The organism is Pseudomonas sp. ASL9 (assembly GCF_056680335.1).
Map to the genome: position 1 here is coordinate 2,850,001 of NZ_CM155277.1, position 912,001 is coordinate 3,762,001.

General features: G+C 57.3%; 838 protein-coding genes, 9 tRNA genes, 3 rRNA genes, 1 other RNA gene and 25 pseudogenes (2 of these 876 running past the window's edge). 464 read left to right on the forward strand and 412 right to left on the reverse strand.

Features of this window, described 5'->3' with window-relative positions; genetic code table 11:
• Together AC1ME2_RS13035 and AC1ME2_RS13040 are read right to left on the reverse strand one after the other, a co-directional pair.
• Positions 1–395, reverse strand: partial view of a CaiB/BaiF CoA transferase family protein gene (locus AC1ME2_RS13035; RefSeq protein WP_480441686.1) — the start only. Its footprint begins 826 nt before the window's first position; only the first 395 of its 1,221 coding nucleotides appear in the window; its start codon is at positions 393–395; its stop codon lies off the left edge, out of view.
• Between the two features lie 53 nt (positions 396–448).
• A complete protein-coding gene (locus AC1ME2_RS13040; RefSeq protein WP_480441687.1) occupies positions 449–1,630 on the reverse strand; it encodes an acyl-CoA dehydrogenase in 1,182 nt (393 codons plus the stop codon).
• Between the two features lie 158 nt (positions 1,631–1,788).
• Between AC1ME2_RS13040 and AC1ME2_RS13045 the strand changes: the two genes are divergently transcribed.
• From AC1ME2_RS13045 to AC1ME2_RS13135, 19 genes are all read left to right on the forward strand, one after another.
• A complete protein-coding gene (locus AC1ME2_RS13045; RefSeq protein WP_480441689.1) occupies positions 1,789–2,709 on the forward strand; it encodes a LysR family transcriptional regulator in 921 nt (306 codons plus the stop codon).
• 427 nt (positions 2,710–3,136) lie between these two features.
• Positions 3,137–4,258, forward strand: a complete 1,122-nt coding sequence (locus AC1ME2_RS13050) for a Re/Si-specific NAD(P)(+) transhydrogenase subunit alpha (protein WP_480441690.1) — start codon at positions 3,137–3,139, stop codon at positions 4,256–4,258.
• Positions 4,259–4,269: 11 nt separating this feature from the next.
• The gene (locus AC1ME2_RS13055; RefSeq protein WP_480441691.1) at positions 4,270–4,605 is read left to right on the forward strand and encodes an NAD(P) transhydrogenase subunit alpha part 2; all 336 of its coding nucleotides are present in this window, start codon (positions 4,270–4,272) and stop codon (positions 4,603–4,605) included.
• Positions 4,605–6,041, forward strand: coding sequence for an NAD(P)(+) transhydrogenase (Re/Si-specific) subunit beta (locus AC1ME2_RS13060; protein ID WP_480441693.1), 1,437 nt, complete (start codon positions 4,605–4,607; stop codon positions 6,039–6,041). The genes AC1ME2_RS13055 and AC1ME2_RS13060 overlap by 1 nt, the downstream gene beginning before the upstream one ends.
• A gap of 203 nt (positions 6,042–6,244) precedes the next feature.
• Positions 6,245–7,738 carry an acetyl-CoA hydrolase/transferase family protein gene (locus tag AC1ME2_RS13065; RefSeq protein ID WP_480441694.1) on the forward strand — a complete coding sequence of 498 codons (1,494 nt, stop codon included), beginning with the start codon at positions 6,245–6,247 and terminating at the stop codon, positions 7,736–7,738.
• A 318-nt stretch (positions 7,739–8,056) separates the two neighbouring features.
• Entirely contained in the window at positions 8,057–8,272 is a 216-nt protein-coding gene (locus AC1ME2_RS13070; protein WP_480441696.1) for a DUF1127 domain-containing protein, read from the forward strand.
• 337 nt (positions 8,273–8,609) lie between these two features.
• Positions 8,610–8,927, forward strand: coding sequence for a DUF2388 domain-containing protein (locus AC1ME2_RS13075; RefSeq protein ID WP_480441698.1), 318 nt, complete (start codon positions 8,610–8,612; stop codon positions 8,925–8,927).
• A 104-nt stretch (positions 8,928–9,031) separates the two neighbouring features.
• Entirely contained in the window at positions 9,032–9,337 is a 306-nt protein-coding gene (locus AC1ME2_RS13080; RefSeq protein ID WP_480441699.1) for a DUF2388 domain-containing protein, read from the forward strand.
• Between the two features lie 31 nt (positions 9,338–9,368).
• Entirely contained in the window at positions 9,369–9,689 is a 321-nt protein-coding gene (locus AC1ME2_RS13085) for a DUF2388 domain-containing protein (protein WP_480441700.1), read from the forward strand.
• Positions 9,686–11,647, forward strand: coding sequence for a DUF7844 domain-containing protein (locus AC1ME2_RS13090; RefSeq protein ID WP_480441701.1), 1,962 nt, complete (start codon positions 9,686–9,688; stop codon positions 11,645–11,647). Before AC1ME2_RS13085 ends, AC1ME2_RS13090 begins: the two co-directional genes overlap by 4 nt.
• A 324-nt stretch (positions 11,648–11,971) precedes the next feature.
• Positions 11,972–13,279 carry a CitMHS family transporter gene (locus AC1ME2_RS13095; RefSeq protein ID WP_480441702.1) on the forward strand — a complete coding sequence of 436 codons (1,308 nt, stop codon included), beginning with the start codon at positions 11,972–11,974 and terminating at the stop codon, positions 13,277–13,279.
• A gap of 91 nt (positions 13,280–13,370) precedes the next feature.
• Entirely contained in the window at positions 13,371–14,144 is a 774-nt protein-coding gene (locus tag AC1ME2_RS13100; RefSeq protein WP_480441704.1) for a TerC family protein, read from the forward strand.
• A 239-nt stretch (positions 14,145–14,383) separates the two neighbouring features.
• Entirely contained in the window at positions 14,384–16,036 is a 1,653-nt protein-coding gene (locus AC1ME2_RS13105; protein WP_480441705.1) for a Na/Pi cotransporter family protein, read from the forward strand.
• A gap of 56 nt (positions 16,037–16,092) precedes the next feature.
• On the forward strand, positions 16,093–17,472 hold the full coding sequence (locus AC1ME2_RS13110) for a M16 family metallopeptidase (RefSeq protein WP_480441706.1): 1,380 nt from the start codon (positions 16,093–16,095) through the stop codon (positions 17,470–17,472).
• A 176-nt stretch (positions 17,473–17,648) separates the two neighbouring features.
• Complete coding sequence (locus tag AC1ME2_RS13115) at positions 17,649–18,758, forward strand: DUF5924 family protein (protein WP_480441708.1); 1,110 nt, start codon at positions 17,649–17,651, stop codon at positions 18,756–18,758.
• An 11-nt stretch (positions 18,759–18,769) separates the two neighbouring features.
• Positions 18,770–19,936 carry an ABC transporter permease gene (locus tag AC1ME2_RS13120; protein ID WP_480441709.1) on the forward strand — a complete coding sequence of 389 codons (1,167 nt, stop codon included), beginning with the start codon at positions 18,770–18,772 and terminating at the stop codon, positions 19,934–19,936.
• Positions 19,937–19,941: 5 nt separating this feature from the next.
• Positions 19,942–20,760 carry an ABC transporter ATP-binding protein gene (locus AC1ME2_RS13125; RefSeq protein ID WP_480441711.1) on the forward strand — a complete coding sequence of 273 codons (819 nt, stop codon included), beginning with the start codon at positions 19,942–19,944 and terminating at the stop codon, positions 20,758–20,760.
• Positions 20,761–20,762: 2 nt separating this feature from the next.
• Positions 20,763–21,701, forward strand: coding sequence for an MlaD family protein (locus AC1ME2_RS13130; RefSeq protein ID WP_480441712.1), 939 nt, complete (start codon positions 20,763–20,765; stop codon positions 21,699–21,701).
• Positions 21,698–22,342: an ABC-type transport auxiliary lipoprotein family protein gene (locus AC1ME2_RS13135; protein WP_480441714.1), complete on the forward strand. Its 645-nt coding sequence runs from the start codon at positions 21,698–21,700 to the stop codon at positions 22,340–22,342. The genes AC1ME2_RS13130 and AC1ME2_RS13135 overlap by 4 nt, the downstream gene beginning before the upstream one ends.
• On the opposite strand, the gene AC1ME2_RS13140 is transcribed toward AC1ME2_RS13135, so the two are convergent.
• The 5 genes from AC1ME2_RS13140 to AC1ME2_RS13160 form a co-directional block, all read right to left on the reverse strand.
• The gene (locus AC1ME2_RS13140) at positions 22,315–23,553 is read right to left on the reverse strand and encodes a nucleoside recognition domain-containing protein (protein WP_480441715.1); all 1,239 of its coding nucleotides are present in this window, start codon (positions 23,551–23,553) and stop codon (positions 22,315–22,317) included. The two genes, AC1ME2_RS13135 and AC1ME2_RS13140, sit on opposite strands and share 28 nt — an antisense overlap.
• Before the next feature lie 644 nt (positions 23,554–24,197).
• A complete protein-coding gene (gene gltP / locus AC1ME2_RS13145) occupies positions 24,198–25,529 on the reverse strand; it encodes a glutamate/aspartate:proton symporter GltP (RefSeq protein WP_480441717.1) in 1,332 nt (443 codons plus the stop codon).
• Positions 25,530–26,316: 787 nt separating this feature from the next.
• On the reverse strand, positions 26,317–26,481 hold the full coding sequence (locus tag AC1ME2_RS13150; RefSeq protein ID WP_322177197.1) for a DUF1328 domain-containing protein: 165 nt from the start codon (positions 26,479–26,481) through the stop codon (positions 26,317–26,319).
• Between the two features lie 59 nt (positions 26,482–26,540).
• A complete protein-coding gene (locus AC1ME2_RS13155) occupies positions 26,541–26,825 on the reverse strand; it encodes a hypothetical protein (protein WP_480441719.1) in 285 nt (94 codons plus the stop codon).
• 209 nt (positions 26,826–27,034) lie between these two features.
• Positions 27,035–27,883 (reverse strand): BON domain-containing protein, encoded by an 849-nt coding sequence (locus AC1ME2_RS13160; RefSeq protein WP_480441721.1) that lies wholly within the window; start codon positions 27,881–27,883, stop codon positions 27,035–27,037.
• Positions 27,884–28,110: 227 nt separating this feature from the next.
• Here AC1ME2_RS13160 and algB point away from each other — a divergent pair, with 227 nt between their 5' ends.
• Both algB and AC1ME2_RS13170 read left to right on the forward strand, forming a co-directional pair.
• Positions 28,111–29,457, forward strand: a complete 1,347-nt coding sequence (gene algB / locus AC1ME2_RS13165; RefSeq protein WP_480441723.1) for a sigma-54-dependent response regulator transcription factor AlgB — start codon at positions 28,111–28,113, stop codon at positions 29,455–29,457.
• Between the two features lie 10 nt (positions 29,458–29,467).
• Complete coding sequence (locus tag AC1ME2_RS13170) at positions 29,468–31,255, forward strand: KinB sensor domain-containing domain (RefSeq protein ID WP_480441724.1); 1,788 nt, start codon at positions 29,468–29,470, stop codon at positions 31,253–31,255.
• Positions 31,256–31,266: 11 nt separating this feature from the next.
• Here the strand turns inward: AC1ME2_RS13170 and AC1ME2_RS13175 are convergent, their stop codons facing one another.
• The 7 genes from AC1ME2_RS13175 to AC1ME2_RS13205 form a co-directional block, all read right to left on the reverse strand.
• Entirely contained in the window at positions 31,267–32,874 is a 1,608-nt protein-coding gene (locus tag AC1ME2_RS13175) for an EAL domain-containing protein (protein ID WP_480442132.1), read from the reverse strand.
• 87 nt (positions 32,875–32,961) lie between these two features.
• Complete coding sequence (locus AC1ME2_RS13180) at positions 32,962–33,744, reverse strand: N-acetylmuramoyl-L-alanine amidase (protein WP_480441726.1); 783 nt, start codon at positions 33,742–33,744, stop codon at positions 32,962–32,964.
• Positions 33,745–33,856: 112 nt separating this feature from the next.
• Complete coding sequence (locus AC1ME2_RS13185) at positions 33,857–35,941, reverse strand: GGDEF domain-containing protein (RefSeq protein WP_480441727.1); 2,085 nt, start codon at positions 35,939–35,941, stop codon at positions 33,857–33,859.
• A complete protein-coding gene (locus AC1ME2_RS13190) occupies positions 35,938–36,816 on the reverse strand; it encodes an endonuclease/exonuclease/phosphatase family protein (RefSeq protein ID WP_480441729.1) in 879 nt (292 codons plus the stop codon). Before AC1ME2_RS13190 ends, AC1ME2_RS13185 begins: the two co-directional genes overlap by 4 nt.
• Before the next feature lie 11 nt (positions 36,817–36,827).
• A complete protein-coding gene (locus AC1ME2_RS13195; protein ID WP_480441730.1) occupies positions 36,828–37,469 on the reverse strand; it encodes a thiol:disulfide interchange protein DsbA/DsbL in 642 nt (213 codons plus the stop codon).
• A 198-nt stretch (positions 37,470–37,667) separates the two neighbouring features.
• On the reverse strand, positions 37,668–38,294 hold the full coding sequence (locus tag AC1ME2_RS13200) for a c-type cytochrome (protein ID WP_480441731.1): 627 nt from the start codon (positions 38,292–38,294) through the stop codon (positions 37,668–37,670).
• A 33-nt stretch (positions 38,295–38,327) separates the two neighbouring features.
• The gene (locus AC1ME2_RS13205) at positions 38,328–38,630 is read right to left on the reverse strand and encodes a c-type cytochrome (RefSeq protein ID WP_480441733.1); all 303 of its coding nucleotides are present in this window, start codon (positions 38,628–38,630) and stop codon (positions 38,328–38,330) included.
• Between the two features lie 190 nt (positions 38,631–38,820).
• Between AC1ME2_RS13205 and yihA the strand changes: the two genes are divergently transcribed.
• Complete coding sequence (gene yihA, locus AC1ME2_RS13210) at positions 38,821–39,465, forward strand: ribosome biogenesis GTP-binding protein YihA/YsxC (protein ID WP_322177186.1); 645 nt, start codon at positions 38,821–38,823, stop codon at positions 39,463–39,465.
• 307 nt (positions 39,466–39,772) lie between these two features.
• Here yihA and polA read toward each other — a convergent pair whose 3' ends face one another.
• Complete coding sequence (gene polA, locus AC1ME2_RS13215; protein WP_480441735.1) at positions 39,773–42,535, reverse strand: DNA polymerase I; 2,763 nt, start codon at positions 42,533–42,535, stop codon at positions 39,773–39,775.
• A gap of 74 nt (positions 42,536–42,609) precedes the next feature.
• Here polA and AC1ME2_RS13220 point away from each other — a divergent pair, with 74 nt between their 5' ends.
• Both AC1ME2_RS13220 and AC1ME2_RS13225 read left to right on the forward strand, forming a co-directional pair.
• A complete protein-coding gene (locus tag AC1ME2_RS13220) occupies positions 42,610–42,897 on the forward strand; it encodes a DUF2782 domain-containing protein (protein ID WP_480441736.1) in 288 nt (95 codons plus the stop codon).
• Between the two features lie 37 nt (positions 42,898–42,934).
• Positions 42,935–43,885 carry a homoserine kinase gene (locus AC1ME2_RS13225; RefSeq protein WP_480441738.1) on the forward strand — a complete coding sequence of 317 codons (951 nt, stop codon included), beginning with the start codon at positions 42,935–42,937 and terminating at the stop codon, positions 43,883–43,885.
• 122 nt (positions 43,886–44,007) lie between these two features.
• On the opposite strand, the gene AC1ME2_RS13230 is transcribed toward AC1ME2_RS13225, so the two are convergent.
• Positions 44,008–44,931 (reverse strand): zinc ABC transporter substrate-binding protein, encoded by a 924-nt coding sequence (locus tag AC1ME2_RS13230; RefSeq protein ID WP_480441740.1) that lies wholly within the window; start codon positions 44,929–44,931, stop codon positions 44,008–44,010.
• Positions 44,932–44,997: 66 nt separating this feature from the next.
• Here AC1ME2_RS13230 and AC1ME2_RS13235 point away from each other — a divergent pair, with 66 nt between their 5' ends.
• From AC1ME2_RS13235 to AC1ME2_RS13250, 4 genes are read left to right on the forward strand one after another with little or no spacing between them, the layout of a single operon-like run.
• Entirely contained in the window at positions 44,998–45,480 is a 483-nt protein-coding gene (locus tag AC1ME2_RS13235; protein WP_480441742.1) for a Fur family transcriptional regulator, read from the forward strand.
• Positions 45,480–46,277, forward strand: coding sequence for a zinc ABC transporter ATP-binding protein ZnuC (gene znuC / locus AC1ME2_RS13240; protein WP_480441744.1), 798 nt, complete (start codon positions 45,480–45,482; stop codon positions 46,275–46,277). The genes AC1ME2_RS13235 and znuC overlap by 1 nt, the downstream gene beginning before the upstream one ends.
• Entirely contained in the window at positions 46,270–47,058 is a 789-nt protein-coding gene (znuB, locus tag AC1ME2_RS13245; protein ID WP_480441746.1) for a zinc ABC transporter permease subunit ZnuB, read from the forward strand. Before znuC ends, znuB begins: the two co-directional genes overlap by 8 nt.
• A 37-nt stretch (positions 47,059–47,095) precedes the next feature.
• Positions 47,096–47,812 carry a PA5502 family lipoprotein gene (locus AC1ME2_RS13250; protein WP_480441747.1) on the forward strand — a complete coding sequence of 239 codons (717 nt, stop codon included), beginning with the start codon at positions 47,096–47,098 and terminating at the stop codon, positions 47,810–47,812.
• 35 nt (positions 47,813–47,847) lie between these two features.
• Here AC1ME2_RS13250 and katE read toward each other — a convergent pair whose 3' ends face one another.
• Positions 47,848–50,019 carry a catalase HPII gene (gene katE / locus AC1ME2_RS13255; protein WP_480441748.1) on the reverse strand — a complete coding sequence of 724 codons (2,172 nt, stop codon included), beginning with the start codon at positions 50,017–50,019 and terminating at the stop codon, positions 47,848–47,850.
• Between the two features lie 373 nt (positions 50,020–50,392).
• Between katE and AC1ME2_RS13260 the strand changes: the two genes are divergently transcribed.
• The 4 genes from AC1ME2_RS13260 to AC1ME2_RS13275 all read left to right on the forward strand — a co-directional run bounded on the left by AC1ME2_RS13260 (position 50,393) and on the right by AC1ME2_RS13275 (position 53,443).
• On the forward strand, positions 50,393–51,400 hold the full coding sequence (locus AC1ME2_RS13260) for a methionine ABC transporter ATP-binding protein (RefSeq protein ID WP_480441749.1): 1,008 nt from the start codon (positions 50,393–50,395) through the stop codon (positions 51,398–51,400).
• Positions 51,400–52,074: a methionine ABC transporter permease gene (locus tag AC1ME2_RS13265; RefSeq protein WP_480441751.1), complete on the forward strand. Its 675-nt coding sequence runs from the start codon at positions 51,400–51,402 to the stop codon at positions 52,072–52,074. The genes AC1ME2_RS13260 and AC1ME2_RS13265 overlap by 1 nt, the downstream gene beginning before the upstream one ends.
• Before the next feature lie 98 nt (positions 52,075–52,172).
• Positions 52,173–52,949 carry a MetQ/NlpA family ABC transporter substrate-binding protein gene (locus AC1ME2_RS13270; protein ID WP_480441753.1) on the forward strand — a complete coding sequence of 259 codons (777 nt, stop codon included), beginning with the start codon at positions 52,173–52,175 and terminating at the stop codon, positions 52,947–52,949.
• Between the two features lie 68 nt (positions 52,950–53,017).
• Positions 53,018–53,443 (forward strand): VOC family protein, encoded by a 426-nt coding sequence (locus tag AC1ME2_RS13275; protein WP_449634721.1) that lies wholly within the window; start codon positions 53,018–53,020, stop codon positions 53,441–53,443.
• A gap of 610 nt (positions 53,444–54,053) precedes the next feature.
• On the opposite strand, the gene AC1ME2_RS13280 is transcribed toward AC1ME2_RS13275, so the two are convergent.
• Genes AC1ME2_RS13280 through AC1ME2_RS13300 form a run of 5 tightly spaced genes read right to left on the reverse strand, consistent with a single transcriptional unit; the run spans position 54,054 to position 57,976 of the window.
• Positions 54,054–54,686 (reverse strand): SCO family protein, encoded by a 633-nt coding sequence (locus AC1ME2_RS13280; protein ID WP_480441755.1) that lies wholly within the window; start codon positions 54,684–54,686, stop codon positions 54,054–54,056.
• Positions 54,683–55,582 carry a heme o synthase gene (cyoE, locus tag AC1ME2_RS13285; RefSeq protein ID WP_480441756.1) on the reverse strand — a complete coding sequence of 300 codons (900 nt, stop codon included), beginning with the start codon at positions 55,580–55,582 and terminating at the stop codon, positions 54,683–54,685. Before cyoE ends, AC1ME2_RS13280 begins: the two co-directional genes overlap by 4 nt.
• A 23-nt stretch (positions 55,583–55,605) precedes the next feature.
• Positions 55,606–56,667: a COX15/CtaA family protein gene (locus tag AC1ME2_RS13290; protein WP_480441758.1), complete on the reverse strand. Its 1,062-nt coding sequence runs from the start codon at positions 56,665–56,667 to the stop codon at positions 55,606–55,608.
• A gap of 9 nt (positions 56,668–56,676) precedes the next feature.
• Positions 56,677–57,270 (reverse strand): hypothetical protein, encoded by a 594-nt coding sequence (locus AC1ME2_RS13295; protein WP_480441759.1) that lies wholly within the window; start codon positions 57,268–57,270, stop codon positions 56,677–56,679.
• The gene (locus AC1ME2_RS13300) at positions 57,236–57,976 is read right to left on the reverse strand and encodes an SURF1 family protein (protein WP_480441761.1); all 741 of its coding nucleotides are present in this window, start codon (positions 57,974–57,976) and stop codon (positions 57,236–57,238) included. Before AC1ME2_RS13300 ends, AC1ME2_RS13295 begins: the two co-directional genes overlap by 35 nt.
• A gap of 89 nt (positions 57,977–58,065) precedes the next feature.
• On the opposite strand from AC1ME2_RS13300, the gene AC1ME2_RS13305 reads away from it, so the two are divergent.
• Positions 58,066–58,269: a twin transmembrane helix small protein gene (locus AC1ME2_RS13305; protein ID WP_480441762.1), complete on the forward strand. Its 204-nt coding sequence runs from the start codon at positions 58,066–58,068 to the stop codon at positions 58,267–58,269.
• Positions 58,270–58,278: 9 nt separating this feature from the next.
• On the opposite strand, the gene AC1ME2_RS13310 is transcribed toward AC1ME2_RS13305, so the two are convergent.
• From AC1ME2_RS13310 to coxB, 4 genes are all read right to left on the reverse strand, one after another.
• The gene (locus AC1ME2_RS13310; RefSeq protein ID WP_480441764.1) at positions 58,279–59,166 is read right to left on the reverse strand and encodes a cytochrome c oxidase subunit 3; all 888 of its coding nucleotides are present in this window, start codon (positions 59,164–59,166) and stop codon (positions 58,279–58,281) included.
• Positions 59,167–59,218: 52 nt separating this feature from the next.
• Positions 59,219–59,776, reverse strand: a complete 558-nt coding sequence (locus AC1ME2_RS13315) for a cytochrome c oxidase assembly protein (protein WP_480441765.1) — start codon at positions 59,774–59,776, stop codon at positions 59,219–59,221.
• A gap of 1 nt (position 59,777) precedes the next feature.
• Positions 59,778–61,373, reverse strand: a complete 1,596-nt coding sequence (ctaD, locus tag AC1ME2_RS13320) for a cytochrome c oxidase subunit I (protein WP_480441766.1) — start codon at positions 61,371–61,373, stop codon at positions 59,778–59,780.
• Positions 61,374–61,443: 70 nt separating this feature from the next.
• A complete protein-coding gene (coxB, locus tag AC1ME2_RS13325) occupies positions 61,444–62,571 on the reverse strand; it encodes a cytochrome c oxidase subunit II (protein WP_480441768.1) in 1,128 nt (375 codons plus the stop codon).
• Between the two features lie 380 nt (positions 62,572–62,951).
• On the opposite strand from coxB, the gene AC1ME2_RS13330 reads away from it, so the two are divergent.
• Positions 62,952–63,605, forward strand: a complete 654-nt coding sequence (locus AC1ME2_RS13330) for a hypothetical protein (RefSeq protein WP_480441770.1) — start codon at positions 62,952–62,954, stop codon at positions 63,603–63,605.
• 38 nt (positions 63,606–63,643) lie between these two features.
• Here the strand turns inward: AC1ME2_RS13330 and AC1ME2_RS13335 are convergent, their stop codons facing one another.
• The 8 genes from AC1ME2_RS13335 to prlC form a co-directional block, all read right to left on the reverse strand.
• Entirely contained in the window at positions 63,644–65,170 is a 1,527-nt protein-coding gene (locus tag AC1ME2_RS13335; RefSeq protein WP_480441772.1) for a SulP family inorganic anion transporter, read from the reverse strand.
• Between the two features lie 115 nt (positions 65,171–65,285).
• Positions 65,286–66,017, reverse strand: coding sequence for a carbonic anhydrase (locus AC1ME2_RS13340; RefSeq protein ID WP_480441773.1), 732 nt, complete (start codon positions 66,015–66,017; stop codon positions 65,286–65,288).
• A gap of 156 nt (positions 66,018–66,173) precedes the next feature.
• Positions 66,174–67,232 (reverse strand): PA0069 family radical SAM protein, encoded by a 1,059-nt coding sequence (locus AC1ME2_RS13345; protein WP_480441775.1) that lies wholly within the window; start codon positions 67,230–67,232, stop codon positions 66,174–66,176.
• Between the two features lie 90 nt (positions 67,233–67,322).
• Positions 67,323–68,582: a c-type cytochrome gene (locus AC1ME2_RS13350; RefSeq protein ID WP_480441776.1), complete on the reverse strand. Its 1,260-nt coding sequence runs from the start codon at positions 68,580–68,582 to the stop codon at positions 67,323–67,325.
• 12 nt (positions 68,583–68,594) lie between these two features.
• The gene (locus AC1ME2_RS13355; protein WP_480441778.1) at positions 68,595–70,379 is read right to left on the reverse strand and encodes a GMC family oxidoreductase; all 1,785 of its coding nucleotides are present in this window, start codon (positions 70,377–70,379) and stop codon (positions 68,595–68,597) included.
• Between the two features lie 2 nt (positions 70,380–70,381).
• Positions 70,382–71,128 (reverse strand): gluconate 2-dehydrogenase subunit 3 family protein, encoded by a 747-nt coding sequence (locus tag AC1ME2_RS13360; protein ID WP_480441779.1) that lies wholly within the window; start codon positions 71,126–71,128, stop codon positions 70,382–70,384.
• Between the two features lie 394 nt (positions 71,129–71,522).
• Positions 71,523–71,810, reverse strand: a complete 288-nt coding sequence (locus AC1ME2_RS13365) for a YheV family putative zinc ribbon protein (RefSeq protein ID WP_480441781.1) — start codon at positions 71,808–71,810, stop codon at positions 71,523–71,525.
• Entirely contained in the window at positions 71,807–73,858 is a 2,052-nt protein-coding gene (prlC, locus tag AC1ME2_RS13370; RefSeq protein WP_480441782.1) for an oligopeptidase A, read from the reverse strand. The genes AC1ME2_RS13365 and prlC overlap by 4 nt, the downstream gene beginning before the upstream one ends.
• 103 nt (positions 73,859–73,961) lie before the next feature.
• Here prlC and AC1ME2_RS13375 point away from each other — a divergent pair, with 103 nt between their 5' ends.
• Both AC1ME2_RS13375 and AC1ME2_RS13380 read left to right on the forward strand, forming a co-directional pair.
• Positions 73,962–74,510: a gamma carbonic anhydrase family protein gene (locus AC1ME2_RS13375; RefSeq protein ID WP_480441784.1), complete on the forward strand. Its 549-nt coding sequence runs from the start codon at positions 73,962–73,964 to the stop codon at positions 74,508–74,510.
• A gap of 36 nt (positions 74,511–74,546) precedes the next feature.
• Positions 74,547–75,200 carry an HAD family hydrolase gene (locus AC1ME2_RS13380; RefSeq protein ID WP_480441786.1) on the forward strand — a complete coding sequence of 218 codons (654 nt, stop codon included), beginning with the start codon at positions 74,547–74,549 and terminating at the stop codon, positions 75,198–75,200.
• Positions 75,201–75,373: 173 nt separating this feature from the next.
• Here AC1ME2_RS13380 and AC1ME2_RS13385 read toward each other — a convergent pair whose 3' ends face one another.
• A complete protein-coding gene (locus AC1ME2_RS13385; protein WP_480441788.1) occupies positions 75,374–76,438 on the reverse strand; it encodes an aminopeptidase in 1,065 nt (354 codons plus the stop codon).
• Positions 76,439–76,534: 96 nt separating this feature from the next.
• Here AC1ME2_RS13385 and AC1ME2_RS13390 point away from each other — a divergent pair, with 96 nt between their 5' ends.
• Positions 76,535–76,945, forward strand: coding sequence for a PA0061/PA0062 family lipoprotein (locus AC1ME2_RS13390; RefSeq protein ID WP_480441790.1), 411 nt, complete (start codon positions 76,535–76,537; stop codon positions 76,943–76,945).
• Here the strand turns inward: AC1ME2_RS13390 and AC1ME2_RS13395 are convergent, their stop codons facing one another.
• Together AC1ME2_RS13395 and AC1ME2_RS13400 are read right to left on the reverse strand one after the other, a co-directional pair.
• Positions 76,946–77,179, reverse strand: a complete 234-nt coding sequence (locus tag AC1ME2_RS13395) for a DUF1161 domain-containing protein (protein WP_480441792.1) — start codon at positions 77,177–77,179, stop codon at positions 76,946–76,948.
• Between the two features lie 177 nt (positions 77,180–77,356).
• Positions 77,357–77,788, reverse strand: a complete 432-nt coding sequence (locus AC1ME2_RS13400; RefSeq protein WP_480441794.1) for an OsmC family protein — start codon at positions 77,786–77,788, stop codon at positions 77,357–77,359.
• Positions 77,789–78,025: 237 nt separating this feature from the next.
• Between AC1ME2_RS13400 and AC1ME2_RS13405 the strand changes: the two genes are divergently transcribed.
• On the forward strand, positions 78,026–79,027 hold the full coding sequence (locus AC1ME2_RS13405; RefSeq protein WP_480441795.1) for an LLM class flavin-dependent oxidoreductase: 1,002 nt from the start codon (positions 78,026–78,028) through the stop codon (positions 79,025–79,027).
• Between the two features lie 57 nt (positions 79,028–79,084).
• Here AC1ME2_RS13405 and AC1ME2_RS13410 read toward each other — a convergent pair whose 3' ends face one another.
• Both AC1ME2_RS13410 and AC1ME2_RS13415 read right to left on the reverse strand, forming a co-directional pair.
• Positions 79,085–79,309 carry a DUF1161 domain-containing protein gene (locus tag AC1ME2_RS13410; RefSeq protein WP_480441796.1) on the reverse strand — a complete coding sequence of 75 codons (225 nt, stop codon included), beginning with the start codon at positions 79,307–79,309 and terminating at the stop codon, positions 79,085–79,087.
• A gap of 134 nt (positions 79,310–79,443) precedes the next feature.
• The gene (locus tag AC1ME2_RS13415) at positions 79,444–79,659 is read right to left on the reverse strand and encodes a dodecin (protein WP_480441797.1); all 216 of its coding nucleotides are present in this window, start codon (positions 79,657–79,659) and stop codon (positions 79,444–79,446) included.
• A gap of 154 nt (positions 79,660–79,813) precedes the next feature.
• On the opposite strand from AC1ME2_RS13415, the gene AC1ME2_RS13420 reads away from it, so the two are divergent.
• Complete coding sequence (locus tag AC1ME2_RS13420; protein WP_480441799.1) at positions 79,814–80,140, forward strand: ElaB/YgaM/YqjD family protein; 327 nt, start codon at positions 79,814–79,816, stop codon at positions 80,138–80,140.
• Positions 80,141–80,142: 2 nt separating this feature from the next.
• Here AC1ME2_RS13420 and AC1ME2_RS13425 read toward each other — a convergent pair whose 3' ends face one another.
• Positions 80,143–81,042: a LysR family transcriptional regulator gene (locus AC1ME2_RS13425; RefSeq protein WP_480441801.1), complete on the reverse strand. Its 900-nt coding sequence runs from the start codon at positions 81,040–81,042 to the stop codon at positions 80,143–80,145.
• Positions 81,043–81,166: 124 nt separating this feature from the next.
• On the opposite strand from AC1ME2_RS13425, the gene trpB reads away from it, so the two are divergent.
• From trpB to AC1ME2_RS13440, 3 genes are all read left to right on the forward strand, one after another.
• A complete protein-coding gene (gene trpB, locus AC1ME2_RS13430) occupies positions 81,167–82,396 on the forward strand; it encodes a tryptophan synthase subunit beta (protein WP_480441803.1) in 1,230 nt (409 codons plus the stop codon).
• Positions 82,393–83,211 (forward strand): tryptophan synthase subunit alpha, encoded by an 819-nt coding sequence (trpA, locus tag AC1ME2_RS13435; protein ID WP_480441804.1) that lies wholly within the window; start codon positions 82,393–82,395, stop codon positions 83,209–83,211. Before trpB ends, trpA begins: the two co-directional genes overlap by 4 nt.
• A 115-nt stretch (positions 83,212–83,326) precedes the next feature.
• On the forward strand, positions 83,327–83,791 hold the full coding sequence (locus AC1ME2_RS13440) for an anti-virulence regulator CigR family protein (protein ID WP_480441805.1): 465 nt from the start codon (positions 83,327–83,329) through the stop codon (positions 83,789–83,791).
• Between the two features lie 61 nt (positions 83,792–83,852).
• Here AC1ME2_RS13440 and AC1ME2_RS13445 read toward each other — a convergent pair whose 3' ends face one another.
• Positions 83,853–84,185, reverse strand: a complete 333-nt coding sequence (locus tag AC1ME2_RS13445) for a DOPA 4,5-dioxygenase family protein (protein ID WP_480441806.1) — start codon at positions 84,183–84,185, stop codon at positions 83,853–83,855.
• 101 nt (positions 84,186–84,286) lie between these two features.
• Between AC1ME2_RS13445 and AC1ME2_RS13450 the strand changes: the two genes are divergently transcribed.
• A complete protein-coding gene (locus tag AC1ME2_RS13450; RefSeq protein ID WP_480441808.1) occupies positions 84,287–84,940 on the forward strand; it encodes an NAD(P)-dependent oxidoreductase in 654 nt (217 codons plus the stop codon).
• A gap of 114 nt (positions 84,941–85,054) precedes the next feature.
• Here AC1ME2_RS13450 and AC1ME2_RS13455 read toward each other — a convergent pair.
• The 4 genes and pseudogenes from AC1ME2_RS13455 to AC1ME2_RS13470 form a co-directional block, all read right to left on the reverse strand.
• Positions 85,055–85,153: pseudogene (locus tag AC1ME2_RS13455) on the reverse strand (choline sulfate utilization transcriptional regulator); the annotation flags it as partial.
• Positions 85,154–85,436: 283 nt separating this feature from the next.
• Positions 85,437–86,357, reverse strand: a complete 921-nt coding sequence (locus AC1ME2_RS13460; protein ID WP_480441809.1) for a hypothetical protein — start codon at positions 86,355–86,357, stop codon at positions 85,437–85,439.
• Positions 86,347–87,081: a hypothetical protein gene (locus AC1ME2_RS13465; protein ID WP_480441810.1), complete on the reverse strand. Its 735-nt coding sequence runs from the start codon at positions 87,079–87,081 to the stop codon at positions 86,347–86,349. The genes AC1ME2_RS13460 and AC1ME2_RS13465 overlap by 11 nt, the downstream gene beginning before the upstream one ends.
• 457 nt (positions 87,082–87,538) lie before the next feature.
• Positions 87,539–88,489: a choline sulfate utilization transcriptional regulator gene (locus tag AC1ME2_RS13470; protein ID WP_480441812.1), complete on the reverse strand. Its 951-nt coding sequence runs from the start codon at positions 88,487–88,489 to the stop codon at positions 87,539–87,541.
• A gap of 114 nt (positions 88,490–88,603) precedes the next feature.
• On the opposite strand from AC1ME2_RS13470, the gene betC reads away from it, so the two are divergent.
• From betC to AC1ME2_RS13485, 3 genes are all read left to right on the forward strand, one after another.
• Positions 88,604–90,109 (forward strand): choline-sulfatase, encoded by a 1,506-nt coding sequence (gene betC / locus AC1ME2_RS13475; protein WP_480441814.1) that lies wholly within the window; start codon positions 88,604–88,606, stop codon positions 90,107–90,109.
• A 36-nt stretch (positions 90,110–90,145) separates the two neighbouring features.
• Positions 90,146–91,066, forward strand: a complete 921-nt coding sequence (gene choX, locus AC1ME2_RS13480) for a choline ABC transporter substrate-binding protein (protein ID WP_480441816.1) — start codon at positions 90,146–90,148, stop codon at positions 91,064–91,066.
• 188 nt (positions 91,067–91,254) lie between these two features.
• Complete coding sequence (locus tag AC1ME2_RS13485) at positions 91,255–92,823, forward strand: SulP family inorganic anion transporter (RefSeq protein WP_480441817.1); 1,569 nt, start codon at positions 91,255–91,257, stop codon at positions 92,821–92,823.
• A 24-nt stretch (positions 92,824–92,847) separates the two neighbouring features.
• Here AC1ME2_RS13485 and aroE read toward each other — a convergent pair whose 3' ends face one another.
• Together aroE and hemF are read right to left on the reverse strand one after the other, a co-directional pair.
• On the reverse strand, positions 92,848–93,672 hold the full coding sequence (gene aroE / locus AC1ME2_RS13490) for a shikimate dehydrogenase (protein ID WP_480441819.1): 825 nt from the start codon (positions 93,670–93,672) through the stop codon (positions 92,848–92,850).
• 123 nt (positions 93,673–93,795) lie between these two features.
• Positions 93,796–94,710 carry an oxygen-dependent coproporphyrinogen oxidase gene (gene hemF, locus AC1ME2_RS13495; RefSeq protein ID WP_480441820.1) on the reverse strand — a complete coding sequence of 305 codons (915 nt, stop codon included), beginning with the start codon at positions 94,708–94,710 and terminating at the stop codon, positions 93,796–93,798.
• A gap of 182 nt (positions 94,711–94,892) precedes the next feature.
• On the opposite strand from hemF, the gene AC1ME2_RS13500 reads away from it, so the two are divergent.
• Positions 94,893–95,870, forward strand: coding sequence for an NADPH:quinone reductase (locus AC1ME2_RS13500; protein WP_480441821.1), 978 nt, complete (start codon positions 94,893–94,895; stop codon positions 95,868–95,870).
• Positions 95,871–95,880: 10 nt separating this feature from the next.
• On the opposite strand, the gene tsaC is transcribed toward AC1ME2_RS13500, so the two are convergent.
• From tsaC to AC1ME2_RS13515, 3 genes are all read right to left on the reverse strand, one after another.
• On the reverse strand, positions 95,881–96,438 hold the full coding sequence (gene tsaC, locus AC1ME2_RS13505; protein WP_480441822.1) for an L-threonylcarbamoyladenylate synthase type 1 TsaC: 558 nt from the start codon (positions 96,436–96,438) through the stop codon (positions 95,881–95,883).
• A 38-nt stretch (positions 96,439–96,476) separates the two neighbouring features.
• Positions 96,477–97,601, reverse strand: coding sequence for a DNA-processing protein DprA (dprA, locus tag AC1ME2_RS13510; RefSeq protein ID WP_480441824.1), 1,125 nt, complete (start codon positions 97,599–97,601; stop codon positions 96,477–96,479).
• Between the two features lie 123 nt (positions 97,602–97,724).
• Positions 97,725–98,750, reverse strand: coding sequence for a LysM peptidoglycan-binding domain-containing protein (locus AC1ME2_RS13515; protein WP_480441825.1), 1,026 nt, complete (start codon positions 98,748–98,750; stop codon positions 97,725–97,727).
• A 141-nt stretch (positions 98,751–98,891) separates the two neighbouring features.
• Between AC1ME2_RS13515 and def the strand changes: the two genes are divergently transcribed.
• The 5 genes from def (at position 98,892) to AC1ME2_RS13540 (ending at position 103,614) form a co-directional block, all read left to right on the forward strand.
• Entirely contained in the window at positions 98,892–99,398 is a 507-nt protein-coding gene (gene def / locus AC1ME2_RS13520; protein ID WP_480441826.1) for a peptide deformylase, read from the forward strand.
• Between the two features lie 161 nt (positions 99,399–99,559).
• Entirely contained in the window at positions 99,560–100,534 is a 975-nt protein-coding gene (gene fmt, locus AC1ME2_RS13525) for a methionyl-tRNA formyltransferase (RefSeq protein WP_480441828.1), read from the forward strand.
• On the forward strand, positions 100,531–101,850 hold the full coding sequence (gene rsmB / locus AC1ME2_RS13530) for a 16S rRNA (cytosine(967)-C(5))-methyltransferase RsmB (protein WP_480441830.1): 1,320 nt from the start codon (positions 100,531–100,533) through the stop codon (positions 101,848–101,850). The genes fmt and rsmB overlap by 4 nt, the downstream gene beginning before the upstream one ends.
• A gap of 23 nt (positions 101,851–101,873) precedes the next feature.
• Positions 101,874–103,247 carry a Trk system potassium transporter TrkA gene (trkA, locus tag AC1ME2_RS13535; protein ID WP_480441831.1) on the forward strand — a complete coding sequence of 458 codons (1,374 nt, stop codon included), beginning with the start codon at positions 101,874–101,876 and terminating at the stop codon, positions 103,245–103,247.
• A 46-nt stretch (positions 103,248–103,293) separates the two neighbouring features.
• On the forward strand, positions 103,294–103,614 hold the full coding sequence (locus AC1ME2_RS13540) for a tetratricopeptide repeat protein (protein WP_480441833.1): 321 nt from the start codon (positions 103,294–103,296) through the stop codon (positions 103,612–103,614).
• Between the two features lie 50 nt (positions 103,615–103,664).
• Here the strand turns inward: AC1ME2_RS13540 and AC1ME2_RS13545 are convergent, their stop codons facing one another.
• Together AC1ME2_RS13545 and AC1ME2_RS13550 are read right to left on the reverse strand one after the other, a co-directional pair.
• The gene (locus AC1ME2_RS13545) at positions 103,665–104,552 is read right to left on the reverse strand and encodes a lysophospholipid acyltransferase (protein WP_480441835.1); all 888 of its coding nucleotides are present in this window, start codon (positions 104,550–104,552) and stop codon (positions 103,665–103,667) included.
• A 38-nt stretch (positions 104,553–104,590) separates the two neighbouring features.
• The gene (locus AC1ME2_RS13550; RefSeq protein ID WP_480441836.1) at positions 104,591–105,142 is read right to left on the reverse strand and encodes a DNA-3-methyladenine glycosylase I; all 552 of its coding nucleotides are present in this window, start codon (positions 105,140–105,142) and stop codon (positions 104,591–104,593) included.
• A 79-nt stretch (positions 105,143–105,221) separates the two neighbouring features.
• On the opposite strand from AC1ME2_RS13550, the gene glyQ reads away from it, so the two are divergent.
• The 4 genes from glyQ to AC1ME2_RS13570 are packed head-to-tail and all read left to right on the forward strand — an operon-like array spanning position 105,222 to position 109,580.
• Entirely contained in the window at positions 105,222–106,169 is a 948-nt protein-coding gene (glyQ, locus tag AC1ME2_RS13555) for a glycine--tRNA ligase subunit alpha (protein WP_480441838.1), read from the forward strand.
• Positions 106,166–108,220 (forward strand): glycine--tRNA ligase subunit beta, encoded by a 2,055-nt coding sequence (glyS, locus tag AC1ME2_RS13560; RefSeq protein WP_480441839.1) that lies wholly within the window; start codon positions 106,166–106,168, stop codon positions 108,218–108,220. Before glyQ ends, glyS begins: the two co-directional genes overlap by 4 nt.
• A gap of 17 nt (positions 108,221–108,237) precedes the next feature.
• Entirely contained in the window at positions 108,238–108,777 is a 540-nt protein-coding gene (gene gmhB, locus AC1ME2_RS13565; protein ID WP_480441840.1) for a D-glycero-beta-D-manno-heptose 1,7-bisphosphate 7-phosphatase, read from the forward strand.
• Between the two features lie 32 nt (positions 108,778–108,809).
• Positions 108,810–109,580 (forward strand): lysophospholipid acyltransferase family protein, encoded by a 771-nt coding sequence (locus AC1ME2_RS13570; RefSeq protein ID WP_480441843.1) that lies wholly within the window; start codon positions 108,810–108,812, stop codon positions 109,578–109,580.
• A 164-nt stretch (positions 109,581–109,744) separates the two neighbouring features.
• On the opposite strand, the gene AC1ME2_RS13575 is transcribed toward AC1ME2_RS13570, so the two are convergent.
• Positions 109,745–112,378 carry an MGH1-like glycoside hydrolase domain-containing protein gene (locus tag AC1ME2_RS13575; RefSeq protein WP_480441844.1) on the reverse strand — a complete coding sequence of 878 codons (2,634 nt, stop codon included), beginning with the start codon at positions 112,376–112,378 and terminating at the stop codon, positions 109,745–109,747.
• Positions 112,379–112,645: 267 nt separating this feature from the next.
• Between AC1ME2_RS13575 and AC1ME2_RS13580 the strand changes: the two genes are divergently transcribed.
• Together AC1ME2_RS13580 and AC1ME2_RS13585 are read left to right on the forward strand one after the other, a co-directional pair.
• Positions 112,646–113,758 carry an acyltransferase family protein gene (locus AC1ME2_RS13580; RefSeq protein ID WP_480441846.1) on the forward strand — a complete coding sequence of 371 codons (1,113 nt, stop codon included), beginning with the start codon at positions 112,646–112,648 and terminating at the stop codon, positions 113,756–113,758.
• A gap of 13 nt (positions 113,759–113,771) precedes the next feature.
• Complete coding sequence (locus AC1ME2_RS13585) at positions 113,772–115,073, forward strand: NRAMP family divalent metal transporter (RefSeq protein ID WP_480441848.1); 1,302 nt, start codon at positions 113,772–113,774, stop codon at positions 115,071–115,073.
• A 190-nt stretch (positions 115,074–115,263) separates the two neighbouring features.
• Here the strand turns inward: AC1ME2_RS13585 and AC1ME2_RS13590 are convergent, their stop codons facing one another.
• Entirely contained in the window at positions 115,264–117,222 is a 1,959-nt protein-coding gene (locus AC1ME2_RS13590) for a methyl-accepting chemotaxis protein (RefSeq protein ID WP_480441849.1), read from the reverse strand.
• 523 nt (positions 117,223–117,745) lie between these two features.
• Between AC1ME2_RS13590 and gmd the strand changes: the two genes are divergently transcribed.
• Complete coding sequence (gene gmd / locus AC1ME2_RS13595) at positions 117,746–118,786, forward strand: GDP-mannose 4,6-dehydratase (RefSeq protein ID WP_480442133.1); 1,041 nt, start codon at positions 117,746–117,748, stop codon at positions 118,784–118,786.
• Between the two features lie 251 nt (positions 118,787–119,037).
• Here gmd and gyrB read toward each other — a convergent pair whose 3' ends face one another.
• The 4 genes from gyrB to dnaA are packed head-to-tail and all read right to left on the reverse strand — an operon-like array spanning position 119,038 to position 125,241.
• Complete coding sequence (gyrB, locus tag AC1ME2_RS13600; RefSeq protein ID WP_480441851.1) at positions 119,038–121,455, reverse strand: DNA topoisomerase (ATP-hydrolyzing) subunit B; 2,418 nt, start codon at positions 121,453–121,455, stop codon at positions 119,038–119,040.
• A 4-nt stretch (positions 121,456–121,459) separates the two neighbouring features.
• The gene (gene recF, locus AC1ME2_RS13605; protein ID WP_480441852.1) at positions 121,460–122,563 is read right to left on the reverse strand and encodes a DNA replication/repair protein RecF; all 1,104 of its coding nucleotides are present in this window, start codon (positions 122,561–122,563) and stop codon (positions 121,460–121,462) included.
• 24 nt (positions 122,564–122,587) lie between these two features.
• Positions 122,588–123,691 (reverse strand): DNA polymerase III subunit beta, encoded by a 1,104-nt coding sequence (dnaN, locus tag AC1ME2_RS13610; RefSeq protein ID WP_480441853.1) that lies wholly within the window; start codon positions 123,689–123,691, stop codon positions 122,588–122,590.
• Positions 123,692–123,729: 38 nt separating this feature from the next.
• Entirely contained in the window at positions 123,730–125,241 is a 1,512-nt protein-coding gene (dnaA, locus tag AC1ME2_RS13615) for a chromosomal replication initiator protein DnaA (protein ID WP_480441855.1), read from the reverse strand.
• Positions 125,242–125,846: 605 nt separating this feature from the next.
• Between dnaA and rpmH the strand changes: the two genes are divergently transcribed.
• The 21 genes from rpmH to glmS all read left to right on the forward strand — a co-directional run bounded on the left by rpmH (position 125,847) and on the right by glmS (position 146,169).
• Positions 125,847–125,981, forward strand: a complete 135-nt coding sequence (rpmH, locus tag AC1ME2_RS13620) for a 50S ribosomal protein L34 (RefSeq protein ID WP_002551315.1) — start codon at positions 125,847–125,849, stop codon at positions 125,979–125,981.
• Between the two features lie 16 nt (positions 125,982–125,997).
• Positions 125,998–126,399, forward strand: coding sequence for a ribonuclease P protein component (rnpA, locus tag AC1ME2_RS13625; RefSeq protein WP_480441856.1), 402 nt, complete (start codon positions 125,998–126,000; stop codon positions 126,397–126,399).
• Positions 126,392–126,637, forward strand: coding sequence for a membrane protein insertion efficiency factor YidD (gene yidD, locus AC1ME2_RS13630; protein WP_219063382.1), 246 nt, complete (start codon positions 126,392–126,394; stop codon positions 126,635–126,637). The genes rnpA and yidD overlap by 8 nt, the downstream gene beginning before the upstream one ends.
• A gap of 2 nt (positions 126,638–126,639) precedes the next feature.
• Positions 126,640–128,322 (forward strand): membrane protein insertase YidC, encoded by a 1,683-nt coding sequence (gene yidC, locus AC1ME2_RS13635; RefSeq protein WP_480441858.1) that lies wholly within the window; start codon positions 126,640–126,642, stop codon positions 128,320–128,322.
• Positions 128,323–128,401: 79 nt separating this feature from the next.
• Positions 128,402–129,772 (forward strand): tRNA uridine-5-carboxymethylaminomethyl(34) synthesis GTPase MnmE, encoded by a 1,371-nt coding sequence (gene mnmE, locus AC1ME2_RS13640; RefSeq protein WP_480441860.1) that lies wholly within the window; start codon positions 128,402–128,404, stop codon positions 129,770–129,772.
• Between the two features lie 570 nt (positions 129,773–130,342).
• Positions 130,343–132,235 (forward strand): tRNA uridine-5-carboxymethylaminomethyl(34) synthesis enzyme MnmG, encoded by a 1,893-nt coding sequence (gene mnmG, locus AC1ME2_RS13645; protein ID WP_480441862.1) that lies wholly within the window; start codon positions 130,343–130,345, stop codon positions 132,233–132,235.
• Positions 132,236–132,240: 5 nt separating this feature from the next.
• Complete coding sequence (rsmG, locus tag AC1ME2_RS13650) at positions 132,241–132,876, forward strand: 16S rRNA (guanine(527)-N(7))-methyltransferase RsmG (RefSeq protein ID WP_480442134.1); 636 nt, start codon at positions 132,241–132,243, stop codon at positions 132,874–132,876.
• 18 nt (positions 132,877–132,894) lie between these two features.
• A complete protein-coding gene (locus AC1ME2_RS13655; RefSeq protein WP_480441864.1) occupies positions 132,895–133,686 on the forward strand; it encodes a ParA family protein in 792 nt (263 codons plus the stop codon).
• Positions 133,687–133,695: 9 nt separating this feature from the next.
• Positions 133,696–134,577 carry a ParB/RepB/Spo0J family partition protein gene (locus AC1ME2_RS13660; RefSeq protein ID WP_480441865.1) on the forward strand — a complete coding sequence of 294 codons (882 nt, stop codon included), beginning with the start codon at positions 133,696–133,698 and terminating at the stop codon, positions 134,575–134,577.
• A 145-nt stretch (positions 134,578–134,722) separates the two neighbouring features.
• Entirely contained in the window at positions 134,723–135,130 is a 408-nt protein-coding gene (locus AC1ME2_RS13665; RefSeq protein ID WP_480441867.1) for a F0F1 ATP synthase subunit I, read from the forward strand.
• A 16-nt stretch (positions 135,131–135,146) separates the two neighbouring features.
• The gene (atpB, locus tag AC1ME2_RS13670) at positions 135,147–136,016 is read left to right on the forward strand and encodes a F0F1 ATP synthase subunit A (protein WP_480441869.1); all 870 of its coding nucleotides are present in this window, start codon (positions 135,147–135,149) and stop codon (positions 136,014–136,016) included.
• A 145-nt stretch (positions 136,017–136,161) separates the two neighbouring features.
• Entirely contained in the window at positions 136,162–136,419 is a 258-nt protein-coding gene (atpE, locus tag AC1ME2_RS13675) for a F0F1 ATP synthase subunit C (protein WP_002555987.1), read from the forward strand.
• A gap of 57 nt (positions 136,420–136,476) precedes the next feature.
• A complete protein-coding gene (locus tag AC1ME2_RS13680; protein ID WP_480441871.1) occupies positions 136,477–136,947 on the forward strand; it encodes a F0F1 ATP synthase subunit B in 471 nt (156 codons plus the stop codon).
• 12 nt (positions 136,948–136,959) lie between these two features.
• The gene (locus tag AC1ME2_RS13685; RefSeq protein ID WP_480441872.1) at positions 136,960–137,496 is read left to right on the forward strand and encodes a F0F1 ATP synthase subunit delta; all 537 of its coding nucleotides are present in this window, start codon (positions 136,960–136,962) and stop codon (positions 137,494–137,496) included.
• A gap of 21 nt (positions 137,497–137,517) precedes the next feature.
• Positions 137,518–139,062, forward strand: coding sequence for a F0F1 ATP synthase subunit alpha (atpA, locus tag AC1ME2_RS13690; protein ID WP_480441873.1), 1,545 nt, complete (start codon positions 137,518–137,520; stop codon positions 139,060–139,062).
• 50 nt (positions 139,063–139,112) lie between these two features.
• Positions 139,113–139,973: a F0F1 ATP synthase subunit gamma gene (gene atpG / locus AC1ME2_RS13695; protein ID WP_480441875.1), complete on the forward strand. Its 861-nt coding sequence runs from the start codon at positions 139,113–139,115 to the stop codon at positions 139,971–139,973.
• Between the two features lie 28 nt (positions 139,974–140,001).
• Positions 140,002–141,381 (forward strand): F0F1 ATP synthase subunit beta, encoded by a 1,380-nt coding sequence (gene atpD / locus AC1ME2_RS13700; protein ID WP_480441876.1) that lies wholly within the window; start codon positions 140,002–140,004, stop codon positions 141,379–141,381.
• Positions 141,382–141,425: 44 nt separating this feature from the next.
• Positions 141,426–141,851 carry a F0F1 ATP synthase subunit epsilon gene (locus AC1ME2_RS13705; RefSeq protein WP_480441877.1) on the forward strand — a complete coding sequence of 142 codons (426 nt, stop codon included), beginning with the start codon at positions 141,426–141,428 and terminating at the stop codon, positions 141,849–141,851.
• 114 nt (positions 141,852–141,965) lie between these two features.
• A complete protein-coding gene (gene glmU, locus AC1ME2_RS13710) occupies positions 141,966–143,333 on the forward strand; it encodes a bifunctional UDP-N-acetylglucosamine diphosphorylase/glucosamine-1-phosphate N-acetyltransferase GlmU (RefSeq protein WP_480441878.1) in 1,368 nt (455 codons plus the stop codon).
• 223 nt (positions 143,334–143,556) lie between these two features.
• Entirely contained in the window at positions 143,557–144,324 is a 768-nt protein-coding gene (locus AC1ME2_RS13715) for a DeoR/GlpR family DNA-binding transcription regulator (protein ID WP_480441880.1), read from the forward strand.
• 9 nt (positions 144,325–144,333) lie between these two features.
• The gene (gene glmS, locus AC1ME2_RS13720) at positions 144,334–146,169 is read left to right on the forward strand and encodes a glutamine--fructose-6-phosphate transaminase (isomerizing) (RefSeq protein WP_480441881.1); all 1,836 of its coding nucleotides are present in this window, start codon (positions 144,334–144,336) and stop codon (positions 146,167–146,169) included.
• Between the two features lie 332 nt (positions 146,170–146,501).
• Here the strand turns inward: glmS and AC1ME2_RS13725 are convergent, their stop codons facing one another.
• The gene (locus AC1ME2_RS13725; protein WP_480441882.1) at positions 146,502–147,245 is read right to left on the reverse strand and encodes a TetR/AcrR family transcriptional regulator; all 744 of its coding nucleotides are present in this window, start codon (positions 147,243–147,245) and stop codon (positions 146,502–146,504) included.
• 415 nt (positions 147,246–147,660) lie between these two features.
• Between AC1ME2_RS13725 and AC1ME2_RS13730 the strand changes: the two genes are divergently transcribed.
• From AC1ME2_RS13730 to AC1ME2_RS13765, 8 genes are all read left to right on the forward strand, one after another.
• Entirely contained in the window at positions 147,661–148,887 is a 1,227-nt protein-coding gene (locus AC1ME2_RS13730) for an acyl-CoA dehydrogenase family protein (protein ID WP_480441884.1), read from the forward strand.
• Positions 148,888–148,915: 28 nt separating this feature from the next.
• Positions 148,916–149,422 (forward strand): flavin reductase family protein, encoded by a 507-nt coding sequence (locus tag AC1ME2_RS13735; protein ID WP_480441885.1) that lies wholly within the window; start codon positions 148,916–148,918, stop codon positions 149,420–149,422.
• Between the two features lie 109 nt (positions 149,423–149,531).
• The gene (gene mdeB / locus AC1ME2_RS13740; RefSeq protein ID WP_480441887.1) at positions 149,532–152,195 is read left to right on the forward strand and encodes an alpha-ketoglutarate dehydrogenase; all 2,664 of its coding nucleotides are present in this window, start codon (positions 149,532–149,534) and stop codon (positions 152,193–152,195) included.
• A gap of 23 nt (positions 152,196–152,218) precedes the next feature.
• Entirely contained in the window at positions 152,219–153,478 is a 1,260-nt protein-coding gene (locus AC1ME2_RS13745) for a 2-oxo acid dehydrogenase subunit E2 (protein WP_480441888.1), read from the forward strand.
• A gap of 29 nt (positions 153,479–153,507) precedes the next feature.
• Complete coding sequence (locus tag AC1ME2_RS13750) at positions 153,508–154,104, forward strand: VOC family protein (RefSeq protein ID WP_480441889.1); 597 nt, start codon at positions 153,508–153,510, stop codon at positions 154,102–154,104.
• Positions 154,105–154,109: 5 nt separating this feature from the next.
• Positions 154,110–154,970 carry a fumarylacetoacetate hydrolase family protein gene (locus AC1ME2_RS13755; protein ID WP_480441890.1) on the forward strand — a complete coding sequence of 287 codons (861 nt, stop codon included), beginning with the start codon at positions 154,110–154,112 and terminating at the stop codon, positions 154,968–154,970.
• Positions 154,971–155,038: 68 nt separating this feature from the next.
• A complete protein-coding gene (locus AC1ME2_RS13760; RefSeq protein ID WP_480441891.1) occupies positions 155,039–155,416 on the forward strand; it encodes a nuclear transport factor 2 family protein in 378 nt (125 codons plus the stop codon).
• Between the two features lie 64 nt (positions 155,417–155,480).
• The gene (locus tag AC1ME2_RS13765; RefSeq protein ID WP_480441892.1) at positions 155,481–156,842 is read left to right on the forward strand and encodes an outer membrane beta-barrel protein; all 1,362 of its coding nucleotides are present in this window, start codon (positions 155,481–155,483) and stop codon (positions 156,840–156,842) included.
• Positions 156,843–157,222: 380 nt separating this feature from the next.
• Here the strand turns inward: AC1ME2_RS13765 and AC1ME2_RS13770 are convergent, their stop codons facing one another.
• Genes AC1ME2_RS13770 through AC1ME2_RS13780 form a run of 3 tightly spaced genes read right to left on the reverse strand, consistent with a single transcriptional unit; the run spans position 157,223 to position 159,382 of the window.
• Positions 157,223–158,167 (reverse strand): phosphatidate cytidylyltransferase, encoded by a 945-nt coding sequence (locus tag AC1ME2_RS13770; RefSeq protein ID WP_480441893.1) that lies wholly within the window; start codon positions 158,165–158,167, stop codon positions 157,223–157,225.
• On the reverse strand, positions 158,164–158,763 hold the full coding sequence (locus tag AC1ME2_RS13775) for a lysophospholipid acyltransferase family protein (protein ID WP_480441895.1): 600 nt from the start codon (positions 158,761–158,763) through the stop codon (positions 158,164–158,166). The genes AC1ME2_RS13770 and AC1ME2_RS13775 overlap by 4 nt, the downstream gene beginning before the upstream one ends.
• Positions 158,750–159,382, reverse strand: coding sequence for a CDP-alcohol phosphatidyltransferase family protein (locus tag AC1ME2_RS13780; protein ID WP_480441896.1), 633 nt, complete (start codon positions 159,380–159,382; stop codon positions 158,750–158,752). The genes AC1ME2_RS13775 and AC1ME2_RS13780 overlap by 14 nt, the downstream gene beginning before the upstream one ends.
• Before the next feature lie 779 nt (positions 159,383–160,161).
• Between AC1ME2_RS13780 and tssA the strand changes: the two genes are divergently transcribed.
• The 16 genes from tssA (at position 160,162) to AC1ME2_RS13860 (ending at position 180,445) form a co-directional block, all read left to right on the forward strand.
• Positions 160,162–161,718, forward strand: a complete 1,557-nt coding sequence (gene tssA, locus AC1ME2_RS13785; RefSeq protein WP_480441898.1) for a type VI secretion system protein TssA — start codon at positions 160,162–160,164, stop codon at positions 161,716–161,718.
• A 32-nt stretch (positions 161,719–161,750) separates the two neighbouring features.
• Positions 161,751–162,257, forward strand: coding sequence for a type VI secretion system contractile sheath small subunit (gene tssB / locus AC1ME2_RS13790; RefSeq protein WP_480441899.1), 507 nt, complete (start codon positions 161,751–161,753; stop codon positions 162,255–162,257).
• Between the two features lie 28 nt (positions 162,258–162,285).
• Complete coding sequence (gene tssC, locus AC1ME2_RS13795) at positions 162,286–163,761, forward strand: type VI secretion system contractile sheath large subunit (RefSeq protein WP_480441901.1); 1,476 nt, start codon at positions 162,286–162,288, stop codon at positions 163,759–163,761.
• A gap of 13 nt (positions 163,762–163,774) precedes the next feature.
• Entirely contained in the window at positions 163,775–164,182 is a 408-nt protein-coding gene (gene tssE / locus AC1ME2_RS13800; protein ID WP_480441902.1) for a type VI secretion system baseplate subunit TssE, read from the forward strand.
• A gap of 122 nt (positions 164,183–164,304) precedes the next feature.
• Positions 164,305–166,095, forward strand: coding sequence for a type VI secretion system baseplate subunit TssF (gene tssF / locus AC1ME2_RS13805; protein ID WP_480441904.1), 1,791 nt, complete (start codon positions 164,305–164,307; stop codon positions 166,093–166,095).
• Positions 166,059–167,066 (forward strand): type VI secretion system baseplate subunit TssG, encoded by a 1,008-nt coding sequence (gene tssG / locus AC1ME2_RS13810; RefSeq protein WP_480441906.1) that lies wholly within the window; start codon positions 166,059–166,061, stop codon positions 167,064–167,066. Before tssF ends, tssG begins: the two co-directional genes overlap by 37 nt.
• Positions 167,067–167,072: 6 nt before the next feature.
• Positions 167,073–169,691 (forward strand): type VI secretion system ATPase TssH, encoded by a 2,619-nt coding sequence (gene tssH / locus AC1ME2_RS13815; RefSeq protein WP_480442135.1) that lies wholly within the window; start codon positions 167,073–167,075, stop codon positions 169,689–169,691.
• Between the two features lie 10 nt (positions 169,692–169,701).
• A complete protein-coding gene (locus AC1ME2_RS13820) occupies positions 169,702–171,219 on the forward strand; it encodes a sigma-54 interaction domain-containing protein (protein ID WP_480441907.1) in 1,518 nt (505 codons plus the stop codon).
• A gap of 78 nt (positions 171,220–171,297) precedes the next feature.
• Positions 171,298–171,438 (forward strand): type VI secretion protein, encoded by a 141-nt coding sequence (locus tag AC1ME2_RS13825; protein ID WP_480441909.1) that lies wholly within the window; start codon positions 171,298–171,300, stop codon positions 171,436–171,438.
• A gap of 19 nt (positions 171,439–171,457) precedes the next feature.
• Complete coding sequence (tagH, locus tag AC1ME2_RS13830) at positions 171,458–172,633, forward strand: type VI secretion system-associated FHA domain protein TagH (RefSeq protein WP_480441910.1); 1,176 nt, start codon at positions 171,458–171,460, stop codon at positions 172,631–172,633.
• Between the two features lie 5 nt (positions 172,634–172,638).
• On the forward strand, positions 172,639–173,139 hold the full coding sequence (tssJ, locus tag AC1ME2_RS13835; RefSeq protein WP_480441912.1) for a type VI secretion system lipoprotein TssJ: 501 nt from the start codon (positions 172,639–172,641) through the stop codon (positions 173,137–173,139).
• A 2-nt stretch (positions 173,140–173,141) separates the two neighbouring features.
• Complete coding sequence (gene tssK, locus AC1ME2_RS13840; protein ID WP_480441913.1) at positions 173,142–174,473, forward strand: type VI secretion system baseplate subunit TssK; 1,332 nt, start codon at positions 173,142–173,144, stop codon at positions 174,471–174,473.
• A 5-nt stretch (positions 174,474–174,478) separates the two neighbouring features.
• On the forward strand, positions 174,479–175,357 hold the full coding sequence (gene icmH / locus AC1ME2_RS13845) for a type IVB secretion system protein IcmH/DotU (protein ID WP_480441914.1): 879 nt from the start codon (positions 174,479–174,481) through the stop codon (positions 175,355–175,357).
• A complete protein-coding gene (tssM, locus tag AC1ME2_RS13850; RefSeq protein ID WP_480441916.1) occupies positions 175,354–178,851 on the forward strand; it encodes a type VI secretion system membrane subunit TssM in 3,498 nt (1,165 codons plus the stop codon). The genes icmH and tssM overlap by 4 nt, the downstream gene beginning before the upstream one ends.
• Positions 178,851–179,567, forward strand: a complete 717-nt coding sequence (locus AC1ME2_RS13855; RefSeq protein ID WP_480441918.1) for a PP2C family protein-serine/threonine phosphatase — start codon at positions 178,851–178,853, stop codon at positions 179,565–179,567. Before tssM ends, AC1ME2_RS13855 begins: the two co-directional genes overlap by 1 nt.
• Positions 179,564–180,445, forward strand: a complete 882-nt coding sequence (locus AC1ME2_RS13860) for a serine/threonine-protein kinase (RefSeq protein ID WP_480441919.1) — start codon at positions 179,564–179,566, stop codon at positions 180,443–180,445. Before AC1ME2_RS13855 ends, AC1ME2_RS13860 begins: the two co-directional genes overlap by 4 nt.
• 82 nt (positions 180,446–180,527) lie before the next feature.
• On the opposite strand, the gene AC1ME2_RS13865 is transcribed toward AC1ME2_RS13860, so the two are convergent.
• The 11 genes from AC1ME2_RS13865 to AC1ME2_RS13915 form a co-directional block, all read right to left on the reverse strand.
• A complete protein-coding gene (locus AC1ME2_RS13865; protein WP_480441921.1) occupies positions 180,528–183,113 on the reverse strand; it encodes a T6SS phospholipase effector Tle1-like catalytic domain-containing protein in 2,586 nt (861 codons plus the stop codon).
• Positions 183,098–183,655: a Tli1a family immunity protein gene (gene tli1a, locus AC1ME2_RS13870; RefSeq protein WP_480441923.1), complete on the reverse strand. Its 558-nt coding sequence runs from the start codon at positions 183,653–183,655 to the stop codon at positions 183,098–183,100. Before tli1a (AC1ME2_RS13870) ends, AC1ME2_RS13865 begins: the two co-directional genes overlap by 16 nt.
• A complete protein-coding gene (tli1a, locus tag AC1ME2_RS13875; RefSeq protein ID WP_480441925.1) occupies positions 183,640–184,197 on the reverse strand; it encodes a Tli1a family immunity protein in 558 nt (185 codons plus the stop codon). The genes tli1a (AC1ME2_RS13870) and tli1a (AC1ME2_RS13875) overlap by 16 nt, the downstream gene beginning before the upstream one ends.
• Positions 184,182–184,739 carry a Tli1a family immunity protein gene (tli1a, locus tag AC1ME2_RS13880; RefSeq protein ID WP_480441926.1) on the reverse strand — a complete coding sequence of 186 codons (558 nt, stop codon included), beginning with the start codon at positions 184,737–184,739 and terminating at the stop codon, positions 184,182–184,184. The genes tli1a (AC1ME2_RS13875) and tli1a (AC1ME2_RS13880) overlap by 16 nt, the downstream gene beginning before the upstream one ends.
• The gene (tli1a, locus tag AC1ME2_RS13885) at positions 184,724–185,245 is read right to left on the reverse strand and encodes a Tli1a family immunity protein (protein ID WP_480441927.1); all 522 of its coding nucleotides are present in this window, start codon (positions 185,243–185,245) and stop codon (positions 184,724–184,726) included. The genes tli1a (AC1ME2_RS13880) and tli1a (AC1ME2_RS13885) overlap by 16 nt, the downstream gene beginning before the upstream one ends.
• The gene (tla1, locus tag AC1ME2_RS13890; RefSeq protein ID WP_480441929.1) at positions 185,242–186,051 is read right to left on the reverse strand and encodes a toxin Tle1 chaperone Tla1; all 810 of its coding nucleotides are present in this window, start codon (positions 186,049–186,051) and stop codon (positions 185,242–185,244) included. The genes tli1a (AC1ME2_RS13885) and tla1 overlap by 4 nt, the downstream gene beginning before the upstream one ends.
• Positions 186,052–186,090: 39 nt before the next feature.
• On the reverse strand, positions 186,091–188,202 hold the full coding sequence (gene tssI, locus AC1ME2_RS13895) for a type VI secretion system tip protein TssI/VgrG (protein WP_480441930.1): 2,112 nt from the start codon (positions 188,200–188,202) through the stop codon (positions 186,091–186,093).
• 260 nt (positions 188,203–188,462) lie between these two features.
• Positions 188,463–188,672 carry a DUF6124 family protein gene (locus AC1ME2_RS13900; RefSeq protein WP_480441932.1) on the reverse strand — a complete coding sequence of 70 codons (210 nt, stop codon included), beginning with the start codon at positions 188,670–188,672 and terminating at the stop codon, positions 188,463–188,465.
• A 101-nt stretch (positions 188,673–188,773) separates the two neighbouring features.
• Entirely contained in the window at positions 188,774–190,051 is a 1,278-nt protein-coding gene (locus tag AC1ME2_RS13905; protein ID WP_480441934.1) for a hypothetical protein, read from the reverse strand.
• 9 nt (positions 190,052–190,060) lie between these two features.
• Complete coding sequence (locus tag AC1ME2_RS13910) at positions 190,061–191,383, reverse strand: O-antigen ligase family protein (RefSeq protein WP_480434674.1); 1,323 nt, start codon at positions 191,381–191,383, stop codon at positions 190,061–190,063.
• A gap of 375 nt (positions 191,384–191,758) precedes the next feature.
• Complete coding sequence (locus tag AC1ME2_RS13915; protein ID WP_480434675.1) at positions 191,759–193,378, reverse strand: glucan biosynthesis protein D; 1,620 nt, start codon at positions 193,376–193,378, stop codon at positions 191,759–191,761.
• A gap of 53 nt (positions 193,379–193,431) precedes the next feature.
• On the opposite strand from AC1ME2_RS13915, the gene AC1ME2_RS13920 reads away from it, so the two are divergent.
• Positions 193,432–193,701, forward strand: a complete 270-nt coding sequence (locus AC1ME2_RS13920; RefSeq protein ID WP_480434677.1) for a hypothetical protein — start codon at positions 193,432–193,434, stop codon at positions 193,699–193,701.
• On the opposite strand, the pseudogene AC1ME2_RS13925 reads toward AC1ME2_RS13920, so the two are convergent.
• A pseudogene (locus tag AC1ME2_RS13925) lies at positions 193,659–193,745 on the reverse strand (hypothetical protein); the annotation flags it as partial. The gene AC1ME2_RS13920 and the pseudogene AC1ME2_RS13925 overlap by 43 nt on opposite strands.
• A gap of 161 nt (positions 193,746–193,906) precedes the next feature.
• On the opposite strand from AC1ME2_RS13925, the gene hflK (AC1ME2_RS13930) reads away from it, so the two are divergent.
• The 5 genes from hflK (AC1ME2_RS13930) (at position 193,907) to cfaB (ending at position 201,391) form a co-directional block, all read left to right on the forward strand.
• Entirely contained in the window at positions 193,907–195,901 is a 1,995-nt protein-coding gene (gene hflK, locus AC1ME2_RS13930; RefSeq protein WP_480434678.1) for a protease modulator HflK, read from the forward strand.
• Positions 195,902–195,912: 11 nt separating this feature from the next.
• A complete protein-coding gene (hflC, locus tag AC1ME2_RS13935; protein ID WP_480434679.1) occupies positions 195,913–196,935 on the forward strand; it encodes a protease modulator HflC in 1,023 nt (340 codons plus the stop codon).
• Positions 196,932–197,990, forward strand: coding sequence for a protease modulator HflK (gene hflK / locus AC1ME2_RS13940; protein WP_480434680.1), 1,059 nt, complete (start codon positions 196,932–196,934; stop codon positions 197,988–197,990). The genes hflC and hflK (AC1ME2_RS13940) overlap by 4 nt, the downstream gene beginning before the upstream one ends.
• Positions 197,987–199,927, forward strand: a complete 1,941-nt coding sequence (locus tag AC1ME2_RS13945) for a cation-translocating P-type ATPase (RefSeq protein ID WP_480434681.1) — start codon at positions 197,987–197,989, stop codon at positions 199,925–199,927. The genes hflK (AC1ME2_RS13940) and AC1ME2_RS13945 overlap by 4 nt, the downstream gene beginning before the upstream one ends.
• Before the next feature lie 279 nt (positions 199,928–200,206).
• Complete coding sequence (cfaB, locus tag AC1ME2_RS13950; RefSeq protein WP_480442136.1) at positions 200,207–201,391, forward strand: C17 cyclopropane fatty acid synthase CfaB; 1,185 nt, start codon at positions 200,207–200,209, stop codon at positions 201,389–201,391.
• A 74-nt stretch (positions 201,392–201,465) separates the two neighbouring features.
• Here cfaB and cls read toward each other — a convergent pair whose 3' ends face one another.
• A complete protein-coding gene (cls, locus tag AC1ME2_RS13955) occupies positions 201,466–202,905 on the reverse strand; it encodes a cardiolipin synthase (protein WP_480434682.1) in 1,440 nt (479 codons plus the stop codon).
• 160 nt (positions 202,906–203,065) lie between these two features.
• Between cls and AC1ME2_RS13960 the strand changes: the two genes are divergently transcribed.
• On the forward strand, positions 203,066–203,587 hold the full coding sequence (locus tag AC1ME2_RS13960) for a DUF3617 domain-containing protein (protein ID WP_480434683.1): 522 nt from the start codon (positions 203,066–203,068) through the stop codon (positions 203,585–203,587).
• 33 nt (positions 203,588–203,620) lie between these two features.
• On the opposite strand, the gene AC1ME2_RS13965 is transcribed toward AC1ME2_RS13960, so the two are convergent.
• Positions 203,621–203,968, reverse strand: coding sequence for a GTP cyclohydrolase, FolE2/MptA family (locus tag AC1ME2_RS13965; protein WP_480434685.1), 348 nt, complete (start codon positions 203,966–203,968; stop codon positions 203,621–203,623).
• A 71-nt stretch (positions 203,969–204,039) separates the two neighbouring features.
• Here AC1ME2_RS13965 and AC1ME2_RS13970 point away from each other — a divergent pair, with 71 nt between their 5' ends.
• Both AC1ME2_RS13970 and zigA read left to right on the forward strand, forming a co-directional pair.
• Complete coding sequence (locus tag AC1ME2_RS13970) at positions 204,040–205,266, forward strand: N-acetylmuramoyl-L-alanine amidase (protein ID WP_480434687.1); 1,227 nt, start codon at positions 204,040–204,042, stop codon at positions 205,264–205,266.
• Positions 205,267–205,346: 80 nt separating this feature from the next.
• Complete coding sequence (gene zigA, locus AC1ME2_RS13975; RefSeq protein WP_480434688.1) at positions 205,347–206,555, forward strand: zinc metallochaperone GTPase ZigA; 1,209 nt, start codon at positions 205,347–205,349, stop codon at positions 206,553–206,555.
• Here zigA and AC1ME2_RS13980 read toward each other — a convergent pair.
• On the reverse strand, positions 206,552–206,908 hold the full coding sequence (locus AC1ME2_RS13980) for an NADH:ubiquinone oxidoreductase (RefSeq protein WP_480434689.1): 357 nt from the start codon (positions 206,906–206,908) through the stop codon (positions 206,552–206,554). The genes zigA and AC1ME2_RS13980 overlap by 4 nt on opposite strands.
• A gap of 40 nt (positions 206,909–206,948) precedes the next feature.
• Between AC1ME2_RS13980 and AC1ME2_RS13985 the strand changes: the two genes are divergently transcribed.
• Positions 206,949–207,911, forward strand: coding sequence for a CobW family GTP-binding protein (locus AC1ME2_RS13985; protein WP_480434690.1), 963 nt, complete (start codon positions 206,949–206,951; stop codon positions 207,909–207,911).
• Between the two features lie 43 nt (positions 207,912–207,954).
• Here the strand turns inward: AC1ME2_RS13985 and AC1ME2_RS13990 are convergent, their stop codons facing one another.
• Both AC1ME2_RS13990 and AC1ME2_RS13995 read right to left on the reverse strand, forming a co-directional pair.
• Complete coding sequence (locus AC1ME2_RS13990; protein ID WP_480434691.1) at positions 207,955–208,347, reverse strand: DUF3301 domain-containing protein; 393 nt, start codon at positions 208,345–208,347, stop codon at positions 207,955–207,957.
• 142 nt (positions 208,348–208,489) lie between these two features.
• Entirely contained in the window at positions 208,490–208,975 is a 486-nt protein-coding gene (locus tag AC1ME2_RS13995) for an acyl-CoA thioesterase (RefSeq protein WP_480434693.1), read from the reverse strand.
• Positions 208,976–209,232: 257 nt separating this feature from the next.
• Between AC1ME2_RS13995 and AC1ME2_RS14000 the strand changes: the two genes are divergently transcribed.
• Complete coding sequence (locus AC1ME2_RS14000) at positions 209,233–209,361, forward strand: hypothetical protein (RefSeq protein WP_480434694.1); 129 nt, start codon at positions 209,233–209,235, stop codon at positions 209,359–209,361.
• A gap of 10 nt (positions 209,362–209,371) precedes the next feature.
• On the opposite strand, the gene AC1ME2_RS14005 is transcribed toward AC1ME2_RS14000, so the two are convergent.
• The 3 genes from AC1ME2_RS14005 to uvrD form a co-directional block, all read right to left on the reverse strand.
• On the reverse strand, positions 209,372–209,779 hold the full coding sequence (locus AC1ME2_RS14005; RefSeq protein WP_322218623.1) for an SMI1/KNR4 family protein: 408 nt from the start codon (positions 209,777–209,779) through the stop codon (positions 209,372–209,374).
• 144 nt (positions 209,780–209,923) lie between these two features.
• Positions 209,924–210,784 carry a Tim44 domain-containing protein gene (locus AC1ME2_RS14010; protein WP_480434695.1) on the reverse strand — a complete coding sequence of 287 codons (861 nt, stop codon included), beginning with the start codon at positions 210,782–210,784 and terminating at the stop codon, positions 209,924–209,926.
• Between the two features lie 148 nt (positions 210,785–210,932).
• A complete protein-coding gene (gene uvrD, locus AC1ME2_RS14015; protein ID WP_480434696.1) occupies positions 210,933–213,116 on the reverse strand; it encodes a DNA helicase II in 2,184 nt (727 codons plus the stop codon).
• A gap of 245 nt (positions 213,117–213,361) precedes the next feature.
• On the opposite strand from uvrD, the gene AC1ME2_RS14020 reads away from it, so the two are divergent.
• The 3 genes from AC1ME2_RS14020 to AC1ME2_RS14030 all read left to right on the forward strand — a co-directional run bounded on the left by AC1ME2_RS14020 (position 213,362) and on the right by AC1ME2_RS14030 (position 217,586).
• Positions 213,362–216,247 carry a putative bifunctional diguanylate cyclase/phosphodiesterase gene (locus tag AC1ME2_RS14020; protein WP_480434697.1) on the forward strand — a complete coding sequence of 962 codons (2,886 nt, stop codon included), beginning with the start codon at positions 213,362–213,364 and terminating at the stop codon, positions 216,245–216,247.
• Between the two features lie 124 nt (positions 216,248–216,371).
• Positions 216,372–217,238, forward strand: coding sequence for a transcriptional regulator HexR (gene hexR, locus AC1ME2_RS14025; protein ID WP_219064596.1), 867 nt, complete (start codon positions 216,372–216,374; stop codon positions 217,236–217,238).
• A 123-nt stretch (positions 217,239–217,361) separates the two neighbouring features.
• Positions 217,362–217,586 (forward strand): PA3496 family putative envelope integrity protein, encoded by a 225-nt coding sequence (locus tag AC1ME2_RS14030; protein WP_480434699.1) that lies wholly within the window; start codon positions 217,362–217,364, stop codon positions 217,584–217,586.
• On the opposite strand, the gene AC1ME2_RS14035 is transcribed toward AC1ME2_RS14030, so the two are convergent.
• Positions 217,564–218,526 carry a LysR family transcriptional regulator gene (locus AC1ME2_RS14035; RefSeq protein ID WP_480434700.1) on the reverse strand — a complete coding sequence of 321 codons (963 nt, stop codon included), beginning with the start codon at positions 218,524–218,526 and terminating at the stop codon, positions 217,564–217,566. The two genes, AC1ME2_RS14030 and AC1ME2_RS14035, sit on opposite strands and share 23 nt — an antisense overlap.
• Positions 218,527–218,717: 191 nt before the next feature.
• Here AC1ME2_RS14035 and AC1ME2_RS14040 point away from each other — a divergent pair, with 191 nt between their 5' ends.
• Together AC1ME2_RS14040 and oadA are read left to right on the forward strand one after the other, a co-directional pair.
• Positions 218,718–220,133: an acetyl-CoA carboxylase biotin carboxylase subunit gene (locus tag AC1ME2_RS14040; protein WP_480434701.1), complete on the forward strand. Its 1,416-nt coding sequence runs from the start codon at positions 218,718–218,720 to the stop codon at positions 220,131–220,133.
• Between the two features lie 11 nt (positions 220,134–220,144).
• Positions 220,145–221,953, forward strand: coding sequence for a sodium-extruding oxaloacetate decarboxylase subunit alpha (gene oadA, locus AC1ME2_RS14045; protein WP_480434702.1), 1,809 nt, complete (start codon positions 220,145–220,147; stop codon positions 221,951–221,953).
• A 200-nt stretch (positions 221,954–222,153) separates the two neighbouring features.
• On the opposite strand, the gene AC1ME2_RS14050 is transcribed toward oadA, so the two are convergent.
• From AC1ME2_RS14050 to AC1ME2_RS14060, 3 genes are read right to left on the reverse strand one after another with little or no spacing between them, the layout of a single operon-like run.
• The gene (locus AC1ME2_RS14050) at positions 222,154–222,828 is read right to left on the reverse strand and encodes a GNAT family N-acetyltransferase (RefSeq protein ID WP_480434704.1); all 675 of its coding nucleotides are present in this window, start codon (positions 222,826–222,828) and stop codon (positions 222,154–222,156) included.
• Between the two features lie 15 nt (positions 222,829–222,843).
• On the reverse strand, positions 222,844–223,290 hold the full coding sequence (locus AC1ME2_RS14055; RefSeq protein WP_480434706.1) for an N-acetyltransferase family protein: 447 nt from the start codon (positions 223,288–223,290) through the stop codon (positions 222,844–222,846).
• 10 nt (positions 223,291–223,300) lie between these two features.
• Entirely contained in the window at positions 223,301–223,924 is a 624-nt protein-coding gene (locus AC1ME2_RS14060; protein ID WP_480434708.1) for an FMN-binding negative transcriptional regulator, read from the reverse strand.
• A gap of 90 nt (positions 223,925–224,014) precedes the next feature.
• Here AC1ME2_RS14060 and pdxR point away from each other — a divergent pair, with 90 nt between their 5' ends.
• Positions 224,015–225,574, forward strand: coding sequence for a MocR-like pyridoxine biosynthesis transcription factor PdxR (gene pdxR, locus AC1ME2_RS14065; protein ID WP_480434710.1), 1,560 nt, complete (start codon positions 224,015–224,017; stop codon positions 225,572–225,574).
• Positions 225,575–225,632: 58 nt separating this feature from the next.
• Here pdxR and tkt read toward each other — a convergent pair whose 3' ends face one another.
• From tkt to AC1ME2_RS14090, 5 genes and pseudogenes are all read right to left on the reverse strand, one after another.
• Entirely contained in the window at positions 225,633–227,699 is a 2,067-nt protein-coding gene (gene tkt / locus AC1ME2_RS14070; RefSeq protein ID WP_480434711.1) for a transketolase, read from the reverse strand.
• A gap of 203 nt (positions 227,700–227,902) precedes the next feature.
• Positions 227,903–228,853 carry an IS110 family RNA-guided transposase gene (locus tag AC1ME2_RS14075; protein WP_480434712.1) on the reverse strand — a complete coding sequence of 317 codons (951 nt, stop codon included), beginning with the start codon at positions 228,851–228,853 and terminating at the stop codon, positions 227,903–227,905.
• A 392-nt stretch (positions 228,854–229,245) separates the two neighbouring features.
• The gene (locus AC1ME2_RS14080; protein ID WP_480434713.1) at positions 229,246–229,563 is read right to left on the reverse strand and encodes a hypothetical protein; all 318 of its coding nucleotides are present in this window, start codon (positions 229,561–229,563) and stop codon (positions 229,246–229,248) included.
• Positions 229,564–229,566: 3 nt separating this feature from the next.
• Positions 229,567–230,151 carry a hypothetical protein gene (locus AC1ME2_RS14085; protein WP_480434714.1) on the reverse strand — a complete coding sequence of 195 codons (585 nt, stop codon included), beginning with the start codon at positions 230,149–230,151 and terminating at the stop codon, positions 229,567–229,569.
• Between the two features lie 212 nt (positions 230,152–230,363).
• A pseudogene (locus tag AC1ME2_RS14090) lies at positions 230,364–230,783 on the reverse strand (L-asparaginase family protein); the annotation flags it as partial.
• Between the two features lie 98 nt (positions 230,784–230,881).
• Between AC1ME2_RS14090 and AC1ME2_RS14095 the strand changes: the two are divergent.
• Positions 230,882–231,007: pseudogene (locus AC1ME2_RS14095) on the forward strand (effector protein); the annotation flags it as partial.
• 58 nt (positions 231,008–231,065) lie between these two features.
• Here AC1ME2_RS14095 and AC1ME2_RS14100 read toward each other — a convergent pair.
• The 9 genes from AC1ME2_RS14100 to aspA form a co-directional block, all read right to left on the reverse strand.
• A complete protein-coding gene (locus AC1ME2_RS14100; RefSeq protein ID WP_480434715.1) occupies positions 231,066–231,974 on the reverse strand; it encodes an EamA family transporter in 909 nt (302 codons plus the stop codon).
• Positions 231,971–232,513, reverse strand: a complete 543-nt coding sequence (locus AC1ME2_RS14105; protein ID WP_480434716.1) for a YbaK/EbsC family protein — start codon at positions 232,511–232,513, stop codon at positions 231,971–231,973. Before AC1ME2_RS14105 ends, AC1ME2_RS14100 begins: the two co-directional genes overlap by 4 nt.
• 12 nt (positions 232,514–232,525) lie before the next feature.
• The gene (locus AC1ME2_RS14110) at positions 232,526–233,326 is read right to left on the reverse strand and encodes a 2OG-Fe(II)-dependent halogenase WelO5 family protein (protein WP_480434717.1); all 801 of its coding nucleotides are present in this window, start codon (positions 233,324–233,326) and stop codon (positions 232,526–232,528) included.
• Between the two features lie 10 nt (positions 233,327–233,336).
• On the reverse strand, positions 233,337–234,038 hold the full coding sequence (locus tag AC1ME2_RS14115) for a class II glutamine amidotransferase (RefSeq protein WP_480434718.1): 702 nt from the start codon (positions 234,036–234,038) through the stop codon (positions 233,337–233,339).
• Entirely contained in the window at positions 234,026–235,294 is a 1,269-nt protein-coding gene (locus tag AC1ME2_RS14120; RefSeq protein WP_480434720.1) for an ATP-grasp domain-containing protein, read from the reverse strand. Before AC1ME2_RS14120 ends, AC1ME2_RS14115 begins: the two co-directional genes overlap by 13 nt.
• Positions 235,295–235,307: 13 nt before the next feature.
• Positions 235,308–236,336, reverse strand: coding sequence for a hypothetical protein (locus tag AC1ME2_RS14125; RefSeq protein WP_480434722.1), 1,029 nt, complete (start codon positions 236,334–236,336; stop codon positions 235,308–235,310).
• 7 nt (positions 236,337–236,343) lie between these two features.
• Positions 236,344–236,661, reverse strand: coding sequence for a hypothetical protein (locus AC1ME2_RS14130; protein WP_480434723.1), 318 nt, complete (start codon positions 236,659–236,661; stop codon positions 236,344–236,346).
• A 574-nt stretch (positions 236,662–237,235) separates the two neighbouring features.
• On the reverse strand, positions 237,236–238,240 hold the full coding sequence (locus AC1ME2_RS14135; RefSeq protein ID WP_480434724.1) for an asparaginase: 1,005 nt from the start codon (positions 238,238–238,240) through the stop codon (positions 237,236–237,238).
• 175 nt (positions 238,241–238,415) lie between these two features.
• Positions 238,416–239,840: an aspartate ammonia-lyase gene (gene aspA, locus AC1ME2_RS14140; RefSeq protein ID WP_480434726.1), complete on the reverse strand. Its 1,425-nt coding sequence runs from the start codon at positions 239,838–239,840 to the stop codon at positions 238,416–238,418.
• Positions 239,841–240,044: 204 nt separating this feature from the next.
• Between aspA and AC1ME2_RS14145 the strand changes: the two genes are divergently transcribed.
• Positions 240,045–240,956: a LysR substrate-binding domain-containing protein gene (locus tag AC1ME2_RS14145; RefSeq protein ID WP_480442137.1), complete on the forward strand. Its 912-nt coding sequence runs from the start codon at positions 240,045–240,047 to the stop codon at positions 240,954–240,956.
• A gap of 4 nt (positions 240,957–240,960) precedes the next feature.
• On the opposite strand, the gene AC1ME2_RS14150 is transcribed toward AC1ME2_RS14145, so the two are convergent.
• Positions 240,961–241,602, reverse strand: a complete 642-nt coding sequence (locus AC1ME2_RS14150; RefSeq protein WP_480434727.1) for a hypothetical protein — start codon at positions 241,600–241,602, stop codon at positions 240,961–240,963.
• A gap of 400 nt (positions 241,603–242,002) precedes the next feature.
• Between AC1ME2_RS14150 and purE the strand changes: the two genes are divergently transcribed.
• The 4 genes from purE (at position 242,003) to AC1ME2_RS14170 (ending at position 244,630) form a co-directional block, all read left to right on the forward strand.
• Positions 242,003–242,494: a 5-(carboxyamino)imidazole ribonucleotide mutase gene (purE, locus tag AC1ME2_RS14155; RefSeq protein ID WP_480434729.1), complete on the forward strand. Its 492-nt coding sequence runs from the start codon at positions 242,003–242,005 to the stop codon at positions 242,492–242,494.
• Between the two features lie 9 nt (positions 242,495–242,503).
• Positions 242,504–243,586, forward strand: a complete 1,083-nt coding sequence (locus tag AC1ME2_RS14160) for a 5-(carboxyamino)imidazole ribonucleotide synthase (RefSeq protein WP_480434730.1) — start codon at positions 242,504–242,506, stop codon at positions 243,584–243,586.
• Between the two features lie 179 nt (positions 243,587–243,765).
• Positions 243,766–244,011 carry a GlsB/YeaQ/YmgE family stress response membrane protein gene (locus AC1ME2_RS14165; protein WP_480434731.1) on the forward strand — a complete coding sequence of 82 codons (246 nt, stop codon included), beginning with the start codon at positions 243,766–243,768 and terminating at the stop codon, positions 244,009–244,011.
• Positions 244,012–244,096: 85 nt separating this feature from the next.
• A complete protein-coding gene (locus AC1ME2_RS14170) occupies positions 244,097–244,630 on the forward strand; it encodes a DUF3299 domain-containing protein (RefSeq protein ID WP_480434732.1) in 534 nt (177 codons plus the stop codon).
• A 3-nt stretch (positions 244,631–244,633) separates the two neighbouring features.
• On the opposite strand, the gene AC1ME2_RS14175 is transcribed toward AC1ME2_RS14170, so the two are convergent.
• Together AC1ME2_RS14175 and AC1ME2_RS14180 are read right to left on the reverse strand one after the other, a co-directional pair.
• On the reverse strand, positions 244,634–245,554 hold the full coding sequence (locus AC1ME2_RS14175; RefSeq protein WP_480434733.1) for a D-hexose-6-phosphate mutarotase: 921 nt from the start codon (positions 245,552–245,554) through the stop codon (positions 244,634–244,636).
• Positions 245,555–245,638: 84 nt separating this feature from the next.
• Positions 245,639–246,040: an acyl-CoA thioesterase gene (locus AC1ME2_RS14180; protein WP_480434734.1), complete on the reverse strand. Its 402-nt coding sequence runs from the start codon at positions 246,038–246,040 to the stop codon at positions 245,639–245,641.
• A gap of 439 nt (positions 246,041–246,479) precedes the next feature.
• Here AC1ME2_RS14180 and AC1ME2_RS14185 point away from each other — a divergent pair, with 439 nt between their 5' ends.
• The 8 genes from AC1ME2_RS14185 to AC1ME2_RS14220 all read left to right on the forward strand — a co-directional run bounded on the left by AC1ME2_RS14185 (position 246,480) and on the right by AC1ME2_RS14220 (position 257,175).
• Complete coding sequence (locus AC1ME2_RS14185) at positions 246,480–247,769, forward strand: MFS transporter (protein WP_480434735.1); 1,290 nt, start codon at positions 246,480–246,482, stop codon at positions 247,767–247,769.
• Between the two features lie 183 nt (positions 247,770–247,952).
• Positions 247,953–248,942 carry a phosphate ABC transporter substrate-binding protein PstS family protein gene (locus AC1ME2_RS14190; RefSeq protein WP_480434736.1) on the forward strand — a complete coding sequence of 330 codons (990 nt, stop codon included), beginning with the start codon at positions 247,953–247,955 and terminating at the stop codon, positions 248,940–248,942.
• Positions 248,943–249,371: 429 nt separating this feature from the next.
• Positions 249,372–251,405 (forward strand): ABC transporter permease subunit, encoded by a 2,034-nt coding sequence (locus AC1ME2_RS14195; RefSeq protein ID WP_480442139.1) that lies wholly within the window; start codon positions 249,372–249,374, stop codon positions 251,403–251,405.
• Positions 251,406–251,474: 69 nt separating this feature from the next.
• Positions 251,475–253,091: a phosphate ABC transporter permease PstA gene (pstA, locus tag AC1ME2_RS14200; RefSeq protein ID WP_480442140.1), complete on the forward strand. Its 1,617-nt coding sequence runs from the start codon at positions 251,475–251,477 to the stop codon at positions 253,089–253,091.
• Positions 253,092–253,163: 72 nt separating this feature from the next.
• Positions 253,164–253,997, forward strand: coding sequence for a phosphate ABC transporter ATP-binding protein PstB (pstB, locus tag AC1ME2_RS14205; RefSeq protein WP_480434737.1), 834 nt, complete (start codon positions 253,164–253,166; stop codon positions 253,995–253,997).
• A gap of 70 nt (positions 253,998–254,067) precedes the next feature.
• Positions 254,068–254,829 carry a phosphate signaling complex protein PhoU gene (gene phoU, locus AC1ME2_RS14210; RefSeq protein WP_480434738.1) on the forward strand — a complete coding sequence of 254 codons (762 nt, stop codon included), beginning with the start codon at positions 254,068–254,070 and terminating at the stop codon, positions 254,827–254,829.
• Positions 254,830–254,988: 159 nt separating this feature from the next.
• On the forward strand, positions 254,989–255,888 hold the full coding sequence (locus AC1ME2_RS14215) for a response regulator (protein ID WP_480434739.1): 900 nt from the start codon (positions 254,989–254,991) through the stop codon (positions 255,886–255,888).
• A gap of 390 nt (positions 255,889–256,278) precedes the next feature.
• Positions 256,279–257,175 carry a peptidoglycan DD-metalloendopeptidase family protein gene (locus AC1ME2_RS14220; protein WP_480434740.1) on the forward strand — a complete coding sequence of 299 codons (897 nt, stop codon included), beginning with the start codon at positions 256,279–256,281 and terminating at the stop codon, positions 257,173–257,175.
• Positions 257,176–257,261: 86 nt separating this feature from the next.
• Here AC1ME2_RS14220 and AC1ME2_RS14225 read toward each other — a convergent pair.
• Positions 257,262–257,357 (reverse strand): annotated as a pseudogene (locus tag AC1ME2_RS14225) (hypothetical protein); the annotation flags it as partial.
• 123 nt (positions 257,358–257,480) lie between these two features.
• On the opposite strand from AC1ME2_RS14225, the pseudogene AC1ME2_RS14230 reads away from it, so the two are divergent.
• Positions 257,481–258,372, forward strand: a pseudogene (locus tag AC1ME2_RS14230) (IS5 family transposase); the annotation flags it as partial.
• 202 nt (positions 258,373–258,574) lie between these two features.
• Here the strand turns inward: AC1ME2_RS14230 and AC1ME2_RS14235 are convergent.
• On the reverse strand, positions 258,575–259,312 hold the full coding sequence (locus tag AC1ME2_RS14235) for a hypothetical protein (RefSeq protein ID WP_480434741.1): 738 nt from the start codon (positions 259,310–259,312) through the stop codon (positions 258,575–258,577).
• 596 nt (positions 259,313–259,908) lie between these two features.
• Here AC1ME2_RS14235 and AC1ME2_RS14240 point away from each other — a divergent pair.
• Together AC1ME2_RS14240 and AC1ME2_RS14245 are read left to right on the forward strand one after the other, a co-directional pair.
• Entirely contained in the window at positions 259,909–260,115 is a 207-nt protein-coding gene (locus AC1ME2_RS14240; protein WP_480442142.1) for a ubiquitin-like protein, read from the forward strand.
• A gap of 51 nt (positions 260,116–260,166) precedes the next feature.
• The gene (locus tag AC1ME2_RS14245) at positions 260,167–260,367 is read left to right on the forward strand and encodes a transposase (RefSeq protein ID WP_480434742.1); all 201 of its coding nucleotides are present in this window, start codon (positions 260,167–260,169) and stop codon (positions 260,365–260,367) included.
• A gap of 56 nt (positions 260,368–260,423) precedes the next feature.
• Here AC1ME2_RS14245 and AC1ME2_RS14250 read toward each other — a convergent pair whose 3' ends face one another.
• From AC1ME2_RS14250 to phoB, 3 genes are all read right to left on the reverse strand, one after another.
• Positions 260,424–261,764 (reverse strand): hemolysin family protein, encoded by a 1,341-nt coding sequence (locus tag AC1ME2_RS14250; RefSeq protein WP_480434743.1) that lies wholly within the window; start codon positions 261,762–261,764, stop codon positions 260,424–260,426.
• 108 nt (positions 261,765–261,872) lie between these two features.
• On the reverse strand, positions 261,873–263,138 hold the full coding sequence (gene phoR / locus AC1ME2_RS14255) for a phosphate regulon sensor histidine kinase PhoR (protein ID WP_480442143.1): 1,266 nt from the start codon (positions 263,136–263,138) through the stop codon (positions 261,873–261,875).
• A gap of 97 nt (positions 263,139–263,235) precedes the next feature.
• Positions 263,236–263,925: a phosphate regulon transcriptional regulator PhoB gene (gene phoB, locus AC1ME2_RS14260; protein ID WP_480434744.1), complete on the reverse strand. Its 690-nt coding sequence runs from the start codon at positions 263,923–263,925 to the stop codon at positions 263,236–263,238.
• 149 nt (positions 263,926–264,074) lie between these two features.
• On the opposite strand from phoB, the gene AC1ME2_RS14265 reads away from it, so the two are divergent.
• A complete protein-coding gene (locus AC1ME2_RS14265; RefSeq protein ID WP_480434745.1) occupies positions 264,075–264,449 on the forward strand; it encodes a COG4315 family predicted lipoprotein in 375 nt (124 codons plus the stop codon).
• 48 nt (positions 264,450–264,497) lie between these two features.
• Here AC1ME2_RS14265 and ubiA read toward each other — a convergent pair whose 3' ends face one another.
• The gene (ubiA, locus tag AC1ME2_RS14270) at positions 264,498–265,388 is read right to left on the reverse strand and encodes a 4-hydroxybenzoate octaprenyltransferase (protein WP_480434746.1); all 891 of its coding nucleotides are present in this window, start codon (positions 265,386–265,388) and stop codon (positions 264,498–264,500) included.
• Positions 265,388–265,906: a chorismate lyase gene (locus AC1ME2_RS14275; RefSeq protein ID WP_480442144.1), complete on the reverse strand. Its 519-nt coding sequence runs from the start codon at positions 265,904–265,906 to the stop codon at positions 265,388–265,390. The genes ubiA and AC1ME2_RS14275 overlap by 1 nt, the downstream gene beginning before the upstream one ends.
• 260 nt (positions 265,907–266,166) lie before the next feature.
• Here AC1ME2_RS14275 and AC1ME2_RS14280 point away from each other — a divergent pair, with 260 nt between their 5' ends.
• From AC1ME2_RS14280 to AC1ME2_RS14295, 4 genes are all read left to right on the forward strand, one after another.
• The gene (locus AC1ME2_RS14280; protein WP_480434747.1) at positions 266,167–266,334 is read left to right on the forward strand and encodes a rubredoxin; all 168 of its coding nucleotides are present in this window, start codon (positions 266,167–266,169) and stop codon (positions 266,332–266,334) included.
• 40 nt (positions 266,335–266,374) lie between these two features.
• Positions 266,375–267,523, forward strand: coding sequence for an NAD(P)/FAD-dependent oxidoreductase (locus AC1ME2_RS14285; RefSeq protein WP_480434748.1), 1,149 nt, complete (start codon positions 266,375–266,377; stop codon positions 267,521–267,523).
• A 189-nt stretch (positions 267,524–267,712) separates the two neighbouring features.
• Positions 267,713–267,988: an HU family DNA-binding protein gene (locus AC1ME2_RS14290; protein WP_219063073.1), complete on the forward strand. Its 276-nt coding sequence runs from the start codon at positions 267,713–267,715 to the stop codon at positions 267,986–267,988.
• A gap of 243 nt (positions 267,989–268,231) precedes the next feature.
• The gene (locus tag AC1ME2_RS14295; RefSeq protein ID WP_480434749.1) at positions 268,232–268,609 is read left to right on the forward strand and encodes a helicase; all 378 of its coding nucleotides are present in this window, start codon (positions 268,232–268,234) and stop codon (positions 268,607–268,609) included.
• A gap of 64 nt (positions 268,610–268,673) precedes the next feature.
• Here AC1ME2_RS14295 and AC1ME2_RS14300 read toward each other — a convergent pair whose 3' ends face one another.
• Entirely contained in the window at positions 268,674–269,561 is an 888-nt protein-coding gene (locus tag AC1ME2_RS14300) for a LysR family transcriptional regulator (protein ID WP_480434750.1), read from the reverse strand.
• Between the two features lie 94 nt (positions 269,562–269,655).
• On the opposite strand from AC1ME2_RS14300, the gene AC1ME2_RS14305 reads away from it, so the two are divergent.
• Positions 269,656–270,633 carry an SDR family oxidoreductase gene (locus AC1ME2_RS14305; RefSeq protein ID WP_480434751.1) on the forward strand — a complete coding sequence of 326 codons (978 nt, stop codon included), beginning with the start codon at positions 269,656–269,658 and terminating at the stop codon, positions 270,631–270,633.
• A gap of 555 nt (positions 270,634–271,188) precedes the next feature.
• Here the strand turns inward: AC1ME2_RS14305 and AC1ME2_RS14310 are convergent.
• From AC1ME2_RS14310 to exbB, 6 genes are all read right to left on the reverse strand, one after another.
• Positions 271,189–272,586: an aminoacyl-tRNA deacylase and HDOD domain-containing protein gene (locus AC1ME2_RS14310; protein WP_480434752.1), complete on the reverse strand. Its 1,398-nt coding sequence runs from the start codon at positions 272,584–272,586 to the stop codon at positions 271,189–271,191.
• 76 nt (positions 272,587–272,662) lie between these two features.
• On the reverse strand, positions 272,663–274,738 hold the full coding sequence (gene recG, locus AC1ME2_RS14315; RefSeq protein WP_480434753.1) for an ATP-dependent DNA helicase RecG: 2,076 nt from the start codon (positions 274,736–274,738) through the stop codon (positions 272,663–272,665).
• Positions 274,735–275,670 (reverse strand): hydrogen peroxide-inducible genes activator, encoded by a 936-nt coding sequence (locus tag AC1ME2_RS14320; RefSeq protein ID WP_480434754.1) that lies wholly within the window; start codon positions 275,668–275,670, stop codon positions 274,735–274,737. The genes recG and AC1ME2_RS14320 overlap by 4 nt, the downstream gene beginning before the upstream one ends.
• Before the next feature lie 93 nt (positions 275,671–275,763).
• The gene (locus AC1ME2_RS14325) at positions 275,764–276,510 is read right to left on the reverse strand and encodes a TonB family protein (protein WP_480434755.1); all 747 of its coding nucleotides are present in this window, start codon (positions 276,508–276,510) and stop codon (positions 275,764–275,766) included.
• Positions 276,507–276,935: a TonB system transport protein ExbD gene (gene exbD, locus AC1ME2_RS14330; protein WP_480434756.1), complete on the reverse strand. Its 429-nt coding sequence runs from the start codon at positions 276,933–276,935 to the stop codon at positions 276,507–276,509. The genes AC1ME2_RS14325 and exbD overlap by 4 nt, the downstream gene beginning before the upstream one ends.
• A 3-nt stretch (positions 276,936–276,938) precedes the next feature.
• Positions 276,939–277,904 (reverse strand): tonB-system energizer ExbB, encoded by a 966-nt coding sequence (exbB, locus tag AC1ME2_RS14335; RefSeq protein ID WP_480434757.1) that lies wholly within the window; start codon positions 277,902–277,904, stop codon positions 276,939–276,941.
• 223 nt (positions 277,905–278,127) lie between these two features.
• On the opposite strand from exbB, the gene AC1ME2_RS14340 reads away from it, so the two are divergent.
• Positions 278,128–278,985 (forward strand): SDR family oxidoreductase, encoded by an 858-nt coding sequence (locus tag AC1ME2_RS14340; RefSeq protein ID WP_480434758.1) that lies wholly within the window; start codon positions 278,128–278,130, stop codon positions 278,983–278,985.
• A gap of 87 nt (positions 278,986–279,072) precedes the next feature.
• On the opposite strand, the gene AC1ME2_RS14345 is transcribed toward AC1ME2_RS14340, so the two are convergent.
• The 6 genes from AC1ME2_RS14345 to AC1ME2_RS14370 form a co-directional block, all read right to left on the reverse strand.
• A complete protein-coding gene (locus AC1ME2_RS14345; protein ID WP_480434759.1) occupies positions 279,073–279,810 on the reverse strand; it encodes a hypothetical protein in 738 nt (245 codons plus the stop codon).
• 52 nt (positions 279,811–279,862) lie between these two features.
• The gene (locus tag AC1ME2_RS14350) at positions 279,863–280,243 is read right to left on the reverse strand and encodes a RidA family protein (protein WP_003229509.1); all 381 of its coding nucleotides are present in this window, start codon (positions 280,241–280,243) and stop codon (positions 279,863–279,865) included.
• Positions 280,244–280,268: 25 nt separating this feature from the next.
• Entirely contained in the window at positions 280,269–282,377 is a 2,109-nt protein-coding gene (gene spoT, locus AC1ME2_RS14355; protein ID WP_480434760.1) for a bifunctional GTP diphosphokinase/guanosine-3',5'-bis pyrophosphate 3'-pyrophosphohydrolase, read from the reverse strand.
• Positions 282,378–282,437: 60 nt separating this feature from the next.
• Positions 282,438–282,701, reverse strand: coding sequence for a DNA-directed RNA polymerase subunit omega (rpoZ, locus tag AC1ME2_RS14360; protein WP_480434761.1), 264 nt, complete (start codon positions 282,699–282,701; stop codon positions 282,438–282,440).
• 155 nt (positions 282,702–282,856) lie between these two features.
• Positions 282,857–283,477 carry a guanylate kinase gene (gene gmk / locus AC1ME2_RS14365; protein WP_480434762.1) on the reverse strand — a complete coding sequence of 207 codons (621 nt, stop codon included), beginning with the start codon at positions 283,475–283,477 and terminating at the stop codon, positions 282,857–282,859.
• A gap of 12 nt (positions 283,478–283,489) precedes the next feature.
• On the reverse strand, positions 283,490–284,353 hold the full coding sequence (locus tag AC1ME2_RS14370; protein ID WP_480434763.1) for a YicC/YloC family endoribonuclease: 864 nt from the start codon (positions 284,351–284,353) through the stop codon (positions 283,490–283,492).
• Positions 284,354–284,630: 277 nt separating this feature from the next.
• On the opposite strand from AC1ME2_RS14370, the gene rph reads away from it, so the two are divergent.
• A complete protein-coding gene (gene rph, locus AC1ME2_RS14375) occupies positions 284,631–285,353 on the forward strand; it encodes a ribonuclease PH (RefSeq protein ID WP_480434764.1) in 723 nt (240 codons plus the stop codon).
• Positions 285,354–285,487: 134 nt separating this feature from the next.
• On the opposite strand, the gene AC1ME2_RS14380 is transcribed toward rph, so the two are convergent.
• Complete coding sequence (locus tag AC1ME2_RS14380) at positions 285,488–286,267, reverse strand: exodeoxyribonuclease III (RefSeq protein WP_480434765.1); 780 nt, start codon at positions 286,265–286,267, stop codon at positions 285,488–285,490.
• Positions 286,268–286,349: 82 nt separating this feature from the next.
• On the opposite strand from AC1ME2_RS14380, the gene pyrE reads away from it, so the two are divergent.
• On the forward strand, positions 286,350–286,991 hold the full coding sequence (gene pyrE, locus AC1ME2_RS14385; protein WP_480434766.1) for an orotate phosphoribosyltransferase: 642 nt from the start codon (positions 286,350–286,352) through the stop codon (positions 286,989–286,991).
• A gap of 13 nt (positions 286,992–287,004) precedes the next feature.
• A complete protein-coding gene (locus tag AC1ME2_RS14390) occupies positions 287,005–287,595 on the forward strand; it encodes a DUF4124 domain-containing protein (protein WP_480434767.1) in 591 nt (196 codons plus the stop codon).
• 74 nt (positions 287,596–287,669) lie between these two features.
• On the opposite strand, the gene argB is transcribed toward AC1ME2_RS14390, so the two are convergent.
• The 4 genes from argB to coaBC form a co-directional block, all read right to left on the reverse strand.
• A complete protein-coding gene (gene argB, locus AC1ME2_RS14395; protein ID WP_480434768.1) occupies positions 287,670–288,575 on the reverse strand; it encodes an acetylglutamate kinase in 906 nt (301 codons plus the stop codon).
• A 29-nt stretch (positions 288,576–288,604) separates the two neighbouring features.
• On the reverse strand, positions 288,605–290,002 hold the full coding sequence (locus AC1ME2_RS14400; RefSeq protein WP_480442146.1) for a phosphomannomutase/phosphoglucomutase: 1,398 nt from the start codon (positions 290,000–290,002) through the stop codon (positions 288,605–288,607).
• A gap of 1,321 nt (positions 290,003–291,323) precedes the next feature.
• Entirely contained in the window at positions 291,324–291,779 is a 456-nt protein-coding gene (dut, locus tag AC1ME2_RS14405; RefSeq protein WP_480434769.1) for a dUTP diphosphatase, read from the reverse strand.
• Between the two features lie 6 nt (positions 291,780–291,785).
• Positions 291,786–292,994 (reverse strand): bifunctional phosphopantothenoylcysteine decarboxylase/phosphopantothenate--cysteine ligase CoaBC, encoded by a 1,209-nt coding sequence (gene coaBC, locus AC1ME2_RS14410; protein WP_480434770.1) that lies wholly within the window; start codon positions 292,992–292,994, stop codon positions 291,786–291,788.
• Positions 292,995–293,125: 131 nt separating this feature from the next.
• Between coaBC and radC the strand changes: the two genes are divergently transcribed.
• Positions 293,126–293,800, forward strand: coding sequence for a RadC family protein (gene radC, locus AC1ME2_RS14415; protein WP_480434771.1), 675 nt, complete (start codon positions 293,126–293,128; stop codon positions 293,798–293,800).
• A gap of 79 nt (positions 293,801–293,879) precedes the next feature.
• On the opposite strand, the gene AC1ME2_RS14420 is transcribed toward radC, so the two are convergent.
• Entirely contained in the window at positions 293,880–295,469 is a 1,590-nt protein-coding gene (locus tag AC1ME2_RS14420; protein ID WP_480442147.1) for an ABC transporter substrate-binding protein, read from the reverse strand.
• Positions 295,470–295,843: 374 nt separating this feature from the next.
• On the opposite strand from AC1ME2_RS14420, the gene rpmB reads away from it, so the two are divergent.
• Positions 295,844–296,080 (forward strand): 50S ribosomal protein L28, encoded by a 237-nt coding sequence (gene rpmB / locus AC1ME2_RS14425; protein WP_219063049.1) that lies wholly within the window; start codon positions 295,844–295,846, stop codon positions 296,078–296,080.
• 11 nt (positions 296,081–296,091) lie between these two features.
• Positions 296,092–296,247 (forward strand): 50S ribosomal protein L33, encoded by a 156-nt coding sequence (gene rpmG, locus AC1ME2_RS14430; RefSeq protein ID WP_219063048.1) that lies wholly within the window; start codon positions 296,092–296,094, stop codon positions 296,245–296,247.
• Between the two features lie 79 nt (positions 296,248–296,326).
• On the opposite strand, the gene AC1ME2_RS14435 is transcribed toward rpmG, so the two are convergent.
• On the reverse strand, positions 296,327–296,689 hold the full coding sequence (locus AC1ME2_RS14435; RefSeq protein WP_480434772.1) for a cupin domain-containing protein: 363 nt from the start codon (positions 296,687–296,689) through the stop codon (positions 296,327–296,329).
• Between the two features lie 168 nt (positions 296,690–296,857).
• Here AC1ME2_RS14435 and AC1ME2_RS14440 point away from each other — a divergent pair, with 168 nt between their 5' ends.
• Positions 296,858–298,351 carry an aldehyde dehydrogenase gene (locus AC1ME2_RS14440; protein WP_480434773.1) on the forward strand — a complete coding sequence of 498 codons (1,494 nt, stop codon included), beginning with the start codon at positions 296,858–296,860 and terminating at the stop codon, positions 298,349–298,351.
• A 170-nt stretch (positions 298,352–298,521) separates the two neighbouring features.
• Positions 298,522–299,667 carry an MFS transporter gene (locus AC1ME2_RS14445; RefSeq protein WP_480434774.1) on the forward strand — a complete coding sequence of 382 codons (1,146 nt, stop codon included), beginning with the start codon at positions 298,522–298,524 and terminating at the stop codon, positions 299,665–299,667.
• Positions 299,668–299,715: 48 nt separating this feature from the next.
• Here the strand turns inward: AC1ME2_RS14445 and AC1ME2_RS14450 are convergent, their stop codons facing one another.
• Positions 299,716–301,149 (reverse strand): aminotransferase-like domain-containing protein, encoded by a 1,434-nt coding sequence (locus AC1ME2_RS14450; RefSeq protein WP_480434775.1) that lies wholly within the window; start codon positions 301,147–301,149, stop codon positions 299,716–299,718.
• Positions 301,150–301,327: 178 nt separating this feature from the next.
• Here AC1ME2_RS14450 and AC1ME2_RS14455 point away from each other — a divergent pair, with 178 nt between their 5' ends.
• Positions 301,328–301,561 (forward strand): DUF1127 domain-containing protein, encoded by a 234-nt coding sequence (locus AC1ME2_RS14455; protein ID WP_480434776.1) that lies wholly within the window; start codon positions 301,328–301,330, stop codon positions 301,559–301,561.
• Between the two features lie 122 nt (positions 301,562–301,683).
• On the forward strand, positions 301,684–302,037 hold the full coding sequence (locus AC1ME2_RS14460; RefSeq protein ID WP_480434777.1) for a YkgJ family cysteine cluster protein: 354 nt from the start codon (positions 301,684–301,686) through the stop codon (positions 302,035–302,037).
• A 114-nt stretch (positions 302,038–302,151) separates the two neighbouring features.
• On the opposite strand, the gene dadR is transcribed toward AC1ME2_RS14460, so the two are convergent.
• Entirely contained in the window at positions 302,152–302,640 is a 489-nt protein-coding gene (dadR, locus tag AC1ME2_RS14465) for a transcriptional regulator DadR (RefSeq protein ID WP_322184564.1), read from the reverse strand.
• Positions 302,641–302,796: 156 nt separating this feature from the next.
• Between dadR and dadA the strand changes: the two genes are divergently transcribed.
• The 5 genes from dadA to AC1ME2_RS14490 all read left to right on the forward strand — a co-directional run bounded on the left by dadA (position 302,797) and on the right by AC1ME2_RS14490 (position 306,902).
• Entirely contained in the window at positions 302,797–304,098 is a 1,302-nt protein-coding gene (gene dadA, locus AC1ME2_RS14470) for a D-amino acid dehydrogenase (protein ID WP_480434778.1), read from the forward strand.
• On the forward strand, positions 304,070–304,423 hold the full coding sequence (locus tag AC1ME2_RS14475) for a RidA family protein (protein WP_219063038.1): 354 nt from the start codon (positions 304,070–304,072) through the stop codon (positions 304,421–304,423). Before dadA ends, AC1ME2_RS14475 begins: the two co-directional genes overlap by 29 nt.
• 78 nt (positions 304,424–304,501) lie before the next feature.
• Entirely contained in the window at positions 304,502–305,575 is a 1,074-nt protein-coding gene (alr, locus tag AC1ME2_RS14480) for an alanine racemase (protein WP_480434779.1), read from the forward strand.
• Between the two features lie 160 nt (positions 305,576–305,735).
• A complete protein-coding gene (locus AC1ME2_RS14485) occupies positions 305,736–306,284 on the forward strand; it encodes a cupin domain-containing protein (RefSeq protein WP_480434780.1) in 549 nt (182 codons plus the stop codon).
• Between the two features lie 189 nt (positions 306,285–306,473).
• Positions 306,474–306,902: a c-type cytochrome gene (locus tag AC1ME2_RS14490; protein ID WP_480434781.1), complete on the forward strand. Its 429-nt coding sequence runs from the start codon at positions 306,474–306,476 to the stop codon at positions 306,900–306,902.
• A gap of 442 nt (positions 306,903–307,344) precedes the next feature.
• Here the strand turns inward: AC1ME2_RS14490 and AC1ME2_RS14495 are convergent, their stop codons facing one another.
• The 4 genes from AC1ME2_RS14495 to lanM are packed head-to-tail and all read right to left on the reverse strand — an operon-like array spanning position 307,345 to position 312,590.
• Entirely contained in the window at positions 307,345–307,914 is a 570-nt protein-coding gene (locus AC1ME2_RS14495; RefSeq protein WP_480434782.1) for an AAA family ATPase, read from the reverse strand.
• A complete protein-coding gene (locus tag AC1ME2_RS14500) occupies positions 307,914–308,789 on the reverse strand; it encodes an ABC transporter ATP-binding protein (protein WP_480434783.1) in 876 nt (291 codons plus the stop codon). The genes AC1ME2_RS14495 and AC1ME2_RS14500 overlap by 1 nt, the downstream gene beginning before the upstream one ends.
• Positions 308,782–309,663 carry a 6TM ABC transporter family protein gene (locus AC1ME2_RS14505; protein WP_480434784.1) on the reverse strand — a complete coding sequence of 294 codons (882 nt, stop codon included), beginning with the start codon at positions 309,661–309,663 and terminating at the stop codon, positions 308,782–308,784. The genes AC1ME2_RS14500 and AC1ME2_RS14505 overlap by 8 nt, the downstream gene beginning before the upstream one ends.
• Positions 309,664–309,665: 2 nt before the next feature.
• On the reverse strand, positions 309,666–312,590 hold the full coding sequence (lanM, locus tag AC1ME2_RS14510; RefSeq protein WP_480434785.1) for a type 2 lanthipeptide synthetase LanM: 2,925 nt from the start codon (positions 312,588–312,590) through the stop codon (positions 309,666–309,668).
• Positions 312,591–313,456: 866 nt separating this feature from the next.
• Between lanM and AC1ME2_RS14515 the strand changes: the two genes are divergently transcribed.
• Together AC1ME2_RS14515 and AC1ME2_RS14520 are read left to right on the forward strand one after the other, a co-directional pair.
• Positions 313,457–313,690: a DUF2845 domain-containing protein gene (locus AC1ME2_RS14515; protein ID WP_480442148.1), complete on the forward strand. Its 234-nt coding sequence runs from the start codon at positions 313,457–313,459 to the stop codon at positions 313,688–313,690.
• 125 nt (positions 313,691–313,815) lie between these two features.
• The gene (locus AC1ME2_RS14520) at positions 313,816–315,750 is read left to right on the forward strand and encodes an acetyl-CoA hydrolase/transferase C-terminal domain-containing protein (protein WP_480434786.1); all 1,935 of its coding nucleotides are present in this window, start codon (positions 313,816–313,818) and stop codon (positions 315,748–315,750) included.
• Positions 315,751–315,804: 54 nt separating this feature from the next.
• On the opposite strand, the gene AC1ME2_RS14525 is transcribed toward AC1ME2_RS14520, so the two are convergent.
• Both AC1ME2_RS14525 and rep read right to left on the reverse strand, forming a co-directional pair.
• Positions 315,805–316,377 carry a xanthine phosphoribosyltransferase gene (locus tag AC1ME2_RS14525; RefSeq protein WP_480434787.1) on the reverse strand — a complete coding sequence of 191 codons (573 nt, stop codon included), beginning with the start codon at positions 316,375–316,377 and terminating at the stop codon, positions 315,805–315,807.
• A 44-nt stretch (positions 316,378–316,421) separates the two neighbouring features.
• Entirely contained in the window at positions 316,422–318,431 is a 2,010-nt protein-coding gene (gene rep, locus AC1ME2_RS14530) for a DNA helicase Rep (protein WP_480434788.1), read from the reverse strand.
• 201 nt (positions 318,432–318,632) lie between these two features.
• On the opposite strand from rep, the gene AC1ME2_RS14535 reads away from it, so the two are divergent.
• Entirely contained in the window at positions 318,633–320,306 is a 1,674-nt protein-coding gene (locus AC1ME2_RS14535) for a putative bifunctional diguanylate cyclase/phosphodiesterase (protein ID WP_480434789.1), read from the forward strand.
• A gap of 29 nt (positions 320,307–320,335) precedes the next feature.
• On the opposite strand, the gene AC1ME2_RS14540 is transcribed toward AC1ME2_RS14535, so the two are convergent.
• Positions 320,336–321,745: a NorM family multidrug efflux MATE transporter gene (locus AC1ME2_RS14540; protein WP_480442149.1), complete on the reverse strand. Its 1,410-nt coding sequence runs from the start codon at positions 321,743–321,745 to the stop codon at positions 320,336–320,338.
• A gap of 164 nt (positions 321,746–321,909) precedes the next feature.
• Here AC1ME2_RS14540 and AC1ME2_RS14545 point away from each other — a divergent pair, with 164 nt between their 5' ends.
• Positions 321,910–322,830 (forward strand): LysR substrate-binding domain-containing protein, encoded by a 921-nt coding sequence (locus tag AC1ME2_RS14545; protein WP_480434790.1) that lies wholly within the window; start codon positions 321,910–321,912, stop codon positions 322,828–322,830.
• Between the two features lie 404 nt (positions 322,831–323,234).
• Here AC1ME2_RS14545 and AC1ME2_RS14550 read toward each other — a convergent pair whose 3' ends face one another.
• The 3 genes and pseudogenes from AC1ME2_RS14550 to AC1ME2_RS14560 all read right to left on the reverse strand — a co-directional run.
• Entirely contained in the window at positions 323,235–323,594 is a 360-nt protein-coding gene (locus AC1ME2_RS14550; RefSeq protein ID WP_480434791.1) for a nuclear transport factor 2 family protein, read from the reverse strand.
• Complete coding sequence (gene relB / locus AC1ME2_RS14555) at positions 323,563–323,817, reverse strand: type II toxin-antitoxin system RelB family antitoxin (protein WP_480434792.1); 255 nt, start codon at positions 323,815–323,817, stop codon at positions 323,563–323,565. Before relB ends, AC1ME2_RS14550 begins: the two co-directional genes overlap by 32 nt.
• Positions 323,818–323,891: 74 nt before the next feature.
• Positions 323,892–324,437: pseudogene (locus AC1ME2_RS14560) on the reverse strand (ATP-binding protein); the annotation flags it as partial.
• Positions 324,438–324,478: 41 nt separating this feature from the next.
• Between AC1ME2_RS14560 and AC1ME2_RS14565 the strand changes: the two are divergent.
• From AC1ME2_RS14565 to AC1ME2_RS14575, 3 genes are all read left to right on the forward strand, one after another.
• Complete coding sequence (locus AC1ME2_RS14565) at positions 324,479–326,233, forward strand: recombinase family protein (RefSeq protein WP_480434793.1); 1,755 nt, start codon at positions 324,479–324,481, stop codon at positions 326,231–326,233.
• Between the two features lie 781 nt (positions 326,234–327,014).
• Positions 327,015–327,536 (forward strand): DarT ssDNA thymidine ADP-ribosyltransferase family protein, encoded by a 522-nt coding sequence (locus AC1ME2_RS14570; protein ID WP_480434794.1) that lies wholly within the window; start codon positions 327,015–327,017, stop codon positions 327,534–327,536.
• Complete coding sequence (locus tag AC1ME2_RS14575; RefSeq protein WP_480434795.1) at positions 327,529–328,221, forward strand: DarT1-associated NADAR antitoxin family protein; 693 nt, start codon at positions 327,529–327,531, stop codon at positions 328,219–328,221. The genes AC1ME2_RS14570 and AC1ME2_RS14575 overlap by 8 nt, the downstream gene beginning before the upstream one ends.
• Before the next feature lie 120 nt (positions 328,222–328,341).
• Here the strand turns inward: AC1ME2_RS14575 and AC1ME2_RS14580 are convergent, their stop codons facing one another.
• Complete coding sequence (locus tag AC1ME2_RS14580; protein ID WP_480434796.1) at positions 328,342–328,884, reverse strand: recombinase family protein; 543 nt, start codon at positions 328,882–328,884, stop codon at positions 328,342–328,344.
• Positions 328,885–329,217: 333 nt separating this feature from the next.
• On the opposite strand from AC1ME2_RS14580, the gene AC1ME2_RS14585 reads away from it, so the two are divergent.
• The gene (locus AC1ME2_RS14585) at positions 329,218–329,628 is read left to right on the forward strand and encodes a very short patch repair endonuclease (protein ID WP_480434797.1); all 411 of its coding nucleotides are present in this window, start codon (positions 329,218–329,220) and stop codon (positions 329,626–329,628) included.
• A gap of 12 nt (positions 329,629–329,640) precedes the next feature.
• On the opposite strand, the gene AC1ME2_RS14590 is transcribed toward AC1ME2_RS14585, so the two are convergent.
• The 3 genes from AC1ME2_RS14590 to AC1ME2_RS14600 all read right to left on the reverse strand — a co-directional run bounded on the left by AC1ME2_RS14590 (position 329,641) and on the right by AC1ME2_RS14600 (position 332,285).
• Positions 329,641–330,567 (reverse strand): HNH endonuclease, encoded by a 927-nt coding sequence (locus tag AC1ME2_RS14590; protein WP_480434798.1) that lies wholly within the window; start codon positions 330,565–330,567, stop codon positions 329,641–329,643.
• A gap of 77 nt (positions 330,568–330,644) precedes the next feature.
• Positions 330,645–331,742, reverse strand: a complete 1,098-nt coding sequence (locus tag AC1ME2_RS14595) for a DNA cytosine methyltransferase (protein ID WP_480434799.1) — start codon at positions 331,740–331,742, stop codon at positions 330,645–330,647.
• Positions 331,743–332,033: 291 nt separating this feature from the next.
• Positions 332,034–332,285 carry a helix-turn-helix domain-containing protein gene (locus tag AC1ME2_RS14600; RefSeq protein WP_480434800.1) on the reverse strand — a complete coding sequence of 84 codons (252 nt, stop codon included), beginning with the start codon at positions 332,283–332,285 and terminating at the stop codon, positions 332,034–332,036.
• Between the two features lie 149 nt (positions 332,286–332,434).
• On the opposite strand from AC1ME2_RS14600, the gene AC1ME2_RS14605 reads away from it, so the two are divergent.
• Positions 332,435–332,731 carry a hypothetical protein gene (locus AC1ME2_RS14605; RefSeq protein ID WP_480434801.1) on the forward strand — a complete coding sequence of 99 codons (297 nt, stop codon included), beginning with the start codon at positions 332,435–332,437 and terminating at the stop codon, positions 332,729–332,731.
• Here the strand turns inward: AC1ME2_RS14605 and AC1ME2_RS14610 are convergent.
• The 3 genes and pseudogenes from AC1ME2_RS14610 to AC1ME2_RS14620 form a co-directional block, all read right to left on the reverse strand.
• Positions 332,712–333,440 (reverse strand): YagK/YfjJ domain-containing protein, encoded by a 729-nt coding sequence (locus AC1ME2_RS14610; RefSeq protein ID WP_480434802.1) that lies wholly within the window; start codon positions 333,438–333,440, stop codon positions 332,712–332,714. The two genes, AC1ME2_RS14605 and AC1ME2_RS14610, sit on opposite strands and share 20 nt — an antisense overlap.
• Before the next feature lie 387 nt (positions 333,441–333,827).
• A pseudogene (locus AC1ME2_RS14615) lies at positions 333,828–334,802 on the reverse strand (YifB family Mg chelatase-like AAA ATPase); the annotation flags it as partial.
• Between the two features lie 231 nt (positions 334,803–335,033).
• Positions 335,034–335,294: an accessory factor UbiK family protein gene (locus AC1ME2_RS14620; RefSeq protein ID WP_480434803.1), complete on the reverse strand. Its 261-nt coding sequence runs from the start codon at positions 335,292–335,294 to the stop codon at positions 335,034–335,036.
• Positions 335,295–335,715: 421 nt separating this feature from the next.
• Here AC1ME2_RS14620 and glnK point away from each other — a divergent pair, with 421 nt between their 5' ends.
• From glnK to sutA, 4 genes are all read left to right on the forward strand, one after another.
• Positions 335,716–336,054, forward strand: a complete 339-nt coding sequence (glnK, locus tag AC1ME2_RS14625; RefSeq protein ID WP_002555808.1) for a P-II family nitrogen regulator — start codon at positions 335,716–335,718, stop codon at positions 336,052–336,054.
• A gap of 34 nt (positions 336,055–336,088) precedes the next feature.
• A complete protein-coding gene (locus AC1ME2_RS14630) occupies positions 336,089–337,429 on the forward strand; it encodes an ammonium transporter (protein WP_480434804.1) in 1,341 nt (446 codons plus the stop codon).
• A 178-nt stretch (positions 337,430–337,607) separates the two neighbouring features.
• Positions 337,608–338,033 carry a secondary thiamine-phosphate synthase enzyme YjbQ gene (locus AC1ME2_RS14635; RefSeq protein WP_480434805.1) on the forward strand — a complete coding sequence of 142 codons (426 nt, stop codon included), beginning with the start codon at positions 337,608–337,610 and terminating at the stop codon, positions 338,031–338,033.
• Positions 338,034–338,132: 99 nt separating this feature from the next.
• Positions 338,133–338,459, forward strand: coding sequence for a transcriptional regulator SutA (gene sutA, locus AC1ME2_RS14640; RefSeq protein ID WP_480434806.1), 327 nt, complete (start codon positions 338,133–338,135; stop codon positions 338,457–338,459).
• Between the two features lie 150 nt (positions 338,460–338,609).
• Here the strand turns inward: sutA and AC1ME2_RS14645 are convergent, their stop codons facing one another.
• The 6 genes from AC1ME2_RS14645 to lptM are packed head-to-tail and all read right to left on the reverse strand — an operon-like array spanning position 338,610 to position 343,210.
• Positions 338,610–339,302 carry an HAD family hydrolase gene (locus tag AC1ME2_RS14645; RefSeq protein ID WP_480434807.1) on the reverse strand — a complete coding sequence of 231 codons (693 nt, stop codon included), beginning with the start codon at positions 339,300–339,302 and terminating at the stop codon, positions 338,610–338,612.
• Positions 339,295–340,197 (reverse strand): tyrosine recombinase XerC, encoded by a 903-nt coding sequence (gene xerC / locus AC1ME2_RS14650; RefSeq protein WP_480434808.1) that lies wholly within the window; start codon positions 340,195–340,197, stop codon positions 339,295–339,297. The genes AC1ME2_RS14645 and xerC overlap by 8 nt, the downstream gene beginning before the upstream one ends.
• A 2-nt stretch (positions 340,198–340,199) precedes the next feature.
• Positions 340,200–340,937: a DUF484 family protein gene (locus AC1ME2_RS14655; RefSeq protein ID WP_480434809.1), complete on the reverse strand. Its 738-nt coding sequence runs from the start codon at positions 340,935–340,937 to the stop codon at positions 340,200–340,202.
• Between the two features lie 13 nt (positions 340,938–340,950).
• Complete coding sequence (gene dapF, locus AC1ME2_RS14660) at positions 340,951–341,781, reverse strand: diaminopimelate epimerase (protein WP_480434810.1); 831 nt, start codon at positions 341,779–341,781, stop codon at positions 340,951–340,953.
• 4 nt (positions 341,782–341,785) lie between these two features.
• Positions 341,786–343,033: a diaminopimelate decarboxylase gene (gene lysA, locus AC1ME2_RS14665; protein ID WP_480434811.1), complete on the reverse strand. Its 1,248-nt coding sequence runs from the start codon at positions 343,031–343,033 to the stop codon at positions 341,786–341,788.
• 9 nt (positions 343,034–343,042) lie between these two features.
• A complete protein-coding gene (gene lptM / locus AC1ME2_RS14670; RefSeq protein ID WP_480434812.1) occupies positions 343,043–343,210 on the reverse strand; it encodes an LPS translocon maturation chaperone LptM in 168 nt (55 codons plus the stop codon).
• Positions 343,211–343,452: 242 nt separating this feature from the next.
• Between lptM and cyaY the strand changes: the two genes are divergently transcribed.
• The 3 genes from cyaY (at position 343,453) to rnk (ending at position 344,585) form a co-directional block, all read left to right on the forward strand.
• A complete protein-coding gene (gene cyaY / locus AC1ME2_RS14675; RefSeq protein ID WP_480434813.1) occupies positions 343,453–343,785 on the forward strand; it encodes an iron donor protein CyaY in 333 nt (110 codons plus the stop codon).
• Between the two features lie 2 nt (positions 343,786–343,787).
• Positions 343,788–344,024 carry a DUF1289 domain-containing protein gene (locus AC1ME2_RS14680; RefSeq protein WP_480434814.1) on the forward strand — a complete coding sequence of 79 codons (237 nt, stop codon included), beginning with the start codon at positions 343,788–343,790 and terminating at the stop codon, positions 344,022–344,024.
• A gap of 150 nt (positions 344,025–344,174) precedes the next feature.
• Positions 344,175–344,585 carry a nucleoside diphosphate kinase regulator gene (rnk, locus tag AC1ME2_RS14685; RefSeq protein ID WP_480434815.1) on the forward strand — a complete coding sequence of 137 codons (411 nt, stop codon included), beginning with the start codon at positions 344,175–344,177 and terminating at the stop codon, positions 344,583–344,585.
• 27 nt (positions 344,586–344,612) lie between these two features.
• On the opposite strand, the gene AC1ME2_RS14690 is transcribed toward rnk, so the two are convergent.
• From AC1ME2_RS14690 to argH, 4 genes are all read right to left on the reverse strand, one after another.
• A complete protein-coding gene (locus tag AC1ME2_RS14690; protein ID WP_480434816.1) occupies positions 344,613–347,471 on the reverse strand; it encodes a class I adenylate cyclase in 2,859 nt (952 codons plus the stop codon).
• Between the two features lie 203 nt (positions 347,472–347,674).
• On the reverse strand, positions 347,675–347,920 hold the full coding sequence (locus tag AC1ME2_RS14695) for a TIGR02647 family protein (RefSeq protein ID WP_480434817.1): 246 nt from the start codon (positions 347,918–347,920) through the stop codon (positions 347,675–347,677).
• 210 nt (positions 347,921–348,130) lie between these two features.
• Complete coding sequence (locus tag AC1ME2_RS14700; protein WP_480434818.1) at positions 348,131–348,412, reverse strand: hypothetical protein; 282 nt, start codon at positions 348,410–348,412, stop codon at positions 348,131–348,133.
• A gap of 69 nt (positions 348,413–348,481) precedes the next feature.
• A complete protein-coding gene (argH, locus tag AC1ME2_RS14705) occupies positions 348,482–349,876 on the reverse strand; it encodes an argininosuccinate lyase (RefSeq protein ID WP_480434819.1) in 1,395 nt (464 codons plus the stop codon).
• Between the two features lie 203 nt (positions 349,877–350,079).
• On the opposite strand from argH, the pseudogene AC1ME2_RS14710 reads away from it, so the two are divergent.
• The 8 genes and pseudogenes from AC1ME2_RS14710 to rsd form a co-directional block, all read left to right on the forward strand.
• Positions 350,080–350,529 (forward strand): annotated as a pseudogene (locus AC1ME2_RS14710) (sensor histidine kinase); the annotation flags it as partial.
• Positions 350,526–351,272 carry a LytR/AlgR family response regulator transcription factor gene (locus AC1ME2_RS14715; protein ID WP_480434820.1) on the forward strand — a complete coding sequence of 249 codons (747 nt, stop codon included), beginning with the start codon at positions 350,526–350,528 and terminating at the stop codon, positions 351,270–351,272. The pseudogene AC1ME2_RS14710 and the gene AC1ME2_RS14715, both read left to right, overlap by 4 nt.
• Positions 351,273–352,129: 857 nt before the next feature.
• Complete coding sequence (gene hemC, locus AC1ME2_RS14720) at positions 352,130–353,071, forward strand: hydroxymethylbilane synthase (RefSeq protein WP_480434821.1); 942 nt, start codon at positions 352,130–352,132, stop codon at positions 353,069–353,071.
• Positions 353,068–353,835 carry a uroporphyrinogen-III synthase gene (locus AC1ME2_RS14725; protein WP_480434822.1) on the forward strand — a complete coding sequence of 256 codons (768 nt, stop codon included), beginning with the start codon at positions 353,068–353,070 and terminating at the stop codon, positions 353,833–353,835. The genes hemC and AC1ME2_RS14725 overlap by 4 nt, the downstream gene beginning before the upstream one ends.
• 74 nt (positions 353,836–353,909) lie before the next feature.
• Positions 353,910–355,028 carry a uroporphyrinogen-III C-methyltransferase gene (locus AC1ME2_RS14730; RefSeq protein ID WP_480434823.1) on the forward strand — a complete coding sequence of 373 codons (1,119 nt, stop codon included), beginning with the start codon at positions 353,910–353,912 and terminating at the stop codon, positions 355,026–355,028.
• Complete coding sequence (locus AC1ME2_RS14735; protein ID WP_480434824.1) at positions 355,025–356,263, forward strand: heme biosynthesis HemY N-terminal domain-containing protein; 1,239 nt, start codon at positions 355,025–355,027, stop codon at positions 356,261–356,263. The genes AC1ME2_RS14730 and AC1ME2_RS14735 overlap by 4 nt, the downstream gene beginning before the upstream one ends.
• A gap of 338 nt (positions 356,264–356,601) precedes the next feature.
• Positions 356,602–357,093, forward strand: coding sequence for a disulfide bond formation protein B (locus AC1ME2_RS14740; RefSeq protein ID WP_480434825.1), 492 nt, complete (start codon positions 356,602–356,604; stop codon positions 357,091–357,093).
• Between the two features lie 234 nt (positions 357,094–357,327).
• Positions 357,328–357,801 (forward strand): sigma D regulator, encoded by a 474-nt coding sequence (rsd, locus tag AC1ME2_RS14745; protein WP_480434826.1) that lies wholly within the window; start codon positions 357,328–357,330, stop codon positions 357,799–357,801.
• Positions 357,802–357,854: 53 nt separating this feature from the next.
• On the opposite strand, the gene AC1ME2_RS14750 is transcribed toward rsd, so the two are convergent.
• Positions 357,855–358,532, reverse strand: a complete 678-nt coding sequence (locus tag AC1ME2_RS14750; protein WP_480434827.1) for an FKBP-type peptidyl-prolyl cis-trans isomerase — start codon at positions 358,530–358,532, stop codon at positions 357,855–357,857.
• Positions 358,533–358,747: 215 nt separating this feature from the next.
• Here AC1ME2_RS14750 and AC1ME2_RS14755 point away from each other — a divergent pair, with 215 nt between their 5' ends.
• Positions 358,748–359,659 (forward strand): AlgP family protein, encoded by a 912-nt coding sequence (locus AC1ME2_RS14755; protein ID WP_480434828.1) that lies wholly within the window; start codon positions 358,748–358,750, stop codon positions 359,657–359,659.
• Here the strand turns inward: AC1ME2_RS14755 and AC1ME2_RS14760 are convergent.
• Positions 359,656–360,120, reverse strand: a complete 465-nt coding sequence (locus AC1ME2_RS14760; RefSeq protein ID WP_480434829.1) for a TIGR02444 family protein — start codon at positions 360,118–360,120, stop codon at positions 359,656–359,658. The genes AC1ME2_RS14755 and AC1ME2_RS14760 overlap by 4 nt on opposite strands.
• Before the next feature lie 46 nt (positions 360,121–360,166).
• On the opposite strand from AC1ME2_RS14760, the gene AC1ME2_RS14765 reads away from it, so the two are divergent.
• The 4 genes from AC1ME2_RS14765 (at position 360,167) to AC1ME2_RS14780 (ending at position 364,629) form a co-directional block, all read left to right on the forward strand.
• Positions 360,167–362,077, forward strand: a complete 1,911-nt coding sequence (locus AC1ME2_RS14765) for an ATP-binding cassette domain-containing protein (protein ID WP_480434830.1) — start codon at positions 360,167–360,169, stop codon at positions 362,075–362,077.
• 110 nt (positions 362,078–362,187) lie between these two features.
• Complete coding sequence (locus AC1ME2_RS14770; protein ID WP_480434831.1) at positions 362,188–362,820, forward strand: LysE family transporter; 633 nt, start codon at positions 362,188–362,190, stop codon at positions 362,818–362,820.
• A 120-nt stretch (positions 362,821–362,940) separates the two neighbouring features.
• Positions 362,941–363,675, forward strand: coding sequence for a cysteine hydrolase family protein (locus tag AC1ME2_RS14775; protein WP_480434832.1), 735 nt, complete (start codon positions 362,941–362,943; stop codon positions 363,673–363,675).
• Positions 363,676–363,720: 45 nt separating this feature from the next.
• Positions 363,721–364,629: a LysR family transcriptional regulator gene (locus tag AC1ME2_RS14780; protein WP_480434833.1), complete on the forward strand. Its 909-nt coding sequence runs from the start codon at positions 363,721–363,723 to the stop codon at positions 364,627–364,629.
• Here AC1ME2_RS14780 and AC1ME2_RS14785 read toward each other — a convergent pair.
• The 4 genes from AC1ME2_RS14785 to AC1ME2_RS14800 all read right to left on the reverse strand — a co-directional run bounded on the left by AC1ME2_RS14785 (position 364,626) and on the right by AC1ME2_RS14800 (position 367,837).
• Complete coding sequence (locus AC1ME2_RS14785) at positions 364,626–365,366, reverse strand: penicillin-binding protein activator LpoB (protein WP_480434834.1); 741 nt, start codon at positions 365,364–365,366, stop codon at positions 364,626–364,628. The two genes, AC1ME2_RS14780 and AC1ME2_RS14785, sit on opposite strands and share 4 nt — an antisense overlap.
• 3 nt (positions 365,367–365,369) lie before the next feature.
• Entirely contained in the window at positions 365,370–365,960 is a 591-nt protein-coding gene (gene lpoB / locus AC1ME2_RS14790; RefSeq protein ID WP_480434835.1) for a penicillin-binding protein activator LpoB, read from the reverse strand.
• A gap of 79 nt (positions 365,961–366,039) precedes the next feature.
• Positions 366,040–366,411, reverse strand: coding sequence for a YcfL family putative periplasmic lipoprotein (locus tag AC1ME2_RS14795; RefSeq protein WP_480434836.1), 372 nt, complete (start codon positions 366,409–366,411; stop codon positions 366,040–366,042).
• Positions 366,412–366,439: 28 nt separating this feature from the next.
• Positions 366,440–367,837, reverse strand: a complete 1,398-nt coding sequence (locus AC1ME2_RS14800) for a COG3014 family protein (protein WP_480434837.1) — start codon at positions 367,835–367,837, stop codon at positions 366,440–366,442.
• A gap of 281 nt (positions 367,838–368,118) precedes the next feature.
• Between AC1ME2_RS14800 and AC1ME2_RS14805 the strand changes: the two genes are divergently transcribed.
• Positions 368,119–368,577, forward strand: coding sequence for a YaiI/YqxD family protein (locus AC1ME2_RS14805; protein WP_480434838.1), 459 nt, complete (start codon positions 368,119–368,121; stop codon positions 368,575–368,577).
• Between the two features lie 161 nt (positions 368,578–368,738).
• Here AC1ME2_RS14805 and elbB read toward each other — a convergent pair whose 3' ends face one another.
• On the reverse strand, positions 368,739–369,407 hold the full coding sequence (gene elbB, locus AC1ME2_RS14810; RefSeq protein ID WP_480434839.1) for an isoprenoid biosynthesis glyoxalase ElbB: 669 nt from the start codon (positions 369,405–369,407) through the stop codon (positions 368,739–368,741).
• 171 nt (positions 369,408–369,578) lie between these two features.
• On the opposite strand from elbB, the gene AC1ME2_RS14815 reads away from it, so the two are divergent.
• On the forward strand, positions 369,579–370,817 hold the full coding sequence (locus AC1ME2_RS14815; protein ID WP_480434840.1) for a sterol desaturase family protein: 1,239 nt from the start codon (positions 369,579–369,581) through the stop codon (positions 370,815–370,817).
• Here AC1ME2_RS14815 and AC1ME2_RS14820 read toward each other — a convergent pair.
• Entirely contained in the window at positions 370,795–371,415 is a 621-nt protein-coding gene (locus AC1ME2_RS14820; RefSeq protein WP_480434841.1) for a DedA family protein, read from the reverse strand. The two genes, AC1ME2_RS14815 and AC1ME2_RS14820, sit on opposite strands and share 23 nt — an antisense overlap.
• 207 nt (positions 371,416–371,622) lie before the next feature.
• Here AC1ME2_RS14820 and hemB point away from each other — a divergent pair, with 207 nt between their 5' ends.
• Both hemB and ppk1 read left to right on the forward strand, forming a co-directional pair.
• Positions 371,623–372,633 carry a porphobilinogen synthase gene (hemB, locus tag AC1ME2_RS14825; protein WP_480434842.1) on the forward strand — a complete coding sequence of 337 codons (1,011 nt, stop codon included), beginning with the start codon at positions 371,623–371,625 and terminating at the stop codon, positions 372,631–372,633.
• 18 nt (positions 372,634–372,651) lie between these two features.
• Positions 372,652–374,865 (forward strand): polyphosphate kinase 1, encoded by a 2,214-nt coding sequence (ppk1, locus tag AC1ME2_RS14830; protein WP_480434843.1) that lies wholly within the window; start codon positions 372,652–372,654, stop codon positions 374,863–374,865.
• Here the strand turns inward: ppk1 and ppx are convergent.
• The 5 genes from ppx to AC1ME2_RS14855 all read right to left on the reverse strand — a co-directional run bounded on the left by ppx (position 374,852) and on the right by AC1ME2_RS14855 (position 379,395).
• On the reverse strand, positions 374,852–376,354 hold the full coding sequence (gene ppx / locus AC1ME2_RS14835; RefSeq protein ID WP_480434844.1) for an exopolyphosphatase: 1,503 nt from the start codon (positions 376,352–376,354) through the stop codon (positions 374,852–374,854). The genes ppk1 and ppx overlap by 14 nt on opposite strands.
• Positions 376,355–376,550: 196 nt before the next feature.
• Positions 376,551–377,288: an amino acid ABC transporter ATP-binding protein gene (locus AC1ME2_RS14840; protein WP_480434845.1), complete on the reverse strand. Its 738-nt coding sequence runs from the start codon at positions 377,286–377,288 to the stop codon at positions 376,551–376,553.
• Positions 377,275–377,925: an amino acid ABC transporter permease gene (locus tag AC1ME2_RS14845; RefSeq protein ID WP_480434846.1), complete on the reverse strand. Its 651-nt coding sequence runs from the start codon at positions 377,923–377,925 to the stop codon at positions 377,275–377,277. Before AC1ME2_RS14845 ends, AC1ME2_RS14840 begins: the two co-directional genes overlap by 14 nt.
• A complete protein-coding gene (locus tag AC1ME2_RS14850) occupies positions 377,922–378,587 on the reverse strand; it encodes an amino acid ABC transporter permease (protein ID WP_480434847.1) in 666 nt (221 codons plus the stop codon). The genes AC1ME2_RS14845 and AC1ME2_RS14850 overlap by 4 nt, the downstream gene beginning before the upstream one ends.
• 22 nt (positions 378,588–378,609) lie before the next feature.
• Complete coding sequence (locus AC1ME2_RS14855; protein WP_480434848.1) at positions 378,610–379,395, reverse strand: transporter substrate-binding domain-containing protein; 786 nt, start codon at positions 379,393–379,395, stop codon at positions 378,610–378,612.
• Positions 379,396–379,646: 251 nt separating this feature from the next.
• On the opposite strand from AC1ME2_RS14855, the gene AC1ME2_RS14860 reads away from it, so the two are divergent.
• The 5 genes from AC1ME2_RS14860 (at position 379,647) to AC1ME2_RS14880 (ending at position 384,883) form a co-directional block, all read left to right on the forward strand.
• Positions 379,647–380,351 (forward strand): FadR/GntR family transcriptional regulator, encoded by a 705-nt coding sequence (locus AC1ME2_RS14860; protein ID WP_480434849.1) that lies wholly within the window; start codon positions 379,647–379,649, stop codon positions 380,349–380,351.
• A 125-nt stretch (positions 380,352–380,476) separates the two neighbouring features.
• Complete coding sequence (trxA, locus tag AC1ME2_RS14865) at positions 380,477–380,806, forward strand: thioredoxin TrxA (protein ID WP_219062988.1); 330 nt, start codon at positions 380,477–380,479, stop codon at positions 380,804–380,806.
• A gap of 230 nt (positions 380,807–381,036) precedes the next feature.
• Complete coding sequence (gene rho, locus AC1ME2_RS14870; protein WP_449637361.1) at positions 381,037–382,296, forward strand: transcription termination factor Rho; 1,260 nt, start codon at positions 381,037–381,039, stop codon at positions 382,294–382,296.
• Positions 382,297–382,448: 152 nt separating this feature from the next.
• Positions 382,449–383,915, forward strand: coding sequence for a 4-hydroxy-3-polyprenylbenzoate decarboxylase (ubiD, locus tag AC1ME2_RS14875; protein WP_480434850.1), 1,467 nt, complete (start codon positions 382,449–382,451; stop codon positions 383,913–383,915).
• Entirely contained in the window at positions 383,915–384,883 is a 969-nt protein-coding gene (locus AC1ME2_RS14880) for a CDP-6-deoxy-delta-3,4-glucoseen reductase (protein WP_480434851.1), read from the forward strand. Before ubiD ends, AC1ME2_RS14880 begins: the two co-directional genes overlap by 1 nt.
• A gap of 19 nt (positions 384,884–384,902) precedes the next feature.
• Here AC1ME2_RS14880 and AC1ME2_RS14885 read toward each other — a convergent pair whose 3' ends face one another.
• Positions 384,903–385,391, reverse strand: a complete 489-nt coding sequence (locus AC1ME2_RS14885) for a sn-glycerol-3-phosphate transporter (protein WP_480434852.1) — start codon at positions 385,389–385,391, stop codon at positions 384,903–384,905.
• 375 nt (positions 385,392–385,766) lie between these two features.
• Here AC1ME2_RS14885 and AC1ME2_RS14890 point away from each other — a divergent pair, with 375 nt between their 5' ends.
• Complete coding sequence (locus AC1ME2_RS14890) at positions 385,767–386,492, forward strand: gamma-glutamylcyclotransferase (protein ID WP_480434853.1); 726 nt, start codon at positions 385,767–385,769, stop codon at positions 386,490–386,492.
• Here the strand turns inward: AC1ME2_RS14890 and AC1ME2_RS14895 are convergent.
• Both AC1ME2_RS14895 and AC1ME2_RS14900 read right to left on the reverse strand, forming a co-directional pair.
• A complete protein-coding gene (locus tag AC1ME2_RS14895; protein WP_480434854.1) occupies positions 386,482–386,793 on the reverse strand; it encodes a hypothetical protein in 312 nt (103 codons plus the stop codon). The two genes, AC1ME2_RS14890 and AC1ME2_RS14895, sit on opposite strands and share 11 nt — an antisense overlap.
• Before the next feature lie 260 nt (positions 386,794–387,053).
• Positions 387,054–388,031, reverse strand: a complete 978-nt coding sequence (locus AC1ME2_RS14900) for an NADPH:quinone oxidoreductase family protein (protein WP_480434855.1) — start codon at positions 388,029–388,031, stop codon at positions 387,054–387,056.
• Between the two features lie 142 nt (positions 388,032–388,173).
• On the opposite strand from AC1ME2_RS14900, the gene AC1ME2_RS14905 reads away from it, so the two are divergent.
• Positions 388,174–388,587: a flagellar basal body-associated protein FliL gene (locus AC1ME2_RS14905; RefSeq protein WP_480434856.1), complete on the forward strand. Its 414-nt coding sequence runs from the start codon at positions 388,174–388,176 to the stop codon at positions 388,585–388,587.
• A gap of 17 nt (positions 388,588–388,604) precedes the next feature.
• Here the strand turns inward: AC1ME2_RS14905 and AC1ME2_RS14910 are convergent, their stop codons facing one another.
• From AC1ME2_RS14910 to AC1ME2_RS14935, 6 genes and pseudogenes are all read right to left on the reverse strand, one after another.
• The gene (locus AC1ME2_RS14910; protein WP_480434857.1) at positions 388,605–389,723 is read right to left on the reverse strand and encodes an ABC transporter permease; all 1,119 of its coding nucleotides are present in this window, start codon (positions 389,721–389,723) and stop codon (positions 388,605–388,607) included.
• Positions 389,723–390,592, reverse strand: a pseudogene (locus AC1ME2_RS14915) (ABC transporter permease); the annotation flags it as partial. The gene AC1ME2_RS14910 and the pseudogene AC1ME2_RS14915, both read right to left, overlap by 1 nt.
• 37 nt (positions 390,593–390,629) lie before the next feature.
• Positions 390,630–392,182, reverse strand: a protein-coding gene (locus AC1ME2_RS14920; protein ID WP_480434858.1) for an IS3 family transposase whose coding sequence is annotated in 2 segments (ribosomal slippage) — positions 390,630–391,729 and positions 391,729–392,182 — 1,554 coding nt in all. Because the reading frame shifts where the segments join, the coding sequence is not laid out codon by codon here.
• Positions 392,183–392,258: 76 nt separating this feature from the next.
• Positions 392,259–394,118, reverse strand: a pseudogene (locus AC1ME2_RS14925) (ATP-binding cassette domain-containing protein); the annotation flags it as partial.
• The gene (locus AC1ME2_RS14930) at positions 394,115–395,080 is read right to left on the reverse strand and encodes an HlyD family secretion protein (RefSeq protein WP_480434859.1); all 966 of its coding nucleotides are present in this window, start codon (positions 395,078–395,080) and stop codon (positions 394,115–394,117) included. The gene AC1ME2_RS14930 and the pseudogene AC1ME2_RS14925, both read right to left, overlap by 4 nt.
• Before the next feature lie 141 nt (positions 395,081–395,221).
• Positions 395,222–395,671, reverse strand: a complete 450-nt coding sequence (locus tag AC1ME2_RS14935) for an EVE domain-containing protein (protein WP_480434860.1) — start codon at positions 395,669–395,671, stop codon at positions 395,222–395,224.
• Positions 395,672–395,864: 193 nt separating this feature from the next.
• On the opposite strand from AC1ME2_RS14935, the gene AC1ME2_RS14940 reads away from it, so the two are divergent.
• Entirely contained in the window at positions 395,865–396,017 is a 153-nt protein-coding gene (locus AC1ME2_RS14940) for a hypothetical protein (protein WP_480434861.1), read from the forward strand.
• Between the two features lie 27 nt (positions 396,018–396,044).
• Here the strand turns inward: AC1ME2_RS14940 and AC1ME2_RS14945 are convergent, their stop codons facing one another.
• From AC1ME2_RS14945 to AC1ME2_RS14960, 4 genes are all read right to left on the reverse strand, one after another.
• A complete protein-coding gene (locus AC1ME2_RS14945) occupies positions 396,045–396,650 on the reverse strand; it encodes a 5-formyltetrahydrofolate cyclo-ligase (protein WP_480434862.1) in 606 nt (201 codons plus the stop codon).
• Between the two features lie 88 nt (positions 396,651–396,738).
• Positions 396,739–396,917: non-coding RNA, 6S RNA (gene ssrS, locus AC1ME2_RS14950), on the reverse strand.
• Positions 396,918–396,949: 32 nt separating this feature from the next.
• Complete coding sequence (locus tag AC1ME2_RS14955) at positions 396,950–397,267, reverse strand: cell division protein ZapA (protein ID WP_480434863.1); 318 nt, start codon at positions 397,265–397,267, stop codon at positions 396,950–396,952.
• Positions 397,264–397,473, reverse strand: a complete 210-nt coding sequence (locus AC1ME2_RS14960; protein ID WP_480434864.1) for a TIGR02449 family protein — start codon at positions 397,471–397,473, stop codon at positions 397,264–397,266. The genes AC1ME2_RS14955 and AC1ME2_RS14960 overlap by 4 nt, the downstream gene beginning before the upstream one ends.
• A gap of 180 nt (positions 397,474–397,653) precedes the next feature.
• On the opposite strand from AC1ME2_RS14960, the gene AC1ME2_RS14965 reads away from it, so the two are divergent.
• The 9 genes from AC1ME2_RS14965 to gcvP all read left to right on the forward strand — a co-directional run bounded on the left by AC1ME2_RS14965 (position 397,654) and on the right by gcvP (position 409,996).
• The gene (locus tag AC1ME2_RS14965; RefSeq protein WP_480434865.1) at positions 397,654–398,208 is read left to right on the forward strand and encodes a YecA/YgfB family protein; all 555 of its coding nucleotides are present in this window, start codon (positions 397,654–397,656) and stop codon (positions 398,206–398,208) included.
• Between the two features lie 84 nt (positions 398,209–398,292).
• Positions 398,293–399,627, forward strand: coding sequence for a Xaa-Pro aminopeptidase (gene pepP, locus AC1ME2_RS14970; RefSeq protein ID WP_480434866.1), 1,335 nt, complete (start codon positions 398,293–398,295; stop codon positions 399,625–399,627).
• Entirely contained in the window at positions 399,624–400,811 is a 1,188-nt protein-coding gene (gene ubiH / locus AC1ME2_RS14975) for a 2-octaprenyl-6-methoxyphenyl hydroxylase (RefSeq protein WP_480434867.1), read from the forward strand. Before pepP ends, ubiH begins: the two co-directional genes overlap by 4 nt.
• Positions 400,812–400,863: 52 nt before the next feature.
• Positions 400,864–402,084, forward strand: a complete 1,221-nt coding sequence (locus tag AC1ME2_RS14980) for a 2-octaprenyl-3-methyl-6-methoxy-1,4-benzoquinol hydroxylase (RefSeq protein WP_480434868.1) — start codon at positions 400,864–400,866, stop codon at positions 402,082–402,084.
• 482 nt (positions 402,085–402,566) lie between these two features.
• The gene (locus tag AC1ME2_RS14985) at positions 402,567–403,568 is read left to right on the forward strand and encodes an extracellular solute-binding protein (RefSeq protein ID WP_480434869.1); all 1,002 of its coding nucleotides are present in this window, start codon (positions 402,567–402,569) and stop codon (positions 403,566–403,568) included.
• Positions 403,569–403,731: 163 nt separating this feature from the next.
• Positions 403,732–405,348 carry an ABC transporter permease gene (locus AC1ME2_RS14990; protein ID WP_480434870.1) on the forward strand — a complete coding sequence of 539 codons (1,617 nt, stop codon included), beginning with the start codon at positions 403,732–403,734 and terminating at the stop codon, positions 405,346–405,348.
• 155 nt (positions 405,349–405,503) lie between these two features.
• Positions 405,504–406,586: a glycine cleavage system aminomethyltransferase GcvT gene (gcvT, locus tag AC1ME2_RS14995; RefSeq protein WP_480434871.1), complete on the forward strand. Its 1,083-nt coding sequence runs from the start codon at positions 405,504–405,506 to the stop codon at positions 406,584–406,586.
• A 46-nt stretch (positions 406,587–406,632) separates the two neighbouring features.
• Positions 406,633–407,016, forward strand: coding sequence for a glycine cleavage system protein GcvH (gene gcvH / locus AC1ME2_RS15000; protein WP_480434872.1), 384 nt, complete (start codon positions 406,633–406,635; stop codon positions 407,014–407,016).
• A gap of 106 nt (positions 407,017–407,122) precedes the next feature.
• The gene (gene gcvP, locus AC1ME2_RS15005; protein WP_480434873.1) at positions 407,123–409,996 is read left to right on the forward strand and encodes an aminomethyl-transferring glycine dehydrogenase; all 2,874 of its coding nucleotides are present in this window, start codon (positions 407,123–407,125) and stop codon (positions 409,994–409,996) included.
• Between the two features lie 88 nt (positions 409,997–410,084).
• Here the strand turns inward: gcvP and AC1ME2_RS15010 are convergent, their stop codons facing one another.
• From AC1ME2_RS15010 to AC1ME2_RS15030, 5 genes are all read right to left on the reverse strand, one after another.
• The gene (locus AC1ME2_RS15010) at positions 410,085–410,405 is read right to left on the reverse strand and encodes a DUF2388 domain-containing protein (RefSeq protein ID WP_480434874.1); all 321 of its coding nucleotides are present in this window, start codon (positions 410,403–410,405) and stop codon (positions 410,085–410,087) included.
• Positions 410,406–410,477: 72 nt separating this feature from the next.
• Positions 410,478–410,927 carry an NfeD family protein gene (locus AC1ME2_RS15015; RefSeq protein WP_480442150.1) on the reverse strand — a complete coding sequence of 150 codons (450 nt, stop codon included), beginning with the start codon at positions 410,925–410,927 and terminating at the stop codon, positions 410,478–410,480.
• 13 nt (positions 410,928–410,940) lie between these two features.
• Positions 410,941–411,861 carry an SPFH domain-containing protein gene (locus tag AC1ME2_RS15020; protein ID WP_480434875.1) on the reverse strand — a complete coding sequence of 307 codons (921 nt, stop codon included), beginning with the start codon at positions 411,859–411,861 and terminating at the stop codon, positions 410,941–410,943.
• Between the two features lie 243 nt (positions 411,862–412,104).
• The gene (gene tfpB / locus AC1ME2_RS15025) at positions 412,105–413,889 is read right to left on the reverse strand and encodes a type IV pilus assembly ATPase TfpB (RefSeq protein ID WP_480434876.1); all 1,785 of its coding nucleotides are present in this window, start codon (positions 413,887–413,889) and stop codon (positions 412,105–412,107) included.
• 117 nt (positions 413,890–414,006) lie between these two features.
• Positions 414,007–414,354 carry a hypothetical protein gene (locus AC1ME2_RS15030; RefSeq protein ID WP_480434877.1) on the reverse strand — a complete coding sequence of 116 codons (348 nt, stop codon included), beginning with the start codon at positions 414,352–414,354 and terminating at the stop codon, positions 414,007–414,009.
• Between the two features lie 128 nt (positions 414,355–414,482).
• On the opposite strand from AC1ME2_RS15030, the gene AC1ME2_RS15035 reads away from it, so the two are divergent.
• Positions 414,483–414,953, forward strand: a complete 471-nt coding sequence (locus AC1ME2_RS15035) for an Lrp/AsnC family transcriptional regulator (RefSeq protein WP_480434878.1) — start codon at positions 414,483–414,485, stop codon at positions 414,951–414,953.
• Between the two features lie 99 nt (positions 414,954–415,052).
• Here AC1ME2_RS15035 and AC1ME2_RS15040 read toward each other — a convergent pair whose 3' ends face one another.
• On the reverse strand, positions 415,053–416,420 hold the full coding sequence (locus AC1ME2_RS15040) for a CYTH domain-containing protein (protein WP_480434880.1): 1,368 nt from the start codon (positions 416,418–416,420) through the stop codon (positions 415,053–415,055).
• A 142-nt stretch (positions 416,421–416,562) separates the two neighbouring features.
• On the opposite strand from AC1ME2_RS15040, the gene argE reads away from it, so the two are divergent.
• Positions 416,563–417,711, forward strand: a complete 1,149-nt coding sequence (gene argE / locus AC1ME2_RS15045; protein ID WP_480434881.1) for an acetylornithine deacetylase — start codon at positions 416,563–416,565, stop codon at positions 417,709–417,711.
• Between the two features lie 147 nt (positions 417,712–417,858).
• The gene (gene argA, locus AC1ME2_RS15050) at positions 417,859–419,157 is read left to right on the forward strand and encodes an amino-acid N-acetyltransferase (RefSeq protein ID WP_480434883.1); all 1,299 of its coding nucleotides are present in this window, start codon (positions 417,859–417,861) and stop codon (positions 419,155–419,157) included.
• Between the two features lie 49 nt (positions 419,158–419,206).
• Here argA and gshA read toward each other — a convergent pair whose 3' ends face one another.
• The 3 genes from gshA to AC1ME2_RS15065 all read right to left on the reverse strand — a co-directional run bounded on the left by gshA (position 419,207) and on the right by AC1ME2_RS15065 (position 423,703).
• A complete protein-coding gene (gene gshA, locus AC1ME2_RS15055) occupies positions 419,207–420,793 on the reverse strand; it encodes a glutamate--cysteine ligase (protein ID WP_480434885.1) in 1,587 nt (528 codons plus the stop codon).
• A 199-nt stretch (positions 420,794–420,992) separates the two neighbouring features.
• Positions 420,993–421,376: a PaaI family thioesterase gene (locus tag AC1ME2_RS15060; protein ID WP_480434886.1), complete on the reverse strand. Its 384-nt coding sequence runs from the start codon at positions 421,374–421,376 to the stop codon at positions 420,993–420,995.
• Positions 421,376–423,703, reverse strand: coding sequence for a Tex family protein (locus AC1ME2_RS15065; RefSeq protein WP_480434888.1), 2,328 nt, complete (start codon positions 423,701–423,703; stop codon positions 421,376–421,378). The genes AC1ME2_RS15060 and AC1ME2_RS15065 overlap by 1 nt, the downstream gene beginning before the upstream one ends.
• Before the next feature lie 232 nt (positions 423,704–423,935).
• Here AC1ME2_RS15065 and ompR point away from each other — a divergent pair, with 232 nt between their 5' ends.
• Positions 423,936–424,676 (forward strand): osmolarity response regulator transcription factor OmpR, encoded by a 741-nt coding sequence (gene ompR / locus AC1ME2_RS15070; RefSeq protein WP_480434889.1) that lies wholly within the window; start codon positions 423,936–423,938, stop codon positions 424,674–424,676.
• 170 nt (positions 424,677–424,846) lie between these two features.
• On the forward strand, positions 424,847–426,160 hold the full coding sequence (locus AC1ME2_RS15075; protein ID WP_480434891.1) for an ATP-binding protein: 1,314 nt from the start codon (positions 424,847–424,849) through the stop codon (positions 426,158–426,160).
• A 319-nt stretch (positions 426,161–426,479) separates the two neighbouring features.
• On the opposite strand, the gene rimK is transcribed toward AC1ME2_RS15075, so the two are convergent.
• The 3 genes from rimK to rimA are packed head-to-tail and all read right to left on the reverse strand — an operon-like array spanning position 426,480 to position 428,663.
• Positions 426,480–427,385, reverse strand: coding sequence for a 30S ribosomal protein S6--L-glutamate ligase (rimK, locus tag AC1ME2_RS15080; protein ID WP_480434893.1), 906 nt, complete (start codon positions 427,383–427,385; stop codon positions 426,480–426,482).
• Positions 427,382–427,864, reverse strand: coding sequence for a retropepsin-like aspartic endopeptidase RimB (rimB, locus tag AC1ME2_RS15085; protein ID WP_480434894.1), 483 nt, complete (start codon positions 427,862–427,864; stop codon positions 427,382–427,384). The genes rimK and rimB overlap by 4 nt, the downstream gene beginning before the upstream one ends.
• Positions 427,865–427,880: 16 nt before the next feature.
• The gene (rimA, locus tag AC1ME2_RS15090) at positions 427,881–428,663 is read right to left on the reverse strand and encodes a S6 modification regulatory phosphodiesterase RimA (RefSeq protein WP_480434896.1); all 783 of its coding nucleotides are present in this window, start codon (positions 428,661–428,663) and stop codon (positions 427,881–427,883) included.
• Positions 428,664–428,783: 120 nt separating this feature from the next.
• Here rimA and AC1ME2_RS15095 point away from each other — a divergent pair, with 120 nt between their 5' ends.
• The 3 genes from AC1ME2_RS15095 (at position 428,784) to AC1ME2_RS15105 (ending at position 431,999) form a co-directional block, all read left to right on the forward strand.
• Positions 428,784–429,191: an RNA-binding S4 domain-containing protein gene (locus AC1ME2_RS15095; protein WP_480434898.1), complete on the forward strand. Its 408-nt coding sequence runs from the start codon at positions 428,784–428,786 to the stop codon at positions 429,189–429,191.
• 180 nt (positions 429,192–429,371) lie between these two features.
• Complete coding sequence (hslO, locus tag AC1ME2_RS15100; RefSeq protein ID WP_480434899.1) at positions 429,372–430,274, forward strand: Hsp33 family molecular chaperone HslO; 903 nt, start codon at positions 429,372–429,374, stop codon at positions 430,272–430,274.
• A gap of 180 nt (positions 430,275–430,454) precedes the next feature.
• Complete coding sequence (locus tag AC1ME2_RS15105; protein WP_480434901.1) at positions 430,455–431,999, forward strand: phosphoenolpyruvate carboxykinase; 1,545 nt, start codon at positions 430,455–430,457, stop codon at positions 431,997–431,999.
• 183 nt (positions 432,000–432,182) lie between these two features.
• Here the strand turns inward: AC1ME2_RS15105 and AC1ME2_RS15110 are convergent, their stop codons facing one another.
• From AC1ME2_RS15110 to AC1ME2_RS15120, 3 genes are all read right to left on the reverse strand, one after another.
• Positions 432,183–433,214 carry a S8 family peptidase gene (locus tag AC1ME2_RS15110; protein ID WP_480442152.1) on the reverse strand — a complete coding sequence of 344 codons (1,032 nt, stop codon included), beginning with the start codon at positions 433,212–433,214 and terminating at the stop codon, positions 432,183–432,185.
• Positions 433,215–433,816: 602 nt separating this feature from the next.
• On the reverse strand, positions 433,817–434,596 hold the full coding sequence (locus AC1ME2_RS15115) for a hypothetical protein (protein WP_480434903.1): 780 nt from the start codon (positions 434,594–434,596) through the stop codon (positions 433,817–433,819).
• Positions 434,597–434,659: 63 nt separating this feature from the next.
• The gene (locus tag AC1ME2_RS15120) at positions 434,660–435,403 is read right to left on the reverse strand and encodes a hypothetical protein (protein ID WP_480434905.1); all 744 of its coding nucleotides are present in this window, start codon (positions 435,401–435,403) and stop codon (positions 434,660–434,662) included.
• Positions 435,404–435,638: 235 nt separating this feature from the next.
• Between AC1ME2_RS15120 and AC1ME2_RS15125 the strand changes: the two genes are divergently transcribed.
• Positions 435,639–437,573: a RecQ family ATP-dependent DNA helicase gene (locus AC1ME2_RS15125; protein WP_480434907.1), complete on the forward strand. Its 1,935-nt coding sequence runs from the start codon at positions 435,639–435,641 to the stop codon at positions 437,571–437,573.
• 43 nt (positions 437,574–437,616) lie between these two features.
• Positions 437,617–438,057 carry an acyl-CoA thioesterase gene (locus tag AC1ME2_RS15130; protein WP_480434908.1) on the forward strand — a complete coding sequence of 147 codons (441 nt, stop codon included), beginning with the start codon at positions 437,617–437,619 and terminating at the stop codon, positions 438,055–438,057.
• 60 nt (positions 438,058–438,117) lie between these two features.
• Here the strand turns inward: AC1ME2_RS15130 and AC1ME2_RS15135 are convergent, their stop codons facing one another.
• Positions 438,118–438,603, reverse strand: coding sequence for a glycine zipper domain-containing protein (locus AC1ME2_RS15135; protein WP_480434910.1), 486 nt, complete (start codon positions 438,601–438,603; stop codon positions 438,118–438,120).
• Between the two features lie 389 nt (positions 438,604–438,992).
• Between AC1ME2_RS15135 and AC1ME2_RS15140 the strand changes: the two genes are divergently transcribed.
• Complete coding sequence (locus AC1ME2_RS15140; RefSeq protein WP_480434912.1) at positions 438,993–439,262, forward strand: hypothetical protein; 270 nt, start codon at positions 438,993–438,995, stop codon at positions 439,260–439,262.
• A gap of 51 nt (positions 439,263–439,313) precedes the next feature.
• On the opposite strand, the gene AC1ME2_RS15145 is transcribed toward AC1ME2_RS15140, so the two are convergent.
• The 4 genes from AC1ME2_RS15145 to yrfG all read right to left on the reverse strand — a co-directional run bounded on the left by AC1ME2_RS15145 (position 439,314) and on the right by yrfG (position 444,266).
• Positions 439,314–441,650, reverse strand: coding sequence for an FdhF/YdeP family oxidoreductase (locus tag AC1ME2_RS15145; protein WP_480434914.1), 2,337 nt, complete (start codon positions 441,648–441,650; stop codon positions 439,314–439,316).
• On the reverse strand, positions 441,647–442,486 hold the full coding sequence (fdhD, locus tag AC1ME2_RS15150) for a formate dehydrogenase accessory sulfurtransferase FdhD (RefSeq protein WP_480434916.1): 840 nt from the start codon (positions 442,484–442,486) through the stop codon (positions 441,647–441,649). Before fdhD ends, AC1ME2_RS15145 begins: the two co-directional genes overlap by 4 nt.
• A gap of 93 nt (positions 442,487–442,579) precedes the next feature.
• On the reverse strand, positions 442,580–443,467 hold the full coding sequence (locus tag AC1ME2_RS15155; protein ID WP_480434918.1) for a LysR family transcriptional regulator: 888 nt from the start codon (positions 443,465–443,467) through the stop codon (positions 442,580–442,582).
• Between the two features lie 136 nt (positions 443,468–443,603).
• Positions 443,604–444,266: a GMP/IMP nucleotidase gene (gene yrfG, locus AC1ME2_RS15160; RefSeq protein ID WP_480434919.1), complete on the reverse strand. Its 663-nt coding sequence runs from the start codon at positions 444,264–444,266 to the stop codon at positions 443,604–443,606.
• A gap of 99 nt (positions 444,267–444,365) precedes the next feature.
• Between yrfG and nudE the strand changes: the two genes are divergently transcribed.
• Entirely contained in the window at positions 444,366–444,932 is a 567-nt protein-coding gene (gene nudE, locus AC1ME2_RS15165; protein WP_480434920.1) for an ADP compounds hydrolase NudE, read from the forward strand.
• Positions 444,929–445,777, forward strand: coding sequence for a 3'(2'),5'-bisphosphate nucleotidase CysQ (gene cysQ, locus AC1ME2_RS15170; RefSeq protein ID WP_480434921.1), 849 nt, complete (start codon positions 444,929–444,931; stop codon positions 445,775–445,777). Before nudE ends, cysQ begins: the two co-directional genes overlap by 4 nt.
• Positions 445,778–445,865: 88 nt before the next feature.
• On the opposite strand, the gene AC1ME2_RS15175 is transcribed toward cysQ, so the two are convergent.
• The 7 genes from AC1ME2_RS15175 to rfbB form a co-directional block, all read right to left on the reverse strand.
• Positions 445,866–446,321, reverse strand: a complete 456-nt coding sequence (locus AC1ME2_RS15175) for a thioesterase domain-containing protein (RefSeq protein WP_480434922.1) — start codon at positions 446,319–446,321, stop codon at positions 445,866–445,868.
• Positions 446,322–446,336: 15 nt separating this feature from the next.
• Complete coding sequence (locus AC1ME2_RS15180) at positions 446,337–447,725, reverse strand: sigma-54-dependent transcriptional regulator (RefSeq protein ID WP_480434923.1); 1,389 nt, start codon at positions 447,723–447,725, stop codon at positions 446,337–446,339.
• Complete coding sequence (locus tag AC1ME2_RS15185) at positions 447,722–449,536, reverse strand: sensor histidine kinase (RefSeq protein WP_480442154.1); 1,815 nt, start codon at positions 449,534–449,536, stop codon at positions 447,722–447,724. Before AC1ME2_RS15185 ends, AC1ME2_RS15180 begins: the two co-directional genes overlap by 4 nt.
• A gap of 178 nt (positions 449,537–449,714) precedes the next feature.
• Complete coding sequence (rfbD, locus tag AC1ME2_RS15190; RefSeq protein ID WP_480434925.1) at positions 449,715–450,608, reverse strand: dTDP-4-dehydrorhamnose reductase; 894 nt, start codon at positions 450,606–450,608, stop codon at positions 449,715–449,717.
• Positions 450,605–451,150, reverse strand: a complete 546-nt coding sequence (gene rfbC / locus AC1ME2_RS15195; RefSeq protein WP_480434927.1) for a dTDP-4-dehydrorhamnose 3,5-epimerase — start codon at positions 451,148–451,150, stop codon at positions 450,605–450,607. Before rfbC ends, rfbD begins: the two co-directional genes overlap by 4 nt.
• Positions 451,147–452,019 (reverse strand): glucose-1-phosphate thymidylyltransferase RfbA, encoded by an 873-nt coding sequence (rfbA, locus tag AC1ME2_RS15200; RefSeq protein ID WP_480442156.1) that lies wholly within the window; start codon positions 452,017–452,019, stop codon positions 451,147–451,149. Before rfbA ends, rfbC begins: the two co-directional genes overlap by 4 nt.
• Positions 452,019–453,101 (reverse strand): dTDP-glucose 4,6-dehydratase, encoded by a 1,083-nt coding sequence (gene rfbB, locus AC1ME2_RS15205; protein ID WP_480434929.1) that lies wholly within the window; start codon positions 453,099–453,101, stop codon positions 452,019–452,021. Before rfbB ends, rfbA begins: the two co-directional genes overlap by 1 nt.
• Positions 453,102–453,431: 330 nt before the next feature.
• Between rfbB and AC1ME2_RS15210 the strand changes: the two genes are divergently transcribed.
• The 10 genes from AC1ME2_RS15210 to AC1ME2_RS15255 all read left to right on the forward strand — a co-directional run bounded on the left by AC1ME2_RS15210 (position 453,432) and on the right by AC1ME2_RS15255 (position 466,161).
• Positions 453,432–456,344, forward strand: coding sequence for an aminotransferase (locus AC1ME2_RS15210; RefSeq protein WP_480434930.1), 2,913 nt, complete (start codon positions 453,432–453,434; stop codon positions 456,342–456,344).
• A gap of 276 nt (positions 456,345–456,620) precedes the next feature.
• Complete coding sequence (gene aguB / locus AC1ME2_RS15215) at positions 456,621–457,499, forward strand: N-carbamoylputrescine amidase (protein WP_480434932.1); 879 nt, start codon at positions 456,621–456,623, stop codon at positions 457,497–457,499.
• A gap of 5 nt (positions 457,500–457,504) precedes the next feature.
• On the forward strand, positions 457,505–458,611 hold the full coding sequence (gene aguA, locus AC1ME2_RS15220; RefSeq protein WP_480434934.1) for an agmatine deiminase: 1,107 nt from the start codon (positions 457,505–457,507) through the stop codon (positions 458,609–458,611).
• A 146-nt stretch (positions 458,612–458,757) separates the two neighbouring features.
• A complete protein-coding gene (locus AC1ME2_RS15225) occupies positions 458,758–458,955 on the forward strand; it encodes a hypothetical protein (protein WP_480434936.1) in 198 nt (65 codons plus the stop codon).
• 204 nt (positions 458,956–459,159) lie between these two features.
• Entirely contained in the window at positions 459,160–460,431 is a 1,272-nt protein-coding gene (locus AC1ME2_RS15230) for an OprD family porin (RefSeq protein ID WP_480434938.1), read from the forward strand.
• 183 nt (positions 460,432–460,614) lie between these two features.
• Positions 460,615–461,412, forward strand: a complete 798-nt coding sequence (locus AC1ME2_RS15235) for an AraC family transcriptional regulator (protein WP_480442157.1) — start codon at positions 460,615–460,617, stop codon at positions 461,410–461,412.
• Positions 461,413–461,563: 151 nt separating this feature from the next.
• Positions 461,564–462,523, forward strand: coding sequence for a quinone oxidoreductase family protein (locus tag AC1ME2_RS15240; RefSeq protein WP_480434940.1), 960 nt, complete (start codon positions 461,564–461,566; stop codon positions 462,521–462,523).
• Between the two features lie 259 nt (positions 462,524–462,782).
• Positions 462,783–463,037, forward strand: a complete 255-nt coding sequence (locus AC1ME2_RS15245; RefSeq protein WP_480434941.1) for a DUF2790 domain-containing protein — start codon at positions 462,783–462,785, stop codon at positions 463,035–463,037.
• 378 nt (positions 463,038–463,415) lie between these two features.
• On the forward strand, positions 463,416–463,649 hold the full coding sequence (locus AC1ME2_RS15250; RefSeq protein WP_480434942.1) for a DUF2790 domain-containing protein: 234 nt from the start codon (positions 463,416–463,418) through the stop codon (positions 463,647–463,649).
• A gap of 874 nt (positions 463,650–464,523) precedes the next feature.
• On the forward strand, positions 464,524–466,161 hold the full coding sequence (locus AC1ME2_RS15255) for an Nramp family divalent metal transporter (protein WP_480434944.1): 1,638 nt from the start codon (positions 464,524–464,526) through the stop codon (positions 466,159–466,161).
• 467 nt (positions 466,162–466,628) lie between these two features.
• Here AC1ME2_RS15255 and AC1ME2_RS15260 read toward each other — a convergent pair whose 3' ends face one another.
• The 9 genes from AC1ME2_RS15260 to AC1ME2_RS15300 all read right to left on the reverse strand — a co-directional run bounded on the left by AC1ME2_RS15260 (position 466,629) and on the right by AC1ME2_RS15300 (position 476,184).
• A complete protein-coding gene (locus AC1ME2_RS15260; protein ID WP_480434945.1) occupies positions 466,629–466,850 on the reverse strand; it encodes a formate dehydrogenase subunit delta in 222 nt (73 codons plus the stop codon).
• Positions 466,847–469,735 carry a formate dehydrogenase subunit alpha gene (fdhF, locus tag AC1ME2_RS15265; protein ID WP_480434946.1) on the reverse strand — a complete coding sequence of 963 codons (2,889 nt, stop codon included), beginning with the start codon at positions 469,733–469,735 and terminating at the stop codon, positions 466,847–466,849. The genes AC1ME2_RS15260 and fdhF overlap by 4 nt, the downstream gene beginning before the upstream one ends.
• Positions 469,732–471,291, reverse strand: coding sequence for a formate dehydrogenase beta subunit (locus AC1ME2_RS15270; RefSeq protein ID WP_480434948.1), 1,560 nt, complete (start codon positions 471,289–471,291; stop codon positions 469,732–469,734). The genes fdhF and AC1ME2_RS15270 overlap by 4 nt, the downstream gene beginning before the upstream one ends.
• A complete protein-coding gene (locus AC1ME2_RS15275) occupies positions 471,291–471,767 on the reverse strand; it encodes a formate dehydrogenase subunit gamma (protein WP_480434949.1) in 477 nt (158 codons plus the stop codon). The genes AC1ME2_RS15270 and AC1ME2_RS15275 overlap by 1 nt, the downstream gene beginning before the upstream one ends.
• A gap of 855 nt (positions 471,768–472,622) precedes the next feature.
• Positions 472,623–472,698, reverse strand: a tRNA-Thr gene (locus AC1ME2_RS15280).
• A gap of 479 nt (positions 472,699–473,177) precedes the next feature.
• On the reverse strand, positions 473,178–473,867 hold the full coding sequence (locus tag AC1ME2_RS15285) for an ABC transporter permease (RefSeq protein WP_480434951.1): 690 nt from the start codon (positions 473,865–473,867) through the stop codon (positions 473,178–473,180).
• A complete protein-coding gene (locus AC1ME2_RS15290; RefSeq protein ID WP_480434953.1) occupies positions 473,864–474,559 on the reverse strand; it encodes an ABC transporter permease in 696 nt (231 codons plus the stop codon). The genes AC1ME2_RS15285 and AC1ME2_RS15290 overlap by 4 nt, the downstream gene beginning before the upstream one ends.
• A 73-nt stretch (positions 474,560–474,632) precedes the next feature.
• The gene (locus AC1ME2_RS15295; protein WP_480434955.1) at positions 474,633–475,397 is read right to left on the reverse strand and encodes an ABC transporter substrate-binding protein; all 765 of its coding nucleotides are present in this window, start codon (positions 475,395–475,397) and stop codon (positions 474,633–474,635) included.
• A 13-nt stretch (positions 475,398–475,410) separates the two neighbouring features.
• Positions 475,411–476,184: an ABC transporter ATP-binding protein gene (locus tag AC1ME2_RS15300; protein ID WP_480434957.1), complete on the reverse strand. Its 774-nt coding sequence runs from the start codon at positions 476,182–476,184 to the stop codon at positions 475,411–475,413.
• Between the two features lie 554 nt (positions 476,185–476,738).
• Between AC1ME2_RS15300 and gabP the strand changes: the two genes are divergently transcribed.
• Complete coding sequence (gene gabP / locus AC1ME2_RS15305) at positions 476,739–478,133, forward strand: GABA permease (protein WP_480434959.1); 1,395 nt, start codon at positions 476,739–476,741, stop codon at positions 478,131–478,133.
• An 83-nt stretch (positions 478,134–478,216) separates the two neighbouring features.
• On the opposite strand, the gene AC1ME2_RS15310 is transcribed toward gabP, so the two are convergent.
• From AC1ME2_RS15310 to AC1ME2_RS15345, 8 genes are all read right to left on the reverse strand, one after another.
• Positions 478,217–478,738, reverse strand: a complete 522-nt coding sequence (locus tag AC1ME2_RS15310; RefSeq protein WP_480434961.1) for a hypothetical protein — start codon at positions 478,736–478,738, stop codon at positions 478,217–478,219.
• A gap of 65 nt (positions 478,739–478,803) precedes the next feature.
• Positions 478,804–479,205 carry a hypothetical protein gene (locus AC1ME2_RS15315; protein WP_480434963.1) on the reverse strand — a complete coding sequence of 134 codons (402 nt, stop codon included), beginning with the start codon at positions 479,203–479,205 and terminating at the stop codon, positions 478,804–478,806.
• Between the two features lie 77 nt (positions 479,206–479,282).
• Entirely contained in the window at positions 479,283–479,768 is a 486-nt protein-coding gene (locus tag AC1ME2_RS15320; RefSeq protein ID WP_480434964.1) for a hypothetical protein, read from the reverse strand.
• Positions 479,769–479,930: 162 nt separating this feature from the next.
• A tRNA-Phe gene (locus AC1ME2_RS15325) sits at positions 479,931–480,006 on the reverse strand.
• A 101-nt stretch (positions 480,007–480,107) separates the two neighbouring features.
• On the reverse strand, positions 480,108–480,380 hold the full coding sequence (locus AC1ME2_RS15330; protein WP_480434966.1) for an oxidative damage protection protein: 273 nt from the start codon (positions 480,378–480,380) through the stop codon (positions 480,108–480,110).
• A complete protein-coding gene (gene mutY / locus AC1ME2_RS15335; RefSeq protein WP_480434967.1) occupies positions 480,377–481,444 on the reverse strand; it encodes an A/G-specific adenine glycosylase in 1,068 nt (355 codons plus the stop codon). The genes AC1ME2_RS15330 and mutY overlap by 4 nt, the downstream gene beginning before the upstream one ends.
• Entirely contained in the window at positions 481,441–483,672 is a 2,232-nt protein-coding gene (locus AC1ME2_RS15340; protein WP_480434968.1) for an AsmA family protein, read from the reverse strand. Before AC1ME2_RS15340 ends, mutY begins: the two co-directional genes overlap by 4 nt.
• Before the next feature lie 93 nt (positions 483,673–483,765).
• Entirely contained in the window at positions 483,766–484,182 is a 417-nt protein-coding gene (locus AC1ME2_RS15345) for an acetyl-CoA sensor PanZ family protein (RefSeq protein WP_480434970.1), read from the reverse strand.
• Positions 484,183–484,427: 245 nt separating this feature from the next.
• Between AC1ME2_RS15345 and AC1ME2_RS15350 the strand changes: the two genes are divergently transcribed.
• From AC1ME2_RS15350 to AC1ME2_RS15380, 7 genes are all read left to right on the forward strand, one after another.
• Positions 484,428–486,089, forward strand: coding sequence for an OFA family MFS transporter (locus AC1ME2_RS15350; RefSeq protein ID WP_480434971.1), 1,662 nt, complete (start codon positions 484,428–484,430; stop codon positions 486,087–486,089).
• 178 nt (positions 486,090–486,267) lie between these two features.
• The gene (gene hisB, locus AC1ME2_RS15355; RefSeq protein ID WP_480434973.1) at positions 486,268–486,861 is read left to right on the forward strand and encodes an imidazoleglycerol-phosphate dehydratase HisB; all 594 of its coding nucleotides are present in this window, start codon (positions 486,268–486,270) and stop codon (positions 486,859–486,861) included.
• Positions 486,861–487,499, forward strand: a complete 639-nt coding sequence (gene hisH, locus AC1ME2_RS15360) for an imidazole glycerol phosphate synthase subunit HisH (protein WP_480434974.1) — start codon at positions 486,861–486,863, stop codon at positions 487,497–487,499. The genes hisB and hisH overlap by 1 nt, the downstream gene beginning before the upstream one ends.
• The gene (locus tag AC1ME2_RS15365; RefSeq protein ID WP_219063667.1) at positions 487,499–487,756 is read left to right on the forward strand and encodes a DUF2164 domain-containing protein; all 258 of its coding nucleotides are present in this window, start codon (positions 487,499–487,501) and stop codon (positions 487,754–487,756) included. The genes hisH and AC1ME2_RS15365 overlap by 1 nt, the downstream gene beginning before the upstream one ends.
• A 42-nt stretch (positions 487,757–487,798) precedes the next feature.
• Positions 487,799–488,536 carry a 1-(5-phosphoribosyl)-5-[(5-phosphoribosylamino)methylideneamino]imidazole-4-carboxamide isomerase gene (hisA, locus tag AC1ME2_RS15370; protein WP_480434976.1) on the forward strand — a complete coding sequence of 246 codons (738 nt, stop codon included), beginning with the start codon at positions 487,799–487,801 and terminating at the stop codon, positions 488,534–488,536.
• Positions 488,537–488,546: 10 nt separating this feature from the next.
• Positions 488,547–489,317, forward strand: a complete 771-nt coding sequence (hisF, locus tag AC1ME2_RS15375; protein WP_219063665.1) for an imidazole glycerol phosphate synthase subunit HisF — start codon at positions 488,547–488,549, stop codon at positions 489,315–489,317.
• Between the two features lie 81 nt (positions 489,318–489,398).
• Complete coding sequence (locus tag AC1ME2_RS15380; RefSeq protein WP_480434978.1) at positions 489,399–490,169, forward strand: substrate-binding periplasmic protein; 771 nt, start codon at positions 489,399–489,401, stop codon at positions 490,167–490,169.
• Positions 490,170–490,266: 97 nt separating this feature from the next.
• On the opposite strand, the gene AC1ME2_RS15385 is transcribed toward AC1ME2_RS15380, so the two are convergent.
• The 4 genes from AC1ME2_RS15385 to gpmI all read right to left on the reverse strand — a co-directional run bounded on the left by AC1ME2_RS15385 (position 490,267) and on the right by gpmI (position 495,464).
• Positions 490,267–491,067: a divergent polysaccharide deacetylase family protein gene (locus AC1ME2_RS15385; protein ID WP_480434980.1), complete on the reverse strand. Its 801-nt coding sequence runs from the start codon at positions 491,065–491,067 to the stop codon at positions 490,267–490,269.
• 4 nt (positions 491,068–491,071) lie between these two features.
• Positions 491,072–492,412 carry a S41 family peptidase gene (locus AC1ME2_RS15390; protein ID WP_480434982.1) on the reverse strand — a complete coding sequence of 447 codons (1,341 nt, stop codon included), beginning with the start codon at positions 492,410–492,412 and terminating at the stop codon, positions 491,072–491,074.
• A gap of 31 nt (positions 492,413–492,443) precedes the next feature.
• The gene (locus tag AC1ME2_RS15395) at positions 492,444–493,772 is read right to left on the reverse strand and encodes a murein hydrolase activator EnvC family protein (RefSeq protein ID WP_480434984.1); all 1,329 of its coding nucleotides are present in this window, start codon (positions 493,770–493,772) and stop codon (positions 492,444–492,446) included.
• 156 nt (positions 493,773–493,928) lie between these two features.
• On the reverse strand, positions 493,929–495,464 hold the full coding sequence (gene gpmI, locus AC1ME2_RS15400) for a 2,3-bisphosphoglycerate-independent phosphoglycerate mutase (protein WP_480434986.1): 1,536 nt from the start codon (positions 495,462–495,464) through the stop codon (positions 493,929–493,931).
• A 157-nt stretch (positions 495,465–495,621) separates the two neighbouring features.
• On the opposite strand from gpmI, the gene AC1ME2_RS15405 reads away from it, so the two are divergent.
• From AC1ME2_RS15405 to secB, 3 genes are read left to right on the forward strand one after another with little or no spacing between them, the layout of a single operon-like run.
• On the forward strand, positions 495,622–496,035 hold the full coding sequence (locus AC1ME2_RS15405; RefSeq protein WP_480434988.1) for a rhodanese-like domain-containing protein: 414 nt from the start codon (positions 495,622–495,624) through the stop codon (positions 496,033–496,035).
• Position 496,036: 1 nt separating this feature from the next.
• Positions 496,037–496,291 (forward strand): glutaredoxin 3, encoded by a 255-nt coding sequence (grxC, locus tag AC1ME2_RS15410; RefSeq protein ID WP_480434990.1) that lies wholly within the window; start codon positions 496,037–496,039, stop codon positions 496,289–496,291.
• Positions 496,292–496,333: 42 nt separating this feature from the next.
• On the forward strand, positions 496,334–496,825 hold the full coding sequence (gene secB / locus AC1ME2_RS15415) for a protein-export chaperone SecB (RefSeq protein WP_480434992.1): 492 nt from the start codon (positions 496,334–496,336) through the stop codon (positions 496,823–496,825).
• A gap of 56 nt (positions 496,826–496,881) precedes the next feature.
• On the opposite strand, the gene trmL is transcribed toward secB, so the two are convergent.
• On the reverse strand, positions 496,882–497,337 hold the full coding sequence (gene trmL, locus AC1ME2_RS15420; RefSeq protein WP_480434993.1) for a tRNA (uridine(34)/cytosine(34)/5-carboxymethylaminomethyluridine(34)-2'-O)-methyltransferase TrmL: 456 nt from the start codon (positions 497,335–497,337) through the stop codon (positions 496,882–496,884).
• On the opposite strand from trmL, the gene AC1ME2_RS15425 reads away from it, so the two are divergent.
• Positions 497,336–497,776 carry a hypothetical protein gene (locus tag AC1ME2_RS15425; RefSeq protein ID WP_480434995.1) on the forward strand — a complete coding sequence of 147 codons (441 nt, stop codon included), beginning with the start codon at positions 497,336–497,338 and terminating at the stop codon, positions 497,774–497,776. The genes trmL and AC1ME2_RS15425 overlap by 2 nt on opposite strands.
• Positions 497,777–498,042: 266 nt before the next feature.
• On the opposite strand, the gene tauC is transcribed toward AC1ME2_RS15425, so the two are convergent.
• The 3 genes from tauC to tauA are packed head-to-tail and all read right to left on the reverse strand — an operon-like array spanning position 498,043 to position 500,670.
• Positions 498,043–498,882, reverse strand: a complete 840-nt coding sequence (gene tauC / locus AC1ME2_RS15430) for a taurine ABC transporter permease TauC (RefSeq protein WP_480434997.1) — start codon at positions 498,880–498,882, stop codon at positions 498,043–498,045.
• On the reverse strand, positions 498,879–499,673 hold the full coding sequence (gene tauB / locus AC1ME2_RS15435; protein ID WP_480434998.1) for a taurine ABC transporter ATP-binding subunit: 795 nt from the start codon (positions 499,671–499,673) through the stop codon (positions 498,879–498,881). The genes tauC and tauB overlap by 4 nt, the downstream gene beginning before the upstream one ends.
• Positions 499,674–499,692: 19 nt before the next feature.
• On the reverse strand, positions 499,693–500,670 hold the full coding sequence (gene tauA, locus AC1ME2_RS15440; protein WP_480435000.1) for a taurine ABC transporter substrate-binding protein: 978 nt from the start codon (positions 500,668–500,670) through the stop codon (positions 499,693–499,695).
• Positions 500,671–501,270: 600 nt separating this feature from the next.
• Here tauA and AC1ME2_RS15445 point away from each other — a divergent pair.
• Positions 501,271–502,629: an OprD family outer membrane porin gene (locus AC1ME2_RS15445; protein ID WP_480435001.1), complete on the forward strand. Its 1,359-nt coding sequence runs from the start codon at positions 501,271–501,273 to the stop codon at positions 502,627–502,629.
• A 91-nt stretch (positions 502,630–502,720) separates the two neighbouring features.
• On the opposite strand, the gene pmrG is transcribed toward AC1ME2_RS15445, so the two are convergent.
• Complete coding sequence (gene pmrG / locus AC1ME2_RS15450; protein WP_480435003.1) at positions 502,721–503,380, reverse strand: lipopolysaccharide core heptose(II)-phosphate phosphatase PmrG; 660 nt, start codon at positions 503,378–503,380, stop codon at positions 502,721–502,723.
• A gap of 365 nt (positions 503,381–503,745) precedes the next feature.
• Between pmrG and AC1ME2_RS15455 the strand changes: the two genes are divergently transcribed.
• From AC1ME2_RS15455 to AC1ME2_RS15475, 5 genes are all read left to right on the forward strand, one after another.
• The gene (locus AC1ME2_RS15455) at positions 503,746–504,384 is read left to right on the forward strand and encodes a peroxiredoxin (RefSeq protein ID WP_480435004.1); all 639 of its coding nucleotides are present in this window, start codon (positions 503,746–503,748) and stop codon (positions 504,382–504,384) included.
• Between the two features lie 260 nt (positions 504,385–504,644).
• Entirely contained in the window at positions 504,645–505,610 is a 966-nt protein-coding gene (locus AC1ME2_RS15460) for a sulfonate ABC transporter substrate-binding protein (protein ID WP_480435006.1), read from the forward strand.
• A 28-nt stretch (positions 505,611–505,638) separates the two neighbouring features.
• Positions 505,639–506,436 (forward strand): aliphatic sulfonate ABC transporter permease SsuC, encoded by a 798-nt coding sequence (gene ssuC / locus AC1ME2_RS15465; RefSeq protein WP_480435008.1) that lies wholly within the window; start codon positions 505,639–505,641, stop codon positions 506,434–506,436.
• Complete coding sequence (ssuB, locus tag AC1ME2_RS15470) at positions 506,433–507,248, forward strand: aliphatic sulfonates ABC transporter ATP-binding protein (RefSeq protein WP_480435009.1); 816 nt, start codon at positions 506,433–506,435, stop codon at positions 507,246–507,248. The genes ssuC and ssuB overlap by 4 nt, the downstream gene beginning before the upstream one ends.
• 51 nt (positions 507,249–507,299) lie before the next feature.
• Positions 507,300–507,515, forward strand: coding sequence for a TOBE domain-containing protein (locus AC1ME2_RS15475; RefSeq protein ID WP_219063645.1), 216 nt, complete (start codon positions 507,300–507,302; stop codon positions 507,513–507,515).
• A gap of 100 nt (positions 507,516–507,615) precedes the next feature.
• On the opposite strand, the gene AC1ME2_RS15480 is transcribed toward AC1ME2_RS15475, so the two are convergent.
• Together AC1ME2_RS15480 and AC1ME2_RS15485 are read right to left on the reverse strand one after the other, a co-directional pair.
• Entirely contained in the window at positions 507,616–508,248 is a 633-nt protein-coding gene (locus AC1ME2_RS15480) for a TetR/AcrR family transcriptional regulator (protein WP_480435011.1), read from the reverse strand.
• 189 nt (positions 508,249–508,437) lie between these two features.
• Positions 508,438–509,814, reverse strand: coding sequence for a glutamine synthetase family protein (locus AC1ME2_RS15485; protein WP_480435012.1), 1,377 nt, complete (start codon positions 509,812–509,814; stop codon positions 508,438–508,440).
• Positions 509,815–510,092: 278 nt separating this feature from the next.
• Between AC1ME2_RS15485 and AC1ME2_RS15490 the strand changes: the two genes are divergently transcribed.
• From AC1ME2_RS15490 to AC1ME2_RS15520, 7 genes are all read left to right on the forward strand, one after another.
• On the forward strand, positions 510,093–510,869 hold the full coding sequence (locus AC1ME2_RS15490; protein ID WP_480435014.1) for a gamma-glutamyl-gamma-aminobutyrate hydrolase family protein: 777 nt from the start codon (positions 510,093–510,095) through the stop codon (positions 510,867–510,869).
• A 38-nt stretch (positions 510,870–510,907) separates the two neighbouring features.
• A complete protein-coding gene (locus AC1ME2_RS15495) occupies positions 510,908–512,266 on the forward strand; it encodes a glutamine synthetase family protein (protein ID WP_480435015.1) in 1,359 nt (452 codons plus the stop codon).
• Between the two features lie 55 nt (positions 512,267–512,321).
• The gene (locus AC1ME2_RS15500; protein WP_480435017.1) at positions 512,322–513,686 is read left to right on the forward strand and encodes an aspartate aminotransferase family protein; all 1,365 of its coding nucleotides are present in this window, start codon (positions 512,322–512,324) and stop codon (positions 513,684–513,686) included.
• A gap of 217 nt (positions 513,687–513,903) precedes the next feature.
• Entirely contained in the window at positions 513,904–515,004 is a 1,101-nt protein-coding gene (locus AC1ME2_RS15505; RefSeq protein ID WP_480435019.1) for a polyamine ABC transporter substrate-binding protein, read from the forward strand.
• A gap of 322 nt (positions 515,005–515,326) precedes the next feature.
• On the forward strand, positions 515,327–516,469 hold the full coding sequence (gene potA / locus AC1ME2_RS15510) for a polyamine ABC transporter ATP-binding protein (RefSeq protein WP_480435021.1): 1,143 nt from the start codon (positions 515,327–515,329) through the stop codon (positions 516,467–516,469).
• Complete coding sequence (locus AC1ME2_RS15515) at positions 516,466–517,386, forward strand: ABC transporter permease subunit (RefSeq protein ID WP_480435023.1); 921 nt, start codon at positions 516,466–516,468, stop codon at positions 517,384–517,386. The genes potA and AC1ME2_RS15515 overlap by 4 nt, the downstream gene beginning before the upstream one ends.
• The gene (locus AC1ME2_RS15520; RefSeq protein WP_480435024.1) at positions 517,383–518,279 is read left to right on the forward strand and encodes an ABC transporter permease subunit; all 897 of its coding nucleotides are present in this window, start codon (positions 517,383–517,385) and stop codon (positions 518,277–518,279) included. The genes AC1ME2_RS15515 and AC1ME2_RS15520 overlap by 4 nt, the downstream gene beginning before the upstream one ends.
• A 241-nt stretch (positions 518,280–518,520) precedes the next feature.
• Here AC1ME2_RS15520 and gbcA read toward each other — a convergent pair whose 3' ends face one another.
• The gene (gbcA, locus tag AC1ME2_RS15525) at positions 518,521–519,819 is read right to left on the reverse strand and encodes a glycine-betaine demethylase subunit GbcA (protein WP_480435026.1); all 1,299 of its coding nucleotides are present in this window, start codon (positions 519,817–519,819) and stop codon (positions 518,521–518,523) included.
• Between the two features lie 335 nt (positions 519,820–520,154).
• Here gbcA and gbcB point away from each other — a divergent pair, with 335 nt between their 5' ends.
• Positions 520,155–521,255 carry a glycine-betaine demethylase subunit GbcB gene (gbcB, locus tag AC1ME2_RS15530; protein WP_480435028.1) on the forward strand — a complete coding sequence of 367 codons (1,101 nt, stop codon included), beginning with the start codon at positions 520,155–520,157 and terminating at the stop codon, positions 521,253–521,255.
• Positions 521,256–521,362: 107 nt separating this feature from the next.
• On the opposite strand, the gene AC1ME2_RS15535 is transcribed toward gbcB, so the two are convergent.
• Complete coding sequence (locus tag AC1ME2_RS15535) at positions 521,363–522,988, reverse strand: methyl-accepting chemotaxis protein (RefSeq protein WP_480435030.1); 1,626 nt, start codon at positions 522,986–522,988, stop codon at positions 521,363–521,365.
• A 320-nt stretch (positions 522,989–523,308) separates the two neighbouring features.
• On the opposite strand from AC1ME2_RS15535, the gene AC1ME2_RS15540 reads away from it, so the two are divergent.
• A complete protein-coding gene (locus AC1ME2_RS15540) occupies positions 523,309–523,542 on the forward strand; it encodes a hypothetical protein (RefSeq protein WP_480435032.1) in 234 nt (77 codons plus the stop codon).
• The gene (locus AC1ME2_RS15545) at positions 523,539–523,841 is read left to right on the forward strand and encodes a cell division protein ZapA (RefSeq protein WP_480435034.1); all 303 of its coding nucleotides are present in this window, start codon (positions 523,539–523,541) and stop codon (positions 523,839–523,841) included. The genes AC1ME2_RS15540 and AC1ME2_RS15545 overlap by 4 nt, the downstream gene beginning before the upstream one ends.
• 103 nt (positions 523,842–523,944) lie before the next feature.
• On the opposite strand, the gene AC1ME2_RS15550 is transcribed toward AC1ME2_RS15545, so the two are convergent.
• Positions 523,945–524,988: a threonine aldolase family protein gene (locus tag AC1ME2_RS15550; RefSeq protein ID WP_480435036.1), complete on the reverse strand. Its 1,044-nt coding sequence runs from the start codon at positions 524,986–524,988 to the stop codon at positions 523,945–523,947.
• A 106-nt stretch (positions 524,989–525,094) separates the two neighbouring features.
• Here AC1ME2_RS15550 and AC1ME2_RS15555 point away from each other — a divergent pair, with 106 nt between their 5' ends.
• The 8 genes from AC1ME2_RS15555 (at position 525,095) to fdhA (ending at position 535,345) form a co-directional block, all read left to right on the forward strand.
• On the forward strand, positions 525,095–525,832 hold the full coding sequence (locus AC1ME2_RS15555; RefSeq protein ID WP_480435038.1) for a TraX family protein: 738 nt from the start codon (positions 525,095–525,097) through the stop codon (positions 525,830–525,832).
• 511 nt (positions 525,833–526,343) lie between these two features.
• Complete coding sequence (gene glyA, locus AC1ME2_RS15560; protein ID WP_480435040.1) at positions 526,344–527,597, forward strand: serine hydroxymethyltransferase; 1,254 nt, start codon at positions 526,344–526,346, stop codon at positions 527,595–527,597.
• A 15-nt stretch (positions 527,598–527,612) separates the two neighbouring features.
• On the forward strand, positions 527,613–528,863 hold the full coding sequence (locus tag AC1ME2_RS15565) for a sarcosine oxidase subunit beta family protein (RefSeq protein ID WP_480435041.1): 1,251 nt from the start codon (positions 527,613–527,615) through the stop codon (positions 528,861–528,863).
• 14 nt (positions 528,864–528,877) lie between these two features.
• Positions 528,878–529,207, forward strand: coding sequence for a sarcosine oxidase subunit delta (locus AC1ME2_RS15570; RefSeq protein WP_480435043.1), 330 nt, complete (start codon positions 528,878–528,880; stop codon positions 529,205–529,207).
• On the forward strand, positions 529,204–532,221 hold the full coding sequence (locus AC1ME2_RS15575; RefSeq protein WP_480435045.1) for a sarcosine oxidase subunit alpha: 3,018 nt from the start codon (positions 529,204–529,206) through the stop codon (positions 532,219–532,221). The genes AC1ME2_RS15570 and AC1ME2_RS15575 overlap by 4 nt, the downstream gene beginning before the upstream one ends.
• A 162-nt stretch (positions 532,222–532,383) precedes the next feature.
• The gene (locus AC1ME2_RS15580; RefSeq protein WP_480435047.1) at positions 532,384–533,016 is read left to right on the forward strand and encodes a sarcosine oxidase subunit gamma; all 633 of its coding nucleotides are present in this window, start codon (positions 532,384–532,386) and stop codon (positions 533,014–533,016) included.
• A 116-nt stretch (positions 533,017–533,132) separates the two neighbouring features.
• Positions 533,133–533,990 (forward strand): formyltetrahydrofolate deformylase, encoded by an 858-nt coding sequence (gene purU, locus AC1ME2_RS15585; RefSeq protein ID WP_480435048.1) that lies wholly within the window; start codon positions 533,133–533,135, stop codon positions 533,988–533,990.
• 155 nt (positions 533,991–534,145) lie between these two features.
• Positions 534,146–535,345 carry a formaldehyde dehydrogenase, glutathione-independent gene (gene fdhA / locus AC1ME2_RS15590; protein ID WP_480435050.1) on the forward strand — a complete coding sequence of 400 codons (1,200 nt, stop codon included), beginning with the start codon at positions 534,146–534,148 and terminating at the stop codon, positions 535,343–535,345.
• Positions 535,346–535,434: 89 nt separating this feature from the next.
• Here fdhA and AC1ME2_RS15595 read toward each other — a convergent pair whose 3' ends face one another.
• From AC1ME2_RS15595 to AC1ME2_RS15610, 4 genes are all read right to left on the reverse strand, one after another.
• Positions 535,435–536,334, reverse strand: a complete 900-nt coding sequence (locus AC1ME2_RS15595) for an RHS repeat-associated core domain-containing protein (protein ID WP_480435052.1) — start codon at positions 536,332–536,334, stop codon at positions 535,435–535,437.
• 94 nt (positions 536,335–536,428) lie between these two features.
• Positions 536,429–537,103 carry an anti-sigma factor gene (locus AC1ME2_RS15600; protein WP_480435054.1) on the reverse strand — a complete coding sequence of 225 codons (675 nt, stop codon included), beginning with the start codon at positions 537,101–537,103 and terminating at the stop codon, positions 536,429–536,431.
• Positions 537,100–537,720 carry a sigma-70 family RNA polymerase sigma factor gene (locus AC1ME2_RS15605; RefSeq protein WP_480442160.1) on the reverse strand — a complete coding sequence of 207 codons (621 nt, stop codon included), beginning with the start codon at positions 537,718–537,720 and terminating at the stop codon, positions 537,100–537,102. Before AC1ME2_RS15605 ends, AC1ME2_RS15600 begins: the two co-directional genes overlap by 4 nt.
• A 113-nt stretch (positions 537,721–537,833) precedes the next feature.
• Positions 537,834–538,043, reverse strand: a complete 210-nt coding sequence (locus AC1ME2_RS15610; RefSeq protein WP_480435056.1) for a fasciclin domain-containing protein — start codon at positions 538,041–538,043, stop codon at positions 537,834–537,836.
• Between AC1ME2_RS15610 and AC1ME2_RS15615 the strand changes: the two genes are divergently transcribed.
• Both AC1ME2_RS15615 and rloA2 read left to right on the forward strand, forming a co-directional pair.
• Positions 538,019–538,567, forward strand: a complete 549-nt coding sequence (locus AC1ME2_RS15615; protein WP_480435058.1) for a DUF2780 domain-containing protein — start codon at positions 538,019–538,021, stop codon at positions 538,565–538,567. The two genes, AC1ME2_RS15610 and AC1ME2_RS15615, sit on opposite strands and share 25 nt — an antisense overlap.
• Positions 538,568–538,755: 188 nt before the next feature.
• Positions 538,756–539,253, forward strand: coding sequence for a retropepsin-like aspartic peptidase RloA2 (gene rloA2 / locus AC1ME2_RS15620; RefSeq protein WP_480435060.1), 498 nt, complete (start codon positions 538,756–538,758; stop codon positions 539,251–539,253).
• 75 nt (positions 539,254–539,328) lie between these two features.
• On the opposite strand, the gene AC1ME2_RS15625 is transcribed toward rloA2, so the two are convergent.
• The 7 genes from AC1ME2_RS15625 to AC1ME2_RS15655 form a co-directional block, all read right to left on the reverse strand.
• A complete protein-coding gene (locus AC1ME2_RS15625; RefSeq protein ID WP_480435062.1) occupies positions 539,329–539,958 on the reverse strand; it encodes a glutathione S-transferase in 630 nt (209 codons plus the stop codon).
• Positions 539,959–540,197: 239 nt separating this feature from the next.
• Positions 540,198–541,331: a PepSY-associated TM helix domain-containing protein gene (locus AC1ME2_RS15630; RefSeq protein ID WP_480435063.1), complete on the reverse strand. Its 1,134-nt coding sequence runs from the start codon at positions 541,329–541,331 to the stop codon at positions 540,198–540,200.
• 74 nt (positions 541,332–541,405) lie between these two features.
• A complete protein-coding gene (locus AC1ME2_RS15635; RefSeq protein ID WP_480435064.1) occupies positions 541,406–543,814 on the reverse strand; it encodes a TonB-dependent siderophore receptor in 2,409 nt (802 codons plus the stop codon).
• A 111-nt stretch (positions 543,815–543,925) separates the two neighbouring features.
• Positions 543,926–544,918, reverse strand: a complete 993-nt coding sequence (locus AC1ME2_RS15640; protein WP_480435066.1) for a FecR domain-containing protein — start codon at positions 544,916–544,918, stop codon at positions 543,926–543,928.
• Positions 544,915–545,433 (reverse strand): RNA polymerase sigma factor, encoded by a 519-nt coding sequence (locus tag AC1ME2_RS15645; RefSeq protein ID WP_480435068.1) that lies wholly within the window; start codon positions 545,431–545,433, stop codon positions 544,915–544,917. Before AC1ME2_RS15645 ends, AC1ME2_RS15640 begins: the two co-directional genes overlap by 4 nt.
• Before the next feature lie 136 nt (positions 545,434–545,569).
• On the reverse strand, positions 545,570–546,277 hold the full coding sequence (locus AC1ME2_RS15650) for a 3'-5' exonuclease (protein ID WP_480435069.1): 708 nt from the start codon (positions 546,275–546,277) through the stop codon (positions 545,570–545,572).
• Positions 546,274–548,208: a putative nucleotidyltransferase substrate binding domain-containing protein gene (locus AC1ME2_RS15655; RefSeq protein ID WP_480435071.1), complete on the reverse strand. Its 1,935-nt coding sequence runs from the start codon at positions 548,206–548,208 to the stop codon at positions 546,274–546,276. The genes AC1ME2_RS15650 and AC1ME2_RS15655 overlap by 4 nt, the downstream gene beginning before the upstream one ends.
• 266 nt (positions 548,209–548,474) lie before the next feature.
• On the opposite strand from AC1ME2_RS15655, the gene AC1ME2_RS15660 reads away from it, so the two are divergent.
• Entirely contained in the window at positions 548,475–548,921 is a 447-nt protein-coding gene (locus AC1ME2_RS15660; protein WP_480435073.1) for a response regulator, read from the forward strand.
• Between the two features lie 120 nt (positions 548,922–549,041).
• On the opposite strand, the gene AC1ME2_RS15665 is transcribed toward AC1ME2_RS15660, so the two are convergent.
• Entirely contained in the window at positions 549,042–551,219 is a 2,178-nt protein-coding gene (locus AC1ME2_RS15665) for a malate synthase G (RefSeq protein ID WP_480435074.1), read from the reverse strand.
• 471 nt (positions 551,220–551,690) lie between these two features.
• Here AC1ME2_RS15665 and AC1ME2_RS15670 point away from each other — a divergent pair, with 471 nt between their 5' ends.
• Positions 551,691–552,209, forward strand: coding sequence for a glycine cleavage system transcriptional repressor (locus AC1ME2_RS15670; RefSeq protein WP_480435075.1), 519 nt, complete (start codon positions 551,691–551,693; stop codon positions 552,207–552,209).
• 231 nt (positions 552,210–552,440) lie between these two features.
• Here the strand turns inward: AC1ME2_RS15670 and rarD are convergent, their stop codons facing one another.
• From rarD to AC1ME2_RS15695, 5 genes are all read right to left on the reverse strand, one after another.
• Positions 552,441–553,328, reverse strand: a complete 888-nt coding sequence (gene rarD / locus AC1ME2_RS15675) for an EamA family transporter RarD (protein ID WP_480435076.1) — start codon at positions 553,326–553,328, stop codon at positions 552,441–552,443.
• A 100-nt stretch (positions 553,329–553,428) separates the two neighbouring features.
• Complete coding sequence (locus AC1ME2_RS15680) at positions 553,429–554,403, reverse strand: serine/threonine protein kinase (RefSeq protein ID WP_480435078.1); 975 nt, start codon at positions 554,401–554,403, stop codon at positions 553,429–553,431.
• Between the two features lie 105 nt (positions 554,404–554,508).
• A complete protein-coding gene (locus AC1ME2_RS15685; RefSeq protein WP_480435080.1) occupies positions 554,509–556,416 on the reverse strand; it encodes a PhoX family protein in 1,908 nt (635 codons plus the stop codon).
• A 92-nt stretch (positions 556,417–556,508) separates the two neighbouring features.
• Entirely contained in the window at positions 556,509–557,273 is a 765-nt protein-coding gene (locus AC1ME2_RS15690) for a TOBE domain-containing protein (protein ID WP_480435082.1), read from the reverse strand.
• A 295-nt stretch (positions 557,274–557,568) separates the two neighbouring features.
• Positions 557,569–558,303 carry a double zinc ribbon domain-containing protein gene (locus AC1ME2_RS15695; RefSeq protein ID WP_480435084.1) on the reverse strand — a complete coding sequence of 245 codons (735 nt, stop codon included), beginning with the start codon at positions 558,301–558,303 and terminating at the stop codon, positions 557,569–557,571.
• A gap of 103 nt (positions 558,304–558,406) precedes the next feature.
• Here AC1ME2_RS15695 and bioB point away from each other — a divergent pair, with 103 nt between their 5' ends.
• From bioB to AC1ME2_RS15740, 9 genes are all read left to right on the forward strand, one after another.
• The gene (bioB, locus tag AC1ME2_RS15700; RefSeq protein ID WP_480435086.1) at positions 558,407–559,465 is read left to right on the forward strand and encodes a biotin synthase BioB; all 1,059 of its coding nucleotides are present in this window, start codon (positions 558,407–558,409) and stop codon (positions 559,463–559,465) included.
• 64 nt (positions 559,466–559,529) lie between these two features.
• The gene (bioF, locus tag AC1ME2_RS15705; protein ID WP_480435088.1) at positions 559,530–560,720 is read left to right on the forward strand and encodes an 8-amino-7-oxononanoate synthase; all 1,191 of its coding nucleotides are present in this window, start codon (positions 559,530–559,532) and stop codon (positions 560,718–560,720) included.
• On the forward strand, positions 560,713–561,459 hold the full coding sequence (locus AC1ME2_RS15710; RefSeq protein WP_480435089.1) for an alpha/beta fold hydrolase: 747 nt from the start codon (positions 560,713–560,715) through the stop codon (positions 561,457–561,459). Before bioF ends, AC1ME2_RS15710 begins: the two co-directional genes overlap by 8 nt.
• Positions 561,452–562,291, forward strand: coding sequence for a malonyl-ACP O-methyltransferase BioC (gene bioC, locus AC1ME2_RS15715; RefSeq protein ID WP_480435091.1), 840 nt, complete (start codon positions 561,452–561,454; stop codon positions 562,289–562,291). The genes AC1ME2_RS15710 and bioC overlap by 8 nt, the downstream gene beginning before the upstream one ends.
• A 15-nt stretch (positions 562,292–562,306) precedes the next feature.
• Positions 562,307–562,987: a dethiobiotin synthase gene (bioD, locus tag AC1ME2_RS15720; RefSeq protein ID WP_480435093.1), complete on the forward strand. Its 681-nt coding sequence runs from the start codon at positions 562,307–562,309 to the stop codon at positions 562,985–562,987.
• Positions 562,988–563,217: 230 nt separating this feature from the next.
• The gene (locus tag AC1ME2_RS15725) at positions 563,218–563,514 is read left to right on the forward strand and encodes a pyrroloquinoline quinone biosynthesis protein PqqE (protein ID WP_480435095.1); all 297 of its coding nucleotides are present in this window, start codon (positions 563,218–563,220) and stop codon (positions 563,512–563,514) included.
• A gap of 323 nt (positions 563,515–563,837) precedes the next feature.
• Positions 563,838–565,643 carry a phenylacyl-CoA dehydrogenase gene (locus AC1ME2_RS15730; RefSeq protein WP_480435097.1) on the forward strand — a complete coding sequence of 602 codons (1,806 nt, stop codon included), beginning with the start codon at positions 563,838–563,840 and terminating at the stop codon, positions 565,641–565,643.
• Positions 565,644–565,978: 335 nt separating this feature from the next.
• The gene (locus AC1ME2_RS15735; RefSeq protein ID WP_480435099.1) at positions 565,979–567,268 is read left to right on the forward strand and encodes a GGDEF domain-containing protein; all 1,290 of its coding nucleotides are present in this window, start codon (positions 565,979–565,981) and stop codon (positions 567,266–567,268) included.
• Between the two features lie 129 nt (positions 567,269–567,397).
• Positions 567,398–569,176, forward strand: a complete 1,779-nt coding sequence (locus AC1ME2_RS15740; protein WP_480435100.1) for an acyl-CoA dehydrogenase C-terminal domain-containing protein — start codon at positions 567,398–567,400, stop codon at positions 569,174–569,176.
• A gap of 262 nt (positions 569,177–569,438) precedes the next feature.
• On the opposite strand, the gene AC1ME2_RS15745 is transcribed toward AC1ME2_RS15740, so the two are convergent.
• Complete coding sequence (locus tag AC1ME2_RS15745; protein ID WP_480435102.1) at positions 569,439–570,356, reverse strand: LysR family transcriptional regulator; 918 nt, start codon at positions 570,354–570,356, stop codon at positions 569,439–569,441.
• A 102-nt stretch (positions 570,357–570,458) separates the two neighbouring features.
• Between AC1ME2_RS15745 and AC1ME2_RS15750 the strand changes: the two genes are divergently transcribed.
• The gene (locus tag AC1ME2_RS15750; RefSeq protein ID WP_480435104.1) at positions 570,459–571,157 is read left to right on the forward strand and encodes an MOSC domain-containing protein; all 699 of its coding nucleotides are present in this window, start codon (positions 570,459–570,461) and stop codon (positions 571,155–571,157) included.
• The gene (locus AC1ME2_RS15755) at positions 571,154–571,762 is read left to right on the forward strand and encodes an aminotransferase class III-fold pyridoxal phosphate-dependent enzyme (RefSeq protein ID WP_480435106.1); all 609 of its coding nucleotides are present in this window, start codon (positions 571,154–571,156) and stop codon (positions 571,760–571,762) included. Before AC1ME2_RS15750 ends, AC1ME2_RS15755 begins: the two co-directional genes overlap by 4 nt.
• Positions 571,763–571,819: 57 nt before the next feature.
• Here AC1ME2_RS15755 and AC1ME2_RS15760 read toward each other — a convergent pair whose 3' ends face one another.
• The 10 genes from AC1ME2_RS15760 to AC1ME2_RS15805 form a co-directional block, all read right to left on the reverse strand.
• Complete coding sequence (locus tag AC1ME2_RS15760) at positions 571,820–573,646, reverse strand: S9 family peptidase (protein WP_480435108.1); 1,827 nt, start codon at positions 573,644–573,646, stop codon at positions 571,820–571,822.
• Positions 573,612–574,784, reverse strand: coding sequence for a pyrroloquinoline quinone biosynthesis protein PqqE (gene pqqE, locus AC1ME2_RS15765; protein WP_480435109.1), 1,173 nt, complete (start codon positions 574,782–574,784; stop codon positions 573,612–573,614). The genes AC1ME2_RS15760 and pqqE overlap by 35 nt, the downstream gene beginning before the upstream one ends.
• Positions 574,756–575,031 carry a pyrroloquinoline quinone biosynthesis peptide chaperone PqqD gene (gene pqqD, locus AC1ME2_RS15770; protein WP_480435111.1) on the reverse strand — a complete coding sequence of 92 codons (276 nt, stop codon included), beginning with the start codon at positions 575,029–575,031 and terminating at the stop codon, positions 574,756–574,758. The genes pqqE and pqqD overlap by 29 nt, the downstream gene beginning before the upstream one ends.
• Complete coding sequence (gene pqqC / locus AC1ME2_RS15775; RefSeq protein WP_480435112.1) at positions 575,028–575,783, reverse strand: pyrroloquinoline-quinone synthase PqqC; 756 nt, start codon at positions 575,781–575,783, stop codon at positions 575,028–575,030. Before pqqC ends, pqqD begins: the two co-directional genes overlap by 4 nt.
• A gap of 226 nt (positions 575,784–576,009) precedes the next feature.
• The gene (pqqB, locus tag AC1ME2_RS15780) at positions 576,010–576,921 is read right to left on the reverse strand and encodes a pyrroloquinoline quinone biosynthesis protein PqqB (RefSeq protein ID WP_480435114.1); all 912 of its coding nucleotides are present in this window, start codon (positions 576,919–576,921) and stop codon (positions 576,010–576,012) included.
• Positions 576,922–577,014: 93 nt separating this feature from the next.
• Positions 577,015–577,086, reverse strand: a complete 72-nt coding sequence (gene pqqA / locus AC1ME2_RS15785; RefSeq protein WP_008365141.1) for a pyrroloquinoline quinone precursor peptide PqqA — start codon at positions 577,084–577,086, stop codon at positions 577,015–577,017.
• Between the two features lie 156 nt (positions 577,087–577,242).
• Positions 577,243–579,648 carry a pyrroloquinoline quinone biosynthesis protein PqqF gene (pqqF, locus tag AC1ME2_RS15790; protein WP_480435116.1) on the reverse strand — a complete coding sequence of 802 codons (2,406 nt, stop codon included), beginning with the start codon at positions 579,646–579,648 and terminating at the stop codon, positions 577,243–577,245.
• A 162-nt stretch (positions 579,649–579,810) separates the two neighbouring features.
• Entirely contained in the window at positions 579,811–580,611 is an 801-nt protein-coding gene (locus AC1ME2_RS15795) for a carbon-nitrogen hydrolase family protein (protein ID WP_480435118.1), read from the reverse strand.
• Positions 580,612–580,624: 13 nt separating this feature from the next.
• The gene (locus AC1ME2_RS15800) at positions 580,625–582,304 is read right to left on the reverse strand and encodes a flavin monoamine oxidase family protein (protein ID WP_480435119.1); all 1,680 of its coding nucleotides are present in this window, start codon (positions 582,302–582,304) and stop codon (positions 580,625–580,627) included.
• Positions 582,305–582,549: 245 nt separating this feature from the next.
• On the reverse strand, positions 582,550–583,011 hold the full coding sequence (locus tag AC1ME2_RS15805; RefSeq protein WP_480435120.1) for an Lrp/AsnC family transcriptional regulator: 462 nt from the start codon (positions 583,009–583,011) through the stop codon (positions 582,550–582,552).
• A gap of 183 nt (positions 583,012–583,194) precedes the next feature.
• Between AC1ME2_RS15805 and AC1ME2_RS15810 the strand changes: the two genes are divergently transcribed.
• Complete coding sequence (locus AC1ME2_RS15810) at positions 583,195–584,544, forward strand: MFS transporter (RefSeq protein ID WP_480435122.1); 1,350 nt, start codon at positions 583,195–583,197, stop codon at positions 584,542–584,544.
• On the opposite strand, the gene AC1ME2_RS15815 is transcribed toward AC1ME2_RS15810, so the two are convergent.
• On the reverse strand, positions 584,531–585,535 hold the full coding sequence (locus AC1ME2_RS15815) for an AraC family transcriptional regulator (RefSeq protein WP_480435123.1): 1,005 nt from the start codon (positions 585,533–585,535) through the stop codon (positions 584,531–584,533). The two genes, AC1ME2_RS15810 and AC1ME2_RS15815, sit on opposite strands and share 14 nt — an antisense overlap.
• Before the next feature lie 522 nt (positions 585,536–586,057).
• On the opposite strand from AC1ME2_RS15815, the gene AC1ME2_RS15820 reads away from it, so the two are divergent.
• The 3 genes from AC1ME2_RS15820 (at position 586,058) to cysC (ending at position 590,548) form a co-directional block, all read left to right on the forward strand.
• Positions 586,058–588,727 carry an autotransporter family protein gene (locus AC1ME2_RS15820; RefSeq protein WP_480435125.1) on the forward strand — a complete coding sequence of 890 codons (2,670 nt, stop codon included), beginning with the start codon at positions 586,058–586,060 and terminating at the stop codon, positions 588,725–588,727.
• Positions 588,728–588,854: 127 nt separating this feature from the next.
• Positions 588,855–589,937 carry an alpha/beta hydrolase family protein gene (locus AC1ME2_RS15825; RefSeq protein ID WP_480435127.1) on the forward strand — a complete coding sequence of 361 codons (1,083 nt, stop codon included), beginning with the start codon at positions 588,855–588,857 and terminating at the stop codon, positions 589,935–589,937.
• Between the two features lie 2 nt (positions 589,938–589,939).
• Positions 589,940–590,548, forward strand: a complete 609-nt coding sequence (gene cysC, locus AC1ME2_RS15830; protein ID WP_480435129.1) for an adenylyl-sulfate kinase — start codon at positions 589,940–589,942, stop codon at positions 590,546–590,548.
• 16 nt (positions 590,549–590,564) lie between these two features.
• On the opposite strand, the gene AC1ME2_RS15835 is transcribed toward cysC, so the two are convergent.
• Together AC1ME2_RS15835 and AC1ME2_RS15840 are read right to left on the reverse strand one after the other, a co-directional pair.
• On the reverse strand, positions 590,565–591,332 hold the full coding sequence (locus tag AC1ME2_RS15835; RefSeq protein ID WP_480435131.1) for an anti-sigma factor family protein: 768 nt from the start codon (positions 591,330–591,332) through the stop codon (positions 590,565–590,567).
• Positions 591,325–591,837, reverse strand: coding sequence for a sigma-70 family RNA polymerase sigma factor (locus AC1ME2_RS15840; RefSeq protein WP_480435133.1), 513 nt, complete (start codon positions 591,835–591,837; stop codon positions 591,325–591,327). The genes AC1ME2_RS15835 and AC1ME2_RS15840 overlap by 8 nt, the downstream gene beginning before the upstream one ends.
• A gap of 159 nt (positions 591,838–591,996) precedes the next feature.
• Here AC1ME2_RS15840 and AC1ME2_RS15845 point away from each other — a divergent pair, with 159 nt between their 5' ends.
• From AC1ME2_RS15845 to AC1ME2_RS15900, 12 genes and pseudogenes are all read left to right on the forward strand, one after another.
• Complete coding sequence (locus AC1ME2_RS15845; RefSeq protein ID WP_480435135.1) at positions 591,997–592,968, forward strand: metallophosphoesterase family protein; 972 nt, start codon at positions 591,997–591,999, stop codon at positions 592,966–592,968.
• A gap of 13 nt (positions 592,969–592,981) precedes the next feature.
• Positions 592,982–593,296, forward strand: a complete 315-nt coding sequence (locus AC1ME2_RS15850) for a cupredoxin domain-containing protein (protein WP_480435137.1) — start codon at positions 592,982–592,984, stop codon at positions 593,294–593,296.
• Between the two features lie 413 nt (positions 593,297–593,709).
• Entirely contained in the window at positions 593,710–593,832 is a 123-nt protein-coding gene (locus AC1ME2_RS15855; RefSeq protein WP_480435139.1) for a hypothetical protein, read from the forward strand.
• Positions 593,826–594,155, forward strand: coding sequence for an AIR synthase-related protein (locus tag AC1ME2_RS15860; RefSeq protein ID WP_480435141.1), 330 nt, complete (start codon positions 593,826–593,828; stop codon positions 594,153–594,155). The genes AC1ME2_RS15855 and AC1ME2_RS15860 overlap by 7 nt, the downstream gene beginning before the upstream one ends.
• Positions 594,155–594,349, forward strand: a complete 195-nt coding sequence (locus tag AC1ME2_RS15865; RefSeq protein ID WP_480435143.1) for a hypothetical protein — start codon at positions 594,155–594,157, stop codon at positions 594,347–594,349. Before AC1ME2_RS15860 ends, AC1ME2_RS15865 begins: the two co-directional genes overlap by 1 nt.
• A gap of 65 nt (positions 594,350–594,414) precedes the next feature.
• Positions 594,415–594,918: pseudogene (hypB, locus tag AC1ME2_RS15870) on the forward strand (hydrogenase nickel incorporation protein HypB); the annotation flags it as partial.
• 76 nt (positions 594,919–594,994) lie between these two features.
• Complete coding sequence (locus AC1ME2_RS15875) at positions 594,995–595,171, forward strand: hypothetical protein (protein WP_480442406.1); 177 nt, start codon at positions 594,995–594,997, stop codon at positions 595,169–595,171.
• Between the two features lie 9 nt (positions 595,172–595,180).
• Positions 595,181–595,876, forward strand: coding sequence for a hypothetical protein (locus AC1ME2_RS15880; RefSeq protein WP_480442408.1), 696 nt, complete (start codon positions 595,181–595,183; stop codon positions 595,874–595,876).
• Between the two features lie 175 nt (positions 595,877–596,051).
• On the forward strand, positions 596,052–597,638 hold the full coding sequence (locus AC1ME2_RS15885) for a methyl-accepting chemotaxis protein (RefSeq protein ID WP_480435145.1): 1,587 nt from the start codon (positions 596,052–596,054) through the stop codon (positions 597,636–597,638).
• A gap of 13 nt (positions 597,639–597,651) precedes the next feature.
• A complete protein-coding gene (locus AC1ME2_RS15890; RefSeq protein WP_480435147.1) occupies positions 597,652–598,380 on the forward strand; it encodes a ShlB/FhaC/HecB family hemolysin secretion/activation protein in 729 nt (242 codons plus the stop codon).
• 779 nt (positions 598,381–599,159) lie between these two features.
• Positions 599,160–600,800, forward strand: a complete 1,641-nt coding sequence (locus tag AC1ME2_RS15895; protein WP_480435149.1) for a methyl-accepting chemotaxis protein — start codon at positions 599,160–599,162, stop codon at positions 600,798–600,800.
• Positions 600,801–601,463: 663 nt separating this feature from the next.
• A pseudogene (locus tag AC1ME2_RS15900) lies at positions 601,464–601,855 on the forward strand (type II toxin-antitoxin system HicB family antitoxin).
• Positions 601,856–602,670: 815 nt separating this feature from the next.
• Here AC1ME2_RS15900 and AC1ME2_RS15905 read toward each other — a convergent pair.
• The 4 genes from AC1ME2_RS15905 to AC1ME2_RS15920 form a co-directional block, all read right to left on the reverse strand.
• Entirely contained in the window at positions 602,671–603,342 is a 672-nt protein-coding gene (locus tag AC1ME2_RS15905) for an MAE_28990/MAE_18760 family HEPN-like nuclease (RefSeq protein ID WP_480435151.1), read from the reverse strand.
• Between the two features lie 2 nt (positions 603,343–603,344).
• The gene (locus tag AC1ME2_RS15910; protein ID WP_480435153.1) at positions 603,345–604,406 is read right to left on the reverse strand and encodes a DUF262 domain-containing protein; all 1,062 of its coding nucleotides are present in this window, start codon (positions 604,404–604,406) and stop codon (positions 603,345–603,347) included.
• Between the two features lie 289 nt (positions 604,407–604,695).
• A complete protein-coding gene (locus AC1ME2_RS15915; protein ID WP_480435155.1) occupies positions 604,696–605,904 on the reverse strand; it encodes a protein NO VEIN domain-containing protein in 1,209 nt (402 codons plus the stop codon).
• 11 nt (positions 605,905–605,915) lie between these two features.
• Entirely contained in the window at positions 605,916–606,266 is a 351-nt protein-coding gene (locus tag AC1ME2_RS15920; protein ID WP_480435157.1) for a nucleotide pyrophosphohydrolase, read from the reverse strand.
• Between the two features lie 227 nt (positions 606,267–606,493).
• Here AC1ME2_RS15920 and AC1ME2_RS15925 point away from each other — a divergent pair, with 227 nt between their 5' ends.
• From AC1ME2_RS15925 to AC1ME2_RS15935, 3 genes are all read left to right on the forward strand, one after another.
• Positions 606,494–607,486 (forward strand): hypothetical protein, encoded by a 993-nt coding sequence (locus AC1ME2_RS15925; RefSeq protein WP_480435159.1) that lies wholly within the window; start codon positions 606,494–606,496, stop codon positions 607,484–607,486.
• Between the two features lie 58 nt (positions 607,487–607,544).
• A complete protein-coding gene (locus AC1ME2_RS15930) occupies positions 607,545–608,354 on the forward strand; it encodes a hypothetical protein (protein WP_480435161.1) in 810 nt (269 codons plus the stop codon).
• Between the two features lie 355 nt (positions 608,355–608,709).
• On the forward strand, positions 608,710–610,140 hold the full coding sequence (locus AC1ME2_RS15935) for a hypothetical protein (protein ID WP_480435163.1): 1,431 nt from the start codon (positions 608,710–608,712) through the stop codon (positions 610,138–610,140).
• A gap of 436 nt (positions 610,141–610,576) precedes the next feature.
• On the opposite strand, the gene AC1ME2_RS15940 is transcribed toward AC1ME2_RS15935, so the two are convergent.
• From AC1ME2_RS15940 to rpsU, 13 genes are all read right to left on the reverse strand, one after another.
• Complete coding sequence (locus tag AC1ME2_RS15940) at positions 610,577–610,795, reverse strand: hypothetical protein (RefSeq protein WP_480435165.1); 219 nt, start codon at positions 610,793–610,795, stop codon at positions 610,577–610,579.
• Between the two features lie 802 nt (positions 610,796–611,597).
• The gene (gene trbL / locus AC1ME2_RS15945) at positions 611,598–613,022 is read right to left on the reverse strand and encodes a P-type conjugative transfer protein TrbL (protein WP_480435167.1); all 1,425 of its coding nucleotides are present in this window, start codon (positions 613,020–613,022) and stop codon (positions 611,598–611,600) included.
• Between the two features lie 206 nt (positions 613,023–613,228).
• Positions 613,229–613,987 (reverse strand): P-type conjugative transfer protein TrbJ, encoded by a 759-nt coding sequence (gene trbJ, locus AC1ME2_RS15950; RefSeq protein ID WP_480435169.1) that lies wholly within the window; start codon positions 613,985–613,987, stop codon positions 613,229–613,231.
• 48 nt (positions 613,988–614,035) lie between these two features.
• Entirely contained in the window at positions 614,036–614,410 is a 375-nt protein-coding gene (gene traJ, locus AC1ME2_RS15955) for a conjugal transfer transcriptional regulator TraJ (RefSeq protein WP_480435171.1), read from the reverse strand.
• A gap of 337 nt (positions 614,411–614,747) precedes the next feature.
• On the reverse strand, positions 614,748–614,981 hold the full coding sequence (locus tag AC1ME2_RS15960; RefSeq protein ID WP_480435173.1) for a TraK family protein: 234 nt from the start codon (positions 614,979–614,981) through the stop codon (positions 614,748–614,750).
• 53 nt (positions 614,982–615,034) lie between these two features.
• Positions 615,035–615,901, reverse strand: coding sequence for a helix-turn-helix domain-containing protein (locus AC1ME2_RS15965; RefSeq protein ID WP_480435175.1), 867 nt, complete (start codon positions 615,899–615,901; stop codon positions 615,035–615,037).
• 5 nt (positions 615,902–615,906) lie between these two features.
• Positions 615,907–616,125: a MerR family transcriptional regulator gene (locus AC1ME2_RS15970; protein WP_082363160.1), complete on the reverse strand. Its 219-nt coding sequence runs from the start codon at positions 616,123–616,125 to the stop codon at positions 615,907–615,909.
• A gap of 261 nt (positions 616,126–616,386) precedes the next feature.
• Positions 616,387–617,460 carry a site-specific integrase gene (locus AC1ME2_RS15975; RefSeq protein WP_480435178.1) on the reverse strand — a complete coding sequence of 358 codons (1,074 nt, stop codon included), beginning with the start codon at positions 617,458–617,460 and terminating at the stop codon, positions 616,387–616,389.
• 125 nt (positions 617,461–617,585) lie between these two features.
• Positions 617,586–617,662: transfer RNA gene (locus tag AC1ME2_RS15980), tRNA-Ile, on the reverse strand.
• A gap of 15 nt (positions 617,663–617,677) precedes the next feature.
• Complete coding sequence (locus tag AC1ME2_RS15985) at positions 617,678–621,421, reverse strand: bifunctional diguanylate cyclase/phosphodiesterase (protein WP_480435180.1); 3,744 nt, start codon at positions 621,419–621,421, stop codon at positions 617,678–617,680.
• 127 nt (positions 621,422–621,548) lie between these two features.
• On the reverse strand, positions 621,549–623,402 hold the full coding sequence (gene rpoD / locus AC1ME2_RS15990) for an RNA polymerase sigma factor RpoD (protein ID WP_480435182.1): 1,854 nt from the start codon (positions 623,400–623,402) through the stop codon (positions 621,549–621,551).
• Between the two features lie 67 nt (positions 623,403–623,469).
• Positions 623,470–625,419 (reverse strand): DNA primase, encoded by a 1,950-nt coding sequence (gene dnaG / locus AC1ME2_RS15995; protein WP_480435184.1) that lies wholly within the window; start codon positions 625,417–625,419, stop codon positions 623,470–623,472.
• Positions 625,420–625,804: 385 nt separating this feature from the next.
• A complete protein-coding gene (gene rpsU / locus AC1ME2_RS16000) occupies positions 625,805–626,020 on the reverse strand; it encodes a 30S ribosomal protein S21 (protein WP_002551877.1) in 216 nt (71 codons plus the stop codon).
• Positions 626,021–626,207: 187 nt separating this feature from the next.
• Between rpsU and tsaD the strand changes: the two genes are divergently transcribed.
• The gene (gene tsaD, locus AC1ME2_RS16005; RefSeq protein WP_480435186.1) at positions 626,208–627,233 is read left to right on the forward strand and encodes a tRNA (adenosine(37)-N6)-threonylcarbamoyltransferase complex transferase subunit TsaD; all 1,026 of its coding nucleotides are present in this window, start codon (positions 626,208–626,210) and stop codon (positions 627,231–627,233) included.
• A gap of 34 nt (positions 627,234–627,267) precedes the next feature.
• Here tsaD and plsY read toward each other — a convergent pair whose 3' ends face one another.
• Positions 627,268–627,837 carry a glycerol-3-phosphate 1-O-acyltransferase PlsY gene (plsY, locus tag AC1ME2_RS16010; protein ID WP_480435188.1) on the reverse strand — a complete coding sequence of 190 codons (570 nt, stop codon included), beginning with the start codon at positions 627,835–627,837 and terminating at the stop codon, positions 627,268–627,270.
• 74 nt (positions 627,838–627,911) lie between these two features.
• On the opposite strand from plsY, the gene folB reads away from it, so the two are divergent.
• On the forward strand, positions 627,912–628,265 hold the full coding sequence (folB, locus tag AC1ME2_RS16015) for a dihydroneopterin aldolase (RefSeq protein ID WP_480435190.1): 354 nt from the start codon (positions 627,912–627,914) through the stop codon (positions 628,263–628,265).
• Positions 628,256–628,792 carry a 2-amino-4-hydroxy-6-hydroxymethyldihydropteridine diphosphokinase gene (gene folK / locus AC1ME2_RS16020; RefSeq protein WP_480435192.1) on the forward strand — a complete coding sequence of 179 codons (537 nt, stop codon included), beginning with the start codon at positions 628,256–628,258 and terminating at the stop codon, positions 628,790–628,792. Before folB ends, folK begins: the two co-directional genes overlap by 10 nt.
• A 68-nt stretch (positions 628,793–628,860) precedes the next feature.
• On the opposite strand, the gene AC1ME2_RS16025 is transcribed toward folK, so the two are convergent.
• The 11 genes from AC1ME2_RS16025 to AC1ME2_RS16075 all read right to left on the reverse strand — a co-directional run bounded on the left by AC1ME2_RS16025 (position 628,861) and on the right by AC1ME2_RS16075 (position 643,066).
• Entirely contained in the window at positions 628,861–630,090 is a 1,230-nt protein-coding gene (locus tag AC1ME2_RS16025; RefSeq protein WP_480435194.1) for a multifunctional CCA addition/repair protein, read from the reverse strand.
• A 78-nt stretch (positions 630,091–630,168) separates the two neighbouring features.
• A complete protein-coding gene (locus AC1ME2_RS16030; protein WP_480435196.1) occupies positions 630,169–631,731 on the reverse strand; it encodes a SpoVR family protein in 1,563 nt (520 codons plus the stop codon).
• A complete protein-coding gene (locus AC1ME2_RS16035) occupies positions 631,728–632,999 on the reverse strand; it encodes a YeaH/YhbH family protein (protein WP_480435198.1) in 1,272 nt (423 codons plus the stop codon). Before AC1ME2_RS16035 ends, AC1ME2_RS16030 begins: the two co-directional genes overlap by 4 nt.
• A 191-nt stretch (positions 633,000–633,190) precedes the next feature.
• On the reverse strand, positions 633,191–635,113 hold the full coding sequence (locus AC1ME2_RS16040; RefSeq protein ID WP_480435200.1) for a PrkA family serine protein kinase: 1,923 nt from the start codon (positions 635,111–635,113) through the stop codon (positions 633,191–633,193).
• 279 nt (positions 635,114–635,392) lie between these two features.
• A complete protein-coding gene (gene glpE / locus AC1ME2_RS16045; protein WP_480435202.1) occupies positions 635,393–635,722 on the reverse strand; it encodes a thiosulfate sulfurtransferase GlpE in 330 nt (109 codons plus the stop codon).
• Between the two features lie 34 nt (positions 635,723–635,756).
• The gene (locus AC1ME2_RS16050; protein WP_480435204.1) at positions 635,757–636,638 is read right to left on the reverse strand and encodes a symmetrical bis(5'-nucleosyl)-tetraphosphatase; all 882 of its coding nucleotides are present in this window, start codon (positions 636,636–636,638) and stop codon (positions 635,757–635,759) included.
• Positions 636,638–637,018 carry a Co2+/Mg2+ efflux protein ApaG gene (gene apaG, locus AC1ME2_RS16055; protein WP_480435206.1) on the reverse strand — a complete coding sequence of 127 codons (381 nt, stop codon included), beginning with the start codon at positions 637,016–637,018 and terminating at the stop codon, positions 636,638–636,640. The genes AC1ME2_RS16050 and apaG overlap by 1 nt, the downstream gene beginning before the upstream one ends.
• A gap of 142 nt (positions 637,019–637,160) precedes the next feature.
• Complete coding sequence (rsmA, locus tag AC1ME2_RS16060; protein WP_480435208.1) at positions 637,161–637,967, reverse strand: 16S rRNA (adenine(1518)-N(6)/adenine(1519)-N(6))-dimethyltransferase RsmA; 807 nt, start codon at positions 637,965–637,967, stop codon at positions 637,161–637,163.
• Entirely contained in the window at positions 637,964–638,953 is a 990-nt protein-coding gene (gene pdxA, locus AC1ME2_RS16065) for a 4-hydroxythreonine-4-phosphate dehydrogenase PdxA (RefSeq protein WP_480435210.1), read from the reverse strand. The genes rsmA and pdxA overlap by 4 nt, the downstream gene beginning before the upstream one ends.
• On the reverse strand, positions 638,950–640,290 hold the full coding sequence (locus AC1ME2_RS16070; RefSeq protein ID WP_480435212.1) for a peptidylprolyl isomerase: 1,341 nt from the start codon (positions 640,288–640,290) through the stop codon (positions 638,950–638,952). Before AC1ME2_RS16070 ends, pdxA begins: the two co-directional genes overlap by 4 nt.
• Positions 640,271–643,066 (reverse strand): LPS-assembly protein LptD, encoded by a 2,796-nt coding sequence (locus tag AC1ME2_RS16075; RefSeq protein WP_480435214.1) that lies wholly within the window; start codon positions 643,064–643,066, stop codon positions 640,271–640,273. Before AC1ME2_RS16075 ends, AC1ME2_RS16070 begins: the two co-directional genes overlap by 20 nt.
• A 129-nt stretch (positions 643,067–643,195) precedes the next feature.
• On the opposite strand from AC1ME2_RS16075, the gene AC1ME2_RS16080 reads away from it, so the two are divergent.
• Genes AC1ME2_RS16080 through AC1ME2_RS16090 form a run of 3 tightly spaced genes read left to right on the forward strand, consistent with a single transcriptional unit; the run spans position 643,196 to position 645,692 of the window.
• Positions 643,196–644,221, forward strand: coding sequence for an aminoglycoside phosphotransferase family protein (locus tag AC1ME2_RS16080; RefSeq protein ID WP_480435216.1), 1,026 nt, complete (start codon positions 643,196–643,198; stop codon positions 644,219–644,221).
• Between the two features lie 19 nt (positions 644,222–644,240).
• Complete coding sequence (gene murU / locus AC1ME2_RS16085) at positions 644,241–644,924, forward strand: N-acetylmuramate alpha-1-phosphate uridylyltransferase MurU (protein ID WP_480442162.1); 684 nt, start codon at positions 644,241–644,243, stop codon at positions 644,922–644,924.
• Positions 644,925–645,692: a DnaJ domain-containing protein gene (locus AC1ME2_RS16090; RefSeq protein ID WP_480435218.1), complete on the forward strand. Its 768-nt coding sequence runs from the start codon at positions 644,925–644,927 to the stop codon at positions 645,690–645,692. It begins immediately after the preceding gene.
• A 144-nt stretch (positions 645,693–645,836) separates the two neighbouring features.
• On the opposite strand, the gene AC1ME2_RS16095 is transcribed toward AC1ME2_RS16090, so the two are convergent.
• Positions 645,837–646,808 carry an alpha/beta hydrolase family protein gene (locus AC1ME2_RS16095; protein WP_480435220.1) on the reverse strand — a complete coding sequence of 324 codons (972 nt, stop codon included), beginning with the start codon at positions 646,806–646,808 and terminating at the stop codon, positions 645,837–645,839.
• Positions 646,809–646,928: 120 nt separating this feature from the next.
• On the opposite strand from AC1ME2_RS16095, the gene AC1ME2_RS16100 reads away from it, so the two are divergent.
• The 9 genes from AC1ME2_RS16100 (at position 646,929) to trpE (ending at position 657,853) form a co-directional block, all read left to right on the forward strand.
• Positions 646,929–649,337 (forward strand): PAS domain-containing sensor histidine kinase, encoded by a 2,409-nt coding sequence (locus tag AC1ME2_RS16100; RefSeq protein WP_480435222.1) that lies wholly within the window; start codon positions 646,929–646,931, stop codon positions 649,335–649,337.
• A 32-nt stretch (positions 649,338–649,369) separates the two neighbouring features.
• Positions 649,370–649,999: a response regulator gene (locus AC1ME2_RS16105; RefSeq protein ID WP_480435224.1), complete on the forward strand. Its 630-nt coding sequence runs from the start codon at positions 649,370–649,372 to the stop codon at positions 649,997–649,999.
• A gap of 273 nt (positions 650,000–650,272) precedes the next feature.
• Complete coding sequence (locus AC1ME2_RS16110; protein WP_480435226.1) at positions 650,273–651,397, forward strand: ABC transporter ATP-binding protein; 1,125 nt, start codon at positions 650,273–650,275, stop codon at positions 651,395–651,397.
• Positions 651,398–651,463: 66 nt separating this feature from the next.
• Positions 651,464–652,498, forward strand: a complete 1,035-nt coding sequence (locus AC1ME2_RS16115) for an ABC transporter substrate-binding protein (protein ID WP_480435228.1) — start codon at positions 651,464–651,466, stop codon at positions 652,496–652,498.
• A gap of 96 nt (positions 652,499–652,594) precedes the next feature.
• Positions 652,595–653,842 (forward strand): ABC transporter permease, encoded by a 1,248-nt coding sequence (locus tag AC1ME2_RS16120; protein ID WP_480435230.1) that lies wholly within the window; start codon positions 652,595–652,597, stop codon positions 653,840–653,842.
• A gap of 11 nt (positions 653,843–653,853) precedes the next feature.
• Positions 653,854–654,678, forward strand: a complete 825-nt coding sequence (locus tag AC1ME2_RS16125; protein ID WP_480435232.1) for an ABC transporter permease — start codon at positions 653,854–653,856, stop codon at positions 654,676–654,678.
• 133 nt (positions 654,679–654,811) lie between these two features.
• Positions 654,812–655,486, forward strand: coding sequence for a ribulose-phosphate 3-epimerase (gene rpe / locus AC1ME2_RS16130; RefSeq protein WP_480435234.1), 675 nt, complete (start codon positions 654,812–654,814; stop codon positions 655,484–655,486).
• Entirely contained in the window at positions 655,483–656,301 is an 819-nt protein-coding gene (locus AC1ME2_RS16135; RefSeq protein ID WP_480435236.1) for a phosphoglycolate phosphatase, read from the forward strand. Before rpe ends, AC1ME2_RS16135 begins: the two co-directional genes overlap by 4 nt.
• Before the next feature lie 70 nt (positions 656,302–656,371).
• Positions 656,372–657,853 (forward strand): anthranilate synthase component I, encoded by a 1,482-nt coding sequence (trpE, locus tag AC1ME2_RS16140; RefSeq protein WP_480435238.1) that lies wholly within the window; start codon positions 656,372–656,374, stop codon positions 657,851–657,853.
• A gap of 99 nt (positions 657,854–657,952) precedes the next feature.
• Here trpE and estP read toward each other — a convergent pair whose 3' ends face one another.
• A complete protein-coding gene (gene estP, locus AC1ME2_RS16145) occupies positions 657,953–659,893 on the reverse strand; it encodes an esterase EstP (RefSeq protein WP_480435240.1) in 1,941 nt (646 codons plus the stop codon).
• 653 nt (positions 659,894–660,546) lie between these two features.
• Here estP and AC1ME2_RS16150 point away from each other — a divergent pair.
• The 6 genes from AC1ME2_RS16150 (at position 660,547) to AC1ME2_RS16175 (ending at position 667,308) form a co-directional block, all read left to right on the forward strand.
• Complete coding sequence (locus AC1ME2_RS16150; protein ID WP_480435242.1) at positions 660,547–662,289, forward strand: ABC transporter permease; 1,743 nt, start codon at positions 660,547–660,549, stop codon at positions 662,287–662,289.
• Between the two features lie 14 nt (positions 662,290–662,303).
• A complete protein-coding gene (locus tag AC1ME2_RS16155) occupies positions 662,304–663,626 on the forward strand; it encodes an ABC transporter ATP-binding protein (protein ID WP_480435244.1) in 1,323 nt (440 codons plus the stop codon).
• 331 nt (positions 663,627–663,957) lie between these two features.
• A complete protein-coding gene (locus AC1ME2_RS16160) occupies positions 663,958–664,557 on the forward strand; it encodes an aminodeoxychorismate/anthranilate synthase component II (protein ID WP_480435246.1) in 600 nt (199 codons plus the stop codon).
• Between the two features lie 33 nt (positions 664,558–664,590).
• The gene (gene trpD / locus AC1ME2_RS16165; RefSeq protein ID WP_480442164.1) at positions 664,591–665,640 is read left to right on the forward strand and encodes an anthranilate phosphoribosyltransferase; all 1,050 of its coding nucleotides are present in this window, start codon (positions 664,591–664,593) and stop codon (positions 665,638–665,640) included.
• Positions 665,637–666,461, forward strand: coding sequence for an indole-3-glycerol phosphate synthase TrpC (gene trpC, locus AC1ME2_RS16170; RefSeq protein ID WP_480435248.1), 825 nt, complete (start codon positions 665,637–665,639; stop codon positions 666,459–666,461). The genes trpD and trpC overlap by 4 nt, the downstream gene beginning before the upstream one ends.
• 151 nt (positions 666,462–666,612) lie before the next feature.
• Positions 666,613–667,308 (forward strand): lipoate--protein ligase family protein, encoded by a 696-nt coding sequence (locus tag AC1ME2_RS16175; RefSeq protein ID WP_480435250.1) that lies wholly within the window; start codon positions 666,613–666,615, stop codon positions 667,306–667,308.
• Between the two features lie 14 nt (positions 667,309–667,322).
• Here AC1ME2_RS16175 and crp read toward each other — a convergent pair whose 3' ends face one another.
• Entirely contained in the window at positions 667,323–667,967 is a 645-nt protein-coding gene (gene crp, locus AC1ME2_RS16180) for a cAMP-activated global transcriptional regulator CRP (RefSeq protein ID WP_480435252.1), read from the reverse strand.
• Positions 667,968–668,175: 208 nt separating this feature from the next.
• Here crp and AC1ME2_RS16185 point away from each other — a divergent pair, with 208 nt between their 5' ends.
• On the forward strand, positions 668,176–668,598 hold the full coding sequence (locus AC1ME2_RS16185; RefSeq protein WP_480435254.1) for an OsmC family protein: 423 nt from the start codon (positions 668,176–668,178) through the stop codon (positions 668,596–668,598).
• A gap of 252 nt (positions 668,599–668,850) precedes the next feature.
• Complete coding sequence (gene speD / locus AC1ME2_RS16190; RefSeq protein ID WP_480435256.1) at positions 668,851–669,645, forward strand: adenosylmethionine decarboxylase; 795 nt, start codon at positions 668,851–668,853, stop codon at positions 669,643–669,645.
• 82 nt (positions 669,646–669,727) lie between these two features.
• Here speD and coq7 read toward each other — a convergent pair whose 3' ends face one another.
• From coq7 to hemJ, 6 genes are all read right to left on the reverse strand, one after another.
• Positions 669,728–670,375, reverse strand: a complete 648-nt coding sequence (gene coq7 / locus AC1ME2_RS16195; RefSeq protein ID WP_480435258.1) for a 2-polyprenyl-3-methyl-6-methoxy-1,4-benzoquinone monooxygenase — start codon at positions 670,373–670,375, stop codon at positions 669,728–669,730.
• 124 nt (positions 670,376–670,499) lie between these two features.
• Positions 670,500–670,838 (reverse strand): histidine triad nucleotide-binding protein, encoded by a 339-nt coding sequence (locus AC1ME2_RS16200; RefSeq protein WP_480435260.1) that lies wholly within the window; start codon positions 670,836–670,838, stop codon positions 670,500–670,502.
• 63 nt (positions 670,839–670,901) lie between these two features.
• Positions 670,902–671,690: an SDR family NAD(P)-dependent oxidoreductase gene (locus AC1ME2_RS16205; protein WP_480435262.1), complete on the reverse strand. Its 789-nt coding sequence runs from the start codon at positions 671,688–671,690 to the stop codon at positions 670,902–670,904.
• A gap of 60 nt (positions 671,691–671,750) precedes the next feature.
• Entirely contained in the window at positions 671,751–672,668 is a 918-nt protein-coding gene (locus AC1ME2_RS16210; protein ID WP_480435264.1) for a DUF805 domain-containing protein, read from the reverse strand.
• Between the two features lie 88 nt (positions 672,669–672,756).
• A complete protein-coding gene (locus AC1ME2_RS16215) occupies positions 672,757–673,725 on the reverse strand; it encodes an NAD(P)H-dependent flavin oxidoreductase (RefSeq protein ID WP_480435266.1) in 969 nt (322 codons plus the stop codon).
• Positions 673,726–673,754: 29 nt separating this feature from the next.
• Positions 673,755–674,183: a protoporphyrinogen oxidase HemJ gene (gene hemJ / locus AC1ME2_RS16220; protein ID WP_480435268.1), complete on the reverse strand. Its 429-nt coding sequence runs from the start codon at positions 674,181–674,183 to the stop codon at positions 673,755–673,757.
• A 136-nt stretch (positions 674,184–674,319) separates the two neighbouring features.
• On the opposite strand from hemJ, the gene argC reads away from it, so the two are divergent.
• Both argC and erpA read left to right on the forward strand, forming a co-directional pair.
• The gene (argC, locus tag AC1ME2_RS16225; protein ID WP_480435270.1) at positions 674,320–675,354 is read left to right on the forward strand and encodes an N-acetyl-gamma-glutamyl-phosphate reductase; all 1,035 of its coding nucleotides are present in this window, start codon (positions 674,320–674,322) and stop codon (positions 675,352–675,354) included.
• A 163-nt stretch (positions 675,355–675,517) separates the two neighbouring features.
• Positions 675,518–675,868, forward strand: a complete 351-nt coding sequence (erpA, locus tag AC1ME2_RS16230; protein ID WP_480435272.1) for an iron-sulfur cluster insertion protein ErpA — start codon at positions 675,518–675,520, stop codon at positions 675,866–675,868.
• A 60-nt stretch (positions 675,869–675,928) separates the two neighbouring features.
• On the opposite strand, the gene AC1ME2_RS16235 is transcribed toward erpA, so the two are convergent.
• Both AC1ME2_RS16235 and AC1ME2_RS16240 read right to left on the reverse strand, forming a co-directional pair.
• On the reverse strand, positions 675,929–677,035 hold the full coding sequence (locus AC1ME2_RS16235) for an anhydro-N-acetylmuramic acid kinase (protein WP_480435274.1): 1,107 nt from the start codon (positions 677,033–677,035) through the stop codon (positions 675,929–675,931).
• 3 nt (positions 677,036–677,038) lie between these two features.
• On the reverse strand, positions 677,039–678,469 hold the full coding sequence (locus AC1ME2_RS16240; RefSeq protein WP_480435276.1) for an OapA family protein: 1,431 nt from the start codon (positions 678,467–678,469) through the stop codon (positions 677,039–677,041).
• 212 nt (positions 678,470–678,681) lie between these two features.
• Here AC1ME2_RS16240 and tyrS point away from each other — a divergent pair, with 212 nt between their 5' ends.
• The 56 genes from tyrS to bfr all read left to right on the forward strand — a co-directional run bounded on the left by tyrS (position 678,682) and on the right by bfr (position 722,205).
• The gene (tyrS, locus tag AC1ME2_RS16245) at positions 678,682–679,881 is read left to right on the forward strand and encodes a tyrosine--tRNA ligase (protein WP_480435278.1); all 1,200 of its coding nucleotides are present in this window, start codon (positions 678,682–678,684) and stop codon (positions 679,879–679,881) included.
• A gap of 501 nt (positions 679,882–680,382) precedes the next feature.
• Positions 680,383–681,921, forward strand: a 16S ribosomal RNA gene (locus tag AC1ME2_RS16250).
• Positions 681,922–682,004: 83 nt separating this feature from the next.
• Positions 682,005–682,081: transfer RNA gene (locus AC1ME2_RS16255), tRNA-Ile, on the forward strand.
• A gap of 30 nt (positions 682,082–682,111) precedes the next feature.
• A tRNA-Ala gene (locus tag AC1ME2_RS16260) sits at positions 682,112–682,187 on the forward strand.
• Between the two features lie 236 nt (positions 682,188–682,423).
• Positions 682,424–685,314 (forward strand): 23S ribosomal RNA (locus tag AC1ME2_RS16265).
• Between the two features lie 147 nt (positions 685,315–685,461).
• Positions 685,462–685,577: ribosomal RNA gene (gene rrf, locus AC1ME2_RS16270) — 5S ribosomal RNA — on the forward strand.
• Together the 16S, 23S and 5S rRNA genes with 2 tRNA genes alongside form the textbook arrangement of a ribosomal RNA operon.
• 132 nt (positions 685,578–685,709) lie before the next feature.
• Entirely contained in the window at positions 685,710–686,669 is a 960-nt protein-coding gene (birA, locus tag AC1ME2_RS16275) for a bifunctional biotin--[acetyl-CoA-carboxylase] ligase/biotin operon repressor BirA (RefSeq protein WP_480442167.1), read from the forward strand.
• Positions 686,659–687,408 (forward strand): pantothenate kinase, encoded by a 750-nt coding sequence (locus AC1ME2_RS16280; RefSeq protein ID WP_480435280.1) that lies wholly within the window; start codon positions 686,659–686,661, stop codon positions 687,406–687,408. Before birA ends, AC1ME2_RS16280 begins: the two co-directional genes overlap by 11 nt.
• Positions 687,409–687,415: 7 nt before the next feature.
• Positions 687,416–687,856, forward strand: a complete 441-nt coding sequence (locus tag AC1ME2_RS16285) for a hypothetical protein (protein ID WP_480435282.1) — start codon at positions 687,416–687,418, stop codon at positions 687,854–687,856.
• A 142-nt stretch (positions 687,857–687,998) separates the two neighbouring features.
• Positions 687,999–688,083: transfer RNA gene (locus AC1ME2_RS16290), tRNA-Tyr, on the forward strand.
• Between the two features lie 25 nt (positions 688,084–688,108).
• A tRNA-Gly gene (locus AC1ME2_RS16295) sits at positions 688,109–688,182 on the forward strand.
• Positions 688,183–688,208: 26 nt separating this feature from the next.
• A tRNA-Thr gene (locus AC1ME2_RS16300) sits at positions 688,209–688,284 on the forward strand.
• A gap of 76 nt (positions 688,285–688,360) precedes the next feature.
• The gene (gene tuf, locus AC1ME2_RS16305; RefSeq protein ID WP_480435284.1) at positions 688,361–689,554 is read left to right on the forward strand and encodes an elongation factor Tu; all 1,194 of its coding nucleotides are present in this window, start codon (positions 688,361–688,363) and stop codon (positions 689,552–689,554) included.
• A gap of 54 nt (positions 689,555–689,608) precedes the next feature.
• Positions 689,609–689,684, forward strand: a tRNA-Trp gene (locus AC1ME2_RS16310).
• 46 nt (positions 689,685–689,730) lie between these two features.
• Complete coding sequence (gene secE / locus AC1ME2_RS16315; RefSeq protein WP_480435287.1) at positions 689,731–690,099, forward strand: preprotein translocase subunit SecE; 369 nt, start codon at positions 689,731–689,733, stop codon at positions 690,097–690,099.
• Between the two features lie 9 nt (positions 690,100–690,108).
• A complete protein-coding gene (nusG, locus tag AC1ME2_RS16320) occupies positions 690,109–690,642 on the forward strand; it encodes a transcription termination/antitermination protein NusG (protein WP_219062798.1) in 534 nt (177 codons plus the stop codon).
• Positions 690,643–690,760: 118 nt separating this feature from the next.
• Positions 690,761–691,192, forward strand: a complete 432-nt coding sequence (gene rplK / locus AC1ME2_RS16325) for a 50S ribosomal protein L11 (protein WP_480435289.1) — start codon at positions 690,761–690,763, stop codon at positions 691,190–691,192.
• Complete coding sequence (gene rplA, locus AC1ME2_RS16330; RefSeq protein ID WP_480435291.1) at positions 691,192–691,887, forward strand: 50S ribosomal protein L1; 696 nt, start codon at positions 691,192–691,194, stop codon at positions 691,885–691,887. Before rplK ends, rplA begins: the two co-directional genes overlap by 1 nt.
• Before the next feature lie 194 nt (positions 691,888–692,081).
• Positions 692,082–692,582, forward strand: a complete 501-nt coding sequence (gene rplJ, locus AC1ME2_RS16335; RefSeq protein ID WP_219062794.1) for a 50S ribosomal protein L10 — start codon at positions 692,082–692,084, stop codon at positions 692,580–692,582.
• A 78-nt stretch (positions 692,583–692,660) separates the two neighbouring features.
• The gene (rplL, locus tag AC1ME2_RS16340; RefSeq protein WP_480435293.1) at positions 692,661–693,029 is read left to right on the forward strand and encodes a 50S ribosomal protein L7/L12; all 369 of its coding nucleotides are present in this window, start codon (positions 692,661–692,663) and stop codon (positions 693,027–693,029) included.
• A gap of 221 nt (positions 693,030–693,250) precedes the next feature.
• Positions 693,251–697,324, forward strand: a complete 4,074-nt coding sequence (rpoB, locus tag AC1ME2_RS16345) for a DNA-directed RNA polymerase subunit beta (protein ID WP_480435295.1) — start codon at positions 693,251–693,253, stop codon at positions 697,322–697,324.
• A 64-nt stretch (positions 697,325–697,388) separates the two neighbouring features.
• Positions 697,389–701,588, forward strand: coding sequence for a DNA-directed RNA polymerase subunit beta' (gene rpoC, locus AC1ME2_RS16350; RefSeq protein WP_480435297.1), 4,200 nt, complete (start codon positions 697,389–697,391; stop codon positions 701,586–701,588).
• Between the two features lie 200 nt (positions 701,589–701,788).
• Positions 701,789–702,160: a 30S ribosomal protein S12 gene (gene rpsL / locus AC1ME2_RS16355; RefSeq protein WP_002555494.1), complete on the forward strand. Its 372-nt coding sequence runs from the start codon at positions 701,789–701,791 to the stop codon at positions 702,158–702,160.
• A 122-nt stretch (positions 702,161–702,282) separates the two neighbouring features.
• Complete coding sequence (rpsG, locus tag AC1ME2_RS16360; RefSeq protein ID WP_003400433.1) at positions 702,283–702,753, forward strand: 30S ribosomal protein S7; 471 nt, start codon at positions 702,283–702,285, stop codon at positions 702,751–702,753.
• Positions 702,754–702,783: 30 nt separating this feature from the next.
• Complete coding sequence (gene fusA / locus AC1ME2_RS16365; RefSeq protein WP_480435299.1) at positions 702,784–704,886, forward strand: elongation factor G; 2,103 nt, start codon at positions 702,784–702,786, stop codon at positions 704,884–704,886.
• A 32-nt stretch (positions 704,887–704,918) separates the two neighbouring features.
• Positions 704,919–706,112 (forward strand): elongation factor Tu, encoded by a 1,194-nt coding sequence (gene tuf / locus AC1ME2_RS16370; RefSeq protein WP_480435301.1) that lies wholly within the window; start codon positions 704,919–704,921, stop codon positions 706,110–706,112.
• A gap of 139 nt (positions 706,113–706,251) precedes the next feature.
• Positions 706,252–706,563 carry a 30S ribosomal protein S10 gene (rpsJ, locus tag AC1ME2_RS16375; protein WP_003186070.1) on the forward strand — a complete coding sequence of 104 codons (312 nt, stop codon included), beginning with the start codon at positions 706,252–706,254 and terminating at the stop codon, positions 706,561–706,563.
• Positions 706,564–706,644: 81 nt separating this feature from the next.
• Positions 706,645–707,280: a 50S ribosomal protein L3 gene (gene rplC, locus AC1ME2_RS16380; RefSeq protein ID WP_480435303.1), complete on the forward strand. Its 636-nt coding sequence runs from the start codon at positions 706,645–706,647 to the stop codon at positions 707,278–707,280.
• 13 nt (positions 707,281–707,293) lie between these two features.
• Positions 707,294–707,896 carry a 50S ribosomal protein L4 gene (gene rplD, locus AC1ME2_RS16385; protein WP_480435305.1) on the forward strand — a complete coding sequence of 201 codons (603 nt, stop codon included), beginning with the start codon at positions 707,294–707,296 and terminating at the stop codon, positions 707,894–707,896.
• Positions 707,893–708,192 carry a 50S ribosomal protein L23 gene (gene rplW / locus AC1ME2_RS16390; RefSeq protein ID WP_002555488.1) on the forward strand — a complete coding sequence of 100 codons (300 nt, stop codon included), beginning with the start codon at positions 707,893–707,895 and terminating at the stop codon, positions 708,190–708,192. The genes rplD and rplW overlap by 4 nt, the downstream gene beginning before the upstream one ends.
• Before the next feature lie 14 nt (positions 708,193–708,206).
• Positions 708,207–709,031 (forward strand): 50S ribosomal protein L2, encoded by an 825-nt coding sequence (gene rplB, locus AC1ME2_RS16395; protein WP_480435307.1) that lies wholly within the window; start codon positions 708,207–708,209, stop codon positions 709,029–709,031.
• Between the two features lie 16 nt (positions 709,032–709,047).
• The gene (gene rpsS / locus AC1ME2_RS16400) at positions 709,048–709,323 is read left to right on the forward strand and encodes a 30S ribosomal protein S19 (RefSeq protein ID WP_002555486.1); all 276 of its coding nucleotides are present in this window, start codon (positions 709,048–709,050) and stop codon (positions 709,321–709,323) included.
• Positions 709,324–709,336: 13 nt separating this feature from the next.
• Complete coding sequence (gene rplV, locus AC1ME2_RS16405; RefSeq protein ID WP_002555485.1) at positions 709,337–709,669, forward strand: 50S ribosomal protein L22; 333 nt, start codon at positions 709,337–709,339, stop codon at positions 709,667–709,669.
• Between the two features lie 13 nt (positions 709,670–709,682).
• Positions 709,683–710,369, forward strand: coding sequence for a 30S ribosomal protein S3 (gene rpsC / locus AC1ME2_RS16410; RefSeq protein ID WP_003176422.1), 687 nt, complete (start codon positions 709,683–709,685; stop codon positions 710,367–710,369).
• Between the two features lie 12 nt (positions 710,370–710,381).
• Positions 710,382–710,795: a 50S ribosomal protein L16 gene (gene rplP, locus AC1ME2_RS16415; protein ID WP_095080428.1), complete on the forward strand. Its 414-nt coding sequence runs from the start codon at positions 710,382–710,384 to the stop codon at positions 710,793–710,795.
• Positions 710,795–710,986, forward strand: coding sequence for a 50S ribosomal protein L29 (rpmC, locus tag AC1ME2_RS16420; protein ID WP_002555481.1), 192 nt, complete (start codon positions 710,795–710,797; stop codon positions 710,984–710,986). The genes rplP and rpmC overlap by 1 nt, the downstream gene beginning before the upstream one ends.
• Positions 710,987–710,988: 2 nt before the next feature.
• A complete protein-coding gene (gene rpsQ / locus AC1ME2_RS16425; protein ID WP_003444370.1) occupies positions 710,989–711,255 on the forward strand; it encodes a 30S ribosomal protein S17 in 267 nt (88 codons plus the stop codon).
• A 23-nt stretch (positions 711,256–711,278) separates the two neighbouring features.
• A complete protein-coding gene (rplN, locus tag AC1ME2_RS16430) occupies positions 711,279–711,647 on the forward strand; it encodes a 50S ribosomal protein L14 (protein WP_002555479.1) in 369 nt (122 codons plus the stop codon).
• Positions 711,648–711,658: 11 nt separating this feature from the next.
• The gene (rplX, locus tag AC1ME2_RS16435; protein WP_219062783.1) at positions 711,659–711,973 is read left to right on the forward strand and encodes a 50S ribosomal protein L24; all 315 of its coding nucleotides are present in this window, start codon (positions 711,659–711,661) and stop codon (positions 711,971–711,973) included.
• Between the two features lie 20 nt (positions 711,974–711,993).
• Positions 711,994–712,533: a 50S ribosomal protein L5 gene (rplE, locus tag AC1ME2_RS16440; RefSeq protein ID WP_219062782.1), complete on the forward strand. Its 540-nt coding sequence runs from the start codon at positions 711,994–711,996 to the stop codon at positions 712,531–712,533.
• Positions 712,534–712,546: 13 nt separating this feature from the next.
• A complete protein-coding gene (gene rpsN / locus AC1ME2_RS16445) occupies positions 712,547–712,852 on the forward strand; it encodes a 30S ribosomal protein S14 (RefSeq protein WP_219062780.1) in 306 nt (101 codons plus the stop codon).
• A 214-nt stretch (positions 712,853–713,066) separates the two neighbouring features.
• Positions 713,067–713,459: a 30S ribosomal protein S8 gene (gene rpsH, locus AC1ME2_RS16450; RefSeq protein ID WP_065833640.1), complete on the forward strand. Its 393-nt coding sequence runs from the start codon at positions 713,067–713,069 to the stop codon at positions 713,457–713,459.
• 12 nt (positions 713,460–713,471) lie between these two features.
• Positions 713,472–714,005 (forward strand): 50S ribosomal protein L6, encoded by a 534-nt coding sequence (gene rplF, locus AC1ME2_RS16455; RefSeq protein WP_322166326.1) that lies wholly within the window; start codon positions 713,472–713,474, stop codon positions 714,003–714,005.
• 10 nt (positions 714,006–714,015) lie between these two features.
• Positions 714,016–714,366, forward strand: a complete 351-nt coding sequence (gene rplR, locus AC1ME2_RS16460) for a 50S ribosomal protein L18 (protein ID WP_480435311.1) — start codon at positions 714,016–714,018, stop codon at positions 714,364–714,366.
• Positions 714,367–714,369: 3 nt separating this feature from the next.
• Positions 714,370–714,870, forward strand: coding sequence for a 30S ribosomal protein S5 (rpsE, locus tag AC1ME2_RS16465; protein ID WP_003186035.1), 501 nt, complete (start codon positions 714,370–714,372; stop codon positions 714,868–714,870).
• Positions 714,871–714,872: 2 nt separating this feature from the next.
• A complete protein-coding gene (rpmD, locus tag AC1ME2_RS16470) occupies positions 714,873–715,049 on the forward strand; it encodes a 50S ribosomal protein L30 (RefSeq protein ID WP_010438202.1) in 177 nt (58 codons plus the stop codon).
• A 3-nt stretch (positions 715,050–715,052) separates the two neighbouring features.
• A complete protein-coding gene (rplO, locus tag AC1ME2_RS16475) occupies positions 715,053–715,487 on the forward strand; it encodes a 50S ribosomal protein L15 (RefSeq protein WP_480435313.1) in 435 nt (144 codons plus the stop codon).
• The gene (secY, locus tag AC1ME2_RS16480) at positions 715,488–716,816 is read left to right on the forward strand and encodes a preprotein translocase subunit SecY (protein WP_480435315.1); all 1,329 of its coding nucleotides are present in this window, start codon (positions 715,488–715,490) and stop codon (positions 716,814–716,816) included. It begins immediately after the preceding gene.
• Between the two features lie 27 nt (positions 716,817–716,843).
• The gene (rpmJ, locus tag AC1ME2_RS16485) at positions 716,844–716,960 is read left to right on the forward strand and encodes a 50S ribosomal protein L36 (protein WP_002555468.1); all 117 of its coding nucleotides are present in this window, start codon (positions 716,844–716,846) and stop codon (positions 716,958–716,960) included.
• A 131-nt stretch (positions 716,961–717,091) separates the two neighbouring features.
• Positions 717,092–717,448 carry a 30S ribosomal protein S13 gene (rpsM, locus tag AC1ME2_RS16490; RefSeq protein ID WP_002555467.1) on the forward strand — a complete coding sequence of 119 codons (357 nt, stop codon included), beginning with the start codon at positions 717,092–717,094 and terminating at the stop codon, positions 717,446–717,448.
• Between the two features lie 30 nt (positions 717,449–717,478).
• Complete coding sequence (gene rpsK / locus AC1ME2_RS16495; protein WP_002555466.1) at positions 717,479–717,868, forward strand: 30S ribosomal protein S11; 390 nt, start codon at positions 717,479–717,481, stop codon at positions 717,866–717,868.
• 18 nt (positions 717,869–717,886) lie between these two features.
• On the forward strand, positions 717,887–718,507 hold the full coding sequence (gene rpsD / locus AC1ME2_RS16500; protein WP_219062773.1) for a 30S ribosomal protein S4: 621 nt from the start codon (positions 717,887–717,889) through the stop codon (positions 718,505–718,507).
• A gap of 22 nt (positions 718,508–718,529) precedes the next feature.
• Positions 718,530–719,531 carry a DNA-directed RNA polymerase subunit alpha gene (locus AC1ME2_RS16505; RefSeq protein WP_003176403.1) on the forward strand — a complete coding sequence of 334 codons (1,002 nt, stop codon included), beginning with the start codon at positions 718,530–718,532 and terminating at the stop codon, positions 719,529–719,531.
• Between the two features lie 42 nt (positions 719,532–719,573).
• Complete coding sequence (rplQ, locus tag AC1ME2_RS16510) at positions 719,574–719,960, forward strand: 50S ribosomal protein L17 (protein WP_219062771.1); 387 nt, start codon at positions 719,574–719,576, stop codon at positions 719,958–719,960.
• A gap of 170 nt (positions 719,961–720,130) precedes the next feature.
• Positions 720,131–721,579 carry a catalase gene (locus tag AC1ME2_RS16515; RefSeq protein ID WP_480435318.1) on the forward strand — a complete coding sequence of 483 codons (1,449 nt, stop codon included), beginning with the start codon at positions 720,131–720,133 and terminating at the stop codon, positions 721,577–721,579.
• 161 nt (positions 721,580–721,740) lie between these two features.
• Entirely contained in the window at positions 721,741–722,205 is a 465-nt protein-coding gene (gene bfr / locus AC1ME2_RS16520; protein WP_480435320.1) for a bacterioferritin, read from the forward strand.
• 69 nt (positions 722,206–722,274) lie between these two features.
• Here the strand turns inward: bfr and uvrA are convergent, their stop codons facing one another.
• Positions 722,275–725,118, reverse strand: coding sequence for an excinuclease ABC subunit UvrA (gene uvrA, locus AC1ME2_RS16525; protein ID WP_480435322.1), 2,844 nt, complete (start codon positions 725,116–725,118; stop codon positions 722,275–722,277).
• Positions 725,119–725,247: 129 nt separating this feature from the next.
• Here uvrA and AC1ME2_RS16530 point away from each other — a divergent pair, with 129 nt between their 5' ends.
• The gene (locus AC1ME2_RS16530; RefSeq protein ID WP_480435324.1) at positions 725,248–726,645 is read left to right on the forward strand and encodes an MFS transporter; all 1,398 of its coding nucleotides are present in this window, start codon (positions 725,248–725,250) and stop codon (positions 726,643–726,645) included.
• A gap of 9 nt (positions 726,646–726,654) precedes the next feature.
• The gene (locus AC1ME2_RS16535; RefSeq protein WP_480435326.1) at positions 726,655–727,188 is read left to right on the forward strand and encodes a single-stranded DNA-binding protein; all 534 of its coding nucleotides are present in this window, start codon (positions 726,655–726,657) and stop codon (positions 727,186–727,188) included.
• Positions 727,189–727,584: 396 nt separating this feature from the next.
• Here the strand turns inward: AC1ME2_RS16535 and AC1ME2_RS16540 are convergent, their stop codons facing one another.
• The 5 genes from AC1ME2_RS16540 to AC1ME2_RS16560 form a co-directional block, all read right to left on the reverse strand.
• Entirely contained in the window at positions 727,585–728,253 is a 669-nt protein-coding gene (locus AC1ME2_RS16540; protein WP_480435328.1) for a hypothetical protein, read from the reverse strand.
• A 305-nt stretch (positions 728,254–728,558) separates the two neighbouring features.
• A complete protein-coding gene (locus AC1ME2_RS16545) occupies positions 728,559–729,416 on the reverse strand; it encodes an HNH endonuclease (RefSeq protein ID WP_480435330.1) in 858 nt (285 codons plus the stop codon).
• On the reverse strand, positions 729,409–730,497 hold the full coding sequence (locus AC1ME2_RS16550; RefSeq protein WP_480435332.1) for an AAA family ATPase: 1,089 nt from the start codon (positions 730,495–730,497) through the stop codon (positions 729,409–729,411). Before AC1ME2_RS16550 ends, AC1ME2_RS16545 begins: the two co-directional genes overlap by 8 nt.
• A 68-nt stretch (positions 730,498–730,565) precedes the next feature.
• Positions 730,566–732,281 carry an ATP-binding protein gene (locus AC1ME2_RS16555; protein ID WP_480435334.1) on the reverse strand — a complete coding sequence of 572 codons (1,716 nt, stop codon included), beginning with the start codon at positions 732,279–732,281 and terminating at the stop codon, positions 730,566–730,568.
• Positions 732,278–733,576, reverse strand: a complete 1,299-nt coding sequence (locus AC1ME2_RS16560; protein WP_480435336.1) for an SIR2 family protein — start codon at positions 733,574–733,576, stop codon at positions 732,278–732,280. The genes AC1ME2_RS16555 and AC1ME2_RS16560 overlap by 4 nt, the downstream gene beginning before the upstream one ends.
• Before the next feature lie 512 nt (positions 733,577–734,088).
• Here AC1ME2_RS16560 and AC1ME2_RS16565 point away from each other — a divergent pair.
• A pseudogene (locus AC1ME2_RS16565) lies at positions 734,089–734,747 on the forward strand (group II intron maturase-specific domain-containing protein); the annotation flags it as partial.
• A 110-nt stretch (positions 734,748–734,857) separates the two neighbouring features.
• Here AC1ME2_RS16565 and AC1ME2_RS16570 read toward each other — a convergent pair.
• The 7 genes from AC1ME2_RS16570 to AC1ME2_RS16600 are packed head-to-tail and all read right to left on the reverse strand — an operon-like array spanning position 734,858 to position 741,450.
• Complete coding sequence (locus AC1ME2_RS16570; protein ID WP_480435338.1) at positions 734,858–735,901, reverse strand: ABC transporter substrate-binding protein; 1,044 nt, start codon at positions 735,899–735,901, stop codon at positions 734,858–734,860.
• Positions 735,898–737,082 (reverse strand): NAD(P)/FAD-dependent oxidoreductase, encoded by a 1,185-nt coding sequence (locus AC1ME2_RS16575; RefSeq protein WP_480435340.1) that lies wholly within the window; start codon positions 737,080–737,082, stop codon positions 735,898–735,900. Before AC1ME2_RS16575 ends, AC1ME2_RS16570 begins: the two co-directional genes overlap by 4 nt.
• Positions 737,079–738,452, reverse strand: a complete 1,374-nt coding sequence (locus AC1ME2_RS16580) for an FAD/NAD(P)-dependent oxidoreductase (protein WP_480435342.1) — start codon at positions 738,450–738,452, stop codon at positions 737,079–737,081. The genes AC1ME2_RS16575 and AC1ME2_RS16580 overlap by 4 nt, the downstream gene beginning before the upstream one ends.
• Positions 738,449–738,739: a (2Fe-2S)-binding protein gene (locus tag AC1ME2_RS16585; RefSeq protein ID WP_480435344.1), complete on the reverse strand. Its 291-nt coding sequence runs from the start codon at positions 738,737–738,739 to the stop codon at positions 738,449–738,451. Before AC1ME2_RS16585 ends, AC1ME2_RS16580 begins: the two co-directional genes overlap by 4 nt.
• A gap of 15 nt (positions 738,740–738,754) precedes the next feature.
• A complete protein-coding gene (locus tag AC1ME2_RS16590; protein ID WP_480435346.1) occupies positions 738,755–739,549 on the reverse strand; it encodes an ABC transporter permease in 795 nt (264 codons plus the stop codon).
• 3 nt (positions 739,550–739,552) lie between these two features.
• Positions 739,553–740,425: an ABC transporter permease gene (locus AC1ME2_RS16595; protein ID WP_480435348.1), complete on the reverse strand. Its 873-nt coding sequence runs from the start codon at positions 740,423–740,425 to the stop codon at positions 739,553–739,555.
• The gene (locus AC1ME2_RS16600; protein WP_480435350.1) at positions 740,422–741,450 is read right to left on the reverse strand and encodes an ABC transporter ATP-binding protein; all 1,029 of its coding nucleotides are present in this window, start codon (positions 741,448–741,450) and stop codon (positions 740,422–740,424) included. The genes AC1ME2_RS16595 and AC1ME2_RS16600 overlap by 4 nt, the downstream gene beginning before the upstream one ends.
• Before the next feature lie 243 nt (positions 741,451–741,693).
• On the opposite strand from AC1ME2_RS16600, the gene AC1ME2_RS16605 reads away from it, so the two are divergent.
• Positions 741,694–742,524, forward strand: coding sequence for an IclR family transcriptional regulator (locus tag AC1ME2_RS16605; RefSeq protein WP_480435352.1), 831 nt, complete (start codon positions 741,694–741,696; stop codon positions 742,522–742,524).
• Between the two features lie 408 nt (positions 742,525–742,932).
• Here the strand turns inward: AC1ME2_RS16605 and AC1ME2_RS16610 are convergent, their stop codons facing one another.
• Positions 742,933–744,237 (reverse strand): IS4 family transposase, encoded by a 1,305-nt coding sequence (locus tag AC1ME2_RS16610; RefSeq protein ID WP_480442169.1) that lies wholly within the window; start codon positions 744,235–744,237, stop codon positions 742,933–742,935.
• A gap of 334 nt (positions 744,238–744,571) precedes the next feature.
• On the opposite strand from AC1ME2_RS16610, the gene AC1ME2_RS16615 reads away from it, so the two are divergent.
• Positions 744,572–745,822: a 2-aminoadipate transaminase gene (locus AC1ME2_RS16615; RefSeq protein WP_480435354.1), complete on the forward strand. Its 1,251-nt coding sequence runs from the start codon at positions 744,572–744,574 to the stop codon at positions 745,820–745,822.
• A gap of 20 nt (positions 745,823–745,842) precedes the next feature.
• Here the strand turns inward: AC1ME2_RS16615 and mobA are convergent, their stop codons facing one another.
• A complete protein-coding gene (gene mobA / locus AC1ME2_RS16620) occupies positions 745,843–746,430 on the reverse strand; it encodes a molybdenum cofactor guanylyltransferase MobA (protein ID WP_480435356.1) in 588 nt (195 codons plus the stop codon).
• Between the two features lie 57 nt (positions 746,431–746,487).
• On the reverse strand, positions 746,488–747,387 hold the full coding sequence (locus tag AC1ME2_RS16625; protein ID WP_480435358.1) for a bestrophin family protein: 900 nt from the start codon (positions 747,385–747,387) through the stop codon (positions 746,488–746,490).
• Positions 747,388–747,673: 286 nt separating this feature from the next.
• On the opposite strand from AC1ME2_RS16625, the gene AC1ME2_RS16630 reads away from it, so the two are divergent.
• The gene (locus AC1ME2_RS16630) at positions 747,674–749,863 is read left to right on the forward strand and encodes a mechanosensitive ion channel family protein (protein WP_480435360.1); all 2,190 of its coding nucleotides are present in this window, start codon (positions 747,674–747,676) and stop codon (positions 749,861–749,863) included.
• 60 nt (positions 749,864–749,923) lie between these two features.
• Here the strand turns inward: AC1ME2_RS16630 and AC1ME2_RS16635 are convergent, their stop codons facing one another.
• Positions 749,924–754,261: a DEAD/DEAH box helicase gene (locus AC1ME2_RS16635; protein WP_480435362.1), complete on the reverse strand. Its 4,338-nt coding sequence runs from the start codon at positions 754,259–754,261 to the stop codon at positions 749,924–749,926.
• A 448-nt stretch (positions 754,262–754,709) separates the two neighbouring features.
• Between AC1ME2_RS16635 and AC1ME2_RS16640 the strand changes: the two genes are divergently transcribed.
• Both AC1ME2_RS16640 and AC1ME2_RS16645 read left to right on the forward strand, forming a co-directional pair.
• Positions 754,710–755,594, forward strand: a complete 885-nt coding sequence (locus AC1ME2_RS16640; RefSeq protein WP_480435364.1) for a sugar nucleotide-binding protein — start codon at positions 754,710–754,712, stop codon at positions 755,592–755,594.
• Positions 755,587–756,516, forward strand: a complete 930-nt coding sequence (locus AC1ME2_RS16645) for an NAD-dependent epimerase/dehydratase family protein (RefSeq protein ID WP_480435366.1) — start codon at positions 755,587–755,589, stop codon at positions 756,514–756,516. The genes AC1ME2_RS16640 and AC1ME2_RS16645 overlap by 8 nt, the downstream gene beginning before the upstream one ends.
• A 62-nt stretch (positions 756,517–756,578) precedes the next feature.
• Here AC1ME2_RS16645 and AC1ME2_RS16650 read toward each other — a convergent pair whose 3' ends face one another.
• The 5 genes from AC1ME2_RS16650 to AC1ME2_RS16670 all read right to left on the reverse strand — a co-directional run bounded on the left by AC1ME2_RS16650 (position 756,579) and on the right by AC1ME2_RS16670 (position 760,523).
• On the reverse strand, positions 756,579–757,265 hold the full coding sequence (locus AC1ME2_RS16650; protein WP_480435368.1) for an OmpW/AlkL family protein: 687 nt from the start codon (positions 757,263–757,265) through the stop codon (positions 756,579–756,581).
• Between the two features lie 105 nt (positions 757,266–757,370).
• Positions 757,371–757,907, reverse strand: coding sequence for a DUF3299 domain-containing protein (locus AC1ME2_RS16655; RefSeq protein WP_480435370.1), 537 nt, complete (start codon positions 757,905–757,907; stop codon positions 757,371–757,373).
• Between the two features lie 11 nt (positions 757,908–757,918).
• Positions 757,919–759,184, reverse strand: coding sequence for an ABC transporter permease (locus tag AC1ME2_RS16660; RefSeq protein ID WP_480435372.1), 1,266 nt, complete (start codon positions 759,182–759,184; stop codon positions 757,919–757,921).
• 1 nt (position 759,185) lies between these two features.
• A complete protein-coding gene (locus tag AC1ME2_RS16665; RefSeq protein ID WP_480435374.1) occupies positions 759,186–759,896 on the reverse strand; it encodes an ABC transporter ATP-binding protein in 711 nt (236 codons plus the stop codon).
• A 24-nt stretch (positions 759,897–759,920) separates the two neighbouring features.
• Positions 759,921–760,523 carry a DUF2796 domain-containing protein gene (locus tag AC1ME2_RS16670; RefSeq protein ID WP_480435376.1) on the reverse strand — a complete coding sequence of 201 codons (603 nt, stop codon included), beginning with the start codon at positions 760,521–760,523 and terminating at the stop codon, positions 759,921–759,923.
• 238 nt (positions 760,524–760,761) lie between these two features.
• Between AC1ME2_RS16670 and AC1ME2_RS16675 the strand changes: the two genes are divergently transcribed.
• Entirely contained in the window at positions 760,762–761,103 is a 342-nt protein-coding gene (locus tag AC1ME2_RS16675) for a hypothetical protein (RefSeq protein ID WP_480435378.1), read from the forward strand.
• Here the strand turns inward: AC1ME2_RS16675 and trxA (AC1ME2_RS16680) are convergent.
• The 3 genes from trxA (AC1ME2_RS16680) to AC1ME2_RS16690 form a co-directional block, all read right to left on the reverse strand.
• Positions 761,100–761,972: a thioredoxin gene (gene trxA / locus AC1ME2_RS16680; protein WP_480435380.1), complete on the reverse strand. Its 873-nt coding sequence runs from the start codon at positions 761,970–761,972 to the stop codon at positions 761,100–761,102. The two genes, AC1ME2_RS16675 and trxA (AC1ME2_RS16680), sit on opposite strands and share 4 nt — an antisense overlap.
• A 70-nt stretch (positions 761,973–762,042) precedes the next feature.
• Positions 762,043–762,705 (reverse strand): class I SAM-dependent methyltransferase, encoded by a 663-nt coding sequence (locus AC1ME2_RS16685; protein ID WP_480435382.1) that lies wholly within the window; start codon positions 762,703–762,705, stop codon positions 762,043–762,045.
• Positions 762,702–763,151, reverse strand: a complete 450-nt coding sequence (locus tag AC1ME2_RS16690) for a hypothetical protein (RefSeq protein WP_480435384.1) — start codon at positions 763,149–763,151, stop codon at positions 762,702–762,704. The genes AC1ME2_RS16685 and AC1ME2_RS16690 overlap by 4 nt, the downstream gene beginning before the upstream one ends.
• Positions 763,152–763,379: 228 nt before the next feature.
• Here AC1ME2_RS16690 and nrdR point away from each other — a divergent pair, with 228 nt between their 5' ends.
• The 11 genes from nrdR (at position 763,380) to AC1ME2_RS16745 (ending at position 771,422) form a co-directional block, all read left to right on the forward strand.
• Positions 763,380–763,844 carry a transcriptional regulator NrdR gene (nrdR, locus tag AC1ME2_RS16695; RefSeq protein WP_480435386.1) on the forward strand — a complete coding sequence of 155 codons (465 nt, stop codon included), beginning with the start codon at positions 763,380–763,382 and terminating at the stop codon, positions 763,842–763,844.
• A 41-nt stretch (positions 763,845–763,885) separates the two neighbouring features.
• Entirely contained in the window at positions 763,886–764,986 is a 1,101-nt protein-coding gene (ribD, locus tag AC1ME2_RS16700; protein ID WP_480442171.1) for a bifunctional diaminohydroxyphosphoribosylaminopyrimidine deaminase/5-amino-6-(5-phosphoribosylamino)uracil reductase RibD, read from the forward strand.
• A gap of 46 nt (positions 764,987–765,032) precedes the next feature.
• Entirely contained in the window at positions 765,033–765,701 is a 669-nt protein-coding gene (locus tag AC1ME2_RS16705; protein ID WP_480435388.1) for a riboflavin synthase, read from the forward strand.
• Between the two features lie 18 nt (positions 765,702–765,719).
• Entirely contained in the window at positions 765,720–766,811 is a 1,092-nt protein-coding gene (ribBA, locus tag AC1ME2_RS16710) for a bifunctional 3,4-dihydroxy-2-butanone-4-phosphate synthase/GTP cyclohydrolase II (protein WP_480435390.1), read from the forward strand.
• 134 nt (positions 766,812–766,945) lie between these two features.
• Positions 766,946–767,422: a 6,7-dimethyl-8-ribityllumazine synthase gene (gene ribH / locus AC1ME2_RS16715; RefSeq protein WP_480435392.1), complete on the forward strand. Its 477-nt coding sequence runs from the start codon at positions 766,946–766,948 to the stop codon at positions 767,420–767,422.
• Positions 767,419–767,916 (forward strand): transcription antitermination factor NusB, encoded by a 498-nt coding sequence (nusB, locus tag AC1ME2_RS16720; protein ID WP_480435394.1) that lies wholly within the window; start codon positions 767,419–767,421, stop codon positions 767,914–767,916. The genes ribH and nusB overlap by 4 nt, the downstream gene beginning before the upstream one ends.
• 70 nt (positions 767,917–767,986) lie before the next feature.
• Complete coding sequence (gene thiL, locus AC1ME2_RS16725) at positions 767,987–768,952, forward strand: thiamine-phosphate kinase (protein WP_480435396.1); 966 nt, start codon at positions 767,987–767,989, stop codon at positions 768,950–768,952.
• Complete coding sequence (locus tag AC1ME2_RS16730) at positions 768,949–769,452, forward strand: phosphatidylglycerophosphatase A family protein (RefSeq protein ID WP_480435398.1); 504 nt, start codon at positions 768,949–768,951, stop codon at positions 769,450–769,452. The genes thiL and AC1ME2_RS16730 overlap by 4 nt, the downstream gene beginning before the upstream one ends.
• Before the next feature lie 139 nt (positions 769,453–769,591).
• Positions 769,592–770,209 carry a GTP cyclohydrolase II gene (gene ribA / locus AC1ME2_RS16735; RefSeq protein ID WP_480435400.1) on the forward strand — a complete coding sequence of 206 codons (618 nt, stop codon included), beginning with the start codon at positions 769,592–769,594 and terminating at the stop codon, positions 770,207–770,209.
• Positions 770,206–770,625: an MFS transporter gene (locus AC1ME2_RS16740; RefSeq protein ID WP_480435402.1), complete on the forward strand. Its 420-nt coding sequence runs from the start codon at positions 770,206–770,208 to the stop codon at positions 770,623–770,625. The genes ribA and AC1ME2_RS16740 overlap by 4 nt, the downstream gene beginning before the upstream one ends.
• Complete coding sequence (locus AC1ME2_RS16745) at positions 770,625–771,422, forward strand: cobalamin-binding protein (protein ID WP_480435404.1); 798 nt, start codon at positions 770,625–770,627, stop codon at positions 771,420–771,422. The genes AC1ME2_RS16740 and AC1ME2_RS16745 overlap by 1 nt, the downstream gene beginning before the upstream one ends.
• A gap of 233 nt (positions 771,423–771,655) precedes the next feature.
• On the opposite strand, the gene AC1ME2_RS16750 is transcribed toward AC1ME2_RS16745, so the two are convergent.
• The 14 genes from AC1ME2_RS16750 to AC1ME2_RS16815 form a co-directional block, all read right to left on the reverse strand.
• Complete coding sequence (locus tag AC1ME2_RS16750) at positions 771,656–773,539, reverse strand: TonB-dependent receptor domain-containing protein (RefSeq protein ID WP_480435406.1); 1,884 nt, start codon at positions 773,537–773,539, stop codon at positions 771,656–771,658.
• A 71-nt stretch (positions 773,540–773,610) separates the two neighbouring features.
• Positions 773,611–775,518 (reverse strand): 1-deoxy-D-xylulose-5-phosphate synthase, encoded by a 1,908-nt coding sequence (dxs, locus tag AC1ME2_RS16755; RefSeq protein WP_480435407.1) that lies wholly within the window; start codon positions 775,516–775,518, stop codon positions 773,611–773,613.
• A 152-nt stretch (positions 775,519–775,670) separates the two neighbouring features.
• Positions 775,671–776,558, reverse strand: a complete 888-nt coding sequence (locus AC1ME2_RS16760) for a polyprenyl synthetase family protein (protein WP_480435408.1) — start codon at positions 776,556–776,558, stop codon at positions 775,671–775,673.
• Positions 776,555–776,797, reverse strand: a complete 243-nt coding sequence (locus tag AC1ME2_RS16765) for an exodeoxyribonuclease VII small subunit (protein ID WP_297836734.1) — start codon at positions 776,795–776,797, stop codon at positions 776,555–776,557. Before AC1ME2_RS16765 ends, AC1ME2_RS16760 begins: the two co-directional genes overlap by 4 nt.
• A gap of 180 nt (positions 776,798–776,977) precedes the next feature.
• A complete protein-coding gene (locus AC1ME2_RS16770) occupies positions 776,978–778,225 on the reverse strand; it encodes an SfnB family sulfur acquisition oxidoreductase (RefSeq protein ID WP_480435409.1) in 1,248 nt (415 codons plus the stop codon).
• An 11-nt stretch (positions 778,226–778,236) separates the two neighbouring features.
• On the reverse strand, positions 778,237–778,839 hold the full coding sequence (locus AC1ME2_RS16775) for an OmpW/AlkL family protein (RefSeq protein ID WP_480435410.1): 603 nt from the start codon (positions 778,837–778,839) through the stop codon (positions 778,237–778,239).
• A 298-nt stretch (positions 778,840–779,137) separates the two neighbouring features.
• Positions 779,138–780,379 carry an acyl-CoA dehydrogenase family protein gene (locus tag AC1ME2_RS16780; protein ID WP_480435411.1) on the reverse strand — a complete coding sequence of 414 codons (1,242 nt, stop codon included), beginning with the start codon at positions 780,377–780,379 and terminating at the stop codon, positions 779,138–779,140.
• Between the two features lie 31 nt (positions 780,380–780,410).
• Entirely contained in the window at positions 780,411–781,838 is a 1,428-nt protein-coding gene (locus AC1ME2_RS16785; RefSeq protein WP_480435412.1) for an LLM class flavin-dependent oxidoreductase, read from the reverse strand.
• A 737-nt stretch (positions 781,839–782,575) separates the two neighbouring features.
• Complete coding sequence (locus AC1ME2_RS16790; protein ID WP_480435413.1) at positions 782,576–783,748, reverse strand: acyl-CoA dehydrogenase family protein; 1,173 nt, start codon at positions 783,746–783,748, stop codon at positions 782,576–782,578.
• A 103-nt stretch (positions 783,749–783,851) separates the two neighbouring features.
• Complete coding sequence (locus AC1ME2_RS16795) at positions 783,852–784,697, reverse strand: amidohydrolase family protein (protein ID WP_480435414.1); 846 nt, start codon at positions 784,695–784,697, stop codon at positions 783,852–783,854.
• The gene (gene ssuD, locus AC1ME2_RS16800; protein ID WP_480435415.1) at positions 784,694–785,842 is read right to left on the reverse strand and encodes an FMNH2-dependent alkanesulfonate monooxygenase; all 1,149 of its coding nucleotides are present in this window, start codon (positions 785,840–785,842) and stop codon (positions 784,694–784,696) included. Before ssuD ends, AC1ME2_RS16795 begins: the two co-directional genes overlap by 4 nt.
• 536 nt (positions 785,843–786,378) lie before the next feature.
• Complete coding sequence (locus AC1ME2_RS16805; RefSeq protein ID WP_480435416.1) at positions 786,379–788,526, reverse strand: putative bifunctional diguanylate cyclase/phosphodiesterase; 2,148 nt, start codon at positions 788,524–788,526, stop codon at positions 786,379–786,381.
• Positions 788,523–788,936, reverse strand: coding sequence for a response regulator (locus AC1ME2_RS16810; RefSeq protein ID WP_480435417.1), 414 nt, complete (start codon positions 788,934–788,936; stop codon positions 788,523–788,525). The genes AC1ME2_RS16805 and AC1ME2_RS16810 overlap by 4 nt, the downstream gene beginning before the upstream one ends.
• Entirely contained in the window at positions 788,921–790,669 is a 1,749-nt protein-coding gene (locus AC1ME2_RS16815) for a PAS domain-containing sensor histidine kinase (protein ID WP_480435418.1), read from the reverse strand. Before AC1ME2_RS16815 ends, AC1ME2_RS16810 begins: the two co-directional genes overlap by 16 nt.
• A 463-nt stretch (positions 790,670–791,132) precedes the next feature.
• Here AC1ME2_RS16815 and AC1ME2_RS16820 point away from each other — a divergent pair, with 463 nt between their 5' ends.
• On the forward strand, positions 791,133–791,693 hold the full coding sequence (locus tag AC1ME2_RS16820) for a nitroreductase family protein (RefSeq protein ID WP_480435419.1): 561 nt from the start codon (positions 791,133–791,135) through the stop codon (positions 791,691–791,693).
• 166 nt (positions 791,694–791,859) lie between these two features.
• Here the strand turns inward: AC1ME2_RS16820 and AC1ME2_RS16825 are convergent, their stop codons facing one another.
• Positions 791,860–792,681, reverse strand: a complete 822-nt coding sequence (locus tag AC1ME2_RS16825) for a class I SAM-dependent methyltransferase (protein WP_480435420.1) — start codon at positions 792,679–792,681, stop codon at positions 791,860–791,862.
• A gap of 267 nt (positions 792,682–792,948) precedes the next feature.
• Entirely contained in the window at positions 792,949–793,134 is a 186-nt protein-coding gene (locus AC1ME2_RS16830) for a hypothetical protein (RefSeq protein ID WP_480435421.1), read from the reverse strand.
• A 726-nt stretch (positions 793,135–793,860) separates the two neighbouring features.
• On the opposite strand from AC1ME2_RS16830, the gene AC1ME2_RS16835 reads away from it, so the two are divergent.
• Together AC1ME2_RS16835 and AC1ME2_RS16840 are read left to right on the forward strand one after the other, a co-directional pair.
• Positions 793,861–794,127, forward strand: a complete 267-nt coding sequence (locus AC1ME2_RS16835) for a helix-turn-helix transcriptional regulator (RefSeq protein WP_480435422.1) — start codon at positions 793,861–793,863, stop codon at positions 794,125–794,127.
• Positions 794,124–795,461 (forward strand): type II toxin-antitoxin system HipA family toxin, encoded by a 1,338-nt coding sequence (locus tag AC1ME2_RS16840; protein WP_480435423.1) that lies wholly within the window; start codon positions 794,124–794,126, stop codon positions 795,459–795,461. Before AC1ME2_RS16835 ends, AC1ME2_RS16840 begins: the two co-directional genes overlap by 4 nt.
• A 475-nt stretch (positions 795,462–795,936) precedes the next feature.
• Here AC1ME2_RS16840 and AC1ME2_RS16845 read toward each other — a convergent pair.
• A pseudogene (locus AC1ME2_RS16845) lies at positions 795,937–796,128 on the reverse strand (transposase domain-containing protein); the annotation flags it as partial.
• 179 nt (positions 796,129–796,307) lie between these two features.
• Here AC1ME2_RS16845 and AC1ME2_RS16850 point away from each other — a divergent pair.
• The 3 genes and pseudogenes from AC1ME2_RS16850 to AC1ME2_RS16860 all read left to right on the forward strand — a co-directional run bounded on the left by AC1ME2_RS16850 (position 796,308) and on the right by AC1ME2_RS16860 (position 799,222).
• Positions 796,308–797,550: pseudogene (locus AC1ME2_RS16850) on the forward strand (tyrosine-type recombinase/integrase).
• Positions 797,547–798,479, forward strand: a complete 933-nt coding sequence (locus tag AC1ME2_RS16855; protein WP_480435424.1) for a tyrosine-type recombinase/integrase — start codon at positions 797,547–797,549, stop codon at positions 798,477–798,479. The pseudogene AC1ME2_RS16850 and the gene AC1ME2_RS16855 overlap by 4 nt, the downstream one beginning before the upstream one ends.
• Positions 798,476–799,222 carry a tyrosine-type recombinase/integrase gene (locus AC1ME2_RS16860; protein ID WP_480435425.1) on the forward strand — a complete coding sequence of 249 codons (747 nt, stop codon included), beginning with the start codon at positions 798,476–798,478 and terminating at the stop codon, positions 799,220–799,222. Before AC1ME2_RS16855 ends, AC1ME2_RS16860 begins: the two co-directional genes overlap by 4 nt.
• Before the next feature lie 83 nt (positions 799,223–799,305).
• On the opposite strand, the pseudogene AC1ME2_RS16865 reads toward AC1ME2_RS16860, so the two are convergent.
• Both AC1ME2_RS16865 and istA read right to left on the reverse strand, forming a co-directional pair.
• Positions 799,306–799,665 (reverse strand): annotated as a pseudogene (locus AC1ME2_RS16865) (IS66 family transposase); the annotation flags it as partial.
• Between the two features lies 1 nt (position 799,666).
• Positions 799,667–800,260, reverse strand: a pseudogene (gene istA, locus AC1ME2_RS16870) (IS21 family transposase); the annotation flags it as partial.
• Positions 800,261–800,265: 5 nt separating this feature from the next.
• On the opposite strand from istA, the pseudogene AC1ME2_RS16875 reads away from it, so the two are divergent.
• Together AC1ME2_RS16875 and pvdP are read left to right on the forward strand one after the other, a co-directional pair.
• A pseudogene (locus AC1ME2_RS16875) lies at positions 800,266–800,448 on the forward strand (hypothetical protein); the annotation flags it as partial.
• Between the two features lie 100 nt (positions 800,449–800,548).
• Positions 800,549–802,195 (forward strand): pyoverdine maturation tyrosinase PvdP, encoded by a 1,647-nt coding sequence (gene pvdP, locus AC1ME2_RS16880; protein ID WP_480435426.1) that lies wholly within the window; start codon positions 800,549–800,551, stop codon positions 802,193–802,195.
• Positions 802,196–802,321: 126 nt separating this feature from the next.
• Here pvdP and AC1ME2_RS16885 read toward each other — a convergent pair whose 3' ends face one another.
• Complete coding sequence (locus AC1ME2_RS16885) at positions 802,322–802,462, reverse strand: hypothetical protein (protein ID WP_480435427.1); 141 nt, start codon at positions 802,460–802,462, stop codon at positions 802,322–802,324.
• 45 nt (positions 802,463–802,507) lie between these two features.
• Positions 802,508–802,867 carry a hypothetical protein gene (locus tag AC1ME2_RS16890; RefSeq protein ID WP_480435428.1) on the reverse strand — a complete coding sequence of 120 codons (360 nt, stop codon included), beginning with the start codon at positions 802,865–802,867 and terminating at the stop codon, positions 802,508–802,510.
• A 254-nt stretch (positions 802,868–803,121) separates the two neighbouring features.
• On the opposite strand from AC1ME2_RS16890, the gene AC1ME2_RS16895 reads away from it, so the two are divergent.
• Positions 803,122–805,092 carry an acyltransferase family protein gene (locus AC1ME2_RS16895; protein ID WP_480435429.1) on the forward strand — a complete coding sequence of 657 codons (1,971 nt, stop codon included), beginning with the start codon at positions 803,122–803,124 and terminating at the stop codon, positions 805,090–805,092.
• A 411-nt stretch (positions 805,093–805,503) separates the two neighbouring features.
• Here the strand turns inward: AC1ME2_RS16895 and AC1ME2_RS16900 are convergent.
• From AC1ME2_RS16900 to exaC, 10 genes and pseudogenes are all read right to left on the reverse strand, one after another.
• Positions 805,504–806,713: pseudogene (locus tag AC1ME2_RS16900) on the reverse strand (tyrosine-type recombinase/integrase).
• Between the two features lie 435 nt (positions 806,714–807,148).
• Entirely contained in the window at positions 807,149–807,874 is a 726-nt protein-coding gene (locus AC1ME2_RS16905; RefSeq protein ID WP_480435430.1) for a LexA family transcriptional regulator, read from the reverse strand.
• Positions 807,875–808,112: 238 nt separating this feature from the next.
• The gene (gene ppa, locus AC1ME2_RS16910; protein WP_480435431.1) at positions 808,113–808,640 is read right to left on the reverse strand and encodes an inorganic diphosphatase; all 528 of its coding nucleotides are present in this window, start codon (positions 808,638–808,640) and stop codon (positions 808,113–808,115) included.
• Between the two features lie 114 nt (positions 808,641–808,754).
• Positions 808,755–809,567: a M90 family metallopeptidase gene (locus AC1ME2_RS16915; RefSeq protein ID WP_480435432.1), complete on the reverse strand. Its 813-nt coding sequence runs from the start codon at positions 809,565–809,567 to the stop codon at positions 808,755–808,757.
• A 6-nt stretch (positions 809,568–809,573) separates the two neighbouring features.
• Positions 809,574–810,221: a DedA family protein gene (locus tag AC1ME2_RS16920; protein WP_480435433.1), complete on the reverse strand. Its 648-nt coding sequence runs from the start codon at positions 810,219–810,221 to the stop codon at positions 809,574–809,576.
• A 245-nt stretch (positions 810,222–810,466) separates the two neighbouring features.
• Positions 810,467–810,925 carry a GNAT family N-acetyltransferase gene (locus AC1ME2_RS16925; protein ID WP_480435434.1) on the reverse strand — a complete coding sequence of 153 codons (459 nt, stop codon included), beginning with the start codon at positions 810,923–810,925 and terminating at the stop codon, positions 810,467–810,469.
• A gap of 104 nt (positions 810,926–811,029) precedes the next feature.
• On the reverse strand, positions 811,030–811,863 hold the full coding sequence (gene eutC / locus AC1ME2_RS16930) for an ethanolamine ammonia-lyase subunit EutC (protein WP_480435435.1): 834 nt from the start codon (positions 811,861–811,863) through the stop codon (positions 811,030–811,032).
• Positions 811,864–811,874: 11 nt separating this feature from the next.
• A complete protein-coding gene (locus AC1ME2_RS16935) occupies positions 811,875–813,269 on the reverse strand; it encodes an ethanolamine ammonia-lyase subunit EutB (RefSeq protein ID WP_480435436.1) in 1,395 nt (464 codons plus the stop codon).
• A gap of 150 nt (positions 813,270–813,419) precedes the next feature.
• Entirely contained in the window at positions 813,420–814,790 is a 1,371-nt protein-coding gene (gene eat, locus AC1ME2_RS16940) for an ethanolamine permease (protein WP_480435437.1), read from the reverse strand.
• A gap of 133 nt (positions 814,791–814,923) precedes the next feature.
• Positions 814,924–816,444: an acetaldehyde dehydrogenase ExaC gene (exaC, locus tag AC1ME2_RS16945; RefSeq protein ID WP_480435438.1), complete on the reverse strand. Its 1,521-nt coding sequence runs from the start codon at positions 816,442–816,444 to the stop codon at positions 814,924–814,926.
• 298 nt (positions 816,445–816,742) lie between these two features.
• On the opposite strand from exaC, the gene AC1ME2_RS16950 reads away from it, so the two are divergent.
• The 4 genes from AC1ME2_RS16950 (at position 816,743) to AC1ME2_RS16965 (ending at position 821,435) form a co-directional block, all read left to right on the forward strand.
• Positions 816,743–818,647: a sigma-54-dependent Fis family transcriptional regulator gene (locus AC1ME2_RS16950; RefSeq protein ID WP_480435439.1), complete on the forward strand. Its 1,905-nt coding sequence runs from the start codon at positions 816,743–816,745 to the stop codon at positions 818,645–818,647.
• Positions 818,648–819,179: 532 nt separating this feature from the next.
• Positions 819,180–820,529 (forward strand): UDP-N-acetylmuramate:L-alanyl-gamma-D-glutamyl-meso-diaminopimelate ligase, encoded by a 1,350-nt coding sequence (mpl, locus tag AC1ME2_RS16955; RefSeq protein ID WP_480435440.1) that lies wholly within the window; start codon positions 819,180–819,182, stop codon positions 820,527–820,529.
• A complete protein-coding gene (gene ubiX, locus AC1ME2_RS16960) occupies positions 820,526–821,155 on the forward strand; it encodes a flavin prenyltransferase UbiX (RefSeq protein ID WP_480435441.1) in 630 nt (209 codons plus the stop codon). The genes mpl and ubiX overlap by 4 nt, the downstream gene beginning before the upstream one ends.
• Positions 821,148–821,435: a YceK/YidQ family lipoprotein gene (locus tag AC1ME2_RS16965; protein WP_480435442.1), complete on the forward strand. Its 288-nt coding sequence runs from the start codon at positions 821,148–821,150 to the stop codon at positions 821,433–821,435. Before ubiX ends, AC1ME2_RS16965 begins: the two co-directional genes overlap by 8 nt.
• Positions 821,436–821,466: 31 nt before the next feature.
• Here the strand turns inward: AC1ME2_RS16965 and AC1ME2_RS16970 are convergent, their stop codons facing one another.
• From AC1ME2_RS16970 to AC1ME2_RS16980, 3 genes are all read right to left on the reverse strand, one after another.
• Positions 821,467–822,108 carry a Rossmann-fold NAD(P)-binding domain-containing protein gene (locus tag AC1ME2_RS16970; RefSeq protein ID WP_480435443.1) on the reverse strand — a complete coding sequence of 214 codons (642 nt, stop codon included), beginning with the start codon at positions 822,106–822,108 and terminating at the stop codon, positions 821,467–821,469.
• A gap of 27 nt (positions 822,109–822,135) precedes the next feature.
• Positions 822,136–823,869, reverse strand: a complete 1,734-nt coding sequence (locus AC1ME2_RS16975) for a C13 family peptidase (protein WP_480435444.1) — start codon at positions 823,867–823,869, stop codon at positions 822,136–822,138.
• 149 nt (positions 823,870–824,018) lie between these two features.
• Positions 824,019–824,474, reverse strand: a complete 456-nt coding sequence (locus tag AC1ME2_RS16980; protein WP_480435445.1) for a MaoC family dehydratase — start codon at positions 824,472–824,474, stop codon at positions 824,019–824,021.
• Between the two features lie 207 nt (positions 824,475–824,681).
• Between AC1ME2_RS16980 and AC1ME2_RS16985 the strand changes: the two genes are divergently transcribed.
• Genes AC1ME2_RS16985 through AC1ME2_RS16995 form a run of 3 tightly spaced genes read left to right on the forward strand, consistent with a single transcriptional unit; the run spans position 824,682 to position 826,358 of the window.
• Positions 824,682–825,044 (forward strand): CidA/LrgA family protein, encoded by a 363-nt coding sequence (locus tag AC1ME2_RS16985; protein ID WP_480435446.1) that lies wholly within the window; start codon positions 824,682–824,684, stop codon positions 825,042–825,044.
• Positions 825,041–825,757, forward strand: coding sequence for an LrgB family protein (locus tag AC1ME2_RS16990; RefSeq protein ID WP_480435447.1), 717 nt, complete (start codon positions 825,041–825,043; stop codon positions 825,755–825,757). The genes AC1ME2_RS16985 and AC1ME2_RS16990 overlap by 4 nt, the downstream gene beginning before the upstream one ends.
• 10 nt (positions 825,758–825,767) lie before the next feature.
• Positions 825,768–826,358, forward strand: a complete 591-nt coding sequence (locus AC1ME2_RS16995) for an LON peptidase substrate-binding domain-containing protein (protein WP_480435448.1) — start codon at positions 825,768–825,770, stop codon at positions 826,356–826,358.
• Positions 826,359–826,536: 178 nt separating this feature from the next.
• Here AC1ME2_RS16995 and AC1ME2_RS17000 read toward each other — a convergent pair whose 3' ends face one another.
• Both AC1ME2_RS17000 and AC1ME2_RS17005 read right to left on the reverse strand, forming a co-directional pair.
• Positions 826,537–827,877 (reverse strand): bifunctional DedA family/phosphatase PAP2 family protein, encoded by a 1,341-nt coding sequence (locus tag AC1ME2_RS17000; RefSeq protein WP_480435449.1) that lies wholly within the window; start codon positions 827,875–827,877, stop codon positions 826,537–826,539.
• Positions 827,878–827,880: 3 nt separating this feature from the next.
• Positions 827,881–828,564 carry a DNA-3-methyladenine glycosylase gene (locus tag AC1ME2_RS17005; protein WP_480435450.1) on the reverse strand — a complete coding sequence of 228 codons (684 nt, stop codon included), beginning with the start codon at positions 828,562–828,564 and terminating at the stop codon, positions 827,881–827,883.
• Positions 828,565–828,794: 230 nt separating this feature from the next.
• Between AC1ME2_RS17005 and AC1ME2_RS17010 the strand changes: the two genes are divergently transcribed.
• The 12 genes from AC1ME2_RS17010 (at position 828,795) to lipA (ending at position 840,413) form a co-directional block, all read left to right on the forward strand.
• Complete coding sequence (locus AC1ME2_RS17010; protein WP_480435451.1) at positions 828,795–830,066, forward strand: glutamate-5-semialdehyde dehydrogenase; 1,272 nt, start codon at positions 828,795–828,797, stop codon at positions 830,064–830,066.
• A gap of 79 nt (positions 830,067–830,145) precedes the next feature.
• On the forward strand, positions 830,146–830,805 hold the full coding sequence (gene nadD, locus AC1ME2_RS17015; protein WP_480442172.1) for a nicotinate-nucleotide adenylyltransferase: 660 nt from the start codon (positions 830,146–830,148) through the stop codon (positions 830,803–830,805).
• Positions 830,806–831,001: 196 nt separating this feature from the next.
• Entirely contained in the window at positions 831,002–831,433 is a 432-nt protein-coding gene (rsfS, locus tag AC1ME2_RS17020; protein ID WP_480435452.1) for a ribosome silencing factor, read from the forward strand.
• Between the two features lie 9 nt (positions 831,434–831,442).
• A complete protein-coding gene (gene rlmH / locus AC1ME2_RS17025; protein WP_219062685.1) occupies positions 831,443–831,910 on the forward strand; it encodes a 23S rRNA (pseudouridine(1915)-N(3))-methyltransferase RlmH in 468 nt (155 codons plus the stop codon).
• A 20-nt stretch (positions 831,911–831,930) separates the two neighbouring features.
• A complete protein-coding gene (mrdA, locus tag AC1ME2_RS17030) occupies positions 831,931–833,826 on the forward strand; it encodes a penicillin-binding protein 2 (protein WP_480435453.1) in 1,896 nt (631 codons plus the stop codon).
• Positions 833,827–833,857: 31 nt separating this feature from the next.
• Positions 833,858–834,961, forward strand: coding sequence for a rod shape-determining protein RodA (gene rodA, locus AC1ME2_RS17035; RefSeq protein WP_480442173.1), 1,104 nt, complete (start codon positions 833,858–833,860; stop codon positions 834,959–834,961).
• 17 nt (positions 834,962–834,978) lie between these two features.
• Positions 834,979–835,989 carry a lytic murein transglycosylase B gene (gene mltB / locus AC1ME2_RS17040; RefSeq protein WP_480435454.1) on the forward strand — a complete coding sequence of 337 codons (1,011 nt, stop codon included), beginning with the start codon at positions 834,979–834,981 and terminating at the stop codon, positions 835,987–835,989.
• Positions 835,989–836,993, forward strand: coding sequence for a septal ring lytic transglycosylase RlpA family protein (locus tag AC1ME2_RS17045; protein ID WP_480435455.1), 1,005 nt, complete (start codon positions 835,989–835,991; stop codon positions 836,991–836,993). Before mltB ends, AC1ME2_RS17045 begins: the two co-directional genes overlap by 1 nt.
• A 234-nt stretch (positions 836,994–837,227) precedes the next feature.
• On the forward strand, positions 837,228–838,388 hold the full coding sequence (locus AC1ME2_RS17050; RefSeq protein ID WP_480435456.1) for a D-alanyl-D-alanine carboxypeptidase family protein: 1,161 nt from the start codon (positions 837,228–837,230) through the stop codon (positions 838,386–838,388).
• An 80-nt stretch (positions 838,389–838,468) separates the two neighbouring features.
• Positions 838,469–838,744 (forward strand): DUF493 domain-containing protein, encoded by a 276-nt coding sequence (locus AC1ME2_RS17055; RefSeq protein WP_480442175.1) that lies wholly within the window; start codon positions 838,469–838,471, stop codon positions 838,742–838,744.
• Positions 838,744–839,391: a lipoyl(octanoyl) transferase LipB gene (lipB, locus tag AC1ME2_RS17060; RefSeq protein ID WP_480435457.1), complete on the forward strand. Its 648-nt coding sequence runs from the start codon at positions 838,744–838,746 to the stop codon at positions 839,389–839,391. Before AC1ME2_RS17055 ends, lipB begins: the two co-directional genes overlap by 1 nt.
• Positions 839,392–839,393: 2 nt before the next feature.
• Positions 839,394–840,413 (forward strand): lipoyl synthase, encoded by a 1,020-nt coding sequence (gene lipA / locus AC1ME2_RS17065; protein WP_480435458.1) that lies wholly within the window; start codon positions 839,394–839,396, stop codon positions 840,411–840,413.
• 118 nt (positions 840,414–840,531) lie between these two features.
• Here lipA and AC1ME2_RS17070 read toward each other — a convergent pair whose 3' ends face one another.
• The 5 genes from AC1ME2_RS17070 to leuS all read right to left on the reverse strand — a co-directional run bounded on the left by AC1ME2_RS17070 (position 840,532) and on the right by leuS (position 846,653).
• On the reverse strand, positions 840,532–841,860 hold the full coding sequence (locus AC1ME2_RS17070) for a lytic murein transglycosylase (protein WP_480435459.1): 1,329 nt from the start codon (positions 841,858–841,860) through the stop codon (positions 840,532–840,534).
• 84 nt (positions 841,861–841,944) lie between these two features.
• Positions 841,945–842,100, reverse strand: coding sequence for an alternative ribosome rescue factor ArfA (gene arfA / locus AC1ME2_RS17075; RefSeq protein WP_480435460.1), 156 nt, complete (start codon positions 842,098–842,100; stop codon positions 841,945–841,947).
• A 170-nt stretch (positions 842,101–842,270) separates the two neighbouring features.
• A complete protein-coding gene (gene holA, locus AC1ME2_RS17080; RefSeq protein ID WP_480435461.1) occupies positions 842,271–843,308 on the reverse strand; it encodes a DNA polymerase III subunit delta in 1,038 nt (345 codons plus the stop codon).
• A 42-nt stretch (positions 843,309–843,350) separates the two neighbouring features.
• Positions 843,351–843,956 carry an LPS-assembly lipoprotein LptE gene (locus AC1ME2_RS17085; RefSeq protein WP_480435462.1) on the reverse strand — a complete coding sequence of 202 codons (606 nt, stop codon included), beginning with the start codon at positions 843,954–843,956 and terminating at the stop codon, positions 843,351–843,353.
• Between the two features lie 90 nt (positions 843,957–844,046).
• Entirely contained in the window at positions 844,047–846,653 is a 2,607-nt protein-coding gene (gene leuS, locus AC1ME2_RS17090; protein ID WP_480435463.1) for a leucine--tRNA ligase, read from the reverse strand.
• A 293-nt stretch (positions 846,654–846,946) separates the two neighbouring features.
• Here leuS and AC1ME2_RS17095 point away from each other — a divergent pair, with 293 nt between their 5' ends.
• On the forward strand, positions 846,947–847,294 hold the full coding sequence (locus AC1ME2_RS17095; RefSeq protein WP_480435464.1) for a hypothetical protein: 348 nt from the start codon (positions 846,947–846,949) through the stop codon (positions 847,292–847,294).
• 115 nt (positions 847,295–847,409) lie between these two features.
• Positions 847,410–848,171, forward strand: coding sequence for a YdcF family protein (locus AC1ME2_RS17100; protein ID WP_480435465.1), 762 nt, complete (start codon positions 847,410–847,412; stop codon positions 848,169–848,171).
• A gap of 107 nt (positions 848,172–848,278) precedes the next feature.
• Here AC1ME2_RS17100 and lnt read toward each other — a convergent pair whose 3' ends face one another.
• The 5 genes from lnt to miaB all read right to left on the reverse strand — a co-directional run bounded on the left by lnt (position 848,279) and on the right by miaB (position 853,711).
• A complete protein-coding gene (lnt, locus tag AC1ME2_RS17105) occupies positions 848,279–849,799 on the reverse strand; it encodes an apolipoprotein N-acyltransferase (RefSeq protein WP_480442177.1) in 1,521 nt (506 codons plus the stop codon).
• Between the two features lie 19 nt (positions 849,800–849,818).
• On the reverse strand, positions 849,819–850,658 hold the full coding sequence (locus tag AC1ME2_RS17110; protein ID WP_480435466.1) for an HlyC/CorC family transporter: 840 nt from the start codon (positions 850,656–850,658) through the stop codon (positions 849,819–849,821).
• Between the two features lie 5 nt (positions 850,659–850,663).
• The gene (ybeY, locus tag AC1ME2_RS17115) at positions 850,664–851,161 is read right to left on the reverse strand and encodes an rRNA maturation RNase YbeY (RefSeq protein WP_480435467.1); all 498 of its coding nucleotides are present in this window, start codon (positions 851,159–851,161) and stop codon (positions 850,664–850,666) included.
• The gene (locus AC1ME2_RS17120) at positions 851,154–852,176 is read right to left on the reverse strand and encodes a PhoH family protein (RefSeq protein ID WP_480435468.1); all 1,023 of its coding nucleotides are present in this window, start codon (positions 852,174–852,176) and stop codon (positions 851,154–851,156) included. The genes ybeY and AC1ME2_RS17120 overlap by 8 nt, the downstream gene beginning before the upstream one ends.
• A 206-nt stretch (positions 852,177–852,382) precedes the next feature.
• Complete coding sequence (gene miaB / locus AC1ME2_RS17125) at positions 852,383–853,711, reverse strand: tRNA (N6-isopentenyl adenosine(37)-C2)-methylthiotransferase MiaB (protein ID WP_480435469.1); 1,329 nt, start codon at positions 853,709–853,711, stop codon at positions 852,383–852,385.
• Between the two features lie 130 nt (positions 853,712–853,841).
• Between miaB and AC1ME2_RS17130 the strand changes: the two genes are divergently transcribed.
• Entirely contained in the window at positions 853,842–854,168 is a 327-nt protein-coding gene (locus AC1ME2_RS17130; protein WP_219062666.1) for a DUF1820 family protein, read from the forward strand.
• A 35-nt stretch (positions 854,169–854,203) separates the two neighbouring features.
• Here the strand turns inward: AC1ME2_RS17130 and AC1ME2_RS17135 are convergent, their stop codons facing one another.
• Together AC1ME2_RS17135 and hemL are read right to left on the reverse strand one after the other, a co-directional pair.
• Positions 854,204–854,752, reverse strand: coding sequence for a tetratricopeptide repeat protein (locus AC1ME2_RS17135; RefSeq protein WP_480435470.1), 549 nt, complete (start codon positions 854,750–854,752; stop codon positions 854,204–854,206).
• Positions 854,753–855,049: 297 nt separating this feature from the next.
• Positions 855,050–856,333, reverse strand: a complete 1,284-nt coding sequence (gene hemL, locus AC1ME2_RS17140) for a glutamate-1-semialdehyde 2,1-aminomutase (RefSeq protein WP_480435471.1) — start codon at positions 856,331–856,333, stop codon at positions 855,050–855,052.
• Positions 856,334–856,597: 264 nt separating this feature from the next.
• Between hemL and AC1ME2_RS17145 the strand changes: the two genes are divergently transcribed.
• Positions 856,598–857,128 carry a methylated-DNA--[protein]-cysteine S-methyltransferase gene (locus tag AC1ME2_RS17145; RefSeq protein ID WP_480435472.1) on the forward strand — a complete coding sequence of 177 codons (531 nt, stop codon included), beginning with the start codon at positions 856,598–856,600 and terminating at the stop codon, positions 857,126–857,128.
• 3 nt (positions 857,129–857,131) lie between these two features.
• On the opposite strand, the gene thiE is transcribed toward AC1ME2_RS17145, so the two are convergent.
• Positions 857,132–857,758 (reverse strand): thiamine phosphate synthase, encoded by a 627-nt coding sequence (gene thiE, locus AC1ME2_RS17150; RefSeq protein WP_480435473.1) that lies wholly within the window; start codon positions 857,756–857,758, stop codon positions 857,132–857,134.
• Positions 857,759–857,799: 41 nt separating this feature from the next.
• Positions 857,800–858,597, reverse strand: a complete 798-nt coding sequence (locus AC1ME2_RS17155) for a hydroxymethylpyrimidine/phosphomethylpyrimidine kinase (RefSeq protein WP_480435474.1) — start codon at positions 858,595–858,597, stop codon at positions 857,800–857,802.
• A gap of 410 nt (positions 858,598–859,007) precedes the next feature.
• Between AC1ME2_RS17155 and AC1ME2_RS17160 the strand changes: the two are divergent.
• The 4 genes and pseudogenes from AC1ME2_RS17160 to AC1ME2_RS17175 form a co-directional block, all read left to right on the forward strand.
• Positions 859,008–860,942, forward strand: a pseudogene (locus AC1ME2_RS17160) (sensor histidine kinase); the annotation flags it as partial.
• A 178-nt stretch (positions 860,943–861,120) separates the two neighbouring features.
• Entirely contained in the window at positions 861,121–862,770 is a 1,650-nt protein-coding gene (locus AC1ME2_RS17165) for an acyl-CoA dehydrogenase family protein (protein WP_480435475.1), read from the forward strand.
• A 102-nt stretch (positions 862,771–862,872) separates the two neighbouring features.
• The gene (gene amn / locus AC1ME2_RS17170; RefSeq protein ID WP_480435476.1) at positions 862,873–864,345 is read left to right on the forward strand and encodes an AMP nucleosidase; all 1,473 of its coding nucleotides are present in this window, start codon (positions 862,873–862,875) and stop codon (positions 864,343–864,345) included.
• A gap of 140 nt (positions 864,346–864,485) precedes the next feature.
• Positions 864,486–865,052 carry an rRNA large subunit pseudouridine synthase E gene (locus tag AC1ME2_RS17175; RefSeq protein ID WP_480442178.1) on the forward strand — a complete coding sequence of 189 codons (567 nt, stop codon included), beginning with the start codon at positions 864,486–864,488 and terminating at the stop codon, positions 865,050–865,052.
• Between the two features lie 105 nt (positions 865,053–865,157).
• On the opposite strand, the gene AC1ME2_RS17180 is transcribed toward AC1ME2_RS17175, so the two are convergent.
• From AC1ME2_RS17180 to AC1ME2_RS17190, 3 genes and pseudogenes are all read right to left on the reverse strand, one after another.
• Positions 865,158–865,358 carry a DUF2788 domain-containing protein gene (locus AC1ME2_RS17180; RefSeq protein ID WP_480442179.1) on the reverse strand — a complete coding sequence of 67 codons (201 nt, stop codon included), beginning with the start codon at positions 865,356–865,358 and terminating at the stop codon, positions 865,158–865,160.
• 74 nt (positions 865,359–865,432) lie between these two features.
• Positions 865,433–865,912 carry an Lrp/AsnC family transcriptional regulator gene (locus tag AC1ME2_RS17185; protein WP_480435477.1) on the reverse strand — a complete coding sequence of 160 codons (480 nt, stop codon included), beginning with the start codon at positions 865,910–865,912 and terminating at the stop codon, positions 865,433–865,435.
• Positions 865,913–866,305: 393 nt separating this feature from the next.
• Positions 866,306–866,821 (reverse strand): annotated as a pseudogene (locus AC1ME2_RS17190) (hypothetical protein); the annotation flags it as partial.
• Here AC1ME2_RS17190 and AC1ME2_RS17195 point away from each other — a divergent pair.
• Positions 866,726–867,637 carry a DUF6515 family protein gene (locus AC1ME2_RS17195; RefSeq protein WP_480435478.1) on the forward strand — a complete coding sequence of 304 codons (912 nt, stop codon included), beginning with the start codon at positions 866,726–866,728 and terminating at the stop codon, positions 867,635–867,637. The pseudogene AC1ME2_RS17190 and the gene AC1ME2_RS17195 overlap by 96 nt on opposite strands.
• Here AC1ME2_RS17195 and AC1ME2_RS17200 read toward each other — a convergent pair.
• The gene (locus AC1ME2_RS17200) at positions 867,630–868,523 is read right to left on the reverse strand and encodes a cation diffusion facilitator family transporter (protein ID WP_480435479.1); all 894 of its coding nucleotides are present in this window, start codon (positions 868,521–868,523) and stop codon (positions 867,630–867,632) included. The two genes, AC1ME2_RS17195 and AC1ME2_RS17200, sit on opposite strands and share 8 nt — an antisense overlap.
• 14 nt (positions 868,524–868,537) lie before the next feature.
• Positions 868,538–868,957: a polyribonucleotide nucleotidyltransferase gene (locus AC1ME2_RS17205; RefSeq protein ID WP_480435480.1), complete on the reverse strand. Its 420-nt coding sequence runs from the start codon at positions 868,955–868,957 to the stop codon at positions 868,538–868,540.
• Between the two features lie 122 nt (positions 868,958–869,079).
• Here AC1ME2_RS17205 and hrpB point away from each other — a divergent pair, with 122 nt between their 5' ends.
• On the forward strand, positions 869,080–871,623 hold the full coding sequence (hrpB, locus tag AC1ME2_RS17210; protein ID WP_480435481.1) for an ATP-dependent helicase HrpB: 2,544 nt from the start codon (positions 869,080–869,082) through the stop codon (positions 871,621–871,623).
• Between the two features lie 88 nt (positions 871,624–871,711).
• On the opposite strand, the gene AC1ME2_RS17215 is transcribed toward hrpB, so the two are convergent.
• Positions 871,712–872,794 (reverse strand): endonuclease/exonuclease/phosphatase family protein, encoded by a 1,083-nt coding sequence (locus AC1ME2_RS17215; RefSeq protein WP_480435482.1) that lies wholly within the window; start codon positions 872,792–872,794, stop codon positions 871,712–871,714.
• A gap of 111 nt (positions 872,795–872,905) precedes the next feature.
• Complete coding sequence (locus tag AC1ME2_RS17220) at positions 872,906–873,568, reverse strand: YciC family protein (RefSeq protein ID WP_480435484.1); 663 nt, start codon at positions 873,566–873,568, stop codon at positions 872,906–872,908.
• Between the two features lie 209 nt (positions 873,569–873,777).
• On the opposite strand from AC1ME2_RS17220, the gene AC1ME2_RS17225 reads away from it, so the two are divergent.
• The 3 genes from AC1ME2_RS17225 to AC1ME2_RS17235 all read left to right on the forward strand — a co-directional run bounded on the left by AC1ME2_RS17225 (position 873,778) and on the right by AC1ME2_RS17235 (position 876,011).
• Positions 873,778–874,620: a DUF2076 domain-containing protein gene (locus tag AC1ME2_RS17225; RefSeq protein ID WP_480435486.1), complete on the forward strand. Its 843-nt coding sequence runs from the start codon at positions 873,778–873,780 to the stop codon at positions 874,618–874,620.
• Positions 874,621–874,864: 244 nt separating this feature from the next.
• Positions 874,865–875,344 (forward strand): NYN domain-containing protein, encoded by a 480-nt coding sequence (locus AC1ME2_RS17230; RefSeq protein WP_480435488.1) that lies wholly within the window; start codon positions 874,865–874,867, stop codon positions 875,342–875,344.
• A gap of 55 nt (positions 875,345–875,399) precedes the next feature.
• The gene (locus tag AC1ME2_RS17235; RefSeq protein WP_480435489.1) at positions 875,400–876,011 is read left to right on the forward strand and encodes a 3'-5' exonuclease; all 612 of its coding nucleotides are present in this window, start codon (positions 875,400–875,402) and stop codon (positions 876,009–876,011) included.
• 10 nt (positions 876,012–876,021) lie between these two features.
• Here the strand turns inward: AC1ME2_RS17235 and AC1ME2_RS17240 are convergent, their stop codons facing one another.
• Positions 876,022–876,477 (reverse strand): Lrp/AsnC family transcriptional regulator, encoded by a 456-nt coding sequence (locus tag AC1ME2_RS17240; protein WP_480442181.1) that lies wholly within the window; start codon positions 876,475–876,477, stop codon positions 876,022–876,024.
• A 161-nt stretch (positions 876,478–876,638) separates the two neighbouring features.
• Here AC1ME2_RS17240 and yedA point away from each other — a divergent pair, with 161 nt between their 5' ends.
• Together yedA and rhlE1 are read left to right on the forward strand one after the other, a co-directional pair.
• Positions 876,639–877,568 carry a drug/metabolite exporter YedA gene (gene yedA / locus AC1ME2_RS17245; RefSeq protein ID WP_480435491.1) on the forward strand — a complete coding sequence of 310 codons (930 nt, stop codon included), beginning with the start codon at positions 876,639–876,641 and terminating at the stop codon, positions 877,566–877,568.
• 39 nt (positions 877,569–877,607) lie between these two features.
• The gene (gene rhlE1 / locus AC1ME2_RS17250) at positions 877,608–878,942 is read left to right on the forward strand and encodes an RNA helicase RhlE1 (protein WP_480435494.1); all 1,335 of its coding nucleotides are present in this window, start codon (positions 877,608–877,610) and stop codon (positions 878,940–878,942) included.
• A gap of 75 nt (positions 878,943–879,017) precedes the next feature.
• On the opposite strand, the gene AC1ME2_RS17255 is transcribed toward rhlE1, so the two are convergent.
• Together AC1ME2_RS17255 and AC1ME2_RS17260 are read right to left on the reverse strand one after the other, a co-directional pair.
• On the reverse strand, positions 879,018–880,286 hold the full coding sequence (locus AC1ME2_RS17255; RefSeq protein ID WP_480435496.1) for a TIGR03862 family flavoprotein: 1,269 nt from the start codon (positions 880,284–880,286) through the stop codon (positions 879,018–879,020).
• A gap of 193 nt (positions 880,287–880,479) precedes the next feature.
• Positions 880,480–881,400 carry a histone deacetylase family protein gene (locus AC1ME2_RS17260; protein ID WP_480435498.1) on the reverse strand — a complete coding sequence of 307 codons (921 nt, stop codon included), beginning with the start codon at positions 881,398–881,400 and terminating at the stop codon, positions 880,480–880,482.
• Between the two features lie 127 nt (positions 881,401–881,527).
• Between AC1ME2_RS17260 and AC1ME2_RS17265 the strand changes: the two genes are divergently transcribed.
• The 3 genes from AC1ME2_RS17265 to AC1ME2_RS17275 all read left to right on the forward strand — a co-directional run bounded on the left by AC1ME2_RS17265 (position 881,528) and on the right by AC1ME2_RS17275 (position 883,706).
• Positions 881,528–882,097, forward strand: a complete 570-nt coding sequence (locus tag AC1ME2_RS17265; RefSeq protein WP_480435500.1) for a GNAT family N-acetyltransferase — start codon at positions 881,528–881,530, stop codon at positions 882,095–882,097.
• A 149-nt stretch (positions 882,098–882,246) separates the two neighbouring features.
• The gene (gene tesB, locus AC1ME2_RS17270) at positions 882,247–883,116 is read left to right on the forward strand and encodes an acyl-CoA thioesterase II (RefSeq protein ID WP_480435501.1); all 870 of its coding nucleotides are present in this window, start codon (positions 882,247–882,249) and stop codon (positions 883,114–883,116) included.
• On the forward strand, positions 883,113–883,706 hold the full coding sequence (locus AC1ME2_RS17275; RefSeq protein ID WP_480435503.1) for an HAD family hydrolase: 594 nt from the start codon (positions 883,113–883,115) through the stop codon (positions 883,704–883,706). Before tesB ends, AC1ME2_RS17275 begins: the two co-directional genes overlap by 4 nt.
• 106 nt (positions 883,707–883,812) lie before the next feature.
• Here the strand turns inward: AC1ME2_RS17275 and AC1ME2_RS17280 are convergent, their stop codons facing one another.
• The 4 genes and pseudogenes from AC1ME2_RS17280 to AC1ME2_RS17295 form a co-directional block, all read right to left on the reverse strand.
• A complete protein-coding gene (locus tag AC1ME2_RS17280; RefSeq protein WP_480435505.1) occupies positions 883,813–884,796 on the reverse strand; it encodes an alpha/beta hydrolase in 984 nt (327 codons plus the stop codon).
• A 7-nt stretch (positions 884,797–884,803) separates the two neighbouring features.
• Positions 884,804–885,067, reverse strand: a pseudogene (locus AC1ME2_RS17285) (neutral zinc metallopeptidase); the annotation flags it as partial.
• Between the two features lie 137 nt (positions 885,068–885,204).
• Positions 885,205–886,290, reverse strand: a complete 1,086-nt coding sequence (trmA, locus tag AC1ME2_RS17290; protein WP_480435507.1) for a tRNA (uridine(54)-C5)-methyltransferase TrmA — start codon at positions 886,288–886,290, stop codon at positions 885,205–885,207.
• Positions 886,287–887,582: an NCS2 family permease gene (locus AC1ME2_RS17295; RefSeq protein ID WP_480435509.1), complete on the reverse strand. Its 1,296-nt coding sequence runs from the start codon at positions 887,580–887,582 to the stop codon at positions 886,287–886,289. The genes trmA and AC1ME2_RS17295 overlap by 4 nt, the downstream gene beginning before the upstream one ends.
• Positions 887,583–887,838: 256 nt before the next feature.
• Here AC1ME2_RS17295 and AC1ME2_RS17300 point away from each other — a divergent pair, with 256 nt between their 5' ends.
• The 3 genes from AC1ME2_RS17300 to AC1ME2_RS17310 all read left to right on the forward strand — a co-directional run bounded on the left by AC1ME2_RS17300 (position 887,839) and on the right by AC1ME2_RS17310 (position 890,518).
• Entirely contained in the window at positions 887,839–888,390 is a 552-nt protein-coding gene (locus AC1ME2_RS17300; RefSeq protein WP_480435511.1) for a DJ-1 family glyoxalase III, read from the forward strand.
• Between the two features lie 188 nt (positions 888,391–888,578).
• The gene (choX, locus tag AC1ME2_RS17305; protein WP_480435512.1) at positions 888,579–889,520 is read left to right on the forward strand and encodes a choline ABC transporter substrate-binding protein; all 942 of its coding nucleotides are present in this window, start codon (positions 888,579–888,581) and stop codon (positions 889,518–889,520) included.
• A gap of 68 nt (positions 889,521–889,588) precedes the next feature.
• A complete protein-coding gene (locus AC1ME2_RS17310; RefSeq protein WP_480442182.1) occupies positions 889,589–890,518 on the forward strand; it encodes an alpha/beta hydrolase in 930 nt (309 codons plus the stop codon).
• 253 nt (positions 890,519–890,771) lie between these two features.
• On the opposite strand, the gene AC1ME2_RS17315 is transcribed toward AC1ME2_RS17310, so the two are convergent.
• The gene (locus AC1ME2_RS17315; RefSeq protein ID WP_480435514.1) at positions 890,772–892,019 is read right to left on the reverse strand and encodes an MFS transporter; all 1,248 of its coding nucleotides are present in this window, start codon (positions 892,017–892,019) and stop codon (positions 890,772–890,774) included.
• A 336-nt stretch (positions 892,020–892,355) separates the two neighbouring features.
• Here AC1ME2_RS17315 and AC1ME2_RS17320 point away from each other — a divergent pair, with 336 nt between their 5' ends.
• The 3 genes from AC1ME2_RS17320 to AC1ME2_RS17330 are packed head-to-tail and all read left to right on the forward strand — an operon-like array spanning position 892,356 to position 894,993.
• Positions 892,356–893,798, forward strand: a complete 1,443-nt coding sequence (locus AC1ME2_RS17320; protein ID WP_480435516.1) for a cytochrome ubiquinol oxidase subunit I — start codon at positions 892,356–892,358, stop codon at positions 893,796–893,798.
• A 3-nt stretch (positions 893,799–893,801) separates the two neighbouring features.
• Positions 893,802–894,809 (forward strand): cytochrome d ubiquinol oxidase subunit II, encoded by a 1,008-nt coding sequence (cydB, locus tag AC1ME2_RS17325; RefSeq protein ID WP_480435517.1) that lies wholly within the window; start codon positions 893,802–893,804, stop codon positions 894,807–894,809.
• 16 nt (positions 894,810–894,825) lie between these two features.
• The gene (locus AC1ME2_RS17330; RefSeq protein ID WP_480435518.1) at positions 894,826–894,993 is read left to right on the forward strand and encodes a DUF2474 domain-containing protein; all 168 of its coding nucleotides are present in this window, start codon (positions 894,826–894,828) and stop codon (positions 894,991–894,993) included.
• 88 nt (positions 894,994–895,081) lie between these two features.
• Here AC1ME2_RS17330 and AC1ME2_RS17335 read toward each other — a convergent pair whose 3' ends face one another.
• Positions 895,082–896,206: a methyltransferase gene (locus AC1ME2_RS17335; protein ID WP_480435519.1), complete on the reverse strand. Its 1,125-nt coding sequence runs from the start codon at positions 896,204–896,206 to the stop codon at positions 895,082–895,084.
• 130 nt (positions 896,207–896,336) lie between these two features.
• Positions 896,337–896,804: a LuxR C-terminal-related transcriptional regulator gene (locus tag AC1ME2_RS17340; RefSeq protein WP_480435521.1), complete on the reverse strand. Its 468-nt coding sequence runs from the start codon at positions 896,802–896,804 to the stop codon at positions 896,337–896,339.
• Between the two features lie 388 nt (positions 896,805–897,192).
• On the opposite strand from AC1ME2_RS17340, the gene AC1ME2_RS17345 reads away from it, so the two are divergent.
• Positions 897,193–897,969, forward strand: coding sequence for a ferredoxin--NADP reductase (locus tag AC1ME2_RS17345; protein ID WP_480435522.1), 777 nt, complete (start codon positions 897,193–897,195; stop codon positions 897,967–897,969).
• A gap of 98 nt (positions 897,970–898,067) precedes the next feature.
• On the opposite strand, the gene mscL is transcribed toward AC1ME2_RS17345, so the two are convergent.
• Complete coding sequence (mscL, locus tag AC1ME2_RS17350) at positions 898,068–898,517, reverse strand: large-conductance mechanosensitive channel protein MscL (RefSeq protein WP_480435523.1); 450 nt, start codon at positions 898,515–898,517, stop codon at positions 898,068–898,070.
• Positions 898,518–898,713: 196 nt separating this feature from the next.
• Here mscL and radA point away from each other — a divergent pair, with 196 nt between their 5' ends.
• The gene (gene radA, locus AC1ME2_RS17355; RefSeq protein ID WP_480435524.1) at positions 898,714–900,081 is read left to right on the forward strand and encodes a DNA repair protein RadA; all 1,368 of its coding nucleotides are present in this window, start codon (positions 898,714–898,716) and stop codon (positions 900,079–900,081) included.
• 144 nt (positions 900,082–900,225) lie between these two features.
• On the opposite strand, the gene AC1ME2_RS17360 is transcribed toward radA, so the two are convergent.
• Positions 900,226–902,556, reverse strand: coding sequence for a TonB-dependent receptor (locus tag AC1ME2_RS17360; protein ID WP_480435525.1), 2,331 nt, complete (start codon positions 902,554–902,556; stop codon positions 900,226–900,228).
• A gap of 287 nt (positions 902,557–902,843) precedes the next feature.
• Between AC1ME2_RS17360 and AC1ME2_RS17365 the strand changes: the two are divergent.
• Positions 902,844–903,259 (forward strand): annotated as a pseudogene (locus AC1ME2_RS17365) (helix-turn-helix domain-containing protein); the annotation flags it as partial.
• 178 nt (positions 903,260–903,437) lie between these two features.
• On the opposite strand, the gene AC1ME2_RS17370 reads toward AC1ME2_RS17365, so the two are convergent.
• Entirely contained in the window at positions 903,438–903,761 is a 324-nt protein-coding gene (locus AC1ME2_RS17370) for a helix-turn-helix domain-containing protein (RefSeq protein WP_480435527.1), read from the reverse strand.
• A gap of 449 nt (positions 903,762–904,210) precedes the next feature.
• On the opposite strand from AC1ME2_RS17370, the pseudogene AC1ME2_RS17375 reads away from it, so the two are divergent.
• Positions 904,211–905,275, forward strand: a pseudogene (locus AC1ME2_RS17375) (methyl-accepting chemotaxis protein); the annotation flags it as partial.
• 141 nt (positions 905,276–905,416) lie between these two features.
• On the forward strand, positions 905,417–906,136 hold the full coding sequence (locus AC1ME2_RS17380) for a methyl-accepting chemotaxis protein (protein ID WP_480442184.1): 720 nt from the start codon (positions 905,417–905,419) through the stop codon (positions 906,134–906,136).
• Position 906,137: 1 nt separating this feature from the next.
• Here the strand turns inward: AC1ME2_RS17380 and AC1ME2_RS17385 are convergent, their stop codons facing one another.
• Positions 906,138–906,506 (reverse strand): PilZ domain-containing protein, encoded by a 369-nt coding sequence (locus AC1ME2_RS17385; protein WP_480435528.1) that lies wholly within the window; start codon positions 906,504–906,506, stop codon positions 906,138–906,140.
• 204 nt (positions 906,507–906,710) lie between these two features.
• Here AC1ME2_RS17385 and AC1ME2_RS17390 point away from each other — a divergent pair, with 204 nt between their 5' ends.
• The 3 genes from AC1ME2_RS17390 (at position 906,711) to yjiA (ending at position 910,096) form a co-directional block, all read left to right on the forward strand.
• Positions 906,711–908,780 (forward strand): carbon starvation CstA family protein, encoded by a 2,070-nt coding sequence (locus AC1ME2_RS17390; RefSeq protein WP_480435529.1) that lies wholly within the window; start codon positions 906,711–906,713, stop codon positions 908,778–908,780.
• Between the two features lie 27 nt (positions 908,781–908,807).
• Positions 908,808–909,005 carry a YbdD/YjiX family protein gene (locus AC1ME2_RS17395; protein WP_480435530.1) on the forward strand — a complete coding sequence of 66 codons (198 nt, stop codon included), beginning with the start codon at positions 908,808–908,810 and terminating at the stop codon, positions 909,003–909,005.
• Positions 909,006–909,109: 104 nt separating this feature from the next.
• Positions 909,110–910,096, forward strand: coding sequence for a GTPase (gene yjiA / locus AC1ME2_RS17400; RefSeq protein WP_480435531.1), 987 nt, complete (start codon positions 909,110–909,112; stop codon positions 910,094–910,096).
• Positions 910,097–910,278: 182 nt separating this feature from the next.
• On the opposite strand, the gene glyA (AC1ME2_RS17405) is transcribed toward yjiA, so the two are convergent.
• Both glyA (AC1ME2_RS17405) and AC1ME2_RS17410 read right to left on the reverse strand, forming a co-directional pair.
• On the reverse strand, positions 910,279–911,532 hold the full coding sequence (glyA, locus tag AC1ME2_RS17405; protein WP_480435532.1) for a serine hydroxymethyltransferase: 1,254 nt from the start codon (positions 911,530–911,532) through the stop codon (positions 910,279–910,281).
• Positions 911,533–911,656: 124 nt separating this feature from the next.
• A protein-coding gene (locus AC1ME2_RS17410) for a sensor domain-containing protein (RefSeq protein WP_480435533.1) crosses the window boundary here: on the reverse strand, positions 911,657–912,001 show its final stretch. The gene runs 3,531 nt beyond the window's last position; the window shows 345 of its 3,876 coding nt (coding positions 3,532–3,876); the start codon falls outside the window, past its right edge; its stop codon occupies positions 911,657–911,659.

The window sequence follows — 912,001 nt, forward strand, 5'->3', positions numbered from 1 at the left end:
CCGGTGATCGAGCAATAGATAAGCTTGGGATTGATGGCTTTTAGCGCCTCATAGTCCAAGCCATATGCCGCCAACCCGCCGACCTTGAAGTTCTCGATGACGATGTCGGACTTGGCAGCCAGTTCCCGCACCAACAGCTGACCCTCAGGTCGGGTGAAGTCGATGGTGACTGACTGCTTGTTCCTGTTGGCCGACAGGTAATACGCCGCCTCACTGGTGTTCTCGCCCTCGGCATCCTTAAGGAAGGGAGGGCCCCACGCGCGAGTGTCATCGCCATTACTCGGGCGCTCGACTTTGATCACCTCGGCACCGAGGTCAGCGAGAATCTGTCCGGCCCAAGGCCCGGCAAGAACCCGCGACAGGTCCAGGACCCGTAGATGTGAAAGCGCGCCCATCGGCTGACTCCTTTTCCTTATAGCCTTATAGATAGAAAGCTAGAAGGCGTTACTTAATAGAAGGCTTGGATGCCAGTCTGTGCACGACCCAGGATCAACGCATGGACGTCATGGGTACCTTCATAGGTATTCACGACTTCAAGGTTGACCAAATGCCTGGCGACACCGAACTCGTCGGAGATGCCATTACCGCCGAGCATGTCCCGCGCCATCCGTGCGATGTCCAGGGACTTGCCGCACGAGTTGCGCTTCATCATCGAGGTGATTTCGACCGCAGCGGTGCCTTCATCCTTCATCCGACCCAAGCGCAAGCATCCTTGCAGGGCCAATGTGATTTCAGTCTGCATATCAGCCAGCTTTTTCTGGATGAGCTGAGTCGCCGCCAACGGACGCCCGAACTGATGACGATCCAGGGTGTATTGACGTGCGGTGTGCCAGCAGAACTCGGCAGCTCCCAACGCGCCCCACGAAATCCCATAACGCGCCGAGTTAAGGCAAGTGAACGGGCCTTTCAACCCACGGACGTCCGGGAAGATGTTTTCTTCGGGCACGAACACGTTGTCCATCACGATTTCGCCAGTGATCGAGGCACGCAGACCCACCTTGCCGTGGATAGCTGGCGCAGTCAGACCCGCCCAGCCTTTCTCCAGAACGAAGCCGCGAATGTCGCCCGCATCGTCTTTTCCCCAGACCACGAATACATCCGCGATCGGGCTGTTGGTGATCCACATTTTGCTGCCTGACAGGCGATAGCCGCCTTCAACCTTCTTGGCACGCGTAATCATTGCGCCTGGATCGGAGCCGTGGTTGGGCTCGGTAAGACCGAAACAACCAATCCATTCGCCGGTGGCCAGCTTGGGCAGGTATTTCTGTTTCTGTGCTTCAGTACCGAATTCGTTAATCGGCACCATCACCAGAGAGGACTGAACACTCATCATGGAGCGATAGCCAGAGTCGACGCGCTCAACTTCGCGAGCGATCAGGCCGTAGCACACGTAATTCAGGCCGCTGCCACCGTATTGCTCGGGGATGGTTGCACCCAGCAAACCGATTTCACCCATTTCGCGAAAAATGGCAGGATCAGTGTGCTCATGGCGAAAGGCTTCAAGAACACGCGGGGCCAGCTTGTCACGGGCAAACTGCTCAGCGCTGTCACGCACCATGCGCTCTTCTTCAGTGAGTTGTTGATCCAGCAACAGCGGATCGATCCAGTTGAAGCTTGCTTTGCCGCCCATGAGCGAGTCCTCGTGAAGATGGGTCAAAAGTCGTGACCTGATCGTAGGCCCGCTTCAGGAATACGGCAAACGAGGATTTCGCATGCTGTTGTGCTAATTTCTCACTCTGTAATGATCAAAAAAGGCTTTTCCCGATCTGGCTAGTGAGGTAGAGGTACATGCGAAGAAAGATCCCCAGCACAACCGCACTTATCAGCTTCGAGGCGGCAGCTCGACATGAAAGCTTTACCAAGGCAGCGCAAGAGCTCTCCCTCACTCAAGGCGCTATTTGCCGACAGATCGCCGGCCTGGAGGAGTTCCTTAATGTCGAGCTGTTCCGACGCTCGCGTCGTGGGGTCAAACTCACCGAAGCCGGGCTTTCTTATAGTCGTCGCGTTGCAACCCAACTGGATGCGGTCGAACGTGACACGCTGTCGGTCATGGGCCAGCAGGGCGCTAACGTGATTGAACTGGCGGTTGTGCCGACCTTTGGCACTCAGTGGTTGCTGCCGCGACTCAAGGATTTCCAGCAATGCCACCCCGACGTAACGGTCAATCTCACCAACCGTACGCGGCCCTTTCTGTTCGCAGACACCGACTTCGATGCAGCAATCTATTTTGGTGACGCCGATTGGTCCGGTACCGAATCACATCGGCTGATGGGAGAAAACCCCATGCCGGTGTGCAGCCCAACCGTCCTGGGCAATGTCGACATGCTAAGTCCAGAGGCCATTGCCGAATTACCTCTGCTGCAACAAACCACACGCCCCTATGCCTGGCGCCAGTGGTTCGGCTCTCTGAACCTGAATATTCCCCGTGACATGACAGGACCGCGTTACGAGCTATTCTCCATGCTTGCCCAAGCCGCCATGCATGAGATGGGCATTGCCTTGATTCCACCCTTCCTGATCCAGCGCGAACTGGCCGAGAAACGCTTAGTGATAGCCAACCCCCACGCACTGTCGAGCATCAAGGCCTATTACTTGATGATTCCTGAGCGAAAGGTCGAATCAGCTTCTTTACGCGCATTTCGTGACTGGCTTGTGGGGCAGGCGCACAGCTACGCGCTAATCACCGAGCGGTCCACAGGCATTAGCTGATCGTGTAGTCGGTAACCTTCGATACCTATATATATACGAATATGTCGCTTTTATGTTAATTGTACTGATGTCGCAAAAAGGGAACCAAGCGGCCTGAAATTGAGGCATGTAGCCTGGGCTGGAACAACCTTAGGTTATTCACAAAACGAATCCTCAAATTTAGTCAATTTCATCAATCATCCTTATAGACCATGTAATCAGTACTTTTGACCCAATACTGCGACATTCGGTCACAGCGTGACTTGCAGTTAATATTCGGTCACAATTCAGAACTTGTTGAAGGGATGAAACTTCGCCTGCAGAATGCTTCGCCTCGCATTTTTTTGCGGTGGCCAATACTGATCGGACGCCCCAGCAGCACCATCCGTAGTGCACTGGCCTATTTAAAATAGATAACACTATAAGAATATTACGCAGGAGATATTACGTGCACATTGGTGTTCCTCTCGAAACCCACCAGGGTGAAACGCGGGTTGCCGCAACCCCGGAAACCATTAAGAAACTGATCGGCCAAGGCCATCGGGTCACTGTGCAAAGCGGCGCAGGCGTTACTGCCAGTGTTCCGGACAGTGCCTATGAAGTGGCGGGCGCCACTATTGGCAGCGCCACGGAGGCCTTCGGTACCGAGCTGATTCTCAAGGTTGTTGCGCCCAGCGACAGCGAGCTGACTCATATCAAGAGCGGCACGATCGTCGTTGGCATGCTCAATCCGTTCAACAACGAGACCATTGCCAAGATGGCCGAGTGCGGCATCACCGCCTTTGCCCTTGAAGCCGCGCCGCGCACCTCACGCGCGCAGAGCCTTGATGTGCTGTCCTCGCAAGCCAATATTGCCGGCTATAAAGCCGTGCTGATGGCCGCGCATCACTATCCGCGCTTCATGCCGATGCTGATGACCGCTGCGGGTACCGTGAAGGCAGCCCGCGTGCTGATCCTGGGGGCGGGCGTTGCCGGCTTGCAGGCGATTGCCACCGCCAAGCGTCTGGGCGCCGTGATCGAAGCGTCCGACGTGCGTCCTGCGGTGAAGGAACAAATCGAATCTCTCGGTGCCAAGTTCGTCGACGTCCCTTACGAGACGGATGAGGAGCGTGAATGCGCGGTCGGCGTCGGCGGTTACGCCCGTCCAATGCCTGCCAGTTGGATGCAGCGCCAGGCAATCGCGGTCCACGAGCGCGCCAAGCTGGCCGACATCGTGATCACCACCGCGTTGATTCCGGGTCGCAAGGCGCCGGTGTTGCTGAGCGCTGAAACCGTCGCGCAGATGAAACCAGGGTCGGTCGTCATCGATCTGGCAGCAGCTCAGGGCGGCAATTGCCCGCTGACCGTGGCCGATCAAGTGGTCAGCGTGCATGGTGTAACCATCATCGGTTATACCAACCTGCCTGCAATGGTCGCGGCCGATGCCTCTGCGCTGTATGCCCGCAACCTGCTGGACTTCATGAAGCTGCTATTTACCCCTGAAGGGCAGCTGCAGATCAATCTCGAAGACGACATCGTCGCCGCGTGCCTGATGTGCCGCGACGGCCAAGTCATCCGCAAGAACGGATAAGGATAAAAATAATGGAAGAGCTGATCTCCCCGGGTATCTACAACCTGATTATCTTCGTGCTGGCGATTTATGTCGGTTATCACGTGGTCTGGAACGTAACGCCTGCACTGCACACGCCGCTGATGGCGGTGACTAACGCCATCTCGGCCATTGTTATCGTCGGCGCCATGCTGGCCGCCGCGCTGACCGTAACGCCGCTGGGCAAGACCATGGGCACCCTGGCGGTAGCGCTGGCTGCCGTGAATGTGTTCGGTGGCTTCTTGGTCACTCGACGCATGCTGGAAATGTTCAAGAAAAAAGCCCCCAAAGCCAAGGCTCTGCCGGTACAAGAAGGGGCGCAGAAGTAATGAGCATGAATCTGGTCACCATGCTGTACCTGATCGCCTCGATCTGCTTCATTCAGGCGCTCAAGGGCCTGTCTCACCCCACCAGTTCGCGACGCGGCAACCTGTTCGGCATGCTCGGCATGGGCCTGGCGATCATTACCACCGTGGGCCTGGTCTATAAACTGGGTTCCGAGATTACCGCCCCCGGTATCGGCTACGTCATCTTTGGCTTGTTGGTGGGCGGCACCGCCGGCTCAATCATGGCCAAGCGCGTTGAAATGACCAAGATGCCGGAACTGGTTGCCTTCATGCACAGCATGATCGGTCTGGCCGCCGTGTTCATTGCCATCGCCGCAGTCGTCGAGCCGCAATCGCTGGGTATCGTCAAGCAACTGGGTGACGCTATCCCTGCGGGTAACCGTCTGGAGCTTTTCCTGGGGGCCGCCATCGGCGCCATCACCTTCTCGGGTTCGGTGATCGCTTTTGGCAAACTCTCTGGCAAGTACAAATTCCGCCTATTCCAAGGCGCACCCGTACAGTTTGCCGGTCAGCATAAATTGAATCTGGCCATTGGCCTGGCAACACTGGCGCTGGGCATCACCTTTATAGTGAGCGGTAATCTGAATGCCTTCGCCCTGATGCTCGCCTTGGCGTTCGTTCTCGGTGTGCTGCTGATCATCCCGATTGGCGGCGCAGACATGCCGGTCGTGGTGTCGATGCTTAATAGCTATTCAGGCTGGGCAGCTGCGGGGATCGGCTTTTCGCTGAACAACTCGATGCTGATCATTGCAGGCTCCCTGGTGGGTTCGTCCGGTGCCATCCTCTCGTACATCATGTGCAAGGCGATGAACCGTTCGTTCTTCAACGTGATCGGGGGCGGCTTCGGCGGTCACGCGGACGTTGCAGGCCCCGCGGGTGACAAAGAAGCGCGGCCAGTCAAATCCGGCTCGTCCGACGACGCCGCGTTCCTGCTGACCAACGCCGACACCGTGATCATCGTTCCAGGCTATGGCCTCGCGGTGGCTCGCGCCCAGCACTCACTGATGGAACTGGCGGAGAAGCTGACTCACCGGGGAGTCACGGTAAAATTTGCGATCCACCCGGTGGCGGGTCGGATGCCAGGGCATATGAACGTGCTGCTGGCCGAGGCCGAAGTGCCTTACGAGCAAGTGTTCGAGATGGAGGACATCAACTCCGAGTTCGGTCAGACCGACGTGGTGCTGGTGCTCGGCGCCAACGATGTGGTCAACCCGGCAGCGAAGAACGATCCTAAGTCGCCGATCGCTGGCATGCCCATTCTTGAGGCTTACAGAGCCAAAACCGTGATCGTCAACAAGCGCTCGATGGCCAGCGGCTATGCCGGTCTGGACAACGAACTGTTCTACCTGGACAAAACCATGATGGTGTTCGGCGACGCTAAGAAGGTCATCGAAGACATGGTTAAAGCCGTGGAGTAGCACGCTGGCGCAGACCCTTTACTGACACGGATCAAATCAATCCCTGGCACCTTCATCGGCCAGGGATTGTTACGTTTTATGCAACAGTGTTTTACATGAACGGGCATAATTAGCGCCCTTTCATGCGACCATGGTAGCGGGACGAAAAATGTTCAACTCTCTAGACTGAACGCTTTGCTTCCACCCGCCCGAGATAACTATCCATGTACCGTGATCGTATTCGCTTGCCTTCTCTGCTCAGTAAGGTGATGAGCGCTGCAGATGCCGCAGCCCTGATCCAAGACGGCATGACCGTCGGCATGAGCGGCTTTACCCGCGCAGGCGAAGCCAAGGCTGTGCCCAAGGCACTGGCCGAGCGCGCCAAAGTGTCGCCGCTGAAAATCAGCCTGATGACCGGCGCAAGCCTGGGCAATGACCTCGATAAACAATTGACCGAAGCAGGCGTGCTGTCCCGTCGTATGCCGTTTCAGGTCGACAGCACCCTGCGCAAAGCGATCAACGATGGCTCTGTGATGTTTATCGATCAGCATCTGTCCGACACCGTCGAGCAGTTGCGTAACCGCCAGATCAAGGCCGTTGACCTGGCTGTCATCGAGTGCGTGGCCATTACCGAAGAAGGGCATCTGATCCTGAGCACCTCGGTGGGCAACTCCGCCAGCTTCGCCATTCTGGCCAAGGAGGTAATCGTCGAGATCAACCTTGCTCAGCCACTGGAGCTGGAAGGCCTGCACGATATCTATATCCCTAGCTACCGTCCAACCCGCCTGCCGATCCCGGTACTGAAGTCTGACAGCCGCATCGGCAGCCATGCCGTGCAGATCGACCCAGCGAAGATCATCGGCATTGTCATCAGCAATCAGCCTGACTCGCATTCGACGATCCTGCCGCCAGACCCTGAAACCCAGGCCATCGCGAACCACCTGGTCGAGTTTTTCAAAAACGAAGTGCGCGAAGATCGGCTGACCAACAGCCTGATGCCACTTCAGGCGGGCATTGGCACTATCGCCAACGCAGTGATGCACGGTCTGCTGGACTCACCGTTCCATGACCTGACCATGTACTCCGAAGTGCTTCAGGATTCGACATTCGACTTGTTCGATTCCGGGAAGCTGGTCTTCGCCTCTGGCAGCTCCATCACCTTGTCTGCCGCCAAGCACGACGAAGTGTTCAACAAGCTGGAACACTACAAACCACAGCTGGTTCTGCGTCCACAAGAGATCTCCAACCATCCTGAGGTCATTCGCCGCCTGGGGATCATCGGCATCAACACCGCCCTGGAGTTCGATCTGTACGGCAACGTCAACTCCACTCACGTCTGCGGCACGCGGATGATGAATGGTATTGGCGGCTCGGGTGACTTCGCGCGTAACGCGCACCTGGCGATCTTTGTGACCAAGTCCATCGCCAAGGGCGGCGCTATCTCCAGCGTTGTACCAATGGTCAGCCATGTCGATCACACCGAACATGACGTGGACATCCTGGTGACCGAGGTAGGCCTGGCTGACTTGCGCGGCCTGGCACCGCGGGAGCGTGCACGCGTGGTTATCGACAACTGTGTGCACCCGGATTTCCGCGAAGCACTCAATGACTACTTCACCGCAGCCTGCAAAATAGGCGGCCACACCCCGCATGTATTGCGCGAAGCGCTCAGCTGGCACATCAATTTGGAAGAAACAGGGCGGATGCAACCACTCTGACCCCTGGAGCAGATAGCTGACAACTACTTTTCGTACTGTCAGCTACCTCACCAGAGCCTTTCATTGGGAAAACTGTACTGCTGTACTGGTCATTTACCCCCTTGGAAATCGGAAATACAGCCCGATCGACACGAAAATGCACCATTAAAGTGCCGACCAGTACAGTTGCCCCAAATAGGAACAAAACAGTCCCTATAAACAGTTAACTGAACCAGCACAATTGAAGTGAACTGTGTCTGGAGAGGCTAGCCAAGAGAGAGGAAGATTGGCACCAGTCAAGCCACTATCTAAACCCGCCACAAGCGGAAGGAAGTCATCATGGAACGTACACTCAGTTCCGACATGTTCTACGAAAACACCGCTTCATCCGAAAAAGCCGCATGGCCTCTTCGCGCTTTCGCCAACCTGATGCTCTGGCAGCGTCGCATCTCCAGCCGCCACCAATTGGCTCGTCTGGACGCACGTTTGCTGGCTGATGCCGGGATTAGCGAATCGCAACGTTACGAAGAGTTGAGCAAGCCGTTCTGGCGCTAATTTAGCGCTCGCTGGTCTCAGACCCCAGGTCTCCCTCCAGCACCCCGAATTGCTCCATACAAGACCCGTCGCAGGCAACTGCCGACGGGTTTTGTCATTTCAGAGAAACGCATTTGAACCGAAGAACCCAACAAAAACCGCCACACAAGTACAGTTTTAATAAATAAAGAATTTACCAATACAGTTGTTTTTTGCTTATTTCCTAATCAGATAGCGTCTGCACACCCACCTCTTGTCGCCAACTATGCGCTTGAGCTGACACAAGATGGTACGCACAGCGCCGCTGCGATAGGCTGGCGCATACTGAGTTCAGCTCTTTTAACCACTGGAGTTCACCATGTCCCGCCTATGCCTGCTTAGCGCTGTAGCCCTGCTGGCTGTTGCCACCGGCGCGAGTGCTTCGAGTTTTGTCGTCACCACCGATGCAGTGGTTCGTGCCGCCGATGCGTCCAGCAACGCGACGTCCAAAGTTTCTTCATCGCTCAAGGATGACAAAATCGTTCTCGCGGCGCGTGACGATGCGGCCAGTTTTGTCGCCAGCCAAGGCGAAATCCGTGGTGTGCAATTGGAGGGTGCCCTGCAACACATCCGCCAACAGGCTCCACAACTAAACGCCACCGACACACAGTTGGCTCAAGCGATTCTGGCGCTCTGACAACTGTCGTTACAGGCTCGTCAGCTAGCCCGCAACTGCCGGGCTAGCTCTGGTCCAGGCATTGCGATAGCCTTGACCGCTCGAATCATCGGTTATTCAGCCTCATGCGTTTTCTGTGTCGTCTCATTATTGCCTTGGTCTTGAGTGCTCAAGCGCAGGCGTTTGACCTGACCACGCAAAATCTGGTCGTCAGCGGATTTGTTACCAGCAAAGTGACCTCCGCCCCCTTCGACAATAAGCTAATACTTGCCGCCCAGGATGATGCCGCAGCGTTCATCGCCAGTAATGGCCAACTGCGAGGAGCACAGCTGGAGTCGGCGTTGGCTTTTTTACGTGAAGAGCTGGGTCAAACCCAGCCAAAACTTCGTGCCAATGATCTTGAACTGGCGCAGGCAATTCTCGTCCTATAACCATGTTGTATCTTCACTTTGGAGACGTTCCATGCGTACCCCGCTTTTTGCCGCCGCCCTTGGCCTGTTGTTACTGACGGGTGTGGCTCAGGCTCAAACCGTAAAAGCCACCAGCAACATTGTCGTCCGCGCCTTCGGCCGCAGTATTGATTTCACCTCCGACAGCACCACCTCGACACGCGATGCAAAAATCGTGATCCAAGCCAAGGATGACGCCGCCAGCTACGTTGCCAGCCAAGGGGATATTCGCGGGGTTCAGCTTGAAGCCGCCTTCGATACCTTGCGCACCCGCCTGCCCGAGGCACGAAACGCCAGTGACCAAACCCTCGCCGAAGCTATTCTTGCGCTGTGAGACACCTCACTGGCTGGTTACTGACGTCGATTCTGTTGCTGGCTGGCAACAGTGCCGTAGCCGGTTTAAGTCTGTCGCTTGACGCTGACAGCCTCACCCCAGAACAGCGACACGCCAGCCAGACACTGCTGAATGAGGCTATGCAGGCCTTACCGCCGCGCTTTATCGAGCAACTGGACCGCCGCATCGAAGTTCGCTGGTCCACAGACCTGCCCAACAACGCATACGGAGAGGCGTCCGGCCCAAATTGGCTCGCCTTGAACCGCAATCTGCTGGCGGGCCTGACCGATGGCTCAGCCGCCACCCAGAAAACCAATCGACCCCACGGTACCGTACGCCGGGAAATGCTCGCCACGGTGCTGCATGAACTCACCCACATTTATGATCGCGCCATGCGGTGGCCGGACGCCGAGCGCTCGCTGATACTCAGTTGTCAGCGTCAGGCCAACAGCATGGGCAAGATCGGTCTGCCAGACCGCTGCCGCGGCGAAATAGCCCGGCGCTTCACCCTCAGCGACGATCCCCGATTGCTCGACCTTGCCGGCTGGCAGCAATACGTCGGCCGCAGGGGCGAACGTGAAGAGCACAATCGCCAGATCGCCCGCAGCCCGGACATCTACGAAATCACCAACCCGCGTGAGTTCGTCGCGGTGAACATGGAGTATTTCCTGCTTGATCCGGACTACCCTTGCCGTCGTCCTGCGCTCTATGCGTACTACAAAGAACATTTCGGCTGGGCCCCCGCAGCCAAGAACGAGTGCCCGACATCCTTCCCGTTCCTTAACGCCGGCAGCGACTTCGGCCGTCAACCGTTGGGCAAAATCGACCCGGAGCGCGTGTACGCCGTCGATTATCTGTTGGCCGAAGCCAACCAGAACTGGGTCAGCCGCTGGGGCCACAGCATGTTGCGGCTGGTGATCTGCAAGCCAGGACGCCCCCGTGGCCCGGATTGCCGTTTGGACCTGGATCAACACCTGGTGCTGTCTTACCGCGCCTTCGTCGGCGACGTGCAGCTTTCCAGTTGGGATGGCCTGACCGGGGTGTACCCGTCACGGTTGTTCGTGCTGCCGCTGGCGCAGGTGATCGACGAATACACCAAGACTGAACTGCGCAGCCTGGCCTCGGTGCCGATGAATTTGTCTCGGCTACAAATCAACGACGTGGTAGAACACGCAGCCGAGATGCACTGGAGTTACGACGGTAACTACTACTTCATATCGAACAACTGCGCGGTGGAAACCCTGAAACTACTGCGCAGTGGCACCGATGATCCACGCCTCAAAGGCCTGGACAGCATCATTCCCAATGGTTTGCTGCAAGTACTCAACGCACGTGGCCTGGCCGATACCAGCGTGCTGAAAGACCCGCGTGAGGCGTTGCGCCTGGGTTACCGTTTCGATTCCTACCGCGACCGCTATCAGGCCATGTTCGAGGTGCTCAAGAAGCAGCTGCCGATCAAACAGACCACGGTCGAAGACTGGTTGGGGCTGCCCGCCAAGGAACGGCGCGAGTGGTTTGCCAACGCCAACTTGCGCACCAGCGCGGCCATGCTGTTGCTTGAGCAAGCCAGTTTACGTCGGGAGCTGTTGCTGGCCCAGGAGGAGGTCAAGCAGCGCTATCTCAGTGCCAAGGAGCAGCAGGACGGCAGCGTCTCCAAGGCGACCGGCACCTTACGGGAAATTCTCGCCAGCAGCGGCTTCCTCAGTCGCCCGGCAGAATTGCTCGGCAGCGGCGGCTACGGTTTACCTCAAGCCAGCGAATGGCAGCGCCTGGAGGATGAAAGCAGTCAGCGCCAGAAACAACTGCAGCGTTTGACTGGCGACCTGGACAAAGAAGTCCGCGCGCTGCTTGAACCCAGACGCGCCGCAGAAATCGCCGCCAACGAAGACAACCTCAAACAGATCGGCGAACACCTGCGCGCACTGCATAAGGCAGCGGGTGGGCTGGAGTTGCCTTAGGGCTTTCAGCCCAGGCTCTCGCGACAACCGACCGCGGCGTCTTTATTAATACAAAAAATGACCCGTCGTTTGTCCTGCGAAAGCTGGCTGAAAGCTTACCCCTTTAGGATCGCCCCACCACCGGCACCAGACCGGTCAGCCAAGGCGCGCGTTGTCAGCGTCGCCCGGCCCAGCAAACAACAAGAGTTAATGACCATGGTGATTCTGATGTCCGCTAGTGCCTGCTTTTCCGCTCAATTCCCGCCCGTACTCCACGCGCCGTCCGCCCAGCGCTGATCCGCTCGGTTCGCCTTCCTCACGTCGCGCTACACCTGGAGTATCTCTATGTTGACCTTCCTCGGCTTCGCCATGGTCGTCACGTTCATGTACCTGATCATGAGCAAACGTCTGTCAGCGCTGATTGCCCTGATTCTGGTACCGATCGCTTTTTCCCTGTTCGGCGGTTTCGCTGCCGGTATCGGCCCAATGATGCTCGAAGGCATCACCAAACTGGCGCCGACCGGCGTGATGCTGATGTTTGCCATCCTGTATTTCGCCCTGATGATCGACTCGGGCCTGTTCGACCCGGCGGTGCGCCTGATTCTCAAGCTGGTCAAGGGCGACCCGGTCAAAGTCTCGGTGGGCACCGCCGTACTGGCGCTGGTGGTTTCCCTTGATGGTGATGGGGCGACCACCTACATGATCTGCGTGGCCGCCATGCTGCCGTTATACAGCCGCGTCGGCATGAGCCCGCGCATCATGGCGGGCTTGATCATTCTGGCCGGGGGCGTGATGAACATGACCCCGTGGGGCGGTCCGACCGCGCGTGCCGCCAGTGCGCTGCATGTCGACCCTTCGGATATCTTCGTGCCGATGATCCCGGCCATGCTGGTGGGCGTCGTGGTAATTCTGCTGATTGCTTATGCTTACGGTAAACGCGAGCGCGCTCGCCTGGGTGAACTGCACCTGTCGGGCGATGATGTCGATCACAGCGAAATCAGCGTTTCGCAGTTCCCGGAAGCACGCAGGCCCAAGTTGATCTGGTTTAACGGCGCCCTGACCCTGACCCTGATGGCGGCCTTGATCGCTGGCCTGTTGCCGCTGCCAGTGCTGTTCATGATCGCGTTCAGTATTGCCATGATCGTCAATTACCCCTGCCTGCAAGCGCAGAAAGACCGCATCGCGGCACATGCCGGTAGCGTTCTGGCGGTGGTTGGGCTGATTTTTGCGGCGGGTATTTTTACCGGCATCCTGTCGGGCACCGGCATGGTCAACGCCATGTCCAAAAGCCTGCTGGCAGTGATCCCCGATGCGCTGGGCCCCTACCTGGCAGTCATCACTGCACTGGTCAGCATGCCGTTCACATTCTTCATGTCCAATGATGCTTTCTATTATGGCGTGTTACCGATTCTGGCCGAAGCGGCCAGCCATTACGGGATCAGCCCGGTGGAAATGGCGCGGGCGTCTATCGTTGGCCAGCCCGTGCATTTGCTCAGCCCCCTGGTGCCTTCGACCTACTTGTTGGTGGCGCTGGCCGGCATCGAATTCGGCGACCATCAGCGATTTACCCTGAAGTGGGCAGTGCTGGTCTGCCTATGCATCATGTTTGCCGCTTTACTGATGGGGATTTTCCCGTTTTTCAGCAGTCTATAACGCAGACGATTCATCCCAGTGTCATCCCTCTCATCGGGCGCGCCCCTTGAGAGGGATGACTCTGGGGTATTAACCGCTTAAAGGAATACCTATGGAATGGCTGACCAACCCGGAAATCTGGGTTGCCTTTTTCACACTGACGGCCCTGGAGATCGTCCTGGGCATCGACAACATCATCATGATCTCGATCCTGGTCAGCCGCATGCCCAAGGCCATGCAGCCGCGGACCCGGATTTTCGGCCTGGCGCTGGCCATGATCACGCGGATTCTGCTGTTGCTATCGATCACCTGGGTCATGCGCCTCACCGCAGACCTGTTCGAGGTCTTCGGCAAGGGTTTTTCTGGCCGTGACCTGATCCTGTTCTTTGGTGGTCTTTTCCTGCTGTGGAAAAGCTCCCAGGAGATCTACCACGGCCTGGAAGGTGAGGACGAGGTCGAGGTCGACGACGTGCCCAAAGGGAAGGGCGGCCAGTTCTTCTACACCATCATCCAGATCGCGATCATCGATATTGTTTTCTCGCTGGACTCCGTGATCACTGCGGTCGGCATGGTCGCTCACGTACCGGTCATGATTGCCGCCATCGTCGTCGCCGTGCTGGTGATGATGGCGTGCGCAGGCGCTATCAGTAATTTCATCGACAAGCATCCTTCACTGAAGATGCTGGCGCTGTCCTTCCTGATCGTGGTCGGTACCGTGCTGATCGCTGATTCGTTCGGTGTGCATGTGCCCAAAGGCTATGTATATTTCGCCATGGCGTTCTCGCTGGCGGTCGAAGCCATCAACATCAAGATGCGAACCGCAATGGCGAAAAAGAAGAAGCAAAGCGAACCGGTCAAACTGCGCAAGGATATCCCTGGCCAGTAACTGAACCGCTTGAAAGACAACGGGGCCATTGCCTGCCCCGTTTTTTGATGAATGTTCAATCTGCTGATTTATGACAGTTTTGTTTCAATGCCGCTATTGCCTATGCGATGCTGGCGCCAAGGCCAGAAGCCGACTAAAGCTTAGGTGAGCGCTAAAACTCTTCCGTTACATCGCTTCGCTCGCTGCATGCTGCACTTTTAATCCTCACCCGGTTTGGGTGACCTACAGGGGGCCTTTTTATGCTAACCCTGCTCGATTTGCTTTCTGCTGTTGCCTTGCTGATCTGGGGCACGCACATCGTTCGTACCGGCATCCTCCGCGTGTACGGCTCCCAGCTGCGCCACGTGCTCAGCCAAAATATGTCTAAACGCCCCTTGGCCTTCATCGCCGGGATTGTCGTCACCGCATTGGTGCAGAGCAGCAATGCCACGGCAATGCTGGTCACTTCATTCGTTGGCCAGAGACTGATGATGTTGACCCCCGCGTTGGCGATCATGCTTGGCGCGGATGTCGGCACAGCCCTGATGGCGCGGGTGCTGACGTTCGACCTGTCCTGGCTGTCGCCGCTGCTGATCTTCCTCGGGGTGATCTTCTTCCTGTCGCGCAAGCAAACGCCCGCCGGCCAGCTCGGACGGGTAGGGATCGGCCTGGGTTTGATCGTTCTGGCCCTGCAACTGATTGTCACGGCAGCGGCGCCCATCACTCATGCCGCGGGCGTTAAGGTGCTGTTTGCGTCGCTGACCGGCGACCTCATGCTCGACGCGTTGGTGGGCGCGATGTTCGCCCTGATTTCTTACTCCAGCCTTGCCGCAGTGCTGTTGACCGCGACCTTGGCGGGCTCGGAAATCATCAGTTTGCCGGTCGCCATCGGTTTGGTGATCGGGGCGAATATCGGCAGCGGCCTGCTGGCGTTTCTCAGCACCAACATGCAAAACGTCGCCGGGCGTCAGGTTGCGCTCGGCAGCTTGCTGTACAAGCTGATCGGTCTGCTGCTGATCATTCCCGTGCTGGACCCGCTGGTGAAGTGGATGGATACGCTGGACTTCAGCCCCCAAAGCCTGGTGATCAGCTTCCACCTGACCTACAACACCCTGCGCTGTCTGCTGATGCTACCCAGCGTCAGCCCCATGGCCCGTCTGTGTACGTGGCTGCTGCCTGAGCGCCCCGAAACCAACGGTGTCGCAAAACCCCGGCATCTGGACGCCACGGCACTGGCGACCCCAAGTCTGGCACTGGCCAATGCCGTGCGCGAGACCCTGCGTCTGGGCGATCTGATCGAAAGCATGCTCATGGTCATGCAAGAGGTGCTGAGCGGTACGCAAACGGCGGTTAACGTGGAAATGCGGCGTCTCAATGACGACGCCGAAGCGCTGTATAACGCGATCAAACTCTACCTGGCGCAAATGCCCCGGGAAGACCTCGGCGAGCAGGACAGCCGACGCTGGGCAGAGATTATCGAGCTGGCGATCAACCTCAAGCTGGCCAGCGATCTGATCGAACGTATGCTGCGCAAGGTCCAGCAACAGAAGACCGCGCAGCGTCGCTCGTTCTCCGACGTTGGCCTGGAGGAGCTGACCGGGCTGCACAGCCAATTGCTGTTGAATCTGCGTCTGGGCCTATCGGTATTCGTCAGCGCCGACCCTGAAAGCGCCCGCCAACTGCTGCGCGAAAAGCGTCGTTTCCGCGCTCAGGAACGGCGCCTGGCCCATGCGCACGTCAGTCGCTTGCAGCGCAAAGTGGTGCAAAGTCTCGAAACCAGTTCGCTGCATCTGGAACTCATCGCTGACATGAAACGGCTCAACTCGCTGTTCTGCATCAGCGCTTATGCCGTACTCGAAACCACGGAAACTGGAGGCCTGTCCAGCGAGACCTTGCCTGATCAACCGGTGTGAACGACCCAGACTCCTTGAAGTCTGTTAAACATACCGGCCCCAAAGAAGCTTGTTTTATGCGTTGTCTGCTGTTCATTTGTCTACTTCTGACTGCCAGCCAATCGATGGCCTTCGACCGTTATCAGGTCGAAGGCCATGACCTGCCCAATGGCCTGCAATTGCTGCTCAAACCCGGTACTGAAAAAGGCCATGTGGCCATTCGGTTGGTGGTCGGCATTGGTTTCGATGACTTCAATTGTGCCAACAAGGAATTGCCGCACCTGCTTGAGCATCTGTTGTTCAGCGGTATCGATGATCGCGGGGAAGGCGGGCTTGAGGAGCGCATGCAGGCCTTGGGCGGTGAATGGAATGCTTTCACCAGCAGCGCCGACACTACCTTCGTCATCGAAGCGCCCGCCAGAAACCAGCGCCAGGTGCTTGATCTGTTGTTGGCCGTGTTGACCCGCAGTCGCATTGATGAAAACGCCCTAAACACCGCAAAACGTATCGTCGAACGCGAAGATGGCGGTCACTATTCACACCTGCAACGCTGGCTCGATCATCAAGACCTCGGTCATACCGCCAGCAAACAACTGGCGGTCGAATTGGGCCTCAAGTGCGACGAACGACCCGACGTCGAGGCGCTGACCCTCCAGCAGATCGAAAAAGTGCGTAACAATTGGTACGCCGCGAACAACATGACGCTGATTGTCGTCGGCGATCTCGACCGGCTCTTGCCAGCGTATCTGGAACGTACTTACGGCCAACTCATCGCTGCCGAACCGATTGAACACCGCCCGCTCGCGCACATCAGCCACACAGCAGACACCGACCGCAGCCTGATCAAAGGCTGGGTAGGCGAGGGCGCGCGTCTGCACTGGTTTTTTCCCGAGCCGGAGCTGGAACAGCAGCACGATGAAACCTGGCAGTTGGTCAAAGACTATCTAGATTGGTCGTTTTACAGCGAATTGCGCCTGGAACACGGTCTGTCTTATGGACCCTGGAGCGAACGTGAGGTATTTGGCGACACCGGTTTTCTCAGCCTCAACGCGGACCTTGGCCGTGATGATATCGATCAGGCAGCACACGTGATGCGTGATCTGAGCCAACGCCTGCAAAAAGACGGGCTCGACCCAGCGACCTTCGCCCGCCTGCAACAAGCCGCCATCGACAAGCAGGCGTGGGCGGCCCAGGGTAATAGCGCCCTGGCCGATTACTATTGGGGAGCGTTGAGCGACTACGATGATGGGCACTTCACTGATCCCGCGCGGCAGATCAAAGCCGTCAGCCTCGACACCGCCAACCAGGCCATGCGTCAGCTACTCGCGCAATCGGGTTACCTGCGCGTCGAGAAACCGTTGCTCAGTTACGACGGCTTGTATGCGCTGGTTGCGGGGATCGTCGTGTTATTTGCTCTATTGTTATGGCTATATCAGGCGCGCCGCCTTCGCAAATGAATGGGCACACAGGGATTTGTGTGTGGCCTGGGAACCTGGAGTCTCCCTAAGACCGCACCTTTCTGTGGGCGCTAATTCATTCAAAAGCGGCCATTTGCCTTTATCGCCTGACCGCTAACCGAACAGCATTGGTATCCTGTCGAGGATTTTTCCTACAACCACAGTGAAATGCCGAAATGCCTGACTGGAATCGTTGCGTAACCCGCGTGCTGGATTTGATGAAGCGCTATCCGGGATTGATTGCGTTCTTCGGTTTCGCCTCGGGTATTGGCAGCTTCATTCTGGTGGATCGTCAAGAAGGCCTGGCCACCTGGATCGCGGTCATCATGCTGGTCAGCTGGCTGTGGCTGATGTTCGAGAACAGCGTGATGAGGCTCTTCACCAAAATATTCAAACGCGAATTTCCGCCACCGCTGCTGCGCTATGGCACGCAGATGATCCACCAGGAAAGTCTGTTTTTCGTACTGCCGTTCTTCTTTATCACCACCACCTGGAACAGCGGCCAACTGATTTTCACCAGCTTTCTGGGCGCGGCAGCACTGATTTCGATCATTGATCCGCTGTACTACAAGTGGCTGGCACCCAAGCGTTGGTTGTTTCTGGCACTGCACACGTTGACCTTGTTTGCAGCATTGCTGACAGCGCTGCCGATCATTTTGCACCTGACCACTGCCGAGAGTTACAAGCTGTCGCTGGGCATCTCCATGCTCTTGTCATTCCCCAGCCTGGCGTCGAGTTTTCCGATCAACCATTGGCGGCGCGGTGTATTGCTGCTGGTGGTGACATTGGCCATCGGCGGTGCAGGTTGGTTGTTGCGCTCATGGGTGCCACCGGCAACCTTGTGGCTGACCGACGTCGCGGTCAGCGCAAACTTTGACAACCAGAACCGTACCCCGGGCGAAAGTCTGATAGAAGTCAGCGCCAATCAGGTGCGCAATGGCGGCCTGTACGCCTACACCGCGATCAACGCACCGCGCGGGCTGGATGAGCGGATTTACCACGTCTGGCGACACAACGGCCAAGAGGTCGACCACATCGCTCTGGATATTCATGGCGGGCGCAAAGAAGGCTATCGCGCCTGGACCCACAAACAGAATTTCCCGGCCGACTCAGTGGGTCGCTGGGAGGTGAGGGTGCTGACCGAAGATGGTCAGATGATCGGCATACTGCGGTTTCTCGTCACCGCTACAGACCCGGCACCTGTCACCCATTCGGCTGGCGATCCCGTGGGTGTAAAACCGTCGGCCGATGATCCAGCACAATCCAATCCAGGGCCAACCTATTAAGCTCGGAGCCTATGACCACATCTTCTCTGGCTGACAACGCGCCGTCTCCGGCTGGCAGCGCCTTGGTGGACACCTCCACCAGCCCCGCTAGCCTGCGGGTCTCGGGTGACTGGACGCTTGCGCATTACCACGACCTCAGGCAGCAGACGAGTGCGCTGTTCGGGAAGTACGACGCCAGTACCCCCGTTGACCTGACATGCCTGCGCACGCTCGACACCGCAGGCGCTTCGCTGCTGGTAGAGCTGTTGGGCGCAGACCGACTGGGGCGACTGGCCGTGGGCGCGCCAGACCTGCCAACCGCCAGCCGCGCCTTGCTGCAAACCATTCAGTCGGCACTGCATGATTACTGCACGCCGATCAAAGACCCGGAAGAAACAGTTAGCGTCCAATTGCTCATGCGCATCGGCAGGGCGGTGGACACCATCTGGCAGGACACTCTGCAACTGCTGGGTTTTGTTGGCCTGATTCTGGAGACGCTGGCGCTCACCGTTTTGCGCCCCAGCCGCTGGCGAACGACCTCGGTGATCTCGCACATCGAACAGACCGGGCTCGATGCCGCCCCTATCGTGGCGCTACTCACCTTCCTGGTCGGCGCCGTTGTAGCGTTCCTCGGCGCGACGGTGCTGCAAAAGTTCGGCGCCAGCATCTATACGGTGGATCTAGTGGCGTTTTCGTTCCTGCGTGAGTTCGGCGTGTTGTTGACCGCTATCCTGATGGCCGGGCGCACGGCCAGTGCCTTCACCGCGCAAATCGGTTCGATGAAAGCCAATGAAGAAATCGACGCCATCCGCACTCTGGGCCTGAGCCCTATGGAATTATTGGTAGTGCCACGAGTATTGGCAGTGCTGATTTCACTGCCGATCCTGACCTTTGTCGCGATGCTCTCCGGAATCATCGGCGGCGGTGTGGTTTGCGCGTTGTCACTGGATATTTCACCGGCGATGTTTCTCTCGCTGCTGCAATCGGACATTGGCGCTCGGCACTTTCTGGTGGGCATGGTCAAGGCGCCGGCCTTCGCCTTCCTGATCGCATCCATTGGTTGCCTGGAAGGCTTCAAGGTCACTGGCAGTGCAGAATCAGTGGGCGCCCGCACCACGTCCAGCGTGGTGCAATCAATCTTTGTGGTCATCGTGGTAGATGCCGTGGCCGCCTTGTTCTTTATGGAGATGGGCTGGTGACCCCTATGACAAACCCTATTGCAAGCCCGATCCCGAAACCGCCGCGCGAAGCGGTGATTGAAGTGCGTGGCCTGTGCAACCGGTTCGGTAGCCAGACCGTGCATGAGCATCTCGATTTGGACCTGTACCGGGGCGAAATCCTGGCCGTGGTCGGCGGCTCTGGCAGCGGCAAGTCAGTATTACTGCGCAGCATCATTGGGCTACGTCGGCCGGACGAAGGCACGACCAGAGTATTTGGCCAAGACCTGCAACACCTGTCGGGCAAGGCTCGCTCCCTGGCCGAGCGACGTTTCGGCGTGCTGTTTCAGAGGGGCGCATTGTTCTCCTCGCTGACGGTGATCGAGAACGTCGCGCTGCCGTTGATCGAGCACGCTGGGCTGAGCCGCGATGAAGCGGAACACTTGGCGGGCGTAAAGCTCGCGCTGGCCGGGCTGCCATTGTCGGCGGCGTACAAATACCCGTCGGCACTGTCTGGCGGCATGATCAAACGCGCCGCACTGGCCAGGGCGCTGGCCTTGGACCCAGACATTCTGTTTCTCGATGAACCGACCGCGGGCCTCGATCCGATTGGCGCCGCTGCGTTCGATCAATTGATCCTGACCCTGCGCGCAGCCTTGGGCCTGAGCGTACTGCTGATCACACACGACCTGGACACGCTTTACACCATCACCGACAGGGTCGCGGTATTGGCACAAAAACGCATACTGGTGGCGGACCCCATCAAAAAAGTCGCTGCCACAAACGACGCCTGGATCCGTGAATATTTCCATGGCCCACGCGGCCGAGCGGCATGTTCTGCCGCCACACAGCAAAAAGAGGTCTGACGATGGAAACCCGTGCCCATCATGTACTGATCGGCTTATTTACCGTAATCGTCGTCGCTGCGGCGCTACTGTTCGGTTTGTGGCTGGCCAAATCCAATATTGACACTGCGTTCAAAGATTACGAGATCGTATTCAACGAAGCCGTGACGGGGCTATCGCGCGGCAGTGCCGTGCAGTACAGCGGGATCAAGGTCGGCGATGTGGTGCAATTGCGCCTTGACCCACGGGACCCGCGCCGGGTGCTGGCGCAAATCCGCATCGCTGGCGAGACACCGATCAAAGAGGACACTCAAGCCAAGCTGGCCCTGACCGGCATCACAGGTACCTCGATCATCCAGCTCAGTGGTGGCACGCCAGACAGCCCTGAGTTGAGGGGGCTGGAGGACAAGCTGCCGGTCATTATTGCCTCGCCGTCGCCTATCGCCCGGTTGCTCAACGACACAGGGGATCTGATGAGCGGCGTCAATCAGTTGCTGCACAACGCCAATCAGATGTTCTCCGCCGATAACGTACTGAGCCTGACCCGCATCCTCGACCATCTGGAACAAACCACCAGCGTCATCGCCGAGCAGCGCGACGATATTCGCCAGAGCCTCAAACAACTGGCGCTGGTGGGTAAACAGGCGAACGCGACGCTGGAGCAAACCACATTGTTGATGCGCAACGCTAACGGCCTGCTCAACAGTGACGGGAAACAGATGTTCAACAGCGCCGAACAGGCCATGAAATCCATCGAGCAAAGCAGCGAGACTATCAGCCGCCTGCTTACGGATAACCATGAGTCACTCAACGGCGGCATGCAAGGCCTCAGCGAGCTGGGCCCTGCCGTTCGTGAGTTGCGCGACACACTGACCTCCTTCCGGTCAATTTCCCGCCGTCTGGAAGCCAATCCCAGCGGCTACCTTCTGGGCCGCGACAAGAATAAGGAGTTCGAGCCATGAGGCTTGCCCATTACTCACTCAATCGATTCGCCGTTGTTGGAGCGCTGCTCCTGTCGAGCGCCTGCTCGATTCTGCCGCAAGCTGAACCGTCCGATGTGTTCCGGTTGACGACGGCGCAAACGGCAGCGCAAACGACGCATGAAACGCCGGTGGCCTGGTCGCTACGAGTTGCCCGACCCAAGGCCAGCGAGGCGCTGGACAGCCCGCGAATTGCCGTGGTGCCTCAGGGGGATCTGATCAGCAATTACAAAGGTGCGCGCTGGAGCGATCCTGCCCCCGTGGCGCTGCGCAACCGACTGCTCGACGCGTTCTATCGTGACGGCCGGGTGCAGTCGCTGAGCACCGATGACAGCAACCTGCAGGCTGATTTTGAGCTGGGCGGGGAGTTGCAGGCATTCCAGAGCGAATACCACGGCCAGGCCATCGAAGTGGTGGTCCGTCTGGATGCACGATTGGTCGGAGAGACCCAGCGCATCGTCGCCAGCCGCCGTTTCGAAGTGCACCAACCCGTCAGTGACAAACAGGTGACTTCGGTGGTGGCTGGTTTCAGTCAGGCCAGCGATACGCTAGCGGCGCAACTGGTGCAATGGACCCTCGAGCAGGGCCAAAAGCATTACGCCATGGCGCCGAAGAACCAGTAACAGACGAGGATGGCCGCAACGACACCGGCCAGTTCCGCCAGCAGTGCGCAACCCACCGCATGCCGCGCACGCTGGATGCCGACAGACCCGAAGTAGACCGCCAGCACGTAGAAGGTGGTTTCAGTGCTGCCCTGAATCGTCGCGGCCACCAGCGCCGGGAAGCTGTCGACGCCTTGGGTCTGCATGGTCTCGATCAGCATCGCCCGTGCGGCGCTGCCAGAAAACGGTTTGACCATTGCAGTGGGCAGGGCATCGACGAAGCGGGGGTCCACCCCCGCCCATTGCACCAGATGTCGAATGCCATCAAGGCCGAAATCCAGCGCACCCGAGGCACGCAATACGCCGACCGCGCAGAGCATCGCTACCAGATACGGCAGTAGGTTCTTGGCGACATCGAAGCCTTCTTTCGCGCCCTCGACAAAGGCCTCGTACACCTTCACTTTCTTGAACGCGGCAATGATCAGAAACACCATGATCAGGCCAAACAACGTCAAATTACCGAGGATCGACGACAGGCTTGCCAACGCGGTAGCCGATAGCCCGGCGAGCAGCGTCATGAAACCGCCCAGCAGCAGTGCACCGGGAATCAGATACGCCAGTACCACCGGGTCCCACAACCGCAAGCGTTGCATGAACGCTACCGACAGCAATCCGACCAGGCTGGAGGCGCTGGTCGCCAGCAAAATCGGCAGGAACACCAGCGTCGGGTCCACGGCACCTTGCTGAGCCCGGTACATAAAAATCGTCACGGGCATCAGGGTCAGGGACGAAGCATTGAGTACCAGAAACAGAATCTGCGCGTTACTGGCCGTGGTCTGGCTGGGGTTCAACTCTTGCAGCGCACGCATGGCCTTGAGGCCGATAGGTGTGGCCGCGTTGTCCAGGCCCAGAGCATTGGCAGCGAAGTTCAGGGTAATCAGCCCCAGCGCCGGATGACCGGGCGGGACGTCAGGCATCAGATGGCGGAACAAAGGCCCCAGGACTTTGGCCAGCCAATCGACGATCCCGGCCTTCTCGGCAATGCGCAGAAACCCTAGCCATAAGGTGAGGGTGCCGAACAGCAGAATCATCACATCAACCGACAACTTGGCCATGGCGAAGATGCTTTCCACCATCGCGGCAAAAATCCCGGCGTTCCCGCCGATCAGCCATTGCGCCAGCGCCGACACCGCCGCCACCACAAAAAAGCCAAGCCATAGGCCATTGAGCATCAGTAAGTCCCTCAGAAGATGCGGCGATGATAGCGGCGAAGGGGGGCAACAACAAATGGGGCTGGCCGCATAACGGTAGAAGGGGCCGCGCTGTCTCGCAGCAAACTGGATTGCGATTTGCGTGTCGTGATCGGTGGTGGTGTGTCAGATAAGACGCCTTCGCGAATAAATTCGCTCCCACCGGGGTCTTGATTTACCTTTTGTTTTTAAGTGAATTGACTCTCGAATTACGGCAAGGCCCCTTTTCCAGAAGGCCGAGCGCAGGCGTTGCGCAGGGGGTAACGAGGCAGGACGCCGAGTTAGCCGCACGGGGCCATGGATGGCCCCTTGCGGCGACCCCCGGAGCAACGCCGGAGCGAGGGAAGTCCGAGCCTAGGCGAGGATCCGTATGGAGGGGCAAGCGTTTTCGGGTACCTTTTTGTGGTCCGGCATTCCGGCGTTTGTAAAAGGTTCCTCGCTGTAAAAGCGAAACCATAAGCCCAGCAACCACACATGCCGGATATTCACACGAAGCCCAGCGCCAACATATTGTTTTTAACATCCGCTTGATAGAAAGAGCTGCCGAAGGCGGTGATCAGCCGGGGGATGCTCCAAAAAAACAAAACCCCGGAAATCCGGGGTTTGTCAGTACGGCGCGTCAGCGATCAGTCAATGACGGCTTCACCCGCTGGCAGCGGCTCTTTGCTGCGCCAGTGCGGAAGGGAATTCCAGTAGCGCTCGCCCTTCGCATCGTCGTACATGCCTTCCCAGCGCGAGATCACCAAGACTGCCAAGGCATTGCCAATCACGTTAAGCGCTGTCCGAGCCATGTCCATGATCCGGTCAACACCGGCGATGAAGGCCAGGCCTTCCAGCGGGATGCCGACGCTGCCCAGCGTTGCCAGCAACACCACGAAAGACACGCCCGGCACGCCCGCAATACCTTTGGACGTGACCATCAGGGTCAAGACCAGCATCAATTGCTGCCCGATCGACAGGTCGATGCCATAAAGCTGGGCAATGAAGAGCGCCGCAATGCTCTGATACAGGGTCGAGCCGTCAAGGTTGAACGAGTAACCGGTCGGCACCACGAAGCTGCAAATAGCCTTAGGTGCGCCGTAGGCTTCCATCTTCTCGATCACCCGCGGCAACACGGTCTCGGAGCTCGCGGTGGAATAGGCCAGCACCAGCTCATCCTTAAAGATGCGCATCAGCTTGATCACCGAGAAACCAAACAGGCGGGCAATCAGGCCCAGCACCACGAAGGCAAAAAAGGCGATGGCGAAGTAAACCAGGATCACCAGTTTGGCCAGTGGCAGCAGGGACGCGAAGCCGAAGTTGGCGACCGTCACCGCGATCAGCGCAAAGACACCAATCGGGGCATAGCCCATGATCATGTGGGTGACTTTGAACATGCTTTCCGAGACGCCCTGAAACATCTTCACCAGCGGCTCACGCAGGTCCGCTTGCAGACTGGACAGCCCGAGGCCGAACAGTACCGAGAAGAAGATGATCGGCAGCATGTCACCGCGCGCGATGGCGGCGAAGATGTTTGACGGGATCAGGTTAAGGATGGTCTCAATGAACGCATGCTCGTGCTGCACCTCGGAGGCCGTCTGCTGATACTTAGAGATATCAACGGTGCCCAGGGTACTCATGTCGATGCCCGTGCCCGGATGGAACACATTGGCCAACACCAGACCGACCAGAATGGCAATGGTGGTGACGACTTCGAAATAGAGGATGGTTTTGAGGCCGATGCGTCCCAGTTTTTTAGCATCGCCGACACCGGCGATACCGACAATCAGTGAAGACACCACAATCGGGATCACGATCATCTTGATCAGGCGGATAAAGATGTCGCCCGCCGGTTGTAGAACGTTGCTGATCCACCAGGCCTTTTCTGCGCTGAAATGGTTGAGCAGTGCTCCGATTGCAATCCCCAGAACCAAACCGATGAGGATCTGCCAGGCGAGGCTTAGTTTTGCCTTCTTCATATTGTTACCCTTATATCAAGTGGCCTGGTCATCCCCCATCAAGGCATTTGACTTGGCTTTTTTTGAAGGCCGCATCGAGGGCAAAGATGGCTTGAGGGCTGTCCAGTAGAAGGTTGCCGCAGTTGGGCGTCCCAGCTCTTCAGTAGGCGAAAAAGGGCGCAACTATTCCGCCGCGAAGACCAGACGTCTAATGCCGTAAACGCCTACCTCATGCCGAATCGGCATGATGGACATAAAATGAAACACAGGTTTCAGACCGACACGGGGCAATTATGCAGGAGGGGACAACACCGCTTTTCGGCGCGAGACTGGCTAAAACGCCGCCTGTAGCGAAAAGTGATTCAGGGATTTAAGCGGGGACGCGAACACATCAGAGGGCGTTTCATAATCGAAAGCGGGGGCATTCCTTGGTGGAAAATTCTAGATCGGTGGTCGAATAATTTAGCGCTTCGCAAGTCCGACGGTTGCATTTCCGAATAAAAAACACGGACTTGCGTTGCAGCTTCTTCCTGACCCGGCCCAGCTTAATGGGAATACTCACTGTATCCCTAGGTCGCTCCGATCCACCTACAATCAAAGCATCCCGACCCCTTGGTCATGCTCATGCGCTTGCCATCTTCGGGTAGCGCAATCATCCAGAGGCGGAGCTTCATCAGCTTCAGCCTCTAACCAGCACCGAGTGACTGACTCTCGATACTACGTTGGATCTGTTTTAACGTGCCCTTTCAAGCGCTGCCGCTTAACAACACGGCAGCTATAAAGATGTATAGCAGTGCGCGGAAAACTTTCAACCCCGACCACGACGGCCGAAGAAGAACGAGGCTACGAAAAGCACCAGGAATACGATGAAGAGAATCTTCGCGATGCCTGTGGCAGTGCCGGCGATACCACCGAAGCCCAATACGGCTGCGACAATGGCAATGATCAGGAATGTGATTGCCCAACTCAACATGATGATTCTCCTTACCTTCGATTTTCTTACGTTTTATTTAACATCCCAGAACAATCGTCCTAGAACACCCAACCTCGTGGATGACGTCGTTCACCTACAGGTGCCGTATCTTCAACCGGTCGCAAGCCCCGGGCGGCGTCTTTCGATACCGGTGCGCTCACAGTGGTGTAGGCGTTGCTGGCGATGAACTGCTGCGTGGTCTGAGAGTCGCCTTGGTGGCTACTGTCCCAGCGCCCAAATTGTTGCCCGACAATCAAGGTGACGAGCAGTACCAGGCTGGCAAACAAACCCTGCTGTATATGCAAAGGCGAAATACGCAATTGAGGGATACGCGGGCTGTTCATCCTGAAACTCCTCCACCTGGGTGGTTGCTCGGTCTTATTGGGCAAGCTCACTGCTGAGCCTTTGTTACTTAACCTATTGCAGCCTGCATGCCAGCTTCTTAACCTATAAAAATATTATTTAAATCAATGAGTTAATAAAAAATAGCACGCTTGGCTACGAGCATCCTGCACGACGAGCCTATTGGCATCGTGCGTTCTGCACGATGGGACTAACCCGCCGTGCGAGTGATGACTTTCAACGCATCCGCATCGACGCCGCGTACACCACGAATATTTCGCGCTATTTCAACCGCCAGTTGTTTTTCGGCGTAATTGGCGACGACACCGTTCAGGCTGACCATGCCGTCTTTGGTATCGACTTTGATGTTCAAGCCGTCGAGGTTGCGGCTATAGATCAAACTGGATTTGACCTTGCTGGTGATCCACAGATCGCTGATCACTTCGCCAGCGTTAGTGGCGCCGGGCTGAACCTTTGGCGCCGACGGATCACTGGCGCTCAGGCTGATCAGGTTATTAACCTCTGTCACGCCATCGGTATTACTCGCCAGGCTTCCTGCCAATTCCTTGGCCTGCGCGCTTTGCGCCTTGCCTTTAAGCGTGACGACCCCTGCTTTGCTATCCACCTGAATATCCAGCGCTTCGGTCACGCTGTTCCATAGCAGCTTGGATTTCACCGTCGCGGTGAGTGTTGCGTCTTCGAAACGCTGGGCGATCCTGGCTTTGGTCCCGGGTTCAGCGGCGACGTTCGGGTCCACCTCCAACTGGTTATCGACCTTGTCGATGCCGTTGGTGTCGAGCGCTATCTGCTCAGCCAACTCACGATCAACCTGATTTTCGACTTTACCCTTGAGCACAGCGGTGCCTTTCTGGACGTTAACGTCGATCTTGAACGGGCTCAAATGTCGGTTAAGCGCAAAAGCAGTCCAGATAGAACCTTCCTGCCGGGCTTGAGTCAGTTGACTGGCCAGATCTTCCTGGGCTGCTTGTGCCAGCAAGGGGCTCAAGCCCAGCACTGCCACGGTAGCGGTGGCCAGGGCCATTTTCTTCAGCGGGTGCATACGATTCTCCATCAATCCTGCGCAGGGGGTTTGTGACGACAATCGAAAGAATATCGCAAGCCCCGTGCCAGCCGATTTCAGAAGATAAAACACATATAAATCAGTTAGATAAGCACTTAATCAGTAGATAACTACCATGCAGAGCGCCGAATGAACCAGAATTGACCATGCAACTTGCCCGATTTTTCCGGGACTAACCAAGATAATTCAGAAAGGAGCGTAGGAAGATGGACATAGCCAGTGAGCATCAAGGCCGTATTCTCTTAGTGGATGACGAATCCGCGATCCTTCGCACCTTCCGTTATTGCCTGGAAGATGAGGGCTACACCGTCTCCACCGCCAACAGCGCAGCCCAGGCAGACGCGTTGCTGCAGCGCCAAGTGTTCGACCTGTGCTTTCTGGACCTGCGTCTGGGTGAAGACAATGGCTTGGAGGTACTCGCGCAAATGCGTATCCAGGCGCCATGGATGCGCGTGGTGATCGTCACGGCGCACTCAGCCATTGATACCGCCGTTGATGCGATTCAGGCTGGCGCTGCCGACTATCTGGTAAAACCTTGCAGCCCGGATCAATTGCGACTGGCGGCGGCCAAGCAGCTTGAAATCCGCCAGCTGTCCGCGCGGCTCGAAGTGCTGGAAGGCCAAGTGCGCAAGCGCAAGGAAGGCCTGGACTCTCACAGCCCGTCGATGATGGCGGTATTGGAGACTGCGCGTCAGGTCGCCAATACGGATGCGAACATCCTGATTCTCGGTGAGTCCGGCACCGGCAAGGGCGAACTGGCGCGTGCAATTCACGGCTGGAGCAAACGTGCGAGGAAATCCTGCGTCACCATCAACTGCCCCTCACTGACCGCTGAACTGATGGAAAGCGAGTTGTTCGGTCATAGCCGAGGCGCATTTACCGGGGCCAGCGAAAGCACGTTGGGCCGGGTCAATCAAGCCGATGGCGGCACCCTGTTCCTCGACGAGATCGGCGATTTCCCTCTCACGCTGCAACCTAAACTGCTGCGCTTCATCCAGGACAAGGAATACGAGCGCATCGGCGATCCCGTCACGCGTCGAGCCGATGTGCGAATTCTGGCGGCGACCAACCTCAACCTTGAAGACATGGTGCGCGAGGGCCGTTTTCGCGAGGACCTGCTGTATCGCTTGAACGTCATTACCCTGCATTTGCCGCCGCTGCGTGAGCGTAGCGAAGATATTCTCACCCTCGCGGACCAGTTTCTTGCGCGCTTCGTCAAGGAATATGCCCGCCCCGCACGCGGCTTCAGCGACGACGCGCGAGCGGCCCTGCTGAATTATCGTTGGCCGGGCAACATTCGGGAGCTGCGTAACGTGATCGAACGGGCCAGCATCATTTGCCCTCAGGACCGTGTAGAGATTAGTCATCTGGGGATGGCCGAACAGCAGACCAACAATGCGCCGCGTGTCGGTGCTGCGCTGAGTCTGGATGAGCTGGAGAAAGCGCACATCGGCGCCGTTCTGGCCACCAGCGACACGCTTGATCAGGCCGCTAAAACCTTGGGCATCGATGCCTCGACGCTGTACCGCAAACGCAAACAATACAATCTATGAATCTCAATTCATGAAGCTGACCATGAAGTTGCGTACCCGGTTGTTCCTGAGCATTTCGGCATTGATCACGGTCGCGCTGCTGGGGCTGCTACTCGGGCTCGTCAGTGTGGTGGAGTTGGCAAAAAATCAGGAGTCGCTGATCCAGCACAACTTCATCACCCTCGACCTGGACCTGAAGTTGCGTCAGAACCTTGGCGATCAACTGGCCATGCTGCTCAAAGGACAGCCCAACCAAGCCGACACCCGGCAAGCGCAGCAACAATTTCAAGATCTGTTGACCCAAGGTGTCGAAAACGATGCGCAAAACACGGGGCAAAACGGCTTTACCAAGGCGCGCATCGATTATCAGCGTTTTGTTCAGGTCGTCGAGCAATCACTCAGTCAGCCCATCGAGAAGCGAGACAATGTCGCGCTGACTGACAGTTTCAACGTCCTGCGCAACGGACTGATCGACGCCCACAAACAAGCGCTTGAAAACATCAATCAAACGCAGAACAAGGCCCGCGACAGAGCGCTTTGGGTCGCTGCTCTGCTGGGGTTAGTGGGGCTTGCCGTCCTGTGTATTGGTTTCATTACGGCACATGGCATCGCTCGGCGCTTCGGCGCACCCATCGAAGCGCTGGCCAAAGCCGCCGACAATATCGGCCAAGGCAATTTCGAGGTCACGCTGCCCATTTCTTCGGCGGCGGAAATGAATCTGCTGACTCGACGCTTCGGGATCATGGCCGAAGCCTTGCGTCAGCATCAGGCGACAAATGTTGATGAGCTGCTCGCTGGCCAACAACGCCTGCAAGCGGTGCTCGACAGCATCGATGACGGGTTGTTGATGATTGACCGGCAAGGGCGTCTGGAGCATCTCAATCCGGTGGCCCAGCGCCAGCTAGGCTGGGACGAGGATCGGCTTGGCCAAGGGCTGGGCGAGGCCTTGCAGCGCCCTGAGCTGGATGAACAGCTGTACCTGACGCTGCGCGGCGGCACCCTGGACCGAGCACCCGAAGACTTGGCTGTTGAGGTCGATGGCGAATCACGGCTGCTGACCTACAGCTTGACCCCCGTCAGCCACACCAAGGGCCATATCCTTGGCGCAGTGATGGTGTTGCACGACGTGACCGAACAACGCACGTTCGAGCGAGTACGTAGCGAGTTCGTGCTGCGTGCCTCGCACGAATTGCGGACCCCCGTGACCGGCATGCACATGGCGTTCGGCCTGCTTCAAGAACGCGTGCACTTTGCCGTGGATTCGCGTGAAGCCGACTTGCTCAATACCGTCAACGAAGAAATGCAGCGTTTGATGCAGCTGATCAACGACCTGCTGAACTTCTCGCGCTACCAAAATGGTCTGCAAAAACTCAGCCTCGCCCCCTGCGCCATTGAGGATCTACTCAAGCAAACGCGCCAGCGCTTCGTCGTAAAAGCCGATGAGCAGAACATTGTCTTGCTGGTAGAGATCCAGGAACTGCTGCCGCTCCTGCACGCCGACCATGCGCAGCTTGAGCGCGTGCTGGATAACCTATTGGATAACGCCCTGCGCCATACCCCGCAGAACGGGCTGATTCGCCTGGAGGCCCGGCGCCACGGTGAGCGTGTCATCGTCAGCGTCGAAGACAACGGTGAAGGCATCGCTTATGGGCAACAAGGGCGGATCTTCGAACCCTTCGTTCAGGTCGGGCGCAAGAAAGGCGGGGCGGGGCTGGGCCTCGCACTGTGCAAAGAAATCGTGCAATTGCACGGTGGCCGGATGGGCGTCTATTCGCGACCGGGGCAGGGCACCCAGTTCTACATGGCGTTACCAATCTAGAGGCTGGCGCTTCAGGCCTCATCATCGTTGCGGCGGGAGAGCATTCGCCGACCGCCAGTGACCAGTTCGGTAAGCTTGGCGGCGCTCAATGGCCGCGCAAACAGCCAACCCTGGCCATAGTTCACGCCTTCACTACTGAGCAGCAGTGCCTGCGCTTCAAGCTCGATCCCCTCGGCAATCACGCGTAACTGCAGAGCATGAGCCATACGGATAATGTGCGGCGCCACGCCGCTGCTTGCCGCATCGTGACCCAGCGCGTCGATGAACGCCTTGTCGATTTTCAGGCAATCCACAGGCAGTGTTTGCAGATACGCAAGGCTGCAATAACCGGTGCCAAAATCGTCGATCAATACCTGATGGCCGACATCGCGCAAGGCTTGCAGATGATTGCGCGCCACCACGACATCGATCAAGCCGCGCTCGGTCACCTCGAACGCAATCTGTCGCGCGGCCACCCGATGCAGAGCCAGCAATTTGGCGGTCACCCGGCCGATACGTGACTCCATGACATCACATGCAGCCAGGTTCACCGAAATATACAACTGCGGATTGGCCCGCAATAACTGGCCCAATTGCTCCAAAAGCCGCTGAAGGACGAAGTCGGTGATCTGCCGAATCTGTCCGGTGTTCTCCGCCAGCGGAATGAACAGATCAGGACTGGTCAAACTGCCGTCCGGCCGAAGCCAGCGCACCAAGGCTTCAGCACCGACACATCGGCGGCTGTTGAGGTCGAATATTGGCTGGTACAACACCTGCAACTCGCCCCGACGCAATGCGCCCTGAAGCTCTCCGCCCAACGACTGGCGCTGACGCACCAATTGCAATACCAGCCCACCGATGCATAACGCCACCAGAAAACTGGCCGGGATCAGCAACCACCAGGCACCATACATTTGCTGTTGTAAGCCTGCGCGCGGCGTAATAAGAACAAGCTGGTATTCGGGGCTCTGCGTGGGCATCCGGTAAATACGCTGAGTAGGGGTGGTGACCAGTGTCTGGACAGTCGCGGGAGACCAGTCAGGTGTCGGCGGCCATATCTGCGCAGGCCCCAACACCGGTACGGCCCTGGTGCCGTTATCCAATACCACCAGAAGACTGCCACCAGCGGGCAAATCAACCACATCGGTCAGATGTCCCCGCGAGGTCGACACCCGGAAATCGCCCCGCCCCAGCATCAGCGCAGCCAGGTTGTCATCTGGCTGGGCAGAGGTGTTGAGCCAATAGTCATAGGTCGGCCCACGAATATCCGGAGCGCGTGGGTGATCACCCAGGTTTTGCCGCGCCCAACTCGAACACGGCTGCGAGCCGCCGACAAAGGACGCCTCATAAATAAATCGGTAGCTTAGACTGACCTGCCGCAGCAGCGCCTCCATCTCCGGGCCACAGCTGCGTAACGGCTGGGCTTCCAGTTGATCGAGACCTTCGCGCAATTGGCCGAACAATTGCTCCAGTCGCGCCAGAAAACGCTCGCCCTGAGCATTCATTTGCTCACTTTCACCCTGCCTGGCTTGATGCATGGCCAAACCAAAGCTGCCACATAATAACAAGGCAGCACTGAGTAATGCCGCCAGTAACGCCAGCAGCCAGGGACGATAGAGCACATTGCGTGCAGCAGTCATGGACATCAATATCTATCCAAATGAATACCACTGAGGTATAGCAACAACTCAGAAAATCGCCTGCCTTATCAGACGAGGCGAACGTATTTAGTTTTGATGGTTGAGCACTTGCAGGATAGCTGCACTCTGTAGATCTGGCTGGCCGTCGAAACGCTCCGGTCGATAATGCATCTGGAATGCAGCCAACACATGGCGTGTGGCGACATCAAGTTCACCTGTCTGTGGTGTCCCGTAACCCAACTGAGTCAGCTGCTGCTGAAACCAGGTGACGCTCGGCAGATTATCCATCATCAGCGACTGGCGCTGAGCCACCGCTTGGGCATCTGGCCAGAGACCCAGCCCTTCGTCCGCCAGACGCTTCCATGGAAACAAGGGGCCCGGATCGAGCTTGCGCAGAGGCGCGATGTCGCTGTGACCAATGATGTGTCGAGGATCGATGTTATTGCGTTTGACGATGTCCTTGAGCAATACGATCAACGCCTGTACCTGGCCCTCGGTATAAGGGTACCAAAGCCTGCCAGTGGGCGTATCGCGAAAACCGGGGTTAACGATTTCGATTCCGATGGAGCTGGAGTTGAGCCAGGTTCGGCCCTGCCACTCGCTTTCACCGGCGTGCCAGGCGCGAAGATTTTCATCGACCAGTTTGTAGACCGTGGGGCGCTGCTGATCGCCGATCAGGTAATGACTGCTGACGTCGCCATGGGTCAAAAGCGCCAGAGAGCGCTCCAACGACGCATTGGTGTAGTGCACGATGACGAACTGGACCCGACTGTCATGGTTGGCTGAGGGGTGGCTGGTGTCGAGCTTTGGGATGCTGCTGCTGCAAGCAGTCAGGAGAGTCAGCAGTACCAGCGAGATGAGCAATTTCATGGAGGATCAGCGTACACATAGGCAAGTAATGCAATAGCATAACGTAATGCTGGAGAGGCGCTTCAGTAAAGCTGAGTTTTGCAACATCTACTCACCCATCAGCAGCAGTCTGTCAGCCTTGTTCTATACGGTTTCTGCCTTTGTCTTTGGCGCGGTACAGCGCCTGGTCCGCTCTTTCCAACACAAACTCGCTACGCTCACCCGGCCCAAAAGCAGCAATACCCATGGACACAGTGACGGTCACTGGCTCGCCTTTAAAGTGAAACGGACAGGCTTCGATGGCCCTGCGCAATCTTTCCATCAAGGCCAGACCTTCAGCCATGGAGGTGTGGGAGATCAACAGAACAAACTCTTCACCTCCAAAACGGGCAATAAAATCGCTCGGGCGCAGACGCTTGCGCAGTTGAGTGGCGATGATCTTCAGCACCTTGTCGCCCGCCAGGTGGCCGTAGTTGTCATTGATTCTTTTGAAGTAATCGAGATCAAGCATTCCCAGCAGCAGTTCATCCCCGTTCTTTTGCCAAAGGCCGACCTCCTGCTCCAGTCGTTCGCTCCAGGCCGCACGATTAGGCAGACCGGTAAGCGGATCGACCAAGGCCTTCTGTCGCTGCTCCTCGAGGTGCACGCGAAAGCCCTGGGCCTCTTGCTCCATGGTCGCGACCCGGTTTGCCAGGCCTTGCAGCCGCGCAGCCACTTCCTGCTCACGCTCGTCACGTTGCTGTTGATGGTGGTCCATAGTGCCCTGCAGGCCTTCCAGACGATTTTCCAGGACTTGCTTGAGGCTGCTCAGGTCGGCAGCGTCCTGCACGCTGCTTTGCAAGCCATCGACCTGTTCACGCAGCTCACTTTGCATATCGCGCGCAACAGAGCGGCTATCAGCCTGGCCTTCACTGGCGGCCTGCAGGCTGCTCTGAAATGACTCAAGTCGTTCATTGAGTTGCTTGAGGTACACCTCGAACTCATGCTGACCGCTGTCGGTGATCGCCAACATCAGCACGGCCAAGTCATCGAGAAGCGGCAGCAGCTCGTACCAGTTCAAGCCATTGGCCAAGCGCTCCCGCATCGACTGTGCTTGAGGCTGGTGACGCTCTGGCAAGGTCAGGTCGTCAAGCAGGCCCAGCAGCGTTTCTTCGATATGCGTCGCCACAGAGCTGTAGGTTGGCTCTGGAGTGGCGGGCAAGTCATAGGCAATGTCTTGCTCGACGCTCTCTTGATCAAGCTGCGCCGCCTCCTCAACCATCGGATCGACGACCAGTGCCTGGGTACCGATTGCCTCTGGCTGACCTACTGGCTGTTGTTCAATCAGCTCTGGTGTGGCCAGTGACGCTTCGATAACGGACGCAACCTCAACCTCTGCGACAACAGGCGCCTCAGCTGGCGTCAGGACCTCAAGGGCTGCGGAAGGCGCCACGAGCGGGATGTCGATTCCAGGCGCGGGCACCGGCCCATGCACCGCCGCAGGCGTATCTTCTGTCTGGGCCTCAACAGGCACAACAGGCACAACAGCTGCGGGCACCACGGACGCGGGAGAGGTAACCTGCGCCGCTGGGGGTTGCGCAGGGACCACTGCGCTTTCAGTGCGCGTTTCGACCGGCGACACCAACGCCTCGACGGGCGTCAATACCGCTTCAGCCGCTTCGAGCAGCGGTTCCGTTCCGATATTGGCAGCCTCACGACCACCAAACAGCCGCTGCAAGAGCCCTGGGCGAGAGATTGTTTCTTCAGAGTTTTCCAGAAGGGTCAGCGCTTTGCCCTGCAACCCGCTCAACTCGGCGAGCAAGAGTGGCAGCTCACGCGCCTGAGAAACGCGTGCGTCCAATTGCTTGGCAAAACGCTTGAGCGGACGGCTCACGTCTCGAGGCAAGGGCAGGCTCTGCAACTGGCTGACCAACGAGTTCAAGGCCGTACCCATCTGCCCCACACGGGTTTCATGGCGTTGCTCGGAATCGAGTACGGCTTTTTCCAGCCGGGGGAGAAGTGCCGCGAGGGCCACATCCATGTCATCACTACGGACGACTTCACGCATTTCTTTCATGCACTGATCGACGGCGCGATCACTGCCTTCCGCCGCCAGACTGCTACGTACCAAGCCACGACGCAGCAGGTCGAGTCGAGCGTCCCAGCGATGTTCAAGCTCTTCCTGTCGCTCGATACTTTTCAGGTACTTTTCTTTCCAGCGCTCTGCTTCTTCGCTCATGTAAGGTTACCGCAAGGACGCTGGCTGGGGACGGGCAGAGAATCCCCACATAACGAGGCAGGCAAGCGAATCTCCACGGCAACGGGCAGATGATCCGAAATAGGTTGGGCCAGGACCTCTACCCGCACCAACGTCAGACTGGGGCTGAGCAAAATATGATCAAGACAGCGCTGAGGGCGCCAACTGGGAAACGTCGCTTCGATCTGCGGCGCCAACAGGCCCAAATCGCGCAGCGGTGAGTTTTCCAGCAAGTCGACGGCATGGGTGTTCATGTCGCCCATCAACACCTGATGGCGATAATCACTGATCAGATCGCGAATGTAGGCCAACTGCCGGGTGCGTGCGCGTGCGCCCAATGCCAGGTGCATCATCACCACGACCAGCGCCTCGGGTCCTTCGCCAAAACGAACCAGAATGGCCCCGCGCCCGGCAGGACCGGGCAATGGGTGATCTTCTATCGCCCAAGGCCGCAAACGGCTGAGTACACCGTTGCTGTGCTGGCCAAAACGCCCGAGGTTACGATTGAGTTGCTGATACCAGTACGGGAAAGCCCCTAGCTGGGCAAGGTGTTCGACTTGATTGATATAGCCCGACCGCAGGCTGCCGCCATCGGCTTCCTGCAAGGCGACCAGATCAAAGTCACCCAGCAGATCGCCAATCTTCTGCAGATTGCCAGCTCGTCCGGTGTGCGGCAGCAAATGCTGCCAACCGCGCGTCAGGTAGTGCCGATAACGCTCGGTACTGATGCCGACCTGAATATTGAAGCTGAGCAAGCGCAGCCGGCCATCAACCGGCAAACCGCTTGCTTGCAGGTGGTCTTCGTTGACCTGCGCGTCAGGCCGGACAACGACGCGCTCTGTTCCCCAGCGTCGCATGGCGGGGCCGCTTACTTGGCAACGACAGAAGCGCGTTCTTTGGCAATCAACTGGTCAGCCACTTGCAACGTTTGCTCAGGACCGCCAGCAGAACCCAGGTCAAAGCGATATTTGCCATTGACGATCATGGTCGGAACGCCAGAAATCCCGTATTTCTTGGCCAGATCTTTGGCTGTAGCGATTTGGCCTTTGATCGCGAAGGAGTTAAACGTCGCCAGGAACTTGTCCTTGTCAACGCCTTGAGTCGCAACGAATTCAGCCATTTCTTCTGGGTCGGTCAGCTTTTTGTGTTCTTTCTGGATGGCATTGAACACGGCAGCGTGAACCTTGTTTTCAACACCCATGGCTTGCAGCGTCAAAAACAGTTGACCGTGAGCATCCCACGGGCCGCCAAACATGGCAGGAATGCGCACGAAATGCACATCGGCAGGCAGTTTTTCTACCCATGGGGTGAGGGTCGGTTCAAAGGCATAGCAGTGGGGGCAGCCGTACCAGAACATCTCAACTACTTCGATCTTGCCAGGTTCGGAAATAGGGACGGCGCTGCTCAGCTCGACATACTGTTTACCGGCTTCGATCGGCTCGGCAGCGTGGGCGGTCATCCCGAACAGGCTGGCGGTAACGAGAGCGGCGCTGAGAATCAGATTACGCATGCTTTACTCCTGGGCAAATAAAGTCGCCTTGGCGCGACCAGTGTTCGACCGGGCGGGCAGGCTTGAGTTTGCTAGTGTAACGCTGGCAGCCATTAAAAAGGGTGGCCTGAGCCACCCTTTTTAAGCCTGCATCCGTGCAGGGAAGCCCGAAAATCGTTGCGAAAGATGTAAGTCATTCGCTAAACGATCAGAGCACTATCAATGCAGACCTTGAATGTAGGACGACAGTGCCGCGATGTCCTTGTTGCTCAGCTTCGAAGCGATAGTACGCATCACCACGGTATCACCGTCGTTGGTGCGGTCACCTTCACGGAAAGCAGTCAGCTGTTTTGTCACATAAGTAGCGTTCTGGCCACCCAGGTGCGGGAAGCCGGCAGCCGGGTTACCTGCGCCATTGGGTGAATGGCAACCGGTGCAGGCAGGCATGCCCTGATCCAGTTTGCCGCCACGGAACAACGCTTCACCTGCCGCAACCAATTTAGGATCAGCAGCACCAACGCTGCCTTTCTGGCTGGAGAAGTAAGCGGCGATGTCCGCCAGGTCCTGATCTTGCAGGTTGGTCAGCAGACCGGTCATTTCCAGGACCGTGCGTCTACCATCCTTGATGTCATGCATTTGCTTGAGCAGATAGCGTTGCCCCTGACCCGCCAATTTCGGAAAGTTAGGTGCCATACTATTGCCGTCCGGGCCATGACAAGCGCCACACACAGCCGCTTTTGCCTGACCGGCAGCAGCGTCGCCAACAACACCGGTAACAGCACCGGCGGCCTGGGCCATACCAGATATGCCCAAGGTCAACAGCAGACTCACGAGTAATTTGTTCATCAGCTAATCCAACTACGGCTAAGGGTGAAAGAGTTATGTATCGGGGTTACTACTCATCCACTGGATGATTGAGCGGTAATCCTCGCTACTGCAGTCCATGCACAATCCACGCGGCGGCATTGCCTTGAAACCCTGGGTGACGTGTTGCACCAGCGTCTCCATACCTTGCGACAGTCTCGGCGCCCAAGCTGCCCGGTCGCCCAACTTCGGCGCCATTGGCAATTGACCGGCATGACAAGCCACACAAGCACGGTTGTACATAGCTTCCGGATCCTGTGTAGCCTGAGCGCTGAAAAACGGCATCAAGACACCGGCAGCTAGCAGCCATTTCTTCATAAAACGACCTTTTCAGGGTTGGGAACGTGCTGCGTTCTAGTGCGCAATTCAAACCACTCGTTCCCGTGAACTTCATCCTACGATGGGACAAAGCGCACACAAAATCTGCGGCATTATATACTGGCGCTACTGAAACGGAAACGACACTGCTTGCCGCGCTCCTGCCGGCACCGCCCTCATCGGAAATCCCATGCAACTCAAGAACCCCATCCTCGGCCTGTGCCAACAGGCAACTTTCATGCTCAGCGCAGCCAAAGTCGATCAATGTCCCGACGACGAAGGCTTTGAAGTCGCCTTCGCCGGGCGTTCCAATGCGGGTAAGTCGAGCGCGTTGAACACCCTTACTCACGCCAGCCTGGCGCGCACATCGAAGACACCTGGGCGTACCCAACTGCTGAACTTCTTTAGTCTCGATGATCATCGTCGCCTGGTGGACTTGCCCGGTTATGGCTACGCCAAGGTGCCAATCCCGCTTAAATTGCACTGGCAGCGTCACCTGGAAGCCTATTTGGGCAGCCGCGAAAGCCTGAAAGGCTTAATTTTGATGATGGATATCCGTCATCCAATGACAGATTTCGACCTGTTAATGCTCGATTGGTCCGTCGCCAGCCACATGCCCATGCATATCCTGCTGACCAAAGCCGACAAGCTGACCTATGGCGCAGCAAAAAACGCCCTGCTCAAAGTGCAGGCCGAGATTCATAAAGGTTGGGGCAATGCGGTGAGCATCCAGCTTTTTTCGGCCCCAAAACGCATGGGCCTGGAAGACGCCTACACTGTTTTGGCGGGCTGGATGGAGCTGGCAGACAAGGGTGCCGAGCCGTCTGCAACGTAAAATCACAGGCAAAAAAAACCCCGGACTTCGTATGGGGAGGGGAAGTTCGGGGTTCAAGTTCTAAACCACTAGGGCGGGGTTTAGATATCTGCCAACACTTAACACAACATTAGGAGCATCGAAGGGCTTCACACCCATTCCCAATCTCTGACTGGCAATTTACTGATTTAGTTCCGGGGCGTTTAAAGCTGTTTGCGATAAGGACGTCTCCGTCCGGGAATAAGTTAGGAAGCAGGAACGAAAATCGAAATCAACGCCCGCCTGACTGCGACCTTAAGTCGCAGCCTCGACCGGTGTTTTTAGCGAATTAGTGAGCCTCGTCCCAGTTATTGCCGGCCCCTACCTCGACAAGTAGCGGCACATCGAGCTCCGCGACCCCACTCATGTAGGGCCGAATCTCCTCACGCACCTGCTCGACCAGGTCCTCGCGCACTTCCAGCACCAATTCATCGTGTACCTGCAGAATGACCCGGGCATCAACGCCGGAGTCAGTCAGCCACCCGTCTACCGCCACCATGGCCTTCTTGATGATGTCGGCCGCAGAGCCCTGCATCGGCGCGTTGATCGCAGTACGTTCAGCGCCTTTACGCAGTGCCTGGTTCTTGGCGTTGATCTCCGGCAAATACAGTCGACGACCAAAGAGGGTTTCCACAAAGCCTTGTTCGGCCGCCTGCGCCCTCGTGCGCTCCATGTAATCGAGCACACCCGGGTAACGAGCAAAATAACGGTCGATATATGCCTGCGACTGTTTGCGGTCGACACCGATCTGTTTCGCCAGACCAAATGCGCTCATGCCGTAGATCAAACCGAAATTGATCGCCTTGGCCTTGCGGCGCATATCGGTGCTGACATCCTCAAGTTCGACGCCAAACACTTCGGCGGCCGTCGCACGGTGTACGTCCAGATCGTTGCGGAAGGCATGCAGCAAACCTTCGTCCTTGGCCAGATGCGCCATGATTCTCAGTTCTATCTGCGAATAGTCGGCTGCCAACAATTTGTAGCCCTTGGGCGCCACGAATGCTTGACGGATCCGACGCCCTTCGGCCGTGCGAATCGGGATGTTCTGCAGGTTGGGATCACTAGAGGACAAGCGCCCAGTGGCCGCGACCGCCTGATGATAGGACGTATGAATACGCCCTGTACGCGGGTTGATCTGCTCCGGCAAACGGTCGGTATAGGTGCTCTTCAGTTTGCTCATGGAGCGGTACTGCATCAGCACTTTGGGCAGCGGGTAATCCAACTCTGCCAGCTCGGCCAACACGGCTTCTGCGGTAGACGCCTGGCCCTTGGCGGTTTTATTGAGAATCGGCAGACCGAGCTTTTCGTACAAAATGACGCCGAGTTGCTTGGGTGAACCCAAGTTGAACTCTTCGCCGGCGATAGCAAACGCCTCTCGCTCCAGGGCGATCATCTTATCGCCCAGTTCGACGCTCTGAATGCCCAGCAGCTTGGCATCGACCAACGCACCCTGACGTTCGATTTGCGCCAACACCGGCACCAATGGCATTTCAATATCGCTGAGCACCGACACCAAACTTGGCGTAACGGCGAGCTTTTCCATCAAGGCTTCATGCAAGCGCAGGGTCACATCAGCTTCTTCAGCGGCGAAGGGCGCAGCCTGCTCCAACGCAATCTGGTCGAAGCTCAGTTGCTTCATGCCCTTGCCGGCGATGTCCTGCAAGCTGGTGGTCGTATGACCCAGGTATTTGAGGGCCAAGCTGCCCATATCGTGTCGGGTCGCCGTGGAATCGAGCACATAGGACTCAAGCATGGTGTCGAATGCCAGCCCCCGCACGGTAATACCTTGGCTTTGATCACCGCCAATGGCGCAATTAGCGAGGATGTTGATGTCGAACTTGGCGTGTTGTCCGACCTTGACCTTGTTAGGGTCTTCAAGCAGCGGCTGAAGCGCCCTAAGCACCGCGTCTCGATCCAGTTGTTGCGGCACGCCCATGTAAGAGTGAGTCAGCGGGATATACGCCGCTTCGTTGGTCTTGACCGAAAACGACATACCAACCAACTGGGCCCGTTGCGCGTCCGGGCCGTCTCTTTGGGTGACAAACGCAAACAGCTTGGCATCGCTCAATTTCTTCAGCCAGACCTCGAACTGCTTCTGCTCAAGAATAGTTTCGTAGCGCGTTTCCGTGACCACCGGTTCTTCAGCAACAACGATTTCCTCGCCGGCGCGCTTGGCGTCGCGCTGCAAATCCTCGATCCAGCTTTTGAATTCCAGTTCGGTGTACAACTCGACCAGCTTCTCGCGATCAGGCTCGCCGCAATGCAGAGCGTCCAGCTCGACGTCGAGTGGCACGTCGATCTTGATCGTCGCCAGCTCGTAGGAAAGAAACGCCATGTCCTTGTGTTCTTCGAGCTTGGCCGACAGGGTTTTAGCCCCGCGAATCGGCAGCGCCGCAACCTTGTCCAGGTTTGCGTACAGCTCGACAAGACCACCGCCGATGCCGACCAACAGGCCGACTGCGGTTTTTTCGCCCACACCGGGAACGCCCGGTATGTTGTCGACCTTGTCACCCATCAGCGCCAGATAATCGATGATGTGTTCAGGACCGACGCCAAACTTCTCTTTCACGCCAGGCACATCCAGCACACTACCGGTCATCGTATTGACCAAGGTAATGTGCCCATCGACCAGTTGTGCCATGTCCTTGTCGCCGGTGGAGATAATCACCGGGCGGTCGGCAGCCGCGCTGCTGCGGGCCAGCGTACCGATCACGTCATCGGCCTCGACGCCTTCGACGCAGAGCAACGGATAGCCAAGACCCTTGACGCAGGCGTGAAGCAAATCGACCTGCACCCGCAGATCGTCGGGCATGCTTGGACGATTGGCTTTGTATTCGGAAAACAATTCATCGCGGAACGTGCCGCCTTTGGCGTCGAAAACCACGGCAAACGGGCTTTCCGGGTATTGCCGACGCAGGCTTTTGAGCATGTTCAGCACGCCCTTTACGGCGCCCGTTGGCAATCCTTTGGAGGTAGCAAGTGGCGGTAGCGCGTGAAAGGCACGGTAAAGATAAGAAGAACCGTCCACCAGGACGAGGGGGGCTTGGCTCATGAGCAAGATCAACCTTTTCGACGGGGTCGGCGCTAGAATGCGAGGACCAATGACGACAAAGGGACAAGGTTATCATGCGCACAACAAATCGCCTGTTGCTGGCCAGCCTGTTGGCATTCTGCCCACTGGTCGCAGTCGCTGCCGAGAGCGCTCCTTCGGCGGATCCAGATGTCACCATCCGTACTGAAGGCGACAAAACCATTCAGGAATACCGCCAAAACGGGTTTCTTTATGCAATCAAGATCACACCAAAAGGCGGCGTACCCTATTTTCTGGTACGCGCCGATGGCACACAAGCCAACTTCATTCGCTCGGACCAACCGGACATGCTGATTCCTGAATGGAAAATCTTCGAGTGGTAGCGCCTAACATTCACCTTATTTGCTGGCAGTCTTAACCATGTCCGTGTTTACCCCCCTGGCTCGGCCCGAGCTGGAAACATTTCTCGCGCCTTATGGGCTTGGCCGTCTGCATGACTTTCAGGGGATTGCAGCCGGTAGCGAAAACAGCAATTTCTTCGTCAACCTGGAGCAAGGCGAGTTCGTCCTGACCCTGGTTGAACGCGGCCCGATTCAGGACTTGCCGTTTTTCATCGAGCTGCTCGATGTACTGCACGACGCCAATCTGCCGGTGCCTTACGCCTTGCGCACCACCGACGGCGATGCATTGCGAGAGCTGGCGGGCAAGCCGGCGCTCCTGCAACCGCGCCTCCCAGGCAAACACATCAGTGAACCTAATAATCAACACTGCGTGCAGATCGGCGAGCTGCTGGGGCATCTGCATCTGGCCACGCGCGAGCACGTATTAGAACGCAAGACTGATCGAGGGCTGGACTGGATGCTGACCGAAGGCGCGACGTTGATGTCGCACCTGGACGCGACGCAAAGCGCACTGTTGCAGGCGGCACTTGAGGAGATTGAACGGCTCAAGCCGAGAATCATGGCCTTGCCACGCGCCAACCTGCACGCAGACCTGTTTCGCGACAACGCCTTGTTCGAAGGCACGCACTTGACCGGGCTGATCGACTTCTACAACGCCTGCTCCGGGCCAATGCTCTACGACCTGGCCATTGCGCTCAATGACTGGTGTTCGCAGGAGGATGGCCAGATCGATGGGCCGCGCGCACGTGCCTTGCTCGGTGCCTACGCCCATTTGCGTCCGTTCACCGCCAGCGAAGCCGAGCTGTGGCCGACCCTGCTGCGCGTGGCCTGCGTACGGTTCTGGCTATCGCGCCTGATCGCGGCAGAATCCTTTGCTGGGCAGGACGTGCTGATCCATGACCCGATGGAGTTTCAGCAACGCTTGGCCCAGCGCCAACAGGTGCAGACGCCGCTACCGTTTGCGCTTTAGTCGAAATATCTGACGTACCGCGTTGCATTCTTGGCAGGCAAGCCTGCTCCCACAGGGTATGCGGTCATCTGTGGGAGCAGGCTTGCAACTACGCGTCCCGCTGCGAACAGTCGCACAGCCGTTCACAACGACTCCAGACACCCCGCCAAATCATTGCCCAGCTTCTCCATCATCTGCTCATACCCCTGAGCAGTGGCGGGGGTGTAGCCGCCCAATCCATCGAGTTCCGCCAGTTTGACCGGCAGCCCTGCTGTCAGGGTTTCGGCCAGGCGAGGGCGCATCGGCGGCTCGCTGAACACACAGGTCTTGCCGACTTCGACCAACCGCGCGCGCATCGCGGCAACGTGCTGCGCGCCGGGCTGCACTTCAGCCGCGACGCTGAACACGCCGGCATGCTTAAGACCGTAGGCATCCTCAAAATAATCGAATGCTTCATGGAAAACGAAGAACGGTTTGCCAACGACCCCCGCTACCCGTGCTTTCACCCGCACATCCATGACATCGAGGCGCTCGTCGAACACCGTCACATTGCGCTGATAATGCGCTGCGTTGGCGGGATCCGCCGCGCTCAAATCCGCGGCCATACGCGCCGCAATCACCCGCGCATTGACCGATGACAACCATAGATGAGCATCCAGACTGCCGGGGCTATGATCATGATCATGCTCGGCGGGATCAGCAGCCTCATGAGACTGGCTGTCCGCCTCGAAGTGACGCAGACGCAAGCCCGGCAACGACTGCACGCTCACAGTAGGCAGGGTACGGCCTTGCAACACACGCGGCAGGAAGCTCTCCATGTCCGGGCCGATCCAGTAGAGCAAGTCGACTTCACGCACCCGCCGCACGTCGGACGGGCGCAGGGCGTAGTTATGCGGCGACGCGCCCGGCGGCAACAGCACCTCAGGCGTGCCCATTCCGTCCTGCACGGCAGCGGCAATCAGCTGCAGCGGCTTAATGCTGGTCAGCACGCGAACCTCAGCATGAGCGGGAGTGATCACCAGAAAACTGGCACTTAACGCAACAAAGAAGGCAAAAAAACGGGACACGATGACCACTCAAGGAGGCAGGAACAGGTAACATAATAACGTCTCTCACAAAAACCGTCGCCGCTCATGCCTAAAACACCGCTGGCCAGTCGTCCCCATGATCATTCCCATTGCGTGCACACCGCACTCTCCGAGGCTGATGCGCTGTGCGCACGCCAAGGTCTGCGCCTGACCGCTCTGCGTCGTCGCGTGCTGGAACTGGTCTGGCAGAGTCATAAGCCGCTGGGCGCCTACGACATTCTCGCGGTTCTCAGTGAAGAGGACGGCCGTCGCGCCGCACCGCCCACCGTGTACCGCGCGCTGGATTTCCTTCTGGAAAATGGCCTCGTCCACCGCATTGCCTCGCTCAACGCCTTCACCGGCTGTAACCACCCGACGCACGCACATCAAGGTCAGTTCTTGATCTGCCGGGAGTGCCGTGCCGCCATCGAGTTGCAACACCCAGCCATCAGCCAGGCCATCATCAGCGCTGCGGCCGAGGTCGGGTTCACTGTAGAAGGGCAAACAGTCGAGATCCTTGGCCTGTGTTCGGGTTGCAAGGCCGCCTGATGAGCACTGCATTGATCCGTCTCGATCAGGTCAACGTGACATTTGCCGGGCAAAACGTGCTGCAAAACATTCAGCTCAGCGTCAAACCGGGCGAAATCGTGACCCTGATCGGCCCCAACGGCGCAGGCAAGACCACATTGGTGCGGGCTGTTCTGGGCCTGCTCAAGCCGAATTCAGGCAGCGTCTGGCGCAAGCCGAAATTGCGTGTGGGCTATATGCCCCAAAAGCTGCATGTCGACCCCACGTTACCGCTATCGGTACTGCGTTTTCTGCGACTGGTCCCTGGCGTTGACCGGCCACGAGCGCTGGCGGCGTTGAACGAAGTAGGCGCCGAGAGAGTCATCGACAGCCCGCTGCAAGGGATATCCGGGGGCGAGATGCAGCGCGTGCTGCTGGCCCGTGCGTTGCTGCGTGAACCTGAATTACTGGTCCTTGATGAGCCGGTGCAAGGCGTCGACGTGGCGGGGCAGGCCGAGCTGTATAGTTTGATCACCCGCCTGCGCGACCGCCATGGCTGCGGTGTGCTGATGGTGTCCCACGACCTGCATCTGGTGATGAGCACCACTGACCAGGTGGTTTGTCTGAATCGGCACGTGTGCTGCTCAGGCCACCCGGAGCAAGTCAGCAACGATCCGGCGTTTGTCGAGTTGTTCGGCAAGAACGCACAAAGCCTGGCGATTTATCACCACCACCATGATCACGCCCATGACTTGCACGGCGCCGTGGTCGAAGAGGCAGCGTCAGCGTCGGTCACGCCCCCCACCCATGTCCACGGAGACAACTGCAAGCATGGCTGATTTTCTACTGTATGCCTTGCTCGCGGGTCTGGCGCTGGCGGTGGTCGCAGGCCCGCTGGGCTCGTTCGTGGTCTGGCGGCGCATGGCTTATTTCGGCGACACCCTGTCCCACGCAGCATTGCTCGGCGTGGCGCTGGGCTTTGTGCTGGATATCAGCCCGGCACTGGCGGTCACCGTCGGCTGTCTGCTGCTGGCGATCACGCTGGTGACCCTGCAACAGCGACAACCACTGGCATCAGACACGTTGCTGGGGATTCTCGCGCCCAGTACGTTGTCCTTGGGGCTGGTAGTGCTCAGCTTCATGCACAACGTCCGTATCGACCTGATGGGTTATCTGTTCGGTGACCTGCTGGCGATCAGTCCTACCGATCTGGCCTGGATTCTGGGCGGCAGCGCGGCCGTACTGGTGCTGATCGTTGCCCTGTGGCGCCCATTGCTGGCCATCACCGTGCATGAAGAGCTGGCGACCGTCGAAGGCCTGCCCGTTGCGGCCTTGCGCATGACCTTGATGCTGCTGATCGCGATCGTGATTGCAGTGGCCATGAAAATCGTCGGCGTACTGTTGATCACCTCACTGCTGATCATCCCCGCCGCTGCTGCGCAACGCCATTCGCGTTCGCCAGAGCAAATGGCCTTGGGCGCAAGCCTGCTGGGCATAGTTGCGGTCTGTGGCGGACTGGCCTTATCGTGGTTCAAGGACACTCCGGCTGGACCGTCTATCGTGGTATGTGCAGCAATGTTGTTTTTGTTGAGTTTTGTCCTCCCCCGGCGAGCGGTGTAGACTTGCTCGTTTTTTGCGCAATTAGAGAATCGCAGGAATGAAGCTGCCCGCCTCCCGTTATCTGCTCCTTGCCGCATTTTCCATCCTGCTGGGTGCCTGTCAAAGTGCGCCGACAGTAGAGACGCCTGCACCTGCCGCCGAGCCCACGGGCTTTGAGCAGCTTGAGCAATCTATCGCCAGCAACGAACTGGCCACCGCCGAAGACCAACTGCTCGCCCTACAAACGCAGATGCCGGACGACCCGCGCATTGAGCAGCACCAACGGCAGTTGGCCGAGGCGTACTTGAAGCGCAGCCAGATCGTCCTGCAAAAAGGCGATGTGAATGCAGCCGCCACCGCGTTGAGCCGCGCCCGGGCGTTGATGCCCAAGGCCCCGGCGCTGACCAGCGGTGTTAACGGCGCAATTGCCCAGGCACGCAAAGCCGAGCTGGAAAAAGTCGAAGCCGAGCTGAAAGCCGCTGAAGCCAAGCGCATTGCGAAGGTCATTGATCCAACCGCCGAGAGCACGACCATCGCGCTGAAAATCGGCGATATGGTGCAGCTGCGTCGCCAATTTGACGCGATTGCCGCCGATGTGACGGCTTTCGATTGCCAAGTCACCCTGCAAGTGCCACGCACCGACGACTACCCGTGGCTGGCAACCCTGCTGACCAAACGCGTCATCAAAATCAATCCTGATTTTGAGTTGCAGCTGGAACGGCAGATCGATCGCAGCCAACCTGCACAGATCGTTCTCAAACCCGCGAAACTGTAACCGCCCATCGCACTCCAGGGAGCGCGATGGCGTCCTCACGCCGGAACAGCCTTGACCTTAGGCTCCCGCGCCCAGACCCGATGCTGGGCAATCGCGGCAAAAAACACCTTGAAGGCCTTGCTGTCGCTGCCACCGACAAACAAGCCTTCATCGGCCTGCAGATGCAGCACGTCCAGCAATTGCTTGGCTTCCCCGTTCAACGCAATAGCCTTGAGGTGCTTGTAGGCCTCAAGCACGAAGTGCAATGCCACGCCATTGGTACTCAGCGCTTTCACCGACTCGATCCCGCCCGCCACAAACACCGCGTCGAAAGCAACCGACGGCATACCCTCCATGGAGGCATCCACAGCGAGGCTCTTGCCCTCTGCGGTTGTGACTGGCGCCGATGTAGGGCCTAGCAGCTTGGCGTGCGCGCCTTCGGCTTCCAAGGCCTTCTTCAGCGCAGTGATGGCAGCACCATCGACGCCGTTGGCCGCAAGAATGGCTACTTTGCGCGAAACGATGTTGCCCGACAGCAGGTTCGCCTGGCTCAGCGCGGGTGACGAGGTGATGGCCGTCGCCTTTCCGGGCAGGGTCCCGGCAACAGGTGCAGGTAAACCAAGGTTTTTCGCCACACGCGCAGCCAGCTCCAGATCGATGTTGGCCAGAATCCCATTAACCTGACGTTCACGAATCCAGAGGCGCTCTACCTTGCCCAACTCAAAGCTGTAGGCCGCGATGATGTGCTCTTTCTCGTGGTGGCTCATGCTTTGGAAGAACAGGGTCGCTTGTGAAAAGTGATCGGAAAACGATTCACTGCGGCGACGAACCTTGTGCGCTTCGAGGCGCTCTGGATAGGTCTCGAAACCACCTTCCTTGGCCGCAGGCGGCGTCTCTTTAGGCCAGCCGCCATCGATGGAGTTAGGCTCATAAGAGGCGCGCCCCTTGTCGAGGGTGGTGCGATGTTGCGCGTCACGTTGCCCATTGTGATTGGGTGCAAGAGGGCGGTTGATCGGAATCTCGTGGAAGTTCGGTCCACCAAGACGGCTGATCTGAGTGTCGGTGTAGGAAAACAGTCGACCTTGCAGCAGCGGATCGTTGGAGAAATCGATGCCCGGCACAATGTGCCCAGGGCAGAACGCAACCTGCTCGGTCTCGGCGAAGAAATTGTCCGGGTTGCGGTTAAGCACCATTTTGCCCAACGGCGTCACCGGCACTAACTCCTCGGGGATGAGCTTGGTCGGGTCGAGCAGGTCGAAATCGAATGAATGTTCATCCTCTTCCGCAACAATCTGCACACCGAATTCCCATTCGGGGTAATCGCCGGTTTCAATAGACTCCCATAAATCTCGACGGTGGAAGTCCGTGTCCTTGCCAGCCAATTTCTGCGCCTCGTCCCAGAGCAGCGAGCACACGCCAAATTTGGGCTTCCAGTGGAATTTGACGAAGCTCGATTTACCTTCCGCGTTGATCAAACGAAAGGTGTGGATGCCGAAACCCTGCATGGTCCGCAGGCTTTTCGGGATGGCCCGGTCGGACATCGTCCACATCACCATGTGTGCCGACTCTGGCACCAGCGAAACGAAATCCCAGAACGTATCGTGAGCGGAGCCGCCCGTGGGCATTTCGTTATGCGGTTCGGGCTTTACTGCGTGAACGAAGTCCGGAAACTTGATGGCGTCCTGAATGAAGAACACCGGCATGTTGTTGCCGACCAGATCGAAGTTGCCTTCATCCGTGTAAAACTTCACCGCGAATCCACGCACGTCACGCACCGTATCACCCGAGCCGCGCGGCCCTTGGACGGTGGAAAAGCGCACGAACACCGGGGTCTTTTTCCCAGGGTCTTGCAGAAAGCCAGCCTTGGTCAGGGCGGCATGGTTTTCATAGGTCTGGAAGTAACCGTGTGCGGCCGTGCCCCGCGCATGAACGATGCGCTCAGGAATACGCTCATGGTCAAAGTGCGTAATTTTTTCACGCATGATGAAATCTTCAAGCAAAGACGGACCGCGATCACCGACCTTGAGCGTGTTCTGGTTATCAGCAATTTTTACGCCCTGATTGGTGCGCAGCGCCTGCTCGGTGGCGTCTGAACGGAACGGTTCCAGACTGTCCAGTTTGGCGTTGGTATTGCCACGGTCCAGGGTGTCAGTACCCGCCAGCTGGCTGTTGCTGGCTTTAGAACCGGTGCCGGTCGTGGTGTTGGTTATGGTTTTTTTGGTAGCCATCAGACTGAAACTCCTCGGTTGCGGGCAGCCCTGACGCCGGTTGAGTCGGCATGGGCATGATCGGCAAAAAACGCTCCTGTCACTGCATTCAGGAAATTCGAGACGCTTAATTACTGACTGAGGCTTAAAACAGCCGTTCCGTTTTTTTCATGACCTTTGGTCTACCCAACGAGCGAACACCGTGACTCGCCGCCATCAATCGCGTTATTGCCGTTTCATAGGTTCGTCATCAAATAAATGCTAAGAACCTCTAGCCAGACAGGCTAAAATGCGCGCCCGGCTTATCCAGCCGGTGTCCGCTGGTAGTAAGAACGCCTGAACATCCGGCCACTTCCACCACCCTTTCTTACCGCGCCCCCACAAGGTTCGCTACGTGATCGAGTTTCATAACGTCCATAAAACCTACCGGGTTGCAGACCGGGAAATTCCTGCCCTGCACCCCACTAGCCTGCGCGTTGAAGATGGCCAGGTATTCGGCCTGATTGGTCATTCCGGCGCAGGCAAAAGCACACTGCTGCGCCTGATCAATCGCCTGGAAACCCCAAGCGGCGGTCAGATCATCGTCGACGGCGAAGATGTCACCGCGTTCGACGCCAACGCTCTGCGGGGTTTTCGCCAACAGGTCGGGATGATCTTCCAGCACTTCAATCTGCTGTCCTCCAAGACCGTGGCCGATAACGTCGCCATGCCGTTGACCCTGGCCGGTGATATGTCACGCAGCCAGATCGATCGGCGCGTGGCCGAATTGCTGGAGCGCGTAGGCCTCTCCGACCAGGCGAAGAAGTACCCGACCCAATTGTCTGGCGGGCAAAAGCAGCGAGTGGGTATTGCCCGTGCGCTGGCGACCAAACCGAAAATTTTGCTGTGCGACGAAGCCACCAGCGCCCTTGACCCGCAAACCACGGCATCGGTCCTGCAATTGCTGGCCGAGATCAATCGCGAGCTTAATCTGACCATCGTCCTGATCACCCATGAGATGGACGTGATCCGCCGCGTCTGCGACCACGTTGCCGTCATGGATGCCGGCAGGATCGTCGAGCAGGGCTCCGTGACGGATGTGTTCCTGCACCCCAAGCACCCGACCACCAAGCGTTTCGTGCAGGAAGACGAGCAAATCGACGAAGGTGAACTGCGCGATGACTTCGCCCATGTGCAAGGCCGCATCGTGCGCCTGACGTTCCAGGGTGACGCCACCTACGCACCGCTACTGGGCACCGTCGCCCGGGAAACCGGGGTCGATTACAGCATCCTCGCCGGGCGCATCGACCGAATTAAAGACACACCCTATGGGCAGCTGACCCTGGCCATTACCGGTGGCGACATGGAAGCAGCCTTCGCCCGCTTCACCGCTGCAGATGTTCACATGGAGGTGCTGCGCTGATGGATGCCCTGACCCACCTGTTTTCCAACGTCGACTGGTACGAAATCTGGGTCGCCACCGGCGATACCCTAGTCATGCTCGGCGTTTCCCTGGCCTTTACTGTGCTCCTGGGGCTGCCGCTGGGCGTGCTGATGTTTCTGACCTCGCCACGTCAGTTACTGGAGAATGATCGCCTGTATTCCGGCGTAGCGTTGATCGTCAACCTGCTACGAGCGTTACCGTTCATCATCTTGCTGATCGTAATGATGCCGCTGACAGAAATCATCACCGGCACGTCGCTCGGCGTCCTCGGCACCTTGCCACCTTTGGTCGCGGGCGCCACGCCCTTCTTCGCCCGCCTGGTCGAGACGGCCCTGCGTGAAGTGGACCGCGGTATTATCGAAGCGACCCAGGCCATGGGCGCGACCACCCGGCAGATCATCATCAAGGCGCTGTTGCCCGAAGCGCGGCCCGGCATCCTGGCGGCCATCACCGTCACCGCCATCGCCCTGGTATCGTTTACCGCGATGGCCGGTGCAGTCGGTGCCGGCGGTCTGGGTGACCTGGCTATTCGCTATGGTTATCAGCGCTTCCAGAACGATGTGATGTTTGTCACGGTCGTATTGTTATTGGTGCTGGTACAGATCCTGCAAACCATTGGCGACAAGCTGGTGGCGCATTTCACCCACCGATAGAAACAATCGATAAACACAGTGGCGGGTCGCCGATCCGCCAAGGCCCGACCGGCCACGGCCACCTCGTCAGGAAGTGACCGCTTCAACGGAGTTGGTGCATGAAAAAGCTTCTTGCCGCATTGGCTGCAGTTGTTGCCTTGGGTGTGCACGCCGATGAAGTGTTGACCGTCGGTGCCTCAGCGGTGCCCCACGCGGAGATCCTTGAGTTCGTCAAACCCATGTTGGCCAAGGAAGGGGTCGATCTGCAAATCAAGGTATTCAGCGATTACATCCAGCCCAATGTGCAACTCGCGGATAAAACCCTCGACGCTAACTTCTTTCAGCATCAGCCAGCCCTGAATGAGTTCAACAAGAGCAACAGCACCGACCTGATTGCCGTGACCAAGGTTCATGTCGAACCCGTGGGCGCTTACTCGAACGGCATACTTAAAAATATCGACGACTTGCCCGAGGGCGCCAACGTTGCCTTGCCCAACGAGCCGGCCAACGAAGGTCGAGCCTTACTGCTACTGGCGAAAAACGGGCTGATCACGCTTAAAGATCCAAACAACATCTTGTCGAAGCCGCAAGATATCGTCGAGAACCCGAAAAATCTGAAATTCCGCGCGCTGGAAGCGGCCACACTGCCGCGCGTGGTGACTCAGGTGGACCTGACACTGCTCAACACCAACTACGCGATGAGCGTCAAACTGGACCCCACCAAAGACGCGCTGTTCATCGAAGGCAGCGATTCGCCTTACGTGAACATCCTGGTTGCACGCCAAGAGAACAGGGACTCGATTGCCATGCAAAAACTGGTCGTCGCCTTGCACAGCCCGGAACTGAAGCAATTCATTCTGGAGAAATACCAGGGCGCAATCGTTCCTGCGTTCTGATCAAACACTGCCACGCACCATTGGCCTAAACTCAGGACACTTTCACTCCCTGAACGAGGATGTTTGTCATGGCGCTGACCCCCTTCCACCTGGCGGTACCGGTCTATGATCTGGCGGCTGCCCGGCATTTCTACGGCGATGTATTCGGTTGCAGCGAAGGCCGCAGCAGCGAGCACTGGGTCGACTTCAATTTCTTCGGCCACCAGTTGGTGATTCACCACCAAGCCAAAAGCACGTCGCAGGAGCAAGCCCTGAGCAATCCGGTGGACGGCCATGATGTGCCCGTGCCGCATTTCGGCGTGGTGCTGGAATGGGATCAATGGGAAGCGCTGGCCGATCGACTGAAATCCAGGGAAACCGCGTTCGTCATCGAGCCATACATTCGCTTCAAGGGCCAGGTGGGCGAGCAGGCGACCATGTTCCTGCTCGATCCGTGTGGCAATGCGCTGGAGTTCAAAGCCTTCAAAGACATCGGGCAGTTGTTTGCCAAGTAATACCGCCTTCGCGAACAAGACTGCGCGTCCCGGTTGCTCCTTGAGGTTTTGATTTGCCTTTGGGATTTTGTGTGAATTGACTGTCGAATTACAGTAAGGCCCCGTTTCCAGAAGGCCGAGCGCAGGCCCCCGGAGCAACGCCGGAGCGAGGGAAATCCGAGCCTAGGCGAGGATCCGTATGGAGGGGCAAAGCGTTTTGGTTACTTTTTGATGGTCCGGCATTCCGGCGCTTGAAAAAGTGACACGCTGTGAGAGCGGAACCGTAATTTCAGCACACGCCAATGCCGGATATACACATCACAACAAATGCCAACACATTGTTTTTAAAGGATTAAAAATCAGTTTGATAGGAGTCCTCGCCCCGTCTTCGACGCCGCGCTGTCGCGCAGCAAACTGGGTCCTAATGTAGGAGCTGCCGAAGGCTGCGATAAGGTCGGCACGACCTTCAGCGGTATCAGGAAGGCGACCGGTTCCCGGTCGATCGCAGCCTTCGGCAGCGCCTACGAATCTGCGTTTTGCTGAAAATACAATGACATTTATACTTTATTTTTCAATCACTTATAGGTTTGATAGAAGCGAATTCATTCGCGAATAGGCCGCCAGCGCCGGGTTACTCCCGCACCAACAACCCTGGCAATTGCGCGAGCATTTTCTGATTATTCAATGGCGACCGGATAAACCCGCGCTGGGTGCCGTCCGGGCCTAGCAGGGCGAGGTTGCCGCTGTGATCGACGGTGTAGTTGGGCTTGCTGGTGTCGGCAGGAATGAACGGGATGCTCACGGCGTTGGCGAGTTTCTGGATGTCATCGACCGGCGCAGTCAGGCCTTGAAACTCAGGATCGAAGTAGCCCAGGTATTGTTTGAGCTGCTGCGGCGTATCGCGATTGGGGTCGACGCTGACCAATACGATTTGCAGCTTGCCCACGACGTCCTTGGGTAATTCGCTTTTGATCTGGCGCAGCTGGGCGAGGGTGGTTGGGCAAATGTCCGGGCAGAAGGTGTAGCCGAAAAACAGCATCGTCCATTTACCCTTCAACTCGTTTATCGCGACCGGCTTGCCGTCCTGATTGATCATCTTCACGTCGGGCAGGTTGCGGCTGATGGGCAGCAGGATGATGCCCGCATCAATCAGCGCAGTCGGATCGCCCTGTCCTCTGCCAGACAGCACCTTGTTGACGGTAAGGCCCAGGACCAACGCCACCAGGGCGACCAGAATAAAAACGGTTTTTTGAATTCGAGTCATAGATTCAACACTAAGTAGTGGTCGACAAGCAGCGCGATAAACAGCAGGAACAAGTAGTAGATAGAGTACTTGAAGGTGTTGATCGCCGCGTGCGGCTTGGTGCCACGGTACAGCACCCAGGCCCATTGCAGAAAGCGCGCGCCCAGCCCCAGGGCACACAGCAGGTACAGCATGCCGCTCATGTGAATCACATAGGGCATGAGACTGACCGCAAGCAGGACAAAGGTGTACAGCAGAATATGCACCTTGGTGTAATGCTCGCCGTGGGTGACGGGCAGCATAGGGATGTCAGCCTTGGCGTATTCCTCTTTACGATGGATCGCCAGCGCCCAAAAGTGCGGCGGGGTCCAGGCGAAGATGATCAGTACCAGCAGCAGCGGTTCGGCGCTGACATGCCCGGTGATGGCGACCCAACCCAGCAGCGGTGGCGCGGCCCCGGCCAAGCCACCGATCACAATATTCTGTGGCGTAGCGCGCTTCAAAAAACCGGTGTAAATCACTGCGTAGCCGAGCAACGAAGCGAGCGTCAGCCAGGCCGTGAGCGGGTTGGTGAACGCCAACAGCAAGGCCTGCCCCGTCACCGCCAGCAACAAGGCAAAGGTCATGGCCGACGCAGGTGACACGCGCCCCTCGGCAATCGGCCGCTTGTGGGTGCGCGCCATTAGTGCATCAATGCGTCGATCCACCACATGATTGACCACTGCCGCGCCGCCCGCGCAAAAGGCGATCCCCATGTTGCCAAACACCAGTATCGTCCACGGCACCCCCGCGCGCGTGGCCAGGAACATGCCGACCAGTGAGGTGATCAGCATCAGCACCAGCACTTTGGGTTTGGTCAGTTCGAGGTAGTCACGCCAAATAGCCTGGCTGTGTCGCTCGCTGATTAGAGTAGCCATGGCATCTCTCCTTCTCGTTATTGTTATTTGCCAGGTTGAAGCTGACCGTGAGCAGCACTCTGCCCGTTAATGCGGTGTCGGCTTTTCGCCTTGGGCGCCCAACCAAGGGCTGAGCGTGTGCGGTAATTCACCAGTGTCATGGTCAACATCAAGGCCGCACCACCGGCGTTATGGGCCACTGCAATCGGCAGCGGCAGATGAAAAATCACGTTGCTGATACCCAAGCCTACCTGAGCCGCCAACGCCAACAGCACCAGGGTGGTCATGCCTTTGAGGCCGACACGCTTGAGTTGCCAGGCCAACGCCAGCAATACCAAGGTCACCACAACCGCACCGACGCGATGCGTCATGTGGATCGCGGTGCGGGCATCGCTGTCCAGTTGCCCGCCCAGATAGTTCGGGCCGATGTGTTGTGTGAGGTGAAAACCATTAGCGAAATCTGCTTTGGGCCACCATTCGCCATGACAGGTCGGCAAATCGATACACGCCACTGCCGCATAGTTGGAACTGACCCAGCCACCCAGGGCGATTTGCGCAATCACCAGCACCAACCCCAGCGCCGCCAGACGGCGCAACCGTGAGGGTAACTGCGGCAAAGGTGCGAAGGCCCCGGACAAACGCAGCGTCAGCAAAAACAACAGGCTCAGGGTCGCGACGCCACCCAGTAAATGCGCTGTGACCACCTGCGGCCAAAGCTTGAGGGTCACCGTCCACATACCGAACGCGGCTTGGGCAATGACCACACAGAGCATCAGCAGCGGCAATTTCAACGGCTGACTGGCCAGATAGCGACGCTGCACGGCCTGTGCCGCCAGCAGCATGATCATCAGCGCCAGCGTGCCCGCAAAGTAACGGTGGACCATCTCATTCCAGCCCTTGTGGGCTTCGACGGGCGCCTCGGGAAAATGCAGTTCGGCGTGCGCCAGTTGCGCCTCGCTGTTGGGCACACTGATAAAGCCGTAACAGCCCGGCCAGTCAGGGCAACCGAGGCCCGCGTGGGTCAGGCGGGTATAGGCACCGAGTAACACCACGACCAGCGCAAGCAGCGTGGCAAGCAAAGCGAGGCGAAATCCAGGTCTGGCCATGACGATGCCCTATCCGATGTTCGACAGTTTCAACAGTTGGCGTAGATCGTTGAGCAGGTCCTTGCCGTCGACCTTGGCGTCGTAACGCAGCACCAGGTTGCCGTGGGGATCGACGATCCAGAGCTGTGGCGTTTCAATGCCGGGTGCGGCTTTGTTGTAGAGCGATAGATCCAGCGAGTAGCGCTGCAACTTCGGGTATTCACGCGTCAGCTTCGCCGCGTAATCGGCATTGAGCGGTTGTGCCACCGCCAGGGCGTGGGTGGCGCGAGACGAGTCCTGGCCCAGGCCGACCTGAATCTGCCTCGCCAGATAGACCAACCGCTGACACTCTGCCGCACAGTCCTGCGGCGCGCTGACCAAGAGTTGCCAGTGTGACTCGTCGGCCTGCACGCCAAGATCGGCGCGACTTTGACCATTACCAATCATCTCGCCGTGATAGTTGCGGCTGTCCGGCACCCAGAACTGCAATTTGTACATGCCGGTGGCGAGGATCATGGGGCCGATTGCCACCAGCAGCACAAGAATCAGCTGCAAGCGCCCCCTACGGCGCTGCTGCGGTGGGCGTGTTTCAGACATGCTGAGTGGATTCATGGCCGCTCCCATGTTCTTTCTCCTTGGCGTTGTGCAATCCGAGATACAGATAAAGGCCGAACAGCGCCGCCGCCATGGCGAACCACTGAACGGCATAACCGAGGTGTTTCTCCGGGCCCATCGCCACCACCGGCCAATCGAGCTGATAAGCCGCGACGCCAGGCTCAAGCCGCAATTCATCGGCAAACCCTTCGCGTCCCAGTTCGGTCCAGAGTTTTGTCGGGACCACGGCAGTGACCAGGCGCGGCCAGGCCGCGCCAGCAGGGTCAGGGCTCAATTGGAAGGTGGCGCCAGAAGGCACATACACCCAGGCATTGAGGTTCAGTACTTGATTGGGGGTGGTGAATACCGGCGGCGTGCGGCGATCCGGCCAGGGTAGCCAGCCACGATTGACCAGCAGCCACAACCCGCTGGCCTGATCGTGAAACGGTTGAATCAGCTCGACACCGCCTCTGCCACCACGGGTGCTGTTATCCAGGAGCAAGCTGTGTTCGGCATCGAACTGACCTCGCAACTGCACGCGGCGATAGGCGGGATCGGCGGTTTGTTCAAGATGGGAACTGACCATCGGCTCCGCCGCACGGTGATCGGCATAATTGGCCAGCAGCACGCGCTTTTCCTCGCCCCGATCAAGCTGCCAAAAGCCGAGAAAAATCAGCAGTGGCAGCAACAGGAACACCACCACCGTGGGTGCGAGGCCGGGTCGGAAGCGCTTCATGGCGCCCCCCAATTGCGGGTAGCTATACTGCAATACATCGCCTATACCTCTCCCGCCCATTCTTTAATCACGTGCCATGGAGTTTCATCATGCTCAAAGCGGCGATTGTTCTAATGCTCATTGCCACGATGATCAGCCTGTTCAGCGGCCTGTTCTTTCTGGTCAAAGACGACAGCAGCTCCACTCGAGTATTGAAGGCCCTAACCGTGCGCGTCAGCTTGGCCGCCATCACGGTCATCCTGATCGCGTGGGGCTTCTACAGCGGTCAGCTGGTTTCTCACGTCAACTGGTAAGCCTTGCCTCTAAAGCACATACACGAAGACAAACAGTCCGATCCACACCACGTCGACAAAGTGCCAATACCAACTGGCCGCCTCGAAACCGAATTGATGCTCGGCATCAAAATGCCCGCGCATCACCCGCATCAGCATCACAAACAGAATGATGGTGCCGATGGTGACGTGGGCCCCGTGAAACCCGGTAAGCATGAAAAAGGTCGCGCCATAGACACCTGAACCCAAGGTCAGGCCCAGCTCGTGGTAAGCCTCGATATATTCCGAAGCCTGCAACGTCAGAAAGCTCAACCCGAGCAAGACCGTCAGCGCCAGCCAGATTTTCAGGGCGCCGCGATGACCTTTTTTCAGCGCGTGGTGGGCAATGGTGACCGTGACACTGGAGCTGACCAACAAGATGGTATTGATCAGCGGCAGGTGCCACGGATTGATGATCTCCCTGGGGCCCGGGAAGAGTTTTGGGTCAGGGGTATTCAGCAGCGGCCAGGCGTACTGGAAATTAGGCCAGAGCATATGCGCGATCCCCTTGGAGCCTTCCCCTCCGAGCCATGGGGCGGACATGTTGCGCACGTAGAACAGGGCACCAAAGAAGGCGATAAAGAACATCACTTCGGAAAAGATGAACCAGGTCATGCCCCAGCGGAACGTGCGGTCCATCTGCGCACTGAACAAACCGGCGTGGCTTTCCTTGATCACGGTGCCGAACCAGCCGAACAGCATGTAGGCCAACAGCAGTCCGCCGACGAAAAAGATCAGCGGCCCGTGGGATTCGGGGTGGCCTGCCTTCATATCGTTGAACCAGGTGCCCAGGCCGAACATAGTAATAAACATGCCCACCGTGGCAATGATCGGCCATTTGCTTTGCGCGGGAACGTAGTAGTGCTCGTGAATTGCCATCTTATTGTTCTCCTTATCGGGCGCCCTGGATGACGACTGCTCGCCATTGAGCCTAACCACCGTTGCTTGCAACATGGGCAACCGGCGGCGAGCGAGCGGTGATATCGAAAAGCGTGTAAGCAAGCGTCAATTTTTTCACGTCCTGGGGCAGGTCGCGGTCGACGATGAAGCGCACTGGCATTTCAATTCGCTCCCCTGGCTGTAGCGTTTGCTGGGTGAAGCAAAAGCATTCGGTTTTGTGGAAGTACACCGCGACCTCGCCCGGTGAAATGCTCGGAATGGCCTGCGCTTTCATGACCTTATTGGTCGGGTTATGGGCCACGAACAGCATCTCGTTGACTGCACCGGGATGTATCACCAGCTCATCACCCTTGGGATAGAAGTCCCAGGACATGTCCGCGTTGTTGCTCGAGACAAACTGCACCTCCACCTGACGGCTCAAATCAACGACCTGCGACCCTTCATATTTGTCGCCCGTCTTGCCATTGATGCCGAGCGCTTTGCACATCACGTCATACATAGGCACCAAGGCAAAGCCGAACGCGAACATCACCGCCACCAACACCAGAAGGCGGATCACCAAGCGCTTGATCGAGCGCGCTTCGTTCATCTCATTTCACTTCTGGAGGGGTGGTGAAGGTGTGATACGGCGCCGGTGAAGGAATACTCCACTCCAGCCCATCCGCTCCCTCCCACGGCTTGGCCGGGGCAGGCGGCCCCCCACGAATGGTCTTGATCACGATGAACAGGAAGAAAATCTGCGTCGCGCCAAAGGTGAACGCACCGATGGACGACACCATGTTGAAGTTGGCGAACTGCAGGTTGTAATCCGGAATCCGGCGCGGCATACCGGCCAGCCCAAGGAAGTGCATCGGGAAGAAGGCCATGTTCATGCCCACGAATGACAGCCAGAAATGCAGCTTGCCAAGGGTCTCGTCGTACATGTGCCCGGTCCATTTCGGCAGCCAGTAGTAGGCTGACGCGAAGATCCCGAAGATCGCGCCCGGCACCAGTACATAGTGAAAATGCGCGACCACGAAGTAGGTGTCCTGATACTGGAAGTCTGCCGGGGCAATCGCCAGCATCAGCCCGGAGAAGCCACCAATCGTGAACAGGATCACGAACGCCACCGCAAACAGCATCGGGGTCTCGAAGGTCAGCGAGCCCTGCCACATGGTACTGACCCAGTTGAACACCTTGACCCCGGTGGGCACGGCGATCAGCAAGGTGGCGTACATGAAGAACAACTCGCCCACCAGCGGGATACCGACCACAAACATGTGGTGCGCCCAGACGATGAACGACAGAAAGGCGATGCTCGCCGTGGCGTAGACCATCGAGGTGTAGCCAAACAGTGGTTTGCGCGAAAAAGTCGGGATGATCGAACTGACCGCGCCGAATGCCGGCAGGATCATGATGTATACCTCAGGGTGCCCGAAGAACCAGAAAACATGCTGGAACAACACCGGATCACCACCACCCGCGGCACTGAAGAAGCTTGTGCCGAAGTGGATGTCCATCAACATCATGGTCACGCAACCCGCCAGCACCGGCATCACCGCGATCAGCAGGAAGGCCGTGATCAGCCAGGTCCAGACGAACAGCGGCATTTTCATCAAGGTCATGCCGGGCGCGCGCAGGTTGAGAATGGTCGCGATCACGTTGATGGCGCCCATGATCGAACTGATGCCCATCATGTGGATGGCGAAGATGAAAAATGTCACGCTCGGCGGCGCATAGGTCGTCGAGAGCGGTGCGTAGAAGGTCCAGCCGAAGTTCGGGCCGCCACCGGGCATGAACAGCGTCGACACCAGCAAGAGGAAAGCGGCCGGGAGCAACCAGAAGCTGAAGTTGTTCATCCTCGGCAAGGCCATGTCCGGCGCACCGATCATCAACGGGATCATCCAGTTGGCGAGACCAACGAACGCTGGCATCACGGCACCGAACACCATCACCAGCCCGTGCATGGTGGTCATCTGGTTGAAGAACGCCGGCTCGACGATTTGCAGGCCCGGCTGAAACAGCTCGGCGCGGATCACCATGGCGAAAGAGCCACCCAGCAAAAACATGCAGAAGCTGAACCACAGGTACAGCGTGCCAATGTCTTTGTGGTTGGTCGTCAGCACCCAACGCATCAGGCCTTTTGCGGGGCCGTGAGCGTGGTCGTCATGGCCGGCGTGGCCATGGTCATCGATCACTGCACTCATGTCCTGTCTCCTGCAAAACGGGGAGCCAAATGCACCAGGGCGAAACGTGAGGAATAGGCAATTGAAGGGGTCATTTGCTGTCCGCCTGTTTCAGAGCCAGCACGTCTTTCGGGGTGACCATGTCGCCTTTGTTGTTACCCCAAGCGTTACGCTCATAGGTAACCACCGCCGCAATGTCCACCTCGGAAAGCTGTTTGCCAAACGCTGCCATCGCAGTACCTGGGCGACCATGGAAGACCGTACTCAAGTGGCCTTCCTTGGGACCGGTGACTGTTTTCGAGCCTTTCAGCGCGGGGAACATCGGTGGTAAACCCTGACCTTCAGCCTGGTGACAGGCCACGCAGGTGGTGTGGTAAACCTTGTCGCCACGGGCAGCCAACTCGTCCAGGGTCCAGTCCTTGCTGGTCAGCTCTTTAAGTTTCAGGGTCTCTGCCTTGCGTCCGGCCAGCCAGGTGTCGAAATCGGCCTGGGATTTGGCCTCGACCACAATTGGCATAAAGCCGTGGTCCTTGCCGCACAGCTCAGAACATTGGCCGCGGTAGATGCCGGGCTTGTCGATACGGGTCCAGGCTTCGTTGATGAACCCCGGAATGGCGTCGCGTTTGACCGCAAAGGCCGGTACCCACCAGGAATGGATCACGTCGGCGGCGGTCACCAAAAAGCGTATCTTCACGCCCACTGGCAGCACCAATGGTTCGTCGACTTCCAGCAGGTAATTTTCGCCCTTGGCTTCTTTGTTATGAATCTGATCAGCCGGGGTCGCCAAGTTGCTGAAGAACTCAACATCCTGTCCCAGGTACTTGTAATGCCATTTCCACTGATAACCGGTGATCTGGATATCAAGCGCCGACTCACTGGTGTCGTACATCCTGATCATCGTCTTGGTTGCCGGAATAGCCATTACTATCAAGATGATAAGTGGCACAACCGTCCAGAGAATCTCGACTGTCGTACTCTCGTGGAACTTAGCCGCCACCTGACCGGTGGAGCGACGGTGAACAATCATCGACCAGAACATGGCGCCAAATACCACAACGCCAATAACTACACATATCCAGAAGATGGTCATGTGCAGGTCGAATACTTCGTGACTGACTTCAGTCGCTCCAGGCGCCATATTCGTGGTCCAGGCGGCTTGCGCCTGGTTGAATATCGACCACAACAGGAGGCCCATCCAGACATGTGGATGTCGCATCATTGCGGGTTCCCCTTATCGTTCTTATTATCCCGCCGGCTTTCACCTGCGGCCAAGGGAGCGGCTGTCAAGAATGGTCGCTTGACGGCCGGGGCCAGGGCTGCAAATGCAGTCGGGCGTCACCAGCTAAACTTCCTTCAGACCCGAGTATAGACAGCGACTCAAACCTCGCCATGCGATCAGGGAAAACTAGTTAGCTGGCTAAATTGTCAATTCGGGGCTATATCGGGCGCGATAAATGTAACGAAACTGGACGCTTTATATATCTGATTCACATAAATATGAATTTGTTATGACAAATGCGTCTTAACAAATTTTACAAGCAAGCTAACGTATGACTTCGTTTTCTTTTCAACCTTGTTTCACTGTCTTCAGGAGCCGTCATGAACACCGCCGCTTTGCGCGAGCAGATTCAACGTGCGCATCAACATGAGGCCAAAACCGGCCAATTGTCGCGCCAGCTGGAAACTCAATTGCCGCACCTTCACCCTGCCATTCACCTACCTGAATTGGACGCAAAGGGAGTTTTGACACGTTTTGTTGCCGCTTATATCGATCTGGTTCCGGACCTGCTTGACGCCGCCCATGAGGTTGCACTCGAGGCCGGTATCGAGGATCAAATCAAACCGGTATTGAAGATCGCCGAACATTTTTTCCTTAAGCCACCGGCGATCATGGAGGGCCATGCAGGTCTGGACAGTCTGTTGGACGAAGCCTATCTGGCGCATCGCCTGGTCGAAGAGGTGAATGACCTCTATATCAAGCATTTTGGCCAGCCGCTGATCCCCTCCAATACCACGGTGGCCAGCGTAATCGCCCATCGGTTGATCGGCGAAGATTTCGCCAACCAACTGGATGAGGCCGTCCATCTTGCCGTGGACGAAATGCTCAACGATGAAAGCTTTGCGCTCGAGTCCGTCGAAGCCTATCGCGAGCGCTTGAGCAGCCCGAACACCGAAGCTGCTTGGAAGCGTTGGCCGTGCCTGTCGCGCCAATTGGGCGTTGGGCTGGGTTTAGAGCAAAACCACACCCACTGACACCATTGCTTGCAGCGCACTGCCATACCGCGCACGACTCAGGCCGAACCGAGGCCCGCCGTCGTGCGCAATCGCCCTTCCAGTCGACGCTTAAGGCCATGAGGTTCGATGACCAAACGCGAGCCTGTGGCCGCATTGGCGCGCCCCCACTCTTCAAGCAGCTCAAGACACGAGTGATCGATATAACTCAGGTTACTGAGCGGTACATGCACGGTGCTGCCGTGCGGGATCGTCCCCAGAACCCGAGTCAGCATCGGAACTTTAAGGAAGGTCGCAGCCCCCATCAGACGCAGCTCCATCTGCCCCTCGGCATCAAGATCAATCAGGCTGACCTTCAAACGAGAGGCTTTCCAGGCCAGTTTGGCCAAGGTCAGACCGAAACCGATCAACACCCCGGTCAACAGATCCGTAAAGATGATCGCCACTGCGGTTGCCGCATAGGTAAACATCGGCATCCGCCCGTAGCGACCCAGCCCGCGAAAGGCCTTGAGGTCGACCAGTTTCAACCCGGTGTAAACCAGCACGCCCGCCAGGCTGGCGACCGGAATGCTTTGCAGCACGCTGGACAGCAGCAACACGAAGGCCAATAACCAGACACCGTGGAAAACCGCCGACAGCCGAGTGCGAGCGCCTGCCTGTACGTTGGCCGAGCTGCGCACAATCACCCCGGTCATCGGCAGTGCGCCGAGCAAACCGCAAAGCATGTTGCCAACCCCTTGGGCGGTCAGTTCCCGATCGAAATCCGAACGAGGACCGTTATGCATGCGATCAACCGCAGCGGCGGACAGCAACGTCTCGGCACTGGCGATAAAGGCCACTGCGAAGGCCGCGATCAGAATGCCCGGATCCGCCAGACTCAGCAGGTCGGCGGGGCGCAACCAGTCAATGGCTTCAGCGAGATTGGCGGGCACCTCGACGCGCTTGATCTGCAAGGCAAACACCAGACTGGTAACGGTGGCGAGACCGACACCCAGTAAAGCGCCGGGTACAAAGCGCAACGCCTTTGGTCGCCATTTGTCCCACAACCACATCACCACAATCGTACCCAACCCGAGCATCCCGGCCTGCAAGCCGGTGCCCGGCCCGATAGCCTGGGCCAGGGTCGCCGGGAACCCGATGAGGTTATCCAGCCCAGACGGTTTGGGTCCGCCGTCAAACATCACATGCACTTGCGACAGGACGATCAACACGCCAATCCCGGCGAGCATGCCGTAGACCACCGCAGGTGCTGTGACCCGAAACCAGCAGCCCAGCTTGAAGCGTCCCGCTAAAACTTGCAGTAGTCCCGCCAGAAGCAAGATGGGTCCCAACATCCCCATCCCGTGCTCGCGAACCACTTCGAATACCAGGACCGCCAAACCGGCTGCCGGACCGCTGACCTGCAACGGCGAGCCAGCCAGCCAACCCACCACCAGACCACCGATGATGCCGGTGATCAGCCCTTTGGAGGGCGGCATGCCCGAGGCAATGGCAATACCCATGCACAACGGCAGGGCGACCAGGAACACCACCACGGAAGCCAATAGCTCCCGAGGCAAAACGGATTTCAGTTCTGCAGTACCCATGACGACTCTCCGGGATTCTTCAGACGTGACTAGGCCCGCCAGCGCATAGGAAGCGCTGCCGCTAGAGGCCCAATCGGGGGGGGGTTAAAGTCAGCCGTTAATCAGATACGAGCGCCTAAAACCGTGCCCTGGGCGTCGCAACCGGTATCGGATGGGTGCCATCGAGCGGCAGGAATCGGTCTTGCGCGGCATCGTAAGCCAGGATTTCGCTGGTCTCGATGCTGTAAACCCAACCGTGGATGAACAAGTGACCGCTGGCCATCTTCGACGCCACCGAAGGGTGCGTGCGCAAATGCTGCAACTGGGCGATGACGTTTTCCTGGGTCAACACGTGCATGCTTTCCTGTTCGTCGGCGCAATGGCAGTTGTCTTCAACCACCGTCTTCGCGACTTCGGCGTGCCGCAGCCATGCCTTGACCGTAGGCATTTTTTCCAGGGTTTGAGGATTGAGGACAGCGCGCATGGCGCCGCAATCGGAATGCCCACAGATGATGATGTGCTGCACGCCCAAGGCAATGACTGCGTATTCAATGGCGGTGGAAACGCCGCCATTCATCTGGCCGTAAGGTGGCACGACATTCCCGACGTTGCGGGTAACGAACAAGTCGCCAGGGGCGCTTTGGGTGATCAGCTCAGGGACGATGCGTGAATCGGCGCAGGCGATGAACATGGCCCGAGGACGCTGGGCCGTGGCGAGTTTCTTGAAGAGCTCTTCCTGCTGCGGAAAAATCTCATGACGAAAATGCAAAAAGCCGTCAACGATATGCTGAAGCGCTGCCTCGGCACTTTCCGCCTCTGGCAAGGCACTGGCCGACGCAGCCGAAGGCTGTTTATCCATGTCACTCATGTCTGGTTCTCTCTGACGGATTGATGTGGATTTTCCTGCTGCTTCTGGAGCGCGACTGATCAGTCACTCCAGGGTCGACAGTAGCCGTCCAAGCTTAATTGAAACTTAATATAACGCTCTAGCCCGCGGTTCCCGAGATCAATGGAGAGCCCCACGCTACAACAACGACATCTGCCCTCCTGGTGGACAAAACGCCTCGCAATCCAGATCAAAGCCTTCGCGCCGGTTCAAGCCCAGCCGTTTAATCGCGACACTGTAGCGCTGGGCCAGCAAATCGGCGAACGGTCCTTCACCGCGCATCCGCACGCCAAAGCGGCTGTCATACACCTCGCCACCACGACTCTGCCGAATCAGGCTCATGACATGCGCCGCTCGCTGTGGATAGTGCGCCTGAAGCCACTCCTCGAACAACGGGGCGACCTCCAACGGCAAACGCAGCATTACGTAGCCTGCACTCAATGCGCCAGCCGCTTTAGCTTCGGTCAGCAAGCGTTCCAGCTCGCTGTCGTTGATCATCGGGATCATGGGCGCGCACAACACGCCAACGGGAATGCCTGCCTGGCGCATCACCCGAATCGCCCTCAAGCGCGCCTTGGGCGCAGCCGCACGAGGCTCAAGGATGCGTTTGAGTTCATCATCGAGCGTTGTCAGGCTGATAAACACCGACACCAGCCGCTGCTTCGCCAACTCGGCGAGTAAATCGAGGTCACGCAGAATAAGCGAACCCTTGGTGATGATCGTTACTGGATGACGATAGCGCAGCAACACTTCCAAGGTCGCGCGGGTGATTTTGTATTCACGCTCAATCGGCTGATAAGGATCGGTGTTGGACCCCAGCGTGATCGGCGCGCAGCGGTATCCCGGCTTGGACAACTGTTGCTCCAACACCGCAGCAGCGTTGGTCTTGGCGATCAATTTGGTTTCGAAATCCAGCCCAGGCGACAGGTCCCAATAAGCGTGGCTGGGCCGCGCATAGCAATAAATGCAACCGTGCTCACAGCCGCGATAAGGATTGATGGAGCGGTCGAAAGGAATGTCCGGCGAGGTGTTGCGCGTAATAATGGTTTTCGCCGTCTCGCTGCGCACCTCGGTGCCTTGGGTCAGGGGCACTTCCTGATACCAGCCATCATCCTCCGCGACCGAGCGGTTGGGCGCGAAACGATTGTGTGGATTGCTGGCGGTTCCGCGTCCGCGCGGGGGCAGAGCAGTGGACATGATGGCTCTCCGGATACTGTCTATGCGTACAGTATCCGCGATCAGCCCGTTTGCCTAGCACCGCCGGGCGAGCGGTCCCCCACACATTAATCAACCCGCCTTACGAATGCTTGCGACATCCCCCGCCGTCACCACGCCCGCCTGATTACCCCAACTGCTGCGGATGAAATTGACCACATCAGCCACCTGTTGATCCGACAAGCGCCAGGCGTAGGCGGGCATGGTAAAGGTCGAGGGCGCCGTATGGGTCGCCGCCAATGTGCCGCCTTTGAGGACGATGTGAATCAACGAGGTCGCGTCTTCGGACTGTAACACCGGGTTGCCTGCAAGCGCCGGGAACACACGGGCATAACCATGCCCGTCAGTGCGGTGACAGGCTGAGCAGTTGTCGATATACACCGCAGCGCCGGCTTTGCTGTCATCGCCTTTCCACAGCGCTTTTGCGACCTGCTCATTGTATTGATGAGGCTGATCGTTAGGGTCGTTGGCGGGCAGGGTCTTCAGGTAGCGGGCGATGGCGGTCAAATCTTCATCGCTCATGTATTGCATGCTGTGTACGACCACGTCAGTCATGCCACCGAACACTGCGCTGCGTTCACTGCGACCGGTTTTAAGGAACTGCACCAGTTGCGCCTCGGACCAACTGCCCAAGCCATCTTTATGATCGCCGCGCAGGTTTTTGGCGATCCAGCCCTCAAGCGGTGCGCTGCCGGACAGGAATTTATTGCCTTCATTCGCGCTGAGGGCTTTTTCCTGCATGGTGATGGCCCGTGGTGTATGGCACGCGCCACAGTGGCCAAGGCCTTCAACCAGGTACGCGCCGCGACTGACCACTGCATCCTGCGCGGCCGGCGCCTGGTAGGCCTCGACCTTCGGCGCGAATACCCAGCGCCAGCCTGCCAACGGCCAGCGCATGCTCAATGGCCAAGGGATGTCGACGTCCTTGTTGTCCTGCACGACAGGCGCAACGCCTTTCATGAAGTAGGCATACAACGCGTGCATGTCGGCTTCGGTCACACGCGCATACGACGGATACGGCATGGCGGGGTACAAGGTACTGCCACTTTTTGAGACCCCCTGACGCACAGCTTTGTCGAAGTCTTCGAAGCTATAGACGGCTATGCCGGTTTTATCCGGGGTAATGTTGGTCGAGTAAATCGTGCCAATCGGCGTGTCCATAGGCAGCCCACCGGCGAATGGCTTGCCATCCTTAGCGGTGTGGCACGCCACGCAGTCACCGGCACGCGCCAGGTATTCGCCCTGTTTGATCAACGCCGAATCCGGGTTATCAGCAGCGAGCGCAGGGACGCCAAAACACAGGGCCAGGGTCGCGATAAGCAGGTTTTTCATGATCATCGCTCCTTATGCCTGAACCAGCGGGCCTGGGTTTTTCAGGTACTGCTCGCGAATCGCCTTGGCCGACCAGTAGGTCAACGCAGCCACCAGACCTGTCGGGTTATAACCAAGGCCCTGTGGGAAAGCGGAAGCCCCTGGGACGAAAACGTTATGCACGTCCCAGCTTTGCAGGTAGCGATTGATCACACTGGTTTTCGGGTCGGTGCCCATGATCGCGCCACCGTTAAGGTGGGTGGTCTGGTAGGCGGCCGTGTTGAAGTGGTCGCCCACTTTTTTGCCCAGCAACGCGATGGCTTTGGGGTTCATGGCTTCGGCAATTTTGCTCAATTTCGAGACCATGAATTGGTTCATTTTGATGTCGTTTTCCTGCCAATCGAAGGTCATGCGCAACAAGGGCTGCCCGTAGACATCACGGTAGGTCGGGTCGAGATCCAGGTAGTTACCCCGGTAGGATTGATGCGCGCCGTGGGCGTCCATCGACACTTGGTGCGAATAAAAATCGGCGGTGGTGCGCTTCCAGGCGCTACCCCAGGCTGGCGTTCCCGGCGGGTTGGACGTACCGGCAATCGGTCGGCTACCGGCCTGATTGACCCACATCGGTGAGCCCCCCACAAAGCCGTGCGGCCCGTGGTCGAAGTTGTCCGCATTGAAGTCATCGATCGCAACACCCGCACCACCCGCGCCGATGAAGTTGTTGGTGTACACGTCTTTGTCGAAAAACGCCTTGATAGTGGCCATGTTCTGGTACGCAAAGTTTTTGCCGACCACACCTTCGCCAGTCTTGGGGTCGTACGGTTTGCCGATACCGGAAAGCAGCAGCATCCGCACGTTGTTGAACTGGAAAGAACCGAGGATCACCAGATCGGCCGGCTGCTCGATTTCGCGGCCCTGCGCATCGACGTAGGTCACACCCGTGGCCTTGGTTTTGCTGCTGTCGAGGTTGATCCGCAGCACATGGGAGTTGGGCCGTAGCTCGAACGTCGGGGTCTGTTTGAGCGCGGGCAGGATATTCACGTTGGGCGAGGCTTTGGAATACATGTAGCACACGTACCCGCTGCAAAATCCGCAGAAGTTGCACGGCCCCATCTGCGCGCCATAAGGGTTGGTGTAGGGCCCGGAGGTGTTGGCCGAGGGCAGGTCATACGGTTTGTAGCCCGCTACGCCTGCGGCTGTGTGAAACAGCTGCGCGGAGTAGGTTCTTTTCTGCGGCACCAGTGGGAAATGATCGGAGCGATCAGGCGCATATGGATTGCCACCTTTGCCCTGGCCGACATTTTCGCCCTTGACCGTCCACGCCTGACCGGAGGTGCCGAAAACTTTTTCGGCGAAGTCGAAGTGCGGCTCCAGCTCTTCGTAGCTGACGCCGAAATCCTGAATAGTCATGTCCTTGGGAATGAAGCTTTTGCCGTAACGTTCTTCGTAATGACTGCGCATGCGAAGCTCGATCGGGTCGACACGAAAGTGCACGCCAGACCAATGCAAACCAGCGCCGCCCACACCGTTGCCGGGCAAAAACGCACCGAGCTGGCGGTTGGGCAGGGCTACGTCATTGACGCTGTGCCGGATGGTCACGGTTTCCTTGGAGATGTCCTGAAACAGCTTTTTGCGCACGCTGTAGGTCAGTTCGTCGATCACCTGTGGGTAGTTGCCGTCCGGGTAGGTGTCTTGCATCGGCCCGCGTTCAAGGGCAAGCACATTGAGCCCGGCTTCGGTGAGCTCTTTGGCCATGATTGCGCCGGTCCAGCCAAAGCCGATGATCACTGCATCAACCTTCTTCATGACGGTTGCCATACTCAAGCCCTCTCGCCGCGAATGGACACTGCCGGGAATGGGTAGGGTTCGTTGCGTTCGACCCAATCCATGAAGTCGGCGCGAGCGCCTGGGAAACCGACCATAGTCCAGCCGACCAGGCCCTTATTGCCACCGTGGATCGGGTCGCAGAAAAACCCCTCCTTGGTGTTTTGCAGCAGCAGATTGAAAAACAGGCTCGGCGGCACGCTATCGAGCGTCGCCTCGTCAGCTTCCAGCTGCTTGAGTGCCTCGTCCTGCGCAGACGGGCTCAACTCGGCGAAGACTTTGCCGTGTTGCTGTTTGCACCAAACGTCGCAGGCGGCGATGCCCAGACGGTAGATTTCCTTGGGCACCAGCTTGCTCTGCCAGCCCATTTCCGGCGGGGCATCAGCCACGAAAGGCCCTTGCATGAACCACAGCGCACCGCTGGCATACGGCGTGTTCATCTGCCGATCAATATATTCCGGCGCGCCGGCTTCAAGGGCGCCAGGGCCTTGCTCGTCAGCCGGAATCAGGCGCGCGACCGCCGCCTTGATGAAGGCCCATTCTTGCGCCGTGAAGTAACTTGGCTCGTACACCGCGTTACGGGCCGGGGCTTCGGGTGGCGGCGTGGCGGTGGTCACAATCGATGGCTGGGCCAATACGACGCTACTGCCCAGACCGAAACCGGCACTGGCGACCGTCACCACGGGGATCAGCGTCAGGGTTTTGCGCAGAAACTCACGCCGCGGGTTGTCTTGCTCAGACATGGGAGACCTCATCTTGCGATCACGGTTAAGGAGCCGCTCTTGGGCGGCCAGTCTTTTCGGGGCTGTTGGGTCGCACAGACAAGGTGTCACGACTTGAATTACAGAACACGCCGGCAAACTTAAGTTACAAATGGTAGCAGGCTAACAATAAGAAAAATCGTTTCAGCGTCAAAAATCAGATTATTCCGACAAATGAAACCGGTATCAGCTTCAAAATAACCGTTCTTTTAGGCGAAAAAAGGCCATGACTGTCCCCCTGAGAGACTAGGTCATGTTTTGAGAAAGGATGTGTGGCAGAGAGGATTCGCAGCGGGACGCGTAGTCGCAAGCCTGCTCCCACACAGTCTGTTATTTTCTGTGGGAGCAGGCTTGCCTACGAATATCGTGGCGCGATCTAACTCGGATCGACCGGCTTTTTCAGCTTCGGATTAGGAAAAAACTGCACGCCCTGCACCTTTGGATCTGCCGGTTTCACTACGGGTTTGTTGACCCGCGTGCCGAGTTCTTTGGGCACGGACAGCCCCTGCTCGTTGAGGGTGTCGGAGTAACCGCAGCTCACGCATTCGCGGTGAGGGACGTCATTCTCGTTCCACATCATCAACTTGTCGGGCTCGCTGCACGCCGGGCAGACAGCCCCGGCGATAAAGCGTCTTTTAGTGATCGTTACCGATGCCTCGGTCATAGTGCCACGCCCTCGCTCAAGCCTGAATGGCGCAAGAGTGCGTCAATCGAGGGCTCACGTCCGCGAAAGTCGACGAACAGCACCATCGGCTCCTGAGAGCCACCACGCGCCAGAATCGCTTCGCGGAAGGCACGACCGGTGTCGGCGTTGAACACACCTTCTTCCTCGAACTTCGAGAAGGCATCGGCCGACAATACTTCAGCCCACTTGTAGCTGTAGTAACCCGCGGCATAACCGCCGGCAAAGATGTGCGCGAAGCTGTTGGGGAAGCGGTTATAGGCCGGCGGACGCATCACCGACACTTCATCGCGGATGCCCTCAAGCACTTGCAGCACACTGCGACCGTCGCCATGGGTGGCGTGCAGTTCGAAATCGAACAGCGAAAATTCCAATTGGCGAACCATCATCAGCCCGGACTGGAAGTTCTTTGCGGCCAGCATTTTTTCCAGCAAGTCTTGTGGCAGCGCATCGCCGGTTTCGTAATGAGCCGAAATTAGCGCCAGACCTTCAGGCTCCCAGCACCAGTTCTCCATGAACTGGCTTGGCAACTCGACCGCATCCCACGCCACGCCGTTGATCCCGGAAACGCCCGCGTGTTCAACGCGAGTCAGCAGGTGATGCAGGCCATGACCGAATTCGTGGAACAGGGTGGTGACTTCATCGTGGGTCAATAGCGCAGGCTTGCCGCTAACGGCCGGGGTGAAGTTGCACACCAGGTTCGCCACCGGGTTTTGCAGCTGACCTTTAGCGGTACGACGACGATCCCGCGCACCGTCCATCCAGGCGCCGCCACGTTTGTTGGCACGCGCATAGAGGTCGAAGAAGAAGCGCCCGATGTGCTGGCCGTTCTCTTTGATTTCGAACAGGCGAACATCCGGGTGCCAGGTGTCGAAGCCTGTTTGCTCGGCGATTTCGATGCCATACAGGCGCTGCACGATAGCGAACAGGCCGCTCAGCACTTTATCGATAGGGAAGTAGGCGCGCAGGGTTTCCTGGGAGACGCTGTAGCGTTGCTCGCGGAGTTTTTCTCCGTAGAAACCACTGTCCCAGCTTTGCAGATCGGCGCAACCCTGCTCGGCGGCATAAGCCTTGAGCTGTTGCAGGTCTTGAACGGCGAACGGCTTGCTGCGCTTGGCCAGATCGCGCAGGAAACTCAACACGTGATCGCTGGTCTCAGCCATCTTGGTCGCCAGGCTCAGCTCGGAGAAGCTGGCGAACCCGAGCAACTGGGCCAGTTCACGGCGCAGGTCGAGGATGTCTTCCATGACCGGACCGTTGTCATTCTGACCGGCATTCGGGCCTTGATCGGAAGCTCGGGTACAGTACGCCGCGTAAATTTCTTCACGCAGGGCACGGTCTTCGGCGTAAGTCATCACCGCGTAGTAGCTCGGGAATTCCAGGCTGATCAACCAACCCTCGAGATCCTTGGCCTTGGCGGCAGCGGCCATTTGCGCTTTGGCTGAGTCCGTCAGGCCGGCGAGGGCGGCTTCGTCGGTGACGAGCTTGGTCCACGCCTGTGTCGCGTCGAGCAGTTGGTTGGAGAAGCGGCTGCCCAGCTCAGACAATTTGCTCTGCACCTCGGCATAACGCTGTTGCTGTGCAGGCGGCAAATCGATACCCGACAGGCGGAAATCACGCAACGAGTGCTCGATAATGGTTTTTTGCGCCACATCGAAGCCTGCGGCTTCCGGGCTGTTGGCCAATGCCTCGAAGGCCTGGAACAGTTCGCGATTTTGGCCCATCTCGGTAGAGTAGGCGCTCAACGCTGGCAGGCAAGACTCATAGGCCTCACGCAATTCGGCGCTGTTGCACACGGCATTCAGATGACTGACCGGGCTCCAGGCAGCACCCAGGCGGTCATTGAGCTCGTCCATGGCCAGGATCAGCCCGGCCCAGGTCGGCTGTTTACCCTCGGTGATGAGGATCTCGGCAATCGCGCTGCGGTTGTCGGCAAGGATCTGTTCAATCGCCGGTTTGACGTGCTCGGCACGGATCGCCGAGAACGGTGGCAGGTCATACGGCTGCAAAAGAGGGTTGTTCGCGCTCACGGTTTGGCACCTTGGCTGGAAGAATCACTGGCACATCTTAATTACAATCGGCGCTGACCGCAGCACTTAGACCCATCTATAAGTCTTAGAGAAGTAACCTATCGTGACTATTCGCAAATACCAGAACCACATTCCAGTGCTCGCCGAGCGTGCGTTTATCGATCATTCGGCGGTGGTGATCGGCGATGTCGAGATCGGCGCTGACAGTTCGATCTGGCCGCTAACCGTAATTCGCGGCGACATGCACCACATCCGCATAGGCGCGCGCACCAGCATCCAGGACGGCTGCGTGCTGCACATTTCCCATGCGGGCCCGTTCAACCCGGACGGCTTCCCCCTGCTGATCGGCGATGAAGTGACCATAGCCCATAAAGTCATGCTGCATGGCTGCACGGTCGGTAATCGCATCTTGATCGGCATGGGCAGCATCGTTATGGACGGTGCGGTGGTCGAGGACGAGGTAATCATCGGTGCCGGGAGTCTGGTGCCACCGGGCAAGCGCTTGGAGAGCGGGTTCCTGTATGTCGGCAGCCCGGTGAAACAGGTGCGGGCGCTGACAGACAAAGAGCGGGCCTTCTTCAGTTACAGCGCCAGCAATTACGTGAAGCTCAAGGATCAGCACTTGGCCGAAGGTTATGATCAGCCGTTCTGACAGATACGTTATCCACAGGCCCTCTTTAGGATTCTCATGCATTACCAGAATATTCTGTTCGACCTCGATGGCACCCTGACCGACCCACGCCTGGGGATAACTCGCTCGATCCAGTTCGCGTTGAGCCGCCTGGGTATCGATGAGCCTGACCTGACCAGGCTCGAACACTTTATCGGTCCACCCTTGTTGCAGGCGTTCATGCAGTTCTACGACTTCGACGAAGCCAAAGCCTGGGAAGCGGTGGGGTTTTATCGCGAGCGCTTCAAGGTCACCGGGCTGTATGAGAACGAGGTATTCGACGGTGTATTCGGGCTATTGGAAACCCTCGCCAGCCAGGACCGTGCTCTGTATATCGCGACCTCCAAACCGTGGGTCTTCGCCCGTGAAATCGCCCGGCATTTCGACTTTGCCAAGCATTTCAAGGTGATCTACGGCAGCGAGCTGGACGGCGCCCGCACCGACAAAGTCGAGCTGATCCGCCATCTGCTGGCTGAAGAGGGTCTCGACCCGAAGCAGACGTTGATGATCGGTGATCGCAAACACGACTTGATCGGGGCCCAGCGTAATGGCCTCGACGTGGTGGCCGTGGGTTATGGGTTTGGCAGTCATGAAGAGTTGATGGCGGAGTCGCCGACCTACCACTTCGCGACGTTGGCCGAGTTGCATGCGGCGTTTTTGAAGATGGCGTAATTGCCGCAAAACCTGCGGTGACATGAATGAGTGCCGGGAAGTGTGTCGATCGCAAATGTAGGAGCTGCCGAAGGCTGCGATCGGTCGGGAACCGGCCGTTGTATTTGATCTTCTGAAGGCCGTTCCGGTCGCCCGCGACCCCGGCTTATCGCAGCCTTCGGCAGCTCCTACAGTCATGTGTCTGATCCTGCCAGCCTCCGCAGCGCCAGCTTGCGCTGTTGCACCGGCAGCCCGCCCAGCTTTTCCACTGCAGTGTAGAACGCGGGCCAGTCACCGTTGACCTGCTTGTACAGCGCGGCAAATGCCGGCAAAAATTGGTCATACAGCCCGAACGGCAGCAGCTTGGCGTTGTTCATGGGGGCATTGATCCAGGGATCGAAACGTCTATCGCCGCCCCACTGCGTATCGCGCATCTGACGATAAGCACTGCGCAGTTGCTCGAACTCGGCCGCTTTGCGCGCTCGCATGACGTCGGCCGAGAGTGGCTGAGCGTAGAGTTTTTTCAACCGTTCCCGCGTATCCAGCACCAGTTGAATAAATTGATCGTTTTGTTTCAACGCCGACAGGCTTTGCGGGGCTAACCCCCGCGCGACGCGCCATTGACGGCCGCCTTCCTGCTCGACGAAGTTGGCGTAGGATTCGTTGAACTCGGTGTCGTCCTTCACATAGAAGCGCTGATGCGCCAACTCATGGAAAATCAGCACCGCCATGCGCTCATCGCCACGACTCAGCATTGAGCTCAGGATTGGATCGTCAAACCAGCCCAAAGTGGAATAGGTTTCGACCCCGCTCAGGTAGACGTCCATGCCGGCCTGACGCTGCAACGCAGCCTCTCCTCTGGCCCCGCTTTGGCTGTAATAACCGCGATAGGCGATGCACCCCGCGATGGGAAAGCAATGGGTAACCGGGTCCAGCGAGAACTCTGCGGTAGAGAACACATTCCACACCACATAAGGCCGGCCGACATCGACATACAAGCGATAGCTCAGGTTATCCGGCAGGTGCAACTGGCGGCTGGCGAAAACCCGGGCCTGCTGCGACTTAACCAGATGCTCGCGTAACGTCGGGTCGCGGCTTGGGTCGGCGATGATCTCGGCCACCGGCTCGCGGGCGTGCAGCAAGCGCCATTGGCCGCTGGCCAATTGGCCGTAGTAATTGATGCTGGAGCAGCCGCCAAGCAGCAGCAACGTCAGCAGGGTAAAACCACGGCAGAAAAACAATGCGTCGCGTCGAATCATGCCCCACCCTTAATGTCTTATTCAGTATGCGTTTATGCCGGACAGCCCGGCCCTGACGCAACTATCACCGACACCTGTTCGATCGCGGAGCCTGTCATGCGTCAGCCACTGTTGATAACCGCCCTGATTGCCCTTGCCGGTTGCGCCAGCCCTTTGCCGCCGGTTGATCCACAGCAGGCATGGGTCGATATGTTCACCTACACCGGGGACCTGGTGATGGCCGACAAACTCGACGGCAAGCGCCTGGACGACGGGCGTTACTTTCAGGTGACACCCGGCAGCCACGAATTGCAGATGCGCTATGACTATGAGATCTACGGCGGTGGGTTTGGTGGGCTCATGGAAAGCACGTCGCGGACGTGCTACATCGTCCTGCGCTACGACCACTTCGCCCCAGGGCAACATTATCGTCTTGAAGGACGTTCGGCCGGCATCACCATCAGCGGCCGTCTGTATGACGCCCAGCGCCAGATCGTCGCCGAAGACCGCGAGGTCACCTGCCTGTGATCATTTGTCGTTCTTTTGGTAGATGATTTTTTTTGTACCGCCGTCGCAGGTGCCGACGACCATATTCTGGTCATGCACCTCGTCATTGCTGACGATTTCCAGGGTGTAGGAGTTTACTTTATTGGCCTGAACTCTAGCCTCTATCTCGGCCTTGAGTTCTTCGCAGGGTTTGACTGCCGCCAACGTGCTGGTAGCTGACAGGGTACAGATAACAGCTAAAACGAAACGTTTCATGCTCGACTCCTTCGATACAACGTACAGAGTACTGTGCTAAAGCTGCGACGATCCATTCGTCTTTCATCAGGTCGGCCACGTGCAACGCAAATAGATGTTCTGGAGACTGGAGTGGAGGGCGAGTGAACAGCCCGCACAGGCTGAGCTGTGCGAGCGTGGTCGTGGCAACGAGATCAATTAGCTGACCAACGTCGCATCCAGGGTGATTTTAGCCTTCAGCACTTTGGACACCGGGCAGCCTTCTTTGGCTTTCTTCGTCAGTTCGTCGAACTGCGCCTGCGTGGCGCCGGGAATTTTCGCTTTGAGAATCAAGTGCACGGCGGTGATATCAAAACCACCTGCCGATTGCTCCAGCGTCACAGCGGCTTCGGTGTCGATGCTGTCGGCTTTCAGATTGGCTTCGCCGAGAATCATCGACAACGCCATGGAGAAGCAGCCCGCGTGGGCCGCGCCGATCAGCTCTTCCGGGTTGGTGCCCTTGCCGCCTTCAAAGCGCGCCTTGAAGCCATAGGGGGCTTTATTAAGGACATTGGTTTCGGTAGAGAGGCTGCCAATACCGCTTTTCAGATCGCCTTCCCAATGTGCCGATGCTTTTTTGATGATGCTCATAGTATCTCCTCATGACAGTGTGCGAGGGGTTCGCACAGGGGATAAGGTTCTGAGGATCGTCGTCTCGATAAAGTTCAACTGTCGGAAAAACCTAGTATTTCAGTAGGTCTTTTCCGAGCCTGCCATTGAAACTCAGAGATCTGCCCACACTTTTTAGAGATCAGGGTGGGTTTTGGTCATCATCGGACGTCATGGACCAAGCCTGCACAAAATACTCCAGAGGCTATTTAGCGGCTTATGAAACGTTTAGCGGATATCAAAATCTCAACCCTCGATCTGGTGCCCGTGCGTCAGGATGCCGGCCCGGCGCAGTCTCTGCGTAATTCGCTGGATCTGGCACAGCATGTTGAAAAACTCGGTTACAACCGCTTCTGGGTCGCCGAGCACCACAACATGGACGGCATCGCCAGTTCGGCGACTGCGGTGTTGCTCGGCTACCTGGCCGGCGGCACCTCGACGATTCGCGTCGGGGCGGGCGGTGTCATGCTGCCTAACCATGCCCCCCTCATCATCGCAGAACAATTCGGCACCCTCGCCAGCCTGTACCCGAACCGGATCGATTTGGGCTTGGGCCGCGCACCAGGCTCCGATCAAATGACCGCTCGTGCCCTGCGTCGCGAGCGTTCCGGCAGTGCCGACGATTTCCCTGAAGACGTTACCGAACTGCTGCGTTATCTCGGCCCGCGCACACCTGATCAAAAAGTGATCGCCGTGCCCGGTTCGGGCACTAATGTCCCGGTCTGGTTGTTGGGTTCCAGCTTGTTCAGCGCGCAGCTAGCAGGGGAACGTGGCCTGCCCTACGCCTTCGCCTCACACTTCGCACCGGGTTATATGCACGAAGCCATCCGCGTCTACCGCAATCATTTCAAGCCTTCGGCCTTTTTGGAAAAGCCGTATGTCATGCTCGGCGTGCCATTGGTGGCTGCCGATACCGATGAACACGCGGATTACCTGGCGACGTCGGTCTATCAGCGGATTTTGGCATTGATGCGCGGCCAAAGCCTGATGCAACGCCCACCCGTCAAAACCATGGACGGCCTGTGGTTGCCCCATGAGCGCGAAGCGGTCGCGAGTTTCCTCGGCCTGGCGATGGTCGGTGGTCCACAGAAAATCCGCGCCAAACTGGACGTGCTGCTGGAGCAAACCCAAGCCGATGAATTGATCTTCACCTGCGACCTGTATGAGCACGCGGACCGGCTGCACTCGTATGAAGTTCTGGCGCAAACGGTGCAGGGCTAAATCCAGGCAAAAAAAACCGACGCCATGTGCGTCGGTTTTTTATGAGCCTGTAACCCATCAGCCGCGCTTGTACACGATTTTCTTGGCGCCGCCTTCACAGGTGCCGACGACTTTGCCGCCGGCCGCGCTGCCTTTGGCGACGACCTCCAATGTGTAGGACGATGCCCCTTTCGCCTTAATCTTTGCGTCGATTTCCGACTTCAAATCATCACAGGATTTGCCAGCAGCCATCGCCGTTCCAGCGATGCTCAACAAACCAACCGCCAATAGAAACATCTTCATTGGTCACACTCCCTCGTTAGGTTAACCAGGTTGAAAAACAACCCAAGTCCTTAGCCACGCCAACGGTTTCTCGACAGCGGGTTCTTTGCGTGCAGCAGAAATTATGGCAATCGGCCAGCGTAAAAGTTCAGCAATCAGCTATTCGCAATTCGGAAACCGACGTTCAACGTGACCTGATAGTGCGCAACTTTGCCATCTCTGATGTGACCACGGGTATCCAGCACCTCGAACCACTCCAAGAGCTTGATGCTTTTGGCGGCTTCAGTGATTGCGTTATTGATCGCGTCTTCGATGGAGGTGGACGACGAGCCGACCAGCTCGACTTTCTTGTACGTATGGTGATCAGTCATGGCAGTTCTCCTGAAGGTGTCGGTAAGAGCGTAGCAGTGAAATTGCTCACTGCTTTGTGGGCAAAATCTTTTGAAACGCTCATACGTACTGCACTTTCCTGCAACATTGCAGTCGGAAACAACACATGCCTCTCATCAATGCAGGAGATCCACCATGGCCAACACCTCCTTACGTAAAGCCTCGTTGCAAAGCATGGAAGCCGAAATTGAAAGTCTTCTCAAGTCCCTTGAGAGCCTTAAAGCCGACGCCTCGGAAGAGTCGCACAAAACCCTGAAAGCCCTGAAAGCCAACGCCGAAAGCGCACTGAGCCATTCACGCCACCTGCTCAGCGATGTGTACGAAGACGTCAAAGAAAAGACCCGCGAAACCAGTGTCGCTACCCGCGATTACGCCCAAGAACACCCCTGGACAACCGCCGGTGTTGCACTCGGCGCAGTCGGCCTGCTGGCCGCCTATCTGTTGTGCAAACGGGCTAACTGATCTCAGTCTCTGGCAGCACGCTTTAGCTCGGTCTTGAGCCACTGCGCCAACTGCTGGGCACGCCCGTCTGCGGCGCGCTTAGGCACCCACAGCGCTAGTTGCGCCGGGGTTTCACTGAAGCCCCATGGCGCAGCCAGGCGTCCGGCGCGCAGGTCATCGGCAACCAACGGTTCCGGGGCAATAGCGATGCCCAATCCGGCGACGGCAGCCTCCAGCAAATAATACAAATGCTCGAAACCCTGCCCGTAATGCAACGCATCAGGCTCGATGCCGTTTTGTTGCGCCCAACTAGGCCACGCTTGCGGTCGTGACGTCGTTTGCAGCAATGCTTCACCCAGCAGCGCCTGCGCCGGCGCCTGGCGCAGTTGCTCGAAACGCGCAAACCGTGGGCTGAGGACCGGACCGATACGTTCGCTGGCCAGTTCATAGACCTGCATGTCCCCAGGCCATGGCGGCTCGGCGAAGATCAGCAAGGCGTCCAGCCCCGGTCGGCGAGGGTCGAGATCGCCTTCGCCTGCCGATAAGTGCAGACGCAAATCCGGCAGCTCGGCATTCAGTCGCCCCAGACGTGGAATAAACCAGCGTGCCAGCAGGCTGCCCGAACACCCCAGAACGAAAGGGGCGTCGGCGCCGCTTTGGGTCAGCTCGGCGCAAACGTTACGCAAACGCTCGAACGCCTCGCCACTGGCGTCGCGTAAACGAATGCCGGCATCTGTGAGTTTAAGGCCGCGCCCGTCTTTGACAAACAAAGGCAAACCCAAGTGCTCTTCGAGCACTTTGAGCTGGCGGCTGACGGCACCATGGGTGACGTGCAGTTGCTCGGCAGCCTGACTGACACTGTTCAAGCGCGCCGCGGCTTCGAAGGCGCGCAGGGCGTTGAGGGGAGGGAGATCTCGGCGCATGGTATATGTGAGTTTTCCTGACAGGTTGCGCCGATCTTATCGGTTTTCAACAACGCTGGCGCTGGTTAAAGTGGACTCATTGCCTGACTGGCTAATCCTTTTCGTCAAACCACCTGGAGGTCCCATGACCCAGACTAACTTCAGCAGCGGCCCTGATGCCAACGGCCTGTTTGGCTCATTCGGTGGCCGCTACGTGGCTGAAACCCTGATGCCACTGGTACTCGACCTGAACCGCGAGTACGAAGCCGCCAAGATCGATCCCGAATTCATCGAGCAACTGGCCTATTTCCAACGTGACTACATCGGTCGTCCGAACCCGCTGTATTTCGCTGAACGCCTGACCGAGTATTGCGGCGGCGCGAAAATCTACTTCAAGCGCGAAGAGCTGAACCACACCGGCGCGCACAAGATCAACAACTGCATCGGCCAGGTGTTGCTGGCCAAGCGCATGGGCAAGAAGCGCCTGATCGCTGAAACTGGCGCGGGCATGCATGGCGTGGCCACCGCCACCGTCGCAGCCCGCTTCGGTCTGCCGTGCGTGATCTATATGGGCGCCACCGACATCGAGCGTCAACAGGCCAACGTGTTCCGCATGAGGCTGCTGGGCGCGGAAATCGTCCCGGTCACCTCCGGCACCGGCACCCTGAAAGACGCCATGAACGAAGCCCTTCGCGACTGGGTGACCAATGTCGACGATACCTTCTACATGATCGGTACCGTGGCTGGCCCACACCCATACCCGGCGATGGTCCGCGACTTTCAGTCGATCATCGGCAAAGAAACCAAAGTACAACTGCAGGAAAAAGAGGGCCGCCTGCCAGACAGCCTTATCGCCTGTGTGGGTGGCGGTTCCAACGCCATGGGCCTGTTCCACTCGTTCCTCAATGACGCCAGCGTCCAGCTCATCGGCGTCGAAGCCGGTGGTCACGGGATTCATACTGGCAAGCACGCCGCCAGCCTGAACGGCGGTGTTCCCGGCGTTTTGCACGGCAATCGCACCTATCTGCTGCAAGATGCCGACGGCCAGATCGCTGATGCGCACTCGATTTCAGCGGGTCTGGATTACCCTGGCATCGGCCCTGAGCATGCTTACCTGCACGAAGTGAAGCGCGTTGAATACGTCAGCATCACGGATGACGAAGCCCTCGAAGCCTTCCACCACTGCTGCCTCCTGGAAGGCATCATCCCCGCCTTGGAGACCGCCCACGCCCTGGCCGAAGCCATGAAACGTGCAAGCAACCTGCGCGATGACCACTTGATGGTGGTCTGCCTCTCGGGCCGTGGCGACAAAGACATGCAAACCGTGATGAGCCACATGGCCGCCGACGACAAAACTCAGGAGCAACTGGTATGAGCCGCCTGGAACAACGTTTTGCCGAGCTAAAAACCGAAGGCCGCGCAGCCTTAGTGACCTTCGTTACCGCCGGCGACCCTGGCTACGAGGCCTCGCTGGCGATCCTGAAAGGTTTGCCGGCCGCTGGCGCCGATGTGATCGAGCTGGGCATGCCCTTCACCGATCCAATGGCTGATGGCGTGGCGATCCAGTTGGCTACCCTGCGTGCGTTGGACGCCGGGCAGACGCTGGTGAAAACCCTGAAAATGGTTCGCGAATTCCGCGTCGATGACCAGACCACACCGATCGTGCTGATGGGTTACTACAACCCGATTCACCGCTTTGGCGTCGAAGCGTTCGTCGCTCAGGCTAAAGAAGTCGGCGTCGACGGTTTGATCATCGTCGACCTGCCGCCAGAACATGACACCGAACTGGCAACCCCGGCCCAGGCCGCGGGCATCGACTTCATTCGCCTGACCACACCGACCACCGATGACGTGCGCCTGCCACGCGTACTGGAACGCAGCTCCGGCTTCGTTTACTACGTGTCGGTCGCAGGTGTCACCGGTGCGGGCTCTGCCACCACCGAACAGGTCAAAGGTGCCATCGAGCGTTTGCGTCGCCATACCGATCTGCCGATCAGCGTCGGTTTCGGCATCCGGACCCCAGAGCAGGCGGCCGCGATTGCCAGGTTGGCTGACGGTGTTGTAGTGGGCTCGGCACTGGTGGACAAGATCGCCACTGCAGCGTCACCGGAGCAGGCAATAGACGGCGTTTTGAGCTTGTGTGCAGCGTTGGCCGAGGGCGTGCGCAAGGCCCGTGTCAATTTAGAGTAAAGATTTGGAGTGTGAGGAATTTAAATCTCGGCTGACACACTAAGTAACAAGCGAAAGGGGTTTAGAGCCATTGGCTTAAACCCCTTTTTGCTGACCGAATTTCGAGGAACGAGAAATGAAACTGCCAACCCGTTTGATTGCAGGCCTGGGCATCTTGATGATCAGTGCCAGCCCGTTGTTGCATGCCGATGAACGCGATCAGCGTGGCGGCCAGGATGGAGGCCGTCAGGGCGAAAATCACCAAGGTAATGGCAACCAGGATAATCGCGGCCACGATGAGCACAATGATCGTCGTGACGATCATGGCCCACGTCGCCCGCCAGAAAATTTTGACGAAGCGCGTCGGTCCTTCCATGACCACCGCGAATTCATCGGTCGTGGCCGACCTCTGCCACCGAACATCCATATCGAACGCGGCCGGCCACTGCCCTACGGCTACGGCGAACCCCTGGACCCGCGCGCGCTGGAACAACTGCCGCGCTACGACGGTTATGAATGGCGTCGGGTTGGCCCCGATGTGGTACTGATCGCGTTGACCACCGGGGTGATCTACACCATCCTCGACGGCGTGCTGAACTGATTGATTCTCTGTAGGAGCCAACTTGTTGGCTCCTACAGATTCGTCGTGCTAACTAACCTTCTCAACCCCTGAACATCGAAACGTCCAGATCCCGCACCGCCCCCATCCAGATTGCATGCTCCGTGTGGTCAGCCAGGTCATCGCCCGTCAGCGGGTGTAGCAACACCCCCAACCCCTTGCGATTAAGCGCCAACCACAGCACAACATCAGCCAACTGAGCGTGTTCAAACGCCAACTGGCAACTCCAGTCCGGGTGCGGGCCTACCGGCTTTTCATGCACCCGCCCCATCTTCAACCCAAAACGCTGCGTAGCCTCTTCGCACAACGCGCGGGCCTGATCGATGGTCTGTGCGTCGAAATACACGTGGGCGTGATAGCCCTCAACACCTTGCATTGCTCAATCTCCGGAAAACGCCTGCGCGGTCGCGAACCGCCGCTGGAAAAAACAGGACAGAACTGTAGAGTGAGGTTATCCACAGACAAGGATTATTTGCCATGAAGATTGCCGAAACTCCGGTTCTGAAGCTGGTTCTGTACGGCGCCATCAGCAGTTTGGGCAGCGCCTTGATGGCAGAACTCCTACGTCGTCAGCACGAGGTCATCGCCATTCTCGACGATCTTAACGCCTTGGCGTCGCGTCCTGGTCTGCGAACCAAAGTCGGCAACCTGTTCGACGCCGAGCGGGTCAGCCAAAGCGTGGCCGGTTGCTCGGCGGTGGCTTGCCTACTGAATGCCCGTGTATTGCCAGTCGGCAGTGACGCCTCGCGACCCGATGCCAGCCCGGCACCTGTCGATCAGGTCATGGCGACTCAAACCTTGATTGCCGGCATGCAGCGCATGGGCATCAAGCGGCTGGTGTTGGTCGGCGATTTTGCGGTGCTCGATGAGGCATCTGAAATGGACGTACAACAGCGAAGTGCAGCCGAGAAAATCGTCGAGTTATTGCACAGCAGCGAACTGGACTGGACCTTGGTCAACACACCACAAAGCGCGCTCGGACTGAGCATCGAGCACTTCAATCAGATCAGCGACACCCTGGAACCGGGTCTCGCCGAGCCGTTGCAGCGAATGGAGCGAGTAGCGGCGGGCATCGCCGATGAACTGCGCCTGAATCTGCATATTCGCGAGCATGTGAATTTTGTGTTCTGAATCAGTCACACTGTAGGAGCGAATTTATTCGCGAAGCGGTGTTTCAGGCACACCGCGTCTAACCCTTCGCCAACAAGACTGCGCGTCCCGGTTGCGCCCACAGGGGCTTTGCGATCACACCGCAATCGACGGCAATGGCCTGCCCGTCAGTAAATCCCCGCTCTGGGCCTGTTCGGTCGCCAACCAGTCGACGAACTGCTGCACCAGTTTCATATTGACGCTGATGTTCGCAAACCATTTATTCATTGTATCCTCTAGGCACAGTGTTTTTTAAATCAGTCGGCTGGAGGATTGTTTTTGTGGCACCAGCAAAATCTGTTCGCATAGCGCTATCGGCCGAGGTTTGGTTAGCTTAATCGCAGGCCGTCAAAAAAGCGGTCATTTGGATTATGAAGGCTCTCATCGGACGGTCGTCTGAGTGAGTGCTACGGTAAGATTTGTCAGCCGTATTACCCGATGTGCAGCGCAACCTGCGCGCCGCACATCAATTATCCGATTAGGGAAGAATTGTTAACCGGTGACCTCCACCAGAACCACTGCGGCCACCGCCATGATGCCCGCTATCGGGATGACCTAGCCGGGTAGTAGAGGATGGACGTCCTCGCCCTCCAGAACCACGGCGCCTATTGCTGACTGGGGGTGCTGGAATTGGCGGTGCAGGCGGAAGCGGCTGAGGCGGAGCAGGTGTCACTGCAATGGCGGGAGTTGGAGTGGGAGATGGAACCAATGCAGGTGCGGGCGCTTCTGCCCCAGACAACCTCAGAGACATTCCCTTGAACAACTCGTCCACACTGCTATTAATCATTTGGCTGCCGACTTGAACGACTTCCGTCGCAGTTTCGAGGCTCTCAATTCGATCGAGCCATCCTTTCGCATACATCTGTTGCTCTGCGCTCCCGGTGTAATAGGCTTTACGCATAATGGCATAAGTCCGAGCCGAAAGTGATAGTTCCGCCGATGTGTCGCCCGCTGCAGCCAGCGCTTGTTGCCAATAGGCTTCACGGTCTGCGGGATTTTCAATTACTTTAAATACCGAGTTTAAGGTCCAGGCGTCTTCACCAAGACCAGCTTGACGAAAAACACGGTTATGAAAACCCCAGGCTTCTTCGTGATTTACATCTCTGGTAATGTAATGACTAGTGCGACATTGACTTAGTAAAGCGGCAAGGTACTCACTACACATTTTATACAAAATATCGTCGACCTGAGCATCACTCAACGGTGTGCCCATTCTATTTGCGGTAGCCTGCATAAAACCCACCGCAGCGGCTCCCGCTAGAGAATTTTTATCCGCGACTCCGCCGGCAAGTTTTGCATAATTGTACCCACTACTTGTGAGAGACATATACGCTAGCCAAGGTCCCCCCTCTCTCAAAAGAATCTCGTTGGCACTCACGTTGCTCATTTTATTCGGCATACTTAACTTCCTTATTTTTAAAATGTGACACAATAAAATTATTTACATCTATTTGCATGGCTGCCCAGTGCGTCAAAAAATCTGTGGCATAAGACAGCCTAACTGATGCTTTGTATTGGGAGAGAAACCAAGTTTGCTCACATCCATATACGCCTACTGTATCGAATGTGGTGCATTCTATTATCGTAGAAATTTCTCCATCCTCTTTTGCCCAATATACATTCTTACTTTCAGAGGCTTCATGCAATCTCGTATTTAGTACATAGTGGAGATTCAAAACCTTATCAAATTCTTTCGCATTCCGAGAAAGTGATTTTTCACCTGAGAGCAAATGACTCAAGTACCATTTGAAATATATTCTATCGGCGCTCCCGAGATGAACGGTCACGTGCCCGTGAGTTCTATCTGGCCCATACTCTAGCTTGGGATAAGGTTTCATGGATGGCCAAAGCATATCTAAAGTAAGTGATACCAAATTCGCATCACATCCTTTTTTATTCTCCGTAAATCCAATTTCCCAAGAACTCTTCCCTTCGTACTCTGCCCAAAAAAATAAATACTGGCTGGGAACCTCAATTACGGCACCTGATAATCGACCGCACACTGGCGCCGGGTTAACCTTAGGAGTTAAGCTAAATTTATCGAGAAGTTCCAAAGTAGGAATTACAACATACCAAGCAAGCAACAGAGTACAGATAGTTACCATAACTGCAAAACCTTTCATTTTTACTTCCACTCGATTTTCTAAACTACGCCTATCGCCCCGCAGTAGTCGCAGTTATTTTAGTTCTATAAAACGTTAACTGTCACTTACCGATTTGCCACTTAGGTATACCACCCCTTACTTTTTTCAATTTAATAAACGTTCAATACTCTCTGTTCGCACAAGCTGCCCGTGCTGCTCAACATATGCTATCAGGTAAATATATTTATCATTCCAAAACAACCCCTACATCTTCTGACTTAGTTGTAGGATTTTTCGTTGCTCATCTACAGCTGGCCTAAATATCGGAAATGTAGGAGCGGACTTGCTCGCGATGGATCGCGATGCGGTCCTATATTGCAGCACTAAAGTCCAGCTGGAGGAGTAACGTTTGACGGTTTACGACTGCTTTGCAGTCGATCGCGAGCAAGTCCGCTCCTACAGTTGGATTGCGTGCTTTCTCGAAAGGAAGAGGTGTTTAAACCGCAATCGACGGCAGCGGCCTGCCTGCGAGTAAATCCCCGCTCTGCGCCTGTTCGGTCGCCAACCAGTCGACGAACTGCTGCACCAGTTGCACCCGCCGCTTGCGCTGCGGCAGGACGACGTAATAACCATAAGCCGAAATGGCAGTGGCGGCGATGGGGCGACACAGCAGCCCTTGGTCCAACAGCGCATCGACCAGATGCCGCCAACCGATGGCGACGCCTTGACCGGCAATGGCCGCCTGGATCAGCAGGGTGTAATTGTCGAAGCGCAACTGACCGGGCGCGGGTGCCTGGTGAATATTCAGCGCACGGAACACGCCGCTCCAGTTGAACCAGTTGCTGCTGCTTTCGCCGCGCAAATGCAGGAGCGGAAGCTCCAGCAGCGCTTCAACAGGCAAGGGCCGCGGGCGGCCGGCGAGCAATTGCGGGCTGCACACCGGAAACACTTCTTCGCTGAACAACCAACGGCTTTCACCCTGCTTGAAACGCCCGTCACCGAACAGCACTGCGACATCGACATCGGCGCGCAGCATGTTGTAACTGCGCTCACTGGTGACCAGGCTGACGTCCACATCCGGGTTGGCCTCGTGAAACCGATGCAGGCGAGGCATTAGCCAATAGGCAGCGAAGGCAAAATCGGTGGCGACCTGCAGTACCTCATGTTGGCGCTGGGCGGTGACGGCATTGAGTCCGCCCTCGATGGACTGCAACCCTGCTTGCACATAACCGAACAGCACCTCGCCCGCCTCGGTCAGCTCGATGCCCCGGTAGATCCGGTCGAACAACCGTGTAGCAAGCTGTTCTTCCAGACGTTTTATTTGCTGGCTGACCGCAGGCTGCGTGGTGCCCAACTCGACGGCTGCAGCCGTAAAGCTGTGCTGTCTCGCCGCAGACTCAAAAGTACGCAGCAAATCCAGTGAAAGATCACCAAGAGCGTCATACATAAGCTGGCCTTATCCTAGGTATTGTTTTGCATGGGCTTTACCACAGAACCTATGGGTCTCATCCTCAAGCGCAGCACTCTCGCATAAATATCCACTATGGAATGCCGCGAATACATGAAGCGCAAGAACATTCTTTTCATCATGGCCGATCAAATGGCCGCGCCGATGTTGCCGTTTTACGCTTCATCTCCTATCAAAATGCCCAATCTCAGCCGCCTCGCCGCCGAAGGCGTGGTGTTCGATGCCGCCTATTGCAACAGTCCGCTGTGCGCGCCATCGCGTTTCACCCTGGTCAGCGGCCAACTGCCGAGCAAGATCGGCGCCTACGACAATGCGGCCGATTTCCCTGCTGATGTACCGACGTATGCCCATTACCTGCGCCGTCTCGGCTACAAGACCGCCCTGTCCGGCAAGATGCACTTTTGCGGCCCGGACCAATTGCACGGCTACGAAGAACGCCTGACCAGTGACATTTACCCCGCCGATTACGGTTGGGCCGTGAATTGGGACGAGCCGGATGTGCGGCCCAGTTGGTATCACAACATGGCGTCGGTGTTGCAAGCCGGCCCTTGCGTGCGCACCAATCAGCTGGATTTCGACGAAGAGGTGGTGTTCAAGGCCCAGCAATACCTGTTCGATCACATCCGCGAAGAGGGTGATCAGCCATTCTGCCTGACCGTGTCCATGACTCACCCTCATGACCCGTACACCATCCCGAAACCCTTCTGGGACATGTACCGCGACGAAGATATTCCGCTGCCGCGTCCCCATGCCGATCAAGCCGGGCAAGACCCGCATTCGCAACGCCTGCTCAAGGTCTACGACCTGTGGGACAAACCGTTACCTGTGGATAAGATTCGCGATGCGCGCCGCGCCTATTTCGGGGCGTGCAGCTACATCGACAGCAACGTCGGCAAGTTGCTGCAAACCCTCGAAGACACCGGCCTGGCCGACGACACCATCATCGTGTTTTCGGGCGATCACGGCGACATGCTGGGCGAGCGCGGCCTCTGGTACAAAATGCACTGGTTCGAGATGTCGGCCCGTGTGCCGATGCTGGTCTACGCTCCGGGGCAGTTCAAGGCGGGGCGGGTCAGCGCTGCGGTGTCCACCGCCGATTTACTGCCGACCTTTGTTGCGCTGGCCGAGGGTGAGCTGGAAGCCGGCTTACCGTTAGACGGTCGTTCACTGCTACCGCATTTGCGGGGCGAACCTGGGCACGACGAAGTGTTTGGCGAGTATATGGCCGAAGGCACGACCAGCCCGTTGATGATGATTCGACGTGGCGCCTATAAATTCATCTATTCGGAGCAGGACCCGTGCCTGCTGTTCGATGTGAACAATGACCCGCAAGAACGCGAAGAATTGAGCCAGTCACCCGCTCATCAGCAACTGTTCACTGACTTTCTGGCCGAAGCACGGGCCAAGTGGGATATACCGGCGATACACCACCAGGTGCTCGCCAGCCAGCGTCGGCGGCGTTTTGTCGCGCAGTCGCTGGCCATCGGCAAGCTGAAGAGCTGGGATCACCAGCCGCTGGTAGACGCCAGTCAGCAATACATGCGCAACCACATCGACCTCGATGATCTGGAACGCAAAGCGCGTTATCCACAACCCTAACCCTGCCAAGACTAAAAAAACCAAAGGGGCACACTCATGATGAAGTTATCCACAACACTTGCGGTCGGTTTCATGGCACTTGGCAGCGTTTCCGCTTATGCCGAGCAGAGTTGCAGCACGGTGAAGATGGCTGATCCAGGCTGGAGCGATATCGCCGCGACCAATGCCATTACCGGTGTCTTGCTGGAAGGCATGGGCTACAAGCCCAAGGTCGACACGCTGGCGGTACCGATTGCATACGGTGGGCTCAAGGATGGCCAGGTGGATGTTTTCCTCGGCAACTGGATGCCCGCTCAGCAGGGCTTTTACGACAAGTTCATGGCCAATGGCGATGTCACCCAATTCGCCAAGAACCTGGACGGGACCGAGTTCACCCTCGCCGTGCCGGACTATGTCTGGGACGCGGGTGTGCATACCTTTGCCGACCTGAGCAAATTCGCCGACAAGTTCGGCAAGAAGATCTACGGCATCGGTTCTGGCGCACCAGCTAACCTGTCGCTGCAATCGATCATCAAAAAGAACGAGTTCGACCTGGGCCAGTGGAAACTGGTCGAGTCCAGCGAACAAGCGATGCTGGCTGAAGTCGGGCGCAACGTGAAGAAACAAAGCTTCGTGGTGTTCCTCGGCTGGACCCCGCACCCCATGAACGTGCAGTTGAAAATGCACTACCTCAAAGGTGGCGAGGCTTATTTCGGTGACACGGGCAGCGTTTATACCCTGACCCGCAAAGGCTACAGCCAGGCCTGCCCGAACGTTGGCAAGCTACTGACCAACCTGAGCTTCACGCAGGAAATGGAAAACAGCATCATGTCCGAGGTGGTGAACAAAAAAATTACCAACACCGAAGCGGCCAAGGCATGGATCAAGGCTAACCCGGCGGTGCTGGATAAATGGCTCGACGGGGTGAAAACCATCGACGAGAAAGCGGCTCTGCCGGCCGTAAAAGCCACGCTGTAAGGGTTGAGAAGCATCGCAGGCAAGCCTGCTCCCACAGGATTAGCGGTATGCACACATTCTGTGGGAGCAGGCTTGCAACTACGCGTCCCGCTGCGAAGAGGGCAGCCTGGTTAATCTAGAGCCATTGGCCTTGCACCAAAACCACTGAAACCTCACCCTTACCCCTCTACAAAACTACCGAGAGATTCATGGGTTGGCTCAATCGCCACAAATTCTTGCCGTTCCTCGAATGGCTCCCACGGCAGACCCGCGCCAGCGTCGGTCGTGATGCAATAGTTGGGCTGAGCGGGGCGATTCTGGCGCTGCCACAATCCATTGCTTACGCCCTGATCGCAGGGTTACCGCCTGAATACGGTCTGTACGCGGCCATCGTCCCGGTGCTGATCGCCTCTCTGTGGGGCTCATCGTGGCATTTGATCTGCGGGCCCACCGCGGCGATATCCATCGTGCTGTATGCCAGCATCAGCCCGATGGCCGTGCCGGCCAGTCAGGACTACATCACCCTGATTCTGCTGCTGACCTTTCTCGCCGGGATCTTTCAATGGCTGCTGGGGTTGGTGCGCTTCGGCGCGGTCGTGAACTTCGTTTCGCATTCAGTGGTGCTGGGCTTTACCTTGGGCGCCGCTGTGGTGATTGCGTTGGGGCAATTGCCGAATTTTCTCGGCCTCGATGTGGGCGGCCAGGCCACGGCGTTCAAGAGCCTGATGGCGCTGCTCGAACATCGAGGCGAAATCGATCCTGCATCGTTGATTCTAGGTGCCGTCACCCTTGCCCTGGGCGCAGCCCTGAAATACCTGGTGCCCCGTTTGCCGACGCTGTTGATCACCTTGGTGGCCGGGAGCTCGTTGGTCTGGCTATGGCCCTCGATGTTCGGCCACGTTAAATTGGTCAGCGCCTTCGTTGGGCATCTACCGCCGTTCAGTGCATTGCCGCTGGATCTGGAATTGGTGCTGAAACTCCTGCCCAGCGCGGTGGCGGTGGGCATGCTCGGGTTGGTCACCAGCTTGTCGATTGCCCGCTCGTTGTCCGCACGCTCGCAACAATTGCTCAACGCTAACCAGGAACTTCGCGCCCAAGGTCTCTCCAACATGATCGGCGCGTTGTTTTCGGGCTATTTGTCAGCCGGTTCGTTTACCCGTGCGGCGCTGAACTATGAAGCGGGCGCCCACTCGCCGCTGGCCGGGGTGTTTTCGGCGCTGTGGGTGGCGCTGTTCGCCATGATTGGGGCGTCGTTGATCGCCCATATCCCGATCCCGAGCATGGCCGCGTCGATCTTGCTGATCAGTTGGGGGTTGATTGACCGTCGCGGCATTCGCTCGTTGTTCCGCGTCAGCCATCCGGAGTTTCTGGTGATGGCGCTGACCTGCCTGGCAACGCTGTTGCTGGAGTTGCAAACAGCCATTTATGCGGGCGTGCTGGCGTCGCTGTTCTTCTACCTCAAACGCACCTCACAACCACGGGTTCAGCAGTGGCGCGATGGCGACGATGACATTCTGCGCGTCGGCGGCTCGATTTTCTTTGGCGCCAGTCATTACCTGCAAGTCATTCTGCAACGCAGCAAGGGACCGCGCGTAGTGATCGATGCACAACACATTAACTTCATCGACTATTCAGGCGTTGAAATGCTCCACCAGGAAGCCCGCCGCCTGCGCGCGCAAGGCCACAGCCTGACGCTCAGGCGCGCCCGGCCCCAAGTGGTCGAGGAGCTGCTTAAACTGGAAGGGCCAGAGAAATGCCCAATCCTGTTCGAGGATTAGGGGTGGGGGGCGAGCGCCCACACCTCAGGCGCTGGCCAGCTGCCGTCGTAACTCAGCCAACACGGGCGCCGTATCCGGGCGAACGCCGCGCCACAGATAGAACGCTTCAGCAGCCTGTTCGGCGAGCATACCCAGACCGTCCAGTACTTGGGCGGCGCCGTGCTCAGTGGCCCAACGGCAGAATGGCGTCGGCTCTTTGCCGTACATCATGTCGTAGCAAACGGTGTGGCCAGGCTGGATCAGGCTTGGCGAAATCGGCGGCAGTTCACCGGCAAGGCTGGCGGAAGTGGCATTGATGATCAGGTCTACCGGCTCTGCCAGCCAACTGAAGCCGGCGGCGGACACGGGGCCCAGGTCGGCGAATTGATGGGCCAGCAACTCGGCTTTTTCCACGGTGCGATTGGCGATCACCAGGGCGAGCGGTTTTTCAGCCAACAACGGTTCCAGTGCGCCACGCACTGCGCCACCTGCGCCGAGTAGCAGGATGCGCTTGCCCAGCAGGCTGAACCCGGCATTCACCGTCAGATCCCGCACCAGCCCGGCACCATCGGTGTTATCGCCCAACAGACGGCCATCGGTCCCCTTGCGCAACGTGTTCACGGCACCCGCACGTTGTGCGCGCTCGGTCAGGCTGTCGGCCAAACGAAAGGCCTGTTCCTTGAAGGGCACGGTGATGTTGGCACCCAGCCCTTGCTCAAAGAACGCCTGGGCGCAGCCGATGAAATCCTCCAGCGGCGCCAGCAGGGTGCTGTAATCGAGCTGCTGACCGGTCTGTTCGGCGAACAGGCGATGGATCAGCGGCGATTTGCTGTGGCCGATGGGGTTACCGAAAACGACGTAGTGGTCCATTGCGGGTTCCTGATTCTTTTTGTTGTGCCTTCGCAGCGGGACGCGTAGTTGCAAGCCTGCTCCCACAGGGGTATGCAGAACAACTGTGGGAGCAGGCTTGCCTGCGAAGCGTTTGACCCGGTATCAGGCCTGCGCCAACCAATCACGATCCTGCAAAAAATACTCGGTCAGACGGGCTTCTTCGGTGCCCGGTTCGGCTTTCCAGTCGTAACCCCAACGCACGTGCGGTGGCAGTGACATGAGGATCGATTCGGTACGCCCACCCGATTGCAGGCCGAACAGTGTGCCACGGTCATACACCAGATTGAACTCGACGTAGCGGCCGCGACGGAATTCCTGAAACTCGCGCTGTTGTGCCGTGTAAGCGGCAGCCTTGCGCCGCTGGATGATGGGCAGGTAAGCCTCGATGTATGCATCACCAATGGCGCGCACGAAGGCGAAGCTGGTGTCGAAGTCCCACTCGTTCAGGTCATCGAAAAACAAGCCGCCAATGCCGCGTGGCTCATTGCGATGCTTGATGTGGAAGTAGGTGTCGCACCAGGCCTTGTAGCGCGGATAAACATCGGCGCCAAACGGCGCACAGGCCTGCTCGGCAACACGGTGCCAATGCACGCAGTCTTCTTCTACACCGTAATAAGGCGTCAGGTCGAAACCGCCGCCGAACCACCAAACGGGCTCCTCGCCTTCTTTTTCGGCGATGAAAAACCGCACATTGGCGTGTGAAGTCGGTACATGCGGGTTGTGCGGATGAATCACCAACGACACACCCAGCGCCTCAAAACCACGCCCGGCAAGCTCAGGCCGATGGGCGCTGGCCGAAGGCGGCAGGCCGCTGCCGAACACATGGGAGAAGTTGACCCCACCTTTTTCGATCACGCCGCCATTCTCGATGACTCGGGTGCGTCCGCCACCGCCAGCCGGGCGACTCCAGGCGTCTTCGATGAAGCGAGCGCTGCCATCTTCGCCTTCCAGCGCGTTGCAAATCCGGTCTTGCAGGTCAAGCAGGTAGGCTTTAACGGCCTCGGTGCGGGTAGTCATCGGGTCACCTTGAAACATTACTGAGCCACTGGGGTTACGGGGGGTGGCAAATTGGCGCGTAGCATACCACCGGCGTTATGGCCGCCGCAGTTGACGAGGATCAAGGGAAAGAGCCCGATAGCTCTTTTCGTAGTAGTCTTTTTCCGTATTTTTTGTTTCCACTCATCATCGGAGATGAACAGATGGCAAAGCGTATCCAATTCAGCACCGTGGGCGGCCCCGAAGTCCTTGAGTATGTAGACTTCGAACCTGCCGAACCGGGCCCACAGCAGGTGCGTCTGCGCAACAAGGCGATTGGCCTCAATTTCATCGACACTTACTTCCGTAGCGGGCTGTACCCGGCGCCATCCATGCCGTCGGGCCTGGGCGCTGAGGGCGCGGGCGTGGTCGAAGCGGTCGGCAGCGAGGTCAGCCTGTTCAAGGTCGGTGATCGCGTGGCGTATGGCACCGGTCCGCTGGGCGCCTACAGTGACGTGCACGTGCTTCCTGCCGCCAACCTGGTGAAGTTGCCGGAATCGATCAGCTTCGAAGACGCTGCGGCCGTCATGCTCAAGGGCCTGACCGTGCAGTATCTGTTGCGTCAGACGTATGCGCTGAAGAGTGGTGAAACGGTGCTGTTCCATGCAGCCGCCGGCGGTGTGGGTTCGCTGGCCTGCCAATGGGCCAAGGCACTGGGTGCGAAGCTGATCGGTACCGTCAGTTCGCCGGAAAAAGCCGCTCATGCCAAGGCACTCGGTGCTTGGGAAACCATCGATTACAGCAAGGAAGACGTGGCCAAGCGGGTTCTTGCACTGACCGATGGCAAGAAATGCCCGGTGGTGTACGACGGCGTGGGGCAAGACACGTGGCTGACTTCACTCGATTGCGTAGCGCCACGCGGGTTGTTGGTCAGCTTTGGCAACGCGTCAGGGCCGGTGGCCGGGGTCAATCTGGGGATCCTCGCGCAGAAAGGCTCTTTGTACGTCACTCGCCCGACACTGGGTACTTACGCCAACACTGCCGAAAACCTGCAAACCATGGCCGACGAGTTGTTCGCGATGCTGACCAGCGGCAAGATCAAGGTGGGTGATGTCCAGCGCTACGCCCTGAAAGACGCAGCCAAGGCGCAAACCGAACTCAGCGCCCGGCGCACCACAGGCTCAACGATTCTGATCCCATAAGCCCAAAAACCTAGCCCGGGCGAACGATCTCGCCAGTTACCAAGTCACGGATCAGACTGGGGTGCTTGCGCCCGCCCAGCAGGCCGCCAAGCACCCAGTCGATTTCCCCACGAAAATATTGCTCAACCCGAATACGCGTCCGGGCAGCCGGACGCCCGAGCGGGTTGGCTGACGTCGAGATCAGCGGTCCGACCAACGAACATAACTCACGCACCTGCGGGTGATCGCTGACGCGCAGTGCCACGGTGTCGTGGATGCCGGTGATCCATTCGGGCAGCAGATTCTGATGCGGCACCAGCCAGGTATTGGGGCCGGGCCAGGTGCTGGCCATGCGATCGATCCAGATTTCGGGGAAGTCCTCAAGAAGAAAGTCGAACTGGCGAATGGTGTCGGCCACCAGAATCAGGCCTTTGTCCACAGGCCGGGATTTGATCGCCAACAACCGATACACCGCCTCTTCATTCCATGGATCGCAACCCAGCCCCCATACCGCCTCGGTTGGGTAGGCAATCACCGCACCGGCTCGAATCTCTCGTGCGGCTTGCTGCACACGCCAACTGTTGACCATCGTTCTCTCCCCGGGTAACCGCTGCGAGCAGTTTAACCTTAGCGAGCACGGCCAAACCACCGTCCTGCCTCACTGCTTATGCGCCCATCCAGCTCCAGCTCGGTCAGCGCCGCCAACACTTTGGGCAACGGCCAGCCGCTGGAGAGTGCCAACCCTTCGCTGGTGTGCGGCGCCGCATGCAGTAAATCCAGCAGGGGATGGCTGGCAGCAGGTGTTGCCGGTACCGGTGCCACAGAGGCCGTCGCAGGGCTGGCTACGTTCTGCCAACCGCGCAGGGCTTCAAGAATGTGTTCGATGGTTTCAACCAGCACCGCACCGTCGCGAATCAGTTGATGGCACCCGCGTGCGCCAGGGTGATGAATGGAGCCGGGAATCGCGTACACCTCACGGCCCTGTTCCGCTGCCAGGCGTGCTGTGATCAACGAACCGCTGGCAACGCTGGCCTCGACCACCAGCACACCCAGGGACAGGCCGCTGATGATTCGATTGCGTCTCGGGAAGTTGCTCGCCTGCGGCCCGGCGTCCAGGGGAAACTCGGAAACGACGGCGCTGCCCTGGGCACTCATGGTGGCCGCAAGCTGACGATGGCGCTGTGGATAAAAATTTTCGATGCCCGTGCCCAAGACGCCGATTGTCTGGCCGCCAACGTCCAAAGCACCTTGGTGCGCGGCACCATCAATGCCCAATGCGAGGCCGCTGGTGATAACAAAACCGGCGCTGGCCAAACTTCGGGCAAACGCTGTGGCGGTGTCCAATCCAGGCTTGGAAGCGCGTCGGCTGCCGACCATTCCTAACTGCGGACGCTCGAGAATGCTCGGGTCACCGGCCACAAACAGCAACGGCGGTGCATCGGCAATTTCAGCCAGCAGTGCAGGGTAGGTGGGATCATCCCACATCAGTAAATGCTGGCCGGGACGCTCCAGCCAGGCCAGCGCGGCACTGGCGCCATCGCGGACGTGTGGGCTGCGCCGGGCTTCGGCGCTGGCGCTTGGCAAGCCCAAAGCACGCCAGGCACTGGCCGGTGCGCTAAGCGCGGCCGACGCAGAACCAAAGGCATTGATCAGCTTATGAAAGCGTTTTGGCCCGACCTCGGGTAGACGATGCACGCGCAGGCGCGCTTCGAGTTCGGCAGGTGAGGAAACAGCAGTATCAAACAGCGGCATAGATCTTCCTTGATCTGTAGCGCCCGTCAGCGGCATGAACAACCTGTGGATAACTCTGTTAGTAACTATTTGGAACAGGTCATGTCCGGTGGACAAAACATGACCCTGTTCCGATACATAGCTCTACGGGTTTCGCACCTTGTCCATGACCGTCAAAGAACGCGAGGCATTGAGTACCAAACCATAGCTGAGCTTTTCATAAGTGCGAAAAATCATCAGCAACCCCGAGCGCTCATCCGGGATTTTTACGTTCTCACCCGTTACTTGGTCGCGGACTGTTTCGCCGGTCTTGTAAATAGCCAGCACGTTGCCCTCGGCCAGCCCATCACGTTTGCCTCGATCCAGCGTCACCACGTCCATCTCACCAATCTGGGTCACCCCTCGCGGCACATCAATGATCAGGCCTTCAATCTTGCTTTGAGGCGCGCTGGGAAAAAAGGTTGAGTTGATCGGCCGTTCTTCACTGATGAATAACCGGTCGCCCAGACGCACTTCCTGGGTCGAACGCTGCAGTGTCATGGTTCCTACATCACCTTCGTGAGCAACGATTTCACCGCCGCCAATGTCGTCAGCGTTAACCCCGAGAAACGTTCCCGTCACAGGGTCCGTGTAGGTTTTGCCCTGACGGAAGATGTTATAGGCCGTGTGCACAGGGTCGAATGTGCCTCGCGCATAAATCCGGTCACCCATGCCACTGAGCACGCGTTCAGCATTGCCTGCGACGATGTAGGGTGCGTTCTGAAAGTCGGCGGCGTCATCCATGATGCGGTTGTTGAGCAGAAAACTGTTGATCGCTCCCAGCGGAATACTGGGGATCGCATCGGCCATCGGCGTGGTGCGGACCCGGGGCGACAGCTTGATAGTGCCGCGTGATACGCCACGATTGAGCACCACCTGCGGCTGACCATCGACATACACCAGGGACAATGAGTCGCCTGGGTAGATCAGATCAGGGTTGGCAATTTGCGGATTAGCCTTCCAGATCTCCTTCCATTTCCATGGTTCACGTAGAAATTTGCCGGAAATCCCCCAAAGCGTGTCGCCTTGAACGACGGTGTAATTCTGTGGATGTCCTTCCCTGAGTTGCACTTGCGCCTGACAAAGGCCGGTAGAGGCCAACAGCAGCAGGGCGAGTAGTGATTTCCTCATGCGGTGAATCCCTTTATCATATGGCTTCGCGTGAAACACTAAGAGCCCACAAGGCTCAGGTTTTGCAAGGTTGCTAACTTTGACTGACGAAGCCTAGCAGCCGATTTTGGACTTTACCCTACAAGTGCAGCTCTAACGTATATGGCTATTTTAAACATCCTCGAATTTCCCGATTCGCGCCTGCGTACCATCGCCAAACCTGTGGCCGTGGTAGACGACGGTATTCGCCAGTTGGTCGACGACATGTTTGAAACCATGTACGAAGCGCCAGGCATTGGCTTGGCTGCCACCCAGGTCAACATACACAAGCGCGTCGTGGTCATGGACCTGAGCGAAGATCGCAGCGATCCACGGGTGCTCATCAACCCCACGCTCGAAATCCTGACCGATGAGGTGGACCAGTATCAAGAAGGCTGCCTCTCGGTGCCAGGCTTCTATGAGAACGTCGACCGTCCGCAAAAGATCAGGGTCAACGCCCTGGGCCGCGACGGTCAGCCGTACGAGCTGATCGCGGAGGGTTTGCTGGCGGTGTGTATCCAGCACGAGTGCGACCACCTGAACGGCAAATTGTTCGTCGATTACCTGTCCAGCCTCAAGCGCGACCGGATCAAGAAGAAGCTGGAAAAGCTGCATAAACAGAACGCTTGATCCGACTCAAACTGTAGGAGCTGCCGAAGGCTGCGATAAGGCCGGCACGGCCTTCAGCGATATCAGCCATTACGACCGCTTCGGTCGGACGCGACCCCGGGGCGATCGCAGCCTCCGGCAGTTCCTACAGGTACGCATTTCCCCCCTTTATCGAGAAGCCCATGACTGAGCCACTGCGCATCGTCTTCGCCGGCACCCCAGAGTTTGCCGCCGAACACCTCAAGGCTTTGCTCGCCAGCCCCTATCAAGTGATTGCGGTCTACACCCAGCCTGATCGCCCGGCTGGCCGTGGACAAAAGCTCATGCCTAGCCCGGTCAAACAGCTGGCTGAACAGCACGGTATTGCCGTATTGCAACCGCCAACCCTGCGTGATGCGGACGCTCAAGCTGAACTGGCCGCGCTCAAGCCCGACGTGCTGGTGGTGGTCGCCTACGGCCTGATCCTGCCGCAAGTGGTGCTCGACATCCCGCGCCTGGGCTGCATCAACAGCCACGCCTCGCTGCTGCCGCGCTGGCGCGGTGCCGCACCGATTCAGCGTGCGATAGAGGCCGGTGATGCCGAAAGTGGCGTGACCGTAATGCGTATGGAAGCAGGCCTGGACACCGGGCCAATGCTGCTCAAAGTCACGACCCCAATCACTGCCGCAGACACCGGTGGCAGCCTGCATGACCGGCTCGCCGAGCTGGGCCCGCCTGCGGTACTTCAAGCCATCGCCGGGCTGGTCAGCGGCACGTTGCAGGGTGAAGTCCAGGACGACACCCTGGCGACCTATGCCCATAAGCTGAACAAGGACGAGGCGCGCATCGACTGGAGTCGCCCGGCCATTGAGCTGGAGCGTCTGGTGCGTGCGTTCAATCCTTGGCCAATCTGCCACAGCACGCTCAATGGCGAAGCACTGAAAGTGCTGGCCGCCAGCCTCGATGAGGGGCAGGGCGCGCCGGGTGAAATTCTCAGCGCCAGCAAGGACGGCTTGATTGTCGCCTGTGGGCAACAGGCCTTGCGCCTGACCCGCCTGCAATTGCCAGGCGGCAAAGCACTGAACTTCGCTGACCTGTTCAACAGCCGTCGTGAGAAATTCGCTGTCGGTACGGTGCTGGGTGCTATTGCGCCCGACCAGACGGTGCACGGCCAATGAACCCGCGTCTAGCCGCCGCCAAGGCTTTGGCCGCCGTCCTCAATGGCAAAGCCTCGCTGAACAGTTCGCTGCCCACTCAGTTGGACAAAGTCGACGCCCGAGATCGTGGTTTGACTCAAGACCTGGCCTTTGGCACCGCCCGCTGGCAGCCACGGCTGTCCGCACTGGCGGCAAAGCTCCTGCAAAAGCCCTTCAAAAGCGTCGATGCCGATGTCGAGGCGTTGTTGTTGGTCGGCCTCTATCAGTTGCTCTACACCCGCATACCGGCCCACGCCGCCATCGGTGAAACCGTGGGTTGCGCCGATAAACTGAAAAAGCCGTGGGCCAAAGCGTTGCTCAATGCCGTACTGCGCAGCGCGCAACGGGACAGCGAAGCCTTGCTGGCCGAGCTGGAACACGACCCGGTGGTCCGTACTGCACACCCGCGCTGGCTGCAAAAAGCCTTGAAAGCTTATTGGCCAGCGCAGTGGGAAGCCATTTGCGCCGCCAACAATGCTCATCCGCCGATGATTTTACGGGTCAATCGCCGTCACCACGGCCGTGATACGTACCTGCAAATGCTGCAAAACATCGGGATCGAAGCCCGCCCCTGCGTCTTCAGCCAGGACGGTATTGTGCTGAACGAACCGTGCGATGTCCGCACCCTGCCCGGTTTCGCCGAAGGCTGGATCAGCGTGCAGGACGAAGCCGCGCAACTGGCTGCCGACCTGCTGGAATTGGTCCCCGGCCAACGCGTACTTGACGCGTGCTGCGCCCCCGGCGGCAAGACCTGCCATCTGCTGGAAGTACAACCGCTGCTGGCGGGCGTGGTCGCGGTGGATCTGGAGGCCAAACGTCTGGTCCGCGTGCGGGAAAACCTGGACCGCCTGGGCCTCAGCGCCGAGCTGATCGCTGCCGATGCCCGTGACACAGCTCAGTGGTGGGACGGCAAACCGTTCCAACGCATCCTGCTGGATGCCCCGTGTTCGGCCACGGGCGTGATCCGTCGTCACCCGGATATCAAGCTCACCCGTCAGGCTGACGATATTCCAGCGCTCGCCGCGCTCCAGGGTGAATTGCTCGATGCGCTATGGCCTACGCTGGAAGTCGGCGGCATCCTGCTGTACGCAACGTGCTCGACGCTGCCGATGGAAAACACCGACGTGATCGAGGCGTTCATGACTCGAACACCTGGCGCACGGGAACTGGACATCGCCGGTCAGCTCGGGCAACAACCGCCCGGCCTGAAACAACCGCACGGTCGCCAGCTGCTGGCCCAGGAAGGCGGTCACGATGGCTTCTACTATGCCAAGCTGATCAAGATCGCCGCTGTGTAACGCTAAACCCAAGGAGCAACCGGATGAAAATCATCATCCTCGGCGCAGGGCAGGTTGGCGGTACGCTGGCTGAACATTTGGCCGGGGAAGCCAATGACATCACCGTGGTCGACACCGATGCCGATCGCTTGCGCGGTCTGGGGGATCGCCTTGATATCCGCACCGTTCAAGGCCGCGGCTCGTTCCCCACAGTGTTGCGCCAGGCCGGCGCCGATGATGCTGACATGCTGGTGGCGGTGACCAACAGCGACGAGACCAACATGATCGCCTGTCAGGTCGCTTACACCCTGTTCAAGACCCCAACCAAAATCGCCCGCGTGCGCGAAGCCGCCTACCTGACCCGTGCCGGTCTGTTCAATAACGACGCGATCCCCGTGGACGTGCTGATCAGCCCGGAACAGGTGGTGACCAACTACATCAAGCGCCTGATCGAGTACCCCGGCGCGCTGCAAGTGATCGACTTTGCCAATGGCAAGGCTCAGTTGGTGGCGGTCAAGGCGTACTACGGTGGCCCGTTGGTCGGTCAGCAGCTGCGTCAGTTGCGCGAGCACATGCCCAATGTCGACACCCGGATTGCCGCGATTTTCCGGCGTGACCGGCCGATATCCCCCCAAGGCGATACCGTCATTGAAGTGGATGACGAGGTGTTCTTTATTGCGGCCAAAACGCACATCCGCGCCGTGATGAGCGAGATGCGCCGCCTGGATGAAAGTTACAAACGTATCGTCATCGCGGGCGGCGGGCATATTGGTGAGCGGCTGGCCGAAGCCATCGAAAGTCGCTATCAGGTCAAGATCATCGAGATGAACCCGGCGCGTTGTCGTTATCTCTCGGAAACCCTGAATAACACCGTGGTCCTGCTGGGCAGTGCGTCGGACCGGGATTTGCTGTTGGAAGAAAACATCGCCGATGTCGATCTGTTCCTGGCGCTGACCAACGATGACGAGGCTAATATTATGTCCTCGCTGCTGGCCAAACGTCTCGGCGCGCGCAAGGTGATGACCATCATCAACAACCCGGCGTATGTTGACCTGGTGCAGGGCGGCGAGATCGATATCGCGATCAGCCCGCAACTGGCAACCATCGGCACGTTGCTGACTCACGTGCGCCGTGGCGACATTGTCAGCGTGCATTCACTACGCCGTGGGGCAGCCGAAGCCATTGAGGCGGTCGCCCATGGTGATGCCAGGTCGAGCAAGGTCATCGGTCGCGCCATCCGCGACATCACGCTGCCGCCGGGCACCACCATCGGCGCAATCATTCGCGCGGAACACGTACTGATCGCTCATGACATCACGGTGATCGAATCTGGCGACCATGTGATTCTGTTCCTTGTGGATAAAAAATATATCCGTGACGTCGAGCGGTTGTTCCAGGTTGGCTTGAGCTTTTTCTGACAACCAGCTACTTATCCACAAGGCGCTCCCGGTACAGGAGAACACCATGATTGAATCGCTGGAAAAAATGCTCGCCAAGGGTGTGGATAACTCATTGCTGCGTTTCGGTCTGGGCAAGGGTTATCTGGACGCGGCGGATTACGCCAAGGCTGCCGAACATCTGCAATGCTGCGTTGCGTTCGACCCTAAGTATTCAGCGGCCTGGAAGCTGCTGGGCAAGGCACTTCTCGGGTCAGGTGACGTGGCGGCGGCAAAACTTGCCTGGGAGCAGGGCGTTCAGGCGGCGCAGGGGCATGGCGACAAACAGGCCGAAAAAGAAATGGTGGTGTTCCTGAAGAAGCTGGAACGTCAGGCTAACAAGTCGTAATGCAGCTGTGGATAACTTAACGCGCAGTAGTTATCCACAGCTGACAACCTTCAGTACCAGCGCGTTTCACCCTGTGGACGCTTTTTGAAACGCTTCATTGTCCACATGTATTGGCTGGGATAAGCCCGCACGTATTTCTCGACCACCTGACTCATGGCCGCCGCCGACGTTTGCGTATCGGTGCTGTACATGGCCTCGGGCGCAGCTTCAAGGATCACCTTGTAACCTGAACCATCGGCCAGGCGGATGGCATGCAGGAACACCCCCACCGCTTTGCCACCGGCCAACATGTTGGGCACGAATTTGCTGGTCAGCGCTTGTGTGGCGCAGAAGGGCACGAACACGCCTGCAGACTCAGCGGGCTCTGGATCGGCCGGAATACCCACCGAACCGCCTTTGCGCACTTCCTTGATAACGCTGAGGATGCCTTCTTTGGTGGAGGCCGCCACGCGATTGCCCAGTTGCACACGCTGTTTGCGCAGCAGATCGTCCACCGCCTTGAGTTTCGGCGGCCGATAAAAAATGATCGGTTTGCACTGGCTGCAATAGAAGTGGTTAAGCACTTCCCAGTTACCCAAGTGGCTGGTGATGCCGACTACGCCTTTACCCGAGGCCAGTGCGGCTTCCAGCACCTCAAGCCCTTCGACCTCACGCACCAGATCGATTGATTTCTGAGCAGGCCAGATCCAGGCGCAGGCGCTTTCGGTGAAGGTCTTGCCGATGTCCATGAGACTGCGGCCTACCAGGCGCTCACGTTCGGCAGCGTCCAGCTCGGGAAAACATTTGGCCAGGTTGATACGCGCTATTTCGCGCGAGCGATTGGGCAATTTCCACATCAGCCAGCCGATGGACGTACCGACCCACTGCACGACTCGCCATGGCAACAGGGCAAATAGCCGCAAAAGCCCGACTAAAAGGGCGCCTTTGAACTTATCCACAGATCACTCCTGAATTCGCAAGGCCGCCATTGTAACCATCAGCGGCTCAGGACGGCGTATCGATCACACTCGAGGGTGTGATCCATGACCATGCCTGCGGCCTGCATAAAGGCGTAGCAGATCGTCGGTCCGACGAACGTAAAACCTGCTTTTTTCAGGGCTTTGCTCATCGCTTCGGCTTCAGGGGTGACCGCCGGGACCTGGCTGCGATCCTTGAAGTGATTGATCAGCGGCTGCCCGTCGACAAAGGACCAGAGCCATTCCACCGGGTCTTCCAGGGCCTGCCAGGCCTGGGCATTGCGCCGTGCGGCATTGAGTTTGAGGCGGTTGCGAATGATGCCGGCGTCGAGCATCAACTCATCGATTTCAGCATCGCTCATTTGCGCCACACGCTGCACATCGAAGCCGAACAGCACTTCACGATAGCGCGCGCGTTTCTTTAAAATCGTGATCCAGGAAAGGCCGGCCTGGAACCCTTCGAGCAATAACAACTCGAAGAGCTTCTGCGCATCGCGCAACGGCACCCCCCACTCTTGATCGTGATAAGCGATGTACAGCGGATCTTCGTTGCACCAAAAGCAGCGTGGCATAAGGCTCCAAGGGTGGAGGTGCGGCCGAATCGGGTATACTCCTGCTCTTTAAATCGCATCCCCAGCACAGGTGAATTTCGTGAGCCAGCCTACGCCAGCCGTGCGTACCTTCCAAGACTTGATCCTCGCCCTTCAACAATATTGGGCCGAACAAGGTTGTGTGGTGCTTCAGCCCTACGATATGGAAGTCGGCGCCGGCACTTTCCACACCGCTACGTTTCTGCGCGCCATCGGCCCGGAAACCTGGAACGCCGCTTATGTGCAGCCCAGCCGACGCCCGACTGATGGCCGCTACGGCGAAAACCCAAACCGTTTGCAGCACTACTACCAATTCCAGGTGGTGTTGAAGCCGAACCCGGACAACTTCCAGGAGCTGTACCTCGGCTCCCTGAAGCACGTCGGCCTCGACCCGCTCGTGCATGACATTCGTTTCGTCGAAGACAACTGGGAATCGCCAACACTTGGCGCCTGGGGTCTGGGCTGGGAAGTCTGGCTCAACGGCATGGAAGTCACTCAGTTCACCTACTTCCAGCAAGCAGGCGGCATTGAGTGCTACCCGGTGACCGGTGAAATCACCTACGGCCTGGAACGCCTGGCCATGTACCTGCAAGGCGTGGATTCGGTGTACGACCTGGTCTGGACCGACGGCCCGTTCGGCAAAGTGACCTACGGCGACGTATTCCACCAGAACGAAGTCGAGCAATCGACGTACAACTTCGAACACGCCAACGTCGAAAAACTGTTTGAACTGTTTGATTTCTATGAAAGCGAAGCCAGTCGCCTGATCGAGCTCGAGCTGCCATTGCCGAGCTATGAAATGGTCCTCAAGGCCTCGCACACCTTCAACCTGCTGGATGCGCGTCGGGCGATCTCGGTCACCGCACGTCAGCAGTACATCCTGCGTGTACGAACGTTGGCCCGTTCGGTAGCGCAGAGCTATCTGCAAGCCCGAGCCAAGCTTGGCTTCCCGATGGCACCCCCCGATCTACGTGATGAAGTGTTGGCTAAGCTGGAGGCTGCACAATGAGTGCTCAAGATTTCCTGGTTGAATTGGGCACCGAAGAACTGCCACCCAAAGCCCTTGGCACCCTGGGTGACGCGTTCCTCGCGGGCATCGAAAAAGGCTTGCAAGCCGCCGGTCTCAGCTACAGCGCCAAGCAGGTCTATGCCGCGCCGCGCCGTCTGGCCGTACTGATCACGCAATTGGCGACGCAACAAGCGGATCGTAGCGTGAACCTCGACGGTCCGCCGCGTCAGGCCGCTTTCGATGCTGACGGCAATCCGACTCAAGCTGCGCTGGGTTTCGCCAAGAAGTGCGGCGTCGAGTTGAGCGAAATAGATCAGAGCGGACCAAAGTTGCGGTTCAGTCAGAACATCGTTGGCAAGCCGACGATGAGCCTGTTGCCGACCATCGTTGAGGACTCGTTGAACGACCTGCCGATCCCCAAGCGCATGCGCTGGGGTGCGCGCAAAGAAGAGTTCGTGCGTCCAACCCAATGGCTGGTGATGCTGTTCGGCGATCAAGTGGTCGACTGCACCATCCTCGCTCAGAGCGCAGGCCGTGATTCCCGTGGTCACCGCTTCCATCACCCGGAAAGCGTGCGCATCACCGCACCGGCCAACTACTTGCAAGACCTGCGCGACGCCCATGTATTGGCTGACTTCGCCGAGCGTCGTGAGCTGATCAGCAAACGTGTCGCCGAGTTGGCAACGTTGCACGAAGGCACTGCGATAGTGCCGCCGAGCCTACTCGACGAAGTGACCGCGCTGGTCGAATGGCCGGTACCGCTGGTGTGCTCGTTTGAAGAACGCTTCCTCGACGTGCCGCAAGAAGCACTGATCATCACCATGCAGGACAACCAGAAGTATTTCTGCCTGCTGGATGCCGACGGTAAGTTGCTGCCACGCTTCATTACTGTGGCCAACATCGAAAGCAAAGACCCGGCACAGATCGTTTCCGGCAACGAAAAAGTGGTTCGTCCACGGTTGACCGACGCCGAGTTCTTCTTCAAGCAGGACAAGAAGCAGAAGCTGGAAACCTTCAACCTGCGCCTGCAAAACGTAGTGTTCCAGGCCCAGTTGGGCAGTGTTTTCGATAAAGCCGAACGCGTATCGAAACTGGCGGCCTTCATCGCGCCACGCATCGGTGGTGACGCTCAGCGTGCAGCGCGTGCAGGGCTGCTGTCCAAATGCGACCTGGCGACCGAAATGGTCGGCGAATTCCCGGAAATGCAGGGTATTGCCGGTTATTACTACGCCGTGGCCGATGGCGAGCCTGAAGACGTCGCACGGGCACTGAACGAGCAATACATGCCACGTGGCGCTGGCGCCGAACTGCCAGGCACGCTGACCGGTGCTGCGGTAGCCATCGCCGACAAGCTTGATACGCTGGTCGGCATCTTCGGCATCGGTATGTTGCCCACCGGCAGTAAAGACCCGTATGCACTGCGTCGCGCTGCATTGGGCGTGCTGCGGATCCTGATCGACAAGAAGCTGGACCTCGATCTGGTGCAGACCGTGACCTTCGCTGTGACGCAATTCGGCGCGAAGATCAAACCTGCAGGCCTGGCCGAGCAAGTGCTGGAATTCATCTTCGACCGCCTGCGTGCGCGCTATGAAGACGAAGGTGTCGATGTCGCCACCTACCTGTCGGTACGGGCGCTGAAACCCGCTTCCGCGCTCGATTTCGATCAACGGGTTCAAGCAGTTCAGGCCTTCCGCAAGCTGCCGGAAGCATCGGCGCTGGCGGCAGTGAACAAGCGTGTATCGAACCTGTTGAGCAAAGCGCAGGGCGGGATCTCCGCCACTGTCGAACCCAAGTACTTCGACAACGCCAACGAGTTCTCGCTGTACTCGGCGATCCAGCAAGCGGATCAGGCGGTACAGCCAATGGCGGCAACGCGTCAGTACAATGAAGCACTGGCACGCTTGGCTGCATTGCGTGAGCCGGTCGATGCGTTCTTCGAAGCGGTGATGGTCAATGCTGAAGACGCCAGCGTGCGTGCCAACCGTTATGCACTGCTGGCTCGCTTGCGTGGCTTGTTCCTGGGCGTTGCCGACATTTCGCTGCTGGGATGATGTTGAAGGAGCGAGGCTTGAAGCTGCTGATTCTGGACCGGGACGGGGTGATCAATCATGACTCCGACGCTTACATCAAGTCGGTGGAGGAGTGGATTCCCATCCCGGGTTCGGTCGAGGCCATCGCGCGACTGAGCAAGGCTGGCTGGACGGTGGCCGTCGCCACCAACCAGTCCGGCATTGCCCGCGGGTTTTACGATGTTGCCACACTCGATGCCATGCATGCGCGCTTGCGCGCTCTGGTGGCAGAGCAGGGTGGTGAAGTAGGTCTGATTGTTTTTTGCCCACACGGCCCGGAGGAAGGCTGCGATTGCCGCAAGCCAAAACCGGGCATGCTCAAAACCATTGCCGATCATTACGCGGTAGATCTGGCGGGTATCTGGTTTGTTGGCGACAGTAAGGGTGACTTGGAGGCAGCACTGGCCGTCGACTCTCAGCCTGTGTTGGTAAAGACCGGCAAAGGTCTCAAAACGATGGGCAACCCTTTGCCTGCAGGCACTTTGATTTTTGACGATCTGGCGGCGGTTGCCACAGAACTTATCCACACTCGTAAATAGACGGGCAATGCCCGCAAACGGTAAAAGCAGCTATGTCGATCATGCAGGCAATCAGACTCTTCTCCTTTTACCTGCTGTTGGGCACCACTTCTCTTCTGTGGTGCACACTGAGTTTCTTTATCGCCCCCTTTTTGCCCTTCCGCGCCCGCTATCGTTTTATCAACGTTTACTGGTGCCGCTGTGCGTTGTGGCTGACGCGGGTGTTTCTGAATATTCATGTTGAGGTAAAGGGTCAAGAAAATGTCCCGCAACAGCCCTGTGTGATTCTGTCCAATCACCAGAGCACGTGGGAAACCTTCTTCCTCTCAGCGCACTTCGAACCTCTGAGCCAAGTGCTCAAGCGTGAACTGCTGTATGTCCCGTTTTTCGGTTGGGCCATGGCCATGCTGCGGCCGATTGCGATCAACCGTGACAACCCGAAAGCCGCACTCAAGCACGTCGCCAAACGGGGCAACGAGCTGCTCAAGGATGGCGTCTGGGTGTTGATCTTTCCGGAAGGCACTCGCGTTCCTTTTGGGCAGATCGGCAAGTTTTCCCGAGGCGGCACCGCGTTGGCCGTGAATGCGAACCTGCCGGTTCTGCCAATTGCGCATAACGCGGGCAAATACTGGCCAAAAGAAGGCTGGGCGAAAACACCGGGCACCATTGAGGTGGTCATTGGCGAACCGATGTATGCCGAGGGCACCGGCCCACGCGCCATTGCGGCGCTCAACGACCGCGTCGCGGCCTGGAATGAAGCAACGCAACGCACTATGGGTTCGATGGTTGCACCCGCATCGAGCGAAGAAAATGCGATTGTTTAGCATCTGTGGATAAGCTGTGTATCATTTTTGAAATTCAGCAAAAAAACAGCGCTAACCCATTAATTTATAGACTTATTTCTTAAGACGATTAATGAACCAAAAACGTGCATAAGTTTTTATCAGCAGCTAAAACCTACCGCTAATTGCGTGCCCAAGAACGGCCGTCACTTCTGCAATAACAACGCGACCAGCGCACTCCATCCAGTCTGATGGGATGCGCCCAATCCACGCCCGGTATCGCCATTGAAATACTCGTGGAACAGCACCAGGTCGCGACTGGCGGGATCAGCCTGCAACTGTGGGTAAGCCGCCATGCTGGGTCGGCAGCCGTTTTCGTCGAGTAAAAACAAGCGCGTCAGGCGCTGACTGAGCCCATCGGTGACTTCCTCCAGGGACGCCAGGAAACCAGAGCCTGTCGGGTATTCGACCAAAAAATTGTCATCGTAGTACCGATGAAACTCCCGCAGGGATTCGATCAGCATGTAGTTGACCGGCATCCACACCGGGCCGCGCCAGTTGGAGTTTCCGCCATACAGCCGCGAATTGGACTCTGCCGGCTGATAATCGGCGCACAGTGTATTGCCGTCTATTTGCATGCTGAATGGTTTCTGAGCATAGGCCTTGGACAAAGAACGAACGCCAAACGCAGACAAAAACTCGCTTTCGTCGAGCATGCGCGACAGCAGGTCTTTGGTCCGCTGACCACGCAGCAGAGCCAGCAACGCCCGGTTGCCCTTGCCGGGTTCGGTCCAACGCGAGACCAGTCGGGCGAGATCCGGGCGGTGCCGCAAAAAACCTAGCAGTCGCTCGCGTAACCCTGGCAAACCTTCATGCTCGTGCTGTTCCAGTACCTGCACGGCAAACAGCGGCATCAACCCCAAGATAGAGCGCAGTCGTACCGGCTCACGGCTACCATCGGGACGATGCAAAACATCATAAAAAAACGCGTCCTGGTTGTCCCAAAGACCTTCAGAACTGTCCTCGACGCAATTTATCGCTCCGGCGATATACAGAAAGTGCTCGAAGAATTTAACCGCAATATCGACGTACACTGAGTTGCGCTTGGCCAACTCCAAAGCGATGCGCATCAGATCCAGCGCATAAGCGGCTACCCACGCCGTACCATCGGCCTGATCCAGCTGATAACCCGGCTCCATCGCGGCAGATCGATCAAACAGCGCAATATTATCCAGCCCTAAAAATCCCCCCTGAAACACGTTGCGGCCTTCTGCATCCTTGCGATTGACCCACCAGGAAAAATTCAACAGCAGTTTGTGAAAGATTCGCTCGAGGAAATCGAGATCGCCTTTCCCGGTCAGCTCTTTTTCCCGCTGATAAACCCGCCACGAAGCCCAGGCATGCACAGGCGGGTTGGCGTCGTCGAAGCGCCACTCGTAGGCCGGCAGCTGCCCGTTGGGGTGCATGAAGCGATCCTTTACCAATAACAACAACTGCTGTTTAGCAAAGGCCGGGTCGATCAAGGCAAAAGCCACCGCCTGAAACGCCAGATCCCAAGAGGCGTACCACGGGTATTCCCATTTGTCCGGCATGGACACGATGTCGAAGTTGGAAAGATGTCGCCAATGGGCGTTACGAATCCGGACCCTCTCGGGCGACAGCGGCGCTTGCGTCAGGTCGCCGTCAAGCCAGCGATTGACGTCGAAATAGTAGAGCTGCTTGGACCACAACAGACTTGCCAAGGCCTGACGTTGCACATTGCACGCGTCGGCGTCTTCGAGGCCATGTTGCAGCGCCGCATAGTAGTCATCTGCTTGTGCGCGGCAGGTTGCAAACAGCGTTCTTGCATTCACCGTTTCAGCATCACGGGGAGCAAAGCGCAGGTAGACGATTTGGGTCTCTCGACCTTTCAGCTCCAGCGTGAAATGTGCTGCGGCGCGTGTCCCCGTGTCGCGGCGAATGGCATCAGCGTGTCCGTCTACCAGGTAGTCATTGATTCCATCCTTGAACGGACCATTCGCCTGCTGACCGTCGAGCTTTGGTGTGTTGGTCTCGTTATCGCAAAACAACCACTCACACGGTTGAGGCCCCCAGGCACTGGCCAGCCTGTCCGCGTGCTCGGGATGGTGTGCCAGCACCTGCTGCTCCTGTAACACGAGGGCAGGGCGTTCCGTCGTATCGCCCCAGCTCCACGTATTGCGCGCCCACAGGTGCGGCAGTACATGCAGGCGTGCAGCCTGATCTGAGCGGTTCTCCAGGGTGACTCGCATAAAGATGTCGTCAGGCGTGTGCTTGGCATATTCAATCGTGACGTCAAAATAGTTATTGTCATCGAACACGCCGGTGTCGAGGATTTCGTACTCCGCATCGTTCAGGCCCCGACGAGCATTTTCATCAACCAGATCGCTGTAGGGAAAAGCGGCGTGCGGGTACTTATAGAGCATGCGCATGTAGGCATGACTCGGAACCCCATCCACGTAGAAATACAGCTCTTTGACGTCCTCCCCGTGATTACCTTCAGCGTTGCTCAGACCAAACAAGCGCTCCTTGATAATCGGATCGCGTTCATTCCACAGCGCCAGGCCCAGACACCACCGCTGCGCTTTGTCAGAGAAGCCCGCCAGACCATCCTCACCCCAGCGATACGCACGGCTGCGAGCATGGTCATGTGGGAAATAGAGCCAGGCATCGCCATCAGCACTGTAATCCTCACGTACCGTCCCCCACTGACGGTCGCTGATGTACGGCCCCCACTCACGCCAATACTCGGCGTTATCACCCGACAAACGCTGTCCTTCGACTGTTTCAAGGAACGTGTTTGACTTAGGTTCAGGGGTCATCATTACCTCCAGGCCGATAATGGTTCTTCAAAAAAATATCGATTAACCGACACGACAAGCCAATTTATTGACATTTTTTATTTTAATTTTCGATCTTGCCGGTAATTTGACAAGCTCATGGCTTGGTGTATGGTTTCTTTGAGCGCTATAAATACTGTCAACAAAATCGCGATTTTGCAGCTGCTCATACCGGGTGCTGACTGAGGGGCCATCGCGGCCGCTGGAGCCCGATCGACATATTTCACCTTGGCTGCAGGGGGAGAAAATATGAGTACGTTAGGTGATCTGGCCTCCAGGCGAAATAATAATTTCAATCTTATACGCATGCTGGCCGCGACGGCGGTGTTGGTGTCTCACAGTTATCCACTGTCATTGGGTGAAACTGCAGTAGAACCTTTGAATAACGTGCTGGGCATTAGCCTGGGCGAATTGGCAGTGATTACATTTTTTTGCGTGTCCGGTTTCTTTATTTCGATGAGCCGTGAAAGGGCGCCCAGCAACATTGATTTTTTCTCGGCTCGCTTTCTGCGGATCTACCCTGGCCTTACCATGGCCTTGCTGCTCGCTGTCTTTGTTATCGGTACCCTTTTTACTACGCTGGGTACATCGGAGTACCTTAGCGACGGGAAAATCTATCGCTACATCGATAATAATCTCCTGCTGTTCAACATGAAATTCCAGCTACCTGGCCTGTTTCAAAACAACCCTTACCCCGGCATCAATGGCTCGTTATGGACATTGTTTTACGAGGTCATGCTGTATGTGTTGGTTGGGGCGCTGGGCGCCTTGTCTTTTTTTGGCGCGGGCAAGCGGTTCTTCTGGTTTCTGACGGTCTACATCGCGGTGTATCTAGGGTTCAAACTGCTGGGTATACACACCTCGCTGGTGACAGAGTTGCACAGGGCTCAGTTCTTTTTTAGCTGGAGTTTCCCTTTCGTCATAGGGATGGCCCTTTATCGTTACCGGCACAACATAAAACTCCGGCCTGTCTGGTTGGTGCCGTTGTTAGTACTGGCAGGGGGGACATTGCACACCGCGTATTTTTTTGAGTGTTTTGTTCTCGCCTGGACTTACCTGATTTTCTATCTCGGTTTTTCAACCCATTCATTTTTTGATCGCTATAACAAACTGGGTGACTATTCTTACGGCGTTTATATCTACGCATTCCCTGTGCAGGAAATTCTGGCTCATCAGTTCAAAGGGATAGACCCACTGGTCATGATCGCGTTAGCATTTCCAGTGGTGCTCATAGCGGCTGTCCTGTCGTGGCATCTGCTCGAAAAGCCGTGTATGTCGATGAGACACACGCTGGCAACACATATCAGTTCGTCACTGATGCTATTGAAAGCCTATTGCACTGGGCAGGCGTTTAGTAAGTAGGGGCAACTGCCTAATGGATGTGGATAGACCACTGCGGGCGAAGGCCCTTGGAGTGCTTTGGGAGCGGCTGAAGGAACACCCGCTGTCTCGAGTCGGCCCCGGACTCATTACCGGTGTGGCGGACGATGACCCTAGTGGTATCGCCACGTACTCCCAGGCAGGCGCGCAATTTGGCCTCGACATGTTATGGACGATGCCGCTGGCCTTTCCTTTGATGTCTGCCATTCAATCAATGTGCGCAAACATCGGCCGGGTCACCGGGAAAGGACTCGCCGCCAATATCAAGGATGCGTTTCCACCCATAGTACTTCCGTGCGTATTATTTCTTCTTCTCCTGGCCAATACCCTGAATATTGCTGCGGATGTCGCCGCGATGGGAGAAGTCGCAGAGCTTGTCTCTGGCGTTAATCGACATCTCATGACTGCGCTCTTTGTGTTCGGGACGATTCTGCTACAGGTGTTCATTCCTTATCATCGTTATGTGTTCATCCTGAAGTGGCTGACGGTCTCACTACTGGCCTATGCCGCCGTATTGTTTACGGTTCATGTTCCCTGGGGACAGGTCGTCTTGCATACTTTCTGGCCCAGTATCACGCTGGACTCCAGTACTGCCGCCGTGGTCGTCGGGGTTTTCGGCACGACTATCAGCCCCTACCTTTTTTTCTGGCAGGCCTCCGAAGAGGTAGAGGACATGGAGGCTAACTGGAACTGTAAACCACTCGTCCGCGATGTACATGCTGCTGGACCGGAGCTTCGACGCATTCGGTGGGATACCTGGAGCGGCATGCTCTACTCCAACATCACCGCTTACTTCATCATTCTTGCGACCGCCGTTACCCTCCATGTGGCTGACGTCACCGATATCAATACGGCGGCGCAGGCAGCCAGTGCTCTGCGGCCGCTCGCCGGTAACTTTGCGTACCTCCTCTTCGCGCTTGGCATTCTAGGTGTGGGCCTGATCGGCGTACCTGTGCTGGCGGGCTCTGGGGCCTATGCCTTTTCCGAGGCCATGGGTTGGAGGAAGGGTCTCGAACGAAAAGTGAATGATGCACGTGGGTTCTACACCATCATAACTGTCAGCGTACTTGCCGGACTTGGCATTCAGTATTCGCCAATCAGTCCGATGAAAGCTCTATTCTGGAGCGCAGTGATCAACGGACTGGTCGCCGTTCCCCTGATGGTTGTGATCATCATTCTGGTTTCGAAAAAGTCTGTAATGGGCGCTTTTACAGCAAGTCGACCGATGATCATCCTGGGCTGGATCGCGACGGCGGTGATGGGCGCGGCAGCCGTGGTGATGTTCATCCCTGCTTAAATTACTGCGCCTAGTCCTGAAATACGATTGCACCTGTTTCAGAACCAGACGCCCTCTGCGCAAGATACGATCAGCGAATGACTAGCCACCCTTTCCAGCGATTCTTGCTGCAGGTTGAGGCGTTCGCTGGCTTCCCCTGCGGCGCTTAGCATTTCGCTGCTGACATGGCTGGCGTCCTGGCAGGCCCGCATTACAGGCGGAAGCGCAGCACCAAGGCTTGCTGGTTGTTGGCCACTTGCTGCAGGTGCTCGCCGCTCCTGCGGGTATGCGCCGCAGTCTGCCGGTTGTCGCGGGTCATGTCGTGCAGGCGGTGCATGTGCTGATTTACTTCCTCCGTGGTTCCGGCCTGTTCGTCCGCGGCGACGGCGATCTGCATCGCGAGGGCGTGCACGCCTTGCAGGGAATTGTCCAACTGGCCGAGCGAGGTCAGCACCACCTGGGTTTCACGCTCCAGCGTATGTGCTTGTTCGGTTGAGGCCTGCATCGCCTGCAGGGCTTCGGTGGAGGAGCCTTGCAAGGTGTTGGTGATGGCGACGATCTCTTCGGTGGCACTGCTGGTGCGCTGAGCAAGGTTGCGCACCTCGTCGGCGACCACAGCAAAACCACGGCCTTGTTCGCCAGCGCGTGCGGCTTCGATCGCGGCGTTGAGTGCCAGTAGGTTGGTTTGTTCGGCAATGCCGCGGATCACCGCGAGCACGGTGCCGATTTGCAGAGCATCGTTGGCCAACGTGTCGACCACGCTGCCAGCACGACCGATATCATTCAGCAAGCGTCCCTGCTGGCCAATCATCTGTTGCAGGGTGTATTGCATCTCACCAAAGGCAACGCGTGCGGCGGTGCTGCTTTGCGCACTGTCGGCGGCGTTGCGGGCGATCTCTTGCACGGTGCTGGACATTTGTTCGACGGCGCTGACCACCATTTCCAGCGATTCTTGCTGCAGGTCGAGGCGTTCGCTGGTTTCCCCAGCAGCGCTTAGAATTTCGCTGCTGGCATGGCCGACGTCCTGGCTGGATTGGCGCAGACGCTCAATTACATCTCGCCAGGCCAAGGCCATTTCATGCAAGGCCAGCATCAAGCCAGCCTGTTGTCGTTGTTCTGTCGGCAGGTTCAACTCGCCTGCGGCCAGGCGACTGGCCAGTGCGGTCATGTTGCTCGGTTCGCCGCCCAGTGGGCGCATCACACTGCGGCTGACCAGCAATGTGGCGAGCGCCACGGCGGCGACGGTCAGCAGGCCGAGCAGCAAGACTTGCCACATCAGCTGATGCACCGGAGCAAATGCCTGGGCCTGATCCATTTCAGCAATCAGGGCCCAGTGGTTGTCATCGAAGGCGATGGGGACAAATACTTTCAGCGCGCTATTACCGTCCAGTCCCGGTTCTGCGATGCGCCCCTGTTGGCCCGCGAGGGCATTACTGACCGCGCGGCCAGTGAGGCCGCTTTGCGCATCGAGGCTACGATTGACCTGGCGTTCGGGGAAGCGGGCCGAGTCCGAGCGCAGGTTGCCATCGCTGCCGACCAGGTAAGTTTCGCCTTTTTCACCCATGCCCTGGCGGGTTTGCATCACGCTATTGAGTGGGGCGATGGGCAACTCCAGGACCAGGGTCATTTGCAGCGCGCCGTCCGACATGACCGGGGCGGCCAGATACTGGGTCGGCTCCTTGCTCTGTGGGTTGTATTGCTGGTCGCTGATCAACAGTTTGCCGCTCTCGCGGCTTTGCTTGACTAGACGCGCCAGCGGAGTGTCGCGCAGTCCCTCTTCACTGAGCGTGTGCTGGTCGTCACTGCCGCGCTGCAGACTGAGCATAATGGTGCCGTCGGGCATGATCAGTTTCAGTTCGCGGTAACCAAAGGTGCTGATGAAGTTTTGAAACACCGGGCGGTCGTAATGAGTGGTACTGATCAGCGCGGTGTCGTTCAGGCCCTGGTAGCTGTTGCTCAAGTTGCTGGCCAGGGTGCTTATCTGGTTACGCCGCTCCTGCCAGTTATCCAGCAATTGCTGCTGTTTGATATACGCAACAGCCTCGAGGCCATTCAGAGTCTGTTCGCGCAGGGCGGTACTGGCTTGTTGATAGACCGTAAAGGCCATGCCCAAAACCGGGATCAAGCCGATCATCAGGTAGCTTAGGGCCAACTTCAGGCGTAACGGCATGCTCAACGACTCCGTGGGTAGAAGGGTTACAGGCTGGGCTGTTTGTTAATTATTCTGCAAGAACTGTGCAAATTATCGAACACTGGCAGTGAGTTTGTAGCGCCGGGCAAAGGCATCTGGTTCGCCGTGCGAAGCCAAGACATGGTGCTCATCAACATGAACGGCACCCCAATGAACCAATAGCGTGAAAAAAAAGGCCAACGCGAGAGCGTTGGCCTTGAAAATCAGTAGGTCAGGGCGACCCGCTTGCAAGGGTGGCAAATGGGGTAGTGTGCTAACACTCAAAGCAATGAAGTCGACATTCATTCCGGCAGGACACAAGCACCGCCTCAAGAGCCGCCGGTGTTATTGACTTGGTCATTGAAGTGCAGTCCAGTGCTATGTGGGCGAAGGCGACATTACTCACTTCATCCATCAAGGTCGTGTCTGACGCTCAGGCGTCGTGGCGGTTTTCATGCGGATGGCAAAAAACGGCCTGCCGGGCAATCAATATAAAAGTATTCAAAGAGTGGATGGGCTAAACATGAACTCCCGATCAGCCATTATTACGGGTATCACCGGCCAAGATGGTGCTTACCTTGCCCAACTGCTTCTGGAAAAAGGCTATAGCGTTTATGGTGCTTTCCGTCGTACCAGTTCAGTCAACTTCTGGCGTATTGAAGAGCTCGGCATCAAGAACCATCCTAACCTTCACCTGGTCGAACATGACCTTACTGACTTGAGTGCCAGCATCCGTCTGATGGAAAAGGCTCAGCCGTCGGAGGTCTACAACCTCGCCGCGCAGAGTTTTGTAGGTGTGTCGTTCGATCAGCCAATTACTACTGCCAAGATCACTGGCCTTGGTGCAGTTAACCTGCTCGAGGCGATTCGCATCGTCAATCCGAAGATCCGCTACTACCAGGCGTCCACGTCGGAGATGTTTGGCAAGGCGCAGGCCGTTCCCCAGATCGAAAGCACGCCTTTCTATCCGCGTAGCCCCTACGGCGTGGCCAAGCTCTATGCACACTGGATGACCATCAACTACCGGGAGTCCTACGGCATCTTTGGCAGTAGCGGGATCCTTTTCAACCACGAGTCACCACTGCGCGGTAAAGAGTTCGTAACGCGCAAGATCACCGACGCGGTCGCCTGCATCACGCTGGGCAAGCAGGACAGATTGGAACTCGGCAACATGGACGCTAGGCGAGACTGGGGTTTTGCCAAGGAGTATGTGGAAGGCATGTGGCTGATGCTTCAGGCGGAGCGCCCAGATACCTACGTGCTGGCAACACACCGTACCGAGACGGTTCGAGACTTTGTCCGCATGGCGTTCAAGGCCGTTGGCACTGAGCTGGAGTGGCGCGGTGACGCAGAGAACGAGCAGGCGCTGGACGCTAGCAGTGGCCGCGTGTTGGTGGTGGTTAACCCCAGATTCTATCGTCCAACAGAAGTGAATCTTCTGATCGGTAACCCCGAAAAAGCCAGGCGTGAATTAGGCTGGGAGTCCAAAACCCGCTTGGAGGCGCTGTGCCAAATGATGGTCGAAGCTGATTTGCGTCGCAATCAAAGCGGGTTCTCTTTCTGATGAGCAACCTGCATTGATCTGCAGAGTTATCCAGACTTGGATTGCCCTCGCTCGACGAACAGGTATCCAGCGGCTTGGAGATTGGCCTTACGTATGGCAAAAGCCTACGCCGCCATCAGCGACGCACATAATTTAAAAAGTGGCCGACATTTTGCGTACAAAAAAAAAGGCCAACGCGAGAGCGCTGGCCTTGAAAATCAGCAGGTCAGAGCGACCCGCTTGATTCATCTATTCTGTGAACCGACAACCTCTTAGAAATCGAGGTTTGACACCGCCAAGGCATTTCTTTCGATGAAATCACGGCGAGGTTCTACCGCGTCACCCATCAAGGTGTTGAAGATCTGGTCAGCGCCAATAGCGTCTTCAATCGTGACCTTGAGCATCCGGCGCACGCTTGGGTCCATGGTGGTTTCCCACAGCTGATCCGGGTTCATTTCACCCAGACCTTTGTAGCGCTGGATGGTATGGCGCTTGGTGCTTTCCGCCATCAACCAGGCAAGGGCGTCCTTGAACTCGGTAACCGGCTTCTTGCGTTCGCCGCGTTGCACGTAAGCGCCTTCTTCGAGCAGGGTGCTTATTTGTTCGCCTAGGGCAGTCACGGTTTTGTAGTCGTTACTGCCGAAGAAGTCGCGGTTGAATGTCACGTAGTTGGACAAGCCGTGGGAGATCAACTCGACCTCTGGCAGCCAGACGTTACGTTCGCGATCTTCACGCAGGCTGGCTTTATAGACCAGGCCTGACTTCTCACCGACGCGCAAGCGCGCGTCAAACAGCGCCAACCACGCCTGCATGCCGGCATGGTCGGAAAGCTGCTCAAGCGAAATCGGTGGCAGGTAAACGAAATGCTCAGTCAGTTCCTGAGGATACAAACGCGACAAGCGCTTGAGGGTCTTCATGACCATGCGGAAATCGTTAACCAGACGCTCCAGCGCCTCACCCGAGATGCCCGGAGCCGATTCATTGAGGTGCAGACTGGCATCTTCCAGAGCCGACTGGGTCATGTACTCTTCCATGGCCTCGTCGTCTTTGATGTATTGCTCTTGCTTGCCTTTCTTCACTTTGTACAACGGCGGCTGAGCGATGTAGATATAGCCACGCTCGATCAGTTCAGGCAGTTGACGGAAGAAGAAGGTCAGCAGCAACGTACGGATATGCGAACCGTCGACGTCAGCATCGGTCATGATGATGATGTTGTGATAGCGCAGCTTGGCGATGTTGTACTCATCACGGCCAATACCGCAACCCAGTGCAGTGATCAAGGTGCCTACTTCTTGCGAAGAGATCATCTTGTCAAAACGCGCTTTCTCTACGTTCAGGATCTTGCCTTTAAGCGGCAGGATTGCCTGCGTCTTACGGTTGCGTCCCTGCTTGGCGGAGCCGCCAGCAGAGTCACCTTCCACAAGATACAGTTCGGAAAGGGCAGGGTCTTTCTCCTGACAGTCAGCGAGCTTGCCTGGCAGACCGGCGATATCCAACGCACCTTTACGGCGAGTCATCTCACGGGCTTTACGAGCCGCTTCACGGGCGCGCGCAGCATCAATCATTTTGCCGACTACTGCTCTCGCTTCGGCCGGGTTTTCCAACAGGAAGTCGGAAAAGTGTTTACCCATTTCCTGTTCGACCGCGGTTTTCACTTCGGACGAAACCAGCTTGTCTTTGGTTTGCGAACTGAACTTTGGATCTGGCACTTTGACCGAAATGATTGCGGTCAAACCTTCGCGCGCATCGTCACCCGTGGTGGCGACTTTATGCTTCTTGGCCAGACCTTCCTGTTCGATGTAGGTGTTCAGGTTCCGCGTCAGAGCCGAGCGGAAACCCACCAGGTGAGTACCGCCGTCACGCTGAGGAATGTTGTTGGTAAAGCACAACAGGTTCTCGTTGAAGCTGTCGTTCCACTGCAAAGCGATCTCGACAGCAATGCCATCGTCGCGCTGGATGTTGAAGTGGAAGACCTGGTTCACCGGTGTCTTGTTGGTGTTCAGGTATTCAACGAACGCGCGCAAACCGCCTTCGTATTTGAACAGCTCTTCCTTGCCGCTGCGCTCGTCTTTAAGGACGATACCCACACCGGAGTTGAGGAATGAGAGTTCGCGAATACGCTTGGCCAGGATGTCCCAGCTGAAGTGAATATTCTTGAAGGTCAGGTCGGACGGCTTGAAGTGAATCTCGGTACCCGTGGAATCACTTTCGCCAACGATACGCATGGATTCCTGTGGAACACCATGGATATAGGTCTGTTCCCAAACCTTGCCGCTACGACGCACGGTCAGCAGCAACAATTCGGAAAGGGCGTTAACCACTGAGACGCCTACACCGTGCAGCCCACCGGATACTTTGTAGGAGTTGTCATCGAACTTACCGCCAGCATGCAGCACGGTCATGATGACCTCAGCTGCCGAAATGCCTTCTTCTTTGTGCACGTCTACCGGAATACCGCGACCGTTGTCGCGGACGGTGATCGATTCATCGGGATGGATAACAATGCTGATTTCGTCGCAATGGCCGGCCAAAGCTTCGTCGATCGAGTTATCGACCACCTCGAACACCATGTGGTGTAGACCGCTGCCATCGTCGGTGTCACCGATATACATACCGGGACGCTTGCGTACGGCATCTAGCCCTTTCAGCACTTTAATGCTGGAGGAGTCGTACGTTTGATTTTCGCTCATGCCTTCACTCCCGGTGGTCGTGGGTCTGGGTGATACGGCCTTGTTCCACGTGGAACAAAGCAACTGGCGTTTCCGTCTGCCAGCCTTCCCTCAATAATTCATGGTCTACACAGGTGATAAACACTTGGCAGCGTAAGTCTTCTAACAAGCGGCAAAGCGCTCGACGGTGATGCTCGTCCAGTTCAGACGGCAAATCATCCACCAAATAAATACATTGGCCGCGTCGAGCCTGGCTGACCAAATGTCCTTGAGCAATGCGCAGAGCGCAGACCACTAACTTCTGCTGGCCACGAGATAAAATCTCTGCGGCATTATGAGCGCCTAATCTAAGGCGCAAATCAGCACGTTGTGGTCCAGCCTGCGTATGACCCATTTGCTGATCGCGGTGCAAGGAAGAAGCGAGTACTGCACTCAGCTCTTTATCCTTGTCCCAACCGCGGTAATAGCTCAGGGTCAAACCTTCAAGCGCAACCAACTCGCCTAAGGTCTGTTCAAAAACCGGTTTAAGAGCCTTGATGTAAGCTCGACGATATTCATCGATTTCAGCGCTGGCCAGGCATAACTCCCTGTCCCAAGCTGCTTGCGAAGCGACGTCAAGTGTACCATGCCGCAGCCATGAGTTCCGCTGCCGCAAGGCCTTCTGCAAGCGTTGCCACGTCGACATAAAGCGAGGTTCCACGTGGAACACTCCCCAATCGAGAAACTGACGGCGGATCTTGGGAGCGCCTTCAAGCAGGCGAAAGCTGTCGGGGTTAATCAGTTGCAAAGGCAAAGCTTCAGCCAACTGCGCTGCGCTTCGAGCATTTTGCCCGTCTATGCGGATCTGAAATTCCCCTTGGCGATCCCGTGATACGCCCAAACTGCTGTGCCCACCTCCGGCCAATTCAACCTGACCAAAAACTGTACACGCGGGTTGTTCATACTGAATGACAGGCAGCAACCGCACACTACGAAATGAGCGCGCAAGGCCAAGCAGATAAATGGCTTCCAGGACGCTGGTTTTGCCACTGCCATTCGCGCCGTGAAGAATATTTATGCGAGGGGAGGGAGACAGGGTCACCGGGTGCAAATTGCGCACCCCGGTAACAGAGACGCGGCTAAGGGACATCTAGGTTCTGCTGGACATTGACAGTTACAGGCGCATCGGCATAACGACGTAAGCGGAATCATCATTATCAGATTCCTGCACCAGCGCGCTGCTGTTGGAGTCCGACAGAATCAGGCGCACCTGCTCAGTGGTCATCACGCCCAACACGTCGAGCAGATAGCTCACGTTAAAGCCAATTTCCAGCGGACCGCCGTTGTAATCAACGCCGACTTCTTCTTCTGCCTCTTCCTGCTCAGGGTTGTTCGCCTGAATTTTCAATTGACCATTGGCCAACTGCAAACGGATACCGCGATATTTTTCGTTGGAAAGAATTGCTGTGCGACTGAAAGCTTCACGCAGTGCCTGACGATCACCCAATACCAACTTGTCACCGCCTTTGGGCAGAACACGTTCGTAATCAGGGAATTTGCCATCAACCAGCTTGGAGGTGAAGGTGAATTCGCCTGTGGTCGCACGGATGTGATGCTGCCCCAGCACGATACTCACAATGCCGTCTTGTTCAGTCAGCAGACGCGCCAGTTCAAGGATGCCCTTGCGCGGCACGATCACTTGATGACGATCGGCTTGCTCGATGTCGGCAGTCATGGAACACATTGCCAGACGGTGACCGTCGGTGGCGACAGCACGCAGCACCCCCGCATGCACTTCAAGCAGCATGCCGTTGAGGTAGTAACGAACGTCCTGCTGTGCCATGGCAAAGCTCGTGCGCTCAATCAAGCGGCGCAACTTGCTCTGCACCAGATCGAACGTCAGCGAGCCAGGGCCTTCTTCCACCGTAGGGAAATCATTGGCCGGCAACGTGGACAAGGTAAAACGGCTACGTCCCGCCTTTACCACCAGCTTCTGCTCATCAACCTTGATATCGATCAACGCGTCATTGGGCAGGCTTTTGCAGATATCCATCAGCTTGCGCGCAGGAACGGTAATTTCCCCCGGTTCAGCAGGCTCTTCCAACTGAACACGGCCGACCAGTTCGACTTCCAGGTCGGTACCCGTCAGCGATAGCTGTTGGCCTTCGACGACCAGGAGCACGTTGGATAGCACTGGCAAGGTCTGGCGGCGTTCAACGACGCCGGCGACCAGTTGCAGCGGTTTCAACAAAGCTTCGCGTTGAATGGTGAAATGCATGGTCTAGTCCCTTGCCTTAATAAGCTGCGCTGGTGTCATCAGGTCGTGAGTGTCCGCAGCAGGTTCTTATAGTCCTCGCGAATATCCGCGTCGGATTCCTTAAGCTCGTTGATTTTTCGGCACGCATGCAAAACGGTCGTATGGTCGCGCCCGCCAAACACATCGCCAATCTCAGGCAAGCTGTGGTTGGTCAGTTCTTTGGACAACGCCATCGCAACTTGTCGCGGACGTGCCACTGAACGTGAGCGGCGTTTGGACAACAGATCAGAAATCTTGATCTTGTAGTACTCAGCCACAGTGCGCTGAATGTTATCCACACTGACCAGCTTGTCCTGCAACGCCAACAAATCTTTCAGCGATTCACGAATCAATTCAATCGTGATATCACGCCCCATGAAGTGCGAGTGAGCAATCACTCGCTTCAGGGCGCCTTCGAGTTCACGTACGTTAGAGCGAATACGTTGCGCTATGAAGAAGGCTGCGTCATGAGGCAAATCAACTTTCGCCTGATCCGCCTTTTTCATCAAGATCGCCACCCGGGTTTCAAGCTCCGGCGGCTCAACGGCCACCGTTAATCCCCAGCCAAAACGGGATTTCAATCGCTCTTCCAAACCTTCAATTTCTTTCGGGTAACGGTCGCTGGTCAAGATGACCTGCTGACCACCTTCAAGCAGGGCGTTGAACGTGTGGAAGAACTCTTCCTGGGAACGCTCTTTGCGCGCGAAAAATTGAATGTCATCGATCAGCAAAGCATCAACTGACCTGTAGAAGCGTTTGAACTCGTTGATGGCATTGAGCTGCAACGCTTTGACCATGTCGGCCACGAAACGCTCCGAATGCAGGTACACGACCTTGGCATTCGGATTCTTCTTTAATAGATGGTTACCCACAGCGTGCATCAAGTGGGTTTTACCCAGACCAACCCCACCATAAAGAAACAGCGGGTTGTAACCGTGCTTAGGGTTATCAGCAACCTGCCAGGCCGCTGCGCGAGCCAGCTGGTTGGATTTACCCTCGACAAAATTCTCGAACGTAAACGTCCGGTTCAAATAACTGGTGTGCTTGAGTGCGCCTTCAACCTGAACAGTACGCTGCTCTGAACGCGCAGGCGCTTGCTGAGAGCTCGCACCCGCCATTGGATCAAAGCTGGCACGCGAAGGCTCATTACTGACCGCAATCGTTTGGCCAGAAGCGTGTGAAGACACCATTTGCTGAATAGGCAACGCAGCAACCTGATTGATAGTCACTGCGTGGGACGCAGCAGCAGCCAACGGTGCGTTCGGTGCCGCTCGCGGAGCGGAGCTACGTTTGCTGCCTATCAATAGGGAAAGCGCAGGCGCGAGCCCTTGCCCGTGCTCGCCTAGAAGCTCAAGTAAACGACCCAGGTATTTTTCATTGACCCAATCGAGAACAAAACGGTTCGGTGCGTAGACGCGCAACTCGTCGCCTTCGGCTTCGACCTGTAGCGGACGGATCCAAGTGTTGAATTGCTGGGCAGGCAGCTCATCGCGCAAAAGCTCCACGCACTGCTGCCAAAGTTCCACTGACACGGATATCCCCTAAGTTGAAAGCCGGTGAGGCAAAAACAGCAGCCATTGTAACGATCAGCGCCCGACTTATCCACATGTAGGTTGCTCTGGGATCACGAAGAATCAAGGCTTTATCCAGAAATTATGCGACCAATGGCATGTGGATAAGCTCTGTGGATAAGCGTCCTTCAGCCCATTGCATAAGTCGGGTCTGAACTCTGTGGATAACCGGCCTGTGGATAAGGTGCCATTCCATCCACAGCTTATCCGACAGCGCAGCACAGCTAGGCCACCGTTTCTTAACCAAGTTGTCATCCTCTGTACACGTTGACTTTAAAGGCCTCAAGTCACTTATCCACACAAAATGGCTCCCTTAGCTTTTATAAGCATTACAAAAGAGCTTTAAATACTTTCCTTCTTTAATTCTATATCTGATCACAGCGCTCACAGGGTTCCTTCCTGGTCAAAAAGGCTAGATTGGAAAAAGGACGTCCAAAAGGGAATTGATAAGTAAATGAAGGAAACGCTGGTTGGAAATTGACCTAGAGGCTTGCTTTCTCTAGAATCCCCGGTCTCTTAAAACGGGGGCCATTCCGGCCCGTTGTGGACGAACCAGGTAACACGCCATGAAACGTACTTTCCAACCCAGCACCATCAAGCGCGCCCGCACCCACGGTTTCCGTGCTCGCATGGCTACCAAAAACGGCCGTGCAGTCCTGTCGCGTCGTCGCGCCAAGGGCCGTAAGCGTTTGGCAGTTTGATAACTCGGCACAGGTGGTGAGTCGAGACTTCAGTCGGGAAAAGCGTCTGCTGACACCCCGACACTTCAAGGCAGTCTTTGACTCCCCTACCGGCAAGGTTCCGGGGAAAAATCTCTTGCTCCTTGCGCGTAACAACGACCTGGATCATCCCCGTTTGGGGTTAGTGATCGGTAAAAAGAGCGTCAAGCTCTCCGTTGAGCGCAATCGCTTGAAACGCCTAATGCGCGAATCATTTCGCCAGCACCAGGATGATTTGGTTGGCTGGGATATCGTAATTGTCGCGCGCAAAGGTTTGGGTGAGATAGAAAACCCCGAATTGATTCAGCATTTCGGCAAACTCTGGAAACGCTTGGCACGCAGCCGGCCGGTTCCAGACGTTAAAACCGAAACTGTAGGGGTAGACAGTACAGATGCGTAAGCTGGCGCTCGTTCCGATCCAGTTCTATCGCTATGCCATTAGCCCGCTGATGGCCAGTCACTGTCGTTTCTACCCCAGTTGCTCCTGCTACGCGTATGAAGCCATCGAAAATCATGGCCTTCTACGCGGTGGCTGGCTGGCCTTTCGTCGTTTAGGTCGCTGTCATCCGTGGAATGCCGGTGGTTTTGACCCGGTTCCACCTGTCCCTACCTCCCGTTCCTCTTCGATGGCCGAGTAATCATGGATATTAAACGCACGATCCTGATCGTCGCCCTGGCAATCGTGACTTATGTCGGGGTCCTGAAATGGAACCAGGACTATGGTCAGACTGCCCTGCCGACTCAGAATGTGGCTGCCAGCAACACCGCACCGGCTATACCGGATACGGCAACTGGTTCGAATACTTCTGCAAGTGCCGATGTTCCGAGCGCCAACGCAGTCACCACTGCTCCGACTGAAACACCGGTCGTCGTCAGCAAAGATCTCATCCAGGTAAAAACGGATGTGCTCAATCTGGAGATCGATCCTATTGGTGGTGATGTCGCGCAGCTGCGGTTGCCCCTTTATCCACGTCGTCAGGATCATCCAGAGATTCCGTTCCAGCTGTTTGATAACGGCGGCGAGCGCACTTATCTGGCCCAAAGTGGGCTGACAGGTGTCAATGGCCCGGATGCTCGTGCATCAGGTCGGCCTGTTTACACCAGTGCACAAAAGACTTATCAACTGGCTGATGGTCAGAATGAATTGGTCGTTGACCTGAAGTTCACTGACAGTGGCGTCAACTACATCAAGCGCTTTACCTTCAAGCGCGGTCTGTATGATCTGGGCGTTACTTACCTGATCGACAACCAGAGTGGTCAGCCATGGGCTGGTAATCTGTTCGCACAACTCAAACGTGATTCGAGTGGCGATCCGTCTTCGACCACTGCGACTGGCACGGCAACTTATTTGGGCGCGGCGCTGGGTACACCTGCCGAACCCTACAAAAAAGTGTCGATGAAAGACATCGACAAGGCTGCGCTTAAAGAAACCGTCCAAGGTGGCTGGGTCGCCTGGTTGCAGCACTACTTCGTGACGGCCTGGATTCCGAACAAGAACGACAACAACGTCGTGCAAACGCGGAAAGACAGCCAAGGCAACTACATCATCGGCTTCACTGGCCCGGTTTTGACTGTTGCGCCAGGCGCAACCGCGCAAACCAGCGCTACGTTGTACGCAGGTCCGAAAAGCCAAGCGGTGCTCAAAGAGTTATCCCCAGGTCTGGAACTGACTGTCGATTACGGCATTCTCTGGTTCATTGCCCAACCCATTTTCTGGCTGCTGCAACATATCCACAGCCTTATCGGGAACTGGGGCTTTTCAATTATCTTCCTGACCATGCTGATCAAAGGGATTTTCTTCCCTCTGTCGGCAGCCAGCTACAAATCCATGGCCCGCATGCGTGCCGTCGCACCGAAACTGGCTGCGTTGAAAGAACAGCATGGTGATGACCGGCAGAAAATGTCGCAGTCGATGATGGAGCTGTACAAGAAAGAGAAGATCAACCCGTTGGGTGGTTGCTTACCGATTCTTGTGCAAATGCCAGTCTTCCTGTCGCTGTACTGGGTTCTCCTGGAAAGCGTAGAGATGCGTCAGGCTCCATTTATCCTGTGGATCACTGACCTTTCTATCAAGGATCCGTTCTTCATCCTGCCGATCGTCATGGGCGCGACCATGTTTATCCAGCAGCGGTTGAACCCGACTCCGCCGGACCCGATGCAAGCGAAGGTCATGAAGTTGATGCCGATCATCTTCACCTTCTTCTTCCTCTGGTTCCCTGCTGGTCTGGTGCTGTACTGGGTGGTCAACAACTGCCTGTCCATCTCGCAGCAGTGGTACATCACTCGTAAAATCGAAGCGGCTACCAAGAGCGCAGCTGCTTGATCTAACCTGTGAGTAAGCAATGCAAAGCGCCCCCTCGTGGGGCGTTTTGCTATCCGCCATTTGTCTAGAGAGCCTGGTCATGAACGTCCCTCGTGAAACTATCGCCGCGATTGCAACCGCCCAAGGCCGAGGCGGTGTGGGCATCGTGCGCATATCCGGCCCGCTGGCCAGTAGCGCAGCGCAGGCAATCATCGGCCGCGAGCCGACACCGCGTTATGCACATTACGGCCCCTTCAGCGATGAGACGGGGCAGGTCATCGATGAAGGCATCGCGTTGTATTTCCCGGGACCGAACTCATTTACCGGTGAAGACGTGCTTGAACTTCAGGGGCACGGCGGCCCAATCGTGCTGGATATGTTGCTGCAGCGCTGTCTGCAATTGGGCAGCCGGCTGGCTCGACCCGGTGAATTCAGCGAGCGTGCGTTTCTCAATGACAAGCTCGACCTGGCGCAGGCTGAAGCGATCGCTGATTTGATTGAAGCCAGTTCCGCTCAAGCAGCACGCAATGCCCTGCGTTCTCTGCAAGGTGCTTTTTCCCTGCGTGTGGATAACTTGACGGAAAAGCTGATCAACCTGCGGATCTATGTGGAAGCCGCTATCGACTTCCCCGAAGAGGAAATCGACTTTCTTGCCGATGGCCATGTGTTAAACATGCTCGATGCGGTGCGCGAAGAGTTATCCACAGTCCTGCGCGAAGCAGGGCAAGGCGCGTTGCTGCGCGACGGCATGACTGTCGTCATTGCCGGCCGACCAAACGCGGGTAAATCGAGTTTGTTGAATGCCCTCGCTGGCAGGGAAGCAGCCATCGTTACCGAGATTGCGGGGACTACCCGGGATATCTTGCGGGAACATATCCACATCGACGGCATGCCGTTGCATGTGGTTGATACCGCCGGGCTGCGTGATACCGACGATAAGGTCGAGAAAATCGGTGTAGAACGTGCGCTCAAAGCGATTGGCGAGGCGGATAGAGTCTTGCTGGTGGTGGATGCAACGGCACCTGAAGCAAATGATCCATTTGCCTTGTGGCCTGAGTTTCTTGAACAACGGCCTGATCCGGCCAAGGTCACACTGATTCGTAACAAGGCTGATTTGAGTGGAGATCCCATCGCCCTGGAGCGCAGCGCCGATGGCCACGTGACGATCAGTCTGAGTGCAATGGCTGGGGGAGCAGGTCTGGAGCTGCTACGTGATCATTTGAAAGCGTGCATGGGTTATGAACAGACCTCTGAAAGCAGCTTCAGCGCTCGCAGGCGTCATCTGGAAGCATTGCGTCATGCCAGCACATCGCTTGAGCACGGTCGCGCTCAATTGACCCTTGCCGGTGCCGGTGAGCTCCTCGCAGAAGATTTGCGTCAGGCACAGCAATCTCTGGGCGAGATTACCGGCGTTTTCAGCTCAGATGACTTGCTGGGACGCATTTTTTCCAGCTTCTGTATAGGTAAATAGCACCCCCCTTCTCTGTAGAAGTGCGCTGTGTACTGACACAGCGCATCAAGCGGATCGCAGACAAGCCCGTTCCAACAACCCACCTCGCAGCGTATTCACCCAACCGAGCAGAATTATTCTGACCTTGGCTGCCCGCCTTTGCCTTTTTTCCACCGAGCGGCACACTTTTCTGTGGATTAAGCCCTGTGAGTAACTGCCCATCAGCTCGGTTGATAAGTGGGTCTTAAAACTGAGGATAAAGCACCCTGTGGACAAGTACCTGTTTAATCCACAGGCTTAAAGCACTTATCCAAGGGCCTCATTGGCACATGGCCACAGACTTTTGAATCGCTGTACATACCGTAGATAAGGGCCTGTAGCTCTTTATCCACAGAAAGGTGGTTCAGTAATAATAAACATAAAAACAAAGATTTATAAATTTCTCTCTTTTTAATTTCTATATCTGGCAGTCATCCACAGCTGGTTAAATTTTGTGCACAAAGGTTCCTTCAAGATGGGTAAGTCCCTATACTTGTCGACTGTCCTAATTTTCATTCCTATTTACCCCAAGAAGCAGGCACGAGGTGCGTGGTGGATTTCCCTTCCCGTTTTGAAGTGATCGTCATCGGCGGCGGTCATGCCGGTACCGAGGCAGCACTGGCGTCGGCACGCATGGGTGCAAAAACCCTGCTGCTGACGCATAACGTGGAAACCCTCGGGCAGATGAGCTGCAACCCTGCCATTGGTGGCATCGGCAAAAGCCATTTGGTCAAGGAAATCGACGCCCTTGGCGGTGCTATGGCAATAGCCACCGACAAAGGCGGCATCCAGTTCCGCGTGTTGAACAGCCGCAAAGGCCCAGCGGTGCGCGCTACTCGCGCTCAGGCTGACCGCGTGCTGTACAAAGCGGCTGTTCGCGAAATCATCGAGAACCAGCCCAACCTGTGGATATTTCAACAAGCCTGCGATGACCTGATCGTTGAACAAGACCAGGTCCGCGGCGTTGTTACACAGATGGGTCTGCGTTTCCTGGCTGATTCGGTGGTTTTAACCACCGGCACTTTCCTCGGTGGACTTATCCACATAGGCATGCAGAACTATTCCGGTGGACGTGCGGGCGATCCGCCGTCGATTGCTCTCGCTCAGCGACTACGTGAGTTACCGCTACGAGTGGGTCGCTTGAAAACCGGCACACCACCACGCATCGACGGCCGTTCAGTGGATTTCTCGGTGATGACCGAGCAACCGGGCGATACACCCATTCCCGTCATGTCGTTCATGGGCTCCAAAGAGCAACATCCTGCGCAAGTCAGCTGCTGGATTACCCATACCAACGCCAGAACTCACGAAATTATTGCGGCCAACCTTGATCGCTCACCCATGTATTCCGGGGTGATCGAAGGTATTGGTCCACGCTATTGCCCATCGATCGAAGACAAGATCCATCGCTTCGCAGACAAGGAAAGCCATCAGGTTTTCATCGAACCCGAAGGGCTGACGACCCACGAGCTCTACCCGAATGGCATCTCCACCTCACTGCCTTTCGATGTTCAGTTGCAGATCGTGCGGTCGATTCGCGGGATGGAAAACGCTCACATCATTCGTCCTGGCTATGCCATCGAGTACGATTATTTCGATCCTCGCGATTTGAAATACAGTCTGGAAACGAAAGTCATTGCCGGCCTGTTTTTCGCGGGGCAAATCAACGGTACAACCGGTTACGAAGAAGCCGCGGCCCAGGGTTTGCTCGCTGGGGCCAATGCGGCACTGCGCGCACAGGGCAGAGACAGCTGGTGTCCGCGTCGCGACGAGGCCTACATCGGGGTGTTGGTCGATGACCTGATTACCTTGGGGACGCAAGAGCCTTACCGGATGTTCACCTCACGGGCTGAATACCGGTTGATCCTGCGAGAGGACAATGCCGATTTGCGTCTGACCGAGAAAGGCCGCGAGCTAGGGCTGGTCGATGATGCGCGCTGGGCGGCTTTCTGCACCAAACGCGAAAGCATCGAACTCGAAGAGCAACGCCTGAAAAGCACCTGGGTGCGTCCCGGTACCGAGCAGGGTGATGCTATCTCCGCGCATTTCGGCACGCCGCTGACTCATGAATACAATTTGCTCAACCTGCTCACACGCCCGGAAATCGATTACGCCAGCCTGATAGCCATCACTGGCGAAGGCTGCAGCGATCCACAGGTCGCCGAGCAGGTCGAAATCAAGACCAAATACGCCGGTTACATTGACCGCCAGCAGGATGAAATCGCGCGGCTGCGCGCCAGCGAAGATATCAAATTGCCAGAAGACATCGATTACGTCGGTATCTCCGGCCTGTCGAAAGAAATCCAGAGCAAGCTGGGGATAACTCGTCCTGAAACACTCGGCCAGGCATCGCGGATTCCCGGTGTCACGCCTGCGGCGATTTCGCTGTTGATGATTCATTTGAAAAAACGCGGCGCGGGCCGTCAGTTGGAGCAAAGCGCTTGAGTTCTATGGTTACCCCGCAACATGCCCAAGAGTTATCCCGTGGCGCCCAGCAACTCGGCGTTGATTTGAGCGAAAGCCAACACAGCCAGTTGCTGGCTTACCTGGCCCTATTGATCAAGTGGAACAAGGCTTACAACCTCACGGCTGTGCGCGATCCGGATGAAATGGTTTCGCGGCATTTGCTCGATAGCCTGAGCGTCGTGCCCTTCATCGCCGGTGATCGCTGGATCGATGTCGGCAGTGGTGGCGGAATGCCCGGTATTCCATTGGCTATCCTGTTTCCTGAAATGAAAGTGACAGTGCTCGATAGCAACGGCAAGAAGACCCGTTTTCTGACTCAGGTAAAGCTCGAACTGAAACTGGATAACCTTGAAGTTATCCACAGCCGGGTTGAAGCGTTCAAACCTGAGCTACCCTTCACCGGAATTGTTTCCCGAGCGTTCAGCAGTCTGGAAGACTTTACGGAGTGGACCCGGCACCTGGGCGATACGGATACGCGATGGTTGGCGATGAAAGGGCTGCATCCCGCTGATGAGCTGGTAGCATTACCGACAGATTTTCACCTCGATAGCGCACAAGCCTTGACCGTTCCAGGTTGCCAAGGCCAACGCCATCTGCTGATATTGCGCCGCACGGCATGATTGGGAACACAAGCAAGAATGGCTAAGGTATTCGCGATAGCGAACCAAAAAGGTGGTGTGGGTAAAACCACCACCTGTATCAACCTCGCAGCGTCACTGGTCGCGACCAAACGCCGTGTGTTGTTGATCGATCTCGACCCGCAGGGCAACGCCACGATGGGCAGCGGTGTGGATAAGCACGCGCTGGAATATTCGGTTTATGACCTCCTGATCGGCGAATGCGATCTGGCCCAGGCCATGCAGTTCTCCGAACACGGCGGGTATCAGCTATTGCCAGCCAACCGCGACCTGACGGCAGCCGAAGTGGTCCTGTTGGACATGCAGCTGAAGGAAAGTCGGCTGCGCAACGCTCTGGCGCCGATTCGCGAGAATTACGATTACATCCTCATCGACTGCCCACCGTCGTTGTCGATGCTCACCTTGAACGCCTTGGTTGCCGCTGATGGGGTCATTATCCCCATGCAGTGTGAGTACTTTGCGCTCGAAGGGCTGAGCGACCTTGTGGATAACATCAAGCGCATCGCCGAGCTGCTCAACCCGCAGCTAAAAATCGAAGGCTTGCTGCGCACCATGTATGACCCGCGACTGAGCTTGATCAACGATGTTTCCGATCAGCTCAAAGAGCATTTCGGTGAACAGCTCTACGATACGGTCATCCCACGCAATATCCGTCTGGCTGAAGCACCGAGTTTCGGCATGCCGGCGCTGGCGTATGACAAAACATCGCGTGGCGCCTTGGCCTACCTTGCCTTGGCTGGCGAGATGGTTCGTCGTCAACGTCGCAACTCGCGCACCGCACAGGCAACTTAAGGAATCCGCATGGCCGTTAAGAAACGAGGTCTCGGACGTGGGCTGGATGCACTTCTGAGCAGTCCGACCGTCAGTGCGTTGGAAGAGCAGGCCGTTCAGGCCGATCAACGCGAACTGCAGCATTTGCCGCTGGACCTGATCCAGCGCGGCAAATACCAGCCACGGCGTGACATGGACCCCCAGGCACTCGAAGAGCTTGCTCTGTCGATCAAGGCCCAGGGTGTGATGCAGCCGATCGTGGTGCGCCCGGTCGCTGGCAAGCGCTTTGAAATCATCGCAGGTGAACGCCGCTGGCGTGCCGCCCAACAGGCAGGGCTGGAAACCATTCCGGCCATGGTTCGCGATGTGCCCGATGAAACCGCCATCGCCATGGCGCTGATCGAGAACATACAGCGCGAAGACCTTAATCCTGTTGAAGAGGCGGTCGCGTTACAGCGTCTCCAGCAGGAATTTCAATTAACTCAGCAGCAAGTCGCCGATGCGGTGGGCAAGTCGCGGGTTACTGTGGCCAACCTCCTGCGATTGATCGCGTTGCCTGAGGTCATCAAAACCATGCTGTCTCACGGCGATCTGGAAATGGGTCATGCACGTGCATTACTCGGTTTGCCCGAAGAACAGCAGGTTGAAGGGGCGCGACATGTTGTCGCACGCGGGCTGACTGTGCGCCAGACTGAAGCACTGGTTCGCCAGTGGTTGAGTGGCAAACCAACCGCTGCCGGATCCGCTGAACCTGCTAAATCCGACCCGGACATCAGTCGCCTGGAACAGCGCCTGGCCGAGCGCCTAGGCTCTGCGGTGCAGATTCGCCACGGTCAGAAAGGTAAGGGTCAGTTGGTCATCCGCTATAACTCGCTGGACGAGTTGCAGGGTGTCCTTGCTCACATTCGTTGAAACAATTGCTTTGTAGCGGGTAGTCAAATATCACTACCTAACAGTTGAATAGGGGCTAAACCGCCCCTATACTCTGCGCGCATTTTGTCGGCACAAATTATGCCAAGTTATTGATTTTGGCGGCCGATATTGGAGGGCAGTTGTGATGGAAAATCGCACGCAAAACCGCCTCCCGTTCCATCGTTTGGCGGTTTTTCCCGTACTGCTGGCTCAATGTGTAGTCCTGCTGTTGGCAGCTTTGGCGCTGTGGCAGTGGCACGGAGTCGTAGCTGGGTACTCAGGCCTTTGCGGAGGTTTGATAGCTTGGCTGCCCAATTTGTATTTTGCTCATAAGGCTTTCCGATTTTCCGGGGCCAGAGCAGCGCAAGCCATTATCCGGTCTTTTTATGCCGGTGAGGCTGGCAAACTGATTTTGACGGCAGCGTTTTTTACGCTGACCTTTGTAGGTGTGAAGCCACTGGCGCCGCTGGCTGTATTCGGCGTGTTCATGTTGACCCAGTTGGTCAGCTGGTTTGCTCCCCTGCTTATGAGAACAAGACTTTCGAGACCTTAGGGCGTTTGAGGCAACCATGGCAGCAGAATCCGCTTCGGGCTATATCCAACACCACTTGATGAACCTGACCTTTGGTCAATTGCCAACCGGCGGTTGGGGCTTTGCCCACACCGCAGCTCAAGCCAAGGAAATGGGCTTTTGGGCTTTCCACGTCGATACTCTCGGCTGGTCGGTAGCATTGGGTTTGATCTTCGTATTGATTTTCCGCATGGCGGCAAAAAAGGCGACCTCTGGTCAGCCGGGCGCCCTGCAGAACTTCGTCGAAGTCCTGGTGGAATTCGTCGATGGCAGCGTGAAAGACAGTTTCCACGGTCGTAGCCCTGTCATTGCGCCATTGGCACTGACCATTTTCGTTTGGGTGTTCATGATGAACGCCGTCGACCTTGTACCGGTCGACTGGATTCCGAAACTGGCCGTCCTGATTACCGGCGACTCGCACATTCCGTTCCGTGCGGTATCGACGACTGATCCTAACGCCACCCTGGGCATGGCCCTGTCGGTGTTTGCGCTGATCATTTTCTACAGCATCAAGATCAAGGGCATCGGCGGTTTCGTCGGCGAAATGACCCTGCACCCGTTTGGCAGCAAGAACATTCTGCTCCAGGCGCTGTTGATTCCGGTGAACTTCCTGCTTGAATTCGTGACGCTGATTGCCAAACCTATTTCGTTGGCACTGCGGCTGTTCGGCAACATGTACGCTGGCGAGCTGGTGTTCATCCTGATCGCGGTCATGTTCGGCAGTGGCCTGCTCTGGCTGAGTGGCCTTGGTGTTGTGCTGCAATGGGCGTGGGCTGTCTTCCACATCCTGATCATCACCCTGCAAGCGTTCATCTTCATGATGCTGACCATCGTTTACCTTTCGATGGCTCACGAAGAAAACCATTAAGACTCGCCTGGCGCGTCTGATGACCCTCTCGCTTCGGTGAGAGGGTGTCGCAAGCGAGAGCCCGCAAGGGTTGATGTAAAAACGGTTTTGCTTTACCGCTTTAATCTAAAAACCTAACCAATACGACGTAAAGTCGGGAGGAAAGATGGAAACTGTAGTTGGTCTAACTGCTATCGCTGTTGCACTGTTGATCGGCCTGGGCGCACTGGGTACCGCAATTGGTTTCGGCCTGTTGGGCGGTAAGTTCCTGGAAGGCGCAGCTCGCCAACCAGAGATGGTCCCAATGCTTCAAGTTAAAATGTTCATCGTCGCCGGTCTGCTCGACGCCGTGACCATGATTGGTGTTGGTATCGCTCTGTTCTTCACCTTTGCGAACCCCTTCGTTGGTCAACTCGCTGGCTAATCTCTCGAATTTTCGAGTGGATTGGTGTGATGGACAACGAACGAGCGAGGTGTTGGCGTGAACATTAATGCAACCCTGATTGGCCAATCCGTTGCGTTCTTCATTTTTGTAATGTTCTGCATGAAGTTCGTATGGCCTCCGGTCATCGCGGCTTTGCACGAACGTCAGAAGAAGATCGCTGATGGATTGGACGCTGCTAGCCGAGCAACTCGCGACCTGGAGTTGGCCCAAGATAAAGTGGGTCATCAACTGCGCGAAGCTAAAGCTCAGGCAGCTGAAATCATTGAGCAAGCCAAGAAACGCGGTACGCAGATTGTCGACGAGGCCCGTGAAACGGCTGTTGTCGAAGCTGACCGTGTGAAGGCTCAGGCTCGAACCGAGATTGAGCTGGAACTGAACGGCGTCAAAGACGCGCTGCGCACCCAATTGGGTCGCCTGGCAGTCAACGGTGCCGAGAAGATCCTGGGTGCCACAATCGATCAAAACGCGCACGCGGAGCTGGTTAATAAACTGGCTGCTGAAATTTAAGCGAGGGCGATCATGGCAGAACTGACCACGTTGGCCCGACCTTACGCTAAGGCAGCCTTTGAGCACGCCCAGGCCCACCAGCAACTGGCCAATTGGTCAGCCATGCTCGGCTTGGCTGCAGTTGTGTCGCAAGACGACACAATGCAGCGCGTACTCAAGGCCCCGCGACTGACGAGCGCAGAGAAGGCCACCACTTTTATTGAAGTGTGTGGCGATAAGTTTGATGTCAAGGCACAGAATTTCATCCACGTCGTTGCTGAAAACGACCGTCTCCCGCTATTGCCGGAGATCGCCGCACTGTTCGACCTGTACAAGGCTGAGCAGGAAAAATCGGTTGATGTGGACGTTACCAGTGCTTTTGCATTGAACGAAGAACAGCAAGACAAACTCGCCAAGGTTCTCAGTGCACGGCTCGGCCGGGAAGTGCGACTGCACGCTGCGGAGGATGCCACCCTCATAGGTGGTGTCATCATCCGCGCCGGCGACCTGGTTATCGATGGCTCAGTGCGTGGCAAACTCGCGCAACTGGCCGAAGCATTGAAATCTTGAGTTTGAAGGGGCAGCAGAGCAATGCAGCAACTCAATCCGTCCGAAATAAGTGAAATTATCAAGGGTCGCATCGACAAGCTCGATGTAACCTCCCAAGCCCGTAACGAAGGCACAGTCGTCAGCGTATCTGACGGCATCGTGCGGATTCACGGTCTGGCCGACGTAATGTACGGCGAGATGATCGAGTTTCCGGGCGGCGTCTTCGGTATGGCGCTTAACCTTGAGCAAGACTCTGTAGGCGCTGTGGTACTGGGCGCTTACACGATGCTGGCTGAAGGCATGAGCGCCAAGTGCACTGGCCGCATCCTCGAAGTTCCGGTTGGTCCGGAACTGCTGGGTCGCGTAGTCGACGCACTGGGTAACCCAGTTGACGGCAAAGGCCCTCTGAACAACGTCCTCACCGACGCTGTCGAGAAGGTTGCTCCGGGTGTGATCTGGCGTAAGTCGGTAGACCAGCCTGTACAGACTGGCTACAAGGCTGTAGATGCCATGATCCCTGTCGGCCGCGGCCAGCGTGAGCTGATCATCGGCGACCGTCAGATCGGTAAAACCGCTCTGGCTATCGATGCGATCATCAATCAGAAAAACAGCGGCATCTTCTGCGTCTACGTGGCAATCGGTCAGAAACAATCGACCATCGCCAACGTGGTTCGCAAACTTGAAGAAAACGGCGCGTTGGCTAACACCATCGTCGTTGCTGCCAGTGCTTCCGAATCTGCTGCGTTGCAGTTCCTTGCACCGTACTCCGGCTGCACCATGGGCGAATACTTCCGCGACCGCGGTGAAGACGCGCTGATCGTTTATGACGATCTGTCCAAGCAAGCAGTGGCTTACCGCCAGATTTCCCTGCTGCTGCGCCGTCCGCCAGGCCGTGAAGCTTACCCAGGCGACGTGTTCTATCTCCACTCCCGTCTATTGGAGCGCGCATCGCGTGTTTCCGTAGAGTACGTAGAGAAGTTCACTAACGGTGCAGTGACCGGCAAAACCGGTTCCCTGACCGCACTGCCGATCATCGAAACCCAGGCTGGCGACGTTTCCGCGTTCGTTCCGACCAACGTGATTTCGATCACCGACGGTCAGATCTTCCTGGAATCGGCCATGTTCAACTCCGGGATTCGTCCTGCAGTGAACGCCGGTGTTTCGGTATCCCGTGTGGGTGGTGCCGCTCAGACCAAGATCATCAAGAAGCTTTCCGGTGGTATCCGTACCGCTCTGGCTCAGTACCGTGAACTGGCGGCATTCGCCCAGTTCGCTTCTGACTTGGACGAAGCCACTCGCAAGCAGCTTGAGCATGGTCAGCGCGTTACCGAGCTGATGAAGCAGAAGCAATACGCGCCGATGTCTATCGCTGATATGTCGTTGTCCCTGTATGCCGCTGAACGTGGCTTCCTGGTGGACATCGAGATTCCAAAAATCGGCAGCTTCGAGCAGGCTCTGATTGCTTACTTCAACCGCGATCACGCCGATTTGATGGCGAAGATCAACGTGAAGGGTGACTTCAATGACGAAATCGACGCTGGCCTCAAAGCCGGTATCGAGAAGTTCAAGGCCACCCAAACCTGGTAAGCCGCAGCGGGGGCCGAGAGGCTCCCGCTTGCTAACCTGATAGGTGTTACATGGCAGGCGCAAAAGAGATTCGCAGTAAGATTGCGAGCATCAAAAGCACGCAAAAGATCACCAGCGCCATGGAAAAAGTGGCGGTCAGCAAAATGCGCAAGGCTCAAATGCGTATGGCCGCTAGCCGTCCTTACGCGGAGCGCATCCGCCAGGTAATCGGACATCTGGCCAACGCCAACCCGGAATACCGCCACCCGTTCATGATCGATCGCGAAATAAAGCGTATCGGTTATGTCGTCGTGAGCAGTGACCGTGGTCTGTGTGGTGGCTTGAATACCAACCTGTTCAAGGCTTTGGTCAAGGACATGGCGGTAAACCGTGAAAACGGTGCAGAGATCGATCTGTGCGTGGTCGGCAGCAAAGGTGCGGCATTTTTCCGCAACTTCGGCGGTAACGTCGTCGCTGCGATCAGCCACCTGGGCGAAGAGCCGTCGATCAATGACTTGATCGGCAGCGTCAAGGTGATGCTGGATGCCTATCTGGATGGCCGTATTGATCGCCTGTCCGTGGTATCCAACAAATTCATCAACACCATGACGCAACAGCCAACGGTGGAGCAGTTGATTCCGCTGGTGGCAACCCCGGATCAAGGACTCAAGCACCACTGGGACTATCTCTACGAACCCGACGCCAAAGAGCTGCTTGACGGCCTGATGGTGCGCTACGTGGAGTCGCAGGTGTACCAGGCGGTGGTCGAGAACAGTGCAGCTGAACAAGCCGCGCGGATGATCGCAATGAAGAACGCCACTGATAACGCCGGTGATTTGATCAGCGATTTGCAACTGGTCTACAACAAGGCGCGTCAGGCTGCGATCACCCAAGAGATCTCGGAAATCGTCGGCGGCGCTGCCGCGGTTTAACGGTTCAAATATTCAGAGGATCCAGCTAATGAGTAGCGGACGTATCGTTCAAATCATCGGCGCCGTGATCGACGTGGAATTCCCACGCGAAAACGTACCGAGCATCTACAACGCGCTGTTGGTACAAAGCGCTGCCGGGACCACCCTGGAAGTTCAGCAACAGCTGGGCGACGGCGTGGTCCGCACCATTGCGATGGGTTCCACCGAGGGCTTGAAGCGCGGTCTGGAAGTCAAAGACACTGGCGCAGCCATCTCCGTACCGGTCGGTAAAGCGACCCTGGGCCGGATCATGGACGTTCTGGGCAACCCGATCGACGAAGCTGGCCCGATCGAAACCGAAGAGCGCTGGGGCATTCACCGTCCTGCGCCAACCTTCGCGGAACAGGCAGGCGGCAACGACCTGCTGGAAACAGGCATCAAGGTTATCGACCTGATCTGCCCGTTCGCCAAAGGCGGTAAAGTCGGTTTGTTCGGTGGTGCCGGTGTAGGCAAAACCGTAAACATGATGGAACTGATCCGTAACATCGCCATGGAACACAGCGGTTATTCCGTGTTCGCTGGTGTGGGCGAGCGTACCCGTGAGGGTAACGACTTCTACCACGAGATGAAGGATTCGAGCGTTCTCGACAAAGTGGCGCTGGTTTACGGTCAGATGAACGAGCCGCCGGGTAACCGTCTGCGCGTAGCACTGACCGGCCTGACCATGGCCGAGAAGTTCCGTGACGAAGGTAACGACGTTCTGCTGTTCGTCGACAACATCTATCGTTACACCCTGGCCGGTACTGAAGTATCCGCACTGCTGGGCCGTATGCCTTCTGCAGTAGGTTACCAACCGACCCTGGCTGAAGAGATGGGCACGCTGCAAGAGCGCATCACTTCGACCAAAAACGGTTCGATCACATCGATCCAAGCGGTATACGTACCTGCGGATGACTTGACTGACCCGTCGCCTGCGACCACTTTCGCCCACTTGGACGCCACTGTCGTACTGTCCCGTGACATCGCCTCCCTGGGTATCTACCCAGCGGTCGATCCACTGGATTCGACTTCGCGCCAGCTGGACCCGAACGTAATCGGCCAGGATCACTACGACACCGCTCGCGGCGTTCAGTACGTGTTGCAGCGTTACAAAGAACTGAAGGACATCATTGCGATCCTCGGTATGGACGAGCTGTCGGAAGTCGACAAGCAGTTGGTAAACCGTGCTCGTAAGATCCAGCGCTTCTTGTCGCAGCCGTTCTTCGTGGCTGAAGTCTTCACCGGTGCCTCGGGTAAATACGTTTCCCTGAAAGACACCATTGCTGGCTTCAAAGGCATCCTCAACGGCGACTACGACCACCTGCCAGAACAAGCGTTCTACATGGTCGGCGGCATCGAAGAAGCGATCGAGAAAGCCAAAAAACTGTAATCCCGGCGCCCGGCAACGGGCGCTAATTAGGTTGAGGCAAGCGAATGGCTATGACAGTCCATTGCGATATCGTCAGCGCGGAAGGGGAAATATTCTCCGGTCTGGTCGAGATGGTGATTGCGCACGGCAACCTGGGTGATATTGGTATCGCTCCAGGCCACGCGCCGCTGATCACTGATCTGAAGCCGGGTCCGATCCGCCTGATCAAACAGGGCGGGGAAGCTGAGGTGTTTTACATCTCAGGCGGTTTCCTCGAGGTTCAGCCGAACATGGTCAAGGTACTTGCCGACACCGTGCAACGTGCTGCCGACCTGGACGAAGCCTCCGCTCAGTTAGCCGTTAAGGCTGCTGAGAAGGCGCTGAATGAAAGAGGCGCAGATTTCGATTATGGCGCTGCGGCTGCACGTCTGGCCGAGGCTGCAGCTCAGCTGCGCACCATTCGGCAGATTCGCAAAAAGTTTGGCGGCTAACCCCGTCAGCTCTCTGCACGATTGAGAAAAAGGGTAGCCTCGGCTACCCTTTTTCTTTTTTGAAAATTACCCCCCGGTCACAGCCGCTGACCTCCCCAGGATTGGTAGCCAGTCATGTCACTCGATATCGTTATTCTCGCCGCAGGTCAGGGCACCCGCATGCGTTCCGCTCTGCCCAAGGTTCTTCATCCCGTGGCCGGGGATTCCATGCTCGGCCATGTTATCCACAGTGCCCGCCAACTTAATCCACAGCGGATTCATGTGGTGATTGGTCACGGTGCCGATATCGTTCGTGAGCGTCTGGCTGCGGATGACCTGAATTTCGTTTTGCAGGACAAACAACTGGGCACCGGCCACGCTGTCGCGCAGGCGCTGCCTGAGTTGACCGCCGAGAACGTACTGATCCTGTATGGCGACGTGCCTTTAATCCAAGTTGAAACCCTGCAACGCCTGCTGAAAAAAGTCAGCGCCGAGCAATTGGGGCTGCTGACGGTCAATCTTGCCGACCCCACCGGTTATGGTCGCATCGTGCGCGATGAGCAAAATCGCGTCAGTGCAATCGTCGAGCATAAGGATGCGACCGAGGCGCAGAAAGCCATCACTGAGGGCAATACCGGTATTCTCGCCGTGCCTGGCAAGCGCCTGGCAGAGTGGCTGGGCCGTCTGTCGAACAACAACGTGCAGGGCGAGTATTACCTGACCGATGTGATTGCCATGGCGGTGAATGATGGTCTGGTGGTCGCCACTGAGCAGCCGCTTGATGCCATGGAAGTCCAGGGTGCCAATGATCGCAAGCAACTGGCCGAGCTGGAGCGTCATTACCAGCAACGTGAGGCCCGTCGCTTGATGGCACTGGGGGTCACGTTGCGTGATCCCGCGCGTTTCGACGTTCGAGGCGAGGTCAGCGTGGGTCACGACGTTCTGATTGATATCAACGTGATCCTTGAGGGCCGCGTGGTCATCGAAGACGATGTGGTCATTGGCCCGAACTGCGTGATCAAAAACAGCACCCTGCGCAAAGGCTCGGTGATCAAAGCCAATAGCCATATTGACGGGGCGATCTTGGGGGAGGGCAGCGATGTCGGCCCTTTTGCTCGTCTTCGCCCTGGCAGCGTGCTGGACGCGCGCGCGCATGTGGGTAACTTTGTCGAGCTGAAGAACGCGCATTTGGGTGAAGCCGCGAAGGTCGGACATTTGACCTACCTTGGCGACGCCGAAGTCGGGGCGCGAACCAATATCGGCGCCGGCACCATTACCTGTAACTACGACGGCGCGAACAAATTCAAGACCGTGCTGGGCGAAGACGTGTTCATCGGCTCCAATAACTCCCTTGTCGCGCCTGTGGATATCTCATCCGGCGCCACCACGGCCGCAGGCTCGACCATTACCCAAGACGTCGCTGCCGAGCAGTTGGCCATCGGCCGCGCGCGCCAGCGCAATATCGACGGCTGGAAACGGCCGGTAAAAACAAAAAAAGACTGAAGTTATCCACATGTGTTGGAGTACGCATATCGTTGTAGGAGCTGCCGAAGGCTGCGATAAGGTTGGAACAACCTTAAAAAATTAAACGCGACGTCCGGTTTCCGTGCGATCGCAGCCTTCGGCAGCTCCTGTAGAGTTATCCACAGTTTTTTTCAGCTTGACGGAAATACGCTAATAGGTTTTGATTGCTTTCGTTATCTTCCGAATCGAAACTTAAAGCGCCATGTCGAAACGTAATACACCACAACGTCGTCACAATATTCTGGCCTTGCTCAACGAGCAGGGCGAAGTCAGTGTCGACGAACTGGCGAAACGCTTCGAAACCTCGGAGGTGACGATTCGAAAGGATCTCGCCGCGCTTGAAAGCAATGGCTTGCTGTTGCGTCGTTACGGCGGTGCCGTCACTATGCCGCAGGAGTTGATTGGCGAGAGCAGCCAGCCTGTTTCCAAGTACAAGCAAGCCATCGCTCGCGCTGCGGCATCATGCATTCGCGAACATGCGCGCATCATCGTCGACAGTGGCAGTACTACCGCCGCGTTGATTCCTGAGTTGGGCCGACAACCCGGCCTGGTGGTGATGACCAACTCGCTGCACGTTGCGAGAGTCTTGAGCGAACTTGAACATGAACCGGTGCTGCTCATGACGGGTGGCACGTGGGATCCTCATTCCGAATCGTTCCAGGGACAGGTTGCTGAGCAGGTGTTGCGCTCATACGATTTTGATCAGCTATTTATTGGTGCCGATGGAATCGATTTGAGTCGTGGGACCACGACGTTCAACGAACTGTTGGGTTTGAGCCGAGTCATGGCCGACGTTGCACGCGAAGTCGTGGTGATGATCGAGGCCGATAAAGTAGGTCGCAAGATTCCTAACCTGGAGCTGCCCTGGAGCAGCATCCATACCCTTATTACCGATGATCGCTTGCCCATTGAGGCTCGCGAGCAGATTCAAGCCCGCGGCATAACCCTGATTTGCGCCGCTGTTTGCTAGGAGAAAACCATGTGTGGAATCGTCGGCGCCGTTGCTGAGCGCAATATCACTGCCATTTTGCTCGAAGGCCTGAAGCGCCTTGAATACCGTGGCTACGACAGTGCAGGCGTCGCTATTTTCAGTAACGCCGGCAAGCTGGAACGTTGCCGTCGTTCGGGCAAAGTCGTTGAGTTGGAGCAGGCCCTTGCCGGCGAGCCGCTGGTTGGCCGTCTGGGTATCGCTCATACCCGCTGGGCGACCCATGGCGCCCCGTGCGAGCGCAATGCCCACCCGCATTTCTCGGCTGATGAGTTGGCGGTTGTGCACAACGGCATCATCGAGAACCACGAAGAGCTGCGTGAGCGGTTGAAAGGGCTAGGTTACGTTTTCACATCGGACACCGACACCGAAGTCATCGTCCACCTGCTGCACCATAAGTTCAAAGACAGTGGCGACCTGGCCGTCGCACTGAAAGCCACCGTCAAGGAGTTGCACGGTGCTTACGGTTTGGCCGTGATCAGCGCCAAACAGCCAGATCGTTTGTTGGCCGCCCGCAGTGGCAGCCCGCTGGTGATCGGTCTGGGCCTGGGCGAGAATTTTCTGGCATCCGACCAGCTTGCTCTACGGCAGGTAACTGACCGCTTCATGTACCTGGAAGAAGGCGATATCGCCGAAATCCGTCGCGACAGCGTGCAGATCTGGACCCTGGATGGTCTGCCGGTCGAGCGTGAAGTCGTGCAATACCACGAAGGCGCGGAAGCCGCAGACAAGGGCAAATTTCGTCACTTCATGCTCAAGGAAATCCACGAACAACCTAAAGTCGTGCAGCGCACCCTGGAAGGCCGACTCGGCCAACAGCAAGTGTTGGTGCAAGCGTTTGGCCCGCAAGCGGCTGAGTTGTTCGCCAAAGTACGCAATGTGCAAATCGTCGCCTGTGGCACCAGCTACCACGCCGGTATGGTGGCGCGTTATTGGTTAGAAGGTTTGGCTGGCGTCCCGTGTCAGGTCGAAGTTGCCAGCGAGTTCCGCTACCGTAAAGTCGTCGTGCAACCGGACACGCTGTTCGTGTCGATCTCGCAGTCGGGCGAAACAGCGGACACCCTCGCAGCCTTGCGTAACGCCAAAGAACTGGGCTTCCTCGCCAGCCTTGCCATCTGCAACGTCAGCATCAGCTCGCTGGTGCGTGAGTCCGACCTGACCCTGCTGACCCAAGCCGGTCCGGAAATCGGTGTAGCTTCCACCAAAGCCTTCACCACGCAGCTGGTTGCCCTGCTGCTGCTGACCCTGGCGCTTGGACAAATCAAAGGCACCCTGGCAGACGGCGTGGAAGCTGAACTGGTTGAAGAACTGCGCCGCCTGCCGACCCGTCTGGGCGAAGCGCTGGCCATGGACAGCACCGTCGAAAAAGTCGCAGAGCTGTTCGCCGACAAGCACCACACTCTGTTCCTGGGTCGTGGCGCGCAATTCCCGGTGGCCATGGAAGGTGCGCTCAAGCTCAAAGAGATCTCTTACATCCACGCGGAAGCCTACCCGGCCGGCGAACTCAAACACGGCCCATTGGCACTGGTCGACAGCGACATGCCCGTCGTGACCGTTGCACCCAACAACGAGCTGCTGGAAAAACTCAAATCCAACCTGCAAGAAGTCCGCGCACGCGGCGGTGAATTGATCGTCTTCGCTGACGAGCACGCGGGTATGAGCAACGGCGTAGGCACCCACGTCATCGCCATGCCGCACATCATCGACACCCTGGCGCCGATTCTCTACACCATCCCGCTGCAACTGCTGTCTTACTACGTCGCCGTGCTCAAAGGCACAGACGTCGACCAACCGCGCAACCTCGCGAAGTCGGTAACAGTGGAATAAGTTATCCACAGGTGGATAACTTTTGGTGTTAAGGAATAAAGACTGTCGGGGATAGTAGATGAGCGCTGTCCCTGGCAGTCTTCACCCTTTGCCGCACCAAGGTATTTTGCAATCTGAATTGCCAACCGTCCAGAAGCGCCGGTTGCACCATTGATCAATACGTTCTCGCCGGGAAGAAATTTTGCCCGGTTCAAGAGGGCGGCCCATGACGACATGCCGGGGTTACCAATTGCCGCCGCTGTTACATCATCCACATCATTGGGGAGGCAGTTCCTAAAGCGGTGGGTGCAAGACGTTCGAGCGCACAGGCGCCGCTGAAGTCAAGCTGCGGTTTAACTTGGTGAGTAGGCGAGAAATAGCTGGACCGCTTCGGAATCCATATTGAGTGCCCATTCAGGCTTGGTGGCAGTCAACTCTCCGCTCACCCATGACTTCAAATATGATACGGAAAATGCCACGCCTGCTTCGCACAATTCAGTACTGCAACCCAGGCTTGCCAGGGTCAGGCGCACGCAGGAGTCCATGTAGTTATTGGGACGGTCCACGCCTTGTTGAATGGCCTGTATGCCATGCGCTGAAGCGCCCATGAGGAAGTCCGTCGCAGCGTCGATGCGGTCGAACGTAAAGTCACCTGAGGCCTTACCGTTCTCAAGGTCCTTGGCCATGTACTCCGCGACGAGCGTGTTGTGCTGCCACGCATCAACACGCGTAACAAAACCCGCCCATTTTGGATCGAGCAGGGCACGCAACAGGAAAAGCCTGGACGCAACGGCCGCGCGCTGCCAGGGCTCGGTCAGGATGTCATAGACCGGAAGGATATCGGTGGTCATCTGATTGTTAAGCTCTTGGCCGATAGCCACGAGCACCTGATCCAGCGAATCGAAATAGTTGTAGAACGTACCTCGCGATACATCCGCTTCACGGATCACATCATCAATGACGGGGGTCGACCCGCCCGTTGCTGCGAAAACACGCATCGCCGCATCAAGCAATTTACTGCGCATGACTTGACGCTTTTTCCTGGCGACTTTCGGACGGTGATCGGACACGGTTTTGGCTGTTTCTAGTGTTTGCACTGTATGGCCTCAAACAATGACATAGCGTCAGAGTGACAATTTATAACTTATTTTTCAGAATGACAAATATGTCTAAAAATACTTGCGTGGTGCAAAATCTTGCCCTACATTGAATACCATTGTCGTAATGACAATATCGTCATAAAAATAATAGGAGACGAAAATGTTCGACCCCTCACTTCCCGCCGCCCGACCTCATCCAACGTCCCCTGGTGCTCGTTCGAATTGGCACGTCACAGTTTTCAAAAGTCATCGAGGCACGGCCCTTCGCTAGCATCGATGTTTTGACCGTGTAACGAGACCCAAACCTGGTTGTGTGATCCGCTTTCGGCACTGTAGCTACTGCTCGCCGAGGGATTAGCTTACCCAGAATTTACAAATGACATTTTAGTTCATTATGACATTCGAGGTCGGTATGAGAACAGAAGTGATTTTCCAGGACGTCAGTACCCTCACTGCAATCGCGTCGGTACCAAGCCTGCCAGAGCTGATCAAACGTGCTGAAGCGCTGCAGCCGTTACTGCGCAAGAACACCGTTGAATCCGAAAAAAACCGCTGCACGTGTGACGAGAACATTGACGCCATTCGTGAAGCAGGGCTGTTCCGGTTGATGGTGCCCAAGCGTTATGGCGGCTACGAAGGCACGCTGCGTTCGCACCTCGAGGTGTCCGCGGCGCTGGGCGAAGCTTGTGGCGGTACCGCGTGGGTTGTTGCATTGACCAACGTGTGTGCGTGGTTCACCAGTTTGTTTTCAGAACAAGCGCAAAACGAAGTATTCGGCGCTAATCCGGACGCTCGGGTCGCCGGGGTATTTAACGCTTCGCCGACGACTCGGCGGGTAGACGGCGGACTGATCGTCTCTGGAAAGTGGTATTCGTCGTCGGGTAGCCTTCACTCCGATTGGGCCGCTGTCGGTGCCGAAGAGCGCGATAGCAACGGCGCTGTCGTCGCACAGTATCTCGCGCTGATGCCTAAATCGGACTACAGCATCGAAGACACTTGGTTCACCGCCGGCATGCGCGCGTCAGGCAGCAACTGCATTGTTGCCGATGAAATATTCGTGCCCGATCATCGTCTGCTGAACCTCGGCGATGCGATCGAGGGCAAATACGCCACCGAATTCAAAGACGAAGTGGCTTACCGCGCGTTGTTCGTCCCGTTTGCTTCGTTGATTCTCAACGGCCCGCAACTCGGCCTGGGTCGCGCGGCGTTGAAGTACGTGATCGACAATGCACCGCGCCGGGCCGTGGCTTACACCTCCTTTGAAAAGCAGACTGATTCGGTGGTGTTCCAGACTCAGATCGCAGAGGCAGCCCTGAAGATTGACACTGCTCACCTGCGTGCTTTCCGCTCCACCGATGAGATGGACGAAGCTTCACGCCAGGGCATCAAGCTGGATGCTTTGACGCGAGCGCGAATTCGCGCTGACGTTGGCCTGATCAACACCCTGATCACCGATGCAATCAACATTTTGTTGTCCGCACATGGCGCTGGCAGTTTTTCCGAAGCAAGTCCGATGCAACGCTGGTGGCGTGACTCCAACACGGCGGCTCGGCATGCCGTGGCGCTGCCCGCAGTCGGTAACGAGCTATATGGCAAGGCGCTACTCGGCGTGGAAAACACCGTCACGCCGTTGATCTAAGCGCCGCCACGAACCTGAGGATTCTTCTATGGACGCCAAACTTCTGCGCTCGGTAATGGGCCAGTTCGCCACCGGGGTGACCGTGGTGACCTTTGTCGCCGACGGCCAACCGGCCGGCATGACCGCCAATGCCTTCATGTCGGTCTCACTGGAACCCCCGCTAATCCTGATTTCAATCCGCAATGCCTCGAGCTTCAACCAGTTTGTTGGTGAGGGTGTGCGTTTTGGGGTCAATTTTCTTGCCGAAAGTCAGCGTTGGCTGAGCGGTCATTTCGGTGGGCGGCCGGAGGAGGGGGCTGTGCTGCCTTTCACCTACCACGAGGACACGCCATTGCTGGACGGCAGTCTCGTGCACCTCGTCGCACGTACGGTCGACGTACACCCGGCCGGGGACCATTTGCTCTACATCGGCGAGATCGAACATGTGCGCATCGGCGCACAACGCAAGCCGCTGCTTTTTTATAGTGGCCGCTACCACCAGATGCACGCCCGCGCGCCAAGCGCCGAGTGGAGCGGTTGCGTCGACGTCTGGTGACGTCCGTCCGTAGCAATAGATAGGCGCCTGAAACAGCCCAATGGGGTATTCCGCGAGGAGTGCCCAGGGGGCAGCTCATGCCGATTAAATGTAAACCGAGTGATTTGCCATGACCGCTAACATCCGAGAATTGCCTGTGCAAACAGACAACGACATCGATAAGCAGGAAACTCTTGAGTGGCTCGACGCGCTGGAAAGCATCGCCCTCAATGTAGGTTCCGAACGTGTGGATTTCCTTCTGCAACGTCTCGATGAACATGCCAGCCACTTGGGTGTGCGGCGCTCCGCTCACCCCTATTCGCAGTATCAAAACAGCATCTCTCTGGAAAAGCAGCCAGCCTATCCGGGCGATCTGGCGATGGAAGAACGCATCACCTCGATCATCCGCTGGAACGCTCTGGCCATGGTGGCTCGGGCCAACAAGGCTTATGGCGAGTTAGGCGGTCACATCGCCAGCTACGCATCGGCCGCGGAGATTTTCGAAGTCGGTTTCAACCATTTTTTTCGCGCCGACAATGCCGAATCAAAGGGAGACTTGGTCTACTTTCAGCCGCACTCGGCGCCTGGAGTTTATGCGCGCGCATTTCTCGAAGGGCACCTTGATGAGGCGCAACTGGCGCGATATCGCCAGGAAGTGGATGGAGGCGGTTTATGCTCTTACCCACATCCTTGGCTGATGCCGGACTTTTGGCAATTTCCGACCGGGTCAATGGGCATCGGCCCAATCAGCTCGATCTATCAGGCGCGCTTTCTGCGCTACCTGGAACATCGCGGTATCGCTGACACCTCGAAGCGTCATGTCTGGGGTGTATTCGGCGATGGTGAGATGGACGAGCCGGAATCCATTGCTGCGCTCTCCCTCGCGGCGCGAGAGAACCTCGACAACCTGACGTTTATCGTCAACTGCAACCTGCAACGTCTGGACGGGCCAGTGCGCGGCAACGGTCAGATTATCCAAGAGCTTGAGTCGCTGTTCAGTGGCGCCGGCTGGAACGTGATCAAGGTGGTCTGGGGCTCGGATTGGGATGCGTTGTTCGCGCGTGATCGCAACAACGTTTTGTTACGCCGCTTCGCCCACACCGTCGATGGCCAGTATCAAACTCTGGGTGCCAATGACGGCGCTTACAACCTGGAGCATTTCTTCGATCTCGATCCAGAGTTGCAGGCGTTGGTGTCGCACATGACGCCGCAAGAAATCGACGGACTGCGCCGTGGTGGTCACGATTTCCGCAAGCTTTACGCCGCGTTTGCGGCAGCCAAACAGCATAACGGTCAGCCCACGGTGATCCTCGCCAAGACGAAAAAAGGCTATGGCATGGGGCTGGCTGGCGAATCGCGTAACACTTCGCACATGCAGAAAAAGCTCGACGTCGAGGCGCTCAAGGCGTTCCGTGACCGCTTTGCGCTTCCGATGGACGACGAAGCGCTGGAGGAAATGCGCTTCTACAAACCCGCTGAAGACAGTGCGGAAATGCGCTACCTGCATGCCCGGCGCTCTGAGCTGGGTGGCTATATGCCGCGTCGCAAGACCCAGGCTGACGCTCTGTCGGTGCCGGCGCTGTCCAGTTATGCGCAGTTCGCGCTGACACCCGACGACCGCGAAACGTCGACGACGACAGCGGTCGTCCGGTTGTTCACCAACCTGCTCAAAGACAAGCAACTGGGCCCGCGCATCGTGCCCATCGTCGCTGATGAGGCTCGCACCTTTGGCATGGCGAACTTGTTTCGTCAGATTGGAATCTACTCGCCGGTTGGGCAGCTCTACGAACCGGAAGATGCCGGGGCGATGCTCTACTACAAAGAGTCCAAGGACGGTCAGCTGTTGGAAGAGGGCATTACCGAAGCCGGTGCTATCTCATCCTGGGTGGCGGCGGCCACGTCCTACAGCGTGAACGGCATCACCATGTTGCCGTTTTACATCTACTACTCGATGTTTGGCTTTCAGCGCATCGGCGACCTGATCTGGGCTGCCGCCGATCAGCGTGCCCGCGGTTTCCTGATCGGCGCTACGGCCGGCCGCACCACGTTGTCCGGTGAAGGATTGCAGCACCAAGACGGCACCAGCCAGCTGATTGCTTCCACTGTTCCGAACTGCCGCGCCTACGACCCGGCGTTCGCCAGTGAGGTCGCGGTCATCATCGATCACGGAAGCCGGCGCATGCTCGAAGAGCAGCATGACGAGTTCTACTACCTGACGGTAACCAACGAGAACTACGCCCAGGCGCCACTGACCGAAGTTGAGTACGACGCAGTGATCAAAGGCATGCGCCGTTTCGGTGGTCGGGGCGACGAGGGCGTTGCACCCGCAGTGCGACTGCTCGGCTCGGGTTCGATACTGCGCGAGGTGATCGCTGCTGCCGAGCTCCTCGCCGAGGATTGGGGTGTAACCAGCGAAATCTGGAGCGTGACCAGTTTCTCCGAGCTGGCGCGTGAAGCCCGTGAAGTAGAGCGCAGCGCGCTGTTTGGTGGCGAACTTCAGTCACAGAGCTATGTACAGCAATGCCTGTCCGGCGACATGCCGGTCGTGGCCGCCACCGATTATGTGCGCGGCTATGCGCAACTGATCGCCCCATACATCCATGCGCCCTACATCGTCCTGGGCACCGATGGCTTCGGCCGCAGTGACACCCGCCCTGCACTGCGCCGTTTCTTCGAGATGGATCGTCAGCACATCGCGGTCGCCGCATTAGCTGCCATTGATCCACAAAAAGCTGCGCAAGCCCGTGAGCGCTACGGCATTGACGTCGCCCTCGACGCCCCGTGGAACCGCTGAATCCGAGAACAAGGAGACTGATTATGCAACAACTCATGGTTCCCGATATTGGCGACTTTCAGGACCTGCCAGTGATCGAGGTGCTGATCAAGCCCGGCGACAAGATCTCGGTCGAGCAGGCGCTGATCACCCTTGAATCCGATAAAGCGGTGATGGATGTACCAAGCACGATTGATTGCACGATTCGTGAGGTGTTGATCAAACCCGGCGATATCGTTTCCAAGGGCAGTGTAATTGCTCATGTCGATTTCGCCGATACTGCTGCGGTCCAACCGGCCATAGCGGCAGTACCGGCGCTCGCACAGATGCCCGCTCCGGTGCCGACGCCAGCTACACCGACGGAAGAGGTCGTACCAAACACCGACAAGCCGCGCATTGTGTCGAAGGCCCTGGCTGGTCCTGCTGCGCGCAAGCTGGCCCGTGAACTGGGTGTTGATCTGGATGAAGTAAAGGCCAGCGATCCCAGCGGTCGAATTCAGCGTGACGACGTTAAGGCTTTCGTCAAAGCCCAGCGAGCCAATCCCACACCGATAGCTGGCACGGGCTCTGGCCTTAATGTGCTGCCGTGGCCGGATATCGACTTCGCGAAATTTGGTCCGATTGAGCGCCGTTCGGTGTCGCGTCTTAAACGCCTCTCGGCGGCCAACCTGCATCGCAATTGGGTGAGCATTCCGCACGTCACCAATCACAGTCAAACCGATATCAGTGATCTTGAAACGCTGCGCGTCCAGCTAAATCAGGAGGCGAAGGAAGGGCAGGCCAAGATCACCTTGCTGGCGTTTCTGATCAAGGCGTGTGTGGCGGCGTTGCAGCGGTTCCCGCAGTTCAACGTCAGCCTTGAAGGCGAGGAAGTCGTGCACAAGCAGTACTTCCACATTGGTTTCGCCGCTGACACGCCCAATGGCCTGGTAGTCCCGGTGATTCGCGATGCGGATCGCAAAGGTATCGCTGCGCTTGCCGTGGAAATGGCTGAACTGTCGCAATTGGCCCGAAATGGCAAACTTTCTGGAGAACAAATGCGCGGCGGTTGCTTCACGATTTCGTCATTGGGCGGCATTGGCGGTGGCCATTTCACCCCGATCATCAACGCACCCGAAGTAGCGATACTCGGCGTCGGCAAGGCTTTTATGCAGCCCTCGTGGGACGGTTCGGCGTTCCAGCCGCGGCTGCAATTGCCATTGTCACTGTCGTGGGATCACCGCGCGGTCGACGGCGCTGAAGCCGGACGTTTCTTAGCCTACCTGGCAACCCTGCTGGCGGACTTCCGCCGTGTCTCGATCTGACTCATAACAACAAAAAAAGGCGAACGAACATGACTGCTCTGCAATCAACAAGCCTCGATACCGGCACCCAACGCATCGCGCCCTTCAAGATGGCTCACCTGGTCTACCGCTGCGCCAATCGACAATCCATGGTCGATTGGTATCGCAAACTGTTCCAGGCCGACCTGGTGTTCGAGGACGACATGCTGACCTTTATCACCTACGACGATGAGCACCACCGCCTGGCCTTTTTCAACATGCCGGAGTTACCGGAAAAAACCGACAACATGGTCGGTGTTCACCATATCGCTTACAGCTATCGGACCATTGGGGAATTGCTCGGTACGTACGAGCGGCTCAAGGGCATAAATATGTTGCCGGTCTGGGCGATCAACCACGGACCGACCACTTCGCTTTATTACCGGGATCCTGAGGGCAACGACATCGAGTTGCAGGTCGACAATTTCGTCGATGCCGCTGATGCCGCCGCCTTCTTTCATTCCAAGACATTTGCCAACAACCCAATAGGCACCGAATTCAATGCTGATGAACTGGTCGCGATGTGGCGCGCAGGCGCTAGCGACGAACAGCTTTGCACATTAGGCGCCGCGGCTACAGGCGTAAACCTTGGTCCTCAATACAGGTAAACAGCATGAAACTTTGTACGTTCCAGATTCAGGATGGGGCCCCTGCTGTCGGGTTGGTTGTGGGTGAGAGGGTCATTCGCATCACTGACCATCTCAGTGCTGCACCGTGCAGCATGATTGACTTGATTACCGCGTGGGCCGATTGGCGCGAGCCCCTGCAACAACTGGCTGCAAGCGGCGCGACCGGCGTTGCGCTGGATCAGATCACCCTGCTGGCACCCGTGCCGCGACCGGGCAAGATCCTCGGTATAGGCCTCAACTACGCCGACCATGTCGAGGAGTCGGGCATGGACATGCCGGCTGACCAATTGTGGTTCGCCAAGATGACCACTGCGGCCAACGGTCCGTTCGCCCCTGTCGATTTGCCGAAAGTGTCCGAGACCCTCGATTACGAAGCCGAAATGGTCTTCATCGTCGGCAAGCGCTGTCGCCACCTGACACCGGAGACCGCGAAAGAGGCGATCTTCGGCTATTGCGTCGGTAATGACGTCAGCGTGCGGGATTGGCAGCTGCGTACATCGCAATTTACTTTGGGCAAGTCGTTCGATACTCACGCGCCATTCGGCCCGTGGATTGTCACCGCTGATGACGTCGACGATCCGCACCAGATAGATATTAAATGCTTCGTCAATGATGAGAAGCGGCAGGACTCGAACACCAATCAGCTGATTTTCGACTGCTTTCAGCAAATCGAGCACCTCTCCAAGGTCATGACCCTGGAGCCTGGCGACGTAATTTTCACCGGTACTCCAGGTGGCATCGGCGGTGGGTTTAAGCCTGCGCGCTGGCTTCGCAAGGGCGATCGGATCCGCGTCGAAATCGACGGGCTCGGCGCAATCGAAAACGTGGTGCGCGCTGAAGTCTGAGGTGTGCGGGGCATGGGCCGCGGGCATACGCCTGGCGGCCCTTCGATTTTCCAGCTAGGGAAACACGTATGAATGAGCAAGCGATCGTTAACACCATTAAGGAGTTGGAAAATTTGCGCTGCCGGGCGCTGGTGGAAGGCGAACTCGGCGCGTTGGGCGAGCTGGTCGATGACCAGTTGGTGCACATCCACGCCACCGGCCAGGTCGACGACAAGCACGGCTATCTGCGGATGGTCGAGACTGCCATCCGATTCCTACGTGTCGAACGGCAAGACCTTCAGGTGTGCGTTCACGCCGACGTGGCGGTCGCCACCGGGCGCCTGTTGCAGAGCATTGAATTTCGCGGCACTGGCGAGCTTCGCGAGATGGATGTGATCACCACTCAGATCTGGTTGCGTCGTGATAACACCTGGCGCCAGATCAGTTTCCAGGCCACCAACCTCTAACGCCAACGAAGCGCCAACCCACCTGCAGAGGTGGGTTTCTGAAAATAAAAACAAGAGACAGAAGATGAAGAACATCAAGGTGAAAACGCTTGGTGCGGTTTTGGCCGCCTTCGCAACACTCAACACACATGCCGCCGAACCCCCTGATACGGGTGAAGGCACGCTATTTCGTAGTTTGTTTGGATACACCCTGGAAAAGGATTACGGGATTCAGGTCTCTGGCCTTTTTGACGTCGCTTACTCTCGCAATAATCGCTCGACACACGATGAGCGCCAAGACGGCTTGAGCAATCTCCCAGTGGTTGGTTTTGCGGACGAGGGCCTGGAATGGGGTAGCTTGCATCTGTTCGTCGACAAGCCACTGAAGGGCACCATGGTGCCACGTATCACTCCGTTGCCAGGTCCTGCGCCGAGCGAAGCCTCCTTCGGCTTTACGTTTGAAATGCTCTACGGGCGCAACGCTCAATTCGGCCGCACTCAAGGATGGGACATGCACTGGGACGTCAATTCACCGGGGGATAACGACCTGGCCAAGGCCCAGCGCGACAAGCAGAAGTTCCTTGCCATCCCCAACATCGCCGCCACCGCCTACCTGCCTTACGGCCCCGGTATCACTGCCATGGCCGGGGTATTCGGCCCGGCCATGGGCTATGAGATACCGCCCAACATCCGTGCTGCGCGCAATCAATTTGCCAGCAAGACCTACGCCTTCGTTAGCGAGCCGGGCACCGTCAGCGGCGTGCTGCTGGGGACACGGTTGTACAACGGTGAATCGTCGATCCTTGGCGCCGAATTGGGCGTTGTCCAGGGTTGGAACAACCTGAGCGATAACAACCACCAGAAGTCGATGATGGGGGCCTTGCGTTGGCGTACTGCGGACATGCAGACCTGGGTGGACTATGAGTTCATCGTCGGCGATGAACAGAACGACAGCTTCAGCGATGTGCAGGCTCCAACGTCGCGCTTGGTGTCGCCAGATGGTCAGTTCAAGCAACAACACTCGCTCAACGGCTGGCATCGTTTCGACTCAAACTGGTCGATGGGCGCCGAGCTGGTTTATGGCCGTCAGGACGGTGACGGCAAGGCTACAACCGTCGACATCATCAACGGCCCTGGTTTCGATGGAGCCCATTGGTGGGGTGCCAATGCGGTGCTCACCTACCAGCAACGCCCGGACCTCTCCTACTCGGTGCGAGCCGAACATTTTGCCGATCCCGACGGATTCATCCTGCTGCCGGTATCTACCGCTCGCGGCAACTTCAACGCGGTTACCGCCGGCCTACGTTACGACCTGAACAAGTACATCTCGCTGCGCCCTGAAGTGCGTTACGACATGTTCGATGGCAATGCCGACGATCACCCGTTCGGTGCCGGTCGCGACCGCACGCAGCTGACCGGGCTGGTTGAAGCGCTGGTTTATTTCTAAACCCTTGGCGGCCGGGCGCTCGTACGGCCGCCGCCCTCTTACTCCATCCGAGTAACAACCATGAATAACAATAAACACGCACAAATACTGAAAAAGTAAACGCAATGTTCATTTTCCTGTTAAGGGGTTGATCCGAATTGCCGCATGGCAGCTGGACTTGAAGTTCAGAGGCCGTCAGCTCCTGGCCCAGAGTGTGTAAAAACGCGGGTATCGCTTTGAAGTCTGCGTTGCTACATAAAATCTGCCAGCGTTTGATTAATCAGAATCAAAAGCCCGCTAAATGCGGGCAAGCTATTCGCAGGCAAGCCTGCTCCCACGGTTAGATTGCATTTTTCCGACGGTTGCCAGGCACGCCCTGCCGATTTTTTATTGCGCCCGAATCAGGCGGAAAAGAAGAATCGCGTCAGGTGAAAGAAGATCGGCGCCGCGAAGCACACCGAGTCCATCCTATCGAGCATTCCGCCGTGACCTTTGATCATGGTTCCCCAGTCCTTGGCGCTCAAGCTGCGCTTGATGGCCGACATCACCAGACCGCCCAGAAAACCCATCACCACGATAACGAACGACATCAGCAGTGACTGCCAAAAGCTAAAGGGGGTCATCCAGAACATGCACCCGCCAATCAGCGTTGCAGCCAGCCCGCCACCCACCAGCCCCTCCACCGTTTTTGACGGACTCACCATCGGCGCTACCTTGTGCTTGCCGAAGATCTTCCCAAATACGTACTGCAATACATCACTCAACTGAACGACAAACATCAGGTAGAACAGCAGAAGCGCGTTTTGTCCCTTGAATCCTTCCAGATCCAGCAGCAAAAGCGCTGGCGCATGGCTGATGCAATAGATGCAAATCATCACGCCCCACTGGATCTTTGACGTTCTTTCCAGGAAGCCTTCAGTGTCCTGACTCAGCACTGCAATCGCCGGTAACAGTAGGAATGCATACACCGGAATCAGGAGGGTGAACATCGAATACCAGTGAGTTCCGATCAGAATATATTGCAGCGGGATCAGGATGAAAAACGCCACAAACAGTGCGTTATAGTCACCCCGCCTTGTAGGTGTCAGGGTAATGAACTCCCTAAGCGCGAACAGTGAAATAAAACTGAACAGAACGACTGTTGCGTTACCGCCAAGTTGGTAGGAAATGAAGAAGATGATAACCATCCCCCACCACGCATTAACTCTCTGATTCAGGTTTTCGATTGTCGAAACAGCAGCTTCTTTTTTGGCCAACTTAGCCAGTATTCGACCGGTGATTGAAGCCACTGCCAGCAAGCCTGCCAGTGCGCAAAAGAACCATAAAAACTTCGTTTCAACACTCATTTCGACAACCTCACTATTGCTTCACGCGTCCGCTCGAGAAACACCTGCTTTTCCTCGCCAACAATCCTTTCAAGTGGGTTGCCAATCCGGATCGTGCAGATAATTGGCAGGGGGACGTGTTTGCCTTTTGGCATAGAGCGATAAAGGTTTTCCAGGTAGATGGGCACCAGATCCACATCGGGGAAGGCTTCGCCCAGTCGGTACAGACCCGATTTGAATTCCCCAGGCAGTGCTTGGCATGATCGAGTGCCTTCCGGGAAGAAAATGATCGAATGGCCGGCCCGCACAACATCAAAGATGGGTTCCAGAACGTTTTTACCGGAAGCAGGCGTACGCTCAATAAGAACGGCATTGAGCCCTTTCTGAGAGATGTACGACAAAAATCTGTTCTTTCCCCAGTAATCAGCAGCGGCTACCGGCTTCACATTCACCCGTGCATCAGGCGGCAGGGCCGCAATAATGGCCAAGGTGTCCATATGACTGGTGTGATTGGCGAAATAGATTCGCTGGCGCGTGAGATCGGGTGGACTCTCCCACCTGGCGGTGACTCCAATAACGAGTCGCAGAACAGAAATCAGCGCACTACTGATCCACATGGATGGCATCCTTTAACTGCCTGGATATCGCCAGCGTCCGCGTGCCACACGTGGCGACTGATCCAATGGCAATGATAATTAGCGAAATCAACAGCACGTAGTGAGTGCCATAAGCGCTGGCCTCGATGGCATTCACCACAAGTCCTGCGGTCATTACTGCCATCCGATGCTGTTTGGCCATAGGGCCCATGAAGTGCTGCTTGAGGCCAATAGAACCGCCAAACACTCGGACATAAGCCGTAAGCGCAGCGGCCAAGGCAGCAAACCACCCAAGGTCCGAGTACCCGATGGCATACCCAAGCCCAATGATCAGCAGGCTGTCTGCAACCCGGTCAGGGAACTCGTTGTAGAGACTGCCGATGTCGGATTTCTTTCCGCCTTCTATAGCAACCATTCCATCGAAGAGATTGCACAGCAGGCGCAACTGAATGCCGACAGCACAGCAAATTGATCCAATGACACCGTTATCAATATTGAGCGCCACAGCGCCAGCAAGCGCAAAGGCTATGCTTGCGACGGATATCTGATTGGGGGAAATATCTCTTTTCACCAAGATTTCAGTGATGTGTTTCGCCCAGCCCGCAGAGCGCGTCTTGATGGGTCGTCTGTTGTCATCCATTAGCCAATATCCATTTAAATAATGAGTTGCTACCTGCATCCAAAGCACAGTCGTTGCATTGTGGCCTCAGGCCGTCATGTAAAAGTAGTGGGCCTTTTGCGCCGGACAATGGGTCTGCGGTTAGGTATCCAGTGTGCAGCAGCGCGCACAATAAAGCCCCTAGCGTTTTGAGGGTTACCACGAATTACCAACTGCCATAAGGGATGCCGAATTTTTCGACGTAAAGCTTCGAGTCTTTGGTTTTTCGGAAGTAATGCCCGTTTGATTTGCCGAGGTCTGATCCCAAGGATTGACGCAAAAAATGTTTACAACCGAATGATCTCGGCACAGCGCAAAGCATCAACCGAAAGTGCATCGTGATATTGATCAGTTTAATAGCGTCACTTTGTATCTGTGATAAAAGTCATGGCTGCGGTCAGAAAATACAGGGCCAGAACATACTGTTAAAGTCCATTTAGGCTATTTAATAATCTCTAGTTTCCTATTTGCATGAGGGACATTTCCTACAGACTTTTGCAAGCATAGATGTGTGAAGTTGGAGGTAAGAAGTTGGCCACGATCCTCTCAGACGTTTCCGTACTAACGCTGTGGCCTTTTCCTACATATTTAAAGACTGTCGCCAATTTAAAATCGCCCCCTTGTCCGAGGTAACTGATTATGGTGTGCGATAAAAGGAGTGTGCCTAGCACGCCTACAGGGAGTTGTTTTAGCGCATCTGCATTAGTAGGTATTCATGCACCGATGCGCGTTCCGTGTTGTGCAGACGAGGCGTACCTCGGATGACGTACTCACGCGAGTTGTCTGCTCGTTATCTCGATCTCGCGAAAGTGCCTGTCTCCAAGGAGCGGTTCGCGGGAGACGATATTCGCTTTTCCAATGAATACGAGGCGCTGGAAAGCGAGTTGGGCAAGGCCCACTCACTGCATGAGAACAGCCAGATCGACTGGCAAAAGGTCCTCGAGGACAGCGAGTTGATCTTGCGTGATCACTCCAAAGACCTGCGTGTAGCGGTTTGGCTGGCGTGGGCCCTGTACCAAAAAGATTCGTTTGCAGGCTTGTTGGCAGGGTTCGGTGTGCTTCATCACCTTTGCAAAGAGCACTGGGAGCTCCTGCACCCGCTCAAACCGCGTACTCGCGTAGCGGCCTTCAATTGGTTGCTGCCGCGCCTTGAGCAGGTATTGGCAGAGAGCGTGCCGATCAAAGAGCAGTTATCCCTGTTCAGGCGTCTGGTTGAACACCTTGAGGGCCTGGATGCGGTGCTGACGCTGCACTTGGGCGATGACGCCCCGTTGTTGTTGCCTATCCAACGACGGCTGGCAGCCATGGTGCAGCGCGCAGCGAACAACCAGCCTGAGCCAGGGGCGATGGGCGCGGTGCTCGCTCAGGTTAAGCAGGCGGCCGCTCAACTCTTCACCCCGGGTTCGCCCATCGACAATGAAAAAGACGCGCAAAAAGCCCTGCGCGTGCAGCAGGAAAATGCGCAGCCTTTGTGCTCCTGGTGGCTACGCCAGAAAGCCACCGACCTGCGTGCCTTGCGCCTTAATCGGACCCTGTTGTGGCTGACGATTGAGGCGCTCCCCGAGCGTAACGCCGAACACATCACCGTCTTGCGCGGGCTGCCGGCGGACAGGCTGAAAAACTATCAAGAGCGCCTGGATCAAGGGCAGTACGCCGATTTGCTGGTGGATCTGGAGGCCAGCCTTGCCGTTTCGCCGTTCTGGTTCGACGGTCAACGGATGGTGTGGGAGTGCCAGCAGCGGCTCAATGCCGAGTTGGCCATGCGTGAGGTTGAAGTGCAGCTCTCACTGCTGCTGCAGCGTCTGCCGGGAATAGTCGACCTGCGCTTTCACGACGGTGTGCCGTTTGCGGATGACGCTACGCGGAGCTGGATCAGCGCCCATGTGTTGGTGCATCTGCAAGCAGTCAATGCGCCCAGCACGGTGCAAAGCGATAGCGGTCAAGCCGTCTGGGAAGACGCATTGCAAGAGGTTTTGCCCGTTTTGCGCCGGGATGGCCTCAAGGCTGCTGTGCAGATTCTCAAGCAGGGCTTGCAGAGCGCCCAAGGTGGAAGGGTGCGGTTTTTCTGGCAATTGAGCCTCGCCCGGCTGTGTTACCAGGCCAAGAAGTACGAACTGGCTAAGACCCAGTTAGAGACCCTCGATCAGCAATTACGGGACGCAGGCCTTGATGCCTGGGAGCCCGACCTTGCGCTGCAAGTGCTGCACCTCCTGCACAGCTGCTGCGAACTGTTGCCGCAAAACCACGCGGTGCGTGAGCGCAAGGAAGATGTTTACCACCGGTTGTGCCACCTCGATCTTGAAGTAGTACTCCCCTAGGCCCTCGGGTCATAACCGCAAGGAGAAACGCCATGGCCAAAGAAGGCTCGGTAGCCCCTAAAGAACGCATCAACGTCACCTTCAAACCCGCGCTAGGCAATGCTCAGGAAGAAATCGAGCTGCCGCTGAAGCTGCTGGTATTGGGTGATTTCACCCAGCAAGCGGATGAACGCAACGTTGAGGATCGCAAGCCGATCAGCATAGACAAAGACAACTTTGACGATGTGCTGGCCAACCAAAAACTGCGCCTGACGCTGAGCGTACCCAATCGTCTTCAGGAGGAGGGCGGCCCCGATGAGCTGGCGATCAACCTCGAGGTCGACTCGATGAAAGATTTCGGCCCGGCCAACCTGATCGAGCAGATTCCAGAGTTGAAAAAGCTGATGGAGCTGCGGAATGCGCTTACGGCCCTCAAAGGTCCGCTGGGAAATGCGCCAGCTTTCCGAAAGGCTATCGAAGGTGTACTCGCCGACGATGAAGCGCGAGCCCGTGTTCTGGGTGAACTGAACATGAATGCCGCCGCATCGCCGGACGCTTGAGACCTCATCAGCAAAGGAAGCCACCTCTATGAGCACTAAAGCTGCACAGCAAAAAAGTACTGAAACACTCGAAGGCGGCATTCTCGACCGCATCATTGCCGAGACTCGACTCACCCCCACAGACGATGCCTACTTAATCGCCAAGCGCGGTGTATCGGCCTTCATCGAAGAGCTGCTCAAGCCGCAGAACAATGGCGAGCCTGTAAAGAAAGCCATGGTTGACCGCATGATCGCCGAGATCGATGCCAAGCTCAGCTGCCAGATGGACGAGATCCTGCACCACGCTGAATTCCAGGCGCTGGAAGCTTCATGGCGTGGTCTGCAGCTGTTGGTTGAACGCACCAACTTCCGTGAAAATATCAAGATCCAGGTGCTTAACGTTTCCAAGCAAGACCTGCTGGACGACTTTGAAGACTCGCCGGAAGTCATGCAGTCCGGTCTTTACAAGCATGTTTACACCGCTGAATACGGTCAGTTCGGTGGCGAGCCCGTTGGCGCAATCATCGCCAATTACTTCTTCTCGCCGAGTTCGCCCGACGTCAAAACCATGCAGTACGTTTCCAGCATTGCGTGCATGGCCCACGCGCCGTTTATTGCGGCGGCGGGTCCGAAGTTTTTCGGCCTGGAAAGTTTTACCGGCTTGCCTGACTTGAAAGACCTGAAAGATCACTTCGGCGGTCCGCAATTCGCCAAATGGCAAAGTTTCCGTCAACAGGAAGACGCGCGTTATGTCGGCCTGACGGTGCCGCGTTTCCTGCTGCGCAATCCGTACGACCCTGAAGAAAATCCGGTGAAGACCTTTGTCTACAAAGAAAATGTCGCCACCAGTCACGAGCATTACCTGTGGGGCAACACGGCCTACACGTTTGCGACCAAGTTGACTGACAGCTTCGCCAAGTTCCGCTGGTGCCCGAACATTATCGGCCCACAGAGCGGAGGGGCGGTTGAAGATTTGCCGCTGCATCACTTCCACAGCATGGGCGAGATCGAAACCAAGATTCCAACGGAAGTATTGGTCTCTGACCGTCGCGAATACGAGTTGGCGGAAGAGGGCTTTATTTCCCTGACCATGCGCAAGGGCAGCGACAACGCTGCGTTCTTCTCGGCCAGTTCGGTGCAGAAGCCAAAATTCTTCGGCAACAGCGAAGAAGACAAAACTGCTGAGCTGAATTACAAACTGGGCACCCAGCTGCCTTACATGTTCATCATCAATCGTCTGGCGCACTACCTCAAAGTGCTGCAACGCGAACAACTGGGCTCTTGGAAGGAACGTACCGACCTTGAGCAAGAGTTGAACAAATGGATTCGCCAGTACGTCGCTGACCAGGAAAACCCTAGCTCTGAAGTTCGTGGCCGCCGCCCGCTGCGTGCCGCAAAAATCGTCGTGAGCGACGTTGAAGGCGAGCCTGGCTGGTATCGCGTCAGCTTGAACGTGCGCCCGCACTTCAAATACATGGGGGCGGATTTCACCTTGTCGCTGGTTGGCAAGCTGGACAAAGAGTAAGCGGAGCGACGTCATGACGGTATACGGCAGCCTTTTCGAGCGCCTTGGCGGCAAAACCCTCGCGCGAGAAAAATTAAGTCGCGAAGACTGCGCCATGGACTCGGTGGCTGCCCATTTGGCAAAAATGCTCAGTACCCGTGCGGGCAGCGTGCAGACGCTGCCCGACTACGGGCTGCCGGACCTGAACAATATGAGCTTGAGCCTGCATGAATCCTTGACCCAGGCCGGCACGGCCATAGAGGACTTCGTGAACGCGTATGAGCCGCGCCTGGCCGATGTGAAAGTCCATTCTCTCCCGAACGAGAACGACCCCTTAAGACTGGCATTCACCATCGAGGGTTTACTTGAAGTGAATGGCATCAAGCGCCGGGTGAGTTTTTCAGCGCGCCTCAGCGGCAACGGACAGGTCACGGTCAAGTAGCAAATCTTCTCTTTCTTATCAGCGCAAGCGCGTGTTCCACGTGGAACATTTTTTATCTGAAGCGGCACTGTCGCACCCGCAAAACTCAACCACGCAGTGTGCGTGCAGGAAGGTTATCGCCCGTGTCGTTTAATCAGTACTACCAAAGCGAACTGAACGCACTGCGTCAATTGGGCGGTGCTTTCGCTGAGCGTAACCCTGCGTTGGCGCCCTTTCTTGGGCAGAGCGGACGTGATCCCGATGTGGAGCGTCTGCTTGAAGGGTTTGCGTTTCTCACCGGACGTCTACGACAGAAGCTCGATGATGAGCTGCCCGAGCTGACCCAATCGTTGATGTATCTGTTGTGGCCGAACTACATGCGGCCGTTGCCAGCGTTCAGCATTTTGCAGTTCGACCCGTTGAAGCAGCCCGGTCCGGCGCTGTTGGCTGAACGCAATATGCATGTTGAAAGCCAGCCGCTTGACGGCGTGGCGTGTGGTTTCAGCACCTGCTACGCCACCGAGGTAATGGCCCTGGAATTGGGGGCTTTGAACTATTCGGAAAATGGCGATGGCGCCCTGCTGACGCTGCGGCTGGACATGACCTGTGACGGGCATCTTGGCGAGCTTGAGCTAAGCCGTCTGCGTCTGCATTTTGCGGGCGACCGCTACATCAGCCAAACGCTTCATCTCAGCCTGCTGCGCCACCTCGACAGTATCGAAGTGATTCCGCTGGACGCTAAACATGAGCAAGTGGAAGGCGTGGATCAACCCAACACGTTTTCATTCCTATTGCCGAGCGAAAACGTCCAGTCCGTCGGGTTTGCCGAAGATGAGGCATTGATTCCTTACCCGCTGAACACCTTCCGTGGCTATCGCTATTTGCAGGAGTACTTCGCGTTCCAGGACAAGTTTCTATTCGTTGACCTGTCCGGGCTGGATGTTCTCGGAGGTTTGCCGGAAGCCACACTCAAGCAAGCGCGGAGTGTCTTGCTGCGTTTCACCATCAATAAAAACGGCATGCAGCGCCAGCGCCCGACGTTGAATAACGTGAAGCTGTATTGCACACCCATCGCTAACCTGTTCAAGCACCATGCGTCGCCGATCAGGCTTGATGGCAGGCAGGACGAGTACCTGTTGCTACCCGATGAAAAAAATCGGGGGAACCACGGTGTGTTTTCCGTCGATAGCGTGAGCGCCAGCCAAAAAGGCGAAGCTGCTGCGCAGGACTTCGTGCCCTTCGAATCCTTTGAACACGACCCCAGTTTCGACGTGCGACAGGCCCGTCCGCATTACAGCGTTCGGCAGCGTCAATCATTGCAGCACGAGGGATTGGACACGTTCCTGCGCTTTGGTCTTCACGACCCTGACGGTACTGACGCGGTGTCCATCGAGCTGACCTGCACCAATCAGAATTTGCCGCGTCGGCTTAAAGCCGGGGATATCTGCGTGGCGGCTCCTGGCGCGGGTGAGTCCCTGACTTTTCGCAATATTCTCAGCCCGACGTCGAGTTATGCACCGCCACTGGATAGCGACTTTTTGTGGAAGTTGATCAGCAACATGTCGCTGAACTACGTGTCCCTCGTCAACGTCAACGCGCTCAAGGTGATTCTCGAAACCTACGACCTGCCGCGCTATTACGACCAACAGGCTCGTAATGCCAGCAAAATCCGTCTTAACGCCCTGAAGTCCATCAGCCATCAAGCCGTTGACCGCCTACACCGCGGCTTGCCGCTGCGCGGTTTGCGCACGGAACTGATCATCGATCCTCAGGGCTACGTCGGCGAAGGCGATCTGTTTCTCTTCGCATCGGTGCTCAACGAGTTCTTCGCGCTCTACGCCAGCCTCAATTCGTATCACGAACTACACGTGAAAAGCACACAGGGGGAGGTGTACCAATGGACACCACGAATGGGCCTGCAGCCCCTGCTTTAAGCGGGTTGAGCAAGGCCATACGCGAGTATTCGATCTTCCAGGCGGTGCCGCAGATCATGGAGCGGCTGCGTCAATCCAACGCCCCGATGAATGACGAGCAGCTGTATGACCTGCTGGAATTTCAGGCCAGCCCAAGCTTCGGCTTTCCTGGCAGCGACATCGACCGCGTGCAGTTCTTCGAAGAGCACGGGGTGATGCGGGCGCGCCTGCGTCTTAACCTGGTTAGCCTGATGGGGTCGGGTTCGCCGCTGCCTGCCTTTTATGGCGAGCAGGCCTTGGGCGACAGCGAAGAGGGCAATTCAACTCGCGATTTCCTCGACCTTTTTCACCATCGCTTGCAACGTCTGCTGCTGCCGATCTGGCGCAAATATCGCTATTACGCGCGCTTCGAAAGCAAGGCGCAGGACCCGTTTTCGGCACAGCTGTTCGCCTTGATCGGGCTGGGTGGTGAGGCCATTCGCGAGGCCGAGGAGCTGAACTGGAATCGGTTATTGCCTTACTTGGGCCTGCTCAGCCTGCGTGCTCATTCGGCGGCGCTGATTGAGTCCGTGCTGCGTTACTACTTCAAGCACGCCGAACTGGTCATTGAACAGTGCGTCGAGCGCACCGTGCGGATTCGTGAAGAGCAACGCAATCGTCTTGGAACCGCCAATAACCGGCTGGGCGAGGACCTTGTGCTGGGCGAGCACGTGCGCGATTGCAGCGGCAAGTTTCGCGTTCACATCCGCGAACTCGACTGGCAGAGCTTTCACGATTTTCTCCCCATTGGCACCGGTTACCAGCCGTTATGCGCGCTGGTGCGGTTCACCCTGCGCGACCCGCTTGATTACGACATTCGACTGGTGCTGCGTCATGAAGAAATTCGTGAGCTGCGCCTCGACCCGCAGAACGACTGCCGTCTTGGCTGGACCAGTTGGCTAGGACGCGAACGCGCCGACGGCATCGTCACCCTCGGCAGCAAAATTCATTAAGGACGCCTGATTATGATCAACGTAGACCTGCAACAACTTATCCAGGCGCTGGACGCCGAAACCCGTCGTGACCTGGAAGGTTCTGCCGAGCGCTGTGTAGCCCGTGGCGGCAGCAAAATTCTGGTCGAAGACCTGCTGCTGGCGCTGCTTGAACGGCCGCAAGGGTTGTTGGCGCGGGCACTGTTGGATGCACAGGTCGATGCTGGTGAGCTGGCCGCTGCATTGCAACCGCGAGTCGAGCACAGCGCCTCGCGTAATCCGGTGTTTGCACCCGAGCTGGTCCAGTGGCTGCAGGACGCTTTACTGGTTGCCAATCTGGAACTGGGCCAGAGCCAGGTGGAACAGGCGGCGTTGATTCTGGCGCTGCTGCGCAACCCGATGCGTTATGCCGGCAGTCGTTATCAGGCACTGCTGGCTACGTTGGACAGTGATCGCCTGCGGGACTTTGCGTTGTCTGAAAAAGCCGAGCCGGACGCCGCCGGTAAACCCGCCGCAACAGGTGAGTCGATGCTCGCACGCTTCACTCACAACCTGACTCAACAAGCCCGCGACGGCAAGCTCGATCCGGTGTTGTGCCGCGATGGGGCTATCCGGCAGATGATCGACATCCTGGCCCGTCGGCGGAAAAACAATCCCATTGTGGTGGGTGAGGCGGGGGTCGGCAAAACCGCCATCGTTGAAGGGCTGGCCTTGCGCATTGCGCGGGGCGAAGTGCCGCAGGCGCTCAAGGGGGTTGAGTTGCTGTCGCTGGACATGGGCTTGCTGCAAGCCGGCGCCAGCGTCAAAGGTGAGTTCGAACGGCGCTTGAAAGGCGTGATCGACGAAGTCAAAGCATCGCCAAACCCCATCACCCTGTTTATCGATGAGGCCCACACCTTGATCGGCGCGGGAGGCCAGGCGGGAGGCTCGGACGCCGCCAACCTGCTCAAACCAGCGCTGGCTCGGGGTGAGTTACGCACCATTGCTGCGACCACCTGGGCCGAATACAAAAAGTATTTCGAAAAAGACCCGGCCTTGGCGCGGCGTTTTCAGCCGGTGCAATTGCATGAGCCGACGGTCAGTGAGGCGATCACCATTCTGCGTGGTCTGGCGCCGATTTATGAAAAGAGCCACGGCATTTACCTGCGTGACGATGCCGTCGTGGCGTCGGCCGAATTGTCGGCGCGGTATCTCTCTGGCCGACTGCTGCCGGACAAGGCCGTGGATGTGCTCGACACCGCGTGTGCCAGGGTGCGCATCAGTCTTGCTGCCGCGCCAGAATGTCTGGAGCGGGTGCGTAGCGAGTTGGCTGAAGGAGGGCGCCAACGTCTGGCGTTGCGTCGGGATGCCGAGGCTGGACTGCTGATCGATCAAGACGCACTGCGCGTGTTGGAAGAACGCCTTGAAGGGGCTGAGTGTGAACAACAAACACTGGAAAAAAGTTGGGGCGAACAACGACAGCTCGCTGAACGCCTGCTTGAACTGCGTCAGCAATTGGCCCAGGCGCGTTCCGTTGAAAGCGATGATGCTGGCGCAACCACTGAGGATGCAGCCTCCGGTCTGTTGGCCCTCGAAGCCGAGTTGCAGGCAACCCACCGCACGCTGATTGAGGCGCAAGCGGTGGCGCGTCTGGTGAGTTTTGAAGTGTGCCCGCGCCAGGTTGCCGAAGTGATCAGCGCCTGGACGGGCGTGCCTTTGGCGCAATTGGCGCGCGAGCACAATGCCAGGGTTGCCAGCTTTGCCACCGATTTGCGCGCGCGGATTCGGGGGCAGGAGCAGGCGGTGCATGCTCTGGATCGATCGATGCGCGCCACCGCTGCAGGGCTGAACAAACCGGACGCGCCGGTCGGGGTCTTTCTGCTGGTCGGCCCTAGTGGCGTGGGCAAAACCGAAACCGCGCTGGTGCTGGCGGACCTGCTGTACGGCGGCGAGCGTTTTCTCACTACCATCAACATGTCTGAGTTTCAGGAAAAGCACACCGTTTCCCGATTGATTGGTGCGCCGCCTGGGTATGTTGGTTATGGCGAAGGCGGCATGCTCACCGAGGCCGTTCGGCAGAAGCCTTACTCGGTGGTGCTGCTCGACGAGGTCGAAAAAGCCGATCCCGACGTGTTGAACCTGTTCTACCAAATCTTCGACAAAGGCATCGCCAATGACGGCGAAGGGCGTGAAATCGACTTCCGCAACACGCTGATCCTGATGACCTCGAACCTGGCCAGCGAGCGTATCAATGCGCTCTGCAGCAACGGCAATCGCCCCACTGCCGAAGCGCTGGAAGACGCCATCCGCCCGGTGCTCAGCCAGCACTTCAAACCGGCGCTGCTGGCGCGGATGCGCGTGGTGCCTTACTACCCGGTCAGTGGCCCGGTATTGCGCGAGCTGATCGAGATCAAGCTGCAACGTCTGGCCGAACGCCTGACGCGACGCCGACTGGAGTTCAGCCACTGCCAAGCGCTGGTCGATCACCTGGCAGAGCGCTGTACCCAGAGCGACAGTGGGGCGCGTCTGATCGATTACTTGCTCGATTCCCATGTGCTGCCATTGATTGCCGACCGGCTGCTCGACGCCATGGCCACAGGGGAAACACTCAAGCGGGTGCACGCTACCCTCGATGCTCACGGCGCTGTCGTGTGCGAGTTCGCGTGAGGTGGGCGTGATGTTCACACACGTGCCGCAACCCTTGCGTTTCGCTCAGGCGTTGTTGGCGCAGTTTGCCAGCCTGTCCCGAGCCGACGATGGGGCAACGTTGCTCGGCGATTTCGTGCAGGCGTCAGCCGAACTCAGCGCCTGTGAACTCAGCCAGTTGTACCTGCTGGATGCCACGCATACCCGTCTCATTTTGAATGCCGAGTATTGGCAGGGACTTTTACAGCCGAGAGCCGCCACAAGCCTGCCTGCCGATTACGATGGCGAGCAATTGCTGCAATACGCGTTGTGCCAAAACAAAGTGGTCAGCCTGTGCGAGTTGAATGCCGGCCTGCATGAAATCGGGTTTCTACCGCCAAACGCAAAGCCCTGGAAATCGCTGCTGTGCGTGCCATTGCTCGATCAACACAAGGCCGTCAGCGGCTTGCTGGTGTGTGCCAGCCGTGACCATCGTGAACTTGCGGGGTTCGCCGATTCGCTGGGGCAGTTGGGTTCGTTCGTCCTCGGGCAGATGCACCTGCTGCATCGCTTGCGCCGTTCACCAAGCGCGCCTCCTTCATCGGTCAACGTGGTGCCGGTCGCCAGTGGCTACGGACTCATCGGTAAAAGTCCGGCCATGCGCCAGACCTGCAAGCTGATCAGCAAGGTGCTGAACAACCCTTATACCGTGCTGCTCATGGGCGAAACCGGTACCGGAAAGGAAGTCGTGGCACGCGCCATTCATGACCACGGGTCGCGGAGTTCAAAAGCATTCATTGTGCAAAATTGTGCGGCGTTCCCTGAAAGCCTGCTGGAAAGCGAGCTGTTCGGTTACCGCAAAGGGGCCTTCACCGGTGCTGACCGCGACCGCGCGGGCCTGTTCGATGCCGCTGATGGCGGAACCCTGTTGCTCGACGAAATCGGCGACATGCCCCTGTCGCTGCAAGCCAAACTTTTGCGCGTGCTGCAAGAAGGCGAGATCCGCCCACTGGGCTCCAACGACACACACAAAATCGACGTGCGCATCATCGCCGCGACGCACCGCGACCTTATTGCGCTGGTGGCTGATGGTCGCTTTCGCGAAGACCTGTACTACCGCCTGGCGCAGTTCCCCATCGAGCTGCCGGCGCTTCGGGACCGTGGCGGAGACGCGTTGGACCTGGCGCGGCATTTTGCTAATCAGGCCTGCACCTTCCTTAAGCTTGATCCGGTGGCCTGGTCCAACGCCGCGTTTGACCATCTGTGTCGCTACGCCTTCCCCGGCAATGTCCGCGAGCTGAAAGGGCTTGTCGAACGCGCCATTTTGCTGTGTGAAGGCGACGAGTTACTGCCCGAACACTTTGCCCTGCGGCGCGCGTTAGAGCCCGCCGACAGCGAACTGAACCTGCGTGCGCGCCTGGATCAGATCGAACGCGGTCTGTTGCTCGATTGCCTGCGCAAGACCGGCGGCAATCAAACTGTCGCCGCCCGCCAACTGGGCCTGCCACGCCGCACCCTGCTGTACCGCATGGCGCGCCTGAATATCCACGCCTGCGATGTGCCGAGTTGAACCGCGTATGTCGATCCTGTTTTCACACCCATCCCATTCCTTGCAGCACTGCCTGCACTCATTCATGGAGACCCTCTGATGCTCGTTCGTCCCTGGCCCGCTGTCTTGCTGGCGCTGCTCGTTGCAAGCGCTCTTGGCGGCTGTAGCGGCAACTACAAATTCAACGACGACACCTATCGCCCCCTGGGTGACCCGCATGTGGTCAATCGCGGCAAGTGACCGCAAGGAGAGCAGCACGATGGAACTGGTTCTGGAAATACTGAACAGCGAACAGTCGGATCCTTCGCAGGTGAACCGCAAAGTGTTCACGTTGGCGGGCGGATCGATTGGCCGCAGAGGGAACGCCGACTGGCTGATTATCGACACCACTAGCCAAGTGTCTCGCCGACATGCGCTGGTCAGCTATTGCGGCAGCCATTTCTGCCTGACCGACCTCAGCACCAACGGCACCTGGGACAACACCCGTGGCGAGCGGATGACGCGCGGGGATGAGCTGCGCATCGTAGACGGTGGCGTGTATCAGATGGGCCGCTTTGAAGTCCGGGCGCAGGTGCTGCGCGATTCCGTCGAGCCTGCCGTCGAGGTCAGCCCTCGGACAACACCTTCGGGCAGCGGGATGACCATTCCCGAGGACGCCTATTTCGGGCCGCCGCCAATGGCCTCTGTGGATCAACCCTTTGCTTCGAGCATGCCTGCGCTAGAACCGCAGCAGTGCGCAGATTACGCGCCCATCGAGAGGGAGCACGTGCGGACTCCTACGTTGGTGGCGCAGGCCGCTGAGCCCATCCCTGAGCCGACACCGCCGCCGCCAGTGCATCAGGGTGAAGAGTTCTGGCAACGATTTGCCCAGGCGCTAGGCATCGACATCGATGATCTCGACCCGTCCAGCCGAGAAGCTCTCGCGGTCAATACTGCGCGACTGTTCAAGCAGTGTGTGGGCGGCTTGCAGCAGAGCTTACGCACCCGCAGCGAGTTGAAAAACGAACTGCGCCTGGCACTGACCACTGCGCAGTACACCTACAAAAACCCGCTCAAGCACGCCGCAAGTACCAGCGAAGCTGTGAACAGTTTGCTGCTCGCCAGCAAACCGCAGTTGAGCGCGGAACAGGCGATCACGCGGGCCTTTCATGACCTGCAAGCGCACCAGGTGGCCTTGCTCAGCGCCAGTCGCGCAGCGCTGCGCAGCACCCTTGAGCATTTCGCGCCGCAACACCTGACCCTGCGTTTCGAGCGTGATGGACACAAGCCGCTGTTTGCTACCGCCGGCAGTCAGTGGCGTGCGTTTGGCCGTTATCACCAGGCATTGAGTCAGGACGATGACTGGAGCGAACGCCTGCTGGCGCGCGACTTTGCCCAGGCCTACGAAGAACAGGTCCGGCTGGTCGACAGCCTTCACACCGATTACCCAGGATGATGCGTATGTCCGGCTTGAATATTTCTCGTTTCAAAACCTTGGCCGCCCTGGCAACCCTGTTGCTGCTGGCGGGGTGCTCGACGCTGTCGCCGTATTCCAGACTGACCAAGCTGGATTTGAAACTGACCGCCAGCGACCGACTCAACCCCGACCTCCACGGTCGACCCTCGCCGATTGTGCTGCGCTTGCTGGAGTTGAAGAACCCAGTGGCGTTCGAAAATGGCGATTTTTTCAGCTTGTATGAACGGCCCAAGGAATCGTTGGCGCCCGATTGGGTGGCCAGTGAAGAGCTGGAGTTACGGCCGGGCGAAAGCATCGACCTCAAGCTCAGCGTCGACAGTGGCAGCCGCTATGTCGGCGTGCTGGCGGCCTACCGTGACCTGCCGGAAACCAAGTGGCGCTATGTGATCCAGCTGACGCCGACCGAGCGGACCTACGCCGAGCTGCGCCTCGATCAGGCCGGTATTCACAACGCGCTTAACCCACTCGCCACGGCAGGAGACTGACCATGAACGCCCATAAAGTGATTTGGCGCGAAGGCATGCTTCTGCGCCCGCAACACTTCCAGCACAACGACCGTTATTACGACCACCAGATGAAAACCCGCACCCAGTTGCTGGGGCGTTACATGTGGGGGTTTCTTGAGCTGGAGATCGAGACGGAACCTTTAAAAATCGGCAAGGTGGTACTCAGTCGTGCGAGCGGCATTCTCCCCGACGGTAGCTTGTTTAACCTTGACGGCCGCATCAAGCCATTGATGGTCCAGGTACCGCCAAACATCGGTAAGACCTCGGTTTATCTGGCGTTGCCGCTGATAACCGGTAATTACATCGAAGCCAGAGAGGCCAAAGACGAGGACGTGCTGGCGCGCTACACCATCTATGACATGCCGATTGCCAATTCAAATGCCGGGGAGGGCATTGAAAGTCCGGTGTCGTGCGGTCTGCCGGATTTCCGCCTGCTGCTCGGCGAACAACAGAGTGATCAAGTGTTTGTAACGCTCAAGCTGGGCGAGATTTTAGATTGCACGGCGGATGGTGGGGTCACGATGAATGACAATTACTCGCCGACTGTCATTCATTCCAAGGCCTCGAAGTATTTGCTGAAGCGTTTGAACGAAGTGATCCGCTTGGTGGACACCCGTTGTGCGGCTTTGGCCGAGCGCCTGAGCTCCAACGGCAAGGCGGGCGGGTCTGAGGTGGGTGATTTTATGCTCATGCAGATGATGAATCGCACGCAGTTGATCCTGCTTCATTACAAAGACCTGCAACACGTTCACCCCGAGGAGTTGTACCGCACGCTACTGACGGTAGTGGGTGAGTTATCGACTTTCTCCAGCGCCAACAGGCGCGTACCCGTGACGCTCAACTATAGACACAGCGATCTGAGCCTGAGCTTTGAAGCGCTGTTGAATGTTTTCCGCCAGTTGATGGCGATGGTGCTGGAAGAACATGCGACGCCGCTGCCGATCAGCGCCCGCGATTACGGTGTCCAGGTCGCGATAGTCGCCGACCATCAACATTTCGACAGCTCGTCCTTTGTGCTGGTAGCCGGTGCCCATTGCACGGCTGAAGAACTGCGTAATCGCCTGCCTGCCCAGCTCAAGATCGGCACGGTTGAAACCATCCGCAATCTGGTCAATTTACACCTGCCGGGTTTCAAGCTCAGACCGCTGCCCGTCGCCCCCCGTGAACTCGCGTTTCACGCCGACAAGGCCTATTTCATTCTTGATCTGGACACCGAGGAATTGGCACAACTGAAGAAGTCCGGTGGTTTTGCGTTCCATGTGTCCAGCGAAATCGCCGCCCTTGAACTTGATTTTTGGGCGATCAAGAAATGAATGGCATGAATGAAAGGATCGACGAGGATAAAACCAAGTACTGGCCTGCTGACAGCCAGTCCATTGGGTCCAGTTCAATGACCGATGCTCCGGGCTCGGTCCAGACCCAGGATCTGGAAGCCAAAAAAAACCAATCCGCCCAAAGCCATTCGCTCGACACCTACAGCGCGAGTATTAACCCGCTGGTCGCCGCCGCCGCTCATGTGCTGTCGGCCGTTGCGGGGCTCAAAAACCTGGACAAGAAGGCCAACCTCGAAACCCTGCACAGCACGTTGTTGAAGGACCTAAAGGGGTATCAAGCACATGCTGCAAAGCTCGGCGCCGAGAGTCATTTACTGAATGACGCGTCCTATGTGCTCTGTACCTTTGTCGATGAGGCGGTGCTGCAAACCAAGGCAGGTGAGGGCAGTACATGGTCCAAGATGACCCTGTTGAACGAGCTTCACCAGAAAACCTCTGGGGGTGAAGCGTTCTTTGAAATCTTGACCCGTTACAGCGTGAATCCGGTCAAGCACCTGCACCTGCTTGAGCTGATGTACCTCTGCCTGGCGTTGGGGTTCAGGGGCAAGCACGGCGTCAAAGAGCAAGAAAAGGCCGAATTGGAGGACATCCGCGACGGCCTCTACCGAACCATTCGCCACCTGCGCGGCGACGTCCCGCGTGAGCTGTCACCCCATTGGCATGGCCTTCAGGACAAGCGCCGGAATCTGGTGCGCATCGTCCCGTGGTGGTTGGTCGTCCTGTTCACCCTGATGTGCCTGGCGGTTATGTATTCCGGGTTCGCCTGGGTATTGAGCGAACAACGCGAGACCGTTCTTGAACCTTACCGTCAGCTTGATGCGGCAATGACTCAAACGCCGTTGCAGGACAGGGATGCACGATGAAAATACTCTTTAAAAAACTGGCGACCTTCCTCGGAAAGACCTGGGTCTGGACGCTGCTGCTGGTGCTGTTGGGCGCGCTTGCGGTGTGGTTTTTGGGGCCGCTGCTGGCCGTTGACGATTACAAGTTCTGGGAAGACGCGAGCGCTCGTTTACTGAGCATCAGCGCGCTATTTTTGGCGTGGGGTTTGTTCGTCGTTTATGAAAGCTGGCGGAGCACGCAGCGTAAACAGGAAGCCGAAGGCAGCGAGAACGGCAAAGCCCGTCAGAAGCTTGAGCAGGAGATCGCGGATAAAAATAAGCGCCTGCGCAAATTGTTCAAAAAAGCGCTCCGCACCCTGAAAAGCGCCAGCCTGTATCGCGGCCGCAGCGAACGTTGGCGCAACGAGTTGCCGTGGTATTTGTTGATCGGCCCGGAGAAAAGCGGCAAGAGCAGCCTGCTAAAACACTCGGGTCTGGCATTTCCACTCAACGAAGTCGACACCAAGGCAGAGCCGAGCCCAACGTTCTACGAATGGTACTTCGGTGAACAGGGTGTGTTGATTGATACCGGTGGGTCCGTTCTGGATTCGAAAAACGATGCTGACCAACACACCTGGAAAACCTTCCTTAGCCTGTTGCGCACGCGTCGTCGAAACCGACCGCTCAATGGGGTCATCATTACGGTTCCAGCCGAGCTGTTGCGTAGCAAAAAAAGCGACGGGCCGGATGAACTAAAACTTTTATCAACGATATTGCGCAACCGCCTGAAGGATATTCGTCAGCAGTTACGCGTCGATCTGCCGGTGTACCTGGTACTGAGCAAAGCTGATGAGATTGCGGGCTTCGAAGTGTTTTTCGATCAGCTCACAAAACAGGAGAGCGATCAGGTATTGGGTGCAAGCTTTGCCAATGATCAGAACGGCAATGATCTCAGGGTATTGCGCCAGGAATTTGAAGTGCTGCTGCAACGCCTCAACAGCCAGGTGATCCCGCGCATGCATCAGGAGCGCATGCCGGAGAGAAGTGCCGTTATTCTCGATTTTCCGCATAAATTGGGCGCGATTGGCCCAGGCCTGTGCGAGTTCGTGAAGGATACATTGGGCGGCAATCGCTACCAAAGCGCCAGCCGACTTCGCGGCTTCTACCTGACCAGCGCCACTCAGTCAGGCGTCCCGCTCAAGGGCGCAGAAAAAAGCGAAGCAGCACTTCCGCTATTCACCGGCTCAGCCCGCTTCATCAATCACCTGCTAAGCCGCGTGATCTTCCCCGAAGCTGAACTTGCGGGCCTCAACAAACGCGAGCGCCGCCGCATTCACTGGGGGCAGCGTGCGTTGTACGTGACGGCATTTTCTGCGCTGGGAGCGTTCGGTCTGCTCTGGGCCCTTGGCTTTTCTGCCAACCACAGCCGTCTTGAACAACTGCGTGAGTTCGCGCAAAACCTGACCAAGCAGCACGCCGAGTTGGCGCCTCAAGATGACGCCATGGCGGCGCTTCAGCTGTTGGACACGGGCTACGCCGCAAGCCGCGTATTTCCTGCACTCAGCGACGTGCAGCTGCATGAACGCAGTGGGCTTTATCAAGGCGAGCCGAGTTACCCGGTGCTCGACGATGCCTATCAGCGTGAATTGAAAGAACAACTGTTGCCACGCGTCGCCCGCACCCTCGAAGCACACGTGCGCGCCAACATGAACGACCGCGAACGATTGCTCGGCAGCCTGCGCGCCTACCTGATGCTCAACCTCACCGAGCGCCGGGATTCGACCTGGCTCAAGGAGTGGGTCGCAGCCGATTGGTCGTTGCGCTACATCGGCAACACCCCGGTGCAGAACGGCTTGAACGAGCATTTCAGTCGTCTGCTCACACACGGATTTGTCTATCCACTTAACGATGGGTTGGTGGCCCAGGCACGTCAGGTCCTGCGGGCCGAATCGCAATCTGCCGTGGTGTATCGCGCCCTGCGTGAACAAGCCCGCAGCTTGCCGGAGTACCGCCTCAGCCAGCACCTCGGCCCACAAGGCGCGTTGTTCAGCGGCACTGATTACCTGATTCCTGGCTTCTATACCCAACGCGGTTACCAGCAATTTTTCACCACTCAGGGTGCAAGTCTGGTGAACGAAATCTTGCGTGATAACTGGGTGCTGGGTGAAAGCACCGGCATCAGCGGCATGGACTTGCGCCGCTTGATGGTCGAACTGGAGCAGTTGTATTTCCGCGACTACGCCAACCATTGGGGCGAAGCCATCGGCCAAATGCGCGTGCAGCCATTCAGCAGCGCGGGTGAGGGCGCGAGCCAGCTCGCCGGCCTGACCGCCGCCAATTCACCGTTGCTGCAACTGTTGGTCGAAGTGCGCGACAACACCCGTTTCCCAGATCTTACCGAAAGCGCCGAGCAGTTGGCCGATGCGGCCGGTGAGGCGGGCGGCAAGCTAGGGGCATTGGCTAAAGTCGCCGCTGCGGCAGCGGGTCAGGCGCAAGGCGCACTTGCCAAGAGCTTGCCGGACACCGCGAAAAAATCCATGCAGCGTCGTTTCGAACCCCTGCACCAGTTGCTGGACGCCAACAACGGCCCGGCGGCAGCGCTGATGCCTACCTTGCAAGCGCTCAACGATTTGCAATTGCAGATCGCGAGCCTGGCGCGCTCCAGTCAGCCGGAACAGGCGGCTTACGAAATGGCGAAGCTGCGCATGAACGGCCAGCGTGATGCGCTGAACAGCCTGCGCGGTACAACCAGCCGCTTGCCCCGTCCCATCAGTGGCTGGCTGGACGTGTTGGCCGAAGACACCTGGATGCTGGTGCTTAACGATGCCTATCAGTACCTGAATCAGCGTTATCAGAGTGAACTGCACGCGTTCTACAGCAAGGCGCTGCACCAGCGGTATCCGTTCAATGCCCATAGCAGCAGCGATGTCGCTATCAGCGATTTCCGCGAGTTCTTTAAGGCGCAGGGCGTGGCGGATCGTTTCTTCGACACCTACATGCGGCCCTTTGTCAGTGGCACTGCAGGCAACTACCGCTTGCGCAGCATCGACGGCCGCAGCTTGCCGATGTCGCGTCTGTACCTGACGCAAATGGGTCACGTGCAGGTCATCCGGCAAAGCTTCTTCGCGCAGAATTCGAACGAGCCGCAGGTGCAATTCAAGCTTGAGCCCTACACCCTGGACCCAACCGTGAGCCGTGCTGAATTCCGTTTCGGCAATCAGCAGATGGACTACCGCCACGGGCCTATCGTGCCGATGTCGTTTAGTTGGCCCACCGACGCCGAAGACGGCCGCACGAGTCTGGTGCTGGAAAAAATGGTCGGTCGTCCGGTGGGCATCGAGAAAAACACCGGCCCTTGGTCGTTGTTCCGCCTGTTCGACCTGATGCAGACCGAGTACCTGAAAGGTCGCGATGTGATGGTGCTCAAGGCCGACGTGGGTGGCCTGCGCGCCAACTACCTGTTGCTCGCCCAACGCTCGCCGAACCCGTTTGATGTGGACGCGTTGCGCAGCTTCCGTCTGCCGGCGCAGCTCTGATGGGGCCGGAAAACCCTTGGCGCAGTGTGGCGCGCACCGACACCGGCAAGGTGCGGGCGCGCAATGAGGACGCGTTTCTCGACTGTCCACAGCGCGGGCTGTGGGCGGTCGCCGATGGCATGGGCGGCTATCAGTGCGGCGATGTCGCCAGCCAGATGATTGTCACCCAGCTCGCCGAACTGCCCGAGGAGGGCAGTTTCGACGAGCGGGTGATTGCCATACGTCAGTGCCTGCACTGGCTCAATCGACGAATGAGCCAGGAGCTGACCATCACCCCGGATCGCCGTGACAGCATCATGGGCAGCACGGTGGTGGCACTGTTGATCGACGGCACACGTGGCGCGTGTGTCTGGGCAGGTGACAGTCGTTGCTACCTGTTGCGCGAAGGTCGTCTGCATCAATTAACCCGTGACCACTCGTTGCGGGAGCAACTGATCGATGAGCAAAACATGACGCCCGAACAAGCCAGTCAGTACCCCAACGCCCGCGCACTGACCCGCGCCATTGGCGCCACCGAGCAGCTGAAACTGGAAGTGCTGGAGTTGGAGGTGTGTCCGGGCGATGTGTTTTTGCTGTGCAGTGATGGGTTTTATCAGGGCCTCGACAACGAAATGTTACGCGAAGCCTTGAGTCTTGAATCGATGCACACGCTGTTCGACGAGGTACGGTGTGGCAGCGCTCGGGACAACCTGACCGCAGTGGTGATCAGCCAATGACCGAGCCCCTGCCACCGCTGCCCGACGTGCTGGCTGGCCGTTATCGCATCGAGCGTCTGCTGGGTGCCGGTGGCATGGGCACGGTGTACCGGGCGCGGGATTTATTGCATGAGCAGTTCGGTGAAACTGGCGCCGAGATAGCGGTGAAAATCCTCGGCGAAGCCTTCGAAGGTTCTCCCGATGCCAATGCGCTGCTGTACAGCGAGTTCGCCTTGACCCGACACCTGCGGCACCCCGGCGTGATGCAGATGTTTGATTTTGAAGTGGACTCGGCCTGTGGGCGCGCCTTTATCACCATGGAGCTGATGCAAGGTCTGCCGCTGGACCGCTTGCTGTGCGAACGGCCACTCGGCGTACCCTGGATCGAACTGCGCGATATCGCCATCGAATTGCTGGACGCCCTGGCGCATGCCCATGGCCGAGGCGTGCTGCACGGCGACCTTAAACCCAGCAACGTCATGCTCACCGAGCAGGGTGTACGCCTGTTCGACTTTGGCCTCGGGCAGGCAATGGACGGCGTCCTTCCAGGGCTGCCGACCCTGAGCCGAGAGCGCATCAAGGCCTGGACACCTAACTACGCGGCCCCCGAGTTACTCGAAGGCGGACCCTTGTCGATGAGCACCGATGTTTACGCTGTCGCTTGTGTGGTGTTCGAACTGGCGAGCGGTAAGCATCCTTTCCAGAGACTGACGGGCATCGAAGCCCGAGAGAAAAAACTGGACCGAAAACTGAAAAAGCCCAAACACCTGCCCAAAACCTGCTGGTCAGCCCTGCAAACCGCGCTGGCGCTGAACCCGAAAAAACGCACGATAGATGCCGCAGCATTATGCGATTCTTTCCGAGCCGCACCCCCCGCCAAATCCTGGCGCTGGTTCTAAACCCGATAAGCCTGCTCTACGGACCATTGCATTCCATTGTGGGAGCAGGCTTGCTACTACGCGTCCCGCTGCGAAGCGGTCATCAACTCACCCCGCTACCCAACGCCCCCTTCACCTGATCCAACAACCCCATCTTCGATTCGTCAGGCAACGTGTCGAGCAGGTCCTTAACCTTCGCCAACGCCTTCGCCGCTTCCGTGGCCTTGAGCAGTTTTTGCAGCTCGGGCGTGGTCGCAGTTTCCTCGCTGAGGGCTGGCGGTGTGGGCAAGGCTTTCGCCAGCTTCAGCACACTGCCGGTGTCTTTGGTAAACGCCCGAATGTTGTCGAGGTTGTCCAGCATGGGCAGGGCGATGCCGGTGGCAGGGTCGAAGGCGCGTATCTCCGGTGTGCCGAGCGGATTAAGCTTGCCGCGAAATGCCGGAATCCCCAGCGATGGAATGATCAGACCGATCAGATAACGCGGGTCATTGCGCTTGATGCTCAAGCCAACGCTGGCAACCGCGATAGCGACGCCAATCACTTGCCCGGTCCTTGCCACCAGCGACAGAGATTTGTTGGATTCGTTGTCGAAGAAAACGCAGCGATAGCGGAAGTAGTCGCTGAACATTTCGCGTTCGCCCAGGCTCGCGTTCATGAACCAGGCGCGGGAATCGTGGACCTGCTCGTCGAAGAAGTCGGTGATGGTTTGGGCGTTGTCGTTCAGTGGATTGAAGCTGACGTCGCCGTACAGCACGTCGAAGGCGTGATGGGCCGCTCTGCGTAGTTTGGCGTACTCCTCGGCTTCGTCCTGTTCGTTCATCAGGTAAATCAGACCGCCGAACAGCACGTTGACGATGGCGCTTGCCGAAACAATTTCATCAATATCGGACAAACCCCACTCGGCCAAATAATCACGGCGAAACTCACGCATGGCCTTTTCCAGTTGATGCTGGTCGAGCATCGGCTCAAAGGCTTTTTTGGTATTGAGGGCCATGGGGTGTGTAGCGCCGACGCGTTGTTCGTAGCCTTGCTTGATTGCCAGATGTTCCTCATGGGTTTCCAGCGCAGTGCCGGACAACTCGGGTAGCGGCTGGCCCGCATGGTTGGCTTTTTCCTCGGCCAGTTGCCGCTTGTGCAACGCGTTGAGAGCGTCCGACTCTTCCTCGGCCATGTCCTTGCCCACAACATGACCATAGGCCGACGTCTCTCTCAGGCGGAAAAACGCATAGCGATTGATCCGCCAGGCGGTAATCATTGCGGCCTGGTGTTCCATAGCGTCTTCCAGCGGGCCGGTTTTGTGGTGAGCGAGCCAGGTGTTGAAGCGGTGGGTGAGGGTTTCGGAGATGGCGAAGGCTTCAGCGGTTCCTCTGTCCATTTCCAGCCAAGGCCATTTCGCTTTTTGCTCGTCGCTGAGTGCAATCGATGGCGCCTGCAACGGAGCGCCGACTGCGTAGGCTTCAGCGTACATATGCTGCAATGGAATCTGCGACATCACGTCCTGAGGACCGCCCAGCGACTTGCCCTGATCGCCCGGCGGATACCCACCACCGACATCGGAGTGCATGCCGGGGTACAGGTATTCGACCGTATTGGCGCGGTAGGTCGAGGGGCAATTCGGGTCGTCGGGGTTGTTCTTGCGTCGAATCGAGTCCACCGGGAAACAGACCCGTTGCTCATGGGCCGCGACCAGATGCACGCAGCGCTCCAGAAACGTCTCCGACGCTGGCAGGCGCATGGTGTCATCGGCCCACCCCATATGGCCCTCGGCGAAGGGCATCGCGTAGGCCATGCCGGTGGAGGCCACGGTGTCGAAGAGGCCCAGGAAGGCAATGCAGATCGGCAGGCCGGCAAACAGATAACAGGTTTCACCCTCGACCTCGACCTGGGTCAAACTTTCCAGCCAGGTGGCAAAGGCCCGGGCTTCGGCAGCGCCCCGGGAAAAGCCGTACACGTACAGGCGCAGGCCGATGATCCGCGGTTGGGTCTTGCGCGCGTGCACGAAATCGACCTTCTTTTGCAGCGCCAGCAACGGCGCTTGCAAGGCCTCGCGCCGACGGCTGTCGCCACTCTTGAGCAGCGTCGCGCCGAGCATCTCTTCAGTGAACGAGGTGCCCATTTTTTGCACCAGTTCGTAGGCAGCATCCACGGTCAGCGGATCTTCGCCGCAAGCCCGGCCCACTGCATCCAGCAGACGGGTAATGCCCCAATTGATCCGCTTCTCGCCGCCGACTGCGCCGATCAACCCGGAATCCAGGGGTTCGAACTCGCCGATCTCCTTGAACTCGGTGCCGACCCCTTGCATGTAGTAGGCGTAAAACCCGTTTGTGTTCGCCCAGCTTTGCTCTGTGCCTGAGTCGGCACCGACGCTGGCGTGGTAAAGCCGCGCCACGTTGCTAGTGCTTGGGGGTTGACCGAGCTTGTCCGAGGGTTCGTGGTTGTTGGTGCCGTCGAAACACAGGGTGATGTTCAGCACATTGATGCACGGCGGGCCGGTATAGGTTTCACCCGCCGCCTTGGCGGCCCGTTGAGCGGCATAGCCGGCGAGCAGCTTGGGCCGAAACTGTGTGCGGTAGTTAAGCGCCACATCCTCGGACGTGCGCGGCAGCAGCCCTTCTTTTGGGAACGGCTGGATCGGCGTTAAAGGCGCCGGGGCAGGGCGTTGAGAACCTGAATTCAAGGTAATGGACATACGGCAGGGACTTCCATTTTCATAGGGTAGTTGTAGGGATGGTTGGGGCGCCCGTGGTAGCTAGGGCTGGCGGCGACCTTGACTTGATCGCAAGGCAGAAAGTGCACATTGACCAGGCCAAGTTGCTCATACGGCGCAACCTCCACGACGGCGCGATGGCGGGTGTTGTTGAGCTTCTCTTTCTTCATTCGGGCGTGCCATGCATCAGAAAACATGGGTTCAGGCCATTTGCCGTAGGCGTGCGGCGTCGGATCCTTCTCCCACTCCACCACCACGGTCAGGCCGGGATGCCACTTGCGCGGCATGCTCACGCAGCAGTTCTGCTTGCCGCCCCCGCCGTAAGGCCCGATGTTCGGACCGCCGTTGCCGTTGACCATGAAGTAGTTGATCGCCGCCGAGGTATGGCTGTACCCCTCGATAGGCGCGCCGAGTCGGTCGGGCAATGATTTGCTACAGGCTTGCAGCGCAAGGCAGGTCAGCGCAGCCGCCACCCAAAGCGCTGGCCTTCGGCGTGGGGCGCCAGGTTTTAGGGTGCGGGACATACGGCAGGCTCTTCCATTTTGGACGGGTAGTTGAAGGGATAACCGGCTTGGCCGGGAGTAACCGCGACAGCCGAAACGGCAACCTGGTTGCAGGGCAAGAAATGAACATCGATGACGCCGAGTTCTTCATACGGCGCCACCTCCACGACGGCGCGATGGCGGGTGTTGTTGAGCTTCTCTTTCTTCATTCGGGCGCGCCACGCATCAGTAAACGGGGGTTCAGGCCATTTGCCGTAGGCGTGCGGCGTCGGATCCTTCTCCCACTCCACCACCACGGTCAGGCCGGGATGCCACTGGCGCGGCATGCTCACGCAGCAGTTCTGACTGCCGCCCCCGCCGTAAGGCCCGATGTTCGGACCGCCGTTGCCGTTGACCATGAAGTAATTGATCGCCGCCGAGGTGTGGCTGTAGCCCTCAATGGGCGCGCCGAGTCGGTCGGGCAGAGATTTGCTGCAGGCTTGCAGCGCAAGGCAGGCGAGCGCAGCCGCCCCCCAAAGCGCTGGCCTTCGGCGTGGGGCGCCAGGTTTTAGGGTGCGGGACATACGGCAGGCTCTTCCATTTTCATAGGGTAGTTGTAGGGATGATTGGGGCGACCGTGGTAGCTAGGGCTGGCGGCAACCTTAACTTTGTCGCAAGGCAGAAAATGCACATTTACCAACCCGAGTTGCTCATACGGCGCCACCTTCACGACGGCGCGATGGCGGGTGTTTTTAGACTCGTGTTCCTGCATTCGCTTGTTCCAAGCATCGCTGAACGGGCGCTCAGGCCAATTGCCGTAATCGTGTGGTTTCGGATCCTTCTCCCACTCCACCACCACGGTCAGGCCGGGATGCCACTGGCGCGGCATGCTCACGCAGCAGTTCTGCTTGCCGCCCCCGCCGTAAGGCCCGATGTTCGGGCCGCCATTGCCGTTGACCATGAAGTAGTTGATCGCCGCCGAGGTATGGCTGTACCCCTCGATAGGCGCGCCGAGTCGGTCGGGCAGTGATTTGCTGCACGCTTGCAGCGCAAGGCAGGCGAGCGCAGCCACCGCCCAAAGCGCTGGCCTTCGGCGTGGGGCGCCAAGGTTTATGGTGCGGGACATACGGCAGGGACTTCCATTTTCATAGGGTAGTTGTAGGGATGATTGGGGCGCCCGTGGTAGCTAGGGCTGGCGGCGACCTTGACTTGATCGCAAGGCAGAAAGTGCACATTGACCAGGCCAAGTTGCTCATACGGCGCAACCTCCACGACGGCGCGATGGCGGGTATTTTTAGATTTCTGCTCTTTCATCCGTGCGCGCCATGCATCGGAATATCGCGGTTCGGACCATGTGGCGGAATCAAAGGGCGCAGGATCCTTCTCCCACTCCACCACCACGGTCAGGCCGGGATGCCACTGGCGCGGCATGCTCACGCAGCAGTTCTGCTTGCCGCCCCCGCCGTAAGGCCCGATGTTCGGGCCGCCGTTGCCGTTGACCATGAAGTAATTGATCGCCGCCGAGGTATGGCTGTACCCCTCAATGGGCGCGCCCAGTCGGTCGGGCAATGATTTGCTGCAGGCTTGCAGCGCAAGGCAGGTCAGCAGGCAAAGCGCGCGCGGGCGCCTCATGCCAAACCACCGTTCTGCGGCAGATTTTCGGGCAGGTATTGGGCCAGCCACTCGATCATAAATGTCCGGTGTTCCCCGCCCTCAAGGTGGCTGTCACTGGCGGCGAGGTGCCCCAAATAAAGCTGGGAGACCAGTTGTTCCTTGCCGACCCGGTAGTTTCGTTTGGACAGACCGTGGGTTTCTTCCCATTGCTCGGCAGCACTCCAGACGCACACGGACTCGACCTGAAACGCGTCCAGGATCAAGGGCGTGCTGGGGCGGGTAAATTCGTGGAGGGGGAGGTTGTAGCCGCCGATGATCTGGGCTTTGTGATCGCGATCGGTCCAGTGCCAACTGATGACGGGGGCATGGAAGTCGCGAGCAGCGTCTTCGATAAACACGCCACTGATGTGCTTGAACAACCGGTTGTCGTAGTAACGCAGGATGCCGCTCTTGGCGCCTTTGTCCCAATGCGCCTGGGTGTAATAACGCAGGTGCTCACTCAACGCGTCGAACGGCCAGGGGCTTAACAGCGACAGCACGCGGGACTCGCTATCGAACGCCCTGACAAACGCCCCCAGCCAGTTCACATGGGCAGCGTGTGCCCAGAACACGCGAACATGCACAGGGCCTTGTGCGGCCAGTGCGTGTTCAGGCGTGCCCTCAAGCAGCGGTGAGTGCAAGGGCGGCGGGTCGAGTTCGGCCAGCCGTTGCAGCAAGGGGTAATCCAGCAACGTGGCGTTGATGATCATGTCGAGGTAGTCGAGGCCTGCTGCGTCGGCGTGTTGTTTCAGGTCGCGCAGACAAGCGGGGATTTCAAAGTCCATGGTGGGGTCCCGAAGGTAGTAGGAAAAAGAACCTATGCATTAGCGGGTCGCAAATCCCTTGAGTTCGTTTTGAGCCGCCTGGAAACACGCTTCACACACCACGGGGTCCGGCAGCACTTCCACTAGCTGCGGTTCGTGCTCCCAGGAAAATTCCGGCAACGACGGCGACAGCGCCATCAATCGGCCGGCGGCTTCTTGTGCGCTTTCGCCGGGCAGTTGCGGCAGTTGAATCGCGGGTGGGGTGCCGGGGATGGGTGCGCCGCCGACGGTGATCAGGCTGCTGCTGAAAATCCCGGCCGGGGTGAACACCAGGTGCTGGCCTGCGCCCTTGAGCGTGAGAAAACCCTGGGCATCAATGGCCACGTTGATACCCGATTGCAGGTGCAGATCCTGCCCGGCGCGTATGACGGCGGCTTGCCCGACCTGGGTGTAGCTGCTGCCCGCGATGTTCAGCGAGTCGTCGCCGTTGAGCTGGGTTTTGCGCAGGCCATGGGTGGTGTGGTGTTCTTCGGCGTGGTATTCGCTGTAGGCGTTGGCTTTGATGGCGGTGCGCTGTTCGTTACCCACCTCAAGGGTGTGGTCATTGCGGGCGTGGGTCAGGAAGTCGCGTTGGGCATGCAGGTAGATGCGTTCCTGGCCCTTGCGATCCTCAATGTGAACTTCATTTGAGCCTCCCCCTCCGGGAGACGTTAATGATTTAAAAACGCTGCGCGTTTTATGTTCGGGCAGCGGGTAAGGCACGGTGTTGGCCTTGTTGAACAAGTAACCGGTGAGCATCGGCGAATCCGGATCGCCTTCGTCATAGCCGATCACTACTTCCATGCCGACCCGTGGGATGACGCTGCTGCCGTAACCGTCTCCCGCCCAGCCAGTGACCACACGCACCCAGCAGCTACTGAGTTCGTCGGCTGAGCCGGACCGGTCCCACCGGAAACGAACTTTGACCCGGCCGTACTCGTCGCAGTAAATCTCTTCACCCTTGGGGCCGCAGACCGTGGCGGTCTGGCTGACCAGTACCACGGGCTTGGGGTGATCCAGTGGCGGTCGATAAATGACGTGCTGAGGGGTAGCGGTGAAGGTGTTCTGATAGCCCTGGACAAAGCCGTCCTCCGCCTCGGGGGCCGTGCTGTTAAGGGCTTCCATCGCTTGCGGGGCTCGGCCACGGTGGGTGACGTGATTGAGCAGCCAGTGAGCGTTCCAGTCCTTGCGTGGATGGTCCTCAAGGGCAAACAGGTGGCCGCTGAGGAGCATCGGCTGGTCACTCGTCCCGCGCACCACGCACGCGTTCAATTGGAGTCTTTCCAGCGATTTACGCGCAACCTGCCGGCCGTGGTCTGCGGTTTTGAAGTACGCGGGGTAGGCGAAGTTTTCCAGCTCCTGAAAATGATCCCACGCCTCGCGATCATCGCCTCTGGAGGCTGATTCCAGAGGACGGCTCGAGGTTTCAAAATCGTAGTGATGGCGGGTGACCCGTGAGGTTCTGCCTTTGATCCCCACGCTGAACGACTTGACGGCCACGGTCTCGGCGTTCATGCCGTTGCCGGGTACATACACCGTGGACTCAGGCAGACGATTGAACCGGTCCTGGTGGTCAGCGAAGACCAGGGTGTGGCTATTTTGACTGTGTTCGAAGCGATAACTGAGGCCTTCTTCCTCGCACAAGCGTTGTACGAAATACAAGTCGCTCTCTTTGTACTGGGTGCAATAGTCCCGGGGCTCATAGTGTCGGGCATCCAGCTCGAAGCGATAGCGATCCGAGAGAATGCCGTGCTCTTCCAGCACCTGGGCGATGATTTGTTTCACCGTCTGTTTTTGAAAGATGCGCTGGTTGGTCCGGTGCTCAAGGTAGAGCAGCTGCGGCACCAGTTTCAGGTGGTAATGGGTGGCTTTCCAGTGGGTTTGCCCCTGAACAAACTCGTGGATCAGGCCATGAAAGCCATAGCCCTTTTTACTACCAAGGGAGAGAAACGCCGGCTTATGCAGATAGTCATGCAGGTCCAGCGCCGGGCGATCACCGACCAGTTCAATATCGAAACAAAATGGCTGGTTTAACCCTTCCTGCCCCGTGAATTGAAGAACCTGCAGGTTGTAATCCCGCTTTAGCCTGGCGATGGTCAGGCTAAAGTCTGGCTGATTAGCTAATGTCGGCATTCCGCTGTCCTGGATTTTGTAAGGAGGGTTTTCCAGGGCATGCTCGGCTAAAGGTTTTTTATCGTCTGTAGGCCAAATCCGTGCCGTGTTGCAGGAAAGGTCTGAAATGCGGACCCATAAAAAAACCGTCGTTCGTGAGAACGGCGGTTTGGGGGTGTTGGGGGGGATATTTGAATGGAATGGAAACAATAAAGTGGGCGCTGGCATTCGATAGCGATGCAGTGGAACCCGGCAGACACAACGCTCTAACTCGCCGCCCTTCAGCCCTTCCTGCCCGAAGCCGGTTGATTCCTGATCAGCGCTGACTCGACCAAAGCCTGTGCGGTTTCCAGCAAGTGCACGGCGGCCAGGGCCAGTTTGCGGCGTGGGCCATCAAGGCCTTCTGCGGATTCGTAGGCGGCGGCGCAGTCGAGGATTTCGCAGGCGGTGCTCAGGGCTTCTTCGGCGCTGACGCTTTGGCGAACGATCAATAATTTGTCTGGCAGGTTGCGGAGGGTGTTGCTGAAGGATGGCAGGGGAATATGAATCCACTCAAATCGAAATTCTAAAACTCAACGCTTTGTCCCCAGGCTCACCGCGACAAACTAATGATTTTCGGAAAGTCGCTCAGGGTCACTGACGCGCTGCACCCAGACTTATTGCACGCCCAAGGCACGCTGTTGTCATGCAGGCCTTTGCCGGGTTCGGCGGTGTCGATGAGTTGAACGTTGCCTTTGAGCAGGGCGCTGGCGAGCACGCTCTTCTCCCGTGATCGGCTGCCTGTCCAGGCGACGACGATGCGCTCGATGCCTTTGTGGAAGTAGAGCATGTAGACGTCATCGGCCTGGATGCTGGGGTCGGCGTCGTAGGTGTATTCGCGCAGTATCGGGCTGATGGACTTGAGGACGTTGTAGGCGGGCTTTGGCTGGAGGTTGGGTCTTAGCAGGCCGAAGTTATGTTCTTGTTCGCTTTTGTCCTCGCCGTCGTTGATCAGGTCATACCACCACATCCCTTTGATATTGGGGATGGTCCGCGCCAGGAAATAGCTGCGTGCGAGGTAGGCCGATTGTTTGGCTTCGCTAACCCCGCATTTGCCTTGGTGGCTGGGCCAGCTCATTTCGGTCAGGTAAATAGGGACCGCTTTTTTTGCACGGTCGCGCACCTGGGCTTCGTAGCCTCGTAACCAGTTGGCCCAGCTTTCGGGGGTGTTGCGTCCCATGCTCATGCAATGCACATAGGGGTGCAGGGATAGGCCGTCTACCTCGTTCAACGTCCCGGCATCGATCAGGCGGTCGACGAAGCCATTGAGCATGCCTAGGGAGGTGACGGCGCCAGCGAGTATTTTTGCTTGTGGATTGTTTTTGTGAACCCATGGGCCGACGCTTTTGGCCAGCGCGGCATAGTCGGCGCTCAGCGTGGGATCTTTCGGGCCTTCCATGTCCCACTCATTCCAGACCTCGTAAAAGTCGACCTTATTCCCAAACCTGCGACTCACGAAATCGACGTAGTTAAGGTAGGCAGTTTTGACGTTGGGCGTACGAGGCTTGGCACCGGCATAGGGAGTGGCACCGTAGCCAAGAATAATCAGGGTACTCAGCCGAAGGTTTTTGGCGCTGTCGAGGTAGGTTTCCCACGATGGAAGAATACGCAGCTGATTGCGAGCAGGTTCGGCGGTGGACCAGAAGGCGTCGTTGCGCACGGAGGTGATGCCCGCGTCTGCGGCTGATTGCAGGGCGCGTTTCTGTAGGGTTGAGGACTCCATCAAGTGGGTACCGACCCCCACGATGAACAGGTCTTCAGCGCGGGCCGTGCAGGAGAGCAGCAGGCCCATGAGTCCTACAAAAATGCTGGCGCGAATGCTTGCTTGCATTGGGGGGACTCAACGCTGATCGGGCAGGGCTGACACAGTGTCCAGAGGGGGTGTTAAAGCCAATGTGGGGCTGACGTTGTCCTGGGGGCTGAGTTTGCGGTTGAGCGTGTGGCCGATAGCCAATCCCAGAAACAGGTTGGAAACGGCGACCTCGAACATGTCCGTGGTCCAACTGATCAGGCAGATGCAAAAGGTGACGGCCAACAGGGCGCGGTCCATACGGGTTGTCGAGTGATCGCGCAGCAGGAAGAGCAGCGGCAGTTGCAACATGTACAGGAACACCCCCGCGATACCGAAAATGGCCCACAAGTAAACGACGGTGCTGTCTGCAGTGGTGAGCATGTCGCCATGGGGCACCGGGAACAGGGAAACAGAGCTGCCGAACATGCCGAAGCCCACCCCCAGCCAGTTCCAGCCCTGTTTGACGACCAACTCGACCAGATTTGGCCAGGTATTGATCAGGCGATCATAAAGCGAGGCCGTGCCTCCGTCACCGCTGGCTGCATTGGGATCAAAGCTATGTATCAGCCCTATGGCGGGCAACATCACCCCTATCGAGACGGCGATAACGAATATGCAGGCGCTGGTCCAGCGATAGCGAATGATGGCCAGCAGCACCAGAGTGAAAATAAACGCCACGGTCGGGGTTTTGCTGGTGGTCAGGATGATGCCTAAAAGCGCGACGACACACAGTGCGGCGAACAAGGTCCATGAGCGGATGAACATCAGCAGATACAGGCTGAAGATCGCAATCATGATCGACAACAAGTTGGACACTCGAGCGAACCCGGCGAGTCGATCGACGTCGTCCGCGCTCCAGGCTCGGTTGCCGCTCAGCTCAACTGCACCGAGCTGGTAGCTGTAGCCTTTCCAGGGCACCGAGGTGTATTTATCCAAAAGAACCCCCAGCACTGAGGCTATCAGGCAAATAGCGATCCACTTGCCTAACAGCTTTTTCTGGTGGATCAAGTGCTCGCTGCAGACCATCGCGAACAACAACGGGCTGATCCCAAACAGGCTGAAGCCCACATTGCTGGGGCTTGCGCCGTGGAGGATGGCCAGTTGGCTGGACAACAGCAGCAGCAACAACCCGACCCAGAATAGGCGCGAGGTCTTGAAGGTCAGTAGCTCTAGCGCGAAGAACACGACGCACGCCACTTTGGGCAGGTACAACAGCCCGGAAACGCCCCCTTTATCAAAGTAAAAGCGTAAGGCGCCGGAGAAGGTTTCGATCACGATCAGGCTGATGGCCACCCAGACGACCAACGTCGATTTGTTGAATGAAAGAATCGATGGGGTTTCAACTGGAGCGGAAGGGGAGGTCGACATCATGTTTTGCTGCCCTCTGACGCGTGTAGATAGAAGGGTGTGTTCGTGCTCGCGCACTGCAAAACTACTGCCCATGAACAGCCGTTGATGGGGTTCAATCGAGGACAGTTAGCGTGATGTAACGTGCAATTAGCGGTATATCAACGCCCCTTGTGAACGCTGTCAAATCAATTCGTCAATTTTTTAACAGTGGGTGTCAGGGTGTGGAGATTGGTTCTCACAAGTCCTTGAAATATATAGGTGATATAAAATTGACGTTGTTTTTTAGTGCAAAAATAAACGCTGAATGGACCGTCTCTATGGTTTAAAAATTTTAACGCATGTAAAAAAGCTGACGCTTTCGCAAGCGCCAGCCTTCAAGTCCCCCGCCCTTGCTACTTAGGTATAGCGGCGTTTGTCGGGTGCAGGCGGAAAATATTGATAAAGCCAGGTTTCACTCAACGTTCGGTCATGGGTACGAATGAACAGGCGCAGCTCGACCGGCGTGACCGAGTCGCTATTGGGGTACCAGTCGAACGTAACCCGGTAGCCTTTGATGTCCGGGATCACCAGGACGTTGAAGTCCTTCACCTCGCCACTCGATACCGTGACCACCGGCTCGATGGCCGTACCTTCGGGCAAACGATCCAGGCCGCCGCCGGTGAAGTCGACGGCAAAGCGTCGGGCCCAGACTTCCGGGTAATGCTCGCCGGGTGCCCAGCCTTCGATGAAGCCACCCATGCCAGAGCGGGTGGCGTGTACGTGGGCCAGAGGGGTGCCGACGGGCGGCAGGGCGCTCCAATAGAGTTTGTAGCCGAAGTTGAGCGAAGTCCCGGCGGTGACGGGGACTTTGGGGGTCCAGAAGGCCACGATGTTGTCCAGTGTTTCGCCCGTGGTGGGGATTTCCAGCAAATTGATGGAGCCCTCGCCCCAGGCCGTGGTCGGTTCGACCCACAGGCTTGGCCGGCGGCTGTACCAGTCGACGGTGTCTTGATACGTGGCGAAGTCGTGATCGGTCTGTACCAAACCGAACCCTTTTGGGTCTTTGTCGGCGAAGGCGTTGAATTGCAGGGAGACCGGGTTGTTCAGCGGGCGGCAGATCCACTCACCGTTGCCACGCCACATGGCCAGGCGGTCGGAGTCGTGAATTTCGGGATGGATGGTGTCGCACATCCGCCGCTCATCGGTGCCGCAAGTGAACATGCTGGTCATCGCCGCGATCCCCAGTTGCTCGATGGCTTGCCGCGCATTGATGTGCGCATCGATGGCCATGACCACTTGATTGGCCTGGCAATCGATGTCGAAGCGGTAGGCCCCTGTCGCGCTGGGGGAGTCCAGCTGGGCATAGACGACGAAGCGGGTGTTGTCCTTGGTCGGTGTTTCAAACCAAAACTTGGTGAAGTTGGGGAACTCTTCCTTGCGCTTGGCGTAGGTGTCGATGGCCAGGCCGCGTGCGGAGAGGCCGTACTGCCCAGAGCTGTCGACTGCGCGGAAGTAGCTGGCGCCGAGGAACGACAAGATGTCGTGAGTCGCGATTTCGGGGGCCTTGAATAACTTGAACCCGGCAAAGCCGAGGTCGCCCTTGAGCTGGGTTTTATCCACGCCGCTGCTTTCATAGTTGAACAGCGACGGCTGGAAGTGCACCTCGCGTGTTTCCTTGGTTTGAGGGTCGACGCTGTACATGCGCACGGGCTGTTTGAAGCCCATGCCGACATGGAAAAACTGCACGTCCAGCTGACCCTTGATGTCGTTCCACAGGGAGTGCGCGGGATCGTACTGGATGGCGTTGAACTGCTGCGGGGTCATCTTCGCCAGGGTCGGCGGCAATTGCTGGTTGGTATCGACGAAGGGGTTGCCGGCCAGTTGCTTGGCATGGGCTTGCAGGGCCTCGAAATCGAAATGCCCAATTTCGCCGTCGGCCGTGGCAGCCATGGCTCGGGCGGCAAACAGCCCGGCAGCGGGCAAGCCGGTGTAGGCGGCCAGGGCCAGCGATGCTTTCAGAAGATTCCTGCGATTCATAAAGGTGAAGCCTCTCAGGTGATGCTGTGCTGCCCTGCACAAACGCGTGTGAAATGCGCCCGATCAAGCCCTCGGCCGCATATAACTACCCAGCACTAGATAACAAAGTTGGCCGCTGGTTCGCAAAACTGGGTAAAAATATCGATATTGGCTTATGTGGGGAAGAACTAATGGATGGATATTTCCTGAGAGAGTCGCTGTCCAGGCGCCAAGGGCATAGCCACCGCCACTCAATCATTGCCCGATTGAGTGGCAGCGGCCTGATCGTAAACCCAAGGTTTCAGGCCTGCATTGCCCATCCGGCGACACTCATCGCAGCCTGACGCAGGGCTTCGGAGCGGGTCGGATGCGGATGGCAGGTCAGGGCCGTTACCCGCTGAGGCGCAATCGACTAAGCAAAAGTTTCGCGACCTCTGTTACCTTGTAACGCTCGTCGGGCTTTGCCCAGCGATCTGCGCCAGGGTTGATTCAAGAGGCGGTTTTTGATGGGTAGATTGTCTTCACAATTGAGCAAGGTCTGGGGTGTCGATGCGGGTTGATCTTGATGTTGAAAGTGCAGGCCTTGATGGCTTGCCGCGCTTTCAAAGAGCCGCGTTCCACGCCCGACGGTTGTTGCGGCTGGCTTATGGCCTGGCAGGCTTGGGGCTGTTGGCCTTTGTCCTGGCGTTGTTTGTCATGCTTTTTTCGTCCACTTCATTGTGGTCGGTTGTGCTGGTCAACAACGCCGCCGCGCTGTGGCTGGTGGTCGCCGGTTTGCAGTCGGCGTACTGGATTGCCCGTTGGCGTGCGCGCACCTTGAGTGCCACGCAGGTGGTGGCGGTGATCGAGCCGCCACCCGCAGAGGAGGAACCGGAGCCTGCACACGCGCCGGGCTGGTACGAGCGCTTGCTGGGTCGGATCAGCGGCAGTGGGTCGTCGCTGCTGACCCAGGTCGGTGTGCCTACGTTGTGGCTCGGCGGGTGGGCGTTGCTGGCGATGTTTGCCGTAAAGATGGTCTGGAACTTGAACCTTGTGGGTTCGAGCCTGGGACAGACGGGCAGTGTGGCGGGCGGGCTGACCTTGTTGCTGGCTTTCGGGCTGCTGGTGCTGGAGCGCCAGCTGACCCTTGAACTCAGTGCGGAGTGGCCTGAGGCCGAACAGTTGGCGCAACTGACGCGGGTGGCGATTGCGTGCCTGCTGCTCAGTGCGCTGTGTCTGTTCTTCTCGACACCCGATCGCATCTGGCCAGCGCGGCTTGCCGTGCTGATGGGGGTGTTGCCAGGCATGGTGGCGCTGGAGTTCCTGCTACGCGCCGTGTTGTCGTTGTTCAGCCCGCGCAGTGAGCGTATCGAGCCACGCCTGTTGGCTCACAGTTTTATGGCGGGCCTGTTGCGCTGGCCGCCGCAGCCGTTGCTGGCCATGCAGCATGAACTGCACAATCGATTCGGCATCGATCTGCGTCAAATATGGGCGTTTACCTATATGCGCCGGGCGTTTCTGCCGGTCATGGGGGTGGTGCTGGCGCTGGGTTGGCTGCTCACGGGGGTGCACGAAATCCCCATGCAGGAGCGCGGCATCTATGAGCGTTTTGGCAAGCCTGTGGAGGTGTTCGGCCCTGGATTGCACGCGGGGTTGCCATGGCCGTTCGGTCGGGTGCTGGCGGTGGAAAACGGTGTAGTGCATGAGCTGGCGACCAGCGTCTCTGACGACAATGTTATCGAGCAGGTCCGTGAGCCCGCCGAAGGCCCGGCACCGCTGAGCGCCAACCGTTTGTGGGACGCGAGCCATGTGAATGAAAAGTCTCAAGTGATCGCCAGCAGTGCGGGGGATAGACCCGGCACCCCATCTGCTGGTCAGAAGCAGAGCTTCCAGATCGTCAACATGGACGTGCGTTTCGTTTACCGCATTGGCCTGACCGATCAGGCGGCGATGGCCGCCACCTATAACAGCGCCGACGTGCCGACGCTGATTCGCAGCACGGCGAGCCGGGTGTTGGTGCATGATTTTGCCTCGCGAACCCTTGATGAGTTGCTCGGCGAGCAACGCGCTGCGCTGTCTGCCGATATCGGTAATGCAGTGCAAGCCGATCTGAAGGCGCTGGACAGCGGCGTGGAAATCCTCGCGACCGTGGTCGAGTCGATTCACCCGCCAGCAGGCGCCGCCAATGCCTACCATGCGGTACAAGCCGCGCAGATCAGCGCTCAGGCGTTGATCTCCCGAGAGCGCGGTGCTGCCAGCGAGCAATCCAACATGGCGGAGCTCAATGCCAGTGTGGCGCGGAATCAGGCCACCGCTGGTGCGCACGAGGTGTTGGCCACGGCGCAGGGTGCGGATTTGCGTTTCAGTGCTGAACGCCAGGCCTATGCTCATGCGGGTCAGGCATTTTTGCTGGAGCAATACCTGACCCATCTGAGCCAGGGCCTGTCCCAAGCCAAGTTGCTGGTAATCGATCATCGACTGGGCGGCGACACTGCGCCGACCATCGATTTACGCACGTTCACGCTACCGGCAGACCCAACGGCGCCGCGTAAAGCCGTTCATTAAGGAGTCATCCCTTGAGTCTGTTTCACTCCCACGATCACGCCGGTCACGACCATGGCCACGCCGGACATCACCACGGTCATCATCATGACGATACCTCGGCGGCTGCCGGGTTCCCGTGGCGTCGAACCGCACTGGCGGCGTTGCTTATAGCGTTTGCCGTGGCGGCAGCCAGCCTGGTGCAAGTGCGCTCGGGCGAGGCCACCGTCATCACCCGCTTCGGCAACCCCTCCCGCGTGTTGCTTGAGCCGGGCCTGAGCTGGCGCTGGCCGGCACCGTTCGAGGCGACCATTCCGGTGGACCTGCGTCTGCGCACCACGTCCAGTGGCTTGCAGGACGTCGGCACCCGCGATGGCCTGCGCATCATCGTCCAGGCCTATGTGGCCTGGCAGGTTCAGGGCGACCCCGATAACGTGCAGCGCTTCATGCGCGCCGTGCAGAACCAGCCGGACGAAGCCGCACGGCAGATCCGCACGTTTGTCGGCTCGGCACTGGAGACCACTGCCAGCAGCTTCGACCTGGCCAACCTGGTCAATACCGACGCCAGCCAGGTGCGGATCGCCGACTTTGAAAACCAGTTGCGCCAACAGATTGATCAGCAATTGCTCACCACTTACGGCGTTCGCGTGTTGCAGGTGGGTATCGAGCGTCTGACCTTGCCCTCCGTGACCTTGAACGCGACGGTGGATCGCATGCGCGCCGAACGTGAAACCATCGCCACCGAGCGTACGGCCGTGGGCAAGCGTGAGGCGGCGCAGATCCGTTCGGCAGCCGAACGTGATGCGCGCATCGTCGAAGCAGATGCGACGGTCAAGGCCGCCGATATCGAAGCGCAGTCGCGGGTCGAAGCGGCGCAAATCTATGGTCGGGCTTATGCGGGTTCGCCGCAGCTGTACAACCTGCTGCGTTCGCTGGACACCTTGGGCACGGTAGTGACGTCGGGCACCAAGCTGATCCTGCGCACCGACGCTGTGCCGTTCCGCGTGCTGGTCGATGGTCCGCCGACGCTGGATGGCAAAAGCGGATCGCAACCATGAGTGGAGTCACCCCTCAACGCCCCCCCGTCAACAGCTCCTGGTTGCAGGCGAGTCGTCTGGCGTTTCTCGGGTTGTATGCCGTCACTTTGCTGGCCGCGCTAGGCTGGGCGCTGTCCAATGTGCGCCAGATCGATCCGCAGAACCGCGCCGTGGTCTTGCGTTTCGGGGCGTTGGAACGCGTCCAGAACGCCGGGCTGCTCACGGCATGGCCACAACCTTTCGAGCGAGTCGTGCTGCTACCGTCGGCGGACCGGGTGATCGAGCGTCGGGTCGAAACGCTGCTGCGATCCAGGCTTGCCCTGAATGCCGAACGGGTCGCCAGTTTCGCCACACCGATGAGCGATGCGCTGGCCGGCTCGGGCTTTTTGTTGACCGGTGATGCTGGTGTCGTACAGCTTGACGTGACGGCGTACTACAAGGTGACCGACCCATATGCCTTTGTGTTGCAGGGTGAACATGTCTTGCCTGCGCTGGACCGTCTGGTTAACCGCAGTGCTGTGGCGCTGACGGCGGCACGGGACCTGGACACGATTCTGGTGGCGCGGCCAGAGATGGTCAGCCCCGACAGCAAGGCCGCTGAACGCCGTGAGCGCTTGCGAGGCGATCTGGTGCGTGGCATCAATCAACGCCTGGCTGATCTGGCGGCTACTGGCGTCGGGCTGGGTATCGAAGTCGCTCGGGTCGATGTGCAATCAAGTCTGCCCACGACTGCGGTCGCCGCCTTTAACGCGGTCCTGACAGCCAGTCAAAAAGCGGATCAGGCGGTGGCCAATGCACGCACCGACGCGGAAAAACTCACCCAAACCGCGACGCAGCAATCTGATCGCATCGTGCAAGTGGCCCATGCCCAAGCGTCCGAACGCTTGGCCAAAGCACAGACCGACACCGCGACGGTCACCCGCCTGACGCAGTCGATTCATGACAAAAGCGACCCGGGTTTGCTATTACGCATCTACCGCGAGCGTCTGCCAAAAATTCTCGGTCAGGCAGGCTCGGTGACCGCCGTCGATCCTCGTGACGATTCCCGCCTGATCATTCAGGGAGCAGAACAATGAGTGCCCACGCAACCCACACTGAGCCCGCGTCGACTGAGCCTGCGGTCAGCATGCTGACCGGTTCCGAGCAACGCAGCGCGGCCCGACAATTGAGCCTGGCGATGCTCGCCCTGGGCTTGCTGGGCCTGGGCCTGGTCTGGCGGTTTGTTGCGCCCGAACAGATCGGTGTCAGCCAGGTGTTGCTGGGCGTGGCATCGCTGTTGGTCGCGGTGCCGGTGGTCAGTGCCGGTTGGCACAGCTTGCGTTACCCGAGCCTGCACGGCATCACCGATCAGTTGATTGCGCTGGCGATGCTCGGTGCCTGGGCCACCGGCGATCTGATGACCGCCGCCTTGCTGCCGATCATCATGATCTTTGGCCATGTGCTGGAAGAGCGCAGCGTCATCGGTTCCCAGGAAGCGATTCAATCCTTGGGCCTGCTGACCCGCAGCCATGCGCGGCTGATCGAGGCCGGTGGTGCAGTTCGTGAAGTGGATAACTCGACCTTGGTTGCAGGCGATCTGGTTGAGGTGCGGGCCGGCGATCGAGTCCCGGCGGATGGCGTGGTGCGTTCCGGGCAGGCCAGCCTTGATACCGCGCCGATCACCGGCGAGTCGGTGCCGCTGGAGGCCAAGGTCGGCATGGACGTGTTCGGCGGAGCGATCAACCTCGATGGCCTGTTGCGGATCGAGGTCACACGTATTGGCAACGAATCGACGTTGGGCAAAGTGATCGCACTGATGCAAAGCGCCGAGCGCTCCAAGCCACCGATTACCCGCCTGTTGGAGCGCTATGCCGGCAGTTACATGGTGTTGGTATTGATGATCGCGGCCGTGACCTGGTTCATGACCAACGACGCGCAAGCGATGCTCGCGGTGCTGGTCGCCGCGTGCCCTTGCGCGTTGGTGTTGTCGGCCCCAGCGACGGCGATTGCCGGGATCGCGGTGGCCGCCCGGCACGGGATTTTGATTCGTAGCTCCGCCTTTCTCGAAGAGTTGGCGGACCTGACCTCACTGGTGGTGGATAAGACCGGCACGCTGACCTATGGCAGCTTGCGCTTGCAGTCGATTGAAGCGGTGTCGGCGCAGCAGAACAATGTGCTGGCATTGGCCGCCAGCCTTGGTTCGGCCAGCAGTCATCCGGTCAGCCGCGCGTTGGCCGGGTTGGTGGACAAGGATCAGTTGTTGTTGCTGACCGACATTCATGAACGTCAGGGCTTGGGCGTGGTGGCGCGAACCGAGCATGGCGAAGCCGCATTGGGCCGCCCTGAGTTGTTCGAGAAACTGGGTATAAGCACGTCGCCGGTACCGACGCATGACGGACCGATTGCCGGGCTGGCGGTCGATGGCGTGTTCCTCGCCTGGCTGTTGCTGGCCGACAGCCTCAAGCCAGAAGCCCGCCAAGCGCTCGCCGAGTTGCGTGAGTTGGGTCTGGGTCGACAACTGCTGTTGACCGGCGACCGTCAAAGCGTGGCCGACAGCCTGGCCCGCGAAGTCGGTATCAGTGATATCGAGGCCCAGGCGTTGCCCGAAGACAAACTCAATCGAGTCATGGGCGAAATCAGTAGCGGCTTTCGGCCCATGGTGGTGGGCGATGGCATCAATGATTCGCTGGCGCTCAAAGCCGGCGTAGTGGGCGTTGCGATGGGGGCGGGTGGCGCGGACATCGCGCTGGCTTCAGCCGATATCGTGTTGATCGGCAGTGACCTGCGCCGACTGGGCACCTGCGTGCGCTTGAGCCGCCAATGCCGGCAGACACTGCAGGTCAACGTCATCATCGGTCTGGGGTGGACGCTGGCCATCGTGGCCTTTGCCGCCTTCGGTTTGTTGGGCGCGGAAGGGGCGATGATTGCAGCCGTGTTGCATAACCTCAGCACGCTTTTAGTCCTGGGCAATGCAGGTCGTTTGCTGCGTTTTCAGGAGCCGCTGTTGAAACTTGAAATCAAGCCACAGGCCTGAAAATCCGCCCCTTTGGCCGAGAGTACCGGGCTAGACCTCTCGGTTAAGTATAAAAATCAGCTTGAGCCGCGAAGAACTCTGTTACAAATTAGTGGTCATCTTAAACGTGGGTGATCCATTGACGGCTGCAGTTTGGTTCGAAGTATCGGGTGAAAGGTGGTTAGCCCAACGCTTCATGGCGTAGTCAGAAGCCATAAAGCCAATAGCTGGACAGTTCCAACGCTGGGGCTGCTTATGGACTACCCTTTTCCTGAGCTTCTGGATAAGGGGGTTTACTACATGCTCGCGCAACTTCCATCAGTCTTGCAGAATTTGCACCTGCCACTACGGCTGAAACTGTGGGACGGCCATGAGCTGGATCTTGGCCCGACCCCTAGCGTCACCATCGTGGTGAATGACCCACAACTGGTATCGCACTTCACTCATCCCAGCCTGGACCTGCTCGGTAGCGCCTTTGTCGAGGGCCGACTGGAGCTGGTCGGTTCAATTCGAGAAGTTATCCGCGTCTGCGACGAGTTGAGCCAATTGCTGCTGGATGAGGCTGACGACGACCTGCCCGTGCGCTCAGAGCACGACAAGGCCACCGACGCGGCGTCGATTTCTTACCACTACGACCTGTCCAACGCGTTCTACCAGCTCTGGCTTGACCGCGAGATGGTCTATTCCTGCGCCTATTTCAAGACGGGCACAGAGACCCTCGAACAAGCGCAGCAGGACAAGTTTCATCACCTGTGCCGTAAGTTGCGTTTGCAGCCGGGTGAATACCTGCTGGATGTCGGGTGTGGCTGGGGCGGGTTGTCGCGGTTTGCCGCGCGCGAGTATGGCGTAAAAGTATTGGGTATCACCCTGAGTCGCGAGCAATTGGCCTTGGCCCGTGAGCGGGTCGACGCGGAAGGTTTACAGGATCAGGTGGAGTTGCAGTTGCTTGATTACCGCGATCTGCCTCAGGACGGACGCTTCGACAAAGTTGTCAGCGTGGGTATGTTCGAGCACGTAGGGCATGCGAATCTGGAGCTGTACGCCAAACGTCTGTTTGGCGCCGTCCGTGAAGGCGGCGTGGTCATGAACCACGGCATTACTGCCAAGCATACTGACGGTCGTCCGGTTGGGCGTGGCGCGGGTAGCTTTATCGAGCGCTATGTCTTTCCGAATGGCGAGCTGCCGCACCTGTCGATGATCAGCGCGTACCTCAGTGAAGCGGGTCTGGAAATCGTCGACGTCGAAAGCCTTCGCCTGCATTACGCACGGACCCTGGAACACTGGAGTGAGCGTCTGGAAGCCAAGCTGGATCAGGCCGCGACCATGGTGCCGGAGCAAACCTTGCGCATCTGGCGCTTGTACCTGGCCGGTTGTGCGTATGCGTTTTCCAAGGGTTGGATCAATCTGCATCAGATACTGGCCGTTAAGCCTTATGCCGACGGTAGTATTGGTTTGCCGATGACGCGGGCTGATATCTACAGCTGATCGAGCCAGTCGATAAGGGACAGTTTCAGGGATAATCGGTACGGGGTTTTCAGACCCCGTAGCGAAACCTGTACTCAAAGAATCGGTGAAATCAGGCGTGCGATGCGCATGCCGAGCTGCTGCAGGCGATGAGTTTGTTTTCTTTCCTCAAGGGCGATTTCATGGGCGAGGGCGAAATCGTCGGTCAGCATTTTTTCCACTTCGCTGGCGAAATCACAGTCGACTGTCAGCAGCATCAGCTCGAAATTCAAACGGAAGGAGCGGTTATCCAGATTGGCGCTGCCAATGGCGCTGATCTCGCTGTCTATCAACACCACCTTCTGATGCAAGAAGCCTGGCTCATAGCGGAAGATGCGCACCCCAGCGCGTATGGCGTCAAACGCGAACAGGCTGGAGGCGGCGTAGACCACGTAATGGTCTGGACGTGATGGCAACAAAATTCGCACATCGACACCGCGCATTACCGCCAGGCGCAACGCGGCAGACACGGCCTCATCGGGGATGAAGTAGGGGCTGGTGATCCACACCCTTTCCATCGCGGAATGAATCGCTTCGACGAAAAACAGCGAACAGGTTTCCTGGGCGTCCGCCGGGCCAGTGGCCAATAGTTGGCAGAGCACGCCATTTTCGGGGTAGGTGTCCGGCAGGATCAGGGGTGGCAACTGTCGAGTGGCCCAGAACCAGTCCTCGGCGAACGATTCCTGCAAGCAGGCAACCACCGGACCGACCACCTCGACATGGGTGTCGCGCCACGGGGCCAGCGGCGGTTGTTTGCCCAGGTATTCATCGCCCACGTTGTGCCCGCCAACAAAGCCCCGCAGGCCATCCACCACCACGATTTTGCGGTGGTTGCGGAAGTTCACCTGAAAGCGATTGAGCCAGCCGCTGCGGGTGGCGAAGGCTTTGATCTGTACACCACCGTTGCGCAGGATTGTGCTGTAGCTGTTGGGCAACGCGTGGCTACCGATCCCGTCGTACAGGACATGAACCGCCACACCTTCGGCGGCTTTTGCCAGCAGCAGCGCTTGCAGGCGCCGACCCAGATCGTCGTCGTGGATGATGAAAAACTGAATCAGAATCGCGCGTTTGGCATTGCGAATAGCGTCGAAAATTGCGGCGAAGGTGGCCTCACCATTGATCAGCAGCCTCACTTCGTTGTTTGCCAGACACGGCATGCGTCCCAGCTTGGGCATGGCTCGAAGCGAGGCATAAGCATCAGAGCGCCGGGCGGTGACGGCCTCTTCGATCCAAGGTCGCCAATTCAACTCGCCGATGGCCTTGCGCATTTCCTGGTTGGCCTGGCGACGGGCTTTGATGTAGGCGTCAAATGAGCTACGGCCGAAGACCAGATACGGAATCAGTGTCACATAGGGGATGAATACCAGCGACATGGCCCAGGCAATCGAGCCTTGGGCTGTGCGCACGGTGAGCAGTGCGTGGATGGCAGCGATGACCCCCAGCAGATGAGCGAACGCAATCAAGTAGCCAAAAAAATACGGGATGTGGAAATCCATGTGCAACCTTGCTTTAGTCTTTTTAGGTCTATAACAGACCACAGCATGTCAGGAATGTCGCTATTTTATTCTGCGTGCAACTGACAGACGCTTGCGTCGTCTAAGGCTCATCGTCAGGCTGGAGCCAATCCGGTCGTTTTCACACTCAGGAATTTTTCAGATGAACAAACGCGTTTTGGCTTTGCTGTTTTGTTTGGCCGCACCGATCGCCCAGGCACAGATGCTGCAGCCTGGTTTGTGGGAGCTCACGACGAGCAATATGCTGGTAGACGGTCAGCCGTTACCCGACATGCAAATGATGCTTGGCCAGTTGAACAACCTGGCGCCCGAGCAGCGAGCGATGATGGAGCAGATGATGCAGAAACAGGGCATGACGCTGGGCGGGAAGGGGGTGCGAGTCTGCCTGACTCAGGATCAGGTCAAGACGGACAATATCCCGCTAACGGACCCTAAGTCCGGCTGCAATCAACAGATCACGGATCGCAATGGTAAGACGTGGAAGTTCCGCTTTAGCTGTCCCAAAGCGCAAGGCACAGGGGTCGCCCAGTTTGCCAGTGATCGCGAGTTCAGCACTAAAGTCATCGGCACGTTCAACGCCACCGGTACGCAGCAAAATGGCAGCATGGACACACGCGCCGTCTGGCTGGGTCAGCAGTGCGGGGCGGTCAAACCGCGTACTTGAAGCGGTCCATGAACAGGGGGTTGATCTTACCCTCTAGAGGGTAAGTCGCCCTCGAAGTACATGCTGCTGGTGGCTCCCTTCAACTTCCTCGCTGCCAGCGGCTCTGGGCGACAGCATCGGCTTGGCCGAGCCATGCCAGCACATCGGTGTGGTCCAGGGTTTATTAGCGAAGTCCGTGATGAATTGCTCTTGAATCAATTGCCTGGCAAGGGCGGCAGAGCAAGGGCAAGTTGAGGAATAGCTGACGTCGAATGTTAGTTCCACGTGGAACACTCCACGCGCCAACCGAGCAAAAATCCCTACTGGATAAGACGTCCAACCTGCCAACGGACTGACCAATGCCGAGTCATTGGAGGTCCATCGTCGGGGCAAAAAAGGCATGTTATATTATAACCAATAGATCGATACTGCCTTTTTGAGCTCGGACGCTCCCTCATTCATTGGTACTTGTCATGCACAGACGTCAAATGCTGCTCAACCTGCTTCTGGCCAGCGCGGCTTTTGCTTTACCGTTGGGCGCATCCGCTACACAAATCCGCAATGCCCGCCTGTGGCGAACTGACGATAAGCTGCGCCTGGTGTTCGACCTCAGTGGGCCGGTGCAGTACAAGACCTTTACCTTGAGCGCCCCTGAGCGTTTGATCATCGACCTGAGCGGCGCTCAACTCACCGGCGACTTCAGTCAATTGGCGCTGGCAAACACGCCAATCCGATCGATTCGCTCCGGGCACTTCGGTCAAGGCGATACGCGCATCGTGCTGGACTTGAATGGCCCGGTGCAGCTCAGCAGTTTCCTTCTCGGTCCGGAAGGCGCGCAGGGTCATCGTCTGGTTCTGGACCTTGGGCATACCGTGCATGTGCCAGTGCAATTGGCGGCCTTGGGCGCCGCCGCCCCTAGCCAGCCCGCGCCGCTGCTGGACAAGGCCCACCCCAAGCGCGACATCATTGTGGTGGTGGACCCCGGTCATGGCGGTAAAGACCCGGGCGCCGTCAGCTCCAGGGGCGAGCGCGAAAAAGACGTGGTGCTGTCCATTGCCCAACTGTTGGCGAAACGCCTGAAGCGCGAAAAGGGCTTCGACGTACGCTTGGTGCGCAACGATGACTTCTTTGTACCGCTGCGCAAACGGGTCGAGATCGCCCACAAGTACAACGCGGATATGTTCATCTCTGTTCACGCCGATGCTGCACCCCGCCTGACAGCGTCGGGTGCCTCGGTTTACGCGCTGTCTGAGGGCGGTGCGACGTCCGCCACGGCGCGCTTCATGGCTCAGCGCGAAAACGGGACCGACCTGTTGGGTGCGACGAGTCTCCTCAATCTCAAGGACAAAGACCCGATGCTCGCCGGGGTGATCCTCGACATGTCGATGAACGCCACCATCGCCGCCAGCCTGCAATTGGGCAACACCGTGCTCGGCAGCCTGGCTGACATTACCTCGCTGCACCAGAAACGCGTCGAACAGGCGGGTTTCGCGGTACTCAAGTCACCGGATGTACCGTCAATCCTCGTTGAAACAGGGTTTATGTCCAACTTCCGCGACAGCCAACGGTTGGTCACTGCGCGTCATCAGCAGGCCGTGGCCGACGGTTTATTCGAAGGTTTGCAGCGCTATTTCCAGCGTAATCCGCCGACCAATTCCTACATGGCCTGGCAACAAGAGAAGAAGCAGGGGCAGGTGTGAGCTGACGGACTGGCTATTTTGCATTGTTATAATATAGCATCAAAGGTAATCGCCAGCCCGTACCCGAAAAGGAACCCCTGATGCCTGACCGTCTACCCGTTACTGTTTTGTCCGGATTTCTCGGGGCTGGCAAAAGCACGTTGCTCAATTATGTGCTGCGCAATCGCGAACATATGCGCGTGGCCGTGATCGTCAATGACATGAGCGAGATCAACATCGATGGCAGCGAGGTTCAGCGCGATGTCAGCCTGAACCGTGCCGAAGAAAAACTGATCGAGATGAGCAACGGCTGCATTTGCTGCACCTTGCGCGAGGACCTGCTCGAAGAAGTCAGCCGTCTGGCGCAGGACGGCCGCTTTGATTATTTATTGATCGAGTCCACCGGGATTTCCGAGCCGTTGCCCGTGGCTGAAACCTTCACCTTCCGTGATGAGCAGGGCAAAAGCCTGGCCGACATGGCACGTCTGGACACCATGGTCACGGTGGTCGACGGCATCAACTTTCTGATCGACTATCAGGCCGCCGAGAGTCTGGCGACCCGTGGCGAAACCCTGGGGGAGGATGACGAGCGTTCGATCACTGACTTGCTGATCGAGCAGGTCGAATTTGCCGATGTCATTTTGATCAGCAAAATCGACCTGATCAGCTCCAGTGAGCGTCTGGAGCTGGTCGCGATACTGGAGCGGCTCAATCCCCAGGCGGAAATCATCCCCATGGTGATGGGGCAAATTCCGTTGAAAAAAGTGCTGAACACCGGTCGTTTCGACTTTGAACGCGCCTCGCAGGCGCCGGGCTGGCTCAAGGAGTTGCGGGGCGAACATCCCCCGGAAACCGAAGAGTACGGCATCGCTTCGACGGCTTACCGTGCCCGCCGGCCCTTTCATCCGCAGCGCTTTTTCGACTTCATCAACCGCGAGTGGATCAATGGCAAATTGTTGCGCTCCAAAGGCTTTTTCTGGCTGGCGAGCAAGCACCAGGATGCGGGCAGTTGGTCGCAGGCGGGTGGCTTGATGCGTTACGGCTTTGCCGGTCGCTGGTGGCGCTTCGTGCCCAAACAAGAATGGCCGCAGGATCAGGACAGCACCGCAGCCATCATGGAGAACTGGACCGCTGAGACCGGTGATTGCCGCCAGGAACTGATATTCATCGGGCAGCACATCAAGTTCGCTCGGCTCACCGATGAGTTGGACAGCTGCCTGCTGACCGATATGGAAATGGCGGGTGGCGTTGAAAGCTGGCGCCTGCTGGCGGATCCGTTCGGGCCATGGCATGACGAGGCGGCAGCCTAAGGGGCGAGCCACTGACCCTGACTCTGACCTTCACAAAACGGCTTAAGGTAATGCGCATCGCTGGCGACGCCGTAATAGTGAATGTTCTGGTGATAGGGCATATTGGCGACTTGAGCGTTGCTGCACACGCCGAACGCGCCAGCGGGGCATTGATCGACGTACGTCACTTCGGTTTTCTGTCCGGCCAGTTGTGGTTGGCAAAACCCGTCGTGAAACAGCTTCGCTGGGATAGTTCGGTTTTCCTGGCAGACTTTGACGTCGAGCCGTTCGGCGTGACTGAGCACCACGCAGGCCTCGGCCCACGCCTCGCTCGATGTCATCAATAACAGTGTTGCCAGCCAGATCGCTCGCATTGATTGTCCCCGTAACCGTTACTCTCAAGAATTGGCCCCCATGCTGCAGAACATCCCCACCCATGTCATCGCCGGCCCTTTGGGCGCGGGCAAGACCAGCCTGATCAAGCAATTGTTGGCGCAAAAACCGGCCAACGAGCGTTGGGCGATCTTGATCAATGAGTTCGGGCAGATCGGTCTGGATGCTGCGCTGTTGACCACGGCTGACGATGGTATCGCACTTGGCGAAGTGGCCGGTGGCTGTCTGTGTTGCGTCAATGGTGCGCCGTTTCAAGTCGGCTTGGGGCGGCTGCTGCGCAAGGCGCAGCCGGACAGACTGTTGATTGAGCCCTCCGGGTTGGGTCACCCGGCGCAATTGATGGAACAGCTGCGTGAGCCGCCCTGGGAAGGGGTACTGGCCGTCCAGCCATGTGTGGTAGTGCTTGATGCGACTGCGATGGCGGCCGGTCAGCCTTTGCCTGACAGCCAGCAAGCAGCTTTGGGCGATGCGGGTTTATTGGTGATGAACAAGTCCGCGTTGCTCAACGTTGTGGCCCGCGACGCACTGACCCAGCGCTTACCGGACCGTCCGTTGTACTGGACCGAACAAGCGGCTTTACCGTTGGCTGAGTTACCGGGCATTGATGCGCAAGCCTCTGCGGCTGTGGATAAGTTCGCTGCCCCCAAGGGCTTGGCGCAATTGCCCGCGATCTGGACCGACCCACGCCAGCCGATTTGCTTGAGTCAGGGTCAACCCGAGGGCTGGAGCATTGGTTGGCGCTGGCATCCGAGCCAGCAATTGGAACTGATGCGTGTACAGCAGTGGCTTAATAGCCTTGGTTGGCGGCGGGCCAAGCTGGTTATCCACAGCAATGCGGGTTGGCTGTCTGGCAATGCGCTTGATGGGGCGGCCATTCATTGGCAAAACAGCGAATGGCGCCGCGATTCACGCCTGGAACTGATATTCACCGCGCCTCAGGACGAAGCCGCGCTGCAAGCGGGACTGGCTGCTTGCTTGCTCTAGGGGAGTTGTCCACCGCTCGGATCAGTTTATAAACAGGCTAGGCTCACTGCTTCGACTTGTTGTGTTCCTGACGCCATTGGCTCATCTCGATCACATTGGCGCTGGGTGGCGGGGTTTTGATTTCGAACGGGTAGGGTGCCAGCTCGATTTGGGCGGAATACGCGCCGAACATGGTGATGGTGCCGGGGTGGCGCTGCTCGCCGGTGACGGTGAACTCGAAGTTATACACTCGGGCCAGACGCTTTCTACCGTTGGCATCGCGGGTGAACGTGAGGCGGCGCAGGGCGACATTGCCGTCGAGCAGCTCGATGTCGAGTTTGGCGCAGTGTTGCTTGACGCGCTCCAGCGCTCGCTCACGCAACCCATGGGAATGCCACAGCCAGGCGCCGCCGGTGGCCAAGAGCATCAGTACAAAAAGGTTTCCCAGGGTCAGCATGAAAAGGTGCTCCAACGAAGAGCGTCCAGCTTAACTGGGTCTGACGATTTACGTCATACCGCACGACTTAAATTTTATCCCCGTTGTCTTTTTTTGCTTCAGAGCCGCTCAATGCATGTGCGTCGAGCGGCCCAGGTTGGCGTTAAGGCGCTTCGTCCTTGATGTTCTGATAGCGTTTTTCCAGCTCCTGACGAATCTGCCGCCGTTGCTTGGCCTGGAGGAAGCGCCGTTTGTCCTCACTGGTGGCCGGTTCCAGTGGAGGTACGACAGCGGGTTTGCGCTGATCGTCTATCGCCACCATGGTAAAAAAGCAGCTGTTGGTGTGGCGCACCGAGCGTTCGCGGATGTTCTCGGTGACGACTTTGATCCCCACTTCCATCGAGGTATTGCCGGTGTAGTTGACCGACGCAAGGAAGGTGACTAACTCGCCAACGTGGATCGGCTCACGAAAAATCACTTGGTCCACTGACAGGGTTACTACATAACGCCCGGCATAACGGCTGGCGCAGGCGTAGGCGACTTCATCAAGGTACTTGAGCAGAGTGCCCCCGTGCACGTTGCCAGAAAAGTTGGCCATGTCCGGGGTCATCAATACAGTCATCGATAGCTGAGTGTTTCCGGGTTCCATAGCGTACTCGCAGGGTGGGTGTGTCAGAAGTGCACCTATGGTGGTGCTCACGTTCTTGTGGATCAGTTATCCGGACGCTGGTTAGCCTGCGGTCGTCACGCCGAAGCGCCCATCTGTTTCCCTATATTGCACCGACTTTCTCTGTAGAGGTGCGGTGTCGATCTGCAAAAAGCGTCTGTCGTGGGGTATTTCCTACGTTGCTGTCGCTGTTGCTGTGGCTGATTTTTATGCAATGGTGTGCGTTATCGGCGAGGATCTTGCCAACTGACGCGTTATTGCGAGTGATTGCGGTGGCATTGGTGCATCCGCGTGAATACGCAGATGAGATAGCGTTGCTGGAACCTGTACAGCGCTTCAGCGCCGCTATGTGCGGCGCTGAAGAATAGGTTGCGTGTCTCAGCTTTCCAGCCAGACATCCCGGGCCCAGTGCCAGACTGACTCCCAGCTTTCTTCTGTCACCAGTTCTTCTTCTGCGGACCACAGCACGACAGTGCCGTCTTCTTCGACGCAGTAATAGTCATCGCCGTTTTGACAGATCGGGATCAACTCGCGAGGCACGCCCAGATCCCACGCCGTTGCGGCAACTTCGGGCAGGTAGGTATGGGACTGTGGGTCCATGACGGTCACAGGTTCCAGGCTGCCATACACCACGTCGCTGACAGTCAGCAGAAACTCTTTGAAGACGAAGGGTATGTTGATGAACAACTGTTCTTCGATCTCTACCAGATCATCGTCTTCAGGCAACTCAAGGGGTACCGGTACCCGTTCGTTCTTTTCACGCAGTTCTTCAATGACTTCTTCCACGGCCTGGATCCTCTAACTTGATGGCGCGGGTTATACAGTAGCGTAAGGTTTTCTCAAAACAACGTTGGCCCACAAAAAAACAAAACCCCGGGTTGTCCGGGGTTTTGTTTATCGGTGCACTACGGTTGTTTGTACTGCCGAGCGTCAGCCGTTCTGGCGGATACCGGCGACCAGCCAAGGCTGGTTGTCACCCTGCGGACGTTCCATGTTCCAGCTTTCGCTGAACACTTCACCTTGGTCGAAGCGCGAAGTCTTGGACACGCCGGAGAAGGTCAAGGTCGCCACGGTTTTATCCGAGCGATCATCCAGGCCATCGAGCTGCACGGTCAAGTTGTCGATATAGGTCGATTGGTAGCCGTCACCCAGGTCTGCACGTTCCTTCTTGAGGAACTGGAACATTTGTGGGGTAACGAACTCGGCAATCTTGTCCATTTCGTTGGCATCCCAGTGCTGTTGCAGCGACTGGAAGTGGCTGCGAGCGGCTTCGAGGAAGCGTTGTTCATTGAACCAGGCCGGTGCTTTGATCACCGGAGGTGCGACCGGTGCTGCGGACGAGCCGCCGAAAACCGATGGCTGAGCCGGTTGCTCGATGGTTTCGCGCTGGAATGGCGCATGCCCGACAGGGGACATGTGCTCTTGTTGCTTGCGGCGACGCGCGGCGATGAACCGGAAGATCACGAAGCCAATGACCAGCATGATCAGGATGTCGAAGAACTGCATGCCGTGGAAGCCGCCGCCCATGAACATCGAGGCGAGCAGGCCGCCCGCTGCGAGGCCAGCCAATGGGCCGAGCCAGCGAGAAGCACCGCCAGCCTTTGCGGCACCCGCAGCAGCCCCAGCGGCGTTAGGCGCAGCCGAAGGAGAAGGAGAAGACGGCGCAGCTTGACGCGTTTGATGGCTTGGCGCCGAACCGAAAGACTTGCCGCCACCGAAGCGCGCATTGGCGTCGAGGCTCATTGTGAGCCCGATGCACAGCACCAGAGCGATGCTTAGAAAACGTTGCATAAGGGAATTCTCAGTTGTGGATTGCACGCGCGCCATGTTGCACAGGAGATATGACTATGGCTAGCACCTAAATGTTTCTGGTTTTTGCAAACTTATAACAACCCTACAGAGATGGGGCTGTAGGGTCTATCGCCGCCTTCGGCAGCTCTCAGATCGCTTCCAGCTTGGCATAGCCCATCATCAACCATTTACTGCCTTCAGAGAAGTTCACTTGGACCCGTGCCTGAGCACCCGCACCTTCGAAGTTGAGGATGACCCCTTCGCCAAACACCGAATGCTGAACCCGCTGACCGAGACTGAACTCGGTTTCCGGGATGCCGACGCCGTTGAACAGGCTGCTTGTGCCCATGTTCTGCGTGCCGCCGAACGGACGGCTGACGCTGTTAGACAGGCGCACCTCTTGAATCAATAGGGGCGGAATCTCCCGGACGAAGCGCGAGACCTTATTGCGCGTCTCGCTGCCATATAAACGGCGGGTTTCAGCATACGTCATCACCAATTGTTGCATGGCACGGGTGATGCCGACGTAGGCCAGCCGGCGTTCCTCTTCCAGACGCCCAGGTTCTTCCAGGCTCATTTTGTGCGGGAACAGCCCCTCTTCCATGCCCACCAGGAACACATACGGGAACTCCAGGCCCTTGGCGCTGTGCAGCGTCATCAATTGCACGCTGTCTTCATGTTCATCGGCCTGAGTATCGCCCGATTCCAGTGACGCGTGGCCGAGAAACGCCGCCAATGGTGTCAGTTCGGCGTCTTCTTCGGCATTTTCGAAGTTGCGCGCGGCACTGACCAATTCCTCAAGGTTTTCTACCCGAGCCTGGCCTTTTTCGCCTTTTTCTTCCTTGTGGTAGTTGATCAGCCCGGACTGCTCGATCACGGTTTGGGTCATCAGATGCAGCGGCATCTCCATGACTTTTGCCGTCAGATTCTCGATCAGCTCGACAAACCCACCCAGCGCTCCGGCTGCGCGGCCGGTCAGGCCTTTATTGGCGATCAGTTGGCGCATGGCCTCCCACATGGACACGTCGGCATGACGGGCATGTTCGCGAATGGCTTCGACGGTTTTTTCGCCGATGCCGCGGGCCGGGACGTTGATCACCCGCTCCAGTGCGGAGTCGTTGCCGCGACCGTCGAGCAAGCGCAGGTAGGCCATGGCGTTCTTGATTTCGGCGCGCTCGAAGAAGCGCTGGCCGCCATAGATCCGGTAAGGAATCCGCTCACGCAATAACGCTTCTTCAAGTACCCGCGATTGGGCGTTGGAGCGGTAGAGGATCGCGATGTCGCTGCGCATCAGGCCGGTCTTTAACGCGCTTTCGATGGTTTGGACCACATAGCGCGCTTCGTCGTGTTCGTTGAACGCGGCGAACAGGTTGATCAGTTCGCCATCATCGCCATCGGTCCACAGCTCTTTACCCAGGCGCCCGCTGTTGTTGACGATTAGCGCGTTGGCGGCCTTGAGGATACTGGCGGTGGAGCGGTAGTTCTGCTCCAGACGGATAGTTTCAGCGTCGGGGAAGTCAGCCGAGTACTGATGAATGTTCTCGATCTTGGCGCCGCGCCAGCCGTAAATCGACTGATCGTCATCGCCGACCACCATCAAGCTGTCGCCGCCCTGGGCCAGCAACCGCAGCCAGGCGTACTGAACGGCGTTGGTGTCCTGGAACTCGTCGACCAGCACATGCCGGAAGCGGCGCTGGTAGTGCGCCAGCAGGCCGGGATTGTCGCGCCACAGGTCCAGGGCGCGCAGCAGCAACTCGGAGAAGTCGATGACCCCTGCGCGCTGGCAAGCGGCCTCGTAGGCTTCGTAGATCGATTTCATGGTGGCCAGGAACAGGTCGCCGCTGGCCTGAATATGTTTAGGACGCAGGCCTTCGTCTTTCTGCCCGTTGATGAACCACTGCGCCTGGCGTACCGGCCAGCGCTGTTCGTCCAGCCCCAGTTCACGGATCACTCGTTTGACCAAGCGTTGCTGGTCGTCACTGTCGAGGATCTGGAAACTCTGGTTCAGTCCGGCTTCCTGCCAATGCGCCCGCAGCAAGCGGTGCGCAAGGCCGTGGAAGGTACCGACCCACATGCCGGCCGGGTTGATGCCCATCAACTGCTCGATGCGGTGACGCATCTCGGCCGCAGCCTTGTTGGTGAAGGTCACCGACAGGATCGAGTGTGGCGAGGCTTGCTCGACCTGGATTAACCAGGCGATGCGATGCACCAGCACACGGGTTTTGCCGGAACCAGCGCCGGCGAGGACCAACTGACGACCCACGGAGGCAGCTACGGCCTGACGTTGGGCATCGTTGAGGGAATTCAGCAGAAGGGAGAGATCATCGCGCATCGGCGCATTCTAGGGTGCTGGACTAAACCGGGCAAACCCCGCTTTACTTAAGCCGATAAATACCCTGTTCAGGATGACTGGTAAGTCAGGGCTGCAAGCGTTGCCAGCCGTGCCCGGACGCATTGAAAGGGGGCCTGCGGGTAGACGCCTTTACGATTTTAATGATTCATGACAGTTTGGTCTGCCAGATGGCTTGTGTATGCTCCGCCGACGTTTAGGGCTCGACCATTATAAGAATATCGCCTATGACCTCTAGTCTCTCCTCCTCGGGTGCCTCAACCGCATCACGTCGAGTTATTCGCGAGCAATTTGCCACCCAGCTCGCGGTTGAACGCACACGTTTGCTTTACCAGGGCTCGCTGCTGCCAACCCTGTTCATGTTACTCAACGGTCTGGTCTGCGCCTGGTTGCTCTGGAGCCCGCAGCGGTATCTGTTGGTCGGCATTTGGCTGGGTTGGCTGACGACGCTGGTGGGTTTGCGCGTCGTCCAGGTTGCGGCGTTTAATGCCGCGCCATTGTTGCGCCAGGCGCAACCCATCTGGCGTCGCATGTTTCTGCTCGGCGCCTGTGTCAGCGGCCTGACCCTCGCCAGTGCGGCAATCGCCTTGGTCCCGGTAGAGAGCTTCCAGCAGCAAGCCTGGGTGTTTGGCCTGATTGGCGCCGCGACGCTGTCGGCCAGTATCGCTTACGCGGTGAGTATCTCGGCGTTTCTGACCTTTACCCTGTCGTGCCTGCTGCCCCCGATCACCTTTCTTTTTTTGCATGGCGATGAGCAGCAACATGGCTGGGGCTGGCTTGGCCTGATGTTGCTGGTGGCGCTGATTGTCGTGGCCCTGCAGGTTAATCGCTTGATCCGCCAGGGGTTGATTCAGCGTTTTCAGAATCAGGCGCTGATAGAGCATCTGCAGCAGGCGCAGGCCCACGATGAGCAGCTCAACCATGAGCTGGCGCGGGAAATCGAACAGCGACGCAAGGCTGAGCGGGAGTTGCGCGAAGCCCAGATCGGGCTCGAAGCCAGAGTCGTCCAGCGCAGTCTTGAGCTGGACGAGGCGAATCAAGCGCTGAGCAAGAGCGAGGCGCGCCTGGCATTGGCGCTTGAGGCCAGTGAGCTGGGTCTGTGGGACTGGAATTTGCAGACCGATGAAGTCCATCACACGCAGATCAAAGAGTTGTTCGGCCTGGAGCCCGAATACGTGACTGCCATGCTCAGCCACCTCAAACCGCGTATTCATCGCGAAGACTTGCTGTTGATGCAACGCGCAATGGTCGAGCACCTGAAGGGGCGTACGGATGACTATAAAGTTGCCTATCGCTTCCGTCATGGTTCCGGGCGCTGGGTCTGGATAGAGGACCGTGGCCGCGCCGTGGAGCGCAGCAGCGATGGCCGGGTGATCCGCATGCTGGGTACCCGCCGCGACATCAGCGCCAGTAAACAACTGGAAGAGCAGCGTCGCCTGGCCGCCACGGTCTTTGAAGCTGCGAGCGAAGGCATTGTCATTCTTGATCCGAAATACACCCTGCTGGCGGTCAATCGAGCGTTCAGCCGAGTGACCGGTTACCCGCAGGAAGACATAAAGGGCCGCAAGGTCGCTGACCTGGCGTGCAGTCGAGATGCCAAGCGCCACTTTCAGACTATCCATCGGTCGCTGGAGCAAACCGACAGCTGGCAGGGCGAGCTGGTTGAAACCCGGAAAAGTGGTGAGTTGTACCCGCAATGGCTCCAATTGAGCGTAGTGCGCGATGCGCGGGGAAATGTGAGCCATATTGTGGGCTTTTTCGCCGATCTGTCGGCGCGGCGCGAATCCGAAGAGCGTATGCGCTATTTGACTCACTACGATGACTTGACGGGCCTGGCCAACCGCTCGTTATTCAAGGAGCGGTTGCACGACGCCAGCCAGCGCGTGCGTCAGGGCAGCAGAAGTCTGGCATTGCTGCACATCAATCTGGATCGCTTCAAGCTGCTCAATGCCAGCTTGGGCCATGAAGTTGCCGATCAACTTCTGCGGCAAGTGGCGAGGCGCATGACCAGTGCGCTGCCAGAGGCCGACACCATCGCGCGACTGTCTGGCGACGAGTTTGCCGTGCTGTTTGATGCCTACGGTAACCTGTCCAGTCTGGCTCGGGTCACCAGCCGGCTGTTGGCCAAGTTGCGCCTGCCGCTGTCGGTCGCTGGGCAAGAATTGGTGATCAGTGCGTCGGTCGGGATCAGCCTGTTGCCTGACTCGGCCCGGGATATTTCGGCACTGGTCAGTCAGTCGACCATCGCCATGCAACATGCCAAGCATCTGGGCGGCAATAATTTTCAGTTCTACACCGAAAGCCTGCAAGCCAGCACGCTGGAGCGACTGCAGCTGGAAAATCAGCTGCGCAAGGCCATCGACGAGAAACAATTGCAAGTGTTCTACCAGCCCAAGCTGTGTCTGGCGACCGGCCGCCTGAACGCCGCCGAGGCGCTGGTGCGCTGGCGGCACCCGACGATGGGCATGGTGCCGCCGGGGGACTTTATCGGGCTGGCCGAAGAGACGGGGCTGATTGGGGCAATCGGTGAATTCGTGTTGCGTCAGGCGTGTTGGCAAGCGTGTGAATGGCAGCGTCAGGGGCTGGAGCCGATCAGGGTGTCGGTCAACCTTTCTGTCCATCAATTGCGCCATGGCAAATTGATCAGCCTGGTCCGCCAAGTGCTCGAAGAAACCGGGCTGGAACCGCACTGCCTGGAGCTGGAGTTGACGGAAAGCCAGTTGCTCGACAGCGTAGAACACATCATCGCGACCTTTCATCAACTGCATGATCTGGGCGTAAAGCTGGCCATTGACGACTTCGGCACTGGCTATTCATCGCTGAGTTATCTGAAACGCTTCCCGGTGGATTACGTGAAGATCGACCAGACGTTCATTCGCGGCCTGGGCGAAGGCACCGAAGACGCCGCCATTACCCGCGCAATCATTGCCATGGCCCACGGCCTGGAGCTGAAAGTTGTCGCTGAAGGTGTGGAAAACGAGGCGCAACTGGACTTCCTCAGAGCTCACGATTGCGACGAAGTGCAGGGCTACCTAATCAGCCGCCCACTGGAGGCCGAGGCTGTGACGCAGTTGTTGCGCGAGCATGGGCCGGACACGTGGTTACCCCTGTAGGAGGTCGGCGCAAAGCCTGTCGATAGCCAAACCCCGCTCGTTTAGCTGGGCGGGCCGCAGGGCATGTAGTATAACTACAAGGCAGCTACATCCCGTCCGAGTCTTCATAACTGAGTCCTGCCCTTTGAACCTGTTGCACCACATTGCCCAGTCACGCCATCTGTTGCGTAAGTCGGAACTCAAGGTTGCCGACCACGTGCTGCTTGACCCTGCGGCTGTGATGCACAGCTCCATGGCTGACCTGGCACATAACGTTGGTATCAGCGAGCCCACCATCGTGCGGTTTTGCCGCGCCATTGGCTGTACCGGCTTTCAGGATCTTAAGCTCAAGCTGGCACAAAGCCTGGCCGCTGGCGCCAGCTTCGGTCAGTTCGCGATCCACGAAGATGACTCGGTCGCTGACTACAGTCTTAAAATTTTCGACACCACGCTGCACACGTTGATGGAGGTTCGTGAACATCTCGATCCCCACGCGTTGCAGTTGGCGGTGACGGCGATGGCGTCGGCTCAGCGTGTGGAGTTTTATGGTTTTGGGGCTTCCGGCGCGGTGGCAGCGGATGCGCAGCACAAGTTCTTCCGCCTGCTGTTGACGGCCGCCGCGTACTCCGACCCGCACATGCAGGCCATGTCGGCGGTGACGCTCAAGCCCAGTGATGTCGCGATCTGCATCTCTCAATCAGGGCGCTCGAAAGACCTGTTGATCACCGCGAATCTGGTCCGTGAAAGCGGCGCCACGCTGGTGACCTTGTGTCCGAGCCAGACCCCATTGGCAGAATTGGCGACGATCAATCTGGCCATCGATGTTCACGAAGACACAGAGATCTATACGCCATTGACCTCGCGTATCGCCCACCTTGTGGTGATCGATGTGCTGGCGATGGGCGTTGCCATGGCGCGGGGGCCGAGCCTGGTCAACCACCTTAAAAGCGTAAAACGTAGCTTGCGCAGCCTTCGTCTGTCGCCCAAATCAGTCAAGGCGCTCGACGACTGATTTCTGGATACCCCGTCTTCGCAACGTCGCAAAGCTTTCATCGTCCTGTCATCTAATCGCCGCGCAACCGTCATTGCTGGCGATCATGCTTAAGCTCCCGCAAAACGCAATGGGAGACAGGATATGCCTCGGCACTACGATGACTCGCAGCAGCGCACCACCAGCGCTACCTCCGTTAATACGTCCAAGCACACCCGGCGACAGCAGGAAGATCAGCGGCGCATGGAATTCCGTCGCGCGATTGAAAGTTACTCTGAGCAGCGCCAACTGGCGAAGAAGCTTTCCGACTATTTTGAGTTGGGTGATGTTGGCGAGTTTGGCTCACTTAATGTGTGGCAGGCGGCCTAGGAAGGCTCCCGTCGAAACGCTCAGCAAGCCGGCTGATCTGCGCACGTTCGGTGCGGATGAACGCAAGAAAGGCATGCGCGACCGGCGACAACCGTTTGGCCTTGGCTTGCACCACGCACCAGCTGCGGTACAGCGGCAATTCGGCCACCGGAAGCTCGCGCAGCGTGCCGGTGGCCAGCTCCAGGTTCAGCGCATGGCGAGTCAACAGCGCCACGCCCAAACCCGCCACCACGCATTCGCGTTGGGCTTCCGCCGAGGAAACCTCAAGGGTTTGCGTGAAGTGCACACGCTTCTCCTTGAAATACTCCTCACAGGCTCTGCGCGTGCCTGAACCGGTTTCGCGGATCAACAGGGGGTAGGGCTCAAGGTCTTTCAGCGTCAACTGTTCTGCCTGACACAGCGGATGATCCGACGGCGCCACCGCGACGATAGGGTTATTGAGGAAGGGCATGAATTCCAGGCCCATGTCCTGCGGCACCATCGACATAATCGCCAGATCATCACGGTTGTCCGACAGGCGTTTGATCACCTGTGCACGATTGACCACGGTCAGGTTCAGCATCACTTCGGGGTGTTGGCGCTTGAACGCGGCAAACAGATGCGGCACAAAGTATTTAGCGCTGGATTCGATGGCCAGTTTGAGTTGCCCTTGCAGTGAGCCTTGCATGTCCGACAACTGCATATCCAGGCTTTCCAGGCGCCCGAAAATGTCGCGACTGGCGGCTTGTAACGCTTCGGCGGCCTCCGTCAGGTACAGCTTTTTGCTGACGTATTCGAACAGCGGCTGGCCAATCAGCTCTTCCAGTTGACGAATCTGTAGGCTAACAGCTGGTTGTGTGAGGGACATTTCATCGGCGGCGCGGCTGTAAGACCTTAGGTCACAGACCTCATTGAACGTCCGTAATTGACGCAATGTCATACGCATCAATGACTTACGCATAATAGACACCTCTGGAGATGGCTGAAAAAGCTAACTATAAGGTTTTACTTATGTATATCCCAACTTTTATTGATTTTTGTTAATCCCTCTGCAGGCATAGGGTGGCTATCGCAATGTAACCGTATGCAACACGCGGCTACACGCCGACCGGCCCAGCCGGTTCGTCTGTTCTAACGGTCGAGGAAACGCCAGTGATAACAAAAATCCTGATCGCCAACCGCGGTGAAATTGCTGTCCGGATCGTGCGCGCCTGCGCCGAGATGGGCATTCGCTCGGTTGCGGTCTATTCCGACGCCGACCGCCATGCGCTGCATGTCAAACGGGCCGACGAAGCCCACAGCATTGGTGCTGAACCGCTTGCGGGTTATCTGAACCCGCGCAAGCTGGTCAACCTGGCAGTGGAAACCGGTTGTGATGCCTTGCATCCCGGTTATGGTTTTCTCTCGGAAAACGCCGAACTGGCAGATATCTGCGTCGAGCGCGGAATCAAATTCATCGGTCCGTCGGCAGAAGTCATTCGCCGCATGGGCGACAAGACCGAAGCACGCCGCAGCATGATCAAGGCCGGCGTGCCGGTGACGCCCGGTACTGAAGGCAACGTTGCCGATATCGCTGAAGCGCTGGTCGAAGGCGAACGCCTGGGTTATCCGGTGATGCTCAAGGCGACGTCAGGTGGCGGCGGCCGGGGTATCCGGCGCTGTAACAGCCCTGAAGAGCTGGAGCAGGCGTTCCCTCGGGTGATCTCGGAAGCGACCAAAGCGTTTGGCTCGGCGGAAGTCTTCCTCGAAAAATGCATCGTCAACCCCAAGCACATCGAAGCGCAGATCCTCGGCGACAGCTTTGGCAATGTCGTGCACCTGTTCGAGCGCGATTGCTCGATCCAGCGTCGTAACCAGAAGCTGATCGAAATAGCCCCCAGCCCGCAACTGACCCCGGAACAGCGCGCTTATATCGGCGACCTGTCGGTGCGTGCGGCCAAGGCCGTGGGCTACGAGAACGCTGGCACTGTGGAGTTCCTGCTCGCCGAGGGCGAGGTGTATTTCATGGAGATGAACACTCGGGTGCAGGTGGAACACACCATCACCGAAGAAATCACCGGCATCGATATTGTCCGTGAGCAGATCCGCATCGCCTCTGGCCTGCCGCTCTCGGTCAAGCAGGAAGACATCATTCACCGTGGCTTCGCCCTGCAATTTCGGATCAACGCTGAAGACCCGAAAAACAACTTCCTGCCCAGCTTTGGCAAGATCACCCGTTACTACGCGCCCGGCGGCCCTGGTGTGCGTACCGACACGGCGATCTACACCGGCTACACGATTCCGCCGTACTACGACTCGATGTGCCTGAAGCTGATCGTTTGGGCGCTGACGTGGGAAGAGGCCATGGACCGTGGCTTGCGCGCCTTGGACGACATGCGTCTGCAGGGGGTCAAGACCACCGCCGCGTACTACCAGGAAATCCTGCGTAACCCGGAATTCCGTAGTGGTCAGTTCAATACCAGTTTCGTCGAAAGCCACCCCGAACTGACCAACTACTCGATCAAGCGCAAACCCGAAGAGCTGGCTTTGGCCATCGCCGCCGCCATTGCCGCCCACGCAGGCCTGTGAGGAATACACCCATGTCTAAAAAGATCCATGTAACTGACACTATCCTGCGTGACGCCCACCAGTCGCTGCTCGCCACCCGCATGCGCACCGAAGACATGCTGCCAATCTGCGACAAGCTTGACCAAGTCGGCTATTGGTCGCTGGAAGTCTGGGGCGGCGCCACGTTCGACGCCTGCGTACGCTTTTTGAAGGAAGACCCGTGGGAGCGTCTGCGCAAGCTTCGCGCGGCGTTGCCTAACACGCGTCTGCAAATGCTCCTGCGCGGGCAGAACCTGCTGGGCTACCGCCACTACAGCGACGACGTGGTCCGTGCATTTGTCGCCAAGGCGGCGGTCAATGGTATCGACGTGTTCCGCATTTTTGATGCGATGAACGACGTTCGTAACCTGCGTGTGTCCATCGAAGCGGTCAAGGCGGCCGGTAAGCACGCTCAGGGCACGATCGCTTACACCACCAGCCCAGTTCACACCATTGACGCTTTCGTGGCTCAGGCCAAGCAAATGGAAGCCATGGGCTGCGACTCGGTGGCCATCAAGGACATGGCCGGCTTGCTGACGCCGTTTGCCACGGGTGAGTTGGTCAAGGCGCTTAAAGCCGAGCAATCGCTGCCAGTGTTCATCCATTCCCACGACACGGCCGGCCTGGCCGCCATGTGTCAGCTCAAGGCCATTGAAAACGGCGCGGATCATATCGACACCGCGATCTCCAGCTTCGCGTGGGGCACCAGCCATCCTGGCACTGAGTCGATGGTCGCCGCGCTCAAGGGCAGCGAATTCGATACCGGTTTGAACCTGGAGTTGTTGCAGGAAATCGGCTTGTACTTCTATGCCGTACGTAAGAAGTATCACCAGTTCGAAAGTGAATTCACTGCGGTCGATACCCGCGTGCAGGTCAATCAGGTGCCGGGCGGGATGATCTCCAACCTCGCCAACCAGCTCAAAGAGCAGGGCGCGTTGAACCGTATGAGCGAAGTGCTCGCCGAGATCCCGCGAGTCCGCAAAGACCTTGGCTACCCGCCGCTGGTCACCCCGACGTCGCAGATCGTCGGCACCCAAGCGTTTTTCAACGTGCTGGCTGGCGAACGTTACAAAACCATCACCAACGAAGTGAAGCTCTACCTGCAAGGCGGCTACGGCAAGGCGCCAGGTTTGGTCGATGAAAAGCTGCGCCGTCAGGCCATTGGCAACGAAGAACTGATCGACGTGCGCCCAGCTGACTTGCTCAAGCCTGAGATGGTCAAGCTGCGCCTGGAGATCGGCGCGGTGGCCAAGTCCGAAGAAGATGTCCTGACTTACGCGATGTTCCCGGACATTGGGCGCAAGTTCCTCGAAGAACGCGAAGCCGGCACCTTAACCCCTGAAGTGCTGCTGCCAATTCCGGAAGCGGGCGGCATAAGCAAAGCAGGCGGCGAAGGTGTACCGACCGAATTCGTAATCGATGTGCACGGCGAAAGCTACCGCGTCGACATTACCGGCGTCGGCGTCAAGGCCGAGGGCAAGCGTCATTTCTACCTGACCATCGACGGCATGCCGGAAGAGGTGGTGTTCGAGCCCCTCAACGAGTTTGTCAGCGGCGGCGCCAGCAAGCGTGCTCAAGCAACCTTGCCGGGTCACATCAGCACCACCATGCCGGGCAATATCGTCGACGTACTGGTCAAGGTCGGGGACAGGGTCAAGGCCGGTCAGGCAGTGCTGATCAGCGAAGCGATGAAGATGGAGACCGAAGTGCAGGCCCCCATCGCCGGCAAGGTCACCGCGATTCACGTCGCCAAAGGTGATCGGGTCAATCCCGGTGAAATCCTCGTGGAAATCGAGGGCTAATTCGATACGCGTTTAACGGTTTACTCTGGGGGGAGCACATGTGGCTCCCCTTTTTTTTGTCTTTTTTTCAGGCACTGACTCGTCCTGAAAAAGGTTCAATTTTCAGCCAACGCTGAGCCCCTGTGGAGCTGACTTGTCTGCGAAGACCAGGCAACCTGATGGGTCAGGTACTCCACGCCGCATGGCCTTCGCAGGCAAGACTACGCGTCCCGGAAGCTCTCCAGCGCTCTCACTTGCTGCCCATCCCGGAAGTTATCCAGCGCCAGCCAGCCTTCAAACGCTGCCTGGAGTGCAGGCCATTCTTTATCGGTGATCGAGTACCACGTGGTGTCGCGGTTCCGGTCTTTGATGACCATGTGCTGACGGAACGTGCCTTCAAAAGTGAAGCCGAAGCGCTCGGCGGCGCGTTTGGAGCGCTGATTAGCGTCGTCACATTTCCACTCCAGACGCCGATTGCCCAAGGCAAACGCTGTCTTGGCCAGCAAGTAAATCGTCTCGGTGCCCTTGGGCGTGCGCTGCATGGCAGCGCCAAACATGACATGACCAATCTCTATCCGGCCATGGGCGGGGACGATGGACATCAGGCTCAGGTAGCCATCGACAACGTTTGTCTGCTGATCGACCACGCTGTAGAACCACGGATCAGTGTCGGCGGCGTGACGATTCAGCCACGCATCGAATTCACTTCGCTCGAAAAACGGCCCATAGGGCAAATAGTCCCACAGCACTGGGTCCGAGGCTGGGCCTTGAAGTGCTGTCCATAGATCGTCGCCGTGACGCACCGGGTCGAGTTTTTCCAGGCGGATGAAGCGACCTTCAAGCGTCCTGTTATCCGGCAGCGTCGCGGGTTGCCAGTGCAGTTCAGTGGTGGCCATGCGCAGGTCTCCGTCCTAGATTGCTTTACGAAATTGGATGAAGCCTGGGCGTTCGGCGATGCGTTCGTACAGCTGAATGGCCGTGGCGTTGGTTTCGTGGGTCAACCAATGCACTTTGTCGCAGCCGGCATCATGCGCCGTGGCGTAGACGAACTCGATCAACTGCCGCCCGACGCCGGTGCCGCGTTGCTCGGGCACCACAATCAGGTCTTGCAGGTAACACGCGTTCTTGATGCTCCAGTTGGAGCGGTGGTAGATGAAATGAACCATGCCAATGGCTTTGCCGTCTTCCCAGGCCAGCGCGGCGTTGGTCGGCTCGCTGGGGTCGAGAATGCGCTGCCAGGTGCTTTCAATGACGCTGTCTGCCAGTTCAGTGTTGTAGAACGTCAGGTACGACTTCCATAGCGGCAGCCATGCAGCGTGGTCTTCCTGGGTGACGGGGCGTATCTGGACATCGGTCATCGTGGGTTCCTTAGCGCATCAAGTTGGCGATTTCGTGATCATTGGGTTCAGTGCTGGCAGCCAATCCGTCACGCACGCCAGCAATATCTGCCGCGCTGCGGTTCTGGGTGAGTTTGCGTTTGCCTTCCAGTCGGCTGATAGGCACTGCAAAGCCGACGATGGCGCCGAGCATCTTGTCGATATAGTCGGCGGGCGCGTCCTCCAGTGTCCAGGGCTTGGCGCGACCCGTTTCATGCTTCTCAGTCAGCGCGCGGACCAGGTCGCGCAGGCGATGGGGGTCGTGGAACACCTCCGCCACGCCGTAGGCATGGACCGCGAGGTAGTTCCAGGTCGGGACCGCTTGGCCGTGTTCAGCCTTGCTCGGGTAAAACGACGGGCTGACGTAAGCGTCCGGCCCCGCAAAGATGAGCAAGGCCTCGGCGCCGGCCGCCAGTTCCTGCCATTGCGGATTGGCTTTGGCCAGGTGCCCATGCAGCGTTCCGTAAGGCCCTTGCTCAGGACTGAGCAGCAGGGGGATGTGATTGGCCAGGAGGCCTTGGGCGCCATGGGTCACAAGAATGCCCAAGCGCGTGCCTTCGATTTGCCGATGAAGGGTGGAAAGGTCGTCTTCGTTGAATGCGCGGGGTATGTACATAAAGCTTTTCCTTGGCTGATGGCTAAATCCTAGGCAGGCTATTGGTTGGTTGTAAGAGCCATTCCCAATCAATTTCATAGGGCCAATGTCATGTCCGCCAGTGCGCTGTCTTTTCCGTTCAATCTTGCGGGCATCGAACTTGATCGACGTCGTGGACTCAGCCGGCAGCTGTATCAACTCCTGCGCCAGCGCATCCTCGACGGTGGTTTGAGCAGCGGCACGCGCCTGCCGGCCACCCGTGATTTGGCGACGTCACTGTCCATTTCGCGCAACAGCGTGATGCGCGCCTACGACCAGCTCTATGCCGAGGGTTTCATCGAAGGCCGTATAGGGGATGGCACTTACGTTGCGCAGTTGCCGACAAAACCGAGCGCGACGAAGCGCTCCTCCAATTATTTATCCACCAAACTGTCCACAGGGTTATCAACAGGCTTACCCACAGGTTTATCCACAATTTTGCCCGAAATGGCTGACGTTTTATCCAGTAAAGTTATCCACAGTTCGGCGCTGAATCTCCTTGAACAACATCATTTACCCAAGCCCCGGGGCGATGCGCCACGGGCTTTTCGGGTGGGTGTGCCAGCGTTTGACCTGTTCCCTTTTAGTGTTTGGGGCAAGTTACAGGCGGCATTTTGGCGAAAACCGGACCTGGGGAAGTTGGGGTATGGAGAGCCCGCCGGGGATTGGCGCCTGCGTGAATTGATTTCAGCGTATTTGCGCAGCTCGCGGGGCCTTCATTGCAGCGCTGAGCAAATAGTGATCACCAGCGGGGCGCAGCAAGCAATTAGCCTTTGTGCACAGCTGTTGTTGGAGCCGGGTGATGCTGTCGCGGTGGAGAATCCCGGCTATCGCGCGGCCGGTCATGCGTTCGCCATCGCCGGTGCGCGCCTGCACGGTATCGCGGTGGATAACGAGGGGATGTGTTGCGCGCAACTGCTGCACAGCGATTGCACGCTGGCCTACGTCACGCCATCACACCAATACCCCACGGGCGTGACCATGAGCCTGGCACGGCGCCTGGAGTTGCTGGCCTGGGCCGAGCGCACCCAAGGCTGGATCGTCGAGGACGATTACGACGGCGAGTACCGCTACAGCGGCGCGCCTTTGGCTCCCTTGGCGGCACTGGATCGGCATGGGCGCGTGTTATATGTCGGCACCTTCGGCAAGATCGCCTTTCCAGCGTTGCGTCTGGGGTATCTGGTGCTGCCATTGGCGCTGGTGAGTGCGTTCGGTCAGCGGCGAGCGCTGGACATGCGGCACTCCGAAGTCAGCACTCAGGCGGTGATGGCTGAGTTCATTGCTGCCGGGCATTTCCAGCGACACATCCGCCGCATGCGCCGTGCGGCCTTGAGTCGTCGCGATGCGCTGTTGGCAGGCTGGCCTGAAGACGTGCCTGGTTGTGGCGCGATGCCCAAAGTAGTGGCGGGGCTGCACGTCGCCGTGACCGTGGACAGCCTGGCTCGCGAGCGCGAGCTGGTGGCCAAGGCCGAAAGCGTCGGCGTCGAGATCAACCCGCTGAGCAGCTATTGGCTGCCAGAGTCGAGTGAGCCCGAGGACAGCCGCGCAGGCCTGGTGCTGGGTTTTGCTGCCGTGCCGGAGCCTCGTATTGGTGAGGCGTTGGTCAAGCTGCACAGGGTCTGGAAAGAGTAAGGGCTTTATACGTGGCGCCGTCTACATGACCGGTGAGGATCATCGGCGCTCACGCACGTTACTTGGCCAATTGCTCCTTAGCCACCTTCACGATGTTATCCACCGTGAAACCAAACTTGGCTTGCAGCTTCTCAATCGGCGCCGAGGCCCCGAAGGAGTTCATGACCACCTTGGCGCCGGTGTTGCCAACGTACCGATCCCAGCCCACGGGGCCTGCCTGCTCGACCACCACTCGGGCACTGACGCTCGGCGGCAGTACGCTGTCGCGATAAGCCTGGTCCTGGTCTTCGAACAGCTCCCAACTGGGCATTGAAACCACCCGCACCGCCACGCCTTCGGACGTGAGTCTTTCGTACGCTTCCACGGTCATGCCCACTTCGCTACCGGTGGCGATCAGGATTATCGAAGGCCGCCCTTTGCCAGCATCACCCAGCACATAGGCGCCGCGCGCGGTGCCTTCAGCCGAGGCATAGCGCGTACGGTCCAGGGTCGGCAGCGGTTGGCGCGACAGCACAATGCACGAAGGCCGATGGGTTTGCGCCAGTGCCACTTTCCAGGCTTGGGTGGTTTCGTTGGCATCGCCGGGGCGCAGGGTCAGCAGGCCGGGTGTGGCCCGGAGCTGGGTCAGCTGTTCGATGGGCTGGTGAGTCGGGCCGTCTTCGCCCACACCAATGGAGTCGTGGGTAAAGACAAAAATCACCGGCAGCTCCATGATCGACGCCAGGCGAATCGGCGGTTTCATGTAGTCGCTGAACACCAGAAACGTTGAGGTGTAAGGGCGAATGTAAGACAGCGCCAGGCCATTGGCGATGGAGCCCATGGCGTGTTCGCGGATGCCGAAGTGCAGGTTGCGGCCGCCGTAGTTTTGCGCTGAATAGCTGCCAGCGCCGTCGAACGTGAGATTGGTTTTGGTCGATGGCGACAGGTCAGCCGAGCCGCCGATCAGCCACGGGATTTTCGCGGCGAAGGCATTGAGTACTTTGCCACCCGAGGCGCGGGAGGCGATCCCCTTGGCATCGGTCTCGAATTTTTCAAGTTCGTCCTGCCACTGATCAGGCATCTCACCGGCACGCATGCGCCGCAATTGATCGGCCAGTGCCGGGTCGTCACGGCCCAGGTCGGCGAGGGTCTTTTGCCACGCCTCGTAGTCAGGGGCGTTGCGCTCGATCAGCGAGTCGCGCAGATAATCGCGTGCGTCGTCCGGGACGAGGAAGCTAGCGTTCTCATCCCAGCCATAGAATTTTTTAGTCAGGCGAATCTCTTCGACACCCAAGGGTTCGCCGTGGGCGGCCGACGTGTTGTGCTTATGGGGAGAGCCATAGCCGATCACGCTGTCGACCACGATCAAGGTTGGGGCGTCTTGAGTTCTTTTGAATATCTCCAAGGCCTTGGCGAGCGCAACCGTGTCATTGGCGTCGGTGACATGCAGCGTGTTCCAGCCGTAGCCTTTGAAGCGAGTCTGAATGTCTTCGTCGAACGCCAGTTCGGTATGGCCTTCGATGGTGATGGTGTTGTTGTCGTAGATCCAACACAGGTTGGCGAGTTTGAGGTGTCCGGCAATCGAGGCCGCTTCCCCGGTCACGCCTTCCATCATGTCGCCATCGCCACACACGGCATAAACGCTGTAGTCGAACAGCGTCGAGTCGGGGCGATTGAAACGTGTCCCCAGCCATCGCTCGGCCATCGCCATGCCGACGCTATTGGCGCAGCCCTGGCCGAGTGGCCCGGTGGTGGTTTCGACACCCGTGGTCATGCGGTATTCCGGATGGCCGGGGGTCTTGGAGTCGAGTTGGCGAAACTGTTTGATGTCTTCCAGGCTGACCGCCGGTTTGCCTGACGGCTTGCCGTGTTCGTCGATCTCAATCACGCCTGCCAGGTGCAGCAGCGAATACAAAAGCATCGACGCGTGGCCGACGGAGAGCACGAAGCGGTCGCGATTAGGCCAGTCGGGGTGCTCAGGGTGATAGCGAAGAAATTGGTTCCAGACCGTGTAGCCCACCGGTGCCAGCGCCATGGGCGTACCGGGGTGGCCGGAATTGGCCTTCTGCACAGCGTCCATGGCAAGCGTGCGGATGGTGTTGATGCACAGTTGGTCGGTGGTGGAAGACGTTGAAGACGATCCCATTTGAATTAACCCTCGGTGACGTGCTGCCAGACATCCAGATAAATGGGAGCACGGGGAGGGTAGGTTTGTTCCTTGAAAATGCAGACAGCCTGGCAGGTCGTCTTCGCGAATGAATTCGCTCCCACTGTGAGGTTGTGTTTTCCACAAGACCTACGGTGAACATTAATCTTGTGCAGGCTGTGTGGGAGATTCTATGGTGGTGATCAAGCCATAATCGCGCTTTTGGTTTGATATGTGCTCTGGTTTTTCAACAGGGAGAACGCTACTCGTGCGAGTTTTCGGGCAAGCATAACCAGTACTTGGGTTGTCGCTTTGCCCCCACTCCGGTGTTCTTCGTAGAAACCTTTCCAGGCCGCAGATCGACTCGCCGACATGGCTGCGTTGTGCAGCAGTCGGCGAATTTCAGAGCATCCTCGTTTTGTCAGTCGTCGCCGACCATTCTTTTGTCCTGAGTCTGAGACCCTTAAATCTAATCCCAAAAAAGCGATGTAGCTGTCGGCACTGGAAAATTTGCCTCGGACAAATGCCATAACCAGCGCAGTAGCGGTTAGAAAACCAATGCCCTCTACGGCCTGACACCGAGTCACTTGCTCAAGCAAACCGGCCTCGCGCAAGACCTCCTTGAGCATTTTCTGCACAATCAGATCCAGGCGCTCCATCGACTTAGTGAATTCGGCAAACGCTGTTTTCAACAGGGCATCATTTGACCAGCTTTGCGTCAGACTCGTCTTGGCCTGAACCAACGCAGCTCGGCGCCGCAGAAGGCTTTGCAGCTTGCCATAGACCGCTGGTGGCGGTGTCCAGGGACGTAAATCCTTGCCTTCGTTGGTGAGGAAGCGGGCCAGCAAGCGAGCGTCGGAAGCATCGGTTTTGCTTCGGCCGCCCACGCCTTTTCGATAGTTACTGAGCTGGTAGCCGTCGACGATGTAGATATCAAAGCCCGCTTCATAAGCCAGCTCCACTACATCGTGGTGATAAATATTGGTCGCCTCAATCGCGATCGCGGTAGCGGCTGACAACGTTTTAAGCCAGCGCTTGATCGCAGGTCTTTGATTAACAATCGCCTCAAGCAAATCAAGGTCTGCTTGATAAGTGACGAGCTCTAATTTGGCAGTATCTATGCCCACGACAGACTTCACGACTGGGTTTGCCATGGACGGCGCTCCGCGATAAGGTTTCAGGACTTGTTGGGGTTTCACCAAGAGGCGCAGGCTTGTTTCTATCGTCGCTCTTACACGATGCATTCTTTATCGGCGCTTTGGTGGAAGGGGTGGGGCGAGGTCTCCCACGGTCTGTACTGTGTCAGCAGTCAGAAGCGAATTGTTCGTCCCACCACCCCTTCAAGTCCTACCATACAAGCGAATTTATTCGCGAAGGCGGCCCAGCGGTTACCGCAACTCCCCACACCTGAGGGAGCAGGCAGGCCTGCTTCCTCAGAGATATGCGATCCATTGTGGGAGGCTTGCCTGCGAAGGCCGCGCTGCGGTGTAACGGATGGACTGCGCCGTACGGCCTTCGCAGGCGAGTTAGCTTCTACAGATGGCGACTAAATGCCCAGTCCAGCCATTGCTATTCTGCTTTTGTAGTTCAACAAAACCCTAGTCCCGCACGCCTTGTAAATATGAGTATCATCCTTCAGCTGTTTCACGAACCGCTTTATTGCTGACTTCGCCAATTGCGTTAACGCACTTCCAAACGTTATAGGCTCAGGCACTAAAACCATGGCCGCAGTACAACTTCGCATCTCCCTCATCATTTCCATGACCAGATTCAGCAGCTCGTCGGTCATGTCCCAATTATTTGCTTGTAGGCCATACCAAGCCACTAGCACCTCTCGCAGCTCCTGCTTTTCACTTTCGTCCATTTTTTACAAATTCCTTTTCTTGATGCTTTGTAGAACGGTTAACGCTCTTTCTCTCGTTCCTTTCACGCTAATGAGGTGGGTCGAATTGTTTGAAAAATACAGCATTCGGTATTCGGCATCGGAACGGGAGGCGTCCTGAAATATGACGTCAACGCCTTTGCCCACGCTGTAAAGCGTCAATTGGGCATGACAGTCAAGGTTCAGGTCAGAGCGCATTCCTTTAATGAGTTTCTGATCGCTTGCGTTTAGATCGTCGAGGGTATCAACGCCGTATAAATATCGATCAAGTGCGGCGGTTGAAAGCTTGCGAGTGGTGAGCTGGGGCAGCATTTGAGCGACGCTTATATCCGAGACAAACTGGTAGCTGACATATTCTTTTTCCGGATAGACAGCCATCACGCCTTCAAACGCCAAAAGCGCAGTCGGTTTTTCAGGTAAATTAAATTGGTAGGGGCCCGTAATAACGGGCACGTCGTTACCCTGCTCATAGGACAGCGTTTTTGATTGCAAGGGTGGGAGTGAACAGCTGTCGGCCCAGGCAGGAGAGGTCAGGCATGAAACAGTTATAGCGACTAAAGATTTACGCATCGGAATTTAGCCTCTCACGGAAGTTGTGAGAATTTGGCTCTTAACTGCATCGCTGACTATCAGGAGCTTCTTTTAGATAGGTAGGAAATTTCCCGATATTTACTGGTCAGGTATTTTTTGCAGTGGATTTCATGATCTGTTCGCGGGCAAGCCTCCTCCTCCAGTTTTGTGCTGGATGGAAACCTGATTTTTCAAAGCGCGCGAAAAATAAATCAGTCCCCTAATTCCCCACACACATCCAGCTCAACCAGGCGTCGCACTTCGGCCTGCGCAAGCCCCGCGCCGAGCAGGGCGTGGAGTTTGCCAAACGCCGCTTCGCGGGTCATGCCGCCACCCGACAACACGCCGACGCCGCGCAGTCGGCTGCCGGCTTCGTAGATGTCCAGTTCGACGCCGCCTTCATGGCACTGGGTAATCGCGACCACGCAGATGCCGCGTTGCCGGGCGCGTTGCAGGCTGGCAAGGAATGCCGGGTTATCACTGGGGCCGGTGCCGCTGCCGTAGCATTCCAGAACCAGCGCCTGAATCCCGCTGTCGAGTAAAGCATCCAGGTGTTGCGCGCTGATGCCGGGAAACAAGGGCAGCACGGCGACGTTGGCGATGCTTTTCGGCTGACGATAATCCAGCGCTGACGATGGGCCGCCGAATCCTCTGAACAAAACTCATTCGAACCCTTGGGCGTGGTGCCCGTGTTGTCTTCGAATGAGGTAGTCACTTGCCGCGTGCAATCATCGAGAAGTACCGATTTTTAATCAAAACCCTGTCCTGTGTAGGTTGGTCGCTGGTCTGGCTCTTGGTTTGGAATGTCATTGTCACGATCGATTTTATGCTTTACCTGGAGCGTAAGATCTCGATGATCGATTCTCTTGGGCGCGAGCACTGCCCGCGCAGTGCGAAAGAATCGAGTTATCCATTTACTTGATACGTAAAGCGTTGAGTCGTTTGAAAGCATCCAGCCCGAAAACATTGACCATAAGCCCTGCCAACGTAATACTCCCGCCAACAATCTGCATGGCTGAAAGTTCTTCGTGCAAAATAATCGATGCGCTAATTAGCCCGATAATAGGTACAAGCAGCGCGAATGGCACAACGCGCCAGCTCTCATAGCGCGCCAGTAAATTACCCCAAATGGCATAACCAATAAGGGTCGCAAAAATAGCGAGATATAAAATCGCGAGCACAGTCCCCCACTGGATATAAACTAAGCTGTCCTCAATGATAGACCTGCCTTCAAACAACCAAGAGCATACAAAAAAAGGAATAATTGGAACCGAAGCGCCCCAAATGACTAATGACATAATCTTGACGCTAGGGTTTCTGCGCATAATAAATTTAGTGCTAATATTTCCGATGGCCCACGATAAGGCAGCCCCGACTGTCAACATAAAGCCGGTTACAGGTAAGCCAGTACCGCTGGACACGCCGCTGCGAAATAATACTCCCATGCCCGCGACAGCGATCAGAATGCCTGCTGTCTGCCTGGCTACCAGCTTTTCACGCAGAAATAGAACACTAAGCAAAACCGTAAAAAACACTTGGGATTGTATGACCAGTGATGCCGCGCCAGCAGGCATTCCTAAATTGATCGCGCAAAAAAGGAAGGCAAACTGTCCGAAACTCATCGTCATCCCGTACAGTACCATCCACGTCAGGGGAACTTTAGGAGGGGGAATAAAAAACACTGCTGGTATGGCGACTGCTGAAAATCTAAGAGTAGCCAATAGGAAGGGAGGCATACCGTCCAGTCCCAGTTTTATAATGACAAAGTTAATACCCCATATGAAGACAACGAGAAATGCTAATGCAACGTCTCTAATTATCACGTCGACACCCCAGTGATCTCTTGATCATCGCTGTAAGTAGGGAGTTTATGGGTAATGTCCAAGGTTGCAATTTTTCCAATGTAGACATCCCCTACGATGTGAAAATAATCCTCTACAGAAATTGAAAATGATTTGTCCAGCCTTCCAGCATTGAAGAAAAGTGTGCCAGCCGATTTTATTTTACTGTCGACTAATAAAGACAGGCGGGCATCGAACGATAGTGGGGGAATGGCTCCCATTTCACAACCAGTCAGTTCCCTCGCAGTGTCTGCCGTTGCAAGTCGCGCTTTCTTTGCATTGAATAATTTAGCGATGGCTTTAAAATCAACTTTGCTATCACCCGCAACGACCGCCAAGATGTATTGCGCGGGCGCAGAGATGGATACCACTTGCACCACCATAGCTTTAGCCGCTTGATCCAGTGCGTGCCCGCGGATCTTGCTAGCCAGATTTGTGCGGCCTTCAGGAGGGTGTTCAATTAAGCTGCACTGAATATCTAATGCCTTGAACATGTCTGCTAATTTTTCAAAAATCTTCATTGTGATTCCCTGTTAACTCCATGCGATTGCTTCACTGCGTGTATGTTTGAGGACGCCAAAAAAAAAGCCCATAGTAATTCTTTCATCACCTTCGACCCTGTCTATTTCATGATAAAATCCCGGATCGAAAATATAGATATCCCCATTTTGAGGTTTGAAGACGCAGGTTTGCGCTTGTGCAACAACAGTAGGCTGATAGCCCAGTGCCCCGGTGGTTTTAAATTGTTCGTCCTCGGAGCACCATTTTTTCTTATAAAGGCGTAACGCTCCACCACCAGTACACTCTTGTAAGCACACGACGCAACTCAACTGATGTTCAATTCCTTTAATGGTTAAAGTTATCGCATTGGCGTCACGTGCGATGTTGTCATTGTGCAACGGATTAGCGATACCGTCTGCATGGAAGCGTACGATCGAACCTGAATACTTACCATGTATAGTATCAATGGCAGTATCCAATCTATCGAGCTTCATGTGGGTTTTTATAAGATCGTAGACCTGTCGTCTTAATAGGGGGATTGAAATTGGCAAGCACCCATCAATTTCTCGGGTTAAAGAAAAATACTTCCTGGGTTGAAAAATATGCTTTGCAATATAGGGTCCTAGCGTAGTTAATGAGGCATTTACATAGCGCGTGGTCTGGTGATGGTCACGACAACCTATCAGGTCATTGACAGCTTCGGTTCTGACGGGCTCCTGAATAAAGCCCCGTAAAACGATAATGGGGATGATCGTTTTTGTTAATTTTTCTAGCAAATCAAAATCGGGTATATCCGTAGGTGTCAAGATTAGTATTTCGCTAAAGCTTTCCATTACGTCGACCTTATAGTTTAAATTTGATCAGCTCACCATTATTTAACTGTCGCCAGTTTGATTTCGTGGCTAGCGTCGAGATCATTTCGGACGCGACGTATGTGGCTTTTTTATACTCACAGACACTCATTGTAAAATATTTTGAAAAAGGCGAACATTCCGGATAGCGTTGATACGCATAGGCTGCGATTTTGTTTACAAAAAAAGCATTTGCGGCGGAACCTCCTGGTTCTAGACAGGCTATTTTCCTATTCAGCCATTCGCTTGACAGACAGGGTTGTGGGTTATCGCTAATTATATATTCTAGGTATTCTGCTGAGTCGAATGTAGATTGCTCCATACATAGATTTTTATGGACAGTTGGTAGAAACCCGTTGTGCATCATATACCAAGTCATTGCGTCAGTTGACTTCATCACTGGATGGGAAAACGTCTTCCCTTGGTTCGTCGCTAAGGTTGCATGACGAACATGAATTGCTAAAAATGAACTGTTAATATGATTTAAGTTTATACTGTGAGCTTCCTCAGCAAGCCATTCATCACTGTGCATCGTCCGAATTTCGCCGTCCTCAAACCATAAGCACCCCCACCCATCCGAATGTTGTTTTATAGGACATTCGTGCGTCGCTGTAACGCCGCGACTCATGGCTACCGCGGCTTCAAAAACGGCAGAAGTAGAAAAGTTACCTTGAGCCAGAATCATTCTGCACATGGGAGGTGTTCCTGAGGAGCGGGGACCGTACAATGGATGATCGAGGTGAATTGTTCGATTACCCGGTCATGGTGCTTTTCGTGCAGTTCGAGCGTGCCCAAGACTCCTGAATGACGTGATAAGTCCGCGAAAAGCAATGAAGAGTGATGAGCCGTTTCAGAAATCGGATCTGAATACTTGATAGTGCCGTTTTTATATCGTCGAATGAGATACTCAGCTGCCTTCAATTGATGAGGGTTGCGTATACGTAGCTGGCCCACAGCCCTATTACCAACATCGTATTTGAAACTCGAAAAATGTTTTCCTTCTTCAATCTGGAAGCTAATGTCGGCCCAGTTCATTCCTGAAACATTGTCGACTAGGGTACTTACTCCCATTCCCGACATACGGAACCCCATTTCGATAAAATAAGGTACGTCGTTGAAAACGATAAAATCAATGTGAAAGGCACCTTCTGCATAGCCAAAGCACTCACAGCAACAATCCATCAACTGTTTAAATGATTCGGGTACGCAATTGGAAGAAAATGCTACGTGGCCTGACTCGCGAAATCCTATGGGTTTCCCTTGTTTCACCTCGCGTTCGATTATTTTTCTGCAACAAGCTAAAGCATACGGTTTATTTTCACTGACTACTCCTTGCAATGAATACTCTTGACCGTCCAGGTATTGCTCAATTAAGAAACCTGAAAAATCCCTACCACCGTAGTTAGCGATTTTTTCAAACTCTTGGAGTGCGTTTTCCAATTCGTGATCCGAGGAAATTAACCAAACGCCGAGTCCTCCCCCGCTGTCTACGGGTTTAATAATGAAAGGGTAAAGCGCGGTGGGCATGGTTCTGGGGATGATGTCTAAAGACTTAAAGTAATTAAACCATGGCTGCGGATGTTTACTGCGGGAAAGTGCTAAGCGTTGGGCACGTTTATCCAATGGGAAAAATTTGGTGATCGGGTTTCCAGGTAATAAGTTGCGTAGCTGGTAAGCGCTTTTATTGTAAGCTTCGAATCCGGGGAGGACAATGGTCGGCATATTGGATAGGCCAATACACTGATAGGCATCTATTATTTCCTGCGGGTCGGCGGGATCGTTCACACGTAAAATGTAATTAAAGTTATATTCATTGAAAGCTGATTGATAATCTATGAATTCTGACGACTCAACAAGTACAGTGTAGTAATTTAATCTTTGGGCGACGTTTTCGTAAGGATTTAATCCGTCACGTGTAGCGCCAATTTGCAAAAATATTTTCTTCATCATTTTTATTCTACTATCAGCGTCCAGAAATGATTTCTTGCGATGTGCTATTTTTGACCTGGATTACGGCCTTATGCGGATCGTGACGCAATATAAGAGACATCGGGTCTTTGACGTCTTGGCTTTCAAGTAGGGACGGAACCAGATTGCTGCGGTAGCATTGACGAAGATGCTTTAGCGATAAACCAGATAGTCTTTCTAGCAGTAAGCCGGTTTCGTCGATCGAATCGTCGCTATTTATTAGTGTTAGATGGATGTTGCGCGATAGGCAATTTATTTGTTGTTGTTCAAGGTATATATTTAAATATTTCCCCCCTTGGGTGAATGGTGAATAGATCATGCATATCAGGTTGGTGGCATTTAGTTCAAACGCATCCAGTGCATATTTTTCAGCCAGTTCCCGTTGGTGGATTATTGCCGAAGTAGTGGCATAGCGGTCCGACATCATCTCTATAAGCCTAGGAGGAAACGCCTTCTTTTTCATCAGGCTGATCGCAAAATCTGAATATTGCCTTACGCCTTCTTCATAGTTTAGCCCCAGCAGCGACTCAGAACGCAAACCGCGAAGGTGCGCCATCAACGTAGGATTTCCACAATCGGATTCGGAGAAGCTGAACATTAATTCATCAAATCGGAAGCCTAAAAAATCCGTCAGTAGTTTCCAATGGTGACCTGACTGGTAAGAAGTATCTTGATAAATATTGAAAAATATCGGGTCGCGTGGGAGATCGTAAGTTATCCGGTGTTCCGGTAATATCCCATCCTCCCCATAAAGATTGCAGAAATAGCGTTCAGCAACACCGTCTAGCGTTTTTAAAAAGTTTCCAAACCCTTTGGCCTTATCAACTGTAGGTGCACCAAAAATGCGGGAAAGGTGCCTGGCCCAGGCGAAGTACGCCGTTTGCTCTTCAGTCGAATCCCCCGTAATGATGATGTCCACACCTGATTTATAATGGGCGGCAAGGCCGAATGAGTTCACCATACTTAGGTTGCAAGCATTGCAAAATGTAGAACGCGCGTCCGCGCGGAAGCGATGCCCGCTCATTAGAATATCAGTCCGATTTCGCTAGCGCTTGATAGACACGGTCAATATTTTCAATTACTGCGGTGTTCATACCCGCGTGGCGATTGGTACTAATACGTAATGAAAAAGTATCGCCGTACCTTTGCAATACCAGTCCTTGAATGTACCGAACGTAGGCGACCATATAGCTGCTGTCTTTGCCACCACCGTAGGCGAGGAAGATACAGTTATCGCTCAAACGTTTTTTTGTCGGCAAGCAATTGATAAGCCGCGCGGCACAACGTTCGGCGGACTGTATATCTTTTTCCGTAAAATACCTGCTCAAGGTTCTCGTTATATCTTGCATAGCGGGTGCCTTTTTTATCATGGATAAGCTATAAGTGTGTAAATAGCTGATTGGATATACATGGGCAAGGTGTTGTTTTGTCGCGGGCGAATCAACTGCTCTTTGATCGAGTTGTGGACAAGCTGCCGCAGTGTCAATACTCGGCGGAGAGTGTACTTGCGTCGTAGCGCTGCTGTTGCATATTAAGCTACTAGTCTTATAGCCTTTCCACAATCCCGACAACTGTAGGGGGTAGGTTTGGTTTGGGTGAGAATTTTTTCGTAGATAGAGGTAGGAGGGCGGCTGAAAAAAACTGAGTGCAACACATTACCTCCGGTAAGGTGCTGCCATGTCATATACAGAACCCAGCATTGAAGAACGCGCCACGATTCAGGGGGCGCGATATCAGGGCATGATCCAGCGAGCCGGGGAATTTGCCCTAACCCACCCGTCAAAGCTGTCCGGGGTCCATTTTCTTGAAACCAGACCCGCCGCCAGGTCGGTCGACTGACCAATATACAGGTGCTGGGTTAGGAGCGCTCCGAGCGTGTAGCGATACGCCTAAAAGATCGAAGTTCTCCGTAGATAGGCGCTGTTAGCTCAATTCACCACATAGATCTCGTTCTACCAGTCGTCGGACTTCGTCGAACGTAAGGCCCGCACCCAATAACGCATGCAGCTTGCCGAACGCGGCTTCGCGGGTCATGCCGCCTCCAGACAGGACACCGGCGCGACGTAGCTCGTTACCCGCTTCATATATGTCCAGCAAAATACCGCCTTCCTGACACTGGGTAATTGCGACAACCACGATATTTTGTTCGTAGGCCCGCTGTAGACCGTTGAGAAACTCAAGATCGTTGCTAGGACCTGTGCCGTTGCCAAAACACTCCAAAATTATGCCTTGGATGCCACTGTCGATGGCGGTAGTCAGCAACTGCACTGCAAATCCTGGCACTAACGGAAGCACTGCTACCTTGGCGAGTGATTTTGGTTGTGTATATTTCAAGTGGTCGGGCAGCTTGGCCAGCGGTAGTCCTCCTGCGTTACGCTGCAACGTCGCGAAGGGATGACGGCCGAAACTGCGGATTTTTGCGCAGCGGGTCGGTGCCAGCAACTCCCCATGGAAGTACAGCTGCACGCCGGATTTCAGGCCTTTACCGAGAGCGAGCAGGGCGCCGTTGAGGTTTTCCCAGGCATCGCTGTTCTCGACGCCAGCGGGCAGCATCGAACCGGTAAACAACACCGGTGCGCTCAGGCCGAGCAACTGAAAGCTCATCGCCGCCGCGCTGTAGGCCAGGGTGTCAGTGCCGTGCAGGATCAATACCGCGTCGCAGCCATCGACATCCACGGCCTCGATCACCGCTTCACGCAGGCGCTGCCAGTAGGCGGGGGTCATGTTGGCGCTGTCGATCAGCGGCAACAACTCGCGAAACCGCCAGTTCGGTACCTTCAACTCCGGGTGGGCAGCCAGTTGCTCGGCCATCCGCGCCTCGAATCCCGAAGCCGGCGCCAGGCCATTGGCGCTGGCTTGCATGCCGATGGTGCCGCCGGTGTACAGCACCATGACTTGCTGAGCGGGTGGCGGGGTTTCGCGATTCATGGCACTTCTCCTTTGATTGATCGAGCCAAGGCTATGGCGTGTCTGGTGAAAAGTAAAAACAAGCTGGCAAAAAAAAAGGGCCTGAAGAGTGATCTTCGGGCCCTCAAAAGGGAGAGGGGTGTCTAATCCCTCCGCCTGGTGAGCGTATTGCGGGTTGCGCCGTGGGCGCTGAAGGTCAGGCCTTCAACGGCACCAAGCGTGGAGCAATCATGTTTTCCGGGCGCAGGATGTCGGCGAGCATGGCATCGTCGAGCAAGCCTTCTTCACGCACCAGTTCCAGTACGCCTCGGCCGCTTTCCAGCGCGATGCGGGCGATACGGGTGGCGTTTTCATAGCCAATGTACGGGTTCAGGGCGGTGACCAGACCAATCGAGTGCTCGACCAGTTCGCGGCAGCGCGCTTCGTTGGCGGTGATGCCGACGATGCAATGCTCGCGCAGCATGTCCATGGCGCGTTGCAGCAGGCGGATCGAGTCGAAAATCTTGTAAGCGATCAGCGGCTCCATCACGTTCAGCTGCAATTGACCGCCTTCAGCGGCCATGGTCAGCGTCAGGTCGTTGCCGATGATTTCGAATGCCACCTGGTTGACCGCTTCCGGGATTACCGGGTTGACCTTGCCGGGCATGATCGAGCTGCCTGGCTGACGCGCTGGCAGGTTGATTTCGTTGATGCCGGTACGTGGGCCGCTGGACAGCAGGCGCAGGTCGTTGCAGATCTTCGACAGTTTGACTGCGGTGCGCTTGAGCATGCCCGAGAACAGGACGAAGGCGCCCATGTCGGACGTGGCTTCGATCAGGTCAGCGGCCGGCACCAGCGGTTGACCGCTGATGATTGCCAGACGCGATACGGCCAGATGCTGATAACGCGGGTCGGCGTTGATGCCGGTGCCGATGGCGGTGCCGCCCAGGTTCACTTCGGTCAGCAGTTCCGGAGCGAGGCTGCGCAGGCGGTTGAGGTCTTCATTCAGGGTGGTGGCGAAGGCGCGGAATTCCTGGCCGAGGGTCATCGGCACGGCGTCCTGCAATTGGGTACGGCCCATTTTCAGAACGTGGTTGAATTCCTGGCCCTTGGCGGCGAACGCCTGGATCAGGCTGTCGAGGCTGGCGAGCAAGGCGTCATGACCCAGCAGCAGGCCCAGACGGATCGCCGTCGGGTAAGCGTCGTTGGTCGATTGCGCCATGTTTACGTCATTGTTCGGGTGCAGGTACTGGTATTCGCCTTTGCTGTGGCCCATGGCCTCCAGCGCGATGTTGGCGATGACTTCGTTGGCATTCATGTTGGTTGAAGTGCCAGCGCCGCCTTGAATCATGTCCACCACGAACTGCTCGTGGAAATCGCCGCGAACCAAACGGGCACAGGCTTCGCTGATGGCGGCGTGCTTGGCTTCGCTGAGGTGGCCGAGCTCGCGGTTGGCGTCAGCGGCGGCTTGCTTGACCATGGCCAAGGCCACGACCAGCTTCGGGTAATGCGAAATCGGAACGCCGGAGAGACGGAAGTTGCTCACCGCCCTCAGGGTCTGGATGCCGTAGTACGCTTCAGCGGGTACTTCGAGGACGCCAAGCAGGTCTTTTTCGATGCGCAATGATGCAGCGGAGGACATGATAGAGATAGTCTCAAAAAAGGCACGGACAATGCCGGAACGCCTATGATGCTAGGCTTGTAGACAGTTTTGGGCTAATGCTGTTAAGCGCTGCCCTATGCACAAACGGCATAATGTCGATGTGACGTTACGATTGTGACGAGCGTATGAACACGGTGCGGATGCTTTTTTGCAGGCGCGGGCTTGCAGTGATCGGAGGACATGATGAACCTGGAAAGTAAATGGCTGGAAGACTTCAGTGCCTTGGCCGCCACCCGCAGTTTTTCCCAGGCGGCCGAGCGCCGTTTTGTGACGCAACCTGCTTTCAGCCGCCGGATCCGCAGTCTTGAATCGGCGCTGGGCCTGACGCTGGTCAATCGCTCGCGCACGCCCATCGAACTGACGGCTGCCGGGCAATTGTTTCTGGTGACCGCGCGTACGGTCGTCGAACAGCTGGGTGAGGTGCTGCGCCATCTGCATCACCTGGAAGGCGGGCAGGGCGAAGTCATGCAAGTCGCGGCGGCACACTCCTTGGCGTTGGGTTTTTTTCCACGTTGGATCGCCCAACTGCGCAACGAAGGACTGAACATTGCCACCCGGCTGGTGGCGACCAACGTTGGCGATGCGGTGCACGCCCTGCGTGAGGGTGGTTGCGATCTGATGCTGGCCTTCTACGACCCGGATGCGGCGCTGCAGATGGACGCTGAAATCTTCCCCTCGCTGCACCTTGGGCACACTGAGATGCTGCCCATCTGCGCGGCAGACGCCAACGGTCAGCCTTTATTCGACCTTGAAGGCGAGGCAAGCGTGCCGTTGCTGGCCTACAGCGCCGGAGCATTTCTGGGGCGTTCGGTGAACCTGCTGCTGCGTCAGCGCAGCCTGCGCTTCACCACGGTCTACGAGACAGCCATGGCTGACAGCCTGAAGAGCATGGCGCTCGAAGGCCTGGGCATCGCTTGGGTACCCCAGCTCAGCGTGCGTGCTGAACTGGCGCGGGGTGAGTTGGTGGTGTGTGGCGGCCCGCAATGGCATGTACCGCTGGAAATTCGTTTGTACCGCTGCGCCCTGGTGCGCAAGGCCAACGTGCGGTTGTTGTGGCGCAAGCTTGAAGGCGGTGCGGCACAGGGCGCGTCTTGAGTGCTTAAGGCGACTCGCTCAAATAGGCAACGATGGCCTCTTTGTTCTTGTCGCTGTAGTGGTAACAGTTAGCTCTTACATTGACGCGGGTTGGGAATATATTTGTTTCACACCACCAACCGTCTTTGTACAACACCTCTGAGTGGTCATGGGTGCCGCCGAGCATATGACCCAGTTCATGTGCGGCGGCAGGGTAACTACCCAGTGATGCAATGCCGGCATAATGCTTATGTCCGGCGAAACCCAACGTTTGGTCGTTTATTTTTTCGTTCGTTAACAGCAGGTATTTGGTTTTGCGGTTAATGGGTAGATTATTTTTGTCGGCGTAGCCCTTAACTTCGTCGCTCCAGCCGGCCAGTATGTTTGTCAGGTTTTCACCTTGATAGGGGTACTGGGTTATGGGCGCGACGTTTTGTACAAAGTTCACGTATACCCGGCGATTGGTGAAGCTTTCAAGGTCCTTTCGTAGCCAGGAGAAGTAGTCCCTGGAGATGTTTTCGCGTTCGGCCTGTGGAATATCATCGTGTAGGAATACGTAGAAATTTAGCGGCATCTTCGTGAATTTTTCATCAGCAGAAGCGGGCGAAATGATGATGAAGAGCAGGGTGCTTAGTGTGAAAGCGAGTGTTCTTAAGCGAACAAGCATGGGCGTCTCGATAAAAATAGGTTTCGTTGATTAAGGTCCGTGCTGAATGACGGGGTGTACACCCAGAAGTCTGTTTACGTCAGGCATAAAAATAGCTAAGCCGAAACCGTCATGGTTTGTTAGTTTCTGTTGGCGCCACATAAAGTAGTAAGTTGTGTACAGATGATGTAGGACGTTTTGCCATGAGGATTTCGGTCGTGGGTACCGTGCGCAGACCTCGCCAAGGCCCTGCTGACAGAAGGTCGTCGAAGGTGCTTCTCTTCATGCGCTTTAAGGTATACTGCGCGGCCTTTGGCCGGTTCGACCGGCCATAATTCATCCAGCAAGCCCCGCCGGTTCTCCCGCGTGGCTTGTTTGTTTTTTGACGCGCCTGCGGGCGCCCAATGGAAGAGGCACGACGATGAGCGCACTGGTTGGCGTGATCATGGGCTCCAAGTCCGATTGGTCCACCCTTAGCCACACCGCCGATATGCTGGACAAGCTAGGCATCCCTTATGAAGTCAAAGTGGTGTCAGCCCACCGGACGCCGGATTTGCTGTTCCAGTACGCCGAACAGGCCGAGGCCCGTGGCATTGAAGTAATCATTGCCGGTGCTGGCGGCGCTGCTCATTTGCCGGGCATGTGCGCCGCCAAGACGCATCTACCGGTGCTGGGCGTGCCCGTGCAGTCGTCGATGCTGTCGGGCGTGGATTCCCTGCTGTCGATCGTGCAGATGCCTGCCGGGATTCCTGTTGCTACCCTGGCCATCGGCAAAGCGGGCGCAATCAATGCCGCGTTGTTGTCGGCCAGCATCCTCGGCGGCAAGCACCCGCAATTCCATGCAGTGCTGAAAAAATTCCGCACTGAGCAGACAGACAGCGTCCTGGACAATCCAGACCCACGCGACGCCTGAGGTTTTTCCATGAAGATCGGTGTAATCGGTGGCGGCCAGTTGGGTCGCATGTTGGCTCTGGCAGGTACTCCGCTGGGCATGAACTTCGCTTTTCTCGACCCCGCGCCGGACGCTTGTGCTGCCGCGTTGGGCGAGCATCTGCGTGCTGATTACGGCGATCAGGATCACCTGCGCCAGTTGGCCGATGAAGTCGATCTGGTGACCTTCGAATTCGAAAGTGTTCCAGCAGAAACCGTGGCGTTCCTGTCGCAGTTCGTACCGGTGTACCCAAGCGCCGAAGCGCTGCGGATTGCCCGTGATCGCTGGTTCGAAAAGAGCATGTTCAAGGACCTTGAGATTCCAACGCCTGCGTTCGCCGACATCCACTCGCAAGCCGATCTTGAGGCTGCAGTGGCCAGCATTGGCCTGCCCGCTGTGCTGAAAACCCGCACCCTTGGCTATGACGGCAAGGGTCAGAAAGTGCTGCGTACCCCGGCAGACGTGGTCGGCACCTTCGCGGAGCTGGGCAGTGTTGCCTGCTTGCTGGAAGGTTTCGTACCGTTCACTGGCGAAGTGTCGCTGATCGCCGTGCGCGGCCGCGATGGCGAAACGCGCTTCTATCCGTTGGTGCACAACACTCACGACAACGGTATTTTGCGCCTGTCGATTGCCAGCACCGAGCATCCGCTGCAAACGCTGGCCGAGGATTACGCCGGCCGCGTACTCAAGCAGCTCGATTACGTCGGCGTGCTGGCGTTCGAGTTCTTCGAAGTCGACGGCGGTTTGAAGGCCAACGAGATTGCACCTCGTGTGCACAACTCGGGGCATTGGACCACCGAAGGCGCTGAGTGCAGCCAGTTCGAAAACCACCTGCGGGCGGTGGCTGGTTTGCCATTGGGCTCTACCGCCAAGATTGGCGAAAGCGCCATGCTCAACTTCATTGGCGAGGTGCCGGCTGTGGGTAAGGTCATCGCCATAGATGACTGCCATCTGCATCATTACGGCAAGGCGTTCAAGGTCGGGCGCAAAGTGGGTCATGCCACATTGCGCTGTGCGGATCGTGCGACGCTGGATCAGCAGATCCAAAAGGTTGAAGCGCTGATCAAGCTGTAAGCATTCCTGCGCCTGACACATCGCCTTCGCGACTGAATTCGCTCCACACAGGCTGCACAGGGTGTGTGATCAGGCTGCAGCTGACGTACGGGAACCAATCTTGCCTCTGCTCCTCTGATGGCAGGCATGCCAATACCATGACTAGGCTTGGCGTATTTAATTCATACAGAGGAAATGGCATGGGCATTATCGGAACCATCTTTATCGGCTTGATCGTTGGCTTGCTGGCGCGATTCATCAAGCCGGGCGATGACAGCATGGGATGGATCATGACCATCCTGCTGGGTATCGGCGGCTCGTTGGTTGCGACCTACGGCGGTCAGGCGCTGGGTATTTATCAGGCAGGCCAGGGTGCTGGTTTCCTCGGTGCGCTGGTGGGTGCGGTGGTGCTATTGGTGCTTTACAGCATGATCAAAAGAGACTGACAGTTGTTCATTGGCCCTCTGCGTTATTTTGCACAGAGGGCTAGAATGTCGGCACTTACTCCCTCTTCAAATTGCCGAGCTCCCCATGCGTCGTCTTCTCTTTATTGCGCTGCTGTTGACCTCCGGATTGGTTCGCGCCGAGTTGCCAGAAACCGATTGGCTCGAACTGATGCCCAAGTCGGATCAGAAAGCCCTCGAAGCCATGCCCGAAATCGATCACAACTCCCCGGAAGCGCAGGGGACGTTTGACGCCAAGGGCGGTTTGAAGCAGAGCAAAGGCTTGCCTGCCGTGATGTATTCGGCCAAGACCGTGCCCGCCATGAACGGCAAAAATATTCGTATCGGTGGTTATCCAGTGCCCCTGGAAACGGACGCCAAAGGCCGCAGTACCTTGTTCTTCCTCGTCCCTTATCCGGGCGCGTGCATCCATGTGCCGCCACCGCCACCCAATCAATTGGTGCTGGTGCGTTATCCCAAAGGGCTGAAACTGGACGATATCTATACGCCGCTGTGGGTGATGGGCACGCTGAAGGTAGAGACGGTCAGCAATGACAAGGCCGATGCGGCCTACGCGCTGGATGCTTCGAAGGTCCGCGCCGTGGTCGAAGCGGACCTGTAACGGTTACTCTTCCGGCAACGCCGCCAGTGGCTCGGCCCAGATGCTGACACTTAGCGTGTGCATGGCATCTGGCGCCAACGTGACGACATCCGACAGAACGTTAGCGGTTTCAACGCAGACCATGCCCTGCCAGCCGTCTTCTGCCATGTCGCTGAGGGTCTTGGTCTTGTCGATCCACGGATTCCACAGCACCGCCGACTTCGAGCCGCTGGTCATGATCTGAATCCGTCGCTGCCAACCCGGATCAACAATGCTCAAGTGGTGCGGCGTGTTCAGGTAAATGCGGTCCGTTTCGGCCGTGAAATGCAGGTCGCCTACCTGCTCATGTTCATCGTCCCAGCTTTGCAGCGTGTCTAGATAGCGCAAACCGTCGAGGCCTTCGACGTGTATCTGTCGCACATCGCTGACCGCGAAATAGCTGTGCAATGCCTGGCTGAAGGTGACGGCTTCGGTGCCCGCGTTGTAGCTGAGCAGGCTGACGTGCAACTGCTCGTCCAGGCGAATGCTCAACTTGAGGGCGACGTTATGTGGCCAGCCGGGCAAATGACCTTCGGCCTCTGGCAATACGAACTCGGCCAGTAACGCATCGCCATCATTGCCGATGCCCAGCAGTTGCCAGTCCAGCGCCCGGACTTCGCCATGGGCCTTGGCCGGCTCGCTGCTTTGGCGCATCGCCTGCACGCTGGCGGGGTTGCGTTGCAGATTACCGAACCAAGGCCAGCACACTGGCATCCCGGCACGAATCGGTTTGCCTTGCTTGAAGACGGCCTGTTCATTGAGCCAGATCAGTGGCTGCTCGCCGGCCACTTGATAGCTGAGAATGTGCGCGCCTTGTTGGGCGACGAGCAACTCGGCCTGACCGTGGCTGATGCGCCAGCAGTTGAGCTCATCGAGTTTGACGGATTCGACATGGGGCGTTGGCATTCGGGGGTTCTCACTCAAGGACAGTGATAAAAAGTAGACCGTGCGGCGGTCAACGAGTTTACCCCAATAGACCAGCGCCCTGATTTAACGCCGTGCCGGTACCGAGCGAGTACGGCCGCTGCCATCAATGGCGACGAACACAAATACTGCTTCGGTGACTTTGCGCCATTCGCTGGACAATGGGTCATCGCTCCACACTTCGACCATCATCTGGATCGAGCTGCGGCCGATGTCCAGGGCCTGAGTATAAAAGGACAACTGCGCACCGACCGCTACAGGCACCAGGAACGCCATGCGATCAATGGCCACGGTCGCGACGCGGCCGCCGGCAATTTTGCTGGCCATTGCCGTGCCTGCCAAGTCCATTTGCGAGACCAGCCAGCCGCCGAATATATCGCTGAAACCATTGGTTTCACGGGGCAGTGCGGTAATTTGCAACGCAAGGTCGCCCTGCGGAATCGGATCTTCTTGTTCGAGTTCAATCATGCCTAGGGTGCCTCGACCCATGACTCTTTAATGTTTTGATGCGGTTAACAGGCCTTAGTAAAAACGATGTCCATGAATACATGGCGTTCATGCGTTCTCAACTGGGCCTTAAGGGGAAACTCTGCGAAAGCGGCTGCATTGGGCTCAGCGGCGATTTCGCACAGCAACCCCGGCGTGCGTCTATTTGTCTCTCACGGTCTGCGAGTATATCGGGGGATGCGTCACACGACGACCATCGGGTTCTGATTTTGACCACGCGAAGCTTCTGGCTGGGTGCTTTTTAGAGAATTTGCTATCGTGCGTGGCCCGATTCGCTCTGTACTGCCGCCTATAGGGCCGTTTTGATGCCCATGTCAGAGCGTCGTTATTGATGGTGAGCAAGTCGTCAAGCTTCAGCCAGCGTTGCTGAGGCTCATTACTCCCAAGAGAAGCCCTTGCCATGTCTGGTGTGACCTCAAGTATTGCGCAGCCCTCGCGACCGTTGACCCGTAATGACTATAAAACCTTGTCGCTGTCTGCCTTGGGCGGCGCGCTGGAATTCTACGACTTCATCATTTTCGTGTTTTTCGCCACCGTGGTTGGCAAGCTGTTCTTCCCCGCCGATATGCCCGAGTGGCTGCGATTGATGCAGACGTTCGGCATCTTTGCTGCGGGTTACCTGGCTCGGCCGCTGGGCGGCATCGTTATGGCACACTTCGGCGACCTTTTGGGGCGCAAGAAAATGTTCACCCTGAGCATTTTCATGATGGCCGTACCGACCCTGATCATGGGCCTGTTGCCGACCTACGCGCAGATTGGTCTGTGGGCGCCGATCCTGTTGTTGGTGATGCGGGTGATTCAAGGGGCGGCGATTGGCGGTGAGGTGCCGGGCGCCTGGGTATTTGTGTCCGAACACGTCCCGCCGCGCAACATCGGCTACGCCTGCGGCACTCTGACCGCCGGCCTGACCGCGGGCATCCTTCTGGGCTCGCTGGTTGCCACCCTGATAAGCAGCCTTTATAGCGCCGAGGAAGTGCTTGATTACGCCTGGCGGATTCCGTTCCTGCTCGGGGGCGTATTTGGTCTGCTGTCTGTTTACCTGCGCCGCTGGCTGCATGAGACGCCGGTTTTCGCTGAACTGCAGTTGCGCAAGGCGCTGGCCGAAGAGGTGCCGCTCAAGGCCGTGTTGCGTGACCACCGTGGGGCAATCCTGTTGTCGATGCTGCTGACCTGGCTGCTATCGGCTGGCGTCATCGTCGTTATCCTGATGACCCCGACGGTGTTGCAGACGGTTTACGGCTTTTCTCCCGCGACGGCACTCAAGGCCAATAGTCTGGCCATTGTCTGCCTGAGTCTGGGCTGTGTCGGTGCGGGGTCTTTGGCGGATCGCTTTGGCGCGGGCTGGGTGTTCATCCTCGGTTGCCTGGCGTTGTTGATCAGTTCGTGGACGTTCTATCACAGCCTGTTGGCGCACCCGGATTGGCTTTTTCCGTTGTACGCCGTGACCGGGCTGTTTGTCGGCGTCATCGGTGCAGTGCCGTTTGTGATGGTCCAGGCATTCCCGGCGGTGGTGCGGTTCTCGGGGCTGTCGTTCTCGTACAACCTGGCGTACGCGATATTCGGCGGTCTGACGCCGATGGTGGTGACCCTCATGCTCAAGACCAGCCCTATGGGCCCGGCTTGGTATGTGGCGATTCTCTGCGTCATGGGTATGTTGATTGGTATCCACTTGTTACTGAAACAACGCTGAGTTTTAAACCGAACAGCTCGCAGAGCGAGCCCCGCTGCATTCCCCCTCCTTAATAGAAAGGCCATGGTTGAAAACCGATGATGGCCTTTCATCTAATTGTCACATTACTTTCATAGAGTGTTCATACGGCACTCAGATACTTGGCCCCGATCTGACACATACTCATTCTGCTAGGAGCAAGACATGACATTTAAGCGATTGATGGCGGCTCTGACGTTCGTCGCCGCAGGCGTTGCTACAGCCAATGCGGTTGCTGCTGTTGACCCTGCTATTGCGAGCTACACCAAAACCACGGGTGTCTCGGGTAACCTGTCTAGTGTTGGCTCCGACACCCTGGCTAACTTGATGACCTTGTGGGCTGAGGCTTACAAAAAAGAATACCCAAGCGTAAATATTCAGATTCAAGCAGCCGGCTCGGCTACCGCGCCACCTGCGCTGACTGAGGGCACCTCGAATCTGGGCCCGATGAGCCGTAAAATGAAAGACACCGAATTGGCGGCTTTCGAACAGAAGTATGGTTACAAGCCAACTGCAATCCCGGTCGCGGTCGATGCCTTGGCTATTTTCGTGCACAAAGACAACCCGATTCAGCACCTGACCATGGAACAAGTGGACGCGATTTTCTCCGCGACCCGCCTGTGTGGCGCCAAAGCCGAAGCCAAAACCTGGGGTGATGTCGGCGTGACTGGCGACCTGGCGGGCAAACCGATTCAACTGTTCGGTCGTAACTCGGTGTCCGGCACTTACGGTTACTTCAAAGAAGAAGCCCTGTGCAAAGGCGATTTCCGCGCTAACGTTAACGAACAGCCAGGTTCCGCTTCGGTTGTGAGTTCAATCAGCAGCTCGCTGAACGGCATTGGTTACTCGGGCATTGGCTACAAAACGTCAAGCGTGAAAACCGTTGCTCTGTCCAAGAAAGGCGGCACTGAATTCATCGAAGACAGCGAAGAAAACGCACTGAACGGCAAATACCCACTGTCGCGCTTCCTGTTCATCTACGTGAACAAAGCACCGAACAAGCCTCTGGCACCGCTGGAAGCCGAGTTCGTGAAAATGGTCCTGTCCAAACAGGGTCAGGAAGTCGTGATCAAAGATGGTTACATCCCGTTGCCAGCCAAGGTTGCTGCAAAAGCACTGGCTGACCTGGGCTTGCAAGAAGGCGCTGCCAAGTAAAGATTGACGTGGGGCAAGCGCTGGTTTGTTTGCCCCGCTCTCGATACCTCAGCAGGACCCGATTTAACGGGGTCCCGCTACTCATTTTGTAGTCCGCTGCCAGTCGTTTTGGGCGGCGGATTTTTTGTGTCTCTGCACTGTCATGTTTTTGTCATAAAGGACCGCTAGGGTGAGCGCATGAATGATCTGGCCGACTCCACCATGACTCAAAAATCCCCCCCCGAGCGGATTGACTTCAATACGCCCGCACTTAAGCGCAAGCGCCGTATACGCGCCCTGAAAGACCGTCTGACCCGGTGGTATGTGCTGGTCGGTGGTTTGGCGGTGCTGGCCGCCATTACGCTGATTTTTTTCTACCTCGCCTACGTGGTCGCGCCCTTGTTCCAGGGCGCCAAACTGACCACCGAGAAGGCGATCAATCCGGCCTGGATGCAGGATGCGGGCAAGCCGTTGATGATTGCCATCGAAGAGCAGAACCAGGTCGGGCTGCGGGTTTCCGACAAGGGCGAAGCGCTGTTCTTCCGCATTGAAGACGGTGCCGAGCTCAAGCGTGTCGCCCTGCCGATTCCGGCGGGTACGACGGTGACCTCCATCGGTAAGGATCAGCCGGGCAACCCATTGATGGTGCTGGGCCTGTCCAACGGCCAGGCGCTGGTGTTCAAGCACAACTACCTGATCACCTACCCGGACAACGTCAAGACCATCAGCCCGACCATCACGTACCCCTTCGGCGAAGCTGCGCTGAGTCTGGACGAGCAAGGTCAGCCGTTGGAGCATGTCAGCCTCAACGCCAGCGACAAAGCACTGGTGGTAGCAGGTTCCACCGGCGCGCAATTGCATGTGCTCTCCCTGTCCCAGGAAGAAAACATGATGACCGGGGAAACCACCAGCGAGCAGACCCGCATCGAACTGCCGCAGATGACCGAAGGGGTCAAAGCGATTTTTATCGATCCGCGCCAGCAGTGGCTGTACGTCATCAACGGTCGCGCACAAGCTGACGTGTTCAGCTTGCGTGATCGCAGCCTCAATGGCCGCTACAAGCTGCTCGAAGACGGTAACGCGGAAGTCACCGCCAGTACGCAATTGGTTGGTGGTGTCTCGCTGATTATCGGCAGTTCCAAGGGCGGTCTGGCCCAGTGGTTCATGGCCCGTGATACCGACGGCGAGCTGCGCCTGGAGCACATTCGCGATTTCCAGATGGGCACCACGCCGATTGTGCAGATCATCGGCGAAGAACGTCGTAAAGGCTTCGTCGCCCTGGACGCCTCCGGCAAGCTTGGGGTGTTCCACAGCACCGCGCATCGCACGCTGTTGGTCGATCAGGTAGCAGAGGGCCCAGGTATTCTCGCGTTGTCGCCGCGTGCCAACGAGGTCATCGTCGAAGAGGGCGGCAAGTTGCTGCCGATGACCCTGCGCAACCCGCACCCGGAAGTTTCGTGGAGTTCGCTGTGGGGCAAAGTCTGGTATGAAAACTACGACGAACCGAAATACGTTTGGCAGTCCACGGCATCAAGCAGTGACTTCGAACCCAAGCTGAGCCTTGCACCACTGACATACGGCACCTTGAAGGCGGCGTTCTACGCCATGCTGCTGGCGGCGCCATTGGCGATTGCCGCAGCGATCTACACCGCTTACTTCATGGCACCGGGCATGCGCCGCAAGGTCAAGCCGGTGATCGAACTGATGGAAGCGATGCCGACGGTGATTCTCGGCTTTTTCGCCGGTCTGTTTCTGGCGCCGTATCTGGAAGGACACTTGCCGGGGATTTTCAGCCTGTTGCTGCTGACGCCGCTCGGTATTCTGCTGGCGGGCTTTATCTGGAGCCGCTTGCCTGAGTCATTCCGCCTGCGGGTGCCTGATGGTTGGGAAGCCGCGATCCTGATACCGGTGGTGTTGCTGGTGGGCTGGTTGTCGCTGGGCATGAGTCCGTACATGGAAGCCTGGTTCTTCGGCGGCGACATGCGCATGTGGATCACCAATGACCTGGGCATCACCTACGATCAGCGCAACGCGCTGGTGGTCGGGTTGGCCATGGGCTTTGCGGTGATTCCGAACATCTACTCCATCGCCGAAGACGCCGTGTTCAGTGTGCCACGCGGTTTGACCCTGGGCTCGCTGGCCCTCGGTGCGACGCCGTGGCAGACCATGACGCGGGTGGTGATCCTGACCGCCAGCCCCGGCATCTTCTCGGCGTTGATGATTGGCATGGGCCGCGCGGTCGGCGAGACCATGATCGTGCTCATGGCCACCGGTAACACACCGATCATGGACATGAACCTGTTCGAAGGCATGCGCACCCTGGCGGCGAACGTTGCGGTAGAGATGCCGGAATCTGAAGTCGGCGGCAGTCATTACCGAGTGCTGTTCCTCGCAGCGTTGGTGCTGCTGATGTTCACCTTCGTGATGAACACGCTTGCGGAGCTGATTCGTCAGCGTTTGCGCAAGAAATATTCGTCTCTCTAAGGAAGGTAGAAGTCTGTGAAACAGAACTCCCTCAAGAGCTGGTTCAAAAGCGGCGCCCCCGGCGTCTGGATGAGCGCGGGCGCTGTCTCCATCGCGGTGATCATGACCTTGGGCTTGCTCACGGTGATCGCCGTCCGTGGTCTGGGCCACTTCTGGCCGGCTGACGTAGTGCGTGCGCAGTACAACGTGCCCGATCAGGCCAACCATGTATTGATCGGTGAAGTGGTGCAGGCCGAGGAAGTGCCTCGCGCTCGCCTCAAGGGCGCTGGCTTGCCGGTGCCCGATGTGGGCCCGGAGTTCATGACCCGCGAGCTGTTCAAGGTCGGTAACCGTGACACCAACCCGAGCGATTTCACCTGGGTTGTCGGCGAGTGGCTGACTGAGCAGAGCCGCCCTGCCGAGTTGATGACGCTGGAGCGTCGTGAGTGGGGCAACTTCTACGGCTACCTGATCAACGTTAAAGAAGACGGTAAGGTGATCGCTGAAGGTGAAGCGGCGTGGCCGATTCTTCAGGAGCGGATCAAGCGCGTTGAAAAACTGGCCGATGAACTGAGCGGGCTCGAGAAAAAAGACATTGGCGCCATCAACCACGGCATCGAGCGTCTGCGTCTGCACAAGCGCAAGCTGGAACTCGACGGCAAGCTCAATGCCGCCGCTCAAGCGGACATGGACAGTGAACGCGCTGAACTGGATGCGCGTTACCAGGCGATTGAAGGTCGACTGGATTCGCTGCACCAGGCGTTCAATCGCGACAGCCTGACGGCACGCGATGCCAACGGCAAAGAAGTCGTGATCAGCGTCGGCAAAGTGGTTCATGCCTACCAACCCAATGCCATGGGCACCTTCACCAAGCTCGGTTTCTACTTCAAGAAATTGTGGGAATTCCTCAGCGAAGACCCGCGTGAAGCCAACACCGAAGGCGGGATCTTCCCGGCGATTTTCGGCACCGTGATCATGACCCTGATCATGGCCGTCATCGTCACCCCGTTCGGCGTATTGGCGGCGGTGTATCTGCGTGAATATGCCCGACAAGGCCCGGTCACCCGATTGATCCGTATCGCGGTGAACAACCTCGCCGGGGTACCGGCGATTGTGTATGGGGTATTTGGCCTGGGCTTCTTTGTGTATGTGCTGGGTGGCTCTGTGGATCGGCTGTTCTTCCCCGAAGCCTTACCGGCGCCGACCTTTGGTACGCCGGGCTTGCTTTGGGCCTCGCTGACCCTCGCTTTGCTGGCCGTACCGGTGGTGATCGTTGCCACCGAGGAAGGTCTGGCGCGTATTCCGCGCACGGTTCGCGAAGGTTCGCTGGCACTCGGTGCAACCAAGGCTGAAACCTTATGGAAGATCGTGCTGCCCATGGCCAGCCCGGCCATGATGACCGGCATGATTCTGGCCGTCGCCCGTGCAGCCGGTGAAGTGGCGCCGCTGATGCTGGTCGGCGTGGTGAAACTGGCGCCGTCGCTGCCGGTGGACGGCAACTACCCGTACCTGCACCTTGACCAGAAAATCATGCACTTGGGCTTCCATATTTATGACGTCGGCTTCCAGAGCCCGAACGTCGAAGCTGCGCGGCCGCTGGTGTATGCCACGGCGCTGCTGCTGGTGCTGGTGATTGCCTTGCTCAACCTGTCTGCAGTGGCCATTCGTAACCACTTGCGCGAGAAGTACAAAGCGCTGGACAGCTGATTTGAAAAGCGCCGCCCACTCACGCGAGGAGGGCGGTTCGATGAAACGAATTGATAGCGTATGGAGTACCCCATGCAGCATGAAACCCATACCCACGGCATCAACATGTCGGCCCTGGGACGCGACAAGCAAGGCCTGAACCTGGCGAATGAAACCGTCGCCCTGGAAGTGCCCAGTCTGAGTCTGTTCTATAGTGGTAAGCAGGCGCTGTTCAACGTCAGCATGAACATCCCCAAGCAGCGCGTGACGGCCTTTATCGGCCCGTCTGGCTGTGGCAAGTCGACCCTGCTGCGCACCTTCAACCGTATGAACGATCTGGTCGACGGTTGCCGTGTGGAAGGCGCCATCAATCTGTACGGGCACGACATCTATAGCAAGGGTGAAGACGTCGCTGAGCTGCGTCGTCGTGTCGGCATGGTGTTCCAGAAGCCCAACCCGTTCCCGAAGACCATCTACGAAAACGTGGTGTACGGGCTGCGTATTCAGGGCATCAACAAAAAACGTGTGCTTGATGAAGCAGTCGAGTGGGCACTCAAGGGTGCGGCACTGTGGGACGAGGTCAAAGACCGCCTGCACGAGTCGGCACTGGGCTTGTCCGGTGGCCAGCAGCAACGTCTGGTGATCGCACGGACTATCGCCGTGGAGCCGGAAGTGCTGTTGCTCGACGAACCATGCTCGGCCCTCGATCCGATCTCGACGCTGAAAGTCGAAGAGCTGATCTACGAACTGAAAGCTAAATACACCATTGTCATCGTGACCCACAACATGCAACAGGCGGCGCGGGTCTCCGACTACACCGCCTTTATGTACATGGGCAAACTGGTCGAGTTTGGTGATACCGACACGCTGTTCACCAATCCGGCGAAAAAACAGACAGAAGACTACATCACCGGTCGTTACGGCTAGAACGGGGTTCGTTGGCCCTGAAGTACCACTGCGGTCTCGTAGTTAACCGGACGTTCGAAGGATAATGAGCATGATCAATAAAGACAGCCTTACTCATCACATCTCCCAGCAGTTCAACGCCGAACTCGAAGAAGTGCGCAGCCACCTCCTGGCGATGGGAGGCCTGGTCGAAAAACAGGTCAACGACGCGGTAACCGCGTTGATCGAAGCTGACTCGGGCCTGGCCCAGCAGGTTCGTGAGATGGACGACCAGATCAATCAGATGGAACGCAACATCGACGAAGAATGCCTGCGCATTCTTGCGCGTCGTCAGCCTGCGGCCTCCGACCTGCGCTTGATTATCAGTATTTCCAAGTCGGTGATCGACCTGGAGCGCATCGGTGATGAGTCCACCAAAATCGCCAAGCGTGCCATTCAGCTGTGCGAAGAAGGCGAATCGCCGCGTGGTTACGTCGAAGTGCGGCATATCGGCGATCAGGTGCGCAACATGGTCCGTGATGCACTCGATGCGTTCGCCCGCTTCGACGCTGATCTGGCGCTGTCCGTGGCCCAGTACGACAAGATCATCGACCGCGAGTACAAGACGGCGCTGCGCGAGCTCGTCACCTACATGATGGAAGACCCGCGCTCTATCTCAAGGGTTCTGAGCGTGATCTGGGTGCTGCGCTCGCTGGAGCGTATTGGCGACCATGCACGCAATATTTCGGAGCTGGTTATATATCTGGTGCGCGGTACTGATGTCCGTCATATCGGCCTCAAGCGCATGAAGGAAGAAGTGCAGGGCATTGGCAGCGATAACGCTAATGTTCTGGGTAAATCTGACGATAAATAAGATTGCCTGCAAAAAAACGCCCGGCACATTGCCGGGCGTTTTCGTTACGGGCTTTGAATTCAAGCCGCCCGCGAACGAAAAGTCCTGGCGTCGTTAATCAGCTTGGCAGTTGGCCATCAGTCAGCGCTATGCTTGTCGGGATTTTAAAGGGAAAGATCAATGACTAAAGTCAGTGTGCTGGTGGTGGATGACGCGCCGTTTATTCGCGATCTGGTAAAAAAGGGTTTGCGCAATTACTTCCCAGGCATCCACATCGAAGATGCGGTCAACGGTCGCAAGGCTCAGGTCTGGCTGGAGCGCGAGACGTTCGATCTGGTGTTGTGCGACTGGGAAATGCCAGAGATGTCCGGGCTGGAACTGCTGACCTGGTGTCGTGAACAGCCCAAGCTCAAGACCCTGCCGTTCATCATGGTCACCAGCCGTGGCGACAAGGAGAACGTGGTCCAGGCGATTCAGGCCGGCGTCACCGACTTTATCGGCAAGCCGTTTACCAATGAGCAGTTGCTGACCAAGGTCAAGAAAGCCTTGGCCAGAGTGGGCAAGCTCGACACCCTGTTGGCCAGCGCGCCAACCAAGATGAACTCGGCATTTGGCAACGATTCCCTCAGCGCCCTTACCGGCAGCAAGACGGAAGTGGTCAGACCGGCTGCTGCGCCAGCTACCGGGCCTAAAGCGGCACCTTTGATCAACCCGGCCGCCCATGCGCCTGCGTCAGCCCTTGGCAGTCGCGGTCAAGGTCAATTGCGGTTGCCCAGTGGCATCCAGCAGTGCGTGATCAAGGCGTTGAGCCTTAAAGAAGCCTCGCTGGTGGTGCGTCGCGGTGACGTCTTGCCCCAGGTACTCGACAGCGCCGTACTCGACCTTGAACAAGGCGAGAACGCCGAAGTCGCTCGTCTCAACGGCTACCTGCACGCCGTCGCTGCCTACGAACCAAAACCCGACAGCGACTGGCTGCAACTGACCTTCCGTTTCGTCGACCAGGACGCGCAGAAGCTCGACTACGTGTCCCGCCTGATCGCCCGTGGCACGGCGCAGAAGCACTTCTCACCGGGGGCTTGATCCAGAAGCTGTGTACCCGCTGCGCGGCTTTTGCAGCGGGACGCCTGCTCCCATCAAACAACCTGTAACTAATTGAAAAATAAATAAAATTTTAAGACAAGCGCGGATCCCTGTAGGAGCTGCCGAAGGCTGCGATCGCCCCGGGGTCGCGTCCGCCCGGGAGCCGGTCGCTTTCTTGAGACCGCTGACGGTCGTGCCGGTCGCCCGCGACCCCGGCCTATCGCAGCCTTCGGCAGCTCCTACATCTATGGGCGGTTTGCCTGCGACACAGGGGCTGACGCAGCCTGTCTGATTCCTTGCCGTCTTTGCTACTGATTGATGCCGCCACCCCCAAATGGCGGCAAATCGCTGCTACGCTTGCCCTGACTACTACCACCCAGATTAATCACGATGCTCGAGCGCTTGTTACTCCTGTGTGCTCTGTTGCTGACCGCGCAATCGTCGGCGGCGGTGACCATCTATAAATTTACCGATGCCAATGGCGTGGTCTCGTTTACCGACAGGCCAACGGCGGGTGCAACGGTAGTCGTACCTCGCGAGCGCATCGTCGAGCACCTTGAAAAACAGGTGCATCTGACGATCAAAAAGGACAAGGGCGTGCACAGCCTGTTTGTGCGCAACGACTCGTATGCGCCGGTCGAGGTGGAGCTGCAGGTCACGGCGCTGAAGAACGTGCTGGGCGTCACGGAGCAGCCGATCCACCGTGTCATTCCCGCCCGCAGCGCCTTGCGTCTGGCCGTGCTCAGCCCCAGGCAAGCGGGCAAAGCGCTTAGCTACACGCCCAAGTTGCGCTACTCGCTGGGCGATCCGCAGCGTCAGCCACAGGGTTACAGTTATCCGCTGCCTTGGCGAGGTGGGCCGTTTCGTCTGAGCCAGGGGCCGAATAGCACATTCAGCCACTTTGGTATCAAAAGCCGCTATGCAATGGACATCGCTATGCCCGAAGGCACGCAGATCATCGCTGCCCGGGCCGGTACAGTGATCAAGGTCGAAAATGGTCAATCGGGTCACGGCTCGGACCCTTCAGGCAACTTTGTTCGGGTGCTGCATGGCGATGGCACCATGGCTGTCTATTTGCACCTGATGCGTGGCTCAGTGGGCGTCAAGGAAGGTCAGCAGGTCGTTGTGGGCAGCGCGCTGGCGCTTTCCGGCAATACGGGCAACAGCACCGGGCCGCACCTGCATTTCGTGATACAGCGCAACAGCGGGCTGGGGCTGGAGTCGATTCCGTACCAGTTCTCGCAGCGCGTCGACAGCCTGCCTAATTTTGCGGTGGGCGGGAACTGAGGCGGTCTGAAAAGCCGTGTGCGCCTGACCTGCCGCTATTGCGAATGAATTCGCTCAGCAGATGGCGCTATCACGGCCTTTCCAGCTCAATCGAGCTTGAGCACCTTGGCCAGCACGATTTTCGGCCCTTTCATCTTCTTGATGATGATGCGCAGGCCTTCGACTTCCAGCACTTCCTCCTTTCGCCTTTTCTGGTACGCAGGAGCATGACAATGACCACGCCCAAATCCTGCGATATACGCTTAAGGAAACTCTGGAAAAGACTTCCAAATCTGGTGAAATACGCCTGTCCCACGAACTGAACGGTCGTGCCCTGGAGAGGCCTGATTGCGTTGATCGAGCCGCATTATCCGAAGGGCGAAGGCGGTCGTCCGGCGTATCCGTTGATGGCCATGCTGCGGGTTCATCTAATGCAAAACTGGTTCGGTTACAGCGACCCCGCGATGGAAGAGTCCCTCTACGAAACCACGATTCTGCGCCAGTTTGCCGGGCTGCATTTGGATCGAATTCCGGATGAAACGACAATCCTCAACTTCCGCCGGCTGCTAGAAAAACATGAGCTGGCCGGTGGCATTTTGCAGGTTATCAACGGCTATCTGGGCGACCGAGGTTTGCTGCTACGTCAGGGTACTGTGGTCGATGCGACGATCATTCATGCGCCCAGTTCGACCAAGAACAAAGACGGTAAACGTGACCCCGAAATGCACCAAACCAAGAAAGGAAATCAGTACTTTTTTTGGGATGAAATCGCACATCGGTGTCGATACTGAATCCGGTTTGGTGCATAGCGTAGTGGGTACGGCGGCGAATGTGGCGGACGTGACTCAGGTCGATCAGTTGCTGCATGGCGAGGAAACTTACGTCTCTGGCGATGCCGGTTACACAGGCGTGGACAAGCGTCCCGAGCACCAGGATCGCGAGATGATCTGGTCGATTGCCGCGCGCCCAAGCAGCTATAAGAAGCATACAAAAAAGAGCCTGATCGGTCGTATGCGCCGCAAAATCGAATACGCGAAAGCTCAAATCCGGGCCAAGGTTGAGCATCCATTTCGGATGATCAAGCGCCAGTTTGGTTATACGAAAGTCCGCTTCCGAGGTTTGGTTAAAAACACTGCGCAGCAGACCACACTGTTTGCCTTATCGAACCTGTGGATGACGCGAAAACGGCTGTTGGATGCAGGCGAGGTGCGCCTGTGAAGCGGACAATGAGCCTTGAAAAGGTGCTGTTCAGCAAAGAAACACTGAACTGAAAGGAGGAAAGGTCTGATTTTCGATTAAGTCGGTGTTTTTTGAACCTCAAACAGCCAGGCCGTTAAAAACTGCTGCTTATTTCAGACCTTCCCTAGCGGCGGGCGCCCGCGATGACACCGAGGCACTGGAACCCGGTATTGCAAAAAGGTCAGAACAGCTCAGCCAGTTGGATATTTACTTCATTTCCATAAGCGTAAAGATTAAAAACCTGACTGGTAGCCCCCACTACAACTTGAATTTTCTCACCCGCCTTGCGTGTACCAGAAACTTTAAAACTCCAATCAGCGTCATCGCCGCCATAGGTTTTGTACTTCCAAAGCCCACTGGAGCTTTTATAGCCAAAACGGGCGTACTGGGTGGTGAGTGCTCCGTCCATAAAATACGCCGACAAGGTACCCTCAATAACAAAACCGGTAGGGCCATCGGCTCTGGCTATACCATCGAAACGGACGTCATATGTCGTGTTATTATTACCGTCTATTGCGATATAAAACGGCTTAATGACCTGCGAAGGCCCACCGGCGGTAACGGTGATTTTGTCTCCATCCTTGAAACGGTCATCTCCTTGTTCGTTGACGCCTAGGCGAAAATCTACCGTTTCATTGGGAGCTCTTGTTCCTTTGCCCTCCACGCGAATCGTACTTTCTTTGCTGTCTTCTAGATCAAACTTCAAATACGTATAATCACCTGAAGTGCCGCCGTGTCCGAACCGCACGATATAAGGGGTATAAGCATTTAGCCTGCCTAACCTGCAACGAGCTTTGAGTGAACCGAAGAATGCGTAGCCTGAACTACCCGAGGGCTCTACCACGCCTTCGAAGGTGGCATCAGACCACTCCGATCTGAACAGTATTGTAATCGCTGGCATAATAATTTCCTTCTTCATTGGTTAACTGATTTTTGCACTAGCACCCTGGCTACGCATTAATACTGGGCGAGGTTGTGGAAGGGGCGTCTCTAAGCTGATCAACACACTGCTCAACTGACGAAGCAGTTGCGACCGAAAAACTGAACGCTGAATAAATTAAAGGCACCAGGCCGATACGAAACCGATTAACTTTCCCCATGTTTTTCCTCACTCTGCGATTATAAAACGCTGATTACAACCGTTCTTAGACCTGTCTTCATTTTTGAGTGGAGCCATAAACAATGATGGGCGCGACTGAAAAATTTACCACTAGCAGAAATGATAGGTATTGACCTGTTGCACTACCGCTTATCGGGTATGTATAAGGAGGGGGCGGCCCCAAGGACCCAGTACGCCACAAGGCATTTCAAGGGGTTTCGTACAGAGCCTAGGCATGGATCTCACCGCGCCGACGTTTACTCCACGATAAGTAATGCCCCCTGTTATTTGTGACAGTAGACAGGTGATTTATCTCCAGCCAAACTCATGTTCAGGAAGTTAGCGCCTAACGGTTCAAGCTTTAAACTTGCCAGGAAATTATTCGAACGAACGAGGGTGTCTCCGTGTAAATTACTATTAAAGGCTTAACGGGGTCCGTGCTTTTTATTGACGTGGAACCGAGCGACACGGTAGAGAATGTTAAATATAAAATACAGCTTCAGAACGGTATTTCGCCTGACAAACAACGACTGATTTTTGCGGGAAAAACACTCGAAGATGGGGCGACTTTGTCGGATTACAATATTCAGAAAGAGTCGACCTTGATATTGGTATTGGCTTAATTTCGCCGGGATTCTCGATAAGTGAAATATGCACTCATCGAGAAGTCAGCAATGACCAGGCAGCGCCGCACTTTTGACGACAGCTTCAAGTTGGACGTCGTGAAAATGATTAAGGACCAAGGCCTGGCCGTTTTTCAGGCTACCAAGGATTTTGGCAGCATAGATATCACCGACTACAGTGTCGGGCTCTACAGCCGCGAGCAGCTGTACTCGACGTTGGGATACATGCCGCCACCCACCGTGTGCGCCTGATCTACCGCGAATGAATTGGCTCCTACAGTAGATGGCACTATCACGGCCTTTCCAGGTCAATCGAGCTTGAGCACCTTGGCCAGGACGATTTTCGGCCCTTTCATCTTCTTGATGATGATGCGCAGGCCTTCGACTTCCAGCACTTCTTCCTCTCCGGGCACCCGCTTCAGGGTTTCGTAGATCAACCCGGCGAGTGTCTCTGCTTCGATGTGATCCAGATCGATACCAAGCAGGCGCTCGATCTTGAACAGCGGCGTATCGCCCCGCACCAGCAACTTGCCGGGTTGATAGGCGAGAATACCGCGCTCGGCCTTGCGGTGTTCGTCCTGGATATCACCGACCAGCACTTCCAGCACGTCTTCCATGGTCAGGTAACCGATGACTTTGCCATCGGCCTCCTCAACCAGAGCGAAGTGCGCGCCGCCCTGGCGGAATTGCTCCAGCAGGCGTGACAACGGCATGTGCTTGGAGACGCGCTCCAGCGGTCGAGTCAGTTCTGCAAGGTTGAATGACGCGGGGATATGGTCCAGCGCTGCCAGCTCCAGGAGCAAATCCTTGATGTGCAGCAGGCCGACGAATTCGCCGCGCTTGGCATCGTAGACCGGGTAGCGACTGAATTTATGGCGGCGAAACAGCGCCATGATTTCCTTGAGCGGTGCATTGCAGTCCAGGGTCACCAGGTCTTCGCGGGAGTTGGCCCAATCGACCACCTCCAGTTCGCCCATCTCGACGGCTGAGGCCAGCACGCGCATGCCCTGATCGCTGGGGTCCTGGCCCCGGCTCGAATGCAGGATCAACTTCAGTTCTTCACGGCTGTATTGATGCTCGTGATGTGGGCCGGGCTCGCCCTGGCCGGCAATGCGCAGGATGCCGTTGGCGCTGGCATTGAGCAGATAGATCGCCGGGTACATGGCCCAATAGAACATGTACAACGGTACCGCAGTCCATAGCGACAGCAGCTCGGGTTTGCGGATCGCCCAGGATTTGGGGGCCAGCTCGCCGATGACGATGTGCAGGTAAGAAATGATGAAAAACGCGCTGAAGAAGGAGATGCCCTTGATCAGTTCCGCCGACTCCACACCCACCGCGCCCAGCAGCGGTTGCAGCAGGTGGGCGAACGCCGGTTCACCGACCCAGCCGAGGCCCAGAGAGGCGAGGGTGATACCCAATTGGCAAGCTGACAGGTAGGCGTCTAGCTGGCTGTGGACGGTGCGCAGGATATGACCGCGCCAGCCGTTCTTCACGGCGATGGATTCGACCCGGGTCGAGCGTAGCTTGACCATGGCGAATTCGGCGGCAACAAAAAAGCCGTTGAGCATAACCAGGATCATTGCAAAAAGAATCATGCCGAAATCGGCGAAAAGTGAGGCGAGGGTATAACTAGGGGAAGGGTCCATGGTGGAGTTTTAAAGGTTCCGTATTATCTGGGGGTGTTGCCGCAGCCAAAGTGGCGGGCATAAGAGGGGCAATGTAGCGGCTACACGCCAGCTTGCCTAGAGGGTTGCTCAGGGCATGATCACTTGGGTGGGGGCAAAATGGCAGGTAAAACTGCTGCCTTTGCCCAGCACGCTGCTGATCTCCAGTGTACCGCGATGGCGTAATAACACATGTTTGACGATAGCCAGCCCAAGCCCGGTGCCGCCGGTATTGGAGGCCCGGCTGGAATCGACGCGGTAGAAGCGTTCGGTCAGACGCGGCAAATGCTTGGTCTCGATGCCGGGGCCTGAGTCCTGTACACGCAAGTGTGCGCCTTGCTCGTCGCTCCACCAGCGGAGGTGGATTGTGCCTTCGGCCGGGGTGTATTTCACTGCATTGAACACCAGGTTGGAAAACGCACTGCGCAACTCATGCTCGCTGCCCTTGAGCCGCGCTTCGCTGTCGATTTGCAGGGTGATGTGCTGGTTGCGTTGCCCGGACAAGGCTTGAGCGTCATTTTTGATGGTTTGCAGCAGCGTGGGCACGACCACCGGTTGGTTATCCGACGGATAGTCGGTGGCTTCGAGCTTGGCCAGCAGCAGCAAATCATTGAGCAGGGTTTGCATGCGTGCGCCCTGCTGACTCATCTGTTGCAAGGCACGAACCCAGCGCGGGTTCACGCCTTCCACGTTATCAAGCAAGGTTTCCAGATAGCCGCAAATCACCGTTAGCGGTGTGCGCAGTTCATGAGACACGTTGGCGACGAAGTCTTTGCGCATCTGTTCAAGCTGATGAATGCGGGTCACATCGCGGACCAGCATCAGGTGTTCGTTGTTGCCATAGCGGGTGATGAGCAGTTGCACGCGCACGCGATCATTGATCGGCGAGGGGATCTCCAGCGGCTCAAGGTAGTTGTCTTGCTCGAAGTATTCCTTGAAGCGCGGATGGCGCACCAAGTTGGTCACGGGCTGACCGCTGTCCTGTGGGGTTTTCAGGCCGAGCAGCGTTTCTGCCGCACGGTTCCACCACTCCAGGTTGCCGTCGCTGTCGAGCATGATCACCGCATCTTTGAGCGCGGCGGTGGACTCCTGAACACGGTCGATCACGGCTTGCAGCCGACCACGCACGCGCTGATCGCGGCGTTGCAGGTTGTAAATGCTGTCGAATACTTCGCCCCACAAGCCATAACCGTCAGGCGGTGGCTCATCGGATTTATGCAGGCGCAGCCACTCGTGCAGGCGCAGCAGCTGCTTGAGCGTCCAGGCCAGGTAAACCCCCAGCCCGGCCGCCAGGCTCCAGCCGTAGTAACCGCTGATCAAGCCGACCACCAGGCAGGCGGTAACCAATAGCAGCATGTGACGGATCAGGGTGCCATGCCAGTTTTGGTTCAATTCAAACGCATCCTTGTCGAGTAGATACTGCCAACAAAGCAAGTCAGCCGGTGCAGCGCAATCAGCTCTTGGTGGAAAAACGGTAGCCGGTGCCGCGTACGGTTTGCACCAGATTCTCATAAACATCGCCGAGGGCTTTGCGCAGGCGTCGGATATGCACGTCTACCGTACGCTCTTCAACGTACACATTGCCGCCCCAGACCTGATCGAGCAGTTGGCCGCGGGTGTAGGCGCGCTCTTGGTGCGTCATGAAAAATTGCAGCAGGCGGTATTCGGTCGGGCCCATTTCAGCTGGTTTTCCGTCAATGGTCACGCGATGGCTGATGGGGTCAAGCAACAGACCGCCCACCTCAATCGGCGCTTCGCCATCGCTCGGCCCGGCACGGCGTAACACAGCCTTGAGGCGTGCGACCAGTTCACGGGGGGAGAACGGTTTGGTGATGTAGTCGTCGGCGCCGACTTCCAGGCCCTGGATCTTGTTGTCCTCTTCACCCTTGGCTGTGAGCATGATGATAGGGATGTCGCCGGTCAACTCATCTCGCTTGAGGCGACGGGCCAATTCAATGCCCGAGGTGCCAGGAAGCATCCAGTCGAGCAGGATCAGGTCCGGCTTGCGGTCGACGATGATGGCGTGGGCTTGCTGGGAGTTTTCGGCTTCCATGCAATCGTAGCCAGCCATTTCCAACGCAACGGCGATCATTTCGCGAATAGGCGCTTCGTCGTCAACTATCAGAATGCTCCTGCCAGCCATGCTCGATCCTCTTGTCATTTAACTGTCTTGGAGCGCATTAGATAACGGAATTATTGCAGTCGTGTGACAGTCAGGGCACAGACAGTATGCCTGTGCATTCTGCGTCTACGCTTAGGGTTCCGACTGAAAACAAACAGAGGATCCATCCAATGACCAAAATCTCGACAACCTTGCTTGGCTTGCTCACTGCGGCTGCACTGGCTTCGTCCGGTATGGCGTCTGCTGACCCGGGCATGATGAAGGGCGGAATGATGGTTGATCAGAAGGGCATGACGCTTTACACCTTCGACAAGGACGCCGGCGGTAAATCAATGTGCAATGACAAGTGCGCTGAAAACTGGCACCCGTTGATGGCGACACCCAAAGACAAGGCCATGGGCCAGTGGACAATGATCAAGCGCGACGACGGCAAGATGCAATGGGCCTACGACGGCAAACCGCTTTACACCTTCAAAATGGACAAAAAAGCCGGAGACATGATGGGTGACGGCAAAATGGACATGTGGCACGCCTACAGGCATTAAGCGCCAGGCTGTAGCTGTAGCGTTAGCCGTCAGCTTCAGCCCTGACGGTTAGCGCAGTGCGTAATCGGCGACGATGCCGATAAAAATGGCCAGTCCGGCCCAATGATTGTGCAGAAAGGCCTTGAAACAGACCTGCGGCTCACGATTGCGCGTGTACCAAAATTCCCAGACAAAGCACCCGGCGGCCACCAGCAGGCCTATGTGGAAACAGGTGCCCAGCTCGAAGCGTGCCCCGGCCAGCAACAGACAGCCCAGCGCCAGGCCCTGCAAGCTCAGAATGATCACGCGGTCGGCGTCGCCGAACAGCACCGCCGTGGATTTGACCCCGATTTTCAGATCGTCTTCACGATCGGTCATCGCGTAATACGTGTCGTAGCCCACGGTCCACAGCAGATTGGCGATATACAGCAACCAGGCCGCAGCAGGCAGGTCGCCCGTCTCGGCGGTGAATGCCATCGGCATGCCCCACGAAAACGCCGCACCCAGCACCACTTGCGGGTAGTAGGTGTAGCGCTTCATGAAGGGGTAGCACGCTGCGAGGGCCAAGCCGCCGAACGACAGCCAGATGGTCAATGAGTTAGTGAGCAATACCAGCAGAAAACTCAAGCCGACCAGCACAGCGAACAACACCAATGCTTCACGCGAGCTGACCTTGCCGCTGATCAACGGGCGCTGCTCGGTGCGTTTGACGTGACCGTCGACTTTACGGTCGGCGAAGTCATTGATCACGCAACCGGCGGCACGCATCAGAAACACGCCGATCACGAAAATCAGCAGATTACTGAGCGACGGCATGCCCTTGGACGCAATCCATAGCGCCCACAGGGTCGGCCACAGCAGCAGGTAAATGCCGATGGGCTTGTCGATGCGTGTCAGTTGGATAAAGTCCCAGGCCCTTGGATTCAGGCGATTCAGCGATTTAAGCAAGCTCAGGTACATCAATGGCGCTCCGTAACGGCGGGCTCGGCGACTTCGATTGCGTGCCACAGATTCGGCAGAAAGACTTCAGCCACCAACAAGCTCAAGGCGCCACGGCTGAAGCGTGAGCGCCGGCCCCATAAGCCTTCGACAGCGTCATCGCGGGGCAGCCACGCGCCGGGGTAACGGCACACTTCGAGGGCGCCCCGCTCGAATGCCGCGTCGCAAAACAGCAACTCGCCCAGGGAGCGCGAGCCCAGCTCATCCATATTCAGCCCACCATCCTGCAGGGCGCTTTGTGCCGCGACGCTGCGGGCAAAGACCCACTTCTGGCCCTGGCCGCGTAAGTACACTTCGCGCACCCAGCCGCAGCTGTGATCGGGTAGATCCAGCGCGGCACATTCATCCATGCGCAGGGCTTGCCAGCCCTCGAACAGTGGCGTCACGCTGAAACCATTGGCAGACAGGCGTGTGAGGCGACGGGTCAGGGAGTCCTGATTGAATAGCCAATCGAGCGTTACAGGCTCGGGCAACGCCATCAGCTGATTTTGCTGGCGCCAGTCAGGGGTAATGGGAGTACGGCTTTGGTCGGGCACGGTGGGCAATTATTGGCAACATTTGAGGCGATGAGCTTAGCATGTTTAATTAGGGGGTCAGGCGCCTGAGCGCAAGCCTCTTGCGTCGATCATGCTTGCATCTGAACGCCCCGATCAGTACAAAACGCCCTGAGCCTGGCGGCAACCGCTCAATCCATCGACCGCCTGGGCCAAGACAGCCTGAGAACCGAGAGTATTTACCGATGAAGAAGTGGCAGTGCATTGTGTGTGGCTTGATCTATAACGAGGCTGACGGCTGGCCGGACGACGACATCGCACCGGGAACCCGTTGGGAAGATGTGCCAGCAGACTGGCTGTGCCCGGACTGCGGTGTGGGCAAAATGGATTTTGAAATGATCGAAATCGGCTGATCTGCCTTTCGACCTTTTACACCGTAATCAGGAGAATCGAATGAACGCACCTGTCGTAATCGTGGGCACCGGCCTGGCGGGCTACAACCTCGCCCGGGAATTTCGCAAGCTCGATGGCGAAACGCCGCTGCTGCTGATTACCGCAGATGACGGGCGCTCCTACTCCAAACCGATGCTCTCCACCGGCTTTGGCAAAAACAAGGAAGCCGATGGCCTGAGCATGGCCGAACCCGGCGCGATGGCTGTGCAATTGAAAGCCGAAGTGCGCACCCATACGCGTATCAGTGGCATCGATCCAGGGCATAAACGTCTGTGGATTGGCGAGGAGGCCGTGTACTACCGCGACCTGATCCTCGCCTGGGGTGCCGAAACCGTGCATGTCCCCGTAGAAGGCGATGCCAGCGACGCGATATTCCCGATCAACGATCTGGAAGATTACGCACGGTTTCGTGCGGCGGCCGCAGGCAAACATCGGGTGTTGCTGCTGGGCGCCGGTTTGATTGGTTGCGAGTTCGCCAACGACCTGATCCTCGGTGGCTATGAAGTGGACCTGGTCGCGCCGTGTGAGCAAGTCATGCCGACGTTACTTCACCCGGCAGCCGCTGCTGCGGTGCAAGCAGGCCTGGAAGGGCTGGGCGCGCGTTTCCACTTGGGGCCGGTGCTGACGCGTCTGCTACGCACCGAGCAGGGGCTTGAGGCTCATCTGTCCGATGGTGAAGTGCTGCCGTGTGACGTGGTGGTCTCGGCCGTTGGCTTACGTCCACGTGTCGATCTGGCCGCTGCAGCGGGCTTGCAGACCGGTCGCGGGATTGTGGTTGATCGTCATTTGAAGACATCCCACGCCAATATTTTTGCGTTGGGTGACTGTGCGGAAGTCGATGGCTTGAATTTGCTCTACGTCATGCCATTGATGAGCTGCGCCCGCGCGCTGGCGCAAACCCTTGCCGGCAACCCGACTGCAGTCAGTTACGGTCCTATGCCTGTCACCATAAAAACCCCCGTGTGTCCGGTGGTCGTTTCGCCGCTGCCACGAGGGATGAAAGGGGTGTGGACCGTCGAAGGGCAGGGCGCCGATATCAAAGCCCTGTGCCACGATGCCAACGGCAACCTGCTGGGGTACGCCTTGACCGGCACCGCCGTCATGGAAAAACTGGCCTTGAATAAAGGCCTCCCGCCCCTGTTGGCGTAAATACTGGTCGTTCTGTCGGATAAGCCACGTTTTTGTTTCTACAAACGTCGCGCACAGGCTGGCGCGGGCCCCGGCGGCATGCCATCCTCATTCTCGTCTGCCGCACTGTAGAGCTGTTGCGGCGCCTTGGTCGCTGTTCGGGAAGAACAGCACGGACATAACAACAAAAAACCGTAAAAGAGGCTTTATATGCGTAAACCAGAACTCGCAGCCGCCATTGCTGAAAAAGCAGATCTCACCAAAGAACAAGCCAACAAGGTACTCAACGCAGTGCTTGAAGAGATCACCGGCGCACTGCATCGCAAAGACAGCGTCACCCTGGTGGGATTCGGCACTTTCTTGCAGCGTCACCGTGGTGCCCGCACCGGCAAAAACCCGCAAACCGGTGAGCCAGTCAAAATCAAGGCAAGCAACACCGTGGCGTTCAAACCCGGGAAATTTTTGAAAGACAGCGTCAATCCTTAATCTGCTCGACGCCTCGGCGGGAGGCGAACAGCCGTAAAAATGGGCATGCCGACTGGGTTGGATGCCCTTTTTTTTGCATCGAAGAATGTACGGTCTGTGGGTTTAAAATTGTCGAACAATCGGCCTGATGCAGCGAACCTCGCCGATCAAGTAACATTTCGCTACTGTCGCTACGGCTACAAACCGCTACACTGCGCCGCCAGCCGCGTTGACCTGACCGGCTTTCCCGCTGAGGCTGTGTGCATGAAATTTCGTTTTCTTCTGTGGATGCTCGGCCTGCTGATGGCCAAAGCCAGCCGCAATAATCCCGCTTTCCAGAACCAATTGGCCGGTAAAGAGCTGAAGTTCCAGTTGCAGACCTTCGACGGCAAGGTGGCGCGCCATTTCATCGTCAGCGGCCAGCGCCTCACCAGCCATCCCGGCGTGATCGCCGAGCCCGCGTTCTCGATTTCCTTCAAGGATGCCGCGTTCGGTTTCGCCACGATGCAGGCCAAAAACAAGCAATTGGCGTTCATGCAAGGGATTCAGGACAAGGACATCCAGATCACCGGTAATCCGGGCCTGGTGATCTGGTTTCAGGGCTTGACCAGGTTTCTCAAACCGAAGAAGAAAGCGGCCTGATCAGAAACCCCCTGCAGGCAAGCGGCGGATCGTGCTGAAAGCCTGGCGCCGTATAAGGGTTTCCCTAGGACACGTGTTGCTGAAGCCCCTGCAGAAGCGCATCAAACGTAACCTTGCAGCGTGGGCTGTTGCGTAAGTCCTCGTGCATGGTCAGCCATGTTTCCAGCCTGACCCCAAACTGTTGCGCAAGCACGCGGACCAATGCCGGGTCGCGCTTGGCTAGCGCTACTTGGCACACACCAATACCCGCGCCCGCGCGGATCATCGCCAGTTGCGCGAGATCGCTATCGCTTCTCAGTGTGAAATTGTCTCGTTGCCATTCTGGTAGCGCTTGTCTAGCTGCGCGCAAAAACGGTGTTTCCTCGTCGAAACCGATCAGCGCGTGCCGCGAGAGGTCGACCAAGGTGCTGGGCGTGCCACGAGCTTGCAGATAGCGCTCATGTGCATGCAAACCGATCTCGATCTCTCCAACGCGTCGCGCAATGAGCGAGTCTTGCTTAGGCTGTGCCATACGAACTGCAATATCGGCCTCTCGATGAAGCAGGTCTTGCACCCGGTTGGTCAAAACGAGTTCGACTTTCAACGCTGGGTAATTGCTCTGCAGTCGCGCTATGACGGGTGGCAGGACTTCTGCACCGATGACTTCGCTCGCAGTGATGCGCACCGTTCCCTTGACACCGTCCCCAAGACTTTCAGCCGCTCGTTTCAAGGCGGTGGCATGTGTCCTCATCGAATCGGCATAGGGCTTCAGCGCTAACGCTGCTTCGGTAGGCAATAGGCCTCGTTGAGAGCGGGTGAAGAGGGTCACGCCGAGCTGCTTTTCGAGCGCCGCAATGTGCCGGCCTACCGTCGGTTGCGCCACACTCATTGCACGTGCCGCACCGGACAATGATCCTTCTTGCAGCACGCTCAAATAGGAGCGGTAAAGTTCCCAGCTAATGTCGTAGTCCATACATAAATGTATAGCAGCTGCCTCATCTTGAACAATTCTATTCGGGTGTAATCCGGCCCAGACTTTCTCCATTCCAACGCAGCGGAGATTTAACATGGCGGGCAACAACACGGTGCTGGTTCTCGGCGCCACCGGTGGCATTGGTGGCGAAATGGCGCGGCAGCTGTGCGATAGCGGGTGGGATGTGCGCGCACTCCAGCGAGGAGAGCAGCACGCCGCAGAGAAACGGGACGGCATTACCTGGATCGTCGGTGATGCGATGAATCGCAACGATGTCATGGCAGCAGCGCTCGGCTGCTCGGTGATTGTGCATGCAGTGAACCCGCCGGGATATCGCCGCTGGGCCGAGCTTGTGCTGCCTATGCTCGACAACACCCTTGCAGCGGCGAGCGCGCAAGGCGCCACTGTCGTACTGCCCGGCACCGTGTACAACTTTGGTCCGAGCGCCTTTCCAGTGCTCCATGAAGATTCACCGCAGCAACCGAAAACCCGCAAGGGTGCCATTCGTGTGGAGCTGGAGCGTCGCCTGGAGTCTGCAACGACTCAGGGATGCCGGGTGATTATCGTACGGGCTGGCGACTTCTTCGGGTCGAAGTCGGGCAGTAGTTGGTTTTCGCAAGGTTTGGTTAAGCCGGGCCAGCCGGTGGCGACCATAAATCTTCCCAACCTGGCCGGCGTGGGTCATCAATGGTCCTATATTCCCGATGCGGCACGCACGATGGTGCAATTGCTAGAGCGTCGCGACGCCTTGGCGCCGTTTGCGGTATTTCACATGGCTGGCCATTGGGACGCCAACGGAATGCAAATGGCTGAGGCGATCTGCCGCGTCGTAACAGGGCGTGGTGGTAGGCAGCCGAAGCTACGTGCTTTTCCTTGGTGGCTGGTTAAGCTGGCTTCACCTTTTGTGGCGACGTTTCGCGAACTACTTGAGATGCGATACCTGTGGTACACGCCGGTTCGGATGAGCAACGCGCACCTGCAAGCCACACTCGGCCAAGAACCGCACACTCCGCTGGACGAGGCGGTGGAGGCCACGCTGGAGGGCATGGGTTGTCTTCCCTCAATGACCTGAACACCGACCGGCATCACCAGTCTTCCGCCTGGCGGTGGTTGCCGCCGGGGGTTCCGATCAAACAGTTTTTAAATCATTGGTTTTAAATGATTATTTTCTGACGTAGTAGATCAACTGTGGGAGCAGGCTTGCAACTACGCATCCCGCTGCGAAGAGGGCTGTTGTGTAAAGAAAAACGTCATGACTTGCGGAATATTTTAACCTGATCCAACGCCTTCGCAGCGGGATGCGTAGTTGCAGGCTTGCTCCATCAAACAACCTGTAAGTTATTGAAAAATAGAATATAAATTGCAAGTGATTTTCAGCCAAACGCTGACCCTTTGTAGGAGCGCGCTTGCCCGCGATAAGCCGGGGTCGCGCTCGACCCGAAGGGCTTTCCTGCGACATCGGCGTCAACCCATTTGCGACTGCTTCGGTCGGACGCGACCCCGGGCCGATCGCGGGCAAGCGCGCTCCTGCGCCCTCCGGGCAGAATCGAGACCCCGTTTGCTGCGCGACAGCGCGGCGTCGGAGACGGGGCGGGGCCTCCGAGCGAAGATTGCAGCAGGCCCCTTACTACGTCGGGAACTGCGATGCCAGTTCTCGCAGGATCACTTCGGCCTCTAGCACTTTCTTCACGGCCTCTTCGGCTTTTTCGCGCGACAGACCCAGGCGTTCGAATAAGTCATCCGGGATATTCTCTTCCGGGCCTGAACCAATGCCGTTTTTACGCAGCAGGCGCACCGACAGGCAGACCAGGTTCGCGTACTCGCAATGAGCGCCCGCGTAGGACGGATCGTGCTGGAAGCGCAGCGCCGTGGATAGCTCCTCGGGCATATCCCAGTTGCGCATCAACCAGCCACCGATCTGTTCGCGGCTGATGCCCAGTAGATGTTGTTCGACATAGCTGTGGCACAGGTGCGGATTGACCTCCAGATGGCGGCAGATCAGCGAGAAGTGCGGTGGGAAGACGTGGGCCAGCAGCAGGTAACCGAAGTTATGCAGCAGACCGGAGAGGTACGTCAGGCCGGCTTCTGGGCGCTGTGCCCGAGGCATGGCGCGGGTCAGGCCTTCGATCACGGCGGCCGTGTAGATAGACTGCTGCCAGTAAGGTGTGGAGTGTTGCGGGCGATCCTTGGGCAAGCTCAGGGTTTTACCCAGTGCCAGGCCCAAGGCCAGATTGATCACCAGATCAAAGCCAAGCACGCGGACGATGGCGTCTTCCACCGAGCGGATTTTGCTGGGCGATGCGTAGTAGGGCGACGCGGCCCAGCTGACCACTTGTGCCGCCAACGCTGGGTCGGTTTCAACTACGCCGGTGATGTCATCGATGGTCGCGTTGGGGTCGACCCGCAGCTTGATGATTTTTTGCGCGGTCTCGGCCAGCGGTGGAATTTCCAGGGTCGCTTCCAGACGTTGCTGAATGCGACGGGCAGTGAAGGTCTGTATCGCCTGGATGATTTCCTCGCTGTCATCGTCCGGGCGGTCAAGGTTGGGTCGGATCGCATTCAGCGGCTCGCCGAAAATCGCAGCGCTGGCGTTGCTCATCATGCCTTTGAAGGCTTCGCTGGAGATTTCCAGCAACACGCCTGGCTCGCCCGAGCAGACCAGCAGCGTCGGCTCTTGCAGCAAGCGTTCTTCGTACAGGCACGGTGAGCTGGTCAACGCGGGTATGCCGGGCAATATGCTCAGGTGGTGTTTGCCGAGCATGCGCTCAAGGCGTTCCTGAGGGACTCCGGTCAGCTTGCGTCCGGTCAACTCGGCGAGACGATTGAGGTCCAGCAGATGGCTCTGTGGAAACAAGACCATCAGCACGCCGACGGTATCTTCGACCAATATGGCTTGGACTTTCTGTGAGGCAGGCAGGCTCGTGTCATCCTTGACCTCCCGGTAGCTGATGGCTAATTTGCCAAACAGCGCCCGGATGACAGACGAGGTAGGCGGGGTTGCATCGGCGAAGGCAACTTCTGTCATGGTATGTATCCAGGTTGTTACAGTCGAAGGAGTATAACCAGCTTAGTTATGCGGCGTCGTTATGGGCCCATACTCTTTACACCTGCCCATATTGCTGGCCATGGCGCAGCCAGCGTTCCAGCAGTGGGCTTACATGTTGGGGCCAACGTTCGAGCAAGGCTTGCGCGGCGTCACGAACGGCTGGCAACAGGTCTGCGTCACGCATCAGGTCGGCGACCTTGAATTGCAGCAAGCCAGTCTGCCGGGTACCGAGCATTTCACCAGGACCGCGCAGCTCTAAATCTTTTTCAGCGATAACAAAACCATCATTAGTCTCGCGCATGATGCCCAGGCGTTGGCGACCAATCTGCGACAGGGGCGGATGATAGAGCAACACACAATGACTCGCGGCGCTACCCCGACCGACGCGCCCGCGCAACTGGTGCAACTGCGCCAGGCCAAGACGCTCCGGGTTTTCGATAATCATCAGGCTGGCATTGGGCACGTCGACGCCGACCTCAATCACCGTGGTTGCCACCAATAGCTGTAACGCCCCTTGCTTGAACTCGGCCATGACGGCGGCTTTTTCTGCGGGCTTCATGCGTCCGTGGATCAAGCCCACACGCAGTTCGCCGAGGGCACTGGTCAACTCTTCGAATGAAGTCTCGGCGGCCTGACAGGTGAGTTCTTCGGACTCTTCGATCAGGGTGCATACCCAATAGGCCTGACGCCCTTCGGCGCAGGCAGCGCGAACCCGCTCGACCACTTCGACACGGCGACTGTCGACCACCAGCACGGTATTGACCGGTGTTCGGCCCGGTGGGAGTTCGTCGAGGATCGAGGTGTCGAGGTCGGCGTAGGCGCTCATGGCCAGGGTGCGCGGGATCGGCGTTGCCGTCATGATCAGTTGATGCGGACACATCAGGCCGCCGACGCCTTTTTTGCGCAGAGCCAGGCGCTGTTGCACGCCGAAACGATGTTGTTCATCGATGATCACCAGCGCCAGATTCTTGAACTGCACTTCATCCTGAAACAGCGCGTGGGTGCCCACCACCATGGGCGTCCCCCCCGCGATCTGTTCCAGCGAGGCGGCCCGTGCCTTGCCCTTGAGCTTGCCTGCCAGCCACGCGACGTCAGTGCCCAAGGGTTCAAGCCAGCGCTTGAAATTGACGTAGTGCTGTTCAGCCAGAATCTCGGTCGGTGCCATCAGCGCCACCTGATAACCCGCTTCCAGTGCCTGCAAGGCGGCCAGGGCGGCGACCACGGTCTTGCCCGCGCCGACATCGCCCTGAATCAGGCGCAGCATGGGTTCCGGCTGACACAGGTCATAAGCGACTTCATTGCCGACCCGTTGCTGCGCCCCAGTGGGTACAAAACCAAGATTGGCGAGGAACTGCGCTGGCAGCCTTGTCGCCTTCGGCAACGCCGGGGCGCGCTGCGAGCGCAGGCTTTCACGCAGGCGTTGTTGCGACAGTTGATGGGTCAGCAACTCCTCGAACGCCAGGCGATGCTGGGCCCAATGATGGCCCAGGGCGAGTTCTTCGACGTCTGCGTCCGCTGGTGGATGGTGCAAGTAACGAATGGCTTCATCCAGTGGCGCCAGTTGATAGTCGCGCGCCAGCTCTTCAGGGAGCCAGTCGGGAAGGCTTTTTGGACCGAGCAGCGCCAGACTCTGCTGGCACAGCTGGCGCAAGCGCTGCTGAGTCAGGCCTTCGGTGGTCGGATAAATGGGTGTAAGGGTCTGCTCTACCGCGATGTGCTCATCGCCGGTCAGCGAACGGTATTCCGGGTGATAGATTTCCAGTCCAGAGGCGCCGGGCCTGGCTTCACCGTAGCAGCGCAAGTGGGTCCCACGCTTCATCCCGTCTTTTTGCGCGTTGCTGAAGTGATAAAACCGCAGGCTGAGCGTGCCCGTGCCATCGCCCAGGCGCACCAGCAGGCTGCGTCGTTTACCCATGACCACATCGGCACCGCTGACCACCCCTTCAATCACCGCATCCTGCCCGGGACGCAATGCGCCAATGGGCACGACACGGGTGCGGTCCTGATAGCGCAACGGCAAGTGGAACAGGACGTCCTGAAGGTTCTCGAGGCCAACTTTGGCCAGCTTCTCGGCCATGGCCGCGCCGACGCCTTTAAGCGCCGTAACGGAGACGTGGGACAGCTCACTCATGTCGCGACTTGGCTCGCTTCCGCTTTAGGCCGGGCCACCGAGCACAGGCGCACGGAGTCGGCGAGGATTTCGATTGCTTTTGGCCGTGGGAAGCTCGCACGCCAGGCAATGGCGACGGTGCGAAACGGCACGGGCGGGGTCAGCGGACGCACTTCGATCACGCCGGGTGCGTAGTGATGACTGTCGACTGCCGACATCGGCAGGATCGAGATGCCCAGCCCTGAGGCAACCATGTGCCGAATGGTTTCCAGTGAACTGGATTCGACCGTGGTGTGCCTTGCACCTTCGCTGCCTTTGGCCAGTGTCGGGCACGCTTCGAGCACCTGATCCCGGAAGCAATGTCCTTCGCCGAGCAGCAACAGGCTCTTGTCGTTCAGTGCTGCGGCATCGATGGACTTTTTCTGGGTCCATGGATGGTCCGCTGGCATCAGTACGTAAAACGGTTCGTCGTACAGTGGCAGGGTCAGTACGTCGGCTTCATTGAACGGCAGCGCAATGATAATCGCGTCCAACTCACCGTTGCGCAGTTTGTCGCGCAGGATATGGGTGAAGTTTTCTTCGATGTACAACGGCATTTGCGGGGCGACCCGATGCAGTTGCGGGATCAGGTGCGGGAACAGGTACGGGCCGACGGTGTAGATCGCGCCGACCTTGAGCGGCGCGGTCAGCTGGTTTTTGCCAGCTTGAGCCAGTTCACGGATGCCTTGAGCCTGTTCGAGTACTTTTTGCGCTTGAGCGACAATACCTTCGCCAACGGGCGTCAGGCGTACGGCACTCTTGCTGCGCTCGAAAATCAGCACGCCGAGTTCATCTTCAAGCTTTTTCACGCCCACCGAGAGCGTCGGCTGGCTGACATGACAGCGCTCGGCGGCGTGGCCGAAGTGCTGCTCTTGGGCGAGCGTAACGATATAGCGCAATTCTGTAAGGGTCATAACGTGCGTCCATTAAGCTGCAGACCCAGCATAGCGGCTGCAATCGATAGACGCACGTTATCAGCTGTACCCTTGCCAATCAAAAGTATGATTTCAGCGTTTTGTCAGCGAATAATCGAAAGGTGCGAGTATTTCCACTGTGCCGTTAGTCAGTGCTTCGGCTGGCGGTTTGGGCAACGGCTGTGCCCGGCGGATCATTTCAAGGGTCGCCCGATCCAGTGCGGCATTGCCGGAGGTGCCCTCAAGCGAGAATGACCGCACGTTGCCATTGGCCTCGACGACAAAGCGCAAGCGGACGGTGCCTTGTGCACCACGTCGACGAGCATCTTCGGGGTATCGCTTGTACTTGGCCAGATGCTGCTGCAATTCGCTTTTCCAGTTGGGTACGGCGTTGCTGATCGACGGCATACTCGCTGGCTGCGGCGTTGGAGCAGGCTTCGCCGCTTGCTCAGTCGAGGGTGGCGTATCTACAGGTTTTTCCTCGACAGGCTTTTCCTTCGGTGGCTCCGGTTTTTTCTGTGGTTTGGGCGACTGTGGCTTGGCTTTGGGTTTGATCACTGGCTTGGGAATAGCGATTTCCGGCGTCGGCGCTTCAGCCAGTTTCGGCAACGGCAATTCTTCCACCGGCGTCGGTGGTTGCGGCGGCGGTACGACCTCGGGCGGCGGTGGCGGTGCGGACTCTGGCAATGGCGCCAGTTCGACCATCATCGCACTGGGAGGTAGCTCGATTGCTTCGGGCGCCGACCAGCGCAGCGCGACGATAATCGCGATAGCGTGAACGGCAAGCACCAACAACAGACTACCGCTATAGCGCGTCAGTTTTTGGCGCGGGGTTATCATTTCTTACCAACCGTCTCGAGACCCACAAGGCCAACTTTCAGGTAGCCAGCGCCGCGCAAGGCGTTCATCACTTCCATCAGGTCGCCATAGTCCACGCCCTTGTCGGCCTGGAAGAAAATCGTGGTGTCTTTTTTGCCCTTGGTCTTGGCGTCGAGCACTTGCCCGAGCTGTTCGCGGCTCACCTTGTCATCACCCAGGAACAGGCTCTGATCAGCCTTGACGCTGAGGAACAGCGGCTTTTCGGGCCGCGCAACAGGCTTGGCGGTGGAGGCGGGCAGGTCGACCTTGATATCGACCGTTGCCAGCGGGGCTGCCACCATGAAGATGATCAGCAATACCAACATGACGTCGATAAACGGCGTGACGTTGATTTCGTGGTTCTCGACGAGATCATCGCCGCTGTTTTCGTTCAGATGCAGGCCCATGGTTTACCCCACTTTAACCACGTGCGGCTGCGGGCTGCGCTCGGCCGGCAGATGATCGAGGTCACGGCTGACCAGCAGCAGGACGTGTGCCGACGCATCGGATACCTGTGCTTTGTAACCCGCGATGGAGCGGGCGAAAACGTTGTAGATCACGACGGCCGGAATCGCTGCAACCAACCCCAGTGCGGTAGCCAGCAGGGCTTCGGCGATGCCGGGGGCCACAACGGCCAGGTTGGTGGTCTGGGTTTTGGCGATGCCGATGAAGCTGTTCATGATCCCCCATACGGTGCCGAACAGGCCGACGAAGGGCGCGGTGGAGCCGATGGTCGCGAGCACGCCAGTGCCATTGCTCATGTTGCGGCCACAGGCTGCAACCAGACGCTCCAGGCGGAAGCTGACCCGCTCCTTGATGCCCTCGCGTTCACGGCTGTTGGCCGACAGACGCATCTCTTCGAGGGCGTCATGCACCAACAGGTGGGTCAGCGTGCCTTCTGTGCTGGCACTGTCGCTGGCTTCCTTGAGGGTGCGGGCCTTTTTCAGGTTGACGATTTCACCGCGTAGACGACGTTTGGCGCCCACGAGTTCAAAGCCTTTGGCGATCCAGATTGTCCAGGTGATGACCGAGGCGATAGCCAGACCGATCAGGACAATTTTCACGATGATGTCGGCGTGCTGGTACATGCCCCATGGCGACAGGTCGTTGGCCATGCCGAGGCTGTTGTCGACGGCTGCTGCTGCAACTTCACCTTGCTCGACAGGCACTGCGTCGGCGATGGGGATAGCAACAGGGGCGGCAGTACCGTTGGCGGCTACGGCAGCGGCAGCATGGGCCGCAGGCGGAGTAACCGGCTCATTGGCGAAAGCGCCGGGGGCCAGCATCAAGCTGAACATCAGGGCAGTAATGCCGCGCCATGCACGCGGCAGGCTGGCAAGCTTGGTTGGCGAAGCGGGGGACTGAATGCGTGTCATGCTGGCCTGACCTGAGAGGAAAAAGGGCTTCGTTCTGCTACTTGGCACCCGGCGTGTGAGCAGGGAAGGAGAACAAACGGGCCCGCATTATTGCAAATAATTCTCGTTAACAACAAGTGACGCTGCATCTTTTCCCTGTCAGCCACACGTTTCTGATTAAATTCAGACGTCATTTTCGACCTTTTACGGCGCTGTTATCGCACGTTTATTGTGGAGTTCCAAGATGTCTGCCCCTTCTGTTCTGATTGCTGGTTGTGGTGATGTTGGAAGCCGTCTTGCCAGCCAACTACTTATTCAGGGATGGACTGTGTCCGGTTTGCGCCGGTCTGTTGCGCGCTTGCCTGCCGGGGTGCGAGGCATTGCAGGAGACCTGTTCGATGCCAACTGCCCACGCGATTGGCCGACTTCGCCTATCGAGTATCTGGTCTACAGCGCTGCGGCGACCGATCATGACGAAGCCGGTTACCGGGCCGCGTATGTAGATGGCCTGCGCAATGTATTGAGCTGGCTCAAGGAGCACGGGCAGACGCCCAAACACCTATTGTTTGTGTCCAGCAGCAGTGTGTACGGGCAACAGCAGGGAGAGTGGGTCGATGAGTCATCGGCGACCCAGGCGACAGGTTATTCCAGTCGGCTGATGCTCGAGGCCGAGCAAGTGGCCTTGCGCAGTGGCATCCCCGCCAGTGTGGTGCGCTTGACCGGTATCTATGGACCGGGCCGCGAATGGCTGCTGACGCAAGTTCGCCAGGGTTATCGCGTAGTGGTCGAGCCGCCTTTATATGGCAATCGCATTCATGCCGATGATGCCGCAGGGTTATTGGCCCACTTGCTACAGGCGAATGCCCGTGGTGCCGAACTGGATGATTGCTATATCGGCGTCGATGATGCGCCCGCGCCATTGGCCGAGGTGGTTGCGTGGCTGCGTGAGTACCTGGGTGTTACCCAGTGGTCTGCAGAGGCCAGCGTGCGTCGCGCCGGCAGCAAGCGTTGCAGCAATGCCCGGGCCCGGGCCTTGGGTTGGGTGCCGCGCTATGTCAGCTATCGTGAGGGGTATGCAGCGATACTTGAGGGGCAGAAATAAGAGTTTAAATAGGCGGCCTTCGCGAATAAATTCGCTCCCACACAGCCTGCATAGGGGTGTGGGAACGAAGGGTATAGCGCGTTAGTTTCAGTCCCGCTCAAGCAACCAGCGACGTGCGCCGGGGCGCAGGTCCGGCATTTCGTCGGACTTGGCCTGGTTGACGGCCTTGAGTATTTCCATCTGCTTGTCCTTGCGGACGAAGATCCAGGCATTGCCTTGCTGGGCTTTTTCCAGCCATAGGCTGTCGTTTTCACCGCTCATGGCTGCACAATCACCGGCTAGGCAAAGCGCGTAACGATCATTGCCTGGCAAGCCGATAACGCTGCCATCAGGCTGGAACTGGACGACGCCACCTGCACCCTCACCGTCGACAATTTTCCATTTGCCGCCCATATAGGCGCTATACAGGGCTTTCTCGAAACTGCTGCCCGGTGGAGCATCGGCAGGGCTGGGCTCTTTGGGCTGCACGAAACGTTGTTCTGGGCCTGACTCGCTGGCAGCTTGAACCAGTTCGTCGTCCTTGAGGGTCAGGTCCTCAAAGAAATTACCGTAAAAATCGACATGAAATTTACCGTCAGCGGCGCTGACGATTTTGCCCTCACTCAGCTCGAAGCCGTTGGAGAAGGCAGCCTGATTGGCTTTGGTGTCAACGTGCCATTCCAGGTTAGGCCCGTTAGCGAGCAGCGCCTGGCGCAGATTTCCACCCTTGGAGGCAGCGTCGATAGCGGTTTGATTGATCCAGATGCCGTCAGGGTTACGGTCGGCGTGGCTGGCACAGCCGCTCAAAAGTGTGGCGAGCAGCGAGAGGGCAAGCGCGAAGCGCATAGCGGAGTCCTTCCTTTGCAGAGGCGGAACGGCTAGCGCTCCGCCGAGAGATTTATTCAATAACGAGGATGGCGTCCATTTCGACCTGCGAGCCTTTTGGCAGCGCGGCAACGCCGATGGCAGCGCGGGCCGGGTAAGGCTGGTCGAAGTATTTGCCCATGATCTCGTTGACCTTGGCGAAGTGGCTCAGGTCGGTCAGGAAGATGTTCAGTTTGACGATGTCCTTGAACGATCCGCCCGCTGCTTCAGCAACGGCCTTCAGGTTTTCGAACACCTGAACGGTTTGGGCTTCGAAGCCTTCGACCAGTTCCATGGTTTTCGGGTCCAGCGGGATCTGCCCGGACATATAGACGGTATTGCCAGCTTTGATCGCCTGAGAGTAAGTGCCGATGGCTGCAGGTGCTTTGTCGCTGGTGATAACGGTCTTGGTCATGAAGAACTCCTGATGAAGTGGGTGGCTACGCGCGCATTCGGGTGATGCGGATGACCCCGGTCAGGGTGCGCAGTTTTCTGATCACGCGGGCCAGATGCACACGGTCGTGCACGCTGACCACCAGTTGGACCACGCTGATGCGACCATCGCGCTCATCCATGCTGATTTTTTCGATATTGCCGTCGGCGGCATTCACACTGCTGGCCAGCAGGGCAATCAGGCCGCGCTGATGTTCCAGCTCGACTCGCAACTCGACGTTGAATTCGCCGGTAACATCCTTGGCCCAGGACAGCTGGATGCATTTTTCCGGATTGTGGCGGATTTCACTGATATTGCGGCAGTTGTCCAGGTGCACAACCATGCCCTTGCCCGCAGACAAATGGCCGACAATCGGATCGCCCGGGATCGGCGTGCAACACTTGGCGTAGCTGAGCACCAGGCCTTCGGTGCCGCGAATCGCCAGCGGGCCTTCGGAGCTTGGCAGCTGCTCGGCGTCGCTGGTCAGCAAACGACGGGCAACGACGTAGGCCATGCGATTGCCCAAGCCAATGTCTTCGAGCAGGTCTTCGATGACCTCTACGCGGTACTCGTCCAGAATCATTTGCACGCGTTCGTCTGGAATTTTCTCCAGGGTGGTATCGAACCCGTTGAGTACCTTGTTCAGCAGGCGTTCGCCCAGGCTGATGGATTCAGAGCGGCGTTGTAGCTTGAGGGCATGGCGGATATGGGTCCGGGCTTTGCCGGTGACCACGAAATTCAGCCACGCCGGGTTCGGACGTGCGCCGGGTGCGCTGACGATCTCGACCGTCGAGCCACTTTGCAACGGCTCGGAGAGCGGTGCCAGGCGACGATTGATCCGACAGGCGATGCAGCTGTTGCCGACATCGGTGTGCACCGCATAAGCGAAATCGACAGCCGTGGAGCCTTTGGGTAGCTCCATGATCCGGCCTTTGGGCGTGAACACGTAGACCTCGTCCGGGAACAGGTCGATTTTCACGCTTTCGATGAACTCCAGCGAGTTGCCGGCGCGCTGCTGCATTTCCAGCACGCCTTTGACCCACTGGCGAGCGCGGGCATGCGTGCCTTTTTGCTGCTCATCGCCGCTGGATTTATACAGCCAGTGCGCAGCGATCCCGTTGTTCGCCATCTCTTCCATTTCGCGGGTGCGAATTTGGATTTCGATGGGTACACCATGCATGCCGAACAGCGTCGTATGCAGCGACTGGTAGCCGTTGGCCTTGGGAATCGCGATGTAATCCTTGAAGCGACCGGGTAGGGGTTTGTACAAATTATGCACAGCGCCCAGCACGCGGTAGCAAGTATCAACCTTGTCGACGATGACGCGGAACGCGTAAACGTCCATGATTTCGTTGAAGGCCCGGCGTTTGCCGCGCATCTTCTTGTAGATGCCGTACAGGTGTTTCTGCCGACCGCTGACTTCGCCTTCGATACCATCCACGGCCAGACAATGGCTCAGGGACTCTTCGATCTTGTTGACCAGCTCTTTGCGATTGCCCCGTGCGCGTTTGACCGCTTGGCCAATGCGTGAGGAGCGCATCGGGTACATGGCTTTGAACCCGAGGTCTTCGAACTCGATGCGAATGCTGTGCATGCCCAGGCGATTGGCGATGGGCGCATAGATTTCCAGGGTTTCCTTGGCGATCCGCCGACGTTTTTCCCCGGACAGGACTTCCAGCGTGCGCATGTTGTGCAGCCGGTCAGCCAGCTTGACCAGGATCACGCGAATATCGCGGGCCATGGCCATGGCCATCTTCTGGAAGTTTTCAGCTTGCGCCTCGGCCTTGGTCTCGAAGTTCATCTGAGTCAGCTTGCTGACTCCATCGACCAGTTCGGCCACGGTTTCGCCGAACTGCGCACAGAGTGCTTCCTTGGCGATTCCGGTGTCTTCGATCACGTCATGCAGCATGGCCGCCATCAGGCTTTGATGGTCCATGTGCATGCTGGCAAGAATGTTCGCGACCGCTAGAGGGTGCGTGACGTAGGCTTCACCGCTGCGACGGCGTTGGCCGTCGTGGGCTTGTTCGGCATAGAAATACGCTCGGCGGACCAGATTGACCTGGTCTTTACCGAGGTAGGTCGACAGACGATCGGCGAGGGCGTCTATGCTCGGCAAGGCGTTACCCCCTGCCGATGGCTTTTGCCCTGTGCCGTACTACGTCGACCAGGCATAGGCTTAGCCGGCCTCGTGGGACTCGTCGTCGAAGTTTGCGAACAACGGCTCATCTTCAACAATCTCAGCCTCTGCAATAACAGCGTAACTCATCAGGCCTGCTGCGATTTCACGCAGTGCCATAACGGTAGGCTTGTCGTTTTCCCACGGCAGTTTTGGCTCTTTACCGCCGGTAGCCAATTGACGGGCACGCTTGGTAGAGAGCATGACCAGCTCAAAGCGATTAACGACGTGGTCTAGGCAGTCTTCAACGGTCACGCGGGCCATGGGTATTCCTCGTAGCAAATGCAGTATGCGCGGTGCCCGGATGGGCGAGCGGACTGAACAGTTTAAAAAATCACCAGCGTTTAGGGAAGCGCTGATTTCTCAAGGGCACCCCAATACGCCGCTTATGCACGCTTAAAGTGTCCGAAAAGTGCTTTTCAGGCCAGCAGTCGGCGGAGCAAATCGCTGAAACGCTGCTGTTGCGGTTTCTGCTTCAACTGGTTGGCACGGAAGATGGCTTTGAGGTCTTCCAGGGCCGTGGCGAAGTCATCGTTGATCACAATGAAGTCATATTCCACGTAATGGCTCATCTCGTTGACCGCTTCACGCATGCGCCCTTCGATGATCTCATCGCTGTCCTGGCCACGGTTGGTCAGGCGCTGACGCAACGCCTGCTGGGTGGGCGGCAGGATGAAAATCGAGCGCGCATCGGGCAGCAATTTGCGCACTTGTTCGGCGCCTTGCCAGTCGATTTCCAGGATCAGGTCATGGCCTTCATCAAGGGTTTGTTGCAGGCGGCTCTGCGAGGTGCCGTACAGATTGCCGAAGACTTCTGCCTGTTCAAGAAAATCGCCGTGCTCGACCATCCGCACAAACTGGGCGCGGTCGACGAAGTGATAGTTCACCCCGTCGATTTCACCGGGACGCATGGCCCGCGTGGTGTGCGAGACCGAGACGCGGATCAGCGGCTGGGCGTCGATCAGGGCTTTGACCAGGCTGGTTTTGCCCGCGCCAGAGGGTGCAGAAACGATATACAGGGTGCCGGTGCTGTGGGTCATGTCGGGGTAGCCTTACTCAATATTCTGCACTTGTTCACGCATCTGCTCGATCAACACCTTGAGGTTGACCGCTGCCTGAGTGCTGCGCGGGTCGAAAGCTTTGGAGCCCAATGTATTGGCTTCGCGGTTGAGTTCCTGCATCAGGAAGTCCAGGCGCCGCCCGGCTTGCCCACCGCTCTTGAGGACGCGTTTCACTTCGGTGACGTGGGTGCTGAGGCGGTCCAGTTCTTCGGCGACGTCGCTTTTCTGCGCGAGCAGGACCATTTCCTGTTCCAGACGCTGAGGATCAAGCTCAGCCTTCATGTCGGCAAAGCGATCCATTACCTTTTGGCGCTGGTTCGCGAGCATCTGCGGCACCAACGTTCGCAGGGTCGCGACTTCTTCGTTTATCGAGGTCAACCGTTCGTCGAGAAGTTTGGCCAGATCGGCGCCTTCACGGCCACGACCGGCTTTGAGCTCGCTCAATGCTTCATTGAACAGGGCCAGTGCGTCGTTATTGAGTGCCTGCGGATCGCTGGCGTCGGCCACCAGCACGCCCGGCCACGCGAGTACTTCCAGCGGATTCAGAGGGGCAGGCTGTTTGATCAGGCTGGCGACGGTCTCCGCAGCAGCGACCAATTGCGCCGCGCGTTCACGATCAACCTGCAGCGGTTTGCCGGCGGTCTCCTCGACGAAGCGCAAGGTGCATTCCACCTTGCCGCGTGACAACCCTTGACGCAGAGCTTCGCGGACTGCGCTTTCCAGGTCGCGAAAGGACTCTGGCAAGCGCAGATGGGGCTCGAGATAACGATGATTGACCGAGCGCAGTTCCCAACTCAGGGTGCCTTGGGTGCCGGCCCGTTCGACTCGGGCGAAGGCAGTCATGCTGTGCACCATGGGAAATACCTCGTAGGTTCAGGAGTGAGGAGGCTGTCGTGGGCGTTGAACTGCCCCTATAAATGTTATCAATAGCCGACAGGCTGCGAAGGCGCAGGATTGTAGCGCAGTGCAGTGGATGCTCCCAAACTGGCGATGCGACTAGGTGCTGCCGAACGTCGGTCCTGCGACCGTTGGTGGGTCTGAATCCGCCCGGTAAATTTTTAGAGGTGCCCAGGCCGGGCTGTGAACACTATAATGCTCGGCAGATTTTCCGTCTCAGTACAGGTATCCCCAAATGAAACGTCCAAGTGGCCGCGCAGCCGATCAGCTCCGCTCGATCCGCATCACCCGCAACTACACCAAACACGCCGAGGGTTCTGTACTGGTCGAGTTTGGTGACACCAAAGTGATTTGTACGGTCAGCGTCGAGAGCGGCGTACCGCGTTTCCTGAAAGGTCAGGGCCAAGGCTGGCTGACGGCTGAATACGGCATGCTGCCGCGCGCTACTGGCGAGCGCAACCAGCGTGAAGCGAGCCGTGGCAAGCAAGGCGGTCGCACATTGGAAATTCAACGTTTGATCGGTCGCTCCCTGCGTGCAGCGTTGGATATGTCGAAGCTGGGCGAAGTGACGCTGTATGTCGATTGCGATGTCATCCAGGCTGATGGCGGCACACGTACCGCGTCCATCACCGGCGCTATGGTTGCGTTGGTCGATGCCTTGAAAGTGATTAAGAAGCGTGGCGGCCTCAAAGGCGGCGATCCACTCAAGCAAATGATCGCTGCGGTGTCGGTGGGTATGTATCAGGGTGAGCCTGTGCTTGACCTCGACTACCTGGAAGACTCCGCTGCCGAGACCGACCTCAACGTGGTGGTGACCAGTGCTGGTGGCTTTATCGAAATTCAAGGCACCGCTGAAGGCGCACCGTTCCAGCCAGAAGAGCTGACCGCGATGTTGGCACTGGCCAATAAAGGCATTGCTGAGCTGTTCGAACTGCAACGTGCCGCACTGGCCGACTGATTGGCCTGGCTTGTCTGCGATCCGGTGCGAAATGCCGGGCCTTTCATCGCAGGCAAGCCTGCTCCTACAGTTTTTTGCGTCAACAGCCACAAAAAAGCCGACACGAAGTCGGCTTTTTTGTGGGCGGCGGGACGTCAGATGGTCAACGTCCAGTCGTAATCCACGATCAATGGAGCGTGCTGCGAGAAGCGCGGCTGACGTGGCAGGCGAGCGCTTCGTACAAAGCGGCGCAGGCCTGGAGTCAGCAGCTGATAGTCGAAGCGCCAACCGAGGTTGAGCATTTCGGCTTGTTCGTTATCTGGCCACCAGCTGTATTGATCGCCTTCGCGGCTGACTTCACGCAGGGCATCGACATAACCCATGGTGCCGACAATCTCGTCCATCCAGGCGCGCTCTGGCGCCAGGAAACCCGGTGATTGCTGGCTGTCACGCCAGTTTTTGATGTCGAGCTTCTGTTGCGCAACATACAGCGAGCCGCAATAGATGTACTCACGACGCTTGCGCCGTTGTTTGTCCAGGTAGCGCGCGAAATCGTCCATGAGCTTGAACTTCTGGTTCAAGTCTTCGTCGCCGTTCATCCCCGAAGGAAGCAGCAAGGTCGCAATACTGACCTTGTCGAAGTCCGCTTGCAGGTAGCGCCCGTAACGGTCGGCCGTTTCGAAGCCAAGACCGGTGATAACCGCCTTTGGCTGCAACCGCGAATAGAGCGCCACACCGCCTTGGGCAGGGACTTCAGCATCGCAGGCATAAAGGAAGTAACCATCCAGTTGGAAGGCTGGGTCGTCCAGTTCAAAGGCGGATGCGCGTGTGTCCTGTAGGCAGATGACGTCAGCATTCTGGGCTTGTAGCCAACTGAGCAAACCACGCTCGACTGCAGCCTGAATGCCATTTACGTTCACACTGATGATCCGCATAAATGGCCCCAAAAATCGCGTGCGTGTATGATACCCGAGCTCTACCTAATTAGCTAAATCCGTGGTATTTGGGGCTTTTTTCATGCAAGCGTATCAGCGCGAATTCATTCGTTTTGCCATCGATCGTGGTGTTTTACGCTTCGGTGAGTTCACTTTGAAGTCTGGACGGACCAGTCCATATTTCTTCAATGCCGGTCTGTTCAACAGTGGTTCTGCCCTGGCTCAGCTCGGTCGTTTCTATGCCACTGCGGTGGTCGAGAGCGGTATTTCTTTTGATGTCCTGTTCGGGCCAGCCTACAAAGGCATTCCTCTGGCGGCCACGACGGCCGTGGCGTTGGCTGAACATCATCAGCGGGATCTGCCTTGGTGCTTCAATCGCAAAGAAGTCAAAGCTCACGGCGAAGGCGGAAGCCTGGTCGGTGCGCCACTGCAAGGCAATGTGTTGATCATCGACGACGTGATCACTGCCGGTACGGCCATTCGTGAGGTCATGCAGATCATCAAGGACCAGGGCGCGACAGCGGCCGGTGTGTTGATCGCGCTGAATCGTCAGGAACGTGGCAACGGTGAGCTGTCGGCGATTCAGGAGGTCGAGCGTGACTTCGGCATCCCGGTGATCAGCATCGTGTCCTTGAATCAGGTGCTGCAATTCTTGGCCGACGATCCGCAACTCAAGCAACATTTGCCTGCGGTCGAGGCTTATCGGGCGCAGTACGGAATTTGAGGATGCTGTGTTTATGCTCAAACTGAGCGCCGTGGGGCTGTTGTTGGCATTGAATGTGATGACTGTACAGGCTGCGGATAAAGCGCCTGTGTTGCTCTATCGCTATGTCGACAACAAGGGCGGGATGGTCCTTGATCGTCAAGGCGTACCGCCGGAGTACGTCGGTAAAGGCTACCAGGTGCTCAATGAGCGGGGGCGGGTGATACAGGTCGTGCCGCCAGCGCCCACGGTTGAGGAAATCCAGCGTCAGCAGGCCGACAAGGTCAAGGCCGACGCCAATGCGCAGTTGCTGCATTTGTACAGCAGCGTCGACGATGTCGATCGCGCTAAAACCCGCAAGCTCGCCGAGCTGGATGCGCTGATTGGCGTGGCACAAGGCAACTTGCAAGGCTTGAGCTCCCAGCAGAACACGCTTCAGGGCCAGGCAGCCGACCAGGAGCGGGGCGGGCATGTCGTGCCTCAGCCGTTACTGGATCAGATGAACGGCCTGCGTGACGACCAGCAGAGCCTCAAGGCTGAAATCGTCCGTTATCAAACGTCACGCAAACAGGCTGAAGCCGATTTTGCGGTTGATCGGGTGCGGGTTCAGCAGTTAGTGCATTGATAGGCTGCTGAAAAAAAGGCCCCGTCCGGTGTGAACCGGACGGGGCCTTTCAGTTTTTGACGGTTACCGAACCATCAATGCCGCTTGCGGTTGGTGATCTGAGTGCCTACGCCGCTGTCGGTGAAGATCTCCAGCAGCACGGCATTGGGCACACGGCCGTCTATGATGTGCGAGCTGTGGACGCCACCCTGAACCGCTTCCAGCGCGCACCGGATCTTGGGCAGCATGCCGCCGTAGATGGTGCCGTCAGCGATCAGGCCGTCGACTTGTTCGGTGGTCAGTCCGGTCAGGACTTCGCCTTGTTTATTCATCAAGCCGGCGATGTTGGTCAGCAAAATCAGCTTTTCGGCCTTGAGGGCTTCAGCGACTTTGCCTGCAACCAGGTCGGCGTTGATGTTGTACGACTCACCATTGGGGCCGACGCCGATGGGCGCGATGACTGGAATGAAATCGCCTTTGACCAGCATGTTCAGCAGGTCAGTGTTGACCCCGACCACTTCGCCGACCTGGCCGATATCAATGATTTCCGGCTTGGTCATTTCCGGTGTTTGCCGAGTGACGGTGAGCTTTCGCGCACGAATCAGCTCCGCGTCCTTGCCTGTCAGACCAATAGCGCTGCCGCCATGGCGGTTGATCAGGTTGACGATGTCCTTGTTGACCTGGCCGCCCAGGACCATTTCCACCACGTCCATGGTTTGCGCGTCAGTCACGCGCATGCCATCGATGAAGTGGCTTTCGATGGACAGACGCTTGAGCAGGTCGCCGATCTGTGGGCCGCCGCCGTGAACCACTACCGGGTGGATACCGACTGCTTTCATCAGCACGATATCGCGCGCAAAGCCCGTTTTCAGCTCGTCGCTCTCCATAGCGTTGCCGCCGTATTTGATCACCAGCGTCTTGCCGACAAATCGGCGAATGTAGGGCAGCGCTTCGGACAAAACTTTGGCTACATTGGCAGCGGCATCACGTTCGAGGGTCATTCAGGGCTCCAGTGAAAACAGGGGTTCATTCAAAACGGTAATGGGAGGTCGGGCGCAACGTTCTTCAGTTGAGCGTGGAACACGTCCTTGATTCGCTGCAATTCGGCTTCAGTGTCGGCTTCGAAGCGTAATACCAGCACAGGCGTGGTATTGGAAGCGCGAACCAGACCCCAGCCTTCGGGGTAGTCCACTCGCACGCCATCGATGCTGGTCAACTGAGCGTCACCCCATTGGGCGTCGCGTTGCAGCGCTTCAATGATGCTGAACTTGGTCACATCCGTCACATCGATATTGATTTCCGGTGTGGAAATATCATTCGGGAAGGTCGCGAACACTTCTTCAGCAGTGCCCTTCTCCTGGCTGAGAATTTCCAGCAGGCGCGCAGCGCTGTAGATGCCGTCGTCGAAACCGAACCAGCGCTCCTTGAAGAAGATGTGCCCGCTCATTTCGCCCGCCAGCAGCGCACCGCTTTCTCGCATTTTCTTTTTGATCAGCGAATGACCGGTCTTCCACATCACCGGACGACCGCCGTATTCGCGAATCAGCGGGGTCAGGCGGCGGGTGCATTTGACGTCGAAAATGATATCGGCACCGGGATTGCGCGACACCACATCTTTGGCGAACAGCATCAACAGGCGATCCGGGAACACGATGTTGCCGGTGTTCGTGACGACGCCTACGCGGTCACCGTCACCGTCGAAGGCCAGGCCCAGGTCGGCACCGGTTTCCTTGACCTTGGCGATCAGGTCGACGAGGTTTTCCGGTTTGCCTGGATCAGGATGGTGATTCGGGAAGTTGCCGTCGACGTCGCAGAACAGCGGGATGACTTCGCAATTCAGGGCTTCGAGCAGTTGCGGGGCGATCACGCCAGCCGCGCCGTTGCCGCAGTCGACCACGACTTTCATGCGCCGGGCGAGGACCACGTCTGAGGTGATCTGCTTGAAGTAGAGATCAAGGATTTCGACTTTCTTGATGCTGCCTTTGCCGGTGGTCAGGTCGTTGGTTTTCAGGCGAGTGTGCAGGGCCTGGATCTGCTCATTGGCCAGGGTGTCGCCGGCGATAACGATCTTGAAACCGTTGTAGTCTCGTGGGTTGTGGCTGCCGGTCAGCATCACACCGGTTTTGCCAGCCAGTACGTTGGCGGCGTAATAGAGCGCTGGGGTCGGCACCAAGCCCACGTCGCTGACGTGGCAGCCGCTGTCGTGCAGGCCCTGAATCAGTTGCTGTACCAGTTCCGGGCCAGACAGGCGGCCGTCGCGGCCTACCGAGACGTTAGGTTCATTCTGGGCCAGGCTCTCGGAGCCGATGGCGCGACCGATCCAGTAAGCCGTTTCTGCGAAAAGGGTGTCACCGACGACGCCACGGATGTCGTAGGCGCGGAAGATGTTGTCAGGAAATTTGGGTGCGACCAATGCTGTGCTGCTCATGACGTGGGGGTGCTCCAATCTCAGGAAATCCTGGTTTTCGTCGAGGATGTCGATATCGAGAATATCGGTATCTTGAAACAGCGGATCGACCCACTCAGTACGCGGGGCGTTGGGCTGAGTCGACGCTGGGGCACTGCTTGTCGCTAAGTCGTTATTGAAGCTGTTCTTGTCACTTGAGGCGCCGTGTACCGCAGATGACGGCGCGTTACGCAGTGAAAATCGCGCCAGACTCTGCGCTAGCCCATTCAGGGCCGGCAGGCTTAAACCGAAAGCTTTGACGGCTTTTCCGCCTGAGAGTTCTTGAAGCAGTTGGTCTAGCTGTCGGGCGTCTGCCGAAATACGTCGCTGCAAAGCGCTGTCATTTAGGTATAGCCCAAGCACAACACCGGCCAGAGCGACCAGCGCCGCCAGCGCTAAAAATAGCCAGGGCACTGATGAATCGAGTGCGGGGCCCGGCGTGAAGTCGAGTTTCCAGTTTGGCTGGCCGGTATCGAACGCTTGTGGGGAGCCTGCCGCCGGCTGACCGCGTTGCAGCAAAATTTGTCCGGGACTGGCGCCGAATTGCTGGGTTACTTGTACCTGGCCGATGTCAGCGGGCAATACCGGCAGTGCACTCAGCACTCCTTGCAGGTCGAACGCCAGCAGCAGCGTGCCGGTGATCGGCGCGCTCGGGCTCGCCCGCAGCGGCGCAGCGCTATAGACCAGCCAGCGCTCACCGACTTTGCGCGCCTCGGGGGAAGGGGGCTGACCTTGTGCTGCCTTGTTGAGCATCTCCAGCGTGGAGAAATTCACCGGCAATGGGCCTTGCGCATCGACGTCTGTCTGGCCCAGATGATGGAGTCGGGCACCCACCACGCTGTTGTGATAACGCAGTTGGTCTTCGGCGCGACCGATCAAGGCGGGATCGTTGCTTTGCAGTGCTTGATCCAGTGCCCCATCGAGTGCGGCAGCTTGCGTCTCGGCGTTCAGTTGCTTGAGTGCCAGGCCCAATGCGCCGGCCTGGCTAGAGCCCCAGGCCTGGCTGAGCCGGGCGTGCTGTTGCGGATTGCTGAAGAGCGCCAGCCACAGCAACACGCTGGCCGCGAGCAGCCCGACGACAGCCGATGCAAGGCCGGGCGAAAGGATGGGTTGACGCGCAGCTGATGGCTGGCTGTCCGGGGTTAGCGAGTGATTGCTTGCTGTGGCCGTGCGGTTGAAGCCTTTCACATAACCTCTCCCCGGTATTCATCCTGAATCGCAAAGGGTCTTTCCTGGACCGTTGGATACCCGTTGTGGGCCCAAACGGCTGGGTTAGGGTTCAAGTGGCTACTTGGGAGCCGTCTCAGTGACTGCCTGAGTGACCAAAGCCGCCAGCACCGCGCTGGCTTTCGTCGAATTCTTCGACCAGCTCGAAATGGGCCTGCACGACCGGCACCAATATCAGTTGAGCAAGGCGTTCGCCGATTGAAATCTTGAACGAGGTCTGACCGCGATTCCAGCAAGACACCATCAGCTCGCCTTGGTAATCGGAGTCGATCAGGCCGACCAGATTGCCCAACACGATGCCGTGTTTATGGCCAAGGCCCGAGCGCGGCAGGATCAGCGCGGCAAGGCCGGGGTCGCCAATGTAAATCGACAGCCCGGTGGGGATCAGCAAGGTCTGGCCCGGTTCGATGACCGTGTCCTCTTGCAACATGGCGCGCAGGTCTAGCCCGGCGGAGCCCACGGTGGCGTACGCCGGAAGAGGGAAGTCGCTACCAATGCGGGGGTCGAGGATCTTGGCTTGTAAAGCATGCATACGTGATTAAACCTGGTTCAGACGGTCGGCGATAAAAGTGATCAGCTGGCGGGCAATCTTGCCTTTGCTGGTCTGGGCAAAAACTGTTTCGTGCAGCGTTCTGTCGATCACGCTGCACGCGTTCTCTTCGCTGTTGAAACCGATGCTGGGGTTAGCCACATCGTTGGCGACGATCAGGTCAAGGTTCTTGTCCTTGAGCTTGCGTGCAGCGTAGTCGAGCAAGTGTTCGGTTTCGGCAGCGAAGCCGACACTGAATGGACGGTCCGGGCGGCGAGCGATGGTTGCGAGAATGTCCGGGTTGCGGACCATCTGCAATAGAAGACCGTCACCGTTGCTGGGGTCTTTTTTGAGTTTGTGCGGTGCGACCACTTCGGGACGGTAATCGGCCACCGCAGCGGAGGCGATAAACAGATCGCAAGGGATAGCGGCTTCGCAGGCGGCAAGCATGTCACGCGCGCTGACCACGTCGATCCGGGTGACGCGGTCCGGGGTTTGCAGATTGACCGGGCCGGTGATCAAGGTCACCCGTGCGCCCGCTTCAACCGCCGCTTCGGCCAAGGCAAAACCCATTTTTCCCGAGCTGTGGTTGGTGATGTAGCGCACCGGGTCGATGTTTTCTTGCGTCGGGCCAGCGGTGATCAGTACGTGCTTGCCGGTCAGCGACTCGCGCCGAAAACAATCGGCAGCACATTGCGCCAGGTCATTGGCTTCGAGCATGCGGCCAAAGCCGACATCGCCGCAGGCCTGGCTGCCCGAAGCGGGGCCGAACATGCACATGCCGCGCTCTTCGAGCAAACGGGTGTTGGCCTGAGTCGCCGGATCGCGCCACATCGCCTGGTTCATTGCCGGCGCCAGCGCTACGGGGGCATCAGTGGCCAGCACGACGGTGGTCAACAGGTCATTGGCAATGCCATGGGCCAGGCGCGCGATCAGGTCGGCGGTGGCCGGGGCGATCAGCACCAGGTCGGCCCACTTGGCCAGTTCGATATGACCCATTGCGGCTTCTGCGGCTGGATCGAGCAAATCCATGTGTACCGGGTTACCGGACAGGGCTTGCATGGTCAGTGGGGTGATGAACTCACTGCCACCACGGGTCATGACAACACGTACTTCTGCGCCTTGGTCGAGCAACCGACGGACCAGTTCTGCGCTCTTGTAGGCCGCGATGCCGCCGCCGACGCCGAGAACGATGCGTTTCCGATACAGCCGCTGCATAGGCCTGCCTTTTAATCGAGTGAACGCGACGGCGATGACGCCTCCCCAGGCCAGATCGCCGCGCTAAAAGATGGGCTAAGATAGCACAGCGACCGCACGGGAACAGCGGCGCCCACACACAGGGAGGTGCTATGAGTATTCGTGACTGGCCTGCGGCGGAACGTCCGCGGGAGAAGCTTCTTGAACTGGGGTCGGCGAGTCTTTCCGATGCCGAATTGTTGGCGATTTTTTTGCGTACAGGTGTCGCTGGAAAAAGCGCGGTGGACCTGGCGCGACATCTGCTGAAGCAATTTGGCAGCCTCAGATCCTTGCTGGAGGCGGACCTGCAAACCTTCTGTCTGGAGTTGGGGTTGGGCCCAGCGAAGTTCGCGCAGTTGCAGGCGGTGATGGAAATATCCCGTCGGCACATGGCCGAACGCTTGAAGCGTGATTCAAGCCTGGAAAACCCACAAGGCGTACGCGATTACCTCAAGGCGTTGCTCAGGCATGAGCCGCACGAGGTTTTTGGTTGTCTGTTTCTGGACACCAAGCATCGTGTTTTGGCGTTTGAGGCGTTGTTTCGAGGCTCGATCAGTTGCGCCCAGGTCCATCCCCGGCAAGTGGTCAAGCGCGCCCTGGCTCACAATGCGGCGGCGTTGATCCTGTGCCACAACCATCCGTCCGGCGTGCCCGAGCCCAGCGAGGCCGATCACCACCTGACCCAACTGCTCAAGGACGCCCTGAAAATGATCGACGTGCAGGTGCTCGATCATTTCATCATCGGCGACGGTGACCCGTTGTCGATGGTGGAAGCCGGTTTGATGTGAGAAGCACAGGCCGTGCGCAGCGGGTGCGCGGCCTGTTGATCGTACGAAAAATGTACAGCGCGTTATTTTCGTCCTACGTCTACTCCAGCGTGACGTGGGAAAAGTCCTGACGACCGAACGGACTCACCTGATAACCCTGTACGTTTTTGCGCGTCAAAGCGGCGGCAGTCGGATGAGCCAGTGGCAGCCACAACGCTTGTTGCTGGATTTGCGTCTGAGCCTTGATGTACAGCGTACTGCGCTCGGCTTGATCGCTGGTGGCTTTGCCTGCGCTGATCAGCTTGTCCAGGCCTTGGTCGCAATAACGGGCGAAATTGGTCCCTGGGGTCACGGCGGCACAGGAGAATTGCGGTGTCAGGAAGTTGTCCGGATCGCCGTTATCGCCTGCCCAACCCATGAACAGCAGGTCATGCTCGCCGGCCTTGGCGCGCCGAATCAGCTCGCCCCATTCGATGATTTTGATCTCGGCCTTGATCCCGACTTTAGCCAAATCCGCCTGCAACAGTTGCGCGCCGAGACTCGGATTCGGGTTGAGGAGGCTGCCGGACGGGCGCGTCCAGATCGTGGTTTTGAAGCCATCCTTCAGCCCTGCTTTGGCCAGCAACTCACGGGCTTTGGCCGGATTATACGGATAGCCGGGAAGGTCTTTGGCGTAGCTCCAAGTGTTGGGTGGATAAACGCCGGTCGCTTTTTCGGCGGTGTCTTCGAATACCGCTTTGAGGTAGCTGTTTTTATCGAAAGCGAGGTTGATTGCCTGGCGTACCTCAGGTTTGTCCAGCGGTGGATGCTGGCTGTTGATCGCGACAAAGGCGGTCATGAACGCAGCTGTCTTTTCGATAGTCAGCTTAGGGTCTTTGCTGGCGGCCTGAATGTCCAGAGGCTTGGGTGAAAGGGCGATCTGGCACTCGTTCTGACGGATTTTCTGCAGGCGCACGTTGGCGTCCGGCGTGATCGCATACACCAGTGCATCGACGGCGGGCTTGCCACCGAAGTAATCCGGGTTGGCGGCGTACCGCACCACCGCGTCCTTCTGAAAACGCTTGAACACGAACGGGCCGGTGCCGATGGGCTGGCTGTTGAGTTTTTCCGGGGTGCCCGCCTTGAGCAGCTGTGCGGTGTATTCGGCCGAATAAATCGACGCAAAACCCATGCTCAGCGTTGCCAGGAAGGTCGAATCCGGGTGGTCGAGGGTGAACCGGACGGTGTGAGCGTCAGGTGCTTCTATGTTCTTGATCAGCGCAGGTAACTGCATCGATTGTGCATGTGGAAAGCCACTTTGGGCGACCTTGTGCCACGGGTTGGCAGGGTCGAGCATGCGCTGGAAGCTGAACTGCACATCTTCTGCGGTCAGGTCGCGGGTCGGATTGAAATAATCGGTACGGTGAAACTTCACCCCGGCGCGCAGTTTGAAGTCATAGGTCAGCCCATCAGCCGAGATACTCCAGCTCTCAGCCAGACTGGGCACTAGTTTGCCGCTTTGCGCGTCGAACTCCACCAGGCGGTTCATCAGCACGTCGGCCGAGGCATTGGTCGTCGTGAGCGAGTTGTACTGCACCACGTCAAACCCTTCGGGGCTGGCTTCCGTGCAGACGCTGAGGGTGGTCGCAGCCTGAGCCAACAGCGGGCTGAACAAGGGCGCGAGCAGGAAGGGTAGGGCTGCGAAACGTATAAGACGCATGGCGATAGTCCTGTCAGAGAGGGCCCCATCTGCGGGCGCAGTCTGGTGAGCGACTTACCCTAGACTATGCATAGGCACAGGACAATCTATCTGGAGCGACGAATGGTCGATTTCCTGCCGTGCCCCGCATTGGTTGATCCGGCGGGCAAAGCACGGTCTGTCAAAACAAGGTAATGTGCATGCGTTGTTGTTGCATCGCAGGGTTTCTGATATAAAGCAGCGCTCTTTTCTAGGGGCCCGGTTCCTTCGTTTGTAGGCGTAGCCGGTAAGACCCCTAAAGAAACGCGGCGCCTGGCGCCAAATGACTGAGAGATTAAGCGGCCAACCCATGCCGGGTTGGGCATGTGGTTTTAGAGGGCTGAGGCATGTCGAGAGTATGTCAAGTTACCGGTAAGGGTCCGGTAACTGGGAATAACATTTCCCACGCAAACAACAAAACCCGTCGTCGTTTCCTGCCGAACCTGCAGCATCACCGCTTCTGGGTCGAGTCCGAGAATCGTTTTGTGCGTCTGCGCGTATCTGCCAAAGGCATGCGTATCATCGACAAGCGTGGCATTGATGTCATTCTTCTCGAAATTCGCGCCAATGGCGCTAAGGTCTAAGGGAGATAATCATGCGTGAATTGATCCGTTTGGTGTCGAGCGCTAACACAGGCCATTTCTACACCACCGATAAGAACAAGCGCACCACTCCGGACAAAATCGAAATTAAAAAATTCGATCCGGTTGCTCGTAAGCACGTGATCTACAAAGAAGCCAAAATCAAGTAATTGATTTTCTTCTTACGAAAAAACCCGCCTGCGAAGGCGGGTTTTTTTGTGTCTGAATTTCAGTGAAAGCAGCCGCTACTCAGACCTTCTGTTCGAACGCCACATACACCTTGCGACAGGCTTCGAGAACTTCCCAGGTACCTTTGAAGCCCGCAGGAATCACAAACCGATCACCCGCGCGCAGGGTTTTCGCGTTGCCGTCCTCGTCGCGCAGCACCGATACGCCCTGCACGATCTCGCAATACTCATGTTCGGTGTAATTCACCGCCCATTGACCGACGGCCCCTTCCCAAACGCCTGCGCTGAGCTGGCCGCAGGGACTGTTGTAATGGTTGTAGAGGGTTTGCTCCGGACTGCCCTTGAGGATTTTTTCTGGCGCGGGCAGGTAGTGCTCTGGCGTGGTATTGGCCTGGCTGAAATCGACAATATTTTCGATGTTCATCGTGTGTTCTCCCCGCTAACGCGTTTTATGTTGAATAAAATGAACAACAAAACGCCGTTTGGCTCGAAGTGTCAAATATATTGGAAATTTCCCGGTCACTTGGTTTAGGGTGATGGTTGCCTTTGGCTCATGCCATCCGTATTCAAAAAACAACAGGAGGACACTCGTATGACCACCCTGACTCGTGCTGACTGGGAACAACGTGCCAAAGATCTGAAGATCGAGGGCCGTGCTTACATCAACGGTGAATACACCGCTGCGGCGTCTGGCGCCACCTTCGAATGCATCAGCCCGGTCGATGGACGCGTCCTGGCGCAGGTTGCCAGCTGCGATGCCGCCGACGCCCAGCGTGCTGTCGATAGCGCCCGCGCTACGTTCAATTCTGGCGTGTGGTCACGTCTGGCCCCTGTCAAACGCAAGGCGGCGATGATCCGTTTTGCGGGTCTGCTGAAGAAGAACGCTGAAGAATTGGCCCTGCTCGAAACCCTCGACATGGGCAAGCCGATCAGTGACTCGCTGAACATCGATGTCCCCGGTGCCGCCCAGGCGCTGAGTTGGAGCGGTGAAGCAATCGACAAAATTTACGACGAAGTGGCCGCCACGCCCCACGACCAACTGGGTCTGGTGACGCGCGAGCCCATCGGTGTCGTGGCGGCCATCGTGCCGTGGAACTTCCCGCTGATGATGGCTTGCTGGAAACTCGGTCCAGCGCTGTCCACCGGCAACTCGGTGATCCTGAAGCCGTCGGAAAAGTCTCCGTTGACCGCTATTCGCATCGCCCAACTGGCGGTTGAAGCCGGTATCCCGGCGGGCGTGCTCAACGTGCTGCCCGGCTATGGTCACACCGTCGGCAAGGCACTGGCCTTGCACATGGATGTCGACACGCTGGTCTTCACCGGCTCGACCAGAACCGCCAAGCAGTTGCTGATCTATTCCGGCGAATCGAACATGAAGCGCATCTGGCTGGAAGCCGGAGGCAAGAGCCCGAATATCGTATTTGCTGACGCCCCAGACCTGAAGGCCGCCGCCGAATCGGCTGCTGGCGCCATCGCCTTCAACCAGGGCGAAGTGTGCACCGCGGGTTCGCGTCTGCTGGTCGAACGGTCGATCAAGGACACGTTCCTGCCGCTGGTGATCGAAGCGCTCAAGGCCTGGAAACCAGGTAATCCGCTGGATCCGCAAACCAACGTGGGTGCGGTGGTCGATACCCAGCAGTTGAACACCGTGTTGTCCTACATCGAGTCGGGTCACGCCGATGGCGCCACGTTGGTTGCAGGGGGCAAGCGCACGCTGCAGGAAACAGGCGGCACGTATGTTGAACCGACGATTTTTGATGGCGTCAGTAACGCGATGAAAATTGCTCAGGAAGAAATCTTCGGCCCAGTGCTGTCGGTGATTGCCTTCGATACCGTGGAGGAAGCCATTCAGATCGCCAACGACACGCTTTATGGCTTGGCTGCTGCTGTCTGGACCGCCAACCTGTCCAAAGCTCACCTGACGGCCAAGGCGCTGCGTGCCGGTAGTGTGTGGATCAACCAGTACGATGGCGGCGACATGACCGCACCGTTCGGTGGTTTCAAGCAATCGGGCAATGGCCGCGATAAATCGCTGCACGCGTTCGACAAGTACACCGAGCTGAAGGCGACCTGGATCAAGTTGTAACCCAGGGAGACCTCGTTGATACATTCGTGCCTGCAGGACAGTGACCCACTGTAGGCACGAATTTATTCGAGGTGTGCAAGATAGCTGAAAACCAGCCGGGCTCTCCACATCAGGAAGTCCGGCTGTTTTGTTTTGACCGTCGGTACACGTTATCCACAGGAGCGTGGGCAATGCGTTGGGGTGCTTATTTTGCTGTTCTGGCCTCAGTCCTGAGTGTCGGATTGGCCTTGGGCGTGAGCATGCCGTTGGTGTCCTTGCGTCTGGAAAGCTGGGGCTACGGCTCTTTTGCCATCGGGGTGATGGCGGCGATGCCAGCGATTGGCGTGCTGGTCGGGGCGAGTTTCACCAGCCGGCTGGCGGCGCGCTTCGGAACGCCACTGCTGATGCGTTTGTGCTTATGGGCCGGGGCGTTGTCCATCGGTTTGCTGGCCTTGTTACCCAACTACTGGGTGTGGGTGGTATTGCGCCTGCTGATCGGGGTCATCCTGACCATTGTGTTCATCCTCGGCGAAAGCTGGATCAATCAACTGGTGGTCGAGCGTTGGCGCGGCCGACTGGTGGCGCTGTATGGCAGCAGTTATGCCCTGAGCCAACTGGCCGGCCCCTTGCTGCTGGGCATTATCGGCGCCGAAGCGGATTACGGATTCTGGGTCGGCGTTGTGCTGTTGCTCGGTTCGCCGCTGTTGTTGCTGGGACGTACCGGCGCACCCAGCGCCGAAGCCTGCAACGTGACCTTCAACGATCTGTTTGGCTTCTGTCGAGGCCTGCCAGCGATTGCCTGGGCGGTGGCACTGTTCGCTGCGTTCGAGGCAATGATTCTGACCTTGCTACCGATTTACTGCCTGCGCCAGGGCTTCACCCCGGAAGTCGCCTTGTTCATGGTCAGCACGGTAGTGGTCGGTGATGCGCTGCTGCAATTGCCGATTGGTGCGCTGGCCGACAGGGTTTCTCGACGCACGCTGTTTTCGGGCTGTGCGCTGTTACTCATGCTGTCGAGTCTGGCGATTCCGCTGTTGCTTGATACCGTGCTGATCTGGCCGGTCTGGGTGTTGTTTGGCGCCAGCGCCGGTGGGTTATTCACCTTGTCGCTGATTCTGATCGGCGAGCGATATCGCGACGACGCACTGGTTCGTGCCAACGCGCATATCGCTCAGTTGTGGGGGATAGGCTGCTTGCTCGGGCCACTGGCGGCGGGTGCGGGTAGCCAATGGGTCAGTGGGCATGCCTTGCCGTTGCTCATGGCGGCGGGGGCCTTCGGCCTGGTAATTTTGTCTCTGCGTCGAGGTGCATTCGGTGTGCAGCCTGCTGTGGCTTAACGCCCTTGCTCCTGGCCCACGACGCAGCCCCGAATTGCGGGGCAACCGTCAGCTGGCGGTCGGCTCTGACTCGGCGAGCAGGCGCAGGATGGTCGAGCCCACCTTGCGTACGGCGTCTTCGACCTGCGCGGTCGGTTTGGCCGCGTAGTTCATCCGCAGGCAATTGCGGTACTTGCCGGACGCCGAGAAAATGCTGCCCACCGCGATCTGCACCCCTTGGTCGAGCAAGGCACGGTTCAGGCGCAAGGTGTCGAAATCTTCCGCCAGCTCGACCCACAACATAAACCCGCCTTGGGGCCGACTGACGCGGGTGCCGGCCGGAAAGTAGCGCATGACCCAATCGGTCATCTGATCGCGCCCGCGCTGATACTGCCCGCGCATCCGCCGTAAATGCGGTTCGTAGTGCCCGGCTTGAAGAAACTCGGCAATCGCCAGTTGCGGTTGGGTGGCGGTAGAACCCGTGCTGATGTACTTCATGTGCAGCACCCGCTCCAGATAGCGCCCCGGCGCGACCCAGCCAATGCGCAGCCCTGGCGCCAGGGTTTTCGAGAACGAGCTGCACAGCAGGACGCGACCGTCTTCGTCGAAGGATTTGATGGTTCGCGGTCGCGGATAGTTGTAGGCCAGGTCGCCATACACATCGTCTTCGATGATCGCCACATCAAAGCGTTGAGCGAGGGTCAGCAGTGCTCGTTTGCGTGCCTCGGGCATGATGTAGCCCAGCGGGTTGTTGCAGTTGGGCGTCAGTTGAATGGCTTTGATCGGCCATTGTTCCAGTGCCAGCTCCAGCGCATCGAGGCTGATGCCGGTGATGGGATCGGTGGGGATTTCCAGGGCTTTCATGCCCAGGCCCTTGAGTGTCTGCATGGCGCCATGAAAACTCGGGGAGTCCACTGCCACGATGTCGCCCGGCTCACAAATGGCGCGGATGCTGGTGGACAGCGCCTCATGGCAGCCGGTGGTGATCACCAGGTCGTTGGCCGAGAGATGGCACCCGGAATCCAGAAGCAGGCGCGTCACCTGATCGCGCAGGCTTTGGGTGCCGTAGATGTTGTCGTAATACAGCCCCGGCATGTCCTGACGTCGACTGATCTTGGCTAAGGCGCGCAGCAGGGGTTTGAGGGTCGGGCTGCTGACGTCCGGCATGCCGCGCCCGAGCTGGATCACATTAGCATTGGGCACGCTGCGGATCAGCTCGAGGACTTGCTCCCATTGGGAAATTTCGACGGGTCGTTGCGCCGGTCGTCCCACCACCGGCAGGGCAGGAATCGTACGCCCGGACGGGACGAAATACCCTGACTTAGGTTTCGGTAGCGCCAGCCCGTTGTCTTCCAGTAAGCGATACGCCTGCTGCACGGTACTCAAGCTGACCCCGTGTTCCATGCTCAGCGCACGGACCGAGGGCAGTCGGTCTCCGGGGCGATAAAAACCGTTTTCAATGCGGGTGCCGAGCAGGGCGGCGAGGTTGACATAGAGCGTCATTACGTACTCTCGATGGCGATCGATTCAGTTGACCAGTACAGATGCCACTAAAATACAGGATTCAGCGTCGAGATGGGGTTGTCTGTATGGAAGTAATAATATTTTTTTGAATCTGTAATGGATTTGCTCGGCCCGTCATCATGAAATCACACGAAGGCGCTGATGGAGGGTTCGGGACATGAACGGGTTGAGCGATGTACGGCTGATGCTGCATAGCCAGGAACTGCATGAGGGGCAAGCGCCTCGCGTGCAAAAAAGCACCCCGCCGGGCTTCAGCCGTTGGGGTGTGTTCCGCCATCGCTGGGTGACCCGCAAAGCGCTGCTCGACCTGGATGCCAAGCAGCTGTGCGACGTTGGCATCAGCCTTGAGCAGGCCCGGGCGGAGGGCCTGAAGCCGTTCTGGAGAGGTTGAACGACGCCTTGCGATCAGCGCCGATGCCTGGCCGCCGAGCAAGGTTCGGTCGGGCGGCGCTGTTGCGTGGGGCTCAAGTGAGGCAAAATCACGCTCTAGTCTTTCTTTCGGTAAACGTCTCGATGAGCTGCAACAGCCAGAAAATCCGCTTTCTTCGGCAGCAGATCCCGTCTTTCGAGTGCGTGCCTGGCTGCCACGACTGCTGCGGTCCGGTCACCACCTCATCCGAAGAGATGGCGCGCTTGCCGCGCAAAACTGCCGCTGAACAAGAGGCGGCCATGGATGAGCTGAACTGTGTGCACCTGGGGCCAAATGGTTGCACGGTGTATGAAGAGCGTCCGCTGATCTGTCGGCTGTTCGGCACCACCCCAACCCTGCCATGCCCCAATGGCCGTCGGCCGGTCGAGATGATTCATCCCAAGGCAGAAAAGCAGGTCCACGAATACATCGCGACCACGCGGCAGGTGTTGGTGTAGAAAGCACGACCGCTTCGCGGCCGATCGCGCTCCTACAAGTACAAAGCCGGACTGTAGGAGCAACTGTCTTCACGCCTCCAATTTCGTCAGCCCAGTCGACGAAGATCTCCCGTGTCACTCCGGAATCGGCAGGTTAAGACTCTCTTTCACTTCTTCCATGACGATGTAGCTTTTGGATTCGCGCACGTGCGGCAACTTGAGCAGGATGTCGCCGAGCAGTTTGCGATAGGACGCCATCTCTGAAATCCGCGCTTTCACCAGGTAATCGAAGTCGCCGGACACCAGGTGGCACTCCAGCACATGGGGCAGTTTCAGGACTGCGCGGCGGAACTCCTCGAACGTGTCGCCGGACTTGTAGTCCAGGCTAATCTCGACGAACACCAGCAGGCTGGCCTTGAGGTTCTGCGGATTGAGCCGGGCGTTGTAGCCCATGATGATGCCTTCGCGCTCAAGCCTGCGTACCCGCTCTGTACAGGGCGTGGTCGACAATCCCACCCGTTCCCCCAGCTCGGTAAATGAAATCCGCCCGTCCGCCTGAAGGATGCGCAGGATGTTGCGGTCGATCTTGTCCAGCTCACGTTTTGACTGGTGCTGGGTGCGCATGGGTAAACCTCCTCTACTAAAGCCGTTATTGCCGAGAATTCTCGCCAAATATAGGTGTTTATATAGTGAAAAGCACTGGCCAATGCTTTTTATACTGCGTACATCTTCGCTCTGAACAACAAACGTCAGCGGATATCCGCGATTGAGGTATTTAACATGCGAGTTCTGGTCCTTGGCAGTGGCGTGATTGGTACGGCCAGCGCCTATTATCTGGCCCGCGCCGGATTTGAGGTGACTGTGGTCGACCGTCAGCCTGCGGCGGCCATGGAAACCAGTTTCGCCAACGCCGGCCAGGTTTCGCCAGGCTATGCGTCACCGTGGGCTGCGCCTGGCGTGCCGCTCAAGGCGATCAAATGGTTGCTGCAACGTCATGCACCCTTGGCGATCAAGGCGACGGCAGACATTGATCAGTACCTGTGGATGGCGCAGATGCTGCGCAACTGCACCGCCAGCCGTTATGCAGTGAACAAAGAGCGCATGGTGCGCCTGTCCGAGTACAGCCGCGATTGCCTCGATGAGCTGCGTGCCGAAACCGGTATTGCTTACGAAGGCCGCAGCCTGGGCACCACTCAGTTGTTCCGTACTCAGGCACAGTTGGACAACGCCGCCAAAGACATTTCGGTGCTGCAACAATCCGGCGTGCCTTACGAACTGCTCGACCGCGCCGGCATCGCCCGGGTCGAGCCCGCGTTGGCCAACGTGACGGGTATTTTGGCCGGCGCATTGCGTTTGCCGAACGATCAGACCGGTGATTGCCAGTTGTTCACCACCCGCTTGGCGGAAATGGCGGTCAAATTAGGTGTCGAGTTCCGTTTTGATCAGTCCATCGAGCGCCTCGACTTCGCAGGCGACCGCATCAATGGTGTGTGGATCGACGGCAAGTTGGAAACCGCTGATCGCTACGTGCTGGCGCTGGGCAGCTATTCACCGCAACTGCTCAAGCCGTTAGGCATCCGCGCGCCGATTTACCCGCTCAAGGGTTACTCCCTGACTGTGCCGATCACCAACCCGGCCATGGCCCCGACGTCGACCATTCTCGACGAGACCTACAAGGTGGCCATTACCCGTTTCGACAACCGCATCCGCGTTGGCGGCATGGCGGAAATCGCTGGGTTCGACCTGTCGCTCAACCCGCGTCGGCGCGAAACACTGGAGATGATCGTCGGCGACCTCTATCCTCAGGGTGGTGATTTGACTGAGGCCACTTTCTGGACCGGCCTGCGCCCAACCACGCCGGACGGCACCCCGATTGTGGGTGCCACGCCATTCCGTAATCTGTTCCTCAATACTGGCCACGGTACACTTGGCTGGACTATGGCCTGCGGCTCTGGCCGTTTGCTGGCCGATTTGATGGCCCATAAAGCACCACAGATCAGCGCCGAAGGCCTTGATATTTCTCGTTATGGTAAAACCAAGGAGATCGTAAAACATGGCAATCCTGCGCCAGCTCACCAATGATCGTATGAGTCAGCTCGTTGTCCACAACAGCACCGTGTACCTGTCCGGGCAAGTGGGTGACGATATGGCTGCCGGGATCGAGCAGCAAACCCGCGAGACGCTGGCCAACATCGAGCGTCTGCTGGACTTGGCCGGTACCGATAAAACCCGGATTCTGTCGGTGACTATCTACCTGAAAGACATCGACGCGGATTTCGCCGGCATGAACAGTGTCTGGGATAAATGGCTGCCAAAAGGCGTTGCGCCAGCCCGGGCAACGGTCGAATCGAAGCTGTGCGAACCGGAAATCCTGGTCGAGCTGTCGGTCGTCGCTGCACTGCCATAATCCGCAAGAACCTTCGCCTGATGCCTGTTTATGGGTGTCAGGCTTTTTTATTCTCATTTGCCTCAGAAGCCTGCCGCCATGCGTCCTGCCCGCGCCCTGATCGATCTCCAAGCCCTGCGTCACAACTATCAATTGGCCCGTGAAACCGCTGGCGCCAAAGCGCTTGCAGTGGTCAAGGCCGATGCCTACGGTCACGGAGCGGTGCGTTGCGCGCAAGCTCTGGAAGCTCAGGCTGATGGGTTCGCCGTGGCCTGCATCGAAGAAGCGCTGGAGCTTCGTCAGGCAGGGATTGGTGCGCCGATCTTGCTGCTTGAAGGTTTTTTCGAAGCCAGCGAGCTGGCGCTGATCGTCGAGCATGACCTCTGGTTCGTGGTGCATTCGCTCTGGCAACTCGACGCCATTGAGCAGGCGAGTATCGGCAAGCCGCTGAACGTCTGGCTCAAGCTGGATTCGGGCATGCACCGGGTCGGCTTGCATCCCGCCGATTATCACGCGGCTTACCAGCGCCTGTTGAGCAGCGGCAAAGTGGCGAAAATCGTCTTGATGAGCCATTTCGCCCGCGCCGACGAACTGGATTGTTCGCGCAGCGACGAGCAAGTGGCGGTATTCAATGCGGCCCGTCAGGGTTTGTCCGCAGAAGTCAGTCTGCGCAATTCGCCCGCCGTCATGGGTTGGCCAAAGGTACCCAGTGACTGGGTCCGCCCCGGCATCATGCTCTACGGCGCCTCGCCGTTCGATAAACCACAGAGCCTGGCTGAGCGTTTGCAGCCGGTGATGACCCTGGAATCGAAAGTGATTTGCGTGCGCGAACTGCCGGCTGGCGAACCGATTGGTTATGGCGGTGGTTTCATTACGGATCGCTCGATGCGCGTCGGGGTCGTGGCCATGGGTTACGCCGATGGCTATCCCCGTCAGGCGCCAACCGGCACCCCGGTATCGATTGATGGCCAGCCGAGCCGGTTGCTGGGTCGGGTGTCGATGGACATGTTGTGCGTGGATTTGACCGACTTGCCACACGCCGGGCTGGGCAGCCAGGTCGAGTTATGGGGCAAGAACGTGTTGGCCAGCGATGTCGCCGCTCACGCCGGAACTATCCCGTATCAAATATTTTGCAACCTGCGCCGCGTACCAAGGCTCTATTCCGGAGCCTGACAGGCGGTCGTCGGTCGCTGTTGGCAAAATTTCATCCCACACTGATAAGCCGCTAGTCCTTTTACGAATACGTTACGGGTCGAAGTGTTGTAAATACTGAACGCTGTTGCCATCATACCGTTCATAACGACCATAACTGATCAATAGGAGGACTCGCGCATTGGACGTCGGTGAACGACTGCAATCCATTCGAAAGCTCAAAGGTCTCTCCCAGCGTGAACTCGCCAAGCGAGCGGGCGTGACCAACAGCACTATTTCCATGATCGAGAAAAACAGCGTCAGCCCCTCGATCAGCTCTCTGAGAAAGGTGCTGGGCGGCATTCCGATGTCCATGGTTGAGTTCTTTTCGGAAGAGCAGGAGCAAGAAAATCCGACTCAAGTGGTTTATAAAGCCAGCGAGCTGATCGATATTTCGGACGGCGCCGTCACCATGAAGTTGGTCGGCAAGGCCCATCCGGGTCGGGCCATCACTTTCCTCAACGAGATTTACCCGCCTGGCGCCGATACAGGGGATGCGATGCTCGTTCATGAAGGCGAAGAAACCGGAATTCTGCTAGAAGGTCGGTTGGAACTGGTGGTTGGCGTCGAGACGTTCATTCTCGAAGCGGGCGACAGTTACTACTTTGAAAGCACCAAGCCACACAGGTTTCGTAATCCTTTCGACGTAGCGGCGCACCTGATCAGCGCAGCAACCCCCGCGAATTTTTGATTGAAAGCTTCATTCACAGGCGCTGCTTCTCAGTGATGAAAGCACCAAGTGCCCATTTTCAGGGCCTGACACTGGATAAATACCCCTGCGACTATAGGGTTGTTTCAGAGTGGCGGGCTAACCGTTATACTTGCGCCCGCCCGCAAAACCGTGGCCGCGGGCGTGACTAGCCACCATGAGGGTGTACGCGTGAACCTGATTAAAAAAATGCTGGCAGTACAAGCTGCCGTATTGGTCTTTTGGGCAGTCGGTGCTCAGGCTACGACAAACGACGATTTGGCCAAGCGGCTGGAGCCGGTGGGTCAAGTCTGTGTGCAGGGTAAAGAGTGCGCCGGCATGGACGTCGCAGCAGCGGCGGGTGGTGCAGGTGGTGCCAAGTCCGCAGATGACATCATCGCGGGCCATTGCAACGCGTGCCATGGCACCGGTTTGCTGGGTTCGCCGAAAATCGGCGACGCTGCTGACTGGGGCAAGCGCGCTAAAGAACAAGGCGGTCTTGACGGCCTGTTGGCTAAAGCCATTACCGGCATCAACTCGATGCCGCCAAAAGGCACCTGCGCAGATTGCTCTGATCCAGAGCTGAAAAGCGCAATTCAGAAAATGTCCGGCCTGAAGTAATTCAGCCGGATGCAAAAACGCCGACTTCGTGTCGGCTTTTTTGTGGGCGGTGTCTAGGCCTGAAACAGGTTGACACTTCCTGGCAGCATATTTGACTTCCCGCGTCGCGCAAAAAACCTGTATGAGCGCGCTTGCCCGCGATCGCTTCGGAGTCGCGCTCGACCGCAGCAGTCGCAAAACCAGAAGTCCCGGGTCTTTCAGTTAAACCGCGCTCTAAGGCCTGCACAACACGAGGTCTTAGTCCCTGCAGATGGACGGCCACGAGGGAATTAGTCCTGGTCAGAAAGCAATTTTTTTAAATACTGACCATTGGAATTTATAACGGCTTTATAAACGCTATAAGACTCCATATCGCAGGCTATAGCGGCCTCCAAAACGCCATCATGCAAATGCCTCAGGTCACAGTTGGGAATTGACATGATGATCGGAGAGTGTGTCGCAATTATGAATTATGAATTATGAATTGTGAATTTTGCTTCGCTAGTTCGACAATCCTAATGATAAAGCTAAGTTGGCGAGTCGGATGAAGTGAAACTTCTGGTTCGTCCAAAATATAAATGCCATTTGGTTTGAATCTATTTTTATATAGCGCTTCCATTGCCTCTCCATGAGACATGAAGTGGAGATCTCTCCCTCCATAATAAGTTTTTATTTCAGGGTCAAAACTTCCCTCATCGTCCAGTCGTCTAATCTCTGTGCTCAAATTATAAAAAGTCTCTGCTCGATAAAAGAAGAGATCTTTTTCTTTTTTATACCCTTTAGAAATTATAATGTGCTCATGTAAATCTGAATGGGTCTGCTCGGTGTTGAATCTAAAGTTTTTGCCACCGCCCTCAGGATTGCATCCCAATTTGACGGCAATGGACTCAAGCAGTGTTGACTTACCTGCTCCGTTGTCGCCAACAATAACCGTTATAGCGCTGTTCAATGTTAAAGGGAAAATGTTATCAATTGGGCTCGCGGGCAGGGCTCCAGCCTTCAGTCTTATTTCTTTAATGAATGCAGCGGTCATCAGACCCCCTTAAATATCCTGGTTATTGAATTCTTTGTCCCGATCAACGATAGCGAAATGTGTATGGAGTGGTTTGCACCCAAAGCAAACATGCCGATATAACCTAAATAGTAGATCAGGTCGGGGCCGAGTGTCATTGGAGATAAAAATGCGATGAGCAGTAGAGACATTGCGATAATTACGGCTACAAAGATTTCGGGCCCACTGGTAAGGGAAATGCTAAGCCATTCATATCTATATCGAGTTTTTATAGATTTTTTTAGATGGTAGTTGTTTATTTTGGCCTTCAGAATGAAATGAGGGAGGGGGGCCGACGATGCATGTTTAAGATGGATTATTGAAGATTTATATTTTTGCTCCTGCTCAATTTCAAGCTTGTACGCATTACTAACCTTATTCGCAGAAAAAGTTATATAGAAATATGAGAGCGCAAAAAATACCAGTAGAGGCCCTGCCATGAAGTAGTTTTCAAAAGTTAGTAAAATAAAGGTAGCCAGTGTCAAGCAACCCGAAGCGGTCAGCTCTAAAACCTGTATTACACTTGAGGCAACACGCCCAGATTCTTCCTTTATAAGCGTGGCTAGTTTGCCTTTATCATTTGATAGATCGTTGGTAGATATATGCTCTATTATTGATAGTCTTATTTTTGCTTCTAGAAATTGGTTTAGGGTCTCGGAGCAACCCTGCATTGCCGCTTTACAAAAAAAAGTCAAAGCCAGTATGGGTATTATAAAAGGATTTGGATCCGATTGTATTGTCGCCTTAATACCACTGCTGATTAAGTAGGGCACTGTAATCTGCAGTGATGCCGCCAGCAACGATACGGTTATACTTATAATGATAATTATTCGGCAGTTTTTTATTATTTTATTCATGTGCTTTTTCTCTGCCATGTAATGCGTGCACTCTTGATCTCCTGTAAAGTGCTTCTGCCGTTGAAAAATAAATTCCGATCAGAAATCCGAGAGGTATTAATATCCGTTCAACGTACATCGTCGATGCTATGAACTCACCTGTTGTTAAGGCGTTTATAGCTAGCAGTTCACTACCGATGTATAGCAATAGGGATATTCCGATGAGAAAAGATAGCCCTGAAATTGCTTCTAAGGACGATATTTTCAGCTGTGTCCGCCATAGCGTATCAAGTACTGAGGTCTTTAAAGTTTCAAACTCTATAAAAGGACGGCTGGTTTTCGTGTGTGTAGCGGAAAGTATTTTGCTGGTCAGAGCGGTATTTTCTTCAATATATTTTCCGTAAGCGTTGTTCAAAATTTTTCGAGTGAGGATATATATGGCTGACGAAAATGCTATCGCCGCGATTGGCGCAATTGAAAGTAGATAGTGATAATTGAATATGGTTATGAAAGCCATGAGTATCGCCGCAATACTTGTACTGATGTCATAGTATATGTTGTGATGCAAGTATATTGATCCGTCTATATCATTATCAATGAACTCTATTATGTCACCCTCAGATAGTGATTCTTTGTCATGCTGTATGAGGAAGTTCACGGATCTTTGTTTCAACTCCAATCGGGTGGAGGCGTTGGACCGGGCTAAGTAAATTTTGGCGCCGAATCTTATGCACGGAGCTAGAATGAAGGCGCTGCAGGTTGCCAAAAGATATAAGATCGGTAGTTCATGATTTTTTTGATAGTAATCGATTGCTTGTCCCAGGAAAAATGGGGAGCTCAAGTTTACACTAGCTGAAGCTACCCCGAGGGCGATAAAGCCAAAATTATGAATCATTATTATAGATAGTTCATTTGATGGATGAGAAAGGGGAAATTAAACGACTCGTTTAAAATTCCAGATGCCCCTAGAATGGCCCCGGTTTTACCTACCCATAGACCTAATGGATCTGCAGCCCTAGATCTCAATTCACGTACATCGTGCTCTGCCAATAAAGGTAAATTCAACCACTTATAAACCCTTATATCGGATAGCGATGCGGGATAAAGTTTTTTTATAATATTCAGTAAGCCATATGCGCCATGACACATAGAGTCATTTGTAGGTCGTTTCCGTTGAGTCAGATTTTCATAACTAAAAAATGATGATGGTGGGTTCTCTGTTGTGAAGGACAATGCCTGTTGTACGTTATGCTCTGCAAAGTAGTGAAGGGCAAGATAATTTCCCGGTAACCCGTGGCTCCAAGAAAACTCACCATTTTTTGATTCAGATCTTCTACGATAGTCGGGCCAGTTTTTAATGCTTTCATCATATTGCTCTAACTCCCAATCTAGAAAATTTATGAAGGTATTATAAGTTTCAGGGGCGTGATTAATAGTTTTGTAAAAATAAAATATTGAATATGCACACCCCATAACGCCATGAGAAATTCCGGAGAGAAGGGAGTCATCACGAGTTGTAATGGATCTGTCAAATTGAACAATTCGTCTTCCATTCAGCAGTATCAACTCAGAGTCAATTTTTCCGTATAATTTATTTGCTAGTCTACTAAATTCTATATCTTTTGTGAGCTCAAAAAGTTTAGTCAGGACACTAAGCGTCCCAAACATACCCGAGAGAAGATCTGCGCCCCAGTAATATTTTTGCCACCAGTCTTCCGACATTGCTGTGTCAAGATAGCTTTGGTATTTTAGCAATAATTCATCGTGCCGACAGTCTTTGAAATATTTGAGACTGATTGCGAGAGGCAAAATTGAAGACGAAATGCCGAAATGGGAACCCCCTAAGTGCGATCCCGTGTTGTCTAATTTTGTGTTAACTCGTACGTATGTTTCATCTAATAATTTTTTTATACCCTCTGTTGGGAGAGGGGTGATATTGTGAATCATCACTAAGCCGTAAACGATGCCTGAAAGTCCGTAGTATAGGTCCTCTCCAAGTTCTGAATATTCGATGTATCCACCTGGCGATGCGTGAAATCCGTACCATAGGCCGTTATTGGAAAGCTCAAGCGCAATTTTTTTCGTCAAAAACGTCAGATTTGCTTGTTGAGAATTTTTTATATTTTTGAGTGTTTCCGGGAGGGAGGCCGAGATACAATCAGTAGAATCAGAGTCTCTAAAACTGTAGGTTGTTAGTTTTTTCCCGTGGTCGTACATAAAACGCATTGCAGTCAAAGTATTATTTATTTGCGTGAGTTCAAAACTGCATCTGCTTTCCGTGAAGCTTTCAATATAATCAATGCTATTTGAAAGTCCATCCAAATAAGTGTCTGGGGAAAGGTGGCCTTCACCTGAGTAATGAGGTTCGGAAAAAGATAGTGCGCCAACACTGCTTTTTGCATAAGGAATATCTAGGTTTAAAAGTGCCTTGACCTCTGCCGATAAGAAACCTATTGCCGGGGCATTGTCATTATCGAGGATTTTAGTTAAAAAGGTTTTTCTTTCTTCGGTTGAGCGCATTAGAGAAGCGTGCAGTGAACATTGAAGTGCATAGTGGTAGGTCGCGGTGGGGCGTGGAACATAACGGCATGGAAGCCCCTCGAATGATCTAATTTTTTCAATCACGTAACGTTGATGTTTTTTTAGTGTGGAGAAAAAGCAATTAAATCCTTCCCGTAGCTCGCTTCCATAATCCCAAGGATTGACGGCTTGGTCGTCTAAGTAAAGTACATTTTCACCAGGGAAAATTTTTACCCCATCCGTACCGAATTTGCCATCGCCATTATCGTCCTCTAAGTGCTGGTACAAGTTCAAGCTAACGTATTGCTCTTTTAGACCGCCTAACGCACTCAAATCTACCCCAATGCCATCTGTTCCCTTCCAAGTCCAATTGGGGAGAATACTGGTCTGCGCGCTATTCCAGCGGACTTCTTTTGGGATACTGCTAATGTTTAGTACGCAATAAAACATTGTCTCTAGGTCTATGGGGGTAGGATTACACCCATTACAGATTAAATTATCTGAGGTTATATCAGATGTTGTGAGCGCGGTACAATACCCTAAGAGAAAGCCTGCGCGCTTATAATAGGTACGTACGTCCGAAATGTTATTGGCTGGCGCGTGGGGAGTGTATTTTGCCCATCCGTAATTGGATCTGACTATATATAATGGAACCTCCCAAGTTGTATAGTCATCTCCGGCTTCTTTGCATAAATATTCTAGAAGTTCGGATGCATGATGTTCAAGAGCAAGATTTCTAGGTTTATAAACTACCTTGCTTCCATTAGAAAAAGTTAAAATACATACTGTAAGGGAGCCGTTATGGGTTTCACCTTCCGACGGAGCACATTCGAGAAGAGAGCAGGAAGAATTTACCTTTGTTAGCGTTTCGAAGACTGCTCGATCCTCTGTGAAGCGCATTGCGAGAAAACGGGTTTGGCTAACAAAATTATCAGTTACCTCCTGAAGTACCCTAGTCAACTCTGGGTACGCTTCAAGAATGTTGAGTAGATACTCAGTATTTCCCCTTAGTAGTCGATAATGCTCTGACGTGCTTAATTTGTGAGGTTTAATCGTTTGATTCAGAATATCCTTTTCGACGGACAGCACATTTGTAGCCGCATTTGTGAGGCGGGTAGAGAGGTTTTGCAAGTAACCGTTAATGATAACTTTTCTTTCATTACTTGTAAGATTCTCTACGTTTTCTAGGAGCTTAGCCGTTTCTTGAGTGTAGTAAGCAAGGTACGGCCAGACTGGACAATCAGTGGTCAGGTTTTCTATTTCACAAGGCTGAAGTTTTAGTATTTCGATGGCGTCTTGCATGTTAATCTCCTTGCATAAATGGCGGCTGTGTAGCAGCCGCCATTTTGATCTTACACGTAGATTTAATCTTACGCGTAAGTCGCGTTGCAGCAGCGACTCCAACACTGAGTGCAACAACTTGTGCACGGTCGAGTTCCACTACTTGCTGCCGTAAGATTACTATATGCCTGAATCACGAGCGCTGAAATCGGCGCAATTGTGTCAAGCATTATACTTCTGCCATTTTTGATTACATTAAGGTCGACTTGCATGGTTTTCCTCACTAAGTAATGGCTAAAATACTGACTCGATAAGTCGTAGCATTCTTGTCGTGAATGCAGCATGTATTAGCCAGGATAAGTCGTGATTATCGATGACTGTGTATATTTAGCTCAAGAGCTATTCATTGGAGTTCCTCCTAGTGTTGTTTTTTTGGGGAGAGGACTTTTAAGGGGATATGTTTGTGCATGAGATTATTTTTCATGTTCTCTGTTGCTGAGTCAACTGTGTTATTTCCGAAAAGGTTGTAGCCTTTTTCTGAGGCCGTTTCCTTCTGGTGGCTGTAAAGTTTCTTACATGATAATTATTTATGTGCTGCTTGAAGATAGGCTCCCTGGCCGCATAGCTTAACGTACGGTATCTGGTGGGTGCGGTAGATATTTTTCAAGATGGCACACGGGGCAACTTGCGCTTTACCTAGATGTCTCTAAATATTTTGATATAGTAAGGGCGGCGGGCCAAGCGTTAATGTTTCCATTGCAGGGAGGCATACCATTACAATGGTGCGTCTTGCGAATAAGGTGATTATGTGTATGCTAGTTTGCAATGGAGTTGCGAGAGTCCTAGCTCTTTCATTACTTACATTTGCTTGCGGCGTGAGCGCAACGATGCGGTGTGGAACTTCGCTGATTAGTGAAGGTGATTCGGCTCAAGCGATTCTAAATAAGTGCGGTGAACCCGCCAAGAAGACAAGTCAAATTCCGGCAATAAGAGGCAACGGCGTTCCAAAGATGAATGCGGCCAAAATCAGCATTTTGGTTTATGGACCTTATGGAGGTGCCTATCGATATCTCCGGTTTATAGACGACAAACTGATAGCAATCGAGACGAGCAGGAATTGATTCCTGTTCAGACGCACCTATAGGCCATATGGTCGTTACTCGACTGGCATATTTAGCTTCGCATGGAGAAAATCTCCCTCATGCCAGGTCCAACTTTCATCCGATAATAAATCTGGAGAGACCGGATGCCGCAGTCGTGTTCCATCGAACAAGCAGTCGATCAGGTGCTCGCGCAGCTGCCTGCGCATATTCACATGGGCCTGCAGTTGGGGCTGGGCAAACCCAATCGCTTCGTCAACGCGTTGTACGCACGGGTCAAAGGCCTGCCGCACCGACAGCTGACGATCTACACCGCCCTGTGTCTCGGGCGGCCGGAGCTTGGCGAGGGGCTGCAGGGCCGTTTTCTTGAGCCCTTCGTTGCGCGGGTGTTCGGCGATTACCCGGAACTGGACTTCCTTGAGGACCTGCGCCGCGACAGCCTGCCGCCGAATATCCGTGTCGAACAGTTCTTCATGCAGCCCGGCAGCCTGCTCAACAGTCACGCGGCGCAGCAGGATTACGTCAGCAGCAACTACAGTCATGCGGCGCGAGATATCAACGCCAATGGCCTGAATCTGGTGGCGCAGTTGGTCGCTCATGATCCGCAACGCCCTGGCCGCGTGAGCCTGAGTTGCAACTCGGACATCACCCTCGACTTGCTGCCGATGATTGCCAAACGCCGGGCGGCCGGCGAAACCATCCTGTTGCTTGCGCAGATCCACGCTGACTTACCGTACATGCCCGGTGACTCGGAGCTCAGTACGGATGCGTTTGATCTGCTGCTTGAAGAGGAAGAGGACAGCACCTTGTTCTCTACCCCGAACATGCCGGTGGGGTTTCAGGACCATTTCATTGGCTTGCACACCAGTACCCTGGTGCGCGACGGTGGCACCTTGCAGATTGGCATTGGCTCGATGGGCGATGCGCTGACAGCGGCGCTTTTGGCGCGGCAAGCGGATAACGCCACGTATTGCGCACTGCTCTCGGAGCTGGACGCGACCACCTCCTGGCAGGCGTTGATCGAGCGCGAAGGTGGTGTGCAACCGTTTGCTCACGGGCTGTATGGTTGCAGCGAAATGTTCGTTAACGGTTTGCTGGTGCTGGTGGACGCCGGCATCGTGCGGCGCAAGGTTTACCCCGACGCGGCCCTGCAACGGCAGGCCAACGATGGCACGCTGGACGAATCGGTCCATCCCGATGGCGTCATGGTCCACGCGGGATTTTTCCTGGGGCCTCGCAGTTTTTACCAGCGTTTGCGCGAGTTTTCACTGGCTCAGCGTGAGCGCTTCAACATGACCGCCATCAGCTACACCAACGAACTGTACGGCGATGAAGTACTCAAGCGCCTGCAACGGCGCGACGCACGATTCATCAACAGCGCCTTTAAAGTGACGCTGATGGGTGCCGCAGTGGCCGATCAGCTGGAAGACGGGCGGGTGTTGAGCGGGGTAGGCGGCCAGTACAATTTCGTCGCTCAGGCCCATGCATTGGAAGGCGCACGCTCACTGTTGATGCTGCGCAGCTGGCGTGAGTCGGGCGGGGAGGTCAGTTCCAATGTCGTCTGGGAATACGGTCACACCACGATTCCCAGGCACCTGCGGGACATTATTGTCACTGAGTATGGGATTGCTGATCTGCGTGGCAAGACCGACGCCAAGGTGATTGAGGCGCTGCTGAACATCAGCGACTCACGCTTCCAGGAAGGCTTGATCGAGCAGGCGCAAAAGATCGGCAAACTGCCCCGGGACTTTCGCCTCGATCCGCGTTTTAGTGAAAACACCCCTGAACGTTTGCAGGCGCTACAAGCGCGGTACGCGCAGTTGTTCCCGGAATATCCACTGGGCTGTGATTTCAGCGCGGAAGAGCGGGACCTGCTGCGAGCGTTGAACTGGCTGAAAAGCAAACTCAAGCTCACCGAGATTCTGCAATTGGGCAAAGCCACCCTCGACGCGCCGGAGCCGACAGCCTTCCCGGCGCACCTTGAGCGCATGCGACTTCTGCAGCCGCAGGGACTGCTTGAAGAGCTGTATCAGCGGTTGGTGTTGGCGGGGTTGCAGGCCACGGCAATCTCTGGCGTCTGAACTACCGCCTTCGCCAACAAGTTGGCTCCTACATTGGCGAAGGGGGCACCGCAATCAATCCAGAAACGTCACCATCCCACCCGCCAGCGATTTCACGCGGGCGAGGGATTCGACGCGGTAGCCCTGGGCGTCGAGTTCGGCACGGCCGCCCTGGAACGATTTCTCGATCACAATGCCGAGTCCGGCAACGCTGGCGCCGGCTTGTTTGATGATCGAAATCAGCGCCTGCGAAGCCCTGCCGTTGGCCAAAAAGTCATCGATGATCAACACGCGGTCGCTGCTGGTCAGGTGCCGAGGCGAGATGGCGACCGTGCTGTCGACTTGCTTGGTGAACGAATGCACCGTCGCCGACAGCAGGTTTTCGGTCAGGGTCAGCGAGTGCTGTTTGCGCGCAAAGATCACCGGCACGCCCAGTTTCAGGCCGGTCATGATCGCAGGCGCAATGCCCGAAGCTTCAATGGTGACAATCTTGGTGATGCCCGAATCAGCGAACAGCGTGGCGAATTCGTTGCCAATCAGCTGCATCAGTGCCGGGTCGATCTGGTGGTTAAGAAACGCGTCGACCTTCAGCACCTGGTCAGAAAGGACGATGCCTTCTTCGCGAATTTTCTTATGCAGTGCTTCCACGGTGGTTCCTCAGGCAGCGCACATGTGCGCAATAAATGATCAATTTAGCGTTTGAGCATGGCGCGAATATCGGCCAATGCTGTATTGCCGCGAACGGCTTTCACTTCTACCGGTGTGTCGTCGTTGCCTTCCCAGGCAAGGTCGTCCGGCGGCAGTTCATCGAGAAAGCGGCTAGGTGCGCAATCAATGATCTCGCCATATTGCTTGCGCTTGGCGGCAAAGGTGAAGGCCAGTGTTTCCCGTGCTCGGGTGATACCAACGTAGGCAAGGCGGCGCTCTTCCTCGATCGTATCGGCTTCGATACTGGAGCGGTGCGGAAGGATTTCTTCCTCCATGCCCATGATGAACACGTAGGGGAACTCCAGTCCTTTGGACGCATGCAGGGTCATCATTTGCACGCCTTCGGCACCGTCTTCCTCTTCCTGCTGACGCTCGAGCATGTCGCGCAAGACCAGCTTGCCGATGGCCTCTTCGATGGTCATTTTGCCGTCGTCGTCTTTCTCTAGCGTGTTCTTCAGCGCTTCGATCAAGAACCAGACGTTTGCCATCCGGTACTCGGCGGCTTTTTCACTGGAGCTGTTCTGCCGCAGCCAGTTTTCGTAATCGATGTCCATGACCATGCTGCGTAGCGCAGCGATGGGGTCGTCTTGCGAGCATTGCTGGCGCACGCCATCCATCCAGCGTTTGAAACGTTGCAGGCGGTCGGTGTAGCGACTGTCCAAGTGCTCGCCCAAGCCGATTTCATCGGTGGCGGCGTACATCGATATCTTGCGCTCGGTGGAATAATTGCCGAGCTTTTCGAGGGTGGTCGAGCCGATTTCACGGCGCGGCACGTTGATCACGCGCAAGAAGGCGTTGTCGTCGTCCGGGTTCACCAGCAGGCGGAAGTAGGCCATCAGGTCTTTCACTTCCTGACGCCCGAAGAAGCTGTTGCCACCCGACAGGCGATACGGAATCTGGTGGTGTTGCAGCTTCAGCTCGATCAGCTTGGCCTGATAGTTACCGCGATAGAGAATCGCGAAGTCGCTGTAGGGCCGGTCGGTGCGCAAGTGCAGGGTGAGCAGTTCCACCGCGACGCGTTCGGCTTCGGCGTCTTCGTTGCGGCAGCGGATCACACGGACTTCATCGCCGTGACCCATGTCGCTCCACAACTGCTTCTCGAAGGCGTGCGGGTTGTTCGAAATCAGCACGTTGGCGCAGCGCAGGATTCGGCTGGTGGAGCGGTAATTCTGCTCGAGCATCACCACCTTGAGCGACGGGTAATCATCCTTGAGCAGCATCAGGTTTTCCGGGCGCGCGCCACGCCAGGCATAAATCGACTGATCATCGTCGCCTACCACGGTGAACTGATTGCGCATGCCGATCAGCAGTTTCACCAGCAGGTACTGACTGGCGTTGGTGTCCTGATATTCATCCACCAACAGATACCGAACCTTGTTTTGCCACTTCTCCAGAATGTCGGCGTGTTCCTGGAACAGCTTCACGGGCATCAGGATCAGGTCATCGAAATCCACTGCGTTGTAGGCTTTGAGCGTGCGCTGGTAGTGGGTGTAGACAATGGCTGCCGTCTGTTCCTTGGGGTTGCGCGAGTTTTCCAGGGCCTCGGGCGGCAAGATCAGATCGTTTTTCCACGAGCCGATCATGTTTTTGATTTCGTCGACGCCGTCGTCGCCGGAGTATTCTTTTTGCATGATGTCGGTCATCAGGGCTTTAACGTCGGTCTCGTCGAAAATCGAGAAACCGGGTTTATAGCCCAGCCGCGCATGCTCTTTGCGGATGATATTCAGGCCCAGGTTGTGGAAGGTACACACCGTCAAGCCACGCCCTTCGCCGCCCTTGAGCAGGGTGCCGACCCGCTCTTTCATTTCCCGCGCGGCCTTGTTGGTAAAGGTCATGGCGACAATGTGCTGCGCCCGAAAACCGCAGTTCTGGATCAGGTGCGCGATCTTGCGGGTGATCACGCTGGTCTTGCCGGAGCCAGCACCGGCGAGCACCAAAAGAGGGCCGCCGACGTAGTTCACGGCTTCTTGTTGCCGAGGATTGAGTCGGGACATGACAGAAAAAGGGTCGCTTGCGAAATGGGCGGGCATTTTAACAGGCTCACGCATTTGTGCAGTCATCGTCCGACACTGTGACGTACCTCGCGATCTATATTTGCCGGTTTTGTTACTTTCGCGCAGGATGCGCAGTGGATTGTGTGCAATGTCTGAAATAAAGCGGAATCACCAACGGTTTTTTGTAAGTAGGGAGCTAGTTTGTCTACGCCTGTCGATCCTTTGCGTTTGCTGCTTCTGGCCCAAGAGCCGGAATGGACGGCGTTATTGCAAGAGTGCTTGGCTCCTTTGGGAGATGCGGTGGTGCTGGTCTGCGCGTCGAGCTGGGAGGACGTTAGTAGCCTGTTCGACGACGAACGAAGCGCTTTGCTCCTGACGACGCCACTGCTTCAACCGGCGCCGGGGCGCTGCAAGTTGCCGGTGGTGATGCTGCTTGAGCACGAACCGCTCGAACCTCCGGTGGGCGCCAGCGATTGGCTAGTGCTCGATGCGTTGAGCATCGACACCGTACGCCGTTGCCTGCGTCATGTACGCGAACGCGGCGTGTTGGAAAACACCCTGCAACGTCTGGCCGAGCAAGACCCGCTAACCGGCATCGCCAACCGCCAGGGTTTCCAGACTTTATTGGCGGCACGCCTGGCTGAAAACGAAGGCCGCGGCCTCGCGCTTGGGCATCTTGATCTGGATAACTTCCGCCACGCCAACGACGCGCTGGGCCATCAGGCGGGTGACCGATTGATCCTGCAAGTGGTCTCGCGGCTCAGAAGCCAGTTAGAAGCCGGCGATCAATTGGCGCGACTGGGCAGTGACGAATTTGCGTTGTTGATCGACACTCGTCGCGCACCGCAACGCGCTGAATGGATGGCCGAGCGCATCACTGAAGCCTTGTCCGAGCCTTATTGGGTCGATGGCGAAAGCCTGCTGATCGGTTGCAGCCTGGGCATTGCCTATGCTCGGGCCCAGGCCGGTGCCGATCCGTTGATGTGGCACGCGCATATCGCGATGCAGCAGGCCAAAAGCACTCAAGGCTGCACCTTTCATGTCTTTAACGAACGCATTAACCGCAATGCCCGCGGCCTGGTCGATCTGGAAGGCGAGCTGCGCAGGGCCTTGCGCCGTGATGAGCTGGAGCTGCATTACCAGCCACGCCTGTCACTGGGCGATGGGCGTATCGTGGGTATCGAAGCGCTGGTGCGCTGGCGCCACGCCGAACGAGGATTGCTACCGCCCAGCGAGTTTGTACCCTTGGCCGAGCAAAGCGGTTTGATCGTACCTTTGGGGTACTGGGTCATCTCGCGGGCCTTGCGCGACATGCAAGCGCTGCGTGAACGCGGGCTACCTGCGCTGCACATGGCGATCAATCTGTCGTTCCGCCAGTTTCAGGACAGTCAATTGCTGTCGACCCTGAGCCGTTTGATCGCCGAACGTGGCGTCGATGCCCGCTGGCTGGAATTCGAGCTGACCGAAACCGCCGTCATGCGTCGCAGCGATCTGGTCAAGCAGACCATGGATGCACTGGGTCGGCTGGGCATACGTTTTTCGCTGGATGATTTTGGCACCGGTTTCTCGTCGTTCGTGCACCTCAACAGCCTGCCGATTGCGTTGCTCAAGGTCGACAAAAGCTTCGTCGGTGGCATGGAGCTGCGCGAAGAAAACCGCAAACTGGTACACGCCATGATCAACCTGGCGCACAACCTTAGCCTGGAAGTGGTCGCCGAAGGTGTCGAAACCCCGGAGCAGTTGGCGCTGCTGCGTGATTTTGGGTGCGATCAGGTTCAGGGCTACCTGATTAGCAAGCCGTTGCCGTTGCCAGAGTTGGTGGATTATTTGATGTTCGGCCGGCATGAAAATTTGGGGCAGGCGCAGACTCTCTAAAATCGTGTCGAGCCCTTCGCAGGCAAGCCTCACTCTGTGGGAGCAGGCTTGCCTGCGAAGGCGGTGTGTCTGACACCCAACAACCGTGCAGTCTTCCTTTCAAACGCCACCGTCAGTGCCAGCGCTGCGCAGGCCAGCCCCAGAGCCAACCCCCACCAGACCCCAATCGCACCGCCCTGCGCATAAAAACCGAAGAGCCAGGCTGCAGGCGCGCCAATCAGCCAATAACAGGCGAGGCCGATGACGAACGTGGTCTTGGCGTCCTTGAACCCCCGAATTGCGCCCATGGCCAGCGTCTGTGTGCCGTCGAACAGTTCGAACCATGCTGCGATCGCCAGCAGCTTTACCGCTAGATCGACCACGTCGCGGTAGGCCGGATTGTCGGTGTCGAGGAACAGGCTGACGACTTGATGCGGTGCCAGCCAGAACAACAGCGCGAAGCCGAGCATGATCAACGCCCCGAAGGCAATGCCCACACGCCCGGCCAGTCGCGCCTGGAGCAGATTACCCGCGCCATAGTGCTGACCGATACGCATGGTCATTGCGTAGGAAATCCCCACGGGCACCATGAACGCCATCGACACCGACTGCAGGGCGATCTGGTGCGCGGCCATTTGCGTACTGCCCATCGCGCCCATGCAGAACGCTGCGAACGTGAACAGGCCAATCTCGACCGCATAGGTGCCCCCAATCGGCAAGCCGAGGCGCCACAGCTCTTTCAAATAAGTCAGCGAGGGGCGCATCAGGCCCTGGCGAATGGGATACGGCGCATAGGCCGGGTGCTGGCGGATATGCAGGGCCAGGAACAATGCCATGCCGTTGGCAACCACTGCAGTGACCAGGCCGATGCCCATCAGGCCCAGATGTGGCAGGCCGAACAGGCCATGGATAAGTGCATAGTTAAGGCCGAAATTCAGTGCTACGCCGCCCAGGCTGATGACCATCACCGGGCCGGCGCGCCCCAACGCGCTTGTGAAACCGCGCAAGGCCATAAAGGACAGGAAGCCGGGCAGGGCGAAGGGCAGGGTGATCAAGAATTGCCCTGCCATGTGTACGTTCGCCTCCTCCTGGCCAAGCCTGAGCAAAACCGGCTCAAGGTTCCACAGCACCAAGGCGGCGATCAGCGCCATGCCCCACGCCAGCCAGAGTCCCGCCTGAGTCAGCCGCGTAGCGCCTACATTGTCGCCGGCACCGTGACGGATCGAGACCAGCGTGCCGACTGCGGCGATAACGCCCACGCAAAAGAATGAAATCAGGTTGTAACTGGCCGCACCCAACCCGCCACCGGCCAGGGCTTCCGGTCCCAGATGGCCCATCATCACGGTGTCGGTGAACACCATGAGCATGTGCGCCATCTGCGAGGCAATCAGCGGCCCGGCCAGGCGCAGGATGGTCCTGAGCTCTTTGATCCAGGGTGCTTGAGTGGCGACGGATTGCATGGGCGTGGCGCTCGGTTTACAGGGTTTTGTGAGCAACTGATTCTCGACACTTATAGGCGTCGGCACAAAGCGATAAACCTGATCCTTGGCATGAGTAAAACTCATCTGAGTCGGGTGCAGTCGCTGGGGTAAAGTAACGCAACATTCGCGTAGGAAAGTTGTGTATGTCCCGTAGTCTTCCTCCCCTTTATGCGCTGCGCGCATTTGAAGCGGCTGCTCGGCATAGCTCGTTCACTCGGGCTGCGGAGGAGCTGTCGATCACCCAAAGTGCCGTTAGCCGCCATATCCGCACGCTTGAAGATCATTTTTCCTGCCGCTTGTTTCAGCGCAATGGCCGCAACCTGCGATTGACTGAGGCGGCGCGCCTGCTGCTGCCCGGTGTGCGTGAAGGCTTTTCGGCACTGGAGCGTGCGTGCAGCATCTTGCGCGCAGAAGAAGGTATTTTGCGCATGAAGGCGCCCTCGACCCTGACCATGCGTTGGTTGCTGGCGCGCCTGAGTCGCTTCCGTCATCTTCAGGTCGGCAACGACGTGCAATTGACCAGCGCCTGGATGGATATCGACAGTGTGGACTTCACCCAGGAGCCGTTTGACTGCGCGGTGTTGCTCAGTCGCGGGCATTTTCCGCCGGATTGGGAAGCCACGTACCTGTTCCCGGAGTTGCTGATTCCCGTGGGCGCACCGACGTTGCTCCAGGACCAGCCTTGGGATGCCAAGCGACTGGCCCGCGCCGAACTGTTGCACCCAACCCCCGACCGTCGTGATTGGCGTAGCTGGCTAGAGCGGATGGGCCTGTCTGAGCAGGTCTCGCTCAAGGGCGGTCAGGTATTCGACACCCTGGAACTGGGCATGATCGCAGCGGCGCGTGGCTATGGCGTGTCCATGGGTGATTTGCTGATGGTCGCCGAGGACGTGGCGCAGGGGCGTCTAAGCTTGCCTTGGCGCACGGCCGTGGTCAGTGGCGAAAGCTATTACCTGGTATGGCCGAAGACCCGGCCAGGCGGTGAACGCCTACGTCGGCTCGGCGAATTTCTTCAAGGCGAAGTGCAGGCGATGGACCTGCCAAAGGTTGAGATATTGGCGTGAAAACAGCTCTGGCAACGGCTTTCCTGCGACAGTGATTCGGGCATTTTGCGACTGCTTCGCAGCCAAACGCTGATCCCCTGTAGGAGATGCCACCCCGCCTGCGACGCCGCGCTGTCGCGCAGCAAACAAGGTTCTGTAGGAGCTGCCGAAGGCTGCGATCGACCGGGAACCGGTCGCTTTCCTGATACCGCTGAAGGTCATGCCGGTCGCCCGCGACCCCGGCCTATCGCAGCCTTCGGCAGCTCCTACGAATCTGTGTTTTGCTGAAAATGTAATGACATTTATGCTTTCCTCTTCAATAACTTACAGGTTGTTTGAGGGGCTGACTTGTCTGCGAAGACCAGACAACCTGGTCGGTCAGGTACTCCGCGCGGCATCTCCTGCAGAAAGTAGTTGTTCGGTCCTCACGGGCATCGGGTTCCCTTATGGAAAACCATCTGCCATTCATTTCCATACATACGCCAAATCGAGCTGCGCAAAGAATTAACTTCGCGGTCTTGATCCGTAGGGGCACTACGACATAGGTAGGTAACGAGCATGACCTCGCCAGACAGCGGTTTCACGACGAAATTGCTGATTAAACGCGGCACAAAGGCCTCGTTTTGCAATCCTGTAATAACCTCTGCCTTAGTCCATGCGATGCCACTGGCACCAAACTCAACGAAGTCGTCGGCTAGCAGCGTGGATAACTCATCTTCGTTAAGTCGTACGTCATGCTCCAGTAGCCTCTTTTCAAACTGCTCTAATTGTTTCCTGACATTCATGGTGTCCTCCAGCGCAGGAAGTTGTCATTTGCAATGACGCTTTTTTATCTATCAACGTTTGAGCTTCATCCATGACGTGCTCGTGGGGAACAGCTGGGCGCGGATCAGTCATTGCTTCCAGGACTTTGGCGCGGAACCACTTATCGTAGGCGTCCGGATCGGTAGCAAGGCCAGCGGGTAGCGCGCCTTTTCGGACATGCAGTATTGAGGTCTGTGCAGCCATCTCGGTTCTCCTTTGGCGGGCCTTCACTGCGTATTTCAAAACAGATACAGGCAAGAATGCTGTGTGGGCGTGTATCAATTGCTCGACGGCCGATACTGCAACGCCTCGGCCAGATGACTGCGTCCAATCGCATCGACCTGTTCCAGATCAGCCAGCGTTCTGGCCACTTTCAACAATCGGTGTGCGGCCCTGAGTGACAGGGTCAAACGTTCGCAGGCGGTTTCCAGCCAGTTTTCGTCGGCGCTGGACAGCGAGCAATGTTTGCGCAGGCCCGGCAGGTCGAGAAAGGCGTTTGCGCAGCCTTGGCGCCGCTGTTGCCGGTCTCGGGCCTGGGCCACGAGGAGGGCAGCGCTGGCGGTGTCTTCGCCGATTTGGGGGGCTGGATTGAGCGCCGTGGCTTCGCGGGCGACGGTCAGGTGCAGGTCGATGCGGTCCAGCAGCGGGCCGGAGAGTTTGTTGCGGTAGCGCTGAATCTGCTCCGTGGAACAACGACAGCGACCGCTGGGTTCGCCCAGATAGCCACACGGGCAGGGGTTCATGGCGGCCACCAACTGAAAGCGCGCCGGGAAACGCACCCGGTCGCGGGCACGGGCGATGACGATATGGCCCGACTCCAAAGGCGTTATAATACTCACATAAATTTGAGATCCGAGTTGTCATCATGCCAAACGCCTACGCATACGTTCGTTATTCCTCTACCGTCCAGTCCTCGGGGGATACGGTGGATCGGCAAATCAGTCCGTTGAAAACATTCGAAAAGGACACCGGCGTAGATATTGTTGAAACGATCATTGATGAAGGCGTTTCATCGTTCCGTGGAGATAATGCGAACAAAGGAAAGTTTAAAGAGGTATTGGCTAGGATCGAGCGGGGGGTTATCAGGCGTGGTGATTACTTAGTTGTGGAATCAATTGATAGGATCACTCGCCAGCGGGTACTTGATGGTGTGGAGTTACTGCAAAACATCCTAAAAGCGGGTGTTAAGATTTATACGACCACTGATTCTCGATGCTATTCTTATGATGATCCAGATCGTGATTTTGAAAATTTGATCATGATTAGTTTGATCGCTAAAAGGGCGAACGAAGAGTCGGAGATCAAGTCAAAACGACGAAAATTTGCTTGGAACAAAGCAAAGTTGGCTGCATCCGAAGGAAAGAAGTTCAACGGCCATAATCCGCCGTACGGCTATCGATATGATACGGTAACTGAGGATTTTGTCATTAATGAAGATGAAGCATCAGAAATACGCATGATATTCGAATTGTTGAAAACAATGGGTGTTTCTAACGCAACGAGATGTGTGAATGTAAGTTCAAACAGAAAATGGACTGGTCGTCAAGTTGCTTTGATGATAGAAAATAAATACCCTTTGGGCGTTTTGATGTCGCAGAAACGTAATGAGAAAGGGGAAAAAGTATTTATTGAATACATAGAGGAATATTATCCGAGGATAGTTAGCCAGACGGCATTCAATGAAGCTGTTTTTTCTATGAGAAACCGCCAAGATAGAAAATTTTACGGAAATACAACAATTGGCAGTACGAATATCTTCAGGCATGTAATAAAGTGTGCTGAATGTGGTGAGACAATGCTGTTTGAAAAGCAGAAAAACCAGAAAGGTATAATGTACCCTTATTTTCATTGTTTTACCCGGAAAGAATTGAAGGGGCAATGTGATCAACGGTTCAGATTCGATTTGGCCTTCGGTATGCTTCTACATGCTATGCAAGTCATACAGTCAAAAGTTTCACCCGGCGTTATACGTTATGACTTCGAGACAAATGGAAAGCCGCAAATAAGGTGGAATGATCCGAAACCTTCTGGAAGTTTTAGTGGAGTTGTCGTTAAAAAACTTCACATGGACCCGGTTGAACTTTTAGAGCGTCGGACCGGTATGTCCGATTTTGGGGGCGAATTTAGCTCTTTTCTATCTGATGACAAAAGTTCACAGGAACTGGTAGGAAGTAAATTGGCCGAAGCGTCTGAAGTATTGGCTAGTTTAAAAGAAAAATATGAAAATACTGAGCGATCGCTTGACGGCTATGATGGGAAAATCCCAATGCCAATAATTAAAAGGTTGGAAAGGTTAGAGATAGCGATTGATGAGCAAGCCGTATTAGTAGATGAGCTTAGCGGCAAGTTCAATTCAAGTGTAACAGATATTAAGTTAACCAGATTCGAAGATATCATCGAGCGTTTTAGTACCGAAGAAGGTCGTTTGAAGTTGAATCAGTTCTTCAAGGCTTCGAAGATGGTGTTTAAATTCCGATACGATAAGCCTACTAGAAACCTTCATGTGTGGGTCAGTCGCAACGAGCAAGAAATTCTTAGTATTTCTAGGAAGTTTCCGCTCCATAAGCCACTTGCTCATTTTGGGATTCCAAGACTGGCCGATCTGTATGAGCAAATGTAATAGGAAGCTACATTACTAATTGGTATGGATGACTGCGTAACCAGTAAACCTCTGGAATGAAAAAAAATATAGCGGCGAATTTTTAAATTGACTATACCGCTAAAATGGATCGATTTTGCCCCTTTAGTCCTTTCTGAGAGCCCGTAGTCAGTCCCCGGTGGCACCCCTTCGATAGCCCCGTCCAAGCTGGTTCGTCAGCATGAAGCGTTTAAACCGGAGTATTGATCGGGGCTTGCTTCAACCTCTTGGTCTTGGCTCCACGCATAGCAGCGAGCCTATTCTCAAGCGTCCAGTGTTTGCTAACGATGTTTTCCGAGTGGACGTATTCTATGTTGTCCCAAAACCAAACGATGGCGGTAACAAACTCAGTGAGCAGGCTGTGCGGGATGTGCACGTGTTGGATCGACGGGGGGGTAGGTGCCGCTGGGTCTATAAATGGGTAGAGTTCTTGGCTAGGCCAGAGATCTGGGTGATCAGTCGAACTGACTAGGCATTTGCGTTGAACTTGACCAGGACGCATCGTAGCCATGACAGGCCGAAACAGACCCATTGCGGCCGGTCAGCACCGTGAATACTTTGATCTGTACCCGATTGTTCTTGCGGCATTCTGTCTCGCGCTCCTGCCCGTGGTGCCTCGTGATTTCGACACATTGTTGGTCAATAGTTGTCTGCCATACGGTCTTGAGCTAATCTAAACCTACTGCTTCGCTTCTATTGAGGTGCCTCTGAGCGTGAACAATATAATGCTAACCTCTCAAAAATTGGCTATCGGATGGCGTTTATGAAAGAACTGTTAGTTAAATATGGAATTGATGGGGTTTGGCATTTCACTGACCAATCTAACCTTCAGAGCATTATCGACAACAAAGGACTACTTTCATTGGCTGAGGCAAGAAGTCGCGATATAAAAATTCCCGCTCCAGGTGGGAATGAATGGAGCCATAAGGCTGACAGGATTAATGGCGTAGATAATTATGTACACCTTGCTTTCCTCGATGATCACCCAATGCTTTTTCACACGAGGAATGATGGTAGAACTCCAAACCCTATTTGGTTGAAAGTCAGTATTAATATTTTAGATATGCCAGGAGTGCATTATACGAGTGACGTTTCAAACAAGGCTGGCATTTCCCTGCTTTCACCTGAGGCGGCTCGGGACGAAATTGATCTGGAAGTTATGTTCACCTACACGGACTGGAAAGACCCAGAAATACGCCAACGTAGAAGCCTTGCGCTTAGAAGTGAAATTCTAATCCCCCGATCAATCCCAATTGATATGATACTTGGAAAAAAAAATGGCTAGCCGTCCAGTGTTCTCTGCCCTTGGAACCCCTGATCATCTGGTTTCTGAAACAATGGTCAGTTTTTCATGGAGTCCTGGGTTCGCTCCCGTCCAGAAGAAGAAAAATGTCACGGCTCTTCATGAAGCGGCTATAGCCCAAGGGCTTTACCCTCTCTTAGAAGTCTCAACAAAGTCTGAGCTTGAACTTGGTCGTCGCCTAAGCGCATTCAGCCTTAAGATAGACACCGAGATGGGTGAGATCAGTCTTGAATCGGCCTTCCAAGGCAGTAAGGTTTTCAAGGATGGAGGTCCGTACATTGATATATATGCAAAAGATGCTTGGGCAGCCAAAAAAGATGAGCGATTGAAAACCTCTGGCGTGCTTATTGGTTTTGATTTCTTCGGACAAATATGGCCGCTTATACCTAAAACCGCCTTCTATGATTGGCTGTACCTTTCTGCGCTTCAGCCGCATCAAGACTTCTTAAAGCGCCTTGATAGCTTCAAGGGCTTTACAGATATAGAATTTAATCCTCAGCGCTCCATTAACTGCCAAGCAAGAACCTGCGCGCTTTTGGTTTCCCTGATTAAACTCAACGCCTTAGATGACGCCTTGAGATCTCAGGGCGATTTTATTGCAATGGTTGCCTCTGATTCTTTCAAGCAAGGCCACTCTTCTGATCTGAAACAACGACCGTTGCTATGATATTTTTTGCCCTCCCGCAGAGCATCTTCTTGATAAATTTCATAGATACATCGGAATGGCTGCATATGGTCGTTATGAGTCTCTCAGCTTCGATTTCTGGCTAGTCAAGACGCCTTGCGCCTAGGCTTTCATTGCCCGTTGCACGGTGCTCAGACTCACATCCAAAGCCCTAGCAACCTTGCGGAACGATGCACCCTCAGCTTGCATTGCAGCCCTGATCGCAGCGTCATCAACTGACTTTACACGACCTTTGTACATGCCCGCTTCCTTAGCCTTGGCTATGCCTTCCCGCTGACGTTCCTTGATCATTGCTCGTTCGAACTGGGCAACACTACCCAGCAACGACAGCATAAAGTCTTGCATGGGGTTGGCTTCGCCAGTGAACAGCAATTGTTCCTTGTGGAAGTGGACGCCGATCTTCCGAGCGTTCAAATCTTTTACAAGCTTCAACAAATCTTCCAATGACCGCGCGAGCCTGTCGATGGAATGGACGTGGACGATATCGCCATCACGGATGAACTTCAGCATTTCTTGTAGCTGGGGGCGGTCTGTGGTCGCACCCGACACCTTGTCCTCAAACAAGCGATCCAGTGTCAGGCCATCCAACTGGCGAGCTGTATTCTGATCAACCGATGAAACCCTGACGTAACCTACATTTGCCATTTTCTTTACCTTTTGTATTCATTAGCTTCTAGATGTTTTGAGTGTGTATGTGTTCATTGATAAAATCAACCCTATTGAATACGATTTTATGATGCATTCCGTATTCATCGATTTGTTGTCACATGGGTGTACCCAAATGAACGCAACCTCGCCGGTTGTTGAGTATTGCTACGATTGTTTCTCATATCGTCTAACGACATTCCCCTGCGGATTATCAATGATGGCTACCCCACCAAACGAACAGCCCAGTCATAGCCCTTCGGTGGTCGTTGCGAGCAATGAAGAGGGCGATATACATTTCATGTACTGAATAGCCAAAGAAAGGTAGCCAGAGTGGATTTCGTAGACCAAGCGACTCGATCAAGAATGATGGCGACCATTCGGAGTGCAAACACCCGACCTGAGATGATAGTCAGGAAGTTCTTACACGCTCATGGCTATCGATTTCGAATACATCAGAAAATGCTACCCGGAAAGCCGGACATTGTGATGCCAAAATTCCGGACTTGTATATTTGTCCATGGTTGCTTTTGGCATCACCATTCAGGATGTCGCTACGCGACAATGCCCAAGACCAGGTTCGAGTTCTGGAATGAGAAACTTCTACGTAACGTGGCGAGGGACACTGAAAACGTAAAAGCCTTGGAGCTCTTGGGCTGGCGAGTTTTGATCATATGGGAATGCCAGCTAAAAAAAGGGCCGGACACACTTAATCAACTACTTCAACAGCTATGTCAAAAATAGGAAGGGTATTGTTTACTCGATTTTTTCTTTTCTATGCGCCTTGTGATGGCATACGGTGCAAAGGGTGATTAGGTTGTCTACTGAGTTCTGCCCACCTTTGGCATGATGAACAACGTGATGTAGTTCAAGATGTCTTGGGTCAGAAGCGTTCCACATTGAATGGTTCCATGGACAGTGCCGACAAGTGTAGTTGTCTCGAATCAGTACCTTCCCCCTAACATCATCGGGAATTTTCCGGTCATGAGGTGGTGTCTGGTTCATGTCTTCCAAGACATAAGCACCAATGGGCAAATCCGGGCGGCCTGTCGTCCGAGTTGCAATTGACCAGCCTTCTTCGGTTCGTAGCTCTCGAACTCTTCGGGCCCATTCAGTTGAGCCATCGGCGACATACCGAAGCTCTTCGCCTGTAACAGGTCGTCCCACGTTTTTTTGCAGAAACTCTAGAAGCTTGTCTTTTACAGCAAATTTCTTTTTGCGAATGGTGTTTGCAATGTTCCAGCGGTGTGCAGCATCTCTATCCTGATTTTCATCGAGCAGCATGTAGTCATCAACCATCAATGAATCGACACCCAGCAATTTCAAGTCGAGGTCTCCCGCTTTGACCATCTCTGCTGCTGTGACGCCAGTAACAATGCTCCAGCCTTGCTCTACGCGTAGTTCTCTTACACGTCTGGCCCATTCGCCGATACCTGACACGACCATCAGTTCATCACCCTTGATGACTTTGCGTGGATAAGTAACAAGGTAAAGAATTATACGGTCTCGTGCAGACGCGGCACTTGATTTAGGAATAAGAGAGCTGCCCAAATCTCGGAGGGCGTGAAAGGTTGGCACCAACGATATAACGCGGGCACGTAGGTCCCCATGATTCAGTTCGTGACCGAAATTTTTGATCAGTTCCAGCAAGCGAACTCGCAAGCTTTCTGAATCATCCTTCAATTTACCTGACCGCCTTGCCAACTACCCATCTCCTTTATCAGACCAACCGTCACATTGAAACTGGATGAACTCTGAGCCTACGCGGCTTTGGTTTGCGCCTTGGCATCTAGCACCTTTAGTACGACTTTGGCGATGGCCCCTGCTAGTAGCGGTGGAACAGCATTTCCAATCTGACGAGCAATCTCAATTTTTGTACCTTGGAACGGGAAATCGTCAGGAAATCCCATAATGCGTGCAGCTTCGCGGTGAGTAATTGGGCGGTGTTTTTCTGGATGCAAATACCGTCCTTTTTCCGGTTTGAAAAACTCGGTCCTGATGGTCACACTCGGTCGATCCCACCAAAGGCGACCAAATAGATCAGTACCGCCCGAGGTTTTACGAATCCAGCATGCTGGAGTGATTTCTGGTGCATTTCGTTGCAAGTCGAAGCGATTGCCACCGGGTGGCACAGACTTGTATCGAGCAAGACTTTTCTCGGTAGGGGTGCGACCGAAATGCAAATTCAAAGGCGGCTCGCACTCTCGAATTTGAATACCGACTGGTTCTGGCAAATCCCCTATCACGTCCTTGACTGATCGCCATGGTGGAAGAAATCGGTCATCCAGATTTTTGGAATGGGTCTTAACCGGTAATTCCGGGGTTTCGATCAGCCCTTTTTTCCATCCAATAATGATTAATCGTTTTCGGGTTTGCGCAACTCCATAGTCAGCTGTGTTCACGACCTCAAATATTGTCTCAAAGCCCATTGATGTGGCCCGAGCCTGGATATCTGAAAACTCGCTTGAACGTAGTAATTCCGAAACGTTTTCCATGACGAACATTCTGGCACCGCTTTGCTGCACAACATCCATGTATGGTTCCCACAAAGCCCGACGACCGTCTCCCGTCCTATTTTTGTTGAGAAGGCTGAAGCCTTGGCAGGGTGGCCCTCCGATGACCACATCGGCAGGAGGGATTTTGGGAGACGTTTGTAGCCAATGTTCAATATTGCCTACCACCGCTGGCGCAGAATATGCCCGTTCATGCGTCCTCATCGCTGCCGCATCATTATCGACGGACAGGACGCACTCAAATCCCCCACAGAACCGATCATCTGTGAAGCCGAGTGTCATGCCGCCAGCACCCGAGAAAAGGTCGATTACACGAAATTTGTTTGGTGGCATCTTGATATGCATAACTGAGATTTTTTTCATCGCCGGAGTAAAGGACACACGTCTCGCGCAAAACCATCGAGACCAACCCAATCGTAGTGAAAGGAGGCAGAAATTTTCTTGTCTTTGCCTACGACCTTGTTCGCTTCTGGAAAATCAAATCGATGCGAAATACTGGGTGAATACACAGTAATTTTAACAAGGGTAGCAGTCAACCTTTCGTTGGTTGCGAAGGGTAAGCGAATTTCTGTGGTGGCGACCCGGCTCTCCGACCAAAAGGAGTCACCGCACGAAAATCCAATGTTCTGATATCCGTTACTGAGGCGTTTCAATGCCGTCCATGAAATCGCGAATCAGCTCAACAAGATCACATCTGAGTACCTTGCATAGGTCATACATTTGGATGATATCTAGTCGGCGAACGCCTCGTTCGACATCACTCATGAAGGATTGTGGGCGTCCTAACGCGTTTGAGCATTCCACCTGGGTTAGTCCGGCATTGATCCGACGGGCCTTCAGCAGGGTCAGAAACGTTTCATATTCGGTTCGGTAAATGGCTTTTGGCATGGGCTGTCCAGAGTAGAGCTGCCTTCCACGCTATATCTGGTTTTCAGGTATCCGAATTTCAGATATTTTGTCTTCGTCCTAACGACCAGCCCCATTGTGGGTTGGCTGAAGTGGCAAGGAATCCAAGATTCGAGTCGTGGGGTGTGATTATGAAAAAAAGCGTTGTTACATTTTTCGTTGGTGTTGCGGGGTATGTGCCATTTGTTTTTGCTGGAACTAAAGCTCATCAAAATCCGAACGATCCGAGCACCTTGCTTCTTATACTTGGTACTGTCGTGTTGCCGGTGGTGGTTTATACGGCAAACAAGTGGAGGTTGTGGTGGCTCGGATTTAAATTCGGCATGGCAAGAAAGTCCACATTCCTTAGTTCGGTAAAGTGGACCTTTGCGTCGGTGATTGTAACGGGTGTGTCACTTCTGATTCTTGTTAAAGCTGGTTCGATGTAACCATATCTGGTGAAGTGGTAGGCACAAAAAATAGCTCCAATAATTCCGGGTGGCAATCGGTGATTATTTGCTGATTTGCCACCTCTTTGCATTTCAGTCTGGAATTTGAATACCGTTTATGTGGTTCACCTGATCCGAAATCTTTGCTTCTAACTTTACAGAGATAACTCAGATGGTAAAAAGCTGTGCTAAGTTGTTCGTGGTTGTTTCTATTGACTGTGTGATAGCCAGACGGCCTCACAGAGCCGCCTGAGGGCTCCGTCCAGCGGTTATAAAGCAATTTCCATAACATGGTCGGGGTGTCGTTGTAAAACGTCCCTAATTGCACTGTAGAGCTTACACCGATGTAGCAGTGATAATGAGCATTGTCGGACTCGCCTACCTCTCTTGCCCAACCCTGTATGACATTCTTTTGACGATTCCAATTCGCACTTGCAAGGTCTTGCTTGACCTGTTTGAAAAAATTGGAGACCACTAGGTTGCCTGATGAGGCGTCCATAATATCTGTAACGGGCAAGTGAAGATCGAACCGTAACAGCTGAATTCTTGAGTGGTGCGTTAGCAATGCATTGATCTGATCAAGCATTGGTTTGAGCATGGTTGTGTACACCGGAAGATTCTTGAATTTCCCCGTATTGATTGATAGACCTTGGTAGGTTGGTTTACAGGTTACATTCTTTTTGTGTTTCTGATTCTTTGTCTTTTTCAATTTCTTTTATCCGTATGGTTGATTACCTTTCTTGCTCTATGGGTTCTATTGGATATTACTAAAAGCAATCGCCCACACGCGGGCAACGCGCGGCGTGTATAAGCTCGAATGAATTTAGGTTCCGAAGAAACAAGGAAAACTTCTGTAGAAGAAACAGGGCAAGTACTAAGTGAATATTACCACCATAAAGGGGCAATCTAAACTGTTTCGCCAAAATGCAATTAATATTTTTTGACTCAGTCAATTTACGTAAGGCGAGTGCCCCATTCGGACCGTATACATACTGGGTTGCAAGATTTTCTCTGGACAGCTCTAGGGCATCGGTATTGACTCAAAATCTGCTAAGGCTGTACAAATATACAGTAAAAATGAATTAGAAAATTATGTGAGATATATACAACCCTTGTCCAGCGGCTCTCGCAACACTTCCAGCACCTTGCGATCAAACTCCGGGAGTTCATCGAGAAACAGCACACCATGGTGGGCGAGGGTGATTTCGCCCGGTTGCGGACGACTGCCGCCACCCACCAGCGCCGCACCTGAGGCGGAGTGGTGCGGTTGCCGAAAGGGCCGCTGTGGCCAACTGGTCAGAGGGCTCTGGCTGGCGACCGATTGAATCGCAGCCACCTCCAACGCTTCGTGCTCATCCAGTGGCGGCAACAGGCCCGGCAGGCGACTGGCGAGGAGTGTCTTGCCGGTGCCGGGAGGTCCACTAAACAGCAGATTGTGCGCGCCCGCCGCCGCTACCAGCAGTGCGCGTTTGGCGGCAGTCTGGCCTTGCACCTCGCTCAGGTCTGGATAGGGTTTGCTCAGGTGCAGTAGACCGCTGGACACGTAGGGGACAATAGGCGTCCGGCCATTGAAGTGCGCCACCAGTTCCAGCAGATGATTGACGGCAATCACCCGTAACCCGGACGCCAGGCACGCCTCCTCGGCATTGGCCGCAGGCACGATCAACGTATGGCCCTCGGCACGAGCGGCCAGCGCGGCGGGCAAAACGCCCTGTATCGGCCTTATAGCACCCGAGAGCGCCAATTCACCGAGGCATTCGACATCCTGCAACGCGTGAGCAGGCAGTTGCCCGCTGGCGGCGAGCAAACCCAGCGCAATTGCCAGATCGAAACGCCCGCCGTCTTTCGGCAAGTCGGCCGGGGCGAGGTTGAGGGTGATTCTGCGGGCAGGGTATTCGAGGCCGGAATTGAGGATGGCACTGCGGACCCGATCCTTGCTTTCCCTGACCGCGCCTTCAGGCAAGCCCACCAGCGTCAGCGCAGGAAGGCCGTTGGCCAGATGGCACTCGACGGTGACGGCGGGCGCTTCCACACCCACCTGAGCGCGGCTGAGCACGATGGCGAGAGACATGATCATTCCTTGATGTCTGAAGAACCGCATCCTGCAGGAATTCGAGGGGAAGCTGGGGAGGGGAATCGATACAGGGTGTGAATGGATAGCCCGGTGTGGGAGCACTCTGGACACGCAGTCTTATTCGCGAATGGGCTGATACGGTAGTCCTATTGCTCCCCGTTAAGCCTTTCGCGAATGAATTCGCTCCCAGCGGGATTGAGCGGTGGACGTCCAGAAGTCGTGCGGTTGTTACTCCGCCGGTGGCGTCAGTTTCGTTTCCATCTCGGCCACTTTTGCTTCCAGCGCTTCAAGACGGGCGCGGGTGCGGGCGAGGACGCTCATCTGGCTGTCGAATTCTTCGCGAGTCACTAAATCAAGCTTGCTGAAGCCGCTTTGCAGCAGGGCTTTGAATTGGGTTTCGAATTCGTTGCGCGGGATGGGCGTTTCGCCATTGAACAAGCGAGAGGCGTGGCCGCTCAGGGCGTCTAGGAAAGCTTTGGGCGCGAGCATGGTCAGGGTTCCGAAAACAGATGGGCGGCAGTATATCACGGAGCGTCTATAGTCCATTCGGCTCACCCAGCCTGCACGCTTTTCGCGCACAGGGGCGAGTGCATACGCACTGTTGTTGTGCGACTTGATGGCCACAAACGCAGACCGGAAAAGGAAGTGTTATCCAAGGCCTTGTATTTAATGGTTTTTCAGGAGATGGCAAGCTTTCTGCTTAGTGGCATATGACCCATGCACTGATGCAGTCGCTGTGACGATTGCAGTGCGGCAGGCGGAGCGGGGAAGTGTTTCGTCAGAAGCGGTTCTCTGGAATTGATCGGGGCTGTTTAAAGCGACCGACACGTTACAAAGCCAGGCACTGCGCTTAGACTTGAGTCGGGTTTGTTTTCCTGGGGCAAGTCCACCAATTCGGGAGAAAAGTTTCATGAAGCTAGTCACTGCCATCATCAAGCCATTTAAATTGGATGACGTGCGCGAATCGTTGTCGGAGATCGGCGTGCAGGGCATCACCGTCACTGAAGTCAAAGGCTTCGGTCGGCAAAAGGGTCACACCGAGTTGTATCGCGGTGCGGAATACGTAGTCGACTTCCTGCCCAAGGTGAAAATCGATGTTGCGATCGATGACAAGGATCTGGATCGGGTTATCGAAGCGATAACCAAGGCAGCTAACACTGGCAAGATCGGTGACGGCAAAATCTTCGTAGTGAATCTGGAACAGGCCATTCGCATCCGTACCGGCGAAACCGATACCGACGCAATCTAAGCCGCCAACCCCCACGCCCCAGGAGTAAAACAATATGACTCTGCGTCAATTCGCAGGGCTAGGAGCCCTGTTGTCCCTTTTCATCCCTGGTTTGGCCCTGGCGGCTGATCCGGTGGTTGCCCCCGTCCTCAATTCTGGCGACACGTCGTGGATGATGACATCGACAGCGCTGGTGCTGTTCATGACCATTCCTGGCCTGGCCCTGTTCTACGGCGGTATGGTTCGCTCGAAAAATATTCTTTCGGTCATGATGCAGTGCTTCGCCATTACGGGTGTGATCAGCATTCTGTGGGTTATCTACGGCTACAGCATTGCATTCGACACAACTGGGATGGAGGTGGGCGTTGTTAACTTCAACTCTATCTTCGGCAGCCTGGCTAAGGCATTCCTTGCTGGTGTGACGCCATCGAGCATCACTGGCCCGACCGCGTTGTTCCCTGAAGCGGTGTTCGTCACCTACCAGATGACATTCGCCATCATCACTCCCGCGTTGATCGTCGGTGCGTTCGCTGAGCGCATGAAGTTCTCCGCGATGCTGATCTTCATGGGCATCTGGTTCACGCTGGTCTATGCGCCAATCGCGCACATGGTCTGGGGCGGTCCGGGCGCACTGTTGGGTGATTGGGGCGTCCTCGACTTCGCTGGCGGCACGGTGGTTCACATCAACGCCGGTGTTGCGGGTCTGGTTGCTTGCCTGGTACTGGGCAAACGTAAAGGCTTTCCAACCACACCTATGGCCCCGCACAACCTGGGCTATACCCTGATCGGCGCGGCAATGCTTTGGGTAGGCTGGTTCGGCTTCAACGCCGGCTCCGCTTCTGCGGCCAACGGTACTGCCGGTATGGCAATGCTCGTGACCCAGATCGCGACTGCTGCTGCTGCACTGGGCTGGATGTTCGCCGAATGGCTGACCCACGGTAAGCCAAGTGCTCTGGGTATCGCTTCGGGTGTGGTTGCCGGTCTGGTTGCCATCACCCCTGCCGCTGGTACTGTCGGCCCGATGGGCTCCATGGTGATCGGCCTGGCTGCTGGCGTGGTCTGCTTCTTCTGCGCTACCACCCTGAAACGCAAACTGCGCTACGACGACTCCCTGGACGCATTCGGTGTGCACGGTATCGGCGGTATCCTCGGCGCGATCCTGACCGGTGTATTCGCTGCGCCTTCGATGGGCGGCTTCAACGCGGCAACCACCGACATCGCTGCACAAGTCTGGATCCAGTGCAAAGGCGTAGGCTTCACGATCATCTACACCGCGATTGTGACCTACGTCATTCTCAAGGTACTGGACATGGTCATGGGTCTGCGTGTCACTGACGAGGAAGAAGCTGTCGGCCTCGACCTTGCGCTACACGACGAGCGTGGCTACGCCTTGTAAGCCAACGTATAAAAAATGCCCGGGTAACCGGGCATTTTTTTGTCTGGTGTTTGTCGATACAAGCACGATAACGAGGGTTGTCTGCTTTTGGAGGGTGGCTTACACAAAAGGTGGTCTATTGCGCGCTTTGTTTTTTCCTCCAGCGCGTTAGAATGCGCGCCGAAGCGTGGAGAACTGTATGTGGCAACAGACGCTGATTACCCTGCGAGCAAGGCCTCGCGGGTTTCATCTGGTAACCGACGAAATACTGGCAGGCTTGCCTGAGCTGCGCACTTGTCGGGTCGGTCTATTGCATTTGTGGCTACAACATACCTCGGCCTCGTTGACCATCAACGAGAATGCCGACCCGGCTGTGCGTCGTGACTTCGAGCGTTTTTTCAATCGTCTGGTGCCCCAGGGTATGGACGGATATGAACATGACGACGAAGGCCCCGATGATCTGCCGGCGCACTTCAAGGCCAGTTTGCTTGGCTGCCAGTTGAGTTTGCCGGTCACGGCAGGGCGATTGGCGTTGGGTATCTGGCAAGGTGTTTATCTGGGTGAGCATCGTGATGCCGGCGGTGCTCGCAGTGTCCTTGCCACGCTATACGGTGACGGGGCATGACCGCTGATTCTCAGCGGATGTTGAATTTTTCCGGCAGCCTGCGAAAGTTGGCGTAGCTGGGCTATAACTAATCTGCTTTCGCAAGTCATGAGGTAGAACATGAGCGACGACGACAACGACGATCTGGAAGACGGTCTGGAAGGTGAAGAGGACGGCGAGGAGCTTGCGGCTGTCGCCGAAGACGATGGTGCCGACACTGATGACAGCAGTGAAGCCTCGCCCACGCCTGCCAAGGGCAAAGCCAAGGCTGCGGTCTCGGTGGATGAGCTGCCTAGCATAGAAGCCAAGAACAAAGAGCGTGATGCTCTGGCCCGTGCGATGGAAGAGTTCCTCTCCAAAGGCGGCAAGGTTGTGGAGGTGGAGCCCAACGTGGTTGCCGATCCGCCGAAGAAGCCTGACAACAAGTACGGTAGCCGGCCTATCTAAGCGGCTGATTATCGAACAAGGAAAAGCCCGCTATCGCCCGCGGGCTTTTTTTGTCTGAAAATTGTGCAGAGACTGCTAAGTGACCTACCTGTGCTGGCTGTGTGGGCACCAATTTATTCGCGAAGAGTCCCCGTCAGGCACCCGAGTGCCTCAGCCCCAACTGGCCAGCAGTTCAGGCAATTGCATCAGGCTTTGAATCTCGGCATCCGGACGTTTATCCGCTTCCCAGGCCTTGCCCGCAGGATTGAACCAGATGGCGCGAAAGCCCGCCTGCTGTGCCCCTGCGATATCGTCGCCGGGATGGTCGCCGATGTGCACGGCTACGCTGGCGTCGACCTTGCCGCGCTTCAGCGCTTCAAGGAAGGGCGCCGGGTCAGGTTTGCCGATGCCTAAATCTTCGGCACACAGGGCGAACGCGAAATAATCCGCCAACCCCAAGCGGCGGACGTCGGCGTTGCCGTTAGTTACAACCCCCAAGGTGTAGGTTTTGGCGAGGATCTCCAGTGTCGGCTGAACCTCGGGAAAAATGTCGATTTGATGCCGGGCATGCAAGAAGACTTCGAAGCCCTTGTCAGCCAATGCCTGTGCTTGATCGTGAGCGTAGCCAGCATCTTCCAGCGCGTGAAACAGCACGCGTCGGCGCAGCGCACTGATTCGGTGCTTGAACGTGGGATCGGCTTCCACCAACCGTGTGCGGATCGCCCACAGATGCTCTACCGGAACCGGGCCAAGATTCGGCGCGTGTTCGGCCAGCCAGTCTCGCAGCACGGCTTCGGCGCTGACAATGACCGGGGCGGTGTCCCACAGGGTGTCATCGAGGTCGAAGGTAATCAGTTTAATCATGATCAGTGCTCTTGCTGCGTTTGGCCCTGGGATGGGCGCTGTCGTACACCGTGGCCAGATGCTGGAAGTCCAGATGCGTGTATATCTGCGTGGTGGCAATGTCTGCGTGACCGAGCAGCTCTTGAACCGCGCGTAGATCTTGCGAAGATTCAAGCAGGTGGCTGGCAAACGAATGGCGGAGCATGTGCGGATGCAGGTTCTGTCCCAGCTCGCGTTCGCCCGCTGCCTTCACGCGCAGCTGAATTGCCCTGGGGCCCAGACGGCGCCCTTGCTGGCCGATGAATACTGCATCGTCCTCCGGGTTGGCCAGTGCGCGCAACGGTAACCAGATTTCCAGGGCTTCACGGGCCTTTTTGCCTACTGGCAACACGCGGGTCTTGCTGCCTTTGCCGAGGACTTGAACCAGTCCGTCACTCAAATCAAGTTGTTCGAGATTGAGCCCGGTCAGTTCTGACAGGCGCAGGCCTGAGGAGTAGAACAGTTCCAGGATTGCTTGATCGCGACGGGCCAGAAAGTCGTCCTCGACCGCGCCGTCGAGCAATTGCAGGGCGCGATCGGCATCGAGGGTCTTCGGCAGGCGGCGCTCGCCTTTAGGCGGCGACAAGCCATTGGCCGGGTCGTGATCGCACAGGCCTTCGCGGTTCAAGTAGCGATATAGACCACGAACAGCGGACAACAGGCGCGCCAGGCTGCGCGAGGACTGGCCTTGCTGATGCAAGCGGGCAATCAGGCTGCGCAAGTGCTGAATATCCAGCGCCGACCAACTGCTTAGTTGCTGCTTCTCACAAAATGCGAGGACTTTGTTCAGGTCGCGGCGGTAGGCTTCCAGGGTATGGGATGACACTTGGCGCTCACTGCGCAGGTGCGTGCAGTAAGCGTCCAGTTGCCTTTCCATGGTCAGCGAACCGCGCGTAACGAGTGAGTGAAGCGCGGCAACACCCGACCCAGCACTTCAGCAATGTAGCTAAGGAACAGCGTACCGACGGAGCTCTTGTAGTACTGCGGATCATGGTTGCCAATGGCCAAGACACCCTGCAGGCCTTGATGCGTCAGGGCCACGACGGCGGTTGAGCCGACTTGCTGACCTTGTTCGCTGCCGAACAAAAAGGTCAGTTCATGCTCGCGCAGTGCGCCGCAGACGGTCTTGTTGCCCGAGATCAGGCTGCCGATGGCTTTTTGCGCGTTGGCACTGCTGACCCAGCGACCCACTGGCATAGGGTTGTCGCTGAACAGGATGAGGCTGACGAAAGGCACCTGGAAATCCTCACGCAGGCTGTCCTCCACGGCGATGACGACCTCTTCCAGACTGCCAGCATCCATCAGCGTGAGGATCAGGCGGCGCGTCTTGTCGAACAGCCGATCATTGTCGCGAGCCACGTCCATCAGTTGCGAAAGACGGTGGCGCATCTCGATATTGCGGTCACGCAAGAGTTTGAGCTGGCGCTCGACCAGCGACACGGTATCGCCGCGCTGATGCGGGATGCGCAGGGCTGGCAGGAGTTCTTCATGTTCAACGAAGAACTCCGGATGATCACGTAAGTAAGCGGCGATAGCCTCTGCCTCAAGGGCGGGCGCTGCGTGGCTGGCAGGTGCTTCGCTAGGCTTTTCGGCTGAAATCTGAGGCTGATCGGTCATCGGATTTGCTCACTCATAGACGAACCTGTCCTTCGAAAACCCGCACCGCGGGGCCTGTCATCATCACGGAATGGCCAGGGCCCTCCCATTCAATGGACAAACGCCCCCCGGGCAGGTCAATCAACAGGGGCGAATCCATCCAGCCCTGACTGATGGCGGCCACCGCAGCCGCGCAAGCGCCGGTACCGCAGGCCTGGGTTTCCCCGGCACCGCGCTCCCAGACGCGGAGTTGCGCGCGTTGGCGATCAACCACATGCAAGAAGCCGACATTGACCCGGGCCGGGAAGCGCGGGTGATGTTCCAGCTTCGGCCCAAGCTCATGCACGGGTGCATTATTGATGTCATCGACACGCAAAACAGCGTGTGGATTGCCCATCGATACTGCGGCAAGCTCAATAATTTGGCCATCGACTTCGACGGGATAGCTCAGCGCCTGCTCGTCGGCCTGAAACGGAATCTCTTCTGGAATCAGCCGAGGAGGGCCCATGTCGACACTTATCTGACCGTCGCTGCGGATGTCCAGTTCGATGATGCCGCTTTTAGTTTCCACGCGGATCTGGCGTTTGGCGGTCAGGCGTTTGTCCAGCACGAAGCGGGCAAAACAACGTGCGCCGTTGCCACACTGCTCGACCTCGGAACCATCGGCGTTGAAAATCCGGTAACGGAAATCAACTTCCGGGTTGCTCGGCGCTTCGACCAGCAGCAGTTGGTCGAAGCCTATCCCGGTGTGGCGATCACCCCATTGTTTGGCATGCTTGGGCAAAATGTGTGCGTGCTGGCTGACCAGGTCCAGGACCATGAAGTCGTTGCCTAAACCATGCATCTTGGTAAAACGCAGCAGCATGGGGTTACTCCGGCAGCAGGCTTTCGCCAGCAAACAGCTCTGCCACAGTCTCGCGGCGGCGCACTTCGAAAGCTTCGGTGCCATCGACCAACACTTCGGCGGCGCGGCCACGGGTGTTGTAGTTGGAACTCATGACGAAACCATACGCCCCTGCCGAATGCACAGCCAGCAAGTCACCTTCGGCCAGCACCAGTTCGCGCTCCTTGGCCAGGAAGTCACCGGTTTCGCAGATCGGTCCGACGATGTCGTAAGTGCGTGGCTGGCCGTCGCGTGGACGAACGGCGGTTACGTCCATCCAGGCCTGATACAGCGCCGGACGAATCAGGTCGTTCATCGCCGCATCGACGATGGCGAAATCCTTGTGTTCGGTGTGCTTGAGGTATTCAACCTGGGTCAGCAGCACCCCCGCATTGGCCACGATGAAGCGACCGGGTTCGAACACCAGTGCCAGATCGCGACCGTCAAGGCGTTCACGCACAGCCTTGATGTAGTCGCTGGCCAGCGGTGGCTGTTCGTCGCGATAACGCACGCCCAAACCGCCGCCCAGATCCAGATGGCGCAAGTGAATGCCGCAATCGCCGAGGCGGTCGACCAGCGCCAGCAAGCGATCCAGTGCATCAAGGAACGGCGGCAGGCTGGTCAGTTGCGACCCGATATGGCAATCGACGCCAACCACATCCAGGTTCGGCAATTGCGCGGCCCGGATGTACACGTCTTCGGCGTCGGCAATGGCAATGCCGAACTTGTTTTCTTTCAGGCCGGTGGAGATATACGGGTGGGTGCCGGCATCGACGTCCGGGTTGACGCGCAGCGAGATCGGCGCGCGTACGCCCAGTTCTGCGGCAACCACTTGCAGGCGTTCCAGTTCGTCGGTGGATTCGACGTTGAAGCAGTGCACGCCGACTTCCAGTGCGCGACGCATGTCTTCGCGGGTCTTGCCGACGCCGGAGAACACGATTTTGTCAGGCTCGCCGCCAGCGGCCAGCACGCGCTCCAGTTCACCCCGGGACACGATGTCGAAACCAGCGCCCAAGCGCGCCAGGACATTGAGTACAGCCAGGTTGGAGTTGGCTTTTACCGCGAAGCACACAAGGTGCGGCATACCGTCCAGCGCATCGGCATAGGCACGGTATTGCGCTTCGATATGCGCGCGGGAGTAGACGTAGGTCGGCGTGCCGAAACGCTCGGCAATGGCAGACAACGCTACAGCCTCCGCGAACAGTTCGCCATCGCGGTAGTTGAAGGCGTCCATGGGTGTTCCCTAGTAAGTAGAGTGCTTATGCGATTGCGGTTGCGATTGCGATGATTTCGCTTGGTCTTCAGGGGATTTGCTGTCATCGGGCATATACAACGGCCCTTTTTGACCACAGGCCGACACGAGACAAGCGACCGCGACGAGCGCAGCAAGTGAAGAGATCAGGCGCTTCATGGCGAAATCCTTTGTAAAAGCGTTAATTGCGCACGAGTATACCGGCCACCCAGCGCCTTGCCTATGCGGCCGCCTACCCGTCCGGCAGGGCTTCGGACAAGTCCCTGATGATTTGTCCTGGCGCGATGAAGCATTATCGGCATTGCCGCCTGTTGTTGGGCGGGTATGCTTTGCATTTGTCTGGAAGCGACCGTATCTTGCGGCGCTGCGTCACCGGTAGACACTTTTTTGAGGTTCCCGTAATGAGTTTGACTGAAGCCCGCTTTCACGATCTGGTCGATGCCACCCAGCAAGCGCTGGAGGATATTTTCGACGAGAGTGGTCTGGATCTGGACCTGGAAAACTCGGCTGGCGTGCTGACCGTCAAGTTCGAAAATGGCACCCAGGTGATTTTCAGCCGCCAGGAGCCATTGCGTCAGCTGTGGCTGGCCGCGCGTTCCGGTGGCTTCCATTTCGACTATGACGAAGAGCATAAGCGTTGGGTCTGCGACTCCAGCGACGAGTTGCTCAGCGAAATGCTTGCGCGCATTACCCTGGAACAGGCAGGCGTCGAGCTTGAGTTCGACGAGATCTGACCGTGACCGATAGCATTGCTCCAGCGCCAGTCAAACCGGCGAAGCCCTTGTTCAGTAATGTCAGTCCGGCAGTGCCATCGCCCTGCATCAGCGTGTGCCGGCTCGATGAACAAAAGGTTTGTCAGGGCTGCTGGCGTCCCGTGGAAGACATTCGCGAATGGCGCTCGGCGGACGATAACCGGCGCCGTCAGATTTGCGCGGATGCCGAGCAGCGCAGGCTGGACCTCTCGCAACGTTAGTGGATGTCCGCTGAAGCCTCGTCGGCTTGTGTATTTATTCGGCTGTGATAGTGTCCGGGCATGCCTCATTTGCTTGAGGCTCGTCAAAACCCCGCCTGAATCGGCGGGGTTTTGCTTTTATCGCGCAGAATAAAGGAGTCTGCCTGGATCATGAGCACCGCACCTTCAATCATCCTCACCCGACTCGACGTGCAGCGTCTTGAGCGTCTCCTCGACAGCCTGGATGAAACGACGCCGGGCGTTGCCGCGCTTCAGGCCGAACTGGACCGCGCTGAACAAGTGGTTGGCCACGATGAAGTGCCTGCCGGTGTCGTGACCATGAACTCGCGCGTGCATTGCCGCGAAGAAAGCAGCGGCAAGGATTACCACCTGAAGCTGGTCTACCCGCAGGATGCAGGTGCCGAGGGCACTGTTTCGGTGCTGGCGCCGGTGGGGTGTGCGCTGCTCGGCCTGCAGGTTGGCCAGCACATCGACTGGCCAGCGCCCGGCGGCAAGACGCTGAAACTCACGTTGCTGGCCGTGGAATATCAGCCGGAAGCGGCGGGTGAGTACGACCAGTAAGGTCCCTGATCGCGGGCAAGCACGCTCCTACACATAGAGCGCTTGCCCCATGGCGTTGTTCAGCGCTCTTTCCAGGTCTGCCTTGTAGCGCAGAAACAGAATGCTTTGCCCGCGAACATCGCCCAATAAACCGGACAGGTCGAGGTCGGTGATGTAGCAGCGGTAGCGCTGGGTTTCGCTTCGCTGTTCGAGAATCTGTTGGGCCACTACTGCAAACAGTTGCTCGCCATATTCCAGTTCGGAAAACTCTTGATGGTTGCAGTACAAGGTGACGCTCACCTGCCCCGGTGCTGCTTCCTCGATGATCGCCTGCACGTCATAGAACCGCTTTTCGAGCGGGGTGGCGGGTGTCACGCGAGGCTCGATCCGCCGAGCGCGGCCTGCGCCGTTGGGCAGCACCTGGTAGTACAGGATTTCCAGCGCGGACGGTTCCAGTGGATTGTCCAGCGGCAACAGGGCGCCACGTCGATACACCAGTGACTGGAAGAAGCGTTGCAGCGGCACCAGCAAGCTTGATTCATCGTGGTACGGCAAACGCTGATGCCATAGCGCGTTGTGCTCATCAAGCACATAGAGGTCGGCGTGGGGTTCGTTGATACGGTAAAAAACCTGTATGCATTCCGGCTGGCCGTGGGGCAGGATCAGCGCCAGATCATGTTCGTCCAGCGCGTTTGTGTCCACGTGCAGCGGGCTGTAGCTGGGTAACTCCTCGCCCAAGTAATCAAGCAGCGCCGGCAAACTGGCCAGTGCCACGTGATTGACCTGTCCGGGCACCATTTCCAGGACGTGGTAGTGCTGCTGAACCTGGATCAGGTAACGGTGATTGAGCCGTCGGGTGAGCAGCAATTGGGCGGTGTTCACCAACTCTTCGACGCGCTGGGCAATGGCCGGCGCGCGGTTGTGGCAGAAGCAACGCACGCGTACATGCGGTTGCTCAGGGCCTTCGGGCAGATTACTGAGGAAATCGCTCAGGCAGCTAAGTAACGCATGAGGCCCGTCGTAACGGTTGACCCGCATTTCATTCCAGCTGTTGAGCGTGATCTGGTCGAGGGTAAGCACCAGATTCTCCCGAACCCCGGCATAACTCAGCGAGTCGGTGCGCTCGGTGGTCATCAGGATATTCAGATCCCGGTGATGTTTGAGCGGATCGATGCCGACGTTGATCAGCATTAGCACCTCGCTGGGCACGCTAGGGCGCAACAGTTGCTCATCGCTGACGCTGACGAGGGGCAGTGCCATGGCCTGCTGCAGGCTGCCGATCAGGTTGAACAGTTCAAACTCGGTCAAATCGCTGCTGCCGGGGTGCAGCGCCAGGCGCGTGGTGGTGTCGATCACGTTGTTGCGATGACACCATGCCAGCAGTTCGAGCAATTCCCTGCTGCGCTTGATCGGTGAAAAATGCTCCCACTCATGCGCACCAAGGTTCCCGTTGTACAGGCCCCATTGGCTTTTTCCCGGTTCGCGACGACTGGGTGACTGCACCAGCGTCAGCGTGTCTTCGGCCAGGTCCGGGGCGATCCCCGGATTGATGAACTCGACTTTGCCGGCCTTGCGCTCGAAGGCAGCATACAAACGACGTCCCAACACGTTGAGGTCGCGCTTATTGATCAAGCTGGCCACCTGTTGGGTGCGTGCAAACTGCGTCAGAAAGCGATAGCTGTAGTTGAGTTCATTGACTAGCGCGCGGCGTTCAGTGGTGACTTGTCGGACTTTCCACTGACTACGACTGTCGAGCAGCGCCAGTTGGCGTTCATCCCAACCCCACTCCTGGGCCAGTCGCTCCAGCAGTAAACGCTGCCAACGCGTGGTGCGCTGGCGGGTGGAGCCGGTGAGTTTTTTGTTGACCTTCAAATACAGGCTGCGCCGCACCAGCTCCAAGCGTTCCGGTTCGCCTCGGGCGTTGAGGTATTCCTCTATGCGCCGATACACAACCATGTAGGGGTCCAGTTCGTCGAGGTCGAGCTTGTTGGCGAAGACCGCCTGTTTGAAGCGCAGGCTCAGGCATTGCACCTGAGGGTGTTCGCTGGCGTAGACCTCAATCAGCAACAGTTTAAGCACTGACTTGTAAGGCGACTCGATGCCTTTAAACAGCTGCCACAGGCCCGCACCAATGAATTCGCCGGGTGGGATATGCGCCAGGTGGCCGAGATCGAGCATCTCGTCAGCCCGAATGAATCGCTTGGACAGCAGCGTGTGGGTGTACTCGTCGTACCGCTGCTCGTCGTAGACCGGCACCAGCCACCACAAGGGTGTGCGGCCGGCCAACCAGATGGCGGTGCGATAGAACTCATCCAGCAGCAGATAGTGCTGGGTGGTGCCGCAATCTTCGGAGCTGAGTTGGGCGTCGCGCTCGCCGAGCACGAAACGTGTTGGGTCGATCAGAAAGAAGTGCGCTTCAGCGCCCTGGCTTGCGGCCCAGGCCTCCAGCGCCTGGCATTTTTTGCGCAGCTCGGTGATGGCGTCCTGCCCAAGCTCGGGCGCGTGACAGACCCACACATCCATATCACTCTGCTCGGCCTGGGCCAGTGTGCCGAGGCTGCCCATCAAGAACAGGCCGTGAATCGGCTGCGGCGGATTGCCGTGGCGCGGCTTGTAGGAGAACGAGCGGGTCAGTCGTTGGGCTTCGGCCAGGGCCTGAGTGTCAGGCTCATAGCTCGACACCCCGGCCGGGGTACTGCCGGAAATATAGCCAGGCAGGAGCGGGTGATTGACGTGAAAGAACAGCGGCAGAAGCGTCAACACCGCCTGTTGACGCGTTGACAACCCCTCCATGGCACGGCTCAGCCGCTCACTGTTGAGGGTTAGAAAGCGGGCGCGTAACTGGCTGAGAACCTTGCGGTCGATCCCCTCATCCAGGTTGGGGCGAATTTCATAAGTACGCGTCATCGCAAACAACCGGCGGGCGAGGCTCGAAAGAAGGATTCAAGACAACGGGCAGTTTACAACCTATGACCAGGCAGTTTTAAGCTGATTTTTTATTTTGGCGTCAAATTTTTATCGGTGATATTCCCGGAAATGAGAGCGCTGAAGGAATGGCTCGCGAGTTCGCTTTTGAGGGACGTCGAGCCTCCCGCGAGCCAAGCAGCGTTTCAGGCCGTTTCGGTTACATCCAGAATGGTTAATAGCGATTGGGTATGCTCGGCAGCTTCGAGCCCAAGACTGGTCAGATAGCCACCATCGGGTTGGGTGATCAGCCCTTTTTCGAAGAGTCGTTGTGCGGCTGCGATCGCGGTTGGAGCGGCTACGTGATGGACTTTCAAGCCCTCAAGGTTATTGCCCAGATTGAACAGTGCGAGGATTTCCAGTTCGGCAACCAAATCAGGGGTATACGACATAGGCACTCCAGACATTTCCAGTAATACGCCGCAGCAGCCCTGTGAGAGTGTCTAGAGTCAAGGCACAGGAACGAGCTGTTCTGCGCTTATTGAGCTCTTGAGGACCCATAAAGCCGGCTTGGCGTGACAGCCCCGGAGGTCATGTGGCAGCGGGGCCTTAGGAGTGTAGCCATGCTGCAGCTTTTTTGCAGCGGTATCTCTGGCCAGTCGTCATTTGACTTCGGGCGGCAGCTCCGGCAAAGCGCGAAGGGCCTGTTCGTACCACTCGGTATTGAACGGGCGGTCTTCCTCAAGCAACGCATCAATTTCAACCGCTAGCACGTGGGCCATCAGTTGGAGGATTTCTTCACGCTCGTAACCCACGAGGGTGAGTTTGTTGAGCGTGGCTTTGGCGGCGGGCGGATTGTCGCTTTCGATCTGATTTTCGATAGCCTGAGTCAGGGTCGATTCAGCGAATTCTTCGTCATCGTCGTTGTTGATTTGATCGTTCATGGATGTTCCTGAAAAAAGAAGGCGCTATAGGCGCGCGCTTGCAACCACGCGCGCCTACAGGTTTTTGATTTAGCGGGTTGCCAGCAGCACCTGACCACGAATCACAGCCGCTTTGACCTGCACCGGCGCAGTGCCGCCGATGTGGTTGCGAGCGTTGACCGAGCCTTCGAGGGTCAGCACCGCAAACACGTCCTGATCGATCTGGTCGCTGAACCGACGCAGTTCTTCCAGGCTCATCTCGGCCAGGTCCTTGCCGCTTTCCACGCCGTACTTCACCGCATGCCCAACGATTTCGTGGCAATCACGGAATGGCAGGCCGCGACGAACCAGATAATCAGCGAGGTCGGTAGCGGTGGAGAAGCCACGCAAGGCGGCTTCACGCATGATCGCGTGCTTGGGTTTGATCGCCGGAATCATGTCGGCAAATGCACGCAGTGAATCGCGCAGGGTGTCGGCGGCGTCGAACAACGGTTCTTTGTCTTCCTGGTTGTCCTTGTTGTAGGCCAGTGGCTGGCCCTTCATCAAGGTTAGCAGGCCCATCAACGCCCCAAAGACCCGGCCGCTTTTGCCGCGTACCAGTTCAGGCACGTCGGGGTTTTTCTTTTGCGGCATGATCGAGCTGCCGGTGCAGAAGCGATCAGGCAGATCAATGAATTGGAACTGCGCACTGGTCCACAGCACCAACTCTTCGGAGAAGCGCGACAAGTGCATCATCGCCACGCTGGCTGCGGCGCAGAATTCGATGGCGAAGTCGCGATCAGACACGCTGTCCAGCGAGTTGCCGCCTACGGCATCGAAGCCCAGCAGCCTGCAGGTCAGTTCGCGGTCAATCGGGTAGGTGGTGCCAGCCAGTGCCGCGCTGCCCAATGGCAAACGATTGAGGCGCTTGCGGCAGTCTACCAGGCGCTCGTAATCACGGCTGAGCATCTCGAACCAGGCCAACATGTGGTGGCCGAAGGTTACCGGCTGCGCGGTTTGCAGGTGAGTGAAACCGGGCATGATGGTCTCGGCTTCGCGCTCGGCTTGCCCCAGCAGGCCTTCTTGCAGGCGGGTGATTTCCGCCAGGATCACGTCGATTTCGTCGCGCAACCACAGGCGGATATCGGTTGCGACCTGGTCGTTACGGCTACGCCCGGTGTGCAGTTTTTTGCCGGTGATACCGATGCGGTCGGTCAGACGCGCTTCGATGTTCATGTGCACATCTTCCAGATCGATACGCCAGTCAAAGTTGCCGGCTTCGATCTCGGTCTGAATGGTTTTCAGGCCGTCGATGATGGTATCGCGCTCGACGTCGGTCAAAACACCAACGTGGGCCAACATGGTCGCGTGGGCGATGGAGCCCAGGATGTCATGGCGATAGAGGCGTTGATCGAAGGTGACGGAGGCGGTGAAGCGGGCGACGAACGCGTCGACGGGTTCACTGAAGCGGCCGCCCCAGGACTGATTGGTCTTGTCGGTGCTCATGGGTTCGCTCGTTAGTTTGCTGGCTGCTGTTTAAAAAAATGGCGTGGCCGATTTTGAAATGGGCGCAGGGATAATAACAGGGTTGCTGTTTTTTTATCCTTGACCGGCTTGCGGCAGGGTCTGGCGACAGAGACACTGGCCCGATGCGAAATAACCGTTTGAATGCCGGCGCAGTGTCTGAACCCGGTAAAGAATTTTTTTGCCCGAAGAGCTTGGTGATGTGGCATGACGAGGTTGCGTTGGCGAAACGTTATTTATTGATTGAGCAATATCGCCTTGGCGAGCGTCTACAGTTGGAGTAGAGAGTGAGTGCAATTCCAGACGACTTGCCGATTCCACAGCTAACCTTACAACCACTGCTTGAAAACGCCTTCGTCTACGGTATTGCCCCTCGGGTTGAAGGCGGCGTAGTAAGGGTCGAAGCAACCTATAAAAAGGGAGAGTTCATATTGTGTATCAGCAATCCCTATGACGAAGTTGCCGAAAGGCAGGCTTCCAACGGTACTCATCAGGCCTTGGTGAACATTGGTGCACGCATTGCGGCACTTTTTGGTCCCCGCGCGAGTCTGAGCGTGGAGCGCCGTGACGGTCGTCACTTCACCTGTCTACGCTATCCTTGTGCGAGACTCACGCAGGAAGCCAAAGCAATATGAATGTCCTGATCGTTGATGACGAACCTCTGGCCCGCGAGCGTCTAAGCCGCCTGGTCAGCGAACTCGAGGGTTATCGAGTACTGGAACCCAGCGCCACCAACGGCGAAGAAGCCTTGGCGTTGATCGATAGCCTTAAACCGGATGTCGTGTTACTCGACATCCGTATGCCGGGCCTGGATGGCCTGCAAGTCGCCGCTCGATTGTGCGAGCGCGAGTCGCCGCCTGCCGTGGTGTTTTGTACTGCCCATGACGAGTTCGCCCTAGAGGCATTTCAGGGTAGCGACGTGGGTTATCTGGTCAAACCGGTTCGTGCCGAGCATTTGCTCGAAGCCTTGAAAAAAGCCGAGCGCCCTAATCGGGTGCAGTTGGCGGCGATGACCCGGCCTGCGGCTGAAAGCGGTAACGGCCCGCGCAGTCACATCAGTGCGCGAACCCGCAAAGGCATCGAACTTATTCCGCTTAACCAAGTGATTTATTTCATCGCGGATCACAAGTACGTGACCTTGCGCCATGGCGGCGGAGAGGTGCTGCTGGACGAGCCACTCAAGGCGCTGGAAGATGAGTTCGGTGATCGTTTTGTGCGCATCCACCGTAACGCACTGGTCGCCCGTGACCGCATCGAGCGCTTGCAGCGCACGCCTTTGGGCCATTTTCAGCTGTTCCTGAAAGGCCTCAATGGTGATGCCTTGATCGTCAGCCGTCGGCATGTGGCCGGGGTGCGCAAGATGATGCAGCAGTTGTAAAAACGGCCCGGGCAAGCCCTTGTAGGAGCGCGGGGGACGCCCAGTCCTTGCCCGCGATAGCGGTTTGTCTAATGCCGAAATGTTGATCCTGCAAATGCCATCGCGGGCAAACGCTCCTATCAGACAACAGATAACTCATTGGAAAATAAAGAATAAGTGTTATTAAATTTCCAGCAAAACACTGATCCCAAGGAGCTGCCGGAGGCTGCGATCGGCTGCGATCGGCTGCGTAGCAGTCGTAAACTCTGGATTGCTGAAGGTCGTGCCGACCTTTTCGCAGCCTTCGGCAGCTCCTACAGGGGCCCCGTTTGCTGCGCGACAGCGCAGCGTCGAAGACGCGGCGGGGCCTCCTATAAAGCTTTTTTTAATCTTTTAAAAACAATGTGTTGGCGCTGATCTTGATGTGTATATCCGGCATTTGAGTGTGCTGGAATTACGGTTTCGCTCTTACAGCGAGGGACCTTTTTCAGACGTCGGGACGCCGAACCGCAAAAAGGTACCCCAAAACGCTTGCCCCGCCATACGGATCCTCGCCTAGGCTCGGATTTCCCTTACTCGGCGTCCTTGCCTCGTTACCCCCTGCGCAACGCCTGTGCTCGGCCTCCTGGAAACGGGGCCTTGCCGTAATTTGGTAGTCAATTCACTCCAAATCCCAAAGGCAGATCAAAATCTCTAATGTAGGAGCGAATTCATTCGCGAAGGCGGCGTACCTGACACGCTGCCACCAATGACGACACCCAAATCGCAACCCAGTTTGCTGCGCGACAGCGCGGCGTCGAAGACGGGGCGGCATCTCCTACAGAGGTCATGGCCGAGCTGTTATTATCCGTCGTATCTATTCAAGTACGGATTTACCCATGTCCTCTCGCGAAATCCGCATTGCTACCCGCAAAAGTGCGTTGGCCCTGTGGCAGGCCGAATACGTTAAGGCCCGTCTGGAGCAGTTTCATCCAGGGTTGGTCGTGACGCTGGTGCCCATGGTCAGTCGTGGCGACAAGCTGCTCGACTCGCCGTTGTCCAAAATTGGTGGCAAGGGTTTGTTCGTCAAGGAGCTGGAAACGGCCCTGCTTGAGCAGGAAGCCGACATCGCTGTGCACTCGATGAAAGACGTGCCAATGGACTTCCCCCCAAGCCTTGGTTTGTTCTGCATTTGCGAGCGTGAAGACCCGCGTGATGCTTTTGTGTCCAACACATTCGCCAGCCTGGAACAGTTGCCTGCCGGCAGCGTCGTTGGCACTTCTAGCCTGCGTCGCCAAGCCCAATTGCTGACGCGTCGACCTGATCTTGAAATCCGTTTCTTGCGGGGTAACGTCAACACCCGACTGGCGAAGCTGGATGCCGGTGAATATGACGCGATCATCCTTGCTGCCGCTGGTTTGATTCGTCTCGGTTTTGAAAGCCGGATCACCTCGGCGATCAGCGTCGAGGACAGCTTGCCAGCCGGTGGCCAAGGCGCGGTGGGTATCGAATGCCGCAGTGCTGACACTGAAATCCATGCCCTGCTCGCACCGCTGCATCATGCCGACACGGCCGTGCGGGTTACTGCCGAGCGCGCATTGAACAAACACCTGAATGGCGGCTGCCAAGTCCCGATTGCCTGTTACGCCGTGCTTGAAGGCGAGCAGGTCTGGTTGCGTGGTTTGGTGGGCGACCCTGCGGGCGGCCTGTTGCTCAATGCCGAGGCGCGAGGCCCGCAATCTGACGCTCAGGCGCTAGGTGTGCAGGTGGCTGAAGCGTTGCTGGCACAAGGCGCGCAAGCCATCCTGCAAGCAGTGTATGGCGAGGCGGGCGAAGAGTGACCGGTTGGCGTCTGCTGTTGACCCGGCCTGAGCAGGAGTCCGCAGCGCTGGCGACAGCCCTGGCCGAGGCGGGCATCTACAGCAGCAGCCTGCCGCTACTGGATATCGAGCCGTTGCCCATCACGCCCGCGCAGCGCTCGATCATTTTCGACCTGGACCTTTATCGCGTGGTGATCGTTGTCAGCAAACCGGCCGCACGTCTGGGCCTGGCGTTGATCGACGAGCTGTGGCCGCAACCGCCAATCCAGCAATGGTTCAGCGTGGGTGCAGCGACTGCGCAGATTCTTGAAGACTACGGCCTGGACGTCACTTACCCGGCGTGCGGTAACGACAGCGAAGCCTTGCTCGATCTGCCGCAGTTGCAGCAAGCGTTGGCACTGCCGGGAGCCCGCGTGTTGATTCTGCGTGGCGAAGGCGGCCGAGAGCTGCTGGCCGAGCGCCTGCGTGCGCTAGGTGCTAGTGTCGATTATCTACCGCTGTACCGACGTAACTTGCCGCACTACGCCGTTTCAGAGTTGCCACGGCGCATCGAAGTGGAACGCTTGAACGGCCTGGTGGTCAGCAGTGGACAGGGTTTTGAACACCTGCGTGAACTGGCGGGCGATGCGTGGCAGGACCTTGCCCGATTACCGCTGTTCGTACCGAGCCCCCGGGTTGCCGAGCTGGCTCATGCTGCCGGAGCCCGGACAGTTGTGGATTGCCGTGGCGCTAATGCTGCGGCTTTGCTGGCGGCGTTACGGGAACATCCCGTGCCTGCCCTCTAGGCGTAGCAGAGATGGGCTCATTCAGAATAGAGTCGTCATCGATATGACTGCGCCCTAATGCAAAGGATGGATACGTGAGCGAAACAGCCTTGCCCAAAGAAAATCGTGAGCCGATGTTCGAAGCACCTGCGCCAACCCCGACCGAGTCTTCAAAACGTCGTGGCAATAGTCTGGTGATTTTAGCGTTACTGCTGGGTGTCGCTGGCGTTGCGGCGGGCGGATGGGGTATCTGGCAGGTGCGTATTCTGTTGGCTGGCCATCAGCAACAGTCGGGGCAATTGCAGGATATTGGCGCACAGACTCAAACGCTCAAAGAGAACGAGCAACAGTTGGCGACGCGTCTGGCGCAGTTACCGGCAGCGGATGAACTGGAAAGTCGTCAGCGTCTGGTCGCGCAGTTGCAGGGCGATCAGCAGCGCCTGAGCCAGCGCCTGGAAACCGTGCTGGGTGCCAGCCGCAAAGACTGGCGACTGGCCGAGGCCGAGCATCTGCTGCGTCTGGCTAGCCTGCGCTTGTCGGCACTGCAAGATATCAACAGTGCTCAGGCGCTGGTGCAGGGGGCTGATGAAATTCTGCGTGAGCAGGACGATCCCGGCTCCTTCGCGGCGCGCGAGCAATTGGCCAAAAGTCTGGCGGCGTTGCGTAGTGTCAAGCAACCGGATCGTACCGGCCTGTTCCTGCAATTGGCGGCCCTGCGTGATCAGGCGACACAACTCAATGAGCTGGCCCCTGACTATCAAGACAGGGGTGAGTCGCTGCTGGGCTTGACCTCCGACAGTGACCACAGCAGTCGTTGGGTGCAGTGGTGGGACACGATCTCGCGCTACATTCGTATCGACTTCAATGCGGATAGAAATATTCGTCCGCTGCTGGCAGGGCAGAGCCTGACGCAGGTTCGACTGGCCTTGACCCTGACGCTGGAGCAGGCTCAGTGGGCCGCGCTCAACGGCGAGCCTCAGGTGTACACCAAAGCCCTGACGGAAGCTCGCAGCGTGCTGCAAAGTAATTTCAATCAGGGCAACCCGCAAAGCAAAGTACTCGACGAGCGCCTTCAAGCGCTGATCACTCAGCCGGTGTCGGTAATGACTCCTGACCTGGCCCAAAGCTTGAGCGCGGTGCAGGCCTACCTTGAGCGCCGTCATGCGTCTATCGAGCAGCCTGCCGCGCAAGCACAGCAGGAGACCAGCCCATGAAGCGTGTCTACCTGATCCTGATTGCGGTGATTGTGGTCGCGGCGCTGATGGGCGTCGCTATTTCCGAGCACTCAGGCTACGTGTTGATCGCGTACCAGAACTTCCGTTACGAATCGAGCTTGTGGGCAACGCTTGGGCTGTTGATCGTGATTGGGCTGGTGGTCTTCTTGCTACGGGTTTTGTTCGATCTGCTGACAACGTCGGGTGGCGTGGTCAATCCATGGTCGCGGCGCAATCGCAGCCGTCGCGTGCAACAGGCGATCGAACACGGTCAGATGGACCTCGCCGAGGGCCGCTGGGCCAGTGCCCAGCGCCATCTCCAGCGTGCCGCCGAAGCTGAGCGTCAGCCGCTGTTGTATTACCTCGGCGCTGCACGCGCCGCAAATGAACTGGGTCGTTACGAGGAGAGTGACAACCTGCTTGAGAGGGCGCTGGAGCGCCAGCCGCAAGCCGAGTTGGCGATTGCGTTGAGTCACGCGCAACTGCAACTGGACCGCAGTGATGTCGAGGGTGCGTTGGTGACGTTGCAAGTCATGCATGACCGTCATCCGCATAACGCCCAGGTGTTGCGCCAGTTGCAACGCTTGCATCAGCAGCGTGGAGATTGGTCGGCCCTGATTCGACTGATGCCCGAGCTGCGCAAGGACAAAGTGCTGCCGCCGTCTGAACTGGCTGAGCTGGAGCGCCGTGCCTGGGGTGAAAATCTCACGCTTGCCGCGCAACGCGGTCAGGAAGGTGAGGCGGGTTTGCAATCGCTCAATAATGCCTGGCAGCAGCTCACCTCGGCACAACGCCAGGAGCTGCCGTTGGTCCTGGCCTATGCCGAGCAACTGCGTCAGTTGGGTGCCGATGGCGAGGCGGAAGAAGTCCTGCGTACAGCGCTCAAGCGTGACTACAACAGTCATCTGGCTCGTCTTTACGGCTTGTTGCGGGGTCGCGACCCTGCGCGGCAACTGCAAACGGCTGAAGGTTGGCTCAAGAATCACCCGGATGACCCAAGCCTATTGTTGACGCTGGGTCGTCTGTGTCTGCAAAGCAGCCTGTGGGGCAAGGCGCGGGACTATCTGGAAAGCAGCCTCCGTCAGCAACGTAACCCGGAGGCGTGCGCCGAACTGGCTCGTCTGTTGGCACAATTGGGGGAGACCGAACGCAGTAATCAGTTGTTTCAAGAAGGTCTGGGCATGCTTGACGAGCGTTTGCTGGCGCGGCCGCTTCCGGTGCTGGCCAAGGTGTAAGCGGATCGGCTGACGCGGCGTGTCAGACGTTTCGTCTTCGCAGGCAGGCTTGCTCCTATAGATTTGTGCCCGGCGGAAATCCTTCGGTTTGCCCGGGTCTGTGGGCGCGGGCGCCTGTGAACGGGGGCGTACGGTCTGCCTGCTTGAGCCTGATTTGTAGGATGCTGCCTACCGATCTGTAGGGCAAATGAACGATCTTGCAGAGGGTCGTATTTAATCCGCTAGATTGCGGCGGTATATGCCTACAACATTGCGGAAGTATCTTCACTCGCCTGTCTTGAAAGGGTTAGGGGCTTTCCTCTACCGTAATGGCCTTCGCATTCTGTTACGGATTTGCCATGTCCCTGGCTCGCTCGCGCTCTCTGTTCCTTCTGGCATCTATTGCCTGTGCGTTTGTCATTTGCGCGGCGTTATATCTCGAGTATGGCGTGGGGCTTGCCCCTTGCCCGTTGTGCATCGTGCAGCGCGCCTTCGTGATTGCATTCGGTGTCATCTGTCTGATCGCGTTTTTTCACGCGCCCGGCAAGACCGGGTGGCGGGTCTACTCGCTGCTGACCCTGCTCTGCGCGCTTGCGGGAGCGGCGGCTGCGGGGCGTCAGGTTTGGCTGCAAAGCGCCCCGATGGATGACTTTACTTCATGCATGCACACGCCTGGCTCTGTGTTGGCGGCGATGCCCTTGACCCAGATCCTTGCCCAGGTGTTCAACGGCATCGTCGGCTGCACTGAAATCAACTGGTCGCTTTTCGGTATGAGCATTGCTGAATGGAGCCTGCTGGCTTTCTCCGGCATGATTTTGTTCGCGGCCTACCATTTGTTCCAGCGCGACTGAGTCGGATTGGGCGATGAAACAGGTCGGCAATATCGGCAAGGATTAAACACTTGTATGAACTTTATCTCCTGCGTACCTTGAAGGGGTTAGCGTGCGGGCATAATCTGAGCCGCACGTGTTATTGGAAATATGCTGACTCTGTGGCCTTATCAGACCCGTCTCTCGATAGAGATTTATTAGAAAGTCTGGAGGCGGGTACAGAGCAGCATGACCCTGAAGGGAAGAGAGATCATCATGTTGGAAAGTTGTCAGAATGCTCAGGAGCGTTGGGGCGGGGTCAATCAGCTGATCGATCGCTGGCTGCAGGAGCGTCACGAGCTGATTCGAGCCTACGATGCTCTCGGCGAAACGCCTGAGGCGCTGGTTGCTGATCGCGTGTCACTGCAGAAATTTTGCGAAATTTTGGTCGATTACGTTTCGGCCGGACATTTCGAGGTCTACGAACAGCTGACCAATGAGGCCAAGGCCTTCGGCGATGAGGGTGGCCTTGAGTTAGCCAAACAGATTTATCCGCGCCTGGATGTCATCACTGAAGTGGCATTGTCGTTCAATGATCGCTGCGACAAGGGCGATTGTTCCGATGGCGAAGTCGTTGCCACTGAACTCAAGAAGTTGGGCGGTCTGCTGCACGAGCGCTTCGAGCTCGAAGACTGTCTGATCGAAGTGCTGCACACATCCCATGAAACAAAAGACGCGGCCCAGGCCTGACGTTTTGACCTTACCGGGCGCCGCCTTGCGCCCCGGTTTCTGAGGTCCCGCTCTTACTGAGCGACACCCAATAGCTCAATCTCGAACACCAGCGGTGTGTAAGGATCAATCAGATCCCCTGCGCCTTCTGCGCCATAGGCTTGAGCGGAAGGAATCACCAGGCGCCATTTCGCACCCACCTGCATCCCTTGCAGCGCGCTGGTCCAGCCGGCGATCACGCTATCAAGACGGAACCATTGCGGCTGGCTGTTTTGATCGAAGATGGTCCCGTCAGGCAATCGACCCACGTAACGCACTTGTACCCTGTCCGAAGCTGTCGGTTTTGGACCGTTACCCGGGGTCAGTTCAGTCACCAGAATCCCGTCGTCCAATACACGAACCCCCGGCTTGGCCTTTTCGCTGTTCAGAAAGCGCTGCTCGGTACTCATTGCGACTTCGCTTTGCGGTTCTGGTGGCGGGGCGTCCTCCGCTTGGGCCATAGAGGCATCATGCTCTCTGAGGATCTGTTCGATGCGCTCATCCTTGAGTGCGAGCGGCTTGCCTTGATAGGCCTGCTGCAAACCTTCAATCAGCGCGGGTAGCTCCATGTCCGGAACTTCCTGGCGCAGCCGTTCGCCAAGACTCGCCCCCAGACTGTAGGCAAGGTCATGTTTATTGGCGGGGTCAGTGGTTTCGTCAGCTTGAGCGAGTGGAAGCAAGAGAAATAGAGACATTAATACGTAACGCGACATGGTGCTCTCCAGCCAGGGAAGAGGGCAATTATGCCTGTGCAATCGCTAAGGTGCTGCCTGGTATGAAAGGGAATTTCATGAGGCTGTCACAACCTTCGCTCTCGACTTTCACACAGTCGTGAAACGCACGGCCGTTGTTACTGTCAACATGACCTAGCGGCGGTGCAGGCAGAGGTCTAGTATGAGCCGCAATCAAGCCAGCCAGGAGGTCAGTCATGTCGGCCAAAAAGACACCCGTAAACACCCCATTGCATTTGCTCCAGCAGCTCTCGAGCAGCCTGCTTGAACATCTTGAAAACGCCTGCTCCCAAGCAATGGCTGATGCTGAAAAAATGCTCGCCAAATTGGAAAAGCAACGCGGTAAAGCGCAGGAAAAACTGCACAAGACTCGTATCAAATTGCAAGAAGCCGCTACCGCCGGCAAAGCCAAGGCGCAAGCCAAAGCCAAGCAGGGCGTGTCTGAACTTGAAGAACTGCTTGATGCCCTCAAGTCTCGTCAGACTGAAACCCGCACCTACATTCTGCAGCTCAAGCGCGATGCGCAAGAGAGCCTGAAGCTGGCTCAGGGCGTGGGTCGTGTCAAAGAGGCCGTGAGTAAAACTCTGGGTCTGCGTGCCGCGAAGCCAGTAGCTGTAAAAGCTCCTGCACCTGCAGCCTCCGCCAAAGCTCCGGCTAAACCAGCGGCCGTCAAAGCACCCGTAAAAACTGCTGCAAAAGCACCTGCAAAAGCACCGGCCAAACCGGCAGCGAAAGCACCTGTTGCGGCCGCCAAAACTGCAGCTAAACCTGTTGCGAAAAAAGCGGTTGCGGCAAGCGTCGCTAAACCTGCTGCCAAGCCAGCCGTAAAACCTGCGGTCAAGGCTCCGGCTAAAGCGGCAGCAGCCAAGCCAGCAGCCAAGCCTGTTGTGGCAAAAGCCCCTGTTGCCAAGGCGCCAGTCAAAGCGGCTGCCAAGCCCGCAGTGAAGCCAGCCGCCAAACCTATTGTTGCAAAACCAGCGGCTGCCAAGCCCGTTGCAAAACCTGCAGCGCCGTCAGCGTCCATCGCGCCGGTTGCAAGCGCCTCTGCAGCGCCAGCCTCGGCCCCTGCTACTGCTACTGCTACTGCCACACCAACCAGCGCTTCCTAAGGCGGGTTCGCCGCGACGCGCAGCACCTGCAGCGCGTCACGGTTCTGGGGGGCGGCGTCGCCTGCAAGACCTTCCAGCCACACCATCAGATCGTTCGTCGTCCCTGCTGACCAGCCCTGCGTCAGTGCTTCGAGCCGCGAAAGCAATTCGCGCTCAGCCTCCAGTTCCAGCCCCTTTACCTGCTCGCGCAATTTCCCCCATTCGACGTCATTGGCCGCCGCTGCTCGCCAACGTGTGCGCAATACCCTGAGTGGTTGCACCACTTCATCGTGCCAGGGTGTGGCCAATTGTCTGATTTCCCGTAAATGGTCGGCGGTGCAAACCACGCCGCGTTGCCCCAACCAGGCACCACACAGCAGCGTACAAACGTTGGCCCCGCTGGCTTGCAGGCGCAAGCATGCCTCTTCCACACCCGGGCGGGCATAAAGAATAAGGGTGAAACTCCACAGATCAGAAGGCATAGTCATCTACTTGTTTCGGACGAAGCTGGTAGACTCCGCCGCCATTATGATTCGACTTCAAGACCTGACTTTACAGCGTGGCCCACAACGTCTGCTAGAAGACGCTGAGCTGACCCTGCACCCCGGCCATAAAGCCGGCCTGATCGGCGCCAATGGCGCCGGCAAATCGAGCCTGTTTGCTTTGCTGCGGGGTGAACTGACTCCCGATGGCGGCGACTGCCTCGTGCCCGCCGATTGGCGCATTGCCCACATGCGCCAGGAGGTCGACACGCTCGATCGGCTGGCCGTGGACTATGTTCTCGACGGCGACCTGCGCTTGCGCCAGGTACAGGGCGATCTGGCCGCGGCCGAGGCCGCGCATGATGGTGCCGCGCAAGCGCGCTTGCATGCCGAGCTGGACAGTGCCGACGGCTACACGGCCGATGCGCGAGCGCGAAAGTTGCTCGCCGGGTTGGGCTTTACCAATGAACAGACAGAACGTCAGGTCGGAGATTTCTCCGGTGGCTGGCGGATGCGTCTGAACCTGGCGCAGGCACTGATGTGCCCGTCGGACCTGTTGCTGCTCGATGAGCCGACCAACCACTTGGACCTCGACGCCATTCTATGGCTCGAAGACTGGCTTAAAAGTTATACCGGCACACTGTTGCTGATCTCCCACGACAGGGATTTCCTCGATGCGGTGGTGGATCACATCGCTCACGTCGAGCAGAAAAAAATCATTCTCTACCGCGGAGGCTACAGCGCCTTCGAGCGCGCCCGTGCCGAGCGTCTGGCCCAGCAGCAGCAAGCCTACGATAAGCAACAGGTGCAGCGCGCGCATATGGAGAAATTCATTGCGCGCTTCAAGGCTCAGGCGACCAAGGCCCGTCAAGCTCAAAGCCGAATCAAAGCCCTTGAGCGCATGGAAGAGTTGTCGGCAGCGCATGTCGATTCGCCGTTCGACTTCACCTTCCGTGAGTCCGATAAAATTTCCAGCCCGCTGCTCGATCTTTCTGATGCGCGTCTGGGCTACGGCGAAAGAGCCGTACTGGAAAAGGTCAAATTACAGCTCACACCGGGTGCGCGGATCGGTTTACTTGGTCCCAACGGGGCGGGTAAATCGACGCTGATCAAAAACCTCGCGGGCGAGCTTGAGCCGTTGAGCGGTCGATTGGTGCGTGGCGAAAACCTGATCGTTGGCTACTTCGCTCAGCACCAGTTGGACTCTCTGGACTCCAAAGCCAGCCCGTTGTTGCACCTGCAACGTATTGCGCCGACTGAGCGCGAACAAACCTTGCGCGACTTCCTGGGTGGTTTCGACTTCCGCGGGCCGCGTCTGGACGAGCCTGTGCTGAACTTCTCCGGCGGCGAAAAAGCGCGTCTGGCATTGGCCTTGATCGCCTGGGGCAAGCCGAACCTGTTGCTGCTCGACGAACCTACCAACCACCTGGATCTGGAAATGCGTCTGGCCCTGACCATGGCCCTCCAGGAATTCAGTGGCGCGGTATTGGTGGTTTCCCACGATCGGCATCTGCTTAAAAGCACCACCGATGATTTTTTGTTGGTGGCAGACGGTCTGGTGCAAACCTTCGACGGTGACTTGGAAGACTACGCGCGCTGGCTGGTGGACTATCGTCTGCGCAATGCGCCGGTCAGCAACACCCCGGTCAATGTCGATAAAACCGATAAGAAAGCCCAGCGCCAACAGGCTGCGGCGCTGCGCCAACAGCTGGCACCGCACAAGCGCGAGGCCGACAAGCTCGAACGCGACCTCGGCACGCTGCATGAAAAGCTGAGCACGGTCGAAGCCGCGTTGGCCGACAGTGCGAACTACGAGGCGGCGAACAAAGACAAGCTGCGTGACCTGCTGGCGGATCAAGCCAAGCTGAAGGTGCGTGAAGCCGATCTGGAAGAAACCTGGATGGAAGCCCTCGAGTTACTGGAAGGCATGCAGGCCGAGCTGGAAGCCCTGTCCTGATCAACGCATGGGCCTGCTGGGCGTTTGCCCGCAGGCCTTAAAAAATGAATAGTCATTTTCCGGCGCAAACATTAGCTTAGAAGGCATTCCGGTCTTGCCTGAGGTGTGTGATGTTGCTTGAAACGTGGCTGGCATTTTTTGCCGCCTGCTGGGTTATCAGCCTGTCGCCTGGCGCTGGCGCGATCGCGTCCATGTCGTGCGGTTTGCAATACGGTTTCTGGCGCGGCTACTGGAACGTTCTGGGGCTGCAATTAGCGCTGGTGTTGCAGATCGCGATTGTCGCGGCGGGCTTGGGTGCAATCCTTGCGACGTCCGCACTGGCCTTCAGCCTGATCAAATGGTTTGGCGTGCTTTACCTGGTCTATCTGGCCATCAAGCAATGGCGTGCGCTGCCCAGCGATATGGCCGATGACTCTGCCGTACGCCCGATTGGTCGGCCCTTGAGTCTGGTCATGCGCGGCTTTCTGGTGAATATCAGCAACCCCAAGGCGCTGGTGTTCATGCTGGCGATCCTGCCGCAGTTCATCGACCCACATCAGCCGCTGCTCGCCCAATACCTTATCATCTGCGCCACCATGGTCGCCGTCGACCTGACGGTGATGGCCGGTTATACCGGGTTGGCTTCGCGAGTGTTGCGCCTGCTGCGCACGCCTAAGCAGCAGCGCCGGATGAACCGCACGTTCGCCGGCTTGTTCATCGGCGCAGCGGCATTCCTAGCGACGATCCATCGCGGCACGGCTTGATTCCCTGCGGCATGTCCTGTGCAGTTTTTGCACAGGACATGTCTTGATAGGTGCGTTGTTGGGGTGTCGGTGGGCTCATAGACTGGTCGGAGTGAAATCACTCCCACTCAGGAATCCACCATGTCGAGCCTCTCTCTGAACCGTGTTCAAGCCTCCCGCTTTTTTCCTTCGCTACTGAAAACGCTTTTGGCGACGTTCAGCTTGTCGGCCGCGCAGTGGAGCGTCGCTGCGACCCCAGCCGTGAACGCGCAGCCAACCATTCGTGCACTGTCAGGTGCGACGCCGATCGACCGTCTGGATTCGCGGACTACGGCGCTGCTCGTTATCGATTTCCAGAACGAATACTTCACCGGGAAAATGCCCATACCCGACGGTATGCACGCATTGGAAAATACCCGCCGCCTGATTCAATTCGCCGACAAGGCCAAGCTGCCGGTGATCCATGTCCAGCACGTTGCACCGAAGGACTCCGCTGTCTTTGCGCTAGGGAGTGAGGGCGTTGAGTTCCACCCGCTCATGAAGCCGCGCGCTCAGGATAAACAGGTGCAAAAAAACACGGTCAGCGTATTTGCCAGCACTGATCTGGACAGCCAGTTGAAAAAAGCCGGTATCAAGACCGTGATTATCTCAGGCCTTATGACGCATGCCTGTGTGGCGGGCGCTGCACGGGATGCGGTGCCGCTGGGTTATCGGGTCGTGGTAGCATCCGATGCCTCGGCCACGCGCACTATCACGCGAGCCAATGGTGACGCTGTCAGTGCAGATGCGTTGCATCGCGCAGCGCTTGCCGAGATCGAGGACACCTTCGGTGATGTGTTGACCACTGCGCAAATCATCGATTTACCGCTGCATTGATGTCCATTGCCCGTTTTTGAGCGGCACCTTTGAGTGGCTCACCCCATGAATCAATTGCTTGCCATGCGTGCTTTTCGTTGCATCGTCGAAGCCAAGGGTTTTTCGGCCGCAGCTGAGCGCCTGGACACCACGCACTCGACGGTCTCGCGTCAGTTGCAGCAGTTGGAAGTCGAATTGGGTGTTCAGCTCATCAACCGAAACACCCGGCGATTCAGCCTGACCAGTGCGGGCGAGCAATACTACGCGTCCTGTGTCGATATTCTGGAGCGTGTCGACGCTGCGGCGCAGGCCATGGCAGGGGAGCATCAACGGCCCGCCGGCATATTGCGGGTCAGCGTGCCGCTGGTCATTGGGACATTGGAGTTGGGCGGTTGGTTACCAGGCTTCCAGCATCGGTACCCTGATATTCAGCTTGATCTGTCGTGCGATGACCAGTTTGTCGACCTTGTCGCGGGTCGTTTCGATGTGGCCCTGCGCATTACCGGGCCGCTTGCCGACACGACAATGGTTGCCCGGACACTGGCTGTTTCGGAGCAGGTGCTGGTGGCATCACCGGCCTATGTACGGGAATGGGGTTTGCCTCGTACGGTGCAGACACTTGAGGGGCATCGGCTATTGGCTTACTCGGGCCACGGCGGTGCTGCCTCCGCGTGGCAGCTCGGCACTGCGCGTGGCGCCCCTGTTCGTGTGATGCCAGCCGGTAGCTTCAAAGTTGACACGGTCAGTGCGTTGTATGCGGCTGCACTGGCGGGGGCGGGTATCGCAGCGTTTACGCAGGCGACTGTCCAGAGCGACATCGACCGGGGGCACCTTGTGCGAATCCTGCCGCAGTACACGTTGGGGCCGCTTCACTACTACGCGCTTTACCCCCATGCGAAGCACCTTGCTCCCAAGGTGCGCGCCTTTGTGGACTTCATGGCCGACTACTACACATCGATCGTTTACAGGTCTTAGCGCAAAATCGTCGGCGCTTCGTCCCTTGGCAAATTGTTGCGCGGCAGCGCGGGTCCGCCATTGCCACTAAAGCCAATCAACTGTTCTTTCAACTGGCGGGTAACATCTTCGCCAATCGATTTGGACACGTCGCGTACCACCCGCCCGCGATTGAGGGTCACGTGCAGGTCATTGCCATTGACCAGTTTGGTGTCTTGACCTTCGCCCATCGCGGTGAACGCTGAGGTGATCTCGAAGGTCCGGGTGTTGATCAGGCTGAAATCGCCGACCAGGGTCAGGCCCAGAATCGCAGAGTGAGTGTCGGTGTTGGCCAGCGCGGTCATGTCCTGGCGGAAGTCGATATCCGACACGGTGCCGAACAACACGAAATCAGCACCCTTGAAATTACCGCTTTTGATCCGCTTGATCACGTCATACACGTTTTCAGTGGCGTTGGCCGTGTAGGGCGAGCCCTGGACTAGCTGGAACATCCCGGATTTGAGAATCTCGCCCTTGATGTCGCCACTGAATTTACGCAGCTCACCCTGTTCGATGTAGCTGGTACGGCTTTCGTATTCGTTGTAGCTCGCCGAACCGCTGGCCTGATAGGCGTTTGCCTGGATATTACTCTGCGCGGAAATCGTGTGGATGTACTGCTCCACACGTTGCTCGAATGCCAGATCAGTGACTGCGATTTTCGGCGCAGCCTGGGCACCAACGGCGCACACCAGGCTGAGAATGCCAATCCATGCTCGCATGACTTAACGCTCCGTGGTTTTGCGGATTTCTTTCTCATCCATCCATTCGGCCAGACCGCTTTCGACGTCGATCAGTTGCAGGCTGAATTTGTAAAAAACGTCTTTCACGTCACTGCTGCGCTTGACGATCGAGCTGATGGAGCCTTCCAAACGGTATTTGGCGGCGACCATGTTGCCGGTCTTGCTGACAGTCGATTGTTTGTACAGGCCGCTCTGATTCTGCAGCTTGAGTTGATCGACCTGGCTTTGGAGGTCGGTGTTATCGCTGGCAAAGCGGGCGGTGCCGGACTTCATCAACTGGGTCTTGATCGAGGTAGTGATCTCGCGGGTATCGATGTACTCGCTGGTCTTGTTCTTCACGTCGTAGACTTGCACCACCGGGCGACCCTGGAGAATGCCGGACTGGGCCAAAGAGCGGGTCATGGTTTCGGCGATCATTTGCAGATCGGTGGAACCGAATTCGTTGGTCACCAGTTCAACGGCTTTTGTGTCGCCGTAGCTGGTGTTTTTCCCGCCTAGAACGGGTGAATTAGAGGCGCAACCGCCAACCAGCAGGGCAATGACGGCGACCAGTGAAAAGCGTGCAAACGGCATCTGAAGGCTCTCTTGAATTGAACGAAGCTATTAGTGACGAAGCTAAAGGGGCGAAACAGGGTTCAACGCGTGTCAGCACTCAAGGCGTTTTGACTTCGATCCGGAAGTCCGTGGCCTTGGGGACGGGTGCGATGGCGGTCAGGTAACTGGTTTGCGAGCCATACAGGGTCAGGCTCTTCCAGCTTTCCTCATCGGCCACGGGGAAACCGTCGTTGCCGAGCCAGGCGAAGCGGTAATACAGCGTTTGATTGCTGCTGCTGGTGTTGCTCAGCGCAGCCTTCACGGTCAGGAAACCGTTTTCGCGCGCGACACGCATAGGCCCGATTTCGGTGTTCTTCAGGCTGCCCATTGACGCGATTTTGCTGGCGGCGCTACCGGGTGCCGGCGCAGGGGGTGTGGCGCACCCGACGAGCAGGGCCAAGGCCATCAGGCTGAGGATTTTGATACGCATACACGGTCTCCGCTTAAGGTTGTCTGGCTTAAGGTTGTTTGATGACAGCCACGACTTGCGGCGCGTTCGTCGGGACTACGTATGAAGCAAGACCGCTGGCGTACACCTGATTGCCAATGACGCGCACTGCGACGACCTGATAGCGCTGATCGACCTTGATCTGCACCTGACGGCCACCCTGAATGGATGGCAGGCTCAGTTGGTGCTCGCCCTGTTTCAGGCGCATCCGGACCACTTGGGTGCTGTTGGGCAGGGTGCGCCAGGTACGGGTGTCGGCGCCTTCGGTAATCGCTGAAGCGATACCTACCGCCAGCCCGGCCAGTGGATTTGCTTTGTTCAACTGCTCTTGCGCTACGGCACGGGTGATCGCACGAACAGAGGTGCGCAGGATGATGCCGGGCATGTCGTCACGCAGGGCGCGGCGCGACATATCCGTGGTGCTGCTCAACAGGGTCAGATTCAGTGGCTGGCCATCAAGCCCGATCTGGGTGAACGCGGCGGTCGAGGTGTCCGGTTTGATCACCGGGAATGACAACGGCGTGATCACCAGGTTGTTGTTGATAGGCAAGGGCAACGGGATGCGGATCGAATCACGGGCCGGGGCGAATCCGCTTTGCACGACGATGAGTACGTCGCTGTCTGTGTTGGTGCTGGCGGCGCTATCCAGATTCAGCAGCGCCTGGTCGAGCAGCGGGGTGTTGGGACGAAGTTCTGCTGCCTTGCGATAGCCCGGTGCTGCCAGGCCACGTTCACCCAAGGCTTCGTATACGAAACCGGAAAGGTAATGACTGAACGCACTCTGATAGCTGTTTTTCAAGCCGACGACTTCTGGGGCGTTAAGGCTTTCTACCGGGTAACCCTTAAGGTCTTTGTACTCGGTTTTGACACCACGGTTTTGGGCTTCCTGCTCACTCTTGAGGTATTCCTTGTCGCGCAACTCAGCGATCACGGCCTCACGTTCGTGGGTCTTCTTGATCTCGGTGCGCGCCCCTTCGAAGTCGTTCAGGGCCAGCAGGTTAAGGGCCATCTCCGTGGTCAGCATGACCTTTTCGTAGTCATAGCCTTCGTAACGACGAACCTTGTCATTGACCAGAAAACTGCCGAATTGGCTCAGGTATTTATCAGAGTCGAACTTGACCGACTCTTCCCACGTGAATACCACATGGTCGGCTGCCCGCCAGGCGGTCTGGCTACCAGCGATATCGCCTTTTGAACGCAGCAACTCGCCCTTTTCAAAGTAGTACAGCAGGTCTTTGTCTTCGCCCGTGTTGTTCTTTTCCAGGAGCGCCAGCGAGCCGTCAATGTTGCCCACGGACATTTGCTGACTGGTTTCTTTAAGTTCGGTGTCGTAGCTGCGGAAGGCTGCACAGCCAGCCAATTGCACAGCGGCAAGCAGCACCAGAGTGATCGATGCACGAGATGACATACAGAATTCTCTCTATCCCTGAAAGTCGACAACCGGGCAATAGGCTCCGGCTGGGCAAGTCCTTTTGGCGAAGCAGCGCATAGCTGCCGGGCGTGAAGTGGTGGCGATTATAGGGCGGATGGGTGGCCAAACAATGGCTTATTGATATTAATTAAAGCGACTAATCAGCGCACGGCCACCGCACGTCATCGCAATCCCTTGTAGGGGCGGGGGGGACGCCTAGTCCTTGCCTGCGATAAGATCGAAACGACCTTCAGGTATTTAGTTAGGAAAACCACGATATGCGCGTCTGGATCGATGCTGACGCTTGCCCTCGGGCGGCTAAAGACCAAATCATCAAGTTCGCTTTGAAGCGTCATTTCGAGGTGTTGTTGGTGGCCGGGCAAAGCCAGATCAAGCCGACGTATGCGTGCGTCAAATTGATTGTGGTGCCCAGCGGGCCAGACGCGGCGGACGATTATCTGGTCGAGCATGCGGTGCCCGGTGAGCTGGTGATTTGCAGCGATGTGCCGTTGGCGGACCGGCTGATCAAAAAAGGCGTCGCGGCACTCGACCCCCGGGGCCGCGAGTTTGATCCGCAGAACATGGGTGATCGTCTGGCGGTGCGAAACCTGTTCACTGACCTGCGCGATCAGGGGCAGATGAGCGGTGGCCCAGCGCCCCATGGTGATCGCGAAAAACAAGCATTCGCCAATGCGCTGGACCGGATTCTGACGCGGTTGGTGCGGGAATACCCTTAAGTCTTGTGGTTGGACCCTGACAGCCAATCTCAGCCTCGGAGCCCTTGTGTGCGAATTCATTCGCGAGTGCGTTGGGTCAGGCGCCGATGATGTTGGATGTGCCGGCCTCTTCGCGAATAAATTCGTTCCTACAGGGGGACGGGATTGGGCAGCTCTCAGCGTTAATCTTCGTTTTCCTGCGTCAACTCAATCACTCGATCCACCAGCTTGTTGATCCCGGCCGCTGCTTCGCTGATTGACTGGGCGGTCATGTAGGCGGGGGTGCTGACCAGCTTGCGTGCGGTGTCCTCGACAATCTCGTCGACTGCGCACTCTTTGTGGGTGCCGCCCATTTTGCAGATGGCCTTGGCGGTGTCCGGGTCGTTGCCGATGGTGCAGGTCACGCCTGGCCCATAAATTTTTGCGGCCAGCGCGGGGGAGATGCAGATCAACCCTATGGGCTTCCCTGATTCGGCAAAGGCTTCGGCCAGCGTCAGAAGCTCAGGCTGCAGGCTGCAATGGACGCCTTCGAAGGCGAAATTAGACAGGTTTTTTGCCACGCCAAATCCGCCCGGCATGATCAGCGCATCAAAATCCTCTGCATTGGCCTCGCGGATGTCCTTGATCGCGCCACGGGCAATGCGTGCGGACTCGATCAGGACGTTGCGCGATTCAGGCATTTCTTCGCCCGTCAGGTGGTTGATCACATGGTATTGCGCAATGTCGGGGGCAAAACATTGAACCTCGACGCCGCGCTGGTCCAGGCGCAGGAGTGTGAGGACGCTCTCATGGATCTCCGCTCCATCCTGGACGCCACAGCCGGAAAGAATCACTGCCACTTTCTTTTGCATAGCGTTTGCTCCTGTTCATGGCGCCGGTCGGGTGATCCGTACGCCTGCCGTTTCCTGAAAAAACTGCGACGAGAATGTCGTTAAATGTCCACTAATTTGTCACTCGCTGCCATAGGGTTTTGGCCGAGCCGCGCCTAATCTTTGGCAATAGGTCTCTTAAGTGGCAACCCCATGAATCTCATTCTGTACGCCGTACCGTTCTTCTTCGTGCTGATCGCCGTGGAGTTGCTGGCTGACCGATGGCGCAAGGTCAGCACCTATCGCCTGTCCGACGCGATCAACAGCCTGAGTACAGGTGTGTTGTCGACTACCAGCGGCTTGCTGACCAAGGGCGTCGGCCTGCTGACCTACGCGTTTGCCCTTGAACATCTGTCGCTGTGGCAGCTTTCGCCCGACAGTCCGTGGGTTTGGGTGTTTGCCTTCGTGCTGTACGACTTCTGCTATTACTGGCTCCACCGTATGGGACACGAGCGCAACGTGTTGTGGGCGGCGCATTCGGTGCATCACCAGAGCGAGGATTACAACCTCTCCACGGCCCTGCGCCAGACCAGTACCGGCTTTCTGTTCAGCTGGATTTTCTACTTGCCGCTAGCGGTGCTGGGCGTGCCGTTGCTGGTTTTTGTCAGCGTCGCGGCGCTCAATCTGCTGTATCAATTTTGGGTGCATACCCGTCACATCCCGAAGCTGGGCGGGTTCGAATGGGTGTTCGTTACCCCGTCCAATCATCGCGTCCACCATGCGCAGAACCCTGTTTACATGGATCGTAACTATGGCGGGGTGTTCATTGTCTGGGACAGATTGTTGGGTTCTTTCCAGGAAGAGCTGGACAGTGATCCGACGGTTTTTGGCGTGACCACGCCCCTCGCGAGCTGGAATCCGTTGTGGGCGAATGTGCAGTTTTATGCCCAGCTGGCTGCCGACGCACGGCGTGCCGAGAGCCGGTGGGACTCGCTGCGGATCTGGTTCATGCGCACCGGTTGGCGCCCGGCCGATGTCGCGGCGAAGTACCCGCAGGCCAAGGCCGACCTGAGCCAGTTCCGTAAATTCGAGGTGTCATTAAGTCTGTCGCAGCAGGTCTATGTCACCGTGCAGTTCGCCCTCCATGCCGCGCTGGGCAGCTACCTGTTGGGGATGGGCGACAGCTTGCCTATGCCGGCACTGATACTCGGCTGGGTCTGGGTGACGTTTGGGTTGTTTGTGCTCGGCGTGGCACTGGAGAACCGGCCTTGGGCGATCAAGCTTGAGTGTGCCCGGCTGGGGCTGAACCTGCCGCTGATGGGGCTGGCGCAGTCGGTGGGGCTTTGGACGGTGAGTTCGCTGGGTTGGGTGGCGCTGCTGACGTACGTGCTGCTGAGCGCAATGGGGCTGTATTGCGCTCGCGGACATTTCAGTCGCTTGGCTGGTTCTTGACGTCGACGGTGGCAACTTTGCAAGAAATCGATTCCAGCTCTTTGGCGATACGCGCGGCTTTGATCCGTCGTCGCAGCCACAGAACACCACCGAGGATGAGCAGGGCGCCAAGCACCCAAAGCTCGTATTTCTTGACGTTGCCCAGCAGTCCTTCGAGTAACGCGCCGAAGTGATAAGCGGCCGCACCCAGTGCCGCCGCCCAGACGCCGGCACCCAGACCGTTCAGCAGCAAGTAGCGCCCTGGCGGATAACCTGACAGGCCGATCGCCACCGGCATGACCGTGCGCAACCCGTAGACGAAGCGAAAGCTCAGCACCCAGATATCCGGGTGTTTGCGAATGTGCTCCAGGGCTTTGTCACCCAGCAACTGCCAGCGCGGCTTGCGTGCCAGTAACTTGCGGCCGTGCTTACGCCCCAGGAAGTACCAGAGCTGATCACCGGCGTAGCTTCCCAAGAAAGCCACAACCACGACCAGGTTGATATCCATGTAACCCCGGAACGCAAGAAAGCCGGCGAGAACAAGGATCGTCTCACCTTCAAAAAAGGTTCCAAGAAAGAGGGCGAAGTAGCCAAATTCCTGCAAAAAATGTTGGAGCATTGTCTGGGTGCTGGCGAAATGAACGCGCAGCCTAACGCCTAGAAGACATTCAGGAAAGTGTGGATATGTGTCTCGACGTGAAGAATTCCTACGGAGACAATGGTTGCGTCCTACCGTCGCAGGTTAGCCATAGCGGTCATACATTGGTCATAATGGTGGCTTATAACTGTCACGCTTGCCCGCCTGCGCGGGCTCAGGAGTCTTGCCGTGAGCTTTACCCCCGCCAACCGCTTGTTTCCTCTTACCCGTTTGCGTCGCAATCGTCGCGACGATTTTTCCCGCCGACTGGTCCGTGAAAACGTACTGACCGTCGACGATCTGATCCTTCCGGTTTTTGTCCTCGATGGTGAGAACCGTCGTGAAACGATTTCGTCGATGCCGGGCGTTGAGCGACTGAGCATTGATTTGCTGTTGCAGGAAGCGGAGCAGTGGGTGGCGTTGGGCATTCCGGCGTTGGCGTTGTTTCCCGTGACCGCGCCTGAGAAAAAATCCCTTGATGGCGCTGAAGCCTGGAACCCTGAGGGGATCGCTCAGCGTGCCACTCGTGCGCTCCGTGATCGCTTCCCTGAGCTGGGTGTGATCACCGATGTTGCCCTCGATCCGTTTACCACGCACGGTCAAGATGGCATCCTCGACGAAGACGGCTATGTACAAAACGACATCACCGTCGATGCGCTGGTCAAGCAAGCGTTGTCCCATGCCGCTGCCGGCGCGCAAGTGGTTGCGCCTTCTGACATGATGGACGGTCGCATTCAGGCGATCCGCGAAGCCTTGGAGCTTGCCGATCACGTCAATGTGCGGATCATGGCGTACTCGGCGAAATACGCCAGCGCCTACTACGGTCCGTTCCGCGATGCGGTGGGGTCGGCGCTGAACCTGGGTAAAGCGAACAAGGCGTCCTATCAAATGGACCCTGCCAACAGCAACGAGGCGCTGCACGAAGTGGCGGCCGACTTGTCTGAAGGGGCTGATATGGTGATGGTCAAGCCAGGTATGCCTTACCTGGACATCCTTTACCGGGTCAAAGACGAATTCAAAGTACCGACCTTCGTCTATCAGGTCAGCGGTGAATACGCGATGCACATGGCCGCGATCCAGAATGGTTGGCTGAGTGAGGCTGTGATTCTCGAATCCCTCACCGCTTTTAAACGTGCAGGTGCTGACGGCATTCTTACTTATTTCGCCGTTCGTGCTGCTCAACTGTTAAAAGGGCAATAGTCCCTATCAGGAACACCCATGAATACCGAAGGACTCACCGAAGCAGCTGTTCAGATCGCCGTCCAGGACGCTCAGCCGGTGGTTGAGCCAAGCATTGAAGTGCTGCCCGCTCCTGAAGTGCCACCCGCGCCGGTGGCGCAGGCCATCGTCGTCCCGAATCTGGACGACATCAGCCTGTACATTCATCGCGAACTGTCGCAACTGCAGTTCAACATTCGTGTACTGGAACAGGCACTGGATGAGTCTTATCCGTTATTGGAGCGGCTGAAGTTTCTGCTGATTTTCTCCAGTAACCTCGATGAGTTCTTCGAGATTCGTGTCGCCGGTCTGAAAAAACAGATCACCTTTGCTCGCGAACAGGCGGGCGCAGACGGTCTGCAGCCGCATCAGGCGCTGGCAAGGATCAGCGAGCTGGTACATGGTCACGTTGATCGCCAATACGCGATCCTCAACGACATTCTGTTGCCAGAGCTGGAAAAACATCAGGTTCGCTTCATTCGTCGTCGTTACTGGACGGCGAAGCTCAAGGCCTGGGTTCGTCGCTATTTCCGTGACGAGATCGCACCGATCATTACCCCGATTGGGCTTGACCCAACGCACCCGTTCCCGTTGCTGGTGAACAAGAGCCTTAACTTTATCGTCGAGCTGGAAGGCATTGACGCCTTTGGTCGTGATTCCGGGCTGGCTATCATCCCGGCACCGCGTCTGTTGCCGCGCGTCATCAAGGTTCCAGAAGAGGTCGGTGGGGCAGGGGATAACTATGTCTTCCTGTCGTCGATGATCCACGCTCACGCCGATGACCTGTTCCAAGGCATGAAGGTCAAGGGCTGCTATCAGTTCCGTCTGACCCGAAACGCTGACTTGGCGGTCGATACCGAGGACGTCGAAGACTTGGCCCGTGCCCTGCGCGGCGAGCTATTCTCGCGTCGCTATGGCGATGCGGTGCGTCTGGAAGTCGCTGATACGTGCCCGAAACACCTGTCCGACTACTTGCTCAAACAGTTCAACCTGAGCGACACCGAGCTGTATCGCGTCAACGGTCCGGTCAACCTCACGCGTCTGTTCAGTATCACCAGCCTGGACAGCCACCCTGAGCTTCAGTACACGCCGTTCACCCCGGCGATCCCCAAGCTGTTGCAGAACAGCGAGAACATTTTCAACGTGATCAGCAAGCAGGACATTCTGCTGCTGCACCCGTTCGAGTCCTTCACGCCCGTGGTGGACCTGCTGCGTCAGGCAGCGAAAGATCCGCACGTGTTGGCGGTCCGGCAGACCCTGTACCGCAGCGGCGCCAACTCGGAAATCGTCGATGCGCTGGTCGATGCGGCGCGTAACGGCAAAGAAGTCACGGCAGTGATCGAGTTGCGTGCGCGTTTCGATGAAGAATCCAACCTGCAACTGGCCAGCCGTCTGCAAGCGGCCGGTGCGGTGGTGATCTATGGTGTGGTCGGCTTCAAGACCCACGCCAAAATGATGCTGATCCTGCGCCGTGAGGCCGGGGAAATCGTGCGTTACGCCCACTTGGGCACCGGTAACTACCACGCCGGCAACGCCCGTCTGTATACCGACTACAGCTTGCTGACTTCCGACGATGCGTTGTGCGAGGACGTCGGCAAGCTGTTCAGCCAGTTGATCGGCATGGGTAAGACGTTGCGCATGAAGAAGCTGCTGCATGCGCCGTTCACCCTGAAAAAAGGCATGCTCGACATGATTGCCCGCGAAACGCAGTTCGCGCTCGATGGCAAGCCTGCCCACATCATTGCCAAGTTCAACTCACTGACTGATCCGAAGATCATTCGCGCGTTGTACAAGGCCAGCCAGTCTGGCGTGCGTATCGATTTGGTGGTGCGGGGCATGTGCTGCCTGCGTCCGGGAATTGCTGGCGTTTCGCACAACATCTATGTGCGCTCGATCATCGGGCGCTTCCTGGAGCACACGCGGGTCTTCTACTTCCTCAATGGCGGCGAAGAGCAGATGTTCCTGTCCAGCGCTGACTGGATGGAGCGCAACCTCGACAAGCGCGTCGAGACTTGCTTCCCGGTCGAGGGCAAAAAGTTGATTCTGCGGGTCAAGAAGGAGCTGGAAAGTTACCTGACGGACAACACCCATGCCTGGATCCTGCACTCGGACGGTCGTTACGTCCGCAGCACGCCAACCGGCAACCAGAACCCGCGCAGCGCCCAGGCAACCCTGCTTGAGCGCCTGAGCAACCCGGTCCTCAGCGTACGCTGAAGACGATGCCGACTCGGGCCAACCACTCCGCTTCCTGCGCGAAGTCGGCCTGAGTCAGTTGGTTGTTTTCCAGCCAGTTGTCCGGGAACAGTGCGTCCAGGTTCTGACCGTTTGCGTGCAGGGTCACTTGCGGCATCTCTTGGGTGCCACGAATGTGATGGAACAGGATCGCAAAGCGCAGCAGCACGCACAGGCGAATCAGCTTGATGCCTTCATCGCCGAACTCGGCAAACTTGTCCTTGGGAATATTGCGGCGGTGGCCACGCACCAGCAGGGCCAGCATTAGTTGATCTTCGCGGGAGAAACCGGCCAGGTCCGAGTGTTCGATCAGGTATGCGCCGTGCTTGTGGTAGTGATAGTGCGCGATGTCCAGCCCCACTTCATGCACCTTGGCGGCCCAAGTCAACAGCTCGCGATACAGATCGTCTTCCAGGCCCCAGGCCCCTGCGACTTGCTCAAGGGCGTGCAGGGCTTTGCGTTCGACACGGGCAGCCTGTTCAAGGTCGACGTGGTAACGCTCCATCAGCGAGCTCAGGGTGCGTTCGCGGACGTCTTCGTGGTGATAGCGGCCCATCAGGTCATAGAGCACACCTTCACGCAGTGCGCCTTCACAGTGATCCATGCGGCTGAGTTCCAATGCATCGAAAATCGCCTCGAGAATCGCCAGGCCTGCCGGGAAAATCGCCCGACGGTCAGGCTTGATGCCGTCAAAGTCGATTTTCTCGACATCACCGAGTTTGAACAGCTTACGCTTGAGCCACGCCAGACCCTCGGCGTTGACTTCGCCCGTGCCGTGTCCGCCCGCCTTGAGTGCCAGGCCTATGGCGCGGATGGTTCCGGACGAACCGATGGCTTCATCCCAGCTCAGGCGATGCAGTGCATGTTCGATGCTCATGATTTCCAGGCGCGCTGCCGTATAAGCCTGGGCATAGCGGGCCGGGCTGATCTTGCCGTCTCGGAAATAGCGCTGGGTATAGCTGACGCAGCCCATCTGCAGGCTTTCGCGGAGCAGCGGTTCGAAACGCTGGCCGATGATGAATTCGGTACTGCCGCCACCGATGTCGGCCACCAGGCGTTTGCCGGGTGCATCGGCCAGCGTATGGGACACGCCGAGGTAGATCAGGCGGGCTTCTTCACGGCCAGAGATCACTTCTACCGGATGGCCAAGGATCTCTTCGGCACGGCGAATGAACTCTATACGGTTGCGTGCTTCACGCAGGGCATTGGTGCCCACGATTCGTACCGAGCCAGGCTCCATGCCGTTGATCAGTTGGGCAAAGCGCTTGAGGCAATCGAGCCCGCGCTGCATGGATTCTTCGGTGAGCTGGCGCTCTTCAGTGATCCCGGCCGCCAGCTGAACCTTCTCGCCCAGCCGCTCTAATATCCGGATTTCGCCAAGATTGGCTTTGGCCACGACCATATGAAAGCTGTTCGAGCCTAGGTCGATGGCGGCGATCAAGGAAAGATTCTTGGGTGGGGATGGCGGCATGATCATTGGGTCTCGGTCGATAACCCAGCCATCCTGCCACGATCCACCTCTGCCGCCAACGCGAAGCGTCGCGTCAAGCCGTCCGCGTCAGGTCATATGCGAATAAATTGGCGGCCACACACGCTGAATGGAAACTTCCGCACACATTGATGTGGGAGCAATCGGGACGCGGAGTCTCATTCGCGAAGAAGTCCTGTCAGGCGCCTTGCTCCACCGAACCGATGAAATTCGCCAGTTCCGGCGTGCGCGGGTTGGCGAAGAGGATCTTCGGGTCGCCGACCTCATGCACCTTGCCTTCGTGCATGAACACCAGCTTGTCACCGACTTCACGGGCAAAGCGCATTTCGTGGGTCACCATGATCAGGGTCATGCCATCGCTGGCCAATTGGCGCACCACGCTGAGCACTTCGTTGACCAGTTCAGGGTCGAGCGCCGAGGTGATTTCATCGCACAGCAGCACTTTAGGCGACATCGCCAGGGCGCGAGCAATGGCCACGCGCTGCTGCTGGCCGCCGGACAGACGGTCCGGGAACGCATCGAACTTTTCCCCGAGGCCCACGCGCTCCAGCATCTTCCTCGCGAGCCTGACGGCGTCGGCTTTGGGTACTTTCTGTACCACTTGTGGCGCCAGCATCACGTTTTCGCCGACGCTCAGGTGCGGAAACAAATTGAACTGCTGAAAAACCATCCCGACTTTCTGGCGCAATGTGCGCAGGTCGGCGCGCGCGGCGTCGAGGTATTCGCCATCGACTTCAATCACGCCGTCGTTGATCGACTCCAGCCCGTTCAGCGTGCGTAGCAGCGTGCTTTTGCCTGAGCCGCTGCGGCCGATGATCGCCACGACCTGGCCTTCCTCGACAGTAAGGTCGATGCCCTTGAGTACATGGTGATCGCCGTAATATTTATGCAGGGCAGAAATTCTAAGCAGGGGCATGCAGTCTCCTTTCCAGATAGCGGGCACTGAGGGACAAGGGGTAGCAGAGGATGAAGTAGCCCAGGGCGACAAAGCCGTAGACCATGAACGGCTCGAAGGTGGCATTGGCGAGCATGCCGCCGGTCTTGGTCAGCTCGGTGAAGCCGATGATCGACGTTACGGCGGTGCCCTTGACCACCTGCACCGAGAATCCGACGGTCGGTGCCACGGCAATGCGCAGGGCCTGCGGCAGGATCACGTAACGCAGTTGCTCGAAAGGCGACAGCGCGAGGCTGGCGGATGCTTCCCATTGACCATGAGCTATTGACTCGACGCAGCCACGCCAGATTTCAGCCAGGTACGCGCTGGTGAATAACGTCAGTGCCAGCGCGGCGGCCAGCCAGGGCGAAATGTCGATGCCCAACAATGCCACACCGAAGAACACCAGAAACAGCTGCATCAGCAGCGGCGTACCCTGAAACAGTTCGATATAGATTTTTGCGATCCAGCGCGGCGCACGCTTGTCCGAGATGCGCAGCGTCATGACCAGCAGGCCGATCAGCCCGCCGCCGATGAACGCCACCAGTGACAAGGCCAGTGTCCATTGCAGTCCCGTCAGTAGATTGCGCACGACGTCCCAAAGGGTGAAATCCATCACGCGTTCCTCGTTATGTAGCGACGTCCAATCCACGCCAGCAGTTGCCGGATCAGCAAGGCCATGCACAGGTAAATCAGGGTGGTGATGATGTAGGTCTCGAATGAGCGGAAGTTGCGGGACTGAATGAAGTTGGCCGCGAAGCTCAATTCTTCAGCGGCGATCTGAGAACACACCGCCGACCCGAGCATGACGATGATGATCTGGCTGGTCAGGGCCGGCCAAACCTTGCCCAGTGCCGGAATCAGAACTATGTAACGGAACGCTTCAAAGCGACTCATCGCGAGGGCCGCTGCCGCTTCCAGTTGGCCGCGCGGGATGGCCTGAATACCCGCGCGAATGATCTCCGTCGAATAAGCACCGAGGTTGACCACCATCGCGAGCACTGCGGCCTGCCATTCTGAGATATGGATACCCAGCGATGGCAAACCGAAGAAGATGAAAAATAGCTGCACCAGAAACGGTGTGTTGCGGATCAGTTCGACGTACACCCCGAAAATGGCCGAGAACGGCTGGATCTTCCAGGCCCTGACCACGGCGCCGACGATGCCCAGGCTGATCCCGAGCAGCGTGCCGATGGCAGTCAGTTCCAGGGTGAACAAGGCCCCGCGCAGCAACAAATCCGCGTTTTGCAGGACCGGTATAAAGTTAAGGTGATAAGCCATGACGGTTCCTCGGAATCAGCGATCAGAGGTCGGCTGGCAGGGGTTGTTTGAGCCAGGTTTGGGCGTTCTTTTCCAGGGCGCCGTCTGAGCGCGCAGCGTTAAGAATTTCATTGACCTTGCCCAGCAGCTCCGGCTGGTCCTTGTTCACACCGACGTAGACCGGGGAATCCTTGAGTTTCACTTTTAGCGCCGGGATGCGTTTCGGGTTGCGCTCGCTGATGGTCACCATCACCACGTTGCCGCTGGCGATCAGGTCCGTTTGGCCTGCAAGGTAGGCCGCGATAGTCGAGTTGTTGTCTTCGAAGCGTTTGATGATGGCGCCTTGTGGGGCGACAGCGCTCAGTTCGATGTCTTCAATGGCGCCACGCGTCACGCTGATACGCTTGCCGACCAGATCGTTCAGGCTGGTGATCGCTGCGTCAGGTGGGCCGAACACCGCGAGATAGAAGGGTGCGTAGGCGCGGGAGAAGTCGATGACCTTTTCGCGCTCCGGGCTTTTACCCAGGCTGGAAATCACCAGATCGACCTTGCCGGTGGTCAGGAAAGGGATGCGGTTAGTGCTGTTGACCGGTGTCAGTTCCAGCTTGACCTTCAAACGGTCCGCCAGCAGTTGTGCGGTATCGATGTCCAGGCCACGCGGCTTCATGTCCGGGCCCGCCGAGCCAAAAGGCGGGAAGTCCTGCGGCACAGCGACTTTCAATGTCCCGCGCGCCATCAGATCGTCCAGCCCGTTGGCGTGGGCGGGTGCCTGACTCAGGATGAGGCTGGCAAACAGGGCGGTGAGCAGGGCGCTGTAACGCTTGGTCATAGGAAGTCTCCGAATCGAACGAAAGGCATTTCTTGGAATGAGCAGTGCACAGCCCATGCCATTTGCTTTTGATTCGCCGTAAAGCGGGCGCCAGTACGGCGCGCGGTCTTACTGGTCTGAACAGTTGAGTGCTGTCGCGCCCCGCTTTGGCGCGCTTATACCCCGTGCTGCTCTGGGGGCGGGCATTGCTTGCCGGATAGGCTGGATGACGATACAAGGGAGTTTTACTGGACTGACCGGCCTGAACAGTTATGCACTCTAGCCCTCTCGCAGTACCCGAAGCGGCCCTCCAGGCAATCCGTAAATTAATTGCCGAGCAGGGCTATGCCCCTGGTGACAGCCTGCCTTCCCAGCGGGATCTGGCCGTGCGCCTTGGTGTCAGCCGCGCTTCACTGCGTGAGGCGCTATCGTCGCTGAGTGCTTTGGGCGTCGTCAGCGTGCTGCCGGGCAAAGGGGTTTTCGTCCAGGCCGTTTCTGACCCAGAACAGAGCAGAGGTGGATTTTCCTGGCCTTTCGCGGCACATGTTTCACCGTCCGACACCTTTCAACTGCGCTACGCTCTGGAGGGGTTTGCGGCAGGTTTGGCGGCAGTGACGTTGACTGCCGACGAGCGTGATGTGCTGGAGGACAACGTCGAGTCCATGCGTCTCGAGTTGCGGGCAGGCGATTTTGACGCCGCCGCCCGGCTGGATTTCGATTTTCATCGACATATTCTGGTCGCCAGCGGTAACCAGGCCATGCTGAGAATCGTCACCGCCAGCGCCGATATCTTTCTGGAAAGCCAGAAGCTGCCGTTTATCCGGGCGGGGCGGGCCATGGAAACCTGGCAGGAGCATCGCAAGATTCTCCGGGCGTTGGCCCGGCACGCCTCGGGCCCGGCGCAGAAAGCCATGCAGGCGCACATCCGTGGCGCTGCACTGCGCACAGGCATCGCTTTTGTTTCGCCGTCCCTTTAACGGGGGCGTTCATAACCTGTCTCATGCACCGCCATAGCTAGACTCAATCAACCCCGGCTTCCTGAACGCAGCCAGTCCCGCTATGATGAGCGACGTTTTTTAGCCTACGACCTCGGAGACTTTCAATGAGTAGCGACCTTATCAAACACGTCAGCGACGCCAGTTTCGACGCCGATGTCCTCCAGGCTGCCGGTCCTGTACTTGTTGATTACTGGGCAGAGTGGTGTGGCCCGTGCAAGATGATTGCCCCGGTTTTGGACGAGATCGCCGAGACCTACAAGGGTAAGTTGACTATCGCCAAACTGAACATCGACGAAAATCAGGAAACGCCAGCCAAGCATGGCGTGCGTGGTATTCCGACCCTGATGTTGTTCAAGAACGGCAACGTCGAGGCCACCAAGGTGGGCGCTCTGTCGAAGTCGCAATTGATGGCGTTTCTTGACGCCAATATTTGAGACACCTAAAACCCCGCAGATCGCGGGGTTTTTTCAAGATGCGGGACTAGACTCCCTGAAAATCAGGTGGTACATTCGGCACCGCAACAGTTTCTCTGTTGCCCCCTGCTAGCCGTCGCCGACGCTCTCCTTTCGAATTTGTACGCGATCCTGTCGCTTTCTCCGCGGCGCGGCCTCATTGAGCCAAAAGCTTAATTTCCCCCTCCCATACATGATTACGTCATTCCTATATGAACCTGACTGAACTCAAGCAAAAGCCGATTACCGATCTGCTCGAAATGGCCGAACAGATGGGCATAGAAAATATGGCCCGTTCGCGCAAGCAGGATGTGATTTTCTCCCTGCTGAAAAAGCATGCCAAAAGCGGCGAGGAAATTTCCGGTGATGGCGTGCTGGAGATTCTCCAGGACGGCTTCGGTTTTCTCCGCTCTGCAGACGCCTCCTATCTCGCCGGCCCAGACGATATTTACGTCTCGCCCAGCCAGATCCGCCGTTTCAACCTGCGCACAGGCGATACCATCGTCGGCAAGATCCGTCCGCCTAAAGAGGGCGAGCGTTATTTCGCACTGCTCAAGGTCGACACGATCAACTACGACCGTCCGGAAAACGCGAAGAACAAGATTCTTTTCGAAAACCTGACGCCGTTGTTCCCGACCATCCGCATGAAGATGGAAATCGGTAACGGTTCCACTGAAGACCTTACTGGCCGGGTGATCGATCTTTGTGCCCCGATCGGTAAAGGTCAGCGTGGCCTGATCGTTGCGCCGCCCAAGGCTGGCAAGACCATCATGCTGCAGAACATCGCGGCGAACATCACACGCAACAACCCGGAAGTGCATCTGATCGTTCTGCTGATCGATGAGCGTCCGGAAGAAGTAACCGAAATGCAGCGCACCGTGCGCGGCGAAGTGGTTGCCTCGACGTTCGACGAGCCGCCAACCCGGCACGTCCAGGTCGCCGAAATGGTGATCGAGAAGGCCAAGCGCCTGGTCGAGCACAAAAAGGATGTGGTCATCCTGCTTGACTCCATTACCCGTCTGGCTCGCGCCTACAACACCGTGATCCCAAGCTCCGGCAAGGTCCTCACCGGTGGTGTCGATGCTCACGCCCTGGAGAAACCGAAACGTTTCTTCGGTGCTGCACGGAACATCGAAGAAGGCGGCTCGCTGACCATCATCGCTACCGCGCTGGTTGAAACCGGCTCGAAGATGGATGAAGTGATCTACGAAGAATTCAAAGGCACGGGCAACATGGAACTGCCTCTGGATCGCAAGATCGCTGAAAAGCGTGTGTTCCCGGCGATCAACATCAACCGTTCCGGTACCCGCCGCGAAGAGTTGCTGACCGCTGATGACGAGCTGCAACGGATGTGGATTCTGCGCAAACTGCTGCACCCGATGGACGAAGTCGCTGCTATCGAGTTCCTGATCGACAAGCTGAAGCAGACCAAGACCAACGATGAGTTCTTCCTGTCGATGAAACGTAAATAACAGGCTGAGCCGTGTGAAAAGAATGGTGTCCTTCGGGGCGCCATTTTTTTTGAGTGAAAATCCCCGTTGAGAACCGTTATTACGCGTTGATGAGCTGCCGTCGATCCTCAGAGCAGGTAGGATGTGCATCTATTTTATGAGTGGCCTGGTTAATGAAATTCAAGGATCTTCGGGATTTCGTGCAGCAGCTTGAGCAGCGCGGAGAGTTGAAACGCATTCAGGTGCCCGTCTCGCCAGTGCTTGAAATGACTGAAATTTGCGACCGGACCTTGCGCAACAAAGGCCCGGCCCTGCTCTTCGAAAAGCCCATTGGCTATGACATTCCTGTGCTCGGTAACCTGTTCGGCACGCCTCAGCGCGTGGCCATGGGCATGGGCGCAGAAGCGGTCAGTGAACTGCGCGAAATTGGCAAGCTGCTGGCGTTCCTCAAGGAGCCAGAGCCGCCCAAAGGCCTGAAAGACGCTTGGTCGAAGCTGCCGATCTTCCGAAAAATCATTGCCATGGCGCCCAAGGTGGTCAAGGACGCGCCCTGTCAGGAAGTGGTCATCGAAGGTGACGATGTCGATCTCGGCATGCTGCCGGTACAAACCTGCTGGCCGGGCGATGTCGGCCCGTTGATCACCTGGGGTCTGACCGTCACCAAGGGCCCGAACAAGGACCGGCAGAACCTCGGTATCTATCGCCAGCAAGTGATCGGTCGCAACAAAGTCATCATGCGCTGGCTCAGTCACCGTGGCGGCGCATTGGACTTCAGGGAGTGGTGCGAGAAACACCCAGGCCAGCCGTTCCCGGTTTCGGTGGCGCTGGGTGCTGACCCCGCGACCATTCTCGGCGCGGTCACGCCGGTGCCTGACAGCTTGTCCGAATATGCCTTCGCCGGATTGCTGCGAGGCAATCGCACTGAGCTGATCAAGTGCCGCGGTAATGACCTGCAAGTGCCGGCGAGCGCGGAAATCGTCCTGGAAGGCGTCATCCATCCCGGCGAAATGGCTGCCGAAGGCCCTTACGGCGACCACACCGGTTACTACAACGAAGTCGACAGCTTCCCAGTGTTTACGGTCGAGCGCATTACCCATCGGATAAAACCGATCTATCACAGTACCTACACCGGCCGGCCGCCTGATGAGCCGGCGATTCTCGGCGTGGCATTGAACGAAGTTTTCGTCCCGATTCTGCAAAAGCAGTTCCCGGAGATCACGGACTTCTACCTGCCGCCAGAAGGCTGCTCTTACCGCATGGCCATTGTGACCATCAAGAAGCAGTACCCCGGTCATGCCAAGCGCGTAATGCTCGGCGTCTGGTCGTTTCTGCGACAGTTCATGTACACCAAATTCGTTATCGTCACGGATGACGATATCAATGCCCGCGACTGGAACGACGTGGTCTGGGCCATCACCACACGCATGGACCCCAAGCGTGACACGGTGATGATCGATAACACGCCCATCGACTATCTGGACTTCGCCTCGCCGGTTTCCGGGCTGGGTTCGAAGATGGGCCTGGACGCAACGCATAAATGGCCGGGTGAGACCACGCGTGAGTGGGGTCGGGTTATCGTCAAGGATGAGGCTGTGACACGTCGGATCGACGAAATCTGGAATCAGTTGGGAATAGATTGATGCGCGTAACCTTGCAGCCGTCTGGTGCGGTATTGGAGATGTTGCCCGGCGAACGGATACTCGACGCCGCCCAACGCCTTGGCTATGACTGTCCGCAAAGCTGCCGGAATGGCAATTGCCATATTTGTGCCGCTTTGTTGGTAGAAGGCCGGGTGCTGCAAGCGGGACAGGCGCTCAGCCATGGCGAGTTCTACACTTGTCTGGCCGAGCCTCTGGAAGACTGCCTCGTGATGTGGGATGGCGTGCTGGCTCGTGGGGAGCTGCCATTGCGCAAATTGGCCTGTCAGGTGAGCGAGTGCATTGAAGTCGGTGGGGATGTGTGGCGGGTTGGCTTACGGGCTCCTGCTGGCAAGCCGCCGCGCTATCACGCCGGGCAGTACATGATGATCGAGCGCGAGAATGGCGAGAAATCCGCCTTTTCCATGGCCTCGGCCCCCCACAGTGGGCGCGATCTTGAGCTGCATGTGCTGGTGCGCGAAGCCAGTGCCCAAAGCCTGATCGAACAATTGCAGCGCAATCGCATCGTGCACATCGAAATGCCCTACGGTGATGCCCATCTCGCCGAGCTACCGGAAGGTCCGCTGGTGCTGATTGCTGCGGGTACGGGCATGGCGCAGATGCACAGCCTGATCGAACATTGCCGCGCCAAGGGCTTCAAGCACCCGGTGCACTTGTATTGGGGTGTGCGGCGCCCGGAAGATTTCTACGAGCTGCCCCATTGGGACGAGTGGAAGCAATTGCCTAACCTGCACCTGCACAAAGTCGTCAGCGATGTGTGCGGTTGGGAAGGTCGTTGCGGCATGCTCCATGAGGCCGTGTGCGACGACATCAGCGATTTGTCATCGGTCTACGTTTACGGCAGCGGCTCTCCGGCAATGATTTACGCCACCCTCGACGCCCTGGTATCCGCAGGCATGGATGCGCATCAGATGCGCGCCGATGTGTTCGCTTACGCGCCAAGGGCCTAGGCGGATTTATGCGTCGGCTCTAGAACCGTACGCCGACGTTGATCATGGTCGCCGAGGTGCCGAGTAGAACCAGCTCGGTCGTGATAGGGCCGAGGTGCATGCCCACCGATGGGATGATCGCTGGCGCTACGCCAAAACGATTCAAAGGGATCTTGTCGCGGTATTCGCCACGGTAGCCATAAAGCAGCCCGCCCGAGATCTTCACATAGACCGGATAGTTGGCGCTCTCATAGCGCTTGCCGACATAGGCGTAGGCTGACTGTTGGTCGAACGAATTGCGAAAGCTTGCCGCGCCATAGACCAGGCCTGAGGCTTCGTTGCGCTCCAGCCCGATCAGGTTTTGATCGTCGTTGTGCTCCGAGTCCGAGGAAAAGTGCCGGGTGTAGACGCTGGTCTGAACAAGCCAGAAGCCGTCGTCTTTATCTTGTGACTCTTCCGCACCCTGCGCGCAGGTCGCCGAAACTAACAAAAGCGCGGCCAAGACCGTGCTCTTAACTGACGTGTTCATTATTGCTAACTCTCTCAGCCGGTATTGCCATGGAACGGCTTTATACGCGGGTGTCGTATAGGTTGAAAGGATAAAATATCCCTCATTTGAGTTGGAATATTCATTTTTTTCCTCAGAAGGGGTGTAAATGCAGGTTTTTTGTCTATTTTTTCTGTGGGTTAAGGCCGGCGGGCCTGGACGGTGGATTATTAATTGCATGATGTTTTCAGCTTGCTAACACTGCAACGTGACTGGGAAGCCTCTGGCAAAGTCTGATACTTAGGCATTTGACGGCGAAGTCGTTGTCGATGCGTTTCCTCGCCAGATGGCAGCGGGGGTGTTCTGCAGCGAAAAGGTCAGCTACAACTGGCAGTAGCAGTGCCAGGGGGAAACCAAATGGGGAATCAATTCAATAGCTTGATGACGGCTGCCCATGTCAGTCTGGAACTCAGTTACCCGCCCGTGATTGACCTTGGGCCGCAATTGACGCGTGAACAACTGATGAGCTCCATGCTAAAAACCATGAAGCAGCATCAGGGTGGTCCTGTCTGGTTGTTCGCCTATGGTTCCTTGATCTGGCGCCCTGAATGCTCCGCCGTGGAGCGGAAGCGCGGCCGGGTGCATGGTTATCATCGCGGTTTGTACCTTTGGTCCCACGAACATCGTGGTACGCCCGAACTTCCCGGCCTGGTATTTGGCCTGGATCGCGGCGGTTCATGCAGCGGGTTTGCCTACCGCCTGCCTGAAGACTGCCTGCAAGAGTCGCTACTGGCGCTCTGGCAACGCGAGATGCCTTATCCCTCCTATCGGCCCCGCTGGCTCAGCTGCCGCCTTGAAGATGGCACTCGGGTCCGGGCACTGGGCTTCGTCCTGGAGCGACATCTACCCAGCTACGCGGGCAACCTGTCCGATGCGGTGCTCAGTCAAGTGCTCGCCAGCGCATGCGGCCGCTCGGGCACCACCCGCGATTACGTCGAAAAAACCGCCAGCGCCCTGCGCAGCCATGCCATGCCGGACCTGAACCTGGAAGCGCGGCTCAAGCGCTGCTGGGGAGATCAGGTGACGACGCGGGTCGGACACGTGTCCGACCTGATGCCTTGCAGTGAGTCATTCACTGAGTAAGTTCTGCAATGTAATCGACTAAATCGCGCGCCTTAATAAAGCGATTAGCGCTGTCCTCTGGAAACATGATGCGTCCCTTCAGGATGACGTTATCTTCTTTTAACTTCGCTTCCAGGGCAGTTCCCATATTCGCGTAAGCCCCCTTTAAGCGCGAAACACCGCCCTCCACTGGATAGTCATACATCACCCAGTCGGCCTGAAGCGTATCGTCATCATGCATAAGGTATGACTGACTGATCACAAGGTTGAATTCTGCCGCCAGGAAATGTGATAAAAAAGCTCGAATTTCGTCTCTGGTCATGAGGCACCTGGGCGAGTTGTAAACAGAGCGTGAGTTCACTTTATACGCGCCGGCCAAGGCCGACACTACTGGCACAAATGACAGGTACAGGCAGATTTTTGGGCAAACTGGACAGGCGGTTTGTCGCGGGGAAGCCAGCGCCTACACCAATTTGCGATAAATCCGTGGGAGCGAATTCATTCGCGAAGGGCATGGCGCGGTTTATCTGAGTTAACACGTCTTTAGGATGGGGCCTGTACTCAAGCAATAAGTCATGCCCGTTACCGAACGCTAACAACAACCTTACCAACCGCCTTCCTCTGCCCCAGCGCATTAATTGCATCCGCCGCTTTATCCAGTGGATAGACTTGCGATATCAGCGGTTTCAACTTTCCTTCCGCATACCAAGTAAACAACTGCTGAAAGTTAGCCGCATTATCCTGAGGTTGTCTTTGCGCAAATGACCCCCAGAACACCCCAACCACCGAAGCGCCTTTCAGCAATGCCAGGTTCACCGGCAGCTCAGGAATCCGGCCACTGGCAAACCCCACCACCAGCAACCGGCCGTTCCAGGCGATGGCGCGGATGGCTTGGTCGAACAGGTCGCCGCCGACCGGGTCATAGATGACATCAACGCCAAGACCGTTGGTGAGGCGTTTGATTTCGTCTTTGAGGTTGGTTTCGCTGTAGTTGATCAGTTCATCGGCACCGGCGGCTTTGGCCACGGCGAGTTTGTCGGCGCTGCTGGCGGCGGCGATAACTCTGGCACCCATGGCTTTGCCGATTTCGACGGCGGCGAGGCCGACGCCGCCTGAGGCGCCGAGTACCAGCAGGGTTTCGCCGGGTTGGAGGTTGGCGCGTTGTTTGAGCGCGTGCATCGAGGTGCCGTAGGTCATGCTGAATCCAGCGGCGGTGGTGTAGTCCATTGCATCAGGAATTGGCAGGACATTGTAGCCGGCTACGGCGATCTGTTCGGCGAAGCTGCCCCAGCCGGTCAGGGCCATGACCCGGTCGCCGACCTTCAGGTGGCTGACCTTTTCGCCGACTGCTGAAATCATTCCCGATGCTTCGCCACCCGGGGAGAAGGGGAAGGGTGGCTTGAACTGGTATTTGCCCTCGATGATCAACGTGTCCGGGAAATTGACCCCCGCAGCATGCACGTCCAATACGATTTCGTTTTGCTTCGCTTCAGGACTGGGGATTTCTTCCAGCACCAGCGTTTCCGCAGGGCCGAAGGCTTTGCACAGCACGGCTTTCATCGGTCTATTCCTTTTGGAGTTATGGCCGATAAGTGTAGATAGGTGGGTTTATGGGTCAATCAGCATGCCCTGGCCTGATAAGCAGGCATAAGCAGGCTCAAGCTGAAGTAAGCTACGCAGCAAATCGGATAAGGAGTGAACTGTGAAAGCGTGGATCATCATGTTGTTGGCGTTGTCATTGCCCGTGGCGGCATCCGAAGAAGGCAAAGAGGGTAAAGAGGGCGATGCCACGAAAGTGGCTTATGTCACGATGACGCCTGCTTTTGTCGGTAATTACGCGCTTGATGGTGGGCCGAAGCTCAGGGTCTATAAAGCCGATATTGCGCTACGGGTTACCGGTGGCGAAGCCGAGAAGGCGGTGAAACGCAACGAACCGCTGATTCGCAATAAGCTGGTCGCGCTGTTCTCTCAGCAAACAGTGGAGGCCATGAGCAGTGTCGAAGCCAAGGAAAAGCTGCGGCAGGAAGCGCTCAAGGAGGCCCAGCAAATCATGAACGATGAAGAAGGCAAACCCATTATTGAAGATTTACTCTTCAACAACCTGATCATCCAGTAACCGTGCTGTGCCGGCCTCTACGAGGTCAGGCTTTTGCGGAAGCGCATCAGGGCGACTCCAAAGAACAGCAAGCCGATGGCAATCAGTGCCAATAGATCCGGCCAGATCACGGCAAGCCCTGCGTCGCGGAACAGAATCGCGGCGCTGAGGCTGACGAAGTGGGTGGAAGGCGAGGCCTGCATGACCCATTGCAGCCACTGCGGCATGCTGTCCAGCGGTGTGCTGCCGCCTGAAAGCAGGAGCATGGGGATGATCACCGGAATCGCCAGCAAGCCGAACTGCGGTGTCGAGCGGGCGAGGGTGGCGAGGAATATCCCCAGTGCGGTACTGGCGAACAGATAGAACGCCGTGACCAGCAGGAACAACGCCATAGACCCTGCCAGCGGCACGCCCAACGCGCCCTTGACGATCAATTCCAGCGATAGCCAGGTGCACACCACCACGACCAACGCATTACTGCCGATTTTTGCCAGCATGATTTCCAGCGCGGTCAGCGGCAGCACCAGCAAGTGATCGAGGGTTCCGTGCTCGCGTTCACGCAGCAACGCGGTGCCGGTCAGGATAATCGCCAGAATGGTGATGTTGTTGACGATCTGAATCACTGCCAGAAACCAGCCGCCCTCCAGGTTCGAGTTGAACAGCGCCCGCGTGGTCAAGGTGGCGGGCAGGTTGCTGGCCGTAGCGCTCTGACCGCCGTACTCAAGGAGCACGCGCTGGAAGATACGCGCGATGTAACCCGCGCCCATGAATGCCTGGCTCATGGCCGTCGCATCGACGTTGACCTGCACGCTGGGCTGGCGGCCGGCCAAGAGATCCGCCTGAAAATTGGCCGGTACGTTGATGACGAAGGTGTATTGACCGCTGTCCATGGCCTGATCGAGTTGGTTGTAGACCAGCGGCATCGGAATCTGGAATTCTGGCGGCAATAGCGCCTCACCGAGTTGCCGGGACACATAGCTGTGATCTTCGTCCACGATTGCTACGCTGGCATTGTGGACGCCGATGACCGAGCCCGCAGCCGGCATGTAAATCGCTACCGTGAAGGCGTACAGCAGAAACAGCAGCAATACGCTGTCATGCCTCAAACTGGTCAGTTCCTTGAGGCCCAGACGCCAGATGTGCGCGAGCTTGTTCATCAGGCCTCCTGCTTTTTCAACATGGCCAGGCTCAGCCCGGTGAACGCAACAAAGAAACCGAACAGCGCCAGACACTGTGGCCAGAGTTCGCGCAGGTCCAACGCTTTGGTGAAGGTGCCCACGGCGATATCGAGGAAATACCCCGCCGGGAACAACATGCCAGAGAGCGCTGCGGCACCGTCCAGGGATGAGCGCGGCACGATCAGCCCGGAAAACTGAATAGTTGGCAGGCTCGTCAGAATCATGGTGCCGAGGATCGCGGCAATTTGTGTGCGCGTGAAAGCCGAGATGAGCAGGCCGAGGCTGGTGGTCGCCAGCACATACAGCAACCCACCGAATGCCAGGGTCAGGCCGCTGCCCTTGAACGGCACGCCGAACAGCCAGCGGTTCATCGCCACCAGCAAGGCCAGATTGATCAGGCTGACCACCAGATAGGGCGCCTGCTTGCCCAGCAGAAACTCCAGGCGAGTCAGCGGGGTGGCGTAGAAGTTGGTGATCGAGCCCAGTTCCTTTTCGCGGACGATGCCTAGCGCCGTGAGCATTGCCGGGATAAACGCCAGGATCAGCGCCATTACACCTGGGCCGATGGCATTGACGCTGACCACATCCTGGTTATAGCGAAAGCGCGTTTCCAGTTTCGCCGCCGCTTCGGGGCCTTGCGGATGGCTGCTCAGCGCCGCCATTTGCGCCATGTTTTCCTCATGCACTTGCTCCACATAATTGCGGCTGGTTTCGGCGCGAAACGGCATGCCGCCATCGAGCCAGGCGGCGACAGCGGGTTGTCGTCCGGCATAAAGATCACGACCAAAGCCGGCCGGGATTTCCAGTGCCAGTTTTATTTCCGAGCGCTGCAGGCGTTTGTGCAACTGCGGCGTTTTTCAAGGTAGTTGTCGCGCCAGCGTCTAACTATGCCGCTTGTTTCTCTAACGCTTCCTCTCGATCCGGGTTCAACATCACAGTACCTATCGGCTCCCAGTTGCGTGTCTGACCCGACCAGCGCTCCGGTGTTTTATTCTTGGCTCGCTCGTACAGCTCATGTCGCCTGGCCAGGATCTGGTGATCCTGTCCTTGATGCCGTTGCGCCGGCGTGACGAAGCGGATTCGGCTGTGGCGGTGTTCGTTGTTGTACCACCGTATAAAGTCTCTCACCCACACCCGTGCGGCGTCCAAACTGGCAAAGCCGTTCTGCGGCCATTGCGGACAGTATTTCAACGTTCGAAACAGCGACTCCGAGTAAGGGTTGTCGTTGCTCACCCGTGGACGACCGCGCGAAGGCGTGATGCCCAAGTCATACATCTTGCTCAACAGCGTCACCGACTTCATCGGGGCGCCGTTGTCCGAGTGCAACACCAGCGGCTCGTCCAAACACCGCTCGCCGATGACGCTGCGTTGCAGCAGAGCAGCCGCTTTCTCACCACTTTCTTCCTCGTAAACTTCCCAGCCCACGGCCTTGCGGCTGTAAATATCCTCGATCAGGTAAAGGTAGTAATACTTGCCTCGGATCGGCGACGGCAAGTACGTGATGTCCCATGACCAGACCTGATTCGCGGCCTTGGCAGCATGGGTCGTGGGCGCGGCATGTCGCTTGGGCCGTTGGCTGCGCCCCCGGTGTTGCTGTTGACCGGCCGCGCGCAGCACCCGGTAAAAGGTCGCCTCCGACGCCAGATAACGATCCTGATCAGCCAAGCGCGGAACGATCTGGCTAGGTGGCAGATGAGCGTATTCAGGGCTGCTGCACAGCGCCAAAATGGCTCGCCGCTCAAGGTCGCTCAGGGCGTTACGCGGTACAGGCCGTAAGCTGGTTGTTCGAGCATCGGCTTGAACGTGCTCCCCAAACGTCCATCGTTGCAGCGTGCGCAGCGACAGACCTATTTCGTTGCAGGCCCTGACTTTTCTGGCTCCCTCGGCAACGGCATCACCCAGCCAAGCCACAAGCAAGTGCCGGTCTGGCAAGGATGTTAGTTGTCCTCGTTGTCGAGCCCCCAGTAGGCATTGAGCTTTTTTCGCAGTACTAACAACGCCGCTGTTTCGGCCAATGCCCTGTCTTTACGCAGCAGCTCTCGCTCAAGCTCCTTGATCCGTTTCTTGTCTTTGCGAGCCTCTTCACGCTCACCTGCCTGCTGGATTTTGTCCGTCTTCTGACCGCTGATGAAGGCTTGTCGCCAGGCGAGGATTTGCTCTGGGTAAAGGCCTTTGCGTCGGCAATACTCTCCCAGGTCGATCTCGGACAAACCGGCGGCCTCAAGGACAACAGCAAACTTCTTTTCGGCTGACCAGTTCTGGGCCAATTGCTTGTTTTCGGGCACTGCGCTTCCTTTTGAACTGACCTGCTTGCGCCAGTTGTACAAAGACATTTCGCTCACACCTTCGCGCCGGGAAACCTCGGCCATCGACAGGTTAAGCGGAGGTAGCAACATCTTGAGTAATGCGGCTCTGCGTTCGTTTGAATAATACGCCACGGTCGATCTCTTTCCGCCCCCGATATGACTTTTCAGGACAATCCGCAAAGGCGACAACTATCCTGACACCGGGGGACTGGGCCGAATCGGTGATGGGTGCTTGCTCGGAAAAATACCGCGAGCTGCGGAACGCTTCCAGGTAGGCGCGGCTCTGTGGTGTTTGGTCTTGGTCATACACCGCGAAGGCCAGGTTCTCGACATCCAGGGAAATGCCGTAGCCGAAGATCACCATCATGAACATCGCGCCCAGTAGCGCAAACCCGAGGCGAACCTTGTCGCGCAGTAATTCTTTGCCTTCCCGACTGGCCACGGCGATCAGCCGCGCGAACGTGAAACCTTGTGTTGTCACCTTGGGTATCGAGGGTTCAATCCCGTGGATGGCTTCACTGTCGGACGGTGCTTTTTCGGCGTCGCCCTGGGCGTGCTCCAGACAGGTGACAAAGGCGGCTTCCAGCGTTTCGCCGCCGAACTGCTTCTGCAGCGCAGCGGGTGTGTCGCACGCCAGCACCTTGCCAGCGTGCATCAGCGAGATACGGTCGCAGCGTTGGGCTTCATTCATGAAGTGAGTGGACAGAAAGATCGTCACCCCTTGTTCGCGGGACAGTTCGATCAGTAAGCGCCAAAAATCATCCCGTGCCGCCGGGTCGACGCCTGAGGTGGGTTCGTCGAGGATCAATACTTGCGGGCGATGCAGCACCGCAACGGCCAATGACAGACGCTGACGCAAGCCCAGAGGCAAGTCGCCGGACTGCTGAGTGGCGACGTCGCCGAGGTCGAAGCGCTGGATGAGCTCGGCGATCCGTTCGCGGCTTTGGTCTTTGGGTAAGTCGAACAACCGCGCATGCAATTCCAGGTTTTGCTGCACGCTGAGTTCGCCATACAGCGAGAAGCTCTGCGACATGAAGCCGACCTGCTTACGGGTCTCCAGATCCTTGGCGTCCACGGCCTTGCCCAGCAGCGTGGCGCTGCCTTCAGTGGCTGGAATCAAACCGGTAAGGACCTTCATGGTCGTGGTTTTGCCACAACCATTGGAGCCGAGGAAGCCAAAGATTTCACCACGGCCGATGGCAAAGCTGACCTTGTCCACGGCGGTAAAGTCACCGAAACGCAATGTCAGCTCATGGGCCTCAATCGCGATTTCGCTGTTGTCGCCCAAGCGCGGCGCAATCACCAGCGGCTGGTTGCTGTGACGCTTGTCGCTCTGGAAGTGAGTGAACGCCTCATCGAGTTTGCCGCTGGGTGTGGCGCTCGCCAGTTCGCGGCTCAAGCCTTGGGCGATCAGCTTGCCGCGATCCAGCATCAGGCACTGCTCGAACTGCTCGGCCTCTTCCATGTACGCGGTGGCCACCAGCAGCGTCAGTTGCGGACGCTGACTGCGTACCTGTTCGATCAGTTCCCAGAAATGCCGACGCGACAACGGATCAACGCCGGTGGTGGGTTCGTCGAGGATCAGCAGGTCCGGTTCATGGATCAGCGCGCAGCACAGCCCCAGCTTCTGTTTCATGCCGCCGGACAGCTTGCCTGCCGGGCGGTCAGCGAAACGCGTCAGGTCTGTCGCGGCCAGCAGGTTAAGCATGCGTTGATCGCTCTCGGCACGGGACAGGCCAAACAGCGTGGCAAAGAAACGAATGTTTTCCCTGATGGACAGCTCTGGGTACAGGTTATTGCCCAAGCCTTGGGGCATGAACGCAATACGGGGATAGAGGCTGGCGCGATGGCTGCGTTTCTCGATGGGGCCGCCGAGCACCTGTAACTCGCCTTGCTGAAGTTTTTTCACCCCGGCAATCAGCGCCAGCAAACTGGACTTGCCCGCGCCATCGGGACCGATCAGCCCACATCGGGTGCCGCTGGGCAGGCTAAAGCTGATGTCGCTCAGGGCTTGCCGTTTACCATAGCGGTGGCTGACCCCCTTGGCTTGCAGCGCCATATCGCTCATTGCAGGTTAGCCGGCCAGTCCACTGTGGCGGTGCGGACGTAACCGGCACCTGGCATGCCCGACTTGGCTTGCGGGATGGCGCTGACGTCGGTCAGTCGCAACTTGACCCGAAACACCAGTTTTTGTCGCTCATCCCTGGTTTCAACTTCTTTAGGGGTGAATTGCGACTTGTCCGCGACAAAACTGATACGGGCCGGCAATGGTTGGAGGGGTAATGCATCGAGCAAAATGCGTGCGTCGTCGCCGACGGTCAGCTTGCCGGTGACCGAGGCCGGCAGGTACAGATTCATGTATCGATCATTGGGGTCGATCAGCAGCAAAACCCGTCCACCGGCGGCCAATACTTCACCCGGTTCAGCCAGGCGTAGCTGGATGATGCCGTCCAGAGGCGCGCGCAAGCTGCTGTCGTCAATCTCGCTGGTCAATTGAGCAACCTGCGCCTGGGCGGCACCAATGGCGGCGGCTACTGCACCTACTTGAGCGCGGGCGGCGACGACTGCCGAACTGGAGGTGTCCAGCCGAGCCTGCAATTGGTCAATCTGCTGGCGGCTGGCGTATCCACGCTCGAACATGGTTTGGGCGCGCTTGATTTCCTGGCTGGCCAGCAGTTGTTCGCTCTGGCGCAATTGCACATTGGCCTGGGCGGCGGCGTAGTTTTCCCGCGCACGCACCACTTCGGCTTCGGCCTGAGTGCGCTGTGCTTCCAAGGTGCGGGTGTCCATGCGCGCCAGGAGTTGGCCTTTGATCACCTTGTCGCCTTCATCCACGCGGACTTCGGCCAGACGCCCCGGCGTCTTGCTGGCGATCTGCACTTCAGTCGCTTCCAGTCGGCCATTGCCCATGTACAGCCCTTCGGGCAGGCGATCATGGGTGGATTTCCAGTAACCAAAGCCACCGGCAATGAGCAACAACACGATCAGGGCAATAGCAAAAAAACGGGAGCGGCGGCGGTTCGTCGACATGTGTGCATCCTGCGCTTAGTACATCCAATTCTGACAGGCAGGAGGCTTACTCCCTTGATGTCTGTCAAACAGTCGGCAAAGCGTACGCCGTTTAAACGCAGGCTGCATATCGCTTGGCCGTGACTGGTGGGTTCTGGTTGATCAGCGCAACGCCAGAATCGCGTTCCATTGTTCGGCAGTCACAGGCATGACGGAGAGTCGCGTGCCTTTTTGCACCAGTGGCATGTGTTCCAGTGCACTCTGCTGTTTGAGGTAGCTGATTTTAAGGACATTCGGGAACGCTTCGACGAAGCCGACATCCACCGCGCTCCAGCGATTTTTGGCAGGGCTGGATTTGGCGTCGAAATAAACGCCGCCCGGGTCCAGCGCTGTGGGGTCGGGGTAGGCGGCACTGACGATGCGTCCGATGCCGACGATGCCCGGCTCCGCACAGCTGGAGTGATAGAAAAAGAACGTATCATCCGGTGCCATGGCCCGCAGGAAGTTACGCGCCTGATAATTGCGCACGCCATCCCAGCGGGTTTCACCCAGGCGTTGAAGGTCTTTGATCGAGAGCTCTTCCGGCTCGGATTTCATCAGCCAACAGGCCATGGGTTTCGCTCCTGAATCGGTAATGGTCAAGTAGTTCAACTATTTCATGACAAACCGACGGTTGGTTAATGCCATCATTTGCGTGTCGGTTCGCGTTGTCGGAGAATGCCCGGGATTTTAAGCATCGCGCTGCTGCACGGCCTATAAAAACCGTTGCGGACATCGCATTGATTTGCCTAAGGGGTGGCAGTCGATGAAACGCAAACCGGATGTACTATGGATTTTGACTTTTTTGTTCGGTTTGGGTGTAGTCACTACGGGCTACGCACAAAGCCTGTGGGCGAACAATGTTGATGCCCCTGTCGCCATTGTGCAGCAGCAGCAAAAACCAACGCTGCGCCACTGATCGTTACCACGCCGAGCGTGGGAACGTCTAAATGACCTGATACCAGCACTTATCCGTCACCGTGCCCTGTAGTGGCACATCCCAACTGGCTTGCGCCAATCGCTCTACCTTCTGGCACTCATGAGCCAGCCCAAGCAATACGGGTTTCTGCCAGGCCTTTCTGCGCGCTTGATAGGCCAGGCTGCGGTCATAAAAGCCGCCACCCATGCCCAGTCGACCGCCTGCATCATCAAAGCCCACCAAGGGTAAAAGAATCAGATCCAGTGCCCAGATCGTGCGCTGCTTTGCCGCATTGATGTGGGGCTCAGGGATGCGAAAGCGATTGGGTCTGAATTTTTCGCCGTGGCGCACTTGCTGGAAAACCATCTTGGTTCGCGGCCAGGCGCTTAGCACGGGCAGATATGTTTTTTTGCCGCGTCGTTGAGCGGCACGCAATAACAGTCGTGGATCGATTTCACCGTCATTGGGGAGATAAAGTGCGATGTGTCTGGCGCGGCGAAAAAGAGGGTGCTGTGCCAGTTGCCGGTACAAACCGCGAGCAGCCTGACGTTGCTGGCTGGGGTTCAAGGCGCAACGGGCCTTGCGCAACTGAGTGCGCAACTGCTGACGCGATAGAGGCGCGGGATTGGTCATCTGCGCGGATCCAGAGTCGAGTACGACAGGGTGGCGTACTCGTGATAACCATTGCCCGACAGCAAGACGGGCAATGGGTAGAAATAAAAGACTCCCCGACGAACCGCTGTCGGTGTAGCCCTTGAACCCGAAAGTTCAAGGTGGAGATTGCAGGAGGACTTAAGGCTTTCCGTCAAGCGGACATGCACACCGTCCCCAACGTGCAACCCCCGTGGTTGTGCGTATCGGCTCAGGGACATGACCGACTGGCAAGCACTCCAGGGAGCGGTCGCAAGTATACCCGAAACAATGCGCAAGAATCACTTTTGGCTGGGGGCTGGATCAGTGGCCAGCACTAGATCAACTCTTTCAAGCAGATCGCGTACTTGCTCGCGGGTCGAACCGCCGACTTGAACATCGGGCAACGCCTGCTTGTGCAGCAAGTCGTGAGTGATGTTCAGTGCGGCCATCACGGCGATGCGGTCGGCACCGATGACTTTGCCGCTGCTGCGGATTTCGCGCATTTTGCCATCCAGATAACGCGCCGCGCTGACCAGGTTGGTGCGCTCTTCCTGGGGGCAGATGATCGAGTATTCTTTGTCGAGAATCTGAACGGTAACGCTGTTATTTGAACTCATGAGTCTTGCTCCAGGGCTTTAAGGCGCGAAATCATCGATTCGACCTTGTGCCGGGCGATTTCGTTTTTTTCAATGAGGTGAGCGCGTTCCTCGCGCCAGGTCTTTTCCTGAGCTAATAAGAGTCCGTTTTGGCCTTTAAGTTGCTCGACACGCTTGATCAGCAACTCCAGTCGAGCCATCAGCGCTTGCAAATCGGTGTCTTCCATTGTTTCCCACTGAATTCTTTCTGATGAATGGCACAGTAGCTGGCGTTTTGACATGCTCAAAACAGCCGCCTCGACAGTCTTGGCGAGTCTGCGGGTGCAATTGCTGGAAATAAATGACCGCACGCCCTAGGATACAAGACCTCCATTCTAGACATTGCGCCGCTTGGCGCCTAGTTACCCATGCCTATTCAGAATTCCCCGTACAAAGCTTTCGCCACCCTGCTTATCAGCAGCGGTCATCCCGTCTCTCCGGCTGAGTTGCATGGCCTTCTGCTAGGGCGCAGTTGTGCTGGCGCAGGCTTCGATGTCGATGGCTGGATGGTCGACGCAACCGAAGTGCTCGGCGCTGCGCCTGAAGATAACGTCCGTCAGGCGCTGGTTGGCCTGCAAGAAATGGTCAAGGGTGAACTGACCAGTGACGACATGACGGTTGTGCTGTTGCTGCCCAGTGATGACGCTCCCCTTGGGGAGCGTGCCATCGCCCTGGGTCAATGGTGCCAGGGCTTCCTCGCCGGTTTCGGGCTGACCGCCCGCGAAAATGCGATCAGCACTGAAGCCATGGAAGTATTGCAGGATTTGGCCGCTATCGCTCAAGTGCAGGACGCGCTGGAAGAGTCCGAAGACGGAGAGAGCGACTACATGGAAGTGATGGAATACCTGCGAGTTGCCCCCCTGTTACTGTTCACTGAATGCAACAAGCCCGCCGCACCCGAGCCAAAACCTTCTTTGCATTGATTACTCATCATTGGCGCTCCCGGCGTTGAGCCTGTCATACAGGCGCATCGCCGGCGGCGCCCAAAAGGGGACTTCACCTGCCTTATGATCCATATCCCGAAGTCGGAATACGCCCGTCGACGTAAAGCCCTGATGTCGCAGATGGTGCCCAACAGCATCGCCATTTTGCCAGCCTCTGCGGTGGCTATCCGCAATCGCGACGTTGAGCACGTCTACCGGCAGGACAGCGATTTCCAGTACCTCAGCGGCTTCCCGGAGCCAGAAGCCGTGATTGTGCTGATCCCGGGTCGTGAGTACGGTGAGTACGTGCTCTTCTGCCGCGAACGCAACCCCACGCGCGAGCTGTGGGACGGTCTGCGTGCAGGGCAGGAAGGTGCTGTGCGTGATTTTGGTGCCGACGACGCGTTCCCGATCAATGATATCGACGACATCCTGCCAGGCCTGATCGAAGGGCGTGAGCGGGTATATTCGGCTATGGGCAGCAACGCCGAGTTCGATCGTCACGTGATGGACTGGATCAATGTGATCCGTTCCAAAGCGCATCTGGGCGCTCAGCCGCCGAACGAATTTGTTGCGCTGGATCATCTGCTGCACGACATGCGTCTGTATAAGTCAGCAGCGGAAATCAAGGTCATGCGTTGCGCCGCCGAGATTTCCGCTCGTGGCCATGTACGGGCGATGCAGGCGAGTCGCGCTGGCTTGCATGAGTTCAGCCTTGAGGCCGAGCTGGATTACGAGTTCCGCAAGGCGGGGGCGAAGATGCCTGCTTATGGCTCTATCGTCGCTTCGGGCCGCAATGCCTGCATCCTGCACTATCAGGAGAACGATGCGCTGCTCAAGGACGGGGATCTGGTGCTGATCGACGCCGCCTGTGAGATCGACTGCTACGCCAGCGACATCACGCGGACGTTTCCGGTCAGCGGTAAATTTTCACCTGAACAGAAAGCGATCTACGAGTTGGTGCTTAAAGCGCAGGACGCCGCCTTTGCCGCCATCGGCCCAGGTAAACACTGGAACCAGGCGCATGAAGCCACGGTGCAGGTGATTACTGCCGGGTTGGTCGCGCTGGGGCTGCTGGAGGGCGACGTTGGCGATTTGATCGTCAGCGAGGCCTACAAAGCTTTTTACATGCACCGCGCCGGTCATTGGCTGGGCATGGACGTGCACGATGTCGGCGAATACAAAGTCGGCGGAGAATGGCGCGTGCTGGAAGTCGGTATGACGCTGACCGTGGAACCCGGGATTTATATCGCTCCGGATAATCAGGCCGTAGCGAAAAAATGGCGTGGAATTGGTGTGCGGATCGAGGATGACGTTGTGGTGACCAAACAAGGCTGTGAAGTTCTTTCTGGCGGCGCGCCAAAAACCGTCGCCGACATCGAGGCCTTGATGGCTGCTGCACGTGCTCAAGCAGCATGAGCCGGGTCAATCTTGCCATTGTCGGTGGCGGTCTGGTCGGTGCCAGTCTGGCGTTGGCCCTCCAGGCCGGGGCCAAGGCGCGCGGCTGGAAAATTGTAATGATCGAGCCCTTTGCGCCCGGCGATGCCTATCAGCCGAGCTATGACGCACGCTCGTCAGCGCTGTCGTTCGGCGCCCGACGAATCTACGAGCGCCTTGGCGTGTGGCAGCAGATCAGCCGACGGGCCGAACCGATTTTGCAGATCCAGGTCTCCGACCGTGGGCGTTTCGGCGCGGCGCAGTTGTCGGCGCTGGAAGAAGGCGTTCCGGCACTGGGTTATGTCGTGGAGAACGCCTGGCTTGGCCAATGCTTGTGGCAAGGCCTGGACAAAGACGTGATCAGCTGGCGCTGCCCGGCCGAAGTCACGCGCATGCAGCCCTTGCCGGATGGCTATCGGCTGACCCTGAATGATGAAACCGAGCTGGAGTGCGATCTGGCGATTCTCGCCGATGGCGGCCGTTCGGGCCTGCGTGAGCAGTTGGGGATTGGCGTTCGGCAGCGCCCTTACAACCAGAGCGCGCTGATCGCCAACATAACCCCGAGCGAAGCCCACTGTGGTCAGGCGTTCGAACGCTTCACCGACGAAGGCCCGATGGCGCTATTGCCGTTGCCGGAAAACCGCTGTGCGCTGGTCTGGACCCGTGCGGGGATGGACGCCCAGCGCTTGGCTGATTTGGATGACCGTAGTTTTCTCAGCGAGCTGCAGGGCGTTTTCGGCTACCGCCTGGGCACTTTGCGTCAGGTTGGAGTACGGCATCTTTACCCGCTGACGCTGGTTGAGGCCGAAGAGCAAGTGCGGCCGCATCTGGCGGTCCTGGGCAACGCCGCTCACAGCCTGCACCCGATTGCCGGCCAGGGCTTCAACTTGTCGTTGCGTGATGCCGATGCGCTGGCCGAGGCTCTGCTCGCAAGCAAAAGCCTGCCCGGTGATTTCGCCACGTTGCAGGCCTACCGTGAGCGTCAGCGTCTGGATCAGCAATTGACCGTGGGCTTCTCCGATCAAGTCACGCGGCTGTTCGGCAGCGCCAACCCTTTGGTCGGCGTCGGACGTAATCTGGGCCTGCTGGGCCTGGACCTGTTACCACCGGCCAAACGCTGGTTCGCCCGTCAGGCCATGGGGTTGGGGACTCGATCCGATGTCTGACGCCCGGACCCTTAAAACACGGCTTATGCCTCAAGCGAGAATGATTTAAAGCATGGAAACGCGCGCAGATCTGCTGATTGTCGGGGCTGGAATGGTCGGTAGCGCACTTGCGCTGGCGTTACAGGACAGTGGTCTGGATATTCTGGTGCTTGATGGCGGTCCGCTGAGCATCAAGCCCTTCGATCCGCAGTCAGCGTTCGAGCCGCGGGTCAGTGCCTTGTCCGCGGCGAGCCAGCGTATTCTTGATCGTTTGAACGTGTGGGACGGCATTGCCGCCCGCCGCATCAGCCCGTATCGCGAGATGCAGGTGTGGGACGGCTGCGGGACGGGGCAGATCCATTTCTCGGCCTCCAGTGTGCATGCCGACGTGCTTGGGCATATCGTCGAGAACCGCGTGGTGCAAGACGCCCTGCTTGAGCGCCTGCATGACAGCGACATCGGCCTGTTGGCCAACGCGCGCCTCGAACAGATGCGTCGTTCCGGGGACGATTGGCTGCTGACGCTGGCCGACGGTCGCACGTTGCGTGCGCCGCTGGTGATCGCCGCCGATGGGGCCAACTCGGCGGTACGTCGCCTCACAGGGTGCGCTACCCGGGAATGGGACTACCTGCACCACGCTATTGTTACCAGTGTGCGCACCACCGAATCGCATCAGCACGCTGCCTGGCAGCGCTTTACCGAGGAGGGACCGTTGGCGTTCCTGCCGTTGGAGCGTGAAGGCGAGCATTGGTCCTCGATCGTCTGGTCTGTGACCCCGACCGAAGCTGAGCGCTTAATGGCGCTGGGCGATGATGAGTTCTGTCGCGACCTGGAAAAAGCCTTCGAAGGCCGTCTCGGTACCGTGCTCAGTGCTGACCCGCGTGTGTGCGTGCCATTGCGTCAGCGGCATGCCAAGCGCTATGTGGCCGATGGCCTGGCACTGATTGGCGATGCAGCACACACCATTCACCCGCTGGCCGGGCAGGGCGTCAATCTGGGCTTTCTGGACGCGGCCGTATTGGCCGAAGTGTTGCTGCATGCCGCCAGCCGAGGCGAGCGTCTGGCCGATGTTCGTGTCCTCAGCCGTTTTGAGCGCCGACGCATGCCGCATAACTTGTCGATGATGGCGGCAATGGAAGGTCTGGAGCGCCTGTTTCAGGCCGATCCGCTGCCCTTGCGCTGGTTGCGCAACACCGGCCTCAAGTGGGTCGATAAGTTGCCTGAAGCCAAAGCGATGTTCGTGCGTCAGGCGCTGGGATTGTCGGGGGATTTGCCTGAACTGGCTCGGTTGTAGGCATCGCCACTTACCTCGTGGGAGCAAATTCATTCGCGAAAAAAACGACGCGGTGTTTCAGGCAGACCGAGTTGCCTTCTTCGTGAATGAATTCGCTCCTATCAAAAAACAGATAAGTTATTGAAAAATAAAGCATAAATGTCGTTATATTTTCAGCTAAACGCAGATTCGTAGGAGCTGCCGAAGGCTGCGATCGCCCCGGGGTCGCGTCCGACGGAACCGGTCGCTTTCTTGAGACCGCTGAAGGTCGTGCCGGTCGCCCGCGACCCCGGCCTATCGCAGCCTTCGGCAGCTCCTACAGGGACCCAGTTTGCTGCGCGACAGCGCGGCGTCGAAGAAGCGGCGGCATCGCCTACAGAATTTCAGCGACCGCCTCCATAAGTCGGTGCAACATCCGGTAACTGCTCTGCGGTTAGTTTGGTTGAGATGCTAAATGGGATTCACTACCATTTCGTCTCAATTTTCTGACACGAGTCCACTCCATGCAGGTAAGCAAGCGTCTTCTGACTGCCCTGACACTGACAGTGCTCGGCAGCGCCGCCCAGGCTGCCGACGAGGTAGTGGTGTACTCATCGCGCATCGATGAACTGATCAAACCGGTATTCGACGCTTACACGGCTGAAACCGGGGTCAAGATCAAATTCATCACGGACAAGGAAGCACCGCTGATGCAGCGGATCAAGGCCGAGGGCCAGAACGCCACGGCTGACCTGCTGCTGACTGTCGACGCCGGCAACCTGTGGCAAGCCGAGCAAATGGGCATTCTCCAGCCGTTTACCTCGCCAGTGATCGACGCCAACATTCCCAAACAATATCGCTCGTCCACCCACAGCTGGACCGGGTTGAGCCTGCGTGCGCGGACCATCGCCTACTCCACCGACCGAGTCAAACCGGCTGACTTGTCCACCTACGAAGCGCTGGCGGACAAAAACTGGGAAGGACGGCTGTGCCTGCGTACCGCTAAGAAGGTCTACAACCAATCGCTGACGGCGACCCTGATCGAAACCCATGGCGCCGAGCAGTCCGAAAAGATCCTCAAGGGTTGGGTCAACAACCTGTCCACCGATGTGTTCTCCGATGACATCGCGGTGCTGGAAGCGATCAATGCCGGTCAGTGTGATGTCGGCATCGTCAACACCTACTACTACGGTCGTCTGCACAAGCAGAACCCGAAACTGGCGGTGAAGTTGTTCTGGCCAAATCAGTCGGACCGTGGTGTTCACGTCAATCTTTCAGGCATCGGTTTGACCCGCTACGCGCCGCACCCTGAGGCGGCCAAGGCATTGGTCGAGTGGATGACTGAACCGCAAGCGCAGAAAATCTTCGCGGGCGTCAACCAGGAATTCCCGGCCAACCCGGCCGTTGCGCCCTCCGAAGAAGTCGCCAGTTGGGGCGCGTTCAAGGCAGATACCCTCCCGGTCGAAGTAGCAGGCAAGCGCCAGGCTGAAGCGATCCGCATGATGGATCGAGTCGGTTGGAATTGATGTTGGATGCCGGTGTTTCAGGTATTTCGCGTGACCCAATTCGCGAATGAATTCGCTCCCACAGAAAACATGCAATTCCCTGTGGGAGCGAATTTATTCGCGAAGACTCCCGAGCAAACACAGAAAATCTCCACATACTCCGCACTTCCCCGAGAACTCTTAAGTGGCCCATCCCGTCCAACGCCGTTGGTACCCGCTGGTCTTTGCTATCGCGGCGTTGGTGTTGTTGCCACTTAGCGTGTTGCTGCTGTCCTGGCAAACCATCGACCCTCAAATCTGGGCGCATTTGTGGGAAACCCAGATGCCGCGCCTGCTGGGCAACACCTTGCAGCTCATCGTGGGCGTCGGTATCGGGGTGACCGTGCTCGGTGTCAGCCTCGCGTGGTTGACCAGCTTGTGTGAATTCCCTGGCCGTCGCTGGCTGGATTGGGCGTTGATGTTGCCGTTCGCGATTCCGGCCTACGTGCTGGCGTTCGTCTTCGTCGGTTTGCTGGATTTTGCCGGGCCGGTGCAAACCCTGCTGCGCGAAGTGTTCGGCAGCGGCCTGCGCCTGCCGCGTGTGCGGTCCACCGGCGGGGTGATCATCGTGCTGGTCCTGGTGTTCTACCCCTATGTGTATCTGCTGGCGCGCACGGCCTTCCTCGCGCAGGGCAAGGGCTTGATGGAAGCGGCGCGGGTGCTCGGCCAGTCGCCCTGGCAGGCCTTCTGGCACGTTGCCCTGCCCATGGCGCGGCCGGCGATAGGTGCAGGTGTCGCGCTGGCGCTGATGGAGACGCTGGCGGACTTCGGCGCCGTGGCTGTGTTCAACTTCGACACCTTCACCACCGTCATCTACAAAACCTGGTACGGCTTCTTCAGCCTTTCCAGCGCGACACAGTTGGCCAGCCTGTTGCTGCTGGCAGTCATGGTCGTGCTGTATGGCGAGCGCCGTGCGCGGGGCGCGAGTCGTCCAAGCAATGAGCGTCCACGGGTCAAGGCGTTGTACCACCTGCGCGGCGTGAAAGCACTGGCCGCCAGTGGCTGGTGCGGCTTGGTGTTTGCCTGCGCGTTCGTGATTCCGATGCTGCAATTGATCGTGTGGGTCTGGCAGCGCGGCCGCTTCGATTTGGATGAGCGTTACACCGGGCTGATCCTGCACACCCTGTATCTGGGCGGCATGGCGGCGTTGATCACGGTCAGTGTGGCAATGATCCTGGCCTTCGCCCGGCGTTTGGCACCGACCCGGGCAATTCGCTCAGGGGTGAGCCTGGCCAATCTAGGGTATGCATTGCCCGGTTCGGTGTTGGCCGTGTCGATCATGTTGGCGTTCAGCTATCTGGATCGCGAGCTGGTCATCCCGCTGTCCACCTGGCTTGGCGGCGCAGGTAAACCGCTACTGCTGGGCAGTCTGGCGGCGTTGCTGTTGGCGTATTTGGTGCGTTTCATCGCGGTGGCCTATGGGCCGCTGGAAAACAGCCTGGCACGCATCCGGCCTTCGCTTCCTGAGGCTGCACGCAGCCTGGGGGTTGGCGGGCCACGGCTGTTTTTCAAGGTTTACCTGCCATTGCTGGTGCCCGGCGCCCTGAGCGCGGCGCTGTTGGTCTTCGTCGACGTACTCAAAGAAATGCCTGCCACCTTGCTAATGCATCCATTTGGATGGGACACCCTGGCCGTACGAATATTCGAAATGACCAGTGAGGGCGAGTGGGCGAGGGCAGCATTGCCGGCACTGACACTTGTTTTGGTGGGGTTGCTTCCGGTCATCGGTTTGATCCGGCGTTCGGCCCGTCAGATCGGCTAGGTGCGGGTCCCTCTCCATACGGATACAATGCGCCGCAATCGGTGCGGTCCGTCAGACCATTCGGGTCGTTGAAAGCTGTTGAAGGCCCTTGTTTCAGGGGCTTTGCCCAGTGTCGCGCCTCTCCGCACCTTCGCCACGCCCGGAAGGAGAAACCCATGGGACAGCGTACGCCCCTCTTTGACCTGCACCTCGCTCTTGGCGCGAAAATGGTCGATTTTGGTGGTTGGGATATGCCGTTGCATTATGGCTCACAAGTCGAGGAGCACCATCAAGTGCGCCGCGATTGTGGGGTTTTCGATGTCTCTCATATGACCATCATCGACATTGTCGGCAGTCAGGCCAAGGCTTGGCTCCAGCATTTACTGGCCAATGACGTCGGCCGTCTGCGTGAGCCCGGTCGAGCGCTGTACAGTGCAATGCTCAACACCGATGGCGGAGTGATTGACGACATGATCGTCTACCTCACCGGCAACGGTTATCGTCTGGTGGTGAATGCCGCGACCGGCGCCAAGGACCTGGCCTGGATGCGCACGCATTTGGCTGACTTCGACGTCCAGCTGGTCGAGCGCACCGAGCTGGCCATGCTGGCGATTCAAGGCCCGCACGCGCGTCGCAAAATTGCTGAACTGGTGACCAGCGCCCGTGGTGCATTGATCCAGCACCTGCAGCCCTTCGAAGGGCGCAGCGAAGGCGACTGGTTTATCGCCCGCACCGGTTACACCGGTGAAGACGGCCTGGAAATCATTCTTCCCGCCGATCAAGCCCCCGGTTTTTTCAATGACCTGGTGGGCGCCGGGATTTCGCCTATCGGCCTGGGCGCGCGTGATACGTTGCGTCTTGAAGCCGGCATGAATCTTTACGGTCAGGATATCGACGAACACGTGTCACCCTTGGCGGCCAACATGGCCTGGACCATCGCCTGGGAGCCTGCCGAGCGCAATTTCATCGGCCGTGCCGCGCTTGAAAATGAGCGGGCGACAGGTGTGAAGCTCAAACTGGTCGGGCTGGTGCTGGAGGAGCGCGGGGTTTTGCGCGCCCATCAGGTCGTCAGAATCGCAGAAGTTGGCGAAGGAGAGATCACCAGTGGTAGTTTCTCGCCTACGCTAAGCAAATCGATTGCCTTGGCGCGCGTGCCAATGGCAACGGCTGACCGGGCCGAGGTAGAAATCCGTGGCAAGTGGTATCCGGTTCGCGTGGTACAACCTACTTTCGTACGTCATGGCAAAGCCTTGATTTAACTTTCTCTGGCGGGTTTTCCGCTGACCTGATGTAGAGGATGACTATATGAGCAATATCCCCGCTGATCTGCGTTTTGCTGAAAGCCACGAATGGGTTCGCCTTGAAGCCGACGGTTCTGTGACCGTGGGTATCTCCGACCATGCGCAAGAAGCGTTGGGTGACGTGGTGTACGTCGAACTGACTGAAATCGGCAAAGTCTTTGCCGCCGGTGATACAGCAGGCGTGGTCGAGTCCGTCAAGGCGGCATCGGACATTTACTCGCCAGTGTCTGGCGAAGTGATAGCGATCAACGAAGACTTGAGCGGCTCCCCAGAGCTGTTGAACACCGAGCCGTACAGCGCGTGGATCTTCAAGGTCAAGCCAGGCAACATCGCTGAGCTGGAAAAACTGCTCGACGCGGCGGCGTATAAAAGCTTTATCGGCGAGTAATGGTTTTAGGCTGCTATTCGTAGTTTCTCTACACAAACGGCAATCTCTTCCTAGACTCAAGTAAGCCTCGACCTGTCGAGGCTTTGTCTTATAAGAGAGAGCCGTCATGCCCCAGTTGCCATCCTTGAGCCAGTTGCAAGACCCGAATGTCTTCCTGCGGCGCCACCTCGGCCCGGATGCCAGCGAGCAGCAAGCCATGCTCGATACCCTCGGCGTGACCAGTCGAACGGAATTGATCGAGCAGACCGTGCCGCCGGCCATCCGTCTCAATCGGGCGCTGGAATTGCCGGCCGCGCTTGATGAGGACGCTGCGCTGGCCAAGCTCAAAGGCTACGCCGAGCAAAATCAGGTGTGGACCAGCCTGATCGGCATGGGCTACCACGGCACCCTTACGCCGACCGTGATTGTGCGCAACGTGCTGGAAAACCCTGGCTGGTACACCGCTTACACGCCTTATCAGCCCGAGATTGCTCAAGGTCGCCTCGAAGCATTGTTGAATTTTCAGCAGATGACCATCGACCTGACCGGTCTGGAATTGGCCAACGCCTCCTTGCTCGACGAAGCCACTGCTGCCGCCGAGGCCATGGCACTGGCCAAGCGCGTCGCCAAATCCAGGAGCAACCTGTTTTTCGTCGACGAAAATTGTCATCCGCAAACTATTTCCGTGGTCCAGACGCGGGCGCAAGGTTTTGGCTTCGAGCTGATCATCGACGCTGTGGATAACCTCGCTAATCACAAGGTGTTTGGGGCGCTGCTGCAATACCCTGACACCCACGGTGAGATTCGCGACCTGCGGCCGTTGATCGAGCAACTGCATGTCCAGCAAGCGCTGGCCTGTGTCTCGGCCGACCTGCTCAGCCTGTTGTTGCTGACCCCTCCGGGAGAAATGGGCGCCGACGTGGTGTTTGGTTCGTCGCAACGCTTTGGCGTACCGATGGGCTATGGCGGCCCGCATGCGGCGTATTTTGCGTGTCGCGATGAGTTCAAACGCGCCATGCCGGGGCGGATTATTGGTGTGTCCAAAGACGCGCGCGGCAACGTTGCCCTGCGTATGGCCCTGCAAACCCGCGAGCAGCATATCCGCCGCGAGAAGGCCAACTCCAACATCTGCACCTCGCAAGTCTTGCTGGCCAATATGGCCAGCTTCTATGCGGTGTATCACGGCGCTGAAGGGCTCAAACGCATCGCCCAGCGTGTTCATCGGCTGACGACCATTCTGGCTGAGGGTTTGGCGCGTAAGGGGCTGGAGCGCATCAACAGGTGCTTCTTCGACACCCTGACGCTGGAGGTCGGCGGCAGCCAAAGCGCGATTATCGACAGCGCCAGGGCTGCACGGATCAACCTGCGCATCCTTGGGGACGGCAAGCTGGGGCTGAGTCTGGATGAAAGTTGCAGCGAGGCGACCGTAGAGCGCCTGTTCGATGTGTTTCTGGGGACCGATCATGGGCTGAACATTGCCGATCTGGACGCAGAGACCCTGACGCCAGGCATTCCCGAAGCGTTGCTGCGCACCTCCGCCTACCTGACGCATCCGGTGTTCAGCGCGCATCACAGCGAAACCGAGATGCTGCGTTACCTCAAGCAACTGGAGAACAAGGATCTGGCGCTGAACCAGTCAATGATCCCCCTCGGCTCCTGCACCATGAAACTCAACGCCAGCAGCGAAATGATCCCCATCACCTGGCCGGAATTCGCCCATCTGCATCCCTTCGTTCCGCGTGAGCAGGCGTTGGGTTACACCGCCATGATCAATGAGCTGGAGACCTGGCTGTGCGCGATCACCGGTTTCGACGCTGTGTGCATGCAACCCAACTCCGGCGCACAAGGCGAATATGCTGGGTTGTTGGCGATCCACAAATATCACCAGAGCCGTCATGAGGGTAAGCGCGAGGTGTGTCTTATCCCTTCTTCGGCCCATGGCACCAACCCGGCGTCGGCGCAGATGGCTGGCATGCAGGTGGTGATCGTTGAATGCGATGAGTCGGGTAACGTTGACCTCGATGACTTGAAAGCCAAGGCGCAAGCGGCGGGGGACAGGTTGTCCTGCTTGATGATCACCTATCCCTCGACCCATGGTGTGTATGAGGAAGCTATCCGCGATATCTGCGAACTTATCCACCACCATGGCGGCCAGGTCTACATGGACGGCGCCAACCTCAATGCGCAGGTCGGTCTGGCCCGGCCTGCGGACATCGGCGCTGACGTGTCACACATGAACCTGCACAAAACCTTCTGTATCCCCCATGGCGGTGGCGGTCCGGGTATGGGGCCGATTGGTGTGCGCGCACATCTGGCGCCGTTCGTGGCCAACCACCCGGTGGTCCCGTTGGAGGGGCCCAATGCGCAGAACACTGCGGTCAGCGCTGCGCCCTGGGGCAGTGCAAGTATTTTGCCGATCAGTTGGATGTACATCGCGATGATGGGGCCGCAATTGGCGGATGCCAGCGAAGTGGCAATCCTCAGCGCGAACTATCTGGCTCAGCAATTGGGGGGCGCGTTCCCGCTGCTCTACAGCGGCCGCAATGATCGCGTCGCGCATGAGTGCATCATCGATTTACGCCCGCTCAAGGCGCAAACAGGCATCAGCGAAGAGGACGTCGCCAAGCGCCTGATGGATTATGGTTTTCACGCACCGACCATGTCATTCCCGGTGCCGGGCACCCTGATGATCGAGCCCACCGAAAGTGAGTCCAAGGCCGAACTGGATCGTTTTATCGAGGCAATGCTCAGCATTCGTGCAGAAATCGCCCAAGTGCAAAACGGCAGTTGGTCAAGCGAAGACAACCCGTTGAAGGGCGCGCCGCACACCTTGGCCGACGTCACCGGAATCTGGGAGCGTCCGTACAGCATCGCCCAGGCAGTAACGCCCACCCTGCATACGCGGCAGCACAAATATTGGCCCACCGTGAACCGGGTAGATAACGTTTACGGGGACAGGAATCTGTTTTGCGCCTGTGTGCCGGTGGATGAATACCACTAGAAAATCGCATGTTTTTGTGGGAGCGAATTTATTCGCGAAGGGCCTGACGCGATATACCTGACAGACCCATTCGCGAATTAAAGGTGGATCACTCCTCGGCAACCAGATTCTTCGTCAGAATCGCGTTGGCCAGTTCCATGTCCGTGGCTTTGAGCCCTGGGTTATCGGTACGCACCTGTTCCATTGCCGCTTCCAGGAATGGACCACGAATCCCGCCATCGCTGGCGACGAAGCTGCCCGCATCATCCTGGGCGGCAACGATCAACTTGCGGTCATGCCTGAAGGTCAGGTAAGTGGAACCGGTGGTGGCGCCTGATGAAAGCACGTCTCGCCAGAAACTGTCGGCCATCGCTGAACCGACGGGAAGTGAGAGCAAAGCTAATGTAGCTACAGCAAGCTTAAGACGCATGATGGGTGACTCCGGCAGTGGTTGTTCTGTAGGTTTTGATTACCGAAGCCTCGTCGGAGTTCCGTACAGGATTCAGGATGTTGCTTCAACCTTCAGAATGGCCCCCTCCTGACTGACCACTCGCACCTGACTGCCCACCGGCAAATCGGGGCCGACTACCATCCACACGCCATCATTCACTTTGATCTTGCCGCGCCCGCCGACAATTGCACTGTGGACCACAAAGGTGCGCCCGATCAGCTCTTGTCCGCGCATGTTCAGCCCCGGTTGATCCGAAGGCCTGACCACGCTGCGTTGACGCCGCCACCAATACACGGCTGTCAGCACCGAAAACAGGGCGAATAGCAGAAATTGCAGGGTCCACGGCAAGGCCGGAATCAAAAAGCTGATAACCCCGACGCCGGCCGCTGCGACGCCGATCCACAGCAAATAGCCGCCAGCACCGAACACTTCAAGAATCAGCAACACCGTGCCCAGCCCCAGCCAATCCCAGAACGACAGGTGTTGCAGGTAGTCCCCTATCATGGGTTGTGCCTCAGCCCTTTTTGTTATCGAAAGTGGCTTTGACGATCTCGCCGATACCGCCCACTGCACCAATCACCTGACTGGCTTCGAGTGGCATCAAGATCACTTTGCTGTTGTTCGCCGACGCCAGTTTGCCCAGCGCATCGATGTATTTCTGCGCGACAAAATAGTTGATCGCCTGCACGTTGCCGTTGGCAATCGCCTCGGACACCACTTGGGTGGCCCGCGCTTCTGCTTCGGCTTGACGCTCCCGTGCCTCGGACTCAAGGAAGGCAGCCTGACGACCGCCTTCAGCTTCGAGGATCTGCGCTTGTTTCTTGCCCTCGGCGGTGAGGATTGCCGACGCCCGAAGGCCTTCCGCTTCCAGAATCTGTGCGCGCTTGATTCGTTCTGCTTTCATCTGCCCAGACATTGCGGCCATCAGGTCAGCGGGCGGGCTGATGTCCTTGATCTCGATCCGGGTGATCTTGATCCCCCAGGGCGCGGTGGCTTCGTCGACAGTACGCAGCAGCTTTTCATTGATGCCGTCGCGCTGGCTGAGCATGGCATCCAGCTCCATGGAGCCGAGCACCGTACGGATATTGGTTTGCAGCAGGTTGCGGATGGCGTGCTCAAGGTTGTTCACCTCATAAGCGGCCTGCGCGGTGTTGACCACCTGAAAGAAGCACACCGCATCAATCTGCACCGTGGCGTTGTCTGCGGTGATGACTTCCTGCGGCGGAATATCCAGCACGCTTTCCATCACATTGATCTTGCGCCCGATACGGTCCATCACCGGCACGATGATATTGAGGCCTGGTTTCAGGGTGTTGGTATAACGGCCAAAGCGTTCCACCGTCCATTGATAGCCTTGCGGCACCACCTTGAAACCCATAAACACAATGGCAATCGCCAGCCCGACGAAAAGTAAAAGCACACTACCGATTTGCATAACGGTTCCCTGTTTTGGTTTTTGATTGTCTAGTGGTTGATTGTCTAGTTATGGATGGCTCATTTAGCCCAGAAATACACCGGCAGCGGAGATAAAACTCAGAATAGATTTATTCAAGATGTGCCGAGGGTGGCTTTGATCTGCGAGGGTTCTTCGCGAATAAATTCACTCCCACAGAAAATGTGCGATCCAGTGTGGGAGCGAATTTATTCGCGAATACGGTGTGCCAGAAAAAGACAACCTTCACCGCTGCTCACTCTGCGGCGTTACCCGTAACACCTCTTCAAGCGTGGTCAGCCCGGCGGATACTTTTTGCGCCCCGGACAGGCGCAGGCTGCGCATGCCTTCCTTGAAGGCCTGGCGGCGCATGGCGGTGAGGTCGAGGTCGGCGGTGATCAGGGCTTTGACGCTGTCGGACATCAGCATGATTTCGTACACCCCGGCGCGGCCGCGATAGCCGGTGTCACGACACTCCCCGCAGCCCACCGCACGATGGGCGCCGGTTGGGACAGGCGCTTGCCAGGGGCGCGTCAGGGTTTGCCAATCGCTTTCTTCCAGCTCAATCGGGGCTTTGCAGTGTGGGCAGAGCGTACGCACCAGACGTTGAGCCATGACGCCCAGAATGGTGGCCTTGAGCAGGTAATGGGGCACACCCAGTTCCAGCAGGCGGCTAATGGCGCTCGGTGCGTCGTTGGTGTGCAGGGTGGACAGCACGAGGTGGCCGGTGAGCGCAGCCTGGATCGCCATTTCTGCGGTCTCCAGATCACGAATCTCGCCGATCATGATGATGTCAGGGTCCTGGCGCATCAATGCCCGCACGCCGCTGGCAAACGTCAGGTCGATGTTGTGCTGGACCTGCATCTGGTTGAACGCCGGTTCGACCATCTCGATAGGGTCTTCAATGGTGCAGAGATTGACCTCCGAGGTTGCCAGCTTTTTAAGCGTTGTATAAAGCGTCGTGGTCTTGCCCGAACCGGTAGGCCCCGTGACCAGAATGATGCCATTGGGTTGCTGTGTCATGTCCTGCCAGCGGCGCAGGTCATCGCTGGAAAAACCCAACTGATCGAAGTTTTTCAGTAACACTTCCGGGTCGAAAATCCGCATCACCATCTTTTCGCCGAACGCGGTGGGCAAGGTCGACAAACGTAGCTCGACTTCGCCGCCTTCAGGGGTGGTGGTCTTGACCCGGCCATCCTGCGGTTTGCGCTTCTCCGCAACGTTCATTCGGCCCAGGCTTTTCAGGCGGCTGACGATGGCCATGGTCACTTGCGGCGGAAATTGATAGACGTTGTGCAGCACGCCGTCGATGCGGAAACGCACAGTGCCCTGTTCGCGACGTGGCTCGATATGGATATCGCTGGCACGCTGCTGGAACGCATATTGGAACAGCCAATCGACGATATTGACGATGTGCGCGTCGTTGGCGTCGGGTTCCTGGTCGCTGGCGCCGAGCTTGAGCAATTGTTCAAAATTGCCCAGATTGGTCATCTTCAGATCAGCGGCGTTGGCACCGCTGACCGACTTCGCCAGCCGGAAAAACTCCACGGCCAAACGCTGGATGTCTGCCGGATTGGCGACGACGCGCTTGATCGGTAATTTCAGTACGTGAGTCAGGTCCGCTTCCCAGCCTCTGACAAAGGGCTGGGCACTGGCGATGGTCACCGATTCGCGGTCCACGGCCACGGCTAGGATCTTGTGGCGTTGGGCAAAGGCATACGACATCAGCGGCGTGATGGCCGCGACGTTGATCTTCAGAGGATCGATACGCATGTAAGGTTGGCCGACCTGCTGCGCGAGCCAGAGGGTGAGGCTTTCCAGGTCGAGCTTCTTGCCCGGCCGCTTTAAATCATCGAGCTGTTGGGCGGCGATGAACTCCAGCGGGTGCAATTGAATATTGAGTGCAGTGCGGCGCAAGGTCAGTGCGTATTCGGCACTTTCTTGATCGGTAAAACCTTGAGCAACCAAGTCGTGCAGCAGATCGTTGAGATCCAGCCAACGGTCTTGGGTAACTGAGGCGAGGACGGACATGCGGGCTCCTTGGGACAGTTCTGCTCTGGCCGGCTAATGGCAAGACAAGAATAGTCCCCAGCGCGTCGCATGTGTTACCCGGAGCGAGGGGAAGGGTTGCGAAATTTTGCCGAAACGTTAACCGACAGACAGAGCTGCCTGCTGGGACAAGGCGCTGTGAACCTCATGGGGTTCCAGTGCGACTGAACAAATATGGATCAAGTTGCGCATTTTTTCGCCAATGACCTGCGCCCGGTGCGCGCTCAACCCGTCTAGCTGAACGTCGATCATCAGCATCTGATCCTGCTGCAAGACGCTGACCTGTTGCGGAATCAAATACTGCATTGCAAACAGGTTCAGCACCCGGCACAACAGGTCAGGCTCAGCCTCAGCTAGGATCTGATAGTGCGCACGGATATGGGTATTACTGGCGGACCAGACGTCAGGGCGTAGTGGCGAGGGACTTACGACTTTGAGGTTGGGCATGCGGGCCTCTCCTGTTTCGACAGAGGGATATTTTTGCATGCGAAAACTGAAATTTCTTATCCATAATGGATTGAATTCGCCTATTAGCGACTTGTTAATGCGTATTTATCTATGAAAAAGGAATTTTTATGCAAATCGATTTGGATCTCTATGATCGGAAGATTTTGGCCTTGCTGCAGGAAGACGCTTCGCTTTCCAGTGCGCAAATTGCCGAACAGGTTGGCTTGTCACAATCGCCGTGCTGGCGACGCATTCAGCGTCTCAAGGAGGAGGGGGTAATCCGACGTCAGGTCACGCTACTGGACCGCAAAAAAATCGGTCTCAATACGCAAATTTTCGCCGAGATAAAACTCAACGCCCACGGTCGCACCAACTTCACGGAATTCACCGAAGCTATTCGCGGTTTCCCGGAGGTGCTGGAGTGTTATGTGCTGATGGGGGCGGTGGATTTTTTGCTGCGGATTGTGACCCCAGATATAGAGGCCTATGAACGGTTCTTCTTTGAGAAGTTATCGCTGGTGCCGGGGATTCAGGAGGTTAACTCGACGGTGGCGTTGTCAGAGATCAAATTCACGACCAGCCTGCCGATTTTGGGTTGACGGGCTGTCAGACGGAACGCGTCAGGCTATTCGCGAATGAATTCGCTTACACAGAAAACATGGAGTCCCCTGTGAGCGAATTCATTTGTGAAGGCGATATTACAAGCGCAACAAGGTCTTCCAAGCTCGGCTCTGGAACACCACAACGGTCTGTTGCACACGCGCGTCGAGGACTTCGTCGCTGATGGGCTCAAGCGCCAATTGCTCAAGTTTGTTCAGTTCGCCATACAGGCGATCCAGCTCTGGCAAGTCCAGTACGTCACGGGCCAGGTGCAGCCAAGCCTGAATGCGTTCGATGCGTGGCAGTTGTTCCGCCAGGTCTTCCGGTTGCTGCTGATAGCGGCCCAATTGCAGCGAAGTCGCTTCTTCAGCCAGCAGACGCGGTACCCAGTTCGCCAATTGCGCGGCGCCCTGGCGATTGCCGCGGGTGTTGCGGTCAGCCGTCCAGGTGCGAGCCAACAGCCAGCGCGAGGTGTTCAGCGAGAACAGGCCCCAACGGGTGTCTGTAAGCTCTTCGGTGAACTGGGCGGGCGCTTCAGTGCGGACGTCGGCGTCGTCTTGACCGGCCTGAACCAGCGGGCGCCAGTCTTCGAGCAAGGCGTCCAGCGATGCACGCAACTCGTGGGTCGAGGTGCGTGGCGCGGCCTGACCCAGGCTGCCAACCAATGCGCGCAGTTCGGACAGCAACGCCACCCAATCCTGCAACAAACGCCAGTGGCCGTTGAAACGATACTGCTCGGCCAGACGCTGGCTGCTGGCCAATATATGCCAGGCCAGCGCAGCAAAGGCGTCGTCCAGCGGCATTTCTGCGGTCAGTTCCGGTGCCGGCAGGCTCAGTGAGTAGCTGTTGGCGTCGAACAGGCGATAACCGCGTTCGGCTTTGCTGATGTCGCACGGCATCAAGGGCAAATCGGCAGCCAGTTCAGCGGCCAGCTCCAACAGCGCGGAGGGATCGCCTTCGCGCAGTTCCAGCTCAAGCTCGCAGATCTCTTCTTCCTGCTTACCGGCAATTACCCGGCCCAGGTCCAATGCCGCTTCGATCACGACTTTAGCCTTGCCGCGACCCCAAGCGATTTCTGCACGCTCACGAACGAAATCGGTGGTGAACGCCGGTTTGATGGTCTTCTTGTCCAGCTCGGCCAACTGCTCCGGCCAGCATTCGCCGTCGAGTTTTTTAAGGTCAAGCTTGGCTTTGGGCAGATCCCAATTGTATTCATTGCGCTCGGACAGGCCGGCAACGCTTTGCCCGCGAGTCTTCAACGTCTGGATGATCGCATCGCCATCACGGCGTACGCGCAGGGCCACTTTGGCGTTCGCCAAGTCGCGCTCAGGCGTGTCGAAATACTGATTGGACAGCTCGAGGCGTTCCCAGCCACTTTTGTTGCGTTTTTTCAGCAGTGGATGGTCGCGCAGGGCGGCGAGGGTTTCGCGGCTGACGCGGAGTTTGATTTCGGTTTCTTTCTGCATGGCCGGGGAATCCAAGCGCTAATCGCTAATAACGGGAGCGCAGCCTGCAAATACGTGGCTGCTGAGGCCGAACAGTGTACAGGACATGTTTATTCATGGGGGCCGATAGCCCTATGATGGTCCTCAAACGAGGAGATCGCACATGCCCCTGCCGTCCATGAAAGACCAGTTCGCCGCTTTGATTGCGGCGCCGTCGGTGAGTTGCACCCAGCCCGCGCTGGATCAGTCCAACCGTGCGGTGATCGATCTGCTGGCAACCTGGCTGGGCGATCTGGGGTTCGCCTGTGACATCCAGCAAGTATTGCCCGGCAAGTTCAACCTGCTGGCGAGTTTTGGCAGCGGCCCAGGCGGTCTGGTACTGGCCGGGCACAGCGACACGGTGCCGTTCGATGGCGCGTTGTGGCAAACCGATCCGCTCAAGCTGACCGAGGTCGACGGACGCTGGATAGGGCTGGGCAGCTGCGACATGAAAGGCTTCTTTGCCTTGGTCATTGAAGCCGTGCAACCGCTGCTCGATCAACCGTTCAAGCAGCCGCTGCTGATCCTCGCCACCTGTGATGAAGAAAGCTCCATGGCGGGTGCTCGGGCCTTGGCCGCAGCCGGTCGCCCGCTGGGTCGTGCGGCGGTGATTGGCGAGCCGACCGGGCTCAAGCCGATTCGTCTGCACAAGGGCGTGATGATGGAGCGCATCAATATTCTGGGGCGTAGCGGCCACTCGTCCGACCCGAGTCTGGGCCACAGCGCGCTTGAGGCGATGCACGACGCGATCAGCGAACTGAAGGGCCTGCGTCAGCAATGGCAACGTGAATACCGCAATCCGCAGTTCAGCGTGCCGCAGCCGACCCTCAACTTTGGCTGTATTCACGGCGGTGACAACCCGAACCGGATTTGCGGGCAATGCTCGCTGGAGTTCGATATGCGGCCCCTGCCGGGCATGGACCCGCAGGTATTGCGCGCAGCGATTAGGCTCAAGCTGCAACCACTGGCAGAGCTGCATCAGGTGCAAATAGACTATGCGCCACTGTTTCCCGAAGTCCCGCCGTTCGAACAGGCTGCCGACTCTGAATTGGTGCGCGTCGCCGAACGTCTGACCGGGCATCGGGCCGAGGCAGTAGCGTTTGGCACCGAAGCGCCTTATCTTCAGCGCCTGGGCTGCGAGACGCTGGTGCTCGGCCCTGGCGACATTGCCTGTGCTCACCAGCCGGGCGAATACCTGGAAATGTCACGCTTGCAGCCTACGGTGCGTCTACTACGTCAGTTGGTTGAACATTATTGCTTGACCCCCGCATGAGTCGGGTCAGCTCAAGTGATCTCAAAGCCGTTGGGCTCTTAAAAGGAAGGAGAATGCGCGTGTTGCCAAGCCTGTTCCGACGATAACCACCACAGTGCTGTGTGTGTTCTTACGCGTTCGTCCAATTTTTTACAGGCTCTTCAAGTCATGCCCGACTACGTTAACTGGCTTCGCCACGCTTCGCCGTACATCAACGCTCACCGCGATTGCACCTTTGTCGTCATGCTGCCCGGCGATGGCATAGAGCATCCGAATTTCGGCAATATCGTCCACGACCTGGTGCTGTTGCACAGCCTCGGCGTGCGACTGGTGCTGGTGTATGGCTCTCGCCCGCAGATTGAAAGTCGTCTGGCGGCACGCGGCCTGACGCCGCAATTCCACCGTAACCTGCGCGTCACCGATGCTGCGACCCTTGAATGCGTCATCGACGCTGTCGGCTCCCTGCGCATCGCCATTGAAGCGCGCCTGTCCATGGACATGGCCGCTTCGCCGATGCAGGGCTCGCGCCTCCGCGTGGCAGGCGGCAATCTGGTCACGGCACGGCCGATTGGGGTGGTTGAAGGCGTGGACTATCACCATACCGGCGAAGTGCGCCGGGTCGACCGCAAAGGCATCAACCGCCTGCTCGATGAACGCTCCATCGTGCTTTTGTCGCCGCTGGGGTATTCGCCGACGGGTGAGACGTTCAACATCGCCTGCGAAGACGTCGCCACCCGCGCCGCCATCGACCTGGGTGCCGATAAATTGCTGCTGTTCGGTGCCGAGCGCGGTTTGCTTGATGACCAAGGCAAGTTGGTGCGCGAGTTACGTCCGCAGCAAGTCCCGGCGCACATCTTAAGGCTGGGCAGCAACTATCAGGCTGAATTGCTGGACGCGGCAGCTGAAGCGTGTCGCGGCGGTGTCGGTCGCAGCCATATCGTCAGCTACGCCGAAGACGGTGCGCTACTGACCGAGCTGTTCACCCGTGATGGTGGGGGTACGTTGGTCGCGCAAGAGCAGTTCGAACTGGTGCGTGAAGCGGCGATTGAAGACGTCGGCGGTTTGCTGGATTTGATCAGTCCGCTGGAAGAACAGGGGATTCTGGTGCGTCGTTCGCGCGAAGTGCTGGAGCGTGAGATCGAGCAATTCAGCGTGGTCGAGCGCGAAGGGCTGATCATTGCGTGTGCGGCGCTGTATCGGATCGCGGATTCTGACGCCGGTGAGCTGGCCTGCCTGGCCGTCAACCCGGAGTACCGCCACGGCAGGCGCGGTGATGAGCTGTTGGAGCGGATCGAAGCCCGAGCACGGGAGCAGGGGTTGAAGACGCTGTTCGTCCTCACCACCCGCACCGCGCATTGGTTCCGTGAACGCGGGTTTGAGCCGAGCAGTGTCGACCGCCTGCCAAGCGCACGAGCGTCGCTGTACAACTATCAGCGTAACTCGAAGATCTTCGAGAAGGCGTTGTAAGGGCTGCGCCCATCACGGCGGGACGCGTAGCATCCCGCCGTGATGGGTGTCAGTTACTGATCGACAAAATGCTCGCTTGATACGAACCGACAAACGTATCGAAATCGACAATCTCCTCGGTTCTTTCCAACTCTACCTGTTGGGCAATTGAGTCGCGGGCCAGGGTTTCGAAGTGCAACTGGTCTTCAGTGCTCAACGGTTCGCTGCGGAAGTACTCAGCGTGCGCCTGGCTTTGGCGGAACGAGAACGCGGTAAAGCCTTCCTTGTGTTCAGTCATGCTTGCCAGCACTTGTGCAGAAGGCGTCAGTGACGCGTTGTTGACCTTGGCCAATTGCGCGGCCATGGCTTTGGCGTGTTCTTCGCCGCCGTTGCTCTGGTCAAGTAATTGCGACAACGGAGCGATTTTTTCCAGCAGCTCGGTCGCCCAGGCTTTCAATTCGATCGTGGTGTCATTGCGTCGCAATTCCAGACCCGGGCGACGACCTTCCTTGACCACTGTCAGGAAATTCGAGGCCGCGTTGGTGCATTCGTTGTTCGCCAATTCTGGACTGTCCTGCAGGGCGCAATACAGCACGAATGCGTCAAGGAAGCGCGCTTGCTGCAAATCGATACCCATCGGCAGGAACGGGTTGATGTCCAGGCAGCGGACCTCAACGTATTGCACACCCCGGGCCACCAGCGCCTGAATCGGACGTTCGCCGGAATAGGTCACGCGTTTAGGACGGATGTTGGAGTAGTACTCGTTTTCGATCTGCAGGATGTTGGTGTTGAGCTGAATCCACTCGCCATCCTTGTGAGTGCCAATCTCGACATACGGCGCATACGGCGTCGCCACCGCTTTTCGCAGGCTGTCGGTGTAGCTGGCCAAATCGTTGTAGCACGGCGTCAAACCGGCCTGGGCGTTGCTTTGGTAACCCAGGTCGCTCATGCGCAGGCTGGTGGCGTAGGGCAGATAAAGCGTGTCGGCGTCCCACTGTTCCAATTGATGCGAGCGGCCGCGCAAGAAGCCTGCATCCAGTGCCGGTGAGGCGCCGAACAGGTACATCAGTAGCCAGCTGTAGCGGCGGAAGTTGCGAATCAATGCGATATAGGACGAAGACTGGAAATCACGGTCGGTGCCGACAAAACCTTCGGCCTGCTTGAGCAGCGGCCAGACTTTTTCGGGCAACGAGAAGTTGTAGTGAATGCCAGCGATGCACTGCATGGTCTTGCCGTATCGCAAGGCCAGGCCTTTGCGATAGACGTACTTGAGCTGGCCGATATTCGACGTGCCGTAGTAGGCGATCGGGATATCTTCTTCGGCCGGCAGCGGGCACGGCATCGACGGGCTCCACAGGAACTCGTTGCCGAGCTTGCTGTAGGCGAAGCGATGGATCTTGTCCAGGCTGGACAGGGTATCGGCCGTGTGCGGCAGCGCGGGAGTAATGAACTCCAATAGCGATTCGGAGTAATCGGTGGTGATTTGCTCGTTAGTCAGCGCAGCGCCCAGTTCGTCGGGGTGCGGCGTCTGCGCCAGGCGTGCTTCGCCCGTCACGCGCAGGCATTCACGCTCAATACCGTGCAGGCACTGCTCCAGCAGGGAGAGATTGGTGCGCTCGCTAAGCAGAGCCAGGCGGCGGTTGAGAAGTTCGCTCAAGTTGGATTCCTTCACGCATCAGTCGCCCCAATATGGGGGTGGAAATGATGGTCTACAAGGGTGAAGAGAGGAACTGGCGTTGTCGCCTGGTTTTGGGTTGAAACGCCGATGCCCGTTGCTTGATTTGGCTGCAACGCAAACAGAAAATTCCGACACTGTTTTCGCAGTGCCGAAACTAACTCAAATCGACGTACGACAGCTAGATGACTGCGAACGTCCCTTGTGCTTTAGCGACCAGTTTATCGCCCTGTAGCACTTCTGCTTCGACGACCAACGTGCGCCGTCCGGCATGCAGCACCTTGGCGATGCACAGCACCTCGCCTTCAGGCACTCCACGGACATAGTTGATCTTGCACTCGATGGTCACGCTCTGCTGATAGAAGCCGTGGGAGCTTGAACAGGCCAGCCCCATGGCGATATCGACCAGGCTGAAGATCGCCCCACCGTGCATCACGTTGCCGCGATTGCGCAGGTGCGGCTCCAGCGCCAGGCTGACTTCGGCAACGCCGTTGTCCAGACGCTGCAACTGACAGCCGAGCATCTTGAAATAAGCGCTCTCGGTCAGCCCTTCAGGTATGTCCATCAACGCTTCTTCAACTGTTTGGCGTTGGCGAACAACGAAGCCATGGCGTTATTGGCCGGGGCTGCGGCTGCCGGCGTTTCCTTGCGGGGGGTGCTTTGCTGTTGCGAGCGGGGAGCAGAGCCCGGACGCGCGCCGCGAGCGCCATCGATTTTCTCGCCAGGGGTGTCGCTCATCCGCATCGACAAGCCAACGCGTTTGCGCGGGATGTCGATTTCCATGACCTTGACCTTGACCACATCGCCGGCCTTGACCGCTTCACGCGGGTCTTTGATGAACTTCTCGGACAGCGCGGAGATGTGCACCAGACCGTCCTGATGCACGCCGATATCGACGAAGGCGCCGAAGTTGGTCACGTTGGTGACCACGCCTTCGAGGATCATTCCCAGCTCCAGGTCCTTGAGCTCTTCGACGCCGTCCTGGAACTCGGCCGTCTTGAATTCGGGGCGAGGGTCACGGCCCGGCTTTTCCAACTCTTGCAGAATGTCGGTGACGGTTGGCAGGCCGAAGGTTTCATCGGTGTATTTTTTCGGATCGAGGCGCTTGAGGAAGCTCGCGTCGCCGATCAACGAACGGATGTCGCGGTCTGTTTCAGCGGCGATGCGCTGTACAAGCGGATAGGCTTCCGGGTGAACCGCCGAGGAGTCCAATGGGTTGTCGCCATTCATTACTCGCAGGAAGCCGGCAGCTTGTTCGTAAGTCTTTTCGCCGAGGCGGCTGACTTTCTTCAACGCGGCACGGGTCTTGAACGCACCGTTTTCATCGCGGTGAGCGACGATATTTTGCGCCAGCGTGGTGTTCAGACCGGAAATGCGGGCGAGCAAGGCCGCCGATGCGGTATTCACATCGACGCCGACAGCGTTCACACAGTCCTCGACCACAGCATCCAGGCCGCGCGCCAGTTTCAGCTGCGAAACATCATGCTGATACTGACCGACACCAATGGATTTCGGATCGATTTTTACCAGCTCGGCCAGTGGATCTTGCAGGCGACGGGCAATCGACACCGCACCACGGATGGTCACGTCCAGCTCCGGGAATTCCTTGGCAGCCAACTCGGAAGCGGAATACACAGAGGCACCGGCTTCGGACACCATCACTTTGGTCATTTTCAGACCTGGGTATTTTTTGATCAGCTCGGCGGCCAGTTTATCGGTCTCGCGGCTGGCAGTACCGTTGCCGATAGCGATCAGGTCCACCGAATGTTTGGCGCACAGTGCGGCCAGCACGGCGATGGTCTGGTCCCACTGATTTTTGGGCACGTGCGGATAAACCGTCGCGTAATCGAGCAATTTGCCCGTGGCATCGACCACGGCCACCTTGCACCCGGTACGCAGGCCAGGGTCCAGGCCCAGTGTGGCGCGCGGGCCAGCCGGTGCAGCCAGCAGCAGGTCATGCAGGTTGTGCGCGAACACGTTGATCGCTTCGGTTTCCGCGCCATCGCGCAGTTCGCCCAGCAAGTCGGTTTCCAGATGGGTGTAAAGCTTGACCTTCCAGGTCCAGCGCACCACTTCGGCCAGCCATTTATCGGCGGGACGGTTCTGATTCTGCAGGCCGAAACGCTCGCTGATCATCATTTCACACGGGTGCATGGCGCCCGGCAACTCTTCGCCAATCTTCAGGGATGAGCTGAGAAAACCTTCGTTGCGACCGCGAAAAATCGCTAGGGCGCGGTGCGACGGCATGCTTTTCAGCGGTTCGTCGTGTTCGAAGTAATCGCGGAACTTGGCGCCGGCTTCTTCCTTGCCAGCCACCACACGGGCGCTGAGTACAGCCTCGTGTTTGAGGAAGTTGCGCAGTTTTTCCAGCAGGTTGGCGTCTTCGGCGAAGCGCTCCATCAGGATGTATTTGGCGCCTTCGAGGGCGGCTTTCACATCGGCCACGCCTTTTTCAGCGTCGACAAACCGCGCGGCTTCGCTTTCCGGACTCAGGGTCGGGTCGTTGAACAGACCATCGGCCAACTCGCCAAGACCGGCTTCCAGGGCAATCTGACCTTTGGTGCGGCGCTTCTGTTTGTAGGGCAGGTACAAATCTTCGAGGCGGGTTTTGGTGTCGGCGAGTTTGATGTCGCGCGCCAACTCTGGGGTCAGCTTGCCTTGCTCTTCAATGCTGGCAAGGATGCTGATGCGCCGCTCGTCGAGTTCGCGCAGGTAGCGCAGACGCTCTTCCAGATGGCGTAATTGGGTGTCATCGAGGCTGCCGGTCACTTCTTTACGGTAGCGGGAGATGAAAGGCACGGTTGAGCCTTCATCAAGCAGAGCGACGGCCGCTGCGACCTGCTGTGGGCGGACACCGAGTTCCTCGGCGATGCGGCTGTTGATGCTGTCCATAAAACCACCTGGCAAATTGTGAGCAAATAAAACGCGATTGGCCATTGTCAGGCGCTACCTGACTTCAAGGCGGCGCATTATACCCAGCGATCTCCGATTAGGGGGATTGGGCCCTCTAACAAGGGCTATGAAGAACCATTACTGGCGACCCAGGAAAAATCTGCTAACAATGCTCTTAGTACGTAATTCGGTGGCTACGCCATACTACGCGCCGAGACCAAAGGAGCATCTAATGAGCAGTACTGCACAACCTGCTGAAGGCGAAAAAATCCTCATCGTTGACGACGACCCAGGGTTAAGCAGCCTGTTAGAGCGTTTTTTCACCAGCAAAGGCTATCGCGCGCGGGCTGTGGCCAACGTCGAACAAATGGATCGCCTGCTGGCACGCGAGGTTTTTCACCTCGTGGTCCTGGATTTGATGCTGCCGGGTGAAGACGGGCTATCCGCCTGCCGCCGCTTGCGTGCTGCCAACAATCAAGTGCCCATCATCATGCTCACCGCCAAAGGCGATGAGCTGAGCCGAATCCGTGGTCTGGAGTTGGGTGCTGACGATTACCTGTCCAAGCCTTTCAACCCCGATGAACTGATGGCGCGGGTCAAAGCGGTATTGCGCCGTCAGGCTGTGCCTGTTCCCGGTGCGCCTGGCAGTGAAGACGAGTCCGTGACGTTCGGCGACTACGAACTGTCGCTGGCGACCCGCGAGCTCAAGCGTGGCGATGAAGTACACATGCTGACCACTGGCGAATTCGCGGTGCTCAAGGCGTTGGTCATGCATGCCCGCGAGCCATTGACCCGCGACAAGCTGATGAACCTGGCCCGTGGACGCGAGTGGGATGCGCTTGAGCGCTCCATCGACGTGCAGATCTCGCGCCTGCGTCGCCTGATCGAGCAGGACCCTTCCAAGCCGCGCTACATTCAGACCGTCTGGGGCGTAGGTTATGTGTTCGTTCCTGACGGTGCCGGAACCAAGTGATCGGTGCTATGTAGGCGCGAGCCAGAACAGCTGAGTCCTGGCTGACACACTCGATAGCCCTGTTCAGGGCTATCGACGGTTCGGGCTGGGGTGTTTATGCGACTGATACCGTTTGTGACCCGCCATTTTTGCGAGCCTCGCTCGCGCCTGCAAAGTGTGTAGCTGCTGCTATGAAAACCCCGCTCTGGTTCCCACAAAGCTTCTTCGCTCGCACCCTGTGGCTGGTGTTGATTGTCGTACTGTTTTCCAAAGCACTCACCCTGGTTTATCTATTGATGAACGAGGACGTGCTGGTCGACCGGCAATACAGTCATGGCGTTGCGCTGACCTTGCGCGCCTATTGGGCAGCGGATGAGCATGATCGCGAGGCGATTTCCGAGGCTGCCGGGTTGATTCGGGTGGTGGGCGGCGGTGTGCCTGAAGGCGAGCAACATTGGCCGTACAGCGAAATTTATCAACGTCAAATGCAGGCCGAGCTGGGTGCGGACACAGAAGTACGCCTGCGGGTGCATGCGCCTCCGGCCCTGTGGGTGCGGGCTCCAAGCCTGGGTGACGGCTGGCTGAAAGTGCCCTTGTACCCGCATCCACTGCGCGGTCAAAAAATCTGGAGCGTGCTGGGCTGGTTCCTTGCCATTGGTTTGTTATCCACAGCCTCTGCGTGGATCTTCGTCCGACAGCTTAATCAGCCGCTTAAACGTCTGGTCTTTGCTGCCCGTCAGTTGGGGCAAGGGCGCAGCGTGCGGTTGCCGATCAGCGATACGCCCAGCGAAATGACCGAAGTGTACCGCGCCTTCAACCAGATGGCCGAGGACGTCGAGCAAGCCGGGCAGGAGCGCGAACTGATGCTGGCAGGCGTGTCCCACGACCTGCGAACCCCCTTGACCCGCTTGCGCTTGTCCCTTGAGTTGATGACCGACGAAAACGAGCTGACCGAAGGTATGGTCCGTGATATCGAAGACATGGACGCAATCCTCGATCAATTCCTGGCGTTTATTCGCGACGGGCGCGATGAAGAGATCGAGGACGTCGACCTGAGCGATCTGGTGCGTGAAGTGGTCGCGCCGTTCAATCACCCGACCGAGCAGATTCGATTGTGTCTGGAACCTATCCCACCGTTTCCGTTGCGCCGCGTTTCCATGAAGCGCCTGCTAAACAATCTGATCGGAAACGCCATGCACCATGCTGGCAACGGTGTTGAAGTCGCCGTTTACGTGTCAGGCGATGCCAATGCGCCCTATGTGGTACTGAGTGTGCTCGACCGGGGTGCCGGGATCGATCCATCGGAGCTGGAGATCATCTTCAACCCCTTCATCCGTGGCGACCGAGCGCGCAGCGGCAAAGGCACCGGGCTGGGGCTGGCGATCGTCAAGCGCATCGCGGCCATGCATGGCGGCAATGTCGAACTGCGAAATCGTTCTGGAGGCGGCCTGGAAGCACGAGTGCGCTTGCCGTTGGGACTGATGTTGCCAAGGGATGCGGTTTGAGAGCTGGCTAGAGTTCTTTGGGAGGGCCGCCGTGTCTTCGACGCCGCGCTGTCGCGGAGCAAACTGGGTTGCGATTCTGTCCGGAGGGCATAGGAGCGCGCTTGCCCGCGATAAGGACCGAAGGGCCTTCCAGCGATAGTGAATCTAGCCATTTTGCGACTGCTTCGCAGCCGATTCGCAGACAAGTCAGCTCCTACAGGGGCAGTGTTTGGCTGAAAAATTTTTGTGATTTATACTTTATTTTTCAATTACTTACAGGTTGCTAGATGAGAGCAAGCAAGCCTGCTCCCACAGTTTTGTGTTGGGCAGCCTGGCTTTATTAGCCCTTGCCCTTCGTCCGTGTCATGTTCGGACCGCTGTTTTTCTCCAGGTATTCAATGATCATCCCGGCAACGTCTTTGTTGGTGGTGGTTTCGATACCTTCCAGGCCCGGTGAGGAGTTCACTTCCATCACCAGCGGGCCATGATTTGAACGCAGGATATCCACACCGGCCACGCTCAGCCCCATGACCTTGGCAGCGCGGAGAGCCGTCATGCGTTCTTCAGGCGTGATCTTGATCAGGCTGGCGCTGCCGCCACGGTGCAGGTTCGAACGAAACTCCCCAGGCTTGGCCTGACGCTTCATCGAGGCGATCACCTTGTCGCCGACCACGAAGCAGCGAATATCCGCACCGCCAGCCTCCTTGATGTACTCCTGAACCATGATGTCCTGCTTAAGGCCCATAAAGGCTTCGATCACCGACTCGGCTGCGGTGGCCGTTTCACACAGCACCACGCCGATACCTTGAGTGCCTTCCAGCACCTTGATCACCAAGGGTGCGCCGTTGACCATCTGGATCAAATCGGGAATGTCGTCCGGGGAGTGCGCGAAGCCAGTGACCGGCAGGCCGATACCTCGCCGAGAAAGCAATTGCAGTGAGCGCAATTTATCCCGCGAGCGAGCAATAGCGACCGACTCGTTGAGCGGAAAGACGTCCATCATTTCAAACTGGCGCAACACCGCACAGCCATAAAACGTCACTGAAGCGCCAATCCGCGGGATCACCGCATCAAAACCTTCCAGTGGTTTGCCGCGATAGTGAATCTGCGGCTTATGGCTGGCGATATTCATATAGGCGCGCAGGGTATCGATCACCACCATCTCATGGCCACGCTCGATGCCCGCTTCGACCAGGCGACGGGTGGAATACAGACGCGGGTTACGCGACAGCACAGCGATCTTCATGCAACACCTTTGGAAGAGGTAGTAGAGGCCGGGAATGCCGGCTTGTCCTGAACGTATGTAATGCCTGGATTGACCACCAATTGGCCGTCGATCAAAGCGTTTGAGCCGAGCAGCAGGCGATAGCGCATGGCTTTACGGCAGGCCAGCGTGAACTCCACCGGCCAGACCCGATCACCCAAAGCCAGGGTGGTGCGGATGACGTAGCGGACTTGCGCTTGGCCGTTGGAGCTTTTTATGGTTTTCATCGCGACCAGTTGCGCTTCGCAACGGCGATGGCGCAATTGCACCACCGTGCCGAGGTGCGCGTTGAAGCGTACCCATTTTTCGCCGTCACGTTCGAAAGGTTCAATCTCGGTCGCGTGCAGGCTTGACGTGCTCGCCCCGGTATCTATTTTCGCCCGCAGGCCAGCCACCCCTAGATCGGGCAGCGCCACCCACTCGCGAAGGCCAATGACCGTTAAATGATCAAATGTTTTCAATACGATTCCGTACGCCTCAAACAGTCCGCCAAGCACCAGGATCAACCTGGGCCAACGCTTTAAATGCAGGTTTGGCGAACCAGAAGCCTTGCATAAGAAAAATTCCGCAGTCGGTGAGAAAGTCTCGCTCCCCAGGACTTTCGATGCCTTCGGCAATGACTGTAACGCCTAACTCGGCACACATTGTGACAACCCCGCGAACGATAATCTGACGAACGCGATCGTGGTCGATATCGCGGATCAACGCCATGTCGAGCTTGATCAGATCGGGCTGAAAGTCGGCCAGCAGATTAAGCCCGGAATACCCCGCGCCGAAATCGTCAATGGCCGTCTTGAAGCCGAATTCGCGGTATTCACGCAGAATATTGGTCAAATGGCGATTGTTATCTAAATGATCGCTTTCCAATGTCTCGAAAATCAGTCGATTCAGCTGGAAATTGTGCTCCTTGGCCGCCTCCAGCGTGCTGCGGATACACAGCTCAGGGCGATAGACAGCACTGGGCATAAAGTTGATCGATAGATTTTCTTTCATGCCAAGCTGCGCGGCCCCCTGGATCGCCTGTGTGCGGCAGCGCTGGTCGAAGCGGTAGCGATTCTGCTCGTTGACCTGGCTCAGGATCGACAGCGCTCCTTCACCGTTGGTGCCGCGTACCAGCGCTTCATGGGCGAAGATCGAGCGGTCACGTAGGTCGACAATCGGTTGATAGGCAAACGCGAAGGAAAAATCCAGCGGGGGGCTGTCTTGGCACCCTTTGCAGCCGGATTTAGGCGAGGTCAATGAGGTTGGGAAATCAGTCACGTAGTACTCCAGTGCGGAAGGGACCTGCAACATGCTCGGCATTTTAATCCGGGGATTGGTTTGCCGCCTGCTCGACGTGTCGTAGTACAGTTCCGACTATTGCACGATTGAGAAATTCTAATGGCACAAAAACCGGAAGAGGACGACAAAGTTCGACTGGACAAATGGCTGTGGGCGGCTAGGTTCTTCAAAACCCGCGCCTTGGCCAAGGCTGCCATAGAGAGTGGCAAGGTCCATTGGCGGGGAGAGCGCTGCAAGCCCGGCAAGGAGCCGCGCATCGGTGACGAGTTTCTGGTTCGTGCCGGTTTCGACGAGCGCACCGTGGTCGTTCAGGCATTGTCGACCGTGCGCCGTGGCGCGCCAGAGGCGCAGGCGCTGTACGCCGAGACAGCCGAAAGTATCGCCAAGCGCGAAAATGCTGCGGCCATGCGTAAAGCGGGCGGTCTGGGTGTCATGACTGAAGGGCGCCCGACCAAGAAACAGCGCCGACAGCTTCATCAGTTTCGCGACGCGGGCAGTGACGATTGAGCCTGGCGTCAGATTTAAAACGCTGTCCTCCCGATGATGTTCGATCTGTCTTGGAAGAATTCGGGATTGTTCATAAAATGCCCTTCGTCGGCATGGCTTACAACGACCGGTTATCAGGTGCTAAATGGCGTTTCGTAAGCAATTTATCTCATCTTGTCATCACTTCAGATACCTTTTCTTATGCATGATTTTCCGGACATCGATTACACCCAGCGCTTCATTTTCGACGAAAGCGACGTGCGCGGTGAGCTGGTAGCGCTGGAGCGTAGTTACGCCGAAGTGTTGGCCAAACATACCTATCCTGAGCCAGTCGCGCAGTTGCTGGGTGAACTCCTCGCGGCTGCGGCTTTGCTGGTAGGCACTCTCAAATTCGACGGGCTGCTGGTGCTTCAAGCAAACTCTACCGGGCCGGTGTCATTGTTGATGGTCGAATGTTCCAGTGATCGTGAAATACGTGGCATTGCGCGTTACGACGCTGAACAGATCACTCCCGATGCCGGACTGCGAGACTTGATGCCCGACGGCACCCTGACGCTGACCGTCGACCCGCGTAAGGGGAAGCGTTATCAAGGCGTCGTTGCCTTGGATGGCGTTGACCTGTCGGAAAGCCTGACCTCGTACTTCGCCCTGTCCGAACAATTGCAGACGCGCTTCTGGCTCAACGCCGACGGCATTCGCGCCCGTGGCCTGCTGTTGCAGCAATTGCCCGCCGACCGCCTGACCGACCCGGAAGACCGTGCCGCCAGTTGGCAGCATGTCACGACGCTGGCCAGCACGCTGACCGCCGAAGAATTGCTCAGCCTGGACAATGAAACTGTGCTGCATCGCCTTTTTAATGAAGAGGCGGTACGCATGTTCGATATTCAGCCGCTACAGTTCCGCTGCAGTTGCTCGCGAGAGCGCTCGGGCAATGCCTTGGTCAGTCTGGGCTTGGAAGACGCGCAGCAACTGGTGATTGAGCACAACGGCAGTATCGAAATTGACTGCCAGTTCTGCAATCAGCGCTATTTGTTCGATGCCACTGATGTAGCGCAGTTGTTCTCTGGCGGCGGTGTGGATTCGCCATCTGATACGCGCCATTAAACACAGGCTAATACGCCTTGAAACGCCGTAGGGACCGCTTCGCAGCTGTTCTGACAGGAGGGTCCTACCTTATTTTGGGCGTTTCTGGCATAATCCGGCCCACTTTTTCCGCTGTAGTAGTGTGGGAATTTCTACTACAAAACGTTTGGAGCACTCGGCCTGTGGCCGACGGGGAACCTCATGACGCAAGCTAATACTGCCGTGTACACGAATCTCGGCATCGATGATCTGGTTAAAGAAGCCCTGAATCGCGGTGAAGGCGAACTTGCCGATACTGGCGCGCTGGTCGTGAAAACCGGTCACCGTACGGGTCGTTCGCCGATTGACCGTTACATCGTTGAAGAGCCGACTACTCAGGCTGCTATCGCCTGGGGCCCGATCAATCGCAAGTTCCCGGCCGACAAGTTCGACGCCCTATGGGACCGCGTTGAAGCCTATCTGGGCGAGCGCGACCGTTTTGTATCCCACGTCCATGTAGGTTCTGATCCTGCGCACTACCTCGCGGTCAAGATGACCACCGAGACCGCATGGCACAATCTGTTCGGCCGTTGCCTGTTCATAAACCCTGAACAGTACAACCCGTCGGGCCACACCGAATGGCAGGTCATCAATGCCCCGGCCTTCGTGTGCGAGCCTGAGCGTGACGGCACCCACTCCGACGGCACCGTGATCATCAACTTCGCGGCCAAAAAAGTGCTGATCGCTGGCATGCTTTACGCTGGCGAAATGAAAAAAGCCCTGTTCTCGGTACAGAACTTCCTGCTGCCAGCGGTCGACGTGCTGCCAATGCACTGCGCGGCCAACATGGGCGAAGAGGGCGATGTAACCTTGTTCTTCGGCCTGTCCGGCACCGGCAAAACCACCCTGTCCGCTGATGAAAGCCGTTACCTGATCGGTGACGACGAACACGGCTGGGGCGTGGGCGTAGTGTTCAACATCGAAGGCGGTTGCTATGCCAAGTGCATCGACCTGTCCGAGAAGAACGAGCCCGTCATCTGGAAAGCCATCCAGCACGGCGCCGTACTGGAAAACGTCGTACTGGACCCGGTCACCAAAAAAGCCGATTACGCCGACGACAGCCTGACCCAGAACAGCCGCGCCGCTTACCCGCGTGAACTGATCGAAAAACGCGCACCGAAAAACCTCGGTGGCGAGCCGAACGCAGTGATCTTCCTGACGTGCGACCTGACTGGCGTTCTGCCGCCGGTGTCGATCCTCAGCGAAGAACAAGCGGCCTACCACTTCCTGTCGGGTTACACCGCACTGGTTGGCTCCACCGAAATGGGCTCGGGCGGCGGCATCAAGTCGACCTTCTCCACCTGCTTCGGCGCGCCGTTCTTCCCGCGTCCAGCTGGCGAATACGCTGAATTGCTGATCAAACGCATCCGCGGCTTCGGCTCCAAGGTCTACCTGGTCAACACCGGCTGGACCGGCGGCGGCTACGGCGTAGGCAAACGCTTCAACATCCCGACCACTCGTGGTGTCATTGCCGCGATCCAAAGCGGCGCATTGATCGGCGCAGAAACCGAACACCTGGGCATCATCAACCTCGACGTACCGACGTTGGTCCCAGGCGTAGACACTGCACTGCTCAACCCACGCAACACCTGGGCAGACAAAGCGGCCTACGACGAATCGGCTAAAGCACTGGCTGGTTTGTTCGTTGAGAACTTCAAGAAGTTTGATGTTTCAGACGCGATCAAAAATGCCGGTCCTCAACTGTGATGTGATGGTTGTTGGATGAATGAAAAAACCGCCTTTAGGGGCGGTTTTTTTGCGGCTGAATTTCTACGATTTGGCCTCCTATAGCCGCGTTCACCCCATCGGGCTAAATCCACTGGCCCCACTGCAATACCGTTCTTCCGTGGGGTTGGGGCAGATGTTCGCGGCGAGAGCGCGGTTATCAAATCACTGTTTTGCCACTTGTGCATGCGCCTCGGCGGCTGCGGCCTCCAGGTTCAGCAGGCCTCGACCATAGGCTTCGGTGTTGGCGTAGATGCCGGTCCGGGTGGCGGTCTGCAGCATGATGTCGCGCAATTGCTGGGGGCTTAATTCGGGGTAAAGGCTTTGCAGGGCTGCAAGCGCGCCACTGACCAAGGCCGCAGCAGGTGAGGTCCCGGCGGTTTCAATGTAGGCTCCGTCTTTGCCCGTTGTCAGCAAGCCGCGTCCCGCTCCGCCGTCACCGCCCGGTACGGCAATGCACCATTGCGCGGCAACGGCGCAATAGTTGGATTTATCGTTAACGACGGTTCCGTCATTCTTCAGTGCAATAACCGCCAGCCAACCTTTTTCCAGTTCCGGCAATGCGTGAGGTAAACCCGGCTCGGCCAGCGGCTGGCGCTTGAGTTCATTGCCGGTGGGGAAGACGAATACCGCACCGTCTCGCACCAGTTGCCTGGCCATCGCGAGGGAGTCGGGCATGACCTGGTTGTATCGTGCTTCGGTTATTTCTGTAGCGGGAATCGAGTTTGCCCAGGAGTTGTTGAGGATGCGTGCACCCGCGTCAAAGCTGAGCTTCCAGGATTGGGCAATCTCGCTGTCGAAGAAGAACGGTTCGTTATCGTCGCCAAAGCGCATGGGGATCAATTGAGCGTCGTAGGCCACACCGTGTATGCCACGATCATCCTTATTCGCGGCGATGATGCCGGCCATCTGTGTGCCGTGACCCTTGCGGTCGAGGGTGCCGGGCACGTTACGCGTGAAGTCGTAACCGGGGTCGGCTACGCGCCCTTCGAAATCCGGCAGCGCGGTATTGAGACCTGAGTCGATCACCGCCACTGTGACGCCTTTGCCGGTGCCGCCGCGCGCATAGAGTGAGGATGCGTTAATGATCGCCAGGCCTTTTTGTGCCTGATACTCCTCGGTTTCAAATGCAGCGCTTGCTGCGGCGTCTATTTGGGTTACGTTTGATTTCATGGGTGTAATGCAACCGCTGAGCATGAATGCAAGCGGCACGACACTCAGGCGCAGGCCCCGTATGGCGTGAGACTTGTCTGAGGGCGAGGGGGTATTGTGGGTTGCCTTATGCATGTGCAGCTCCTTGGGTGTTTTCCGCAGGCCTCCGGCTTGAGGATGATCACTGGGATAGAGCTGCCAGCTTCGATGTTTTGTCCAGGCGTTGTGACCTATATATGTATCTGGTTGTTGTGTGGGCCATGGCGCGCGCTGCTCCTCCATACGGGTCCTTGCTCCGGCGCCCCGTACGGCTTACTCGGTAACGCCTGCGCTCGGCCTTCTGGAAAAGGGGGTAACCATAGATGTAGGAGCTGCCGAAGGCTGCGAAAAGGTCGGCACGACCTTCAGCAATCCAGAGTTTACGACTGCTATGGTCGGCCGCGACCCCGGACCGATTCGCAGCCTTCGGCAGCTCCTACAGGGGGTCAGCGTTTGGCTGAAAATTCAATAACATTTATTTTTTATTTTTCAACTGGTTATAGGTTGTTTGATGAGAGATGCCGCCCCGTCTTCGGCGCTGCGGCGAAGCAGAACGACTCTGGTTCAATCCAGTTTTTAGAGCGTTCAGTTTTTTTGCCAATCCCCTTTCATCCCATCGGGCTAAACCCATTAGCCGCACTGCAATACCGTTGTTCCATTGCCTTACTCAAGTCCGCGCGACCACTCTCCCAACGCTTGCCCCACGCTCGGCACTCCTCTTTGAAGTACACCTTCGCGCCCTTGCGACATTCTCGATATTCGATTGAACCGCTTCGGTGGTTGCCGCAGACGCTGCTGCCGTCTATGCGGTTGCCGTAGGTTGTCCATTGGGCGAGGTAGCTGCCGCCTCCGTCCCATTGGCGGACCCATGCCTGGTTGATGCCTTGATCGACGTTGTGACGTGGGCGGTTTTGGCGGTTGGTTTTGTCGATCTCGTATTGCGCCAGGTACTCAGCAGAGACCATGCCTTGCGCGTGCTGTTTCTGGTTGGGTTGTGGGAATTCGCCGTAGCGGCAAGTGACAACGCTGGAATCGATGACGTTGCCGGGTTTGATGCAGTCGGCGAGGGCTTGCGGGGTGGGGGCCGGGGCGTTGATGGTTTGAGTCATGGGGGTTACTGACGCGATATTGTCGCCAGTGGGGCGTGTCGGGGGCTGCGCAATAGGGGCCTGAACGTCGTAGGGTCTGGCAGTGAGCGGTAGACTGAAGTGGGAGCTTTGTGTCAGAAGATAGATAACAACCGTAAAGAAGACGAGCAGGGCGAAGACGTTACGGTACAACGTTGAGGCGGTGAGGCTTTTTTTACGACGGAGCCCAAGCGGGGCGTCGTTGTAGTCGGCACTGACTTCGTCGTGTGTAATGAAGTCGTCCTGATCCTGGTGCTTCATGGAATCCGTTCGTCCTTGATGGTCTGCACTTTGGTGGTGCGCAGTGGTTCCGAGGGTAGTCCTTCAACCCGCCGGATTAAAACTTTGCGCCGCTTCGCAGTACCGCTGTTCCGTCGATTTGCTCTGTTCTTCCCGGTCGTTATTCCAGCGTTTTGTCCATTCCTGACATTCTTCTTTGAAGAATACTTGCGCGGCCTTTCGGCATTCGCGGTGTTCGATGGACGCACTGGGGAAATTGAAGCAGACGCTGTTGTCTTCGATACGGTTATTGAAGAGGCGCCATTGGGCGCGGTAGCGGTTGCGGCCGTCCCATTCGCGGATGGAGGCGGTGACGACGGTTACTCGCGATTTTCGCTGTGGGGTGTTGCTGTGCTGGCTGTCAGATTTGAAGTCGGCCAGGTAGTTGGCCGATACCATGCCTTGCGGCGCCGGGGCTTGGCTGGCGTGCGGGGACGGGGACGGGCTAGTGCTCGCAACTCCAAGGACGGGCTCAGGAGCAACAGGCGATGGTACTTGTGCAGGTGCGACAGTCACCGCTACCGGCTCGCTGGACACGTCAGTGGCTGATGGTGTCTCAATAAGGCTGTTAACAGTTGGTTTGCGGGTGTGAAGTTGGGTGGCGAGCAGGTAGGCGATGATCCCCAGCACGGCGAGGTAAACAGCCAGGCGACCGTAAGATCTGGTCGTGGGTGGGCGTACGGCTTTACGCTTGCCGGGGTGGGCACCCAGTACGACATCGAAATGCTCGGGGCTTAAACGTTGAATACGAGTAAGGCCGTCATCGTCTGGCTGTTTCATAATTTCCATTTCGCTTCTTGGGCGAGCCATCGAGCAAGGTGTGCCCTGATCGTCGACGACAGCCTGACTCCCTGTAATGTTGTTCAGTAAGGTTAAACCGGCCGATGTCAGTTTGCTATTACTGCTTGCCAAGAGAATAGAATGAAACTTCCCGAGACGATCTCCGTGCCCCCTCATGCGTGTGCAATCAATCGCTTCGCGTTATGGTCTAGCACCTTCCCGGCGGTCAATGGAGTGGCGGCTCATGTATAAAAGTCTTGAACAGGTTTTTGGTTATCCACAGTTTCGGCCTGGGCAGGAGGCGGCGATCGGGGCGGTATTGGCGGGGCGTTCGGCGGCGGCTATTTTTCCGACAGGCTCGGGCAAGTCGTTGTGTTATCAGTTGCCAGCGCTGTTGTTGCCGCACCTGACGTTGGTGGTGTCGCCGTTGTTGGCGTTGATTCAGGATCAGCTGGCGTTTTTGCAGCGCCATGGCATTGCGGCCGCGAGTATTGATTCGGCGCAGAGTCGTGATGAGGTAGCGCAGGTGATGGCGCGTGCTCGATCAGGTGAATTGAAAATTCTGATGATTTCCGTGGAGCGGTTGAAGAATGAACGCTTTCGCCATTTCATCGCGCAGGTGCCGATTTCATTGTTGGTAGTGGACGAGGCTCACTGTATTTCCGAGTGGGGCCATAACTTTCGTCCGGACTACCTCAAATTGCCGGACTACCAGCATCAGTTCAAGATTCCGCAGGCGCTGTTACTGACGGCGACAGCCACGCCTCAGGTCATCGCCGATATGCAGGCCAGGTTCGCCATCGCGCCGGACGATGTGGTGACCACCGGGTTCTATCGTCCCAATCTCAACCTGCTGGTCGAACCGGTGAGTGGCCGCGACAAACGTCGTCGGTTGGTGGAGTGGCTAGGCGAGCGGGGTGGTCAGCCAACCATCGTTTACGTCACCCTGCAAAAAACCGCCGAACAGATCGCCGTGCACCTGAGCCAGAATGGCATTGCGGCCAGCGCTTACCATGCAGGTTTGCCCCACGATCAGCGTGAGTCGATCCAGCGGCAATTCATGGGCGGGCGGCTGAACTGCATCGTGGCAACAATTGCCTTCGGGATGGGGATCGACAAGAGCGATATCCGCAATGTCGTGCATTTCGATCTGCCCAAATCCATCGAGAATTACAGCCAGGAGATTGGTCGGGCAGGGCGCGATGGCGAGCCGTCTGACTGCCTGGTGTTGGCCAACCGCGACAGCCTTAACGTGCTGGAGAACTTTGTTTACGGCGATACGCCAGAGTACGCAGGTATTTATAACGTGCTTGATGAATTGCTCACGGCGACCGAGGACGGGCAGTGGGAGTTGCTGCTGGGGTCCTTGGCCGATCAAAGCAATATCCGCCAACTGCCGCTGAAAACCTTGCTGGTGCAGCTGGAGCTGCGCGGAATTATCACCCCAAGGTTTTCCTATTTTGCCGAATACCGTTTCAAATTTCTGATCGAGCCGCAGGTGCTTTTGCAACGCTTCGAAGGCGAGCGGAAGCAGTTCGTCGAGGCGATCATCGAGACCTCAAACCGGGCGCGGACGTGGGCTACGGTGAACTTCGAGGCGCTGTATCAGCAGTATCAGGCCGAGCGCAGCCGGGTGGTCACGGCGCTGGATTATTTCCAGGAGAAAGGCTGGATCGAGCTGGAAAGCAAGCAAATGACCGAGGTGTATAACCTGCTCATTTCGGACTTTGATCATCAAGCGCTGAGCCTTGAGCTGCACGACTATTTCAAACAGCACGAAATCACGGAAATCGCCCGTATCCACGCCATGCTCGACCTGTTTGCTACCGAGCAGTGCCTGAGTTATCGCCTTGCGCTTTATTTTGGCGATCATCAGGCGCCCGAACAGTGCGGGCACTGTTCTGTGTGCCACGGCCACGTCGCCCGCCTGCCTGAACCGCCGGCATTGCCAGCCTTGTCTGAGGAACGCGTTCATGAGCTGTGCGGCGAGTTCATGCGTAAGCATCAGGACTACAGTGGCTGCGCCCCCAGTACCGAATGCCTGACCCGATTCCTGTGTGGGGTCAGCGTGCCATTGTTCACCAAACTCAAGGCGCGTGGCATCCATGGTTTTGCCGCGCTGGAGAATTACCCCTACGCGCACGTGCGGGAATGGGCGCAACGAGCGATAGCTGAATAAGCCCGCCACCAATACTACCCACTTGAACGCCAGAGGCCCGCTTATGACTGACCAAACTCCCCATCGCGCTGACTATCGTCATTTCCAGCCGATCACCACCCGTTGGCACGACAACGACATCTACGGGCATGTGAACAACGTTACGTACTACAGCTTTTTCGACAGTGCGGTGAATAGCTATCTGATCGAGCAGGGCGGACTGGATATTCACGGTGGGGAAGTGGTGGGCTTTGTGGTGAGTTCGTCGTGCGATTACTTCGCCTCGATTGCGTACCCGGACCTGATTGAGATCGGCGTACGCGTGGGCAAGTTGGGTAACAGTTCAGTGCAGTATGAGTTAGCGGTGTTCAAGGAGGGTGAGGATGAGGCCTGCGCAGCGGGACGTTTTGTCCATGTATTCGTCGATCGGGCTTCGAATCGGCCGGTGTCGATTCCAGAGCGGTTACGCGAGGCGATGGGGCGATTGGTGATTGAGCGGATTTAAAAGCAGCGCTGGCTGCATCGGAATGCAGCCAGCGACAGAGATAGCGACAAACGAGATTACTCAGCGGCGGTGATCGTCATCCCGGTGTTTGCGATGACCATAGGCATGACCACGACCGTGATGGCCTCGGTAATCACGACGATCATCGCGACCACGGTAGCGGCCATCACCACGGCCATCGTCGCGGCTTTCGTTGCCCATGTAGTTACCCAAGGCGCCGCCTGCACCGCCGCCGAGTGCTGCGCCGAGCAGGCTGCCGTTAGTACCGCCGACGCTACGGCCCAGCACGTTGCCGCCTGCCGCGCCCAGCCCGCCACCAATGGCTGCTTGACCACGGTTGCGACGATCCGCGCCCACTGCGCCGCCTGCCGCACCGCCTAGGCCAGCACCAATGGCTGAACCTGTGCTGCCGCCCAATTGTTGGCCGACAGCCGAACCGAGTACCCCACCCAATGCACCACCCACGCCGGCTTCAGCAGTACCGCCAGCTGAGGCAAAACCACTGGCCAGGGTGAGAGACAACAACAGAATCGAGGAATACTTCATGTAGGAACCTCATAGGGATGACGGCGCGATCCTGAGGCTGTGCAAGACTTGTCACAATCTAAATCCGACGAGTAACACTAGTTGTGTATTAGTTGGCTAACATATTGTTTTTGTATGAACTTTTTCTAAATTTGCAGGTCGTAAGTTATTCGGTCGGCCAGCACTAACGATGCTGTAGTGGCGTATTCCTACATGATTGCCGGGCGACGTCCTAGGTTCTTTTCTAAGACCGCTTACTCTACGTGCGGTATTTTCTGTCGGATAAATCCGATTGTCTTGACATCGTTCTCCTACCTTTCTTTCTATATTGCATACCTTTCGTCGCTGGAGGCATCTGTTGATGCGGGCAGTCCCCAGCACATCGTGACGTAACGAAAGATGGAGAAGGTATGGGCTGGAAAATTGACAAGAGTACGGCGAAATTCGGCCACTTGGGCGCAGCCGCTCAAAAGAAGTGGGACGAGTTCCAGAATGCTATTCAACACCAAGGGGTGCACCCCTCAGTGGCCGCCCAGGGCAGTGATTCAGACTACAAGGCGTTCAAAAACACTAAATGTGGGCAGCACCAGATTCGCTTGGACTACAGTGATCGGGCCACGTTTACGGTGGACGACACGACACGGATAATCAAAGTGCTTCAGGTCGGGGGGCATACCTGATAAGGAGTGGCTGGACCTGATGAGTGTTGACTCATCAGGTCATTGTTGACGTTAAACGATGCGTGTACTTGCGCTGGCGTGCTCCAGGCGAATGGCGACGAACTTGGACGTGGGTGTATCGCTGCCATCGCCGACGCTTTCCAGCGGCACTAGCGGGTTCACTTCCGGGTAGTACGCGGCGGCTTGCCCGGCGGGGATGTCGAACGCCAGCAGGGTGAAGCCTTTGACGCGGCGCTCGCGGCCATCGTTCCAGATCGACACCAGGTCCGCTTTTTGCCCCGGTTTGAAGCCCAGACGGATAATGTCGGCTTCGTTGACGAACAGCACATCCCGCTGACCTTTGACCCCGCGATAGCGGTCGTCCAGCCCATAAATAGTGGTGTTGTACTGATCGTGCGAACGCATTGACTGCATGATCAGGTCAGGAATCTGGCCGGTCGAGCGTACGTTTTCATGCACCAGATCCAGTGGCAGGACGTTGGCCTTGAAGTTGGCTCGGGCGGTGGGCGTATTCCAGCGACGCTCACCGGCCGCGTTGCCGAGGTAGAAGCCCCCAGGATTTTTCAGGCGCGTATTGAAGTCCTTGAAACCGGGGATGGTGTCGGCAATCAGGTCACGAATACGGCTGTAATCCGAGGTCAGCCACAACCAATCCACAGGCTGCGTGCCCAAGGTGGCGGCAGCGATGCCCGCGATGATAGCCGGCTCCGAGCGCATCTGTTTGGACAATGGCTGCAACTGTCCGTTGGACGCGTGGACCATGCTGAACGAATCTTCCACCGTCACCGCTTGCGGGCCTTCGGCCTGAATATCGATATCGGTACGACCGAAGCACGGCAGGATCAGCGCGTGTGCGCCATGAGTCAGGTGGCTGCGGTTGAGCTTGGTGCTGATTTGTACGGTCAGGTCGCAGTTGCTCAAGGCTTCGGCCGTGCGTGTGCTGTCGGGGGTGGCTTGGGCGAAGTTGCCGCCCAGACCGATAAAGACCTTGGATTTTCCGGCCAGCATCGAATGGATGGCTTCGATCACGTTATGACCCGACGCGCGCGGGACTTTGAACTGGAAGCGCTTTTCCAGTGCATCAAGGAAGAACGCGGGCGGGCGCTCGTTTATGCCCATGGTCCGGTCGCCCTGCACGTTACTGTGACCACGCACGGGGCACAGGCCTGCGCCTGGCTTGCCGATGTTGCCGCGCAGCAGCATAAGGTTGGCGATTTCCTGGATCGTCGGCACCGAATGGCGGTGTTGGGTGATGCCCATCGCCCAGCACATGATGACTTTCTGGCTTTTGCAGTAGATCGTCGCCGCGTGTTCGATATCGGCAAGGGGCAAGCCGGACTGCTCAACGATCGCCTCCCACGAGGTGTCATCGATAGTCGCCAGGTAATCGAGCACGCCGTGGGTGTGCTCATTGAGGAAGGCATGATCGAACACCGACGGCGCATGGTTTGCCTGCGCCTCGCGCTCCCATTGCAGCAGGTATTTGGCGATGCCGCGTAACAGCGCCATGTCGCCCCCCAATGCCGGGCGAAAGTATGCGGTGTTGGTCGGTTCCGAGCCGTTGGTGAGCATTTCCAGCGGGTGCTGCGGATGCTGGAAGCGTTCCAGGCCGCGCTCTTTGAGCGGGTTGATGCACACCACTTGCGCGCCACGTTTGACCGCTTCGCGCAAGGGTTCAAGCATGCGCGGATGGTTGGTGCCAGGGTTCTGACCGAGGACGAAAATCGCATCGGCGTGTTCGAAGTCATCGAACGTTACCGTGCCTTTGCCGACGCCAACACTTTGCGCCATGGCAACACCGCTGGCCTCGTGGCACATGTTCGAGCAGTCGGGGAAATTGTTGGTGCCGTAGGCGCGTACGAACAGTTGGTACAGGTACGCCGCTTCGTTGCTGGCACGACCTGAGGTGTAGAACTCGGCCATGTCCGGGCTTGGCAGATTGCGCAGATGCTTGCCGATCAGGGCGAACGCATCATCCCAACTGATCGGCTTGTAACGATCAGTCTCAGCGTCGTAGCTCATGGGCTCGGTCAGGCGGCCTTGGTATTCGAGCCAGTAGTCGCTTTGCTCGCGCAGGGCGCTGACGCTGTAGCGGGCGAAGAACGAGGCATCGACACGGCGTTTGGTGGCTTCCCAGTTGACCGCTTTGGCGCCGTTCTCACAGAACTTCACGACGCCGCTTTCCGGCGAATCACCCCAGGCGCAGCCAGGGCAGTCGAAACCGCCGTTCTGGTTGGTCTTGAGCATCATGCGCAGGTTTTTCAGCGCGTTATCACTGCTCAGCCAGGCCTGCGTCACACTGATCAGTGCGCCCCAGCCACCCGCCGAGCCTTTATAGGGCTTGTAGCGGGGCGTCGGGGTTTTATCGGCTTGGTGACGACTGCTCACGCTTGATTCTCCATCGCAGGGCTATAGACCCGCGGCGCACTGTGTTGCGGCAGGTGGATTAAATTGAGGTTGTGCCGGCGTGCCCATTGCAAGGCAAGGCCGGTGGGCGAGGACAGGCTGACCAGGGTTTGGATGCCCGCGCGCAGTACTTTCTGGATCAGCTCCAGGCTGCAACGGCTGGTGACAATGGCGATCCCGCCCGCTAAAGGGATTTGCTGGCGGATCAAGGCACCGATCAGTTTGTCGAGGGCGTTGTGCCGACCAATGTCTTCGCGGCCCAGCAGCAACTCCCCGGTGCTGTCCATGAACAGCGCAGCATGTACCGCGCCGCAATGCTGGCCCAGCGGCTGGAATGCACCGATGCGTTGGCGCAGCCCTTCCAGCCAGATCGCCGGCGGCAACGGCGCGCCTGGCAATACATTGAGTTCGGGTAGCGCTTGTTCGACTGCTTCCACGCCACACAGTCCACAACCACTGGTGCCCGCCAACTGGCGACGCTGCTGCTTGAGGTTCCAGAATGCACGGCTGGCGATCTCTACCTGTGCGTGCTGCGCAGCGCCTGAACCACTCAGCTTCAGGTCGTAGATTTCGTCGGGAGAGGCAATGATGCCGCTGCCCAGACTGAAGCCGACGATGAAGTCTTCCAGGTCGGTAGGGCTGACCAGCATCACTGCCTGGCTGATGCCGTTGTAGGCGATGGCCAGCGCCACTTCCTCGGCAAGTGCTGTGCGCGCCGACTCGTCGTGCTCAAGGTTTGAGTAGCTGTAGGACTGGCTTGCGGCAGGCGCGGGCGAATGTAAGGCGGGCGCCGTGCTGACCGTGCGCTTATCGGGCATGGGAAAGTACCGGCAGATTATTAGCCTTTAGCCTAGGCCTGTCGTCGGATAACGTCTAATCGCTAGTACTGATCCCTTGATAGATGACGTCGATCAAGATGCCTCGATGATTTTCTGGTAGACGGCAAAGCACGCCTCGGCCAGCGCTGAACGTGGCGCGCTACGACGCATGATCAAACCCAGACGAGCCAGGGTATGGGCACCGGCGATGGGGTGCAGGCGCAGGTGTTCGGCCAAGGTTTCCAGCCCGCCGTCGAGCGGCATGATCGCGCAGCAGAAACCGCCATTCACGGCCTGCAGCAACTGATGGACTGCGTCGGTCTGCAACAACGGCAAGGGGGTCAGGCCGCGACTGTGGAAATTGTGGTCGATGGACTGACGAAAGTGCATGCCGCTGGTCAGCAGGCCAAGGGGCAGTTCGATCAGGCTTTCCCAACTGAGCGGCTCTGCACCGAAGCTAAAGTGACGGTGATCGTAAAGCAGGCCCATGCGTGTTTGCTCCAGGGCCAGGGAGTCAAAGCGCTCACCGTCGAGTCGCTCCAGGTACGACACGCCCAGATCCAGCTGATTGCTCGCCAACTGTTCCAGCACCTGCTCGGAACTGAGCGCCGACAGTTCGAAACGCAGCGTGGGGTGCAACTGATGCAGGCGTTGCATCAGCGGCAGTGGGTCGAAACTCGACAGTGGCACCACGCCTAGGCGCAAGGTGCCCACCAGATGCCCCCGACACGCAGCGGCTTCGGCCTGCAAGCCGTCATAGGCTGCGAGTACCGTGCGCGCCCAGGCCAACACCCGTTCACCCGGTGCGGTAAAACTTTCGAAGCGCTGACCCCGATTGACCAGTGGCAGCTCCAGCTCTTGTTCCAGGCTGCGCAGGCGCATCGACAGGGTTGGCTGGGTGATATGACAGCGCGCCGCTGCCTGGCCGAAGTGCCGGGTCTCGTCGAGGGCGATGAGGAATTTCAGCTGTTTGATGTCCATATGCACTCCATGTTTTTGTGTTGTAGCACTTCAGTCTTCGCAGGCAAGCCTGCTCCCACAGAGGCACGCGATTCTCTGTGGGAGCAGGCTTGCAACTACGCGTCCCGCTGCGAAGAAGTCGACGCGGTTTGTCTGATCAAAGCCCGACAATCAATTCCCGATAATCCCCGACCGCCGCAAACTCTTCGGTGTTCTTCGGGCCTTTGCGGCTGTCGGGTTCGCTGACGGCCAGTAGATGGGCGATCCCGAATGTCCGGGCGCTGCGCAGGATAGGCAGCGTGTCATCGATAAACAGACTGCGACCCGGTTCGAAGGCAATGTCGGCGTGCAACGCATCCCAGAACTGCGCGTTCTCTTTGGCGAATCCATAGTCATGGGAGCTGATCATGCGTTCGAAATAGGGCGCCAGTTGCACCCGCTCCATCTTTAATGACAGCGAGTCGCGGTGGGCGTTGGTGATCATGATCACGCGTTTGCCGGCCTGCTTGATCGCCGCTAGAAACGTTTCGGCATCCGGGCGCAGGGAGATCAGGTGCGCGGTTTCCAGTTTCAGCTCGCGCAACGGCAGTTTCAGCTCCGCGCTCCAGAAGTCCAGGCAATACCAGTTGAGTGTGCCGGCGTTCTTCTCGAACAGCGGTGCCATTTCCAGTTCGGCCATGGCCCGGCTGACCCCATGCAGGTCGGCGTAGCGCTGTGGCAGGTGCTCCATCCAGAAGTGGTTGTCGTAATGCAAGTCGAGCAAGGTACCGTCCATATCGAGCAGAACGGTATCGATATCGTGCCAGGGTAAAGAAGGCATTCAGGTCTCTCAGGCGATGAATGAGTCACGTTGGCATATCCGACACAGACAATCGGAAAAGCCACGGTATAGTACTCCGTCCACGCCAAGGAGCTTGCCATGCGCCAAAAACCCACCATTCTCGCCCGCGAAATCGTCGCCAGTAGTCGTCTGTTCCGTGTCGAAGAGCTGCAATTGCGCTTCGCCAACGGCGTAGAGCGCACTTACGAACGTCTGGTGGGCCGAAGCGTCGGTTATGGCGCCGTGATGATCGTTGCGATGCTTGATGCCGACCATGCGGTGTTGATCGAGGAGTACTGCGGCGGGACCGATGAGTACGAATTGTCCTTGCCCAAGGGCCTGATCGAGCCGGGCGAAGATATTTTGGCCGCAGCCAATCGTGAGCTCAAGGAGGAGGCCGGGTATGGCGCCCGTCAGCTTGAGCATTTGACCGAACTGTCGCTGTCGCCCGGTTACATGAGCCAGAAGATCCAGGTGGTGCTGGCGACAGATTTGTATGAAGAGACCCTGCCGGGCGATGAGCCAGAGCCGATGCGTGTCGATAAGGTCAATCTGCGCGAACTGTCCAGCCTGATTCAGCACCCCCAGTTCAGCGAGGGCCGCGCGTTGGCCGCGCTGTATCTGGTCCGCGACTTGTTGACCCAGCGCGGAGAGTTTCAACTATGACGCAGACGTTCTCGCAACTCCCGCATCCGTTGTTGGCACCCGTAATCGAGCTGGCCAGGCGTGCCGGTGAAGTAATCCTGCCCTATTGGCGCGCGGACGTGGCGGTGGTCGCCAAGGCTGATGCGTCGCCGGTAACGGCCGCTGACCTAGCGGCCCATCATCTATTGGTCGCGGGTTTGCAGGCGCTGGCGCCTGACATTCATGTGCTGTCCGAAGAAGATGCCGACATCCCCCTGAGTGAGCGCGCCACGTGGCAGCGCTGGTGGCTGGTCGATCCGCTGGATGGCACCAAGGAATTCATTTCCGGTAGCGAAGAGTTCACCGTCAACATCGCCTTGATCGAGGAGGGGCGCGTGGTGTTTGGTGTGGTCTCGATGCCCACTAACAATCGCTGTTACTTCGGCGGTGCAGGTCTGGGCGCGTGGCGCAGTGATGATGAAACCCATGCTGCGCCGATCAGCGTGCGCACCGCACCGGCAGTAGGCGAAGCGTTTACCGTGGTGGCCAGCCGTCGACACACCAGCCCTGAACAGGATCGCTTATTGGCGGGGCTGTCTGACAGCCTGGGCGACTTGCAGTTGACCAGCGTCGGCAGCTCACTGAAGTTCTGCCTGCTGGCCGAAGGCGCCGCCGACTGTTACCCGCGCCTGGCGCCGACCTCGCAATGGGACACCGCCGCCGCTCAAGGCGTCCTTGAAGGCGCAGGCGGCGAAGTGCTCGACCTGGCAGGCGAGACGTTCCGCTACCCGTCGCGTGAGTCGCTGCTCAATCCGTTCTTCCTGGCGCTTCCCGCCAAAGCCGCGTGGCGCAGCAAACTGCTGGAACTGGCCAAGTCCGGGCTATAAAACCTGCCCACAAGGGATTGCCTATTTCCTGTACAGGCTCTGTGGGAATTCATTCGCGAAGGCTTTATGTCAGGCATAGATATTCGCTCTAACGGTGCAGCACAAACTGCCCACTGAAGCGCACGGCTGCCTCGTCGCTGCCCTGATTGAAAATGTTCGTCGGCAGGGTCACGCGGGCACGCCCGTGGCGGTGATACGTGCGCAGGAATTTTTCCCAGACGGCATCCTCCGGGGCCTCGCAAATGGCGATGGCGTCAGCGGTGACCGGTAGCGGATAACTGATCTGCCCTTCCTGAATCACGATGTGCCCGTCTTCGATCCCCGCTTCGCGCAGGCGCAAATGCAGCCAGCCCCAGCCAGCCAGCACGGCGGCGCAGTACAAGCTGCCGCCGAACATCGTGCTTTTGTGATTGATATTCGGGTCCAGCGGTAACTCCAGACGCAGTTGCTGCCCTTGCCAGCTCAGCACCTTGAGGCCCATCTCGCGGGTCAGCGGGATGTCATGATGCAGCACCTGTTCCAAATAGCGGCTGTTGTTCTTCATGCAGGATCCTTTCGATCAATCAAGTTCATCGGCAGTGCTGCCACTGCTGTCACCAAAGCTCAGACCGTGTTTGCGCAACTTGTCGTGCAGGGTTTTGCGTGGCAGCCCGAGGGCTTCGGCGAGGCTGCGTACCGAGTTGTGAGGTCGGGTCAGTTCCGCAGCGATCAAGGCGCGTTCAAAGCTTTCAACCTGTTCGCTGAGCCCGCCCCCGGTGGCTGGCATGTTCGGTACTTCACTGCCTTCGAGTGCCAGGTCCAGGCCAAGGGCAAAGCGTTCCGCGGCGTTTTGCAGTTCGCGCACATTGCCTGGCCAAGTGTGACGCAACAGTAGGGCGCGTTGCCCCGGTTGCAGCTCATGTCTGGGCAATCCGTGGCGCGTGCTGGCGGAGTCGGCGAAGTGCTGGAACAGCATCAACGCATCTTCGCCACGCTCGCGCAACGGTGGGATTTTTAGTGAGGCGACATTCAGTCGGTAATACAAATCGGCGCGGAACCGTCCCTGATCGGCAGATTGACGCAGGTCTTCCTTGGTCGCGGCGATCACCCGGATATCCAATGGGATCTGCTGATTACCGCCCAAGCGCTCGACCACACGCTCTTGCAGCAAGCGCAGCAATTTGACCTGCACATCCAGGCTCATGCTTTCAATTTCATCGAGAAACAGCGTGCCGCCGTTGGCGAATTCGAACTTGCCAATCCGGCGTTTTTGCGCCCCGGTGAACGCGCCCGGTTCATGCCCGAACAGCTCACTTTCGACAACGGACTCGGCCAGCGCGCCCGCGTTGATCGCGACAAAAGGCCCGGCGCGGCGGTTCGACAGGTCGTGCAAGGCGCGCGCGACCACCTCTTTGCCGGCACCGGTTTCGCCGAGGATCAGCACGTCGGCCTTGGTCGCGGCAAGGGCGCCGATCTGTTCGCGTAAACGCAACATCGGCGCGGACTGGCCGACCAGGCGTGTGCTCAATTGCTGACGATCACTCAACGCCAGGCGCAGGCTGCGGTTGTCCAGCACCAGACGGCGCAGATCGAGCGCACGGCGCACGCTGTCGAGCAGGGCGTCGCTGGCGAAGGGTTTCTCCAGGAAGTCATAAGCGCCAGCACGCATGGCCTGCACCGCCAGCGGCACGTCGCCGTGACCGGTAATCAGCAGCACGGGCAGGTCTGGGTCTTGGGTGTGCAGTTGCGCGAGCAGTTCGAGCCCATCCATGCCTTGCATGCGGATATCGCTGACGACCACACCTGGCCAGTCGCGCTCAATCCGGCTGGCCACACCCTTGGCTTCGGCCAGGGGCAGAACTTTCAGGCCCGCGAGGTCTAGGGTCTGACCGAGAGCGCCTCGCAAATGCGGGTCGTCGTCGATCAGCACGACCTGAATTCGGCTGTCGATGGCGTAGTCCGTACTCATGCAGATAGATCCTCTGGCGGTTGAAGACTGACCCCGGACGCCCCGGCCCGCAAGCGCAGCGTTAGTAGGGCGCCGCCGTCGGGATGGTTGGCAAACAGCAGCTCACCGCCTAGCGCACGCATCAGAGTGTCGCAAATCGCCAGGCCCAGGCCCAAACCCTGAGTACGGGTCTTGGTGGTGAAGAACGGTTCGCGGGCGCGGGCCAGTGCCTCTTTGGAAAACCCCGGGCCATTGTCGCGAATGTGCAGATTGACGCCTTCAGCAGTCTGTTCGGCGCTCAACCAGAGTTTGCGTGGCGGGCCTTTTTCGGTGAGCGCATCAAGGGCGTTGGCCAGCAAATTACCCAATACCTGACGCAAGCGGGTTTCGCCGGCTTGAACCCATAACGTCGCGTCCGGCAGGTCGCGTATCAGCTCGACCTCCATCGCCCGACGACGTTTGGCCAGCAACGCCAGGGCATCATCGAGCGCCGGTTGCAGGGCGACGCTTTCCGGCGCATGCCGATCCCGGCGGGCGAAAGCGCGCAGATGGGCGATGATCGAGGCCATGCGCCCGGTCAGTTCGCTGATCAGTTTGAGGTTGCTCCGGGCGTCTTCGGTGCGTTCATGGTCGAGCAGCACTTCGGCGTTTTCCGCATAGCTACGGATTGCCGCCAGCGGTTGATTGAGTTCGTGGCTAATGCTCGCGGACATGGTCCCCAGTGCGGAGAGTTTGCCGGCCTGCACCAGTTCGTCCTGTGCGCGGACTAATTCCTGCTGCGCTTGCTCGCGTTCCAGCACTTCTTGCTTGAGTCGGCTGTTCAGGCCTTCGAGGTCGGCGGTACGTTCAATCACGCGCATCTCGAGCTGGTGGCGGCCCTTGGCTTCGAAGGCAATGCGGTCCAGGTAGTGTCGTCGTCGTTGCATGATCAGACCCAGTAACAGCATCAGCACCAACAGGGTCGCAGCGCCGACAGCCACCACGGTCCGCACTGGCCGGTCGACCAGTGTGCGTGGGGCGAGGATATTCACGGTCCAGCCCGTCTCGTCGATATGTTGGGTTTGCGTCAGCCACGCGTTCTCATTGAGGGTCAGCGGTTTTGGATTTCGGGTTGGATAGGGTTGGATGGCGGTAATGGCGTTCTGTTGGGCCTCGTTCAATGGGCGGGTTGCGCGGAAGCGCCATTCCGGGTTCGAGGTCAGGATCACCACACCGTTGTGATCGGTCAGCAGCAACTGCTCCGGTGTCTTGCCCCACAAGGTTTCGGTGTCGTCCAGGTTGACCTTGACCACCAGCACACCGATCACCTTATCGCCATCGTGTACGGCACCGGCAAAGAAATAGCCCCGTTTGCCAGACGTCGTGCCCAAGCCGAAAAAGCGCCCCAAGCGCCCGGCCATGGCTTCGCTGAAATAAGGACGGAAGGCAAAGTTGCTCCCCACGAAACTGTCGTGTTTGTCCCAGTTGGACGCCGCCAGTGTCTTGCCTCTGGGATCCATCAGGTACATCACCTCGGCGCCGGTCTGCTCGCGGATGTCTTTGAGTAACCGGTTGGCATTTTCCAGGGCGAGCGTTTGCTCCGGGTTCGCCAGCACCGCACGCAGGGCAGGCAGATCCCCCAGGATTTGCGGCAGTACCTCATAGCGATGCAGGGTGCCGAGCAGGTTGGCGACGTAGAGATCCAGCGTCTGGCGATTCTGGCTGACCAGCTCATTGCCATAGTAACGCTCGGCCAGACGCTGCAGCGGCCACAATAGCGGCGCAAGACAAAGCGCCAGCAGAGCAAGGCTGCGCCAGCGTGGGCGTCGGGCAACGGTGGAGGTCGTGATCATCGTGAACATGCGCCGGTATGTCCGCGTAGAACTGTGGGGGCTGACAGACCGCCTTCGCGAATAAATTCGCTCCCACAGTTGAGCTGCGACGAACCTTGATGGTGGGAGCGAATTTATTCGCGAAGAGGTCATCACACCGTCATCGCTGTTAACCCCGCTTCACTTCGGCACATTATGCCTACTGCTGACCGGCTAAGCACTCCAGCAACGCTTGATGCCAGTCGGGCTGTTGAACCTGCCATTCCCGGTGCAAAAGACTGCAATCGAGGCGCGAGTTCAGTGGGCGTTCCGCCGGTGTCGGGTAGGCACTGGACGGAATAGCTTTCAGCGTCGCGCAGGGCTTGCCTTGCTTGATCAGTTGCTCACCAATGGCCTGGGCAAAACCGAACCACGATGTCTCGCCACTGGCGGTCAGGTGATAAGTCCCCCAAGCGCTGGCCTGTCCATCGCGCCAGCGTTCGATCAGCAGGCGCGTGCTGTGGGCGATAGTGCCGGCCCAGGTGGGTGCGCCAATCTGGTCCGAGACGATGCTCAGTTCGGCGCGCTCTTGCAGCAAGCGTTGCATGGTCAGCAGGAAGTTGCGCCCGTGCAGGGAATAAACCCAACTGGTGCGCAGGATCAGGTGTTTGCCCCCCACAGCAGCAATCGCCTGTTCGCCTGCCAGCTTGCTACGGCCATACACACCCAGCGGATCAGGCACGTCCTGCTCGGTATAGGCCGAGGCTTTTTTGCCGTTGAACACGTAGTCGGTGGAGTAGTGAATCAACGGGATGCCCAGCCGATCAGCCTCTTCAGCGAAAATACCCGGTGCCGTGGCATTGATCGCGAACGCCAGTTCGGGCTCGTTTTCCGCCTGATCAACCGCTGTGTGCGCTGCGGCATTGATGATCAAGTCCGGACGCAGTGCCCGGACATGGTCGCGAATGGCCTCGGGCTGGCTCAGGTCCAACTGCTCGCGACTTAGCACGTGCAGTTCGCCGATGTCCGCGAGGCTTTTCTGTAACTCGCGTGAAACTTGCCCGTGCTGGCCGCTGATCAGTATTTTCAGTGGGGGTGTGGAGGACGGTTTCATGGAAACAGTTCAGCCTCGTTCAGACGCTTGCCGTTTTGATCTTTCTCCGACAGTTTTGGGGTGTCGGTGAGCTGCCAGTCGATTGCCAGATCAGGGTCGTCCCAGCGAATGCAGCGCTCGGCACGGGGTTGATAGTAATCGGTGGTTTTGTAGAGGAATTCGGCATAGTCGCTGAGCACCAGGAACCCATGGGCAAAGCCTTGCGGAATCCACATCTGGCGATTGTTCTCGGCGGAAAGCAGGACGCTGGTCCAGCGGCCGAAGTTCGGTGAGTGGCGGCGAATATCCACCGCGACATCGAGCACTTCACCGGCCGTGACCCGAACCAATTTGCCTTGGGCTTGTTCCAGTTGGTAATGCAGGCCCCGCAACACGTCCTTTTGTGAGCGTGAGTGGTTGTCCTGAACGAACTGGGCTTCTATCCCGGTCGCGTGTTCGAATTCGCGCGCATTGAAGCTTTCATAAAAAAACCCACGCTCGTCGCCGAACACCTTGGGTTCAAGGATCAGGACGCCAGGCAGTTCAGTGGGTACAACCTTCATTGATATTCCCCAGCCAGCTTGAACAGGTATTGGCCATAGCCGGTCTTGCCGAATGCATCGGCACGTTTGAGCAGTTGCTCGCGATCAATCCAGCCGTTCTGGAATGAGATTTCTTCCAGGCACGCCACTTTCAGACCTTGGCGATGTTCGATGGTCTGAACGTACTGCGAGGCTTCCAGCAGGCTATCGTGGGTGCCGGTATCCAGCCACGCAAAACCCCGACCGAAGCGCTCGACCCGCAGATCGCCGCGTTCCAGGTAGGCATTGTTGACGTCGGTAATCTCCAGCTCGCCACGAGGCGAAGGCTTGACCGCTTTGGCGATCTGGATGACATCGTTGTCGTAGAAATACAGCCCCGTCACGGCGTAGCTGGATTTCGGATTTTTCGGTTTTTCTTCGATGGACAGCGCACGGCCACTCTCATCGAAATCAATCACGCCGAAACGCTCTGGATCCTTGACCCAATAACCGAAGACCGTTGCGCCTTTAGGGTGCTCAGAGGCGCTTTGCAGCTGTTCGCTGAAATGCTGTCCGTGGAAAATGTTGTCGCCTAGAATCAGGCACACCGGGTCATCCCCGATGAATTCCTCGCCAATCAGAAACGCCTGGGCCAGACCGTCTGGCGTGGGCTGTTCGGCATAGTGGAAATGCACGCCGAACTGGCTGCCATCGCCCAGCAGGTTGCGATACTGCGGCAAGTCCTGTGGGGTGGAAATGACCAGGATTTCACGGATGCCCGCCAGCATCAGCACCGAGATCGGGTAATAGATCATCGGTTTGTCATAGACCGGCAGCAGTTGTTTGGAAACACCCAGCGTGATGGGGTGCAGGCGCGTACCCGAGCCTCCTGCCAAAACGATGCCTTTCATCATGCGATCAAATCCTTGAGGTCAGTGAAGCCCAGTCGTTGGCCTTGGTAGCTGCCGTCCTGAACCCGATGGCACCAGTCTAGATTATCCAAATACCACTGCACGGTTTTGCGTAGACCCGATTCGAAAGTTTCTTCAGGGGTCCAGCCCAATTCGCGTTCGATCTTGCTGGCATCGATGGCATAGCGCATGTCGTGGCCTGGGCGATCGGTTACGTAAGTGATCAAATCAGCGAAATTCGCCACGCCCGGCGGGTGCTCCGGTGCCAGCTCTTCAAGCAGCGCGCAGATGCCACGGACCACGTCGATGTTCTTCTGTTCGTTGTGTCCGCCAATGTTGTAGGTCTCGCCGACAACACCTTCGGTCACCACTTTAAGCAGCGCGCGGGCATGGTCTTCGACATACAGCCAGTCACGCACTTGCAGGCCATTGCCATACACCGGCAGCGGCTTGCCCGCCAAGGCATTGAGGATCACCAGCGGGATCAGCTTTTCCGGGAAGTGGAACGGCCCGTAGTTATTGGAACAGTTGGTGACAACGACCGGCAGGCCGTAGGTGCGATGCCAGGCCCGAACCAGGTGATCCGACGCCGCTTTACTGGCCGAGTAAGGCGAGCTTGGCGCGTAAGGCGTGGTTTCGGTGAACAGGTCGTCGACGCCGTGCAGGTCGCCATACACCTCATCGGTGGAAATATGGTGGAAGCGGAACGCCGCACGTTCGGCTTCAGGCAGCTTGCTCCAGTAGGCGCGCGTGGCCTCGAGCAGGCTGTAGGTGCCCACGATGTTGGTCTGGATGAACTCCGCCGGACCATCAATAGAACGGTCGACGTGGGACTCAGCCGCCAAATGCATGATCGCGTGCGGTTGGAAGCGTGCCAGCACAGCACTGACAGCAGCCTGATCAACGATATCGGCCTGCACAAACTCATAGCGGGTGTTGGTCGCAATGCTGTGCAGCGACTCCAAATTGCCGGCGTAGGTCAGTTTGTCGAAATTGAGCACTTCGTGATCAGTGTTCTGGATCAAGTGGCGGATCAGCGCCGAACCGATAAAGCCGGCACCGCCTGTAACGAGTATTCGCATGGGTTTGCCTTCTTCCCTGGATGGATATTAAGCAGATGAGGCATAGCTTGTCGGCAGGAGAGGGTGGGTGCAAGTGCGATTGATCAAGAATGGGGGCAAGAAGTGATGAAAAAAACGCATGGGGGGTGGGGATAACGTCAGAAAACCGCCAGCGCGGGTGGCCGCTATCAACTGTTTGGCTGCGAATGAAGCAATGCGGTGTTCAGGTCTTGGCCGTAAGGATAGAAGCCGTCCACCCACCCCTCGTTGTAATTTTTTCTGAACACGGGGGTTGCGCATCGCTCACCCAACGGGCGATATAAGCGGCTAACAAGAACCGTTGAGGTCGTTATGCCGCTCGCCACGTTGATTCGCCGTTCCAGTCTGCCGTGCCCCGAAGTCAGCGCCGAGCAGGCGTTGCTGTTGCTTGAGCAGCATTACGGGTTGAGCGGGACGCTCAAGGAGCTGGGCAGTCAGCAGGACCGTAACTACCTGCTCGACAGCGCTCAAGGGCGCTATGTCTTGAAGATTTGCCACGGTGATTATTCGCTGCGCGAGCTTCAGGCACAGCACGCGGCGCTGGGGCATTTAGGGGCGGAGCCAGGGGTGCGTGTGCCTCGGGTGATGGCGGCCAGCAACGGTGAGGAGTTGCTCTCGCTGGAGATCGGTGGGCGGGCTGTGCAGGCGCGGTTGCTTGAGTTTATCGACGGTCAGTCATTGGCCCATTTGCCCCACCTGAGTCGCGACGTGGTGGTGGGCTTGGGCGAACTGTGTGCCCAGGTCGATCTGGCGCTGGCGAGCTTTCAGCACGCGGGGCTGGAGCGAACGCTGCAGTGGGACCCTCGGCATGCCGATGCGTTGATCAAACATCTATTACCGGTCATCAAAACCCCCGAAGAGCGCGCCTTGCTCGCACACGCTGCCGAGCAGGCGCAGCGTCGTCTACGCCCGTTAGTGGCGAAGCTACCAGTGCAAGCGATTCACTTGGACATCACCGAATACAACGTCGTCTGGCAACGCGATCAGCAGCGTCAATGGCAGTTGCAGGGCTTGATTGATTTCGGCGATTTGGTCATCACCTGGCGAGTCGCCGATCTGTCGGTGACGTGCGCGGCGCTGTTGCACCATGCCGATGGCGATCCGCTGTACATCCTCCCCGCGATTCAGGCGTATCAGGCCATCAATCCGTTGCACCCAGAAGAATTGCAGGCACTGTGGCCATTGATCGTGGCACGGGCGGCGATTCTGGTGCTCAGCAGCGAACAGCAGGCCAGTATCGAACCGGGCAACACCTATATTCAGGCCAATTTGCAGAGTGAGTGGGGCATTTTCGATGTCGCCACTTCGGTGCCTTTCGACTTGATGGAAGCGGCGATTCTGGCCAGCGTCGGGCTTGCCCAACCCGAGACCCGCGCCGAGTCTTTCTTGCCCTTGCTGCCCAGCCTGAGTGGCCGCGAATTCAGCCTGGTCGACTTGGGTGTACTCAGCACTCATTTCGACGCTGGCAATTGGGAACAGCGCGGTATCGATGAACAGTTGTTGCTTGATGCAGGCATCAAAAACGGCCTGGCCTCCACCCGGTACGGCGAATACCGCTTGTCGCGCACCGTGCCCGACAGCGCCGAAGAGCCTGACACCTGCGCGCTGCATGTCGAACTGCACGTGCCGTCGGGCACTGCGCTGCACGCACCGTTCGCCGGTACAGTGCGCCTGACCGCTGATGCTGCGCTGTGGCTGATCGGCGAGCAGATGAACCTGCGTTTGTGGGGCGTGACCTCGTCGCTGGACTCAGGCAGCCATGTAAGTGCAGGTCAGGAAATTGGCCAGAGCAGCGGTTCGTTGATGGTCCAGCTCTGTCGGGTAACCGATATCAGTCCGCCGCTGTTCAGCACGCCTTCGTGGGCGTCGGCCTGGCAAGTGGTGTGCCCTTCGCCTGCCGCGCTATTGGGATTCGATTGCGATGCACCGCCAATTGAAGACTCAGCGAAATTGCTGGCGCGTCGCGATGCCAGCTTCGCCCGGTCGCAGAAGCACTATTACCAGGACCCGCCGCAGATCGAGCGGGGCTGGCGCAATCACCTGATTGACATGCAGGGCCGGTCTTACCTGGACATGCTCAACAACGTCGCGGTGCTGGGGCATGGGCACCCGCGCATGGCTGAAGAGTCTGCACGGCAGTGGTCGTTGCTCAACACCAACTCGCGCTTTCATTACGCGGCCATCGCCGAATTCTCCGAGCGCTTGCTGGAACTGGCGCCGGACTCAATGGACCGGGTGTTTCTGGTCAACAGCGGCACCGAAGCCAATGACCTAGCGATTCGTCTGGCCTGGGCCTACAGCGGCGGGCGCGACATGCTCAGCGTGTTGGAGGCGTATCACGGCTGGTCGGTGGCGACCGATGCCATTTCCACTTCGATTGCCGACAACCCGAAAGCCCTGAGCACCCGGCCTGATTGGGTACACCCGGTGACGGCGCCGAATACCTACCGTGGCGAATTCCGTGGCAGCGACAGCGCGCCGGATTACGTGCGCAGTGTCGAACACACGTTGGCGAAACTGGCCGAGCAGAAGCGCCAGGTTGCCGGGTTCATCTGCGAGCCGGTGTACGGCAACGCGGGCGGAATCTCGTTGCCACCGGGCTATCTGCAACAGGTGTACGCCAAGGTCCGCGCCCAAGGCGGGGTGTGCATCGCCGACGAAGTGCAGGTCGGTTACGGGCGTTTGGGTCATTACTTCTGGGGCTTCGAAGAGCAGGGCGTGGTGCCGGACATCATCACCATGGCCAAGGGCATGGGCAACGGCCAGCCATTGGGCGCGGTCATCACCCGTCGGGAAATCGCCGAAGCGCTGGAGGCCGAGGGCTATTTCTTCTCATCTGCGGGCGGTAGTCCGGTCAGTTGCCGCATCGGCCTGGCCGTGCTCGATGTGATGGATAAGGAGCAGCTGTGGGAAAACGCCCGAGTGGTGGGCGGCCATTTCAAGGCACGCCTCGACGCCTTGATCGATAAACATCCATTGGTCGGCGCAGTGCATGGATCAGGCTTCTATCTGGGCGTGGAATTGATCCGCGACCGGGAAACCCTGGAGCCGGCCACTGAAGAAACCGCCTACCTGTGTGATCGTCTGCGTGAACTGGGGATCTTCATGCAACCCACAGGCGACTACCTGAACATCCTCAAGATCAAACCGCCGATGTGCACCACCCGGCAGAGTGTGGATTTCTTTGTGGATACGGTGTCGAAGGTGTTGGACGAACTGGGTTGACCCGAATGATGCAGTGATCGTGCGGGCCTCTTCGCGAATGAATTCGCTCCCACGGTATACACAGAACCCCTGTGGGAGCGAATTCATTCGCGAAGGGGGAGACAAGGAAAGTCAGCCTTATAATCGATTGTTATCGGCTTAAAATCCTAATTACTTATTGCGGCCATAAAATCATCCTTCCAAAGCCGATTTTTATCGGCTATAAAGTCGTCAAGATTGTCATGGGTCGTCTGCTAAGGTGATGGCCCCACCGTATTTGCCCAGGAGGAGTTTTCCATGAGCCGTATCGTTACCGTCGCCGCCACCCAGATGGCCTGTTCCTGGGACCTTGAAGCGAACATTGAAACCGCTGAAAAGCTGGTACGCGAAGCCGCTGCCAAAGGCGCGCAGATCATCCTGATTCAGGAACTGTTCGAGACCCCGTATTTCTGCCAGAAGCCGAACCCGGACTATCTGCAGTTGGCCACGACCATGGAAGAAAACGTTGCCATCAAGCACTTCCAGAAAATCGCCAAAGAATTGAAAGTTGTGCTGCCGATCAGCTTCTTCGAACTGGCGGGCCGGGCACGTTTCAACAGCATCGTGATCATCGACGCTGACGGCACCAACCTCGGGATTTATCGTAAAAGCCATATCCCGGATGGCCCTGGCTATCACGAGAAGTACTACTTCAACCCGGGCGACACTGGCTTCAAAGTCTGGCAAACCCGGTACGCGAAAATCGGCGTGGGCATCTGCTGGGATCAGTGGTTCCCGGAGTGCGCCCGCAGCATGGCGTTGCTGGGTGCGGAAATCCTGTTCTACCCGACGGCCATCGGCAGCGAGCCGCATGACAAGACCATCAGCTCCCGCGACCACTGGCAGCGTGTGCAACAAGGCCATGCCGGCGCTAACTTGATGCCGCTGATTGCCAGCAACCGCATCGGTAACGAAGAGCAGGACGGCTACGACATCACGTTCTACGGCTCGTCGTTCATCGCTAACCAGTTCGGCGAAAAAGTCGCAGAGCTCAACGAAACCGAAGAAGGTGTGCTGGTTCACAGCTTCGACCTCGACGAACTTGAGCACACCCGCAGCGCCTGGGGTTCTTTCCGTGACCGTCGTCCAAACCTGTACGGCGCGATCAAAACGCTCGACGGTTCCCTGGAGTCCTGATCGCCATGACCACGCTGAAAAGCACACCGCGCGCTGACGGCTTCCACATGCCAGCCGAATGGGCGCCGCAAACCCAGACTTGGATGATCTGGCCCGAGCGCCCGGACAACTGGCGTCTGGGCGGCAAGCCGGTCCAGAGCGCACACGTCGCGTTGGCCAAAGCCATCGCGCGTTTCGAACCCGTGACCGTCGGCGTTTCAGCCGCGCAATACGATAACGCCCGTGCGCGCCTCGACGTGCCGAACATTCGTGTCGTGGAAATCAGCAGCAACGATGCCTGGATACGGGACACCGGTCCGACCTTTGTCATTAATGACAAGGGCGCAGTGCGCGGCGTCGACTGGGGCTTCAACGCCTGGGGTGGTTTCGACGGCGGTCTGTATTCGCCGTGGAACCTCGACGAGCAGGTGGCCAGCAAGGTGCTGGAAATCGAACGTTGCCCACGTTACGTGACCGAAGGCTTTGTGCTTGAGGGCGGCTCGATTCACGTCGACGGCGAAGGCACGCTGATTACCACTGAAGAATGCCTGCTCAATCGCAACCGCAACGCGCATCTGTCTCGCGAAGAAATCGAAGCGGTGCTGCATGATCATCTGGCGGTAGAGAAGGTTATTTGGTTGCCGGACGGTCTGTACAACGACGAAACCGACGGCCATGTTGATAACTTTTGTTGCTACGTGCGCCCTGGCGAAGTGTTACTGGCCTGGACCGATGATCCAAAAGACCCCAACTATCCGCGCTGCCAGGCGGCGATGGCCGTCCTGAAAAACGCTCGCGATGCCAAAGGTCGTACATTGATCGTGCATAAAATGCCGATCCCCGACCCGCTGTTTGCCACCGAAGAAGAGTGCGCAGGCGTCGATCAGGTGCACGGCAGTCAGGAGCGCAACCCTTTTGTGCGTCTGGCCGGTTCCTACGTCAACTTCCTGATCGTCAATGGCGGCCTTATTGCGCCGAGCTTTGACGACCCACTCGATGAAACGGCGCGTGAGATTCTGCAGCGCCTGTTCCCGGAACATGAAGTTGTCATGGTGCCAGGCCGTGAATTGTTGCTCGGTGGCGGAAATATTCATTGCCTGACGCAACAACAACCGGCCCCGCACAAGGGCTGATTTGGTCTCGTTCTTGCTACTCAAAAGCCCATCAATCGATGGGCTTTTTTTCGTTGACGTCAAATAACCGACCTATACTGCCTTTCGCGGTGCTGTCATAAAGCACAGGTACATTTAGCGGCTCAGGACTCAAGAGGTTGTCCCACATGAACGCAGGTATTGAGCACACCGTTGCTCGTGATTTGTCTGCAAGTAGCGAAGCACGCCAGCTAATGGCGGACTGGTTAAGGACAACCAAAACATCCCAAGCGCCAGACTCGCGACAGCTGCTTCAGGCCCGCTACCCGGTCGGATTGATCAGCGATACCGAGATAGATGTATTGATCCGTATTTTGTATCGTTGAGTGTCTACAATTGACACCCCTGGTGACCCACGGCTAGGATCCGCCCCCGCCTGTGGCTACCCGCCATGTACGTAGCATCAGTAGTCCACTGCGATGATTTCGTGCGGGCCTTTCGAGTCGGTCCCCTAGACCTGATTCAAAGGCCGCAAACCCCTGTTCGGCCAAGGCCACAGCGCGTGATCAACTCGTATTAAGGAAAACAAGATGTTGAATGTACGTAGTGGCGTGATCGCCCTGGGCGTGATGTGCGCGACTCAAGCGATGGCCGGTGGGCAAACGGATTCCAAGGGTTTTGTCGAAGACAGCAGCCTCAACCTGCTCCTGCGCAACGCTTACATCAGCCGTGATTACAAAAACGGCGTCCAGGACAAAGCCGAGTGGGGCCAGGGCATTACCGCCGACTTCGCATCGGGCTTCACTCAGGGCACCGTCGGCGTGGGCGTCGATGCATTCGCGCTGTACGGCGTTCGTCTGGACGGCGGCAAGGGCAAAAGCGGCAGAGCCGGTATCGACTTCTTCAAGCAAGGCGACAGCGGCGAAGCGGCTGACGACCTCTCCAAAGGCGGCGCTGCAATCAAGGCGCGTTTCTCCAATACCGTGATCAAGTACGGCGATCAAATGCCGTCGCTGCCAGTACTGAGCTACGACAACGTGCGTCTGCTGCCGGAAAGCTTCACCGGCACCCTGATTACGTCCAAGGAAATCGAAGGCCTTGAACTGAACCTGGGCCGTTTCACCGCCGAATCGCGCAAAAGCGCCGAAGGCCGTGATAGCGGCGATCTGAAGAGGATCGACGTCTACGGTGGTAGCTACAAATTCACTGACAGCTTCAGCGCGGCGTTTTACGCCTCCAACGACGAAGACGTGCTGAAGAAGCAATACCTCAACCTTAACTACGTGGTTGCACTCCAGAAGGATGAGTCGCTGACGTTCGACTTCAACGAGTACAAGACCACGCTGGACAAAGATTTCGCTGTCAACGATGCACGCGACAACAAAATCTGGAGCCTGGCGGCGACCTATGCGTTGGGTATCCACTCCTTCACCGTCGCGCACCAGCGCAGCACGGGCGATACCGGCTACAGCTACGGCGGCTACCGCAACAATGGCGGCACCGGTGACGGTGGCAACACCATCTACCTCGCCAACTCCTACTGGTCTGACTTCAACGCCAAGGACGAACGTTCCTGGCAGCTAGGTTACGGCATCAACCTGGGCACGCTCGTGGTGCCAGGCCTGACCTACAAAGTCGCCTACGTACGCGGCGACCACATCGACGACGGCACCGGCCGTGGCAATGGCGAAGAGCGTGAAATCTTCAGCCAACTGCAATACGTCGTGCAAAACGGACCAGCGAAAAACCTGTCCGTGCGCCTGCGCAACTCCTTCCTGCGCGTCTCCGACAACGCCAGCGCCTACAACGACGAAGGCAACGAAACCCGGATCTTCGTGGACTATCCGATCAGCATCTTCTGATGCTTGAACGTGTGAAGTGCTGATAAGAAACGCCTCGGGTTGATCGAGGCGTTTTTGTTTTTTTGGGGTGTCAAACACGCGGCCGTGACCACCTTCGCGTACGGCGGCAGCCATCACGCATTGATGGCGACAACCCACGGCGCTCGTTACCATGCACAAACCCCCTCGCACCCGGTCACCGCAATGGCCCTCGCTGCACCGCCCGACTTCAGTGACACCACCGTTCCCGTGCAGCCCTTGGCGCGGACGTATCCGCGTGGTCTGTATATCGAGCCGCACGAACATGTCTGGGGGCAGGTGCTGTACGCCATGTCCGGCGTCATGTGGCTCGAAACCCCACACGAAGCACTGGTCATCCCGCCGCACCGTGCAGTGTGGTTGCCGCCGGGTGTGGTGCATGGGATTCGGGTGGTGTCGGACCTGGAAATGCGCAACATCTACCTGCGCCCGGCGATTGCCGCGACGTTGGAAGGTACCGTGCAGGTCATTGAGGTCGGGCGCCTGCTGCGTGAGCTGATCCTTAATCTGGTGGGACAAGCTCAGGACCCGGCGGGGCAGGACCAACAAGGTCTGGATTACTACGAGGCGGTCGTCGGCCTTGCGCTGCTTGAACTGAAGCGAGCCAAGCGAACCGTGCTAAAAATCCCCCTGCCGGACGACTCCGACCGTCGCCTGATCAACCTGTGTCAGGCGGTTATGGCGTCGCCCTCGCTGGCGGTGTCCTTCGAGCAACACGCGGAAAATGCGGGCGCCAGCGTGCGGACCTTGGCCCGCCTATTTCAAACTGCGTTGGGCATGGGCTTTGCTGAATGGCGGCGACAGGTGCAATTGGCGACGGCGGTTGCCGAGCTGATTCAGGGCGTGCCGGTCAGCACCATCGCGCGCGACCTCGGCTATTCGCCCAGCAGCTTCAGCGATATGTTTCGCCGCGAACTGGGCGTGAGCCCTTCGCAGTACCCGGTCGGCGAACGCATCGCCTGACGATGACCTGCTTTTTTGCCCGGCGCTTTTTTGGCAGAGAGGCAGAAGCAGTTGACCGACAGCCTTTCTCACCCGCTCTTACACTCTGGTCACCTTAAATGCTGTCGCTCAGCCCCATGGCGCGACGCGATGTCCTGAGATGGAGCCCATCATGAACGCACTGCAATTTTCCAAAACCGGCGACCTCGCTGCCCTGCAATACATCGATGTGCCCAAGCCCATACCTGCCGAGGGCGAAGTATTGATCCAGGTGAAGGCCGCCGGCCTCAACCCCAGTGACGTGAAAAACGTACTCGGGCGCTTTCCCTACACCACCCTGCCGCGCATCCCCGGTCGGGACTTCGCCGGTATCGTCGTGGAAGGTCCGCAGGCATTGATCGGTCAAGAAGTCTGGGGTACCGGTAAAGAGCCGGGCTTCTTCCGCGACGGCTCGCATGCCGAGTATTTGACCCTGCCCGCCAAAGGCGTCGCCCTCAAACCCAAAGCCTTGAGCTTCGCCCAGGCCGCCAGCCTTGGCGTACCGTTCACCACCGCATGGGATGCCCTGGAACGTAGCCTGGTAACTGCCAACACCCGCCTGCTGGTGATCGGCGCCAACGGTGCAGTCGGCAGTGCAGCCCTGGCCCTGGCAAAAATCCGCGGTGCCCACGTCCTCGGTGCAGTGCGTCGGCCCGAACAGGTCAAAGCGCTCAACGACCAAGGCTTCAACGCCATTCAACTCGACACCCCCGAAGACCTCGCCGCCAGCGTCAACGCAGTCTTCACCGGCGGCGCCGACGTCATCTTCGACACCACCGGTTTCTGGCTCCCTGCCGCCGTCACCGCCCTGGCCCCCTTCGGCCGCATCGCTATCATCGCAGCGCCCATCGATGGGTATGTGCAACTGCCTGCGTTGGCGCTGTATCGCAAAGGCGGGTCTGTTGTGGGGATCAACTCATTGCTCTACGGGACAGAAGCGTGTGCTGGAATGCTGGACCAATTTGGGCGGTTTTTTGATGAAGGATTATTACCGTTGCCAACCGGCTTGTTTGAGTCGCCGTTGAGTGAGGGGCTGGCGCGGTATGACGAGGTGAACAAGGGGAGCGGGGATAAGGTGGTTTTGCTGCCTTAAAACGGGGGGCCGGAGGCCGGTTTGCTGGCCTCCAGGACGTCGCGCCAGGGATTGTTACCGTTTCGGTAAAGAACATTATGCTTCTTTTGGGTATAACTATATAACCATCCTTGTAAACTACGCACATTCCCTAGCAAGCGAATCACGCAGGGCATGGTACTTCGTGTTAGACCCCACTCTAAACGGTTTAACAACTTCATCCGCCTCCCCGGCAAGTGAAGTCAGTCAGTTGTGATTGATTTAAAGGCCTGTAAATAAAATGAAAAGTTTAATCGTACTTGCGTTGGTCGGTTTCTCTACAATCGCCGCTGCTGACGAAGTGCAAGCTGTTAGTAATCCAGCTGTTGAACAATACACATACGCCATGAAACTCGATATTGCTAAAGTTATTAGCATGGATTCAGTTCCAGATACATGTGGTGTTGTTCCAGTGCACATGACCTACGAAGACCATCAAGGTCAGCGTCACACACTCGAATACAGCGTGATGGGTAACGGCTGCTCAAACGGCTAAGCCTCACGCTTCAAGCAGAGCTGTGACCCAAGCCCCCTCCTATGAGGGGGCTTTTTGTTGTGCGCGCGTTAGGGCGCACGCCCTCGGCAACGGCTGCTGGTCATCGTGCAGCGCGTAGACCGGGCCGCTGACTGATCGGCGCAACGCCTGGGAAAACACCCTCTCAGACATTGTTACCGTTTCGGTAAAGAATATTATGGTTCTTTTGGGTTTAACTAAATACCCACCCTTGTAAACTACACACATGCCCTAGCAAACGAACTAAGCAGGGCGTGGTACTTCGTGTTAGACCTAACTCTTAATGGTTTAACAACTTCTTCCGCCGCGTTGGCAAATGAAGTCAGTCAGCTGTGATTGATTTAAAGGCCTGTCAATAAAATGAAAAGCTTAATCGTACTTGCATTTGCCGGTTTCTCTACATTCGCAGCGGCTGGCGAAGTTCAAGCTGTTAACGCGTCCGCCACGGAACTTGATGTCGCTAAAGTCATTAGCATGGACTCGGTTCCGGATACATGTGGTGTCGCTCCAATGCAAATGACCTACGAAGACCATCAAGGTCAGCGTCACACCCTCCAATACAGCGTGATGGGTAACGGCTGCTCAAACGGCTAAGCCTCACGTTTCAAGCAGAGATGTGACCCAAGCCCCCTCCTGAGAGGGGGCTTTTTGTTGCGCGCGCGTTAGGGCGCGGTGCGCGTAAGCGCAAGCTGGTCGGTTGGCGTCGACGCTGCTATCGCCCGAGAGGCCGGGACTGTCTGTTGACTTGCCTAGCCAGGCACGCCTAAGCTTCACATCTTGTAACAACTGAGATCGCATCGCCTTGGACAGTCATTGTAGTAAATCGGAAAAATTTTCCGTACATGCTTGGCACGACCTCAGCTAGATTCCCTTAGCCAACGTCTTGCCCAGTGCAGGACGTTGCGCGCATCAGTATCAAACTCCTTCGCGTAACTAAAACAGTAAACCTAAGCGCACAGATTTTTACCTGCGCTCCCAGATTGCCGCGCGCGTCTTACGTTCGCTGCGGTCGTAGGTTTTTGTACCCGTCGTCTGCGTCCATTTGCGCAGTGGCGGTTGTTTTAACGTGATCGTACCGCCAGGTGCGGAAAGGAGGGCGTCATGCCATCTCGATATTTGAAGCTGTGCCGCCACGCAAAACATGAAGGAGAAACCGTCTATGGACCCCAGTAGTAGTAGCTCGGTCACTCTGACTGAAATGGCGGCGCCTAGCGGGCAGTAGTACAACCATTACTGGCTGATCTCTCTCCGCGTTTTCCCCCGCATTTCTCTCAGCGTGACCTCCTCAGAGCCCTGACCTCTTCCGGTCGGTGGTTTAGTGCCCGTTTATTTTGCTTTTCACAGCGCCAGGATGCCTGATTTTTCCTCTGATGCCGGCCAATAGGCTATGGCTCGAAGAGGGCAAATGTATGCGCCTGTCTGGGGGAAGTGAAGGCACCTCACTGTTACGCTTTTGAGAGATTTCACAATGACCAGCATGAACACAAACGCCGCTGTCCTGGACAGCGCCCATAGCGGAGACATCCGAGGAGCCCTCGGTACCATCCGTCAAAGCGATACCGCCCCACGCAATACCTGGTGGCAGCGCTTCAAAACGCTCCTGGCCATTCTCGGTCCGGGGGTGATTGTGATGGTGGGAGACAATGATGCTGGCGCGTTCAGCACCTATGGCCAGGCCGGCCAGAACTACGGGACTTTACTGTTATGGACAATGGCACTGCTGGTCCCGGTGCTTTATGTAAACCAGGAAATGGTGCTGCGTCTGGGCGTCGTGACGGGTGTCGGCCATGCCCGGCTTATCATTGAGCGCTTCGGCAAGTTTTGGGGGGCGTTCAGCGCCATCGATCTACTAGTTCTTAATGCACTGACCATTGTCACCGAGTTCATCGGCATCAGCCTCGGGATGGACTTTCTCGGCGTGCCTAAAGTGGCTGGGGTGTGCCTGGCCGCAGTATTCATCATGCTCGCGGCGTGCACTGGCGACTTCCGGCGTTTCGAACGCTTCTCTTTGATACTTGTGGTTGGCAGCCTGATTCTCGTGCCCATTTTCGTGATGATCCATCCGCCCATGGCGCAAGTGGCTCACGACTTTTTCGTCCCGCAACTGCCTGCTGACGGCAAGCTGTCGGATGTGATGCTGCTGATCATCGGCATTGTTGGCACCACCGTGGCGCCGTGGCAGCTGTTCTTCCAGCAAAGCTACATAATCGACAAGCGCATCACGCCGCGTTTCATTAACTACGAGCGCGCCGACCTCTGGCTGGGCATCGCGCTTGTGGTGATTGGCGCTGTAGCAATGATTGCCTTTACCGCGCAAGTTTTCGTCGGTCACCCAGAATTCGGCAACTTCACCGATGCGGGTGCCATCGCGACAGGTATTGCCAAATACCACGGTCACCTGCCGGGCGTGCTGTTCGCGATCGGGCTGATCGACGCCAGCATCATTGGCGCAATGGCGGTATCGCTGTCGACCGCCTATGCACTCGGCGACGTACTTAGCTTGAAGCATTCCCTGCACCGCAAACCAGGTGATGCCAAGGGCTTCTATGTCATGTACTGCGGCCTGATCGCGCTCGCTGCGGCGCTGGTGTTGATTCCCGGTGTGCCGCTCGGACTGCTGACAAACGCGGTGCAAACGCTGGCGGGTGTGTTATTGCCAAGTGCCACCGTCTTCCTGTTGTTGCTTTGCAATGATAAAGAGGTGCTCGGCCCATGGGTAAACAACCGTTTCACCAATGTGATTACCGCCTTCATTGTGACGGTGCTGGTGCTGCTGTCGGTCATCCTGACCGCTGCGGTAGCGTTCCCGGACATGTCCGGTGAAACCATCACCAACATCCTCATCGGCGGTGGCATGGTGGGACTCGTCATCGCAATTGCGGTGAATGTGCTGCATGCCCGCGAGGCGGCTAATAATGGCAGGTCGCTCGACCCCGTTAAGATCACCACGAAAATGCTACACAACTGGAGGATGCCTCCACTTGATCAGTTGAAGCCGATGATAATGTCGCAACGCAACCGCATCTGGATGGGCGTGCTGCGCGGCTATCTGGTGGTGGCAATGGGCATGGCAATTTACAAGGTAGTCCAGTTGGCGCTTGCTTAAATGTGTGAGCTGGCGGGATAGAAAGCAACAGCGCTTTTATCCCGCCGATGGCGTCTTACTCGCAGCATTACGATTCACTGGACTGGCTTCTCGGCGGACCACGTTATGCCATTCGCAGGCAAGCCTGCTCCCACAGAGATATGTGATCTGCTGTGCAGCCTGTGAGCAGGCTTGCCTGCGAATGATGCGACTCGATATCGCTGACCCACCAGACAAAGAAAAGCCCCGCATCTGCAGCAATGCTGTTCACTTAAGCCGAAGGTCAGCAGTTTTTGATTGCTCAATCTACGGCGAAAGCCAAGAAAAACGGCATTGCTCCATAGGTGGGGCTTTTTGGAAAAGTTGTGGACGGGTTGTAACGAAGGAAGGCGCTCCGCGCCCTTGAATGGTCGACTTTAAATACCTCTGGATTACCCCTCAGCCTGTCTTTATAGCGCAAGGGGCAATCCCAAGGGATTCGTCTAAACCTAAGCCTCCCAGCCCGCCCCACTGATCGCTGCCTGCGCCAGTGGGTGCAAGTCTGCCCCTTGATGCTCCGTCTGCCAGGCCAGCAATTCCTTGCGCATGCCAGGCGTCCAGAACATCTGCAGATGATTACGCACGCCGAGCACGGCCTGTTGCTGGTCCGGTTCGCCGGCGAAGTACTGGGCGATTTGGTTGGCCATTTTGATCAGGTTGGCAGTGCTCATCGGCGTACCTCTGCTTTTGTTCCGGCGGTGCGTGCCTGGCGGCGTTCGTCGAGCAGGCTTTGTTGTTTGTCGCTGAATTCCTGGTAGCGTTTTTGCCACTCGGAAGGGTGGTAGACGCGGCTGACTTCCACGGCGGTGACCTTGTACTCCGGACAGTTGGTGGCCCAGTCGGAGTTGTCGGTGGTGATGACGTTGGCCCCCGATTCAGGGAAGTGGAAGGTGGTGTACACCACGCCCGGGGCTACCCGTTCGGTGACCCGCGCACGCAGTACGGTCTGTCCGGCGCGGCTGCCGATGCCGACCCAGTCACCTTCGTTGATGCCACGGCTCTCGGCGTCGGTCGGGTGGATTTCCAGGCGGTCTTCGTCGTGCCAGGCGACGTTGTCGGTGCGCCGGGTCTGGGCGCCAACGTTATACTGGCTGAGGATGCGCCCGGTGGTCAGCAGAAGGGGATAGCGATTGTTGACCTTTTCCTCGGTGGGCACGTAGCCGGTGAGCATGAAGCGCCCCTTGCCGCGCACGAATTCCTCGATGTGCATGGTCGGCGTACCGTCCGGTGCCGCGTCGTTGCACGGCCATTGCAGGCTGCCGTGGCTGTCCAGTGCGGTATAGCTGACCTTGCTGAAGGTCGGCGTCAGGCTGGCGATTTCATCCATGATTTCTGACGGGTGCTGGTAGTTCATGGGGTAACCCAGTGCATTGGCCAGGGCCACGGTGCCTTCCCAGTCGGCCTTGCCGCCCAGAGGCTCCATGACTTTGCGCACCCGGGAGATGCGCCGCTCGGCGTTGGTGAAGGTGCCGTCTTTTTCCAGGAACGAGCTGCCCGGCAGGAACACGTGGGCGAACTTGGCGGTTTCGTTGAGGAAAATGTCCTGCACGACGATGCATTCCATAGCCGACAGCGCTGCGGTGACGTGCTGGGTATTGGGGTCGCTCTGGGCGATGTCTTCGCCCTGGCAATACAGGCCCTTAAAGCTGCCGCCCAGGGCTGCCTCGAACATGTTGGGGATGCGCAGGCCCGGGTCGGGTTGCAGGGTGACGTTCCAGGCCTGTTCGAACTGCGCCCGTACCACCTCGTTGGAGATGTGCCGGTAGCCGGGCAGCTCGTGAGGGAAGGAGCCCATGTCGCAGGAGCCCTGAACGTTGTTCTGCCCACGCAGCGGGTTCACGCCCACGCCTTCGCGGCCGATGTTGCCAGTGACCATGGCCAGGTTGGCGATGCCCATGACGGCGGTGCTGCCCTGGCTGTGCTCGGTAACGCCCAGGCCGTAGTAGATCGCGGCATTGCCGCCGGTGGCATACAGACGGGCGGCGGCACGGATGTCGGCAGCGGCTACACCGCAGATGTCACCAAGGACTTCCGGTGAATTTTCCGCGCGGCTGACGAACTCGCGCCAGTGGGCGAAATCGCTGCCCTCGCAACGGGCGTCGATAAAGGCCTGGTTGAGCAGGCCTTCGGTGACGATGACGTGGGCCAGGGCGTTGAGCATGGCGACGTTGGTGCCTGGGCGCAGGGCCAAGTGCAGTTCGGCGCGGGCATGCACCGAGTCCACCAGATCAATGCGTCGCGGGTCGATGACGATCAGCCGCGCGCCTTCACGCAGGCGGCGTTTGAGCTGGGAGGCGAACACTGGGTGGGCGTCGCTGGGGTTGGCGCCCATCACCAGAATCACGTCGGCCTGCATAACCGAGTCGAAACTCTGGGTGCCGGCGGACTCGCCAAGGGTTTGTTTCAGGCCATAGCCGGTAGGCGAGTGACAGACCCGCGCACAGGTGTCGACGTTGTTGTTGCCAAAGGCGGCGCGCACCAGTTTTTGCACCAGGTAGGTTTCTTCGTTGGTGCAGCGGCTGGAGGTGATGCCACCAATGGAGTCGCGGCCGTATTTTTGCTGCAGTCGGCGGAATTCGCTGGCGGCGTAGGTCACCGCTTCATCCCAGCTGACTTCCTGCCAAGGGTCGTTGATGTGCTTGCGGATCATCGGCGTGGTGATGCGATCCGGGTGGGTGGCGTAGCCCCAGGCAAAGCGCCCTTTGACGCAGGAGTGGCCGTGGTTGGCGTGGCCGTTTTTGTCTGGAACCATCCGCACCAGCTTGTCGCCTTTCATCTCGGCGCGGAACGAGCAGCCCACGCCGCAATAGGCACAGGTGGTGATCACGCTGCGTTCGGGCTGACCCAGTTCGACCACGCTTTTTTCCATCAGGGTCGCGGTGGGGCAGGCTTGCACACAGGCGCCGCAGGACACGCATTCCGAGTCGAGGAAGTTATCGCCACCGGCAGCCGCGACCCGGGATTCGAAACCGCGCCCGGTGATGGTCAGGGCAAAGGTGCCCTGGGTTTCTTCGCAGGCGCGCACGCAGCGGTTGCAGACGATGCACTTGCTCGGGTCGTAGTCGAAGTAGGGGTTGGAGGTGTCCTTGACGTCGGCGAGATGGTTGTCGCCTTCATAGCCGTAACGCACCTCCCGCAGGCCGACCTGGCCGGCGACGGTTTGCAGCTCGCAGTTGCCGTTGGCCGAGCAGGTCAGGCAGTCCAGCGGGTGATCGGAGATGTACAGCTCCATGACATTGCGGCGCAGGGTTGCGAGCTTCGGCGTCTGGGTGTGCACGCTCATGCCTTCGCTGACCGGCGTGGTGCAGGACGCCGGGTAGCCGCGCATGCCATCGATCTCCACCAGGCACATGCGGCAGGAGCCGAAGGCTTCCAGGCTGTCGGTGGCACACAGTTTGGGAATGGTGGTGCCCAGCAGCGCGGCGGCGCGCATCACCGAGGTCCCTTCAGGGACACTGATGCTGCGGCCGTCGATGTTCACGGTGATCTGCACCTGGCTGTCGCGGGCCGGGGTTCCAAGGTCGATATCTGTGGCAGGGTCAAAGAGAGTGATCATTGGTCGGCCTCCGAGGGCTGCAGACCGAAGTCGGCGGGGAAGTGCTTGAGGGCGCTGGCCACCGGATAGGAGGTCATGCCGCCCAACGCGCACAGCGAACCGTATTGCATGGTGTCGCACAGGTCCTTGAGGATGATCGCCTGCTCATCACGACCGCTCTGGTCAGGCGCGGCCAGCAGGCGGTCGATCACCTCCACGCCCCGGGTCGAGCCGATGCGGCAGGGGGTGCATTTGCCACAGGATTCCTCGGCACAGAACTGCATCGCAAAGCGCGCCATGCGGGCCATGTCCAGGCTGTCGTCAGCCACCACCACACCACCGTGACCGAGCATGGCGCCGATGGCGGCGAAAGCTTCGTAATCCAGCGGAGTGTCGAATTGCCCTGGCGGAACCCAGGCGCCGAGGGGGCCGCCAACCTGGGCGGCCTTCAGCGGCCGGCCACTGGCGGTACCACCGCCGTAGTCTTCCACCAGTTCCCGCAGGGTCAGGCCAAAGGCCCGTTCCACCAGCCCGCCGTGACGAACATTGCCCGCCAGTTGGAAGGGCATGGTGCCCAGGGAGCGGCCCATGCCGTAATCGCGATAGAACTGCGCGCCCTTGGCCAGAATCAGCGGCACCGAGGCCAGGGTCAGCACGTTGTGCACCAGGGTCGGCAGGCCGAACAGGCCCTGCAAGGCGGGGATGGGCGGCTTGGCGCGGACGATCCCGCGCTTGCCTTCGAGAGAGTCCAGCAGCGCGGTTTCTTCACCGCAGATGTAAGCGCCGGCACCGACGCGCACTTCCATATCGAAAGCCTGGCCGCTGCCGCCGACATTGGCGCCGAGGTAACCGGCGGACCGGGCGATTTCCAGCGCCTCGCGCAGTGTGGCCACGGCCTGTGGGTATTCCGAGCGCACATAGATGTAGCCGTAGCTGGCCCCGACGGTGATGCCTGCAATGGCCATGCCTTCGATCAGCAGGAAGGGGTCGCCTTCCATCAACATGCGATCGGCGAAGGTGCCCGAGTCGCCTTCGTCGGCGTTGCACACAATGTATTTCTGCGCCGCCTGGGTGCCGCGCACCGTGCGCCATTTGATCCCGGCCGGGAAGGCCGCGCCGCCACGGCCACGCAGGCCCGAATCGAACACGGCGGTCGCGGTCTGCTCGCCGCCCAGGGCGATGGCCTGGGTCAAGCCCTCGAAACCGCCATGGGCTTGGTAATCTTCCAGGGACAGCGGCCGGGTAATGCCAGCGCGGGCGAACAGCAGGCGTTGTTGAGTCTTTAGATAAGGCAACTGCTCCACCGGGCCCAAGGCCAGTGGATGGGCGGACGGCTCGCCTTGCAGCGCATCGAGCAGGGACGGCACATCGGCAGCGGTCAGCGGGCCGAAGCCGATACGGCCTTGCGGGCTGTCCATTTCCAGCATCGGTTCCAGCCAGTACAGGCCGCGAGAACTGGTGCGTTGCAGGTCCAGCGGCAGATTGCGTTCCCGGGCCTGAGCGGCAAGGGCCACGGCCACCTCATCGGCACCCACGGCACGGGCAAGAGAATCACCGGGCAGATAGAGGCACGGCATTATGCGTTCTCCTGGCAAGCATCGAGCAGGGCATCCAGACGTTCGGCGCTGAGCCGCGCATGCACCTGGCCATCCAGCTCCAAGGCTGGCGAGCAGGCGCAGGCGCCGAGGCAATACACCGGGCGCAGACTGATGTTGCCGTCGGCGCTGCTGCCGTGGTCGTCCAGTTGCAGGCGCTCGCGCAACTGCGCTGCGAGCTGCTCGGCACCGCGGCTCTGGCAGGACTCGGCCCGGCACAGACGCAGGATATGCCGGGCCGGGGGCGCGGTACGGAAGTCATGGTAGAAGCTAATCACCCCGCGAATCTCGGCCTGACTCTGGTTGAGGGCGTGGGCAATCTCGGGGATGGCGGCATCGGGGATGTAACCGATGCCCTCCTGAATCTCATGAAGGATCGGCAACAGTGCGCCGGGGGAGCCCTTGTGGCGCTCCAGCAGGCTGTTGACCATAGGCAGGTACAGCATCTCATCAGGCATACAGCATTCCTCACGGTCACGGGCAAACCAGGCGGTTGTCGGTTGTCCGAAAGTGTCGGCTGCGGCACTCACACCACGTCACGGTATCGTGGCATTTTCAGGCCGTTGGCCAGGCACCCTTGACGGGCATCTTGTTGGGCCCGGTGCGGTCTTTGCCGCACCTCTTCAGGGCATAAAAGGCAGCTTGCCACGCAGCCTTTTATTCAAACGCACCAAAGCGACGTGTTCAGTTCTCTCTACGACCACCCGTTAAGTCTAGAAGAGGGTGGGCTGAGGCGTCGTCCCTGAATGGTCGTTATGGCCTTAACGGATTGCTCGTCGGATTCGCGATAGCGCTGCACGTAGTCCTGGTACTCAGCGTAGCCTGCGATCTTTTCTAGGAAACAGCCGGATTCGCGTTGGGGTTGAAGATTTTAAGATCAAAAGATCGCAGCCTTCGGCAGCTCCTACGGGGACCCCCGTTTGCTGCGCGACAGCACGGCGTCGGAGACGGGGCAGGGCCTCTTATCAAAATTTGTAGGAGCGTGGGGGACGCCCAGTCCTTGCCCGCGATGGAGCCGGGGTCGCGCTCGACCGAAGCGGTCCCAAAATGCTGAATACGGTTCTCTCTGGTAGCGTCGGGCGCGCTGATTTACGACTGCTGCGGTCGGACGCGACCCCGGGCCGATCGCGGCGGGACGCGTAGTTGCAAGCGCGCTCCTAGTTTGCTGCGCGACAGCGCGGCGTCGGAGACGGGGCGGGATCTCCTACGGGGGTGCGGGGGGGGCGGGGGTTGTGGGGTGTTTTTGGGCGATGGGTTTTCTGGATGGCGGAAACAAAAAAGGCCCACCTTTCGGTGAGCCTTTTTTCTGTATCTGGTGCCGGCACCAAGAGTCGAACTCGGGACCTACTGATTACAAGTCAGTTGCTCTACCAACTGAGCTATACCGGCGTGATGGGCGCAGATTATATATAGATTTTTTGGGATGTAAACCCCTAGCTGACTGATTCGATTGCAAAATTTTTTCGAGGGGCTTTTTCGCTGGCTCTGTCTTGCAGACATCCTCAGGCGGCTGCCGCTAGCGGGGTGTTTTCTCTTGTTTTGGTCATGATGTGTGCGCGGTTCGCCAGCCTGTACGTTGCCTGCGAAGCGAGGTTTTTGTGGGTCGCATTCTGTTCCGCTGGAATGCTTATGCACAATTGACGTTAGAAGTGGCGCATCAAAGGCTGATTTTGTGGCGCCGTTCTCAACCGTCGCAACTTGCTGTTTTTTCGACTTTTTAAGACATGGACAAAAAATGATCAATGGCTGATTTGGCTAACACGCTCAGGTTTCTGTGCACTGTTTGGATTTTCATCAACAGACTTATCCACAGGCAGGGCGCGGATGAGTGGAGTCTTTATGCTGCTCCATTCCCCCGCGCCGTTGCATCAGCGGCCTTGGCAGTCTTCCACGCGCAGTACGCGTTCCAGCAGTTTGAAACCGCGTACCAGCACGTAGGCCATCAGCAGGTAGAACATCCCGGCGGCGAAGAAGATTTCGACCGGCAGGTAGGTCCTGGCGATGATGGTTCGGGCCATACCGGTCAGTTCCAGCAGGGTGACGGTGCTGGCCAGCGCGCTGGCTTTGAGCATCAGGATTACTTCGTTGCTGTAGGCCGGCAAGCCGATGCGCGTGGCACGCGGCAGGATGATGTAGAACAAGGCCTTCCACTTGGACATGCCCAGCGCCCGCGCTGCTTCAATTTCGCCCGGAGGAATAGCTTGGATCGCGCCGCGCAGAATCTCGGCGATATAGGCTGCCGTGTGCAGGGTCATGGTGACGGTCGCACACCAGAACGGGTCGCGCAGGTACGGCCATAGCGCGCTCGCTCGTACCGCGTCGAATTGTGCCAGCCCGTAATAGACCAGAAACAATTGCACCAGCAGCGGCGTGCCGCGAAAGAAGAAGATGTAGGCGTAGGGTAGGGCGCGTACGGCCAGGTGCCGTGACGAGCGTGCGATGCCCAGTGGTATCGCCAGAATCAGCCCGGCGACGACGGCGATGGCGACCAGCTCCAGCGTCAGGGTTGCGCCCTGGGCCAGCCTTGGCAGCCATTTGATGATGACTTCCCAGTTCATGACGAACTCCTCGCGAAACCGCGTGCGGCGCGTTTTTCCAGCAGGTACATGCCGATCATCGCCAGCACTGTCAGCCCCAGGTACATGAAAGCGGCGACCATATAGAAGGTGAACGCCTGTTTGGTGAAGCTCACGGCGATCTGCGAATGACGCATGATTTCCTCAAGGCCGATCACGGATACCAGCGCCGTGTCCTTCATCAGGATCATGAACAGGTTGCCCAGGCCGGGCAGGGCGATGCGCCACATTTGCGGCATGATCAGCTTGATGAAGATCCGTGATGTGGACATGCCGAGTGCCTGACCGGCTTCGCGATGACCTTTGGGGATGGCGAGGATGGCCCCCCGGAACACTTCGGTCGAATACGCGCCAAAGCACAAGCCGAGCGCGATCACGCCAGCCGCGAAGGCGTTCAGCTCGAGGTCGGGGTTGCCGAACACTTCGCCGAGGCTGCGCATCAGGTTGACCGTGCCAAAGTAGATCAGCAGGACCCAGAGCAATTCCGGGATGCCGCGCACCAGGGTTGAGTAGGTGCCGCCAAGCCATTGCAGCGACTTGTAGGGTGAGGTTTTTGCCAAGGCGCCGAGCAGACCGAGCACCAGCCCCAGGCATAAAGCCGAGAGGGCGAGTTTGACGGTCATCAGCGCGCCAGCCGCAAGGGCCGGGCCGAATCCGTAGATATCAATGTTCATGGGTAGGCTTTGCTAGGGGACTGGCACCGCGACGCGCTTGCTGAAACAAGGCGTGCGGTGCCCGTCGGGCAGGTCAGAGAATACTGAACGGGAAATATTTGTCGTTGATTTTCTTGTAGGTGCCGTCGGCGATGATTTCTTTCAGCGCTTTGTTCAGCGCCTCACGCAGCGGATCGCCTTTGCGTATGGCGATGCCGATCTTGTCGTTGTCGAACACGGGGTCGCCTTTGAATTCAAAGCCGCTGCCGGCCTCGCTTTTGAGCCATTCGTAGTTGACGAACTTGTCTGCCAGGAGTGCATCGACACGTCCGGAGGTCAGGTCGAGGTAGGCGTTTTCCTGGGTGTCATAGAGTTTGATGGTGACGGTGTCGCCCAGGTTGTCTTCGAGCCAGCTACCGGCCAACGTTGCACGCTGGGCACCAATGATTTTGCCTTTCAAGGTTTCCTTGAGGGTGGCCTTGTCGATGACCAAATCAGTGGCCTTGGGCGCGACGAACTGCAGCTTGTTGGAATAGTACGGGTCAGTGAAGTCGACGGCCTGATTGCGTTCTTCGGTGATCGACATTGAGGAAATCAGGAAATTGAATTTGTTCGCGTTCAAGGCCGGGATGATGCCGTCCCAGTCGGACGTGACGATCTCGCATTCAACTTTCATCTTGGCGCAAAGGGCGTTGCCAATGTCGACGTCGAAACCGACGACCTGGCCGCTGGCGTCTTTGTTATTGAACGGTGGGTAGGCGGCTTCGATGCCCATTTTCAGTTTGTCTGCGGCAAAGGCACTGGTCGCGAAAGCCATGGTAACGGCGGCGGCCAGGAGAAATTTTTTATACACCTGCATTCGTGTTACTCCGTTAACGGTTGCTTGACATGAATTGTTTACAGCGTGCCGACAGGGGGCTTTCAAACACTTGTTGCGGCGACCCTTGTTCTTCGACGAGGCCCTGATGCAGGAACACTACCTCGCTGGACACCTGGCGGGCGAAGCTCATTTCGTGGGTCACGAGTAGCATGGTCCTGCCTTCTTCGGCGAGCGCGCGGATCACGTTGAGGACTTCCTGGACCATTTCCGGATCGAGGGCCGAGGTTGGCTCATCGAACAGGATCACTTTAGGCTGCATCGCCAGGGTACGGGCGATGGCTGCGCGCTGTTGCTGACCGCCGGACAGTTGGGCCGGGTACACATGGCGTTTGTCGCCGATGCCGACTTTGGCCAGCAGTGCCTCGGCGACTTCGGTGGCTTCGGCCTTGCTTTGGCCCAGCACGCGACGCGGCGCCTCGATGATGTTGTCGAGTACGGTCATGTGCGGCCACAGATTGAAGTTCTGGAACACGAAGCCGATCTCGCTGCGCATGCGATTGATCTGCTTGTTGTCGGCGGCGACCAGATCGCCGTTTTTGGCGGCCTTGAGTTTCAGCTCTTCGCCAGCCACCAGAATTTGCCCTTGGTGCGGGTTTTCCAGCAGATTGATGCAGCGCAGCAGCGTTGATTTGCCTGAACCGGAAGATCCCAGGATTGAGATCACATCGCCATCGCGGGCGGTCAGCGAAATACCTTTGAGTACTTCAAGCGAACCGTAGCGTTTGTGCAAATTACGGATTTCCAGCGCGGGCGTGGCCTCAGCCATGTGCGGTCCTCATTGTGTTCTGTGTGCTCCTGCTATTGGCGGCCTTCCTGGCGAGCGCAAAGCTAGCATAGCGTTTGAAAGCAAGCTGCCAGTCGTTGACGGGTTGTCGCATCGCTAACGCAGACTGTCGCGCGGACACAAGCCGGATACCCGATTGGCGCATTCGTCGAGGGGCAGATGGGTAAAAAAGGGCCGCGATGGTGCCAGTTTGGAGGGACCGTTGGAATGTTTATTGTCCTTTGCGCATTTCCTCGGCCATTCCACGTCTGCACCACATAGGAGCGCACGCCAGGCGCAGTGTGTACTTGTCATGCACACCGTTGTTAAGTTGATGGGGCGTTCAGTAACAAATCCTACAAAATGGCAAAATGCCATCTCTATCAAGCGCTTATGGAACATGGCGCGAGGGCGTCTATCTATGGGCGACGTCGCTATTGACACATTTTGGCGTAAATCTTGCGTAAAAAATAAGGAACAGCGTCGTTGCTTTCTTTTTACGAAGCGCACGACGTGTACGACGAACTGAATATCGCTTCTATGCAAAGGTAGTTTTAATGAGCAGCGCGCAAAACTCTAATGACCTTGATCAGGGTCTCAAGTCGCGACACATCACCATGCTTTCTATCGCGGGTGTGATCGGCGCCGGCTTGTTTGTCGGCTCGGGGCATGCCATTGCCGAAGCAGGCCCGGCTGTGCTGTTGGCCTATTTGGCGGCGGGTACGCTGGTGGTTTTGGTGATGCGCATGCTGGCCGAGATGGCAGTGTCCTCACCTGATACGGGTTCGTTCTCTACGTATGCGGACCGTGCCATCGGGCACTGGGCCGGTTTTACTATCGGTTGGCTGTACTGGTGGTTCTGGGTGTTGGTTATCCCGCTTGAAGCAAACGCCGCCGCGACGATTCTGCATGCCTGGTTTCCCGGCATGGCCATTTGGGCATTTACGCTCGTCATCACGTTGCTGCTTACGGCGACCAACCTGTTCAGCGTGAAGCATTACGGCGAGTTCGAATTCTGGTTCGCCCTGATCAAGGTGCTGGCCATTATCGGTTTCGTCATCTTGGGTGTTCTGGCGATCTTCGGTTTGTTGCCTGGCAGCCAGGTCAGCGGCGTTGGTCATCTGGTCGATACCCACGGTTTCATGCCCAACGGGATGGGCGCTGTGCTGGCGGCCATGCTGACCACTATGTTTTCGTTCATGGGCACCGAGATTGTTACGATCGCTGCGGCTGAATCGAAGAACCCGAGTGAGCAGATCACCAAGGCCACCAACTCGGTGATCTGGCGGATTTGTCTGTTCTATCTGGTGTCGATTTTCCTCGTTGTCGCGTTGGTGCCTTGGAATGACAGCCGCCTGCCGTCGCTGGGTTCTTATCAGACCGTGCTCGACATGATGGGCATCCCTAACGCCAAACTGATCGTCGATCTGGTGGTGTTGGTCGCCGTGACCAGCTGCTTGAACTCGGCGCTGTACACGGCCTCGCGGATGCTCTTCTCTCTGAGCAAGCGCGGCGACGCACCTGCTGTCGCCAGCCGCACCACCGGCAGCGGCACGCCTTACTGGGCGGTCATGCTGTCCACCGCAGCGGCCTTCCTCGCTGTATTCGCCAACTATGTCGCACCGGCTGCGGTCTTCGACTTCCTGCTCGCCAGCTCCGGTGCCATCGCACTGCTGGTGTACCTGGTCATTGCCATCTCCCAACTGCGCCTGCGCCACAAACGCACCGCCAATGGCGAGACCATCGCCTTCCGCATGTGGTTGTTCCCTGGTCTGACATGGGCCGTTATCGTCTTCATCGTCGGCGTGCTGACCATCATGTTGTTCCAGGAAGAACACCGCGTCGAAATCCTCGCTACCGGCGTGTTGAGTGTGTTGGTCATCGTGGCGGGATTGTTGGTCGCAAGACGCCGCAACATCGCGATACGCCAGGGCAAGGCTGTACTGAGTTAATGAGGTAAGGCTGTTGTAGGTCTCTGTAAAACAAAGCGGCCGCGATCAGTGATGATCGCGGCCGTTTTTGTTTGGAGTGGGTTTTATTTGAATGGGTCGAACGGGTCGCCTTCGGCAGCAATTAGCGCCTCTCCTTCCTTGGCCACGATTTCAAATGCTCTGTCGAAATCGTCTATAAAGTCGGGCTGTTCCATCCGTTCGAAGGAGATGGCAGTATCGGTACCGTGCGCCCATTCCCAGTAGCGTGCGAGCATGAGCGCAAGCGTTGTCGACAAGGGTTCGGTTTCGTCAGTCGCCAACGCAGCAAGCGCTAACGGTCCTCGAAAAAAGGTCAGAAGCATTTCGAACTGGCTGACCGACTCTGCTTTCTTCAGCGCCTCGAAATGCTGATACATCAAGTCGGTAAGAAGCGCTTCTTCATCGGGTCCGAACAGGTCGTCTTCATCGTCCAGCAAATCGTCGTCAAACCCGGATGAAAAATAATCAATATCGAGTGGAGTGTCGTCAGGTGTAAAGGCAGGTCGTACGCTGCGCGCCACTCGCTGCTGCTTGGCCTTTGCTTTTGCTCGATTAGCCCGTTTTTGCTGCTTGTTCAGGGATGCCATGACTGCACTCCTCGGGTGTGATCGAAAGCTAAAGCCTAGCAAAACATCGCCTGACGGCAAACTGATCAGTCGTGTTTATGCTTGCGTTTGTGCTTGCCGCTGCTACCGCTGGCCATGTCATTGGCGATGGCGCCGCCTGCTGCGCCGCCCAGGCCTGCGCCAACGGTTGAGCCGGCAGTACCGCCCAGTTTGGCGCCGATCAGCGAGCCACCTGCCGATCCGAGGCCGGCACCGAGCGCTGCGGAGGTCTTGTGACCTTTGGGCGCGGAGATCGCGCCGCCTGCTGCGCCGCCGACACCTGCACCCAATGCTGCACCAGTGCTGCCGCCCATTTTCTGGCCGACGACGTTACCCAGCGCGCCGCCGATACCACCGCCGAGCGCGGCGTTGAGATCGCCACCGGCCATGGCGCTTTGGGCAACCAGAAGTCCGAGGGCAAGGGTAAGGGCAGAAAGTGTTGTACGCATGTTGCGAACCTCAAAGGAAAAGGGTGGTGCAAGGGTGGGGGAGGACAGGCTCCTGGAGCCTGTCCGGTAGATCAATCTCAGTGAAACGAGGTTTTGTTCTTTTCCTGCAGAATCCGTGACGCCTCGTTGTAGTCGGCCTGGAATGTCGGGCCTTCCATCCATACAACGGCAGCGTCTTCGTCTTCGTCGTAGAACATTGCCCGGTACATGATGAGCAGGCTCATCAAGAAATCGGTGGCGTTCTCTTCTTCCTCTTCTGCAATGACCAGTTCCAGTACCGGGTATTGAAGAAAGACCACACACATTGCCAGTTGGCTGATGGCTTCGGCGGCTTTCATGGTTTGGAACAGGTCGTCGAAGTCGGCCGGATCGAAGCCGTTTTCAAGGATGTCCTTGAAGTCGAACGTGCTCAGGTCAATGTCGACGTCATCGAAAGGCTGATTGACTAGCGGTGACGCGAGAACCGGATGGACGACGCTCTGCGCAGGCTTGCCCGCGCGGTTCTGCCTGGCCTTCGTCTTCGCCCGTTTGGCGCGTTTCTGCTGTTTGTCTGACGAGGCCATGGGCTTGGGTCCTTTTGCAGGCAGGGGTGACGTTGGGGCGCTATTGAAGCGCATACGTTTTGAATAGCCAAGGGGCGGGGTCAGCCCCTGTGCTATTGACCTATAAATAGCGCCCAATAAAAAACCCCTGAATCTTTCGATGCAGGGGTTTTTCGGTATTTATGGTGCCCAGAGACGGAATCGAACCGCCGACACGGGGATTTTCAATCCCCTGCTCTACCGACTGAGCTATCTGGGCAACGGGGCGCATTAGACTTGTTTTTCGGGGGGTCGTCAAGCGTGTTGTTAAAAAAATTTCAGTTATTACCGTCGCTTACGACCCTTACCTGTTGGAAACGCTTATTTCTCGGGGGGAACGTAACCTTCGGCCTGGGCGTATTCTTCGCCGGACAGGAACTTGTCCATCTCGCCCTGGATGAATTTACGGTCGTCGACGTTCATCATATTCAGGCGACGTTCGTTGATCAGCAGGGTCTGGTGTTTCTGCCAGTCGCCCCAGGCTTTTTGTGAAACGTGGTTGAAGATGTCTTCGCCTTTGGCGCCTGGGTAAGGGGCGCGTTCAAGGCCTGGCAGTTCTTCTTTGTACTTGCGGCACATCACGGTGCGGGTCATGACAACTCTCCTGCGTTCAATACGTCGGCTGCGCGTTTCAACAGCTTCTTCACCGGGGCAGCAAGGCCCAGGCGCGGCGGGGTGGCGAGGTTATACCAGAGCCAGTCGGCCTCGGCCACGTGGTGGCTGGACTCTTCGACCTGGACCAGCCAGGGCTCGATGGTCAGTTGGAAGTGGCTAAAGGTGTGAATCAGGCTGGGCATTTCGTGGTGTTTGCCCAGTTCCAGCGCATGTTGATTCGCCAGATGCTCCATATCACTGAAGTGATCCAGCTCCGGCAGGCTCCACAAGCCGCCCCAGAGCCCTGTGGAGGGGCGCCGGTAAAGCAAGATGGCTCCGTCGCGGTTGGCCAGCATCGGCATCAGCGTGCGCTTCTGTGGGACGGTTTTGCGCGGCTTGGGAATCGGGTAGCGAGTTTCCAGCCCCAGCAGGTGCGCTTCACAGTTTTTTTCCAGCGGGCAGAGCAGGCAGCTCGGCTTGCTGCGGGTGCACAGGGTTGCGCCCAGGTCCATCATCGCCTGGGTGTAGTGGTTGACCCGGGTTTGTGGGGTGAAGCGCTCGGCATTGGCCCACAGCTGTTTGGCGACCTTCGGCTCGCCGGGATAGCCCTCCTGGGCGGTGAAGCGCGCCAGAACGCGTTTGACGTTGCCGTCCAGGATCGGCGCCCGCAAGCCCATGCTCAGGCTGGCGATGGCGCCGGCGGTAGAGAGGCCGATGCCAGGCAGTTCGGTGAGCTTTTCGACATCACGAGGAAACTCGCCGTGATGTTCGGCCACGACGATTTTTGCGGTCTTCTGCAGGTTGCGTGCGCGGGTGTAATAGCCCAGCCCGGTCCACAGGTGCAGCATTTCATCTTCCGGCGCCTCGGCAAGCGCCTGGACCGTCGGCAGTGCCTCCATGAACCGGTCAAAGTAATTCAGTACGGTGCTGACCTGGGTCTGTTGCAGCATGATTTCCGACACCCACACCCGGTACGGCGTGATGCCCTGTTGCCAGGGCAAGTCATGCCGACCGTGATCGTCATACCACTCCAGCACGGCCGCTGAAAATTGCTCGGGTTTCATCGTTTGAACAAACCTTTAAGGGCGTCTTTGAGCTGTGGGCTGACTTTGTCGCCAAGCTTCTCGTCGATTTTCTGCTCGATCTTATCGCCTGCCAGTTTGGTGGCGACCTGGCCCAGCCCGTCGTTGTCCACACGGCAGGCCTTGGCCCCGAGTTCCAGTGGGCCACGGCAGCGCACAGGCCATTCGATACCGGCGTAGCGCTCATTGACCTGACACGCCGGGTCGGGCATTTCGCTCTTGTCGCCTTCGATAACGATGCCGAGGCGGTAATCCATGCCGAGGACGCGCAGGTCTACGTCACCATCGCCTTTGACCGTGAGCCCCGGAATGCGCACTTTGAGGTCCGGGTTGCTGGCGACGCCGTTATGAAACACCAGGTTGCCATCGAGTTGCTGGAAGGGCGTGTCTTTGCCGCGAGGTGCGCTGCCCAGGGTTTTGCGGTTGAGTTTGGCGATGCCTTGGCACAGCTGTTGTTCCAGGTTGGCGTTGACCAGCACACCGTCGTTGAGCATGAAACTGGCGGTGCCGTTGAGCCCGTCGATCAGGTCTTTTTCGCTGTTGCCTTTACTGCTCAGGTCGCTGTGCAAGGTCAGCAGGCCTTTGACCGGTGGTGTTTGGTCCTGGCTCTGGATGAAGCGTTCAACCGGTACTTTGGCAATGCGGGTCTGCACCCTCATCAGCGGGATGTCGGGGCGGGCGTCGAGGTTGCCTTTGACTTCGAAATTGCCGGTGTAGAGGTCGCCACGCAGGCTCTCAAGGGTGATCTGCCCCGCGAGGCCCTGGGTTTTGAGCACGGCATTCTGGATCGGCAGCTTGTCGATAGTCAGCGTGCCGAAGCTGAGATCGGCCTGGACATCGAGTTTGCGCAGGCGCTCCAGCGGCAGCAGTTTGGTGTTGCTCCATGCGCCTTGCGTCGGCGCGCTAGGCAGAGGGGTCGTGCCGCCAGTCGCTGCGAAGGCTTGGGTTTCGGTGCTTTCCACTTCGGATTTACGCGCGGCGCCGGCACTTTGGGCGGCCTCGGATTTGCCTGGGCGATAGCGATCGGCGTCGAAGGTGTCGCCCTTGAGCTGTACGCGCAGCGCCTGCTTGGCGAAGTCGTCGACGGCCAGGCGCCCGGTGAAGATGCTGTCGTCGACCTTTAGGTTAAGGTCTTCGAAGGCCATGCTGGTTGGGCTGCCGGTGATGCGGCTGACCATTTCGAACTTGTTCAGGCTGCCAGCGAGCATCTCGGGTACTGGCTTACCGATGCCTTCCAGGAAGTCGTGCAGGTTGAACTGCGCGATGGACAGACCGCCACTGAGTTGCGGTGTTTTGTCCAGGTCACGAATGTGCAGTTCACCCAAGGCGCGCAGTTGGTTGGCCGAGAGCTTCATGCCGTTCCACTCTGCGACGTTGGCTGCCAGGTCCACCAGCAGTTGCCCTTGTGCTGCGAAGGTCAGGGTTTTTCCATCCAGCGGCTCGCCGGATGCTTCGCCCGACAGTCGCATGTCTTCGAACTGGTAGCGTTTGAGCGCACGATCAAAGCGCAGTTGCCCGATCAGTTCAGTCTTGGCGCGTACTGCCGGCTGATTGGTGGTGAGGAAAGCGGTGAATTTGATCGGTATGTTGCTCGCTTCATGCACCGCGCCGGCACTCAGCTGAATGCTTTCAGCGCTGAATTGCTGACCATTTTTGGCATCGTTATAGTCGATACGCGCGTTATTAATGGTCAGGCTGTCGATGTCCAGCTTGATCGGCTGCCAGGTTTTTGCAGGCGTTGCAGGTATGCTCTGGGCAGGTTGAGTGGCTGCGCTTTGGTCCACCGCAGTGGGGGTCGTGGGCGGCACGGGGCGGCCGATGTCCTCCCAGTTGCCATGACCATTTTCGTCGCGGGTCAGTGTCAGGTTGAGGCCTTCGACCCGAACATCACTCATTTGTACTTCGCGGCGCAATAAGGGCAGAACGCGAACGGAGAGCCCTAGCATCTGCAGATCGGCAAAGGGTTTGGTCGGGGCGCTCAGCGTCGCCACGCTGGCATCGTGCAACTCCAATCCAAGCCAAGGGAACAGGCTCCAGCCGATATCGCCGTTGAGGGTCAGCTCCAGATGGGCCTTGTCGCGCGCCAGTTGGCGAATCTCGTCTTTATAGTCGTTGGGATCAAACAGATGGGTCAGGGCAAAGCCTAGAGCCACGATGATCAGCAACAGCCCGAGAACAACCAGGCCCAGGATTTTGCCGAACGCTTTCATGGGCGAGTCCTTGTAATTTAATCATTCAAAATTTAGCCCGCGAGTATAGCGTCCACACACATGGACCGGGCTGCCGATGCCTTCAGGTGTGACTTACCCTTGGTTCAGGGGCTGCTGGGCGTCTAATTGCAAGCCAAGTTTAGCTGCCAGCGCCTGAGCCTCCAGGTGTCCGACCGGCGTTAGCAGCCGCAGTTCACAACCAGCTTCATGCGCCATTCTTTGCGCCTCGACCAGCAAGCGTTCGGCCACCCCGCGGCGACGGGTGAGTTTGCGCACGCACAGGTGTGACACGCGCCAGACGTTTGCCTCTCGTTGCACGTGCGCCGCCCCCAACAGTCGGTCATTGAAACGTGCAGCCAACAGAGTGCCATCGCTCAGGCCTGCCTCGATCAATGCCTGACTGTTGCCGAACGGCGCAAACAGCCACTCCGGTGCGTCGCGGTAAATTTTTTGCAGATCCTCCTGATCCTGATAAGTGGCTGAATGTATGGACTCGACAACGATGGGCATTACGTTTCCTCGATCAACAGTGCGTGGTGTAGAGCGTAGTGGCATCAGGGCCAGACAGCGCGAATAAAGATGATGGCGTATAGCTTTCAGCGGTGACTGCGATGGTAACCTCCCACTCCTCCTGCGTCCTTTTGTCACGCCTGGGGGATCTCTGCCGATAAAGTTAGCGTTGCCTGCGTGCATGGAAGGTTGTAGGCGAAACACGTAATTGCCTTGCGAGCTACATCCAACTCGGGGAAATAATAATGAACACACACGCTACGCTGAGCGGCATTGTCGCGCAGCCTGCGTTCTTGTCCAAAGAACGCATCATCGCCAAGCCCGGTTTCAACCGTTGGCTGGTACCTCCTGCGGCATTGGCCATCCATTTGTGCATTGGCATGGCGTACGGATTTTCGGTGTTTTGGTTGCCGCTGTCCAAAGCCATTGGCATGACCGCTCCGGTGGTTTGCGCACCGGGTATGAGTTTCTTTGCCCAAGTGTTTGCATCTGATTGCGACTGGCCCATCTCGATGCTGAGCTGGATCTTCACCCTGTTCTTCATCTTCCTGGGCTGTTCGGCGGCCATTTGGGGCGGCTGGCTGGAGCATTCCGGTCCGCGTAAGGCGGGCGTCGTTTCGGCGTTGTGCTGGTGCGGTGGGCTGGTGGTTTCTGCGTTGGGCATTTACACCCACCAGATTTGGCTGATGTGGCTGGGCTCCGGTGTGATCGGCGGTATCGGCCTGGGGTTGGGCTATATCTCGCCCGTCTCGACGCTGATCAAGTGGTTCCCGGACAAACGCGGCATGGCGACCGGCATGGCAATCATGGGTTTCGGTGGCGGGGCGATGGTCGGTGCACCGTTGGCAGCGGCCTTGATGGGCCATTTTGCTTCACCCGCAGGTGCTGGCGTGTGGCAGAGCTTCCTGGTGATGGCGGCGATCTATTTCGTCTTCATGATGGGTGGCGCTTTGGGCTACCGCGTGCCACCGACAGGCTGGAAGCCTGAGGGTTGGACCGCTCCGGAGAAAAAAGCCGGCAACGCGATGATTACTCACCGCCATGTGCACGTTAGCGTGGCGTGGAAAACCCCTCAGTTCGTTCTGGTGTGGCTGGTGCTGTGCCTGAACGTGTCGGCGGGCATCGGCATCCTCGGCATGGCTTCGCCCCTGCTGCAGGAAGTGTTTGCCGGTAAGTTGCTCGGCAATGGGTTGGCGTATGGCCAACTGGACGTCATTCAACTGGGTCAGATCGCCGCCATCGCTGCTGGTTTTACCGGTTTACTGAGCCTGTTCAACATCGGTGGACGCTTCTTCTGGGCGACCTTCTCCGATTACATCGGCCGTAAAGCCACGTACTTCGTGTTTTTCACGCTGGGCTTTTTGCTCTACGCGTCGGTGCCCTCGTTGAGTCACTTGGGCAGCATTGCGCTGTTTGTGGCAGCGTTCTGTGTGGTTCTGTCGATGTACGGTGGTGGTTTTGCCACTGTCCCGGCTTACCTGGCGGATCTGTTTGGTACGCAAATGGTCGGCGCAATCCATGGTCGTCTGCTGACTGCCTGGGCTGCGGCGGGCGTACTGGGGCCGGTGTTGGTCACTTACTTGCGTGAGTATCAGTTGAGCATCGGCGTTGCACGCGCTGACGCCTACGACATCACCCTGTACATCCTCGCGGGCCTGCTGGTGCTGGGCTTTATCTGCAACCTGCTGATTCGTCCGGTGGCTGACAAGTACTTCATGAGTGACAAGGAATTGGCCGTCGAGCAATCCTACGGTCACGACGCCGGCGCGGATCACACCACCGTGCTGGAATGGAAAGCTTCGCCTGCCAGCAAGCCTCTGGTCGTCGCGGCCTGGCTGGCGGTAGGCATTCCGCTGGCGTGGGGCGTGTGGATCACCCTGCAAAAAACGGCCGTGTTGTTTCATTAAAACCCGCTGTAAAAGCGTGTTCATACGGGTGAATATCCCCTGTGAATGCGCTCTGATCGGGTGCATCCGACCGGTTGCACCCGTGATATTCCTTTCCCTTCTTCTGTTTGCTTCATGCCAGCCGGTTCTGGGCCTATAATGCTCACCTTTTTCGCCCAATGATTTTGCGGAGCTGGTGATGGCCGAACGTAAGGCGTCCGTCGAGCGCGACACTCTGGAAACCCAGATCAAAGCCTCGATCAACCTGGATGGCACCGGAAAGGCCCGATTCGATATCGGTGTTCCCTTCCTTGAACACATGCTCGACCAGATTGCCCGACACGGGCTGATCGACCTGGATATCGAATGCAAAGGCGACCTCGCTATCGACGACCACCACACGGTGGAAGACGTCGGTATCACCTTGGGTCAGGCCTTTAGCAAGGCGATAGGCGACAAGAAAGGCATTCGTCGTTACGGCCACGCTTACGTGCCGCTCGATGAAGCACTGTCGCGTGTGGTCATCGACTTCTCCGGCCGCCCTGGCTTGCAGATGCATGTGCCGTATACCCGCGCCACCGTGGGCGGCTTCGATGTGGACTTGTTCCAGGAGTTCTTCCAGGGCTTCGTCAACCACGCCAACGTCACCCTGCACATCGACAATCTGCGTGGGCACAACACCCACCACCAGATCGAGACCGTGTTCAAAGCCTTCGGCCGTGCCCTGCGCATGGCGGTAGAGCTTGATGACCGTATGGCCGGGCAAATGCCTTCGACCAAGGGCGTGCTCTGATGCAGACGGTCGCGGTTATCGATTACGGCATGGGTAACCTGCACTCGGTTGCCAAGGCACTGGAGCACGTTGGCGCTGGTCGGGTGCTGATCACCAGCGATGCCACGGTGATTCGCGAAGCCGACCGGGTGGTATTCCCCGGCGTCGGCGCGATCCGCGATTGCATGGCGGAAATTCGTCGCCTGGGCTTCGATGAGCTGGTGCGCGAAGTCAGCCAGGATCGGCCATTCCTCGGTATCTGCGTCGGCATGCAAGCCTTGCTCGATCGCAGTGAAGAGAACGGCGGCGTTGATTGCATCGGTGTGTTTCCAGGCCAGGTGCGTTTCTTCGGCAAGGATCTGCATGAAGACGGCGAGCACTTGAAAGTGCCGCACATGGGCTGGAATGAAGTGGCTCAGTCGGTCGATCATCCGCTGTGGCACAACATCCCGGACCTGGCGCGTTTCTATTTTGTGCACAGCTACTACATCGATGCCGCCAACCAGCGGCAAGTCGTGGGGCGTGGGCACTACGGCGTCGATTTCGCAGCAGCGCTGGCCGACGGTTCGCGATTTGCCGTGCAGTTCCACCCGGAGAAGAGCCATACCCATGGCCTGCAACTGTTGCAGAACTTCGCCGCCTGGGATGGTCGCTGGTAATGAGCAAGAAGACCAAACCGCCGATCTTGACCCTCACGCCTGAACAGGAACGTGAGGCGAATCACAAGATCAAGCGCTTCATGGAGGAGCGCTTCGAGCTGGATCTTGGTTCGTTCGAGGCGGGTGAAATCCTCGAACTGTTTACCCGCGAAATTGCTCCGCATTATTACAACAGGGCGATTTTCGACGTGCAGACGCACCTCAAAGAGAGGTTCGAGAGCATCGAAAGCGACGTGTGGGCGCTCGAGAAAAACTGATTTCCGAGCAATGCTGAACTACTGAATTTGAAGGTTTGCCAGATGCTGATTATCCCCGCTATCGATCTTAAAGACGGTGCCTGTGTGCGTCTGCGCCAAGGCCGCATGGAAGATTCCACCGTGTTCTCCGATGACCCGGTGAGCATGGCTGCCAAATGGGTGGAGGGCGGTTGCCGTCGTCTGCACCTGGTCGATCTGAATGGTGCGTTCGAAGGTCAGCCAGTCAACGGCGAGGTCGTGACGGCAATTGCCAAGCGCTATCCGCAGTTGCCCATCCAGATTGGTGGCGGTATTCGCTCGCTGGAAACCATCGAGCATTACATCAAGGCCGGCGTCAGCTACGTGATCATCGGCACCAAGGCGGTCAAAGAGCCTGAGTTCGTTGCTGAGGCCTGCCGCGCGTTCCCCGGTAAAGTCATCGTCGGTCTGGATGCCAAAGACGGCTTCGTGGCCACCGACGGCTGGGCTGAAATCAGCACCGTTCAGGTGATTGATCTGGCCAAGCGCTTTGAAGCGGACGGCGTGGCGGCCATCGTTTATACCGACATCGCCAAAGACGGCATGATGCAGGGCTGCAACGTCGTCTTCACGGCAGCGTTGGCTGCGGCGACGCGGATTCCGGTGATCGCTTCGGGCGGCATCCATAATCTGGGCGATATCAAGGCGCTGCTCAATGCCAGAGCGCCCGGCATCATCGGTGCAATCACCGGGCGGGCGATCTACGAAGGCACACTCGATGTAGCAGAGGCGCAAGCCTTCTGCGACAGCTACCAAGGTTAAGGAGCGACTCATGGCGCTGGCGAAACGCATCATCCCTTGCCTCGACGTCGACAACGGTCGAGTGGTCAAAGGCGTCAAATTCGAAAACATCCGCGATGCCGGTGACCCGGTGGAAATTGCCCGTCTTTATGATGAGCAGGGCGCGGACGAAATCACCTTTCTCGATATCACCGCCAGCGTCGATGGCCGTGATACCACGTTGCACACCGTTGAGCGCATGGCCAGTCAGGTGTTTATTCCGCTGACCGTTGGCGGTGGCGTGCGTACCGTGCAGGACATCCGCAACCTGCTCAATGCCGGTGCAGATAAGGTCTCGATCAACACCGCTGCGGTGTTCAACCCGGATTTCGTCGGCGAAGCGGCTGCGCACTTCGGTTCTCAATGCATCGTGGTCGCCATCGACGCGAAAAAAGTCTCCCTGCCCGGTGAGACGCCGCGCTGGGAAATCTTCACCCACGGCGGGCGCAAGCCAACGGGTCTGGATGCCGTGCTGTGGGCGAAAAAGATGGAAGACCTCGGTGCTGGCGAGATCCTGCTGACCAGCATGGATCAGGACGGCATGAAAAACGGCTTCGACCTGGGTGTGACGCGGGCGATCAGCGATGCGCTGGGCATTCCAGTGATTGCGTCTGGCGGTGTCGGCAATCTGGAGCATCTGGCCGCTGGCGTATTGGAAGGGCACGCCAGTGCGGTGTTGGCGGCGAGTATCTTTCACTTCGGTGAATACACTATTCCAGAAGCCAAAGCCTATATGGCCAAACGCGGCATCGTGGTTCGCTAAGTCAGTCGGCTGATGTCCACTGGACATCGGCTTCCACCCCCTGCACTCTGGGCACTGCCATGGACTGGAGGGTGACCGCACATGTTCAAACGTCTTCTTGTTGTGCTCGTAAGCGCTGGTGTCCTGCTGGCGGGTGTCGCCCACGGTGAGGGCGCGGCGGGTGGCGATCCTGCGGCCTATTCAGTGGTATTGCTGACGGAAAACTTTCCGCCCTACAACATGGCGGTCGACGGCAAGAACTTCGCTCCAGAAGACAAGATCAATGGGATCGCCGTAGAGATTCTGCGCGAGACCTTCAAGCGTGCGGGGGTCGGCTACAGCATGACCCTGCGCTTCCCGTGGGACCGCATCTACAAGCTTGCGATGGCAACGCCCGGTTACGGTGTGTTTGCTACCGCGCGGCTGCCTGAGCGTGAAAAGCTCTTCAAGTGGGTCGGCCCCATTGGCGCGGATGACTGGATCATGCTTGCCCGCGCTGATAGCCCGATCAAGCTGACGACGTTGCAGCAGGCAAAGAAGTATCGGATCGGCGCCTACAAGGGCGACGCGATTGCCCAGCAGCTAATCACTGATGGCATGACCCCGATAGTGGTGTTGCGTGATCAGGACAACGCAAGGAAGCTGGTCAACGGGCAGATCGACCTTTGGGCCACTGGCGATCCTGCGGGTCGTTATCTGGCCCGGCAGGAAGGCGTTACCGGTTTCAAAACCGTACTGCGCTTCAACAGTGCCGAGTTGTTCCTGGCGCTGAACAAAGACGTCCCCGATGAAATCGTCGCCAAGTTGCAGAAGGCCCTGGATCAGATGCGCGCCGAAGGGGTGATTGACGAGATTCTCGGGCGTTATTTGTAACAGCCAATATCGCTTTCGCGAATAAATTCGCACAATGGGTCGGTGTCTGGATCAACTTTGTGGGAGCGAATTCATTCGCGAAGGTATTGGCGCGGTATTAGCGATAAACCCCATTCTTGCCATGCGCGGCCGTTGCCTGATTACCGCGCACGCTGATCATCCTCCGTAGGTCGATCCATTGGATGCCTTGCGCCTTCAAGCGTGGCAGTTCGCGTTCCAGGACGTCGAGGGTCACGGGGTAGGGATGGCCGATCATCACCACTGAACCCTGTTTGTGCGCCAGTTTGATCGCCGCCTCGAACTGAGCCGTAATGGCCTCGGTTGTGCGGTCATCATCGAGAAAAATATCCCGCGAGAGACTGGCCAGGCCGATGCGTTGCGCTTCGGCGGCGGCCACGGTTCTGGCGCTGGTGCGGCTGTCGAGTAAAAACAGATGGCGGCGTTGCAATTCAGCCACCAGCCAGGTCATGGCCTGCGGTTCGGCGGTCATGCGGCTGCCCATATGGTTGTTGATACCCACGGCGTAAGGCACGGCAAGCAGCGCAGCGTTCAGGCGCTTTGCTAGTTCGTCGAGAGGGAGTTCGGGATGCCAGGCGAATGGCCCCGTCGCCGGGTCCATGGGCATGTGCAAAATGACGGTCTTGCCGGCGCGATGCGCCTCGCGGGCAAATTCGGTCGCGTGGGGCGTGTCTGGCATGATGGCCAGCGTGACCGGCCCGGGAAGTGCCAAGGCACGACTGTCGCCAGTCGGGCTCTGCCCAAGGTCATCGATGACCAGGCTGAGATAGACAGCGCCAGGGGCGCTGTCTATCTTGGCGGGCTCTACCGGCGCTGCGTGAGCAACGCCGGTCAGGCTGCATGAAAGCGTCAGTAGCAGCTGCAGTAGCCGGAAGCGCATGACACTAGTTGCCGCGGGTGACACTCAAGCCCTTAAGCAGGCTCAAGGCTTGGCTCAGCTGGAAGTCACTGTCCTGTAGACGAGCTTTTTGCCCGGCCGGTGCCTTGGTGGTTGGTTTATCCGCGCCGCCATTGCCGTTACCCAGGTGACCCGACAAATCGGCTTCCTTGTAGTTCTCGGCATCCACTTCGCTGGTCACTTTGCCACGACGCACTTCAATGTCCGGCGCGATGCCCTGAGCCTGAATCGAACGGCCGTTAGGCGTGTAGTACAGGGCCGTGGTGATTTTAATCGCGCGGTCATTGGCCAGCGGCAATACGGTTTGCACCGAGCCTTTGCCGAAGCTTTCGGTACCCATCAGCACGGCGCGTTTCTGATCCTGCAAAGCGCCGGCAACAATTTCAGCGGCTGAAGCACTGCCACCGTTGATCAATACCACCAGCGGTACACCTTCACTGGCATCGGCCCCGTCGGCGTAGAAGCGCATTTCGGAGTTGGCGATACGGCCTTTGGTGTAAACGATCAGGCCCTTGGTCAGGAAGTGGTCTGCCGTTTCCACGGCCGCTTGCAGCACGCCGCCGGGGTTGTTACGCAAGTCGAGGACAAGCCCGTTCATCTTCTTGCCGTTGTCTTTGCGCAGCTTGGCCAATGCCTTGCCGACTTCTTCGCCGGTCTTGACCTGGAACTGAGTGATGCGGAGATAGCCATAGCCATTTTCCAGCATCTGCGACTTGACGCTCTTGACCTGGATGGTTGCCCGCGCCAGTGTCACGTCGAACGGTGCGCCGCCGTCGCGCACCAGGGTCAGCGTGATTTTCTCGCCAATTTTGCCGCGCATTTTGTCGACTGCTTCCTGCATGCTCTGACCATGGGTTGGCGCGCCGTTGATCTTGACGATCAGGTCGCCAGCCTCGACACCGGCTTTGGAGGCGGGTGTGTCGTCGATGGGCGAGACTACCTTGATGAAGCCGTCGTCGATGCCGACTTCGATACCCAGACCGCCGAACTCACCGCTGGTGCTTTCCTGCAGCTCCTGGAAGTCTTCCGGGCCAAGGTAAGCAGAGTGCGGGTCGAGGTTGCTGAGCATGCCTTTAATGGCGTTCTCCAGCAGGGTCTTATCGTCTACAGGTTCGACATAGGCGGCTTTGATCCGATCCATGACCTCAGCGAAGGTGCGCAGCTCTTCAAGCGGCAACGGTGCTTTGGCGTTGGTCGACGCGGCTGCGGCAGTTGCGGCTGCTGCGGGCACGGCAGGCTTGACGGTTTCGGCGGCTTGCGCCAGAGGAGCACCGATAACAATGGCAATAGCCAAGGCCAGCGAGGTGAGGCGGGACAAATGCAGCATGTCTAACGAACTCCTAAACCTAAAGTAGTGCTTACCCTTGAGCATGGCACCATTGCGCTGGATCACTTGGGCGACCCTGCTGACGAATAGCGAAATACAACGCCGGTGTTTCCTGACCACCACTGTTGCCTACAGTGGAAATCGCTTCGCCGGCTTTAACAATATCGCCAGCGTCTTTGAGCAGACTCTGGTTGTGGCCATACAAACTCAAAAAGCCGTTGCCATGGTCGAGAATGACCAGAAGCCCGGCGCCGCGCAACCAGTCTGCGAACACCACGCGGCCGCCATGCACAGCATGCACCTGGCTGCCCGCAGGGGCGCTGATCATCACGCCATCCCACTTGGTGCGAGCGTCATCGCCGCGGGTTTCACCGAAGCGCGCTAACAATCGACCATCGACAGGCCATGGAAGTTTGCCGCGTGCTTCAGCAAAAGCTCCACCATAGGATACGCCGGCACTGGAAACCAGCACGCCAAGCGCTTTGACCGGGCGTTTTGGCGGGGCTTCGTCATCGTCATAGGTGCTTCTTTTGTGGCTGCTGTTTTTCGCCAGGGCGCGGGCCTGCTCTTCACGCTGGTGCTGTTTTTCCGCTTCCTGCTGGGCGATCAAGGCTTTTTGCCGGGCTTCTTCAGCCTCGCGCGCCTGTCGGGCCAGGGTTTCTTCGATCGTTTTCAGTACGTTGGTTAGATCGGCCTGTTCCTGCTGGCGTGTCTGCAGCTTGTCATCGCGGGCTTTCACGTCCAGGTTGAGCTTGGCCAGCGCCTCTTGGCGCTCCTGGCGAACCTTGTCCAGCGCGTCACGTTGACTGTCGAGTATGCTTTTTTGCACCAACAACTGTGCCTGTTGCAGATCGATGTCTTTTTCGACGTTGGCCAGTTGGCGCAGGGTTTCATTGAAGCCGTGCAGTTGGGCCAGGCGAGCCTGGCTCAGGTAATCGTAATACGTCAGGGTGCGAGCGAATTTTTCCGGGTTCTGCTGATTGAGCAGCAGCTTGAGGTATTCCTCGCGGCCACCTTGATAAGCGGCTCGGGCCTGGATCGCGATCAATTCTTGTTGTTCAACGCGTGCGCTTTGGAGTTTTTTTTTCTCTTGGTCGAGCCTTTGCAGCTCGCTTTCAGTCTTTTTTTGTTCTTTTTGCAGGGCCTCCACCTGCTTCTCCAGCGTGCCCATTTCGGTTTCTGTGCCGCGCAGGTCTTTCTGCACGCCGGTTTTTTCCTGCTGCAATTCACCGAGGCGTTTTTTCAGCTCGGTAATGTCCTTACGCGCAGCATCCAACTGTTGTTGGGTTTGTGCGTGCTCATCGGCAAACGCCGGATTGAGCAAGCAAGTCAAAGCAAGGGCGATCAGGGCGCGGAGCATGGGGCGGGCGACACCAAGGAAAGAGAATGAGCAGCGACTAGTATGCCCGCCGCGAGCTGCAAAAAAAACGCCCCAAGGCGACTGCTTTGGGGCGAATCGGATAATTAACCGGCACTGTCGTTTTTGAACGTGCCGGTTTAGAGCCTTTAATGCGGTTTATTTAGCCACGAGGATCGAATGACCGGTCATCTCTTCCGGTTTTTTCAGGCCCATCAACTTCAACATGGTCGGGGCAACATCGGCCAAAACCCCGCCTTCACGGACTTTAAGATCACGTTTGCCCACATAAATGAACGGCACGGGTTCGGTGGTGTGGGCGGTGTGCGCCTGGCCTGTGGACGCGTCCGACATTTGTTCGACGTTACCGTGGTCTGCAGTAATCAGCGCTTCACCACCGACTTTCTCCAGCGCCGTCACAATCCGGCCAACGCACACGTCCAGGCATTCCACCGCCTTGATGGCCGCGGCCATGATCCCGCTGTGGCCCACCATGTCGCCGTTGGCGTAGTTGACTACGATGACGTCGAAGCGCTGGTTTTCAATGGCGTCGACAATCCTGTCGGTGACTTCCGGCGCACTCATTTCAGGCTGCAAGTCATACGTGGCAACGTGTGGCGATGGGATCAGGATGCGTTCTTCGCCCGGGAACGGTTCTTCACGACCGCCAGAGAAGAAGAACGTGACGTGGGCGTACTTCTCGGTTTCGGCAATCCGTAACTGGGTTTTGCCATTGTTTGCCAGGTACTCACCCAGCACGTTTTTCAGGCTGCCGGCGGCAAAGGCCGACGGCGCCGGGATGCTTGCAGCGTATTGGGTCAGCATGACGAAGCCAGCCAGTTTCGGTTGGCGGGCGCGCTCGAAGTCCTTGAAGTCATCTTCGACGAAGACGCGGGTCAGCTCGCGGGCACGGTCGGCGCGGAAGTTCATGAAGATCACCGCGTCGCCATCTTCGACCTTGACCTGTTCGCCGATACGGGTGGCTTTGACGAATTCATCGTTCTCGCCCCGCTCGTAAGCGGCTTCAAGCCCGGCCTGGCTGCTGGCGGCCTGGAATTCGGATTGGCCGTCGACGATCAGGTTGTAGGCGCAGGCTACGCGGTCCCAGCGATTGTCGCGGTCCATGGCGAAGTAGCGGCCAATGATCGTCGCGATGCGACCTTTTCCGAGGCGGGCGAACGTCGAGTCCAGCAGCTCCAGTGATGACTTGGCGCTGCGCGGCGGTGTATCGCGGCCGTCGAGAAAGGCGTGCAGGTAGATTTTTTCTGCGCCACGCTGGGCGGCTAGTTCGGCCATGGCGACCAGGTGGTCCTGATGGCTGTGTACACCACCGTCGGACAACAGCCCCAGGATATGCACGGCTTTGCCCGCGCTGACGGCTTTGTCCACGGCGCCGCAGAGGGTTGGGTTCTCAAAGAACTCACCGTCGCGGATCGATTTGGTCACGCGGGTGAAGTCCTGATACACCACGCGGCCGGCGCCGAGGTTCATGTGACCGACCTCGGAGTTACCCATCTGGCCGTCTGGCAGGCCGACATCCATCCCAGAGCCCGAAATCAGGCCGTGGGGCTGGGTTGCGTACAAGTGGTCCAGAACCGGCATCTTCGCCGCATAGATGGCGTTGCCCTCGTGGCTCTCGCTATGGCCGAAGCCGTCCAGGATGATCAGGACCAGCGGTTTAGGTGTGGCGGTCATAGATCCCTCGCGTGCAGGCTGCATGGCTAATTGAAGTAAGTTGAAAAAAGATCGGCATTTTAAGGACAAGTTCAAACGGTGTCACTGCCGTACGGGCTTTGGCCGATCTTGGGGGCTGTGTATACTGGCCGACATTTTAACGCCCTGGAACCTACTGATGGTTGCTCACCTGATTGAATTTGCCACTAACCACTATTTGCTCGCTGGCGCTTTCGTCGTTCTGTTGGCTCTGTTGATTGCATACGAGCTGAGTAAAGGCGGCCGCAGCCTCAGTACCCGTGAGCTGACGTCGCTGGTCAACAGTGATCAGGGCGTGGTAGTCGATGTGCGTCCAGCCAAGGATTTCTCGGCAGGTCATATCGTTGGCGCACTGAGCTTTCCGCAAGACAAAGTGATCGCGCGTATCGCCGAGCTGAACAAGCACAAGGCCAAGACCCTGATCATCGTCGATGCCATGGGTCAGCACGCTGGCACCATTGCTCGTGAACTGCTCAAGTCAGGTTTCACCGCAGCCAAGCTGTCGGGCGGCATTTCCTCCTGGCGCGCCGATAATCTCCCTTTGGTGAAATAAAATGGCTGACGTCGTCGTCTATTCAAGCGACTGGTGCCCTTACTGCATGCGCGCCAAGCAGTTGCTACAGAGCAAAGGCGTTGCCTTCGAAGAGATCAGAGTCGATGGCCAGCCACACGTTCGTGCCGAAATGACCAAAAAAGCCGGGCGTACGTCAGTCCCGCAAATCTGGATTGGCGCCGCTCATGTCGGCGGTTGCGATGACCTGTTTGCCCTGGAGCGCGCCGGTAAGCTGGATGCGCTGCTTCAGGCTTGAATCCGAAACCCTACAAGACCTTAAAAGTAAGAAGGATCTACGATGACTGACCAACCGACCAACGGCGGTGTTGCAAACGAAGACGCTGAAGCCCCGCAGTTTTCCCTGCAGCGCATCTACGTTCGTGACTTATCGTTCGAAGCCCCGAAAAGCCCGGCGATCTTTCGCCAGGAATGGACTCCAAGCGTCAGCCTGGATCTGAACACCCGTCAAAAATCTCTGGAAGGCGACTTCCATGAAGTAGTCCTGACGCTGTCGGTCACGGTCACTAACGGCGACGAAGTCGCTTTCATCGTTGAAGTGCAACAGGCCGGTATCTTCCTGATCAAGGGTCTGGACGCTGCGGCCATGAGCCACACGCTCGGCGCGTTCTGCCCGAACATTCTGTTCCCGTACGCTCGCGAAACGATCGACAGCCTTGTCGTGCGTGGTTCGTTCCCTGCGCTGATGCTGGCGCCGGTCAACTTCGACGCGTTGTACGCGCAAGAGCTGGCCCGTATCCAAGAGCCTGCTGTAAGCCAGACTGTGCAGTAAGCGAACGCGCTGGAATTAAAAAAGCGCCTTTCGGGGCGCTTTTTTATGGACCGTATTCAGGCGAAATCCAGTTGCCGCCAGGCTTCATACACAGCAATGGCCACGGTGTTGGACAGGTTCAGGCTGCGGCAGCCTTCACGCATCGGCAGGCGCAGACGTTGATCGCTTTGTAGGGCGTCAAGTATGTCCGCTGGCAGGCCACGGCTTTCCGGGCCGAAAAGAAAGGCATCGCCTTTTTCGAAGGCGGCTTCGTGGAAAGGGCGTGAGCCTTTTGTGGTAAAAGCGAACAGCCGCGGCTGGCCGAGGCTTTCCAGGCAGCTGGGCAGGTCGGCATGGCGATGCAGGGTGGCGTACTCGTGATAATCGAGCCCGGCCCGACGCAGGCGCTTGTCGTCGAGTTCGAAGCCCAACGGCTCGATCAAATGCAGGGTGCAGCCGCTATTGGCGCACAGCCTGATGATATTGCCGGTATTCGGCGGAATTTCTGGTTGAAAAAGGATGACGTGAAACATGCACGGCTCCGAACTGAAAGACGGGCTGCATTCTACCCCTGAAGAGGACCCGCGACCGAAGCCCTGGCTGCGAGTTCTTGGCTCTATGGCAATTGTCGGGCTAATGGTGGGCCTGATGATCGGCCGCTTGACCGCTCCTGACCCCCTGGTGCTGCAACATATAGAGCCACTGCCCAATGGCTTGGCGCTATGGTTCAACGACGAACCGCAAGTGCATGGCGAAGAGGTCGAGGGGACTGTGGCATTGCTGTTCAACGTGCAGGGCATGCCGCAGCGAGGTGAGTTCAAGCTTGACGGGAAGGATGTTCGCTGGAGGGTGCAGCGCAGTGACAAGGGTTTGTTGCTGAACCTGCTGGCGGCCCGTCCATTGCACGGCGACTGGCGCGGTGCAAAGGTGGACGGGCGCTGGAGACTGGAGATCAGTCTTCGGTTGGAATAAAAGAGGGGAATCCCCGGCCTGCCTGTACCAAGGTCCCCAAAACTGGTGTTACTAAAGCTATTGCAGGGCGCGTGCCAGTTTTTCTGAAAAGGCTTATTTTCATTGTGCCGGCCTTTAGAAACGGGGTTTTTCGCGGTGTTCGAATTATTTCGAACGTGGGTGCGAAACGTTTCGGTCGGTTTCTTTATCAGTATTCCTGCACGTAATTTGAGCATCCAGACAGCGCAAGTTCCCAAAGTGATGCATTTTCTCCGTCTTTAGGGCTGTCAGTGGACCTGACCGTGCCAAGGCACCCACCTGCGTTGCAGGGCGCGCAGGCCCATTTCCATGGCGAACGCGATCAGCGCGATCACCAGAATGCCCAGGACCACCACGTCAGTGACCAAAAACTGCGCCGCCGACTGGACCATAAAGCCAAGACCACTGGTGGCCGCGATCAGTTCCGCAGCAACCAGCGTCGACCAACCGACCCCTAGACCAATGCGTACACCGGTCAGGATGTCAGGCAAGGCGCTGGGCAGAATTACATGGCGAATCAGTTGCCAGCGCGTAGCACCCAGAGATTGCGCGGCGCGGATTTTCGCCGGGTCCACGGTGCGCACGCCGGTAGCGGTGGAAATCGCAATCGGTGCAAAGATCGCCAGATAGATCAACAACACCTTGGACAGCTCGCCAATGCCGCACCAAATTACGATCAATGGCAGATAAGCCAGTGGCGGAATAGGGCGATAGAGCTCGATAAGCGGATCGAAGATCCCTCTGGCCATCCGGTTATGACCTATCGCGATACCGATGGGAATGGCCGTCAGCACCGCGAAACCCAATCCCAAACCGATACGTTGCAGGCTGGCGCCCAGGTGCTGCCATAGTGTGGAATCCATGTAGCCCTTGGTCGCCAGCAGCCAGCCTTTTTCCAGCACCGCCGACGGTGGCGGCAGGAACAGGGGTTCAATCCATTCGGCTGCCGTGACAGCCCACCAGATTGCCAGCAAGGTCACCAGGGTCAGAACGCTGATCCACCGCGTACTCAGGCTGCGGCGCAGTGGCACGCGGTTGGGCGAACGATGGCTTGCCTGCGCGATGGCCGGTAATTCGTAGCTGCTCATGCGCGCTGCTCCCACGTCGAGGCACTGCGTTGAGAAAAGACCTTGGACAGGACGTGCTCGCGGGTCTCGATAAACCGTGGATCGGATTTGATTGCCCGCGCCGATTCGCCCGCAGCGTAGCGCTGACCGAAGTCCAGATGGAGGCGCTCGACGATTTGCCCCGGATTGGGTGCCAACAGGATCAAGTCAGTGGCGAGAAATACCGCTTCTTCAATGTCATGAGTAATCAGGAATACGGGCTTGGCGGTACGCCCCCAAACTTGCAGCAGCAGTTCTTGCATCTGCTCGCGGGTAAATGCATCAAGGGCGCCGAAGGGCTCGTCCATCAGTAACACCCGAGGGTCGGCGGCCAAGGCCCGGGCCAGACCGACGCGTTGCTTTTGACCACCGGACAGTTGCCAGATACGTCGCTGGTCGAAACCGGCGAGGTCCACCAGCGCGAGCATTTCCCGCGCCCTTGTTTCACGTTGCGTGCGCGGTACGCCCGCCAGTTGCAGGCCGAAGGCAACGTTGGTCAAGACATCCTGCCAGGGCAGCAGTACATCGTCTTGAAACACCACGCCGCGCTCGGCGCTCGGGCCTTTGACGGCAACGCCATCCAGGGTGATGCGCCCGGCGCTGGGCTCGACGAAACCGGCAATTAAATTCAACAGCGAAGTCTTGCCACTGCCAGACGGACCGAGTGCGACCAGCAACTGCTGCGGGCCGAGACTCAGGGAAATATCCGCCAGTACCGGCTCGGGCGCGCCGGGGTACTGTGCACTGATGCGCTCCAGCTGTAATAAGGCCATGACAAGAATCCTTGACAGTTTATTGAGTGATGAACTTGGCGCTTACGTACGGGGAATAGTCGGCCAGTACTGCATCGACCTTGCCTTGCTCCTTGAGGAACGCAGCGGTTTTGGTCACTGCGTCGATGGTCGGTGCGCCCAGCGCGACAACCTGATCAGCCGCCAGTGGGTACACGTTGCCTTGCAACAGCACCGGAATATCGGCCGGTTTTGCACCCGACAGTTTCACCAACTTGTCGACATTGCCGGTGTTGGCGAGCCATGCGGCCGGGTCTTTGCGGTAGTTGGCGTAGGCGTCGAGGGTGACCTTGGCAAAGGCGCTAACGATTTCCGGGTGCTTGGCGGCGAAGTCTTTGCGCACGATCCACGCATCGAAGGTCGGGGCGCCAAGCTTGGCCAGGTCGCCGGAAGTGATCAGCACCTTGCCAGTCTCTTTGGCAACACCCAGTGCTGGGTCCCAAACGTAGGTGGCGTCGATGTCACCGCGCTTCCAGGCTGCAGCAATCGCGGGGGGAGCGAGGTTAAGAATCTGAACCTTGGACGGGTCGATGTTCCAGTGTTTCAACGCGGCCAGCAGGCTGTAGTGGCCGGTGGAAACGAACGGTACGGCGATTTTTTTGCCGATCAGGTCCTGGGGCGAATTGATGCCCGAACCGTTGCGTACGACGAGGGCTTCGGCGGCGCCAATCTGGGTGGCGATCAAAAAGGTTTCAACCGGCAATTTGCGCGTCGCGGCAGCGGTCAGTGGGCTTGAACCGAGGTAGCCGATCTGAACGTCGCCCGAGGCGATGGCGGTGATGACGTCGGCACCGCTGTCGAATTTGCGCCAGTCGATCTTGGCGTGGGTGGCCTTTTCATAAGCACCATCGGCCTGCGCGACCTTGGCCGGGTCAACCGTGGTTTGGTACGCGACGGTAAAATCTGCTGCATGAGCAAGAAACGTTGCGGTGGCCAGGGATAAGGCCGCCAACAAGCGCAAAGGGGTGTGTAGTTTCATTTGAAAAGCTCCAGATCAGGCGGCCGAGGTCCGGCTGAAATGAAGATTAAATGATCTAAAAAACTTTAAATAAATAACTTTTTAGCATTAGCTTATGAAATGAATTGTCTCCAAATGGGGGGCAAAGTGGCGAGTTGTCATCAATCAGTCACAAAAGTATGACTTTATGTGTGGCCGATTCAGGCATCGGCGCGAGAAGCTAAAACTTCTTATCCTTTAGTCTTATCAGGGGATTGCGTGACTGATCGGTCTGAATGATGGCCATCGGATGGCGAAAATCCGATGGCTGCTGACAAAAAGCACAAAAAAATTTTTGGGAATTACGTTATGAGGCCGATACACTCCGTGCCGGCGAACTGAAACAGTTCGTCACTTATAGCTCGATGATCTAAAAAAATACGCAGATATCCCTTTTAGATTGATGAATTTTTGATTACCTTGCAGCCAGCCGCACAAGCGGTCTAATCAATTAGTCTCGATGCGACCAGAAACCATTGACTCAATAGGTCGGGTCTGGCGCTAATCGCGCATCTTCGGGCTTGAGCCGTCCGTCTCAGGACCCGTAGAACTACAAAAATTAGATTCACGAGGAGCGAAACAATGAATAAGTCCACATTGGCTTTGGCCATCGCAGTAGGGGTTTTGGCCCAACAAGCCGGTGCTGCTGGCTTCCTGGAAGACAGCAAACTTAACCTGAGTTCCCGCACGTTTTTCTTCGACAATGACAGCCATATCGCTAAGGGTGTTGATCAGCGCGAAACTGCAGAAGTTCTGAAACTCGATTACATCTCCGGCTTCACGCAGGGCATCATTGGCGTCGGTGTTGACGCACAGATGATCTACGGGCTGCACCTTGATGGCGGCGCTGGCAATCACCCAGATACCAACAAACCAGGCAACACCTTCTGGCCAAGCGCCCACGACGGTTCTGCTGAACGCGATCTGGCCCGTGGCGATGCGAACGTCAAGTTCCGTTACTCCAAAACCGAATTGCACATCGGTGGCGCCTTGGCTCCACAAGTGCCGGTTCTGACGGCTAACGACAGCCGTGCAATGCCTGCAAACTATGACGGCGGCATCATCACCTCCAAAGACCTCAACAACTTTACATTTGTTGCGGGTCAACTGGAGCACTCCACTGGGCGTGCAACGACCAACAGCACTGGCCTGTCGGTTAACGGCGCCACAAGGGACAGCAACCAGTTCCGTTTCGCCGGTACTGACTGGAAGGTCACTAAAGACCTGACGTTGCAGTACTACTACGCGAACCTGGAAGACTTCTACAAACAGAACTTCCTTGGTTTGGTACACGTTCTGCCAATCGGCGACGATCAGTCGTTCAAGACTGACCTGCGCTATTTCAACAGCAGTTCCGATGGCAAGAGCAGCGCCGGTGATGCTGGCTACGCGTTCAACAACAACGGTGGTTTCGCCAGCAAACCAGGTCAAGTCGACAACACCACCTGGAGTGCGATGTTCACCTACCAGCTGGGCGGCAACTCGTTCTTGCTGGGTCACCAGCGTGTTAGCGACAGCGGCGGTTTTGTCTACCTGAACCAGGGTAATGTCACGACAAATGGTAAGGCATCAGGTGTAAACGAAGGCAACGGCGGCCCAAGTTTCTACCTGTTCACCGACTCCATGATCAATGGTTTCGTTCGTGCCGGTGAGAACACTACGTTCGGTAAGTACACCTATGACTTCGCAGGGCTTGGCGTCCCAGGCCTGAAAGCCTCGATGGCTTACCTGCGTGGTGATGACATCAAGGATGCGAAACTCCGCGGTGTAGATCACTCCGAGTGGGAACGTGACGTGCGTCTGGATTACGTGGTCCAGACCGGTTACCTCAAAGGCTTCGGCACCACGCTCAGCAACGGTTCTTACCGTGGTGACGGCACCGCTATTGCTTCCCAAGACCAGACTCGTCTGATCTTCAACTACACCTACAGCTTCCTGTAAGTGTATTGAGTACAAGAAGCCCCGCTTGCGGGGCTTTTTGTTGCCTGCGTTTTCAGGGTCCGGACGGTGCAATGCCAGTTGTCAGCTGAATTCAATTGGCCAGGACTTTGGGCCAGTCGTTCGCGTTGATAAAACCGAGCACATGGGGTTGCTGGTGATCATCCACCGAGATGAACAGCGACGATCCGTAGTCGGGCGTCGATGAGTCACGAAGCTTCATGGTTTTTTCCAATGCGCTCATGCATTCGCTGTGGGTAACCAGAATAAGGTTGCGGTTTTTCACTTTGTGTTGAAGCGAGTCGCTGAGCATATTTTGCCGACAATTGGACAACCACTCTTGACCCGCGCCCGTGTAGTTGAACATGAAGGTCGCGGTTTGTGCCGCTCGGGTCATCGGGCTGCTATAGATGTCGGCCTTTCCCAGTCCGAGCGTTTGAAAATGTTGCCCCACGGCTTCGGCGACACTTTTGCCTGGTAGCGTGATGCCATCTGCGGGGCCCAGGCAAGGGGCTGAGGAGTGATCGCAACGCTCGGCGTGGCGCACCAGCACGATTACGTCACCTTGAGCCCAGCGCGATTTGAAGTCGGTGATCGTGACGTTGCTGCCTTTTGAAAGGTCAGGCGTCGCAGCGGGTCTCAACAGCAAAAATGCCACGCCCGCCAACGCGACGGCGCAGGCTAACGCGGCCAGTTTTGTTTTGTTTTTTGCGAAAATACTTGGATGGAACAAGCGTCGGGTTCCGCTCAGCAAAGTCTGTGCTCCATGTCGTTTAAACCGCTCCCACGGCAATTCAGCGTTGTAGCGCGCGTTCAAGTGGACAAAATAAAAAAACGTTTCAGCGGGTGAGGGTTCATGGCCCCGACACCCAATAGCACCAGTAGAAGGTCAGTGTGCAGGTCCATAAGTCAATGAACGGTGAAATAGGCGTGAAAATTTAACTGTTCCGGGCGTCCAGGGTGAGAGCCTTGCTGAATTGAGGGCCCGCAGAGGAGGGCTGGAAGGTTAAGGGCGGCTTTATAGATCCAAAAAGAATAAACAAATTAAAATTCATTCTTTTTTATTTTTTTTGGAGAGGTGCAAAGTAGAGGGCTTCATAGTCAACCAGGAGCCGCACCATGAGCCTACGACTTGGCGACATCGCCCCCGACTTCGAGCAGGAATCAAGCGAGGGGAGAATCCGTTTTCACGAATGGCTTGGGGACAGTTGGGGTGTCTTGTTTTCCCACCCGGCCGACTTCACACCGGTGTGCACCACTGAGCTCGGTTTTACTGCCAAGCTCAAGGATGAATTTGCCAAACGCGGCGTTAAAGCGATTGCGCTGTCGGTGGACCCGGTCGATTCCCACATCAAGTGGATCGAAGACATCAACACCACTCAGAACACGATCGTTAATTTCCCCATTCTGGCCGATGCTGATCGCAAGGTCTCGGACTTGTATGACCTGATTCACCCCAATGCCAGCGATACCCTGACGGTGCGCTCGTTGTTCGTGATCGATCCGAACAAAAAAATTCGCCTGACCATCACCTATCCAGCCAGCACCGGGCGCAACTTCCATGAAATTCTGCGGGTCATCGACTCGCTGCAATTGACCGATAACTACAAAGTCGCAACACCGGCCAATTGGCAGGATGGCGACGACGTGGTCATCGTGCCGTCAATCAAGGATGAAGACGAAATCAAAAAACGCTTCCCAAAAGGGTATAAGGCCGTCACGCCTTACCTGCGTCTGACGCCGCAACCTAATCGCTGAACATCTGGATCCGCCGCGCTCCTACAGGTGATGTACCAAAAAAGGGCCGTTGATTCGGCCCTTTTTTTTCGTCCGCGATTCGGCATTTCACGCTCAAAAACATATATGCATTTAAGGAATAAACAAATGAATAAATATGATTTATAGATATAAAAGACACCTGTTAAGGTCTGTCCACTTAGCGAAATCGCTAACCCACCTTACTCACCCGCCAACGGGCAAGCAGGTGCACCTTCATAGCTACAGCAAAGGAGAGCGCCATGCGCACTGTCATTTTGCGTCGAGGCTTGGTCGCTCTGTTTGCTGCGGCTGTCACCTTCGGCGCCATTACTCAAGCTCAGGCAGAAACCCTGCGCATTGGTTATCAGAAGTACGGCACGTTGGTTTTGTTGAGGGCCAAAGGCACGCTGGAAAAGCGCCTCGCCGAGCAAAACGTGCACGTGCAATGGACTGAGTTTCCCGGCGGCCCGCAGTTGCTTGAGGGGCTGAACGTTGGCTCCATCGATTTTGGCGTGACCGGCGAGACGCCGCCTGTGTTCGCCCAAGCGGCGGGTGCCGACCTGCTCTATGTCGCATACGAACCGCCTTCCCCGACCAGTGAAGCGATCCTGGTCCCCAAGGATTCGCCGATCACGTCGGTAAAAGATCTCAAAGGCAAAAAAGTCGTACTGAACAAAGGCTCCAACGTGCATTACCTGTTGGTACGTGCGCTTGAAGATGCCGGCTTGAAGTACAGCGATATCCAGACAGTATTCTTGCCGCCCGCCGATGCGCGTGCCGCTTTCGAGCGCGGCAGTGTTGATGCCTGGGTCATCTGGGACCCCTATCAGGCGGCCGCCGAGCAACAGTTGCAAGCGCGCACGCTGCGTGACGGCACTGGCATCGTCGACAACCATCAGTTCTATCTGGCGACCAAGCCGTACGCTGAAAAGCATCCGCAAGTGATTCAGGCATTGATCGAGGAAATTCGCGCAGTCGGCGACTGGTCCAAGGCCAACCCCGATGAAGTGACCCAACAGGTCGCTCCACTGCTCGGCCTGTCGCCGGACATCACCCGAACCGCCGTCAAACGCCAAGGCTACGGTGCGCAGTTCATCAGCCCTGACGTCGTCGCGACGCAACAGAAAATCGCTGACACCTTCTACCAGCTCAAGCTGATTCCTAAGCCGTTGAGTATCAAAGACGTGATCTGGACGCCCCCGGCCAAAGTGGCCACGGCTCAGTAATTAACAGGCCCCTAGAGGAGACAACTCCATGAGCCTCAGTGCTTCGCAAAAAATCATTCACAGGCTGGCGCCTTGGGCACTTCCAGTCTTGTTGTTGGCGGTCTGGCAGCTCTCGGTCAGCGCGGGCTGGCTTTCGACCCGCATCCTGCCGGCGCCAAGCGCGGTCATCGAAGCCGCCGTGAGCCTGGTGCGCAGCGGCGAAATCTGGACGCATTTGGCAATCAGTGGCTGGCGCGCCGGGATCGGTTTCGCCATCGGTGGCAGCATTGGTCTGGCGTTGGGGTTTATCACGGGGCTGTCGAAATGGGGCGAACGCCTGCTCGACAGTTCGGTGCAGATGATCCGTAACGTGCCGCATCTGGCGCTGATTCCACTGGTGATCCTGTGGTTTGGCATCGACGAGTCGGCGAAGATTTTTCTGGTGGCGTTGGGCACTGTGTTTCCGATTTACCTGAACACTTATCACGGTATTCGCAACGTTGATCCGGCGTTGGTGGAAATGGCGCGCAGTTATGGCCTGTCCGGTTTCGCGTTGTTCAGGCAGGTGATTTTGCCGGGCGCATTGCCCTCGATTCTGGTGGGGGTGCGCTTCGCTCTTGGCTTTATGTGGTTGACCCTGATCGTGGCCGAAACCATCTCCGCCAGTTCAGGAATCGGTTACCTGGCAATGAATGCCCGGGAGTTTCTGCAAACCGATGTGGTGGTCGTGGCGATTCTTCTGTACGCCGTACTCGGCAAGCTGGCGGACGTTGCAGCTCGTGGTTTGGAACGTGTCTGGCTGCGCTGGCATCCAGCGTATCAAACGGTAAAAGGCGGTGCGGTATGAGCAGTCTTAAACAGCAACAGCCGCCCCACCTGCTGCGCGGTATTCCGCTGGCGGTACACAAGCTGCGCAAAACCTTCGGTCAGCGCGCGGTACTGCGCGACGTCGATCTGCATATCCCGGCGGGGCAATTCGTCGCGGTGGTCGGTCGCAGCGGTTGTGGCAAAAGCACCTTGCTTCGCTTGTTGGCCGGTCTGGATAAGCCAACGGGCGGCGAACTGCTGGCTGGGTCGGCACCGCTCAGTGACGCGTTGGAAGATACCCGTTTGATGTTTCAGGAAGCACGCTTGCTGCCCTGGAAAAAAGTCATTGATAACGTCGGCCTTGGCCTGCAGGGCAACTGGCGCCCACGCGCTTTGGAGGCATTGGAATCTGTAGGCCTGGCGGAACGCGCCAATGAATGGCCGGCAGCCTTGTCTGGTGGACAAAAACAGCGCGTGGCCCTGGCTCGGGCATTGATTCACCAGCCGCGTCTGCTGCTGCTCGATGAACCGCTCGGTGCACTGGACGCGCTGACCCGCATCGAGATGCAACAACTGATCGAACGGCTTTGGCAAAAGCATGGTTTCACCGTGCTGCTGGTCACCCACGACGTCAGCGAGGCAGTCGCGATTGCTGATCGGGTGATTCTGATCGAAGAGGGCCAGGTTGGCCTCGACGTGATGGTAGAACTGCCGCGCCCAAGGGCGCGTGGCTCCCATCGTCTGGCTGCGCTGGAAACCCAGGTACTGAACCGAGTGCTGCAAATACCCGGCTCGCCGCCTGAACCCGAACCTGTTTCACCGTTGCCCACGCAACTGCGTTGGGCCCAATAACTGATCCGCACCGATACCGTTTGAAACCCTAACCCTTATAGGAAAAACATCATGACTATTAAAGCTATCAACGTCCGTAACCAGTTCAAAGGCACCATCAAAGAAATCCTCGAAGGCCCGGTTCTGTCGGAAATCGACGTACAAACGGCTTCGGGTGTTGTCACTTCCGTGATCACTACCCGTTCGGTCAAAGAGTTGGAACTGGTGGTTGGCAGCGAAGTGATCGCCTTCGTCAAATCCACAGAGGTTTCGATCGCCAAGCTGTGATCGGTGCGCTGCAAACAACCCCGGACGGCCAAAGCCCTCCGGGGTTTTTTTATGTGAAGCTATTCGCAGGCACGCCTGCTCCCACAGTGGATCGTGTCTATCAGATGACACGTTTTGGCAAATACGGGGGCAAATACAATCCCAGGTACGCATCGAACACCCGCATGCCTTCTTCGGCCATGCGCGGGGTGATTTGGTTGTGCAGTTGCACCGAGCGTGCGTAAACCCGGTCGCCGAGTTCCATCGCCAATGCAAACACGTCGACATCATCCGGCAGGGCAGGCAGCTGGAAGTGCCGGGCGAACAGCGTATGCATCTGGTGGCCGAGTTCAATGTCGTGTTGGCGGTCGGCCTGGGTGACTTCGGTCAGGCCGTGCTGGGCCAGGATCAGTTGGCGGGCGGCGGCATCGTCGCTGTAGATGCTTAGCATCCGCTGTTCGACCAGTCGCGACAGGTCACGCCAGGTTGTTAGCTGCTCGTGCGCTATAGGGGCTTGCAGGCAGGCGCGGAAGGCGGCGTGGACGTCTGCGGTCAAGGCTTCGAGCAGGGCAGGGACGCTGGCGAAGAAGTGATAGACCGAAGACGGTGGAATGTGCGCGCGTTCGGCAACGCTGTAGATCGACAGACTGGCCACCCCCTCAGCGGCAAGCAGCGTGCGGGCGGCGTCGAGAATCGAGTCGATCCGGGCCTGGCTGCGTGCGCGGGGTTTACGGGGCGCGGCGGGTCGCGTCATGGGTGGTTTCCTGTTTTGGGCAGCGGGCATTGTACGGGTTGCCTGTCAGGCCGTCATCGCGGGTAAGCGCGCTCCACAGAGGAATGCAAACCCATGTAGGAGCGCGCTTGCCCGCGATTGGTCGCGCAGCGACCACAAAAAAACGCCGTCAGCCCATAAGGCCAACGGCGTTCTTTTTACTGCACAGCGTTAGACGGTGTGCAGGTACCAGTTGTATTCGAGGTCGGAGATGGAGTGTTCGAACTCTTCCAGCTCACTTTCCTTACAGGCGACGAAAATATCGATGTATTTCGGGTCGATATAGCGCGCCATGATTTCACTGTCGTCCAGCTCGCGCAGGGCATCACGCAAGTTGTTGGGCAGGCTTTGTTCGTTTTGCTCGTAGGAGTTGCCTTCTACCGGGGCACCTGGCTCGATCTTGTTGGTCAAGCCGTGGTGCACGCCAGCCAGCACAGAGGCCAGGAGCAAGTACGGGTTGGCGTCGGCACCGGCTACGCGGTGTTCGATACGTACGGCATCGGGTGCGGCGGTCGGAACGCGCAGTGCGACCGTCCGGTTGTCCAGGCCCCAGCACGGCGAGTTCGGCACGTAGAACTGTGCACCGAAACGACGATAGGAGTTAACGTTCGGGCACAAGAACGCCATTGATGCCGGTAGGGTCTCGAGCACACCGCCGATCGCATGACGTAATGCGGCGTTCTGCTCGGGATCCTCACTGGTGAAGATGTTTTTGCCATCGCGATCAAGAATCGAGATGTGGACGTGAAGACCGTTACCTGCCTGACCCGGATAGGGTTTGGCCATAAAGGTCGAATCCATTTCGTGGTCGTAGGCGATGTTCTTGATCAGACGCTTGAGCAGTACCGCGTAGTCGCATGCCTTGATCGGGTCGGCGACGTGGTGCAGGTTCACTTCGAACTGCGCCGGGGCACTTTCTTTGACGATGGCGTCAGCCGGGATGCCTTGTTCCTTGGCACCTTCCAGAACGTCCTGGAGGCAGTCGACGTATTCGTCGAGATCGTCGATCAGGTAGACCTGAGTCGAGTGAGGGCGTTTGCCGGAAATCGGCGAGCGCGGAGGTTGTGGACGACCGTTCACGTTCTCCTGATCGATCAGGTAGAACTCAAGTTCGAATGCGGCGCAGATAGTCAGGCCCATTTCATCGAACTTGCTGACGACCTGACGCAGTACTTCGCGGGGATCGGCAAAGAAGGGTTCGCCTTCGATTTCGTGCATGGTCATCAGCAATTGCGCGGTTGGGCGTTTTTGCCAAGGTTCATTGCACAGGGTGCCAGGGATCGGATAACAGATACGGTCAGCATCACCGATATCCAGACCCAGACCGGTGCTTTCCACCGTTGAGCCATTGATATCCAAGGCAAATAAAGAGGCCGGCAAGTTGATGCCTTTCTCGTAAACCTTATGGAGGCTGGTGCGTTCTATGCGCTTACCGCGCACCACACCATTCATATCTGCAATCAGAAGGTCAACGTACAGAACCTCAGGATGTTCCTTAAGGAACGCGTTCGCTTCGTTAAGCTGAACGGCACGCGGGGGTACCGACATGATGCAACACCTTTGTTGTTAAAAATATCAATCATCGAGCTTCGTGGGATTCAGTCAATCCGAAAGCCATCATGAAGTCAATAGAGCTCTTTTTTGCACTCAAAAAGCACTTAGAGGCCGTTTTTGCCGCAATTCAGGGCAAGTATTGCGTTTTTTAAGCCTTGGGGCCTGCGGGCTTGAGCAGGCTGTGTTCTATTTTTTACGGGGGTGTTGTGAAAAAAAATGAACAAGGCTAAGCTCGATTGCAACCCATAACAGCAATAAAATTCGGGGGTTCCATGTCTCGCCTGCCGTTAATCGGCGTGACCGCCTGCACCAAGCAGATCGGTCTGCACAGTTATCACATCAGTGGCGACAAGTACGTCCGCGCAGTCGCAATCGCTGCCAAGGGCCTGCCGCTGATACTGCCGTCACTGGCTGAATTATTTGACACGGCCCAGCTACTTGCCAGCGTCGATGGACTCCTGTTCACCGGCTCGCCCTCCAATGTAGACCCCTCTTACTACGACGGCCCAGCCAGTGCGCCGGGCACCGCTCATGACCCTGATCGTGATCGCACCACTTTACCCCTGATTCGTGCTGCTGTGGCAGCGGGTGTTCCGGTGTTGGGGATTTGTCGTGGGTTTCAGGAGATGAATGTAGCGTTCGGGGGCAGCCTGCATCAGCGTGTTCATGAAGTTGGAACATTCATGGACCATCGTGAACAGGACAACGAGCCGCTCGACGTCCAGTACGGGCCCAGCCATACCCTGCATATCCAGCCAGGCGGCGTGCTCGCGGGCCTTGGCCTGCCGAGCGAAATCCACGTCAATTCGATTCATGGTCAGGGCGTTGACCGTCTGGCGCCAGGCCTGCGCGTCGAGGCTCTGGCACCTGACGGGTTGATTGAGGCGATCTCGGTCGAGGCGGGCTCGGGTTTTGCTTTAGGTGTGCAATGGCATCCCGAATGGCAAGTGATCTCGAATCCGCATTACCTTGCGATTTTCCAGGCATTTGGCGATGCCTGTAGAGCGCGCGCACTACAACGCGACGCAGCCGCGTCAAAAAGTGCCTGAGCCCTTTCGGGCCCGGTTTTTTTTGTCCTGAGGTGTTTATGAGTACCAACCTCGACCAGCTCACTGATTGGTTGAAAGAGCACAAGATCACTGAGGTCGAATGCATGATTGCCGACCTCACCGGGATTACTCGCGGAAAGATCTCACCGACCAACAAGTTCATTGCCGAAAAAGGCATGCGCTTGCCCGAGAGTGTGTTGCTGCAAACGGTCACCGGCGACTATGTCGAAGATGACATCTATTACGAACTGCTCGATCCGGCGGACATCGACATGATCTGTCGCCCCGACCAGAACGCGGTGTTCTTGGTGCCATGGGCCATCGAGCCTACGGCTCAGGTGATTCACGACACCTACGACAAGCAAGGCAACCCGATCGAACTGTCGCCGCGCAACGTATTGAAGAAAGTGCTGAAACTCTATACCGAGAGAGGCTGGCAGCCGATCGTGGCGCCAGAAATGGAGTTTTACCTGACCAAACGCTGCGAAGACCCGGACTTCCCGTTGCAGCCGCCGGTTGGTCGCTCCGGTCGCCCGGAAACCGGTCGTCAATCGTTCTCTATAGAAGCGGCCAACGAATTCGATCCGTTGTTCGAGGATGTTTACGACTGGTGCGAACTACAGAATCTGGACCTGGATACACTGATCCACGAAGACGGCACGGCGCAGATGGAAATCAACTTCCGTCACGGTGATGCTTTGTCACTGGCCGACCAGATTCTGGTGTTCAAGCGGACCATGCGTGAAGCGGCGCTCAAACATAATGTAGCGGCAACGTTCATGGCCAAGCCGATGACGGGCGAGCCGGGCAGTGCCATGCACTTGCACCAGAGCGTGATCGATATCGCTACCGGCAAGAGCATCTTCTCCAACGAAGATGGCTCGATGAGCGAGCTGTTTCTGTGCCACATCGGTGGCCTGCAAAAATTTATCCCCGAGCTGTTGCCGTTGTTTGCGCCGAACGTCAATTCGTTCCGCCGTTTCCTGCCGGATACCTCGGCGCCGGTGAACGTGGAGTGGGGCGAAGAGAACCGCACCGTGGGCCTTCGGGTACCGGATGCCGGTCCGCAAAACCGTCGGGTGGAAAACCGCCTGCCGGGTGCCGACGCCAACCCGTATCTGGCCATCGCGGCCAGCCTGCTGTGCGGCTATATCGGCATGGTCGAGGCGATCAACCCCAGTGCGCCGGTCGTTGGTCGTGGCTATGAGCGCCGCAATTTGCGCCTGCCATTGACCATCGAAGATGCGCTGGAGCGAATGGAAAATAGTAAGACCATCGAGAAATACCTCGGCAAGAAGTTCATCGTCGGTTACGTCGCGGTCAAGCGTGCCGAACATGAGAATTTCAAGCGCGTGATCAGCTCTTGGGAACGTGAGTTCCTGCTGTTCGCGGTCTGATTGTGACGGGCGCGGCTATGGTCGGCGGCGCCTCTTTTAATACGGAGAGAGCGGTATGAGTAACAAGAATCCACAAACACGTGTATGGCAGGCCTTGAGCAACGATCATCACCTGGCGCCGTTCAGCGACTTCAAACAATTGAAAGAAAAAGGCCCGCGCATCATTACCCGCGCCAAGGGCGTGTATCTGTGGGACAGCGAAGGCAACAAGATTCTCGATGGCATGGCCGGTCTCTGGTGCGTTGCCATCGGTTACGGCCGTGACGAACTGGCGGATGCCGCCAGCAAGCAAATGCGCGAGCTGCCGTATTACAACCTGTTTTTCCAGACGGCTCACCCGCCGGTGTTGGAGCTGGCCAAAGTCATTTCCGATATCGCGCCAGAAGGCATGAACCATGTGTTTTTCACAGGTTCCGGTTCCGAAGGCAATGACACCGTGCTGCGTATGGTGCGTCACTACTGGGCAATCAAAGGCCAGCCGCAGAAGAAAATAATCATCAGCCGGATCAACGGCTACCACGGCTCGACCGTTGCGGGCGCGAGCCTGGGCGGCATGGTCGGGATGCATGAGCAGGGCGACTTGCCGATCCCCGGCATTGTCCATATCGCGCAGCCGTATTGGTTCGGCGAAGGTGGCGACATGAGCCCGGATGAGTTCGGGGTCTGGGCTGCGGAGCAACTGGAGAAGAAAATTCTCGAGCTGGGCGTCGACCATGTGGGTGCCTTTATTGCCGAGCCGATCCAGGGCGCTGGCGGTGTGATTATTCCGCCTGACACGTACTGGCCGAAGATCAAAAAAATCCTCGCCAAGTACGACATCCTGTTTATCGCTGACGAAGTGATTTGTGGGTTCGGTCGCACAGGCGAATGGTTCGGCAGCGATTTCTATGACCTGAAACCGGACATGATGACCATCGCCAAAGGCCTGACCTCGGGTTACATCCCTATGGGTGGCCTGATCGTGCGCGATAAAGTGGTTAGGGTGCTGAACGAAGGCGGTGATTTCAACCACGGTTTCACTTATTCAGGTCACCCGGTTGCCGCCGCCGTGGCCTTGGAAAACATCCGCATTCTGCGTGATGAAAAAATCATCGACCATGTTCGGGAAGAAACGGCACCCTATTTGCAAAAGCGCTTACGTGAGCTGAATGATCACCCGTTGGTGGGTGAAGTGCGGGGCGTAGGGCTGCTGGGTGCTATCGAACTGGTGAAAGATAAAACCACTCGCGAGCGTTATACCGGTAAGGGCGTTGGAATGATTTGCCGACAGTTCTGCTTCGATAACGGCCTGATCATGCGCGCCGTCGGCGATACCATGATTATTGCGCCACCGCTGGTGATAAGTTTTGCCGAGATTGATGAACTGGTGACCAAGGCGCGTACGTGCCTGGACCTGACCTTGCGTGCAATACAAGGCTAAGTGCCAGGATCAAGTGAGAAAGTACTTGATTGAGGTGAGTGGAACGGTAGTCAGTTATGCGGTTTCATTCACTTTAAACAGGTTGATTCTGATGTATGCAGTAACAGGTAAGACGGGGGGCACATGGTCGTGTAGCCCGCCCAGACTCTTGCCAAATGTATGACTTATTCAGTCGCCGCTACCCAACGGTTAGTATTCAAACAACGGAGCTGTACGCATGAAAATATTTGGCAAGACCCTCCTCGCCTTGTCCCTTATGGGTGTAGTGGCCGCTGCTGCTCAGGCCGATGACAAAGTTCTTCACGTCTATAACTGGTCCGACTACATCGCACCGGACACCATTGCAAAATTTGAAAAAGAGTCGGGGATCAAGGTCGTTTACGACGTCTTTGACAGTAACGAAACCCTCGAAGCCAAGTTGCTGGCTGGCAAGTCCGGTTATGACATCGTGGTGCCGTCCAACAACTTCCTGGCCAAGCAAATCAAAGCGGGCGTTTATCTGGAACTGGACAAATCCAAACTGCCTAACTGGAAAAACCTCAACGAGAAACTGCTCAGTACCGTTGGCAAAGCCAGTGACCCAGGTAACAAACATGCCTTCCCGTACATGTGGGGCTCGATCGGTATTGGTTACAACCCGGAAAAAGTAAAAGCCGTACTGGGCGAAGACGCCCCGGTCAACTCTTGGGATTTGGTGTTCAAGCCTGAGAACGCGGCCAAGCTGAAAAGCTGTGGCATCAGCTTCCTCGATTCGCCGACCGAGATGATTCCGGTGGCCCTGCATTATCTGGGTTACCCAACGGATTCCCAGGACAAGAAACAGCTGAAAGAAGCCGAAGACCTGTTCCTGAAGATCCGTCCGTCGGTGTCTTACTTCCACTCGTCCAAGTACATCTCCGACCTGGCCAACGGCAACATCTGCGTAGCAGTTGGTTATTCGGGTGACGTTTACCAAGCCAAAGCACGTGCTGCAGAAGCCGGTGACAAGGTTAAAGTCGCCTATAGCATCCCTAAAGAAGGTGCTGGCAGCTTCTACGACATGGTCGCGATTCCCAAAGATGCCGAGAACGTCGAAGGTGCTTACAAGTTCATGACCTTCCTGCAGAAGCCGGAAATTATGGCTGAAATCACCAACAGCGTGCACTTCCCGAACGGTAACGAGGCGGCGACCGCGTTGGTCGACAAAGAAATCAGCAGTGACCCGGGCGTTTATCCGTCAGCCGACGTGCAAGCAAAACTGTACGCCATCAGCGACGAGCCTGCTGCAACGCTGCGACTTCTGACGCGCAGCTGGACCACGATCAAATCGGGTAAATAATCCGACTGTAAGAAATCTTCTGTAGGAGCGAACGTGTTCGCGAAGAACTCAACGCGGTGTGTCTGACACGCGCCTTCGCCAACCCGTTGGCTCCTGCAGGGATCGGAAGAGGACCGCCTCATTGTCTATTTTTTATTTTGCAAAGCCTTGCTGGCGGGAGCGAGCTTGACTCCGGCAGTCAGCGTTCAAGCTGCTTCTACCGTGCATATTTATAATCAACGTTTAATACCCGCCGCTGGACCACGGTCAGATCGGGTAAATAAAAAAAATCCAGGCCCGGCTGTACTGGTCGGGCTGCAAATTTTGTTGGGAGTTTCACCAAATGGCAGTTGCCTCCGGCGCCTATAAGAAAGCCCTAGAAGGTGATCAGCAACCTAAACAGGTGCTGGTCAAAATCGACCGGGTCACGAAGAAGTTCGACGAGACGATTGCCGTGGACGATGTGTCCCTGCAAATCAACAAAGGCGAGATTTTCGCCCTGCTCGGCGGCTCTGGTTCAGGAAAGTCCACGCTTCTGCGCATGCTCGCAGGCTTCGAGCGGCCGACCGAGGGACGTATCTACCTCGATGGTGTGGACATCACTGATATGCCGCCCTACGAGCGGCCGATCAACATGATGTTCCAGTCCTACGCGCTGTTCCCGCACATGACCGTGGCGCAGAACATCGCCTTCGGTTTGAAGCAAGACAAGATTTCTGCTCAGGAGATCGATGCCCGCGTGGCTGAGATGCTCAAGCTGGTGCAGATGAGCCAGTACGCCAAGCGCAAGCCGCATCAGTTGTCCGGCGGTCAACGTCAACGGGTCGCCCTGGCACGCTCGCTGGCGAAAAAACCGAAGCTGTTGCTGCTCGACGAACCCATGGGCGCACTGGACAAAAAGCTGCGCTCGCACATGCAGCTGGAGTTGGTGGAGATCATCGAGCGGGTCGGCGTGACCTGCATCATGGTGACTCACGACCAGGAAGAGGCCATGACCATGGCCCAACGCATTGCAATCATGCACTTGGGCTGGATTGCGCAGATTGGCAGCCCAATCGATATCTATGAAACCCCGACCAGTCGTCTGGTCTGCGAATTCATTGGTAACGTCAACCTGTTCGAAGGTGTAGTAGTCGATGACGCCGAAGGTCACGCGCTGATCGAAAGCCCGGAACTGGAACGCAATATCTTCGTCGGCCACGGTATTAGTACGTCGGTTGAAGACAAACACATCACCTACGCGATTCGCCCGGAAAAACTTCTGGTCACCACCGAGATGCCAACCTGCAAATACAATTGGTCGCGCGGCAAGGTGCATGACATTGCTTACCTGGGCGGTCACTCGGTGTTCTATGTCGAGTTGCCGTGTGGCAAGTTGGTCCAGTCGTTCGTCGCCAATGCTGAACGCCGTGGTGCGCGTCCGACCTGGGACGATGAAGTCTATGTATGGTGGGAAGACGACAGCGGCGTGGTACTGCGCTCATGAACATACGAAAAATAAAACGTGTGCTTGATCGAATAACGCCCGGCGGCCGGCAGTTGGTCATAGGGGTTCCTTTCCTCTGGATGTTCCTGTTCTTCTTGCTGCCGTTCATCATTGTTCTGAAGATCAGCTTTGCTGAGGCAGACGTCGCGATTCCGCCGTATACCGAGATCCTCAGCTTCGTCGAGCAGAAGCTGCAGGTGATTCTCAACCTCGGCAACTACGCGATGCTCGGCGACGATGAACTGTATATCGCGGCCTATCTGGGCTCGCTTAAGATGGCGTTTTTCAGCACGGTCATGTGCCTGCTGATCGGTTATCCGATGGCCTACGGCATTGCCTCTGCGCGCAAAGAGCGGCAGACAGTCTTGCTACTGCTGATCATGATGCCGACCTGGACCGCGATCCTGATCCGCGTTTATGCGTGGATGGGCATCCTTAGCAACAACGGTCTGCTCAACGCCTTCCTCATGTGGCTGGGGGTGATCGACGAGCCGTTGCATATCCTCAATACCAACCTGGCGGTCTATATCGGCGTTGTGTATTCATACCTGCCGTTCATGATCCTGCCGCTGTACGCCAACCTGGTGAAGCATGATCACAGCCTGCTTGAAGCCGCCTCGGACCTGGGTTCGAGCACCTTCAACAGCTTCTGGAAAATCACGGTGCCGCTGTCCAGGAACGGCATCATCGCAGGCTGCATGCTGGTCTTCATTCCGGTGGTGGGCGAGTTCGTGATCCCGGAACTGCTGGGCGGTCCCGAAACGCTGATGATTGGTAAAGTGCTGTGGCAAGAATTCTTCAACAACCGTGACTGGCCGGTAGCGTCTGCTCTGGCGGTGGTGATGCTGGCGATCCTGATCGTGCCCATCATCCTTTTCAACCGTAGCCAGGCTAAAGAGCTGGAGGCCAAAGCATGAAGCGCTTCAGATTCTCGAACATGATGCTGGTGTTGGGCCTGCTATTTATCTATGCCCCGATGCTCATCCTGGTCATCTACTCGTTCAACGCCTCCAAACTGGTGACGGTCTGGGGTGGCTGGTCGATCAAGTGGTACGTCGGCCTGCTGGATAACACCCAACTGATGGGCTCAGTCATGCGCTCGCTGGAGATCGCTTGCTACACGTCGATCGCCGCTGTGGCGCTGGGCACGATGGCGGCGTTTGTTCTGACGCGCATCGCTCACTTTAAAGGTCGCACGCTGTTTGGTGGGCTGGCGACGGCCCCTCTGGTGATGCCGGAAGTGATTACGGGTCTGTCGCTGTTGCTGCTGTTTGTCGCCATGGCGCAAATGATTGGCTGGCCACAGGAACGCGGCATCATCACCATCTGGATCGCTCACACTACATTCTGTGCCGCGTATGTGTCAGTGGTGGTCTCGGCTCGCTTGCGTGAGTTGGACCTGTCCATCGAAGAGGCTGCCATGGACCTTGGCGCACGGCCGTGGAAGGTGTTCTTTCAGATCACCATCCCGATGATTGCGCCGTCGCTGGCGGCAGGCGCGATGATGTCTTTCGCCCTGTCGCTGGACGATCTGGTGCTTGCAAGCTTCGTGTCCGGCCCTGGCTCGACAACGTTGCCGATGGAAGTGTTCTCTGCTGTGCGCCTGGGCGTTAAGCCGGAAATCAACGCCATCGCCAGCTTGATCCTGTTGGCCGTATCGATAGCGACCTTCATGGTCTGGTTCTTCAGCCGTCGTGCCGAAGATCAGCGCAAGCGTGCCATCCAGCTCGCTATTGACGAAGCTGCTGCTGACTCCTGGAAACAACCCGATCCACGTCGGGCACCAGCGCCGGAGCCTGAAGCCGCGTGATCGATTGATGCATCCGTGAGAGCAGGCTTGCCTACGAAGATGCAGCCTGCTGGCAGGTGTTTGTCGAAAGCTGAGAGCTGCTGCGGGGTTGGTGTTGGTGTTGGCGAGGATTGGTCGGATTTTAATCAGGTGAAGCTTCGCGAATAAATTCGCTCCTACAGAGGGGCGCAGTTTATTTGGTAGGAGCGAATTCATTCGCGAAGAACGCGGCGCGGTGTGTCGGGCACACCGCGCTTGTCCTTTACTCGTGACTGACTGGCACACCCTTCAGATAGGCTGCCGGCTCTGCGCCGAGGTTGCTCAGCAGGCGTTCGCTGTACCAATCGACGAAGTTGACCACGCCGAACTCGTACGTCTTGGAGTACGGACCTGGCTGGTAAGCGGTGGAGTTGATCCCGCGCTGGTTCTCTTCAGCCAGACGACGGTCCTGGTCGTTGGTGGCGTCCCATACTTTGCGCATACGCTCGACGTCGTAATCGACACCTTCGACCGCATCCCTGTGCACCAGCCATTTGGTGGTGACCATGGTTTCCTGTGCGCCCAATGGCCACACGGTAAAGACGATGATGTGATCGCCCATGCAGTGGTTCCACGAGTGCGGCAGGTGCAGGATACGCATTGAGCCCAGGTCTGGGTTTTTGATCCGGCCCATGAGTTTCTTGCTGCCGACTTTGCCATCGATGGTCATCGACACGGTGCCCTTGAGCAGCGGCATGCGCACGATACGGTTACGCAGACCGAAGCTGGCGTGAGCGTAAGGAATTTTCTCGGCTTCCCAGGCAGCGGCAGAGGCGGCGACATGGTCCTTGAAGGCCTGGTCGGCACGCGGGTCGGTGACGTCGTCCCATTCCAGCAGGGTTTTCAGCAGTTCCGGGTGCGACGCGTTGCAGTGGTAGCACTCGCGGTTGTTTTCCAGCACCAGCTTCCAGTTGGCTTTCTCCAGCAAGGTGGTTTGCACCGCCACCTTGGTGTTCTCCATGTCGTACGGTTCCATGTAGTGATTCAGCGTCTGCAGGAAATCATCGATGGCCGGCGGGTTTTCCGCCAGGCTGATAAAGATGTAACCGCCCGCTGTCTTTACGTTTACCGGCTTGAGACCGTATTGTTTCATGTCGAAGTCGGCGCCCATTTCGGTGCCGGCGAACAACAGACGGCCGTCCAGCTCGTAAGTCCACTGGTGGTAGTTGCAGACCAGCTTGGCGACTTTGCCCTTCTCACTGGTGCACAGGCGCGAACCGCGGTGGCGGCAGACGTTGTGGAACGCATGGACCTGGCCTTCGGCACCGCGAATCACAATGATCGGGTTTTTGCCGATTTGCAGGGTCAGGTAATTGCCCTTGGCCGGGATCTCGCAGGTCATGCCTGCGATCAGCCACTCTTTTTGAAAGATTTCCTGCATGTCGATTTCAAACAGCCGCTCGTCACTGTAGAAAGGCTGCGGCAGCGAAAACGTGCGTTCGCGGTTCTGCAGCATTTCGGCGGTGGCCTTACGTGCAGGTTCCAGCGGATCGCCCAAGCTCAAGGTTGCGGTGACGTCCATCTTTCAAGTCCTCATGACCGTTTTCAACGGTCGGCGAATGGCTAATACGGTTCTTTATGGTCAGTTGCACGCAAGGCGACGGTTCTTTTGCCGTTTATGTTTACGAATAGCTTTTCAAGAAAAAAGCCCGCAAATATTTAATGGCGAGTGTGGGGTCCGGCGCTGACCGAACCTTATCCATGGGCGACATGGCCGAATCCGTTCCCGACGCGCGAACCCCAGTCGTTAGGGGCTGGTCGCGATAAGTACGTCAATGTCGCTGATAGGTAAGTGGGCAGTCTGCGCCTTACGCAGAATCCGCATCATAAGGCCGACAGTCGGCCGTGGAGATGAGCATGTCTAACAGTTTCCTCAGCCCGGTAAATACCCAGACTTGGGCCAATGGCCGCCACCTGGTGCGTGTCGTCAAGGTGATCCAGGAAACCTGGGACGTGCGCACCTTCTGTTTCATGGCCGATCAGCCGATTCTGTTCTTCTTCAAGCCTGGGCAGTTCGTCACCCTGGAGCTGGAAATCGACGGCGTGCCGGTGATGCGGTCGTACACCATCTCCAGCTCGCCTTCGGTGCCGTACAGCTTCTCCATCACCATCAAGCGCGTACCCGGCGGCAAAGTGTCCAACTGGCTGCATGACACCCTGCATGAAGGCCAGGAGCTGGCCGTGCACGGGCCGGTAGGGTTGTTCAACGCCATCGACTTCCCCAACCCGAAAATCCTCTACCTCAGCGGCGGTGTCGGGATCACCCCGGTGATGTCCATGGCACGCTGGTTCTACGACACCAATGGCAATGTCGACATGACCTTTGTCCACAGCGCTCGCTCGCCCAAAGACATCATTTACCACCGCGAGCTGGAGCACATGGCGTCGCGGATCGACAACTTCAGCCTGCACCTGATCTGCGAAAAACATGGTCTCGGCGAACCCTGGGCCGGGTATCGCGGCTATCTGAACCAAAAAATGCTGGAATTGATGGTGCCGGACTTCCTTGAGCGCGAAGTGTTCTGCTGCGGGCCAACGCCGTACATGAGCGCGGTCAAGCGTCTGCTGGAGGCCAACGGTTTCAACATGGCTCAGTACCACGAAGAATCGTTCGGCGCGACGCCACCTGAAGCCCGTGCCGATGCGGTGGAACAAGCCGAACAAGCGGCCGACGCCCCGGAAATCGATCTGGCGGACCTGCATCAGGTGGAGTTCATTTCGACCGGCAAGAGCATTCGCGTCGGTCCGGGCGAAACCGTACACGCCGCCGCCGCCAAGCTCGGCCTGATGATCCCCAAAGCCTGCGGCATGGGTATCTGCGGGACCTGCAAGGTGATGAAGCTGGGCGGGGAGGTGGAGATGGAGCACAACGGCGGCATTACCGATGAAGACGTGGCCGAGGGTTACATCCTGTCGTGCTGTAGCGTGCCTAAAGGGGATGTGCGGATCGACTACTGAGCGTGATCTAAAAAGCTTCGCAGGCAAGCCTGCTCCCACAGTGGATTGCGTTCTTCTGTGGGAGCAGGGGGGGCGCCTAGTTCTTGCCTGCGAAAGGGCCGACTGGGTTACACCCTAAACCGCGAAACCATGCTGTTGAGGTCGACAGCCAGGCGAGACAGTTCGTTGCTGGCGGCGCTGGTCTGACTGGCGCCAGTCGCCGATTGCACCGACAGGTCTCGGATGTTCACCAGGTTACGGTCCACTTCGCGCGCGACGTGTGCCTGCTCTTTGGCGGCGCTGGCGATCACCAGGTTGCGTTCGTTGATCTGCACGATGGCCTGATTAATGGTGTCCAGCGCCATGCCGGCACCTTTGGCGATGCTCAGCGTCGATTCAGCCCGTTCGGTGCTGTTACGCATCGAATCTACAGCTTTTTCGGTGCCACCCTGAATGCTGCCTACCATCCGCTCGATTTCGCTGGTCGACTGCTGGGTGCGATGCGCAAGGGCACGAACTTCGTCGGCAACCACAGCAAAGCCGCGACCGGCTTCGCCCGCCCGCGCCGCTTCGATGGCAGCATTGAGGGCCAGCAGGTTGGTCTGATCCGCCAGACCACGAATTACGTCCAGCACCTTGCCGATATCCCGTGATTCATTGGCCAGGTTGCCGACCAGTTCGGCGGTGCTTTGCACGTCACCGCTCATACGCTCGATAGCGCCGACCGTTTCCATCACCAGTTCCCGACCATCGCTCGCTGAGGTGGTGGCGCTTTTCGAGGCATCGGAAGTGCTCACGGCATTGCGCGCGACTTCTTCCACGGCGCTGGTCATTTGATTGACGGCGGTCGCGGCTTGCTCGATTTCTTTATTCTGCTGCGAGAGTCCCCGTGCGCTTTCGTCGGTGACGGTGTTCAGCTCTTCGGCTGCCGAGGCGAGCTGCGTGGCCGAGCCGGAAATCCGTTGCAGGGTGTCGCGCAGTTTTTCCTGCATTTTTTTCATGGCCGCCAGCAAGCGGCCGGCTTCGTCATTGCCGTCGACTGTGATCGGGTGTGTCAGGTTGCCTTCGGCAATCTCTTCTGCGGCGGCCAATGCCTGGGCGATGGGCAGGGTGATGCTGCTGGTCAGGAGCCAGGCGAAGATGATGGTGAGGAGGGTGGAGGCAATCAGGATCCCGACCAGAAGATCAAACGCCATGTCGTACTGGTCGCTCGCCTCTTTATTGCTGTCGCTAAGCTGACGGGTATTGATATCCACCAGCGTGCTCAGCACGGTATTCATTTGTTCTGAGTTGCTCAGCAGGTCCGTGTTGAGCATTGAGCGCAGTTCATCAACCTGGTTGTTGCGCGACATCGCCTTGATTTTTTCTTCAAGCTGGCGGTACTCGGCCAGCCTCTGTACGTATTGGTCATACGCTGCGTGCTCCTCCGAGCCGACGATCAGCTTCTCGTAGATGCTTTGTGCGGCCCGAATCTGCTCGTTTCTTAGCTGAAACAACTCGATGGTTTTCTGTTGAACGTCGGGCTCGCGATTGGTCAGCAAGCGGTAAGACAGGACGCGCAGGCGCAGTGTCAGTTGGGTGAACTCATCAAGGGTCTTGATGCTGGGAAGGCTGTTCTGCTCAATCTCCATGCCGGCCGCACGGATCTTGCTCATCTGCGTTAACGCAAAGATGCCGAGGATCAGCATCAGGCTGCCAATCAGGGCAAACCCGAGAAACGCGCGGGGAGCGATGTTCATGTTGCGAAGGGACATAGGATTTTCCGAATAGGGCGCGTTCCATGCGGCGTAAGGCAAAAAAAGCGTGGCTTGCATCACCTATCGGACATAAGACTAAAGTCTTGAGCGTTACTGGCGAACTTGCCTGTATTTGTCGCAGGCGGTGTGGTCCGACGAGCAGCAGGAACCCGATAAGGAAAATGCAGTCAGTAACACTTCCTATGCGTTTACATCGGCAACGCTTGAAAAGAAGCGGATCGGCCAGGAATCAAAGGCCTCAACACCCTGATAAGCCTGGCGTGTGCAGTGACTTTTCTTTATCGTGTGCCCCTTTGAAATTTGCCCGAGAAATCAAAATGTTGGAAGCATCCCTGAGTCAATTGGAACAACTGGTCGGTGATCTGGTGCAACAGAATCAGACCCTGCAAAACACTAACGCGCAATTGACTGCCGAGTTGGCGCAAGTAAAGGATGATAACGACAGTCTGCAACTGAGCCTGCTGGAGCAGGAAGAAAAGCAGGGCGCTGCCGCTGCCCGTATTCAGGCATTGGTTCAGCGTGCCACTAGCGCCAACCCTGTCAGCGCATGAGTAGCGATAGTCATGCGGTGAAGGTCATCTCGATTCTGGGTAATGACTATTCGATCAAGGCACCTGCCGGGGAAGAGCAGACCTTGCTTGACGCGGCAGTCATGCTCAAGGCGGCCTTGGCTGACACCAAAAAGAAGTACCCGAGCCTGATCGGCGACAAACTGCTGGTATTGGCGGCGTTGAATCTGTGTTCGCAGCAGATCGAGCTTAAACAGCGGCACAAAGTGGATCTCAACCGTTATCAAGAGCAGGTCAGCGCCACGGTTGAAGTGATCTCCAAGACCCTTGCTCGGGGGTAAGCACCCCCTTTATTGTGGGAGCGAATTCATTCGCGAAGGCGGCGTACCTGACACACCGCATCCAACCCTTCGCGAACAAGTTCGCTCCTACAGAAGACCAGCTTTATCCCGCCTGCATCACCGTTCGGATATCCGCTGCCAATTCGCGTACGCGGTCTTCCTCGGTGTCCCACGAGCACATGAAGCGCGCACCGCCGTCGCCGATAAAGGTATAGAAACGCCAGCCTTTTTGGGTCAGCGCTTTGATCGCCGGTTCCGACAGTTGCAGGAACACGCCGTTGGCCTGTACCGGGAACATCAGGGTTACGCCGGGAATGTCTTTCACCAGTTCGCTGAGTAATTGCGCACAGTGGTTGGCGTGGCGTGCGTGTTTGAGCCAGGCATCGTTCTCCAGAAGCCCAACCCATGGCGCAGAGAGAAAGCGCATTTTCGAGGCCAGTTGCCCGGCTTGTTTGCAGCGGTAATCGAAGTCTTCAGCCAGTTTGTGATTGAAAAACAGAATCGCCTCGCCAACGGCCATGCCGTTTTTTGTGCCGCCGAAGCACAGCACGTCGACGCCTGCTTTCCAGGTCAGTTCTGCCGGGGAGCACCCAAGATAAGCACAGGCATTGGCGAAACGCGCGCCGTCCATGTGCAGATTGAGGCCCAGTTCCTTGCAGGTGGCGCTGATGGCCTTGAGCTCTTCGGGCTGATAGACACTGCCGACTTCAGTCGCTTGGGTCAGGGTCACGACCCGAGGTTTTGGGTAGTGAATGTCCTGACGTTTGAGTGCGACTTCACGAATAGATTGCGGCGTCAGCTTGCCGTTTTCACTGCGGGCGGTCAGCAGCTTGGAACCGTTGGAGAAAAACTCCGGTGCGCCGCATTCGTCGGTTTCGACGTGGGCGGTTTCCGAGCAGATAACGCTGTGGTAGCTCTGGCACAACGACGACAGCGCCAGAGAGTTGGCTGCGGTACCGTTGAAGGCGAAAAATACTTCGCAGTCGGTTTCGAATAATTTGCGGAAATGATCAGAGGCGCGAGCGGTCCATTCATCGTCACCATAGGCGCGCTGATGACCATGATTTGCCTGTTCCATGGCGGCCCAGGCCTCGGGGCAGATCCCGGAATAGTTGTCGCTGGCAAACTGCTGGCTTTTGTCGGTCATGGCCGGATCTCTGTGATCGAATAGGATCGCACTTTAACCAAGATTGTTGGCTCTGGTCATGCGTTGTTCTGTTTCCCGCTTTTTTTCATCGAGTGCATGGAGCGTTATGAGGTCGTTGCAGAAAAATCCGATGGCTACCGGGCGAGACGCTGCACTGGACCTGCTCAAGTGGCTGGCGATGCTGAGCATGGTGCTCGACCACTTGCGTTACGTCGGCTGGCCGGTGGATTTTCTGTATGTACCGGGGCGCTTTGCGTTTCCGTGGTTTTGCCTGGCGATTGCCGCCAACCTGGCACGCAGTGAGGCCCGTCGGTGTGTGCAATGGCGCTATTTGGGCTGGTTGCTGATGTTTGCCGGGCTGACGGAGCTGCCTTACCGGTTGTTCATGCCGCACGCCGACACGCTGAACGTGCTACCGACCTTGGCATTGGGGCTGTTGCTGGCGCAGGGCTGGCGCGATCGTACGCCTTGGGCGTTGTGTCTGGCGGGCGTGGCGTTGCTGGTGGCGGCAGTTTTCCAGGCGCAGTTGATGTTCGGCTTTTTTGGCGTCGCGCTGCCGTTGGCGTTCCTGTGGGTGCTGCGCGGACCCTGGTACGGCGCACTGTTGCCGGGGCTGGTGTGCCTGGCGAGTAATGCCTGGCCGGAGATGTTCGCGGGGGCGCGCGGGGGTGATGGCGTGTCGATACTGGGCATCGCGGTGTGCCTGATGGCGCCGCTGGTCGGTTTGGCAGTGCTGCGAACCCGGCTGACGTTCGCGGTCTGGCCGATGCGGCGCTGGGCGTATGCGATCTATCCCGTGCATTTTTTGTTGCTGTTGGGGGCGAGGTTTTTGGTGGCAGGGTGAATGCGTCCTACCTGTCAGACCGCGTCGGCTCCTTTCGCGAATAAATTCGCTCCTATCAACAACCTGTAAGTGATTGAAAAATAAAATATAAATTTTATTAAATTTTCAGCAAAACGCTGATCCCCTGTAGGAGCTGCCGAAGGCTGCGATCGCCCCGGGGTCGCGTCCGACGGAACCGGTCGCTTTCTTGATACCGCTGAAGGTCGTGCCGGTCGCCCGCGACCCCGGCCTATCGCAGCCTTCGGCAGCTCCTACAGAAAACTGTGTACCTCCGTGGGAATTCATTCGCGAAGGCGCCAGTTCAGGCAGCATAAATCCCCCGCCAAGCCCCTTAACATGGCCATTCTCAGCCACCAATTATCTCTACGCGCCAAGCCATGTCGTAAACGCACCTTTGCGTGGCGTCCATAGGCATTTGGCCTCTCTGCGTCGGACCTAACATCGCATCCAAAGGGCACTCTACACGCCCTATCGATAAGCCAGGCGCAGCGCCGCCGCTGGGAGAACCGCGATGTTCAGCAAGCAAGATAAAATCCAAGGCTATGACGATGTACTGTTGGCGGCGATGAATGCTGAAGAGCAACGTCAGGAAGACCACATCGAGCTGATCGCTTCGGAAAACTACACCAGCAAGCGCGTGATGGAAGCCCAGGGCAGCGGCCTGACCAACAAATACGCAGAAGGCTATCCGGGCAAGCGCTACTACGGTGGTTGCGAGCACGTGGACAAGGTCGAGCAATTGGCCATCGATCGCGCCAAGCAACTGTTCGGTGCTGATTACGCCAACGTCCAGCCGCACTCCGGCAGCCAGGCCAACGCCGCGGTCTATCTGGCCCTGCTGCAAGCGGGCGACACCGTGCTGGGCATGAGCCTGGCCCACGGCGGTCACCTGACCCACGGCGCCAAAGTCAGCTTCTCCGGCAAACTGTATAACGCTGTGCAATATGGCATCGATACCGCCACCGGCTTGATCGATTACGACGAAGTCGAGCGCATCGCCGTTGAATGCAAGCCAAAAATGATCATCGCCGGTTTCTCGGCCTACTCGAAAACCCTGGATTTCCCACGCTTCCGCGCCATCGCCGACAAAGTGGGGGCTTATCTGTTTGTTGATATGGCCCACGTTGCCGGTCTGGTCGCCGCTGGTCTGTACCCAAACCCGCTGCCGTACGCTGACGTCGTCACCACCACCACCCACAAAACCCTGCGCGGTCCACGTGGTGGTCTGATCCTGGCCAAGGCCAACGAAGAAATCGAGAAAAAACTCAATTCCGCCGTCTTCCCTGGCGGTCAGGGCGGCCCGTTGATGCACGTTATTGCGGCCAAGGCCGTGTGCTTCAAGGAAGCGCTGGAGCCGGGCTTCAAGGTCTATCAGCAACAAGTGATCGATAACGCCCAGGCCATGGCAAAGGTGTTCATCGACCGTGGGTACGACGTAGTGTCCGGCGGTACCGACTGCCACCTGTTCCTGGTCAGCCTGATCCGTCAGGGCCTTACCGGCAAAGAAGCCGATGCTGCCTTGGGCCGGGCGCATATCACCGTGAACAAAAACTCCGTGCCGAACGATCCACAATCACCGTTTGTCACCTCGGGCCTGCGTATCGGCACCCCGGCCGTCACCACTCGTGGTTTCAAAGTCCCACAGTGTGTTGAGTTGGCTGGCTGGGTGTGTGACATTCTCGACAACCTCGGCGATGCAGATGTCGAGGCCAATGTCGCCAGCCAGGTTGCGGCACTGTGCGCCGATTTCCCGGTTTATCGCTGAGTCAGGAGTAGCCCCATGCAGCATTACTCAGGCTTCGGCCTCTTCAAGCACTCTCTCAGCCACCACGAAAACTGGCAGCGCATGTGGCGCACGCCGACCCCGAAAAAAGTCTACGACGTGGTCATCGTCGGCGGCGGCGGTCATGGTTTGGCGACTGCGTATTACCTGGCCAAGGAGCACGGCATCACTAACGTGGCCGTGGTCGAGAAAGGCTGGTTGGGCGGCGGTAATACCGCACGCAACACCACCATCGTGCGTTCCAACTACCTGTGGGATGAGTCGGCGCACCTGTACGAACACGCGATGAAACTGTGGGAAGGCCTGTCGCAGGACATCAACTACAACGTGATGTTCTCTCAACGCGGCGTGTACAACCTGTGCCATACCCTGCAAGACATCCGTGACTCGGAACGTCGGGTCAGCGCCAACCGCCTGAACGGCGTGGATGGCGAGTTGCTTAACGCTAAACAGGTCGCGGAAGAGATTCCGTACCTGGATTGCTCGAAGAACACCCGTTACCCGATCATCGGCGCCACCGTTCAACGCCGTGGCGGCGTTGCCCGTCACGATGCCGTGGCCTGGGGCTTTGCCCGCGCCGCCGACGCCTTGGGCGTCGACCTGATTCAACAGACCGAAGTGATCGGCTTCCGTAAGGAAAACGGCGTGTGCATCGGCGTCGAGACCAACAAAGGTTTTATCGGCGCCAAGCGCGTCGGCGTGGTGACGGCTGGTAACTCAGGGCACATGGCGAAACTGGCCGGCTTCCGCTTGCCGATCGAATCCCATCCGCTGCAAGCGCTGGTGTCCGAGCCGATCAAGCCGATTATCGACAGCGTGATCATGTCCAACGCAGTTCACGGTTACATCAGCCAGTCCGACAAAGGCGACCTGGTGATCGGTGCCGGTATCGACGGCTACAACGGCTACGGCCAGCGTGGTTCGTACCCGGTGATCGAACACACCATTCAAGCCATCGTCGAGATGTTCCCGGTCCTGTCCCGAGTGCGCATGAACCGTCAGTGGGGCGGCATCGTCGACACCACGCCGGACGCGTGCCCGATCATTTCCAAAACGCCGGTCGCCAACATGTTCTTCAACTGCGGTTGGGGCACCGGTGGCTTCAAGGCAACGCCGGGCTCGGGCAACGTATTTGCCGCCAGCCTCGCCAAAGGTGAAATGCACCCCTTGGCCAAGCCATTCTCCATCGACCGTTTCCACAACGGTGCGCTGATCGATGAACACGGCGCCGCTGCTGTCGCCCACTAACAGGAGAAATCCCTATGTTGCACATCTTCTGTCCTCACTGTGGCGAACTGCGCTCCGAAGAGGAGTTTCACGCTTCGGGCCAGGCTCATATCCCGCGTCCGCTGGACCCGAATGCCTGCACCGATGAGCAGTGGGGCGATTACATGTTCTTCCGCGACAACCCGCGCGGTCTGCACCATGAACTGTGGAATCACGTGGCCGGCTGCCGTCAGTACTTCAACGCCACGCGTGACACCGTGACGTACGAGATTTTCGAGACTTACCTGATCGGCACCAAGCCGCAGTTCACCAGCAAACCGGCCAGCCCTCAGTTGGCCAACACTGGCCTGGGAGAGAAGGTATGAGCCAGAACAATCGACTGCCCAACGGCGGCCGTATCGACCGCAGCAAGGTGCTGAACTTCACCTTCAACGGTCAGCAGTACCAAGGGTTTGAAGGCGACAGCCTGGCCGCAGCCCTGCTGGCCAATGGCGTCGACATCATTGGCCGCAGCTTCAAGTATTCGCGTCCTCGCGGGATTTTCGCGGCAGGTTCCGAAGAGCCGAACGCGGTGTTGCAGATCGGCGCTACCGAAGCGACCCAGATCCCTAACGTGCGCGCTACGCAACAAGCGCTGTATCAAGGTTTGGTCGCCACCAGCACCAACGGCTGGCCGAGCGTCAATACCGACGTGATGGGGATTCTTGGCAAGGTCGGCGGCAAACTGATGCCGCCGGGCTTCTATTACAAAACCTTCATGTACCCGCAATCGTTTTGGATGACCTACGAGAAGTACATCCGTAAGGCGGCGGGCCTTGGTCGTTCGCCTACCGAGAACGACCCGGACACCTATGACGCGATGAACCGGCACTGCGACGTGCTGATCGTCGGCGCCGGCCCTGCTGGCCTGGCCGCAGCCCTGGCGGCCGGTCGCAGCGGTGCGCGGGTGATTCTGGCGGATGAGCAGGAAGAGTTCGGCGGCAGTCTGCTGGACAGCCGTGAAAGCCTGGATGGCAAACCGGCGGCCGAGTGGGTTGCCACCGTGCTGGCCGAGCTGAAAAAAATGCCGGAAGTGACCTTGCTGCCACGGGCGACCGTGAACGGCTACCACGACCATAATTTCCTGACCATTCACGAGCGTCTGGCCGATCACCTCGGTGACCGCGCGCCGTTGGGTCAAGTGCGTCAGCGCATGCACCGGGTTCGCGCCAAGCGCGTGGTGTTGGCGACGGGTACTCACGAACGTCCGCTGGTGTACGGCAACAACGATGTGCCGGGCAACATGCTCGCTGGCGCTATTTCTACCTACGTCCGCCGTTATGGTGTGGCGCCGGGCAAAAAACTGGTGCTGTCGACCAACAACGATCATGCCTACCGCGTCGCGCTGGACTGGTTCGATGCAGGCCTGCAAGTGGTGGCAATCGCTGATGCCCGCAGCAATCCGCGTGGCGCACTGGTTGAAGAAGCACGGGCCAAAGGGATTCGTATCCTGACCTCCAGCGCCGTTGTCGAAGCGCGCGGCAGCAAACACGTGACCGCTGCCCGTATCACGGCCATCGACGTCAAAGGCCATCGCGTCACCAGCCCAGGCGAATGGCTTGATTGCGACCTGGTCGGCAGTTCCGGTGGCTACAGCCCTATCGTGCATTTGGCGTCCCACCTGGGCGGCAAGCCGATCTGGCGTGAAGACATCCTCGGTTTCGTACCGGGTGAAGCACCGCAAAAACGCGTTTGCGTCGGTGGCATAAACGGTGTGTACGGCCTCGCTGATGCCTTGGCTGATGGTTTCGAGGGCGGTGCTCGCGCAGCCAACGAAGCCGGCTTCAAGATAGTCGCAGGCATCTTGCCAAAAGCCCTGAGCCGCCTGGAAGAACCGACCCTGGCACTGTTCCAGGTGCCCCATGACAAAGCCACCGCACGGGCGCCGAAGCAATTCGTCGACCTGCAGAACGACGTCACCGCTGCCGCCATCGAACTGGCGACCCGCGAGGGTTTCGAGTCGGTCGAGCACGTTAAACGCTACACCGCGCTGGGTTTCGGTACCGATCAAGGCAAGCTCGGCAACGTCAACGGTCTGGCGATTGCCGCCCGTTCGCTGAATATGTCGATCACCGAAATGGGCACCACGATGTTCCGCCCGAACTACACGCCGGTGACCTTCGGCGCGATAGCCGGTCGTCACGCAGGGCACATTTTCGAGCCTGTGCGCTTCACCGCGCTGCACGCCTGGCACGTTAAAAACGGTGCCGAGTTTGAAGATGTCGGCCAGTGGAAGCGCCCGTGGTACTTCCCGAAAAAAGGCGAAGACCTGCACGCCGCCGTCAGCCGTGAATGCAAAGCCGTGCGCGCCAGCGTTGGCCTGCTCGATGCCTCCACACTGGGCAAAATCGACATTCAAGGCCCGGATGCGCGTGAGTTTCTCAACCGCATCTACAGCAACGCCTGGACCAAGCTCGATGTGGGCAAGGCGCGTTATGGCCTGATGTGTAAAGAAGACGGGATGGTCTTCGACGACGGCGTGACCGCCTGTATCGCCGATAACCACTTCCTGATGACCACCACCACCGGCGGCGCTGCACGCGTGCTGCAATGGCTGGAAATCTATCAACAGACCGAATGGCCAGACCTGAAGGTGTACTTCACCTCCGTGACTGACCACTGGGCGACCATGACTCTGTCCGGGCCGAACAGCCGCAAGCTGCTCAGCGAAGTCACCGACATCGACCTGGGCAAGGACGCTTTCCCGTTCATGACTTGGAAAGAAGGCCTGGTGGGCGGTGTGCCGGCGCGGGTGTTCCGTATCTCCTTTACCGGTGAGCTGTCGTACGAGGTCAACGTCCAGGCCGACTACGCCATGGGTGTGCTGGAAAAAATCGTCGCAGCGGGCAAGAAGTACAACCTGACGCCGTACGGCACTGAAACCATGCACGTCCTGCGGGCCGAGAAGGGTTTCATCATTGTCGGTCAGGACACCGATGGCTCGATGACCCCTGACGACCTGAACATGGGCTGGTGTGTTGGCCGGACCAAACCGTTTTCGTGGCTCGGCTGGCGTGGCATGAACCGCGAAGACTGCGTGCGTGATCAGCGTAAACAGTTGGTCGGTCTGAAGCCGATCGACCCGACCAAATGGCTGCCCGAAGGTGCGCAATTGGTGTTCGACACCAAACAGTCGATCCCGATGAGCATGGTCGGTCACGTGACCTCCAGCTACACCAACGGCTCGCTGGGTTATTCGTTCGCGCTGGGCGTGGTCAAAGGCGGCCTGAAACGCATGGGCGAACGTGTGTTCGCACCGTTGGTCGATGGCACCGTGATCGAAGCCGAAATTGTGTCTTCGGTGTTCTTCGATCCGAAGGGTGAGCAGCAGAACGTTTGAGGCGTATCAGGCGCGATGTGTCGCCTGATCTATTCGCGGATGAATCCGCTCCCACAATGAAATGCGTACCACTGTGGGAGCGGATTTATCCGCGAAGGCGCCAGCAGCCGCACCCTTTATGTTGTGCACAGTGAAACAAACAGAATTCAGGACAGGTGCTCTATGACCACAGCCAACGTTTACCAACAGCGGCCAACGACCGGCGAAAAAGCCGAGTCGCCGCTGTTTCATGCCGACCTCAATAGCCTGGTTGGCAAAGGCCGCAACAATCCCGGCGTGACCCTGCGCGAGAAAAAACTGCTGGGCCATCTGACCCTGCGTGGCGATGGCAAAGACCCTGCATTCGCAGCCGGTGTCGCCAAGGCGCTGGGCATGGAATTGCCGGTTGCCCTGACCGTCGTCGTCAAGGGTGAAAGCTCACTGCAATGGCTGGGCCCGGATGAATGGCTGCTGATCGTCCCGAGTGGCGAAGAGCTGGCTGCCGAACAGCGTCTGCGTGAAGCACTGGCCGGGCTGCACATCGCCGTGGTCAACGTCAGCGGCGGGCAAACCCTGCTGGAGCTGACCGGGCCTAAGGTTCGCGAACTGCTGATGAAATCCACCAGCTACGACGTGCACCCGAACAATTTTCCGGTGGGTAAAGCCGTCGGCACGGTGTTCGCCAAGTCGCAATTGGTGATTCGCCGCACGGGTGAAGAGACCTGGGAACTGCTGATCCGCCGCTCGTTCTCCGACTACTGGTGGCTGTGGTTGCAGGATGCCAGTGCTGAGTATGGTTTGAGTATTCAAAGCTAATCACCGTGGGACCGAATTCATTCGGGAATACAGGCTGTCGGGCGCCTGTTGTCTGTACGGACGCCTTCCCGAATGAATTCGGTCCCACAGGTCAATTTGCAGACAAGGAATAGACAATGAGCCGCGCCCCCGATACATGGATTCTGACTGCCGACTGTCCGAGTGTTTTAGGTACGGTGGACGCGGTGACTCGCTATTTGTTTGAGCAGGGCTGCTACGTTACCGAGCACCATTCCTTCGATGACCGGCTGTCGAGCCGGTTCTTTATCCGCGTCGAGTTTCGTCAGCCGGAGGGCTTCGATGAACAAGCTTTCCGTGTGGGCCTGGCCGCACGCGGTGCAGCCTTCGGCATGGTCTTCGAGCTGACCGCGCCCAACTATCGGCCCAAAGTGGTGATCATGGTCTCCAAGGCCGATCACTGCCTGAACGATCTGCTCTATCGCCAGCGCATTGGCCAATTGTCTATGGACGTGGTGGCGGTGATCTCCAACCACCCGGACCTGGAACCGCTGGCGCGTTGGCATGAGGTTCCTTATTACCACTTCGCCCTTGACCCCAATGACAAGTCATCGCAAGAGCGTCAGGTCTGGCAAGTGATTCAGGAGTCCGGTGCCGAGTTGGTGATTCTTGCTCGCTACATGCAGGTGTTGTCGCCAGAGCTGTGCCGCCGTCTCGACGGTTGGGCGATCAACATTCACCACTCGTTGCTACCCGGCTTCAAGGGCGCAAAACCCTACCATCAGGCCTACAACAAGGGCGTGAAACTGGTCGGTGCAACAGCGCATTACATCAACAACGACCTCGACGAAGGCCCGATCATTGCCCAGGGCGTCGAAGCAGTCGATCACAGCCACTACCCCGAAGACCTGATCGCCAAAGGCCGGGATATCGAGGGCCAGACGTTGGCGAGGGCAGTGGGGTATCACATCGAGCGGCGCGTGTTCTTGAACGCGAATCGCACGGTGGTTCTTTAGTACCGAGGTGCTGCCATTCGCAGGCAAGCCTGCTCCCACAGGGGAATGCGATCACTGTGGGAGCAGGCTTGGTCTGGGCCGCATCCGGACGATGGCGGCGTCATAGACAACAAAAATTCAACGCTACTTATAAAACAATAAAGCGAGGTGAAAGCATGTCTGGTAATCGTGGTGTGGTGTATCTCGGCGGCGGCAAGGTCGAAGTACAAACAATTCCTTTCCCGAAAATGCAGAACCCACAAGGTAAACGCATCGATCACGGCGTCATCCTGCGTGTGGTATCGACCAACATCTGCGGCTCGGACCAACACATGGTGCGTGGCCGTACTACAGCTCAGACTGGTCTGGTGCTGGGTCATGAAATCACCGGCGAAGTAATCGAAGCCGGTCGCGATGTGGAAAACCTTAAGGTAGGCGATCTGGTTTCCGTGCCGTTCAACGTGGCGTGTGGCCGTTGCCGCAGCTGTAAAGAGCAGAACACCGGCGTGTGCCTGACCGTCAACCCGGCGCGTCCGGGCGGTGCTTACGGTTATGTCGACATGGGTGACTGGGTCGGTGGCCAGGCGGAATACGTGTTGGTGCCATACGCTGACTTCAACCTGCTGAAACTCCCGGACCGCGACGCGGCGATGGAAAAAATCCGCGACCTGACCTGCCTCTCCGACATCCTGCCGACCGGTTACCACGGCGCAGTGACGGCAGGTGTTGGCCCAGGCAGCACCGTGTATGTTGCGGGCGCGGGCCCTGTGGGTCTGGCTGCTGCTGCTTCGGCACGCTTGCTTGGCGCTGCGGTGGTGATCATTGGCGACGTCAACCCGGTTCGCTTGATTCACGCCAAGGCTCAAGGCTTCGAAGTCGCCGACCTGTCGCTGGACACCCCACTGCATGAGCAAATCGCTGCGCTGCTGGGCGAGCCAGAAGTGGACTGCGCCATTGACGCCGTGGGCTTCGAAGCCCGTGGTCACGGTCATGACGGCGTGAAACACGAAGCACCGGCCACGGTTCTGAACTCATTGATGGGTGTTGTTCGCGTCGCAGGCAAAATCGGTATTCCCGGCCTGTACGTCACCGAAGATCCAGGCGCAGCCGATGCTGCCGCGAAAATGGGCAGCCTGAGCATCCGCCTGGGTCTGGGCTGGGCTAAATCCCACAGCTTCCACACTGGCCAAACCCCGGTCATGAAATACAACCGCCAACTGATGCAAGCCATCATGTGGGACCGCATCAAAATCGCAGACATCGTCGGCGTCGAAGTCATCAGCCTCGACGAAGCACCACGCGGTTACGGCGAATTCGATGCCGGCGTACCGAAGAAGTTTGTGATTGATCCGCATAAGTTGTTTAGTGTGGCGTAAGGGATTACAGAATGGGCGACATTAAGTCGCCCATTTAATGAGTCAGAAGTCTTACATGGCTGAGTCTTTAGGTGATGATGTGTGGGGTATCAAAGTCGAGTGCTTTTATACGTCACCGGGCTATATTCGAATGTATGGTATCCATTGTCTTTAACGTTGAACGGGTTTTTTTTATAGATTTTAACGCCTTGGTCAAAGCTGTATGTTCCATTGCCAAGACGACGAATACGTGCTGACTCACTGGAGATGAGGTTCTGAAAGATATCGGGTGTGGGGCTGACGCGTACCGTATTGATATATCCGGTTACCGGTTTTTCAGTGAGAGCAGAAAAGCTTCGGATAAATGAATTAGGGCCTCCGTTTGCTGAGTAACACATCACCATATTTATATCTTTATATTTTTCGAAATTAATCCCGGCTTTCGTGCTGGCATTATATAGCTGTTCAGGCGTCCAGTTCTTCCCCGCTGACAGTAGGGAGTGCCCCCCATTCTTAGAGGTTCTATTTCCATGCCCAAAAAACGTAAGGCTTAATTTATTTTTGCTAGTTGTCTCAAAGCTGTGTATGCCGTCTGCTATTTTTTTTATATTCGTTGCAGGCGTTGGCTTTTTCATCAGCCGTAAGCCCCTTAGTAATGGTTTTAAAAAAGCCGGCGTATGCCCGGTCGGATCCACCCGATTAACCGGATCTCCCAAACAATACGCATACCCATTCAATCCCCCCTCCCCAAACGGACTCAAACTGTCCGGGTTGTTAAAGCGCATCAACACCGGATTAAATGCGCGATAACCATTCCCCAACAAATAATGCCCCGTCACCGGATCAGGCGGTTCGCCATTGAAGCCGAGTAAACACGTCATGCCGCTTTCTGCCGGGCGATGGCCATAGGCGGTATACGCCATGGGCTTGTGCGTTTGGGCATTGACGGTGTGCAGTACCGAACCCTGCTGATCGGTGAGTAGCAGGGTTGTTTCGAGCGGGGAGGTCATGGCGTTCGCGCTCTGGTCATGGGGACGTATTACGTTCAACCCATGAGAGGCGCCTGCATAGCTAGCAGAAATGCTAGGTCACAGATCACCCTGATCAACGCCCCGCCAATGCCCCTTGGTACAACACCGGTCCGGTCGGTTGTCCGGTGGGTGAGCCGCCTTCGGGTTCCAGGCTGACGGCCAGGGTGACAGGTGCGCCGAGCAGTTTTTGTTGGCTTTCGCTCAGGATGATTCGGCCTTTGCCGTGTGCGGGCAGCAGGCCAAGGGAGACTGGTTTGCCGTCTGCGGGGATGGCCCACAGCTCCAGGCTGCGCCCCGTTTCGACGGAAGGCAGGGTCAGTGGCGCGACGTTCAGGTAGTGGCTGTACGCCTGAACACTGATCGCTGGCTGCTGATTGGCAGCCATCAGTATGGCGCTGTAGTTGAGGGTGTCGCGGTTGTAGAGGAGGCCCGCGATGATCACGACGACCAATGTGCAGGCGACGGCGGCGATGCGCAGCCAATTCCAGAACGGACGTTTGGCCGGGACGTGCAGCTCTTGCGGATCGATACGCGCCGCGATGGCGTGCCAGACGTGTTCGGGCACCGCTTGTTCAGGCAAGTGTTCGGCAAGCGTGACAAGGGTGGTCTGCCACTGCGCCAGTTCGGCGCGTAACACAGGGTCATCCAACAGCAGCTGTTCGAATCGGCGGCGTGCGGTAACGGGCATCAGGCCAATGGCATAGTCGGCGGCGAGGGCGCGGCGCAGTGAGGGTTGTTGGTAGTTCATGATTCAAGGCACCTGCGCAGGCGCTCCATGCCCCGGCGAATCCACGATTTGACCGAGCCGAGCGGTGCGGCTAATTGCGCGGCCAAGTCGGCATAGGACACCCCCTGGAAATATGCCGTGACGATTGAGGTGCGCTGCATGCCTTCAAGCGTATCCAGGCAGCGCTGCAACGCGTGTCCCTCACGTTGGCTGTCGAGTTGTTCCTGGGCATTCGGGCTGTCGTCGAGCAGGGTGTCTGCCTGTTCATCGGTGAGCGGCACTTCGCGGTGTTTGCGCAACTGGTCGATGGCCTGATTACGGGTAACGTTGACCATCCACGTCATGGGGGCCGACAGGTTGCTGTCGTAACGCGAGGCGTTGTGCCAGATTCGCACAAAACTTTCCTGCAACACTTCTTCGGCCAGATCACTACGGTTCATGCAACGCAGGGCGACCGCGAACAGGCGTTTTGAAACCCTTTGATAGAGATTTTCAAAAGCCCGCCGGTTACCGAGCGTGCATTCAGCCAGCAGTTGCCTGAGTTCATCGGCGTCGTCAGAGGAAATAGTGGTTCTCCAGACAAGGTGAAGAGGTTGACTGTGTGGGAAGAGGTTGACTGTGTGGTTTGCCAACTCCATGGCAGGGTAGTCCAGATTGAGCCGCTGTTCCATTCACCTCGGTGCTCTCTTTCCAGGTGCTCGCTTATAGAAGGAGACGTCGGCCTGCCTGATCAGGCAGACCGGCAATGTCTTCAGCTTTTGGGCATCAGTACGTTGTCGATCGCGTGAATCACGCCATTGGACTGAGTGACGTCATAAGTACTGATGTCGGCAACATTACCGGGTTGTGATGGGGAACGTTCAGGCTGCTGTTGTGGTCCTATTTTCACTTTTATACCGGCACTCGCCGAACCCCATGGCTGACGAGGATGTTTTGATGAGAATTTCACGCGGTTTTGCACTGGCTACGCTCATGACCCTGGCAGTGAGCCCGGTTTTCGCTTTCAATTTGAGCGACGCGGCCAACGCGGTTTCCGGCGCGACTGGCGGCAACCAGAACGCCGCGACTACGCCGCAAGCGGCCGGTTTGTTGAATACCTTGGGTACCAAGCTCAACGTCACCCCGGAACAAGCAGTCGGCGGTACCGGCGCGTTGCTGGGGCTGGCCAAGAATAAATTGACTGGCAATGACTATTCACAGCTGACCAAGTCAGTTCCGGGCCTTGATCAACTTTCCGGTGCCGGCGCGCTGGGCAGTTTGGGCAGTTTGGGCGGCCTGACGGGCAACTCGGGTGGTTCGGCAGTGAGCAGTGCGCTGGGCAACGTCAAGAGCATGGCGGACGTCAACTCGGCGTTCAGCGCGTTGGGCATGAACAGCAGCATGGTGGGCCAGTTCGCCCCGCTGATCCTGCAATACCTGGGTCAACAAGGCGCTGGCGGTTCAGCGCTGAAAAGCCTCGGCAGCCTGTGGAATGTCGGCAGCTGATTCACCGGTCTGACGCATCGTCGCGCAAGGCGGCGGTGCGTACGCTCTCCCCAGCCGCCGCTGTTTACGAATGTTTCACGTAGCAGTGTTTATGCTGGCGGCACGTTGTATCGGCGAACCCAATCAACTGTGATGGTCTAAAATCGGGCGCGTCCTACCGGCTTCATTCCTCTAGAGGTATCACCTACGTGAAATCAATCCTTGCCCTGTTGTCCCTGCTGGCCCTCCCTGTGATGGCCGCCGAGCCAACGTTGTATGGCCGCTATGAATTCATTGCGTTGCCGGAAATCGGCGAGACCCTCAAGGCGAAAATGGACACCGGCGCGTTGACCGCATCGCTATCAGCCAAGGACATCGAGTTGTTCAAGCGTGATGGTGAGGATTGGGTGCGTTTCCGCCTCGGGACCAAAGGTGCCAGCGACAAGGTCTACGAACACAAGGTCGCACGGATCAGCAAGATCAAGACCCGCTCCGAAGAAGATGACGATCAAAACGCCGACCCCACCAAGCGTCCGGTGGTCGATCTGGAAATGTGCCTGGGTAACACCAAACGCACCGTCGAGGTCAATCTGACCGACCGCAGCAGCTTCAATTATCCGCTGCTGATCGGTGCCAAAGCCCTTCGTGAGTTCGGTGCGGCAGTCAATCCAGCCCGTCGTTACACCGCGGATAAACCTGATTGCTGATCTGCGGCTGATACCCCCTTCGCGAATGAATTCGCTCCCACACAGGCTGCACAGGATTTTCGAAATCCTAAAACCTTATACCGGCGGCTGAGTGCTCTGCATCGACGGCCGCTGGCTGACGTCGGCGAACCAGTTGGCCAGGTGTGGGCAGCGCTTGCGCCAGCCCAGATCAGGTTGGCGGAAATCCAGATAGCCCAGCGCAGCAGCAACGCTGATGGCGGCGATATCGAAATGCGAGCTGAGTTCGGCGATGGCGTCCTGTTCGAAATACGCCAGGGAGCGCTGGATTTTTTCGGCTTGATTGTCCAGCCACAGATCCCAGTGTTTCTCCGGCGGCCGCAGGGCGGTTTCATACCGAATCAGCAGCGCCGCATCGAGCAGCGCGTCGGCCAGAGATGCCAGGGTCAAACGTCTCCAGCGCGCCGAGCCTTCGCGCGGGATCAGCGGATTGCCGACATGCTGGGCATCGAGGTATTCGAGAATCACTCGGCTGTCATGGATCACATTACCGTCAGCCAAACGCAGCGCCGGCAACTTGCCGGCGGGATTGTCATGATTGAGCGCGGCGTCCGGGCTGACGGGGCTGACCTGAGTCGGCAGCAACTCCACCCGATCACATTGCCCGGTCTCGTGCAGCAGGATCAACACTTTGCGCGCAAAAGGCGATGCCGGGTTGTAGAACAAGGTCATGCTGGGAACGGACATGGGAATTCCTCGAACGAGATAGACCCTAGACTAATCAGCGTGTTGGTTGTCCGCAATGCCGATCCGTCAACGCGTCAACAATCCCCGCGCACTGAGGATTACCGGCACCCCCATCCCGATCCAGGACACCATGTCCCACCTCCCGTCGCCCACTAGCGCGGCGAACAGTCCTGCCGCCGTCAGCAGGCCGATCCAGAGCGGTTGAGCGAACACGCGCCAGGTGTTTGAACGCCGGCCCTTCATCGTGCGACCTCTGCCCGCGCCCGATTCACCGACACCGTTGCTCTGCGCCGCACCCACCACAGGTACAGGCCGCTGCCAAGGACGATAATGGTCAGCACATCGAGCAGCCCCCACAACACTTTCATCGGCATGCCGCCGTAATCCCCGAAGTGCAGCGGTTGCGACAGGCCCAGCGCATTCATGTACCACGGGCGTTCACCGATGGCGGTGACGTGCAGGTTGTTGGCGTCGATCAGTACCGGCGTCAGCAGATGCGCCGTAAGGTGCGTAGCGCCTTTCAAGAACACGGCGTAGTGATGCTCGCTGGAAAAGCGTGTACCGGGAAACGCGATAAAGTCTGGCGCCATGCCCGGCGCGGCCGCTTCGGCAATCTCGAGCAAACGCGTCGCAGGCGCCCGTTGCAGCAGGGGTGGCGCATCGCGGTAGGGTGCGACCATCGTCGCCAGGCTGTCGTTGCGCCACGCGGCGATCACCAGATCAGCGCAGGCGTTGATCACCCCGGTCACGCCGACCACCATCGTCCAGGTCAGCGTCACCACGCCGATCAGGTTGTGCAGGTCCAGCCAGCGCACCCGCGTTGATTTGTCTGATCGCACGGTAGCGAAGTTGAGCCGACGCATGAACGGCGCGTACAGCACTGCGCCAGAAATGATGGCTGCCACAAACAGCAGCCCCATTGCCCCAAGAAACAACATGCCCCACGGCCCGGCATACATATCGGTGTGCAGGCGCAGCATGACCATCATGAAACCGCCGTTGGCCGACGGTCGCTCAAAGGCTTCGCCGGTACGGGCATCGAGCATGAAGGTGTGGGAGGCGTTCGGTTCGGTCCCGGCCGTGGGCGCCATGATCGCCATCACGCCATTGGGATCGTCATCGTCCCAGCCAAAATATTGCATCACGTCACCCGGACGATGGGCCTCGGCGAAGGTGACAAGCTGTTGCAGGTCCAGAGGCGCAGTGTCGGCGGGCATCTGTTTGAATTCAGGTGAATGGCCCAGCAGGTGATCGATTTCATGATGAAAAATCAGTGGCAGCCCGGTGACCGCCAGCATCAGAAGAAACAGGGTGCAGATCAGGCTGGTCCACGTGTGGACAAAGGACCAGCGGCGGATGGTTTTGCTGTTCATGTTTTATCCAAAAGCGAAGGGCCACTTGCACTAAGTGGCCCTGTTTCACACGGTCTGTTTTATAAGCCCGTGAGTTACCACTTGTAGTTGATGCTGGCGAGTACGTTGCGCTGGTCACCGTAGTAGCACCAGGTGCCGTCACAGGTCGACAGGTAATCCTTGTTGAACAGGTTGTTCGCGTTCACCGCGACCGATGCGCCTGCCAGGCTGTTGCTCAGACGCCCGAGGTCGTAATGCACGGCAGCGTCGTACACGGTGTAAGACCCGACATGGCCATTGGCGGTGTTAGGGACGTTGCCGTAGGTGTCGCCGACATAACGTACGCCAGCGCCCATACCGAAGCCGTCGAAGAGGCCGCGGTGCCAGGTGTAGTCAGCCCATCCAGAGGCTGCGTTGCGCGGAATCAACTTCAGGCGATTGCCATCGGTGTCGCCCTTGAGCGTCTCTGTATCGGTGTAGGTATAGGAACCCACCAGCTTGAGGTTGTGGGTGACATCGGAAGTGGCTTCGAGCTCCAGTCCGCGTACTTTTACTTCGCCGATCTGGGTGGTGATGTTGGCCTGCGTGACCGAAACGTTCTTCTGGCGCAGATCGAATACAGCGGCGGTCAGTAGTGCTTTGGTGCCCGGTGGCTGGTATTTCACGCCGGCTTCGTACTGCCTGCCTTCGGTGGGCTTGAGGGAGTCAGTGGCATTGACCGCCGCACCGGATGTTGGCTGGAACGATTCGGTGTACGAGATATACGGGGTGATGCCGGAATCGAAGACGTAGCTCAGGCCCGCGTTGCCGCTGAACTTGCTGTCACGCTCGGTATGGGTTGCGTCGTTATTGTTGTAGAACGTGGTACCCGTGTGAACCCAGTCTTCACGACCGCCCAGGGTCAGGCGCCATTTGTCCAGTGCGATCTGGTCCTGTGCGTAGAGACCGGTCTGCGTGGTTTTCTGGTTGTAGTTGTAAAGCGTGTACGGGGTAGTGCCTGGGTAAGGCTGACCGTAGATCGGGTTGATCACGTTGGAGTCGGGCGCATCCCCTTCAACCCAGTGGTAGTTGGTGTTGGAGTGCTGGAGGTCCGCACCCAGCAACACGGTGTGGCTGAACGGACCGGTCTGGAAGTCAGCCTGGAAGTTGTTGTCCAGAGCGATCTGGCTGATGTCTTCGTTAACTTTGTCGTAGATCCGCTTAAGCGTGCCGTCCGGGCTGACCGCGTCAGCGACGTAGCTTGGGTACGTGGTGTGGAACGCCAGGTCGCTTTTGGTATAACGCAGGTTTTGACGGAACTGCCACACATCATTGAAGCGGTGATCGAACGCGTAACCCAGGGCGTAGTACGTGCGGTCGTAGTAATCCGCGTCTGGCTCACCCAGGTCCTTGTGATGGGAAATGTCGCCCGCTGCCGACGGTAGTTTGGTGCCTTGCAACGGCAGGAACTGCCCACTGACACCGGTATCGTCATGGGTAAACTGGGTCAGTAAGGTCAGGTGCGTATCGGGATCGACGTTCCATGTCAGGCTCGGCGCGATGTTGTAACGCTTGTCGTCCACATGGTCGATGGGCGAACCGCTGTCACGCACGACGCCATCGATGCGGTAGAGGAACTGGCCTTCGTCGTCGATCTTGCCGGTGCTGTCAAAGCTGATCTGCTTGCGATTGTTGCTGCCGATTTGCGCCTGCACTTCATGGCTGGACTCGGCGTCCGGGCGACGACTAACCATGTCGAGCATGCCGCCTGGCGGGGTTTGGCCGTAGACCGAGGAAGACGGGCCGCGCAGCAAGGCGATGCGCTCCAGGTCCCAGGTTTCGATTTTCGGGTTGGCGTAGGAGCCTTTTGGCAACGGCAGACCATCGAGGAATTGGGTCGGTTCGAAACCACGTACGCGCAGCCAGTCGGCACGGTTGTCACTGCCGTAGCTGCTGGCTACTACGCCTGGGGAGTAACGCAGCGCGTCGTCGAGGTTCTGGACCGCACGATCTTCCATTTGCTCGCGGGTAACGACCGAAATCGAGCGCGGCGCCTCAACTATCGGCGTATCGGTTTTGGTGCCAGCGGCACTGCGGGTCGCTGTGTACCCCTCTACCGGGCCCCACGCCGTTTCATCGCTGATCTGGCCTTGAATGCGGGTTTCCGGCAATGCCACAACCCCGTCTGGCGCGGCCATCAGGCTGTAGGTGCCGACAGTGCTTTGCACCAGTTGCACACCCGTACCGCGCAGGGCCTGGCGCAGGGCACCGGTCGCATCGAACTGGCCCTGAACCGGTGCCGATGTGCGGCCGGCGGCCAGCGCCGGATCGAGCGACAGGGCGAGGCCTGCCTGGCTGGCGATCTGGTTCAGGGTGGTCGCCAGGGATCCGGCCGGCAGGTCGTAGGTGCGCACGCTGGAAACCTGCTCGGCTGCCATCAACTGTGTGCTGGCGAGGGGAACGGTCAGAGTGATGGCCAAGGCCAAAAGGCTGGGGTGCATAAGCGTATTAAGCGGGCGGGGCATTAGGCGATTCCTGAATGGAAATTGTTCTCAATGCCTATGTGCCGAACGAGAATCAAAAAGTGATAGATCTAATTGAAAATTATTTAGATTAAGAATGCGTTTTCCAATTGATCATGGCTTTGTGGGCGATACGGTGTCTGGTGTTTCTTCTTGGGCGATCACCGTCACCCACCACGGTGTGTGCTGTTCAATCTGCACCGGCAGGGTTGGCAGCAGGGCTTTAAGCGCCAGATCGGTATTGGTCAGCGGAAAGCTGCCGGTTATCCGCAGGTCGGCGATTTCCGGGGCTACGCCCAGATGGCCTTGGCGATAACGTCCCAGTTCGGTGATCAGATCCCCCAACCGAACGTTGTCCACCACCAGCATGCCGCGTGTCCAGGCGTCCGTGCCGGGGCGCAGGCTGAGCATTGGCCCCAGGCCATCGCGACGCATCAGCACTTGCTGGCCCTCCTGCAGGACGTGCTCGCTCTCGCTGGTCTGCGGGTGAGCGGCGACTGCCGATTGCAGCACGCTCAACAAGGTGCTGTCGTCCTCGCGCCGGACCAGAAAGCGTGTGCCCAGCGCGCGCATGCGGCCTTCACCGGTCTCTACGATAAAAGGACGCGGATCGTCGTGGCTACCGGTCTCGACCAGGATTTCGCCTTCTTGAAGAACGATCCGACGTTGGTTAGCGTCGAATCGCACGTCCACGGCGCTGTGGGTATTAAGGCGGATCAGGGTGTTGTCCGACAGGCGCAAGGTCCGTTGCTCACCCGTGGCTGTGCGTTGATCGGCCAGCCAGTAATCGAGCGGCAGATAACGATTGCCGACAAACAGCGCCAGTCCACAGGCCAACGCCACGCTGGCCAGACCACCCCCCAGGGTGCGTACTCGCTGACGAATACCGGCGCGCGATTGCAGCAACGCCGTGCGCGCCGGACCCGAGGCGATAGCAAAGCGCTGATCGAGCATGCCCAGTTGCGTCCAGGCGCGGGCGTGTTCTTTATCCGCTGCATACCATGTGGCGAATTCGGCGCGATCTGCTTCACTGGCCGAATCCAGGCATAGCTGCCAGGCAATCGCCGCGTCCAGAACCCTCGACGACACGGGGCTGAAACCGCTCATAGCGGTTCGCCGTACAGCGCGACGTAACACTGACGAATGCCCTGCGCCAGGTATTGCCGCACACGGGGCACCGACACGCCAAGACGCTCAGCGATTTCGCCGTGGGTCATGCCTTCCAGGCGGTTATAGAGGAAGGCCGCCCGTGCTTTACTGGACAATTTGGTCAACAGCCGGTCAATGGCTTTGAGGTCTTCGAGGATCAGTTGTTGTTCTTCCGGCGACGGGTGTTCGGCCTCGGGAATCAGCATCAGTTCGGTCAGGTAAGCCTGCTCCAGCGCCGCGCGCCGGAAATAATCGAACAGCAGTCCCTTGGCAATCGCGACCAAAAAAGCCCGGGGCTCATGGGGCGCTTTCAGCTCCTCACGGCCGAGCAGGCGCATAAAGGTGTCTTGGCTCAAGTCTTCTGCGCGATAGGGGCAGGCAACGTTGCGCCTCAACCAAGACAGCAGCCAGCCTCGATGGTCACGGTATAACGCGCCAACGAGCTCACTTTGGGTGCTTTGGACTGACGACACGAACGGCCCCGAATGATAATCTTTGATTAATGAGAATTATTCGCGATTATGTCAGGGCCGAATGCTGTACGCAATTGACGCTCATCGGGTGATGGTAAATGGCCTGCACCGTTTTTGGGCCGGACATCGGCTGCACTTAAAACGAATGAATTTGCTGGCGTCTGCGCCAATGACCCAGTTGTTGGTCGAGGTTTGCCGGGTTGTCGATCTCTTGGCGGCGGGCGTAGCTGAACAGAATAAGCGCCAACTCGGCGGTGACAAGGGCGTCGGCGCTGGCGTGATGGCGTTCGCCGGCTTGCAGGCCGAAAAACGCGGTCCAGGCGTCCAGCCCACCTCGACGAATGTGCGCCTGTGGGCAAAGCATCGGTGCCATTTCGGCAACATCGAAAAAGCTGTGCTGCAAGCGATAACCGAGGCTGTCTTTCAGGGCGCGGCCGAGCATGTGCCGGTCAAACGCTGCATGAAACGCCATCAGCGGACTACTGCCGACGAACTCCATCAGGTCCAGAAGGGCGTCGACCGGTTCGCTGCCGGCGGCAATGGCGCTGGGACCGAGACCATGAAGCAACACGCTGGGGCTGAGCTTGTGATCCGGGCGCAGCAAGGTGCGCTCGAACTGTTGAGAAAAGTCTATGGCGCCGTCCTCGATCACCACCGCGCCAATCGACAGCACTTGATCACGGTTCAGGTTCAAACCGGTGGTTTCCAAGTCTAGAACCACCCAGCGCTGTTCGCGGAGCGGGTTCTTGTTGAGCGCAGCACCGGGTGCTAGCTGCTCCAGCCGTTGTTGTTGGCGTGCATTCAAATGAGGCGCGTGCGGGCGTAGCCAGGCAAATAAATTCATAGCTGGTAGCGGAGCGTCATGCTGCTTTGCAGGCGTTGGGCCTGGCGTAGCGACTCGCGCAGAATGCGTCTGTCAAGATGGTTGAGGATGTCCGGGTCGACCCGGTTGGAATACGGCAGATTTTCCCGACATTGCAGTTGATGTTGCTGCATGCGGGTCTGTTGAATGAAGTGATAGGCCTCTTCATAGGCCGCACCATCGAGCGGTTCGATGACGTGTTTGGCGACCAATTGGCGAAAGCGTTCCAGGGTATTGCTGGCTTCGACGCCATGGGACAGGGCCAGCAAGCGGGCGCCATCGACGAAAGGGGTCAGGCCCTGGATTTTAAGGTCCAGGGTGGCTTTTTCGCTGCCTTTGCGCGCCAGCACGAATTCACGGAAGCGCCCGACGGGGGGCTGATGACGAAGAGCATTCTCGGCCATCATGCGCTGGAACAGGCGGTTGTCGGCGACTTGATCGAGAATCTCGTGCCGCAGTTGATCGGTGCCGTGCTCATCACCCCACACCACCCGCAAGTCGAAATAAATGGTCGAGGCCAGCAAGTTCTCAGGTGTCGCCTCGCGAATGAACGCGCTGAACCGCCGCGACCATTCCGCGCGGGACAGGCACAGGTCCGGGTTGCCGGCCATGATATTGCCCTTGCACAGGGTAAATCCGCACTGCGCCAGGCTTTGATTGATCTGCTGCGCCAGGGGCAACAGCTTCCCACGGATTTCCGCCGCGTGGGCCGCATCGCGGGCTTCGAACAGAATGCCGTTGTCCTGATCGGTGTACAGCGTCTGTTCGCGGCGGCCTTCACTGCCGAAGCACAGCCAGCTGAACGCAATGCCGGGGTCGCCTTTTTCTTCCAGCGTCAGCTCAATGACCCTGGACACCGTGTGATCGTTGAGCAAGGTGATGATCTGGGTAATCTGGGTCGATGAGGCGCCATGGGCGAGCATGCGGTCGACCAATTGCACGATTTCCCCGCGCAGGTTGGCCAGGCTTTCAATACGTGGGGCCGTGCGGATGGTCCGTGCCAAATGCACCAGGTCCACGCGCTGCAAAGAGAACAGGTCACGCTCGGACACTACACCGCACAAGCGCTGATCCTTGACCAGGCAGACGTGGGCGATATGCCGCTCGGTCATGGCGATGGCCGCATCGAAGGCGGTGGCGTCGGGGCTGAGAAAAAACGGCGCCTGAGTCATTCGCTGTTTGATGGGCAGGCCCAGGTCTTCGACGCCGTCAGCCACCACTTGGCGCAAATCGCGCAGGGTGAAGATGCCTAACGGTGCTTTATGCTCGTCAACGATCACGATGCTGCCAACTTGCTGATCGTGCATCAGTTTGACCGCAGCCCGCAGCGGTGTGTCCTGGCTGCACGTCACAGGATGACGCATCGCCAACTCGCCGAGTCGCATGTTCAGCGAATACTGCATGCCGAGGGTTTCTACGGCGCGCTGCTGAACCTGTTGATTGATCTGGTCGAGCAGGCTGCTGACCCCGCGCAAGGCGAAATCACGGAAGATGCTGGAGAGGGCAAACAGTTTGACGAACGCTTGCTTGTTCAGTTGCAGGCAAAAGGTGTCTTCGGCCGCCAGATGCTCGGTGCGGGTGGCCCGCTCGCCCAGCAGCGCCGCCAGCGGGAAGCATTCCCCGGTGGTAATTTCAAAGGTGGTTTCTTTGCCGCTCTTGGCTGAATGAGGGCGTTCGCCGATCACACGGCCTTGCTTGACGATGTAAAAATGCTCTACCTGTCCGTCACTGGGCTTGATGATGCTTTCGCCAGTCGTGTAAAAACGCAGTTGGCACTGTTCGACCAGGTACGCGAGGTGGGCGTTTTCCATCTGATTGAACGGTGGGAATTTTTGCAAGAATTGCATGGTGCCCTGAATATTTTGCAGCACCGCTGTTTTTCCTGCTTGGGTGAAAGCATCCGCTTTGCTCATAACCACGACCGCACTTTTTTATCGACTGTTTTTATCGAATAGGTTTTAGACGTTCATGGTCGGCCGCTTGCAGGGCAGTGCCCATTGGACGTAAGTCTAGGGTCGCGGAAAAATGCTTAACTGAATGTAACGGTTTGTGCAGAAGTTGGCGCGGTGGCTATCGTAGATATAGCCGGTGGCCGTTGGCGCGCAAAGCCGACGAAGTGCGCGGTGAATTCAGCGTAATCCGCTGTCTGAGTAAGGCCAGGGAAAGGAATGAGACGTGTATGCCTGACCTCGATATCTTGAGTGATGAAGAACGCGAAGCCCTCAATCAGGTGATGCAAGCGCCTGATAAGCCTGCGCAACAGCGGGTGCTGATCGTCGATGATAATAAAGACGCGCGCGAGGTATTGGCCGAAATTCTTAGCCTCAATGGTATCAGGTGTCTCACGGCGGCCAGTGGCAGCACGGCGTTGAACCTGCTTAACACGCGTCAGTCCATTGGTTTGCTGATCACTGACCTGAACATGGTGCCCTGCAGTGGACTGGACTTGATTCGTCAGGTGCGTGAGTCCGAACGTGCGGCGCTGCCGATCATCATTGTTTCCGGCGATGCCAACGTGAAGGACGCCATTGCGGCGATGCACTTGAGTGTGGTGGATTTTTTGCTCAAACCGATCAATACCAAGCATTTGTTGGCGTTGGTCAAGCGTGAGTTGGGGATGGGGTGATGCGGTGCGGTGTGTCAGGTACACCGCATCCAGCCATTCGCAGGCAAGCCTGCTCCCACAGAAAATCGCGACTCCCTGTGGGTGCGAAGGCGGTGTATCAGATACACCGCCTTTTGCAGCTTACAGCCCGTTTTTAGCCTTGAACTCACGACGACGACGATGCAACACCGGCTCGGTGTAGCCGTTGGGTTGTTTAGTCCCTTCGATCACCAGTTCTACTGCCGCCTGGAACGCGATATTGCTATCGAAATCCGGGGCCAGCGGGCGATACAGCGGGTCGTTGGCATTCTGCCGGTCGACCACGGGTGCCATACGCTTGAGGGTTTCCAGCACCTGCGCTTCGTTGACCACGCCATGGCGCAACCAGTTGGCGATGTGTTGGCTGGAGATGCGCAACGTGGCGCGGTCTTCCATCAGGCCGATATCGTTGATGTCCGGCACTTTCGAGCAACCGACGCCCTGATCGATCCAGCGCACGACATAGCCGAGGATGCCCTGGGCGTTGTTATCCAGTTCGTTCTGGATCTCGTCAGCCGTCCAATCTGTGTTCGGCGCCAGCGGAATGGTCAGGATGTCATCGATCGAGGCGCGACCGCGTTTGGCCAACTCGGCCTGACGGGCGAACACGTCAACCTTGTGGTAATGCAAGGCGTGCAGCGCAGCAGCGGTCGGCGAAGGTACCCAAGCGGTGTTGGCGCCTGCCAGCGGGTGAGCGATTTTCTGTTCGAGCATCGCCGCCATCAGGTCAGGCATGGCCCACATGCCTTTACCGATTTGTGCACGACCTTGCAGGCCGCAGCTCAAACCGATATCGACGTTCCAGTTTTCATAGGCGCCAATCCATTTCTCGGCTTTCATCTGTGCTTTACGCACGACAGGGCCCGCTTCCATGGAGGTATGGATTTCGTCGCCGGTACGGTCAAGGAAACCAGTGTTGATGAACACTACGCGTTCACTGGCGGCCTTGATACAGGCCTTGAGGTTGACTGTGGTCCGACGTTCTTCGTCCATGATCCCGACTTTAACCGTGTTGCGCGGCAGGTTCAGGACCTCTTCGATACGACCGAACAGTTCGTTGGTGAACGCCGCTTCTTCAGGGCCGTGCATTTTCGGTTTGACGATATAGACCGAGCCGGTGCGGCTGTTCTTGCGCTGGCTGGTGCCATTGAGGCTGTGGATAGCAGCAAGGCTGGTCATCAGGCCGTCGAGAATACCTTCCGGGACTTCGTTGCCGTCTTTATCAAGAATCGCGTCGATGGTCATCAGGTGACCTACGTTACGCACGAACAACAGCGAGCGGCCGTGCAGGCTCACTTCGCCGCCATTGGGCGCGGTGTAGGTCCGGTCGGCGTTCATGGTGCGGGTGAAAGTCTCGCCGCCCTTGGACACTTGCTCGGACAGGTCGCCTTTCATCAGGCCCAGCCAATTGCGGTACACCACCACTTTGTCGTCAGCATCGACGGCGGCGATCGAGTCTTCGCAGTCCATGATGGTGGTCAGTGCGGCTTCCATCAGCACATCTTTGATGCCGGCTGCGTCGGTTTGGCCGACAGGGCTGGTGGCGTCGAACTGGATTTCGAAATGCAGACCGTTGTGCTTGAGCAGAAGGGCGGTCGGTGCCTCGGCCTGACCGTGGAAACCGATCAGTTGCGCGTCGTCATTGAGGCCCGTGTTGCTGCCACCTTTGAGGGCGATGACCAGTTTGCCGTCAACGATTTTATAGCCGGTGGAATCGACGTGCGAGCCAGCAGCCAAGGGCGCGGCTTCGTCGAGGAAGGCACGGGCGAAGGCGATGACCTTGTCGCCACGGACCTTGTTGTAGCCTTTGCCTTTTTCCGCGCCGTCCGCTTCGCTGATGGCATCGGTGCCGTACAAGGCGTCGTACAGCGAACCCCAGCGCGCATTCGAGGCGTTGAGGGCAAAGCGTGCGTTCATGACGGGCACGACGAGTTGCGGGCCGGCCATGTGGGCAATTTCATCGTCGACGTTTTGCGTCGTTATCTGGAAGTCCGCCGCTTCTGGCAGCAGATAACCTATTTCTTGCAGGAAGGCTTTATACGCCGCAGCGTCGTGCGCAACGCCCACACGGGCCTGGTGCCAGGCATCGATCTGCGCCTGGAAATCATCACGTTTGGCGAGTAGGGCTTTGTTCTTCGGCGCGAGTTCATTGATGATCTTTTCTGCACCGACCCAGAACTTCTCGGCGTCGAGGCCGGTTCCAGGGATGGCTTCGTTATTCACGAAGTCGAACAGGACTTTGGCGACCTGCAGGCCACCGACTTGAACGTGTTCAGACATTGCTTGCCTCACTCTGCTCAGCTATTCAGCTTTTTAATAAAGTCCTTGGCATGCTTATCAAACCTGTGTGCCAGAACATGCCATTACTGGCGGCTGGGCGTGGCCAACACTGCTCGCAAAACGCGTGCAGCAAAGGACTTACAGGTTTGTAGAGGCGCCTTGGCAGACATCAATCCAACGTTATGTAGTGCTCGCTGCGGCATACTACATGATGAGTTGCGGTTGTGAAAATCAGACTAAATACGTCATTGAGCGACCCATATCCATGTGACGGTCACTCGGGGGGGCAGGATGTTCTCAAAAAAGAGGAGGATTGTTCCAGATAAATATAAAACCAGTACACGATTTGCTTTTTAGACCACTGAGCCTGGCGCTGCAAAAGCGTATTGGCAGGCGTTGCCTATACTTGCCCGACAGCCCGGCAAACCCTGATTTATTGGCGCCTGGGCCCATGCAAAAGAGGAATGGACCGTGGATCATCTCGTACTTACTGTTATTGCTCCTGATCAACCTGGCCAGGTCGAGCGGATCGCCCAATGTATCGCTGAGCATGGCGGCAACTGGTTGGAAAGCCGTATGTCCCGGATGGCCGGGCAATTTGCCGGCATATTAAGGGTGGCCGTGTCTGCAGAAGGCTACGATGAGCTGGTGGGTGCCTTACAGGGCCTGTCGGCGCACGGCATTCAGGTATTGATTGCACAAGGTGGAATAGAGCAGTCCTGCACCTGGAAGCCGATCGCGATGGAGTTGGTCGGTAATGATCGTCCCGGCATCGTGCGTGACATCACCCGCCTGCTCGCGGAGCAGGGTGTCAACCTGGAACGGCTGATAACAGATGTCAGGCCAGCGCCGATGAGCAGCGAGCCACTGTTTCACGCCGAGGCGATTCTCGCTGTGCCGCTGACCTTGTCGTTGGAGGTGCTGCAGAAACGTCTGGAGAATCTGGCAGATGACTTGATGGTCGAGTTGGTGCTTCGAGCCGAGGCCTGACTCACGCTGGCGTGAAAAAGGTTATCCACGTTATTCGTTCGCCTGCCTGTGGATAACCTGGGGAGACAGCGCTGCGGCCCATGCTCATCAAGGCTTTGCTGAAGTTGATCAAAAAACCAACAGTTTCAACGGCTTGTGCACAAATAAGGTGAACGAGGCTGTGGATAACCTCTGGAGAGATCCCTGCAAGCCACAGGTGTCGTGGCTTGCAGGGCTTTGTGCGTTTTTTGATCAGTTTCGGCGGCGTGAGCGCAGCCAGATATCCACGCTGTACACCGCCAATCCAGTCCAGATAAACGCAAACGCCAGCAGCGTGCTGGCCGCCAGGTGCTCGCCATACACCAGAACCGCCAGCGACAAGACCAGGGTGGGCGCGATGTATTGCAGGAAGCCCAGTGTGGTGTACGGCAAATGACGCGCCGCTGCGTTGAAGCAGATCAGCGGCATGACCGTGATCGGGCCTGCGGCCGCCAGCCACCACGCCTGAGAGGTCGTCCAGAAACTGGCCTGAGCGCTGACCGCCATTGGATTGAGCAACAACCAACCAATCGCCAGCGGCACCAGTAACCAGGTTTCCACCACCAGGCCCGGCAACGCCGCCACGGGCGCCTGCTTGCGGATCAGCCCATAGAAACCGAAGCTCAGCGCCAGCGCCAGTGAAACCCATGGCAGGCTGCCGACCTGCCAGACCTGCTGCGCGACCCCGACGGCGGCCAGGCCGACTGCCAGCCATTGCAGGGGCCGCAGACGTTCGCCCAAGAGCAGCATGCCCAGCAACACGTTCACCAGCGGATTGATGTAATAGCCGAGGCTGGCTTCAACCATGCGCCCGTTATTCACCGCCCATACATACGTCAGCCAGTTGGCCGCGATCAGGGAACCACTGAGTGCCAGAACCGCCAGACGGCGCGGGTTGTTACGCAACTCGCGCCACCAGCCCGGATGCTTCCAGACCAGTAGTAACAGTGAGCCGCACAGTGCGGACCACAGCACGCGGTGGACAATGATTTCAACGGAAGGGACGGCAGCGATGGCTTTGAAATAAAGCGGAAACAGACCCCAGGTGATATAGGCGATAAGGCCCAGGATATACCCGCGACGCGGGTTGGCGGTTTGCATGGATGTTCCTTAGGACGCTAATTATTATTCTGTGTGTTGTGAATACGCGCCGCTGCCAGGAGGATGCGGCGCCTGAACTTCAGGTTGAGGATCCCGCGAGTCAGAACAACTTTAACGGCTCTTCATTGAGCGCTGACAGTTGTTCGCGCAAGGCGAGCACCTGATCGCCCCAATAACGTTCGGTCCCAAACCACGGGAAGCTATGCGGGAAGGCCGGATCGTCCCAGCGCCGCGCCAGCCATGCGCTGTAGTGCATCAGACGCAGCGCACGCAGCGGTTCGATCAACGCCAGCTCGCGAGGATTGAAGTCATGGAACTCGCTGTAGCCGTCCATCAACTCTGACAGTTGGCTCAGGCATTCCTGACGATCACCGGCCAGCATCATCCAGATGTCTTGCGCGGCGGGGCCCATGCGGCAGTCATCGAGATCGACGATGTGGAACATTTCATCGCGGCACATCATGTTGCCGGGGTGACAGTCGCCGTGCATGCGGATGTTGGTGTGCGGCGTGGCGGCGTACACGTCTTCGACGCGCTTGAGCAAATCACGCGCGACCGATTCGTAGGCCGGTAACAGGCTGCGCGGGATGCAGTTGTTTTCCAGCAGGTACGTCAGCGAATCCTGGCCGAAGTTCTTCACGGCCAAGGCTTCGCGGTGCTCGAAGGGTTTGGTTGCACCTACGGCATGGATGCGGCCGAGCAGTTGGCCCAGACGATAGAGCTGATCGAGATTGCCTGGCTCCGGTGCCCGGCCGCCCCGACGCGGAAACAGGGTGAAACGAAAACCGGCGTGTTCGTGCAGGGTTTCACCGTTGTGCACCATTGGCGCCACCACGGGTATATCGACTGCGGACAGTTCGAAGGTAAAGCTGTGCTCTTCGAGGATGGCTTCGTTGGTCCAGCGGTGTGGTCGATAGAACTTGGCGATCAGTGGCTGGCCGTCTTCGATACCGACCTGATAAACGCGGTTTTCATAACTGTTGAGCGCGAGAATACGGGCATCGCTGAGAAAACCGATGCTTTCAACAGCGTCGAGTACCAGATCAGGTGTGAGTGTTGCAAACGGGTGGGCCATGCTTACTCCTGCGCGCAGCAGGCTGCCGCGTCGGGCCAGTCATGGTAGCGCAACGCGGGTGGTTTGCGGCGACCGCGATTGTGCGGGCACGGCCTTGTCCGCGTTTCAGGCGCCGACGATCCCGCCGTCGTCCCGCGTGATGACCATCACCGAGGAGCGCGGTTTCCCGTTGGGCAGGTGTTCCGGGAAGGTCGAGCCGCCGTTTTCACCGGGGTGCTGGATGCCGACGAACAAGGCCCGCTGGTCCGGGGCGAAGCTGATGCCGGTGACTTCGCAGCCCACCGGCCCGACCATGAAACGGCGGATCTCACCGCTGTCCGGGTCGGCGCACAGCATCTGGTTGTTGCCCATCCCGGCAAAGTCGCCGGTGTTGCTCGCATCGCCATCGGTCAGAATCCACAGCCGCCCGGCGTCATCGAACCCAAGCCCATCCGGGCTGTTGAACATGTTTGCCGGGGTGATATTGCTTGAGCCGCCTTGCGGTGTATCGGCATGGACGTCCGGGTTGCCAGCGATCAGGAACAAGTCCCAGGCGAATGCCATCGCCGCCGGATCGCCGCCGCTTTCATGCCAGCGCAGGATTTGCCCATACTGATTTTTTGCCCTCGGGTTCGGGCCGCCGACTGGCTGGCCGTCATCGCCGCGTTTAGCATTATTGGTCAGCGTGCAATACACCTGGCCATCCTTGGGGCTGACCACGATCCACTCCGGCCGGTCCATGCGCGTGGCGTTCACCACGCTGGCTGCCAGGCGTGCATGGATCAGCACTTCAGCCTGGTTGGCGAAACCACTGGCCGCATCAATGCCGTTCTTGCCGTGAGTCAGTTCGATCCACTGACCCTGTCCTTTAGGGTGGTCGGGGTTGCTGTCGCCGCCATCGAAGCGTGCCACGTATAAGGTGCCGTGGTCGAGCAGGTCACGATTGGCGTTGGGGTTCTGGTGGTCGATCCTGTCGCGGCTGATGAGCTTGTAAATGAACTCGCCACGCTCATCGTCGCCCATGTACACCACTGCACGGCCATCCCTGGTTTCGGTTAATGCGGTGTTTTCATGCTTGAAGCGGCCCAGCGCTGTGCGTTTGATGGGGGTCGATGCCGGATCGAACGGGTCGATCTCCACCACCCAGCCATGCCGGTTGATCTCGTTGGGGTTCTTTGCCAGGTCGAAGCGCGGGTCGTGTGGGTGCCAGTTGATGTCTTTGCTGGCGACCACGGCACCGTAGCGTTTGAGCCCAGCATCGAACGTCTGTTCGGGATTGCTGCTGCCGAAACAATCGGTGAAGTTTTCTTCACAGGTCAGGTACGTGCCCCACGGTGTTTTGCCGTTGGCGCAGTTCTGAAAGGTGCCAAGCACGTGTTCGCCGCTGCTGTCAGTCGCGGTTTTCAGCCAGGCATGACCCGCTGCGGGGCCGCTCAGGCGGATCGGCGAGTTACCGTGAATGCGTCGGTTATAAGGCGAGCCCTGAACGAATCGCCATTGATCGTCCTCGCGCTGGACTTCGATGACCGACACGCCTTCGCTGGCCAGGGCCTTATGCACGTCGTCGGCAGATTGCGGGTCTTGGCCATGATCGAACAGGTAGCGATAGTGGGTGTATTCGTTGTTGATCGCCATCAACGCGCGATGACCGTTTTCCTTACCGGGAAACGGAAACAGACTCATACCATCGTTGTTGTCGCCGAACTGGGCTTCCTGTGCATTGGCGCTGCCTTTGCCGCTGGGGTCGAACGCGGGGCCATCGGTGTGCAGCGGCTGGCCCCAACTGATCAGGACCGAAGCTTTATAACCGGGCGGCAGGCTGATGCTGTCTTGGGTGGAGGCGGGGATACTGGCGAAGCCGAGGAGCGTGCTCGATGCTGCGCTGACGCTGGCGGCCAATGCACTGCGGCTCAGCAGGTTGCCGCCCAAAAACATCGCCGCGCCACACAGGGCGCCCGCACCGATGAAGCGACGTCGACTCAGACCGATCAACTGTTCGAGGTCAGTGGGCTGGTTTTCTTCTAATAGGCTCATGACGGGCTCCCTGCGTGGTTTGGGAGTCACCTTAATGAGCGCTTATGAAGGTATTGTGTCGGGACAGTGACGGCGCCAGCCTCAACCCCTGACTACAAAGGTGTGCCCAGCAACACGTAGGAGGGTGCGAATTGCACCTGTACCGGGCTTCCGGCTTGCAGTTGCAACGCCAATAGCTGCGCGGGTTCTGCCTGAGCGCAAAGTGTCTGGCCGCTGGACAGGGTAATGCGTACTTCGCTGGGGCTGTCTTTTGCGTCGAGAATGGCCTCTATCTGACCGCTCAGGCAATTGTGCCCTGATGTTACGGGCTGTCCGTCACCGAGCAGCTCCAACCAGCCGGCCTTGATCAGCGCCACTACGTCAGTGCCGATTTCCAGCTCCAGCCGGAGGCTGCTGTCATGGGTGATGTGTGCATCGATGAACAAGCCGCCAGCCAGTTGCAGGCGGATGAGATCGTTGTGCCCTTGGCGGGTGATGGTTTCGACACGGCCATGTAACTGATTGCGGGCGCTGGTACGCAGCATCAAGCGGCTGAGCAGGTCCAGATCACCGTTATGTTCGGTGGTGTCGAGCACTTGCGCCTGCAACGCTTGCAAACGTTGATAAAGCCGTAGCACGCGCTCGCCCTCTGCCGACAACTGCGCGCCACCACCGCCACGTCCGCCGACGCTGCGCACAACCAAGGGTTCTTTCGCCAGGTTGTTCAGCTCGTCAATGGCGTCCCACGCCGCCTTGTAACTCATGCCTGCGCTTTTCGCAGCGCGCGTGATCGAGCCTTGTTCGGCAATGTGCTGAAGCAGGGCAATACGCTGCGGGCGGCGGACCATGTGCTGGGTCAGAAGGAGGGGTAGGGACATGGTGGCGGACTTTAGTGTGAGGTGTGGAGTGTAAGGCAATTCATGGCGTCGTCCCATGCAGGAGACGCCGCCCTGTTTTCGACGCTGTGCTGTCGCGCAGCAAACGATGTAGGAGCTGCCGAAGGCTGCGATAAGGTCGGCACGACCTTCAGCGGTCTCAAGAAAGCGACCGGTTCCCGGTCGATCGCAGCCTTCGGCAGCTCCTACAGGGGATCAGCGTTTGGTTGAAAATTTAATAAGATTTATTCTTTATTTTTCAATGCGTTATTTTTTGTTTGATGAGAGCCCGGTCTACTCAATCCTCAGGCTTTGGCGTACGTGCCAGGCAATAGACATCGACCCTGCACGCGCCGGCATCAATCAATAGCCGGGCCAGTGCATTGGCGGTAGCGCCGGTGGTCAGTACGTCATCGACCACTGCGAAATGACGGCCCTTTATCTGAGCATCGTCGGCCAATGCAAACGCCTTGCGCAGATTTTGTTTGCGGGCTTTAGCGTCGAGTCCTTGCTGAGTCGGCGTCTCCAGTACCCGGAGCAACAGGCCCTCGTCCGTCGGAATGTCTACCTGAGCGCCGAGCCAGCGCGCCAGCATCGCGGCTTGATTGTAGCCACGTTGGCGCAGACGTTTGCTGGCCAACGGCACCGGCAACAGGCAATCCGGGCGTGGCAGGCCTTCAGCGAAGCGATAGTGCAGCGATTGCCCAAGCAATTCAGCGAGCAAGCGACCCATGGGCCATTTGCCCTGATGCTTGAACCGTGTGACCAGGCTGTCGACGGGGAAGTCATAACGCCAGGGCACCACCACTTCACTGAACGCTGGCGGGTGCCTCAGGCATTGGCCGCACGTCAAGCCGGCCATCGGCATGGGCAGGGCGCAGCGCTCGCAGTGATCGCCAAGCCAGGGTAAATCGGTTTCACAGCCGGTGCAGATGGGAAAAATCGCGTCCGTGGTTTCGTCGCATAACAAACACGATTGTTTGTTTTTTAACCAGATGTAAACCTGAAACGTGCTCGGTGGTTGACAGCGCATGGCTCTTCCTTAAATATGCCGAACATCCGTGTCGCGCCTGTGGGCTTTCGGTTTTGACCCACCGCCCAGGCAAATAGCCAAAGAATAAACAAGGAGCCGCCCAATGAGCGCCAGCATCACCGCCAATCTGCGTCACGACTGGACTTTAGCCGAGGTCAAAGCGCTGTTTGTACAGCCTTTCAATGACCTGTTGTTTCAGGCGCAGACCGTGCACCGCGCTCATTTCGACGCCAACCGCGTGCAGGTGTCGACCCTGCTCTCGATCAAGACGGGCGCCTGCCCGGAAGATTGCAAATACTGCCCGCAGTCCGGCCACTACAACACCGGGCTGGAAAAAGAAAAGTTGATGGAAGTGCAGAAAGTCCTGGAAGAGGCCGCTCGTGCCAAAGCCATTGGCTCGACACGCTTTTGCATGGGCGCGGCCTGGAAGCATCCATCGGCCAAAGACATGCCCTACGTGCTGGAGATGGTTAAAGGCGTGAAGGCCATGGGCCTGGAAACCTGCATGACCCTGGGTCGTCTCGATCAGGACCAGACGCAAGCGCTGGCCACCGCCGGTCTGGATTACTACAACCACAACCTGGACACCTCGCCGGAGTTCTACGGCAGCATCATCACCACCCGTACTTACGGCGAGCGTCTGCAGACGCTGGCCTTCGTCCGTGAGTCGGGGATGAAAATCTGCTCCGGCGGGATTCTCGGTATGGGCGAGACGCTGGACGACCGTGCTGGGCTGCTGATTCAGCTGGCTAACCTGCCTGAGCATCCGGAATCGGTGCCGATCAACATGCTGGTCAAAGTCGCGGGCACGCCGCTGGAAAACGCCGAAGATATCGACCCGTTCGACTTCATTCGCATGTTGGCTGTGGCGCGCATCCTCATGCCGCAATCCCACGTGCGTCTGTCCGCTGGCCGCGAAGCGATGAACGAACAAATGCAGGCCCTGGCCTTCTTCGCGGGCGCCAACTCGATTTTTTACGGCGACAAACTGCTGACCACTTCCAACCCACAGGCGGACAAGGACATGCAGCTGTTCGCACGTCTGGGCATCCTTCCCGAAGCGCGCGAAGGGCACGCTGACGAAGTGCATCAGGCGGCCATCGAGCAAGCGCTGGTCGAGCAAAAGAGCAGCGAGCTGTTCTACGACGCCGCTTCGGTCTGATCAACGTCGCCGAGCCGGTTTCACTGGCTCGGCCTGACTCTTCCCCCTAAATGCCGGAGCCTGCATGTCTTTCGATCTCCGCACGCGTCTGGCTGCTCGTCGCGCTGAACAGCTGTATCGCCATCGCCCTTTGTTACAAAGCCCGCAAGGCCCTGAAGTGGTGGTCGACGGTCAGCCTTTGTTGGCCTTTTGCAGCAACGATTATCTGGGCCTGGCCAATCACCCTGAAGTGGTCGCCGCCTGGCGAGCAGGTGCTGAACGCTGGGGCGTGGGCGGTGGCGCTTCACATTTGGTGATCGGCCACAGCAGCCCGCATCACGAACTCGAGGAAGCCCTTGCCGACCTGACCGGGCGTCCTCGTGCCTTGCTGTTTTCCAACGGCTACATGGCCAACCTGGGTGCCGTGACGGCGCTTGTCGGGCAGGGCGATAGCGTGTTGGAAGATCGCCTTAACCATGCCTCTTTGCTTGATGCCGGTTTGCTCAGCGGGGCACGGTTTTCACGTTACCTGCACAACGACGCGAGCAGCCTCGCCACGCGCCTGGAGAAAACCAGCGGCAATACGTTGGTGGTCACCGACGGCGTGTTCAGCATGGACGGCGATCTGGCCGACCTGCCAGCGCTGGCGCAAGCGGCGAAGGCCAAAGGCGCCTGGTTGATGGTTGATGATGCTCACGGTTTCGGCCCGTTGGGCGCCAACGGGGGCGGGATCGTCGAGCATTTCGGCTTGAGCCTGGAGGACGTGCCGGTGTTGGTCGGCACCCTCGGCAAGGCGTTCGGCACGGCCGGGGCGTTTGTCGCGGGCAGTGACGATTTGATCGAAACCTTGATTCAGTTCGCCCGGCCCTACATTTACACCACCAGCCAACCGCCTGCGCTGGCCTGCGCCACACTGAAAAGCCTTGAGCTGCTGCGTACTGAGCATTGGCGTCGGGAGCATCTGACGCGGTTGATTCAACAGTTCCGTAGCGGTGCCGAGCAGATCGGTCTGCAACTGGTAGACAGCTTCACCCCGATCCAGCCGATTCTGATTGGCGACAGTGGCCGCGCCTTGCGCCTGTCGCAGATGCTGCGTGAGCGCGGCCTGCTGGTGACCGCAATTCGCCCGCCTACCGTGCCCGCTGGCACTGCCCGCTTGCGCGTGACCTTGTCCGCTGCCCACAGCCAAGCTCAAGTGCAGCTATTGTTAACGGCACTGGCGCAGTGTTACCCGCTGCTCGACACAAGCGAATCGGTGGAAGCAGGCCATGCGTGATCGTCTGATATTGCTATCGGGTTGGGGGCTTGGGATCTCGCCGCTGGAGCCGTTGGCCGCTGCTTTACGCGGTCTGGATGAGCATTTACGGGTCGAAGTAGAGCCACTGCCCGAGTTTGATGTGTCTGCGTTTGGCCACATCGAGCTCAGTGAGTTGCTCGATGAGCTGGATGCCATCCTTCCGGATAACGCTTGGCTCGGTGGCTGGTCGCTGGGTGGCATGTTGGCGGCGGAACTGGCGGCGCGGCGCGGTGATCGTTGCTGCGGCTTGATGACGTTTGCCAGCAATACCTGTTTTGTGTCGCGTGACGCCTGGCCCAGCGCGATGTCACCGGAGGCCTTCGATGCGTTCATTGTGGGTTGCCGGCGGGATCCTCTGGGCACGCTCAAGCGCTTTAGCCTGTTGTGCGTGCAAGGTGCCGAAGACCCTCGCGGTCTGGCGCGTCTGCTGTATGTCGGTGCACCCCACACCCCGCCCGATGCGCTGCTCAATGGTTTGAAATTGCTGGCACAGCTCGATACACGGAATGCGTTGCAAGCTTATCGCGGACCACAATTGCACCTGTTCGGCGGCCTTGATGCGCTGGTGCCAGCGGAAGCTGCCAGCGACTTGCTGACCTTGTTGCCTGATGTTGAGGTTGGCCTGATCGAACAGGCCAGTCACGCGTTCATACTGGAAAACCCCCACGGAGTGGCTGCGGCGATCCAGGCCTTTTTACATGAGTCGGGTGATGACTGATTTCTCTCCTTTCAAACAGCCGCATCCCGAGACGCCGCACTTGACGTTGCCGGGCGCCTTGCCCGACAAGCGTCAGGTGGCCGCTTCCTTTTCCCGTGCTGCGGCCAGTTACGACAGCGTCGCTGAATTGCAGCGCGCCGTGGGCTGCGAATTGCTCGCGCGTCTGCCGGCGCAGCTGAATCCGCGGCGCTGGCTGGACTTGGGCTGCGGCACCGGTTATTTCAGCAGAATCCTGGCCGAAGATTTTGCCCCGAGCGAAGGTGTCGCGCTGGACATCGCCGAAGGCATGCTGCGACACGCGCAGCCATTGGGTGGGGCACACTACTTTATTGCTGGCGATGCGGAGCGCATGCCACTGGCGGATCAAAGCTGCGGGCTGATTTTCTCCAGCCTCGCGGTACAATGGTGCGCGGATTTCGCGGCGGTACTCAGCGAAGCGCATCGAGTGTTGCGGCCCGGTGGCGTGTTGGCGTTTGCCAGTCTGTGCGTGGGCACCTTATATGAGCTGCGCGAAAGCTGGCAGGCGGTGGACGGGCTGGTGCACGTCAATCGCTTCCGCCAGTTCGACGACTATCAACAACTGTGCGCGGCCAGCGACTTGCGGGTGCGAAGCCTTGAAGTGCAGCCCCATGTCTTGCATTACCCGGACGTGCGCAGCCTGACTCATGAACTGAAAGCCCTCGGTGCGCACAATCTAAACCCTGGCCGCCCCGGTGGCTTGACCGGGCGTGCGCGCATAATGGGTTTAATCGACGCGTATGAGCATTTTCGCCAGAGCGAAGGGCTGCCGGCCACTTACCAAGTGGTCTACGCGGTGTTGGAAAAACCTTGAACAGAAGGCACTGAGATGAGCAGTTCGTACTTCATCGCGGGCACCGACACGGACATCGGCAAAACCACCATTGCCGCTGGGCTGCTATATGCCGCCCGCCAGGCAGGCTTGAGCACGGCGGCGGGTAAACCCGTGGCGTCGGGCTGCGTTGTTGGCCCCGAGGGGCTGCGCAACGCCGATGCACAGGCGTTGCTGGCAGAGTGCTCCGTGGCGCTGACGTATGAAGAGGTAAACCCAATGGCATTCGAGCCGGCCATCGCTCCTCATTTGGCGGCGCGTGAGGCGGGAGTGGCATTGACCGTGCAATCACTGCTGGAACCCATGCACTACTTGTTGAGCAAAGGCGCAGACTTCACCCTGATTGAAGGGGCGGGTGGTTGGCGGGTACCGCTGGCGGACCAGGCCAACCTGTCCGATCTGGCAAAAGCATTGCAATTGCCCGTTATTTTGGTGGTCGGTGTGCGTCTGGGTTGCATCAACCATGCGCTACTGACCGCCGAAGCCATCGCTCAGGATGGTCTGCAGTTGGTGGGCTGGGTCGCCAATATCATCGATGGCAAGACCTCACGCCTAGAGGAAAACCTCGCCACCCTGGCCGAGCGCTTGCCGGCGCCGTGTTTGGGCAGAGTGCCTCGGCTGAAAAAGCCGACGGCTGAAGCGGTGGCGGAGTTTCTTCATCTGGAGTTGCTGGATTAAGTTGCGATCTGAGGGGGGCACGCCGCCTATCGCAGCCTTCGGCATCTCCTACATAAACCGTGGTTGCTAGGGGCCCGCGCGGGATTTTCTGCAAAGGCCGTGTGCCATTTTATGGACGGCAGAGCTTTGACTATCGTGCGGCCAATTGCCATTAGTCTTTTTGTCGGGCCTTTTAGGTTTCAGTCTGCTTCAATGACCGCTGTTCGCTCTATGAACTGAGGGTTCGACGTATGGAAATCTCCGGAAACACTGCTTTTTATTCTGGCCTGAGCAGCATTCAGGGCGGGCAGGCGCGTGTCGATCAAGCGGCCAGCCAGATCGCCCAAAATGGGGTCGAAACCTCCGCAAATAACCAGTCTTCCAACTTCCAGGCTGACCGCCTGAATTCGGTTGATCGCAGTCGACAGCCTGACTTGGCCACCAGTGCGGTGGAGCTGTCCGCAGGCAAGATCCAGGCAGAACTCGGGGTCAAGGTTGCCAAGGCTTCCGATGAAATGCTTGGCACGCTGATTGATACCCACGCTTGAATCCAGCCCTTTCGGTGCGCGCTCGCGCACCGCGATACACCTCTACCTCTTTTATGCTCAACTAAACTTTCTTTTTCAGAACAGCTCGGCATTGCACGGCTTGCGGCCTGTATGTCCTTGGCTATGGGCCTTTGTGTGCGTGGCGTATAGCCCTTCGGCGATGAATGGCGCGTTTACTGCGCTTGACAAGGTTTGGCGGTAAACGTATGTTTCAAACAACTGTTTGACCGCTAGGCATCTTGAGATTGTCCGGTGGTTGGGGGAACCCCCACAGCGACCGATCGGTCATTCATTCCAGAATTCATCAGCAGAGGTTCATTGCTATGCCTGACTACAAGGCCCCCTTGCGTGATATTCGCTTCGTTCGTGACGAACTGCTCGGCTACGAAGCTCATTATCAAAGCCTGCCGGCTTGCCAGGACGCTACTCCAGACATGGTTGACGCCATTCTTGAGGAAGGCGCCAAGTTTTGTGAGCAGGTGCTGGCTCCGCTGAATCGTATCGGCGACTCTGAAGGTTGCACCTGGAGCGAGTCTGGCGTGAAAACCCCATCGGGTTTCAAACAGGCTTATCAACAATTCGTGGAAGGCGGCTGGCCGAGTCTGGCCCATGACGTTGCGCATGGCGGCCAAGGCCTGCCTGAGTCGCTGGGTCTGGCAGTCAGTGAGATGGTTGGCGAAGCCAACTGGTCGTGGGGCATGTACCCGGGCCTGTCTCATGGCGCGATGAACACTATTTCCGAGCACGGTACCGAAGAACAGCAGCAGGCTTACCTGACCAAGCTGGTCTCCGGCGAGTGGACCGGCACTATGTGCCTGACCGAATCGCACTGCGGGACTGATTTGGGCATGTTGCGTACCAAAGCCGAGCCTCAGGCTGACGGTTCTTACAAAGTGTCCGGTACCAAGATTTTCATTTCTGCCGGCGAACACGACATGGCCGACAACATCGTCCATATCGTACTGGCGCGTCTGCCGGACGCACCGGCAGGCACCAAAGGCATCTCGCTGTTCATCGTGCCGAAGTTTCTGCCAAACGCTGACGGCAGCGTCGGCGCTCGCAACGCCGTGACCTGTGGCTCCATCGAACACAAGATGGGTATCCACGGTAACGCGACCTGCGTGATGAACTTTGACGCGGCCACCGGTTTCCTGATCGGCCAGGCGAACAAAGGCCTGAACTGCATGTTCACCTTTATGAACACCGCGCGTTTGGGCACCGCATTGCAAGGTCTGTCTCACGCCGAGATCGGCTTCCAGGGCGGCCTGAAATATGCCCGTGATCGCTTGCAGATGCGCTCGTTGACGGGCCCTAAAGCACCGGATAAAGCCGCTGATCCGATCATCGTCCACCCTGATGTACGTCGCATGCTGTTGACCATGAAAGCCTTCGCCGAAGGCAACCGCGCGATGGTGTACTTCACTGCCAAGCTGGTCGACATCGTCAAGTACGGGCAGGACGCTGAGCAGAAGAAACAAGCTGACGCACTGTTGGCGTTCATGACCCCGATTGCCAAGGCCTTCATGACTGAAGTGGGCTTCGAGTCCGCTAACCATGGCGTACAGATCTATGGCGGCCACGGTTTCATCGCCGAGTGGGGCATGGAGCAGAACGTTCGCGACAGCCGTATTTCCATGCTGTACGAAGGCACCACTGGCATTCAGGCGCTGGACCTGCTCGGCCGTAAAGTGTTGATGACTCAAGGCGAGGCGCTCAAGGGCTTCACCAAGATCGTCCACAAGTTCTGCCAGACCAACGAAGGCAACGAAGCGGTCAAAGAGTTCGTCGAGCCATTGGCTGCGCTGAACAAAGAGTGGGGCGAGCTGACCATGAAGGTCGGCATGGCCGCCATGAAAGATCGCGAAGAAGTGGGCGCCGCTTCGGTGGATTACCTGATGTATTCCGGCTACGCGTGCCTGGCTTACTTCTGGGCTGACATGGCACGTCTGGCTGCGGAAAAAATCGCTGCCGGTACGACCGAAGAAGCGTTCTACACCGCCAAACTGCAGACTGCGCGTTTCTACTTCCAGCGCATCCTGCCGCGTACCCGTACACACGTTGCCACCATGCTGTCGGGTGCAAACAACCTGATGGACATGAAAGAAGAGAACTTCGCTCTGGGTTACTAAACCCCCGCGCAGTTTCTGAAAAGCCGCTTCTCCATTCGGGGAAGCGGCTTTTTTTTGGCTGGTAATACGTGAAGGTTCTGTGGGCGCAGGCTTGCAACTACGCGTCCCGCTGCGAATGGCATCACGCAGAGTGCCTGACACATCGCGTTGATTTCTTCGCAGGCAAGCCTGCTCCCACAGGGATTAAGGCTTATTGCCATCAACTTCTCCCGCTTGCTGCCGTTAATAGAGGGGGAGTCAGGTATTTTGGCCATGTGAGTGATTAACTCAGGCGCTACAGGCACAATGCCATCTGTCGATATTTCTATTGTCACGCCGGGTAGGAGTCATCACCCTTGCCGCGTTTTTCTGCTGTACGTTTCAGCCATTTCCTGCCATCGCTGCTGTTGCTGCTTGCGGGGCTTTCAGCTGCGTATGTGAAGGATCTCAGCATCTTTTTCACCTCGCTGTTCAACGTTCTACCTACGTTGATACTGCTTCTGGGCGGTGCGTATTGCGGGGTTTATCGACGCCAGCGCGAGCTGTTTTTGATGATCACCGTGTACATTGCCTACTTCCTGCTCGACACCCAGACCGACTACTACCGCGACAATGGCAAGGTGCGGGCAGACGCTGCCGTGGTCTTTCATCTGTGCTGCCTGTTGCTGCCGCTGCTGTTCGGCGTGTTCGCCGCGTGGGAGGAGCGCACCCATCTGTTTCGCGATCTGGTTGCGCGTTTTGCAGTGTTGGTCGCCTTCGGTAGCATCGCCCTGGCGCTGGAGCAAAGTTATCCACAGGCGCTGCTGAACTGGCTGGCGGAGATTCGCTGGCCGGCCCTGCATGGCAACTGGATGAGCTTGATTCAGCTGGCGTACCCGGTATTTTTCGCGTGCTTCGTCTTGTTGACGGTGCAATACCTGCGCAAACCCCGTCCTTTGCACGCAGCGCAGATAGTGGGTTTGGTGGGGCTGTTCTGGGCGCTGCCGAAAACATTCATCTTGCCCTTCACCCTGAACATCATGTGCAGTCAGGTGATGCTGATGATTGCCGCCGCTGTGGCGCACGAGGCGTATCAAATGGCCTTTCGTGACGAGCTTACCGGGCTACCCGGACGCCGTGCGCTCAACGAGCGCACGCAGCGACTGGGGCGCAATTATGTGCTGGCGATGGCCGACGTCGATCACTTCAAGAAATTCAACGACACGCACGGTCATGACGTTGGCGATCAGGTGCTGCGCCTAGTGGCCAGCAAGTTGGCGAAAGTCACTGGGGGCGGGCGTGCCTACCGCTTTGGCGGTGAAGAGTTTGTACTGGTGTTCGCGGGCAAGACGCTGGAAGAATGCCTGCCGCATCTGGAAGCGGTCCGCGAATCCATCGCCACCTACGGCATCCATTTACGCAATCAGGATCGCCCACAGGACGACACTCAAGGGCGTCAACGCAGAAGCGGGGCTCAGGCGACCAGCGTTTCGGTGACGGTCAGCATCGGCGTCGCCGAACGGCAAGTGGAGCACCGAACCGCAGAGGAAGTCCTCAAGTCCTCCGACCAGGCGCTCTACAGTGCCAAAGGTGCGGGGCGCAATTGCGTGATGTCCCACGGCCAAAACCGCCGAGTCGTGGCGCAGATGGCCAACGCTGCCGGTTGAGTTACGGCGGCGCATTTACAAGTGACCAAAAATTACAAATCGGTCATGCTGTGACCCTATGTGTCGCAAATGGTGTTCGGGTACACTCGAGGTCTTCGTTACACCGACTCAATTTTTGCGAGGTTTGCCATGGCTGACTATAAAGCGCCCTTGCGCGATATGCGTTTCGTCCTTAATGAAGTTTTCGACGTTGCCACGCTCTGGGCTCAGCTGCCGGCATTGGCTGAAACAGTGGATGCCGACACGGTAGAAGCCATTCTCGAAGAGGCGGGCAAAGTCACCAGCAAAAGCATCGCGCCGCTCAGCCGTAGCGGCGATGAAGAGGGTTGCCGCTGGAACGACGGCGTCGTGACCACACCTGCCGGGTTCCTGCAGGCCTATCAGACTTATGCCGACGGTGGCTGGGTGGGTGTAGGCGGTGACCCGGCGTTCGGCGGTATGGGCATGCCCAAAGTGGTGTCGGCTCAGGTCGAAGAAATGATCAACTCCTCAAGCCTGGCGTTCGGTTTGTATCCGATGCTGACATCAGGTGCGTGTGTCTCGATCAACACCCATGCCAGCGAAGCGCTCAAGGCTACTTATCTGCCCAATATGTACGCTGGCGTCTGGGCAGGCTCCATGTGCCTGACCGAGTCTCATGCCGGCACAGATCTGGGGATCATCCGCACCAAGGCCGACCCCCAGGCAGATGGCTCTTACAAAATTAGCGGCACCAAGATTTTCATCACCGGTGGCGAGCACGACCTGACTGAAAACATCATTCATTTGGTGCTGGCCAAACTGCCAGATGCACCGGCCGGCCCGAAAGGCATTTCGCTGTTTCTGGTGCCCAAGTTCATGGTCAATGCCGACGGCAGTCTGGGTGAGCGTAACCCGGTCAACTGTGGCTCCATCGAGCACAAGATGGGCATTCAGGCGTCCGCTACCTGCGTGATGAACTTCGATGAGGCGATAGGCTATCTCGTTGGTGAGCCCAACAAAGGCCTGGCGGCCATGTTCACCATGATGAACTACGAGCGTCTGGGTGTGGGTATCCAGGGCCTGGCCTCCGGTGAGCGTTCCTACCAGAACGCTATCGAGTATGCTCGCGACCGCCTGCAAAGCCGCTCGCCGACCGGTGCGCAGTCCAAGGACAAAATCGCCGACCCGATCATTGTCCACCCTGATGTACGCCGCATGCTGTTGACCATGAAAGCCTCCAACGAAGGCGGTCGTGCGTTCTCCACTTACGTGGCCATGCAGCTGGACATCGCCAAATTCAGCGAAGACGCTACCGCGCGTAAGCGTGCTGATGATCTGGTGGCGCTGCTGACCCCGGTGGCCAAGGCCTTTTTGACCGACCTTGGGCTGGAAACCACCGTGCATGGCCAGCAAGTATTCGGCGGCCATGGCTTCATTCGTGAGTGGGGTCAGGAGCAACTGGTGCGTGACGTGCGAATCACCCAGATCTACGAGGGCACCAATGGTATTCAGGCGCTGGACCTGGTTGGGCGCAAAATCGTAGGCAACGGGGGTGTGTACTACACGTTGTTCGCGGACGAAATTCGCCAGTTCACCGCCAGCGCTGGTAGCGAGCTGGCTGAGTTCACCAAACCGTTGAACGCGGCACTCGATACCCTCGACGAACTTACCCACTGGGTACTGGACCGGTCCAAAGACAACCCCAACGAAATCGGCGCCGCGTCGGTCGAGTACCTGCACGCTTTCGGCTATACCGCCTACGCCTATATGTGGGCCTTGATGGCCAAGGCGGCGTTGGGTAAAGAAACCCAGGAAGATTTCTACGCCAGCAAACTGGGGACTGCGCGTTTCTACTTTGCCCGTCTGCTGCCGCGTATTCATTCCTTGAGCGCGTCGGTCAAGGCCGGCAGCGAAACGTTGTTCCTGCTGGACGCTTCGCAGTTTTGATTTTGGGTCGGACAGGTCTGACGTCGTGTAAGCATTTGCTTACATGACGTGCTGCTATTTGCCCCCTATCGCTTATGTGGATCCAAAGCTAATCTACTTCACATGGACGTAGCGCAGGAAGCGCATAAAACACAACACGGACACGTAGGGATTCCTGCCAGGATGGCGGGGCGAAAAGGATGTCAGGGAAACAGTCTGCAAAGCCCCGCTTCGGCGGGGTTTTCTTTGTGTGCGCGATTTGACGTTGCACGCCTGCGCGATGTCAGTTCAATACATCCCGCTGCGCCGGTATGCCGGGAGGTCCATTCACCGTTTCCTCCAACAATGACCGCAGCAGTTCCAACGTGGGTTGCTGCCGGTGCACATCGCGATAGACCAGCCCGACCTTGAGCGGCACCCGTGGCTCGGCGAGAGGTTTCCACAGCAGGGCAGCGTTCTCCTGAATCCGTTGTACCCGTCCCGGTAATACCGTTGCCAGTGTGGTATTGAGCAGGCTATCGAGTATGCCCGTCATGCTATTGAGTTCTGCCTGTACATGCGGCCTGCGTCCCAGGTTGGCCAGTTGTGCCTGCCAGATTTGCCGAACCTGATATTCCTCGCCCAACAACAGCATCGGCAGCTCTGCCGCCTGACTTACAGACACTTTCTTGAATTCGCGCAAGGGGTGGTCGGCGGGGATGACCAGCTGTAACTCATCTTCATAGAGCAGCAGGCTATGCAGGCCCGCTTGATGGACGGGCAAAAAACTGATGCCGATATCCAGTGCGCCATTGAGTAGCCGCCGTTCGATTTCCAGTCCTGACAACTCATAGATTTGCACCACGAGCTGTGGCTGAGCCTTGCGCAGGCGCTCCAGCAACTGTGGCACTACACTGAGCACGGTTTGCAGCACACCGATTGCCAAGGTGTTTACCGACTGCCCTTTGAAATTGCGCATCGCATCGCGCGCACGTTGCATGCCGTCGAGCAAAGGCAGGGCGTGGTTGTACAGCGTGTGTGCGGCCAGGGTCGGCACCAGGCGCTTGCTAGTGCGTTCGAACAGGCTCACATCCAGCGTGTGTTCGAGCTGACGAATCTGCTGCGAAAGCGCCGGTTGCGACAGCGAAAGTCGCTCGGCAGCACGTCCGACGTGGCCTTCCTCATATACAGCGACAAAATACCGCAGCTGCCGAAAATCCATAAGTAAATCTTATCGAAAGTGCTGGGAAATCGAAATGGCTGTGAGCCCCGAGGAAGCCTAGTCTACCCGCATTCCATAAGGCTTGCAGGGCCAGAAATTTCGATGAATAGCGTATATGTCGAAGGTGTTTACATAGGGAAAGCAAAAAACCTTGGTCATGGATTGGTCATTGATATCGACAAGCAACGGCTCGAACGCCGAACTTGGCTCTGGCCACAAGGCCTGGGATGTGATGAGCATGGTGACCCGCGCTTTCATACCGGGCCCGAACGTGCCCTGCATCACTATCCCGCCGAACACTATGCCTACTGGCGTAAGCTTTACCCGCATATCGACTGGAGTGCCCCTGCGTTCGGCGAAAACCTCTCCACCCTTGGCTTGACCGAGGAGCACGCCTGTCTGGGCGACATGTTCCGCTGGGGCGGGGCGTTGCTGCAGATCAGTCAGCCACGCTCGCCGTGTTATCGCTTGAGCCAGCGCTGGGGTCTGGAAGATATGCCACAAGAGGCGCAGGACAGTGGTCGCTGTGGCTGGTTTTACCGAGTGCTGAAGCCCGGTTTTGTCAGTGAAAACGATCCGTTCGAGCTGGTCCAGCGCACGTGTCCCGGCTTGACCGTGGCCTGGGCGTTGCGCAGTTTTTACATGGAGCCGCTGGAGCATGCGGGTCTGAAAAAACTGGTGGATTGCACGGCGCTCTCGTCACGCTGGCGCGATGTCGCGCTCAAGCGCTTGCGCACCGGGCGCGTCGAAGATTGGTCTGACCGCCTGCTGGGGTTGCCGCCGGAAGGGCTACGGGCATGAGCGTGTTCAAGCTGTTGTTTGGCCGTCGGGAGCCGACGGACGTTGGTGACGAACTGGAACTTGAAACCGCTGATGCGTACGCGGGGCTAAGCCTGTGCGATCGTCTGCGCTGCAGTACCGCCAGTGATCAGGTACACATCGTCGATACCGCCACTGAGGCCCGCGAGGTAGCGATCAGGCTGACGAGTACCTGGGGCCGACAGCATCGCCATGGTGCCCTTGGGATCATTTCGTCGGGCAGCAGCAGACCGAATGCCGTCAACGTTCCATTCAATGATCTGGCGGCGTTACATGCGGCTGTCGATGCGCAAACTGTTGCGATCATTCTGGAGCCGATTCGCGACAGCCATGAAAGCCTGACCTCGACCTGCGCGTACTTTCAGGGCGTTGCCCAGCTGTGTCGCGAGTTGAAGATCCTGTTGATTCTTGATGAAACCCGAACGGGCATGGGTCGTCGCGAAACGCTGCTGTGTGAAGAACGTTGCGGGATTCGCGCCGACATCCTCGTCCTGGGCAGTGGTGTGGAAGGCAACAGGCCCTTGGCTGCGGTATTGGCGCGCTCGACCGCCGCAAACCCTGAGTGCCGGGATGTCGTTGCGGCTTGATTGATCCGAAACCGTGGTGCGGCCTTCGGCAAGCAAGTCTCCCCTGGGAATGTGATTTTAGCCTTCCATCACTTTCCGATAAAACCGCCATTCCTCTTCCAGTGCATGGGCCAGGTTTGCGGCATTGCGGAAACCATGGCGCTCGTCGAGGTAGAAGTGGGCTTCGGCGGGGATGCCGTTGTCCAGCAGGGCGTTAAGCATGTCGCGGGTTTGCGCGGGCACCACCACGGCGTCCATTTCTCCCTGAAAGAAGATCACTGGCACCTTGATCTCGCTGGCGTGCAACAGCGGCGTACGGGCCCGGTAGCGCTCGATGTCTTTCTCTGGGTCGCCCAGTAGCCAATCCAGGTAATCGCCCTCGAACTTGTGCGTCATACGGCCCAGAGCAGCCGGATCGCTGACGCCATACAAACTCGCGCCTGCGCGGAAGACCCTACGGAACGCCAGCGCACACAGGGTGGTGTAACCGCCGGCACTGCCGCCTCGAATGAAGGCCTGATCCGGGTTGATCAGCGCTCGCTCGGCGAGGTGTGCGACCACGGCGCAGGCATCTTCGACGTCTACTTCGCCCCAGTTCAAATGCAGGCTCTGCCGATAGGCACGGCCATAACCGGTACTGCCACGATAGTTAATGTCGGCGACGGCAAATCCACGCTGACTCCAGTATTGGATACGTGGATCGAGGACCGGATAGCAGGCAGAGGTCGGGCCGCCATGAATGAACACCACCAATGGCGGTTTTTGCGCACCCGTCATGGCCGGGTAGAAAAAGCCATGGGCCTCGCCGGAGCCACTGGGGTAACGCAGCGCTTGCGGGCGGCTGATACGTTCGGCGGGCAGCGGCGCAACGCCACCGGCGACGACCTGAACGTGATGGTCTTTGCGCCGGATGGCCAGAACTGCTGCAGGGCTGATCGCAGAGGCCGCAATGCAGTAAATAAAGTGCTCATCCACGGCCAGGCTACGGAAACGGCTGTAATCGCCGGTGAAATCCTCCACCGTGCCGTCGGCATGACACAGACCCAGCTTGCCAAAACCCTCTTCGGACCAGCTCGCCAGATAGTCGCTTTTACTCAGCGGCAACCAAGTGCTACCCCCCAATTGCCAAGGTGCGGGTGAATGATCGGCTTTCGCGGCGGGCAGCGCCGCCAGACCCGTAGAAGTCTCGCCCCACGGTTGCCAGAACCCATTGTGATCGGTCAGGCAAAACAGGCGGTCGTGGGCGTCGAAGCGCGGTTGTTGCAGTGATTCCTCGGTGGTATTGCCGGCGACACAACGCGCCGGACCCCAGTTGCCATCGGCCTGGCGTTCAGCGCACATCAGTCGGGTCGAGGTCCAGGGTTGATGCGGGCGTTGCCACTCGATCCAGGCCAGGCGCTGACCGTTCGGGCTAAGGGTCGGTGCGGCATAAAAATCCGCGCCTTCAGCCAGCAGATGGCGTTGGCCGCCCGCGATATCGAGGGCGACCAAACGATGGGTGTCGTGATCTTCTTCCACGGCCAGAATCTGGCCGTTGGCAAAGCGCACATCGCCGTAACGCTTGTTGCCACGGCTCAGCCGCTCAGGGACGCTGGCGTCGAACCGCTGGCGGTAGAGTTGCTGATCGGCCTCGTTGACGAACACCACGGCATCGTCGGTCAGGCAGAACGAACCACCGCCATATTCATAGACCCGACTGAGCACGCTGAAACCGTCTGGCGTCAGGCAGTGTGTCTGGCCCTGATGCCAGCGCCAGATGCGGCAGGCGGTATCTTCAGGTCGGTATTCGTTCCAGAACAAACCGGCGGGGCTGACCGCCAGTTCTGCGAAATCAACCCCTGCGGCTACGGCCTGCGCGGCACTGAAGGGCTCAGGATTTGATGATAAGGCGTGAATTGCGTTCATTGCGGAAAGCCAACTGCTCAATGGTCTGGGTAGCATACTCGGCTTCTTCGCGGGCCTGAATAATCATCCCGTGATGCTCCGATTTGCTACAGACCGGGTCGGCATTGCTGGCATCGCCGGTGAGCATGAAGGCCTGACAACGGCACCCACCGAAGTCTTTTTCCTTCTCATCGCAAGAGCGGCAGGGCTCAGGCATCCAGTCATAACCACGGAAGCGATTGAAGCCGAACGAGTCGTACCAGATGTGCTGCATGCTGTGATCGCGCACATTGGGGAACTGCACCGGCATCTGCCGCGCGCCATGACACGGCAGGGCGGTGCCGTCCGGGGTCACAGTGAGGAAGATACTGCCCCAGCCATTCATGCAGGCTTTCGGGCGCTCTTCGTAGTAATCCGGGGTGACGAAAATCAGTTTGCACGGATGATTTTCTGCCGCCAGTTTGGCCCGGTATTCGTTGGTAACGCGCTCGGCACGCACCAGTTGCTCACGGGTCGGCAACAGGCCGGCGCGGTTGAGCAGCGCCCAGCCATAGAACTGGCAGGTGGCGAGCTCGACGAAGTCTGCTTCCAGGGCAATGCACAGCTCGATGATGCGATCGATCTTGTCGATGTTGTGCCGGTGGGTGACAAAGTTGAGCACCATCGGGTAGCCGTGGGCTTTCACCGCGCGGGCCATCTCCAGCTTCTGCGCAAAGGCTTTTTTCGAGCCGGCCAGCAGGTTGTTCACTTGCTCGTCGCTGGCCTGGAAGCTGATCTGGATATGGTCCAGCCCGGCTTTCTTGAAGTCAGCAATTTTCTGCTCGGTCAGGCCGATGCCGGACGTAATCAGGTTGGTGTAAAAACCCAGCCGACGCGCTTCGGCGATCAGCTCTGCCAAGTCCTGACGCACCAGCGGTTCGCCGCCGGAAAAACCGAGCTGCGCCGCGCCCATCTCCCGCGCTTCACGGAACACCTTAAACCACTCTTCAGTGGTCAGCTCCTGCCCTTGCGCGGCGAAATCCAGCGGGTTGGAGCAGTAAGGGCATTGCAGCGGGCAACGGTAGGTCAGCTCGGCCAGTAACCATAAAGGCAAACCGGTTTCAGGTTTAGGTGGTAGTTGCTGCGTCAATTCAGACGAGTTCGATCCAGTGTTCGGCACGAGCGACCTCCATAAACTGCTCGACGTCGGCGCCGAGTTCGGGAAAGCCTGGGAACTGTTGAGCAAGCGTCTCGATAATCACCGCGACGCTGCGCTCGCCATCGATCAGGCCTCCGATGGCGCTGGCGCTTTCATTGAGTTTGATCATGCCTTCCGGGTACAGCAGCACATGACCGTGTTGCGCAGGCTCAAACTGAAAGCGATAACCCTGGCGCCAGCGTGGCGTCAGTTGTTGATCGAAGCTCATAGCGCTATTCCCTTATGCCAGACGCGTTGGTCGGTCACGCTATGGTACGGCGGCCGATTCAGCTCGTAGGCCATGCTCATGGCATCGAGCATGCTCCAAAGTATGTCCAGTTTGAACTGCAAAATTTCCAGCATGCGCTGCTGGCCTTCAGCGGTGGTGTAGTGCTTCAGGGTGATCGCCATCCCGTGTTCCACGTCGCGCCGGGCCTGGCTTAGGCGGGTACGGAAATACCCGTAACCGGTTGGATCGATCCACGGATAGTGCTGCGGCCAGCTGTCCAGACGCGACTGGTGGATCTGCGGCGCGAACAGTTCGGTCAACGAACTGCTGGCTGCTTCCTGCCAATTGGCGCGACGAGCGAAGTTGACGTAGGCGTCGACGGCAAATCTTACGCCGGGCAGGACCAATTCCTGCGAACGCAACTGATCAGGGTCCAGCCCCACCGCCTGACCCAGACGCAGCCAGGCTTCGATGCCGCCGTCTTCACCCGGCGCACCGTCGTGATCGAGCAAGCGCTGAATCCACTCGCGGCGCACTTCACGGTCCGGGCAGTTGGCCAGAATCGCGGCATCTTTGATCGGTATATTCACCTGATAATAGAAGCGGTTGGCTACCCAACCCTGAATCTGCTCACGGGTCGAACGGCCTTCGTACATCGCCACGTGGAACGGGTGATGGATGTGGTAATACGCACCCTTGGCGCGCAGGGCCTTTTCGAATTCAGCGGGGGACAGCACAGTGGCGTCGCTCATGTTGGCTCCTATCAAACAACCTGTAAGTGATTGAAAAATAAAATATAAATGTTATTAAATTTTCAGCCAAACGCTGATCCCCTGTAGGAGCTGCCGAAGGCTGCGATCGCCCCGGGGTCGCGTCCGACGGAACCGGTCGCTTTCTTGACACCGCTGAAGGTCGTACCGACCTTATCGCAGCCTTCGGCAGCTCCTACAGGACCCAGTTTGCTGCGCGATAGCGCTCCTAAAGCTCGATACTCATGCCGTCGTAAGAAACTTCGACATTGCGCCAGGTCAGCTCGGCGCGCTCGGGGGAATCCTCGTCAAGGATCGGATTGGTGTTGTTGATGTGGATAAGCACTTTGCGCTGGTCTGGCAGTTGCTCCAGGATTTCGAGCATGCCGCCAGGGCCGTTCTGCGGCAGATGGCCCATTTCAAGACCCCTGCGCGTGCCGACGCCACGGCGCAGCATTTCGTCGTCGTCCCACATCGTCCCGTCCACCAGCAGGCAGTCGGCAGTGCGCATTTTCTGCATCAATGAGTCATCGATTTTGCCCAGGCCTGGCGCATAGAACAGCTTGCCGCCAGTTTTCAGGTCTTCGACGATCAGGCCAATGTTGTCGCCTGGATGCGGGTCGAAGCGGTGCGGCGAGTAGGGTGGGGCGGCACTGCGCAGCGGGAACGGGGTGAAGCGCAGGTTTGGGCAGGCGGGGATGACGAAGCTGCCCTCAAGCTCGATGCGGTTCCAGTTAAGGCCGCCGTTCCAATGGGTCAGCATGGGGAACAGCGGGAAGCCGCTGCTCAGGTCTTCGTGAACCATGTCTGTGCACCAGACCTCATGCGGGCAGCCTTCGCGCAGGCTGAGCAGGCCAGTGGTGTGGTCGATCTGGCTGTCTATCAAAATAATGGCACTGATGCCGGTGTCGCGCAGGGCCCGGCCCGGCTGCATGGGCGCGAAGCTTTGCAGTTGTGCGCGAATGTCGGGCGAGGCGTTGCACAACACCCAGTGCACGCCATCGTCCGACAGGGCGATGGAGGATTGAGTGCGCGCCACAGCCCGCAGGCTACCGTCGCGAAAACCCGCGCAGTTGGCGCAGTTGCAGTTCCACTGGGGAAAACCACCGCCAGCGGCGGAACCTAGAATCTGGATGTACATATCAGCTCCACCATGCGAGGTCCGAAATCTGGATTTAAAGGGCTCTACACATAAAAACGCCCCGGCGAGCCGAGGCGTTACACCGCGTCAGCATTAACGGCTTGCGAAGTACATGGTGACTTCAAAGCCGATTCGCAGATCAGTGTAAGCAGGTTTAGTCCACATAAAAGACTCCTTTAGGGTAGGTACAGCAGGGGGTAACTACATCTTTAGTCCACCTTCGCAATCAGACGTTCAAATGCTTAGGTAGCTATGTTACTGAGCCCTACTGTTTATTTACGCCACAATTTGCAACAACGCCAGTTGCCGACGGGGGGGTGATCACTCTGCCGCGAGCCAGGGAAGTCCCGGACTGCACCGGTTGGCAAGGCATAGCCAGCCGCCGCTCGCCTTCAGCAACTGATCCGCGGCGCTCAGCAACCGTCGCTTATCCATGCCTGAAAGAGCGGCTTGCAGTGGGTGCGGAGACTGTTCGTCATGCCCGGCGAGGTGGGCTTGCCAGAGCCATTCGCTGGCGTGCACAGGGTCCATGGCGGCTATCTCGAATTGCGCGGCCAGTGCGTGCTGCTGCACCGGCAGATCCACGTCGGCGATCAACGTCGGCAAACTGCCGATAAAAGCCTGCAGATGGTTGACGATTTGTTCTGCCGAGGCGCTGGGCGATTGCACCCCCAGCAGCCATCCCGCTTGCCCGGCTATCTGCCGAAAGCCGCTGAACACGGCATAGCCCAGTTGCAATTCGACCCGCAGGCGTTGATAGAAGGGCGCTTGACCCAGGTGCGCCAGCAAGCGCCAGGCAGCTTCGTCAAACAGGCTTTGGCTCGGCGCGGGGCAGAACAGTAGCACTGCATTTTCAGAGGATTCCGACGGCTCTGTGTGCCAACGTTTTCCTGGCTGTAGGGTCGGTGCTTTCAGGGGCTGATCATCGGGCGTGCCGGGCATTTGTCTCAACTCGGCATTTAGCGCGGCGCGATGCTCGTCTGACAGGCCGACAGCAAAACCCATCCACTGCGCGGTTGACCAAAGGGCCGGTAAATCGTCGGAGCGAACGGACAACACGTTGCCTTGGCAAACATCTGGCAAGCACTTGAGCAACTGACGGATCGGAATCGGCGGGGGCTCGGTGCTGGCTTGACCGTATCGGGCCAGGGTGGTGCTGTCGGGCGTCGTCAGTAGATGCAAGGCGTGGTGGATGATGGCAGGCATCGGTGCCTGTACGCCGCTCAGCTTGAGCTGCCAAAAATGGCCGTACGTGCTGAAAACGAGACTGACACCCGCATGTTGTGCCCTATCGCTGAGGGTTTTCAGGCTGTCGTTGAGCATCTGCCACAGGGCCGGATACGCCGAGTCCAGCCGCCAACGCAGGAAAACAGCGCCGTCGTCGGCGTCGCAGGGCAGGGCGTCACTGAACTGCATGGACGACGCCGCTGGCACGTTCAAGGCTGGCGGTAGGGAGGGGCGCAGGAACGGATTGGGTTCAGGTAAGCGCCATGCGATCTGTTCTGTGTTCACGTTATCCACAGCGGCGTTGGCCAGCGGATGCAAAACCCGCGAGGGCTGCAATTGTGCGAGCACCGCGTTCAGGGACAAAAGAAAATCCCCACGCTCAATGCGCTCACTGAAATGCCGTGCCAGATCGAGGGCGCCGCAGGTCGCCAAGCGCCGTTGTTGCAGCAGGGCGTACTCCTCGCGCAGGGTCGGCCAGCCTTGCTGGGCGTTGAAGAATGCTAGCCAGTCAAAGAATAGTTGGGTGATCTGCCTGCGCTGTTCGACGCCATTGATGCTCAATGCACACTCGACAGTGAGCAACAGCTGTTGATCAAACTGATACAGCGGTGCGGCACTCAGTGATTCGATCAAGCCGCGTTCACTCAGTTCGAACAGCAAGCCGCCGGGGTGTGCGGCGGTCAGCCAGGTACAGAGGAATGCCACGGCTTCGGGGCTGGACTCGGGTAAGTCTTCGCACGCAAAAACCAGATGCAGCCGACGCGGATCGGCGATGGGTTGTGGGCGGGGCGCTTCGTCCAGCAAGGGAGGTGGCCTGGACTGTTCGGTCTTTTCCCCTGCGGCAAAGTAGCCGCCATAAACCGTGGCCAGCGCTTTCAGTTCAGCCAATGATTGCGGGCCCGTCAGGCTCAAGGTCATCTGCCCGGCCTGATAGAAACGCTGATAAAAATCGTGCAAAGCCTGCTGAAAAGCCTGACGCGGGACCGGCAGGCTGTAGCGATTACCCGCATGAAACGCGCGCAGTGGGTGTCGCGCAGACAGGGGCTGGATCAAGCCAGTTTGATAACACGCTTCGGCATCCCGCGACCACGCGATGAACTCGGCATGCAGCACTTCACGCTCACGGAGTTGATCGGCCAGGGCCATGCGTGGATGAGCCAGCATTTCACACAAGCGTTCCAGCCCTTGGGCGAACACGGGTTGCGGCAGCTCGAAGAAGAAGTCCGTGGTGCGCTCGCGGGTACTGGCATTGACCTGTCCGCCATGACGCTGGACGAAGGCCATCAGATTCTCTTCAGCCGGAAAACGCTCGGTGCCGAGAAAAAACAGATGCTCAAGGAAATGCGCCAAACCTGGCCACATCACCGGAACGTCATGGCTGCCAGCCGCCACGCGCAAGGCCGCTGCGCAGCGTTTCAGACGCGGGGCGTGGCACAGTACAACCTGCAACCCGTTTGGCAGGGTGAGGTGTTCGATGACGTGGGAATTCAGCGCAGGCATGCCAGCTTCCGGCGTTTCAGCGAGAGGATTGTCATGCTAGCGGATATGACGGGGTTTGGGTCGGTATCGCTTTCGCCAATGAATTCGCCCACACAGGCTGTACCCCTCAGTGGGAGCGAATTCATTCGCGAAGAACGCGACATGGTCTATCGGGGGAACGGTTCAGCTTTTACTCAGCCCGGTATATAACGCCGGACGTCGGTCCTTGAAGTAGCTGTTGATCGCGCGCGAGTCGTCCAGCAGCTGTCGATCCAGCGTGCCAATGATCAACGTTTCATCCTGCGCAGCTTGAGCGATTCGGCTGCCATCGGGCGCGGCGATGCTGCTCAGGCCGCAGTAGTGGATGTCACCTTCGCTGCCGCAGTAATTGGCGTAGGCCACGTAGCACTGGTTTTCGAAAGCACGTGCACGAACGGTAACTTCGGCGATGAAGTCATAGGGCGCCATGTTAGCGGTCGGCACCAGAATCAGATCAGCGCCGGCCAAGGCCAGGCGACGGGCATTTTCCGGGAACTCCAGGTCGTAGCAAATCAGCAGGCCGAGGCGCCAACCGTTCAATTCGACCACCGGGAAATCATCGCCTCCTACGGAGAACATCGACTTATCCAGCTCACCGTAAAGATGGGTCTTACGGTAATGACAGGCACTTGTGCCCTGGGCGTCAATCAGTTGCACAGCGTTGTAAATCTGCGCATCGCTGGCGCGTTCGGGGTAGCCGTACAAAATGGCAATTCCCTCTGCCTGAGCGATGGCCGCCACCTGCCCGGCCGAGTGACCGTCACGGGCTTCGGCCAGCGAAAACGCAGCGGCAGCGCCGATGTTGTAACCGGTCAGGAACATCTCCGGGCAGACCAACAGGTCTGCCCCTTGTGCGGCTGCGTCAGCCGCCTGTTGCGCCAGGCGTTGCAGGTTGCCGCTGACATTCAGCGGCATCGGCGGGCATTGATACAGGGCGATGCGCATGCAGGTGTCCCCCTCAATCAGCGAGCGCGATAGGCCCGATTTCGTCGAACACATCGCCTGGGCCCGGGTTCTCTGGGTGGGTGCTGCCCCCGAAGTGATTCATGATGCCCCACACCGCATTCAACGAAGTCTGCACCGCGCCTTCAACCCAGGCAGGCGTCCACGACACGTCGTCGCCAGCGATGAAAATCCCGCGTTGTTCGCTGGGCATGTCCTGTTGCATGAAGTGCGCGTACATGCGCTGGTTGTAGCGGTAGTGCCCTGGCAATGCGCCTTTGAAAGCACCCAGGAAGTGCGGGTCCGCTTCCCATGACACGGTGATAGGGTCGCCAATAATGCGCGCTGCGATGTCCACCTTCGGATAGATCTTCTTCAGTGCGTCCAGGGCCAGTTTTACTCGCTTCTCGATGGGCTGGGGCAGCATCTTCAGCGCGTCGCTCATCCATGAGTAGGACAGGCAAATCACTCCTGGTTTGTCGTCGCCGTTATCGAACAGATACGTGCCGCGCGTGAGGCGGTCGGTGAGGGTCATGCTCATCAGGTCACGACCGGTTTCAGGGTCTTTGTCTTTCCAGAACGGGCGGTCGACCATGACGAACGTTTTTGACGATTGCATATAGCGTGTGCGGTCGAGTGCCATCCACATCTTCTGCGAGAACAACGACTCTTCGCATTCGATCTGGGTGGTCAGCAGCCAGCTTTGGCAGGTGGTCAGCACCGCTGCGTAGTGGCGGGTGTCGCCCCAGTTATCGGTGACTGCAAAGCGGCCATCGTCAGCGCGGGCAATCCGTTTGACCCCGGTACGTGCTGCTCCGTGGTGCAGCGACGAGAGGCTGGTGCCTTCTGGCCAATGGGCACAGCGTTCAGGCACGTGGCGCCAGATACCCAGCGGCACTTGTTCTACGCCGCCGACGATCAGGTGTTGGTGATCGTCGCAGTTGGTCATCACGACGCGGAAGATTTCCAGCATCGAGTTGGGGAAATCAGAGTCCCAGCCGCCGGTCCCGAAGCCCACTTGGCCGAACACTTCGCGATGAGTGAAGGACAGTTTGGCGAAGGCCTTGGAGGTGGCGACGAAATCGTAAAAGGTGCGGTCATCCCACAGGGGCACGAGGGTGTTCCACAGCTCTTTCAGGCGCGGTACATCGCGGTCTCGGATGGCTTGCTGGATGTCGGCGAATTGCGAGCCCGCTTCCAGCGCGTCGGCCCAGGCGTCGGCCACTTCCTGAAACAGCGCCGGAAGATCCGACAATTGCTGTGCGTAATAGGTGGTGCCTTCCAGGTCGATCACCGTGCTGCCGGATGCGGGGGTCAGCGGGTTAGGGAAGGGCTTGGACTCGAGGCCGAGCTTGTCGACATAGTGATAGAACGCTGTGGACGACACCGGGAAGCGCATCCCGCCCAACTCGGCGATGATCCCTTCGGTGCCTTCGAACGCCTGCGAGCGCAAGCGGCCGCCCATCTTCGAGGCTTCGTACACCACGGGTTTGAGGCCGAGCTTCATCAGCTCATAGGCAGCGACCAGGCCTGCGATGCCTGCGCCGACAATCGCCACTTCCGTGCCGTGGTTCTCGGCCGGAATACTGCCTAGCCCGGCCGGGTGCTCGATCCAGTCGTCGAAGGCGAAAGGAAAATCCGGACCGAAAATAGTGATCGGTTTCTTACCGTCTGCAGGATGGCGATTATTATTCATGACTGACCTTGCTCGGCTATGACGCAAAAGAAACAGTCTAGATAAGAGTCAGCACGTTAATAAGACGCAAAGTGTCGTCGTTTTGCAGGTTTGCGCTGCATTGTGACGATAGTCGTAGGCATTCTGTTAGATCGAGTCGCTCTCTTCGCAGGCAAGAACTAGGCGTCCGCCCCTGCTCCCACCGGTTCGAGGCGTACTGCTGATTCTGTGGGAGCAGGCTTGCCTGCGAACGGGGCCTAAAAGAATTACACCGGCTGCCCGCGATCAACCTTGCTGCTGAGGATGATCGAGGTCGTGGTCTTCTCCACCCCATCGACGCTGCCGATCAAATCCAGCAACTGATCCAGTTGCTCGGGGGACTCTGTGCGCAGCCACGCCACGTAATCGAATTCGCCGCTCACCGCACACAGTTGTTGCACCTGAGCCATGGCGCTGAGTCGCCGCACGACTTCTTTGCCCGAACGCGGCTGCACGGTAATGCCGACATACGCCTGCAATCCGCCATCGACCACTCGCTGACTCAGGCGTACGCCATAGCCGGTGATGGCCTTGGCTTTTTCCAGGCGGGCCAGGCGTGACGTCACCGTGGTTCTGGCGATTCCCAAATGCCGGGCAAGCATCGCCACGCTCTCGCGGGCGTTGATCTGCAAGGCGGCGATCAATTGACGGTCGATTTCGTCAAGGGCGGGCGGGCGACTGTCGGACAAGGTCATCTCCTTCGGTGCAGCAGGGGGCGAGCATGTTACCTGCTCCGAGCGCAATTAGCCGCCGCAGCGATACCTGGCTAAGATCCTGCGGTATAGCAATTTGATATTATTTTGTGTTCTCTTGTGTCGAGGCGCCGAAATGAGTCAGTCCTGATTCTCAGTACCGCCCGAGGTTCAGAGTAAATGCAACGCTCCACCCCACTATTATCTGCTCCCTCACTAACGGGTCAGTTGCTGGAGCCTGTTCGTGCGCAAAAAAAACGCATCGTATGGGCGGCTGTCATCGGTAATGGTCTGGTGACCTATGACTTCACGGTCTACAGTTTTTCCGCGATGATCATTGGCAAGTTGTTCTTCCCTTCTGACAGCGCTCTGGCATCGCTACTGATGGCACTGCTCACCTTTGGTGCCGGGTTCGCGATGCGGCCTGTTGGCGCGTTAGTCATCGGTAACCTGGCTGATCGCAAAGGACGTAAGACGGGCTTGACCTTGTCCATTGTGTTGATGACGCTGGCCACAGGCATCATCGCGTTTACACCGACTTATGATTCCATCGGTGTGGCGTCAATGCTGCTTATTGTGTTCGGGCGGTTGTTACAAGGATTCGCAGCCGGAGGCGAGATTGGCGTCTCCTCCGTTGTGCTGATGGAGCTGGCTACCAAGGGGCACCGCTGCTATGTGGTCAGTTGGCGCCCTGCCAGCCAGGCGGCAGCGGCACTGGCGGGTGCGTTGGTCGGGGCATGCACAACGGCGATGATGACACCTGAGGCGTTGCATCAATGGGGGTGGCGTATCCCTTTCATCCTGGGAATGCTGATCGGGCCAGTCGGGTGGTATATCCGCTGCCACATGGAAAACATCCCCATGAAAAGTTCTCATCGGCCGTCGATCAAGGCAATGCTGGTACAACACGCTCGAACGTTGTGGTTAGGAGTACTGTTGATGGCAGCACCCTCGGCTGGCATCTATCTCATGGTGTATTACATGCCCATCTATCTGGTCGGTACGTTACATATGCCACCGATGGTCAGTCTGCTCTCGGCCTGTTTTTCAAGTACGCTGATTTTTATCGGCGTACCCCTGCTAGCCCGCGTCGCCGACCGGCAACGCCTGCGCAAGCCGATGCAATACGTGACGATGATCAGCAGCATCGTACTGGCTTATCCGGCTTTCATTCTCTTGACGAGAGGGATAGGGGCGCCGTTTTCATTGCTGGTTATAGGCTGCTATTCGGCGTTGTTGTTATGCAGCAATGCTGTAACGACAGTGATGATGTTGGAGGCCTTTCCCCGCCATCATCGAGCGACCGGTGTCTCGATGATCTACAGCTTGGGCTCGACGATTTTTGGCGGGTTTTGTCCCTTTATCGTGACCTGGCTGATTGGCGTCACCGGTAATCCGATGGCCCCCGCGTGGTACTTGCTGCTGGCTTTGTGCATCAGCCTGTTTGCATTGATCCGGTTTCCAGACAATCAGGACCGATTACGGTCAATTCGGCCGGTGCTTCATTGCGCCGGCGTTATAACGCCATGACCCGTAGATCCTGGGGTGTCATCCCGTAGGTTCGACGGAAGGCTCGGGTAAAATCCGAAGCGCTCTTGAAGCCCAGCCCGTAAGCAATCCCTACCACGGGCAGGTTCGGAAACTTGACCAAATCATCGACGGCCTCGCGCAGCCTGCAATTGCGGATATAGGCGCCAAGCCCGCCCTCCTGCTCGAACAAACGATAGAGCGTCGAGCGGGGCAGTTGAAGTGCATGGATTAGCGTTTCAGGAGACAGCTCCCCTCTATGGAGGTTGGCCTGAACATAGCGACGCGCCTTGTCAAACATGGCGGCGAGCACCGCCGCGCGTGCATTGCCACTGAGTTTTGTCTGTTTACCAAAGGCGCCAAGCAGAAGGTGGACGCTGATGTCGAAGGCGCTGGCCGCTTCTATCGCACTCATACGGTGCAGGCTTTTGGAAAGCGCCTCTACGTGCTGGATGAGTAGTCGGGCCAAAGGTGATGTGTTTTCAAACATCCGGCCATGAATCGATTCCGCATGGGGAAAAGCGGCGTCCACAATTGCCCGGGGCACGAACAACGTTAGCACTCTGCAAGCGCCCCGTTGCATGCGCACGGGTTGATTGAGGTCCAACGCGAGAATACTGGCCGAGAAATGCCCATTGCGGCGAGGCAGGCTGACCCCTTCGATGGACTCGTTAGCGCCACTCGTGAAGACTTGAAAAACATAGTCGCGACGGTTGTCCGTGGAAATGCGCGCCACTGAACGTTCAAGCAACAAGGCGTCGGAGAGGCAGACGGTGAACCGTCGAGCGCCAATGTCGTAACGGTCTATGCATGCATTGAAGGGGGCTTCGACTTGCTTCAATGAGGGCACTACATCGATGACATGGCTGACCCGTTCTCGCCAGGCCAGCAACTGCCGTTGCGGTGGCTCCTCCTTCACACTGAAGTAGTTGTGGGTAACTTCACTCGCGGGCGAAAGACTTAGTTGCAGGTTTTTAGTTATTGCACTGACCATTAGATCATTCCCGCCAAGGTGTCAGTCTTTACAAAGTTTGAGCGGGTAATCCGCGGGATCCGCAAAAACAGTTCCAAGCCTGAGACGCGCGGTCAAGTTTCTGCACAATCCCACAATCCCACAAAAACCGCAGCTAACCAAGCTTTGATTCAAGAAGAAGTACTGTCCTGCATGGCTGATCCCAAGAATCACCACGACTCTCTTGTTACAACAATGAGTATCTAATATTCACATTACATTTAAACTTATATTGATGGGTGCCGGCGATGTGCCATTATTGTGGCGTCATTGGTTTGTCATAAAGAGTGAAGAGCGGCGGCTTTGGCGAATTATTTGAAATATTTAGAAAAAAAGTTTAAAAACTGAGACACACTGTCTAGTGCTCATAAAAAATACATAGATAATCCAAAAAAATAACTGCCAACCCCGTTGTGATTCAGGGGTGGGGGCCATCCTGCATGGCTGATCCCCAAAATCGCAACGACCTTCTTGCTACAACAAAAATTTTTCGGGGAGCATCACATGCACGCGTTCAAACAGCATTCATCACGAACGCCAGGTCGATTGACGATCCTGGCGGTTGCCATCGCTTCGGCGCTAACCGCTGGCCAAGTCAACATTGCTTACGCCGGCCCGAGCTCGGTCTCTTTGCTTGACAATCCACTGGGCACCACTGTAGATGGCTTTCAAAATACAAACACAAATAGCGGCAATACGCTGAACAATAGTGGCACCATTAACGGTATCACTACCACTGTCAATAATTACAGCAATGCCAAAGCGGGTATTAACAACCAAGGCAACATTTATAAGCTGAGCAACAGCGGCACCATCAACGGCACCACCACCATCAGCAGTAATAACAATTATGAAAGCTTTGGCATTTACAATCAAGGCAGCATCGGTACGCTGAGCAACAGCGGCACCATCAGCGGCACCGTCGGCACCATCAGTAGTAACAACAATTATGAATATGAAAGCTTTGGCATTTACAATCAAGGCAGCATCGGTACGCTGAGCAATAGCGGCACCATCAGCGGTACTACCAGTAGTAGCAACAATTATGAAAGCTATTATGGCCTTTACAATCAAGGCAGCATCGGTACGTTGAGTAACCGCGGAACTATCAAGGGTGGCGTCGTTGGCGTTTTCAATACCTACTACTCGAGCAATGTCGTTGGTCACAATAGCAGCATCGGTACACTGAACAATAGCGGCACCATCAGTGGCGTGTATGGCATTGTCAACGAAGGCACCATCGGTGCCCTGAACAATAGCGGTACCATCACTGGCATTAACGCTGCCATTTTCAATATTCCAGACAACCTTTCAAGCAACCTGGGTACGGTCACCAACTCCGGGACCATCGCGGGCCAGATCTGGAATTACTCCCAGCAAAAGCTGACAATCAACGGCGGAAGCGGCTCCACCTTTGGTCTGCTTACCGGTTCACTGCTTGACACCAAAACAAAAAGTTATGGCGCCGGGGCAGATAATATTGGCCAGATCAGCAATAGTAGCTCTAACCTGATCTTTGCGTCCGGCAATCAATTGCTCAACGACACTATTAATGTCGGTACATTTACCGTATCCAACACGGGATCCACGCTGCAAGTTAACAACTCGATCGCTATCACCGGCAATTACAGCCAGGGCGCCAACGCCAGTCTGATCCTAGGGGTGGGCAGCAACCCAGTAACCACCACCGGTGTTGTCGGTGCCCACGACGGCTATGGTCGTCTGCTGGTATCCGGTATCGCGAACGTTGCTAAGGGTTCCTCGATCGATTTGAAGACGCTGGGCACGTATGGCTTTGCTCAAGGCCAGCGTTACGTCGTGATTCAGGCCAGCTCTAAGGGTGCTCTCTCTACCGTCACCAACTACAACGCCAAGGACCTTCATTACACGGCCGCGGGTTATAACGTGGCGGGTAGCAGCGTGGTCGTTGGCAAGAATACTGACTTGCTGCTGACTCTGGGCAGTGTGATACCGGTCATAATACCTGTCACGCCGACGCCGACGCCGACGAGCACCGGGCCGATCAATCGCGCGACCAGCACCGATGAGCACGCGACTCTGGCCGGACTGTTCAATTATGGCGGTTACAATGCCGGTGTGATGAACCTGTTCAACGCCGCAGCCGCGCTGGATTCCTCGGCAGCCGGTAACCACGCCGGGGCACAGTTGAGCCCGACATCGAACCTGACGGCGGCCACTCAGGCGTCTACCGCCTCCACCGTGCAAGTGCTGGATGTGACCGCCGCGCACATGGATGTTCTGCGCACCGCGCAGAACGGCAACAATGGCAGCGGTATCGCCACTGGCGAAAGCGCCAGCAGCACCGGACTGTGGGGCCAGGGCTTCGGCGGCAGTTCCCGGCTGGGCGAGCGTGATGATGTTGCGGGCTACCACGCCCATTACAGCGGCATGCTGCTCGGTGCGGACGCTGCACTGAACGACAGCTGGCGTGCCGGTGGTCTGTTCAGCTACACCGATACCACGGTGAACAACGATGGCAGCAACGCCGGCAGTTCTGCCGATGTGAAGTCCTACGGCCTGTTCGGCTACGCCACCTACAAGGGTAGCCCATGGTATGTGGACCTGTCGCTGGGTGCGGTTCAGCACCAATACGACACCACGCGTGAGGTCGATTTCACTGGCTTTAGCGGCACGGCCAAAGGCCAACACGATGGCATGCAGTACATCGCCTCGGTACTGGCCGGTTACCCGATTGACCTCGGATCGAAGATGGCCAACACGGTTCTGACGCCGATTGCTGGCTTGACCTACAGCACCCTGCGTCAGGACAGCTACACCGAGAAAGATGGCGGCGGTGCAGCGTTGCACGTCAGCGCCGACACTATCGGTTCACTCAAAAGCGATCTGGGCGCCAAGCTGGAGCGTTCCTTCGGTACGCCGTACGGCAACGTAGTACCGTCGGCGCAACTGACCTGGCGTCATGAGTACCGTGACAATGGCCTGCAGTCTGTTGCCAACTATGCGGCCGATACCTCGGGTGCCACCAGCTTCACCACCACGGGTGCGAAAGCCATCGCCGACACCGGCGTAATGGCCCTCGGCGTCACGTTGATGCGCAGCCAGAACCTGAGCATCGGCGCGAAGTACACCCTGGAAGCTGCCAGTGGTTACGCGGCCAACACCGGCGATGTGCAGGTGCGTTGGGACTTCTGATCCGGTAACGTTCGTTTAGCGGTTAACGCCCACTTTGCAGTCATGGAAAGTGGGCGTTTTAGGTTCTGGGCGATGGCGACTGTAAGCGTGCTACGCCATAGTACCCACCTCTTTTAGAAGGTTCTGTATGAGCGGTACACCAATGTCTTCCGAAGGCCCGCAACTCACGAAGTCTGAAGCCGTGATGCTGGTTCATACGCATTGGAACTCAGGTCGGGCACCGCAGGCCGAGCAGCTGTGCCAGCGCATATTGGCCAAATGGCCTCGGCAGCCCGACGCCTTGCATCTGCTTGGGCTGATTGCACACACGTTTGGCCGGCTGGATCTGGCCGTGACGTACATGCGCCAGGCTTGCCAGGCACCGGGGGCGCCGGCGTTCCGTCTATTGAGGTCGTTCGCGTGCTTGTGTGTGATGCTGGGGACGCTCGCTGGCTGCGCCGATCCGAACCTGCACGCTGACGCCATGGCGCAGACCGCCCACTTGCGTCGCGCTCAGGTCACTACCGACAGCTTCATGCTGACCAGTTTTTACCGGATAACCCGTCCTGACTTGCCATTGACCGTCTACATCGAAGGCGATGGCCTGGCGTGGCGCTCGCGCACCGAGCCGTCCGCCGATCCGACGCCGCATCAGGCGCTGGGCCTGGCGTTGGCGGCGGCGGACCCTGCGGCCAATGTTGTTTATCTGGCACGTCCCTGCCAGTTCACGCCGATGGCGGCCAATCCACGCTGTGATAAGGCTTACTGGACCAACAAGCGTTTTGCCGATGAAGTGGTCGTTGCCATGAATCAGGCGGTGACCCACTACGCCGTTCAGGTTCCCGGGCAGCGCATTCATCTGGTTGGGTATTCGGGCGGCGGGGCGCTGGCGGTGTTGATTGCGGCAAGGCGCAACGATGTTGCATCACTGCGCACCGTGGCCGGCAACCTGGATCATGTTGAGGTCAATCGCCTGCATCATGTGACGGCAATGCCTGAATCGCTCAATGCTATCGACGTTGCACCCCAGGTCGCGTCCATCCCTCAGATTCACTTCAGCGGCGCCGACGACACCGTCGTTGCGCCTGTCATCGCGCAACGTTTCGTCACGGCCACTGGCGGTCGATGTGCACGCACTCAGAGTGTGCCGGGCATGAGTCATGAAGGCGACTGGGCTCGCCGCTGGCCGGACCTGCTCGGGATCTTACCCGTATGCTCCACAGGACATTGACGATGAATAACAACCTGACAGCCGTACCGCACTCACTGACTGCGTCGGACCGTAAAGCGCACTATGGCCATAGTGGCGCGGTATTGTGGCTGACCGGGCTCTCCGCTTCGGGTAAATCCTCATTGTCCATGGCGCTGGAGTTCGCCCTGACGGAGAGGGGCTATTCCTGCTACGTGCTTGACGGCGACAACGTGCGCAGAGGCCTGAATGCAAATCTCGGTTTCAGTGCGCAAGACAGAACCGAGAACATACGGCGAGTGGGGGAGGCTGCTGGTTTGTTTGCCGACGCCGGCCTGATCTGCATCACCGCGTTCATTTCCCCCTACCGCGAGGACCGCGCCCGCGCACGTGATTCGATCGGGCAGATGTTTCACGAAGTTCATGTCGCAGCCGATCTGGCCACGTGCGAGGCCCGCGACCCCAAAGGGTTGTACAAGAAAGCGCACGCTGGCGAGCTGCTGGAATTTACGGGTGTCAGCGCGCCATACGAAGCGCCGGAACATCCTGAACTGATCCTCGACACCGGCAATGAGTCAATCGCGGTGAGCCTGGAGAAGCTGGTGAACTACGTGACAGGCCATATCCCGCTCAGCAAACCGTCACGTAGCTGATTCCCCGCCGCTAAACCTACAGGCCCTTTCGAGTCAGTTGGCCTAAGGTTTCCAGTTCTTGTTTGTCCAGATCGGAAACGATGATGAAGCGCATGTGGTTTTGTCGCCAGGACACGATGTTATAGCCGCGTTTGGATTGGCTTTGCGGCTCGCTGTCGGCTTGGGTCGTCGGCACAACAAACGTATTGATGATGTGTTTGTTATGGCGGTAGGAGAGTGCGGCTGCGGTCTGATGCTGCAGGTAATCCAGGCGTCCACCCAGCAGAGGGAAACCCTGGGCGGAGAAGTCATACACGGGGGGTGAAAAATCAAGTTTGCCAGTAAACCAGGGCTTGACGGTGTGTTTGTCGGAGGAAGCGATATCCATTAAATGCTCGCCCATGAGTGAGCGTACATGGCTTGAGACGGCTTCATCCGTCCAGATGTCATCACTGGATGGCGTGCCTATATAGAGGAATAACGCTGCCGCAAGCATCGCGGCCGACAAGACCGGGGCGAGCCAATTGCGCAACGCATGTTGCAGCGCTTCCCAGGCATGGGTTCTGGGAGAAGGCGGCGATTGAAGGCTGGCGCGTAGGCTGTCGGTCAGCGATGCAGGGGCTGTGTAGTAAGGGGCATGCGCCTTGACAGCAACGGTGAGCATTTTCAATTCATCGAGCTGTTGCTTACAGTTGGGGCAATTCACCAAGTGTTCGGTAAACCGCTCCAGCGTTGGCGTGTCCAGCTCGTTGTCCAGATAGCCGTGCATCAGCTCGTGGCACAGACCACAGTTCATCTCATTCATGGCGGTACAACTTCATAAATTCATTTTTGAGCATGGCTCTCGCACGTGCCAGCCTCGACATGACCGTGCCCAGCGGTACGTCAGTCACCTTCGCAATATCCTTGTAAGGCATGTCTTCCAACTCCTTTAAAATAATCACCTCACGGAACACAGGCGGCAGGGCTTTGAGTGCCTGCTGAAGGAGTGCGGCATCTTCTGTACGTATGGCGTCAATTTCCGGCGTCCGCGTGTGGGCAAGCGCACTGTCATTTTCCGATATGTCTTCGCCTATCGAGATCCATCGGTGGCCCGCCGAGGCCCTGAGCCAGTTATAACTTTCATTGCGGACAATGGTCAGCAACCACGCTTTGGCATTTTCGCCCTCGAAGCGATGGAGAAATTTAAACGCCTTCAGGGCGCTCTCCTGCACCACATCATGCGCAGCGCTTTCATTGGCGGTGAGCCATCGCGCGAGGTTGTAAGCCGCATCCATGTGCGGCGCTAATAGCTCATCAAAACGCTTCATGTCGACTTCGTGACTCCATTCCATCTCCATATAAACCCCGATTCGACCGATTTATTCCCTCGTGCAGAAATATTTTTTACCGTGGAATAAAGATGCCCGTTGGCTAGTTATAGACCCTGACAGCACCTTCACAAGCACACCACCACCGGAGGAGTTTTTATGAAAACGGGTCCGAACATACCTGATGGGGTAACCGACGATAGCGCCGGTCTTAGCCGAAGAGAACTCTTGAAATGCTCCGCGTGGGCAGGCGCAGGGGTGATATGGGTGATGAGCGGCGGTATTCCGCGTGCGTTTGCATTAGATGATGCGGGGGCGGTATTGAACGGAAATATACTGGCCAGCGATTTTCACTTCGTGCAGATAAGCGATTCGCACATCGGGTTCAACAAAGAAGCGAATCCCGAACCGCTTAAAACATTGCAGCTGGCAATCGACAAGGTCATCGCGTTGCCGAAAAAACCGTCACTCATTTTGCACACGGGCGATATTACCCATCTTTCTAAAGCGGAAGAGTTCGATACAGCCGATCAGGCGCTCAGGCGCTTGCCGTCAACGGTGCACTATGTGCCCGGTGAGCACGATACCCTTGATGAAGGGGGTGGCAAAGCGTATCTGGACCGTTACGGCAAAGGTACAAAAGGCAACGGTTGGTACAGCTTTGATGACCATGGCGTGCATTTCATAGGCCTGGTGAATGTCTTTAACTTCCAGGCGGGCCGTGAAGCGACGCTCGGTGCCGATCAGTTGAAATGGTTGGCCGATGATTTACGCGCCGTCGCCACCAGCACGCCTGTCGTGGTGTTCACCCATATCCCCCTGTGGACTATCTATAAGCCTTGGGGCTGGGGAACCGAGGACGGTGATCAAGCCATCGCCATGCTTCGAAAATATGGCTCGGTGACGGTTCTCAATGGACACATTCACCAAGTTATTCAGAAGGTAGAAGGCAACATCACGTTCCACACCGCGCGCGGTACGGCTTATCCCCAACCGGCGCCTGGCGCTGCGCCCGCACCTGGTCCAATGACAGTGGCTGCCGATCAGTTACGCAATTATCTGGGTATTACCGAGGTGGTGGCGACACAGGGCGATCATCCATTGGCACTGATCAATTCCACGTTGATTTAATGAGAGTGTTAACATGAAAAAATACGCGTTGATGCTTGCCCTGAGTTGCTTGATATCGTCAATGTCGACGTGGGCGCAAGACATACAAATCAATATAAAAGAGTTTATGTACTCGCCGAAAGATCTAACCGTGGCCGTGGGTACGAAAGTGACGTGGGTAAACGATGATCAGGAGCCACATACTGTTGTGGAAACACATAAAGTATTTCGCTCGGGTGCATTGGATACCGCTGATCAATTTTCGTATACGTTCATGACGCCGGGGACATTCGAGTACTTCTGTGTTTTGCACCCGCAAATGGTTGGGAAAATCATCGTGAGTCAATAAAGACCCGCGATTCATTAGTGTGGACTTTCAAGCCTAAAAGGATATGTGTCTGTTTGGCTGACAGGAATAATCATGAATATTAGGCTCCTCAGCGTTTGTACCCGCCATACGTTATTTTGGTGCCGAAAAAAGCCCCTTGCAGCAATAACCCACCTGCCAGCACGTCGACCAGCAAACAGATCAGGATTAAAACCTGGCCGGTGTCGGGGCCAGCGCATGGTGCAACCCTCAGTCTGTATAAAGCTACCCAGCAGGCTAGTCGAGCACCGTCAAGACGAAAAAAAAAGCGCTGCAGTGACGGGATTCGATAACGTCGGAGCCGGCGTGCCTGGCCGGGCGTCTACACTGGTGAGGGCAGCCGAACTGCGACGGCCTTCGCATCCAGACACTCGTAGCACTGACCGGTCCGGGTTATGCAGAACAAACCGCCCTCCCTGACGTTTGACTACCACGACTTGTTCGAGCGTGCGCCCATCGGCTATGTGCTGCTGGATGCCTGCGTGATGCCACTCGCGGCGGAATCGCGACGGTGCTAAACGAGTTCGCCCAAGTGGCCAATGTCTGCGTCAACCTCGATGAACCCACGATCCCGGTGCGCGAAGCCGTCAAGGGCGTGGCGGAAATCCTCGGTCTCGACCCGCTGTATTTCGCCAACGAGGGCAAGCTGGTGGCGGTAGTCCCACCTCAGTATGCCGAGGTGGCGCTGGCCGCGATGCGCGCACACTCGGCGGGAGCTGACAGCGCGATCATCGGTGAAATAGGGGAGAGCCCGGTTGGCTGCGTAATCATGCACACCGCCTTCGGCGGGGAACGCATCGTTGACATGTTGATCGGCGAGCAACTTCCGAGGATCTGCTAATGCATGAGCTGTCCATCACTCAGAGCATTGTCGAGGCCTGCTGCGAACGTGCCACCGGTACGCGGGTGCTGCGCGTCACACTGCAGATGGACGACCTGCTTTCAAGCTGCACGTGTGGGTCGGTCAACCTGGAGCCCCCGCTTGGCGGCGACCAGTTGCGGATCAAATCGATGGAGATAGAGGAGGCCGCCTGATGTGTACCACCTGTGGTTGCTCGAATGGCGCCAAGGCCAGAATCACCGACCTGACGACCCGCAAAATGCAACGTGTAGGCGAGCACGAGCTGCACGGCGCTTATGTGCGCCTGCAGCCGCACGATCATGAACACAGTCCTGCGCACTCACATGCCCAGGCGCATGGCGCCACCGTCGATATCGAGCAGGAAATTCTGGCCAAGAACAACCGTCTGGCCGAGGGTAATCGCGCTTGGCTAAAGGCTCGCAACATTCTGGCCCTGAACTTGATGAGTTCACTGGGTGCCGGTAAAACCACCCTGCTGGAGCACACCCTGCGCGACCTTGCCGGATCCATTCCGATCAGTGTGGTCGAGGGTGATCAGGAAACACTGTTCGACGCCGAGCGCATCCGCGCCACCGGATGCCGGGCGGTACAGATTAATACCGGCACGGGCTGCCATCTGGAAGCCGAGATGCTGGCGGGCGCACTCACGCAACTCGACCCATCGCCCCACTCTTTGGTCATGGTGGAAAACGTCGGCAACCTGGTCTGCCCTGCGTTGTTCGATCTTGGCGAACAGGCCAAGGTGGTCATCCTCTCGGTCACCGAAGGCGCGGACAAACCGCTCAAGTACCCCCCACATGTTCAGGGCGTCGAGCTTGATGATCATCAGCAAAATCGACCTGCTGCCCTATGTGGATTTCGACGTGGACGCCTGCATCGCCTTCGCCCGCCGCATCAATCCCGACATCGAAGTACTGCAGCTCTCCGCCACCTGCGGCGAGGGGCTGACCCACTGGTATGCCTGGTTGCGCAGGCAACTGTTTCGCGAGGACTGAGAGAACATCATGGGCGAACTTCTTATTCTGGGCTTTCTGTTGGGGATGCGGCACTCCATGGAGGCCGACCATGTCGCTGCCGTTGCGACCCTCACCTCGCGCAGCCGTGGTACCCGCGAGGCGATTGTGCTGGGTATGGTCTGGGGGCTGGGCCACACCATTACCCTGCTCGGGGTTTTCTGCCTGGTGTTGTCCATGGATGGCATTATTCCCGAGCATCTGACCCAGGGGCTGGAAGGCGTAGTGGGGGTGATGCTGATCCTGCTGGGCCTGGACCTGATACGACGCATGCTGCGTGAGCGGGTACATTTTCATGTCCATCAGCACGGTGACAAGATCCTGCATTTTCACGCCCACTCCCATGCGGGAGACACCGCTGCGCACACCCTGCATCACGAGCACCCGCACCCACGGTCTTTCCCGATGCGCGCCCTCTGCGTGGGCCTGATGCGTGGCCTGGCGGGTTCGGCGGCCCTGATTTTACTGACCTTGGGCCGTGTGGGTTCGCCGATGACCGGCTTGGTCTACGTAGGCCTGTTCGGCCTCGGCTCCATCGGCGGCATGGCTCTGTTGTCACTGATCATCAGCGTACCCCTGCACCGCGTGCGCAACGTCACATGGCTGAACAACGGTCTGCAAGCCTCGGTTAGCCTGACAACTATCGTCATAGGCAGCCTGCTGGTTTATCAGAATTATCTGGTTTGACAGGGGGAGGGGATGGGGCTGCGGTATGAGTGGTTGCCCCAGACTATTGAGGCGGATCAATCAATATCGAAATAAAAACCAAAATAGCCAAGGGCCACTATCTGTTGTCATGTGCCGTGGGTTAGCGTCGGGGGCTGACTGATCCCCCTCTGAACACTCCTCAGTGAGCATCGAAATGCGCACCAACCTGCCGGTCACTGGCGTTAATGTCACATTCGCAGACAGCGATATCATTCTGTCCACGACCGATCTGAAAGGTGACATTACTTACGTAAACTCAGCCTTCTCCAGAATCAGCGGATTTTCCCGCGAAGAGCTCTTGGGCCAGCCCCACAACACTGTGCGCCATCCAGACATGCCTTCAGCCGCCTTTGCGGACCTCTGGGGACGCCTTCGGGCGGGCCGCTCCTGGATGGGAATAGTAAAAAATCGTTGCAAGAATGGCGATCATTACTGGGTTAACGCCTACGTCACGCCGGTTTCGCGCGACGGCAAGGTGACTGAGTATCAGTCCGTTCGTACCAAACCCACGGCTGAACAGGTGCGTGCAGCGGAAACCTTGTACGCTCAGATAAGCAATGGGCGCTCTCCATGGGCGCTGCGCAAAAAGCCCTTGGCCATTACCACCAAGCTCGCTCTTCTAACGGTCGTGGGCACGACATTCGGCTGTGGGCTCGGGGCTTGGCTTGGGGGCGCGAGTCTATTCAGTGGGCTGATCAGCAGTGGCATCGCCAGTCTGTGTTCGGCCAGCCTGGTCTTCTTCGCGGTTGCACCGTTACGCGTACTGGCGGAGCAGGCGCGTCAGCTGTCGGACGACCCTGTCGGTCAATTGGTTTATACCGGGCGGCGTGATGAGTTCGGTGAAATCAGCTTCGCACTCAGAATGCTCGAAGCTGATGCCGGCGCAACGGTCGGACGTATTGCCGATGCTTCGCACCAACTCAGTGGCCATGCCCGCGAGCTGCTTTCGGTAATGGACAGCAATTCGTTGGGCGCGGAGCGCCAGCAGCGTGAGACCGAACAAGTCGCAACGGCGATAAACCAGATGACAGCGAGCGTCCAGGATGTCGCCACGAACGCTCAACGTACTGCTGAAGCCGCCGCCCGCGTAGAGGTAGAAGTTGCAGCCGGCGGCAAGGTGGTTGCCGAGACCAGCAGCGCGATAACCCGCCTGGCCGAGGATATCCAGCAGGCGGCGGACGTTATTCATGAGCTGGAAACGCACAGCCAGGACATCAGCAAGGTGCTCGACGTGATTCGCGGGATCGCCGAGCAGACCAACCTGCTGGCGCTCAATGCGGCCATCGAAGCCGCTCGGGCGGGCGAGCAAGGTCGTGGTTTTGCGGTCGTGGCTGACGAAGTGCGCAGCCTGGCGTCTCGCACGCAACTGTCCACCCAAGAGGTCCACGCAATGATTGCTGCGCTGCAAGGTGGCGCGCATGAGGCCGTGCAAGTGATGCAACAAAGCCGCGAACAGGCCAAGCAAAGCGTTACCCAAGCGGAACAAGCCGCGCAGTCGCTGCAAGGCATCAATGACCGGGTTAACGAAATCAGCGTAATGAGCATGCAGATAGCCGCCGCTGTCGAGCAGCAGAGCGCGGTGAGCGAGAGCATCAACCAAAGCATCGTCAGCATCCGCGTCAGCACCGAGCATCATGTGGCGAGTGGACTGCACAGTCGGCAAAGCGCCTCGGATGTGGCCCAGCTTGCGGAGGGCATGCAGGTGCTGGCGCAACAGTTCTGGATCCATCGGCGTCACTAATGTGTACCCGCTGATGCGCACTCGGGATAGCAACCTCTATACGCAGTTCCAGTATGACCGGCTGCAACTGCGTGATGAAATTGATGCGGGCGACATCCATACGGACCGGCACCTGGATAACTGGACGCTAAGCCTGACCGGAGATGCGCGCGATGCGCTCCTGTCCGGTGCCATCAACACCTGGAACCTGGCCTGGACCGAAGGGCATACCGGCTTTGATGACACAGCCGCGCAGCTGGTTGATGCGGACAGCGCCAAAACACGGGGCAGCTTCTCGAAATGGAATGCGTCCCTGGCTCGCCTGCAAAGCCTGAGTCCTAACAACGGCCTGTTCCTGGCTTTATCCGGACAATGGGCAAATACCAATCTGGACTCGTCACAGAAAATGACCGCGGGCGGGCCTTACACCGTACGCGCCTATGATACTGGCGCCGTGTCGGGCGATACCGGGGTTCTGGGCAGCATCGAGTTCCGGCACAGCCTGGGCCTGGTCTGGGGTGGTCAATCACAGGCGATAGCCTTCGTAGACAGTGCCCATGTGACGGTCAACAAGAACACCTGGTCTGGCGTGACAGGTGCGAACAGCGCGACGCTGAGCGGTGCTGGTTTGGGCCTCAACTGGGCGGGACCTGGCTTGTGGAGCGCCAAAACCTATGTTGCCGCGCCCATCGGCTCGGCGCCTTCAGTCGTAGCGAGCACCTCATCTGTCCGGGGTTGGGTTGAGATAACGAAAGGCTTCTAAACGTGCGACTGCACCATTCCCGGTGATGAGATATCGCCTGCGGGGGAGGGGGCGCTTTTCACCTTGAAAAGCGCCGCTCTACGCGAATTTTTGTATACAGAAATGTCACCTTAAGTGTCATTTTTGTATGCATTCGTTATAAAAGACACCCCAAAAGTCAGGGTGGGTGTCCAGTTTTAGGGCTCAGTTCGCAATGGGCGGGGTCTTTTCTTTACCTTGGTTGTGCTGGCCACCCAAAGAGAAGCACTCTGCACGCGCTTCTGATCCTCAATATGCAGGTTGGACTATTTTAAGGTCCGAACAAACTTTGGCATGTTGAGATACTGCTGAACATATTGAATAGTGTGCTAAGCAAGTATCAGAAGGTTAAAGCCCACGTCTTTCTGGCTCGCCTATTTTATCAGGCAGTCTGAAACTATGTTTGGGCCGGTAGCCCTCGTAGGATAACTGAACTCCCACTCATCCCGTTATCCACATTCCTGCTCCCCATCACCCGCCACGAGTTACGCCGACGCTGTCGCACAATGTGGTCAGACAACTTCGCTTCGCGAATGATTCCATAATGATGGCCTTTACCTCCGCTGCCTTTGTCGATACTGTCGTTCGGGGTGGCTATCAGTTGATCCCTAATACTCGCTCTCCAAGTCGCAGACATGGGGAAGTATCAAAGCACGACAACTGACGGGCCTTAAGTTATATCCTGAGTCGCCGATACACCACGACGGCAATCGATATCGTTGTCTTGCCGTTCCCTCGTTCTCTTACATAGGATCCAACTCATGAACGTGTTTCGTGACGCTAAGTTGTCCACAAAACTTCTTGCCGCTTTTGCACTCTGCGCGTTCATCACCTTGATCGTTGGCTTGCTTGGTAGTCGAGGGGTGAACGAGCTGGGTTCAAGCCTCAAGGATGTTTTTTCGAACAGCCTCTTCTCGGTCGCCAAGACTGCCGAAGCTAAAGTCGACGCCGTTGCCCAGCACCGCGACTTGTATCAACTGGTGAACGCATATGCCGACAATGAGCCGCAGAGCCAGAAAGATAAGATTCTGAGCTCTTTGCAAGCCAACCGGATCGCCACTGAAAAGGCGTTTGCCGAATACCGTATGACGCCGTTGGCCGATGACGAGAAGGTTGCAGGGGACAGGATCAATACGGTATGGCCGTCTTATCAAGCGCTGATCGACAAAACCATCGCATTACTCAACAGCGGTGACCTCGCGGGTGCTCGCGCCATGCTTCGTAACGATCTGCAGAGTGCCCACAACGCTGTGCTGAGCGATCTATCCATAATTATTGAGTCCAATAATCGACAAGCCGCCGAAAGTTCCGTAAAGGCCGAGCAACAAGAGTCCTCGGCCACTACCACGCTGTATGTGGGCGTAGCCTTGGCCTTTATTGCTGCCATGGCACTGGGCCTGTTCATCAGCCACGGGATCAGCCGTCCCATCGCGGTGGCCGTTGCCAGCGCCCGCCGTGTGGCAGCAGGCGATCTGACTCAACCGATCATCAGTACCAGCCGCGATGAAACAGGCCAACTGCTGACCGCCCTGGCCGACATGCAGAGCAGCCTGAAAATGACGATCCAGCAGATTGCCGGTGCCGCCGATCAACTGGCTTCAGCGGCAGAAGAACTGAACGCCGTGACGGAAGAAAGCAGTCGCGGTCTCGTTCGCCAAAACGATGAAATTCAGCAAGCCGCTACCGCCGTGACGGAAATGACCTCGGCAGTTGAAGAAGTGGCACGCAACGCAGTGTCGACATCAGAAGCCTCTAAAATGGTGAGTAGCGAAGCCGAAAGCGGCCGTGACCAAGCCCGTGAAGCGGTCACTGCAATTAACAGTGTGAGCGCCGAAATGGCCACGTCCACCACCCGGGTGGTGGAACTGGCCAACCAAGTCCGAGACATCGGTAAGGTCTTGGACGTCATCAGGGGGATTGCCGATCAGACCAACCTACTGGCACTCAATGCGGCGATTGAAGCTGCCCGTGCAGGAGAGCAGGGCCGTGGCTTTGCGGTGGTGGCCGACGAAGTCAGAGCGTTGGCGGCGCGTACCCAAGCGTCCACCGGCGAGATTGAGGGCATGATTAACTCCGTACAAACCAGTGCGGACCAAGCGGTGCTCTCTATGGATAACAGCCGTGCTCTGGCCACCGATTCGCAGCAATTGGCGCAGGCAACCGGCAAGGCGTTGGAGCATATCGCCCAAGGCATCGCGCAGATCAACGACCGCAACGTGGTCATTGCCACCGCCTCCGAAGAGCAAGCGAACGTGGCGCGTGAAGTAGACCGCAACCTGGTTAATATTCAGGATCTGTCCACCCAAACGGCGGCCGGGGCCAACCAGACGAATGCTTCGAGTCAGGAACTGTCGCGGCTGGCCATTTCCTTTAACACCCTGGTGGGCAACTTCAAGCTTTGAGGTAAGCAGCGCTAAAAAGTGTGCGATAACAGTTGTTGTTCGAAGTGACACTGTCCGGCAGATGCAGGGAACAATAACGATTTATCTGGAGCAGCTCTTTTCGGATCGCAGCATGAGCACCCTGAAATCGCCTCAGGACGCGATATGCTGATTATATGCACAAGGTATAAGTATCGCAGAATGTGCTCGTGACCATGCGCTTGACCATCGGCCACCACCTGTCAGGTGTTGGCCGGTGTAAAAAAGGCTATCGCGGTACGCTCATAAGGTCGTAATTGTTCTCGGTATTAAAGCGAGAGTAGATCCCATCGATCGTTAGTGAGCGACCCAATCATGCTTAGGCTGAAACTAGCGGTAAACCTCACGGCAGATTGTCCAGCTTATGTTCCATATCATGCTCATGTATCATTTGATACAAATATGTACAAGTTTGTGTCATGGGTAATATATGTATGTCGGCATCATTTATAGCGCTACTGGACTGTCATTCTGACGCCACGTGCAATCCGCATGGAGGACTATTTATGCCGCTGCTAAACCACTTATCGGGTTCATTTCGAAACTTGAGTGTCGGCAGTGGGCCAAGACAGCAAGCAGCATTCTGAGACAAGCCCCGCTCTGACGAGCCGGGGGTTTTCTACCGTCCGTGGAGGACACGAGAAAATGCTTTATCCAATCGCGATTTTTTCTGGTGATGAGCAACACGCCTGGGGCGTTGAGGTTCCAGACATTCCTGGTTGCTTCTCAGCAGGCGATGACCTTGATGACGCCATGCCATGGCCCGCGAAACCGTAGAAGGTCATCTGGAAATCTTGGCAGAGATGGGTCTCAAGAAGGTGACGGTACATGCGACGGATCCTGAGTTTGCTGGCTGCAGGTGGGCCGTTGTCGATATCGACGTGACCAAATATCTGGGAAAGGCTGAGAAGCTTAATATCACTTTGCCAGGGCATCTGCTGAACCGGATTGATGATTATGCAAAAAATCATCCTGACCAGAAAAGCAGATCCGGTTTTCTCGCTGCGGCGGCGTTAAAGGTTCTTCAAAACGGTTAAATACCGGCTTTTTGCCGCTGTTGGCGTGAAGCGCCGCGTGTATGACTAGTCGGGTGGCTGAGGTGATTAGCTTGAACCTACTGACTAAGTTGGGAGCGAAAGCGAACAGGGTCAGAAGGCCGTCCATGGCACCTGCGCCGAAGAAATCCAAGGTCGTTTCCGAGTAAGAAATTTTTAGCTGTGGACGGTTTGTGGACGCTTGCCTTTTTTTGCAATTCCCCAGCCCCTATTTTTTAAAGGCCAAAAACGACGAAAGCCGCGCAATGCGCGGCTTTCAATATGGTGGGCCCAGTAGGACTCGAACCTACGACCAAGGGATTATGAGTTGCTGGGCGATCTGATATGCCTAGAGAAAGCGTTCGTAAGTGAACGTAGGTTGGCATAGCTAGAGGCCCCGTAGTTACCGGTGTTGAGCGTAGTTTTGAGAAGGTTGCTCAAGCTGAGTACTGTACCGTGGTTGTACTGATTTTGCAGCGTATGCGTTTCTCGGCGTGAGGTGGTCTTTGATAAACCAGCTTTCAAATTCATGGGTCGGAACTGACATGGACACTTCCAAAACGCAATTCACCGACAAGACGTACACTCTACAGTGGTGTACATCTAACCAAATTGACCTTCACCTCAGGCAGCGATCGCCAATAGCGGACGGTCAGTCAATGGCTGCTCACGGTTTGGAGGTGTCTAGGAAATCCTGGGTGATTCAATTTACCTGAAAATCGGGATTGGTATTAGAAGTCGTCCCCTTGCATCAGCCTGTTATGCTGACTACGAACCTATGGGGGGCTCCTCGCGCTGGCTGCTAATCTCCGACACGCTTATGCCTGATGAACAGATGAGTCTTTATAGTATCCTCTAACATGCATATAGGAGTCCGCCGCCGAGATGAAATCGCGAAGTATTAAACTCACAGAATTAGATGCGCGTCTTAGATCTGAGGTTTTTAACCCTTGCCCCCCATCAGACATAGATTGCTCTCCATGCGCAATTTTATTCCTCTTGTTTTTAACCCATAGCATGCTTTCCGCATCAAGCTTTGAAAAGAATAGCTTTGGCATACCATAAGAGATCCCAATCACATTCAATTTTCTCGCGTCGATATTTCCAGAGAACAGTGATTGCCTACGAAGGTAAGCTGACAGCCCTGGGAAAGTCAGGCGCGAAGTTCTTAAATTTACTTCTTCAAGTAGGATTTTTTGAGAATCCCGTATGAAAGCGCCTGACGATTTTCCAAAAGAATACCGAAGCATTTTTGCTTTTAGGGGTTCGGTAAGATCATCGTACTCTAGCACTGATGCAGAATCATGAATTTTTTCAATAACTGCATATACAGTGGCCTCGACGTTATTGTACAGGGCAATAAATACACTCGATTTAAGAACTACTATAACGTCAATTTTTCCTCGAGTGTCTGAAACCTCATCGACATGATCAAGGAGGCGGCGAATGGAGTATTCTCTGTCGTCAAGATCTGCAATAACCGCCCGCATGATTAGGCGCTCAACGACAAAATATGGTCTCTAACATAATGAATTCTATTCTGCAAGCTATCAGCCGCATGGGTTCTATTTCCCCCACTTACCGATCTCCCGAACTCTCGATCTCGTAGCCAGTATTGCACATCTATTTTCCTCTTTAAAATAAGGTTAGGAGATCTTTCAAGTGCTAGATGGGTTCCTACGGCAATCGCCTCAAAGAAAATTCGGGAAGCGTCTTTGTTTGGACCTTTTAGAAATCCGTACTCGAAATTCTTTATAACAAAGTCGATCATCAAGTTGAAAGCAGATAGCTTTTTAAATTTTTCCTCATCGCTAAAATTTTCGAGTTTCTCAACCATGTAGCGATCAAGGGTTTTGCTCACACTACGAGAAAACTCTGAATATTTCGGGTAAGTGTCGATAAGAGCAAAAAATCTTAGCACGAGCTCTTCATATTCCTGGCGTTTCTGAACTGTTTTAGAAAGCTTGATTGACTGCCTAAAACCAATATGAACAGCGCATTCGTTATAAATAAAGTCGGTAAACCGCCCTCTATAGATACCTTTGCGAGTCTCCATGTTTCGCAAAATATCACTGCCTTTGTTGATTCTTTCAAAAAGGTCGTTCTTGACCTCATCTGTGGCACTCTCAGAAAGGACAACAACTGTGAATGTAGTATTATTGAATTTTCGCTTTCGAGAGACATCGAAGCCATCAAAAACCATGCCGTTCAGCATGGTTATTTTTTCAAGACCATCCAGTTTTAATTCATTGTTCAAAAAGGCGCTCAAAGTGCGAACTCGCTGAGAACCATCGACTATTTCCAAGCGGCCATCTGTATTTTCCGCTACGAATATTGGTGGTATCGGTAACCCTAGAACTATTGATTCAATAAGTCGGGACTGGCGCGATTCGTCCCATACAAAGTCTCGTTGATAGTCTGGAACGTACATTTCATTTTCATCATCATCCAGCCCGTCGCAGTATTTTTTGACCAGGATCTCTATCGTAAAATCTTTACTGTCGTAAGCGACAGCTTTCTTGAGTTCAATAATTTGCTCTTCAACATCTTTCACAATACATAGTCCTTAAAGCGAAACATTATCTAACGACAGGGAGGTATTTCGGAGTCCTTAATACGCTGCCGGGTGAATGCTGTTATCCGGCTAAGAAATAAATAGCATGGTGGCGCTACGATATCAATAATTTCAGTGAACTCTGATCGTCTTTCGAAGTGCCATAATGAAGCTATCGCCGATCAACGGAGCCATGTCGGATGGGGGCTTTTGGCCGCAAAACGTCCCGCGCGACAGGCGAAAACCGGTCAAAAGTAGTAGGATGCGTGTCGGAAATCAGGGCTTGCTATCACTGATCTGCCTCGAGGCCTACGTTCACTCGATAGCTCACCGGGGTCATATCCATCTTTAGGAGCTGACATGCTGTAAGCCGATACTCCAAATACACACCCTCGACTTGGTCCAGTGAGTGGAGCCGCACGACCTCATAGCGCTCCAACTCTGCGGCAGCACATGTCATCTCATTCTCCGAGATGAAGAAGGCAGCATTGGCGCCACCGGAAGTGGTTTTGACCTCCAGGTAGTGCTCGGTTATTCCTTTGTCTCCTTGCCTTAATGTGCGAATGTCGTAGCCAGCTCCATCTCCCTCTTCGAGCGAGACGTGGATAACTCGGGACACATATTCCTCCCCCAGCTCAGCTAGGACCCGCTGACGCTCCTTCGCCATAACGATGAGCTCCCCGACGGCACCGAGCTGCTGATTGTTGGTAGCTTCTTGGAGGTAGTCCCTATTTTTCACACTTCCTTTTCGGCGGGTGGCTTTGGCCGGGGTCCTCGCTGGGTGCGTGGTAGGTGCCACAATACCCAGGCACTTGTAATGGGAGACGTCTGACACTTCCGGCATCTGGAGGTCAGCGGATATCGTGTCTACTCTGTCCGAGTACATCCGATGGGTTGCAGCTGACGCCTGAGACAGTAATAGGCGAGCAAGGATTCCAGAGTTCTTGATAAGGCGCCCACCAGTTCCCATTGGGGCACAGGTGAATCCTGCACTCGTCATTGCCTTGAAGGTCAGGTTGTTTTGAGCCAAGCACTCGATGTGCACACGAATATTCAGGGTTTTGGTATTACACCCTTCAATGAGCTCCTGCACTGCGGGCGCAGGAATACCGTCAACGTTTCCGAACCACACTACATTGGAAAAGTGAACAAGATTGGGCCAGAGCTTCGGTGCCGCGTTCCCATGATCTTGGCTCTCGATCACCTCCGAAAGCCAGCGCGGCCCATCCTTCTTAGATGTTCGCTCAACAATACCAGCACCAATAAAGCCACTGACCTTTGGCTTCGGTTTGTACATATCGACGAAGTCCCAGTTGGGCGGGCCTGCTTGGAAAATCAGAACATCCCCTTTCTGGATGCCAGACCACATACCTTCCTTGCTATCGTCAAACCCCCAAAAACCCGTCGCTAGGGTGGTCAACCAATGCTCAATAGGGCCGTTGGCCTTTACGGCCTCGCCACGGGAAACAGCAGCAATAATGTGGGAAATGACATCCATATCTAAACTACTCACAATTCAGTGTATTTCTTGGCGTTCCCACGGGCTTTTTCGACCGGGTATTTTTCCGCATTTATGCGAAGCTTGCGATCTACCGCCTTCTGCAGATCGATAGAAAGAACATCCGCGAGACGCAGCAGATACAAGGTGACGTCGGCTACTTCCTCTTCAACCTTGCGCATACGCGCCACATCACTCTTAACGTTTATGGCCTGCGAATCGTTCAGCCACTGGAAAACTTCGAGTAGCTCTGATGCTTCTACAGCTAAAGCAGCAGCAAGATTTTTCGGCGTATGGAACTGTTCCCAATCGCGCTCTTGCGCGAAGACACGCAGTCTCTTCTGAATCTCCTCGACATTCATGGACTTCTCCGACAGTTATAGCTATAGGCCGCTATGGTCTCAGAAGCTCTGCCTCGAGACCAGCAATGAACGGAGCAGATCTCAGCCAACTCAGGGTCTCTCCCTGCAGGTGATCTCAGTTTCGCTACTGAAGAACGCATTGCACGGAGTCATACCTAGTGACCTGAGGTTTGCAGCGGTTCTAGGAGGGCCGGGGAATTCAGTAACGCAGTCGATTGCGACGATGAATGGCTTATTGCTACTATCTGGAACAGAATAGGCACTCGATTTTTGACGATCAGTATCTGGATAAAACAAAGGAATGTATGTCACAGGTCTCAATCCCGAATGTTGCTTTTTATCCGCTAGTGCCTCAGCCACAGACTGTGCCACCCGCAAACCTCATTGACGCTCCCCGGCTTGCTCCGGAGTTTTATATCGATGATGAGCACCATGGGCTAATTTACTGTCCTGACTGCGGTGTCATGTGCAGTAGACGGCCTCGCAAGACCCCGAGACGGAAAGATGGGGTCTCTGCCTTTTACTTCCATCTCCCCGGCTTTGATGGGGTCGAATGTCCTCACAGGAAGAAGGGGGGGACGGGGGGGGGTGAAGAGGGGGCGGGCAAAGAGAAGCGTGCCATTAACCTCGTTACCTTCGCAGGATGGAAGAGTTTGGGGGAAAATGAGGACGAAGGGGACGATGACGACGACCTGATCGAGACAAAACGGAAAGAAGTTCAGGCCGGTTCCTCAGTGAATGGTCGAGGGTTTGAAAATTTCTACGATGCCGATGGAAATTTGCTCAATCCAGGGCACTTCCGCACTGTAAGAAGATTGGTACGTTTAGCTCAGATAAGCCTAGATATCGCTATTCAATTTGATGATGAAGATGCCATTAGGCTTCGTGATCTCATAGTGTCTATCGAAAAAGCTCAGCGAAACATAAAGCAATATTTGGGAAAAAGTTTTCTATTTTTTGGACAGCCTACTTCTATAGCAAAGGGGCGATATAGTCGGATTTTCTTCAATTTTCAATCTCCTCAACATCAGCTAAGCGGCCATTGTGAGTTAGGGATTTTTGAAAATCGAGGTTGGAAGACTTTTGAAAGGGATCGCTATTATTTGTTTTATGGTCGAGTGGAGGGTGATGAGGCTCACTCAATTGTTAGAATACTGGAGGCCGGTCAAATAGACAGGGTTCCCCTCACGGCATGGGACTTATTTAGTACTCTCAGGTAATGTTGGATGAGAGCTTTCATCCGGTATTTTATATTCAGTATTTTGCGCGGTGGATTATATGCCTGTTCCTGTCACAGCTTATCGGGTCTTAATTGGTTCGCCATCGGACGTAAGTTCTGAGCGGAAAATTATTGAAAATGCTATTCATACATGGAACTCTATGAATAGTATTAGGACTGAAACGATTCTCCTTCCTGTCATGTGGGAACTAGACAGTGCTCCGCTTCAGGGGGATCGTCCGCAAGGTATACTGAATGATCTTATTGTAAAAGATTGCGACATTATCGTATCGCTTTTTTGGTCAAGGCTTGGTAGTGATACGGGCGTAGAGAAGTCCGGAACAGTTGAGGAAATCAAATATTTCATCAGAGAAAAGCGCCCGACGCTGATATATTTTTCTAAGCGGCCATTGCCACAAGAGCACGATACTACGCAATGGTCTAGGTTGTGCGATTTCAAAAAAGAAATTAGAGGTGGTGGAGTTCAGGAAGATTTCGACGGAGAGTCCGATCTTTCCATGAAGCTTATCCGGCACCTTACAATCGTCATGGGGAATATCAACACAGCTCCGACTGTGGCTCCTAAAGAAGTTAACAGATTGATTAGAGCGGAAAATGTAATTCGTCGTAGAGCTGAAAAAAATACTCTACCTCGTGAGCCTCTCAAGGCGAAGGCGTATACTCTGAGAAAATGTACGGAAAAGTCCTTTTATGTTGAGGGGGGGCCGGATGCTAACTTTGAGTGGTCTCCAAATCTTTATGGTCAGTTTGTAACAATGGCTGGTGTCGGTCGAGTATGGCAATTTAGCAATAAGCGCAATGGAGATGTGGCAAAGCATCTAAATATTAATGCTGATATATTGGAGTGATCAAACTACAATGCTTGCTGTAAAAAATAATTGTCACAAAAGACTAATCATGCCCCGAGTCTGAAAGGGAGCGGACACATAGTTGTTCCATGCATGTTTTCCCGGCACAGCCCAGCCTGGCTTTTGTGGGCGATGCGATGTTGAGCGGTCGCCCTTCCGCTGTTACATTACTTATGCTTAGGTCAGTAATTAGATTTATCATATTTATCAACAGGTTGTATTGTCAGCATTACGAAGCCTAAGAGAGCAAAAAATAGTATGTTGGCAGAGAATAAGTGAAGTTAGCTCGGATGATGGCAAAATGCTTGGCGTCCAGCTATAGTTGAGCTTTAATCTGACTGATATCGAGGGGACGATGAGATTTTCTGAGTACTTTAAACTTGGATTGACACAACCCTATTTAGATTTTGTCGACATCCGACTGGATACGGATATTCCAGTTTTTTTGGAGCCCAATGCGATAAAGTCCTTAAGTAGTCCATGGGGTAATGAACTTGCCTCCCTCCTCCAGGTTTTTTTTGAAGAGGTGCTAACGCTGATTCGCGCCGGACATAATGATAAGGCACAAAAGCTGCTTTCTTCACTCAATGAACGGAATGAGTTTCATCTGGGGTACTCATCAGGTGAGTCGCGAGGCCATGGATTTGGAAGTGGGGCTGCTACGAGCGTATGGGGGGCACTAAGTCAAAGTACCGCTGTGAAAACCGGGTTGCTAAAAGATCTTGAGGACACTGCTCTGCTAATTCCGGGCATAGGGACGGATATGATATCTGATGCCGTCTGCAATATCTTACGCGGTCCTCTAATTCGTTATACTCAGGATATGTGTTTGTTTTACAGTGTGCCACTTACTCCTGATGTTGATTCTGGTCCTATTTGGAATGCTGACAAAAACCTTTGGGAAACAGCACTAGTTCCGTTGCCTGTGACGCCTTACGGCAAGGTGATATTGGTTCCTAAGCTTCTTGTTCGGCAGCGCCTTAGCTATCGATTCGATGAGTACTATCGTCATTACCTTTTGCCTCAAATGCAGCAGGAGCACTTGAGTCAAGGATCTAGTTTGGTAGAGGTTCTTAGTAACGGCACTGAGCGTGTTACAAAAAAAGCGTTGATGGAGAAGTATGGTCGAGACAAATTGGCGGCTGTGACGCAAACTCAGCTACGGCCTAGGGTGCTAGACGAGTATAGAGAATATAAAGCTAATAATGTTTCCTTACCGTTGACTCATGAACAATTTTCGGAAGTGGAGGGAGTGGAACCTCCAGATTTAGATGCATTAATTTTAGAGATGAAATCGTTGGCACCAGGTAGGAAAGACGCTGACGCCTACGAAAAGATTGTTGAGAAAATATTTTCTGTAATCTTCTACCCTTCACTTTGCAACCCTAAAAAGCAGTCGGCGTTACATGGGGGGAGGAAACGAGTAGATATTACGTATAGCAATGAGGCCAAGTCCGGTTTTTTTGCGTGGCTATCCCTCCATTATTGTGCGCCGTTGATATTTGTTGAGTGTAAAAATTACGGAAAGGAAGTGGGAAATCCAGAGGTTGATCAATTATCGTCTAGATTTGGCCCAAGTAGAGGGCAAGTTGGGATTCTGGTCTGCCGCTCTGTTGAAGATAGACCCTTGCTGTTGGCACGATGCAAGGATACTGCAAAAGATAATCGAGGATATATGCTTGTTCTGGAAGATAAGGATATTGAAAGTTTAGTTGCTATATATAATCTTGATCGAAATAATGTTTTCGAGGTTTTTAGGAAACAGTGGGCCCAGTTGATTGGTTGATCTTTTGGTTTTTCCCTGTTCGCCGAATCTATAGAGATTTAGATTGGCCAGCAAATCGCAATTGTCCCTAGACGGCTTCAAGGGACAGCATTTGAGCTGGAGTCAACAGAATTCGACCGCCTTTTACAGGGTCGCTGCGGCTGTCGACCGTCCGTGGTAGGTCGGTTGGAGTGGGTTACCACCCTCGGCTTTGACCCTTTTGGTTTCCTCTGCTTCCTGCGCCTCGGTCGATATCACCGACCTCTGCCAGTAATCTCCTGGCCTCTGGCAGATAGAATTCGTGGCGTCCCCAGAATGATTGGATGGTCTACCGTTCATGGAAGTTCTGCAAACGCGCTCTGTCATAGCGTCTAATCTGCCCTCAGTGAATGCAAGGTCCTCCAGGGCTAGGCGCGTTTGTAGTGCTGAGCCAGTCTCATGAAGCAGTAGCTGCGCTTCACTGCGGGGCGACCTGCACTCCCGGAGATGTATTGGCCTGTTTGCTGGTTCCCATTTGATCATCCGAGGTCGAGCCAATACACAACTGTTCGAGCAAGTCTTTTGAAAGCCTCATAGACCTCAACTTATGGCGAGTGACCATCAACGGTAGCTCTTGCGGGACTTCATCATCCCCATCAAGGAAGACGGGCTCTTGCCAGCTATCAATATTGATCATTTCGATGTCCTCAGGGGGCTATCCAGTGATTGGAGGAGTGCCGCGATTTGTTATCGATATTGCGACGGGTCAGGGCTTCTGAAGCAGGAATTTCATCTCCTTTTTTGCGTCTCGTGGCAATCGAATCGGTATCAAACGACGGTTCGTCACTCACAGGTCGCGTTCGGTTTTGATCCGAATCAGTCAGTGAGGTCGGAATGATTGTAGAGCTCCTCGTAGGCACAACTAGACCACCGTCCTTTTGGCGTAACCATCACAGTCGTGTGTCGCTCTACCAGGCTTCTAGCCTCATGAGAACTAGGCCGCCCTGATGCAAAGGGAATTTCCCTTTGCGTAGCGTAGCGGTTATAGCGGCGCGGAGCGACGTTGACCGCCCTAGAGCGAAAGCGCTTGCGGTCGTTAATAGAGTCGGGAAGGGGGCTGCACAGCTGGTTAACAGCGCGGTTAAAAGAAAGGGTTAGAGGCTGTTTAAAATATAGGTATCTCATTGATATTTATAGTTATTGTCCAATGTGATTGCCCCTCAAGTGTTAGTAGGTCGCCCCCCAAATGTTAGTAAAAAATTGCGATTGCCCCACGATTTGCCCCAAGGTAGTGGTAAGGAAATGATCAGCGGCTCATCGCGTTGAAAAAGCCTCCTTTTTTAGCGAAACGCCGGTAATGAAGATGGTAGGAACGAAAAAAAGGGAAGCAAAGCCTCCCAGGTATTAGTTCTCGTCAGTTTTTGGCCCCCCAAGTGTTAGCAATGGGAAGACCTACACGATGATTTCAAGCCACTATCGAATTTTCCATGCTGGCTAGCTCAAGGTTTCGGCGGTTTCGGGTTTACGAAGTTGGCTATCTCATCATTCCCAGCAGCAACGTGATTGCCGTCAAAGGTAGGGCTTTCAAGCGCAGATCCCGACTGACCTTGCTCTGATTCAATAGCCGTAGCGATTTTTCCTCCGAGCGACTGCTCGATCCTCTCGCTCGCAGCGAAGCTGATGCCTCCAGCCGCGTGGCGCGCAAGCTGCGCTCCTGCCTCCATGGCGATTTTGCCGGCCTTACCAAGTGAGCTTTGGTCTGATGCCGGGGCAGGGGCGTTGTGCCTTCCGTCCTGACTGCTAGAAAAGCCTGCCCCATTGCCCATGGCTTCTGAGAAGCTCGAACGGCCGCTCCCACCGCTAGCAGATGGGTCTGGGGTATCCATCGAGAGTTCACCACTACCAACGTCTCCCATACTTGCCTGGGCAGATTTAAACGCGGCTGAGAGCGCTGACATACCTCCAGCAGTCTGCGTAGCCCCTGCCATGACTGAGGCACCGGCTGAGGCCGCAGCAGATGCGGCCATGGTCGCAGCACCTATCGCTGCCCCTGCTCCAAAGCTGCCTATTCCTCCTGACTGTCCTCCAGAACCAACTAAGCCAGCTAACATCGGAGGTAGCTTATTGACCATGGTGAGCAGCACTACGGATGCCACTAGAAGGACGCATAAGCTGTTCAGGTCCGGCGTCCCTTCCTGGAAGGCCTTGTAGTATTGGTCGATGAAGGATTTTCCGATACCGATTAGCAGGATCATGGTGAAGAGCTGGATCCCTATACCGAGTACTGCTTTGTAGAAGCTGATTGCAATGTCTGACGTCCAGCGGCTACCGCCGAAGCCCAGCAAGAAAACGCCGGCATAGGCGAGAAGCCATGCTGAGACGAGTAGTAGCAGCATGTTGACGGCAATGAGGGCTAGAACCACTAACACGACGATTGCAGCAACGAGCATGACGGCAGAGAGGACTGGGGACAGTAACGAGGCAGAGTCGCCTACTTTCGTGAGTATGTTGAAGCCGATATCAACGATACCGGATGGGGATAGACCATTGCCCAGGCCTGACGCGTCAGCGCTAATCTTGCGCATGGTGTCGATGATGGATAGGGATATGGCCGGGCCGTTTATCAGCAGCCACCAGAAAAATCCCAGTGTCCCAAAGAATCTGATCGTTTCTGCAAAGAAGTCTTGAAGACCTGCGTTACGCAAAAGCATCAGCCCGTAAGTCCAAACCATGCTTACGAGTGCCAGACTCCAGAACAGCCAGTTGGCTGCGCTCAGTATCTTGGATTGCCAGGTGATGGCTATTGTGGAAAAGCTCTCGAGTATTTTGTTGAGCATGTTGCCGCTGTCCAGGCCTGCGGCTTGAACGCTTTGCGCGATGCAGAGCGTGGCGATTAGCAAATGAATTGAAATGAGCTTTTTCATAGGGTCACCATTTCCTATCGTTGCTAGGGGTGTTGTTGTGGCCCAGCGCGCATGCGTCCCGAATTTGCTCCTGATCGTGTTTTGGGCGACCAGTGGGATCGTCATTGCAAGTGAGCTTCTTCGAGGTGTTCGACGTATCACAACCGCCCGTGAGAGCTAGTGACAGTGCTATGCAGACTGAAAATCGCCGGTGCATACCTTCCCCCTTACCAAGACTTTTCGACGCTTGGGCTGTTTTGTCCGGACAGTGCGTGGTGATCAGCAGCGAGCTGTTGAGAGTCTCTGTCACCGTTGATCTGGGCTTCGGTCGCCACTGCGTTTTGCTGTGCGACGAGTAGGCTTCGGATTTGAAGAAGCTGGTTGGCTTGAGCGCTGGCTAACTGATTAGCCGATTGGATCGCCTGCATCTGGCCGTTGGCCGTAACAGCGTGATGTTGCATTGCGGCTAAGTTATCGGCGTCTGTTTGTAGGGTGTCTTGTTGGCTATCGACGTTTTTGAGTAATGCGTCACTGGCCTGTTTGCGGGCGGTGCTGGCATCGGCTCGGGCCTTTGAAATGGCTTGCTGATCCTCGCTTGTGCATCCTTGGACGCCAAAGCATGGAGATGCTGAGTAATGCGAAACATCCTGGTACTTGGAGAGATAGCTTTCTAGGCTGCCTGCCTGGTTCTTGTAGTAGGTGAGCGTGTCTTGAGCTGCCAGCAATTTAGAGATGGTCCGATCAGCCTCATCCCATATGTAGGCTGCCGGAGCGGCGGTGTTCTGCAGCATATTCTCGTACTGTTCTAGCTGGGTCTTGTATTGCTCGATCTGCTTAGTGACGGCAGCTACGTTTTGAATAGCGCTGATGGTGGACTGACGAACATTTAATCCGTCGACTACCGGGATGCCGGCAACCGCTTGCTGTACATGCATCGTCGAGAGGGTCAGCAAGCAACCTGCGATAAAACCTTCGGTTTTGTTCATGGAAACTCCAAAGGGAAGCACGTTTCTGAAAAATTGATTTTTTAGCGGCTAAAATTTGAGTGACTGCACCAGTCGCAGCATTTCGTCTTGGTTAGCTTCTATGCGCTTTAGCAGTGCCCTCACTACGTCTGGAGTCATAGCAATACCGGCCAGTGCAAGCTTGGGGTCGTCAGTCAGCCAAAGCTTTAGAAGTCCCCCCAGGCGTCCTTGATCTGCGTTGATCTTCACGAGTTTCATCACGTTCTGCGAATCGATAGTTCCAGTAATTACATGGCCGAGGCTTAGGCGTCTCAGATACTCCGCAACCGTCAGGCTTGCTTGGGCTGCATTTTCTTTAATCAAAGTTTCCTCGTCAGGTAAGACAGGCACTCTCAAGTGCTTGCCATGTTTTCTAGTGTCAGTACCAGAGCTGTTTTTATGCATGGTGTGTTTCTCCTATCTTTGCGAAGAAATTTAGTTCGCGGATGCGAATGGCCTCGCAGAGCAAGTCCACGTTGAGTGCCGATAGGCGCGAATAAGTGATAGTGAAATTGGCTGGCCGGCTTGCCGGTTAGCTAACTTCACCTGTCTTGCCCTGCATTTCAGCGAGTCCGCCGAGGACAGCGAACCATTTTTCTAATGGACTACTGCGTTTGTTATGTCGAACAATTACCATAACAACGCTGTTGAACAGTTATTGATCATGCTGTGAGCGGTTGATCGATTCCGCAACGGCAAATGTTCGATATAGCAAAGCTTGATGATCTACGTGATAAGTTTTCTAGTCAGGTTTTGTACAGAGCTGATGGGCGTGGCGCCGGAATGCCTGATAGCCGTAATTGATCAATTTTTCTTCCCGGAGGGTTTGCCAGATTTGCAAAATTGAACAGCCGTTATCAACTGCATGCTGGATGTCTGCTCTGTGGATTATGAATGCTGCTCGATTCCTGTCTGATTTCGGTGCGTCACTCTTGTTAACTAAGCGTTCTGCGACTCTCAAGGATAAAGGCTTCATAAACCTCCCTGATGCTAAAAATGGTTAGCTTTGCTTGGCCCCTCATTTGTCGATCAGAGGTCGGGTGCGGGGGCGTTTTTACTTCTATTTACTCTTAACTTATTTAAGTGTTCGACTCCTACTATTGACCGCATCGCAGTCTTGACACTTGGGGGGCCATTTTCAGGGTGACGGCCCTGATGTGCCGGTGTTGCTGTGACGCTTGCAGATCTCGGCCCCGGTCTACGGCTGGGCGTTTGAGACGTGAAGTTGTAGGTGCCAGCACGGTATTTTTTGATGGCCCCATGGAGCCATTGCAGTGGCGTGGTCCTGATTGCTCCGGCCTTCAACACAGCCATCAGATCATCCAGCATTCTTTGGCGGTCAGCAGCCTCAACTCCCTCCAGGGCCGATGCGATCTTGGCTCTGGCGCTGTGGGGCTGGTCACTCGAAAAGTGAAGCTCCTGTGCAACAAGATCCCGATCCTCAGCATTCACTGACGTAGTAGTATTATTTTTCTTTTTGGTTTTTGTATTACTAGTATTTATTAGTGGTTGATTTTCCACTCCCCGTTGCGACGCGTGTGGGTTATCCATTCTTGGATTTTCGCCATGTGGTGAAACGCGGTCACCATTCGGTCGATTTTCCCTGATCTGCCAGAGCGTTTTGGTGAACCTTCCACTCGCATCCTGCTGCCTTTCGATCAGCAGATATCCGGCTCTCTCTAGCTCTCTCAGGCCGGTTCTTGTAGCGGTCTCTCCTGTATCTTTTTGGTTGGCCAGGTATGTGATGCTTAGCCACTTAAAGTTGGGAGGAAGAGACCATAGAAATGAGATCAACCCTACTGCTTTCCAGCTAAGCCGCTTGTCACGGATTATATGGTTGGGCAGCATTGTGAAATTGTTAGTGACGTTTCTTTCAAAAATTACTGTTTCGGACATTGCGATTATCCTTGGTCGATGACTTTTGCAATGTCAGCGGTACGAAAGTACACCCTTCGTCCCAGCTTTACTCGGCAGGGAAGTATCTTTCGAGATAGGTCATTGTCGCCGCCCAGACTGATTCTAAGACCGTCCTTGCTCCTATGAAGGATCTCCGCTAACTGCTCAATCGAAAGTAAGGTGGCGCCAGCGTATCGTGCCAGCAACGTTTCTTCTGTTGTCATTTTGATCGCTCGGTCATGAGATTTTAGCGATGATAAGACTGTTTATTTGTAAGTTGGAAGTGTTTTTGAATGTATTTTTGAAGCCTAAGTTAGTTTAGCTAAACTTGCCGGGTGTTTATGTAGCTAAAGTTTGTATTTTGAGTTGTTGGTCATTGACGCTAGGTCGAATGTTTTAGCGAGATTTTAGCCGCTAAAATTTATAGCGGCTTTCCCTTTGTTTCGATATTTACGTTGATTCGGATTGTGCGGGTCTTGATTTAGCTATACTTTTTTACTTGGGGAGTCATTGATTTTATCAAGCTTGGCAACTAAGTCTTCTGCGCGTAGATGTGTATAACGTTTAAGCATCTGCATCGATTTATGCCCGCTGATAGCTGATACCTCCTGGTCAGATAGCCCTCCTTCGACAAGCCGACTCACTGCTTCATGGCGCAGGTCGTGAAACCTGAAGTCAGGCAGATCGAGCTTCTTCTTCAACTGCCCCCAAATTTTCGTGAAGGTATACGGGCGACGTTTTTTGTCCTTTCCAGGCTCACCGAAAAACACCAGGTTGCAGTCGATTGGTCGCACCGGGTTGTCCATAGCAGCTTTAAAAACTTCAGTAGCGCGCTTGCTCAGTGGAACGGTCCGGGAAGCGTCGTTCTTTGTGTCTGAGAGGCGTATGACGCGCTTTGCCAGATCTACCTGAGGTCGTCGCAGGGATGAGATCTCAGAGGAGCGCATACCCGTTTCCAGGGCGATGCGCACAATCCAACCCAGCATAGGGTTGCTGTGTCGATTCACGGCCGCGAGCAAATGGCGTTCTTCGTCCGGCGATAGTCGTCGGTCACGACCGTCTCCCGGGCTTGGCTTGCGAATGTTCAGTACCGGGTTGAACGTCAGACCCAATCCCCATTCCTGAATAGCGACGGTGTACAGGTGGCTCAACAGAGCCAGCTCAAGTCGAACAGTGTTGTTGCTGATGTTTCCATCGCGGCCGGGCTCACTCAGTCGCTTGTCGCGATAGCCGGCGATGATTTCAGCGGAAAGGGCAGCGAGAGAATATTTGCCCAGGTGCTCGATGAGCTTCTTGGCTTTGGTGATTTCACCGCGTTGGGTGCTGGGCTTCTTGGTGGGGGTGATGTCGTTCAGGTAGCGCTTGAGTGCAGCCTCAAGCGTCATGCGCTCGGAGCCGCTTCGCTGGATGTACACACCTCTGACCATTTCGTCTTCGGTACGTCGAGACCAGTCCTCCGCATCACGCTTGGTGCGAAAGGTTTTAGCCACGGTTGGCCAGCCAGTTTTGCGAATCAGAGCCTTCCAGGTGCCGGAAGGAGTTTTGACGAGTGTTGCCATGAGAGGGTGCTCCTAGGCGGCTGGCGAGCCAGCACTGTACCTAATTTGTACCCGTGGAGCGTAGGACTGTAACGACAGGGACCAACCCAAAAACACGAAAGCCGCGCAGTGCGCGGCTTTTAAGGTGGTGGGCCCAGTAGGACTCGAACCTACGACCAAGGGATTATGAGTCCCCTGCTCTAACCAACTGAGCTATAGGCCCTCAGTAGGTCGCGGATTATAGCGATGGTTTGCTGGCTGTGCTATCCGAAAAATCCGAAACGTTCATACGAAGAAACCTCGCGCTGAATTCTTCGGCTCTTAGGGGGGGGCTGACGATGAAGCCCTGGATCTGTTCGCAGCCTTCCAGGGCGAGGAATTCCTGCTGTTCCGGGGTTTCCACGCCTTCGGCGATGACGGTAAGTTGCATGCTGCGCCCCAGCGCGATGATTGCACGCACGATGGCGGCGTCGTGGGGGTCGTCGGGTAGGCCGTAGACGAAGGATTGGTCGATTTTGAGGGTGTCCAGCGGCAGTCGCTTGAGGTAGCTGAGGGATGAGTAGCCGGTGCCAAAGTCGTCGATGGCGAGCAGGACGCCAAGTGCTTTCAGTTTATGCAGTACGACCAAGGCTTCTTCGGCCTGGCTCATGATGAAATTTTCTGTGATTTCCAGTTGCAGGCAGCCGGGCTGGAGATCGAACGCTCTGAGCAGATGCTCGATGCGGTGGAGCAGGTTGGGTTGGCGCAGCTGCATGCCGGCCAGGTTCACCGAGAGCGGACCGAACGGTCTGTAGATCTTGTTCCACTCGAACATCTGGCGACAGGCGTTTTCGAGGACCCAATCGCCGATCTGCAGGATCATGCCGTTTTCTTCAGCGAGGGGAATGAAGTGTTCGGGTGGCACGTCGCCGAAAGTGGGGTGGCGCCAACGAAGCAGGGCTTCTGCACCCACCAGCCGTTGTGACAGCAGGCAAAATTTTGGCTGATAGAAAAGGCTCAGTTCGTTGCGCTCGATGGCGCGCCGGAGTTCATGCTCGAGTGCAATTCGTTCGCTGGCCTGTGCGGTGAGGTCGCGGGTGTAGCGTTCGACCCGATTGCGCCCTTTGGCTTTGGATCGATACATCGCGGCATCGGCATTTTTGACCAGTGTGGCGACATCGCTGCCATCGTTGGGAAACAGGCTGGTACCAATGCTCGCGCTGATAAAGAACTCATGCTCGCCCGCTTGAAAGGGCGCGTTGAAGCACACCAGCAGTTTATTCGCGACGGCTTCGGCGTCGCTTGGGTGTAGCAGGCCGGGCAGCAGGATGATGAATTCATCGCCACCCAGGCGTGCGACGGTGTCGACATCGCGTAACTGCTCTTTAAGACGCAGCGCGATGCCTTTGAGCAGCAGATCACCCACGGGGTGACCGAGGCTGTCGTTGATGTGCTTGAAACGGTCCAGGTCGAGAAATAGCACGGCGCCATGGCCGCATACTTCCTGACTGTGGTTGAGTGCTGCTTGCAGGCGATTTTCGAACAAGGTGCGATTGGGCAGGCCGGTCAGTGGATCGTGGTGGGCCTGATAGTCGAGGCGTGCCTGCGCTTGTTTGAGGCTGGAAATATCGGCGAACACTGCGACAAAATGGGTAATCACCTGCTCCGGGTTACGTACCGCGCTGATCGTCAGCCAGCTTGGGTAAAACTCTCCGTTCTTGCGCCGATTGCTGATTTCACCTTGCCAATGCCCTTTGGCCGTCAACTGGTACCACATGGCGGCATAGAAGGCGCTGTCATGCTGGCCTGACGCGAGCAGGCGAGGGGTCTGACCGAGGGCTTCGTGCTCGCTGTAGCCGGTAATTTCGGTGAACGCGCGGTTTACGGCGTTGATCCTCTGTTGGGTGTCGGTGATCAATACGCCCTCGGCTGTGCTCTCGAACACCGTGGCGGCCAGTTGCAGTTTTTCCTGCATTTGATGGCGTTCAGTGATGTCGCGGGCGATGGTCAGCATGCAGTCTTCACCGCCGATTGGCAGCGGCCTCGCGGACATTTCACACAGCCTGATCTGACCATCCCTACGACGAATATGGCTGCTGAAATCGCGAACAAAGCCATCGCGCCTCATCTGCTCGATCATTTGGTTGCGCTCGTTCAGATCGGCCCAGATGCCTAGATCGAGGGTCGAGTGATCGAGGGACAGCGTGCTGTTGTAACCGGTGATCCGGCTGAAACCTTCATTGACTTCAACCAGCAGGCCATCACTTTGGCGGGTGATGAGCAGGCCGTCCGGGGATGAGTGGAAGGCCTTGGCGAACTTCTCTTCGGATATTTGCAGTTGCTGTTGAGCCTCTTTGAGTGGGCTGATGTCGCGCACCACCACCACGAGCGCCGGTGTCGAGTCGAGGTCGAATGGTTCTGCTGAAATCAGACCAGTGAACATGCGTCCGTCCTGGCGGCGAAAGGGCATTTCCAGGTTGCGGATGCTGCCGCCTTGTACGCGCATCAGCAGGCTTGGGCCAATGCCCGGAACGCCCCAGATATTGAGCTCGGTTGCGGTTTTACCGATGGCCTCCACGGCAGTGATGCCGACCTGCTCTTCAAACGCTTTGTTGGCCTCGAGCAGGCAGCCATCGGACAGACGAGCGATCACCAGGATGTCTGGGCACTGCCTGAACACCGAGGCGAACTTCTCCTCAGACAGGCGCAGAGCATTTTCTGTTTGCTTGGTTTCGCTGATGTCGATCATCAGCCCGCGCATCACCGGTTTGTGGCCATGCTCGATCAGGCTGACAATATTGCGCACCCACAGGCTCTTGCCGTCGGCTCTGATGACCCGGTAGTCGAGGCTGTGGTCCTTGCCGAGTTGGGTTTCCTGCCTGGAAAACTGCTCGGCCTCTTCGATGTCTGCCGGGTGCACGATGCTGCGCCAGAATCCGGGTTTGAGCCAATGAGTCAATGGATAACCGAGCAGGTTTTCTGCGTGGGGGGAGACATAGCTGTAGGTGCAATCGCTCATGCTCGCTTCCCAGGCGATGGCAGAGAGGCTTTCGACCAGCCCGCGATAGTGGTATTCGCTGCTGCGTAGTTCCTGCTCCAGAGCAACCCGTCGTGAGATCTCCGAGCTAAGCCGGCGATTGATGCGAATGACTACGATGAGCACGGTGGACAGCAACAGCAAACCTGGAAGCCCGTAGAGCAGGAAGTCCCGCCAGAACGTGGAGTGATCGAGCGCGCCGCTCACCCAGCGTTCCCGAATGCTGCTGATTTCTGATGGGCTCAGGTCGGCCAGGACTTTATCCATGATGCCGATCAGCATGGTTTGATCGCGCGGGACGGCCATCGCCAGTTGATAGCGATACGGCGTTTCACCGCTAACATAGATGCCCTCAAGCTTGAGGTGGCGCAAGCTCCAGACGCTGGACGCCAGATCACCCACGACGGCATCCACCTGGTCGGTGGCCAAGGCCTGCAGGGCGGAACTGACGTTGGGCAGGGCGACTAGATTTAGGTCTGGGTGGTGGGTGCGCAGGAGCTCATGAGGCGCATAGCCATCAACGACGGCAACTCTAAGGCCGTAAAGCTCTTTCAGGCTATTGGGATGTGCGCCGCCGTCATGGGCAAGAATAACAATCGGAAAATCCAGGTAAGGGCGGGTGAACGACAGATATTTCTGGCGCTCTGGTGTCGACATTATTGCGGGCAGTAAATCTATATCGCCACGTTTGGCTTGGTTTAAAACGTCACTCCAGCCGACCGGCTCAATCGGATGCAATGTGACAGCGAGACGCTTTTCGATCAGTGCGACGTACTCCATCGCAAGCCCCTGATAGAGCCCGTTTTCATCGAGAAATTCAAAAGGAGGCCACGAGGCATCGATGCCCAGGCGAAGTTCTTTATGTGAACTAAGCCAGGTAGTTTCTTCATCCGAAAGGGTCAAGGCGTTGGCCGTTAGTGTCGTGCCGATCATGCAAAAGAAAATAATGACCGACAGTCGTGGCATGGCAGCCTCGGTTCGACAGAAAGGAAATGATACGAGTGTAGACGGGCGTCGAAAAGGGTGGGAAAACTTAATGCTGCACAATGCAAAACCCCCAGCAGGGCTGGGGGTTTTGTTGTTTCGTGCTTACTTACTCGTCGAGGAACGAACGCAGATGTTCGCTTCTCGTCGGGTGGCGCAACTTGCGGAGCGCCTTGGCTTCGATCTGACGAATCCGCTCGCGGGTTACGTCAAACTGCTTACCGACTTCTTCAAGCGTGTGGTCGGTATTCATGTCGATGCCGAAGCGCATACGCAGAACCTTGGCTTCCCGAGCGGTCAGGCCCGAGAGCACTTCGCGCGTGGCTTCCTTGAGGCTTTCGACCGTGGCGACATCGATTGGCGACTGCATAGTCGAGTCTTCGATGAAGTCACCCAGGTGCGAATCTTCGTCGTCGCCGATCGGGGTTTCCATGGAGATCGGCTCTTTAGCGATCTTCAATACCTTACGGATTTTATCCTCAGGCATTTCCATGCGTTCGCCCAACTCTTCCGGGGTCGGTTCGCGACCCATTTCCTGCAACATCTGCCGGGAAATACGGTTGAGCTTGTTGATCGTCTCGATCATGTGCACCGGAATACGGATGGTGCGGGCCTGGTCGGCGATCGAGCGGGTAATCGCTTGACGGATCCACCAGGTGGCATAAGTCGAGAACTTGTAACCACGACGGTATTCGAACTTGTCCACCGCTTTCATCAAGCCGATGTTGCCTTCCTGGATCAGATCGAGGAACTGCAGGCCACGGTTGGTGTACTTTTTGGCGATGGAGATCACCAGACGCAAGTTGGCTTCAACCATCTCTTTCTTCGCGCGGCGGGCCTTGGCCTCACCGATCGACATGCGACGGTTGATGTCCTTGATCTCGGAAATCTTCAAACCTGTTTCGGTTTCGAGCGCGATCAGCTTTTGCTGGCAGCGCTGGATATCCGGTTGCAGGCGGCCAATGGCTTCAGCATATTTGCCTTTGCCTTTAGCCAGCGCATCAGTCCAGCTCTCGTCGACTTCGTTGCCTGGGAACAGGCGAAGGAAATCGGTGCGCGGCATACGTGCATCACGTACGCATAGCTGCATGATGGCGCGTTCCTGAGCACGCAAGCGCTCAAGTGCGCTGCGAACACGCTCGACCAGGCCTTCAAACTGTTTAGGAACCAGTTTGATCGGCATGAACAGCACGGCCAGTGCAATCAGCTCGGCAGTTGCCTGCTTGCTGCCGCGACCATGCTTTTTCAATGCCTTGCGGGCAATTTCCATTTGATCGGAAACTGCACCGAAGCGCTGCTGAGCAATGATCGGATCCGGGCCGCTTTCGACTTCTTCTTCGTCGTCGGTTGCGGTTTCGTCCTTCTCTTCCTCGTCGTCGTCACCTTCAGCAGCTTTCGCTGTTTTCGGATCGACAGGCGGCGGCACTTCGGCTGGCGGCGCAATGCCGTCATCCGGGTCGATGTAACCGCTCAGAACATCGGAAAGACGTCCGCCTTCGGTCGTGACTCGTGTGTATTCGGAGAGAATATGGTCAACCGTGCCAGGGAAGTGCGCAATTGCGCCCATCACTTCACGGATGCCCTCTTCGATACGCTTGGCGATTTCAATTTCGCCTTCACGGGTCAGAAGCTCGACCGTGCCCATTTCGCGCATATACATGCGCACAGGGTCAGTCGTGCGACCAATGTCGGTTTCGACCGCAGCCAACGCTGCAGCCGCTTCTTCAGCGGCTGCCTCATCGGTGTCGGAGTCGGCCAACATAAGGGCGTCCGCATCCGGGGCGCTCTCGTGTACGGGAATCCCCATGTCATTAATCATGCGGATGATGTCTTCCACCTGTTCCGGATCTGAAATATCCTCCGGCAGGTGGTCGTTGACCTCTGCGTAAGTCAGATACTTCTGCTCACGACCCAGGGTGATCAACTCTTTGATACGAGACTGCTGTTGCGCTTTTCCGGACATAACACCCTATCCACTGAAGGTCTTGGCGGGCAAAAAACAAGCCGAGGATTATACCCGAGCTATGACCTCACGCGCCAGTTGAGGTCGGGGTTTGTGCAGGAACTTTGCGTTTTAACAGGCTGAGTAGCTGGACTTTCTCTTCCGCACTCAACCCTGTTTGACGTTCTTTCCTGATCAGATGATCTAGACTGCGCTCGCGTTGGCGGGCGGATAAGCTAGATATAGTGTCGAAAAACTGTTGTTCAAGGTTATCGGCCTCAATCAGCCATTCTTTCTCTGCCAATGCGCGCAACAATCGGCCTTGTTCGGTGCCGTGCCAACGCGCAATCAATTGAAGTGAACGTAGCGTGGGGTTTTTCTGCAGTGCTTCGAGCAGAGAAACCAGTAGCTGCGCGTAAATATGATCTTCCGCAGCCAATTGGCTCGCGTCTTCGACTTTTGCGGCCAGTTGCGGGTGATGCAAAAGTGTTCGTAGGGCAGTCAGCGTCGGTGGTTCAACCGTCGCCGGCGTGCGTGGCCCTCGCGGTTCGAAGTCAGGCCGTTTGCCTTTCTTGTCCCAGGGCTTTTTATCCCACTTCTTTTGACCGCCGGCTTTCTTTGGCGTCCATTCCGGCTGCGCTTCATAGGCATTGTGAGGCTGATAATCAGCGTAGTCGGGAATGGCGTCGTAATCTATGTTCGGGTCATAACTGGGTGGTGCTTCGGTCGGCGCGCTCTGCACCAACTGATGAACGGCCTCACTGTTGAGCCCGGTAATTTCGCTCAAGCGCTGACGCATGAGGGTGCGCAAATTAGCGCCCGGCACTTTGTCGATCAGCGGCGCGGCCAGGGTCGCCATGTGGGCCTTGCCCTCCAGCGAGCGCGGGTCGGCTTCTTTGGTCAGCTGCTCGAAAAAGTAATCGGCCAGCGGCTGTGCGTGCTGGTTGATCCGTGCCTTGAATGCATCGGTCCCTTCTGAGCGGACCAGCGTATCCGGGTCTTCGCCTTCAGGCAGGAACAGGAAGCGCGCTCGTCGCCCATCCTGAAGGCTCGGCAGAGCCGCTTCCAGTGCGCGCCAGGCGGCATTGCGGCCGGCCTGATCGCCGTCGAAACAAAACAGTACGTTGGGGACTACTCGAAAGAGTCGCTTGAGGTGCTCTTCGCTGGTGGCGGTCCCTAGCGTGGCGACGGCGTTGCGCAAGCCTTGCTGGGCGAGGGCGATGACGTCCATATAGCCCTCGACCACGATGATTTCATCGAGGTTGCGGTTGTGCTTGCGCGCTTCGAAAAGGCCGTAGAGCTCCTGCCCTTTGTGAAATACCGGTGTTTCCGGCGAGTTCAGGTATTTGGGTTTGTCATCGCCCAATACTCGACCGCCAAATGCAATGACCCGGCCGCGACTGTCGTGGATCGGAAACATCACGCGGTCACGAAAACGGTCATAGCGCTTGCCGGTTTCGGCGTTTTCAATCAGTAAGCCAGCGTCGATCATGGCTTTCTGCTGCAGGGTATCGCTGCTCAAGTGTTTATACAGGTTGTCCCAGCCGGGCGGAGCAAAGCCCAGGCCGAAATCGCGGGCGATTTCGCCGGACAGGCCTCGGCCTTTCAAATAGTCCACCGCCGATTTGCGCGTCGGATGATTTTTCAGGGCTTGACGATAAAACTCGGCAGCTGCCGTTAGCAGCGGGTACAGCGGTGAGTCAGTCGGCTGTCGGGGTTTTTGGCCCTTGACGCCTTGTTCGTGCGGGACTTCCATGCCAGCGGCTTTGGCCAGTTCCTCGACAGCCAGAGGGAAATCCAGGTTGTCATGGTCCATGATGAAGCCGAGGGCATTGCCGCCTGCGCCACAGCCGAAACAGTAATAGAACTGTTTGTCTGGGCTGACGCTGAACGACGGGGTTTTTTCTTTGTGGAACGGACAGCAGGCGCTGTAATTTTTCCCGGTTTTCTTCAATTGCAGACGTGAGCTGACAACATCGACGATGTCGGTGCGGTTCAGAAGGTCGTCAATAAAGCTCTGGGGAATTAGCCCGGCCATGGCGTTCTCATCATCAGGCGGCCCGCCAGCAACATCGTGGCGAAACTGAAACGTAGCTACATTGACCGGCGCGATTAACCTTCGCGGGCCACTGCGTTCACTAAGCTGACATTGGGAGACGCTGCCTTGATTGAGCTTCTTTCGAAGATCAGCGAGGCGTGCTCGTCATGCGCGTTGATTCATGCGTCAGTGTAGACGTGATCAATGCAGCCTGAACTGAATCAGACTAGACGTGCTTGGATGGGGTTTGTCTGAGACGCAGTTGACGTGCACCTGCGGCTTAGACAGCCTCTGTCAGTGGAGCGTGAGGCTTTAGGTGCAACAACTGCCGGCAGCCCGGCTTTTGGGCCGGGCGTGGCAGAAGCTTGCGACAGACGTCTGTAAATTAATACAGACGAACGGCGCGGCGCTGTTCGCGCTGAACTTTCTTGGCGTGACGCTTAACAGCAGCTGCTGCTTTACGCTTACGCTCCGAAGTCGGTTTCTCGTAAAATTCGCGGCTACGAACTTCAGCCAAAACACCGGCTTTTTCGCAGGAGCGCTTGAAACGACGCAGAGCTACGTCGAAGGGTTCGTTCTCTTTAACTTTGACGGCTGGCATCCAGAGCTACCTTCATTCATTACCGGGGTCAACGACTCGTGCAAAAACTGCACATAAGTTCGTCGGTTTTTAAGGGTTGCGGATGTTAACCCCTCATTGAGAGGAATGCAAAGCCTCTGATCGAAAACCGCTAGTCGGGGGCTGGAGTGACGACTATTATGCGCGCCTTCGAATAAGGCGCAAACCCATGCTAGTACTGGGATTAGAAACCTCCTGCGACGAAACCGGCGTCGCACTTTACGACAGTGAACGGGGCCTGCTGGCCGATGCATTGTTCAGTCAAATCGACCTGCATCGCGCGTACGGCGGCGTTGTGCCCGAGTTGGCTTCGCGTGATCACGTCAAGCGTATGCTGCCGTTGATCCGCGAGGTGCTGGCGCAAGCGCACTGTGTTGCGACCGACATCGACGCCATTGCCTACACCGCAGGCCCTGGTTTGGTCGGGGCGTTGCTGGTAGGCGCGTCCTGTGCTCAGGCGCTGGCCTTTGCCTGGGGCATTCCGGCCTTGGGCGTGCACCACATGGAAGGGCATCTTTTGGCGCCGATGCTCGAAGAAAATCCTCCGGAATTCCCGTTCGTCGCTTTGTTGGTTTCCGGCGGCCATACGCAGTTGGTTAGGGTCGATGGGATCGGTCTTTATCAACTGCTGGGCGAGACGCTCGATGACGCGGCGGGTGAGGCGTTCGACAAGACTGCGAAAATGATGGGCCTGAATTATCCGGGTGGTCCGGAGATTGCGCATCTGGCCAGCCAAGGCGTTGCAGGCCGTTTCGTTTTTCCGCGGCCGATGACCGACCGACCTGGTCTGGCATTCAGTTTCAGTGGCTTGAAAACCTCTGCCTTGAACACGTGGCATCAGTGCCAGCGTGCTGGAGACGACGGTGAGCAAACCCGTTGCGACATCTCTCTGGCCTTCCAGCATGCGGTGGTAGAGACTTTGACCATCAAGTGCAAGCGCGCCCTCAAACAGACCGGCCTCAAGCGTCTGGTCATTGCGGGTGGCGTCAGTGCCAATAAGGCGTTGCGCCTGTCGCTGGAAAAAATGCTTGGCGAACTGCATGGCAGCGTTTTTTATGCGCGCCCCGAGTTCTGTACGGATAACGGCGCGATGATCGCGTTTGCCGGCTGTCAGCGTTTGCAGGCGGGGCAGAAAGAGGATTTGAGTATCAGCGTGCGTGCGCGCTGGCCGATGGAGCAGTTGACGGGTCTGTAACGGCGTCTGCTTGAGTCACGTTCATGACGATGATTCAAAAATGCCGTTCGCGCCCGGCAAACAGGTCGCGTAAATTGCCGCGATGGCGCCACACGATCAATAGGGTGAGGATGCTCATTGGCAGTAGCGCTTGAGGCTCCTGCCACGCCAGTAATGGCAGGGTCAGAGGGGTGGCGATCAGCGCCGCGAGCGAGCTGGTGCGGGTCAGGTAGAACACCAGCAGCCAGGCGCAGATAGCCAGCGCGGCAGCGGGCGGGAACAGGCCCAACAGCATGCCTGCCGCTGTGGCAACACCCTTGCCGCCACGGAAGCGAAAGTACACCGGAAACAAATGACCCAGGACCGCGCAAAGCCCTACCCAGGCTTGCTGTTGAGGATCGAGGCCAAGCAGATTGGCGGTCAGAACCGGCAGCAGGCTTTTGCAAACGTCGCCGATCAGGGTTAGAACGGCGAGCTTCTTGCCCGCCAGGCGCAACATGTTTGTCGCGCCAGCGTTGCCGGAACCGCTGGCTCGCGGGTCAGGGCTGCCAGTGAGGCGGCTGAGTAGAATCGCAAAGGACAGCGAGCCGAGCAGGTAGGCGAGGATCGCCAGTAACCAAAACATGCTAACCATTCCGGGTGAGGACGCCCTGATTCTAACGGCGCATCGCGCCCTTGTCGTGCAGCGGAGAAAAGTGCTTGGACAGAGTTTTTATCGAGGGTCTGGAAGTCGATACCGTTATCGGCGCCTATGACTGGGAGCGTGGCATTCGCCAGTGCTTGCGTCTTGACCTGAGCTTTGCCTGGGACAATCGACCCGCCGCGGCGGGCGATGACCTGAGCAAGGCACTCGACTACGCTAGCGTTTCGACACGGATTCAGGCATTTGCCGAACAAGCTGAATTCCAGTTGGTCGAAACGTTTGCCGAGCGTTTGGCTGAGGTGTTGATGAGTGAATTCCAGATCCCCTGGCTGCACCTCAAACTGACCAAGCCAGGCGCCGTTGCGGCGGCGGCTGGTGTAGGCGTGGAGATCGAGCGCGGATGTCGCTAACCCAGATATATCTAGGCCTCGGCAGCAATATCGAGCGCGAAACGCACCTGCATGCAGGGCTTGAAGCGCTCGATGGATTCTTGCAGGAAATGACCTGTTCGCCGGTATTCGAAAGCCAGCCGGTGGGCATCAAAAGCGGACCGTTTTTTAATCTGGTGGTGACGGGGTATACCGATCTGCCGCTGATGGAGCTGGACCGTCGATTGAAATTCATCGAAGCGGACAACGGTCGCTATGCTCCGGAGCGTCGGGGTTTGCCGTTGGACATCGACGTACTGCTCTATGGCGAGCAGGTTGGTAATTTCGATGGTTTGATTCTGCCGCGTGCGGAAATCCTGAAGAATGCGTTCGTATTGTGGCCGCTGTCGTTGATTGCGCTGGAGCGGCTGCATCCTGGCGTGAACAGAACCTTCAAGGATTTGTGGCAAGACGCGCAGATCGATCAGGTCCTGGCGCCTGTGGCGTTTGAGTGGCGAGGCAGGCAGTTGACCTCTGAGGCCCTGTTAAGCACTCATCCCCGGCAATAGGTTATGGCGTCTGACAGGCCGCCTTCGCGGATAAATCCGCGAAGGCCTTGGCCCTGCCACCGCAGGTCTCAATCGCTATACGTTGCCTTGTAAACGTGCACCGCCTTCAGGCGCTCACGCTTCAACGCTTCGCCCAGCTCCGGCCCTTCGAAGCCCTGATCCCGTAACGGCTGTACCGCCACGGTTCGTGCTGCGTTGGCGGCGCCTCGCAAGTAATCGGCCTGCGGGTAATCGCGCTGCTCCAGGCCCAAGCGACCTCGGGCATCCATCTCGCACGCCGCGATAAACTCTTCGAAACGTTGTGGTCGACGGTAAATATCGAAGTTTTGCAGCAGATCAAACAACGTGGATGCTTTTAGCTCCAGCGCCCGATGCCCGTGGGTGTGGTACTGGCCGACCAGCATTGCCAGCTCCTGACAATCCCGAGGAACCTTGAAACGTGCATTCACTGCTTTGATCAGGCGCAGGCCTGTGTGCTCGTGTGCGATGTGTTGCGGCCATTCGCTCTCTGGGGTCAGGCCTTTGCCCAAATCATGCAGCAGGCACGCCCAGCGCACGCTCAGCGGCTGTTGATGGATGGCAGCCTGCTCAAGGACGCTGAGTACGTGCAGGCCGGTGTCGATTTCCGGATGGTGCGCTGCGGGCTGCGGCACGCCGAACAGCGCATCCACTTCCGGAAACAACACCTTGAGTGCGCCGCACTCGCGCAGGACCTGAATGAATACCTGCGGCTGGTTTTCCATCAGTGCGCGGGAGATTTCTTTCCAGCTGCGCTCTGGGGTCAGCGCCTCCAACTCGCCGGACTCGCTGAGCTGTTGCATCAGTGTCATCGTCTCTGGCGCGATGCTGAAACCGTCCGGTGCATAACGTGCGGCGAAGCGAGCGACACGCAGTACGCGCAAAGGATCTTCGGCAAACGCCGGGGAAACATGCCGTAAAATTCGTGATTTAAGGTCTTCTTGGCCATGAAAGGGGTCGGTCAACTGACCCTGCTTATCCTCGGCAATCGCATTGATCGTAAGGTCGCGGCGAATCAAATCCTCTTCGAGCGTGACCTCGGGGCTGGCGTGGAAGGTGAAGCCGCCATAGCCTCTGCCGCTCTTGCGTTCAGTCCGGGCGAGGGCATATTCCTCACCGGTTTTCGGGTGCAGGAACACGGGGAAATCAATGCCCACCGGGCGAAAACCCTGGCTGAGCATTTCGTCGGTGGTCGCGCCCACTACCACCCAATCGATATCGGCGACGCGCTTGCCCAAGAGGCGATCACGTACTGCACCACCCACTTTATAAATCTGCATAAAAAACCTCCGTAAGCCCGACAGAATAACCTTTGCGTCGTGCTCACGGAGGTTAAAACCAAAAACGGCTGCTACCACTTAGAGGTGAATGACCGCCAAATCGAGCCGGGGATATTCACTGTCGGCATGATCTCCTTTCGGGGGGACGTGGTGGGTTTTCATGATCTGATCGCCTTGCAGCGTCTCCAGATGAATATCGAAGCCCCATAGGCGGTGCAGGTGCTTGAGTACTTCGTCAGTGGACTCTCCCAGCGGTTTGCGATCGTGCTGTTGGTGGCGCAGGGTCAGGGAGCGGTCGCCACGGCGGTCGATGCTGTAGATCTGAACGTTAGGCTCGCGGTTGCCCAGGTTGTACTGCGCAGCCAGTGTTTCCCGAATGGTCTTGTACCCCGGTTCGTCATGGATGGCGGGTACGAGCAGATCGTCCTTTTGATCGTCGTCCATGATGCTGAACAGTTTCAGGTCGCGAATCACCTTGGGCGACAGGTACTGCAGGATGAAACTCTCGTCCTTGAAGCTGCTCATGGCGAACTTGATAGTGGCCAGCCAGTCGCTGCCTGCGATGTCCGGGAACCAGTGGCGGTCTTCGTCGGTGGGGTGCTCGCAAATCCGCCGGATATCCCGGTACATGGCGAACCCCAGGGTGTAGGGGTTGATGCCGCTGTAATACGGGCTGTCAAACCCCGGCTGGTAGATGACGCTGGTGTGCGATGTCAGGAACTCCATCATGAAGCCCTCTGTCACCAGGCCTTCATCGTAGAGATCGTTCATCAAGGTGTAGTGCCAGAAGGTCGCCCAGCCTTCATTCATCACCTGCGTCTGGCGTTGCGGGTAAAAGTACTGCGCAATCTTGCGCACAATCCGCACCACTTCTCGCTGCCAGGGCTCCAGCAGCGGCGCATGTTTTTCGATGAAGTACAGGATGTTTTCCTGTGGCTCGGAGGGAAAGCGAGCGTTGTCCTTGTCGCTGTTTTTATCCGCGCCTTTTGGAATGGTCCGCCACAGATCGTTGATCTGCTTCTGCAGGTGTTCTTCACGGTCTTTCTGCCGGCGGCGTTCTTCTTCGGCAGAAATCGGGTAGGGACGTTTGTAGCGGTCGACGCCATAGTTCATTAGCGCGTGGCAAGAGTCGAGCAGATCCTCCACCGCGTCGATGCCATGGCGTTCTTCGCACTGCATGATGTACTGCTTGGCGAACACAAGGTAATCGATGATCGAGCTGGCATCCGTCCAGGTACGGAACAGGTAATTGCCTTTGAAGAAGCTGTTGTGCCCGTAGCAGGCATGCGCCACCACCAGCGCCTGCATACAGATGGTGTTTTCTTCCATCAGGTAAGCAATGCAGGGGTCGGAGTTGATGACGATTTCATAGGCCAGGCCCATCTGGCCGCGGCTGTAGGATTTTTCAGTGCTGAGGAAGTGTTTGCCGTAGGACCAATGGTGATAACCCAGCGGCATGCCGACGGATGCATAGGCGTCCATCATCTGCTCGGCGGTGATCACCTCGATCTGGTTGGGGTAGGTATCCAGGGCGTAACGCTTGGCGATACGGCCGATTTCCCGGTCATAGGCCTGGATCAGTTCGAAGGTCCACTCTGAACCCGTGGACAGGGGTTGGCGCTTCTGCTCTCTAGCGGTCATGTGGCTAACCTGCGCTGGAAGAGTTCACGGAATACCGGATAGATATCACCGGCAGAGACCAGCTGTTGCTGGGCAAACGTATCGGCGAACGCTTCGCGGATGCGCTCGTATTCAAACCACAATGCTTGATGTTCGCGTGGGGTGATTTCCACATAAGTGTAGTACTGCACGAAAGGCATGATCTGCTTGATCAGGATGTCGCGGCAGATCGGTGAGTCATCGTTCCAGTTATCGCCGTCCGAAGCCTGCGCCGCGTAAATGTTCCACTCGTTGGTTGGGTAACGCTCGGCCATGATCTCCTGCATCAGTTTCAGCGCGCTGGAAACGATGGTGCCGCCAGTTTCCCGGGAGTAGAAGAATTCCTCCTCGTCGACTTCGCGGGCGCTGGTGTGATGTCGAATGAACACGACGTCGATTTTGTCGTAGTTACGCTTGAGGAACAGATACAGCAGGATGAAAAAGCGCTTGGCGATGTCCTTGGTCGCCTGGGTCATAGAGCCGGAGACGTCCATCAGGCAAAACATCACCGCTTTGGAGCTGGGGTTGGGTTGCTTGACCAACAGGTTGTATTTGAGGTCGAAGGTGTCCAGGTAGGGCACCCGATGAATGCGGGCGTTGAGTCGTTCAATTTCGGTCTCCAGCGCCTGAATATCGCCGAAATTGTCAGGTTCTTCGCGCTTCATGCGCTCAAGTTCGCTGATAGCTTCGCGCAGTTTTGCCCGACTGCTGCCGGACAGCGCAATGCGTCGTGCGTGGGCTGAACGCAGGGTACGGATGATATTGATCCGTGAAGGATTGCCCTCGTTGCTGATTCCCGCGCGTACGGTCTTGTAGGTGTCGGTGCCCGTCAGGTTGCGTTTGACCAGGTTGGGCAACTCGAGGTCTTCGAACATGAACTCCAGAAATTCTTCCTGGGTAATCTGGAAGACGAACTCATCCATACCCTCGCCGGAATTACTGGCCTTGCCCGGGCCTTTTCCGCCCCCCCCTCCTTGTGGGCGGGCGATATGTTCGCCGGTGGTGAATTCCTTATTGCCAGGATGAACGACGGTCTGTTTGCCGCCGCGACCATGATGAAGTACCGGTTCATCGATATCGCGACCGGGAATACTGATCTGCTCGCCATGCTCCATATCGGTAATGGATCGGCGGCTGACAGCCTCTTCTACTGCTTTTTTGATGTGGTCACGGTAACGCCGCAGGAAACGCTGGCGGTTTACCGTGCTCTTGTTCTTGCCATTGAGACGTCGGTCGATCACATAACTCATGACTGCTCCTTCGAAGCTGTCTTGAAAAATGGCGGGCTGGCATGACGGTTAGAGCAATGTGACAGGTGAACGCCACCTTTGCTCTGTCTGAGCCTCGCTGTCGATTTCTAAAACAACCTCTTGGAGCCTGTGTAGCAGAAAATGCTGGCACAGGCTCTCTGCTAACGACAACCGGTGTACCCGGCAGCGGGTTACTGTGATTTTCTGACCCGCAGATACCACTCGGACAGCAGTCGTACCTGTTTGTCGGTGTAACCACGCTCGACCATCCGTGTGACGAAGTCGTTGTGTTTTTGCTGATCCTCTTTACTGGCTTTGGCGTTGAAACTGATGACCGGCAGCAGGTCCTCAGTGTTCGAGAACATTTTCTTCTCGATAACCACCCGCAGCTTCTCGTAGCTGAGCCAGGTTGGGTTTTTGCCGTTATTGTTGGCCCGTGCACGTAATACGAAGTTGACGATTTCGTTGCGGAAATCCTTTGGATTACTGATGCCAGCCGGTTTTTCGATTTTTTCCAGTTCCTCATTCAGCGCGACACGGTTGAGGATTTCGCCTGTTTCGGGATCGCGGTATTCCTGATCCTGAATCCAGAAGTCTGCGTAAAGCACATAACGGTCGAAGATGTTCTGGCCATATTCGCTGTAGGACTCAAGGTAGGCGGTCTGGATTTCCTTGCCGATGAACTCGATGTAACGCGGCGCCAGATACTCCTTGATGAAGCGCAGATAACGTTCGCGGGTTTCCGCCGGAAATTGCTCCTGCTCGATCTGTTGTTCGAGCACGTACAGCAGGTGAACCGGGTTGGCGGCGATTTCATGCGGGTCGAAGTTGAAGACTTTCGACAGGATCTTGAACGCGAAACGTGTGGACAGGCCGTTCATGCCCTCATCTACACCCGCGTTGTCACGGTACTCTTGAATGGATTTGGCTTTAGGGTCGGTGTCTTTGAGGTTTTCGCCGTCATACACCCGCATCTTCGAGTAGATATTCGAGTTTTCGGGCTCTTTGAGGCGTGACAGCACGGTGAACTGAGCCAGCATTTTCATGGTGTCAGGCGCGCAGTGAGCCTTGGCCAAGGAACTATTGAAGAGCAGCTTGTCGTAGATTTTGATCTCATCGCTGACCCGCAAGCAGTACGGCACTTTGACAATGTAGATTCGGTCGATGAAGGCTTCGTTGTTTTTGTTGTTGCGGAAGCTGTGCCATTCCGATTCGTTGGAGTGAGCCAGCAGGATGCCGGTGAACGGGATCGAGCCCAAACCCTCGGTACTGTTGTAGTTACCTTCCTGAGTGGCGGTGAGCAATGGGTGCAAGACCTTGATGGGCGCCTTGAACATTTCGACGAACTCCATCAGGCCTTGGTTGGCCCGGCAGAGTGCCCCGGAGTAGCTATAGGCATCAGCGTCGTTCTGTGGGAATTCTTCCAGCTTGCGGATATCGACCTTGCCCACCAGCGCTGAAATGTCCTGGTTGTTCTCGTCCCCTGGTTCGGTTTTCGCCACGGCGATCTGGTTGAGGACCGATGGGTACAGCTTGACCACGCGGAACTGACTGATGTCACCCCCGAATTCAGCCAGACGTTTGGTCGCCCAAGGCGACATGATGGTGTTGAGGTAGCGCCTCGGGATGCCGAAGTCTTCCTCGAGAATCGCACCGTCCTCAGTCGCATTGAACAGGCCGAGTGGCGATTCGAAAACGGGTGAGCCTTTGATGGCGTAGAAGGGCACTTTTTCGATCAGCTGTTTGAGCTTTTCAGCCAGCGACGATTTACCGCCACCTACAGGGCCCAGCAGATAGAGGATTTGTTTCTTCTCCTCCAGGCCCTGAGCGGCATGCCGGAAGTAGGAAACGATCTGATCGATGCATTCTTCCATGCCATGGAAGTCTTCGAACGCCGGGTAACGGCGGATCACCTTGTTGGAGAAAATTCGGGATAACCGTGAGTTGGCCGACGTATCGAGCAGCTCGGGCTCACCAATGGCCAGCAGAAGACGTTCTGCGGCAGAGGCATAGGCGCTACGGTCACTTTTGCAGAGATCCAGGTACTCCTGTAGCGAGAACTCTTCCTGGCGTGTCGATTCAAAGCGTTGTTGGAAGTGGCTAAAAATACTCATGACGTCACCTCGCTCGATACGTGGAGCCGGCGACGGATCGTCAGTCGATGCTGGCATGCAGCTGAAATCCAACTGCTGTTTACCCCCCAGAACACCATAAAGTTACTTCCGATGACCCGCGCGCCGGTGTACCGGCTCTCCCCTGATTTGGATGGCCTAGGGCTAAGGATAGTTCGGAATCGGAAAGAGAAAGAAGGGATGAGCAATAAGTCTGTCTGACCGTTCGTCAGTTTTGGGCTCAAGCCCGCGCAGGACGCGGGATCGGCCTGTGTGAAAAAATTATTCTGGGGTGCCTTGTGCGGTTTCTTCCGGATAGGTGTTGCGCCATAGCTCGAACCCGCCATCCAGGCTGTAAACGTCCGAGAAACCTTGGCTCACAAGGTAGGCTGCGGCGCTTTGGCTGGAGTTACCGTGATAGCAGACCACCACCAGCGGTTTGTCCAGATCAGCCTTGGCAATGAAATCGACGATGGAGTGGTTGTCCAGATGGTGCGAGCCAGGGATATGCTGTGCCGCGAATGTCTGTGGGTCGCGTACGTCGACCAGCACGGCGCCTTGTTCGCGCAGGGAGTGTGCTTGCACGGGTGGGATGCGTTTGAACTCGGTCATGGACTGGGCTCCTGGTTGGGTTGAAAAATGGATGCTAATGCTTGGTGGCAGCTTGCGACCCGGCACGCGCAATTGAAACGGGGTTGGTGCGGGCCAAGCCCTTTTTATCGCAATCACAACGGTGCAGTTCGCCGCTGTCAACGTTGAGCAGAACCATTGCGCCACCCCAGACACAGCCGGTGTCGAGGGCGAACATATCGGGTTCGTTGCATTTGCCCTCAAGGGCCGCCCAGTGGCCGAAGATGATTTTCAGGCCTTTGGTCTTGCGCTCGCTATAACTGAACCATGGGGCGTAGCCGGGGAGGGCGGTGTCTACGCCTTCCTTGCCTTTGAGGTCGAGCTTGCCGTCGCGGGTGCAGAAACGCATGCGTGTGAAATAGTTGGTGATCACCCGTAGTCGCGTCACGCCGCGCAGGTCTTTGTCCCACTGGGCAGGTTCATTGCCGTACATGCCATCAAGGAAAGGCTCGATCAGGTTGTCGTCACGCAGTGCTTCTTCGACTTCGCTGGCGCACTTGAGCGCTTTTTTCAGCGTCCACTGAGGTGGAATGCCGGCATGCACCATGGCGATATTGCGTTCCTCGTCGTAATGCATGAGCTTTTGCTGGCGTAGCCATTCAAGTAGGTCGCCGCAATCAGGTGCATCAAGCACTTCGCGAAGGGTGTCGTTTTTCCTGAGGCGCTCGATATTGCGTGATGCAGCGAGCAAATGCAGGTCATGGTTACCCAAAACGCAAACCAGAGAATCACGAATACCATACAAAAAACGCAGGGTTTCAAGTGATTGCGGGCCACGATTGACCAGGTCCCCTACCAACCACAGACGGTCTTTGCTCGGATCGAAGGCGACATGTTCGAGCAGGCATTGCAAGGGCTCCAGGCAGCCTTGCACGTCGCCAACGGCATACACCGCCATCAGTGCAGGGCTCCGGGCACTGCCAGACGGAAGGGGACAATCACGGCGTCAAAGCGTTTGCCGTCTTCGGCAAGCATTTGATAGCTACCCTGCATGGTGCCGACTTTCGTCGTCATGACCGTGCCGCTGCTGTAAGTATGGCTTTGCCCGGCCAAGATCAGCGGTTGCTGGCCCACCACGCCATCACCTCGCACTTCCTCGACATGGCCGTCACCGTCGGTGATCACCCAATGCCGGGAGAGCAGTCTGGCTGGCAGTTCGCCGCTGTTGTGCACAGTGACGGTGTACGCGAAAGCGAAACGGTTCTGCTCGGGTAGCGACTGTTCTGCGAGAAAGCGCGTGGCGACGCTGACGTCGACCTTATAACGGGGATCGGACATGCAAGAGGCCTTGAAAGCAAAAGCGGAGAAAGCCGGACAATACCGGTGAATTCAGTCTAGGGCATTTGGGAGGTAAAAAACCAACGCTCTGCAGTCTGTGTGGCTGCAATGGCGTGTTTACCTCCGAGATGCCCCGGCATCTCTACTCGGCGCTGGGTTGTTCGCTCAGTTTGTCCGCCAGGCGGACAAAGGCTGCAAGGTCCAGTTGTTCAGGGCGCAGACTGCCATCGACGCCGGCGGCAGTAATCTCTTCGCTGCTAAGCAAGGCCTTGAGCGTATTGCGCAGGGTCTTGCGGCGTTGATTGAATGCTTCGCGTACGACGCGTTCGAGCAGGCGATGATCCTTGGCCGGGTGCGGCAAGACTTCGTGTGGCACCAGGCGGACAATGGCCGAATCGACTTTAGGTGGTGGGTTGAACGCACCGGGCCCCACGTTGAACAGGTGTTCAACTCGGCAGTGGTACTGAACCATGATCGACAGGCGACCATAATCACCACCGCCAGGGCCGGCGGCGAGACGCTGGACCACTTCCTTTTGCAGCATGAAGTGCATGTCGCGGATCAGATTGGCGTTCTGCAACAGATGGAAAATCAACGGCGTGGAGATGTTGTAAGGCAGGTTGCCGACCACCCTCAGGCTGTTCGGCGCCGGGTTCAGGCTGGTGAAGTCGAACTTCAGTGCGTCGCCCTGATGCAGATGGAAGTTGGGCTTGCTGCCGAACTGATGCATGAGAATCGGGATCAGGTCCTTGTCCAGCTCAACCACATCCAGTTGTGCGTTGCTGTTGAGCAGGCCTTCGGTCAGGGCGCCTTGGCCCGGGCCGATTTCCAGCAAACGATCTTCCGGACGGGCCCGAATAGCGCGCAGGATTTTATCGATCACGCCTGCGTCGTGCAGGAAGTTTTGCCCGAAACGCTTGCGCGCCCGGTGTTGGAATTGCTCGGTCATGAATGCGTCTCGGCCATCTGGTAGGCGGTTTCCAGGGCGACCTGCAGGCTGCCGGTGTCGATCTTGCCGCTGCCAGCCAGATCCAGCGCGGTGCCGTGATCCACGGACGTGCGGATGATTGGCAAGCCCAGCGTCACATTGACGGCGGCGCCGAAACCTTTGTACTTCAGTACAGGCAGGCCCTGGTCGTGGTACATCGCCAGCACTGCATCGCAGTGCTCCAGATATTTGGGGGTAAACAGAGTGTCGGCAGGCAGCGGGCCGCGTAAATCCAGGCCCTCACTGCGCAGGCGCTCCAGAGTAGGTTCAATGATGTCGATTTCTTCGCGGCCCAGATGTCCACCCTCTCCGGCATGGGGGTTAAGCCCGCAGACCAGAATACATGGCTGAGCAATGCCAAACTTGTTGACCAGATCGGCATGCAGGATCCGCGTGACGCGCTCCAACCGCTCTGGCGTGATCGCATCGGCTACCTGACGCAGCGGCAGGTGAGTGGTCACCAGTGCCACGCGCAGGTCGCCGGTAGCAAGCATCATCACGACCTGTTCGGTCTGAGTCAGCTCGGCGAGAAATTCGGTATGACCTGAAAAGGCGATGCCTGATTCGTTGATCACGCCCTTGTGTACAGGTGCAGTAATCATCCCGGCAAAATCGCCATCGATACAGCCCTGTCCGGCACGTGTCAGGGTCTGCAGGACAAAGGCGGCATTCGCCTTGTCCAGCTGGCCGGCTGTCACGGCGGCTTGCAAGGGCGTGTCCCAGACATACAGGCTGCCAGCGGGGGCGGGCAGGTCTGGCCAGGCATCGGGCGTCACCAGCAGCAGGTTGACGGCGACGCCCAGCAGTGCGGCCCGCTCGACGAGCAGGTCACGGCTGGTAATGGCAATCAGGGGGTGCGGCTGAAGCTGCGAGGCGAGCAGCAGGCACAGGTCAGGACCTATACCGGCCGGCTCGCCGGGTGTCAGGGCAAAGCGCTGTGGCTTCACGGCACAGCCTGACCAGCTTGGCCGGTCTGGTCGGCGGCAGGGAGCTTGATCTCAACGTAGGCTTCGTCGCGGATCTGACGCAGCCAGGTTTGCAGCTCTTCATCGTATTTACGGTTGCGCAGCACAGTCAGCGCTTGCTGATCGCGGGCTTGACCGGTGCTGTCAGTGGCACGACGGCCAAGGACTTCCAGTACATGCCAGCCGTAAGGACTTTTGAACGGTTTGGACAGTTCACCAGTAGGCGTATTGGCCATGACTTCGCGGAACTCCGGTACCAGAGAGTTCGGATCGACCCAGTTCAGGTCGCCACCGTTGAGTGCTGAACCCGGATCCTCAGAGAAGCTTTTCGCCAGTTCGCCGAAGTCTTCGCCATCCTTGATTCGCTCATACAAGCGCTGAGCCAGACGATGTGTTTCATCTTCGCTGCGGATTTCGCTTGGTTTGATCAGAATGTGGCGCACATGCACTTCGTCACGCATCTGCGCTTGAGCCTGGCCGCCACGTTTTTCCAATAGCTTCAGAATAACGAAGCCTCCGGGCGTGCGGGCAGGTGCAGTTATGCCGCCGATGGGCAGGGCGCCGAGCATGTCGGCGAAGAGTGGTGGTAACTGAGCGGCTTTACGCCAGCCCATGTCACCGCCGTCCAGCGCATTCTCGCTTTTGGACTTGGCAATCGCCATCTGACCAAAGTCCGCGCCTTTCTTGAGCTGGTCGTAGATCTCCTTGGCCTGAGTCGCCGCCGCCTGGATCGCCGTTGAGGACGAGCTGTCGGGGGTGGCGATCAAGATGTTGGCCAGGTGGTATTCCTCGGACAGTTCCATCTTGCCCATGTCGGAGGCGAGGAAGTTCTTCACTTCCTGTTCCGACACCTGAATACGCTCCTGAACCCGGCGCTGACGCACCCGGCTGATGATCATTTCCCTGCGGACCTGTTCACGGGCGTCGGTATAGGACAAGCCGTCATGGGCCAGCGCGGCGCGGAACTGATCCAGGCTCATGTTGTTGCGCTGGGCAATGGTGCCAATGGCCTGATTCAGCTCTTCGTCGGTGATCCGGATACCGGAGCGATCACCAATTTGCAGCTGAATATTTTCTACGATCAGGCGTTCGAGCACTTGCTGGTCCAGCACGCTCGTAGGCGGCACACCAGCGCCACGCTTGGCGATGGTCTGCTGCACCTCGTGAACCCGCTGGTCCAGTTGGCTCTGCATGATCACGTCGCTATCGACGATGGCCACGACCTTGTCGAGGGGCCGCACCTCAGCGTGCGCTGCGGTGCCCAGGAGTAGCGCGCCCAACATAAGCGGGCGCAGACAGTTAGAAAGCTTTGTCTTCACGTTCTTGATAACCCTGAATGCCTTTGTTGAGGAAGGAGTCAACTTTGGCGCCAGTAACACCACCAAGTCCCTTCAACACAACTTGTAAGAAAATGCCGTGGTCGCCCTGTTCGTTCTGAGGCGCTAGTTGGCTGACTTCGTCATAGTTCACCCAGTAGCGGCTAATCAGGCGTACCTTCCAGCAGCAGTTGTCATATTCAAAGCCACCGAAGGCTTCGAGAGTGCGGTTGCGATTGTAGTCGTACTGCCAGCGGCTGATTGCGCTCCACTGCGGCACAATAGGCCAGATGATCGAGAAGTCGTGTTGCTGGATTTTGTAGTAATCCTTCACGAAGCCTGGTGTGCCTGGTGTGCCGTAATCGCCACCGCCAACGCTCCACTTACCGGTGGTCTGGTCATAGCGCACCAGGTCATTACGGTAGCGGTAACCGGCGTTGATAATCGTGCCGGGACTGTCTTCAGGCTGATAGTGCATCATCGCGCTGCCAGAACGGGTTTTGCGGCTGTCCGGATCCCAGTTGAAGTCGGACGATGCGCGCCAGTCGCGGTTGAAGTGGTATTCGTATTCCAGTGCGTAAGGCGAGACGCTGGCCGTTGCATCAGCACGGGTCTGGTACTCGATGCCTGGCAGTTGCACCTTGCGATCCGCGAAGTACATTGCCTGACCAATGCTGAAGCGTTGGCGTTCGAAACCGTTGTCTTCGATCCAGCGGTTGGTAATGCCCAAGGACAGCTTGTTCTCGTCGCCAATGCGGTCGGAGCCCACGAAACGGTTGTCGCGGAACAGCGAGGCATAGTTGAACGTGGATTCGCCGGAGTCGAAAATCGGAATGTCGTTCTGATCTTTATCGGGCACGTAGAGGTAAAACAGGCGCGGTTCTAACGTCTGACGGTAGTTTTTGCCGAACCACTCGGTATTTCTGTCGAAGTACAGGCCGCTGTCGACACTGAATATAGGTACCGCGCGTTCCTGCGAACTGTTGAACGTCTCTCGAGTCGGAGAGGTTAAGTTTGCCGTCGACACGAGTTCGTCTTTGCCTTGGTTATCAAGACTCAGGTCGTACTGGGTGTAAACGTATTTGAGTGTCGGCTTGACAAAGCCATACGTCCAGTTCAGCGGCAAACTGATAGCCGGTGCGAGATTGAGACGATCGCCATTTGCGCGCGCAAGGCCCGTAACGTTTGTGTCGAGCTGTGGAGTGGCATTGCCATACTGGTCAACAAAATTGCCAGTTTTCAGATCCCGATCAAAACGCACTGCCTCGGTTTCGTAAGAGAATTTCAACCCGCCCGGATGATATGGCAGCGCACCGTTGAAGGTGATTTGCGGCAGGCGATTGTACGGCGTGATGTCTGCAACAGTCGCCAGCTGGAACGCCTGCATATTGAAACGTGCGGTGTAGTTATCGCCGCGCCAGGTCAGGGAACCTTGCTGGTTGACAAAGTCGTGTCTCTGAATACCGATCTGATCGGATTCCAGATCCTGGAAGTAATAGGGGTCGCTGATGTCGGTGTAGTCGACCTGAGTCATCAGGCGCGAATCCAGACCGCCCTTGTGCTGCCAGTTGATCATCCAGCGCGTGTCTTTGGCGTCAGTCTGCAGGGCGCGCTCGTTGTCGGTGTCGTTGAGGTACGCGCCGCCGAACTGGCCTTCGGATGTTTGGGTCAGGTAGCGGAACTCGCCTTCCATCAACAAGCCGCGTTTGCTCATGTAACGCGGGTACAACGTGGCATCGTAGTTCGGTGCCAGGTTGAAGTAATACGGTGTGACCAGCATCAAGCCGGTTTTGCTACCGCTGGCGATAGTCGGTGGCAAGAAGCCTGACTGGCGACGATCGTCGATCGGGAAATAGATGTACGGGGTGTAGAAAATCGGTATGTCTTTGACCCGTAGCGTGGCGTTGGTCGCGGTACCGAAACCGGTGGCCGGGTTAAGGGTGATGTTATTTCCCTTCAATTCCCATGCGTTGCTGCTGGGTTCGCACGTGGTGTAGGTGCCGTCCTTGAGTCGAATGATCGCGTTCTCGCCACGCTTGGCGTACAGAGCGCTGCCGCGAATATGGGACTTTTGCATCACGTATTCGGCGTTGTCGACTTTGGCTTCGCCAGTATCGATTTGCAGATCGGCGTGATCGCCCACGATCAAGGCGCCATTTTGGCGCAGACGGACGTTGCCATTGAGCTCGCCACGGTTTTCTGCTTGATGCAGGCTGGCTTCTTCAGCCTCAACCTGCATGCTGCCCTGACGCAATACAACGTCACCGGCCAAGGTTGCGACCTGTTCTTCCTGCTGGTAACGAGAGGCCTTGGCACCGACGAACATCGGCGCGTCGGCTATCTTCGTCTTGTCATCCATGCCAGGACGGATCGGCTCGACGTAGGTGCCCGAGCAATAAGGGCCGGTTTCAGCCAATTGAGCCGCAGTCAGTTTCTCCCGCGGAACCCAATCCAGGTGACTGTAGTCAGCACTGCGCGACTTCAGGACTCGGCCTTTGGCCTCGGTAACCAGTGTGGGGGCTTTTTCGCCGCCATTGGAGCCGCTGTCCGAAGCGCTTTGGCCATTCGAACTGACAGCGTCCGTGCTATGCACGGGCCGCGGCGGCAGTTGAGTCGCGTCGACTTTCGGCGCGCAATCCCAGTTGCCCGAAGCAGAGACTGAGCAGTCATACTGTTCCGCGGCAACCACGAATTGAGTGGCTAGGGGTTGCATCGCCAGCAAACTGCCGGTTACGAGCAACGGAAATTTTTTACGAAACGCGGGGGATTTCAATGCCATCTTATTAGTCCGGGCTTCCTGCGCGCCATCTGCCCGCGGGGGGGCCGCACGCCTCTCGATGGGCTGAAAAAGATGTCGGATAATAAAGCATGACCCGCTTGACGGCTAGCGCCGTCGGAGACCCTTGCAATGCCAGATCAAGATGTACGCCTGCAACACCTGAAAGTTTGGCTCGATGAGCAGTTGCCAGCGCTGTTCAAAGCTCAAGATTGGGGCCCTGTACCCCCGGCCACGTTGACTGCGGCCAGTAGTGATGCCAGTTTTCGGCGGTATTTTCGTTGGGAGGGGGACGGCCGAAGTTTTATTGTGATGGATGCACCGCCGCCTCAGGAAAACTGCAAACCCTTCGTGGATATTGCACATTTATTAACTGAATCCGGGATTAATGTTCCGAAAATTCATGCCGAAGACCTGACGCAAGGCTTCCTTCTGCTCAGTGACCTGGGTCGCAAGACCTACCTCGACGTGATCAATGCCGAGAATGCGGATGCACTGTTCGCCGATGCGTTTGACGCGTTGCTGGCTTATCAGCAGTTGCCGATGGATGCGCCATTGCCCAGTTATGACGTAGCGCTGCTGCGCCGCGAGCTTGAGCTCTTCCCTGAGTGGTATGTACAGCGTCATCTGGGCGTTGAAATGAGTAAAACGCAACGGGCGATGTGGCAGCGGGTCAGCGATCTGTTGATTAACAGTGCGCTGGAGCAGCCCAAAGTGCTGGTGCATCGGGACTACATGCCGCGCAACTTGATGCACAGCGAGCCGAATCCAGGTGTGCTGGATTTTCAGGATGCGGTGTACGGGCCTGTGACCTATGACGTCACGTGTCTGTTCAAGGATGCATTCCTGAGCTGGCCTGAAGACCGTGTACACGGCTGGTTGCTGAACTATTGGCAGGCAGCCGGCAAGCTTGGCATTCCGGTGCAAACGGATTTTGAAGAGTTTCTGCGGGCCAGTGATCTGATGGGCGTGCAGCGACACCTGAAAGTGATCGGTATTTTTGCGCGTATTTGCCACCGTGACGGCAAACCTCGCTACTTGGCCGACGTGCCACGGTTCTTCGCCTATATAGCGTCAGTAGTGGCGCGGCGACCGGAGCTGGGTGAGCTGGGTGAGTTGTTGGCAAGCCTGCGCCAACCTGATGGAGCTGTTGTATGACGATGAAGGTAACGAACGCATGAAGGCGATGATTCTCGCCGCAGGCAAAGGCGAGCGCCTGCGCCCTTTGACCTTGCACACGCCCAAGCCGCTGGTGCGTGCGGGCGATGTACCTTTGATCGAGTATCACCTGCGGGCGCTGCTCGCGGCGGGATTCACGGAGGTGGTGATCAACCATGCCTGGCTGGGTCAGCAGATTGTGGACTATCTCGGTGATGGGCAGCGTTTGGGGTTGAGCATCCGTTATTCCCCTGAAGGCGAGCCGCTGGAAACCGGCGGCGGGATATTCCGTGCGCTGCCGTTGTTGGGTGACGAATCGTTTCTGGTGGTGAACGGCGATATCTGGACGGATTACGATTTCACTCGCTTGCATCGGCCTATCACGGGACTGGCGCATCTGGTGTTGGTCGATAATCCGGAGCACCACCCGGCAGGCGATTTTGCACTGGTGGAGGGGCGCGTCCTGAGTAGCCATGAGGTCGACGGTCAAGCCGTGCCTCGCCTGACCTACAGCGGCGTAGCCATCTTGCATCCACACCTGTTTGACGATTGTGAGGCGGGTGCCTTCAAACTGGCGCCGCTATTGCGTGAGGCCATGGCGCAAGGGCTGGTCACGGGCGAGCACTTCACGGGACGCTGGGTCGATGTTGGCACCCATGAACGTCTTGCTGAAGTCGAGCGCTTGCTTGCGGTGAGTCGCTAAATGCTTTGGCCAGGGACGCTGATTGGCGCCGGTGCCGGTTTTGTCATCGCCAGCATTCCGGGGGCGCTGTTGGGCGCTTTGCTCGGACAAGCACTTGACCGGCGTCTGGAGCTGCACAGCTGGGCACATCTGCGTGAGCGTCTGGGCGGCCGCAGGATACCGCGTGACGATGAATTGCTGTTCATTCTGCTCGGCCGTTTGGCCAAGTGCGAGGGTCGGGTGGTTGATGGGCATATTCAGCAGGCGCAGATGGAAATGCGTCGTCTGGGTCTGAGTGAGTCGGCTCAACGACGGGCGATTCTGGCCTTCAATCGTGGCAAGGACGGGCGTGATCGGCTACGCGGGCATCTGCGCCGCATGAAAACCCAACCGCATGCCGCCGAAGGGTTATTGCGAGCGTGTTGGCGTATGGCCTGGGCCGACGGCAAGGCTTCACGGGTCGAGCGTGAGTTGATTGTAGTGTGGGGTAAATGGCTGGGTTGGTCCGCGCCTGCCGTTCAGGCATTGGCCAGCGACTACGATCTGAACAAGAAGCCATTGACCAAGAGCGGCGGAGACTATCAAGAAGCGCTGCAGTTGTTGGGCGTAGCCGCGGACGCTGAGCCGGCGCAGATCAAGCGCGCTTATCGACGTCTGCTCAGTCGTCATCACCCGGATAAAGTCGCGGGCACGGGCGCCAATGTTTCGCAGGTGCGCGAAGCAACCGAGAAAACCCGCGAACTGCATCAGGCTTATACCTTGATCAAGGAGCGGCGGGATTTTCGTTGATGGGTTGTGTCAAGTAGATCGCCTTCGTGAATGAATTCACTCCCACTGTTGACCGCTAACCTCGCTGGAGCGAATTTATTTGCGAAGAGTCCATCACGCCCACAAGGATCAGAGCCTGACACACTGCCATCGCGGCCTGGTTGATTACTTAGCCTCCAACCACCCACGAATACGTCGAAACAGTTGCTCCTGCTCACCGGCGTCGTCGCCCGGCAATGCGGTGAGCGTGACTTGCTTATAACCCACGTTTTTCGTGCGTTTGCTCGCTTGCAGGCGTTGCAGTGCGGCCTGACGGTTTTGCGGTAGATCTTGGTAAACGAAGTCAGCCGTTTTGACTTTTAACGTCGTCGTCAGCTCATCCAACGGTGGTTTGGCATTGGACGGCTCCTGGGCAGAGACCATGACCAGTTTCTGGATCAGGGGTGAAGGTCGCTCGCTCAAGTAGCGGGCCGCCCAATACGCGCCGCTGCCATGTCCGAGTAAGACAATGCTGTGGGCTTTTTGCTGTTGCGCATAAGCGATGGCGCTTTCAATACGGGCGAAAATGCGCTCGGCCTCCGCCTTGGTCCGCTCTTCGACGGCCGCCGCACGTGCCACGCTGGCAGCCGCATCGGCTTCGGCAGTGTTCGCGGGTTCAGCTTTTTTTGACGCGTCGTCGGGTTTTGTATTCTTGGCGGCTGCGGCCTGATCTACGACAGCGGTCGTTTCCTCGATGCGTGGCAAGCTGCCGTCGTTGGGCACGTCGGGCAGGGTCAGGCTCAAGCTGGCCCAGCCAACATCGGGGAATTTACGCCGCAGCGGGCCTATTGCTTGCGGCCAGTCCGCAGACTCGTCCGCCCCCGGAATAATGATCACGGCGCCTTTGGGTTGGCTGACGTTGGCCGGCTTCCACAGCGCGAGGAAGCTGTCGCTGTCGGCTTGCAACTGCTGTTGTTCCTGCTGCGGCAATTGTCGTTGGAGGGCGATGGTGTCTTCCTGACTGCGATCCAGCAGGGCAGGTGCCGCTTCGACGACCGGTTTGTCCGGTGCCGGATCAGCGGCCATCACGGGCAAGGCACAAGGTAGTATCAGCGACAGGCATAACGCGGGAAACGTTGCGCTAAAGGTGTAGGACATCGGATATTCCAGGCCAGAAACAATCATGGCAGCCTAATGGGTTGATCAACATTTGTCAGGCGCGCCGGGGTAGTAATGCAACGCGGGAAACAATTCAGGAAGCCACGGAATGACATTCTTATGATTCGATCACTGCGCCTTTGGGTTATCGGCTGCGTATGGGCACCCTTGATTGCTCTGCCGTTGATGGTTCTGGCGGCGCCGGCTCCGACGCCCTCCGCCGAGACGCTGAGCGTGGAGCAGCGTGCCTGGCTCGAACAGCGCGGCGAGTTAAGGGTTGGCCTGGTCATGCAAGCCCCCTATGCGCAGTTCGACCGGCGCTTGCAGCAATTGTCGGGGGCCAACGTCGACCTGATGAATGCGCTGGCTAAAACCCTGCAGGTCGAGCTGCTCTGGCATAACTATCCGGATCAGGCTGCGTTGGATCAGGCAGTGAGCGAAGGCGCTGTCGATTTGGCGCCGGGGCTGACGCAAACGCCTGCTGGTCTGCGTCTCTGGTTGTTTTCCGATCCATACATGCGCGTGCCGAATCTGGTGGTCGGCGAGCGTCAGGGCGGCGGTGCAGTTGATCTGGAAAAACTCGACAGTCATGTCCGGGTTGCCGTTCGCATGCCCAGTGCGGTCGCCGATTATTTGCGCAGTACCTACACTCATCTCAACCTGCAAGGGGTGCCGCTGGACCGCCAGGCGTTGCAGTTGTTGTTGAGTCAGCAGGCTAAATACGCCGTGATCGATGAGGCGCAGCTCAGCCGTTTGTCCACTGAATCGGAGTTTTCAGAGTTGGCGGTGGTGGGCGATATCGGCTTGCCGCAGCTGTTGCGCGTGGCATCGCGAAAAGACTTGCCGGAGCTGGCAGGCATTATCAGCGCCGCACTGCATGCCATTCCCGCCAGAGACTTTGAGCAGTTGCACGCCCGTTGGTTGCAGCCCAAGTACCCACGGCTGACTGAGTCGCCGGGCTTTTGGCAAAATCTCAGCCTGCTGTTTGCGGTGATCGCGCTGGCGTGTTTTGCGATTGTGATCTGGCAGCGCCGTCAGCAGCAGGTGCTGGAGCACAGCCTGCTGGCCGCCCGCGAAGACATTGCTTTGCGTCAGGCCAGTGAAGAGGCGTTGCGGCTGACGCAGTTCTCTATCGATCAAAGCACGGTTGGCATTCTCTGGGTCAATTGGGACAGTCACGTGCGTTATGCCAATCACGCCGCCGAGACCATGTTGGGGTATGCCGTGGGCGGTGTGGTCGATCGGCCGTTGATCGACTTCGAGCCGAACCTGCACATGGACCGTTGGCTGAACCTGTGGAAGCGCGCCCGCTCCACGGAGGACAGCCCGCAAAGTTTCGAGACCAACTGTATCTGTGCGGATGGCAGTATGTTGCCCACCGATGTGTCCTTGAGTTTTCTGCGATTTCGCGATGCTGAATACCTGGTGGTTTATCTCACCGATGTCACTGATCGCCGTCGGGCGCTGGCAGCGTTGCAAGAAAGCGAAGCGCGTCTGCAGGGGATTGCGGCCAACGTGCCGGGGATGGTGTTTCGTCTGGAGCGGGCGAATTCCGGCGATGCGCCCGAGTTCGCTTATATCAGCGAGGGCAGTGAAAGCCTGGTCGGCTATTCGCCCGCCACCTTGCGTCATCGGGAGATGGGGCTGCGCAATCTGGTGCATCCGGATGATCGCGCCGGCTATCACGTCATGCAGGACCGCTCCCTGGACAGTGACAGTGACTGGTCATGGCAGGGGCGCATCTTGACCCGCAATGGCCAGGAGCGCTGGGCAGAGATCAAGGCCATCGCCCGGCACCTGGGGGATGATCGGGTGGTCTGGGACGGTATCGTCTGGGACATCAGTGAAAGCAAACGCATCGAGTTCGAACTGGCCAACTCTCGCGAGCAACTGCGCGAACTGTCGGCGCACCTGGAAAGTGTGCGTGAAGAAGAGAAAGCCCGCATCGCCCGCGAGGTGCATGACGAACTGGGGCAGATGTTGACCGTGCTCAAGCTGGAAACGTCTATGTGCGAGCTGGCGTATGCCGACCTCGATCCTGGCTTGCGTGAGCGGCTGAACAGCATGAAACGCCTGATCTCGCAGTTGTTCCAGCTAGTGCGCGATGTCGCCACGGCGCTGCGTCCGCCGATTCTCGATGCCGGGATTGCGTCGGCCATCGAGTGGCAGGCCCGGCGTTTTGAAGCGCGTACGCAGATACCGTGTCTGGTTGAGGTCCCGGATAACCTGCCAATGCTCAGCGACGCCAAGGCCATCGGCCTGTTTCGTATTCTTCAGGAGGCACTGACCAACGTGATGCGTCACGCCCAGGCGCATACCGTCGAGCTGAGTCTGACCCTGGATGACGGTATGTTGTGCATGACCATCGCCGATGACGGCTGCGGTTTTGTGCCCGACCAAGGCAGGCCGACGTCGTTCGGTCTGGTGGGCATGCGTGAACGGGTGTTGATGCTGGGCGGTAGATTGTTGCTGGACAGTGAGTCCGGCGAGGGCACAACCTTGAGCGTGTACATTCCACTTGCCGATTAATCATTCAAAGCTGCTGGACAGGAGTGTGAAAAGTGATTCGTGTATTGGTAGCTGAAGACCACGCGATCGTCCGTGAGGGCATCAAGCAGCTGATTGGGCTGGCGAAAGATCTGGCGGTGGTGGGGGAGGCCAGCAACGGCGAACAGCTGTTGGAAACCTTGCGTCATGTCGAGTGCGAAGTGGTGTTGCTGGATATTTCTATGCCTGGCGTAAACGGCCTGGAAGCGATCCCGAGAATTCGCGCCCTGAACAACCCCCCCGCGATTCTGGTGTTGTCCATGCACGACGAGGCACAGATGGCTGCCCGTGCATTGAAGGTTGGCGCTGCCGGTTATGCCACCAAGGACAGCGATCCGGCATTGCTGCTGACGGCGATTCGTCGTGTCGCTGCGGGAGGGCGTTACATTGACCCTGATCTGGCGGATCGCATGGTGTTCGAAGTCGGCCTGACCGATAACCGACCCTTGCACTCATTGCTGTCCGAGCGCGAGTTCTCCGTGTTCGAGCGCTTGGCACGGGGTGCGAACGTCAACGACATCGCTCAGCAACTGGCCTTGAGCAGTAAAACCATCAGCACTCACAAAGCGCGGCTGATGCAAAAGCTCCACATCACTTCGCTGGCCGATCTGGTGAAATATGCGATGGAGCACAAGTTGCTTTAACCAGGCACGTATCTGAAAGCGACACTCCAAAAAACCATCGCGCCCTTCCTGTAGGAGCTGCCGAAGGCTGCGATTGGCCACGCCATTGCTATTGAAGGTCGTCCCGACCTTATCGCAGCCTTCGGCAGCTCCTACATGAGATCCCATACCGACATACCTAATCGCGCCATCCCTGTAGGGCAATCCCTACCCAAATCTCTCTTGCCCCCCGATTTTCGCGGCCGATGCGCTGATCTAGTCTTGCTCCACGGCAGACAAACAAAGGTGTGGGTAATGAGCGACGTCGATTCAAGCGCTGGGGCAAATGATGTTCTGGTCAGCTTCCGTGGTGTGCAAAAGAGCTACGACGGCGAAGCACTGATCGTCAAAGACCTCAACCTGGAAATTCGCAAAGGCGAGTTCCTCACCCTGCTAGGGCCTTCTGGCTCGGGCAAGACTACCAGTCTGATGATGCTGGCCGGTTTCGAGACGCCTACCGCAGGTGAAATTCTGCTGGCGGGCCGCTCGATCAACAACGTGCCACCGCACAAACGTGACATCGGCATGGTGTTCCAGAACTACGCACTGTTCCCGCACATGACTGTCTCGGAAAACCTGGCGTTTCCACTGACGGTACGTGGCCTGAACAAGACCGACGTCAGCGCGCGAGTCAAGCGTGTACTGAGCATGGTTCAGCTCGATACCTTCGCCCATCGGTACCCGGCGCAGCTCTCCGGTGGTCAACAACAGCGTGTGGCGTTGGCTCGGGCACTGGTGTTCGAACCTCAGTTGGTGCTGATGGATGAACCGTTGGGTGCGCTGGACAAACAACTGCGCGAACACATGCAGATGGAAATCAAACATCTGCACGAGCGCCTCGGCGTTACGGTGGTCTACGTGACCCATGACCAGGGTGAAGCCCTGACCATGTCCGACCGGGTGGCGGTATTCCATCAGGGCGAGATTCAGCAGATTGCTCCTCCTCGCACGCTTTATGAAGAACCGAAAAATACGTTCGTCGCCAACTTCATCGGCGAAAACAACCGTCTCAATGGCAACCTGATCAGCCGCACCGGCGATCGTTGTGTCGTGGCGTTGGCCCGCGGCGAGAAGGTCGAGGCGCTGGCGGTTAACGTAGGCCGGGTCGGTGATCCGGTGACCTTGTCGATCCGCCCTGAGCGTGTGTTTGTGAACGGCCACAGCGAAAGCTGCGTGAACCGTTTCTCTGGCCGCGTCGCTGAATTCATTTATCTGGGCGACCACGTTCGTGTGCGTCTGGAAGTTGCAGGGAAAACCGACTTTTTCGTCAAACAGCCAATCGCCGAGCTGGATCCGGGGTTGACGGTGGGCGATGTTGTGCCAATTGGATGGCAGGTCGAACACGTTCGCGCGCTCGATCCTTTGCTGGAAGCAAATTAAGTAACAGTCAGAGGCGAATCAATCGCCCCACGCACAACCAACACTGCACTGTGGAGAGAACAATAAATGCTTAAATCTTTGAAGTTCACCGCTATTACGCTCGGCATGATGTGTGCGGCAAACGCCATGGCGGCGGCAGATCTGACCGTTATATCCTTCGGCGGCGTCAACAAGGCGGCTCAGGAAAAAGCGTTCTATGCACCGTGGGAAAAAGCTGGCAACGGCAAGATCATTGCGGGTGAGTACAACGGCGAAATGGCCAAAGTCAAAACCATGGTCGACACCAAGAGCGTTTCTTGGGACCTGGTAGAAGTCGAATCACCAGAGCTGTCCCGCGGTTGTGACGAAGGGATGTTCGAAGAGATCGACCCTGCAATGCTCGGCAAGTCAGAAAACTATGTCAAAGGCGCTGTCCAGACCTGTGGCGTTGGCTTCTTCGTATGGTCCACCGTGTTGGCCTACAACGCTGACAAGCTGAAAACAGCCCCTACCAGCTGGGCTGATTTCTGGGACGTGAAAAAATTCCCAGGCAAGCGTGGTCTGCGTAAAGGCGCCAAGTACACCTTGGAATTCGCTTTGATGGCAGACGGCGTGGCCCCTAAAGATGTTTACAAAGTGCTCGCGGGCAAAGACGGTCAAGACCGTGCCTTCAAGAAACTCGACGAACTCAAGCCGAGCATTCAGTGGTGGGAAGCGGGCGCTCAACCGCCACAGTTCCTGGCCTCTGGTGACGTCGTGATGAGCTCGGCCTACAACGGTCGTATCGCCGCAGTGCAAAAAGAAAGCAACCTGAAAGTAGTCTGGAACGGCGGCATCTACGATTTCGACGCATGGGCCATCCCAAAAGGCTCGAAAAACGCCGAAGCAGCGAAGAAATTCATCGCCTTCTCGGTCAAGCCAGAACAGCAAAAGATCTACTCGGAAAACATCGCTTATGGCCCAGCCAATATCCAGGCCGTACCGCTGTTGGACAAGGGCATCTTGAAAGACATGCCGACTACCCCGGAAAACATCAAAGACCAAGTGCAGATCGACGTGAGCTTCTGGGCTGACAACGGTGAGTCATTGGAGCAGCGCTTCAACGCGTGGGCTGCCAAGTAACCGTTTTACGTTGAGTTAGATCCAGGTGCGTTCCCTCTTCCGCTGTGGATAGGGAAGAGGGGCGCATCCATCGTTCAAAGATTTTCGGAGTTCGCTATGGCCATCGCAGTGCCCCTCACCGAAGGCGCCAGCCCCACCCTGAAACAGCGTCTGGCTCGTGCTGAACGGGTCAACCGCTGGAAGGCTCAGGCATTGATTGCTCCGCTGGTGCTGTTTTTGCTGTTGGTGTTTCTGGTGCCGATCATCGCGCTGCTGTACAAGAGCGTCGGCAACCCTGAAGTGGTCAGCGCCTTGCCGCGCACGGTCGCAGCGGTTGCACAATGGGACGGCAAGAGTCTTCCGTCCGAGTCTGTGTACCAGGCACTGAGCGTGGACCTGGCTGAAACCCGCAAAAATCAGACGTTGGGCGATTTGTCCAAGCGCCTGAACATGGAACTGGCCGGTTATCGCAGCCTGTTGACAAAAACCGCGCGCGCATTGCCGTTCAAGACTGAGCCGACTTCTTATAAAGAAGCGCTCGAAGCTGTCGATGAGCGCTGGGGCGATCCGGCTTATTGGCAAGCGATTCGTCGTAACACGAGCAGCATCACCCCCTATTACTTGCTGGCCGCAGTGGACCATCGCATCGATGACCTCGGTGAGGTAGCGCCTGCGACCCCCGATCAAGCGATTTACGTGGATATTTTTGCCCGTACGTTCTGGATGGGGCTGGTCATCACGGCGATCTGCCTGGTGCTGGCCTACCCATTGGCGTACCTGCTGGCGAATCTGCCTTCGCGGCAAAGCAACTTGCTGATGATTATGGTGCTACTACCGTTCTGGACGTCGATTCTGGTGCGGGTCGCCGCGTGGATCGTATTGCTGCAATCGAGTGGCTTGATCAACAGCGCATTGATGGCGATGGGCATTATCGATAAGCCGATGGAGTTGGTGTTTAACCGGGTCGGGGTTTACATCTCGATGGTGCACATCATGCTGCCGTTCATGATCTTGCCGATCTACAGCGTGATGAAAGGCATTTCCCCGACCTACATGCGCGCAGCGATTTCCCTAGGCTGTCATCCATTCGCCAGCTTCTGGCGTGTGTATTTCCCGCAGACCTATGCCGGTGTCGGTGCTGGTTGCCTGTTGGTCTTCATTTTGTCGATTGGCTACTACATCACGCCCGCGCTGCTCGGCAGCCCGAACGATCAGATGGTCAGCTATTTCGTCGCCTTCTATACCAACACCAGTATCAACTGGGGCATGGCCACGGCTTTGGGCGGTTTGCTGTTGATGGCGACCATCGTGCTTTACCTGATTTATAACTGGCTAGTCGGCGCCAGCCGCATGCGCCTGAGCTGAGGAGAATAAACATGCTGAGCCCTTATACGTCTCCTATTGAACGGGTCTGGTATTACGCCCTGCGTATTCTCTGCGGGCTGGTGCTTTTGTTTCTGGTCCTGCCGGTGCTGGTGATAATCCCGCTGTCGTTCAACTCCGGGAGTTTTCTGGTCTACCCGTTGCAAGGGTTTTCCATGCACTGGTACCAGGACTTTTTCGCCTCTGCTGAATGGATGCGCTCGCTGAAGAACAGCATGATCGTTGCACCGGCCGCCACGGTATTGGCAATGGGCTTCGGTACGCTGGCAGCGATTGGTCTGACCCGTGGCAACTTCCCTGGCAAGGCGCTGGTCATGGCCTTGGTGATTTCGCCGATGGTTGTTCCCGTGGTGATTGTCGGTGTCGCCAGCTATCTGTTCTTCGCCCCTCTGGGGTTGGGCAACAGCTACATTTCGCTGATTCTGGTGCATGCGGTGCTGGGCGTGCCGTTCGTGATCATCACGGTGTCGGCGACCCTGCAAGGCTTCAACCACAACCTGGTTCGTGCTGCTGCCAGCCTTGGGGCTTCGCCGCTGACGGCGTTCCGCCGGGTGACCTTGCCGCTGATCGCGCCGGGGGTGATTTCGGGTGCGCTGTTTGCGTTCGCTACCTCATTCGATGAAGTGGTCGTGACCTTGTTCCTCGCGGGCCCTCAACAGGCCACGTTGCCCCGGCAGATGTTCAGCGGCATCCGCGAGAACCTCAGCCCGACCATTGCTGCCGCCGCCACTATGCTGATCGCCTTCTCGGTGGTGCTGTTGCTGGTACTGGAGTGGTTGCGTGGACGTAGCGAGAAGATGCGTACTCAGGTGGTTTGATCGATCTGGCAGAAAAGAATCTGCAACTGACCCGGTTCTGTGGGATCGGGATCTGGCTCGGATCTGCGGAGAGTTGCACTCGGCCTGACTAAGGTACAATGCGCGCCACCGTGATTCTGCTCAAAGGTGCGTCATGCAGCCCTTCGTTATTGCTCCGTCGATTCTTTCTGCCGATTTCGCCCGTTTGGGCCAGGAAGTCGACAATGTTCTTGCCGCTGGCGCGGACACTGTCCACTTCGATGTCATGGACAATCATTACGTACCGAACCTGACCATCGGCCCGATGGTCTGCACGGCCCTGCGCAAGTACGGCATCACCGCGCCCATCGACGTTCATTTGATGGTCAGCCCGGTCGACCGCATCATTGGCGACTTTATTGAAGCCGGCGCCACGTACATCACCTTCCACCCTGAAGCTACGCAGCACGTTGACCGCTCGCTGCAGTTGATCCGTGAAGGGGGCTGCAAGGCCGGTCTGGTGTTCAACCCGGCCACACCGTTGAACCTGCTTGAGTACGTGATGGACAAGGTCGACATGATCTTGCTGATGAGCGTCAACCCAGGTTTCGGTGGGCAGAAGTTCATTCCTGGCACCCTGAACAAACTGCGCGAAGCGCGGGCGCTGATAGAAGCGTCTGGCTACGACATTCGTCTGGAAATCGATGGCGGAGTCAACGTGAACAACATTCGTGAGATTGCCGCAGCCGGTGCCGACACCTTTGTTGCAGGCTCAGCTATCTTCAATGCGCCGGACTACCAAGAGGTCATCCAGAAAATGCGCGCAGAACTGGCGTTGGCTCGTCCATGAGCGGATTTGAGCAGCTGTTCCCGGGCCGCCTGCCGAAGCTGGTGATGTTCGATCTGGATGGCACGTTGATCGATTCAGTGCCGGACCTGGCGGCGGCCGTGGACAAAATGCTGCTCGAACTCGGGCGCCCGCTCGCGGGTGTCGAGGCTGTAAGGCTCTGGGTCGGCAATGGGGTGCGCGCTCTGGTGCGTCGCGCCTTGGCCAATGACATGGATCACAGCGCCGTTGATGAGGCGTTGGCCGAGAAAGCCCTGGCGATTTTCATGGAGATGTACGCCAGCAGCCACGCGCTGACCAAGGTTTACCCCGGAGTGCGCGAGACCTTGAAGTGGATGCAGAAACAGGGCGTTGAAATGGCCCTGATCACCAACAAGCCGGAGCGATTTGTCGCGCCGCTGCTGGATGAGTTGAAGTTGGGACGGTTTTTTCGCTGGATCATCGGCGGTGATACGATGCCGCAGCAGAAGCCTGATCCTGCGGCGCTGTTTTTTGTGATGAAAATGGCGGGTATTCCGGCATCCCAGTCGCTGTTCGTGGGTGATTCGCGCAACGATGTGCTGGCGGCAAAAGCAGCAGGGGTTGCCTGCGTGGCACTCAGCTATGGCTACAATCATGGCCGCCCCATTGCCGAGGAATCTCCGTCGTTGGTAATCGATGACCTGCGCAAGCTGCTCCCCGGTTGCTTAGATCCTGCCGCTAAGCTAACGTTGGCCGACGTCAAATCCTCCCCTCAAAGAGATTCCATCGTGGTGGTCACCCGCAAGCTCTGGATGAAAGTTATCAAGGCCCTGGCCCGCTGGCGTTGGCGCGCCTGACTCGATTCTGGCCGGTCCACCGGCGCGTTTGCATACCTGACCGTTTTACCCTCAAGCCACGAGGCTGATCATGACCCGCGAAGAATTCCTGCGTTTGGCTGCTGCCGGTTACAACCGTATCCCGCTTGCCTACGAAACCCTTGCCGACTTCGACACGCCGCTGTCGATCTACCTGAAACTGGCCGACCAGCCGAACTCCTATTTGCTGGAGTCGGTACAGGGTGGCGAGAAATGGGGCCGTTATTCCATCATCGGCCTGCCGTGCCGCACCGTGATGCGCGTCCACGAAGAGCAGATCAGCGTGACCCAGGACGGCGTCGAGATCGAGCGCCTGGAGTCCGAAGACCCATTGGCGTTCGTCGAAGAGTTCAAGGCGCGCTACAACGTCCCGACCATTGCCGGTTTACCGCGTTTCAATGGCGGGCTGGTGGGTTACTTCGGTTACGACTGCGTCCGTTATGTCGAGAAGCGCCTGGGCAAATGTCCGAACCCGGACCCGTTGGGCGTGCCGGATATCCTGCTGATGGTTTCGGATGCGGTGGTGGTGTTCGACAACCTCGCAGGCAAGATGCACGCAATCGTGCTGGTCGACCCGGCTGAAACAAGCGCCTATGAAAATGGCCTGGCGCGGCTGGAAGCGCTGATGGAAAAACTTCGCCAGCCGATTACCCCACGTCGCGGTCTTGACCTGACTCGGCCACAGGCGCCTGATCCGGTATTCCGCTCCAGTTTCACTCAAGCCGATTACGAGCGGGCAGTGGACACCATCAAGGAGTACATCCTTGCCGGTGATGTGATGCAGGTTGTTCCGTCGCAACGTATGTCGATCGATTTCAAGGCCGCACCCATCGACCTGTACCGTGCGCTGCGTTGTTTCAACCCGACGCCTTATATGTACTTCTTCAACTTTGGCGACTTCCATGTGGTTGGCAGCTCGCCGGAAGTATTGGTGCGGGTCGAAGACAACCTGATCACTGTGCGCCCGATTGCCGGCACCCGTCCGCGCGGCGCAAATGAAGAAGAAGATCTGGCGCTGGAAAAAGACCTGCTTTCCGATCACAAGGAGGTCGCCGAGCACTTGATGTTGATCGATCTGGGGCGCAACGACACCGGTCGAGTGTCTGAAATTGGCTCGGTCAAGCTCACGGAAAAGATGATCATCGAGCGTTATTCAAACGTGATGCACATCGTCTCCAACGTCACGGGTCAGTTGAAAAGTGGCCTGACGGCGATGGACGCCCTGCGCGCGATTTTACCGGCGGGCACCTTGTCCGGGGCATCGAAAATTCGCGCCATGGAAATCATTGACGAGCTGGAACCGGTCAAGCGTGGCGTCTATGGTGGTGCCGTGGGGTATCTGGCCTGGAACGGCAACATGGACACTGCGATTGCGATCCGCACCGCAGTGATCAAGAACGGTGAGCTGCATGTGCAAGCCGGTGGCGGCATCGTTGCGGACTCGGTGCCGGCGCTGGAATGGGAAGAGACGCTGAACAAGCGCCGCGCGATGTTCCGCGCGGTAGCGCTGGCTGAGCAAGAGCCGCTGTCCTGAAACCCGGTGGGAGCGAATTCATTCGCGAATGGCGCGATGCGGTGTGTCAAGTACACCGCACCATGCCATTCGCGGACACGTCAGCTCACACGTTCACTGTCAAAAATCCAGACTGACTGCCAGGCTGACACCTTGCTGGGTCACGTCATCGTTTTTGCGCCAGTTGTAATTGCCCCTGAGTGACACGTCCTGAGTCAGTTTCTGGTTAACGCCAATACTGGCGCGATTGAGGCTGCCTTGCGGTTGGTAACCTTCCAGAGTGAAGGAGTTGTTGGGCAGGCTATTGAGGGCGATGGTCAGGTCTTGCTGGCTGTTTTCATATTCGTGCTCGTGAGCAATCTCGCCGAAGAGTTGCGTCTGCGGGGTGATGTCGAATTTACCCTGAAGACCCACGCCCAGGCGTCGAGAATTGCGAGTCTGATCGTCGAAGGTCAGGGCTGTCGAGCGTGAGCCTTGTTCCGAGTAGCCGTCCACCTTCACATGCGCGTAATCGGCGCTGACGAACGGTGATAGATGCCAACTGCTGCCTGCATGCGCGATGTCGTAACCCACACGTCCACTGAACGCCCACAGATCGCCATGGGTATCGCCGTTTTCACCACCTTCCGCGACGCCCAAGGCGAATTTCCGTTTGGCGTCTTCGTAGTCAAGTCGCCCGACAGTCAATGCAGCGTCAGCCCACAAGCGATCAGCCTGGTACTGCAGGAGCGCGGTAGCCAGGTAACTGTTTAGTGTGTAATCCGAATTGTTGGCGCCGGCTTCCAGCGTCTGGCGATAGAAACCTGCCGCCACTCCGGCGCGCCAGTCTTCGGCAAAACGGTAGCTGTCGCCAATGGTCAGGTTGTAGCCATGACCATCCGCGCTACTGGCGCTACGTTGATCATCGAATCTCATGTCCTGACCGCCGCCCGCGACAATTGCTCGCCACTGGCCGACGTTTTGCCAATTGCCCCAATCGGCTTGCCACTGACTGTGTAGCTCATCCTGGTGGGCGTTCAATGTGCCAAGGGCCATTTCTGGCAACAACGTGATTTCCCACGGCGCGGCCAACAATGAGTAGGCGTAATCGGCGATGAGTTGCTGCCCGGCAATGGTCGGGTGCACGTCGTCGTTGAACAGCAACTTGGTCGGATCGGGTGTTGCGCTGTGGAGCCCAAACACCGGGTTTTCCGTGCAGCCATTACCGTTGAAGCAGGTGCCGACCAGGTTCTGATTGGCGGCAAGGCCAAAGCGTGTTGGGTTGGCCAGGGTTTCCTGAATCAGCAGGGGAATGTTCAACGGGATGATTTCGGCGTTGATCTGCGCCAGGCGACTGACCAGTTCGGTGTTGAACACGCCGCTGAGTTGGGAGATGGGGCCTTGCAGCGGGGTGCCGTTGGCGGACGGGGTCAGGCCGAGATCGGGCAACAGCCAGACCATGATGTAGCGTGCGCCTGCCTGTTGCAGCGCTTGGGCGCTGTTCGCCAGCTGATCTGCGGAGCCTTGTGCCGACGCAACGTCGAACACCCGCTGTTGAAAGAAGTCATTGCCGCCGCCCGTGAGGTAATAAAGCGCATGGGGGTCGGCGCGAAAATTATTCGTTGGCAAATACCCTGCCCGGCTGCGCAGCACGGTGCCCGCGCCTGGGTCTCCATCGGGGATGGCGACTACCGACGTGGACGTGATCGAATTGAAGATTTGGTCGGTGCGGTAACCGCCTACTGCCCAGTCATTGCCATCCTTGAGGCCGAGGGCGGCATTGACCGGCGAAGTCGATGGCGCCAGATCGCCCGGTGCGATACCGAGCTTGCTGCCTAATAGCATCGGCGCGACCGGGCCAAATATTTCACCGCTGCCATCGTTGAACGTCGGACCCGTTCGGTTGGTGAAGCGTAACGTCGCACCAAGGGGGCCGGCAGTGTCGGGGTATTGCCCGGAGTCACTCAGGCTGTCGCCAAATATCACCATCGTCGAATAAGGAGAGGGGGCCGCCAATGCGTGAGAGCAGGCCAGCGTAAGAATGCATGCCGCGAACGGCAGAGAGAACGCCTGTTTCATCATTGTGAATATCCCTGATTGTTATTTTTATGCTTCTTACGACAGTAGCAAAGCTTGGGCGCCCCTGCGTAGTCTTGCCCCGTAAACCGCCCAAAGGGTGTTTCGCGCACGTGATATCGCACCGTCCAATCGGACTGGCCATCGTGCGCCGCCGCCCTCACCGTCAATGCGGTTGGCACGGCGACTGGCGAAAAGATGAGCGCTGTGCCGAACGGTAGCTTTTAACGCTCAAAGGCATAGGATCGCTGCACAGCTGTAACATTTTGATGCGTATAATCCGCCGCGGAAAAGCCATGTATTGAAGGCATCACCACTAGGGTGCCATTTCGCTATTCCACCCGAATGCCAATTTCAAACCCGCCCAAGGAGACTCCAGCCATGGATCCTGCCCATTCTCGGTGGGTCACGCAGTGGGACGCCAAACGGAATGCAGTGGGTGCGCGGGATTATTCAGCGGTCTGAATCACTGAGTAACTCGGCCACCTTCCCTGCATCTACCGTGTAGCGTTCGCTTGCGTGGCCTCTCTCAGTTATTTTGTTACCCCCCATTAGAGTGTGCTGTGACTGCTTGTTGCGCAGTTTCGTGTGCTGCGCTCTGCAAGACACTGACCTTGTGGTCAGGAACCATGCTCAGATAGCTGCTGGAATCAGTGAACATGAATAAGGTATTCCGCGATTATATCCCGGCAACCGCAAAGCGGCTGCTTCCCAACCGCTGGGATCTGGTAGCCATGCCGTTGGTTATCGGTTTTTTGCTGTTTTTTTCGATTGGCGCGCAACAGACCTGGGCACCGATTTCAACCTTGCAGAGCGAGGTTATTTCGCTTGATCCGGGTAACCTGCCCGAATATGCGGTACGCACCACATTGCGCATGCTTGCGGCGATGGTTGCGTCCCTGATATTCACGCTGGTTTACGGTACGTTGGCGGCCAAAAGTCGGCGGGCAGAGACGTTGCTGGTGCCGGTGCTGGACATCCTGCAGTCGGTGCCCGTTCTAGGGTACATCTCGTTTACGGTGACGTTTTTCCTGTTACTGTTTCCAGGGCGTGTGCTGGGCGCTGAATGCGCTGCCATTTTTGCCATCTTCACCAGCCAGGCCTGGAACATGACGTTCAGCTTCTATCAGTCACTGCGCATGCTGCCTCGTGACCTGGTGGAGGTGTCCAGCAATTTACAGCTTTCCGGTTGGCAAAAATTCTGGAAGCTGGACGTTCCGTTTGCCATACCGGGGCTGGTCTGGAACATGATGATGAGCATGTCTGGGGGCTGGTTTTTTGTGGTTGCCTCGGAAGCCATCACTGTGGGTGACAAGACCATCACGCTGCCAGGCGTAGGTTCCTACCTGGCGGTTGCCATCGAGCAACGCGACCTGCATGCCGTGGGCTACGTTATCCTGGCGATGATCGCGGTCATTCTTCTCTATGACCAGTTCCTGTTTCGGCCGCTGGTGGCATGGGCCGATAAATTCCGCATGGAAGACACCGCCTCCCAAGCGGGCGCGCCTGAGTCCTGGGTGTTGAACCTGATTCAGCGGACCCGGGTTATTCAGCGCTTGTTGCGACCTTTTGCCCGGGCCATGACCCGCATTGGCCACATGCGCCTGAGCTTGCCGCGATCGAAAGCCGTGGCGACACCCTCTGATCCCGCCATTTCACGGATTATCGATGGGGTGTGGGGGGCAGTGATTGTGGTGTTCACGCTGTACATCCTGTACCGGATCGCTGGCTACGTCAGTAGCGAGGTGACACTTGCAGAGGTCGGGCATGTGCTCGGGTTGGGTCTGATTACTCTGTTGCGGGTCGTTCTGCTCATTGTGGTCGCATCAGTCATTTGGGTGCCACTTGGCGTGATGATTGGTTTGCGTCCGCGCCTCGCGGAAAAAATCCAGCCGCTAGCCCAGTTCCTGGCTGCCTTCCCTGCCAACTTATTGTTTCCAGTGTTTGTCATCGTCATTTTGCGCTATCAGCTAAACCCTGATATCTGGCTGAGTCCGCTGATCGTGCTGGGTACACAGTGGTACATCCTGTTCAACGTGATTGCGGGTGCCAGTGCCTTCCCAAATGACTTTAAGGAGGCTGCGGCCAACTTTCGCATCCGCGGTTGGTTGTGGTGGCGCAAGGTAATGCTGCCAGGCATTTTCCCGTATTACGTCACCGGGGCGATCACCGCTTCGGGCGGGGCATGGAATGCCAGTATCGTTTCCGAATTTGTTTCATGGGGACAAGACAAGGTAGTGGCGCATGGATTGGGCGCCTACATCGCCCAGACGACTGCTGCCGGTGACTTTCCGAAAATCACGCTCGGCGTGGTAGTGATGTCGCTCTTTGTCGTGGCCTTCAATCGCTTGGTATGGCGGCCGATGTACGCCATTGCCGAAAACAAACTCCGCCTGAATTAACAGGAGTCGATGTCATGAATACCTATACCGAGCAGGCTAGCGCAGCACCTGAAATTTACTCGCTCAATGATGTGAGCCGGTGTTTTGGCAAGGGCAAGGATGAGTTGCAGGTTCTCAGCGGTGTCGATCTGACGCTACGCGAGGGCGAAATTGTGGGCATGTTGGGCCGCTCTGGGTCGGGCAAGTCGACGCTGCTGCGCATTATTGCCGGCCTGATACAGCCCTCGTCTGGCGAGGTTCGGTACAACGGCTCCTTGTTGACGGGGCCAGCCGAAGGCGTGGCCATGGTCTTTCAGACCTTTGCGCTGTTTCCATGGCTGACCGTACTTGAAAACGTGGAGGCGGGTCTTCAAGCGCTGCAGGTAGAGCCAAAAGCGGCGCGTAAGCGCGCGCTGGATGCAATCGACCTGATCGGTCTTGATGGATTCGAAAACGCCTATCCGCGCGAGTTGTCTGGCGGGATGCGTCAACGCGTGGGCTTTGCTCGAGGCCTGGTGGTCAACCCGACCTTGTTATTGATGGACGAGCCGTTCTCTGCCCTGGATGTATTGACGGCAGAAACACTGCGAAGCGATTTGCTGGATTTGTGGAGCGGGAAGCAACTGCCGATAAAATCCATCTTGATCGTGACTCACAACATCGAAGAAGCAGTATTGATGTGCGACCGCGTTCTGGTGTTGTCGTCAAATCCTGGGCGGGTTGTGGCGGAAATCAAAGTGCCGTTCGCTCATCCGCGCAATCGGCTGGACCCAGCCTTTCGCAAGATGGTTGATGATATTTATGCGTTGATGACCAACCGACGCACTGCTGATGCCAGCACCGGCAAGGCTGAACTGCAGATGGGCAGTCCGCTGCCGGATGTATCCACCAACCTTATGGCGGGCCTGATCGAAGCGCTGGCGGCCGAGCCCTATCATGGGCATGCCGGCTTGCCGAATGTTTCAGAACGGTTGTTGCTGGAAGTCGACGATTTGTTCCCGGTGGCAGAGATGCTGGAGCATCTGGGGTTTGCTGAGCTCAAGGGCGCTGAAATCACGCTCACAGAGGCTGGCAAATTATTCGCTGAATACGGCACCCAGGAACGCAAAGCCATTTTTGCCGAGCATCTGGTCAAACATGTGCCTTTGGCTGCACGTATTCGGCAGGTATTGCAGGAACGGCACGGGCACTGGGCGCCGCGTGTACGCTTCGAGCAGGAACTGGAAGATTCACTCAGTGGGTCCTTTGTTGAGGAAGCACTGGAGAGCGTGATCAGTTGGGGGCGATATGCTGAAATTTTCTCCTATAACGACAACACTGAAACGTTCAGCCTGGAAGATGTCGAAGGCAGCCAGTAACACGTTCAGCGCATGAGATGGCAGCTTGGGGAGGGCTCCATATTGCACCGTGTGCGTGGGTAGGCTACTGTGCCCAAATGTATGAATGAGACCTCCCCAGTGTTAATCATCAGCAAACTTTTGATGCGCGTTATCAACGCCCTCGGCCGTTGGCGTTGGCGCGCCTGACTGTTCTCCCTTCCGGCCAGCCGGACCTGTACCGATTGCCCTTCGATTGACTTGCCAGAGCACCTGAGCTGGATGAATCCCAGTGACCAGACAGCGTGCGTCCGACGAGCGAATAATATCCAGGGGCGGCTTTAAAAGTCAGTAATTTCAAGAGGTTAAACACATGTTGCTGATGATTGATAACTACGACTCGTTTACTTATAACGTCGTGCAATATTTGGGTGAGTTGGGTGCCGAGGTCAAAGTGATCCGCAACGACGAGCTGAGTGTCGCCGAGATCGAAGCCCTGAACCCCGAGCGCATTGTGGTTTCCCCCGGGCCTTGTACCCCGACTGAAGCGGGCGTCTCGCTAGAGGTGATCAAGCACTTCGCCGGCAAGCTGCCGATTCTGGGCGTGTGCCTGGGTCATCAGTCCATTGGTCAGGCGTTTGGTGGTGACGTGGTGCGGGCGCGGCAAGTGATGCATGGCAAGACCAGTCCGGTAATGCATGACGACCTTGGCGTGTTCGAAGGCTTGAATCATCCATTGACGGTTACCCGTTATCACTCCCTGGTCGTCAAGCGCGAAACCCTGCCCGACTGCCTGGAGTTGACCGCCTGGACCGAACTCGAAGACGGTACGGTCGACGAAATCATGGGCCTGCGCCACAAGACGCTGAATATAGAAGGGGTGCAATTTCACCCTGAGTCGATTCTTACCGAGCAAGGGCATGAGCTGTTCGCCAACTTCCTCAAGCAAACCGGCGGCAGCCGTCAGGGTTAAGGGGCTTTCAAGGTTATGGGCAAAGTTATGGCTATGGATATCAAAGGCGCGCTGGCTCGTATCGTCAACCAGCTGGATTTGAGCACCGAGGAAATGCGCGACGTCATGCGTGAAATCATGACGGGTCAATGCACTGAAGCGCAGATTGGCGCCTTCATGATGGCCATGCGCATGAAAAGCGAAAGCATCGATGAGATCGTCGGTGCGGTGTCGGTCATGCGTGAGTTGGCCGACAAAGTTGAACTCAAGACCCTCGACGGCGTAGTCGACGTGGTTGGCACCGGCGGCGACGGCGCGAATATCTTTAACGTCTCTACGGCATCGTCCTTCGTGGTTGCGGCGGCCGGTTGCACCGTTGCCAAGCACGGTAACCGGGCTGTGTCCGGCAAAAGCGGCAGCGCCGATCTGCTCGAAGCGGCTGGCATCTATTTGAACCTGACGCCTGTGCAAGTCGCCCGCTGTATCGAAAACGTGGGCATTGGTTTCATGTTTGCCCAGTCCCATCACAGTGCGATGAAATACGCCGCTGGCCCGCGTCGCGACCTCGGATTGCGCACCCTTTTTAATATGCTCGGCCCGCTTACGAATCCGGCTGGTGTCCGCCATCAGGTGGTTGGGGTGTTCAGCCAGGCATTGTGCCGGCCGTTGGCCGAAGTTTTGCTTCGTCTGGGTAGCAAGCACGTGTTGGTGGTGCACTCCCAGGACGGTCTGGACGAGTTCAGCCTTGCCGCCCCGACCTTTGTTGCCGAGCTGAAAAATGGCGAAGTGACAGAATATTGGGTACAGCCGGAAGATTTGGGCATAAAAAGCCAGAGCCTGATCGGCTTGACCGTGGAAAGCCCAGCCGCATCGCTGGAGTTGATCCGCGATGCCTTGGGTCGGCGCAAGACCGAAAACGGGCAGAAAGCGGCCGAAATGATCGTTCTCAATGCGGGCGCAGCGCTCTATGCTGCTGATCATGCCTCTACGTTGAAAGAGGGCGTTGCACTGGCCCACGATGCGTTGCACACCGGGCTTGCCCGGGAAAAACTGGAAGAGTTGGGTGCCTTTACCGCGGTATTCAAGCAGGAGAATGAAGGATGAGTGTGCCAACGGTTCTGGAAAAAATTCTCGCCCGTAAGGTTGAGGAAGTCGCTGCTCGCAGCGCCGTAGTGAGCCTTGCCGAACTGGAGCGCCAAGCTGCGTTGGCCGATGCCCCTCGCGGTTTTGCCCAGGCGTTGATCAAGCAGGCCAAGAGCAAGCACCCTGCGGTCATCGCCGAAATCAAAAAGGCGTCGCCAAGCAAAGGCGTGATCCGGGAAAACTTTTTCCCTGCTGAAATCGCCAAGAGTTATCAGGCGGGTGGCGCAACCTGTCTGTCCGTTCTAACCGACATTGATTTCTTTCAAGGTGCCGATGCCTACCTGCAACAGGCGCGTGCCGCCTGCAGTCTGCCGGTTATTCGTAAAGACTTTATGATTGATCCGTATCAGATCGTCGAAGCCCGAGCATTGGGCGCCGACTGTGTGTTGCTGATTGTTTCCGCGCTGGAAGATTCAAAGATGGCCGAGCTGGCTGCGGTCGCCAAAAGCGTGGGCCTCGATGTGTTGGTCGAAGTGCATGATGCTGTTGAGTTGGAGCGCGCCCTCAAAACGCTGGATACGCCGTTGGTTGGCATCAACAACCGTAACCTGCACACCTTTGACGTGAACCTGGAAACGACGTTGGACCTGCTGCCGCAGGTTCCCCGTGATCGTTTGGTCATCACCGAAAGCGGCATTTTTAATCGCGCGGATGTCGAGCTGATGGAAATCAGCGATGTCTACTCATTCCTGGTCGGCGAAGCGTTCATGCGTGCTCAACACCCAGGGGCTGAGCTGCAGCGCTTGTTCTTCCCTGAGCGCGGGCCGTTGATCAGTAATTAACGGACAGCCCTGACGCATATCGGATGTAGGCGCTGCCGAAGGCTGCGATAAGGTCGCTCCGACCCTCATGCGATTCAGAATGGCGACCGCTTCGGTCGGACGCGACCCCGGGGCGATCGCAGCCTTCGGCAGCTCCTACAGAGAAACCAGCATGTTAGACAAAGTCATCGATATCTCCGTCGAGGCAGGCCTGCAGGCCGAGCAGGATTTGCTTGCCGCTGTGTGTGCCGGCGAGTCCGAGTACGGTTTGCTGTTATGGCGACCGCTTGATCGAGCCTTGGTGATGCCGCGCCGGATGAGCCGTCTCGAAGGTTTCGAACAGGCCACCGAAACATTGGCGGCCAGCGGATGGCCAATACTGCTGCGTGAAAGTGGCGGTGAGCCTGTCCCCCAATCACCCGCTGTGGTGAACATCGCATTGGTCTACGCCCAGCCAGGCAAAGACAATGATCGCGACCGGATCGAGAATGCCTATAAGCGCCTGTGCCAACCGATCTGCGATGTGTTGATCGAACTGGGCGGCGCTGCCTCGCTAGGGGAAGTGGACGGGGCCTTCTGTGACGGGCGATTTAACGTCAATCTCGACGGTCGCAAGATGGTCGGTACTGCCCAGCGTTGGCGGCAAAGTCAGGGTGGGCAACGTCCTGTAGTGCTGGCCCATGGCGCGCTGCTGCTGGATAACGAACGTGAGCAGATGGTCGAGGCGGTCAACCGCTTCAACCAGATATGCGAGCAAGAACAGCGTGTACGCGCTGACAGCCACATTGCCTTGCATGAAGCCTTCACGGCTCCCGATATATTGGACCAGTTAGCCGAACGCTATCGAAAGATCCTTACCGGGTTTTGATCTGCCCGATTCGCTTAGCGCGTGCCGAACACCACCATGGTTTTGCCTTTGACGTGCACCAGGTTCTGCTCTTGCAGTGCCTTGAGCACGCGGCCGACCATTTCCCGGGAGCATCCGACAATGCGCCCGATTTCCTGACGGGTAATCTTGATCTGCATCCCATCGGGGTGGGTCATGGCATCGGGCTGTTTACACAGCTCCATCAGGCTACGTGCGACCCTTCCGGTGACGTCGAGAAACGCCAGATCGCCAACTTTTCGCGTGGTATTGCGCAGCCGTTCAGCCATCTGGCGACTGATGACGTAAAGGATATCGGGCTCTTGCTGCGTGACTTCGCGGAATTTGCTGTAGCTGATCTCCGCCACTTCGCACTCGGTTTTGGCGCGGACCCAAGCGCTGCGCTCTACCTCGTGCCCGATCGGGTCAAACAGGCCTAACTCGCCAAAGAAATCTCCGGCATTCAGGTACGCGACAATCATCTCCCGGCCTTCGTCGTTTTCGATCAGGATGGTGACGGAGCCTTTGATGATGAAGAACAGCGACTCAGAGGAGTCGCCTGCGCAAATGATGTTGTTTTTGGCTGAATAGCGACGCCGCTGGCAATGGCCAAGAAGTTTGTCGATGTTTTTTATTTTGGGTGTAAGGGTTATAGCAACCATGCATGTATCCCGAAAAAGTACTGCGCCACACGGCATCCTTATGAGTATCGGCAGTACGGGTGATTTACCGCAGCTTATCAGGAGAATTTGTCGCTATTTGGGAAATTTCCTACCGGCTTATTTCGATTGGACATTTAACCGGACATCCGGTGACAGCATGGCCTTGTGCTAAGCTGGCGACCACTTTTTTAGCAGTGGAGTCTTGGCGATGAAGGCACGCATCCAATGGGCTGGCGAAGCCATGTTCCTCGGTGAATCCGGTAGCGGTCATGTGGTGGTAATGGACGGCCCGCCAGAAAGTGGCGGTCGCAACCTAGGGGTGCGTCCTATGGAAATGCTCCTGCTCGGCCTGGGCGGTTGCAGTAACTTCGACGTGGTCAGTATCCTGAAAAAGTCCCGTCAGCCGATAGAAAGCTGCGAGGCGTTTCTGGAAGCCGAACGCGCGAGCGAAGATCCAAAGGTGTTCACTAAGATCCATCTGCATTTTGTGGTCAAGGGCCGAGGCTTGAAAGAGGCCCAGGTCAAGCGTGCGATCGAGCTGTCTGCAGAGAAGTATTGCTCGGCTTCGATCATGCTCGGCAATGCAGGGGTGGAGATTACCCACGACTACGAAATCATCGAACTTGGCTGAATCGACACCCAACTTTCATAAAAGCAGCGCACACTTGACGCACGCCCTAGCCGACAGGCGCTGACGTCGGCATAATGCGCCACTTTTTCAGGGTGTAGCCCGTTTCAACAAGGCATTAGTTGCGCCCGAACAGACAACCAAAATCGCCACCGCGAAGAGGTGTTAACCGTCCTACGCAGCTGAGCCGATCTCATCTGACGGGCATGCTTGATCACGCGGCCCGGGCCGCATATATATAGAGAGTGTTTAACGGTGAAAAGCAAACTCAAGCTCCACGGGTTCAATAACCTGACCAAGACCTTGAGCTTCAACATCTATGACATCTGCTATGCGGAAACCCCGCAGGACCAGCAGGCTTACGTCGAGTACATCAATCACGAGTACGACGCCGAACGCCTGACGCAGATCCTCACTGAGGTTGTCGATATCATTGGCGCCAACATCCTGAACATCGCCCGTCAGGATTACGATCCACAAGGCGCTAGCGTGACCATTCTGATCTCCGAGCAGCCGGTGACGCCTACCGACAGCCAGATCGAAGAGTCGCCGGGCCCGCTGCCAGAGACCATCCTGGCCCATCTCGACAAGAGCCATATCACGGTGCACACCTACCCGGAAATTCACCCGGTCGATGGCATCGCGACATTCCGTGTGGACATCGATGTGTCGACCTGTGGGGTGATTTCACCACTTAAGGCGCTCAACTACCTGATCCACCAATTCGATTCCGACATCGTCACCGTCGATTATCGTGTCCGTGGCTTCACCCGTGATGTTGAAGGTAAAAAGCACTTCATCGATCACGAGATAAACTCGATCCAGAATTACCTCTCCGTAGACACGCGCTCCGGTTACCAGATGACCGACGTGAACGTTTACCAAGAGAACATGTTCCACACCAAGATGCTGCTCAAAAACTTCGAACTGGATGACTATCTGTTCGGTGATGCGACCAGCAACTTGTCGACCGAACAGCGTGATCAGGTCACCGAGCGCGTGAAGCACGAAATGCTGGAAATCTTTTACGGACGTAACGTCAACGTTTAAGATTTACCGAATTCGTCAGTACAAAGAAGAAAGGCGCCCATCGAGGCGCCTTTCTTGTAGTGCGCCAGGCATGGCGTGGCTTTTATATCCTGTAAGTGCTTTTGGTCATGACCTTGGCCAGCAGGCTCATGCCGAATTTGATAGGCGCCGGAAAGCGAAATCCACCGGCGTCGAGCGCAATTTCGGCATGGTGCTCTTCATCGATACGCATCTGTTCGAGAATGGCCCGGGACTTTTCGTCTTCGGCGGGAAGCTGCTGCAAATGATCGTTCAGGTGCTTGCAGACCTGATCTTCAGTCGCGGCCACGAAACCTAGGCTGACCCGGTCACTGATCATCCCGGCGGCGGCACCGATCCCGAAAGAAATACCGTAGAACAGTGGGTTGAGCACGCTGGTATGGCTGCCCAATTGGCGGATGCGCTGTTCGCACCAGACCAGATGGTCAATCTCTTCTTCGGCTGCATGCTCCATGGCCGCTCGCACTTTCGGTAACTTTGCGGTCAGCGCCTGGCCCTGATACAGCGCTTGCGCGCAGACTTCGCCGGTATGGTTGATGCGCATCAAGCCCGCAACGTGCCGGGTATCGACGTCGCTCATCTTGGCTTCGGGCTGAACAATAGCGGGTGATGGTCGATACGGTTGCCCGCTGAAAGGCAGCAACGTGCGCATCGCAGCATCGGCTTGCAATAAAAGACGGTCAACAGGGGAGTAGTGACGTTCGGTAGCCATGGGCACCTCCGGATAAATCCACGGCGGCCAGTTTACCCGAATCGGTCGGGCGCGGCTTGAGCTGGATCAGCCCGCCGGGTTTGCATGGACAGCCTCGGCGGGTATAAGTCGTTGGAAAGGTGAATCAGCCCGGCGGCCAATGCATCTGACGCTGACCGAGCACGTGCATGTGAATGTGATAGACGGTCTGTCCGCCCAGCTCATTGCAGTTCATTACCGTACGAAAACCGTCCTCGCAGCCCAGCTCTTTGGCCAAACGTTGCGCGGTGAACAGCATGTGGCCGAGCAACCCTTTGTCATCTTCGGTCACATCGTTGAGCGTGCGGATCGCTTTTTTCGGGATGACCAGAAAGTGCACCGGTGCTTGCGGGGCAATATCGTGAAAGGCCAGCACTTGGTCATCTTCATAGATGATCTTTGCCGGTATCTCTCTGTTGATGATCTTGGTGAACAGAGTCTCCACAGCTATTTCTCCGTTTTGATAAGTGACTGAGTGTACCGAGGGGCCGGGACCACGCCCAGTTTTTTAGCGTGGGCAATACGTCTTGTTGATCGCGCCGGATATTTTCCGTGTCAACCAGCGCGGGCCCAGGCGCGGGGTGAGCGCCAACAGCTTATTGCGCCAACCGGGAATGATCACGGCGCGATTTTTCGCCAGTGCTCGCACCGTATGAAGCGCGACTTCTTCAGGGCTCATCATTCGCTTGTTGTGTTCAAGCTTGCCAACTTCCAGGTGGGCATGATGGAAAAACTCCGTGCGCGTTGGGCCAGGGCACAGGACTGAAATCTTTACGCCGGTTTTTTTCAGCTCTTCACGCAGCCCTTCGGAAAAATGCAGCACATAAGCCTTGCTGGCGTGATAGCTGCTCATCCATGGGCCAGGCTTGAAGGCGGCTACCGAGGCAACATTGAGTATCTGCCCGCCACCCTGGACGGCCATGGCATTGCCGAGGGCATGGCACAGGCGGGTCAGGGCCAGTATGTTCAGCTCGATCAGGTCTTGTTCATGGCCCCAGTCCTGAGCCAAAAACGGTCCGCAGGTGCCGATGCCGGCGCAGTTCACCAGCAAGTCGATCTGCCGTTCGCCCTCTTCGAGTTCCAGCAAGAAACCAGAAAGACGCAAGGGCTCCCCCAGGTCGCAGCCTCGAAACAGGACTTCCACACCAAAACGTTGGTTCAATTCAGTGGCAATGCTTTCCAGCAGGTCCCGTTGGCGGGCTACCAGAATCAGGCTACGACCACGGCGCGCCAAGGCTTCGGCCATTGCCAGGCCGATGCCGCTGGAGGCGCCAGTGATCAGAGCGTAACGGGTCATGCAATTCTCCAGGCAGCGACCGCGAGCCACGACAGTGTGCGTCGGGCTCAAACAGGCGCGTTATTCGTCTTTATAGTCTACAGAGGGTGGAGCGGCATCGGCGGGTTGCGAGGTGTTGCTGTCGCTATCATCGTCGTAAGGCAGGACATTTTCGTACTCGGTGGCGGTGGTTTGCACCTCGTCCTCAAACGTGCCAATGCCGTTGAAAAATGCGCTGACCATCAGGATGGCGATAATCGCCAGCCACAAAGAGGCCAGTATTTTTACCGCCTTAGTGTTCGGTGGTTGCGGTGCTCCGTACTGGTTGGCACCTGAGTTGCCCGGTATGACCATTATCAAGAACGGAAACAGGCTACCCACGAATGGCACGATATTGATCAGCAACAGCCACCCGGACCAGCCAACATCGTGCAACCGCTGCACAGCTATCTGCACGCTGACGATCAAAAAGCCGATCCCTGCAATGGCAATGAGCAATCCACCGCCCACCAGCGAGCGGGTCAGGATCGCTGCGCATACGGCGGTGACGGCAACGATGGCGGCCATAAGTACCAGCGTCCATGCCAGATAGCGTAACCGCCCGATCCGACCTTGAGCGCTGAACACCTTGAGCTCAGAAAATTCCGGCAATGTTTCGCCTACGTGGGCCCGTGGCGGAGCATAAGGGGATGCTTCCTGCTGCGGCTCTTTAGTCGCTCGATAAGGTGTTGGCTCGTCGATTTCATCCAGGCTCAAATTGATGGGGGGATCAGCTTCGATCCGCGCTTCGACGCCAGCATCATTCAGCGCGCTCAGGTAGTGCTGAGCGTGTTCTTGCGACAGCCCGCGTTTGAGCACAACGGGCCGGCCACTGAACAGCTTTTCAACGGCTGATGGTTCGCTTTTGAACAGGCCTGCCAGATTCAGTTTGGCTGTCTCGATGTCGACGCCATTGCGCAGGTTTCCTTCGAAGACGATCTTGAAGTGGGTCGCGGCCATGCATGCCTTCCTTGTCTGGGTAAAACAGTGAGTCTTGCTAAAGCGCTCAGGTCCACGGTCTGCCAAGAAGGAGGCCGCGGGCGGGCATTCAGCGCGGCCAGTGTCGAGCCAGGTCGGATGAGTGTATCTGCGCCTTACGGTATTCAGCATCCAGGCGCGCAATCAGTTCGTCAACGCTGGGTAAATCGTCAATTTCACCGACACCTTGCCCGGCGGACCATACGGTTTTCCAGGCTTTTGCTTCATCGTTGATGGGTTTGAGCTTCGAGCCAACGTTGACTTCACCTTTGCCCTGTAGAGCGGCGAGGTCGAAACCGGCATTCTCCAGACTTTTGCGCATGAAGCTGGCGGGCACGCCGGAGACGGCAGGGGTATGCACGATGTCGGCGGCTTTGGAGGCCAGCAACATCTCTTTGTAAGCGTCCGGGGCATGGCTTTCGCGGGTAGCGATAAAGCGCGTGCCAAAGTAGGCCAGGTCCGCGCCAAGCAACTGCGCGGCAAGAATTTCGTGACCGTGATTCAAACAGCCCGCCAGCAACAGGGTTTTATCGAAGAACTGGCGGATCTCGGCGATTAACGAAAATGGGCTCCAGGTTCCGGCGTGTCCGCCGGCACCGGCCGCGACGGCGATCAGACCGTCTACGCCAGCGTCTGCTGCCTTTTCTGAATGACGGCGAGTGGTCACGTCATGAAATACCAAGCCACCGTAATCATGCACCGCATCGACCAACTCTTTAACGGCACCGAGGCTGGTGATCACGATGGGTACTTTATGCTCGATGCAGATCTCCAGATCAGCCTGCAAACGAGGGTTGCTGTTATGCACGATCAGGTTGACCGCGTAGGGCGCCGGATTCACAAGCTCTGCCAGCCCGACTTCGATTTCCTCCAGCCAGGCTTTGAAACCACTGCTTTCGCGCTGGTTAAGCGCCGGAAAACTCCCGACCACTCCATTGCGGCAGCACGCCAGGACCAGTTGCGGATTGGAGATCAAAAACATCGGCGCGGCCACGATGGGCAAACGCAAACGTTGTTCAAGCAAGGCTGGCAGTGACATGAGTATGACTCCAGGCATTCAGCTATCGATTAGAACGGTTGGACGACAACCAGAATGACGATAGCCAGCAGTATCAATACGGGGATTTCATTGAACCAGCGGTAATAGACATGACTGCGACCCTTTTCGCCGCGCGCGAAGCGTTTGACTTGCGCGCCGCAGACATGGTGGTAGCCAATCAGCAGAATCACCAGCGCCAGCTTGGCGTGCATCCAGGCGTGGCTGAAGTAACCACTGGGATTGAGGCTGATCAGCCATATCCCGAAAACCAGCGTGGCGATCATTGCGGGTCCCATGATGCCTCGGTACAGCTTGCGCTCCATGATGCAGAAACGTTCCCTGCTGGCGTCGTCCTCACTCATTGAGTGATAAACGAACAATCGCGGTAAATAAAACAGACCTGCAAACCAGCAGACCATCGAGACGATGTGGAAGGCTTTAAGCCATAAAAACAGCATTTTTGGTTTTTCCCAAGTTCACGGTGACCAAATAGTAGTGGTATGAACGGCCATACGTCACGTTCGCGGTTGTTCCTCAGGCCATACGCCCATATTATCGATGGCTTTCCAGTAGGTTCGTTGAAGGGGCAGGTTTATGGTCAAGGTCGGTATCGTCGGCGGCACGGGTTACACCGGGGTCGAGCTGCTGCGTCTGTTGGCACAGCATCCGCAAGCTGAGGTAGTGGTCATCACTTCTCGCTCTGAGGCAGGGCTGGCCGTTGCCGATCTGTACCCGAATCTGCGAGGCCATTACGACAGCCTGGCCTTCAGCGTGCCAGATATCGAAGCGCTGGGTGCTTGCGACGTGGTGTTCTTTGCCACTCCGCACGGTGTTGCCCACGCGTTGGCGGGCGAACTGCTGAATGCAGGCACAAAGGTCATCGACCTGTCGGCAGACTTCCGCCTGCAGGACGCGGACGAGTGGGCCAAATGGTACGGCCAGCCGCATGGCGCGCCTGAGTTGCTTAAAGAGGCGGTCTACGGGCTGCCTGAAGTCAATCGCGAGCAGATCAAGCAGGCACGCCTGATTGCCGTTCCCGGTTGCTACCCTACCGCGACACAGCTGGGCTTTCTGCCGTTGCTCGAAGCAGGCTTGGCTGACGCCTCTCGGTTGATCGCCGACTGTAAATCAGGCGTCAGCGGTGCCGGGCGCGGTGCCAGTGTCGGCTCGTTGTACTCTGAAACCAGCGAAAGCTTTAAGGCTTACGCCGTCAAAGGGCATCGTCACCTGCCTGAAATCAGGCAGGGTCTGCGGCGTGCGTCGGGCGGTGAAGTCGGCTTGACCTTCGTGCCACACCTCGCGCCAATGATTCGTGGCATTCACTCCACGCTTTACGCCACGGTGGTGGATAAGTCGGTGGATTTGCAGACGCTTTTTGAAAAGCGCTATGCCAATGAGCCGTTCGTCGATGTGATGCCAGCCGGTAGCCATCCTGAGACGCGTAGCGTACGTGGCGCTAATGTTTGTCGAATTGCCGTGCATCGTCCGCAAGGCGGCGATCTGGTGGTGGTGTTGTCGGTCATCGACAATCTGGTCAAGGGTGCGTCAGGCCAGGCGGTCCAGAACATGAACATCTTGTTCGGTCTGGACGAGCGGTTGGGTCTTTCCCATGCGGGCATGCTGCCCTGATTCATTGCCGGGGCTGCAGTTCCGGTTCAAGAGCTCCGCCAAGTGGGGCTCTTGACGTCATCCTGGAAATGAGCCGTGTGCAATAGTTGACCAGTTTACTGGGGTAAGCGGATAATGCCGGTCATTACGCATTATGACGGCATAGCGCCGGGAGATAGTTAGCATGAGCGTCGAAACCTTCACACCTACGGCATTGGAATTCACCCCTGGTGCAGCGCACAAGGTGAAGACCCTGGTCGATGAAGAGGGCAATGATCGCCTGAAACTGCGCGTATTCGTGACCGGTGGTGGCTGTTCGGGTTTCCAGTACGGCTTCACCTTTGATGAAGACGTGGCTGACGACGACACCATCGTTGAACGTGATGGTGTCAGCCTGGTTGTCGATCCAATGAGCTTCCAATACTTGGCAGGCGCAGAAGTGGATTATCAGGAAGGGCTGGAAGGATCGCGCTTTGTGATCAAGAACCCGAATGCGTCCACCACGTGTGGCTGCGGTTCGTCGTTCTCGGTCTGATTGGGCGTGTTGGTCAGAGACGCCGCGCTTATGTGCGGCGTTTTGCTGTGTGCGTGTCAGTCAGGCCGGGTAGATAGCGCCGAGCACGCGCAAACCGCGAGCACCGGTAACGCTAGGCCGGTTAGCGGGTACGCCTTCAAGGCAGCAGTGTGCCAGCCAGGCGAAAGCCATTGCCTCGACCCAGTCGGGGTCCACGCCGTAAATGGCTGTGCTGCTGACCTTGGTCTTGGGCAGTAGGGCGGCCAGCCTCGCCATCAACGCCGAGTTGTGCGCGCCGCCACCACAGACCAACAGCTCGTCAGTTTGCGCCTGTGCGGTCTGCAGCGACTGGGTAATGGTCAGCGCAGTCAGTTCAAGCAAGGTCGCCTGAATATTTTCAGGGGCGAATGTGGGCAGTTGGAACAGGTGGTGCTGGAGCCAGCCACTATTGAAAACCTCGCGGCCTGTGCTTTTTGGGCCTTGGGTCAGGAAGAACGGGTCGCTGAGTAGCGATTTCAGTAATGCTGGCTCGATCGTTCCACTGGCCGCCCAGGCACCGTCGCGGTCAAAGCTTTGGCCGCTTTGTATGTGTATCCAGGCATCAAGTAAGACATTTCCTGGGCCGCAGTCGAAACCAGACACAGGCTTGTCGGCTTCGAGCAGGCTCAGGTTGCTGAAGCCGCCAATATTAAGGACAGCACGATGATCCAGCGGGGCGCCTAGCGGATTGTCGAAGAGGGCTTCATGAAATGCGGGCACCAGCGGTGCACCTTGTCCGCCTGCGGCTACATCCCTACGACGAAAATCACTGACGACGGTGATCTCTGTCAGCTCTGCGAGCAGTGCGGGGTTGCCAATCTGGAGGGTGAAGCCGCGTGCAGGCTCGTGACGAATAGTCTGTCCATGGCTGCCGATGGCCCGTATTTCACCCGCTGACAGTTTTTCCTGGCTCAGCAGCGCCAGAATGCCCTGAGCGGCGAGATGGACCCACTTCTGCTCGGCGATGGCGGCCCGTGCAAGTTCATCGATGCCACTGGCACACAAGTCGAGAAGCTCTGCGCGCAGATTGTCCGGCATCGGTATGTAATGGGTCGCCAGCAGTCTTGGCCGATCGTCCTGTTCTATCAGGGCGATATCCAGCCCATCAAGACTGGTCCCGGACATCACACCTATATAATAGAAGGCCATGACTTAGCGCTTGCTCGAAGCCAGCATTGTGGCTTTTTCCTTGTCCATGCGTGCCATCAGTGGCTGGCTTTGTTGCAAGAAACGTTGTCTTTCAGCTTTGGCGATTGGGTCAGCCATCGGCAATTTTTGGCCCAGCGGGTCGACGTGGACGCCATTGACCTGAAACTCATAGTGCAAGTGCGGACCGGTCGACAGTCCGGTTGTGCCGATATAGCCGATGACTTGGCCCTGCCTGACATTGCTTCCGGTTTGTACGCCCTTGGCAAAACCCTGCATGTGCCCGTAAAGGGTGCGGTAGGTCTCGCCATGTTGGATGATCACGGTGTTGCCGTAGCCACCACGACGACCGGCCAGCAGAACCTTGCCATCACCCGTTGCTTTGATCGGTGTGCCGCGAGGTGCCGCATAATCGACGCCTTTGTGAGCGCGGATCTTGTTCAGGATTGGGTGTTTACGGCCCATGGAGAACAGTGAGCTGATTCGGGCAAAGTCCACTGGCGTGCGGATAAAGGCCTTGCGCATGCTATTGCCGTCAGCGGTGTAGTAGCTGCTGTTGCCTTGTTTGTTGGTGTAGCGAACGGCGGTAAACGTTTTGCCGCGGTTGGTAAAGCGAGCGGACAGGATGTTGCCCGTGCCGACCGTTTTGCCGTTGACGACTTTCTGCTCATAGACCACATCAAACTCGTCGCCCTGGCGAATGTCCTGAGCGAAGTCGATGTCGTAGCCAAAGACACTGGCCATGTCCATGGTCATGCTGTGGGACAGGCCGGCGCGTTGAGCCGACAGCGAAAGCGAGCTATTGATGACGCCATGAGTGTACGCAGTGCGTACGTTTGGTTTAGTGATCTCTCGGCTGAAGGCATAGCCTTTGTCAGTCTTGGACAGGCTGATGCTTTCCAGGTCGCTGACCTTGCTGTGCAGCTGTTTGAGCTGGTTTTGGGGGGAGAGCTCAAACTGCAGAATCTGCCCGTGCTTCAGCTGGCTGAACTGCTTGGCCTGCTTATCGCTGGCCAGCACTTCATGCACAGTGGCAGCAGGAAGTCCTACTTTCTCAAAAAGAGTCGACAAGGTATCGCCCTTGGAGACGACGACCTCTTTGTGATGCGGATTCTTGGCAGCAACGGTGGGGGCGGGCGCTGTCTTCTCAGGTTCCGCAGCGGCCGTTTCCTGAGTGTCTTCAGCTCCGCTTTCAATTTGTGCGAAGGGAGATGCAGTGGTTTCAGGTGTGGCTTGAATCGGATCTTGAGCGTCTTGTTGTTGTGTCAGTTGATCGGCAGACGTTTCCAGATCAAGGTTTAGTGTGGTTTTTTTGGCCTCAACGTCGCTGGACGGGAAGACCAGAAGCGCCAGGCTCAGCAGGGCGGCAATGCCGCTGGCAGCGAGCAGGTGGCTCTTGGGATAAAGCGGAGGCGCCTTAGGCTGTGTGTCGATCATAGGTAATTTTGACTTTGAAAAGATGAATTGGAAAAGATGAATGACAGGGTGAAGATGAAATAACTGTATAAAATATAACCAAACCATGCTCGAAGCAACCCTACGAACGCATCAGTCTCTGATTCGGCGGGGAGTGCTGGGCAAAAACTTGTAATTGGGCCCTGATCTTGTATGGTTGGGTCCCATTTAAGATGAGCCATTACGGGGCTGTTATGAAGTCGGTTGAAGAGCAGCTAGCGCTGATCAAGCGCGGTGCGGATGAACTCCTGGTCGAGTCCGAATTGGTCGAAAAGCTTAAGCGTGGCCAGCCATTGCGTATAAAGGCTGGGTTCGACCCTACAGCCCCGGATCTGCATTTGGGTCATACCGTGCTGATTAATAAGCTGCGTCAGTTCCAGGAGCTTGGTCATCAGGTCATTTTCCTGATTGGGGACTTCACTGGCATGATCGGTGATCCCAGTGGTAAAAGCGCGACGCGGCCACCGCTGACGCGCGAACAGGTTCTGGCTAACGCAGAAACCTACAAGACCCAGGTTTTCAAGATTCTTGATCCGGCAAAGACCGAGGTGGCGTTCAACTCCACCTGGATGGATCAAATGAGTTCGGCTGACTTCATCCGCCTGTCTTCGCAGTACACGGTGGCGCGGATGCTTGAGCGTGATGACTTCCATAAGCGCTACTCGACCAATCAGTCGATAGCGATACATGAGTTCATGTACCCGTTGGTGCAGGGCTATGACTCTGTCGCGCTGCGTGCGGATATCGAGCTGGGCGGCACCGATCAGAAATTCAACCTGCTGATGGGGCGTGAGCTGCAGCGTGCCTACGGGCAAGAAGCTCAATGCATTCTTACCATGCCTTTATTAGAGGGCCTGGATGGCGTGAAGAAGATGTCCAAATCCCTGGGTAACTATGTGGGGATTCAGGAAGCGCCGGGCATTATGTACAGCAAGCTGGTTTCGATCCCGGATGCCTTGATGTGGCGCTACTTCGAGTTGTTGAGCTTCCTCTCTATGGAAGAGATCAACAGCTTCAAGGTCGATGTCGCGGCGGGCGCCAATCCGCGTGATATCAAAATCAAACTGGCTGAAGAGATCGTTGCCCGATTCCACGGCGAAGAGGCTGCGGCGACTGCGCATCGTTCGGCGGGTAATCGCATGAAGGATGGCGACCTGCCAGATGATTTGCCAGAGATCGGCATCACTGCTGCCGAAGACATGCCTATAGCCGCTGTCCTTAATAAGGCAGGCCTGGTCAAGAACTCTGCCGTTGCCCGGGATCTTCTGGCGTCCGGCGGCGTGCGTATAGATGGCGAGGTTGTGGATCGCGCCTTTGTGTTCAAGGTTGGCGCGACCCATGTCTGCCAGGCTGGTAAGAAGGCTTTTGGGCGAATTACGCTTAATTTGGAATAAGCCTGATTTAACCCTTGACGTAAGTTTTTCCGAGCCTATAATTCGCACCTCTTCCGGAGCAGATGAAGCGGAAAACTCCTTGTAAATCAAAGAGTTATCCAGAGTAAGCGGCGAGGAAGGGGTTTTGATCTTCTGGATCGAAAGCGGTAGAAAAGAGGTGTTGACAGCAGCGTGTAACGCTGTAGAATTCGCCTCCCGCTAACGAGAGACGTGAAGTTGATCGAAGCGCAAGTGGTTGAAGTTGCAAAGGAAACTTTGAAACTTGTTAAAATAACCGCTTGACAGCAACAGAGGCTGCTGTAGAATGCGCGCCTCGGCTGAGACGAAAGATCTCAACCACCCGCTCTTTAACAACTGAATCAAGCAATTCGTGTGGGTGCTTGTGCTGTAAGACTGAAGTCAACTGATTATCAGCATCACAAGTTACTCCGCGAGAAATCAAAGATGTAACCAACGATTGCTGAGCTAAGTTTAGGGTTTTGTCAAAACCCAAAGATGTTTGAACTGAAGAGTTTGATCATGGCTCAGATTGAACGCTGGCGGCAGGCCTAACACATGCAAGTCGAGCGGCAGCACGGGTACTTGTACCTGGTGGCGAGCGGCGGACGGGTGAGTAATACCTAGGAATCTGCCTGGTAGTGGGGGATAACGTTCGGAAACGGACGCTAATACCGCATACGTCCTACGGGAGAAAGCAGGGGACCTTCGGGCCTTGCGCTATCAGATGAGCCTAGGTCGGATTAGCTAGTTGGTGAGGTAATGGCTCACCAAGGCTACGATCCGTAACTGGTCTGAGAGGATGATCAGTCACACTGGAACTGAGACACGGTCCAGACTCCTACGGGAGGCAGCAGTGGGGAATATTGGACAATGGGCGAAAGCCTGATCCAGCCATGCCGCGTGTGTGAAGAAGGTCTTCGGATTGTAAAGCACTTTAAGTTGGGAGGAAGGGCAGTTACCTAATACGTATCTGTTTTGACGTTACCGACAGAATAAGCACCGGCTAACTCTGTGCCAGCAGCCGCGGTAATACAGAGGGTGCAAGCGTTAATCGGAATTACTGGGCGTAAAGCGCGCGTAGGTGGTTCGTTAAGTTGGATGTGAAATCCCCGGGCTCAACCTGGGAACTGCATTCAAAACTGTCGAGCTAGAGTATGGTAGAGGGTGGTGGAATTTCCTGTGTAGCGGTGAAATGCGTAGATATAGGAAGGAACACCAGTGGCGAAGGCGACCACCTGGACTGATACTGACACTGAGGTGCGAAAGCGTGGGGAGCAAACAGGATTAGATACCCTGGTAGTCCACGCCGTAAACGATGTCAACTAGCCGTTGGGAGCCTTGAGCTCTTAGTGGCGCAGCTAACGCATTAAGTTGACCGCCTGGGGAGTACGGCCGCAAGGTTAAAACTCAAATGAATTGACGGGGGCCCGCACAAGCGGTGGAGCATGTGGTTTAATTCGAAGCAACGCGAAGAACCTTACCAGGCCTTGACATCCAATGAATCTGCTAGAGATAGCGGAGTGCCTTCGGGAGCATTGAGACAGGTGCTGCATGGCTGTCGTCAGCTCGTGTCGTGAGATGTTGGGTTAAGTCCCGTAACGAGCGCAACCCTTGTCCTTAGTTACCAGCACGTCATGGTGGGCACTCTAAGGAGACTGCCGGTGACAAACCGGAGGAAGGTGGGGATGACGTCAAGTCATCATGGCCCTTACGGCCTGGGCTACACACGTGCTACAATGGTCGGTACAGAGGGTCGCCAAGCCGCGAGGTGGAGCTAATCCCAGAAAACCGATCGTAGTCCGGATCGCAGTCTGCAACTCGACTGCGTGAAGTCGGAATCGCTAGTAATCGCGAATCAGAATGTCGCGGTGAATACGTTCCCGGGCCTTGTACACACCGCCCGTCACACCATGGGAGTGGGTTGCACCAGAAGTAGCTAGTCTAACCTTCGGGAGGACGGTTACCACGGTGTGATTCATGACTGGGGTGAAGTCGTAACAAGGTAGCCGTAGGGGAACCTGCGGCTGGATCACCTCCTTAATCGAAGACATCAGCTTCATCATAAGCTCCCACACGAATTGCTTGATTCATTGAAAAAGACGATTTAGAAGCAGCCCGAAATTGGGTCTGTAGCTCAGTTGGTTAGAGCGCACCCCTGATAAGGGTGAGGTCGGCAGTTCGAATCTGCCCAGACCCACCAATTTTGTGTGGGAAACGCCTGTAGAAATACGGGGCCATAGCTCAGCTGGGAGAGCGCCTGCCTTGCACGCAGGAGGTCAACGGTTCGATCCCGTTTGGCTCCACCACTTACTGCTTCTGTATTGTAGAGTTTAGAAATGAGCATTCCATCGGTTCGATGGTGAATGTTGATTTCTAGTCTTTGATTAGATCGTTCTTTAAAAATTTGGGTATGTGATAGAAAGTTAGACCGGACAGCACTTTCACTGGTGGTGTTACGGGCTAAGGTAAAATTTGTGAGTTAAATTGCGAATTTTCGGCGAATGTCGTCTTCATAGTATAACCAGATTGCTTGGGGTTATATGGTCAAGTGAAGAAGCGCATACGGTGGATGCCTTGGCAGTCAGAGGCGATGAAAGACGTGGTAGCCTGCGAAAAGCTTCGGGGAGTCGGCAAACAGACTTTGATCCGGAGATGTCTGAATGGGGGAACCCAGCGGTCATAAGACCGTTACCTTACACTGAATACATAGGTGTATGGAGCGAACCAGGGGAACTGAAACATCTAAGTACCCTGAGGAAAAGAAATCAACCGAGATTCCCTTAGTAGTGGCGAGCGAACGGGGACCAGCCCTTAAGCTGTATTGAGATTAGCGGAACGTTCTGGAAAGGACGGCCATAGTGGGTGATAGCCCTGTACGCGAAAATCTCTTTGCAGTGAAATCGAGTAGGACGGAGCACGAGAAACTTTGTCTGAATATGGGGGGACCATCCTCCAAGGCTAAATACTACTGACTGACCGATAGTGAACTAGTACCGTGAGGGAAAGGCGAAAAGAACCCCGGAGAGGGGAGTGAAATAGATCCTGAAACCGTATGCGTACAAGCAGTGGGAGCCCACTTTGTTGGGTGACTGCGTACCTTTTGTATAATGGGTCAGCGACTTATTTTCAGTGGCGAGCTTAACCGAATAGGGGAGGCGTAGCGAAAGCGAGTCTTAATAGGGCGTCTAGTCGCTGGGAATAGACCCGAAACCGGGCGATCTATCCATGGGCAGGTTGAAGGTTGGGTAACACTAACTGGAGGACCGAACCGACTACCGTTGAAAAGTTAGCGGATGACCTGTGGATCGGAGTGAAAGGCTAATCAAGCTCGGAGATAGCTGGTTCTCCTCGAAAGCTATTTAGGTAGCGCCTCATGTATCACTGTAGGGGGTAGAGCACTGTTTCGGCTAGGGGATCATCCCGATTTACCAACCCGATGCAAACTCCGAATACCTACAAGTGCCGAGCATGGGAGACACACGGCGGGTGCTAACGTCCGTCGTGAAAAGGGAAACAACCCAGACCGTCAGCTAAGGTCCCAAAGTTATGGTTAAGTGGGAAACGATGTGGGAAGGCTTAGACAGCTAGGAGGTTGGCTTAGAAGCAGCCACCCTTTAAAGAAAGCGTAATAGCTCACTAGTCGAGTCGGCCTGCGCGGAAGATGTAACGGGGCTCAAACCATACACCGAAGCTACGGGTATCACTTAGGTGATGCGGTAGAGGAGCGTTCTGTAAGCCTGTGAAGGTGAGTTGAGAAGCTTGCTGGAGGTATCAGAAGTGCGAATGCTGACATGAGTAACGATAATGGGTGTGAAAAACACCCACGCCGAAAGACCAAGGTTTCCTGCGCAACGTTAATCGACGCAGGGTTAGTCGGTCCCTAAGGCGAGGCTGAAAAGCGTAGTCGATGGAAAACAGGTTAATATTCCTGTACTTCTGGTTATTGCGATGGAGGGACGGAGAAGGCTAGGCCAGCTTGGCGTTGGTTGTCCAAGTTTAAGGTGGTAGGCTGGAATCTTAGGTAAATCCGGGATTCTAAGGCCGAGAGCTGATGACGAGTGTGCTTAGGCACACGAAGTGGTTGATGCCATGCTTCCAAGAAAAGCTTCTAAGCTTCAGGTAACCAGGAACCGTACCCCAAACCGACACAGGTGGTTGGGTAGAGAATACCAAGGCGCTTGAGAGAACTCGGGTGAAGGAACTAGGCAAAATGGCACCGTAACTTCGGGAGAAGGTGCGCCGGTGAGGGTGAAGCATTTACTGCGTAAGCCCATGCCGGTCGAAGATACCAGGCCGCTGCGACTGTTTATTAAAAACACAGCACTCTGCAAACACGAAAGTGGACGTATAGGGTGTGACGCCTGCCCGGTGCCGGAAGGTTAATTGATGGGGTTAGCTAACGCGAAGCTCTTGATCGAAGCCCCGGTAAACGGCGGCCGTAACTATAACGGTCCTAAGGTAGCGAAATTCCTTGTCGGGTAAGTTCCGACCTGCACGAATGGCGTAACGATGGCGGCGCTGTCTCCACCCGAGACTCAGTGAAATTGAAATCGCTGTGAAGATGCAGTGTATCCGCGGCTAGACGGAAAGACCCCGTGAACCTTTACTATAGCTTTGCACTGGACTTTGAATTTGCTTGTGTAGGATAGGTGGGAGGCTTTGAAGCGTGGACGCCAGTTCGCGTGGAGCCAACCTTGAAATACCACCCTGGCAACTTTGAGGTTCTAACTCAGGTCCGTTATCCGGATCGAGGACAGTGTATGGTGGGTAGTTTGACTGGGGCGGTCTCCTCCTAAAGAGTAACGGAGGAGTACGAAGGTGCGCTCAGACCGGTCGGAAATCGGTCGTAGAGTATAAAGGCAAAAGCGCGCTTGACTGCGAGACAGACACGTCGAGCAGGTACGAAAGTAGGTCTTAGTGATCCGGTGGTTCTGTATGGAAGGGCCATCGCTCAACGGATAAAAGGTACTCCGGGGATAACAGGCTGATACCGCCCAAGAGTTCATATCGACGGCGGTGTTTGGCACCTCGATGTCGGCTCATCACATCCTGGGGCTGAAGCCGGTCCCAAGGGTATGGCTGTTCGCCATTTAAAGTGGTACGCGAGCTGGGTTTAGAACGTCGTGAGACAGTTCGGTCCCTATCTGCCGTGGACGTTTGAGATTTGAGAGGGGCTGCTCCTAGTACGAGAGGACCGGAGTGGACGAACCTCTGGTGTTCCGGTTGTCACGCCAGTGGCATTGCCGGGTAGCTACGTTCGGAATAGATAACCGCTGAAAGCATCTAAGCGGGAAACTAGCCTCAAGATGAGATCTCACTGGGACCTTGAGTCCCCTGAAGGGCCGTCGAAGACTACGACGTTGATAGGTTGGGTGTGTAAGCGCTGTGAGGCGTTGAGCTAACCAATACTAATTGCCCGTGAGGCTTGACCATATAACACCCAAGCAATCTGCTGAGAGAAAAGCAGATTGATGTGTGTGAAGACGATACAGTCGAAAGTTTGCAGCCAACACACAAATCTATCACATCCCCATTAGTTGGCCCGTTGCGCGCAAGCACCACGAGCCGGCAGCCGAATTTCTTGACGACCATAGAGCATTGGTACCACCTGATCCCATCCCGAACTCAGCAGTGAAACGATGCATCGCCGATGGTAGTGTGGGGTTTCCCCATGTGAGAGTAGGTCATCGTCAAGATTAAATTCCGAAACCCCTGTTTGCTTACGCAGACAGGGGTTTTGTTTGTGCGCTCAATAAATACATTTTCGTTTCTATGCATTAACAGTGCGCATGGCTATTATGCGTGCCTCATTGTTAGGCGATATCCGCATGCTGACGTTATTAAAGCTTCTTAAGGATGGCAATTTTCATTCGGGGCAAGCCCTGGGCCATGCTCTTGGCGTCAGTCGTAGTGCTGTATGGAAACAGCTGCAGCAGTTGGAAGCGGAGCTGAGTCTCGAGATCCATAAGATTAGAGGTCGAGGCTATCGCTTGGCCAATCCAATATCTCTTCTGGATAAGGATGAAATCTCAAGCGCTGGCTTCTCCCCAGAATGGTCAACACTCATTTTCGACTCAATCGACTCAACCAATGCAGAGGCGCTGCGCTCGATTGAGCGAGGTCATGATATGCCTGTGCTCGTACTGGCTGAGCGACAAACCGCCGGCAGAGGACGACGCGGGCGCAAATGGATAAGCCCATTTGCGGAGAACGTCTACTACAGCCTTGTCTTGAGGGTCGAGGGTGGGATGCGCCAGTTGGAAGGCTTGAGTCTGCTTGTGGGGCTGGCGGTAATGCAAACGCTGCGCGAAGTGGGGGTCAAGAATGCTGGTCTTAAATGGCCAAATGACATTCTGGTCGGGCAGCGTAAGATTGCGGGCGTTTTGTTGGAGTTGGTGGGAGACCCTGCTGACGTCTGTCACGTTGTAATTGGCGTTGGCATCAACGTGAACATGCAAGCGGCGCCTGAAGTCGACCAGCTTTGGACCTCCGTTCGACTTGAAACCGGCGTCTTATCAGATCGTAATGACCTGATCGCGAGGTTGAATCGTACGCTCGATCATTATTTAAGTGTGCATCAGAAAAGTGGTTTTCCTGCCGTTCAGGCTGAGTGGGAGCAAAATCACTTATGGCACGGGCGAGCGGTAACGCTGCTGGCGGGCGCCAGTAATGTAGAGGGTGTTGTGTTGGGGGTTGATGCGCAAGGTGCATTGCGGCTGCAGGTCGGCGCGGAAGAGAAGGTTTTTAGTGGTGGCGAGCTTAGCTTGAGGCTGCGTGATGATTCTTGAACTTGATTGCGGCAACAGCTTCATCAAATGGCGGGTAGTCCGCCAGGATAGCTCCTTGATCGTGGCTGGAGGCGTTGTCGATTGCGATGACGCATTGCTGCTGACCCTTAATCAGATCCCAGGTCTGAGTTTGATCCACTGTAGATTGGTCAGCGTGCGTAGCAATGAGGAGACGGTCCAGTTAGTCGCTGTTCTGGCTAGGGCCTTTTCGATAAGCGTCATTTGCGCAGGTCCGGCAAAATTTATGGCCGGTGTAACGAATGGCTATGACGAATACGAGCTTCTAGGTTTGGATCGGTGGCTGGCGATCGTTGGTGCGTATCATATTAGTCGTGGTGCATGCCTGGTGCTGGATCTGGGTACTGCGATCACTTCAGATTTTGTGTCGGCTGATGGGCAGCACATGGGTGGGTTTATCTGTCCAGGTATGCCGTTGATGCGCAATCTGCTGCGCACGCATACGCGACGGATTCGCTACGACGACGCCGCTGCGGAGCGTGCACTGATCAGCTTCACTCCAGGGCGCTCGACAGTTGAGGCGGTGGAGCGAGGATGTTCGCTGATGTCGCGAGGCTTTGTGCTTACGCAATTGAGTATGGCCCGAGAGTATTGGAAGGATGATTTCTCGGTTTTTGTTACCGGTGGCGATGCGGATTTGGTTGGCGAAATATTGCCTGGCGCCCGAATGATGCCTGATCTGGTTTTCGTAGGGCTGGCCTTGGCCTGTCCATTGCCTTGAGGTTGCTATGCGTTGGCTATTTCTTTTGCTATTGATGCTCAATTCCTTCTATTACATATGGCATCAACAGGAAGCGCCTCTGCGAGCCAAGGAGGTCATTTCGTTATCGTTGTATCGAGGTTCGCAGCAAGATATTCATCTGCTAAGTGAGTCTGATGCTGCGCGCGAAAACGCCTCGACTCCGCAGGAGGGGGACGAAAAGTGCCTTTATCTGGGTGGTCTTGCTCGTCAGGAGGATGCGCGTCTGATTGAGCAGCGTTTAACTAGCCTTGATATACAATCACAGCTTCAGCCCCTTTCAGCGGGGCCTGTGGCTGGATATTGGCTGAAGATTGCACCTTCTAGTCGGCGGCTTGTGGATGATGGCTTGATTCGTGAGCTTACTCAGGATTTTGCGCAGCTAAAAAATAAAATTATGTCTTGTGAAGGCATTGCAACTACCGACTAGTTTGCATAGAATGGCGCCCGCTTCGCAGTGCGATGTTAAGTGCGTAATCTGTAAAGCGGTCGTCAGCGAATGTAACCTCAGGTTTTTAATGAGAAATTAGTTGACAGAAGGGTAGCATGAGTTGAAAATGCTGCCTCGTTCAGGAGGGGTTCCCGAGCGGCCAAAGGGATCAGACTGTAAATCTGACGTCTACGACTTCGAAGGTTCGAATCCTTCCCCCTCCACCAAATTTTAGCGTAAGCAACAAGCTCTGCGGGTATAGTTTAGCGGTAGAACCTCAGCCTTCCAAGCTGATGATGCGGGTTCGATTCCCGCTACCCGCTCCAGGTTTGTTGTTTGTGCGACGTGTATCGCTCTTGTAGCTCAGTTGGTAGAGCACACCCTTGGTAAGGGTGAGGTCAGCAGTTCGAATCTGCTCAAGAGCTCCATTATCAAGGCAGATATGAAAATATCTGCCTTTGTTTTAAGCGGTCAAGATTGATTCTTCTATGGGAGACAGTGTCGATGGCTAAGGAAAGGTTCGAACGCAAGAAGCCGCACTTGAATGTTGGCACCATTGGTCACGTTGATCATGGAAAAACAACCTTGACTGCTGCTTTGACCAAGGTTTGCGCTGAAGCATTCGGTGGTTCTGCTCGTGACTTTTCTCAGATCGACAATGCTCCAGAAGAAAAAGCGCGCGGGATCACAATCAACACGTCACACGTTGAATATGATTCTGCAATCCGGCACTACGCTCACGTTGACTGTCCAGGCCATGCTGATTATGTGAAGAACATGATTACCGGTGCTGCTCAGATGGACGGTGCGATTCTGGTGTGTTCCGCAGCTGATGGTCCTATGCCGCAGACGCGTGAACATATTTTGCTGTCTCGTCAGGTTGGCGTTCCGTACATCGTTGTGTTCCTGAATAAGGCTGACATGGTCGATGATGAGGAGTTGCTTGAGCTGGTTGAGATGGAGGTGCGTGACCTGCTGAGTGTTTACGATTTTCCGGGTGATGACACCCCCATCGTGATCGGTTCTGCTTTGATGGCATTGAATGGTCGGGATGAAAACGGAATGGGCACGACTGCCGTCCGTAAGCTGGTTGATACGTTGGATAGCTATATTCCAGAGCCTGAGCGTGCAATCGACAAGCCGTTTCTGATGCCGATCGAGGATGTGTTCTCGATCTCGGGTCGTGGTACGGTGGTAACTGGTCGGGTTGAACGTGGCATCGTTAGAGTGCAGGAAGAAATCGAAATTATCGGTATCGTTCCCACCACAAAGACGACGTGTACAGGTGTTGAAATGTTCCGCAAGCTGCTCGACGAAGGTCGTGCAGGTGAGAACGTCGGAGTGCTGTTGCGTGGCACCAAGCGTGATGATGTTCAGCGTGGCCAGGTTCTGGCCAAGCCGGGCTCGGTCAGGCCGCACACAAGGTTCGAAGGCGAAGTTTACATTCTGAGCAAGGAGGAGGGTGGTCGTCATACGCCATTCTTCAAGGGCTACCGTCCGCAGTTTTACTTTCGTACAACTGACGTGACCGGTAACTGCGAATTGCCAGAAGGCATTGATATGGTAATGCCGGGTGATAATGTGAAAATGATTGTCACTCTGATTCAGCCGATTGCGATGGAAGATGGTCTTCGTTTCGCTATTCGTGAGGGCGGTCGTACCGTCGGCGCGGGTGTCGTAGCTAAAATCATCGAGTAAGTTGTTGAAAAACTCTTGTTGGGCCGGCATAATGGTCGGCCTAATTTTGCTTTTAGGTCAGTAGCTCAATTGGCAGAGCGACGGTCTCCAAAACCGTAGGTTGGGGGTTCGATTCCCTCCTGACCTGCCAGATTCACTCGGTGTAATCTGGCTTTCTTTTCACAGGATCCTCGTAGATGACTCCCAAGGCTGAAGCCCAAGACTCTCGCTTTGATCTGCTTAAATGGCTACTTGTAGTCGTTTTGGTGGTCGTAGGCGTTGTCGGCAATCAGTACTACTCCGCGGAACCGATCCTGTACCGCGTGCTTGTATTGCTTGCTATTGCTGCTGCTGCTGCCTTCGTTGGTTTGCAGACAGGAAAAGGTAAAGCTTTCTTCGTGTTGGCAAAGGAAGCTCGTACCGAGATTCGTAAAGTCGTTTGGCCTACTCGCCAAGAAACTACGCAGACCACATTGATTGTTGTGGCTGTTGTGTTGGTTATGGCGCTGCTGTTGTGGGGTTTAGATTCCCTGCTCGGTTGGCTTGTTTCTTTGATTGTTGGCTAAGGGTGTCCCGTGGCTAAGCGTTGGTACGTAGTGCATGCTTACTCGGGTTACGAGAAGCATGTCATGCGCTCGCTGCTCGAGCGTGTGAAGCTGGCTGGCATGGAAGAAGGCTTCGGCGAAATTCTGGTTCCCACTGAAGAAGTGGTTGAAATGCGTAATGGCCAGAAACGCAAAAGCGAGCGCAAATTCTTTCCAGGTTATGTGCTGGTACAGATGGATATGAACGAGGGTACTTGGCACTTGGTCAAGGATACTCCTCGTGTGATGGGCTTTATCGGCGGTACCGCTGATAAGCCTGCTCCGATCACTGACAAAGAAGCGGAAGCAATTCTGCGTCGTGTCGCTGATGGTAGCGACAAGCCGAAGCCAAAAACACTGTTCGAGCCAGGTGAGGTTGTTCGTGTCACTGATGGTCCGTTCGCTGATTTTAACGGCACGGTTGAAGAAGTTAACTACGAAAAAAGCCGGATCCAAGTGGCTGTGCTTATTTTCGGTCGCTCTACTCCGGTAGAGTTAGAGTTCAGTCAGGTCGAGAAGGCATAGCTGAACGAAAATCCCATACCCCGCAGCCTTAGGCTGTGGGGTTTTGTCGTCACTGGGATAAACGCGCAAGTAACCGGGGAGCCTTTTTAGGCGTCTGAACCCGTAATTGGAGTGCCTCATGGCCAAGAAAATTACCGCTTACATCAAGCTGCAAGTGAAGGCCGCTCAGGCTAACCCAAGTCCACCTGTTGGTCCTGCACTGGGTCAGCATGGCGTGAACATCATGGAATTCTGCAAAGCCTTCAACGCCCGTACTCAGGGTATTGAGCCAGGTCTGCCGACTCCTGTGATCATCACTGTTTACAGTGACCGCAGCTTCACTTTCGAAACTAAAAGCACCCCTGCTTCGGTTCTGCTGAAGAAGGCTGCTGGTTTGACTAGCGGTTCCGCTCGTCCAAACACCGTTAAGGTTGGCACCGTTACCCGTGCTCAGCTGGAAGATATCGCTAAAGCAAAAAATGCGGATCTGACGGCAAGTGATATGGACGCCGCTGTGCGTACCATCGCTGGTTCTGCTCGTAGCATGGGCCTTAACGTGGAGGGTGTGTAATGGCTAAGTTGACTAAGCGCCAAAAAGCTATCGCGGCTAAAATCGAGCCGGGCAAAGCTTATAGCTTCACAGACGCAGCAGCTCTGTTGACCGAACTGTCGACTGTCAAGTTCAGCGAATCTGTTGACGTTGCGGTTAACCTTGGTGTTGACCCGCGTAAATCCGACCAGGTTGTTCGCAGTGCAACCGTGCTTCCGCACGGCACTGGCAAAACTGTTCGCGTCGCTGTGTTCACCCAGGGTCCTGCTGCTGAAGCTGCTCTGGCTGCTGGCGCTGATCGCGTTGGTATGGACGACCTGGCTGCAGAAATGAAAGCCGGCAACCTGAACTTCGACGTGGTTATCGCTTCCCCGGACGCGATGCGTGTTGTTGGTCAGTTGGGTCAGATCCTCGGCCCACGCGGCCTGATGCCTAACCCTAAAGTCGGTACCGTTACTCCAGACGTAGCCACAGCGGTTAAAAACGCCAAGGCTGGTCAGGTTCGTTATCGCACCGACAAAAACGGCATCATCCACACTTCCGTTGGCAAGGTCGGTTTCGACGCTGTCAAGCTGAAGGAAAACGTTGAAGCACTGATCGCTGATTTGAAGCGTATCAAGCCAGCTTCTTCGAAAGGTATTTATGTCAAGCGCGTTACCCTGAGCACCACTATGGGCCCAGGTCTGGTCATCGACCAAGGCTCGCTGGACGCGTAAGACAAATGGGTGCAGGCGACTGCACACATGAAAAATTGGGGTCCCTGCCTGGCGGGGGCTATCCAAGACCGTAGGCGGCGAAAGTCTTAAACCTCAAGCCTACGCAGATGGTGCTCCCGGTTCCTTACCGAATCAGACACCAAAACGACATCCGACCTCGGTTGGATGAAACGGTAACAAGCAGGAGTTAACCCGTGGCAATTAAACTCGAAGACAAGAAGGCCATCGTCGCTGAAGTCAACGAGGCTGCCAAAGTAGCTCTGTCCGCTGTCGTGGCTGATGCCCGCGGTGTGACAGTAAGCGCTATGACCGGACTCCGTAAAGAGGCCCGTGAAGCTGGCGTGTACGTACGTGTTGTACGTAACACCTTGCTGCGACGCGCCGTTGCAGGCACTCAATATGACGTGCTCAACGACGTGTTCACAGGCCCGACCTTGGTTGCATTCTCCAACGAACATCCTGGCGCTGCTGCCCGTTTGTTCAAGGAATTTGCCAAAGGTCAGGATAAGTTCGAGATCAAGGCAGCTGCGTTCGAGGGCAAGTTCCTCGCAGCTAATCAGATCGACGTACTGGCAACTCTGCCGACCCGTAACGAAGCTATTTCTCAGCTGATGAGCGTGATTCAAGGCGCTACCAGCAAGTTGGCTCGTACTCTGGCGGCTGTTCGCGAACAAAAAGAAGCTGCCGCAGCTTAAGGCTGAGCACTTTCTCTCGCGTATTTTTGTTTATTTCGATGGCCGCGTAGGCCGTCCCCCAATTCAGGAATTAGAGTCATGTCCATTTCTCAAGACGATATCCTCAACGCCGTAGCTGAAATGTCTGTTCTGCAGGTTGTTGAGCTGATCAAAGCTTTCGAAGAAAAATTCGGCGTTACTGCTGCTGCCGGTTCTGCTGGTCCAGCTGCTGTTGCTGCAGTAGTGGAAGAACAGACTGAATTCAACGTCATTCTGACCGAAACTGGCGAGAAGAAAGTTAACGTGATCAAGGCAGTACGTGAACTGACAGGCCTGGGCCTGAAAGAAGCCAAAGCGGTAGTTGACGCTGGTGCTGGTTCGCTGGTTCTGGAAGCTGTATCGAAAGATGCTGCTGACAAAGCCAAAGCTGCTCTGGAAGAAGCAGGCGCTAAAGTCGAGCTGAAGTAAGCATCGACTTTGCGTCTCCAGCCCAAGCGTTAAGCGAAAGGCTGATGGCTGGTGGCTCTTGCCACCGGCCTTTTTCCGTTATAGATGGCTGGCCTGGTCAGCATCTGTAACGTGTAAGAGCCACCCGATGCGGGTGGTGCAAACCAAGGGGTTTGCACGATTTTCTGGCTGCTCCCGTCGGGAGGAGCCAAACAAGCAGGTGACCAAGCTGGGGAACGCTGATGGCTTACTCATATACTGAGAAAAAACGTATCCGCAAGGACTTTAGCAAGTTGCCGGACGTAATGGATGTGCCATATCTCTTGGCCATCCAGCTGGATTCGTATCGCGAATTCCTGCAAGCGGGAGCGACCAAAGATCAGTTCCGCGACGTCGGTCTGCATGCAGCCTTCAAATCCGTTTTCCCGATCATCAGCTACTCCGGCAATGCTGCGCTGGAGTATGTGGGTTATCGCTTGGGCGAACCGGCATTTGATGTCAAAGAGTGCGTGCTGCGCGGTGTGACTTACGCTGTGCCTTTGCGGGTCAAGGTCCGTTTGATCATTTTCGACAAAGAATCGTCGAACAAAGCGATCAAGGACATCAAAGAGCAAGAAGTCTACATGGGTGAAATCCCCCTGATGACTGAGAACGGTACCTTCGTAATCAACGGTACCGAGCGCGTAATCGTTTCCCAGTTGCACCGTTCCCCGGGCGTGTTCTTCGACCACGACCGCGGCAAGACGCACAGCTCCGGTAAGCTGCTTTATTCCGCGCGTATCATTCCTTACCGCGGCTCATGGTTGGACTTCGAGTTCGACCCGAAAGACTGCGTGTTCGTTCGTATCGACCGTCGTCGCAAGCTGCCTGCGTCCGTATTGTTGCGCGCACTCGGCTACACGACTGAACAAGTGCTCGATGCGTTCTATACCACCAACATTTTCCACGTGCAGGGTGAAAACCTGAATCTGGAGCTGATTCCTCAGCGTCTTCGTGGTGAAATTGCGGCTATTGATATTCTTGACGACAAAGGCAAGGTCATTGTCGAGCAAGGCCGTCGGATTACCGCTCGCCATGTAAACCAGATGGAAAAAGCCGGGATCAAAGAGCTGGAAGTGCCTCTGGACTATGTCCTGGGTCGCACTACCGCCAAGATCATCGTGCATCCAGCGACCGGCGAAATCATTGCCGAATGCAATACAGAGCTGAACACCGAGATTCTGGCAAAAATCGCCAAGGCTCAGGTTGTCCGTATCGAAACGTTGTACACCAACGACATCGATTGCGGTCCGTTTGTCTCTGACACGCTGAAGATCGACTCCACCAGCAACCAATTGGAAGCGCTGGTCGAGATCTATCGCATGATGCGTCCTGGTGAGCCACCGACCAAAGATGCAGCCGAAACGCTGTTCAACAACCTGTTCTTCAGCCCTGAGCGTTATGACCTGTCTGCGGTCGGCCGGATGAAGTTCAACCGTCGTATCGGTCGTACCGAGATCGAAGGTTCGGGCGTGTTGTGCAAAGAAGATATCGTCGCCGTCTTGAAGACGCTGGTCGATATCCGTAACGGCAAAGGCATCGTCGACGACATCGACCACTTGGGTAACCGTCGTGTTCGTTGTGTTGGCGAAATGGCCGAAAACCAGTTCCGTGTTGGCCTGGTACGTGTAGAGCGTGCGGTCAAAGAGCGTCTGTCGATGGCAGAAAGCGAAGGTCTGATGCCTCAAGACCTGATCAATGCCAAGCCAGTCGCGGCAGCGGTTAAAGAGTTCTTTGGTTCCAGCCAGCTTTCGCAGTTCATGGACCAGAACAACCCGTTGTCCGAAATCACCCACAAACGTCGTGTCTCTGCACTCGGCCCTGGTGGTTTGACGCGTGAGCGTGCCGGCTTCGAAGTTCGTGACGTACACCCGACTCACTATGGTCGTGTATGCCCGATTGAAACGCCAGAAGGTCCGAACATCGGTCTGATCAACTCCTTGGCCGCCTATGCGCGTACCAACCAGTACGGCTTCCTCGAAAGCCCGTACCGTGTGGTTAAAGACGCGCTGGTGACTAACGAGATCGTGTTCCTCTCGGCTATCGAAGAAGCGGATCACGTTATCGCTCAGGCTTCGGCCACGATGAACGACACCGGTCACCTGATCGACGAATTGGTTGCGGTACGTCACCTCAACGAATTCACCGTCAAGGCGCCTGAAGACGTGACGCTGATGGACGTTTCGCCGAAACAGGTAGTTTCGGTCGCGGCCTCGCTGATCCCGTTCCTCGAGCACGACGACGCCAACCGTGCGTTGATGGGTTCGAACATGCAGCGTCAGGCGGTACCGACCCTGCGTTCCGACAAGCCGCTGGTCGGCACCGGGATGGAGCGTAACGTTGCCCGTGACTCCGGCGTTTGCGTCGTGGCTCGTCGTGGCGGCGTGATTGACTCGGTCGATGCCAGCCGTATCGTGGTTCGTGTTGCTGATGATGAAGTTGAAACCGGTGAAGCCGGTGTAGACATCTACAACCTGACCAAATACACCCGCTCCAACCAGAACACCTGCATCAACCAGCGTCCGCTGGTGAGCAAGGGTGATCGGGTTGAGCGTAGCGACATCATGGCTGACGGTCCGTCCACCGATATGGGTGAGCTGGCGTTGGGTCAGAACATGCGCATCGCATTCATGGCATGGAACGGCTACAACTTCGAAGACTCCATCCTCCTTTCGGAGCGTGTTGTTCAAGAAGACCGTTTCACCACGATCCACATTCAGGAACTGACCTGTGTGGCTCGTGATACCAAGCTTGGGCCTGAGGAAATCACTGCAGACATCCCGAACGTGGGTGAAGCTGCACTGAACAAGCTTGATGAAGCCGGTATCGTTTATGTGGGTGCTGAAGTCGGCGCTGGCGACATTCTGGTCGGTAAGGTCACTCCGAAAGGCGAGACCCAGCTGACGCCAGAAGAAAAACTGTTGCGTGCGATCTTCGGTGAGAAAGCGAGCGACGTTAAGGACACTTCTCTGCGCGTACCTACCGGTACCAAGGGCACTGTCATCGACGTTCAGGTCTTCACTCGCGACGGCGTTGAGCGTGATGCTCGTGCACTGTCCATCGAGAAGATCCAGCTCGACGAAATCCGTAAGGACTTGAACGAAGAGTTCCGTATCGTCGAAGGCGCTACGTTCGAACGTCTGCGTTCCGCGTTGGTAGGCCGTACGGCTGAAGGCGGCGCAGGTCTGAAGAAAGGTCAGGACATCACCGACGAAATTCTCGACGGTCTTGAACATGGTCAGTGGTTCAAACTGCGCATGGTTGAAGATGCTCTGAACGAGCAGCTCGAGAAAGCTCAGGCTTATATCGTTGATCGTCGCCGTCTTCTGGACGACAAGTTCGAAGACAAGAAACGCAAGCTGCAGCAGGGCGATGACCTGGCACCTGGCGTTCTGAAAATCGTCAAGGTTTACCTGGCAATCCGTCGCCGCATTCAGCCGGGCGACAAGATGGCCGGTCGTCACGGTAACAAGGGTGTGGTCTCGGTGATCATGCCAGTTGAAGACATGCCGCACGATGCCAATGGCACACCGGTTGATATCGTCCTCAACCCGTTGGGCGTACCTTCGCGGATGAACGTTGGTCAGATCCTTGAAACCCACCTCGGTCTCGCGGCCAAGGGCTTGGGTGAGAAGATCAATCGCATGCTTGAAGAGCAGCGTAAAGTCGCAGACTTGCGCAAGTTCCTCAACGAGATCTACAACGAAATCGGTGGTCGCCAGGAAAATCTGGAAGACTTCACCGACCAGGAAATCCTGGATCTCGCGAAGAACCTTCGCGGCGGCGTGCCGATGGCCACTCCGGTGTTCGACGGTGCCAAGGAAAGCGAAATCAAGGCCATGCTTAAACTGGCTGATATGCCAGAAAGCGGCCAGATGCAGCTGTTCGACGGTCGTACCGGCAACAAATTCGAGCGCCCGGTAACAGTTGGCTACATGTACATGCTGAAGCTGAACCACTTGGTGGACGACAAGATGCACGCGCGTTCCACTGGTTCTTACAGCCTGGTTACCCAGCAGCCGCTGGGTGGTAAGGCTCAGTTCGGTGGTCAGCGTTTCGGGGAGATGGAAGTGTGGGCGCTGGAAGCATACGGCGCGGCTTACACTCTGCAAGAAATGCTCACAGTGAAGTCGGACGATGTGAACGGTCGGACCAAGATGTACAAAAACATCGTGGACGGCGATCACCGTATGGAGCCGGGCATGCCCGAGTCCTTCAACGTGTTGATCAAAGAAATTCGTTCGCTCGGTATCGACATCGATCTGGAAACCGAATAACACGTGACGCGAATTGGGGGCAGGGCTGTATTGCCTGCTCCCTGCTCCGCCAGGAGGAAAGGCCTTGAAAGACCTATTGAATTTGCTGAAAAACCAGGGTCAAGTCGAAGAGTTCGACGCCATCCGTATTGGATTGGCATCGCCTGAGATGATCCGTTCGTGGTCGTTCGGTGAAGTTAAAAAACCGGAAACCATCAACTACCGTACGTTCAAGCCTGAGCGTGATGGCCTGTTCTGCGCCAAGATCTTTGGCCCGGTAAAGGATTACGAGTGCCTGTGCGGTAAGTACAAGCGCCTGAAGCATCGTGGTGTGATCTGCGAGAAGTGCGGCGTAGAAGTCGCGCTGGCAAAAGTTCGTCGCGAGCGTATGGCTCACATCGAACTGGCCTCGCCAGTTGCCCACATCTGGTTCCTGAAGTCCCTGCCGTCCCGTATCGGCTTGCTGATGGACATGACCCTGCGTGATATCGAACGCGTTCTCTACTTCGAGAGCTATGTCGTTATCGATCCAGGCATGACCACCCTTGAAAAGGGTCAGTTGCTCAACGACGAGCAGTACTTTGAAGCGCTCGAAGAATTCGGTGATGACTTCGACGCCCGCATGGGTGCTGAAGCTGTCCGCGAACTGCTGCACGCAATCGACCTGGAACACGAGATTGGCCGTCTGCGCGAAGAAATTCCGCAAACCAACTCCGAAACCAAAATCAAGAAACTGTCCAAGCGCTTGAAGTTGATGGAAGCCTTCCAGGGTTCCGGCAACCTTCCTGAGTGGATGGTGCTGACCGTTCTGCCGGTTCTGCCGCCAGATCTGCGTCCATTGGTTCCGCTTGATGGTGGTCGTTTCGCAACGTCCGACCTCAACGATCTGTATCGTCGAGTGATCAACCGTAACAACCGTTTGAAGCGTCTGCTTGATCTGTCCGCTCCGGACATCATCGTGCGCAACGAAAAACGTATGTTGCAGGAAGCGGTCGATGCCTTGCTCGACAACGGCCGTCGTGGCCGTGCTATCACGGGTTCGAACAAACGTCCTCTGAAATCCTTGGCTGACATGATCAAGGGTAAACAGGGTCGTTTCCGTCAGAACTTGCTCGGTAAGCGTGTTGACTACTCCGGTCGTTCGGTAATTACCGTAGGTCCGGCCTTGCGCCTGCACCAGTGCGGTCTGCCGAAGAAAATGGCTCTCGAGCTGTTCAAACCGTTCATTTTCGGCAAGTTGGAAATGCGTGGCCTCGCCACCACCATCAAAGCCGCCAAGAAAATGGTTGAGCGCGAGCTGCCAGAGGTTTGGGACGTTCTCGCTGAAGTGATTCGCGAACACCCGGTCCTCCTCAACCGTGCACCGACCCTTCACCGTCTGGGTATCCAGGCGTTTGAACCGGTTCTGATCGAAGGTAAAGCCATTCAGCTTCACCCGTTGGTCTGTGCCGCGTACAACGCCGACTTCGACGGCGACCAAATGGCCGTTCACGTACCGCTGACACTGGAAGCCCAGCTCGAAGCGCGTGCGTTGATGATGTCGACCAACAACATTCTGTCGCCAGCCAACGGTGAGCCAATCATCGTTCCGTCGCAGGACGTTGTATTGGGTCTGTACTACATGACGCGTGAAGCGATCAACGCCAAGGGCGAAGGTCGTGTGTTCGCGGATCTGCAGGAAGTTGACCGCGTATTCCGCGCTGGCGAAGCCGCGCTGCATGCCAAAGTCAAAGTCCGCATCCACGAAACGGTCAATGATCGTGATGGTGGCAGCGTCAAGAACACCCGTATCGTCGACACTACTGTCGGCCGTGCGCTGTTGTTCCAGGTGGTTCCGGCCGGCCTGTCGTACGACGTGGTCAACCAGCCGATGAAGAAAAAGGCGATCTCCAAGCTGATCAACCAGTGCTACCGCGTGGTTGGTTTGAAAGAGACCGTTATTTTCGCTGACCAATTGATGTACACCGGTTTTGCCTACTCGACTATTTCGGGTGTTTCCATTGGCGTTAACGACTTCGTTATCCCTGATGAAAAAGCTCGCATCATCGACGCTGCTACCGAAGAAGTTAAAGAGATCGAAAGTCAGTACGCCTCAGGCCTGGTAACCCAGGGCGAGAAGTACAACAAGGTGATCGACCTTTGGTCCAAGGCCAACGACGAAGTCTCCAAGGCGATGATGTCGAACCTCTCGAAAGAGAGAGTCATTGACCGTCACGGCGTCGAAGTTGATCAGGAATCCTTCAACTCGATGTACATGATGGCTGACTCCGGCGCACGGGGTTCCGCTGCACAGATTCGTCAGCTGGCGGGTATGCGTGGTTTGATGGCCAAGCCGGATGGCTCGATCATCGAAACGCCGATCACTGCGAACTTCCGTGAAGGTTTGAGCGTACTTCAGTACTTCATCTCCACTCACGGTGCTCGTAAAGGTTTGGCGGATACCGCGTTGAAAACTGCGAACTCCGGTTATCTGACTCGTCGTCTGGTAGACGTGGCTCAGGATCTGGTGGTTACAGAAGTTGACTGCGGTACCGAGCACGGTCTGCTGATGACGCCGCACATTGAAGGCGGCGACGTTGTTGAGCCGTTGGGTGAGCGCGTGTTGGGTCGAGTTATCGCCCGTGACGTGTTCAAGCCGGGTACCGATGATGTCATCGTTCCTGCGGGCACCCTCGTTGACGAGAAGTGGGTTGAGTTCATCGAGCTGAACAGCATCGACGAAGTGATCGTGCGTTCGCCGATCAGTTGCGAAACCCGTTTCGGTATCTGCGCCAAGTGCTACGGTCGCGATCTGGCTCGTGGGCATCAGGTGAATATCGGTGAAGCTGTCGGCGTAATCGCTGCTCAGTCGATCGGTGAACCGGGTACTCAGCTGACCATGCGTACGTTCCACATCGGTGGTGCGGCAAGCCGGACCTCCGCTGCAGATAGCGTTCAGGTGAAGAATGGCGGTACTGTCCGCCTGCATAACCTGAAACACGTTGAGCGAGTCGACGGTTGCCTGGTGGCAGTGTCTCGTTCCGGTGAGCTGGCTATCGCTGATGACTACGGTCGTGAGCGCGAGCGTTACAAGCTGCCGTACGGTGCTGTGATTTCGGTGAAGGAAGGCGACAAGGTCGACGCTGGCGCAATCGTGGCCAAGTGGGATCCGCACACTCACCCAATCGTCACCGAGATGAAAGGTACCGTGACCTACGTGGGCATGGAAGAAGGCATCACGATCAAGCGTCAGACAGACGAATTGACCGGTATGACCAACATCGAAGTACTCGATGCCAAAGACCGTCCTGCAGCCGGTAAAGATATCCGTCCTGCCGTTAAGATGGTGGGTGTGGATGGCAAGGATCTGTTGCTGCCAGGTACAGACGTACCTGCTCAATACTTCCTGCCAGCTAACGCCTTGGTCGGTGTTGCGGATGGCGTGCAGGTTGCGATCGGTGATGTTATCGCCCGTATCCCGCAAGAGACTTCGAAAACCCGTGACATCACCGGTGGTCTGCCGCGTGTTGCCGACTTGTTCGAGGCACGTCGTCCGAAAGAAGCCTCCATTCTGGCTGAAGTCAGCGGCACCATCGCGTTCGGTAAAGAGACCAAGGGCAAGCGCCGTCTGGTCATTACCCCGAACGATGGCAGCGACCTGTACGAAGAGCTGATTCCAAAGTGGCGTCACCTGAACGTCTTCGAAGGCGAACAAGTGAACCGCGGTGAAGTTATCTCCGACGGTCCGAGCGATCCACACGACATCCTGCGTCTGCTGGGTGTGAGTGCGCTGGCCAAGTACATCGTCAACGAGATCCAGGACGTTTATCGTCTGCAAGGCGTGAAGATCAACGATAAGCACATCGAAACGATTCTTCGTCAGATGCTGCGTAAAGTTGAGATCGCCGAGTCTGGCGATTCGACCTTCATCAAGGGCGACCAGATGGAGCTGACGCACGTATTGGTCGAGAACGAGCGCCTGAGCGCGGACGAGAAATTCGTTTCCAAGTTCACTCGTGTGTTGCTGGGTATCACCAAAGCATCGTTGTCCACCGAGTCGTTCATCTCCGCAGCCTCCTTCCAGGAGACAACGCGGGTACTGACCGAAGCGGCCGTGACCGGCAAGCGCGATTACTTGCGCGGCCTGAAAGAAAACGTGGTCGTGGGTCGTTTGATCCCGGCCGGTACCGGTTTGGCTTATCACAGCGAGCGCAAACGTCGCCGTGAAGCAGACAAACCGTTGCGTGTTAGCGCCAGTGAAGTGGAAGCTGCACTGACCGAAGCGTTGAACTCAAGCGGTAATTAAGATTGAAGCCCTGGCCCTCCCGGCCAAAAGACAGCAGCGCATGCTGCTGTCTTCATGGTCGGGGAGGTTGGGGCTTTGTCTTGACTGGGGACAGGATCCTCTTTAGACTCTTGTACCCCTAAATTTGGCGGGACTTGTGTCCTGCCATTTTGCTTTTCTTGTAAGACAATAGCGTCGCAAGACAACAGTGGAGCTAGTAGATGGCAACTATCAACCAGCTGGTACGTCAGCCGCGTAAGCGTATCGTCGAGAAATCCGACGTACCTGCGCTGCAGAACTGCCCGCAACGTCGTGGCGTATGCACTCGTGTGTACACAACTACGCCGAAAAAACCTAACTCGGCACTGCGTAAAGTATGCCGTGTGCGCCTGACCAACGGTTTCGAGGTTTCCTCGTACATCGGTGGTGAAGGTCACAACCTGCAAGAGCACAGCGTGGTACTGATCCGCGGCGGTCGTGTAAAAGACTTGCCAGGTGTTCGTTACCACACCGTTCGCGGCTCCCTGGATACTTCCGGCGTCAAAGGTCGTAACCAAGGTCGTTCGAAATACGGTACCAAGAAGCCTAAGTAGTATTTGGCTCCTTGTAAAAATGCAGATTTCTAATTTTCTGAGTCGATAAGAGTAAGGTCGGGCGCACCTCGCAAGAGCGCTGTGGTCCCGAGCTAACCTGAAGACCGTTTGAGGGCTTATCCATGCCAAGAAGACGCGTAGCAGCCAAGCGCGATGTGCTTGACGATCCAAAATACGGCAGCCAGATTCTGGCCAAGTTCATGAACCACGTGATGGAAAGCGGCAAGAAAGCCGTTGCCGAGCGTATCGTTTATGGCGCGCTGGAAAAGGTTAAAGAACGCAAGAACAGCGACCCCCTGGAAATCTTCGAGAAAGCTCTCGACGCCATCGCTCCGCTGGTCGAAGTGAAGTCGCGCCGTGTAGGCGGTGCTACTTACCAGGTTCCGGTCGAAGTTCGTCCGTCCCGCCGTAACGCCCTGGCAATGCGCTGGTTGGTAGACTTCGCGCGCAAGCGTGGCGAAAAGTCTATGGCTCTGCGTTTGGCTGGCGAATTGATGGACGCTGCTGAAGGTAAAGGTGCTGCTGTTAAGAAACGTGAAGACGTGCACCGTATGGCTGAAGCCAACAAGGCTTTCTCGCACTACCGCTTCTAATTTCAGCGTCACTAATTTTGCGAGGGCTTTATGGCTCGTACTACTCCGATTAACCGCTACCGTAACATTGGTATCGTAGCTCACGTGGATGCTGGTAAAACCACCACCACTGAGCGCGTCCTTTTTTACACCGGCGTAAACCACAAAATGGGCGAGGTGCATGATGGCGCCGCGACCATGGACTGGATGGTGCAGGAGCAGGAGCGTGGTATCACTATCACCTCCGCTGCGACCACGGCCTTCTGGTCGGGCTCTGACAAGCAATTCGACAAATATCGCTTCAACATCATCGATACCCCTGGCCACGTTGACTTCACTATTGAAGTAGAGCGTTCGCTGCGTGTGCTCGACGGTGCTGTCGTGGTGTTCTGTGGTACGTCGGGTGTTGAGCCTCAGTCGGAAACCGTATGGCGTCAAGCCAACAAGTACGGTGTTCCGCGTCTTGTTTACGTAAACAAGATGGACCGTGCGGGTGCCAACTTCCTGCGCGTTATCGATCAGATCAAGAAGCGCCTGGGTCACACTCCAGTCCCTATTCAGCTCGCTATCGGCGCTGAAGACAACTTCCAGGGTCAGATCGATCTGATCAACATGGAAGCTGTGTACTGGGACGACGCTGACAAGGGTATGGCTCCTCGCCGCGAAGCAATTCCGGCGGACATGCTTGAGTTGGCTGAAGAGTGGCGCGGCAACATGGTAGAGGCTGCGGCCGAAGCTACTGATGAGCTGATGAACAAGTACCTCGAAGGTGAAGAGCTCACCATCGAAGAGATCAAGTCTGCTCTGCGTCAGCGTACTATCGCTGGTGAGATCGTTCTTGCTGTCTGCGGTTCTTCGTTCAAGAACAAGGGTGTTCCCTTGGTTCTCGACGCCGTTATCGATTTCCTGCCGGCTCCAGCCGACATTCCAGCCATCAAGGGTTCTGACCCGGATGACGAAGAAGTCGCGATGGAACGTCATGCAAACGACGACGAACCGTTCTCGGCTCTGGCTTTCAAAATTGCTACCGACCCATTCGTGGGTACTCTGACTTTCGTGCGCGTTTATTCGGGCGTGTTGAGCTCCGGCGACGGCGTGATCAACTCGGTCAAGGGCAAGAAAGAGCGCGTTGGTCGTATGGTGCAAATGCATGCGAACACTCGTGAAGAGATCAAGGAAGTACGCGCTGGTGACATCGCGGCCTTGATCGGTATGAAGGACGTCACCACCGGTGACACCCTTTGCTCGAGCGACAAGCCGATCATCCTCGTTCGTATGGACTTCCCGGAACCCGTTATTTCGGTTGCCGTTGAGCCAAAGACCAAGGATGACCAGGAAAAAATGGGTATCGCTCTGGGCAAACTTGCTCAGGAAGATCCATCTTTCCGCGTCAAAACTGATGAAGAGACCGGTCAAACGATCATCTCTGGCATGGGTGAGTTGCACCTGGACATCCTGGTAGACCGGATGCGCCGTGAGTTCAACGTCGAAGCCAACATCGGTAAGCCTCAGGTTTCTTATCGTGAAAAAATCACGAAAGCCTGTGAGATCGAAGGCAAGTTCGTTCGTCAGTCCGGCGGCCGTGGTCAGTTTGGCCACTGCTGGATTCGTTTTGCTCCTGCTGATGAAGGTCAGGAAGGTCTGCAATTCGTGAACGAAGTAGTCGGTGGTGTGGTTCCTAAGGAATTCATCCCGGCTATCCAGAAGGGTATCGAAGAGCAGATGAAGAACGGCGTTGTTGCCGGCTATCCGCTGATCGGCCTGAAGGCTACCGTGTTCGATGGTTCTTACCACGACGTCGACTCCAACGAGATGGCGTTTAAGGTGGCTGCCTCCATGGCGACCAAGCAGTTGGCCACTAAAGGTGGTGGTGTGCTGCTTGAGCCGGTCATGGCTGTAGAGGTTGTTACACCTGAGGACTATATGGGTGACGTGATGGGCGACTTGAATCGTCGTCGCGGCATGATCTTGGGTATGGAAGATACGGTTTCCGGCAAAGTGATTCGCGCCGAGGTTCCGTTGGGTGAGATGTTCGGTTATGCGACCGACGTCCGTTCCATGTCTCAGGGTCGCGCGAGCTACTCTATGGAATTCAAAAAATACGATGTAGCTCCGTCGCATATCGTCGAAGCTGTCACTAAAAAACAAGGCTGATTCAGCCCCCTTTAGGCTAGGAGTTAATTGTCGTGGCTAAAGAAAAATTTGAACGTACCCTCCCGCACGTCAACGTTGGCACCATTGGTCACGTTGACCATGGCAAAACTACGCTGACTGCTGCTCTGACTCGAGTGGCTGCGGAAGCGTTTGGTGGTAAAGCAGCTGATTTCGGCAGCATCGATAGCGCGCCGGAAGAAAAGGCTCGCGGTATCACCATCAACACTGCACACGTTGAGTATCACACCAAGGCTCGTCACTACGCTCACGTTGACTGCCCAGGTCACGCTGACTATGTGAAGAACATGATCACTGGTGCTGCGCAGATGGACGGCGCTATCCTGGTTTGCTCGGCAGCTGATGGTCCTATGCCTCAGACTCGCGAGCACATCCTGTTGTCCCGTCAGGTAGGCGTTCCGTACATCGTGGTCTTCCTGAACAAGGCTGACCTGGTAGACGACGCTGAGCTGCTGGAACTGGTTGAGATGGAAGTGCGCGATCTGCTGAGCGCTTACGACTTCCCGGGTGACGACACTCCAATCATTATCGGTTCCGCGCGTATGGCGCTGGAAGGTCTGGACGATAACGAAATGGGCACCACTTCGGTTCGTAAATTGCTCGACACTCTGGACAGCTACATTCCAGACCCAGTGCGCGCGATCGACAAGCCGTTCCTGATGCCAATCGAAGACGTGTTCTCGATTTCTGGCCGTGGCACCGTGGTAACTGGTCGTATTGAGCGTGGCATCATCAAGATCCAGGAAACGATCGAGATCGTTGGTCTGCGTGATACCGTGACCACTACCTGCACCGGCGTTGAAATGTTCCGTAAGCTGCTCGACGAAGGTCGTGCTGGCGAGAACTGCGGCGTGCTGTTGCGCGGTACCAAGCGTGAAGACGTTGAGCGTGGCCAGGTTCTGGTTAAGCCAGGTTCGGTTAAGCCGCACACTACGTTCACCGCAGAAGTTTACGTTCTGAGCAAAGAAGAAGGCGGCCGTCATACTCCGTTCTTCAAAGGCTACCGTCCACAGTTCTACTTCCGTACAACTGACGTGACCGGTAACTGCGAATTGCCAGAAGGCGTTGAAATGGTAATGCCAGGTGATAACATTCAAATGACTGTTACCCTGATCAAAACCATCGCGATGGAAGAAGGTCTGCGTTTCGCCATTCGTGAAGGCGGTCGTACCGTCGGCGCTGGCGTAGTAGCCAAAATCATCGCGTAAGCGTTGATTGATAAAAGGCCTCCGCTTGCGGGGGCTTTTTTATTGGGTTGACACTAGGTTGGGTCGTCTATAGAATTGCGCCTCCTTTTAACGGGCGTATTGCGCCCGGTGGGAATAGCAGCTGGGAGTCTGAAATCCAATGCAAAATCAGCAAATCCGTATCAGGTTGAAGGCTTTTGACCATCGCCTGATCGACCAATCCACCCAGGAAATCGTGGAAACCGCGAAACGTACTGGTGCACAAGTGCGTGGTCCGATTCCACTTCCTACCCGTAAAGAACGGTTCACTGTTCTGGTTTCTCCGCACGTCAACAAAGACGCGCGCGACCAGTATGAGATCCGTACTCACAAGCGCGTTCTGGACATCGTCCAGCCAACGGATAAAACCGTTGACGCACTTATGAAGCTTGATCTTGCGGCCGGTGTGGAAGTACAGATCAGCCTCGGCTAAGACTCGGGTCTTAGTCGTGTAACGCTCTGAAATGGGCGGCCATAGCGGGTGAAAGCCCCGTACACTCATGAGGTTTACAACATGACTATTGGTGTAGTCGGTCGTAAATGCGGTATGACCCGTATTTTCACCGAAGAAGGTGTCTCCATTCCGGTTACGGTCATTGAGATCGAGCCGAATCGCGTCACCCAGTTTAAAACCGAAGAAACCGATGGCTATCGTGCAGTGCAAGTCACTGTCGGTGTGCGTCGTGCTTCGCGTGTGACTGCTGCTCAAGCAGGTCACTTCGCAAAAGCGAACGTTGCTGCTGGTCGCGGTGTTTGGGAGTTCCGTCTTGAAGAAGGCGACTACCAGGCTGGCGACGTAATCAATGCAGAAATCTTCACCGCTGGTCAGATGGTCGATGTGACCGGTCAGTCCAAAGGTAAAGGTTTCCAGGGTACGATCAAACGCCACAATTTCCGTGGCCAAGACAATACTCACGGCAACTCCGTATCCCACCGCGTCCCAGGCTCAATCGGCCAGTGCCAGACTCCTGGTCGTGTATTCAAGGGCAAAAAAATGTCCGGTCATATGGGCGCTGAGCGCGTGACCGTGCAGTCCCTGGAAGTGGTGCGCGTGGACGCTGAACGCAATCTGTTGTTGGTCAAGGGTGCTGTTCCTGGCGCTACTGGCGGCAACCTGGTTGTACGTCCGGCAGCCAAGGCTCGCGGTTAAGGGGAAGCTGAACATGCAATTAAATGTAAATGATTCTCAAGCGATCGAAGTTTCCGAACTAACGTTCGGCGGCGAGTTCAACGAGACGCTGGTTCACCAAGCAGTCGTGGCCTACATGGCCGGCGGCCGTCAAGGTAGCAAGGCTCAGAAGACCCGTTCAGACGTTTCCGGTGGCGGTAAGCGCCCATGGCGTCAGAAAGGTACTGGTCGCGCTCGTGCTGGTACTATCCGTAGCCCAATCTGGCGTGGCGGCGGTACCACTTTCGCGGCTCGTCCTCAGGATCACTCCCAGAAACTCAACAAGAAGATGTATCGCGCAGCATTGCGCTCCATCCTTGCTGAGCTGGTACGTACTGATCGTCTGGTCGTGGTTCAGGACTTCGTAGTTGAAGCGCCAAAAACCAAAGACCTGCTGAACAAGCTGAATGGCATGGGTCTGACTGATGTCTTGATCGTGTCTGATGCTGTTGATCAGAACCTGTACCTGGCTGCTCGTAACCTGCCGCACGTTGATGTTCGTGACGTACAGGGTTCCGATCCAGTTAGTCTGATCGCATACGACAAAGTGTTGATCACTGTGTCGGCCGTGAAGAAATTCGAGGAGCTGCTGGGATGAACCAGGAACGCGTATTTAAAGTTCTACTCGGCCCGCACGTTTCCGAGAAGGCTACGGTTCTGGCTGACAAGAAAGGCCAGTTCGTTTTCAAGGTTGCTACCGATGCAACCAAGCTGGAAATCAAGAAGGCCGTCGAAAGCCTGTTCAGCGTGAAAGTAGAGCGTGTTACTACCCTGAATGTTCTGGGTAAGAGCAAGCGCACTGCTCGCGGTCTGGGCAAGCGTAATGACTGGAAGAAGGCGGTTATCTCCCTTCAACCAGGCCAAGATCTCGATTTCAGCAGCAGTGCTGAGTAAGGAAGGGGTGCATCATGGCAATCGTTAAATGCAAACCGACTTCCCCTGGCCGCCGTTTTGTGGTCAAGGTGGTCAACCAGGAGCTGCATAAAGGCGCTCCTCACGCACCGCTGCTCGAGAAAAAATCGAAGACCGGTGGTCGTAACAACAATGGCCGTATTACCACTCGTCACATCGGTGGTGGTCATAAGCAGCATTATCGTTTGGTCGATTTCCGTCGTAACGACAAAGATGGCATCACTGCCACCGTTGAGCGTATCGAATACGATCCAAACCGTACTGCTCACATCGCACTGCTGCTGTACGCAGACGGCGAGCGCCGCTACATCATCGCCCCTAAAGGCGTTAGTGCTGGCGACCAGTTGATCGCAGGTGCTTTGGCACCGATCAAACCGGGCAACGCTCTTCAACTGCGTAACATTCCAGTTGGTAGCACCGTACACGGCATCGAATTGAAGCCGGGTAAAGGCGCGCAAATCGCTCGTTCCGCTGGTGCATCTGCTCAGCTGGTCGCGCGTGATGGTGTCTACGTGACACTGCGTCTGCGCTCTGGTGAGATGCGTAAAGTGCTGGCTGAATGCCGTGCAACGCTTGGCGAAGTCTCGAACTCCGAGCACAGCCTGCGTTCGCTGGGTAAAGCTGGTGCCAAACGCTGGCGTGGCGTTCGCCCAACCGTTCGTGGTGTTGCCATGAACCCGGTTGACCACCCACATGGTGGTGGTGAAGGTCGTACCTCTGGTGGTCGTCATCCGGTATCGCCGTGGGGCTTCCCGACTAAGGGCGCGAAGACTCGTGGTAATAAGCGTACCGATAAAATGATCGTCCGTCGTCGCAAGTAAATAGAGGGATACGACAGTGCCACGTTCTCTGAAAAAAGGTCCTTTTATTGATCTTCACCTACTGAAGAAGATCGAAGTGGCGGCGGAAAAGAACGATCGCAAACCAGTTAAGACCTGGTCGCGCCGTTCAATGATCCTGCCACAAATGGTCGGTTTGACCATTGCTGTGCATAACGGTCGTCAACATGTCCCAGTTCTTGTGAACGAAGACATGGTCGGCCATAAACTAGGCGAGTTTGCCGGTACCCGCACTTATCGTGGGCACGTGGCAGACAAGAAAGCCAAGCGTTAAGGGGTAAGGAACGATGGAAGTAGCCGCTAAGTTGTCGGGCGCTCGAATCTCCGCCCAGAAAGCCCGCTTGGTCGCCGACCAGATCCGCGGGAAGAAGGTGGGCGAAGCGCTCAACCTGTTGGCTTTCAGCAGTAAGAAAGCCGCCGAGATCCTGAAGAAAGTGCTGGAGTCGGCCGTAGCCAACGCCGAGCATAACGAAGGCGCAGACGTTGATGACCTTAAGGTCTCCACCGTTTTCGTCAACGAAGGGCGTTCGCTGAAGCGAATCATGCCGCGTGCCAAAGGCCGCGCTGATCGCATCGTCAAGCGGTCTTGCCATATCACTGTCAAGGTTGCTGACAAGTAACGGAGTCGAAGAGATGGGTCAGAAAGTACATCCCATTGGCATTCGCCTGGGAATCGTCAAGGAGCACACCTCCGTCTGGTACGCAGACGGTCGGACTTATGCGGACTATTTGTTCGCTGATCTGAAGGTGCGTGAATATCTCCAAGACAAACTAAAAAGCGCGTCCGTAAGCCGTATCGATATCCATCGTCCGGCTCAGACTGCACGTATCACCATCCACACCGCTCGTCCCGGCATCGTGATCGGCAAGAAAGGTGAAGATGTTGAGAAACTGCGTCAGGACCTGACCAAGCAAATGGGTGTGCCTGTGCACATCAATATCGAAGAGATCCGTAAGCCGGAGCTCGACGGTATGCTGGTTGCGCAGAGCGTAGCTCAGCAGCTGGAGCGTCGCGTAATGTTCCGTCGCGCTATGAAGCGCGCTGTTCAGAACGCCATGCGCATTGGTGCCAAAGGCATCAAAATCCAAGTGAGCGGTCGTCTCGGCGGTGCTGAAATCGCACGTACTGAATGGTATCGCGAGGGTCGTGTGCCACTGCACACCCTGCGTGCCGACATCGACTATGCCAACTACGAAGCTCACACCACTTATGGTGTGATCGGTGTAAAGGTTTGGATCTTCAAAGGCGAAGTAATTGGTGGTCGCCAAGAAGAGCTAAAACCACAAGCACCAGCGCCTCGTAAAAAAGCTGCTAAGTAAGGGGTACGCCAAATGTTGCAACCAAAGCGTACGAAGTTCCGCAAGCAGATGACAGGCCACAACCGTGGCTTGGCACAGCGCGGTAGCAAAGTCAGCTTCGGCGAATATGCGCTGAAGTCTGTTGCTCGTGGTCGTCTCACCGCTCGTCAGATTGAGTCAGCGCGTCGTGCACTGACCCGTCACGTTAAACGTGGCGGCAAAATCTGGATCCGTGTATTCCCGGACAAACCTGTCACCAAAAAGCCACTCGAAGTTCGAATGGGTAAAGGTAAGGGTAACGTGGAGTACTGGGTTGCCCAGATTCAGCCAGGCAAAGTCCTGTATGAAATCGAGGGTGTTACTGAAGAGCTGGCGCGTGAGGCTTTCGCCCTGGCTGCTGCGAAGCTGCCACTCGCCACCTCCTTTGTTAAACGGACGGTGATGTGATGAAAGCGAATGAACTTCGTGAAAAATCAGCACAGCAGCTGAACGAGCAATTGCTCGGCCTGCTGCGCGACCAGTTCAATCTGCGTATGCAGAAAGCAACTGGCCAGTTGGGGCAGTCTCACCTGCTCTCGCAAGTTAAACGTGACATTGCTCGCGTGAAGACTGTGCTTAACCAGCAGGCAGGTAAGTGATCATGGCTGAAGCCGAAAAAACCGTCCGTACGCTGACTGGCCGTGTTGTCAGCGACAAGATGGACAAGACCATCACCGTTCTGATCGAGCGTCGCGTAAAGCACCCGATCTACGGTAAATATGTTAAGCGTTCGACTAAGCTGCACGCGCACGACGAAACCAATCAGTGCCACATCGGCGACAAAGTCACGATTCGTGAAACTCGTCCGCTGGCCAAGACCAAGTCTTGGGCATTGGTTGATATTCTCGAACGCGCTGTGGAAGTCTAAGGACTAGGGGTCGGAGAAATTATATGATTCAGACTCAATCCATGCTCGATGTGGCCGATAACAGCGGCGCACGCCGCGTTATGTGCATCAAGGTGCTGGGTGGCTCCCATCGTCGTTACGCGGGTATCGGTGACATCATCAAAGTGACCGTCAAGGAAGCAATTCCGCGCGGCAAGGTGAAAAAAGGCCAAGTGATGACTGCAGTAGTAGTCCGCACTCGCCATGGTGTTCGTCGCGCTGACGGCTCCATCATCCGCTTTGATGGCAACGCTGCTGTTCTGTTGAACAACAAGCAAGAGCCGATCGGCACCCGTATCTTTGGGCCAGTGACCCGTGAACTTCGTACTGAGAAGTTCATGAAGATCGTCTCGCTCGCCCCAGAAGTGCTGTAAGGAGATCCGACATGCAAAAGATTCGTCGTGACGACGAGATCATCGTGATCGCCGGCAAAGACAAAGGTAAGCGCGGTAAGGTGCTTAAGGTTCTCGTTGACGACCGTCTGGTCGTTGGTGGGCTCAACCTGGTTAAGCGTCATACCAAGCCAAACCCGGCGTCGGGCGTTCAGGGCGGTATCGTCGAGAAAGAAGCGCCATTGCACGCTTCTAACGTCGCCATTTTCAACGGCGCAACCAACAAGGCAGATCGCGTTGGTTTCAAAGTTGAAGACGGCAAAAAAATTCGTGTCTTCAAGTCGACCCAAAAAGCGGTTGATGCTTGAACACTGCTAGGTAGAAGACCATGGCACGACTAAAAGAGATTTACCGGAAGGAAATCGCTCCGAAGCTTAAGGAAGAACTTAAGCTCTCGAACGTGATGGAAGTTCCGCGCGTTACAAAGATCACCTTGAACATGGGTCTGGGCGAAGCGGTCGGTGACAAAAAAGTCATCGAGCACGCTGTTGCTGACCTGGAAAAGATCACCGGTCAGAAAGTCGTTGTGACTTACGCTCGGAAATCCATCGCTGGCTTTAAAGTCCGTGAAGGTTGGCCGATCGGCGTTAAAGTTACTCTGCGTCGCGATCGTATGTACGAATTCCTGGATCGTCTGCTGTCGATCTCCCTGCCTCGGGTTCGCGACTTTCGCGGCCTGAATGCCAAGTCCTTCGATGGTCGTGGTAACTACAGCATGGGCGTTAAAGAGCAGATCATTTTCCCGGAAATCGATTACGACAAGATCGATGCTCTTCGCGGTCTGGACATTACCCTGACCACCACTGCTCGTACGGATGACGAGGGTCGCGCATTGCTGCGTGCCTTCAAGTTCCCGTTCCGCAACTGATTGGAGTAGGACAATGGCCAAGATGAGCATGAAAAACCGCGAGCTGAAACGTCAGCTCACGGTTGCCAAGTACGCCAAGAAGCGTGCAGAACTGAAAGCTATCATCGTTGATCTGAACGCAAGTCCAGAAGCGCGTTGGGAAGCTCAGGTAGCTCTGCAGAAGCAGCCACGTGACGCAAGCGCTGCGCGCATGCGTAACCGCTGCCGCATCACTGGCCGTCCACACGGCGTCTATCGCAAGTTCGGCCTTGGCCGTAACAAGCTGCGTGAAGCAGCAATGCGTGGCGACGTTCCTGGTCTGGTCAAGGCTAGCTGGTAAGGCGTCCGTCTCGTCTCGCACAGGTTAATCTTGTAAAAGATTGGCCGGTGTGAGGCGTGATTTTGAATCAAGCCCCTTTTGGGGCTTGATTCATTTCCGGGGTGTGTCTAGAATGATCGGCTCGCCTGAGCCCGTGTGTTCATTTGCCCGGAGTTTCTCGGCGACAAGCTGTAGCCGCAAGGCTAATTATTTTTGTAACAGGAGCGTCTAGCCCATGAGTATGCAGGACCCGTTAGCGGACATGCTAACTCGTATCCGTAATGCCCAGATGGCTGAAAAGCCCGTCGTAAGCATGCCATCTTCCACGTTGAAGGTAGCTGTAGCCAAAGTTCTCAAGGACGAAGGTTATATTGCGGGTTATCAGATCAGCAGCGAAATCAAACCGCTGCTATCCATCGAGCTGAAATACTTCGAGGGCCGTCCAGTCATCGAAGAAGTGAAGCGCGTTAGCCGTCCAGGCCTGCGTCAGTACAAGTCCGTCGATGATCTGCCAAAAGTTCGTGGCGGTCTCGGTGTGTCTATCGTCTCCACCAACAAAGGTGTGATGACGGATCGTGCTGCGCGCGCTGCCGGTGTCGGCGGCGAAGTTCTTTGCACAGTGTTCTAAGGGGGGATAAGCATGTCACGCGTAGCTAAGAACCCCGTTAAGTTGCCAGCAGGCGTCGAAGTTAAACTCGTCGGCCAGCAGCTTTCGGTGAAGGGTGCCAAGGGCACTCTAGATCTGAACATCCATTCGTCCGTTGAGATTGTTGAAGAAGCTGGTGAGCTGCGTTTCGCTGCTCGCAATGGCGATCAACAAACTCGCGCAATGGCCGGCACCACTCGTGCACTGGTTAACAACATGGTCCAAGGCGTAAGCCAAGGCTTCGAGCGTAAGCTCCAGCTGGTCGGTGTTGGTTATAAAGCGCAAGCAAAAGACAAAGTGCTGTCCCTGGCTCTCGGCTTTTCGCATCCAGTGGAATACGACCTGCCGAATGGCATCACCGCTGAGACTCCCAACCAGACCGATATCTTCATCCGAGGTATCGATAAGCAGTTGGTTGGTCAAGTGGCCGCTGAGATCCGCGACTTCCGCCGTCCTGAGCCATACAAAGGCAAAGGTGTGCGTTACGCGGACGAAGTCGTCCGCCGTAAAGAAGCCAAGAAGAAGTAGGGCATAGCAAATGACCGTCAAAAAAGTTACCCGACTGCGTCGCGCTCGCAAAGCACGCTTGAAAATGCACGAATTAGAAGTCGTGCGTCTCTGCGTGTTCCGCTCTTCGCAGCACATTTATGCCCAGGTCATCTCGGCCGACGGCAGCAAAGTCTTGGCGAGCGCCTCGACTTTGGACAAAGAACTGCGTGATGGAGCCACTGGCAACATCGACGCGGCCACTAAGGTTGGCCAGCTGGTCGCTGCGCGTGCGAAAGCCGCAGGCGTCTCGCAAGTGGCTTTTGACCGTTCTGGCTTCAAGTACCACGGCCGCGTCAAGGCGCTGGCTGATGCTGCTCGTGAAGGCGGGCTGGAGTTCTAAGTTATGTCAAATAACGACCAAAAACGCGACGAAGGCTACATTGAGAAGCTGGTTCAAGTGAACCGCGTTGCTAAAACCGTTAAAGGCGGCCGTATCTTCACTTTCACCGCGTTGACCGTGGTTGGTGATGGTAAAGGGCGCGTTGGTTTCGGTCGTGGCAAGTCACGTGAAGTGCCTGCTGCGATCCAGAAAGCAATGGAAGCTGCTCGCCGCAACATGATCCAGGTGGACCTTAACGGTACCACTCTGCAGTACGCTATGAAGTCCGCCCATGGCGCTTCGAAGGTGTACATGCAGCCTGCGTCTGAAGGTACCGGTATCATCGCTGGCGGCGCTATGCGCGCAGTGTTGGAAGTTGCTGGTGTTCAGAACGTACTGGCCAAGTGCTATGGCTCGACTAACCCGGTAAACGTGGTTCACGCCACTTTTAAAGGTTTGAAGGCTATGCAGTCTCCTGAATCTATTGCTGCCAAGCGCGGCAAAAGTGTCAAGGAGATCTTCTGATCATGGCTACCGTTAAAGTAACGCTGATCAAAAGCATGACCGGTCGCATCCCTAACCACAGATTGTGCGTTAAGGGTTTGGGTCTGCGTCGCATCGGTCACACTGTAGAAGTGTTGGATACTCCCGAGAATCGCGGGATGATCAACAAGGCTTACTACATGCTGCGAGTCGAGGGTTAATCGATGAAACTCAATGATCTGAGTCCAGCGCCGGGTTCCCGTCGCGAAAAGCATCGTCCGGGCCGTGGTATCGGTAGTGGTTTGGGTAAGACAGGTGGCCGTGGCCACAAAGGTCAATCCTCCCGCTCCGGTGGCACTATCGCTCCGGGCTTTGAAGGCGGCCAACAGCCGTTGCATCGTCGTCTGCCGAAATTCGGTTTCGTCTCCTTGAAAGCTATGGATCGCGCAGAAGTGCGTCTTTCCGAACTGGCTAAAGTGGAAGGCGACATCGTCACCGTGCAGTCCCTGAAGGATGCCAACGTGATCAACCAAAACGTACTACGTGTGAAAATCATGTTGTCCGGTGAGGTTACTCGCGCTGTCACCATCAAAGGTATCGCTGCCACCAAAGGTGCGCGTGCGGCTATCGAAGCAGCTGGCGGCAAGTTCGAGGAATAAATGGCTAAGCAAGGTGCTCTCTCAGCGCTCAGCAAAGGCGGGTTATCCGAGCTCTGGGCTCGACTGCGTTTTCTACTCCTGGCGATTATCGTCTATCGGATAGGCGCGCACATCCCAGTTCCTGGTATCAACCCGGACCGGCTGGCGGACCTGTTTCGACAGAATGAGGGGACCATTCTTAGCTTGTTCAACATGTTTTCCGGCGGCGCGCTGGAACGGATGAGCATCTTCGCGCTGGGGATCATGCCGTACATCTCGGCATCGATCATCATGCAGTTGATGACCGCCGTCAGCCCGCAGTTGGAGCAGTTGAAGAAGGAAGGTGAGGCTGGTCGTCGTAAGATCAGTCAATACACCCGCTATGGCACCGTCGTCCTCGCTCTTGTTCAGGCTATTGGCATGTCCATTGGTCTGGCAGGGCAGGGCGTTGCGTTCACTGGTGACTTTGGCTTCCATTTCGTTGCGGTATCCACGTTTGTGGCTGGCGCAATGTTCATGATGTGGCTGGGTGAGCAGATTACCGAGCGCGGTGTTGGTAACGGTATCTCGATGTTGATTTTTTCGGGTATCGTCGCCGGTCTTCCGAGAGCGATAGGGCAGTCTTTCGAGTCTGCGCGTCAGGGTGATATCAATATTTTCGCCTTGGTCGCCATCGGTTTGCTGGCAGTAGCGATTATCGGTTTTGTGGTGTTCATTGAGCGTGGTCAGCGTCGTATTGCTGTTCACTACGCCAAGCGTCAGCAGGGTCGCAAGGTCTTCGCTGCGCAGACTAGCCACTTGCCGCTGAAAGTGAATATGGCTGGTGTGATTCCAGCTATTTTCGCGAGCAGCATTTTGCTGTTCCCGGCTTCGTTGGGTGCCTGGTTCGGTCAGTCTGAAGGTATGGGCTGGTTGCAGGACATCTCGCAGTCGATCGCTCCTGGTCAGCCGTTGAATATTCTGCTGTTTAGTGCAGGGATTATTTTCTTCTGCTTCTTCTATACGGCGTTGATGTTCAATCCGAAAGACGTAGCGGAAAACCTGAAGAAGTCCGGTGCCTTTATTCCGGGCATCCGTCCGGGTGAGCAGTCTGCGCGCTATATTGATGGCGTTCTGACCCGCTTGACCATGTTCGGTGCTCTTTATATGACGGCCGTGTGTCTGCTTCCCCAGTTCCTGGTGGTTGCGGCAAACGTACCGTTCTACCTTGGCGGGACTTCGTTGCTGATCGTCGTAGTGGTTGTGATGGACTTCATGTCCCAAGTACAATCGCACCTCGTTTCGCACCAGTACGAATCCCTGATGAAGAAAGCCAACCTGAAGGGCTACGGCAGCGGCATGCTGCGCTGAAGCACCCATAAGGTTTAGGAGTTGGTCATGAAAGTTCGTGCATCGGTTAAAAAGCTGTGCCGTAACTGCAAGATTATTCGCCGCGAAGGTGTGGTTCGAGTAATTTGCAGCGCGGAACCACGTCATAAACAGCGCCAAGGCTGAGTGTGATTTGTGCTAAAAGCCCGGCAGCTAGTGCGCTGCTGGGTTGATTATTTGTTATTACAGCGATATTATCTCGCGCCCTATTTCTTGGCTTCCGGGGCGTAGGTAGCTGTCAATTGGAGTCCCACTGAATGGCCCGTATTGCAGGCGTTAACATTCCAGATAACAAGCATACTGTTATCTCGTTGACCTACATCTATGGTGTTGGTCGCACCACTGCACAGAAAATTTGTGCAACCACTGGGGTTAACCCAGCGGTGAAGATCAAAGATCTGAGCGACGAGCAGATTGAACAGCTGCGTGGCGAAGTGGCAAAGTTCACCACTGAAGGTGATCTGCGTCGCGAAATCAACATGAAAATCAAGCGCTTGATGGATTTGGGCTGCTACCGCGGTCTACGCCATCGTCGTGGTCTTCCAGTACGCGGTCAGCGTACCAAGACCAACGCGCGTACTCGCAAAGGTCCGCGTAAGCCGATCCGCAAGTAATCGCACCAGCGCAACGACAGGAATTTAGTCATGGCAAAACCTGCTGCTCGTCCTCGTAAAAAAGTTAAAAAGACAGTGGTTGATGGCATCGCCCACATCCACGCGTCTTTTAACAACACAATCGTCACCATTACCGATCGTCAAGGTAACGCGCTTTCTTGGGCTACCTCAGGCGGCTCGGGTTTCCGCGGTTCTCGCAAGTCCACCCCGTTCGCTGCTCAAGTAGCTGCTGAACGTGCTGGTCAAGCTGCGCTGGAATATGGCCTGAAGAACCTCGACGTTAACGTCAAGGGTCCAGGTCCAGGTCGTGAATCCGCAGTCCGTGCTTTGAACGGCTGTGGCTACAAGATCGCCAGTATCACCGACGTGACGCCAATCCCGCACAACGGGTGCCGTCCGCCGAAGAAGCGCCGCGTGTAATCCAGGAGACTGTAAGAAATGGCTCGTTACATTGGTCCAAAATGCAAACTTGCACGTCGTGAAGGCACCGATCTCTTCTTGAAGAGCGGCGTCCGCGCTATCGAATCCAAGTGCAACATCGAAGCTGCCCCAGGTATCCACGGCCAACGCCGCGGTCGCCAATCCGATTACGGCACCCAACTGCGTGAAAAGCAGAAGGTCCGTCGTATTTACGGCGTTCTCGAACGTCAATTCAGCGGTTATTACAAAGAAGCAGCCGGCAAGAAAGGCGCTACTGGTGAGAACCTGCTGCAATTGCTCGAATGCCGTTTGGATAACGTTGTATACCGTATGGGTTTTGGCTCTACTCGCGCCGAATCCCGTCAGCTGGTATCGCACAAATCGATCAGCATTAACGGCAAAACCGTTAACGTTCCGTCCTATCAGGTTCGCCCTGGTGACGTGGTCGCTATTCGCGAGAAGGCAAAGAACCAACTGCGCATTGTCCAAGCTCTCGATCTGTGTGCCCAACGTGGCCGCGTAGAATGGGTAGAAGTAGACACTGAGAAAAAATCTGGCGTCTTCAAAAACGTTCCAGCTCGCAGTGATCTGTCCGCCGACATCAACGAAAGCCTGATTGTCGAGCTCTACTCCAAGTAAGGGCTAGAAAATAGGTGCATCCATGCAGATTTCGGTAAATGAGTTCCTGACACCCCGCCATATTGATGTGCAGGTTGTCAGTCCAACCCGCGCCAAGATCACTCTCGAGCCTCTCGAGCGTGGTTTCGGCCACACCCTGGGCAACGCGCTGCGACGCATCCTGTTGTCCTCAATGCCCGGCTGTGCAGTAGTCGAGGCCGAGATTGACGGTGTGCTCCATGAGTACAGCGCCATCGAAGGTGTACAGGAAGACGTAATTGAAATCCTGTTGAACCTTAAAGGTCTGGCTATCAAGCTGCACGGTCGAGACGAAGTTACGCTGACCTTGTCGAAGAAGGGTTCGGGGGTGGTTACCGCTGCCGATATTCAGCTGGATCATGATGTCGAGATCGTTAATCCCGATCACGTAATCGCTAACCTGGCGTCTAACGGCGCCTTGAACATGAAGCTCACCGTAGCTCGTGGTCGTGGTTATGAACCGGCCGATTCGCGTCAGAGCGATGAAGACGAAAGCCGCAGCATTGGTCGCTTGCAGCTTGACTCTTCGTTCAGCCCGGTTCGCCGTATCGCATACGTGGTGGAAAACGCCCGTGTCGAACAGCGTACTAACCTGGACAAGCTGGTTATTGATCTGGAAACCAACGGTACGCTGGATCCTGAAGAGGCTATTCGCCGCGCTGCAACCATCCTGCAACAGCAGTTGGCTGCATTCGTCGATCTCAAAGGTGACAGTGAGCCAGTGGTTATCGAACAGGAAGACGAGATCGATCCGATCCTGCTCCGTCCGGTTGACGATCTGGAACTGACTGTACGTTCGGCCAACTGCCTTAAGGCGGAGAACATTTACTACATCGGCGACCTGATTCAGCGCACCGAAGTAGAACTGTTGAAGACTCCGAACCTGGGTAAGAAATCCTTGACCGAAATCAAGGACGTTCTGGCCTCCCGTGGTCTGTCCCTCGGCATGCGCCTCGACAACTGGCCGCCTGCAAGTCTTAAGAAGGACGACAAGGCGACTGCCTGATCGTCGTAATCACCGAACGTTGTGTTTGGTAAGGAATGAACCATGCGTCATCGTAAAAGTGGTCGTCACCTGAGCCGCACCAGCTCGCACCGTAAGGCTATGTTTCAAAACATGGCGGTGTCGCTGTTTGAGCACGAGCTGATCAAAACTACACTGCCGAAAGCCAAGGAACTGCGCCGCGTTGCTGAGCCGCTGATCACCCTGGCCAAGACAGACAGCTTGGCTAACCGCCGTCTGGCCTTCGACCGTACTCGTTCGAAAGCCATCGTTGGTAAGCTGTTCAACGACCTGGGCAAGCGTTATGCAACCCGTGAGGGTGGCTACCTGCGCATCCTCAAGTGCGGTTTCCGCACTGGCGACAACGCGCCTATGGCGTACGTCGAGCTGGTTGATCGTCCGGTTGGTGGTGTTGTAGAAGCTGCTGAATAAGACGTCAGTCTGAACAAAGAACCGGGCCTAGTGCCCGGTTTTTTGTGTCTGTGTTATTAATAAAAGCTATCGGCATTAGTAATTTAATAAGTTTGCTGGCGTCACTTTGCTGGCTAATACTCCTCCCAAGCCGTTGAGTCGGCGGAACGCATTAGAGAGGAAGATTTCGTATGAGCCAGAATAAAACGCTTACGACTGCCAGCGGCGCTCCTGTTGCTGATAACCAGAATTCCCGGTCTGCGGGTCCGCGCGGCCCATTGTTGCTCGACGATTTTCACCTGATCGAGAAACTTGCACACTTCAATCGCGAGAACATCCCGGAGCGCCGCGTGCACGCGAAAGGTTCGGGGGCTCACGGCACGTTCACGGTCAATCGCGATATCACTCAGTACACCGGCGCTAAATTGTTTGAGTCGGTGGGCAAGCAGACTCCAATTTTTATGCGGTTCTCCACCGTTGGTGGTGAGCGTGGTTCGGCGGATACCGAGCGCGACCCACGCGGTTTTTCGATCAAGTTCTATACCGAAGAAGGTAACTGGGACATTGTCGGGAACAACACGCCGGTCTTCTTTATTCGTGACCCGCTTAAATTCCCGGACTTCATTCACACCCAGAAGCGTCAGCCCCAATCCAACCTGAAAAGCGCGCAAATGATGTGGGACTTCTGGTCGCACTCGCCTGAGGCGCTGCACCAGGTCACGATCCTGTTCTCGGACCGAGGCATCCCGGACGGCTACCGTCACATGCACGGCTTCGGCAGTCACACCTACAGCCTGATTAGTGCGAACGGTGAGCGCCATTGGGTCAAATGGCACTATAAGACCCAACAAGGTATCAAGAATTTGAGCCCCGCTGACGCCGCGCGGCTGGCGGGTACCGACCCGGATTACGCCCAGCGCGATCTGTTCTCCGCGATCGAGAAGGGTGACTTCCCGAAATGGCGCGTGTGCATTCAGATCATGACCGAGGCTCAGGCTGCTGCTCATCACGAGAACCCGTTCGACGTGACTAAAACCTGGTCGCAGAAGGAGTACCCGCTGATCGAGGTTGGTGAAATTGAATTGAACCGTAACCCGCAGAACTACTTTGCTGAAGTCGAGCAGGTTGCGTTTGGCCCAAGCAACATGGTGCCCGGCGTCGGTTTGTCACCTGATCGCATGCTGCAAGGGCGTGTTTTCGCCTACGCTGATGCACACCGCTATCGCGTGGGTACCAACCACCAGCAATTGCCGATAAATGCGCCTAAGAGTCCTGTTAATAGTTGCCAGCGTGATGGCGCCATGAGTTTTGGAAGTAATGGTGGTGCAACCCCGAACTACGAACCCAACAGCTACGCTGACGCACCGAAAGAAGCACCGCGTTACGCCGAGCCAGCGTTGGCACTGACTGGCGCGGCAACCCGCTACGATCATCGTGAAGACGGTGATTACTTCAGCCATGCGGGTGCGCTGTTCAATCTGATGAGCGATGCACAGAAAGCGCTTTTGATCCACAACATCGCCGGTGCGATGGCCGGCGTGACTGCTGATGTCGTGCAACGTCAGCTGCAATATTTCTACAAAGCTGATCCAGCGTACGGCGAAGGCATCGCCAAAGTGCTCGGCGTGCAACTGATCTAAGCCTAAGTCTAAGCGATAAACAGAACCGCCCTCATTTGGGCGGTTTTTCGCAACTGACTGGCCGACTTTCGCTGCTTTTTCACACTTTATTGCTTTTTGTGAAGTGACCTCCCCAACGGGTTGGTTCAGACTACGGACTTTCAAGCAGGGAGATGAGGGCGATGCAGGGTCACCCGGATGTAATCGATTACCTCAACACGCTGTTGACGGGGGAGCTGTCAGCCCGCGATCAATACTTTATTCATTCGCGGATGTACGAGGACTGGGGCTTCAGCAAGCTCTACGAGCGTATCAACCACGAAATGGAAGAAGAGACCCAGCACGCAGATGCCTTGATGCGCCGGATCCTGATGCTCGAAGGCACGCCGCGCATGCGTCCCGATGATCTGGACATAGGCACTACGGTCCCTGAGATGCTCGCCAGCGATTTGCGCCTTGAGTACAAGGTCCGTGCCGCGCTTTGCAAGGGCATCGAGCTCTGCGAGCTGCACAAGGATTACGTGACCCGCGAAATCTTGCGCATCCAATTGGCCGATACGGAAGAAGACCACACGTACTGGCTGGAAAAACAGTTCGGTCTGATCAAGTTGATTGGCCTGGAGAATTACCTGCAATCGCAGTTCTGATTCCCGCACCGCACCCATAAAAAAGCCCTGCCACAGTAATGTGACAGGGCTTTTTCGTTACCGCGTCGACTAGGCCACTTCGGCTTTATCCCGAAGCAGCAGCGGTTTGAGGTAGTGGCCGGTGTAAGACTGCTTCATCTCGGCGACTTCCTCCGGGGTACCGCAGGCGATGATCTGGCCGCCCTTGGAGCCGCCCTCAGGGCCCAGGTCCACCAACCAGTCAGCGGTCTTGATCACATCCAGGTTGTGCTCGATCACCACCACGGTATTCCCGTGATCGCGCAAACGATGCAGCACGTCGAGCAACTGCTGAATATCAGCGAAGTGCAGACCGGTGGTCGGCTCATCGAGGATGTACAGGGTCTTGCCGGTATCGCGCTTGGACAGCTCGCGCGACAGTTTGACCCGCTGCGCCTCGCCGCCCGACAGCGTGGTCGCTGACTGACCCAGCTTGATATACGACAGCCCCACATCCATCAGCGTTTGCAGTTTGCGCGCCAGTGCCGGCACGGCATCGAAGAACACCCGCGCTTCCTCGATGGTCATTTCCAACACTTCGTGGATGTTCTTGCTCTTGTATTTGATCTCCAGCGTTTCGCGGTTATAGCGCTTGCTCTTGCACACGTCGCAAGGCACGTAGATGTCCGGCAGAAAGTGCATCTCCACCTTGATCAGGCCATCACCCTGGCACGCTTCACAACGGCCGCCCTTCACGTTGAACGAGAAGCGCCCCGGGCCGTAACCGCGGGAGCGCGACTCTGGTACGCCGGAAAACAATTCACGGATCGGTGTGAACAGCCCGGTATACGTCGCCGGGTTGGAGCGCGGAGTGCGACCGATAGGGCTTTGGTCGATATCGACGACTTTATCCAGGTGCTGAAGGCCGTCGATGCTGTCGTGCGCCGCCGCTTCGAGCGTGGTTGCACCATTGAGGGCCGTGGCGCTGAGCGGAAACAGGGTGTTGTTGATCAGCGTCGATTTGCCAGAGCCGGAAACCCCGGTTACGCAGGTCAGCAGGCCAATCGGGATTTCCAGATCGACATTGTGCAAGTTGTTGCCGCGCGCGCCCTTGAGGGTCAGGTTCAGCTTCTTGTCGCGAGGCGTGCGCTTGGCCGGCACTTCGATCTTCACCCGGCCTGACAGGTATTTACCGGTCAGCGAATCAGGGTGAGCCATGACTTCGGCCGGGGTGCCCTGGGCAACGATGTGTCCGCCATGAATACCCGCACCAGGGCCGATATCCACCACATAGTCAGCCAGGCGAATAGCGTCTTCGTCATGCTCGACCACGATCACCGTATTACCGATGTCACGCAGGTGTTTCAGCGTGCCCAGCAGGCGGTCGTTGTCCCGTTGATGCAAGCCAATGGACGGTTCGTCGAGAATGTACAAAACCCCGACGAGGCCTGCACCGATCTGGCTGGCCAGGCGGATACGCTGGGCTTCACCGCCAGACAAGGTGTCGGCGCTACGGTCCAGGGACAGATAGTCCAGGCCGACGTTGACCAGAAACTGCAACCGCTCGCGAATTTCCTTGAGGATCTTGTCGGCAATTTCACCGCGTCGTCCGGTCAGCTTCAGCGTGCTGAAATACTCGGCAGCATCGCCGATGGGCAGATTGGTCACGGCCGGCAGGGTTTTTTCGCCGACCCATACATGCCGCGCCTCACGACGCAGACGAGTGCCACGGCAATCCGGGCAAGGCTGAGTGCTGAGGAACTTGGCCAGCTCTTCACGCACGGTGGCCGACTCGGTCTCGCGATAACGCCGCTCGAGATTGGGCACGATGCCTTCGAACGGGTGTGCACGCTTGACGATGTCGCCACGGTCATTGAGATAGCGGAAGTCGACGTTCTGCGTGCCACTGCCATGCAGAAGAATTTTCTGCTGATCGGCGGGCAACTCGTTGAACGGTACTTCCAGGCTGAACCCATAATGGCTCGCCAGAGAACCGAGCATCTGGAAGTAATAGACGTTACGCCGGTCCCAGCCACGAATCGCGCCTTCGGCCAGCGTGAACTCGCCATTGACCAAGCGCTTGATGTCGAAAAACTGCTTCACGCCCAGCCCATCGCACGTCGGACACGCGCCAGCAGGGTTATTGAAGGAGAACAGCTTGGGTTCCAGTTCACTGATGGCGTGCCCGCAAATCGGGCAGGCAAAGCGTGCGGAGAAAATCATTTCTTCGCCCGGCTCGTCATCCATCGGCGCGACCCAGGCTATACCGTCAGCCAGCTTCAGCGCGGTTTCGAAAGACTCGGCCAGACGCTGCTGCATGTCTTCACGAACCTTGAAACGGTCAACCACCACGTCGATGGAATGCTTCTTCTGTTTATCCAGCTTGGGCAGTTCATCGAGCTCACACAGCCTGCCGTTGACCCGTGCGCGGACGAAGCCTTGAGCACGCAGCTCTTCGAAAATCGCCAGGTGCTCGCCCTTGCGTTCGCGAACCACAGGCGCCAGCAGCATCAGCTTGCTGCCTTCAGGCTGCGCCAGCACCAGGTCGACCATCTGGCTGACCGTCTGCGCTTCCAGCGGAATATCGTGGTCCGGGCAACGTGGCTGGCCGACGCGTGCATAGAGCAGGCGCAGGTAATCGTAGATTTCGGTGATCGTGCCCACCGTCGAGCGCGGGTTGTGCGACGTGGATTTCTGTTCGATAGAAATCGCTGGCGACAGCCCTTCGATCGTGTCGACGTCTGGCTTTTCCATGATTGACAGGAACTGCCGAGCGTACGCCGAAAGCGACTCGACATAGCGCCGCTGCCCTTCGGCATACAGCGTATCGAAGGCTAGCGACGATTTACCAGAGCCGGAAAGACCGGTAATAACGATCAATTTGTCGCGTGGCAGGGTCAGGTCAATGTTCTTCAGGTTGTGGGTTCGCGCCCCACGTATCAGGATCTTGTCCACTGCGGCCTCGCTTGGCGGGCATAAACCCGGGAGTATACGGCTCCATGCCAGTACGCGGCAAAGCGTCGCGTATGTGCTCTACATCGATGGGACTGGTAGAATCGCTGCCGGTTCACACGAGGTTTTTCCATGCACGATCCCCTTAGCGAACGCATGAGTGGCAGCGAGACCCGCGCAGCAAGCGGTCTGGCCCTGGTGTTCGCCTTCCGAATGCTTGGCATGTTTATGGTTTTGCCGGTGCTGGCCACCTACGGCATGGACCTGGCGGGCGCGTCTCCTGCGCTCATTGGCTTGGCTATCGGTGCTTATGGCTTGACCCAGGCGGCGCTGCAGATACCGTTCGGGATGATTTCCGACCGGATTGGCAGGCGGCCTGTAATTTATATTGGTCTGATCATCTTCGCCCTTGGCAGCCTGCTGGCAGCCAATGCGGACTCGATCTGGGGCGTGATCGCAGGACGGATCCTGCAAGGGGCTGGCGCTATCTCGGCGGCGGTGATGGCGTTGCTCTCGGACCTTACCCGCGAACAGCACCGGACCAAAGCGATGGCGATGATCGGCATGACCATCGGTCTCTCCTTTGCGGTTGCCATGGTCGTCGGACCTTTGCTGACCCGGGCGTTCGGCTTGTCGGGGCTGTTTCTGGCCACCGGCGGCATGGCGCTGGTGGGAATTTTGATCGTCGCCTTCATGGTGCCGAAGTCCACCGGGCCACTGCAGCATCGCGAATCGGGCGTCGCGCGCCAGGCGTTAGGCCCGACCTTGCGCCATCCCGACTTGTTGCGCCTGGATTTAGGTATCTTCGTGTTGCACGCGATGCTCATGTCCAGCTTCGTTGCCTTGCCTCTGGCATTGGTCGAAAAAGCCGGTTTGCCCAAGGAACAGCACTGGTGGGTCTATCTGACCGCGTTGCTGATTTCGTTCTTCGCCATGATCCCGTTCATCATTTATGGCGAAAAGAAACGCCAGATGAAGCGTGTATTGCTTGGGGCAGTCAGCGTGCTGCTGCTGACTGAGCTATTCTTTTGGGCGTTCGGCGATACGTTGCGAGCTTTGGTAATCGGGACGGTGGTGTTCTTCACCGCGTTCAACTTGCTTGAGGCTTCGCTGCCCTCGTTGATCAGTAAGGTGTCACCGGCAGGCGGCAAAGGCACGGCGATGGGGGTTTACTCCACCAGCCAGTTCCTCGGTTCGGCGGCCGGCGGCATCCTTGGCGGCTGGTTGTTTCAGCACGGTGGATTGAGCATTGTGTTCCTCGGCGGGGCTGGCCTGTGTGCCATATGGCTCGCCTTTGCTGTTACTATGCGTGAACCTCCGTACGTGACGAGCCTGCGTGTGCCGTTGACGCCAGAAGCACAGCGCGAAGCCGGCCTGATCGAGCGTCTGATGGCCGTCACCGGAGTAACAGATGCAGTGGTGGTGGCGAGTGAAGCTGCCATCTATATCAAATTAGACACCGAACTATTGGATCGCACGACCCTTGAGCGCCTGGTCAACGACCCGGTGCCGACAGCGTGCGAAGCCTAGGAGAACGTTATGGCCCGTGGGGTTAACAAAGTCATATTGGTCGGTACATGCGGCCAGGATCCCGAAGTTCGCTACTTGCCTAACGGTAACGCCGTGACCAACCTGAGTCTGGCGACCAGCGAACAGTGGACCGATAAACAAACCGGTCAGAAGGTCGAAAAGACCGAATGGCACCGCGTTTCGATGTTCGGCAAAGTCGCTGAAATCGCCGGCGAATACCTGCGCAAAGGTTCGCAGGTGTACATCGAAGGCAAGCTGCAAACCCGCGAGTGGGAAAAAGACGGCATCAAGCGCTACACCACTGAAATCGTCGTCGACATGCAAGGCACCATGCAACTGCTGGGCGGTCGTCCACAAGGCGAAGGCGCTCCACAGGGTCAAGGCGGCATGTCCAACAACGCGCCGCGCCCTCAACAGTCGCGTCCGCAGCAGTCCCAACCGCAATCCCAGCCACAACGCGAATCGCGTCCTGCTCCCCAGCAGCAGGCCGCGCCGCAACCGGCTCCGGATTTCGACAGCTTTGATGACGATATTCCGTTCTAAGGCTCATAAGAGAAGAGTGTAAAGCTGTTGTAAGGATGTTCATCCTATAAGGTAGATATTCCAAGGCTTACAGTCTAGAAAGAAGCTCTCTGCACCGTAAAGGTGAGAGGGCTTTTTTTTGACTCCTCAAACAGGCGCAAATGCTAAATGTATTTGGCTTTGAAGAGGTTTTATGGGGTAAGCCTAGTTGGAGGTCTACTGATGGACGTTTAGCACATTGGACTGTTGAGGTAGTGTGATTGGCGTCCGCTCGATGGCATACGTGTGAAGCAGCGCAAGGAGACGAGTGAGGACTGCAGTATTTTTACTGTTGAAGACTTAGCCCGCCTTTTCATCACTGCAGGCTATGCGCGCAAGGACGCGCAGATTTAGGAGTGGTTAAATTCTAGATCTTGATTACTTGTCGCAGGGTATTTTCAGGGTTGAGTTTGGTTTGATTGTGTAGTTGATAGGGTCAACTTGGATTATTAGCTTTCCTGCAAGCAATACGTCATAGCCTGGGTCGTCGGGATCATTTCTTTTCACTATTTGTGCCTTCGGGAAAGCATCCGTGACTTGTTTTAGCATCGCGAGCTGTTGTGGGCTTTCCTGCAGCTTTTCCTTGTTATTACTAGTCTGTACGTCGCGATAAAACATTAGTACGCTTGTGATGCTTGAGGGGGACTTGAAGAATATGTACGAGGCTGCACGGAACACGGGGTTGTTTGGGAGTTGCGTCATTATATAGTAAGGCTGTTTGTCTGTGTCGTATGAAGGGTCTGAATAAAAGTTCATTGCCTTTTCGATAGTGTCCCCGACTTTTATGGAGTCGAGTCCCTTGGGGTAAGGGTTGCAAGTTTTTAGTACGCCGTCTGCGATGAGTTTTCTGTTTTCTATTTCCATGCTTGTGGATTTTAATGTGAGTTTCTGAACTTGGGTCTGAAGTGTCTCGACTGTGCTGCTATATTGCTGTACCCTGTTTTCAAGTGTGGTGGTGTATATTGGAATAAGTAATTTGTAACAAGCACCGATAGTGGCTATGCAAGTGCCAGCGGCTACTATTACAGGATGATCTTTCCAGCTCATAATTTTCCTTAATTAGAAATGTCGCCAATGTCGTTAGCTGCTCTCTCATCATTGTCGCTTAAGCGACAGCAATAGTTCAACTCAAACCAACACTGACATGCCCCGAGGTGCGATCTGGGAGTCCTCGCGGCCAGGCCTAGGCTCGCCCGTGCGTATGGTTCAAGGAGTCCCGTCGCTGTATGTGTTTGGCAAAGTCATCTCCGAGTTTTATCCAGGACGATATCATCGCCAGAGAGGGATGTTCGCCCAGCGATGCGGTCGTATGCATCCCGACGCCACGATCCTTCTGATGTTGATCGATGCGATTATGCATCTGGTGGAGGCAACAAGAGTGTAGACGTAGTCTCAGGCTCCTCCATAAAGCTATAGTTTGGGGGGAGGGGCAACGTAAGTGTGGGGTCTGGCGTGGTTTGTTCTAATGTGAATGGCCATCCATCAGTCATGTCAATTGTTTCGTCAAAGTTTATTATTTCCTTATTGAGCTCAGCCAGTTTGTTCAATAGCGCTTCTCTTTCGCTGATTTTGGCTTTTAATCTTGCTTCAATAGTCTTTCTCTCTGGTGTTGTATGAATTCCTTGTGCCTCATTAAAAGAGTCCAGTTCAAGTCCTTTTAAGTCAAAGTAACTGTACGTATATTGTGATTTTTCACAGTTGTTCACGATATCGTATTTGACCATGATTTTATCGCCGTGCTGTGACTCGTGGCGAACTATGAAGTCTGAATATCGTTCGAAGTTTGGATGAATAAATAGATATTGCTTTTTTTCGTCGTGAAGTTTTTCAATGTCAGTTAGTGAGGCAATAAAACCTAGGCCGTTCTTCTTAATCCCCATGTTGCACCTTTTGCATGCGACTGATAGGTTGGCTATGTGATAAGTCAAAAAGCGGTACTTCTTCTTGGGTAAAATATGCTCTCTATCTATGATGAAGTCTCCGCCACCGTGTAGGTTGCTTCTGCAATAGCAACATTGACTTGATTGGCGCTGCATATGGAAGAAGCGAATTTTAGCCCTAACACTTTTGATTTCTTCTATGACAGACTTCATGTCATCATTGTCATGGTTCCATGGGTCGCTTTGCATCATTGCAAATTGGATTGCAGCTTCTTCTGAAGGTTCTAAGCTGAAGGTCGAAAGTTTGGGCTCTAAGGGGTCGTCAATCAATTTTTGGCTCCTTAGATATCTGAGTTGCTAGATCGAAGGCAGCATCAAAAACTATCGCCTGCTCTTGATCAAAGGTTCCTTCTCTGATTGCCTCTAAATAGGTTTTTGTTTGTTGTAAAGTGATGTTTCCAGATTTTAGCCTATCCAAGGTTGAAACAATTTCTTCGCTTAGATATTTGCTTTGCGGGCCAATTGTTTCAAACTGTTCCCATAATGTCGCTTCGATGTTGCTCGTGCTGGAGTAAGATAAGGTCTTAGTGTCTGGATGATAAAACGTCGAAGATATATTTTCATCTATTTGCGCGCCTGCAACAATCAGAGGTGAATGCGTTGCTATATAAATTTTTATGCCGTGATATCCGATTAGCCCCTGCAGTCGCGGAACATATTCTTTTTGCCATTGAGGATGTAAACTATTTTCTGGTTCGTCGATTAGTATTTGGTCAGCTTTATCAATTTCACAAAGAATGAATACGAATGATGAAATTAAACTCAGTTCGCCGGAGCTTGCCTCTGTTAAAGATATTTTTCTTTGATCTTTTCGATGTAGAGAAATTTCAATTGGGTGGATTAACTTAAGTCGGCGCAGTTCTCTTTCTGCAAGCAAAATGTTTTGCAATGCTGCAAATTCGGTGAAGTTGACTTTTTCGTATGGGTTGTCGAAATCAATATCAAATTCTAATTTGTCTTTATCTAAAAATAGCTCTGAAATTTGTTTTATATTAAAGCTCCTTAAGGTTCTGTTAAACTCTTCATTTAATTTGTATCTAGTAGATTGGTGGGAGAGAATTGTGATCGTTATTTTAGACTGATATCCGCAATAATCTAAGGTTCTTGTGATCTCTCCAAGACGATGTGAGCCTTGAGAAAGAAGCTTGGTAATCGCTTTTTCTATTATGTTGTTAGGGTGTGAGTTTAAATTTTTTGTGGAGAGTCTTTTTATATTGGGATTAGGTTTGAATCTGTCGTGCACCGTGTTGCAGATTACAATTGAGTTAGCGTGTAATGCACTGGTGGCAAGGTCGTAAAGATATTTGCTTTTCCCGACTCCATTTTTTCCTACCACAAAACGGACTTCCATGACTGACAATCTCCAGGATTAAGGTGAGTTGCACATTATCGTTTAAATTTTTATGTTATAAGCGATATTTATTTCCACAGTTTTTGGAAACTTGGGCCGTCGGATTTTGGGGGCTGTTGAGGCGGTGTAATCTGAATAGTCACCGGGATTGGAAAGTCTACTCCAACCAGTGCCGCTTCGCCTTGTTTAAGATTAGGGAGAAACGCAGCCGCAGAGCGATCAATCTCACCGCACGCTCTTTCAACTACTTCTCGATCTCGATCATTAGTAAACCGATGAACAATCAACGTACCCATTTGGCTAAGTACTCCTTCGGTGATATCTCTCGGGCGTTGAGTTGCTAAACAGATCGTGAGACCGTACTTGCGGCCTTCTTTTGCGATCAACTCAAATGCGTCGAGATTCATAGCATGATCATCAGACCCGAGCTTTCGTCCCAGAAAGTTGTGGGCTTCATCAAGGATGACTACTAGGGGCTTATGCCGAAAGTCTTCGTTCCTTGCTTTGAGCAGTAACAACCGGCCAATCGCATTTGCAACCACTTCTCTGGCATTAAATTCGTAGCCAATGGCACTCATACAAAGTCTAAACACCGCATTATCCCCCGTTAGAAAGGCTTCTAGGGACGCAGATAGCGTTTGTGTATTTGGATCAGCATTGAAAACACATTTTAAAGATGGTGCACCAATCACTCCCAATATTCGTGTGAAAAGAGAGGAGCAGTAGGTCAAGTCTGGTGACACTCCACCCCAATACCCAGGACGGTTGTTGTCGTCTGGATAGCAGCACTCTGCTGCGACCTGTCTAACGAGCAAGGATAAATCGAATTCTTGAGTTGGATTTTCGACTTTTTTTGCATTTCCATTTTTGTTCAGGGCTCTACTATAAGCCTCTCTGGATTTTCCAGCCTTAACTATAATTCCGTTTGTTGCCACAGAGGGCTCGAGTTTAGCTAGTCGCAGACTTTTCATGGCCTCACGTAATTTTGGGCCTTGTACCTTTCCTGAAGGCTGAAATAGTGCCAGGAAATCGCTTTCATTAAAGTCTGTTGCCGGTATGCATAACTCTGCTGAATTTGGTGCTTTGTTCAAAGGGCTGCTTAAATGATGGTGCTGAACATTGTGTCCCTCAATAGACCGATATTCACTTGTTGCGTCGAGCAGAACTATTTTTGCTTTATACCGCTTACATTCCTCAATTAGCTTGGCAGTTGTCCAGCTTTTACCTCCGCCAGTTGATCCTAGGATTGCGCAATGGCGTCCAAATAGCTTCTCTGGTGTAACGCTTATTGTGCAATTTGGGTCGCCGGAAATTGTCCCGAGATTCAAGGTTACTGGTTCAGGGGCGGTATCAAGGCCCGCGCTCGTAAGTTGAGGGATTTTAGATACAAACTCTGCTGGGGCTGAGAAAACACGATCGCCAAGCCTTGGATAAGTCGCAATACCTGCTTGCACCCGTAAGGTGATCGGATTTATCGATCCTAAGAGTTGCACAAAACCAATAGCATCGACTTTCAGTCCGCCGAAGTCCTGAGCTATTTCTGTTCGGTCTCGATCTGGTAAGGTAACCTCAGTTATTCTGCCCAATAAAATAGATTGTTGACCCTCAATTAATACTAACTCACCGACCTCGCCTTTGCCGTATCGGTTGCTATCAAAATAATGAGCGCTGACGTCACCGGCATGTGCTAGGTTAACTTTTACATATTGCGCCGCTATACTGGAAACTACGCCTACTTTAAGTGTGCTGCGAAGTATACCAAAATCTGTGAAATTGGAACTCATCTTCCTGCTCCTGCACGCTTAACAGCATTCACCAATTGTTCAGCTGGGCTAAGTGCTTTGAGATGAGGTATTTTGTCGGTGAAGTCTTTGAATGTACCGTTGATGAAGTGTATGTCGTAACCTCTCATGGCTAACTCACTGAGTTTGTCCCAGTATTCACTTGAGCCTAAGTTGCCCTTGTTGGTGATATGCCTTGTGCATTTAAAGTCTGTTATTACCAACTTCAGACTTGGATTGGATTTGATCGCGGAATATATTGGTTCTGATAGGTGGTCGTCATTAAAACCGAAGCCAGCAATAATTAGACAGCTATTGGGCTGTCGCAAAAACTCTAAAAACCTCGATAGTAGTTCAAGGTGCGGCTGTAGGAACGCTTGCTGGTATTTTCCTTTTGCTGGGTATATTAGGCACGCATTTTCAGCTGTTGGCGTCAAATATTCAAATACGTCCATTTGTTCGCGCTGCCAGCTTACTGATCCATGAAGCTTGTAGAGCTGAAAAATACCCTCTACAAATTCATGGTTTTCCGAGTTTCGGCGAACCACATCATAATTAAAGTGCTGACCATCGAAGCGCCTTTTTCTGGTATAAGAAAATCCGTCGACAACCATCATTCCAAGATCCGACGCTGCGGTCTCGAAACACATATCATAGTTTGTAGTGAAGATCTTTAATCGAGGATCTCTGACACGTCTCCTTGCCAGCTTTTGTAATAGTCCCGTATAACTTGTTATGTCGCTTTTCGGGTCATCTAAAAAAGTTGAGCATTTTTCCAGAATGACTCTTTTGACTTTGAGGACGAAATCTCTTACTGGTTGGTCGTCATTGAATGATAAGTAGGCATCACATTGGGATAGAAAGTGTTCGATGTTCGGATTTTCTCTTTCCTCATATTTTACTGCCTTACATATAGTCTCGGCTGAGGGAGAAACCATTTTTGTGTGCTCGTCGTAACCCATAGACTCCCTCCAAAGCGCCCACATACTAGGACCTTTAACCTCTGCCAAAGAGGTGCCACTACCCGCGAAAAAGCCTAGGTTTGGAAGCTGAAGGACGTTGGATAAAAGGTCAGCAAGCGACGCGTTGTTTGATCGAATTTTCTCTAAATGATGTTCTTCTAGCTCCGATAATCCATTAAAAACTTTAAACGCGGATTCTGTGACCGGTATCCATTCGTTATTTTGAGGTCGACGGAATGCTAGCTGACCGTCGTAAGCCGGAGGAAGTGGAGCCAAAGGTGGTAGCGGAGGGATCGGGGCTGGGGCGTCTAGAGTTGGTTGGTAGACGTCAGTCATGTGTAAATCCTTTTGGTCAGCTGGAAATAAGCCTTTCTCTTATTTCAGCTGCTTGACGGAGATCACAGCGAAACGTAGGGCCTACTGTCGAATGTGGTGGACGTGAGCGATTTGCCATTATAGGCGTGCCGATGATGATGCGCTTGGGGGCTTGCTGCCATTGAGCTTCATTTGGAATTGTTGTACGAGGGGTGTGGCTAAGCTCTGGGATTATCGGCTATCCTAGGTGCCGATTCAGAGTCTTGACGAGTCTTAGATGGCGACGCTCGGTATGTAAAATATTTTTTGGTAGGTATATTTTACATATTGAAGGATTTTATTATCGTCATCTCCATTGAAAGCCTGTGGCTGTTGGGTAAATTTTTTCACACTGATTATCTCTTGTATCTTCTTCCGTTCTAGGGAATACCTTCCCCAGCTATAAACAAAAGGCCCGTAGCGTCCAACGCTACGGGCCTTTTGGTTGTGCGCCCAGCATGGGCGCAATCTTGTGGGTGAAAGTCCCGCGGTAAGGCGGCCCGCTGTCGCCGTTACTGGCGAATGTGCTGCTGGACGAAGTGGGTCGAGAGCTTGAACGAAGGGGTCATTGCTTTGGGCGCTATGCCGATGACGCGAATGTTTATGTTCGCAGTCGCAAGGCCGGGCAGCGGGTAATGGCTCTACTGAAGCGTCTGTACGAAAAGCTGCACTTGAGCGTCAACGAGAGCAAGAGTGCAGTGGCGAGTGCGTTTGGCCGCAAGTTTCTGGGTATGCCTTTTGGGCTTCTCCGGGTGGAGTCAAGCGGACAGTGGCAGTCAAGGCACGTAAGCAGTTCAAGCAGCGGATACGCGAACTCCCCCGTCGTTCAGGTGGTCGCAGCCTGCGACAGATTGTCGATAATCTGCGCCCCTATCTTCTGGGTTGGAAAACCTACTTTGGGTTGTCGCAAACACCAGGAATCTGGCGCGAGCTGGACGAATGGATAAGACACCGACTGAGGGCGATCCAACTCAAGCAGTGGAAGCGTAGTTCGACGATCTATCGTGAGTTGCGAGCACCGGGTGCGAATGAGCGTGTGGCGCAGAAAGTGGCGGGAAACGCCTGTCGCTGGTGGCGTAACGGCCGCTTTGAGTTGAACCGTGTACTTAATAGTGCATGGTTCGACAGGTTGGGATTAGTGCGTCTCTCATAACCTCAATCTCTCGAACCGCCCGGTGCGGACCCGCATGCCGGTTGGTGTGGCAGGGGAATGGCCTATGAAGGCCATCCCCTATGCCGATTGTGTCTTGAATCCACTCAGATCTACCGCTCGATCGTCCGACTCCAGCGCGCATTCCATTCCGGGCGTTGCTGATTAACCTGATCCCAATCAATCGAGATGGCCGTTTCCAGGTATGAGTTCATCGCTTCAACCTCGCTCCGGGTTTTGTCGGTGGTTGGGGTTTTTGGGTTGGAGGGGATTTGGTCGCCGTCTTCCAGTGCTGGCGCCTGTGCCTCTGGGCTCAGGAGGTAGGCGGCGAGTTTTTGCGCGAGCGCTGGCTGGTCGTTGTGGGCGATGGTGCATTCGGCGACGTTGAGTACCACCGCACCTTCTTTGGGTTGCGCGTATTCAACCGGTACGCCGAGCAGTTTCAGGGTGGAGACCTGGGTCGGTGTCAGCGGGAACAGGGCGGCCTCGTCGGTTTGCACCATTTCGGAAATTTTCGCTGAGCTGGCGATGTATTCCAAGACGTTGGGGCCGACGGTTTTCGGCCAGGCCTTGAAGCCCGGTTCGACGTTGGTTTCGCTGCCGCCCTGGATACGGTTGAACATCAAGAAGCCATGCAGGCCAAAGGTCGACGACGCCAGGGACTGGAACACCACTTTGTCCTTGAAACGACTGTCGGCCATGTCCATCCACGAGGTGGGAGCACTCCAGCCTTTTTCCTTGAACATTCGTGCGTTGTAGGCGAGGCCGGTGACGCCCAGGGTTACTGCGGCGGCTTCCTCCTTGATCCGGGCCTTGGCCGGGATGTCCGCCAGCGCGGCACTTGGCTGAAGCTTGTCGCACAGGCCCATGGAGATGGCGCGGTACATGATGCCGTCATCGAGGAACATAACGTGCAGTTGCGGGTTGTCCTTGCTGGCCTGGACCTTGGCCAGAATGTCCGACGAGGTGCCGGGGACGATCACCACCTTGACGTTGTTGGCCTTTTCGAACGCTGGCAAAACCTTGTCGGCATAGACGCGTTCCATGGTCCCGCCGTTCATGCCCAGATACAGCGTCGGTTCGGCATGCGCCGGGGCCGTCAACAGCAGGCTGGCCAAGGGTAGACAAGACAGGGCGATACGTTTGACGTTCTTCATTGAAGTGACCTTCCTCTAGGCAATTGAACGACGGTCCCCGTGTGCGGCGGCCGGATTGGGGTTAACGCGGCGGGTTGAAAGCGGCTGATGGAAAATGCTGCGATGGGTTGTGTTGCGCTGCCGGTACAGACCAGCTCGGCCAAGGCTTCACCCACCGCCGGGCCAATCTGGAAACCGGCGCCGGCAAAGCCGAAGCCATGCAGCAAGCCGGGTTGAGTGGTGCTGGCGCCGATCACCGGTTCGCGATCGGGCAGATAACCTTCGGTGCCACTCCAGGTACGAATCGCCTGAGCACCGGTCAAAAAGGGATACAGTTCGGCGGCGTTGCGCAGGATCTCGAGCACGGCGGCCTGTCCAGGGCGAGCAGATTCCGGGCCCAGTGCGAACCCTTGGCCGCCGCCCAGTACGCAATTCCCACGTGCGACCTGGCGCGCATAAATACCACCGCCTTCCACGCCGGTACTCACATCCATGACCATGGGCAGCGGTTCTGTGACGAGCATCGCCGGGTGCCCGGACTGCATCGGCACCGGTTCGCCGAACTTGGCGGCGAGGGTGCCTGCCCACGCACCCGCACAGTTGAGCAGCCACGGTGCGCGGACTTGCAGACCCTTGGTGCTGCGCACCTGAAACATCTGCCCGTCGTGCTCGACGTCGATGACATGGGTCTGCTCGAACACCTGCGCGCCCAAACGCTGCGCGGCGCGGGCAAAGGCCGGAGAGACCAGTCGTGGATTGGCGTGGCCGTCATCGGGGCACAGCGAGGCACCGACGGCCACATCACCGACCCAGGGGAAGCGAGCCCGCAACTCGGCATGGTCGAGCAGTTTCAGCCCCAGGCCAAAATCTTCACTGTCCTTGGCGTAGGCCTGTAGCGCGGCCATGTCTTCATGACTGCGCGCCAGCTTGAGGTGCCCCGAGCGCACGTACTCCCCGTCGATGCCGATCAGCTCTCGCAAGCTGCCCCAGATCTGGTGGGCGCGTTGGGACAAGGGCAATTGGCTCAGCGGTCGACCCTGACGGCGCACGCCGCCGTAGTTCACGCCACTGGAGTGCGAGCCACAAAAATCGCGCTCCAGCAGCACCACACGCTTGCCCATGCGGGCGAGCATCAAGGCTGCCGATGCGCCGACAATGCCGCCGCCGAGAATCACCACATCGGTTTCGATCACTGCGCTCATGGCTCGATCTCCACGCCGAACGGTAACGGCTTGATCGGCGCCTGACCGCGTAACCGACCGATGCTGTCCAGCGAGCGGCCGCTGCGTTGGGCGACGATCTCTGCCGCCGCTGCGCCGCACATTCGGCCCTGACACCGGCCCATACCGACCCGGCACTGGGCCTTGACCCGGTTGAGTTCCCAGTGACCCTCATCGACCACCGCTCGCACGTCGCCGACCGAGACCTCTTCGCAGCGACACAGGATCAATTCATCGGGAGCTTCAGCGGCCCAATGGGTGGGGAAGGGGAACGCTGTTTCCAGGCCATGCCGAAAGCGTTCGATGGCGGCGAGTTTGTGTTCCAGATGCGTGCCGCGAGCGCTGTCGACGTTGTGTCCGCTGTCTTCGAGCAGCGCCAGGGCGGCACGCTCGCCAGCCATTTCTGCAGCGTCGGCGCCCATGATGCCGGCACCGTCGCCCGCCAGGTACACGCCGTCGACACTGCTGCGCCCAGCACTGTCGCGACGTGGCAACCAGGCACGGTTCAATGTGCTCCAGTGGAACTCGCAGGCCAATAGATCGGCCAGTTGCGTCTCACTGCGCAACGCGTGGGCGAACGCGATGGCATCACATTCCAGCCGTTGTGGGCGCTGATCTGTGGGCTGACCTTTGCGCCAGAGCGCAGCGCTGACCCTCTGTTCGCCCTCGATGCGTTCAAGTGTTGCGCCCTGATGCACCGGGATGCCGTGGGCGGTCAACCAACTGCGGTAATACAGGCCCTTGGCCAAGGTGCCGGGCTGACCGATCAAGGCAGGCAACGCTCGGCATTGGGCGCTGAAGGGCGCGCTGTCGAGCACGGCCACAACCTTGGCGCCCGCTTTGGCGTATTGATACGCGACCAGATACAGCAAGGGCCCGCTGCCACAAAAGGCCACTCGCTCGCCGATAGCGCAGCCCTGATATTTCAAGGCGATCTGCGCGGCGCCCAGGCTGTACACCCCCGGCAAGGTCCAGCCCGGCACCGGCAGCACGCGGTCGGTGGCGCCAGTGGCTACGATGATGCGTGAGTATTCCAATCCGCTGGCGTGCCCATCGTGCAGGGTATCCAGGCGGCCGTTTTCGGCATTCCACACCAGTGTTTCGGGGCGGTAGTCGATCTGCGTTGCCAGTTCATCCAGGGTGCGATGGACCGCGTCGGCTTTCGAGGCCTCGAAGCCATAAACCTGCTGTGCCGAACGGTGAAAATTCGTGGGCTGGCGTCGATAGATCTGCCCGCCGCCACGCGCAGCCTCATCCACCAGGCAAGGCTTCACACCATGGGCCAGCAAGGTTTGCGCGGCGCGAATCCCTGCCGGGCCGGCACCGACAATAACCACATTCTGTTCGCTCATGGCCTGCGCCCCGGCTCACGGCTGATGGCGTGTCCCGCTTCGAGCAGGGTCGAACAGGCGCGTACGCGACGGCCATCACCCAGGCGCACCCAGCAATCCTGACACGCGCCCATCATGCAAAAGCCCGCACGCGGCTCGGCGCTGAAATCGCTGCCGCGCAGGTGCTCGGCGCAGGTCAGTACGGCGGTCAGCAGCGTGTCCCCCTGCAAGCCATTGGCCGGCTGACCGTCGAGGGTAAAAGCCAGGCGTGGACGATCAAGTTCGGCCAGTCGTTTGAACAACGCCATCTCAGTGCATCCCTCTCAATGTTTACCGACCAAAACCCGGTCCAGGCCATAGACCCGGTCGAGCAGAATCATGGTGCCTGCAGTCAGGGCGATGACCAGTGCCGAAACGGCGGCCATCATGGGGTCGATGGATTCGGTGGCGTACACGTACATGCGCACCGGCAGTGTTTGGGTCGAGGGTGAACTGACGAAAATCGACAGGGTGACCTCGTCGAAACTGTTGATGAACGCCAGCAGCCAGCCACCGGCCACCCCCGGCAGAATCATCGGCAAGGTGATCTGGCGAAACAGGGTAAGGCGGCTGGCACCAAGGGACTCGGCGGCCTGTTCGGCGCTGCGATCAATCCCGATGGCGGCGGCGATGACCAGGCGCAACACGTACGGGGTGATGATCACAACGTGGGCCAGCATTAGCCCGACAAAGCTGCCGTTGACCCCCATCAGCGCAAACAGGCGCAACATCGCCACGCCCAGTACCAGGTGCGGAATGATGATCGGCGACAGGAACAGGCCGTTGAAAAAATCGCGGCCGGGGAATTTATAGCGGGTGATTGCCAGCGCGGCAGGCACTGCAATCAAGGTCGCCAGGGTCGCGGCGACGAAGGCCAGGATCAAGCTGTTATAGAACGCATGGATAAAATCCGCACGTTCAAACACCGCCCTGAACCAGCGCAGAGAGAAGCCGGAAGTCGGCAGGCTCAGGGTATTCTCCGGGGTGAAGGCCACCAGGCAGACCACCACCAGCGGCGCCATCATGAACAGCACGACCAGCGTGTGAAATCCCAGCGACAGAGGACCGTTTTTAGACATGCCTTACTCCCCCAACGTTTTTTTATAGCGGCCTTCGACCATGCGGTTCCAGCTCAGCATGATCAGCAGATTGGCCAGCAGCAGCACCACGGCAATGGTCGCGCCCATGGGCCAGTTCAGCTCCGAGAGGTATTGGTCGTAAACCACCGTGGCAACCATCTTCAGCCGTCGTCCGCCGAGCAGGCCGGGGATGGCGAAGGAACTGGCCGACAGGCCGAACACGATCAGGGTCCCCGAAAGCACGCCGGGCATCACCTGGGGTAACACCACCAAACGCATGACCTTGGCCTGGCTGGCGCCGAGGGACAGCGCGGCCTGTTCGGCGGCCGGGTCGAGTTTTTGCAGCGAGGTCCAGATCGGGATGATCATGAAGGGCAGCATCACATGCACCAGGGCGATGACCACCGCGAAGGGCGTATAGAGCAGTTTCACCGGGCGTCCGCCGAGCGCTTGAATGGCCTGATTGACCAAGCCATCGGCACCGAGCAACAGGCTCCAGCCGAAAGCCCGGACCACCACTGAAATCAGGAGCGGGGTCAGGATCAGAATCAGAAAAATCGAGCGCCACGGTGTGCCCATGCGGCTGAGAATGTAGGCCTCGGGCACGCCGATCAGCACACAGATCAGGGTCACCAGCGCGCTGATCCAGAACGTTCGAAAGAAGATCTCGTAGAAGTACGAATCGCTGAACAGGCCGATGTAATGGGCGAGGGTGTAGGCGTTGTTCTTTACGCCGAGCTGGTAATCAAAGACGTTGAATGACAGCACCAGTGTCAGGCATAGCGGCAGGATCAACAGGCTGACGAACAGCAGCATCGCCGGCATCGATAAAAAATAACCGCGTCCGCCCCGACGCATGGCCGCGAGGGCGCTCATGCATGCACCTCGTCGGCAGCCAGCACGCGCAACAGCTCGGCCTGCCAGTCGAGCCCGACGGCGGTGCCTTCGGTCAGTGGCGCGCTGCCGTCGTTGCGGCGCACCACGGTCAATTCGCCCAAGGCGGTTTCGATGCGGTACAGCCATTGGCTGCCCAGGAAATAGCGGACCAGGATGCGCCCCTGCAGACGACCGTTGCCGGCGTCCAGCATGTCGATTTTTTCCGGGCGCAGGCTCAGGGTCAGTGCGCCGTCGCCGCTGCTATGGCGTACTTGCGGGCAACCGGCGTCATCGAAGTCGCCTGCGAGCATGTTGGCCTTGCCGACAAAGCCGGAAATGAAGCGGGTGCGGGGGTGTTCATAGAGCTTGTACGGCTCGTCGATCTGGGTCACGCGCCCGGCCTGCATCACCACCACGCGATCACTGATTGACAGCGCTTCGGCTTGATCATGGGTCACCATCAAGGTGGTGATCCCGACTTCGCACTGAATGCGGCGGATTTCGAACTGCATTTCTTCGCGCAGATTGGCGTCGAGGTTGGACAGTGGTTCATCGAGCAACAACACCGGCGGCTCGATCACCAGGGCGCGGGCCAGGGCCACGCGCTGGCGCTGACCACCGGACAGCTCTCGGGGATAGCGTTCGGTATGGGGGGCCAGGCGCACCAAGTCCAGCACCGTGGCCACCCGCCGGGCGATATCGGCCGCCGGGACCTTGCGCATGCGCAGGCCGAACGCAACGTTGTCGCGCACGGTCATGTGTGGGAACAGCGCATAGCTCTGGAACACGACCCCCAGGCCACGGCTGCTCGGTTTGGCGTCGGTGATGTCGCGGCCGTCCAGCACGATGCGCCCGGCGGTGGCGTCGACGAAGCCCGCGATCATTTGCAGGGTGGTGGTCTTGCCGCAACCGGAAGGGCCGAGCAGAGAAACGAACTCGCCTTTTTCCACCGCCAGATGTGTGGCGACGACGGCGTCGATTGCACCGTAGCGTTTGCTGAGACCTTCGAGCTGGAGAAAAGCCATGTCTGCGTTCCACCTGTATTTATTGGGCGCGTCGAAACACGCTTTTTTTGTAATGGGCAGATGCGAAGGGATGCTGCGGGTGCGCTGGCGCTCGGTCTGAGTCGGCTGCCAAATATTGTTCGATTCGCCCCTGTGGACTCAGATTAGGACGAAGCCTAGGATGGGCGAAAGCACGAATTTCACTGAAAGGAGTATTTTTTCACTTTCATTCGGTGAGCAAATTTCTAGGATGGATTTAGTACGATGAATTCCACTGAGCGGAATGGAGAGACAAAAGAAGTGGGCGTCGGTGGCGTCTCAAGGCTCTTCGCCGTGTTGCGTATGCTCGGCACGGCCCCCGACGGTGGTGAGCGGGTGACCCAATTGGCGCAACAGGTTGGGTTGTCGCAACCCACCACCCATCGCTTGCTGCGCAGCCTTATGGAAGAAGGCATGGTCGAGCAGGACGGGCGCAGCAAGCGCTACCGGCTGAGCCTGGAGTTCTTTGCCTTGGCCGCCCGCGCAGGCAATACCGGCAACCTGCGTGATCTGGTCAGGCCGGCCATGCTGCGGCTCAGTGCCTCGTTGGGTGATTCGCTATTTCTGCTGGCGCGCAGCGGTTTCGATGCGATCTGTCTGGACCGTAGCGAGGGGCCGTATCCGATCCGCACGTTTACCGGTGACATCGGTGGGCGCGTGGCCTTGGGTGTGGGGCAGGGCAGCCTGGCGATTCTGGCGTTTCTGCCTGAAGAAGAGCGCGAGACCGTGATCCGCTACAACCTGCCCAGGCTCAAGGACTTCCACCTGTATGACGAGGTGTTCCTGCGTTCGGAGGTGGAAAGTGTCCGTCGCCTTGGTTATGCCGCCCGCAACACCGGGGCGTTGCCGGGCATGGCAGGTCTGGCCGTGCCGATTCTAAACCGCGACGGGCATGCCGTGGCCGCGCTCAGCGTGGCGACGCTCAGTGAACGATTGGGCCCGGACCGGCTGCCGACTGTCGTGGAGTTGCTCAAGCGCGAGGCGGCGGCCATCGGGCCAAAGATCAACCCGTTCGACCCGACCTTGCGCAGGCCTTCGCAGGTCTTTGGTTCATAGTCTCTGTGGGGACCTAGCCGCGTCTCAGACGCTGCGCTGTCGCGCAGAAAACTGGGTTGCGATTTGTGTGTCGTGATCGGTGGCGGTGTGTCAGATATGCCGCCTTCGCGAACAAGTTCGCTCCTACAGAGATTTTGATCTGCCGTTGGGATTTGGTGTGAATTGACTCTCGAATTACGGCAAGGCCCCTTTTCCAGGAGGCCGAGCGCAGGCGTTGCGCAGGGGGTAACGAGGCAAGGATGCCGAGTAAGCCGCACGGGGCCAGGGACGGCCCCTTGCGGCGGCCCCCGGAGCAACGCTGGAGCGAGGGAAATCCGAGCCTAAGCGAGGATCCGTATGGAGGGGCAAGCGTTTTGGGGTACCTTTTAGGCGCTTGTAAAAGGTTCCTCGCTGTAAGAGCCAGCCCTTTCAAGGTGTTTTCCTTTTATGGGCCTTGAGCACCCGATCCGTCGATACATGCGCATTCGCAGCTCTGCCCTCCAGCCACTCCTTGGGTTTGGCGATTTTCGGTCCGCGTATGCTTTTGGCAACCTGCTTGGGTTTGATATTCCTGGCCAGCGCCAACAGGCGCTGTGCCAGGGTTTCCGAGGTCGTTTGAAGTGATAGGTAGTCTGAGGGTAGCGCGATCTGCATGCCCTCATAACCACTGCGCACTTGCACTGCCAAGTGAAACGTCGAGGCCTCCCATCCCTCTGGCTGCGTCTCGCGGTGAGCCTGTTCCACGCTGCGTTTGAGGACTGCCAAAACGTTGTAGGCCAAGATCGCCGAAGCAAAACCCAGCAACGCCGCTCTGGGAGAGCCGAGGCTTTCGATTTCACTGTCCAGCACCGATTCAAGGCGCTGGAACATCCCTTCTATGCTCCAACGACGACGGTATAAATCGGCGATCTGCTCGGCGCTGATGGTGTCGGGCAAGTTGCTCCAAAACCACATCACGGAGTCGCCTGAATCAGTATGTGTTTGCAGGGTCAGTTCAACTCGGCGCCAGCGGTAGCCACCCTTGAGTTCGATAATTTGCTCACGCACCGTTCCGCTTTCGACAGGGACCGGTTCTTGCCAGTCGCTTTCCTGAATCAGTTTTGGATGTTTGCTTGGCTGGCGAATAATGAAAGAAGCACCTACTTCCTCGCAGGCCTGCATGACGGGCATCGTGCAATAGAGCCGATCGGCCATCCACACCTGCCCCTCATGGGCGCGGGCCAACAGCGGCAGCACGCCGACGCGCTCACTCGCGTAGGCGTCCTCGCAAGGCTGCAAGTCGACAACCAGATCCAGGTCAGGATCGTAGACCACGACTGAAAATCCTGGCCGAGCCGCGCCTCGTTCACGCCGCAAAGCCCCCAACCGTTTTTCGGTAGAAGGCAAATGGTTGCCGTCGACGACGCGCAGTTGCCAGCCGGGCAAAATGGATGAACAGCCCAACTCTTCTATCGTCGGAGCCAAGCGTTCTGCGCTACCGGTGACCAGGGCCCGCAGCAAGGCGGGTTCGGTGCGGCTGACCTTGTCATAGAGCGCCGCCAAGCTGACAGGAAGATTCTCCATCTGCCGTGCGGCGGCATGCAGCGAAGGCCGTAAGCCCAATGAAACAAGGGACATCAGCTCAACGATGGTCGAAAACAAAAGCTCCCGCGGGTACTGGCGTTGACGATGTTCTTCGAACACCTGATCAACCCACTCAGCAGGAATGGCGTGATCCAGTGCCAACTTGACCATGACGCTGGCCGGTGTCTTTTTTTCAAACCGCGCTAGAACTTCTGCCCACATCGCTTTAGTCACCCTGACTGAGATTTTGGGGGATTTTAGCAAAGACCTTGAAAGGGCTGGCTGTAAGAGCGAAACCGTAATTCCAGCAACCACATATGCCGGATATTCACACGAAGAAAAGCGCCAAATCATTGTTTTAAAGGATTAAAAAGCAGCTTGATGTTTGAGTGATGCCAACAGACATCCCGAAATTCCGGAATAACCCCGCGATTTTATTTCGCTTGTGACACCCAGGCATTCCTCGCTTAGATGGTCGAGGAATTTTCTACGGGACATTTTCTGTATGAGCAGTGCATCAATCAGCGGTTCGATATCCATGGTCCACCCCATCACCCTGGATCACGGCAAGAATGCCGAGGTGTGGGATGAGGACGGCAAGCGCTACATCGACTTTGTCGGTGGCATTGGCGTGTTGAACCTTGGGCATTGCAACGCGGGCATCGTCGACGCCATTCGCGAGCAAGCGACCAAACTGACGCATTACTGCTTCAACGCGGTGCCGCATGCGCCTTACAAGCAATTCATGGCGCGGCTCGCGGCGTTCATTCCGGTCAGTTACCCCGTGGTCGGCATGCTGACCAACAGCGGTGCCGAGGCCGCAGAAAATGCCCTGAAGATCGTTCGTGGGCATACCGGGCGCACGGCGGTTATCGCCTTCGATGGCGGATTTCATGGGCGAACGCTGGCCACGTTGAACCTCAACGGCAAGGTTGCCCCCTACAAACAAAAGGTCGGCGTGCTGCCGGGTCCGGTGTACCACTTGCCTTACCCGAGCAAGGACAACGGAGTCACTGCCGCAGAAGCGTTGAGCGCCATGGATCGATTGTTCAGCGTTGAAATCGACGTTGAAGAGGTCGCCTGTTTCATTCTGGAGCCTGTTCAGGGCGAAGCCGGCTTCCTTGCGCTGGACGTTGAGTTCGCCAAAACCCTGCGCAGGTTTTGCGATGACAAGGGCATTCTGTTGGTCATCGATGAAATCCAGTCCGGGTTTGGACGCACCGGCCAGCGCTTTGCATTCTCCCGGCTAGGCATCGAGCCAGATTTGCTTCTGTTGGGAAAAAGCATCGCTGGCGGTATGCCGCTCGGTGCCGTGGTGGGCAAAAAAGCCTTGATGGATACATTGCCCAAAGGTGGATTGGGCGGCACGTATTCGGGCAATCCAATGGCCTGTGCTGCGGGTCTGGCCACGTTGGATCAGATGACCGACGCCCATCTGTCCTCGTGGGGCGAAGCACAAGAACAGGCCATCGTGAGTCGTTATCAGGGGTGGGTCGACAGCAAACTGTCCCCCTTCCTCGGACGTCTGACCGGGGTCGGCGCCATGCGCGGAATCGAGCTGATGACACCGGAAGGCAACCCCGCAACAGCCCAGTTGGCCGCGCTCCTTGAAGCCGCCAGAAACAACGGACTGCTGCTGATGCCCAGCGGCAAGGCCCGAAACATCATTCGCCTGTTGCCGCCGCTGACCACGGAACTTGATGTGCTCAATGAAGGGTTGGATATCTTCGAAAAATGCCTGGCCGGGCTTCGTTGATTTGCGCTGCCCGCAGGCTGTCAGGTCAGCAAATCCGGGGTATTGAAATTGGTCAGGCGCAGATCATCGGGCGCACAGTCAAGCGCCCGTAAATCATGCGCTAACAACACCCGCATCAAACTGCGCTCCCCTTGGTCCCAGCGCTTACGCAGCTCAGGCAGTAAGGCGGTGGGGATCACGCTGAACATCGGTTGCCATTGCCCAGCCTGCCGCACCATCAACGGTGAGGGGCCTGCACCGCGCAACAGTTGCTCAATCAGTAGGCGATCAATCCTCGGCGCATCACACGCCAGCACCAGTACCCAGGCATGTCGCGCCACCGAAAGCCCCGCTAACACGCCTGCCAACGGCCCAGGAAAATCCTGCTGTTCATCGCCTACTAACTGATCCGCAAACGCCTGATAGCGATCCTGATTGCGGTTGCAGGAGATGATCAGGTCATCGGTCAGCGGCCTGACAACGTCGTGCACATAAGCGATCAAGGGCCGGTCGTTCCAGAGGATAAGCCCTTTATCCTGCCCGCCCATGCGTTGACCGCGTCCGCCGGCCAGCAGCAGAATCGAGCACGGCACTCCTGGCCCGGGGTGGTCGTTCGATGAAGGTTTCATGCGCAGCACCCAAAAGTTGATACGACCACGATCCCATGGACAGTGCCGGGGCGCTACTCAGCTCAGCACGTAATCCACAGGTTCGAGCACCGGTGGAAGATCGGTCTCACCCAGTGCGTCCAGCACTTCACGCTCGATGGTCCGCACAATGAAGTCGGTGGGCAGGTTGTGTTCGTTACGACCAAACGGGTCCTCCAGTTCATCTCCGATGGCGTCAAGTCCGAAGAAGGTGTAGCTGACGATCGCGGTGAAAACAGGTGTCATCCAGCCCAGGGGCTCGGCCATGGCGAAGGGCAGCAGGATGCAAAACAGATAAATCGTTCGGTGCAGCAGCAGTGTGTAGGGAAAGGGCAACGGTGTAGTTTTGATCCGGTCGCAAGCCGTCAGCGTGCGCGTCATATTGCTCAGACGGGTTTCCATCAGGGTATAGCGCCATTCGCTGATGTCACCGGCGACGGCCAGATCGGAGCATTGTTGGCCAACATGACGCAGGATGCGTTCACTGATGTTCGGGGTGCTGGGCGCGGGCGCAAAGTCCAGCCAGGGACGGGCCTGGCCCAAATCGTCTTCCCCACGCAGGTGGGCGTTCAGTGCGTGGGCGAAGCCACACAGATTGCGCAGAATGCTCCCGCGTTCGGCGGTGTCCTTGATGACTTGGGTTTCGCGGATCATCGAGCGCATGTCCATGATCATTTCCCCCCACAACTTGCGACCCTCGTACCAGCGGTCGTAGCACATGTTGTTGCGGAAGCTCATGAAGATCGAGAGCGAGAGCCCGAGCAGCGTGAAGGGTGTGGCACTGACGCGAAAAAAGTAGGCGGGGTGCAGGGTTTCGATCCATACGATGACCGAGGCCAGCAGGGTGACCAGCAGGCTGCGAACAACGATGTGTTTGGCGATGGATCCTTTGAGCGAAGTCAGGATCTGGATCAGGTTAGGTTTGGGTCTGACGATCATGGACTGAGGGACCTGGAGCAACTAAAGCGATAGAAAGTAGAGAGGGGCGGCTAACCGCCGGTCACAAGGGTTACCTATTCAACAGGGGTTGCGCTACATCACATGCGTGGCGTGCCGAACCAGTATCTTCCATGACACGGTTAGCTGCATTGTCTACTTTGCCGACAGTATTGATGAGTGCGCAGGGTTCATGTTGCGCGCAAAAACGAACTTGCCGGGCAAATACTGATCAGTTTCTAGAAGCGTCACACTCACCCGCCAATCATACGTAAGAGGGAACAGCGCTGTGTTGAAGTTCAAGACCTTAACGCTGTTGTGCATCCTGTCATGCGTGGGCAGCTTTAGTCTCCAGGCCGCTGATGCGCCTGCCGTTGCGCCCGTGTCGGCGGCACCTGCGGCAATCTCGGCTCCAGCAGCGCCAGCAGCTCCCGCGAGCACTGCGCCAGCGCCTGCTGCCCCGGCACGTCCGGAAATTTTGGTGCAGGGTGGCTTGCTCGGCGCCATCAGCTCGGGCATCGATGGTGTTCAGAGCCAACTCGACCTGAATAACGATCTGGTCGATTCCTGGCGGCTGCGGGCTGGCCGCGCCGAAGACGAGATCGACAATCTGCTCAATCAGCGTTCCTCACGCTCGAACGTCAGCATTGCCGGTGACTTCCTGGTGCTGTCGGCGGTATGGATCAGTGCGTTCGCGGTTCTTTTTTCAGTGGGCCGGTTTATGGCCATGCGCATCAATCGGCATCGGATTCTTATTACGCGCTACCGTCTGCAGGCGCTGTTGAACTATTTGCTGCCTTACACCCTTCCGGCCGTGCTCAGCCTGCCGCTGACCTTGTATGTCAGCCACTTTATGTCGACGTCGGTGGGGCGAGCGTTGGCGCTGTGCTTTGCCTACGCGACCAGCAGCGGCATTGTTTCGACCTCGGTGTTGCTGTGCGTGATTGTGATGTTCAATGCCGGACACAAGCGCGCGGCGGTGCGCATCATTCGCCAATACAGTCCGCGGCCCTTGTTTCTGATCGGTTTTCTCGCGGCCCTGAGCGATGCGTTGACCAGCCCGCAGATTTCCCGGCAATTAGGCAGCAACGTCACCAGCAGCATCGCGGTATTTACCGGACTGTTCGCCTCGGTGGTGTTCTGCATACTGGTGATCAAAATGCGCAGGCCGGTGGCGCATCTGATCCGCAATCGTTCCTTGAACGGTCGCTTGCACCAACCAGCGCTGCAAGAATCGCTGAAGATTTTTTCCAGTGTCTGGTACCTGCCGATCCTGTTGATGATTCTGGTGTCGGCAGTCCATCTGATCGGTGCTGGCGAAGACAGCCAGAAGGCCCTGCGCTGTGCCTTGCTCACCACGGTATTGCTGATTACTACGGTGTTTTTGAGCACGGTGTTCCAGCACCTGTTCAAGCCTGTCGATGCTGCCGCCGAGCGTGGCGGGCATGCCTACAAAGAGCGCTTGCTGAGTCTGTGTCATGCCTTGTTGCGAATTGTCCTCGCAGTGACGTTCATCGAAGTGCTTGGGCGGATCTGGGGTTTTTCGCTGTTCGAGTTCGCCCAACGCAACACCCTCGGCCGCGTGATCAGCGATTCGCTCAGCAGCATCGGCCTGATCCTGCTGGTCACCTGGCTATTGTGGGTGGTGCTCGACACGGCGATTCAGGAAGCATTGAAACCGCCACTCAACAACCGCTCTGCGCATCAGCCCAGTACCCGGATAAAAACCATTCTGCCGCTGCTGCGCAACGCGATAAAAATCATCCTGGTGGTGATTTGCGCGATCACCACGATGGCCAATCTGGGCATCAACGTTGCACCGCTGTTGGCGGGTGCCGGGGTCGTGGGTCTGGCCATCGGTTTCGGTTCGCAGCAGTTGGTGCAGGACGTGATCACCGGGCTGTTCATCATCATTGAGGACACCATCTCCATCGGCGATTGGGTGGTACTCGATTCTGGCCACTCCGGCACGGTGGAAAGCCTGACCATCCGTACCTTGCGCCTGCGCGACGGCAAAGGCTTCGTACACTCGGTGCCGTTCGGTCAGATCAAAGCCGTGACTAACCAATCGCGGCAATTTGCGTATGCCTTCTTTGCCATTCAGTTCACCTACGACACCGACATCGATTCTGCCACCGCGCTGATTCGCGAGGTGGGGGGGGCGATCAGCGATGACCTGTTGCTCAAGGGCAATCTGCAAGGGCCACTGGAAGTGTTCGGCCTGGACCGGATGGACCTCAACGGCATCGTGCTGACGGCGCAGTTTCGCACCGTGTCGGGTGGCCAATATGGGGTGAGTCGCGCCTTCAACGAACGGCTGAAAAAGCTTGTGGATAAAACCCCAGACGTCCGTTTCGCCCAGACGTTTCCACAGGTGGTGATGAGCCCGCATGCAGAAACTAATGCCGATGAGCCGCCTGCGCCACGCAAACCGACAGTGACCAATAGTGATGGGTCGGAGAGCCCAGCGGTGACCTAGACGGCTTCGCGAATAAATTCGCTCCCACAGAAAATATGCGATCCCTGTGTAGGAGCGAATTCATTCGCGAAGAGGCCAGTGCAACAACCTATCCCTCACCTGTGCGGTGACTAGCGAGTCCAGCTCCAGCCAGTACTGCGGCTTGCCAGAAATGATCGCCGCCGCCGGAATGCCATCCCGATACACCAATCGATTCCCCGCTAGCGCCGGGACTTTGCTGCCGGGTAACAGTGTGCCGACCAAGTTCAATGGGTCGGCACCGCACAGGCTGATCAGGCTACCGTCGAGCGGGCGTTTGCGGATTTCCCTTAGCAGCGGAATGGCTTCAGGCAAGGCGAACTGCTCGCCCGCGAGGCCGCTGACAAATCGCCCGCCTCGAATCTCTCCACGCGCTTCCAGTCGATGGAACGTGCGTAATAGTTCGCGCCAACTGGGCAGCCAGTCGGCCTCGCGTTCCAGTAAGCGCCAGAACACCACGCCGTATCGGCGCAGCAACGTCATGGCGATATGTTCCAGGGTCGGCGCGGCGGTCTGTTGCGGTCGAGTGTTTTCACTGGGCGCTGGTGCAGGTGAGCGGCGCAGCAAGGCCCAGCGACCGGCGTCATCCATGCCGCCAATAAACGCGCCACGGTTGCGCCGACTGGTGTGTGCCGAGCGTTTGCTGGCGGGAGTGATCAAGGCGCGCAGGCCGGCAAAGCTGTCGGCGTTCACCAACCCGGCACCGACCAATTCCTGTAACGCGTTTTCCAGTTCGGTGCGCAGGAGGTGGGCTTCGTGCAGCAACTCATCGAAAAACAATGCGCCATGACTGACCAATGCCGCGTGTACTTTTTGCGCCCGTAAGGACAACTCTGCAGGCGACGGCTGTTCGGTCAGCTCACTCCACAGGTTCACTTGGCTTCGGGGCAGCAGCACGATAGGCGTGCTGCGCAAGGCTGCAGCGCCGGTTTTATTGCGCGGCGCCAATCGCGTCCACACCACTTTGCCCGAGCGACACAGCTCGTCAAGCCAGGTCAGTGAATAGTCCTTGAGCCGGGCCGGAAGGATGTCGCTGTCCCAGGCGCTGGCGGCCGCCGAATAGCCTTCGAGCTGATTCACGACCTCGGGCAGCGCAGCTTTGCCCTGACTGCGGGTGGCGCTGGACAGGTGCTGCCAATCGAATAGAAAGCGCATGAAGTCCTGCAATGACACCGGTTCGATTTCCCGGCGCAAGCGTTTGAGGGTGTAGCGATGGATGCGCGCCAGCAGATGGCGTTCGCACCATTGATCGTCGGTCGCGCCGGGGCTGAATCGCCCGCGCAGTACGTACCCCTCGCTTTCCAGTCGAGCCAGTGCTTGCACCACGCTGGCGGTTGGCAAGGCCAGTGGTTCTGCGATCTCGTGCAGCGGTAATGGCCCGAAACCACCGAGGCGGGCGCGGACAATCTCCAGGGCGGCTTCGTCTTCGCTCCAGCGGTCATCGAAATCGGGCAGCGCCTGTAATAACGGGTGCATTTCGGCCTGTGGATAAACAGCGCGCAGACACGTCAAGCGCTCCAGCGCCACCCACAACGCGTGCTCGGGACTGACCTGCAAGCGTGTCGCGCGGCCTGAGGTTGCCAAGGTTTCCAGCCACGCCAGCCAGTGCGGATGTTGACGGGCTTCGGCGCCACTGATGCAACTCAGACTTATCAATGCCTCGTGCATTTCATCGGTATTTTGCGGCTGCGGCCACGCCTCCTCGCACACTGCAACAATCGCGTCAGCGTCCAGTGCGCCCAAGCCATCAGTGGATTGCGGGTCGCTCCAGCGCCGATTGAGTACCGCCTGGGTGCGGCGCTCCTCCAAGGGGGCGTCGTCGAGAAAGGTGTAAGGCCGCGCACTGAGAATTTCCGCCGCGAGGGGCGAGGGCGCCGGTAGATCGCGGCTGATCAAGCGCACCTGGCCACTTTCCATGCGTCGCAGCAGCGCCAGCCAGCCTTCGCAGTCCATGGCCTCATGCAGGCAATCGTCGAGGGTTTGTTCGATCAATGGGTGATCGGGTATTTCTCGCTCGCCGATCACGTTCTCCAGGCACGCGATCTGATCGGGGAACACGGTTGCGATTAGGTCTTCGCTTTTCATCCGTTGGATTTGCGGCGCGACCTTACGTCCGCCGACGTAGCGCGGCAGGGCCAGGGCAACGCTGGCATTCCAGCGCCAACGGACGCCAAACAATGGCGCATCGAGTACGGCCTGGATCAACAGATGCTCGCCGCTGTTGGCGTTCACATAACGCCAGACCTCGTCCAGCTCGAAGCTGTGACTGGTCGATAACGACAGCACGATAGCGTCTTCGCTGGCGGCGGCTTGCAGCTCGAAATTGAAGGTGCGGCAAAAGCGTTTGCGCAACGCCAGGCCCCAGGCGCGATTCACGCGGCTGCCAAACGGGGTGTGGATGATCAGTTGCGTGCCACCCGACTCATCGAAGAAGCGCTCCATGATCAGGGTGTCTTGCGACGGCAAGGCGCCCAACGCCAAGCGTGCTCGCGCCAGGTAATCCACCACTTGCCCGGCGCTGGCCAAATCCAGTCCGAGGGTATCGATCAGCCAATCGATGCAGGGCTGTAGATCACCGGGGCTGGCGCTGAGCAGTTCATCGATCTGCGCGTGCAGACGTGCCACGGCAAACGACAGCTCGGCGCTGCGCCCCGGCGCTTCACCCAGCCAGAACGGAATGTTCGGTGGCTGGCCCTGCGCATCCTCGACCCGCACCCGGCCGGTTTCAATGCGCAGGATGCGGTATGAGGTGTTGCCCAGTTGGAAGATGTCGCCGGCGATACTTTCCACGGCAAAGTCTTCGTTCACCGTGCCGATGTTCAGGGCTTGCGGTTCCAGTATGACGCTGTAATCGGCATTGTCCGGGATGGTGCCGCCGCTGGTGATGGCGGTCAGTTTGCTGCCACGTCGCCCGCGCAGGGTGCGGGTCAGCGCGTCGCGATGCAGGTAGGCACTGCGCACGCCCTGACGGCCACTGTAGCCTTCGGCGAGCATGCGCAGCAGCGCCTGATAATGCGCGTCATCGAGGGTGGCGTAGGGCGAGGCCTGGCGGATAATGTCCAGCAGTGCCTGCTCCTGCCATTCCTCGCAGCTGACTTCGGCGATGATCTGCTGCGCCAGGACGTCCAGCGGTGCGTCGGGGATGATCAAGGTGTCGAGTTCGCCTCGCAGTACGCAATCGAGCAGCGCGGTGCATTCGATCAAGTCGTCGCGTGACGTGGCGAACAGACGGCCTTTTGGCGTGCCGCCGACCTGGTGCCCGGAGCGTCCGACCCTTTGCAAAAAAGCTGCAATGGAGCGTGGCGAAGCGATCTGGCAGACCAGATCGACGTCCCCGATATCGATGCCCAACTCCAGCGATGCGGTGGCGATCAGTACCTGCAAATCGCCACGTTTGAGGCGTTGTTCAGCGTCCAGTCGATGCTCTTTCGCCATGCTCCCGTGATGCGCGGCCACGGCGTGTTTGCTGAGGCGCTCACTCAGATGCCGGGCCATGCGTTCGGCCATGCGCCGGGTGTTGACGAAAATCAGCGTGGTCCGATGCTCGCGGGCCAATTGCGCCAGGCGGTCATACACTAATTCCCAGATATCATTGGCCATGACCGCGCTCAGCGGCACGGGCGGCACTTCGATGCCCAAATCGCGTGGGCGGGCGTGGCCGATATCGACAATCGCGCAGGGCCGTTTAACCGGATCGCTGCCCACTAGAAAGCGTGAGACGCGTTCGATGGGTTTTTGCGTGGCGGACAGACCGATGCGCAGCAACGGCTCGGGGCACAGCGCCTGTAATCGCTCAAGGCTCAGCGCCAGATGACTGCCGCGTTTACTCGAGGCAATCGCGTGGATTTCATCGACGATGACTGTACGGGTGCTGGCGAGCATGCGCCGGCCTGAGTCCGAGCCGAGCAGCACGTACAGCGACTCAGGGGTGGTCACCAGAATATGCGGCGCGGTCTTGCGCATCGCAGTGCGTTCTTTTTGATGCGTATCGCCCGTGCGTACGGCCGTGCTGATGCGCAGCTCGGGCAGGCCCATGCGCGCCAATTGCTCGGTGATACCGGTCAGCGGATTTTGCAGGTTGATCTGGATGTCATTGGACAGCGCCTTGAGCGGCGACACGTAAACCACAAACGTCTGGTCCGGCAACTCGCCGCCATTCTCCAGGCCCAGATGAACCAGGTCATCAAGTACCGCGAGGAAGGCGGTCAGGGTTTTTCCAGAACCGGTGGGTGCGGCGACCAAGGTCGAACGCCGCGCCTTGATCAACGGCCACGCCTGCGCCTGAGCGGCCGTCACCGCTGGGAATGTGCTGTGAAACCAGGCACTGACGGCGGGGTGAAACGCGCCCAGAACCGGGTCCGGAAGACTGAGAAGAGTCATCAGTGATTTATGCGGGCTGTGTCGGAAAGATGCAAGGGCACCCGGATCTACGGGGAGCCACTGCCGTCATTCGGCAGTCAATCCACACAAAATCCCAAAGGCAGATCGAAATCTTGTGGGAGCAGGTCAGGTGCACCGCGTCAGCTTCTTCGCAGGCAAGCCTGCTCCCACAGTGGAACTGCGGTGTTCCTGCATCCTGAACTACGCGTCCCGCTGCGAAGGCGGCTTATCTGACACACCACTATCGATCACGACACACAAATCGCAACCCGGTTTGCTGCACGACAGCGCGGCGTCGAAGACGGGGCGGGGTCTCCTGTAGGGGTAGGAAACCCCGCAACCCCACCGCAGGCCGCCCGGCTCTTGGGGGATAAGCGTCAACGTGTTATGTTTACAGGCGTTTTTTGACGCTTTTTGAACTCATTTTGATACCGAGCATGCTGACTTTATGCGAATGCGCCTTATGCTGTTGGGTGGCGGAAATGCCCTAGGGCAGGCGCTGATTCGTCTCGGCGCCGAGGAAGACATTGGCTTTCTTGCGCCGCGTCCACCGGAAGCCGGTTGGGATCCTGCGAGCCTGACGCAACTGCTTGACGACACCCGCCCTGATGCCTTGATTAATCTTGCCTATTACTTCGACTGGTTTCAGGCGGAGACAGTAAGCGAGGTACGTCTGGCTGGTCAGGAACGCGCTGTCGAGCGTCTCGTCGAACTGTGCCAGCACCACAACATCGTGCTGTTGCAACCGTCGAGCTATCGGGTATTCGATGGCTCGCGGGCAACTGCCTACAGTGAAAAAGACGAACCCGTACCGCTGGGTCTGCGCGGTCAGGCGTTGTGGCGGATCGAACAAAGCGTGCGCGCGACCTGCCCGCAACATGTGCTCCTGCGTTTCGGTTGGCTGCTTGATGACAGCCGCGAAGGTGTGCTCGGACGTTTCCTCGCCCGGGCTGAATTGGCCGAAGAATTACTGATGGCCGATGACCGTCGCGGCAACCCGACACCGGTCGATGATGCGGCGCGGGTGATCATTTCCGTGCTCAAACAACTCGATTGTGCGGCGCCGCTGTGGGGCACCTATCACTACGCAGGCCATGAAGCGACGACGCCACTGGCGTTGGGTCAGGCGATCCTGACCGAGGCTGGATTGCTGCACCCACTGGCCGTTGAAGCGCCGACGGCGCGAGCCCATGCCGCAAGTCCCGATGCCAGCGAAGAGCCGCAACACGGGGTGCTGGCCTGCAAGAAAATCCTCCATACCTTTGGCATCAAGCCCCGCGCCTGGCGTGCCGGCCTGCCAAGCCTACTGGATCGTTATTATCGTCATGGTTGATGCCCCTGTTTTAGTCACCGGCGGCGCCGGTTTCATTGGCTCGCACCTGGTTGATGCCTTGCTCGACAAGGGTTATGCGGTACGTGTTCTGGACGACCTGTCCACCGGCAAACGCAGTAACCTGCCGCTAGACAATCCGCGTGTCGAATTGATCGAAGGCGATGTTGCCGATGCGGCATTGGTCGCCTGCGCGGCCATCGGCTGCCAGGCCGTGGCGCATTTGGCTGCGGTGGCGTCGGTGCAAGCCTCGGTGGACGATCCGGTGCGTACGCATCAAAGTAACTTCGTCGGCACCTTGAACGTGTGCGAAGCCATGCGTCAGGCGGGGATCAAGCGCGTGCTGTTTGCTTCCAGCGCGGCGGTATACGGCAATAATGGCGAAGGCGAATCGATCCTCGAAGACACGCCCAAGTCACCGTTGACGCCCTACGCCTCAGACAAATTGTCGAGCGAGCACTACCTGGATTTCTACCGTCGCCAGCATGGTCTGGAGCCGGTAGTGTTCCGTTTTTTCAATATCTTTGGTCCGCGTCAGGACCCGTCGTCGCCGTATTCGGGCGTGATCAGTATTTTCAGTGAGCGTGCTGAAAAAGGGCTGCCCATCGCGATTTTCGGCGATGGTGAACAAACCCGGGATTTTGTCTACGTCGGTGATCTGGCGACAATATTGGTGCAAGCGCTGGAACTGCCTGCCGTTGAAGCTGGCGCAATCAACGTCGGCCTTAATCAGGCCACCACCTTGAATCAACTGCTGACGGCTTTGTCGCAGGTGTTGGGCGACTTGCCTGCGATCAGCTATTTGCCAGCGCGTTCCGGTGATATCCGCCATTCACGGGCCAATAATCAGCGCTTGCTTGAACGCTTCGACTTTCCTGAGCCAACGCCACTCAGCGTCGGTCTGGCGCGCTTGCTCGGGCGTTAATTCGTCGACACAAAAAAGGCACCGCGAAGGTGCCTTTTTTTATACGTGCCTTGTGGGGAACGTTAGAACTTGTAGCCAACACCGACCATGTAAACCCATGGATCAATATCAACATTGACCTTGGTGCGGCCAACACCCAGGGCGGTCGGACCGTCTGCGGTTGCGGTGGTGTTGATATCGACATACCAGACCGAGGCGTTAAGCATGATGTGGTCTGTCAGCATATAGTCCGCGCCAATTTGACCGGCCAAACCGACGGAATTCTTCAGTTTCAGGTTGCTGAAGCCTTCAGCCTTGCGTTCGCTGGTCAAGTCTGAGCCGAAGAACATGGTGTAGTTCAAGCCGACGCCAACGTAAGGCTGGAACTTGGATGTAGTTTCCATCGGGTAATACTGCAACGACAAGGTCGGTGGCAATTGTTTGACGTCTGCAAGCTTGCCATCCAATGCTGGGCCAAGGCCTTTAACTGCGACGGTGTGCTTGAACGGCGTAGCCGCCAGCAACTCAAGGCCGAAGTGGTTTGTGAGCATGTAAGCCACTGCGAGACCGAGCTGAGTATCGCCATCCACGGTCGCTTTCGTGCCCGAAATTTTGGTGCCGTCGAGTTTCAGATTTCCGCTAGAGTCATCAGGGGAAACTCTTGCCACGCCGGCACGGACGAGGATATCGCCGGCTTCGTGGGCATTTGCGACGAGAGGTGCGCTGAGCGCTAGCGCGAATAGGGACGCGCTGAGCAGTGACTTATGCATGTGGGCTCCATTAGACATTAGTTGTGGCGATGGCTAATGGTAGGGCGCGTCTGGATTAGGCCTTTTGACCCAGCTCAATGAAATTGTCATGACGCAAAAAAGTCATCAGGACTCAGGCAACTCATAGACGTAAATCTTGTCGGCTTGCATTTTGTAGCCTGCATCGGCCAGTTCGCTGGTGGAAGCTTCGACTTTCATGGTGCCTTCGATCCAGTAAGGCTGATACAGCTCATCGAGCTTTACCCCTACCTTACTGGTGACGTAGACGATCTGGTTCGAGGGCGGTGGCGGCACGTGGATGCAGGCGCCGAAGTACGGTACCAGCAAAAATTCGGTCACCCGGCCTTCTTCGGTGACTTCCAGTGGCACGATATAACCTGGCAACCTGATCTGCTGACCGTTCAGTGATTTGACCACCGGCGCGGACGGCGACTGCTGCTTGGCGGCCGGCGCCGATTCGGCGGACAAAGCATCGGCCATGCCGGACAAGTTGTGGATCGGCGCCGTTTGCGGGGCGATTACCGGGGCATCCGGCGGGATCATCTGCGCCCAGGTCAAGTCTTTTGGCGGGGCCGCCCACAGTGGCGTCGCGACCAGCAGCGGGGTGATCAGCAGTAACAGCGCAAGCAGTGGGCGCGACATGATGGACGTCCTTATAAACGAATCGACAGGCCGTCCGCCAACGATTGGCGATAGGCGCGCCAGGCCGGCACAGTACCCATCAATAGCGCTGCGCAGAGAATACCACCGAGTAGGGTCCACTCGTATTCAGTGGGCAGCGACAGCGGCAAGAACAGGCCGTAATTGGATTGCACGTAACCCTGCGCGCCTGCGATGCCGACATACAGCAGGACCAGACCGCTGACCACGCCGGCCAAGGCCAGGGCGAAAGCTTCGAGTATCAGTAAGCTGGCGATATGCCAAGGCCGAGCGCCCACCGAGCGCAGGATTGCCATCTCACGCCTTCTTTCATTGAGGCTGGTCAGAATCGCCGTGAGCATCCCGATCAATCCGGTGAGCACCACGAACAGCGAAATCACGAACAGCGCTTGTTCGGCGGTGCCCATCAGGCCCCAGAGTTCCTGCAGGGCCACGCCGGGCAGAATCGCCAGCATCGGTTCGCCCCGGAACTCATTGATATCGCGCTGCACGGCGAAGGTCGAGATTTTGCTGTTCAGACCGAGCATGAACGCGGTGATCGCCGTTGGCGTCAGGTCCATGTTGCGTGCCTGATCGGCACTGATGCGCCCGGCGCCATGGGCGGGCACACCGTTGTGCCAGTCGATATGAATCGCCTCCATGCCGCCGAGGCTGATATGCAGCGTGCGGTCTACTGGGGTGCCGGTGCGTTTGAGAATCCCGACCACGGTGAATGGCTTATCGTCGTGCTTGACCAGGCTGACGACCGCGACGCCGTGAGCCAGTACCAGCTTATCTCCCAGCTTGTACTTCAAGGCGTCGGCAACTTCGGCGCCCAGCACCACTTCGAAGGGATCAGTGGCGAATGGGCGACCGTCGGCCAACTCCAGATGCTGCTGGCGGCCGAACTGGTAGTGCTCGAAATAAGATTCGTTGGTACCCATTACCCGATAACCGCGATGGGAGTCACCGAGGGAAATCGGGATCGCCCACTTCACATGAGGGTCGTTGGCGAAGTGCTCGAAACTGTCCCAACGGATGTTATTGGTGGCGTTGCCGATGCGGAACACCGAATACAGCAGCAGGTTGATCGAGCCAGACCGGGCGCCGACGATCAGGTCGGTGCCGCTGATGGTGCTGGCAAAACTGGCACGAGCCTCGGTACGCACGCGCTCGACGGCCAGCAACAGGCAGACCGACAGGGCGATGGCGAACGCGGTGAGAAAGGCCGTGAAGCGGCGGTTAGCCAGACTAGCCATGGCTAGGCGAAACAAATACATCTCAGACCTCTGCGGCGACGGCGGCGCGATTGAGTTCGGACAACGACAGGTTACGGTCGAACAGCGGCGCCAGGCTTTGGTCATGGCTGACGAACAGCAGGCTGGCCCCGGCTTCGCGGCACTCGGCGAACAGCAGCCGAATAAACGCCTCGCGGGCATCGGCGTCCAGTGCGGACGTCGGCTCGTCGGCAATCACCAGTTCCGGCTGGCCGATCAGTGCTCGGGCAGCTGCGACCCGTTGTTGCTGGCCGATGGACAACGAGTCTGCACGGCGACTCAGCAGCGCCGGGTCCTTCAAGCCCAAGTGCGCGAGCAGGGTTGCGGCGGCCTGATCGACACTGCCATGCCGCTGGGTCGCGCGCGCGGTGCGCAGCGAGGAGAAGCGGCAGGGCAACTCGACGTTTTCACGCACTGACAGGAACGGCAGCAGGTTGAACTGTTGAAAAATATAACCGGTGTGATCGACCCGAAAACGGTCGCGGCCTCCAGCCGACAGCTGTGTCAGCTCCTGACCCAGCAGACGAATGCTGCCTCTGTTGGGTTTCTGCACGCCGCCCAACAACCCCAGCAAGGTAGTTTTGCCACTGCCGCTGGGGCCTTTCAAAAACAGAGTTTCGCCCGGTTCCAGGCGAAATTCCGGGATGTCCAGCAACGGCGCGTGACCGGGCCAGGTAAAGCCCAGGTCGGACAGTTCGATAAGTGCTTGGGTCATTTGAGGCATGTTCACAGGTGGTTATCAGAACTTCAGCGTGGCGTTGTCTGGCGTTGCTTCAATACCTTGCTGACCGCTCGGGGCAATCAGTTGTACCTGAATTTTATGAGTGCCGGGAAAGGTCTTGAAGATTTGCGCCAGGTCGAGCTTTTTCAATGCGGACGGTGTGTCACACACGAACTGGTAATGCGCATGAATCTCGCTGTGCTCGTGATGATGTTCTTCCCCACTCTCACCCTTGGCGTGATCATCGTGATGTTCATCTTCGTCGTCATGGTCGTCGGCATCGGGTTTGTCGCCAAACAATGGGCTATTAAGCTTTTGCGTTGCCACCGAGCACTTGGCCGCTGTAGGCAGATTAAACAGCGCCTGGGGCTTGAGCAGCAGTTCACGAGCTTCGGCGACCTTGGCCTTGTCTTCGTCAGTGCTGGCTAGGTGTTCGAAACCGACGATATTCATCGACGGGCTGTCCAGTTCGAACTCCAGTGTCTTGCCATCAAGTACTGCATCCAGCCGTGCCACCCCGTGTTCGTGAGCGCCAAGACTGGCATGCTCCTGTTCTTCCGCGGCATGAGCAATGGCCAATGGAAGCAGGGCAAAGGGCAGGGCGAGCAACAGACGACGCATAAAGAATCTCCGGGTACAGCATGGATGAGAAAAATTGTTATGTGATCTTATAACAATTATTGCTGCATGATACACCGAGTTTCCCATGTGGCGCGTGGGACGCCCAGTCCTTGCCCGCGATCGATCGCTCAGCGGTCGCAAAAAAGGCTGGATTCACCTCCGTCGGAAAGTCCTTCGGCCTTTATCGCAGGCAAGCCAACTCCTACACTGGGTGTTCACTGAATAAGGGAAACAGACCATGTTGCGAATCCGTGGAACCCTCGGCGATTGGCCCGTGGACTTGACCCTGGAATTGGATGAAGGCGACTGGGCCCAGTTGGGTGCCCAATTGCAAGCGGCGAAACCCTTGGCTGAGCAGGCCGCTGTGGCGCCCGTCAATCAAGACGACGCTGTCTGGCAAATCGCCAAAGAATTGCTGCGCAAGGCCGGGCAAATGAGCGGGCCGGATTTGCTCAGTCAATTGGAAGGCCTGACGGGCAGCACTGCCGCAGCAAAGCGCTTGTTGGTGCGCTTGCGCCACAGTACTGAAGTCAACGTCGTGAGCGGCGCAGACACACCGCTCTATCGCTGGGTCAATTAATACAGCGCGGCAAACAGCTTGCGACGGTAAGTGGTCACCAGTGGGTGATCGTTGCCCAACAGGTCGAATACCTGAAGCAAGGTTTTGTGCGCCAGGCCTTCGGCGTAGTTGCGGTTGCGGATGAACAGCTTCAGCAGGCCATCCAGTGCAGCATCGTATTGCTGGCGGGACAGTTGCTGAATCGCCAGTTGATAAGCCGCTTCATCGTCCTGAGGGTTTTGCGCCAGGCGGGTTTTCAGGTCGGCGACGTCTGGCAGGTCAGCAGCCTGGCGCAAAAAGGTCAATTGCGCGCGCGCACCGGCGAGTGCGGCTTTGTGTGCGTCACCGCTGACCGCATCGAGCACGCTCTGCGCTTCCACCAGTTCGCCGCGTTCAGCCAGGCAGCGTGCGTACAGAATCAGCGCCAGCGCGTTAGTGTTGTCTTCGCCCAGCAATGCTTTCAGCACCGCCTCAGCGTCAGCGATCCGGCCTTCGGCGAACAGCGCTTGCGCCTGTTCCAGCGGATCGGCAGCGGCGGGTGGCGGCATTTGCACATGAGGTTCCAGAATCGCACGAATAGCCGACTCCGGTTGCGCACCGGAAAAACCGTCTACCGGCTGACCGTCCTTGAACAGCACCACGGTCGGCAGACTGCGGATACCGAAGCGGGCGACGATGTCCTGCTCGGCGTCGCAATCGACCTTGGCCAGCAGCAATTCGCCCTGGTAGCCCTCGGTGATTTGCTTGAGCAGCGGCATCATCGCTTTGCACGGCGCGCACCATTCAGCCCAGAAATCCACCAGCACCGGCGTGAGGAATGACTGCTGGATAACCAGTTGGTCGAAGTCGGCGGTGGTCGCGTCGAAAATGTACGGGGTGTCCTGGCTCATCGCTCATCTCGGAAATCATTCAATGTCGGCAACTATAAAGGTCCCGGCGCTTTGTCGAAAGCGGGGCGCGTCAGACTGGGTCGCGGCAAGCGTGATAAAGGCTGACGTTGCGAAACTCCGCAGGCTCGGCCAGATCGGGCAGGGTATGGGCTTCAAGCATTGCCAACCGTTTATAAGCCGGATGCTGGAAGTCGCGCACCCGCGAGTCGGCGACCAATGCCTGGCGGCCGCGACTGAGGAAATGATCCAGCAGCGGCAAGTTGGCGCGGTCATACAGTACGTCGGCCACCAGGATCAGATCGAAGCGGTCGGTCTCGGCGAAAAAGTCGGGTGAGTAACTCAGTTGCACGTCATTCAGCCGGGCATTCGCTTGGCACGCGGCGAGGGCCAGTGGGTCCAGATCGCAGGCGACCACTTCCAGCGCGCCGGCTTTGACCGCCGCAATCGCTGCTACGCCAGAACCTGAACCGAAATCCAGCACGCGTTTGCCAGCCACCCACTGTGGTTGCTCGGCGAGAAAACGCGCCAATGCCAGACCGCTGGCCCAGCAGAAACTCCAGTACGGGGGTTCTTCAAGAATGCGCCGGGTTTCTTCCGGGCTGAAGGCGCGATCCATGTTGTCGGCATCAATCAGCCATAGCTTCAGGGCGGTGCCGGGTAGCTCAGTGGCGACCAGTTGCGCATCGCCGAGCAGTTCGCTCAGTGCCTGTTGAAGGTCATGCGGCAGTGTCACGGCGCCGGTACGAATTGCAACGAGCCCATCGCCTGAGTGATGCCTTCTTTAATGCGCACCGACGGCAGGTGCAGTGTCAACTGGCCGGACTGACTGGCACGACCGCGCAGCTCGACGCGCGCACCGGCCGGGAAGGAGTCAGGGTTGAAGCGCAACTGGAACGGCAGGGTTTTGTTGTTGCCAATCAGCGTGGTGCTGGCCAGCAGGCGTTGCGGGCGACTGCGGTCATCAATCACCAGCAGCGCCAGCTCGACTTCCGCACCGGCCGGTACGCCGAGTAATTGGCCGCTCAGTTCCCGTTGATAGGGCATCAGCGGGCCGAGACCAGCAGGGGCTTTAACCACCTGCGGCAGTTGTGGTTTTGCCGCGACAGGTTTGGGTGTCCCACTGCTACAGGCGGCCAGCAGGCCGACAAGACTGAGTAAAAAAAGCGGTCGTAGCGACATGAACGGCTCCAACAAAACAAAAAAATCAGGGGGTGGCGGAGGTAAGCCGTGCAGTATTGCCCAACCGTATAAATTTCATACCGCCTGCCGCGCGTCTATATACCGCAAACTCTAAGTATTGTCTCGCCGGTGGGATGCGCCAGGGGTAGCACTGCAATTAATTGCGGTGCTGGAAATAAATGACGACTCGCCCTACCATGGCCCTCCCTTTTTTTGTTGCCTGCCACCATGCACTGTCCCTTTTGCGGTGCCAACGACACCAAGGTCATCGACTCGCGCCTCGTCGCCGAGGGCGAACAGGTGCGTCGCCGCCGAGAATGCCTGGCCTGCGGTGAGCGTTTCACCACCTTCGAAACTGCCGAACTGGTGCTGCCTCGTCTGATCAAGCAAGACGGCAGTCGTCAGCCCTTTGACGAAGAAAAACTGCGCGCGGGTATGCAGCGAGCGCTGGAAAAACGTCCGGTCAGCGTCGAACTCCTGGAAGCCGCGTTGGCGCGGATCAGGCACAAGCTGCGGGCTACCGGCGAGCGCGAGGTTAAATCCTTGGTGGTCGGTGAGCTTGTGATGGCTGAGCTGCAGAAGCTCGACGAAGTGGCGTACATCCGCTTTGCCTCGGTTTACCGGCGCTTTCAGGACCTCAATGAATTCCGCGAAGAAATTGACCGTCTGGCGCGTGAGCCGGTGAAAGAGTGAGCCTGCCTTCGACTGAGCAGAGCGCTCTCGACCTCCATTACATGGCGCGCGCGCTGGAACTGGCGCGCAAGGGCATCTATACCGCGCACCCGAACCCACGGGTCGGCTGCGTGATCGTGCGTGATGGGCACATCGTTGGCGAAGGCTGGCACGTTCGCGCTGGCGAGCCGCATGCCGAAGTGCACGCGCTGCGTCAGGCCGGTGACAAGGCCAGCGGTGCCACCGCCTACGTCACCCTTGAGCCCTGCAGCCATCATGGCCGTACCCCGCCGTGTGCCGATGCGTTGGTCAACGCCGGTGTCGCGCGAGTAGTTGCGGCCATGCAGGACCCCAATCCCGATGTTGCCGGAAAAGGCCTGCTGCGGTTGATGGCCGCGGGGATCTCCGTGCAGAGCGGCGTGCTGGAAAGCGAAGCCCGAATACTGAACAAAGGTTTCTTGAAGCGCATGGAGCACGGCCTGCCTTATGTGCGGGTCAAGCTGGCGATGAGCCTCGACGGGCGAACGGCCATGGCCAGCGGCGAAAGCCAATGGATCACCGGCCCTGCCGCGCGTTCTGCGGTGCAACGTTTGCGTGCGCAATCGAGCGTGGTGCTGACCGGCGCCGACACCGTGTTGGCAGACGGTGCGCGCCTGACCGTGCGCCCGGATGAGCTGGGCCTGGATGCCGAGATGACCGCACTGGCTGTCACCCGACCACCGCTGCGCGTATTGATCGACGGGCGCCTGCGCGTGCCCCTCGACGCGCCATTTTTTCAGGCTGGCAATACGCTGGTCGTGACCTGCGCGGCCGCTGAAGCGCGTGAGCGTTATCACGCCCAAGGCCATGAAATGCTGGCATTGGCCAGCAGCGAAGGCCATGTTGACCTGCGCAAGCTGATGGTCGAACTGGCCGCCCGTGGCGTTAATGACGTGTTGATTGAGGCCGGGCCGCGACTGGCAGGCGCATTCACTCGGCTAGGGCTGGTCGATGAGTATCAGATTTACATCGCCGGCAAGTTTCTCGGTTCAACGGCTCGGCCGCTGCTCGATCTGCCGTTGGCGCAGATGAGTGAAGCGCCAGCGCTGAAAATCGTTGAAATGCGCGCGGTAGGTGATGATTGGCGAGTGATTGCCATCCCTGCGACCGCTGGCGGCGTATAATTTCCGGCCATCGCCCAGCGTTGGCTTTGTTCTCGTGGAGGACCACATGTTTACCGGCATTATCGAATCCATCGGCAGTATCCGCGCTCTGACCCCCAAAGGCGGTGATGTCCGCGTTTATGTGGCCACGGGCAAACTCGATCTCAGCGACGTCAAACTCGGCGACAGCATTGCGGTGAACGGCGTCTGCCTGACCGCCGTCGAGTTGCCAGGCGACGGTTTCTGGGCCGATGTCAGCCGTGAAACCCTCGACTGCACGGCCTTCGTCGATCTCAAAACCGGTAGCCCGGTCAATCTGGAGAAAGCCCTGACGCCGACGACGCGTCTGGGTGGTCATCTGGTCAGCGGGCATGTGGACGGTGTTGGCGAAGTCCTGTCCCGCGCAGAAAATGCGCGTGCTATCCAGTTCCGCATTCGCGCGCCGCGTGAACTAGCCAAGTACATTTCGCACAAAGGCTCGATCACTGTCGACGGCACCAGCCTGACGGTGAACGCGGTCAATGGCGCTGAGTTTGAACTGACAATCGTCCCGCACACCCTGGCTGAAACGATCATGGCCGATTACCGGCCGGGTCGTAAGGTCAACCTTGAAGTGGACTTGCTGGCACGTTATCTGGAGCGTCTGTTGCTGGGGGACAAGGCCGCAGAGCCAAGCCACTCATCAGGCGGTATCACCGAAAGTTTTCTAGCCACCAATGGCTACCTTAAATCCTGAACCGAAAGGGGGTGCCTTGTGGCGCTCAACAGCATTGAAGAACTGGTTGAAGACATCCGCCTGGGCAAAATGGTCATCCTCATGGATGACGAAGACCGTGAGAATGAAGGCGACCTGATCATGGCCGCCGAGTGCTGCAAGGCCGAGCACATCAACTTCATGGCAAAGCACGCCCGTGGCCTTATCTGTATGCCGATGAGCCGTGAACGCTGCGAAATCCTCAAGCTACCGTTGATGGCGCCGCGCAATAACTCCGGCTTTGGCACCAAGTTCACGGTCTCCATCGAAGCCGCTACCGGCGTTACCACCGGTATCTCCGCCGCCGACCGCGCTCGCACGGTGCAGGCCGCTGCTGCCAAGGATGCCACGGCCGAGGATATCGTCAGCCCTGGGCATATTTTCCCGCTGATGGCTCAGGCCGGCGGTACCCTCGCACGCGCTGGTCATACCGAGGCTGCCTGCGACTTGGCGCGCATGGCCGGTTTCGAACCGAGCGGTGTAATCTGCGAAGTGATGAATGATGACGGCACCATGTCCCGTCGCGCTGAACTCGAAGCTTTTGCTGAGCAGCACGGGATCAAGATCGGCACCATCGCCGACCTGATTCACTACCGGATGATCCACGAACGTACCGTTCAGCGGATTGCCGAGCAGCCTTTGGACAGCGAACTGGGCCAATTCAACCTGGTGACCTACCGCGATTCGGTCGAAGGTGACGTGCACATGGCGCTGACCCTGGGCAACATCTGCGCCGAAGAGCCGACCCTGGTTCGCGTTCACAACATGGACCCGTTGCGCGACTTGCTGATGGTCAAGCAGCCCGGCCGCTGGAGCCTGCGGGCTGCGATGGTCGCGGTCGCCGAGGCGGGCAGTGGCGTGGTGTTGTTGCTGGGCCATCCGCTCAATGGTGACGTCTTGCTCGCGCATATTCGTGACACAGCCGAAAATGTGCCCGTGAAAACCCCGACCACTTACAGCATCGTCGGTGCCGGTTCGCAGATTCTTCGTGACCTGGGCGTGCGTAAAATGCGCCTGATGAGTTCGCCAATGAAGTTCAATGCGATATCCGGTTTCGATCTGGAAGTTGTAGAATACGTGCCCTCCGAATAAAGACCGGTTGGGCGGTGCGCGTGAACACCTTATGGCGTTCATGCTTTCTGCCCGACAGTCTGCAATTGGTGGCCTAAAATCCCTCAAAGCGCGCCGATCGGGCGTGCTTGCTCTTTAAGACGAGACTCACCCGAATGACCCTGAAGACCATCGAAGGTACCTTCATCGCTCCCCAAGGCCGCTACGCCCTGGTGGTTGGCCGTTTCAACAGCTTCGTCGTCGAAAGCCTGGTGAGCGGTGCCGTTGATGCACTGGTTCGCCATGGCGTGAGCGAAAGCAATATCACCATCATCCGCGCGCCGGGTGCCTTCGAAATTCCGTTGGTGGTGCAAAAAGTTGCTCAACGCAGCGAATACGTCGCGATCATTGCCCTGGGCGCTGTGATCCGTGGCGGTACTCCGCACTTCGAATACGTGGCGGGCGAATGCGTCAAAGGCCTGTCTCAGGTTTCCATGGAGTTCGGCGTGCCGGTATCTTTCGGCGTGCTGACGGTTGACACCATCGAGCAAGCCATTGAGCGTTCCGGCACCAAGGCCGGTAACAAAGGCGCTGAAGCTGCACTGTGCGCTATCGAAATGGTCAGCCTGCTGGCACAGTTGGAGGCCAAATGATTTCCGACGAAAGCGACCAGTTCAACCCGCGCGACGAAAAAGATCCTGCAGTCGCCAAGAGCAAAAGCGCCAAGCGTCGCGAAGCGCGTCAGCTTGCGACTCAGGCGTTGTATCAGTGGCACATGGCAAGTCATTCGATCAATGAAATCGAGGCGCAGTTTCGCGTCGATAATGACTTCACTAACGTCGACAGCACCTATTTCCGCGAATTGCTGCACGGTGTACCGTCCAACAAGACCGAGATCGATACTGCCCTCGCGCCTTGCCTGGACATCACCATCGAAGAGCTCGACCCGGTTGAACTGGCGATTTTGCGCCTGTCCACCTACGAGCTGCTCAAGCGCGTCGACGTGCCGTATCGCGTTGTGATCAACGAAGGCATCGAGCTGGCGAAAGTCTACGGCTCCACTGACGGCCACAAGTTCGTCAATGGCGTGCTGGACAAACTGGCTCCTCGCTTGCGCGAAGCCGAAGTGAAGGCTTACAAGCGCTGAGGCGCTGGGTGGGCGGTGCCTGATCATCGTTCGGCACCTTTCCACTCCAGATTCCAGGCGTGTGCATCCTATGGGTGAGTTCGAGCTGATCCGCAATTTCTTCGCCGCTGCGCCGTGTGCGCAAGCGGGCGAGGGCGTTGCATTGGGCATTGGCGACGACTGCGCCTTGCTGACTGTTCCCGCTGGCGAACAGTTGGCGATTTCTACTGACACCCTGGTTGCCGGGGTGCACTTCCCCGATGCCTGCGATCCCTTTTTACTTGGCCAGCGCGCCCTTGCGGTGGCTGCCAGTGATTTGGCCGCCATGGGCGCAACCCCGCTGGCGTTCACCCTGGCCCTGACCCTGCCCGACGTCGATCCTGACTGGCTGCAAGCCTTCGCGCGCGGCCTGAACCTGATGGCGCAGAACTGCGCGTTGCGCCTGGTGGGCGGCGACACCACGCGTGGGCCCTTGACCCTGACGCTGACCGTGTTCGGGCGCGTGCCTGCGGGTCAGGCGCTGACCCGCAGGGGTGCCCGGCCGGGTGATCTGCTGTGTGTCGGTGGTCCGCTGGGCGATGCGGCGGGTGCTTTGCCGCTGGTGTTGAGCCAGCGCAGTGCCGAGGCGTCTGTTGCTCAGGTATTGCTGGCGCACTACTGGTCGCCGCAGCCACAGTTGGCGCTGGGGATAGCCTTGCGCGGCAAGGCCACGGCGGCACTGGATATCTCCGATGGGTTATTGGCCGATTGCGGGCATATCGCTCAGGCGTCCGGCGTGGGTCTGGTGGTCGAGCGGGATGCAGTGCCGCTGTCGGCGTCACTGACAGCATTTCTTGGGCTGGAAGCCGCTCGGAACGCGGCACTCAGCGGTGGTGATGATTATGTGCTGGCGTTTACGTTGCCAGCAGCGCACCTGGCCGGGTTACTCGCCGCAGGGTTGTCGGTGCACGTGGTCGGCCGGGTCGTGGCAGGGCAGGGTGTGACCGTGGTCGATGCCGATGGACAGGATGTCACCCCGTTGATTCGGGGCTATCAACACTTTCAGGAGACTCCGTGACAGATCATTCTAAGCAACAGCCGGCGGATCGCGTCCCACCTTCGGTGTGGACCAATCCCTGGCATTTTCTGGCGTTTGGTTTCGGCTCCGGTACGTTGCCCAAGGCTCCGGGTACCTGGGGTTCGCTGGTCGCACTGCCGTTCATTCCCCTGTGGCAGATGCTGCCCGATTGGGGCTATTGGCTGATGCTGGGCATCACCATACTGTTCGGCTTCTGGCTGTGCGGCAAGGTGGCCGATGACCTGCGCGTGCACGACCACGAGGGCATCGTCTGGGATGAAATGGTCGGCATGTGGATAACCCTTTGGCTGGTACCTGAAGGGTGGTATTGGCTACTGGCGGGTTTTTTGCTGTTCCGCTTCTTCGACATCCTCAAGCCGTGGCCGATTAGCTGGATCGATAAACACGTACAGGGCGGCCTGGGAATCATGCTCGATGATGTGCTGGCCGGCGTTTTTGCCTGGTTGTGCCTGCAGGCGTTAGTGTGGGCATTTGTTTAACGGTGATAGATGTCTCCGGACCATTGATCGAGCATCTCGATCTTGATAGGTGATAATTCAGCCTAAGCGTCTGTAGGACGCTGCTGTTACAATGCTGCCTCTGCGAATCTCCAGTCCCATCATGATCAGGAGCACAACGGTGCCCGTCGTCTTTGTTGCCGCTTCCAAGCTGCCTACCCCTTTTGCGCAATTCACCATGCATGGCTTTCTCGAGTCGGCAACCGGGCGCGAGCACATTGTTCTCAGTCTCGGTGACGTGGCTGATGGCGAGCCAGTCCTGGGCCGATTGCATTCCGAATGCCTGACCGGTGATGCCCTGTTCAGTCAGCGCTGCGATTGTGGCTCGCAACTTGAAGCTGCATTGCGTGCCATCGCTGCCGAAGGCCGTGGTGTGTTGCTGTATTTACGTCAGGAAGGTCGCGGCATCGGCTTGTTGAACAAGATTCGCGCCTATGAATTGCAGGACGGCGGGGCTGATACCGTTGAAGCCAACGAACGTCTGGGCTTTGCTGCTGATCAGCGGGATTACGCGATCTGCCTGCCAATGCTCCAGCACATGGGTGTCAAATCCCTGCGCTTGATGACCAACAACCCGCGTAAGGTCAAAGCCTTGACCGACATGGGGATTACCGTTACCGAGCGCGTGCCGCTGCACACCGGGCATAACCCGCATAACAAGGTGTATCTGGCGACCAAGGCCGGCAAGCTCGGGCACATGATGGGCAACGAGCACCTGGACGAGGCTGATCACGCGTGACGCGAAACAATGTACGTCGTCGGTTGGCGCTGGCCTGGTGGTGGCAACTATTCCTGACGCTGGCCCCGCTGCTTGTCGTCAATGGGTTTTTCGGCAGCAGTGAACCCATTATTCCCGTGCTGGCAATGCCGATGTTCATTGCTGGCATCGCATCGATGTTTGTCAGCTTGCGCTTCTTTGGCGCCTACAAGCGCGCCTTGATCGCCACTGAAAAAGCCCTGAATACCCCTGAAGAGCCCGCTGCCTGGATCGAATTGGCCGCGCGTCGGCGTAGCGCTTTTCTGGCTGCCGGTCTGCCTGCATGGATCGCCGCTCTGGCGGTATTCGTCGGGCTGGAAGCGGTGCCGCTGTTTCTGTTGGGGTTTTCCAGTGTGGTGCTGCTGTACCTCTATCGCATCCCCCGCCAATTGGGCTAATGAACCGGCTCTTCGCATGCCTGCTGCTGGCGTTCGTCAGTCCGACACAGGCTGTCGAACGGGTGGTCAGCCTTGCGCCATCCCTCACTGAAATCGTTGTCGAACTGGGCGCAAGCGACCTGCTGGTTGGCGTGCTCGATGGTGGCGAACGTCCGGCCAGGGTGGCCGGGTTGCCGTCAGTCGGTCGCTACGGTCAGTTGGAAATGGAGCGCCTGCTTAGTCTCAAGCCCGATTTGTTGTTGCTCTGGCCCGGCAGTGTCGGGGTTGCCCAGCGCACGCAATTAAAGCACCTGGGCATCCCGACCTATACTGTCGAACCGCAAAATCTCGACCAGTTGGCGGCTCAGTTTGAGCAAGTCGCGGTGCAGTTGGGGCGCGCGGAAGCCGGACAACGAATGGCTCAGGCGTTTAGTGCGCGGTTGAACACACTGCGCCAGCGTTACCGGCGCGATGTACCGTTGCGGGTGTTCTATCAGGTGTGGGACCGGCCGCTGTACACCGTTGGCGGCGGGCAGATCATCAGCGATGCGCTGAAGGTCTGTGGGGGTGAAAATGTGTTTGCCGACCTACCGCTTCCGGCACCGCAGGTCAGCCTGGAGTCGGTGCTGCAACGTAATCCCGATATCATCCTGGCAAGCAGCACCGCACAGCTCGATGCCTGGCGTGCGTGGCCACAGGTCACGGCCGTTGCTCATCACCAGCTGTTGCAGGTTCCGGATAACGGCCTGGAGCGCCCCAGCGGACAAATGCTCGGCGCCCTCGAAAAACTCTGCGCGGTGATGGCGCCGGAGCGGTAACGATGGCGGGTTGTCAGGTGCACCGCGTCCGCTGCGAAAGCGTTGGATCAGGCTCAAATATTCCGCAAGTCATGACGCTCTTCTTTACACGACCGGCCTCTTCGCAGGCAAGCCTGCTCCCACAGTGGGGCTGCGGTGTTCCTGCATCCTGTGGGAGCAGGCTTGCAACTACGCGTCCCGCTGCGAATAGGTGCGTTGCGAGAGGTGTCTGGCGACTCTGATCGTTTCAGTGTTTACAGCGCGGGTGTCCAGGTCAGGCCCAGCATCCAGGTGCGACCTTCTTCGCGATAGCCGTAGTTGCTGCCTTCGAAGCTGTAGAGCGTTCGGCTGTAGCGTCTGTCCAGGGCGTTATCGAGTTTCAGGTCCAGTTTGATTTCATTGCTCACCCTCCAACTGCTGCGTAAGCCAAGCAGGGCGTAGCCGCCGATGGGCTGCAGATTGTTCTCGTCGTTGTAGCTGTGGCTGAAGGCTTGCCACGTGGCGCCGAGGCCCAGTTGGTCGAACTGACGATCCACGTCCAGACTGAGCGTCCGCCGAGCACGGCGGTTCAGGGTGTGGCCGGTGTCACGGTCACGCGGGTCGATAATGGATAACCCCAGGCTGCTCTGCCAGCCGAACAGCTCCTGGTGCAGCGCGGCTTCGACGCCGTTGATTCGCGCCGAGCCGAGGTTTTGCGGGCGGTAGTTGCTGTCCAGCGCAATCGCGTCCTGCAAGTCGGTGCGGTACAGCGACGCTTCCAGGCGACTGGTCTCGGTCAGGCGGCTGCGCCATTGCAGTTCGTAACTTTTTGAGTGCTCGGGCTTCAGGTTGGGGTTGCTGAAGTCGGGGTAATACAGGTCGTTAAAGGTTGGCGCACGAAACCCTTCGCTGTACGAAAGCAGCACATCGTTGTCGGGATTAACCGGCACAGTCAGCGTGCCACTCCAGGTGTTCTGCCCGCCGAACTGCTGGTTCTGATCGCGACGCAATCCCAGTTCCGTTGAAAAACGTTCGCTCTGATAGCGATGCTGGATAAACGCTGCACGATTCCAACGGCTGTCCTCATCGAATGCCGTGCTGCTGTTGACCCGGTCTTCGTACCAGTCGGCGCCCAGTATCAGGCTGTGCCGATCAGTGAACGTCAGGGTGTTCTGCCAGTTGGCCGAGTCGCGGTAGGTGTTGAAGACGCTGCGTTCATCGCTGAGGGTGTCGAGGGACTTTTCGCGGTTTTCGCTGTGGCCCAGCTCCAGGCGGGATTTCCAGTGCTCGCTGAGTCTCACGTCGACATACGTGCCGATGCTGCTCAGGTCGAACTCACTGTACGGTTTTTGCCCAACACTGCTCTGCGTGGTGGCGTCGAAGCGGCCGAAGCTGTTGTCGAATTCGGTCTTGCCCCGGTTATCCAGCAGGTTCAGGCCGATTTCGACATCCTCGTCGAGCTGATGGCTGAGGTTCAGGCTCAGCGACTTGTTGCGATAGGCATCGTTATCGCCGTCGCTGGCGAAAGACTGCTGGGTTCGGTTGATCCCGGCACTTTCATCAAGGCTGGCGCCAAGATTGAAATGGGTCTGCTGATCACCACCGGACAGTCCCATGCTGCGCTGCCAACTGTTGTTGCTGCCGTAACCCACCTTCAGGCGCGGTTCCAGACCCTGCTCAGCACCCCGCCGGGTAAAGATCTGAATCACCCCGCCAATCGCGTCCGCGCCATAGATCACCGCGCGTGAACCGCGCAGCACTTCCACCCGCTCGATCTGATCGACGTTGAGAAACTGCAGGTTGCTGTCAGCCGAGGTGGCGTTGGCGATGCGTTGTCCATCAACCAACACCAGACTTTGCGCCGACTTGGTGCCGCGAATGTAAATTCCCGGAAGACTGCCGCGACCGCCGCTGGGCGCCACCTGCACGCCGGGTACGCGGCTGAGCAGGTCGGTGACGCTGGTGGGTTGCAGGCGCTCAATGTCGTCGCGGGTGAACACGTTGCTCGCGGCGCTACTGGCGCTGCGCTCTTCAACCTGGCGGTTGGCGCTGATCAGCATGTCCGGCAATTTCAGCGCGGCGTCGCGCTCAGGGGTATCGGCCAGTGCTTCAGCGGCAGGCAATAACGAAAGGGTCAGGGCAAGGTTGCGCAGAGTCATTGGGGTCGCATAAAGCAAAGCCGACGCACGACACGGGTTAACGAGTCGTGCGCGGTTTCAAAGGGGCAGGCTTAGCGTGAAGCCTGTTCGATCAGGTGCAGACGCTGTTGGATCGATGCTTCGATACCCGTCGTGTCCAACCCGCATTCAGCCAGCATTTGCGCGGGCTTGGCGTGTTCGACATAGCTGTCCGGCAAGCCCAGGTGCAACACTGACTTGAGGATGTTTTCGCGGGCGAGAAATTCGCTGACCGCAGAGCCAGCGCCACCCATGATCGCGTTTTCTTCGATCGTCACGAGCAGCTCATGGCTGGCCGCCATCTCTCGAACCAACGCTTCATCCAGGGGTTTGACGAAACGCATGTCGACCACCGTGGCGTTCAGCGTTTCAGCGACCTTGAGGGCTTCGGCCAGTTGCACGCCAAACACCAGTATCGCGACGTTCTGACCGGTGCGACGAACCACGCCCTTGCCGATTTCCAGCGGCTCAAGGCTGCTGTCGATCACTGCATTCGGGCCGGTGCCGCGTGGGTAGCGCACTGCCGCCGGGCCTGAATACAGGTAGCCGGTGCTGAGCATTTTGCGCAGTTCATTCTCGTCGCTGGGGGTCATGACCAGCATGCCGGGAATGCAGCGCAGGTAAGACAGGTCGAAGCTGCCTGCATGGGTCGGGCCGTCTTCGCCCACCAGACCTGCGCGGTCGATGGCGAACAGGACGTCGAGATTCTGCACGGCCACGTCATGGATCAACTGGTCATAGCCGCGTTGCAGGAAGGTGGAGTAGATAGCCACCACCGGCTTGGCGCCTTCGCAGGCCATGCCCGCAGCCAGCGTGACCGCGTGCTGCTCGGCGATAGCGACGTCGAAGTAGCGCGCCGGGTAGCGTTCGCTGAACTCGACCAGGTCCGAGCCTTCTTTCATGGCTGGCGTGATGCCGACCAGGCGTGAATCGGCTCGCGCCATATCGCACAGCCATTGGCCAAACACACCGGAATACTTCGGCCCGCTGGCTTTTTTCGGCGCAACGGCAGGGGCGTCCAGCGGCTCCAGCTTTGTGATCGCGTGGTAGCCGATCGGGTCAGCCTCCGCCGGGGCGAAGCCTTTGCCTTTTTTGGTCACGACGTGCAGGAACTGCGGGCCTTTAAGGTCACGCATGTTGCGCAAGGTCGCGATCAGTGTCGGCAGGTCATGGCCGTCGATCGGGCCGATATAATTCCAGCCCAGCTCTTCGAACAAGGTGCCGGGGACCAGCATGCCTTTTGCGTATTCTTCGGTACGGCGGGCGATTTCCCAGGCGCCAGGCAGGCGCGACAGTACTTTTTTACTGCCTTCACGCATGCTTGCATACGTGCGACTGGAGAGGATTTTCGCCAGGTAATTCGACAGCCCACCGACGTTGCGCGAGATCGACATGTCGTTGTCGTTGAGGATCACCAGCATGTCGGCGGCCACTTCCGGCGCATGGTTCAGCGCCTCGAAGGCCATACCGGCGGTCAGCGCGCCGTCACCGATCACGGCGATGGTCTTGCGCGAGCTGCCTTGCAGGCGGGAAGCCAGGGCCATGCCCAGCGCTGCGCTGATAGAGGTGCTGGAGTGGCCGACGCCAAAGGTGTCGTACTCGCTCTCGCTGCGACGCGGGAAGGCTGCGATGCCGTCCTTTTGGCGCAGGCTGCCCATCCGGTGCCGACGGCCCGTCAGGATTTTGTGTGGATAGGCCTGATGGCCCACGTCCCAGACCAGGCGGTCGTCCGGTGTATCGAAGACATAGTGCAGCGCGACCGTCAGCTCGATGACACCCAAGCCAGCACCGAAATGCCCGCCGGTCTGACCTACGGTGTAGAGCAGCTCCTGGCGCAGTTCATCGGCCAGGGTTTCCAGCTCAGCCTCTGCCAACCGACGCAAGCCATCTGGCGTTGCTGCGCGGTCGAGCAGGGGCGTAGTCGGGCGCTCGCGGGGAATCTCTTTGAACGTCGTGGGCATCAGGCGAATCGATATAAGTAAAAGAGGCGGCAGTTTACCTGATGCAACGCAAGCTGCCCACGAAGCACGGCAGAGGATGATCAGACAGTGGCGTTAATCTCATCGTTTTCCAGACCTGACCGTTGTCTGTCAGCTCGTTGTTGCGGCGTATTTTAGCTGCGGCGTGCAACGATATAACGCGCAAGGTCGCGCAAGGGCTCTGCCGCCGCGTCGAACGGTCGCAGGGCATCCAGCGCCTGATCGCGCAGTTCCAGGGCATAGCCTTTGGCAGAGTCCAGGCCTAGCAGGGACGGGTAGGTCGGCTTGTCGCGGGCAATATCGGCGCCCTGGCGTTTGCCTAGGGTGGCGGTATCGCTTTCGACGTCGAGAATGTCGTCCTGCACCTGAAAAGCCAGACCAATGGCCCGGGCATAGTGTTGCAGGGCTTTGAGTTCGGCTTCTTTGGCGTAGCCACTGGCCAGGGCGCCGAGTGTGACGCTGACTTCGATCAAGGCACCGGTTTTATGCCGGTGCATAAAGGCCAGTGCAGCCTGATCGAGCTTGAGGCCCACCGAGCCAAGATCGATGGCCTGACCACCCACCATGCCCGCCGGGCCAGCGGCCAAGGCCAACGCGCTGACCATGCTCAAGCGGGTTTCGGCATCTTGCGGGGTCAACAGGGGGTCGAGCAAAACACTGAACGCCAGGCTTTGCAGGCCGTCACCGGCCAGAATCGCGCAGGCTTCATCGAAGGCTTTATGGGTGGTGGGCTGGCCACGGCGCAGGTCGTCATCGTCCATCGCGGGCAAATCGTCATGCACCAGCGAGTACGCGTGGATCAGTTCCACCGCGCAGGCCGCGCCATTGGCGCGCTCCGGGTTGGCCCCCAAGGCTTCGCAGGCGGCATAGGCGAGCAGCGGGCGCACGCGTTTGCCGCCGTTCATCACGCTATAGCGCATGGCGGCATAGAGGCGGGTCAATTCGGGGCTGGGTGCCTGAAACAGGCCGTCGAGCGCCGCATTGACGCGGGCCTGACTGCGGGCCTGATAAGCGGCAATCATTCCGGCTGGTCCGCGTCGAAGGGCTCTTCAGCCAGTTCGCCGTCGCGCTCGAGCAGCACCTGCACCTTCTGTTCGGCCTGCGCCAACGCGCCCTGGCAGTCGCGGGTCAGGCGGATACCTTGTTCGAAGGCGGTCAACGAATCTTCCAGCGACAGCTCGCCGTTTTCCAGGCGCTCAACCAGCGTTTGCAGATCAGCGAGGGACTGTTCGAAATCCAGTGCAGCTTTCTTGCGGGCCATGGCGGCTATCTCGGTAACGTTTAACCGGCGCGACACTAGCAGAGCGAGGGCTTTGGGGCAAATCAAGGACGCTTCTCAGAGGTCATAACGCTACGCCAAAGGGCCGCGTCTCGTCTGCTCGGGGTGGCCTTTTCGTGGGAGATACCCCGCCAGCGCGATCGCGCCGACGAGGTGTAACGCTTACAGCCAGGGATGACGCGGCGGCTTGATGTCATTCAGTACATAGTTGCCGATCGCGTGGAACTTCCAGCGTACGGGGTCGTGCAGGGTGTGGGTGCGTGCGTTGCGCCAATGACGGTCGAGGCCATACTCCTCCAGCGTGGCGCGGGTGCCCGCCAGTTCAAACAACTTGTTGCTGGCCAGGAGTGCGGCCTCGGTGGTGAGGATCTTGGCTTCCGCCGTACGGATCGAGGCTAAAGCGACGCTGTCTTCGCTCGGTTCAAGCAGCGCATGGTCGATGGCGTCGGCAGCCAGATCGAGGAGCGCCTCTGCCGCGTGCAGACGAACCTGGATATCGCCGACTTGTTGCAGGATATACGGGTCATCGGTGGCCTTTTCCTGACCGGAATCGATCCATGGCCGAGTGAAGCTGCGCACATATTTCAGGGTGTCTTCCAGGGCGCTGCGGGCCAGCCCGGCGTCAATGGCTGCCTGGAGGAACTGGGAGATCGGCCCGGCGGCGGTGGGGTTGGCAAATGCACGCCAGATCGGGATCACATGACTGGCAGGTACGCGGACCTTGTCGATCAGTACCGTGCCGCTTGCGGTGGTGCGCAGGCCGAAGCTGGACCAGTCATTGACCACCTTGAGTCCTGAGGCATCGCGCGGGACGATTGCCAGGTGCGGCAAACCTTCATCATTGACCGCGACAATAGGAATCCAGTGCGCCAGCAAGGCCCCGGTGGAGAAGAACTTTTGCCCTTCGACGATGAAGTCGTCGCTCTCTGCGCTGATTTTGGTCTGGAACTCTGTAACGTTGCGTCCGCCACGTTCGGAGAAGGCGTTGCCGAAGCGAGTACCCGACAGCGCGAGGTCAAAGAAGACGCGCTTCTGCTCCTCAGTGCCGTCCAGTGCGATGTGGACGAGAATGGCGAAATGGTTCTGAGGCAACTGCCCGAGCGAGGCATCAGCGGCCGCGATTAGTTTAAATACTTCGGCCACCGTGCGGTAACTGGCCCCTAAGCCGCCGTACTGCTTGGGCACGATGATGCTCCACAGCCCGCTTTGCGAATAAGCGTCCAGTTCAGCGAATGGCAGTCGGCGTTCGCGGTCGCGCTGGATGGTTTCTTGGGCGAACTGGTCGGCCAGGCGCTTGGCGGTATCGATGGCCTGGGCCTCGCTTCCGATGCGAGTAGCGGGTGTTTTTGACTGGATTTGCAGGTACGGATCGCTCTGAGTGTCAGTCGCAGCGTTGGGTAGTACGCTCATGATGATTTCCTTTAGAAACGGTAGCCGAGGTTGAGGCTGTAGATAGTGGGATCGACATCGACATTGCCGACCTTGGTGCCGGCGATTTTCACGTCGCTGTTGATCTTCGCGTAGCGCACATCGGTGCCCACACTCCAGTGCTCGTCGATGGCCACATCCACGCCCGCCTGGAAGGCTGGACCCCATGAATCGGAGAGCTCAAGTTTGGCGCCGCTGTCCAGGTGCTCGTCGAGGAAGTGGGTGTAATTGATGCCTACGCCTACGAAGGGCTGCACTTTGGCGCCGGGCAGGAAGTGGTACTGCAGCGAAACAATCGGTGGCAGGTGGCGGGTGCTTCCAACAGTGTCTCCGTTGAGCTTGAGGTCGTGCTTGAACGGCAAACCGCCCAGCACGTCGACGGCCCAGTGGGGGGTAATGTAGTAATCGATGTTGAAGGTTGGGCCGACAGAGCTGCCGATGTTTATCTTGCCGGGCGAGATGTTGCCGGGGTCGGAGGTCGGCACAATGTCGCTGATACCTACGCGCACTTGCCATGGGCTTTCTGCGTAGACCAGTGGTGCCGCGAGACATAACAGGGCCCTAAGGGCTGTACGTCTTAGCCTGCGATACTGCATAAAGAACTTCCTTGCTTCCAGGTGTAACGGACAGCGTGTTATGAACGCCGACAGGGTTTGCTCCACCACGTCCGTACATCCGGTATGCAGGGCAGCACAAGACCTTTTGCAGGCTTCGTGCCATGTATTAACATATTGTTTTTAAACGATTTATTTCGGATATGGTTAAGCGCAAGTGTCTGTCGAGTGACAGTGTTGATGAAGTTCTGTTGCTGGCCCGACAGTCGGTTTTTTGCTGCGCACAATAGAAAAAGGCCAACGCAAGCGCTGGCCTTTTTGGGGGTTGATATCAGACTTTTCAGGCGGTTTGCTTGCTGCCACCCCCAATCTGCCAGACGTAGGGCGGCTCGGTGCCGTTGATTTCCCAGTCGCCGATGATGCGCTCCTTGTAGATCAGCGGATTGTGCGAGGCCGCTGTGCGGGCATTGCGCCAGTGCCGGTCGAGTTGCTTGGTGGTGCTGGTGGCCGACGCGCCCAGTGCGTTGAACAGGTCGCTGGTGGCGCGTAGCACCAGTTCGGCGATTGCCACTTGCGCCTGGGCAGACTCCAGCTCTGCGGCGATGTTGGCATCACGCTCTGCGTGTTCGTCCTTGCCGAAGTGTGCGACGTAGGCCCGCTGTGAGGCGTGCACGGCACGGATTGCGGCAGCTTCGGCGGCGTAGACCTGGGCCGAAGCCTTGCCCACGACCTGCTGGACCTGTGCATCTGCGCTGGCTGACGACGCGTTGCCCGTGCTGAAAATGCGTGTGCGCGTGCGCACTTCCTCGGCGATGTCGCGCACGGCGGCACGCCCCGCCCCTACCAGTACGGCCAGCAGCGTCAATTGATAGAACGCTGTCTGGTATTTGAAGCGGGTAGAGAAATCGATGATGTTCTCTTCTTCGACCACTGCGTTCTCGAATACCGACGTGCCGCTGCCGGTCGTGCGCTGACCGAAGCCATCCCAGTCGTCGCTCTGACGGACGCCCGGTTGCTGGACCCTGACAGCCGCGATCACATCTGCGCCGTTGTCATCGCGCTGGGCATACACGTCGATCCAGTCGGCGAAAAGACTGCCGGTGCTGTAGAACTTGGTGCCATTCACCACCCACTGCTCACCCTGGCGGCTGACGCGAGTAATGACCTGGCCGATCTTCACGCCGCCCACCTCGGTCCAGGCATTGCCGACCAGTTCACCGGCGACGAAGCGTTTGAACCAGACGATCTGGGAGTGAGTGGCGTGGGCGTTGAGACGATCCTCGACAAAGGCCAAGTGGCCACGCAGCGTCTGCGGCAGATTGGAGTCGGCTTCGGCCAGTTCGATCAGCAACTGGAACAGTTGCGGCAGCGAGGCGCCGGCTCCACCGTATTCGACCGGGATCCGGACCGCGCCGAGACCGGCCTCTTTCAGCCATTTGACCTGCTCGAAGGGCAGTACGCGGTTGCGTTCGCGCTCCACCGCACCTTCGGCGATACGCGCAAAAATCGGCCTGAAACGCGCAGCGAGCTGCTCGTAGTCGGCGCCAAGGGACAGGGGGGTTAAAGGTTGATGACTAGACATTGATTGAACTCCTCTTGGACGGTACTGCGCGTCAGCTCAGGTCGGAAAATTTGGATGGTTTGGTCTTGTCGGTGGCGTTGGCCCTGTCCTTGAACGCACCGCGATATTGAGCTGCAGGGTGATCGGCTGCGGCGTATGCCGAGTCGCCGTCGAGCAGGTTTTCCCGCAGGGTGTTGCCTTCATAGGAGGTACGCACACGGCCCCGACGTTGCAATTCGGGGACGATGTACTCGACGAAGTCCACAAACGTCCCAGGTGTAATGGCGTAGGCCAGGTTGAAGCCGTCGATACCGCCGACATCCACCCAGCGCTCCAGTTCATCGGCCACGGTTTTCGGGCCGCCCACCAGCACGGGGCCAAGGCCGCCAATGCTGCGGTGTTTGATGATGTCGCGCGGTGTCCATTTGCGGTCTGGGTCGGCAGTGGCGAGCAGTTCCAATACCGAGCGGATGCTGTCGTTGTCGATGGCTTCCAGGGGTTGGTCTGGGTCGTACTCGGAGAAGTCGATGCCGGTCCAGCCGCCGTAGAACGACAGCATGCCTTCGCCATTGCTGTAGCTCAGGTAGTCCTGGTACTTGGCCTGCGCAGCCTCATCACTTTCGGCGGTGATTACCGTGAGCAGCGTAAATACCTTCACCGAGTCGCGCGTACGACCTGCCTCCACGGCGCGGTCACGGATGTCATCGGAGACCTCACGCGCTTGTTCAGGAGTGGCCGGGCTGATGAACACGCCTTCGGCATGTTTGGCGGCAAAGGCACGGCCACGGGTGGATGCGCCGGCCTGGAAAATCACGGGCGTGCGTTGCGGCGACGGCTCGGACAGGTGGATGCCGGGCACGTCGAAATACTTACCTTTGTGATCGATGGGATGAACCTTGGTCGGGTCGGTGAAGATGCCTCTCTCACGGTCGCGCAGTACCGCGTCTTCATCCCAGGAACCCTCCCACAATTTGTAGGTGACATCGAGAAACTCGTCGGCAATTTCGTAGCGTTCGTCGTGGGAGATCTGCTGCTTGAGGCCGAGATTGACTGCGGCGCTGTTCAGGTAGGAGGTCACCACGTTCCAGGCCACGCGGCCTTTGGTCAGGTGGTCGAGGGTGGAGAACTTGCGCGCCAAGGCATACGGTTGCTCATAGGTCAGCGCGGACGTCACACCGAAACCCAGGTGTTTGGTCACGGTGGCCATGGCCGGCACTTGAAAGAATGGGTCGTTCACGGGCACCTGATCGGCATCAATCAGCGAGGTTTCCACCGAGCCGCGATAGACGTCGTAGACACCTACAACGTCGGCGATAAACACGGCGTCGAAATAACCGCGTTCGAGCAACTTGGCCAGGTCGACCCAGTAGTCGAGGTCTTTGTATTTCCACGCCTGGCTTTCCGGGTGACGCCATGTGCCAGCGGCCTGGTGGCTAACACACGTCATTTCGAATGCATTGAGGATAATGCGAGATGCCATAGTCGGTTAACTCCTTACTCGATAGGTTCATTAAGCGCACGTGGCACGTTGAACGATTGTTTACTGGGAGATTGCACAGTCCGTGCCGAGTCAGGAGAGCGAGGTAATACAAGGGCTCTGGCTGTTTTGTTGAGTCAGCAAGTGTTTGCCTGGCAACACTTTGCTGTTTGATTGAGCGATATTAAACAGTGGCGTCCGCCGGTTGTTTGGGCGGTGAGTTGAGGGGGCTTACAGTGCCTTGAGAGGCCTCGCCGCGTCTTCGACGCTGCGCTGTCGCGGAGCAAACTGGGTTGCGATTTGTGTGTCGTGGTTGGTGGTGTGTCAGGTGAGCCGCCTTCGCAGGCAAGCCTGCTCCCACAGGATTTTGATCTGCCTTTGGGTTTTTGTGTGAATTGAGTATCGAATTACGGCAAGGCCCCTTGCGGCGACCCCCGGAGCAACGCCGGAGCGAGGGAAATCCTCGCCTAAGCGAGGATCCGCATGGAGGGGCAAGCGTTTTGGGGTACCTTTTTGTGGTCCGGCATTCCGGCGTTTGTAAAAGGTTCCTCGCGGTAAGAGCGAAACCGTAATTCCAGCACACAAAAATGCCGGATATACACACCAAGACCAGCGCCAACACATTGTTTTTAAAAGATTAAAAAGCAGTTTGATGGGGGTGGGGAAGAATTAACTTAACTGTGCGAGAAGGCCGGGCAGCACGCCCGGCCAAGCCATTGATTCCCTGCGGGGGGTAAGGCTCAGGAATAAAAACTGGGTGTGGGCGGTGTCTGCTTCAAGGCCCACTCGCCGAGTTCGCGGATGCGATAGTCCACAGGGTCGTGCAGGGTCTGAGTGCGCAGGTTGCGCCAGTAGCGGTCGAAGCGCCGCGAAGCGTTGGTCGCGCGGGCGCCGGTGACTTCGAACAGGCGGTTGCACACGTCCAGGCCGATCCGCGTGGCGTAGACTTTGGCGCTACCGATGGCGAGGGCCAGCTGCGCGCGTTCCTCTGCTTCCAGGTTTTCGGCTTTATTCCAGGCGTGGTCGAACCGTGTATTGGACCGTTCGGCCAGTGCGCGAACGGCTTCCAGCCCCGCCCAAAACTCTCCGTAGTGGGCCAGCACGTACGGGTCGTCAACGGCTTTGCTGACATCGGACTTGAACCAGGGCCGCGCCTCATTAACCGTATAATCTCGAGCCTGTTCGAAGGCGCCTTCGGCGATCCCCAGGAACAGGTTGACGAAGGTCAGTTGCGCCAGCAACGGCCTCAGGCTGGAAAAGTGAGTGCTCAGCGGGCCTGGATCGAGGAGCAGTTCGTTCTCCTCGATTCGCACGCGTTCAAAGCTGGCGCTGCCGCTGTCGGTCTGACGTTGGCCCATGTTGTTCCAGTCGCCGTGCAGCGTGATGCCGGTACGGTTGGTAGGAATGGCCGCAATCAGCAGCTTGCCAGCAAGGCCGTCATCCAGCGCCGAGGCGATCAGCATGTCGGAGTCACTGGAGCCAGAGCAGAAGCTCTTGGTGCCCGAGAATTCGCGCCAGCCGTCGAAACGGGTCGACACGGTGCGGGTGTCCAGAGGATTGAGGGCGTTACCCCAGAACCAGTTCTTGCGGGCGGTCTGTTCCAGCAGGGGTTGCCATTGATCTGGCCTGGCGAACAGGCGCACGGTGGCCAGCATCAGGTGCTGGAAGCCAAAGACGTGGGCGATGGAGCTGTCGACTTTGGCGAACTCGCGAACGATATTCAGGGCTTCGCTCCAACTGGCACCGAGGCCGCCGAACTCGCGGGGAATACTGAGGGCGAGCAAGCCGCTGTCGCGCAGGGCGTCGCGCTCGGCCTTGGGGGTGCCGCCGCGTTCGTCGCGTTCGGCAGCGGTCTTGGCAAATCCGACCGCCAGACGACGGGCGATCTGCAAGGGATCGTTTGGGGTGGTCACAGGTGACTCCTTGATTGGCTAGGGCGCACGCCGTCACCGAGGTTATGCGCCGGGCAGTCCCGCGTGTAGGCGGGTGCCTGTCCCGGCGTTCATCCAAATTACGTTACAGTCCGAACAACCTTGCCGCGTTGCCATAGAGCAATTTATCCAGCACTGCCCCGTTGAAACCGAGGGCCTGGGCGTCGTCGATGGACTGGCGGATCGGCCGGAACGGATAGGACGAACCAAACAGCAACTGGTCGCCGAGGAAGCTGTTGGCCGCCTGGACATAGGCTTCGCTGCCGGGCTGGAACAGGTACATGTCCGGCACCAGATAAATGTTCGGGTAGCGGAAGGCGACGCCGATGGCCTGCTGCACGTTCGGCCAGTAGCCGTGGTAGCAGACGATGGACAGTTGCGGGAACGCCTGGGCCACTTTCGCCAAGTGGCCGGGGTTGTTGAAAGCCGGGTCTGGCGTGGTGGGGCCGCTCATCAGGAACAGCGGAATACCGCGCTGTTGCAGATGTTCGTAGATCGGCCAATAAAGCGCATCGTCGGGATGACGAGCAGGTGCACCAAAGCCTGGCTCCAAGTCGATGCCGGCCAGACCGAGCACATTGATCGCGCGGTCGATTTCAGTGATGGCGCCACCAATACCTTGCAGGGCGGGATCAATACTCCCGATGCCGAGCAGCTCGTCATGGCCATGAACGATGCTGTGAATCAAGTCGTTGGGCAGGTGCTGGCTTGGGGTGTGGCGGCCGACCACCACTGCCTTGCTCAGCCCCGCATCGCGTACTTCGTCGAGGAAGCCCTCGGGCGTATGCGACCGGGTGAAGTGCTCATCGCTGCCGCGAGTGCCCACTCGGCGATTAAGCCAGCGCGCGGTGTCGTACTCCGGGGAGCCAGGTGTGGCGCCGAAGAAGTCATGGAGGTACGCCGGCCGGCAGCGCATATCAATGACTTTCATGCGGCTGCCTCATCTTTTGCTTGTTTCTTGCCTGCGCGAACGTCGAACGCTCCCCCGGTCAATACCTGATCGCTCACGGTGACCGGCTGCTTGCCTGGCAGCAACGGGAACACCAGTTCAGCAAAGCGGAAGGCTTCTTCCAGATGGGGATAGCCGGACAGGACAAAACGGTCGACGCCAAGGGCGGCGTATTCCAGCAGGCGTGCGGCGACGGTCTGTGGATCACCCACCAGCGCGGTGCCAGCGCCGCCGCGTACCAGGCCAACACCGGCCCAAAGGTTAGGCGACACTTCCAGCTTGTCACGCTGCCCGCCATGCAGGGCGGCCATGCGCCGTTGGCCTTCGGAGTCCATCTTCGCGTAGTTCTGCTGCGCGTCAGCGATGGTGTCGTCGTCGAGGTGGCTGATCAGTTCCTCGGCTGCGGCCCACGCCTGCTCGTTGGTTTCGCGCACGATCACATGCAGGCGCACGCCGAAGTGCACCGTACGGCCGTATTTTTCTGCGCGTGCACGCACGTCGGCGATCTTTTCGGCCACTGCGGCGGGCGGCTCGCCCCAGGTCAGGTAGGCATCGACATGCTTGGCGGCCAGTTCATGGGCTACCGGTGAGGAGCCGCCGAAATACAACGGCGGATGGGGGCGCTGGACCGGCGTGAAGAAGTTCTGCGCACCTTCCACCCGCACATGCTTGCCAGCGAAATCCACGGTGTCGCCGCTGAGCAGTTGGCGCCAGACGGTGAGGAACTCGTCGGCGGCTTCGTAGCGTTGGTCGTGATCGAGGAATATGCCGTCAGCGGCTAATTCAGTGGCGTCACCGCCGGGTACCACGTTGAGCAGCAAGCGTCCGTGGCAGGCCTGGTCCAGTGTCGCGGCCTGGCGCGCAGATGCCGTAGGGTTGCCGAGCGAAGTGCGCAGCGCCACCAACAGTTTGATGCGCTGGGTCACAGGCACCAGGCTGGCGGCGGTGATCCACGGATCCAGACAGCTGGCGCCTGTAGGGATCAATAGGCCGTCATAGCCAAGGTTCTCGGCGGCCACAGCGATCTGTCGCATGTATTCGTTGGTGGCCGGGCGACCGCTGTCGGACTTGCCCAAATACCGGGTGTCGCCGGAGGTGGGTAGAAACCAGAAAATATCGAGATTCATGAACACAATCCTCGTTGCAGGGTTAGGCGTCACTGGCCTCGGGCGAGGTGAGTGGCGACGGGGCGTGCAACGCAGGGCGAGTACGGCTTTGTTATGGGCGCTTGCTTGAGCAAGTCTGTGAGGAGCGGGCTGACAGACAAGAAATAGCAAGTGGTGTGCCAGAATCTCAACCTGCTGATTTATATAAGATTAGTTTTTGTGGGGAGAGGGTGCGCTGTTGCTGTAGGGGGTAAAGTGTTTGATGACTGTTTGCGTAGCAACAGTTGAGGGCTGGGGCTGTCGCACAGCAAACTGGGTCATGTAGGAGCTGCCGGAGGCTGCGATAAGGTTGGCACGACCTTCAGCGGTCTCAAGAGAGCGACCGGTTCCATCGGACGCGACCCCGGGGCGATCGCAGCCTTCGGCAGCTCCTACGAACCTGCGTTTGGCTGAAAACCAAATAACACTTATTCTTTATTTTTAAATTAGTTACAGGTTTGTTTGAGGGGCGTTTTCGCAATGCTATCGCTAACCTCTGACAGCGCGCGAAAGCCTGCTTACAACGGCTGGCCCAACGTGCATGAGTCCAGCAATGTCAGGCGTTTCTCCTTGCGCAGCAATTGCTCGATTGCATGCAGTTCCAGCGGTGGGCTGAAGAGGTAGCCTTGAATCTGATCGCAGCCATGGCGCCGCAGAAAGTCCAGTTGTTCGTCGGTTTCCACGCCTTCGGCGATGACGTCCAGCTTCAGGCTATGGGCCAGGTGGATGATGGTCAGGACAATGGCGGCGTCTTCCGAATTGACGGCTACTTCACGGATAAAGGAGATATCGATTTTCAGCTTGTCGATTTGAAACCGGCGCAGGTAGGACAGGCTCGAATAGCCGGTGCCAAAGTCATCGATCGATATCTTTACGCCCAAATCGCGCAATTTCTGCAGGCTGGAGATGGTGCGTTCGGTATTGACCATAAGGGAGCTTTCGGTCAACTCCAGCTCCAGCAAGTGCGCTGCAACACCGTTGTCCGTGAGTGCGCGGATGACATCTGTCCACAGCTCGTCTTCGTGGTATTGGCGGGCGGAAACATTCACTGAAACTGGAATCGGGCCGATGCCCGAGCGTTGCCACTGAGCGATTTGCTGACAAACCGAGGCGATCACCCATTTACCGACCCGGATGATCATCCCGGTATCTTCCAGTGTCGAAATAAAGGCCAGGGGTGAAATCAAACCATGGCCGGGACGCTGCCAGCGCAACAATGCTTCCAGGCCGCAGACACGTCCATCGCCCAGGCGGACCTTGGGCTGATAGTGCAGGACGAACTCTCCATTTTCCACGGCTTTGCGCAGGGCTGTTTCCAGCTCAAGGCGAGCCAATACGTCGGTGTTCATTTCGGCCGTAAAGAATCTATAGCTGTCGCGGCCGGCTTGCTTGGCCCGGTACATGGCGGTGTCGGCGTATTTGATCAATGTATCCGGGATGGTGTCATCATCTGGGTAGAGGGCAATCCCGATGCTTGCCGTCACCAGGATTTCATGGCCCTTGAGATGGAAGGGCGCACGCAGTTCCTCGCGGACTTTGTTGACCACCGAGGTCGCGCTTTTCTGGCCGTCCTGCATCATCAGGATGAGCGCAAACTCGTCGCCTCCCAGCCGTCCGACGGTGTCCCGGATATGCACGCACTGCACTAGACGGTTACTGAGCTGGCGCAGTAGTTCGTCGCCGATGGCGTGCCCGAGGGTGTCGTTGACGTTCTTGAAGCGGTCCAGATCGATAAACAGGACCGCCACTTGCCACCCCTCATCTGCGGCTTGAGCGAGGATGATTTGCAGGGTGGCATAAAACAGGGTGCGGTTGGGCAGGCCGGTGAGGGCATCGTAATGGGCCATGTGTAGCAGGCGCTTATCGGCCTCTTTTCGCTCGGTGATATCGCGCACGACCCCGACGATGATCCATTCGTCGCCCGATCGATACGCTTGACGGCGAATCTCGACCTGCACGTGCGATCCGTTTTTGCGCCGCATTTTGGTTTCGGTCAGTTCGCTGGAATCCCGGCCAGCGATAATGCTGTCATACAGCACCTGCAAATCCGCCGTAGAGGAACCGTCCAATTCCCCGGGGCACATCTGCAACAGTTCGTCGCGGCTATAGCCGAGCATGTCGCAGGCGCTGGCATTGAATTCGACGAAGCGCAGGGTGCTGCGATTGATGAGCGTGATCGCGTCCGCGGTGACGTCCATCGCCGTGCGAAACTGCTGCAGGTCTGCAGTGCGTTGCTGTACCTGATCTTCCAGCCTGGCGCTGTGCCTGCGAAGCAAGTCGCCGAACGTTTTGAGCCGCAGCAAATTACGCACCCGCAGCCACAGTTCAGATCGGTCCACGGGCTTGCTCAGGAATTCTTCGGCGCCCGCTTCCAGGGCAGCTAAACGCGCACTACGGTCGCTCAATGCAGTGAGCATGATGATCGGAATACCTGAGGTCTCGGCGTTGGCCTTGAGATGGCAGGTGACCTGACAGCCATCCATTCCGGGCATCATGACGTCGAGCAGAATCAAGTCTGGCGGGGCGTGCTTGATCATGGCCAACGCCTCTTCGCCACTCACGGCGGTGCGGGTCAGATACCCCTCGTGCTGCAACAGCAGTCCCAGCAGTTTGCGTACCTGGGGGTCGTCGTCGACGATCAGTACAGTTGCAGACGAGCCGGTCATGGGTTTGGCCCGGGCTGAGTCGTGGGAGGGGTGCTCAGTCCCGCACTGCTGCTCAACAACGTGTCGATCGCCGCGTACAGTTCCCGGTAGCGCAGAGGCTTGGCAATGTAGCCGTCGCACCCGGCGATCTGGCTTTTTTCCTTGTCCTCCTTCATGGCCATCGCCGTCAGTGCTATGACGGGGATCTTGGCCGTAGCAGGGTCCTGTTTTAGCAAGGCGGTAGCGGCAAGCCCATCCATCCCGGGCAACTGAATATCCATCAAGATCAAGTCTGGCTGCTTGTCGCGCGCGAGTGTCAGGCCCGTTTCTGCGTCGACTGCGCAAAGCACGGTATGACCCGCATTGCTGAGTAGCAGCTTGGCCAGCTTCATGTTGGCGGCATTGTCTTCAACGATTAGTACATGGGCCATGGAGTTTTCACCCTTGCGTCCTGCTGTCGCAGGGGTTGTCCCAAACCACGTAATGGCAGCCAGACCACAAAGCGCGCGCCGGCCCCTACCAGACTGGCAACCGCCACGCTGCCGCCGTGTAGCTGGGCGAGCTGCTTGACCATCGCCAGCCCCAGTCCCGTGCCCTCGAATTTTCGTGCCAGGCTGCTGTCGATCTGGCTGAATGCCTGGAACAGCTTGGCCATGTCCTCCTGGGAAATACCGATGCCGGTATCGCTCACGCAGAGCTCAAGGAATTGCGTATGTTCGCTATCGGCGAGGGGGAAACCGTGCGCCGGCCAGTCGCCAACCAGCGTCCCCACGGCATCGCGATCGACTCGGCGGGCGGAGAGGATTACACAGCCCCCGTTGGCACTGAACTTGACCGCATTGGCCAGCAAGTTGTAGACGATTTGCTTGGTCTTGCGCGGGTCCAGCACGAGCACACCAAAGTCTTCGCCGGTTTCCAGTTCCAGGCGAATGCGTTGGGCCGCGGCCTTTTCCCTGACGATCGACAAGCTATTGCCCAACAGGCTCTGCAGATCAACCGATTCCAATTCCAGAGCCATCATGCCCGCTTCAACTTTTGACAGGTCGAGGATGTCATTAATCAGCGACAACAAATGCTGGCCGCTGGTGAAAATATCGCCGACATATTCGAACTGAGTCTCGCTCATTTCGCCCCCCAGACCATCCTTGAGTGCCTCGGAAAATCCGATGATGGCGTTCAAGGGCGTGCGCAATTCGTGCGACATGGTGGCCAGGAATTCGGACTTCATGCGGCTGGCATGTTCCAGCTCAATATTTTTTTCCTCCAGGGTGCGCTCGAAGCGTTTGCGCTCCGTCACGTCGCGGGCGGCAGCGAAAACCCCCTGTAGCTTGCGGTCGCGGTCATGAAACGTGGCGGCGTTGTAAGACACCACCGTCTCCGTGCCGTTATGCGCACGCACGGTCAGTTCGTAGTCGCTGACCTTGTGCTCACTGAGTACGCGCTGGATGGCTGCATCTGCGCGCACCGGGTCGGTAAAGAATTTTTTGCAGGGCGCGCCGATCAGTTCATCACGGGTGCGGCCAGTGAGGGCCATCATCTGTTGGTTAACGTCGGAGATGATCCCTTGGGGATCGGTCATCATCAGCGCATCGATATTGGATTCGATCAGGGAGCGCGTGTAGAACTGCTGATCACGCAAGCGCTGATCGAGCAATGCCTGGGCGGCCTCCTCCTGCTTGCGTGCGGTGTTGTCAGTGCCAATCAATAGATAGCCAATGATGTCGTCTTGAGCATCGCGCAGAGCGGTCACCGAAACGATGGCCGAGAAACGACTGCCATCCTTACGGATGTAGGTCAGCTCGTAAATGTCCTCGATACCCCGCGACGCTTTGAATACAAGGGCCTCGAAGCCCGGGGTGATCGGTGTGTCAAGCGCCAGGCTGAGCGCAGCCGCGCGCGCGATCAACTCTGCAGGGTCGGAGATATCGGCCGGGGTGATCAGGTTGACGACGTCCAGCGCCTCATAGCCGAGCATGCGCTCAGCGCCGACGTTGAAAATCTGAATCACACCCTTTTCGTCAGTGGCGATACTGGAGAAATAGGCGCTATTAAAAATAGCGTCCTGCAGGGCGCCTGTCTTGAGCAAGGTCTCCTGTCTACGGGATTCGACTATACCTTCGGCGCGCAACCGTCGTGCACCATCGCCTGAACCGTTCTCGTCCATTGGATTCTTCCGTAAACAATCACACCAGCGAACCAAAAGGCTACGCCACAGAGCATGCTCACAGATTGCCGCGAAAAATGCTGGCGACGAGGAGATGAAGTCCCCTGAAGATAGCAGAAGGCACGGGCCTTCGAGCATTTATTCGAATGGGTTAGGTGTTATGGGTCACTCATACGCGGGTGAGGGCGCCTCGGTGGATTTTTTGAAGCAACTGAAAGTATTGAATGATTTGCGTTTGTAGCCTGCCGGCTACGGTGCGCATATACATCAAGTTGGCGCGGGAAATACGCGAGGTGTAAACCTCTGCTGGCTGTGTGATCAAGATCGCTTGCGACTGTCGTCGCTCTAATGAAACCGGACACCCATTTAGGTAAGAAACCCCCTCCTTAATTTGATCTAAATCAATATTGAGTCGTCGTTGGCGGGCGACTTTGTGAAACGATAATAGTTAAGGCTTGCCAACATGAATATCAACGAGGCGATCTTCGGGCGCCGCTCGACGCGGGAATACACGACAGAAACCGTTGATGAACAAATCATTCGTCAATTGATCAACGCCGCAGTCCATGCGCCCAGCGCGGTAAACCAACAGCCGTGGACGTTCACGGTGATACGTGATCAAGGACTGCTAGATCGAGTCTCGCGCGAAGCGAAGGCCTACATGCTCACGAAGATGCCCGTAAGGACCCAGTCCGAGCACTTTCATTCGATGCTCAATGATCCCGATTTTCAGATCTTCTACCATGCGCCGGTACTCATCTTGATCTCGGGGAGCACGCAAGGTCAGTGGATCGTCGAAGACTGCGCATTGGCTGCCGAGAATCTGATGCTCGCCGCGTACGCTGACGGACTCGGCACCTGTTGGATTGGTTTCGCCCAAAGTTTTCTTAATACTCCGGATGGCAAGAATGCACTTGGACTGCCCGCCGAATGTGCGCCAGTTGCGCCAATCATCGTTGGCCATCCGAAATCCGTGCCTGTCCCCGTTCAGCACAAGGAGCCGGAGATCCACTGGATTGGGTGACTAGGACGACGCACTACGAAGCCACTTGAAGCGAGCACTTGCCTGGTGAAGTTATTGAATATTGCGATGAAATCAGAAGTTTTCCTCCGTCTCTATGCGGAAAAAAACGGGCGATTCTCAGATGATCGCCCTATAGCAGTGAGTGTGTGGAGCTGTCGAATCGTTATTACACGGGCAGCTTTGTGGCGCTGAGGTAGGCCATGCGATCGATGGTTATGGCTTGACCGGCTTCAACGGTCGGGCGCATGACCTTCTCGAAGAGTTGCTGTTCTTCTGACGTGAACTGTTCCGCGAAGATGACGCTGAGGGACGGTGCCCAGGGGTGTGGCGAGCTTCCGATGAAGGCATCCCAGCTCTTCACGACCGTAGGAAAAACATCAATGTGGAGCTCCAAATGGATCTCGCCGAAGCCCGCGCCGTGTAGGAAGTTAAGCAAATCGCGTTCAGAATAGTTAGCGATGGGACTATTGGCGGCTTTCTCTTCCGTATCGGGAAACTGTGCAGCCTTCCACCGATGCAGAAGCGGCAGGAACTTGTCTGCCGACGACGACTCTTGCGCATCGACAAGTTGCTTCAGCGCTCGGGTGCTGAACGCCTCATCCTGAAATATTGGCTCGGCAATCGAGATACGGCCACCGGGTTTGAGAACGCGGTGAATCTCACGTATAGCAGCCTGCTTGTCCAAAACGTAGGCGAGAACAGAGCGAGTTGTGACCGCGTCGACGGATGCATCGCCGATGTCATCGAGCTTATCAACGCTGCATTGCAGAAAAGAGCATTGCTGCCGAACGTCGCGCTGGATCGCAATCGACTCGGCGTAACGGAGCATGGGGCCTGAGATGTCCGTGAGGGTAACGCCAAGCGATGGGCCAATGCGTTCGATGGCGCGGAATGCAACGAGACCTTCGCCGGTCCCCACGTCGACGAGCGTCATGCCCGACGCCAGTCTGGCGCCGTCGAGTACGCGATCGGCGTAGCGATCGACCATTGAACGGGTCGCGAGATCGTAGTCAGCATCGTCGGCGTGGCGGCGATGCAGGAGCCACTCGGACTACATATCGGATTGAACGGGTTCGACGCTGGTCATCGTGTTTGTACTCATTGGGATCGGGATCAGTTGGCCACTACAGTGACCTATGTCGCATCACCAAAAGGCTAATGAGGGAGTGAATCAGCCCCGCCTGTTGTTCAACGTGCCCGCTATTGAGGCGGTTGAACGAGCAGGCAGAGGCATCGGGCCAATTCAGATCATCGATTAAGCCTTGGTGTTAATAATCGTACCAACACTACCTGAGGTAGCCTTGGCCTGCTCCACTTCGCCTGGCTTGCTGCCGTCATGGTCGCCATCACTGTCGACCGGTTTTGCTTGTGCCTGCTGTGGTTTGATCTGTGCGGTAAGAGGCACGTGTACGCTAGTCGAGCTACCAATTGCAGATGTCATTTTGATTCCCTCAAGGAAATACCAATTTGAGCTAATGCCATCGGCTGACTTTTCAGAAGCATGAGGGAGACGCTGCAAAAATAGCCAGCGGCCCCACTCCTGTGAACATCTGCGCGCGCCATGCAGAATTGGTAGCCCATCCGTGCTGTCACACTCAATCCGGAAAGGGAGTTGCCGACACTGAAAATAGCCGCATAAAAGCACAGCTGACGCGACAACCATCCCGACACCGGGGGCTAGGCCCCGGCAACGGCGCGCATATACATCAAGTTGGCGCGGGAAATACGCGAGGTGTAAACCTCTGGTAGCTGTGTGATCAAGAATGCGTGTGACGTGACTGCTGGGGAATATCAACTACCGCCTATCCCAGCAAGGTTTACATTGGCTTCGGTAGGTCCTGTGAAGGCACTGGGCTAGGAGCAGGCTTGCGGTATCCATTTGAAGCGGTAGGGCGCTCCAACTCGTGACTGCTGAAATGTAACTGTCTCTGGGTAGAAGAACCGGTTGATGACGTTATGGCATCCGTTCATTGGAAGCACACGAGTTGATGCTTGTGAGCTACAAATTTGAACCGATAAACTAATTTTGATGCTCGTGAGCTACAAAAAAATACTGAATCAACCCGTGGCTAAGATTGAGTGAAGAGACAAACGAATCTTGCGAAGCTGTGTCTCTGGGGCTACATTAATCGACAGAATATAGATTTTTGATGCTCGAGGGCTACAAATGACCACCCTGTTCGATGTGTCCGAAATGCTGAAGCAGGCGCGAGGTGAGGCTCGCTTGAGTCAGGATGCCTTAGCCAGCCGTGCCGGCGTATCACGTTCGACGGTAGCGCGTATGGAAACCATGGCTAAAGGTGATATGAGCGTCTCGGCCCTTGTCCGTTTATTGGAAGCGGTTGGGTATGACTTAAAGCTGGTAAAGGCCGGTCATGAACGTACGGTCGAGGACATCCTCGCCGAGCAGCGTTCCGGAGCTTTTGATTCATGATTCTAGACGTCCATGTCAGCGGAAAAACGGTCGCCAAGCTCTACCGAGAGCGTGATGAGTACGTCTTGAAATACCTTCCCGGTACAGCTGCGGAGGATTTTGTCAGCTTGGCATTACCGGTTCGTGAGGCCCCCTGGCGCTGGCCTCGCGACCTTTTCCCGTTTTTTCGGCAGAACCTGCCTGAGGGGTATTTGCTTGGGGTCATCCGCGAAGAGTTTGGTGCGCTGCTTGATGGCACCGACTTATCACTGTTAGCCGTAATTGGCGGCGCGGGAATTGGCCGAGTGACGGTTACGCCTGAAGGCGTCATGCCGGGCATCGAAATGGAGCCGTTGGAAATAGGCCATCTGCTGACCGCTGAAAACACGACCGAGCATTTTGCGACGCTGGTGCGCCGTTACGCACGTGCGGCTATCTCTGGCGTTGTGCCCAAGTTCATCGCACAGGATGTTGCGCATGACGCTTTGCCATTGGGTAAGCCCACGCTGCGCACCGGTTTTCACATCATTAAAGGCTCGGACGACACTACGCCTTACCTGGGCTTCAACGAGTTTTACACCCTGCGTGTGCTGGAGCGGTTACAGGTCGTGCCCGTAGCCACATGCCGCATGTCAGAGGATGGCCGAGTTCTGGTGGTGGATCGTTTTGATGTCGATGAAAACGGCCTGCCGTGCTTTGGGCTGGAGGATGCATGCGGACTTTTGGGCTTGCCGCCCCACGAGAAATACGCGACCACCACGGAACGAGTATGGAACGCCACGCGGGCCTACATACCTGGAGAGCGCCTGCGCGAGCAACGTGAGCACTTCGGTTGGCATATTTTGGCGAACTACGTGGTACGTAACGCCGACTGCCATGCCAAAAATATTGCGTTGTATTACACCTCGCGAGCGGACGTAGGGTTTACGCCGGTCTATGACTTGGTGACCACTCAGGCCTATCCTCGTTTCGCTGCGAATCCGCCAGCTTTGTCCGTCGGTGGTCGGCAAATCTGGGCGCCGGGGCGTACGCTCGAGACCTTTTTTAATGGCCGCTTAGGTATCGCCCCGCGCCAGTACCTTGCGATGGTCGAGCAGCTATGCGAGTCTGCTGTCGCCGTGGGCAAAGAAGTGATCGAAGCCGCAAAGAACGAGCCCGCTTGGCGCGATGTGGCCAAACACATGGTGCATGCCTGGAACGAGGGGATGGAGACGCTACGCAGCCCAAGAGCGGCCCCGCACTTTCGGGGGCTGGATACCGCCATCACCGAGGCGGGTTTCTCAGGCCTTCGAACGCCAGAAAAGACTCGGGAGCAGATCGGTCGTTCTGAGTTGTTGGCGCCGAGAAAGCGATGACGGAAACCAGGTATCGGGGAAGCATGTGCTAACCCGATACCGATGCAGGGGGTTGTACTGCAGAACTCTCCTCGGCAATTAATTCTGCCATCTGGCATACGCAAGCTCCGCCCGGGCACCATCCCCTCAATTTTTTAGCACCTGCCGAGCGGGCGCGTGAGTGCTTTAGCAAGACCGTCGCGGTTTCTCGTAAATGAAAATAGTTTTGCCGCAGGCATTAAAAAGCCGGCTTGTGGTTAGCTTTTTATCAATATAAGTATTTGAAAAAATACACAAGTTATCGTTTTTTATAAATCCTTAAGTTGCCCCATTTGTTTCTCCACTTTTTCCTGATTTTTCCTGATTTTTCCTGCAGAAGTCCGAAACTTTTTAGCGGGTTTTTCTTCACGTTTTTGCATTGAGCCGTCATCGGAAAAAATTGTCGAGGAGACCCTGACTATTGAAGGTATGCGTCCGGGCATCCCGTCTTGCGCAACTAAACCGGTTGCCACCTATGCGGCAGCAACTCGAAAATCTCACTCGCGCGCTGCGTCGGCAGGCGCGTGAGGACGTCCTTCAAATAGGCATACGGATCATGCCCGTTGAGCCGCGCTGACTGGATCAAACTCATGATCGCAGCCGCCCGTTTGCCGCTGCGCAGTGATCCAGCGAACAACCAGTTCTTGCGATTATGCCAAGCTTGGCATAACCGCAATTATCCGCAGTCGAAAATTATGCTCAGTTCGCCCGTACCCGGTTTCGTGATCGCATAGCCCGCCTGCTTTCCGGGTTTCCTGGCGCGTTTCGGGCACGCCATAATTTTCGGTGGTTTCCTATAGAACACCTCCCCCTCTACAGGAGTACACCATGCCTGCGGATCAATACCTGGCGAGACTTTCTTGCCGCCAAGAATTCAATAACAGCCCGCTCGGCGCCACCGTCCCCCCTTACGTCGAAGGCCTGCTTACCCAGCGCTACGCTAAGTCCACGATCCGCCTCTATCTGCATGCTCTGGCCCACTTCGGCCATTGGATGGAGGCCGAAACGCTGCGTCTGGAGAGCATCGATGCAGCGCTCACCGAGCGCTTCGTACGCGAGCATTTACCTGCCTGCACCTGTTCTATGTCGTTGCATTCTGGTGTGGCCGATACCCGGGCGGCACTCCGGTATTTGCTGAAGCTATTGGCACACCAACGTCCAGTGAAATCACCCGGAGATGATCCGATCACTGCCGAACTTGGCCGGTTTGGCGATTATTTTCAGAACATCTGCGGCGTGGCACCCCAAACGAATGCTCGTCGATGCAAAGATGTCAGGGCACTTCTCGCTTACTGCTCCGGAGCCGAACCGCTCGTCCTATCACCATTGTCTGGCGCCCAGATTGATACGTTTCTGGCTACATTAATCCCGCGCTTGCGACCGGCATCGCTGCGGGTGGTGTGCAACAATTTTCGTAGCTATTTTCGTTACCGTGCCTTGCTGGGGGAGTCGACGGACGCACTCTCGGCGACGCTCCCGAGGGTCGCGGACTGGCGGCATGCCACCTTGCCCAAGGCACTTTCGGACGCCCAACTGGAGGCGTTTCTCAAGGCGTTCGATTGCTCAAATCCAGTCGAACTGCGTGACTACGCCATTGCACGCTGCCTGCTTGACCTTGGCTTGCGTGGCGATGAAGTGGCCCACCTGACACTGAAGTCGGTCGACTGGCGCAACGGCACGCTTACGCTCGACACAAGCAAGAGCAAACGCGTACAGCAATTGCCCCTCCCACGAGGCGATCGCCCGCTATCTGCGACACGGACGACCGCAGACGACCGACCGCAACTTGTTCGTGCGCCACCGTGCGCCCGCCGACACACCGCTCAGCGTGGCAGCCATCCGCAACGCCATGAATCGCGCCTTTGTCCGCTGCGGCTTGCGTGATCAGTTCTGCAATACTCATGTCCTGCGTCGTACCATGGCAACCCGTCTGCAGCGCGCCGGGGCGTCGGTCAAGGAAATCGCCGACCTGCTGCGCCACCGAAGCATCGACACGGCAAGCGCCTACGCCCGGGTCGACCTGGAAGGTTTGCGCGCCGTCGCACTGCCCTGGCCTGGGAGTCGCTCATGAAGACGCCGATCTCCTGGATGTCACACGTCGAGGCGTATTTGGCGCATCGGCGCGGCCTCGGATTCAAGCTGACGATCGATGATACGCAGCTCAGATCATTCGCCCGTTTCGCTAACAAGATCAGCACGGTGGCGCTTGCCGTCGCATGGGCCCGCTCTTCGCAGCGTCCAAACCCACTCACCTGGGCGCGCCGCATTGAGGTTCTACGTGGTTTCGCTCGCTTCTGCCTGCGTCTCAATCCGGCCACCGAGATTCCGCCACGCGGTCTCTTCGGCTCTGCTCACCGGCGGCTAACTCCCCACATCTACACGGCTGCGGAGCTGGTTGCGCTCCTCAAGGCTACCTATGATCTCATTCCAATCAACGGGCTGCGCGCCGTAACCTGCCGGACTGTATTTGGATTGCTGGCCGCGAGTGGGCTGCGTATCGCCGAAGCGCTTGCGCTTACCCGTGCCGACGTCGACTTTGAGGTCGGTGTACTCAACGTCCAGGAGGCCAAGTTCCATAAACGTCGTCTGGTGCCACTACATCCGAGCGTAACCGAGCAGCTGCGCGCATATGCCTCGCGGCGCGACCAACTCGTGCCTCAGCCCGCCTGCGCACAGTTCTTCTTGCGCGATGATGGCCTCCCGGTCAATCAGCGCGCAATGCTGTACTCACTGCAGGCGCTGTGCCGGAAACTCGACTGGCAGCCGCGCGGTGACCATGCACATCACCGTCTGCACGATCTGAGACACACCTTTATCGTGGGCAGTATGCTGCGTTTCTATGAGCAGGGCATTGATTGCGAGCACGCCGTACTGGCGCTATCGACGTACGTGGGGCATGCCAAGGTAAGTGACACCTACTGGTACTTCACCGGTGTGCCGGAACTGATGACGATTGCGGCTGAGCGCTTCCACCGTTATGCACTGGGAGCATCGCAATGAACCCCTTGCTGGCCGATTCTGCCGAATTTTCTGCATTGCTCCAGCGCTTCTTTGCCGAGCGCCTCATTCAACAAAAGAACGTCAGCCCGAGAACGGTGACCGCTTACCGTGACACGTTCCGTCTGCTGCTGCGTTATGCCGAAAGCGAGAGGGGCAAACCGCCCGCCAAGCTGACATTGAACGACTTCGATGCGACATTGGTGCTCGACTTCCTGGCCCATCTTGAAGCCGAGCGCCACAACTCGGTGCGTAGCCGTAACGCGCGCTTGGCAGCCGTGCGAGCCTTTGCCAATTACGTGGCCTTGCAATGCCCGCCAGCTCTGCAGTTGGCCCAGCAAATCTTGGCCATCCCGATGAAGCGGTTCGACAAACCACTGCTCGGATTCCTCTCTCGCGACGAGGTTCAGGCACTGCTCGCCGCGCCCGATGCCAATACATGGTGTGGCCGGCGCGATCGTATCCTGATCGCGCTGCTCTACAACACGGGGGCTCGCGTCTCCGAGTTGATCGGCATCCGCGTGGCTGACGTGACGTTGGAAGCCACGCCCTCGGTGTGCCTGCACGGCAAGGGGCGTAAGCAGCGAACCGTGCCGCTGTGGAAGGAAACGGCCGTCGAGATCCGTCACTGGCTGCAGTACGTTGGTTTGCGGGCGGAGCAGCCCCTCGTACCCAGCCGACGCGGACTGCCGATGACGCGCTGTCGTCTGACTGACGCCCTGCTGAAGTTTCTGGAAAGGCTCTGAAATTATGCAAAGTCGGCAGTGGTGGGCAACCAGGCGCGCTGCCACCACCGCCGCATACCCGACATAATTTCTGACTGCGGATAATTGCGACCTAACCCCCACGGCCGGATCTGGTTCTCCGCCCAATTATTTTCAATGGGTACGACCCCATCATCGAGATAGCGCGAAAGCGCCGTCCAGCGTTTCAGGCTGTAATTCAGAATTTTGCTAATGGCCGAGCCATCATGCACAAGTTGGCGCTGGGCGACCATCTAGGCATGCAAGGCGTCCATCACCGGCACGGCTTTTTCTTGGCGTATTCGGCGGCGTAAATCTGGTTCCAGGTCACGGACGTCGCGTTCGATTTCGTACAGCAGCCGGATGTAGCGCAAGGCCTGCTCGGCAAGCTGGCTCTTGTTGGTCGCGTGTAGCTCGAAAAACTTGCGTCGCGCATGGGCCATGCATGACCGTCCGGCCTTTACCCTTGTCGACAGCGGTCTTCATGTTGTCGTAGATGCCACGACGTGGCACCCCACCTAGCGCGCCAAACCAGCGAGTATGGGCATCGAACAACGTTTCGTGCCCTTGGCTGGGGTATGCGACCAACCTAAACGCGCGACTGGCGCACAGCTTCATGTGGGAGACCTGGGTACGTCGAAACAGGCCGCCAATCAGCAAGCCTTCTTCGCTCTAGTCGAACTGAAAGGCCTCACTAGGTGCGAACGTCAACGGTATAAAGGAACGTAGAGATTTACCTTGCTCACCGCGCCACGAGCGTATGAAGGCCGTGAGCTGGCTGTAGCCGCTGTCGTAACCCTCGGCCTTGATCAACGCCAAAAGTGCTTTGGCGCTCCTGCGTTTTTGCTTTGCCCTAAACGAATCGGCCTTGAGCGCCTACTCCAGCGTCTAGTGGAAAGGACTGAGTTTGTTGAAGGGTGTGCGCCGCTGGTACACCGGCTGGGTTGCTTCGGGCGCTTTGACCCATTTCCGGATGGTATTGCGCGACAGCCCCGTACGCTTGGCTATCTGATGCAGCGACAGCTTGTCGCGAAAATGCATCCGCCTACATGTCCAACGCCATGGGACGGTTGATCGGAACTCTGCTTTCAGGCTGGATATTTCAGACCTATGGCCTGGTTGCCTGTTTGTGGGTTTCAACGGTTTTCGCCCTGTTGGCCGCAGTGATTTCTATCGCCTTGCCCAGGCACGCCAAAGCGATATGCAAAATCAGAAAGTCAAATAGTTGACTTTTTTTTCGCTTTAAATAAAAAAGCCAATAAACTGGCATTATCAGAAAATTTACAATAAATTTGAACCGTAGATCGGCCTCCCAAGGAAGATGGCGCAATGGAGATATCTCGGCGAAAGATGATAGCGGGGTTAGCGATGTCCGGGGCTTTGCTTACCTCGGCCTATGTGGCCTATGTGGGCAGTCACAAAGTCAAAGCCTACATGGAAAGACATGACGGGACGCCTCCCCAGGCCCGCGTCGAGCCGGCCAATGTCGATATCCAGCGACTGGCCTCTCAGCTGCGTGGTGTATGGCAATTGCAATTCATGGGTAGCGCTGCCGATTTGAGCGATCTGATGCCGGAAGGTCTGGAAATGTTTCTCGACGTGGCTGACCGCGGGCGGAGTTTACGGGGCTTTATCGACACGCCAGAAAACCTGCGCGCGTCGCAGCCTCCACGTTATCAGGTGATGGGTGATCTGGTGGATGCGTCAGCTACTCAGATTCACTGGATAGTGCTGGATAGGGATTCGGTGCGTTATTCGCCCATTTACCAAGTCACTGTCGCGCTCGAAAATATCTGGGCAAAGTTCGGAGTTGCCGACAACGACATTTTGAAAGGCCGCTTTCAGCGCCTGGATCGACCGGCTGCAGCTGGAGCAGAAGCTTTCGATTTTATTGCACGCAAGCGTCCGTTTCCGGAGGCGCGAGAGCGCATACCGCTCAATGCTACATTTCTGAGCTGGCTGATGAAGCCCGAGCACCGACTGGCTCATCAGATTTGGCACGCCTCACGGGATAAATGGCACGAGCTTTCCGAAGAGCGTCGCAATGCATTACGAGGCCTTGGCTGGCAACCGGGTCCCTTGGACAGCGAGCGCCATGCACGAGGTCGGCATATGGATCGTAATGGATCGGGCGTGGATTTCTTTTTCATGCACCGGCATATGCTGGGTTTTGCTCGCTCCATGCAGGCACCGCCTGCCTGGACGCATTTTCCCTTGCCACAACCGGCTGTGGAACAGGACCGGCTCGGTTTCGCCCGCTACTTTGACAATCATGACGGCTGCTCCGTCCCACCGACCTGGGTAGCGCCTGATGACAATGGGTACACCGAGGGATTGGAGGCGATAAAGAGCCGAGACGCTTTTTACAGTAACTTCCAGGTTTGGGAGTCGCGATTCCGGGATCCCTCGTACTTATCTCGTGTCACCCTTGGCCAATTCGGCTCGGAGATGGAGTTGACCTTGCATGATTGGCTGCATATGTGTTGGGCCACCGTGCCGCGTGATCCCGCCGACAGTGTTCCAGTCCCGCTCGCCCGAGGGCCTGCGGATTTCTCGGAACGCTGGTTCGGGCCACAAAACGACTTCCTCGGGGACCCTTTTTCATCCCATGTACACCCGTTGTTCTGGGGATTCCACGGTTGGATCGACGACCGCATCGAGGATTGGTTCGATGCTCACGAACGCGTCCATCCCGGGCAAGTTGTGCGTCGCTCGCTAAGGGGTACCGAATGGTTCGCGGCGGGCCCTTGGGTGGAAGTCGACGAGCCATGGCTGGGCCCGATGACACACGGATGCGGCGCCAGCCTTGATCCTATGACCGAGGGCACAATGGAAATGGATATAGACAGCGCGAAGCTGGCGCTGAACATCGCGTGCGACGATAAAGACCATATCGCAGATGCGCTAGCCAAGGCACCAAAACGACCCTGGTTCGCACGCAATCTGCCGGTGCGCAGCCATGTCGGAAAAGCATAGGTAGTCTTCAGCACTCGCAGAGCGCGATGTGAACTGTTTGGCGACTGCTGAGCGTGATAGGCCGGCCTCTTTCCACAGCGTATCCAATACGCCGCTCTGGGCACCACCATTTAGGTCATGACAGCATTAATGTTTGCGCACCTGGATCTTGTGATCGCTGAAATAATGGTCGGGGACCTGCGCGTTGTCGGACTCTTCAGCGAGCGTCACATAGGTATCGGGTCGCAGGTAGAACGCGTCGCGTGCAAGACCTGCCACCTCATGCACGGGCTTCCATTCGAAGACGTACAGCGGTACATCGTGCTGGGCGCACTATGCGACGAGTGTGTCGCTGGCAACGCCATACACATGGATTTGCCAGCACAGGTTGGACAGCGAGGCGAAATTGTTGATGTCGCCGTCAGGTGCCCAGGGCAAGCGGTCGCCGCCGTGATCAATGAGCAGCACACCGTGCAGGTGAACGCTCTGCAGCAGTTCATTCCCGGCGGACATCGCGCTGGCGACATAGCCTTTGGGCAGACTGAACGAAAACTTCCCGCCCAGTGTCGAGACTTTCACTGACGCCGTTGCCGGCTTGGTCTGGGGCTTATTGGCCGTGTAACCATTGATGCTGACCAAAATGGCCGCCAGGCTCAAGGCCACCACCACGGTTTTCTTGCTGAAAAACAACATTCAGTTGCTCCTCAAAAATAGCGGGTCATGTTCGGGAACGATTGTATCCACAAGGCAGGATGGCAGGCGTGCTTATTGCTGCGGGAATGCCCGATAGGGAAGGGCGAACCAAGGCTCGATCCAGCCAGCGATCTGGCGCCAAACCGCAGGTACCGCACGCTGGACACATAGTGAAATTCAATTTCTCTTGCGTTCATCCGTTGCTATTAATGTGAAGTCATAACAAAAAACGCTATAACACAGGAGTCTGTTTCGTGAAGCCACCCACACATGTACGGAATACTTCAAGCTATCGGCCGGACATTGATGGTCTGCGTGCCATTGCCGTAATCCTTGTTACGCTGTTTCACGCCAAGTTTTCGGTACGGGGTGGTTTTGTCGGCGTCGACATATTTTACGTGATTTCCGGGTACTTGATTACATCGATTATTGCCAAGGAAATCCAGGCAGGGGATTTCACGTTTCGTCGGTTTTATGAGCGAAGAATCAAGCGGTTACTGCCTGCCTACTTGTTCCTGCTATTTTGGCTGTTTATTTATTGCAGCCACTTTATGTTCGCAGAAGAGCTGGTCTCGTTTGCCAAAAGCTCGGTGTATTCCCTGATCGGGGTGAGCAATGTCTACTTCTTGTTCGGGACGAAGTACTTAGGAACGGCCTATTATGAACCGCTCTTGCACACCTGGTCCCTTTCGGTAGAAGAGCAGTTTTATATGGTCTGGCCGATCCTCCTCATCATTTTATTCAAGATCAGGCACAAGGTTTCGCCGACCCTCATGATAGCAATAATTTTTCTGATATCGCTTTCGCTGTCAGAGGTGTACTCACGCCTGCACCAAAATGCCGCCTATCTGTTATTGCCGTTCCGTTTTTTTGAATTGCTCATCGGAAGTTACCTGGCCGTTGCGTCTGACAAAGTCGCGAGGGTGATGAAGTACCCGGCGGCTTGCTCGCTGGTCGGGGTTGTGCTGATTTTTGCCAGTGCTTTCATGCTGAATGACTTGTCCACTTTTCCGGGCATCAATGCCTTGCCTGTGTGTGTGGGCACCGCGCTGCTCATCGCGTCCGGGATGACGACGAAGCCAAGCTTGGTCACCCGTTTGCTCGGCCTGCCGCCTGTAACCTATGTAGGGAAAATCTCGTACTCGTTGTATCTCTGGCATTGGCCTGTACTCATCCTGGCCCCATATCAGGGGATAGCGTTAACGACGAGCAATACGTGCCTTCTCCTGGCGGGCTCTTTTGCTGCCTCGTCCATCAGTTATCACTTCGTGGAAAAGCCTTTCCGGTCCATCAAAGCCGGACAATTCAGAACGGTATTTACCAGACTCTATCTACTGCCTTCAATGTGCGTCCTCGGGATGGCCGTGCTGATTGTCACGCGTGGCGGTTTCCGTTCTGATGCCGACATGGCCGTGCCAGAGCTCCTGGAACAGAACAGCTCCCACGTCATCCGCAGCAAATGCATGGAAACCGCGGTGGTGGGCAACATAGACGAATGCCACCTGGGCCTCTCCAAGAAATCCATCGATGGTGTGCTGATCGGGGATTCGTTCGCAAACGCGTACGCGCCGTTCATCAATGCGCTGGCCGTCGATGCAGGCCTCATGATTCACGACACGACCATGAGTTCGACGCCCTCTATACCCGGCATCTTTGTCGTGGACATCCAGAGCAAAGCCTCTCCGGGGGAGGCTGAAGCGATCATCAAATACTCGACCGACCGCTTCGAATTTGCCAAGAAACAAAGAATCGTGATCCTGTCGAATTTCTGGAACGCCTACAACCATTGGAATCAGCGTTACAGCATTCAAAATTCAAAGCGTGAAGACCTGACGGATCAAATGGATCAGTACTATTTCAAGGCAGTCAAGGAACTGTTGGATGCCGGCGTGAAAGTGGTGGTCATTGCCCAACCCTTTGCAGAAATTGGTCGGGTCAAAGTCAATGAACTCAGGCTGATGAAGCTTCATCATCTAGACCTGCAAGTGGTCACGCTGAAACCCGCCGAGGCTCTTGCCGAGCGGATCGAGTACAAGATCAAACAGAAATTTCCTGCCGTGGTCCTGATTGATCCCAATGATGAGTTGTGCGCAAAGGAATGCCGGCCGACCGTGGCGGGGAACATCCTGTTCACCACCGACGGCTCCTACCTTAACTCCATCGCGGCGGCGGCGCTGGGGAGTGAGTACATCAAGAATTTGGGTAATCCGCTGAAGAATTTGTAAGGAGGAGCGCAGGTTATTCCAGGCGCGTCATTGTTCTGGGTGATGCCAAGTTCATCGACGACCCGTGCGGCAGGGTGAACTTTACGGTTGTTGTCGTTAATGGTTTTCATGCGAAAGGTCAGCTCATTCTGTTCTATTGCTATCCGTGATTGGATGCCGCGACGCACTTTTCTACAGATCACCACGGCTGATAGAGCCGTGAACCAGCGCAGCTCCCCCAATCTAGCTGGCGAGTTGGCGCACCCCGTAGCCATCGTATTTTCCCCGCTCTTGAAGTGCAGATGCAATTCAAGCTTCGAGCGTCCAGACAAATAGCACGGAGTCCAGTTATTGAACAATGCGTAAGGTTGAGCGCTCGACCAAAGCGTCACGGCTCCTACTGCGGCTATTGCGAGTTTTGTCATTTCGTTTTTAAGCTGGGTTAGTAACTCTTGTGTTATCAGTCATCGGCTTACAGATGAAGTCCGCCCAATCTGTCATGAGCGCACGACGCTTGTCGAGGAAATCGGAGCGAGAGTATGCCCCTTCAGTTTGGTCGCGTTCGTCATGCGCGAGTGCCATCTCGCACACCTCACGTGGGTAGTTTGTGCATTCACCTGCCCAGTCACGAAATGAAGAACGAAAGCCGTGTCGAGTGATGTGTTTGTATCCCATGTCATGCAGGAGCGTGCGGATGGCGTTGCCCTGGCCTGGGAATAGATAGGGGCTTCCTTCAGCTTGCGGAATGCTCTGCACCAGCTGTATGACCTTATCGGCAAGCGGGACGACAAAGGCGACTCGCATTTTCATGCGCTCGTCAGGCAAAGACCAAGTTCCGGCTTCTAGATCAAATTCGTTCCAACGTGCAAATCTCACCATGTGGGCACGTGCGCTGGTCATGATCAGCAGTTGAGCGGCGAAGGACGCTGGCGTGTTGTCTGTGCTGAGTTTAGTCATCAGGGTGGGTACGGTCTTGCCAGCGCAAGGCTTCAAAGTGCTCGCGTTTTCGAGCCTTTTTCTTTTCAGCACGACTCAACAGGTTGTCTAGGTGTCCACGCCAGCGGGCCGGGTTTTCTCCTTCCCTAAGGTTGCGTGCCTTGGCGGCGTCCAGAATGTGTTCAATCTGCCCACGTACCTCGTCGGCGGTTCTGGTTTTAGTGGCCCAGATCGGTTGCAGCACTTTGAGCACTTGCGGAGTACCGATCTCCTCGGCTGAAAGCTTGCCAATATGAGCAAACGCATACAGCTCAAGTTTACGCAGCCAACCCTTACGCTATTTCTCCGACCAGGTGCCGCCGTGTGCCTCGCAGTACTCGGTGGCCAGTGTTTCAAACTTCAGTTGTTTGGCTTCGCTGGCGCGTTGAGCCTCGCGTTGGGTAGCTCGCTCAATATCGCGTGCAGCGAGCGGATCGATTCCGTCGGTTAAATGGCTACGTTTGGCGCTGGCCTCACGGTGTGCGTTTTTGAGGCTTACGTCTGGATAGGAGCCTAAACCCATCTCCCTGCGGCGCCCCGCCAGTTGAAAGCGAAGTAACCAGGATTTACGCCCGGTGGGTTTGACGACCAACCGTAGCCCGTCACCATCTTCATAGGTGCCCGGCTCGGTCAGGTTTTCGACTTGTTTCGGATTCAGCTTACCCATTGGATTTCCCCTGTCGTCCCTTTTGTCCCCCCACCTGTCCCCCCACTTCATCGTCGGATGAAGTCAAATGGCGTTGGACACCATCGGACAAGGGCAAGCCTGAAACGCCCGGAATAGCTAGGCTATAAGGTGGGTTTTTGGATGGGATAGGTTTATTTCGGACAATTAAAAAGCCGGCTTGTGGCCGGCTTCTCGGGGACGGTTTTGGTTTATTTTTGGTAAACCGCAACCGCCTTCAAAATGTGCGACCCGCAACGGGGGCGACTGAATGGGGGCGACGCGAACGGATCGTTCGAGGCGTCTAAAACGAGGCGCGTAGCATACGTGGGTTAGCACCTGATGCCCAGCGTTTGGGCTGATCATTCTCGTTCGGCACCTGAGGCGCGATCGAGGCGGTGCTTATTTGCGTTGCCTTGAACACGGTGTTTAGCACGATTATCGAAACGATGCCGTTCGTCGGCGGGTGTTTAACGTTGACCACCAAAAAACCCAGCCCATGACCCGAATATTTTGTTGCTGAATTTGTGCCGCATCAAAAAACTCGTCCGGGTATTCGGCGTTATTGTGGCTGCGTAGGCGCAGGGCTCCGGCTGGCAGGCGATAGAGGTATTTCACGCGTAGCATGCCGTCATGTTCGAGTGCGTACATTTCGCCGTCGATGACCTGTGTGGTGCCGCGGTCTATGCCGATGATCGAGCCGTCCTGGATCTTCTCGGCCATGCTGTTGCCGATCATCGCGGCACAGGCCGCGTTAGCGGGGTCGATGTTCATGGCTTGCAGGGTGTGCAGCGACAGGCGGATTTTACGGTCGGGGACTTCGGCGACGACGGTTCGGCCCGCGCCGTGGGTGGATTCGACTTCCTTGAACAGAGGGACTCGCACATCCTCTGTCGACCGGAGTACGTCGGCCCGGCTGGCGACTGACGTGTCGTTGTCGTCCTTGTTGTTTTCGCTGGGGTGTTTGGGTCCATCACCCGAGCGCAGCCATTGCGTGTTGACGGTCAATAATTCAGCCACTTCCACCAGGCGGGCCATGGGTATGCCGCGCTTGAACCAGTTATTCACATGTTGCGGCGTCACCTTGCGATTGGCGGCGAAGTCTGTGGCGGAGAGATGGCACTCCCGAAGGAGGGCGCGTAAGCGATCACCTGATGTATTCATAAACACCGAGTTTACGGAGGTCGAGCGGCCGTTTACATAAACGAGGTGTTCAAATGAGAGGTGCATCAAGTCACGTAATGAATGCACGGACTACAGAAGTGACATTGCTGTGTAGGGGGTTTCCGAGGATGTTTCGTGGCAGGCAAACAACAAACGTCGAGACGAAAAAAAGCCCCGGTTTCTCATCAAGAAAACCGGGGCTCTTTCACGGTGCTACTGACGCAGCAACCGTCGTCGATCAGCCCTTGTAGGCAGCAACCGACTTCATAATTTCAGTGCGGGCGGCTTCAGCATCGCCCCAACCTTCGATTTTCACCCATTTGCCTTTTTCGAGATCTTTGTAGTGCTGGAAAAAGTGCTTGATTTGCTCAAGCAGCAGTGGGGGCAGGTCGGTGTATTCTTTGATATCAACGTACAGCTGGGACAGCTTGTCGTGCGGGACTGCGATGACTTTGGCATCGCCGCCGCCGTCGTCGGTCATGTGCAGGATGCCGACCGGACGGGCGCGGATCACGGAGCCTGGCGCGACCGGGTAAGGGGTCACGACCAGCACGTCGAGGGGGTCGCCGTCGTCAGCCAGGGTGTTAGGGATAAAACCGTAGTTGGCCGGGTAGAACATGGGGGTGGCCATGAAACGGTCAACGAACAGGCAATCGGTTTCTTTGTCGATTTCGTATTTGATCGGCGCGTGGTTGGCCGGAATTTCGATCGCGACGTAGATGTCGTTCGGCAGGTCTTTACCAGCCGGAATCTTGCTATAGCTCATTGGGCGTTGCCCCCGTAGTTAACCAGTCAGGCTTTGGCCGTAGCGACCAAAAAGTGGGCCCGATTATAGGCATATTCAATGGCCGTTGCCACGTATGGCGATAGGCCCTAGACCTTAGTAGTGGGTCTTGTAGGCGGCATGGTCATGGCGAAGTTGCCGCAAACGTGCCAGTGGGTCTTGTCGGTAGAAGGCCTTCATCTGTTCGTAGACGGCTGGATAGGCAGTGCTCAACAGGTCCGGTGCGCTGAAGAAGTATTCGCTGGTGACGGCGAAGAACTCGGCGGGGTTTTCCGCTGCGTACGGGTCGATGTGAGGTTTGGCGTGTGGATGCTGGTCAAGTTGGTGGTTGAGGTCGTCGTAAGCGGACTGCATGACGCTGGCCCAGTCGCTGCTGCGCATGTCGCTGTGCAGTGGGGGCACCCCATTGGCCGAGCCATCGAGCATGTCTAGCTTATGCGCCAGTTCATGAATGACCAGGTTGTAAGCGTGCCAACCGCCGCTGGACAACACCCCCGGCCAAGCCAGGATCACTGGCCCCTGGGACCAGGCCTCGCCGCTGTGTTTGCCGTTCCACTCATGCTCGACGCCGCTGCTGTCGCGATGGCGTTGCGGGCTGATGAAGTCATCCGGGTACAGCACCAGCTCATGAAAACCGTGATACCAGTTCAACTCGCCAAGATTTAGCAGCGGCAATTGCGCCTGAGCGGCGAGAAACAGACGTTGCTCGTCGTCCAGTTCGACACCCGGCAGGGCGGTCAAGTGCTTGTCCTGGAGGAACAGTACGCTGCGTTCGCGCAGGCGCTGATCCTCTTCAGCAGTTAACCCGTCGAGAATCGCCAGCCGTTGCCGGACGCGATCCCATACGTTTTGATCCACAGGATGCTGTTCGAGAATCCGGTTCCTGTGCCATGCGCTAAGTGACCACATCAAGCGTCAGCGTATGCTGGCTGAACGGGACAAGCGTCCACGCACCAGGCTGATGAACATCGGCAGCAACGATACCAGAATGATTGCGACCACTAACAACGACAGGTTCTTTTTGATAAAGGGTACGTTGCCGAAGAAGTAACCCAGCGTGACCAGCCCACCGACCCAAGCAACAGTGCCCAGTACGCTGAAGCAGAAAAACCGCGGGTATGGCATCTTCCCCACGCCTGCTACAAAGGGGGCGAAGGTGCGGATGATGGGCAGAAAGCGCGCCAGCGTCACGGTTTTACCGCCGTGGCGATCATAAAAATCATGGGTTTGTTGCAGGTAGTCGCGTCGGAAGATTTTTGAATTCGGATTACTGAACAGTTTTTCGCCCGCTGTTCGGCCGATCAAGTAGTTGGTGCTGTCGCCGAGAATCGCCGCCAGCATCAGCAGGCCGCCGAGCAGGACTGGGTCCATGCCGCCGCCAGCTGCAACCGCGCCAGCGATGAACAGTAACGAGTCGCCGGGCAGGAACGGCATTACCACTAACCCTGTTTCGCAGAATATGACGAGAAACAGGATCGCGTAGATCCAGAGGCCATAGTTGGCCACGAGCATGTCGAGGTAAACATCGAGATGCAGAATAATGTCGATCGGGTTGAAATCCATGTGCGGCACCTGTGTAGATGACCTGATTCTGGGTCGTGTGCTGAAGAAAGGGCAGAAGCGATAACGGCTGCATTATAGGGTGGAAGCCCTGCCGTGCTCCGTCAGTTTGTCGCGAAGTATGTCAATAGAATGTTTTTTATGCGCGCGGGGTGATCGGGCGTTAGCCAGTCAGGCCACTTCCGTTTCTTCGTAGGCAATCGCCCGCAGGATGAATGGGCGATTATTTGTCGGCGAATGGGCTTGCATCACTCCTCGCTGATCGGCAACACGTAGTTCTTGAACTGCGTGTCTTCTTTAAAGCCGATGGATTCGTAGACTTTCTGCGCCACTTTATTGTTGCTGCTGGTGGAAACGCGCATGCGCACCGCGTGGGTTTCCTTGGCCATTTTTTTTGCTTTTTGGATCAAGTGGTCGGCGACCAACTGGCGACGGGCTTCTTCGGCGACGTAAATGTCGTTAAGAATCCATACGCGCTTGAGCGACAGCGACGAAAAACTCGGGTAGAGCTGGCAGAAGCCAAGCAGTTTGCTGTCGTCGTCATCGTGCAGAGCCAGGTAAATCACTGATTCTTTGCGACGCAGGCGCTTTTCCAGAAAGGCGCGGGATGAGTCAGGAAAAGGCAGTTCGCCGTAAAACTCGCGGTATTTGACGAACAGCGGGCTCAACAGGTCAAGGTGCTCCAGGGTGGCTTGAATGATCCGCATACGTTGGTCCTCAACTTCACAATAGGGGATGGCAGTGAACGGGTTGCTCTACCAGTCGCTATCGATGCTGCCTATTGCCTTTAGAAAGCGCAATCCAATGACACTCAGTCTTTGGGCGTCGCCAGCAGGAAATTGCTGTTTACAGTGGCTGGTGCCTCCGACTCCAGGGTATGAAGCTGGGCTTCGTCTTTCAAGTTGACCCCTGAGAGCTGTCGCCTACAGGCTTCACGCATTAAGTAAAGCAGGCGATGCGCGGCCATGCCGTAGCTCAAACCCTCTAAGCGGACATTGGAGATGCAATTGCGATAAGCATCGGTCAGGCCGACTTTCGGGCCATAGGTGAAATACAGGCCCAGGCTGTCCGGTGAGCTGAGACCGGGGCGCTCGCCGATCAGGATGACCACCATCTTCGCCCCGAGCAGCTCGCCGATTTCGTCGGCCACCGCAACCCGGCCTTGCTCCACCAGAATGACCGGCGATATTGACCAGCCCTCGGTTGTGGTTTGTTCTTCCATCCGCGTCAGAAACGGCAGGGCATGTCGATGGACGGCCAGCGACGACAAGCCGTCGGCGATCACCACTGCCAGATCGACGCCGCCGGGGTGGGCCAGGGCATAGTCGCGCAATTGCTGAGCGGATTCTTCGTTTAAGCGCCGGCCCAGATCAGGACGTTGTAGATAGCTGTTACGGTCCAGCGCCGCGCTGTGCAGCAATAAAGTATCGCGCCCACGTTCGGCCATTTGTGCGCTGAGCCCGGCGTGGTCGAAGGGCAGGTGCACCGCATCGCGGGCCTGGGCGTGTGCGTACTGGAAATCCAGCTGCGCGCTTGTCGGCAGGCTGGTGCCGGTGCGCCCGAGGGCGATTCGTGCCGGTGTGAGACGGCGCAGTTCTAGCCACGGGTTCTGGCTGTCGATAGGCAAAACGGGCTTCTGGGCCATGGTCAGCTCACTCATCCTAAATGTGCCAGGGCGTGGCGGAAGGCTGGCGGCAGGCTGTCGCCGAAACGCACGCGGCCATCGGTCTGGGTAAAAATGCCCATTTTTGCCAGCCAAACCTCGAATTCCGGGGCGGGCCTCAGGCCCAGGGTCTGCCGCGCATACAGGGCATCGTGAAACGAGGTGGTCTGGTAATTGAGCATGATGTCATCGGAGCCGGGGATGCCCATGATGAAGTTGATCCCGGCCACCCCCAGCAATGTCAGCAGGGTGTCCATGTCGTCCTGATCGGCTTCGGCATGGTTGGTGTAGCAGATATCGCAGCCCATCGGCACGCCGAGCAGCTTGCCGCAGAAGTGGTCTTCAAGACCTGCGCGGATGATCTGCTTACCGTTGTACAGGTATTCGGGGCCGATAAAGCCGACCACGGTGTTCACCAGAAACGGCTTGAAGTGTCGTGCCACGGCATAGGCGCGGGTTTCGCAGGTCTGCTGATCGATGCCGTGGTGGGCGTTGGCCGATAAGGCGCTACCTTGGCCGGTTTCGAAATACATCAGGTTGTGCCCGAGGGTCCCGCGTTTGAGGCTCAGACCGGCGTCATAACCCTCCTGCAGGACATTCAGATTGATGCCAAAACTGGCGTTGGCCGCTTCGGTGCCGGCGATGGATTGAAACACCAGGTCCAGCGGCACACCGCGATTGATCACCTCGATCGAGGTCGTGACATGGGTCAGCACACAGGCTTGGGTCGGGATGTCGTAGCGCTGGATGATCGCGTCGAGCATTTCCAGGAGGGTGCAGATCGATGACGTGCTGTCGGTGGCCGGGTTGATGCCAATCATGGCGTCGCCATTGCCGTACAGCAGACCGTCGAGGATGCTCGCGGCGATCCCGGCCGGTTCGTCAGTGGGGTGATTGGGTTGCAGTCGCGTCGACAGACGTCCGCGCAGCCCCATCGTGCCGCGAAAACGGGTGACCACCCGAATTTTCTGCGCCACCAGCACCAAATCCTGTACACGCATGATCTTCGACACAGCCGCCGCCATTTCCGGGGTCAGGCCGGGGGCGAGGGCGCGCAGGCTGTCTTCATCGGCCTGATCACTGAGCAGCCAATCGCGCAGACCGCCGACCGTGAGGTGGCTGACGACGGCAAATGCTTGTTTGTCGTGGGTATCGATGATCAGTCGGGTGACTTCATCGTCTTCATAAGGGATCAGGGCTTCTTCAAGGAAGTGCTTGAGTGGGATATCGGCCAGCGCCATCTGCGCGGCCACGCGCTCGCCGTCATTGAGCGCCGCAACACCCGCGAGAAAATCGCCTGAGCGCGCGGGGCTGGCCTTGGCCATGACGTCTTTGAGGCTGCTGAAACGGTGGGTCTGGGCGCCGACTGTATGGGCAAAAGCAGCCATGGACGGAGTCCTCCTTATTCTATGAATGCTCTGAACCTGTGAGAGCAGGCTTGCAACTGCGCGTTCCCCTGCGAATAGCATGACGCGGTCTATCAGCATGACCGCGTCATCGTTCTTCGCAGGCAAGCCTGCTCCCACAGGTTATGCAACTTATATTCCTGTGAGCATAGCGTCAGCCGGTGCATCGGCACGCTGTTTGGCAGTCAGTTGGAAGTAGATGAAGCCTACGACCATGAAGCCAAGGAAGATCAAGCCGATCAGCGCGTTGAACCAGGCCATTGCTACCAGGCACACCAGGGCCAGAAACAGGGCAATACCAGGCACGATGGGGTAACCAGGCGCACGGAAGGTGCGTTCCAGCAACGGTTCGGTTTTACGCAGTTTGAACAGGCTGAGCATGCTGATGATGTACATCACGATGGCGCCGAACACCGACATGGTGATCATGGCGGCGGTCAGGGTCATGCCTTGCAGATTGACCAGGCCGTCGCTGTAGATGGCGGCAATGCCGACTACGCCGCCCGCCAGAATGGCGCGGTGCGGGGTCTGGAAGCGTGAAAGCTTGGCCAGACCTTTGGGCAAATAGCCGGCGCGAGCCAGAGCGAAGAACTGTCGCGAGTAACCGAGGATGATCCCGTGAAAGCTCGCCACCAGACCGAACAGACCGATCCACACCAGCATGTGCATCCAGCTGGAGTGAGTGCCGACCACGGCTTTCATCGCCTGTGGAAGCGGGTCGTTGATGTTCGCCAGTTGTCGCCAGTCACCGACACCGCCAGCCATCACCATCACGCCGATGGCCAGGAATACCAGGGTCAGAATACCGCTGACATACGCCTTTGGAATGGTGCGTTTCGGGTCTTTGGCTTCTTCTGCGGCCATGGCTGCGCCTTCGATGGCCAGGAAAAACCAGATGGCAAAAGGAATGGCGGCGAAGATTCCGGGCACAGACGCGATAGTGAATGTGTCGGAGCCGGACCAGCCATTGAGCGCGAAGTTACTGAAACTGAAGCCCGGCGCAACCACGCCCATGAAGACCAGCAGCTCGGCAACGGCCAGGACAGTGACCACCAATTCGAAGGTGGCCGCGATGCTGACGCCGAGGATATTCAGGCCCATGAACACGAAATAAGCGCCCACTGCCGCGTGCTTCGGGTCCAGTTCCGGAAACTGCACGTTCAGGTACGCGCCGATGGCCATGGCAATGGCGGGCGGTGCGAAGACGAACTCGATCAGTGTGGCGATCCCCGCAATCAGCCCGGCTTTTTCACCGAAGGCCCGTCGACTGTAAGCGAAGGGGCCGCCAGCATGAGGAATGGCGGTGGTCAGTTCGGTAAAGCTGAAAATAAAACAGGTGTACATCGTCGCCACGATCAACGTGGTAATCAGGAAACCCAGCGTTCCCGCCGCGCCCCACCCGTAACTCCAGCCAAAGTATTCGCCGGAAATCACCAGGCCAACAGCGATACCCCATAAATGCAGGGTGCCGAGTGTCGGTTTGAGCTGTGTTGTAGACGTCATAAGTCCTCGCTTGTGTTTTTGTTTTTGGTGTTATGGACTTTCGATAATGGGTACAGCGCGCACGCAACCCCCGTGCCAGTTGCGGATAACGCCGCAACTGACCGGGGAGAAGGTATGACGAGAGGCTAAGGGCTTAGAAGAAGCCCAGTGGATTGGTGTCGTAGCTCACCAACAGGTTTTTCGTCTGTTGATAGTGCTCAAGAGCGACTTTGTGAGTTTCGCGGCCAACGCCGGACTTTTTGTAGCCACCGAACGCAGCATGCGCTGGGTACAGGTGGTAGCAGTTGGTCCATACACGACCGGCCTTGAGGGCGCGGCCGACGCGGTAAGCGCGGTTGATGTCACGGGTCCACAGACCGGCGCCCAGGCCGAACTGGGTGTCGTTGGCAATCGCCACGGCTTCGGCTTCGTCCTTGAAGGTGGTGATGCTGACCACTGGGCCGAAGATTTCTTCCTGGAACACCCGCATCTTGTTATTGCCTTTGAGCAGGGTCGGCTGGATGTAGTAACCGGTGGACAGATCGCCACTGAGTTTTTCTACATTACCGCCGGTCAGCAGCTCGGCCCCTTCGCCCTTGGCGATTTCCAGGTACGACAGGATCTTGTCGAATTGCTGCTCCGACGCCTGAGCGCCGACCATGCAGTCGGTGTCCAGCGGGTCGCCGCGTTTGATCTGCTCGACTTTTTTCATCACCGCCTTGATGAATTCCGGGTAAATCGACTCTTGCACCAGCGCTCGCGAAGGGCAGGTGCAGACTTCGCCCTGGTTGAAGAACGCCAGCACCAGGCCTTCGGCAGCCTTGTCGATGAACTCAGGTTCGGCTTGCATGATGTCTTCGAAGAAGATGTTCGGCGACTTGCCACCCAGTTCCACGGTGGACGGAATGATGTTTTCCGCCGCCAGTTTCATGATGTGCGAGCCCACTGGCGTCGAGCCAGTAAAGGCAATCTTGGCGATACGTTTGCTGCTGGCCAGTGCTTCGCCGGCTTCGCGGCCAAAACCTTGCACCACGTTCAATACGCCAGGCGGAAGCAGGTCGCCGATCAGCTCCATCAGCACGCTAATACCTAGCGGGGTTTGTTCGGCAGGTTTAAGCACGACGCAGTTACCTGCTGCCAACGCGGGGGCGAGTTTCCATGCCGCCATCAGCAGTGGGAAGTTCCACGGGATGATTTGCCCGACCACGCCCAGCGGCTCATGGATGTGATAAGCCACGGTGTTGCCGTCGATTTCGGCAGCGCTGCCTTCTTGAGCACGCAGGCAGCCAGCGAAGTAGCGGAAGTGATCGGCTGCCAGCGGGATATCGGCATTCAGGGTTTCACGAACCGCTTTGCCGTTGTCCCAGGTTTCAGTGACGGCCAGCAGTTCCAGGTTTGCTTCGATGCGGTCGGCGATCTTCAGCAGCACCAGCGAGCGTGCCTGCACCGAGGTTGTGCCCCATGCATCGGCAGCGGCATGGGCGGCATCCAGGGCTTTTTCGATGTCTTCGGCGCTGGAGCGTGGGAACTCAGCGATCAGCTTGCCGGTGATCGGCGATGTGTTTTCGAAATATTGGCCTTTGACCGGCGGCACAAACTCACCACCGATGTAGTTACCGTAACGGGTTTTGAAGGTGACGATGGAGCCTTCAGTACCGGGATGGGCGTAACGCATGATGAGTGTCTCCTGACGTTGTGGTTATAAGGGAAGACGCGCTGTAGCGCTTACCTTAAGCGTAGAGCAAAGGTCGGGCCAGCGCCCTGTATGGCACGGTTTATAAGGCTTTCAGCGGTTTTTACGTGGGCAAAATGCCAGCGCTGTCGCGCATTCGATACGGCCGGTGTGACACTTTGTACCGTTATCGATACAGCGCATGACGTATGGGTTTGGCTGTCATTGCAATGCAGTGTCGCGAGGAGGATGCTGGGCGACACCTCCGCAAAAGTGCTGCAAAAAAGGAGAATAATAAAAAGTGCACAGCAATCACCTGACTCGGCACGCCCAGCAAGTGTTGACGGTCACCCAAGGCAAAGCGCATTTGCGCGGGCCGGGCAGTGATCCTTCCATTGCGCGCTCTTGGCTGCGTTGTCTTGAGGACTATCATCTCGACCCTGCATTGGCCATAGCACCTACCGTCCTCGAACATGACCGGTTGCTGGAAAGCCGTGAGCGCATGCAGCAAGTGCTGACCATTGCCGGTGGCGAAATGACCAGCCTGCATCAGCAGTTGTCGGGTGCCGGGCATGCGGTCCTGTTGACCGATGCACGTGGGGTGATCCTCAACTGCGTAACCGCCCCCACCGAACGCAAGATTTTCGAGCGCGCCGGGCTTTGGCTGGGTGCCGACTGGAGTGAAGCCTGCGAAGGCACCAACGGCATCGGTACCTGCCTGGTCGAGCGGCAGTCGCTGACCATTCATCAGGACGAGCATTTCCGGGGTCGACACACCGGACTGACCTGCTCGGCCAGCCCCGTTTTCGATCCTCACGGCGACTTGCTGGCGGTGCTGGACGTCTCGTCCGCGCGTCATGACGTGTCCCGGCAAAGCCAGTTCCACACCATGGCGCTGGTCAATCTGTCCGCGAAGATGATCGAGAGCTGTTATTTCCTGCGCTACTTCGACAATCAGTGGTTGCTGCGCTTTCACTTGCAGGTCGAGTCCATAGGTTTGTTCAGCGAAGGCTTGTTGGCGTTTGACGGTGAAGGGCGAATCAGTGCGGTCAACCAGAGCGCCTTGAACCTGCTGGGCCTCGGCCGTGGCGGTTTGCTCGGCCAGCCCGTGGAGGCCGTGTTTGACTGCTCGCTGGATGAATTGCTTGGCCGGGCCAGTGTTCAGGCCAGTACCCGTTGGCCGTTGCGTACCCGTGATGGCCGCCGTTTGTTCGCGTTATTGCGGGGGCAGCCTCGTAGCGTGCCGACAGCGTTGCCGGCCAGCCCCTCTGTTGCGGCACCGCGCTTGAGTGGCATCTGCCTGGGCGATGCGGCTTTACAGAATGATTTTCGTCGTGCACTGCGGGTTTTCGAGCGCGATGTGCCCTTGCTGATCAACGGTGAAACGGGTTCGGGTAAAGAAGCCTTTGCCAAGGCTGTGCATCAGGCCAGCCAGCGCGGCGATAAACCGTTCATCGCGCTCAATTGTGCGGCGATCCCGGAAAGCCTGATCGAAAGTGAACTGTTCGGCTATCGCGGTGGCAGCTTTACCGGTGCGCGCAAGGAAGGTATGCGCGGCAAGCTGCAACAGGCCGATGGCGGCACGCTGTTTCTCGATGAAATCGGCGACATGCCGCTGGCGCTGCAAACCCGTTTGTTGCGAGTACTGGAAGATCGCTTGGTGGTGCCCCTCGGTGGCGAGCCGCTGGCAGTGGACGTCCGGATCATCAGCGCGACCCACCGCAACCTGCTGGAGCGGGTGGCCGATGGCAGTTTTCGCGAAGACCTTTACTACCGTTTGAACGGCCTGGAGATCGCCTTGCCACCGTTGCGCGAGCGCAGCGACAAATCCCAGTTGCTGGATTTTCTCCTGGAAGAAGAGGCGGGCGGCCAGGCCGTGATCCTCGACGCGCAAGCCCGTCAGGCACTGTTGGACTTCGCCTGGCCAGGCAACATCCGGCAATTGCGTACGGTGCTGCGCACCTTGGCGGCGCTGTGCGATGACCAGCGCATTGGCTTCGATGAATTACCGATTGCCATACGGCAAAGCGCATCGACGCCAGACAGTTCATTGATGGGTGAGCATCCGCTGGACGACGCCGAACGTATCGCTCTGCTGTCAGCCCTGGAAGGCCAGCACTGGCACATGATCCACACGGCTACGCAACTGGGGGTGAGCCGAAATACGCTGTATCGGAAATTGCGCAAGCATGGGATAGCGCGCTGATCGTGATACCGCCTTCGCGAATAAATTGGCCCCTATAAAACTGATTTTTAATCTTTTAAAAACAATGTGTTGGCGCTGGTCTTGATGTGTATATCCGGCATTTTGGTGTGCTGGAATTACGGTTTCGCTCTTACAGCGAGGAACCTTTTTCAAACGCCAAAAAGGTCCCGCCAAAAGGCTTGCCCCTCCATACGGATCCTCGCTTGGGCTCGGATTTCCCTCGCTCCGGCGTTGCTCCGGGGTCGCCGCAAGGGGCCGTCCCTGGCCCCGTGCGGCTTACTCGGCATCCTTGCCTCGCCACCCCCTGCGCAACGCCTGCGTTCGGCCTCCTGGAAAAGGGGCCTTGCCGTAATTCGAGAGTCAATTCACTTGAAAATCAAAGGAAAATCAAAGGCAAATCAAGACCCCGGTGGGAGCGAATTCATTCGCGAATGGCTTAACGCTATCTTTCTGAATCTACTTCGAATTTAAACTCGAGGTGCGATTTTTCGCCCTCTAGGCTAACCTGCGCCCATAGTTTATGAGGTCGATCATGCATATTCACATTCTTGGTATTTGCGGCACTTTCATGGGTTCGCTGGCGGTGCTCGCCAAAGAGTTGGGCCATCGGGTGACGGGCTCCGATGCCAACGTCTACCCGCCCATGAGTACGCAATTGCAGGCTCAGGGCATTGAATTGACCCAGGGCTATGACGCGGCACAGCTCGATCCTGCGCCGGACCTGGTGGTCATTGGCAACGCGCTGTCGCGGGGCAACCCAGCGGTGGAGTATGTCCTGAACAAGGGCCTGCCTTATGTTTCTGGCCCGCAATGGCTGGCCGATCACGTGCTGCAAGGGCGCTGGGTGTTGGCCGTCGCCGGTACGCACGGCAAGACGACAACCAGCAGCATGCTCGCCTGGGTGCTGGAGCATGCAGGCATGAGCCCTGGTTTCTTGATCGGCGGTGTGCCGCAGAATTTTGCCGTGTCGGCGCGTTTGGGCGAGACACCGTTCTTTGTTGTCGAGGCTGACGAATACGACAGTGCCTTCTTCGACAAACGCTCAAAATTCGTTCACTACCGTCCGCGCACGGCGATTCTGAACAACCTGGAATTCGATCACGCCGACATCTTCCCCGATCTGCCGGCCATCGAACGACAGTTCCACCACTTGGTGCGGACTATCCCCAGCGAAGGTCTGGTGATCCATCCGACCACTGAGCCCGCGTTGCTGCGGGTGATTCAAATGGGCTGCTGGACCCCGGTGCAAACCACCGGGCAGGGCGGCCAATGGCAGGCGCGCTTGCTTAGCGAAGACGGCTCGCGTTTTGAAGTCATCTTTGAAGGCGCAGTGCAGGGTGTGGTCGAGTGGGACATGACCGGTCAGCACAACGTGGCCAATGCCTTGGCCACCCTGGCAGCCGCACGGCATGTCGGTGTGCTGCCCAAGCAGGGTGTCGAAGCGCTGAGCGTGTTCAAAAGCGTCAAGCGCCGTATGGAAAAGGTGGCCGAGGTCAATGGCATCACCATCTACGACGACTTCGCGCATCATCCGACCGCCATTGCCACCACCCTTGATGGCCTGCGCAAGCACGTTGGCGATGCGCCGGTGATTGCGATTATCGAGCCGCGCTCCAACTCCATGAAGCTCGGCGCACACCGCGACGGCTTGCCGGAAAGTGTGCGTCAGGCTGATCAGGTGGTCTGGTACGCGCCGGCCAATCTGGGCTGGGATCTGGCCGCCACTGCGGCATTGTGTACCGTGCCTTCGGTGGTCTGCGATTCCCTTGAGGCGATCATCGCCCGGGTGAAAAGCCAGGCTCAGCCGGGCACGCAGGTGGTGATCATGAGTAACGGCGGCTTCGGTGGTCTGCACGGCAAGTTGGCTGAGGCGCTGAAATGAGCGGCCCGGAACGCATAACCCTGGCGATGACCGGCGCCTCTGGCGCGCAGTACGGTTTGCGCCTGCTCGATTGTCTGGTGCGTGAAGATCGGGAGGTGCACTTCCTGATTTCCAAGGCGGCCCAGTTGGTGATGGCCACCGAGACTGATGTCTTGCTGCCGCCAAAACCACTGATGATGCAAGCGTTCCTGACCGAATACACCGGTGCAGCGGCGGGGCAGATTCGGGTATACGGCAAGGAAGACTGGATGTCGCCCGTGGCTTCCGGCTCGGGTTCGCCCAGCGCGATGGTGGTGGTGCCCTGTTCCACGGGCACCCTGTCGGCGATTGCAACCGGGGCCTGCAACAACCTGATCGAGCGTGCGGCGGACGTGACGTTGAAGGAGCGCCGGCAATTGATTCTGGTGCCGCGTGAGGCGCCGTTCTCCAGCATTCACCTGGAAAACATGCTCAAGCTGTCGAATATGGGCGCCGTGATTCTGCCGGCTTCACCGGGTTTCTATCATCAGCCGCAAACCATCGATGATTTGATCGATTTCGTTGTCGCACGGATTCTCAATCTGCTGAATATCCCTCAAGACATGTTGCCGCGCTGGGGCGAGCACCACCTGGGCGCCGATGAATAAGCGCCTGCTGTTGACCCTGTTGATGCTCCAACTGACCGGCTGCGCCACGGTGAGTACGCTTGACGCTGCCAAGCCTGGCGCACCGGTTGTGTACTCGGGTACGCGTCTGGATTGGTATGCGATACAGGGCGGTTGCTGCGCAATGGATCATTTCGGTGCCGAGGCGCCGAGTTATCCACGCGTGGACCTGCCTGCCAGTGCGATGCTCGACACGCTGTTTTTACCGCTGTCGCTGCTGACCGTGTTGGGCGTGGGGTTTCAGGCAACAGGCGGGTTATAGGGGACGGAAAGGACGTGCCGCGCTGCAGGGTTTACTTGCCGAGCTTGCTCAATTCTTCCGCTTCGACGATCCGCACCCCATTCTGTTCTTCCAGTGCCAGGCGCCACAGTGCCCGGGCCAGGCCGCAGGCTTCGATGCCACGGTATTTTCCGGGAATCAGTTTTACCAATGGCCCAGCCAGCTGTTCGGCCAGTCGCTGTTCGGTGCGTTCGCCAAGCAACAGCGACGGCCGGGCGATGGTCAGTTGCGGCCAATCCTGAGCTTTGAGCGCATATTCCATTTCGCCTTTGATCTTGCTGTAGAAAATGCTGGATCGCCGATCAGCGTTGACTGCGCTGATCACCACCAGATGCCGCGCCCCGAGTTCGCGAGCCCTCTTGCCAAAGGCCGCCACCAGATCAACATCGATAGCGCGGAAAGCGTCCTGCGAGCCCGCCTTTTTGATCGTGGTGCCGAGGCAGCAAAAGGCAATGTCCACGCGCCCGCTCAAGGTCGGGAGTATTGCAGCTAGCTCACCCACTGGGTTTTCCAGATGAGAATGCTCGGCCAGCGGGCGTCGGGTGGGTGCAAGTACGCGGCTGACTGTCGGTTCGTTGAGCAAGCGATCAAGCAGATGCTCACCGGTCAGGCCGGTGGCTCCGGCAAGCAGGATATGTTGAGGAGTTAAATACATAGTGTTTCTCCTTTTTTACAAGGCAGTCTAGTGGCTGCTCGTGGTCTTTGCCTCCTTGCCGACCAATGATGTACTGAGGGCCTTTTGTGCTTGGCTTTTGCGCAACTGCTGCCAGTGCACAAGAACCCCTTTGGGTGCCCATATCTGCGGCTCGGATGCCTCAAAGTTTTCGCTGGCTTCGCGGGCTGCGATAGACAATTTGGCTTCGTTGAACGCCTGTTGCAGATTGTCTGTGTCAAGCAGCGCTTTGGAGAACATTGCTTCGCCAAAGTAAGTGAAGTTAGCCTCTTCCGAGCAGCCAAAAGACACACGGTCCGCTCGCGAGGCGGTGATTATCAGGGTTTTTTCGTCTTTGAGTGCCGGAATGAAACCGCCGGAATAACAGGCAGAAATCACGATGATTTTGTCCCTGCCTTTCAACGGAGCGAGGACCGCGGCCAATTCATCAGCTGGGAGGTCAGCCAGTTCCATGCGCGGTTGATCGAGCACCAGTTCATGTTCATGGGTGCCATGGCTGGTCAGGTAGATAAATATCAAATCTTCCGGACCACTGCGTTGCGCCAGGGTCTGTACCGCGCGGCTGATGTTTTCGCGGGTTGCCAGCGGACGGTCGGTCATATGATCACGATGATTGACCAGGCTGATTTGCCCGTAGGCGCCAAAGCGCGTGGCCAGCAGGTTACTGACGTAATCCGCTTCGCGCATGAACACGCTCTGCTTGCCGTCGCCGCCCACGACCAGGCTGTACAGCTCTATAGCGGGAGTCGAGACGGGTACCGCAGCCAAGGCTTTTTCCAGCAATGGGCCCTGGGCGAGCAAACCGATTTCAAGCGAGTCTGGTAATAGCTTGCCTTGCGCGTCACGCACCCGCTGACCATTAACCCAGGTGCCGCCTTGAACGCTGCCATCTGCTTGGGTCAAGATGCCCTTGCCTTGATAGGTATCGTCGGCGAACTGGCCTTGATAGGTGCTGCCGTCGACCAGGTGCAGAGACCCCTCGCCGTTGAAGCGCCAGTTGCGGAACTGACCTTGATAATGGCTGCCATCGGCGCCGATCAGTTCGCCTGGGCCGCTGAGCGCACCTTCCTTGAACTGCCCGGTCCAGACGTCGCCGTCGCTGTTTTCGTAGCGGCCTCTGCCTTGCAGTTGATTGTTGTGAAAACCGCCGACGTATTGATCGCCATCGGCACTGTTGAAGTTGCCGTTGCCCTCCAGTTGACCGTTGACGAATTTGCCGGTGAATTGATTGCCGCTGTCATCGCTGCGCTGGCCTTCGCCATTGGGTTTGCCATGCGCGAACAGACCTTGATATTGGCTGCCGTCATCAAGATCAAGGTGGCCGAGACCGTCGTATTGGTCCGCCTTGAATTCGCCTCGATAGGTCATGCCTGGCTCTTTGAGCGTGCCTTCACCCTCACGTCGGCCCAGTTTGAAGCCGCCGACATAACTGCCGGTGCTGGTCGTCAACGTGCCGAAGCCATGAAACAGGCCGTTCTGGAACTGGCCACGGTAGACTTCGCCGTTGCTGGCGTGCCATTCGCCGTTGCCATGCCACTGACCATTCTGGAATTGGCCGGCATACCAACTGCCATTGGGGTAGTCCACCCGGCCCTGGCCTTGCAGCAGCCCATTGACCACATCGCCGCGATAACGGCCGCCGTCGGGCAGGCGTGCGTCTGGGGGCGTGAGGGGTTCACCCTCACCGCAAGCAGCGAGTAAAAGAATAAGTGCCAGTGGGGCAAGAGGGGCGAACGCGCGCATGGTAGATCCCGAAGATAAAAATCCAAGCGTGTTGAAGACGTCCCTGAGCAGTCGCATTCACACAGCTGCGGGGAGTATGCCGCAGCTATGTGGTTGCTTTATAGAGGCAACGAAACAGCCAGTGACAGCTGTTTTGCGTTTTGGCGGTTTTACATGAAGCACAAGGACAGCGGTTCAGCGATGAAAGCCGGCTTTTCCTGGCCTTCTATTTCCAGCGTGGCCGTGGCTTTGAGCAGCCATTGTCCGGGTTTTTTTTCGATGACTTGGGTCATGGTGACGTGGAGACGAACCCGTGAATTCACTTTTACCGGCTGGATGAAACGCACGCTGTCCAACCCATAGTTGACCACCATTTTCAGCCCTTCAGGCACCACCAGCAGGTCTTCCATCAATTTTGGAATCAGCGATAGCGACAGAAAACCATGGGCGATGGTGCTGCCGAAGGGAGTTTTTGACGCCTTCTCGGTATCGACGTGAATGAACTGGAAGTCACCGGTGGCTTCAGCAAACAGGTTGATGCGTTCTTGATCGATGGTAAGCCACTCGGAACATCCCAGTTCCTTGCCTTCATAGTTTGTGAGCTCTGCAACGGGTACAAAGGGCATCGATACTCTCCTTGTTGTCATCGGATTTTTGTAGGTATGGCTGTCGTGTTCAGTAGTGTCGGGTGTCGGATTTTTTCACCTTGCCGAGGCCTAAGATCAGCACGGGTTGTAGGGATGGTCAAGGATGTATGCCTTTGGCGAATGCCGATTTATTCGTCATGACGACAGCGTGCCTATAATGGCGCCGCGAATTTGCTGGGGTTTCTTATGTTGTTACGGGGTCTGACATGGCTGGTGCTGTTTCAATTGGTGGGTACAGCACTCAATCATTTGTTCTTGCCGATACTGCCCGGACCGATCATCGGCCTGGTATTGCTCCTGATTTTTCTCATGACGCGCGGTGAAGTCAGTGAGCCACTGAGCCTGGCCGCCAGCAGTCTGTTGCGCTATCTGCCGCTGCTGTTGGTGCCGCCCGCCGTGGGTGTGATGGTCTACGCTGCCGATATTGCTGCCGATTTCTGGGCCATTGTCGGGTCGTTGGTGCTGTCGTTGTTGCTGTCCCTGGCGTTCGCCGGCTGGCTGATGCAGACGTTGATTGTGCGCCAGTCCCGGCGTGGGGAATCCTCATGAGCATGGACTGGACGGGTGCCTGGAACGCGGTGATCCACCATCCCCTGTTTGGCATTGCCGTTACCTTGGGTGCGTACCAGTTGATGCTGGCCGCCTACGAGAAAACCCGCTGGATATTTCTGCAGCCCGTGCTGATCTCGATGTTGATGGTGATTGGCATTCTGCTCAGTTGTGGTCTGAGCTACGTCGAATACCGCAAAAGCACGGAAATTCTCAGTATTCTGCTGGGGCCTGCGACCGTGGCGCTGGCGGTGCCGCTTTATCTGAACCTGCGACGTATTCGCCAACTGTTCTGGCCGACCTTTACTACGCTAGTCGTGGGCGGCGTGCTGGCAACATCCCTGGGCGTGACGCTGGGCTGGCTGTTCGGTGCCGAGCACATGATCCTGATGACCATGGCCCCCAAATCAGTGACGTCGCCGATTGCCATGCTGGTGGCTGAGCAGATCGGCGGCGTTGCGCCACTGGCGGCCGTGTTCGTGTTGATCACTGGCGTGATTGGTGCGATTTTCGGCCCCGGTCTGCTGTCTATCCTGGGGGTGGAGAATCAAGCTGCACGTGGCATGGCTCTGGGCTTGACCGCTCATGCAGTGGGCACCTCGGTAGCGTTGCAGGAAAGCGAGGAGTGCGGTGCATTCGCCGCATTGGCAATGAGTCTGATGGGCGTCGGCACGGCGGTATTCCTGCCGCTGGCTGTTACGCTGGTCTTATAAGGAGGATTCCATGGTATTGCCGTTATTTCCTCTCAACGCCGTGCTATTCCCCGGGTGCATGCTCGATTTGCAGCTGTTCGAGGCGCGCTATCTGGACATGATTAGCCGATGCATGAAGCAGGGTGAAGGCTTCGGCGTGGTATGCATTCTTGCGGGCGAAGAAGTCGGGCAGGGGCCAGACGGTTATGCACTGATCGGTTGCGAAGCGTTGGTGCGGGACTTCCAGCAGCAGGAAAACGGCCTGTTGGGGATTCGCGTGGAAGGTGGGCGACGTTTTCGCGTAGTCAGCTCCCACGTACTGCGCGATCAACTGGTCCAGGCTGAAGTCGAGTGGCTGGATGAACCGCAGGACCCTCCGTTGCGGGACGGAGACGCCGATCTCTTGGCCCTGCTCGCTGCCTTGGCCGAGCATCCCATGGTCGCCGCACTGAATATGGGGGTCACGGCCAGCGGGCAGCAGTCATTGGCTAACCAGTTAGCCTATCTGCTGCCCTTCACCGAAGCAGAGAAGGTCGAGTTGCTGGCGCTCAGCGATGCTCAGCAACGGCTGGATGCGATCCAGGACCTGCTCGATGACCTGCAAAACGACCTGCAGACCTGATGCACTAGGGTCTGTACGAAAAGTCGGCGAGCGAAGGTCAGGCAAGGCAAAAACAGGCGAGGAAGCGGACTGGGCTCGCACGCGAGTTTAGGCCTCTAAATGAGCATTCTGATCGGACTCGCGCACGAGCCTGTTTTTAACGCAGCATCACCGAGCGCAGCCACTTTTCGTACAGAACCTAGTTAATCGCCCCCGTCGGGGATAGATACTGATAGCGCAGTGCCACGTGGGACAGTGAATGCAGGGCGAAGAAGCCATACAAGGTGATCAGCGCGGGCAGAATCAGCCACCACACCCGCGCAGGCATTGGCTCCAGCGGCGTTTTACGCTGGATGACGGTCAGGCTGGCTGCGCAGAGGCAGAACGCTAGCATTGCCCCGGCCAGCACATCCGTTGGCCAATGCACTCCCAGATAAACCCGCGACATGGCAATCGACAGCGCCGGAATGCAGCCCAGCAATAACCAGGTCAGGCGCAAACGCACCGGTTGACCGCGCCCGGCCAATACCGCCAGCACCATAAATAATGCGAATGACCCCGAGCTGTGCCCGCTGGGCATGCTGTAGCTGGTGATGGGGTCGATCAGTACGTCGGGGCGCGTGCGGGCAAAGAACCATTTCATCCCGCTGTTGGCCAGCCCTGAGCCCACGGTCGCGGCGCCGGCAAATATCGCCTGCCTCCATTGCCGAGTGGCCAGTAACAGAGCAAGCAGCAGGGTGACAACGGCGACCTGGGTTTTGAAATCGCCGAGCTGGGTGATCATCACCACGAACTCATCGGCGGCTTGGCTGCGATGTTCCTGCACCAGTGTCATCAAACCCTGATCGAAGTGCGTCAGGTACGGCCAGCCGATAAACAACCCAGCGAGCATCACCAGGCTCAGCAGGGCAATCAGTTGGGTGGCATACCGTTTACCCGCCAGGCTGCTGTGGATACTGAGGGCCAGCAACACCGCCAACCCTCCACCGATGATCCCGGCTTGTGGCCAGAAACCCTCGGGCAGTGGCAAACGCATGGCCGCGCCAGTGGCCCAGCCCGGCAGCAGGTAAACCAGGGACCAGCCGGCGCCGGCAATTACGCTGACCGCAGCAAAGCGTGGGAAGGGCATGTCGAACATGCCTGCGACCATCGGCAGCATGGGCCGCAGTGGGCCGATAAAGCGCCCGACCAGCAGACTGGCTATGCCGTAACGTTGAAAATAGAGCTCTGCACCTCCTATCCATTCCGGGTGATGACGCAGCCCCGGCAGGCGGCGGATGTTCTGGTGGAAGTGCCTGCCAAGGAAATACGACAGGCCATCGCCGAGTAAACCGCCACAAAAGCCCAGTAAAAGTGTTTCACTCAGTGACAAGGCGCCGCTGCCGGCCAGCACCGCGATGGCGAATAGAAGCACGGTGCCTGGCACGATTATTCCGGCGATGGCCAGGCATTCGACGAACGCCACCAAAAGAATCGCCAGACCCAACCACGAAGGGTTTGCTGTCAGCCAGCCAGTAATGCTGTCGAGCCATGGGCCCATGTCTCAGTTTCCTTGCTCGAGTAAAAAGTAATCGCGGCCGTCGACCTGGCCACGTCGCAGCGGGTTTAGCGTGCAGAATCGGGCGTAGGCGGCGTCGACGAAGCGGTACATCAAGTGCCCGTCGCGACCCTCGGGAATGCCCAGGCGCGTGGTCTGGATAATCTGCTTGGGCACTGCGCCGACGTCATCGACGAACAGTTGCTCAAGATCGAAGCGTTTGGCGTCCCAGGTCGGGACTTTCAGCCCTAACGCCTTGCACAGCAGTGTCTGGCCCGCACAAAGGCGCTCGGGTGGCCGCAGCGCACCCTTGGCATCAGGGTTGTTCAAGAGCATGTGCGCAAGGCTGTTGCCGTCAGAAAGCTCGTCGACCCACGGGTAAGCGGACTTGATCAGCACGGCATTGCCCGGGCCTTCAGCGCTGAAGTTCAGCGAATCGCCGCCGCGGGCATAGTACATATAGATATGCCCGCCATCGAGAAACAGCGCCTTGCGCTTTTCGGTGTAGCCCAATGAGGCGTGGCTGCCTTTTTCTGCACAGTAATAGGCTTCCGTCTCGATGATCCGCGCCGACAGCCATAGCGCATCAGGGCCTGAGCCGATCCGATGGCGAATCACCTTGCCCAACAACGCCCGGGCGAGCACTTGCGCATCGCGGTGGAAAAACGAGTCGGGGAGGGGGTTGGGCATCGGTGTTCACGGTCGTCGAGCGGCAATCGGGGTGGCGATGATAGCAACAACTGTCTTAATCAAAGCTGAATGGCGGAGTGTCAGGCGCAGTATTGAAATGCAGGATGTTCCAGAGGGCTTTTTATCCCGACTTTGCTCGGGTTATTGACCATCCGCCTGTCACCTCTGTCGTTACTCGGGCCCGACAGCTATAATCGGCCGCTTTCCTCTCTGCCAAGACCTCTGAGACCATGACTGAGTCCGTTCTTGACTACATGACCCGTTTGGGTCGCGCCGCCCGCGAAGCCTCGCGCGTGATCGGCCGTGCCAGCACTGCGCAGAAAAACCGCGCCCTGCAAGCCACCGCTGACGCTCTCGATGAGGCGCGCACTGAATTGTCTGCCGCCAATGAGCTGGACCTGTCCGCCGGTCGGGCCAATGGCCTGTCGCCGTACATGCTTGAGCGTCTGACCCTGACCCCAGCACGCATCGACAGCATGATCGAAGGTTTGCGTCAGGTGATCAGCCTGGCGGATCCGATTGGCGCGATTCGCGACATGAGCTACCGGCCGTCGGGTATTCAGGTGGGCAAGATGCGTGTGCCGCTGGGTGTGGTGGGGATTATTTACGAGTCGCGTCCAAACGTGACGATCGATGCTGCAAGCCTGTGCCTGAAGTCCGGCAACGCCACTATTTTGCGCGGCGGCTCCGAAGCCATTCACTCCAACCGTGCCATCGCCGCCTGTATTCAGCGCGGTCTGGCGGCTGCCGATTTGCCGGCTGCCGTGGTGCAGGTGGTTGAAGTGACGGATCGAGAGGCGGTTGGCGCATTGATCACCATGCCCGAGTACGTCGACGTGATCGTTCCGCGCGGTGGCAAAGGCCTGATCGAGCGGGTCAGTCGCGATGCGCGGGTGCCGGTGATCAAGCATCTGGACGGTATCTGCCACGTGTATGTCAGCGCTCATGCCGACCTGCCCAAGGCTCAGCGTATCTGTTTCAACGCCAAGACCTACCGCTACGGCATCTGTGGCGCGATGGAAACCTTGCTGGTGGATCAGGCTGTCGCTGCCGAGTTTTTGCCACCAATGGCTGCGCAATACCGCGAAAAAGGTGTCGAGCTGCGCGGTTGTGAACGCACCCGCGAGTTGATCGATGCCTTGCCAGCGACCGAAGAAGACTGGCACACCGAGTACCTTGCGCCGATTTTGTCGATCCTTGTTGTGAAGGGGCTGGATCAGGCCATCGAACATATCAACCATTATGGGTCGCACCATACCGACTCCATCGTCACTGATCATCAGGGCCAGGCTCGGCGTTTCATGGCCGAAGTAGACTCCAGTTCGGTGATGATCAACGCCCCGACCTGCTTCGCCGATGGCTTTGAATACGGATTGGGTGCCGAGATCGGCATTTCTACTGATAAGCTGCACGCCCGCGGTCCGGTCGGTCTGGAAGGTTTGACCTGCGAGAAGTACATCGTGATCGGCGATGGTCAGTTGCGTGGCCAGGAGCCTGCCTGACTTGGCCGATCCCGAAAAGCCCGCCGCCGATGCGAAGGCAGTTATCCAGCCCGCTGCGCAGGCGAAGCAAACGCCAGGCCTGCCCAGACGTATCGGCATGCTGGGCGGTACGTTCGACCCCGTGCATATTGGCCATTTGCGCAGTGCACTGGAAGTCGCCGAGCTGCTTGGGCTTGATGAGTTACGCCTGACACCCAGTGCCAGGCCGCCTCATCGCAACATGCCGAGCGTCAGCGCGCAGCACCGTCTGGCGATGGTCAAGTGCGCGGTGGCCGGTGTGCCACCGTTGACGGTGGATGACCGTGAGCTGCAACGGGACAAGCCGTCGTACACCATCGACACCCTGGAACTGATGCGGGCCGAGTTGGCTGCAGATGACCAGTTATTCCTGTTATTGGGCTGGGATGCCTTTTGCGGGCTACCGACCTGGCACCGCTGGGAAGAGCTACTGGAGCACTGCCATATCGTGGTGCTGCAACGCCCGGACGCCGACAGCGAGTCGCCTGACGCCATGCGTAACCTGCTGGCGGGGCGCGCAGTCAGCGATCCGAAGGCCCTGAAAGGGCCGGGTGGACACATTACATTCGTCTGGCAGACGCCGTTATCGGTGTCTGCCACCCAGATCCGCCAACTGCTGGCCAGCGGGAAGTCGGTACGTTTTCTGGTGCCAGACGCGGTACTGGCCTATATCGACGCGCACGGGCTGTACCATGCGCCTAAAACTGAGAGGACGGACTGAACAGCCGCCATAGGTGCTGTTTGGATAGAACGGAATGTAGGAGCTGCCGCAGGCTGCGATCGACCGCGAAGCGGTCGCTGGATTGAAGATGCATGAAGGTCGTTCCGGTCGCCCGCGACCCCGGCCTATTGCAGCCTTCGGCAGTTCCTACACGAGTGTTTAGCGTTCTCATACACACGAGCTGAATGAGTTTTTTATGACGAAGCAAAATAGCGAAATCCTGATCAAGCTGGCAACGGCAGCCCTGGAAGATATCAAGGCCCAGGACATCCTGGCCATCGACGTGCGCAACAAGACCAGCATCACCGATTACATGCTCATCGCCACCGGTACGTCCAATCGCCACATCGCCTCGATGGTTGAGAACGTGCGCGACAAGGTCAAGGCTCAGGGCTTCAAGCCACTGGGTGAAGAAGGCAAGGGCGACAGCGATTGGGTTCTGTTGGACCTGGGCGACATCATCGTGCACGTGATGACCGCCAGCGCCCGTCAGTTCTACGACCTCGAACGTCTGTGGCATGGCGCCGAGCAAAGCCGTGCAAGCCATGAAAACCATGACGCAAACCCGTTTGACCCGATGGCAGCCGACAAAATGTCATTCGACAACACGCCGTCTGACAAAGAGTAAGGGGTTGCTGTGCGTCTGCGTTTGATCGCTGTCGGTTCGCGCATGCCCAAGTGGGTGGAAGAGGGTTGGCATGAATATGCCAAGCGGATGCCATCCGAACTGGCGCTCGAATTGGTGGAAATCCCGCTCAATACCCGGGGCAAGAATGCCGACGTGGCGCGCTTCATCCGTCAGGAAGGTGAAGCCATGCTGGCAAAAGTGCAGCCGGGCGAGCGCATCGTCACCCTCGAGGTGCACGGTAAACCGTGGAGCACAGAGCAACTGGCGGTCGAACTCGATCGCTGGCGTCTGGATTCGCGCACGGTGAATCTCATGGTCGGCGGCCCGGAAGGGCTGGCGCCGGAAGTCTGCGCGCGCAGCGAACAACGCTGGTCGTTGTCACCGCTGACCTTGCCGCATCCTCTCGTGCGTATTCTCATCGGTGAGCAGATGTATCGCGCCTGGACTGTCCTGTCCGGGCACCCTTATCACAAATAGTCTTGTGAACACGCCCTAAAATGTCCCAGCCGATTCGCCTCAAGGACCATGAGAAAGACGCACGTCTGGTGCGCGGCCGGGTCGTGTTCGGTGCTGTGGCGGTCGTGGTGCTGGTGTGCGTGCTGGTAGCGCGGCTGTATTTCCTGCAGGTGATCCAGTACGAGTATCACTCGACCTTGTCGGAAAACAACCGGGTTCATGTACAGCCGATCCCGCCGACCCGTGGGTTGATCTTTGATCGCAACGGGGTGGTGGTCGCCGATAATCGCCCCAGTTTCAGCTTGAGCATGACCCGCGAACGTTCTGGCGACTGGGGGCAGGTGCTCGACGTCATCGTCAGCGTGCTGGAATTGACGCCTGATGATCGGGTGCTGTTCGAGAAGCGCATGAAGCAGGGGCGCCGGCCATTCGAGCCGGTGCCGATTCTGTTCGAACTCGATGAAGAACAAATTGCCCGCATCGCCGTCAACCAGTTCCGTCTGCCCGGCGTTGAAGTGGTTGCGCAACTGGTCCGTCACTATCCGCAGGGTGCGCACTTCGCGCACTCGGTGGGTTACATGGGGCGGATCAACGAGAAAGAGCTCAAAGTGCTCGATTCGGTCAATTACAGTGGCACACACCATATTGGCAAAACCGGCATCGAGCGGTTCTACGAGCCGGACCTGCATGGTCAGGTGGGCTACGAAGAAGTCGAAACCAATGCGCGCGGTCGGGTATTGCGGGTGCTCAAACGCACCGATCCAATTCCCGGCAAGGACATCGTCCTGAGCCTCGACATCAAACTGCAAGAAGCTGCCGAAATTGCTTTGGGCGGGCGCCGTGGTGCGGTGGTCGCGCTTGATCCGAGTACCGGCGAAGTTCTGGCGATGGTCAGTCAGCCGAGTTTCGACCCGAACCTGTTTGTCACGGGTATCAGCTTCAAGGCCTATGCCGAGTTGCGTGACTCGATTGACAGGCCACTGTTCAACCGCATCCTGCGTGGCTTGTACCCGCCGGGTTCGACGATCAAACCGGCGGTCGCTATCGCCGGGCTCGACAGTGGCGTCGTCACGGCATCCACCCGGGTGTTTGACCCCGGCTTCTATCAGTTGCCCAACTACGACCACAAATACCGCAACTGGAACCGCACCGGCGATGGCTGGGTCGATCTGGACACGGCGATCATGCGTTCCAACGACACTTATTTTTACGACCTGGCGCATAAGATCGGCATTGATAGGCTGTCGTTGTACCTGAACAAGTTCGGGATCGGGCAGAAGGTGTCGCTGGATATGTTCGAAGAGTCGCCGGGCTTGATGCCGTCGCGAGACTGGAAGCGGATTACCCGGCGTCAGGCCTGGTTCCCTGGCGAGACGCTGATCCTCGGTATCGGTCAGGGCTACATGCAGGCGACTCCGTTGCAGTTGGCGCAAGCGACCGCCCTGGTGGCCAACAAAGGCAAGTGGAACCGTCCGCATCTGGCGAAAACCATCGAGGGCGTGCCGCCAGTGGACGAAAACCCGATTCCGGACATCGTCCTGCGTGACGCCTCGGACTGGAACAAGGTCAATCATGGCATGCAACAAGTGATGCATGGCGCACGCGGTACAGCGCGCAAGGCAGCGGTCGGTTCGCAATACCGGATTGCTGGCAAAAGCGGTACAGCTCAAGTGGTTGCGATCAAGCAGGGTGAGAAGTACGACCGCACCAAGCTCCAGGAGCGTCACCGTGACCACGCCTTGTTTGTCGGCTTTGCCCCTGCTGACAACCCGAAAATAGTTGTGGCGGTGATGGTGGAGAACGGCGAGTCCGGTTCTGGCGTCGCGGCTCCCGTGGTCCGCCAGGTGATGGATGCCTGGTTGCTCGGCCCGGACGGCGTGCTCAAACCTGAGTACGCCAGCACCTCAAATGCGGAGGCTTCGGCCCGTGAAGAGTAATTTCGACCGCATCCTTTCCAGCGATGATGTGATGCGCCGTCGCGCCAGTTTCCTGCAACGCATTCATATCGATGGACCGTTGTTGATCCTGTTGCTGACCCTGGCCGCCGGCAGTTTGTTCGTGCTGTATTCGGCCAGCGGCAAGAACTGGGATCTGCTGATCAAGCAGACCACTTCGTTCGGTATCGGTCTGGTGTCGATGTTCGTCATCGCGCAACTCGAGCCGCGCTTCATGGCGCGCTGGGTACCGGTGCTCTATGTGCTGGGGCTCATGCTGCTGGTGGTAGTGGACGTCATGGGTCACAACGCCATGGGCGCGACCCGCTGGATCAATATTCCGGGGGTCATCCGCTTCCAGCCTTCGGAATTCATGAAAATCATCATGCCGGCTACCATCGCCTGGTACCTGTCCAAGCGCACGTTGCCGCCGCACTTGACGCACGTGGCCTTGAGCCTGGGGTTGATCGGTCTTCCGTTCATTCTGATCGTACGCCAGCCGGACTTGGGCACCTCCTTGCTGATTCTGGCGTCGGGTACCTTCGTGCTGTTCATGGCCGGCCTGCGCTGGCGCTGGATCATCAGCGTATTTACGGCCGCCGTGCCGGTGGCCGTTGGCATGTGGTTTTTCTTCATGCACGACTACCAGAAGCAACGAATCCTGACCTTTCTCGACCCGGAAAGCGATCCGCTTGGCACTGGCTGGAACATCATTCAGTCCAAGGCCGCGATCGGTTCGGGCGGCGTATTTGGCAAGGGCTGGTTGCTCGGCACGCAGTCGCACCTGGACTTTTTACCGGAAAGCCACACCGACTTCATTATTGCCGTTTTGGGCGAAGAGTTCGGCCTGGTAGGCATTTGCGCCTTGTTGCTGATCTATGTCTTGCTGATCGGTCGAGGGCTGGTGATCACCGCTCAGGCGCAGACCCTGTTCGGCAAATTGTTGGCCGGTAGCCTGACAATGACGTTTTTTGTTTATGTTTTCGTCAACATCGGTATGGTCAGTGGCCTGCTGCCGGTTGTAGGTGTGCCATTGCCTTTCATTAGCTATGGCGGAACTTCGCTGGTGACGCTGCTGTCAGCGTTTGGGGTTTTGATGTCGATCCATACCCATCGTAAGTGGATCGCACAGGTTTGATTAAGGTGAACAACTCAATGCAAGTAGTGCGTAGCTGGGCTGCTCGATATGCTCCGTTGGTCGGCCTGGTGGGCATCCTTGGTTTGTTGCAGGAGGCGGTTGCTGGCGATTATGAAGGCTCGCCGCAAGTGGCTGAATTTGTCGGTGAAATGACCCGCGACTACGGATTCGCCGGTGAACAGCTCATGGATGTTTTCCGTGAAGCAGAACGTAAACAGGCCATTCTCGACGCCATTTCGCGCCCGGCCGAACGGGTCAAACAGTGGAAAGAGTACCGGCCGATCTTCATCACTGATGCACGTATCGCGCGTGGCGTGGACTTTTGGCGTCAGCACGAAGCCGCCCTTGCACGTGCCGAACAGGAGTACGGCGTGCCGGCGCAAGTGATCGTTTCGATCATCGGCGTAGAGACCTTTTACGGTCGCAACACCGGCAACTACCGCGTAATAGACGCCTTGTCGACGCTGAGCTTTGACTATCCACCACGTGCCGACTTCTTCCGTAAGGAGCTGCGCGAGTTCTTGTTGCTGGCGCGTGAAGAGCAAGTCGACCCCCTGACGCTCAAAGGCTCATACGCCGGTGCCATGGGTTTGCCTCAGTTCATGCCGAGCAGTTTTCGTGCGTATGCCGTAGATTTCGACGGTGACGGCCATATCAACATCTGGACCGATCCGGATGATGCGATTGGCAGTGTTGCCAGCTATTTCAAACGGCACGGCTGGGTTGCCGGCGAGCCGGTCGTGAGCCTCGCGACGGTACGTGGCGAGCATGCCGACGAAGGTTTGAGTCCCGGAATTGATCCGGTAAAAAATGTTGGGGAGTTGCGAGCGTTGGGGTGGTCAAGTCATGATGCGCTGCGCGATGATATGCCGGTGACCGCTTTCCGACTGGAGGGCGAAAATGGCCCTGAGTACTGGATGGGCCTGAAGAATTTTTATGCAATCACGCGCTATAACCGCAGCGTGATGTACGCCTTGGCCGTGCATCAACTGTCTGAACTGCTGGTCCAAGCACGGGGCGTCAAGTAATGCGGGTATTGCCGTTTCGCAAACAACTAAAGTTCCTGGCCTTCGCAGCCTTGACCATCCTGATGGCCAGTTGTTCGACCAGCCGCTCGCCACAGAGCACGGCCGTGCGTTCGACCCCCGGTCTGGACATCAACCGTGCGCATAAAGATGGTGCGCCGTGGTGGGATGTCGATGTTTCGCGGATTCCGGATGCGGTGCCGACCCTGCATAACGGTCCTTACAAGGCCAACCCCTACACGGTGTTGGGCAAGACCTATTTCCCGCTGTCTGACTCCAAGCGCTATGTGGCGTCCGGCACCGCGTCCTGGTACGGCACCAAGTTCCACGGCCAGGACACTGCCAACGGTGAAAAGTACGACCTGTATGGCATGAGTGCCGCACACAAGACCTTGCCGCTGCCCAGCTATGTCCGCGTGACCAACCTGGACAACAACAGAAGCGTGATCCTGCGGGTCAATGACCGTGGGCCGTTCTACTCCGACCGGATTATCGACCTGTCCTACGCGGCCGCGAAAAAACTCGGTTACGCCGAAATCGGCACTGCACGGGTCAAGGTTGAAGGCATCGACCCGCAGGAATGGTGGGCACAGCGCGGGCGTCCAGCGCCGCTGATGCTTGATCAACCGCAAGTCATCGCCCAGGCTGCGCCGCCTGCCTTCACGGCTTCCACTGGTACGGTCGAGCAATACACGCCGCCGCCCCAGCAGCACGCCGCGGCAGTTCCGGCCATGCAAATCGATGCAAAAAAAAACGCTTCCGCACAAGCCTCTGGGCTGTATCTCCAGGTGGGCGCTTTCGCCAACCCGGACGCTGCGGAACTCCTGAGGTCGAAACTGAGCGGGATGGTGCAAACCCCAGTGTTCGTCAGCTCGACAGTACGCAGTCAGCAAACGCTGTATCGGGTGCGGATGGGGCCGATAGACACGCAGGGTGAAGCCCAGCAATTACAAGCCAGCGTCCGGTCGGCCAATCTTGGCCAGCCGAGCGTGGTGACGTCGGATTAATCATTCAACCCTGGTTGGTTCAGGGTTGATGTGCAGTTGTTTGACCGACGGTGACTTGCCGACAGAGCAAGCGATACATGCAACTGTTCACAGGGCAGCCTGATCAATCAGGCTGTTTTGTAAGCCAGGGGTAATGCCTGGCGTCGCAGACCGGATGAAAGCGTCATTTTTTCGCCAGTCAGATTAGCTTTGCCCGCGAGGGCATGTTTGCCCATTAGCAATTTCGAGAGACGGATGAACATCACCACCTTTGCAAAACGCCTGTGCCTGCTTGTACCGCTAGTCATCGCCCCTGCCGCCTGGGCGGCCGAACAGATGATGCCATCGCCGCCGCAATTAGCCGCCAAAGCCTATGTGCTCATGGACGCTTCCAGCGGTAACATCCTGGTCGAAAACAATGGCGACCAGCGTTTGGCGCCGGCGAGCCTGACCAAACTGATGACGGCTTACATTGCGACCCTGGAAATCCGTCGCGGCCAAATCGGCGAAAACGATCCAGTGACTGTCAGCGAAAACGCCTGGCGCACGGGTGGTTCGCGGATGTTTATCAAAGTGGGTAGCCAGGTTACCGTCAGCGATCTGCTGCACGGCATCATCATTCAGTCGGGCAACGACGCCAGCGTTGCGCTCTCCGAGCACATTGCCGGCAGCGAAGATGCTTTCGCCGACATGATGAATAAAACCGCCGGCGACCTGGGCATGGTCAACAGCCACTTCATGAACCCGACCGGTCTGCCGAATCCAGAGCATTACTCGTCGGCCCATGACATGTCATTGCTGGCTCGCGCTATCATCCACGAAGACCCTGCTCACTATGCGATCTACTCGCAGAAAGAGTTCTTCTGGAACGGCATCAAACAGCCGAACCGCAACCTGCTGCTGTGGCGTGACAAGACCGTTGATGGTCTGAAAACGGGTCACACCGAAGAAGCTGGATACTGCATGGTGTCTTCGGCCGTACGTGATGGTATGCGTCTGATCTCGGTGGTGTTCGGCACCAACAGCGAACAGGCTCGTGCTGCCGAGACTCAAAAGCTGCTGACCTACGGTTTCCGCTTCTTCGAAACCCAGACCTTCTATCAGAAGGGCACCGAACTGGCTCAGGCCCCGGTCTGGAAGGGCTCCGAGCACCAGGTCAAAGCCGGTCTGGCTGATGACCTGACCATGACGTTGCCTAAAGGCCAGTTGAAAAAACTGGCGGCTAACATGACCATGAACCCTCAACTGGTTGCGCCTATCGCCAAGGGCGACGTGATCGGTAAAGTTGAAGTGAAGATGGACGACAAGGTTGTGCATACCGCTGACCTGATCGCCCTCGACGCTGTCGACCAAGGTGGTATCTTCCGTCGCGTGTGGGATAGCATTCGCCTGTTCTTCTACGGTTTGTTCAACTGATATTGCCGATCGGCATGCACCGGCTCTGATCCAGAGCGCGGTGCATGCCGCTCGTCACGGCTTACGAGGCCGTTACTGCCATGACTGATACCGACGTTACGTCGCATAAAATCGAATTTCCCTGCCCCGACTATCCGATCAAAGTGATCGGCGACACCGGCGTAGGCTTCACTGCCCTTGTGATCGAGACCCTGGCCAAACACGCCACGCTCGACATGGCCACGCTCGCCGAGCGTCAAAGCAGCAATGGCAAATACACCACCGTACAGCTGCACATCATCGCGACTGGCGAAGAACAATTGCGCGATATCAATAGTGCGTTGCGCGCTACGGGTTTCGTGCACATGGTGCTCTGATGCCCGGTAGCCTGGGCTTTCGTGACTTGGGTCTGGTTGCTTATGAGCCGGCTTGGCACGCCATGCAGCGTTTCACCAACGAGCGTGGACGCGAAGTGGGAGACGAGGTCTGGCTGGTGCAGCACCCCCCTGTGTTTACCCAGGGCCAAGCGGGCAAAGCTGAACATCTGTTGCTGCCGGGCAATATTCCAGTGGTACAGGTCGATCGCGGTGGTCAAGTGACCTATCATGGGCCCGGCCAACTGGTTGCCTACCTGATGCTGGACGTGCGACGCCTGGGTTTCGGTGTCCGTGATCTGGTCACCCGGATCGAGGGCAGCCTGATTGCGCTGCTGGCCAGTTACGGCGTAACGGCGGTAGCGAAAGCGGAGGCGCCGGGAGTCTATGTCGATGGAGCGAAAATAGCTTCCCTCGGCCTGCGGATTCGCAACGGTTGTTCATTTCACGGCCTGGCGCTGAATGTGGACATGGACCTTGAGCCGTTTCGACGGATTAACCCCTGCGGGTATGCAGGGCTGGCAATGACCCAGCTCCGCGATCATGCAGGCCCGATTGAATTTGCCGAGGTAAGTGCCCGGCTGCGCGCGCAGCTCGTCAAGCACCTCGACTATGCTGAGCAGACGACCCTAACGGGCGGAATCGACTGACTATGACTACTGCGACTGACACTGCGCCAACCCTGATCCCTACGCTGGACATCGCCGAGCGTGCGGCCCGACCGAAAATTGAAGCCGGCGTGAAGCTGCGTGGCGCTGAAAAAGTAGCGCGGATCCCGGTAAAGATCATTCCGACCGTCGACTTGCCGAAGAAGCCCGACTGGATTCGTGTACGCATACCGGTTTCCCCCGAAGTAGACCGCGTCAAACAATTGCTGCGTAAGCACAAGCTGCACAGCGTGTGCGAAGAAGCGTCCTGCCCGAACCTGGGTGAATGCTTCTCTGGCGGCACTGCGACCTTCATGATCATGGGTGATATTTGCACCCGTCGTTGCCCGTTCTGCGACGTTGGCCACGGCCGACCAAAAGCCCTGGACGCCGACGAGCCAAAAAACCTGGCCGTTGCCATCGCCGATCTGCGCCTCAAGTACGTGGTGATCACCTCGGTGGACCGTGACGACCTGCGTGATGGCGGTGCTCAGCACTTTGCCGACTGCATTCGCGAAATTCGCCTGTTGTCGCCAAACGTCAAGCTCGAAACCCTGGTTCCGGACTATCGCGGCCGCATGGACATCGCGCTTGAAATCACTGCCGCAGAGCCGCCGGATGTGTTCAACCACAACCTGGAAACCGTACCGCGCCTTTACAAAGCTGCGCGTCCGGGCTCGGATTACCAGTGGTCGCTGACCCTGCTGCAACGCTTCAAGGAGATGGTCCCGCACGTGCCGACCAAATCCGGTTTGATGCTGGGGCTGGGCGAAACCGACGAGGAAGTTATCGAAGTCATGCAGCGTATGCGTGAACACAATATCGACATGCTGACGCTCGGCCAGTACCTGCAACCTTCGCGTAGCCACTTGCCGGTGGAGCGTTTCGTTCACCCGGACGTCTTCGCCTGGTTCGCTGAGGAAGGTTACAAAATGGGCTTCAAAAACGTTGCGTCAGGCCCCCTGGTACGTTCGTCGTATCATGCTGACGAGCAGGCAGGTGCCGCTATCAAGGCCATGATCTGAGGCGAACAGCCTTTGATGCATTAACCTGAAAGCAAAACGGGCCGGACAGTGATGTCCGGCCCGTTTTTTTGTGTTGTCGCGCTGATGCCTTCACGAATAAATTCGTTCCCACACACCGCTACGGCTTGCGCAGGCTATCCAGCAACTCATGTGTCGGGTAACCATCAGCCGGCCGGCCGAATGACAGTTGCGCACTACGAATTGCTTTGCGCGTATTAGCGCCGATGATGCCGTCAGGCGTGCCTGCATCATAGTTCCGGGATGACAGTAGGGTTTGCAGTTCGATACGCTCAGTACGGCTCAGAGGAAGGTCATCGCGTGGCCAATTGCCGATTACATAGCCTCCACCGTTGAAGCGTTCTGACAGCAGGCCGATAGCCATGGCATAGGACGACGAGTTGTTGTATTTGAGGATCGTGCGGAAGTTGTCCAGCACCAAGAACGCCGGGCCTCGGTAACCCGCTGGCAGCAGCAGGGCCGCCTGTAGTTGGGCAACGTTGGCGGGCAGGGCACTGCCGTTCGGCAGCTTCAGCCCCATCTGTAGCCATTCGGCAACTGTTTTGCGCGTTGAAGCATCGGCCAGGGCATAATCAAAACCCTGCGCCAGTTGGACTTCGAAACCCCAGGGCTGACCTTGCTGCCAGCCCGAGCTTTGCAGGTAGTGAGCGGTCGAGGCCAAGGCGTCTGCCGGGTTGTTCCATATATCGCGACGACCGTCGCCATCGAAGTCCACGGCATAGGTGTTGTACGTGGTAGGGATGAACTGCGTCTGACCCATGGCGCCCGCCCACGAACCGAGCATTTGTCCGGGCTCGATATCACCGTGCTGAAGAATTTGCAGTGCGGCGATCAATTGGCTTTGTGCAAAGCCTGGGCGACGGCCTTCGTAGGCCAGCGTCGCCAGCGAGCGAATTACATATTGTGTGCCCTGGAACTGCCCAAAGCTGCTTTCCATGCCCCAAATCGCGACCAGTGCCTGGCGGTCGACACCATAGCGTTGCTCGATGCTTTGCAGCACATCAGCGTATTGCGCGAGCAAGGCCTGGCCTTTACGTACGCGCACCGCAGACATTGCGCCGTCCAGATACTCCCAGACAGGGCGAGTGAACTCCGGTTGGCTGCGATCAAACTTGACCACGCTCATGTCCGGGACGACGCCGGCGAAGGCCTCGTCGAAGATATCGGCCCGGATGCCAGCCTTCAACGCTTCGGTTCGAAAACCTGCTTCCCAGTCACTGAAGCTGATGGTGGGCTGAATGTCGAATTCGCTATCGCCAGCCGCATTGACGGGCGGGCTCGCAGGCACGGCCGTCGCAGGGACGTTGGCGACTTGAAGAGGCGTGGCGTCGGCTGCGGTCGGTTTTTCGGCGCAGGCAACTAACAGGATGAAGCTGGAGACGGTTATCAGTTGGCGAAAGTGCCAACGACGGGAAAAACTAGAGGGCATGCTCGGGTCCAGGGTATTACCAACAGACGCAAACCTTATCATGACTGTACGTTCGAAGGGGCCTTGGCAGGAGTGGCATAGGGTTCAGGCGGCCAGAAGGTAAGAAGCCTCCCAGCTTTTAGACTGGAAGGCTTCGCGGCGGTAGCTGCCTTTGCCCTTGCCGGGTTGTTCCTGACGACTGCGGAACAATGGCTGGGCGATGATGGATTTGGCCTTGTTGGGCCTGGATTGTTTGCTCATGGCAATTACCCTCTCTCGTTGCAGGTGTTGAGTCGGTGCAAATCATCGGCCTGACGGAAGGATCTGTCTAATAGATGTCTGCTATCGCGTGGGGGCTTCGCGAATAAATTCGCTCCCACAAGAATTTCAGTGTCACTTTGTGGGAGCGAATTCATTCGCGAAAGCAACCGTCACTCAGCAGGCAGATTCAGCCGTTGTCCGGCCATCAGCAGCGCCAAACGACTCAAGCTGCTCCAGGCCGAGCCTGCGGCCTGACCCTTGATTTGTGCGTCGATGCGCTGAGCATCCATCAGCAGTTGGCTCCAGCGCTGCGCAGAGTGGCGTTGCAGGGCTTTGCTCATCAGGGGTTTGCGCTTGTCCCAGATCGGCGGACGGGCCTGGCTGAAGGCCTTGTCCAGCGGGATGCCTTGGCTGAACTGCAATGCCAGGTTCGCCAGCACGCGCAGTTCGCGACACAGCGCCCAAAGAATCACCGGCGTTTCTACCCCTTCGCCACGCAGGCCTTCGAGCATGCGCAACGCGAGAGCGGCTTCACCGTTGAGAATGGCATCGGTCAAACCGAAAACGTCGAAACGTGCGCTATCGGCCACAGCCCCTTGCACGGTCTCGACGGTGATCTGGCCACCTTCGGCCATCAGTTTGAGCTTTTCGATTTCCTGCGCCGCGGCCAACAAGTTGCCTTCGACCCGGGCGGCAATCAGTTCGATCGCATCCTGGCTGGCAGTCAAGCCGGCTTGTGACAGTCGTTGGCGAATCCACTGCGGCAACTGGCTGGCATCCACCGGCCAAATTTGTACAAATTGTGTCTGCGGGCCTTCAACCAGCGCCTTGCCCCACTTGGTTTTCTGCGCACTACCGTCGAGTTTTGGCAGGCTGATCAGCAGAATCGTATCTTCGGCTGGACGCGAGCAATATTCGATCAGTGCCGCAGCGCCTTTGTCGCCAGGTTTGCCCGACGGTAAACGCAGCTCCAGTAGACGTTTTTGCGCGAACAACGACATGCTGGCGCCCGCCTGCAACAGCGTGCCCCAGTCGAAACTGGCGTCGGCGCTGAATACTTGGCGTTCGTCGAAACCTTGCTGACGTGCGGCCGCGCGAATTGCGTCTGCCGCTTCCTGGCACAGCAACGGGTCATCGCCGCTGATCACGTACACGGGGGCGAGATTACCCTGGAGGTGCTTGCCGAGTTGGGCTGGAGTGAGCTTCATAGGTCAGAGGATGCTGGGGCCAGCGGGCTGGCCCCAAGGCATTTATCGGGACGGTAGTTCAACAGGCGACTGCCGAGGCGTCTCGTTTTCGATCCGCTGCGCAGCTTCCAGGGCATCGGCGTCAGCTTTTGCCTTGTTGTCTGCGGTCTGCTGCAGTTTCGCCAACTGGGTTGGGGTCAGCAGTTGCAGACGAATCACCATGCTCTGGACGAGCTGGCTGCGCATCTCTTTACGAGCCTGCTGGACCTCCTGGTCGGAGCCCATCAAGTTGTTGCCGTCATGGATGTAGGTTTTCTGCACGCGCAGCTTGTCTTCGAGCAACGGCAGATGGCGATCACCACGGATTTGGTAGTTGAGCGTGGTTGTCATTTCATATTCGGATGAACCGGAAGCGCCTGAGTAGCTTAGGGCGCGCTCTGATTCGTCCTCGTTGACCAGATCCAGCGTGTAAGGCGCCCCGGAGTGAACCTTAACGCCGCTGCTTTCCAGGACCTGACGCAACTGAGTCACGATGTCGCCGTAAGCGTCACGTGCAGTCAGATCAAGGTCTTTGATCGTCATCTCATTGGTCCCGGTGCCACGCAACTGGAAACCACAGGCGCTCAGCAACACGGCGAGCCCCATCACCAGCAGATTGCGTTTGATCATATTGATGCTCCCCTTGAATCCGTTTGGGCCGACGTTGCGTCCCCTGGAAGTTTTGTGCGGCGCCCGATCTGTACCGGGCGCTTTATTCAATTAGCTTGCGACGATATTGACCAGCTTGCCAGGTACCACGATCACTTTGCGGATGGTCAGGCCATCGGTGAAACGCAGCACGTTTTCATTGATTCGCGCCGCAGCTTCAACTTCTTCGCGGGTGGCACTGGCTGGCATTTCGATGTGGCCACGCAGCTTACCGTTGACCTGGATAACCAGTTGCAGGCTGTCCTGCACCAACGCAGTCTGATCCAGGATCGGCCAGCCAGCGTCAATGATCGCGCCGCTATGGCCCAAATGGCCCCACAGCTCATGGCTGATGTGTGGAGTCATCGGCGCCAGCAGCAGAACAACGGTTTCCAGACCTTCCTGAAGCAGCGCACGATCCTGTGCGGTGCTATTCGGGGCTTTTTCCAGCACGTTCATCAAGGTCATCACCTGGGCGATGGCGGTGTTGAATTTGTGGTGCTGGCCGACGTCCTGACTGGCGTTTTTAATGGCCAGGTGGATCGCCCTGCGAATGACTTTTTGTTCGTCGTTCAGCGTGGCAACAGCGAGTTTGGCCGTTGGACCTTGGCTGACATGTGCCTGAGCCAGACGCCAGACCCGACGCAAGAAGCGGTGCGAACCTTCGACGCCCGAGTCGGACCATTCCAGGCTCATATCGGGTGGCGAGGCAAACATCATGAACAGACGGCAGGTATCGGCACCGTACTGATCAATCATCGACTGCGGGTCGACGCCATTGTTTTTCGACTTGGCCATCTTCTCTGTGCCGCCGATTTCGACCGGCAGGCCGTCGCTGATCAGCGTGGCGCCGGTGATCTTGGCTTTGCTGTCACGCACAAGTTCGACATCGGCCGGGTTGAACCAGGTCTTGCTGCCGTTGGCCTCAAGGCGATAGTAGGTTTCGGCGATGACCATGCCCTGGGTCAGCAGGTTTTTGAACGGTTCGTTGGAGCTGACCAGGCCTTCGTCGCGCATCAACTTGTGGAAGAAGCGCGCATACAGCAGGTGCAGGATCGCGTGTTCGATGCCGCCGATGTACTGATCAACCGGCAACCAGTGGTTGGCTGCTTCCAGGTCGACCATGCCGCCTTCATAGTGCGGCGAGGCATAGCGGGCGTAATACCATGAGGACTCGACGAAGGTGTCCATGGTGTCGGTTTCGCGTTTTGCCGGTGCGCCGCATTTAGGGCAGGCGCATTCGTAGAACTCGGGCATGCGCGCCAGCGGCGAACCTGCGCCATCGGGTACGACGTCTTCTGGCAATACAACGGGCAATTGGTCTTCAGGGACCGGCACGTCACCGCAGGTGTCGCAATGCACGATCGGGATCGGGCAGCCCCAATAGCGTTGACGGCTGATGCCCCAGTCGCGCAGGCGGAACTGTGTGCGCGATTGACCGAGGCTTTTTTCCAGCAGAGCGGCTTCAATGGCGTCGAAGGCGCCTGCGAAATCCAGCCCGTCGAAAACACCGGAGTTGATCAGTTCGCCGTGTTCGCCATACGCATCCTGCCAAGGTGCAGACGATTCATCGCCAGCGCTGGTGCGCACGACGGCCTTGATCGGCAGGTTGTACTGGGTGGCGAACTCGAAATCGCGCTCGTCGTGAGCCGGGACAGCCATTACGGCGCCGTCGCCGTAATGCATCAATACATAGTTGGCGACCCACACAGGCAGTTTTTCGCCGGTCAGTGGGTGCTCGACGAACAGCGAGGTCGGCAGGCCTTTTTTCGCCTGGGTGGCGATGTCTGCTTCGGCGACGCTGCCACTTTTGCATTCGTGGATGAATGCTTGCAGCTCAGGGTTGCCTTGCGCCGCGAGTGTCGCCAATGGGTGTTCTGCGGCAACGGCGACATAGGTCGCGCCCATCAGGGTGTCTGGACGGGTGGTGAACACCTTCAGTGCGCCCGCTTCCCCAATCGAAGCCTGGTGATACGGGAATTGCACTTCCATGCCTCGGGATTTGCCAATCCAGTTGCGCTGCATGGTTTTGACTTGTTCAGGCCAGCCCGGCAGCTCGTCGAGACCCTCCAACAACTCTTCCGCGTAAGCGGTGATTTTGAAGTAGTACATCGGGATTTCGCGTTTCTCGATCACCGCGCCGGAACGCCAGCCGCGACCATCGATCACTTGTTCGTTGGCCAGTACGGTCTGGTCCACCGGGTCCCAGTTGACGGTGCCGTTCTTGCGGTAGATCACGCCTTTTTCGAACAGGCGAGTGAACAGCCATTGTTCCCAGCGGTAGTAATCGGGTTTGCAGGTGGTGATTTCACGCGACCAGTCGACGCCCAGGCCCAGGCTTCGCAGCTGGGTTTTCATGTAGGCGATGTTTTCGTAGGTCCACTTGGCCGGCGCCACGTTGTTCTTCATCGCGGCGTTTTCCGCCGGCATGCCGAACGCATCCCAACCCATGGGTTGCAACACGTTCTTGCCCTGCATGCGCTGATAGCGGGCGATCACGTCACCGATGGTGTAGTTGCGCACGTGACCCATGTGCAGCTTGCCGCTGGGGTAAGGGAACATCGACAGGCAATAGAAGGTGTCTTTGCCTGGCTGTTCACTGACTTCAAAGGATTTTTGCTCGTCCCAAAAAGTTTGGGCGGCGGCTTCGATTTCGCGGGGCTGATAGAGTTCGTGCATGGCTACTTTTTACTGAAAATGGGTGACCTTAACCTCTTCGCTGCAGCTCTGAATCGGTCGGCACCGCTTGCCGGAAGAATGATACTGCCTACGCGGTGCGTTCGGGCTCAGTAGAGCGGGAAGTGGAATTACAGGAAGCGCCGTAGCATACATGAGCGCTGACTATCGAGGGAAACCCTGATTGCTTCGGCGAGGGGCGTCCGAGGCCGTTGGTCGCGGCATCAGGCTGAATCGGGGAGCAACGCTAAGCTGGTTAGTGGGAGAGTGTATTTTATCTTCAATGAGGTGAGCGGATGGCAGAGTTGCAGCAAACAGCAATAAAACCCGAGTTGTACGAACGCTTGATCAACCGTCTGGGGATTGCCCTGGACGTGGCAAAAACAGCGGTTCGGCTTCGTGATGAAGTCCCCACCGAACTGGAGTTGCGCGGCTTGAGTCTTGCCGAATTCGAGTTGATCGAAGCCTATCTGGACGCGGGCGCTTTTGGTTTTAAGGCTGATGATGTCAAGAGGAGTCCTTCTGCTGCACAGGAGTTTGATGGGTCGATACCGACGCCGCTACGTTCAGCCAAGGTTATTTGGCTGAAGGATCAAAAGCGCGCCCAGGCTTCGGCAAAGGTTAAGTCGTTGTATTCCAGGTGATTGTAATCGTCAAACAAACGCTACACGTTATCCCCCGCAGGCTGCGGGCCTGCCTGATAAGCATTGTTGCTTAGCGTCAATCCTTCTAGGCTTCGGGCATCTTTGGAGATGCTCGATGCCTATTCGATACTTACTGAAACAATTGCTCCTGCCCCCCGGCATCCTCCTGCTGCTGCTTTTGCTCGCATGGTGGTTGCGTCGCTCTCGCCCGCGGGCAGCTGCGCTTTGCTTCGTTCTGGGTTTTGCCGGGTTGTGGGCGATGAGCCTGCCGATTGCCGTGGAGTGGGCAGCGCGTGGGCTTGAGCAGGAGCCTCCGTTGGCGCAAAACCAATGGGCTAACCTTGCGCAACAGGCCGATGTCATTGTTGTGCTGGGTTCAGGGCGTGAGCGCAGCGATCCCACGTGGGGCAGCGATATCCCCACTGGCGTGGCACTTGAACGCATGCGCTTTGCCGCGCGCTTGTCCAAGGCGTCGGGTCTGCCTATTTTGACCTCCGGCGGCTTGCACTACGACGAGCCCCCGAGTGAAGCAGCGATCATGGCAGACTCATTGCACAATGATTTTGGCGTCACGGTGCGTTGGCAGGAAGGGCTTAGCCGCACCACGTGGGAAAACGCCAAAATGACCGCTGCGGTGTTGCAGCCATTAGGTCTCAAACGGGTGGTGCTGGTGACTCAGGCCTGGCATATGCCGCGGGCGCGTTGGAGTTTCGAAAAAACCGGCTTTACGGTCATCGCGGCACCGGTGGGGTTTCTGGGTATAGACAATGCCCGACCGTTCAAGGGGTGGCTGCCGGAGAGCAAGACGGTCTGGCAGAGCGGGCAATTGCTCAATGAAGCGGCGGGGTTGTTGGTGTATCCGTTGGTGTATCGGTAGCGCGGCATGTACGTCAAATTCGGTGTTGCAGTGATGACGCCTTCGCGGATGAATCCGCTCCGACTGTGATTTACAGTTCGTGGGAGCGTTTCAGGTGCCATGTATTTTTAGACGGTCTTGGCAATCCGACCGGCCAACAAGGCCCAGCCAAACAGGAACACGCAGAAAACCGTCAACGGCCACGAGCGCCAGCGCAGGTAAGGGGTCAGTTCGTGCATCGGCACCACTTCGCCATACAGCACGCCAGGCTGGAACTGCGGAATTGTTGCGGTGATCTTGCCGAAGGGGTTGATCAGCGCACTCACGCCGTTGTTGGTGGCGCGGATCATCCAGCGACCCGTTTCGAGCGCGCGCATCTGCGCCATCTGCAAATGCTGTAGCGGGCCAATAGACGTGCCGAACCAAGTGTCATTGCTGACCGTCAGGAGCAGTTCGCTTTGGGCCGCCAGGCCAGCGGCGAACTCGGGGTAGACCACTTCGTAGCAGATGTACGGTGCAATGTGATAACCCTTGGCTTGCAGCAATGCCTGATCACTTGGCCCACGGGCAAAGTCCGACATCGGCAGGTTGAAGAAGGTGATCAGGCCGCGCAGCAGATCCTGCAAAGGCACGTACTCACCAAACGGCACCAGTTTCTGTTTCAGGTACGTACCGTCACCTTCACCGACCACGGTGATGCCATTGTAATAATGGTCTTCGCCGTGTCCGCCTCGCTGACGAAGGGGCACGCCGGTGATCAGTGCCGAGTCTCGATCAGTTGCAAACTTGCCGAGCATCGTCAGGAAGCCTTCCGCTGACTCCTTGAGCACCGGAATCGCAGTTTCGGGCCAGATGATCAGGTCAGTACGCCTGGAACTGAACGTCATGTCGCGATACAGCGCCAGTTGTGCGTTCAACTGCGCAGGGTCCCACTTCATGCTTTGCTCGACGTTGCCCTGAATGGCGGAAACACTCAGTGGCGGGCCGGCTGGGGACGTCCATTCGTGGCTTTTCAGGGCAAGGCCCAGGCCCCACGGTGCCAGCAACAGCAGCACACCAGCACCGAAAAACGCCTTTCGCGCTCGCAGTCGTGGCAGGTTGCACAGGAGGGCGGCAGTCAACGCCAGGGTAAAGGAGATCAGCCACATGCCACCCATGGGGGCAAGGCCGGCCAGAGGACCGTCAAGTTGGCTATAACCGGAGTAAAGCCAAGGGAAGCCAGTCAGGAACCAGCCGCGAAACGCTTCCTGTCCCAGCCACAGCGCGGCAAACGCCAAGGCATCGGCCAGCGGCGCTTCATTGCGCCGAATCCAGCGCGCCCAGATCCAGGCGGGCAGGGCGAAGAACAGGGCGATGGCCGCGATGAATGCCAGCATCAGCAAGCCGGCCAGCAACACGGAAGCGCCGCCATAGGTATGGATGCTGACGTAGATCCAGCTGGTGCCCGCGCCGAACAAGCCGAAGCCATAGCACCAGCCACGGCCCGAGGCCTGACGGGCACTCAGTTCACGTAAGCCAAGATAGAAAACGACCAGTGACACCAGCGCCAATGGCCAGATATCGAAAGGTGCAAGGGCCAGGGTGGTAAGCGCGCCGGCCGCCATGGCCAGCAGGTTACCGGGCCAGCCGGGGCGGGTGATCCAACGCATTGATGACACGTCATCTTCCTTAGCGAGCTATGGGGCTCAAGCGCAACAAGTGGATGCGACGACTGTCAGCATTAAGAATCCGGAAACGATAGGCACCGATCTCGGTAGTTTCGTTGCGTTTTGGCAAGTGCCCGAACGCACTCATCACCAGGCCGCCAACCGTATCAAACTCATCGTCCGAGAACTCGCTGTCGAAGAACTCGTTGAAGTTATCGATCGGGGTCAGAGCCTTGACCAGGAAGTCGCCGCTGGGCAGCGGTTTGATATAGCTGTCTTCCTCGACATCGTGCTCGTCCTCGATATCGCCGACGATCTGTTCCAGCACGTCTTCGATGGTCACCAGACCGGCCACGCCGCCGTATTCGTCAATGACGATGGCCATGTGGTTATGGTTGGCGCGGAACTCGCGCAGCAGAACGTTCAGGCGCTTGGACTCAGGCACGAATGTCGCCGGACGCAGCAGGTTCCTGATGCTTTCGTTTTCGCCGTTTTCCTTGAGGATCAGCGGCAGCAAGTCTTTGGCCAGCAAGACGCCGAGGACGTCATCGTGGCTTTCGCCGATAACCGGATAGCGCGAGTGCGCAGCGTCGATGACGGCGGGTAGAAACTCGCGAGGGGTCTGGGTCGCCTTGATGCTGATCATCTGCGAACGCGGCACCATAATGTCGCGCACTTGCAGGTCAGCCACTTGAATGGCGCCTTCGACGATGGCCAGCGCTTCGCTGTCCAGTAGCTTGTTTTGGTGGGCTTCGCGCAGGAGTTCAAGCAGCTCCTGGCGGTTTTTCGGCTCGTGGGCAAAAGCTTGGGTGATTTTTCCCAGCCATGACTTTTGCCCGTTGCTCGATCGGTCTTCGCTCATAGCCCTTACTCGTGGTCCTTGCTGGTTGTCTCTGGATGATGGTCAGTGGTTTCGTCGTCGGCGTAAGGATCGGGGTAGCCCAGTTCTTCAAGCAACGTTCGTTCCAGTGCTTCCATTTCTTCGGCTTCTGCATCGTCTATATGGTCGTAACCAAGTAGATGCAGGCAGCCATGAATGACGAGATGTGCCCAGTGGGCGTCGAGCGCCTTGCCCTGTTCGGTGGCTTCGCGAACCACCACAGGTACACAGATCACCAGATCGCCGAGCAGCGGAATGTCCAGAAACTCATCGGGCACGTCAGCGGGGAAGGACAGCACGTTGGTCGCGTAGTCCTTGTGGCGCCAGGTGTGATTGAGTTCGTGGCCTTCGGCTTCATCGACCAGGCGAATGGTCAGTTCCGAGTCAGCGCTGCGTTGACGTAATGCCAGTTCGCACCATTGGCGGAACTGGACTTCGCTGGGGGCAGGCGCTTCACTGGCAAGTTGCAGGTCCAGCTCAAGCATCGCGGCGGTTGTCCCTGTTGGTATGGAACCTGGCTGGCGGCTCGTCGTCGAAGCGCTCCTCGAAGCGCTCATAGGCCTCGACAATGCGCTGCACCAACGGGTGGCGTACCACATCCTTGGGTTTGAAGTGGGTGAAGCTGATGCCAGGTACATCCTTGAGCACGTCGATGACGTGAGTCAGGCCCGAGCGTGTGCCCTTGGGCAGGTCGATCTGAGTAATGTCACCGGTGATGACGGCCGTGGAACCGAAACCGATGCGCGTCAGGAACATCTTCATCTGTTCGACGGTGGTGTTCTGGCTTTCGTCGAGAATGATGAAGCAGTTATTGAGCGTGCGACCGCGCATGTAGGCCAATGGCGCAAGTTCGATCACCTGACGTTCGATCAGCTTGGCAACGTATTCAAAGCCGAGCATTTCGTACAGCGCGTCATACAGCGGGCGCAGATACGGGTCGATTTTTTGTGCCAGATCACCGGGCAGGAAGCCGAGCTTTTCGCCCGCTTCGACTGCCGGGCGCACCAACAGGATGCGCCGAATCTGCTCGCGCTCCAGAGCGTCCACCGCGCAAGCGACGGCAAGATAAGTCTTGCCTGTACCTGCCGGGCCGATGCCGAAGTTGATGTCATTGCTGAGGATTTCTTTGACATAGCGCTGCTGATTCAAACCGCGCGGGCGAATCATGCCCTTTTTGGTGCGCAGGGCTACGCCGACTTCGGCAGCAGGGTGGTTGTCGAGTTCTTCTACGCCCGATTCCTGCAGGAACAGGTGAATCATGTCTGGCGACAGATCCGTACCCTGGGTTTCCCGGTACAGGCGGCGCAGCAGGTTTTCGGCCGATGTGGTGTGTTTAAGTTCGCCAATCAATTCGAATTGATTGCCGCGATTGCGGATTTCGATGTTCAGGCGTTGTTCGATCAAGCGCAAATGCTCGTCGAGCGGCCCGCACAGATTTGCGAAACGATGGGCCTCAAAAGGTTCGAGGATGAAACGATGTGGTTCTATGGGTGCGTTCAAGGTCGTTTTCAGCCGCCCTATGGCAATTGAGATGAAATCAAGGATAACCCTGTAAATCTGTGTGTGAAAGCCTTCACTTACTAATGGTTCTGCTAACGGGGCGAGGCGTCCTGTCGGACACGCCGCGTCGGGCCATTCGCAGGCAAGCCTGCTCCCACAGGTATCGCATTGCTATTGTGGGAGAGGGCTTGCCTCTGCGTACAGGTCTATTGCAACAACGAGCCCCGCAGCGAATGCGGCTGCGCGTCGTCGATGTGCACGTCGGCGAACTGGCCGATCAGTTTGGGATTATCACAGCGGAAGTTGACGATTCGATTATTCTCGGTACGCCCCTGCAACTCGCCAGGGTCTTTTTTCGAGTAATCGGTGACCAGGATCCGCTGGGTGCTGCCCACCATCTGCCGACTGATCTCGAAACCCTGTTGGTTCAGGCGATGCTGCAAAGCGGCCAGACGCTGCTTTTTCAGCGCTTCAGGGGTCTCATCTTTCAAGTCGGCTGCCGGCGTGCCGGGGCGTGGGCTGTAGACGAAGGAGAACGAGAAATCGAAATTTACGTCTTCGATCAGCTTCATGGTTTGCTCGAAATCTTTCTCGGTTTCACCGGGGAAGCCAACGATGAAGTCCGAGCTGATGCTGATGCCCGGTACGGCGGCTCTCAGTTTGCGCAGCTTGGATTTGTATTCGAGGGTGGTGTGATTGCGCTTCATCGCCGACAGAATCCGGTCGGAACCCGATTGCACCGGCAAGTGCAGGTGTTTGACCAGCTCCGGCACTTCAGCATGGGCCAGGATCAGGCTGTCGGAGAACTCCAGTGGGTGCGAGGTGGTGTAGCGAATACGGTCGATGCCGTCGACCGCCGCGACCACACGGATCAACTCGGCCAGATCGGCCACGCGCCCGTCATGCGTGGCGCCGCGATAGCCGTTGACGTTCTGCCCGAGAAGCGTCACTTCACGCACGCCGTTTTCGGCCAGGTGCATGACTTCAGCAACAACACTGTCGAACGGGCGACTGACTTCTTCGCCTCGGGTGTAGGGCACCACACAGAAGGTGCAGTACTTGCTGCAACCTTCCATTACTGACACATAAGCGCTGGGTCCATCGACGCGAGGCTCGGGCAGGTGGTCGAATTTTTCGATTTCAGGGAACGACACATCAACTTGCGGCAGGCGTGTGGTGCGTGCGGCGTTGATCATTTCCGGCAAGCGGTGCAGGGTTTGTGGGCCGAAGACCACATCCACGTAGGGTGCGCGATCACGAATCGCAGCGCCTTCCTGGCTGGCCACGCAACCGCCGACGGCGATCACCATGTCCGGTTTGGCCAGTTTCAGTTCGCGCCAACGGCCTAGCTGGGAGTAGACCCGGTCCTGGGCACGTTCGCGGATCGAGCAGGTGTTGAGCAGGATGACGTCGGCATCTTCTGCGCGAGCAGTGACTTCCAGGGCTTGATGTTCGCCCAGCAGATCGACCATGCGCGAGCTGTCGTACTCGTTCATTTGGCATCCGTGGGTTTCAATATAAAGCTTCTTGGCCATGCGTGATCATCAGGTGATTCGAAGAACCGCACATTATAGTGGTGCCGGCCTCCGGTTCCTAGCGTTGCCTGTCCAGTGGACATGCTATAGTTTGCGCCCTCTTTATATCCTCGATTGTTACCCGCCCGTTATGACCAAACGTGATGCTCCAATTTACAAGGTGATTTTTCTCAACCAGGGCCAGGTGTTCGAAATGTACGCCAAGCAGATCTATCAAAGCGATTTGTGGGGCTTTCTGGAGGTGGAAGAATTCGTCTTCGGTGAGCGCACGACGGTGGTGGTGGACCCGAGCGAAGAAAAACTCAAGGCCCAGTTCGAAGGTGTGGTGCGCAGTTTTGTGCCAATGCATTCGATTGTGCGCATCGATGAAGTCGAGCGCATGGGTACACCAAAGATCAGCGAGGCACGGGGTACCAGCAATGTAATGCCGTTCCCGATGCCGATGCCGGACAAGTAAGAGGCTTTTCCAGGCTCACGGGGTGAGCCGGTGAGTCAAGGCAGCGGCGCGAACGGCGTACGGCCGTCAGCCGATTGCAGCTCCAGCATGTAATTGCGGAAAATTTGCCCCAGTACCTGTGTCGCTACTTCCAGCTCATCGCGCTGCATTTTCGCAGACACTTCATCGGCCGTATCCAGCGCGTCCTCTGCACCATTGACCGCCGCCATCTTCAGCACGATATACGCCTGAATGTTATTGGCCTGCACCCCTTCGCCCCGATAAAACATCAGGCCCAGTCGATATTGCGCCTGGGCATGGCCTTGCAGCGAAGCCTGTTCGAAGTAGTTCAGTGCCTGGGTGAGGTCACGCGGTGTGTTTTTGCCGTCGTAGTAAAACTCGCCCAGCTCGTATTGTGCTTGTGCATCCCCGGCTTTCGCCATTTTTTGGCATGCTGCCAACGCCTCAGGCAGGTTGTCTGGCTGAGTATTGAGCGTGCAACGACCCACCGCTGGGATTAACAACGAGTTGCCGCCTGCATTGGCCAGCAGGGGATGAAGAAGCAACAGGCAGCCCAAAGCAAGGGTGCGGCCGGTGCGGTTCATGGGGATCGACTTGCCTCTGAAAAGGTGCGGGCGTACCCGTCCAGCGGAACGTGCTGGCGGCACATTATGAAATAAGCGGGGCCAACCTTACAAAGTCTTTACTGATTTTCTGCTGCGCGGACTTGATTTACCTGATTTTGCAGGGGAAAACGCGAATTGAAACTGCATATTTACCCCTGTAGGAGCTGCCGAAGGCTGCGAATGAGGTCGGAACGAACTTCATACGACTTGGATCACAGCGACCGCTGTGCGGTCGATCGCAGCCTTCGGCAGCTCCTACAAAAGATCGGCTGTGGCTTATTTCAGCGCAGCAAACGCCTTTTCAGCGGCATCGAGGGTCAATTGCAGTTCGATGTCACCGTGGGCGATGGAGGTGAAGCCGGCTTCGAATGCGCTCGGTGCCAGGTATACGCCGCCTTCGAGCATCAGGTGGAAGAAGCGCTTGAAGCGGTCGGCATCACTGGTCATCACGTCCTTGAAGGTAACGATGTCGTCAGCACCGCTGAAGTACAGGCCGAACATACCGCCCGCCTGGGTGGTCACGAACGGAATGCCAGCAGCGTCGGCGCGTTGTTGCAAGCCTTCAAGCAGACGGCCAGTAAAGTGGCTCAGTTCGTCATGGAAGCCAGGACGGCTGATCAGGCGCAACGTCGCCAGACCTGCAGCCATGGCCAGCGGGTTGCCTGACAGGGTGCCCGCCTGATAGACCGGGCCCAATGGCGCGATGTGCGACATGATTTCGCGCTTGCCGCCAAAACAGCCGACGGGCATGCCGCCACCGATGATCTTGCCGAAGGTGCTCAGGTCCGGCTTAACGCCGTAATACGCTTGAGCACCGCCCAGTGCAACGCGGAAGCCGGTCATCACTTCGTCGAAAATCAGCACCACACCGTGTTTGTCGCAGAGCGTACGCAAACCTTCCAGGAAGCCCGGCGCTGGAGGTACGCAGTTCATGTTGCCAGCAACCGGCTCGACGATGATGCACGCCACTTCCTGGCCAACTTCATTGAGCAGTTGCTCGACGGCGTCGATATCATTGAACGGTGCGGTCAATGTGTGTTTGGCGAACGCTGCAGGTACGCCCGCAGAGCTTGGAACGCCTTGGGTCAGTGCGCCGGAGCCGGCTTTGACCAGCAGGCTGTCGGAGTGACCGTGGTAGCAGCCTTCAAATTTGAGGATGCTGTCGCGGCCAGTGAAACCCCGGGCCAGGCGAATCGCGCTCATGGTCGCTTCGGTACCGGAGCTGACCATCCGCACCATTTCCATCGACGGCACGATGGCGCAGACAAGGTCGGCCATTTCGGTTTCCATGGCGGTTGGCGCGCCATAGGACAAACCGTGTTCCAGTTGCTTGCGAACGGCGTCGAGTACTTCCGGGTGGCTGTGACCCAGGATCATCGGGCCCCAGGAACCGACGTAATCAACATACCGCTTATCGTCTTCGTCTGTGACGTAGGCGCCGGCGGCGTGCTTGAAGAACAGCGGTGTACCGCCCACGCTCTTGAACGCGCGAACAGGCGAATTGACGCCGCCGGGGATGTGTTTTTGGGCGTTGGCGAACAGCGTTTCAGAACGGGACATGATAGGGGTCTCAGCGTTTGAACCAGAAAATATTCCCTACGTGGATCACAGCAGAGGCGCTTTGCTGCTCTTGGGTAGGTGGTTGTCCAGAAGGTGCAGGGGACGGATTATACCTAGGTCCTTATTGGATGTGACGGGCTTCTCGTGTGCCCAGGTTCTTCACCGGCCACCGATGGAAAGCGCACCCTTTGATCTGGCCTATACCTTACCTTGGCGCGCCTACGCCACGGTGCATCTGTGGCGTCAGCATGAGGAAGCAAAACGATGATTCCTGGATACCTGGTTTCAAGTCCGCTCGGAGATATTGCCTTGCGTGCCGAGGATGACCTGCTGACCGGCGTATTTTTTGTCGGCCAAAAATACTACCCGTCGCTGCTGCTCGGGACTGACGCACGTAACGTCCCACGTGTCATCCGCCAGGCAGAAGAACAGCTTGCCGAGTTCTTTCGCGGTGAACGTCGCGTATTTGATGTGCCGTTGCAGTTACGCGGCACGCCGTTTCAGCGCCGGGTCTGGCAGGCGTTGTCATCGATTCCTTATGGCGAAATCTTGTCATACGGCGTCATGGCTCAACACATGGGTTTGAGCAGCGGCTATTCGCGAGCAGTGGGCAACGCCAACGGCAAAAACCCGATATCGATCATCATTCCCTGCCACAGGGTGATTGGGGGGAGTGGGGGTCTGACCGGCTACGCGGGCGGGGTCGAGCGAAAGCGGGCGCTGTTATCACTTGAAAACGCGATGGGCAGGCCCGCTGGGCTTCAGTTCGAGTTGGAAGGAGCGAACCTGTGGTAGACCTCAGTTCGTTTTGAGCAGTGCGTTGAATGCGCGGGCGCGTCGGGTGACTTCCTGGGTGCTGTCTGCGCCGAACAGCCCATGGACCACAGCCAGCAGGTCGGCACCATGGGCCACCAGTGGCGCGGCATTTTCCAGGGTAATCCCGCCAATGACCGCAATCGGCAGATGGATGCGGGCGCGAGCCTGGTCCAACAGATCGAGGGTCGCTGCGGGCGCGCCGGGTTTGGTGTTGGAATTGAAGAAACGTCCGAACGCGACGTAGCTGGCGCCATCGGCTTTGGCTTGTTCGGCCAGTTCCAGTTGAGCATGGCAGGTCGCACCAATGATCGCCTTGTGCCGCAACAGGGCGCGGGCGGCCGGCATTGAACCGTCAGTCTGGCCCAAGTGCACGCCGACGCCGAGGCGCGCGGCCAGTTCGGCATCATCGTTGATGATCAGTTGTGTGTTGTAGCGTTCGCACAGCCTGAGCAGGGTGTCGGCTTCGCGCAGGCGGCGGGCTTCGTCGGTGCTTTTGTCGCGGTATTGCAATAGGGTGACGCCGCCCTCAAGGGCGGCCTCGACGTAAGACAGGAACTTGCCAGCCAACAGTTGGCTGTCGGTAATGGCGTACAGGCCACGTAGTTTCATCGGTCAAGCCTCATGGCGTGGCATTACGAGCAAAAATGGCCTTACGAGCAAAAATCAAGGGGCAGACGGCGCGGCACGTATTGGCCTTTGCCCAACTGCTCGGCGTCGCGCAACGTACGCCAAGTATAGTTGAGCGCCGTTTGCACAGCGCTGACTAGATGCTCCCCCAATGCCAGGCGTCCAGCCAGTGCACTGGCCAATGTGCAGCCAGAGCCGTGATAGCTGCCGGGCAGGCGTTGGCAGGTGAACGTATGGGGTTCGCCGTTGCGGATGTACAGGCGATTGTGGATAAGTTCTTCGTCACCGTGGCCGCCAGTGATCAGCAGGTGCTGGCAAAAGGGCAGAAGTTTTTCCGCGCACTCATCAGCGGTGCCTTCGGGCAGTTCGGCAAGGATGCGTGCTTCAGGCAAGTTCGGCGTGGCGATGGTTGCCAGCGGTAGCAGCCGTTCGCGCATGGCGTAACCGACTTCATCCTTGCCCAGACGACCACCACCGCCGGCACGTAGCACCGGGTCGCAGACCAAGGGCAAATGCGGATGCGCCTGGAGCAGTTCGACGACGGTGTCGACCATTTCCAGCGAGCCAAGCATGCCCAGCTTGACGGCGGCCACGGTCGAGTCGTTGAGCACGGCATTGGCTTGTGCCAGCACCCACTCGCGGTCCAGGACCCGGAAATCGCTGACATTGACGGTGTCTTGTACGGTCAGGGCGGTGATTGCCGGTGCGGCATGACAGCCTTGAGCGAGAAGGGCTTCGATATCTGCCTGCAGGCCGGCACCACCACTAGGATCGTGGCCGGAGAGACAGAGGACAACGGGACGGGAGCTATAGGTATTCATGGTGCGCGAGCTTACCACCAAACTTTTTCCGGGGCCGCTGGCCGGTGTCGGATTTTTCATACAGCTGAACGGGGTCGTCGCTTGTTTGATTGGCTTGGATCCTTCGATGGTTATGCGTTTAATCTTCTAAAAGGCCCGGAATAGAGCCTTCCGTTGAGCTAAAAGAGTGGTGTCGCATGGCCGTTCACCGCTATGCTCGCGTTGGCCTCACTGAAGTAATAGTGCCTGGCCAGCGCTTCAGTTGCGGACAACTGAGCACATTTGCAAAAGATACGGTCTCACGCACAATGGACGGCCGGTATGAAACCGGGCCATGACGCGCTCAATACTAATAACAGAGCCTGCAGGCTGACGTCGTCTCATAGGGAAAGGGGGCTTCGCGACCGACGGACAGGCAATGCTGGGGCTGTATGCGCTATTTGCTGATAATGCTGGTCGCCTGGGTGCCTCTTTTGGCCAGCGCCATCGAGTTTGACGAGGACACCCGTACCTTGCCACTAGGGCGGGCGGTGCAGGTGTTCGAAGATACAACGGGCAAGGCAACCATCGATCAGGTCAGTGCTCCTGCCATGGCTGCCGGCTTTCGCGAGCAGGACGCCGACACCCTCAACGCCGGCTATTCACGTTCGGCGTTCTGGCTGAAACTGGACCTGCAATTTCGCCCAAAACGTCCAGACGTTCAGCGGAGTTGGTTGCTGGAGTTGGCTTATCCACCTATGGATCACGTCGATCTCTACACCGCCGACCCCTCCGGCCGCTTTCGGGTGGCCTGGCAGACCGGGGACATGCTGCCTTTCGCCAGTCGCCAGATTGAACAGAACAACTACCTCTTCGCGCTCGATCTCCCGGCCAATCAGGTGCAGACGGTATACCTGCGCCTGGCCAGCCAAGGCTCGATCCAGGCGCCCCTCGCGCTCTGGTCCAGCCACGCCTATATCGAAGAACAACCTGCGCGCATTTATGTGTTGGGGCTGATTTACGGCATGTTGCTGGGGATGCTGATCTACAACCTGTTTATTTACCTCAGCGTGCGTGACACCAGTTACCTGTACTACATCCTCTATATCGCCTCGTTCGGGCTCTATCAGATCTCGGTAAATGGCGCAGGCGTCGAGTTTCTCTGGCCGAACAATCCGTGGTGGGCGAACGCGGCAACCCCCTTTCTGGTGGGCGCGGCGGTGTTATTCGCCAGTCAGTTCTCTAGGCACTTCTTACAGACGCCTGCCTGGGGCCGCTGGGCTGATCGCTTGCTCGTGTTGATGATGGCTTTTGCAGTGGCAGTGATGGTCCTGGCGGTGGCTACCGGTCACGGTTTAGCGCTGCGGCTGGCAACGGTATTGGTGGTGCTGTTTACGTTGGTGATGGTTGCCACTGGCATCGCTGCATGGCTGCATGGGTTACGCGTGGCGCGCTACTTCATCATTGCCTGGTCAGTGTTTCTCACGGGAGGGCTGATCAATGCGTTCATGCTGCTCGGCTATTTACCTCATAACTTCCTGACAATGTATTCCAGCCAGATCGGCTCGGTGCTGGAAGTCGCACTGCTGTCGCTGGCCCTGGCTGACCGGATCAACGTGGTGCGAGATCAGCAGGCGCACATCCTCCTCGAAGCGGGGAAAACCTTCGAGCGTTTGAACCAGAAACTGGCCGCCAGCAACCGATTAAAGGACGAGTTCCTGGCGACCCTGACCCATGAGTTGCGCACGCCAATGAATGGGGTTATCGGTTCACTGGAATTGATGCAAACGGTGCCAATGGACAGCGAACTGACGCTTTATCAAGAGACCGCCGCCAGCTCCGCCCAAGACATGATGGGGATGATCGATGGCATTCTAATGTTGACTGAATTGCAGGCCGGCAAGCTTTACGCCGCGAGTGAACCCTTCAGTGTGCGTCAGCTACTCGTCAGTTTACGTAGCCAGTACGCCCGCGCGGCTCAGGCCAAGGGCCTAGGCTTTTCCATTGAGCTTGACGAAAGGCTGCCTGATAACGTGCTCGGCGATGCCTGCAAACTGCGGCAGTGTGTTGGTTGCCTGCTGGATAACGCGATCAAATTCACCAAGGTTGGCGCGATTACGGTTCGGGTTACACGCCAGTCTTCCAAGTTGGAGCAGCTATGCCTGTTGATCGAAGTGATCGACACAGGTATTGGTTTCAATCGACTGGATGAAGCGACCTTGTATCAGACGTTCTTTCAGGTCGATGGCTCCATGACCCGCGAATACGGTGGCTTGGGCATTGGTCTGGCGATCTGCCGTCAATTGATCGAGCTGATCGGCGGCAGCTTGAGCCATGAGTCAGAGCCAGGGCGGGGCAGTTGTTTCAGGCTCCGCGTCGAGCTTCAGCGCTGCACAGAAGAGCCGCAGCGAAGATCGACGGAGTGGAGTGAGTGAATGGGGCATGTCTGGGGTGAAAGCGCCGGTATTTAGTCGGTTATGTCACTTTGTATCGTGGGGCGTGCGTGATTCACTGAGCTTTATGGGCGTGTCCTCCGGCGCGTCCGAGAAGACAGGAGCGCCCTTGATGAACCTGCATCAGTTCGCTGAGACCCATGAAGTCACCAACCAGCCGCCCTCGCTGGACGGCGTCAATTTGTACCGCATTGACCTGCCCCTGCAGGAGTGGTCGCAGCGTTACGGCGCCGGTTGGGCGCAGTCGCGGATCGACACCTACGGCGCGCTGGCCGGTGGTCCGCTGATGGCGGCGGGGTTCCTCGCCAATCAGAACAAGCCGGTGTTCGTCAGCCATGACCGTTATGGGCATCGCATTGATGTGGTGGAGTTTCATCCGGCCTATCACGAACTGATGCGCGCAGCGGTCGAGCATGGTCTGCCGTCCTTGCCATGGACCGATCCGCAGCCTGGCGCCCACGTCGCCCGTGCTGCCATGAGTTACCTGCACAGCCAGGCCGAGGCCGGCAGCGGTTGTCCGTTGACCATGACTTTTGCCAGCGTACCCGCGCTGAAAATCCAGCCCGATCTGGCTGATATCTGGTTGCCGAAAATCCTTGCTACCGAATACGACCCGCGCAATGTCGGCATCAGCCATAAGGCGGGTGTGACCATTGGCATGGCGATGACCGAGAAACAGGGCGGCACCGACGTGCGCGCCAACACCACGCGGGCCTATCCGGTGGGTGCGACGGGGCCGGGCCAGGCGTATGAATTGGTTGGGCATAAATGGTTCTGCTCGGCGCCGATGTGCGATGCGTTTCTGACCTTGGCGCAGACGGATAAAGGACTGACCTGCTTTTTGCTGCCGCGCCATCGTCCGGACGACAGCCGTAATCAGTTCTACATCCAGCGCCTGAAGAACAAGCTGGGCAACTGGTCCAACGCCTCCAGCGAAGTCGAGTTTCGGGGCGCGCTTGCCTGGATGGTCGGTGAAGAAGGGCGCGGCGTGCCCACCATTATCGAAATGGTGGGCATGACCCGTTTCGATTGTATGGTGGGCTCCAGCGCCTTGATGCGTCAGGCCCTGACCCAGGCGTCGCATCACTGCGCGCACCGTAGCGTCGGCGGGCGCGTGCTCAGCGAGCAGCCGTTGATGCAAAACGTACTGGCCGATCTGGCGCTGGAAAGCGAAGCGGCGCTGGCGCTGACCCTGCGCATGGGCCGCGCCCTGGACCATCTGCAAGACTCGCAAGAAGGCCGCTTCGCCCGTTTGGTCACGGCGGTGGGCAAGTATTGGATCTGCAAGCGTGCCCCGGCAATGATCAACGAAGCGGCCGAATGCATGGGCGGTGCCGGTTATGTCGAAGAGAGTATTTTGCCGCGCCTGTACCGTGAGGCGCCGGTCAACTCGACGTGGGAAGGCTCTGGCAATGTGCAATGCCTGGACGTACTGCGCGCGCTGTCCAAAGAGCCCGGCGTACTGGAGGCATTGTTCGATGAGCTAGGCGATGGCCACGGCGACAAACGGTTGGCTGCGCACATCGTGCACCTTAAAGCGGCGTTCAAGGACACCAGTGACATTCAGTACCGCGCACGACAATTGACTGAAGACATCGCCATAGGGCTGCAAGCCAAGCTCCTGCTGGAAGCCGGTAATGCCAGCGTCAGCGACGGGTTTATCGCCAGCCGACTGGCTTCGTCTGGCCAGGTCTATGGCACGTTACCCCGAGGTGTCGATGTCGCGGCGCTGGTGGCGCGGTCGTCGCCGCAGGTGGGGTGATCTTGCGCAGCTCCCTGTCGGCGTTCTGCGTGTTGCCCATAAAAGCCCTAGTGCCTTCGTCCGGCGATGCAGGCAAGATACACGTCTGCACGATCAGACAGGATGCATACCGTGACCGAAGCTTTTATTGTCGTTGAAACCGCCGAGCAAGCTGTAGACCGGCTTGCCGTTTTGCATGAGCGCGCAACGAGTGCCTTGAGCCAGGCGCTCAAACGTTATCTCAAAGACCGTGTCGAGCCGGATGCGGCTGAGCGTAAATTGTTCCGCTACCCGGAATTGCGCCTGACGTATCTTTGTCAGGGTGAAGTGCCCCTGACGACCCGGGCTTACGCCAAAGTCCAGTTACCCGGCACCTACAGTGTCACCGTGACCCACCCGTCGGCGTTTCGTAACTACTTGCTCGAGCAATTGGTGCCGTTGATGAACGACTTCACCATCACGGTGGAAGTGGGCGTCAGCGAACAGAACATTCCTTACCCGTACGTGGTCGAGCAGGGCGATGAGCTGGCTGGCTCCGGCGTCACCGCTGCGGCGTTGGCGCGAGTATTCCCGAGCACTGACTTGTCTGCTGCGACCGATGGCATTGCCGACGGTTTGTACGATTGGGCCAACACCGACCCGCTGCCGTTGGCGCTGTTCGATGCCGCGCGGGTGGACTTCTCCCTGCGCCGGCTGGTGCATTACACCGGCAGCGACTGGCGTCATGTGCAGCCGTGGATTCTGCTGACCAACTACCATCGCTATGTTGATCAGTTCATCGTCCATGGCCTGGAAAAACTGCGCGATGATCCGCGCTTCGTGCGCATGGTCCTGCCTGGCAACGTGGTCGTCGACAAAGGCATGGATCACGGCGAAGCGCAGGCCATCGTTGCCAGCGTGGTCTGGCACCGCTACCAGATGCCGGCCTATCACTTGATCGCGACCGATGGTCATGGCGTAACCCTGATCAACATCGGTGTGGGTCCGTCCAACGCCAAGAACATCACTGACCATTTGGCGGTACTGCGCCCGCATTGCTGGTTGATGATCGGTCACTGTGGTGGTCTGCGCCAATCGCAGACCATTGGCGACTACGTGCTGGCTCACGCCTATATGCGCCGCGACGGCATTCTCGACCGGGTCTTGCCGCCGAATATTCCGATTCCGGCCTTGGCCGAAGTGCAGCTCGCGTTACATGAAGCCGCAGCACAAGTCACCGGCGAGCGCGGCGATGAACTGAAAAAACGGCTGCGCACCGGCACCGTTCTGACCTATGACGACCGTAACTGGGAATTGCGCTGGGCTCAGGAACGGCCGCTGATCAACCTGTCGCGGGCCGTCGCGGTGGATATGGAAAGCGGCACCATCGCCGCCCAGGGTTATCGCTTGCGGGTACCGTACGGCACGTTGCTTTGCGTTTCGGACAAGCCCTTGCACAGCGAAATCAAGCTGCCCGGCTCGGCCAACGCGTTCTACGAGCGCGCGGTCAGTCAGCATCTGAAAATTGGTATCGCCGCAGTCGACCTGCTGCGTACCCAACTCAACTCGCTGCACTCGCGCAAACTGCGCAGCTTTGATGAGCCACCGTTCCGTTAATTGATCGGTTGGGTTAGTCATTTACGCAAAGGGCCACTAAAGTGGCCCTTTCTGTTTTCGAATATTGAATCGTCATGCCTCGCACCCAACGTCCCGTGTCGCGCCGTCCTGCCGCCAACAGCTCAGGCAATACCCGGCGCGTGGCCAAAGCCCCGCCCGCCGAACCCAAGCTGATTCTGTTCAACAAACCGTTTGATGTCCTGACGCAATTCAGCGATGGCGAAGGGCGGGCGACGCTCAAGGATTTCATCGCGATCCCTGGCGTCTACCCGGCCGGGCGACTGGACCGTGACAGTGAAGGGTTGTTGCTGCTGACCAACGACGGCCAGCTACAGGCGCGAATTGCCGACCCCAAACACAAGTTGGCCAAGACTTACTGGGTCCAGGTCGAAGGCGTGCCGACGGCTGAGCAGTTGCAACGTCTGCGTGAGGGCGTCGAATTGAACGATGGCCCGACCTTGCCTGCGCAAGCGCGTCAGTTGGACGAGCCTGAACTATGGCCGCGCAATCCGCCGGTGCGCTTTCGCCAGAGCATACCGACCAGTTGGCTGGAGCTGGTGATCAAGGAAGGCCGCAATCGTCAGGTTCGGCGCATGACCGCTGCAGTCGGTTTACCGACCCTGCGCCTGGTGCGCGTACGCATTGGCGACTGGACTATCGAAGGGCTGGATCAGGGGCAGTGGCGGGAAGTGCCCGCGTCACTCTGATTGGTGGGAGGTATCGCCCCGTCCCCCACGCTCCTACAAATACTGTTCTATTTCAAATGACTATCTGTTGCTTGATGGGAGCGAATGGGGCAGTTTCCTGCCCGATCAGGCTTCAAGAAACGCAATCACAACGCTTTTGACCACAAAGGCGAAGATGCCCAGCCCCAGGACGAAGAACAGAATCATGGTGCCGAATTTGCCTGCCTTGGACTTCTTCGCCAGATCCCAAACGATAAAACCCATGAAAGCAACCAGGATAGTGACGAGGATCGTCATCATCCACTCTTCAAAAACCGCAGGATCGATATCCATCATTAATCTCCGATCAGATGGTAATGGGGCGGCGATTATACGGCAAAGTCCATGACCCCGCGTGAGGCTTAACCGCGCAGGTGCGTCAACGGTAGTTCGGTACTGGCCAGCACCTGATTGAGCACAAAGCTCGAGCGCACGCTGGTGACGCCTTCGATGCGGGTCAAATGGCCCAGCAGCAGTTTCTGATAATGGTCCATGTCTGGCACTACGACTTTTAGCTGATAGTCGGCGTCCATCCCGGTCACCAGGCTGCATTCGAGCACTTGGGGCAAGGTGCGGATCTGCTGTTCGAAATGCTCGAAACGCTCAGGCGTGTGTCGATCCATGCCGATCAATACGTAGGCGGTCAGGCTCAGGCCCAGCTTTTTTCGGTCCAGTAGCGCGACCTGACGAGAGATATAACCGTCGTCCTCCAGCTGTTTGACCCGTCTTGAGCACGGTGAAGGCGACAATCCGATGCGCTCGGCCAATTCCTGATTGGAGATGCGTGCGTCACGTTGCAGTTCAGCCAAAATGTTCAGGTCATATCTGTCGAGTTTGCTCACCAAGTGCCCCTTTCTGATATCTATTGCGCTGAATTATCTATCTTGCGTTAAAAATTGCGCAAGTCATGTTTTATTGAGCAATATTCGCAATCCCCTGCTGGTGCCTCAGGCCTATTCTTAACACCAGAATCACTGCCCGGACATAGCGTCCAGCGCAGCTCGCCGAATCAGGTCAGCTGCGGCCGCCAACCCCACAGGGTTGGGCAGGCCCCCGGGCTACACACTGTCCAGAAGACGGCGTGCGGTGAGCCAACGTCAAAAGCGTTGAGCACGGACGAAATTCCCAAAAGGGGGGCCATCACAGGCTCCCCTTTTTTTATTGTGCGCTTCAACCAAAAGCCCCGACCAAGTGTCAAATGGACTGTTAAAGTGCTGATCATGGCGCATCCAAAAAGCAGTCTTATCAATGGGCATTTGCACCACAGTGAGGAAAGCATGAAATCGCGCATCTGGCGTTTGGCAGGTGTAAGTTTGCTGTGTTTGAGTGTCAGCACTCAGGTGTTGGCGGACGAACGAAATGATGGGCAGAACGGTGAGAATCACCCCCGTCCGCCTGGGCAAGGCCGTCCGCAAGGTGGTCAAGAACAGCATCAGCAGCAAGATCAGCAACGTCAGCAGCAGGTGCAGCAACAACAGCATCAGCAGCAAGACCAGCAACGTCAGCAGCAGGTGCAGCAACAACAGCATCAGCAGCAAGACCAGCAACGTCAGCAGCAGGTGCAGCAACAACAGCATCAGCAGCAAGATCAGCAGCGTCAGCAGCAGGTGCAGCAACAACAGCGTCAGCAGCAAGATCAGCAACGTCAGCAGCAGGTGCAGCAACAACAGCGTCAGCAGCAAGATCAGCAACGTCAGCAGCAGGTGCAGCAACAACAGCGTCAGCAGCAAGACCAGCAGCGTCAGCAGCAGGTGCAGCAACAACAGCGTCAGCAGCAAGACCAGCAACGTCAGCAGCAGGTGCAACAACAGCATCAGCAACAACAGCGGGCCGTGGAACCCGCGCGTCTACCCATCCAGGGTCGTCCTGATGAGGTGCGGCAAACCCAGCAACCGCGTCAGGTTAATGCAGGCCAGAATCAACACTGGCAGGGCGGCAATTCGCCACGACCCGGTGGTGGCGATGGTCGCCCTGGCAATGACCATTGGCAAGGCCGGCCCGACGGGCATGGCAACGGTTGGGGCTCCGGCCCGCAACGCCGTCCTGGTTATGTGATCGACCGCATGCCCGGGGTCCATTCGCGTATTGGCTGGCGCGGACAGGACTATTTTTATTCCAGTGGTTACTGGTATCGCCCCCAAGGCGCGCGCTACATAATTGTGGAGCCACCGCGCGGGATTCGCGTACGCAGCTTGCCGTCGTTTTCGCAAGAAGTATGGCTGGGCAGCACACTGTTCTTCGTCGCGGCAGGCACGTACTACCTGTATCAACCTGACACCCAGGATTACGTTGTTGCGGCCCCGCCTCAGGGGGTTGAGCCGGTCTATACCCCTGGTCCGCCGCCGGAGCAGGCGCCAGGCAACGGTTATGACCCCGTGGCTTACCCGGTCAACGGGCAAGGTCCCGAGCAGCAACAGCAGGATATGTACGACTGCCATATGTGGGCGGTGAGCCAAAGCGGCTTTGATCCGGCAGCTGCGGCCTACGCGCCACCGCCCTCGGTCGCGGACATTTACCGGCGTTCGATGGGCGCTTGCCTCGCAGGGCGTGGCTACAGCGTCAACTGACGACGGGTTCGAGCACTTCCTGAGGGTCGGCGTGCACCAGCACTTCGGCTTTCGGGAATACCTGTTGGATGGCATCGGCGACTTGGTCACACAGGACATGGGCGACTGACAGGGTTAAATGCCCTGGTAGCTCCAGGTGCAACTGAACGAACCAGTGATCGCCGGATATCCGGGTGCGCAGATCATGGGCCCCCACTACGCCAGGCACGCTGCACGCTATTTCCAGCATGCGCTGGCTGACATCCACCGGTAACTCTTCATCCATTAATACCGACACGGTTTCGCGGGCGATCTGGATTGCGCTCCACAAAATATACACGGCGATTGCCAGACCAAAATACGCATCCAGTTGCTGCCAGCCGAACAGGGCGAGGATCAGCGCCACCATGATACTGGCGTTGAGCAGCAGATCGGAGCGGTAGTGCAGCGAGTCAGCGCGGATGGCGGTCGAGCCGGTTTCGCGGATGACCTTGTGTTGCAGCATTAGCAGCGCCACCGTCAGCACTATCGACAACACCATCACCGCAATCCCCAAACCCGGTGCCCCCAGGGGTGTAGGGTGCAGGATCCGTTCGACTGCCTGATAGGCGATCAGCACTGCACTGGTGGCGATGAACAGCGACTGAGCAATGCCTGACAGCGCTTCTGCCTTGCCGTGGCCGTAACGGTGATCATCATCGGCCGGACGCAACGAGTAATGCACGGCCAGCAAATTGAGGAGCGACGTCACGCCATCGAGCGCCGAGTCGGTCAACCCGGCCAGCAGGCTGACCGAGCCGCTCAGCCACCAGGCGATGCCTTTGGCGACGATCAGGATGCTTGCGACGGCCAGTGACGCGCGGGTCGCCAGACGCAACAGACGGGCGTGTTCGAGGTTGCTGGTCATGGTTCTTCCCTGGATCAGGCGGACGGTTGCAGGCCGTACATCGCCAATTGCTGCACGCTGCCACGGTGCTGGATCAGGCGTGGGTCATTGAGTGGCAGACTGCGGCCCAACTCGCTTTCGAGTATTGCTTGCAGCTTGCTGTTATCGATGCTGCCGTCAGCCTTGATCGCCGGTTGCAGTTTTACCGGGTTGACCTGCGCGGTGCTGCCGCCAGGCAGATAAATAGCCCCTGTTGCGAAGTCGACGCCAAAGGCGATCAAACCGGGAATGATGTAAAACAGCAGGCCGATGGCATCAAGGCCTATCACCACAGGGTCGACCTTGCCATCGATTTGTCCACGGCGATCGGGGAAGAAAATACTGCCGCAGGCGGTCATTTGGGTCAGTAAGGCTGCGACCAGAACACCACCGATGACGCGGGAAGGAATGCGCATAAAGATCTCCTGAATGATGGGGTAACTATACAAGGCAAATGCCTCATAGCTAAGACTATTGCAGTCGCCCTTCGTGCGATGACGCTACCCCCGTATAATCGGGCGCTTGCTCTGGAGCTGCCATGATTTCTCTTCCAATCGATACTGTCCTGCCTGCCTTGCGCGATGCTTTGGCGGCGCGCCACGAAGCGGTGCTCGAAGCGCCACCGGGCGCAGGTAAAACCACGCGCGTGCCGTTGGCTTTGTTGCAGGAATCGTGGCTGGCCGGGCAGACCATTCTGATGCTTGAGCCGCGACGGCTGGCAGCGCGGGCAGCGGCTGAGCGGCTGGCTTGGGAGCTAGGCGAAAAAGTCGGTGAAACGGTAGGCTACCGGATCCGACTGGAAAGCAAAGTCGGTCCCACTACCCGAATCGAAGTGGTCACGGAAGGCATCCTCACCCGGCGCTTGCAGGACGATCCGGCGCTGGAAGGCGTTGGTCTGCTGATCTTCGATGAGTTCCACGAACGCAGCCTGGATGCCGACCTGGCGCTGGCGCTAAGCCTGAATGGCCGAGCGCTGTTTCGGGACGAGCAACCGCTGAAAATTCTGCTGATGTCGGCCACGCTGGAAGGTGAGCGCCTCTCCAGTCTGCTCGACGACGCGCCGGTGGTGCGCAGTGACGGGCGTATGTTCCCGGTGGCGATGCGCTGGGGGCGGGCATTCCAGTCTGGTGAATTCATCGAGCCACGTGTGGTGCAGACCGTACTCGACGCGCTGAGTGATGAGTCGGGCAGCGTGCTGGTGTTCCTCCCGGGGCAGGCCGAGATTCGTCGGGTCAATCAACAATTGGCCGAAGCCCTGGGCGAGCGCCGCGACATTTTATTGTGCCCGTTGCATGGCGAACTGGATTTGAATGCCCAGCGCGCGGCCATCGAGCCAGCGCCGAGTGGCACGCGTAAAGTGGTGTTGGCTACCAATATTGCTGAGACCAGCCTGACCATTGACGGCGTGCGGGTGGTGATCGATGCCGGATTGGCGCGGGTGCCGCGTTTCGATCCCGGCAGCGGCATGACGCGACTCGACACCCAGCGCATCTCCCGCGCCAGTGCTATCCAGCGCGCCGGTCGGGCGGGACGGCTGGAGCCTGGCGTGTGTTATCGACTGTGGTCAGAAGCCCAGCACGATCAATTGGCCGCCTATGGCACGGCAGAAATTCTTCAGGCGGATCTGGCTGGCCTCGCTCTGCAACTGGCGCGATGGGGGGTTACGCCCGCGCAATTGGTGTGGCTTGACCTGCCACCAGCCGCAGCCTATGCGCAGGCTCAAGACTTGCTCGGTCGATTGGGCGCGTTGAGCCAGAAGCCCGGCGAAGACAGGAAACTCACCGGGCATGGCCAGGCCATGGCTGAACTGCCTGCGCATCCACGCATCGCGCATTTGCTGTTGCGTGGTCAGGCGCTGGGTCTGGGCGAACTCGCCTGTGATGTCGCGGCCTTGCTCGGCGAGCGCGACATTTTGCGTGGCGGCGGGGCAGACGTGCACAGCCGCCTGACCTTGCTGGCCGGCACCGAGCGCGCGGCCCGTGGCGCTCAAGGCGGCGTGCAACGGGCGAAACAATTGGCCCGGCAGTACCGAAGTCTTTTGCAGCGGCAGGGGCGCGGTGCGGTGAGTGCACCCGTCAGTGATCCCGATCATCCACGCTGGCTGGGCGCCTTGCTGGCGCTGGCTTATCCGGATCGCGTGGCACAGCAGCGGCGTGCCGGTGGCGCTGAATATCGCCTGGCCAATGGTCGTGCAGCGTTGTTCGCTGAAGCCGATGCGTTGATGAAGCAACCCTGGCTGGTGGTCGCCGACCTCGGAAGCCGCCAGGGTCAGCGTGAAGAACGTATTTATCTGGCGGCGGAGTTCGATCCGGCGCTCTTCGATTCCGTGCTCGCAGAACAAGTGATTGCGCTCGATCATCTGGAGTGGGATGAGCGTGAAGGTGTCTTCCGTGCCGAGCGCCAGCGCAAGGTGGGCGAGCTGATCCTCAGCCGCGAGCCACTGACCGGTCTGGACGAATCCGCCCGCAGCCAGGCGTTATTGGCGCTGATCCGGCGCAAAGGGTTGGAGCTGTTGCCGTGGACCCCCGAGCTGCGCCAATGGCAGGCGCGAGTTACGCTGCTGCGTCAGCTTGATCTGGACAAACAGGCCGACAGCGAGTGGCCCGATGTGCGTGATGCGGCGTTGCTCGCGAGTCTGGAGAACTGGTTGCAGCCGTATCTGGGCAAGGTGTCGCGCCTTAGCCATTTCGCCAACCTGGACCTGCCATCGATCCTGCACAACGTCTTGCCGTGGCCGTTACCGCAGCGTCTCGATGAGTTGGCGCCGCATCACCTGAGCGTGCCATCAGGTTCTTCAGTGCGCCTGGACTACAGCGAGCATCCGCCGATTCTGGCAGTGCGCTTGCAGGAGCTGTTCGGCCTGGCCGAAACGCCGCGAATTGCCGGTGGCCGACAAATTATCAAACTGCACCTGCTGTCACCCGCCCGCCGCCCGGTCCAGGTGACTCAGGACCTGGCCAACTTCTGGCGTAGCACCTATGCCGAAGTGAAAAAGGATCTGAAGGGCCGTTATCCCAAGCATTATTGGCCAGATGACCCATTGGTGGCCGAAGCGACCGCGCGGATAAAGCCCCGTAAGTGAGCCAGAAAAACCGAGGTGAGTTCTTCGCGGATAAATCTCACAAATCCACTGTGGGAGCGGATTTATCCGCGAAGAGGGCGATGCAGTCTTAAGGCAGTACCGGCAACAAGAACCGCGCTATCACCGGAAAGTGATTGGAGATCAGCAGGGTATCTTCTTCGCGCACGTTGGCATCGATGCGTTTGAGTCGCGGGCTGTAGAAGAAGTAATCGAGTGTTCGGTCCGGGCCGTCGACGTGGGGGTCATTGGGGAAGTGGGTCAGCCACTGCCCGCGATCCTCACCGCCGGCTTCGGCATTGCTTGGGATCATCGGGTATTTATCCCACAGCACATGCAACTCACTGTCGGGTGCGTACCCGCTGCGCAGATCCGGGGCCAGCCGTTGATATTGGCCCAGCGGCAATAGATTGAAGTCTCCGCCGATCAACCACGGTGTGCCGCGACTCTCGAAATTATCCAGCAGCTTGGCGGTTGCCTGCACTTGACGCTGCAAGGCGTCGTCGTTCTGGGCGAAGGCATCCAGATGTGTATTGATCACTGCCAGTTGACCGCCATCGCGCAGGGGCAGGTAGCTCACGAGCAGGGCGCGTTTGGGCTGAAACTGGCGATAAATCAGGTTGGTCGAGGGGGGCGGCAACTGGATGCGTTCAGCGTGTTCGATTTCGTAGCGACTCAGGGTGGCCAGTTTCATCCCCACGCTGCCGAAGATATGCGGGTTCGGAACGAAGTCGGCCTTCCAGTAAAACGCTTGCGTGCTGCAGGGGTACAGGTCGGTGACACGCTCCTGCAGCAAGGCCAGTTGGTTGTCGTAATCGGTGTTCTTGGCGCCGTCATTTACTTCTTGCAGCAGGACGACATCCGGTTGTTCATCGCGGATCACCCGGACCACTTCATCGAGGTTGAAGGCGATGTCTTCCGGCGTGGGGCGTTCGTCCGGGCCGCTGCCGTCGGTCATGTCGTACCAGAACACATAACGTTTGCCAGCCAGGTATTGGATATTCCAGGTCATGACTTTCAGCGCTTGACCGGGCACCAACACCGGTGCCGCGCCTTTACAACTGACCGGCAGTAACTCGCGCGCGGCGGGATGCCAGGTCAGGTTGTAGATCAGCAGGCACATCAGGCCAATCGCCACGAGGCCAATCAAGGTGTAGCGCAATAAACGGGTCATCGGCTCGACTTAGAACGCAGAGCGTTCAAGGACTGAATCGCGTGCAAGATGAGCCTGAGCATAACCGAGGGGGGGCCAAAGGGGCAGTGGCCCTGAAAGGTTCTGGGCGGGTCAGGTTGTTTCCGGGGCGTCCTCTATCAGCATAAACAAGCGAAACATCACCACGCTGGTAAACAGCTGCAAAAAGCTGCTGATGCTGTCGATCGTCAAGGAAAGCGGCATGCTCAGCGGTTCCGGCAGGATGAACAGGCTGGCCCCTTCAAGCACCGACAGCGGGAAGTAGACGCACAACACGCAGGCCAGGATGCGCAGGAAATGGCCTTGGGTCATTTTGATACTTTCGCGCATGGCCGCCAGGGGTGTCATCCCGCGCAGGACCAGCAGGTACTCGGAGAACACCAGTTTGACCATCACCCAGATGCCGGGAACGATGAACATCGACAGGCCGAACATGATCAACAGCGTGCTCAAGGCCGAGAGCACGGCAAAGGTTGGCCACAGCCGCAGCGCCATGGCGATCAAGTCACGTTTACGCGGTTGTTCGCTGCGGGTGCGGGCGTCCAGGAACAGAATCAGTGCGCCGGTATACAGCGGGTAGAACAACAGCCCGACGAGCAATTCATAAGCCGGCGAGGCGTCGGCGGCCAGCGCATTGCTGAGCATTTGCTTGCTCAAGGCCTCGACCACGACCAGCGGCAGGCACAGCATCATGATACTGGCCAGGTTATTGCGGAAAAAATACAGCGAGTCTTGGAGTACGGTTAGCGGATTCATCGATCGGGGTCGCAAGGCAAAAAGCAGTGCGACACTTTAGCGTATGGCCGATGACGGGCCAACCGTGCACGTTACCCGAAGACTTATCCACCACTGAGGCAACATTTTGAAACCTCTATTGAAACGGAGCGGATCAACCCCATTACCTTGATTACGCCCGGTCAATTTCGCCGGGTGATGTTTTTTAACGGCAATCTAACGAGGTCGCCATGAACAGCGAAGAACAAACCCTGATCGATGGCCTGTTCTCTAAACTGAGACAAGCCGAAACGGACTCAGCCCCCAGAGACACTTTGGCTGAAGCACGGATCAAGGAGCATCTGATCCAGCAGCCGGCTGTGCCGTACTACATGACGCAGACGATTCTGGTGCAAGAAGCAGCGATCAAGCAGCTCGATGCACAAGGCAAGCAGCTCGCCGAGCAAGTTGCACAGTTGCAAGCCCAGCTGCAACAGACCCAGGCCCAGCTGCAACAAGCGCAGGCCCAAGCGCCGGCTCCTGCGCAAAGCGGCGGCAGCTTCCTGTCGAGCATTTTCGGTGGCTCGCGCGATTCTCAGCCTCAAGCTCAGCCACAATCGTTCTCGCAGCCTCGTCCGGCAGCGGCACCGCCTTCTTCCGGTGGCTGGCGCGAACCGGGACCTTCAGCAAGCCCGCCGCCTTACAACCCCCCCGCGCAAGGCAACTATCCCCCCGCCCAAGGAAACTACGCGCAGCCGCCTCAAGGCCAGTTCCAGCCGCAAGCGCCTGCCGGCCCTATAGGCAGTGGGTTTCTCGGTGGTGCGTTGAAGACTGCAGCGGGCGTCGCCGGTGGTGTGATGCTGGCAGAAGGCATCAGCAGCATGTTCCATCACAACCAGCAGCAACCGCAGGAAGTGGTGGAGGTGATCAAGGAAGAACCACGCCAAGTCAGCGACAACAGCAACAATAACGACTGGGGCAGCGACAACCAGCGTGTGACCAGCAACGACTCCTTTGGCAACAATGATGCTGATTCCGACTATGACAACGATGATGGCGGCTCGTTTTCCGACGATGACGATTCCTTCGTCTGATTCGTCGCCGCAGGACGCTTAAAAACGCTGATCACTTGTAGGAGCTGCCGAAGGCTGCGATAGGGCCGGAGAGATCGCAGCCTTCGGCAGCGCCTACAGCGGATTTGTGTACGATACGGTCTCTGTTGGAGTAAGTATTTTCAGCAAGGCTTTATCCCGTCTTCCAAGCTGGCATACTGAGTGCCGATTCAATGTTTGGATCGCTGCTGCCAGCTTGCGCACGCCTGCGCGATGAGGATATCCGGTGAAAAAAATCGCTGTGTTCGCCGATGTACAGAACCTCTATTACACCGTGCGCCAGGCTTATGGTTGCCACTTCAATTACGCCGCGCTGTGGGCTGATATCAGCCAGCGCGGGCAGATTGTCGAGGCGTATGCCTACGCCATCGATCGTGGTGACAGCAAACAACAGCAGTTCCAGCAGATTCTGCGCAACCTCGGTTTTACCGTGAAACTCAAACCTTATATCCAGCGCAGTGATGGCTCGGCCAAGGGCGATTGGGATGTGGGTATCACCATCGATATCATGGACGTCGCGCCGCACGTCGATGAGGTGGTGCTGGCTTCCGGTGATGGCGACTTCGATCTGCTGCTCGAGCGTATCATCAGCAAACATGGCGTTGAGGCCATCGCGTATGGCGTGCCGGGGTTGACCGCCAACTCACTGATTCGCGCCGCCAGCCGTTATGTGCCGATCGAAGGCGCACTGCTGTTGAAAAGCTGAGTGGTTGAAGCGCTGTTTTTTTTGTTTTCGACATTTTTCACGGGTTGGGTCACGTTTGGAACGTATTGCAGTCATCGACTTTGAAACCACGGGCATTTCCCCCAACAATAGCTGCCGGGCCACCGAGATTGCCGTGGTGATCATGGAGCAGGGGCGCATTGTCGACCGTTACCAAAGCCTGATGAATGCCGGGGTGCGTATCCCTGCGTTTATCGAAGGGCTGACCGGCATCAGCAACAGCATGCTACGCACGGCACCGTCGGCGACCCAGGTCATGAATGAAGTGGCGGATTTTGTCGGCACCACGCCATTGGTGGCGCACAACGCCTCCTTCGACCAGAAGTTCTGGGACTACGAACTGTCGCGGATTCAACGCAGCCGCCAGCAAAGCTTCGCCTGTTCGATGCTGTTGGCGCGTCGGTTGATGCCGGGCGCACCGAATCACAAACTGGGCACCCTGACCACCTGGGCCGGGCTGCCGAACACCGGCAAGGCGCACAGGGCCATGGCCGATGCGGAAATGGCGGCCAACCTGACGGTGCATCTGGCCAATGAGCTGCGCCAGACCCATGGCATCGCCGGGGTGTCCCATCAATTTCTGTGCACCTTGCAAAAAGTCCCCGCCGCGAAAATCAGCGAAGCGCTGAAGCGCCAGCGCGGTTTTTAAGCGTCGCCTTTTAGGATTTCCCTTGACCGATCAGATGACCCAGCGGCATGCGCCGCTCGACGGCTGTCGACAGTACGATTGACGTTTTGCTGAAACCGAACTGCGCGACCCGGTTGATCAAGTTCTCCAGTTCCGGCATTGAGCCCACAGCCGCCTGCATGATCACGCACGGGTCGCCCGTGACCCGATGGCATTGGGTCAGTTCGGGAATTCGCACCAATTCATCGTAGGTCTGCTGATTACCGTGGCTGGCCAGGCGCAACTCGATCACGCATTGAATCGGCAGGCCGACCTTGGCCATGTCCACCTTTGCCTCGTAGCCGGTAATCACGCCGCTGGCTTCCAGTTTGGCCACGCGTTCGGCCACTGCGGGTGCCGACAGGTTGACCAGGCGCGCCAATTGCGCAAAAGAAGCGCGACCGTTTTCCAGCAGCGCATCGAGCAATATTCGATCGTATTTATCCAGGTTCATCACACACCTTCTGCCGACTTTCGAAAGCATTGTTTATAAGCAAAACATCCGTTCTTTGAAAAGTATCACGTGCGAATAAACAGGGTTTACTGCTTATTTTTACGCTGGGGCTTTCATAAGATAAGTACCCATAAGAACTGACCCAAGAGCCTGGTATGTCGAACTCACGCCGCTTTCCGTTGCTCCTGATAGGGGCTTTTTTTGCCCTGTATGTGATTTGGGGGTCGACCTACCTGGTGATTCGCATCGGCATCGAATCCTGGCCACCGCTGATGATGGCCGGCGTGCGATTTTTGATTGCCGGTTGCGCGCTCTATGCCTTCATGCGCTTTCGCGGAACACCGGCACCGACCTGGACGCAATGGAAGGCGGCCGGGATGATCGGCTTTCTGCTGCTTGCCTGCGGCAACGGCGGGATCACGGTGGCCGAACATGCGGGCGTGGCGTCCAGTGTCGCGGCCCTGTCTGTGGCCGTTGTGCCTTTGTTTACGCTGCTGTTTGGTCTGTTATGGGGGCATCGCAACACCCGTCTCGAATGGGCCGGGATAGTCCTTGGCTTGATCGGTATCGGCTTGCTCAACATGGGCTCCAATCTGCAGTCCAGCCCGTATGGCGCGGCGCTGGTGATTTTTGCGGCAGCCTCTTGGGCGTTCGGTTCGGTCTGGAGCAAAAGCTTGCCATTGCCGGCCGGTCCCATCGCCAGCGGTGCGGAAATGATCGTTGCCGGCGTGGTGCTGTTGATCGGCAGTGCGTTGAGCGGTGAACACCTGGACACCATGCCGAGCGCGGCGGGCTGGGGCGCCTTGGCCTATTTGGTGGTGTTCGGCTCGATTGTGGCGTTCAGCGCGTACATGTACCTGCTGAAAAATGTGCGCCCGGCGGCTGCGACCAGCTATGCCTACGTCAACCCGGCCGTGGCGGTGCTGTTGGGTATTCTGTTCGCGGGTGAGCACATTGGCGTCGAAGAGTGCCTGGCGATGGCGGTCATCATCAGCGCGGTGGTGCTGATCGGTTTGCCACAGTGGCGTAAGCGTCCTGGCGAGGAACCAGAACAGGAACAGGCTGGATCGGTGCGGACAGGGTAAACTGCGCGCCTTGCGCTGAATTCCCCCTACGGTATCCCCATGACATTCGCCACTCTCGGCCTGATCGAACCCTTGTTGCGTGCCCTTGAGGCCCTCGGCTACCAGACTCCGACACCTGTGCAGGCACAGGCGATTCCCCCGGTGCTGGCCGGTCGCGACTTGATGGCCGCCGCCCAGACCGGCACCGGTAAAACCGCCGGTTTCGCCTTGCCGCTGCTGCAACGCCTGACGATGGAAGGCCCTAAAGTGGCCTCTAACTCGGTGCGCGCACTGGTGTTGGTACCGACCCGCGAACTGGCTGAGCAGGTTCATGAAAGCATTCGTCAGTATGCTGAACACCTGCCGCTGAGCACTTACGCGGTGTACGGCGGCGTCAGCATCAATCCGCAGATGATGAAGCTGCGCAAAGGCGTCGACGTGCTGGTGGCTACCCCTGGGCGTCTGCTCGATCTGTACCGGCAGAAGGCGCTGAAATTTTCCCAGCTGCAAACCCTGATCCTCGACGAGGCTGATCGCATGCTCGATCTCGGGTTTTCCGAAGAGCTGCGCAACATCTATGCGGCGTTGCCCAAGCGTCGTCAGACCTTGCTGTTCTCCGCGACTTTTTCCGACGCCATCCGCGAACTGGCCGGGCAAATGCTCGATGACCCACTGACCATCGAAGTCAGCCCGCGCAACGTCGCGGCGAGTTCGGTCAAGCAGTGGGTGGTGCCGGTGGACAAAAAGCGCAAGACCGAACTGTTCGTCCATCTGCTGAAAAAGCAGCACTGGAGCCAGGTGCTGGTATTCGCCAAGACCCGCATTGGTGTCGATCAACTGGTCGAGCGCTTGCAAGGTCTGGGCATCAACGCCGATGGTATTCATGGCGACAAACCTCAGGCAACGCGTCAGGGTGCGCTTGACCGTTTCAAGGCCCGCGAGGTCCACATTCTGGTCGCCACCGACGTCGCCGCGCGCGGTTTGGACATCGATGATCTGCCGACCGTGGTCAACTTCGACCTACCGATAGTGGCCGAAGATTACATCCACCGGATCGGCCGTACCGGGCGTGCGGGTTTGACCGGAGAGGCGATTTCGTTTGTCTGCGCCGACGAAGTGGAGCTGCTGTCCGCCATCGAAACCTTGACCCGGCAGACGCTGGAGCGTCATGAAGAGCAGGACTTTGAGCCGGAACATCGCGTGCCGACCACCGACTCCAGCGGCCAGATCCTGAAAAAGCCGAAGAAAGCGAAGAAACCAAAAGTTTCAGGCGGTGGCAAACGTAACCTGGGTAAATGGGTCGACAGCGGCGAAACCGCCGCCGACGTGCCGATGGTCAAGGCGGTGCGCAAAATACCCGTATTCAATACCGGGCCGCGCAAGAAAAAGCCTTGAGACTAAATTCGCTCCCGCCGGTAGGCCCTTACTCCGTGGGAGCGAATTCATTGGCGAATGTTTTGGCGCGGTTTATCAGGCGCGGCGTAGCCACTCCAGCATCCCCAATCCCGCTGTGCGGCCACTGGCAAAGCAGGCTGTCAGCAGGTAGCCGCCGGTGGGGGCTTCCCAGTCGAGCATCTCTCCGGCGCAGAACACCCCCGGCAAGTGTTTGAGCATCAAGTTTTCCGTCAGTGCTCCGAACGGTACGCCGCCTGCGGTGCTGATGGCCTCATCCAGCGGCCGCGTTTTGACCAGCGTCAGCGGCAAGGCCTTCAGGGCCTTGGCCAGCACCGCCGGGTCGGCGAACGACTCAGTTGGTGCCAGTTCGCGCAGTAACGCCGCCTTGACCCCATCAATCCCTAACTGACTGTGCAGATGTTTGGACATCGAGCGCGAACCGCGTGGTTTGGCCAACGCCGCCTGGACTTTCCCACTCTCCTTGCCCGGCAGAAGGTCGATGTCCACGGTCGCCGAGCCCTGCTGATTGATCTGCTCGCGAATGAGCGCCGACAACGCGTAAATCAGGCTGCCTTCGACGCCGGTCTCGGTCAGTACACATTCGCCCAAGCGGGGTGTTTGCCCTTGCAGGCCGATGGCGATGTTCTTCAGCGGAGCGCCTGCAAATTTGCTGCGCATCAGTTCGCTCCAGCCTGCCACCTCGAACCCACAGTTGCTCGGTTGCAGGGGCGCAATGGCAACGCCCCGTTGCTCCAGCCATGGCAGCCAGGCGCCGTCGGAACCGAGCCGCGCCCAACTGGCGCCGCCCAGTGCCAAGAGCACGGCATCGGGTTTGATCGTTTGTTCGCGTTCGGCATGGGCAATGCGCAACTCACCCTCAGTGTTCCAGCCCAGCCAGCGATGGCGGGTATGCAAGGTGACACCTGATTCACGCAGGCGCTTGAGCCAGGCGCGCAATAGTGGCGCCGCTTTCATGTCCGTGGGGAATACCCGACCCGAACTGCCGACAAAGGTCTCGATACCCAGCTCGTGAATCCAGTGGCGCAACCAATCGGCGCCAAAGCTGCGCAGCAATGGCGCGATAAAGGGCGCACGTTCAGCGTAACGAGAGAGAAAAGCCGGGTAGGGCTCGGAGTGGGTAATGTTCATCCCGCCAACGCCTGCCAGCAGAAACTTGCGGCCTACCGAGGGCATGGCGTCGTACAGGTCGACCTTGACCCCGGCCTGGCTCAAGACCTCGGCCGCCATCAATCCCGCAGGGCCGCCGCCAATGATCGCGACTGAATGTACAACAGCTGGAGGGACGTGGGTCATGGTGCACTGCGGGTCGGCGAAGTAAGCCATGCATTCTACCGGAGGACAGGTGCTCTGTTCAGGACTGCTCGCAGGATCAGCCTGTGGAAAACTATTGGTCAAAAAACATACAGCTACCGCCAGGCCACGCGGAATAGGGCCTGGCAAGGCTTTCGCTCAGGTTATCCACAGGCAGTTCCACAGCCATTGTGGACAGTTTAGGCGGGCCGACAGCGGTAAAGTTTTAGTTCAGCCCGGCAGACACCCAGACCTTTTGCGCACTGTGGTGCAAGATCCCGTGCCGTCGTGCCAACGCCTTGCGGTCTTTGCTGTAACCGCCGCCAATCACACCCATCACCGGAATGTCCCGGTGCAGGCAATGGCGGAGCACGGCCTCATCGCGAGCCGCCACTCCGGCGTCGGTGAGTTGCAGATAGCCCAGGGCATCGTCCTTGTGTACGTCGACCCCGGCGTCATACAGCACCAGGTCCGGCTGATAGAATGGCAGCAAGTAATTCAACAGATCGTCGACCACTTTCAGGTAATCGTCATCGCCCATGCCCATTGGCAGCGGAATGTCCCAGTCACTTTGAGCTTTGCGCGCCGGGAAGTTCTTTTCGCAATGCAGCGAAACGGTGATCGCGTCTGGCGTGTCGGCGAGGATGCGTGCGGTGCCGTCGCCCTGATGCACGTCGCAATCGAAGATCAATACACGCCCGACCCGACCGCTTGCCAGCAGGTAGTGGCTGATCACCGCCAGATCGTTAAAAATGCAGAAACCGGCCGGATGGTCATAGTGCGCATGGTGCGTGCCGCCCGCCAGATGGCAGGCCATGCCGTGTTGCAGTGCCTGTTCTGCCGCCAGTAGCGAGCCACCCACAGCACGCACCGTGCGTTGCGCCAGGGCCTCGCTCCACGGCAGGCCGAGGCGACGCTGGTCTTCGCGGGACAAGTCACCGTTCATGTAGCGCTGGATGTACGCCGGATCATGGGCCAGGGCCAGGACGTCGTTGGGGCAGAGTTGTGGCCGCAACAACTGGGCGTCGGTGGTCAGGCCGCTTTCGATCAGGTGATCGCGCAGCAAACGGAATTTATCCATCGGAAAGCGATGCTCAGCTGGGAAATCCGGGCTGTAATCATCGTGATAGATGAGCGGCAGGGACATTTTGCGTCCGGTCAGGGGTCGAAGGTTAATCTTGCCAGCAATGCCCTTGCCCGCACAGTGCCTTGATTGAGGACTGCGCCATACTACTTAGACAAACCATCCACTGACCGGTTATAGGAGCGAACCGATGGAGCGGATACTCGAACTCAACAGCGCGCGACTGCTGATGCGGCAGTGGCGTGATGACGATTTGCCGGCGTTCGCGGCGATATGTGCCGACCCGCAAGTAATGCGTTATTTTCCGGCACTCATGAGCCGTCTGGAAAGCGCCGCCTTTATCGGACGGACGCGTGGGCATTTCGCTGAGTTTGGTTTTGGTATCTGGGCATTGGAGCGCAAAGACACGGGTGCGTTTATCGGTTTTACCGGGTTGGACGTGGTGACTTTCGACGCTCACTTCACGCCCGCCGTGGAGATTTGCTGGCGCCTGGCCCGTGAGCATTGGGGGTTGGGCTTTGCCAGCGAAGCCGCGTGGACCGCCCTGGGTTGCGGTTTCGAGCTGGTGGCGCTGGACGATATCGTGTCCTTTACCGCGAAAATCAACCTGCCGTCGCAGAAGGTCATGCAAGCCATCGGCATGCAACATGACCTGGCTGATGATTTCGAACATCCGAAACTGGCCGACGGTGATCCGTTAAAGTCCCATGTGTTGTACCGAATCAATCGGCAACAATGGCTGAGAACCTTGTATGGATGAGCAAGGCTGGCGCTGACAATTTCTGTATCATTTGGCCCTTGGCCGCGCAGACTGGGACAAAACCTTAGGGTTACCCTCAGTCTCTGCCTGAATACGTCGCCCGCCGCAGCCGCGAAGGCGCAGCATTGTTTTGTGTGAGGAATTCCTGAATGAGCCAAGTACTGGATGATCTGGTTGAGCTACTGACCCTGGAGCCTATTGAAGAAAACCTCTTTCGCGGCCGTAGTCAGGACCTTGGGTTTCGCCAATTGTTCGGCGGGCAGGTACTTGGCCAATCGCTGTCGGCAGCCAGCCAGACGGTCGAAGACGAGCGCCATGTGCATTCGATGCACGGCTATTTCCTGCGTCCCGGCGACGTTACTTTGCCGGTGGTGTATCAGGTTGATCGGGTGCGCGATGGCGGCAGCTTCAGCACCCGTCGGGTCACTGCGATCCAGAAGGGGCAGCCGATATTCACGTGCAGCGCATCGTTTCAGTACGACGAAAAAGGTTATGAGCACCAGTCCACAATGCCGGACGTCGTAGGGCCAGAAAACCTGCCCTCGGAACTGGAGTTGACCCGCCAGCGCGCGCACCTACTCTCGGACCACATGCGTGAAAAACTGCTGTGCCCCAAGCCGATCGAGTTTCGCCCGGTAACCGACATTGATCCTTACAACCCTCAGCCGACAGATGCCATCAAATACGTCTGGTTTCGCGCTGACGGCGCTCTGCCAGACGTGCCAGCACTGCATAAGTACCTGTTGGCGTACGCCTCGGATTTCAATTTGCTGACAACGTCGTTGCAACCCCACGGCAAGTCGGTCTGGCAGAAAGATATGCAGGTGGCCAGCCTGGATCACTCCCTTTGGTTTCACGCTGATCTGCGTGCAGATGACTGGCTGTTGTACGTGATGGATAGCCCGTGGGCCGGTAATTCCCGTGGTTTCTCACGCGGCAGTGTGTACACCCGCGCAGGCACGTTAGTGGCTTCCGTCAGCCAGGAAGGCTTGATCCGTCATCGCGAGGACTGGGCGTGAGCCTGGCGCACGTTCGGCATTGGGTGTTCGACATGGATGGCACCCTGACCTTGCCCGTGCATGATTTTCCGGCGATCAAACGTGCGCTGGAGATTCCGCAACAGGATGACATCCTCAGTCACCTGGCCGCGCTGCCACCTGAGATCTCGGCGGCCAAACATGCCTGGCTGTTGGAGCACGAGCGTGAACTGGCCTTGGCTTCGCAACCTGCGGCCGGTGCGGTCGAGCTGGTGCGTGAGTTGGCCGCGCGCGGCTACCGCTTGGGCATCCTCACCCGCAACGCCCGGGAGTTGGCGCACGTGACGCTCGAAGCCATTGGCCTGGCAGATTGTTTTGCCGTCGATGACGTTCTGGGGCGCGACGAAGCCCCGCCAAAACCTGATCCGGGTGGGCTGCTGAAATTGGCTCAGGCGTGGAATGTCGATCCGTCACAGATGGTGATGGTCGGCGACTATCGCTTCGACCTCGATTGTGGTCGTGCGGCAGGCACCCATACCGTCCTGGTCAATTTGCCCGAAAACCCGTGGCCGGAATTGACCGATTGGTACGCCAGCGATTGTTTTGCATTGCGCGAGATGTTGGCGGTTTAAGCCAACATCTACAGGGCGTCGCGCTCTTCTGTAGGCGCTCTTGTAACTACGCGTCCCGCCGCGATAAGCCGCAGTCGAACCCGAAACGAAGCCTGTTGAGTCAGGCTCAAAACGCTTTGAACAACGCCGCCTGCCCTTCAGGCGAGGTGAAGATAGCGTCGCCGTCATGGCCTACGCCAGGCACTTCAATCAACCGCTGGTTCAGCCCTTCAGGGTGGCGCTGCTGCAGATAGTCGAAGAAGTTGTGACCACGAATCAGGCGATAGGCGCCCTGAGCTTCGGCGGCACAGGTTTTGTCCAGTGCAGGGTGATCGATGTCAGTATCGAGTTGGCCCAGCAGGTAGGTGACGTCACGCGTCACATACTTCTGTTCGATCTGCTCGACGGTTTGCTTGCCAGCGTAAGTCGGCAACTTGTTCATTCCGTATTTCCAGGTATCGAAACCTGGGCAAGACGCCTTGTCCACGGGGCCAGGCCGCTGTGCATCGAAATACGCGTATGAAGACGGGTTGGCGACCACGTAACGCAGGATGACTCCGGCTTTCTCCAGCGCCATACTGCCCTTGCCAATCAATACGTACCGCTGAACCACCTGTCCACCACCCGAATGCCCGGCGACGATCACTTCGCGCAACGCGGGGAACAGTTTGCGATCACTCAGCTTCGCCAGAATCTCATCGATGACCATAAAGGAGCTCACCGGCACTGGCCCTACAGCCGCGTCACCCTCCATCCAGTCGTCTTTATGCCAGCGCAGTATCGAATCCGGCAGTTGGTGTTTTGCGATGTCTTTCTGATTCAGGAACTGCGGAGCGATCAGCAACGTAGTGCTGCGATACCCGGACCGATAGGCTGCTCGTTCGGCGCTGCGCAGGTAGGTTTGCGCGTTGCGCAAACGGCCGTGAATGACGATCACGGCGCGTATGGTATTTGGCTGGGGCGACTTCCAGTCTTTGCTCAGACCGATGGTTGCTTGACCGCCGTTGATGGCCAGCCGCTGGGGGCTGAGGGCTTTCACCGCATAATCCGCCGCATTGGCCGTAAGGCTTAGAAGGGTGCTCAACAACAAGACCAACAGCGGTTTTATCATGTGATAAGAGGCTCTTTACGGCGAAAGTGTCGCACTGATTGAGTTGGCCCTGAGCGAAACCGGTCTTGAGCCAGTGCACAGGGTGTGCCGAGGTGCCATTAGTAAACGAGTCGGGCACCACACGGTACTGACCCTGTTGTTGCAAGTGATCATTGCCAAGTGTGTTGGCTGCGTTCAGCGCTTCTTCAATATCACCCGGCTCCCACCAATTCAAACGCTTTTGTGCGTTACAGGCCCAAATCCCTGGCAGACCATCAACCTGCAGCGCCTGCGTTCGCCTCGTTTGAAACCTGGGGCAAGGGTTACACATAACCGAGACTTATTGCGGATATAGAGAGGCGTTGGTGCAAATAGTTCTGAAGACAGGGGCGCTTGCACGATTTACCGCTATGGCGCCCCAGTCGGCGCTTAGCGCCGAACCAACATCACCCCTGATTCCATATGGTGTGTGTAGGGAAACTGGTCGAACAATGCACAGCGTTCGATGCGGTGGGTGTCGTGCAGTTGCGCGATGTTAGCCGCGAGGGTCTCCGGGTTGCAGGAGATATACAGGATGCGCTCGAAACGCCGGCTGAGTTCGCAGGTGTCCGGGTCCATGCCGGCGCGCGGTGGATCGACGAAGATGCTCCCGAATTCGTAGCTCTTCAGGTCGACGCCCCACAAGCGGCGGAACGGGCGGACCTCATTCAAAGCTTCGGTCAGCTCTTCGGCAGACAGGCGAACCAGGGTTACGTTGTCCACGCCGTTTTCGGCAAGGTTGCTCAGAGCCGCGTTGACCGAGGTCTTACTGATCTCCGTCGCCAGCACTTTACGCACGCGAGTCGCCAAAGGCAGGGTGAAGTTGCCGTTGCCGCAATACAGTTCCAGCAAGTCATCGTCGCGCTGGCCGAGGGCGTCAAATGCCCAGTTGAGCATTTTTTGATTCACTGCGCCGTTGGGCTGGGTGAAGGAGCCTTCCGGTTGCCGATAGCTGAAGGTGCGCCCGGCCACTTGCAGTTCTTCTATCGCGTAGTCCCGACCGAGGACGATGCGCTGGCCCTTTGATCGGCCGATCACGCAGACATTAAGGTCGGCCGCGAGTTGTTCCGCTGCCGCCTGCCAAACGTCATCCAGTGGCCGGTGATAACAGAGAGTGATGATTGCATCGTCTGCCAGGGTGGTCAGGAAATCGACCTGGAACAGCTTGAAGTTCAACGTCGCGCTGGCTTCCCAACGTGCGCGCAGCAACGGCATCAAGTCATTGATGCGCTGGCTGGCGATGGGAAAGTCGTCGACCAGGATCGGCGTGTGGTTATTGCCGGGGACAAACATCGCATAGAAGCGCTGCTGATTCTCGCGCCACAAGCGGAACTCGGCGCGCAGGCGGTAGTGCGCTGGGGGCGAGTCAAACACCTGCGGCTCGGGTGCATCGAACGGCGCCAGCAATTCACGCAAGCGCGTGGTTTTTTCTGCGAGCTGATGGCTATAGCTCGCAGGGTCGAAAGGAACACTCATGCGTTAAACCAACCCAACTTGATCACGAACAGGATGGACAGAATCACCAGCGCGGGGTTCAGGTCGCTCCAGCGCCCGGACAAGGTCTTGATGGCTGTCCAGGAAATGAAGCCAAAGGCAATGCCGTTGGCGATGGAAAACGTGAAGGGCATCGCCAGGGCGGTGATCACCACTGGCGCGGCGACAGTAATGTCGTCCCATTCTATTTCAGCCAGCCCCGACATCATCAATACCGCAACAAACAGCAACGCAGGTGCGGTGGCGAACGCCGGAACGCTGCCTGCCAGCGGTGCGAAGAACAACGCCAGCAGGAACAGGAACGCCACCACCACAGCGGTCAAACCGGTGCGGCCGCCGGCGCTGACGCCCGCTGCTGATTCGATGTAACTGGTAGTGGTCGAAGTGCCCAGCAGCGAACCGGCCATGGCTGCGGTGCTGTCGGCGATCAGGGCGCGGCCCATCTTCGGCATGTAACCGTCCTTGCCCATCAGGCCGGCGCGTTTTGCCACACCGATCAGGGTGCCTGAGTTGTCGAACAGGTCAACGAACAGGAAGGAGAAGATCACGCTGAACAGGCCGATGTTCAACGCGCCCTTGATGTCCAGCTGCAGCAGGGTTGGCATCAGCGAAGGTGGTGCGGACATCACGCCACCGAACGGGGAGAAACCGAGCACGATGGAGACGATGGTCACCGCCAGAATGCCGATCAGCACCGCACCTTTCACGCGCAAGGCTTCAAGTGCGACGATCAGAAAGAAGCCAAGGATCGCCAGAATCGGACCCGGTTTTGTCAGGTCGCCCATGCCCACCAAGGTGTCCGGGTTAGCGACTACGATGCCGGCATTTTTCAGGGCGATCAGCGCCAGGAACAGACCGATACCAGCAGCAATCGCCGAGCGTAGCGGAAGGGCGATGCTGTTGATGATCCATTCGCGAATCTTGAAGATCGACAGAATGAAAAACATCACAGCCGAGATAAACACCGCACCCAGCGCCACTTGCCAGGTGTAACCCATGTGCAGGACGACGGTGTAGGTGAAGAACGCGTTGAGGCCCATGCCCGGCGCCAGTGCGATCGGGTAGTTGGCAATCAGGCCCATGACGGTCGAACCGATGGCGGCTGCCAGACAGGTAGCGACGAACACCGCACCCTTGTCCATGCCTGTTTCGCCGAGAATGCTCGGGTTGACGAACAAGATGTAGGCCATGGCCAGGAAGGTGGTGACGCCCGCAAGAATCTCGGTACGCACATTGGTGTTGTGTGCCTTGAGTTGAAACAGCCTTTCCAGCATGCCTAGCTCCCCGTGACGCGTCCTGCGCCTTGAATGAATCGACTAAAGCAGCAAAGCACAGACTGTGCCACTGGCCTGTACATTTTCTGAAGGTCGGAAAAAGCCGCGCATGATAACAGCAGCGTGTGTGGATGGCTGCTGGCAGATGCTCTGTGGAAAACAGGCAGGATTTCGCTCAGGCACGTTATCGACGCTAGACCGCTGCCGGGAAATAAAAGCTGACTAGACTGAACGCATCACTGCAAAGGATTTGGTTATGACGCTAAGAGCCCTGATCACCGTCGCCGACGGCATCGACGATTTGCAAAGCGTAACCCTGATTGACGTGCTGCGCCGCGCCGAGATTGAAGTGGTGGTCGCCAGCGTCGAGTCACGCCGGATGCTCACGGGCGTGCGCGGTACGCGGTTGACTGCCGATGCCATGTTGGTCGATGTTCTGGCCCAGCCCTTTGACCTGATCGTGCTGCCTGGCGGCATGCCAGGCGCACAGCATCTGGCCGATCATCAACCGTTGGCTCAGCGGGTGAACGAGCAGGCGAAGGCGGGGCAATTTTACGCCGCCATAGGCGAAGCGCCCGCCGTGGCGCTGCAGGTGTATGGAGTGCTAAAGCAACGGCGCATGACCTGCCATCCTGGATTCAGCGATCGATTGTCGGGCTGTTCCTATGTCGATAAACCGGTAGTCGTCGATGGCAACTGCATCACCGCGCAAGGTTCTGGTGCCGCGCTGGAGTTCGCCCTGACGTTGGTGGAGCAGCTTTGCGGGAAAGGTAAGCGGGCAGCGGTGGGTAAGTTGCTGCTTATCTAGCCAGCGCTACATACCCGCTCGCAGGCACGGCGGGTTCCTCGGACAGACACTCAGAATGTCGCTAGCGTGCAAGCGCAGGTCGCACAGGTGCGCTTTATGCGTGAGGCGGCTGCGTAATTTGATGCATCACGGCAGCGTTCGATTGCCGCTTTCCCCTATAAAAAATAAGCCAACCCGAGGGAGCACGCATGAAGAGATTTATCCGTCGTATCAGTTGTGGTGTGTTGATGCTGAGCAGTACCGCGTTGCTGGCGGCCGAGCCCGCTGCGTGTCAGAACGTACGCATGGGTGTGGTCAACTGGACGGATGTGATTGCGACCAGCGCGGTGGCTGACGTGCTTCTGCAAAACATGGGGTATCAGGTCAAACAAACCAGCGCGGCGCAGCAAATCGTCTTCGGCGGCTTGCGTGATGGGCGACTGGATATCTTCCTTGGGTACTGGAAACCGGCGATGGATAAAAACATCGCGCCTTTCGTGGCAGCCAATCAGGTCAAAGTGTTCGAGCAGCCGAGCATGAACGATGCACAAGCGAGCCTCGCCGTGCCCGATTACGTCGCGGCGGGCGGGCTAAAGACCTTCGCCGACATCGCCAAATTCAAAGACAAACTCGGCGGCAAGATCTACGGCATCGAGCCGGGCACCGGCGCCAACGCCAATATAAAAGGCATGATCGACAGCAACCAGTTCGGCCTGGGCGGTTTCCAGTTGGTCGAATCGGGTGAGGCTGGCATGCTCGCCGCCGTGCAGCGTGCAATCAAGCGCAACGAGTGGGTGGTCTTCGTTGGCTGGACCCCGCATCCGATGAACATCAACATGAAAATCGCTTACCTGACCGGCAGTGAAGATGTGTTTGGTCCGCGAGAAGGTGCCGCCACCGTGTCGGTGGTGACTGCACCTGATTACGCCCAGCGTTGCCCTAATGTCAGCCGCCTATTGAGCAACCTGACGTTCAACGCGGCGCAGGAAAGCCAGATGATGGTGCCGATCATGGACCACAAAGCGCCAAACGATGTCGCCAGACAATGGCTGCATGACCACCCTGAAGACCTGCAACGCTGGCTGGCCGGTGTCACCACCTTCGACGGCAAAGATGCGGCGAAGACGTTGCAGCTAAGCCTCAACAAATAGTCATCCGTGTCCGCAACCCGCATCTGCCCAGCCCCTCCACCGTCGTGGGGCGGGCTGGAGCCTTCATGATCACGCCTTACCCCTTGTCACCCGAGCTGGCTGAATTTGTGGCGATGACCCTGGGCTTCACCGCCACCGAACCGGATATCAACGGTATGCGTGAAGCGTATTCGCGCATGTGCCAAGCATTCACACCCGAACGCCCGGCTGGGCTTGAAGTGAGCGACTTTGCGCTGGTTGATGTGCCAATACGTTGCTATCGACCTACTGGCCCCGCGCCGGAATGCGGCTGGCCATGCGTGATGTATGTGCACGGTGGCGGTTGGGTGGTGGGCGATCTGGACTCCCATGATTTCGTGACCGCTGTCCTGGCTGCCGATTTGAACGCGATGGTGCTTGCGGTGGATTACCGACTGGCACCTGAGTGTCCGTTCCCGGCGGCCTTCGATGATTGCCTGGCCGTCTGGCGTGCGGTTCAGTTGCACACGGGTCGTTTGGGTATCGATCCGCATCGGGTGGCGGTGGCGGGGGACAGTGCTGGGGGCAATCTGGCGGCGGCAGTGTGCTTGGCGTTACGTGACGCAGGCGAAGCGCAGCCAGTGGGTCAGGCATTGATCTATCCAGGGCTGGGCGGGGCGTCGAACTTACCGTCCCGCAGCGAATGTGCCGATGCACCGCTGCTGAGCAGCAATGATCTGGAGTGCTACCGGGCGCTGTACCTGAGCCGACGTGAACAGGAAAAACTGCCTTACGCGATGCCGCTGATGGCAACCGATTTCAGCGCGCTGGCCCCGGCGTTTATTGCGGTGGCGCAGTTCGACCCGCTGCGTGACGACGGAGCCTGTTATCACCAAAGGCTGATGGAGGCGGGTGTGCCGAGCTATTTCTACCCCGGCTTGGGACTGGTCCACGGCTGCCTGCGAGCCCGTGGAAAGGCGGCAGAAGTGGATGCGCTGTATGAAGCGTTGGTTGGCGCGTTGAGAGGTTTGTTGGATTAGCTTCGCGAATGAATTCGCTCCCACGCAGGCTGTGTGAAAACCCTCGCCAGAAAATGAACTGCGCGCTCTCACGTGAATTCTGAAAAAGCTCGTCAGGTATACAGACCTAGAATTCACGTAGAAGCGCGATTTTTAGTACGTTTTTTAGCCAGCCACTCGGTCTCCGAGGTTTTCACACAGCCTGCACGGGATACGGAATCTTCAGTGGGAGCGAATTCATTCGCGAAGACGTCGGACCAGGCGACACGATCTATCAGGCGGGCTGCTTCTCTTGCTCTGCCACCAGGTCCCGCATTTGGTCGCGCCTGGCCAGGCTTGGGAAGAGTTTGATCCAGACCCCGGTCACGACGAGTGTGCCAATGCCGCCCACTACCACGGAGGGGACGGTTCCCATCCAATGCGCGGTAAGACCCGACTCGAACTCGCCGAGCTGGTTGGATGCGCCGATGAACAAGCCATTCACCGCACTCACCCGGCCGCGCATTTCGTCCGGCGTTTCCAGCTGCACGAACGAGGCGCGTATCACCATGCTGATCATGTCCGCCGCGCCGAGAACGACCAACACCGCCAGGGAAAACCAGAGCGAGGTCGACAGGCCGAAGGCAATGGTCGCGACGCCGAAGATGCCCACTGCGGTGAACATCACCCGGCCTACGTTGCGCTCGACCGAGAAGCGCGCCAGCCACAATGACATCAGCAAGGCACCCACTGCTGGCGCCGAGCGCAGCAAGCCGAGCCCCCAAGGGCCGGTCAGCAAAATATCTTTGGCAAATACAGGCAACAGCGCCGTGGCGCCGCCGAGCAACACGGCGAACAGGTCCAGCGAAATCGCGCCGAGGATGTCCGGACGGCTGCGAATGTAGCGAATTCCGGCCAGCAATGAGTCGAGGGTGGCCTTGGCCTTGTTCAATGGCGTCTGGCGAGCAGGCAGATTGAGCATCAACGTGCAGGCGATAACGTACAGCAGCACCGTCGGGCCATAGACCCACGTGCTGCCAAGGGCATAAAGAAAGCCGCCCAGCGCTGGCGCGACAATGGTTGCCGACTGCTGAGCTGACTGTGCGGCCGCCACCGCCCGCGGGAACAGCCCAGTGGGGACGATGGAAGGCAGCAGCGCCTGGGTGGTCGGCATTTCGAAAGAGCGGGCGGCGCCCAGCAAAAACGAAAGGATGAAGATCATTTCCGGGGTGACGCTGCCGGTACTGCTGCCGATCACCAGCGCCAGGGCGATCAAGGCCTGCGCGGCCTGGCAGATCGCGGCGACCTTGCGTCGGTCATAACGGTCAGCCACGTGCCCGGTATGCAGCATGAAAAGCACTCGGGGTATGAACTGGACCAAGCCTACCAGGCCCAAATCCAGAACGTTGCCGGTCAGTTGATAGAGGTTCCAGCCAATGGCCACGGTCAACATCTGGAAGCCGCTGGCAGTGAAAATTCGCGCAAACCAGAAAGCCAGAAAGGGTCGATGCTGGCGCAGCAACGTAGGTGCTTGATCAGACATTGGAAAAGCGGCCTCGACGGGGATGCGAGAGGTTATCACGTGCTTTGTAACATTTGTTTGCCCCTGCGGACGTACAGCCGTCTAGCCTTGCGAAGGTGGGGCAACTCGTCACGCGACAATCGACCACACAGTTATCAATTCAAAAGGAGGCTACTCTTTGGTCGATGGTTGATCTGCGTCAAAGCATTTGTTGGCTTTGCATGCTGGTCGGCTACGCAAATCCTTACGTTGCGAAACAAAACAGAACAATTCCAACCCCCAGCACTCCATATCCGTGGGGGCAGTGGGTACTGACCTCGAGTCAGTAGCCGGTATCACCTGATTAGAGGAAGTCCTATGTTCGGTTTAGAGGCACTCGATCTCGCCCGAATTCAGTTCGCGTTTACCATCTCGTTTCACATCCTGTTCCCTGCCATCACCATCGGTCTGGCAAGTTACCTGGCGGTGCTTGAGGGGTTGTGGCTGAAAACACAGAACGATGTGTACCGTGATTTGTACCACTTCTGGTCCAAGGTCTTTGCCGTCAACTTTGGCATGGGCGTGGTCTCCGGGTTGGTCATGGCTTACCAGTTCGGCACCAACTGGAGCCGATTTTCCGACTTTGCCGGGTCGGTCACTGGGCCGCTACTGACCTATGAGGTGCTTACCGCATTCTTCCTGGAAGCGGGCTTCCTCGGGGTGATGTTGTTCGGCTGGAACAAGGTGGGTCGCAACCTGCACTTTTTCGCCACGGTCATGGTTGCCATCGGCACGCTGATTTCGACGTTCTGGATTCTTGCCTCCAACAGCTGGATGCAGACCCCGCAGGGCTATGAAATCGTCAATGGCCAAGTGATTCCGGTGGACTGGTTCGCGGTGATTTTCAACCCGTCGTTCCCCTATCGTCTGGCGCACATGGCCACGGCGGCGTTCGTGGCGACGGCGTTCTTCGTGGGCTCCTCGGCGGCTTGGCATTTATTGCGCGGGCGCGACACACCGCAAATTCGCACAATGCTCTCAATGGCTATGTGGATGGCCTTGCTGGTGGCGCCTGTTCAGGCAGTGATCGGCGACTTCCACGGCCTTAATACGCTCAAGTATCAACCGGCTAAAATCGCCGCCATTGAAGGCCACTGGGAAAACGTCGGCAATGAGCCGACCCCGTTGATCCTGTTTGGCTTGCCGGACATGAAGGCTGAAAAAACGCGCTTCGCCGTGGAAATCCCTTACCTGGGCAGCTTGATCCTGACCCACACGCTGACCGAGCAAGTGCCGGCGTTGAAGGACTTCAAACCTGAAGACCGGCCCAACTCGACCATCGTGTTCTGGTCGTTCCGGGTCATGGTTGGGCTGGGTTTCCTGATGATTTTTACCGGTTTGTGGAGCCTGTGGCTGCGCATGCGCGGCAAGCTTTATCACTCGCGGGCGTTCCTGCACCTGGCCTTGTGGATGGGGCCATCGGGTCTGATTGCCATGTTGGCGGGCTGGTTCACCACTGAAATCGGCCGTCAACCGTGGGTAGTCTACGGCCTGATGCGCACCGCCGATGCGTCGTCCGGGCACAGTTTTGGGCAGATGAGCCTGACCCTGGGGCTGTTCGTGGTGGTCTACTTCACCCTGTTCGGTGTCGGTCTGGGCTACATGATGCGTCTGGTGCGCAAAGGCCCGGTCAGTAATGAAGGCAAGGAACACAGTCCGGGTGGTCCGGGCCAGAAACGCACGCCTGCACGTCCTCTCTCCGCTGCCGAAGACGGCTCCGAAGAGGGCGACACTCACGGCAGCCTGAGCAAGGGGAACTGAGTCATGGGTATTGATCTTCCGCTGATTTGGGCTGTGATCATCATTTTCGGCATCATGATGTATGTGGTGATGGACGGCTTCGACCTGGGGATCGGGATTCTTTTCCCCTTCATCAAGGACGACGCCGATCGTGACGTAATGATGAACACCGTGGCCCCCGTTTGGGACGGTAACGAAACCTGGCTGGTACTGGGGGGCGCGGCGCTGTTCGGTGCCTTCCCGCTGGCCTACTCGGTGGTGTTGTCGGCACTGTACCTGCCGCTGATCCTGATGTTGATCGGCCTTATTTTTCGCGGTGTGGCGTTCGAATTCCGCTTCAAGGCCAAAGATGACAAGCGTCACTTGTGGGACAAGGCGTTCATCGGCGGCTCTTTGACGGCGACCTTCTTTCAGGGCGTGGCGCTGGGGGCGTTCATTGATGGTATTCCCGTGGTCAATCGGCAGTTTGCCGGAGGGTCGCTGGATTGGCTGACGCCGTTCACCCTGTTCTGTGGTGTAGCGTTGGTGATCGCTTACGCGTTGCTGGGTTGCACCTGGCTGATCATGAAGACCGAAGGCAAGCTGCAAAAGCAGATGCACGATCTGGCGCGGCCATTGGCCTTGGTTGTGTTGGCAGTGACCGGTGTCGTCAGTATCTGGACGCCACTGACCCACCCTGAAATCGCCACCCGCTGGTTCAGCCTGCCGAACCTGTTCTGGTTTCTGCCAGTGCCGGTTCTGGTGTTGGTGACCCTGTACGGTCTGCTGCGTGCCGTAGCCCGCAATGCTCACTACACGCCGTTCCTGCTGACGCTGGTGCTGATCTTCCTCGGCTACAGCGGTCTGGGCATCAGCCTGTGGCCGCATATCGTGCCGCCCTCGATCTCCATCTGGGACGCAGCCGCGCCGCCGCAAAGTCAGGGCTTCATGCTGGTGGGCACGCTGTTCATCATCCCGTTCATCCTGGGTTACACCTTCTGGAGCTACTACGTATTCCGCGGCAAGGTGACCCATGAAGACGGTTATCACTAGCGAGGAGGGCGTGACAATGTCAGCCAAAGACTCTTCCCATGAGCCGGACCCTGCCCTGAAAAAGCCGGTCTGGCAGCGCGTAGCCTGGTTGGTTGCGATATACGTTGGCAGCGTGACAGCCCTGGGGATTGTCGCCTACGGTATGCGGCTGTTCATGAATGCGGCAGGGTTGACGACGCACTGAGGGCTCGCGCAAGTTCCTTGTAGGAGCGCGCTTGCCCGCGATCAGCTTGACGCGGTTTGCCTGACACACCGCCATCGCGACGGTGCCTTTACTTGCGCGCTTTAAGCACCACGAATTTCGGGGTTGTAGCCACTTGCTCTACGCCACGAAACAGTCGTGCCAGTTTGCTGTGATAACCCAGGTGGCGGTTGCCGACGATGTACAGCGCGCCGCCCACCACCAGCGCATCACGCGCTTGCTGGAACATGCGCCAGGCGAGGAAGTCGCCGACCACCTGTTGCTGATGAAAGGGAGGATTGCACAGCACCATGTCCAGCGAGTCGGCTTCCTGACCGGCCAACCCGTCGCCCGCACGCACAACGACCTCGCGCTCACCCAGTGCCGTCCGCCAGTTCTCCATGGCCGACTGCACCGCCATGAACGACTCATCCACCAGTGTGTAGTGCGCTTGCGGATTGGCCAGCGCGCTGGCAATGGCCAGCACTCCATTACCGCAGCCCAGGTCCGCTACGCGTGCCGAGCCTAGATTTTTCGGCAGGTGCGGCAGAAACGCCCGAGTGCCGATATCCAGCCCTTCGCGGCAGAACACATTGGCGTGATTCACCAGTTCGATGACAGGGTCGTCGAGTGTGTAACGGGTCGGGTAGGGCGAAGGCTGCACACCTTTGATGTGCGGGGTGGCGAACAGCAGACGCGCTTTTTTTACCGCCAATGACGCCTGCACCGGCCCGATGTATTGCTCCAGCAAATCGCCCGCTGCGCGCGGTAGATGCTTGATCATCGCAGCGGCTATCACCTGCGCGCCGGGTGCCAGTTGGCCCTGTAAGCGAATCAGCTGCTCTTCGAGCAAGGCCAGGGTTTTCGGTACACGGATCAGCACCCAATCGAACGGACCGGTGAACGTATCACTGGCCGGAATCATGGGCACGGCGTCGAACGGCTGGCCGTTGCGTACCAGGTTCTTCTCCAGTGCTTGCATGGCCAGAAAGGAGTCATTGCTACTGACGACATTCACGTGGCTAGCCAGGCTGGCCGCGAGCGCGCCAAAGCTGTCGTTGAGCACCAGTACGCGGCTATCGGGTGTCAGGCCATGCTCTGCCACATGACTGAGCAGGTATTCATCGGCGGCGTCAAACGCCTGCAACGGCGCGTTCTGTTGGTCAGGCTGGCGGATGAGGTCGAGCTGAGCGAAAGGGCTGTTGAGCAGGGGCATAGGCAGGGAAACTCTGGGTTGCGGCGTTCATTGCGCAAGTCTCTGATGTCATGACACTCGCAGAAGCCGTCGATTTTACGTGCTTTTGCACCTCGGCATGTGTTGGTTTTCCGTGCCGCTATAAAAACACTCAGAGGATGCCGCTCAAGACAGCCTGCACCACGGCTGAGGTTTTGTTGGCCGCGCCCATTTTTTTGATCGCGTTGGCGATATGAAAATTAATGGTGCGTTTTTTCAGCTTCAGGATGGTACTGATGTCCTCTGCGGTTTTGCCTTTGGCAGACCATTTGAGCACTTCAGTTTCCCTGATCGACAGAGGGGGGCTTATGACGTCAGGGAGTGTGGTTAACAACCGGCTTGCCATGAAGGTATGGAGCAGATTGCACAGCCACAACGTCTGCTCGACTTTTTCGTAATACTCTGCCAACGAAGTAGCTTCACGGCACTGTGCCAGTGCCAGCTTATTTGCGACACCACAAAGGTCGTGGGCGGGTTGGACCCGGTCCTGCCTTAGCCGGTAGGAAAAGGCATGTTCCCAAACCGTCTCTTCCAGAGTGGACATTAATGTCTGTATTTGCTCTGGGTTCCAGCTGTCCATATTAGAGCTTCCCTACTCGCCATAGCTTGCCTCTGAGTGTACGGAGAACTTGCCTGAAAATGACGGGGTAAGTGGTAAAAAAATATTCATATGAGTGTTTCGTTTTTTTTAACACTAATCGAAAGGGAGTTTTTCTATTTGTCTGTTTTTCCATAAGAACGCCGGTTTATCAGGGGCTATCGAAAATTTCATAAATATTATCGAGTCTGTTTAGTCCAAATCGAAATTGTGCGACGGCTAGTTATGCGTTTTTGTTGTTAGAGTGCTTTCTTAATATGAGTGATTTATTTGTCTCTAAAAATGTCACTACAAACCGGCAGTGTTTATGTACGCCGCTTTGCGGGACACTGGACGTCCCTCTTTCTTGTTACAGGAGCCCGGAGCGCCCATGACTGCCAGCGCAGAAAAGTTCACCCGCCAGACATTGCTCGAGGTCACGCCATTGACCCCGAACCTGTTTACTTTGCGCACCACCCGCGACCCAGGCTTTCGCTTTCACGCGGGTCAGTTTGCACGTCTGGGCGTGACCAAGGCCGATGGCAGCATTGTTTGGCGGGCGTACTCGATGGTGTCGTCGCCTCATGATGACTTTCTCGAGTTCTTTTCCATCGTGGTGCCGGACGGTGAGTTCACCAGCGAACTGAGTCGCTTGCGTGAAGGCGACACGCTGCTGATTGACCGGCAGGCGTTCGGCTTTTTGACCCTGGACCGCTTCGTCGACGGGCGTGACTTATGGATGTTATCCACCGGCACCGGTATTGCGCCGTTCCTGTCGATCCTGCAGGACTTCGAGGTGTGGGAGAAGTTCGAGCGCATCATTCTGGTCTACAGCGTGCGTGAAACCCGCGAGTTGGCCTATCAGCAACTGATCGCTGGCCTGACCGAGCGCGATTACCTGGCCGACTATGCCGGCAAGTTACTATTTTTGCCGACCGTGACCCGCGAGCAACGTCCCGGTGCATTGAACGGGCGCATCACTCAGCTTATTGACGGTGGCGAACTCGAACAGGCTGCCGGACTGGAAATGACGCCGGAACACTCACGCGTCATGCTGTGTGGTAACCCACAAATGATCGACGACACCCGCCAGATGCTCAAACAGCGCGACATGCACCTAAGCCTCAGCCGTCGGCCAGGTCAGGTCGCAGTGGAAAATTACTGGTAGGGGCCGTGTGCCTAGCGGATGGCGTTGAACCCTTCGCGGTCAACGTTGCTCCCACAGAGTCTGTGCCAGGCACAAGACCTGTAGGCGTTTGCGTCCAATCAACCCAGTTGAGTTGGATCGGCAGTCACACTCTCCAGCGGTCTACCATTCTGTACTTTCAACAAGTCACGAATCTCGCTCAACAGCACTTCTTCCGGGCTCGGAGCGGCCGGTAGCGTTGGTGCAACGGCTTCTTCACGTTTGAGGCGGTTGAGTGCCTTGACGCCCATGAAAATGGCAAAGGCCACGATCACAAAGTCGATAATCGACTGGATAAATTTACCGTAAGACACGACTACCGCCGGCAGAGCGCCGTCGGCAGGTCGGAGGGTGACCGCCAGATCGCTGAAGTCCACCCCGCCGATCAACAACCCAATCGGTGGCATGACAACATCGCCGACGAATGACGAAACGATTCTTCCGAAGGCCGCGCCAATGATGATCCCGACAGCCATGTCGACCACGTTGCCTTTGACGGCAAAAGCCTTGAACTCGCTCAATACGCTCATAAGTTATTCCTTGTGACAGATGAGTGGGGCAAACGCAGTGTAATTCAGCTCTACGCATCGCGCCTTGCGACCTGGTAATCGACCGAAATTGGCCTGATTAGTTTTATCGGCCAGATAAAAACGCAGGCAGGTCTGCACTGACTCGCACGCGCGCAAACCTGCGTTATGATTGCCCCCTTTTAAGACTGGGGTGGTTATGGCCAAGGCTAAGCGCATGTTCGGCTGTACCGAGTGCGGTGCGACTTTTCCAAAATGGGCGGGTCAGTGCGGCGAATGTGGCGCCTGGAACACCCTGGTCGAAACCATCCTGGAAAGCGGTGCCGCAACCCCTCCGAGCGGTCGCTCTGGCTGGACCGGGCAGCAAGCACAAATCAGGACCCTGGCTGAAGTCAGCGTCCAGGAAGTCCCTCGCTTCTCCACCAACTCCGCCGAGCTTGATCGTGTGTTGGGCGGTGGCCTGGTCGATGGGTCAGTGGTACTGATCGGCGGTGACCCTGGCATTGGCAAATCCACCATTCTCCTGCAAACCCTGTGCGCCATCGCCGAGCGCATGCCTGCGCTTTACGTCACCGGTGAAGAGTCGCAGCAACAGGTCGCCATGCGCGCCCGGCGCTTGGGTTTGCCTCAGGACAAGCTGCGGGTCATGACTGAAACCTGCATCGAAACCATCATCGCCACGGCCCGTATCGAGCAGCCCAAGGTCATGGTGATCGACTCGATCCAGACCATCTTTACCGAGCAACTGCAATCGGCACCGGGCGGCGTATCGCAAGTGCGCGAAAGTGCGGCGTTGCTGGTGCGTTACGCGAAACAGAGCGGTACGGCGATTTTCCTGGTCGGGCATGTCACCAAAGAAGGCTCACTGGCCGGCCCACGTGTGCTCGAGCACATGGTCGACACCGTGCTGTATTTCGAAGGTGAATCCGACGGACGCCTGCGTTTGTTGCGCGCAGTGAAAAACCGTTTCGGCGCGGTCAATGAACTGGGCGTGTTCGGCATGACCGACAAGGGCTTGAAAGAAGTCTCCAACCCTTCGGCGATTTTTCTGACCCGCGCCGAAGAAGAAGTACCCGGCAGTGTCGTCATGGCGACCTGGGAAGGTACCCGGCCAATGCTGGTGGAAGTTCAGGCATTGGTCGACGACAGTCATCTGGCCAATCCGCGTCGTGTCACGCTTGGTCTGGATCAGAATCGTCTGGCAATGCTGCTGGCCGTCCTGCATCGCCACGGCGGGATTCCTACCCATGACCAGGACGTATTCCTCAACGTGGTTGGCGGCGTGAAAGTACTGGAAACCGCCTCCGACCTCGCCTTGATGGCTGCCGTCATGTCCAGCCTGCGCAACCGCCCGCTGCCCCACGACCTACTGGTGTTCGGCGAAGTCGGCCTGTCCGGCGAAGTCCGCCCGGTGCCCAGCGGTCAGGAACGCCTGAAAGAAGCCGCCAAACACGGCTTCAAACGCGCCATCGTCCCCAAAGGCAACGCCCCCAAAGAAGCGCCGCCTGGGTTGCAGATCATTGCCGTGAGTCGTTTAGAGCAGGCGCTGGATGCGTTGTTCGAATAGTCTGCTCGCGGTGTGATGCAGAGCGGACCCTGGCCTCGAAATACGCACCCCATAACCAGTGGCATGGGGTGCTTTGCTAAAGCTACGTTGCAATGACCTCTTCGCAGTGAGCACTCTAAACAGGGCTACCCGTTTTTGAGGGCCTCAGAACTTGACGTTGAAACCGGCGTACATCGCGCGAGGCGCTGCTGGGGTGGTTGATTGGGGGTTTGATAGCCCAAGCGAGGGGATGTCGCCAACGGAGGCGAATCCACCATAGGTGGCATATTGTCGATTAAGGGCGTTTTCAAGTTTGGCGAACAGTCTGATGTTTTCCGTAATCTGGTAGGCGCTGTGGACATTGAAAACCGTATACCCGCCCAACTTGGCATTTTGGTTTGAATCGTCGCCAGCATAATACTGGCCGCTGTTGGCGATCATGTCCCCGCCCAGGGTCCATGCAGACATCATTTTATAGTCACCGCCCAACTTCAACTGTAGGGGCGAAATACCAGGGATCTTGTTGCCAGGGGTGACAAAAATATTGCCGTTTGCATCGGCATCAGGGTTATTGGCCGACGTCAGGGTTAGTTTGGATTGGTAGGTTGCATCGACATAGGCCAGCGTTGTGTAGGCCGACCAGTCGGTGGTTCGGTACTGGAAGTAGGCATCGACACCCTGCCGACGGGTTTTGCCCGCATTCAGATAGTAGCCATAGCCTGGGACCAAACTGCTTGGCTGGCTGACGATGTCATCAGTGTTGTTAGTACGAAATGCGCCGAGCTTCCAGTCAATCGTCGCATCGGTGGCCACTGTGCTGTGCCCACGAAGACCCGCCTCGTATGTTTTTGAGACAACTTGCTTCAGGCTCGGGTCTGACACCAGAAAGCCTTCGAGCAGGCAGGGTTTCGCCGGATCTGCACAGCCAAGTTCAAGCGGAGTGGGGGCACGGTTGGCTTCCGAGTAACCGCCGTAGACCGTCAGGTCTGGAGTCAGCTTGTACGTGAGACCGGTGAGGGGGTTCAAGCGTGCGTAGTGATGGTCGCCGTTGAGCCCGGGGGAGGTTCCCAGCGAGTCTTTCAAATTGATCTGCGCGATATTCAGTCGTGCGCCGACAGTTGCCGACAAACGATCTGTCATATCGAGCGTATCGGAAGCAAATAGCCCCTGATAGGTGTTCTTCGCGCTCAGCCTGACCGGTTGAATCAATCCGTCGGTTGTCTCGTAAGTGATTCCGGTACCGACTACGTAAGGATCTATCGTCGTGTCCGGTATTGTACCGAGCTCATTGCTTCCAGAAAACGACAGGCTGGAATAATCGATGCTGCCGCCTGCCACGAAATGATTGTTCAGGTCGAGGAACAATCCATCATAAGTGGTCTGAAGAGAGCCGCCGACGGTGTTGGAGTTGACGTGAGTCCGGTCTATTGATCCGGCGATCCCTTGGTTCAATCCGGTGCTAGGCAGCAAGCTTGATGATAGATTCGCTCCGGTCGACGCGTTCTGCGTAATCGCAGTGCCAAGGCACAACAGCGTTGAATTCGCCGCACAGGCCGTCACATTAGAGGTGTTGCCATCGACATGTTCCTGGTCGAAATGACGCACATAGAGATTGCTTTGCACCGCCCAGTTGTCATTGATCGATACCTTGCCGTTAAGGCCGACCATCAACATATTGTTGTCTGTTGTTTGGGGGAACGTGTAGACGCTGGAATATTTTCGGGACAACTCTTCGACGGGTGTAGGGCCAATAACACCGAGCGTATTCGCTGCGCCCGAGAGACTCAGATGGAACTCACTGTTGTCGTCTTTGTACCCAAGGTCGGTGTAGAACCGCTTGATGGTAGACGCAGAATGATCACGCCAGCCGTCTTCATGGATTTCTTCACCGGATGTGTAGAAAGCCCAGTTGTCTTTTTGAGCGCCGTATTGGAGAGAGTTGCCGATTCTTCCGAATGATCCTCCCGTGACTTCCGCTTCCACGCCGTCATAGGTGAACCCGTTTTTCAGTTCCAGATTGATCGCCCCGCCGAGGGCGTTAAGTCCGAAGATCGGATTGCTGGTCCACACGTCGGCGTGGTCGATGGCCACTGTTGGCACCAGATCAAAATTGACGGTATCGCCAAACGCTTCGTTGACCCGGACGCCATTGAGATAAACGGCCAGTCCCTGTGGTGTTCCTTGCACGGGAGAAGCAGTGAAGCCACGTAGGTTGATATCCTGCGAAAACGGGTTGCCCTGCACATCGGAGATCACCATGCCTGGCGTCTGCTGAGACAGCGTATCCAGCACTGAAGCTGATTTATTGCGGTCGAAATCATCAGAAATCATCGATTGCGTATCTGTCGAAACTTTGTCCCGATCGATCGCATCGCCGGCTACAGGGGAACTACCAATGACTTGAATCGGCGCAAGCTCCGTTTCTTGCGCGTGCACCGCCACCGATGCGCAAATGCAGGCAGAGCAGAGGAGAGCGCGCTTGAAGGTCTGGTACATGTCTGCCCTGCATATTCATTTGCTCAAATTATCAACGCTCATAGACCCCAGTCTTGGGTGCAAGCATGTAAAAAAAGCGAGGCTTTATTGGATTTTGAAACGGTATAATCCTGGCGCATTAACTGCGTCAACGCCTTATTGAAAAACCACGACCTTTGAATACACAAATTAAGACTTTCGTAGGTGTCGATTAGTGTATTGCTCTTAAGTTACTAGTGTCCTGTCTCCGAAATAAGCTTCTAACCTGAGCTATGTTTCTATGGTCAGTCAGTGCTTGGAGTGATCACATGAATTCTCAGGACATCGTGCTCAGTGAAGACGAACAAACTGGACTGAGTCGGCGCATAAGATCAGCCACGATCAGTCAGCGCGACGGTCGTCGGGCGCAGGTGATTTTGCTGGCCGCACGAGGTTGTTCTCGTAACGAGATTGCCCAGTTGACCGGTCTCGCCGTTGTTTCAGTCACACGCTGATGCAAGCGTTTTCAAGAGCTGCGTCTGCAAGGTCTGGTGGATCTGCCCGGACGAGGTCGCAAGCCATCCTTGCCGGCCGAAGCGTTGAAGCGAGTCATTGAGCAAGGGTTCAACCGCGTATCGGTCAACCTCGCTGGAGTTGTCGAAGCGTGGCGCGAGTCGCCGGTATTTCACCGGCCAGCGTCCAGCGTATATGGGCCGCCAACGACATAAAACCGCACCTGATACGCCCTGCCTATTGATTTCGCAAGGTGTTACTTATGGCGCCGGGGCGAGCAAGCTTAAGGAAGGTCTGAAATAAGGCCCTCTTTTCCCAGAAGATCGGGGGCGGCCATAGCCCACAGCAAAGCCAGGAGCGACCCAGCCAATAACACCAAAAACATGTGAAACTTAAATGAGTCATGACTCTTATTTCGCAAGGTCACGGTTAATATGTTCTATGGTGTGTTTATCGCCTAAGTCCGCAGTCCGTAAAAACTTAATAAGTGCATATTCATCAGCAGAAAGTTGAACAACCGTATACGGCGTTCGTCTACCCGTCACGACGAACAGCACATCGATAGCCGTGGCAGACAATCGACTCAGGTAATCTGCCCTCGGAAACCTCGTTCCGTTTTCATAGCGCCCTTGCGCATGGGGTTGTACGCCACCAATGGCAGCCATGGCGCTCTGGGTCAGGCCACATGCTTCGCGCTCGCGTTTTAATCGAATGCCCAGTCTTATCGACGCCATGCCTTGCGATAAAATAATGACGCCATTATAATGGCGAAACGATATCGCCGAGCAATACTCATTTTAGGACTTGTTCAGAGAATCCCTAAACGGGGGTATACGAGATTTTGTGTAAGCTGATTTTCTGTTAAACCAGCAATATCCGACCTTAAAATTGAATGCTGAATCGATTCAAGGCCGCTTTTCAGCCAAGAATCGGCACCGTCCGTTTCTTGCTGATGTTGTTACTCAGCAGTTCCTTCGCCGGTTTCTCTTGTGGTTTCTCCAAGATGGAATAGGTGTATGAGCATTTTTTGGCGGACCTGACTAGCAGACTAAAGTCTGCTCACACATACCCTGCAGTTCCACTTGGGTATACCCATATTGGACGTACTTAGCTAAATACGGCCCATGGCTGCAAGTTCGCAGTACTTTAAGGAAATACAATGTTCCGACGCTTTAGTCAGGCCATGAGTCATATCAGTGTAAAGGCCAAGCTCGCCTTGGGTTTCGGCCTGTTGGTGCTACTGACCTTGTTGATCGCGCTGACCGGCTGGCACGGCGCCAATAACATGGTCGAACGCAGCAACAAGATCAGCGCCATTTCTAACCTAAGCGCTCTGACTAAAGATTTGCGGGCTAATCGCTTGCGCTATCAGGCTGAGCGCAACGAACAAAACAGCGCCGCAGTGTCAGGCGTGCTGGAACGTATCTGGGACAATCAGCAGTCTCTGAACGGCGTGATGAGTAATCCTGTGGACCTGCAACTTATCGAGGAGCAAGGCCATATCGTCGAGGACTACCGGACCCGGTTCAGCACGCTTGAGCGAACCTTTAAAGACCGTGAAGCAGCGCTCGCTAGATTAGTGCAGAGTGCTACGGAAATCACCGAGGCGCTAAATGAAACCACCCGTGACCTCGTTAATGCCCCGGCGGTTGAAGGGCAAAATGACCCTATGCGCCTGAGCCAGTTTCAGGCCATCAGCCAGCTCGCCGTGCATATCCAGCAGGCCCGCATAGTGGTGTACAGCTTCATCTACACCAATGATCCGAGCAAAGAGCAAGGAACCCTGGCGGCTATTGATCAGGTCACAGCCGAACTAATCAAGGTCCGCGACGCGGCTGCGCCTCGAGAACAAGGCCGCCTGACGCAAGCGGAACACGTGCTGCAACAGTACCGCAAGGATGTGCAGAACTACGCTGCGCAAGTACACACCAGCCTGGAAACGCTCGATCAGATGGCTACTTCGGGCGTCAGTATAGAAGCGCTTAGCCAGAAACTCATAGACAGCCAGAGCCAGGCGCGCGACAGCGAGGCTCAAAGTGCTCGCCAATTACTGGTGATCAGCACGCTGCTGGCGTTGGCCCTGGGCATCCTTGCGGCATGGGTCATCACGGCACAGATAGTCCATCCGCTGCTGGAAACCCTGAAAGCCGCAGAACGCATCGCTGCGGGTGATCTTAGTCACGACATCAAGACCGAGCGGCGTGACGAGCTTGGCCAGTTACAGCGCAGCATGCAGGGTATGACGGTGAGTTTGCGCGAGCTGATCGGAGGCATCAGCAGGGGTGTCACCCAGATTGCCAGTGCGGCGGAAGAGTTGTCTGCCGTCACCGAGCAGACCAGTGCAGGAGTTAACAGCCAAAGAGTCGAAACCGATCAAGTCGCGACCGCCATGAACGAAATGACCGCCACCGTACAAGAAGTGGCACGTAACGCTGAAGAAGCCTCAAATGCTGCCGCCGCCGCTGATAAAGAGGCGCGAGCAGGTGAAAAAATTATTGGCGAGGCTATAGGTCAAATCGAACTGTTGGCCGTCGAGGTCGGCAACTCCAACAAAGCCATGAGCCATCTGAAGGACGAAAGCGAAAAAATCGGCGGCGTACTCGATGTGATCAAGGCCGTGGCTCAACAAACCAATCTGTTGGCGCTCAACGCCGCCATTGAAGCCGCGCGAGCGGGAGAGGCCGGACGGGGTTTCGCTGTAGTTGCCGACGAAGTCCGAAGCCTGGCTCAGCGCACTCAGAAATCCACCGAAGAAATCGAAGCGCTGATCACTAGCCTGCAAAGCGGTACACAGGAAGTGTCTACCGTAATGGAAAGCAGCCGTATCCTCACGGATAGCAGCGTCGAATTGACCCGTCGCGCCGTCACATCACTGGAAAGTATCACGCGCACAGTGTCGACTATCCAGTCGATGAACCAGCAAATTGCTGCCGCCGCCGAGGAGCAGAGTGCCGTGGCCGAGGAGATCAATCGCAGCGTACTCAACGTGCGCGACATCTCCGAGCAAACTGCGAGCGCCAGCGAGGAAACGGCAGCCTCAAGCGTCGAACTGGCACGCTTGGGCAACGAGCTGCAGGTCATGGTCAGCCATTTTCGCACTGTCTCCTGACTCAACCCTCAACCAATGCCTTTATTTCCCTGTCCAACTCCTCCATGTCCCCCAGGTTCAGTTCGATCAAGCGGCGCAGGTGGCTGATCGACTCCAGCCCGATGTGCAAGCAAACAAACCCTAGCTGTTGGTTGTCGTCGTGGGTCAGTTGTATGTCCATGCGCACATCGACTTCTTCGCTCAGGTGAATGTCGACGGCGAAAGGGTGGTTCGGGTCGCCGAGCCAGGGGGTAGGGCGTTGGATGAGCAGTCCTTTGAGGGACAGGTCAAGCAGCCGCACCGGCCAGCGGTTCGGGCCTTGGCTGAGTTCGGTTTTGGCGTCGAAAGCGATGCGTTTGAAGCGTCGGCGTTCTGCGTTGGATTCGGTCATGGTTTCTCCCTTTGATGCGCTGACTATAGCGTCATAAATCGAGCTGTACCTGCTGGCACTGTGTTCCTGAGTTTATTGCGGCTTGTTATTAGTGTTTCGTCGACGAAACCCTGCGCCAGGCCATAGTGGGGGGGTGGCCTTTCGCGCTGTTGGGTCTAAACTCGGAGGTCTGTTCTTCTAGTTCATTCGCTGGAAAATAAAAAAATGAAAAACACTACTAGCCTGCTGCGTCACGTGCCTTGGCTGATCCTCGCAGTTGTCGGGGCGTTTGCCTTGGGCGTCGTGGCTTTACGTCGCGGTGAAGCCATCAACGCACTCTGGATCGTGGTCGCGTCTATCGCGATTTATCTGGTTGCCTACCGCTATTACAGCCTGTTCATTGCCACTAAAGTGATGCAGCTGGACCCCAACCGCGCCACCCCTGCGGTCGTCAATAACGATGGTCTGGACTATGTGCCGACCAACAAACATATTCTTTTCGGTCACCACTTTGCGGCCATCGCTGGCGCCGGTCCTCTGGTCGGTCCCGTGCTGGCGGCGCAAATGGGTTACCTGCCCGGTACGCTCTGGCTGATTGCCGGTGTGGTGTTTGCCGGTGCGGTGCAGGATTTCATGATTCTGTTCCTGTCCACGCGGCGCAACGGTCGCTCCCTGGGCGAGATGGTGCGCGAGGAAATGGGCCAGGTGCCCGGCTCCATTGCGCTGTTTGGTTGCTTCCTGATCATGATCATCATCCTCGCGGTGTTGGCGTTGATCGTGGTCAAGGCCCTGGCGGGTAGCCCGTGGGGTATGTTCACGGTGTTGGCGACGATCCCGATTGCGATGTTCATGGGCGTTTATATGCGCTACATCCGCCCGGGTCGCATTGGCGAGATCTCGCTGGTCGGTGTGATTCTGCTGCTGGCCTCGATCTGGACCGGCGGGCAGATCGCTGCGGATCCGGTCTGGGCCAAAGCCTTCACCTTCACGGGCGTACAAATTACCTGGATGCTGGTCGGCTATGGCTTCGTCGCGGCGGTATTGCCGGTCTGGCTGCTGCTGGCGCCACGGGATTATCTGTCAACCTTCCTGAAAATCGGCACGATCCTCGCCTTGGCGATCGGCATCCTGATCATTGCGCCTGAGCTGAAAATGCCGGCGCTGACTCAGTTCACCGACGGCACCGGCCCGGTCTGGAAAGGCGCCCTGTTCCCCTTCCTGTTCATCACTATCGCTTGCGGCGCGGTGTCTGGGTTCCACGCGTTGATCGCGTCGGGTACTACGCCGAAACTGCTCGACAGTGAAGCTAACTCCCGTTACATCGGCTACGGCGCGATGCTCATGGAGTCCTTCGTGGCGATCATGGCCATGGTGGCGGCTTCGGTGATCGATCCAGGCGTGTACTTTGCGATGAACAGCCCGGCGGCGATTGTCGGCAGCGACGCAGTCACGGTTGCGCAAACCGTCAGCAGTTGGGGCTTCGCTATCACTCCTGATGCGCTGATCGCGGTGGCTAAAGACATCGGTGAAACCACCGTGCTGGCCCGTGCCGGCGGTGCGCCGACCCTGGCGGTCGGTATCGCGCAGATCCTGCACCAGGTGCTGCCGGGCAAAGACACCATGGCGTTCTGGTACCACTTCGCGATTCTGTTCGAGGCGCTGTTCATCCTCACGGCCGTGGATGCGGGGACCCGCGCCGGTCGGTTCATGCTCCAGGATTTGCTCGGCACCTTTGTGCCATCGCTTAAACGCACGGATTCGTGGCCTGCCAACCTGATCGCAACGGCTGGCTGCGTGGCGATGTGGGGTTACCTGCTGTATCAAGGCGTGATCGACCCATTGGGCGGGATCAATACCTTGTGGCCGCTGTTCGGCATCTCCAACCAGATGCTGGCGGGTATCGCGCTCATGCTCGCGACCGTCGTATTGATCAAAATGAAACGCCAACGCTACATCTGGGTCACCCTGCTGCCTGCAGTGTGGCTGTTGATCTGCACCACCACGGCCGGCTACATCAAGCTGTTCGACCCGAGCCCGGCGGTCGGCTTTCTGGCGCTGGCGACCAAGTACCGCACAGCATTGGACGCGGGTCAGGTATTGGCCCCCGCCAATAGCATCGATCAGATGCAGCATGTGATCTTCAACGCCTACACCAACGCCGGGTTGACTGCGCTGTTCCTGCTCGTGGTGTTCAGCATCATGTTCTATGCGGTCAAAGTTGGTGTCGCCGCTTGGGGTAGCAAAGGGCGTACGGACAAAGAAGCGCCATTCCAGGCGCTGACAGATGCACGATGAGCCTGTGCTTCAACGGAGGAGCTGGCTATGTTCAATGACTTGAGTCGCCTTGGGAAATACCTCGGTCAGGCTGCGCGCCTGATGGTGGGCATGCCTGACTATGACAATTACGTCGAGCATATGCAGGCCAAGCATCCGGACAAGCCGGTGATGACCTACGAAGCGTTCTTTCGTGAACGCCAAGAGGCTCGTTACGGCGGCAAAGGTGGCCCGAAGTGCTGCTGAACCCGTGATGGACTGTCGTATTTGACCCCGCGCGCCACGCCAGTCGTGGCGCGTTTTCGTTTCTGGGATCTGGCTATGAAGCGCACTTAAAAGCAGGAGTCCGCATGACTGTTTCGCAACCCATTCCGGTCACTGTCCTCAGTGGCTTTCTCGGCGCGGGCAAGACCACGTTGCTGCGTCATCTGCTCAAGGCCGAACACGGTCTGAAAATCGCCGTCATCGAGAACGAATTCAGCGATGCCGGGATCGACACCCAATTGCTCGGCACCGAGCCCGTGCAGGTCATGACCCTGTCCAACGGCTGCGTGTGCTGCACTATCCACACCGATTTAACCAAAGCGCTGTATCTGCTGCTTGAACGGCTCGACAGCGGCGAGATCGCCTTCGACCGCCTGGTGATCGAATGCACTGGGTTGGCCGATCCGGCGCCCGTGGCGCAAACCTTTTTCATTGATGAAGAGCTGCGCGAGCGCTACCTCCTCGACGGCATCATCACCCTGGTGGACGCGGCCCATGCCGATCAGCATCTGACCCAGACCATCGCCCAGGCGCAGATCGGTTTCGCCGATCGCTTACTGGTGAGCAAACGCGATTTGGTGGATGACGCTGCTTTCGAGGCCCTGAGCGAACGGCTGACCCGGATCAACCGTCGCGCTCCGATCCGAGTGGTTGAACACGGCAAGATCGACTTGGCCGAACTGCTGGACGTGCGTGGCTTCAACCTCAACGCCGACGTGGGTGGCAGTATGACGCTGCGCCCGCTGAAACCGGTGAGCAGCGCAGGCAGCATTGACCGCATCACCAGCCTAGTACTGCGCACCGACAAACCGCTGGATATCGACAAGCTCAGCGAGTTCATGAACGAACTGCTGGAAGATCACGGTAAACAACTGCTGCGCTACAAAGGTGTACTCAACATCGCCAACGAACCCCGACGCATGGTGTTCCAGGGCGTGCTCAAGCTCTACGGGTTTGACTGGGACACGGACTGGGCCGAAGGCGAAAAACGCGAAAGCGTGATCGTGTTCATCGCCGATGATTTACCGGAAGAGAAAATCAGGGCGGGGTTTGCGCGGGTTGAAATGGATTAAAAGCTGCGGAGTGTCAGTTACTCCGCGTGAGGCCATTCGCGAATAAATTCGCTCCCACAGAAAATGTGCGATCCATGGTGGGAGCAGGCTTGCCTGCGAATGAGGCAGTGCGGTGATTCAGACAGACAACAAAAAGCCCGGCTAAAGAACCGGGCTTTTTGTACAACCAATAACGGGGCTGATTAAGCGCCGTATACCGGCAGTTTGGCGCAGATGGTTTTGACTTTTTCACGAACGCTGTCGATCACAGCATCGTTGTTCAGGTCAGCCAGGATGTCGCAGATCCAGCCAGCGAGTTCTTTGCACTCAGCTTCTTTGAAGCCACGCGTGGTCACGGCTGGGGTGCCGAAGCGCAGGCCGGAGGTCACGAACGGGGAGCGTGGGTCGTTCGGCACCGAGTTCTTGTTCACGGTGATGAACGCGCGACCAAGAGCGGCGTCAGCGTCTTTGCCGGAGATGTCCTGCTTGATCAGCGACAGCAGGAACAGGTGGTTTTCAGTACCGCCGGATACCACGTCGAAGCCGCGCTCGATGAACACGCCCGCCATGGCCTTGGCGTTCTTGACCACTTGTTGCTGGTAAGTCTTGAACTCAGGCTGCAAGGCTTCTTTGAAGCAGACTGCCTTGGCCGCGATCACGTGTTCCAGCGGACCGCCCTGGGAGCCTGGGAAGACAGCCGAGTTCAGCTTCTTCTCGATCTCGGCGTTGGCTTTGGCCAGAATCAGGCCGCCACGTGGGCCGCGCAGGGTTTTGTGCGTGGTGGTGGTGACCACGTCAGCAAATGGAATCGGGTTCGGGTACACGCCTGCAGCCACCAGACCGGCCACGTGAGCCATGTCGACGAACAGGTAAGCGCCGACTTTGTCCGCGATTTCGCGGAAGCGCGGGAAGTCCAGGATTTGCGAGTACGCGGAGAACCCCGCCACGATCATTTTCGGCTTGTGTTCAACCGCCAGACGCTCGACTTCGTCGTAGTCAATCAGGCCGTTGCCGTCGATGCCATACTGCACGGCGTTGTACAGCTTGCCGGACGAACTGACGCTGGCGCCGTGGGTCAGGTGACCACCGTGAGCCAGGCTCATGCCCAGAATGGTGTCGCCCGCTTGCAGCAAGGCCAGGTAGACCGCGCTGTTGGCTTGGGAACCTGCATGGGGCTGGACGTTGGCGTAGTCGGCGCCGAACAGCTCTTTAGCGCGATCAATAGCCAGTTGCTCAACCACGTCGACGAATTCGCAGCCGCCGTAGTAACGCTTGCCTGGATAACCTTCGGCGTACTTGTTGGTCAGGACCGAGCCCTGAGCTTCCATGACGGCGGGGCTGGTGTAGTTTTCCGAAGCGATCAGCTCGATGTGCTCTTCTTGGCGCTGAGCTTCTTGCTCCATGGCTGCAAAGAGATCGGAGTCATACTTGGCGAGAGTCAAATCACGGCTGAACATGGCGGTCCTCAAGGATCGGGGCAGTAGGAAAGGAGCGCATTCTAACCCATCGGGTTTTATCTGGCATATGAAAGGCAGTCATGTCGGGGACAAGTGGTTTTCACGTGGATCACCGCCGCCGCCATCAATCAAGCATGAACAATGCGTCGTTGGCGAATTGCGCTTCGAAGCGATTGGGCGGCATCGGGCGACCGAACAGGTAGCCCTGAACTTCGTCGCAACCATGTTCCCTCAAAAACTCAAGCTGTTCATGGGTCTCCACGCCCTCGGCGATGACCGACAGGTTGAGGCTGTGGGCCATGGCGATGATGGCGCGAGCGATCTGTGCGTCTTGTTCACCCGACGGCAGGCCGTCAACGAACGTGCGGTCGATTTTCAGCACATCAATGGGGAACTGCTTGAGGTAATTCAGCGACGAGTAGCCCGTACCAAAGTCATCTATCGCGATGCTCAGGCCCAGGCGCTTGAG

Excerpts from the sequence above, each read along its gene's own strand:
- secY (WP_480435315.1), top strand. The coding sequence starts at position 715,488 with ATGGCTAAGCAAGGTGCTCTCTCAGCGCTCAGCAAAGGCGGGTTATCC.
- AC1ME2_RS13765 (WP_480441892.1), top strand. The coding sequence starts at position 155,481 with ATGAAGAACATCAAGGTGAAAACGCTTGGTGCGGTTTTGGCCGCCTTC.
- AC1ME2_RS13585 (WP_480441848.1), top strand. The coding sequence starts at position 113,772 with ATGGATGTGGATAGACCACTGCGGGCGAAGGCCCTTGGAGTGCTTTGG.
- rplD (WP_480435305.1), top strand. The coding sequence starts at position 707,294 with ATGCAATTAAATGTAAATGATTCTCAAGCGATCGAAGTTTCCGAACTA.
- tla1 (WP_480441929.1), bottom strand. The coding sequence starts at position 186,051 with ATGGACTTTGAAATCCCCGCTTGTCTGCGCGACCTGAAACAACACGCC.
- AC1ME2_RS16760 (WP_480435408.1), bottom strand. The coding sequence starts at position 776,558 with ATGATTGCCGCTTATCAGGCCCGCAGTCAGGCCCGCGTCAATGCGGCG.
- AC1ME2_RS13045 (WP_480441689.1), top strand. The coding sequence starts at position 1,789 with ATGCGAAGAAAGATCCCCAGCACAACCGCACTTATCAGCTTCGAGGCG.
- ssuD (WP_480435415.1), bottom strand. The coding sequence starts at position 785,842 with ATGAATCTCGATATTTTCTGGTTTCTACCCACCTCCGGCGACACCCGG.
- AC1ME2_RS14805 (WP_480434838.1), top strand. The coding sequence starts at position 368,119 with ATGCGCGTCTGGATCGATGCTGACGCTTGCCCTCGGGCGGCTAAAGAC.
- AC1ME2_RS13200 (WP_480441731.1), bottom strand. The coding sequence starts at position 38,294 with ATGAACAAATTACTCGTGAGTCTGCTGTTGACCTTGGGCATATCTGGT.
- AC1ME2_RS14175 (WP_480434733.1), bottom strand. The coding sequence starts at position 245,554 with ATGCCAACGCCCCATGTCGAATCCGTCAAACTCGATGAGCTCAACTGC.
- AC1ME2_RS14695 (WP_480434817.1), bottom strand. The coding sequence starts at position 347,920 with ATGTCGTATACCCCTGATTTGGTTGCCGAACTGGAAATCCTCGCACTG.
- AC1ME2_RS15460 (WP_480435006.1), top strand. The coding sequence starts at position 504,645 with ATGCGCACTGTCATTTTGCGTCGAGGCTTGGTCGCTCTGTTTGCTGCG.
- pqqB (WP_480435114.1), bottom strand. The coding sequence starts at position 576,921 with ATGTACATCCAGATTCTAGGTTCCGCCGCTGGCGGTGGTTTTCCCCAG.
- crp (WP_480435252.1), bottom strand. The coding sequence starts at position 667,967 with ATGGTTGCTATAACCCTTACACCCAAAATAAAAAACATCGACAAACTT.
- holA (WP_480435461.1), bottom strand. The coding sequence starts at position 843,308 with ATGAAGCTCACTCCAGCCCAACTCGGCAAGCACCTCCAGGGTAATCTC.
- AC1ME2_RS14350 (WP_003229509.1), bottom strand. The coding sequence starts at position 280,243 with ATGACCAAGACCGTTATCACCAGCGACAAAGCACCTGCAGCCATCGGC.
- lptM (WP_480434812.1), bottom strand. The coding sequence starts at position 343,210 with ATGAAGCGCCTGATCTCTTCACTTGCTGCGCTCGTCGCGGTCGCTTGT.
- AC1ME2_RS15130 (WP_480434908.1), top strand. The coding sequence starts at position 437,617 with ATGACTGACCAAACTCCCCATCGCGCTGACTATCGTCATTTCCAGCCG.
- cls (WP_480434682.1), bottom strand. The coding sequence starts at position 202,905 with ATGGATTTCCACATCCCGTATTTTTTTGGCTACTTGATTGCGTTCGCT.
- atpG (WP_480441875.1), top strand. The coding sequence starts at position 139,113 with ATGGCAGGCGCAAAAGAGATTCGCAGTAAGATTGCGAGCATCAAAAGC.
- rpmD (WP_010438202.1), top strand. The coding sequence starts at position 714,873 with ATGGCTACCGTTAAAGTAACGCTGATCAAAAGCATGACCGGTCGCATC.
- AC1ME2_RS14135 (WP_480434724.1), bottom strand. The coding sequence starts at position 238,240 with ATGAATCGCGAAACCCCGCCACCCGCTCAGCAAGTCATGGTGCTGTAC.
- AC1ME2_RS13825 (WP_480441909.1), top strand. The coding sequence starts at position 171,298 with ATGCTCGTTCGTCCCTGGCCCGCTGTCTTGCTGGCGCTGCTCGTTGCA.
- exbB (WP_480434757.1), bottom strand. The coding sequence starts at position 277,904 with ATGACACGCATTCAGTCCCCCGCTTCGCCAACCAAGCTTGCCAGCCTG.
- AC1ME2_RS15885 (WP_480435145.1), top strand. The coding sequence starts at position 596,052 with ATGCGCACCAACCTGCCGGTCACTGGCGTTAATGTCACATTCGCAGAC.
- aguA (WP_480434934.1), top strand. The coding sequence starts at position 457,505 with ATGACCACGCTGAAAAGCACACCGCGCGCTGACGGCTTCCACATGCCA.
- AC1ME2_RS13440 (WP_480441805.1), top strand. The coding sequence starts at position 83,327 with ATGAAACTGCCAACCCGTTTGATTGCAGGCCTGGGCATCTTGATGATC.
- AC1ME2_RS14275 (WP_480442144.1), bottom strand. The coding sequence starts at position 265,906 with ATGGCGTTGCCCGAGCCTGTAACGCTCGATTGGCTATTCAATCAGGAC.
- AC1ME2_RS13735 (WP_480441885.1), top strand. The coding sequence starts at position 148,916 with ATGGACGCCAAACTTCTGCGCTCGGTAATGGGCCAGTTCGCCACCGGG.
- AC1ME2_RS15350 (WP_480434971.1), top strand. The coding sequence starts at position 484,428 with ATGAACACACACGCTACGCTGAGCGGCATTGTCGCGCAGCCTGCGTTC.
- AC1ME2_RS15445 (WP_480435001.1), top strand. The coding sequence starts at position 501,271 with ATGAATAAGTCCACATTGGCTTTGGCCATCGCAGTAGGGGTTTTGGCC.
- AC1ME2_RS13745 (WP_480441888.1), top strand. The coding sequence starts at position 152,219 with ATGCAACAACTCATGGTTCCCGATATTGGCGACTTTCAGGACCTGCCA.
- AC1ME2_RS15455 (WP_480435004.1), top strand. The coding sequence starts at position 503,746 with ATGAGCCTACGACTTGGCGACATCGCCCCCGACTTCGAGCAGGAATCA.
- AC1ME2_RS16615 (WP_480435354.1), top strand. The coding sequence starts at position 744,572 with ATGAGCAGTGCATCAATCAGCGGTTCGATATCCATGGTCCACCCCATC.
- AC1ME2_RS13135 (WP_480441714.1), top strand. The coding sequence starts at position 21,698 with ATGAGGCTTGCCCATTACTCACTCAATCGATTCGCCGTTGTTGGAGCG.
- AC1ME2_RS14540 (WP_480442149.1), bottom strand. The coding sequence starts at position 321,745 with ATGCAATCCGTCGCCACTCAAGCACCCTGGATCAAAGAGCTCAGGACC.
- AC1ME2_RS16920 (WP_480435433.1), bottom strand. The coding sequence starts at position 810,221 with ATGGATTTCAACCCGATCGACATTATTCTGCATCTCGATGTTTACCTC.
- ppa (WP_480435431.1), bottom strand. The coding sequence starts at position 808,640 with ATGAGCTATAGCAAGATTCCGGCTGGTAAAGACCTGCCGAACGACATC.
- mpl (WP_480435440.1), top strand. The coding sequence starts at position 819,180 with ATGCATATTCACATTCTTGGTATTTGCGGCACTTTCATGGGTTCGCTG.
- nudE (WP_480434920.1), top strand. The coding sequence starts at position 444,366 with ATGCGCCAAAAACCCACCATTCTCGCCCGCGAAATCGTCGCCAGTAGT.
- hflK (WP_480434678.1), top strand. The coding sequence starts at position 193,907 with ATGCGGGTTGATCTTGATGTTGAAAGTGCAGGCCTTGATGGCTTGCCG.
- AC1ME2_RS17360 (WP_480435525.1), bottom strand. The coding sequence starts at position 902,556 with ATGTACCAGACCTTCAAGCGCGCTCTCCTCTGCTCTGCCTGCATTTGC.
- rpoB (WP_480435295.1), top strand. The coding sequence starts at position 693,251 with ATGGCTTACTCATATACTGAGAAAAAACGTATCCGCAAGGACTTTAGC.
- pqqF (WP_480435116.1), bottom strand. The coding sequence starts at position 579,648 with ATGCCTGCGCTGAATTCCCACGTCATCGAACACCTCACCCTGCCAAAC.
- AC1ME2_RS14980 (WP_480434868.1), top strand. The coding sequence starts at position 400,864 with ATGGAAACGCGCGCAGATCTGCTGATTGTCGGGGCTGGAATGGTCGGT.
- AC1ME2_RS15405 (WP_480434988.1), top strand. The coding sequence starts at position 495,622 with ATGGTTGCTCACCTGATTGAATTTGCCACTAACCACTATTTGCTCGCT.
- AC1ME2_RS15650 (WP_480435069.1), bottom strand. The coding sequence starts at position 546,277 with ATGAATTTATTTGCCTGGCTACGCCCGCACGCGCCTCATTTGAATGCA.
- AC1ME2_RS14770 (WP_480434831.1), top strand. The coding sequence starts at position 362,188 with ATGTTGCTTGAAACGTGGCTGGCATTTTTTGCCGCCTGCTGGGTTATC.
- trpC (WP_480435248.1), top strand. The coding sequence starts at position 665,637 with ATGAGTGTGCCAACGGTTCTGGAAAAAATTCTCGCCCGTAAGGTTGAG.
- AC1ME2_RS13755 (WP_480441890.1), top strand. The coding sequence starts at position 154,110 with ATGAAACTTTGTACGTTCCAGATTCAGGATGGGGCCCCTGCTGTCGGG.
- AC1ME2_RS15920 (WP_480435157.1), bottom strand. The coding sequence starts at position 606,266 with ATGAATGTCGAGGAGATTCAGAAGAGACTGCGTGTCTTCGCGCAAGAG.
- AC1ME2_RS15820 (WP_480435125.1), top strand. The coding sequence starts at position 586,058 with ATGCACGCGTTCAAACAGCATTCATCACGAACGCCAGGTCGATTGACG.
- AC1ME2_RS16815 (WP_480435418.1), bottom strand. The coding sequence starts at position 790,669 with ATGGACGAGAACGGTTCAGGCGATGGTGCACGACGGTTGCGCGCCGAA.
- rplR (WP_480435311.1), top strand. The coding sequence starts at position 714,016 with ATGACCGTCAAAAAAGTTACCCGACTGCGTCGCGCTCGCAAAGCACGC.
- coq7 (WP_480435258.1), bottom strand. The coding sequence starts at position 670,375 with ATGGCTACCGAACGTCACTACTCCCCTGTTGACCGTCTTTTATTGCAA.
- AC1ME2_RS17345 (WP_480435522.1), top strand. The coding sequence starts at position 897,193 with ATGACTGCCAGCGCAGAAAAGTTCACCCGCCAGACATTGCTCGAGGTC.
- AC1ME2_RS14460 (WP_480434777.1), top strand. The coding sequence starts at position 301,684 with ATGAGCTGCAACAGCCAGAAAATCCGCTTTCTTCGGCAGCAGATCCCG.
- AC1ME2_RS16115 (WP_480435228.1), top strand. The coding sequence starts at position 651,464 with ATGCTTAAATCTTTGAAGTTCACCGCTATTACGCTCGGCATGATGTGT.
- AC1ME2_RS13125 (WP_480441711.1), top strand. The coding sequence starts at position 19,942 with ATGACAAACCCTATTGCAAGCCCGATCCCGAAACCGCCGCGCGAAGCG.
- AC1ME2_RS17280 (WP_480435505.1), bottom strand. The coding sequence starts at position 884,796 with ATGATAAAACCGCTGTTGGTCTTGTTGTTGAGCACCCTTCTAAGCCTT.
- AC1ME2_RS15035 (WP_480434878.1), top strand. The coding sequence starts at position 414,483 with ATGCAAATCGATTTGGATCTCTATGATCGGAAGATTTTGGCCTTGCTG.
- gyrB (WP_480441851.1), bottom strand. The coding sequence starts at position 121,455 with ATGAGCGAAAATCAAACGTACGACTCCTCCAGCATTAAAGTGCTGAAA.
- AC1ME2_RS13065 (WP_480441694.1), top strand. The coding sequence starts at position 6,245 with ATGTACCGTGATCGTATTCGCTTGCCTTCTCTGCTCAGTAAGGTGATG.
- AC1ME2_RS15985 (WP_480435180.1), bottom strand. The coding sequence starts at position 621,421 with ATGCCACGACTGTCGGTCATTATTTTCTTTTGCATGATCGGCACGACA.
- AC1ME2_RS15540 (WP_480435032.1), top strand. The coding sequence starts at position 523,309 with ATGTTGGAAGCATCCCTGAGTCAATTGGAACAACTGGTCGGTGATCTG.
- trpB (WP_480441803.1), top strand. The coding sequence starts at position 81,167 with ATGACCCAGACTAACTTCAGCAGCGGCCCTGATGCCAACGGCCTGTTT.
- AC1ME2_RS16970 (WP_480435443.1), bottom strand. The coding sequence starts at position 822,108 with ATGTATTTAACTCCTCAACATATCCTGCTTGCCGGAGCCACCGGCCTG.
- atpA (WP_480441873.1), top strand. The coding sequence starts at position 137,518 with ATGCAGCAACTCAATCCGTCCGAAATAAGTGAAATTATCAAGGGTCGC.
- AC1ME2_RS14520 (WP_480434786.1), top strand. The coding sequence starts at position 313,816 with ATGCCGCAGTCGTGTTCCATCGAACAAGCAGTCGATCAGGTGCTCGCG.
- rplN (WP_002555479.1), top strand. The coding sequence starts at position 711,279 with ATGATTCAGACTCAATCCATGCTCGATGTGGCCGATAACAGCGGCGCA.
- AC1ME2_RS15330 (WP_480434966.1), bottom strand. The coding sequence starts at position 480,380 with ATGACCCGCACCGTGATGTGCCGCAAGTACAAAGAAGAACTGCCAGGC.
- AC1ME2_RS14250 (WP_480434743.1), bottom strand. The coding sequence starts at position 261,764 with ATGGACCCTTCCCCTAGTTATACCCTCGCCTCACTTTTCGCCGATTTC.
- rsmB (WP_480441830.1), top strand. The coding sequence starts at position 100,531 with ATGAACCCGCGTCTAGCCGCCGCCAAGGCTTTGGCCGCCGTCCTCAAT.
- AC1ME2_RS16785 (WP_480435412.1), bottom strand. The coding sequence starts at position 781,838 with ATGGCATCTCGCATTATCCTCAATGCATTCGAAATGACGTGTGTTAGC.
- hisF (WP_219063665.1), top strand. The coding sequence starts at position 488,547 with ATGGCGCTGGCGAAACGCATCATCCCTTGCCTCGACGTCGACAACGGT.
- AC1ME2_RS13660 (WP_480441865.1), top strand. The coding sequence starts at position 133,696 with ATGGCCGTTAAGAAACGAGGTCTCGGACGTGGGCTGGATGCACTTCTG.
- AC1ME2_RS14305 (WP_480434751.1), top strand. The coding sequence starts at position 269,656 with ATGGCGGGCAACAACACGGTGCTGGTTCTCGGCGCCACCGGTGGCATT.
- AC1ME2_RS17295 (WP_480435509.1), bottom strand. The coding sequence starts at position 887,582 with ATGCTGGAAAGGCTGTTTCAACTCAAGGCACACAACACCAATGTGCGT.
- trkA (WP_480441831.1), top strand. The coding sequence starts at position 101,874 with ATGAAAATCATCATCCTCGGCGCAGGGCAGGTTGGCGGTACGCTGGCT.
- AC1ME2_RS17265 (WP_480435500.1), top strand. The coding sequence starts at position 881,528 with ATGGAGCGGATACTCGAACTCAACAGCGCGCGACTGCTGATGCGGCAG.
- AC1ME2_RS16030 (WP_480435196.1), bottom strand. The coding sequence starts at position 631,731 with ATGACCGCTAGAGAGCAGAAGCGCCAACCCCTGTCCACGGGTTCAGAG.
- ubiX (WP_480435441.1), top strand. The coding sequence starts at position 820,526 with ATGAGCGGCCCGGAACGCATAACCCTGGCGATGACCGGCGCCTCTGGC.
- AC1ME2_RS14380 (WP_480434765.1), bottom strand. The coding sequence starts at position 286,267 with ATGCGGATCATCAGTGTGAACGTAAATGGCATTCAGGCTGCAGTCGAG.
- hrpB (WP_480435481.1), top strand. The coding sequence starts at position 869,080 with ATGATTTCTCTTCCAATCGATACTGTCCTGCCTGCCTTGCGCGATGCT.
- AC1ME2_RS14955 (WP_480434863.1), bottom strand. The coding sequence starts at position 397,267 with ATGAGTTCAAATAACAGCGTTACCGTTCAGATTCTCGACAAAGAATAC.
- AC1ME2_RS17000 (WP_480435449.1), bottom strand. The coding sequence starts at position 827,877 with ATGGGCCCATGGCTCGACAGCATTACTGGCTGGCTGACAGCAAACCCT.
- AC1ME2_RS15255 (WP_480434944.1), top strand. The coding sequence starts at position 464,524 with ATGACCAGCATGAACACAAACGCCGCTGTCCTGGACAGCGCCCATAGC.
- tli1a (WP_480441926.1), bottom strand. The coding sequence starts at position 184,739 with ATGTCCCGCACCATAAACCTTGGCGCCCCACGCCGAAGGCCAGCGCTT.
- AC1ME2_RS14290 (WP_219063073.1), top strand. The coding sequence starts at position 267,713 with ATGCGTAAACCAGAACTCGCAGCCGCCATTGCTGAAAAAGCAGATCTC.
- def (WP_480441826.1), top strand. The coding sequence starts at position 98,892 with ATGGCTATTTTAAACATCCTCGAATTTCCCGATTCGCGCCTGCGTACC.
- AC1ME2_RS17255 (WP_480435496.1), bottom strand. The coding sequence starts at position 880,286 with ATGGCTTACTTCGCCGACCCGCAGTGCACCATGACCCACGTCCCTCCA.
- AC1ME2_RS14190 (WP_480434736.1), top strand. The coding sequence starts at position 247,953 with ATGACATTTAAGCGATTGATGGCGGCTCTGACGTTCGTCGCCGCAGGC.
- rsmG (WP_480442134.1), top strand. The coding sequence starts at position 132,241 with ATGGTTACCCCGCAACATGCCCAAGAGTTATCCCGTGGCGCCCAGCAA.
- AC1ME2_RS14735 (WP_480434824.1), top strand. The coding sequence starts at position 355,025 with ATGAAGCGTGTCTACCTGATCCTGATTGCGGTGATTGTGGTCGCGGCG.
- dxs (WP_480435407.1), bottom strand. The coding sequence starts at position 775,518 with ATGCCCACGACGTTCAAAGAGATTCCCCGCGAGCGCCCGACTACGCCC.
- pstB (WP_480434737.1), top strand. The coding sequence starts at position 253,164 with ATGCAGCATGAAACCCATACCCACGGCATCAACATGTCGGCCCTGGGA.
- AC1ME2_RS14285 (WP_480434748.1), top strand. The coding sequence starts at position 266,375 with ATGAACGCACCTGTCGTAATCGTGGGCACCGGCCTGGCGGGCTACAAC.
- AC1ME2_RS13110 (WP_480441706.1), top strand. The coding sequence starts at position 16,093 with ATGCGTTGTCTGCTGTTCATTTGTCTACTTCTGACTGCCAGCCAATCG.
- AC1ME2_RS16610 (WP_480442169.1), bottom strand. The coding sequence starts at position 744,237 with ATGGTCAAGTTGGCACTGGATCACGCCATTCCTGCTGAGTGGGTTGAT.
- mdeB (WP_480441887.1), top strand. The coding sequence starts at position 149,532 with ATGACCGCTAACATCCGAGAATTGCCTGTGCAAACAGACAACGACATC.
- AC1ME2_RS14545 (WP_480434790.1), top strand. The coding sequence starts at position 321,910 with ATGTCCCGTAGTCTTCCTCCCCTTTATGCGCTGCGCGCATTTGAAGCG.
- AC1ME2_RS15125 (WP_480434907.1), top strand. The coding sequence starts at position 435,639 with ATGTATAAAAGTCTTGAACAGGTTTTTGGTTATCCACAGTTTCGGCCT.
- AC1ME2_RS13400 (WP_480441794.1), bottom strand. The coding sequence starts at position 77,788 with ATGAGCATCATCAAAAAAGCATCGGCACATTGGGAAGGCGATCTGAAA.
- AC1ME2_RS14760 (WP_480434829.1), bottom strand. The coding sequence starts at position 360,120 with ATGCCTTCTGATCTGTGGAGTTTCACCCTTATTCTTTATGCCCGCCCG.
- amn (WP_480435476.1), top strand. The coding sequence starts at position 862,873 with ATGCATACCGTGACCGAAGCTTTTATTGTCGTTGAAACCGCCGAGCAA.
- rpmB (WP_219063049.1), top strand. The coding sequence starts at position 295,844 with ATGTCGAGAGTATGTCAAGTTACCGGTAAGGGTCCGGTAACTGGGAAT.
- AC1ME2_RS13100 (WP_480441704.1), top strand. The coding sequence starts at position 13,371 with ATGGAATGGCTGACCAACCCGGAAATCTGGGTTGCCTTTTTCACACTG.
- AC1ME2_RS17005 (WP_480435450.1), bottom strand. The coding sequence starts at position 828,564 with ATGCCCAACCCCCTCCCCGACTCGTTTTTCCACCGCGATGCGCAAGTG.
- folK (WP_480435192.1), top strand. The coding sequence starts at position 628,256 with ATGTCGCTAACCCAGATATATCTAGGCCTCGGCAGCAATATCGAGCGC.
- AC1ME2_RS15065 (WP_480434888.1), bottom strand. The coding sequence starts at position 423,703 with ATGGACAGCATCAACAGCCGCATCGCCGAGGAACTCGGTGTCCGCCCA.
- rimK (WP_480434893.1), bottom strand. The coding sequence starts at position 427,385 with ATGAAGATCGCTGTGCTGTCGCGTAACCCGCGTCTGTATTCCACCCGT.
- AC1ME2_RS15235 (WP_480442157.1), top strand. The coding sequence starts at position 460,615 with ATGGCCCTCGCTGCACCGCCCGACTTCAGTGACACCACCGTTCCCGTG.
- AC1ME2_RS13130 (WP_480441712.1), top strand. The coding sequence starts at position 20,763 with ATGGAAACCCGTGCCCATCATGTACTGATCGGCTTATTTACCGTAATC.
- potA (WP_480435021.1), top strand. The coding sequence starts at position 515,327 with ATGGCAGTTGCCTCCGGCGCCTATAAGAAAGCCCTAGAAGGTGATCAG.
- AC1ME2_RS16215 (WP_480435266.1), bottom strand. The coding sequence starts at position 673,725 with ATGTCACTGCCAGCCTTGCTTGAACAACGTTTGCGTTTGCCCATCGTG.
- tssM (WP_480441916.1), top strand. The coding sequence starts at position 175,354 with ATGAAAATACTCTTTAAAAAACTGGCGACCTTCCTCGGAAAGACCTGG.
- tli1a (WP_480441923.1), bottom strand. The coding sequence starts at position 183,655 with ATGTCCCGCACCCTAAAACCTGGCGCCCCACGCCGAAGGCCAGCGCTT.
- AC1ME2_RS15485 (WP_480435012.1), bottom strand. The coding sequence starts at position 509,814 with ATGTCGGTACCCCCGCGTGCCGTTCAGCTTAACGAAGCGAACGCGTTC.
- AC1ME2_RS14750 (WP_480434827.1), bottom strand. The coding sequence starts at position 358,532 with ATGTCGCGTTACGTATTAATGTCTCTATTTCTCTTGCTTCCACTCGCT.
- AC1ME2_RS15935 (WP_480435163.1), top strand. The coding sequence starts at position 608,710 with ATGAGATTTTCTGAGTACTTTAAACTTGGATTGACACAACCCTATTTA.
- AC1ME2_RS13485 (WP_480441817.1), top strand. The coding sequence starts at position 91,255 with ATGGGTTGGCTCAATCGCCACAAATTCTTGCCGTTCCTCGAATGGCTC.
- AC1ME2_RS14895 (WP_480434854.1), bottom strand. The coding sequence starts at position 386,793 with ATGACCAGAGACGAAATTCGAGCTTTTTTATCACATTTCCTGGCGGCA.
- AC1ME2_RS15605 (WP_480442160.1), bottom strand. The coding sequence starts at position 537,720 with ATGGAGTTGGCAAACCACACAGTCAACCTCTTCCCACACAGTCAACCT.
- AC1ME2_RS13340 (WP_480441773.1), bottom strand. The coding sequence starts at position 66,017 with ATGAGTGACATGGATAAACAGCCTTCGGCTGCGTCGGCCAGTGCCTTG.
- rpsM (WP_002555467.1), top strand. The coding sequence starts at position 717,092 with ATGGCCCGTATTGCAGGCGTTAACATTCCAGATAACAAGCATACTGTT.
- AC1ME2_RS15010 (WP_480434874.1), bottom strand. The coding sequence starts at position 410,405 with ATGCGTCTTAAGCTTGCTGTAGCTACATTAGCTTTGCTCTCACTTCCC.
- AC1ME2_RS15640 (WP_480435066.1), bottom strand. The coding sequence starts at position 544,918 with ATGAGCGGTTTCAGCCCCGTGTCGTCGAGGGTTCTGGACGCGGCGATT.
- AC1ME2_RS13910 (WP_480434674.1), bottom strand. The coding sequence starts at position 191,383 with ATGATGTCGACCTCCCCTTCCGCTCCAGTTGAAACCCCATCGATTCTT.
- AC1ME2_RS17385 (WP_480435528.1), bottom strand. The coding sequence starts at position 906,506 with ATGACCGAATCCAACGCAGAACGCCGACGCTTCAAACGCATCGCTTTC.
- AC1ME2_RS16090 (WP_480435218.1), top strand. The coding sequence starts at position 644,925 with ATGCTTTGGCCAGGGACGCTGATTGGCGCCGGTGCCGGTTTTGTCATC.
- AC1ME2_RS14120 (WP_480434720.1), bottom strand. The coding sequence starts at position 235,294 with ATGATGAAGAAAATATTTTTGCAAATTGGCGCTACACGTGACGGATTA.
- nusB (WP_480435394.1), top strand. The coding sequence starts at position 767,419 with ATGATTTCCGACGAAAGCGACCAGTTCAACCCGCGCGACGAAAAAGAT.
- lnt (WP_480442177.1), bottom strand. The coding sequence starts at position 849,799 with ATGCGTTGGATCACCCGCCCCGGCTGGCCCGGTAACCTGCTGGCCATG.
- AC1ME2_RS13390 (WP_480441790.1), top strand. The coding sequence starts at position 76,535 with ATGCGTCAGCCACTGTTGATAACCGCCCTGATTGCCCTTGCCGGTTGC.
- rhlE1 (WP_480435494.1), top strand. The coding sequence starts at position 877,608 with ATGACATTCGCCACTCTCGGCCTGATCGAACCCTTGTTGCGTGCCCTT.
- aroE (WP_480441819.1), bottom strand. The coding sequence starts at position 93,672 with ATGGACCACTACGTCGTTTTCGGTAACCCCATCGGCCACAGCAAATCG.
- AC1ME2_RS15120 (WP_480434905.1), bottom strand. The coding sequence starts at position 435,403 with ATGGAAATTATGAAACAGCCAGACGATGACGGCCTTACTCGTATTCAA.
- AC1ME2_RS15535 (WP_480435030.1), bottom strand. The coding sequence starts at position 522,988 with ATGTCCCTTCGCAACATGAACATCGCTCCCCGCGCGTTTCTCGGGTTT.
- AC1ME2_RS17085 (WP_480435462.1), bottom strand. The coding sequence starts at position 843,956 with ATGATCAAACGCAATCTGCTGGTGATGGGGCTCGCCGTGTTGCTGAGC.
- bioB (WP_480435086.1), top strand. The coding sequence starts at position 558,407 with ATGAGCGCCAGCATCACCGCCAATCTGCGTCACGACTGGACTTTAGCC.
- AC1ME2_RS13945 (WP_480434681.1), top strand. The coding sequence starts at position 197,987 with ATGAGTGCCCACGCAACCCACACTGAGCCCGCGTCGACTGAGCCTGCG.
- AC1ME2_RS13190 (WP_480441729.1), bottom strand. The coding sequence starts at position 36,816 with ATGCGACGCTGGGGAACAGAGCGCGTCGTTGTCCGGCCTGACGCGCAG.
- AC1ME2_RS13290 (WP_480441758.1), bottom strand. The coding sequence starts at position 56,667 with ATGGCCAGACCTGGATTTCGCCTCGCTTTGCTTGCCACGCTGCTTGCG.
- dnaN (WP_480441853.1), bottom strand. The coding sequence starts at position 123,691 with ATGCATTTCACCATTCAACGCGAAGCTTTGTTGAAACCGCTGCAACTG.
- AC1ME2_RS14860 (WP_480434849.1), top strand. The coding sequence starts at position 379,647 with ATGCACTCTAGCCCTCTCGCAGTACCCGAAGCGGCCCTCCAGGCAATC.
- AC1ME2_RS16705 (WP_480435388.1), top strand. The coding sequence starts at position 765,033 with ATGTTTACCGGCATTATCGAATCCATCGGCAGTATCCGCGCTCTGACC.
- ppk1 (WP_480434843.1), top strand. The coding sequence starts at position 372,652 with ATGAATACCGAAGGACTCACCGAAGCAGCTGTTCAGATCGCCGTCCAG.
- zigA (WP_480434688.1), top strand. The coding sequence starts at position 205,347 with ATGCCTGACCGTCTACCCGTTACTGTTTTGTCCGGATTTCTCGGGGCT.
- AC1ME2_RS14345 (WP_480434759.1), bottom strand. The coding sequence starts at position 279,810 with ATGCGCTTCGCGCTTGCCCTCTCGCTGCTCGCCACACTTTTGAGCGGC.
- AC1ME2_RS17135 (WP_480435470.1), bottom strand. The coding sequence starts at position 854,752 with ATGAACCGCACCGGCCGCACCCTTGCTTTGGGCTGCCTGTTGCTTCTT.
- AC1ME2_RS14755 (WP_480434828.1), top strand. The coding sequence starts at position 358,748 with ATGTCGGCCAAAAAGACACCCGTAAACACCCCATTGCATTTGCTCCAG.
- AC1ME2_RS13185 (WP_480441727.1), bottom strand. The coding sequence starts at position 35,941 with ATGAGCGAAGAAGCAGAGCGCTGGAAAGAAAAGTACCTGAAAAGTATC.
- AC1ME2_RS15960 (WP_480435173.1), bottom strand. The coding sequence starts at position 614,981 with ATGAAGCCTTTATCCTTGAGAGTCGCAGAACGCTTAGTTAACAAGAGT.
- atpE (WP_002555987.1), top strand. The coding sequence starts at position 136,162 with ATGGAAACTGTAGTTGGTCTAACTGCTATCGCTGTTGCACTGTTGATC.
- exbD (WP_480434756.1), bottom strand. The coding sequence starts at position 276,935 with ATGGGCCTGCATCTGAACGAAAACAGCGGCGATGATCTCGTCGAGAAC.
- AC1ME2_RS14765 (WP_480434830.1), top strand. The coding sequence starts at position 360,167 with ATGATTCGACTTCAAGACCTGACTTTACAGCGTGGCCCACAACGTCTG.
- AC1ME2_RS14185 (WP_480434735.1), top strand. The coding sequence starts at position 246,480 with ATGTCTGGTGTGACCTCAAGTATTGCGCAGCCCTCGCGACCGTTGACC.
- ribD (WP_480442171.1), top strand. The coding sequence starts at position 763,886 with ATGGCGCGCGCGCTGGAACTGGCGCGCAAGGGCATCTATACCGCGCAC.
- AC1ME2_RS16860 (WP_480435425.1), top strand. The coding sequence starts at position 798,476 with ATGAACCCCTTGCTGGCCGATTCTGCCGAATTTTCTGCATTGCTCCAG.
- AC1ME2_RS14245 (WP_480434742.1), top strand. The coding sequence starts at position 260,167 with ATGACCAGGCAGCGCCGCACTTTTGACGACAGCTTCAAGTTGGACGTC.
- AC1ME2_RS15710 (WP_480435089.1), top strand. The coding sequence starts at position 560,713 with ATGCGTGATCGTCTGATATTGCTATCGGGTTGGGGGCTTGGGATCTCG.
- AC1ME2_RS17315 (WP_480435514.1), bottom strand. The coding sequence starts at position 892,019 with ATGTCTGATCAAGCACCTACGTTGCTGCGCCAGCATCGACCCTTTCTG.
- icmH (WP_480441914.1), top strand. The coding sequence starts at position 174,479 with ATGAATGAAAGGATCGACGAGGATAAAACCAAGTACTGGCCTGCTGAC.
- AC1ME2_RS15240 (WP_480434940.1), top strand. The coding sequence starts at position 461,564 with ATGAACGCACTGCAATTTTCCAAAACCGGCGACCTCGCTGCCCTGCAA.
- dprA (WP_480441824.1), bottom strand. The coding sequence starts at position 97,601 with ATGCCGCTGTTTGATACTGCTGTTTCCTCACCTGCCGAACTCGAAGCG.
- AC1ME2_RS16135 (WP_480435236.1), top strand. The coding sequence starts at position 655,483 with ATGAGCGGATTTGAGCAGCTGTTCCCGGGCCGCCTGCCGAAGCTGGTG.
- AC1ME2_RS13425 (WP_480441801.1), bottom strand. The coding sequence starts at position 81,042 with ATGCGCCGAGATCTCCCTCCCCTCAACGCCCTGCGCGCCTTCGAAGCC.
- AC1ME2_RS15925 (WP_480435159.1), top strand. The coding sequence starts at position 606,494 with ATGGCTTATTGCTACTATCTGGAACAGAATAGGCACTCGATTTTTGAC.
- atpD (WP_480441876.1), top strand. The coding sequence starts at position 140,002 with ATGAGTAGCGGACGTATCGTTCAAATCATCGGCGCCGTGATCGACGTG.
- AC1ME2_RS15545 (WP_480435034.1), top strand. The coding sequence starts at position 523,539 with ATGAGTAGCGATAGTCATGCGGTGAAGGTCATCTCGATTCTGGGTAAT.
- AC1ME2_RS14565 (WP_480434793.1), top strand. The coding sequence starts at position 324,479 with ATGCCAAACGCCTACGCATACGTTCGTTATTCCTCTACCGTCCAGTCC.
- ubiD (WP_480434850.1), top strand. The coding sequence starts at position 382,449 with ATGAAATTCAAGGATCTTCGGGATTTCGTGCAGCAGCTTGAGCAGCGC.
- alr (WP_480434779.1), top strand. The coding sequence starts at position 304,502 with ATGCGTCCTGCCCGCGCCCTGATCGATCTCCAAGCCCTGCGTCACAAC.
- gpmI (WP_480434986.1), bottom strand. The coding sequence starts at position 495,464 with ATGACCGCCACACCTAAACCGCTGGTCCTGATCATCCTGGACGGCTTC.
- AC1ME2_RS14890 (WP_480434853.1), top strand. The coding sequence starts at position 385,767 with ATGGGGAATCAATTCAATAGCTTGATGACGGCTGCCCATGTCAGTCTG.
- gbcB (WP_480435028.1), top strand. The coding sequence starts at position 520,155 with ATGTCTAACAGTTTCCTCAGCCCGGTAAATACCCAGACTTGGGCCAAT.
- AC1ME2_RS15915 (WP_480435155.1), bottom strand. The coding sequence starts at position 605,904 with ATGGATGTCATTTCCCACATTATTGCTGCTGTTTCCCGTGGCGAGGCC.
- AC1ME2_RS16150 (WP_480435242.1), top strand. The coding sequence starts at position 660,547 with ATGAATAAGGTATTCCGCGATTATATCCCGGCAACCGCAAAGCGGCTG.
- AC1ME2_RS16160 (WP_480435246.1), top strand. The coding sequence starts at position 663,958 with ATGTTGCTGATGATTGATAACTACGACTCGTTTACTTATAACGTCGTG.
- AC1ME2_RS13270 (WP_480441753.1), top strand. The coding sequence starts at position 52,173 with ATGAAAAAGCTTCTTGCCGCATTGGCTGCAGTTGTTGCCTTGGGTGTG.
- katE (WP_480441748.1), bottom strand. The coding sequence starts at position 50,019 with ATGGCTACCAAAAAAACCATAACCAACACCACGACCGGCACCGGTTCT.
- AC1ME2_RS15300 (WP_480434957.1), bottom strand. The coding sequence starts at position 476,184 with ATGGCTGAGGCCACGCCCGCGCTGGAAATCCGTAATTTGCACAAACGC.
- lpoB (WP_480434835.1), bottom strand. The coding sequence starts at position 365,960 with ATGCCGTTTGCACGCTTTTCACTGGTCGCCGTCATTGCCCTGCTGGTT.
- AC1ME2_RS14570 (WP_480434794.1), top strand. The coding sequence starts at position 327,015 with ATGAAAGAACTGTTAGTTAAATATGGAATTGATGGGGTTTGGCATTTC.
- AC1ME2_RS15500 (WP_480435017.1), top strand. The coding sequence starts at position 512,322 with ATGAGTAACAAGAATCCACAAACACGTGTATGGCAGGCCTTGAGCAAC.
- AC1ME2_RS16780 (WP_480435411.1), bottom strand. The coding sequence starts at position 780,379 with ATGTCTAGTCATCAACCTTTAACCCCCCTGTCCCTTGGCGCCGACTAC.
- rplB (WP_480435307.1), top strand. The coding sequence starts at position 708,207 with ATGGCAATCGTTAAATGCAAACCGACTTCCCCTGGCCGCCGTTTTGTG.
- argC (WP_480435270.1), top strand. The coding sequence starts at position 674,320 with ATGGTCAAGGTCGGTATCGTCGGCGGCACGGGTTACACCGGGGTCGAG.
- AC1ME2_RS16835 (WP_480435422.1), top strand. The coding sequence starts at position 793,861 with ATGACCACCCTGTTCGATGTGTCCGAAATGCTGAAGCAGGCGCGAGGT.
- trpE (WP_480435238.1), top strand. The coding sequence starts at position 656,372 with ATGACCCGCGAAGAATTCCTGCGTTTGGCTGCTGCCGGTTACAACCGT.
- AC1ME2_RS14030 (WP_480434699.1), top strand. The coding sequence starts at position 217,362 with ATGCCTCGGCACTACGATGACTCGCAGCAGCGCACCACCAGCGCTACC.
- rplQ (WP_219062771.1), top strand. The coding sequence starts at position 719,574 with ATGCGTCATCGTAAAAGTGGTCGTCACCTGAGCCGCACCAGCTCGCAC.
- AC1ME2_RS15725 (WP_480435095.1), top strand. The coding sequence starts at position 563,218 with ATGGAAATCTCCGGAAACACTGCTTTTTATTCTGGCCTGAGCAGCATT.
- rfbB (WP_480434929.1), bottom strand. The coding sequence starts at position 453,101 with ATGCGAATACTCGTTACAGGCGGTGCCGGCTTTATCGGTTCGGCGCTG.
- ubiA (WP_480434746.1), bottom strand. The coding sequence starts at position 265,388 with ATGTACCTGAGCTTGCTTAAATCGCTGAATCGCCTGAATCCAAGGGCC.
- AC1ME2_RS15660 (WP_480435073.1), top strand. The coding sequence starts at position 548,475 with ATGCCTGACCTCGATATCTTGAGTGATGAAGAACGCGAAGCCCTCAAT.
- AC1ME2_RS14645 (WP_480434807.1), bottom strand. The coding sequence starts at position 339,302 with ATGATTAAACTGATTACCTTCGACCTCGATGACACCCTGTGGGACACC.
- AC1ME2_RS13995 (WP_480434693.1), bottom strand. The coding sequence starts at position 208,975 with ATGGAACCCGGAAACACTCAGCTATCGATGACTGTATTGATGACCCCG.
- AC1ME2_RS17340 (WP_480435521.1), bottom strand. The coding sequence starts at position 896,804 with ATGGACAGCTGGAACCCAGAGCAAATACAGACATTAATGTCCACTCTG.
- mscL (WP_480435523.1), bottom strand. The coding sequence starts at position 898,517 with ATGAGCGTATTGAGCGAGTTCAAGGCTTTTGCCGTCAAAGGCAACGTG.
- AC1ME2_RS17165 (WP_480435475.1), top strand. The coding sequence starts at position 861,121 with ATGAACCTGCATCAGTTCGCTGAGACCCATGAAGTCACCAACCAGCCG.
- fdhF (WP_480434946.1), bottom strand. The coding sequence starts at position 469,735 with ATGATCACTCTCTTTGACCCTGCCACAGATATCGACCTTGGAACCCCG.
- AC1ME2_RS16515 (WP_480435318.1), top strand. The coding sequence starts at position 720,131 with ATGAGCCAGAATAAAACGCTTACGACTGCCAGCGGCGCTCCTGTTGCT.
- AC1ME2_RS13770 (WP_480441893.1), bottom strand. The coding sequence starts at position 158,167 with ATGAGTGTTGAAACGAAGTTTTTATGGTTCTTTTGCGCACTGGCAGGC.
- cyaY (WP_480434813.1), top strand. The coding sequence starts at position 343,453 with ATGAGTTTGACTGAAGCCCGCTTTCACGATCTGGTCGATGCCACCCAG.
- AC1ME2_RS13280 (WP_480441755.1), bottom strand. The coding sequence starts at position 54,686 with ATGACTCGAATTCAAAAAACCGTTTTTATTCTGGTCGCCCTGGTGGCG.
- AC1ME2_RS14445 (WP_480434774.1), top strand. The coding sequence starts at position 298,522 with ATGCGTTGGGGTGCTTATTTTGCTGTTCTGGCCTCAGTCCTGAGTGTC.
- fdhA (WP_480435050.1), top strand. The coding sequence starts at position 534,146 with ATGTCTGGTAATCGTGGTGTGGTGTATCTCGGCGGCGGCAAGGTCGAA.
- AC1ME2_RS16795 (WP_480435414.1), bottom strand. The coding sequence starts at position 784,697 with ATGAAAGTCATTGATATGCGCTGCCGGCCGGCGTACCTCCATGACTTC.
- gcvH (WP_480434872.1), top strand. The coding sequence starts at position 406,633 with ATGAGCAATATCCCCGCTGATCTGCGTTTTGCTGAAAGCCACGAATGG.
- nrdR (WP_480435386.1), top strand. The coding sequence starts at position 763,380 with ATGCACTGTCCCTTTTGCGGTGCCAACGACACCAAGGTCATCGACTCG.
- trbL (WP_480435167.1), bottom strand. The coding sequence starts at position 613,022 with ATGAAAAAGCTCATTTCAATTCATTTGCTAATCGCCACGCTCTGCATC.
- AC1ME2_RS15390 (WP_480434982.1), bottom strand. The coding sequence starts at position 492,412 with ATGCTGCATTTGTCCCGCCTCACCTCGCTGGCCTTGGCTATTGCCATT.
- rpoZ (WP_480434761.1), bottom strand. The coding sequence starts at position 282,701 with ATGGCCCGCGTGACCGTTGAAGACTGCCTAGACCACGTCGTTAATCGC.
- AC1ME2_RS13115 (WP_480441708.1), top strand. The coding sequence starts at position 17,649 with ATGCCTGACTGGAATCGTTGCGTAACCCGCGTGCTGGATTTGATGAAG.
- AC1ME2_RS14435 (WP_480434772.1), bottom strand. The coding sequence starts at position 296,689 with ATGAACATCGAAAATATTGTCGATTTCAGCCAGGCCAATACCACGCCA.
- AC1ME2_RS15970 (WP_082363160.1), bottom strand. The coding sequence starts at position 616,125 with ATGACAACAGAAGAAACGTTGCTGGCACGATACGCTGGCGCCACCTTA.
- AC1ME2_RS17215 (WP_480435482.1), bottom strand. The coding sequence starts at position 872,794 with ATGACCCGTTTATTGCGCTACACCTTGATTGGCCTCGTGGCGATTGGC.
- ubiH (WP_480434867.1), top strand. The coding sequence starts at position 399,624 with ATGAGCCGGGTCAATCTTGCCATTGTCGGTGGCGGTCTGGTCGGTGCC.
- AC1ME2_RS16585 (WP_480435344.1), bottom strand. The coding sequence starts at position 738,739 with ATGGCGTTGTTCAAACGACTGGCCGAACTTGATCGTCCACGCCTGGCT.
- AC1ME2_RS14080 (WP_480434713.1), bottom strand. The coding sequence starts at position 229,563 with ATGGACGAAAGTGAAAAGCAGGAGCTGCGAGAGGTGCTAGTGGCTTGG.
- AC1ME2_RS16560 (WP_480435336.1), bottom strand. The coding sequence starts at position 733,576 with ATGACTGACGTCTACCAACCAACTCTAGACGCCCCAGCCCCGATCCCT.
- AC1ME2_RS16035 (WP_480435198.1), bottom strand. The coding sequence starts at position 632,999 with ATGAGTTATGTGATCGACCGACGTCTCAATGGCAAGAACAAGAGCACG.
- AC1ME2_RS15745 (WP_480435102.1), bottom strand. The coding sequence starts at position 570,356 with ATGGATTTTCGGCAGCTGCGGTATTTTGTCGCTGTATATGAGGAAGGC.
- AC1ME2_RS15315 (WP_480434963.1), bottom strand. The coding sequence starts at position 479,205 with ATGCGTACAACACTTTCTGCCCTTACCCTTGCCCTCGGACTTCTGGTT.
- AC1ME2_RS15210 (WP_480434930.1), top strand. The coding sequence starts at position 453,432 with ATGCCGCTCGCCACGTTGATTCGCCGTTCCAGTCTGCCGTGCCCCGAA.
- AC1ME2_RS14265 (WP_480434745.1), top strand. The coding sequence starts at position 264,075 with ATGACCAAAATCTCGACAACCTTGCTTGGCTTGCTCACTGCGGCTGCA.
- AC1ME2_RS17205 (WP_480435480.1), bottom strand. The coding sequence starts at position 868,957 with ATGCGCATTCCTTCCCGCGTCATCGGTGGTGTTCTGGTCGCAGCCTTA.
- gabP (WP_480434959.1), top strand. The coding sequence starts at position 476,739 with ATGAGCAGCGCGCAAAACTCTAATGACCTTGATCAGGGTCTCAAGTCG.
- AC1ME2_RS14515 (WP_480442148.1), top strand. The coding sequence starts at position 313,457 with ATGCGGTGTGGAACTTCGCTGATTAGTGAAGGTGATTCGGCTCAAGCG.
- AC1ME2_RS15895 (WP_480435149.1), top strand. The coding sequence starts at position 599,160 with ATGAACGTGTTTCGTGACGCTAAGTTGTCCACAAAACTTCTTGCCGCT.
- AC1ME2_RS15880 (WP_480442408.1), top strand. The coding sequence starts at position 595,181 with ATGGGCGAACTTCTTATTCTGGGCTTTCTGTTGGGGATGCGGCACTCC.
- eutC (WP_480435435.1), bottom strand. The coding sequence starts at position 811,863 with ATGGCCCAGAAGCCCGTTTTGCCTATCGACAGCCAGAACCCGTGGCTA.
- AC1ME2_RS13345 (WP_480441775.1), bottom strand. The coding sequence starts at position 67,232 with ATGTCCACTGCTCTGCCCCCGCGCGGACGCGGAACCGCCAGCAATCCA.
- AC1ME2_RS15815 (WP_480435123.1), bottom strand. The coding sequence starts at position 585,535 with ATGGTCAGTGCAATAACTAAAAACCTGCAACTAAGTCTTTCGCCCGCG.
- AC1ME2_RS13410 (WP_480441796.1), bottom strand. The coding sequence starts at position 79,309 with ATGAAGATGTTTCTATTGGCGGTTGGTTTGTTGAGCATCGCTGGAACG.
- AC1ME2_RS13965 (WP_480434685.1), bottom strand. The coding sequence starts at position 203,968 with ATGCCTTTTTTGCCCCGACGATGGACCTCCAATGACTCGGCATTGGTC.
- AC1ME2_RS13855 (WP_480441918.1), top strand. The coding sequence starts at position 178,851 with ATGGGGCCGGAAAACCCTTGGCGCAGTGTGGCGCGCACCGACACCGGC.
- cysC (WP_480435129.1), top strand. The coding sequence starts at position 589,940 with ATGAATAACAACCTGACAGCCGTACCGCACTCACTGACTGCGTCGGAC.
- AC1ME2_RS14885 (WP_480434852.1), bottom strand. The coding sequence starts at position 385,391 with ATGAACACGTCAGTTAAGAGCACGGTCTTGGCCGCGCTTTTGTTAGTT.
- AC1ME2_RS13980 (WP_480434689.1), bottom strand. The coding sequence starts at position 206,908 with ATGCGAGCGATCTGGCTGGCAACACTGTTATTGATGACATCGAGCGAG.
- AC1ME2_RS16120 (WP_480435230.1), top strand. The coding sequence starts at position 652,595 with ATGGCCATCGCAGTGCCCCTCACCGAAGGCGCCAGCCCCACCCTGAAA.
- AC1ME2_RS14050 (WP_480434704.1), bottom strand. The coding sequence starts at position 222,828 with ATGGCCACCACTGAACTGCACTGGCAACCCGCGACGCTGCCGGATAAC.
- rsmA (WP_480435208.1), bottom strand. The coding sequence starts at position 637,967 with ATGACCGAGCAATTCCAACACCGGGCGCGCAAGCGTTTCGGGCAAAAC.
- AC1ME2_RS14740 (WP_480434825.1), top strand. The coding sequence starts at position 356,602 with ATGTCCCTGGCTCGCTCGCGCTCTCTGTTCCTTCTGGCATCTATTGCC.
- AC1ME2_RS14780 (WP_480434833.1), top strand. The coding sequence starts at position 363,721 with ATGAATCAATTGCTTGCCATGCGTGCTTTTCGTTGCATCGTCGAAGCC.
- AC1ME2_RS16830 (WP_480435421.1), bottom strand. The coding sequence starts at position 793,134 with ATGACATCTGCAATTGGTAGCTCGACTAGCGTACACGTGCCTCTTACC.
- AC1ME2_RS15575 (WP_480435045.1), top strand. The coding sequence starts at position 529,204 with ATGAGCCAGAACAATCGACTGCCCAACGGCGGCCGTATCGACCGCAGC.
- AC1ME2_RS15270 (WP_480434948.1), bottom strand. The coding sequence starts at position 471,291 with ATGCCGTGCCTCTATCTGCCCGGTGATTCTCTTGCCCGTGCCGTGGGT.
- AC1ME2_RS16580 (WP_480435342.1), bottom strand. The coding sequence starts at position 738,452 with ATGAGCGAACAGAATGTGGTTATTGTCGGTGCCGGCCCGGCAGGGATT.
- miaB (WP_480435469.1), bottom strand. The coding sequence starts at position 853,711 with ATGGCCAAGAAGCTTTATATTGAAACCCACGGATGCCAAATGAACGAG.
- AC1ME2_RS14495 (WP_480434782.1), bottom strand. The coding sequence starts at position 307,914 with ATGACCGCTGCATTCATTAAAGAAATAAGACTGAAGGCTGGAGCCCTG.
- AC1ME2_RS17145 (WP_480435472.1), top strand. The coding sequence starts at position 856,598 with ATGATTCCTGGATACCTGGTTTCAAGTCCGCTCGGAGATATTGCCTTG.
- AC1ME2_RS15290 (WP_480434953.1), bottom strand. The coding sequence starts at position 474,559 with ATGAACATTGATATCTACGGATTCGGCCCGGCCCTTGCGGCTGGCGCG.
- AC1ME2_RS13305 (WP_480441762.1), top strand. The coding sequence starts at position 58,066 with ATGCTCAAAGCGGCGATTGTTCTAATGCTCATTGCCACGATGATCAGC.
- AC1ME2_RS13275 (WP_449634721.1), top strand. The coding sequence starts at position 53,018 with ATGGCGCTGACCCCCTTCCACCTGGCGGTACCGGTCTATGATCTGGCG.
- pvdP (WP_480435426.1), top strand. The coding sequence starts at position 800,549 with ATGGAGATATCTCGGCGAAAGATGATAGCGGGGTTAGCGATGTCCGGG.
- argE (WP_480434881.1), top strand. The coding sequence starts at position 416,563 with ATGCCCCTGCCGTCCATGAAAGACCAGTTCGCCGCTTTGATTGCGGCG.
- phoR (WP_480442143.1), bottom strand. The coding sequence starts at position 263,138 with ATGCTGCTATTGGTTACCGCCTGCCTGGTGGTCGGCTTGATCAGCGGT.
- AC1ME2_RS15260 (WP_480434945.1), bottom strand. The coding sequence starts at position 466,850 with ATGAGCACTGCCAACCTGATCAAAATGGCCAACCAAATCGCCCAGTAC.
- znuB (WP_480441746.1), top strand. The coding sequence starts at position 46,270 with ATGGCTGATTTTCTACTGTATGCCTTGCTCGCGGGTCTGGCGCTGGCG.
- AC1ME2_RS15345 (WP_480434970.1), bottom strand. The coding sequence starts at position 484,182 with ATGCCCATCGTTGTCGAGTCCATACATTCAGCCACTTATCAGGATCAG.
- AC1ME2_RS14940 (WP_480434861.1), top strand. The coding sequence starts at position 395,865 with ATGAAACGCAAACCGGATGTACTATGGATTTTGACTTTTTTGTTCGGT.
- glyA (WP_480435532.1), bottom strand. The coding sequence starts at position 911,532 with ATGTTCAGCCGTGATTTGACTCTCGCCAAGTATGACTCCGATCTCTTT.
- plsY (WP_480435188.1), bottom strand. The coding sequence starts at position 627,837 with ATGTTTTGGTTACTGGCGATCCTCGCCTACCTGCTCGGCTCGCTGTCC.
- AC1ME2_RS14400 (WP_480442146.1), bottom strand. The coding sequence starts at position 290,002 with ATGAGCAGCACAGCATTGGTCGCACCCAAATTTCCTGACAACATCTTC.
- AC1ME2_RS14105 (WP_480434716.1), bottom strand. The coding sequence starts at position 232,513 with ATGAAGATTTTTGAAAAATTAGCAGACATGTTCAAGGCATTAGATATT.
- pqqD (WP_480435111.1), bottom strand. The coding sequence starts at position 575,031 with ATGAGCTTCGATCAACAACTGACGCCACGCTGGCGCCAGGGTTATCGC.
- AC1ME2_RS14110 (WP_480434717.1), bottom strand. The coding sequence starts at position 233,326 with ATGGAAAGCTTTAGCGAAATACTAATCTTGACACCTACGGATATACCC.
- AC1ME2_RS15695 (WP_480435084.1), bottom strand. The coding sequence starts at position 558,303 with ATGCGCTGTCAACCACCGAGCACGTTTCAGGTTTACATCTGGTTAAAA.
- glnK (WP_002555808.1), top strand. The coding sequence starts at position 335,716 with ATGAAGCTAGTCACTGCCATCATCAAGCCATTTAAATTGGATGACGTG.
- AC1ME2_RS13365 (WP_480441781.1), bottom strand. The coding sequence starts at position 71,810 with ATGACCGAGGCATCGGTAACGATCACTAAAAGACGCTTTATCGCCGGG.
- rplW (WP_002555488.1), top strand. The coding sequence starts at position 707,893 with ATGAACCAGGAACGCGTATTTAAAGTTCTACTCGGCCCGCACGTTTCC.
- AC1ME2_RS14855 (WP_480434848.1), bottom strand. The coding sequence starts at position 379,395 with ATGACCAAGCGTTACAGCGCCCTGCTCACCGCCCTGTTTGCCAGCCTC.
- AC1ME2_RS16175 (WP_480435250.1), top strand. The coding sequence starts at position 666,613 with ATGTTAGACAAAGTCATCGATATCTCCGTCGAGGCAGGCCTGCAGGCC.
- rpsU (WP_002551877.1), bottom strand. The coding sequence starts at position 626,020 with ATGCCAGCCGTCAAAGTTAAAGAGAACGAACCCTTCGACGTAGCTCTG.
- AC1ME2_RS14235 (WP_480434741.1), bottom strand. The coding sequence starts at position 259,312 with ATGAAGAAGGAAATTATTATGCCAGCGATTACAATACTGTTCAGATCG.
- AC1ME2_RS17200 (WP_480435479.1), bottom strand. The coding sequence starts at position 868,523 with ATGACCAGCAACCTCGAACACGCCCGTCTGTTGCGTCTGGCGACCCGC.
- AC1ME2_RS15480 (WP_480435011.1), bottom strand. The coding sequence starts at position 508,248 with ATGACGCGACCCGCCGCGCCCCGTAAACCCCGCGCACGCAGCCAGGCC.
- arfA (WP_480435460.1), bottom strand. The coding sequence starts at position 842,100 with ATGAGCAAACAATCCAGGCCCAACAAGGCCAAATCCATCATCGCCCAG.
- AC1ME2_RS15175 (WP_480434922.1), bottom strand. The coding sequence starts at position 446,321 with ATGAAGAACAACAGCCGCTATTTGGAACAGGTGCTGCATCATGACATC.
- yihA (WP_322177186.1), top strand. The coding sequence starts at position 38,821 with ATGCAACTCAAGAACCCCATCCTCGGCCTGTGCCAACAGGCAACTTTC.
- AC1ME2_RS16770 (WP_480435409.1), bottom strand. The coding sequence starts at position 778,225 with ATGAGCGTACTACCCAACGCTGCGACTGACACTCAGAGCGATCCGTAC.
- atpB (WP_480441869.1), top strand. The coding sequence starts at position 135,147 with ATGGCAGCAGAATCCGCTTCGGGCTATATCCAACACCACTTGATGAAC.
- AC1ME2_RS15835 (WP_480435131.1), bottom strand. The coding sequence starts at position 591,332 with ATGAATGAGATGAACTGTGGTCTGTGCCACGAGCTGATGCACGGCTAT.
- AC1ME2_RS14960 (WP_480434864.1), bottom strand. The coding sequence starts at position 397,473 with ATGGAAGACACCGATTTGCAAGCGCTGATGGCTCGACTGGAGTTGCTG.
- tsaD (WP_480435186.1), top strand. The coding sequence starts at position 626,208 with ATGCTAGTACTGGGATTAGAAACCTCCTGCGACGAAACCGGCGTCGCA.
- AC1ME2_RS16855 (WP_480435424.1), top strand. The coding sequence starts at position 797,547 with ATGAAGACGCCGATCTCCTGGATGTCACACGTCGAGGCGTATTTGGCG.
- AC1ME2_RS16915 (WP_480435432.1), bottom strand. The coding sequence starts at position 809,567 with ATGTGGTCACTTAGCGCATGGCACAGGAACCGGATTCTCGAACAGCAT.
- yidC (WP_480441858.1), top strand. The coding sequence starts at position 126,640 with ATGGATATTAAACGCACGATCCTGATCGTCGCCCTGGCAATCGTGACT.
- cfaB (WP_480442136.1), top strand. The coding sequence starts at position 200,207 with ATGCTCGCGCAACTTCCATCAGTCTTGCAGAATTTGCACCTGCCACTA.
- ybeY (WP_480435467.1), bottom strand. The coding sequence starts at position 851,161 with ATGCTTGAGCTGGACCTGCAACTTGCCAGTGAAGCGCCTGCCCCCAGC.
- AC1ME2_RS17220 (WP_480435484.1), bottom strand. The coding sequence starts at position 873,568 with ATGAATCCGCTAACCGTACTCCAAGACTCGCTGTATTTTTTCCGCAAT.
- tauB (WP_480434998.1), bottom strand. The coding sequence starts at position 499,673 with ATGGCCTTATTACAGCTGGAGCGCATCAGTGCACAGTACCCCGGCGCG.
- AC1ME2_RS14085 (WP_480434714.1), bottom strand. The coding sequence starts at position 230,151 with ATGCGTAAATCTTTAGTCGCTATAACTGTTTCATGCCTGACCTCTCCT.
- tuf (WP_480435284.1), top strand. The coding sequence starts at position 688,361 with ATGGCTAAGGAAAGGTTCGAACGCAAGAAGCCGCACTTGAATGTTGGC.
- AC1ME2_RS14820 (WP_480434841.1), bottom strand. The coding sequence starts at position 371,415 with ATGCTCCAACATTTTTTGCAGGAATTTGGCTACTTCGCCCTCTTTCTT.
- AC1ME2_RS15245 (WP_480434941.1), top strand. The coding sequence starts at position 462,783 with ATGAAAAGTTTAATCGTACTTGCGTTGGTCGGTTTCTCTACAATCGCC.
- AC1ME2_RS15495 (WP_480435015.1), top strand. The coding sequence starts at position 510,908 with ATGAGTACCAACCTCGACCAGCTCACTGATTGGTTGAAAGAGCACAAG.
- AC1ME2_RS13385 (WP_480441788.1), bottom strand. The coding sequence starts at position 76,438 with ATGATTCGACGCGACGCATTGTTTTTCTGCCGTGGTTTTACCCTGCTG.
- cysQ (WP_480434921.1), top strand. The coding sequence starts at position 444,929 with ATGACGCAGACGTTCTCGCAACTCCCGCATCCGTTGTTGGCACCCGTA.
- AC1ME2_RS13060 (WP_480441693.1), top strand. The coding sequence starts at position 4,605 with ATGAGCATGAATCTGGTCACCATGCTGTACCTGATCGCCTCGATCTGC.
- rplC (WP_480435303.1), top strand. The coding sequence starts at position 706,645 with ATGACTATTGGTGTAGTCGGTCGTAAATGCGGTATGACCCGTATTTTC.
- AC1ME2_RS17260 (WP_480435498.1), bottom strand. The coding sequence starts at position 881,400 with ATGTCCCTGCCGCTCATCTATCACGATGATTACAGCCCGGATTTCCCA.
- AC1ME2_RS17330 (WP_480435518.1), top strand. The coding sequence starts at position 894,826 with ATGTCAGCCAAAGACTCTTCCCATGAGCCGGACCCTGCCCTGAAAAAG.
- AC1ME2_RS15295 (WP_480434955.1), bottom strand. The coding sequence starts at position 475,397 with ATGCAGGTGTATAAAAAATTTCTCCTGGCCGCCGCCGTTACCATGGCT.
- AC1ME2_RS16650 (WP_480435368.1), bottom strand. The coding sequence starts at position 757,265 with ATGCATAAGTCACTGCTCAGCGCGTCCCTATTCGCGCTAGCGCTCAGC.
- AC1ME2_RS14850 (WP_480434847.1), bottom strand. The coding sequence starts at position 378,587 with ATGGCTTATCACCTTAACTTTATACCGGTCCTGCAAAACGCGGATTTG.
- coxB (WP_480441768.1), bottom strand. The coding sequence starts at position 62,571 with ATGATGCGACATCCACATGTCTGGATGGGCCTCCTGTTGTGGTCGATA.
- AC1ME2_RS14945 (WP_480434862.1), bottom strand. The coding sequence starts at position 396,650 with ATGACCAATCCCGCGCCTCTATCGCGTCAGCAGTTGCGCACTCAGTTG.
- AC1ME2_RS15075 (WP_480434891.1), top strand. The coding sequence starts at position 424,847 with ATGAAAACCCCGCTCTGGTTCCCACAAAGCTTCTTCGCTCGCACCCTG.
- AC1ME2_RS13960 (WP_480434683.1), top strand. The coding sequence starts at position 203,066 with ATGAACAAACGCGTTTTGGCTTTGCTGTTTTGTTTGGCCGCACCGATC.
- dadR (WP_322184564.1), bottom strand. The coding sequence starts at position 302,640 with ATGCGCACCCAGCACCAGTCAAAACGTGAGCTGGACAAGATCGACCGC.
- AC1ME2_RS13575 (WP_480441844.1), bottom strand. The coding sequence starts at position 112,378 with ATGACCCCTGAACCTAAGTCAAACACGTTCCTTGAAACAGTCGAAGGA.
- ppx (WP_480434844.1), bottom strand. The coding sequence starts at position 376,354 with ATGCCGCCATCCCCACCCAAGAATCTTTCCTTGATCGCCGCCATCGAC.
- AC1ME2_RS14475 (WP_219063038.1), top strand. The coding sequence starts at position 304,070 with ATGGCAATCCTGCGCCAGCTCACCAATGATCGTATGAGTCAGCTCGTT.
- AC1ME2_RS13360 (WP_480441779.1), bottom strand. The coding sequence starts at position 71,128 with ATGTCTGAGCAAGACAACCCGCGGCGTGAGTTTCTGCGCAAAACCCTG.
- AC1ME2_RS13760 (WP_480441891.1), top strand. The coding sequence starts at position 155,039 with ATGAATGAGCAAGCGATCGTTAACACCATTAAGGAGTTGGAAAATTTG.
- AC1ME2_RS14690 (WP_480434816.1), bottom strand. The coding sequence starts at position 347,471 with ATGACGCGTACTTATGAAATTCGCCCCAACCTGGATGAGGGGATCGAC.
- AC1ME2_RS16280 (WP_480435280.1), top strand. The coding sequence starts at position 686,659 with ATGATTCTTGAACTTGATTGCGGCAACAGCTTCATCAAATGGCGGGTA.
- AC1ME2_RS16595 (WP_480435348.1), bottom strand. The coding sequence starts at position 740,425 with ATGAGCGCCCTCGCGGCCATGCGTCGGGGCGGACGCGGTTATTTTTTA.
- rsd (WP_480434826.1), top strand. The coding sequence starts at position 357,328 with ATGTTGGAAAGTTGTCAGAATGCTCAGGAGCGTTGGGGCGGGGTCAAT.
- AC1ME2_RS15730 (WP_480435097.1), top strand. The coding sequence starts at position 563,838 with ATGCCTGACTACAAGGCCCCCTTGCGTGATATTCGCTTCGTTCGTGAC.
- AC1ME2_RS13315 (WP_480441765.1), bottom strand. The coding sequence starts at position 59,776 with ATGAACGAAGCGCGCTCGATCAAGCGCTTGGTGATCCGCCTTCTGGTG.
- AC1ME2_RS15250 (WP_480434942.1), top strand. The coding sequence starts at position 463,416 with ATGAAAAGCTTAATCGTACTTGCATTTGCCGGTTTCTCTACATTCGCA.
- AC1ME2_RS15505 (WP_480435019.1), top strand. The coding sequence starts at position 513,904 with ATGAAAATATTTGGCAAGACCCTCCTCGCCTTGTCCCTTATGGGTGTA.
- AC1ME2_RS16965 (WP_480435442.1), top strand. The coding sequence starts at position 821,148 with ATGAATAAGCGCCTGCTGTTGACCCTGTTGATGCTCCAACTGACCGGC.
- gcvT (WP_480434871.1), top strand. The coding sequence starts at position 405,504 with ATGGGACAGCGTACGCCCCTCTTTGACCTGCACCTCGCTCTTGGCGCG.
- AC1ME2_RS15380 (WP_480434978.1), top strand. The coding sequence starts at position 489,399 with ATGTTCAAACGTCTTCTTGTTGTGCTCGTAAGCGCTGGTGTCCTGCTG.
- coaBC (WP_480434770.1), bottom strand. The coding sequence starts at position 292,994 with ATGCAGCGGCTGTATCGGAAACGCATCGTTCTCGGCGTCGGCGGCGGC.
- AC1ME2_RS14575 (WP_480434795.1), top strand. The coding sequence starts at position 327,529 with ATGGCTAGCCGTCCAGTGTTCTCTGCCCTTGGAACCCCTGATCATCTG.
- AC1ME2_RS15365 (WP_219063667.1), top strand. The coding sequence starts at position 487,499 with ATGAGCAAGAAGACCAAACCGCCGATCTTGACCCTCACGCCTGAACAG.
- trmA (WP_480435507.1), bottom strand. The coding sequence starts at position 886,290 with ATGAGTGTTCCTTTCGACCCTGCGAGCTATAGCCATCAGCTCGCAGAA.
- AC1ME2_RS13920 (WP_480434677.1), top strand. The coding sequence starts at position 193,432 with ATGCGCCCGATCAAGCCCTCGGCCGCATATAACTACCCAGCACTAGAT.
- hflK (WP_480434680.1), top strand. The coding sequence starts at position 196,932 with ATGAGTGGAGTCACCCCTCAACGCCCCCCCGTCAACAGCTCCTGGTTG.
- betC (WP_480441814.1), top strand. The coding sequence starts at position 88,604 with ATGAAGCGCAAGAACATTCTTTTCATCATGGCCGATCAAATGGCCGCG.
- AC1ME2_RS17390 (WP_480435529.1), top strand. The coding sequence starts at position 906,711 with ATGAAAAACACTACTAGCCTGCTGCGTCACGTGCCTTGGCTGATCCTC.
- AC1ME2_RS16765 (WP_297836734.1), bottom strand. The coding sequence starts at position 776,797 with ATGGCCCGCAAGAAAGCTGCACTGGATTTCGAACAGTCCCTCGCTGAT.
- rsfS (WP_480435452.1), top strand. The coding sequence starts at position 831,002 with ATGACGAAGCAAAATAGCGAAATCCTGATCAAGCTGGCAACGGCAGCC.
- lysA (WP_480434811.1), bottom strand. The coding sequence starts at position 343,033 with ATGGACGCCTTCAACTACCGCGATGGCGAACTGTTCGCGGAGGCTGTA.
- AC1ME2_RS17300 (WP_480435511.1), top strand. The coding sequence starts at position 887,839 with ATGACGCTAAGAGCCCTGATCACCGTCGCCGACGGCATCGACGATTTG.
- AC1ME2_RS15040 (WP_480434880.1), bottom strand. The coding sequence starts at position 416,420 with ATGCAGAAAGAAACCGAAATCAAACTCCGCGTCAGCCGCGAAACCCTC.
- ribH (WP_480435392.1), top strand. The coding sequence starts at position 766,946 with ATGACCCTGAAGACCATCGAAGGTACCTTCATCGCTCCCCAAGGCCGC.
- AC1ME2_RS13250 (WP_480441747.1), top strand. The coding sequence starts at position 47,096 with ATGAAGCTGCCCGCCTCCCGTTATCTGCTCCTTGCCGCATTTTCCATC.
- fdhD (WP_480434916.1), bottom strand. The coding sequence starts at position 442,486 with ATGCCCGATAAGCGCACGGTCAGCACGGCGCCCGCCTTACATTCGCCC.
- AC1ME2_RS13040 (WP_480441687.1), bottom strand. The coding sequence starts at position 1,630 with ATGGGCGGCAAAGCAAGCTTCAACTGGATCGATCCGCTGTTGCTGGAT.
- AC1ME2_RS15580 (WP_480435047.1), top strand. The coding sequence starts at position 532,384 with ATGACCACAGCCAACGTTTACCAACAGCGGCCAACGACCGGCGAAAAA.
- AC1ME2_RS15155 (WP_480434918.1), bottom strand. The coding sequence starts at position 443,467 with ATGGACATCAAACAGCTGAAATTCCTCATCGCCCTCGACGAGACCCGG.
- AC1ME2_RS13220 (WP_480441736.1), top strand. The coding sequence starts at position 42,610 with ATGCGCACAACAAATCGCCTGTTGCTGGCCAGCCTGTTGGCATTCTGC.
- radA (WP_480435524.1), top strand. The coding sequence starts at position 898,714 with ATGGCCAAGGCTAAGCGCATGTTCGGCTGTACCGAGTGCGGTGCGACT.
- AC1ME2_RS15310 (WP_480434961.1), bottom strand. The coding sequence starts at position 478,738 with ATGGCATCCCTGAACAAGCAGCAAAAACGGGCTAATCGAGCAAAAGCA.
- AC1ME2_RS17320 (WP_480435516.1), top strand. The coding sequence starts at position 892,356 with ATGTTCGGTTTAGAGGCACTCGATCTCGCCCGAATTCAGTTCGCGTTT.
- AC1ME2_RS15600 (WP_480435054.1), bottom strand. The coding sequence starts at position 537,103 with ATGAACTACCAACAACCCTCACTGCGCCGCGCCCTCGCCGCCGACTAT.
- AC1ME2_RS16555 (WP_480435334.1), bottom strand. The coding sequence starts at position 732,281 with ATGAGTTCCAATTTCACAGATTTTGGTATACTTCGCAGCACACTTAAA.
- xerC (WP_480434808.1), bottom strand. The coding sequence starts at position 340,197 with ATGGAAAGGCAACTGGACGCTTACTGCACGCACCTGCGCAGTGAGCGC.
- AC1ME2_RS13225 (WP_480441738.1), top strand. The coding sequence starts at position 42,935 with ATGTCCGTGTTTACCCCCCTGGCTCGGCCCGAGCTGGAAACATTTCTC.
- AC1ME2_RS13775 (WP_480441895.1), bottom strand. The coding sequence starts at position 158,763 with ATGTGGATCAGTAGTGCGCTGATTTCTGTTCTGCGACTCGTTATTGGA.
- yrfG (WP_480434919.1), bottom strand. The coding sequence starts at position 444,266 with ATGCCTTCTTTACCCTGGCACGATATCGATACCGTTCTGCTCGATATG.
- yedA (WP_480435491.1), top strand. The coding sequence starts at position 876,639 with ATGTCGAACTCACGCCGCTTTCCGTTGCTCCTGATAGGGGCTTTTTTT.
- AC1ME2_RS16570 (WP_480435338.1), bottom strand. The coding sequence starts at position 735,901 with ATGAAGAACGTCAAACGTATCGCCCTGTCTTGTCTACCCTTGGCCAGC.
- lanM (WP_480434785.1), bottom strand. The coding sequence starts at position 312,590 with ATGCAAGACGCCATCGAAATACTAAAACTTCAGCCTTGTGAAATAGAA.
- elbB (WP_480434839.1), bottom strand. The coding sequence starts at position 369,407 with ATGCAAAAGAAAGTGGCAGTGATTCTTTCCGGCTGTGGCGTCCAGGAT.
- tssJ (WP_480441912.1), top strand. The coding sequence starts at position 172,639 with ATGTCCGGCTTGAATATTTCTCGTTTCAAAACCTTGGCCGCCCTGGCA.
- AC1ME2_RS17095 (WP_480435464.1), top strand. The coding sequence starts at position 846,947 with ATGGCAGAGTTGCAGCAAACAGCAATAAAACCCGAGTTGTACGAACGC.
- gbcA (WP_480435026.1), bottom strand. The coding sequence starts at position 519,819 with ATGGACGTCACCGCAACCTTGAGCTTGGGCGATCCGCTGGAACCTGCA.
- AC1ME2_RS14715 (WP_480434820.1), top strand. The coding sequence starts at position 350,526 with ATGAATGTCCTGATCGTTGATGACGAACCTCTGGCCCGCGAGCGTCTA.
- AC1ME2_RS13105 (WP_480441705.1), top strand. The coding sequence starts at position 14,384 with ATGCTAACCCTGCTCGATTTGCTTTCTGCTGTTGCCTTGCTGATCTGG.
- fmt (WP_480441828.1), top strand. The coding sequence starts at position 99,560 with ATGACTGAGCCACTGCGCATCGTCTTCGCCGGCACCCCAGAGTTTGCC.
- yidD (WP_219063382.1), top strand. The coding sequence starts at position 126,392 with ATGCGTAAGCTGGCGCTCGTTCCGATCCAGTTCTATCGCTATGCCATT.
- hisA (WP_480434976.1), top strand. The coding sequence starts at position 487,799 with ATGCTGATTATCCCCGCTATCGATCTTAAAGACGGTGCCTGTGTGCGT.
- tesB (WP_480435501.1), top strand. The coding sequence starts at position 882,247 with ATGAGCCAAGTACTGGATGATCTGGTTGAGCTACTGACCCTGGAGCCT.
- AC1ME2_RS15225 (WP_480434936.1), top strand. The coding sequence starts at position 458,758 with ATGAACGCAGGTATTGAGCACACCGTTGCTCGTGATTTGTCTGCAAGT.
- rpe (WP_480435234.1), top strand. The coding sequence starts at position 654,812 with ATGCAGCCCTTCGTTATTGCTCCGTCGATTCTTTCTGCCGATTTCGCC.
- AC1ME2_RS14930 (WP_480434859.1), bottom strand. The coding sequence starts at position 395,080 with ATGTCGACGAACCGCCGCCGCTCCCGTTTTTTTGCTATTGCCCTGATC.
- AC1ME2_RS14165 (WP_480434731.1), top strand. The coding sequence starts at position 243,766 with ATGGGCATTATCGGAACCATCTTTATCGGCTTGATCGTTGGCTTGCTG.
- hemF (WP_480441820.1), bottom strand. The coding sequence starts at position 94,710 with ATGACTACCCGCACCGAGGCCGTTAAAGCCTACCTGCTTGACCTGCAA.
- gcvP (WP_480434873.1), top strand. The coding sequence starts at position 407,123 with ATGCCCCAGTTGCCATCCTTGAGCCAGTTGCAAGACCCGAATGTCTTC.
- AC1ME2_RS16575 (WP_480435340.1), bottom strand. The coding sequence starts at position 737,082 with ATGAGCGCAGTGATCGAAACCGATGTGGTGATTCTCGGCGGCGGCATT.
- AC1ME2_RS16590 (WP_480435346.1), bottom strand. The coding sequence starts at position 739,549 with ATGTCTAAAAACGGTCCTCTGTCGCTGGGATTTCACACGCTGGTCGTG.
- AC1ME2_RS16185 (WP_480435254.1), top strand. The coding sequence starts at position 668,176 with ATGAAGGCACGCATCCAATGGGCTGGCGAAGCCATGTTCCTCGGTGAA.
- AC1ME2_RS17225 (WP_480435486.1), top strand. The coding sequence starts at position 873,778 with ATGAACAGCGAAGAACAAACCCTGATCGATGGCCTGTTCTCTAAACTG.
- polA (WP_480441735.1), bottom strand. The coding sequence starts at position 42,535 with ATGAGCCAAGCCCCCCTCGTCCTGGTGGACGGTTCTTCTTATCTTTAC.
- AC1ME2_RS14300 (WP_480434750.1), bottom strand. The coding sequence starts at position 269,561 with ATGGACTACGACATTAGCTGGGAACTTTACCGCTCCTATTTGAGCGTG.
- mltB (WP_480435454.1), top strand. The coding sequence starts at position 834,979 with ATGCAAGTAGTGCGTAGCTGGGCTGCTCGATATGCTCCGTTGGTCGGC.
- AC1ME2_RS15095 (WP_480434898.1), top strand. The coding sequence starts at position 428,784 with ATGGCACAAAAACCGGAAGAGGACGACAAAGTTCGACTGGACAAATGG.
- AC1ME2_RS14440 (WP_480434773.1), top strand. The coding sequence starts at position 296,858 with ATGACCACCCTGACTCGTGCTGACTGGGAACAACGTGCCAAAGATCTG.
- AC1ME2_RS16645 (WP_480435366.1), top strand. The coding sequence starts at position 755,587 with ATGGTTGATGCCCCTGTTTTAGTCACCGGCGGCGCCGGTTTCATTGGC.
- rpsJ (WP_003186070.1), top strand. The coding sequence starts at position 706,252 with ATGCAAAATCAGCAAATCCGTATCAGGTTGAAGGCTTTTGACCATCGC.
- AC1ME2_RS14035 (WP_480434700.1), bottom strand. The coding sequence starts at position 218,526 with ATGCGTAAGTCATTGATGCGTATGACATTGCGTCAATTACGGACGTTC.
- birA (WP_480442167.1), top strand. The coding sequence starts at position 685,710 with ATGCTGACGTTATTAAAGCTTCTTAAGGATGGCAATTTTCATTCGGGG.
- tauC (WP_480434997.1), bottom strand. The coding sequence starts at position 498,882 with ATGAGCAGCTACGAATTACCGGCCATCGCGCAGGCAAGCCATCGTTCG.
- rpmH (WP_002551315.1), top strand. The coding sequence starts at position 125,847 with ATGAAACGTACTTTCCAACCCAGCACCATCAAGCGCGCCCGCACCCAC.
- AC1ME2_RS14935 (WP_480434860.1), bottom strand. The coding sequence starts at position 395,671 with ATGGCCTGTTGGCTGATGAAATCCGAGCCGGAAGAGCTCTCGATCAAA.
- trpD (WP_480442164.1), top strand. The coding sequence starts at position 664,591 with ATGGATATCAAAGGCGCGCTGGCTCGTATCGTCAACCAGCTGGATTTG.
- AC1ME2_RS15595 (WP_480435052.1), bottom strand. The coding sequence starts at position 536,334 with ATGACCTCCCCGCTCGAAACAACCCTGCTACTCACCGATCAGCAGGGT.
- AC1ME2_RS14055 (WP_480434706.1), bottom strand. The coding sequence starts at position 223,290 with ATGACCGATGTCCAGATACGCCCCGTCACCCAGGAAGACCACGCTGCA.
- AC1ME2_RS16605 (WP_480435352.1), top strand. The coding sequence starts at position 741,694 with ATGAATTCCACTGAGCGGAATGGAGAGACAAAAGAAGTGGGCGTCGGT.
- murU (WP_480442162.1), top strand. The coding sequence starts at position 644,241 with ATGAAGGCGATGATTCTCGCCGCAGGCAAAGGCGAGCGCCTGCGCCCT.
- thiE (WP_480435473.1), bottom strand. The coding sequence starts at position 857,758 with ATGAAACTACGTGGCCTGTACGCCATTACCGACAGCCAACTGTTGGCT.
- tssK (WP_480441913.1), top strand. The coding sequence starts at position 173,142 with ATGAACGCCCATAAAGTGATTTGGCGCGAAGGCATGCTTCTGCGCCCG.
- AC1ME2_RS15475 (WP_219063645.1), top strand. The coding sequence starts at position 507,300 with ATGACTATTAAAGCTATCAACGTCCGTAACCAGTTCAAAGGCACCATC.
- AC1ME2_RS14125 (WP_480434722.1), bottom strand. The coding sequence starts at position 236,336 with ATGAGCGGGCATCGCTTCCGCGCGGACGCGCGTTCTACATTTTGCAAT.
- rpsH (WP_065833640.1), top strand. The coding sequence starts at position 713,067 with ATGAGTATGCAGGACCCGTTAGCGGACATGCTAACTCGTATCCGTAAT.
- AC1ME2_RS16925 (WP_480435434.1), bottom strand. The coding sequence starts at position 810,925 with ATGCGGATCATTCAAGCCACCCTGGAGCACCTTGACCTGTTGAGCCCG.
- AC1ME2_RS15850 (WP_480435137.1), top strand. The coding sequence starts at position 592,982 with ATGAAAAAATACGCGTTGATGCTTGCCCTGAGTTGCTTGATATCGTCA.
- AC1ME2_RS15285 (WP_480434951.1), bottom strand. The coding sequence starts at position 473,867 with ATGAACTGGGAAGTCATCATCAAATGGCTGCCAAGGCTGGCCCAGGGC.
- bioC (WP_480435091.1), top strand. The coding sequence starts at position 561,452 with ATGACTGATTTCTCTCCTTTCAAACAGCCGCATCCCGAGACGCCGCAC.
- gltP (WP_480441717.1), bottom strand. The coding sequence starts at position 25,529 with ATGAAGAAGGCAAAACTAAGCCTCGCCTGGCAGATCCTCATCGGTTTG.
- AC1ME2_RS16750 (WP_480435406.1), bottom strand. The coding sequence starts at position 773,539 with ATGACTCTGCGCAACCTTGCCCTGACCCTTTCGTTATTGCCTGCCGCT.
- AC1ME2_RS14985 (WP_480434869.1), top strand. The coding sequence starts at position 402,567 with ATGCAGGTAAGCAAGCGTCTTCTGACTGCCCTGACACTGACAGTGCTC.
- AC1ME2_RS17050 (WP_480435456.1), top strand. The coding sequence starts at position 837,228 with ATGAACATCACCACCTTTGCAAAACGCCTGTGCCTGCTTGTACCGCTA.
- AC1ME2_RS16935 (WP_480435436.1), bottom strand. The coding sequence starts at position 813,269 with ATGGCTGCTTTTGCCCATACAGTCGGCGCCCAGACCCACCGTTTCAGC.
- rep (WP_480434788.1), bottom strand. The coding sequence starts at position 318,431 with ATGTCCCGACTCAATCCTCGGCAACAAGAAGCCGTGAACTACGTCGGC.
- rho (WP_449637361.1), top strand. The coding sequence starts at position 381,037 with ATGAACCTGACTGAACTCAAGCAAAAGCCGATTACCGATCTGCTCGAA.
- AC1ME2_RS16775 (WP_480435410.1), bottom strand. The coding sequence starts at position 778,839 with ATGCAGTATCGCAGGCTAAGACGTACAGCCCTTAGGGCCCTGTTATGT.
- AC1ME2_RS13150 (WP_322177197.1), bottom strand. The coding sequence starts at position 26,481 with ATGTTGAGTTGGGCAATCACATTCCTGATCATTGCCATTGTCGCAGCC.
- AC1ME2_RS13915 (WP_480434675.1), bottom strand. The coding sequence starts at position 193,378 with ATGAATCGCAGGAATCTTCTGAAAGCATCGCTGGCCCTGGCCGCCTAC.
- AC1ME2_RS14370 (WP_480434763.1), bottom strand. The coding sequence starts at position 284,353 with ATGGTGCACAGCATGACTGCCTTCGCCCGAGTCGAACGGGCCGGCACC.
- AC1ME2_RS15875 (WP_480442406.1), top strand. The coding sequence starts at position 594,995 with ATGATCATCAGCAAAATCGACCTGCTGCCCTATGTGGATTTCGACGTG.
- AC1ME2_RS15965 (WP_480435175.1), bottom strand. The coding sequence starts at position 615,901 with ATGTCCGAAACAGTAATTTTTGAAAGAAACGTCACTAACAATTTCACA.
- rpsQ (WP_003444370.1), top strand. The coding sequence starts at position 710,989 with ATGGCTGAAGCCGAAAAAACCGTCCGTACGCTGACTGGCCGTGTTGTC.
- AC1ME2_RS15740 (WP_480435100.1), top strand. The coding sequence starts at position 567,398 with ATGGCTGACTATAAAGCGCCCTTGCGCGATATGCGTTTCGTCCTTAAT.
- AC1ME2_RS16100 (WP_480435222.1), top strand. The coding sequence starts at position 646,929 with ATGATTCGATCACTGCGCCTTTGGGTTATCGGCTGCGTATGGGCACCC.
- AC1ME2_RS16905 (WP_480435430.1), bottom strand. The coding sequence starts at position 807,874 with ATGAATACATCAGGTGATCGCTTACGCGCCCTCCTTCGGGAGTGCCAT.
- AC1ME2_RS14550 (WP_480434791.1), bottom strand. The coding sequence starts at position 323,594 with ATGAATGTCAGGAAACAATTAGAGCAGTTTGAAAAGAGGCTACTGGAG.
- purE (WP_480434729.1), top strand. The coding sequence starts at position 242,003 with ATGAGCGCACTGGTTGGCGTGATCATGGGCTCCAAGTCCGATTGGTCC.
- AC1ME2_RS17395 (WP_480435530.1), top strand. The coding sequence starts at position 908,808 with ATGTTCAATGACTTGAGTCGCCTTGGGAAATACCTCGGTCAGGCTGCG.
- AC1ME2_RS14150 (WP_480434727.1), bottom strand. The coding sequence starts at position 241,602 with ATGCTTGTTCGCTTAAGAACACTCGCTTTCACACTAAGCACCCTGCTC.
- AC1ME2_RS14060 (WP_480434708.1), bottom strand. The coding sequence starts at position 223,924 with ATGTACATACCCCGCGCATTCAACGAAGACGACCTTTCCACCCTTCAT.
- secB (WP_480434992.1), top strand. The coding sequence starts at position 496,334 with ATGACTGACCAACCGACCAACGGCGGTGTTGCAAACGAAGACGCTGAA.
- AC1ME2_RS16080 (WP_480435216.1), top strand. The coding sequence starts at position 643,196 with ATGCCAGATCAAGATGTACGCCTGCAACACCTGAAAGTTTGGCTCGAT.
- AC1ME2_RS14700 (WP_480434818.1), bottom strand. The coding sequence starts at position 348,412 with ATGAACGATCAAATCAACAACGACGATGACGAAGAATTCGCTGAATCG.
- AC1ME2_RS16535 (WP_480435326.1), top strand. The coding sequence starts at position 726,655 with ATGGCCCGTGGGGTTAACAAAGTCATATTGGTCGGTACATGCGGCCAG.
- leuS (WP_480435463.1), bottom strand. The coding sequence starts at position 846,653 with ATGCACGAACTCTATCAGCCCCGCGAAATCGAAGCCGCCGCCCAAACT.
- rpmJ (WP_002555468.1), top strand. The coding sequence starts at position 716,844 with ATGAAAGTTCGTGCATCGGTTAAAAAGCTGTGCCGTAACTGCAAGATT.
- AC1ME2_RS16125 (WP_480435232.1), top strand. The coding sequence starts at position 653,854 with ATGCTGAGCCCTTATACGTCTCCTATTGAACGGGTCTGGTATTACGCC.
- trmL (WP_480434993.1), bottom strand. The coding sequence starts at position 497,337 with ATGTTTCACGTCATCCTTTTTCAACCAGAAATTCCGCCGAATACCGGC.
- AC1ME2_RS15750 (WP_480435104.1), top strand. The coding sequence starts at position 570,459 with ATGAATAGCGTATATGTCGAAGGTGTTTACATAGGGAAAGCAAAAAAC.
- AC1ME2_RS13715 (WP_480441880.1), top strand. The coding sequence starts at position 143,557 with ATGTCGAAACGTAATACACCACAACGTCGTCACAATATTCTGGCCTTG.
- AC1ME2_RS16690 (WP_480435384.1), bottom strand. The coding sequence starts at position 763,151 with ATGTCGCTACGACCGCTTTTTTTACTCAGTCTTGTCGGCCTGCTGGCC.
- AC1ME2_RS13330 (WP_480441770.1), top strand. The coding sequence starts at position 62,952 with ATGAACACCGCCGCTTTGCGCGAGCAGATTCAACGTGCGCATCAACAT.
- AC1ME2_RS13730 (WP_480441884.1), top strand. The coding sequence starts at position 147,661 with ATGAGAACAGAAGTGATTTTCCAGGACGTCAGTACCCTCACTGCAATC.
- AC1ME2_RS13350 (WP_480441776.1), bottom strand. The coding sequence starts at position 68,582 with ATGAAAAACCTGCTTATCGCGACCCTGGCCCTGTGTTTTGGCGTCCCT.
- AC1ME2_RS17130 (WP_219062666.1), top strand. The coding sequence starts at position 853,842 with ATGACCAAACGTGATGCTCCAATTTACAAGGTGATTTTTCTCAACCAG.
- mutY (WP_480434967.1), bottom strand. The coding sequence starts at position 481,444 with ATGAAACCCGAGCAATTTTCAGCGGCCGTGCTGGAGTGGTATGACGAT.
- AC1ME2_RS16745 (WP_480435404.1), top strand. The coding sequence starts at position 770,625 with ATGAACCGGCTCTTCGCATGCCTGCTGCTGGCGTTCGTCAGTCCGACA.
- AC1ME2_RS15180 (WP_480434923.1), bottom strand. The coding sequence starts at position 447,725 with ATGAGTACGGACTACGCCATCGACAGCCGAATTCAGGTCGTGCTGATC.
- bfr (WP_480435320.1), top strand. The coding sequence starts at position 721,741 with ATGCAGGGTCACCCGGATGTAATCGATTACCTCAACACGCTGTTGACG.
- AC1ME2_RS15865 (WP_480435143.1), top strand. The coding sequence starts at position 594,155 with ATGCATGAGCTGTCCATCACTCAGAGCATTGTCGAGGCCTGCTGCGAA.
- tli1a (WP_480441925.1), bottom strand. The coding sequence starts at position 184,197 with ATGTCCCGCACCCTAAAACCTGGCGCCCCACGCCGAAGGCCAGCGCTT.
- trbJ (WP_480435169.1), bottom strand. The coding sequence starts at position 613,987 with ATGAACAAAACCGAAGGTTTTATCGCAGGTTGCTTGCTGACCCTCTCG.
- AC1ME2_RS17380 (WP_480442184.1), top strand. The coding sequence starts at position 905,417 with ATGAACGAAATGACCGCCACCGTACAAGAAGTGGCACGTAACGCTGAA.
- AC1ME2_RS14220 (WP_480434740.1), top strand. The coding sequence starts at position 256,279 with ATGCTCGAGCGCTTGTTACTCCTGTGTGCTCTGTTGCTGACCGCGCAA.
- phoB (WP_480434744.1), bottom strand. The coding sequence starts at position 263,925 with ATGGCTGGCAGGAGCATTCTGATAGTTGACGACGAAGCGCCTATTCGC.
- AC1ME2_RS13470 (WP_480441812.1), bottom strand. The coding sequence starts at position 88,489 with ATGTATGACGCTCTTGGTGATCTTTCACTGGATTTGCTGCGTACTTTT.
- AC1ME2_RS15655 (WP_480435071.1), bottom strand. The coding sequence starts at position 548,208 with ATGAGCAAAGCGGATGCTTTCACCCAAGCAGGAAAAACAGCGGTGCTG.
- trxA (WP_480435380.1), bottom strand. The coding sequence starts at position 761,972 with ATGAGCCAGGACACCCCGTACATTTTCGACGCGACCACCGCCGACTTC.
- AC1ME2_RS15630 (WP_480435063.1), bottom strand. The coding sequence starts at position 541,331 with ATGAACAGCAAAACCATCCGCCGCTGGTCCTTTGTCCACACGTGGACC.
- AC1ME2_RS14630 (WP_480434804.1), top strand. The coding sequence starts at position 336,089 with ATGACTCTGCGTCAATTCGCAGGGCTAGGAGCCCTGTTGTCCCTTTTC.
- AC1ME2_RS15030 (WP_480434877.1), bottom strand. The coding sequence starts at position 414,354 with ATGCCCAACCTCAAAGTCGTAAGTCCCTCGCCACTACGCCCTGACGTC.
- pyrE (WP_480434766.1), top strand. The coding sequence starts at position 286,350 with ATGCAAGCGTATCAGCGCGAATTCATTCGTTTTGCCATCGATCGTGGT.
- AC1ME2_RS14505 (WP_480434784.1), bottom strand. The coding sequence starts at position 309,663 with ATGATTCATAATTTTGGCTTTATCGCCCTCGGGGTAGCTTCAGCTAGT.
- dut (WP_480434769.1), bottom strand. The coding sequence starts at position 291,779 with ATGCATGCTTTACAAGCCAAGATCCTCGACCCCCGCATTGGTAGCGAC.
- AC1ME2_RS15825 (WP_480435127.1), top strand. The coding sequence starts at position 588,855 with ATGAGCGGTACACCAATGTCTTCCGAAGGCCCGCAACTCACGAAGTCT.
- tsaC (WP_480441822.1), bottom strand. The coding sequence starts at position 96,438 with ATGGTCAACAGTTGGCGTGTGCAGCAAGCCGCACGAGAGATTCGAGCC.
- AC1ME2_RS16095 (WP_480435220.1), bottom strand. The coding sequence starts at position 646,808 with ATGTCCTACACCTTTAGCGCAACGTTTCCCGCGTTATGCCTGTCGCTG.
- AC1ME2_RS13310 (WP_480441764.1), bottom strand. The coding sequence starts at position 59,166 with ATGGCAATTCACGAGCACTACTACGTTCCCGCGCAAAGCAAATGGCCG.
- AC1ME2_RS16655 (WP_480435370.1), bottom strand. The coding sequence starts at position 757,907 with ATGTCGCGCCCACTGCTTGCGCTGTTACTGCTGATCACCCCGCTGCTG.
- rpsD (WP_219062773.1), top strand. The coding sequence starts at position 717,887 with ATGGCTCGTTACATTGGTCCAAAATGCAAACTTGCACGTCGTGAAGGC.
- AC1ME2_RS16990 (WP_480435447.1), top strand. The coding sequence starts at position 825,041 with ATGAGCATGGACTGGACGGGTGCCTGGAACGCGGTGATCCACCATCCC.
- AC1ME2_RS15060 (WP_480434886.1), bottom strand. The coding sequence starts at position 421,376 with ATGGACATACCTGAAGGGCTGACCGAGAGCGCTTATTTCAAGATGCTC.
- ctaD (WP_480441766.1), bottom strand. The coding sequence starts at position 61,373 with ATGAGTGCAGTGATCGATGACCATGGCCACGCCGGCCATGACGACCAC.
- AC1ME2_RS16640 (WP_480435364.1), top strand. The coding sequence starts at position 754,710 with ATGCGAATGCGCCTTATGCTGTTGGGTGGCGGAAATGCCCTAGGGCAG.
- rplE (WP_219062782.1), top strand. The coding sequence starts at position 711,994 with ATGGCACGACTAAAAGAGATTTACCGGAAGGAAATCGCTCCGAAGCTT.
- AC1ME2_RS15425 (WP_480434995.1), top strand. The coding sequence starts at position 497,336 with ATGCACGGCTCCGAACTGAAAGACGGGCTGCATTCTACCCCTGAAGAG.
- AC1ME2_RS13205 (WP_480441733.1), bottom strand. The coding sequence starts at position 38,630 with ATGAAGAAATGGCTGCTAGCTGCCGGTGTCTTGATGCCGTTTTTCAGC.
- AC1ME2_RS16110 (WP_480435226.1), top strand. The coding sequence starts at position 650,273 with ATGAGCGACGTCGATTCAAGCGCTGGGGCAAATGATGTTCTGGTCAGC.
- choX (WP_480441816.1), top strand. The coding sequence starts at position 90,146 with ATGATGAAGTTATCCACAACACTTGCGGTCGGTTTCATGGCACTTGGC.
- fusA (WP_480435299.1), top strand. The coding sequence starts at position 702,784 with ATGGCTCGTACTACTCCGATTAACCGCTACCGTAACATTGGTATCGTA.
- tssI (WP_480441930.1), bottom strand. The coding sequence starts at position 188,202 with ATGCCGACATTAGCTAATCAGCCAGACTTTAGCCTGACCATCGCCAGG.
- AC1ME2_RS14340 (WP_480434758.1), top strand. The coding sequence starts at position 278,128 with ATGTCTGCCCCTTCTGTTCTGATTGCTGGTTGTGGTGATGTTGGAAGC.
- rph (WP_480434764.1), top strand. The coding sequence starts at position 284,631 with ATGAAACGTCCAAGTGGCCGCGCAGCCGATCAGCTCCGCTCGATCCGC.
- glyA (WP_480435040.1), top strand. The coding sequence starts at position 526,344 with ATGTTCAGCAAGCAAGATAAAATCCAAGGCTATGACGATGTACTGTTG.
- AC1ME2_RS13445 (WP_480441806.1), bottom strand. The coding sequence starts at position 84,185 with ATGCAAGGTGTTGAGGGCTATCACGCCCACGTGTATTTCGACGCACAG.
- purU (WP_480435048.1), top strand. The coding sequence starts at position 533,133 with ATGAGCCGCGCCCCCGATACATGGATTCTGACTGCCGACTGTCCGAGT.
- algB (WP_480441723.1), top strand. The coding sequence starts at position 28,111 with ATGGACATAGCCAGTGAGCATCAAGGCCGTATTCTCTTAGTGGATGAC.
- rpsN (WP_219062780.1), top strand. The coding sequence starts at position 712,547 with ATGGCCAAGATGAGCATGAAAAACCGCGAGCTGAAACGTCAGCTCACG.
- AC1ME2_RS13665 (WP_480441867.1), top strand. The coding sequence starts at position 134,723 with ATGGAAAATCGCACGCAAAACCGCCTCCCGTTCCATCGTTTGGCGGTT.
- AC1ME2_RS13335 (WP_480441772.1), bottom strand. The coding sequence starts at position 65,170 with ATGGGTACTGCAGAACTGAAATCCGTTTTGCCTCGGGAGCTATTGGCT.
- ompR (WP_480434889.1), top strand. The coding sequence starts at position 423,936 with ATGAGCAGTACTGCACAACCTGCTGAAGGCGAAAAAATCCTCATCGTT.
- AC1ME2_RS15690 (WP_480435082.1), bottom strand. The coding sequence starts at position 557,273 with ATGTCCCTACCCCTCCTTCTGACCCAGCACATGGTCCGCCGCCCGCAG.
- AC1ME2_RS15810 (WP_480435122.1), top strand. The coding sequence starts at position 583,195 with ATGCAACGCTCCACCCCACTATTATCTGCTCCCTCACTAACGGGTCAG.
- AC1ME2_RS14455 (WP_480434776.1), top strand. The coding sequence starts at position 301,328 with ATGAACGGGTTGAGCGATGTACGGCTGATGCTGCATAGCCAGGAACTG.
- ssuB (WP_480435009.1), top strand. The coding sequence starts at position 506,433 with ATGAGCAGTCTTAAACAGCAACAGCCGCCCCACCTGCTGCGCGGTATT.
- AC1ME2_RS15395 (WP_480434984.1), bottom strand. The coding sequence starts at position 493,772 with ATGCTCCGCGCCCTGATCGCCCTTGCTTTGACTTGCTTGCTCAATCCG.
- AC1ME2_RS16675 (WP_480435378.1), top strand. The coding sequence starts at position 760,762 with ATGTTGCGAATCCGTGGAACCCTCGGCGATTGGCCCGTGGACTTGACC.
- AC1ME2_RS16975 (WP_480435444.1), bottom strand. The coding sequence starts at position 823,869 with ATGCGCGCGTTCGCCCCTCTTGCCCCACTGGCACTTATTCTTTTACTC.
- AC1ME2_RS14840 (WP_480434845.1), bottom strand. The coding sequence starts at position 377,288 with ATGCCCCTGCTTAGAATTTCTGCCCTGCATAAATATTACGGCGATCAC.
- rplP (WP_095080428.1), top strand. The coding sequence starts at position 710,382 with ATGTTGCAACCAAAGCGTACGAAGTTCCGCAAGCAGATGACAGGCCAC.
- glmU (WP_480441878.1), top strand. The coding sequence starts at position 141,966 with ATGTCACTCGATATCGTTATTCTCGCCGCAGGTCAGGGCACCCGCATG.
- eat (WP_480435437.1), bottom strand. The coding sequence starts at position 814,790 with ATGACGTCTACAACACAGCTCAAACCGACACTCGGCACCCTGCATTTA.
- AC1ME2_RS14075 (WP_480434712.1), bottom strand. The coding sequence starts at position 228,853 with ATGGCAAACCCAGTCGTGAAGTCTGTCGTGGGCATAGATACTGCCAAA.
- AC1ME2_RS15855 (WP_480435139.1), top strand. The coding sequence starts at position 593,710 with ATGCAGAACAAACCGCCCTCCCTGACGTTTGACTACCACGACTTGTTC.
- hemL (WP_480435471.1), bottom strand. The coding sequence starts at position 856,333 with ATGTCCCGTTCTGAAACGCTGTTCGCCAACGCCCAAAAACACATCCCC.
- AC1ME2_RS15515 (WP_480435023.1), top strand. The coding sequence starts at position 516,466 with ATGAACATACGAAAAATAAAACGTGTGCTTGATCGAATAACGCCCGGC.
- AC1ME2_RS15555 (WP_480435038.1), top strand. The coding sequence starts at position 525,095 with ATGAGGTCGTTGCAGAAAAATCCGATGGCTACCGGGCGAGACGCTGCA.
- AC1ME2_RS15680 (WP_480435078.1), bottom strand. The coding sequence starts at position 554,403 with ATGGCCCACCCGTTTGCAACACTCACACCTGATCTGGTACTCGACGCT.
- AC1ME2_RS15975 (WP_480435178.1), bottom strand. The coding sequence starts at position 617,460 with ATGGCAACACTCGTCAAAACTCCTTCCGGCACCTGGAAGGCTCTGATT.
- rplL (WP_480435293.1), top strand. The coding sequence starts at position 692,661 with ATGTCCATTTCTCAAGACGATATCCTCAACGCCGTAGCTGAAATGTCT.
- AC1ME2_RS15275 (WP_480434949.1), bottom strand. The coding sequence starts at position 471,767 with ATGCCTGATGAGATGCTGTACCTGCCTATGGTCAACAGCCTGCTGGAG.
- AC1ME2_RS14010 (WP_480434695.1), bottom strand. The coding sequence starts at position 210,784 with ATGCAACGTTTTCTAAGCATCGCTCTGGTGCTGTGCATCGGGCTCACA.
- rplO (WP_480435313.1), top strand. The coding sequence starts at position 715,053 with ATGAAACTCAATGATCTGAGTCCAGCGCCGGGTTCCCGTCGCGAAAAG.
- AC1ME2_RS16050 (WP_480435204.1), bottom strand. The coding sequence starts at position 636,638 with ATGGCGGTGTATGCCGTTGGCGACGTGCAAGGCTGCCTGGAGCCCTTG.
- AC1ME2_RS14325 (WP_480434755.1), bottom strand. The coding sequence starts at position 276,510 with ATGATAACCCCGCGCCAAAAACTGACGCGCTATAGCGGTAGTCTGTTG.
- AC1ME2_RS15565 (WP_480435041.1), top strand. The coding sequence starts at position 527,613 with ATGCAGCATTACTCAGGCTTCGGCCTCTTCAAGCACTCTCTCAGCCAC.
- AC1ME2_RS13055 (WP_480441691.1), top strand. The coding sequence starts at position 4,270 with ATGGAAGAGCTGATCTCCCCGGGTATCTACAACCTGATTATCTTCGTG.
- AC1ME2_RS16155 (WP_480435244.1), top strand. The coding sequence starts at position 662,304 with ATGAATACCTATACCGAGCAGGCTAGCGCAGCACCTGAAATTTACTCG.
- AC1ME2_RS13235 (WP_480441742.1), top strand. The coding sequence starts at position 44,998 with ATGCCTAAAACACCGCTGGCCAGTCGTCCCCATGATCATTCCCATTGC.
- AC1ME2_RS14310 (WP_480434752.1), bottom strand. The coding sequence starts at position 272,586 with ATGACAGAAGTTGCCTTCGCCGATGCAACCCCGCCTACCTCGTCTGTC.
- AC1ME2_RS13300 (WP_480441761.1), bottom strand. The coding sequence starts at position 57,976 with ATGAAGCGCTTCCGACCCGGCCTCGCACCCACGGTGGTGGTGTTCCTG.
- rpsC (WP_003176422.1), top strand. The coding sequence starts at position 709,683 with ATGGGTCAGAAAGTACATCCCATTGGCATTCGCCTGGGAATCGTCAAG.
- AC1ME2_RS13905 (WP_480441934.1), bottom strand. The coding sequence starts at position 190,051 with ATGCAAGCAAGCATTCGCGCCAGCATTTTTGTAGGACTCATGGGCCTG.
- AC1ME2_RS15635 (WP_480435064.1), bottom strand. The coding sequence starts at position 543,814 with ATGCCCCGCCCGCTTAATACGCTTATGCACCCCAGCCTTTTGGCCTTG.
- AC1ME2_RS14965 (WP_480434865.1), top strand. The coding sequence starts at position 397,654 with ATGCCTATTCAGAATTCCCCGTACAAAGCTTTCGCCACCCTGCTTATC.
- AC1ME2_RS13160 (WP_480441721.1), bottom strand. The coding sequence starts at position 27,883 with ATGCACCCGCTGAAGAAAATGGCCCTGGCCACCGCTACCGTGGCAGTG.
- AC1ME2_RS16820 (WP_480435419.1), top strand. The coding sequence starts at position 791,133 with ATGAATATCAACGAGGCGATCTTCGGGCGCCGCTCGACGCGGGAATAC.
- rplV (WP_002555485.1), top strand. The coding sequence starts at position 709,337 with ATGGAAGTAGCCGCTAAGTTGTCGGGCGCTCGAATCTCCGCCCAGAAA.
- AC1ME2_RS17070 (WP_480435459.1), bottom strand. The coding sequence starts at position 841,860 with ATGCCCTCTAGTTTTTCCCGTCGTTGGCACTTTCGCCAACTGATAACC.
- mrdA (WP_480435453.1), top strand. The coding sequence starts at position 831,931 with ATGTCCCAGCCGATTCGCCTCAAGGACCATGAGAAAGACGCACGTCTG.
- AC1ME2_RS17110 (WP_480435466.1), bottom strand. The coding sequence starts at position 850,658 with ATGAGCGAAGACCGATCGAGCAACGGGCAAAAGTCATGGCTGGGAAAA.
- AC1ME2_RS16825 (WP_480435420.1), bottom strand. The coding sequence starts at position 792,681 with ATGGTCGATCGCTACGCCGATCGCGTACTCGACGGCGCCAGACTGGCG.
- AC1ME2_RS13865 (WP_480441921.1), bottom strand. The coding sequence starts at position 183,113 with ATGTCCATTACCTTGAATTCAGGTTCTCAACGCCCTGCCCCGGCGCCT.
- AC1ME2_RS13550 (WP_480441836.1), bottom strand. The coding sequence starts at position 105,142 with ATGCCACGCTGCTTTTGGTGCAACGAAGATCCGCTGTACATCGCTTAT.
- dnaG (WP_480435184.1), bottom strand. The coding sequence starts at position 625,419 with ATGGCCGGGCTAATTCCCCAGAGCTTTATTGACGACCTTCTGAACCGC.
- AC1ME2_RS13820 (WP_480441907.1), top strand. The coding sequence starts at position 169,702 with ATGTTCACACACGTGCCGCAACCCTTGCGTTTCGCTCAGGCGTTGTTG.
- AC1ME2_RS14600 (WP_480434800.1), bottom strand. The coding sequence starts at position 332,285 with ATGCCAAAAGCCATTTACCGAACCGAATATGAAACGTTTCTGACCCTG.
- AC1ME2_RS13170 (WP_480441724.1), top strand. The coding sequence starts at position 29,468 with ATGAAGCTGACCATGAAGTTGCGTACCCGGTTGTTCCTGAGCATTTCG.
- AC1ME2_RS16540 (WP_480435328.1), bottom strand. The coding sequence starts at position 728,253 with ATGAGCTGGAAAGATCATCCTGTAATAGTAGCCGCTGGCACTTGCATA.
- AC1ME2_RS13265 (WP_480441751.1), top strand. The coding sequence starts at position 51,400 with ATGGATGCCCTGACCCACCTGTTTTCCAACGTCGACTGGTACGAAATC.
- pdxR (WP_480434710.1), top strand. The coding sequence starts at position 224,015 with ATGTCCGCCAGTGCGCTGTCTTTTCCGTTCAATCTTGCGGGCATCGAA.
- apaG (WP_480435206.1), bottom strand. The coding sequence starts at position 637,018 with ATGTCCGATCCCCGTTATAAGGTCGACGTCAGCGTCGCCACGCGCTTT.
- rplF (WP_322166326.1), top strand. The coding sequence starts at position 713,472 with ATGTCACGCGTAGCTAAGAACCCCGTTAAGTTGCCAGCAGGCGTCGAA.
- AC1ME2_RS13705 (WP_480441877.1), top strand. The coding sequence starts at position 141,426 with ATGGCTATGACAGTCCATTGCGATATCGTCAGCGCGGAAGGGGAAATA.
- rnk (WP_480434815.1), top strand. The coding sequence starts at position 344,175 with ATGAGCACCGCACCTTCAATCATCCTCACCCGACTCGACGTGCAGCGT.
- AC1ME2_RS15185 (WP_480442154.1), bottom strand. The coding sequence starts at position 449,536 with ATGATCACGACCTCCACCGTTGCCCGACGCCCACGCTGGCGCAGCCTT.
- AC1ME2_RS15320 (WP_480434964.1), bottom strand. The coding sequence starts at position 479,768 with ATGGCCTCGTCAGACAAACAGCAGAAACGCGCCAAACGGGCGAAGACG.
- AC1ME2_RS13450 (WP_480441808.1), top strand. The coding sequence starts at position 84,287 with ATGAAGATTGCCGAAACTCCGGTTCTGAAGCTGGTTCTGTACGGCGCC.
- lipA (WP_480435458.1), top strand. The coding sequence starts at position 839,394 with ATGACTACTGCGACTGACACTGCGCCAACCCTGATCCCTACGCTGGAC.
- AC1ME2_RS15890 (WP_480435147.1), top strand. The coding sequence starts at position 597,652 with ATGCGCACTCGGGATAGCAACCTCTATACGCAGTTCCAGTATGACCGG.
- pstA (WP_480442140.1), top strand. The coding sequence starts at position 251,475 with ATGAGCGCGGGCGCTGTCTCCATCGCGGTGATCATGACCTTGGGCTTG.
- AC1ME2_RS15385 (WP_480434980.1), bottom strand. The coding sequence starts at position 491,067 with ATGCGCTTCCGGCTACTGCAGCTGCTACTGACGCTTTCATGCAGCCTG.
- AC1ME2_RS13570 (WP_480441843.1), top strand. The coding sequence starts at position 108,810 with ATGTCGATCATGCAGGCAATCAGACTCTTCTCCTTTTACCTGCTGTTG.
- AC1ME2_RS13420 (WP_480441799.1), top strand. The coding sequence starts at position 79,814 with ATGGCCAACACCTCCTTACGTAAAGCCTCGTTGCAAAGCATGGAAGCC.
- lipB (WP_480435457.1), top strand. The coding sequence starts at position 838,744 with ATGCCCGGTAGCCTGGGCTTTCGTGACTTGGGTCTGGTTGCTTATGAG.
- AC1ME2_RS16625 (WP_480435358.1), bottom strand. The coding sequence starts at position 747,387 with ATGATCGTCAGACCCAAACCTAACCTGATCCAGATCCTGACTTCGCTC.
- AC1ME2_RS16890 (WP_480435428.1), bottom strand. The coding sequence starts at position 802,867 with ATGTTGTTTTTCAGCAAGAAAACCGTGGTGGTGGCCTTGAGCCTGGCG.
- grxC (WP_480434990.1), top strand. The coding sequence starts at position 496,037 with ATGGCTGACGTCGTCGTCTATTCAAGCGACTGGTGCCCTTACTGCATG.
- rplX (WP_219062783.1), top strand. The coding sequence starts at position 711,659 with ATGCAAAAGATTCGTCGTGACGACGAGATCATCGTGATCGCCGGCAAA.
- AC1ME2_RS15930 (WP_480435161.1), top strand. The coding sequence starts at position 607,545 with ATGCCTGTTCCTGTCACAGCTTATCGGGTCTTAATTGGTTCGCCATCG.
- AC1ME2_RS15020 (WP_480434875.1), bottom strand. The coding sequence starts at position 411,861 with ATGCAAATCGGTAGTGTGCTTTTACTTTTCGTCGGGCTGGCGATTGCC.
- AC1ME2_RS13140 (WP_480441715.1), bottom strand. The coding sequence starts at position 23,553 with ATGCTCAATGGCCTATGGCTTGGCTTTTTTGTGGTGGCGGCGGTGTCG.
- AC1ME2_RS13380 (WP_480441786.1), top strand. The coding sequence starts at position 74,547 with ATGCATTACCAGAATATTCTGTTCGACCTCGATGGCACCCTGACCGAC.
- AC1ME2_RS14320 (WP_480434754.1), bottom strand. The coding sequence starts at position 275,670 with ATGACCCTTACAGAATTGCGCTATATCGTTACGCTCGCCCAAGAGCAG.
- AC1ME2_RS15570 (WP_480435043.1), top strand. The coding sequence starts at position 528,878 with ATGTTGCACATCTTCTGTCCTCACTGTGGCGAACTGCGCTCCGAAGAG.
- AC1ME2_RS17045 (WP_480435455.1), top strand. The coding sequence starts at position 835,989 with ATGCGGGTATTGCCGTTTCGCAAACAACTAAAGTTCCTGGCCTTCGCA.
- AC1ME2_RS15795 (WP_480435118.1), bottom strand. The coding sequence starts at position 580,611 with ATGCGCATCGCCCTGTATCAATGCCCGCCGATGCCGCTGAATGTCAGC.
- AC1ME2_RS16040 (WP_480435200.1), bottom strand. The coding sequence starts at position 635,113 with ATGAGTATTTTTAGCCACTTCCAACAACGCTTTGAATCGACACGCCAG.
- relB (WP_480434792.1), bottom strand. The coding sequence starts at position 323,817 with ATGGCTGCACAGACCTCAATACTGCATGTCCGAAAAGGCGCGCTACCC.
- AC1ME2_RS13195 (WP_480441730.1), bottom strand. The coding sequence starts at position 37,469 with ATGCGTAATCTGATTCTCAGCGCCGCTCTCGTTACCGCCAGCCTGTTC.
- AC1ME2_RS15140 (WP_480434912.1), top strand. The coding sequence starts at position 438,993 with ATGGGCTGGAAAATTGACAAGAGTACGGCGAAATTCGGCCACTTGGGC.
- AC1ME2_RS14215 (WP_480434739.1), top strand. The coding sequence starts at position 254,989 with ATGACTAAAGTCAGTGTGCTGGTGGTGGATGACGCGCCGTTTATTCGC.
- AC1ME2_RS17055 (WP_480442175.1), top strand. The coding sequence starts at position 838,469 with ATGACTGATACCGACGTTACGTCGCATAAAATCGAATTTCCCTGCCCC.
- AC1ME2_RS16550 (WP_480435332.1), bottom strand. The coding sequence starts at position 730,497 with ATGGAAGTCCGTTTTGTGGTAGGAAAAAATGGAGTCGGGAAAAGCAAA.
- AC1ME2_RS14775 (WP_480434832.1), top strand. The coding sequence starts at position 362,941 with ATGTCGAGCCTCTCTCTGAACCGTGTTCAAGCCTCCCGCTTTTTTCCT.
- AC1ME2_RS15685 (WP_480435080.1), bottom strand. The coding sequence starts at position 556,416 with ATGAGCCTATTAGAAGAAAACCAGCCCACTGACCTCGAACAGTTGATC.
- thiL (WP_480435396.1), top strand. The coding sequence starts at position 767,987 with ATGGGTGAGTTCGAGCTGATCCGCAATTTCTTCGCCGCTGCGCCGTGT.
- AC1ME2_RS14295 (WP_480434749.1), top strand. The coding sequence starts at position 268,232 with ATGAAATTTCGTTTTCTTCTGTGGATGCTCGGCCTGCTGATGGCCAAA.
- rpsE (WP_003186035.1), top strand. The coding sequence starts at position 714,370 with ATGTCAAATAACGACCAAAAACGCGACGAAGGCTACATTGAGAAGCTG.
- rpsG (WP_003400433.1), top strand. The coding sequence starts at position 702,283 with ATGCCAAGAAGACGCGTAGCAGCCAAGCGCGATGTGCTTGACGATCCA.
- AC1ME2_RS13180 (WP_480441726.1), bottom strand. The coding sequence starts at position 33,744 with ATGAAATTGCTCATCTCGCTGGTACTGCTGACTCTCCTGACTGCTTGC.
- AC1ME2_RS15760 (WP_480435108.1), bottom strand. The coding sequence starts at position 573,646 with ATGAACGCAATTCACGCCTTATCATCAAATCCTGAGCCCTTCAGTGCC.
- tfpB (WP_480434876.1), bottom strand. The coding sequence starts at position 413,889 with ATGTCCGTCCTCGCCTCAGTTACCCAAGACCGTTGGCTGGATCTCAAC.
- glyS (WP_480441839.1), top strand. The coding sequence starts at position 106,166 with ATGAGTGCTCAAGATTTCCTGGTTGAATTGGGCACCGAAGAACTGCCA.
- AC1ME2_RS14815 (WP_480434840.1), top strand. The coding sequence starts at position 369,579 with ATGAATCTCATTCTGTACGCCGTACCGTTCTTCTTCGTGCTGATCGCC.
- AC1ME2_RS13415 (WP_480441797.1), bottom strand. The coding sequence starts at position 79,659 with ATGACTGATCACCATACGTACAAGAAAGTCGAGCTGGTCGGCTCGTCG.
- hslO (WP_480434899.1), top strand. The coding sequence starts at position 429,372 with ATGCATGATTTTCCGGACATCGATTACACCCAGCGCTTCATTTTCGAC.
- AC1ME2_RS13405 (WP_480441795.1), top strand. The coding sequence starts at position 78,026 with ATGAAACGTTTAGCGGATATCAAAATCTCAACCCTCGATCTGGTGCCC.
- AC1ME2_RS14785 (WP_480434834.1), bottom strand. The coding sequence starts at position 365,366 with ATGCGAGCATGGATTGGCATTCTCAGCCTGGTGTGCGCCGTTGGTGCC.
- AC1ME2_RS16235 (WP_480435274.1), bottom strand. The coding sequence starts at position 677,035 with ATGGCCTTCTATTATATAGGTGTGATGTCCGGGACCAGTCTTGATGGG.
- dapF (WP_480434810.1), bottom strand. The coding sequence starts at position 341,781 with ATGCTGCTGCGTTTTACCAAGATGCATGGTTTAGGCAACGACTTCATG.
- AC1ME2_RS15755 (WP_480435106.1), top strand. The coding sequence starts at position 571,154 with ATGAGCGTGTTCAAGCTGTTGTTTGGCCGTCGGGAGCCGACGGACGTT.
- AC1ME2_RS14635 (WP_480434805.1), top strand. The coding sequence starts at position 337,608 with ATGTGGCAACAGACGCTGATTACCCTGCGAGCAAGGCCTCGCGGGTTT.
- AC1ME2_RS15115 (WP_480434903.1), bottom strand. The coding sequence starts at position 434,596 with ATGAAGCACCAGGATCAGGACGACTTCATTACACACGACGAAGTCAGT.
- tkt (WP_480434711.1), bottom strand. The coding sequence starts at position 227,699 with ATGGGATCGTCTTCAACGTCTTCCACCACCGACCAACTGTGCATCAAC.
- rfbA (WP_480442156.1), bottom strand. The coding sequence starts at position 452,019 with ATGAAAGGCATCGTTTTGGCAGGAGGCTCGGGTACGCGCCTGCACCCC.
- AC1ME2_RS16205 (WP_480435262.1), bottom strand. The coding sequence starts at position 671,690 with ATGACCCGTTACGCTCTGATCACTGGCGCCTCCAGCGGCATCGGCCTG.
- trpA (WP_480441804.1), top strand. The coding sequence starts at position 82,393 with ATGAGCCGCCTGGAACAACGTTTTGCCGAGCTAAAAACCGAAGGCCGC.
- AC1ME2_RS15940 (WP_480435165.1), bottom strand. The coding sequence starts at position 610,795 with ATGATCAATATTGATAGCTGGCAAGAGCCCGTCTTCCTTGATGGGGAT.
- tssC (WP_480441901.1), top strand. The coding sequence starts at position 162,286 with ATGAGCACTAAAGCTGCACAGCAAAAAAGTACTGAAACACTCGAAGGC.
- AC1ME2_RS15665 (WP_480435074.1), bottom strand. The coding sequence starts at position 551,219 with ATGTCTGAACACGTTCAAGTCGGTGGCCTGCAGGTCGCCAAAGTCCTG.
- AC1ME2_RS16530 (WP_480435324.1), top strand. The coding sequence starts at position 725,248 with ATGCACGATCCCCTTAGCGAACGCATGAGTGGCAGCGAGACCCGCGCA.
- gmd (WP_480442133.1), top strand. The coding sequence starts at position 117,746 with ATGAACTCCCGATCAGCCATTATTACGGGTATCACCGGCCAAGATGGT.
- tssG (WP_480441906.1), top strand. The coding sequence starts at position 166,059 with ATGGACACCACGAATGGGCCTGCAGCCCCTGCTTTAAGCGGGTTGAGC.
- AC1ME2_RS15800 (WP_480435119.1), bottom strand. The coding sequence starts at position 582,304 with ATGAATAATAATCGCCATCCTGCAGACGGTAAGAAACCGATCACTATT.
- rpsL (WP_002555494.1), top strand. The coding sequence starts at position 701,789 with ATGGCAACTATCAACCAGCTGGTACGTCAGCCGCGTAAGCGTATCGTC.
- AC1ME2_RS14130 (WP_480434723.1), bottom strand. The coding sequence starts at position 236,661 with ATGCAAGATATAACGAGAACCTTGAGCAGGTATTTTACGGAAAAAGAT.
- AC1ME2_RS13970 (WP_480434687.1), top strand. The coding sequence starts at position 204,040 with ATGCACAGACGTCAAATGCTGCTCAACCTGCTTCTGGCCAGCGCGGCT.
- recG (WP_480434753.1), bottom strand. The coding sequence starts at position 274,738 with ATGAGTGAGCTGTCCCACGTCTCCGTTACGGCGCTTAAAGGCGTCGGC.
- AC1ME2_RS14145 (WP_480442137.1), top strand. The coding sequence starts at position 240,045 with ATGAACCTGGAAAGTAAATGGCTGGAAGACTTCAGTGCCTTGGCCGCC.
- AC1ME2_RS14195 (WP_480442139.1), top strand. The coding sequence starts at position 249,372 with ATGCAGGATGCGGGCAAGCCGTTGATGATTGCCATCGAAGAGCAGAAC.
- AC1ME2_RS14390 (WP_480434767.1), top strand. The coding sequence starts at position 287,005 with ATGCTCAAACTGAGCGCCGTGGGGCTGTTGTTGGCATTGAATGTGATG.
- rpsK (WP_002555466.1), top strand. The coding sequence starts at position 717,479 with ATGGCAAAACCTGCTGCTCGTCCTCGTAAAAAAGTTAAAAAGACAGTG.
- AC1ME2_RS15135 (WP_480434910.1), bottom strand. The coding sequence starts at position 438,603 with ATGAAGTATTCCTCGATTCTGTTGTTGTCTCTCACCCTGGCCAGTGGT.
- AC1ME2_RS13095 (WP_480441702.1), top strand. The coding sequence starts at position 11,972 with ATGTTGACCTTCCTCGGCTTCGCCATGGTCGTCACGTTCATGTACCTG.
- AC1ME2_RS16600 (WP_480435350.1), bottom strand. The coding sequence starts at position 741,450 with ATGGCTTTTCTCCAGCTCGAAGGTCTCAGCAAACGCTACGGTGCAATC.
- gmk (WP_480434762.1), bottom strand. The coding sequence starts at position 283,477 with ATGACCCACAGCACCGGCACCCTGTATATCGTTTCTGCACCCTCTGGC.
- AC1ME2_RS13395 (WP_480441792.1), bottom strand. The coding sequence starts at position 77,179 with ATGAAACGTTTCGTTTTAGCTGTTATCTGTACCCTGTCAGCTACCAGC.
- recF (WP_480441852.1), bottom strand. The coding sequence starts at position 122,563 with ATGTCCCTTAGCCGCGTCTCTGTTACCGGGGTGCGCAATTTGCACCCG.
- AC1ME2_RS17370 (WP_480435527.1), bottom strand. The coding sequence starts at position 903,761 with ATGGCGTCGATAAGACTGGGCATTCGATTAAAACGCGAGCGCGAAGCA.
- AC1ME2_RS14910 (WP_480434857.1), bottom strand. The coding sequence starts at position 389,723 with ATGAACAAGCTCGCGCACATCTGGCGTCTGGGCCTCAAGGAACTGACC.
- tssA (WP_480441898.1), top strand. The coding sequence starts at position 160,162 with ATGACGTACTCACGCGAGTTGTCTGCTCGTTATCTCGATCTCGCGAAA.
- pepP (WP_480434866.1), top strand. The coding sequence starts at position 398,293 with ATGATCCATATCCCGAAGTCGGAATACGCCCGTCGACGTAAAGCCCTG.
- rarD (WP_480435076.1), bottom strand. The coding sequence starts at position 553,328 with ATGCAAACCGCCAACCCGCGTCGCGGGTATATCCTGGGCCTTATCGCC.
- AC1ME2_RS14180 (WP_480434734.1), bottom strand. The coding sequence starts at position 246,040 with ATGATTGAACTCGAACAAGAAGATCCGATTCCGCAGGGCGACCTTGCG.
- AC1ME2_RS13155 (WP_480441719.1), bottom strand. The coding sequence starts at position 26,825 with ATGAACAGCCCGCGTATCCCTCAATTGCGTATTTCGCCTTTGCATATA.
- AC1ME2_RS13515 (WP_480441825.1), bottom strand. The coding sequence starts at position 98,750 with ATGAGGAAATCACTACTCGCCCTGCTGCTGTTGGCCTCTACCGGCCTT.
- rpmG (WP_219063048.1), top strand. The coding sequence starts at position 296,092 with ATGCGTGAATTGATCCGTTTGGTGTCGAGCGCTAACACAGGCCATTTC.
- AC1ME2_RS16840 (WP_480435423.1), top strand. The coding sequence starts at position 794,124 with ATGATTCTAGACGTCCATGTCAGCGGAAAAACGGTCGCCAAGCTCTAC.
- AC1ME2_RS14580 (WP_480434796.1), bottom strand. The coding sequence starts at position 328,884 with ATGGCAAATGTAGGTTACGTCAGGGTTTCATCGGTTGATCAGAATACA.
- AC1ME2_RS14500 (WP_480434783.1), bottom strand. The coding sequence starts at position 308,789 with ATGAATAAAATAATAAAAAACTGCCGAATAATTATCATTATAAGTATA.
- AC1ME2_RS15905 (WP_480435151.1), bottom strand. The coding sequence starts at position 603,342 with ATGCGGGCGGTTATTGCAGATCTTGACGACAGAGAATACTCCATTCGC.
- estP (WP_480435240.1), bottom strand. The coding sequence starts at position 659,893 with ATGATGAAACAGGCGTTCTCTCTGCCGTTCGCGGCATGCATTCTTACG.
- AC1ME2_RS16075 (WP_480435214.1), bottom strand. The coding sequence starts at position 643,066 with ATGGCATTGAAATCCCCCGCGTTTCGTAAAAAATTTCCGTTGCTCGTA.
- znuC (WP_480441744.1), top strand. The coding sequence starts at position 45,480 with ATGAGCACTGCATTGATCCGTCTCGATCAGGTCAACGTGACATTTGCC.
- AC1ME2_RS15625 (WP_480435062.1), bottom strand. The coding sequence starts at position 539,958 with ATGTCCGTTCCCAGCATGACCTTGTTCTACAACCCGGCATCGCCTTTT.
- radC (WP_480434771.1), top strand. The coding sequence starts at position 293,126 with ATGAGTATTCGTGACTGGCCTGCGGCGGAACGTCCGCGGGAGAAGCTT.
- AC1ME2_RS15230 (WP_480434938.1), top strand. The coding sequence starts at position 459,160 with ATGTTGAATGTACGTAGTGGCGTGATCGCCCTGGGCGTGATGTGCGCG.
- AC1ME2_RS16665 (WP_480435374.1), bottom strand. The coding sequence starts at position 759,896 with ATGACCCAAGCACTTATCGAACTGTCCGACCTGGGCTTTACCTGGCCC.
- AC1ME2_RS16660 (WP_480435372.1), bottom strand. The coding sequence starts at position 759,184 with ATGTATTTGTTTCGCCTAGCCATGGCTAGTCTGGCTAACCGCCGCTTC.
- AC1ME2_RS13750 (WP_480441889.1), top strand. The coding sequence starts at position 153,508 with ATGACTGCTCTGCAATCAACAAGCCTCGATACCGGCACCCAACGCATC.
- AC1ME2_RS14020 (WP_480434697.1), top strand. The coding sequence starts at position 213,362 with ATGACCTCTAGTCTCTCCTCCTCGGGTGCCTCAACCGCATCACGTCGA.
- AC1ME2_RS17155 (WP_480435474.1), bottom strand. The coding sequence starts at position 858,597 with ATGAATACCTATAGCTCCCGTCCCGTTGTCCTCTGTCTCTCCGGCCAC.
- rodA (WP_480442173.1), top strand. The coding sequence starts at position 833,858 with ATGCGCCGTCGCGCCAGTTTCCTGCAACGCATTCATATCGATGGACCG.
- yjiA (WP_480435531.1), top strand. The coding sequence starts at position 909,110 with ATGACTGTTTCGCAACCCATTCCGGTCACTGTCCTCAGTGGCTTTCTC.
- AC1ME2_RS14170 (WP_480434732.1), top strand. The coding sequence starts at position 244,097 with ATGCGTCGTCTTCTCTTTATTGCGCTGCTGTTGACCTCCGGATTGGTT.
- rplA (WP_480435291.1), top strand. The coding sequence starts at position 691,192 with ATGGCTAAGTTGACTAAGCGCCAAAAAGCTATCGCGGCTAAAATCGAG.
- argB (WP_480434768.1), bottom strand. The coding sequence starts at position 288,575 with ATGACCCTCGAACGTGATGCCGCTGCCAATGTAGCCAAAGTTTTGTCC.
- AC1ME2_RS17335 (WP_480435519.1), bottom strand. The coding sequence starts at position 896,206 with ATGCCCCTGCTCAACAGCCCTTTCGCTCAGCTCGACCTCATCCGCCAG.
- erpA (WP_480435272.1), top strand. The coding sequence starts at position 675,518 with ATGAGCGTCGAAACCTTCACACCTACGGCATTGGAATTCACCCCTGGT.
- AC1ME2_RS17100 (WP_480435465.1), top strand. The coding sequence starts at position 847,410 with ATGCCTATTCGATACTTACTGAAACAATTGCTCCTGCCCCCCGGCATC.
- trxA (WP_219062988.1), top strand. The coding sequence starts at position 380,477 with ATGAGTAGCGACCTTATCAAACACGTCAGCGACGCCAGTTTCGACGCC.
- AC1ME2_RS13355 (WP_480441778.1), bottom strand. The coding sequence starts at position 70,379 with ATGGCAACCGTCATGAAGAAGGTTGATGCAGTGATCATCGGCTTTGGC.
- AC1ME2_RS14795 (WP_480434836.1), bottom strand. The coding sequence starts at position 366,411 with ATGCGTATCAAAATCCTCAGCCTGATGGCCTTGGCCCTGCTCGTCGGG.
- AC1ME2_RS13075 (WP_480441698.1), top strand. The coding sequence starts at position 8,610 with ATGTCCCGCCTATGCCTGCTTAGCGCTGTAGCCCTGCTGGCTGTTGCC.
- AC1ME2_RS16980 (WP_480435445.1), bottom strand. The coding sequence starts at position 824,474 with ATGCCCTTTGTACCCGTTGCAGAGCTCACAAACTATGAAGGCAAGGAA.
- traJ (WP_480435171.1), bottom strand. The coding sequence starts at position 614,410 with ATGCATAAAAACAGCTCTGGTACTGACACTAGAAAACATGGCAAGCAC.
- AC1ME2_RS13685 (WP_480441872.1), top strand. The coding sequence starts at position 136,960 with ATGGCAGAACTGACCACGTTGGCCCGACCTTACGCTAAGGCAGCCTTT.
- AC1ME2_RS16285 (WP_480435282.1), top strand. The coding sequence starts at position 687,416 with ATGCGTTGGCTATTTCTTTTGCTATTGATGCTCAATTCCTTCTATTAC.
- mnmE (WP_480441860.1), top strand. The coding sequence starts at position 128,402 with ATGAACGTCCCTCGTGAAACTATCGCCGCGATTGCAACCGCCCAAGGC.
- AC1ME2_RS16635 (WP_480435362.1), bottom strand. The coding sequence starts at position 754,261 with ATGACTCTTCTCAGTCTTCCGGACCCGGTTCTGGGCGCGTTTCACCCC.
- AC1ME2_RS14620 (WP_480434803.1), bottom strand. The coding sequence starts at position 335,294 with ATGCTCGCGCCCAAAGCTTTCCTAGACGCCCTGAGCGGCCACGCCTCT.
- AC1ME2_RS13465 (WP_480441810.1), bottom strand. The coding sequence starts at position 87,081 with ATGAAAGGTTTTGCAGTTATGGTAACTATCTGTACTCTGTTGCTTGCT.
- AC1ME2_RS13590 (WP_480441849.1), bottom strand. The coding sequence starts at position 117,222 with ATGCCGTTACGCCTGAAGTTGGCCCTAAGCTACCTGATGATCGGCTTG.
- AC1ME2_RS13990 (WP_480434691.1), bottom strand. The coding sequence starts at position 208,347 with ATGCTGACCCTGGGAAACCTTTTTGTACTGATGCTCTTGGCCACCGGC.
- AC1ME2_RS13655 (WP_480441864.1), top strand. The coding sequence starts at position 132,895 with ATGGCTAAGGTATTCGCGATAGCGAACCAAAAAGGTGGTGTGGGTAAA.
- phoU (WP_480434738.1), top strand. The coding sequence starts at position 254,068 with ATGATCAATAAAGACAGCCTTACTCATCACATCTCCCAGCAGTTCAAC.
- AC1ME2_RS15615 (WP_480435058.1), top strand. The coding sequence starts at position 538,019 with ATGAGAATTTCACGCGGTTTTGCACTGGCTACGCTCATGACCCTGGCA.
- rplK (WP_480435289.1), top strand. The coding sequence starts at position 690,761 with ATGGCCAAGAAAATTACCGCTTACATCAAGCTGCAAGTGAAGGCCGCT.
- tssE (WP_480441902.1), top strand. The coding sequence starts at position 163,775 with ATGACGGTATACGGCAGCCTTTTCGAGCGCCTTGGCGGCAAAACCCTC.
- AC1ME2_RS14800 (WP_480434837.1), bottom strand. The coding sequence starts at position 367,837 with ATGTCATCTCGTGCATCGATCACTCTGGTGCTGCTTGCCGCTGTGCAA.
- exaC (WP_480435438.1), bottom strand. The coding sequence starts at position 816,444 with ATGCGTTACGCCCATCCCGGTACTGAAGGCTCCATCGTCACCTTCAAA.
- rfbD (WP_480434925.1), bottom strand. The coding sequence starts at position 450,608 with ATGAAACCGTCCTCCACACCCCCACTGAAAATACTGATCAGCGGCCAG.
- hisH (WP_480434974.1), top strand. The coding sequence starts at position 486,861 with ATGCAGACGGTCGCGGTTATCGATTACGGCATGGGTAACCTGCACTCG.
- AC1ME2_RS15840 (WP_480435133.1), bottom strand. The coding sequence starts at position 591,837 with ATGAAGCGTTTTGATGAGCTATTAGCGCCGCACATGGATGCGGCTTAC.
- dadA (WP_480434778.1), top strand. The coding sequence starts at position 302,797 with ATGCGAGTTCTGGTCCTTGGCAGTGGCGTGATTGGTACGGCCAGCGCC.
- AC1ME2_RS13460 (WP_480441809.1), bottom strand. The coding sequence starts at position 86,357 with ATGCCGAATAAAATGAGCAACGTGAGTGCCAACGAGATTCTTTTGAGA.
- AC1ME2_RS15490 (WP_480435014.1), top strand. The coding sequence starts at position 510,093 with ATGTCTCGCCTGCCGTTAATCGGCGTGACCGCCTGCACCAAGCAGATC.
- rpoD (WP_480435182.1), bottom strand. The coding sequence starts at position 623,402 with ATGTCCGGAAAAGCGCAACAGCAGTCTCGTATCAAAGAGTTGATCACC.
- AC1ME2_RS16025 (WP_480435194.1), bottom strand. The coding sequence starts at position 630,090 with ATGCAGATTTATAAAGTGGGTGGTGCAGTACGTGATCGCCTCTTGGGC.
- bioF (WP_480435088.1), top strand. The coding sequence starts at position 559,530 with ATGTCTTTCGATCTCCGCACGCGTCTGGCTGCTCGTCGCGCTGAACAG.
- AC1ME2_RS13540 (WP_480441833.1), top strand. The coding sequence starts at position 103,294 with ATGATTGAATCGCTGGAAAAAATGCTCGCCAAGGGTGTGGATAACTCA.
- AC1ME2_RS13120 (WP_480441709.1), top strand. The coding sequence starts at position 18,770 with ATGACCACATCTTCTCTGGCTGACAACGCGCCGTCTCCGGCTGGCAGC.
- AC1ME2_RS16985 (WP_480435446.1), top strand. The coding sequence starts at position 824,682 with ATGTTGTTACGGGGTCTGACATGGCTGGTGCTGTTTCAATTGGTGGGT.
- AC1ME2_RS14450 (WP_480434775.1), bottom strand. The coding sequence starts at position 301,149 with ATGACGCTCTATGTCAACCTCGCCGCCCTGCTCGGCACCCGCATTGAA.
- mobA (WP_480435356.1), bottom strand. The coding sequence starts at position 746,430 with ATGAAACCTTCATCGAACGACCACCCCGGGCCAGGAGTGCCGTGCTCG.
- cydB (WP_480435517.1), top strand. The coding sequence starts at position 893,802 with ATGGGTATTGATCTTCCGCTGATTTGGGCTGTGATCATCATTTTCGGC.
- AC1ME2_RS16810 (WP_480435417.1), bottom strand. The coding sequence starts at position 788,936 with ATGGCCCATGTACTAATCGTTGAAGACAATGCCGCCAACATGAAGCTG.
- secE (WP_480435287.1), top strand. The coding sequence starts at position 689,731 with ATGACTCCCAAGGCTGAAGCCCAAGACTCTCGCTTTGATCTGCTTAAA.
- AC1ME2_RS16240 (WP_480435276.1), bottom strand. The coding sequence starts at position 678,469 with ATGATCGACACACAGCCTAAGGCGCCTCCGCTTTATCCCAAGAGCCAC.
- argH (WP_480434819.1), bottom strand. The coding sequence starts at position 349,876 with ATGAGCACCGACAAGACCAATCAGTCCTGGGGCGGCCGCTTCAGTGAA.
- choX (WP_480435512.1), top strand. The coding sequence starts at position 888,579 with ATGAAGAGATTTATCCGTCGTATCAGTTGTGGTGTGTTGATGCTGAGC.
- glmS (WP_480441881.1), top strand. The coding sequence starts at position 144,334 with ATGTGTGGAATCGTCGGCGCCGTTGCTGAGCGCAATATCACTGCCATT.
- tli1a (WP_480441927.1), bottom strand. The coding sequence starts at position 185,245 with ATGAGGCGCCCGCGCGCGCTTTGCCTGCTGACCTGCCTTGCGCTGCAA.
- aguB (WP_480434932.1), top strand. The coding sequence starts at position 456,621 with ATGAGCCGTATCGTTACCGTCGCCGCCACCCAGATGGCCTGTTCCTGG.
- AC1ME2_RS13860 (WP_480441919.1), top strand. The coding sequence starts at position 179,564 with ATGACCGAGCCCCTGCCACCGCTGCCCGACGTGCTGGCTGGCCGTTAT.
- AC1ME2_RS15340 (WP_480434968.1), bottom strand. The coding sequence starts at position 483,672 with ATGAAAGCGTTCGGCAAAATCCTGGGCCTGGTTGTTCTCGGGCTGTTG.
- AC1ME2_RS16210 (WP_480435264.1), bottom strand. The coding sequence starts at position 672,668 with ATGGCCGCGACCCACTTCAAGATCGTCTTCGAAGGAAACCTGCGCAAT.
- AC1ME2_RS14605 (WP_480434801.1), top strand. The coding sequence starts at position 332,435 with ATGAAAAAAAGCGTTGTTACATTTTTCGTTGGTGTTGCGGGGTATGTG.
- AC1ME2_RS14115 (WP_480434718.1), bottom strand. The coding sequence starts at position 234,038 with ATGTGCAGAATGATTCTGGCTCAAGGTAACTTTTCTACTTCTGCCGTT.
- AC1ME2_RS13085 (WP_480441700.1), top strand. The coding sequence starts at position 9,369 with ATGCGTACCCCGCTTTTTGCCGCCGCCCTTGGCCTGTTGTTACTGACG.
- AC1ME2_RS13500 (WP_480441821.1), top strand. The coding sequence starts at position 94,893 with ATGGCAAAGCGTATCCAATTCAGCACCGTGGGCGGCCCCGAAGTCCTT.
- AC1ME2_RS13175 (WP_480442132.1), bottom strand. The coding sequence starts at position 32,874 with ATGACTGCTGCACGCAATGTGCTCTATCGTCCCTGGCTGCTGGCGTTA.
- AC1ME2_RS14595 (WP_480434799.1), bottom strand. The coding sequence starts at position 331,742 with ATGCATATCAAGATGCCACCAAACAAATTTCGTGTAATCGACCTTTTC.
- bioD (WP_480435093.1), top strand. The coding sequence starts at position 562,307 with ATGAGCAGTTCGTACTTCATCGCGGGCACCGACACGGACATCGGCAAA.
- tagH (WP_480441910.1), top strand. The coding sequence starts at position 171,458 with ATGGAACTGGTTCTGGAAATACTGAACAGCGAACAGTCGGATCCTTCG.
- AC1ME2_RS15550 (WP_480435036.1), bottom strand. The coding sequence starts at position 524,988 with ATGACCGACAAAAGCCAGCAGTTTGCCAGCGACAACTATTCCGGGATC.
- AC1ME2_RS13580 (WP_480441846.1), top strand. The coding sequence starts at position 112,646 with ATGAGTACGTTAGGTGATCTGGCCTCCAGGCGAAATAATAATTTCAAT.
- AC1ME2_RS14900 (WP_480434855.1), bottom strand. The coding sequence starts at position 388,031 with ATGAAAGCCGTGCTGTGCAAAGCCTTCGGCCCTGCGGAAACGCTGGTG.
- argA (WP_480434883.1), top strand. The coding sequence starts at position 417,859 with ATGCCCGACTACGTTAACTGGCTTCGCCACGCTTCGCCGTACATCAAC.
- AC1ME2_RS15845 (WP_480435135.1), top strand. The coding sequence starts at position 591,997 with ATGAAAACGGGTCCGAACATACCTGATGGGGTAACCGACGATAGCGCC.
- AC1ME2_RS16805 (WP_480435416.1), bottom strand. The coding sequence starts at position 788,526 with ATGACCGGCTCGTCTGCAACTGTACTGATCGTCGACGACGACCCCCAG.
- AC1ME2_RS14655 (WP_480434809.1), bottom strand. The coding sequence starts at position 340,937 with ATGACCGATCAGCCTCAGATTTCAGCCGAAAAGCCTAGCGAAGCACCT.
- oadA (WP_480434702.1), top strand. The coding sequence starts at position 220,145 with ATGTCTAAAAAGATCCATGTAACTGACACTATCCTGCGTGACGCCCAC.
- AC1ME2_RS16505 (WP_003176403.1), top strand. The coding sequence starts at position 718,530 with ATGCAGATTTCGGTAAATGAGTTCCTGACACCCCGCCATATTGATGTG.
- AC1ME2_RS17010 (WP_480435451.1), top strand. The coding sequence starts at position 828,795 with ATGACTGAGTCCGTTCTTGACTACATGACCCGTTTGGGTCGCGCCGCC.
- AC1ME2_RS15105 (WP_480434901.1), top strand. The coding sequence starts at position 430,455 with ATGACGCAAGCTAATACTGCCGTGTACACGAATCTCGGCATCGATGAT.
- ssuC (WP_480435008.1), top strand. The coding sequence starts at position 505,639 with ATGAGCCTCAGTGCTTCGCAAAAAATCATTCACAGGCTGGCGCCTTGG.
- tauA (WP_480435000.1), bottom strand. The coding sequence starts at position 500,670 with ATGAAACTACACACCCCTTTGCGCTTGTTGGCGGCCTTATCCCTGGCC.
- AC1ME2_RS13780 (WP_480441896.1), bottom strand. The coding sequence starts at position 159,382 with ATGGATGACAACAGACGACCCATCAAGACGCGCTCTGCGGGCTGGGCG.
- AC1ME2_RS14160 (WP_480434730.1), top strand. The coding sequence starts at position 242,504 with ATGAAGATCGGTGTAATCGGTGGCGGCCAGTTGGGTCGCATGTTGGCT.
- AC1ME2_RS15520 (WP_480435024.1), top strand. The coding sequence starts at position 517,383 with ATGAAGCGCTTCAGATTCTCGAACATGATGCTGGTGTTGGGCCTGCTA.
- AC1ME2_RS16670 (WP_480435376.1), bottom strand. The coding sequence starts at position 760,523 with ATGCGTCGTCTGTTGCTCGCCCTGCCCTTTGCCCTGCTTCCATTGGCC.
- AC1ME2_RS14280 (WP_480434747.1), top strand. The coding sequence starts at position 266,167 with ATGAAGAAGTGGCAGTGCATTGTGTGTGGCTTGATCTATAACGAGGCT.
- uvrD (WP_480434696.1), bottom strand. The coding sequence starts at position 213,116 with ATGCGCGATGATCTCTCCCTTCTGCTGAATTCCCTCAACGATGCCCAA.
- hemJ (WP_480435268.1), bottom strand. The coding sequence starts at position 674,183 with ATGCTGTTTTTATGGCTTAAAGCCTTCCACATCGTCTCGATGGTCTGC.
- AC1ME2_RS15110 (WP_480442152.1), bottom strand. The coding sequence starts at position 433,214 with ATGCTCAGCGGTTGCATTACACCCATGAAATCAAACGTAACCCAAATA.
- cyoE (WP_480441756.1), bottom strand. The coding sequence starts at position 55,582 with ATGGCTACTCTAATCAGCGAGCGACACAGCCAGGCTATTTGGCGTGAC.
- rfbC (WP_480434927.1), bottom strand. The coding sequence starts at position 451,150 with ATGAAGGTTGTACCCACTGAACTGCCTGGCGTCCTGATCCTTGAACCC.
- tssB (WP_480441899.1), top strand. The coding sequence starts at position 161,751 with ATGGCCAAAGAAGGCTCGGTAGCCCCTAAAGAACGCATCAACGTCACC.
- hemC (WP_480434821.1), top strand. The coding sequence starts at position 352,130 with ATGTCCTCTCGCGAAATCCGCATTGCTACCCGCAAAAGTGCGTTGGCC.
- AC1ME2_RS13295 (WP_480441759.1), bottom strand. The coding sequence starts at position 57,270 with ATGGGAGCGGCCATGAATCCACTCAGCATGTCTGAAACACGCCCACCG.
- aspA (WP_480434726.1), bottom strand. The coding sequence starts at position 239,840 with ATGTCCTCCGCTGCATCATTGCGCATCGAAAAAGACCTGCTTGGCGTC.
- rpmC (WP_002555481.1), top strand. The coding sequence starts at position 710,795 with ATGAAAGCGAATGAACTTCGTGAAAAATCAGCACAGCAGCTGAACGAG.
- AC1ME2_RS13080 (WP_480441699.1), top strand. The coding sequence starts at position 9,032 with ATGCGTTTTCTGTGTCGTCTCATTATTGCCTTGGTCTTGAGTGCTCAA.
- hisB (WP_480434973.1), top strand. The coding sequence starts at position 486,268 with ATGGCCGAACGTAAGGCGTCCGTCGAGCGCGACACTCTGGAAACCCAG.
- glpE (WP_480435202.1), bottom strand. The coding sequence starts at position 635,722 with ATGACCGAGTTCAAACGCATCCCACCCGTGCAAGCACACTCCCTGCGC.
- pqqC (WP_480435112.1), bottom strand. The coding sequence starts at position 575,783 with ATGAGCGACGCCACTGTGCTGTCCCCCGCTGAATTCGAAAAGGCCCTG.
- sutA (WP_480434806.1), top strand. The coding sequence starts at position 338,133 with ATGAGCGACGACGACAACGACGATCTGGAAGACGGTCTGGAAGGTGAA.
- AC1ME2_RS14880 (WP_480434851.1), top strand. The coding sequence starts at position 383,915 with ATGCGCGTAACCTTGCAGCCGTCTGGTGCGGTATTGGAGATGTTGCCC.
- AC1ME2_RS13070 (WP_480441696.1), top strand. The coding sequence starts at position 8,057 with ATGGAACGTACACTCAGTTCCGACATGTTCTACGAAAACACCGCTTCA.
- AC1ME2_RS13985 (WP_480434690.1), top strand. The coding sequence starts at position 206,949 with ATGCTGCAGAACATCCCCACCCATGTCATCGCCGGCCCTTTGGGCGCG.
- tyrS (WP_480435278.1), top strand. The coding sequence starts at position 678,682 with ATGAAGTCGGTTGAAGAGCAGCTAGCGCTGATCAAGCGCGGTGCGGAT.
- AC1ME2_RS16995 (WP_480435448.1), top strand. The coding sequence starts at position 825,768 with ATGGTATTGCCGTTATTTCCTCTCAACGCCGTGCTATTCCCCGGGTGC.